This is a genomic window from Alteribacter keqinensis (assembly GCF_003710255.1).
In the GTDB taxonomy this organism is placed as follows: Bacteria; Bacillota; Bacilli; order Bacillales; family Salisediminibacteriaceae; genus Alteribacter; species Alteribacter keqinensis.
Genome location: NZ_RHIB01000001.1, coordinates 1,383,556 through 2,306,301 on the forward strand (window position 1 = coordinate 1,383,556; position 922,746 = coordinate 2,306,301).

General features: G+C 45.5%; 883 protein-coding genes, 3 tRNA genes, 6 pseudogenes, 8 riboswitches and 9 other annotated features (2 of these 909 cut by a window edge). Of the genes and pseudogenes, 222 read left to right on the top strand and 670 right to left on the bottom strand.

Translation table 11 applies throughout. The features are described from left to right. The 3 genes in view from EBO34_RS06775 to EBO34_RS06785 are tightly spaced (at most 26 nt apart) and all read right to left on the bottom strand, a layout consistent with a single transcriptional unit that may run on beyond the window. Positions 1 to 155, bottom strand: the 5' portion of a protein-coding gene (locus EBO34_RS06775; RefSeq protein ID WP_122897150.1) for a DegV family protein. 703 nt of this gene lie to the left of the window's left edge; only the first 155 of its 858 coding nucleotides appear in the window; the start codon lies at positions 153 to 155; its stop codon lies off the left edge, out of view. Between the two features lie 26 nt (positions 156 to 181). Then, positions 182 to 1,873: a DAK2 domain-containing protein gene (locus EBO34_RS06780; RefSeq protein WP_122897151.1), complete on the bottom strand. Its 1,692-nt coding sequence runs from the start codon at positions 1,871 to 1,873 to the stop codon at positions 182 to 184. A gap of 25 nt (positions 1,874 to 1,898) precedes the next feature. After that, the gene (locus EBO34_RS06785) at positions 1,899 to 2,261 is read right to left on the bottom strand and encodes an Asp23/Gls24 family envelope stress response protein (protein ID WP_122897152.1); all 363 of its coding nucleotides are present in this window, start codon (positions 2,259 to 2,261) and stop codon (positions 1,899 to 1,901) included. Positions 2,262 to 2,426: 165 nt separating this feature from the next. Between EBO34_RS06785 and EBO34_RS20595 the strand changes: the two genes are divergently transcribed. Then, positions 2,427 to 2,654 carry a hypothetical protein gene (locus EBO34_RS20595; protein WP_122897153.1) on the top strand — a complete coding sequence of 76 codons (228 nt, stop codon included), beginning with the start codon at positions 2,427 to 2,429 and terminating at the stop codon, positions 2,652 to 2,654. 120 nt (positions 2,655 to 2,774) lie between these two features. Further along, positions 2,775 to 2,963: a 50S ribosomal protein L28 gene (gene rpmB / locus EBO34_RS06795; protein WP_122897154.1), complete on the top strand. Its 189-nt coding sequence runs from the start codon at positions 2,775 to 2,777 to the stop codon at positions 2,961 to 2,963. A 166-nt stretch (positions 2,964 to 3,129) separates the two neighbouring features. Here rpmB and spoVM read toward each other — a convergent pair whose 3' ends face one another. The 16 genes from spoVM to EBO34_RS06880 all read right to left on the bottom strand — a co-directional run bounded on the left by spoVM (position 3,130) and on the right by EBO34_RS06880 (position 21,952). Beyond that, positions 3,130 to 3,210 carry a stage V sporulation protein SpoVM gene (gene spoVM / locus EBO34_RS06800; protein WP_110517588.1) on the bottom strand — a complete coding sequence of 27 codons (81 nt, stop codon included), beginning with the start codon at positions 3,208 to 3,210 and terminating at the stop codon, positions 3,130 to 3,132. Between the two features lie 111 nt (positions 3,211 to 3,321). Continuing rightward, positions 3,322 to 3,972 carry a thiamine diphosphokinase gene (locus EBO34_RS06805; protein WP_122897155.1) on the bottom strand — a complete coding sequence of 217 codons (651 nt, stop codon included), beginning with the start codon at positions 3,970 to 3,972 and terminating at the stop codon, positions 3,322 to 3,324. 15 nt (positions 3,973 to 3,987) lie between these two features. Beyond that, the gene (gene thiT, locus EBO34_RS06810; protein ID WP_122897156.1) at positions 3,988 to 4,542 is read right to left on the bottom strand and encodes an energy-coupled thiamine transporter ThiT; all 555 of its coding nucleotides are present in this window, start codon (positions 4,540 to 4,542) and stop codon (positions 3,988 to 3,990) included. A gap of 72 nt (positions 4,543 to 4,614) precedes the next feature. Then, a riboswitch (TPP riboswitch) is annotated at positions 4,615 to 4,719 on the bottom strand. Between the two features lie 30 nt (positions 4,720 to 4,749). Beyond that, positions 4,750 to 5,397: a ribulose-phosphate 3-epimerase gene (gene rpe, locus EBO34_RS06815; RefSeq protein ID WP_122897157.1), complete on the bottom strand. Its 648-nt coding sequence runs from the start codon at positions 5,395 to 5,397 to the stop codon at positions 4,750 to 4,752. A 5-nt stretch (positions 5,398 to 5,402) separates the two neighbouring features. Next, positions 5,403 to 6,284, bottom strand: a complete 882-nt coding sequence (gene rsgA, locus EBO34_RS06820; RefSeq protein WP_122897158.1) for a ribosome small subunit-dependent GTPase A — start codon at positions 6,282 to 6,284, stop codon at positions 5,403 to 5,405. A gap of 24 nt (positions 6,285 to 6,308) precedes the next feature. Then, entirely contained in the window at positions 6,309 to 8,360 is a 2,052-nt protein-coding gene (gene pknB, locus EBO34_RS06825) for a Stk1 family PASTA domain-containing Ser/Thr kinase (protein ID WP_122897159.1), read from the bottom strand. Continuing rightward, positions 8,357 to 9,115: a Stp1/IreP family PP2C-type Ser/Thr phosphatase gene (locus tag EBO34_RS06830; protein ID WP_122898594.1), complete on the bottom strand. Its 759-nt coding sequence runs from the start codon at positions 9,113 to 9,115 to the stop codon at positions 8,357 to 8,359. The genes pknB and EBO34_RS06830 overlap by 4 nt, the downstream gene beginning before the upstream one ends. Positions 9,116 to 9,287: 172 nt before the next feature. Continuing rightward, complete coding sequence (rsmB, locus tag EBO34_RS06835; protein ID WP_122897160.1) at positions 9,288 to 10,634, bottom strand: 16S rRNA (cytosine(967)-C(5))-methyltransferase RsmB; 1,347 nt, start codon at positions 10,632 to 10,634, stop codon at positions 9,288 to 9,290. Further along, a complete protein-coding gene (gene fmt, locus EBO34_RS06840) occupies positions 10,627 to 11,580 on the bottom strand; it encodes a methionyl-tRNA formyltransferase (protein ID WP_122897161.1) in 954 nt (317 codons plus the stop codon). Before fmt ends, rsmB begins: the two co-directional genes overlap by 8 nt. A gap of 535 nt (positions 11,581 to 12,115) precedes the next feature. Next, the gene (gene priA / locus EBO34_RS06845; RefSeq protein WP_122897162.1) at positions 12,116 to 14,533 is read right to left on the bottom strand and encodes a primosomal protein N'; all 2,418 of its coding nucleotides are present in this window, start codon (positions 14,531 to 14,533) and stop codon (positions 12,116 to 12,118) included. After that, positions 14,530 to 15,744, bottom strand: coding sequence for a bifunctional phosphopantothenoylcysteine decarboxylase/phosphopantothenate--cysteine ligase CoaBC (gene coaBC / locus EBO34_RS06850; RefSeq protein ID WP_122897163.1), 1,215 nt, complete (start codon positions 15,742 to 15,744; stop codon positions 14,530 to 14,532). The genes priA and coaBC overlap by 4 nt, the downstream gene beginning before the upstream one ends. A gap of 920 nt (positions 15,745 to 16,664) precedes the next feature. After that, positions 16,665 to 16,886 carry a DNA-directed RNA polymerase subunit omega gene (gene rpoZ / locus EBO34_RS06860; protein ID WP_122897165.1) on the bottom strand — a complete coding sequence of 74 codons (222 nt, stop codon included), beginning with the start codon at positions 16,884 to 16,886 and terminating at the stop codon, positions 16,665 to 16,667. Next, entirely contained in the window at positions 16,887 to 17,501 is a 615-nt protein-coding gene (gene gmk, locus EBO34_RS06865; RefSeq protein ID WP_122897166.1) for a guanylate kinase, read from the bottom strand. Positions 17,502 to 17,706: 205 nt separating this feature from the next. After that, a complete protein-coding gene (gene remA / locus EBO34_RS06870; protein ID WP_122897167.1) occupies positions 17,707 to 17,970 on the bottom strand; it encodes an extracellular matrix/biofilm regulator RemA in 264 nt (87 codons plus the stop codon). A gap of 159 nt (positions 17,971 to 18,129) precedes the next feature. Beyond that, positions 18,130 to 19,014, bottom strand: coding sequence for a YicC/YloC family endoribonuclease (locus tag EBO34_RS06875; RefSeq protein ID WP_122897168.1), 885 nt, complete (start codon positions 19,012 to 19,014; stop codon positions 18,130 to 18,132). 217 nt (positions 19,015 to 19,231) lie between these two features. Beyond that, positions 19,232 to 21,952: a cation-translocating P-type ATPase gene (locus tag EBO34_RS06880; RefSeq protein WP_122897169.1), complete on the bottom strand. Its 2,721-nt coding sequence runs from the start codon at positions 21,950 to 21,952 to the stop codon at positions 19,232 to 19,234. 269 nt (positions 21,953 to 22,221) lie between these two features. Here EBO34_RS06880 and EBO34_RS06885 point away from each other — a divergent pair, with 269 nt between their 5' ends. Then, entirely contained in the window at positions 22,222 to 23,931 is a 1,710-nt protein-coding gene (locus EBO34_RS06885; RefSeq protein WP_183163742.1) for an Rqc2 family fibronectin-binding protein, read from the top strand. Positions 23,932 to 24,300: 369 nt separating this feature from the next. Here the strand turns inward: EBO34_RS06885 and EBO34_RS06890 are convergent, their stop codons facing one another. The 48 genes from EBO34_RS06890 to EBO34_RS07125 all read right to left on the bottom strand — a co-directional run bounded on the left by EBO34_RS06890 (position 24,301) and on the right by EBO34_RS07125 (position 79,737). After that, the gene (locus tag EBO34_RS06890; protein WP_122897170.1) at positions 24,301 to 24,723 is read right to left on the bottom strand and encodes an NUDIX hydrolase; all 423 of its coding nucleotides are present in this window, start codon (positions 24,721 to 24,723) and stop codon (positions 24,301 to 24,303) included. Positions 24,724 to 24,833: 110 nt separating this feature from the next. Beyond that, positions 24,834 to 26,660 (bottom strand): ABC transporter ATP-binding protein, encoded by a 1,827-nt coding sequence (locus EBO34_RS06895; protein WP_122897171.1) that lies wholly within the window; start codon positions 26,658 to 26,660, stop codon positions 24,834 to 24,836. A gap of 65 nt (positions 26,661 to 26,725) precedes the next feature. Further along, positions 26,726 to 28,480 (bottom strand): ABC transporter ATP-binding protein, encoded by a 1,755-nt coding sequence (locus EBO34_RS06900; protein ID WP_122897172.1) that lies wholly within the window; start codon positions 28,478 to 28,480, stop codon positions 26,726 to 26,728. A 633-nt stretch (positions 28,481 to 29,113) separates the two neighbouring features. Then, entirely contained in the window at positions 29,114 to 29,776 is a 663-nt protein-coding gene (locus tag EBO34_RS06905) for a class I SAM-dependent methyltransferase (RefSeq protein WP_346725798.1), read from the bottom strand. A 4-nt stretch (positions 29,777 to 29,780) separates the two neighbouring features. Next, complete coding sequence (pyrE, locus tag EBO34_RS06910) at positions 29,781 to 30,404, bottom strand: orotate phosphoribosyltransferase (protein ID WP_122897174.1); 624 nt, start codon at positions 30,402 to 30,404, stop codon at positions 29,781 to 29,783. Next, a complete protein-coding gene (gene pyrF / locus EBO34_RS06915; protein ID WP_122897175.1) occupies positions 30,404 to 31,099 on the bottom strand; it encodes an orotidine-5'-phosphate decarboxylase in 696 nt (231 codons plus the stop codon). The genes pyrE and pyrF overlap by 1 nt, the downstream gene beginning before the upstream one ends. Further along, positions 31,096 to 32,034 carry a dihydroorotate dehydrogenase gene (locus tag EBO34_RS06920; protein WP_122897176.1) on the bottom strand — a complete coding sequence of 313 codons (939 nt, stop codon included), beginning with the start codon at positions 32,032 to 32,034 and terminating at the stop codon, positions 31,096 to 31,098. Before EBO34_RS06920 ends, pyrF begins: the two co-directional genes overlap by 4 nt. Next, positions 32,031 to 32,798 carry a dihydroorotate dehydrogenase electron transfer subunit gene (locus EBO34_RS06925; RefSeq protein WP_122897177.1) on the bottom strand — a complete coding sequence of 256 codons (768 nt, stop codon included), beginning with the start codon at positions 32,796 to 32,798 and terminating at the stop codon, positions 32,031 to 32,033. The genes EBO34_RS06920 and EBO34_RS06925 overlap by 4 nt, the downstream gene beginning before the upstream one ends. After that, positions 32,795 to 36,001 (bottom strand): carbamoyl-phosphate synthase large subunit, encoded by a 3,207-nt coding sequence (gene carB / locus EBO34_RS06930; RefSeq protein ID WP_122897178.1) that lies wholly within the window; start codon positions 35,999 to 36,001, stop codon positions 32,795 to 32,797. The genes EBO34_RS06925 and carB (EBO34_RS06930) overlap by 4 nt, the downstream gene beginning before the upstream one ends. Further along, a complete protein-coding gene (locus EBO34_RS06935; RefSeq protein ID WP_122897179.1) occupies positions 35,994 to 37,100 on the bottom strand; it encodes a carbamoyl phosphate synthase small subunit in 1,107 nt (368 codons plus the stop codon). Before EBO34_RS06935 ends, carB (EBO34_RS06930) begins: the two co-directional genes overlap by 8 nt. Further along, complete coding sequence (locus EBO34_RS06940; RefSeq protein WP_122897180.1) at positions 37,101 to 38,381, bottom strand: dihydroorotase; 1,281 nt, start codon at positions 38,379 to 38,381, stop codon at positions 37,101 to 37,103. Beyond that, complete coding sequence (locus EBO34_RS06945; RefSeq protein ID WP_122897181.1) at positions 38,378 to 39,271, bottom strand: aspartate carbamoyltransferase catalytic subunit; 894 nt, start codon at positions 39,269 to 39,271, stop codon at positions 38,378 to 38,380. Before EBO34_RS06945 ends, EBO34_RS06940 begins: the two co-directional genes overlap by 4 nt. 344 nt (positions 39,272 to 39,615) lie before the next feature. Beyond that, positions 39,616 to 40,935: a solute carrier family 23 protein gene (locus tag EBO34_RS06950; RefSeq protein WP_122897182.1), complete on the bottom strand. Its 1,320-nt coding sequence runs from the start codon at positions 40,933 to 40,935 to the stop codon at positions 39,616 to 39,618. A gap of 170 nt (positions 40,936 to 41,105) precedes the next feature. Then, positions 41,106 to 41,642, bottom strand: a complete 537-nt coding sequence (gene pyrR, locus EBO34_RS06955) for a bifunctional pyr operon transcriptional regulator/uracil phosphoribosyltransferase PyrR (RefSeq protein ID WP_122897183.1) — start codon at positions 41,640 to 41,642, stop codon at positions 41,106 to 41,108. Between the two features lie 214 nt (positions 41,643 to 41,856). After that, the gene (locus EBO34_RS06960) at positions 41,857 to 42,780 is read right to left on the bottom strand and encodes an RluA family pseudouridine synthase (protein WP_122897184.1); all 924 of its coding nucleotides are present in this window, start codon (positions 42,778 to 42,780) and stop codon (positions 41,857 to 41,859) included. Then, entirely contained in the window at positions 42,777 to 43,250 is a 474-nt protein-coding gene (gene lspA / locus EBO34_RS06965; RefSeq protein ID WP_122897185.1) for a signal peptidase II, read from the bottom strand. Before lspA ends, EBO34_RS06960 begins: the two co-directional genes overlap by 4 nt. Positions 43,251 to 43,475: 225 nt before the next feature. Continuing rightward, positions 43,476 to 44,180 carry a TraR/DksA C4-type zinc finger protein gene (locus EBO34_RS06970; RefSeq protein WP_122897186.1) on the bottom strand — a complete coding sequence of 235 codons (705 nt, stop codon included), beginning with the start codon at positions 44,178 to 44,180 and terminating at the stop codon, positions 43,476 to 43,478. Positions 44,181 to 44,900: 720 nt separating this feature from the next. After that, the gene (ileS, locus tag EBO34_RS06975; protein WP_122897187.1) at positions 44,901 to 47,657 is read right to left on the bottom strand and encodes an isoleucine--tRNA ligase; all 2,757 of its coding nucleotides are present in this window, start codon (positions 47,655 to 47,657) and stop codon (positions 44,901 to 44,903) included. Between the two features lie 93 nt (positions 47,658 to 47,750). Then, positions 47,751 to 47,979, bottom strand: a binding site (T-box leader). A 73-nt stretch (positions 47,980 to 48,052) separates the two neighbouring features. Further along, the gene (locus tag EBO34_RS06980; protein WP_122897188.1) at positions 48,053 to 48,556 is read right to left on the bottom strand and encodes a DivIVA domain-containing protein; all 504 of its coding nucleotides are present in this window, start codon (positions 48,554 to 48,556) and stop codon (positions 48,053 to 48,055) included. 100 nt (positions 48,557 to 48,656) lie between these two features. Next, entirely contained in the window at positions 48,657 to 49,433 is a 777-nt protein-coding gene (locus EBO34_RS06985) for a YlmH family RNA-binding protein (RefSeq protein ID WP_429699418.1), read from the bottom strand. Positions 49,434 to 49,483: 50 nt separating this feature from the next. Beyond that, positions 49,484 to 49,747: a YggT family protein gene (locus EBO34_RS06990; RefSeq protein WP_122897189.1), complete on the bottom strand. Its 264-nt coding sequence runs from the start codon at positions 49,745 to 49,747 to the stop codon at positions 49,484 to 49,486. A gap of 13 nt (positions 49,748 to 49,760) precedes the next feature. Next, on the bottom strand, positions 49,761 to 50,216 hold the full coding sequence (locus EBO34_RS06995) for a cell division protein SepF (RefSeq protein ID WP_122897190.1): 456 nt from the start codon (positions 50,214 to 50,216) through the stop codon (positions 49,761 to 49,763). A 29-nt stretch (positions 50,217 to 50,245) separates the two neighbouring features. Then, positions 50,246 to 50,929 (bottom strand): YggS family pyridoxal phosphate-dependent enzyme, encoded by a 684-nt coding sequence (locus tag EBO34_RS07000; RefSeq protein ID WP_122897191.1) that lies wholly within the window; start codon positions 50,927 to 50,929, stop codon positions 50,246 to 50,248. 33 nt (positions 50,930 to 50,962) lie between these two features. After that, positions 50,963 to 51,799: a peptidoglycan editing factor PgeF gene (pgeF, locus tag EBO34_RS07005; protein WP_183163744.1), complete on the bottom strand. Its 837-nt coding sequence runs from the start codon at positions 51,797 to 51,799 to the stop codon at positions 50,963 to 50,965. Between the two features lie 74 nt (positions 51,800 to 51,873). Beyond that, the gene (locus EBO34_RS07010) at positions 51,874 to 52,161 is read right to left on the bottom strand and encodes a YlmC/YmxH family sporulation protein (protein ID WP_122897193.1); all 288 of its coding nucleotides are present in this window, start codon (positions 52,159 to 52,161) and stop codon (positions 51,874 to 51,876) included. A gap of 541 nt (positions 52,162 to 52,702) precedes the next feature. Beyond that, positions 52,703 to 53,488 (bottom strand): RNA polymerase sporulation sigma factor SigG, encoded by a 786-nt coding sequence (gene sigG / locus EBO34_RS07015; RefSeq protein WP_122897194.1) that lies wholly within the window; start codon positions 53,486 to 53,488, stop codon positions 52,703 to 52,705. Between the two features lie 121 nt (positions 53,489 to 53,609). Beyond that, positions 53,610 to 54,329, bottom strand: a complete 720-nt coding sequence (sigE, locus tag EBO34_RS07020) for an RNA polymerase sporulation sigma factor SigE (protein ID WP_122897195.1) — start codon at positions 54,327 to 54,329, stop codon at positions 53,610 to 53,612. Positions 54,330 to 54,348: 19 nt separating this feature from the next. Continuing rightward, complete coding sequence (spoIIGA, locus tag EBO34_RS07025) at positions 54,349 to 55,269, bottom strand: sigma-E processing peptidase SpoIIGA (RefSeq protein WP_183163745.1); 921 nt, start codon at positions 55,267 to 55,269, stop codon at positions 54,349 to 54,351. A gap of 603 nt (positions 55,270 to 55,872) precedes the next feature. Continuing rightward, positions 55,873 to 57,069: a cell division protein FtsZ gene (gene ftsZ / locus EBO34_RS07030; RefSeq protein ID WP_122897197.1), complete on the bottom strand. Its 1,197-nt coding sequence runs from the start codon at positions 57,067 to 57,069 to the stop codon at positions 55,873 to 55,875. Positions 57,070 to 57,296: 227 nt separating this feature from the next. Next, complete coding sequence (gene ftsA, locus EBO34_RS07035; protein WP_122897198.1) at positions 57,297 to 58,604, bottom strand: cell division protein FtsA; 1,308 nt, start codon at positions 58,602 to 58,604, stop codon at positions 57,297 to 57,299. 222 nt (positions 58,605 to 58,826) lie between these two features. Then, the gene (locus tag EBO34_RS07040; RefSeq protein WP_122897199.1) at positions 58,827 to 59,195 is read right to left on the bottom strand and encodes a small basic family protein; all 369 of its coding nucleotides are present in this window, start codon (positions 59,193 to 59,195) and stop codon (positions 58,827 to 58,829) included. A gap of 1 nt (position 59,196) precedes the next feature. Further along, on the bottom strand, positions 59,197 to 59,898 hold the full coding sequence (locus tag EBO34_RS07045) for a DUF881 domain-containing protein (RefSeq protein WP_122897200.1): 702 nt from the start codon (positions 59,896 to 59,898) through the stop codon (positions 59,197 to 59,199). Next, entirely contained in the window at positions 59,895 to 60,608 is a 714-nt protein-coding gene (locus tag EBO34_RS07050; RefSeq protein ID WP_183163746.1) for a DUF881 domain-containing protein, read from the bottom strand. Before EBO34_RS07050 ends, EBO34_RS07045 begins: the two co-directional genes overlap by 4 nt. Further along, positions 60,586 to 61,437: a cell division protein FtsQ/DivIB gene (locus tag EBO34_RS07055; RefSeq protein WP_122897202.1), complete on the bottom strand. Its 852-nt coding sequence runs from the start codon at positions 61,435 to 61,437 to the stop codon at positions 60,586 to 60,588. Before EBO34_RS07055 ends, EBO34_RS07050 begins: the two co-directional genes overlap by 23 nt. Positions 61,438 to 61,471: 34 nt before the next feature. Next, positions 61,472 to 62,386: a UDP-N-acetylmuramate dehydrogenase gene (gene murB, locus EBO34_RS07060; RefSeq protein WP_183163747.1), complete on the bottom strand. Its 915-nt coding sequence runs from the start codon at positions 62,384 to 62,386 to the stop codon at positions 61,472 to 61,474. A gap of 435 nt (positions 62,387 to 62,821) precedes the next feature. Further along, the gene (spoVE, locus tag EBO34_RS07065; protein ID WP_122897203.1) at positions 62,822 to 63,922 is read right to left on the bottom strand and encodes a stage V sporulation protein E; all 1,101 of its coding nucleotides are present in this window, start codon (positions 63,920 to 63,922) and stop codon (positions 62,822 to 62,824) included. A gap of 66 nt (positions 63,923 to 63,988) precedes the next feature. Continuing rightward, positions 63,989 to 65,344 carry a UDP-N-acetylmuramoyl-L-alanine--D-glutamate ligase gene (gene murD / locus EBO34_RS07070; RefSeq protein ID WP_122897204.1) on the bottom strand — a complete coding sequence of 452 codons (1,356 nt, stop codon included), beginning with the start codon at positions 65,342 to 65,344 and terminating at the stop codon, positions 63,989 to 63,991. Beyond that, the gene (gene mraY, locus EBO34_RS07075; RefSeq protein WP_122897205.1) at positions 65,345 to 66,319 is read right to left on the bottom strand and encodes a phospho-N-acetylmuramoyl-pentapeptide-transferase; all 975 of its coding nucleotides are present in this window, start codon (positions 66,317 to 66,319) and stop codon (positions 65,345 to 65,347) included. 43 nt (positions 66,320 to 66,362) lie between these two features. Then, positions 66,363 to 67,733 (bottom strand): UDP-N-acetylmuramoyl-tripeptide--D-alanyl-D-alanine ligase, encoded by a 1,371-nt coding sequence (locus EBO34_RS07080; RefSeq protein WP_122897206.1) that lies wholly within the window; start codon positions 67,731 to 67,733, stop codon positions 66,363 to 66,365. After that, positions 67,720 to 69,198, bottom strand: a complete 1,479-nt coding sequence (locus tag EBO34_RS07085; RefSeq protein WP_122898602.1) for a UDP-N-acetylmuramoyl-L-alanyl-D-glutamate--2,6-diaminopimelate ligase — start codon at positions 69,196 to 69,198, stop codon at positions 67,720 to 67,722. The genes EBO34_RS07080 and EBO34_RS07085 overlap by 14 nt, the downstream gene beginning before the upstream one ends. 93 nt (positions 69,199 to 69,291) lie before the next feature. Further along, complete coding sequence (locus tag EBO34_RS07090; protein ID WP_122898604.1) at positions 69,292 to 71,229, bottom strand: stage V sporulation protein D; 1,938 nt, start codon at positions 71,227 to 71,229, stop codon at positions 69,292 to 69,294. A gap of 741 nt (positions 71,230 to 71,970) precedes the next feature. After that, positions 71,971 to 74,229: a penicillin-binding protein gene (locus EBO34_RS07095; protein ID WP_122897207.1), complete on the bottom strand. Its 2,259-nt coding sequence runs from the start codon at positions 74,227 to 74,229 to the stop codon at positions 71,971 to 71,973. Positions 74,230 to 74,246: 17 nt separating this feature from the next. Continuing rightward, positions 74,247 to 74,612: a cell division protein FtsL gene (gene ftsL / locus EBO34_RS07100; RefSeq protein ID WP_122897208.1), complete on the bottom strand. Its 366-nt coding sequence runs from the start codon at positions 74,610 to 74,612 to the stop codon at positions 74,247 to 74,249. 221 nt (positions 74,613 to 74,833) lie between these two features. Continuing rightward, positions 74,834 to 75,766, bottom strand: coding sequence for a 16S rRNA (cytosine(1402)-N(4))-methyltransferase RsmH (rsmH, locus tag EBO34_RS07105; protein WP_122897209.1), 933 nt, complete (start codon positions 75,764 to 75,766; stop codon positions 74,834 to 74,836). Positions 75,767 to 75,812: 46 nt separating this feature from the next. Then, positions 75,813 to 76,244 (bottom strand): division/cell wall cluster transcriptional repressor MraZ, encoded by a 432-nt coding sequence (gene mraZ, locus EBO34_RS07110; protein ID WP_122897210.1) that lies wholly within the window; start codon positions 76,242 to 76,244, stop codon positions 75,813 to 75,815. 483 nt (positions 76,245 to 76,727) lie between these two features. Beyond that, positions 76,728 to 78,359, bottom strand: a complete 1,632-nt coding sequence (bshC, locus tag EBO34_RS07115; protein WP_122897211.1) for a bacillithiol biosynthesis cysteine-adding enzyme BshC — start codon at positions 78,357 to 78,359, stop codon at positions 76,728 to 76,730. 93 nt (positions 78,360 to 78,452) lie between these two features. After that, complete coding sequence (locus EBO34_RS07120) at positions 78,453 to 78,836, bottom strand: DUF3397 domain-containing protein (RefSeq protein ID WP_249414025.1); 384 nt, start codon at positions 78,834 to 78,836, stop codon at positions 78,453 to 78,455. After that, the gene (locus EBO34_RS07125) at positions 78,826 to 79,737 is read right to left on the bottom strand and encodes a 2-dehydropantoate 2-reductase (RefSeq protein WP_122897213.1); all 912 of its coding nucleotides are present in this window, start codon (positions 79,735 to 79,737) and stop codon (positions 78,826 to 78,828) included. Before EBO34_RS07125 ends, EBO34_RS07120 begins: the two co-directional genes overlap by 11 nt. Before the next feature lie 197 nt (positions 79,738 to 79,934). Here EBO34_RS07125 and EBO34_RS07130 point away from each other — a divergent pair, with 197 nt between their 5' ends. Then, complete coding sequence (locus tag EBO34_RS07130; RefSeq protein WP_122897214.1) at positions 79,935 to 80,417, top strand: N-acetyltransferase; 483 nt, start codon at positions 79,935 to 79,937, stop codon at positions 80,415 to 80,417. Between the two features lie 89 nt (positions 80,418 to 80,506). Here the strand turns inward: EBO34_RS07130 and EBO34_RS21065 are convergent, their stop codons facing one another. The 4 genes from EBO34_RS21065 to EBO34_RS07150 form a co-directional block, all read right to left on the bottom strand. Further along, on the bottom strand, positions 80,507 to 81,067 hold the full coding sequence (locus EBO34_RS21065; protein WP_122897215.1) for an RsfA family transcriptional regulator: 561 nt from the start codon (positions 81,065 to 81,067) through the stop codon (positions 80,507 to 80,509). Positions 81,068 to 81,792: 725 nt separating this feature from the next. Beyond that, positions 81,793 to 82,542, bottom strand: coding sequence for an enoyl-CoA hydratase/isomerase family protein (locus EBO34_RS07140; protein WP_249414063.1), 750 nt, complete (start codon positions 82,540 to 82,542; stop codon positions 81,793 to 81,795). A gap of 215 nt (positions 82,543 to 82,757) precedes the next feature. Beyond that, positions 82,758 to 82,931, bottom strand: a complete 174-nt coding sequence (gene rpmF / locus EBO34_RS07145) for a 50S ribosomal protein L32 (protein WP_026690012.1) — start codon at positions 82,929 to 82,931, stop codon at positions 82,758 to 82,760. A 49-nt stretch (positions 82,932 to 82,980) separates the two neighbouring features. Continuing rightward, entirely contained in the window at positions 82,981 to 83,484 is a 504-nt protein-coding gene (locus EBO34_RS07150; RefSeq protein WP_122897217.1) for a YceD family protein, read from the bottom strand. Positions 83,485 to 83,769: 285 nt separating this feature from the next. Here EBO34_RS07150 and EBO34_RS07155 point away from each other — a divergent pair, with 285 nt between their 5' ends. Next, positions 83,770 to 85,014, top strand: coding sequence for a nucleotidyltransferase (locus EBO34_RS07155; RefSeq protein WP_183163749.1), 1,245 nt, complete (start codon positions 83,770 to 83,772; stop codon positions 85,012 to 85,014). Between the two features lie 20 nt (positions 85,015 to 85,034). Here the strand turns inward: EBO34_RS07155 and EBO34_RS07160 are convergent, their stop codons facing one another. Together EBO34_RS07160 and EBO34_RS07165 are read right to left on the bottom strand one after the other, a co-directional pair. Further along, positions 85,035 to 86,084 carry a SepM family pheromone-processing serine protease gene (locus EBO34_RS07160; RefSeq protein ID WP_122897219.1) on the bottom strand — a complete coding sequence of 350 codons (1,050 nt, stop codon included), beginning with the start codon at positions 86,082 to 86,084 and terminating at the stop codon, positions 85,035 to 85,037. Beyond that, entirely contained in the window at positions 86,056 to 86,865 is an 810-nt protein-coding gene (locus EBO34_RS07165; RefSeq protein ID WP_122897220.1) for a patatin-like phospholipase family protein, read from the bottom strand. The genes EBO34_RS07160 and EBO34_RS07165 overlap by 29 nt, the downstream gene beginning before the upstream one ends. 120 nt (positions 86,866 to 86,985) lie before the next feature. Between EBO34_RS07165 and ylbJ the strand changes: the two genes are divergently transcribed. Continuing rightward, positions 86,986 to 88,215, top strand: coding sequence for a sporulation integral membrane protein YlbJ (gene ylbJ, locus EBO34_RS07170; protein WP_429699419.1), 1,230 nt, complete (start codon positions 86,986 to 86,988; stop codon positions 88,213 to 88,215). Positions 88,216 to 88,299: 84 nt separating this feature from the next. On the opposite strand, the gene coaD is transcribed toward ylbJ, so the two are convergent. The 11 genes from coaD to EBO34_RS07225 form a co-directional block, all read right to left on the bottom strand. Next, positions 88,300 to 88,782 (bottom strand): pantetheine-phosphate adenylyltransferase, encoded by a 483-nt coding sequence (gene coaD, locus EBO34_RS07175; protein ID WP_122897222.1) that lies wholly within the window; start codon positions 88,780 to 88,782, stop codon positions 88,300 to 88,302. After that, positions 88,775 to 89,347, bottom strand: a complete 573-nt coding sequence (gene rsmD, locus EBO34_RS07180; RefSeq protein WP_122897223.1) for a 16S rRNA (guanine(966)-N(2))-methyltransferase RsmD — start codon at positions 89,345 to 89,347, stop codon at positions 88,775 to 88,777. Before rsmD ends, coaD begins: the two co-directional genes overlap by 8 nt. A gap of 574 nt (positions 89,348 to 89,921) precedes the next feature. Continuing rightward, positions 89,922 to 90,197: a YlbG family protein gene (locus EBO34_RS07185; RefSeq protein WP_026690020.1), complete on the bottom strand. Its 276-nt coding sequence runs from the start codon at positions 90,195 to 90,197 to the stop codon at positions 89,922 to 89,924. Between the two features lie 82 nt (positions 90,198 to 90,279). Next, positions 90,280 to 90,720, bottom strand: a complete 441-nt coding sequence (locus EBO34_RS07190) for a YlbF/YmcA family competence regulator (protein ID WP_122897224.1) — start codon at positions 90,718 to 90,720, stop codon at positions 90,280 to 90,282. Positions 90,721 to 90,760: 40 nt separating this feature from the next. Then, entirely contained in the window at positions 90,761 to 91,717 is a 957-nt protein-coding gene (uvsE, locus tag EBO34_RS07195) for a UV DNA damage repair endonuclease UvsE (protein WP_122897225.1), read from the bottom strand. Further along, positions 91,714 to 93,282 (bottom strand): hypothetical protein, encoded by a 1,569-nt coding sequence (locus EBO34_RS07200; RefSeq protein ID WP_122897226.1) that lies wholly within the window; start codon positions 93,280 to 93,282, stop codon positions 91,714 to 91,716. The genes uvsE and EBO34_RS07200 overlap by 4 nt, the downstream gene beginning before the upstream one ends. Then, positions 93,279 to 94,925, bottom strand: coding sequence for a DNA repair helicase XPB (locus tag EBO34_RS07205; protein WP_122897227.1), 1,647 nt, complete (start codon positions 94,923 to 94,925; stop codon positions 93,279 to 93,281). The genes EBO34_RS07200 and EBO34_RS07205 overlap by 4 nt, the downstream gene beginning before the upstream one ends. Positions 94,926 to 95,349: 424 nt before the next feature. Next, on the bottom strand, positions 95,350 to 95,589 hold the full coding sequence (locus EBO34_RS07210) for a YlbE-like family protein (RefSeq protein WP_122897228.1): 240 nt from the start codon (positions 95,587 to 95,589) through the stop codon (positions 95,350 to 95,352). Between the two features lie 14 nt (positions 95,590 to 95,603). After that, the gene (locus EBO34_RS07215; RefSeq protein WP_183163750.1) at positions 95,604 to 96,032 is read right to left on the bottom strand and encodes a YlbD family protein; all 429 of its coding nucleotides are present in this window, start codon (positions 96,030 to 96,032) and stop codon (positions 95,604 to 95,606) included. A gap of 543 nt (positions 96,033 to 96,575) precedes the next feature. After that, the gene (locus EBO34_RS07220; RefSeq protein ID WP_122897230.1) at positions 96,576 to 97,748 is read right to left on the bottom strand and encodes a CAP domain-containing protein; all 1,173 of its coding nucleotides are present in this window, start codon (positions 97,746 to 97,748) and stop codon (positions 96,576 to 96,578) included. Between the two features lie 174 nt (positions 97,749 to 97,922). Continuing rightward, the gene (locus tag EBO34_RS07225) at positions 97,923 to 98,351 is read right to left on the bottom strand and encodes a CBS domain-containing protein (protein WP_122897231.1); all 429 of its coding nucleotides are present in this window, start codon (positions 98,349 to 98,351) and stop codon (positions 97,923 to 97,925) included. A gap of 198 nt (positions 98,352 to 98,549) precedes the next feature. On the opposite strand from EBO34_RS07225, the gene EBO34_RS07230 reads away from it, so the two are divergent. After that, positions 98,550 to 98,906 carry a YugN family protein gene (locus EBO34_RS07230; RefSeq protein ID WP_122897232.1) on the top strand — a complete coding sequence of 119 codons (357 nt, stop codon included), beginning with the start codon at positions 98,550 to 98,552 and terminating at the stop codon, positions 98,904 to 98,906. An 18-nt stretch (positions 98,907 to 98,924) separates the two neighbouring features. On the opposite strand, the gene EBO34_RS07235 is transcribed toward EBO34_RS07230, so the two are convergent. Then, a complete protein-coding gene (locus EBO34_RS07235) occupies positions 98,925 to 99,299 on the bottom strand; it encodes an Asp23/Gls24 family envelope stress response protein (protein WP_122897233.1) in 375 nt (124 codons plus the stop codon). Between the two features lie 94 nt (positions 99,300 to 99,393). Here EBO34_RS07235 and ytvI (EBO34_RS07240) point away from each other — a divergent pair, with 94 nt between their 5' ends. Continuing rightward, positions 99,394 to 100,455 carry a sporulation integral membrane protein YtvI gene (gene ytvI, locus EBO34_RS07240; RefSeq protein WP_122897234.1) on the top strand — a complete coding sequence of 354 codons (1,062 nt, stop codon included), beginning with the start codon at positions 99,394 to 99,396 and terminating at the stop codon, positions 100,453 to 100,455. 261 nt (positions 100,456 to 100,716) lie between these two features. Here the strand turns inward: ytvI (EBO34_RS07240) and EBO34_RS07245 are convergent, their stop codons facing one another. The 6 genes from EBO34_RS07245 to cyoE all read right to left on the bottom strand — a co-directional run bounded on the left by EBO34_RS07245 (position 100,717) and on the right by cyoE (position 106,178). Continuing rightward, the gene (locus tag EBO34_RS07245) at positions 100,717 to 101,175 is read right to left on the bottom strand and encodes a DUF420 domain-containing protein (protein WP_122897235.1); all 459 of its coding nucleotides are present in this window, start codon (positions 101,173 to 101,175) and stop codon (positions 100,717 to 100,719) included. A gap of 163 nt (positions 101,176 to 101,338) precedes the next feature. Then, complete coding sequence (locus tag EBO34_RS07250) at positions 101,339 to 101,689, bottom strand: cytochrome C oxidase subunit IV family protein (RefSeq protein ID WP_122897236.1); 351 nt, start codon at positions 101,687 to 101,689, stop codon at positions 101,339 to 101,341. Between the two features lie 15 nt (positions 101,690 to 101,704). Continuing rightward, complete coding sequence (locus EBO34_RS07255) at positions 101,705 to 102,316, bottom strand: cytochrome (ubi)quinol oxidase subunit III (RefSeq protein WP_122897237.1); 612 nt, start codon at positions 102,314 to 102,316, stop codon at positions 101,705 to 101,707. A 2-nt stretch (positions 102,317 to 102,318) separates the two neighbouring features. Further along, the gene (ctaD, locus tag EBO34_RS07260; protein ID WP_122897238.1) at positions 102,319 to 104,145 is read right to left on the bottom strand and encodes a cytochrome c oxidase subunit I; all 1,827 of its coding nucleotides are present in this window, start codon (positions 104,143 to 104,145) and stop codon (positions 102,319 to 102,321) included. 27 nt (positions 104,146 to 104,172) lie between these two features. Next, positions 104,173 to 105,195 (bottom strand): cytochrome c oxidase subunit II, encoded by a 1,023-nt coding sequence (coxB, locus tag EBO34_RS07265; protein WP_122897239.1) that lies wholly within the window; start codon positions 105,193 to 105,195, stop codon positions 104,173 to 104,175. Between the two features lie 47 nt (positions 105,196 to 105,242). Next, positions 105,243 to 106,178: a heme o synthase gene (gene cyoE / locus EBO34_RS07270; protein WP_122897240.1), complete on the bottom strand. Its 936-nt coding sequence runs from the start codon at positions 106,176 to 106,178 to the stop codon at positions 105,243 to 105,245. Positions 106,179 to 106,631: 453 nt separating this feature from the next. On the opposite strand from cyoE, the gene EBO34_RS07275 reads away from it, so the two are divergent. Beyond that, complete coding sequence (locus tag EBO34_RS07275) at positions 106,632 to 107,522, top strand: COX15/CtaA family protein (RefSeq protein ID WP_122897241.1); 891 nt, start codon at positions 106,632 to 106,634, stop codon at positions 107,520 to 107,522. A gap of 463 nt (positions 107,523 to 107,985) precedes the next feature. Here the strand turns inward: EBO34_RS07275 and EBO34_RS07280 are convergent, their stop codons facing one another. The 10 genes from EBO34_RS07280 to glsA all read right to left on the bottom strand — a co-directional run bounded on the left by EBO34_RS07280 (position 107,986) and on the right by glsA (position 122,726). After that, positions 107,986 to 108,432, bottom strand: coding sequence for a Dps family protein (locus EBO34_RS07280; protein WP_122897242.1), 447 nt, complete (start codon positions 108,430 to 108,432; stop codon positions 107,986 to 107,988). Positions 108,433 to 108,554: 122 nt separating this feature from the next. Beyond that, the gene (gene pyc, locus EBO34_RS07285; protein ID WP_122897243.1) at positions 108,555 to 112,001 is read right to left on the bottom strand and encodes a pyruvate carboxylase; all 3,447 of its coding nucleotides are present in this window, start codon (positions 111,999 to 112,001) and stop codon (positions 108,555 to 108,557) included. 416 nt (positions 112,002 to 112,417) lie between these two features. After that, positions 112,418 to 114,229 (bottom strand): IucA/IucC family protein, encoded by a 1,812-nt coding sequence (locus EBO34_RS07290; RefSeq protein WP_122897244.1) that lies wholly within the window; start codon positions 114,227 to 114,229, stop codon positions 112,418 to 112,420. Then, positions 114,226 to 115,623 (bottom strand): lysine N(6)-hydroxylase/L-ornithine N(5)-oxygenase family protein, encoded by a 1,398-nt coding sequence (locus tag EBO34_RS07295; RefSeq protein WP_122897245.1) that lies wholly within the window; start codon positions 115,621 to 115,623, stop codon positions 114,226 to 114,228. Before EBO34_RS07295 ends, EBO34_RS07290 begins: the two co-directional genes overlap by 4 nt. Then, on the bottom strand, positions 115,620 to 116,180 hold the full coding sequence (locus EBO34_RS07300) for a GNAT family N-acetyltransferase (RefSeq protein ID WP_122897246.1): 561 nt from the start codon (positions 116,178 to 116,180) through the stop codon (positions 115,620 to 115,622). The genes EBO34_RS07295 and EBO34_RS07300 overlap by 4 nt, the downstream gene beginning before the upstream one ends. Next, positions 116,170 to 117,969, bottom strand: coding sequence for an IucA/IucC family protein (locus EBO34_RS07305; protein WP_122897247.1), 1,800 nt, complete (start codon positions 117,967 to 117,969; stop codon positions 116,170 to 116,172). The genes EBO34_RS07300 and EBO34_RS07305 overlap by 11 nt, the downstream gene beginning before the upstream one ends. Next, positions 117,944 to 119,488: a pyridoxal phosphate-dependent decarboxylase family protein gene (locus EBO34_RS07310; RefSeq protein ID WP_122897248.1), complete on the bottom strand. Its 1,545-nt coding sequence runs from the start codon at positions 119,486 to 119,488 to the stop codon at positions 117,944 to 117,946. The genes EBO34_RS07305 and EBO34_RS07310 overlap by 26 nt, the downstream gene beginning before the upstream one ends. Before the next feature lie 4 nt (positions 119,489 to 119,492). Continuing rightward, positions 119,493 to 120,842 carry an aspartate aminotransferase family protein gene (locus tag EBO34_RS07315; RefSeq protein WP_122897249.1) on the bottom strand — a complete coding sequence of 450 codons (1,350 nt, stop codon included), beginning with the start codon at positions 120,840 to 120,842 and terminating at the stop codon, positions 119,493 to 119,495. A gap of 564 nt (positions 120,843 to 121,406) precedes the next feature. After that, positions 121,407 to 121,697, bottom strand: coding sequence for an Fpa/YlaN family protein (locus EBO34_RS07320; protein WP_122897250.1), 291 nt, complete (start codon positions 121,695 to 121,697; stop codon positions 121,407 to 121,409). 99 nt (positions 121,698 to 121,796) lie between these two features. Continuing rightward, positions 121,797 to 122,726, bottom strand: coding sequence for a glutaminase A (glsA, locus tag EBO34_RS07325; protein WP_122897251.1), 930 nt, complete (start codon positions 122,724 to 122,726; stop codon positions 121,797 to 121,799). Between the two features lie 99 nt (positions 122,727 to 122,825). On the opposite strand from glsA, the gene EBO34_RS07330 reads away from it, so the two are divergent. Next, positions 122,826 to 123,320, top strand: a complete 495-nt coding sequence (locus EBO34_RS07330) for a molybdopterin-binding protein (protein ID WP_122897252.1) — start codon at positions 122,826 to 122,828, stop codon at positions 123,318 to 123,320. Between the two features lie 225 nt (positions 123,321 to 123,545). Here EBO34_RS07330 and EBO34_RS07335 read toward each other — a convergent pair whose 3' ends face one another. After that, positions 123,546 to 123,734 (bottom strand): YjzC family protein, encoded by a 189-nt coding sequence (locus EBO34_RS07335; RefSeq protein ID WP_122897253.1) that lies wholly within the window; start codon positions 123,732 to 123,734, stop codon positions 123,546 to 123,548. Positions 123,735 to 123,935: 201 nt separating this feature from the next. On the opposite strand from EBO34_RS07335, the gene EBO34_RS07340 reads away from it, so the two are divergent. Then, on the top strand, positions 123,936 to 124,841 hold the full coding sequence (locus tag EBO34_RS07340) for a manganese catalase family protein (protein ID WP_122897254.1): 906 nt from the start codon (positions 123,936 to 123,938) through the stop codon (positions 124,839 to 124,841). A 623-nt stretch (positions 124,842 to 125,464) separates the two neighbouring features. Here EBO34_RS07340 and EBO34_RS07350 read toward each other — a convergent pair. The 3 genes from EBO34_RS07350 to EBO34_RS07360 all read right to left on the bottom strand — a co-directional run bounded on the left by EBO34_RS07350 (position 125,465) and on the right by EBO34_RS07360 (position 126,990). Then, a complete protein-coding gene (locus EBO34_RS07350) occupies positions 125,465 to 126,376 on the bottom strand; it encodes a YVTN family beta-propeller repeat protein (protein ID WP_122897256.1) in 912 nt (303 codons plus the stop codon). Positions 126,377 to 126,380: 4 nt separating this feature from the next. Beyond that, complete coding sequence (locus tag EBO34_RS07355; protein ID WP_183163751.1) at positions 126,381 to 126,524, bottom strand: winged helix-turn-helix domain-containing protein; 144 nt, start codon at positions 126,522 to 126,524, stop codon at positions 126,381 to 126,383. 94 nt (positions 126,525 to 126,618) lie between these two features. After that, on the bottom strand, positions 126,619 to 126,990 hold the full coding sequence (locus EBO34_RS07360; RefSeq protein WP_122897258.1) for a hypothetical protein: 372 nt from the start codon (positions 126,988 to 126,990) through the stop codon (positions 126,619 to 126,621). Positions 126,991 to 127,266: 276 nt separating this feature from the next. On the opposite strand from EBO34_RS07360, the gene EBO34_RS07365 reads away from it, so the two are divergent. From EBO34_RS07365 to EBO34_RS07380, 4 genes are all read left to right on the top strand, one after another. Further along, positions 127,267 to 127,572 carry an NAD-binding protein gene (locus EBO34_RS07365; RefSeq protein ID WP_283234588.1) on the top strand — a complete coding sequence of 102 codons (306 nt, stop codon included), beginning with the start codon at positions 127,267 to 127,269 and terminating at the stop codon, positions 127,570 to 127,572. A 137-nt stretch (positions 127,573 to 127,709) separates the two neighbouring features. Next, positions 127,710 to 127,958, top strand: a complete 249-nt coding sequence (locus EBO34_RS21205) for a DUF5643 domain-containing protein (RefSeq protein WP_429699430.1) — start codon at positions 127,710 to 127,712, stop codon at positions 127,956 to 127,958. 240 nt (positions 127,959 to 128,198) lie between these two features. Further along, positions 128,199 to 128,372, top strand: a complete 174-nt coding sequence (locus EBO34_RS20600; protein ID WP_183163752.1) for a hypothetical protein — start codon at positions 128,199 to 128,201, stop codon at positions 128,370 to 128,372. A gap of 178 nt (positions 128,373 to 128,550) precedes the next feature. Continuing rightward, positions 128,551 to 129,216, top strand: a complete 666-nt coding sequence (locus EBO34_RS07380; RefSeq protein WP_122897262.1) for a hypothetical protein — start codon at positions 128,551 to 128,553, stop codon at positions 129,214 to 129,216. Between the two features lie 73 nt (positions 129,217 to 129,289). On the opposite strand, the gene lpdA (EBO34_RS07385) is transcribed toward EBO34_RS07380, so the two are convergent. From lpdA (EBO34_RS07385) to EBO34_RS07415, 7 genes are all read right to left on the bottom strand, one after another. Further along, a complete protein-coding gene (gene lpdA, locus EBO34_RS07385; RefSeq protein ID WP_122897263.1) occupies positions 129,290 to 130,723 on the bottom strand; it encodes a dihydrolipoyl dehydrogenase in 1,434 nt (477 codons plus the stop codon). Continuing rightward, positions 130,724 to 131,977 carry a dihydrolipoamide acetyltransferase family protein gene (locus EBO34_RS07390; protein WP_122897264.1) on the bottom strand — a complete coding sequence of 418 codons (1,254 nt, stop codon included), beginning with the start codon at positions 131,975 to 131,977 and terminating at the stop codon, positions 130,724 to 130,726. Positions 131,978 to 131,991: 14 nt separating this feature from the next. Beyond that, the gene (locus EBO34_RS07395; RefSeq protein WP_122897265.1) at positions 131,992 to 132,999 is read right to left on the bottom strand and encodes an alpha-ketoacid dehydrogenase subunit beta; all 1,008 of its coding nucleotides are present in this window, start codon (positions 132,997 to 132,999) and stop codon (positions 131,992 to 131,994) included. After that, positions 132,996 to 134,060, bottom strand: a complete 1,065-nt coding sequence (pdhA, locus tag EBO34_RS07400; RefSeq protein WP_122898606.1) for a pyruvate dehydrogenase (acetyl-transferring) E1 component subunit alpha — start codon at positions 134,058 to 134,060, stop codon at positions 132,996 to 132,998. The genes EBO34_RS07395 and pdhA (EBO34_RS07400) overlap by 4 nt, the downstream gene beginning before the upstream one ends. 31 nt (positions 134,061 to 134,091) lie before the next feature. After that, positions 134,092 to 135,198: a Leu/Phe/Val dehydrogenase gene (locus tag EBO34_RS07405; RefSeq protein WP_122897266.1), complete on the bottom strand. Its 1,107-nt coding sequence runs from the start codon at positions 135,196 to 135,198 to the stop codon at positions 134,092 to 134,094. A gap of 78 nt (positions 135,199 to 135,276) precedes the next feature. After that, a complete protein-coding gene (locus EBO34_RS07410) occupies positions 135,277 to 135,681 on the bottom strand; it encodes a thioesterase family protein (protein ID WP_122897267.1) in 405 nt (134 codons plus the stop codon). A gap of 467 nt (positions 135,682 to 136,148) precedes the next feature. Beyond that, positions 136,149 to 137,102, bottom strand: a complete 954-nt coding sequence (locus EBO34_RS07415; RefSeq protein WP_122897268.1) for an NAD(P)H-dependent flavin oxidoreductase — start codon at positions 137,100 to 137,102, stop codon at positions 136,149 to 136,151. A 64-nt stretch (positions 137,103 to 137,166) separates the two neighbouring features. On the opposite strand from EBO34_RS07415, the gene EBO34_RS07420 reads away from it, so the two are divergent. The 3 genes and pseudogenes from EBO34_RS07420 to EBO34_RS20915 all read left to right on the top strand — a co-directional run. Beyond that, positions 137,167 to 137,682 carry a gamma carbonic anhydrase family protein gene (locus EBO34_RS07420; RefSeq protein ID WP_122897269.1) on the top strand — a complete coding sequence of 172 codons (516 nt, stop codon included), beginning with the start codon at positions 137,167 to 137,169 and terminating at the stop codon, positions 137,680 to 137,682. 296 nt (positions 137,683 to 137,978) lie between these two features. Then, positions 137,979 to 138,122, top strand: a complete 144-nt coding sequence (locus EBO34_RS20605; protein WP_183163753.1) for a hypothetical protein — start codon at positions 137,979 to 137,981, stop codon at positions 138,120 to 138,122. After that, positions 138,083 to 138,353: pseudogene (locus tag EBO34_RS20915) on the top strand (transposase); the annotation flags it as partial. The gene EBO34_RS20605 and the pseudogene EBO34_RS20915, both read left to right, overlap by 40 nt. A gap of 79 nt (positions 138,354 to 138,432) precedes the next feature. On the opposite strand, the gene EBO34_RS20610 reads toward EBO34_RS20915, so the two are convergent. The 22 genes and pseudogenes from EBO34_RS20610 to EBO34_RS07530 form a co-directional block, all read right to left on the bottom strand. Then, entirely contained in the window at positions 138,433 to 138,591 is a 159-nt protein-coding gene (locus EBO34_RS20610) for a hypothetical protein (RefSeq protein ID WP_183163754.1), read from the bottom strand. A gap of 146 nt (positions 138,592 to 138,737) precedes the next feature. Further along, positions 138,738 to 139,766: pseudogene (gene tyrS / locus EBO34_RS07430) on the bottom strand (tyrosine--tRNA ligase); the annotation flags it as partial. Positions 139,767 to 139,846: 80 nt separating this feature from the next. Next, positions 139,847 to 141,271 (bottom strand): glycoside hydrolase family 32 protein, encoded by a 1,425-nt coding sequence (locus EBO34_RS07435; RefSeq protein WP_122897271.1) that lies wholly within the window; start codon positions 141,269 to 141,271, stop codon positions 139,847 to 139,849. A 15-nt stretch (positions 141,272 to 141,286) separates the two neighbouring features. Further along, complete coding sequence (locus EBO34_RS07440) at positions 141,287 to 142,111, bottom strand: carbohydrate ABC transporter permease (protein ID WP_122897272.1); 825 nt, start codon at positions 142,109 to 142,111, stop codon at positions 141,287 to 141,289. Next, positions 142,112 to 142,993, bottom strand: a complete 882-nt coding sequence (locus tag EBO34_RS07445) for a carbohydrate ABC transporter permease (RefSeq protein ID WP_122897273.1) — start codon at positions 142,991 to 142,993, stop codon at positions 142,112 to 142,114. It abuts the gene before it with no gap. Between the two features lie 65 nt (positions 142,994 to 143,058). Next, positions 143,059 to 144,300: an ABC transporter substrate-binding protein gene (locus EBO34_RS07450; protein ID WP_122897274.1), complete on the bottom strand. Its 1,242-nt coding sequence runs from the start codon at positions 144,298 to 144,300 to the stop codon at positions 143,059 to 143,061. Positions 144,301 to 144,390: 90 nt separating this feature from the next. Then, complete coding sequence (locus EBO34_RS07455; RefSeq protein ID WP_122897275.1) at positions 144,391 to 145,524, bottom strand: response regulator transcription factor; 1,134 nt, start codon at positions 145,522 to 145,524, stop codon at positions 144,391 to 144,393. Beyond that, complete coding sequence (locus EBO34_RS07460; protein ID WP_122897276.1) at positions 145,525 to 147,219, bottom strand: sensor histidine kinase; 1,695 nt, start codon at positions 147,217 to 147,219, stop codon at positions 145,525 to 145,527. A 277-nt stretch (positions 147,220 to 147,496) separates the two neighbouring features. Then, complete coding sequence (locus EBO34_RS07465) at positions 147,497 to 149,002, bottom strand: phytoene desaturase family protein (protein WP_122897277.1); 1,506 nt, start codon at positions 149,000 to 149,002, stop codon at positions 147,497 to 147,499. A gap of 259 nt (positions 149,003 to 149,261) precedes the next feature. Further along, complete coding sequence (locus tag EBO34_RS07470) at positions 149,262 to 149,819, bottom strand: methyltransferase family protein (RefSeq protein WP_183163755.1); 558 nt, start codon at positions 149,817 to 149,819, stop codon at positions 149,262 to 149,264. Between the two features lie 92 nt (positions 149,820 to 149,911). Then, complete coding sequence (paaX, locus tag EBO34_RS07475) at positions 149,912 to 150,790, bottom strand: phenylacetic acid degradation operon negative regulatory protein PaaX (RefSeq protein WP_122898608.1); 879 nt, start codon at positions 150,788 to 150,790, stop codon at positions 149,912 to 149,914. A gap of 128 nt (positions 150,791 to 150,918) precedes the next feature. After that, positions 150,919 to 152,118, bottom strand: coding sequence for an acetyl-CoA C-acetyltransferase (locus EBO34_RS07480; protein ID WP_122897279.1), 1,200 nt, complete (start codon positions 152,116 to 152,118; stop codon positions 150,919 to 150,921). Further along, complete coding sequence (locus tag EBO34_RS07485; RefSeq protein WP_122897280.1) at positions 152,115 to 152,987, bottom strand: 3-hydroxyacyl-CoA dehydrogenase; 873 nt, start codon at positions 152,985 to 152,987, stop codon at positions 152,115 to 152,117. Before EBO34_RS07485 ends, EBO34_RS07480 begins: the two co-directional genes overlap by 4 nt. A gap of 378 nt (positions 152,988 to 153,365) precedes the next feature. Beyond that, complete coding sequence (locus EBO34_RS07490) at positions 153,366 to 154,883, bottom strand: aldehyde dehydrogenase family protein (RefSeq protein WP_122897281.1); 1,518 nt, start codon at positions 154,881 to 154,883, stop codon at positions 153,366 to 153,368. Positions 154,884 to 154,903: 20 nt separating this feature from the next. Further along, positions 154,904 to 155,677 carry an enoyl-CoA hydratase-related protein gene (locus EBO34_RS07495; protein WP_122897282.1) on the bottom strand — a complete coding sequence of 258 codons (774 nt, stop codon included), beginning with the start codon at positions 155,675 to 155,677 and terminating at the stop codon, positions 154,904 to 154,906. Between the two features lie 15 nt (positions 155,678 to 155,692). After that, a complete protein-coding gene (locus EBO34_RS07500) occupies positions 155,693 to 156,469 on the bottom strand; it encodes an enoyl-CoA hydratase/isomerase family protein (protein WP_122897283.1) in 777 nt (258 codons plus the stop codon). Continuing rightward, positions 156,459 to 156,770, bottom strand: coding sequence for an EthD family reductase (locus EBO34_RS07505; protein WP_122897284.1), 312 nt, complete (start codon positions 156,768 to 156,770; stop codon positions 156,459 to 156,461). The genes EBO34_RS07500 and EBO34_RS07505 overlap by 11 nt, the downstream gene beginning before the upstream one ends. A gap of 29 nt (positions 156,771 to 156,799) precedes the next feature. Then, positions 156,800 to 157,297, bottom strand: coding sequence for a 1,2-phenylacetyl-CoA epoxidase subunit PaaD (gene paaD, locus EBO34_RS07510; RefSeq protein WP_249414027.1), 498 nt, complete (start codon positions 157,295 to 157,297; stop codon positions 156,800 to 156,802). 83 nt (positions 157,298 to 157,380) lie between these two features. Beyond that, the gene (gene paaC, locus EBO34_RS07515) at positions 157,381 to 158,202 is read right to left on the bottom strand and encodes a 1,2-phenylacetyl-CoA epoxidase subunit PaaC (RefSeq protein ID WP_122897286.1); all 822 of its coding nucleotides are present in this window, start codon (positions 158,200 to 158,202) and stop codon (positions 157,381 to 157,383) included. 12 nt (positions 158,203 to 158,214) lie between these two features. After that, a complete protein-coding gene (paaB, locus tag EBO34_RS07520) occupies positions 158,215 to 158,538 on the bottom strand; it encodes a 1,2-phenylacetyl-CoA epoxidase subunit PaaB (protein ID WP_122897287.1) in 324 nt (107 codons plus the stop codon). After that, on the bottom strand, positions 158,539 to 159,513 hold the full coding sequence (gene paaA / locus EBO34_RS07525) for a 1,2-phenylacetyl-CoA epoxidase subunit PaaA (RefSeq protein WP_249414028.1): 975 nt from the start codon (positions 159,511 to 159,513) through the stop codon (positions 158,539 to 158,541). It lies immediately after the preceding gene. Between the two features lie 520 nt (positions 159,514 to 160,033). Next, positions 160,034 to 161,365, bottom strand: a complete 1,332-nt coding sequence (locus EBO34_RS07530) for a PhoH family protein (protein ID WP_122897288.1) — start codon at positions 161,363 to 161,365, stop codon at positions 160,034 to 160,036. Between the two features lie 168 nt (positions 161,366 to 161,533). Between EBO34_RS07530 and EBO34_RS07535 the strand changes: the two genes are divergently transcribed. After that, complete coding sequence (locus tag EBO34_RS07535; RefSeq protein WP_122897289.1) at positions 161,534 to 162,157, top strand: YhcN/YlaJ family sporulation lipoprotein; 624 nt, start codon at positions 161,534 to 161,536, stop codon at positions 162,155 to 162,157. 131 nt (positions 162,158 to 162,288) lie between these two features. Here EBO34_RS07535 and EBO34_RS07540 read toward each other — a convergent pair whose 3' ends face one another. Beyond that, positions 162,289 to 162,744 carry a pyridoxamine 5'-phosphate oxidase family protein gene (locus EBO34_RS07540; protein ID WP_122897290.1) on the bottom strand — a complete coding sequence of 152 codons (456 nt, stop codon included), beginning with the start codon at positions 162,742 to 162,744 and terminating at the stop codon, positions 162,289 to 162,291. Positions 162,745 to 162,855: 111 nt separating this feature from the next. Between EBO34_RS07540 and EBO34_RS07545 the strand changes: the two genes are divergently transcribed. Then, a complete protein-coding gene (locus EBO34_RS07545) occupies positions 162,856 to 163,209 on the top strand; it encodes a DUF5665 domain-containing protein (protein ID WP_122897291.1) in 354 nt (117 codons plus the stop codon). 297 nt (positions 163,210 to 163,506) lie between these two features. Then, positions 163,507 to 163,713, top strand: a complete 207-nt coding sequence (locus EBO34_RS07550; protein ID WP_122897292.1) for a YlaI family protein — start codon at positions 163,507 to 163,509, stop codon at positions 163,711 to 163,713. A 16-nt stretch (positions 163,714 to 163,729) separates the two neighbouring features. On the opposite strand, the gene EBO34_RS07555 is transcribed toward EBO34_RS07550, so the two are convergent. From EBO34_RS07555 to EBO34_RS07570, 4 genes are all read right to left on the bottom strand, one after another. Beyond that, positions 163,730 to 164,092 carry a YlaH-like family protein gene (locus EBO34_RS07555; RefSeq protein WP_122897293.1) on the bottom strand — a complete coding sequence of 121 codons (363 nt, stop codon included), beginning with the start codon at positions 164,090 to 164,092 and terminating at the stop codon, positions 163,730 to 163,732. 194 nt (positions 164,093 to 164,286) lie between these two features. Next, positions 164,287 to 165,021 (bottom strand): glucosamine-6-phosphate deaminase, encoded by a 735-nt coding sequence (gene nagB / locus EBO34_RS07560; protein ID WP_122897294.1) that lies wholly within the window; start codon positions 165,019 to 165,021, stop codon positions 164,287 to 164,289. Then, positions 165,008 to 166,198, bottom strand: coding sequence for an N-acetylglucosamine-6-phosphate deacetylase (nagA, locus tag EBO34_RS07565; RefSeq protein WP_122897295.1), 1,191 nt, complete (start codon positions 166,196 to 166,198; stop codon positions 165,008 to 165,010). Before nagA ends, nagB begins: the two co-directional genes overlap by 14 nt. Positions 166,199 to 166,395: 197 nt before the next feature. Beyond that, the gene (locus tag EBO34_RS07570; protein WP_122897296.1) at positions 166,396 to 167,115 is read right to left on the bottom strand and encodes a GntR family transcriptional regulator; all 720 of its coding nucleotides are present in this window, start codon (positions 167,113 to 167,115) and stop codon (positions 166,396 to 166,398) included. 141 nt (positions 167,116 to 167,256) lie between these two features. On the opposite strand from EBO34_RS07570, the gene EBO34_RS07575 reads away from it, so the two are divergent. After that, positions 167,257 to 167,436 (top strand): DUF5325 family protein, encoded by a 180-nt coding sequence (locus EBO34_RS07575; protein ID WP_122897297.1) that lies wholly within the window; start codon positions 167,257 to 167,259, stop codon positions 167,434 to 167,436. A 223-nt stretch (positions 167,437 to 167,659) separates the two neighbouring features. On the opposite strand, the gene EBO34_RS07580 is transcribed toward EBO34_RS07575, so the two are convergent. Next, positions 167,660 to 168,442, bottom strand: coding sequence for an inositol monophosphatase family protein (locus EBO34_RS07580; protein WP_122897298.1), 783 nt, complete (start codon positions 168,440 to 168,442; stop codon positions 167,660 to 167,662). Positions 168,443 to 168,611: 169 nt separating this feature from the next. Next, positions 168,612 to 168,800, bottom strand: a complete 189-nt coding sequence (locus EBO34_RS07585; RefSeq protein WP_026690079.1) for a hypothetical protein — start codon at positions 168,798 to 168,800, stop codon at positions 168,612 to 168,614. A 252-nt stretch (positions 168,801 to 169,052) separates the two neighbouring features. Here EBO34_RS07585 and EBO34_RS07590 point away from each other — a divergent pair, with 252 nt between their 5' ends. From EBO34_RS07590 to thiE, 4 genes are all read left to right on the top strand, one after another. Then, on the top strand, positions 169,053 to 169,688 hold the full coding sequence (locus EBO34_RS07590) for a YktB family protein (RefSeq protein WP_122897299.1): 636 nt from the start codon (positions 169,053 to 169,055) through the stop codon (positions 169,686 to 169,688). Between the two features lie 9 nt (positions 169,689 to 169,697). Next, positions 169,698 to 169,798, top strand: a riboswitch (TPP riboswitch). Positions 169,799 to 169,977: 179 nt separating this feature from the next. Continuing rightward, positions 169,978 to 170,790 carry a hydroxyethylthiazole kinase gene (gene thiM / locus EBO34_RS07595; protein ID WP_122897300.1) on the top strand — a complete coding sequence of 271 codons (813 nt, stop codon included), beginning with the start codon at positions 169,978 to 169,980 and terminating at the stop codon, positions 170,788 to 170,790. Then, entirely contained in the window at positions 170,791 to 171,633 is an 843-nt protein-coding gene (gene thiD, locus EBO34_RS07600) for a bifunctional hydroxymethylpyrimidine kinase/phosphomethylpyrimidine kinase (protein WP_122897301.1), read from the top strand. Then, positions 171,621 to 172,277, top strand: a complete 657-nt coding sequence (thiE, locus tag EBO34_RS07605; protein ID WP_122897302.1) for a thiamine phosphate synthase — start codon at positions 171,621 to 171,623, stop codon at positions 172,275 to 172,277. The genes thiD and thiE overlap by 13 nt, the downstream gene beginning before the upstream one ends. Positions 172,278 to 172,378: 101 nt before the next feature. Here the strand turns inward: thiE and EBO34_RS07610 are convergent, their stop codons facing one another. Then, positions 172,379 to 172,651, bottom strand: coding sequence for a UPF0223 family protein (locus tag EBO34_RS07610; RefSeq protein ID WP_122898612.1), 273 nt, complete (start codon positions 172,649 to 172,651; stop codon positions 172,379 to 172,381). Positions 172,652 to 172,814: 163 nt separating this feature from the next. Here EBO34_RS07610 and EBO34_RS07615 point away from each other — a divergent pair, with 163 nt between their 5' ends. Beyond that, positions 172,815 to 174,302, top strand: coding sequence for an aminotransferase class I/II-fold pyridoxal phosphate-dependent enzyme (locus EBO34_RS07615; protein WP_122897303.1), 1,488 nt, complete (start codon positions 172,815 to 172,817; stop codon positions 174,300 to 174,302). A gap of 614 nt (positions 174,303 to 174,916) precedes the next feature. Here EBO34_RS07615 and EBO34_RS07620 read toward each other — a convergent pair. From EBO34_RS07620 to EBO34_RS07645, 6 genes and pseudogenes are all read right to left on the bottom strand, one after another. Continuing rightward, a pseudogene (locus tag EBO34_RS07620) lies at positions 174,917 to 175,081 on the bottom strand (transposase); the annotation flags it as partial. Between the two features lie 253 nt (positions 175,082 to 175,334). Further along, a complete protein-coding gene (locus EBO34_RS07625; RefSeq protein WP_122897304.1) occupies positions 175,335 to 175,466 on the bottom strand; it encodes a GapA-binding peptide SR1P in 132 nt (43 codons plus the stop codon). 173 nt (positions 175,467 to 175,639) lie between these two features. After that, positions 175,640 to 175,933 (bottom strand): DUF3055 domain-containing protein, encoded by a 294-nt coding sequence (locus EBO34_RS07630; RefSeq protein WP_122897305.1) that lies wholly within the window; start codon positions 175,931 to 175,933, stop codon positions 175,640 to 175,642. 68 nt (positions 175,934 to 176,001) lie between these two features. Further along, a complete protein-coding gene (locus EBO34_RS07635) occupies positions 176,002 to 176,439 on the bottom strand; it encodes a hypothetical protein (protein ID WP_122897306.1) in 438 nt (145 codons plus the stop codon). Positions 176,440 to 176,976: 537 nt separating this feature from the next. Next, on the bottom strand, positions 176,977 to 178,086 hold the full coding sequence (locus tag EBO34_RS07640; RefSeq protein ID WP_122897307.1) for a M23 family metallopeptidase: 1,110 nt from the start codon (positions 178,084 to 178,086) through the stop codon (positions 176,977 to 176,979). A 55-nt stretch (positions 178,087 to 178,141) separates the two neighbouring features. Next, a complete protein-coding gene (locus tag EBO34_RS07645) occupies positions 178,142 to 179,011 on the bottom strand; it encodes a polysaccharide deacetylase family protein (RefSeq protein ID WP_122897308.1) in 870 nt (289 codons plus the stop codon). Between the two features lie 326 nt (positions 179,012 to 179,337). Between EBO34_RS07645 and EBO34_RS07650 the strand changes: the two genes are divergently transcribed. Further along, entirely contained in the window at positions 179,338 to 180,855 is a 1,518-nt protein-coding gene (locus EBO34_RS07650) for a glycine betaine uptake BCCT transporter (protein ID WP_122897309.1), read from the top strand. A 479-nt stretch (positions 180,856 to 181,334) separates the two neighbouring features. Then, on the top strand, positions 181,335 to 181,754 hold the full coding sequence (locus EBO34_RS07660) for a thioredoxin domain-containing protein (protein ID WP_122897311.1): 420 nt from the start codon (positions 181,335 to 181,337) through the stop codon (positions 181,752 to 181,754). Between the two features lie 199 nt (positions 181,755 to 181,953). Here EBO34_RS07660 and lpdA (EBO34_RS07665) read toward each other — a convergent pair whose 3' ends face one another. From lpdA (EBO34_RS07665) to EBO34_RS07685, 5 genes are all read right to left on the bottom strand, one after another. After that, positions 181,954 to 183,363, bottom strand: a complete 1,410-nt coding sequence (lpdA, locus tag EBO34_RS07665; protein ID WP_122897312.1) for a dihydrolipoyl dehydrogenase — start codon at positions 183,361 to 183,363, stop codon at positions 181,954 to 181,956. A gap of 4 nt (positions 183,364 to 183,367) precedes the next feature. After that, positions 183,368 to 184,675 carry a dihydrolipoamide acetyltransferase family protein gene (locus EBO34_RS07670; protein ID WP_122897313.1) on the bottom strand — a complete coding sequence of 436 codons (1,308 nt, stop codon included), beginning with the start codon at positions 184,673 to 184,675 and terminating at the stop codon, positions 183,368 to 183,370. Between the two features lie 95 nt (positions 184,676 to 184,770). After that, positions 184,771 to 185,748, bottom strand: coding sequence for an alpha-ketoacid dehydrogenase subunit beta (locus EBO34_RS07675; RefSeq protein ID WP_122897314.1), 978 nt, complete (start codon positions 185,746 to 185,748; stop codon positions 184,771 to 184,773). Between the two features lie 3 nt (positions 185,749 to 185,751). Then, on the bottom strand, positions 185,752 to 186,840 hold the full coding sequence (pdhA, locus tag EBO34_RS07680) for a pyruvate dehydrogenase (acetyl-transferring) E1 component subunit alpha (RefSeq protein WP_122897315.1): 1,089 nt from the start codon (positions 186,838 to 186,840) through the stop codon (positions 185,752 to 185,754). Positions 186,841 to 187,398: 558 nt separating this feature from the next. Then, positions 187,399 to 188,046 (bottom strand): YkyA family protein, encoded by a 648-nt coding sequence (locus tag EBO34_RS07685; protein ID WP_122897316.1) that lies wholly within the window; start codon positions 188,044 to 188,046, stop codon positions 187,399 to 187,401. A 211-nt stretch (positions 188,047 to 188,257) separates the two neighbouring features. Between EBO34_RS07685 and EBO34_RS07690 the strand changes: the two genes are divergently transcribed. Together EBO34_RS07690 and def are read left to right on the top strand one after the other, a co-directional pair. Then, positions 188,258 to 188,422: a YjcZ family sporulation protein gene (locus EBO34_RS07690; protein WP_122897317.1), complete on the top strand. Its 165-nt coding sequence runs from the start codon at positions 188,258 to 188,260 to the stop codon at positions 188,420 to 188,422. A 151-nt stretch (positions 188,423 to 188,573) separates the two neighbouring features. Further along, the gene (def, locus tag EBO34_RS07695; RefSeq protein WP_122897318.1) at positions 188,574 to 189,155 is read left to right on the top strand and encodes a peptide deformylase; all 582 of its coding nucleotides are present in this window, start codon (positions 188,574 to 188,576) and stop codon (positions 189,153 to 189,155) included. Positions 189,156 to 189,472: 317 nt separating this feature from the next. Here def and EBO34_RS07700 read toward each other — a convergent pair whose 3' ends face one another. Next, entirely contained in the window at positions 189,473 to 190,255 is a 783-nt protein-coding gene (locus tag EBO34_RS07700) for a Cof-type HAD-IIB family hydrolase (protein WP_122897319.1), read from the bottom strand. Between the two features lie 524 nt (positions 190,256 to 190,779). Next, a complete protein-coding gene (locus tag EBO34_RS07705; RefSeq protein ID WP_122897320.1) occupies positions 190,780 to 191,109 on the bottom strand; it encodes a hypothetical protein in 330 nt (109 codons plus the stop codon). Between the two features lie 524 nt (positions 191,110 to 191,633). Here EBO34_RS07705 and EBO34_RS07710 point away from each other — a divergent pair. Together EBO34_RS07710 and rnjA are read left to right on the top strand one after the other, a co-directional pair. Then, a complete protein-coding gene (locus EBO34_RS07710; protein WP_122897321.1) occupies positions 191,634 to 191,843 on the top strand; it encodes a DNA-dependent RNA polymerase subunit epsilon in 210 nt (69 codons plus the stop codon). A gap of 2 nt (positions 191,844 to 191,845) precedes the next feature. Beyond that, positions 191,846 to 193,510 carry a ribonuclease J1 gene (rnjA, locus tag EBO34_RS07715; protein WP_122897322.1) on the top strand — a complete coding sequence of 555 codons (1,665 nt, stop codon included), beginning with the start codon at positions 191,846 to 191,848 and terminating at the stop codon, positions 193,508 to 193,510. A gap of 50 nt (positions 193,511 to 193,560) precedes the next feature. Here the strand turns inward: rnjA and EBO34_RS07720 are convergent, their stop codons facing one another. The 5 genes from EBO34_RS07720 to EBO34_RS07740 form a co-directional block, all read right to left on the bottom strand. Then, positions 193,561 to 194,157: a GNAT family N-acetyltransferase gene (locus EBO34_RS07720; protein ID WP_122897323.1), complete on the bottom strand. Its 597-nt coding sequence runs from the start codon at positions 194,155 to 194,157 to the stop codon at positions 193,561 to 193,563. 54 nt (positions 194,158 to 194,211) lie between these two features. After that, positions 194,212 to 194,880 (bottom strand): potassium channel family protein, encoded by a 669-nt coding sequence (locus EBO34_RS07725; RefSeq protein WP_122897324.1) that lies wholly within the window; start codon positions 194,878 to 194,880, stop codon positions 194,212 to 194,214. 79 nt (positions 194,881 to 194,959) lie between these two features. After that, the gene (locus EBO34_RS07730) at positions 194,960 to 195,844 is read right to left on the bottom strand and encodes a peptidoglycan recognition protein family protein (protein WP_183163756.1); all 885 of its coding nucleotides are present in this window, start codon (positions 195,842 to 195,844) and stop codon (positions 194,960 to 194,962) included. A 228-nt stretch (positions 195,845 to 196,072) separates the two neighbouring features. After that, on the bottom strand, positions 196,073 to 196,519 hold the full coding sequence (locus tag EBO34_RS07735; RefSeq protein ID WP_122897326.1) for a redoxin domain-containing protein: 447 nt from the start codon (positions 196,517 to 196,519) through the stop codon (positions 196,073 to 196,075). A 118-nt stretch (positions 196,520 to 196,637) separates the two neighbouring features. Then, positions 196,638 to 197,189, bottom strand: a complete 552-nt coding sequence (locus tag EBO34_RS07740; RefSeq protein ID WP_122897327.1) for a peroxiredoxin — start codon at positions 197,187 to 197,189, stop codon at positions 196,638 to 196,640. Between the two features lie 333 nt (positions 197,190 to 197,522). Between EBO34_RS07740 and EBO34_RS07745 the strand changes: the two genes are divergently transcribed. After that, a complete protein-coding gene (locus EBO34_RS07745) occupies positions 197,523 to 198,362 on the top strand; it encodes a mechanosensitive ion channel family protein (RefSeq protein WP_122897328.1) in 840 nt (279 codons plus the stop codon). A gap of 57 nt (positions 198,363 to 198,419) precedes the next feature. Here EBO34_RS07745 and EBO34_RS07750 read toward each other — a convergent pair whose 3' ends face one another. The 5 genes from EBO34_RS07750 to EBO34_RS07770 form a co-directional block, all read right to left on the bottom strand. Continuing rightward, the gene (locus EBO34_RS07750) at positions 198,420 to 198,668 is read right to left on the bottom strand and encodes a YkuS family protein (RefSeq protein WP_122897329.1); all 249 of its coding nucleotides are present in this window, start codon (positions 198,666 to 198,668) and stop codon (positions 198,420 to 198,422) included. A 248-nt stretch (positions 198,669 to 198,916) separates the two neighbouring features. Continuing rightward, positions 198,917 to 200,044: an N-acetyldiaminopimelate deacetylase gene (locus tag EBO34_RS07755; RefSeq protein WP_122898614.1), complete on the bottom strand. Its 1,128-nt coding sequence runs from the start codon at positions 200,042 to 200,044 to the stop codon at positions 198,917 to 198,919. Positions 200,045 to 200,074: 30 nt separating this feature from the next. Then, entirely contained in the window at positions 200,075 to 200,797 is a 723-nt protein-coding gene (dapD, locus tag EBO34_RS07760; RefSeq protein WP_122897330.1) for a 2,3,4,5-tetrahydropyridine-2,6-dicarboxylate N-acetyltransferase, read from the bottom strand. 133 nt (positions 200,798 to 200,930) lie between these two features. Then, positions 200,931 to 201,506 carry a hypothetical protein gene (locus tag EBO34_RS07765; RefSeq protein WP_122897331.1) on the bottom strand — a complete coding sequence of 192 codons (576 nt, stop codon included), beginning with the start codon at positions 201,504 to 201,506 and terminating at the stop codon, positions 200,931 to 200,933. Positions 201,507 to 201,818: 312 nt separating this feature from the next. Beyond that, positions 201,819 to 202,955 (bottom strand): mechanosensitive ion channel family protein, encoded by a 1,137-nt coding sequence (locus EBO34_RS07770; protein ID WP_122897332.1) that lies wholly within the window; start codon positions 202,953 to 202,955, stop codon positions 201,819 to 201,821. A 157-nt stretch (positions 202,956 to 203,112) separates the two neighbouring features. Here EBO34_RS07770 and EBO34_RS07775 point away from each other — a divergent pair, with 157 nt between their 5' ends. From EBO34_RS07775 to EBO34_RS07785, 3 genes are all read left to right on the top strand, one after another. Next, entirely contained in the window at positions 203,113 to 203,769 is a 657-nt protein-coding gene (locus tag EBO34_RS07775; RefSeq protein WP_122897333.1) for a potassium channel family protein, read from the top strand. Positions 203,770 to 203,883: 114 nt separating this feature from the next. Beyond that, a complete protein-coding gene (locus tag EBO34_RS07780) occupies positions 203,884 to 204,309 on the top strand; it encodes a hypothetical protein (RefSeq protein ID WP_142996772.1) in 426 nt (141 codons plus the stop codon). 317 nt (positions 204,310 to 204,626) lie between these two features. Then, a complete protein-coding gene (locus tag EBO34_RS07785; RefSeq protein ID WP_122897335.1) occupies positions 204,627 to 205,319 on the top strand; it encodes an ATP-binding cassette domain-containing protein in 693 nt (230 codons plus the stop codon). A 32-nt stretch (positions 205,320 to 205,351) separates the two neighbouring features. Here EBO34_RS07785 and EBO34_RS21070 read toward each other — a convergent pair whose 3' ends face one another. The 3 genes from EBO34_RS21070 to EBO34_RS07790 form a co-directional block, all read right to left on the bottom strand. Next, positions 205,352 to 205,486, bottom strand: a complete 135-nt coding sequence (locus EBO34_RS21070) for a hypothetical protein (protein ID WP_272873280.1) — start codon at positions 205,484 to 205,486, stop codon at positions 205,352 to 205,354. Between the two features lie 79 nt (positions 205,487 to 205,565). Next, on the bottom strand, positions 205,566 to 205,742 hold the full coding sequence (locus EBO34_RS20615; protein ID WP_183163757.1) for a hypothetical protein: 177 nt from the start codon (positions 205,740 to 205,742) through the stop codon (positions 205,566 to 205,568). Positions 205,743 to 205,760: 18 nt separating this feature from the next. Beyond that, positions 205,761 to 206,225, bottom strand: a complete 465-nt coding sequence (locus EBO34_RS07790; RefSeq protein WP_122897336.1) for an A22B family peptidase — start codon at positions 206,223 to 206,225, stop codon at positions 205,761 to 205,763. Positions 206,226 to 206,368: 143 nt separating this feature from the next. On the opposite strand from EBO34_RS07790, the gene EBO34_RS07795 reads away from it, so the two are divergent. From EBO34_RS07795 to nfsA, 3 genes are all read left to right on the top strand, one after another. Next, on the top strand, positions 206,369 to 206,803 hold the full coding sequence (locus EBO34_RS07795; RefSeq protein ID WP_122897337.1) for an Hsp20/alpha crystallin family protein: 435 nt from the start codon (positions 206,369 to 206,371) through the stop codon (positions 206,801 to 206,803). A 15-nt stretch (positions 206,804 to 206,818) separates the two neighbouring features. After that, positions 206,819 to 207,253 carry a YppG family protein gene (locus EBO34_RS07800; RefSeq protein ID WP_183163758.1) on the top strand — a complete coding sequence of 145 codons (435 nt, stop codon included), beginning with the start codon at positions 206,819 to 206,821 and terminating at the stop codon, positions 207,251 to 207,253. Positions 207,254 to 207,581: 328 nt separating this feature from the next. Beyond that, a complete protein-coding gene (nfsA, locus tag EBO34_RS07805; protein WP_183163759.1) occupies positions 207,582 to 208,331 on the top strand; it encodes an oxygen-insensitive NADPH nitroreductase in 750 nt (249 codons plus the stop codon). Positions 208,332 to 208,429: 98 nt separating this feature from the next. On the opposite strand, the gene EBO34_RS07810 is transcribed toward nfsA, so the two are convergent. The 6 genes from EBO34_RS07810 to EBO34_RS07835 form a co-directional block, all read right to left on the bottom strand. Continuing rightward, entirely contained in the window at positions 208,430 to 208,609 is a 180-nt protein-coding gene (locus tag EBO34_RS07810) for a hypothetical protein (protein WP_122897340.1), read from the bottom strand. Positions 208,610 to 208,641: 32 nt separating this feature from the next. Continuing rightward, positions 208,642 to 208,881, bottom strand: a complete 240-nt coding sequence (locus EBO34_RS07815) for a hypothetical protein (RefSeq protein WP_122897341.1) — start codon at positions 208,879 to 208,881, stop codon at positions 208,642 to 208,644. Between the two features lie 51 nt (positions 208,882 to 208,932). Then, a complete protein-coding gene (locus EBO34_RS07820; protein WP_122897342.1) occupies positions 208,933 to 209,310 on the bottom strand; it encodes a hypothetical protein in 378 nt (125 codons plus the stop codon). Between the two features lie 124 nt (positions 209,311 to 209,434). Continuing rightward, a complete protein-coding gene (locus EBO34_RS07825) occupies positions 209,435 to 209,734 on the bottom strand; it encodes a hypothetical protein (protein WP_429699420.1) in 300 nt (99 codons plus the stop codon). Positions 209,735 to 209,778: 44 nt separating this feature from the next. After that, a complete protein-coding gene (locus EBO34_RS07830) occupies positions 209,779 to 210,129 on the bottom strand; it encodes a hypothetical protein (protein WP_142996773.1) in 351 nt (116 codons plus the stop codon). Between the two features lie 29 nt (positions 210,130 to 210,158). Beyond that, positions 210,159 to 210,701: a hypothetical protein gene (locus EBO34_RS07835; RefSeq protein WP_122897344.1), complete on the bottom strand. Its 543-nt coding sequence runs from the start codon at positions 210,699 to 210,701 to the stop codon at positions 210,159 to 210,161. Positions 210,702 to 210,949: 248 nt separating this feature from the next. On the opposite strand from EBO34_RS07835, the gene EBO34_RS07840 reads away from it, so the two are divergent. From EBO34_RS07840 to EBO34_RS07855, 4 genes are all read left to right on the top strand, one after another. Next, positions 210,950 to 211,594: a class I SAM-dependent DNA methyltransferase gene (locus tag EBO34_RS07840; protein WP_122897345.1), complete on the top strand. Its 645-nt coding sequence runs from the start codon at positions 210,950 to 210,952 to the stop codon at positions 211,592 to 211,594. A 69-nt stretch (positions 211,595 to 211,663) separates the two neighbouring features. Next, positions 211,664 to 212,140, top strand: coding sequence for an S-ribosylhomocysteine lyase (locus EBO34_RS07845; protein ID WP_122897346.1), 477 nt, complete (start codon positions 211,664 to 211,666; stop codon positions 212,138 to 212,140). 15 nt (positions 212,141 to 212,155) lie between these two features. Beyond that, positions 212,156 to 213,082 carry a PLP-dependent cysteine synthase family protein gene (locus EBO34_RS07850; RefSeq protein ID WP_122897347.1) on the top strand — a complete coding sequence of 309 codons (927 nt, stop codon included), beginning with the start codon at positions 212,156 to 212,158 and terminating at the stop codon, positions 213,080 to 213,082. Beyond that, on the top strand, positions 213,082 to 214,218 hold the full coding sequence (locus EBO34_RS07855; protein ID WP_122897348.1) for a bifunctional cystathionine gamma-lyase/homocysteine desulfhydrase: 1,137 nt from the start codon (positions 213,082 to 213,084) through the stop codon (positions 214,216 to 214,218). The genes EBO34_RS07850 and EBO34_RS07855 overlap by 1 nt, the downstream gene beginning before the upstream one ends. A 105-nt stretch (positions 214,219 to 214,323) precedes the next feature. Here the strand turns inward: EBO34_RS07855 and EBO34_RS07860 are convergent, their stop codons facing one another. From EBO34_RS07860 to EBO34_RS07880, 5 genes are all read right to left on the bottom strand, one after another. Next, positions 214,324 to 214,815: a hypothetical protein gene (locus EBO34_RS07860; RefSeq protein WP_122897349.1), complete on the bottom strand. Its 492-nt coding sequence runs from the start codon at positions 214,813 to 214,815 to the stop codon at positions 214,324 to 214,326. 290 nt (positions 214,816 to 215,105) lie between these two features. Further along, positions 215,106 to 215,339: a hypothetical protein gene (locus tag EBO34_RS07865; RefSeq protein WP_122897350.1), complete on the bottom strand. Its 234-nt coding sequence runs from the start codon at positions 215,337 to 215,339 to the stop codon at positions 215,106 to 215,108. Positions 215,340 to 215,434: 95 nt separating this feature from the next. Further along, positions 215,435 to 216,607, bottom strand: a complete 1,173-nt coding sequence (locus EBO34_RS07870; RefSeq protein WP_183163760.1) for an MGDG synthase family glycosyltransferase — start codon at positions 216,605 to 216,607, stop codon at positions 215,435 to 215,437. Between the two features lie 473 nt (positions 216,608 to 217,080). Beyond that, complete coding sequence (locus tag EBO34_RS07875; protein ID WP_122897352.1) at positions 217,081 to 217,515, bottom strand: GNAT family N-acetyltransferase; 435 nt, start codon at positions 217,513 to 217,515, stop codon at positions 217,081 to 217,083. Positions 217,516 to 217,517: 2 nt separating this feature from the next. Then, complete coding sequence (locus tag EBO34_RS07880; RefSeq protein WP_122897353.1) at positions 217,518 to 218,033, bottom strand: YjcG family protein; 516 nt, start codon at positions 218,031 to 218,033, stop codon at positions 217,518 to 217,520. 224 nt (positions 218,034 to 218,257) lie between these two features. Here EBO34_RS07880 and EBO34_RS07885 point away from each other — a divergent pair, with 224 nt between their 5' ends. The 3 genes from EBO34_RS07885 (at position 218,258) to EBO34_RS07895 (ending at position 219,282) form a co-directional block, all read left to right on the top strand. Next, complete coding sequence (locus tag EBO34_RS07885) at positions 218,258 to 218,818, top strand: phosphatidylglycerophosphatase A family protein (RefSeq protein WP_122897354.1); 561 nt, start codon at positions 218,258 to 218,260, stop codon at positions 218,816 to 218,818. A gap of 112 nt (positions 218,819 to 218,930) precedes the next feature. Then, a complete protein-coding gene (locus EBO34_RS07890; protein WP_122898616.1) occupies positions 218,931 to 219,131 on the top strand; it encodes a hypothetical protein in 201 nt (66 codons plus the stop codon). Positions 219,132 to 219,206: 75 nt separating this feature from the next. After that, positions 219,207 to 219,282, top strand: a tRNA-Val gene (locus EBO34_RS07895). A 105-nt stretch (positions 219,283 to 219,387) separates the two neighbouring features. Here EBO34_RS07895 and EBO34_RS07900 read toward each other — a convergent pair. From EBO34_RS07900 to EBO34_RS07945, 10 genes are all read right to left on the bottom strand, one after another. Beyond that, positions 219,388 to 220,236 (bottom strand): DegV family protein, encoded by an 849-nt coding sequence (locus EBO34_RS07900; protein ID WP_122897355.1) that lies wholly within the window; start codon positions 220,234 to 220,236, stop codon positions 219,388 to 219,390. Between the two features lie 229 nt (positions 220,237 to 220,465). Then, a complete protein-coding gene (locus EBO34_RS07905; RefSeq protein WP_122897356.1) occupies positions 220,466 to 221,380 on the bottom strand; it encodes a C40 family peptidase in 915 nt (304 codons plus the stop codon). Continuing rightward, the gene (locus EBO34_RS07910; protein ID WP_122897357.1) at positions 221,377 to 222,474 is read right to left on the bottom strand and encodes a dipeptide epimerase; all 1,098 of its coding nucleotides are present in this window, start codon (positions 222,472 to 222,474) and stop codon (positions 221,377 to 221,379) included. Before EBO34_RS07910 ends, EBO34_RS07905 begins: the two co-directional genes overlap by 4 nt. A 24-nt stretch (positions 222,475 to 222,498) precedes the next feature. Continuing rightward, positions 222,499 to 223,458 carry an ABC transporter ATP-binding protein gene (locus EBO34_RS07915; RefSeq protein WP_122897358.1) on the bottom strand — a complete coding sequence of 320 codons (960 nt, stop codon included), beginning with the start codon at positions 223,456 to 223,458 and terminating at the stop codon, positions 222,499 to 222,501. 15 nt (positions 223,459 to 223,473) lie between these two features. Continuing rightward, entirely contained in the window at positions 223,474 to 224,199 is a 726-nt protein-coding gene (locus EBO34_RS07920) for a gamma-glutamyl-gamma-aminobutyrate hydrolase family protein (RefSeq protein ID WP_122897359.1), read from the bottom strand. 126 nt (positions 224,200 to 224,325) lie between these two features. After that, a complete protein-coding gene (locus EBO34_RS07925; RefSeq protein WP_122897360.1) occupies positions 224,326 to 225,984 on the bottom strand; it encodes a peptide ABC transporter substrate-binding protein in 1,659 nt (552 codons plus the stop codon). An 89-nt stretch (positions 225,985 to 226,073) separates the two neighbouring features. Continuing rightward, entirely contained in the window at positions 226,074 to 227,066 is a 993-nt protein-coding gene (locus EBO34_RS07930) for an ABC transporter ATP-binding protein (protein WP_122897361.1), read from the bottom strand. Positions 227,067 to 227,069: 3 nt separating this feature from the next. Continuing rightward, positions 227,070 to 228,017: an ABC transporter permease gene (locus EBO34_RS07935; protein WP_122897362.1), complete on the bottom strand. Its 948-nt coding sequence runs from the start codon at positions 228,015 to 228,017 to the stop codon at positions 227,070 to 227,072. 1 nt (position 228,018) lies between these two features. After that, positions 228,019 to 228,951, bottom strand: a complete 933-nt coding sequence (locus EBO34_RS07940) for an ABC transporter permease (RefSeq protein ID WP_122897363.1) — start codon at positions 228,949 to 228,951, stop codon at positions 228,019 to 228,021. Between the two features lie 1,009 nt (positions 228,952 to 229,960). Next, entirely contained in the window at positions 229,961 to 230,869 is a 909-nt protein-coding gene (locus EBO34_RS07945) for a glycine betaine ABC transporter substrate-binding protein (RefSeq protein WP_236784706.1), read from the bottom strand. A gap of 132 nt (positions 230,870 to 231,001) precedes the next feature. On the opposite strand from EBO34_RS07945, the gene EBO34_RS07950 reads away from it, so the two are divergent. Beyond that, complete coding sequence (locus EBO34_RS07950; protein ID WP_122897364.1) at positions 231,002 to 231,697, top strand: hypothetical protein; 696 nt, start codon at positions 231,002 to 231,004, stop codon at positions 231,695 to 231,697. 213 nt (positions 231,698 to 231,910) lie between these two features. Here the strand turns inward: EBO34_RS07950 and EBO34_RS07955 are convergent, their stop codons facing one another. After that, positions 231,911 to 232,036 carry a YjcZ family sporulation protein gene (locus EBO34_RS07955; protein WP_122897365.1) on the bottom strand — a complete coding sequence of 42 codons (126 nt, stop codon included), beginning with the start codon at positions 232,034 to 232,036 and terminating at the stop codon, positions 231,911 to 231,913. A gap of 339 nt (positions 232,037 to 232,375) precedes the next feature. On the opposite strand from EBO34_RS07955, the gene EBO34_RS07960 reads away from it, so the two are divergent. After that, entirely contained in the window at positions 232,376 to 233,161 is a 786-nt protein-coding gene (locus tag EBO34_RS07960) for a hypothetical protein (RefSeq protein ID WP_122897366.1), read from the top strand. A gap of 94 nt (positions 233,162 to 233,255) precedes the next feature. On the opposite strand, the gene EBO34_RS07965 is transcribed toward EBO34_RS07960, so the two are convergent. Further along, on the bottom strand, positions 233,256 to 234,317 hold the full coding sequence (locus EBO34_RS07965; protein ID WP_122897367.1) for an acyltransferase family protein: 1,062 nt from the start codon (positions 234,315 to 234,317) through the stop codon (positions 233,256 to 233,258). Positions 234,318 to 234,921: 604 nt separating this feature from the next. Between EBO34_RS07965 and EBO34_RS07970 the strand changes: the two genes are divergently transcribed. Next, entirely contained in the window at positions 234,922 to 235,584 is a 663-nt protein-coding gene (locus EBO34_RS07970) for a LysE family translocator (RefSeq protein WP_122897368.1), read from the top strand. Between the two features lie 48 nt (positions 235,585 to 235,632). Here EBO34_RS07970 and EBO34_RS07975 read toward each other — a convergent pair whose 3' ends face one another. Continuing rightward, positions 235,633 to 236,628: a zinc-binding dehydrogenase gene (locus tag EBO34_RS07975; protein WP_122897369.1), complete on the bottom strand. Its 996-nt coding sequence runs from the start codon at positions 236,626 to 236,628 to the stop codon at positions 235,633 to 235,635. After that, entirely contained in the window at positions 236,603 to 236,779 is a 177-nt protein-coding gene (locus EBO34_RS20620; RefSeq protein ID WP_183163761.1) for a hypothetical protein, read from the bottom strand. Before EBO34_RS20620 ends, EBO34_RS07975 begins: the two co-directional genes overlap by 26 nt. Before the next feature lie 57 nt (positions 236,780 to 236,836). On the opposite strand from EBO34_RS20620, the gene EBO34_RS07980 reads away from it, so the two are divergent. The 4 genes from EBO34_RS07980 to EBO34_RS07990 are packed head-to-tail and all read left to right on the top strand — an operon-like array spanning position 236,837 to position 240,861. Next, on the top strand, positions 236,837 to 238,363 hold the full coding sequence (locus tag EBO34_RS07980) for a spore germination protein (RefSeq protein ID WP_183163762.1): 1,527 nt from the start codon (positions 236,837 to 236,839) through the stop codon (positions 238,361 to 238,363). Beyond that, positions 238,360 to 239,565, top strand: a complete 1,206-nt coding sequence (locus EBO34_RS07985) for a Ger(x)C family spore germination protein (RefSeq protein WP_122897371.1) — start codon at positions 238,360 to 238,362, stop codon at positions 239,563 to 239,565. Before EBO34_RS07980 ends, EBO34_RS07985 begins: the two co-directional genes overlap by 4 nt. After that, positions 239,552 to 239,725 (top strand): hypothetical protein, encoded by a 174-nt coding sequence (locus EBO34_RS20625; RefSeq protein ID WP_183163763.1) that lies wholly within the window; start codon positions 239,552 to 239,554, stop codon positions 239,723 to 239,725. The genes EBO34_RS07985 and EBO34_RS20625 overlap by 14 nt, the downstream gene beginning before the upstream one ends. A gap of 5 nt (positions 239,726 to 239,730) precedes the next feature. After that, positions 239,731 to 240,861, top strand: a complete 1,131-nt coding sequence (locus tag EBO34_RS07990; protein WP_122897372.1) for a GerAB/ArcD/ProY family transporter — start codon at positions 239,731 to 239,733, stop codon at positions 240,859 to 240,861. Between the two features lie 24 nt (positions 240,862 to 240,885). Here EBO34_RS07990 and EBO34_RS07995 read toward each other — a convergent pair whose 3' ends face one another. Then, a complete protein-coding gene (locus EBO34_RS07995; protein WP_122897373.1) occupies positions 240,886 to 241,359 on the bottom strand; it encodes an NADPH-dependent FMN reductase in 474 nt (157 codons plus the stop codon). A gap of 268 nt (positions 241,360 to 241,627) precedes the next feature. Between EBO34_RS07995 and EBO34_RS08000 the strand changes: the two genes are divergently transcribed. Continuing rightward, entirely contained in the window at positions 241,628 to 243,013 is a 1,386-nt protein-coding gene (locus EBO34_RS08000) for an MFS transporter (protein WP_122897374.1), read from the top strand. An 884-nt stretch (positions 243,014 to 243,897) separates the two neighbouring features. Here the strand turns inward: EBO34_RS08000 and EBO34_RS08005 are convergent. Next, on the bottom strand, positions 243,898 to 244,125 hold the full coding sequence (locus tag EBO34_RS08005) for a hypothetical protein (protein ID WP_122897375.1): 228 nt from the start codon (positions 244,123 to 244,125) through the stop codon (positions 243,898 to 243,900). Between the two features lie 126 nt (positions 244,126 to 244,251). On the opposite strand from EBO34_RS08005, the gene EBO34_RS08010 reads away from it, so the two are divergent. Continuing rightward, positions 244,252 to 246,573 (top strand): UvrD-helicase domain-containing protein, encoded by a 2,322-nt coding sequence (locus EBO34_RS08010; protein WP_183163765.1) that lies wholly within the window; start codon positions 244,252 to 244,254, stop codon positions 246,571 to 246,573. A gap of 402 nt (positions 246,574 to 246,975) precedes the next feature. Here the strand turns inward: EBO34_RS08010 and EBO34_RS08015 are convergent, their stop codons facing one another. Both EBO34_RS08015 and EBO34_RS08020 read right to left on the bottom strand, forming a co-directional pair. Continuing rightward, positions 246,976 to 247,155, bottom strand: a complete 180-nt coding sequence (locus tag EBO34_RS08015; RefSeq protein WP_122897377.1) for a hypothetical protein — start codon at positions 247,153 to 247,155, stop codon at positions 246,976 to 246,978. Positions 247,156 to 247,489: 334 nt separating this feature from the next. Beyond that, entirely contained in the window at positions 247,490 to 248,641 is a 1,152-nt protein-coding gene (locus EBO34_RS08020) for a hypothetical protein (RefSeq protein WP_122897378.1), read from the bottom strand. 184 nt (positions 248,642 to 248,825) lie between these two features. Between EBO34_RS08020 and EBO34_RS08025 the strand changes: the two genes are divergently transcribed. From EBO34_RS08025 to EBO34_RS08035, 3 genes are all read left to right on the top strand, one after another. Next, positions 248,826 to 249,506, top strand: a complete 681-nt coding sequence (locus tag EBO34_RS08025; protein WP_122897379.1) for a BMQ_0737 family morphogenetic spore coat protein — start codon at positions 248,826 to 248,828, stop codon at positions 249,504 to 249,506. Between the two features lie 114 nt (positions 249,507 to 249,620). Beyond that, a complete protein-coding gene (locus EBO34_RS08030; RefSeq protein WP_122897380.1) occupies positions 249,621 to 250,286 on the top strand; it encodes a hypothetical protein in 666 nt (221 codons plus the stop codon). 13 nt (positions 250,287 to 250,299) lie between these two features. Beyond that, positions 250,300 to 251,286, top strand: a complete 987-nt coding sequence (locus EBO34_RS08035; RefSeq protein WP_183163766.1) for a CgeB family protein — start codon at positions 250,300 to 250,302, stop codon at positions 251,284 to 251,286. On the opposite strand, the gene EBO34_RS08040 is transcribed toward EBO34_RS08035, so the two are convergent. Further along, positions 251,264 to 251,608 carry a DUF1360 domain-containing protein gene (locus EBO34_RS08040; RefSeq protein WP_122897382.1) on the bottom strand — a complete coding sequence of 115 codons (345 nt, stop codon included), beginning with the start codon at positions 251,606 to 251,608 and terminating at the stop codon, positions 251,264 to 251,266. The genes EBO34_RS08035 and EBO34_RS08040 overlap by 23 nt on opposite strands. A 179-nt stretch (positions 251,609 to 251,787) precedes the next feature. On the opposite strand from EBO34_RS08040, the gene EBO34_RS08045 reads away from it, so the two are divergent. The 4 genes from EBO34_RS08045 to EBO34_RS08060 all read left to right on the top strand — a co-directional run bounded on the left by EBO34_RS08045 (position 251,788) and on the right by EBO34_RS08060 (position 257,090). Continuing rightward, positions 251,788 to 252,144: a hypothetical protein gene (locus EBO34_RS08045; RefSeq protein ID WP_122897383.1), complete on the top strand. Its 357-nt coding sequence runs from the start codon at positions 251,788 to 251,790 to the stop codon at positions 252,142 to 252,144. Positions 252,145 to 252,465: 321 nt separating this feature from the next. Then, the gene (locus tag EBO34_RS08050; protein WP_122897384.1) at positions 252,466 to 253,563 is read left to right on the top strand and encodes a CotS family spore coat protein; all 1,098 of its coding nucleotides are present in this window, start codon (positions 252,466 to 252,468) and stop codon (positions 253,561 to 253,563) included. Then, complete coding sequence (locus EBO34_RS08055) at positions 253,560 to 254,924, top strand: glycosyltransferase family 4 protein (RefSeq protein ID WP_122897385.1); 1,365 nt, start codon at positions 253,560 to 253,562, stop codon at positions 254,922 to 254,924. Before EBO34_RS08050 ends, EBO34_RS08055 begins: the two co-directional genes overlap by 4 nt. Positions 254,925 to 255,389: 465 nt before the next feature. Then, on the top strand, positions 255,390 to 257,090 hold the full coding sequence (locus EBO34_RS08060) for a hypothetical protein (protein WP_122897386.1): 1,701 nt from the start codon (positions 255,390 to 255,392) through the stop codon (positions 257,088 to 257,090). A 596-nt stretch (positions 257,091 to 257,686) separates the two neighbouring features. Here EBO34_RS08060 and EBO34_RS08065 read toward each other — a convergent pair. The 3 genes from EBO34_RS08065 to EBO34_RS08075 all read right to left on the bottom strand — a co-directional run bounded on the left by EBO34_RS08065 (position 257,687) and on the right by EBO34_RS08075 (position 261,273). Then, the gene (locus tag EBO34_RS08065; protein WP_122897387.1) at positions 257,687 to 258,736 is read right to left on the bottom strand and encodes a M42 family metallopeptidase; all 1,050 of its coding nucleotides are present in this window, start codon (positions 258,734 to 258,736) and stop codon (positions 257,687 to 257,689) included. Between the two features lie 111 nt (positions 258,737 to 258,847). Then, positions 258,848 to 259,987, bottom strand: coding sequence for a glycosyltransferase family 4 protein (locus tag EBO34_RS08070; RefSeq protein WP_122897388.1), 1,140 nt, complete (start codon positions 259,985 to 259,987; stop codon positions 258,848 to 258,850). Positions 259,988 to 259,992: 5 nt separating this feature from the next. Continuing rightward, entirely contained in the window at positions 259,993 to 261,273 is a 1,281-nt protein-coding gene (locus EBO34_RS08075; protein WP_122897389.1) for a UDP-glucose dehydrogenase family protein, read from the bottom strand. A 184-nt stretch (positions 261,274 to 261,457) separates the two neighbouring features. On the opposite strand from EBO34_RS08075, the gene EBO34_RS08080 reads away from it, so the two are divergent. After that, positions 261,458 to 262,273, top strand: coding sequence for a UTP--glucose-1-phosphate uridylyltransferase (locus EBO34_RS08080; protein WP_122897390.1), 816 nt, complete (start codon positions 261,458 to 261,460; stop codon positions 262,271 to 262,273). A gap of 123 nt (positions 262,274 to 262,396) precedes the next feature. On the opposite strand, the gene EBO34_RS08085 is transcribed toward EBO34_RS08080, so the two are convergent. The 4 genes from EBO34_RS08085 to EBO34_RS08095 form a co-directional block, all read right to left on the bottom strand. Then, entirely contained in the window at positions 262,397 to 262,483 is an 87-nt protein-coding gene (locus EBO34_RS08085) for a YjcZ family sporulation protein (RefSeq protein ID WP_122897391.1), read from the bottom strand. 102 nt (positions 262,484 to 262,585) lie between these two features. Further along, entirely contained in the window at positions 262,586 to 263,365 is a 780-nt protein-coding gene (gene fabI / locus EBO34_RS08090) for an enoyl-ACP reductase FabI (protein ID WP_122897392.1), read from the bottom strand. 230 nt (positions 263,366 to 263,595) lie between these two features. Next, positions 263,596 to 263,748: a hypothetical protein gene (locus EBO34_RS20630; protein ID WP_183163844.1), complete on the bottom strand. Its 153-nt coding sequence runs from the start codon at positions 263,746 to 263,748 to the stop codon at positions 263,596 to 263,598. Positions 263,749 to 263,831: 83 nt separating this feature from the next. Continuing rightward, positions 263,832 to 265,880: a cation:proton antiporter gene (locus tag EBO34_RS08095; protein WP_122897393.1), complete on the bottom strand. Its 2,049-nt coding sequence runs from the start codon at positions 265,878 to 265,880 to the stop codon at positions 263,832 to 263,834. A 190-nt stretch (positions 265,881 to 266,070) separates the two neighbouring features. Between EBO34_RS08095 and prpE the strand changes: the two genes are divergently transcribed. Beyond that, positions 266,071 to 266,811: a bis(5'-nucleosyl)-tetraphosphatase PrpE gene (gene prpE, locus EBO34_RS08100; protein WP_122897394.1), complete on the top strand. Its 741-nt coding sequence runs from the start codon at positions 266,071 to 266,073 to the stop codon at positions 266,809 to 266,811. Positions 266,812 to 266,966: 155 nt separating this feature from the next. On the opposite strand, the gene EBO34_RS08105 is transcribed toward prpE, so the two are convergent. The 4 genes from EBO34_RS08105 to EBO34_RS08120 are packed head-to-tail and all read right to left on the bottom strand — an operon-like array spanning position 266,967 to position 269,741. Further along, a complete protein-coding gene (locus EBO34_RS08105; RefSeq protein ID WP_122897395.1) occupies positions 266,967 to 267,869 on the bottom strand; it encodes an RluA family pseudouridine synthase in 903 nt (300 codons plus the stop codon). Beyond that, a complete protein-coding gene (locus tag EBO34_RS08110; protein WP_122897396.1) occupies positions 267,862 to 268,656 on the bottom strand; it encodes an NAD kinase in 795 nt (264 codons plus the stop codon). The genes EBO34_RS08105 and EBO34_RS08110 overlap by 8 nt, the downstream gene beginning before the upstream one ends. Positions 268,657 to 268,670: 14 nt before the next feature. Then, a complete protein-coding gene (gene yjbM, locus EBO34_RS08115; protein WP_122897397.1) occupies positions 268,671 to 269,312 on the bottom strand; it encodes a GTP diphosphokinase in 642 nt (213 codons plus the stop codon). Between the two features lie 27 nt (positions 269,313 to 269,339). Continuing rightward, the gene (locus tag EBO34_RS08120) at positions 269,340 to 269,741 is read right to left on the bottom strand and encodes a UPF0738 family protein (RefSeq protein WP_122897398.1); all 402 of its coding nucleotides are present in this window, start codon (positions 269,739 to 269,741) and stop codon (positions 269,340 to 269,342) included. Positions 269,742 to 269,905: 164 nt separating this feature from the next. Between EBO34_RS08120 and EBO34_RS08125 the strand changes: the two genes are divergently transcribed. The 5 genes from EBO34_RS08125 to EBO34_RS08145 all read left to right on the top strand — a co-directional run bounded on the left by EBO34_RS08125 (position 269,906) and on the right by EBO34_RS08145 (position 272,957). Next, the gene (locus EBO34_RS08125) at positions 269,906 to 270,487 is read left to right on the top strand and encodes a CYTH domain-containing protein (RefSeq protein WP_122897399.1); all 582 of its coding nucleotides are present in this window, start codon (positions 269,906 to 269,908) and stop codon (positions 270,485 to 270,487) included. An 18-nt stretch (positions 270,488 to 270,505) separates the two neighbouring features. Continuing rightward, positions 270,506 to 271,105 carry a lytic transglycosylase domain-containing protein gene (locus EBO34_RS08130; protein WP_249414029.1) on the top strand — a complete coding sequence of 200 codons (600 nt, stop codon included), beginning with the start codon at positions 270,506 to 270,508 and terminating at the stop codon, positions 271,103 to 271,105. Positions 271,106 to 271,252: 147 nt separating this feature from the next. Further along, a complete protein-coding gene (locus EBO34_RS08135) occupies positions 271,253 to 271,633 on the top strand; it encodes a globin domain-containing protein (protein WP_122897400.1) in 381 nt (126 codons plus the stop codon). Positions 271,634 to 271,661: 28 nt separating this feature from the next. Next, positions 271,662 to 272,585, top strand: coding sequence for a ClpXP adapter SpxH family protein (locus EBO34_RS08140; protein WP_122897401.1), 924 nt, complete (start codon positions 271,662 to 271,664; stop codon positions 272,583 to 272,585). Positions 272,586 to 272,747: 162 nt separating this feature from the next. After that, complete coding sequence (locus EBO34_RS08145; protein WP_249414030.1) at positions 272,748 to 272,957, top strand: hypothetical protein; 210 nt, start codon at positions 272,748 to 272,750, stop codon at positions 272,955 to 272,957. A gap of 156 nt (positions 272,958 to 273,113) precedes the next feature. On the opposite strand, the gene pepF is transcribed toward EBO34_RS08145, so the two are convergent. The 5 genes from pepF to mecA form a co-directional block, all read right to left on the bottom strand. After that, entirely contained in the window at positions 273,114 to 274,931 is a 1,818-nt protein-coding gene (gene pepF / locus EBO34_RS08150; protein ID WP_122897402.1) for an oligoendopeptidase F, read from the bottom strand. A gap of 127 nt (positions 274,932 to 275,058) precedes the next feature. Continuing rightward, positions 275,059 to 276,303, bottom strand: coding sequence for a competence protein CoiA (locus tag EBO34_RS08155; protein WP_183163767.1), 1,245 nt, complete (start codon positions 276,301 to 276,303; stop codon positions 275,059 to 275,061). A 139-nt stretch (positions 276,304 to 276,442) separates the two neighbouring features. Further along, a complete protein-coding gene (locus EBO34_RS08160) occupies positions 276,443 to 276,889 on the bottom strand; it encodes a hypothetical protein (RefSeq protein ID WP_122897404.1) in 447 nt (148 codons plus the stop codon). A 130-nt stretch (positions 276,890 to 277,019) separates the two neighbouring features. Further along, positions 277,020 to 278,531, bottom strand: coding sequence for a cardiolipin synthase (gene cls / locus EBO34_RS08165; RefSeq protein WP_122897405.1), 1,512 nt, complete (start codon positions 278,529 to 278,531; stop codon positions 277,020 to 277,022). 167 nt (positions 278,532 to 278,698) lie between these two features. Further along, entirely contained in the window at positions 278,699 to 279,349 is a 651-nt protein-coding gene (gene mecA, locus EBO34_RS08170; protein WP_122897406.1) for an adaptor protein MecA, read from the bottom strand. A gap of 378 nt (positions 279,350 to 279,727) precedes the next feature. Between mecA and EBO34_RS08175 the strand changes: the two genes are divergently transcribed. Next, the gene (locus EBO34_RS08175) at positions 279,728 to 280,405 is read left to right on the top strand and encodes a TerC family protein (RefSeq protein WP_236784710.1); all 678 of its coding nucleotides are present in this window, start codon (positions 279,728 to 279,730) and stop codon (positions 280,403 to 280,405) included. A gap of 157 nt (positions 280,406 to 280,562) precedes the next feature. Here the strand turns inward: EBO34_RS08175 and spxA are convergent, their stop codons facing one another. The 15 genes from spxA to EBO34_RS08245 form a co-directional block, all read right to left on the bottom strand. Continuing rightward, positions 280,563 to 280,964, bottom strand: coding sequence for a transcriptional regulator SpxA (gene spxA / locus EBO34_RS08180; RefSeq protein ID WP_122897408.1), 402 nt, complete (start codon positions 280,962 to 280,964; stop codon positions 280,563 to 280,565). Between the two features lie 397 nt (positions 280,965 to 281,361). After that, positions 281,362 to 281,496 (bottom strand): hypothetical protein, encoded by a 135-nt coding sequence (locus EBO34_RS21075; protein WP_272873282.1) that lies wholly within the window; start codon positions 281,494 to 281,496, stop codon positions 281,362 to 281,364. A gap of 30 nt (positions 281,497 to 281,526) precedes the next feature. Beyond that, entirely contained in the window at positions 281,527 to 282,096 is a 570-nt protein-coding gene (locus EBO34_RS08185; RefSeq protein WP_122897409.1) for a GNAT family N-acetyltransferase, read from the bottom strand. 1,160 nt (positions 282,097 to 283,256) lie between these two features. Further along, positions 283,257 to 284,633, bottom strand: a complete 1,377-nt coding sequence (gene argH / locus EBO34_RS08190) for an argininosuccinate lyase (RefSeq protein ID WP_122897410.1) — start codon at positions 284,631 to 284,633, stop codon at positions 283,257 to 283,259. Between the two features lie 2 nt (positions 284,634 to 284,635). Further along, positions 284,636 to 285,862 carry an argininosuccinate synthase gene (locus tag EBO34_RS08195; RefSeq protein ID WP_122897411.1) on the bottom strand — a complete coding sequence of 409 codons (1,227 nt, stop codon included), beginning with the start codon at positions 285,860 to 285,862 and terminating at the stop codon, positions 284,636 to 284,638. Positions 285,863 to 285,932: 70 nt separating this feature from the next. Beyond that, complete coding sequence (gene argF, locus EBO34_RS08200) at positions 285,933 to 286,907, bottom strand: ornithine carbamoyltransferase (protein WP_183163768.1); 975 nt, start codon at positions 286,905 to 286,907, stop codon at positions 285,933 to 285,935. Beyond that, positions 286,895 to 290,119, bottom strand: coding sequence for a carbamoyl-phosphate synthase (glutamine-hydrolyzing) large subunit (gene carB / locus EBO34_RS08205; protein WP_122897412.1), 3,225 nt, complete (start codon positions 290,117 to 290,119; stop codon positions 286,895 to 286,897). Before carB (EBO34_RS08205) ends, argF begins: the two co-directional genes overlap by 13 nt. Then, complete coding sequence (locus EBO34_RS08210; RefSeq protein ID WP_122897413.1) at positions 290,112 to 291,164, bottom strand: carbamoyl phosphate synthase small subunit; 1,053 nt, start codon at positions 291,162 to 291,164, stop codon at positions 290,112 to 290,114. The genes carB (EBO34_RS08205) and EBO34_RS08210 overlap by 8 nt, the downstream gene beginning before the upstream one ends. Beyond that, positions 291,161 to 292,348 carry an acetylornithine transaminase gene (gene argD / locus EBO34_RS08215; RefSeq protein WP_429699421.1) on the bottom strand — a complete coding sequence of 396 codons (1,188 nt, stop codon included), beginning with the start codon at positions 292,346 to 292,348 and terminating at the stop codon, positions 291,161 to 291,163. Before argD ends, EBO34_RS08210 begins: the two co-directional genes overlap by 4 nt. Beyond that, on the bottom strand, positions 292,338 to 293,147 hold the full coding sequence (gene argB, locus EBO34_RS08220; protein ID WP_122897415.1) for an acetylglutamate kinase: 810 nt from the start codon (positions 293,145 to 293,147) through the stop codon (positions 292,338 to 292,340). Before argB ends, argD begins: the two co-directional genes overlap by 11 nt. Positions 293,148 to 293,159: 12 nt before the next feature. Next, positions 293,160 to 294,389 (bottom strand): bifunctional glutamate N-acetyltransferase/amino-acid acetyltransferase ArgJ, encoded by a 1,230-nt coding sequence (gene argJ, locus EBO34_RS08225; RefSeq protein ID WP_122897416.1) that lies wholly within the window; start codon positions 294,387 to 294,389, stop codon positions 293,160 to 293,162. 454 nt (positions 294,390 to 294,843) lie between these two features. Next, complete coding sequence (gene argC, locus EBO34_RS08230) at positions 294,844 to 295,881, bottom strand: N-acetyl-gamma-glutamyl-phosphate reductase (RefSeq protein WP_122897417.1); 1,038 nt, start codon at positions 295,879 to 295,881, stop codon at positions 294,844 to 294,846. Between the two features lie 442 nt (positions 295,882 to 296,323). Further along, positions 296,324 to 296,794, bottom strand: a complete 471-nt coding sequence (locus tag EBO34_RS08235; RefSeq protein ID WP_122897418.1) for a hypothetical protein — start codon at positions 296,792 to 296,794, stop codon at positions 296,324 to 296,326. A 17-nt stretch (positions 296,795 to 296,811) separates the two neighbouring features. Continuing rightward, positions 296,812 to 297,240, bottom strand: a complete 429-nt coding sequence (locus EBO34_RS08240) for a hypothetical protein (RefSeq protein WP_122897419.1) — start codon at positions 297,238 to 297,240, stop codon at positions 296,812 to 296,814. A gap of 62 nt (positions 297,241 to 297,302) precedes the next feature. After that, positions 297,303 to 298,523, bottom strand: a complete 1,221-nt coding sequence (locus EBO34_RS08245; protein ID WP_122897420.1) for a putative glycoside hydrolase — start codon at positions 298,521 to 298,523, stop codon at positions 297,303 to 297,305. Between the two features lie 224 nt (positions 298,524 to 298,747). Between EBO34_RS08245 and EBO34_RS08250 the strand changes: the two genes are divergently transcribed. The 3 genes from EBO34_RS08250 to EBO34_RS08265 all read left to right on the top strand — a co-directional run bounded on the left by EBO34_RS08250 (position 298,748) and on the right by EBO34_RS08265 (position 302,913). Continuing rightward, a complete protein-coding gene (locus EBO34_RS08250; protein ID WP_122897421.1) occupies positions 298,748 to 300,508 on the top strand; it encodes a UbiD family decarboxylase in 1,761 nt (586 codons plus the stop codon). A gap of 738 nt (positions 300,509 to 301,246) precedes the next feature. Continuing rightward, positions 301,247 to 301,777 (top strand): NUDIX hydrolase, encoded by a 531-nt coding sequence (locus EBO34_RS08260; RefSeq protein WP_346725800.1) that lies wholly within the window; start codon positions 301,247 to 301,249, stop codon positions 301,775 to 301,777. A 110-nt stretch (positions 301,778 to 301,887) separates the two neighbouring features. Then, the gene (locus EBO34_RS08265; protein WP_142996774.1) at positions 301,888 to 302,913 is read left to right on the top strand and encodes a hypothetical protein; all 1,026 of its coding nucleotides are present in this window, start codon (positions 301,888 to 301,890) and stop codon (positions 302,911 to 302,913) included. A 402-nt stretch (positions 302,914 to 303,315) separates the two neighbouring features. Here the strand turns inward: EBO34_RS08265 and EBO34_RS08270 are convergent, their stop codons facing one another. From EBO34_RS08270 to EBO34_RS08305, 8 genes are all read right to left on the bottom strand, one after another. Beyond that, on the bottom strand, positions 303,316 to 304,137 hold the full coding sequence (locus EBO34_RS08270; RefSeq protein ID WP_122897424.1) for a MetQ/NlpA family ABC transporter substrate-binding protein: 822 nt from the start codon (positions 304,135 to 304,137) through the stop codon (positions 303,316 to 303,318). A 46-nt stretch (positions 304,138 to 304,183) separates the two neighbouring features. Then, on the bottom strand, positions 304,184 to 304,846 hold the full coding sequence (locus tag EBO34_RS08275; RefSeq protein WP_122897425.1) for a methionine ABC transporter permease: 663 nt from the start codon (positions 304,844 to 304,846) through the stop codon (positions 304,184 to 304,186). Further along, positions 304,818 to 305,849, bottom strand: coding sequence for a methionine ABC transporter ATP-binding protein (locus tag EBO34_RS08280; protein WP_122897426.1), 1,032 nt, complete (start codon positions 305,847 to 305,849; stop codon positions 304,818 to 304,820). The genes EBO34_RS08275 and EBO34_RS08280 overlap by 29 nt, the downstream gene beginning before the upstream one ends. Positions 305,850 to 305,985: 136 nt before the next feature. After that, positions 305,986 to 306,088, bottom strand: a riboswitch (SAM riboswitch). Between the two features lie 85 nt (positions 306,089 to 306,173). Next, on the bottom strand, positions 306,174 to 306,602 hold the full coding sequence (locus EBO34_RS08285) for an NUDIX hydrolase (protein ID WP_122897427.1): 429 nt from the start codon (positions 306,600 to 306,602) through the stop codon (positions 306,174 to 306,176). A 14-nt stretch (positions 306,603 to 306,616) separates the two neighbouring features. Next, a complete protein-coding gene (locus EBO34_RS08290) occupies positions 306,617 to 307,141 on the bottom strand; it encodes a hypothetical protein (protein ID WP_122897428.1) in 525 nt (174 codons plus the stop codon). Between the two features lie 28 nt (positions 307,142 to 307,169). Continuing rightward, positions 307,170 to 307,769, bottom strand: a complete 600-nt coding sequence (locus tag EBO34_RS08295) for a DJ-1/PfpI family protein (protein WP_122897429.1) — start codon at positions 307,767 to 307,769, stop codon at positions 307,170 to 307,172. Positions 307,770 to 307,806: 37 nt separating this feature from the next. Continuing rightward, positions 307,807 to 308,181 carry a GNAT family N-acetyltransferase gene (locus EBO34_RS08300; RefSeq protein WP_122898628.1) on the bottom strand — a complete coding sequence of 125 codons (375 nt, stop codon included), beginning with the start codon at positions 308,179 to 308,181 and terminating at the stop codon, positions 307,807 to 307,809. Positions 308,182 to 308,891: 710 nt separating this feature from the next. Further along, positions 308,892 to 309,098 (bottom strand): hypothetical protein, encoded by a 207-nt coding sequence (locus EBO34_RS08305; protein WP_142996775.1) that lies wholly within the window; start codon positions 309,096 to 309,098, stop codon positions 308,892 to 308,894. A 235-nt stretch (positions 309,099 to 309,333) separates the two neighbouring features. Between EBO34_RS08305 and EBO34_RS08310 the strand changes: the two genes are divergently transcribed. Then, positions 309,334 to 309,879 carry an HD domain-containing protein gene (locus EBO34_RS08310; protein WP_122897431.1) on the top strand — a complete coding sequence of 182 codons (546 nt, stop codon included), beginning with the start codon at positions 309,334 to 309,336 and terminating at the stop codon, positions 309,877 to 309,879. 320 nt (positions 309,880 to 310,199) lie between these two features. Next, complete coding sequence (locus EBO34_RS08315) at positions 310,200 to 311,198, top strand: sodium:calcium antiporter (protein ID WP_122897432.1); 999 nt, start codon at positions 310,200 to 310,202, stop codon at positions 311,196 to 311,198. 110 nt (positions 311,199 to 311,308) lie between these two features. Here the strand turns inward: EBO34_RS08315 and EBO34_RS08320 are convergent, their stop codons facing one another. Further along, a complete protein-coding gene (locus EBO34_RS08320) occupies positions 311,309 to 311,866 on the bottom strand; it encodes a peroxiredoxin family protein (RefSeq protein WP_183163769.1) in 558 nt (185 codons plus the stop codon). A 142-nt stretch (positions 311,867 to 312,008) separates the two neighbouring features. Between EBO34_RS08320 and EBO34_RS08325 the strand changes: the two genes are divergently transcribed. Then, positions 312,009 to 312,356, top strand: a complete 348-nt coding sequence (locus EBO34_RS08325; protein ID WP_122897434.1) for a hypothetical protein — start codon at positions 312,009 to 312,011, stop codon at positions 312,354 to 312,356. A gap of 227 nt (positions 312,357 to 312,583) precedes the next feature. Here EBO34_RS08325 and EBO34_RS08330 read toward each other — a convergent pair whose 3' ends face one another. After that, positions 312,584 to 313,738, bottom strand: a complete 1,155-nt coding sequence (locus EBO34_RS08330; protein WP_122897435.1) for a dicarboxylate/amino acid:cation symporter — start codon at positions 313,736 to 313,738, stop codon at positions 312,584 to 312,586. 190 nt (positions 313,739 to 313,928) lie between these two features. Continuing rightward, positions 313,929 to 314,184 (top strand) — a binding site (T-box leader). A gap of 72 nt (positions 314,185 to 314,256) precedes the next feature. Between EBO34_RS08330 and trpS the strand changes: the two genes are divergently transcribed. Further along, positions 314,257 to 315,246, top strand: coding sequence for a tryptophan--tRNA ligase (gene trpS, locus EBO34_RS08335; RefSeq protein ID WP_122897436.1), 990 nt, complete (start codon positions 314,257 to 314,259; stop codon positions 315,244 to 315,246). Positions 315,247 to 315,503: 257 nt separating this feature from the next. Here trpS and EBO34_RS08340 read toward each other — a convergent pair whose 3' ends face one another. Together EBO34_RS08340 and EBO34_RS08345 are read right to left on the bottom strand one after the other, a co-directional pair. Continuing rightward, positions 315,504 to 316,256 (bottom strand): YjbA family protein, encoded by a 753-nt coding sequence (locus tag EBO34_RS08340; RefSeq protein ID WP_122897437.1) that lies wholly within the window; start codon positions 316,254 to 316,256, stop codon positions 315,504 to 315,506. Between the two features lie 78 nt (positions 316,257 to 316,334). Further along, the gene (locus EBO34_RS08345; RefSeq protein WP_122898630.1) at positions 316,335 to 316,559 is read right to left on the bottom strand and encodes a YuzI family membrane protein; all 225 of its coding nucleotides are present in this window, start codon (positions 316,557 to 316,559) and stop codon (positions 316,335 to 316,337) included. A gap of 250 nt (positions 316,560 to 316,809) precedes the next feature. Between EBO34_RS08345 and cypC the strand changes: the two genes are divergently transcribed. Continuing rightward, positions 316,810 to 318,123 carry a CYP152 family fatty-acid peroxygenase CypC gene (gene cypC, locus EBO34_RS08355; protein ID WP_122897439.1) on the top strand — a complete coding sequence of 438 codons (1,314 nt, stop codon included), beginning with the start codon at positions 316,810 to 316,812 and terminating at the stop codon, positions 318,121 to 318,123. Positions 318,124 to 318,368: 245 nt separating this feature from the next. Here cypC and EBO34_RS08360 read toward each other — a convergent pair whose 3' ends face one another. Beyond that, positions 318,369 to 318,785 carry a VOC family protein gene (locus EBO34_RS08360; protein ID WP_122897440.1) on the bottom strand — a complete coding sequence of 139 codons (417 nt, stop codon included), beginning with the start codon at positions 318,783 to 318,785 and terminating at the stop codon, positions 318,369 to 318,371. A gap of 118 nt (positions 318,786 to 318,903) precedes the next feature. On the opposite strand from EBO34_RS08360, the gene EBO34_RS08365 reads away from it, so the two are divergent. Beyond that, positions 318,904 to 320,271 (top strand): amino acid permease, encoded by a 1,368-nt coding sequence (locus EBO34_RS08365; RefSeq protein ID WP_122897441.1) that lies wholly within the window; start codon positions 318,904 to 318,906, stop codon positions 320,269 to 320,271. Here EBO34_RS08365 and EBO34_RS08370 read toward each other — a convergent pair. From EBO34_RS08370 to EBO34_RS08385, 4 genes are all read right to left on the bottom strand, one after another. Next, the gene (locus tag EBO34_RS08370; RefSeq protein WP_122897442.1) at positions 320,252 to 320,884 is read right to left on the bottom strand and encodes a LysE family transporter; all 633 of its coding nucleotides are present in this window, start codon (positions 320,882 to 320,884) and stop codon (positions 320,252 to 320,254) included. The genes EBO34_RS08365 and EBO34_RS08370 overlap by 20 nt on opposite strands. A 365-nt stretch (positions 320,885 to 321,249) precedes the next feature. After that, positions 321,250 to 321,537 (bottom strand): hypothetical protein, encoded by a 288-nt coding sequence (locus EBO34_RS08375; RefSeq protein ID WP_122897443.1) that lies wholly within the window; start codon positions 321,535 to 321,537, stop codon positions 321,250 to 321,252. Between the two features lie 267 nt (positions 321,538 to 321,804). Then, entirely contained in the window at positions 321,805 to 323,133 is a 1,329-nt protein-coding gene (locus EBO34_RS08380; RefSeq protein ID WP_122897444.1) for a TrkH family potassium uptake protein, read from the bottom strand. A 3-nt stretch (positions 323,134 to 323,136) separates the two neighbouring features. Further along, on the bottom strand, positions 323,137 to 323,802 hold the full coding sequence (locus tag EBO34_RS08385; RefSeq protein WP_122897445.1) for a potassium channel family protein: 666 nt from the start codon (positions 323,800 to 323,802) through the stop codon (positions 323,137 to 323,139). A gap of 70 nt (positions 323,803 to 323,872) precedes the next feature. Continuing rightward, a riboswitch (cyclic di-AMP (ydaO/yuaA leader) is annotated at positions 323,873 to 324,023 on the bottom strand. Positions 324,024 to 324,179: 156 nt separating this feature from the next. Between EBO34_RS08385 and EBO34_RS08390 the strand changes: the two genes are divergently transcribed. The 3 genes from EBO34_RS08390 (at position 324,180) to EBO34_RS08400 (ending at position 325,648) form a co-directional block, all read left to right on the top strand. Beyond that, positions 324,180 to 324,953, top strand: a complete 774-nt coding sequence (locus tag EBO34_RS08390) for a class I SAM-dependent methyltransferase (protein WP_122897446.1) — start codon at positions 324,180 to 324,182, stop codon at positions 324,951 to 324,953. Positions 324,954 to 324,966: 13 nt separating this feature from the next. Then, the gene (locus EBO34_RS08395; protein WP_122897447.1) at positions 324,967 to 325,395 is read left to right on the top strand and encodes a DUF1801 domain-containing protein; all 429 of its coding nucleotides are present in this window, start codon (positions 324,967 to 324,969) and stop codon (positions 325,393 to 325,395) included. Positions 325,396 to 325,558: 163 nt separating this feature from the next. Next, positions 325,559 to 325,648: a YjcZ family sporulation protein gene (locus EBO34_RS08400; RefSeq protein WP_122897448.1), complete on the top strand. Its 90-nt coding sequence runs from the start codon at positions 325,559 to 325,561 to the stop codon at positions 325,646 to 325,648. A 78-nt stretch (positions 325,649 to 325,726) separates the two neighbouring features. Here the strand turns inward: EBO34_RS08400 and EBO34_RS08405 are convergent, their stop codons facing one another. The 15 genes from EBO34_RS08405 to EBO34_RS08475 all read right to left on the bottom strand — a co-directional run bounded on the left by EBO34_RS08405 (position 325,727) and on the right by EBO34_RS08475 (position 336,181). Beyond that, positions 325,727 to 326,356 carry an O-methyltransferase gene (locus EBO34_RS08405; RefSeq protein ID WP_122897449.1) on the bottom strand — a complete coding sequence of 210 codons (630 nt, stop codon included), beginning with the start codon at positions 326,354 to 326,356 and terminating at the stop codon, positions 325,727 to 325,729. Positions 326,357 to 326,376: 20 nt separating this feature from the next. Then, positions 326,377 to 326,922 (bottom strand): nitroreductase family protein, encoded by a 546-nt coding sequence (locus EBO34_RS08410; protein WP_122897450.1) that lies wholly within the window; start codon positions 326,920 to 326,922, stop codon positions 326,377 to 326,379. A 197-nt stretch (positions 326,923 to 327,119) separates the two neighbouring features. Beyond that, on the bottom strand, positions 327,120 to 328,421 hold the full coding sequence (locus EBO34_RS08415) for an FtsW/RodA/SpoVE family cell cycle protein (protein WP_122897451.1): 1,302 nt from the start codon (positions 328,419 to 328,421) through the stop codon (positions 327,120 to 327,122). Next, positions 328,421 to 328,870, bottom strand: coding sequence for a helix-turn-helix transcriptional regulator (locus tag EBO34_RS08420; protein WP_122897452.1), 450 nt, complete (start codon positions 328,868 to 328,870; stop codon positions 328,421 to 328,423). Before EBO34_RS08420 ends, EBO34_RS08415 begins: the two co-directional genes overlap by 1 nt. Continuing rightward, positions 328,867 to 329,421, bottom strand: a complete 555-nt coding sequence (locus EBO34_RS08425) for a sigma-70 family RNA polymerase sigma factor (RefSeq protein ID WP_122897453.1) — start codon at positions 329,419 to 329,421, stop codon at positions 328,867 to 328,869. Before EBO34_RS08425 ends, EBO34_RS08420 begins: the two co-directional genes overlap by 4 nt. Before the next feature lie 100 nt (positions 329,422 to 329,521). Then, entirely contained in the window at positions 329,522 to 330,193 is a 672-nt protein-coding gene (locus EBO34_RS08430; RefSeq protein ID WP_122897454.1) for an HAD family hydrolase, read from the bottom strand. A gap of 102 nt (positions 330,194 to 330,295) precedes the next feature. After that, positions 330,296 to 331,051 carry a class I SAM-dependent methyltransferase gene (locus EBO34_RS08435; RefSeq protein ID WP_122897455.1) on the bottom strand — a complete coding sequence of 252 codons (756 nt, stop codon included), beginning with the start codon at positions 331,049 to 331,051 and terminating at the stop codon, positions 330,296 to 330,298. A gap of 60 nt (positions 331,052 to 331,111) precedes the next feature. Beyond that, on the bottom strand, positions 331,112 to 331,861 hold the full coding sequence (locus EBO34_RS08440; RefSeq protein WP_122897456.1) for a hypothetical protein: 750 nt from the start codon (positions 331,859 to 331,861) through the stop codon (positions 331,112 to 331,114). Then, positions 331,858 to 332,574, bottom strand: a complete 717-nt coding sequence (locus tag EBO34_RS08445) for a fluoroquinolone export ABC transporter permease subunit (RefSeq protein ID WP_122897457.1) — start codon at positions 332,572 to 332,574, stop codon at positions 331,858 to 331,860. Before EBO34_RS08445 ends, EBO34_RS08440 begins: the two co-directional genes overlap by 4 nt. Next, positions 332,571 to 333,425 carry an ABC transporter ATP-binding protein gene (locus tag EBO34_RS08450; protein WP_122897458.1) on the bottom strand — a complete coding sequence of 285 codons (855 nt, stop codon included), beginning with the start codon at positions 333,423 to 333,425 and terminating at the stop codon, positions 332,571 to 332,573. Before EBO34_RS08450 ends, EBO34_RS08445 begins: the two co-directional genes overlap by 4 nt. Next, on the bottom strand, positions 333,418 to 334,044 hold the full coding sequence (locus tag EBO34_RS08455) for a TetR/AcrR family transcriptional regulator (RefSeq protein WP_122897459.1): 627 nt from the start codon (positions 334,042 to 334,044) through the stop codon (positions 333,418 to 333,420). Before EBO34_RS08455 ends, EBO34_RS08450 begins: the two co-directional genes overlap by 8 nt. Before the next feature lie 139 nt (positions 334,045 to 334,183). Continuing rightward, on the bottom strand, positions 334,184 to 334,663 hold the full coding sequence (locus tag EBO34_RS08460; protein ID WP_122897460.1) for a GNAT family N-acetyltransferase: 480 nt from the start codon (positions 334,661 to 334,663) through the stop codon (positions 334,184 to 334,186). 98 nt (positions 334,664 to 334,761) lie between these two features. Further along, a complete protein-coding gene (locus EBO34_RS08465; protein ID WP_122897461.1) occupies positions 334,762 to 334,944 on the bottom strand; it encodes a hypothetical protein in 183 nt (60 codons plus the stop codon). 221 nt (positions 334,945 to 335,165) lie between these two features. After that, a complete protein-coding gene (locus tag EBO34_RS08470) occupies positions 335,166 to 335,363 on the bottom strand; it encodes a hypothetical protein (RefSeq protein WP_122897462.1) in 198 nt (65 codons plus the stop codon). A 56-nt stretch (positions 335,364 to 335,419) separates the two neighbouring features. Beyond that, a complete protein-coding gene (locus EBO34_RS08475; RefSeq protein WP_122898632.1) occupies positions 335,420 to 336,181 on the bottom strand; it encodes a kanamycin nucleotidyltransferase C-terminal domain-containing protein in 762 nt (253 codons plus the stop codon). Positions 336,182 to 336,454: 273 nt separating this feature from the next. Here EBO34_RS08475 and EBO34_RS08480 point away from each other — a divergent pair, with 273 nt between their 5' ends. Next, positions 336,455 to 338,179, top strand: coding sequence for a WG repeat-containing protein (locus tag EBO34_RS08480; RefSeq protein ID WP_122897463.1), 1,725 nt, complete (start codon positions 336,455 to 336,457; stop codon positions 338,177 to 338,179). Positions 338,180 to 338,317: 138 nt separating this feature from the next. Here EBO34_RS08480 and EBO34_RS08485 read toward each other — a convergent pair whose 3' ends face one another. Next, positions 338,318 to 338,572, bottom strand: coding sequence for a hypothetical protein (locus EBO34_RS08485; protein WP_122897464.1), 255 nt, complete (start codon positions 338,570 to 338,572; stop codon positions 338,318 to 338,320). A gap of 393 nt (positions 338,573 to 338,965) precedes the next feature. Then, positions 338,966 to 339,622, bottom strand: a complete 657-nt coding sequence (locus EBO34_RS08490) for a carboxymuconolactone decarboxylase family protein (protein ID WP_122897465.1) — start codon at positions 339,620 to 339,622, stop codon at positions 338,966 to 338,968. 176 nt (positions 339,623 to 339,798) lie between these two features. Here EBO34_RS08490 and EBO34_RS08495 point away from each other — a divergent pair, with 176 nt between their 5' ends. Continuing rightward, a complete protein-coding gene (locus EBO34_RS08495) occupies positions 339,799 to 341,166 on the top strand; it encodes a polysaccharide deacetylase family protein (RefSeq protein WP_183163770.1) in 1,368 nt (455 codons plus the stop codon). Between the two features lie 221 nt (positions 341,167 to 341,387). On the opposite strand, the gene EBO34_RS08500 is transcribed toward EBO34_RS08495, so the two are convergent. The 6 genes from EBO34_RS08500 to dcd form a co-directional block, all read right to left on the bottom strand. Then, positions 341,388 to 341,810 carry a hypothetical protein gene (locus EBO34_RS08500; protein ID WP_142996776.1) on the bottom strand — a complete coding sequence of 141 codons (423 nt, stop codon included), beginning with the start codon at positions 341,808 to 341,810 and terminating at the stop codon, positions 341,388 to 341,390. Positions 341,811 to 342,051: 241 nt separating this feature from the next. Continuing rightward, positions 342,052 to 343,239, bottom strand: a complete 1,188-nt coding sequence (locus tag EBO34_RS08505; RefSeq protein WP_122897468.1) for a GTP-binding protein — start codon at positions 343,237 to 343,239, stop codon at positions 342,052 to 342,054. Positions 343,240 to 343,257: 18 nt separating this feature from the next. After that, positions 343,258 to 343,680 carry a Fe-S cluster assembly sulfur transfer protein SufU gene (gene sufU / locus EBO34_RS08510; protein ID WP_183163771.1) on the bottom strand — a complete coding sequence of 141 codons (423 nt, stop codon included), beginning with the start codon at positions 343,678 to 343,680 and terminating at the stop codon, positions 343,258 to 343,260. 86 nt (positions 343,681 to 343,766) lie between these two features. After that, positions 343,767 to 344,036 carry a 30S ribosomal protein S14 gene (rpsN, locus tag EBO34_RS08515; protein ID WP_122897470.1) on the bottom strand — a complete coding sequence of 90 codons (270 nt, stop codon included), beginning with the start codon at positions 344,034 to 344,036 and terminating at the stop codon, positions 343,767 to 343,769. Positions 344,037 to 344,055: 19 nt separating this feature from the next. Next, a complete protein-coding gene (locus EBO34_RS08520) occupies positions 344,056 to 345,042 on the bottom strand; it encodes a CobW family GTP-binding protein (protein WP_122897471.1) in 987 nt (328 codons plus the stop codon). An 81-nt stretch (positions 345,043 to 345,123) separates the two neighbouring features. Then, positions 345,124 to 345,693: a dCTP deaminase gene (dcd, locus tag EBO34_RS08525; RefSeq protein ID WP_122897472.1), complete on the bottom strand. Its 570-nt coding sequence runs from the start codon at positions 345,691 to 345,693 to the stop codon at positions 345,124 to 345,126. 101 nt (positions 345,694 to 345,794) lie between these two features. On the opposite strand from dcd, the gene EBO34_RS08530 reads away from it, so the two are divergent. Further along, positions 345,795 to 346,151: a hypothetical protein gene (locus EBO34_RS08530; RefSeq protein ID WP_122897473.1), complete on the top strand. Its 357-nt coding sequence runs from the start codon at positions 345,795 to 345,797 to the stop codon at positions 346,149 to 346,151. 454 nt (positions 346,152 to 346,605) lie between these two features. Here the strand turns inward: EBO34_RS08530 and EBO34_RS08535 are convergent, their stop codons facing one another. Further along, positions 346,606 to 347,343 (bottom strand): SDR family oxidoreductase, encoded by a 738-nt coding sequence (locus tag EBO34_RS08535; protein ID WP_122897474.1) that lies wholly within the window; start codon positions 347,341 to 347,343, stop codon positions 346,606 to 346,608. A gap of 360 nt (positions 347,344 to 347,703) precedes the next feature. Here EBO34_RS08535 and EBO34_RS08540 point away from each other — a divergent pair, with 360 nt between their 5' ends. After that, positions 347,704 to 348,279 carry a hypothetical protein gene (locus tag EBO34_RS08540; RefSeq protein WP_122897475.1) on the top strand — a complete coding sequence of 192 codons (576 nt, stop codon included), beginning with the start codon at positions 347,704 to 347,706 and terminating at the stop codon, positions 348,277 to 348,279. Between the two features lie 15 nt (positions 348,280 to 348,294). After that, a complete protein-coding gene (locus EBO34_RS08545; RefSeq protein WP_122897476.1) occupies positions 348,295 to 348,798 on the top strand; it encodes a hypothetical protein in 504 nt (167 codons plus the stop codon). A gap of 92 nt (positions 348,799 to 348,890) precedes the next feature. Here EBO34_RS08545 and EBO34_RS08550 read toward each other — a convergent pair whose 3' ends face one another. The 10 genes from EBO34_RS08550 to EBO34_RS08595 all read right to left on the bottom strand — a co-directional run bounded on the left by EBO34_RS08550 (position 348,891) and on the right by EBO34_RS08595 (position 357,444). Then, entirely contained in the window at positions 348,891 to 349,553 is a 663-nt protein-coding gene (locus tag EBO34_RS08550; protein WP_122897477.1) for a permease prefix domain 1-containing protein, read from the bottom strand. Next, on the bottom strand, positions 349,540 to 349,893 hold the full coding sequence (locus EBO34_RS08555) for a PadR family transcriptional regulator (protein WP_122897478.1): 354 nt from the start codon (positions 349,891 to 349,893) through the stop codon (positions 349,540 to 349,542). Before EBO34_RS08555 ends, EBO34_RS08550 begins: the two co-directional genes overlap by 14 nt. A 104-nt stretch (positions 349,894 to 349,997) precedes the next feature. Beyond that, the gene (locus tag EBO34_RS08560; protein ID WP_122897479.1) at positions 349,998 to 350,420 is read right to left on the bottom strand and encodes a DUF4181 domain-containing protein; all 423 of its coding nucleotides are present in this window, start codon (positions 350,418 to 350,420) and stop codon (positions 349,998 to 350,000) included. A 67-nt stretch (positions 350,421 to 350,487) separates the two neighbouring features. Next, complete coding sequence (locus tag EBO34_RS08565; protein WP_122897480.1) at positions 350,488 to 351,318, bottom strand: DUF2268 domain-containing putative Zn-dependent protease; 831 nt, start codon at positions 351,316 to 351,318, stop codon at positions 350,488 to 350,490. A 68-nt stretch (positions 351,319 to 351,386) separates the two neighbouring features. Next, entirely contained in the window at positions 351,387 to 352,673 is a 1,287-nt protein-coding gene (locus EBO34_RS08570; RefSeq protein ID WP_122897481.1) for a GntP family permease, read from the bottom strand. Between the two features lie 174 nt (positions 352,674 to 352,847). Beyond that, positions 352,848 to 353,468, bottom strand: a complete 621-nt coding sequence (locus EBO34_RS08575) for a response regulator (protein ID WP_122897482.1) — start codon at positions 353,466 to 353,468, stop codon at positions 352,848 to 352,850. Then, complete coding sequence (locus EBO34_RS08580) at positions 353,440 to 354,594, bottom strand: sensor histidine kinase (RefSeq protein ID WP_122897483.1); 1,155 nt, start codon at positions 354,592 to 354,594, stop codon at positions 353,440 to 353,442. The genes EBO34_RS08575 and EBO34_RS08580 overlap by 29 nt, the downstream gene beginning before the upstream one ends. After that, positions 354,587 to 355,585 carry a cell wall-active antibiotics response protein LiaF gene (gene liaF / locus EBO34_RS08585; protein ID WP_183163772.1) on the bottom strand — a complete coding sequence of 333 codons (999 nt, stop codon included), beginning with the start codon at positions 355,583 to 355,585 and terminating at the stop codon, positions 354,587 to 354,589. The genes EBO34_RS08580 and liaF overlap by 8 nt, the downstream gene beginning before the upstream one ends. A 100-nt stretch (positions 355,586 to 355,685) precedes the next feature. Further along, the gene (locus EBO34_RS08590; RefSeq protein WP_122897485.1) at positions 355,686 to 356,474 is read right to left on the bottom strand and encodes an ABC transporter permease; all 789 of its coding nucleotides are present in this window, start codon (positions 356,472 to 356,474) and stop codon (positions 355,686 to 355,688) included. Then, the gene (locus EBO34_RS08595; protein WP_122897486.1) at positions 356,455 to 357,444 is read right to left on the bottom strand and encodes an ABC transporter ATP-binding protein; all 990 of its coding nucleotides are present in this window, start codon (positions 357,442 to 357,444) and stop codon (positions 356,455 to 356,457) included. The genes EBO34_RS08590 and EBO34_RS08595 overlap by 20 nt, the downstream gene beginning before the upstream one ends. A 194-nt stretch (positions 357,445 to 357,638) precedes the next feature. On the opposite strand from EBO34_RS08595, the gene EBO34_RS08600 reads away from it, so the two are divergent. After that, a complete protein-coding gene (locus EBO34_RS08600) occupies positions 357,639 to 358,400 on the top strand; it encodes a GNAT family N-acetyltransferase (RefSeq protein ID WP_122898634.1) in 762 nt (253 codons plus the stop codon). A gap of 301 nt (positions 358,401 to 358,701) precedes the next feature. On the opposite strand, the gene EBO34_RS08605 is transcribed toward EBO34_RS08600, so the two are convergent. Beyond that, a complete protein-coding gene (locus EBO34_RS08605; protein ID WP_142996777.1) occupies positions 358,702 to 359,550 on the bottom strand; it encodes a VOC family protein in 849 nt (282 codons plus the stop codon). Between the two features lie 224 nt (positions 359,551 to 359,774). After that, entirely contained in the window at positions 359,775 to 360,689 is a 915-nt protein-coding gene (htpX, locus tag EBO34_RS08610; protein WP_122897488.1) for a protease HtpX, read from the bottom strand. Between the two features lie 116 nt (positions 360,690 to 360,805). On the opposite strand from htpX, the gene EBO34_RS08615 reads away from it, so the two are divergent. Together EBO34_RS08615 and EBO34_RS08620 are read left to right on the top strand one after the other, a co-directional pair. Continuing rightward, complete coding sequence (locus tag EBO34_RS08615) at positions 360,806 to 362,179, top strand: hypothetical protein (RefSeq protein ID WP_142996778.1); 1,374 nt, start codon at positions 360,806 to 360,808, stop codon at positions 362,177 to 362,179. Between the two features lie 14 nt (positions 362,180 to 362,193). Beyond that, entirely contained in the window at positions 362,194 to 362,589 is a 396-nt protein-coding gene (locus EBO34_RS08620) for a hypothetical protein (RefSeq protein ID WP_122897490.1), read from the top strand. Positions 362,590 to 362,747: 158 nt separating this feature from the next. Here the strand turns inward: EBO34_RS08620 and EBO34_RS08625 are convergent, their stop codons facing one another. After that, entirely contained in the window at positions 362,748 to 363,662 is a 915-nt protein-coding gene (locus EBO34_RS08625) for a ribonuclease H family protein (RefSeq protein ID WP_122897491.1), read from the bottom strand. A 241-nt stretch (positions 363,663 to 363,903) separates the two neighbouring features. Here EBO34_RS08625 and EBO34_RS08630 point away from each other — a divergent pair, with 241 nt between their 5' ends. Beyond that, positions 363,904 to 365,157 carry an L-lactate MFS transporter gene (locus tag EBO34_RS08630; protein ID WP_122897492.1) on the top strand — a complete coding sequence of 418 codons (1,254 nt, stop codon included), beginning with the start codon at positions 363,904 to 363,906 and terminating at the stop codon, positions 365,155 to 365,157. 145 nt (positions 365,158 to 365,302) lie between these two features. On the opposite strand, the gene EBO34_RS08635 is transcribed toward EBO34_RS08630, so the two are convergent. The 4 genes from EBO34_RS08635 to EBO34_RS08650 form a co-directional block, all read right to left on the bottom strand. After that, the gene (locus EBO34_RS08635; RefSeq protein WP_122897493.1) at positions 365,303 to 366,625 is read right to left on the bottom strand and encodes a S8 family serine peptidase; all 1,323 of its coding nucleotides are present in this window, start codon (positions 366,623 to 366,625) and stop codon (positions 365,303 to 365,305) included. Positions 366,626 to 366,688: 63 nt separating this feature from the next. Continuing rightward, entirely contained in the window at positions 366,689 to 368,182 is a 1,494-nt protein-coding gene (locus EBO34_RS08640; protein ID WP_183163773.1) for a S8 family serine peptidase, read from the bottom strand. Positions 368,183 to 368,420: 238 nt separating this feature from the next. Beyond that, a complete protein-coding gene (locus EBO34_RS08645) occupies positions 368,421 to 371,615 on the bottom strand; it encodes a M14 family metallopeptidase (RefSeq protein ID WP_122897495.1) in 3,195 nt (1,064 codons plus the stop codon). Positions 371,616 to 371,955: 340 nt separating this feature from the next. Continuing rightward, positions 371,956 to 373,368, bottom strand: a complete 1,413-nt coding sequence (locus EBO34_RS08650; RefSeq protein ID WP_183163774.1) for an alanine/glycine:cation symporter family protein — start codon at positions 373,366 to 373,368, stop codon at positions 371,956 to 371,958. Positions 373,369 to 373,868: 500 nt separating this feature from the next. Here EBO34_RS08650 and EBO34_RS08660 point away from each other — a divergent pair, with 500 nt between their 5' ends. The 3 genes from EBO34_RS08660 (at position 373,869) to alr (ending at position 377,655) form a co-directional block, all read left to right on the top strand. Next, complete coding sequence (locus EBO34_RS08660; protein ID WP_122897497.1) at positions 373,869 to 375,122, top strand: PucR family transcriptional regulator; 1,254 nt, start codon at positions 373,869 to 373,871, stop codon at positions 375,120 to 375,122. Between the two features lie 112 nt (positions 375,123 to 375,234). Further along, on the top strand, positions 375,235 to 376,365 hold the full coding sequence (ald, locus tag EBO34_RS08665) for an alanine dehydrogenase (RefSeq protein WP_122897498.1): 1,131 nt from the start codon (positions 375,235 to 375,237) through the stop codon (positions 376,363 to 376,365). Between the two features lie 105 nt (positions 376,366 to 376,470). After that, positions 376,471 to 377,655: an alanine racemase gene (gene alr, locus EBO34_RS08670; RefSeq protein ID WP_122897499.1), complete on the top strand. Its 1,185-nt coding sequence runs from the start codon at positions 376,471 to 376,473 to the stop codon at positions 377,653 to 377,655. 525 nt (positions 377,656 to 378,180) lie between these two features. Here the strand turns inward: alr and EBO34_RS08675 are convergent. Both EBO34_RS08675 and EBO34_RS08680 read right to left on the bottom strand, forming a co-directional pair. Beyond that, positions 378,181 to 379,299 (bottom strand): M20 peptidase aminoacylase family protein, encoded by a 1,119-nt coding sequence (locus EBO34_RS08675; protein WP_122897500.1) that lies wholly within the window; start codon positions 379,297 to 379,299, stop codon positions 378,181 to 378,183. Between the two features lie 126 nt (positions 379,300 to 379,425). Then, positions 379,426 to 380,727 (bottom strand): lysine N(6)-hydroxylase/L-ornithine N(5)-oxygenase family protein, encoded by a 1,302-nt coding sequence (locus EBO34_RS08680; RefSeq protein ID WP_122897501.1) that lies wholly within the window; start codon positions 380,725 to 380,727, stop codon positions 379,426 to 379,428. A gap of 678 nt (positions 380,728 to 381,405) precedes the next feature. On the opposite strand from EBO34_RS08680, the gene EBO34_RS08685 reads away from it, so the two are divergent. Next, entirely contained in the window at positions 381,406 to 382,563 is a 1,158-nt protein-coding gene (locus tag EBO34_RS08685) for a M14 family zinc carboxypeptidase (RefSeq protein WP_122897502.1), read from the top strand. A 228-nt stretch (positions 382,564 to 382,791) separates the two neighbouring features. Here EBO34_RS08685 and EBO34_RS08690 read toward each other — a convergent pair whose 3' ends face one another. The 5 genes from EBO34_RS08690 to EBO34_RS08710 form a co-directional block, all read right to left on the bottom strand. Next, positions 382,792 to 383,403: an SGNH/GDSL hydrolase family protein gene (locus EBO34_RS08690; protein ID WP_122897503.1), complete on the bottom strand. Its 612-nt coding sequence runs from the start codon at positions 383,401 to 383,403 to the stop codon at positions 382,792 to 382,794. Positions 383,404 to 383,612: 209 nt separating this feature from the next. Beyond that, positions 383,613 to 385,775, bottom strand: coding sequence for a type IA DNA topoisomerase (locus tag EBO34_RS08695; protein WP_122897504.1), 2,163 nt, complete (start codon positions 385,773 to 385,775; stop codon positions 383,613 to 383,615). Positions 385,776 to 385,953: 178 nt separating this feature from the next. Further along, positions 385,954 to 386,790: a cytochrome c oxidase assembly protein gene (locus EBO34_RS08700; protein WP_122897505.1), complete on the bottom strand. Its 837-nt coding sequence runs from the start codon at positions 386,788 to 386,790 to the stop codon at positions 385,954 to 385,956. Further along, positions 386,787 to 387,263: a DUF2243 domain-containing protein gene (locus tag EBO34_RS08705; RefSeq protein WP_122898638.1), complete on the bottom strand. Its 477-nt coding sequence runs from the start codon at positions 387,261 to 387,263 to the stop codon at positions 386,787 to 386,789. Before EBO34_RS08705 ends, EBO34_RS08700 begins: the two co-directional genes overlap by 4 nt. A 934-nt stretch (positions 387,264 to 388,197) precedes the next feature. Then, positions 388,198 to 389,559, bottom strand: a complete 1,362-nt coding sequence (locus EBO34_RS08710; protein ID WP_122897506.1) for an MATE family efflux transporter — start codon at positions 389,557 to 389,559, stop codon at positions 388,198 to 388,200. A gap of 354 nt (positions 389,560 to 389,913) precedes the next feature. On the opposite strand from EBO34_RS08710, the gene EBO34_RS08715 reads away from it, so the two are divergent. The 3 genes from EBO34_RS08715 (at position 389,914) to EBO34_RS20635 (ending at position 391,907) form a co-directional block, all read left to right on the top strand. Then, the gene (locus EBO34_RS08715) at positions 389,914 to 390,285 is read left to right on the top strand and encodes a cyclic-phosphate processing receiver domain-containing protein (protein WP_122897507.1); all 372 of its coding nucleotides are present in this window, start codon (positions 389,914 to 389,916) and stop codon (positions 390,283 to 390,285) included. Between the two features lie 462 nt (positions 390,286 to 390,747). Then, positions 390,748 to 391,440, top strand: a complete 693-nt coding sequence (locus tag EBO34_RS08720) for a Na-translocating system protein MpsC family protein (RefSeq protein ID WP_122897508.1) — start codon at positions 390,748 to 390,750, stop codon at positions 391,438 to 391,440. Positions 391,441 to 391,742: 302 nt separating this feature from the next. Beyond that, positions 391,743 to 391,907, top strand: a complete 165-nt coding sequence (locus EBO34_RS20635) for a hypothetical protein (RefSeq protein WP_183163775.1) — start codon at positions 391,743 to 391,745, stop codon at positions 391,905 to 391,907. A 228-nt stretch (positions 391,908 to 392,135) separates the two neighbouring features. Here the strand turns inward: EBO34_RS20635 and tyrS (EBO34_RS08725) are convergent, their stop codons facing one another. The 4 genes from tyrS (EBO34_RS08725) to EBO34_RS08740 form a co-directional block, all read right to left on the bottom strand. Then, the gene (gene tyrS / locus EBO34_RS08725; protein WP_122897509.1) at positions 392,136 to 393,380 is read right to left on the bottom strand and encodes a tyrosine--tRNA ligase; all 1,245 of its coding nucleotides are present in this window, start codon (positions 393,378 to 393,380) and stop codon (positions 392,136 to 392,138) included. 176 nt (positions 393,381 to 393,556) lie between these two features. Then, positions 393,557 to 393,780 (bottom strand) — a binding site (T-box leader). Positions 393,781 to 393,832: 52 nt separating this feature from the next. Beyond that, complete coding sequence (locus tag EBO34_RS08730; RefSeq protein ID WP_249414031.1) at positions 393,833 to 395,296, bottom strand: flavin monoamine oxidase family protein; 1,464 nt, start codon at positions 395,294 to 395,296, stop codon at positions 393,833 to 393,835. Between the two features lie 164 nt (positions 395,297 to 395,460). Next, positions 395,461 to 396,384: a hypothetical protein gene (locus EBO34_RS08735; protein WP_122897510.1), complete on the bottom strand. Its 924-nt coding sequence runs from the start codon at positions 396,382 to 396,384 to the stop codon at positions 395,461 to 395,463. Positions 396,385 to 396,420: 36 nt separating this feature from the next. Then, positions 396,421 to 396,765 carry a DUF4064 domain-containing protein gene (locus tag EBO34_RS08740; protein ID WP_122897511.1) on the bottom strand — a complete coding sequence of 115 codons (345 nt, stop codon included), beginning with the start codon at positions 396,763 to 396,765 and terminating at the stop codon, positions 396,421 to 396,423. Between the two features lie 579 nt (positions 396,766 to 397,344). On the opposite strand from EBO34_RS08740, the gene guaC reads away from it, so the two are divergent. Then, complete coding sequence (guaC, locus tag EBO34_RS08750; protein ID WP_122897513.1) at positions 397,345 to 398,328, top strand: GMP reductase; 984 nt, start codon at positions 397,345 to 397,347, stop codon at positions 398,326 to 398,328. A 145-nt stretch (positions 398,329 to 398,473) separates the two neighbouring features. Here guaC and EBO34_RS08755 read toward each other — a convergent pair whose 3' ends face one another. Beyond that, positions 398,474 to 399,220, bottom strand: a complete 747-nt coding sequence (locus EBO34_RS08755) for a class I SAM-dependent methyltransferase (protein WP_122897514.1) — start codon at positions 399,218 to 399,220, stop codon at positions 398,474 to 398,476. A gap of 133 nt (positions 399,221 to 399,353) precedes the next feature. On the opposite strand from EBO34_RS08755, the gene shc reads away from it, so the two are divergent. Beyond that, a complete protein-coding gene (gene shc / locus EBO34_RS08760) occupies positions 399,354 to 401,231 on the top strand; it encodes a squalene--hopene cyclase (RefSeq protein WP_249414032.1) in 1,878 nt (625 codons plus the stop codon). A gap of 67 nt (positions 401,232 to 401,298) precedes the next feature. Beyond that, entirely contained in the window at positions 401,299 to 401,652 is a 354-nt protein-coding gene (locus tag EBO34_RS08765) for a small nuclear ribonucleoprotein (RefSeq protein ID WP_122897516.1), read from the top strand. A gap of 252 nt (positions 401,653 to 401,904) precedes the next feature. Here the strand turns inward: EBO34_RS08765 and EBO34_RS08770 are convergent, their stop codons facing one another. Further along, complete coding sequence (locus EBO34_RS08770; RefSeq protein ID WP_122897517.1) at positions 401,905 to 403,506, bottom strand: ABC transporter permease; 1,602 nt, start codon at positions 403,504 to 403,506, stop codon at positions 401,905 to 401,907. Then, the gene (locus EBO34_RS08775) at positions 403,506 to 404,393 is read right to left on the bottom strand and encodes an ABC transporter ATP-binding protein (RefSeq protein ID WP_122897518.1); all 888 of its coding nucleotides are present in this window, start codon (positions 404,391 to 404,393) and stop codon (positions 403,506 to 403,508) included. Before EBO34_RS08775 ends, EBO34_RS08770 begins: the two co-directional genes overlap by 1 nt. A 270-nt stretch (positions 404,394 to 404,663) precedes the next feature. Between EBO34_RS08775 and EBO34_RS08780 the strand changes: the two genes are divergently transcribed. After that, positions 404,664 to 405,254: a TetR/AcrR family transcriptional regulator gene (locus EBO34_RS08780; protein ID WP_122897519.1), complete on the top strand. Its 591-nt coding sequence runs from the start codon at positions 404,664 to 404,666 to the stop codon at positions 405,252 to 405,254. A 49-nt stretch (positions 405,255 to 405,303) separates the two neighbouring features. Here EBO34_RS08780 and thiW read toward each other — a convergent pair whose 3' ends face one another. The 5 genes from thiW to EBO34_RS08805 all read right to left on the bottom strand — a co-directional run bounded on the left by thiW (position 405,304) and on the right by EBO34_RS08805 (position 409,294). Continuing rightward, positions 405,304 to 405,795 carry an energy coupling factor transporter S component ThiW gene (thiW, locus tag EBO34_RS08785; protein WP_122897520.1) on the bottom strand — a complete coding sequence of 164 codons (492 nt, stop codon included), beginning with the start codon at positions 405,793 to 405,795 and terminating at the stop codon, positions 405,304 to 405,306. A 124-nt stretch (positions 405,796 to 405,919) separates the two neighbouring features. Continuing rightward, positions 405,920 to 406,666: a phosphotransferase family protein gene (locus tag EBO34_RS08790; protein ID WP_122897521.1), complete on the bottom strand. Its 747-nt coding sequence runs from the start codon at positions 406,664 to 406,666 to the stop codon at positions 405,920 to 405,922. Between the two features lie 47 nt (positions 406,667 to 406,713). Then, positions 406,714 to 407,214, bottom strand: coding sequence for a GNAT family N-acetyltransferase (locus EBO34_RS08795; RefSeq protein WP_122897522.1), 501 nt, complete (start codon positions 407,212 to 407,214; stop codon positions 406,714 to 406,716). 99 nt (positions 407,215 to 407,313) lie between these two features. Next, the gene (locus EBO34_RS08800) at positions 407,314 to 408,654 is read right to left on the bottom strand and encodes a cell wall-binding repeat-containing protein (RefSeq protein WP_122897523.1); all 1,341 of its coding nucleotides are present in this window, start codon (positions 408,652 to 408,654) and stop codon (positions 407,314 to 407,316) included. Between the two features lie 13 nt (positions 408,655 to 408,667). Continuing rightward, positions 408,668 to 409,294 carry an NAD(P)/FAD-dependent oxidoreductase gene (locus EBO34_RS08805; protein ID WP_122897524.1) on the bottom strand — a complete coding sequence of 209 codons (627 nt, stop codon included), beginning with the start codon at positions 409,292 to 409,294 and terminating at the stop codon, positions 408,668 to 408,670. Between the two features lie 381 nt (positions 409,295 to 409,675). Between EBO34_RS08805 and EBO34_RS20640 the strand changes: the two genes are divergently transcribed. Next, positions 409,676 to 409,843 (top strand): hypothetical protein, encoded by a 168-nt coding sequence (locus EBO34_RS20640; RefSeq protein WP_183163776.1) that lies wholly within the window; start codon positions 409,676 to 409,678, stop codon positions 409,841 to 409,843. A 189-nt stretch (positions 409,844 to 410,032) separates the two neighbouring features. Here EBO34_RS20640 and EBO34_RS08810 read toward each other — a convergent pair whose 3' ends face one another. The 6 genes from EBO34_RS08810 to gabT all read right to left on the bottom strand — a co-directional run bounded on the left by EBO34_RS08810 (position 410,033) and on the right by gabT (position 418,056). Continuing rightward, positions 410,033 to 411,067 (bottom strand): hypothetical protein, encoded by a 1,035-nt coding sequence (locus tag EBO34_RS08810; protein WP_122897525.1) that lies wholly within the window; start codon positions 411,065 to 411,067, stop codon positions 410,033 to 410,035. A gap of 338 nt (positions 411,068 to 411,405) precedes the next feature. Continuing rightward, complete coding sequence (locus tag EBO34_RS08815; protein ID WP_122897526.1) at positions 411,406 to 412,383, bottom strand: bile acid:sodium symporter family protein; 978 nt, start codon at positions 412,381 to 412,383, stop codon at positions 411,406 to 411,408. Next, positions 412,380 to 413,774, bottom strand: a complete 1,395-nt coding sequence (locus EBO34_RS08820) for an FAD-binding oxidoreductase (RefSeq protein ID WP_122897527.1) — start codon at positions 413,772 to 413,774, stop codon at positions 412,380 to 412,382. Before EBO34_RS08820 ends, EBO34_RS08815 begins: the two co-directional genes overlap by 4 nt. A gap of 154 nt (positions 413,775 to 413,928) precedes the next feature. Then, positions 413,929 to 415,323, bottom strand: a complete 1,395-nt coding sequence (locus tag EBO34_RS08825; protein ID WP_122897528.1) for an APC family permease — start codon at positions 415,321 to 415,323, stop codon at positions 413,929 to 413,931. Between the two features lie 39 nt (positions 415,324 to 415,362). Then, positions 415,363 to 416,748, bottom strand: coding sequence for an NAD-dependent succinate-semialdehyde dehydrogenase (locus EBO34_RS08830; protein ID WP_122897529.1), 1,386 nt, complete (start codon positions 416,746 to 416,748; stop codon positions 415,363 to 415,365). A gap of 15 nt (positions 416,749 to 416,763) precedes the next feature. Beyond that, positions 416,764 to 418,056: a 4-aminobutyrate--2-oxoglutarate transaminase gene (gene gabT, locus EBO34_RS08835; protein ID WP_122897530.1), complete on the bottom strand. Its 1,293-nt coding sequence runs from the start codon at positions 418,054 to 418,056 to the stop codon at positions 416,764 to 416,766. A gap of 106 nt (positions 418,057 to 418,162) precedes the next feature. Between gabT and gabR the strand changes: the two genes are divergently transcribed. Continuing rightward, on the top strand, positions 418,163 to 419,575 hold the full coding sequence (gabR, locus tag EBO34_RS08840) for a MocR-like transcriptional regulator GabR (protein WP_122897531.1): 1,413 nt from the start codon (positions 418,163 to 418,165) through the stop codon (positions 419,573 to 419,575). Positions 419,576 to 419,633: 58 nt separating this feature from the next. On the opposite strand, the gene EBO34_RS08845 is transcribed toward gabR, so the two are convergent. The 6 genes from EBO34_RS08845 to EBO34_RS08865 all read right to left on the bottom strand — a co-directional run bounded on the left by EBO34_RS08845 (position 419,634) and on the right by EBO34_RS08865 (position 424,204). Beyond that, positions 419,634 to 420,170 (bottom strand): dihydrofolate reductase family protein, encoded by a 537-nt coding sequence (locus tag EBO34_RS08845; RefSeq protein ID WP_122897532.1) that lies wholly within the window; start codon positions 420,168 to 420,170, stop codon positions 419,634 to 419,636. A 71-nt stretch (positions 420,171 to 420,241) separates the two neighbouring features. Continuing rightward, on the bottom strand, positions 420,242 to 420,829 hold the full coding sequence (locus EBO34_RS08850) for a hypothetical protein (RefSeq protein WP_122897533.1): 588 nt from the start codon (positions 420,827 to 420,829) through the stop codon (positions 420,242 to 420,244). Positions 420,830 to 420,969: 140 nt separating this feature from the next. After that, positions 420,970 to 421,494 (bottom strand): hypothetical protein, encoded by a 525-nt coding sequence (locus EBO34_RS08855; RefSeq protein WP_122897534.1) that lies wholly within the window; start codon positions 421,492 to 421,494, stop codon positions 420,970 to 420,972. A gap of 26 nt (positions 421,495 to 421,520) precedes the next feature. After that, positions 421,521 to 421,667: a hypothetical protein gene (locus EBO34_RS20645; protein ID WP_183163777.1), complete on the bottom strand. Its 147-nt coding sequence runs from the start codon at positions 421,665 to 421,667 to the stop codon at positions 421,521 to 421,523. A gap of 201 nt (positions 421,668 to 421,868) precedes the next feature. Continuing rightward, positions 421,869 to 423,275: a Na+/H+ antiporter NhaC family protein gene (locus EBO34_RS08860; protein WP_122897535.1), complete on the bottom strand. Its 1,407-nt coding sequence runs from the start codon at positions 423,273 to 423,275 to the stop codon at positions 421,869 to 421,871. 257 nt (positions 423,276 to 423,532) lie between these two features. After that, a complete protein-coding gene (locus tag EBO34_RS08865) occupies positions 423,533 to 424,204 on the bottom strand; it encodes a DUF6946 family protein (RefSeq protein WP_122897536.1) in 672 nt (223 codons plus the stop codon). Between the two features lie 221 nt (positions 424,205 to 424,425). Here EBO34_RS08865 and EBO34_RS08870 point away from each other — a divergent pair, with 221 nt between their 5' ends. From EBO34_RS08870 to glpK, 3 genes are all read left to right on the top strand, one after another. Continuing rightward, positions 424,426 to 425,853: an SLC13 family permease gene (locus tag EBO34_RS08870; protein WP_122897537.1), complete on the top strand. Its 1,428-nt coding sequence runs from the start codon at positions 424,426 to 424,428 to the stop codon at positions 425,851 to 425,853. Positions 425,854 to 426,454: 601 nt separating this feature from the next. Further along, positions 426,455 to 427,312 carry an MIP/aquaporin family protein gene (locus tag EBO34_RS08875; RefSeq protein ID WP_122898642.1) on the top strand — a complete coding sequence of 286 codons (858 nt, stop codon included), beginning with the start codon at positions 426,455 to 426,457 and terminating at the stop codon, positions 427,310 to 427,312. Positions 427,313 to 427,316: 4 nt separating this feature from the next. Next, entirely contained in the window at positions 427,317 to 428,813 is a 1,497-nt protein-coding gene (gene glpK / locus EBO34_RS08880) for a glycerol kinase GlpK (RefSeq protein ID WP_122897538.1), read from the top strand. Between the two features lie 147 nt (positions 428,814 to 428,960). On the opposite strand, the gene EBO34_RS08885 is transcribed toward glpK, so the two are convergent. Both EBO34_RS08885 and EBO34_RS08890 read right to left on the bottom strand, forming a co-directional pair. Next, positions 428,961 to 430,436 carry a DUF2357 domain-containing protein gene (locus EBO34_RS08885; protein ID WP_122897539.1) on the bottom strand — a complete coding sequence of 492 codons (1,476 nt, stop codon included), beginning with the start codon at positions 430,434 to 430,436 and terminating at the stop codon, positions 428,961 to 428,963. Continuing rightward, entirely contained in the window at positions 430,411 to 432,654 is a 2,244-nt protein-coding gene (locus tag EBO34_RS08890) for an McrB family protein (protein WP_122897540.1), read from the bottom strand. Before EBO34_RS08890 ends, EBO34_RS08885 begins: the two co-directional genes overlap by 26 nt. A 200-nt stretch (positions 432,655 to 432,854) precedes the next feature. Between EBO34_RS08890 and EBO34_RS08895 the strand changes: the two genes are divergently transcribed. Beyond that, on the top strand, positions 432,855 to 433,277 hold the full coding sequence (locus tag EBO34_RS08895; protein WP_122897541.1) for a very short patch repair endonuclease: 423 nt from the start codon (positions 432,855 to 432,857) through the stop codon (positions 433,275 to 433,277). Between the two features lie 68 nt (positions 433,278 to 433,345). On the opposite strand, the gene EBO34_RS08900 is transcribed toward EBO34_RS08895, so the two are convergent. Both EBO34_RS08900 and EBO34_RS08905 read right to left on the bottom strand, forming a co-directional pair. Further along, entirely contained in the window at positions 433,346 to 434,278 is a 933-nt protein-coding gene (locus tag EBO34_RS08900; protein WP_142996779.1) for a LysM peptidoglycan-binding domain-containing protein, read from the bottom strand. Positions 434,279 to 434,829: 551 nt separating this feature from the next. Then, the gene (locus EBO34_RS08905; RefSeq protein ID WP_122897543.1) at positions 434,830 to 436,239 is read right to left on the bottom strand and encodes an MDR family MFS transporter; all 1,410 of its coding nucleotides are present in this window, start codon (positions 436,237 to 436,239) and stop codon (positions 434,830 to 434,832) included. 145 nt (positions 436,240 to 436,384) lie between these two features. Between EBO34_RS08905 and EBO34_RS08910 the strand changes: the two genes are divergently transcribed. After that, positions 436,385 to 437,398, top strand: a complete 1,014-nt coding sequence (locus EBO34_RS08910; protein ID WP_183163778.1) for an NERD domain-containing protein — start codon at positions 436,385 to 436,387, stop codon at positions 437,396 to 437,398. 420 nt (positions 437,399 to 437,818) lie between these two features. Here EBO34_RS08910 and EBO34_RS08915 read toward each other — a convergent pair whose 3' ends face one another. Then, positions 437,819 to 438,853: a zinc-binding dehydrogenase gene (locus tag EBO34_RS08915; RefSeq protein WP_122897545.1), complete on the bottom strand. Its 1,035-nt coding sequence runs from the start codon at positions 438,851 to 438,853 to the stop codon at positions 437,819 to 437,821. Between the two features lie 194 nt (positions 438,854 to 439,047). Between EBO34_RS08915 and EBO34_RS20465 the strand changes: the two genes are divergently transcribed. Both EBO34_RS20465 and EBO34_RS08920 read left to right on the top strand, forming a co-directional pair. After that, a complete protein-coding gene (locus EBO34_RS20465) occupies positions 439,048 to 439,290 on the top strand; it encodes a hypothetical protein (protein ID WP_142996780.1) in 243 nt (80 codons plus the stop codon). Positions 439,291 to 439,439: 149 nt separating this feature from the next. Continuing rightward, on the top strand, positions 439,440 to 439,643 hold the full coding sequence (locus tag EBO34_RS08920; RefSeq protein ID WP_142996781.1) for a hypothetical protein: 204 nt from the start codon (positions 439,440 to 439,442) through the stop codon (positions 439,641 to 439,643). 46 nt (positions 439,644 to 439,689) lie between these two features. Here EBO34_RS08920 and EBO34_RS08925 read toward each other — a convergent pair whose 3' ends face one another. Beyond that, positions 439,690 to 440,169 carry a GNAT family N-acetyltransferase gene (locus tag EBO34_RS08925; protein ID WP_122898644.1) on the bottom strand — a complete coding sequence of 160 codons (480 nt, stop codon included), beginning with the start codon at positions 440,167 to 440,169 and terminating at the stop codon, positions 439,690 to 439,692. Positions 440,170 to 440,325: 156 nt separating this feature from the next. On the opposite strand from EBO34_RS08925, the gene EBO34_RS08930 reads away from it, so the two are divergent. Beyond that, the gene (locus tag EBO34_RS08930; protein ID WP_122897547.1) at positions 440,326 to 440,796 is read left to right on the top strand and encodes a DinB family protein; all 471 of its coding nucleotides are present in this window, start codon (positions 440,326 to 440,328) and stop codon (positions 440,794 to 440,796) included. A 43-nt stretch (positions 440,797 to 440,839) separates the two neighbouring features. Here the strand turns inward: EBO34_RS08930 and abc-f are convergent, their stop codons facing one another. The 5 genes from abc-f to EBO34_RS08950 all read right to left on the bottom strand — a co-directional run bounded on the left by abc-f (position 440,840) and on the right by EBO34_RS08950 (position 446,106). Continuing rightward, the gene (gene abc-f, locus EBO34_RS08935) at positions 440,840 to 442,720 is read right to left on the bottom strand and encodes a ribosomal protection-like ABC-F family protein (RefSeq protein WP_122897548.1); all 1,881 of its coding nucleotides are present in this window, start codon (positions 442,718 to 442,720) and stop codon (positions 440,840 to 440,842) included. A 102-nt stretch (positions 442,721 to 442,822) separates the two neighbouring features. After that, positions 442,823 to 442,975, bottom strand: coding sequence for an RAxF-45 family protein (locus EBO34_RS21210; protein ID WP_419466039.1), 153 nt, complete (start codon positions 442,973 to 442,975; stop codon positions 442,823 to 442,825). A gap of 379 nt (positions 442,976 to 443,354) precedes the next feature. After that, on the bottom strand, positions 443,355 to 443,555 hold the full coding sequence (locus tag EBO34_RS08940; protein WP_026690263.1) for a cold-shock protein: 201 nt from the start codon (positions 443,553 to 443,555) through the stop codon (positions 443,355 to 443,357). Positions 443,556 to 443,893: 338 nt separating this feature from the next. Continuing rightward, positions 443,894 to 445,135 carry a beta-ketoacyl-ACP synthase II gene (gene fabF / locus EBO34_RS08945; RefSeq protein ID WP_122897549.1) on the bottom strand — a complete coding sequence of 414 codons (1,242 nt, stop codon included), beginning with the start codon at positions 445,133 to 445,135 and terminating at the stop codon, positions 443,894 to 443,896. Positions 445,136 to 445,173: 38 nt separating this feature from the next. After that, positions 445,174 to 446,106, bottom strand: coding sequence for a beta-ketoacyl-ACP synthase III (locus tag EBO34_RS08950; RefSeq protein ID WP_122897550.1), 933 nt, complete (start codon positions 446,104 to 446,106; stop codon positions 445,174 to 445,176). A gap of 224 nt (positions 446,107 to 446,330) precedes the next feature. Between EBO34_RS08950 and EBO34_RS08955 the strand changes: the two genes are divergently transcribed. Beyond that, entirely contained in the window at positions 446,331 to 446,594 is a 264-nt protein-coding gene (locus EBO34_RS08955) for a hypothetical protein (RefSeq protein ID WP_122897551.1), read from the top strand. A gap of 198 nt (positions 446,595 to 446,792) precedes the next feature. On the opposite strand, the pseudogene EBO34_RS21215 reads toward EBO34_RS08955, so the two are convergent. The 8 genes and pseudogenes from EBO34_RS21215 to EBO34_RS08990 form a co-directional block, all read right to left on the bottom strand. Beyond that, positions 446,793 to 446,984: pseudogene (locus tag EBO34_RS21215) on the bottom strand (penicillin-binding protein); the annotation flags it as partial. 287 nt (positions 446,985 to 447,271) lie between these two features. Beyond that, on the bottom strand, positions 447,272 to 448,540 hold the full coding sequence (locus EBO34_RS08965) for a hemolysin family protein (protein WP_122897552.1): 1,269 nt from the start codon (positions 448,538 to 448,540) through the stop codon (positions 447,272 to 447,274). Between the two features lie 140 nt (positions 448,541 to 448,680). After that, the gene (locus EBO34_RS08970) at positions 448,681 to 450,111 is read right to left on the bottom strand and encodes a phospholipase D-like domain-containing protein (RefSeq protein WP_122897553.1); all 1,431 of its coding nucleotides are present in this window, start codon (positions 450,109 to 450,111) and stop codon (positions 448,681 to 448,683) included. A gap of 391 nt (positions 450,112 to 450,502) precedes the next feature. After that, complete coding sequence (locus tag EBO34_RS08975; protein WP_122897554.1) at positions 450,503 to 450,832, bottom strand: hypothetical protein; 330 nt, start codon at positions 450,830 to 450,832, stop codon at positions 450,503 to 450,505. A 189-nt stretch (positions 450,833 to 451,021) separates the two neighbouring features. Then, the gene (locus EBO34_RS08980) at positions 451,022 to 451,576 is read right to left on the bottom strand and encodes a DinB family protein (protein WP_122897555.1); all 555 of its coding nucleotides are present in this window, start codon (positions 451,574 to 451,576) and stop codon (positions 451,022 to 451,024) included. Between the two features lie 110 nt (positions 451,577 to 451,686). Then, entirely contained in the window at positions 451,687 to 452,655 is a 969-nt protein-coding gene (locus EBO34_RS08985; RefSeq protein ID WP_122897556.1) for a BMP family ABC transporter substrate-binding protein, read from the bottom strand. A gap of 134 nt (positions 452,656 to 452,789) precedes the next feature. Next, positions 452,790 to 452,957, bottom strand: a complete 168-nt coding sequence (locus tag EBO34_RS20650) for a hypothetical protein (protein ID WP_183163780.1) — start codon at positions 452,955 to 452,957, stop codon at positions 452,790 to 452,792. Between the two features lie 103 nt (positions 452,958 to 453,060). Further along, the gene (locus EBO34_RS08990; RefSeq protein ID WP_122897557.1) at positions 453,061 to 453,765 is read right to left on the bottom strand and encodes a hypothetical protein; all 705 of its coding nucleotides are present in this window, start codon (positions 453,763 to 453,765) and stop codon (positions 453,061 to 453,063) included. Positions 453,766 to 454,289: 524 nt separating this feature from the next. On the opposite strand from EBO34_RS08990, the gene EBO34_RS08995 reads away from it, so the two are divergent. Next, complete coding sequence (locus EBO34_RS08995) at positions 454,290 to 455,489, top strand: NAD(P)/FAD-dependent oxidoreductase (RefSeq protein ID WP_122897558.1); 1,200 nt, start codon at positions 454,290 to 454,292, stop codon at positions 455,487 to 455,489. Positions 455,490 to 455,502: 13 nt separating this feature from the next. Here the strand turns inward: EBO34_RS08995 and EBO34_RS09000 are convergent, their stop codons facing one another. The 12 genes from EBO34_RS09000 to ctaG all read right to left on the bottom strand — a co-directional run bounded on the left by EBO34_RS09000 (position 455,503) and on the right by ctaG (position 465,650). Then, positions 455,503 to 456,255: an alpha/beta hydrolase family protein gene (locus EBO34_RS09000; RefSeq protein ID WP_122897559.1), complete on the bottom strand. Its 753-nt coding sequence runs from the start codon at positions 456,253 to 456,255 to the stop codon at positions 455,503 to 455,505. A gap of 415 nt (positions 456,256 to 456,670) precedes the next feature. Then, on the bottom strand, positions 456,671 to 456,850 hold the full coding sequence (locus EBO34_RS09005; RefSeq protein WP_122897560.1) for a YjzC family protein: 180 nt from the start codon (positions 456,848 to 456,850) through the stop codon (positions 456,671 to 456,673). 244 nt (positions 456,851 to 457,094) lie between these two features. After that, complete coding sequence (locus EBO34_RS09010; RefSeq protein WP_122897561.1) at positions 457,095 to 457,397, bottom strand: HesB/YadR/YfhF family protein; 303 nt, start codon at positions 457,395 to 457,397, stop codon at positions 457,095 to 457,097. A 103-nt stretch (positions 457,398 to 457,500) separates the two neighbouring features. Then, positions 457,501 to 458,757 carry a YhgE/Pip family protein gene (locus tag EBO34_RS09015; protein ID WP_122897562.1) on the bottom strand — a complete coding sequence of 419 codons (1,257 nt, stop codon included), beginning with the start codon at positions 458,755 to 458,757 and terminating at the stop codon, positions 457,501 to 457,503. After that, positions 458,754 to 459,968: a YhgE/Pip domain-containing protein gene (locus EBO34_RS09020; protein WP_122897563.1), complete on the bottom strand. Its 1,215-nt coding sequence runs from the start codon at positions 459,966 to 459,968 to the stop codon at positions 458,754 to 458,756. Before EBO34_RS09020 ends, EBO34_RS09015 begins: the two co-directional genes overlap by 4 nt. Before the next feature lie 108 nt (positions 459,969 to 460,076). Then, complete coding sequence (locus EBO34_RS09025) at positions 460,077 to 460,661, bottom strand: TetR/AcrR family transcriptional regulator (protein WP_122897564.1); 585 nt, start codon at positions 460,659 to 460,661, stop codon at positions 460,077 to 460,079. A 97-nt stretch (positions 460,662 to 460,758) separates the two neighbouring features. Beyond that, the gene (gene moaD / locus EBO34_RS09030) at positions 460,759 to 460,995 is read right to left on the bottom strand and encodes a molybdopterin converting factor subunit 1 (RefSeq protein WP_122897565.1); all 237 of its coding nucleotides are present in this window, start codon (positions 460,993 to 460,995) and stop codon (positions 460,759 to 460,761) included. Beyond that, positions 460,992 to 461,462, bottom strand: a complete 471-nt coding sequence (locus tag EBO34_RS09035) for a molybdenum cofactor biosynthesis protein MoaE (RefSeq protein ID WP_122897566.1) — start codon at positions 461,460 to 461,462, stop codon at positions 460,992 to 460,994. Before EBO34_RS09035 ends, moaD begins: the two co-directional genes overlap by 4 nt. Then, positions 461,443 to 461,979 (bottom strand): molybdopterin-guanine dinucleotide biosynthesis protein B, encoded by a 537-nt coding sequence (gene mobB, locus EBO34_RS09040; protein ID WP_122897567.1) that lies wholly within the window; start codon positions 461,977 to 461,979, stop codon positions 461,443 to 461,445. Before mobB ends, EBO34_RS09035 begins: the two co-directional genes overlap by 20 nt. Next, positions 461,980 to 463,266: a molybdopterin molybdotransferase MoeA gene (locus tag EBO34_RS09045; RefSeq protein WP_122897568.1), complete on the bottom strand. Its 1,287-nt coding sequence runs from the start codon at positions 463,264 to 463,266 to the stop codon at positions 461,980 to 461,982. Between the two features lie 809 nt (positions 463,267 to 464,075). Beyond that, positions 464,076 to 464,699 carry an SCO family protein gene (locus tag EBO34_RS09050; protein ID WP_122897569.1) on the bottom strand — a complete coding sequence of 208 codons (624 nt, stop codon included), beginning with the start codon at positions 464,697 to 464,699 and terminating at the stop codon, positions 464,076 to 464,078. A gap of 27 nt (positions 464,700 to 464,726) precedes the next feature. Next, complete coding sequence (ctaG, locus tag EBO34_RS09055; protein WP_236785189.1) at positions 464,727 to 465,650, bottom strand: cytochrome c oxidase assembly factor CtaG; 924 nt, start codon at positions 465,648 to 465,650, stop codon at positions 464,727 to 464,729. Positions 465,651 to 465,880: 230 nt separating this feature from the next. Between ctaG and EBO34_RS09060 the strand changes: the two genes are divergently transcribed. Continuing rightward, the gene (locus EBO34_RS09060; protein WP_122897570.1) at positions 465,881 to 466,708 is read left to right on the top strand and encodes a Cof-type HAD-IIB family hydrolase; all 828 of its coding nucleotides are present in this window, start codon (positions 465,881 to 465,883) and stop codon (positions 466,706 to 466,708) included. Between the two features lie 90 nt (positions 466,709 to 466,798). On the opposite strand, the gene EBO34_RS09065 is transcribed toward EBO34_RS09060, so the two are convergent. Next, entirely contained in the window at positions 466,799 to 467,659 is an 861-nt protein-coding gene (locus tag EBO34_RS09065) for an STAS domain-containing protein (RefSeq protein ID WP_122897571.1), read from the bottom strand. A 182-nt stretch (positions 467,660 to 467,841) separates the two neighbouring features. On the opposite strand from EBO34_RS09065, the gene EBO34_RS09070 reads away from it, so the two are divergent. The 4 genes from EBO34_RS09070 to EBO34_RS09080 all read left to right on the top strand — a co-directional run bounded on the left by EBO34_RS09070 (position 467,842) and on the right by EBO34_RS09080 (position 469,476). After that, positions 467,842 to 468,222 (top strand): YuzC family spore coat inner layer protein, encoded by a 381-nt coding sequence (locus EBO34_RS09070; protein WP_142996782.1) that lies wholly within the window; start codon positions 467,842 to 467,844, stop codon positions 468,220 to 468,222. A gap of 120 nt (positions 468,223 to 468,342) precedes the next feature. After that, positions 468,343 to 468,465: a hypothetical protein gene (locus EBO34_RS21080; RefSeq protein WP_272873337.1), complete on the top strand. Its 123-nt coding sequence runs from the start codon at positions 468,343 to 468,345 to the stop codon at positions 468,463 to 468,465. A gap of 3 nt (positions 468,466 to 468,468) precedes the next feature. Beyond that, positions 468,469 to 468,705 carry a DUF3813 domain-containing protein gene (locus tag EBO34_RS09075; RefSeq protein ID WP_122897573.1) on the top strand — a complete coding sequence of 79 codons (237 nt, stop codon included), beginning with the start codon at positions 468,469 to 468,471 and terminating at the stop codon, positions 468,703 to 468,705. Positions 468,706 to 469,023: 318 nt separating this feature from the next. Next, positions 469,024 to 469,476, top strand: a complete 453-nt coding sequence (locus tag EBO34_RS09080; protein WP_122897574.1) for a GNAT family N-acetyltransferase — start codon at positions 469,024 to 469,026, stop codon at positions 469,474 to 469,476. A 66-nt stretch (positions 469,477 to 469,542) separates the two neighbouring features. Here EBO34_RS09080 and EBO34_RS09085 read toward each other — a convergent pair whose 3' ends face one another. The 4 genes from EBO34_RS09085 to EBO34_RS09100 form a co-directional block, all read right to left on the bottom strand. After that, on the bottom strand, positions 469,543 to 470,784 hold the full coding sequence (locus EBO34_RS09085; protein WP_122897575.1) for a M14 family metallopeptidase: 1,242 nt from the start codon (positions 470,782 to 470,784) through the stop codon (positions 469,543 to 469,545). Between the two features lie 126 nt (positions 470,785 to 470,910). After that, positions 470,911 to 471,684: an SDR family oxidoreductase gene (locus tag EBO34_RS09090; RefSeq protein WP_122897576.1), complete on the bottom strand. Its 774-nt coding sequence runs from the start codon at positions 471,682 to 471,684 to the stop codon at positions 470,911 to 470,913. Between the two features lie 150 nt (positions 471,685 to 471,834). Next, positions 471,835 to 472,140 (bottom strand): AzlD domain-containing protein, encoded by a 306-nt coding sequence (locus EBO34_RS09095; RefSeq protein WP_122897577.1) that lies wholly within the window; start codon positions 472,138 to 472,140, stop codon positions 471,835 to 471,837. Further along, entirely contained in the window at positions 472,131 to 472,880 is a 750-nt protein-coding gene (locus EBO34_RS09100; RefSeq protein WP_122898648.1) for an AzlC family ABC transporter permease, read from the bottom strand. Before EBO34_RS09100 ends, EBO34_RS09095 begins: the two co-directional genes overlap by 10 nt. A gap of 217 nt (positions 472,881 to 473,097) precedes the next feature. Here EBO34_RS09100 and EBO34_RS09105 point away from each other — a divergent pair, with 217 nt between their 5' ends. Beyond that, positions 473,098 to 473,670: a DUF2179 domain-containing protein gene (locus EBO34_RS09105; protein WP_026690298.1), complete on the top strand. Its 573-nt coding sequence runs from the start codon at positions 473,098 to 473,100 to the stop codon at positions 473,668 to 473,670. A 369-nt stretch (positions 473,671 to 474,039) separates the two neighbouring features. Here the strand turns inward: EBO34_RS09105 and EBO34_RS09110 are convergent, their stop codons facing one another. Next, the gene (locus EBO34_RS09110) at positions 474,040 to 474,309 is read right to left on the bottom strand and encodes a NifU N-terminal domain-containing protein (RefSeq protein WP_122897578.1); all 270 of its coding nucleotides are present in this window, start codon (positions 474,307 to 474,309) and stop codon (positions 474,040 to 474,042) included. A gap of 263 nt (positions 474,310 to 474,572) precedes the next feature. On the opposite strand from EBO34_RS09110, the gene EBO34_RS09115 reads away from it, so the two are divergent. After that, the gene (locus EBO34_RS09115) at positions 474,573 to 477,680 is read left to right on the top strand and encodes an efflux RND transporter permease subunit (protein WP_122897579.1); all 3,108 of its coding nucleotides are present in this window, start codon (positions 474,573 to 474,575) and stop codon (positions 477,678 to 477,680) included. Positions 477,681 to 477,721: 41 nt separating this feature from the next. On the opposite strand, the gene EBO34_RS09120 is transcribed toward EBO34_RS09115, so the two are convergent. The 8 genes from EBO34_RS09120 to EBO34_RS09155 form a co-directional block, all read right to left on the bottom strand. Next, positions 477,722 to 479,392, bottom strand: coding sequence for a YndJ family protein (locus EBO34_RS09120; RefSeq protein WP_183163781.1), 1,671 nt, complete (start codon positions 479,390 to 479,392; stop codon positions 477,722 to 477,724). Between the two features lie 162 nt (positions 479,393 to 479,554). Beyond that, complete coding sequence (locus EBO34_RS09125; RefSeq protein WP_122897581.1) at positions 479,555 to 480,181, bottom strand: DUF4166 domain-containing protein; 627 nt, start codon at positions 480,179 to 480,181, stop codon at positions 479,555 to 479,557. After that, entirely contained in the window at positions 480,178 to 481,086 is a 909-nt protein-coding gene (locus EBO34_RS09130) for a DoxX-like family protein (protein WP_122897582.1), read from the bottom strand. The genes EBO34_RS09125 and EBO34_RS09130 overlap by 4 nt, the downstream gene beginning before the upstream one ends. 453 nt (positions 481,087 to 481,539) lie before the next feature. Continuing rightward, positions 481,540 to 481,722: a hypothetical protein gene (locus EBO34_RS09135; RefSeq protein WP_122897583.1), complete on the bottom strand. Its 183-nt coding sequence runs from the start codon at positions 481,720 to 481,722 to the stop codon at positions 481,540 to 481,542. Between the two features lie 136 nt (positions 481,723 to 481,858). Continuing rightward, on the bottom strand, positions 481,859 to 483,337 hold the full coding sequence (locus tag EBO34_RS09140; protein ID WP_249414033.1) for a phospholipase D family protein: 1,479 nt from the start codon (positions 483,335 to 483,337) through the stop codon (positions 481,859 to 481,861). Positions 483,338 to 483,450: 113 nt separating this feature from the next. Further along, positions 483,451 to 483,996 carry a hypothetical protein gene (locus EBO34_RS09145; protein WP_122897584.1) on the bottom strand — a complete coding sequence of 182 codons (546 nt, stop codon included), beginning with the start codon at positions 483,994 to 483,996 and terminating at the stop codon, positions 483,451 to 483,453. An 80-nt stretch (positions 483,997 to 484,076) separates the two neighbouring features. After that, complete coding sequence (locus EBO34_RS09150; RefSeq protein WP_183163782.1) at positions 484,077 to 484,343, bottom strand: GyrI-like domain-containing protein; 267 nt, start codon at positions 484,341 to 484,343, stop codon at positions 484,077 to 484,079. 561 nt (positions 484,344 to 484,904) lie between these two features. Beyond that, on the bottom strand, positions 484,905 to 485,504 hold the full coding sequence (locus EBO34_RS09155; RefSeq protein ID WP_122897586.1) for a hypothetical protein: 600 nt from the start codon (positions 485,502 to 485,504) through the stop codon (positions 484,905 to 484,907). Between the two features lie 152 nt (positions 485,505 to 485,656). Between EBO34_RS09155 and EBO34_RS09160 the strand changes: the two genes are divergently transcribed. Together EBO34_RS09160 and EBO34_RS09165 are read left to right on the top strand one after the other, a co-directional pair. Next, positions 485,657 to 486,550: a hypothetical protein gene (locus tag EBO34_RS09160; protein ID WP_122897587.1), complete on the top strand. Its 894-nt coding sequence runs from the start codon at positions 485,657 to 485,659 to the stop codon at positions 486,548 to 486,550. Next, the gene (locus EBO34_RS09165; protein WP_122897588.1) at positions 486,534 to 489,170 is read left to right on the top strand and encodes a DEAD/DEAH box helicase; all 2,637 of its coding nucleotides are present in this window, start codon (positions 486,534 to 486,536) and stop codon (positions 489,168 to 489,170) included. The genes EBO34_RS09160 and EBO34_RS09165 overlap by 17 nt, the downstream gene beginning before the upstream one ends. Positions 489,171 to 489,388: 218 nt before the next feature. Here EBO34_RS09165 and EBO34_RS09170 read toward each other — a convergent pair whose 3' ends face one another. The 3 genes from EBO34_RS09170 to EBO34_RS09180 all read right to left on the bottom strand — a co-directional run bounded on the left by EBO34_RS09170 (position 489,389) and on the right by EBO34_RS09180 (position 491,290). Then, complete coding sequence (locus EBO34_RS09170; RefSeq protein ID WP_122897589.1) at positions 489,389 to 489,961, bottom strand: BsuPI-related putative proteinase inhibitor; 573 nt, start codon at positions 489,959 to 489,961, stop codon at positions 489,389 to 489,391. 71 nt (positions 489,962 to 490,032) lie between these two features. Beyond that, positions 490,033 to 490,881, bottom strand: a complete 849-nt coding sequence (locus EBO34_RS09175) for a YitT family protein (RefSeq protein ID WP_183163783.1) — start codon at positions 490,879 to 490,881, stop codon at positions 490,033 to 490,035. 136 nt (positions 490,882 to 491,017) lie between these two features. After that, a complete protein-coding gene (locus EBO34_RS09180) occupies positions 491,018 to 491,290 on the bottom strand; it encodes a hypothetical protein (protein ID WP_122897590.1) in 273 nt (90 codons plus the stop codon). A gap of 121 nt (positions 491,291 to 491,411) precedes the next feature. Here EBO34_RS09180 and EBO34_RS20655 point away from each other — a divergent pair, with 121 nt between their 5' ends. Then, positions 491,412 to 491,552 carry a hypothetical protein gene (locus tag EBO34_RS20655; RefSeq protein WP_183163784.1) on the top strand — a complete coding sequence of 47 codons (141 nt, stop codon included), beginning with the start codon at positions 491,412 to 491,414 and terminating at the stop codon, positions 491,550 to 491,552. A gap of 444 nt (positions 491,553 to 491,996) precedes the next feature. Here EBO34_RS20655 and EBO34_RS09185 read toward each other — a convergent pair whose 3' ends face one another. From EBO34_RS09185 to EBO34_RS09235, 11 genes are all read right to left on the bottom strand, one after another. After that, on the bottom strand, positions 491,997 to 492,143 hold the full coding sequence (locus EBO34_RS09185) for a lmo0937 family membrane protein (protein ID WP_122897591.1): 147 nt from the start codon (positions 492,141 to 492,143) through the stop codon (positions 491,997 to 491,999). 298 nt (positions 492,144 to 492,441) lie between these two features. Continuing rightward, complete coding sequence (locus EBO34_RS09190) at positions 492,442 to 492,816, bottom strand: rhodanese-like domain-containing protein (RefSeq protein WP_122897592.1); 375 nt, start codon at positions 492,814 to 492,816, stop codon at positions 492,442 to 492,444. 64 nt (positions 492,817 to 492,880) lie between these two features. After that, complete coding sequence (locus EBO34_RS09195) at positions 492,881 to 494,011, bottom strand: AI-2E family transporter (protein ID WP_122897593.1); 1,131 nt, start codon at positions 494,009 to 494,011, stop codon at positions 492,881 to 492,883. An 830-nt stretch (positions 494,012 to 494,841) separates the two neighbouring features. Then, on the bottom strand, positions 494,842 to 495,885 hold the full coding sequence (locus EBO34_RS09200; RefSeq protein ID WP_122897594.1) for a LacI family DNA-binding transcriptional regulator: 1,044 nt from the start codon (positions 495,883 to 495,885) through the stop codon (positions 494,842 to 494,844). Between the two features lie 28 nt (positions 495,886 to 495,913). Then, a complete protein-coding gene (locus EBO34_RS09205; RefSeq protein WP_122897595.1) occupies positions 495,914 to 498,280 on the bottom strand; it encodes a glycoside hydrolase family 31 protein in 2,367 nt (788 codons plus the stop codon). A 611-nt stretch (positions 498,281 to 498,891) separates the two neighbouring features. Further along, a complete protein-coding gene (locus tag EBO34_RS09210) occupies positions 498,892 to 499,734 on the bottom strand; it encodes a sugar ABC transporter permease (protein ID WP_122898654.1) in 843 nt (280 codons plus the stop codon). 29 nt (positions 499,735 to 499,763) lie between these two features. Further along, positions 499,764 to 501,071 carry a sugar ABC transporter permease gene (locus EBO34_RS09215; RefSeq protein WP_122897596.1) on the bottom strand — a complete coding sequence of 436 codons (1,308 nt, stop codon included), beginning with the start codon at positions 501,069 to 501,071 and terminating at the stop codon, positions 499,764 to 499,766. Positions 501,072 to 501,143: 72 nt separating this feature from the next. Next, positions 501,144 to 502,460: a sugar ABC transporter substrate-binding protein gene (locus tag EBO34_RS09220; RefSeq protein ID WP_122897597.1), complete on the bottom strand. Its 1,317-nt coding sequence runs from the start codon at positions 502,458 to 502,460 to the stop codon at positions 501,144 to 501,146. A gap of 340 nt (positions 502,461 to 502,800) precedes the next feature. Beyond that, positions 502,801 to 503,703, bottom strand: coding sequence for a methyl-accepting chemotaxis protein (locus EBO34_RS09225; RefSeq protein WP_183163785.1), 903 nt, complete (start codon positions 503,701 to 503,703; stop codon positions 502,801 to 502,803). A gap of 188 nt (positions 503,704 to 503,891) precedes the next feature. After that, a complete protein-coding gene (locus EBO34_RS09230; protein ID WP_122897599.1) occupies positions 503,892 to 504,506 on the bottom strand; it encodes a hypothetical protein in 615 nt (204 codons plus the stop codon). A gap of 131 nt (positions 504,507 to 504,637) precedes the next feature. Then, positions 504,638 to 505,522, bottom strand: coding sequence for a helix-turn-helix transcriptional regulator (locus EBO34_RS09235; protein WP_122897600.1), 885 nt, complete (start codon positions 505,520 to 505,522; stop codon positions 504,638 to 504,640). Positions 505,523 to 505,647: 125 nt separating this feature from the next. Between EBO34_RS09235 and EBO34_RS09240 the strand changes: the two genes are divergently transcribed. From EBO34_RS09240 to EBO34_RS09250, 3 genes are all read left to right on the top strand, one after another. Beyond that, the gene (locus EBO34_RS09240; protein WP_122897601.1) at positions 505,648 to 507,021 is read left to right on the top strand and encodes an MATE family efflux transporter; all 1,374 of its coding nucleotides are present in this window, start codon (positions 505,648 to 505,650) and stop codon (positions 507,019 to 507,021) included. Between the two features lie 403 nt (positions 507,022 to 507,424). Next, a complete protein-coding gene (locus EBO34_RS09245; protein ID WP_122897602.1) occupies positions 507,425 to 508,465 on the top strand; it encodes a TAXI family TRAP transporter solute-binding subunit in 1,041 nt (346 codons plus the stop codon). A gap of 237 nt (positions 508,466 to 508,702) precedes the next feature. Continuing rightward, complete coding sequence (locus EBO34_RS09250) at positions 508,703 to 510,676, top strand: TRAP transporter permease (protein WP_122897603.1); 1,974 nt, start codon at positions 508,703 to 508,705, stop codon at positions 510,674 to 510,676. A 776-nt stretch (positions 510,677 to 511,452) separates the two neighbouring features. Here EBO34_RS09250 and EBO34_RS09255 read toward each other — a convergent pair. Together EBO34_RS09255 and EBO34_RS09260 are read right to left on the bottom strand one after the other, a co-directional pair. Beyond that, the gene (locus tag EBO34_RS09255) at positions 511,453 to 512,307 is read right to left on the bottom strand and encodes a MurR/RpiR family transcriptional regulator (RefSeq protein ID WP_122897604.1); all 855 of its coding nucleotides are present in this window, start codon (positions 512,305 to 512,307) and stop codon (positions 511,453 to 511,455) included. A gap of 30 nt (positions 512,308 to 512,337) precedes the next feature. Continuing rightward, the gene (locus EBO34_RS09260) at positions 512,338 to 513,726 is read right to left on the bottom strand and encodes an aspartate aminotransferase family protein (protein ID WP_122897605.1); all 1,389 of its coding nucleotides are present in this window, start codon (positions 513,724 to 513,726) and stop codon (positions 512,338 to 512,340) included. A 222-nt stretch (positions 513,727 to 513,948) separates the two neighbouring features. On the opposite strand from EBO34_RS09260, the gene EBO34_RS09265 reads away from it, so the two are divergent. Next, positions 513,949 to 515,124 carry a KamA family radical SAM protein gene (locus EBO34_RS09265; protein WP_122897606.1) on the top strand — a complete coding sequence of 392 codons (1,176 nt, stop codon included), beginning with the start codon at positions 513,949 to 513,951 and terminating at the stop codon, positions 515,122 to 515,124. Positions 515,125 to 515,363: 239 nt separating this feature from the next. Here EBO34_RS09265 and EBO34_RS09270 read toward each other — a convergent pair whose 3' ends face one another. Continuing rightward, the gene (locus EBO34_RS09270; RefSeq protein WP_122897607.1) at positions 515,364 to 515,939 is read right to left on the bottom strand and encodes a hypothetical protein; all 576 of its coding nucleotides are present in this window, start codon (positions 515,937 to 515,939) and stop codon (positions 515,364 to 515,366) included. 177 nt (positions 515,940 to 516,116) lie between these two features. On the opposite strand from EBO34_RS09270, the gene EBO34_RS09275 reads away from it, so the two are divergent. From EBO34_RS09275 to EBO34_RS20660, 4 genes are all read left to right on the top strand, one after another. Beyond that, a complete protein-coding gene (locus EBO34_RS09275) occupies positions 516,117 to 516,701 on the top strand; it encodes a GNAT family N-acetyltransferase (protein ID WP_183163786.1) in 585 nt (194 codons plus the stop codon). Positions 516,702 to 516,761: 60 nt separating this feature from the next. After that, a complete protein-coding gene (locus tag EBO34_RS09280) occupies positions 516,762 to 518,537 on the top strand; it encodes a B12-binding domain-containing radical SAM protein (RefSeq protein ID WP_122897609.1) in 1,776 nt (591 codons plus the stop codon). Positions 518,538 to 518,554: 17 nt separating this feature from the next. After that, positions 518,555 to 519,463 (top strand): DMT family transporter, encoded by a 909-nt coding sequence (locus EBO34_RS09285; RefSeq protein ID WP_122897610.1) that lies wholly within the window; start codon positions 518,555 to 518,557, stop codon positions 519,461 to 519,463. Between the two features lie 68 nt (positions 519,464 to 519,531). After that, positions 519,532 to 519,693 (top strand): hypothetical protein, encoded by a 162-nt coding sequence (locus EBO34_RS20660; RefSeq protein WP_183163787.1) that lies wholly within the window; start codon positions 519,532 to 519,534, stop codon positions 519,691 to 519,693. 80 nt (positions 519,694 to 519,773) lie between these two features. Here the strand turns inward: EBO34_RS20660 and EBO34_RS09290 are convergent, their stop codons facing one another. From EBO34_RS09290 to EBO34_RS09305, 4 genes are all read right to left on the bottom strand, one after another. Further along, positions 519,774 to 520,565: an STAS domain-containing protein gene (locus EBO34_RS09290; protein ID WP_122897611.1), complete on the bottom strand. Its 792-nt coding sequence runs from the start codon at positions 520,563 to 520,565 to the stop codon at positions 519,774 to 519,776. Positions 520,566 to 520,591: 26 nt separating this feature from the next. Continuing rightward, positions 520,592 to 521,182: an NAD(P)H-dependent oxidoreductase gene (locus tag EBO34_RS09295; protein WP_122897612.1), complete on the bottom strand. Its 591-nt coding sequence runs from the start codon at positions 521,180 to 521,182 to the stop codon at positions 520,592 to 520,594. 326 nt (positions 521,183 to 521,508) lie between these two features. Further along, positions 521,509 to 522,420 (bottom strand): phosphatase PAP2 family protein, encoded by a 912-nt coding sequence (locus EBO34_RS09300; protein ID WP_122897613.1) that lies wholly within the window; start codon positions 522,418 to 522,420, stop codon positions 521,509 to 521,511. A 113-nt stretch (positions 522,421 to 522,533) separates the two neighbouring features. Continuing rightward, complete coding sequence (locus EBO34_RS09305; RefSeq protein WP_122897614.1) at positions 522,534 to 523,577, bottom strand: EAL domain-containing protein; 1,044 nt, start codon at positions 523,575 to 523,577, stop codon at positions 522,534 to 522,536. A gap of 322 nt (positions 523,578 to 523,899) precedes the next feature. On the opposite strand from EBO34_RS09305, the gene EBO34_RS09310 reads away from it, so the two are divergent. Beyond that, entirely contained in the window at positions 523,900 to 524,193 is a 294-nt protein-coding gene (locus EBO34_RS09310; protein WP_183163788.1) for a 4a-hydroxytetrahydrobiopterin dehydratase, read from the top strand. A 59-nt stretch (positions 524,194 to 524,252) separates the two neighbouring features. Here EBO34_RS09310 and EBO34_RS09315 read toward each other — a convergent pair whose 3' ends face one another. Then, entirely contained in the window at positions 524,253 to 524,999 is a 747-nt protein-coding gene (locus EBO34_RS09315) for a DUF2087 domain-containing protein (RefSeq protein WP_122897616.1), read from the bottom strand. Between the two features lie 145 nt (positions 525,000 to 525,144). Here EBO34_RS09315 and EBO34_RS09320 point away from each other — a divergent pair, with 145 nt between their 5' ends. Continuing rightward, on the top strand, positions 525,145 to 525,669 hold the full coding sequence (locus EBO34_RS09320) for a DUF5673 domain-containing protein (RefSeq protein ID WP_122897617.1): 525 nt from the start codon (positions 525,145 to 525,147) through the stop codon (positions 525,667 to 525,669). A 71-nt stretch (positions 525,670 to 525,740) separates the two neighbouring features. Here EBO34_RS09320 and EBO34_RS09325 read toward each other — a convergent pair whose 3' ends face one another. After that, the gene (locus tag EBO34_RS09325) at positions 525,741 to 526,085 is read right to left on the bottom strand and encodes an ArsR/SmtB family transcription factor (protein ID WP_122897618.1); all 345 of its coding nucleotides are present in this window, start codon (positions 526,083 to 526,085) and stop codon (positions 525,741 to 525,743) included. 68 nt (positions 526,086 to 526,153) lie between these two features. After that, the gene (locus EBO34_RS09330; RefSeq protein ID WP_122897619.1) at positions 526,154 to 526,774 is read right to left on the bottom strand and encodes a pyroglutamyl-peptidase I; all 621 of its coding nucleotides are present in this window, start codon (positions 526,772 to 526,774) and stop codon (positions 526,154 to 526,156) included. A gap of 233 nt (positions 526,775 to 527,007) precedes the next feature. Between EBO34_RS09330 and EBO34_RS09335 the strand changes: the two genes are divergently transcribed. From EBO34_RS09335 to EBO34_RS09355, 5 genes are all read left to right on the top strand, one after another. Continuing rightward, on the top strand, positions 527,008 to 527,493 hold the full coding sequence (locus EBO34_RS09335) for a sigma-70 family RNA polymerase sigma factor (RefSeq protein ID WP_122897620.1): 486 nt from the start codon (positions 527,008 to 527,010) through the stop codon (positions 527,491 to 527,493). A gap of 62 nt (positions 527,494 to 527,555) precedes the next feature. Further along, positions 527,556 to 527,771: a DUF1659 domain-containing protein gene (locus EBO34_RS09340; protein WP_122897621.1), complete on the top strand. Its 216-nt coding sequence runs from the start codon at positions 527,556 to 527,558 to the stop codon at positions 527,769 to 527,771. A gap of 38 nt (positions 527,772 to 527,809) precedes the next feature. Continuing rightward, positions 527,810 to 528,037: a DUF2922 domain-containing protein gene (locus EBO34_RS09345; RefSeq protein ID WP_122897622.1), complete on the top strand. Its 228-nt coding sequence runs from the start codon at positions 527,810 to 527,812 to the stop codon at positions 528,035 to 528,037. Between the two features lie 333 nt (positions 528,038 to 528,370). Continuing rightward, positions 528,371 to 528,571 carry a YvrJ family protein gene (locus tag EBO34_RS09350; protein ID WP_236785126.1) on the top strand — a complete coding sequence of 67 codons (201 nt, stop codon included), beginning with the start codon at positions 528,371 to 528,373 and terminating at the stop codon, positions 528,569 to 528,571. A gap of 577 nt (positions 528,572 to 529,148) precedes the next feature. Then, positions 529,149 to 529,370 (top strand): hypothetical protein, encoded by a 222-nt coding sequence (locus EBO34_RS09355; RefSeq protein ID WP_122897623.1) that lies wholly within the window; start codon positions 529,149 to 529,151, stop codon positions 529,368 to 529,370. Here the strand turns inward: EBO34_RS09355 and EBO34_RS09360 are convergent. The 4 genes from EBO34_RS09360 to EBO34_RS09375 all read right to left on the bottom strand — a co-directional run bounded on the left by EBO34_RS09360 (position 529,332) and on the right by EBO34_RS09375 (position 532,870). Then, positions 529,332 to 530,687: a DUF2254 domain-containing protein gene (locus EBO34_RS09360; protein ID WP_249414069.1), complete on the bottom strand. Its 1,356-nt coding sequence runs from the start codon at positions 530,685 to 530,687 to the stop codon at positions 529,332 to 529,334. The genes EBO34_RS09355 and EBO34_RS09360 overlap by 39 nt on opposite strands. A gap of 242 nt (positions 530,688 to 530,929) precedes the next feature. Then, on the bottom strand, positions 530,930 to 531,574 hold the full coding sequence (gene trhA, locus EBO34_RS09365; protein ID WP_122897625.1) for a PAQR family membrane homeostasis protein TrhA: 645 nt from the start codon (positions 531,572 to 531,574) through the stop codon (positions 530,930 to 530,932). A gap of 80 nt (positions 531,575 to 531,654) precedes the next feature. Continuing rightward, positions 531,655 to 532,314, bottom strand: coding sequence for a hypothetical protein (locus tag EBO34_RS09370; RefSeq protein ID WP_122897626.1), 660 nt, complete (start codon positions 532,312 to 532,314; stop codon positions 531,655 to 531,657). A gap of 289 nt (positions 532,315 to 532,603) precedes the next feature. Beyond that, positions 532,604 to 532,870, bottom strand: coding sequence for a hypothetical protein (locus EBO34_RS09375; RefSeq protein ID WP_122897627.1), 267 nt, complete (start codon positions 532,868 to 532,870; stop codon positions 532,604 to 532,606). 113 nt (positions 532,871 to 532,983) lie between these two features. On the opposite strand from EBO34_RS09375, the gene EBO34_RS09380 reads away from it, so the two are divergent. Beyond that, positions 532,984 to 533,724: a class I SAM-dependent methyltransferase gene (locus EBO34_RS09380; protein WP_183163790.1), complete on the top strand. Its 741-nt coding sequence runs from the start codon at positions 532,984 to 532,986 to the stop codon at positions 533,722 to 533,724. Between the two features lie 244 nt (positions 533,725 to 533,968). On the opposite strand, the gene katG is transcribed toward EBO34_RS09380, so the two are convergent. The 4 genes from katG to EBO34_RS09400 form a co-directional block, all read right to left on the bottom strand. Then, a complete protein-coding gene (gene katG / locus EBO34_RS09385) occupies positions 533,969 to 536,146 on the bottom strand; it encodes a catalase/peroxidase HPI (RefSeq protein WP_122897629.1) in 2,178 nt (725 codons plus the stop codon). Between the two features lie 313 nt (positions 536,147 to 536,459). Continuing rightward, entirely contained in the window at positions 536,460 to 536,957 is a 498-nt protein-coding gene (locus tag EBO34_RS09390) for a DUF1648 domain-containing protein (RefSeq protein ID WP_122897630.1), read from the bottom strand. A 220-nt stretch (positions 536,958 to 537,177) separates the two neighbouring features. Continuing rightward, entirely contained in the window at positions 537,178 to 538,578 is a 1,401-nt protein-coding gene (locus tag EBO34_RS09395) for a vWA domain-containing protein (protein WP_122897631.1), read from the bottom strand. A 456-nt stretch (positions 538,579 to 539,034) separates the two neighbouring features. Then, positions 539,035 to 540,345, bottom strand: a complete 1,311-nt coding sequence (locus tag EBO34_RS09400; protein WP_122897632.1) for an amidohydrolase family protein — start codon at positions 540,343 to 540,345, stop codon at positions 539,035 to 539,037. A 169-nt stretch (positions 540,346 to 540,514) separates the two neighbouring features. On the opposite strand from EBO34_RS09400, the gene EBO34_RS09405 reads away from it, so the two are divergent. Then, complete coding sequence (locus EBO34_RS09405; RefSeq protein WP_122897633.1) at positions 540,515 to 541,180, top strand: hypothetical protein; 666 nt, start codon at positions 540,515 to 540,517, stop codon at positions 541,178 to 541,180. Between the two features lie 149 nt (positions 541,181 to 541,329). After that, a complete protein-coding gene (locus EBO34_RS09410) occupies positions 541,330 to 542,007 on the top strand; it encodes a hypothetical protein (protein ID WP_122897634.1) in 678 nt (225 codons plus the stop codon). A 57-nt stretch (positions 542,008 to 542,064) separates the two neighbouring features. Here the strand turns inward: EBO34_RS09410 and EBO34_RS09415 are convergent, their stop codons facing one another. The 4 genes and pseudogenes from EBO34_RS09415 to EBO34_RS21220 form a co-directional block, all read right to left on the bottom strand. After that, the gene (locus tag EBO34_RS09415) at positions 542,065 to 542,955 is read right to left on the bottom strand and encodes an aminoglycoside phosphotransferase family protein (protein ID WP_122897635.1); all 891 of its coding nucleotides are present in this window, start codon (positions 542,953 to 542,955) and stop codon (positions 542,065 to 542,067) included. 12 nt (positions 542,956 to 542,967) lie between these two features. Then, on the bottom strand, positions 542,968 to 543,423 hold the full coding sequence (locus EBO34_RS09420) for a GNAT family N-acetyltransferase (RefSeq protein WP_122897636.1): 456 nt from the start codon (positions 543,421 to 543,423) through the stop codon (positions 542,968 to 542,970). A gap of 4 nt (positions 543,424 to 543,427) precedes the next feature. Then, on the bottom strand, positions 543,428 to 543,646 hold the full coding sequence (locus EBO34_RS09425) for a hypothetical protein (RefSeq protein ID WP_122897637.1): 219 nt from the start codon (positions 543,644 to 543,646) through the stop codon (positions 543,428 to 543,430). Positions 543,647 to 544,157: 511 nt separating this feature from the next. Then, positions 544,158 to 544,229, bottom strand: a pseudogene (locus EBO34_RS21220) (nucleotidyltransferase domain-containing protein); the annotation flags it as partial. Positions 544,230 to 544,534: 305 nt separating this feature from the next. Here EBO34_RS21220 and EBO34_RS09430 point away from each other — a divergent pair. The 3 genes from EBO34_RS09430 to EBO34_RS09440 are packed head-to-tail and all read left to right on the top strand — an operon-like array spanning position 544,535 to position 546,506. Beyond that, positions 544,535 to 544,918 carry a GntR family transcriptional regulator gene (locus tag EBO34_RS09430; protein ID WP_249414034.1) on the top strand — a complete coding sequence of 128 codons (384 nt, stop codon included), beginning with the start codon at positions 544,535 to 544,537 and terminating at the stop codon, positions 544,916 to 544,918. After that, on the top strand, positions 544,908 to 545,789 hold the full coding sequence (locus EBO34_RS09435) for an ABC transporter ATP-binding protein (RefSeq protein ID WP_122897639.1): 882 nt from the start codon (positions 544,908 to 544,910) through the stop codon (positions 545,787 to 545,789). The genes EBO34_RS09430 and EBO34_RS09435 overlap by 11 nt, the downstream gene beginning before the upstream one ends. Further along, on the top strand, positions 545,790 to 546,506 hold the full coding sequence (locus EBO34_RS09440; RefSeq protein WP_122897640.1) for a hypothetical protein: 717 nt from the start codon (positions 545,790 to 545,792) through the stop codon (positions 546,504 to 546,506). A 482-nt stretch (positions 546,507 to 546,988) separates the two neighbouring features. Here EBO34_RS09440 and EBO34_RS09445 read toward each other — a convergent pair whose 3' ends face one another. The 20 genes from EBO34_RS09445 to EBO34_RS09540 all read right to left on the bottom strand — a co-directional run bounded on the left by EBO34_RS09445 (position 546,989) and on the right by EBO34_RS09540 (position 569,324). Next, a complete protein-coding gene (locus tag EBO34_RS09445; RefSeq protein WP_122897641.1) occupies positions 546,989 to 547,390 on the bottom strand; it encodes a GNAT family N-acetyltransferase in 402 nt (133 codons plus the stop codon). Positions 547,391 to 547,472: 82 nt separating this feature from the next. Beyond that, the gene (locus EBO34_RS09450; protein ID WP_183163791.1) at positions 547,473 to 547,769 is read right to left on the bottom strand and encodes a TIGR04104 family putative zinc finger protein; all 297 of its coding nucleotides are present in this window, start codon (positions 547,767 to 547,769) and stop codon (positions 547,473 to 547,475) included. A 36-nt stretch (positions 547,770 to 547,805) separates the two neighbouring features. After that, entirely contained in the window at positions 547,806 to 548,681 is an 876-nt protein-coding gene (locus tag EBO34_RS09455; protein ID WP_249414035.1) for an SDR family oxidoreductase, read from the bottom strand. Beyond that, the gene (locus tag EBO34_RS09460) at positions 548,642 to 548,845 is read right to left on the bottom strand and encodes a hypothetical protein (RefSeq protein WP_122897644.1); all 204 of its coding nucleotides are present in this window, start codon (positions 548,843 to 548,845) and stop codon (positions 548,642 to 548,644) included. The genes EBO34_RS09455 and EBO34_RS09460 overlap by 40 nt, the downstream gene beginning before the upstream one ends. Further along, positions 548,842 to 549,291 (bottom strand): DUF1648 domain-containing protein, encoded by a 450-nt coding sequence (locus EBO34_RS09465; protein ID WP_183163792.1) that lies wholly within the window; start codon positions 549,289 to 549,291, stop codon positions 548,842 to 548,844. Before EBO34_RS09465 ends, EBO34_RS09460 begins: the two co-directional genes overlap by 4 nt. A gap of 191 nt (positions 549,292 to 549,482) precedes the next feature. Next, positions 549,483 to 550,643, bottom strand: coding sequence for an acyl-CoA dehydrogenase family protein (locus EBO34_RS09470; RefSeq protein WP_122897646.1), 1,161 nt, complete (start codon positions 550,641 to 550,643; stop codon positions 549,483 to 549,485). A gap of 89 nt (positions 550,644 to 550,732) precedes the next feature. Further along, the gene (locus EBO34_RS09475; protein ID WP_122897647.1) at positions 550,733 to 552,025 is read right to left on the bottom strand and encodes a TRAP transporter large permease; all 1,293 of its coding nucleotides are present in this window, start codon (positions 552,023 to 552,025) and stop codon (positions 550,733 to 550,735) included. Positions 552,026 to 552,030: 5 nt separating this feature from the next. After that, positions 552,031 to 552,519 carry a TRAP transporter small permease gene (locus tag EBO34_RS09480; RefSeq protein WP_122897648.1) on the bottom strand — a complete coding sequence of 163 codons (489 nt, stop codon included), beginning with the start codon at positions 552,517 to 552,519 and terminating at the stop codon, positions 552,031 to 552,033. Between the two features lie 22 nt (positions 552,520 to 552,541). Next, entirely contained in the window at positions 552,542 to 553,573 is a 1,032-nt protein-coding gene (locus EBO34_RS09485; RefSeq protein WP_122897649.1) for a TRAP transporter substrate-binding protein, read from the bottom strand. A gap of 143 nt (positions 553,574 to 553,716) precedes the next feature. Further along, positions 553,717 to 557,163, bottom strand: a complete 3,447-nt coding sequence (locus tag EBO34_RS09490; RefSeq protein WP_122897650.1) for an efflux RND transporter permease subunit — start codon at positions 557,161 to 557,163, stop codon at positions 553,717 to 553,719. Beyond that, positions 557,160 to 557,609 (bottom strand): MarR family winged helix-turn-helix transcriptional regulator, encoded by a 450-nt coding sequence (locus EBO34_RS09495; protein ID WP_122897651.1) that lies wholly within the window; start codon positions 557,607 to 557,609, stop codon positions 557,160 to 557,162. Before EBO34_RS09495 ends, EBO34_RS09490 begins: the two co-directional genes overlap by 4 nt. Positions 557,610 to 558,036: 427 nt before the next feature. Next, on the bottom strand, positions 558,037 to 560,109 hold the full coding sequence (locus tag EBO34_RS09500; RefSeq protein WP_122897652.1) for a sigma 54-interacting transcriptional regulator: 2,073 nt from the start codon (positions 560,107 to 560,109) through the stop codon (positions 558,037 to 558,039). 237 nt (positions 560,110 to 560,346) lie between these two features. After that, on the bottom strand, positions 560,347 to 561,522 hold the full coding sequence (gene iadA, locus EBO34_RS09505; RefSeq protein WP_122897653.1) for a beta-aspartyl-peptidase: 1,176 nt from the start codon (positions 561,520 to 561,522) through the stop codon (positions 560,347 to 560,349). A 13-nt stretch (positions 561,523 to 561,535) separates the two neighbouring features. Beyond that, positions 561,536 to 562,300, bottom strand: coding sequence for an asparaginase (locus EBO34_RS09510; RefSeq protein WP_122897654.1), 765 nt, complete (start codon positions 562,298 to 562,300; stop codon positions 561,536 to 561,538). Between the two features lie 15 nt (positions 562,301 to 562,315). Beyond that, on the bottom strand, positions 562,316 to 563,290 hold the full coding sequence (locus EBO34_RS09515; protein ID WP_122897655.1) for an ABC transporter ATP-binding protein: 975 nt from the start codon (positions 563,288 to 563,290) through the stop codon (positions 562,316 to 562,318). Continuing rightward, positions 563,256 to 564,284: an ABC transporter ATP-binding protein gene (locus EBO34_RS09520; protein WP_122897656.1), complete on the bottom strand. Its 1,029-nt coding sequence runs from the start codon at positions 564,282 to 564,284 to the stop codon at positions 563,256 to 563,258. Before EBO34_RS09520 ends, EBO34_RS09515 begins: the two co-directional genes overlap by 35 nt. 9 nt (positions 564,285 to 564,293) lie before the next feature. Next, entirely contained in the window at positions 564,294 to 565,856 is a 1,563-nt protein-coding gene (locus tag EBO34_RS09525; RefSeq protein WP_122897657.1) for an ABC transporter permease, read from the bottom strand. A gap of 17 nt (positions 565,857 to 565,873) precedes the next feature. Further along, a complete protein-coding gene (gene nikB / locus EBO34_RS09530; protein WP_122897658.1) occupies positions 565,874 to 566,797 on the bottom strand; it encodes a nickel ABC transporter permease in 924 nt (307 codons plus the stop codon). A 237-nt stretch (positions 566,798 to 567,034) separates the two neighbouring features. Then, the gene (locus EBO34_RS09535) at positions 567,035 to 568,672 is read right to left on the bottom strand and encodes a glutathione ABC transporter substrate-binding protein (RefSeq protein WP_236785120.1); all 1,638 of its coding nucleotides are present in this window, start codon (positions 568,670 to 568,672) and stop codon (positions 567,035 to 567,037) included. 391 nt (positions 568,673 to 569,063) lie between these two features. Continuing rightward, complete coding sequence (locus EBO34_RS09540; protein WP_122897659.1) at positions 569,064 to 569,324, bottom strand: hypothetical protein; 261 nt, start codon at positions 569,322 to 569,324, stop codon at positions 569,064 to 569,066. A 129-nt stretch (positions 569,325 to 569,453) separates the two neighbouring features. Here EBO34_RS09540 and EBO34_RS09545 point away from each other — a divergent pair, with 129 nt between their 5' ends. Beyond that, the gene (locus EBO34_RS09545) at positions 569,454 to 570,755 is read left to right on the top strand and encodes an ATP-binding protein (RefSeq protein WP_122897660.1); all 1,302 of its coding nucleotides are present in this window, start codon (positions 569,454 to 569,456) and stop codon (positions 570,753 to 570,755) included. 391 nt (positions 570,756 to 571,146) lie between these two features. Here the strand turns inward: EBO34_RS09545 and EBO34_RS09550 are convergent, their stop codons facing one another. The 3 genes from EBO34_RS09550 to EBO34_RS09560 all read right to left on the bottom strand — a co-directional run bounded on the left by EBO34_RS09550 (position 571,147) and on the right by EBO34_RS09560 (position 573,636). Further along, entirely contained in the window at positions 571,147 to 571,623 is a 477-nt protein-coding gene (locus EBO34_RS09550) for a thioredoxin family protein (protein ID WP_122897661.1), read from the bottom strand. A 5-nt stretch (positions 571,624 to 571,628) separates the two neighbouring features. Then, complete coding sequence (locus EBO34_RS09555; protein ID WP_122897662.1) at positions 571,629 to 572,054, bottom strand: disulfide oxidoreductase; 426 nt, start codon at positions 572,052 to 572,054, stop codon at positions 571,629 to 571,631. A gap of 94 nt (positions 572,055 to 572,148) precedes the next feature. Next, positions 572,149 to 573,636 carry a putative bifunctional diguanylate cyclase/phosphodiesterase gene (locus EBO34_RS09560; RefSeq protein WP_183163793.1) on the bottom strand — a complete coding sequence of 496 codons (1,488 nt, stop codon included), beginning with the start codon at positions 573,634 to 573,636 and terminating at the stop codon, positions 572,149 to 572,151. A 51-nt stretch (positions 573,637 to 573,687) separates the two neighbouring features. After that, positions 573,688 to 573,771, bottom strand: a riboswitch (cyclic di-GMP riboswitch). 170 nt (positions 573,772 to 573,941) lie between these two features. Here EBO34_RS09560 and EBO34_RS09565 point away from each other — a divergent pair. Further along, positions 573,942 to 574,160, top strand: coding sequence for a KTSC domain-containing protein (locus tag EBO34_RS09565; protein WP_122897663.1), 219 nt, complete (start codon positions 573,942 to 573,944; stop codon positions 574,158 to 574,160). Positions 574,161 to 574,335: 175 nt separating this feature from the next. Further along, positions 574,336 to 575,448, top strand: a complete 1,113-nt coding sequence (gene ald, locus EBO34_RS09570; protein WP_122897664.1) for an alanine dehydrogenase — start codon at positions 574,336 to 574,338, stop codon at positions 575,446 to 575,448. Between the two features lie 63 nt (positions 575,449 to 575,511). Here the strand turns inward: ald (EBO34_RS09570) and EBO34_RS09575 are convergent, their stop codons facing one another. Continuing rightward, positions 575,512 to 576,990 carry a methyl-accepting chemotaxis protein gene (locus tag EBO34_RS09575; RefSeq protein WP_183163794.1) on the bottom strand — a complete coding sequence of 493 codons (1,479 nt, stop codon included), beginning with the start codon at positions 576,988 to 576,990 and terminating at the stop codon, positions 575,512 to 575,514. 591 nt (positions 576,991 to 577,581) lie between these two features. Then, positions 577,582 to 578,406 (bottom strand): HAD family hydrolase, encoded by an 825-nt coding sequence (locus tag EBO34_RS09585; protein ID WP_122897667.1) that lies wholly within the window; start codon positions 578,404 to 578,406, stop codon positions 577,582 to 577,584. A 298-nt stretch (positions 578,407 to 578,704) separates the two neighbouring features. On the opposite strand from EBO34_RS09585, the gene EBO34_RS09590 reads away from it, so the two are divergent. From EBO34_RS09590 to phnE (EBO34_RS09605), 4 genes are all read left to right on the top strand, one after another. Beyond that, positions 578,705 to 579,697: a phosphate/phosphite/phosphonate ABC transporter substrate-binding protein gene (locus EBO34_RS09590; protein WP_122897668.1), complete on the top strand. Its 993-nt coding sequence runs from the start codon at positions 578,705 to 578,707 to the stop codon at positions 579,695 to 579,697. A 326-nt stretch (positions 579,698 to 580,023) separates the two neighbouring features. Continuing rightward, entirely contained in the window at positions 580,024 to 580,812 is a 789-nt protein-coding gene (gene phnC / locus EBO34_RS09595) for a phosphonate ABC transporter ATP-binding protein (protein WP_122897669.1), read from the top strand. Then, positions 580,793 to 581,620 carry a phosphonate ABC transporter, permease protein PhnE gene (gene phnE / locus EBO34_RS09600; RefSeq protein ID WP_122897671.1) on the top strand — a complete coding sequence of 276 codons (828 nt, stop codon included), beginning with the start codon at positions 580,793 to 580,795 and terminating at the stop codon, positions 581,618 to 581,620. Before phnC ends, phnE (EBO34_RS09600) begins: the two co-directional genes overlap by 20 nt. Further along, entirely contained in the window at positions 581,620 to 582,432 is an 813-nt protein-coding gene (phnE, locus tag EBO34_RS09605; protein WP_122897673.1) for a phosphonate ABC transporter, permease protein PhnE, read from the top strand. Before phnE (EBO34_RS09600) ends, phnE (EBO34_RS09605) begins: the two co-directional genes overlap by 1 nt. 662 nt (positions 582,433 to 583,094) lie before the next feature. On the opposite strand, the gene EBO34_RS09610 is transcribed toward phnE (EBO34_RS09605), so the two are convergent. The 16 genes from EBO34_RS09610 to EBO34_RS09690 all read right to left on the bottom strand — a co-directional run bounded on the left by EBO34_RS09610 (position 583,095) and on the right by EBO34_RS09690 (position 596,414). Beyond that, a complete protein-coding gene (locus EBO34_RS09610; protein WP_122897675.1) occupies positions 583,095 to 583,244 on the bottom strand; it encodes a YrzI family small protein in 150 nt (49 codons plus the stop codon). A gap of 802 nt (positions 583,245 to 584,046) precedes the next feature. Then, the gene (locus tag EBO34_RS09615) at positions 584,047 to 584,403 is read right to left on the bottom strand and encodes a DUF1516 family protein (RefSeq protein ID WP_122897677.1); all 357 of its coding nucleotides are present in this window, start codon (positions 584,401 to 584,403) and stop codon (positions 584,047 to 584,049) included. A gap of 152 nt (positions 584,404 to 584,555) precedes the next feature. After that, positions 584,556 to 585,293, bottom strand: a complete 738-nt coding sequence (locus tag EBO34_RS09620) for a response regulator transcription factor (protein ID WP_249414036.1) — start codon at positions 585,291 to 585,293, stop codon at positions 584,556 to 584,558. A 43-nt stretch (positions 585,294 to 585,336) separates the two neighbouring features. After that, positions 585,337 to 585,996 carry a phosphate signaling complex protein PhoU gene (phoU, locus tag EBO34_RS09625; protein ID WP_122897680.1) on the bottom strand — a complete coding sequence of 220 codons (660 nt, stop codon included), beginning with the start codon at positions 585,994 to 585,996 and terminating at the stop codon, positions 585,337 to 585,339. A gap of 20 nt (positions 585,997 to 586,016) precedes the next feature. Continuing rightward, complete coding sequence (gene pstB / locus EBO34_RS09630) at positions 586,017 to 586,850, bottom strand: phosphate ABC transporter ATP-binding protein PstB (protein WP_122897682.1); 834 nt, start codon at positions 586,848 to 586,850, stop codon at positions 586,017 to 586,019. Positions 586,851 to 586,867: 17 nt separating this feature from the next. Beyond that, complete coding sequence (gene pstA, locus EBO34_RS09635; RefSeq protein WP_122897684.1) at positions 586,868 to 587,752, bottom strand: phosphate ABC transporter permease PstA; 885 nt, start codon at positions 587,750 to 587,752, stop codon at positions 586,868 to 586,870. A gap of 3 nt (positions 587,753 to 587,755) precedes the next feature. Further along, positions 587,756 to 588,664 carry a phosphate ABC transporter permease subunit PstC gene (pstC, locus tag EBO34_RS09640; protein ID WP_429699432.1) on the bottom strand — a complete coding sequence of 303 codons (909 nt, stop codon included), beginning with the start codon at positions 588,662 to 588,664 and terminating at the stop codon, positions 587,756 to 587,758. 151 nt (positions 588,665 to 588,815) lie between these two features. Next, entirely contained in the window at positions 588,816 to 589,829 is a 1,014-nt protein-coding gene (locus EBO34_RS09645) for a PstS family phosphate ABC transporter substrate-binding protein (RefSeq protein WP_429699422.1), read from the bottom strand. Between the two features lie 404 nt (positions 589,830 to 590,233). After that, positions 590,234 to 590,968, bottom strand: coding sequence for an MBL fold metallo-hydrolase (locus EBO34_RS09650; protein WP_122897688.1), 735 nt, complete (start codon positions 590,966 to 590,968; stop codon positions 590,234 to 590,236). A gap of 53 nt (positions 590,969 to 591,021) precedes the next feature. Continuing rightward, on the bottom strand, positions 591,022 to 591,420 hold the full coding sequence (locus EBO34_RS09655; protein WP_122897691.1) for a thiol-disulfide oxidoreductase DCC family protein: 399 nt from the start codon (positions 591,418 to 591,420) through the stop codon (positions 591,022 to 591,024). A 344-nt stretch (positions 591,421 to 591,764) separates the two neighbouring features. Continuing rightward, a complete protein-coding gene (gene rpmA / locus EBO34_RS09665) occupies positions 591,765 to 592,058 on the bottom strand; it encodes a 50S ribosomal protein L27 (protein ID WP_122897695.1) in 294 nt (97 codons plus the stop codon). 5 nt (positions 592,059 to 592,063) lie between these two features. Beyond that, entirely contained in the window at positions 592,064 to 592,396 is a 333-nt protein-coding gene (locus tag EBO34_RS09670) for a ribosomal-processing cysteine protease Prp (RefSeq protein WP_122897697.1), read from the bottom strand. Between the two features lie 12 nt (positions 592,397 to 592,408). Next, positions 592,409 to 592,717: a 50S ribosomal protein L21 gene (rplU, locus tag EBO34_RS09675; protein ID WP_122897699.1), complete on the bottom strand. Its 309-nt coding sequence runs from the start codon at positions 592,715 to 592,717 to the stop codon at positions 592,409 to 592,411. A gap of 15 nt (positions 592,718 to 592,732) precedes the next feature. Beyond that, positions 592,733 to 592,825: a sequence feature (ribosomal protein L21 leader region), on the bottom strand. Between the two features lie 54 nt (positions 592,826 to 592,879). Then, positions 592,880 to 594,337: an Rne/Rng family ribonuclease gene (locus EBO34_RS09680; RefSeq protein ID WP_183163795.1), complete on the bottom strand. Its 1,458-nt coding sequence runs from the start codon at positions 594,335 to 594,337 to the stop codon at positions 592,880 to 592,882. Between the two features lie 428 nt (positions 594,338 to 594,765). Continuing rightward, positions 594,766 to 595,602 (bottom strand): M50 family metallopeptidase, encoded by an 837-nt coding sequence (locus EBO34_RS09685; RefSeq protein WP_122898667.1) that lies wholly within the window; start codon positions 595,600 to 595,602, stop codon positions 594,766 to 594,768. After that, complete coding sequence (locus EBO34_RS09690) at positions 595,602 to 596,414, bottom strand: M23 family metallopeptidase (protein WP_122897703.1); 813 nt, start codon at positions 596,412 to 596,414, stop codon at positions 595,602 to 595,604. The genes EBO34_RS09685 and EBO34_RS09690 overlap by 1 nt, the downstream gene beginning before the upstream one ends. Positions 596,415 to 596,598: 184 nt before the next feature. On the opposite strand from EBO34_RS09690, the gene EBO34_RS21085 reads away from it, so the two are divergent. Next, complete coding sequence (locus tag EBO34_RS21085; RefSeq protein ID WP_283234584.1) at positions 596,599 to 596,724, top strand: hypothetical protein; 126 nt, start codon at positions 596,599 to 596,601, stop codon at positions 596,722 to 596,724. 168 nt (positions 596,725 to 596,892) lie between these two features. Here EBO34_RS21085 and EBO34_RS09695 read toward each other — a convergent pair whose 3' ends face one another. From EBO34_RS09695 to EBO34_RS09710, 4 genes are all read right to left on the bottom strand, one after another. After that, entirely contained in the window at positions 596,893 to 597,519 is a 627-nt protein-coding gene (locus EBO34_RS09695; protein ID WP_249414038.1) for a class I SAM-dependent methyltransferase, read from the bottom strand. An 18-nt stretch (positions 597,520 to 597,537) separates the two neighbouring features. Next, positions 597,538 to 598,026: an NUDIX hydrolase gene (locus EBO34_RS09700; protein ID WP_122897705.1), complete on the bottom strand. Its 489-nt coding sequence runs from the start codon at positions 598,024 to 598,026 to the stop codon at positions 597,538 to 597,540. Positions 598,027 to 598,037: 11 nt separating this feature from the next. Then, positions 598,038 to 599,006, bottom strand: coding sequence for a DUF2332 domain-containing protein (locus EBO34_RS09705; protein ID WP_249414039.1), 969 nt, complete (start codon positions 599,004 to 599,006; stop codon positions 598,038 to 598,040). Positions 599,007 to 599,156: 150 nt separating this feature from the next. Beyond that, entirely contained in the window at positions 599,157 to 600,047 is an 891-nt protein-coding gene (locus EBO34_RS09710; protein WP_122897709.1) for a helix-turn-helix domain-containing protein, read from the bottom strand. A gap of 64 nt (positions 600,048 to 600,111) precedes the next feature. Between EBO34_RS09710 and EBO34_RS21090 the strand changes: the two genes are divergently transcribed. From EBO34_RS21090 to EBO34_RS09720, 3 genes are all read left to right on the top strand, one after another. Beyond that, a complete protein-coding gene (locus tag EBO34_RS21090) occupies positions 600,112 to 600,234 on the top strand; it encodes a hypothetical protein (RefSeq protein WP_283234585.1) in 123 nt (40 codons plus the stop codon). Positions 600,235 to 600,279: 45 nt separating this feature from the next. Beyond that, the gene (locus EBO34_RS09715; RefSeq protein ID WP_122897711.1) at positions 600,280 to 601,416 is read left to right on the top strand and encodes a S8 family peptidase; all 1,137 of its coding nucleotides are present in this window, start codon (positions 600,280 to 600,282) and stop codon (positions 601,414 to 601,416) included. Between the two features lie 504 nt (positions 601,417 to 601,920). Then, positions 601,921 to 603,150: an NADH:flavin oxidoreductase/NADH oxidase family protein gene (locus EBO34_RS09720; RefSeq protein WP_122897713.1), complete on the top strand. Its 1,230-nt coding sequence runs from the start codon at positions 601,921 to 601,923 to the stop codon at positions 603,148 to 603,150. Positions 603,151 to 603,364: 214 nt separating this feature from the next. Here the strand turns inward: EBO34_RS09720 and EBO34_RS09725 are convergent, their stop codons facing one another. From EBO34_RS09725 to EBO34_RS09750, 7 genes are all read right to left on the bottom strand, one after another. Beyond that, complete coding sequence (locus tag EBO34_RS09725) at positions 603,365 to 603,991, bottom strand: class I SAM-dependent methyltransferase (protein WP_122897715.1); 627 nt, start codon at positions 603,989 to 603,991, stop codon at positions 603,365 to 603,367. A 17-nt stretch (positions 603,992 to 604,008) separates the two neighbouring features. After that, entirely contained in the window at positions 604,009 to 604,899 is an 891-nt protein-coding gene (locus tag EBO34_RS09730; RefSeq protein ID WP_122897717.1) for a GNAT family N-acetyltransferase, read from the bottom strand. A 60-nt stretch (positions 604,900 to 604,959) separates the two neighbouring features. Beyond that, positions 604,960 to 605,133, bottom strand: coding sequence for a hypothetical protein (locus EBO34_RS20665; RefSeq protein ID WP_183163796.1), 174 nt, complete (start codon positions 605,131 to 605,133; stop codon positions 604,960 to 604,962). After that, positions 605,111 to 605,785 (bottom strand): hypothetical protein, encoded by a 675-nt coding sequence (locus EBO34_RS09735; protein WP_122897720.1) that lies wholly within the window; start codon positions 605,783 to 605,785, stop codon positions 605,111 to 605,113. The genes EBO34_RS20665 and EBO34_RS09735 overlap by 23 nt, the downstream gene beginning before the upstream one ends. A gap of 107 nt (positions 605,786 to 605,892) precedes the next feature. Then, complete coding sequence (locus EBO34_RS09740) at positions 605,893 to 606,408, bottom strand: DoxX family membrane protein (protein WP_122897722.1); 516 nt, start codon at positions 606,406 to 606,408, stop codon at positions 605,893 to 605,895. A 558-nt stretch (positions 606,409 to 606,966) separates the two neighbouring features. Continuing rightward, complete coding sequence (ilvD, locus tag EBO34_RS09745; RefSeq protein WP_122897724.1) at positions 606,967 to 608,661, bottom strand: dihydroxy-acid dehydratase; 1,695 nt, start codon at positions 608,659 to 608,661, stop codon at positions 606,967 to 606,969. A gap of 430 nt (positions 608,662 to 609,091) precedes the next feature. Then, a complete protein-coding gene (locus EBO34_RS09750) occupies positions 609,092 to 610,516 on the bottom strand; it encodes an aldehyde dehydrogenase family protein (protein WP_122897726.1) in 1,425 nt (474 codons plus the stop codon). A 327-nt stretch (positions 610,517 to 610,843) separates the two neighbouring features. On the opposite strand from EBO34_RS09750, the gene EBO34_RS09755 reads away from it, so the two are divergent. Continuing rightward, entirely contained in the window at positions 610,844 to 611,527 is a 684-nt protein-coding gene (locus tag EBO34_RS09755) for a hypothetical protein (protein ID WP_122897728.1), read from the top strand. Positions 611,528 to 611,733: 206 nt separating this feature from the next. On the opposite strand, the gene EBO34_RS20670 is transcribed toward EBO34_RS09755, so the two are convergent. From EBO34_RS20670 to EBO34_RS09790, 7 genes are all read right to left on the bottom strand, one after another. After that, complete coding sequence (locus EBO34_RS20670) at positions 611,734 to 611,907, bottom strand: hypothetical protein (protein WP_183163797.1); 174 nt, start codon at positions 611,905 to 611,907, stop codon at positions 611,734 to 611,736. Between the two features lie 189 nt (positions 611,908 to 612,096). Further along, positions 612,097 to 612,801: a class D sortase gene (locus EBO34_RS09765; RefSeq protein ID WP_122897732.1), complete on the bottom strand. Its 705-nt coding sequence runs from the start codon at positions 612,799 to 612,801 to the stop codon at positions 612,097 to 612,099. Continuing rightward, positions 612,794 to 613,996, bottom strand: coding sequence for a processed acidic surface protein (locus tag EBO34_RS09770; RefSeq protein ID WP_183163798.1), 1,203 nt, complete (start codon positions 613,994 to 613,996; stop codon positions 612,794 to 612,796). Before EBO34_RS09770 ends, EBO34_RS09765 begins: the two co-directional genes overlap by 8 nt. Positions 613,997 to 614,255: 259 nt before the next feature. Then, complete coding sequence (locus EBO34_RS09775; RefSeq protein WP_122897736.1) at positions 614,256 to 614,453, bottom strand: hypothetical protein; 198 nt, start codon at positions 614,451 to 614,453, stop codon at positions 614,256 to 614,258. Between the two features lie 16 nt (positions 614,454 to 614,469). Then, positions 614,470 to 615,108 (bottom strand): alpha/beta hydrolase, encoded by a 639-nt coding sequence (locus EBO34_RS09780; RefSeq protein ID WP_122897738.1) that lies wholly within the window; start codon positions 615,106 to 615,108, stop codon positions 614,470 to 614,472. A gap of 23 nt (positions 615,109 to 615,131) precedes the next feature. Continuing rightward, positions 615,132 to 615,323 carry a hypothetical protein gene (locus EBO34_RS09785; RefSeq protein ID WP_122897740.1) on the bottom strand — a complete coding sequence of 64 codons (192 nt, stop codon included), beginning with the start codon at positions 615,321 to 615,323 and terminating at the stop codon, positions 615,132 to 615,134. A gap of 12 nt (positions 615,324 to 615,335) precedes the next feature. Further along, positions 615,336 to 615,746 carry a GNAT family N-acetyltransferase gene (locus EBO34_RS09790; RefSeq protein WP_122897742.1) on the bottom strand — a complete coding sequence of 137 codons (411 nt, stop codon included), beginning with the start codon at positions 615,744 to 615,746 and terminating at the stop codon, positions 615,336 to 615,338. 144 nt (positions 615,747 to 615,890) lie between these two features. On the opposite strand from EBO34_RS09790, the gene EBO34_RS20675 reads away from it, so the two are divergent. Then, positions 615,891 to 616,040 (top strand): hypothetical protein, encoded by a 150-nt coding sequence (locus EBO34_RS20675; protein ID WP_183163799.1) that lies wholly within the window; start codon positions 615,891 to 615,893, stop codon positions 616,038 to 616,040. A 111-nt stretch (positions 616,041 to 616,151) separates the two neighbouring features. On the opposite strand, the gene EBO34_RS09795 is transcribed toward EBO34_RS20675, so the two are convergent. After that, positions 616,152 to 616,637, bottom strand: a complete 486-nt coding sequence (locus EBO34_RS09795; RefSeq protein WP_122897744.1) for a DinB family protein — start codon at positions 616,635 to 616,637, stop codon at positions 616,152 to 616,154. A 116-nt stretch (positions 616,638 to 616,753) separates the two neighbouring features. Between EBO34_RS09795 and EBO34_RS09800 the strand changes: the two genes are divergently transcribed. Next, positions 616,754 to 617,362, top strand: coding sequence for a spore coat protein (locus tag EBO34_RS09800; protein ID WP_122897746.1), 609 nt, complete (start codon positions 616,754 to 616,756; stop codon positions 617,360 to 617,362). Positions 617,363 to 617,419: 57 nt separating this feature from the next. Here the strand turns inward: EBO34_RS09800 and EBO34_RS09805 are convergent, their stop codons facing one another. The 13 genes from EBO34_RS09805 to EBO34_RS09865 all read right to left on the bottom strand — a co-directional run bounded on the left by EBO34_RS09805 (position 617,420) and on the right by EBO34_RS09865 (position 631,563). Further along, positions 617,420 to 618,328, bottom strand: a complete 909-nt coding sequence (locus EBO34_RS09805; RefSeq protein ID WP_122897748.1) for a macrolide 2'-phosphotransferase — start codon at positions 618,326 to 618,328, stop codon at positions 617,420 to 617,422. A gap of 309 nt (positions 618,329 to 618,637) precedes the next feature. Then, on the bottom strand, positions 618,638 to 620,470 hold the full coding sequence (locus EBO34_RS09810; protein ID WP_122897750.1) for a Xaa-Pro dipeptidyl-peptidase: 1,833 nt from the start codon (positions 620,468 to 620,470) through the stop codon (positions 618,638 to 618,640). Between the two features lie 266 nt (positions 620,471 to 620,736). Beyond that, positions 620,737 to 621,462, bottom strand: a complete 726-nt coding sequence (locus tag EBO34_RS09815; RefSeq protein ID WP_122897752.1) for a DUF3784 domain-containing protein — start codon at positions 621,460 to 621,462, stop codon at positions 620,737 to 620,739. A 107-nt stretch (positions 621,463 to 621,569) separates the two neighbouring features. Then, entirely contained in the window at positions 621,570 to 621,905 is a 336-nt protein-coding gene (locus EBO34_RS09820; RefSeq protein WP_122897754.1) for a DUF2628 domain-containing protein, read from the bottom strand. A gap of 200 nt (positions 621,906 to 622,105) precedes the next feature. Further along, the gene (locus EBO34_RS09825; protein ID WP_122897756.1) at positions 622,106 to 622,927 is read right to left on the bottom strand and encodes a carbohydrate ABC transporter permease; all 822 of its coding nucleotides are present in this window, start codon (positions 622,925 to 622,927) and stop codon (positions 622,106 to 622,108) included. Positions 622,928 to 622,942: 15 nt separating this feature from the next. Next, complete coding sequence (locus EBO34_RS09830) at positions 622,943 to 624,277, bottom strand: carbohydrate ABC transporter permease (protein WP_122897758.1); 1,335 nt, start codon at positions 624,275 to 624,277, stop codon at positions 622,943 to 622,945. 90 nt (positions 624,278 to 624,367) lie between these two features. Continuing rightward, positions 624,368 to 625,357, bottom strand: coding sequence for a LacI family DNA-binding transcriptional regulator (locus EBO34_RS09835; protein ID WP_122897760.1), 990 nt, complete (start codon positions 625,355 to 625,357; stop codon positions 624,368 to 624,370). A 123-nt stretch (positions 625,358 to 625,480) separates the two neighbouring features. After that, positions 625,481 to 626,839, bottom strand: coding sequence for an ABC transporter substrate-binding protein (locus tag EBO34_RS09840; protein WP_122897762.1), 1,359 nt, complete (start codon positions 626,837 to 626,839; stop codon positions 625,481 to 625,483). Between the two features lie 462 nt (positions 626,840 to 627,301). After that, entirely contained in the window at positions 627,302 to 628,099 is a 798-nt protein-coding gene (minD, locus tag EBO34_RS09845; RefSeq protein ID WP_122897764.1) for a septum site-determining protein MinD, read from the bottom strand. Between the two features lie 283 nt (positions 628,100 to 628,382). Then, positions 628,383 to 629,069, bottom strand: coding sequence for a septum site-determining protein MinC (gene minC / locus EBO34_RS09850; RefSeq protein ID WP_122897766.1), 687 nt, complete (start codon positions 629,067 to 629,069; stop codon positions 628,383 to 628,385). A gap of 34 nt (positions 629,070 to 629,103) precedes the next feature. Next, positions 629,104 to 629,625 (bottom strand): rod shape-determining protein MreD, encoded by a 522-nt coding sequence (mreD, locus tag EBO34_RS09855; protein WP_122897768.1) that lies wholly within the window; start codon positions 629,623 to 629,625, stop codon positions 629,104 to 629,106. Continuing rightward, positions 629,625 to 630,509, bottom strand: coding sequence for a rod shape-determining protein MreC (mreC, locus tag EBO34_RS09860; RefSeq protein WP_122897770.1), 885 nt, complete (start codon positions 630,507 to 630,509; stop codon positions 629,625 to 629,627). The genes mreD and mreC overlap by 1 nt, the downstream gene beginning before the upstream one ends. A 13-nt stretch (positions 630,510 to 630,522) precedes the next feature. After that, positions 630,523 to 631,563: a rod shape-determining protein gene (locus tag EBO34_RS09865; RefSeq protein WP_122897772.1), complete on the bottom strand. Its 1,041-nt coding sequence runs from the start codon at positions 631,561 to 631,563 to the stop codon at positions 630,523 to 630,525. Between the two features lie 390 nt (positions 631,564 to 631,953). On the opposite strand from EBO34_RS09865, the gene EBO34_RS20470 reads away from it, so the two are divergent. After that, entirely contained in the window at positions 631,954 to 632,160 is a 207-nt protein-coding gene (locus EBO34_RS20470) for a hypothetical protein (RefSeq protein WP_142996784.1), read from the top strand. Between the two features lie 72 nt (positions 632,161 to 632,232). Here the strand turns inward: EBO34_RS20470 and radC are convergent, their stop codons facing one another. The 16 genes from radC to EBO34_RS09945 all read right to left on the bottom strand — a co-directional run bounded on the left by radC (position 632,233) and on the right by EBO34_RS09945 (position 650,619). Next, positions 632,233 to 632,910: a RadC family protein gene (gene radC / locus EBO34_RS09875; protein ID WP_142996788.1), complete on the bottom strand. Its 678-nt coding sequence runs from the start codon at positions 632,908 to 632,910 to the stop codon at positions 632,233 to 632,235. 77 nt (positions 632,911 to 632,987) lie between these two features. Continuing rightward, positions 632,988 to 633,566: a Maf family protein gene (locus EBO34_RS09880; protein WP_122897776.1), complete on the bottom strand. Its 579-nt coding sequence runs from the start codon at positions 633,564 to 633,566 to the stop codon at positions 632,988 to 632,990. A gap of 147 nt (positions 633,567 to 633,713) precedes the next feature. Continuing rightward, positions 633,714 to 635,135 carry an aspartate ammonia-lyase gene (aspA, locus tag EBO34_RS09885; RefSeq protein WP_122897778.1) on the bottom strand — a complete coding sequence of 474 codons (1,422 nt, stop codon included), beginning with the start codon at positions 635,133 to 635,135 and terminating at the stop codon, positions 633,714 to 633,716. Positions 635,136 to 635,493: 358 nt separating this feature from the next. Then, on the bottom strand, positions 635,494 to 636,606 hold the full coding sequence (locus EBO34_RS09890; protein ID WP_122897780.1) for a hypothetical protein: 1,113 nt from the start codon (positions 636,604 to 636,606) through the stop codon (positions 635,494 to 635,496). A 108-nt stretch (positions 636,607 to 636,714) separates the two neighbouring features. Continuing rightward, complete coding sequence (locus EBO34_RS09895) at positions 636,715 to 637,503, bottom strand: hypothetical protein (RefSeq protein WP_122897782.1); 789 nt, start codon at positions 637,501 to 637,503, stop codon at positions 636,715 to 636,717. Beyond that, entirely contained in the window at positions 637,500 to 638,330 is an 831-nt protein-coding gene (locus EBO34_RS09900; RefSeq protein WP_122897784.1) for a PilN domain-containing protein, read from the bottom strand. The genes EBO34_RS09895 and EBO34_RS09900 overlap by 4 nt, the downstream gene beginning before the upstream one ends. Positions 638,331 to 638,338: 8 nt before the next feature. Then, on the bottom strand, positions 638,339 to 639,325 hold the full coding sequence (pilM, locus tag EBO34_RS09905) for a type IV pilus biogenesis protein PilM (RefSeq protein WP_122897786.1): 987 nt from the start codon (positions 639,323 to 639,325) through the stop codon (positions 638,339 to 638,341). A 22-nt stretch (positions 639,326 to 639,347) separates the two neighbouring features. Then, positions 639,348 to 640,103, bottom strand: a complete 756-nt coding sequence (locus tag EBO34_RS09910; RefSeq protein WP_122897788.1) for a prepilin peptidase — start codon at positions 640,101 to 640,103, stop codon at positions 639,348 to 639,350. Between the two features lie 184 nt (positions 640,104 to 640,287). Next, positions 640,288 to 640,725: a prepilin-type N-terminal cleavage/methylation domain-containing protein gene (locus EBO34_RS09915; protein WP_429699423.1), complete on the bottom strand. Its 438-nt coding sequence runs from the start codon at positions 640,723 to 640,725 to the stop codon at positions 640,288 to 640,290. 275 nt (positions 640,726 to 641,000) lie between these two features. Continuing rightward, positions 641,001 to 641,079, bottom strand: a riboswitch (cyclic di-GMP riboswitch). 96 nt (positions 641,080 to 641,175) lie between these two features. Continuing rightward, a complete protein-coding gene (locus EBO34_RS09920; RefSeq protein ID WP_122897790.1) occupies positions 641,176 to 642,381 on the bottom strand; it encodes a type II secretion system F family protein in 1,206 nt (401 codons plus the stop codon). A gap of 6 nt (positions 642,382 to 642,387) precedes the next feature. Next, complete coding sequence (locus EBO34_RS09925; protein WP_122897792.1) at positions 642,388 to 643,419, bottom strand: type IV pilus twitching motility protein PilT; 1,032 nt, start codon at positions 643,417 to 643,419, stop codon at positions 642,388 to 642,390. An 18-nt stretch (positions 643,420 to 643,437) separates the two neighbouring features. Beyond that, complete coding sequence (locus EBO34_RS09930) at positions 643,438 to 645,108, bottom strand: GspE/PulE family protein (RefSeq protein WP_122897794.1); 1,671 nt, start codon at positions 645,106 to 645,108, stop codon at positions 643,438 to 643,440. A gap of 18 nt (positions 645,109 to 645,126) precedes the next feature. Further along, positions 645,127 to 646,779 carry a G5 domain-containing protein gene (locus EBO34_RS09935; RefSeq protein WP_183163800.1) on the bottom strand — a complete coding sequence of 551 codons (1,653 nt, stop codon included), beginning with the start codon at positions 646,777 to 646,779 and terminating at the stop codon, positions 645,127 to 645,129. Between the two features lie 25 nt (positions 646,780 to 646,804). Beyond that, the gene (locus EBO34_RS20680; RefSeq protein ID WP_183163801.1) at positions 646,805 to 647,335 is read right to left on the bottom strand and encodes a hypothetical protein; all 531 of its coding nucleotides are present in this window, start codon (positions 647,333 to 647,335) and stop codon (positions 646,805 to 646,807) included. Positions 647,336 to 647,538: 203 nt separating this feature from the next. Then, a complete protein-coding gene (locus tag EBO34_RS09940) occupies positions 647,539 to 649,218 on the bottom strand; it encodes a sensor domain-containing diguanylate cyclase (RefSeq protein WP_122897798.1) in 1,680 nt (559 codons plus the stop codon). 189 nt (positions 649,219 to 649,407) lie between these two features. Then, a complete protein-coding gene (locus EBO34_RS09945; RefSeq protein ID WP_122897800.1) occupies positions 649,408 to 650,619 on the bottom strand; it encodes a bifunctional folylpolyglutamate synthase/dihydrofolate synthase in 1,212 nt (403 codons plus the stop codon). A gap of 120 nt (positions 650,620 to 650,739) precedes the next feature. On the opposite strand from EBO34_RS09945, the gene EBO34_RS09950 reads away from it, so the two are divergent. Beyond that, positions 650,740 to 651,633: an ATP-grasp domain-containing protein gene (locus EBO34_RS09950; protein ID WP_122897802.1), complete on the top strand. Its 894-nt coding sequence runs from the start codon at positions 650,740 to 650,742 to the stop codon at positions 651,631 to 651,633. Positions 651,634 to 651,685: 52 nt separating this feature from the next. Then, positions 651,686 to 651,826 carry a hypothetical protein gene (locus EBO34_RS20685; RefSeq protein ID WP_183163802.1) on the top strand — a complete coding sequence of 47 codons (141 nt, stop codon included), beginning with the start codon at positions 651,686 to 651,688 and terminating at the stop codon, positions 651,824 to 651,826. A 34-nt stretch (positions 651,827 to 651,860) separates the two neighbouring features. Here EBO34_RS20685 and EBO34_RS09955 read toward each other — a convergent pair whose 3' ends face one another. Further along, the gene (locus tag EBO34_RS09955; protein ID WP_122897804.1) at positions 651,861 to 654,500 is read right to left on the bottom strand and encodes a valine--tRNA ligase; all 2,640 of its coding nucleotides are present in this window, start codon (positions 654,498 to 654,500) and stop codon (positions 651,861 to 651,863) included. Positions 654,501 to 654,622: 122 nt separating this feature from the next. Continuing rightward, positions 654,623 to 654,867: a binding site (T-box leader), on the bottom strand. A 196-nt stretch (positions 654,868 to 655,063) separates the two neighbouring features. On the opposite strand from EBO34_RS09955, the gene EBO34_RS09960 reads away from it, so the two are divergent. Next, a complete protein-coding gene (locus EBO34_RS09960) occupies positions 655,064 to 655,258 on the top strand; it encodes a hypothetical protein (protein ID WP_122897806.1) in 195 nt (64 codons plus the stop codon). A gap of 276 nt (positions 655,259 to 655,534) precedes the next feature. Here EBO34_RS09960 and ysxE read toward each other — a convergent pair whose 3' ends face one another. The 9 genes from ysxE to hemA form a co-directional block, all read right to left on the bottom strand. Continuing rightward, positions 655,535 to 656,554, bottom strand: a complete 1,020-nt coding sequence (gene ysxE / locus EBO34_RS09965) for a spore coat protein YsxE (protein ID WP_122897808.1) — start codon at positions 656,552 to 656,554, stop codon at positions 655,535 to 655,537. Further along, on the bottom strand, positions 656,551 to 657,465 hold the full coding sequence (locus EBO34_RS09970; protein ID WP_122897810.1) for a hypothetical protein: 915 nt from the start codon (positions 657,463 to 657,465) through the stop codon (positions 656,551 to 656,553). The genes ysxE and EBO34_RS09970 overlap by 4 nt, the downstream gene beginning before the upstream one ends. A 12-nt stretch (positions 657,466 to 657,477) precedes the next feature. Further along, positions 657,478 to 658,506: a stage VI sporulation protein D gene (gene spoVID, locus EBO34_RS09975; RefSeq protein WP_122897812.1), complete on the bottom strand. Its 1,029-nt coding sequence runs from the start codon at positions 658,504 to 658,506 to the stop codon at positions 657,478 to 657,480. 400 nt (positions 658,507 to 658,906) lie between these two features. Beyond that, on the bottom strand, positions 658,907 to 660,199 hold the full coding sequence (hemL, locus tag EBO34_RS09980) for a glutamate-1-semialdehyde 2,1-aminomutase (protein WP_122897814.1): 1,293 nt from the start codon (positions 660,197 to 660,199) through the stop codon (positions 658,907 to 658,909). A 15-nt stretch (positions 660,200 to 660,214) separates the two neighbouring features. Further along, a complete protein-coding gene (gene hemB / locus EBO34_RS09985) occupies positions 660,215 to 661,192 on the bottom strand; it encodes a porphobilinogen synthase (protein ID WP_122897816.1) in 978 nt (325 codons plus the stop codon). Then, entirely contained in the window at positions 661,189 to 661,986 is a 798-nt protein-coding gene (locus EBO34_RS09990) for a uroporphyrinogen-III synthase (protein ID WP_122897818.1), read from the bottom strand. Before EBO34_RS09990 ends, hemB begins: the two co-directional genes overlap by 4 nt. Beyond that, positions 661,986 to 662,918, bottom strand: a complete 933-nt coding sequence (gene hemC, locus EBO34_RS09995; protein ID WP_122897820.1) for a hydroxymethylbilane synthase — start codon at positions 662,916 to 662,918, stop codon at positions 661,986 to 661,988. Before hemC ends, EBO34_RS09990 begins: the two co-directional genes overlap by 1 nt. A 71-nt stretch (positions 662,919 to 662,989) precedes the next feature. Then, a complete protein-coding gene (locus EBO34_RS10000; RefSeq protein ID WP_122897822.1) occupies positions 662,990 to 663,811 on the bottom strand; it encodes a cytochrome C assembly family protein in 822 nt (273 codons plus the stop codon). Between the two features lie 19 nt (positions 663,812 to 663,830). Beyond that, complete coding sequence (hemA, locus tag EBO34_RS10005) at positions 663,831 to 665,231, bottom strand: glutamyl-tRNA reductase (protein ID WP_122897824.1); 1,401 nt, start codon at positions 665,229 to 665,231, stop codon at positions 663,831 to 663,833. Between the two features lie 292 nt (positions 665,232 to 665,523). Here hemA and EBO34_RS10010 point away from each other — a divergent pair, with 292 nt between their 5' ends. Next, the gene (locus EBO34_RS10010) at positions 665,524 to 666,012 is read left to right on the top strand and encodes a LiaI-LiaF-like domain-containing protein (protein WP_122897826.1); all 489 of its coding nucleotides are present in this window, start codon (positions 665,524 to 665,526) and stop codon (positions 666,010 to 666,012) included. A 404-nt stretch (positions 666,013 to 666,416) separates the two neighbouring features. Here the strand turns inward: EBO34_RS10010 and EBO34_RS10015 are convergent, their stop codons facing one another. The 12 genes from EBO34_RS10015 to EBO34_RS10070 form a co-directional block, all read right to left on the bottom strand. Next, entirely contained in the window at positions 666,417 to 667,337 is a 921-nt protein-coding gene (locus EBO34_RS10015) for an N-acetylglucosamine kinase (protein ID WP_122897828.1), read from the bottom strand. Between the two features lie 116 nt (positions 667,338 to 667,453). After that, positions 667,454 to 668,176, bottom strand: coding sequence for an amino acid ABC transporter ATP-binding protein (locus tag EBO34_RS10020; protein ID WP_122898675.1), 723 nt, complete (start codon positions 668,174 to 668,176; stop codon positions 667,454 to 667,456). Between the two features lie 24 nt (positions 668,177 to 668,200). Next, positions 668,201 to 668,878 (bottom strand): amino acid ABC transporter permease, encoded by a 678-nt coding sequence (locus EBO34_RS10025; protein WP_122897830.1) that lies wholly within the window; start codon positions 668,876 to 668,878, stop codon positions 668,201 to 668,203. A gap of 66 nt (positions 668,879 to 668,944) precedes the next feature. Next, on the bottom strand, positions 668,945 to 669,796 hold the full coding sequence (locus EBO34_RS10030; protein ID WP_122897832.1) for a transporter substrate-binding domain-containing protein: 852 nt from the start codon (positions 669,794 to 669,796) through the stop codon (positions 668,945 to 668,947). A gap of 361 nt (positions 669,797 to 670,157) precedes the next feature. After that, positions 670,158 to 672,974 (bottom strand): MMPL family transporter, encoded by a 2,817-nt coding sequence (locus tag EBO34_RS10035; RefSeq protein ID WP_122897834.1) that lies wholly within the window; start codon positions 672,972 to 672,974, stop codon positions 670,158 to 670,160. Next, the gene (locus EBO34_RS10040; protein WP_122897836.1) at positions 672,971 to 673,435 is read right to left on the bottom strand and encodes a MarR family winged helix-turn-helix transcriptional regulator; all 465 of its coding nucleotides are present in this window, start codon (positions 673,433 to 673,435) and stop codon (positions 672,971 to 672,973) included. Before EBO34_RS10040 ends, EBO34_RS10035 begins: the two co-directional genes overlap by 4 nt. Before the next feature lie 984 nt (positions 673,436 to 674,419). Beyond that, the gene (gene yihA / locus EBO34_RS10045; RefSeq protein ID WP_122897837.1) at positions 674,420 to 675,007 is read right to left on the bottom strand and encodes a ribosome biogenesis GTP-binding protein YihA/YsxC; all 588 of its coding nucleotides are present in this window, start codon (positions 675,005 to 675,007) and stop codon (positions 674,420 to 674,422) included. After that, the gene (lon, locus tag EBO34_RS10050; RefSeq protein ID WP_122897839.1) at positions 675,004 to 677,328 is read right to left on the bottom strand and encodes an endopeptidase La; all 2,325 of its coding nucleotides are present in this window, start codon (positions 677,326 to 677,328) and stop codon (positions 675,004 to 675,006) included. The genes yihA and lon overlap by 4 nt, the downstream gene beginning before the upstream one ends. A 207-nt stretch (positions 677,329 to 677,535) precedes the next feature. Then, positions 677,536 to 679,209: an ATP-dependent protease LonB gene (lonB, locus tag EBO34_RS10055; protein WP_122897841.1), complete on the bottom strand. Its 1,674-nt coding sequence runs from the start codon at positions 679,207 to 679,209 to the stop codon at positions 677,536 to 677,538. 506 nt (positions 679,210 to 679,715) lie between these two features. Then, entirely contained in the window at positions 679,716 to 680,987 is a 1,272-nt protein-coding gene (gene clpX, locus EBO34_RS10060; RefSeq protein ID WP_122897843.1) for an ATP-dependent protease ATP-binding subunit ClpX, read from the bottom strand. 480 nt (positions 680,988 to 681,467) lie between these two features. After that, a complete protein-coding gene (gene tig, locus EBO34_RS10065; RefSeq protein WP_122897845.1) occupies positions 681,468 to 682,766 on the bottom strand; it encodes a trigger factor in 1,299 nt (432 codons plus the stop codon). Between the two features lie 119 nt (positions 682,767 to 682,885). Then, positions 682,886 to 683,950, bottom strand: a complete 1,065-nt coding sequence (locus tag EBO34_RS10070) for a tetratricopeptide repeat protein (RefSeq protein WP_183163803.1) — start codon at positions 683,948 to 683,950, stop codon at positions 682,886 to 682,888. 218 nt (positions 683,951 to 684,168) lie between these two features. Between EBO34_RS10070 and EBO34_RS10075 the strand changes: the two genes are divergently transcribed. Both EBO34_RS10075 and EBO34_RS20690 read left to right on the top strand, forming a co-directional pair. Beyond that, a complete protein-coding gene (locus tag EBO34_RS10075) occupies positions 684,169 to 684,582 on the top strand; it encodes a hypothetical protein (protein WP_122897849.1) in 414 nt (137 codons plus the stop codon). Between the two features lie 102 nt (positions 684,583 to 684,684). Beyond that, on the top strand, positions 684,685 to 684,831 hold the full coding sequence (locus tag EBO34_RS20690; RefSeq protein WP_183163804.1) for a hypothetical protein: 147 nt from the start codon (positions 684,685 to 684,687) through the stop codon (positions 684,829 to 684,831). Positions 684,832 to 684,892: 61 nt separating this feature from the next. On the opposite strand, the gene EBO34_RS10080 is transcribed toward EBO34_RS20690, so the two are convergent. The 18 genes from EBO34_RS10080 to EBO34_RS10165 all read right to left on the bottom strand — a co-directional run bounded on the left by EBO34_RS10080 (position 684,893) and on the right by EBO34_RS10165 (position 702,791). Then, positions 684,893 to 684,969, bottom strand: a tRNA-Arg gene (locus EBO34_RS10080). Positions 684,970 to 684,971: 2 nt separating this feature from the next. Next, positions 684,972 to 685,045: transfer RNA gene (locus EBO34_RS10085), tRNA-Gly, on the bottom strand. Positions 685,046 to 685,136: 91 nt separating this feature from the next. Further along, complete coding sequence (locus EBO34_RS10090; RefSeq protein ID WP_122897851.1) at positions 685,137 to 685,652, bottom strand: metallophosphoesterase family protein; 516 nt, start codon at positions 685,650 to 685,652, stop codon at positions 685,137 to 685,139. A gap of 211 nt (positions 685,653 to 685,863) precedes the next feature. Beyond that, entirely contained in the window at positions 685,864 to 686,460 is a 597-nt protein-coding gene (locus tag EBO34_RS10095; protein ID WP_122898677.1) for an XTP/dITP diphosphatase, read from the bottom strand. Positions 686,461 to 686,462: 2 nt separating this feature from the next. Next, positions 686,463 to 687,230 carry a ribonuclease PH gene (gene rph / locus EBO34_RS10100; protein ID WP_122897853.1) on the bottom strand — a complete coding sequence of 256 codons (768 nt, stop codon included), beginning with the start codon at positions 687,228 to 687,230 and terminating at the stop codon, positions 686,463 to 686,465. 124 nt (positions 687,231 to 687,354) lie between these two features. Continuing rightward, entirely contained in the window at positions 687,355 to 688,560 is a 1,206-nt protein-coding gene (locus EBO34_RS10105; protein WP_122897855.1) for a GerMN domain-containing protein, read from the bottom strand. A gap of 550 nt (positions 688,561 to 689,110) precedes the next feature. Further along, positions 689,111 to 689,923: a glutamate racemase gene (gene racE / locus EBO34_RS10110; protein ID WP_122898679.1), complete on the bottom strand. Its 813-nt coding sequence runs from the start codon at positions 689,921 to 689,923 to the stop codon at positions 689,111 to 689,113. Between the two features lie 517 nt (positions 689,924 to 690,440). Beyond that, on the bottom strand, positions 690,441 to 690,908 hold the full coding sequence (locus EBO34_RS10115; RefSeq protein WP_122897857.1) for a MarR family winged helix-turn-helix transcriptional regulator: 468 nt from the start codon (positions 690,906 to 690,908) through the stop codon (positions 690,441 to 690,443). A gap of 225 nt (positions 690,909 to 691,133) precedes the next feature. After that, the gene (gene ptsP, locus EBO34_RS10120; protein ID WP_122897859.1) at positions 691,134 to 692,864 is read right to left on the bottom strand and encodes a phosphoenolpyruvate--protein phosphotransferase; all 1,731 of its coding nucleotides are present in this window, start codon (positions 692,862 to 692,864) and stop codon (positions 691,134 to 691,136) included. Further along, a complete protein-coding gene (locus EBO34_RS10125) occupies positions 692,864 to 693,127 on the bottom strand; it encodes a phosphocarrier protein HPr (RefSeq protein ID WP_026690576.1) in 264 nt (87 codons plus the stop codon). Before EBO34_RS10125 ends, ptsP begins: the two co-directional genes overlap by 1 nt. A gap of 22 nt (positions 693,128 to 693,149) precedes the next feature. Next, positions 693,150 to 695,120, bottom strand: a complete 1,971-nt coding sequence (gene ptsG / locus EBO34_RS10130) for a glucose-specific PTS transporter subunit IIBC (protein ID WP_122897861.1) — start codon at positions 695,118 to 695,120, stop codon at positions 693,150 to 693,152. Between the two features lie 233 nt (positions 695,121 to 695,353). Further along, complete coding sequence (gene glcT / locus EBO34_RS10135) at positions 695,354 to 696,193, bottom strand: glucose PTS transporter transcription antiterminator GlcT (protein WP_122897863.1); 840 nt, start codon at positions 696,191 to 696,193, stop codon at positions 695,354 to 695,356. A gap of 498 nt (positions 696,194 to 696,691) precedes the next feature. Further along, on the bottom strand, positions 696,692 to 696,916 hold the full coding sequence (locus EBO34_RS10140) for a helix-turn-helix domain-containing protein (protein WP_110519602.1): 225 nt from the start codon (positions 696,914 to 696,916) through the stop codon (positions 696,692 to 696,694). Positions 696,917 to 697,223: 307 nt separating this feature from the next. Then, a complete protein-coding gene (locus EBO34_RS10145) occupies positions 697,224 to 697,682 on the bottom strand; it encodes an acyl-CoA thioesterase (protein ID WP_122897865.1) in 459 nt (152 codons plus the stop codon). A 124-nt stretch (positions 697,683 to 697,806) separates the two neighbouring features. Beyond that, on the bottom strand, positions 697,807 to 698,571 hold the full coding sequence (sdhB, locus tag EBO34_RS10150; protein WP_122897867.1) for a succinate dehydrogenase iron-sulfur subunit: 765 nt from the start codon (positions 698,569 to 698,571) through the stop codon (positions 697,807 to 697,809). Further along, on the bottom strand, positions 698,568 to 700,340 hold the full coding sequence (sdhA, locus tag EBO34_RS10155) for a succinate dehydrogenase flavoprotein subunit (protein WP_122897870.1): 1,773 nt from the start codon (positions 700,338 to 700,340) through the stop codon (positions 698,568 to 698,570). Before sdhA ends, sdhB begins: the two co-directional genes overlap by 4 nt. A gap of 113 nt (positions 700,341 to 700,453) precedes the next feature. Next, positions 700,454 to 701,062: a succinate dehydrogenase cytochrome b558 subunit gene (locus EBO34_RS10160; RefSeq protein ID WP_122897872.1), complete on the bottom strand. Its 609-nt coding sequence runs from the start codon at positions 701,060 to 701,062 to the stop codon at positions 700,454 to 700,456. A 379-nt stretch (positions 701,063 to 701,441) separates the two neighbouring features. Continuing rightward, on the bottom strand, positions 701,442 to 702,791 hold the full coding sequence (locus EBO34_RS10165; protein WP_122897874.1) for a TrkH family potassium uptake protein: 1,350 nt from the start codon (positions 702,789 to 702,791) through the stop codon (positions 701,442 to 701,444). Between the two features lie 199 nt (positions 702,792 to 702,990). Between EBO34_RS10165 and EBO34_RS10170 the strand changes: the two genes are divergently transcribed. Then, a complete protein-coding gene (locus EBO34_RS10170; RefSeq protein WP_122897876.1) occupies positions 702,991 to 703,455 on the top strand; it encodes a YslB family protein in 465 nt (154 codons plus the stop codon). Positions 703,456 to 703,657: 202 nt separating this feature from the next. Here EBO34_RS10170 and EBO34_RS10175 read toward each other — a convergent pair whose 3' ends face one another. The 15 genes from EBO34_RS10175 to zapA form a co-directional block, all read right to left on the bottom strand. Beyond that, the gene (locus tag EBO34_RS10175) at positions 703,658 to 704,890 is read right to left on the bottom strand and encodes an aspartate kinase (RefSeq protein WP_122897878.1); all 1,233 of its coding nucleotides are present in this window, start codon (positions 704,888 to 704,890) and stop codon (positions 703,658 to 703,660) included. A 121-nt stretch (positions 704,891 to 705,011) separates the two neighbouring features. Then, positions 705,012 to 705,194, bottom strand: a riboswitch (Lysine riboswitch). Between the two features lie 65 nt (positions 705,195 to 705,259). After that, positions 705,260 to 707,041, bottom strand: a complete 1,782-nt coding sequence (gene uvrC / locus EBO34_RS10180) for an excinuclease ABC subunit UvrC (RefSeq protein ID WP_122897880.1) — start codon at positions 707,039 to 707,041, stop codon at positions 705,260 to 705,262. 393 nt (positions 707,042 to 707,434) lie between these two features. After that, positions 707,435 to 707,749: a thioredoxin gene (gene trxA, locus EBO34_RS10185; RefSeq protein WP_122897882.1), complete on the bottom strand. Its 315-nt coding sequence runs from the start codon at positions 707,747 to 707,749 to the stop codon at positions 707,435 to 707,437. A 173-nt stretch (positions 707,750 to 707,922) separates the two neighbouring features. Next, positions 707,923 to 708,741, bottom strand: a complete 819-nt coding sequence (locus EBO34_RS10190) for a bacteriorhodopsin (protein WP_183163806.1) — start codon at positions 708,739 to 708,741, stop codon at positions 707,923 to 707,925. Positions 708,742 to 709,037: 296 nt separating this feature from the next. Further along, the gene (locus EBO34_RS10195; RefSeq protein WP_122897886.1) at positions 709,038 to 710,015 is read right to left on the bottom strand and encodes an electron transfer flavoprotein subunit alpha/FixB family protein; all 978 of its coding nucleotides are present in this window, start codon (positions 710,013 to 710,015) and stop codon (positions 709,038 to 709,040) included. Positions 710,016 to 710,033: 18 nt separating this feature from the next. Further along, on the bottom strand, positions 710,034 to 710,804 hold the full coding sequence (locus EBO34_RS10200) for an electron transfer flavoprotein subunit beta/FixA family protein (protein ID WP_122897889.1): 771 nt from the start codon (positions 710,802 to 710,804) through the stop codon (positions 710,034 to 710,036). A 95-nt stretch (positions 710,805 to 710,899) separates the two neighbouring features. After that, entirely contained in the window at positions 710,900 to 711,679 is a 780-nt protein-coding gene (locus EBO34_RS10205) for an enoyl-CoA hydratase (protein WP_122897891.1), read from the bottom strand. A gap of 119 nt (positions 711,680 to 711,798) precedes the next feature. Next, a complete protein-coding gene (gene fadR / locus EBO34_RS10210) occupies positions 711,799 to 712,386 on the bottom strand; it encodes a fatty acid metabolism transcriptional regulator FadR (RefSeq protein WP_122897893.1) in 588 nt (195 codons plus the stop codon). A 249-nt stretch (positions 712,387 to 712,635) separates the two neighbouring features. Then, positions 712,636 to 714,351 carry an AMP-binding protein gene (locus EBO34_RS10215; RefSeq protein WP_122897895.1) on the bottom strand — a complete coding sequence of 572 codons (1,716 nt, stop codon included), beginning with the start codon at positions 714,349 to 714,351 and terminating at the stop codon, positions 712,636 to 712,638. A 375-nt stretch (positions 714,352 to 714,726) separates the two neighbouring features. Further along, positions 714,727 to 716,424 (bottom strand): long-chain-fatty-acid--CoA ligase, encoded by a 1,698-nt coding sequence (locus tag EBO34_RS10220; protein WP_122897897.1) that lies wholly within the window; start codon positions 716,422 to 716,424, stop codon positions 714,727 to 714,729. 1,233 nt (positions 716,425 to 717,657) lie between these two features. Continuing rightward, positions 717,658 to 718,068, bottom strand: a complete 411-nt coding sequence (locus EBO34_RS10225) for a DUF350 domain-containing protein (RefSeq protein WP_122897899.1) — start codon at positions 718,066 to 718,068, stop codon at positions 717,658 to 717,660. A 13-nt stretch (positions 718,069 to 718,081) separates the two neighbouring features. Next, positions 718,082 to 720,445: an endonuclease MutS2 gene (locus EBO34_RS10230; RefSeq protein ID WP_122897901.1), complete on the bottom strand. Its 2,364-nt coding sequence runs from the start codon at positions 720,443 to 720,445 to the stop codon at positions 718,082 to 718,084. A 23-nt stretch (positions 720,446 to 720,468) separates the two neighbouring features. Continuing rightward, the gene (polX, locus tag EBO34_RS10235; RefSeq protein WP_122898681.1) at positions 720,469 to 722,187 is read right to left on the bottom strand and encodes a DNA polymerase/3'-5' exonuclease PolX; all 1,719 of its coding nucleotides are present in this window, start codon (positions 722,185 to 722,187) and stop codon (positions 720,469 to 720,471) included. Positions 722,188 to 722,631: 444 nt separating this feature from the next. Then, complete coding sequence (locus EBO34_RS10240; protein ID WP_122897903.1) at positions 722,632 to 723,192, bottom strand: CvpA family protein; 561 nt, start codon at positions 723,190 to 723,192, stop codon at positions 722,632 to 722,634. Positions 723,193 to 723,197: 5 nt separating this feature from the next. Next, on the bottom strand, positions 723,198 to 723,470 hold the full coding sequence (gene zapA, locus EBO34_RS10245) for a cell division protein ZapA (RefSeq protein ID WP_236784832.1): 273 nt from the start codon (positions 723,468 to 723,470) through the stop codon (positions 723,198 to 723,200). A 122-nt stretch (positions 723,471 to 723,592) separates the two neighbouring features. Here zapA and rnhC point away from each other — a divergent pair, with 122 nt between their 5' ends. Further along, on the top strand, positions 723,593 to 724,549 hold the full coding sequence (gene rnhC, locus EBO34_RS10250; RefSeq protein ID WP_122897907.1) for a ribonuclease HIII: 957 nt from the start codon (positions 723,593 to 723,595) through the stop codon (positions 724,547 to 724,549). A gap of 202 nt (positions 724,550 to 724,751) precedes the next feature. Here rnhC and pheT read toward each other — a convergent pair whose 3' ends face one another. From pheT to EBO34_RS10265, 3 genes are all read right to left on the bottom strand, one after another. Beyond that, positions 724,752 to 727,175, bottom strand: a complete 2,424-nt coding sequence (gene pheT, locus EBO34_RS10255; protein ID WP_122897909.1) for a phenylalanine--tRNA ligase subunit beta — start codon at positions 727,173 to 727,175, stop codon at positions 724,752 to 724,754. 15 nt (positions 727,176 to 727,190) lie between these two features. Beyond that, positions 727,191 to 728,219 carry a phenylalanine--tRNA ligase subunit alpha gene (pheS, locus tag EBO34_RS10260; RefSeq protein ID WP_122897911.1) on the bottom strand — a complete coding sequence of 343 codons (1,029 nt, stop codon included), beginning with the start codon at positions 728,217 to 728,219 and terminating at the stop codon, positions 727,191 to 727,193. Positions 728,220 to 728,286: 67 nt separating this feature from the next. After that, positions 728,287 to 728,513, bottom strand: a binding site (T-box leader). Positions 728,514 to 728,917: 404 nt separating this feature from the next. After that, positions 728,918 to 729,673 carry a TrmH family RNA methyltransferase gene (locus EBO34_RS10265; RefSeq protein ID WP_122897913.1) on the bottom strand — a complete coding sequence of 252 codons (756 nt, stop codon included), beginning with the start codon at positions 729,671 to 729,673 and terminating at the stop codon, positions 728,918 to 728,920. Between the two features lie 159 nt (positions 729,674 to 729,832). Between EBO34_RS10265 and sspI the strand changes: the two genes are divergently transcribed. After that, the gene (sspI, locus tag EBO34_RS10270) at positions 729,833 to 730,042 is read left to right on the top strand and encodes a small acid-soluble spore protein SspI (protein ID WP_122897915.1); all 210 of its coding nucleotides are present in this window, start codon (positions 729,833 to 729,835) and stop codon (positions 730,040 to 730,042) included. A 238-nt stretch (positions 730,043 to 730,280) separates the two neighbouring features. Here sspI and EBO34_RS10275 read toward each other — a convergent pair whose 3' ends face one another. Continuing rightward, complete coding sequence (locus tag EBO34_RS10275) at positions 730,281 to 731,360, bottom strand: M42 family metallopeptidase (RefSeq protein ID WP_122897917.1); 1,080 nt, start codon at positions 731,358 to 731,360, stop codon at positions 730,281 to 730,283. A 304-nt stretch (positions 731,361 to 731,664) separates the two neighbouring features. Between EBO34_RS10275 and EBO34_RS10280 the strand changes: the two genes are divergently transcribed. Then, positions 731,665 to 732,024, top strand: coding sequence for a hypothetical protein (locus tag EBO34_RS10280; RefSeq protein WP_122897919.1), 360 nt, complete (start codon positions 731,665 to 731,667; stop codon positions 732,022 to 732,024). A gap of 3 nt (positions 732,025 to 732,027) precedes the next feature. Here the strand turns inward: EBO34_RS10280 and dut are convergent, their stop codons facing one another. Then, positions 732,028 to 732,462, bottom strand: a complete 435-nt coding sequence (gene dut, locus EBO34_RS10285; RefSeq protein WP_122897921.1) for a dUTP diphosphatase — start codon at positions 732,460 to 732,462, stop codon at positions 732,028 to 732,030. 259 nt (positions 732,463 to 732,721) lie between these two features. Between dut and EBO34_RS10290 the strand changes: the two genes are divergently transcribed. Further along, on the top strand, positions 732,722 to 733,114 hold the full coding sequence (locus EBO34_RS10290; protein WP_122897923.1) for a sigma-w pathway protein ysdB: 393 nt from the start codon (positions 732,722 to 732,724) through the stop codon (positions 733,112 to 733,114). Positions 733,115 to 733,414: 300 nt separating this feature from the next. Here the strand turns inward: EBO34_RS10290 and EBO34_RS10295 are convergent, their stop codons facing one another. The 13 genes from EBO34_RS10295 to infC form a co-directional block, all read right to left on the bottom strand. Continuing rightward, positions 733,415 to 734,842 carry a dihydrolipoyl dehydrogenase family protein gene (locus EBO34_RS10295; RefSeq protein WP_122897925.1) on the bottom strand — a complete coding sequence of 476 codons (1,428 nt, stop codon included), beginning with the start codon at positions 734,840 to 734,842 and terminating at the stop codon, positions 733,415 to 733,417. 19 nt (positions 734,843 to 734,861) lie between these two features. Then, positions 734,862 to 735,407, bottom strand: coding sequence for a TVP38/TMEM64 family protein (locus EBO34_RS10300; protein ID WP_183163807.1), 546 nt, complete (start codon positions 735,405 to 735,407; stop codon positions 734,862 to 734,864). 11 nt (positions 735,408 to 735,418) lie between these two features. Then, positions 735,419 to 735,961 (bottom strand): NAD(P)/FAD-dependent oxidoreductase, encoded by a 543-nt coding sequence (locus tag EBO34_RS10305; RefSeq protein WP_122897928.1) that lies wholly within the window; start codon positions 735,959 to 735,961, stop codon positions 735,419 to 735,421. Next, a complete protein-coding gene (locus EBO34_RS10310) occupies positions 735,962 to 736,561 on the bottom strand; it encodes a CDP-alcohol phosphatidyltransferase family protein (RefSeq protein ID WP_122897930.1) in 600 nt (199 codons plus the stop codon). Then, positions 736,554 to 737,525, bottom strand: a complete 972-nt coding sequence (locus EBO34_RS10315; RefSeq protein WP_183163808.1) for an ABC transporter ATP-binding protein — start codon at positions 737,523 to 737,525, stop codon at positions 736,554 to 736,556. The genes EBO34_RS10310 and EBO34_RS10315 overlap by 8 nt, the downstream gene beginning before the upstream one ends. A gap of 2 nt (positions 737,526 to 737,527) precedes the next feature. Further along, a complete protein-coding gene (locus tag EBO34_RS10320) occupies positions 737,528 to 738,340 on the bottom strand; it encodes an ABC transporter permease (RefSeq protein ID WP_122897934.1) in 813 nt (270 codons plus the stop codon). Then, positions 738,337 to 739,206: an ABC transporter permease gene (locus EBO34_RS10325; protein ID WP_183163809.1), complete on the bottom strand. Its 870-nt coding sequence runs from the start codon at positions 739,204 to 739,206 to the stop codon at positions 738,337 to 738,339. Before EBO34_RS10325 ends, EBO34_RS10320 begins: the two co-directional genes overlap by 4 nt. Next, positions 739,181 to 740,407, bottom strand: coding sequence for an ABC transporter substrate-binding protein (locus EBO34_RS10330; protein ID WP_122897938.1), 1,227 nt, complete (start codon positions 740,405 to 740,407; stop codon positions 739,181 to 739,183). The genes EBO34_RS10325 and EBO34_RS10330 overlap by 26 nt, the downstream gene beginning before the upstream one ends. 250 nt (positions 740,408 to 740,657) lie before the next feature. Further along, positions 740,658 to 741,248 carry a TVP38/TMEM64 family protein gene (locus tag EBO34_RS10335; RefSeq protein ID WP_122897940.1) on the bottom strand — a complete coding sequence of 197 codons (591 nt, stop codon included), beginning with the start codon at positions 741,246 to 741,248 and terminating at the stop codon, positions 740,658 to 740,660. 79 nt (positions 741,249 to 741,327) lie between these two features. Next, the gene (locus EBO34_RS10340) at positions 741,328 to 741,624 is read right to left on the bottom strand and encodes a DUF1294 domain-containing protein (RefSeq protein ID WP_122897942.1); all 297 of its coding nucleotides are present in this window, start codon (positions 741,622 to 741,624) and stop codon (positions 741,328 to 741,330) included. Positions 741,625 to 742,122: 498 nt separating this feature from the next. Beyond that, positions 742,123 to 742,479: a 50S ribosomal protein L20 gene (rplT, locus tag EBO34_RS10345; RefSeq protein WP_026690618.1), complete on the bottom strand. Its 357-nt coding sequence runs from the start codon at positions 742,477 to 742,479 to the stop codon at positions 742,123 to 742,125. 94 nt (positions 742,480 to 742,573) lie between these two features. Continuing rightward, positions 742,574 to 742,768, bottom strand: a complete 195-nt coding sequence (rpmI, locus tag EBO34_RS10350) for a 50S ribosomal protein L35 (RefSeq protein ID WP_122897944.1) — start codon at positions 742,766 to 742,768, stop codon at positions 742,574 to 742,576. Between the two features lie 118 nt (positions 742,769 to 742,886). Further along, complete coding sequence (infC, locus tag EBO34_RS10355; RefSeq protein ID WP_122897946.1) at positions 742,887 to 743,390, bottom strand: translation initiation factor IF-3; 504 nt, start codon at positions 743,388 to 743,390, stop codon at positions 742,887 to 742,889. Positions 743,391 to 743,519: 129 nt separating this feature from the next. Further along, positions 743,520 to 743,637, bottom strand: a sequence feature (ribosomal protein L20 leader region). Positions 743,638 to 744,496: 859 nt separating this feature from the next. Between infC and EBO34_RS20920 the strand changes: the two genes are divergently transcribed. Continuing rightward, the gene (locus tag EBO34_RS20920; protein ID WP_283234590.1) at positions 744,497 to 744,904 is read left to right on the top strand and encodes a transposase; all 408 of its coding nucleotides are present in this window, start codon (positions 744,497 to 744,499) and stop codon (positions 744,902 to 744,904) included. A gap of 732 nt (positions 744,905 to 745,636) precedes the next feature. On the opposite strand, the gene thrS is transcribed toward EBO34_RS20920, so the two are convergent. From thrS to EBO34_RS10400, 8 genes are all read right to left on the bottom strand, one after another. Continuing rightward, positions 745,637 to 747,580 carry a threonine--tRNA ligase gene (gene thrS / locus EBO34_RS10365; RefSeq protein WP_122897950.1) on the bottom strand — a complete coding sequence of 648 codons (1,944 nt, stop codon included), beginning with the start codon at positions 747,578 to 747,580 and terminating at the stop codon, positions 745,637 to 745,639. Between the two features lie 391 nt (positions 747,581 to 747,971). Continuing rightward, positions 747,972 to 748,832 (bottom strand): putative sporulation protein YtxC, encoded by an 861-nt coding sequence (locus EBO34_RS10370; RefSeq protein WP_122897952.1) that lies wholly within the window; start codon positions 748,830 to 748,832, stop codon positions 747,972 to 747,974. A gap of 148 nt (positions 748,833 to 748,980) precedes the next feature. Next, a complete protein-coding gene (locus tag EBO34_RS10375; protein ID WP_122897954.1) occupies positions 748,981 to 750,675 on the bottom strand; it encodes a M3 family oligoendopeptidase in 1,695 nt (564 codons plus the stop codon). A 423-nt stretch (positions 750,676 to 751,098) separates the two neighbouring features. Then, positions 751,099 to 752,205, bottom strand: coding sequence for a cyclic dehypoxanthinyl futalosine synthase (mqnC, locus tag EBO34_RS10380; RefSeq protein WP_122897956.1), 1,107 nt, complete (start codon positions 752,203 to 752,205; stop codon positions 751,099 to 751,101). A gap of 179 nt (positions 752,206 to 752,384) precedes the next feature. Continuing rightward, positions 752,385 to 753,329, bottom strand: a complete 945-nt coding sequence (gene dnaI / locus EBO34_RS10385) for a primosomal protein DnaI (RefSeq protein WP_122897958.1) — start codon at positions 753,327 to 753,329, stop codon at positions 752,385 to 752,387. Positions 753,330 to 753,341: 12 nt separating this feature from the next. Then, positions 753,342 to 754,745: a replication initiation and membrane attachment family protein gene (locus EBO34_RS10390; RefSeq protein WP_122897960.1), complete on the bottom strand. Its 1,404-nt coding sequence runs from the start codon at positions 754,743 to 754,745 to the stop codon at positions 753,342 to 753,344. 148 nt (positions 754,746 to 754,893) lie between these two features. Continuing rightward, positions 754,894 to 755,364 carry a transcriptional regulator NrdR gene (gene nrdR, locus EBO34_RS10395; RefSeq protein ID WP_122897962.1) on the bottom strand — a complete coding sequence of 157 codons (471 nt, stop codon included), beginning with the start codon at positions 755,362 to 755,364 and terminating at the stop codon, positions 754,894 to 754,896. A 27-nt stretch (positions 755,365 to 755,391) separates the two neighbouring features. Next, on the bottom strand, positions 755,392 to 755,805 hold the full coding sequence (locus EBO34_RS10400; RefSeq protein WP_122897964.1) for a DUF1499 domain-containing protein: 414 nt from the start codon (positions 755,803 to 755,805) through the stop codon (positions 755,392 to 755,394). 164 nt (positions 755,806 to 755,969) lie between these two features. On the opposite strand from EBO34_RS10400, the gene EBO34_RS10405 reads away from it, so the two are divergent. After that, complete coding sequence (locus tag EBO34_RS10405; protein WP_122897966.1) at positions 755,970 to 756,236, top strand: phage holin family protein; 267 nt, start codon at positions 755,970 to 755,972, stop codon at positions 756,234 to 756,236. A 1,074-nt stretch (positions 756,237 to 757,310) separates the two neighbouring features. Here EBO34_RS10405 and speD read toward each other — a convergent pair. The 14 genes from speD to EBO34_RS10470 form a co-directional block, all read right to left on the bottom strand. Beyond that, positions 757,311 to 757,712 carry an adenosylmethionine decarboxylase gene (gene speD / locus EBO34_RS10410; RefSeq protein WP_122897968.1) on the bottom strand — a complete coding sequence of 134 codons (402 nt, stop codon included), beginning with the start codon at positions 757,710 to 757,712 and terminating at the stop codon, positions 757,311 to 757,313. Positions 757,713 to 757,931: 219 nt separating this feature from the next. Then, positions 757,932 to 758,957: a glyceraldehyde-3-phosphate dehydrogenase gene (locus EBO34_RS10415; protein ID WP_122897970.1), complete on the bottom strand. Its 1,026-nt coding sequence runs from the start codon at positions 758,955 to 758,957 to the stop codon at positions 757,932 to 757,934. Positions 758,958 to 759,227: 270 nt separating this feature from the next. Then, positions 759,228 to 759,821 carry a dephospho-CoA kinase gene (coaE, locus tag EBO34_RS10420; protein ID WP_122897972.1) on the bottom strand — a complete coding sequence of 198 codons (594 nt, stop codon included), beginning with the start codon at positions 759,819 to 759,821 and terminating at the stop codon, positions 759,228 to 759,230. Positions 759,822 to 759,892: 71 nt separating this feature from the next. Next, positions 759,893 to 760,531: a sporulation membrane protein YtaF gene (gene ytaF / locus EBO34_RS10425; protein ID WP_122897974.1), complete on the bottom strand. Its 639-nt coding sequence runs from the start codon at positions 760,529 to 760,531 to the stop codon at positions 759,893 to 759,895. Between the two features lie 99 nt (positions 760,532 to 760,630). After that, positions 760,631 to 761,458, bottom strand: a complete 828-nt coding sequence (gene mutM, locus EBO34_RS10430; RefSeq protein WP_122897976.1) for a DNA-formamidopyrimidine glycosylase — start codon at positions 761,456 to 761,458, stop codon at positions 760,631 to 760,633. A gap of 52 nt (positions 761,459 to 761,510) precedes the next feature. Continuing rightward, positions 761,511 to 764,147: a DNA polymerase I gene (gene polA / locus EBO34_RS10435; protein ID WP_429699424.1), complete on the bottom strand. Its 2,637-nt coding sequence runs from the start codon at positions 764,145 to 764,147 to the stop codon at positions 761,511 to 761,513. 358 nt (positions 764,148 to 764,505) lie between these two features. Continuing rightward, positions 764,506 to 766,302, bottom strand: a complete 1,797-nt coding sequence (pnpS, locus tag EBO34_RS10440) for a two-component system histidine kinase PnpS (protein WP_122897981.1) — start codon at positions 766,300 to 766,302, stop codon at positions 764,506 to 764,508. Continuing rightward, positions 766,295 to 767,011 carry a response regulator transcription factor gene (locus EBO34_RS10445; RefSeq protein WP_122897983.1) on the bottom strand — a complete coding sequence of 239 codons (717 nt, stop codon included), beginning with the start codon at positions 767,009 to 767,011 and terminating at the stop codon, positions 766,295 to 766,297. Before EBO34_RS10445 ends, pnpS begins: the two co-directional genes overlap by 8 nt. A 226-nt stretch (positions 767,012 to 767,237) precedes the next feature. Next, positions 767,238 to 767,384 (bottom strand): hypothetical protein, encoded by a 147-nt coding sequence (locus EBO34_RS20695; protein WP_183163811.1) that lies wholly within the window; start codon positions 767,382 to 767,384, stop codon positions 767,238 to 767,240. Next, on the bottom strand, positions 767,371 to 767,850 hold the full coding sequence (locus EBO34_RS10450) for a MaoC/PaaZ C-terminal domain-containing protein (RefSeq protein ID WP_183163812.1): 480 nt from the start codon (positions 767,848 to 767,850) through the stop codon (positions 767,371 to 767,373). The genes EBO34_RS20695 and EBO34_RS10450 overlap by 14 nt, the downstream gene beginning before the upstream one ends. A 116-nt stretch (positions 767,851 to 767,966) precedes the next feature. After that, a complete protein-coding gene (gene mdh, locus EBO34_RS10455; protein ID WP_122897985.1) occupies positions 767,967 to 768,905 on the bottom strand; it encodes a malate dehydrogenase in 939 nt (312 codons plus the stop codon). Between the two features lie 83 nt (positions 768,906 to 768,988). After that, positions 768,989 to 770,251: an NADP-dependent isocitrate dehydrogenase gene (icd, locus tag EBO34_RS10460; protein WP_122897987.1), complete on the bottom strand. Its 1,263-nt coding sequence runs from the start codon at positions 770,249 to 770,251 to the stop codon at positions 768,989 to 768,991. A gap of 110 nt (positions 770,252 to 770,361) precedes the next feature. Next, on the bottom strand, positions 770,362 to 771,477 hold the full coding sequence (gene citZ, locus EBO34_RS10465) for a citrate synthase (protein WP_122897989.1): 1,116 nt from the start codon (positions 771,475 to 771,477) through the stop codon (positions 770,362 to 770,364). Positions 771,478 to 771,898: 421 nt separating this feature from the next. Next, complete coding sequence (locus EBO34_RS10470; RefSeq protein ID WP_122897992.1) at positions 771,899 to 772,372, bottom strand: DUF441 domain-containing protein; 474 nt, start codon at positions 772,370 to 772,372, stop codon at positions 771,899 to 771,901. Positions 772,373 to 772,452: 80 nt separating this feature from the next. On the opposite strand from EBO34_RS10470, the gene ytvI (EBO34_RS10475) reads away from it, so the two are divergent. Further along, positions 772,453 to 773,562, top strand: coding sequence for a sporulation integral membrane protein YtvI (ytvI, locus tag EBO34_RS10475; protein WP_122897994.1), 1,110 nt, complete (start codon positions 772,453 to 772,455; stop codon positions 773,560 to 773,562). 73 nt (positions 773,563 to 773,635) lie between these two features. On the opposite strand, the gene EBO34_RS10480 is transcribed toward ytvI (EBO34_RS10475), so the two are convergent. The 8 genes from EBO34_RS10480 to dnaE all read right to left on the bottom strand — a co-directional run bounded on the left by EBO34_RS10480 (position 773,636) and on the right by dnaE (position 785,470). Further along, a complete protein-coding gene (locus tag EBO34_RS10480) occupies positions 773,636 to 774,037 on the bottom strand; it encodes an FxsA family protein (RefSeq protein ID WP_122897996.1) in 402 nt (133 codons plus the stop codon). Positions 774,038 to 774,387: 350 nt separating this feature from the next. Continuing rightward, complete coding sequence (gene pyk / locus EBO34_RS10485) at positions 774,388 to 776,142, bottom strand: pyruvate kinase (protein WP_122897998.1); 1,755 nt, start codon at positions 776,140 to 776,142, stop codon at positions 774,388 to 774,390. Between the two features lie 88 nt (positions 776,143 to 776,230). Continuing rightward, positions 776,231 to 777,190 carry a 6-phosphofructokinase gene (gene pfkA / locus EBO34_RS10490; RefSeq protein WP_122898000.1) on the bottom strand — a complete coding sequence of 320 codons (960 nt, stop codon included), beginning with the start codon at positions 777,188 to 777,190 and terminating at the stop codon, positions 776,231 to 776,233. Positions 777,191 to 777,407: 217 nt separating this feature from the next. Beyond that, entirely contained in the window at positions 777,408 to 778,385 is a 978-nt protein-coding gene (gene accA, locus EBO34_RS10495) for an acetyl-CoA carboxylase carboxyl transferase subunit alpha (protein ID WP_122898002.1), read from the bottom strand. Positions 778,386 to 778,387: 2 nt separating this feature from the next. After that, the gene (gene accD / locus EBO34_RS10500; RefSeq protein WP_122898004.1) at positions 778,388 to 779,284 is read right to left on the bottom strand and encodes an acetyl-CoA carboxylase, carboxyltransferase subunit beta; all 897 of its coding nucleotides are present in this window, start codon (positions 779,282 to 779,284) and stop codon (positions 778,388 to 778,390) included. A gap of 285 nt (positions 779,285 to 779,569) precedes the next feature. Further along, positions 779,570 to 780,235, bottom strand: coding sequence for a FadR/GntR family transcriptional regulator (locus EBO34_RS10505; protein WP_122898006.1), 666 nt, complete (start codon positions 780,233 to 780,235; stop codon positions 779,570 to 779,572). A gap of 464 nt (positions 780,236 to 780,699) precedes the next feature. Then, positions 780,700 to 781,941, bottom strand: coding sequence for an NADP-dependent malic enzyme (ystJ, locus tag EBO34_RS10510; RefSeq protein ID WP_122898008.1), 1,242 nt, complete (start codon positions 781,939 to 781,941; stop codon positions 780,700 to 780,702). A gap of 139 nt (positions 781,942 to 782,080) precedes the next feature. Beyond that, entirely contained in the window at positions 782,081 to 785,470 is a 3,390-nt protein-coding gene (gene dnaE, locus EBO34_RS10515) for a DNA polymerase III subunit alpha (RefSeq protein ID WP_183163813.1), read from the bottom strand. Between the two features lie 148 nt (positions 785,471 to 785,618). Between dnaE and ytrH the strand changes: the two genes are divergently transcribed. The 3 genes from ytrH (at position 785,619) to EBO34_RS10530 (ending at position 786,800) form a co-directional block, all read left to right on the top strand. After that, the gene (ytrH, locus tag EBO34_RS10520) at positions 785,619 to 785,951 is read left to right on the top strand and encodes a sporulation membrane protein YtrH (protein ID WP_122898012.1); all 333 of its coding nucleotides are present in this window, start codon (positions 785,619 to 785,621) and stop codon (positions 785,949 to 785,951) included. Then, complete coding sequence (gene ytrI, locus EBO34_RS10525; RefSeq protein ID WP_122898014.1) at positions 785,948 to 786,451, top strand: sporulation membrane protein YtrI; 504 nt, start codon at positions 785,948 to 785,950, stop codon at positions 786,449 to 786,451. The genes ytrH and ytrI overlap by 4 nt, the downstream gene beginning before the upstream one ends. Positions 786,452 to 786,611: 160 nt before the next feature. After that, positions 786,612 to 786,800, top strand: coding sequence for a YtzJ family protein (locus EBO34_RS10530; RefSeq protein WP_122898016.1), 189 nt, complete (start codon positions 786,612 to 786,614; stop codon positions 786,798 to 786,800). Between the two features lie 90 nt (positions 786,801 to 786,890). Here EBO34_RS10530 and EBO34_RS10535 read toward each other — a convergent pair whose 3' ends face one another. After that, complete coding sequence (locus EBO34_RS10535; protein ID WP_122898018.1) at positions 786,891 to 787,832, bottom strand: DHH family phosphoesterase; 942 nt, start codon at positions 787,830 to 787,832, stop codon at positions 786,891 to 786,893. 176 nt (positions 787,833 to 788,008) lie between these two features. Here EBO34_RS10535 and EBO34_RS10540 point away from each other — a divergent pair, with 176 nt between their 5' ends. Continuing rightward, complete coding sequence (locus tag EBO34_RS10540; RefSeq protein ID WP_122898020.1) at positions 788,009 to 788,335, top strand: YtpI family protein; 327 nt, start codon at positions 788,009 to 788,011, stop codon at positions 788,333 to 788,335. Positions 788,336 to 788,789: 454 nt separating this feature from the next. On the opposite strand, the gene EBO34_RS10545 is transcribed toward EBO34_RS10540, so the two are convergent. From EBO34_RS10545 to EBO34_RS10555, 3 genes are all read right to left on the bottom strand, one after another. Beyond that, positions 788,790 to 790,100: a DRTGG domain-containing protein gene (locus tag EBO34_RS10545; protein WP_122898023.1), complete on the bottom strand. Its 1,311-nt coding sequence runs from the start codon at positions 790,098 to 790,100 to the stop codon at positions 788,790 to 788,792. A gap of 92 nt (positions 790,101 to 790,192) precedes the next feature. Further along, a complete protein-coding gene (locus EBO34_RS10550) occupies positions 790,193 to 790,459 on the bottom strand; it encodes a hypothetical protein (RefSeq protein WP_122898025.1) in 267 nt (88 codons plus the stop codon). A gap of 927 nt (positions 790,460 to 791,386) precedes the next feature. Next, entirely contained in the window at positions 791,387 to 792,067 is a 681-nt protein-coding gene (locus EBO34_RS10555; protein ID WP_122898027.1) for a metal-dependent hydrolase, read from the bottom strand. Positions 792,068 to 792,194: 127 nt separating this feature from the next. Here EBO34_RS10555 and EBO34_RS10560 point away from each other — a divergent pair, with 127 nt between their 5' ends. Further along, entirely contained in the window at positions 792,195 to 793,304 is a 1,110-nt protein-coding gene (locus tag EBO34_RS10560) for a M24 family metallopeptidase (protein WP_122898029.1), read from the top strand. 135 nt (positions 793,305 to 793,439) lie between these two features. Here the strand turns inward: EBO34_RS10560 and EBO34_RS10565 are convergent, their stop codons facing one another. From EBO34_RS10565 to EBO34_RS10590, 6 genes are all read right to left on the bottom strand, one after another. After that, positions 793,440 to 793,799 (bottom strand): hypothetical protein, encoded by a 360-nt coding sequence (locus EBO34_RS10565; protein ID WP_122898031.1) that lies wholly within the window; start codon positions 793,797 to 793,799, stop codon positions 793,440 to 793,442. 50 nt (positions 793,800 to 793,849) lie between these two features. Beyond that, positions 793,850 to 794,791 carry an NAD(P)/FAD-dependent oxidoreductase gene (locus EBO34_RS10570; RefSeq protein ID WP_183163814.1) on the bottom strand — a complete coding sequence of 314 codons (942 nt, stop codon included), beginning with the start codon at positions 794,789 to 794,791 and terminating at the stop codon, positions 793,850 to 793,852. Beyond that, a complete protein-coding gene (locus EBO34_RS10575; RefSeq protein WP_122898036.1) occupies positions 794,781 to 795,329 on the bottom strand; it encodes a 5' nucleotidase, NT5C type in 549 nt (182 codons plus the stop codon). The genes EBO34_RS10570 and EBO34_RS10575 overlap by 11 nt, the downstream gene beginning before the upstream one ends. A gap of 16 nt (positions 795,330 to 795,345) precedes the next feature. Next, a complete protein-coding gene (locus tag EBO34_RS10580) occupies positions 795,346 to 796,149 on the bottom strand; it encodes a phosphoribosyltransferase (protein WP_122898038.1) in 804 nt (267 codons plus the stop codon). Further along, the gene (locus EBO34_RS10585; protein ID WP_183163815.1) at positions 796,112 to 799,543 is read right to left on the bottom strand and encodes a DUF4062 domain-containing protein; all 3,432 of its coding nucleotides are present in this window, start codon (positions 799,541 to 799,543) and stop codon (positions 796,112 to 796,114) included. The genes EBO34_RS10580 and EBO34_RS10585 overlap by 38 nt, the downstream gene beginning before the upstream one ends. Positions 799,544 to 799,769: 226 nt before the next feature. Further along, positions 799,770 to 799,949, bottom strand: a complete 180-nt coding sequence (locus tag EBO34_RS10590) for a hypothetical protein (protein WP_122898042.1) — start codon at positions 799,947 to 799,949, stop codon at positions 799,770 to 799,772. A gap of 125 nt (positions 799,950 to 800,074) precedes the next feature. Here EBO34_RS10590 and EBO34_RS10595 point away from each other — a divergent pair, with 125 nt between their 5' ends. Both EBO34_RS10595 and EBO34_RS10600 read left to right on the top strand, forming a co-directional pair. Beyond that, on the top strand, positions 800,075 to 800,524 hold the full coding sequence (locus EBO34_RS10595; protein ID WP_122898044.1) for a universal stress protein: 450 nt from the start codon (positions 800,075 to 800,077) through the stop codon (positions 800,522 to 800,524). 34 nt (positions 800,525 to 800,558) lie between these two features. Further along, entirely contained in the window at positions 800,559 to 800,870 is a 312-nt protein-coding gene (locus EBO34_RS10600; RefSeq protein WP_122898046.1) for a hypothetical protein, read from the top strand. Here EBO34_RS10600 and EBO34_RS10605 read toward each other — a convergent pair. The 9 genes from EBO34_RS10605 to sppA all read right to left on the bottom strand — a co-directional run bounded on the left by EBO34_RS10605 (position 800,857) and on the right by sppA (position 809,505). Then, positions 800,857 to 801,699, bottom strand: coding sequence for an EcsC family protein (locus EBO34_RS10605; protein ID WP_122898048.1), 843 nt, complete (start codon positions 801,697 to 801,699; stop codon positions 800,857 to 800,859). The two genes, EBO34_RS10600 and EBO34_RS10605, sit on opposite strands and share 14 nt — an antisense overlap. A gap of 15 nt (positions 801,700 to 801,714) precedes the next feature. Continuing rightward, positions 801,715 to 802,659, bottom strand: coding sequence for a 3'-5' exoribonuclease YhaM family protein (locus tag EBO34_RS10610; RefSeq protein ID WP_122898050.1), 945 nt, complete (start codon positions 802,657 to 802,659; stop codon positions 801,715 to 801,717). A gap of 546 nt (positions 802,660 to 803,205) precedes the next feature. Continuing rightward, positions 803,206 to 804,393: an acetate kinase gene (locus EBO34_RS10615; RefSeq protein WP_122898052.1), complete on the bottom strand. Its 1,188-nt coding sequence runs from the start codon at positions 804,391 to 804,393 to the stop codon at positions 803,206 to 803,208. Between the two features lie 335 nt (positions 804,394 to 804,728). Further along, positions 804,729 to 805,727 carry a class I SAM-dependent methyltransferase gene (locus EBO34_RS10620; protein WP_122898054.1) on the bottom strand — a complete coding sequence of 333 codons (999 nt, stop codon included), beginning with the start codon at positions 805,725 to 805,727 and terminating at the stop codon, positions 804,729 to 804,731. 118 nt (positions 805,728 to 805,845) lie between these two features. Beyond that, entirely contained in the window at positions 805,846 to 806,346 is a 501-nt protein-coding gene (gene tpx / locus EBO34_RS10625; protein WP_122898056.1) for a thiol peroxidase, read from the bottom strand. A gap of 353 nt (positions 806,347 to 806,699) precedes the next feature. After that, complete coding sequence (gene ytfJ / locus EBO34_RS10630; protein WP_122898058.1) at positions 806,700 to 807,158, bottom strand: GerW family sporulation protein; 459 nt, start codon at positions 807,156 to 807,158, stop codon at positions 806,700 to 806,702. Beyond that, on the bottom strand, positions 807,151 to 807,837 hold the full coding sequence (locus tag EBO34_RS10635; RefSeq protein WP_122898060.1) for a DUF2953 domain-containing protein: 687 nt from the start codon (positions 807,835 to 807,837) through the stop codon (positions 807,151 to 807,153). Before EBO34_RS10635 ends, ytfJ begins: the two co-directional genes overlap by 8 nt. 80 nt (positions 807,838 to 807,917) lie before the next feature. Next, complete coding sequence (locus tag EBO34_RS10640; protein WP_122898062.1) at positions 807,918 to 808,496, bottom strand: RDD family protein; 579 nt, start codon at positions 808,494 to 808,496, stop codon at positions 807,918 to 807,920. Between the two features lie 10 nt (positions 808,497 to 808,506). Beyond that, on the bottom strand, positions 808,507 to 809,505 hold the full coding sequence (sppA, locus tag EBO34_RS10645; RefSeq protein WP_122898064.1) for a signal peptide peptidase SppA: 999 nt from the start codon (positions 809,503 to 809,505) through the stop codon (positions 808,507 to 808,509). Between the two features lie 248 nt (positions 809,506 to 809,753). Here sppA and EBO34_RS10650 point away from each other — a divergent pair, with 248 nt between their 5' ends. Next, complete coding sequence (locus tag EBO34_RS10650) at positions 809,754 to 810,551, top strand: NAD kinase (RefSeq protein WP_122898066.1); 798 nt, start codon at positions 809,754 to 809,756, stop codon at positions 810,549 to 810,551. A 54-nt stretch (positions 810,552 to 810,605) separates the two neighbouring features. Here EBO34_RS10650 and EBO34_RS10655 read toward each other — a convergent pair whose 3' ends face one another. From EBO34_RS10655 to EBO34_RS10670, 4 genes are all read right to left on the bottom strand, one after another. After that, positions 810,606 to 812,210 (bottom strand): amidohydrolase, encoded by a 1,605-nt coding sequence (locus tag EBO34_RS10655; protein WP_122898069.1) that lies wholly within the window; start codon positions 812,208 to 812,210, stop codon positions 810,606 to 810,608. A 201-nt stretch (positions 812,211 to 812,411) separates the two neighbouring features. Next, positions 812,412 to 812,615 carry an alpha/beta-type small acid-soluble spore protein gene (locus EBO34_RS10660; protein ID WP_122898071.1) on the bottom strand — a complete coding sequence of 68 codons (204 nt, stop codon included), beginning with the start codon at positions 812,613 to 812,615 and terminating at the stop codon, positions 812,412 to 812,414. 94 nt (positions 812,616 to 812,709) lie between these two features. Continuing rightward, the gene (thiI, locus tag EBO34_RS10665; RefSeq protein ID WP_122898073.1) at positions 812,710 to 813,927 is read right to left on the bottom strand and encodes a tRNA uracil 4-sulfurtransferase ThiI; all 1,218 of its coding nucleotides are present in this window, start codon (positions 813,925 to 813,927) and stop codon (positions 812,710 to 812,712) included. Beyond that, positions 813,927 to 815,069 (bottom strand): cysteine desulfurase family protein, encoded by a 1,143-nt coding sequence (locus EBO34_RS10670; RefSeq protein ID WP_122898075.1) that lies wholly within the window; start codon positions 815,067 to 815,069, stop codon positions 813,927 to 813,929. The genes thiI and EBO34_RS10670 overlap by 1 nt, the downstream gene beginning before the upstream one ends. Positions 815,070 to 815,576: 507 nt before the next feature. Here EBO34_RS10670 and brnQ point away from each other — a divergent pair. Further along, a complete protein-coding gene (brnQ, locus tag EBO34_RS10675; RefSeq protein ID WP_122898077.1) occupies positions 815,577 to 816,884 on the top strand; it encodes a branched-chain amino acid transport system II carrier protein in 1,308 nt (435 codons plus the stop codon). A 216-nt stretch (positions 816,885 to 817,100) separates the two neighbouring features. Here the strand turns inward: brnQ and ezrA are convergent, their stop codons facing one another. Then, positions 817,101 to 818,804 (bottom strand): septation ring formation regulator EzrA, encoded by a 1,704-nt coding sequence (gene ezrA / locus EBO34_RS10680; RefSeq protein WP_183163816.1) that lies wholly within the window; start codon positions 818,802 to 818,804, stop codon positions 817,101 to 817,103. Between the two features lie 259 nt (positions 818,805 to 819,063). Between ezrA and hisJ the strand changes: the two genes are divergently transcribed. Then, positions 819,064 to 819,894, top strand: coding sequence for a histidinol-phosphatase HisJ (hisJ, locus tag EBO34_RS10685; RefSeq protein WP_122898081.1), 831 nt, complete (start codon positions 819,064 to 819,066; stop codon positions 819,892 to 819,894). On the opposite strand, the gene refZ is transcribed toward hisJ, so the two are convergent. Next, positions 819,882 to 820,526 (bottom strand): forespore capture DNA-binding protein RefZ, encoded by a 645-nt coding sequence (gene refZ / locus EBO34_RS10690; protein ID WP_122898083.1) that lies wholly within the window; start codon positions 820,524 to 820,526, stop codon positions 819,882 to 819,884. The two genes, hisJ and refZ, sit on opposite strands and share 13 nt — an antisense overlap. Before the next feature lie 163 nt (positions 820,527 to 820,689). Here refZ and EBO34_RS10695 point away from each other — a divergent pair, with 163 nt between their 5' ends. Beyond that, a complete protein-coding gene (locus EBO34_RS10695; protein WP_283234586.1) occupies positions 820,690 to 821,169 on the top strand; it encodes a GAF domain-containing protein in 480 nt (159 codons plus the stop codon). A gap of 61 nt (positions 821,170 to 821,230) precedes the next feature. Here the strand turns inward: EBO34_RS10695 and EBO34_RS10700 are convergent, their stop codons facing one another. After that, a complete protein-coding gene (locus EBO34_RS10700; RefSeq protein WP_122898085.1) occupies positions 821,231 to 823,531 on the bottom strand; it encodes a sensor domain-containing diguanylate cyclase in 2,301 nt (766 codons plus the stop codon). A 360-nt stretch (positions 823,532 to 823,891) separates the two neighbouring features. Here EBO34_RS10700 and rpsD point away from each other — a divergent pair, with 360 nt between their 5' ends. Continuing rightward, positions 823,892 to 824,494, top strand: coding sequence for a 30S ribosomal protein S4 (gene rpsD, locus EBO34_RS10705; protein ID WP_122898086.1), 603 nt, complete (start codon positions 823,892 to 823,894; stop codon positions 824,492 to 824,494). A gap of 175 nt (positions 824,495 to 824,669) precedes the next feature. On the opposite strand, the gene tyrS (EBO34_RS10710) is transcribed toward rpsD, so the two are convergent. After that, positions 824,670 to 825,944 (bottom strand): tyrosine--tRNA ligase, encoded by a 1,275-nt coding sequence (tyrS, locus tag EBO34_RS10710; RefSeq protein WP_122898088.1) that lies wholly within the window; start codon positions 825,942 to 825,944, stop codon positions 824,670 to 824,672. An 83-nt stretch (positions 825,945 to 826,027) separates the two neighbouring features. Next, positions 826,028 to 826,233, bottom strand: a binding site (T-box leader). Between the two features lie 135 nt (positions 826,234 to 826,368). On the opposite strand from tyrS (EBO34_RS10710), the gene EBO34_RS10715 reads away from it, so the two are divergent. The 4 genes from EBO34_RS10715 (at position 826,369) to EBO34_RS10730 (ending at position 832,308) form a co-directional block, all read left to right on the top strand. Then, positions 826,369 to 829,443, top strand: a complete 3,075-nt coding sequence (locus EBO34_RS10715) for a transglycosylase domain-containing protein (protein WP_122898090.1) — start codon at positions 826,369 to 826,371, stop codon at positions 829,441 to 829,443. A gap of 388 nt (positions 829,444 to 829,831) precedes the next feature. Next, positions 829,832 to 830,464, top strand: coding sequence for a GNAT family N-acetyltransferase (locus tag EBO34_RS10720; RefSeq protein WP_122898092.1), 633 nt, complete (start codon positions 829,832 to 829,834; stop codon positions 830,462 to 830,464). Positions 830,465 to 830,488: 24 nt separating this feature from the next. Next, positions 830,489 to 831,133 carry an acetoin utilization AcuB family protein gene (locus EBO34_RS10725; RefSeq protein ID WP_122898094.1) on the top strand — a complete coding sequence of 215 codons (645 nt, stop codon included), beginning with the start codon at positions 830,489 to 830,491 and terminating at the stop codon, positions 831,131 to 831,133. Continuing rightward, positions 831,130 to 832,308 carry an acetoin utilization protein AcuC gene (locus EBO34_RS10730; protein ID WP_122898096.1) on the top strand — a complete coding sequence of 393 codons (1,179 nt, stop codon included), beginning with the start codon at positions 831,130 to 831,132 and terminating at the stop codon, positions 832,306 to 832,308. The genes EBO34_RS10725 and EBO34_RS10730 overlap by 4 nt, the downstream gene beginning before the upstream one ends. A gap of 56 nt (positions 832,309 to 832,364) precedes the next feature. Here EBO34_RS10730 and EBO34_RS10735 read toward each other — a convergent pair whose 3' ends face one another. The 9 genes from EBO34_RS10735 to EBO34_RS10775 all read right to left on the bottom strand — a co-directional run bounded on the left by EBO34_RS10735 (position 832,365) and on the right by EBO34_RS10775 (position 839,937). Beyond that, entirely contained in the window at positions 832,365 to 833,060 is a 696-nt protein-coding gene (locus EBO34_RS10735) for a 5'-methylthioadenosine/adenosylhomocysteine nucleosidase (RefSeq protein ID WP_122898687.1), read from the bottom strand. Between the two features lie 159 nt (positions 833,061 to 833,219). Then, positions 833,220 to 833,987, bottom strand: a complete 768-nt coding sequence (gene motS, locus EBO34_RS10740) for a flagellar motor protein MotS (RefSeq protein ID WP_122898689.1) — start codon at positions 833,985 to 833,987, stop codon at positions 833,220 to 833,222. Further along, positions 833,977 to 834,792, bottom strand: a complete 816-nt coding sequence (gene motP, locus EBO34_RS10745; protein ID WP_122898098.1) for a flagellar motor protein MotP — start codon at positions 834,790 to 834,792, stop codon at positions 833,977 to 833,979. The genes motS and motP overlap by 11 nt, the downstream gene beginning before the upstream one ends. Positions 834,793 to 834,842: 50 nt before the next feature. Next, positions 834,843 to 835,850: a catabolite control protein A gene (gene ccpA, locus EBO34_RS10750; protein ID WP_122898100.1), complete on the bottom strand. Its 1,008-nt coding sequence runs from the start codon at positions 835,848 to 835,850 to the stop codon at positions 834,843 to 834,845. Between the two features lie 191 nt (positions 835,851 to 836,041). Beyond that, entirely contained in the window at positions 836,042 to 836,599 is a 558-nt protein-coding gene (locus EBO34_RS10755) for a hypothetical protein (protein ID WP_122898102.1), read from the bottom strand. Positions 836,600 to 836,777: 178 nt separating this feature from the next. After that, on the bottom strand, positions 836,778 to 837,875 hold the full coding sequence (locus EBO34_RS10760) for a bifunctional 3-deoxy-7-phosphoheptulonate synthase/chorismate mutase (RefSeq protein WP_122898104.1): 1,098 nt from the start codon (positions 837,873 to 837,875) through the stop codon (positions 836,778 to 836,780). Between the two features lie 777 nt (positions 837,876 to 838,652). Then, a complete protein-coding gene (ytxJ, locus tag EBO34_RS10765; protein WP_122898106.1) occupies positions 838,653 to 838,982 on the bottom strand; it encodes a bacillithiol system redox-active protein YtxJ in 330 nt (109 codons plus the stop codon). Between the two features lie 13 nt (positions 838,983 to 838,995). Next, positions 838,996 to 839,463 (bottom strand): YtxH domain-containing protein, encoded by a 468-nt coding sequence (locus tag EBO34_RS10770; protein WP_122898108.1) that lies wholly within the window; start codon positions 839,461 to 839,463, stop codon positions 838,996 to 838,998. A 3-nt stretch (positions 839,464 to 839,466) separates the two neighbouring features. Further along, positions 839,467 to 839,937, bottom strand: coding sequence for a DUF948 domain-containing protein (locus EBO34_RS10775; protein ID WP_122898111.1), 471 nt, complete (start codon positions 839,935 to 839,937; stop codon positions 839,467 to 839,469). 172 nt (positions 839,938 to 840,109) lie between these two features. Here EBO34_RS10775 and EBO34_RS10780 point away from each other — a divergent pair, with 172 nt between their 5' ends. Then, a complete protein-coding gene (locus tag EBO34_RS10780; RefSeq protein ID WP_122898113.1) occupies positions 840,110 to 841,225 on the top strand; it encodes an aminopeptidase in 1,116 nt (371 codons plus the stop codon). Between the two features lie 101 nt (positions 841,226 to 841,326). Here EBO34_RS10780 and murC read toward each other — a convergent pair whose 3' ends face one another. The 10 genes from murC to EBO34_RS10835 all read right to left on the bottom strand — a co-directional run bounded on the left by murC (position 841,327) and on the right by EBO34_RS10835 (position 851,723). After that, entirely contained in the window at positions 841,327 to 842,625 is a 1,299-nt protein-coding gene (gene murC, locus EBO34_RS10785; protein ID WP_122898115.1) for a UDP-N-acetylmuramate--L-alanine ligase, read from the bottom strand. Between the two features lie 330 nt (positions 842,626 to 842,955). Beyond that, a complete protein-coding gene (locus tag EBO34_RS10795) occupies positions 842,956 to 843,633 on the bottom strand; it encodes a hypothetical protein (RefSeq protein ID WP_122898119.1) in 678 nt (225 codons plus the stop codon). Positions 843,634 to 843,699: 66 nt separating this feature from the next. Next, on the bottom strand, positions 843,700 to 844,806 hold the full coding sequence (locus EBO34_RS10800) for a nicotinate phosphoribosyltransferase (protein ID WP_122898691.1): 1,107 nt from the start codon (positions 844,804 to 844,806) through the stop codon (positions 843,700 to 843,702). Between the two features lie 68 nt (positions 844,807 to 844,874). Further along, positions 844,875 to 845,063: a hypothetical protein gene (locus EBO34_RS10805; protein WP_122898121.1), complete on the bottom strand. Its 189-nt coding sequence runs from the start codon at positions 845,061 to 845,063 to the stop codon at positions 844,875 to 844,877. A gap of 156 nt (positions 845,064 to 845,219) precedes the next feature. Next, on the bottom strand, positions 845,220 to 848,012 hold the full coding sequence (locus tag EBO34_RS10810) for a DNA translocase FtsK (RefSeq protein ID WP_122898123.1): 2,793 nt from the start codon (positions 848,010 to 848,012) through the stop codon (positions 845,220 to 845,222). A 393-nt stretch (positions 848,013 to 848,405) separates the two neighbouring features. Further along, positions 848,406 to 848,672, bottom strand: a complete 267-nt coding sequence (locus EBO34_RS10815; RefSeq protein WP_122898125.1) for a DUF4479 domain-containing protein — start codon at positions 848,670 to 848,672, stop codon at positions 848,406 to 848,408. Between the two features lie 15 nt (positions 848,673 to 848,687). Then, the gene (locus tag EBO34_RS10820) at positions 848,688 to 849,485 is read right to left on the bottom strand and encodes a DUF1444 domain-containing protein (protein WP_122898127.1); all 798 of its coding nucleotides are present in this window, start codon (positions 849,483 to 849,485) and stop codon (positions 848,688 to 848,690) included. 274 nt (positions 849,486 to 849,759) lie between these two features. After that, positions 849,760 to 850,080 (bottom strand): thioredoxin family protein, encoded by a 321-nt coding sequence (locus tag EBO34_RS10825; protein ID WP_122898129.1) that lies wholly within the window; start codon positions 850,078 to 850,080, stop codon positions 849,760 to 849,762. 11 nt (positions 850,081 to 850,091) lie between these two features. After that, positions 850,092 to 851,102, bottom strand: a complete 1,011-nt coding sequence (locus EBO34_RS10830) for a PTS sugar transporter subunit IIC (protein WP_122898131.1) — start codon at positions 851,100 to 851,102, stop codon at positions 850,092 to 850,094. Between the two features lie 108 nt (positions 851,103 to 851,210). Further along, positions 851,211 to 851,723, bottom strand: coding sequence for a hypothetical protein (locus tag EBO34_RS10835; protein ID WP_122898133.1), 513 nt, complete (start codon positions 851,721 to 851,723; stop codon positions 851,211 to 851,213). Positions 851,724 to 851,895: 172 nt separating this feature from the next. Here EBO34_RS10835 and EBO34_RS10840 point away from each other — a divergent pair, with 172 nt between their 5' ends. Beyond that, positions 851,896 to 852,342 (top strand): YtoQ family protein, encoded by a 447-nt coding sequence (locus tag EBO34_RS10840; RefSeq protein WP_122898135.1) that lies wholly within the window; start codon positions 851,896 to 851,898, stop codon positions 852,340 to 852,342. Positions 852,343 to 852,533: 191 nt separating this feature from the next. Here the strand turns inward: EBO34_RS10840 and EBO34_RS10845 are convergent, their stop codons facing one another. Beyond that, positions 852,534 to 853,046, bottom strand: a complete 513-nt coding sequence (locus EBO34_RS10845) for a DUF84 family protein (RefSeq protein WP_122898137.1) — start codon at positions 853,044 to 853,046, stop codon at positions 852,534 to 852,536. A gap of 60 nt (positions 853,047 to 853,106) precedes the next feature. Further along, positions 853,107 to 854,180, bottom strand: a complete 1,074-nt coding sequence (locus EBO34_RS10850) for a M42 family metallopeptidase (protein WP_122898139.1) — start codon at positions 854,178 to 854,180, stop codon at positions 853,107 to 853,109. A 228-nt stretch (positions 854,181 to 854,408) separates the two neighbouring features. Here EBO34_RS10850 and EBO34_RS10855 point away from each other — a divergent pair, with 228 nt between their 5' ends. The 3 genes from EBO34_RS10855 (at position 854,409) to EBO34_RS10865 (ending at position 860,111) form a co-directional block, all read left to right on the top strand. Continuing rightward, positions 854,409 to 854,729 (top strand): PepSY domain-containing protein, encoded by a 321-nt coding sequence (locus EBO34_RS10855; protein WP_122898141.1) that lies wholly within the window; start codon positions 854,409 to 854,411, stop codon positions 854,727 to 854,729. Positions 854,730 to 854,982: 253 nt separating this feature from the next. Next, positions 854,983 to 857,370, top strand: a complete 2,388-nt coding sequence (locus EBO34_RS10860) for a S8 family serine peptidase (protein WP_429699425.1) — start codon at positions 854,983 to 854,985, stop codon at positions 857,368 to 857,370. Positions 857,371 to 857,684: 314 nt separating this feature from the next. Then, positions 857,685 to 860,111, top strand: coding sequence for a S8 family serine peptidase (locus EBO34_RS10865; protein ID WP_346725801.1), 2,427 nt, complete (start codon positions 857,685 to 857,687; stop codon positions 860,109 to 860,111). A gap of 473 nt (positions 860,112 to 860,584) precedes the next feature. On the opposite strand, the gene EBO34_RS10870 is transcribed toward EBO34_RS10865, so the two are convergent. Both EBO34_RS10870 and trmB read right to left on the bottom strand, forming a co-directional pair. After that, the gene (locus EBO34_RS10870; RefSeq protein ID WP_122898696.1) at positions 860,585 to 861,436 is read right to left on the bottom strand and encodes a YtnP family quorum-quenching lactonase; all 852 of its coding nucleotides are present in this window, start codon (positions 861,434 to 861,436) and stop codon (positions 860,585 to 860,587) included. Between the two features lie 70 nt (positions 861,437 to 861,506). Beyond that, on the bottom strand, positions 861,507 to 862,148 hold the full coding sequence (gene trmB, locus EBO34_RS10875) for a tRNA (guanosine(46)-N7)-methyltransferase TrmB (RefSeq protein WP_122898145.1): 642 nt from the start codon (positions 862,146 to 862,148) through the stop codon (positions 861,507 to 861,509). A 144-nt stretch (positions 862,149 to 862,292) separates the two neighbouring features. Between trmB and EBO34_RS10880 the strand changes: the two genes are divergently transcribed. Both EBO34_RS10880 and EBO34_RS10885 read left to right on the top strand, forming a co-directional pair. Beyond that, positions 862,293 to 862,616 (top strand): hypothetical protein, encoded by a 324-nt coding sequence (locus EBO34_RS10880; protein ID WP_122898147.1) that lies wholly within the window; start codon positions 862,293 to 862,295, stop codon positions 862,614 to 862,616. Positions 862,617 to 862,683: 67 nt separating this feature from the next. Then, complete coding sequence (locus EBO34_RS10885; RefSeq protein ID WP_122898149.1) at positions 862,684 to 862,983, top strand: YtzH-like family protein; 300 nt, start codon at positions 862,684 to 862,686, stop codon at positions 862,981 to 862,983. A gap of 54 nt (positions 862,984 to 863,037) precedes the next feature. On the opposite strand, the gene EBO34_RS10890 is transcribed toward EBO34_RS10885, so the two are convergent. Then, entirely contained in the window at positions 863,038 to 863,826 is a 789-nt protein-coding gene (locus EBO34_RS10890; RefSeq protein ID WP_236784805.1) for a phosphotransferase family protein, read from the bottom strand. A gap of 182 nt (positions 863,827 to 864,008) precedes the next feature. After that, complete coding sequence (gene pulA, locus EBO34_RS10895) at positions 864,009 to 866,114, bottom strand: type I pullulanase (protein WP_122898151.1); 2,106 nt, start codon at positions 866,112 to 866,114, stop codon at positions 864,009 to 864,011. A gap of 436 nt (positions 866,115 to 866,550) precedes the next feature. Here pulA and glgB point away from each other — a divergent pair, with 436 nt between their 5' ends. The 5 genes from glgB (at position 866,551) to EBO34_RS10920 (ending at position 875,217) form a co-directional block, all read left to right on the top strand. Next, entirely contained in the window at positions 866,551 to 868,476 is a 1,926-nt protein-coding gene (glgB, locus tag EBO34_RS10900; protein WP_122898153.1) for a 1,4-alpha-glucan branching protein GlgB, read from the top strand. Further along, positions 868,469 to 869,614, top strand: coding sequence for a glucose-1-phosphate adenylyltransferase (locus EBO34_RS10905; RefSeq protein ID WP_122898155.1), 1,146 nt, complete (start codon positions 868,469 to 868,471; stop codon positions 869,612 to 869,614). Before glgB ends, EBO34_RS10905 begins: the two co-directional genes overlap by 8 nt. A 220-nt stretch (positions 869,615 to 869,834) precedes the next feature. Then, a complete protein-coding gene (gene glgD, locus EBO34_RS10910; RefSeq protein ID WP_122898157.1) occupies positions 869,835 to 870,944 on the top strand; it encodes a glucose-1-phosphate adenylyltransferase subunit GlgD in 1,110 nt (369 codons plus the stop codon). 396 nt (positions 870,945 to 871,340) lie between these two features. After that, on the top strand, positions 871,341 to 872,807 hold the full coding sequence (gene glgA, locus EBO34_RS10915) for a glycogen synthase GlgA (protein WP_122898700.1): 1,467 nt from the start codon (positions 871,341 to 871,343) through the stop codon (positions 872,805 to 872,807). Then, positions 872,785 to 875,217: a glycogen/starch/alpha-glucan phosphorylase gene (locus EBO34_RS10920; RefSeq protein WP_122898159.1), complete on the top strand. Its 2,433-nt coding sequence runs from the start codon at positions 872,785 to 872,787 to the stop codon at positions 875,215 to 875,217. The genes glgA and EBO34_RS10920 overlap by 23 nt, the downstream gene beginning before the upstream one ends. Positions 875,218 to 875,291: 74 nt before the next feature. Here the strand turns inward: EBO34_RS10920 and EBO34_RS10925 are convergent, their stop codons facing one another. Both EBO34_RS10925 and thpR read right to left on the bottom strand, forming a co-directional pair. Continuing rightward, positions 875,292 to 876,137, bottom strand: a complete 846-nt coding sequence (locus tag EBO34_RS10925) for a hypothetical protein (protein ID WP_122898160.1) — start codon at positions 876,135 to 876,137, stop codon at positions 875,292 to 875,294. A gap of 172 nt (positions 876,138 to 876,309) precedes the next feature. Then, positions 876,310 to 876,855, bottom strand: a complete 546-nt coding sequence (gene thpR / locus EBO34_RS10930) for an RNA 2',3'-cyclic phosphodiesterase (RefSeq protein ID WP_122898162.1) — start codon at positions 876,853 to 876,855, stop codon at positions 876,310 to 876,312. A 149-nt stretch (positions 876,856 to 877,004) separates the two neighbouring features. Between thpR and cysK the strand changes: the two genes are divergently transcribed. Then, positions 877,005 to 877,943 carry a cysteine synthase A gene (cysK, locus tag EBO34_RS10935; RefSeq protein WP_122898164.1) on the top strand — a complete coding sequence of 313 codons (939 nt, stop codon included), beginning with the start codon at positions 877,005 to 877,007 and terminating at the stop codon, positions 877,941 to 877,943. Positions 877,944 to 878,044: 101 nt separating this feature from the next. Here cysK and EBO34_RS10940 read toward each other — a convergent pair whose 3' ends face one another. Further along, on the bottom strand, positions 878,045 to 879,220 hold the full coding sequence (locus tag EBO34_RS10940; protein ID WP_122898166.1) for an MFS transporter: 1,176 nt from the start codon (positions 879,218 to 879,220) through the stop codon (positions 878,045 to 878,047). 18 nt (positions 879,221 to 879,238) lie between these two features. Continuing rightward, positions 879,239 to 880,645 (bottom strand): dipeptidase PepV, encoded by a 1,407-nt coding sequence (gene pepV, locus EBO34_RS10945; protein WP_122898168.1) that lies wholly within the window; start codon positions 880,643 to 880,645, stop codon positions 879,239 to 879,241. A 185-nt stretch (positions 880,646 to 880,830) separates the two neighbouring features. Between pepV and EBO34_RS10950 the strand changes: the two genes are divergently transcribed. Continuing rightward, positions 880,831 to 881,040, top strand: coding sequence for a putative motility protein (locus EBO34_RS10950; RefSeq protein ID WP_122898702.1), 210 nt, complete (start codon positions 880,831 to 880,833; stop codon positions 881,038 to 881,040). A 97-nt stretch (positions 881,041 to 881,137) separates the two neighbouring features. Beyond that, complete coding sequence (locus EBO34_RS10955) at positions 881,138 to 881,356, top strand: DeoR family transcriptional regulator (RefSeq protein WP_183163817.1); 219 nt, start codon at positions 881,138 to 881,140, stop codon at positions 881,354 to 881,356. Positions 881,357 to 881,419: 63 nt separating this feature from the next. Here the strand turns inward: EBO34_RS10955 and EBO34_RS10960 are convergent, their stop codons facing one another. The 5 genes from EBO34_RS10960 to wrbA all read right to left on the bottom strand — a co-directional run bounded on the left by EBO34_RS10960 (position 881,420) and on the right by wrbA (position 886,457). Then, positions 881,420 to 882,151 carry a pseudouridine synthase gene (locus EBO34_RS10960; RefSeq protein WP_122898170.1) on the bottom strand — a complete coding sequence of 244 codons (732 nt, stop codon included), beginning with the start codon at positions 882,149 to 882,151 and terminating at the stop codon, positions 881,420 to 881,422. Beyond that, entirely contained in the window at positions 882,141 to 882,818 is a 678-nt protein-coding gene (locus tag EBO34_RS10965; RefSeq protein WP_122898172.1) for a hypothetical protein, read from the bottom strand. Before EBO34_RS10965 ends, EBO34_RS10960 begins: the two co-directional genes overlap by 11 nt. Before the next feature lie 258 nt (positions 882,819 to 883,076). Beyond that, positions 883,077 to 884,252, bottom strand: coding sequence for a rod shape-determining protein RodA (gene rodA / locus EBO34_RS10970; RefSeq protein ID WP_122898174.1), 1,176 nt, complete (start codon positions 884,250 to 884,252; stop codon positions 883,077 to 883,079). A gap of 18 nt (positions 884,253 to 884,270) precedes the next feature. Next, the gene (ftsW, locus tag EBO34_RS10975) at positions 884,271 to 885,491 is read right to left on the bottom strand and encodes a putative lipid II flippase FtsW (RefSeq protein WP_122898176.1); all 1,221 of its coding nucleotides are present in this window, start codon (positions 885,489 to 885,491) and stop codon (positions 884,271 to 884,273) included. Positions 885,492 to 885,836: 345 nt separating this feature from the next. After that, entirely contained in the window at positions 885,837 to 886,457 is a 621-nt protein-coding gene (gene wrbA, locus EBO34_RS10980; protein WP_122898706.1) for an NAD(P)H:quinone oxidoreductase, read from the bottom strand. A 293-nt stretch (positions 886,458 to 886,750) separates the two neighbouring features. On the opposite strand from wrbA, the gene EBO34_RS10985 reads away from it, so the two are divergent. Continuing rightward, positions 886,751 to 887,062 carry a winged helix-turn-helix transcriptional regulator gene (locus EBO34_RS10985; RefSeq protein WP_122898178.1) on the top strand — a complete coding sequence of 104 codons (312 nt, stop codon included), beginning with the start codon at positions 886,751 to 886,753 and terminating at the stop codon, positions 887,060 to 887,062. 112 nt (positions 887,063 to 887,174) lie between these two features. On the opposite strand, the gene EBO34_RS10990 is transcribed toward EBO34_RS10985, so the two are convergent. From EBO34_RS10990 to proC, 3 genes and pseudogenes are all read right to left on the bottom strand, one after another. Next, positions 887,175 to 888,812 (bottom strand): putative polysaccharide biosynthesis protein, encoded by a 1,638-nt coding sequence (locus EBO34_RS10990; RefSeq protein ID WP_122898180.1) that lies wholly within the window; start codon positions 888,810 to 888,812, stop codon positions 887,175 to 887,177. A gap of 297 nt (positions 888,813 to 889,109) precedes the next feature. Next, entirely contained in the window at positions 889,110 to 889,511 is a 402-nt protein-coding gene (locus EBO34_RS10995) for a secondary thiamine-phosphate synthase enzyme YjbQ (RefSeq protein WP_122898182.1), read from the bottom strand. 76 nt (positions 889,512 to 889,587) lie between these two features. Continuing rightward, positions 889,588 to 890,397: pseudogene (proC, locus tag EBO34_RS11000) on the bottom strand (pyrroline-5-carboxylate reductase); the annotation flags it as partial. Between the two features lie 227 nt (positions 890,398 to 890,624). On the opposite strand from proC, the gene EBO34_RS11005 reads away from it, so the two are divergent. Then, the gene (locus EBO34_RS11005; RefSeq protein WP_122898187.1) at positions 890,625 to 891,905 is read left to right on the top strand and encodes a BaiN/RdsA family NAD(P)/FAD-dependent oxidoreductase; all 1,281 of its coding nucleotides are present in this window, start codon (positions 890,625 to 890,627) and stop codon (positions 891,903 to 891,905) included. Between the two features lie 178 nt (positions 891,906 to 892,083). Here EBO34_RS11005 and hmpA read toward each other — a convergent pair whose 3' ends face one another. Continuing rightward, positions 892,084 to 893,313 (bottom strand): NO-inducible flavohemoprotein, encoded by a 1,230-nt coding sequence (hmpA, locus tag EBO34_RS11010; RefSeq protein WP_122898189.1) that lies wholly within the window; start codon positions 893,311 to 893,313, stop codon positions 892,084 to 892,086. A 179-nt stretch (positions 893,314 to 893,492) separates the two neighbouring features. Here hmpA and EBO34_RS11015 point away from each other — a divergent pair, with 179 nt between their 5' ends. Beyond that, positions 893,493 to 893,936 carry an RrF2 family transcriptional regulator gene (locus EBO34_RS11015; protein WP_122898191.1) on the top strand — a complete coding sequence of 148 codons (444 nt, stop codon included), beginning with the start codon at positions 893,493 to 893,495 and terminating at the stop codon, positions 893,934 to 893,936. A 50-nt stretch (positions 893,937 to 893,986) separates the two neighbouring features. Here the strand turns inward: EBO34_RS11015 and EBO34_RS11020 are convergent, their stop codons facing one another. The 3 genes from EBO34_RS11020 to EBO34_RS11030 form a co-directional block, all read right to left on the bottom strand. Continuing rightward, on the bottom strand, positions 893,987 to 895,402 hold the full coding sequence (locus EBO34_RS11020; protein WP_249414041.1) for an alanine/glycine:cation symporter family protein: 1,416 nt from the start codon (positions 895,400 to 895,402) through the stop codon (positions 893,987 to 893,989). A gap of 231 nt (positions 895,403 to 895,633) precedes the next feature. Beyond that, entirely contained in the window at positions 895,634 to 898,054 is a 2,421-nt protein-coding gene (gene leuS, locus EBO34_RS11025; RefSeq protein WP_122898195.1) for a leucine--tRNA ligase, read from the bottom strand. Between the two features lie 95 nt (positions 898,055 to 898,149). Further along, positions 898,150 to 898,374 (bottom strand) — a binding site (T-box leader). A gap of 102 nt (positions 898,375 to 898,476) precedes the next feature. Further along, positions 898,477 to 899,682, bottom strand: a complete 1,206-nt coding sequence (locus EBO34_RS11030; protein ID WP_122898197.1) for an MDR family MFS transporter — start codon at positions 899,680 to 899,682, stop codon at positions 898,477 to 898,479. A gap of 353 nt (positions 899,683 to 900,035) precedes the next feature. Here EBO34_RS11030 and ltaE point away from each other — a divergent pair, with 353 nt between their 5' ends. The 3 genes from ltaE to mnmM are packed head-to-tail and all read left to right on the top strand — an operon-like array spanning position 900,036 to position 902,609. Beyond that, positions 900,036 to 901,070 (top strand): low-specificity L-threonine aldolase, encoded by a 1,035-nt coding sequence (gene ltaE / locus EBO34_RS11035; protein ID WP_122898199.1) that lies wholly within the window; start codon positions 900,036 to 900,038, stop codon positions 901,068 to 901,070. Between the two features lie 7 nt (positions 901,071 to 901,077). After that, complete coding sequence (gene mnmL / locus EBO34_RS11040; protein ID WP_122898201.1) at positions 901,078 to 902,031, top strand: tRNA modification radical SAM protein MnmL/YtqA; 954 nt, start codon at positions 901,078 to 901,080, stop codon at positions 902,029 to 902,031. Further along, the gene (gene mnmM / locus EBO34_RS11045) at positions 902,028 to 902,609 is read left to right on the top strand and encodes a tRNA 5-(aminomethyl)-2-thiouridylate-methyltransferase MnmM (RefSeq protein ID WP_122898203.1); all 582 of its coding nucleotides are present in this window, start codon (positions 902,028 to 902,030) and stop codon (positions 902,607 to 902,609) included. Before mnmL ends, mnmM begins: the two co-directional genes overlap by 4 nt. Before the next feature lie 166 nt (positions 902,610 to 902,775). Here mnmM and EBO34_RS11050 read toward each other — a convergent pair whose 3' ends face one another. From EBO34_RS11050 to EBO34_RS11060, 3 genes are read right to left on the bottom strand one after another with little or no spacing between them, the layout of a single operon-like run. Next, a complete protein-coding gene (locus EBO34_RS11050) occupies positions 902,776 to 903,672 on the bottom strand; it encodes an AEC family transporter (RefSeq protein ID WP_122898205.1) in 897 nt (298 codons plus the stop codon). A gap of 25 nt (positions 903,673 to 903,697) precedes the next feature. Further along, positions 903,698 to 904,765 carry a tetraprenyl-beta-curcumene synthase family protein gene (locus tag EBO34_RS11055; protein ID WP_122898207.1) on the bottom strand — a complete coding sequence of 356 codons (1,068 nt, stop codon included), beginning with the start codon at positions 904,763 to 904,765 and terminating at the stop codon, positions 903,698 to 903,700. 29 nt (positions 904,766 to 904,794) lie between these two features. Continuing rightward, positions 904,795 to 905,592 carry an alpha/beta fold hydrolase gene (locus EBO34_RS11060; protein ID WP_122898209.1) on the bottom strand — a complete coding sequence of 266 codons (798 nt, stop codon included), beginning with the start codon at positions 905,590 to 905,592 and terminating at the stop codon, positions 904,795 to 904,797. A 165-nt stretch (positions 905,593 to 905,757) separates the two neighbouring features. On the opposite strand from EBO34_RS11060, the gene EBO34_RS11065 reads away from it, so the two are divergent. The 3 genes from EBO34_RS11065 (at position 905,758) to EBO34_RS11075 (ending at position 908,238) form a co-directional block, all read left to right on the top strand. Beyond that, a complete protein-coding gene (locus EBO34_RS11065) occupies positions 905,758 to 906,285 on the top strand; it encodes a gamma carbonic anhydrase (RefSeq protein ID WP_122898211.1) in 528 nt (175 codons plus the stop codon). Positions 906,286 to 906,528: 243 nt separating this feature from the next. Next, complete coding sequence (locus tag EBO34_RS11070) at positions 906,529 to 907,068, top strand: phosphatase PAP2 family protein (protein WP_122898213.1); 540 nt, start codon at positions 906,529 to 906,531, stop codon at positions 907,066 to 907,068. Between the two features lie 24 nt (positions 907,069 to 907,092). Then, positions 907,093 to 908,238: a glycosyltransferase family 4 protein gene (locus EBO34_RS11075; protein ID WP_122898215.1), complete on the top strand. Its 1,146-nt coding sequence runs from the start codon at positions 907,093 to 907,095 to the stop codon at positions 908,236 to 908,238. Positions 908,239 to 908,432: 194 nt separating this feature from the next. Here the strand turns inward: EBO34_RS11075 and metK are convergent, their stop codons facing one another. Next, positions 908,433 to 909,647 (bottom strand): methionine adenosyltransferase, encoded by a 1,215-nt coding sequence (metK, locus tag EBO34_RS11080; protein WP_122898217.1) that lies wholly within the window; start codon positions 909,645 to 909,647, stop codon positions 908,433 to 908,435. 167 nt (positions 909,648 to 909,814) lie between these two features. Further along, positions 909,815 to 909,929, bottom strand: a riboswitch (SAM riboswitch). Between the two features lie 311 nt (positions 909,930 to 910,240). Between metK and pckA the strand changes: the two genes are divergently transcribed. The 5 genes from pckA to EBO34_RS11100 all read left to right on the top strand — a co-directional run bounded on the left by pckA (position 910,241) and on the right by EBO34_RS11100 (position 914,800). Further along, on the top strand, positions 910,241 to 911,827 hold the full coding sequence (pckA, locus tag EBO34_RS11085) for a phosphoenolpyruvate carboxykinase (ATP) (RefSeq protein ID WP_122898219.1): 1,587 nt from the start codon (positions 910,241 to 910,243) through the stop codon (positions 911,825 to 911,827). A gap of 113 nt (positions 911,828 to 911,940) precedes the next feature. Then, complete coding sequence (locus tag EBO34_RS20700; protein WP_183163818.1) at positions 911,941 to 912,078, top strand: hypothetical protein; 138 nt, start codon at positions 911,941 to 911,943, stop codon at positions 912,076 to 912,078. A 151-nt stretch (positions 912,079 to 912,229) separates the two neighbouring features. Further along, positions 912,230 to 913,219, top strand: a complete 990-nt coding sequence (locus EBO34_RS11090) for an ABC transporter substrate-binding protein (protein ID WP_122898221.1) — start codon at positions 912,230 to 912,232, stop codon at positions 913,217 to 913,219. Positions 913,220 to 913,245: 26 nt separating this feature from the next. Further along, positions 913,246 to 914,025: an ABC transporter ATP-binding protein gene (locus tag EBO34_RS11095; RefSeq protein ID WP_122898223.1), complete on the top strand. Its 780-nt coding sequence runs from the start codon at positions 913,246 to 913,248 to the stop codon at positions 914,023 to 914,025. Then, positions 914,003 to 914,800: an ABC transporter permease gene (locus EBO34_RS11100; RefSeq protein WP_122898225.1), complete on the top strand. Its 798-nt coding sequence runs from the start codon at positions 914,003 to 914,005 to the stop codon at positions 914,798 to 914,800. The genes EBO34_RS11095 and EBO34_RS11100 overlap by 23 nt, the downstream gene beginning before the upstream one ends. A gap of 202 nt (positions 914,801 to 915,002) precedes the next feature. Here EBO34_RS11100 and ytkD read toward each other — a convergent pair whose 3' ends face one another. From ytkD to EBO34_RS11120, 4 genes are all read right to left on the bottom strand, one after another. After that, complete coding sequence (ytkD, locus tag EBO34_RS11105; RefSeq protein ID WP_122898227.1) at positions 915,003 to 915,497, bottom strand: RNA deprotection pyrophosphohydrolase; 495 nt, start codon at positions 915,495 to 915,497, stop codon at positions 915,003 to 915,005. 85 nt (positions 915,498 to 915,582) lie between these two features. Continuing rightward, positions 915,583 to 916,788: a bacillibactin exporter BcbE gene (gene bcbE, locus EBO34_RS11110; protein WP_122898229.1), complete on the bottom strand. Its 1,206-nt coding sequence runs from the start codon at positions 916,786 to 916,788 to the stop codon at positions 915,583 to 915,585. A 103-nt stretch (positions 916,789 to 916,891) separates the two neighbouring features. Continuing rightward, positions 916,892 to 917,509, bottom strand: a complete 618-nt coding sequence (gene mobA, locus EBO34_RS11115; protein ID WP_122898231.1) for a molybdenum cofactor guanylyltransferase — start codon at positions 917,507 to 917,509, stop codon at positions 916,892 to 916,894. Continuing rightward, positions 917,510 to 918,274, bottom strand: a complete 765-nt coding sequence (locus tag EBO34_RS11120; protein WP_183163819.1) for a formate dehydrogenase accessory protein FdhE — start codon at positions 918,272 to 918,274, stop codon at positions 917,510 to 917,512. A 97-nt stretch (positions 918,275 to 918,371) separates the two neighbouring features. On the opposite strand from EBO34_RS11120, the gene EBO34_RS11125 reads away from it, so the two are divergent. Next, complete coding sequence (locus EBO34_RS11125; protein WP_122898235.1) at positions 918,372 to 919,247, top strand: polysaccharide deacetylase family protein; 876 nt, start codon at positions 918,372 to 918,374, stop codon at positions 919,245 to 919,247. 20 nt (positions 919,248 to 919,267) lie between these two features. Then, positions 919,268 to 919,771: a hypothetical protein gene (locus EBO34_RS11130; protein WP_122898237.1), complete on the top strand. Its 504-nt coding sequence runs from the start codon at positions 919,268 to 919,270 to the stop codon at positions 919,769 to 919,771. A gap of 254 nt (positions 919,772 to 920,025) precedes the next feature. Here EBO34_RS11130 and EBO34_RS11135 read toward each other — a convergent pair whose 3' ends face one another. The 3 genes from EBO34_RS11135 to EBO34_RS11145 all read right to left on the bottom strand — a co-directional run. Then, a complete protein-coding gene (locus EBO34_RS11135; protein WP_122898239.1) occupies positions 920,026 to 921,360 on the bottom strand; it encodes an arsenic transporter in 1,335 nt (444 codons plus the stop codon). A gap of 242 nt (positions 921,361 to 921,602) precedes the next feature. Next, positions 921,603 to 921,893, bottom strand: coding sequence for a YuzF family protein (locus EBO34_RS11140; RefSeq protein WP_122898241.1), 291 nt, complete (start codon positions 921,891 to 921,893; stop codon positions 921,603 to 921,605). Positions 921,894 to 922,058: 165 nt separating this feature from the next. Then, on the bottom strand, positions 922,059 to 922,746 hold the final stretch of the coding sequence (locus tag EBO34_RS11145; protein ID WP_183163820.1) for a methyl-accepting chemotaxis protein. 953 nt of this gene lie beyond the right edge of the window; the window shows 688 of its 1,641 coding nt (coding positions 954-1,641); the start codon falls outside the window, past its right edge — the gene reads right to left on this strand; it ends in the stop codon at positions 922,059 to 922,061.

Genomic DNA, 922,746 nt, shown 5'->3' on the forward strand with positions numbered 1-922,746 from the left:
TTATCATAAAACTGTTCCGGGGTCAGATCTACTCCGTCCTCATACATATCCTCACCAAAATGAACTTTAAGCGGCACGACAGTTATATCCAGCTCTTCAACAAGTTCCTTAGGTATATCTGCAGTTGAATCTGTGACAACTTTAACGATACTCACTTGTGCAACCCCCCTCGTAAAATTACTTACTCAACACTGATGATGTAGGAATACAGCGGCTGGTTTCCGTTATGAACTTCCACTTCCACATCTTCATAACGCTCTTCAAGGTAGGACACGAGTGCTTCTGCTTCTTCTTCAGAGCGGTCCTCACCATGAATAATGGTTATGATTTCACTGTCTTCGTCAACCATTGTGTCAAGAAGTTCCTTGGCTACTTCCTGGACCTCGGGGCCGGTCGTAATGATCTTCTTCCCTTCAATTCCCATAAAGTCGCCTTTTTTAATTTCAACACCGTTCAGGCTTGTATCACGGACAGCATAGGTTACTTCTCCGGTTTTCACATCAGTCATGGCGTCTGTCATTGTTTCTTTATTATCCTCAAGGTCTGTTGTCGGGTTAAAAGCAAGAAGGGATGCAAGGCCCTGCGGTACTGATTTTGAAGGTACCACAACAACTTCTTCATCCACCACACTGTTCGCCTGTTCAGCAGCCATAATGATGTTTGAGTTATTTGGCAGAAGGATGATCTTTTTGGCATTTGCCTCTTCAATCGCCTTTACAAAGTCCTCTGTAGACGGGTTCATTGTCTGGCCGCCCTGTATGACTCCGGTAGCGCCGAGTCCTTTAAACAAAGAAGCAATACCTTCACCCATGGCAACTGTAATAATGGCATATTCCTGCTTTTCTTTCTCAGCCTCTTCTTTATGTACGGACGTTCCAAGCTCCTGCTTCATTTCATTTTCGAGAATCGTTGTATGCTGCTCACGCATATTCTCGATTTTCACGTGTGTGAGAGCACCGAACTTCTGTGCTTCTGAAATGACGTTGCCCGGAAACTCTGCATGGATGTGAATTTTCAAGAGGTCTTCGTCGGAAACGACAAGAAGGGAATCTCCGTATTCACTCAGTTTGTTTCGGAATGCATCTTCGTCGTAAGCGTTTTCATTCGTTTTTTCTGTTTCAAACTTAACCATCACTTCTGTACAATAGCCGAATTCAATGTCTTCTGTAGACATATGACTCTGGGCAGACTGATGATGTTCAACCTTAACCAGCTCGTCCATGGACGGTGTCTGCGGTACCGTAGTAGAGACTTTTTCGCCCTTTAAAACAGCCAGGAAGCCCTCATAAATGGTTACGAGACCCTGTCCTCCTGAATCGACTACGCCTACTTCTTTTAAAACAGGCAGAAGGTCCGGTGTCCGTTTAAGTGACTCTTTCGCCTCTTTAAGTACTTCTTCCATAACCGCAATCACGTCATCGGAATCCTTGGCGAACTCCACACCTCTTCTTGCCGCATCCTTGGCTACAGTAAGGATTGTTCCTTCCACAGGTTTCATGACTGCTTTGTAAGCCATTTCCACACCGTAATCAAAAGCACTGCTCAAATCTTTGGCAGTGAGGGTTTCTTTCCCTTCTGCTGACTTGGAGAAGCCTCTGAACAGCTGGGATAAAATAACCCCTGAGTTGCCCCGTGCTCCCATCAGCAGCCCTTTAGCAAACGCTCCTGCTACTTTACCGGCGTGAGCGTCGTTCATTTGTCTTACTTCTTTCACACCGGACGTAATCGTCAGGTTCATGTTCGTACCTGTATCCCCGTCTGGAACAGGAAACACGTTTAATGCGTCAATTGCCTTAGAGTTGCTCGAAAGGTTGTCTGCTCCTTCGAGGAGCATTTGAGCAAACTTTTTTCCTTCAATGTTCTTGATAGTCACTGATGTTCCTCCTTACTCAATATCCCTATGGATTAGTCACTCGTACACCTTGTACAAAAATGTTAACCGAGTCAACGACCAGTCCGAGCATCTGCTCAAGCTGATACTTCACTTTTGATTGTACGTTGTGTGCGACTTCAGAAATCTTAGTACCGTAGCTGACTATGATATACATGTCAATCTGAATTTCGTCGTTTTCTTCACGAATGACAACACCGCGGCTTAAGTTCTCTTTACCCAAAAGGTCGGTAATGCCGTCTTTCAGCTGTTTTTGTGAAGCCATTCCTACAATACCATAACAGTCAATGGCTGCTCCTCCGGCGATCACGGCAACAACTTCTTTCGATACATCAATTTTTCCATAGTTCGTTTTCATTTCAATCGTCATGCCAAAAGCCTCCTTTTGGTTTTGCCTTCTTTGGCTAACGTCATTTTACTATAATCTCCTTTAATTTAAAAGAAAACCTTTGATATTTGGCTTTATAATAGGGAAATTATCGAAAAAAGAGGTTTTTCGTCCATGGATTGCTGCGGAGGATGACTTAATAAAGAAATGCGAGTACCTAACCTGATTAAAGAGGCGGTAAACCTGTTTATTGTGGACTTAAACCTGTTTAATGAGACGCTGAACCTGTTTAAACACTCCCGAAACCTGTTTAATCTTCCCCCGCGCCGCTCCGGCTCTCCCCACTATTGCAGCAACATAGAATTTCTGCTGTTTGATTATGATTACTGCAACGATTATCCGGCCTTTAAAAAGGTGTCAAGAATTTTTCCTTGATAAACACATCATATCCTCTTGAAATATGAAAAGGGCTATGCTAAGATTACTTAGTATTTTATTGCAACCTATGATGATTGTTTTTGCAATGTTCGTTTTTAATGAAGGAGGGAAATAGTCATGGCACGAAAATGTGTAGTAACTGGTCGCGGACCTAGCTCCGGTAACAAACGTTCTCACGCATTGAACGCAACAAAGCGCCGCTGGGGTGCTAACGTTCAAAAAGTACGTATCCTCGTTAATGGTAAGCCAAAGCGCGTATATGTATCAGCACGAGCGTTAAAATCAGGTAAAGTTCAGCGCGTATAATAGTGACAGCGGTCACTACTCAACATAACAGATAAACGCTTATGAACACGAAAAAACGGCGCCCTCGGGACGCCGTTTTTTGTCATATGTTTAGAGAAAGTGCGGGTTCAAAAAGGAGGAAACGGGGGGTCTCCCTTGTCCTCCGTCCTTTCTGAACTGATGGGTTTTACCCCTTCTTGAACGTCCCCAGCATCGCCCGGATGACACCGCCTAAAAACTTGGGCAATTTGATCGTATAAAACTTCATGTTTCCCCCTCCTTGAGTGAGCTCCCGCCTATTCCTAATGTAAAATGGAAGTAAAATAACGTGCTTCGTTATTAACAAGTATATTCACGAGACAAAAAATAGTACCACTTTTTAATCGTCCCACGTCTCCATAAACAAAAGAAACCCTTCCTCAAACGTTACCATTCCTGTATCTTTTATAATTTCATTACTTACACAGAGCGTCGTCCCCTGTATCAGAGTATGCCTGTCAAGCTCATACTTAAACCCCGTCATGGAGAGAGCTTCCACTTTTGAGGATATGGGAATAAACGAAAAATATGTTTCCTCACGCCTTTGCAATTCGTACGTACCCGGCCCTTTCAGCTCAAGACGGTTCTGACGGTCAATCAGGGTAACCGGCACATTTTCTTTCAGACCCTTAAACAGGAGCTGTACGTTGGCAAACAGATGATCCAGGCGTCCTCCCGTAGCACCGTAAATATAAATGTGATCCGGCTGTTCAAGAAGCGCCCGGTTCAGAGCAATCTCCAGATCGGTTTCATCTTTTTCTTCCGGGTAGACTTCAAGTGGGAAGGCCTTATCTTTTATCCATTGCCTTTCTTCTTCAGTTACCGAGTCAAAATCCCCAAATGCTGCCTTGGGCGTCACACCGTTTTGTAGCAGAGTATATACGCCCCTGTCCACGCCGATCCACACGGCATTCTGGTGCTTTCTTCTGAGAAGGTCAACTGGAGGGACTCGTTCTGCGGGCCCTCCTGCCATAATCACAATCGCTGCCATATGAACCTCCTTTTGTTATGCATTTGCATGAACAATTTTTTTGTTTGCCTTAACCAGAAACAGCATGACCAGAAGACAAATGACAAATGACGGTGCGAGGTACGTAATGTTATACACAAATGAATATATATACGCATTCGCTGTATCAGGGGCAAACACATCGATCCAGATCACTCCGGATAGAAAATGGGCAGTAAACCGGAGAAGCGAACCAAAAAATACCCCAAGCACAATGAACATCATTTTTTTTCCTGCACCAGCCTCCTCAGAGAACGCAAACAGACCTGCAAAGCCGGCCACAAGAAAAGCTACTGGATAATCAAGAATCGCCTGGGCGGGGTGGACGATGAAGGGGTTGAATGACAAGTTAAGCAAACCTACGATAAGTCCTGTAGCAAGTCCTGCTTTTAATCCTCTTCGAAAAGCCATAATAAATATAGGCAGCATCATCAGTGAAATGGATCCTCCTTGAAGCCAGGCAAAACCAAAGCTCAGGAAATCCAGCAGAAATCCGATTGCCCCCATCAATGCTACTTCCGCCATTACAGTTACTTTTGAACGATTATTCATCTCTCTCTCCTTTTTATTTATACCCACACACTTAAAAAAGCAACTGCACGGTATGCAGCTGCTTCGAATCGCAAGGAAAGCAGACCACATCCCTGCGCAAGTGTGAACTTACAGGTTCAAAGGGTCGAAGCGACCAGCTTCCTCTCAGCCTTTCTGAAGACTCCCCTCGTGGGCTAAACATGTAATCTTTCTGTTTCCAGTATATCTTTAACCACGGATTTGTTCAATGGCCTGTGCGCGGTCTTCCTGGTTGTAGACCGCCGAACCTGCCACGAGCACATTTGCTCCTGCATCTACACAAAGTCGGGCCGTTTCAGGGTTGACTCCTCCGTCAATTTCAATATCCATATCCGTCCGGCCTGCACGGTCACACATTTCCTTTACCTGACGGATTTTCGGAATCACGCTTTTAATAAATGACTGACCGCCAAAGCCAGGATTTACCGTCATGAGAAGGATAAGGTCCACATCATCGATCACATGCTGAACCGCCTCAACAGGTGTGGCAGGATTGATGACGACACCTGCTTTTACCCCCTGATTCTTTATCAGCTGAACCGTTCTGTGAAGGTGCGGGCACGCTTCTGCGTGGACAGAAATAATATCCGCCCCTGCCTTGGCAAACTGGGGAATATACTGATCCGGATTTTCGATCATAAGGTGAACATCCAGGGGAAGGTCTGTCACCGGGCGGATCGCGTCTACAATAAGAGGACCGATCGTAATGTTCGGAACAAAATGACCGTCCATCACATCTACGTGGATGTAGTCGGCGCCTCCTCTTTCTACATCTTTAATCTCTTCACCAAGTTTCGAAAAATCTGCAGATAATATCGATGGTGCAATTTTAGTCATGGTGATTAGTACCTCCGTTTTTGATTTTTTATTTCTTCTGCGAATTGAAGGTAATGATTATACCTGCCTTTTGCAACGGTACCTGCTTCAACTGCCTCTTTCACCGCACATTTTGGTTCATTAATGTGCGTGCATCCCCTGAATTTACAGTCGTTCATACGCTTACGCATCTCCGGGAAACAATACGTCAGCCCTTCTACATCCATCCCTTCAAAATCAAGGGAACTAAAGCCTGGTGTGTCAGCAACATAACCGCCATCCACCGGGATCAGCTCCACGTGGCGTGTCGTATGCTTTCCCCTGCCGAGACTTTTTGAGATCTGGTTGGTTGCAAGGTTGAGTTCCGGCTTCAGCGCGTTTAATAAAGAACTCTTCCCCACACCTGACTGGCCTGCAAATACAGATACACGACCACTTAAGTAGGGTCTCAGCATTTTAATCGTTTCATCAACAAAGATCGATGTACTGATTACGGTGTATCCAAGACTCTGATAAAGGGCTTCCGCCTCATTCATCGCTTCTTCTTTTTGCTCATTCAAAAGATCAATCTTTGATAAGCAGATAACAGGCTCAATTTCATTCGCTTCAACATGTACAAGAAATTTGTCCAGTAGAAGAGGGCTGAAATCCGGTTCCTGGGTTGAAAAAACAAGCACAGCCTGTTCAACATTTGCGATAGGGGGACGTACAAGCTGGTTCTCCCGCTCATAAACATCAAGCACATAGCCATCCGTCTTATTTGCTGCTTCGAAAGCCACACGGTCTCCTACAAGGGGCGTGATTTTTCTTTTACGGAAATTACCCCGCCCCCGGCACTGAAAGATGCCATCTTCATTTTCTACATAATAAAAGCCACTGAGCGCTTTTACAATTCGTCCTTCTGCCATGCAATCCTCCTTCATGGTGAACGGTTATCCGTTATTTTCTTCTTTACTTTTTACATAGTCATACGTAAATTCGAAAGGACTTTCTGCGTTTTCTTCATCGTCCTGATAAAGGTAAATGTAACCGATATCGTCTTCGTCCTCAAGGGTCATGGCAATTTCAAACACTTCAGAATCAGAAATTTCTTTATCCACCACAACGACAGGATCATCTGTCGTTGAGTCGGCAACTGCAATACGGATATGGTGAACCTGACCATTGTTATCCTCAGGTACGTTCACCGTAAACGGCACATTTGCAACGGCAGGCAGGGAATCTTCTTCCTCTTCAGCAGAATCAAGTTCGGTCTCGGAAGCGGCTTCCGGTTCCGTTTCAGGCTCCGGCTCAGGCCCTAATGAAAACACAACTCTAACAGTTGTAATCTCATCCACTTCCGTTCCCCAGTCCGGCTCCTGTGAAATAACCGTTCCTTCTTGGACATTATCGCTGTATTCTTCTTCAAAGTCTCCTCTCAGAAGACTTTCTTCAGCAATATAGCCCAGCACGTCCTGCCTTGTCAGGCCTCTCAGATTCCGCATCGTCATTGCCGGCTGCTCACTGACAATCAGACGCACTGTCGTTTCCCCCGGGATTACAGGATCGAGGGGATCTGGCGATTGTTCAAGCACGGTTTCGTCATCCACGCTGTCATCCACCCGGGTTTGTACTTCTATACTATCAAATTCCGCAAGAGCATTTTCTGCTTCTTGCAGACTCATTCCGGTAACATCTTCCATAGGGACCTGTTCTGCACCCAGGCTCACCCTTAATGTCACCAGTGTATCTACTTTAACCGTTGTCCCTTCACGGGGAGTATGACTGATCACCGTTCCTTCAGGTGCTTCTTCATCGTTGAATTCTTCTATTTCGACGCGAAGAGCAAGGTCAGTCAGTTCCTGGGAAGCTTCCTCATATTCCATTCCGACCAGGTTATCCGGAATGAGGACTTCATCAACATGAAGCCACTGAGGCAGCCAAGTAAAAGCAAAATAAATGGAGCCGAACAGGAGAGCCAGAACAATAATTGAGGCTGTCAGCCACTTTTTCCATCCAGCCTTTTTAGGCGGGGCAGCATCATTCGATGCTTTGGCATTCACAAGAGGCGTCCCCGCAATCATCGTTTCTTCTTCTGGTTCTTCTTTTTCCTCAGAGACAACAGGTACTGCTTGCGTATGTCCGTCACTCAGCTGGTCGACCAGATATTTACTCTCATTCACTCTAGACGGGCTCAAAACCGTACTCAGATCTTCTGACATGTCCAGTGCTGTAGCATAACGGTAAAAAGGATCTTTTGCTGTAGCCTTAATAATCGCATTTTCCACACTCTGTGGAATGTGGGGCTTGTTTTCCCTGATCGATGGAAGGGGAGCCTGCAGGTGCTTAATTGCAATTGATACTGCAGTATCACCATTAAACGGCACTTCCCCTGCCAGCATTTCATACAGCACGATCCCAAGAGAATAAATATCGGATTTATACGTTACATGTCCGCCGCGTGCCTGTTCAGGTGACAGGTAGTGCACCGAACCCAATATGGAGTTCGTGTGCGTAATCGTGGCTTCACTTATCGCTCTTGCAATGCCAAAATCCGTAATTTTAGGTGTCCCGTCTGGACCGATAAGAATATTATGAGGTTTGATATCCCTGTGTATGATTCTATTTTCATGGGCGTGGGCAATAGCCGATGACAAGCTTGCCATGATGGAAACCGCTATATCAACCTTCAACCCATCCTGCTCCTGTATATATTGTTTAAGTGTCGGTCCTTCTACATACTCCATTACAATATAGTAGAGCCTATCCTCTTCACCCACGTCATATATATTAACAACATTCGGGTGGGCAAGGCTTGAGGCGGATTCTGCCTCTCTTCTGAAACGGCGGATAAAGTCATGGTCCTGTGAAAACTGGTCTTTGAGGACTTTAACAGCCACATCACGGTCCAGAATAATATCGTGGGCCAGGTATACGTCAGCCATCCCGCCGCCACCGATGAGTTTCAGGATTTTGTAACGATCATTCAGACGCTTTCCAATCATGATGGGGCCCCGCCCTCTGCAGGGGGAACAAGCTGAACAATCGCAATTGTCACATTATCCTCTCCGCCCCGTTCGTTGGCTAGTCGGATTAATTCGTCTGCAGTTTCGTGCAGGGATAAACCTGCATTCATATGATGTTCAATTTCATTGCTCTGAACTTTATCAGTTAAGCCGTCAGTACACAAAAGCAGTGAACTGCCGTTGTCCCATTCCACCGTTTCAAGATCGATCTTTACTTCAGTCTCTGTTCCCAGAGCGCGAAGAACAACATTCCTTCTCGGATGGAACATCGCTTCTTCTTCTGAAATCTGACCGGATTTTACAAGCTCACCGACGAGTGAATGATCGTCTGTAAGCTGACGGAATAAATCCCCGTTTTTAAGATAAATCCTCGAATCCCCCACATGGCCGACTGTGACAAATTCCTCCGTGCAGACCGCGGCAACAATGGTCGTGCCCATTCCCTGGCAGTCTGAATGATTCTGCGAATGGTCGTAGAGCTCTTTGTTTATCCCTCTGATACTCTCGCCGAGCCACGCTTCTGCATCAACCGGCTTTTCAAATGCCGCTGCATCGAGCCACTTTTTTAAGAGCAGCTCTTTCGTCATCTGACTGGCTACATCACCTGCCTGGTGTCCGCCCATCCCATCAGCAACCAATACAAGCATCTGCCCCTTTTCATTTACAGCAAAGGCCCCATCGTCTTCATTGTGGGCCCTTACCCGGCCTACATCTGTCTTAAAGACAGCTTCCATCATTGATCCCCTCTTTTCTTCTTTAACAATCCCATAAACCCACTCGCCTGCACGTTCTCTATTTATTACCATGCCGGTCGTTACAACCCTGACTTTTATTCTTCACTGTCAACGTGTATTAGTTCGATAAAAACCATGTTTTCTCCTTTTGGAAAAAGGAAATTGTATTATGTTAACCTTTCGTAATGGCACTGATAAAAAAGCCGTCTGTATCAAAATCCCCCGGGAAAATCTGAACTTTATCCTTTTCAGTCATTTGCTTTTGGACATTCTCCGGCAGTCGGGAATAGAGGTTGTGATCCCCATTGGCATAAGACTCCCCTTTCAGGAAATCTTCTATGACGTTGTCATTTTCTTCACGATCGATGGTACAGGTACTGTAAACAAGCGTGCCTCCCTGCTTTAACAATGGCCAGACATTTCTTAGAATATCAGCCTGAATTGAAGCAAGTCTCTTCACATCTTCCTGTGTTTTCGTCCACTTTAAATCCGGTTTTCGTTTAATGACACCTAGACCGGAACACGGTGCATCCACCAGAATACGGTCAAAACTCTCATGTTCAAAATGGTCTTTTGCCTCTCTGGCATCCATTACTCTTGCTTTGATGTTGTTAAGATCCAGACGTCCTGCCTGTTCTTCAATGAGAGATACTTTATGTTTGTGAATGTCGAGACTTTCCACTTCCCCTTTGCCGTTCATCGTTTCGGCAATGTGAGTACTTTTGCCTCCGGGGGCAGCACAGGCATCTAAAACCCTTTCCCCTTCCACAGCTCCCAGCGCATGAGCCACAAGCATGGAACTTTCATCCTGTATCGCAATATAACCTTCTTTGAAAGCACGGGTTTTTGATAAAACCCCTTTAACAGCTGTAAATGCTTCCGGGACGACAGTGCTTTTTTCCGCCTCAACACCGTCTTCTTCCAGCATTTTAAATACCTCTTCAACCGTTGCTTTCGTACCGTTGACTCTCGCCGTCTGTTTCGGATGTATGAGGTTTGCCTCACAAATATCCTTCGTCTTTTCAAATCCATACTGATCTGTCCAGCGCTCGACAAGCCATTCTGGGTGGCTCGTCTCTACAGACAGGCGAACAATCGGGTCCTTGATTTCTTTAGGATCAGGAATCCCTTCCCGCTGCATCGATCTGAGCACCCCGTTTACCATACCGGAGATGCCTTTATGACCGCGCTTTTTTGCAATCTGTACAGCTTCAAAAAAAGCCGCACGCTCTGGAATACGGTCTAGAAAGACAGTCTGGTAGACGGTAAGCTCAAGGAGGATTCTCACCCAGTCATCAAGCTTTGAGAGCGGTTTTTTCACAAACGGACTTATATAGAAATCAAGCTTCTTTTTATGCTGTATCGTTCCATAAACGAGCTCCGTAAAAAGCCCTGTATCCTTAGGACTGAGCTGGTTTTTATTAATTGTGTCATTTAGCAGGAGGTGGCTGTATGCCTGGTTCTTTTCCACCTTTAAAAGCACGTCGAGAGCTGCTTCCCTTACATTTCCTTTACTCATGGTTTCCTCCTAAAACAATCCCTGTCTCAAGTTTGTTTCCTGCACCGTGGTAGAACGTTTTTGCGTCCATACGCTTTTTGCCGGAAGGCTGAAGATCAGTCAGTTTAACACCTTTTTGATCTCCTGCCACAACGGTTACACCAGACTCGTCCACATGAACGATCGTACCGGGCTTCTCATCAAACACCTTATCCAAAAGCTCGGTCCACCATACTTTCAAACGGCTGCCTTCCAGCGTCGTATAGGCAACCGGCCACGGATGCAACCCTCTAACAAGGTTATAAATGTTCTCGGCAGGTGCTTCCCAGTCGATGCGCTCCATTTCCTTTGTAATATTGGGAGCGTACGTTACAAACGCCTCATCCTGTGGCTGAGCCTGAATGGATCCTTTCTCGATTTCAGGAAGGGTTTCTTTCAGAAGCGCTGCACCAAGAGTGCTCAGCTTCTCAAACATTGACCCTGTATGGTCATCTTTTTTAATTGGAATCGCCCGCCGGGAGAGAACATCGCCGGCGTCGAGGGCTTCTACCATGTACATAATTGATATGCCGGTTTCCTTTTCACCGTCGATGATGGCCTGATGAATCGGGGCGCCTCCTCTGTATTTAGGAAGAAGGGAGGCATGAACATTCACACAGCCCATAGGCGGAACATCAAGAAGCCCCTGAGGCAGAATCTGGCCGAATGCAGCTGTGACAATCAGATCAGGTGCCAGGTCGTTGATTTTCTTCCATTCTTCTTCAACTCTTATTTTTTCAGGCTGAATGACTGGAAGGCCGTGCTTTATCGCTTCTGTTTTAACAGGAGGAGGTGTAAGTTCCCGCTTTCTCCCTTTTGGACGGTCGGGCTGAGTAACAACTGCTGCTACGTCATACCCTTCTTCTATTAACATTTTAAGAACCGGAACAGAGAAGTCCGGTGTACCCATAAATACGATTTTCATTATGTATGTCGCTCCTTTTCTTTAAGACTGTTCCCGCACACAGTTAACGCAGATGAAGCCTGCATAACCTTCACTTTCCAAGGGGGGCAGGTGTACTTCTATAATAATAAAATTCGCACCATTGCTCATGAAAATAGGTATTGCATTTTTTTGTCTGAGTTATATTTCTCCTCTGATTTTCACAATGCATAGTGCGCAGTTGAACGGAGTACGCGAGACTCCTGCGGAAGTGCGAGACAGCCGAGACCCCGCAAGGGCAAAGCCCTGAGGAGGCTCGGCGCGAGTCCGCGGAAAGGGAGCGTATTCCGTTCAACGCAGCTGACTGCAATGAAGAATTAGAGCATCCTTCCTAATTCTATCTTCATGGTAACCTATCTTAGTTAAGGAACGTATAATTCCCCGCTACGAATAAGGGTTATTGTATTAATGGCTGTGTACGTTGCTCGTCCGGATGGTGAAACCCCGCTCAAGCCGGTCTCTTTTGAGAGGGAAGCGGCTTTGCTCATTTCACTAAAAAACCGGCCTTTTGGGGGCAGCCTTACATAAGCATATATGGATTTGTATCAATATTAATTGCGAGGTCGGTTCTGCTCATTTCAGCCTGGTATGTTTTGAGAATTTCCTGCAAAACATGGATAATCCTCGGTTCATTTTTGTATTTTATCATGCATTGATAGCGATATCTATCTTTGATTCGCGGGATCGCGGAGGTTGCCGGCCCGTGAATAATCGTTGTTTCCGACAGGCTTGAACGAAGGTAGTCTGCTATTTTTCCAGTTACAGAAACAACTTTGGTCAGCTCTGTCGCACTTACATTAATCAGGGTCACAAAAAAGTATGGCGGATATTCACCTTGCTTCCGGAAATACATTTCCCGATTGAAAAAGGACAGGTAATCGTGCTCTTTTACAAGCTGAATACTGAAATGCTCCGGTGTATAACTCTGGACAACCACTTCCCCGGGCTTTTTATGACGCCCTGCCCGGCCGCTTACCTGAGTTAAAAGCTGAAATGTTTTTTCCGATGCCCTGAAATCAGGAATATGAAGCATCGTATCTGCTGTGAGGACACCCACAAGTGTAATGTTGGGAAAGTCGAGTCCTTTGGCAATCATCTGTGTACCGAGAAGAATGTCTCCTCCCCCTTTTTCAAATGCGGTGAGAAGCTTTTCGTGGGAGCCTTTTCGCCTTGTTGTATCTACATCCATCCGGATAACCTTTGCTTCCGGAAGTACTTTTTTAAGCTCCTCTTCCACCTTCTGTGTTCCTGAACCGAAAAACCGGATATGATCACTTTCACATTCAGGACAGCGGTTTGGTTTCGTTACCTGGTAGCCGCAGTAATGGCACTGGCACGTCTGGTTCGACCGGTGATAAGTCAGGGAAATGTCACAGTGGGGGCATTCAGCTACGTATCCACAGTCTCGACACAACACGAAAGTTGAATACCCTCGGCGGTTTAAAAACAAGACGATCTGCTCCTGCTTCTCCAGGCGGTCTTTCATGGCATCGAGAAGCTTAACGGAGAACATACTCCGGTTTCCGCTTTTGAGTTCATCACGCATGTCCACGATGTCTACATGAGGCAGCTTCACATCGTTTACACGGCGGTCCATCGTAATGAGGTTATAGACCCCTTTTTTTGCCCGTGCGAAGCTTTCCATACTCGGTGTCGCGCTTCCGAGTATCACAGGACAGCCGTATGTTTTGCCACGTTCAATCGCTACGTCTCTCGCATGATATCGCGGTGCTTCTTCCTGTTTGTAACTGGATTCGTGTTCCTCATCGATGATGATCATTCCCAGGTTTTCAAAGGGGGCAAAAATAGCTGAGCGGGCACCGACAGCAACGGTCACTTCCTTGTCACGGATTTTCCGCCATTCATCGTACTTCTCCCCTTTGGATAAGGCACTGTGTAACACAGCAACTTCAGAACCGAAACGCTCTTTAAACCGGTGAACCATCTGAGGGGTCAGACTGATCTCCGGAACCAATACGATGGCTTCTCTTCCTTTTTTCAAGGCATAATCAATAGCCTGGAGATACACTTCTGTTTTTCCGCTTCCCGTAATGCCGTGAACTAGAAATGTTTCGTGTCTGTCCTCTTTAACGGTCGATGTGATGGCTTCAAGGGCTGTCTTTTGCTGGTCCATCAGAGGAAGGGCTTTTGAGACACCGAAGTCCCGCCCTTCGTATGGATCACGGTACTCCTCTACCTCGAATTGCGTGAGGAATCCTTTTGATACAAGGGATTTCACCGTTCCGGATGATACATTGGTTTTTTCAAGAAGCCGCGCTACGGCAATCGGTTCTTCTTCCATAAACCTGAGCACTTCACTTTGCTTTGGTGCCTTTTTCTCAAGGGCTTCTGCATGCTCATTTGCCTCGGCGGTGGAAAGAACCCGCTGAACAACATTGGTTTTCTTTTTCGTTTCATTGGATTTAACCACAGGTTCGACAAAGAGGCGGCCGGATTTGATTTCTTTTTGGACAGCCCCAAGAAGAGTTTCGGACTTCTTTTTCACTTCATCCCACATGACAGACCCGTTTTTATGGAAAAAGGTCTTAAGCTCTTCAGACAGATCCTGTTCATTTACTCCCTCTGCAAGGCTGATTCTTTTATTATAGGAAGCACGCATTGCGGCAGGAAGCATAGACTTCAGTGCAATCACCTGCAGACATAACGCTTTATTTGTCAGCCATTCAGCAAGCTGAAGGAGCTCCCCCGTAAGGGCTGGCTTTACATCTACCAGATCCTCCACTGCTTTCAGCTTCGACGTGTCAACGTCGGTGTCTCCTTTTACAGCCAGTACAAACCCCTGTACTTTTCTCGGTCCAAAAGGAACAATTACACGCATGCCCGGCTTTACGGTTGGAATAAACGGGGCCGGGACAAGATAGTCGAAGGCCTTGTTCGTCTGTTTGCTTGCCACATCCACAATGACACTTGCGATCATGTACGATCTCTCATTTTCATCAGCTTCCCGGCCGCATCCAGGATCCGCTCAGCCACTTCATTTTTCTTAAGTAGCGGAAGTGTTTCAGGCTCTTCTTTAAGGCGGATGAGGGTAATTTTGTTCGTGTCGCTTTGAAAACCGGATCCCGGTTCAACGATCGAGTTGGCACAAACCATGTCCAGGTTTTTCTTTTCAAGCTTTTTTTCTGCATAGTGAACCACTTGCTCGCTTTCTGCCGCGAAACCCACAAGGACCTGGTGTTCCTTTCGTTCACCCAATTCGTTCAATATATCCTTCGTACGTTCCATTTCTATTGACATGGCATCGTTTGATTTCTTCACCTTTTGATCAAACGTTTCTTTCGGGCGGTAATCAGCTACTGCAGCTGATTTCACAACGAGGTCAGCGTCCGGGTAGCGGGACAGAACAGCATCATACATTTCCGCTGCTGTCGTTACCCTTACTGTTTCCACGCCTGCAGGAGACAAAAGGGACGATGGCCCGCTCACAAGCGTAACCACAGCACCCCTTCTGGCTGCTTCTTCAGCTATGGCATAGCCCATTTTTCCTGATGAGCGGTTGGAGAAAAAACGGACCGGATCGATCGTTTCCTGAGTGGGTCCGGCTGTAACAAGAACATTCTTTCCTTTCCAGTCAGGGTACGCCTTCTGGGTAAAAAAGGCGTCAATTTCCTTTACGATGACTTCCGGCTCTTCCATCCGGCCTTTGCCTTCATACCCGCATGCCAGGAACCCTTCACCAGGCTCAATGAATATATAGCCAAATGAGCGCAGGGTGTCCATGTTTTTAGTAACGGCGGGATGGGCATACATATGTACATTCATAGCAGGTGCCACCATAACAGGTGCTGTTACAGCGAGCAGTGTTGTCGTAACCATATCATCGGCAATCCCGTTCGCCACTTTCCCGATGACGTTTGCTGTAGCCGGTGCAATGACTACTACATCAGCCCAGTCAGCGATGTCGATGTGGGCAATTTTTGACGGGTCTTTCTCGTTGAAGGTGTCCATGTAAACCGGGTTTCTTGAAAGGGCCTGGAAAGTCAGTGGTGTTACAAATTCAGCAGCTGATTTTGTCATGAGTACTTTTACATCAAATCCGTGCTGGGATAGTTTACTCGTCAGAGCAGCAGCCTTAAATACAGCAATACCGCCGGTCACACATAATAGTACTTTCTTTTTCTCATTCACAGCAGTTCCTCCCGTCCTTTTTGCTTTGTTTCACTTTATCTTAATGCTTTTTCATTTATAATGCCGGTTTAAACTCTTGTTGAATGATATTGATGAAGCCTGCATGCCCTTCGCTTTCCGCGGGGATGCAGGTGAGCCTCTTGCTTCGCACTGCGGGGTCTCACCAGGGCTTCCACTCCCGCAGGAGTCTGGGGCATTCCGGCTTCATGACTTCTTTGTTATAAGTTTGTGAAAATAATCTTTAAAAAGAATGATATCATGTTCTGCTGATAGTTAAATTTTCTCTTTATCACACTAAATATTGCTGAAGTCTGCATGCTCTTTGCTTCAACAGTGGTGCCGGTGAGCCTCCGCGTGTTTCACGAGGACACTGAAAAAGTCCATTTTCTTTAAAATTGACTCAGAAAAGTCAGGAGTTGATTTCCGCTCATTGCACTTTTCGCGTGCGGCTCGATCCTCAGGGTTTTGCGCCTGCGGGGGCTCACCCGGAACTCTCTTTTCCCGCAGGAGTGTCGCGCATTCGCTCCAATCAATTCTTTTATACCACAATGGCCTTTTACACCTCATAAAACAAAGCCTTAAGCTTTTTAATAGCGGTTGTGATACTTTTTTCGACAACAAAGGCCCAAAGTGGTGGTGTGAATTACGGTGTTTGATTTTTCAGCACTGCGGGGTCTCACCGTGGCTCCCACTCCCGCTGGACTCTTGGTGCATTTTGGGCTTCTTGACTTTCTTTGCGGGAAATCCAAAAAAAAGGTGTCCCAAAAGGTGTTTGTTTACCTTTTGGGACACCTTCTGAAATAATGGTGCAGCCGCTGCCCTCTCTTGCCCGGTATAGGCAGGTTTCTCGTGCCCTGTCAGCGGTACGGTGCCAACTCTGTTTCGGACTATTGAGATACCCTGCTCACCTTTTGTGCTGTTTATTCTTCTCCCGGTTTAAGCTCTTCACGCTCAAAGTGCACTTTGTCAGCTTCAATCTCTTCAAGTGCCTTGCCAACCAGGTTTACAGAACGGGTTTTGGCCAGTTTTAATTTCTGGCCCGTATTGTCACGAAGTTCTCTCGCACGCTTAGCTGAAACTGTCACAAGTGTGTATTTTGAGTCAATTTTTTTCATCAGGTTGTCAATTGATGGATTTAGCATTTATTCAACCTCCGCTAGTTCTTTGTATTTTTCAATCAGCCGTTCTTTTTTGCAATGTTCAGCTGTAACGATGGACTTAATTCTTTCCACTGCCAGTTCCACTTCGTCGTTTTCCACAACGTAATCATACTTGTTCATCATTTCGATCTCTTCTTTAGCTACCGTCATCCGGCTGTCGATGAGATCTTTCGTTTCTGTACCGCGTCCCTGGAGACGGCTTCTCAGTTCCTTCAGACTTGGTGGCATGAGGAAGATAAATACGCCTTCTGAGAATGACTCCCGCACCTGCAGGGCACCCTGAACCTCAATCTCCAGGATGACGTCCTTACCCTGTGCCAGCGTTTCCTCCACATAATCACGAGGGGTTCCGTAGTAATTATCCACATACTTTGCCCACTCAAGAAGCCGATTGTTTTTAATCATCGCCTCAAATTCTTCTTTAGGTTTAAAGAAGTAGTTAACACCGTCAACTTCGCCCTCGCGGGGGTTTCTCGTTGTTGCGGAAACGGAATATTGAATATCGGTGTCATGGTTTCTAAGAGCGGCACATACCGTTCCTTTCCCTACACCTGAGGGACCGGAAAGAACAATCAGCAATCCTCTGTCTTTTTTCATAGTAACCTCCAAAGTTCCAATCTAAACTTACAAACACGAAGCCACCGGATATTAAACCGATGGCATCAGCATAGTTTCGTACATTCCTTTGTACTAATGTACAAAAAATAAAGCAAAAGCGCAAGCACCTTCTTAATGAGAGAGACGCATGTACTGCGGGCATCAGCCGCGTGACGCTTCCGTTTATTTTGTTTATGATACTATTCTATTCGTCTGTGACTTCATCTTTATTGTTGATCACACGCTGGGCCACTGTTTCAGGCTGTACAGCAGACAGAATGACATGGTCACTGTCGGCAATGATTACAGCTCTTGTTCTTCTTCCGTAGGTAGCATCAACAAGCATATTTCGATCCCTGGCATCAGTAATGATCCGTTTAATCGGTGCACTTTCTGGACTGACGATGGAAATAATCCGGTTTGCTGAGACGATGTTTCCAAAACCAATATTAATTAATTTAATATCCATGCTTTCATTCCCCTGCCTGTCTGTAAATTTAAAGTATGTTCCGCTACCAGAAGGGTATGTATGTACAGGTCGCTTTATCTGTAACGTAGCCCCTGGATTGCGGAAATATACATATGAGACGTTTATAGCCATCAATATATAATAGGTTCTGTTAAAAACCTATTCGATGTTCTGGACCTGTTCTCTTACTTTTTCAAGTTCTGATTTCAGTTCCACAACACGCTGGCTGATCTGAATATCATTCGCCTTTGAACCGATCGTGTTAAATTCACGGTTGAGTTCCTGAACAAGGAAGTCAAGCTTCCTGCCCACAACCCCGCCCGATTCCAGTATGGCATCGAACTGTTTTAGGTGGCTGTCGATTCTCGTAAGCTCCTCCTGGATATCCGATTTATCACTGAACACGGCAACTTCGGTTAGAATTCTTGCTTCATCAGCTTCGAATTTCCCTTCCAGGAAATCACTTACTCTCTTTTCCAGCCTCTCCTGATAACGCTTATGTACTGCTGGTGCATATTGTTTCAGCTGGGCTGCCCACTCTCCCATTAATGACGAGCGGTTTGTTAAATCACGGTAAAGCTCTTTCCCTTCAGCCTGCCGCATTTCATGAAGCTGTTTTGCAGCACGTTCAACAGCTGTGTATAAAAGAGTCTGAACCTCCTCTGTCACGTCATCGGCTTCATCAACAGACACTACGTCTTCGTGGGTGAGCATCTGGCTGAACGGAAATGCCTGCTTTGAAGTGTTGTAAGTCTTCTGCATCTTTTCGAAAGTATGTACATACTGTTCCAGAAGGTTCCAGTCTACACTCAGATCCCGCTTTATGAAATTTTCTCCCCCTACGGTAATAAACACATCCACTTTTCCCCGTTTAACAAATCTGCCGATGGTTTTTTTAACACGGTCTTCCATCATGAGAAACTGACGGGGCATCCGGACATTCACTTCACAGAACCGATGATTCACACTCTTCATCTCTACTGTGACGTGAAAAGAATCACTCTGCTCCACTGACCGGCCATATCCTGTCATACTAACGATCATTTCTACCACATCCACTCTATTTCTATTCTAGAATACCATATTTAACGTGTGTAAGAAAAGGAACTCCAATACGATGAGCAGCTTTAAATGAACGCACTGAACGTATCAATGCATAAAACGTCATAGTTTACGGATACAGTTTTATTAACGATTTATGTCTTTGTGAAAATGAATGGCGCTTCGCGAAAATACGCGAAGCGCTAACCGTACTTTAGTATTATTTAACCATACCCAGGCGTCTTTTGCCAAGAGTTTCCTTGCGCTTAAACAGCTGGAATCCTGCAAGGGCAACGGTTGGTACAGACGCTGAGGCAAGGATGAGGAGCCAGTGCTCAAAGCCCAGGCTTACCGTATGGAAAACAGGCTGGAGCGGCGGGTAGTACAGCACAACAAGCATTAATACAATGGATGATATGACTGCACCGACCAGGTATTTGTTTTCGAACGGATTTCGGTGAAAGACAGAATGTTCACTGCGGCAGTCAAATACGTGAATGAGCTGGGCCATTACGAGTGTGGCAAATGCCACCGTCTGGGCAAGCATCAGGTTCTCCCCGCTTGACTGGTACGTCTGCCAGAAAGCGAACAGGGTCACAGCCCCGATCATAAACCCGCGGCTCACGACTTTCCAGCCAAGCTTACGTGCAAAAATGCTTTCATTGGGCGGACGCGGTTTCCGCTTCATCACATCATCTTCCGGCTGGTCCATCCCCAGTGCCATCGCCGGCAGGCCGTCTGTTACAAGGTTAATCCAGAGGATCTGAATAGCCACAAGAGGCAGCGGCATTCCGAGCATCATGGCAAACAGCATAACGAGGATTTCACCAACGTTGGATGCGAGCATGTACCGGATAAACTTCCTGATATTATCGTAAATGTTTCTTCCTTCTTTGATTGCGGCTTTTATCGTTTTAAAATTATCGTCACTTAAAATCAGAGAGGACGCTTCTTTCGCTACGTCTGTTCCTGTAGTTCCCATGGCCACGCCGATGTTTGCGGCTTTAATGGCAGGTGCATCGTTTACACCGTCACCTGTCATGGCAACAATGTGACCTCTGGACTGCAGCGCCTTTACAATTTTAAGCTTATCTTCAGGTGTAACCCTCGCAAAAACGTAGACATCATCCACGACAGCACTTAATTCTTCCACGTTCATTTTTGAAAGGTCGCCGCCTGTAAGGACTTTACCTCCGATCGGAAGCATTCCGAGCCTTGTGGCGATGGCTTTCGCCGTAAGGGCGTGGTCCCCTGTGATCATTACGGTTTTAATTCCAGCTTTTTTACATTCATCCACGGCACTAAACACTTCGTCTCTTGGAGGGTCAATCATGCCCTGGATCCCGATAAACGTGAGCTCTCTTTCCGCATCACTTTCAGTCTCTACACTCTCACCAGGCTTTAATTCCCTGTAGGCAATGGCAATTGTCCTGAGTGCGTCAGAGGCAAGTTCCTCAACGACAGTATACTGTCTGTCCCGTTCGCTTTGGTCGAGTTTGCCTTTTCTCCCGTTCGACAGGATAAAACCTGTTCGGTTCAAGACAACATCCGGAGCCCCTTTTGTTACGATGAAGCGGCTGTTTGTTTCTTTGTTTTTTACAATGACACTCATCATTTTCCGGCCCGAGTCAAACGGAAATTCCTTTTCAACCGTATAAAGCTTCTCAAGAGAGCTTTTTGAAACGCCTGCTTTACGGGCCGCTGCCAGGAGTGCACCTTCAGTCGGGTCCCCGTCCACTGCGTAAACACCGTCTTTTGTCTCTTTTAGTTGAGCGTTATTGCAGAGCATCCCGAATGTTAAAAGCTGCCATAACGGCTTTTCTTTTACCGGATCAATTCTCTTCTCTCCAAGGTAGAAGTCTCCTAACGGCTGAAAACCGCTGCCTGTGACATTCCAGAGAGTACCGTCGCTGTATAATGTGGTGACCGTCATTTCGTTCTGGGTGAGTGTGCCTGTTTTATCCGAACAGATTACCGTAGCACACCCGAGTGTTTCTACAGCCGGAAGCTTTCTGACAATGGCATTTCGTTTTATCATCCTCTGAACTCCAAGAGCAAGTGCCACAGTCACAATGGCCGGCAGCCCTTCTGGTATGGCTGCAACTGCGAGGGACACCCCTGCGAGGAACATGGTATAGACGTCGTGGCCCTGAATGATTCCAAATAGAACAACGAGACCAGTAAGGAGCAGGGCTGCTGCAATTAAAACCTTGCCCAGTTGTTCAAGGCGTTTCTGGAGCGGGGTTTCCATTGATTCCGTTGTTTTAAGCAAATGGGCGATTTTCCCCATTTCTGTTTTCATTCCTGAAGCAATGACAACACCTGCCCCGTTGCCCTGAGTCACAAGCGTACCCATAAACGCCATGTTTTCCTGATCGCCCAGGGGAAGAGTGTCAAAAGATTGGATCGCTTCGCGGCTTTTTCTCACGGGCAGGGATTCCCCTGTCAGAGCGCTCTCCTCCACGTACATACTTTCACTGCGAAGGATTCGTACATCAGCGCCGATTCTGTCCCCGGCTGTCATTTTAACAATGTCACCGATGACCGCTTCATGGGACGGTATCCGCTTCCACTCCCCGTTTCTCAAAACATTCATCTGCGGTGCCGAAAGAGCCTTTAACGATGCCAGCGATTTCTCTGCTTTTCGCTCCTGGAAAAAACCTAAAAAACCGTTAAGGAGAACGATAATCATGATTGTGAGGGCATCGATATACTCTCCAAGCAAACCAGACACAAGTGTTGCTGCAAGAAGGACGAGTACCATAAAATCCTTGAACTGCGAAATGAATAAAAAGAAGAGCGGTGTCCGCTTTCCGTCATCAAGCTTGTTCAGTCCGTGCTTTTTCAGCCTCATCTGGGCTTCCTCGTCATCGAGACCCCTCGCTGCGTCTGTGTTGATCATCCGCTCAACTTCTTCTACCTCCATCTCATACCACTTCATGACTCCACCTCTTCTTTTTTACGATAGCGATGTGTTTCCTCCGTGGCGGCGGTTCCGTTAAGAAAAACCGCTGAATTGGTACCATCTGATATCACATCGCGTATAAAAGTAAGCAGCCCACTTTCCACCGGGCACATTGAGACAACCTTTACAACAAATCTTATTCACGGTTGTCCACAAACATGACTTTCACCTGAAACGACTTCCTAACGAGGCGGATCGTTTGCTATACTTAAAAGGATTGTGGAATAAACTTGGCGGTGATAACAATGGCATTTGACGGAATAGTAACAAAGGCAGTTACAGACAGCCTTAATGAAACGCTGGTCTCAGGACGGATTACAAAGGTCCACCAGCCGTATAAATCGGATCTGGTCATTACAGTCCGGGCAAGAGGGCGCAATCACGCTCTCTTCATTTCAGTAAATTCAAGTTTCGCCCGTTTTCATTTAACAAAAGAAAAATATGAAAACCCGAAAGAACCGCCAATGTTCTGTATGCTTTTAAGAAAGCATCTCGAAGGCGGTCTCGTGGAACGCATTGAACAGGACGGACTTGAGCGGATCGTAACGTTTTATATTAAAGGACGGAACGAACTTGGTGACGTGTCCAAAAAGAAACTCGTGCTTGAGCTTATGGGGCGTCACAGCAATCTTATTCTCGTGGATGATGAAGAAGGAATGATCCTTGACAGCATCAAGCATATTCCCCCTTCTCTTTCCACTTACCGGACCGTTCTCCCGGGTCAGCAGTATAAAGAGCCTCCCCACCTTGATAAACTGAACCCTCTTGAAGCCGATGAAACGACGGTTCTCAAAAAAATTCAATTCCAGTCCGGGAAGATAGACAAGCAACTCGTCGGAAAGTTCAGCGGTCTGAGCCCGCTCATTGTCCGGGAGATGTTTCACCGGGCAGGCCTTGTGAATCCGGATACGCTGCCGGGTGCATTTACTTCCCTCCTTGCATCTGTAAAAGAAAAGAAGTATACACCTCAAATCGTTACCGGAAAGAAAGAGGAAGCTTTTTCTGTAATTGACCTTGATCACATTCAAGGTGAAAAGCTTACATTCGATACGGTGCACGAGATGCTAGACCGGTATTTTTACGGAAAAGCCCAGCGTGACCGGGTAAAGCAGCAGGCTCACGATCTTGAACGGATGCTCAGGAACGAATACAGCAAAAACAAAAAAAAGATCAAAAAGCTTGAAAACACGTTAAAAGATTCAGAGAAGGCTGCCCGCTTCCAGCGGTACGGAGAACTTCTGACCGCCCATATGCATGCGATCACACAGGGGGACAAAGAGGTTGAAGTGATTGATTACTATCATCCTGATCAGGCGACAGTGACCATTTCACTGGATCCCCAGAAAAGCCCGTCCGGAAATGCCCAGCAGTATTTCAAGAAATACAATAAGCTGAAAAACAGTGTTGCTGTAGTAAAAGAGCAGATTGTAAAAGCACAAGAGGAAATGGCTTATCTGGACCAGGTTATCCAGCAGGTGGAGACAGCTGCACCTGCCGACCTTGAAGACATCCGGGAGGAACTGGCCGATGAGGGCTATATTAAGAAGCGTCGCGTGGGTAAGAAAAAGAAAAATAACGATAAGCCTCAGCCGGAGAAATATAAATCCAGCGAAGGCGTGGACATTCTCGTAGGTAAAAATAACAAGCAGAATGAATACGTTACAAACCGTCTGGCACGTCAGGATGATACGTGGCTCCATACAAAGGATATTCCGGGTTCACATGTGGTGATCCGCAGCCAGGACTTCACGGAAGTAACGCTTCACGAAGCGGCCAACCTTGCAGCTTACTTCAGTAAAGCCCGGAGATCCGGACAGGTGCCCGTTGACTATACGTTGATCCGGCACGTGAAAAAGCCGAGCGGCGCCAAGCCCGGTTATGTGATTTACGATAATCAGACCACCCTGTTTGTCACGCCCGACGAGGACCAGGTAAGAGAGCTGAGAGTGAAGTAATTCGTATAAATTTTAAAGTTTAAAATGGATTTTTCGGCTTATTTTAGGAGGATCGGTCTGTTTCGGCAGTTTATCGGTCTGTTTTAGCAATTTATCAGTCTGTTTAGGCAGTTTATCGGTCATACTCACCTCCGTCCGTTAATATTTCAAAAATCCCCGCAGAGTGACCGGATCCGGTCTTCTGCGGGGATAAATTTATCTTATTTAGAAGTTGATGTAAAAGTAAACGGACTTCAGGAAGGGGTTTGGTTCTTCCTGAAGAATTAATTGGCTTTTTGATAGTATTATTTGTTTTTTTGATAGTATTATTTCTATTTCTGATAGTATTATTTCTATTTTTGATAGAATTGAATGCGGTGTGCCTTTCATTTACCCTTTTATACCTTCAAAATGATACGGAACCGACCTCTCCAGAAGGACCTCAACCCCGTTCGGATGATACGGCATCCGTTCATCTGCTTCATGAAACGTCACCCAGGCTGCTTCTTCAATCGTCTCTTTATCAATGATCTCGATCTGACCTTCTGCAGCATGTGCAGCGAAAGTAAAAAACAGAGCATGATTCCCGTCGTTTTTCATAAATGCTTCGTTTACAGAAAGAAGGTCTCCCATCTCAACGTTCAGCCCCGTTTCTTCATATGCCTCACGGACTGCCGCATCTTTCAGCGTTTCCCCTTTTTCAACAGATCCTCCCGGAAGAGACCAGTTATCGTATTTTTTATTTTTCACCATCAGCACCTTCGTGCGTTCTTCGTTAACAATAAGTGAGTAAACGACATCCACTCTATTCATCCGTCACCATCCCTTTTTAAACGATTGTTTAATTTCTGATTATTAAAATGAAAAAGAAGCGGGCGGTTCACCATGTATAACGTCACCTGGTGAACCGCCCTTTGGAGTAATTAACCTGCATCATTTAACACTTTAAACTGTGCTTTTACCAGATCGTAATACTCGCCTTTTTTATTCATTAACTCTTCATGGTTTCCTTGTTCAAGGATATTTCCCTGCTCTAAAACGATGATGTTATCCGCTTCCCTGATCGTTGAAAGCCTGTGGGCGATCATAATCGCTGTACGCCCGTGGAGAAGGCGCTTCAATGCCCGCTGGATCAGTTGCTCTGTTTCTGTATCGATGGACGCTGTTGCTTCATCGAGTATAAGGATCTGAGGATCTGCCAGGAGTGCCCGGGCAAAGGAGATAAGCTGGCGTTCGCCCACAGACAGGACGTTCCCCCGCTCTTCCACTTCTGTTTCATAGCCGTTTTTCAGCTGCTGGATAAACCGGTCGGCCCCCACCGTTTTTGCCGCTTCGATTACTTCCTCATCTGTGGCATCGGGTTTTCCAAAACGGATGTTTTCCATGATGGTGCCGGAGAATATAAACGTATCCTGCAAAACGATACTCACTTTTTTACGAAGGCTGTTTAATGTTACATCACGCAGATCGTGACCATCAATCGTCACTTTCCCTCCGGTCGGATCGTAAAAGCGGCTGATCAAATTGACAATTGTTGTTTTCCCGCTTCCCGTGTGACCGACAAGGGCCACGGTTTCCCCGCTGTTAATATTCAAGTTGATTTTGTTCAGTGCTTTACGGTCACTGTTATAGGAGAATTCCACATCATGAAATTGAATGTCTCCTCCAATGTAATTGAGTTTCTTAGCGCCGGCTTTTTCAGGAACACTAGGCTGTTCGTCCAGAAACTCAAAGATCCGTTCAGACGACGCCATTCCCATTAACAGCTGGCTGTAAACCTGACCGAGTCTTGAAATCGGATCCCAGAACATTCCGATGTAAATCGCAAATGATACAAATTCCCCGATCGTAAGTGCGCCGGTCTGAATGAGCGTTACACCGTACCATAAAAGAACGGCGGTACCGATCGCTCCGCTTATTTCTACGAAGGGACGGAACAGAGCGTTTTTCTGAGAGGCATTTCGCCAAGCTTCATAGTTATCATTGTTCATATTGTGAAAGAATCCGATGTTTTCTGTTTCCTGCGTATAGGACTGTGTGACCCGGATTCCCTGGATACTTTCATTCAAATGAGAATTAATATGAGACTGCTTGATCCTTACGTGCTGCCAGGACCTTCTAATGTTCCGTCTTAACTTGGTAGAGATCAAAAACATAATCGGCAGGATGATCATGATCGCCATTGTCAGCTCAGGACTGATCATAAACAGAAGCACAATAATTCCGATCAGCATAATTAAATCCATCAGCAGGTTGATAACCCCGTTTGTAAAGAGTTCCTGCAGTGAGTTGACGTCGTTTGTTATCCTTACAAGGATGGACCCAGCCGACCGCTGATCAAAAAAGCGGTGGGACAATCGCTGGATATGGTCAAACAGACTTTTTCTCAAATCAAAAATCACATACTGCCCAAGTTTATTCATGTAGCGGATTCGAAAGAAATTCCCTGCCCACGAAAGAATGTAAAGGCCGGCAATAATCGCCACCATCAGCCACAGGTAGTTGAGGTCACCCTCCTGGATGATGTTATCCAAAGCGTACGAACCGATAAGTAAAGGTGCAACGAGCCTTACCGTCGTAGAGACGATCATGGCGATAATAGCGACAGGTAACAGCGTTGTGGAATAAGGCTTCATATATCCGAGGAGCCTGCTCATCTGAAGCCAGTTAAAGGGCTTTTCGATCGCCTGGTCCGTGGAATAATGAAATCGTTTTAACGTCCGGCTTTCGGACTCTTGTTGGTTTGCCATATGATCACCTCCTGATTATTTGGGAAGGCACTGAAAAAGTTTGGTTTTTAACTTTTTCAGTGGCCTCATTTGGCTTCCTGAAGCACCGCGTGGCGGTCTTTAAATTGAATATCATAAATTCGGCGGTAGTGTCCGTTTTCAATTGTGAGAAGCTCGTCATGGGTTCCTCGTTCTGCCACTGTGCCATCGTCCAGTACAAGAATTTCATCTGCGTGCATGAGAGATGAAATACGGTGAGCAATAATAAACGTCGTTCTTCCCTTCATTACTTCACGGAAGGCAGCCTGAATTTTCGATTCTGTCTCCATATCAACGGCACTTGTAGCATCATCCAGGATGAGGATTGACGGGTCAATACAAATGGCACGTGCAATGGCAATCCGCTGTTTTTGTCCCCCGGAAAGGCCCATCCCGCGCTCGCCCAGTACCGTATCGTAGCCATCAGGCAGTTCCATAATAAAATCGTGTGCCTGAGCTCTTTTCGCTGCGTCTTCAATGTCTTCCATTGCAGCATCCGGAAGACCATAGGAAATATTGTCTTTAATCGAACTTGAAAACAGGAACGATTCCTGAAGAACAACTCCGATATTCTTTCTCAGTGACTTGATCGTGAAGCTGTCAATGGTTTTCCCGTCAATTTCAATCTTCCCCCGGTCCGGCTCGTAAAAGCGGGAGATAAGCTGGGTGATTGATGTTTTCCCCGATCCGGTCGCCCCGATTAAGCCGATCGTTTTACCTGACTCGGCAAAGAACGTAATGTCTTTCAGTGCGAGCTCCTCTTCTTCATCGTAACGGTGGCTGACGTTTTCAAAGCTCACATTTCCATTGAGCCGGTCCACTGTGATGGCACCGGGCTTATCTAAAATGTCTTCGTCTTCGTCAAGCACCTGCAGAAGGCGCTCCCCTGAAGCTTTTGACTGACTGAACGTGTTGACGATAAACCCTAAGTTCATGAGTGGTCCGATGATGTACCAGATCAAACTGAAAAAGGCAACAAGTACACCAGGCTGAATCGCTCCGTTTATGACGAGAAAGCCCCCGTAACCCAGAAGAACAACGACACTGATTTGACCGATCAGCTCCATTAACGGAAAGTATTTTGCCCATATGTTTGCCGTGTACACATATTTGTCTTTGTAATCATTATTTTTGCTGTCAAAGCGCCCCATTTCAAAGTCTTCTTTTGAAAGAGATTTCACGGTGTTCATCCCGCTGATGTTCTCCTGAACCTTTGTGGTCATTCCGGCAAAGGATTTTCTGATATCTGTAAATGCCGGATGGACTTTTTTATCAAACTGATAAACGGTTACAGCGAGAAACGGCATGGATGCTAGCGTCAACAGGGCCAGGGATGGACTGAAGTAGAACATAATCCCCATACTCAGCCCTACAAGCATCACGAGGTTGATGAGCTGCGCGAACCCGAAAGACAAAAAGAAACGAAATCCCTCTACATCTGCCGTTAACCTTGACATGAGGTCCCCCGTTCTGGCGTTATCGTAATATCGAAACGGCAAGAATTGCAGCTTTCGATATAAAGCATCCCGCAGTTCATACACCGCTTTGATCCCGAAAAGGTCTCCAAGGTACTGGTGAAAATACGTAAAAAGTCCTTTTAAAGCCATAAGCACGAAAAACCCGATCGCCACATACGGAACGAGCTCAAAATTCCCCTCAAGAATGACGTTATCAATCGTAAACTTTAAAATCACCGGATAGACAACGGTTATCCCTGTTACCAGTAACAAAAACAAAATTGACCAGAAAAAGTATCCTTTATGAGGCCAGTAAAACTCCTTTAAGCGTTTAAATGTGTTCACCGTTCGTCACCTCCTGAACGTTAATTCTGAATTATTAAAAAAACGTAACATTATCAATATATCGACTTCCGAAATAAATAGCGAGACGGGATAATAGGTGATTAAAGGCGTTTTCCTAACCTTTACTGTTGTTTACTCTTATTTCCTTCGTTTTTATCAGGTTTACGATTTTTTCTGATTGTTTTGTTAGCTTCGGATGTTAATTTCCGCTCATTGCACTTTCCACGGGCGGTTCAGGAGCCTCATCGGTATGCTTCTTCCTCTGCCAGCTATGCTCTGAAGAATATGCGTCGAAGCAACTCTAAGCTTATTCATGAAGTGACGCTCGTGCCTGACCGGGTCTCCCCGGAACTCGCTTTTCCCGCAGGAGTGTCGCGCATTCGCTCCAATCAACACTTCTTTATTAAAACAACAATGATCTTTCTTTAACACATCATAAATTCAAAACCCATTTTATGCTCCAACCAGAGCCATAAGTGGTCAAGTTATTATCGGACTTTGACTCTTTAAGTGGATTCGCGGAGCACGAGAAGGCTCACGGATACCCCTGCGGCAAGCGAAAGACATGAAGGCAGAATCCGTATCTTCCGAATTAAAAATGCCTTCCTGTAATACAGGAAGGCATTTTTATCATTATGCTCGTTGTGCTGTTGTTAGTAGTGCTAATCCGTCGAGATTGTTCGCGTGGACAACATTTCTCCAGCCGCACCGTTCCATCATTTGCGTAAGCTCGTTCTCCGAAAACCGGTGGCGGTGTTCAGCCACCCGCCCCCATTGAATTAAAAAGTCTTTTTCCTCTCCAGTTAAACGATGTTTTTCCACGTACTGAGCTGATGCCTTGATTCCGTTCACCCGGGATGGGTTTAGTAAAGCTACCGTCCCGTATGTTACCCGGGCCATTTCAGAGAGCACTTTCTCCGGGTCCGGCATGAGAAACAAGACACAAGCACTGACAGTGATAGAAAAGGAATTTCCGCGAAACGGCAGGGCTTCTGCATCTGCCGTAAGAAATGCCCATGACTTTGGGCCCTTCGTCTCCCCGAACAGCTGCTTACTTCTTTCAATCATGCAAGGACTCAGATCCACACCCGTTACCTCTGTTGTATCCTCAGCTCCCCGCATAAGAAGACGTCCGGTTCCGCAGCCCACATCAAGAATACGTTTCCCTTTCCAAGTTCCGGTTGCTCTGATTAATTCTTCGTGCAACGAACCGAGCCACTTCGTCCGGGCCATCCGGTCAAAAAAATCGACTCGCTCATCAAACTCACTGCTCGAAAACTTTCTCACCTGTATCACTCGCCTATTGTTGATCTGACCAGCTTTCGGGATCCTGCTGCCAAGCTGAAAGCATTTCTTTTTCGCTGCTGCTCAGCCCTTCAGCTTCCTCAATAAGGGTGTTGAAGCTTGTAATCGTGTAAAAGGGCACTTCGGCTTCCTGAAAAAGCTTTTCAGCTTTTTTCAGGCCGTATGTAAAAATGGCTGCAACACCCAGGACATGGGCACCTTCTTCTTGTATGGCCTTCACCGCACTGATGGAGGATCCGCCGGTCGAGATTAAATCTTCAATAACGACAACGCGATCTCCTTTATTTATACGGCCTTCAATCAGGTTTTGTTTGCCATGTCCCTTCGCTTTCGAGCGGACATAGACCATTGGCAGGTTGAGAGCTTCCGCCGCCCACGCTGCATGGGGAATGCCGGCTGTGGCCGTTCCTGCAACGACTGTTGCATCAGGAAAATGGATGTTAACGATCTCTTTAAAGCCTTTAATCAGCTCTTTACGTACGTCCGGATAGGACATGGTAAGACGGTTATCACAGTATATCGGAGACTTCAGACCGGAGCTCCACGTAAAGGGGTCGGAAGGCTTGAGGGCTACTGCCCCGATTTCAAGCAGGTGACGGGCAACGGCATTGTTGTTCATCAGGAATTCCTCCATTCATTATTGTAAGCGCGGTATGCTTTTTTTACATCTTGGGCACGGGTAATGCCGCGGCCTACGACGATGGCACCTGAACCAATACGGCTCGCCTCTTTTGGAGTGACGATCCGGTGCTGGTCGTCAGCCGAATCTGATTTTAATCTGATTCCGGGGGTAACAGTCAGAAACTCAGACCCTATTGCTCTTTTAATCTCCTCCACTTCATGAGCTGAGCAGACAACACCATCAAGACCACTTTGGTTTGTGAGTTTTGCCAGGTGAAGAACATGTTCGTTAAGATCCGTCTTTATTCCCAGTTCACTTGAGATCATCTCTTCCGTAGAACTGGTCAGATGGGTGACTCCGATGCACTGAGGTCTGTTTTTACCAGCAGGAGTCCCTTTCTCAAGACCTTCAAGCGCCTGCTGCATCATCTGCCTGCCCCCAAGGGCGTGAACATTGACGAGATCCACTTCCAGTCTTGCAATGTTCGTCATCGCCCGCTCAACGGTTGTAGGGATATCGTGGAGTTTCAGGTCGAGAAAAATGCTGTACCCATGGGACTTTAACTCTTCTATAAACACGGGACCTTCCCTGTAAAAGAGTTCCATCCCCACTTTTACAAACAAAGGTTCGTCAAAGTGATCCAAAAAGCGGTGTACCTCCGTTCGGCCGGGGAAATCCAGGGCAACGATCAGCGGGTTGTGAGTGGTTGTAACGATGGTCTCCAGCTCCTTCCGGAAAGTTCACTGATAGTTTCAACGTGATAGTGTTCAAGTTTTAGTTCAAGATCTTTAATAATGGACGGGCAGGCAAAAGGATCGACAAAGTTCTGCGTACCTATTGCAACTGCGCTCGCACCAGCAAGAATCAGTTCCAGTGCATCGTCTGCATTGGTAACCCCGCCCATACCGATAATCGGAATACCAACCTCTTGACTGACGGTGTAGATCATTCTCACAGCGACCGGCTTAATGGCTGATCCGGAAAGACCTCCTGTTTCATTTGCCAGAACCGGCTTCCCGGTTTGTAAATCCAGCCGCATGCCCAAGAGTGTATTAATCATACTCAGGCCGTCAGCTCCCCCATCTTCCACTGCCCTAGCAACGGATACGATGTCAGTCACGTTTGGGCTCAGCTTGACGTAAACCGGCACACCGGAAACGTCTTTTACCCGCTCGGTTAGTTCCTTTGCAATATTTGGGTCGGTACCAAAAGCAATGCCTCCTTCCTTTACGTTCGGACAGGAGATATTCAGCTCAACTGCCTTCACATTCGGAGCTTTGGAGACTTCTCTGGCCACATGCATGTATTCTTCAATCGTGTTCCCGGCAATATTTACGATCACCGGTACATCAAAGCGTTCGAGCCAGGGAAGTTCATTTGCCAGTACGTGTTCAAGACCCGGGTTTTGAAGGCCGATCGCATTCAGCATGCCTCCGGGTGTTTCTGCCACCCGCGGAGTTGGATTCCCTCTTTTCATCATCGGGCTTACCGCCTTTACGCATATGGCACCAAGTGTTGAAAGATCGTAAAATTCACTGTATTCTTTTCCGAATCCAAAGCATCCGGAAGCGGGCATAACCGGATTTTTCATCTCCAGCCCCGGCAGTGATACATTCATCTTCGTCATATAACCACCTCCCCTGCTTTAAATACCGGACCATCTGAACACACTTTCCGGTACCCTTCTTCATTCTTCACGTCACACACACAGGCAAGGCATGCGCCGACTCCACACCCCATCCGCTCTTCCAACGAAAGAAACCCGGGTATGGTCATGTTGTTTTCAATGGCTCTGAGCATAGGCCTCGGGCCGCAGGCATAATAGCGGTCCCCACTCAGGCGGTTTGTTGCAATAACGTCTGTTACAAACCCCCGTTCTCCTAAAGTGCCGTCCTCTGTTGCCACGTAAGTCGCTCCGAGCTCGGAAAACTCTGCTTCGTAAAAGACGTCTTCTTTTGATCGAAAGCCAAGGACCGTCGCGACAGAATGTCCCTGTTTCGTCAGCTGCTTTGCAAGTTCGTAGAGGGGAGGCACCCCGATGCCCCCTCCTGTCAGGAGGCAGTGGGATTTTTCTTTGAGTCCTGAAATCGGAAATCCGTGACCAAGAGGCCCGAGTACATCCACCTGGTCACCTGTGCGTTTTTGGCTTAATGCGTGTGTCCCTATTCCTTCAACACGGTACACCATCGTAAAGGCGTTCTTCTGGTGGTCGACACTGCATATGCTGATCGGTCTCCGGAGGGTCGGTATCGTATTGTCTGACACCCTTAAATGGACGAACTGTCCAGGCCTCGCCATTAATTCAACAAGCTCCCCTGATAACGAACATTCGTAAATGTTTTTTGCAATCGATCTGTGACTGACGACCGTCATCTTTTCTACTTTTTTCATCGCATTGCAGCTCCTTTTCTGGTAAAGCCCATTGCTTCAGTAGAGAAGCTGATTGTTTCAAGGACGGTAAGAAGGGCTTCGGCAGTGTCCATACTTGTCAGGCAGACGATGCCGTTTTCTACAGACTCACGGCGGATTCTGAATCCGTCCCGTGCAGGCTGCTTTCCTTTCGTAAGGGTATTGATGACAAACTGCGTTTTCCCTTCACGGATCGTATCCAGAAGTGTCGGGCTTTCTCCGCCGATTTTAGAAATGACCGTTACCGGAATGTTCTCTTCTTTGATCTTTTCGGCTGTACCTTCTGTTCCAAGGATTCGGTAGCCGATGCGGTGAAAACGTCGCACGAGCTTCATCATGTCTGTTTTATCCTTGTCAGCTACGGTAAACAGGACCGACCCGTAAGTCGGAATGTTCATACCTGAAGCCACCAGTCCTTTATACAGAGCTTTTTCCAAGGTGTCATCTTTCCCCATTACTTCGCCGGTAGACTTCATTTCGGGACCCAGGGTGATATCGACACTTCTGAGCTTGGCAAAGCTGAATACCGGCACTTTCACACACACCTGCTCGGCTTCAGGAAGGCAGCCGCTCTTAAACCCAAGATAAGCGAGCTTTTCACCGATGATCGCTTTTGTAGCCAGATTCGCCATATTCACACCTGTAATCTTACTCAGAAACGGGACGGTCCGGCTTGAGCGCGGATTTACTTCGAGTACATAGATTTCCCCGTCACAGAGAACAAACTGAATGTTTAACAGACCGATAATGTTCAGTCCTTTTGCGATGCGCATCGTGTAGTCTGTAAGCTTCCTTTTAAGCTTTTCGGACAGCTGCTGGGGCGGATAAACTGCGATGGAATCCCCTGAGTGCACCCCTGCACGCTCGATATGCTCCATTATTCCGGGAATCACAACTGTTTCACCATCGGATATGGCGTCCACTTCAAGCTCTTTTCCCTGAAGGTAACGGTCGATGAGGACCGGATGTTTTGCATTCACTTTAACCGCCCGTTCCATGTATTTGAGAAGGTCACGTTCGTGATAGACGATTTCCATCGCCCGTCCCCCAAGGACGTAGGAAGGCCTTACAAGAACCGGAAACCCGATCCGTTTTGCAATAGTAAGCGCTTCGTTTACACTCGTGGCTGTTTTCCCTTCCGGCTGCGGTATGTCCAGTTCGATCATGAGCTGTTCAAAACGGTCCCGGTCTTCAGCCGTGTCCATGTTTTCAAGTGAAGTTCCGAGTATCTTTACGCCTCTTTCAACAAGACCGTCCGCCAGGTTAATCGCGGTCTGTCCGCCGAATTGAACAATGACCCCTTCCGGCTGTTCAAGGTCGACAACATTCATGACATCTTCAACAGTAAGAGGCTCAAAGTAAAGTTTGTCCGAGATGCTGAAGTCTGTAGAGACGGTTTCCGGATTGTTGTTGATGATGATCGCTTCATAGCCCGCTTCCTGAATGGCCTGAACGGTATGGACGGTTGCGTAGTCGAACTCAATTCCCTGACCGATCCGGATCGGGCCGGATCCGAGAACGAGTATGGAAGGTTTGGATGTTACTTTAGACTCGTTTTCCTCTTCATATGTGCCGTAATAGTAAGGAGTATGGGACACAAACTCTGCCGCACATGTATCCACCATTTTAAATACCGGTGTGATCTTGTTTTCCTTTCTAAATCGCTCCACGTCGTGTTCAGTGACTTTCCAGAGCTTTGCAATTGTCAGATCTGAAAAACCGAGCTGCTTGCATTCTTCAAGAATCTCCCGGTCAAACGGACGGTCACTCAGCTGTTTCTCCATTTCTACAATTGTTCTCAGGGTTTCCAGGTAAAAGTAGTCCACCTTCGTCATCTTGTGAAGCTCTTCGGTTGAATAGCCGAGTCGAATCGCTTCAGCAAGAAGGAAAAGTCTTTCGTCGTCTGCATTTTCAATACGGGAGCGAAGCCATTCATGGCTCAGTTCATCACGGTAAGGGACAGTAATGTGATCGATCCCGTTTTCCGTTGACCGTACGGCTTTCAACAGACTTTCTTCCAGTGTACGGCCAATCGCCATCACTTCCCCCGTCGCTTTCATCTGAGTGCCGAGTGAGCGGTTGGCGGAGTCGAATTTATCAAAGGGCCAGCGTGGAATTTTCGTAACCACATAATCAAGGGCCGGTTCGAAGCTGGCGAATGTCGTTTTCGTGATTGGGTTTTCACACTCGTCAAGGGTAAACCCTGCAGCAATTTTGGCGCTGAGTTTTGCAATCGGATATCCTGTAGCTTTCGAAGCCAATGCAGATGAACGGCTCACCCGCGGGTTCACTTCGATAATGTAATACTCTTCACTATCAGGATCGAGAGCCATCTGTACATTACAGCCCCCTTCTACACCGAGTGCCCGGATGATTCTAAGGGAGGCATTTCTGAGCATCTGATATTCCCGGTCTGTCAGTGTCTGACTCGGGGCAACGACGATTGAGTCCCCGGTATGAATACCGACCGGGTCAATGTTTTCCATGTTACAGACAACAATGGCCTGGTCGCTTGCATCTCTCATCACTTCGTATTCCACTTCTTTAAATCCTGCAATACTCATCTCGATCAGACATTGGTTTACAGGACTGTAGGAAATGCCCGCCTTGGTAATTTCCCGGAGCTTTTCTTCATTTTTGGCAATACCGCCCCCTGTGCCGCCAAGAGTGTAAGCGGGGCGTACGATGACCGGATAGCCGATCTCATCAGCAAAAGCGACTGCCTCATCTACAGAATGAACAATCTCACTTGGCGGTACCGGCTCTCCAAGTTCTCTCATGAGAGTCCGGAAAAGATCACGGTCCTCTGCTTTTTCTATCGCTTCAAGATTTGTTCCAAGAAGCTTTACTCCGTATTCTTCCAGGATCCCGCTTTTATCGAGCTCCATGGCCATGTTGAGGCCAGTCTGCCCCCCGAGCGTCGCAAGGAGTCCGTCGGGCTGTTCCTGACGGATAATCCGGCTTACAAACTCAAGGGTGATCGGTTCGATGTACACTCTGTCTGCCACAGCTTCATCGGTCATAATTGTTGCCGGGTTTGAGTTGATCAGAACCACTTCAAAACCGTCTTCCCGAAGCGCCTGGCACGCCTGTGTTCCTGCGTAGTCAAACTCCGCTGCCTGGCCGATAACGATAGGTCCCGATCCGATTACAAGAATTTTATTTACTCCTTCGATTCTAGGCATGAACAATCCCCTCTTTCTTTGTGACTGGCTTATACGTGTCAACAAGGTGTTTGAAAGCTAAAAATAAATCTTTGGCATCTTCAGGCCCGGGACTTGCTTCAGGGTGATACTGGACACTGAAGGCAGGGTGAATCGTGTGGCTTAAGCCTTCCACGCTCTGATCGTTCACGTTTACATGTGTAATTTCAAGATTTGTTTCACTTACAGATAACGGATTTACTGTGTAGCCATGATTCTGGGAGGTGATGGCCACTTTACCTGTTCGAAGGTCTTTTACCGGATGGTTAGCTCCCCGGTGACCGAAACGCATTTTTTCTGTACTGGCACCAGAAGCAAGGGCGAGGAGCTGGTGTCCGAGACAGATGCCAAAGATCGGCACCTGGCCAAGAAGGTCTTTGACCGTCTCCACCGCTTCCGGAATATCCTGCGGGTCTCCGGGTCCGTTACTGAGCATAACGCCGTCGGGGCTTAGTGCCATGACGTCTTGAGCCTTCGTGTTAAAAGGAACGACAATGACTTCAAACCCAAGAGCGTTCAAATCTTTAATAATGCCTTTTTTCGCTCCGTAATCAATCAGGACAATCCGCTTTCCAGATGCCGGTGTGACGTATCGTGTTTTAGTCGACACATGGGCAACCTGTATGTTTGGAAAAGCTGTCTCCTGAAGTTTTGCCACAACCGCTTCTATATCGGCATCCGTTTCGCAGAACATGCCTTTCATCGTGCCGTGTTCCCGGATCATTCTCGTAAGCTTCCTCGTGTCAATCCCCATAAGCCCGGGGATGTTGTTTGCTTTCAGCCATTCGTGCAACGTAAACCGGCTTCTGAAGTGACTCGGATGAACGCTTGCAGATTTCACAATCAGGCCTTTAATGTATGGCGTAATCGACTCAAAATCATCACGGTTAATTCCGTAGTTTCCAATGAGAGGATATGTGAGCGTGAGAATCTGTCCGCAGTAGGAAGGATCACTCATCATTTCCTGATAACCGGTCATGGATGTGTTAAACACCACTTCCCCTGCATTTTCTGTGCTGCTTCCAAACGCTTTTCCTGTAAAGGTAACACCATTTTCCATTACGAGCATTCGCTTTTTCATCTATTCGTCCTCCGTCCATACTTGTTTTCCGTTAAACACGGTCATTACCGGCCAGCCTTGCAGCTCTTCCCCGTAAAAAGGAGTGTTTTTCCCTTTTGAAACGATGTCTTCTTTTTTCACTGTTTTCTTCTCGTCCAGATTGATGACTGTAAATTCCGCCGGTTCGCCTTCTTGGAGTTTCCCGTACGGTAGTTGAAATATTCGAGACGGTTTTTCACTGAGCCAGCCAATGAGCTGATCAAGGGTGAACTGTCCTTTTTTTACAAACTGTGTGTAAAGAAGGGGAAATGCGAGCTCCAATCCGATAATGCCAAACGGTGCTTCTTCCATCGGCAGGCTTTTTTCTTCTTCTGTATGAGGCGCATGATCGGTTGCGATGAAATCGATCGTTCCGTCCAAAAGGCCTTCCACAAGTGCGTTTCGGTCTTCTTTCCCTCTGAGAGGCGGATTCATTTTGTAGTTGGCATCGTTACCCGGAATGTCATCCTCACACAACAGGAGGTGGTGGGGTGTCACTTCTGCCGTAACCTTAATACCTGCGTTTTTCGCATCCCGGATCACCCGGACACTTTCCTTTGTACTTACATGACAGACGTGATAGTGAGCCCCCGCTGCCTCTGCCAAAAGGACGTCCCTTGCAATATGGACAGCTTCACATACGCTTGGAATACCTGGTATATTCATTGTTTCAGAGAATCTGCCTTCGTGTACGGCCCCGCCGTAGATGAGAGAATTGTCTTCGCAGTGTGCCACCACAGCTTTCCCCAGGTCAGCTGCTCTTTTCATGGCTTCAAACATCATGCCTGCTTCCTGAACCCCGACACCGTCATCGGTGAATGCGAAGATGTCTTCTGCCACCGCCTCCATGTCGACGATTTCCCTGCCTGCTTCACGGACGGTGATCGAGCCGTACGTAAGGACCCGCACCCGTGCATCGTTATGTATTTTCTCAAGAATACCGGCCACATGTTCCGGACAATCAGGAACCGGTTTTGTATTCGGCATGGCGGCAACGGTTGTAAACCCGCCTTTTGCTGCTGCATGAGTTCCTGTAGCAATAGTTTCTTTCTTTTCTCCGCCCGGTTCCCTCAAATGAACATGGACATCTACAAAACCTGGTGCGATCAGCTTGCCGCTCACGTCAATTTCCCGGTCAAATGTCCAGCCGTCACCGGTTCCCATTTGTTCAATCACACCTATTTCTTCGTTGACCAGGATGTTCATGACCTCTTGTTTCCCTGATTCTGTTAAAATGGCTGCGTTTTTGTAGATGGTTTTCATACGATCTCCTCCTCGAGTGATAATGCCCGTTTAAGTACGGCTTTTCTTACAGCGACCCCATTGGTCATTTGTTTAAAAATCCGTGACCGCTCACATTCAACGACGGTATCTGCGATTTCAACACCCCTGTTAAAGGGTGCCGGATGCATAATGATGGATCCTGATTTCATCCGTATTTCTCTCTCTTCGGTTAATCCGTAAGTTTCATGGTAGCTCTCTTTCGTCCAACCGCCTGTTTCTTCGTGCCGCTCCACCTGAATTCTAAGGAGCATGATCACGTCCGCTATTTCAAGCGCTTCATCCATGGAGACAACCTTTCCTTCTGTGATGTCCTCATCCATCCATTGCGGCGGTCCGGTAAAATAAACCCGGGCACCAAGCTTTCTTAAAATACGGGCGTTCGTTCTTGCCACCCGGCTGTGGCGGACATCACCTGCTATAACGATGTTCAGATTTTGAAAGAACAGGAATTCCTGCTGAATTGTCAGAAGATCGAGCAGTGACTGTGTTGGGTGATCCCCTGCTCCGTCCCCGGCGTTGATGACGGGAATCGAAACCCCTTCAAGATCCTTGTAATAGGCCTGCTCCGGATGTCGGATCACTACCGCGTCACATCCGATGGCCTCAAGTGTTTTTACCGTGTCGTAAAGCGTTTCTCCCTTTTTCACACTTGAATGTTCGACATCGAAGGGCAGTACGTGGAGCCCTAGTTGGTGTTCCGCCATTTCAAAGCTTGTTTTTGTCCGTGTGCTCGGTTCAAAAAAGAGGTTGGCAACGGATTTTTGTGAGTGACATTCGAATTCTTTTTTCACAAGCAGGCTGTTTGCTTCAGTTAATAAGTGATCAAGCTCCGTTGCGGTTAAATCATCCAGGGTCCGTAATTGGAACATAGGAATCCACTCCTTTATAAGGTCTTTTAAACAGGGGTGTTGATTTCCGATCTTTGCGGGCCCTTTCTGCGGCGGCGCCCTGCATTCCGACTGCATCGTCATCTTTAAAAGTGTGTTAAAAACCAGCTTTTTAATGGCTAAGCGCCTTTCACTGGACAGCCTGGGGTATAAAAAATACACCCCGAGGCTTCTCAGGGTGCACAGATTCAGCTTAACCGGGTATACGTGTGGCATTCTGCCCGTATATGGTATCGCTGTAAATTGTACCCTTTCATGCCTCTCCGGACCTGATTAAAGGATTCATGGGGCATAAGACCGGGGGAGTCACAGCTCCCTGCCCACGCTTATGCCGCTTCGTTATTTTCTTTGTCTGTTTTAAACATCTCATCTTCATTGATGGTCTGCTTCTGTCTTCCGGGAAGGATGAAATTCAACACAATCCCCACAATCGTTGCCAGTGCCATGCCTGACACCTGAACCGCGTCGTTTACTTCGATGAAGGCTCCTCCAATCCCAATCACGAGAATGACTGAAGCTATAATCAGATTTCGCTTTTCTCCAAGGTCGACTTTATTTTCAATCATCATGCGCAGGCCGCTTGAGGCGATAATTCCAAACAGGAGGATCGATACCCCGCCCATGACCGCTGTTGGAATGGTCGTAATGAGTGCGGATACTTTTCCGACGAAGCCGAAGATAATCGCCGTTACTGCGGCTCCCCCGATGACAAACACACTGAACACTCGTGTAAGTGCAACCACACCGATATTTTCACCGTATGTGGTGTTTGGCGGTGCCCCCAGGAAGGAAGACAGGACCGTTGCTACTCCGTCTCCAAAAATCGAGCGGTGCAGACCGGGCTTTCGGATAAAGTTCTTCCCTGTTACTTTACTCAGAACCATTTGATCACCGATGTGCTCGGACAGTGTAACCAGGGCGATCGGAACCATGATGAAGACGATAGCCCAGTTCAGATCCGGTGTGTAGGTAACGAATGGGACCAGGAAGTCCGGTGCCTGAATCCAGCTTGCTTCTCTCACTGCAGAGAAGTTTACAAGTCCCTGTGTGTAGGCGAATGTATACCCGCCGGTAATTCCGATCAGAATCGGAATCAGGCCGAAAAATCCTTTAAAGAACGCTGAGGCAATAATCGTGATCCCAAGTGTAATCATCGCGACGGTAAAGTGGGTTCCGCTGTAACTCTCGGTTACCGGGTCATTCATGGCCATGTCGATGGCGACAGTGGCAAGTCCTAGACCGATTACCATAATGACCGGTCCGACGACAATCGGCGGAAGAAGATTCATGAGCCAGCTTACCCCGGTCTGTTTAATGATCAGAGCAACAATACCGTAGATGATTCCTGCAAAAAAGCTTCCGATCATGGCTCCTTCAGGTCCCCCGATGGAGATCGCTGCAATGAGCGGCATGATAAAGGCAAATGACGATCCAAGGTAGGCCGGTATCTGCCCTCTCGTCACGATGAGATAAGCGAGGGTCCCCAGTCCGCTTGATACAAGCGCTACTGCCGGGCTTAACCCTACAAGCATTGGTACTAAAATCGTTGCGCCGAACATGGCGAATAAGTGCTGGATGCTGAGAACGATCCATTTATCAAATCGCGGGATTTCGTTGATACCTACAGTCTGTGTTTTATTGTTCATGATGAATGCCTCCTATGCTTTTTTCTGCAAACAAAAAACCTCTTTGAGCCCAAAGAGGTATCATCTGCCTGTTTTGCACACATATCCTGTGCACAGAAGGAGAGTACCCCTTCCCAGCCTCACGGGACCGAGTTAAAGGGAGGTTTTTTGCTGTTTTCACGTCACTGCTGTTACTTTTGTAAAATCACAACTTCATCGAGTTCGTCTACTTCAGTAAGTCTTGCTTCCACTACTTCTGATTTGGAAGTGGGCACGTTTTTACCGATAAAGTCCGGTCGGATCGGCAGCTCGCGGTGACCTCTGTCAATGAGAACTGCAAGCTGGATCTGCGCCGGTCTGCCTAAATCAATCAAGGCATCCAGGGCGGCTCTTACGGTACGCCCGGTGTAGAGCACATCGTCGATGAGGATGACCTTTTTGTCTGTAATGTCAGTTGAAATGTCCGTTCCTTTTATCTCCGGCTCTTCGTTCTTCGTCTTTACAGTCAGGTCGTCCCTGTACAGGGTAATGTCCACTTCACCGACCGGAATCGACTCGCCTTCAATCTTTTCGATGCGTTCTGCCAGTCGCTTGGCAATGTAAATCCCCCGGGTTTTAATTCCTACGAGGACGCAATTTTCAATTCCTTTGTTCCGTTCAATAATTTCGTGGGCGATTCTGGTGAGGGCTCGGCCGATTGCTTTTTCATCGAGAATTCCTTTAGTCATGTCTGTCCACCTCGCTATCCAATGTAAAAACCCCTCCCAGCACTGCTGAGAGGGGTTAAAAAGACACAATGATGCACCTATCCTGACTGTTCTTTTGAACAACAGGGTGTGCAGAATCTTCTGCGCTTTTCCTTCTCAGCCTCACGGGACTGTATTTAAAGGACTGTTTATTCTTTTATGCTGTCATCATTATTGCACGGGCTCTGACTTAAAGTCAACCATTTTCGCGCTTTAATTGTTCAAGGCATGCTTTCATGTCCTCAGGAAGCGGCGCTTCAAAACGCATCTCTTCCCCGGTGCGGGGATGAACGAAGCCGAGTACTGCTGCATGAAGAGCCTGTCCGGAGATTGGATACGTCGTCTTTTTACGGGGACCGTATTTCGGGTCTGCCATTATCGGGTATCCGATATATTTCATGTGCACGCGGATTTGGTGCGTCCGGCCTGTTTCAAGCTCACAATTTACGTGGGTATGATTTTTAAACCGTTCGATCACCTGAAAATGAGTAACGGCATCTCTGCTGTTTTTTTCCGTCACGGTCATCGCCTGGCGGTCATCTGTGTCACGCCCGATCGGGGCATCGATGGTGCCTGTGTCATGGCTTATCACACCGTGAACGATCGCATGGTACACACGTTTTGTTGTTTTTGCTTTCAGCTGGTCTACAAGTGATTCGTGAGCCTTGTCATTTTTTGCAACCATTAAAAGGCCTGACGTATCTTTATCAATACGGTGAACGATTCCCGGGCGGATCACTCCGTTAATACCTGAAAGGTCATTACAGTGGTGCATTAATCCGTTCACAAGAGTGCCACTCGTGTGCCCTGGTGCCGGGTGTACAACCATCCCGCGTGGTTTATTGACCACAAGGACATCGGCATCTTCGTATACAATATCAAGGTTCAAGTCTTCAGCTGTAATTTCCAACTCTTCAGGCTCTGGTTCTTCAATGGTAATGGCATCATTTTCCTGTACTTTGTAGTTGCTTTTAACAGGATCTCCATTCACTTCAATATTACACTCAGCAATCAGATGCTGAATCTGTGAGCGCGAGAACTGGTCAAAAGAATCTGCAAGTACTTTGTCAATGCGCTTTCCTTTTTGTTCTGCTGTTATTGTTACATTAAATTCATTCATTTATTTTTCCCCTGCTTCTTTTCTTCTTTAAATACGTGAATAATAAGTAAACCTACACCAACAACGAGAGCCGAATCGGCTACATTAAAAATTGGAAAGTTGTATGAGCCGATATAAACATCGAGGAAGTCCACAACTTCTCCGAACAGTAAACGGTCAATAAAGTTTCCGATGGCCCCGCCAAGTACCAGTCCCATACTAACACCGAATAACGTATTATTCTTTGCTTCTTTCTGGATATAATAAGGGACAATAATGAGGACCGCAATCGTGGCAATCAGAAACAGCCACATCTGTCCCTGAAGCATGCCAAAAGCTGCCCCTGCGTTCCTGTGGGACGTAAGGTGAAAGACGTTTTCAATAATCGGAATCGACTGCCGGAGTTCCATATTCTGTACCACGAGCCATTTTGTAAACTGGTCCAGTATAATCACAATTACGGCAATGAAATAGTAGTAAAGAGTCTTCAATTTTTTTCCTCCGTTCCAAACGTTTACCCTTCTGCATTTTAGCACAGGTTCGGCAACGTCACAATACGAAGACGGATGGGACACGTATGATCCGGATTTAGTTTACAGTAATATCATTATGTAAATCAGACGGCATAATTTTAAACTGCCGTCCAATAAAAAACTGTTACGTATTTCCATGCGGCTGATTCTGATCATGCATTCAAAAAATTTAGGCTTCCGGGGCTATTCTTCTTCTTCACTTCCGGCCGTTTCAGAAGAATCCTCCGTCAGGCTGTTCACGTAATGGTTGTAATGCTCATTCCGCTCAAACTTCACGCTGTCAGAGCCGTGATAGCCTTCCATGTCAGTGGACAGAAAACCCTCAAGGTCTTCAACATAGCCAACGAGTTCGGTCGAAGATTCCATGCCGAGTTCATCATAAACGCCATCAATTTCATTGAACTGGCTTACAGACTGAAGGCTGTCTTCCGCATCAAACTCCGTTTCCGTATCATCGTTATCGTAGTTGTAACGGTCAAACCCTCCGAGTACCTGTTCTTCTGACGGCCGGTCATAATACGCCTCGTCCGACCCTCTCCGCTCTGCGTGTTCAATGGTTGTTCTTGCAAGGGGATTTGCTTCAAGTCGCTCAGCTGGAATCGGTGTACCGGTTTTTTCGCAGATACCGTACGTTCCTGCTTCGATACGGGCAAGTGCTTCATTAATATTTTGGAGATGATTTTTTACCTGCTCATGAAGGGCAAGGTCTTTGCTTCTCTCAAAAAGTTCCGTGCCGCTGTCTGCAGGGTGGTTATCGTAATTTGAAATCTCACCGGTCTGATCTCTCATTGACTGGTCGAGACCAAACTTATCCATACTTTCAAGATGCTTAAGGACTTCGAATTTTTCTTCAGTGAGCTTTGCTTTCAGTTGGTCAAACTGTCCCATAGTGTGTCCTCCTTTCGAACAGGATTTTATGGACTCCTGATTATTTTCTCCTGTGAAAGTGCAGTTAGACGGGGGAAGTTTTGCTAGGTAAGGAAATGTAATGATTATTGCTTTTATCTTAGCTCTTTTCGTATAGATTATTGTTAGGTACGATGACATTAACACAGTTATTGCAGATGAAGCCTGCGTACCCTGCGCTTTCCGCGGGGGTGCTTTCTCACGCTTCTCGCTCCGGGGTCTCACCCTGGCCCCCACTCCCGCAGGAGTCTTCGGGTACTCCGGCTTCTTCAACCTTTTACGAAAAGTCACAATCTTAGCGAAAACAGCCTTTTTTTATTGATTTTTATCATTCAGCTGCGTGTTTCTACGTTTAGATTTGGTTTTTTTACACTTAAGCGTACTGATTTTACTGTTAATCCATCCGATTTTACACTTTCATGCAGTTATTTTACAGTTAGCCAGTCATACGAGAACCCTTTGGCTCTGTTTAACTCTAGTGTTTATTTCCGCTCATTGCACTTTCTGCGGGGCGCCGGTGAGCCTCCTCATGCTCCGCACTCCGGGGTCTCACCATTCCACCTGATCAAGCAGGAGTGTCGCGCATTCGCTGCAATCAACTTCTTTTAAAATATCAACAATGATCTTTTAACACAGCCAAACAAAAAAACCTCCAAAAGCACCTTTCCAGGACCTTTCAGAGGTTTTATTCGAACATATACTTTATACGTAGTGATTTTCTACAGTTTCAGCACAGCTTGAGCAAAGGCCCGGGTGCTTTTCACTGGACCCGATAGTCTTACTTACAACCCAGCATCGTTCACATGTTTCCCCTTCAGCAGGAGAGACAACAACACTGACGTTTTCGTATGACTTTGCTTCGGCAGGCGCACTGCCTTCTTCAAGGCTCACTTCTGATGCGATCAGAAGCTTATCAAGGTTAGGCAATTCTTTCAGTAAAACATAATCGTCACCTTCAGCAAACACTCTTACATGTGCTGTAAGGGATTTTCCGATTACTTTTTCGCTTCGTGCTTCTTCAAGAGCCTTCAGAACGTCATCGCGGAGTTCCATGAAGCGGTCCCACTTCTTCGTAAGTTCACCTGCATTGGCATACTCCTTAACCTCAGGCATATCTGTAAGCTGGACGTTGGCTGCTTCTTTTTGCGGAAGCTCTTCCCACGCCTCATCTGTTGTATGGCTCAGGATCGGGCTCAGAAGCTTCAACAGGCTTACGAGCACTTCATACATAACCGTCTGAATGCCGCGGCGGGACGGATCATCTGCATGCTTGATATAAAGGGTATCTTTAGCAATATCCATATAAAACGAGCTCAGGTCGATGGTACAGAAGTTATGAACTTTGTGGTACACCTGTGCGAACTGGTAGCTGTCATAAGCTCCTCTTACGTCTTTGACAAGGTCATTAAGCTTTACGAGCATATAACGGTCAAGTTCGCTCAAATCACCTTCAGCCACAGTATGGCGGGCCGGATCAAAGTCGTGCAGGTTGCCAAGCAGGAAACGGAACGTGTTACGGATCTTACGGTACACTTCAGCTACCTGTTTCAGAATGTTGTCGGATACTCTTACGTCAGACTGGTAGTCAACGCTTGCAACCCAAAGCCTTAGAATATCTGCACCGAGCTGGTTCATTACTTTATTCGGGATCACAACGTTACCGACACTTTTACTCATCTTGCGTCCTTCACCGTCAAGGGTAAATCCGTGACTGATAACAGCTTTGTACGGCGCTTTACCGGTAATAGCAACAGAAGTAGAAAGGGATGAGTTAAACCATCCGCGGTACTGGTCGGATCCTTCAAGATAAACATCAGCCGGACGCTGAAGTTCAGGACGCTCTACGAGTACACTCTGGTGGGACGATCCGGAATCAAACCATACATCCATGATGTCCATTTCTTTCGTAAATTCACCGTTCGGGCTGTGCTCAGACGTAAAACCTTCGGGCAGAAGGTCTTTTGTATCCCATTCAAACCAGATGTTTGAACCGTGTTCACGGAACAACGCACTTACATGATCAATTGTTTCATCAGTGATGATCGGTTCGCTGTTTTCTCCGTAAAAGATCGGGATCGGTACGCCCCACGCACGCTGACGGGAAATACACCAGTCACCTCGGTCACGTACCATGTTGTAAAGGCGCGTTTCGCCCCATTTCGGCAGCCACTCCACGTTGTTCACTTCACGGAGAAGGTCTTCACGGAAGTCTTTAATGGACGCAAACCATTGAGCGGTCGCTCGGAAAATAACCGGTTTTTTCGTACGCCAGTCATGGGGGTATGAGTGTGTCATAAAGGAAAGGTGTACAAGTGCCCCTGCTTCATCAAGTTTTTCTGTGATCGGTTTGTTGGCCGCATCATAGAAAAGACCTTCAAAGCCCGGTGCTTCCTCTGTCATAACTCCTTTATCATCAACTGGACAAAGAACGTCCAGTCCGTATTTCTGTCCGACGATGTAGTCGTCTTCTCCGTGGCCTGGTGCAGTGTGTACACACCCTGTACCGGCATCGAGAGTAACATGGTCACCTAAAATCACAAGGCTTTCACGATCGTATAATGGGTGCTGTGCCACGACATTCTCAAGAGTTGCCCCTTTCATCGTGCGCTCAACGGTCACGTCTTCCCAGCCAATCGCTTCTGTAAGGCTTTCCAGGAGACCCTGGGCAACAACGTACTTCGCTCCTCCTGCATTTACAACTGCGTAATCAAGCTCTGGATGAACCGCAATTCCCAGGTTGGCAGGAATCGTCCACGGAGTAGTCGTCCAGATCATGAGATTTTCCCCTTGTTCCAAAACGCCTTTTCCGTCTTTCACATCAAATGCAACGTAGATGGACGGAGAACGTTTGTCTTCGTACTCGATTTCTGCTTCAGCCAGGGCTGATTCGGATGACGGGCTCCAATAAACCGGCTTTTTGCCTTTATAGATATAACCCTTCTTCGCCATTTCTCCAAATACCTTAATCTGCTGGGCTTCATAATCGTGAGTCAGGGTAATATAAGGGTTATCCCAGTCACCGCGTACCCCGAGGCGCTTAAACTGTTCACGCTGGCTGTCAACCTGACCGATTGCATACTCTTCACACTTCTGCCGGAATTCTGCAACGCTCAATTCCTTACGCTTTACTTTTCCTTTTTTCGTGAGAGCCGTTTCAATCGGAAGACCGTGTGTATCCCATCCGGGAACATACGGCGCGTTAAACCCTGTCATGGATTTATAGCGGACGATAAAGTCTTTTAATACTTTGTTTAAGGCATGGCCCATGTGAATATCGCCGTTCGCATATGGAGGTCCGTCATGTAAAACAAACAACGGACGTCCTTGTGTACGTTTCTGGACTTGCTCGTAAAGATTTTCTGATTCCCATTTTTCCTGAATGCCCGGCTCGCGGTTAGGCAGGTTGCCACGCATAGGAAACGCCGTTTTCGGCATAAGAAGGGTTTCTTTGTAGTTCATTGTTCTTCCTCCTGTATTCAAAGTGCTCAGCTGAGCTTAACAGGGCAGCGTCATCAGGCTTTGTTCATTGAAAACAAAAAAACTCCTCATCCCAGTAGGGACGAGAAGTTATACCCGTGGTACCACCCTAATGAACGGAAGGCTTACCGTTCACTTAACGCATTCGTAACGTGAATGATACGACACAGCTTACTCCGGATTTCCGTTTCAATGTGTGACTCAAGGGTGATGTTCTGTTTATCCCGTAAGCCGGGCTTTCACCATCCCCGGTCGCTTCGTCTCTACGGACTGATAAACATACTGTCCCTGTCAAGGTCGTTTGTATTAACTTTCATTATCGGCATGCATGTTAGAAATTATAAGGGAAAATTCAAAAAAGCGCAACCGGAAGGCCATCAGCCTTTTGCGTTCTCATAGGCCTCGTCTGCTTCTTCCACTCCGCGGCCGAGATCATCCCACTCATCTCCAGTAAGCATTTCAAGCTGCGCTTCGAGAAGCATCTTAAAACGGGTACGGTAGACTTTGGACTGTTTTTTAAGCTCTTCAATTTCGAGAGCGATTTTTCGGGATTTTGCTAAAGACTCATTAATGATGCGGTCTGCATTCTTTTCCGCTTCCTTGATGATCAGCTTTGCTTCTTTATCAGCGCTTCGTTTAACTTCTTCTGCTGTTTCCTGAGCAACGAAAATCGATTTGTTCAGCGTTGTTTCCAGGTTGGAGAAGTGGTCAAGCCTTTCCTCAAGGTCACTTACTTTATCAAAAAGTTCTTTCTTTTCCCGAATCACCATTTCATAGTCTTTGATTACCTGATCTAAAAATTCGTTCACTTCGTCTTCGTCATACCCCCGGAATCCACGGGTAAATTCTTTATTATGAATATCGAGCGGCGTTAGCGGCATTTCAGGCACCTCCATTTATAATCGTGTTGTTTCCAGCTTATGTACTACTGGCATTTATTCGACACCGTCAGAATGATTTCCTTCTTTTGTGTCAATTTTCTTATTCAGGAAATCCTATAATAAGCCTTACCCGGTCTTTTTTCGTTACGCCTTCTTCAGCAATGATTTTACCACGGCCTTTCCCCCGCACGGAAAGTACATCTCCCGGCATGAGGCGCATCGATTTATCCGTTGTTACCTTCCAGTTCACTTTTACAAGCTCTCCGTCAATGATCGTTTTCATTTTCGAACGAGAAACATTGAACATCTCAGAAGCAACGGTGTCGAGTCTCATAGATGACACGGTAATCATGGATTCTCTCCATGTATCACCTGCTTCAAGTATCCGGTCAAGGGAAATTCTCTCCAGATCCACTGAGGATTTCCCGATTTTCTGAACGTTCATTTCGATATAATCACTAACCTCTTCTGCGCAGGCAAACTGCAGCGTCGTACCGTCCTGAATGATGTCACCGAATTTCTCACGCTTTAACCCTAGGTTCATTAAGGCCCCAAGTACCTGCGGGTGTTCTATCGATACGAATTTGCCCGGGTAGTGAACCTGGAAAAGAACGATGGCGAAATCGTCATCCGATGCCTGATAATAATCAGGAAAGATCATGGCACGCTTTCTTTCGGTACCTTTCCCGCCCCCAAAAAAGCGGATCATAACATCCCCTTGTGAGCCAATCAGATTTTCGGCAATCATCTGCTGTCTCGGATCTAGAAAATCCGTCAGCTTCGGACTGTACTGATCCTCACATGTCTGTTTCCAATCCATAACCTGATCTACAAACGCGTGCTCGTCTTTTCTGTAATGTTCGTAAACACTCAACATTAAACCCTCCAACTCAAAAAGGCGCTGACATTACGCCGCGCCTCTGACTATTAAACAAACCAGCCGGCAATCACATGAAGTCCCGAACGGGCAAAGTTGAGAACCAACAGGGCTACAATCGGGGAGATATCAATCATACCGAGTGGAGGAATAATATTTCTAAATGGCGTAAGGTACGGTTCTACTAACCTTCCAACCATTTGTCCAAATGAAGATTCCTTAAGATTCGGCACCCATGACATGAAGATATAAATAAATACTAAGAAGGAATAGAACATCATAAGTGTCGATATTGCATTGATTACTGTTATCATTACATTCACCTACCTAAAAATTCTGTCTGTCATCTGAGAATATTTCTGAAATTGATCCGGTCACATCCACGTTATCCGGTGTGCATAGGAAGATGTTCATCCCGAGTTTCTGAATATCTCCTCCAATAGCATACACTGTTCCGCTTAAAAAATCGACGACTCTTTTTGCCTGGTCGTTATGAATGCGCTGGAGGTTGATGACCACTGCTTTACGGTTCTTCAAGTGGTCGGCAATATCCTGGCACTCGTCATAACTGTGGGGTTCAATAAGCATCACCTTTGCACTGTTGGACTGCTGGATGCTCGCTAAAGAAACAACATTTCCTTTTTCCTTTTTATCATAGGAAGGGCGTTCTTCCCGCTCTCTCTCCTGAGGATAGGAAGGCTCGTCATAGCTCTCTGAAACCTGCTCCTCTACGTACTCGTCTTCCATCTCGAAAAAACGTTTTAATTTCGTTTTAATTCCCATCTCGCATCTCCCCTTCTCATAACATTTAATTACGATTCATTTCCGACAAGTGCAGAACCGATCCGTACAAATGTAGCCCCTTCTTCCACTGCCACTTCAAAATCATTGCTCATACCCATGGACAAATCCCGGCACGGTGCATGAGGATAATTTCTTTTTTCCACTTCTTCTTTAAGCTCTCTCAGACGCCGGAAATAAGGTCTTACTTCCTCCGGGTCATCCACAAATGGTGCCATCGTCATGAGACCCGCCACTTCAATAACAGGATAGCTTCTCAGTTCTTCAATAAACGGCAAAACGTCATCCGGCTCAAGTCCAGATTTGGACTCCTCTCCGGAAACATTCACCTGAACAAAACACTTAAGAGGGGCTTGTCCTGTGTGGCGCTTTTGCAGTTCCTTCGCAAGACTCATCCGGTCCAGGGAATGAAGGTAGTCAAACTTCCCAATCATATGTTTGACTTTTTTACTCTGAAGGCTGCCGATAAAGTGCCATGTGCCGAGGTCCGGAATCGCATCACGCTTTTCAGTACCGCCTTCAACACGATTTTCACCAATATGACGGATGCCTGCCTGAAGAGCTTCCTTTGTCCTTTCCAGGCTTACGTATTTGGTTACTGCAACAACATGAACCCCCTGCGGCTCTCTGTGTACTCTCTCTGAAGCTTTTTTGATGCGCTCCTGAATCGAAATCAGGTTATCTTTAACATTCACAGTGATGCCTCCTTATGCCAAGGCGGGTAATGGTTATTTCATTCCGATAAAACTCATCATTCTTCCTGTGTTCCCCTGATCGCGGCGATGGGAATAAAACAGGTCTGCCTGTTCGTATGTACAGTAAGATGAAGTATAAATCCGGTCTTCTTTTACCCCGTGGGAACGAAGCAGTTTCCGGTTCACTTCCTTAAGGTCAAGAAGATAATGATGCTGAGTAGTTTCTTTTGCAACTTCTCCCGCATTTCCGAGCGGCAGCTTTCCTACTTCATTCATGACCCGTTCATCAACTTCATAACAGGGCATAGAAATAGAAGGACCAATAGCCGCCAGTATCTCACCCTCTTCTGCACCGGCTTCTTTAAACGCTTCAATCATGCTTCCGGCAATGTTAGCCACCGTGCCTTTCCATCCTGCATGGGCAAGACCTGTCAGCCCCACTTTCGGGGCAAAGAAATACAGGGGTACACAATCAGCATACATACTTGTCAGAAGAATTCCTTTTTCCCTTGTAAAAATCCCGTCTGTTTCAGGAATGGCCGTGCTTTGTGAAGTTGCTCCTGTACCTTTATGTTTTTGTGTAATTTCGACTATACGACTGCCGTGAACCTGCTCTGATACGACACAGCTGTCCAGGGAGAATCCTGCAGTCTCTGTTAAAAGCTTACGGTTATTTATCACGTCACGATACTCATCATCTGTATGTAAGCCGAGGTTCAATGTGTCGTAGGGAGACTGGCTTGTCCCGCCTTGGCGGGTGGAAAAACCGGCTTCCAGCTCTGCATTTTCCTCACTGGCTGCCTTTATAAATGGTGCAATTTGTAAATATAAAGGGGAGCCTGATCGTATAAAAGGTTCGTTTTTCGCCATAATCATACCCCCGGATTGTTGTTTCTTTCTATTCTACCATTTTTTTTATCCGTGCGGAACAAATGAAGTGCTTTTTAAGTCGTATCTCCCTTGCTTGGCGGAAGATACTGCCCATCCATAAACCCATTTTCATTATGCCGGACTAAAATAACGTCTGAACCGATCTTGATGACATTATTCCACGGGATAACAACTTCCTGATCCTTTCCTCCAAATAAATTCATGACTTTTCCCCCGCCAATGATAAGAGCCTCAACACGTCCCGTAGTCAAATTGATGTCCAGGTCGGAAATATGCCCCAACAACCGTCCGTCTGCCAGGTTAACAATGTCTTTTGACTGGATGTCTGATATTTTAAGCACACCAATTCCCCCGCCTCCATAAATGATACTCCAGTATATGCACGTATCATGCATGTTATGTTGTCAGCCCCGACATGCGATTCAGGTGAGATAAGCGAGAGTGATCAAAAAGTAGAGGTATGTCATTTGAGTCTCCCACTCCGAACTCTATTGTATTAAAAAATTAGATAAAACTCCTGACAACTGCTGTAAATTTACATGCATGCTCTGTTACAGATAGATGTTTATTTCCGCTCATTGCGCTCCCTTTCCGGGGGCGGTTCGATCCTCAGCGCTTTGCGCTTCCGGGGTCTCCCCGGAACTCGCTTTTCCCGCAGGAGTGTCGCGCATTCGCTCCAATCAAGCTACAACAATGGCAATTTAAAGGCATAAAAACCAGGTTTGTTTTTATGTAATCTTTTCTGTGGCCTCCCTTGGGGAAAATATGTATATACCGTCCAACAAATCCATATCTCAATAAAGGTTATGGCACCTGTCTTATTCTATTTTCAGGGCAGCGTTTCACAACAAAAAAACCTGCACGAATGCAGGTTTTTAAAGGTTATTCTTTTGCATGCTTGTTCATCTGCTGAATCGCAGCTTTCTCAAGACGGGACACCTGCGCCTGGGAGATTCCGATTTCATCGGCCACTTCCATCTGCGTCTTGCCTTGGAAAAAGCGCATGTCCAAAATGAGCTTCTCCCTGTCATTTAAACGGATCATCGCTTCTTTCAGTGCGATTTCTTCAATCCATTGGGAATCCTTCTGCTTATCATCGCTGATTTGATCCATCACAAAGATCGGATCCCCTCCGTCATTATAGATCGGCTCAAATAAACTGACCGGATCCTGAATGGCATCGAGGGCAAAAACAATGTCCTCTTTTGGTACGTCAAGGACTTTTGCTATTTCCTGAATGGTTGGTTCACGGTCCCGTTTTTTCTCACTCATAAGAGTGTCCCGGATCTGCAGCGCCTTATACGCAATATCACGAAGAGACCTTGAGACGCGGATCGGATTGTTATCCCGGAGATAGCGTCTGATTTCACCGATAATCATCGGTACGGCATACGTTGAAAATTTTACATTTTGTCCTAAATCGAAGTTATCAATCGACTTCATCAGACCAATGCAGCCGACCTGAAACAAATCGTCTACATACTCGCCGCGGTTATTAAAGCGCTGAATAACGCTTAAAACGAGGCGCAGGTTTCCATTAACGAGTTTTTCCCTCGCGGATGTATCACCGTTTTGCATTTCCTCAAACAAAATTCGCATTTCCTTGTTCTTCAGTACAGGTAGCTTTGATGTATCTACTCCGCAAATTTCAACTTTGTTTCGTGTCAATGCCTTCCCTCCCAACAGGAGCTGATGTACAAAATCAGTTTCTCCGTCAGAGGGAAATTTATGCAGAAAAAGTAATTCTTAAAATTTGCACTTTAGGAAAGAGAGGGACAAACCCTTGCTGCTAAACCATTTTATTAAATTCTTTTCTCAGCCGTTTAATAATTCTTTTTTCCAGCCGTGAGATATACGATTGGGAAATACCGAGGAGGTCCGCCACATCTTTCTGGGTTTTTTCCTCTCCTCCTGCAAGCCCGAATCGAAGTTCCATAATCTGTTTTTCCCGGGCAGAGAGGGTTTCGAGCGCTTTGACAAGAAGCTTTCTGTCAACACGGTCTTCAATCCCTTTTGTGATGATGTCCTCTTCGGTACCGAGGACATCGGACAGGAGCAGCTCGTTTCCATCCCAGTCAATATTCAGGGGCTCGTCAAAGGACACTTCAGAGCGGATTTTATTGTTTCTTCTTAAGTACATGAGAATTTCATTTTCAATACAGCGGGAAGCATAAGTAGCAAGTTTAATTTTTTTCTCAGGATCAAATGTATTTACAGCCTTGATAAGCCCGATCGTCCCGATGCTGATGAGATCTTCTATGTTTATACCGGTGTTTTCAAACTTACGGGCGATGTAAACAACCAGACGGAGGTTTCTCTCAATAAGCATGGAGCGGACCGCTTCATCTCCGGACGGCAGCTTCTTGAGCAGATGGGCTTCTTCTTCTTTCGTAAGAGGAGGCGGGAGTGCTTCACTTCCCCCTATATAAAAAACTTCGTCAGATTTAATCCCGAATTTCATCAGAAGTTTATACCACCAGAGCTTAATCTTCATTCTGAGAATTCTCATTGTTTTCCCCCCATTATCATTATGCCGGTGACTGTTTTTGGTTTTGAAACATCCCCGGATGAAGTATACAGTCATAATCATCAAGTGAACTGAGCGGCGTGTAGCTTAGTCCGATCAAAACGTGACTGCATGAAAAACTCTCTTCTTTTTCCCCCGGACTGACAATAACGTTTGATGGTTTAAGTGCCCATAGAAATTGATGGCTCTTCCCGACGGTTCGGTAAGGAACGAGTGTCATAGCGTGCTTTTCTACAGCCTGAAAGTCTGTTATGCTCTGTGTGCCTTTTTGTGTGAACCGTACCAGCTCTTCAGGGAATGAGTCCATATGCTTCGTCATATCAATAATCATGACGGGGCGTCCGGATATCGGATCTTTCAGCTGGTTCCCGCTGTCAACAAAACCTTTAAGAACAAGCTCTGTTCCACTGACCATTACCCGGACATTCATAATCTGGTCATACCGGATTTTTGCTGTTTCAATGCCGTGAATCGATTTCCTTGAGAAATAATAGACTGCAGGAAAGCCGATTACAACAAACAGCCAGCTTACCGGGCTGCCGAAACCGCTCAGCCTTGTAGCAAAAGTTCCGTTGACTGTAAAAAGGTCAGTTGAAAAGAAAGAATGGGCTGCAATGAGCCCTCCTCCAGTCATAAAGCTGACAAAATAAAACATCATCCACGCTTTAAAAAAAGGCTTGAATCCTTTAAATCCGAAAGCAGACGTAACAATGCCAATGGAATACACAGCTTTAAAGAGCGGGTGTGCCACAACGGATGACACCGGAGAAAATAATAAAAATAAGTACATGGAAGCAATAAATGCGCCGAGCGTCAGTTTCCATTTCCGTACATGTTGTTTGAGTGCCAGTGCAGTGAGTGCGAGGAGCATCCAGTCAATCAGAAAGTTGAGTAGCCATATCACATCCAGATAGAGTGTCATGGGAAACCTCATTTAAAAGAATTTGAAATTAGTATAGCTTAACCCGATTTGTAAGTCTGTCACTTTTTGGATGCTGATTGCATGTTATTTTGAGAGATTTTTTTCGAATTTGTCAGAATATACAGCGGCAGTGAACTTTGGTTTTTCCGTACATGATCCTGACAAGCGTTTTTGGGGATTTGTGTTAATATATCCGGGTAAATGTTAAGGATTCGCGGTTGAATATTAAGAATTCCAGATCCACCCCATATAATTACCATACCAGGCTTCTGATAATTCATCTGTCGAACAAAACAGGCCGGGTTAACATAGGTTTTTACAATTAAGATTCAAAAGGAGAAAACCCTTCTCCAGCAATAAATATAAAAACAGCAAAAAACCGCAGCCCCTATGAGGACTGCGGTTATTTAATGACATCCAGCTCAAGCGCCTACGAGCTCGAGGTCATTTTATTCCATCAGATGAAGGCAAAAGCGGCTTCAATCTTATGGCCTCCCTCAAATGCTTGTACTAAAGCATAAGGGCAACTAAGCCTTTCGCCAAGACTGGCGATAAGCCAGGTTTTCTTTATCACTTGTGACCAAGGCGCTCCCGCTTTTGATTTTATCGACGGCGACGGTTACGCAGGAATGTTGGAATATCCAGGTTGTCACCATTGTCTTCCTGTGGCTGCTTGTAGCTTTTGTTTGACTGCGGCTGAGGTTCACGTGCAGGCGGCTGCTCTTCATACGTCGGTTGTGCCGGCTGCTGAGGCTGTGCCGGCTGCTGATCCTGGCGCGGCTCGCGTGCAGGTGTTTCTCTTCTTGTGGAATTCAGCTGCTGGCGGACCATTGCAGGACGTTCTTCTGCATCTTCAAACCCAGTTGCAATAACTGTTACTACAATTTCATCTTTTAAGTTCTCGTTAATAACGGAACCGAAAATCATGTTCACTTCGCTGTCAGAAGCGGAAGATACGATCTCAGCTGCCTCGTGAACTTCAAACAGGCTAAGATTGGATCCACCTGTAATGTTCATAAGAACTCCTTGAGCTCCATCGATGGAAGTCTCAAGAAGTGGAGAGCTGATTGCTTTTTTCGCAGCCTCTGCTGCGCGGTTTTCACCAGTGGCAATACCAATACCCATCAGTGCAGAACCTTTTTCACTCATGATCGTCTTCACGTCAGCAAAGTCGAGGTTAATGAGTCCCGGTACTGCGATCAGGTCGGAAATACCCTGTACACCTTGACGAAGAACGTTATCCGCTTCTCGGAACGCTTCGAGCATTGGTGTGTTTTTGTCAACAATTTCAAGCAGACGATCGTTAGGAATAACGATAAGTGTGTCCACTTTTTCTTTTAAAGCACCAATTCCATTGCCAGCCTGAGTCATACGCTTACGTCCTTCAAATGTAAACGGGCGTGTAACCACACCTACAGTAAGTGCACCGAGGTCTTTTGCAATCTCAGCGATTACAGGGGCTGCACCTGTTCCGGTACCTCCGCCCATTCCGGCTGTGATAAATACCATGTCGGCACCGCCAAGAACCTCTTCAAGATGCTCGCGGCTTTCTTCTGCAGCTTTTTTACCGATGTCAGGATTCGCTCCTGCACCAAGGCCCCGCGTAAGCTTGCCTCCAAGCTGTAACTTTTTTTCCGCTTTTGAAAGGTGAAGAGCCTGTGCGTCTGTATTGACCGCAATAAACTCTACTCCCTGCAGACCATTTTCAATCATTCGGTTAACGGCGTTGCTTCCTCCGCCACCTACACCGATTACTTTTATCGTAGCTAGCTGCTCCATATCCATTTCAAACTCTAACATTTACGATCCCCCAATCTATCATGCAAAGCATGATCATCACTTATCATTGTGCGAGTCATTTCCGGAAACACGAGTTTTGACTTCCCCCGCTATATCGTTACCGGCGTTATTCTTTTACTCAAAGGCTCCGTTAAATTCAGGTGTTGATTTCCGCTCATTGCTCCCGCATGAGTGTCGTGCATTCGCTGCAATCAACTTTAATAAATCAACAAGGATCTTAACACAGCCTACTCAAAAAAGACTTTAAACAGTTTGGACATTCGCTTTTTCACGCCTGCCTCTTCCTGCTGCTTCTGTGTTGCCTGCTGTTTTGGCTTCTGGTGCTTTTTCGCTGAACGTTCCTGACGTTCTTCTGCTGGTTCGTGTTCGACCTGTGCAACACCTGCAGCAATTTCCTTGCCTTGAATTCTGGCACTGCGGTGTGCGTACTGGATGAGTCCGACCCCGTTCGTATATTGAGGCTCTCTGACCCCGATATAATCAGGAATAGCAACTCGTACATTCTTTTGAAGGATTTCTCGTGCAAGTTCCAGAAGTCCTGGCATCTTTACACATCCCCCCGTAAGTACGTAGCCACCGGAAACATCTCTAAATCCAAGTTTCTGCACTTCTCTATGAACTAACCCTAACATTTCTGCCATTCGGGGTTCAATGATTTCTGCTAAATCGGCTTGAGAATATTCCTGAAGTTCATCACTGCCGATCTCTGAAACTTCGAAAACCTCGTCTTCAGAAGCAAGATCGATGTAGGCACAGCCATACTCTCTCTTTACTTTTTCAGCCTCTGCAGTAGACGTTCGTAAACACACGCTAATGTCATTTGTCACATGATCTCCTCCAAACGGAAGGACCGTTGTGCCTTGAAGTACGTTGTTTTTGAAAACCGAGACTGTAATGGATCCTCCACCGATATCCACAAGAGCACAACCCAGGCTTCGTTCATCTTTTAACAAAGCAAAAGACCCTGCTGCCAAAGGTTGTAGTGCGATATCTGCTATATTGAGTCCTGCTTTTTCAACGCATCGCAGCAGGTTATGTAGCATCGTTCTCGATGCAGTAATAATAGTGCCTTCCATTTCCAGTCTGACACCAATCATGCCGCGAGGATCGTTAATCTCATCAAGCCCGTCTACAATAAATTGTTTTGGGTGGACGTTTACAATCTCCCTTTCAGGAGGAATTGAAACCACTTGGGCCGCATCGATGACACGGATAATATCTTCATCGCCGATTTCACGGTCTTCACTTGAAACGGCAACAACTCCGTGGCAAGGTTGGAGCTGGACGTGATTTCCTGACACGCCAACGATAATGTTTTCAACCTTTAAGCCAACCATGCGCTCTGCTTTTTCTACAGCTGCACGGATTGACCGGACTGTTTCATCAATGTCCACAATTGACCCTTTACGAATCCCTTCTGATTCTGCTTCTCCTACTCCGATGATATTCAACGTACCATTGGCAATTTCTCCAATTATGACTCGGACAGTAGATGTGCCGATGTCCAACGTCACGTACGTATCATGGTTGTTCATTCTCTGGCACCTCCTTTAAGTTCCTCCATCTATGTAACACTGGGTATCCAATGCTTCATTTCTTATGTTCATAAGAGCCTGGTCCATACTTCCAAGTAAGACTTTACACACCCTCTACTTAAGAACAATAACTCATAGATTAGTAAGTACACAATGTATTCCACATCTTTTTTACATTCCCTCTTTTTTTTCCCTTATTTTAATAGGAAAACTTCAGGAAAGTCATGGGGATGCAGATAAATCTTTTTTCTTTCTTTTTGACCAGCGTTCAAGCAGCAGCCTTCTGATCTGGGCGATGTTGTTAAACAGCCTGACCCCAAAAGCAAAAACAGCGGCTAAATACAAGTCTACACCAAGATGGACGCCTAGAAAAGCCAAACCCGCCGCTAAAATAATATTTGAGAAAAAACCTGTAATAAAAACCTTCTCTTCAAACGTTTTTTCCAAATGAGCACGGATACCTCCGAAAAGAGTATCCAGTGACGCAAGGACCGCGATACTGAGATAGCTTGTATAGGCATCCGGTACACGGATTCCGGTAGACAAACCAAGAAGTATCCCTACAAGAAGGCCGATAAACGGAAGCCACATATTATGATTCCTCCTTTACTGGCGCCATGTAGCGGACACGCATGGACTGATCATATGCCGGTACGGTGATATCCGTCATCGGAGCAGATGTAAACTCCAGGTTTTCATACTGGAGATATTCTTTCACTTCAGAAGTCATCATATAGTGATGCAGCTGTTCGGGATCGTCTGTAAGAACCCTTACCTGAAGAGGGAATGTTGTCATTCTCCGGCTGTTTATCAGCGTTACGCCCTGAACTTCACGAATGGGTGTCGTAGATACTATTCGCTGTGATCCCACGGCAATGTCCTTTGCACCATAAATATTTAACTCATTTATCAGCATTCTTACAAGGTGTGCAGGAACAGTGCGGATGGCTCCTCCCTGATAATTCTCATCAAAATAAGGCCTGATTTCAATCAAAACGCCTTCTCCGCTCACTTCTGTCAAGCCGGCCCGGGCTTTAAGACCGTTGATGGCCTCCTCAATGACATTTTCCACATTACCTGTATTTTGAAGCTGTTCAAGCATTTCTTCCTGCGTGGCCAGTTCCTCTATGAGCTCCTGCTGTTTTTCCTTTTCAGCAGTAAGTTCCTGTCTCAATTCCATCACTGTTCTCGTGTCACGGACATCAGGTTCTTTAGTCGTCTGAAACTGAACAGCTACCATAAAACCGATAATCGTTGTAATAACGGTGAAAATCATCATTCTGTCTTTCATCATGACATATCTCCTTCTTCATAGAACGGATCGAGGAGGACATCATTCTTTTTTTCTACACGGACTTCCACGTTATCCTGTACGAGCTGGTCCACAACCCCTCCGGAAAGGTTGACTGCCAGGTTTAGCTGTTCACTTTCACCGATGGCAGTAATGGTAAACGGTGCAAAAGAACGGTTGCCGTCGATTTCAATAACCGGTCCGATGCATTGTATGTAGGAATTCTGGTTAATCCTGTGACCATTCACGGCTATGGCCTCTGCACCGGTGACGAGCAGTTCGTCAATCACTTTCTGAACATGCTGCTCATGGACAATAAAGTTGTTGGCATGCTGATCATCCGGAATAAATTCGGCATCGTCGAGGGTAATTTCAATTCCTTCCCCTATCACTGCCACTGCACCGGTAAGCATTCTGAGCTTGTCCATATCTTCAACAAGGTTAAAATAACGCCGCTCATGGTTTGCCACTTCTTCTTCGACCCGGCTCATCTCTGCCTGAATCAAGCGCAGCTCCTCTGTCAGGTTACGGTTGACGGATTGCTGCATCAATATGTTATTTCGTAAATCATCTTCAACTTTCCACTGTGAATCACCTGCAGCCTGCGGGTAGCTGTTGTCACTCGTCAACTGGTATGAAAACGCAATAAGAAAGCCGGCAAAGAGAAGTACGGATGACAAAACAACATGACTACCCTTCACTTTCACTTTCATCTTCCTCCTCAATAATCTCTTCAATTCCTTCTTCTGAAATTACATCTGACACTTCTTCCAACTCTTCTTCATTACCTTCATCGGAAGCCGTACTTTCAAAATAAGGACTCATCCTCATATGAATAATACCTTGGGCATCCTCATCAAGCTGCGCCACAATGGACGGGTACGGAATAATCCGCTCTGAAAAATGACGGAGGGTAGAATGGACTTCAAAACCGTCATTCATAAAAATCATCAGCTGATGAGGATCGTTCTCGGACGGAACAAGGTGCACTTCCGAAATTCTCTGGTGAAGACTTTCCGGAAGACTGGTAAGTTCTGAAGCCATTTCCGACAAGGTGTCATTTTCTTCAAAGCCTGCCATCACCGGGGCATCATAAGGTCTTTCAGCACGGTCTGTTCCTGTAAGAACAACGCCAGTTTCAAGCATAGGCAGGTATTTACCATCTCTTTTTACATAGGCAACCCTGCTATGTTCCTTAACTGAGATCACCACTGTGTTTGGAAGCTGACGTGAAAGGGAGGCAGAACTGATTTCCGGATGAGCTTCAAGACGGCTAATGATATCTCTCTCATCATAGCGCCACATACTCACATCATCGAGGAGATTGGTCATTTCCACAAGTTCATCATCCATCACGTGCTCGTTGCCTGTCACGTTAACGGCCTTGATATGACTGAAGGAAGACTGAAAATAGATAACGGCTGTCATGAGGATAAAAAATCCGCTCACGTATATAATGAGCCGTCTGTTGGCCCGCTGTTTCCGTTTTTCTTTCAGCGTCGGTATCCTGCCCTCAATTTCAACCACTTTCTTTTCATCCATCTTAACTCCCCCCTTTCATTTACAGAGCCAATAATTATCGGTCACCCATCACTTCGACTTCTGTGTGAAGATCAATGTTCTTTTCTTTCTTTATGGTTTCTTTAATATGGGCAATCAGGTTCAGGACATCTTCACATGTAGCATCAGCAACATTCACAATGAAGTTTGCATGCATATTTGACACCTGGGCACCGCCGATTCTATGCCCTTTAAGACCGGCTTCCTCAATCAGCCTTCCAGCGTGATCGGGGAGAGGATTGCGGAACACACTCCCGCAGCACGGAAAGTTCCATGGCTGTGTATGGCGCCGGTAATCCTTATTTTTCTGGAGAACAGCCTTGATAGCTTCTTTATCTCCTTTTGTAAGTTCAAGTTCAGCTTCAATGCAGATACCACGGTTTTTCTGCAGTACAGATGTTCTGTAAGAAAACCCAAGTTCATCTTTTGTGAGCCAGCGAAAGGTACCGTCGGGGTACAAAATATGGGCCTTCGTAAGAATTGTGGACATATCTGCTCCATGGGCTCCTGCGTTCATAAAAACAGCTCCGCCTACAGTGCCTGGTATGCCGCCGGCAAATTCAAGACCTCCGAGTCCATCCCGTGTCAGTACCGTTGCCAGTTTAATAAGAGGATACCCCCCGCCTGCCGTTACGGTCGTACCGTTAACAACCAAGGGACTGGTATCTTCAGCAAGTTTAATCACAACCCCGTCAAATCCTTTGTCTGAAACGAGAAGGTTGGATCCCTTTCCGATTACAACCCACTTGAGCCCCCTTTGTGTAATGAGTTCCATTGCTTTCTTAAGTGAAGCAATGTCAATCGGCGTATAAAGAATACCTGCAGATCCCCCGATTTTCCAAGTCGTATGGTTTTTTAACGGTTCATTTTGTTTAACTTCCCCAAGAAATGACAGCTCTTCAACTGTTTTTTTCACCTGTTCACTCCCCATTCAAGGTTACTCATTTTCCCTGTTTCATAGTTTTTTTATATTTATAAAAATGCCGTTTCGTCAGAAATTGATTTTTATGTCTGTCCTTTTGCCGATCTCCTGAGAATTCTACTTATTATTATAGCTTAAAAACGTTTATCTTGATACGAGATATGATAAAAGTGGATATATTTTTTACAGACGAAATAAACCCTGTTCCGACTTTCTGTGACGATTTGCGAGGAAAGGATCCTTGCAAAAAGCCTGACTCTGTCACGGGAGAGTCAGGCTTCATTTTTTATAAAAGTTTTTTCCGTATAAATGACTGCTTCCTTCATTCTTTTTCCTTTTTACGTTGCTGCCCCCATATAGAAATTGGAAGGTGCTATAACGGTTTATTCAGACTCAGCTTCGTTGAACTGAAGACAACGTTTGCGATGCCAAAATTTTTGTATGTCAGGCTTTTGCATACCGGCTTACACTGAGAAGGACACCGATGGCAGAAAGCATTAGCGTAAGTGATGAGCCGCCGTAGCTGAGAAGAGGAAGTGTAATTCCCGTTACCGGCATGAGGCCGGTTACCACCCCGACATTAATCATTACCTGAATGGCAATCATCCCGATAATTCCTGTTGCAAGAAACGTTCCGAAAAGATCCGGTGCATAAAGAGCAATCCGCAGACCTCTCCACAACAGAATCGCAAACAGCATAAGTACGAACGTTCCGCCGATAAAACCGAGCTCTTCTGCAAGAATCGCAAAAATAAAGTCAGTCTGCGGTTCCGGCAGATAAAAATACTTCTGTCTGCTCTCCCCCATTCCCAGACCTAAGAGTCCCCCCGGCCCGATGGCATACAGGGACTGAATGATCTGAAACCCGCTTCCCAGTGGATCCTGCCACGGATCAAGAAAAGAAACAATCCGCTTCAACCGGTATGGGGCTGATAAAATCAACCCGACGAGCCCCGCCACACCGAGCATCCCGATGACAGCAAAATGGGAAATTCGCGCACCTGCAATAAACAGCATAACCACACACGTTAAGATCATGACCATCCCCGTTCCAAGGTCAGGCTGGAGCATAATCAGAGCAAAGGCCACCATAGCAAGTCCGAGAGTGGGAAAAAGACCTTTCTTCCAAGTGGTTACGTACTTTTGTTTTTCAGATAAGTATTTAGCAAGAAACACAATCATAGCCATCTTCATAAATTCAGAAGGCTGAATCGAGAAGGCACCGACACCGAGCCAGCTCTGTGCTCCTCCACGGACAAGGCCGACACCTGGTATTAAAACGAGAATGAGAAGGCCGAAGCAGACAAACATCAGTATTTTTGCCCACGAACGCCACGCCCAGTAATCGATATGCATTAAAAATACCATGGCAACCAGACCAAGCCCTGCAAAGAACAGCTGTCTTTTTAAAAAGAAGAACGAATCGTCAAACTTAAAGTCTGCCCATACAGCACTCGCACTGTAAACCATGATCATCCCTATGATCAGCAGTCCGAGGGTGGCAGCAATCAAAATAAAATCAGGTGTAGTTTTTGTTTTCGGCAATAGAGACACCCCAGTCTTCGTACTCTCTACTACCGATTGTATGAAGGGGCTGGGACAAACATGCTATCAGCTGCCCAACTTTTCAACAGCCTCGATAAAACGGTCGCCTCTTTCTTCAAAGGTCTTGAACTGATCCCAGCTTGCACAGGCAGGTGATAACAGCAGTATATCCCCTTCGTTTGTAAGCCTGTACGCTTCCGGGACTGCTTCATCAAGTGTCTGAACGCTGATGACTTCAGCTCCTGCCTCACGGGCCACACGGGCAACCTTTTCAGCGGTTTCTCCGTATGTCACAACCGAATGAACATTTTTAAGCCACGGAAGAAGATCGTCAAACTCATTCCCCCGGTCAAGGCCCCCGGCAATGAGGACAATCGGCTTATCAAATGCTTTTAAAGCCGTAATGGTAGCCGGAATGTTTGTTGCTTTTGAATTATTATAAACGGCCCGTCCGTTCAGGTTTTTTACAAACTGAAGACGGTGTTTCACGCCTGTGAATGACATAAGAACCGAAGCCATGTCTTTTCGGTTTACGTCATAGACTGATGCTGTAAGAGCTGCTGCCAGGGCATTTTCGATATTATGCTCACCGGGCAGGCTCATCTCATCTTTATGGATCACAGCTTCTCCATTGACTGTGAGATAACCGTCCTCCGAAAGGGAAGCACCGGTGTTTAATTGTTCCCGGACTGAAAACGGCATTTTTATCCCCTCGGCCCGCTCAGCAAGACGGCGGACAAGAGGGTCATCGAAATTATAAACAAGAACACTGTTTTCATCTGTATTTTTAAACAGGCGGGCTTTTGCTTCTGCATACGCTTCACGATTTCCGTGATAATCCAGGTGGGCGTCGATAATGTTCAGCAGGACAGCCACTTGTGGTTTAAATGCTTCAACGCCCATAAGCTGAAAACTGGACAGCTCCGTGACCATGACATTTTCCGGACCTGCATTTTTCGCCACCTCACAGCTTACTTTTCCGATATTCCCGGCAATAAGGGGGTGTTTCGTCCCGTTTTGAAGCATTTCATGGACCAGGGTCGTTGTGGTGGTTTTTCCATTCGATCCGGTAATGCCCACGATCGGGGCCTCACTTACCCGGTAGGCAAGTTCAACTTCTGTAATGACGGGAATGCCGAGGCGCAATGCCTTTTCAATCAGCGGGTTATCATAACGGATCCCCGGATTTTTTACTACACAGGACAGCCCCTCTTGAATAAGGGATGAAGGATGCTCACCGCAGATAACCCGGCACCCTGCTTTCTCAAGGGAACGGGCCGCTTCATTTTCCTCCAGGGGCTTCTGGTCATTGACGGTTACCCTGGCTCCTAATTCATGAAGCAGGAGAGCCGCCGCCGTTCCACTTTTGGCAAGCCCTAATACAAGCACATCTTTTCCTTTAAAATCCGAAACAGCTTTCATCTATAACCACACCTCTAAGTAAATTCCTGCAGCAGCGAACAATATACCCACAAGCCAGAATGTGACAACAACGCGCCATTCACTCCAGCCTGACAGCTCGTAGTGGTGGTGAAGCGGGCTCATTTTAAATACCCGTTTTCCTCTGAGCTTAAAGGAAGCAACCTGAATAATAACACTCAGCGTTTCAATGACAAATACACCGCCAATGATAACGAGAAGCAATTCTGTTTTAGTCAAAATAGCAATAGCACCGATAGCTCCCCCGAGGGCAAGGGAGCCCGTATCTCCCATGAACACTTTTGCAGGGTGTGCGTTGAATACGAGAAAACCAAGTACGGCACCGACAATCGCCACACTGAATAAAGATACAGTATACATTGAAGCAGCATAGGCAACGATGGCGAAAGCACCGAAAGCCACTGCTGAAGTACCTGCCACGAGCCCGTCAAGACCGTCAGTAAGGTTTACTGCGTTGGATGCCCCGACAAGAATAATAATGATCAGGGGAAGGTACAGCCAGCCGATATCAAATCCGACGTTTGTGCCGGGAATAAAGACTTCCGTTGACAGCCCTGACTGAAGAAGGACGATATAAAAGATTACAGAAATAACAATCTGTCCAAGGGCTTTTTGTTTTGATGTAAGTCCGAGATTTCGCTTTTTTACGACTTTGATAAAGTCATCCAAAAAACCGAGGAGACCAAAGCCGAGTGTCACAAGAAGAACGAGGAAGATTTCCACGTTTAAGGAATGGAACTTCGCTCCCATAATCAGTGTTGTTAAAACGATGGAGAGAATAATCATGATTCCGCCCATCGTTGGTGTCCCTGTTTTTTTCTGGTGTGATTTTGGTCCTTCATCACGAATACTCTGTCCGAACTTCAGCCTTCTGAGAAACGGAATGAAGATCGGAGAAAGTATGACCGTAATAAGAAAACTCATAATAAGTGCAAATAATAAACCCTGTTCTAGCATTAAGGGAACTCCTTTCTAAAGTGCGCGTACATCATTGCGGTTTCTAATTGGATTGTAGTTGTTCGATAAGCTGTTCAAATTTGATGCCTCTGGATGCTTTAAACAGATACACTGTTTCAGGCAGGTTTAAAGAAGCCAGATAGCTCTCTGCCTCATCCTTTTGTTCATAGGATCGGATCTCCGGCATTTCACCCTTTTCCTTTTTCAGTGCGCAGGAAATCCATGTCGCTTTTTTTCCGATGGTTACAACATGGGTGCAGGATGAAGGAATATGACCCGCAACTGACTCATGAAGTTCTTTTTCATTCTCACCAAGCTCCAGCATGTCACCTAACACGAGGACCTTGTTTTTGTAGCCTTCCATATTTTTCATCGTTTCAATCGCAGCTATCATGGAAGTTGGGCTTGCATTGTAGGCGTCATTGATCATCAGGGCTCCTGTATTGGATTTCATTCTTTCCATTCTCATTCCGGAAAGCCGGAGCCCGGCAAGACCGCGGCGCACATCTTCATCGGTAAGCCCCAGATGAGCCCCGAGAGCAATGGCATAGAGAGCATTTTTTACATTATGGGCACCGAGAACAGGCACGGTAAACTCACCATTTATGCCCTTGACAGAAAAGGTTACCCCATCTTCGGTGTTGGTGAATTTCTCCGCCAGGAATAATGCCGAGTCCTTAAAACCACAGGTAATCACACTCGTTTTCCATTCCCGGTCAAGAAGAGGTTCATCGGCATCTGCAATAAGCACTCCGCTTGCCTTCATACCGTCAGTTATTTCACCTTTCGCTTCAGCGATACCTTCACGGGAACCAAGTTGTTCCATATGGGATTCACCTATATTGGTGATTACAGCATAATGAGGGTTAACAAGCTGGCTTAGAAAGGAAATCTCCCCTTTATGGTTCATTCCCATTTCACATACGAGCACATCGGATTTCTCCGGCATCCGGAGTACAGTAAGGGGAAGTCCGATGTGATTATTATAATTCCCGTCCGTTTTGTGAACCGTAAATCGTTCAGCCAGCACCTGGGCAATCATGTCTTTTGTCGTCGTTTTCCCGTTGGAACCGGTCACAGCTATAATGGTGGGCTCCACCTCTGTCAGGTATCGCCGGGCAAGGTCCTGAAGGGCATTTAATGTATCTTCTACAAAATAAACAGGAAAACCGTCCGGCAGGCTGTCAGGCAGAGGTATCCCCTTTTTCCAGAGCGTTCCCTTCGCTCCGTTTTCAACGGCTTTATCAATAAATTGATGTCCGTCGAAGCGATCTCCCACAATCGGAATATACAGTGCATTCGGTTCGAGAGTCCTCGTATCGATACTTACTCCATTAAACGATTCAGGCTGGACACCACGGCCTAATAGGGACACCTGGGATACCAGATCGGATTTCAACTTAAGATTTGTCATCAGTCAACGCCTCCAACGCTTGTTTTGCAACAATCCGGTCATCAAAATCAAAGGTTTGACCGGCAATAATCTGATACGTTTCATGGCCTTTTCCGGCAATTAAAATGACATCCCGGGATCCTGCTTCTCTAACCGCACGCTCAATGGCTTCCTTCCGGTCGACAATCACGCTGTACCTGTCATTTTTCATGCCGGCTTTCATATCTTCAAGAATCTGCTCAGGTGCTTCTGAACGGGGGTTATCGGACGTAAGAAAGACCATATCGCTAAGCTTCTCTGCCACCCGGGCCATCTGAGGCCGCTTCGTCCGGTCTCGGTCTCCGCCGCATCCCACTACAGTAAAGACCCGTCCGGTGGCAAATTCCTTAATGGTCTCCAGCACATTTTCAAGGCTGTCCGGCGTATGGGCGTAATCAACGAGAATGGTAAACGGGTCGTTGTCATTTGTAACTTTTTCCACTCTGCCGGAAACTCCGCTTATATCCTCAAGACTCGCGATCACATCCTTAAGGGGGATGCCTGACATTCTGACAGCCGCAATCGCCGCAAGGGCGTTATATACGCTGAACTTTCCGACCATATTCAGGCGTACGGGTGCACTCTCCTCAGGTGTTTTCACTGTAAATCTGGAACCTCCTTCGTCAAAGACGAGATCAACGGCTTTTATTTCAGCGTCATTATTAACACCGTACTGAATTACAGGAGCTGCTGTCATCTTAAGTAGATCCTTTGACGCTTCATCATCAGCGTTAAGTACAGCAAGGTTTTTCTGCTCAGGATAATAACCGTTACCAAGCTGGGCAAAAAGGAGCCCCTTTGCATGAAGGTACTTCTCCATCGTTTCGTGATAATCAAGGTGATCCTGGGATAAATTCGTAAAGACCGCCACATTGTAATGGCAGCCATGGACACGCCCCATTTCAAGAGCGTGGGAAGAAACTTCCATAACAGCTGTGTCGACACCGGCCTCTTTCATCTCACTGAACGTTTTCTGCAAAGGCAGTGATTCGGGTGTTGTGTTCTGTACCGGGTGCTCGACACCTGCGAACCGGGTGTACATTGTGCCGATCATCCCCGTCGTCTTCCGGGCGTCGGTTAAAATTTTCTCAATTAAATGAGCGGTTGTTGTTTTCCCATTCGTACCTGTAACCCCTATCAGGTTCATATCCATCGTCGGATACCCGTAAAAGCGGTTGGCGAGAAGAGCCATGGCTCGTTTGGAGTCCTTGACTACAATAACTGGCACATCAGTATCCAGCTGTTCTTCCGCAATGAGTGCCGCTGCTCCTTTTTTTACTGCATCATTAAAAAAGCTGTGGCCGTCCACGGTAAAACCGCGGACACAAATAAACAAGCTGTTTTTTGTTACTTCCCTGGAGTCCATATGAACGGACTTGATATCAGGATTCTCGTTACCTATGTACTCATAAGATGGCAAACACTCCAGGAGTGATTGAAGATTCATTGTCATATGTATATCCCTCATTTCATTTCCTCCGGCTTTCTGTATAGGAGGAGTCCCATTAAGACCCCTCCGTGGAAAGACACCGTTTCTATTTTACTGATTCTCTTCTGTTTTGTCATCCATATATATACGCACAACCGATCCTGCCTTTACTCTTGTTCCCGGGTCCGGAGATTGGAGAACTACTTCTTCTCCTTCCCCGGATACATCAAGTTTAAGCTCATAATATGCCTGGTTTATATCTTTTACAGTCCGGCCGATCAGATCAGGCACCTCAAGGATGGGTTCATCATTCCACATCCGCTCCTTTTCAATCTGGTGCTCCCGTTTTTTCACTCCCATGGCAGGCAGTGCATCTTCTATAATGTTCCCAACAATAGGCGCGGCTACAATTCCACCGAACTGAAGGGTTTCTTTCGGGTTGTCTACTGCTACATAAACGACGATTTGAGGGTCATCGGCCGGAGCGAACCCGATAAACGAGACGATATGGTTATTTTCAAGATAACGCCCGCCTTCAGCCTTTTGTGCTGTACCGGTTTTTCCGCCGACACGGTAGCCGTCTACAAACGCCCCGCGTCCGGTTCCTTTTGCTACAACGTGCTCAAGAGCATCCCGGATCTGGGCTGACGTCTCTTCTGATATCACATCTTTTTTCATTACAGGGGAGGTTCGGGAAACGACTTCTCCCGTGTCCGGATCTGTCCATTCCTTTGCGAGATATGGTGTATATAAATACCCTCCGTTCACTGCCGCAGCCACTGCTGCAACCTGCTGGATCGGCGTTACACTGACCCCCTGGCCAAAAGCGGTGGTTGCCTGCTCGAGCGGTCCGACGTTATCAAGATCAAACAATATTCCCTTAGCCTCGCCCTGAAGGTCAATTCCTGTTTTTTCACCAAATCCGAAGTCATGGATGTAGTCAAACAGTTTTTGCTTGCCCAGTCTTTCTCCCAGGACTACAAACCCCGGGTTACAGGAGTTTTGTACGACTTCAAGGAACGTCTGGGAACCATGTCCGCCCTTTTTCCAGCAGCGGAGCCTGTGTCCTGCCACTTCTATGGAACCCGGGTCATGGAAATGATCGTTTTTTAAATCGACTTTTCCTTCTTCCAGGGCGGCTGCCAAGGTGATTATTTTGAACGTCGATCCCGGTTCATACTGGCTCCAGACCGGTTTGTTCTGGTTGTAGATCTCCGGGGGGACTTCATTAAACCTTCCCGGGTCATAGTGCGGTCTCGAAGACATCCCGAGGACTTCTCCCGTATTCGGGTTCATGGCGATGGCGATGGCCCCGTCCGGGTTATAGGTCGCCTCTGCTATGTCCAGTTCCCGTTCGATAATGGTCTGAATGTTGGCATCAATAGTAAGCGTCAGATTCATCCCGTCCAGCGGCGGAGTGTATTCATCTGCCAGGTTCGGCATCCTTCTTCCCTTTGCATCGGAATAAAAAGAGACATGCCCTTCCTCTCCTTTAAGGTACTGGTCATAATACAACTCAAGGCCTGTAAGTCCCTGGTTATCAATACCTGCGAAGCCAAGGACGTGGGAAAGATATTTCCCGAAAGGATAGTGTCTGCGGTTATCTTCAGCAATATAGACGCCATCAAGCTGGAGAAGTCTCACTTCATTTGCAAGTTCATTGGAGATCTTTCTGCCCTCAGGATTGATTCGTACAATCGATTCCTTTTTTGTCACCAGTTCATACGCACGCTGGATGTCAATATTCAATACTTCTGCAAGTCCCGCTGCTGTTTTATTCGGATCCTCTACTTGTCTCGGCACAACAAGAACACTCGGAGCACTCACATTCGTCGCCAGTGCTGTTCCGTTTCTGTCAAGAATCTCTCCACGCTTCGCTTCAAACGGAATGTTCCTGCTCCACAAGTCTGCAGCTTTTTCACTCAGTTCCTGCCCGAGCACGAGCTGGACATAACCGAGTCTTCCCGCAATGACTGAAAACACAACCAATCCGATCATCAAAGATACGATTAACCGCCTCCGCACGGTCACATTAGATACCCGCTTCATTTTCATATATGAACCTCCCACTCTATTCAAAGACCGGCTTGGTTCAGTTTTATGAAAATAAAGGACAGGTTAGAACCTGTCCTTTAAGGCAGTTGATAAAGATCTTTTCTCTGTGATGGAGGATTGTTCGGACATTCGGGCGTCATTTCTTTCTGTTCAACCCAAAAATGTTTGTGAAAACCACTTTCTATTTTATAACTCACGCTTAAAGAATAAGTAGATTTATCGACAATCTGAAAGAGGCTGGGACATAAAGAATGTGTTTAGCTGAGAATCCGAACAACGCACGAACATAGCGGATGAAATATACGCAGACTCCTGCGGGATTAAAAGAAGCCACTGAAAAAGTACAAAACAACTTTTTCAGTGCCTTCGATGAAAAGCAAAGGTGAGATACCGATGTGACGAGCCTTTACTTCATGACAATGCGACGAGTTGCTTCGACCCAGACAGCTGCAAAGGTTAGCTGACAGAAGAAGAAGCAGGTATGCTGGAAGAGGGTAACCCGCTTCCAGCGGGAAGCGAAGTATATTTCAGGAGCGATTTATTTGTACCGCAAATGAACCGTTCGGATGCTCGTTGGCTAAAAAACTTCTCTCCCAGCCTCTATAAAGATGGATGTATCCAATTACCTTATTTCCCGAAAATGGACTGTAGGTCTGACTCCGATTCCCGCATGCTGGAGATGAGCCGCCCCACACTGTGCTGTATTTTTCAGAGCCAGTCGAAAGAGGTCTGGTGTTAATCCATAAAGAATTCGTCTTCTTCTACTTCGTCTTCTTCGGTTTCTTCGGTTTCTTCCTCTCCGGCGCTTTCTTCGTTTTCTTCTTCCGTTTCGTACTCAGTTTCATCACCGGTATCTCCCTGCTCCGCGGCAGGTTCATCCCCGCTTCCGAGCTCCACACTTAAGTTCTGGCCCGACGTCACTTCTGTCCCCGCAGGCACACTCTGGCTTATAACAAAGCCGCTGCCGTCTATGGTAACTTCCATATCCGCCAGACGGGTCCAGGCATGTACCTGCCTTCCGGACCAACCAGACATGTCCGGAATGAGGAATTCTTCCTCATTTGTCCTCATGAATACTTTCTCATAAGGGAGAATGGACATTTCCGGGTTAGGGAACTGGGAGATGACCGTGTTTCCTTCCCCGATAATGACGGGATCGAGCCCGTAATTCTTCAATGTTTCTTCTGTTTTTTCAACGGATTCACCACTGAAGTCTTCCATAACAATACCAGCTTCCTCCACATGCTCTTCTTCCACACTTTGAGGAGTGATGTTCAGGTACTGAAGACTTTGCTGCATGACAGGTTTGAATACTTTTGACACCGGCATGGCTCCAGTTTCGTGCAGCTCAATATCAGGGCGTTCCACGGCAACATAGACAATTACTTCAGGATCATCAGCCGGTGCCATTCCCATAAAGGAATATATGTGATTCCCGTGGCCTGTAAGCCTGCCAGGTCCGTCAGGGTTATTAATCTGTGCTGTACCTGTCTTACCGGCGATATCAAATCCGTCAATGGCGTATGGCTGCCCTGTTCCTGCTGATGAAGAAACAACCGTTTCAAGAAGACCGAGAACTTCCGCTGCCGTTTCTTCTGATATCGGTTCACCGACAACTTCAGGCTCAGTCTCAGAAACAATTTCACCTGAGTCTTTGTCATAAATTTTGTCAATTACGTAAGGTTTCATCATCTTACCGCCATTTGCAATAGCTGTAGCTGCCTGGACCTGCTGAATCGGAGTAATCGCCGAACCTTGTCCGAACGCGGTAGTGGCTGCATCAATCGGTCTGAAATCAGCGATGGAGCTGCCTGATTCGTTAGGAATATCAATCCCTGTAGGTTCTCTCAGCCCAAAGGCATCTACATAGTCAAAGAAGGTGTCCGGGGTGAGCTTTTCAAGTGCAAGTTTTGAAAAGGCAACGTTTGAAGATCGCTGGAATCCTTCATCATAGGTGATTTCCCCCCAGCCTCTCCCGCCGTTATGGTCCGGAATACGGTCCGGACCGATCTGATACGTACCGGACTGGTAGAGTTCGTCGCCGTTGTAGACGCCTTCTTCAATCGCTGCTGCAAGGGTCAGTGCTTTAATGGTTGACCCCGGCTCAAACCGGGAGCTTACAGCATAGTTTGTGTAATTGCTTATAGATTCATAGTTGTTCGGGTTAAAGCTCGGCCGGTTACTCATAGCCAGTATTTCCCCTGTCTTCGGATCTGCAACGATACCGATCATCCGTTCCGGAGAATATTCCTCATCCACCTGAGAAAGAGCTTGTTCAAGGACCATCTGAATTTTCTTATCGATCGTTAAGTACACGTCGTTCCCATTTCGGGCCGGATTAATCAAATCCTCTGTATTAACTAGAGCCCGTCCAGCACCGTCTCGCTGATATGTGATTGATCCGTCTTCAGAACTAAGGTATTCATCAAGGCTCTGCTCAAGACCCATTCTCGCTACGCTCATGTCACGCTCGGTATATCCGATGAGGTGAGAAGCGAATGTCTGATTCGGGTAATAGCGCTTTGGATCCTTTCTGAAAATGATGCCGTCGATTTCAAGTTCCTCCAGGGCATCCTTTTCTTCGACACTTAAGTATCTCGCACCAGGGATCTCCACCTGCACTAAATCCTGAGAAAGACGTTCTGCAACTGCATTCGTATCGAGATCGAGGACTGAGGTGATTTTTGCCGCCGCTTCCTGTGGATCACTTACATAGCTGCCATAGCTGTCGTCAAGGACAGCAATAAGCGTATAGGATGCCACCTCTTCGGCAATTGCTTCACCTTCCCGGTCAAGTATCGATCCCCTCTTCCCTTCAATGGTGTGAGTCTGTGACCACCTTTGTTCAATAAGCGCCCGGAGGTCCTGCCCCTGAACTTCTTTCGCTGCCTGAATGTAGACAAACCTTCCGAATACAATACTGATAAAGAAAAGGAAGATTCCGAGAACCCATAGGGCACGCACGGTAATCTTCCTGTTTTTTGTAACTTCCATTTCACAACACCCGCTTATTAATCCTGATTTTGGATTACTCTTACATTTTGATCATTCAATTCCATGCCAAGCTCCGCCTGGGCAATATGGAGAATGCGGTCAGGTTCAGACAAGTCCTTCACTTGCAGGGAAAGACCTTCATTCACACTCGACTGCTCCGTAATGCTACGCTCTGTTTTCTGAATTTCGTGGTTTGCAATATAAATCGTAGCATAGTTTGATAACATCACGTAAGCCGCAAAAACGACAGCAAGAAATGTCAATGGATAAATGATCTTCTCTCCCCGTGTAATCCCGCCTTTAAAAACACGCTGTTTTTTCTGTTTAAGCTGTCTTTCAGGCTGGTGCAGCGGCTGCTGAATTTGCTGTTTTGCAAGGCTCATAGTTATACCCCTCCCAGTTTCTCTTGTCTCTTTTTTTATCTCTTTTTTATATCTTTTTCTCTTTTGGCCCTTTTAGGCCTCTATGTTGACTTCTGCTACTTGTACTCCCTTTCCACAGGCGGCGGGGAGACTGCTATGCGTTTTTGAATTCTCTTTCACGATCACGGTATTTCCCAACGAGTGTTACTCATATGCTCCAGTCAACAACGGCCTTAAACACGTCAATTCTTTTCCGCAACTCTCAGCTTGGCTGATTTCGCCCTTGAATTTATTTCCAGTTCCGATTCGTTCGCAAGAATTGGCTTTCTTGTTACGAGTGTCAGTTCAGGTTCAAATCCTTCAGGAATGACAGGAAGTCCTTTAGGCAGCTCCGGCATAGCACTTCTCTCTTTGAACACTTTCTTGCATAAACGATCTTCTAATGAATGAAACGTAATGACGGCCAGTCGGCCTTTCGGTGCTGTGAGGTCAATTGCATCCTTCAGAGCTTCTTCAAACACGGTCAGTTCATCGTTGACAGCGATCCGGATTGCCTGGAACGTCCTCTTTGCCGGGTGCCCGCCTTTTCTTCTGGCAGGAGCCGGTATCGCATCCTTTATGACGTCTACAAGCTCTCCCGTCGTCTCAATCGGCTTCGCCTCACGTGCAGCTTCAATCTTCCGGGCAATGTTTTTGGCAAATCGTTCTTCACCATACTGGCTGATGATTTTCATCAGATCCTGGAAAGACCATTCATTTACAACTTCATATGCTGATAATTCCCGGGTCTGATCCATTCTCATATCCAGCCTGGAATCAAAGCGATAGCTGAATCCTCTGTCCGCCTCATCAAACTGAGGGGATGAAACACCAAGGTCGAACACAAATCCGTCCACGTTCGTGATGCCGAGGTTATGGAGTTCTTCTTTTAAATGGAGAAAATTCGAACGAACAAATGTGATACGTTCCCTGTAAGGTGATAATCGTTCTTTGGCAAATTCAAGTGCCCGATCATCCTGATCAAAACAAATCAATCTGCCACTTTCCCCCAACTGCTTCACAATCTGCTCACTATGGCCTCCGCCTCCCAGTGTACAATCAACATAAATCCCGTCAGGGCGGATATTAAGGCCATTAACCGTTTCTTCTTTAAGTACCGTTTCGTGTTCAAACATTTCTACACCTGTCCTTTAACTGCTTGTAGAACCTTGCGTATATCTATTACAAGTCAAAATCTACAATGCCTTCGGCTATTTCTGCAAACGAGTCTTCTGATTCAGCAACATATTCTTCCCAAATCTCTTTACTCCATATTTCCACACGGTTTGAGACACCGATAATTACACATTCCTTCTCTAACTTTGCGTATGAACGGAGAACAGAAGCAATATTCGCACGCCCCTGTTTATCCAGTTCACATTCAGTAGCACCGGAAAAGAAGAATCGTGTAAAGGCCCTCGCATCTTTTTTTGTGAATGGCAAGGTTTTAAGCTTTTGCTCTAAGTGTCTCCATTCTTCTTCAGGATAAACAAACAAACATTGGTCTAACCCTCTTGTAACTACGAAGGAGGAACCGAGATTCTCACGGAATTTAGCAGGAATTATCATCCTGCCTTTCTCGTCAATATTATGGCGATATTCTCCCATGAACATCCCGGCTCACCCCCTCCCCCACTTCTTAATACTAATCTACCACATCCCCCCACTTTCCTCCACTTTCTTTTGAAAAAAGTTTTTAAACTGTAATAATCCCTCTGTCTGGACTTAGTCAAAATCCTTTGATAATGCTGTTTGACAGTGTTTACAGGGGCTGGTGGGGGATTGTGGGAGGAATGGTGGGAGAGCGTGGGGGATTTCTGGAGGGGTTAAAACAAAGGCGTTTTTTTGAAAAATGGAGCTGGTTTGTGGTGCGAAGTGGGGAGGGTTTTTTCAGAATATTTTTTTCAGGCGTCGGTTGTTCAGGATAACTGAGAATTTGTCAGGATAAACCCACCATTGTCCAAAGATAAAATGAATTTCCCAAAGCACCTGAGCGAAAACCAACACCTGAATTTAACAATAATCAACTAAAAACCGGCATCAAAAGGAAATTTCTTTTGATACCGGCTTTGTAAAGTCACTATTTTTGTAAAATCACTATAAAATAACAACCGTATGCTTCTTTGGGTCGGGTCCGTTTTCCAAGACCCGGGCAGTGAGTTGCCTGATCACATCGGTGCCATAGCCATTCAGAAACGGAAGAACATTAATTGTCCGTTCCTGAAGTCCGTCCTGCGGGCGCAGAACCGTGTTAACGTAATTAAAATGATTCATTGACGGTGCAAGGGTCCGGTTTACCTGCCTGTCAACCTGGCGTTTATACCGATCCAGGACACCTTTGCCCATCCTTTGAAAACGCTCATGATCCACATCCGTTGAAGCGTGCTCCCGAAGATTGGCTGCCATTTTCTCCATGAGCGACTCAAACTCTTCTTCCGCTTTTTCAAATACCGGGTCATAATCAGCCGGCCTGTTCCGGCCATACCACTCGTCTCTTTTTTCGGAAGCTCCCTGTTCAATCGTTTTCCTGATGGAAAGGTCCCTCTTTCCAGCACGCTTTAATGCCCCTCTGTCAACAAGGGTAAACTGCATTCTTGGAATGAGGGGCGGGATCTTAAAATCAAACTCCCGAAAAACACTGCTCAGCGTCCCCCAGTATTTAATTTCACCTGCTCCTGAAATAAATCCGAGAACCGGAAGAAGCCATTCCTGCATTACAGGCCGGGAGACAACGTTATTACTCAGTTTAGCCGGATCTGTTTCAGCAATATGATGAAGCTCGTCTATCGTCCAGGATCTTGTCTTTTCTTTATTCGTAAATGCTCCTTCCTGGTCATCACTGTATAGAAGCGTTCTCTCATTGTGATCATCGAGAAAAAGGTGGGAGAGGCGCGGATCAATTGAAACAGGCTCACCAAAGCCGGCAGTTTTAAACCGTTTAGCCTGCTCTTCAAAAGCCAGACGTAATTTTCCATTCCGTTCGATCAGTTCATTGAAGAAAGGTCTCTCCAGCTTACGGACCGCTTCATCCTGGGCATCCATCAGAACGATCCCTGTTCCTTTAAAGAGGTGGTGAATCAGCTTCCCGAAAAAATCAACATAAGTTTTGGATTCATCGATCAGCTTTCCCCAGTCGGAAGCGATTATTTTTGTATCCTGGGTTTCCTGCAGGTGACGGATCGTACTCAGAAGAACCTTCTTCGCTTCTTCACGATTGAGGTTCCTGTTCGAGGCAGGAATTTTCAGATCGTTCCTTTCCTTCATAGCAAAGCGTTTCAGGTCCTGTTTATAGTAAACAAAGATATGGTTAATCTCATCAATATCGTGATCTTCTCCGGCAATCCAGAATAATGGAATGACCGGGAGCCCGAGATCCTTTTCTGCTTTATCTGCATGAGCAAGTATCGAGATCACTTTGTGGACCGTATAAAGGGGTCCCGTAAATAAACCGGCCTGCTGTCCTCCGACAATCATCAGGGAACGCTCACTGGTTAATTTCCCGATTTGAGTGAAGGTTTCTTCACCTGCTCCCATCTTTTTATTAAAAGAATAAAGAACGTCCTTTAACGAACCACGGTTAAATGACCGGGCAGCCAGTTCTTTTGCCCGTTTTTTAATACTTTCATCATCATAACCGTAATCGTAAAAGGACATAAGCCGGTCGTCTGCATTTATGTATTCATCTAGGAACGGGTTCAAACCCCGTACATCTTCGTATTGGATATGCATAGGTAACAACCTCTCGCCTTCAACATTTCAGATATAACGACTCTTATTATAGCAAAATTTAAAAAGATCACCAAAGAAACAGTCTCCGGTGGGCTACGCATACATTTTCGCAGTAAAACCTACAAACATAAGCACGAAATGAAGAACGAAGAAGAGAACAAACTGAAAACGCCAGACACCTTTCATTATTCTTATAAACTGAACATCCGTATACATCCGCCAGTGGGCAATGGTAAACCCGATGGCAGTAAGAAAGAGCAGTGCAAGAACGTATCCGATTAAAGAAATACCCCAGATTTCCAAGATAAAGAAGTGCACAGAAAGAACAAAAAAGATCAGGCTGACATCTACAGCAACTTTAAGAGCAAAGACTTTATTACGCGTTACTTTAACACTGATAAGATAGACAAGATAAAGGCCGATCAGCGGCACAGTAATCAATGTAGCTATGAACCCTGCCAATAAATTACCGATCATCGTCATAACTCCTTTCAACCCCTTTTATTGAATGATGAAGAAAAGACACCAAGGGCATTGTGACTTGTCTTTTTTCCGCTAATGACAGGAGGTAACCGGTAATAGCATCAACTTCCGTCTCGCGGCCGAGACGAATATCCTCGTGCATGGATGAATGATTTTTTCTTGTATTTACGATTACCCGCTCCACCGTCTCCCACTTGAATGGGATCACTTTGGTTATTTCTTTAAATACAGCACGGGCATTTTCCTTGAATAATGGATTATCCAGGAGAGCTCCGTTTTTAACCTGATAAAGGGCAGTGAGAGGGTTAATGACTGCATTTACTGCAAGCTTTTCCTCCATTAATTTTTCAATGTTTTCTTCACAGGAGCTAAAAAAACCTGCTTCCTGAAGTTTTTTCATCAAAAATTCTACAGTTTCACTTTCCCCTCTCCAGGAACCTGCCTTCCACGTGCCTTTTCCCGTATGAATGACGCCTTCATAATCAGTCGATCTTTTTGCGCCGTGTGTAAGTACACTTCCATAGAGGGGTGCATCCTTTAAAGAAACCTGTGCTTTTTCCATATGACCCATCCCGTTGAGGGCAAAAATAACCGGTACCTTTATTCTCTTCTTTGAAAGAATACCGAGAACTTCATCCAGGTGCAGCTGTTTAACAGAAACAATCACTGCGTCAAGCCCTTCCGTTGTCCAAGATGATATCGGTTGAGCCGACAGACCTCTTGAGAGTGTTTCAGGGTTGTCCTGATTACTTTGTATAAGAGTCAGCCCGCTATGATTGAGCCGTATGGACTGCTCCTCACGTTTTGTAAAAAGACTGACTTTAATTCCTGCTTTCAGGGCAAAGGCAGACAAGAGCATTCCGACAGCCCCAGCCCCGATAACCGCAACCTTCATACCGCACACCTCCACTGCACCGGAACCTTTTAATTTTCATCCGGGACTTTTACTCCATTGATTTTATCATAAATTCCATCTGTGCACGTTTTTACCTTTTTCTCGCTAAAGATTTCATGAAAGTTATAAAAATATATAGATTATTCAGTCGACATTATAGTAGAATATAAAGTAATCGATATGTTGGAGGGACAGCTATGGTTGATATTCAAGAAGTTAAGCGCTTACGTATAAACTTTAAAACCCTGGAGGAATTCGAGAACTTTCGTGAGTATGGCTTGCAGGAGTTGTCTATGAAAGAGGATCTGCAGGGAAACATCATTGATAACGACAGTGAGTCACCTTTCTATGGTGTCTATTACGGGGATAAGCTCGTAGGAAGAATGAGTCTTTATAAAGTAGATGCAAAATATGACCGGTACTTTGAGCCGCCTCAGGAATACTTCGAGCTGTGGAAGCTGGAAGTTCTGGAGCCGTATAAAGGCCGCGGTTTCGGTAAACAGCTTGTTGACTACGCAAAATCACTCGGCCTTCCTTTAAAAACAAATGCACGCCAGCGTTCCGACACTTTCTGGGAAAGAATGGGCTTTGAGCCTCTCACCTACGATACAGACCGTGACCGGGGCGAGAACCCATACGTTTGGTTTCCGCAAGGGGTAAAAGAACAAAAGCCGGAATAACACGGAAGCTTTCTGAAAACGCTTAAATGAAAATTCATCAAAAAAGAACGGTAAGGTGCGAAATACCTGACCGTTCTTTTTTAGTGGACTTAAGACGGAGACGAAGCGGTCGTTTTGTTTCGCTTCGCTGCACGCTCCACTACGTTAATCATCAGCTGATAATCATTTTTAATGAGTTCATAATCGTCTTTCATTTTTGCGAGCTCCTGACTGAGCACTGCATTTTCCTGCTTTAACGCTTCAATGGCTTCCATAAATTCCTCTGGTTCAGAAACCCCGCCATTCGTTTCAATGCATTTTTTCTGTTCGTGCAAAAACGTGATCACTTCATCAAAAGCTTCTACAACACTTTTCGAAGCCCCGTTGTCCGCTTCAGTCCGGTTTTCCGTCGCCTCTGCGAACCGCACTCCAGGTTCACTGTTTTTCACTTTCATCGTTTTTCTTTGTTTCTTAGCAAGCTGGATTGCTGTATCGTATTTTTTCCTGATCGCTGAATTCCACCGGAAACCGCACGCAGCCGGGGTTCTCGAAAGCTTATGACCAACTTCCTCAAAAGCCGCGAGCTGGGTGCTGCCTTCCCTTATGTGACGCAAAACCACCTCTGCCAATGTTAAGTCTTCATCGCTGTTCCAAGCATCCTGGCGTACCAATCGTCCGACCCCTCCTTTACTCTTCTCAATCGTTCATCCTAACTATATGCAGATGATAGAAGAGATAGACTCTTTTCTCTTATTTTCAGTATTCACCGATTATCGGTGAGTATACAAAAAGGCCGGCTGCGGGGAGGAAGTACATAACATAATAGGTGAACTTTGATAATAATTCTTGAGGGCTTCATCAATTTATGCTTCGTTGAAGGGAAGATACTCGGACTCGTCCCGAGCCATTCCATCAAACCTTCTTCTACATGAAGTAAAGCTCGTCACTGCAGGGTGTCGTCTGTCTTACACTTTTGCAGGAGTCTCGCACCTGGATTGTTGCTAATTTCCCTTTCTATAGATTACAGGAAATAAAGGCAGTATCGGTGTGCCGGCAAGCCTCCTCAAGCTAGAGCGAGGACACTGAAAATGTCCATTTTTTTAAAATAGGCTCTGTTAAAGGCAGATGTTGATTTTCGCTCCTTTGGCTACCTTTCCGCGGAGGCGCCGGTGAGCCTCCAGGAGGTTTATTCCTGCTTCTTCCTCTACCAGTAACGCTTAAGTTCGGTTTTAAACTTTTTCCAGTGCCTTCTAAGCAATGAGCGTAGCGGTTGCATGTTTAAAAAGCCTGTTATGTGTGGGCTTCTCGTAACAGGCGCGCAAACGAACGGAGCCATTGCAACTCAAATAAAAGCCACTGAAAAAGTTGTTTTGTATTTTTTCAGTGGCCTCTTCCCTTACCGGTCTGTTTTCGATAGAAAGGCGTTAACAGCATCGTGGTGTTCGTCTTTTGCCCACAGTTTTGCACAAGCCTTTACTTCTTTATCGATATCGTTAAATAATGTATCTCTTTCTTTTTCTGTTCTCACAGCATCTTTATATGATCCGAGAACACTTCCAGAAACCCCATTCCACTTGCTGAGCCATTCCATAAGTTCACTCTCACTATTCAAAACCGCCTGAATCCAGCCCATATTCAGTCCCTCTTCTGCTGTAAAAAGGCGGGCTGTCGTAAGCAGCGTCAAAGCCTGCAGATAAGGAACCTTTTCTTTAAGAAGACTCGCTCCTCCCCAGCCGGTTGTAATCTGGAGTCTTCCTTGTATAAAGCCTGTTTTTGCTCCAGGATCCGCCACTCTGAAGTCACACGCTGCAGCAAGTTCGCACCCGCCGCCGACAGCATGACCGTTTATGTAAGCAACAGTGAGATACGGCAGTGCAGCAATTCTTTTTAGAAGACGGCTCATAGGTACAAGCATTCCGAGAGCTTCATCCTCCGTTTTCAGGGAATGAAATTTACCGAGGTCCCCTCCGGAACAGAAAGCACTCCCTTTTCCTGTGAAAACGAGAATTCTCGTGCCCTTATCCTCTTCCAGCTTATCAAAAATCGCATTAAGTTCGTTCATGACGTCAAAATCGACCGCATTTTTGACTTCAGGTCTGTTTAGGGTAATCTTTGAAATACCATTCTTCTCATAAGACAAAATCACCTTTTTCAAAATACCGCCCCCCTGCATTGATTATGCTCATCCCTGATCAGAGGGTCTGACCCTCTGATCAGGGATGAGCATAATTTTAACTTTGGGAGTGAAGTCTGTAATCCTTCACTTTCATCAACATTTGGATTAGAAATCACTACTCCATACGTCCCGTGATAAAAAAAGGCAGGGAGGAAATGGCATCCTCCCTGCGTCAATTACGACCATTATTTGTTTACAACGTCTTTTCCTTTGTAGGATCCGCAAGCTTTACATACACGATGGGAAAGCTTAGCTTCACCGCACTCCGGACAATTTACCATGCCAGGTACGCTCAATTTGATGTGCGTACGACGCTTGTTTTTACGGGTTTTACTCGTTCTGCGAAAAGGTACTGCCATGACTGACACCTCCTTGAATATTCGTTCAATAGATAAAGCACAAACTTGGTTACTTGTCGAAAAACTTCTCCAGGTCTTTCAGCCTTGGATCGACCTTTTTTGCCTGTTCCTCGGAAGAGACCATTTCCCAGTCTTTCCCTTCGGCAGGTGCCGGGCCTTCCTTAGCTTCACTGAAAACCTGCATCGGCTTTTCAAGCAAAATACGTTCTTTTACGTAAGGCAATAAATCTACCGTGTTATCTTCCAACTCATGAACGTCATCTTCCTCTTCGAAGGTGGCCCATTCTTCCAACTTGAAAATCTCGTTGGCTTCGATTGAGAAAGGATACTCAACATCATTCAAAGTCCTTGCACACGGAAGTGTCATTGACCCGTCAATCTGCAGACGAAACGTCACAGAATCCCGGGCAAAGACGGCTTCGCCTTTCACGTGAACCGGGGTGATTTCCCGGATTTCACGATCTGTCGTTTTTACATCCGAAACATCAACCGATTCGTCGATGTGTAATCCTTTTTCCTTATAGGATAACAACTGTTGAACCGACCATTTCATTCTTTTTCACCTCAAGACAACAAATGTTATTATATCCTTGCAAAAATCGTTTGTCAAGGTAACTTCTTTACATCGTACTGATTTTTTATCATTTACGAAATCCCATCATAGCAAATATTTAATCAAAATAAAACGATTGACCACAGTATTTCACCTTCCCCGTAAAAAAACGGTTTAAACCAGCCTGTTTTTTGCTTATCCTTATAAATAGACAAGTTTTAACATGAAACGCCGTTCTGTTTCGGTTATCCTTACACTTATCCCAACATTCAGGAGGTACTTCCTTTGAAAACAGTCGGACTTGTTGTTGAATATAACCCTTTTCATAATGGACACTTGTATCACCTTACTGAATCCAAAAGAGTAACAAACGCGGACGCGGTCATCGCGGTGATGAGCGGATCGTTTCTTCAGCGTGGTGAACCGGCCCTTGTCGATAAATGGGCACGGACGAAGATGGCTCTTTTCGGAGGCTGTGATATTGTTATTGAGCTTCCTTACCTTTATGCGGTCCAGCATGCAAGCCTCTTTGCCAGAGGTGCAGTGGCGGCTCTCGATCAGCTCAAAGTTGATACCGTTGCCTTTGGCAGTGAAGACGGCAGCATTGACCGGTTTCAGGAAACAATCAGGTTTATGGAGCAGAATAAGGCGTCCTATGAAAAATATCTTCACCTCTATTTACAAAAGGGCTTTAGCTACCCGAGAGCGTCGAGTGCAGCCTACAGTGAAATCAAGCCCCCTGCCTTTAACGGGGTCGATTTGAGCGCACCCAACAATATTCTCGGAATCCAGTACTGCGAGGCGGTTAAAGATCTGGAGAGCTCTATCACGCCTTATACCATCACGCGTGAAAAAGCCGGCTATCACGACCCGGAACCGGGGGACAGTGCTATTGCCAGTGCCACTTCCATTAGAAACAGGCTCCTTTCGGAGGAGTATTCCCTTGATGATGTCCGTCCATTCGTACCGGAAACAACATTTGACGTCCTTAAGGAATTTTACAAAACTCACGGCCAGTGGCATCAGTGGAACGATTATTTCCCTTACATCCAGCATCAGCTCATTACTAAGTCACCAAAAGAGCTCGGATTGATTTATGAAATGGAGGAAGGGCTTGAATACCGGTTTAAAAAAGCCGTTACGAAAGCCGGTGACTTTGAATCGTTTATGGATTATGTAAAAACGAAACGCTACACACGAACGAGGCTGCAACGCTCTTTGGTTCATCTTCTTCTCGGAACCACAAAAAAGCAGGCCGGAGAGCTTGTTCATCCTCTCAGACCTGACTACATCCGGGTTCTCGGGATGAGTGAGAACGGCAGGAATTATCTGAATGGGATAAAAAAGGATATTGACGTTCCCCTTATTTCCAATGCCAGTAAAGGTGACAGCATCCCTGCCCTGGAAAAAGATATTCAGGCTGCGACTGTCCACTATCTCCCCCTTGTTCTCAGGGGCACCGGTTCACCTGTAAGGGAATATACAGCTCATCCAATTCGGGTAAATAAAAACGAAGAAGCCTCCATTTAAGGAAAGGCTCCTTCGTTTTTTTATCCAAGTTCCTGCTCCAGGTATTCCAGGGCTTCTTCAAACGAATCAACTCCAATTACCTCCATGTCGGTACCGATCGATTCTGCTGTTTCCAGTGCAATATCGTAATTTGACCCTTCCAGTCCGTTTTCATTGGGAGCAAAAAACACTTTCGCACCTGCACGGTCTGCTGCAATCACTTTTTGCTTGACACCGCCAATACGTCCCACTTCTCCTTCTTCACTGAGGGATCCTGTGCCGGCAATCTGGTTTCCTTTTGTAATGTCCTCTTCCACCAGCTGATTATATATCTCAAGAGCAAACATCAGACCTGCAGACGGCCCCCCGATCTGTGCAGTATCGATTGACACATCCGGATTTCTCACCAGTTCACGGTCCGTTACGGGATGTGCAATTCCGATCCCTCCCCGCTCCCCTGTCGGATCAAGCTCTTCCGGGAACTTTTCTACGGTTAAGGTTACGTCCTGTCTTTCTTCTTCCCGTTCGATCACAAGATCAACTTCGTCTCCGATATCAACTGACCCCAGTTCTTCCAGAAGATCTTCTGCCTTCAATGTTTCTGTTCCGTTCACTTCGACGATCCGGTCACCAACTTCCAGTTTTCTCTCGGCATCCATTCCTTCTACGAAGCTTGTAATAAGAACACCGTAGTTTTCAAAGTAGGCTTCTTTTCCAGCCTCATTGTAGGCAATTAAAACAGCCACATCCTGAGAACTTGTCATCATCACAAGCTGACGTTGATGATACTCTTCATCTGACTCACCTTCAGGGCGGATCAGGTTCTCTGCGATCAGATCACGATCATCAGATAACAGGGACCATACATAATTTATCGTATTCGCCCTTCCCATCCTCACAGTGGTAAGGCTCAGTGTTCCTTCATAATCATACCCTTCCTCTACTTCAATCACTTCACTGAGAACTTTTGCATCTCCCGGAATGCTGAAGTAATAGGGAAGCTGATAAAAATTCACGAACAAAAGCACCAGTATAAAGATCGTCCACCGGAAAACCGACCCTTTAATCGTTTTCCCTCTCGTCTCTCTCATGATGTTTCTCCTTCCATGCGGCTATTCTCTCTTTAAAAACATCGAGGTTTTTTTCCATCTCTTTTTCACCCTGCAGGATAATTTCTTCCACATCTGTAAACTGTGTTGCTTTAATGTGTCTGAAGATGGGCCTGATCATCAGATCCGACTCTATTTCCCGATATCTTACCATTTCTTTTTCCATGATGTCCATACTCTGGATAATCACATCGTAAATGGAAGTGATCTCGGGTTCCGTATTAAAATACGACACATCCACGGCAATGACCATGTCAGCTCCCATGCTCTTCACAACACTGACAGGGACCCTGTCAATCACACCCCCGTCAACAAACAGCCGACCGCCGATCCGTTCAGGTACGAGGATGCCGGGTATAGCAATACTTGCACGGACAGCCTGGGTGACATCCCCGTCCTTAAAAACAACTTTTTCCCCTTTTTTGAGATCCGTTGCTACAATCGCCATTTCAGGGGAGAGCTCTTCTATCTTTTTCTGCTTAACGAGCATTTTGATGATGCTTTTTGCTTTTTCCCCTTTAATAAAGCCCATTTTCGGCACAGTAAAATCAAGGAAATACTTCCGTCTGAACTGCATTGCCATTTTTTCCATCGTCTCAGGTGTATGGCCTGCTCCGAACAGGGCACCGACGAGGGCTCCCATACTGCTGCCGGCGATGTAGTCAACCTGGATGCCTTCCCGCATAAGTACCTTTAATACACCAATATGGGCAAACCCCCTCGACCCGCCTGAGCCAAGAGCCAAACCAATCTTCGGGTTCATGTCTTTCCCCCTGTTCCGTCCCGGTCGTATGTGACGTTTAAGGTCTAAACGCACTCAGTAAACGTATATTTAACCGAGGACAAGTTTATGATGATTCTGCCTGAGAGGAGGCCTGATCTTTTGACAGCCTCATCGTTTAAAACAATGGTTCTTGGAGGTACGGCCACGTTTCTGGCTGTCTCTTTTATATTGTTTCCAAAAGATGCCTATGAAGCCTCCATACGCGGCTTGAACATGTGGTGGGAGGTGGTCTTTCCTTCCCTGCTTCCTTTTTTTATTATGAGTGAATTTCTTATCAGCTTTGGTGTCGTTACCTTTGTCGGTGCTTTGTTTGAGCCTGTGATGCGGCCGTTATTCAGAGTTCCCGGTGTGGGCGGTTTTGTGTGGAGCATGGGGATGGCTTCGGGTTTTCCCGCCGGGGCAAAGCTTACGGCACGTCTTCGCAAAGATAAAAAAATCACCAGAATCCAGGCTGAACGACTCGTTTCATTTTCCAATGCTTCCAACCCCATCTTTATTTTCGGAGCCATCGCCGTAGGTTTTTTCCATAACCCTGCACTTGGTTTCCTCCTCGCCGTCTGTCACTACGGAGGCAACCTTTTCGTAGGACTTGCTATGCGATTTTACGGTACGGATGAGGAGAAAGAATCCAAACAGACCACACCCCGCTTCTCACTCCGGCACGCCTTCAGGCTGATGCACCAAGAGAGAAGGAAAGATACGCGGCCTCTTGGAAAGATGATGGGTGATGCCGTTTCATCTGCGGTCACAACATTGTTAATGATTGGCGGGTTTATCATTTTATTCTCAGTATTGAATCGTCTGCTTACGGTTATGCACGTTTCTGAAATGTTAGCGATATTGATTACTATTATACTTACTATCCTTCATATTCCCAACGAATTAAGTCCTGCTCTGATCTCCGGGCTGTTTGAAATTACGCTTGGCAGCCAGATGGCCAGTGTCGCTGCCGGCACCTCTTTGTATCACCAGGTGCTCATCACAAGCTTTATTCTTGGCTTTAACGGTTTCAGTGTTCAAGCTCAGGTTGCAAGTATCCTTGCTGAAACAGACATCCGGTTTAAACCGTTCTTTTTTGCTCGTGTCCTTCACGGGTTTCTGGCTATGGTTCTGGCAGCCTTTTTATTCGAACCTTTATATCCAAACGGCACAGGCCGCACAGCAACAGAGGTATTTGCTCCCGTAAATACTGAGCACGTGAACACATTTTTCATTTCTGTATATGAATGGCTCACTCATTTCGGCGGTCTGGTTACGCTGGGTGGTCTCCTCCTGTTTGTACTTCTTAAAGCAGGGCGGGCCCTAAAGGAAACGAAGAGTATTATGTAACTTCCATAGCTCTCACAGCTTAACAATGAAAAAGAGAGAGTGATTCAAGGTGGCCTTATACCTTACGAGTCACTCTCTCTTTTTTCAGCTGTTCAGTTTTTCACGCAGGGCAGTCTGCACCTGTTCAGGAACAAGATCGCTCACATCTGCATCATACTTAGCCAGTTCTTTTACAATACTTGAACTGAGATAGGAATAATGATGATTGGTCATCATAAAAAACGTTTCGATCTCTTCATCAAGCTTGCGATTGATTGAAGCCATCTGAAGCTCATACTCAAAATCAGAAACAGCACGAAGTCCTTTAATAATCGCACTCGCTTTTTTTTGCCTCGCATATTCGATAAGAAGACCATCAAAACTGTCCACTTCTACATTTTCAAGGTGAGAAGTTGTTTCCTTGATCAGCTTTACCCGCTCCTCCACAGAGAACAGGGGCTTTTTACTGCGGTTATTTAAAACTGCAATGATTACTTTATCAAAAATTTTGGCGCCTCTCGTTACAATATCGAGATGCCCCACTGTAACAGGATCAAAGCTTCCGGGGCAGATTGCAATTTTACTCATCTTCTTTTTCTCCCTTCCCGTGCATGTAAATGGATATCACTGTGTCACCGTATTTCTCCTCTCGTACTTTCACAAGTGTTTCGTATGTATCATCCAGGCTAACCCTTACATCGTGCTCTGCAATGATCTTCCCATTCTCTTCAAGAAGGTCATTGTTTGAGATAAAGCTGAGTTCTTCAGGGATCTGCTGTTTTGCATAAGGCGGGTCGAGGAAGATAAACGTGAATTGTTTTTCCCGCTTTACAAGAGCCTGAAGGGCACGTCTGGCATCATTTTTATAAACTTCAGTCCGGGACTTCAGCCCGCAGGCAGCGATGTTGGCGCGTATGCTCTGAATCGCCTTAAAGTCTCTGTCGACAAACACTGCTTTCTCAACTCCACGGCTCAGGGCTTCGATGCCAAGCCCTCCTGCTCCGCCATAGAGATCGAGAACCGTTCCCCCTTCAAAATAGGGTCCGATCATATTAAATATGGATTCTTTTACTTTATCTGTTGTCGGCCGTGTCGAATCACCAGGTACGGCTTTTAAAGACACACCTTTATTTTTACCGCTGATCACTCTCATGTTCCTGCTCCTCTGTCTTGATTCTTGTTCAGGCGACGGAATGTTTTTCTTCCGTCTCCATTATTCGTGCTTTTATCGTAGCACAAAACAGGTTGAAGCAAAAATTTCCTGATACAGCATTTGTCAATCTATGTTAATTTACGTGTATAAAGATTGGGTACTTGACCATAATAAGGATAGCAACATGATACCAATGTTGCTGACAACCGCGGAGAAGACTTACGTTTCCCCATAAGTTCTTCCTCCGGTTTCTCCTCTCCCATTGCCCTGGTAAGTGTGAACCGGCTTTACGGCCGGGTGCTTATTATAGGGTACCCGCAGAAGGTTGCTTCTGCGGGATTTTTTTGTTATTAATTCTATAATGCAGGCTACTCTGAAAAAGAATTCAAACTCAGCTTCATTGAACGGAATATACTCCCTTTCCGCGTTAAAGGAAGGGAAATAGCAACAATCTATCGGATTACAGCTATAAGGAAAGCTGATTCCTAGCATTGCCGGAAAAATGGCTCTTAAAGGAGAGCCCGCTTGCGGAATTGAATACGCAATTAAAAAACCTCCGCCCAAAGGCGAAGGTTTATAATCCCATTTTATAGTCATACTCTTTTGCTTTGTCAGGCTTGGAATTTTGAAATTCCGTGTTGAGCCAGGGGCGCATGGACATGGAGACACGTTTGACAAAGTGGTAGGATTCCAGCTTTTCCATCGTCTGTTCCACTTTTTCCCCGTCGCAATACAGCACAACGTATTTCATTTTTCTTGAAACGTAATGAATGTTTCCAAATCGCCGCAGCTGTTTCACGTGCTTCAGCGACTGAATCCAGACAGCCAGTCCGACACGATTTCCAATCACGCTCTTCCCCGTCCCCTTTTCCTGTATATGTTAACGTAAGTGTAGCACTACTCCTAAAAGGTGGCAAGCGTTCCCGGTGGGATCAGGAGCAGCCGCAGCTGCCTCCGGAACCACATCCGCCACTGCACCCGTCCTGGTCAAAGAACGGATTTCCTGTAGGCACCTTCACGCTTTTGGATACCGTATCAGCGATAATCAGACTTACGTCGCGGAGCATACTTTCAAGCTCTTTTTCCGCTTTTTTATATTCTGCAATCGAATCATGCAGATCCACCATTCGCTTAGCTTCCCGGACTTCTTTTGTCACCCGTTTGTAGTCAGGGTGGTACTTCCCAAAACGCTGGACTTCGTCGTAATCTTCCTTAAGTTTCAGGAATTCACTGACGAGGCGTGCCGCCTCTTTATCCTTATCCATCCGTTTTTTTGCATCTATATAATCAACGTACACTTCTGATGAAGTAACAAAGTCTCCGAGATCGTAAGCAGAATGGAGGACGTCTGCACTTGTTGCTGTAGTAATCATAGTAAAACACCTCCGTTACCATTATAGCACGTTCCGGGTGTTACATTTCAATACTTGATTGGTTCGCCATCTTCACACCCGGATATCCCTTGATCTCACTCATAAGCCTGAACAGGGCTTCATCCTTTTTCTTTGCTTCAATCATCACATCCAAAACGTCCACACTCCCGTTGATTTCCTGCAGGAAAGACCAGATTCTGTTTACATTAATATAATCTGCGTGACTTTTGTCCATGGGATGCTCTCTTGGACTGGATATGTGTATCTTAACTGGGAGATCACTTCCGTCCCACGTGCCGGCAACCCGGTCCCAAAACGTTTCAACCGGCGTCCCTCCGTTTACATCATGATGGTGAAGATCGAACACAACCGGTATTCCAAGCTTCTCCCCGAGATAGAGGGCATGCTCTACCGTATAATTCGTATCGTCATTTTCAAGGATCAGCATCTCACTAAGGGTTACCGGTATGTCCTGAAACCGTTCAATAAACGTTTCAAGTCCTTTTTCCACTCCTTGTTTCTTCCCGCCAATATGAAGCACACACCTGTGACGGGGGGCTTGATTCATCCCTTTTAAAAGACGGTAGTGATACATAAGAACCTGAAGTGAGCGCTTGAACACATCATCGTCGGTCGTATTAAGGACTGTGTAATGATCCGGGTGAAACCCTGTACGGATCCTGTGCCTCGTAATCAGCTCTCCCAGCTCCGCCAGTGCAGGGCGAATCGCCCTATCCCACTTCCACCCTTCAGTCAGAGGGTGTCCTGCCAGAGGAACGAGTCGGGATGATAGACGAAATAAAGCGATATCATGGGCTGCGTTATGTTTAATGAGCCTTTTGCAGTTCTCAATATTTTTAATCGAAATTCTCTCAAGCTTACGGATAGCAGCATTCCGGTTATCCAGCTTCTCAAACTGGGCGGCCGTCATCGTATGGGAAGGGGAAGCATTTGTAAGAGACATACTCATTGCAACGTATCCGAACCTGACAATCATGTAGCTTCCTCCTCTGAAAGATTATCTCCAAGTTGATCAGGGTGGATAAAGGCAATTCGTTCAATTGAATCGATCTGGATCTTCTTCTCATCAAGTGTGTGAAAGTATGGCCTTCCTTCACCAAGAGCATGGATCGATTCAATTTCAATGACCGATTGCCGGCCTGCCGGATCTTCAATCAGCACAGCCGCTTCCATGATAAGTGCCTGTCGCAACAAACGTAAGAGCATTGTTTTATCATAGCCTAAAAGAGAAAACCACTGCCTCGGCAGCTGCCCGATATCTTCTTTATATGGATGCCTGTGACCGCCTGATTCCTGCACAGTCCATCTTTTGCTTCCGGCCTCTTTTTTCTGTACCTTTGGAACGGTCTTTGATTCATTGAGCAGTCCTGCTTTTTTCAGAAATCCTGCTGCTTTACGCCCGTCCTGCTGAGAAACAAACAAATGATCCTGGAGGGAAAAATAATCAACTTCCTTTTTATCAAGCAGAGACGTACATGTCTCCGCAGCATGGATGTCCTGGATATGGAAACAATGAAAGAGTCCCTTTTCCTTCACAGGCGTTTTCTCGTTGATCCAACGTGCAAACTGCTGCTCATAACGCTTCGGGTCAATAAAAACCCCTCTGAATTTTTCAAAGAACGTTTCCACCTCAGGACCTGCCTGAACACTTTCTTTGGTAAAAATAACATGGGCTCCCCCTGATGAAAACACTTCAGGATTTACTTGCAGACTCCCCCACCTGAGAAGATGCCAGATAACCCCGGGATTAACCCCGGAAGGTATAATCATTTCAAAGTTCCCAAGATCCATAATGTACTGTTGATCATAAAGATCAATCAATTCCAGACCACAGCCGGACAAAACGCGCCCGTCCCCCGGAATCATGACACCGTAGGAAATTAGGTCATCGTCTTCCTCACATTCAAGGGGAGTGCCGTGAATAAATGCATGGACATCCATTTTATCTTGTTTCGTTTTCAATGAAAAAAGAGCGGCTTGTTCCATGACGTCATCAAAGCGGTTATGTAAAAAAGAAAGGAGCAGGTCTTCATTCCATCTGTTATTATCAATGCAGCCGAGACGTTTCATGGCCGCAAGAACCCATTTCTCTATTGCCGTGTGGTCCTTTCTCACTTTCGTAACGTTTTGCGTATACAGACGGTTCAGGGCATTCATTGTATTCCAGAAAAAGAGCCCCGGTTCTCCGGGAGGAAGAGACCCTTCTTTATTTAAAAAAGCCCTCTTCCATTCTCTCGGGACGAGCTCGCAGTGGTGATTTTCATAGGAAAGATGAAAAATAATCCCCGCTGCTGAAAGCCGCTCCCCCGCTCTTTTATCAAGGTAGGATTCACGTTTCGCGCTCGCACCTGCATCACCGAGGTCTTTTTTTAACAGGTGTGCAAGAACATTTTTCTCGCGAACACTGAGCTTAGCCATCACAGCAGCTGCACTTTCGTGTGATACATCTTGAAGGGGGGGAATGCCTCGGTGTTTCCTCTCTTTTTCAACAGATTCTATTTTTTCATTCCCGGTTAATGAAAGTATTGTAGCGAGTTTCACGATGTCCACTCCTCTGATTCATACTCATAGCCTTGCTCGATCATAAAAAGCTGCCGGTTTCCTGCCCTTTCCTCTTCCTTTGTGCCCGCGGTGACCAAGGAGTAAAACGTTACACTCCTGCCTTTGTCAGACAGCCGCAAAAGTCTGCCGATACGCTGTGCTTCTTCCTGACGGGACCCGTACGCCCCGGAGAGCTGAATCCCAACCTGGGCATCGGGCAAATCGAGTGCAAGGTTGGCTACTTTGCTCAGAATAAGCGTTGTGACTTTTGAATCCCTGAAAGCCTGAAACAGCCGTTCCCGTTCTTCTTTAGGCGTCTCCCCTGTAATAAGAGGAAAGCCTGTACGCTCTCTCACCTGTTTGAGCTGGTTGAGATAGCTCCCGATAACGATTATTTTTTCTCCCTGATGTCTTTCAAGAAGTGTTTCCAGAACGTCAAGTTTCTTCAGGTTTTCACTCGCATGACGGAACTGTTCACGCTTACTTTTATACCAGTGTGCCACTGCGTCTTCTTCACTGAACTGTACTCTTATTTCTTTACATACAGGCTTTGCAATCCAATGATTTTGTTCAAGCATCTGAATCCCTGCCTCATACCGTTTCGGGCCGATGAGACTGAAAATATCTTTTTCTTTTTTATCCTCACGTACACACGTTGCCGTCAGCCCCACCCGCCTTGTGCTGTGCAGAAGAGCCGCAAAGCGAAACAGTGGTGCCGGAAGCAGGTGGACTTCATCATAAATAATCAGTCCCCACCTGCGATTCTGAAAGAGGGGAAGATGAGAAAAGCTGCCGTTCTTCGATTTCCTGTGGGTCAGCATCTGATACGTTGTAATGGTAATCGGGAACATCGTCTGCTGCCCCGGTCTGTATATGCCGACTGACCCTTCCTTTACTGTCGTTTTGTTTTTAATTTCCCTCTCCCACTGCCTGAGAGATGTATCATTAGGTGTTAATACAAGGACTTCCTGTTTGATCTCTGCCATGATTGCTAAACCGACGATCGTTTTTCCGGCACCGCATGGAAGAACGATCACCCCGTTCCCCCCGTCCAGATGCCTTCTCTTTATCAGGGATTCACAGGCTTCTCTCTGATAGGGTCTTAACATAACTTCCGGCTTAAGGCTGATGGAAGCTTCCGTGCCTTCTTCGTATCCTCCGGAATCTCTGACCGGGTATCCTGCGTCCATAAGTGTCTGTTTTATTCTGCTTCTGTCAGCAGGCCGGATGGCCATGGCTTCGTAACCGTCTTTTGTGATAAGAACCTCTTCTTTTTCACAGAACAAAGAAATAAGTAATCCCTTTTTCTTTGAAACGATGTACAGCTTACCTTTTTTTCCTTTAATTATTTCCAAAAGGTTAAAACGTTCACACTGCTCTTTTATCCAGTCCAAAAGCGCATGTGGGGGATTCACCTTGGAGAAATCAGTTAAAAAAGAAGCCAGTTCTTCATAGGTAATTCCCTGCTCGCAGGCATACCAGATAGAATATTCACTCATCCGGTAAACATGAATAGCTGAAGGTGTTTTTATAAGATCAGCAATTTCCTGAATGACAGGATGAATGATTTTGTATTCTCTGTGGTTTGTCTGAACATAGATCATCCTGTCAGCTTGTACTAAAAGGGGCCTTTCCGGATTCATTTCTATCACCCTGCTTGTCGTGACTTCTATCTGTTAATGTCTGTGATTGGTCCGATTTTTATACAGTGACAAAGTTCTTGTATGTGGTGGAAGTATTGTTTGTGCGGGGTCAAATAGTTAAGGAGATATTATAAAGTGCGGGCCTTCTGTCGGCTGGTATAGGGGGTTAAAAAGAGTTTAAATTCCCACATATCCGGAAGGAAATCTGGAATTCTTAATATAAAATTTCCAATCCTTAATATTTGTACCTTAATTATTAACATAAATCCTTAACATAAATCCCCAAATAAAGATCGTTCCGAGTTGTGCCGACCAACAAACAGCAAGCAGAAAAATCTTTTCCATTTTAAAGTATTCCAAATCTTTTTAATTAAAAAAGGGAGACCCCCCCCTCATCTCCCCGAATTGCATTTACGTTAAATTCCTACTGCTGCTGTCCCATTTGTCTCACCATATCAAACAGCATAGCTGCCAGATTGACATTGTTTTGAATACGGTCCATTCTCTGTGGAAAGGTTTTTCCGTAGAATACCTTTGCTTCTTTTTCCATCTCACTTAATAAACCAGGATTTCTCCCTAATTTCCTGTACCATTCCGGGTGCATTCTCAAGTACTTCCATAGTTCGGGCTGGGTCCTGATATGCTGGATGACTTCTGTTCTCATTTCCACGCCTCCTTTTAATCTTCTTTATAAGAAAACGGGGACGATGAGGTATTCGTATTGGAAGGTCCGGATGAATCGGGCCTGAATGTGGATAAGAGCTGCTGGATGGATGTAAGGGCACCGTTAAATTGTGTAAGCTGAATTTGCAGATCATTCATATTCATTGATTTAATCATTGACAGAATACCGGCAGCGGTTGCTGCTGACTTTGGTGAAGCTGAACCTTCTTCAGACTCCTCCTCTGGAGTTTGAGTCGTTTTGGTCCCGGTAACAGATCCGGTCTTATACTCTTCCCAAACCGGGTCGTCTTCTCCGAATAACACCCATTCTTCATAAAGGTCCTGAAGTGCTTTTTCCTTTGCTTTCACATCCCGCAGCACGTGTGGGTTTTCTTTAACAAACGCTTTAAATTTCAAAACATCAGGATGCAATGACTTTCCCAACGCACTCACCTCCTAAGCAAATTCCTGTTCCTTATTACTATAGTAGTAAAACTCCTATGAGAATGTGAGCCTATTTTTTTGACTGTGTTAAAGAACATTGTAGAATACACGACTTAGGGATCAAGTTGGCAGGCTGAGACTCCGGAGTGGGCTTTTCCCGGAGGAGTGTCGCATATTCGCTCCAATCACGTCTTTTAAAACAAAAATGCTCTTTAAAACAGCATACAAATAAAGCTAATTAAAAATCGCTTTGAGTAGCGGTTGCTGTTCAACAACAGAGCCTGAATTAATGAGATCACTTGACTTTTTCAGTGCCCTCACGGAGCACGAGGGGGTCACCGCCGCTCCAGGAGAAATGGAGTGCGATATACACAAATCAACACCCGAGTTTAACATAGCAAATTCTTAAGTGTACCAACCTGAATTCCTGGAACAAAGAGCTCTCAGGCATCTGGTTGCTGCTTATCCGAAGTGAGCTTTTGTTCATCAATCAAAAAGAAGACACTTCGAGGAATGATCTGAAGTGTCTTCTGGTTCATCAATTTACCAAGGTGTCATAAAGTTCTGTGTGTAAAAGTCGCGGTGCACGCCGACTCCGAGGTGGGAAAGGTCTTCATTCATCAGGTTTACCCGGTGTCCTTCACTGTTCAGCCAGCCTTCCATAGCAGAAGCTGCATCAACATATCTTGCAGCAATATTTTCAGCTGCCCGCTGATACTGAACACCCCCGTTTGTAAGGCGTTCGCCAAGATCTCCCCGTGTTGGTGACTGGTGGGAAAAGTAGCCATTATCCCGCATGTCCTTACTGTGCCCATAAGCAACAAGTGACGTGTCTTCATCCCAATCGAGGGGAGGCAGGCTGTGTTTTTCCCTGAAATTGTTGGTCAGATCAAAAATCTGTCTGGCCATTCCTTCTTCAACCTTCTCCCATTCCTCTTCACTAAGAGCTGGTTTCTCGGGAAGAGACCCTCTGTAAGTAAGGGAATAGGGCTGCTGCTTCACCAGTGTTTCCGCTTCAATAAAACGGATTGAAGAGAGTTCCTCTTCAAAGGTGTCAAAATACAGCTGAACCCAGACGCCATCAATTTCAACGAGTGGGTGTGACTGAATCTCCCGTGGTGAGAGCGTAAATTGAAAGTCGCCGGAAACAGCTGCTTCCCTTTCAAACGTCCACTCTTCTTCAAGCCGGTCATAGGAATCTCCAAGATTAAACGGAGCAGTCTGGTCGTTTGGTACGTTCGTATAAATCGTAACGATACGCCCTTCTTCCACTCCTGCCTGCACATACCGGTCACTTTCATTCCATACATACCAATTATAACCATATTGGGAAGGCTCAGTACGGTCGGGTTCACCGTATTGATTAACAAGTACATCGGTATTTTCACCAATCAAATCATAAAAAGGCTCCCCCAGCGTCACCCCATTCCGGGATTGTTCTTCGTCTGGCTCCCCATGACGGTCGGCTGTCACTTCCTCAGATTCAATCTGCTCTTCTTCAGCATCTTCTTCGTGAAGCTCCTCTTCAACAGCTTCGGAGTTATTTTCAGGCACCTCTTCTTCAGGTGCATTCTCTTCGATATAGGAAGGCGTATCATCACCTACCGTGGGCATTTCTTCAATTAAGTATTCTTCGGTTTGTTCATCCAGAAATAACATAAATGCAATAAGTCCAAGTCCGAATACAATAAAAACCAGTTTCAATATAATCCGCATAGTTACTCCTCTCTGATGACCCCTTACGTTAGCTCACTTCTTTTTGTTTCCAGTTAAATCCTGCCTCAAACGTAAACCTTACAAAAAATTATACATTTTGGCAACTGTCTGTTTAAATCAGCCGGCAAAAAAAGAGGCTCCCTAAAAGGAACCTCTTTTTTGGACAGACTGATTTTAATGATGAGCTTCCGGTCGCTCAGAAATTTCATTCAGTGCAAAGCTTGCTTCGTCAGTCGTTGACGTGTGGGTAGCCAGGTCTCCGAGCGACACGATACCAACCAGCTTTTGTCCGTCAACAATCGGAAGGCGGCGGATCTGTTTTTCAGCCATCATCTGAGCCGCCTGATCAACAATCATACCTGAATCAGCTGTAATGAGGTGTTCACTCATCACTTCTTTTACTTCGCAGGAGTTCGGACGTTTTTCCGCTACACCACGTAATACAATGTCACGGTCTGTAACCATGCCTAGGAGATGATCACCTTCGCACACCGGGATAGCCCCAACATCAAGGTTCTTCATTTTCGTTGCTGCCGTGTAAAGATTATCGTCCGGTTTGCAACATTCCACTTCCGCTGTCATAACGTCTCTTAAGCTTTTCATACCTTTTACCCTCCATGATCAAAATGTCATACACCGTTACTTTAACCATGAAAGCTGAATTTATTTATAAAAAGGTAGTAAACCGTGTCAAATCAGTGAATTATACATTAAAAACAGGAACGTTTCGTTGCATCCGGCGCCAATTCGTAATATGATTATAAGGAATGAACTTGAGACCGCTTTTGGGAGGTAAAACAGATGAAATTTGAAGCACATGAACTGGAAGGCCTTGAAATTGAATTTCAGGCACTGGAAAACGTTATGGACCGATTAGGTTTTACGCACGTTTGGGATTATGAGCGTGTTACCTTTGATTATAAGATTGTTGATCAAGTGCGCGATGACGTATACTATTTCCGTGTTCAGGGTTATGCCATTGAAGGTGAAATTCCTCAGCCTCACAGCATTGTGAAGATTATGAAGACATTCCTTGGCAAGCACTACTATCCACACGGTGTTGAGTATGATAACGAAGAGTTTCCAAAGCATATCGTAGAAAAGTGCAAAAAGAAAATTGCAGGTGTTCAAAAACAGCTCGCGGAAGAAGTAAACTAAGGTACATAAAACAAGCCGTTACCGAACATTACGTACGTTGCAGGACACAACACGTACATTGACTTCCTGTACAGCTACAGAAGTCATGTCGTATAAGTGATCTGCCATGTATACCTGGAGCTTTCGACACACTGAATGGATGGGATAGCCGTCTTCGATGACGACCTCCAGAGTGATCGAAAGCTTTTCTTTTTCTTCACCGCCGCAAAACCGGAGTTTAACCGATGATAAGGAATCTTTTAACCTCTGGTCCTCATTCACTAATCGTAAAAAAGGGTTTGTGGATGTCCATTCCTTAAAAAGATGGTACACGTACTGTCTGAGAGCTTTAATGGAAATGGATACATCTCCTTTAGACTTTTCGTGCGAGAGGATATGCACGTTTTTTTTCATGAAAACACTCCTTCCTGTTTTTGAATTACGACTGTCAATGACCAGGCTTTCAGTCTATAATGAGGTAGAGAGTTAAGAGCCGGAAAGGGGTTTACTGGTGACACTGAAAAACTATAAAAAGTACGTTTACATTGGTATCGGAATACTGGTTGCAGCCCTTTTTTTCTACTTCATTATGCCGGTATCAATACCTCTGATCCTAGCGCTTGTAACGGCTCTGTTTTTAACACCGGCCGTCACCGCTTTAAGTACCCGGACCCGCCTGAAGCGTAGTATATCTGTGTTTGCGGTCTTTATGATATTTTTATGTATTATCAGTTTGTCCACATACATCCTAACAACAAAGGCCGTTACCCAGGTGAACCAGTTTGTTGAAAGTCTTCCCCATACGGTCAATGAGATAGCCTTTGCATGGAACGGCTTTCTGGATAACCTGAACGAACAGCTTGGTGAAATATCCCCGGACCTTGTAAGGGAGCTTGACAGACAGGTTACCTATACGCTCGGGAACTTTCGGACGTATTTTGAAGATATCAACTTTGTGAATCATGTAACCAATTTTGTGATTAAAATACCGTCATACCTTGTTTCACTGATCGTATATTTAATTGCGCTTTACTTGTTTTTACTGGAACTGCCGCGTCTTAAGAAAAAAATGTTCTCCTATATGACTGAAAAGACGCAGGAAAAAGTCCGCTTTATGAGTTCCCGTCTATCCTATGTCATCTTCGGCTTTTTCAAGGCACAGTTTCTGGTTAGTATCATTATCTTTATTGTCACCTTTATCGGGCTTCTGTTTATAGCACCTGAAGTTGCCTTAATCATGTCCATCATCATCTGGATCATTGATTTTATCCCGATTATCGGATCGATTGCAGTACTTGCTCCATGGGCCTTGTATCACTTAATTGCAGGAAATACTGTTCTAGCAGTTAAGCTGCTTATTCTGGCCGCCGTACTCCTGATTATCAGGCGTACAGTGGAACCTAAGGTTATGGGACATCATATCGGGCTTTCTCCCCTTGCGACCCTGATTTCCCTCTATATCGGACTTCAGCTTATTGGAATCCTTGGTTTTATTCTCGGTCCACTTGTCGTTATTCTGTTTACGAGTGCTAAAGAAGCCGGGATCATAAAATTTAATTTCAAAGTGTAAAACCGTTCGCCCCTTCCTGCCGGGAAGGAAACGAACGGTTTTTTAGTACGCATCGCTTTAATTGTATTTTGAATGTAAACTTTGGTGCTTCTATGCAGAGTTTTGAGGCATTTAAAGGAATACGTCAGATATCGCCACTCCTCCTTGGTTTGGAGCCGGTGTTACCCCGCGGAAAGGGAGTGTAATCAGCCTAAATCACCACCGTGTTTAACAAAGCCTGCCAAAAAAACCGGCAGTCCCCTAAGGAACTGCCGGTTTTTATTAAATGCCCAGAATAGCGCGCCACACATTGGTAGTTTCACCAGGCGGGAAAATAACGTAAAGAAGCAGATACACCATTACACCGGAGCTTGCCGAGATAAACCAGACAACGGATGTCACAGGACCAAGACGTCTGTGGACACTGATCTTGTTTTTATAGCCTGTAACAAGCGTCCAGATTCCCATTGCTGCAGCTACAGTTGCAAGGACAATGTGGAACAGGAGAAAGATTGTATAATAGATCCGGATATCGTCAGGTCCGCCGAAAGCGGTGCTGCCGATAAAGAATGTTTTGGACAAGTACGTTATAAAGAAAACAACAGCTAATACAGCCGCCCAGAACATGGCCTTTTTATGTGCTTCAATTTTACGCTTGGCTACAAGATACCAGCCCATGGCAACAAACAATGCACTTGCTGCAATAAAGATTGTACTTACAAAAGGTAAAAAGGTATCCACCGTTTACCCACCCTTCTCATTCTTCAATTACCTCTATCATATCGAATTTTGACGAATAGCCCCAATGCTTATTGTGACAAATTCATGACAGATTAAAACCGAAAAATGTTCATAAACAAGGAGCCCGGCTTGAAGCAGGGCTCCTTGTTTTAAAGTTAATCATTTAGTACTTTGTAACACCAATTAAAAGCATCAGTGTAGCTACTGTTAATGCGGCTACGAAAAATCCTGTCCAAAGCATGATGTTGGTCCAGCCGTTGCCTCTTTCATTTAAGTGCATGAAATAGTAAAGCTGCATAACTACCTGAACCCCTGCGATGATTAAAATGAACGGAATCGCAAAACGGTTAGGAATGGTGTCACTTGCCACTGTCAGAAAGGCAATGGAAGTTAAAAAGATCATAAACACAAATGAAATAATTTGCTGTTTTCCTTCTCTGGCCAGTTGGCGTTCCGCTTTTTTTGAAGGTTTTCCTTTAAGCGGTGCGCTCGGATCAGTTACATGTGGATCCATTTTTTATTAACCCCCTTAAACTCCCATCAAGTATACGACGGTGAAGATGAATACCCATACGACATCGATAAAGTGCCAGTACAGGGATGCTACGTAGAATTTTGGTGCGTTTGTAAGCGTGACACCGGCTTTTCTGTAGCGGATTAACAAAGTTGAAATCCAGAGAATACCAAAGAGTACGTGACCACCGTGTGTACCTACAAGAGTGTAGAATGATGATGCAAAGGCACTCGTTGTAAATCCGAGACCGTAGTTGACATATACAACAAACTCATAAATCTCAAAACCAAGGAAACATACTCCTAGGAAAACTGTTGCCCACATCCAGATAATAAGGCCTTTAAAGTTTCCTTTTTTCATATTGATCATAGCAAACACACTTGTCAGTGAGCTTGTTAAGAGAAGCATTGTCATAATAAACACAAGGTCAAGGTGGAAAAGGTCAGCGGAGGTCGGGCCGTCCGCTACACCATTTCTAAGACCAAGATACGTTCCGAATAAACTTGCGAACAGAACCGTCTCTCCACCGAGGAAAAACCAGAATCCAAGAAACTTGTTTTTACCTTCGAGTGTTGCTTTTTCCGGATGTGAAGGAAGGGTTTGCTCATGTTTTACTGTTTCAGCCATAATTACCCAACCCCCTCTTCTTTCTTAATATCTTCTTTATGAATATGGTAACCATGATCTTCCTTGATGGAACGGATGAACATGGCCCCAAGTGTAATACCGAGACCGATTACTGTCACCGGAATTACGTGATAAATAAGTCCGAATGCTGCAATAAACAGACCAAGACTCATAAAGATCGGCAGGATTGAGCCATTAGGCATGTGAATATCATCAAGTGGTTCAGCAGCCTTCAGCTTACCGTTACCGTGCATCTTTTCGTACCATAGTGCGTCAAGCTCACGAACAAGCGGAGTCTGGGCAAAGTTGTACTCAGGAGTCGGTGTAGGAATACCCCACTCAAGTGTACGGCCATCCCAAGGATCTGCTTCTGATTTATTCTTCACAGAGACAACAACGTTTACCAGGAATAGAATAAACGCCACACTCATCAGGATTGCCCCTACTGAACTTACAAAGTTCAAGCTGTCAAGTCCCTGACCCGGAAGGTAGGAAGCCACTCGACGAGGCATACCCATCAGACCAACAAAGTGCTGTACGAAGAACGTTAAGTGGAATCCGAAAAGGAATAACCAGAAGAACCACTTTCCGAGTGTTTCGTTCAGCTTATAACCGAACATTCTTGGCCACCAGTAGAATGCACCGGCGAAAAGACCAAGTACTACCCCACCGATAATAACGTAGTGGAAGTGGGCAACTACGAAGTACGTGTCATGGAACTGGTAGTTAGCTGCACTTGTTGCAAGCATAACACCGGTTACCCCACCCATTACGAATGATGGGATGAAACCTATTGCGAAAAGATTCGCAGTTGTAAACTGGATACGTCCGCCCCACAGGGTGAAGAGCCAGTTAAAGATCTTAATACCTGTTGGTACGGCAATGGCCATTGTTGCTACTGCGAAGATCGCGTTGGCAACAGGGCCGATACCCACTGTAAACATGTGGTGAGCCCAAACCATGAATCCAAGGAAACCGATGATCAGTGTAGCGAATACCATCGCAGAGTAACCGAACAGACGCTTCTTGGAGAACGTAGCCAGAATTTCAGAGAAAATACCGAATGCCGGCAAAATTAAGATATATACTTCCGGGTGTCCGAAGATCCAGAATAAGTGCTGCCAGATAACAACGTTACCGCCAAAATCAACTGCGAAGTACGTTGCACCGAACAGACGCTCAAGCATTAGAAGTAAAAGACCAACTGTAAGTGCCGGGAAGGCAAAAAGGATAAGGGCAGATGCAACAAAGCTGCTCCATGTAAACAGAGGCATACGCATCATGCTCATTCCCGGAGCACGCATGTTGATGATCGTTACAAGGAAGTTAATCCCTGAAATTAATGTACCAAGACCACTAATCTGAAGACCGAGTACATAGTAATCAATACCAGTGCCGGAGTATTCACTTGAAAGTGGTACGTAAGCGGTCCAGCCGGCATCAGGTGCGCCGCCCAGGAACCAGCTCAGGTTAATTAAGATTCCCCCGAACAGGAACAACCAGAAACCAAGGGAGTTCAGAAACGGGAAGGCAACGTCCCGGGCTCCAATCTGGAGCGGAACGATATAGTTCATAAATCCGAATAAAAGCGGCATAGCAGCCAGGAAGATCATGGTTGTACCATGCATCGTCAGTAGTTCGTTAAATGTTTGTGCTGAAACAAATCCAAGATTTGGGAACATTAGCTGAATACGCATTAGTATTGCTTCAAGCCCACCAAGGGCGAAGAAGAAACCGCCGGAAACCAAGTAAAGAATACCGATCTTTTTATGGTCAACGGTAGTCAGCCAATCCCAAAGCACGCTTTTTTGTGCTTTTGCATTTGACACGTTGTTTACCCCCTTAAACTGTGGACATTATTCGTCGTCTAGTACTTTTAATGAGTTGAGATATTCAATAAGAGAATCCATTTCATCATCATCAAGCTGATCGAACCCTGGCATTAAGTTACCTGGTTTTTGTTCTTCAGGATGACGAATCCATGCTTCAAGACTCTCGTCGTCGTACTCCATGAATCCTGCAATAACTGTACGTTCACCAAAGTTGGTAAGGTCTGGTCCCCCTTGTGGGTTTCCGCCTTCTCCGCCAACTGCGTGACAGGCAAGACAGTTTTGCTCAAATACTTCACGGCCTTCAGCTGCAACTTCTTCTGTAGGCTCGATAAGTTCAGAATCAGGCTCGGCCATTCCCTGTGCCCACTCATCAAATGTATCAGGATCAACGGCCACAACTTTAAAGTCCATCAGCCAGTGAGCTTCACCGCAGAGTTCTGTACATTTACCGAAGTAAACGCCTTCCTCCGGGGCTTCAATCCACATGTCATTTGTAATTCCAGGCACATTATCCTGCTTACCCGCAAGAGCCGGAATCCAGAATGAGTGGATAACATCAGATGCTTCAAGGTTAAAGACAATACGGGTATCCGTTGGGATGTAAAGATCCTGACCTGCAGTGATTTCAAGGTCCGGGTACTCAAACTCCCACCAGAACTGGTGTCCTGTAACGTTGACAACTAGTGTATCATCATCCGTTTCTGTATCAGCCAGTGTAAACGTATCCATGACGTTCGGTACAGCAAGGATGATTAATAAAAGAATAGGAATAGCAGTCCAGATAATTTCTAGATTTTTGTTACCTTCAACCTGCTCTGGAATATGATTGTCACCTGGTTTTTCTCTGAAGCGGATTAGTACAAAGACATAAATTGCCGCTACGACCACGATGACAAAGACCATAATTAACAAGCTGAGTCCGATTAAAGAATGTTGCATGTCTGCTACAGGACCCCGCGGATCCAACGCAGTCAGGTTTTGTTTTCCACATCCGGCTAAAAACAGCAGAATGAAAGAAAATGGAAGCACTCGCCACAAGTTCTTCATCGCGTCATAAACCCCTCTTTCTCTGTTTACTTAGTTCTTAAGAATTTTTAGAACATATGAACAATGACCATTACAGCAAAAAGAACCATCAGGTACACAAGTGAATAGATAAACATGTGTGTGGCCCACTTAATGTCATCGTCATATTTTTTATAACCAGCAAAGCCAAGTACAAGCCACCCTGCTCCAAGTACGACGGCGACTGTCGTATAAACAGCACCGAAATTGAACAGAGTAAGTGAGACCGGAATCAGTGCAGCCGTATAAAGTAGGATTTGGCGCTTAGTCACGCGGAACCCTGCTACGACCGGAAGCATTGGTATCCCGGCTGCTCGGTACTCCTCACATCTTCTCATCGCAAGGGCGAGAAAGTGAGGTGTTTGCCAGACAAACAAAATTAAAAACAGTGACCATGCGTACGGATGAAGTGAAGGATCAATCGCTGCCCACCCCATGAGCGGAGGCACCGCACCTGCAAAACTTCCGACAATCGTATTGAGTGTCGTTGTACGCTTTGTCCACATTGTGTAAAACACAACATAAATAATCAGACCCGATAAACCAATAACAGCAGTTGTCATGTTCACGGCGGCAAGCATAAGCGTACCCAGCCCTGAAATAATCAGGCCGTACCAAAGTACCTGGGATGCTGTTAATTCACCTGTAACAGACGGTCTCTCCTCTGTTCTAATCATTTTGTGATCAATGTCGCGGTCAACATAGTTATTAAGAGCACATCCCCCTGCAATAACAAATGCAGCCCCAAGCAGTGCGAGCAGAATCGTGAGTGGTTCCTGGGAAAGTGGTGTCTGCGTGTAGTAGGCTGCAAGGAAAAGACCTGCAAACATCGTAATCAGATTGGATTTAACAATTCCCGTCTTCGAAATTGCCATATAGGAACGCCATGTTACTTTCTGGCCTGCTACCTGCTGCTCTTCAGTTTCTACAACCTCTGATGATGAAATTGTACCGGATTTATTCATTCTTTCACCCCCCGAGTCTGAGTCAGAATCTGTGTTGTACTGTAATACCCCATACAAGTCTAATCGTTTCCGGCTGCGCAGTCCAGATTAAAATTAATTTCATAATCTTCTAAAATCGGACACAGACCGTCATTGCCGGTCACAACCAGACTTCTATCTCACATTATATAGCAAGACACCATGATTTTCATCATAATATGGCGATTACATATAAGTTCCACCACACATTTTACCATATCCATCTTTCGTTATCATACGTATTTCAAAGAAACAGTTCATTTCGCTCAATTTGTTACAAATTATTGAACATGCGTTCATAATAAATTTACAGCACTGAAATCTATGAGATAATCAATGAGAAATTGACAACCGACTTATTTCTCCATAAAATGAAAAGCGGTATGTCCTTATTAATAAACCATTGAATTTATAGTATAGAAAGCCGGTGAATACATGAACAAAGGATTAAAGGTCTTTGGCATTTTTGCATCTTTGGGAATGCTTATTGTACTGATCCAGGGAGCTCTCGTTACCCAGACCGGATCCGGTGATGCATGCGGAACGTCATGGCCTCTCTGCTATGATCAGGTCATTCCGCAGTCACCAACCATTTCCACATTAATTGAATATACACACCGTCTCGTTTCAGGTGTTATGGGCCTTGTGGTTATTATTTTATCTGTCTGGGCATGGATAAAACTCGGTCATCTCAGGGAGACAAAGTTTCTTGCAGTTCTCGCTATTTTTGCTATTATCTTTCAGGGGCTGCTCGGTGCCGCAGCTGTCGTCTGGGGGCAGTCCGATGCAGTAATGGCTCTTCATTTTGGCTTTTCACTCGTATCCTTTGCCAGTGTTGTGCTGCTTTCGCTGCTTGCCTTTGAAGCAGATCAGACAGATGGACCTGTAACGGTTTCTCTGTCCGGCAGAATGCGTGGGTATATCTATTTTGTTATCACTTATATGTACTTTGTTGTGTATACCGGGGCTTTTGTAAAGCATACAGGAGCAAGCTCAGTCTGCAGAGGCTGGCCATTATGTAACGGACAGCTTATTCCACCTCTTGAAGGACGGGTAGCCGTTCAATTCGGCCACCGAGTTGCTGCAGCCCTGTTGTTTATTGTCATTTTAATTATGCTCGTGCAGCTGTGGAAAAAATACAAAACAGAAAAAGTGATTCTCTGGGTCGGTATCCTGTCATTTATCCTCGTATCGATACAGGTTGCAAGCGGAGCCGTTGTCTTATTTACCGGCTTTACTCTGTGGGCAACGTTGTTCCATGCTCTGTTTGTAAGTTTATTGTTCGCCGTTCTCAGTTACGGTGTTATGATCGTTTCAAGAAAATAAGCGCCAGTCCCTTTGGATTAAATTTTTTAATCCAAAGGGACTTTCTTTTTCTGACGGAAAATTCCATCTTGCTGGAACGAATGGTTCATAGTTGTGCCGCAGCTTTCAGCGTTGAAGCATCACCACTTTAGGGGCTCAATTGCAGCATAAAAATTGGTTTTGATTTCTTGATGTGCTAAAGATCATTGTTTTTAAAAAAAGTGTTGATTGGAGCGAATGTGCGACACTCCTGCGGGAAAAGCGTGTTCAGGGGAGACCCCGCAGACAAGAGCGTTGCTTCATGAATAATCTTCCAGTTGCTTCGACGCATTTGCTTCGAACCTGGCTGTAAGAGGAAGAAGCAGTATGTCGATTAGGCTCCCTCACCGCCCGCGGAAGTGCAATGAGCGGAAATCAACACCAGAGTTTAACAGAGCCATTTAAAAAGACCCGCCACTCCGGCGGGTCTTTTTGTTTATTTTAGTTACTGCCCCATGTAAGAGCGCAGCATCCAGTTATGTTTTTCAAACGACTGGCGTACACCAATGAGCATGTCGGCAGTTGCTTCGTCTCCAACATGTTGTTCAAGGGTTTCAATGTCGCCTTTAAGTTCTTCAACAAGAGTGTCAAAGTCCTTTACAAGAGCTTCCACCATCTCATTCGCAGAAGATTCCCCCTCTGCTTCCTTCACGGTGGCAGTCTCAAGAAATTCACGCATCGTTGCTACGGGCTTCCCCTGAACTGCAAGCAGACGCTCTGCAAGCTCGTCAATGTGGCCTGCCACTTCATTATAGAGTTCCTCAAACTTTACATGAAGGGTGAAAAAGTCAGAGCCTTTTACGAACCAGTGGTAATTATGCAGTTTGACAAAAAGGACGCTAAAATTGGATACATGTCTGTTTAAAATTTCTGTTTGTTTTTCATGTGCCATCTCTGAATCATCTCCCTTTCTCATTCCTACTTAGTTAGTTCCACTGGAAGCGGAAAAATAAACGCTCCCTTACTTTCAGTATAAACGAAAGAAGAGGCTGCCAGGCCTCTTCTTTGTGTCTGTTATTCAAATTCAATCAGGAGGTCACCCGCCTGAATACTCTCTTCATTTACAACATGAAGGGCAGCAATTTTCCCGTCATACGGTGCCTGTACTGTCGTTTCCATTTTCATGGATTCCGTAATAATCAGGTGATCGCTTTTTTTAACTTCATCCCCTTCACTTACGAGGGTTTTGATGACCGTGCCGGGCATGGATGCTCCGATATGACGGTCGTTGTTTTTATCTGCTTTCACTTTCATCTTCACATCAGACTCAATGCTCTGATCTGTGACATACACTTCCCGGGGCTGCCCATTGAGCTCGAAGTAAATTACACGCGTGCCGTCGCGTTGTGCTTCTCCCATTGAAACGAGCTTTACAATCAGCGTTTTCCCCTGCTCAATCTCAATTCCGACTTCCTCGCCGACTCGGAGGCCGTAGAAGAAAGTTGGCGTATCCAGGACGGAAATGTCACCGTATTGCTCTACAAAGGTTTCGTTATCAAGATATACCTTCGGGTAAAGAGCATAGGAAATCAGATCATGGATGGTAACCTGCCGTCCGAGTTTGTGATAAAGTGTTTCCCTTAGTTTATTAAAATCAACAGGCTCAAGAAGCTCTCCAGGCCTGACCGTAATCGGTTTTCGGTTTTTCAGAATGACTTCCTGGAGTTTTTCCGGAAATCCCTGATACGGCTGACCGAGATAGCCTTCAAACAGTTCAATTACGCTGTCCGGAAAATCGAGGCTCATCCCTTTTTCATAAACAAGTTTTTCTGTCAGTTCGTTTTGAACCATGAACAGGGCCATATCCCCGACAACCTTTGAGGAAGGTGTGACTTTAACAATGTCGCCGAACATCTCATTTACCCGGCTGTACATCTCTTTTACTTCATCCCATCTCTCACCAAGCCCAACGGCTTTGGCCTGCTGCTGCAGGTTGCTGTACTGACCGCCTGGCATTTCGTGGGCGTATATTTCCGAGTGCGGTGCGATCATGCCGCTTTCAAAATCCTGATAGAAGTGACGGATATCTTCCCAGTACCCGTTTAAGGCATCAGCATTTTTGATCTGGAGGTCCGGCTGGCGCTCGTGCCCGCTCATAGCGTGATAAAGACTGTTCATGCTCGGCTGGCTCGTGAGACCTGCCATCGAACTGATTGCCGTGTCCACGATGTCCACTCCTGCTTCTATTGCTTTTGCGTAGGTGAAAAGACCGTTTCCGCTTGTGTCATGAGTATGAAGGTGAATCGGAATATCGATATTTTCCTTTAAGGAAGAAATCAGTTCATAAGCAGCTTTTGGCTTTAGTAGACCTGCCATATCTTTAATACCGAGAATATGAGCACCGGATGCTTCCAGCTCCTTTGCCAGGTCAATATAGTATTGGAGACTGTACTTTTGACGGTCAGGGTCCAGGATATCCCCGGTATAGCACATGCTGGCCTCAGCTATTTTACCCGAATCCCTTACTGCCTGGATGGCCGGACGCATTCCTTGAACCCAGTTCAGGCTGTCAAAAATACGAAACACATCAATACCGGCGTCTGCTGATTTTTCTACGAATTCTTCAATTACATTGTCCGGATAGTTTTTATAACCCACAGCGTTTGAGGCTCTTAGAAGCATCTGGAACAACATGTTCGGTGCTTTATCTCTTAAGATGAGCAGGCGTTTCCATGGGTCCTCATGAAGAAAGCGCATACTCACATCAAACGTTGCACCGCCCCACATCTCCATGGAAAAGAGATTTGGCAGGAGACGGGCAGTCGGTTCAGCAATGTTTTTCAGGTCCTGAGTACGAAGACGCGTAGCCAGTAGAGACTGGTGGGCATCCCGGAACGTCGTATCTGTCAGAAGCACCTTCTTCTGTTCTTTAACCCAGTTCGCAACCCCTTCAGGCCCTTTTTCATTCAGGATCTGCTTGGTTCCATCCGGAATCGGGCTCAGCAGATCCACATCCGGTATTCGTGGCTCGTCTGTAACCGGCTTCTCTTTCCGTCCTATACCAGGGTATCCATTTACGGTTGTATATCCGATGTAACTGAGCATTTTTGTCCCCCGGTCTTTACGCTTCGGAAAGACAAACAGTTCAGGTGTTTTATCAATAAAGGACGTGTCATACTGCCCGTTAACAAATTTTTCGTGACGTACAACGTTTTCCAGGAATGCAATGTTCGTCTTTATCCCCCGGATCCGGAATTCCTTCAGGTTACGTACCATTTTATGTGCGGCATTTTCAAAAGAAAGTGCCCACGTTGATAATTTCACCAGTAAAGAATCATAGTGGGGGGAAATAACGGCACCCTGAAAACCATTACCTGCGTCAAGTCGTACGCCGAATCCACCACCGGTTCGGTAGGCCATAATTTTCCCCGTATCCGGCATAAAATCATTTACAGGGTCTTCCGTTGTAACCCGGGACTGAATGGCAAAGCCATGGGTATAGATATCTTCCTGCTTCGGGATTCCCACTTCTTTTGAATGCAGGCTTTTTCCATCTGCAATCAGAATCTGGGACTGGACAATGTCAATTCCCGTAATCATCTCTGTAATCGTATGTTCCACCTGTACACGGGGGTTAACTTCAATGAAGAAGAACTCTCCATTTTCCGTGACTAAAAATTCAACTGTTCCTGCATTCACATAATTGATGTTCTTCATAAGCTGAAGGGCTGCCTCACAGATCTTTTCCCGGTTTTCATTGCTTAAAGCGACGCTTGGTGCCACTTCTACAACTTTCTGGTGACGGCGCTGCACGGAGCAGTCCCTTTCGTAAAGATGAACGATGTTCCCTTCGTGGTCCCCGATAATCTGTACTTCAATGTGCTTTGGGTTTTCAACAAATTTCTCCACATACATCTCATCGCTGCCGAAAGCGGCTTTCGCTTCAGAACGTGCACGCTCAAAAGCTTCTTTAAGATCTTTTTCAGACCGGACGATCCGCATGCCCCGTCCGCCTCCACCAAGAGAGGCTTTAATCATAAGAGGAAAGCCGTTTTCCTTTGCAAAGTCCTTCACTTCGTCAAGACCTGATACCGGGCCGTCTGTTCCGGGGATTACAGGGATACGTGCCTCAATCGCCTGCTGACGAGCCTGGACTTTATCTCCGAACATGCGGAGGTGCTCTGTATCGGGACCGATAAACGTGATCCCTTCTTCTTTACAACGCCGTGCAAATTGAATGTTTTCAGATAAAAAACCATAGCCGGGATGAATAGCGTCTACATCATTCCTCTTGGCTGTTTTAATAATGTCTTCGATATCCAGGTAGGCATCAATCGGCTTCTTTCCTGCACCGACAAGATACGCTTCATCTGCTTTATACCGGTGATAGGACCCCGTATCTTCCTTTGAGTAAATCGCTACTGTGCGGATATCCAGTTCTGTACACGCACGAAAAATACGAATCGCAATTTCTCCGCGATTGGCCACCAGTACTTTCTTTATGTTTTTTAACCGTTCCATCTTATGTAGCCTCCTCTGTTATGTTTTCTGTATGAAGTGCAATGCTAAGATACCCCGGGCGGTGTTTTCTCATTCTGCCAGGGCGTTTAAAAAACGAACTCCTTTTATACTTATACAAAATTCGATAATATCCTCTAAATTAACAGAATAAAAATACGATGGCTTATGCTTAGCAACCGAAAAAACGCATGGAGCGTCCGTCAGGGTTTCCGCAAAAAAATTCGTACTTTCAATATTCTTTTCCCTTGACGTTTCGCTCCATGCGTGTTTGACGATTCGCAGGCAAAAAGAAAAAAAGAAGCAGCAGCAACCGGATGCTTTCCTTATGTTACTGTGTCCCTTTTCTCTTATGGGCTTTTTTTAGTACCGTAAAAAAAAGGCACAGTCTGATATTGACCATGCCCTTTAAAACATCCTTAAACAATTACCTTTTCTTTAAATTTCGCTAACGCATTTGTCACCTTTCCAAATTCGGACGCATGAGGACGATCATCACCATCACCGTAGCCATAGTCGACCATGCGATTCCGATTTAAGCACAGCTTTGTGAGCTTCGGCTTGAAGAAATCAAACAGCTTAAAACGTTCTTTCAAGTGAGGGAAACGTTTCTGATAATGGGTTACAGCATCAGCAAGAAGTCCCCAGAAGTCTTCTTCTTTCAACAAGTTATGGTTGACGGTTATATTACTAAGGTAACGTAAGTGACAAATAAACAATCCTGTGAAGATAAACTGCGTCAATCCTTCAGGCGGCTCAGTTCTTAGAACCTCTTTAAGTTCATTCGTTACGTGCTGAATCTCCGGGAAGTTTTGGTCCGTGATATTCACGTCATCAACAAAGTCCTTAATGGCAAGACGGTGTGGCTTGGCATCCCTCAAGACAAGAATCGTGTTTTGTCCATGTGGTGAGAAGACAGTTCCGTATTGGTATAAATAATGAAGGAGAGGATCCATTGTCACTTTGAAGAACTGTTTGAGCCACTCTTTTGGCTCGAGTCCTGATGCTTCAATTAAGCTCAAAACAAGGGGATGATCTTTATGGTCTTCATGAAGAAGAGCTGCCAGGGTAATCGCCTGCTCGCCATCTTCCAAATACGTATAAATACTTTCTCTCCATATCGCCCCAAGCATCTCCAGGTATTGATAAGGTACATTTTGAACCTTACTGTAATAAGGGTGATCAACATTCACACTTGCATTTTCTCCAGGTAAAACAACCCTGCATTCATCTCGCAGAAACGGGTCATTGTTACAAATGCCCTTAATGAGCTCTGTCACTTGCGGAGCAATAACAGTCCGCTCTGATGGAAGCCCTCGATAAACCAATGTATTCAAAATACTCATGGGAAGTTTCACATGATGTTTTTCTTTATTGCTTTGGTTCGCGAAAGTCCGGATCGATTGCTGAGGAAGATATACATCATCTCCTTTCCCTAAAGGAATAATTCTTTCTTTTGCGATTTCCTCAGGGAAATGTTGAATCAGCATGTTTTTCCATTGCCACTCATGAACCGGCAAGTAATAATAGTTTTCGGGATTCTTACCCTTCTTAATTAAACGATCTGAAAATCGCTCCTGTTCTTTTTCACTCAGCTCCCCGCTGATCAGTTTTTCATATGTGACATGGGAGACAGATTGAAAGCTGGCAATATCTCTATGGACTGCAGTCCATGACAATGACACTTCGTTTTGCTGCTCAGGGGCATAGGAAAGATAGTCATCATAGCCAAAGCCGATTCTCCCTTTATTATAGGTAATCCAAGGGTGTCCCTTCATGTACCCTTCCAGGAGAGCATAATCTGTCTCGATTAACTCCTTTGACGTCATTGATGTTTTTTGCAGTAAATGGGCATCTGCAATCAATGTCGCTTGGATCTCTTTGATTAAATGGCCCGTCGTCTCAGGAGACATACCGATAATCTGCTGGAGATCAGTCAGAAGCTCAACAGCACTTTCCGCCTCTCTTACCTGTCCTTCTTCAACAACTCGTATGGTCTCCCATTTCACATCATAGCTGTCAAATAACCGCTTCTCTGCTGTAAACGCATAGTCTTTGTTTTTTCCTGTGCTAAGCTCATAATCCCCTGTCACACCTGATTCACCGGTAAGAACAGGGTGAATCATTTGCTCATAAAGATATTCGGAAAGCATTTTACCGATCAGCTTCTTATTTACCTTTTTCCAGCTTTCTTCATGAAGAACGTTACCGACATCCTTGGAAAACATCATTTAATCCCTGCTTTCTTTTCGATTTTGTTATTAATCGCACTGACAGGCGTAAGCGGACGCTTAGCATGTTCATGGAGACCAAACGTTTGAAACACGTTTTTTGACTGAACAGAATAAACTTCCTTCCCGGCGATTTGATTAATAATAACAGCATTCCGATATGCCCCGAGACCGAGGTCCGGTGCGCCGACGCCGTGGGTATGAAATTCTCCGTTTTGAACGAAAATGTGATTTTCGGTTTCTAAAAACGTCTCTAAGCGATAATCTTTTTTTACCCTGTACCGTCCCTGATCGTCCAAGGCAATCCAATTGTGCATCTCTTCTAAAAAATCCGGGATCTTCGGCTTGTAGCCCGTCCCTAAGATGACGCGGTCAACATCCACTTCAAAATAGCTTTCACTTACATGGTGGCAGCCGGAGAGCCTGAAGTTCTCCCCCTTTTTTTCAATACCGATGATTTCTGTCATTGCTTGAAGCTGAATGTCCGAGCTATCGCTTGTGACAGAGCGTTCGTATAAATGATCGTAAATATCGGCAATCGTGTCAGCGCTTATCCCTTTATAGAGAAGGTCCTGCTCTTTTAGCAGTTTGTCCTTTTTTGATTGAGAAAGCTCGTAAAAGAAATCAGTATAGTCAGGCGAGAAATACTCGAGACCTAACTTTGAGTATTCCATTGGGAAAAATCCCTTCGACCGCGTATACCAGTGGAGGGATACGTCCGGGCCGGACTGTGCTCTTGCCAGGTCTAAAAATACTTCTGCTGCACTTTGTCCTGAACCAATAATGGCAACTTTGCCCCCCTCCTGACACTGCTCTTTATATGATAAGTATTGTGAGGTATGGAAGACAGCCTTTCCTAGATACGGTTTAAACGCCTCTGGAACTGCAGGGACAGATCCGATACCGATGACAAGCTGCTTTGTCAAAAATGTCTCGACAGATAATGTTTGTTCATTTAAAACCGTCACTTCATAAATGGTCTGCCGCTCATTTTCCCCCTCAACCTGGGTCACCTTTTGCACATTCATTCCGAATCGGCATGAGTTTAGCTTCTTGCTGACCCAGCGGCAATATTGGTTGTATTCTTTACGAGGAATATGAAATTTCTCGAAAAAATAAAAATGGTACAACCGGTTGTGAGCTTGTAAATAAGCAAGGAAGCTGTATGGGCTTTGCACATCAACCATGCTTACCAGGTCGGCTAAAAAAGGAACTTGCAGCGTTGTACCTTCAATGAGCATATCCGGATGCCATTGAAATTCCGGTTTCTTTTCCAAAAACAGAGCATTTATGTCTTCAACCGGTTCCAGTAATGCGGCCATCCCTAAATTAAAGGGACCAACGCCAACTCCAATCACATCAAAGACAGTCTGTTGCTCATTTATCAGGCTCAAACCTGCCACCTCCCTTCAAATTCCTTTCTTTCACAAAACATCAAAAGTCCCGTTTTATCTGGCAGTTCAATTGGTTTAATCGGCTTGAAGCCGCACTTTTTAAATACGTGAATCATCTTTTCATTTCGTATATCCGGCTCTGCCACGATCTTCTTCGTATCGTTCACTTGAAATTGAAAACGGACCATCGCCCGGAGCAAAGGAAGGGAATAGCCTTTGCCGAGGTACCTTTTTTCACCCAGAAGAAGATGCACACCTTGATCATAGGGATGTGCTGTATACGCCTTTTCGACGACATCCCCTTTCACCCAATATGCTTCCCAGTAACTTACCGCCTGGCCGTCCAGGAAGCCTAAATAAAGACTCTGATGCTTGTCCGCTAACGCCTTTTTCAAATGGGACTTAAAAGCCTTCAAAGTGATATTTAGATTCCAGAAGGGATGGACGTGTTCTTCGTTCATCCATTTGTGAATGAGTTCATCGTCATTCTCCGTTACTTGTTTGAAGGCTATCTTTTGACAGATTGAATCATCCAGGTATTCAAAATCATAAAGCATAATGAAGCTTCACCTCATTTTCCAGAGGGTTTGGAACCTTTGTATACACCGATTGCGCCTCCATTGGACCAACGAGCTCATCCATATCGTATAACCGGGTTAACAGATTGGCTTTACAAGGGAGATCGGACTCCTCCAGCAGGCTTTGCAATAATTGGCTTCCCTCTTTTGGTTCATGCTTTTCCAGCTCTGCTCTTAGTACACCAATCAGCCTTTCTTCTTTTACAAGCCCATTTGCCCCGAAGGCATTGATTAACCCAAACAAATGGTTAAAGAAAAAATAATAACGAAAACGCTCGTCGGCTACATGATCTTCACAAACCGTATCACTGTCTTCGTTTAACCCGGGCACCAATGCCTTAAGCTTTTCAGCAGCCGATTGACAGAAGTAGTATCCTTGGTTATCACGGTAATAGAAAGTATCCGGATAGCCTCCCTTCATCTGGATAACCGAGTTTTGCTGATGGGCTTCTAAGGCAATACCGTATGTTTTATACAGCCAGAGCATGGGATCGAGGGTAATCGATAAATAATGCTTAAACCAGTCAACGCTTACTTCAGAGACAGGCCGTCCTTCCCTTTTTGCAAGATCTGTGATGATCGCATGTATCCTTGCTTTCCCTCCGTATGCATGATCCTGACATAAGGCTGCTATTACACTCGTATTTTCGCTCTTTTTATAAAATGGATTTTCCCGGATAATCATCTCAAAACCTGACACACACTCTGTTGTCTTCACATTCATGTAAGCCGGATCGTTTATAATTTGAAAGCGAGGAAACGCATCATGAAGCCTCTCACCTACTTCTGTATTAAGAAGTCTCGATACTTCGACTCCCCTTGCCAGCTCTTTTGGCTGATTCACGCGAAGGGAATTCGTCACTTTAACAGGGACGGAAAACTTGTACATGAACGGTGACTCCGGACTGTAAACAGTACGAAATGAGGACGTGGCTGTATAAGGCTTTCCAAGAGGTCCCAGATACGTTACAGCACCTGATTTCAGAAGCTTTCGTACTTCTTGTTTTTCCAACAGGGTCTCTATTTGAAGGGGGTGAGCTGGAATTAATGCCCGCCCCTCCTCTTCATTTTTTTCCAGCCACTCTTTATCAACATTGTCTGATTCATAAAGCTCATGATAAATAGCCTCTGATGCTGCTATGGATAAAGTGGAATCTTGAAGAACGTACTCTTTATCAACGCTAAAATAATGAAGGAGAAAGGTTCCTTTATATTCAGGTGAGTATTTTTCTTCTTGTTTTTCTGTCATTCCCTGCTTGCTTTTAGGTGTCGGGTGCATTAAATGACCAAAGAGCAGTGATTGCTCAGCATCAATAAAGTCAACATCTTTATTTGTCAGAGCTTCCTTATCTTTCAGCCTGTATTCTATGCTGCTCTTCGTTGTCTGACAGCTTAAGATAACCCGATGAATAAGCTCATCCTCTGCTTCTTCTTTCCCGTTTACAATAAGCCACTCTTTGACGATAAGCGTAACTGCTGTGACATAGTCAAGTTTTTGCCATGTTTTTTGGCCTGCTCCCTTGTAATAGAGTGGAAATGCAAACAAATGACGCCCGGTTAGAGACCAGTACTGAACCGGAAGAATGAATGTCATCTTTTGCCTGTCCAGATCTAAAGTAATAACATTCTCCCAATCCCCGGTCTGTAACGATGTGGCAGCTTCCTTAAGGACATCAGGTGCTTCCCTCCCGTTACCTGTTTCTCTTAAATAGCAATTCAAAAAGCTTTGCATCGTCGCATTTTCAGCTATCTCTTTCACATTTATCAAATCGGTAACCTCCCATTGCGATTTCCCTTCCGATTTCTTCAACATCGTTAATGACCTCTTTTATGTCTTGAAGATTTGTTCTTGGATTAAGCAAGGTAAACTTCAAACCTGTCCTGCCGTTAATGGATGTTTTACTAATAGCTGCTTTACCCTGGTACAGCAGCTCCTGCTGAATGAGTCTGTTTAATTCATCCGTGTCCTTCTCGGTTGTTTGCGGCTGAAATCGAAACACGACCGTATTCAGCTCCGGGACAGGGTTTTCAACCAGGAATTCAGCTCGTTCATCAAGCTGTTTTGCTGCTTCCCGGGCCACTTCGATGGTGTCGTCAATCATCTTTCCCAACAGGCTTGTCCCAACTGTTTTAAACGTCAGCAGCACCTTTAAAGCATCAAACCTTTTTGTTGTCTGCACTGATTTGTTTACGAGGTTCGATATCCCTTCTTCCTCATCTTCAACCGGATTTAAATAATCGGCGTGATAGGAAAGGTAACGAAGGTTTTTGCGGTCCGAAACGAGAAACAAGCCGCAGCTTATCGGCTGATAGAAAAGCTTGTGGAAGTCCAGTGTGATCGAATCGGCTAAGGAAAGTCCGTTCACATTTTCCCTATGGTTGTGGCTGAATAAAAGACCACCGCCAAATGCTGCATCTACGTGCATCCATAATGCATGCTGTCTGGCCAGTACCTTCAGTTCATAAAGGGGATCAATGCTTCCGTAATCGGTTGTTCCACAGGTAGCAACGATGGCAAAAGGAAGCAGTTCCTTGGCTTTAAGCTCTGTTAATGTATCTTCAACGTCCTCTATTCTCATGCGGTGCCTGTCATCGGTATTTATCGTGACAACAGCCTGTTTTCCTAAACCAAGCTGTGCCGCTGACTTCTGTACTGTAAAATGGGCTTCCTCTGAGCAAAGAATGCGCAACTTCTCAAACCCCGGTGGTAACCCTTTTTCTTGAACCAGATGATTCCAATTCCGGTGGCAGAAGTAGTCTCTTGCAAGCAAAAGACCCATATAATTAGACTGCGTTCCGCCACTCGTAAATGTGCCATCCGCTGTATCAGGAAGCTCTGCTTTTTCCGCTAATTGCCTGACCAGCTCTTTTTCTACATAAGTCGCAGCGGTGCTTTGATCCCAGGAATCCATTGATTGATTTAATGCCCCGATAATAAGCTCTGCGGCAATGCCGGATATAAGGGGCGGACAGTGCAGGTGAGCTATGCTTTTTCGATGCGATATGTGTAAACTGTTCTTTAAGATCGGGCCTTCAATATCATCAAGTGCTTCTTCCAGAGAATAGCCGCCATTGGAAAAACGCATCATAAACTCCACTTCATACTTTACTTGCTGCGGGCTTTGACCGTTAAAAGGTTTATCTGAGACACTGAAGACTTCTGTGAGCTTTTGAACCACGAGCCCCATTTGCTCTTGAAACGCTTTTCGCCCTTTATGGCCTTGGTGGAGAAAAAGCGAGTCGTATGTGTGCACGTTCTTTTGTAAATGTGAGTGTAAAATAGCCATTTCCTTACTCCTTAATAGAAGCAGTAACAGCACTTCTGAAAATAGCGGCCACTTCTTTTACTTGTTTTTCAGTAATAATGAGCGGAGGAAGAAGCCGGATAACTGCGCCGTGCCTTCCTCCTACTTCTAAAATCAGGCCTCGTTTAATGCATTCACTTTGAATCCGGGTTGCCAGCTCAGGGTTTGCCGGCAGACTTCCTGATGGAGACGGTGAAAAGGCCGGATCAACAACTTCTACACCGAGCATTAAGCCTCTTCCCCTAACGTCGCCGATCACTGAAAACTCTTCTTTTAATGGTGTCAGCTCTTCAATAAAAAGCTCTCCCATTTTTTTTGCATGCTGATCGAGACGTTGTTCTTTAATGTATTTCAGGCTCGCTGTTCCCGCTGCCATCGCCAGCTGATTTCCTCTGAACGTCCCAATATGAGCACCTGGCTCCCAAGCATCAAGGTCCTTATCGTAAACAACGACGGAAAGAGGAAGACTGCCACCGATTGCTTTAGATAGGACAAACACATCCGGTACAATACCGGCATGTTCAAAGGAAAACATTTTTCCTGTTCTTCCAATGCCCGTTTGTACTTCATCGATAATCAGCGGAATCCCCCGCTCTTTCGTAATTCGTCTCATTTCCTTGAGCCACTCGATTGGTGCAGGAATCGAACCGCCCTCTCCTTGTACCGTTTCAAAAATCATTGCAGCCGGTGGAAGAATCCCACTTTCAGGGTCGTCCAGCATGTGCTCAATGTATGCACTGCTTAGGAGATGACTTTCCTCCCCTCCTTTTCCAAACGGACAACGGTAGGTGTAAGGGTATGGTAAGAAATGTGTATCAGGCATTAGTCCTTGTACGTTTTTTTTCGGTTCCAAATTTCCGCTCACGGACATCGTTCCATGAGTCGAACCGTGATACCCTCCATGAAATGTGAGAATGCTTTGACGCCCTGTTGCTGTTTTAACCAGCTTCAGTGCTGCTTCAATCCCATCCCCTCCAGTCGGTCCGCAAAACTGAACCTTGGCCCGTTCACGAAATCCGTCAGGTAAAGAAGCGAACAATTCGTTTACAAATGCTTCTTTTACAGGCGTTGTGAGGTCTAATGTATGTAATGGTGTCTGGTCTTTCAATACTTTCTCTACCGCTTCAATTACCACGGAGTGATTATGCCCTAATGCGAGTGTCCCTGCCCCCGCTAAACAATCCATATACTGATTCCCATCGACATCCGTCACATGAATCCCTTCTGCCTTATTCAAAGCTAACGGAATTCTTCTCGGATAAGATCTTGCATTTGATTCTCTCAGCTCCTGCTGATGAAGCAACTCACTATTTAAACTTTGTTCCTGAACGCTCATTCTCAACATCTCCAATCTATAAAAATGAGTTTAGCTTGCTTGTATGTTGCATACTGCAATCTTAATTGATAATGATTCTCATATTCAATGGTAATTGAGAACTATTATCATTACTATTTGTTAATTTATCATCAACCTCTTTGGCACAATCTCCCGCTAAAGCGTTGCTGTGACAGGGATTGACACGAACAATAAAATAGCCGCCTCGATCAGATTTTAATAAACAAAACAAGTACAAAGGCCCAGGAATCAGAGGGGTATTCTTTTCCCTCTTTCGTCTTGCAGAAAGTGAACCGCTCTCTCTGGTTTAATCCATTTTTTTCATGTGCCGCATTAAAATGGAGGAAGATTAATCGGTTTTTGTTTTCGCAGTCGAGTAGGAAGGTTTAGGAGGAAGGTTCTCTTTTCTAACGGAGAATAGAGAAGGAAGGGTAGGGGGCGTTTTGGGGTGTAAAGCCGAAAATTGCATAAACAAGCCAGTGAGGTGCTTACCTTTTATAGTTAACAAATAAAAAGACCAAGCCTGTCTTTTGACAGGCTTGGTCTTGGAATTCGTTCATGCTGCTACTTATTCTTTTCGCGCAAGCAGGCTTCGTGCAAGGCAGATAACTCCTTTTCCAGCTGATCGAGTAATCCTTTTCCCTCTTCCTCTTTAATAAGGTTCAGGCGAATGGCAAAATCGATTTCGCGGGAAAGTCCGAACATCTGTGTATCTAAAACTTCCTCATAAAGAGGACATTGAGGCATGGTTAAGTTTGACATCTGCACTTCAATGAGATTCAAAATTTTTTGAGCATCTTCTTTTAGAAGGGCATACGCTTTTTCACTCTGTCCGGATAACGTCTCAATTGACATTGTCATCCCTCCTATTATCCAAAAGAAACTATCCCTACTTATTTATATTATCTTCTACGAATAGAAAATGCAATAGTTTCGCCATCCTTTAAAGATGAATCAGAAGATGCTCAGGTCGTATCTTGATGACAGTGCTTCCAGGAGCTTCATTCCTGCAATGCTGTTTCCTTTATCATCAAGTGCAGGTCCGTAGATGCCGATTCCGAGTCCGTGGGGGATGGATGCCATGATCCCGCCGGACACCCCGCTTTTTGCCGGAATACCAACACGAATAGCAAATTCACCGGAAGCGTTATACATCCCGCAAGTAACCATAAACGTTTTTAGAATTCTCGATATGTGAAGGGGAATAATGGGACGGTGAGATTCCACGTGCCTCCCTTCATTCGCAATAACATAGCCGATTTTAGCCAGGTCCTGACAGCTCACTTCAATCGCACATTGTTTCGTGTAAAGATCAAGTAGATCTTCAACGTCATCATCAAACACACCGTGCTGTTTCATAAAGTAAGCAAGAGACCGGTTTAAATGTGCAGTAGCCAGTTCCGAATTTGCCACATGTTCATCGTAGCTGATTTTCGGATTCCCTGTAAGCTCATGGATGAACGATAAAAGCCTGCCGAGTTTTTCTTCCGTTGTAGTTCCGGCAATCATGGAAGTAACAGCAAGGGCCCCTGCATTGATCATTGGATTTAACGGTTTATTCGGCTTGTTTGTTTCAAGCTTAATAATGGAGTTAAACGGATCTCCCGTTGGTTCCATCCCAACCTTTGAAAAGACTTCTTCCACCCCCTGATCCATAAGGGCAAGAGCCAGACTTAACACCTTGGATATACTCTGCAGTGTAAACGTCTCCTCTACATTTCCGACTGCTGCGCACGTCTTCCCGCCATCGTATATGGCTAAAGAAAGAACAGAGGAATCCGCTTCCTTCAATGCGGGTATATAGTCAGCTACTTTCCCATCCTTTGTATAAATTCTCGCTTCTTCTATCATGTAATTAAGAACTTCTTTGTCTTCACAGATCATGGATATCCCTCCTGAAATAATCGATATGTGACAAATCATGCTATAGCTTTTATAATTTAGAAAGTAGATCCGTTAAACCGTATTTTAGGAGTGAGTTATATGAGTCAGCAGGAAATGATCGTTACGATTACCGGAAAGACCAAGCATACAATCACACTCGACCCGGGTGCGTTTATGTTTGATAAACGAAAAGTCAATATGGATGAATATCTGCAGTCGGAACCATCTGTCTATGAAGAAACAAAAGACGAAGACAACCGGTCTGCATTGGCATGGGACAGTCACAGAAGCGGCATGAAAATACGAAACGAAAATGATATCAGTGTTGACCGCAATGCCCTTAAGTCTGAGAGCTTCGGGATTCCTCTTACACCATTTTTAGAAAACGCTTCCCCCGGTCAGGAAGCGGAATCGATTGTATTCGAAAAACAAGATGGATCAGAAGTGGAAGTACCGTATGAAACACATAAGACCACAATCTTAAAGTTCTCCCACAAAGGTGAACCGCTGACAGAAACAGGGCCCTTACATGTTTACGACGGAACAAACAACGAGAACCCCTACACACACGTGGTAAAAATTGTCGTACGCTGACTTAAATGTATCAATGATTTAATATTACCTATTAAATAAGTATGTAAACGTATAGAGGTTGACCGAAAAGGTCGTCTTTTACCTTTTCGGTCAACCTCTAAGCAAATAAGCGGAGACGCTGCCCTCTTTAAAGAGACCGGCAGGAGTGGTTTTCTCCTGCCGGTCGAGCAGCGCGCGCCACTATTGCCAATCTCCTTTGGCCCCTTGAGACAGCCTCTTATCTTTTTACTTTACCTTCTTCCAGTACGCTGCTTCCTGACTCGATCTGAGCGGTGGAAACGTATCGCCTGATTCAAGGGTGATCTGTGATTCATGCTCCGTAGGCTCAGATGTCTTCCTTCCGTCTGTCAGACCATCAAACTCATACTTCCCATTCGCCGGCGCCTTCTCTCCTGTTTTGTAACGATCCGCCATTTTAACACTCTCCTTGTAAATAGTTTCGACACTCATCCTATTGCCGGGTCTTTCTGCTATTAAACCCTCAATTTACCAAATCCTTCGACAGTCCCCAGACTTTTGGATGATTTTTGAATTTTCAGGATTTTTCCGTTTTTCATACGGACAAGTCGGGAAGGTCAACCTGTGTAGTTAAATCGTTTTTAGGAGGGTTTTTTATTGTTTAAACGCATTGACCGGCTTCAAATTGACCTGCCACGCCCAAAGCACCCGGATCCTGATTCTGCCGGCGCGATTCAGGAGCTTCTCGGCGGCCGCTTTGGTGAGATGTCCACACTTAACAACTATATGTTTCAGTCCTTCAACTTTCGGAGCAAAAAGAAGTTGCGTCCCTTTTATGAGTTGATTGCCAGTATTACAGCAGAAGAAATGGGTCACGTGGAACTCGTCTCCAATACGATAAACCTCTGTCTTGACGGATCGATTGGTAACGGAAGTACAAATCCGGACGACACCCCACTTCGGGATGCTCTTGGAATGGGAAACAAGTTTAATTTTATCTTAGGGGGACAAAATGCTGTTCCTGCAGATTCAGCCGGAAAAGCCTGGACTGGAGATAATGTTTTCTCCAGTGGTAACCTTGTAGATGACCTCCTGCACAATTTTTATTTGGAATGTGGAGCCAGAACACATAAAATGAGAGTTTATCAGATGACAGACAACGAGGCTGCAAGGGAATTAACCGGCTACCTTCTGGTCCGGGGAAGTGTTCACGCAGTTGCGTATGCAAAAGCACTTGAAACGGTAACAGGTGTAAATATGATGAAGATGCTTCCTGTCCCAAGCCTCGATAACTCCAAATTTGACTACGCAAAAAAATATGAAGACGAAGGTTCACACTTGAAGCTGTACCGCTTCAGTGATGATGACTACAACTTGCTTGACCGTATTTGGAACGGTCCTTCCCCGATCGGGCCTGCAGGTGAACTTGAAGTGGTTGATGGAACCCCTGAAGGCGGAGAAATACCGGATCTTCAGCAAATCCCCGAAGAGTTCGCACCAGGGTTTGATGAAGAACAGTTCCGAGAGCTGTCCAAAAAACTAAAATATGAAGCAGGAATGTAAGAACAAATCCGCAAGCGCCTTGGTCACGAGCGATAAAGAAAACTTGGCTTTTCCCAATGGTGGCGAAAGCCTTAGTTGCCCGAATGGTTTAGTACAGACATTTGAGGGAGGCCATCAGATTGAAGCCGCTATGCAGGCTTCAGCTACGAGCTTAACCTCCTGAAAAGCGGTGAGTTGCTTCGACGCTCCTCTAACCTTCCTAGTATTGTCCATAGTAAATGTTTGGCTTAGTCCACGGTCAATTAACCACACAGGTATAAAAGTACGATAAAAGTTAGTAAAAAAACTTCCTATTTGTGATGGGATAATTTGTTCTTCAATCAAAAAGGAATTTATTGGTTTTAACATCCAATATACCTTTTGTCATTATATTTTAAATAACAATGAGCTTCAGTAAGAGATTTCAATCCATGTAACAAAAAACGCTGTCCTTAAGATAAGGAAGTTCTCAAACTAAAGGATGCTTATCTTCCTTAAAAACGGATCTAAACAAGCCAAAAATATCCAAGTTCTTATACATAACTTGTATTTTTGGCTTGTTACTTTTTCACGATTCAAAACCTCATTTACTTATGATAAGGTTCACCTTAAACAGGGTAATATCTTGAGGTACAAATTCTCACCTAATTTAGGATCGGTGGAGAAATGACCACACCGAAAGGTGCATCCCCAACCGTAACAGTGTCAACAACAGTATTATCAGAGGTATCGATGACCGATACCGTAAAATCAAGAAAGTTTGCTACATAAGCGCGGGTACCGTCAGGCGTAACGGCGATAATAGCCGGTACTTCACCCACTGGTATCGTGTCAATTACCGTCTCAGTTGTTGTGTCGATGACCGAGACGGAATTATCAAAGCTATTTGTGACATAAGCTCGAGTGCCATCGGGAGTGAATGCGACATAAAGCGGGAAGTCACCGACAGTTATCGTGTTATTGACCGTTTCAGTTGTTGTATTGATGACCGATACCGTATTATCAATAGAATTTGCTACATAAGCTCGAGTGCCATCGGGAGTATACGTTACACCTGTCGGTCTATCCCCAACCGTAATTGTGCCAACGACCGTATTCGTCACCGTGTTGATGACAGAGACATTATCATCTGCACTATTCGTGACATAAGCTCGAGTGCCATCGGGATGAATAGCTATACTTAACGGCTCACCGCCTACCGTTATCGTATCAACGACAGTGTTGGATGTCGTGTTAATCACTGAAACAGTATTATTGCCGTTATTTACGACATACGCTCGGGTTCCATCGGGTAAAACAGCAATATCAACCGGTGCATCCTCAACCGTTATCGTGGAAATAACTGTATTAGTAGTGGTGTTGATCACCGAGACGGTATTGTCATCCAAATTTGCAACATAGACCCGAGTACCATCAGATGACATCGCGATACCTCCGGGTAAGTTACCGACTGGTATAGTGTCAATTACCGTATTGGTAGCGGTGTCGATCACCGAGACGATATTTTCAAAAAAGACTGTCACATATGCAAATACAGATATTGGTACAATGCCCATTTTATCACCTTCCTGTTTTCATTTTTCTTATAATAACCTCTACGAGAGGAACTGGTACTTTACATTTCTTAGCAAGATCTAAATTGCTGATTTTCGGATTTTCCATAAGTTCTTTCTCAATACTTGTGTACATGTCTTCTTTCTTCAAGTTATCCATCTCCCAATTAAAAAGTATATAATTGCTCATTACTACATTTCATTTATTTCAACATTGAAAACACACCGGCCTCTTTGTCTAAAAATCATGGAAGTTGTAATTTAGCGATTTCACAATTAGAGAATGCAACATTCACGAGGGTCCCATCGTCATTATCCAATTGTCCGTAAACGATGCCAAGGACCACTCTTTTAATGGAAACATCTTGAGCAAAGGAAGCTTGCCACGTTCTTAGATTAACGGTGGAAGTAATGAGGGTTTCCATTAACTCTCTCATCTGTCCCTCGACACTATGACATTCGCCCGGGAAATCCATCGGAGGTTCAAGCTCGATTTCAGGACGGGGGAGAAACAGCCGGTCGGTAACAGGCGAAATGGTAACGACCAATGTACCGTTCGTCTCATCTGTGACAGATACTAAAAAGTCGTCCACATTGTCAATCGTGACTAAAAACAAAAATGGGAGTTCATTCGGTTAATCAGCGACCGTGGCAAGAATGACCTACTGATTGCATTCTGCATGGAGGATACAGCAGTCGCAAAGACTGGCTTAAGGGCCGGTTGGACCAGGGATTCCGTTATGTCTGCCCATAGAGCTCACTCCTTTTGTTTATATACTGATATTAATATGTTTTTATAGTTCAAACGTTCAAATGACCCATTATTAGAAAGGCTTAGTTTATATGTGTTTACATACGTCTGAGAGTCAGGTGTCCTGCCTGCCGAAAGCAGTATAGGAAACGGCAACTTTGAACATGTGGTGGTTGCCATTGTTAATAACATACAGGCAAGTATCTTCACCACACTTGTATTAAAAGAAATAGGTGGAACGAGGGTCTGGATAAAAGCACAAAACATGTATCATACGGAAGTGCATGAAAAGATCGGCGAAGATCTCGTTGTTCATCCGAAATTTAATTTAGGCAAACGAATTGCCCACAATATGGCCTCGGAAAAGAACATTGATTTCATTGATTTGTCTGAGGATTACTGCATAGTGTCAGAAGCTAAGGCTGGAAGGGGACTGGAACTTATCTGAGCGGCTTATACGCAGGAACGATCAGTATCCGCATAGATGACCTACCCGACACTTTTGATCTGGGCATCAGACCATTCGAAGGAAATGCCTGGTCTGTTAAAATACCTGTTGAAAAGAAAGGAGAATCAGAGACGGTACTGGTTAACACAGTGAAAGAATCTGGTGAAACCTCTCTTTCCTATAACACGGTTACCTTTCACCCTACTTCAACAGCGATTTGCATGAACAGCACCTACCATGAAGAATATAATGAGGAGTTCCACTTGCTGGACTTTCACATTATCGATGAGAGCGGCCGTAGTATTCAGCATGCAAGCGGGAGTCGCTGCCGTCAGGTGAAAAAGGGCTTATACCTGAATGAATATACGTTCTTCTATGATCCTTGATAATGAGAAGCCAGAACAACTAACCATTACACCTTTTCTTTCGATACAACCGAAAAAACGATCACACATGTGCGTGCAGACTGGGAAAGTAAACTGTCACCCTCTCGCAGGGAGAAGTGGGCAGCGTACCTGTTCTTGATGTTTTATCAGAAGACCATGCTACTTAATCACCTACAAGCTGGACGCGTAAACACGTTCCTTACCAGAGCCAGTCTCTGTGGATGGAAGATAAAGAAGGGAATGAAAGGGAATGAATACGACTCCTTCAGTCCTCCCGAGTTCAATCAGGATACCCGGGAATACAGAGTGGCATTGGATAAGGTTACCGATCTTGATGGCAGCCGGATCGTCACAACGGAACTGGTAAGGATTCCATTCTTCGATGACTTACAAGTGACTATTACGATTGAATAACTTTCGCCCGGTGTGAAGCAGACGCCGGGCATTTAGCCTCCCCCATCAAAATAATATTTTCCATTTATAAGGGTATTTATTGCATTTCGATAAACAAAAAAGGAAATCCCCCCGATGGAGACGAATGGTCATAGTTAAAAAGAACTGCAACATATTCTGTCAAAAGGAGACCGATATCATGACAAATCTGTCGATTAATGGAAAGACCATTACGATTTTTGGATTCATCCTGCTTCTTGCCATCACCTTCACTTACGCTTTAACGATTCATTTTGCATATGCAGATTCAACTGAGACTGCTGCGACAACCTATCCAGATAAAATTATGGAACAGGTCCGCCAAAGTCTTGGCGAAAGGAAACATTCCACTAACCTCGATGAAGAAATTATGGCTCTTCCAAAAGCGGAGGTAATGGACCTTTATTTTGATGCTCACGGCCGGACAAAAGGCTTCGGGCCCGAGATGCGGGAAGTCGTTCTGATGATTTTCGGTGTGAACCTTGATGCGATTTCATCTATGGAAAAGCTCGGGGTTTCGATCTTTTCCAAAGGCCTCTGGATTACTCAACAGCCCCACGATCTGTTTGTCCTTCATTCCGGTAATAATGATGTAGACGTCATGATTTATCCGACAGACTACTTTAAAGAAGAAACCGGACTCGATGGGCTGCCTGAAAAATTAACAGACCGTTTGAAAGAGCTGGGATTTATCTATAATGAAGATCTTGAAGCTTATTATTATGAACATCCGGACGGGATTCCGATCCCGGACGAAGAAAAGCATCCGATCATGGGAGCCATACTCAAGACGATCGAAGAAGATTACAGCCATTTACTGTATTAAGTGTGTGCCGGGAGATTTGTGCACAAAAAAAGGTAACATGAAAGGGTTTGTTCCCTTTCATGTTACCTTTTTGCTATTTTCCGCTTTTAGCCATCTGACGTGCAGGAGGAGCATGGATTGCTTTACCAGTCAGTCCTTCCACAGCTTCGAGCCAGTTCTCATTCAGACTTGGGTGCGGATAATAAGGATAGCTTAAATCCTCATCTCTCGCTGCCATTTCAAGGGCGGTAACGCCGTTGGAGATAAGCTCAACAGCTCCCTTGCCGATCGCATGAAACCCTAACAGAACATCGTTCGTCTCATCCACCACGATTTTTGTTTTTCCATCTTTGCTGCCGGTAATGCTTGCAAACCCGTTTCCACCTGATGCAAATTCGCTTATCTTCACCGAGTATCCCTGCTCTTTTGCCTCGGCTTCTGTTAAACCGACCGAAGCTACAGGAGGGTTCGTATGAGCCACTTTCGGAATAAAATGAAGATCAAAAGCCGACTGTCTGCCCCCGGCGTTTTCTGCTGCCACTTTCCCCTGTTTAAGGGCTTTGATGGCAAGTGGCGGACCAGGTGTAATATCACCGACTGCGTAAATGGAAGGAACATTGGTCTGTGCCCGGTCGCTCACTTCAATATAGCCTTCCTCGTTCACTTCCACGCCGGCCCTGTCGAGACCGAGATCCCGAATACGGGGCCTTGGAACAGAAGAAACAAATACATGACTTGCTGTTAGTTCTTCTCTTCCTTTTGCCGATTCATAGCTGAGTAAAGCCCCGTCCCCATCATTTTCAACGGATGTAACTCTCGCTTTTTTCACAACAGCGATTTTTTGCTTTTTCATTACTCTTAAAAGTTCCTTATCAATACTCACATCGAATCCGAAGCTGTCCGTTTCCAGCAGCACGGTCACACTCGCCCCGAGCTCCCGGTAGCCAAACGCGGCCTCCAGGGCAATATAGTCGCTGCCTGACACGATGAGGTGCTCAGGTACTGTTTCGAGTTTGAATACCGATGTGGTATCCAGGATACACTTGTGGTCAGGTTTGGCCCAAATCGGGGCTTCATACATGCTGCCGGTTGCCAGTATCACTTGCTTAAATCGGTACGTATCAAATTGGTGACCGTGTTCCACACCAATTCTGTCTTCAGATAAAAATGACGCTTCCCCATAAATGACATCGATTTTGTGAGTTTTACACAACGCTTCGACCCCTTTTCGGAGGCCTGTGACAACCTGATCGCGCCATGCGTGCATCTGATCGAAGTGAAAAGTCACTTCCCCAGTCTGGATTCCAAACCGGGAAACCTTCCGTGTATCAGCCAGGGTGGACGTGCTGTGTGTGAAGATTTTCGATGGGATACATCCTTCATTGAGACACACGCCCCCGAGATGTTTTTTTTCAACCAAGGTCACATCAAGACCCATCTGGGCTGCGCGGATTGCTGCAGAATAGCCCCCGGGTCCGCCCCCGATGACAATGAGATCTCTTTCCTGAACCAGTTCTCCCACAACCATTTACATCATCTCCAGCATCATCTTAGTAGGATTTTCAATAAATTCTGCAAATCGGCTTGTAAAAGCAACAGCTGTGGCGCCGTCTGCAACCCGGTGGTCAAAACTCATACTCATGTTCATCATCTGGCGGATCACAATCTCATCATCGATCACAACCGGCATTTTCTTCGTTTTATGAAAAGCAACAAGAGCTACTTCCGGGTGGTTGATAATCGGTGTCGCACCTGTACTTCCCAGAGGTCCAACATTACTTACCGTAAACGTTCCTCCTGAGAGGTCTTTTTTGCTGAGCTTATTTTCTTTAGCGAGCTTCATGACACGCTTCATCTCATCGTTAATCCCTGTAATGGACAGCCGGTCAGCTCCCTGCACGACAGGAACAATAAGGCCTTCATCTGTATCTGCGGCAAGACCGATATTGTACTCCTCTTTGAGCACGATTTCCTCTTTTTCTTCATCGAGGACAGCGTTGAATACAGGGTATTCCTTTAAGGCAAAAACAAGGGCTTTAATAAAGAAGGATGCTACACTTACAGGTTTGATCCCTTCTGCCTTCAGCTCTTCACGAAGCTTCATGACATTTGTGACATCCACTTCATCAAAATGGGTAACGTGAGGAATTGTCATAAGGGAGTGCGTCATTTTCTTTCCGATCTGCTTGCGCCGTCCGCGGTAAGGAATCGTCTTTCCGGCACGGACAGGAGCAGCTTCTTCCTTTTTCTCTGAGACCGGTTCTGTGGTTTGCTGCGCTTCCTCATGGGAGGTCTCCTCAACTGTCTTTGAGGGTCCTTCTTTCATAAAACGGAATACATCTTCGTCCGTTACCCGTCCTGCAGGGCCGGTTCCGGAGACCTGTTCAATATCCACCTTGTTTTCAAGCGCAATTCGTCTTGTATACGGAGTGGCAAGAACCCGTTCTGACTGTCTTTCGGCCCGGCCTTTGTTGATTTTGATTGTAAAAGAAACAGGTTCTTCTTTTTCCTGTGAGGCCTTGCTTTCGTGAGGTGTTACAGCAGCCCCCTCTTTTTCAAGAACAATGACCGTTGTCCCGACGGTAACAACTTCTCCCACTTCAGCAAGGATTTCTTTTACCGTCCCGGCTACCGGGGATGGAAGTTCGGCGCTCACTTTATCTGTCTGTACTTCAACAAGCGGCTGATCGATTTTCACATGATCGCCTACATTCACAAGGTACTGGGTAATTTCTCCTTCAGTCATTCCTTCTCCTACATCGTGCAGTTTTACTTCGACCATAGCCATTCCCCCTCCTAAAACGTGACCGCTTCTTTAATTGCGTGCTTCACTCGTGCCGGTGTTGGCAGATATTCTTCTTCCAGGGCAAAAAACGGAAATGGCGCATCAAATCCTGCCACTTTTGTCATTGGTGCACGAAGATATAAAAAAGCTTCATCATTAATCAGCGCCATCACATCATTGCCGGCGCCTCCTGTTTCAGGAGCTTCATGAATAATAACGACCCGTCCGGTTTTTTTGACAGACTCAACGATCGTTTCCCGGTCCAGGGGATACAGCGTTCTAAGATCGAGAAGTTCACAGGAAACGCCGTCCCCGGACATTTGTTCAACTGCTTTCTGGGCAACGCTCACCATGTTTCCCCAGGCAATAACCGTCACATCCTCACCTTCAGTGAGCGTTGCGGCTTTGCCGATTTCAACCGTATATTTAGATTCAGGCACATCTGCTTTAAAAGCCCGGTAGCTCCTCATCGGTTCCATAAACAATACCGGATCCGGATCTTCAATGGCTGCGATTAACAGTCCTTTTGCATCGTACGGATTTGAAGGCACCACTACTTTAATCCCCGGCATGTGTGTAAAAAGAGCCTCTACACTGTCCGAATGAATCTCAGGTGCCCGGATGCCGCCCCCGTATGGTGCCCGGATGACCATTGGCACACTGAACTTGCTCATGGTTCTGCTGCGGATCCTTGAAGCATGGGTCATGATCTGCTCATAAGCAGGATAAACAAACCCGAGAAACTGCATTTCTGCAATCGGGCGGAACCCGTTAATGGCAAGACCGATGCTCGTACCGACAATACCTGCTTCCGCAAGGGGGGTGTCAATCACACGGTCTTCACCGAATTCATGGACAAGGCCTTCAGTTGCTCTGAACACACCGCCATTTTGTCCCACGTCCTCACCAAGCACGAGAATGTCGTCATGTTCTTTCATCATCGTCCTCATCCCGTCCGTTACAGCCTGAACGAGAGTCAGTTTATTTGTCTTTACTTCAGTCATCGTTTTTGTGGTCATACCGTTTCACCCCGTTTTTGAGATAGGTACGCTTCTTTTTGCCGCTCCAGGGGCCAGACAGGCTCCTTGAATACGTGATCAAAAATATCGTTCACGTCAGGCTCAGGGTAATTTTCCATTTCCCATACAGCTTTTTCAATCTCTTCGTCACACTGCTTTAACACCTGTTCCATCCAGGCCGCGTCCCACATACCCTGTTTTTCCATATACCGCTCCAGTCTCAGGAGAGGATCAATTTGATTCCGCTTTTCAAGGCTCAGTTCCTGGTCCCGGTATTTAGTCGGGTCATCGGCTGTCGTGTGAGCCCCGTACCGCCATGTAACAGCTTCAATGAGTGTCGGCCCTTCACCCCTGCGTGCTTTTTCAATCGCTTTTTGTGTTTCAAAGTACACAGCAAACACATCGTTCCCATCCACTCGTACTGAATCCATATCGTAGGCAAGCCCTTTTTGGGCAATGGTTTTGGAGTTCATTTGCTTCTCGATCGGGACACTGATGGCATACCCGTTGTTCTGGTTAAAAAAGACGACCGGTGCTTTAAAGACACTGGCAAAGTTCAGCCCTTCATGAAAATCCCCTTCACTCGTCGCTCCGTCACCGAAATAGGCAATGGCAACACGGTCTGTGCCTTTTCTTTTTTCAGCCAGGGCTGCCCCTGTAGCATGGGGGAGCTGTGTGGCGATCGGAACCGCCGGCGGGAATATGTTTTTTCCATCCGGTGGCACACACCCTTCGACACGGCCTTTCCAATAAAGCATGATCGTTGAAACAGAGTGCCCGAATGTAAGTGTTGCAGCATGATCCCTGTATGTCGGAAACATCCAGTCTCCTTCTCCAAGGGCCGAGGCACTGCCAACCTGGGCCGCTTCCTGTCCTTCGAATGGTGCATAGGTACCGATTCTTCCCTGCCGCTGGAGGTTCACGCTCTTTTTATCGAGCGTTCGGGCTCTGAGCATTTTCTTGTACATTTCTTTAATCAACTCTTCTGTCAGGTGATACGATGAATCAGTGAGGTTTCCCTCTCCATCCATGACCTGCCTGATTGGGAACTTGTTTTCCATTTCTGTCATCTTAATCCCTCCAAAGGCTTTTTTAATTGCGCACTTGCCACTTCAACCGTTTATTATGAGAAAAAAAGCTGTTTCGTTTTTTGCGGCTTTCGATCCTTGCTTCGCAAAAGTCATTTGCCGCCTCATGGGTGGAAATACCCCGGATGTCTGATTGCAGGTAAATTTCTGTGAGTGTTTCATAAATCGCCTTCGTGCCCCGGAGAACACGTTCTTTATTAGGTCCGTACAGTTCATCTGCCACCTGGATAAGACCGCCGCTGTTCACGATGTAATCCGGTCCGTAAAGAATTCCCCGGTCACGAAGCATATCTGCGTGTTTCATATGAAGAAGCTGGTTGTTTGCAGAGCCTACAATAGCTTCAAACTTAAAGCGGCCGATGGTTTCATCATTAATAATGCCTCCGAGGGCACACGGGACGAAGATATCTGCTTCTGCCTCGTAAATATCAGGACCCGCAACGATTTTGACACTTCCCCCGAGCTGTTCGGAGCGCATGCTGATTTCCAGAAGCGCTTCCTGATTAATGTCTGAAACAAACAGCTTGGCCCCTTCTGCAAGAAGGGCTTCGGCTACTTTAAACCCGACTTTTCCAAGACCTTGAATGGCGTAACGCTTCCCTGCAAGAGAATCAGTTCCGTAAAGCATTTTGCACGTGGCTTTAAGACCGTAAATAACCCCCAGGGATGTCGGTACAGATGAATCCCCGCTGCCTCCGTAGGCTTCCGGAACACCGACAATGCAGTTCGTTTCTTTTCTTGCATGAACAAAATCGTCCGGGGTCGTTCCCATATCTGTTCCTGTATAAAAACGTCCGTTCAATGATTCTACAAACTGTCCGAATGCCCTGAACAATTCCGGCGACCGGTCTGTGTCCGGATCTCCGATTATGACCGCCTTTCCCCCTCCGAAATCAACGTCTGCTGCGGCACATTTGTAAGTCATCCCTTTTGACAGCCGGAGTACATCCTCAAGTGCCTCATCCACATTTGCATACGGCCGCATACGGCATCCGCCCAGCGCCGGGCCGAGTGTTGTATTATGTATGGCAATAATTGCTTGTAACCCTGTGTCTTCATCGTTACAGAACACCACCTGCTCGTGTTCACTGATTTTTTCAAATGATAGCATCGGTCTGCCCCCTTTTATACACCCTTTGAGAGTCTTCTAATCTCTTTAGTACAGCAAAGTAAGTAAGCGCTTTCATAATCAGACAGACTTGGTTCTTGCCTGCTCGATTTTCTCCCTCAGGTCTTTTTTCGGTAAAATAAACTGTGTAACTTCCCCTTTTCCTGCAAAGGTGTCGCCGTGCTTCACTTCAAGCTCACAAACAATTTTATTTTTGACCAGTTCCGTGAGCGTTGCTTTGACAGTGAGGTGCTCTCCTGCAGGTGTGGGCGATAAATGCCTGACTTTCACATCAGCCCCGATTCCTTCTTCGTGCTCTTCGATGTAAGGCAGAATGATCTGTCTCGCTGCCCATTCCATATGATAGACCATCGTCACTGTTGAATAGGCCGGATGAACAACGTTTCCCTCAAATTGCGCATACATTTCAGGCGTGACAACCACATCGATTGCCGCCTCCTGTCCTACTTTCATACCCGGTTTCATCCCTTAACCTCCTTTTCATGGAAATGACGATTCTATAACGTTAGAATAACACCGCGTTATAAAAACGTCAATTACATTTCACAATTTTCAGAATCGCGGGATAAAATGCTAAGAAAATACTTCAGAAGAATACAGGTACAAAAAAAGCTGAGAACATTTCTGTTCTCAACCGTATTTCTGCTTCTGATTTTGTATTGTTTGTTTAAAAGGTTATTACTAATTTGGTCAACCACACACACTAATTGCGAATATGGTTGAAGCATACGTGCCCTTGGGGGTGCCGGCAAGCCTCACAGAAGTTTCGGGCACTACCGCTTCATCATTACTATTATAAAAGCAACATTGTTTTCGAAAACAGCCTATGTTTATTACCTGCAGTTCCTGCGCTTTTCACTGTGCCCCTTTTGAGCCGCTGACATCCCGCATTCCTCAACATACTAAAAGCATTGCCATTTTGGAAAGAAGGATTACCTTTTTACATTCTGGTTCAACCCTTCTATTACGGTTCTGTATTGTTCCATCATCAGGTTGAGAAGCTCTTTAACTGTTGGGACATCACGTATGAGACCTGCAATCTGACCGCCGTTGATATGCCCTTCAGCAAGCTTCCCTTCCAATGCTCCCCGGATATGGCTTGCTTCATCGGCTATTGTATCAAACTCCTCCAGAGTCGTCCCTTCTTTTTCAACTTCAGCAAGGAGTGCTGCATAGGGCGTTTTTACGAGCCGTCGTATTTTACCCACTGAGCGGCCTACGATAATCGTATCCACATCAGAGGACTCCAGAAGTTTCTTCTTATAAGCCTCGTGGACCAGAGCTTCTTTCGTTGCAATGAATCGAGTACCCATCTGGACACCTTCTGCTCCGAGGCAAAGGGCTGCAGCGACACCTCTTCCATCACCGATCCCCCCGGCAGCTGCAACCGGCACACTGACAGCATCAGCGATTTGCGGGATGAGTGTCATCGTTGTCGTTTCATCATTGGAATTGATACCCGCTGCTTCGTACCCTTCAGCAACAATAATATCAGCGCCTGCTTCTTCTGCTTTAACCGCCTGCTTAACAGAGGCGGTAACAACCATCACCGTTACGCCAGCTTCTTTTAAAATTGGAATAATCGGCTTTGGATTCCCCGCTGATAACGAAACAACCGGGACTTTGAGATCCAGGACAAGCCTGATCATCTCTTTCACATCGGGCTGTACGCGTATCGGAATATTTACGCAAAACGGACGGTCTGTCAGTTCTTTAATTCTAGCAAGCTCCATTCTCACGTGATCTGCAGGGAAGGTACCAACGCCGAACGTTCCAAGCCCGCCTGCTTCTGAAATAGACGCAGTAAGTTGTGCATGACTGATATTTCCCATTCCCCCCTGGATAATTGGGCAGTCGATATGTAATAAATCTGTAAGTCTATTCATCTTTTTTCTCTCCTCGTGAAAAAAATGTTATACTCAGCTTATCATAAAAACAGGAGGCGTTCCTATGATTTATCCGTATAATAACAAAACACCGCAAATTGATGAAAGCGTATTCCTTGCTCCCGGATCTCATGTTATTGGTGATGTGACGATCGGGAAAGGATCGAGCGTCTGGTTTAATGCCGTCCTCCGGGGGGACGAAGCACCAATTCGTATCGGCGAACGCTGCAACATCCAGGACAACTCCACGCTTCACCTGTACAATGAATTTCCTCTTATTTTAGAAGACGAAGTATCGATTGGACATAATGTCATCCTCCACGGATGTACCGTAAGAAAAGGATCGCTTATCGGGATGGGTGCAACGATTCTGGACGGTACGGAGATCGGTGAATGGTCACTCATCGGGGCCAACACCTTCATCCCTTCAGGCAAAAAAATCCCCCCCCGCTCTTTGGTTCTCGGGTCTCCGGGTAAAGTTGTCCGTGAGTTAACAGCTGATGATTTTGCTCTTATCCGTCTGACCATTGATACATATTACCAGAAGGGCAAGGAATTTAAGGAACAGCTTGTACGCTGAATTAACAAAAAGGGCCGCTCCAAAGGTGTGAAAAACATCCTTGGAGCAGCCCTTTTTTAGATGTATATTACAGCTTGTCCTCATCCAGATGTTCGGCAATCATATCTTCAACGTCGTGCATTTCGTTTACATCGATAAGATCCGTTTCTTCTGCGATTTTTACCATTTGAACAGAAAACATAGAATAGTAGTGGTTGCCCTCGGACAAGTCTTCATAAAATTCATTAACAACCGCTCCGTCATGCTCTTCATTTTCAATATCGTCGAGATGCGGAATTCTCCATTAGGAGGATGACATGTTACGTCCTATTCGAGAGAAACAAGTTGAATTAGAGATGGTTTCCATTGATCAGCCGGTCCCTGATAATCACCTACTCCGTAAAATTGATGCCACGATTGACTTGCACAATGTACAAACGCAGAGAATCACAAAAAAGTGATTACACGCTGATTGGGAGGATAGCAAAGAAAAAGTCAGGGAAAACCGGCTTTCAAAAGAAGGAAAACTGATATACAAAAAAAAGAAAAGAAACCATTGAGCCAAGCTTCGTGGACGCAAAACAGCCCACGGGCTTCGCTATTGCCGGTTGCGCAGTTTGAAAGACGCATCGGAACTAGCACACATGACAGCCGCAACACAGAACATAAAGGAGATAGCAAACCACCTCACAGCCAGAGGTGATTTTGCCGTTTTATGGAATAAACATTCACCATTTGATTGCTTTTACACTGCATAAAGAAACCCACGCTTCATAAAAAAGCGTGGGTTTCTCGACAACCTGAGCAGAGGATTTCTCTGCTCAGGTTGTCGTTTCTTATTCCACTAACGCTTCCCGTTTGTTCAATAAACAAAACCTCTAACCACTTCTGGTAATCTCCCTGAATTTCTTCTGCTGTTTTCCCATCCAATGAAGATGGTCCTCCAACCACATCGTTGTCTTTTGAAATCGGATAAGACCAGCCTCCAATAACTTCACCTTCAAATAACCAAACTGGTACGGTAGTAAAAAAATGTAAAAAAGTGTAAAAAAATTAAGTTGCAACTTTTAACCACATTACATTTTTATCTTTATAAACTTACGTTTCCCAACTTGTACAACTAATCCATCCGTAATAGATACTTTCAATCCTGTATCTTCTATTTTGTCTCCGTTTATTTTTACTCCTCTATTGTCAATCATTCTGCGAGCTTCACTTTTTGAACTTAACAAGTTTAACTCTACTAGAAAATCTAGAATTGGCACTTCTAGATTGCCTTTCCATTCAACCACCGGCATCTCATCAGGCATTGTTCCTTTTTGGAAGACTGATATAAATTGCTGCTCTGCTTTTTCTGCCATGTCTATTCCGTGGTAAATCCTTAAGATGGTTTTCCCTAAAAACATTTTTGCATCTCTATGATGTAACTCGCCTGAAACTATATCAGCTTTTACTTTTTCTACTTGTTCAGGAGAGAAGTCTGTGATTAATTCAAAGTATTTATTGATTAATTCATCTGGAATCGACATCGCTTTTCCGTACATTTCTTGTGGACTTTCATCAATACCGATGTATTTTTTCTTTGATTTAGACATTTTTTCAACACCATCAAGCCCTTCCAGTAAAGGCATTAGCATTGCTACTTGCTTTTCTTTTCCAAACTTCTCTTGAAAGTGTCTTCCCATTAATATGTTAAAATGTTGGTCGGTTCCACCAAGTTCAATATCATTCTCCAACACAACAGAATCGTAACCTTGCATTAACGGGTAGAAAAATTCATGGAGTGAGATTGGCTTACCAAGAGCAGTTCTTTCTTCAAAATCGTCTCTTTCCATTAACCTTGCCACTGTAATTTTTCCTGCTAATTGAATGACACCTTCAAAGTTTAATTGTGATAACCACTTCTAATTGTAATGAAGTTCGATTTTATCCATATCCATTACTTTTCCAAACTGTTCAAAGTAGGTATTAGCATTGTGTTTCACTTCTTCATCCGTTAGTGGCTTCCTAGCAACTGACTTTCCTGTTGGATCCCCAATCTTCCCAGTAAAATCTCCAATTAGCAATTGTATAATATGTCCATTATCTTGGAACTGTCTCATTTTCTTTGAAAGTCAAGGATACAGATCATGTTATCTTAAAATACAACAGAGCTCCTAACATACAACTTGGAGCTCTGTTACATTTAGATATTCAGTTGCCATATTTTTAAGTCATGATAATCGGTCATTCCATTTGCGCTTAAATTTCTTATGTTAAGGTGTTCCCCTGCAAAGTAAATACGGTGTGACAGGACTTTTTCCCCTTCATCAACAAACAATTCCACACTGGAAGTATCAAAATACATCTCAAAATTAATGTTGTTATCCTTCTTATATTGAACCTCGACTTTATCCTTATCGCCCTTTTTCATCTTTGTGCGATCGACAATTAGATTGCCGTATGAACGATTGTATCCAATAAAAAACCTTTCTTCTAGCTCAGAAACAACCTCCAGCCCTATAACTTCCGCATCTGTTTCCTTCAGACTTATGTTTGCATGTACTTCTATGCATAAGTTTCTAAGCGGTTTGACCATTTTATCATGCTGTAGGATTCCCTTAGAATTCTCTAAAAGGTTACCTCTAAGTTCTTTAAACTCTTCAGGTACAGTCATGATTAGCTTTTGATCTTTAATAGAGAGTTCTCTCGGAATCGTTAAGGCTCCAGCCCAACCGTCTTCTTTCTCGGGCATTTCCTTCTTCCACATATTCATCCATGAGATAAGAAGTCGTCTCCCTTTATTGTCCTCAAATGTCTGAGGTGCATAAAAATCTGGGCCAAAATCAATCTCATCATTATTTATCGGATTGAACTTGTTCTGTTCATCTATTTTTCCGATCACGTAACGAGTTTTTGAACCTTCCATTTCCATCGGTGAGAAAATAAGCACATCATACTCACCTATAGTAAAAAGGTCTGGACATTCCCACATCGTACCTTGTTCTCCGTCACTCTCAAGTAAAACTCCTTCATAATGCCAAGTCTCTAAATCTTGTGAAGTAAATGTTAATACCTTTCCCTTGCCATCCTTACCTGATCCTACAACCATATGCCACTTTCCGTCTCTAAAAGAAACTTTAGGGTCACGGAAGTCCTCAGACCCATCCTCTGGTGGAGAAGGTATGACTGGATTGGACTCTGACTTCCTAAAATGAATTCCGTCCTCAGAAACAGCTATACACTGTACTTCTTTTGGATTTTTTTCCTCATTATGCCCTGTATAAATCAAGTACAGTTTATCTTGAAACACAACAGCACTTCCTGAAAAGCATCCCCCTTTTTCGTAATCAAACTCAGGAGCCAGGGCTACAGGCAGTGCCTCCCAGTTAATAAGGTCTTTGCTTTTGGCATGCCCCCAGTGCATGGGTCCCCATTCAGCTTCATAAGGGTAATATTGATAAAAAACGTGATACTCTCCTCTGAAAAACACTAAGCCGTTAGGGTCGTTAATCCATCCTGTTGGAGCTGCGATATGATACCCAAGACGATATTTAGTATTCTTGACCTCTTCTTCTTTTTCTTTAATAAAGCGATTTGCTTGTTCAATTGAGTATGTCGTAGTATTCATTTTACTGTCCTCCCGTTATTTGACTGCCCCGTCAGAAACGCCACCAATAATATGGCGTTGCAAGAATAGGTAAATAATGATTACTGGCAACAGTACCATTAAGTAAGATGCAAAAGCTAAATTGTAGTTTGCAGCATACTGTGATTCAAATACGTACTGCATAAGAGGTAAAGTCCAATCACTTGATCGCTGTAAAATGACTAATGGCATTAAGAAATCGTTCCAGATCCAAATAATGTTTAGTACTAAGAGTGTCACTGTCATTGGCTTAAGCATTGGGAAAATAATATACCAATACATTCGAAAAACGCCACACCCGTCAATTAAAGCTGCATCTTCAATTTCTCTAGGTATGGATTTAAAATATGCTACGTAGAGAAAGACACATTGGAAAAGTCCATATGTCGCATACAGAATGATCAGACCCCATTTATTCAACAATCCAAATGTGCTAAGTTGTTGGACGAGTGGCAGCATCATAACTTGAAAGGGAACAAACAACCCACTTACAAAAAAGTAGTACATAATACGATAAAACATTTGGTCTTGATTTCTAGCGATTGCAAAAGCAGCGATCGAACCCAAAAATATGATTAAGACAACAGAAATACTCGTGATGAAAAAAGAGTTCAAAAATGCGCCGAAATAATTAGACATTTCCGCTGCCTGCGTAAAGTTACTAAAGTTTAAACTGCTCGGTAAAGTAAAGAAGGATCTGGATGATTCTTCGGGTGTCTTAAATGCAGTTACGATTGTTAAATAAAGAGGAAACAGAATGAAAAGCGCACCAACTCCAATGAACAGATATAGCCCTATCTTACGTAAGGTATTGGATGACATTTACAACTGCACCTCTCTTTTTCTTAAAATACTGATCTGAATAACGGAAACAACAATGATGAAAATGAATAATACGATGGCAACTGCAGACCCATAACCAAAACGGTTATTTAAAAATCCCAGGTTATAGATGAGTAATGTGACTGATTCAGTCGCAAAACCAGGCCCGCCTCCCGTCAATGCTACAATGTAGTCATAGACCATCAGATGCTGCTTCATCGCCAAAATAAGGCATATTGTAATTGAAGGAACAATCAACGGAAGGGTGATTTTAAAGAACTTTTTTAGCCCACTTGCTCCGTCAATGGCTGCAGATTCATAGATATCTTCAGGTATTGTTTGAAGACCAGCCATGTAGATAACAATTAAGATAGCCGCTCCCTGCCATACAGTAACCACGACCAATGCCCAAAACACAGTATCTTGATTGCCGAGCATATTCATTTGAAGGGCTTCAATATTTAACCGATCACCTAAATAAGGAATGACGCGGTAATAAATTTGCTTCCAAATGTACCCTATAATTAAGAGACTTAAAACGGCTGGCACGAAAAAGATAGCGCGAAATGTGTTACGAAATTTAATCTTCTTGACCAATGCCATTGCAACTGCTAACGCGATTACATTAGATAAAATGGTAGACACAAATGCATATTTCACAGTGAACATTAATGCATTTAAAAATCGATTATCTTGAAGGATCGTGATGTAATTGCTAATTCCTATGAAATCCCTCGTCCTACTCACTCCATCCCAATTCGTTAAACTCATATAGATCGCACTGAGTACTGGATAGACATAAAATAACATGAGTAAAACTAATCCTGGGATTAATAGAAGAAGGTACCCCTTTTTTAAGCTTGTATAAGCGCTGTTCTTCATTATTTTTACCTCCAGGTGTTAAGTAAAAGCCCTCTCACTACCGATCATGAGAGGGCGTGTTTACGTTAATTTCGATAGCTTTCAAACATGTTTTCTAAGTCTTCCAAGTATTGATCTATATTTTGATGATTAAAGAAATTTTGAGTATGGCCACGAAAGTCTGCTTCTGCAGCAGTCCCTCCTGCCCAATAATGATTTGGCCAGTTTGCAATTTGACCGTTTTCTACGTGCGGAAGTAGTCCTTGTAAGACTTCATCATTGACCTCCACACCTTCCACTGCACTAAAAGATCCATCCATATCAGCGAATTGTTGGGCCTCATCAATTAAAAACTCAACAAACTTTAACGTTTCTTCAGGATGATCTGTGTCAGCAGCAATGGATAAACCTACGTCTACCCCTGAAATTGTAACGTTTTCCTCAGGGTTATTCGTTTGAGGGAATGGAAAGTAACCAAACTCTTCATCAAAATTATCATTCATGTCTCTAAGGGTTGGCAGTACCCAAGCTCCCATAAAGTACATAGCTCCTTGACCATTGGCAAATAAGTCGTTACCTTGATCATAGTCTGTTCCCATATGATCTCTTTGAGCATACTGTAGAGCCTCTAACATCTTTTCAGACGCTTCTTCCCACTCAGAGCTGCCAACTACATTTTCTTCACCATTATTGAAGCGCTCCCAATAATCTTCATCGAATTGTTGAGCAATAAAGTTCAGATTAAAAATCGATGTCTGGTCAACATTCTGATTACCCATAATGACTGGGGTAACATCATTCGCATCCAACTCTTCCATTACTTCAATAAGTCCGTCCCATGTTTCTGGAACCTCTAAGTTGTGGTCATTAAAAATCGTTTTATTATACAATACTCCATTGGCATTCAGAGATAAGGCAGCACCGTACATCCTGTCATCTACAAGGTATCTATCTTGAATTTCTGGATTAATCTTTTCTGTAAAGTCCTCATCTGTGATATCCAACAAGTAATCGTTGTTTGCTCGCAATACATAGTCTTGCTCAACAGGATAAGTAATAAAAAGATCTGGGACATCGCCTGTCGAAAAACGTGTTGTTAAAACAGTCATCCCGTCTGGAACAGTATTTTGCTCTACTTTAATACCTGGATTTTCTTCTTCAAATTGTTCAATTAACGTGTCAAAAGTATTAACTGCTTCAGCTTTTACCTGGAAAAATTCAATTGTAGTGTCACTTTCCGCACCTTCTGTAGGTGATTCAGTATTGTTACAAGCAGCTAAAATAAGGGCGGCGCCCATAACCGATAATAACGAAAAACTCTTTTTCATTTGTTATCTCCTCCTTGGTACTATCATACTTCCAGGAAAACGCTTTCATAAGGAGGTAATCATTTGTTTAATGTTTAATATTATTTGATTTTATGAATTTGAATACTTCCTTCTATACTCACTCGGGGTTACATGCAATACTTTTTTGAATACCTGACTAAAGTATCTTTGGTCTTCATACCCTACTAAATTTGCTATCTCATAAGCTGGCTTATTTGTTTCAGCTAGAAGCCTGCAGGCTTGATTAATACGAATGGTTTTAAGGTGTTCAGAAAACGTTACTTTGTGAACCTTCTTATACAACGTACTTAAATAACTGGCATTAAACCCAAATCGATTAGCAACGACTTCTATGGTTAAAGGCTTGTCGTAGTGGGTTTCGACATACTTCTTAGCCTCTCGAACTACATTTACCGTTTCACTTTCTTTCTTTTGATATTCATTGAATGTACCTTCAGTTATCAATGGCTTATCAATAAACTCTTTTTTGCTTAAATAGTGAATAGCACTCTCATACGACTGAGTGATCTCCTTTAATTCATTAACGGTTGGCCCAATTGCAACCGCGGATACCCGTTTATCCTCAAGGTATTTTATTGCAATGTTTTCTATCTTTTCACGTGATGAAAGTCCACCACTTACATATATTTTCTGTTCATTCCCAAGAGGATAAATATATACAAACTCATCTTTTGTATGTATCTCTTCAATCGTTCCAATTTTATCTTTATCCGTTATCATGAGGGTATAGCTTGGATAATCAGTCGCAAGATTTATATCTTTAATATCTTTTTGAAATATTAAATCTAATGTCAATTGCTTAAGTGTAGATTTCTGAATTTTGACCTTAGCTTCAATTTCAGTTATTGCTTTTTTAATTACAGTAAAAAATTCATCCCGATCTATTGGTTTTAACAAGTATTGAAATGCTTTAAAGTGAAGAGCATCACGAACATATTCAAACTCGTCGAAACCACTTAATACAATGACTTCATCTGTCGTGCGCTTCGAAGAAATTCGTTTTAGAAACTCAATGCCACTCATATCGGGCATCTTAATATCAGTCACAACAATGTCTGGTTTTAGTTCTTCATAAAGTTCTAATGCTTCCACACCTGAAGTTGCCGTCCCTACCACATAACAATTAAGAGACTTCCAAGGTAATGTGGTTTTTAAACTCTCAAGGATCAATTCTTCATCATCAACAAGCATTACCTTAAACACTTAAACCTCTCCTTTAATAGGAATAGTGATCTGAATTGTCGTTTTGCCTTCGGTACTGCAAATGATCAGCCCACTATTACCTGAGTAATACATTCGAATTCGATCGTGTACATTCAATAGTCCGATTCCAGTGAAAGAAGATTCATGACGATTGTTCAGCTGAAGTAATATGTCTTCAGTAAAACCAGGGCCATTGTCAGTAACATGCATGACGATTCGATTTTTCTTTCTTTTAGCCTGAATTGAAATATGGTTAAACGAATTGTGCTTCTTACCATGTTCAATACTGTTTTCTACAATCGGCTGTAGAATGAGCTTCAGAACGTTGTTATTTTGTACATCTTGATCAACATCAACGTCATAATCAAACCGATTCAAGTGTCTGATCTTCTGAATCTCCAAATAACTGCATACATGCTTTATTTCTTCTTGCAATTCGATTTCATACGGTCCTTTTAAGCTTATTCTAAGGAGTTTACCTAGGTTTGTAACAAGGTGTTGAACTTCCTTTGTTTTTTGCAAGCTTGCCAAAGCATTAACAGACTCTAATGTGTTATATAAGAAATGAGGGTTGATTTGATGTTGGAGAACCTTAAATTCGGCTTCCTGTTTTTTGTTTTGTTCCTCTTCTACTTTCTTTATCATATCTCTTAGCTGACTAACCATATCATTGAAACTTGTAGTAAGTGTTGTAAACTCTTTTTCTTTATAATGTTCCATACGTACATTCAGGTCTCCACCAGCTGCTTCGGTCATACCTTTATTGAAGGTATTAATAAATAGGATTAACCTTTGCGAAAACATACGGTGAAACAATACGAGTAATAAAAATAAAGCCACAATGATGCCAATTGTAAATAAACGCACTGGAATTAAAATATTGTTCACACTCTCCATACTTTTCATGGAAACCAGTGTCCAATCCTGAAATGTTGATTCCTTTGCATAGAGAAATTCTCGTCCGTCGCTATCCGTATAAATGCCTTCTGTATTAATGAGAGATCTTGTATCAACAGGACCAGTTAACTTATCAGGGTCACTTTGGTGAATGACTCGGTCATCTTCATTAATTATCAACCACTCACTATCACTGTTACTGCCTAAAGTTGTGGTTGGATTTAATATATCTGGCTTTACTAACAGAACAAAATGACCTAATTCCTCTAGCGTTCGCGGATCAATAATACTTCTTCCAACAGTGAAGAAGGTACTGTTCTCTTCAATTAAATCTTCACTCGCTGGTCCAATCCAATATGGCCCCCCTCGTCTTTTCGTTACTTCTTCAAAGAAAACAGACCCCTCCAGGTCGTGAAATCGTTCTTCTGGAGCAGCCAGAAAATATAGAGGGTCATTATCTTTGCTTAAAATAAAAAAATCGAATGTATTTTGGTTATTAAACACTAGTCGTGAAATGGTACTCTCATTGTTTACCTTTTCCAGCGAGGATGGCCATTCTTCAGTAGTTAAATAATTGTAAACGGATGGGGAGGTAGCTACATATTCAGTAAAAGATTCAACTTCACTCAAGGTAGCATTAACATTTAAATCAATGGCATCCAAGGTATCCAGCATATGACTACTAATTTGGTCTCTATAGATATTCGTTGAAAACTCATATGAGATCCAGCCTATAAGAACGAGAGGAACTACTATTGTAAAAACAAACAACAGATAAAATCTTTTTCTTATGCTCACTTTCAAACTCCTTTTGCTACATATCTAAAGCAATTTTCTTACAATTCTAACATAGTTTTAAATTGATTATCTTAAACTACACCTCATATCAAAATTATGATGAAAAATTAAGTCCCCTTTGATGTTTAAAGAGGACTTAATCATAACTTAGTATAAAATTGGTAGTTCAGGTGGCAATAAAGAGTTTCTTCTAAAGCACGTATGTTTGTTTCAAATTATACCAAACATGCGTTCCTTAAGTCTGGTGATTCTGAGCAAAGGGGATAATCATATTTGTTTATTGTTTTACATTAACCTTAGAAAGATTCTTTTTAATCAGGTCAGCAGTAAGCTGCCCGCTCAGGGTCACCATGGGTACCCCGCCGCCAGGGTGGGTGGAGCCGCCAACAAAGTAGAGATTTTCATAGAGCTCACTCTGGCTCGGAATTTTAAATCCGCCGTTCTTTTTCTTATCAGCAGCAATTCCGTAGATGGAACCGCCGTTCGGCCCGTAAAGGTCTCTTAAATCATCGGGGATGAACTGGTATTCAAATTCAACCGCTTCTCTTAAGCCGGTAAGGCCCTGCCGCTCAAGTTTGGCAATGACCTTTTCACGGTACGCTTCTCTGTACTTTTCCCATGACTCCCCATCTTTAAGAGCAGGGACATGAGTGAGGACAAACAGATTCTCTTTTCCTTCAGGCGCCTGGCTCGAATCTGACTTTGATGATATGCCAACATATACTGTCGGATCATCAGCTGGCACACCCTGATCATAAATCTGCCTGAATTCCTGCTCCATGTCATTGGCAAAAAAGAAGTTATGATGTGCAAGCTTCGGAAACTTCTTATTTAGCCCAAGGAGAAGGACGTGACCGGAAACAGAAGGGATAAACGACTTCTCAAGTTCGTAGGATTTTTTTACCGCCTCTGGTGACTGTGTCAGGTTTCGGTAAGCCGGGATTGCTTCCAGGTTTGAAACAATCAGATCTCCCTGGACAACCTCCCCGTCCGCAAGCTCAACACCTGTTGCTTTTCCGTCTTCTGTCTGAATGCCGGTCACTTCAGCCTCTGTACGCACTTCCACTCCCTGCTCTTCCAGGAGCCTAAGCATTCCCCGCGCAATATTGTACATCCCGCCTTCCACGTAATGAACCCCGATTCCAAGCTGTACGTAGGCAAGCTGGGAAAGAACAGCCGGTGCGTGATACGGTGATGAGCCTACATACATCAGAAGGAAATTGAACATCTGCTGAAGGCGCTTGTCTTTAAAATACCGGCTTGTACCTTCTGCAACCGTTCGCATCGGATCAAAGCCAAGAAGCTCCTTTAAGGAATGAAGCTGTCTTAATTCAGACAAACCTGAGATACTCTCCTTATAAAAGCTCTTTTTGCAAAGCTCATATAAATCTTGAGCGTATTGCAAATAATCGAAGTATTTCTTTGCATCGTCAGGATTTACCGACCGCAATTCATGTAGCATCTGAGGTATATCTGCCACCATGTCCACCGTTGTGCCATCTTCAAAAAAGGAACGCCAGCCCGGTTCGATCCGTGTAATCGTCATGTAGTCGGAAATGTCCTTTCCTGCACTTTTGAAGAGTCTCTCCAGTACCCAGGGCATCGTCAGGATCGACGGGCCTGTATCAAAGGTAAATCCCTGTCCTGAACGCTGGTTCAGCTTTCCTCCGGCACGATCATTCTTTTCAAGTACGGTAACGTCATGCCCGTCTGCTGCAAGCCTGATTGCACATGACAGACCTCCCAAACCTCCACCAATTACTACTGCACGCTGTTGTCCCATCACTGATTCCTCCTCGAACTTCTTATTTAATTAAGCTTTTTTCTACGGAGTTTTAGTTTCTTGCTAAAGTAATTGAAGCTGCCTGCACGCTCTTGTCTTTCCGCGGAGGTGCCGCTGAGCCTCCACCGCCACAGGAGTTTCGGGCATTCTCAAACTTCTGACTTTGGAAAAGGGCAATGGTAATTTTCATAAGAGTATTTAGTGGAGCAATATTTAACTAATGTGAGTAACAGAGTCTTCGAAAAAACTTTATACGCTATTAGTAAAGATAAGGAATAAACCGGTAGCGCTTCTGGCACCAGGATTTATATCCGTTTCCGAGTTCACCGGCAAGCATACGCTCCTCGATAATCATACGAGCAAGAAGAGCGGGAACGACCGTTACCGCAATGGACAGAAGACCAATGATGCTGCCCATAAACAGACAAATCCCTGTTACGCAAAGAAGAATGGCTGTATACAACGGGTGCCTGAGCTTACGGTACGGACCCGAACTGACTAAATCCACACTTGATTCAACGGCTACATCTCTTGAAAACATTTTCCCGAGCTCCAGAATCCCCCAGTACCTCAGAGCCACACCCAGTGCGTAAACAACAAGGCCGGTCAAGTGCATTCCGGTTGTTTCGGGAAAGACAAGGAAAGATGCTTCCCGGCTCATAACAGAGGCCCCAATGGTAAAGACAAGAGCCGCTACAATCCAGTAAAAGGAGCGTTTTTCTCTTTTCGTGCCGCCTGATGGCTTACGGTCCCGGAAGAAGACAAACTCCAACAGCCAGATTGCTGTTATAACAAAAAATGCAATGTCTAAGATCACACCTGACCTCCTTTGTTCCATTTAAAAAGGAATCCTCAACGTATTCGATAATGCGAATGAGGATTCCTTCGTAGAAGTTTGTCGTATTTTATTTAATCGTTCACCATCAGCGGATGTGAAAAAGCATTGTATTCCTTGTTTCTGCGGGTCAGTTCATTACCTTCACGGAATACCGATTCGAAAAAACGGCTTGCCGGCTCAGCGAGGGCCTTGTAATAGTCGGCAAATAACGAGGCTGCGTATTCACCGAGCCATTTCTTCGGAAGGAGCTCTTCAGGAAGCCCCGGATCCACGAAGAGGAATTTTCTGTACTCATGGACGAGCTTCGTCCGCTCAACAAAGCATTCCCCGTCTGTAATTTCCCCTTTTTCAATCTTGTTTTTATCAATAATGTACTTTTCACTGTACGTTGATATAAATGCCTGATAGCGGTCATTGATATCACTAAGGTTCCAGCATTCCTCAATTACCTGATGATTGTTCCTCGGTCCTTTATAGTCAGAAACAAAAAAGTGTACGTAGCTGGAAATATCGTATTTCTTAATCAGGTCGTCCACCTGCTTGTCCAGAGGGTTGGGGGAAATCCAGCAGCTGTTGGAAAGCGTACCAAACCCGCTCCACACGAGTTCTTTTCTTAACTCATCACGAATATTTCGCTTTGTTTCCGGGATCGTATACATAAGCATTCGCCATTTCCCATCCCAGCTTTCATTTTTAAGCTTAAAAATACGGTCCGCTGCTTCCTCAATCCGGTTAACACCGCGCTCGGTAAGGAAATAATAGCTTTTGTTTCCTTCTTTACGGGACTGAACCCACCCCTGTTTGTTCATTCTCGATATAGCGGCCCGGATGGACTGTTCGTTATGCCCGAATTCTTTGAGCAGTGAAATCAGGCTGCCAATCCATATTTCGTTTCCGTAATGCCGGATATAATCACCGTAAAGGGTAAATATCATTGATCGTGTATTCATGTTCTCTTCCATTGCAATAACCTTCTCTCTTCATACTCCCCCTGTGTCGGAAAAAGCTGATTATCCGCATATTATAGCGAATAATGGATGCAATGTAAATTTAACGACACTTGAAAAATTCGTAAGGCTTATGGCCGTTTCACGATTGTACTGATCCCCTGTCCAACCCCTACACACATCGTTGCAAGACCGTAATCGGCCTCCCGCCTCTTCATTTCGTGCAAGAGTGTAGTCAGTATCCGGGCTCCACTTGCCCCAAGTGGGTGTCCGAACGCAATCGCTCCTCCGTTCACATTCACAATTTCTTCATCCAGCTCAAGCTGTCTCATACACTCAAGGGATTGCGCTGCAAAGGCTTCATTCAACTCAACGAGTCCCAAATCCTGAACAGTAATCCCTGCTCTGTCTAACGCTTTGCGGGTAGAATAAATGGGGCCGACGCCCATAATCGACGGTTCAAGACCAGCTACAGCCGATGTTACGTATTCACCAAGGATCTCCACTCCGAACTCCTCTGCTTTTTCCCGGCTCATAAGAAGAAGTGCAGACGCGCCGTCGTTAACACCGGAAGCATTCCCTGCCGTTACCGTCCCATTCTCAAATAACGGACGAAGCATTCTCATTTTTTCGAGTGTTACTTCAGGTCTCGGGTGCTCATCTTTATCGACGGTAATCGTATTTCCTTTACGGTCTTTATATTCCACAGCTACTATTTCATCTGCGAACCGACCTGCTTGCACAGCCGCTTTCGCTTTCATCTGGCTGTTGTACGCAAACCGGTCCTGGTCTTCCCTCAGCACGTTAAATCTCTCTGCCACGTTGTCGGCTGTCTTTGGCATCGAATCCGTTCCATACATTTCTTTCATCCTGTCGTTTACAAAACGCCAGCCGATCGTTGTATCATGCATGCCGAGATCCCCTCTCGGAAAATCACTTTCGGGTTTAGCCATCACAAAGGGCGCACGGGTCATGCTTTCGGTTCCCCCGGCGATAAAGATGTCTCCTTCTCCTGCCATAATTGCTCTCGCAGCATAGTTGACTGCATCAAGACCTGAGCCGCAAAGACGGTTGATCGTTGTTCCTGCTGTTTCTACCGGGAGGCCCGCCAGGAGGGCACTCATTCGTGCCACGTTCCGGTTGTCTTCTCCTGCCCCATTTGCATTGCCGAAAACCACTTCCTCAATCTGATCAGCCGGAACACTTCTGTTTCGCTCAACCAGGGCTTTTATGACAACGGCTCCCAGGTCATCGGGGCGAACCGATTTTAACGCCCCTTTGTACTTTCCTATCGGGGTCCGGACTGCATCTGCAATGACGACGCTCTTCATCTGACCACATCCCTTTGTTCCGAATAGTCATACACACCTTTACCGGTCTTTTTCCCAAGACGCCCCGCCTTCACATACTTCACAAGAAGGGGGCATGGCCTGTACTTTTCCCCAAGGGTTTCATGGAGATAGGTGAGGTTGTTCAGTCGGGTATCAAGGCCCACCAGGTCCCCGAGTTCAAATGGCCCCATCGGATAATTCAGGCCAAGCTTTATGGCGCGGTCGATTTCCTCAGGCGTTCCGACACCTTCCTGAAGCATGTAAAACGCTTCGTTCCCCACAAGTGCACTGATTCTGCTTGTTACAAATCCCGGAAATTCATTTACAATAACCGTTTCTTTTCCCATCCGTTCAGCGACAGTCTTAGCCACTTCCACTGTCTCATCACTCGTTTCAAGACCGCGGATAATTTCAACCAGGGGCATTTTCTGTACAGGATTAAAAAAGTGCATGGCAATGGTTTTTTCCGCCCGTTTCGTAAACGAACCAATCTCTGTCGGGCTCATTGTGGAAGTATTGGTGGCAAAAAAACAGTGTTCCCGTGCATGCTCCTCCAGAGTCTCAAAGACCTGCTGTTTGATCTCGAGCTTCTCCGGAACCGCTTCGATTACGAGATCAGCCTGCATCACTGCTTCTTCCATGCTGGAACTGTAAAGAAGTCGATCATTTGCGTCTGATGCGTCAGTTTCAGAGATTTTGTTCCGTTCCACGCCTTTCCGGAAGATCCCGTCAATATCACGGCGGGCTCCTTCAAGAGCCTCCGCGTTAATATCCACGAGTGTTGTTTTATATCCTCCAACGGCACTTACATAGGCAATACCTCTGCCCATGACACCGGAACCGATTACGGCAATGTTGTTGATGTTCATCTATGTAACCTCCTTATAATTATCCATTGTTTTTTTTTGCAAAAGGGGGCGATTTTTGTCGAATGACCGATAAGTTCTGTAAAACGACTGATATATTCTGAAAATGACCGATATATTCTAATTTTGGATCGATAAACGATGATAATTGGTCGATAAATCACTGTTAAGTTAAATATCGTTTTGAAAAAAAGGCGAGGCGCGCTTGTCAACGCCCTCGCAAAAGCTGGTTCAGGTGAAAACACAGGTATTTCAAACTGGCAATGGCTCGGCACGTTGCTCGCCCGGCAGATGCCGGGCTCTTTAGCTGCGGCTCCGCTCATTGCTGTTGACACATAAGGTAAAATCCAAACTTCCGGGTCAACCTCTTCATCTTCTATCCTACAGTCCGAACGGGTTTAACGGCCGGTTTCCAACGTAGGAAAGCACACTTTTTGTTTCTGTATAAAGGTCGAGGGTTTCCACACACAGCTCACGTCCGAATCCGCTCTGCTTATACCCTCCAAACGGTGTACCAGGGAATGCTGAGAACGGACAGTTGACCATGACAATACCAGCCTGGATACCGCTGGCTACACGGTTTGCACGGCCGTTGTCTTTCGTCCATACTGCAGACCCGAGGCCGAACTCACTATCGTTGGCAAGCTTAAGCGCTTCTTTCTCATCCTTAAATGTCATCACAACCACAACCGGACCAAAAATCTCTTCCTGAGCAATTGTCATGTCATTTGTTACATCAGTAATGACTGTAGGTGCATACCAGTATCCATCTTCAAATCCTTCAGGATGGATTTGCTCTCCTCCTGTAACTACAGTCGCACCATCTGCCACTGCCTGTTTCACATAGCCGTCAATGACATCAACCTGCTTCTGATTAACGATAGAGCCGAGGTGAGTCCCTTTGTCCATCGGATCGCCAAGCTTAAGCTGCTTCGTTTTAGCTACGAACTTTTCCATGAACTCGTCATAAACATTTTCATGGATAAACAGACGGGAGCGTGCTTCACACGACTGACCTGTGTTATAGAAGATTCCAAACAGTGAACCGTCTACTGCTGCATCGATGTCTGCATCATCAAACACGAGGTTTGGTGACTTCCCTCCAAGTTCAAGAGTCACGCGCTTTAGTGTTTCAGACGCTTTTGCCATAATGTCTTTCCCGGTACCGGTTTCACCGGTAAAAGCTACTTTGTCCACGCCTTTGTGCTCTGTAAGTGCAGATCCGACAGTCGATCCCGGTCCTGTTACAACGTTAACGACACCTTCAGGAACGCCGGCTTCGTGGCAGATTTCAGTAAGAACAATGGCCGTTACAGGTGTAAGGCTTGCAGGCTTTAGTACAACTGAACAGCCAACCGCAATCGCAGGAGCGATTTTCCATGCGGCCATCATCATTGGGTAGTTCCACGGAATGATCTGTGCCGCAACACCTACCGGCTCTTTCTGTGTGTAGTTGAAAAATCCGCCTGGAACGTTGTTTACAGAACCTGTGTGACCTACAATAGCACCTGCATAGAATTCAAAGTCTTCGATTGACTGCATAACCTGACCCTGGGCAGCACCTACACTTTTACCGCTGTTCAGAATTTCAAGTTCAACGAGTTCATTGAATCGGGAGCGCATAATAGACGCAATTTTGTTCATGACACGTGCACGTTTCCCAACCGGATAACGCTTCCACTTTCCGTGATCAAACGCGTTTCGGGCAGCTTCTACTGCACGGTCCACATCTTCCACGCCTGCTTTTGCAATCTCAGCCAGCGGCTTACCCGTTGCCGGATTGTATGTGACAAACGTTTCCCCGCTGAGACTGTCCACGGATTGGCCGTTGATTACCATCTTATAAAGATCACGCTTCATGACTTCGTTATCAAGCTTTTTCTCTTCTACGCTTTTCATTTCATTATCCCTCCAGTAGGTTATTTTCCTGAATAACTTGGCTGCCTTTTATCAAAAAAGGCTTTCATTCCTTCCCGGTGGTCGTCGGACTTACCGGCAGTGCGCTGGGCATAAGCCTCGTATTCGAGCATGTCAGAGAGATCATGGTCCCAGCTTTTATATAAGTATCGTTTGATTAACCCTATTGCCTTCGTAGGCATATGGGCTAGGCGCTCGGCGTACGCTTTTACACCTGCCTGAAATTCTTCCTCGGAATACACGTCATTTACGAGCCCCAGCTCTTTTGCCTTCTCTGCCGGCACCTTTTCACCAAACACGGCAAGCTCCATGGCTTTTGCATGGCCTACAAGCCTCGGCAGGTAGTAAAGAGTACCAGAGTCAGGTACGAGGCCGATATGAATAAACGCTTCAACGAACGCAGCCTTTTCTGAAGCCAGACGGAAATCAGAAGCCAGAGCAAGACTCATCCCTGCACCTGCAGCAACACCGTTAACGGCAGCGATGACCGGTTTTTCCAGTGAGGCCAGTTCACGAATCATCGGGTTATAGCGTTTTCGTAAAAATTCAGCGTGATCGGTGTCTTCGTTTACACCAGCCAGATCTTCCCCGGCACAAAAGGCTCTGCCTTTCCCTGTAAGTACGACCGCTCTCACTTCAGTGTCTTTTCCAGCTGACTTTAAAGCTTTGATAATCTCTTTGTTCATCTGTTCAGTAAAGGCATTGAGCTTGTCCGGACGGTTCATTGTGACCCAGGCAACATTGTTTTCAACCTGATAAAGAATGGTTTCGAACATCCTTCATTCTCCTCTCTACTTCCCTGTAAATCGAGGTTTCCGCTTCTCCAAAAACGCCTGCATGCCTTCCTTCTGGTCAAGTGACGAGAACAGCAGATAGAAGTTTTTCCGTTCCAGTTCCATACCTTCTTGCAATGGCTGATCCACGGCTTTGTTTGCTGCCTCTTTAATGAGCCTTACTGCCAGCGGCGGCTGCTCGGCGAGGCGTTTTGCAAACTTCATCGTCTCTTCCATCACCAGTTCCGGTGCGATTAGACGGTTCACAAGCCCGCACGCCAGTGCTTTTTTTGCCGGAATCGTATCCCCCGTCCAGAGGTATTCAAGCGCTTTTGTTTTCCCCATTGCTTTTGTGAGCCGCTGTGTTCCCCCTGCACCCGGCATCACTGCGAGGTTTACTTCCGGAAAGCGGAAATCAACAGTCTCGGAGGCAAAAAGGAGATCGCAATTCAACGCAAGCTCAAAGCCGCCTCCGAATACAAAACCGCTTACAGCCCCTATGACCGGTTTTTTCACATACGCCATCCGGTCCCACTGGGCAAATTGATTGAGAAGCTCAAGACTGACCGCATCATCATTGGCCATTTCTTCAATGTCTGCACCTGCTGCAAAAGCACGGTCAGAGCCTGTGAGCACAATGACACGAATCGTGTCATCCCGGTCATACACAAACAGCTGCTCAACGACCTCATCGACCATTTTGCGATTCAATGCATTGTAGACGTCCGGACGGTAGAGCTGAATGACGCCAACCGGGCCTTCCGTCCAATGCCTGATCGTCTCTTTAAGACTCATCGACTTCTTCACCGATCATCATAGTCACAAGACTGCCGGCAAATCCCATAAGGTCTTTCCCGCTTGCTTTAGCTTCATCGGTTTTCATCGCTTTTCTTAGTGACTCATGATCGTCGTAGTACATTTCGCAAAGAAGGTGATAGTCACTTTCTCCGCCCATCGGTGAGCCAACGATTTTTGTTACTTCCATTTTTCTCAGACCCGGGATCTTCTCTGTAATTGGTGCGTGTGTGTTAAAGTAGTGCTCATCAAATTCCTCTTTGTTTTCCGGATTCTTGTAAAGTGCGATTAGTTTTACCATGTTAAACACCCTTTCATATTTTAGTAGTTTTATATATTTGCAACCGGCTTCATGGCTTCAAAAGGATTCTTGCAGCTCCGGCAGTACAAAATACTTCTGCATGCTGTCGGACCGAAGATGTTTTCCATCGTTGTATAGGTCGATCCGCAATAGGGGCAGTCAATATGCCACGGCTCACCAGGCGTATGTTCTGACGGAGGCGGCGCAATGCCGTATACTTTCAGCTTTTCTTTTCCTCCTTCAGAGATAGAATCCGTCGTCCAGGGAGGGTCATATACATATTTCACTTCCACCTCGTCGATCCCTTCTAATCCAATGACAGCGTTTACAATATTCTTTTTAATAATATCAAGAGCCGGGCAGCCGACAAAGGTCGGTTTTGCCTGAATACGAGCTTTCGTTCCTTCCACTTCCACTGTATCGAGCATCCCCAGCTCAACGATGCTGATCGAGGGGATTTCAGGGTCTTTCACTTCCTGAAGCACTGCCCTAATTTCTTCAACCAGTTGTGCGCGTTCAATGACCACCTTACTTCCCCCTCTCATTTTTACAGATGTCAGGCTTTTGCCTCAGTGCCATTCGCTTCTCGCGCTGGTGACTGCACTCACTATTACCAGCTTGTGACCGGATCTGTCCTGTACACTTCTGAAAGGATGGATAAAGCCTGGTTAAGATCTTCTGTATGTTCGCCCATCCGGCCGTTTCCGCTTTTCATTCCCGGTTTCCGCTCAATCTTGTAGTCAACTTCGCTAAGAATATGCTGTACTTTCTCCACCCATCGGTCTCTAAGATTCTGTTCACTTGAAATGAGGCTGTACTCATTCATAGCTTCACCTTCAGGTCCGAGGGTCAGCACACCATCAAATTCATCCCATACCCGCTCAATCGCCGCTTCCATCCGCTGTCTCGCTTCCGGAGTGGATTGCATTAGCTGCTTAAACCACAGCTCCCAGTGCATCAGGTGATAATATTCTTCTCCGATCACCCGGCGTGCAATGTGGGCGAGGGGCTTGTAGGAAGAGTCTTTCAGGCTTTGAAGGCGGATCGTTTTGGCATAATCGTAGAAAAGGTTGCGTACAACTGCGAACGCCCAGTCGTAATCAGGCTTCTCCAGGTACGTTCCTGTTCCGTTCTTTTCTTCCAGAATGATCGCGTTCCGGTATTCCACAGGGTTACGGAGATGACTGATATCGTCTGCTTTTCCCTCCCCCAGTTCTTCAAGGAGCTGATAATACATAACAGCGTGTCCCATTGTATCCTGACTTATGGAAGAGAAAGCTACGTCTTCTTCTATGTGTGGGGCAAGACCGAGCCATTCGGAACCGCGGTATGCAATCATGAAGTCATCATCGGCAAGCTGGTAAAGAAGAGCTTTGGCCGCTTCATATGCTTTCGTATGTTGTTTGAGTTCTTCTTTCGTTTCAAAAATCAACGCTTCCACCTCCTATTTGAGAAGACTCTTTTCTGTAAATTGTTCCTGCTCGTACTCACGCCATTTTTTCTTTAAATAGCCGTATCCTTTTGTTTCACGGTAGCTCTTATTATCAAGGCGGGTCAGCACTTGGCGTTCCTCTTCACCAAGGCTTGAGATATCACTGCGCTTTACGACCCAGATGTTTACGCACGGCTCTCTTCTGAGGAAGTTTTCCTTCGCCATGACCATGGCCATCTCCTTATTCGGGGCAAGAAGGCTGAACTGGTGCTGAAAAGGAGCCATCTGATTTCGCTTGCTGAACACTTCGTATTCTTCGTAAAATTCATTGCTCATTTAGTGCGCCTCCTTCACTGCCGGGTTTGCAAGGGCATCACGGACCCACGCTGTATTTTCATAGGACGTAGTGCGAAGATCAAGGCGTTCTTTTGACATCGGCCCATGACCGGTAACGATTTTTTTGAATTCTTCCCAGTCAGGCTGTTCGTAGATCCACTCGCCTTTTTCTTCATCATAATGCATTGTTTCATCGGGAATCTTGAGGCCGATTGATTTGATTCTCGGAACGTACTTATTAAAAAATTCCTGACGGAGGTCTTCATTCGTTTTCGTACGGATTTTGTATTTAATGTTTTTGTTTACGTGTGACTTCCCGACGTTTTCCTTCGAGCGCGGGCCGAAGAACATGAGAAGTGCATGCCACCAGTCATCAAGGGATTTTTGAATCATGGCACGCTGCTCTTCAGAACCTTCTGCGAGTGCCAGAATGATGCTTTCCCCGTGCTGGGCATGGAACACTTCTTCTGCACAGATACGCTGGAGCGCTCTTGCATATGGTCCGTATGAGCTGTTTAACGACATGCTCTGGGTAATAATTGCTGCTCCGTCGACAAGCCAGGCAATAATCCCAGCATCACCCCACGTCGGTGCCTTCATATGAAACACATTGTGGAATTTGAGACGGCCGCTGAACAGGTCCTTTAAGATATCTTCACGATTTCGTCCAAGTGGCTTCATCAGATCTTCCGCAACACGCAGAAGAAGCTGGCCGTGGCCCATCTCGTCCTGAACTTTTGCCATGATGGCGAGTTTGCGGTGCAGTGTCGGTGCTTTAGGAACCCACTCCTTTTCTGGAAGCGCTCCCATAATTTCGCTCACTGCATGCATACTGATCAGTCTGATAAGTGCTTCTCTATAATCGTCTGGCATCCAGTCATCTGCTTCAATCCGCTCTCCAGCTTCAATTCTTTCCATGAACCGCTGGTACTTTTCCTCGTAAGAGAGGTCTGTAGTCATCATTTTCAACACCATGCCGGCTCCTCCTTTATATAACGTTTATTTAACGTCATTATATATTTGTGTAATAAATAATGCAATAATTATTTGAAAATTCTTAACCGTGAGGGTGATTTTATTGATATTGAGGATGTTTCGGGACATCTTGCGGGGCGATTCGAGCTGATTGACGGCTTTCTTTCAATTATTAACTGGTTGGGGTTATTATTTAACGTGTTGGGTAGTCAGGGGGGCTGATTCAGGTGATTGAAAAAGCAGAGAGGCGTTCGTAATAAGGATGTGGAAGTTTTTATGGAGAACTATTTGTGTTTTATGCAGGACTTTAGTGGATTTATAGAGAACTTGGGCTTGTTTACGCAGAACTATCAGACATTTATGGAGACTTCGCCATCACTTAAAGAGAATTCGTCACTATGTGACACCTCTTCCGTCCCCGCCTCTCCTCCTCACTAAAAAAAATTTCTCTTAAAAGGAAAAAACGACCTTTAAATGGGTCTGCCTCACTAAAAAAAGCGGGGCTCCATGCCCCGCGCTTCTACAACAAATCCGCTGCCATCTGGGCAAGGCCGGACCGCTCGCCTTTTTCCAGCTTCACGTGAGCCGTCTGTCCCTGGGATTTCAACCGCTCAGCTACATACGTTAATCCGTTGGTGTATTCATCAAGATACGGATGGTCAATTTGTTTCGGGTCACCCATGAGCACAATCTTACTTCCTTCGCCGACACGGGTAAGAATTGTCTTCACCTCATGCTTCGTCAGGTTCTGGGCTTCATCGATAATGATAAACTGGTCCGGAATACTGCGTCCCCGGATATACGTAAGAGCCTCAACCTGAAGAGATCCCATGCCTGCAAGAATTTTGTCCAATTCTCCAGGCTTCTTCGCATTGAAGAGATACTCAAGGTTATCATAGATCGGCTGCATCCACGGCCGGAGCTTTTCTTCTTTTTCCCCCGGCAGATAACCGATGTCTTTCCCCACGGGAACAACCGGGCGGGCGACTAGCAGCTTTTTGTACTTCTGCAGGTCCTCAGTCTGGTACAGTCCCGCTGCCAGAGAGAGGAGTGTTTTTCCGGTACCCGCTTTCCCTGCAAGCGTCACGAGCGGGATGTCATCCCGGGTTAAAAGGTCCAGCGCCATTCGCTGCTGCACGTTTCGAGCTCGGATTCCCCAGATCGGATCCTCATTTGCAATAAACAGTTCCACATAATCATTATCTTTGTCCATTTTTCCAAGGGCGGAACGGGAAGGAGCAGATTCGTCACGGAAGATAAAAAACTGATGGGGCTGGGTAATTGTCCGTGTAAAGTCCTTCTTTCCGAGCTTACGTTTCTCAAACAGCTCATCCATCTTTTTCGGTGCAAGATACTTTTCTTCGTATCCTTTATACATCCGGTCAAACTGAACAACACGGTCGCTCAAGAAGTCTTCTGTAGGAAGCCCCAGAGCATCAGCCTTTACCCGCATCAGCGCGTCTTTACTCACAAGGACAACTTTTCTGCCGCCGGTTTTCCTTTCTTCTTCTTCTATTTTAATATTCAGCGCCACAGCCAGGATTCGGTTATCATTGGTCATTTCCAGAAAGGTCTGTTTCATTTTCTCAAAGGAACGGTGATTAAGTTCTACGGTGAGTGTTCCCCCGCTCGGCAGACTCACACCAAGGTGCAGCTTTCCTCTTTCTCTGAATTCATCAAGCAGTCTCGCCACCTGACGAGCATTCCTTCCTATTTCATCCATATATCGTTTCTTTGAATCGACTTCCTCCAGCACAACGGCGGGGATGACGATATCATGTTCGTGAAAGGAATAAATCGCAAGCGGATCTTGAAGCAGGACATTTGTATCGAGGACGTAAATGTTTTTCAACTTCTCGCCTCCTGGTTTCAATTGGAATGCAGAACATCAGCCGGAATGAATAAAGCGGTCTCTTCTACTTTTCAGCCTTTCCTTTACTCCTAATGTATGTGAAAGAGAATAAAGATAGACGCTAAAACAAACAATAGGTAAAACACCTTTTGAAATGAGGGATTCCCTTTGAAGAAATGGATAATAACACTACTTGTTCTCTCCATTGCCGCAACGGGCTGTCAGCCGGCCGATGACGGGCAAAATGATGAAGATCCTCTGGAAGGACAAAGTTATAATGAACCGACTGAAAACCCGTATAACCAATGGGGTGGCCATAACGCCAATGTGATTGCCAACCACCTCGCACACCTTTGTACCCAGCTTCCGGAAGTAAGCCATGCAACGGCTGTCGTCCTGGGCCCTTATGCTGTAGTAGGGCTGGACATTGAGCCTGATATGGATCAGAGTGATGCCGGACAGGTTAAATATGCTGCCACTGAGACTCTTGCCGATGACCCATACGGAGCCGAGGCCCTTGTAACGGCAGACCCTGACATCACCGCTCGTCTTAACGAAATGCAAAAGGATATTGCAGACGGGAAACCAGTATCAGGTATTATGGAAGAACTGGCTGCCATTGTCGGCAGGCTGATGCCGGTTACTCCAGGACCCGAGCACCGTAAAGATACAGAAGGCGACCCAAGTGACGTAAACGATGACCGCCTTAACAATCAGCGTCAGAATGAACTCGAAGACGTACAGAACAAGCAAAGTAAAGGACGTAAAAATAAGCTGAAAAAAGGCGAATAACTAAATGTTTGAAAAGGTGTCTGAAACAAACGTTTCGGGCATTTTTTCTTATCTTCGTTTTCCGTATCGACTGAGGGTACATCTAAAAAAAACTGCCCCAACCAGAATGGTTATGAGACAGTTTCTATAAATCAAAGGGTACGGACCGCTTCCAGTACCTGTCGGTCAAGTTTATCCGCAGCTTCTTTATCATACGTTTTTTCATACTTAGGCTCTTGTGAAATCCGTGATCCGTAAAACATCACATCACGAACTTCTTCAACCTGAATTTCAACGAGAGCAAGCTTTAGAGGTACACCTTCCATTTTTTCACTGAGGATCTTTGCACTGCCGGCAACGGAGTATGTAGAGCCATTGCCAACAAGAGTGAGTGTCACTTTCGGCTGCTGCCGGATGTTTTCTACAATTCGGGAACGGTTATCGACTGCAAAGCGAATGGCTTCTCTGTGCGGCGCAAATACCCAGCTGATGGCATTCACATTCGGTCCGGCTGTTTCATAGTCCACTGTAGCGAGTGTTACATAGCGCTCCTGCTGCAAGAGAGGAAGTAATTCTTCGGTTAAGGATGTTTCTACTTGATTTGCCATGAATATATCGCCTCCTTTGTCCATTATAATACTACTATACCTAGATTTTCATGAAGATAAAACTGCAGTTTCATTAAACCCTGGTAAAAATGCGTAACCGGAGGGGAAAACATGAGTGGGCCGTTTAAAGATAAAAGCGAGATCGAGCATCTCGTAAAAAAACTCGAGTACTATACAAGGCGCCTTGAGAAGCTGGAACACCTGGATCATAATATGGACAAAATTAATTATGCCCTGGAAAGGGCAAAAATACGGGATATCCTCTTAAATTACACAAATCCGAGGCGTGTTTTCATGATGAACATTCTAGTCGGTATTGGACGGGGGCTCGGGTTGACCATCGGAACGGTTGTGGTCATTTCCCTTGTTGGGCTTATTCTGCGCCAGTTTGTGGACCTGCCTCTTATCGGCGACTGGATCTCCACTCTTCTCCAGTACGTGGACTCCCGGGCAAATCCGTCGTAATTTTTGTCTGATTATCTCTATCCCATCTCTTTAACCGAAAGCTCTATTTTAAACTCAGGTGTTGATTAACGTTGTAATCTCTTTCCGCGGGGTGCCGGTGTTCTCCCTGGGCTAAGCTGTGAAGTGTGTTGGGCACTCCGCGTTGATCATTTTAAAGACATAAGTCCCCATGTAAAAAAGGCGTAATTTTTTTGATACAATCGTTCAAATACACTGATTCTGTTATACTGTAAAGGAAGACTCAAATTATCCAACTTCACTTTATAGTATAAAAAGTCAAAAAAATAGAGGTGTCGCATGAGAGTTCAATGTGTAATGTGTAACATCGTTGAAGATATCGATGATTACTCACCACTGGCAAAGAAATTAAGAAACCGGCCTATTCATACCTACATGTGTGACAAATGCCACAACCGTATTGAAAAACGGACGAACGAACGGAAAGCAACCGGCAATTTCAAAACATATGAAGAAAAAAAAGACGAAGACGAGTGGCTCATCTGAGCATCGTCTTCGTTTTTTACTGGCGGTTCTCTGCCGGTTCTCCGGTTTCCCCGTCCTCTTTCTTTCTGCGTCTCATTTGGATTCTGTAGACACCCAGGACGACAGCTGCAACGAACAGTGATTCAATAATCGGAAGAGAAAAAGCCAGGAACGTGATAAACAAGTTACCAAAGAGCATCATCACGTAGACCACAACCATTTTCAATACAGGCAATTTCCTTGCAAATCCGAGGTTAAATACAAGAACAGTCATAATATTGATAAGTAAAAACAGCATCCAGTATGCGAAAAGGAAATTCTCCGGATTTTGTGCACCAAACAACTCCGCAATAGGAGTGAGGTTAAATTCACCAGGCGTTTTCTGAGTAGCTAAAAGCATCAAAGACATTCCTCCAGTTTTCACAAAACGTACATCAAAACACAGCTATTATACCACACATAATGCGTGCTAAAAACTACCGGAAATCGTTTCTCACAAAGCCGTAACAATCTTGCGGGCCCTTGTTAGATGAACAACCGGCGAAAGTCGATGAAGAAAATCCATAAAGTGTTAAAGTGAAATCACTCTAACCATCAACAATCAATTAAGGCTAAAGCTTCTTTATCTGCAATAATGGTCAGGTTCGGGTGTTCTTTTAATACCGTGGCTGGAATATCCTCTGTCACCTTATTGCTGCAAATAAGGTGATAAAGTGCTTTTGACTTATTTTTTCCTGAAGCGAGCAACACGATTTCCTCGGCTTCCATAATGGTCTCTATCCCAATTGTAATGGCATGGGTCGGCACTGCCTCAATACCGGAGAAAAAACGGGCATTGGCTTCCCTGGTAGAGGGAGTGAGCTCAATGACATGAGTTCTGGAATTAAAGGAAGTACCCGGTTCATTAAATCCTATGTGTCCATTTTCCCCAATGCCTAAAAGCTGAATATTGACCTTTTTCAAGTCCCTTATAAGCTGCTCATACCGCTCGCATTCTGTTTCAGGATTCCCGGCGGTTCCGTCAGGTAAGTGAACGTTTCTTTCCGGTATATCAATATGATCAAATAAATGCCGGCGCATATAAGTGTGATAACTGTGCGGATCGTCTGCACGTAAACCAACGTATTCGTCAAGGTTTACGGTGTGGATATATTTAAAGGAAAACCTTCTTTTCTTTGATTCTTTGATGAGCTCTTTGTACATCCCCTGAGGGGTGCCCCCTGTAGCAAGTCCCATCACATTCACTTTTTCGTCTGACAGCTTGTCTATAAAATGGAGAGCTGCACGCCTGCTCATCTCAGTGTAATCTTCTACTTTAATCACTCTCACGGTCTTCCCTCCCCCCGTTGTATGTATACACTCTTTTACCCAGACAATAGGTTTCAAAAATCGTAAAATCACTCCCCAATACAGCAAAGTCAGCATCCTTCCCTATTTGAATACTTCCTTTACGGTCGTCAACACCGAGCTGTCTGGCTGGGTTTAAACTGGCCATCGCTATTGCCTCATTAAAGGAACATCCGCTGAATGTGACCATGTTCCTTACAGCTTCGTTCATTTTTAAAACACTTCCTGCAAGAGTACCGTCACAGAGCTCTGCTTTTTTACCTCTTACCGTTACTGCCTGTCCCCCCAGGTCGTACTGTCCATCAGGAAGTCCTTTCGCCCTCATGGCATCTGTAATAAGGATGATACCGTCTGCTCCTTTGTTCTTGTATGTGAGCCTGATCATTTCCGGGCTGACGTGAATACCATCGGCGATTAATTCAGCTTTAATACTGTCGTGGAGAAAAATCCCCCCGGCTGTACCTATGTCCCTGTGATGAATCCCTCTCATTCCGTTAAACAAATGAGTGGCGTGGACAGCTCCCTGCTCGGCTGCTTCCCTCACTTCCACGTATGTGGCATCAGAATGGCCAATCGAAGGAATCACATTATTTTGTGCCAGAAACCTAACGAAAGCCATCCCTTCTTCCGGGGCGATGGTGGCCAGTTTAATTGCACCTCCTGACGCCTCCTGAAATTCTTTGAACAAAGATACGTCAGGTTTATGAATGAATTCTTTCGGCTGCGCTCCCGCTCTTTTTAAAGATATAAATGGTCCTTCAAGGTGTATGCCCAAAAGTTCGGCTCCCAAGGTAGAAGGCATACTCATATAGGAGGCCGCATTTTGAAGCGACTGTTTCTTTTTTTCCTTGCTCTGGGTAAGGGTTGTAGCAAGAAATGCTGTTGTACCTTCACCGGGAAGATAACGAACCATCGTAGGTATCGTATCTTCCTTTGCATCCATTACGTCTGCTCTGTTCGTTCCATGAATATGGAGATCGATAAATCCGGGGACAATTTTCGTGCCTGGCGGATAAGAGATTACTTCCGCATCGGTTACCTCTGATGGAGAAGCTGATACTATCTCTTTAAAGATGCCTTTGTCCATCGAAATTAACGGATCTTTTATGACGCCTTCATCTAAAACCATTTCACAACATGGATAAAACAACGTTTTCATATATTTTCTCCTCTCATCCCCGCTATTCTTCCGTGGTTATGTTCATTACTCCCATCTATGTTTCCACTCAATAATTAGTATTTTCCTAATACAGCATTACTTTGTCATTTAAGCGCAAGCACCATAATGTACAGTTGTCTATACCACCCATCCGCGATTGAAGCTGTTTATATCAGTACGTCTCCAACTGTTAAAATTCAGCGCCTCATTTCTGTAAAAAATTTGTATCGGTCTCCCCTGTAAACAGATTTTACAAATTCAAAAGGTACACCGTTATCCAGGCGGCTCACTCTCTTCATTAATAATACCGGAGACCCATTATCTATACCCAGAAGACGGCTCTCTTCTTCTTTAGCGATAGAAGGTTCTATGGTTTGTTCTGCACCACCAATGACGAGGCCGAGGCTTTCTACGTACTCATAAAAAGAGTTGCTGATCCGTTCTGGGGAGAGTTCAGAGAAGATCGTTTCAGGAATTGAGAGTACTTCATAGGCCATTGGCAGTCCATCAGCAAGCCGAATCCTCTTCATTTGATACCCTCTCCCGTCCGTTTCCAGTTTTAATTTTTTACACACTGATGGAGGGAATGTTGTTTCTTCAAACTGGATAAGCTTTGTTCCCGGGTCCATCCCCCTGCTTCTCATGTCTTCAGAAAATCCGGTCAACGTTATGATCGGCTGTTCAACTTTCCTTTTTGCTACAAACGTCCCTTTTCCCTTCTCCCTCATTAAGAGACCTTCGTTTACAAGGTTTGTCACAGCCTGACGAATGGTCATTCTGCTGATCTCATACTTTTCGGAGAGGGCTCTCTCGGAAGGGATCAGATCCCCTTCACATAAGTCTCCACTGTCAATTTTGTTTCTCAGCAACTCTTCCAGCTGGTAATAGATCGGTACAGGAGAGCTTTTATCAATCATGCTCACGCCTCATTTCGTTCATATTGTCTTTTTCTATTTAAATTGTACAGATTACTTGCCAAGTTGTCTATACCACTGACCTTTTCATCAATTTAGATTTCATGTAAAATGAGTCTAGAGAAGGAAGGAGTGTACGCTATTATGAAAACGTTTAATTGGCCATTATTTATACTTTCTGTTTTTGCAGCCTGTGGAATTGCAGGCGTTGGAATCGGTCTTGCTGAAAGCAGCATACTCATCATCCTGATTTCGGTTGTTGTGACCATCGCTGCTGTGGGCGGAGGATTCTCGATCCGGAAAAAAATTCTTGCAGAAGATTAGATAATAGAACAAAAGCGGAAGGGACTTGGTCGCGAGCGATAAAGAAAACTCGGCTTATCACCAGTCTTGGCGAAAGCATTAGTTACCCTTATGCTTTAGTACAAAAATTTGATGGAATAAAATAACCTCGAACTCTCAGGCGCTTAAATGGAAAAGTTTCACAAAAGAAGATATACACAGCACAAAAGCTGTCCGAAAAGGCGAACCTTCTCGGACAGCTTTACTATTTTCCGTGTATTTCTTTCATTATGTCTTTGTAAATAGCCGGGTTTGCAGCAAGAAGGGTATCTTTATTAAGAAAGGTGAGCTTGTTTCCTTCATAGTTTGTCGCGATCCCGCCTACCTCTTCAAGAAGGACATATCCCCCTGCCATGTCCCAGGGAGCGAGGTTGAAGCTGATATAGGCTTCGATCCTGCCGCATGCGACATAGGCCATTTCCAGTGAAGCCGCACCGTATGAGCGGATGCCGCGGGACTGATTCACGAGAGCTTCCAGACGGCGGTCTTTCATGACCCAACCTGCGTTGAAGCTCAGAAGTGACTCGTTCATTGTGACGTTCTCAAGCCGGGGCAATGGTTCCTCGTTCAGGAAGGCACCTTCACCATTAAGGGCAGTAAAAATCTCGTCCGCCATCACATCATAAATGATCCCTACCATACCTTTACCTTCGTGAAAAACCCCAATAGAGATCGCAAAATAGCATTTTTGATGGACAAAGTTTACCGTGCCGTCAATCGGATCAATGATCCAGACGGTACCGTCAAGGTCGTCAACTACATCTCCAAGCCCCTCTTCTCCCATAATTCTGTGGGTTGAATATTTTTCATTTATTTTGTTTTTAAAGAATAATTCCGTCTCCCTGTCCACATCGGTTACGAGGTCGTGCTCGTTTACCTTAGTATGGATTTCGTATGTATCATCCATCATTTTCCGGATGTTTTCACCTGCTTCTTTCGTCCACGAAATTGCAGTCTCATAAATGCTTTGCCACTGTTCCTGTGTCAATGTGATTCCTCCTCGGTTCTGCTATGAACAATCTATACCATAAGCCATGTTGTGTTGCAAACATCTGTCACCGTTTGACAGGACCTGTCAGAACGTGACATTAATCTCCAAAAAGGCTCTGAAACCAAAAAAAATGAACCATTGAGGCTCATTTTTCTTCATTCACGTTTTATCCTTCCAATCGTTGAAGTTCATTGCGAAGCCTCTCCAGAATGCGCTTGCTTTTCTCAATCTGCTTCTGATCGCTGGCTTGCATGGCATCAAAGAGCGTCTGGAGTTCGTAGTCAATTTCCATCTTTAAAACCGGAATACGTCTCTCACCGTCTCTTCGTTTTAGTGTTTGAATGACTTTTTCCATGTTCTCCACACCCCTTCTCGTTTGGTTACATTCTCGCGATCAACGATTTATGTCCGCGTCTCCTATGGATTACTATAAGTTATGAAAGGTCTTCAAAAGTTGCAACAAATTATTTGATTTATTTTTTTCATTCCACCAATTTTCTATTTCTAAACCAATAGAGCCTCGTCAAGCGGTATTTTTTTATTTTCCCTACCCTTATGATAAACTATCGGCATATAACTATTGACGTAAAAGGAGCGACCGCTGACAATGAGTTTTAATGGATTTTCAAAAAAAGACTTTGACGTTTTTACCATTGATGGCCTTGAACCGAGAATGGAAGCAATAAAAGAACAGGTAAGACCGAAACTCGAAGACCTTGGCGAGCATTTCGCCGCCTGGTTTACAAAAAGAACCGGTGAGGAAATGTATCCGCATGTGGCCAAGCATGCCAGAAGAAAAGTGAATCCCCCTGATGACACATGGGTAGCGATCGCTGAAAGTAAAAGAGGTTACAAAAAGCTGCCTCATTTTCAGATCGGCCTTTGGGAAACCCACGTGTTCGTATGGTTTGCCGTCATTTATGAATCTCCGATCAAACAGGATTTCGCAAAAGCACTAAAAGAACAAAAAGAGGAAATCACAAGTAACATCCCGAATACTTTTGTATGGTCCCTGGATCATACGAAGCCCGAAGTAAAAAAACAGAGCGAGCTTTCGTCTGAAGATTTTGACCAGATGTTTGACCGTCTCGAGAATGTAAAAAAAGCAGAAATCCTCTGCGGCATTCAGCTTTCAAACGACAGTGACGTTGTTTCTGACAGTGAGAAGTTCATCCAGACAGTAGAACAGGCTTTTGAAACCCTTATGCCTTTGTATCAGATTGCGAAGCGCGTCGGGGAATAATTTTATATACAAATCCACTAGGGGTGCCGCTTGGGCTGAGACAAACCATCGTTTGATCCCTTTGAACCTGTTCAGTTAATACTGACGTAGGAAAGTGGCGTAAACTAATACATCTTTACTGCGCTGTTTTCCATTATGAAAACGGCGCTTTTTATTTCGCTGAAATCGTTCGCCTGGAGCAACTAAAATACTTATAAGAGGATCAAACGTTCATTTCAAAACAGTTTTTTGTTTTTATGTCCGGTTGTACGGGAAAAGATAAAGACAGTGTTATTACGGAGGGATAGAAATGGAAGAGAAAGTAATAAAGCTCAGACAGGCCGTTGAAGAAGCATCACCGCTTATTCATAACATCACCAATGTCGTTGTCACGAACTTCACAGCAAACGGCCTGTACGCCATTGGAGCATCACCTGTCATGGCTAATGCCAGAGAAGAAGTGGGGGAAATGGCATCCATCTCACAGGGACTCGTGCTAAATATCGGAACGCTCAACGAAACCCAGGTAGAATCCATGTACTTGGCCGGGAAATCCGCCAATGAAAACAATGTTCCTGTGGTCCTTGACCCTGTCGGTGCCGGCGCAACTACATACAGAACCGAGACAGCAAGAAATCTCCTGAACGAAATTAACGTGACACTCATACGTGGGAATGCAGGTGAAATCAGTAATTTGATCAATGAAAAGGTGGACATGAAAGGTGTGGATTCCAAGCAGGAACTCACAGACGCCGTAGTTGTCGCTGGAAAAGCGGCCAGGGAGTTTGGCACTTTCGTTGCATTAACCGGCAAAACGGATGTGGTCACTGACGGAGAGAGAACTTACTATATCAAAAACGGCTCGCCCCGCCTGACCAAGGTTACCGGCACTGGCTGTCTTCTCTCTTCTGTTACCTCTGCCTTTTTGGCTGTAGGTGAAGATGATCCTTTGGAGGCTGTTGCCTCTGCCATTGCCTATTACGGAATTGCAGCAGAAGTAGCTGCGGAAAAAGCACGGGATTTTGGAATCGGACATTTCCAGCCTTTCTTTTTTAATGAACTTGAAACCCTTGATCATGAAGAAATAAAACAGAGGCTGTCCTGCAGAGAGGAGGAGATATAAATGCGCAGAACGGCATTAACCATTGCCGGCTCCGATTCCGGGGGCGGTGCAGGTATACAGGCTGACTTAAAGACTTTTCAGGAACACCATGTATTTGGTATGAGCGCACTGACAGCAGTAACCGCACAGAATACACGTGGCGTTCAGGGGGTATTTCCTGTTGAGGTAAAGGGGCTGGAAGAACAGCTCCGCTCGATCGGGGATGATATGCCCGTCCATGCGGTAAAAACAGGAATGCTCTTTGACGCGGACCGGATCAAAGCGGTTGTGAATGCGATTCACCGCTATGAGTGGTCCAATATCGTGGTTGATCCCGTCATGATCGCAAAAGGAGGCGACAGTCTCCTTAGTGAATCCGCTCATGAGTTCCTGATGAAAAACCTTCTTCCAATCACCGATGTAATTACACCGAACATACCGGAGGCGGAAGTACTTACAAACATGACGATTCATACACTGGCTGACCGAAAAGAAGCGGCAATCCGCCTGCACAAAGCAGGCGCTTCCCACGTTGTTATTAAAGGCGGTCATGATGATGGTGCCGAAAACGTCATTGACCTTTTATATGATGGCAGTGCTTTCACTTATTTCTCACTGCCGCGTATCCAATCGGAAAACACACACGGTACAGGGTGCACATTTGCTGCTGCCCTGGCTTCAGGGCTATCCCACGGTTCTTCCGTTACTGAAGCTGTTAAAAAAGCGAAGATCTTTGTCCAGATGGCAATCCAGCATACAGTACCTATGGGAGACGGCCATGGTCCGACGAATCACGGTGCTGTGAGGCAGTACCCTGAAGAAGCGATATCTGTAACTGAAGAGGTGAAAATATGGGACGAATAGATCTAACACTTCTGTCTGATCAGCTGAACGTTTACTTTATTGCCGGAAGCCGTGACTGCACCTCCCCTCTTCCCCTTGTTCTTAATGAAGCCATTGCAGGGGGAATCACGATGTTTCAATTTCGTGAAAAAGGTCCGGGAGCACTCGAAGGTCAGATGAAAAAAGCCTTGGCCCTCCAGCTCTTTACCCAGTGTAAAGAAGCTGACGTTCCTTTTATCGTAAATGATGATGTGGAACTCGCTTTGCAAATTGACGCAGACGGAATTCATGTCGGGCAGGAAGATGAAGATGCGGCAAGTGTTCGAAAGAGGATTGGAAAAAACAAAATACTCGGCGTTTCCGCCCATTCTGTTGAAGAAGCATACAGAGCCATTGAAGCCGGGGCTGATTATCTCGGTATCGGACCGATATATGAAACGTCATCCAAAGATGATGCAGAAGAGGTGAAAGGACCCGGATGGATCCGGGAGCTGAGGGAAAATGGTGTGGACCTTCCGCTGGTAGCAATCGGAGGGATTAACACGGATAATGGTTCTGATGTTCTTCATGCCGGAGCAGACGGCTTGAGTGTCATTTCCGCAATTTCAAAAGCAGCGTCTCCCTTTGAAGCAGCAAGGGAGCTCAAAGCCCTGTTTGACCAATAACAGAGAAGGCGGCTCCCCGGGTGGGTAAATACCCGGGAGCCGCCTCTTTTTTTTTCGGCTGGATTATTGCAGGTCCTGACAGGGCCCGCAACTTACACCGCCTACATTTTAATGATATTCTCTTCAGATTCCCTTGCTTTTTTTACTGCATGGTAGGGGCTCTGACCACTTTGCTTTTCATATTCCTTAAATGCCTGTTTTTCTTCAGACTTGGACGGGACAATCTTTTTATATCGCCCGTAAAGGGTTTCAAGAAGGTCTTTTTCCACACCTTTCGTGTATGCCTGATCGATCGCTTCATAAAAGTTCACCACATCGATCACTTCTTCTTTTGTCCATTCAACTGATATGGGAATGTTAACCTCATCTTTCATCCGGACCACCTCTTTCATTCGTTATAAAACCTCTTCAGGTTAAAATAAGACTTCCCCTTCAAAGGTTAATCTGGTATACTCTGTTTGTTTTATACTAAGGATACCAAAGAGTCCACCTCTTTGAAACGTTCCAACATTGATTATACAGTAGAGGTGAATACGCGTGTACAAAAAAGATCAGAGCCTCACACCGTTATTCGACGGTTTATTAAACCATGCAGCAACCAACCCCACTCAGTTTCATATTCCGGGCCACAAAAAGGGCTCAGGAATGGATCCTCGGTTTCGTGAATTTATCGGAGAAAATGCCTTATCCATAGACCTCATCAATATCGCACCACTGGACGACCTTCACCACCCCCAGGGAATGATTAGAGAAGCCCAGGATCTTGCGGCGGATGCCTTTGGTGCAGATCATACATTCTTCTCTGTCCAGGGGACTAGCGGAGCCATTATGACTATGATTATGAGCGTCTGCGGACCCGGGGATAAAATTATTGTGCCACGAAATGTGCACAAATCCATTATGAGCGCCATTGTCTTTTCTGGTGCTACACCCATCTTTATCCATCCGGAAATTGATTCTGAGCTCGGGATATCTCACGGCATTACGACCGGGGCTGTTAAAAAAGCCCTCGCCGCTCATCCTGACGCAAAGGGACTTCTCGTCATTAACCCGACCTATTTCGGCATCTCTGCCAACTTAAAAGAAATTGTAAACCTTGCTCATTCTTATGACGTTCCCGTTCTTGTAGACGAGGCACACGGTGTCCATATCCACTTCCACGAAGACCTGCCCTTGTCTGCCATGCAGGCAGGCGCAGACATGGCCGCGACAAGTGTTCACAAGCTTGGAGGTTCACTGACCCAGAGCTCTGTATTAAATGTCAAAGACGGGCTCGTAAACCCGGACCGTGTTCAAAGCATCATCAGCATGCTTACAACGACATCAACATCCTACCTTCTCCTTGCTTCACTTGATGCGGCCCGTAAGCATCTTGCTGTAAATGGACACGATCTTGTTGATGGCGCCGTTAAACTTGCTGAAAGGACCCGGGATAGAATCAATGACATCCCTGGCTTTACGTGCTACGGCATTGAGATGCTGAACGATCATGCTATTTATGATATGGATCCGACCAAGCTCACGATTTCCATTAAAGACCTTGGTATCAACGGATACGACGTGGAAACGTGGCTTCGTGAAAAGCATCAGATTGAAGTGGAACTTTCCGACCTGTATAACATCCTGTGCATTATTTCTTTTGGGGATAACGAGGAAACCACCGATCGCCTCATTGAAGCACTGACTGCCCTTTCAGAAGAGCAGCTCAATCATATCAAAAAAGGGGAAAGAAAGCATGTGTCCGTACATGTTCCGAACATCCCTACACTTGCCCTTTCACCACGGGACGCTTTCTATTCCGAAACGGAATCCATATTACTGAGGGAGTCTGCGGGCCGTGTAAGTGCAGAATTTGTTATGGTTTACCCTCCCGGAATCCCTATTCTGATACCAGGTGAAATTATCGAAGAAGAGAACCTCTCCTATATTGGAAAAAATATGGATGCCGGACTTCCTGTCCAAGGACCTGAAGATGCAAGCTTAACGTACATCCGGGTCATCCGGGAACACAAACCGATTACGTAAAACAAATACAAAAACCAAAAGATGCTGGGACAGAAGTGTTTTAGTCAACAAGAATCCGAACAAATCCTCTAAGGTGTAAATAAACAGCTTTTGAAATATACTCCGCTTTCCGCGAGAAGCGGGTTACCTTCCTCCAGCTTCCCTGCTTCTTCCTCTGCCAGCTAACCTTTGCAGCTGTCTGCGTCGAAGCAACTCGTCGCATTTCAAGTAAACGCTCGTCACTGAGGTGTCTCACATTTGCTTTTCAGAAGGCACTGAAAAAGTTCGATCTTTAACTTTTCCAGTGCCTTCTAAGCAATGAGCGTAACGGTTGGCATTTTTTAAAGCCTGGTATGAGTAGGTTTCTAGTATCAGGCGCGCAACCGCTGAAGCCATTGCCACTTAAATAAAAGCCACTGAAAAAGTTGTTTTGTACTTTTTCAGTGGCTTCCTTTTAATCCCGCAGGGAGTCTGCGTATATTTCATCCGCTACGTTTGTTCATGTTCGGATTCTCAGCAAAAACTTTCTCTATGCAGAAAGAAAGCAATTAAATAATGAATGTTTATTCTTGAAAACAGTAAAATCACCTCTTAGCCGGCTGTGAGGTGGTTTGCTATCTACTTTATGTTCTGTGGGGGGGATGACCGTTGTCTTGACTATAATAAGGCGTTGCTTTGTCATATATAAAGGAAAAGTCAATCGTGGCATCGATTTTACGAAGTAGATGATCATTAGGAACGAGCTGGTCAATGGAGACCATTTCTAATTCAACTTGTTTCTCACGGATATGACCTAACATGTCCTCCTCCTTACGTATAATTCAACGTATTTTATTGAAAGTAGGCATAAGCTGAAGACGGCTCCAGCGGGAAAAGCAACAGACGAAGACCCCCGTAACGAAGTGAGGAGGCTGAGGCGTTCCGTCTGTAGCGAATGCAGATCTATGCTTACTTATAAATGAGATTAGTTAGATTTAACACAAAATAAAAGCCTGTAGAGAAGAGACTTTCCCGTAGTCTGAAAAAAGCTGCCCACTAGGGGCAGCTTTTACATTATTCCTCGTTATTCATAAGTGATGCTTCATCAGCACACTGCTCACAGCAGTTTCCGTACAGTGTTGAAACCTTCTCATTTTCGTAATGCTCAATAACCTTCTCACAGCTCTGGCAAACAATGACACCCATTCAGCTCCACTCCTTCATTTTAATTGTAAGCGCTTTCGTTAGTTTTAATTATAGTATGACACATTAAAACTGTCAACTACTTTTCATATATTATTGTATGTCTTTTAAACCAAATGTGACATACTAATAAACAAAAAAGAACACGCATCTCCAAAAAGAGACGCGTGCCCACTTTAATATTGCTCAACGATGGTTACGGGTGGCAGTTCACCTTGCAAAAAAGCACCAATCTGTTCTGCTTCATCCAGCTGCTTAATATGAAAGGCCTTCTGAATTGCTTCTGCTTCCTGGGTATCATCCAGACACAGTAGAGTCGACCGTCCTGTCTGCATACAGGTGACGAGGGCTTTGCCAAAGAACATGTTTGTGTACATGATTGCAAAGTCATAGCGATGGTATTCAGTAGCAACGCCGACAAAACGTACGTTCACCTGTTCGACCTCATCATAAAGCCGATCCCATTTCACCGTAACCGCCTCCTTATTGAATTATTCATAATTATATGAAAATTAAAGAATCTTAGCAACTAATTTGCTTATAGCAACTTACCTTTGGCTTCAATAAAGTTCGCCAGTTCCTCTGTAAAAAGAAGATCCTGATCGGTAATGGCATACAGATCGGTTGAAATGCGCAATGAAAAAATATAGGACAGTCTGTTCTTATTTGTTACCGGCATGAGAATCGTCTGCTTTTTCCCTTCTTTTAAAAATACAGAGCTTTTCATTCCGCACATACCTGAAAATCCCAAGCCAAACATACATTCCTTTCCGAGACTCTCTTTTGTTCCATATAAATGTACAGGACTGACCTGGCCTTCTGCATCTGCTTTGTATACAATGACAACGATGTTTTTCATAGCACCGTCAAAAATTGCTCTGCTTACTCTGCCGATAAAATCTTCATGATTGAGTGCGTAATCATACGCACGCCCCACTTCCAACCGCAATCCGTCTAAAAGATCTGACTTATTCATTCTGTTATCACCTGCCATTTTAATCCTTTATCCGATTTTCTATATTTTTTTGAGCATATCACATGTGTTCAAAAATTAATGTCGTCTTTTGTCAGATGAGTTGAATTAATTATAGATTTTTTTAGACTTTTCCACATTGTGTAATATACTGTAATACTCTTGGATATCTTAGAAAACATTAGAAATTACCGGGTATTTATACCTTTACTTATTTTATGTAAAGTCTTATGTGAAAAGCACTAAAAAAGAAAGCCACTAATGTGACTTTCCTAATACGCTCTGTTAAACTCAGGTGTTTATTTGCACTCATTGGAGGGCATGCCCGTGGCGGTCCCTTTCTCGCATTGCAGGATCTAACCTGGGTTCCCCTTCCCCGTCCATTCCCAGTGCTTCATCGATTTTAAATGCATAATAGAAAAACACTGCTTTGTTGCTGTTGCTTTCATGCAGACGGTTACGCGGAGATGCTACCGGGATGAGCTATTCAAAGCCTGCTCGCAGGAAACCACGATATCACGCCCACACAAAACCAGCGGTTCAGTTGCCCCAGATGCCTGTTAAAATCTCCTTCGTTTCATCTGGTGTGAATGGCTTCCAGAACAATTCCCCGTAGATGAGTAAATCATGGTGCAGGTGGAGTCCTCCTCCATCGCCGTTAACAGCAAAACTGGTTCCTGAATTGCCCACATAACCGATGAGGATATCCTTATCTACACGATCACCCGGCTTCAGGTCCGGATTAGTCCGGTCCAGATGGGCAAACCTGTTCATCACGCCGTTCTCGTATTGTACCCACACCTGTTTTCCCCGTAATTTATCCAGAAGATACTCCGGTGTCAAACCAAGCTCTGCTGTGGCAGATAGGGTATCATTTCTTATTAGTTCGGATTCAAATTCAGTATAATCATGGTCGACGCGTACAACAATCCCTTCAGCCATTCCATAAACAGGCGTATCCGTCGTAATATCAACACCTGTGGAGTAACCGTACCAGTCTATCCCTTCATGGTATCCGTTACGGTACGGACGAGGAGCACCGGGCAGGTGACTGTCAATCGTACTTACTGCTGCATCTCTGATCGGAAAATCGAGAAAGGACAAGTATTCAATCATCTCATCCACCGTCAAATCCTCAAGGATAAATCGATCCGTTTGTTCGGACAATACTTCAACGCTGGGCGTCTCCATTTTCAGCACAACTTGGTTTTCTTCCTCCACGACTATTTCCATTCCAGGAAGTTCAAGCAGAAACCCGACTGGCAGGCAAGGGTCTCCTTCTTTATTTAGCAGCAGAGGCGTTTTTGCTGAAGGAAAAAACAACCCGTCCCGTTCCATAACCGGCACGTCATAAATAAAGCCGAATGAACGGTTGCCAATAGTCATTTCAAGCTTCCGATGAATCTCATCATAAGAAAAATTCCCGCCTTGCTTTTCTATTAATTCTTCTACCTTAAATATCTGAGTCCCATCCACCTGATCTGTTGAGAGGTAGATTTCATTTTCAGCAGAATGTCTCTCATCCGGGCCTTCTGCGGGTTTTTGCTTTTCAGTGCCTTCTTCCACGTATGTGGCAAGGTTCACTGCAGCTGCTATTACAGTTACGATAAATAGGGAGAGGAATAAAACCAGCCTTTTGTTTGGTTTCATTTTTACATTTTCCTTTCTTGTTTCCCTATTCAATTGTAGACAGCAGCAGCTTGATTTATTCTATTTTTTCAGGATCAATTGGTTCATATCCCTTTTCTCTTAACCCATTCACAATGTCTTCAAGAGCTTCACTTGTAAAAGAGCGGTCATGCATTAACAGGTTCGCACCGTTTCGTAAAAGTTCTGTCTCTACCATTATTTCAGCCAGCGGGTCTGCTTCCATATAATCAGCTTCATAATCATATCCATAGGTCCAGTTCATCCACTGCATTCCTTCTTCTTCTATCAACTGCTTTGAATAATCGGTATTAACCCCGAACGGCGCTCTGTAAAATCTCGGACGCTCACCGATAATTTCTTCTACCAGATCGTTCAGTTCAATAATTTCCGCATACTGTTCTTCCTCAGTAAGGTGGCTCATATTCGGATGATTCATTGTATGGTTACCTATCTCAAACCCAAGCTCATGAATGCCTCTAAGCTGATCCTTAGCATCTTCAGACTGTAGAAAATGACCGTTCACAAAAAAAATAGCCCCGGCGTCAAGCTCTGCGAGAGTTTGAGCCATCTCCAGCCCGTGATCGGCTGGAGCATCGTCAATCGTAAGGAGCACCACCTGTTCACTGTTGTTCCCATCAAGGGGCTGTACAGTATGATCCGAAGCCATCTGGTGAGTAACCTCGGTCTCAGATTCTTCCTCCAGTTCTTCCTCCTCGTCTGTTTCATCATGGAGGTCTTGATCATCATCAGCGAGGTCTTCGTCTTCATCGCCTCCCTGTCCTTCTGCTCCTTCGCTCTCTTCGTTATCTGTTGTTTCTTCGTATGTATCATCTTCCGTTACTGTTTCTTCTTCGTTTCCGTTCTCATCTCCGCATGCTGTAACCAGCAATGCAGCCACAGTCAGCCCGCCAACAACTTTTTTCACACGTATCTACTCCTTGTTTTTAATCTCGCTTTATATTTTATCAGAGTAGCCTTGGAGAAGATATGAAACCCCTGTCATTAAACAGGATATCATTCGACAATTATTGAAATACTACATAGAGTCACTGTCGAAACCCAGCCCCTTCCAGTAGGTCAAAATTACTAATTATACGTTTCTCTTTTCATAGGTGAGGGTAAGGATTAACGATAAAACCAAGTCTGACAAGGTAAAATAGTTGTCAATTAAAACGCCTTATGGTATTTTGGTTCATGTTGCTTTTTATCCGCATTAATATTCGACAAAATTTATGAAAGGTGGAATTGATTGTGAAAAGACTCACACCAGTATTCGTTATCTCCCTTGTCATTACCGTTGCTTTCATCATCTGGGGCGTAGCAGCCACCGAAAACATGGAACATATTACGACTGAAATACAGGGGTTCATTACCGGGCAGTTTGGCTGGTTTTATTTACTTACCGCAACCGCCTTTGTTGCTTTTGCCATCTACTTAATCTTCTCTCCTTTAGGCCGTATTAAGCTTGGGGACGAAAATGAGGAACCGGAATACAATTATCTCACATGGTTTTCATTCCTATTTACAGCGGGAATGGGGATAGGGCTCGTTTTCTGGGGCGCCGCAGAACCGATGTATCATTTGTTTACCCCGCCTCCGTCTGAGGTGATCAATGATGATGCACAGGCAGCAGGAGTTGCCCTGCGTTACTCGTTCTTCCATTGGGGCGTTCACCCATGGGCTATTTACTCAGTAGTCGCTTTAACACTTGCTTACTTTAAATTCCGAAAGAAGTCTCCTGCCGTAATGAGCGCCGCATTTGAGCCGCTTTTGGGAGACCGTGTCAACGGACCGATCGGAACAACTATTAACGTCATTGTTGTATTTGCAACTGTCTTCGGTGTTGCTACTTCACTTGGATTTGGTACAGCACAGATTGGCGGAGGTCTGTCACAGGTATTCGGAATCAGCAACACGGTCACACTGCAGCTGATTATTATTCTAGTCGTAACCATTCTGTATATGTTTTCATCTCAGACTGGACTCAATGTAGGTATTAAATACTTAAGTAAAACGAATATTATTCTGGCTGCTTTTCTCATGCTGTTTATGTTATTTGCAGGACCGACCAACTACATTATGAACGCCTTTACCCAGACGTTCGGAAGTTACCTGCAGAACTTCGTTGGCATGAGCTTCAGAATCGATACATTCAACCCTGACAGTACGTGGGTTGAGGACTGGACTATTTTCTACTGGGCATGGTGGATTGCCTGGGCACCATTTGTAGGTACGTTTATTGCACGGGTTTCCCGCGGGCGTACGATCCGTGAGTTTATCCTCGGTGTTATAGCCGTACCCACCATCTTCGGGGCATTATGGTTCTCTGTTTTCGGTGGAACAGCTATGAACCTTCAGCTTGAGCAAGGTATAGACATTTACTCAACGATCAGTGATTCCGGTGAGGAGTCAGCACTGTTCGCTGTCCTTGCCCAATTTAACTTCGGTACAATCATGACGATCATTGCCGTGCTGCTAATCGCATCATTCTTTATTACATCTGCTGACTCAGCAACCTTTGTTCTTGGTATGCAGACGACAAACGGAAGTTTGAACCCGCCAAACCCTGTTAAATTTGTCTGGGGTGTTATTCAATCGACAACTGCAGCCGTTCTTCTCCTTGCAGGAGGACTGGCAGCCCTTCAGACAGCATCCATTATCGCAGCCTTCCCGTTTGCGATTATCATGATCTTTATGGTCATAAGTTTAATGAAAGCATTACGGCAAGAGAAAATTCCGCCTAAAAAGTTAAAAGAACAAAAACAGTAAAACTGTAAAAGTAACAGCCAGGAATGGAGGATCACTCTTCATTCCGGGCTGTTTTTATTTTTGTTGAACCTGGATGTTGAATTTCGCTTATTACGCATTATACGGTCCGTTCGTGCGCCTTTTCAGCATGCAGCTTGTTCCTCTTTTAGTGTATTGAAGTTATCTGCGTCTTTATTATGCCACTTTATGAATCTGTGCCGGTGCAGATGATTGACCTGGACTTCCCTTTTAGCTGTTTTTTTAAAATTACGGTAAAAGAGAGGTTTCCAGCATATTTTTCTGTCTTCCTCAAAAACGAGCTGTTTTATCAATCGAACCTTCTTTTTACCGCTTTCTTTTTACACTCCTTAACATAAGGTTTTGATAAGCTTTCATTTACATAACAGTTATGTTACTTCGGTTTTTATTTTGTGCCGCCGTGTTACTATTTGACTAACCTTACTTAGCTCAGATCCTTTTTCGAGAGGAATGATCACATAATGACAGAGAAAATGTTCATCTTAACTTTTTCCATATCAGTCATGTTCCTGTCTTCCAGCTGTCAGTCCGAAAAAACAAACGCCGACGACTCCAACCTTGGAATGGACAATCAAGTTATTGCCGTGCTCTTCTCTGATGAGAGCCAGATTGAACAGGAAGTGAACTATTATGACGCCGTACTTGATTTACAACAAGACCACACTGACAAAATTGATTCTGTTAAAGTTGTCGATTCAGACGAAGAAGAATATATACAGTCATATGATATTGAATCGTTTCCCACATTGATTATAATTTCCGATCACGAGGTGAAAGTAAAAATTGAGGGAAATCTCGACAGCCGGCAAATATTAAATGAGTTCAAAACCGGTCTCGAGAGGATTGAAGTGCAGGATGTTTCTTATTTAAACAGAGGATGATCGAGTGCCAGGCTGTTTCCGCAGCCTGGTTATGTTATTTTACAGTCAGCCTGCTCTTTTCTACGGTTTGCAACTCTATTCTTACACTTTGCCCCCCCTCTTTTTACGGTTAAGCCCCTCCATTCAACGGTTAACAGCCTTTTTCACAGCAATTACACAAAAACACCCCGCTCAAATGAGCGGGGTATTTAAAATGCGATTATTTTACAATGTGGATCGGCATGCCAAGGGCAACTTCCGCAGTTTCCATTGTAATTTCACCAAGAGATGGGTGGGCGTGAATAGTAAGCGCCAAGTCTTCAGCTGTCATACCTGCTTCAATCGCAACACATGCTTCAGAAATCATGTCGGAAGCGTGTTCACCGGCAATTTGAACGCCAAGTACAAGGCCGTCTTCTTTGCGCGTAATCATCTTCACGAAACCTTCTGTTGCGTTAAGAGAAAGAGCTCGTCCGTTTGCAGCAAACGGGAACTTGGCAACTTCAATGTCGTAGCCTTGTTCTTTCGCTTCTTTTTCTTTAAGACCAACAGAAGCAAGCTCTGGGCCTGAGAATACGACTTCAGGAATCGCTGTGTAGTCAATTTCAGCTGGCTCGCCGGAAATAGCCTCAGCAGCTACCTTTGCTTCGTAGGACGCTTTGTGAGCAAGCTGAGGGCCTGCTACGATGTCACCGATTGCGTAGATATTGCTTGATGTTGTACGGCACTGCTTGTCGATCTTGATCAGACCTTTATCGTCAAGTTCAACACCAGCCTGTTCAAGACCAAGTTCATCTGTGTTCGGCTTACGTCCGACTGTTACAAGAAGGTAATCTCCTTCAAATGTTTCTTCTTTGCCTTTGATCTCAGCTTTTACTTTCACACCGCTGTCAGACTCTTCAACGCTTTGTGCGAAAGCTTCTGTTTTGATCGTTACGCCGTTTTTCTTAAGGCGCTTCGCCACAAGCTGGCTCATTTGCTTTTCGAATCCAGGAAGGATGGCTTTTGTACCTTCAAGGATTGTTACTTCAGCGCCAAGGTTTGCATAGGCAGAACCAAGCTCAACGCCGATGTAGCCGCCACCGATAACAACGAGCTTCTCTGGTACTTCTTTAAGACCTAAAGCACCAGTAGAAGAAACAACGCGCTCAGTGTATTTGAATGCAGGAAGCTCAACAGGACGGGATCCTGTAGCGACGATGCAGTTTTTAAATTTGTAAGTCTGGGAGCTCTTGTCGTCCATAATACGAACTGTCTCTTCGTCGACGAAGTAAGCTTCGCCTTTAACGATATCAACGCTGTTGCCTTTAAGAAGACCTTCAACGCCGCCAGTAAGTTTTTCTACGACACCCTGCTTCCATTCCTGAACTTTTGAGAAGTCGAGGCTGACTTTGTCAACGCTGATCCCCATATCTTCAGAGTTGCCTGCATCGTGGAAACGATGGCCTGCTTCAATAAGTGCTTTTGAAGGAATACAGCCGACGTTTAAGCAAACGCCACCGAGGTTTCCTTTTTCTACAACCGTTACTTTTTGCCCGAGTTGAGCTGCACGGATTGCAGCTACGTAGCCGCCGGGACCGGAGCCAATGACGAGCGTATCTACTTCAACCGGAAAATCTCCTACTACCATAAGTTTAGCCCTCCATTACAAGTAATTGTGGATCGTTCAACAGACGCTTGATGTGATTCAATGCGTGCTGAGCAGTCGCACCATCAATGATACGATGATCGAAGCTTAATGACAAGGCAAGAACTGGAGCTACGACAACTTCACCGTCGCGAACGACTGCTTTTTCGGCAATACGTCCAAGACCGAGGATCGCAACTTCAGGGTGATTGATAACCGGAGTAAACCATTGTCCACCTGCAGATCCGATGTTTGTGATTGTGCAGGAAGCACCCTTCATTTCATCAGAACCAAGGGAACCGTCACGTGCTTTGCCGGCAAGTTCGTTAATCTGATCAGAAATCTTGAAGATGGACTTGCGGTCCGTATCTTTAACAACCGGTACGAGAAGGCCTTTTTCAGTGTCTGCGGCGATACCGATGTTGAAGTAGTGCTTGTGTACGATCTCGTCAGTTGAATCATCAACAGATGTGTTAAGTGCCGGGTACTCGCGAAGTGCTGAAGTCAGGGCCTTAACCACATATGGAAGGTAAGTCAGTTTGATGCCTTTATCAGCAGCAACCGGCTTGAACTTTTTACGGTGGGCAACAAGCTCAGTGACATCGATTTCGTCCATCAATGTTACGTGAGGAGCTGTGTGCTTGGAGTTAACCATCGCTTTAGAGATTGCTTTACGGATACCGGACATCTTCTCACGGGTTTCAAGCTCTTCGTTAGCCGGCTGGTATGAAGCAACAGATTTTTTCTCCTGCTTGCTTTCCTGAGCAGATTCTTCTTTAGCTGGCTCTTCATCTTTGCCCTGGTCTCCTGAAATGAAGCTTTCAATATCTTCTTTAACAACGCGGCCGTTCTTACCGGATCCGCTTACTTTACGGATGTCTACCCCTTTTTCACGGGCAAATTTACGTACTGAAGGCATTGCGATTACGCGGCGGTTCTCATCCACTTCTTCGTCCTGGGCTGCCGGCTCAGATGCTTCTTCTGTGTCCGCTTCTGCTTTAGCTTCAGATTTTTCTTCCGCTTTTGGTTCTTCCTTCGCTTCTTCCTCTTCACCTTCATCTTCCTCAGGTGGTTCAGCGTCGGTTTCAAATGTAATAATTGTTGTTCCTACTGTCGTTACAGTTCCTTCATCAATATGAAGTTCTTTAACTGTACCGTCAACCGGGGAAGGGATCTCAACAACGGCTTTGTCGTTCTGCACTTCACACAGCACGTCGTCTTCTTTTACTTCGTCGCCTTCTTTTACTTCCCATTTTACGATTTCGCCTTCGTGAATTCCTTCACCTATATCCGGCATTTTAAATTTATAAGCCAATCGTAACGCCTCCGTTTCTTATCACTTGTTGCAGGAATGCTGAAGAGGGTATGAACACCCTCGTTCAGCTTAGCCTTATATGCAGGTTCTAAGGATTAAAATTCGATGACTTGTTTTGATTTCTCAACAATGTCTTTGTAGCTTGGAAGCCAGGTGTCTTCTGCTGCACCGAATGGGAATACTGTGTCAGGAGCAGTTACACGAAGTACCGGTGCTTCAAGACTAAGGATCGCACGGTCACTGATTTCAGCTACAACGTTCGCTGCAATACCAGCTTGCTTTTGTGCTTCCTGTACTACGATGGCACGGTTCGTCTTTTCAACAGACTCAATGATCGTATCAACATCAATCGGGCTTACAGTACGTAAGTCGATTACTTCTGCATCAATACCGTCTTTCTCAAGCTCTTCAGCAGCTTTTAGTGAAGAGTGAACCATTGCACCGTACGTGATGATTGTGATGTCTTTACCTTCACGCTTAACGTCTGCTTTTCCAAGCTCGATTGTGTACTCTTCTTCAGGTACTTCTTCACGGAAAGAACGGTAAAGTTTCATGTGCTCAAGGAATACAACCGGATCGTTGTCACGGATTGCAGAGATTAAAAGTCCTTTTGCATCGTAAGGAGTAGCTGGAATAACCACTTTTATCCCTGGAGTCTGAGCCATAAGACCTTCAAGGCTGTCCGCATGAAGCTCAGGCGTTTTAACTCCTCCGCCGAAAGGTCCGCGGATTGTTACAGGAGAGTTGTACACGCCGCCGGAACGGTAACGCATACGTGCCATTTGCGCTGCAACAGCGTCAAATGTCTCGAAAATGAAACCGAAGAATTGAACTTCCATTACCGGACGGAAGCCAGTCACACTAAGACCGCAAGCCAATCCGCCGATACCGGACTCCGCAAGTGGCGTATCAAATACGCGATCTTCCCCAAATTCCTTTTGAAGACCTTCTGTGGCACGGAATACTCCGCCGTTTTGACCCACGTCTTCACCGAATACGAGGACGCTTTCGTCGTTCTTAAGTTCGTTGCGCATCGCATCCGTAATCGCTTGAATCATTGTCATTTGCGCCATAGCTTACTTCGACTCCTTTTCTTTATATTGTTCCATTTGCTCCTTCAGGTTCTGAGGAAGTTCCTCGTTCATGAAACCGATAAGGTCAGTAACCTTCTGCTTAGGAGCGCTGTCTGCTTTTTTAATTGCTTCTTTAATATCTTCTTTCGCCTGATCAACGATCTTATTTTCTTCGTCTTCACTCCAAAGGTCTTTCGACTCTAGGAATTTACGGAAGCGCACAAGTGGATCTTTCTTTTCCCACTCGTCGTCCTCATCAGACGTACGGTAACGTGTTGGATCGTCACCGGCCATTGTGTGCGGACCATAGCGGTATGTGAGTGTTTCGATTAGAGTAGGGCCGTTGCCGTCAAGTCCGCGCTGACGAGCTTCTTTCGTCATTGCGTAAACAGCAAGAATGTCCATTCCGTCTACCTGTACGCCGTGAATTCCGGCTGCAACTGCTTTTTGTGCAATTGTCTTGGCAGCAGACTGCTTTTCAACCGGTACAGAGATAGCAAAACGGTTGTTCTGAACAACGAATACGGCTGGTACGTTGAATGCACCTGCAAAGTTCATACCTTCATAGAAGTCACCTTGAGACGCACCACCGTCACCTGTATAAGTAATGGCAATTGTGCCTGTGTCATTGCGCTTAAGCCCCATTGCTACACCGGCAGTCTGAGTAATCTGCGCACCGATGATGATTTGTGGCATCATTACGTTTACGCCCTCAGGCATCTGTCCGCCGCCATAGTGTCCGCGGGACCATAGGAATGCCTGGTCCATTGGTACTCCGTGATAAACAATTTGAGGAATGTCACGGTAACCCGGGAGAATCCAGTCTTTCTTATCAAGAGCGAATTGAGAACCGATCATTGAAGCTTCCTGACCTGCTACAGGAGCGTAGAAGCCAAGGCGGCCCTGACGGTTAAGGGAGATCGCACGCTGGTCCCAGATACGCGTGTAGACCATACGCGTCATTAACTCCTTAAGCTCTTCATCTGAAAGGTCCGGCATCGCATCTTCGTTAACGACTTCACCGTTTTCATTTAATATTTGGAAGGTTTCAAACTGGCTTTCAATCTGTTGTAGTTCTTTCGTCTTTTCCATGAATCCTTTCACCTCTTCCTTTCTTTTCACATTAAGGCTGTCTTCACTTGACTATTCTGCAAAGCCGTCAGCATCAAGGCGCTGTCTGACTCGCCTGCTTTCCGGTGTTCACCATCTTATAGATTACCCATCTTCCTAAAAACAATGAGAAATCCAGCTGTTCCGACAAAAACCTCTAATGGTTGTATACCCAATACAAAATTCCCTTAACCAAAAGTCAGCTGACTTTTACACGTCAAAGCAACACTGTATTACTGTTTTTATAAAATGAGTGATACAACTTTCTTATTCGACAATAAGTTTACATTAAGTTTTTGCAGTTCGTCAATGGTTTTGCTCGTGTTTTTGTTCTTAAATAAAAATCAGGATCAGCGAACTGTTATATTGAAAAAAACTTACTGTTATACAGACAGGGGTGATTCCGGTATTTAGTTGAAGCTGCCTTTCTGTCCTTCGCTTTTCCGGACGGTTCAAGTTTATGAAAACAGTGCCGCTCTCAAATAAGATAGTAACAAAGAGAAATATCAGAGACAAAAAAAGACACTCGGCTGAGTGTCCTTAAACAGGTTCTTCAACGCCCATGTCAGCTGATTCGTAAAACGCCCGTTTGGTCTCGTTGTATTCCTGTGTCCGTTTATTAAAAGCTGTGTTCAGCTGATTGATACGGTCATACGCTTCATTTACTTCATCGTGCTTTTCCTGAAGTTCCTCTATTGTGAGCTCTTCTCGTTTAATCATTTCGTAGAGTTCAATGTCCATATCAATTGTGTTGTTATACTCCTCGTACAGCTCCTGGTAGGCTTCGTATCGTGCGTCCATTGCTGCGATCATGTCTTCTGCGGCAGGCTGCACATCCTCATCAAGATTACTGACGTGACCTTCTACTTCCTGAAACTCTTCATAAGCATCATCGATACTTTGTTTCTCGTTATCAATCAGCGCACGGCGCTCTTCTGCTGAAGCAATCGCTTCATCAGCCAGAGGCTCAATTTCTTCAACTTCTGTAAGAGTGAGCATTTCATCGTAAAGCTCGTGCTCCTGCTTTTCGGCTTCAGTTAACGGAGACTGTTGTTCCTGAAACACCTGTTCTTTTTCTACTGCGTTCTCTAAGTGTTCGTGCATGTCCATGGCAGCGTCGTTTCCAAAGCAGGCTGTCAGGACTGCAGCCAGAGCAACCGTGCCCAGGAGCTGGATACCTTTCTTCACTTATGTAATCCCCCTTCAAAAAACTACAATAAACTTCCTTTTTCAACCTACCTTATTTTTCCCGATTTTACAAGGTATTTCTGAGTGTTTTGGACCTTTAACCAATAAGTTCTCTGAATTCTGGGTATTCATCCATTCACTCAGAGCCAATTCGCATAGCATGTAGTAAATCGCTGATAAAAAGCGGTGAAAACAAAGGAGGCAATTGCATATGTACGGATATGGAAACGGTTGTGGATGTTGGGACCCTTGTGGGTATGGATATGGTGGTCAGGTAGCTGGAGCAGGCTATAACGGTGCAGGAAAAGGATTCGCGTTAATCGTCGTTCTTTTCATTTTGCTTATCATCGTTGGTGCGTCTAAATTCGGCTGCTAATAACCAATATGGAATGAAACGGGGGTAAACACTCTCGTTTCTTCTTTTTTACAGGTTATTCTCCGTCTTTCGCCTGTTCATTTATTATATAATATTATATGATGGAAAACGAATCTGCATGGAAAGTAACTGTCAAAGGAGTGTGTAATGCATGATTACCATGGATGATATTATCCGCGAAGGTCACCCGACACTCAGAAAAAGAGCGGAAGAAGTGTCCCTTCCTGCATCAAATGAAGAAAAAAAAATCCTGCAAAAAATGGTGGAGTATTTAATACATAGTCAGGACGAGGAAACGGCAGAAAAATATGGCCTCCGTCCAGGTGTCGGCCTTGCAGCCCCCCAGATCAATGTGAGCAAGCGGATGATCGCTGTTAGAACTCACGACCACAACGATGAACTGATTGAACTGGGTTTATACAATCCGAAAATCGTGAGCCATTCTGTGGAAACCACCTATCTTGAAGGTGGAGAAGGCTGCTTAAGCGTTGACCGCATGGTGGAAGGTGAGGTTCCCCGCTATGCCCGGATAAAAGTAAAAGCGACCACTCTTGAAGGTGATGAGATCACTCTTCGTTTGAAAGGATTCGCTGCTATTGTGTTCCAGCACGAAATTGATCACCTGAATGGCATTATGTTTTATGACCGTATTGAAGGGAACGATCCTCACAAACAGTCCCTCCCTCCAAAGGAAGTCATGAAACTAAGCGATGATCACGGTCCCGTTTCTTAATTGAAGCGGGATTTTTTATTTAGATGTACTTTTAAGTAAAATTAACTGGTTGATTTCCGCCTGAACCTGAAAATTGAGCTATATAAGATCGGGGCCAAGGATAAGACAGAATTTACTCGGGAGAAGCACCTTTTATCCTGAACATTTCGTGAGATATCCTGACAATTTTTTGTTTATCCTGAACAAATGCAGCTTTATCCTGAAAAATACTCTTTTATCTGGAACAATCAATCGTTTATCCTGAAAACCACCTTATTTGAACTCATGTAAAAGAAAAAAGCGCTACCTTCCTTTGCAGGAAAAGTACCGCACATAAATTATGCTTTTATAAGTCCGAGTTCTACAAGGGCTTTATGAATTCCGTCGTTACCAACGTGATCTGTTTCGAGGTTGGCAGCTTTTTTTGCTTCCTCGACGGCGTTACCCATAGCGACACCTGTGCCAACATAACGGAGCATTTCCAGATCGTTCAGGCCATCTCCGAAGGCATAACTGTTTTCAAGTGAAATGCCGAGTCTTTCGAGTACAGCTTCGATACCCTTTGCTTTTGATCCGCCCGGAGGAAGAACATCAATGGCTTTTTCATGCCAGCGAATGTAGTCAAACCCCAGATGATTGTCCCGGTAATGCAATTCGTGACCATCTTCACAAAAAAGAAGGGCCTGATAGATGTCCCGCTGTTTATGAAACGACTCGTCATGAGGCGGATGAGCCATCTTAAGACTGCCCATGGACTCCTGAATTAAAGGATGATTCCCGTGATTGGCACGGCCCGTTTCATGATCAAGAAACACCATCGGGTGCTCTTTATACCATGCATCTTTTTCAAGTTCGAGGAGACGATCTGAATCAAGAGGAGACCCAGAAATCTTCTGCCCTTCAAAAACAACATAGGAGCCGTTAAAACTTACAAACGAATTAATTTTTAATTCTTCCCTCAGCTCTTTAAACATAAAAGGCGCACGGCCCGTTGCAATCGCTACGTTAATATTATTTGCCTGAAGCTTGGAAACTGCATCGCGTGTGGACTTTGGAAGCTGTTTATTTTCATCAAGAATAGTACCATCAATATCTAAAAAAACGACTTTCTTATCAGTCACAAGGATCGTCCTTTCTTCGTCTGAGGTGTCGGTTATTACGGGTTAAATCGTACCACCTTTCCCCGTTCACGTCTATACAGGCGGGTGACCGTTCCCAAGGATTATAAGTTAAAAAGAAACCGTTTTTTAAGCGTAAGATTAAAAATGCAGTCGGAATGTCCATCGCTTTCCACTGTTGGGCCCGCGAGCCTCCACACTCCGTTGCGGTCTCTCCCAGTCCCTGCTAGCGCAGGAGTCTTCGAACATTCCGACTTCACTGCTTCTCACATCCAAAATAAGCAGGTTTAAGTCCGAAAGTAGCCTCTGGCTTTTACATATTGTTATTATCCTTGTGCAAAACAATTCTTGAAGTACCCATTCCTAAAGTTGTGTTTTTTTCTGTTAAAAAAATGTAAATTACTTGCTGATACCCCACATGATAGAACCCGTCATGTTATCCTTAGTTTTACGGCTATGTTGCACTTTCCTCCATAAAAAAGAGGTGGCAAAAAGAGGCTGGACATCCCTTCTGCCACCCGGTTATTCTATGCTCTCGTGTTTTGACGCTGCAGTTCTTCCAGCTCCCGTCTTGTCTTTTCCGTACCATAACGGTAAATCATTTCAAAGAGTTCACGGGTGTCATATTTCAGTTCCTGCTTATCTCTGTCTGCCGCCGGTTCGTTAAAAGGCCTTACAAATATCTGTTCCGGTTCCACATCTTTTTCCCTGAAGCGGCTGATAAGATTAAGAAAGTCCTCGACTTCTTCCCCATCTACTTCAACTTCATATTGAATCAGGGCCGGATCTGTCGGCTCGGTAAAAATTTCGATCCGGCTGCCCTGATTAATGGAAATAAAGTATGTTTGCTTGTTCATTCTATCCCCTCCATTATGTCTTACAACCCTATTACCCCCTTATACAAGAGAGTATTCATCGAATTGCCCCAACCCGATTTGCCAGCGATTCCCTTCAATAAAACATGAAAATGATTCCATACTATAAATAAAATCAGAGCGCTAGTCTTGAATAAGTTGCGAGGAGGGTTTAAAATGTTGAAAAGGTGGAGAGAACGGTTATTAAAACGATGTCGCGATTTATTTCCTAAAAAGATATACGCGTAGTCATTGAAATGATCCTTCTTTCTCAGCGAGGAGAAAGAAGGTTTATCATTTCTATGCGTAGAAGTGCAGGAAGACATAACTCAGCATTTCATAGACGTACATACGTATAATTAACTCATTTCTATCAATGCATACTTTTACTTAAAAACTGCGAAAAGAAACGCTGTAACCGGCAAATTGAACCGGCAATATGAAGCGAGGGACTGCCCTGCCTGCCGTTCAATTTTGTTCAGCCTTTCTTTTATTCTGCAGTAAACAAATAAAAAGGAGAGGATCCTATGATTTTCAAAGTTTATTTCCAAACAGCAAAAACCGAAGTTCCTGTTCGTGAAAACACGAAATCTATTTACGTAGAAGGAAGCTCACAGGAAGACGTGCGCAAAAAACTGGCTGACCGCAACTACAACATTGAGTTTGTTACCCCCCTAAGCGAGGAAGCCCTTGAGTACGAAAAACAACATGAAGATTTTAAAGTGGAGCAGCTCTAACGATGAAAGCTAAAAACCATCAAGCTGCCGTTTTCGCCCTCGGGGGTCTGGGTGAAATCGGAAAAAACACATATGCCGTCCAGTTTCAGGATGAAATCATTTTAATCGATGCAGGAATTAAGTTCCCTGAAGATGAATTATTAGGGATTGACTATGTCATCCCGGATTATACGTATCTCGTTAAAAACGAAGACAAGATCAAAGGTCTGTTTATCACTCACGGACACGAAGATCACATCGGTGGTGTCCCTTACCTGCTCCGTCAGGTAAACATTCCGATTTACGGAGGAAAACTCGCACTCGGCCTTTTAAGAAACAAACTCGAAGAACACGGCCTCCTTCGTAATGCTAAATTAATTGAAATTCAGGAAGATGACGTCATTAAGTTCCAAAAAACGTCTGTCTCTTTCTACCGTACCACTCACAGTATCCCGGACTCATTTGGTGTTGTCGTAAAAACACCTGCTGGAAACATCGTTCATACAGGCGACTTTAAATTTGATTTTACACCAGTAGGAGAACCTGCCAACCTGACAAAGATGGCTAAAATCGGTGAGGAAGGTGTTCTCTGCCTTCTATCGGACAGCACAAACAGTGAGGTACCCGGCTTTACCATGAGTGAACGTAAAGTAGGAGAGAGCATTGATAACATCTTCCGCAGCGTGGAAGGCCGTATTATCTTTGCTACTTTCGCGTCAAACATCTACCGCCTTCAGCAGGCTGTTGAAGCTGCGGTTAAATTCCGTCGTAAAGTGGCAGTGTTTGGACGAAGCATGGAAAACGCCATCAATATCGGACTTGATCTCGGTTACATTAATGCACCAAAAAATACGTTTATTGATGCTTCCCAGCTGAACAAAATTCCTGCTGAGCAAGTGGTTATTCTCTGTACAGGAAGCCAGGGAGAGCCGATGGCGGCACTTTCCCGTATCGCTTTTGGAACGCACCGTCAGATCCAGGTCATCCCTGGGGACACGGTTGTGTTCTCTTCTTCACCAATTCCAGGGAACACACTCAGCGTAAGCAAAACGATCAACCAGCTTTACCGAGCAGGCGCAAACGTGATTCATGGGTCTCTTAACGACATTCACACATCCGGTCACGGCGGCCAGGAAGAACAAAAGCTCATGCTCCGCCTGATGAAGCCGAAATACTTCATGCCAATTCACGGGGAGTTCCGTATGCAGAAAATGCACGCCACTCTCGCTGAAGGCTGCGGCATTCCTGAAGAAAACTGCTTCTTAATGGACAACGGTGATGTTCTTGCTTTGGACAAGGAAGAAGCACGTCTGGCAGGAAAGGTACCTTCAGGCTCCATCTATGTAGACGGAAGCGGGATCGGTGATATCGGAAACATTGTACTCCGTGACCGCCGGATTTTATCCGAGGAAGGACTCGTCGTTGTTGTTGTCAGCCTGAACATGAAAGAGTTCAAAGTGACTGCCGGACCTGACCTTATCTCCCGCGGTTTCGTATACATGCGTGAATCAAGTGATTTAATTAACGAAGCCCAGAAAATGCTCGCTTCCCACCTTGACGGCATGATGGAACGCAAAACTACACAGTGGTCTGAGATCAAAAATGAAATCAGCGATGTCCTAGGACCGTTCCTTTACGAAAAAACAAAACGTAAGCCAATGATCCTTCCAATCATTATGGAAGTATAATGAATAACCCCCTGAGGATGATCCGATTCTCAGGGGGTTTGTTTTAGGTTTTACCTGACAGTGACAGGTGACCCCGGATTTTGTCGGGCGGCATACTCTTCTTGAAGAACCGAATACATTTTCAAATCCTGATGCTTTCCTTTCACATACATCCCTTTCCTTATAAGCCCTTCGTAAGTCATGCCGGTCTTTTCCATCACCCGCTCTGAACCTGTGTTTGCGGCAAAGCATCTCGCCTGAATGCGTACCAGGTCCATCTTTTCGAATCCAAACTTCAGCAGTTCCTTTGCTGCTTCAGTTGTATAGCCTTTTCCCCAGTGGTTTTGTGAAATCACATAGCCGATTTCTGCGGTTTTATGTTCCGGTTTCCACCATACAAAATCTATCGTTCCGATAAACTCTCCGGTCGTCTTGAGTTCGATTCCCCAGGGAGCCACCTGCTTTTTTTCATACTGACTTAACACAAAATCGAGAAACCCTTTTGTATCAGCCAGAGATTGATGGGTCTCCCAGGTGACGTACCTCGATACTTGATCGTCTGACCCGTAGCGGTGCATCTCTTCTAAGTCTTCCAGTCTTATTTTTCTAAGGAGCACCCTTTTTGTTTCCAGTTGCGGCAGTTCACCGTAAATATCTTCAATTTTCATATAGACACCCTTTCAAAAAAGCAGCACCCGCTATTGAGTGCTGTTCTTACCCGTTTAGTCATCATCGTCAAACAAAGCCTGCTCGAGACGGTTTATGTCACTGTCTGCACCAATAACGATCAGGATATCCCCGTGCTCAAGCATTTCGTCAGCCTGAGGAGACACATTGATTTCATCAGCACGCTTGATGGCCATGATGTTACATCCGTACTTTGCACGGATATCCAGTTCAATGATGGATTTTCCGCTCACCATTCCGCCGGCCATTAGCTCCACAATGCTGTATTCATCGGACAGCTCAAGATAATCCAGTACATTTTTCGAAACTACGTTATGGGCAATCCTGACGCCCATATCACGCTCAGGGTGTACCACTTTATGTGCGCCAATTTTATTGAGTACTTTTTCATGATAATCGTTTTGGGCTTTTACAGTGATGTGTTTAACCCCTTGTTCCACCAGCATGAGTGTTGTCAGAATACTCGACTGAATGTTGTCCCCGATCGCTACGACAACATGGTCGAAATTACGGATGCCGAGACTTTTAAGTGTATTGTCATCTGTGGCATCTGCTACAACTGCGTGAGTGGCAATGTTCGCGTATTTATTGATGCGGTCCTCATCTGTGTCTATCGCAAGTACTTCCATGCCCTGTTTTGATAAGGCATGGCATACACTTCCCCCAAAACGTCCGAGACCGATTACCGCAAATTGCTTTTTCATCTATGTCCCCCATCTCAATGAGTTACTGTTTATCATTATCATAGCAAGATTTGCTTGAAATTGGCAATACCATGTTCCGTTAAGTTCCGAAAGAAACTGTGCTTCCATAAAGGGCTCTCTTTGTTTTTGGCCCTGCGATCCCATCTGGGGTGAGACCTTTTTCTTTTTGAAAGTTTTTCAGGAGCCGTTCCGTCTCCGGTCCGAAGATGCCATCTTCTTTGGCCCCGATCACCCGCTGCAGACTACGGACATCGGCGCCGGTCATTGCGGGAATCATTCTAAACAGCTGGCGTGGATTGGGAGTTCTGTGAAGAGCGGCGGATGAAAGAGGACCATAGATTCCCTCTTCTCTTATACCGGAGTCTTTCTGGAGGGCCAGGACGGCTTTCTCAGTGAGAGGACCGAACAGACCATCCACGGGGCCCGGATCATATCCGGAATCCTTGAGGCGCTGCTGAAGGTCTCCTACGTCCTTTCCTTGGTCTCCTTTTTTCAAAGTCGTGTGTGAGTGTGGCGCAATGTTCCTGCGAAATGCATGCATGTTCAGGCCTGGACACTGGTTTGATTTATGCCCGCTGAATTCCCGGTGTCCCAAAACAGCGTTTACCGGTAGAAAGAGCATATTCATTAACGTTAGAACAAGATTTTCTGCTGAGCGCCGCTGAGCTGTTGGGAGCTTCTCTCTTGTGAAGTTTCCAATCAGGCATATCCCGACAGCTCTTCTGTTCGATCCGCTCACATGATAGCTCACCGTTTCAAGCTCGTTGGACGTCCTCACTGACCCGTCCTTACTGATCACGTAATGATAGCCGATGCCCGGCCACCCGAGTGCGTCTACATGGTACCTGGCAAAAGACGCAGCACTTCCTTCCAGCGTCCCGCTGTGATGAATCGCAATCCGGTCAATGTCCTGCAGTTGTCTTCGGCCATATAACTTCGTCTTGTGTGTGTGTAGCTTTTCCAAATTTATCACCTCACAAGATAAGTAACACCAAAGTCAAATATTCGGGGGTCTGTCCCCCGAACTTTCTTATATTCCTGTTGAAATATCTTAAACAGGTGTTTAACTAGCACAGGTAATCATTTTGGTGTATCGTTTCCCATGATTTAACATACTTGTTCGGGGGACAGACCCCCTTTTAGGAAAATTTAAAACCACTGTGCGATGCACAGCGGTTCTGACGTTTCTCTGCTATTCTTTTACACCAAGAACACGGTTTACGCGTTTAGTTAGCATCTTCATGCCGCCGCCGCCGGCCTGGAAGTGGCGCAGCTGCCCTTCTGCGTCAAATACGTAGTAGCTTGGTACGTATTGATTTTCAAAGGCATCAGTCAGTTTATGCTCGCTGTCAACGAACGTCGGCTGAGTAATGTCGTGCTCTGCTGCCACTTTCTTGATCTCATCGATATCGAGATCCTTTTCTGAACGAGGCATATGAACGCTCATAACATTCAGTTCATTCTTATACTTATCACGGAAAGCATTAACCTCAGGCATTGCTTCTTTACACAAGTGACAGCTGATTGACCAGAAGTGAATCAGAGTCGGCTTCTCCCCTACCAGTTCATCCTTCGTAAGCTGTCCGTTTAACCATTCTGTTGCGCCTTCAAGCTCAGGCATTGGTGAACGTAATTTCATTCATAACCCCTCCATATCAATATTTTTCCAGACTATGTACGGAATAGAAAAGGCCTGAACAAATCGTATTTGCCAGGCCTTTTCTGTCTGATTCTATTTTACCCTGGTTAAAGGATAATTACACCTTTAGTGTTTCTTGTCCCGGCTTCCAGTTTGCAGGGCAAAGTCCGCCAGTTTGAAGTGCTTGAAGTACACGAAGAGTTTCGTCTACGTCACGGCCGATGTTGTTGTGGTTAACAACAGAATACATAAGTTCACCTTCTGGGCTGATGATGAACAATCCGCGAAGAGCAACACCTTCGTCTTCGATTAGTACACCGTAGTCGCGGGAAACCTGGTGGTTTGTATCCGCAGCAAGTGGGTATTTTAGATCGCCAAGACCATTTTCGTCACGATCTGTCTTGATCCATGCAAGGTGAGTGTGAACTGTGTCAGTAGATACACCGATCACTTCTGCATCTAAGTCTTCAAACTCATCGTAACGGTCACTTAGAGCTGTAATTTCAGTTGGGCAGACAAAAGTGAAGTCCATTGGATAAAAATAAAGAACTGTCCACTTGTCTTCTTTCATGTTCTGCTCAAGGCTTACTTTACCGAATTCTTTGTTGGAAAGAACGGCATCCATTTCAAATCGTGGTGCTTGTTTTGCTACCATACGCTTGTCTGACATATGTAACCCCTCCTGAGATGTTGTTAGTTTAATTTACAATGATTATTATAAGAAAAGAATTATAATCAGTCAACATTTGACACGATTCTTTCTTTTCTCCACTAATCATTCACACTTCGTCAGTATTTCCATTTGTGCATTTTTTAACACAGATGAACACCAACGTCTCCTATTATAACGAATCCTGAAACTCAATTAAAGCAAAAGCCCTTGTACTTCACATCATTTGAAGAGACTGTTTTCTTTTTTCAGATGGATGGGTATGATAAAATGAATGACATCGTTCACCAAAATAACCCAATAACCTTACCGTTGTAAAAGGAGTGATAGATTATGAACGATTGGCTGAGTTCCTTCACCTGGGAAGCACTTTTACTAGCAGCTGCACTATTAATCCTGCAGTTGGTTGGTATATTTGTCGTATATCTGATTGTCCGTGCCGTCGGCCGCCGCATTATTTCATCCAGCTTTGACCGGATGAGCAAGCAGCGCAATATGACACCCGGACGAACAAAAACCCTTGAAAAGTTATCCTTGAACATTTTTTCCTATGTATTGCTCTTTGTTTTCATCACCATTATTATCGGCCTGTTTGACTACGATGTGACTGCTCTTATAGCCGGTGCTGGTATCGTCGGTCTTGCCATCGGTTTCGGTGCCCAAGGCCTTGTAAGCGATGTTGTAACAGGCTTCTTCCTCCTTCTCGAAAAGCAGGTTGAAGTAGATGAATACGTCACAATCGCAGGGATTGACGGCGTAGTCGAAGAAGTTGGTCTCCGGACAACAAGAATCCGCGGCTTTGATGGAACTGTTCATTACATTCCTAACCGGGAAATCGGCTCACTAAGCAATCACACCAGGGGCAATATGCGCGCTCTCGTGGACATCGGCATCAGCTACGATGATAACATTGACCACGCCATGAAGGTTATTCAGGACGTGTGTGACCGCATTGCAGCTGAAGATGAAACCGTCGTTGAAGGTCCGAACGTATTAGGTGTCCAAAGCCTTGATGACAGTGACGTCGTGATTCGTGTAATTGCCAAAACAATCAACATGGAGCAGTGGGGCCTTGAAAGAAAGCTGAGAAAATCAATTAAAGAAGCCCTGGATGCGAATGGAATCGACATCCCATTCCCTCATCAGGTTTATATTCAAAAAGAAGAGAAATAAAAACGAGATATCCCCTAAAGCTAACATGCTTTTGGGGACATCTTTTTGTTCAACACTCTATTGTTGCTGGACGCGCTGGTCAACCTGCTGACAAACTTCATCTGCAGTCATACCATGACAGTTAATAACAGAACCCTGGTTTTGCGTATCCTGCATACCCATCATATTCTGGTCCTGCCCGCTGATTACGCAACAGTCACACCCTTCTTCATCACCTTGCTGCTGAAGCTGTACCACTTCATGTCCTTGCTGCTGAAGCGCCTCTTGAATATCCGATAATGACTGTTCTACTCCTACTCGAGCCATCGTAAATTCCTCCTTTAAGGTATTAGGAATGTTCTTCCAACGATTACTATGCCCAAAGGATTTGATTTTACTCAGTGCAAGTAGCAATTTTTCATTTTACACGCGTTATTTTTCACTTCCGTCCGATTAGTTTTCACTTTCAGCAGCTGATTTTTTACTTCCTCCTGTTTTATTATTCACTTTGCTTCAAACACTCCACCCAATTAAAAACAGCCCCGCTCACGAAGCAGGGCTGCCATAAACACACTCTATTTCTTCTGCACATCTTCCAAATAATCGATAAGAAGCTGGACGGCAAAAGGAATCGCTTCTTCTTTTGCATCCAAAGTTGAAGAATGAAGTCCGCTCGGGCTGTTTACTCCAAGCCAGAACATGAGACCAGGAATTTCTTCTAAAAAGTAGCCGAAATCCTCGCCGGTCATGGCTTTTTCACATTCCACAAGCACCGAGTTCTCCCGCTTGCGGGTAAAAGCCATAAAACGCTCGGCACTGGCATGATTATTATACACCTGGCAGTAATTTGCACCATAATTAATGGAAGCTGCACAGTCAAAACCTGTTTCAATCCCTGAAACAAGAGATTCGATGCGCTTTTTTACCACGTCCATCGACTCTATGGACAGCGTACGGATCGTGCCTTCAAGCCGTGCGTGTTCCGCAATAATGTTCTGCTTCGTCCCGCTGCTTATTTTCCCAACTGTTACCACTGCGGAATCCAGAGGTGCTACGTTACGGGCCACAATCGTCTGGAACTGGGTAACAAGCTGACTGCACGCAACGACCATATCATTCGCAAGATGGGGAAGTGCTGCGTGGCCGCCTTTCCCTTTCAAATCAATAAAAAGCTCGCTCGTATTAGCAAACAGAAGGCCAGGCTTTGTTGCAACCGTTCCTACAGGATACTCTGGCGCAATATGAAGAGCCATCATTTCATCAGGCTTCCAGGCACGGAATTCCTCTGATTCCAGCAGTGGCTGGGCACCGCCAGGACCTTCTTCTGCCGGCTGAAAAATAAACAGAAGATTGTCTTTTGGCTGTTTAGCTGCAAAGTGGGCAAGCACACCGAGAGCGATGGTCATATGAAAATCGTGTCCGCATGCGTGCATAAACCCTTTATGGCTTGACTGATACGCCGCACCCGTTTCTTCGGGAATTGGCAGACCATCGATGTCCGCTCTGTAACCGTAGGTTTTTTCGGGTGCGCTTCCCGTTACACGAACAAGAAGCCCTGTGCGCCAAGGCTTGATTTCAATATTGTCCTGAGGAAATTCTTCAATTGTCTTTTTTATGTACTGCTGTGTTTTAACTTCTTGAAACCCGGGCTCCGGGATCCTGTGCAGATCCCGGCGGATTTCAATCAGTCGGTCCGTTTGCATTGTCATAAATGAAACGTCTCCTTCTGACACTTATTCGTCATTAAGTTTACGAAGCTCTTGCTTAATTTCTGTTTTTCCTTTTGTCTTCTCATCGATTTCCTTGATCACACGTGCCGGCGTACCTGCAACAACAGTGTTTGGAGGTACATCTTCTGTTACGATGGCACCTGCTGCAACAACAGCTCCCTCTCCGACAGTAACTCCTTCAAGAATTACAGCGTTCGCACCGACAACTACACCGTCTTCTACAACGACAGGCTTAGCAGATGGTGGCTCGATAACGCCTGCAAGAACGGACCCTGCACCGATGTGACAGTTTTTACCGACTGTTGCCCGGCCGCCAAGAACAACGTTCATGTCGATCATCGTGCCTTCACCGACAACAGAACCAATGTTGATGGAAGCACCCATCATGATTACCGCACCGTCACCGATTTCCACCTGGTCACGGATAATAGCACCCGGCTCAATGCGGGCTTTGATGTTTTTCATATCGAGAAGTGGAATCGCAGAGTTTCTGCGGTCGTTTTCCACTACGAAGTCTTCAATTTTGCTTTCATTTGTTTCAAGGGCTTTTTTAATGTCTTTCCACTCACCGAAAAGTACACCTGTGTTTCCTTGGATAAATGACTTTGTATTTGCACCAAAGTCAACATTTTCAAGGTCTGAACCCTTGATATGTACTTTTACCGGCGTTGACTTTTCTGCATTTGAAATAAATTGAATGATCTCATTTGCATCCATCATTTTCATGGTTGGATCGTCCTCCCTTAATCAAGCTAAAATATTTTACTTCCCTAATGATAGTCACTCTAAAGTAAAAATGCAATCAAAGAGTTTAATACCCCGGAGCAAAACGGGCCCCGGGGTAAGTAATTGTGATTCGTTACTGAAACAAACCGTTAACGGTTAACCAGACAAACTCGGGCTCTCCATTCTCTTCAGAGCGCTCGATGACAATGTCTCCTCCGCTTGTTTCATAAATGTCCATCCACATATTGTCCATTTTATTTTCGCCACTGAAAACCTTCGTGTAAGCAAGTTCACTTGTAAACAGTTCCCAGTCTGTGTCGTTCATTTCATGGGCTTTTATTGCAATCGCATTAACCTCGTCTGATTCAGGATCGACAAAGTACGTGTATGTTCCGTAGTCAAAGTAGTAACTTCCATTATACATACCTTCCTCAATAAGAGAGTCGCCGATCTCCCTTACTTCCTGAGCTGATTCTCCCAGGGTAACGTCTGCCTCTTCAAAGATCTTATGGTAAAGCGGTGCTTCCTGATTTTCGGTGCTGATCCCTTTAACCAACGCAGTCTCTTTCATAACGAATTCTCGTTCCTGATGGTGCTTATTGAAAAAACCTGACGTAACATCACCGCTGTTTGCCTGAAATACGCCTCCGTTTAATAGTAGAAATAAAGCTGATGCAGCGAGAATGACTCGTGTATGTAGTTCCATCATTATGAATGTCCCCCTCTCTATTTTGAGGGTTTCCCGAATTTGCAGAACATTAATCTTTATTTTTATGTTTTTTTCTGCTATACGCATTTTTTTATTAAATAAAGGGATAACTAAGTGTACTCGGGATGAACCCTTTTGAAAGGGAAACGGCCGTTTTCTTGCAAAATGGTCCTTTCAGGTGCAAGCCCTGACCATCCCGCCACTTTTTGAGTGTGGGCTCCTTGTTGGTACAGCCCCACAGCTGGCTCGTGTCCGGGTAAACACCAGTCAGTACAAAAAGAGAGCTCGCCGCGATGGCAAGCTCTCTTTTTTTTAATATTCCCGTTCAAGAAATTCATGCTTTTTTTCTTCAGACACCTCTTCGTGCTTAACATGAAGGCTCCGGGTTGGAAAGGCGATTTGAACTCCTTCCTCTTCAAGAATTCTCATAATATCAAGGTTGATTTGTTCTTTGATTTCCAGGTATTCTTCCCAGGCTGTTGTTTTCGTAAAGAAATAAACAAAAATGTCCAGACTGCTCTGGCCAAAGGATTCAAAACGCACAAGGATCAACTCCTGATCCACATGCTCGCTTTCTCTGAGAAGCATCTTAATCCGGTCCACACATGTTTCCATCTTGTCACGAGAAGTAGAATACGTGACCCCAAGCTTGAATGTAATCTGCCTTTTCCCCATCTTCGACCAGTTCTGGATCGGTTCATTGGCAAGTGTGGCATTTGGCACGACTACAAGGGAATGGGCGAATGTCCGGATTTTCGTACTTCTGAACGTAATGTCCTCTACAATTCCCTCAACGCTCGGTGAGCTGATCCAGTCGCCGATCGTAAACGGCTTCTCCGTGATGATTACAACACCTCCGAAGAAGTTGCTGAGCGTATTTTGCGCAGCGAGGGCAAAGGCAAGTCCCCCGAGACCAAGACCGGCTACAAAGCCGTTTACGTCATAGCCCCACTCACTGGCGATGATACTGAGCGCCATGGCAACAATCGCAAACCTGACCAGCTTGGATAAAAAGGGCAGGAGGATCTGATCGAGTTCAATATCCAGTTTCCGGCCTACTTTTACAAACAGTGTGGATGACGTCGATGAAAGGTTAAACAGGCCCCAAGCCATCATAATAATAACGAGGGTTCTGAAGATCCGTATCATCGGCTGGTTAAACCCATCCGGAAGCGGAAGGTAAAGAAGGGCCAGATATATTCCGATGATGACAAAGAACAGTTGGAGCGGACTCTTGAACGCCATAAGAATATTATGGAGAACATCCGTTTTCGCACGGTCGGAATATTTTAGGATAACCCGGAATAAATACCGGGTAAAAATCTTCCTGAAGACTATAAACAATATAAAAATCCCAGCGGCTATACCGTAATCGTACAGGGAAATACCCGTTACTGTCTCAACAACGACTTCGGTGTCGATTAAGGGATCTCTTTCTTCCTCATTCATAAAGCTCATCCTTTTCGCAGCATAATATCCTTTTTATTTTACATAAGGTATGTAATTTGTCTATAGTCCCCTGGTCACTGTCATGAGGTACTCTTGATAACGCAAATGACCCAGTGGTATACTTACCCAATGATACCAAGATTAGAGGGAAACATCTATGAAAAAACAGTTTGCCATTATTGGCCTGGGGCGCTTTGGTTCTAGTGTGTGTAAAGAACTCCATCGTATGAATCACGACGTTCTGGCTATCGATAAAGATAAGCATAAAGTAAATGAGCTTAAAAATCATGCTACTCACACAATGGTTGCCGACGGTACCGATGAAACCGTGATGAGTAAAGCCGGAATTCGCAATTTTGATCACGTGATTGTGGCCATTGGCGAGGACATTCAGGCAAGTATTCTCTGCACTTTGATTCTGAAAGACTTCGATATCAAACAGGTGTGGGTAAAAGCCCAAAACGACCATCACCATAAAGTGCTGGAGAAAATCGGGGCTGATAAGGTCTTCCACCCGGAATCGGATATGGGAGAGCGTATTGCAGAGTTCCTTACATCGGAGAAGGTTATTGACTACATCGATTTATCCGACGAATTCAGTATCGTTGAAACGCTTGCCACCGAAAAAGTAAAAGGCAAGTCTCTGGCTGATCTTGATATCCGTGCCAAGTACGGCTGTACGATCATTGCCATCAAGCAAAAGAATAAAGTTGATGTGACCCCTCACCCGGAAGACAGGCTCAACCCGGGAGATATTCTCGTAGTGATCGGCCATAAAAACGACCTTCGCAGGTTTCAAAAAGAAGGACTCTAAAAACTTCTTTCAGCACACAGTTGCTGAAAGAAGTTTTTTACATTCGTGGAGAGAATAAATGCTAAACTTAACAGTGTATTAATGTTAAACATTATTGGCATCGGAGGTCAGGTTATGAATCCTGTTCATTCACGCGTTTTGAGGGCTTTTCAATTAACATACGACTTTTATAAGCATCTTCCTGAAAGCAGTTTACAACGAAAGATTGCAGATGTACCGTCCAATACGATTGGAGAACAAGCTTATTGTATAGTCGGGGCTCGCGAAAGCTACTTGCAAGCCATGAGGAACGGGGCTTGGGCCGGGTTTTCATGCAGCCTGGAAGAACCAGAGGTTAAAAAAGCCGTTCTCGCAAAACTGGAAGAAACAAAAAACAACATACATACATTCCTTCAAGAAACGATTGAAGATCCCAGCACCCTTAATTTCACTCTTGATTTACTGGAACACGAAATTCAGCATCATGGTCAGCTAATCCGCTTCGGGTACGCTAACACATTATCATTTCCTCAAACATGGCATGAACGTTATACAGTCTGAACGTGAGCGGCTCACAAGGTGACAATAACCTTTTTAAGCCGCTCTATTTTTGTGATCGAGCTCACGTGCTTATTGTTATTCACCAGATAAAGAACAGCTGAGGGCACCACTTTCAAGAGGACTGAAATGAACCAATCCCCCCTGTCAACCCCTCCACCCACTTTTACACAATTGTTCGGGGGACAGACCCCCGAATTATTGGTTATGAAAAGCCGTTTGCTGCGTACACTTAGTATTAGAGGGGTGTGGATAAGCTCCATTCTAACTGACAGCGCTTCAATAGAAAACGAATTGTTATCTGGGAGGTGATGTGTAAAATGTTTGCTGTAGAAATCAAAAACGTCCTGAAGCGGTTCTCCAGCGGGGATCGGATGAACGTGTTGTTTAATGACCTGAACTTCACTGTACAGGAAGGTGAACTGGTTGTCGTACAGGGGAAAAATGGGGCCGGAAAGTCTACGCTCCTCAACATGATTGCTGCCATGACGCCGCCAAACAAAGGAACAGTCAGCGTTTTTGGACAGGACCTTTTGTCTCTTACCAGGCGTCCGGAGTGGAGGATGGAAACCATCGGCTATATTACAGACGCCTGCTGTCTTATACCCTATTTAACAGCTAAACAGAACCTGCTCATGGGAGTGCCGTCAGATGATCCGGCATACGAGCGGGTTGAGAAGCAGGCTGTCGCTCTCCTTTTGGAACTTGGTCTTAATGAGCAGGTGATAAATGAGAATGTGGAAGGTCTTGATGTTAAAGATCAGATGCTTGCCACAATCGGCCGGATTTTCATGACCGAACCAAAGCTTATTTTAGCCGATGAACCGACAAAAGCCCTGGACGGCTGTGAGGGCATAGAAATTCTGGAACGCCTTCTTTCTTTTTCCAGAAGAAAAGGGACCACGGTGATTATGGTGAGTAATGAAAACCATTTTATTGATCAGGCTGACAGAACGTTTCGTATGGATAACGGCCGGGTTATCCCCCTGGAACCGAGGGAACGGGCCTTGTAGCAGACAGATTAAAAACAAAGAAGCTTCTCTCATTAATCAAGAGGAGAAGCTTCTTTGTTTTCAACACCGAACATAAGTCCGAATATGACGTAAACAATATAGATCATCATTACGGCTCCCGTACCTAAGAGGAAAAAAGCAATTAAAAATTTATGAAACTTCTCCATAAGACTGACTCCTTATCGAATTTTCATCGTTGTTTTCTCCATTATAGCGATATCACCCTCATTTTTAAAGCCGGCAATGTTACACGAAATTATAATACACGAATGCAGCCGTTCCCGTGATAATGGCCGCATTACCCAGCATTTGTAACAGAAGCCGCTTTTTAACACTGCGCTCTCTCCGGATCTCCACCATCTTTTCCAGAAATTCGTCCAGCATCTCCTGCCCGTAATCGACCTTGGACAGTCCCTTGACCACAAGATTCACATTTACAGGTTAATCATCATTTATTTTTGACGTACGCCATTCGGCTCTGATAAAAATTCCCTTATCTGAATCCAGCACTCTGTAATCCTTATACTTATAGTCGTATCTCGTTCCCCTTCTGTCATAGGGAAGATTATACTTCTCTATCTTTTCATCAAGAACCTTGATTACTTCATCTTTCGTTCCATTTGTAATCAGATAGCTCTTATTTATTAACAGAGGAATGCCGTAACTTAACGCGGCTGCTCCGATGATAAATAAAACAATTCCGCCAAATTGAAAATCATCCAGAATATCAATGAAGGTAAAATAAGCCATTCCTTTGAGGAGCACAAAGACTGCCGACGAGTTTAAAAGTGTGGGACTGTTGTTATACACGCCGCGGTATTTTACCGTTTTCAACACATCACTTAATGACATGACCCACATCTGAATCAATGGAAACAGTAAACTAAACCAGACGGCACCGCTCATCTTTTCACCCCTCTCCCTCTTATCATACTACTCACACAGCCCAAAGTTTCTTTCAGCTGCACATGATCGTCAGGGCACCTGCCTAAACAAAACGCCCGCCCTTTTCATATAGTAATAACGGAATAACGAACGAGGTGAGCAGCATGGAGGATTTTAAAAACAACCGCAGGACACCTAAACCGATTCACGAAAAACCCATAGGTGACATTCTGAGCTCGATTGACGGTTTTTTTCAGGATACGATAAAACAGATAAGTACCCCGCGTGCCATCAACGTGTATGAATATGAAACAAAGCGTGAGTACGTCATTGAAGCAGAGCTTCCCGGTGTGAAAAAAAATCAGATTTCCATTGATATTTATCACAATTACATCCGGATTGCAGTAAATGACCATGGAGTTTCAGAAACCCGTAACGAAAAGAAAGGTTACGTCTCTCAAAGCCGCAAGTTTCAGCGGGCAGAGCGCACAATCAGCCTTCCTTTTTATGTAAATGAAAGTGAAGTGAAAGCAACGCTGAAAGACGGCCTGCTCGTAATCCGGATTCCCAACCGCCGGAAACGGATCCAGGTTGATTAACAAGGGGGAATGTTTATGTACCCAGAAGAGCAACGCTGGCAGACACACCCACGTCCCTGGCACCAGTCAGGGCAGACGCAGTACCAAGGTCAGTGGGAGCAGCCCCAGTCGTACGTGCACCATCCTTTCCCGGAGCCCGGAGGCTACAGCCATTCAGGGTGGCAGGCCCCTCAACAGCAAGGCTGGTATCACGGATCCCCCCATCAGGGGAACTACCAAGGCTACGGCCAGCAGCCATACGGAGGCAGCTATTACCCGCACCAGTACGGCCAATACGGGTACCAGCCCCAGTCAAAATTCGGCGGTATTTTATCCACCTTCCAGGGAAAAGACGGAAAGTTTGATTTTAACAAAGCGTTCGTCACCGTGGACCAGGTGATGAAAACCGCAAACCAGATCAGCCCCCTCATGAAACAAGTAGGAAGCTTTTTTACAAACTTCACCCCTTAGGACCTGATGAAAGTCTTCAGGTCCTGTTTTATTCCGTAAAAATTCCGATTAAAATCACAATGGTCGTTACAGCAACCACAAGAAGAAACCCATAAAACATTTTTTTGTTCATTGGAAAACCTTCTTTCTTTCAGAACTTGAAATGAAGTTAAAATTCATGATGTTCTGCAGATTAAGAATAGTATTCTTCGTATGTATTCCCTTTTCCCTTTTAACTATGATACCAGCCTTATCCCCCACTCTTATTTATCGGGACCCTGTTGCGTGAGGTCTCTCAGCACATTGTGATAGACTTATTACTATCATACCAAATATGGAGCTGATAACCTTGAATTCAACGATTGAAACCTTGTTAAATCACCGTTCGATCCGTAAATTTACACAAAAACCGCTCACCCGTGAACAAATCGAGACCATTGTTGAAAGTGCACAGATGGCATCTACTTCTAGCTTTATTCAAGCCTATACCATTATTGGAGTGAAAGACGAGGCTAAAAAAGCCAAACTTGCCGAACTTGCCGGCAATCAGCCTTATGTTGAACACAACGGACACTTCTTTGTATTCTGTGCCGACCTCCACCGTCATAAGACAGCAGGCAGTATGGAAAACACCGATGTTACGGCATCGATTGAAAGTACCGAAAAATTCCTGGTCGCGGCCGTCGATGCTGCCCTCGCAGCCCAGAATGCCGTGATTGCTGCTGAATCAATGGAACTTGGAATCTGCTACATCGGGGGTCTTCGAAATGATATTGAAGCTGTAGGAGAATTACTGAACCTTCCGGATTATGTAATCCCTGTATTCGGACTGGCTGTAGGGGAGCCTGCAGCAGAATCCAGTATTAAACCGCGTCTGCCTCTTACACATATTTATCACGAAGACAGCTACGAACGAAATGAAAAAGCTTTCACGAAGGGGCTTGAGGAATATAACAGCACCATTTCTGCCTACTACGACCTCCGTACTGCCGGTAAACGAAAAGACCGCTGGACCGAGCAGATGGCCGGCATGCTAAAAGAGCCGAAGCGCCTTCATATGAAGGGCTACCTTGAGAAAAAAGGCTTTATGAAGCATTGATAAAGAGAAGCACCTGCTGCGGAGTGATTAATCCGCCGGCAGGTGCTTTTTTAATCTGTAATTCAGTTTTCGTCTGGTAGTTTATCAGTTATTTTTATTCAGTTCGTGAAATATAGCCAGATAAGCCCGAAGAAACCAGCCAGAACGGCAAGACCCAAAATGGCTGACCGTCTGCTCGAACCACGGGAATTTGATCCAGTCTTTCTCCTTTTTAACGTTTCATATTCACTTTCCCGCCGCCCCTGTATCATCTGATGATCGTGTTCGTTATACCCCATCACTCATCCCCCTTTTCTTATTCGTATTGCACTCAAGACCGGCTGATGATCTTACCTGAAAACAGAAATGCGATCCCGGCCGCCATGTTTGAAAAGACCAAAGGCAGAAACGAGTATTGTCCAAAGGTGACTGCAGCAGCTGCATTACCATGTGTCCCACCTGCCACTGCCGGTGTATGATTTGACGTCAGTATCAGCCCATACACGATTTGGAAGACGACAAATAAAACATTAAAACTGATCATAAAAACGAAAAATTTCTTTACCTTCATGGATAACGCCCCCTGATCTTTTTACGAAAAGGAGGCGTTAAAAGTTTCATGTTATGCAGGTTTCGCTTCTTTCTTCAGGTACTTGAGCTTTGACCACCGTTTCTGCGTATCATAAACAAACAGCACGACGATAATCCAGAACAGGAATCCATCAAAGCCAAAGCCTGCCTGGGATTCCCCGCCCATGAAGTTAAAAAGAATCAGCATTAACATAAAATAAAGATTAAACATGATACCGAAAATTATGTTTTCTGCTTTTCCCGCTCTGAGTGAATTTAAGACGTAAACCCTTCCGATAACCACAACCACAAGAGTGGCAATAATCATCCCTTTGGATAAAATAAAGTCGGGCTGAAAAAAATCAACCCATAAAAATAATGCTATTAACCCAAATAGTAATGTATTCAAACCGATTCCTACACTTCTCATGTTAAAGTCCCACGCACCTTTTCTGCTCGTTTAATGCTTTCCTTAGTCCAGACCGGGGCATCGGGATGATTGAGAACTTCTTCTGTTGTCATCCAATAGACTCCACCCACTTCTTCCGGACTTTTTACCCACGGCTCTCCTTGAACGTTTCCGCAGAGAAACACGACATCCACAACAGGGTCCTCGCCGGCCAGAAATGACGTGCTGTGTACATAATGAAGCGGCCCGGAAATGTCCGCTCCCACTTCCTATTCACTTCCCTCTTGATTGTGCTTTCCAGAATGTCAGAAGCGGCCCCTTCGTTTAATGCCTTGCCTCCAACGAGTGCGAGCGTGCCTGCCGCGTGGGACTCTTCTTTTCCCCTTTTAATGACCAGCCATTTCCCGGCCCGGTAAATCGCTGCTTCAACGTTAACAATAAACATGGTCTTTCCCCTTGCTTCGCATGTAATTGACTCGTGACGCTGCATCAGCCTTCAACGAGTGCCCGGTATACAATTTCTTCGTCATCAGCCACTCCGATTAAATAATAAATACCGCCCTTATTTACGTTGAAAATATTTGTACCTTCAGGGAGATGTGTGGCAGACCGGTCCCTGAAAAACCACCTGCTACCGGACTGTCTTTCTATTTCCCCAAGCTTCTCAACAGGCTCGTGCCCCAATTCCCGTACATATTCCGCATCATTTACATTGGAATAGACGATCCCGTCCCATTGGAGGATATCCGCATTGGGATTATCACTGAGAATATCACCTGCGGTTGGATTGCCAATACCTGAACTACAGGCTGCAACTGTTGTTATAAGCACGTATATCAAAATAAGTTTTCGAATCCAGTCTCCCTCCCTTAGCCTTTTTCGCTCAGGCTTTGGTTAATGTCATACAGACTATCAATGATAAGGTTCATATCTTCTGCGGGGAATTCCAGGTTGATATTATTTCCCCACCTGTTTCCCCCGTGTCCCCATGTGACAGAGCGGGCCAAGGTGTTTCTTACATCGTCAATTTCACTTCTGACAAATTCCAGTTCGGAATCAGAAAGCTCCGGAGCCATTTCTTGTACATTATGTAAGGTTTGATAAAGCAGCATATCAAAATCTCTTAAAAACCTCGGATACTTCTCCATATTATAGCTGGTAAAGTCGTGCATCAGATTCACATCATTCCTAAACCGGTACTGCTCCAGCTGATCAAGAGCATCTTCATTCCCCGGGTACTCACTCAGTGCTGCAACAAAACCCTGCATTGTAATCGTACGTTCAGCCAGCTCGTTCGCAAACAAGACATGCTCAAGGTTCAGTCTGTCCTGCTTTTCCTGATAGAGAAAGCCACACAAGAGAAGTGTCGCTGCCACGGCAGCAGCCAACAGCACATACACCTTCTTTTTCATTCACAAAACCCCGTTCTCTCCTGGTTAGTCCCTTCCATTCTATCACATCATTTCCATCATTAAGAGACTTCCGCAAACAATCAATCTCCACATTTCCATTGAAGTTTTAACATTGCCAACCCGTTTAGCATATGCTAATATAAAGTTAATCCCGACCTAATCAATGCGAATTATATGCATTATCCCGCTTTACACAATGTTACACAAAATTGTGCGGGGCCAGACCCCCGAAGAAAGGTGAATGAGTAATGGGACGTGAATTTGTTGATCTGTTCGAACGGTGGGCCGAGTCTTATGATGAGACGGTACATGGCGTTGATGAAGAGTATAAAGAGGTTTTCTCGAATTATAATGTTATTCTCCAGGCTGTAGCAAATGCCGCAGGCGGTACAGTGGTTGAGTTTGGTGTGGGTACCGGAAACCTCACTTCTGTTCTAAAGGCTAAAGGTCTTCGTGTAACCGGGGTGGAACCTTCAGGCAAAATGCGTTTGATTGCCATGGAAAAACATCCGGATGTGCCAATCATTGAAGGAGACTTTCTTGACTACCCTTCCATTGAAGGAGGCGTCGACACCTTTGTTTCCACCTATGCTTTTCATCATTTAACCGATACAGAGAAAAAAATTGCAGCAAAGCGTTACTTTGAGTCACTCAACCGTGGCGGAAAAGTCGTATTCGCTGATACAATGTTTATAGATGACACCGCAAAACAGCGTATGATCAAACAGGCGGAAAAACAGGAGTTCTTTAACCTTGCCCAGGATCTTCGTACGGAATACTACACGACGATTCCGGTATTGTCCGAAATTTTTCGGGAGGCAGGGTTTGATGTGGAATTTACTTCCCTCAATCCTTATGTCTGGCTCATGAGTGCGGTGAAGAAGACCCAATAAGAGGGCACTGAAAAAAATTAAAGATCGAATTTTTCCAGTGTCTTCCAATAACCTTAGGAGGCTGTTAATATGACAAAGAAAATGAACGTAGAAAGTTTCAACCTGGACCACACGAAAGTAGCGGCACCTTATATCCGTCTGGCGGGTACTACAGAAGGAGCAAATGGAGACACGATCTACAAATACGACATCCGTTTCTGCCAGCCAAACAAGGAACATATGGATATGCCCGGACTTCATTCACTTGAGCACATGATGGCAGAGTTCAGCCGGAACCACCACGGACAGATCGTTGACATCTCACCAATGGGATGCCAGACAGGGTTTTACCTTAGCGTGATTAATGACAAGAGCTACGATGCGATTATTGACCTTGTTGAAAAAACGCTCAATGACGTCCTCGTGGCAGATGAAGTTCCAGCCTGCAACGAAGTCCAGTGCGGATGGGCTGCTTCTCACTCCCTCGAAGGAGCAAAAGAGATTGCTGAGCTTATGCTTTCCCGCAAAGATGAGTGGACAACTGTTTTTGCTGAAGAAAACCGTTAATCAGGAGATTCGCCCATGACCATCTATCAGGGTATTCATACACTCATCGGTAGTACACCGTTATTTGAAATAACCAGAATCCCTCTGCCGAACCGGGTACGACTATTCGCCAAGCTCGAATACTTCAACCCCGGCGGCAGCGTGAAAGACCGCCTCGGCCAGGAGCTCATTCGTGACGCTATTGACGGCGGTCATATTTCTGAAACCGGGACAATTATTGAACCGACAGCCGGAAACACCGGTATCGGCCTTGCCCTTGCCGCTGTCGGTACAAAAGTGAACGTCATCTTTGTTGTCCCGGAGAAATTCAGCATGGAGAAACAGACGCTCATGCGGGCAATGGGAGCCACTGTGATTAATACACCTACAGAACTGGGGATGAAAGGGGCAATCGCCCGTACAAAGGAGCTCCTTGCGAAAACACCGGACTCCTATTCCCCAGCCCAGTTTGCCAACAATGCCAATCCCATGACCTATTACAAAACCCTCGGTCCGGAACTCGTTGCCGATTTAGAAGGCAAAATCGACGTCTTTGTTGCAGGAGCCGGAACCGGCGGCACATTTATGGGAACGGCCCGATATCTGAAAGATCATATTAACAATGTAAAAACTGTTATCGTTGAGCCTGAAGGTTCGATTTTAAACGGAGGAAAGTCCGGTCCGCACCGTACAGAAGGGATCGGCATGGAATTTCTCCCTACGTATATGGATACGTCATATTTTGACGCCATCCACACCATCACGGACAAAGAAGCGTTCGCCCGGGTAGAAGAGCTTACCCGCAAGGAAGGCCTTCTCGTTGCTAGCAGTTCGGGAGCGGCATTTGACGCTGCCCTTCGTGAAGCCAAAACGGCAAAAGAAGGGGCTCATATTGTCACGGTCTTCCCCGACAGCAGCGAACGTTATTTAAGCACAGGGATTTATGAAGGGACTGACGCGTAATGAAAAAGAAAACCCAACTCATTCACGGCGGCGTTTTCGGTGACAAACATACCGGTGCTGTTAGCACCCCGATTTATCAGGTAAGCACTTATAAACAGGACGGAGTCGGCAATTTTGCCTACGAATACTCCCGTACAGGAAACCCGACCCGTGAAGCACTCGAAAAGCTCATCGCAGACCTTGAAGGCGGCCACCGCGGCTTTGCCTTCGGATCTGGAATGGCGGCCATTGCAGCTGTGATGAACATGTATAAAGCAGGCGATCACATCGTGTTTACCGATGATGTGTACGGCGGATCATACCGTCTTATGACAAAAGTACTCAACAGATTTAACCTCGACGTCACATTCGTTGACACAAGCAATCCGGCAAAAGTGGACGAAGTGATCCAGGATAACACAGTTGCCATTTACGTAGAAACACCGACGAATCCACTCCTTAAAGTAACGGATATCGCTGAGATGAAGAAGCTTGCTGATGAATACAGCCTTCACTTGATCGTTGATAACACATTCAGTACGCCTTACTTCCAAAATCCGATTGAGCAAGGTGCGGATATTGTGCTCCACAGCGCAACCAAGTACCTCGGCGGACACAGTGACGTTGTTGCCGGTCTTGCGGTTGTAAACAGTGAACAACTGGGCGAAGAGCTTCACTTCGTGCAAAATTCCGTTGGGGGGATTCTGGGACCTCAGGACTCCTGGCTTCTTATCCGCGGCATTAAAACCCTCGGCCTTCGTATGGAGCAGACGGAGAAAAATACAGCGAAGATCGTTGAGTTTCTGGAAAGCCGTGAAGATGTGTCCAAGATTTATTATCCCGGACAGCCGTCCCACCCGGGTCATGAAACCCACAAAAAGCAGGCATCCGGATTTGGCGGCATGATCTCATTTGACGTAGGCAGCGGTGAGCGGGCAGAACATGTGCTTGCACAAACCCGTTACTTTACCCTGGCAGAAAGCCTCGGAGCAGTTGAGAGTCTCATCAGCCTGCCGGCAAAAATGACCCACGCCTCAATCCCTGCTGACCGCCGGGCGGAACTCGGTATTACGGACGGATTGATCCGCGTTTCCATTGGTATTGAAGATGCTGATGATCTGATTGAGGACCTGAAGCAGGCATTGGACAGTAAATAAGGCGAACCCCCTCCGGCATGTTGATGCCGAAGGGGGTTTTAGTGTTTTGGGGAGGGTCATAATGCTTGGATTCATGATATCCTCTTCTCTTCTTTTCTTCCCGTTTCACCCTTCCACAGCTTCCACTTCCGTCAGCTCAACAGTTCCATCATGAATCAGATAAAAGAAGCCACTCGGGCTATGTATATCCAAAGGTTCCCGGCCGGCAACATGAACCGAGGTAATCGCTGAATCATTAACTGTCCCTGCAATAACAGCCACTTCAAATCTGGAATATGTTTCTGTCTCAAAACCAATCGTGTGTATTGGAGAGTCACCCTCAAAACCGTAGTATGCCGAACTTCGGTACCAGGCATATCCTTTGTCACTCTCGGCAATAGAAGCTACACCAAGAGCATCATTGTATTCGTAAAAAATAAACGTTTCTCCATCGTATTCCTCTACAGAAAGAACCGCATACCCGCCAGCACCTTCACTTATCACTCCTTCCTGAATCGCTTCCTCTTTCGTTTCATACCAGGTAAGACTCTCACCACCGCTACAAGCAGCCATGATCATCACACTGCACATCAATACAGCTATAAGTAAACGTTTCATTATCTTTGTCTCCCCTCCCTCATTCCTACATGTCAGCCTCACAGTCCCGCAGATAGACAGGCGATAAACGACCCGCCTGCGTAAATAATAAAAGTGTTAAAGTTTTTCGCGGATGGTTCATTGGTGCTTTGTCGAAATTCGACTAATTCTCTTTAAATCCTCAAAAACTTTGCATAAAATCGGACAAGTTCTCCATAAACCGTCGCCAATTCTGCATAAACTGTCCGAAGTTCTTCATAAACCGCAGAAACTTCTCCATAAAAAAGACGCGCTTCATGATGAAGAGCGTTTTACCCGATTTGATCGTCCTGTCTCCACGACCGGCGTTTCACAGGAAGAGCGGAAAGAATATTCAGCCGGTTAAATGTACGTACAGCCTGCCGCATATGGCAGAAGGCAGTAATCGCATCTTCGTTCACCTGCCTGACTGTAACGACACGCTTAGTGACAATGTCTTTCTCACTCATATAAATCATTTCAACGGGGGTCCGGTCAGCAATACTCCGTCTGAACAGTCCTTCCATTAGAGCCCCTCCTCCTGTAAAAATGATACTTTTATTATACGAACAAACGTTCTCTGTCGCAATCATTTTACCCCTGCCAAATCATTCCTAAACAGCTACGTATGAAACTCTCCCTTTTCCTTCTGTTTCTCACGCATGGCAAGAATGTGATTCAACCGGTAGATGCTTCCCCGTCCGACGTACGCCTGTTTTTTTGCTTCAAATCCTTCATGCAGAAGAAGCATTTTATCCACCAGTTCACACGTCTGCACCTGCGGGATATCCGGGATCTCATGGTGGCTGTTTATACATTCTTCCGCTGCCGCTCCGGCTTCGCTTACGTTCGATGAAATAAAAAGATCTGCCAGTCTTTTTTTATTTTCCTCTTCCTGACCCGGAAGTGGTGAGACCATAATCGTCGGAATTCGGGCGGCGATGGCTTCTGTCATGGTTACACCGCCGGGCTTTGAAATGAGCACATCCGACGCTTTAACGTAATCGGAAAACACCGGTGTGTAGGGAAAAATTCTTACATCATGACGCGTTTCCAACGTAATGAGTTGCTTGGCTGCTTTCACGTTCTCCCCTGTAAAGCAGAGGATCGTCCAAACACCCTCAGCCTTTATTTCAAAGCTTTTAATAACATTTTTATAATGAAGAAGTCCTTCTTTCCCTCCGCTGATGGAAACCACTTTTCCATTGACCGGGAGGCCGAGACGGTGTCTCAATTCTGTTTTTTCCTCGGGTTGGAACCATTTCTTTCTTACACTGATGCAGCCGTGGACGAACTGGGCAAAAGGAAACGCATGCTGCAGTTCGTCTACCTCTTTTTTGCACGGTAAAAAAACGGCAGTGACTTCTTTTGTGAGACTCATCCCATGAAACGAATAGTCGGTAACCAGGGAATATAATGCAGGAGGCTTCTTGAATTGACCGCTCTGAATGGCTCCGCTTGCCACCGAAGCAGCAAGAGGGTGGGTTGCGATGATGATGGCAGGTGCTCCCAGTCTCATCCGCTGCCAGGCACCGGACCAGAGGGTTTTCCCAGTAAAAAAACTAGACTTATATGGCACATCTGAACGTTTATAAATGGTACGCCACAGGGAAGGACAGACTTGTACCATCGAAAGGTAAAGAGAAGGAATGCGTTTTTTTAAAACAGGAGGCAGACAGCTGAAAAGATCGATGACTTCACAGCGGGCTCCTCTTTTTTCCCATTCTTCTTTCACGACATCACAAACAGCATCATGACCGGCTCCGGCTGAGACCGTTAATAAGATCACTCGCATGCTCACTTCACCTGCCTCTAAACAAACCATTTATTATTAGTGTAGTGTGTGATGAGCCAAAAGATTCCATACAGAAACAGGCATTTTATTTTTTTCCGTGGCTGTGTTAAAGATTTAGCGAAACAGGGCACTGAAAAAAGTACATTTTCTTTAAAAATCTACTCTGTAACTGGTATGTTTTGATTTGCGCTCATTGCTCTTTCCCCTGGCGGCTCGATCCTCAGCGCTGGGCGCTTGCGAGGCCTACCCGGAATTCGCTCTTCCCGCAGGAGTGTCGCACATTCGCTCCAATCAACGCTTTATACAACAATGACCTTTACCACATTAAAGACCATGCGACCACAGAGTGGCAGTGTTAAGTTCAGTGGTTGACTTTTTTCAGCTGCCTCGCAGATCATGCGGGGGCTCACAGCCGTGCGTGATTGCAATTGAGCGGAAATCAACACCAGCCTCTTTCAAAAAAAGACAGCCTCCTAAGAGACTGTCTCGATCGTTTTTCTCATGGCCACATGGGGTATACCGGCATCAAAAAACTCCCCGGATATCGTTTCATATCCTAAACGGGTGTAAAAGCGTTCTGCAGTGATCTGCGCATTAAGCTTTATATCCTCGATTGGATACCCTTTGGCTTCCTGTTCAATTTTCTTCATGATTTCCACTCCGACACCCTGGGTGCGGTATTCTTTTAACACGCAGATCCGCTCCACTTTACCGATGTCATCCAGAATTCTGAGACGTCCTGCCCCAACCGGCTTTTCGCCGTCATAGGCAACGAAATGGACAGCATCCTTTTCGTACTGGTCGATCTCTTCTTCTTCAGGAACGTTCTGCTCGTCCACAAAGACGGTACGTCTCACAAAGAAAGCGTCTTCCTGTTCTTTATCCGATGCCACTACTCTTACTTCCACAACTATTCTCCTTTACCAAGTCGGAAAGTTTCGTAAACAGTCCACATATTGTTATCAAGCTGATACAAAAGTGAAAAGCGGTCGATCATTTCCTCGTGGTTAATGGACTCCATTTTCAGTCGTCCGAACACATCGGAGCACTCGTCGTTATCAAGCTGCTGACCGATCGTAATGTGCGGGACAAACTGGTAGTCGTAATGATGCTCAAGCTTACCTGAATTGAGTCGTTCACGAAGGGTCGTTAATGTATCGTTTTCACGGACTTTCATATAGATCGTGTTCGTTACAGGGTGGAAAGAGCCGAATTTATAAACCTCCATTGTAAACGGACTTGTCTGACTTGCAACATTACGCATTTCTTCAAGAATCTCAGGCAGATCCTCTTCTTCTGCTTCAAACGATTCTTTGATCGTTACGTGGGGCGGTATGAGCGCATAATGAGAATCGTACCTTTTTCTGTATGAGTTTGCGATATCCTGTAATTTTTTTGATGGAAAAATAGCAATGCCGTATTTCATGTCGAATGCCCTCCTTATGTAATCACTTTATCATTTTGAACCGCTTTTTATTCAGACAGCCTGCCGACACAATAACCCTGCCTTTTACGTTTATTCAACATATACCACGAATTCTCCTTTTTTTCTACTATGATTGTTTCCTGTTAAAATGTAAATAGTCATTCAATTTCAAATGATTATGCTAAACTGTAGGTAGGACGCACCAGACATAGGAGGAGTGCACAATGAGTGAAAGAAAACCTGTTCATTGCCACGTAGTAGAAACGGCAGCACGCAAATTGATTGAAGAACGGGGTGTTACCCTGGAAGACATCGCAAAAATCGTTTACGATATGCAAGAACCTTACAACCCTGACCTGACGATGGAGGACTGCCTCGACAGTGTGGACAAGGTGCTTCAGAAAAGAGAAATTCACCACGCAGTCCTGGTTGGAATTGAGCTGGATAAACTGGCCGAGAAAAAACAGCTCTCAGAACCGCTCCAGTCAATTGTAGAAATGGACGAAGGCCTTTTCGGTGTCGATGAAACGATCGCCCTCGGTTCTGTTTTCGGATACGGTAGCATTGCGGTTACGACATTTGGTTATCTCGATAAAGAAAAATCCGGAATTATCCGGGAACTGGACCAGAAAAAGGACGGCAAGATCCACACGTTCCTGGATGACCTTCTATGCAGCATTGCAGCAAATGCATCAAGCCGCCTGGCACACCGTCATAGAGACCGCCAGGAACGTCTTCGGGAAGAAGAGATCAGAGAGCGTGACCGTGAAGAACGGATCGGTTAATTTAAGAGGCAGAGCCGGCCCGGTTCTGCCTTTTTTATTTGTGCTCATGTCAGTGGTATTCTTTTCCCTGAAATCACATACGCTAACGAAAACAATAGTTGGGGTGACAATAATGCCGGCAAAAAAGAAGCAGCCTTTAAAGCGTACACGATGGGTCTATTTGAAGCAGATTTTTACATCCAAGTTTCAGGCAGGGTGTCTGAAAGCCAAGCTCGAGGAAAACTGGCAGAACGGCTACGAGATTCCCCCGTGGGTGGAAATACGCAAGCTGAAGGAAAACCGGTATGTCGTCAGGTATACGTACGATGAATAAGACATCCGAGAATTTTTTCACAAATCTATTGACTTCTATTTCCCGCTGAGATATATTATTAATTGTCGCAATAACGTTCCGTTAGCTCAGTTGGGAGAGCGCCACCTTGACAGGGTGGAGGTCACTGGTTCGAGCCCAGTACGGGACACCATAATATGTACATATCCTCATCACATTGTGATGAGGTTTTTTATTTTGTTTGCGCAAAAAAGCTTATTTGTCAATTGACAGATAAGCTTTTTCATTTTGATAGAAACTATCCTTTTTGCCACAAGAGAGCCAGGGTGCCTTCCCCGGCGTGGACGGCGATGGTGGAACTGATCTCGCCGGTCATGATATCCAGGTTGGGCATTTTTTCTTTGAGCTTTGCTTCCAGCTGGGAAGCTTTTTCCGATACATTTCCGTGCATAATCTGAGCCTTGTTTACCGGGTGTTCCTGATGGTATGTGTAAAGAAGTTCAACGAGGCGGTTCATCGCTTTTTTCTCTGAACGGACGCGCTCGAACAGGTTGAACTCTCCTTCAGGTGTGATCGTAATGACAGGCTTAATCTTAAGCACACTTCCGATCAAGTACTGGGCACCGCTCATGCGGCCGCCTTTATAAAACTGATCAAGGCTGCCCAGAAGTATGTAGTTCGCTGTACGGCCTGCCTGATCTCTTACGTGCTCAGCGATTTCAGCGGCTTCCTTGCCTTCCTCTGATAGTCTGATGGATTCATTGATTAAATGTGTAATCGCATAACTCATGCATTTTGAATCGACCACTTCCACATGGAAGTTTTCTACAAGGTCACTCCCCTGTTTGGCACTTGCCATTGTCCCGCTCAGCTTATCGGAAATATGAATCGACACAGCTGCGTCGTAGTCTTCTTTTAGTTTCTCATATAATTCAGCAAACATGCCGATTGCAGGCTGGCTAGTTTTTGGTACTTCCTTCTCTTTACGAATCCGTTCATAAAGCTCGTCCACCGTTAGATCAACCCCGTCTGCGTAGGAGACATCATCAATAATAATGCTGAGCGGCAGCGAGTAAACGTCCGGATGGTTTTTAAGCTCTTCAGTCAGGTAGGCAGTACTGTCCGTAACAAATGCAATTTTCCCCATCTATATCATCTCAATTCTTAAAAGAGTTTGTAAACGTATTCTTTAAAACTATTATATCTTAAGTTCTTTTTTATACCAAGTACTAATTGTTGGTACTAAACTCTATTTTACAGCATAATAAAAGAACCGCCCGAATTCAGACGGTTCTAGCCCTTGATACACATGGATTTCCCAAAATTCCTGCCATTATCGCAATTTTACACAAAATTGTGCGGGGACAGACCCCCGCTTACCAGAAGCGGCGGGCGGAGCGGTAGTTTTTATCGTATTTCGTGTTTTTGATCGGTACGATTTCGATTCCTTTTCCGGCACTCGGGGCGTGAAGCATCTGCCCGTCTCCGTAGTAAAACCCGACATGGTATACGAAGCCCTTTCCTTCGTCTTTCGCAAAGTAAATGCAGTCCCCCGGTTTGAGGTCTTCACGGGCGACAGGCTCCCCTGCTTTTTCCTGGTCGGATGCGTCCCGGGGGATGGTGATTCCGAAGTGACGGTGGACGGTATATGTAAATCCTGAGCAGTCAAAACCGAATCCGCTCATCCCTCCCCAAAGATACGGAAGTTCAAGAAACATTTCTCCATTTTTGACCAAAGCCTCACCCAGTGGAGCAGGAATGTCCCTTTCTTTTTCATATACATTCACATCACCTGACTTAATCTGTGCTGCACCGTGTGGCGTGTTTACCGATACAAACGCACCTTCAACAATGTCACTTGCCAGTGGAAGCCTGGTTTCATAACTGATTTCAAGAATTGGTTCCTGATTTTGATAAAGCCACGCTGTTTGTGTTTTTACTGCTGCGAAGGGAGTATCAGGCTCAATATTTGTTTCTGACCGTTCGATAACCTGGCATTTTGGAATCCATCCGGGATAGCCTTTTTCGCTTTTTCTGGAAGGCTGATCATTTACGCAGACATGAAGCCAGTCTTCTCTTTCCTCAATCAGTGTGACCATTTGTCCGTACAGCACCTGTGACTGAACAATATTATCGTCTGTCACCTGCCTGCGGTCTTCTGTTGTTAACCCGCCAAGCCAGCCGCGGATGTCCGCGGGCTCTTTCAGTGCCGCCTGATCCATTTCACGGGGCTTGTCCGGTGACGTCCAAAGCGTTGCGACTGCTGCTTTTACGATGTATTCTGTACTCATTTATACGCCTCCTCAAACTCTCCTACACTTGTTATTCCGAGCCCCGGTTCCGTCTGCATGGTGATTTTATTCTTTGAGTACACCATCCCGCCGTTCACGATGTCTTCTTTTAACATAAGGGGGCTGTCAAAATCAAAGCGGGTAACATTTTTCTTACTTGCAGCAAAGTGTGCCGCAGCGGAGATTCCCACACGGGTTTCAATCATACTGCCTGTCATGCATTCGATTCCTGCGGCTTCTGCAAGACGGTTAATCGCCTCTGCCTTATAGATGCCGCCGGACTTCATGAGCTTAATGTTAATCAGATCGGCACAACGGTTTGTAATGATGCGAAGGGCATCCTCTGGTGAAAAGACACTTTCGTCAGCCATAATCGGTGTGATTGTGCTGTCTGTAACCATCTTCAACCCTTCGAAATCATAAGCTTTGACCGGCTGTTCCACAAGTTCGACCCCAAGGTCCATGTCAGCCATTTTATTAATCGCGAAAACCGCATCTTTGGGATTCCATCCCTGGTTTGCATCAAGACGGATTTTAATGTCGTTCCCGATCCTTTTACGGATTTCCGAGATACGCTCGATGTCTTTATGTATGTCATCAATGCCTACTTTTACTTTCAGGACCGTAAATCCGTCGTTCACGTATTCGACAGCGTCCTCCCCCATCTCTTCAGGAGCGTTAACGCTTACGGTATAATCTGTTTCAAGCTCATTTTGATAGCCGCCAAGGTACTGGTAAAGAGGTACGTTCATTTTTTTTGCCAGAAGGTCGAACAGGGCCATGTCCACTGCGGCTTTCGCACTTGTGTTCCGGACAAGGATACGATGGAGCTTCTGGAATACCTGTTCGAAATTTGTTACGTCCATCCCGGTTAATGCGGGGCGGATCGTATGTTGTATCGCTCCTTCAATGCTCTCCAAGCTGTCTCCTGTGACAACAATGGTTGGCGGTGCTTCTCCAAAACCCGTAAGCCCGTTGTCACAATGAATCGTCACAATAACCGCCTCTGCCGTTTCAAGAGTGCGCAGGGCCGTTTTGAACGGTTTTCTTAAAGGAACCGCAATACGCTTCGTCTTTATTTTTTCAATGATCATCTGTTTTCACTTCCAATCGAAGGATTATTGTTCGTACAAATGACACGCGACAAAATGGTTCGGGCGGGCTTCCAGCCACTCCGGTTTTCTTTTAGCGCACACATCAATGGCTTCAGGACAGCGTGTTCTGAACGGACAGCCGCTTGGAGGATCGATCGGACTTGGAACGTCCCCTATTAAAATGGTCCTTTCTCTCGTTTCCTCAACATCCGGGTCCGGTATCGGAATAGAGGAAAGCAGCGCCTGGGTATACGGGTGGAGCGGTTCTTCATATAAATCTTCACTGTCTGCAAGCTCCATCATGCCACCCAAATACATAACCCCGATCCTGTCACTAATGTGCTTGACCATGGATAAATCGTGTGCAATAAACAAGTAGGTAAGTCCCCGTTCTTTTTGAAGGTCTTTCATGAGGTTCACAACCTGCGCCTGAATGGAAACGTCAAGAGCTGAGATAGGCTCGTCCGCAATAATAAATTCCGGATCCAGAGCAAGTGCTCTGGCAATTCCAATCCTCTGACGCTGACCCCCGCTGAATTCGTGAGGAAAACGAGTTGCATGTTCTTTGCTTAAGCCTACAGTTTCCAAAAGATGATGGACTCGCTTTCTTCTTTCTTTGCCCTGGTATATGTCATGGATATCCATCCCCTCGGCGATGATGTCTTCCACTGTCATTCTTGGATTTAAGGATGCATAAGGATCCTGGAAGATCATTTGCATCTTCCGGTTAAATTTCTTTATCTTTTTCCCTTTCAACGTATGTACATTTTCACCATCATAGATGACTTCACCTGATGTCGCCCGGTACAGGCGGATGATCGTCCGGCCGGTGGTGGACTTCCCGCACCCTGACTCGCCGACCAGACCAAGCGTTTCACCTTCGTATACGTCAAAGGATATATCGTTGACCGCTTTTAATATCTTCCCTTTTCCTACTTCAAAATGCTTTTGCAAGTTTTTCACTTCTACTAACTTCTTTGCCATGTGAAACCCCTCCGCTTATGTTTCATTCGTGATCGCTTTCTTTTTTTCGCAAGCTTCAATAAACGCCTTGAACAACCGGACAGACGGCTCATCCGTCATACATTCCGGGTGCCATTGCACGCCTAAAACAAACGTATGTTTCGTACTTTGAAAAGCTTCGATCACCTGATCGGAAGACCGGGCGATCACATTAAAACCCGGTGCCATCTCTCGTACTGTCTGATGGTGAAAGCTGTTAACTTTGTACTTTTTCTGCTTGGAAATGCTGTGAAGTAAACTGCCTTCTGTTACTTCTATGAAATGGGACCCGTGACTTCTGGGGGCCCGCTGAGTGTGTTGAAGGAGGGCATGATCCATTTGTGTGTATATATCCTGATACATATCTCCACCGGCAGCAATGTTTAATATCTGGCAGCCTCTGCAAATGGCAAGGATCGGCTTATCCTGCTTCATCGCCTCCTTCAACAGATCAACTTCAAACACGTCCCGGTCGGGATGAATAAGTCCCAGATTCGGGTGAGGCTCTTCACCAAACAGGGTTGGGTCGATATCTCCGCCCCCGGTGACAACAATCCCATCAACGGTGTTCACGTAGTTACTCATATGATCCTGATTTGTAACATTAGGGAGCACAAAAGGGGTACCGCCTGCCCGCAAAACAGACCTGATATTGTCATACGATGTTTGAAGCGTGCGATCGTCCACATAAGAAGATGTAATACCAATGATGGGCTTCTTCATGATGAAAAACTCCCTCCAAGTTCATTTCGCTCACTCTCTTACTCTATGTATATATAAAGCTTTCATTCCTTATGTAAATGGATATCACCCCGGTAAAACTCACCGGGGTGACTGACCAATATGACCTTACTCCATGCTTGCCCATTTGAATTCTACGAATCCAACCGGGTGTCGTACTACGTCTTGTACGTTGTCTTTCTTAATGAACGTTGTGTTGTAGTAATAAAGTGGAACAATAACATAGTCATCCATAAACACTTTCTCGGCTTCAATCATAAGATCAAAGCGTGCTTCCGGATCCGTTTCAGCCAGGCTCTCTGATACAAGCTGGTCATATTCTTCGTTGGACCATCCCGTTCTGTTCATTGGGTTTCCTGAAGTAAAGTTGTCCAGATAGTTCATTGGATCGTTGTACCCGCCAAGGAACGAAGAACGGGAATATTGCAGTTCCAGGTCACGCTGGGCATCAAGGAAAACAGCAAATTCCTGATTCTCAAGACCAATCTCCACACCAAGGTTTTGCTGTAACATTTCTTGAATGGCTTGAGCAACAGTATGGTTAAGATCACTTGTGCTGTATGTGAGATTTACTTCTGGAAGCTCATCGTATCCTTCCTCTTCCATCCCTAATTCCAGCAGTTCTTGTGCTTCTTCAAAGTCGAACTCATGAAGGTCACCAGCTGCTTCACGGTAAGTGGAACCGTCTGGATGCTGGAAATCATCAAAAACGTAGCCGGTCATGACAGGCTGACCTTCTTGCGTGATATAGTCAACAATTTCCTGTGCATTAATCGCTTTTGCAAAGGCAGCTCGGATATTGCGGTTTTGGAATGGTTCCATATCCACATTAAATCGCTGGAACTCAATACCTGAACGAGGGTACTGAATCGTTTCAGGTCCACCGACAAGTTCGCCTGCCATATCGGAAGGAATGCCTGTCATATGAACTTCATCGTTGCCATAAAGCTGATAAGCTGTGTTGGAGTCCTCGATCATAACGTACTCAACGCCGTCAAGGTTAACGGTGTCCGCGTCCCAGTAATCTTCATTTTTCGTAATAAGCAAGTATTCATCGTCTTCCCACTCACTAACGACAAACGGACCGTTTCCTACAAAGGTATCTGCACTGTTCGCCCAGTTGTCATCACCTTCCACTGTGTCTTTATGTACAGGGAAAAGCTGCGGCATAGCAACAATGGACGGGAAGAAGTCAACAGGGTTCTCCAATGTGACTTCAAGTGTTTTTTCATCAATTGCTTCTACTTGAACATCTTCTGCAGAACCTTCTCCTTCGTTAAATGCTTCTGCTCCGGCAATCCAGTAAGAGTGGTGGGCAGCTGGCGAAGCTGTTTCCGGATCTGCAAGGCGCTTGAATGAAAATTCAAAGTCCTCCGCCGTTACAGGCTCTCCGTTGCTCCAATTCGCATCTTCACGAATGTAGAACGTGTATGTAAGACCGTCATCAGACACGTCCCAATCCTCAGCCATTGCAGGCTCCGGCGTTGCTTCGTCTTTTGCAAGTCGTGTCAGACCTTCCATAACATTGTTAAGAATGGCATAAGACGATTCGTCATTCCCGATCGGCGGATCAAGTGAAGTCGGGTTTCGTTCACTGTTGTAAATAAGGATGTTCTCTCCGTCACCAGACTCCTCTGCAGCCGCATCTTCTCCATTACCGTCCTCATCACCGGTCGTTTCTTCGTCGCCGGAACATCCGGTGGCAATCATCGCTGTTGCCATTAACCCGGTTCCAAGCAGCCACTTCAAGCTTTTCGATTTTTTCATTCCTGTTTTCCCCCTTGTTTGTTTTGGTGATCAATGAAACCAGTAAAACCTGCTTTGTTCTCCTTCACCTCCTTAAAAATATAACCGTATTAAAACGGCTTCTCTGCGCGGGTATCCTGCAGCCAGCACTTTGTATAATGCTTGTTTGAGAGTTTCGTATAATCAGGATCAAGTGATACGCACACTTCCATGGCATAGTCACAACGCCGGGCAAATGCACAGCCTTCAGGCGGTGAGAATAAATCCGGCGGACTTCCGACAATCGGCACGAGCTTTTGGCTCCTGTCCCCGTCCAATCGCGGGACACTGTGAAGGAGACCACGCGTATACGGATGCTGGGGATCATAAAAAATCTCTTTTACCGTGCCCGTTTCCACGATCTCTCCTGCATACATCACGTTGATGCGGTCTGCTATCTGAGCCACTACGCCCAGGTCATGGGTGATGATAATAATGGCAACCCCTGTTTTTCTCTGTATTTCTTTAAACAAATCGATAATCTGTGCCTGGATGGTCACATCAAGTGCGGTTGTCGGTTCATCGGCAATGAGCAGTTCAGGCTTGCACATCAACGCCATGGCAATCATCAGACGCTGGCGCATTCCTCCACTGAACTGGTGTGGATACTGCTGAAGACGTTCTTCAGGGTTTGCAATCCCCACCAGGTGAAGAAGATCGATTGCTTCTTTTTTAGCATCCGCTTTACTGATCTTCTGATGAGTCAGAATCCCCTCGGTCAGCTGGTCGCCGACTTTAAGGGTAGGGTTGAGGCTTGTCATCGGGTCCTGAAAAATCATCCCGATCTGTTTCCCCCTGACTCCCCTCATTTGTTTTTCTGATAATGAAGCAAGATCCTTCCCGTTCATATGGATCGTTCCGTTTTTTATCCGGCCGGGCGGCTGTGGAATCAGACGCATGATACTCTGTGCAGTCACACTCTTTCCGCAGCCCGACTCTCCTACAATGGCCACAGTCTCTCCTTTATCTACAGCAAAGGTTACGCCTCTGACGGCCTGAACTTCGCCTCCCTGCGTGGAAAAAGAAACCGCTAAATCGTTTATTTCAAGTAATGCTTGTCCCATAGGCTACCTCCTTAGCTTTGGATCGAGTGCATCCCTTAATCCGTCTCCAAATACGTTGAATGCCAGCATTGTCAGTGAGATAAAGAAGGCAGGAAAAAACAGCCGCCACCAGTATCCTGTATTCAGTACACCAAGAGCATCGTTGGCCATCGATCCCCAGCTCGCTACCGGAGCTGAAACACCTAACCCTAAAAAGCTTAAAAATGCCTCTGCGAAAATGGCTCCCGGTACTGTCAGTGTCATGGAAACAATGACCGGCCCCATCGTATTCGGCAGTAAATGTTTGCGAATGATTCTTGATGTATCGGCACCGAGAACTTTGGATGCGAGCACATATTCGTTTGTTTTCAGCTGGAGAACCTGTCCCCGGACAATCCTTGCCATACCGATCCACCCGGTGAGTGTCAGGGCAACGATAATGGTAAAAAGACCCGGTCCCATAATAACCATAAGTAAAATAACGACAAGAAGATATGGAAGGCCGTAAAGAATATCAATGATACGCATCATGACATTGTCTGTTCTTCCGCCTTTGTATCCTGAAACCCCTCCATAAATCACCCCGACAAAAAACTCAATCAGGGCAGCAGCAAATCCGATAAACAATGAAATTCTCGCACCGTACCATGTTCTGGTAAACATATCTCTTCCCAGGTTATCCGTACCAAACCAATGCTCACGGGAAGGGCCCATGTTCTGGTTGCTTAACGTTTGATCGGAATAGCTGTAAGGGGTGAGCATCGGCCCGATAATCGCCATGATCGTCAAAGCGATGATCACAACGAGTCCACTTACAGCAAGCTTGTTTTTCAAAAGTCTCTGCCAAGCATCTTTCCAAAACCCGACACTCGGGCGGACAAGTACATTCAGCTCAGCTTTATTCTTATCTACGGGGACAAAAAGCCGGTCTTCCGACGATCCTTTTGCCCTCTTCTCAGTTGTTACCGGCATTCTAGTCCTCCTTCGAGTGCAGCTTGATTCTCGGATCAATAAATCCGTATAAAATATCAACAATAAACATCATCACGACTAAAATTGTACTGTAGATCACCGTTGTAGCCATGATCATCGGATAATCACGATTACTTATACTGTTTACAAAGTACTGCCCGATTCCCGGAATCGAGAAAATCCGCTCTATCACAAAACTCCCTGTAAGAACCGAGGCAGTCAGTGCCCCCATAATCGTCACAACCGGCAGAAGTGCATTCCGAAGGGCATGTTTGACAACGATTTGGACTGAAGTGAGCCCTTTTGCTTTAGCTGTACGAATATAATCCTGTGTCAGAACTTCAAGCATGTTTGAACGTGTAAGTCTTGCAATAATGGCCATAGGACCTGACGCAAGAGCAAGTGCTGGTAAAATCACGTGCCTGTATGTACCCCACCTTGCAATCGGGAAAAAATCCACATGTACTGCTATGTAGTTAATAAACAGCATTGACTGAATAAAGTTCGGGATGGAAATGCCGATAACAGCGAACACCATCGTCATATAGTCAATCATCTTGTTATGGCGGAGAGCGGCAAAAACACCCAGTACCACACCTGAAAGAACGGAGAAAATCAATGAAGCAATACCTAACTGAAGTGAAGCGGGGAATCCGCTTTCAATCATGTCGTTCACATCACGGGACCTTGATGTCATGGACGGTCCAAAATCAAACGTGGCGACATTCTTTAAATAGGTTACATACTGGACTGGCAATGGCTGGTCCAGGTTATAATAGGCAGCCAGGTTGGCACTTGCTGCATCGGAACTTCCTGCATCCCCTGTATCCAATGGATCCCCTGGTATGGCATGCATCAGAAAAAAGGTCAGGGTAATGATAATCCAGACCGTAAGAATCATCCATAAAAAACGTTTTAATATGTATATAAGCAAAGTCTTGAGGCCCCCCTGTTGTAAAAGGTCTAAATTTTCCAAACATTCAGCACACACGAAATGTCCTCCGTCGAGGTGGTACAGGGACCATTAGTCAACTAGTCCTGTGACCTATTAACATCTCAGCTCCTTCCTCCATTAACAAAGTTTTGAAATTACATGGTCATTATATCAAAATAGATTTTACATCACAAATAATTATAAGAATTTTCTATATTTTATGCGCTGGATATGTCAGGTTTTTTCACATGGAAAATGCATGAATAACAATGGGGGAGAAAAACGATTTCTCGGTGAAAACCTTATAGATATATGAAGGTAAGCCCTTACATTGCAGTAAACATTCATGTCCTCACCCCACCCTCAAAAGGATGGAAAAAGAAAATAATGAAGAAATATCCTGCATAAACACTATATACTATCCTATCTGAATTATGTAAATCCTGCGAGTGACTATAGGTCTATTTGTCCATCATTTCATACAATTCATATTCTATTAAAACAAAAAGGAAGGTCGGAAATGTTCATCCCGGTCCCTTCCTCTCCAACTCTTGTTGCATAAAAACCCTGTGTACCGTCATCAAAAAAAGCGGCTGGGACATAAAGAAAGTGTTTAGCTGAGAATCCGAATGATGCGCCAACATAGCGGATGAAATATACGCAGGCTCCTGCGGGTTAAAAGGAAGCCACTGAAAAAGTACAAAACAACTTTTTCAGTGGCTTTTATTTGAATGGCTTCAGCGGTTGCGCGCCTGATACGAGAAACCCACTCATACCAGGCTTTTAAAAATGCCAACCGTTACGCTCATTGCTTAGAAGGCACTGGAAAAGTTAAAGATCGAACTTTTTCAGTGCCTTCTGAAAAGCAAAGGTGAGACCCCGCAACGAAGTGAGAAGGCTCACCAGCTTCCCGCGGAAAGCGGAGTATATTTCAGGAGCGGTTTATTAGCGCCGCTTTTATTCGTACGGATTCTCGTTGGCTAAAACACTTCAGTCCCAGCCTCTTTATTTATTCAGCCATCCATTCGTCAACCAGATCACGGTTTTCTTCAATCCACTCTTTCGCCCCTTCGTACGGGTCGTCCAGGTCATTGATTGTCGCCATGAGGTCACCGAGAGACTCGTCGTCCATCATCCAGTTGTCCATCCACTCCACCACTTCCGGATGATCATCAGCAAATCCTTCACGGGTCATGTAATAAATATCATCGGGGTCGCCGAACACGTTCTCCGGGTCTTCCAAATACTTAATGTCATAGTCTGCAAACAGCCAGTGCGGGCTCCAAAGCGTCACCACAATCGGCTCTTCATTTTCATACGACTGCATAAACTCTGCATTCATGGCAGGGTCTGAGCTTGTAACCAGGTTCAGATCCAGGTCGTATTCGTCTATGGCATCCCGGGCAAGATCCGTTAGGGCCGCTCCTTCTTCAATACCGACAATTTGTCCGTCAAACTCTGAGGCCATATCGTTTAATTCTTCGATCGAATCAATATCCATGTACTCCGGAACGGCAAACCCAAGCTCTGTTCCCTCATACCAGATTTCCCTCATGTCAACGTCATCACCGTACTCTTCTTCGTAGGATTCATCCGTATTCGGAAGCCATACTTCAGGGGCAATATCCAGCTCACCCCTGGAAATTCCGAGCCAGACCGGCGCTTTGTCCATGGACTGAATGTCCACTTCGTAGCCCTCTTCTTCCAGCAGCACCTTCCACATGTTTGAGACAGCAATATTTTCAGCCCAGTTATTCCGGCCAATCACAATCTCACCTTTATCTTCGGATGTCTCTTCAGCAGTTTCATCTCCACCGGCGTCCCCGCCTTCTTCAGGTGCTTCTCCACCGCCGCCGCAGGCTGTTGCGGCCATAAGCATTCCCAGTGAAAGTGCAAGTAACCCTTTATGCTTCTTCATCCATGTACACCTCTTTTTTCCAAATTTACGTTACCAGAACGTATTTTTTCCAATCATACGTTTGTTATTCACAATAGCCCGCCCGTGAGGTGTTATGATTGGATAAATGAGTGAAAGAGAGGAGTTATTTTTATGGAAAGCCCCCTTCATGAACATTTAAAAAAACAGGCCCTGTACTGGCTGAAAGATAAAGTAGTTGACCTCTGCGCAAGCGAGGTAAAGTTATTTGTGAAACGAAAAAAACTGAAAGCAGACGCCCTCGGCATTAATATCAGGCGTCAGGAGTCCCGGATCATCGAAGTAAAAGTGTCCAGATCTGATTTTTTGCGGGATGAGGTCCTCCGGATGCCCTATGGCTATCATGAAATTGCCGATTATGCCTATATAATGACGCCAGCCGGACTCCTCGTCCCGGATGAGGTACCCCCGGGATACGGTCTTCTCGAGATTGACGAATTTGACAATGTGGCTGTGAGGAAAAACCCTGTCCGCAACCCGAACCCGGTTGTGGATCTTGAAATTTTAACGAAGCGTACCGCCCGTGCAGCCACAAATGCCGTCCTGTTTAAAGAGCTGAGTAAAGAGCAGCGGGATGTGACAAAAGGGGCATTTGCCAGAAACCCGAAAGCCCATCTCGTAAATGCCACTTGTCCATTATGTAAAAAACGCCACAAGTACCTGATCCGGGCTGAAGGTCAGGATACGGTAAACTGTAAAGGACAGGGGTGCAAACACACAATCCCCCTTGATAAAGCCCGTGTTCATATCGTGACTTCGTATAATGAGAGGTTTTATAAGGATCTTCATAAAATTATGGAAGATGAATAGTAGATTTTAGCCGGTAATGGCTCCTCATAGGTCACGGTTTCCATTTATATGGGAAAAAATCTGGAATTCTTAACTTAAAAGGTCTTAACAACCAGGCCGGAATTCTTAACTTTGAGGAAGGACACCTTAACACAAATCCCCTAATTCCCTTCCCCGGGCGAAAAAAAAAGACTGCGCACTACCAGGCGCAGTCGTTCCCCGATATAGTTGCTACTACCAAGACCAGGCAGCGCCAGCGATGATGACAAGAAGGATGAACAATACGAGAATCAACCCGATGCCGTATCCTCCGCCTGATGGTGCACAACCGTAATTATATCCACCGTAACCCCAGCACATATGTGACACCTACCTTTTTTTAAGGATGTACTACAGTATAGTTTGAAAAGTCCGACCGGCTTGTTCATTCGCCCGGTATCAGCAAAATATCTCTGTATATGTGTGGATAAACTTGACGGTAGGCTATCAGGATTGCTGTTATTTTACACTTATCCTTCTGTTTTTTTACGGTTAATCGGCGGCATTCTACGGTTGGCCTTCGCTTTTCTACACTTCGCCAGCCCTTTTTCCACTTAGTACTTCAGACCCCAACCACAGCGCTCCCGAAAAAAAATATAAATGAGCCACCCCATTTTTCGCTTTCCCCGTTTACTTAATAGGTGAAGGGAGAGGTGGCTCATGGCAAAAGCGATGGTCAATGATCATGTGGACAGTTTTAAGAGATATTCTCAGTTTGACAGTGTGAAGGAGTTTAACGCGCATTTGAACAGTTGGCTCAGCGATCCGGCAGTAAAGCTTGGTAAAAAGGAAGTGATCGGGTTAAAAGCGCTGAGCAGATATGCCGTAAAGGTGATTGGTGTTGCAAATGCGAATGTGGCGACGGTATTAAAGACCGCTCAGGGACAGCTCTCACGGGCCACATACAAACGGATGATCCAAAAAGCAAAGGCGGCCGGGATGGTTACTGTATATGGAACGGTAAGAAAGTCGGGAGCACAGTCGAGTAATCTCGTTGTGTTTAACCCTTATCCGGTACAGAATGAGCCGGGCCCCCCGGTGAAAATGACCCCCCATAAACAAAGTTCTTTTAAACCAAAAGATCCAAAAAAGATCGTTAAAAATAACGTAAGGCACGATAAAATGAGCCCGGCTGTTCCCGAACGGTTCTCAAAAGTGGTGTCCAGCTTTTATCCGGAACAGGGGGCTGTTAAGGAATTTTGGTCCATGACCACACGGGCGGCATGGCGGTATTGCTTTGAGCATTGTGACTGGCTCACCGATGAAGCCGTTCTTGCGTTCAAGGAGATGATCTCAAGGCTTAAGCAAAAGAAAGTAAACAACCCCGTTGCGTATTATTTCGGCATACTGATTAAAATGCTCGAGCAAAAATACTACGAAGACCTTAACAGACTCGCAGACAACATAACTGAACCATCGAAGGGCCACTGGCTTCACGCAAATTAAAAGAGGCTGACCCCAAAGGTCAGTTTTTACCTTTTGGGTTAGCCTCGAAGCAGAGAGCGGAGCCATTGCCAATCTACTCTTAAGAAAGACTCTCTTATCTGGCAGTCTTCACGGTCTGCCTGTTCGGAGACGGCAGCTTTTTTCCGATCAGCAGTTTTCCCGGTGCCCAGAGATGAATCAATTTCGCAACTGCAATCGAACCAATCAGGGCGGCAACAAAAATAAACAACGTATATATAGTGGGGCTTACCCCCGCAATCGCCGGGATCGGGTAAATCACAAGAGTGTGAAGCAGGTAAATGTTAAACGAGTACTTACTCACAAACATAACCGGCCACGGAACCTTTTTCGCCCGGGCTGCGATAAACAGAATAAGGGCCACCACAGCGATTGTATATACGATATTATCCAGCCGCTTGGATGAAACCACATCAATAAAATCCGTTCTGACGTTCACAATAATCCACCCAAGAGCAATCACCGGCACCGCTGTAACCGTGCGCCTGTGACTGATAATCCAGGTTTTCACACGGTCAAAATGACGCCCTGCATAATATCCGAGGGTGAAATAAAAGATCCATCCAAAAAACGGAATCCAATGCCCCCTGAGCCAGATATACTCGGCCACCTGGTTTGAAGGCGGTTCATTAAAATTGAAGAAGCCGATATAAGCCGCCTGAACCGCGAATGCGACAAGCAGTACAGGCGCTGCCGGGAAGCGTTGAAGCTTTTTATTCAGCAAAACATGAAGGATGTAAAACTGAAAGATAATTAACACAAAGTAACCTGTATATCCCCCGGCAAACAAATTCAAAGCTCCGTTTTGAAAGAACGCTCCTGGCGTGTCTGACTGAAGCAAGGCAAAAATTAATCCCATAACTGCAAAGGGGACAAGCAGAAACCGGATCCGTTTTTTAAAGAAGCCCGGAGGCACTCCATCTGGATAGGCTCTTGCCAGAAGAAGCTCTGATATAAACACAAATGCCGGCGTACCAAAAAAGGCCGCAAACCGGATGAAAATAAGAAAATATTCCTCAAACTGGGACAGGGCCCCTTCATAATTTGCCAGTGTTGTGTTCACTGCGTGAACAAGGACTACGGCTAAACAGGCAAGCGCTCTGATCCAGTAGACTTCATAGATGATTTTTTTACTCATGCTGAAACGCTCCTTCTGCCAAAGCTTGACCGGACTCTGTCTATATCTTTCGTTTATTCCATGATTTTTTGAACGTGGAAAAGATTACATTCTACAGATCCGGAAACTCATAAGCCTTCATGGGGGTCCTGTCGCTTATCTCATTCCCTTTCATCGGTACACTTAAAAAGAATCAGGCAGGGTCCTGAAACCCTTCCTTGTAAAGCAGGCATGATGCTTTTCTATCAGGTTCTGTTAAAGATTATTCTTGATTTATAACACTATTGATTGCACCGAATGCGCTGCCATGAGCGTTCACATCTCAGCTTCGACACAAAAAGCTGCAAAGCATACCTCGCTGAGGAAAAAGCAGCGATGCTTCATATGAAAGCAGGCTCACCTCGCTCCCCATGCAATGAGCGTAAACCAACAACTGTACTTACAAAGCCTTCTATTAACCTATTTCCCTCTTTTCCCTTTACGGTAACCGGTTTTTCCGCGATGCTTTTTAAGCGGTTCACCGCCTCCTGAGCTCGTTTGTATTAATCGTCCTTCTCTGGTCTAAATCCAAAGGATGGTTCATCTATATGGTAAAGACAAGCTCGTTTTCCCGGGAGGTAGGTTGATGATAATTATGCTCGTCAAGCAGATGGTTCTCGGATTATCGATCGCAGCGCCGATCGGCCCGATCAATATTGAAATTATCCGGCGTGGTATTTTTCAGGGCTTCTGGTCCTCGCTGCTCGTAGGCGCAGGGGGGATGAGTACCGACCTTGTGCTGATGTTTTTTATGTACAAAGGTCTATCCGGTATCCTGACTTTAGAAGCTGTGCAGTTCCTTCTTCTTGTCCTTGGCGCTTTTTTCCTGACTTACACCGGTTTTTCGGGGCTGCGGCAGCCTGCTTCTTTATCTGAACCCTTTATGGATATGCGTGAAGATTCGCCGGTTTCCTATGAAAAAAAATCTCTCCTCCACGCTTATGTAACCGGGGCATCCATTGCTGCTTTCAATCCTCTGAATCTATTGTTCTGGCTCGGTATCTACGGATCTGTTCTGAGTGACACATTTGCGGACGAAAATAAACTCCGGGCATTTACTGTAAGCAGTGCTGTCTTTTTAGGCATCGGGCTCTGGAACCTGAATCTCGCATTTACGGTCCAGTTCGGTAAAAAACTTCTGACACAGAGGATGCTTCAGGGGATCTGCACCGCGGCCAGCATGGTTCTTATCGGCTTCGGGGGCTACTTCGCGTGGAAAGCGGTTCTGAAAGTGATTGTATTTATGTAAAACAGAAGCCGGGCGGCGGGGCATCCCTCCTCCTGGCTTCCTTGTCGTCTAGCTGATCTTAAATGCTATTTTTCCGAGCTGTTTTGCTTCTTCCAGCCTTTTAAACGCTTCTTCGTAGTCATCAAGATCATAAACCCGGTCCATCACAGGACGAATTTGGTGGGTCTGGATAAAGTCCAGCATCTGAATATACTCTTCATGGCTCCCCATCGTAGAGCCAAGCAGGTTGTACTGACCGTAGAAAAACTTCCTGAGATCCATTTCCACTTTATCCCCTGTAGAAGAGCCGAATGTCACGATCGTCCCGCCTTTGCGAAGCGTATCAAGGGACTTGGTAAAGGTAGCAGCACCCACGCACTCAATAACAAGATCCATCTCGCAGCCCCCGAGTCCCTTTTTCCAGTCTTCTGCGGAGTCCAAGGCCTTCTCAGCTCCGAGTTCAAGGGCTGTCTGGCGTTTTTCTTTTGAACGGCTGGATACATATACCTTCGCACCGGCCGCTTGGGCAAAAAGAAGCAGGAATGTTGCCACACCACTGCCGATGCCTGGAATAAACACGTTCATTCCGGCCTTCAGATTACCTCTTGTAAACAGTGCCCGGTAAGCGGTAAGTGCTGCGAGGGAAAAGACGCCTGCCTCTTCCCAGGATAGGTAATCTGGTTTTTTTACAACAGCCGAAGCTGGTACTGTTACATATTCAGCGAACGTTCCGTTGTTCGGAAAGCCCAGTACTTCAAACCACGAGGGTGGAGCATCACTGTTCTTTTCCCAGTACAGCCCTGGATTGACCATAACTTCGTCTCCTTGTGAAACGGCCGAAACATTATCACCGGTTGTGTCTACGATCCCTGCCCCGTCAGACCCGATTACAAAAGGGGGATCTTCAGGATCGTGCCGGTCCAATACGAACAGATCCCGGTGATTGAGACCTGCTGTCCTCAGTCTGATCCGGACCTCGTCTTTTTTCGGTTCCGGCTTTGGCATGTCCTGAATCTGTGTGAGGCCTGCAAAGCCTTTTTTATCTTTGTGAACAACTGCTTTCATTCTTATCGTCCTCCTCATAATTTGTGTTGATGACAGTATAGTAAATTTCCCTCCTTGTTTCACGCAAAGCAGATTCCCCGTCTATTTCACGGACTTCGTTGCCACTGCCTTTTCCACTCTGCACCGCCTTCCCTCTTCTTTCCTCATTCATGTATATTCCCCCACGGTTAACAGAAACTACCTGTAACAAAAGCAGGAGGTGAGGAGATTGGACAAGCGCAACGACGATATTGAAGAAACGTTACGCCCATATGAGGTGCCATTGTCAAATGACTTAACAAAAAATATCGACCAGCTCCTTACCTTTCTTGGACACAGCGAAGATATTGACGTTGCCAGATTTAATCACCTGCCCGTACCTTTTGCAGTCATTCATTTTGAAGCGATGAACAATGAAGATATGATAACGGATGCCATTAACAGTCCTCTGATGAAATCACAGGATAGGAAAGCCGATTTATTTACAAGCGATCCGTCTCTTCTTTTCTCCAAGATTCAGGGAACAAAGTCTGTCCCTCTCCACACTTTTAAGGACCTTATTGAAGAACTTCTTCACGGAAACGTTATTGTCCTGGTGGAAGGCTGCACGATTGGCTATGGTGTGCATGGATTTTTAGTGGAAACCCGAAATGTAGACGAGCCGCAGAACCAGACCGTAATCAGAGGCCCAAAGGAAGGGTTTGTCGAGAATATCAACGTAAACTCTTCCCTTCTTCGAAGAAAAATCAGGAATCCCCAGCTTCGCTTTAAAACCATGACGGTCGGCAGAAGCACCCAGACAGAAATACGTCTGTGCTACCTGGAAGACGAGGTAGACAAAGACGTTTTAAATGAAGTGATCCGGCGAATCGAAAACATCCGTACAGAAGAAGTTTATGAAAGCGGCATGCTTGAAGAACTGATCGATGACTATGGAAAAAAACACCGCTGGTACAGCCCGTTCCCTGTTGCACGTACGACGGAGCGCCCCGACACGGTCTCCTCTGAAATCCAGGAAGGAAAGGTAGCTGTGATTGTAGACGGCACACCATTTGTCCTTGTGTACCCGATGACGTTTCTTTCCTATTTTCAGGCAGCGGAAGATTACTACCAGCGCTTTGATTTTGCCTCCTTTATCCGGTTTATCCGTCTCGGGGCATTTGGGATCAGCTTGTATCTTCCTTCCCTTTATATAGCCATTACTACGTATCATCCGGAGCTTGTTGCTACAGATCTTCTAATCAACCTGGCCGCGCAGCGGGAGGGCATTCCTTTTCCCGCTTTTATTGAAACCCTGTTAATGGAAGTCATCTTTGAAATCCTCCGGGAAGGCGGCGTCCGGATGCCGAGGACGATCGGTCCTGCAATTTCGATTGTAGGGGCGATTGTTCTCGGGGATTCCGCTGTGCGTGCCGGTCTCGTGAGTCCAGCTATCGTCATTGTCGTGTCACTCACAGCAATATCCAGCTTCGTGGCACCTGCCTACAATTTTTCCATTTCAGCCCGGATTCTCCGGTTTGTCATGATGATATTTGCTGCGACTACCGGCCTTTACGGTGTGATGTTTTTCAGTACGATCCTGCTCATCCATCTGTGCTCGCTGGATTCCATGGGAAAACCTTATTTTTCACCTATTGCCCCGATTAATTTTAAACATCATAAAGACGGCTTTTTCCGCTTTCCACTCTGGGTGAAAAACGTCCCGTTTCTCCGCCCCTGGATTCAGCATAAGGCAAAAAAGGAGAATACCGGATGATAAAGTTTGCAAAATGGATAATTACATTAGCCATAACCGTTTCTATTTGTACCGGATGCGGAGACAAAATGGAGCTTGATCAGCTCGCTGTCGTTGTTGCAATAGGCATTGACCAGGTGGAAGACTCGGAGGATTTTGAAGTCTCTTTTCAAATCATTAACCCCCACGGTGCCTCTGCCCGGGTGGCTACAGAAGGCGGGGGAAGTGAAGACGCTTCTGTCTTTACGTTTACGACACGGGGAAAAACCCTGGTGGAAGCGGTTGACCTCGCTAAAAACATTGCACCGAGACGGCTGTTTTTTTCACATATGTACTACATAATTATCGGTGAGAATTTTGCAAGAGAGACCGGAATTAATCGGGTTTTCGACTTTGTGGAACGGGACCAGCAAATGCGGATGCAGTTTCTCGCATTTATCGCCAAAGACACAACTGCAAAAGACATGTTGTCTGTTTTCACACCTCTTGATGAAAACCCTGCAAAATCGGTAAGGGACAGAGTGATGGTTGCCTCCGGTTCCCTTGGTATTTCAGGGCATCTTACGTTAGCCGACGCAATACGTGCTTATGTAAAGGAAGACCATCACCCGATCCTGCTGGGACTTAGAAATATTTCCAGTGAGAACAGTGACAATACAGAGGTTTTAAGTAACATTGACGAACATTCCTTCTCCCTTGACGGGCTGGCTGTTTTTAAAGATGACAAGCTGGTGGACTGGATGAATACCCAGGAGTCTCAGGGATGGGTGTTTTTAAACAACCTTGTAAAGGACCGCACTATTTTTGACACGAAGTGTGAAGGAGGATATACAGGTGTTCGTGTTCACTCTTTGAATGAGACTGTTAAAGCTGCTGTAAAAAACGGCAAACCCCACTTTACAATCAGCCTGACAGGGAAGGGCTACATGCTGGAAACATCCTGTGATCTGGATATTGGCGACCCTGAGGACTTCAAAAAGATTAAAGAGGCAGTTAATGATGAACTGAGAAATGAAATACAAATGACCATTGATAAATCAAGGGAACTCGGGTTTGATGTGGTTGGTTTTTCTGAATGGTTTCACAACCAGCAGCCAAAGAAATGGAAGGAATGGGAAGGTGACTGGTTTCACCACTTACAGGAAGGAGAAATCGTTCTTAACGTTGACATTGACCTGACTAATACAGGAATGAGGTTTAATTCTCTAAATGAAGCCAAATAAGCGTAAGCAAAAGAAACCTTCACAAGTGACGCTGATATTCACATGGGCCTTCACTGCTCTGTACACAATCTCTTATTTAAATAAAAAAGACTGGCTCCCGTTTACTGCCTGGATCCGCCGTCTTTATGAGCCGTTGTACCACTACTTCTTTGGAGGATAACATCCATGAAGCATACTATTAACCGCTGGCAGTTTGCTCTGTTAGTCGCCAATTTTATTGTAGGAAGTTCTCTTTTGATGGCCCCTTCGGCAGCCGCTATGTTCGCCGAACAGGATGCATGGATAAGTATGGGAGGAGCAGGCCTCATCGGAATCGGGATAAACACGGTACTCTTCCTCCTTTTAAAAAAATACAATTATACGTCTATTTTCCACATTATTGAGCTCGTTTCCGGCAAATGGATCGGAACTATTGTTAACCTGGTCCTTATCTTTGCAGGGGTGCACTTAGCCGCTCTTGTCATGCGGAATTTCTCGAATTTCGTAAACATTGTCGCATTGCCTGAAACATCCATCCACGTTGTCATTTTCATGGCGCTCATACTCATCGTGTATTCCGTAAGCAAAGGCGTGCAGAATATCGGCAGAGTAAATGAGGTCGTACTTCCCGTTATGATCTTGGTGGTCACAGGCACTCTTCTTGTTGTTCTGAACAAATTCCATTGGGATTTTCTCCTACCAGTACTGGATAAAGGCTGGCTTCCGGTAATGGAAGGCATCCATCCCCTTGTAGGCTTTCCATTTGTGGAGATGATGTTATTTTCAGCCCTTGCCACATATGTGTCAGATAAAAAACATTTAATTACGTATACACTCGTAGCGATTGGATTCTCTGGTAGTGTTTTAATGCTTGCCATCGTTGTTACATTAGGGGTTGAAGGTCCGTTCCTTGCCGGACGGGAAACGTACGCTACCTATTCAATGGCACGCAGTATCGAAATCGGCGAACTGTTCCAAAGAGTTGAAGCAGCCATCGGGATTGTATGGCTTCTTTCATTAATTGTAAAAATAACTGTATGTTTTCTTGCTGTCATTCTCGGTCTTCAGCATATAAGCAAAAAAGAAACGTACACCTCTTTTATGCTGCCTGTAGCGATTCTCATTTGGGCCATGAGTGAACATCTTCATCCGGATATTGTAGACTTTACTGATTTCGTTTTGAAAAACTGGACGTTCTACTGGCTGACTGTCTATGGGATTGTCATTGCCGTTCTTGTGAGCGGAATTGTGATGAAAAAGCACCGCTTTACAAAGGAAAACACGACACACTTACAGGGAGGGGCGGAAGGGAAATGAGGTTGACCGCCCCCAGCCTTCCCCTTAGAAACATGCAGTCCATTCAGCAAAGGATGCAATACAACTTTCAAGAACCTCGATCGTTTTTTCATCTGTGACCTTATTGTCCCCGAGCCGCTTATGAGCGGTGCCGATAAAGACTTCTGGCTGACTCATCACAAACGATCCGCACGCAGCCAGGGTCTGCTTGACCTGGACCTGAGCGAGTGCCGTTCCCTGGGCACCTGGTGAAGCACCGATTACTGCAGCTGTTTTTTTATCCAGTACATTTTCATGTGTAATACTTCCTGCCCAGTCCAGGGCGTTCTTTAGTACTCCGGGCATGCCCCGGCTGTATTCAGGGGTAACGATAAAGACACCGTCCGCATGTTTGATCAGGTCTTTAAACCTTTTCACTTCCTCAGGGTCTCCTCCCTCTTCCAGGTCCCCGTTAAAGAGGGGCAGACCTCCGATACTCACAATCTCCAAATCCAATGTGTTCCCGCTCAGCCTCTTCACTTCATTTAATACACTTTATTTATCGATTTTTTCCTGAGGCTTCCTGCAATTCCGATTATTTTCATAGACGTGACCTCCATTCGTTTATTGTCTATTCCCCCGGGCAGCTCCTTTCAATCCCAGGCAATTACATTGACGATGCTGCAGGCTTTCCATTAAGATAAAGAAAGGAATATTTCCAGACGCGAAATAATTAACAGACACGGCGCCCGTTTATGGTTGCGCCTTTTCTCTTGGTTTAAAATGTCTTTTAGAAAGTAGGATCCTCATGCAGCACCAATCAAGCCACGATGAACCAAACGTGGACCCGAAACTCACATCACGACTCATTTTGTTATTATGTACTGTCCTTATTTTTACCGTTATGAACGGCACGATGTTTAATGTGGCCATTCCTGATATTGCGGAGCATTTCAATCTCCTCCCGTCCCAGGTAAGCTGGGTGATGACAGGATATATTCTCGTCTTTTCCATCGGCTCCCTTATGTATGGAAAGCTGGCTGATATTTATCCGATTAAAAACATCCTCACCTTCGGACTGATCATGTTTGCTTCAGGTGCAACATTGGGGCTTGTGGCACCAAACTATCCGACTCTCCTTGCAGCACGGATTATTCAAGCAATGGGCGGCGCAACAATCCCCGCTCTTGCTTTTATCATTCCCGCCCGGTTTATTCCCGGTGAGCGGGGGCGGGTGTTTGGAATTATTTCCTCCACTGTAGCCTTCGCTTCCGGAGTAGGCCCGATTGCCGGCGGTGTGATCGGCGGCGTCCTTAGCTGGCGCTTCCTGTTTATTTTTTCCATGCTGGCGGTTCTGGCTATTCCGTTTTTACGCCGCTGGATTCCTGATGAAGAGAAACGGCCCGGTGTTGTTGACGTGCCGGGAGCTGTGTTTATTGCCTCGACGGTAGCCGGGCTCCTCGTGTTTATTACAACCGGCATGTGGTGGGCGACGATCCTGTTTGCCGTCGGACTCGTATTGTTTATCTGGCGCACCATGACGGCAGAACACCCGTTCATCAAGCCGTCATTGTTAAAAAACAAGCGCTATGCCGTCACTGTGGCAACGAGTTTTATGGGCACGAGTGTTTTGTTCGGAATGATTTTTATTATCCCCATCATGCTCAGAGATTTGAACGAGCTGAACACGCTCGCGATCGGACTCGTTCTTTTCCCCGGAGCCATGGCAGCGGGACTCATTGGTCAGGCAGGGGGCAGGCTCGTAGACCGAAAAGGAAGTGTTCCGGTCGTCAAGCTCGCCCTTATCCTCGTGGCAGCGGGAACGCTGTGTATTTCCACCTTTGCCGGTTATAACCCGGTCGTCATTGCAGCCTGTCTGTTAATTACGTATTTAGGGTTCCCGCTCATTCAAAGTTCAACAGCCAACCTTCTGTCCACGATCGTTTCAAAAAAGGAAACAGGTGTCGGTATCGGACTGTTCAACCTGTTGAACTTCATGAGTGCCGCCATCGGCAGTGCAGTCTATGGTCGTATCCTGGATATGGAGTCGGCTGCCATTCTGTTCAACCCTTTTGCACGCCAGGGGGAGAATGTGATTTACACAAACCTGTTTTTAAGTCTGTCCATTATTGCTCTTCTCGCCCTCACTCTGTTTACACGAAAATTTAAGGAAGAACCACTTCCAAGGGATTAGAAGGTGCTTTGCGATTGCTCATAGTTCATGATGAGCGGGACATAAAATAAAGTGTTAAGCTGAGCATCCGAACCATGCACGAACATAGCGGATGAAATATACGCAGACTCCTGCGGCATGAAAAGCAATGGTGACCCCACCGTGCACAGGAAGCTACTTAAAAAGCCAAAGCCTGATAACGTCACCACTTTAGTGCCTGATTGCAACAAAAAATGGACTTTGCTTTTATGATGTACTAAAGATTATTGTTGTTAAAAAAGTGTTGATTGGTGCGAATGCGCGACACTCCTGCGGGAAAAGCGAGTTCCGGGGAGACCCCGGAAGCGCAAAGCGCTGAGGAGGCTCTCGAACCGCCTGCGGAAAGGGAGCGCAATGAGTAGAAATCAACACCTAATTTTAGTGAGCATATTTTAAAAGAATAAACTTTCTCAGTGGTCTTTCATAGCATGCGGAGGCCGCGGAAAACGAATATATTTCAGATGCGATTTATTTGCAACGCATATTGTTTGTTCTGATTTTCGTTGACTAAAACACTTATGTCCCAGTCTCTTCTTTTATTTGCGCAAAATGTCAGAAAAAGAGGAAAAGTATTCGCGATTCTCTCTTTCCAAATGAATGAAAGCGTTTTAAAATAGAGGGGATTAGGTTACACACTCAAAACAGGTCAATAATCATCACACACACCCTGCAGCAAACCCAGTATGCACCTTTATTTTTGCCTGTTTTTAAGGGAGGGCTTGAGTACTATGAAAAAAACACTCGCCGTGCTCGGCGTCATCTTCTTATTTGCCATTGTTGGACACTTTTTCGCATAGGAAAGCTACAGCCATTGATTGCAGACAAAAAAGAGCCATGCCCGGATTATAAATCGGACAAGGCTCTTTTTATATTGATGTATCAAACCGTTTTCCTTTACCTGTAATCTCACGTTCGCAGGCAATTGCTTGCTTTCGTCTTTCCATGTTCGTCACCTGCCGTTCAAAATAGTTCCGGTGGCGGATGCTGTCCACCCTTTCGGTTTTCGGCACGGTGTAAATCAAAGGTGTACTCGGCAATTGCCGATTCGCATAAAGAAAACTCTGTTCGTCACGTACTGGAGGAACATATCCCATAACGAATCACCTCAGTCTCTATTTACCCCTTATCTCTTTGCCCAAAACACCTAGTGAAACACCCTCAATTCTCTGGTAAGATGAATAGGCTATGTCATTTTCTAATAGAAAGTTCGGGGTGCAATGATGCAACGCGCACTACATAATCAGACAATCTATGAGCTTACCTCTCTTGATCGGGGCGGGCTCCATACCTTATATCAAAAAAGTAAAAAGAGCGAACTCACATGTCCTTACTGCGGGGAAACGGTCACCCTGGCACTCGGCATTCACAAAGCTCCTTCATTTTCCCACCGCAAACCGTCACAGTTGTGCCAGGAGCAGGATGAAAAAGCAGGAACGAACACCGTTGAGGCTGAGGTTAAGCAAGAAGAACCCGTGGCCGCTTCAGTCGGATCCTTTTCCCTTCCTGTAAAAAAGTCGATCTCATCAACAGCGGCGCTGCCGGCAAACAAACCGGACTGTTTTAAAAACCCGCTTCTCTATTCCAACGACGATCGCGTGCAGGAAGACAGCACTCTTTCTTATTCAGAAGACCCTGTCCTGAGGGCGATTGAAGAAAACGGGATGCCTTTGAACACGAAACAACAGCAGGCAGTCACATCGGTGGAAGGGCCCCTTCTTCTGTTAGCCGGAGCCGGGAGCGGCAAAACCCGCGTTCTCACTTCCCGTGCAGCCTATTTCATTAAAGCCGGTCATGTACTGCCTGAAAACATGATGCTGGTGACTTTTACCCAAAAGGCCGCCGCCGAAATGAAAGAACGTCTTGCCACGCAGTACGGCCTTGACCGCGGTATCGTAAGGCGCCTCGTCTGCGGCACGTTTCACAGCCTTTTTTACAAAATGCTCATGCATCACGCCCCTGACCGCTGGCGTCCGGAGCAATTGCTAAAAGCCCAGTGGCAAAAAGAAAAACTCGTCCACCAGGCACTTCGGGAACTGTCCATCGATGAGCGTGAATTCGCCATCGACCAGGCAATGACCACCATGAGCGCGTGGAAAAATGAAGGCCTCACAGCTGATGCAGTAAAACATGCAGACCATTTTGAAAAGCAGGTAAAAGACATTTTTGCCATTTACGAGCGGGAAAAAGAAGCGAAGAATCTCTTCGACTTTGACGACATGCTTCTCGGCTGTTATCACATGCTCAAGGAAAACCCGGACCTTCTAACCAGATACCAGAACCGCTTTACTCACTTTATGATCGATGAGTTTCAGGATATCAACCGGATTCAGTACGATATTATGAAACTTCTTGCGGCCCCGCAGAACAATTTGTGCGTGGTCGGTGATGACGATCAGTCCATCTACCGCTTCCGAGGCAGTGACCCGGGTTACATCCTAAATTTCAAGCAGGCCTTTCGGGATGTGAAGGTTCTTCATCTTGAGAATAACTACCGCTCAGAGCAGAACATTGTTGATCTTGCCAATGACCTGATCCGCAGAAACACCAGCCGGTATGAGAAAAAGATGGCACCGGTTAAACAGAACGCAAACGAACCTGTGTTGTTTTTTCCTTTCGATGAAGAAGAGGAAGCGATCTATATTATTGAGCGTATCAAAACCCAGCTGAAAAAGACGTCGAAACCTGAAGACATTGCCATTTTATATCGCACACATGTCCAGGCCCGGGCGATTTTCGAGCAGCTTTTGGAGAGCGGCCTTCCCTTTTCCATGGAGCACGGGGGCGATTCCTTCTATGACCGCCAGGTGGTCCGAAAAGCTCTGTCCTTTTTGAGACTTGCTTTGAACGGCGATGACGTAGACGCCATTCAGGACTGGATCCGGGTGATGTTCTTCAAACAGTCGATCATTCAGGACCTGAAGCGTCATACAATTTTTCACGACGAAACGATGCTCGAGGCGACCCGCCGGATGGAAGACACAATGCCTGCCTTTCAGCGTAAAAAACTAGGTGAATGTCTGAAACATTTTCCTAAGCTGAAGAATATGAAGCCGAAAGAAGCTCTTCTGCACGCCTTCTCAAACATGGGCCTTGAAGATTACATCAAGAAAAACGGCAAGGAAGGCAATAAAATGGAGCGGGGTTCCGATGATTTTCACGAACTCGTGGCAATTGCCTCAAACTACAGTTCCATTGAAGATTTTCTCGCCTACGTAGATCATATTCGCGCCAAAGTGAAAGTCCATAAAAATGAACAACCTGCGTCTGCAGTTCAGCTCATGACCATTCACCGGGCAAAGGGGCTGGAATTTCCAACCGTTTACGTCCTCGGTTGTAATGAAGGCTCCCTCCCCCACGAGTATGCACTGGACAAAGCCCGTGAAGGTGACGACTCCTTTTTGGAAGAAGAGCGGCGCCTCATGTATGTAGCTGTGACCCGGGCGGAAGAAGAACTATACCTTTCTGCAACGGATATGCGCCGGGGTAAAAAATCGTACCGTTCCCGCTTTCTCAGAGATGCAAATTTTAAACGGAAAAAATAAGGAGCGCCCGTCTCACGCACGAGTGAGTCGGGGTTTCTGGATGCTCTGGAAGTGTTATCTGCCGCGGGGATGTTCACTTTCTGTATCTCCTAATTATGGTTGAGGAATCTGTCTTCGGGATTGTCCTTCCCTAGTGGACTTTTCGGGCGTATTTTCTCGTTTACCAGCCATTTTTCCAGCTTGGCGTTCTAAAGTCGGCATAACTACTTTTCACGGCTCTTATTCACCTATATCCAGCGTTGTTCATCATTTTGGTGAGGTTGCCGGTCGACTTTGGAAGTTTATTCATCACCTTAGAGAACATTTCAGTTTTACCGACAGAAATGGCGCGATTTTACGAAGCGAGCGTTTAGTCGGAAGCCCCTCCAATACAAAACAAAAAAACATGCCCGCGCATGTTTTTTAAATCCACCAAAACGGAGGATGGTCTTCTTTTGAATTATCCGGGGCTTTCTTCTTTTCACCCTGGTTTTCGTTATTGCCGAGCATAAACTGATTCCAGTAGCTCCAAAGCGTCTTCTCTTCTTCTTTTACCTTTTCCTCTTTTTGTTCTGGAATCGGATTTTTCTTTTTCTTACTCAAAGTTAAGGCCCTCCATTCCCTTCTTACTGATACCATCATATGCAGGTATCTTCATTTGGGTCCGGGCATGAGTGAAAAGTTAGGATGATCTAGCTTTTTTACCAGCGCAGCCGCAGCCTCGCTTCTTTACTTTTTGTGCGGTAGAAAGAACTCTTCCTTTATATACATATTCACTGTTTTGTACCGTTGCTGTCTTTCGACTGGCAGCTCTTACTTTTTTACCGGATCGGCTTTTTTTACTCACTGTGATGGTGCCCCTTTCCTGTTAACATAGCGTTCTTTTATACACTATGAAACAAGGCACCGGTTTGTCTGCACACAAGCGGAAAACAGGCTATTCTTTTTTCTCTTTTGTTTCATTTAACTCACCTTGCTTTTCTAGCCGTTGTGCCGCCACTTCATTTTTCTTGCTTCCGGATTTCCTCCTGTCTTCTGTAATCACACCAGCTCTTTTTTCTGCTTCGGTCTGTATACTTTTGTTCCCTCGTGATTTATACCAGTCCCGCTCATCCGGCTTTATACGGCGTTTTTCACGTACAGGCAGTGCTGCCGGCGGGGAAGCAGTCTGTAAGTTTCGAATAAAAGGAAACACACCATCTTCATCCTGAAAAGGCTCATATTTAGATGACTGTGAAGGTGGCTTACTGGTGGGAAGAAAAGGAGTGCTGAGCCCTTTTGTCGACTTTAGTTCGATCTTCAAGAGAGCAATCTCATTTTCGAGCTCTTTTGTGTTCACCTGACGGATAAGAAGATCGGCCTTCTCTTGATCCCATGCTTTTTCAGCTTTGGAAAACGACTGCTTCACTTTTTCTTTTTCTGCCTCAGAAGCCTTTAGCTTGTTGCTCAGCACTTCATTCTGTTCCCGCAAACTTTCGATCTTTTTGTTCCACGACTTTTCAGCTGCAGAGTGCTCCTCCTTTATGGTTTCTTTAACAGACCGGGCCTCATTCAAATCAATATTCAGCCTTTTCTTTTCTGTCTCAGTGTCCTTTAGCTGGATACACATCATTTCATAATGTTTTTGCATGCTCCCTTTCTCTTCCGCCCACGCTTTTTCCGCTTCGAAGTACTCTTGTTTAAGTTTCTTATTATCAGACTGAGCCTCACTTAATTCGCAGGTCAAAAACTTACACTTCTCCTCCATGACCGACCATTCTTTTTCCCATGTTTTTTTCGCTTCATCATGGGAAGTGCACACAAGGTGGTACTTTGTACGGTGATGTTCTGCCTTGGACTGGGCATCTCTCATTTTTTCCATGGCAACAATTAGTTCGGATTCTTTTTTTTCGTATTTAGTCAGAAATTCTTCAAACTTCAATCGAAGTGATTCGTTTTCTTTCCGCATCTGTTCAATTTCATTGACCGCATAAGTCCGCTTGTAGCTTTCAATTCTTCTATGGCAATCCCTGACTTCGGATTGCAGCTGAATGATGCGTTGTTTCAATTGAACCGACGACAGTTTTTCCAGTGATATGACCTTTTTCATTTAACTCTCCCCTTTAATAAAAAAATCATCCACTATATTCATATGTACGGGGAAAGGAATCTTTCGTAAAAAACGCCCAACAACTGTTTTTCATTCTGGGATTATGCACAATTTTTCGCCCACCTCATACTATGAAGTAGTCCCCGATAAAGGAACTACCATGAATGAAAGGATGATAAAAGGCATGTCAAATTTGGAACGCCTATGTATCGAAGTAGATAAACTTTATGACTGGGTTACTCGAAGCACAACAAAATCCCTAACATTTTCAGGTGAGGCAGGTTTAGCAGATCTGGACTTCGATTGTGACGGGGAAGAAGGCGCCGATCCATGTGAATTTCTTCCTGAAGATGGCGACTACCTGGTAACAGTCGTAGAAAACGATGATATGAGCTGTTCTCAAGTAGGGCCAAGAAGAGATGTCTTCTTCCCTGAATTAGGTATCGAATTACAGGAAGTAAAGATCAGAAAACAAGGATCCTTCTTTGTTGAACTGCGTCTTGAAGAAGACGGTCCTGTAATCTGTACTTCAGGAGACATCGAATTCTGTCTGTTTGAGACTTTCTATCTCTGTGCACCGGAAGAAACCGACGTTGTATGTGAGGTTTACGACTTTTTCGGTGACGGTGTCATCTGCTGTACAAACGGACAGTTCAGTTCACTTGAATTAAGCCTGCTTATCTGTCAGCAAGTGAAGGTAGTAGGAAGTGTTATTATCGAAATTGAAGGCAGACCATGCAGACCAAGAAGACACATTATGCCTCAGCCGGTTGACATTGAATGCCCGGCAATTGTTTTCCCTAGACAGTGTCCGGAAGTCTTCCCTGGTCCGCACAACCACGATGACAGCACCCATACTATTTAACCTATAATCAATAAAGATCAGATTGATGACACCCATCAATCTGATTTTTTTATTCTGACGTGAAAAAGACGTGCATACATATTTTATATCAAAGGCTTAATCGGGGTGATTGAAATGAAATCAAAACAAACGTTCCATCCGAAAAAGCAAGATGATTCAAAACTTCAGCTCGAGCAGAAGATTCTACACTACCGCTCTGAAGTCGCTAAATATAAAAAACAGGCAGAAGAATTACGGGGTCTCTTAAAATCCGCCAGAAAAAAGGGCCATACAGGACAGAAAGAAGGAGAAGGGTCCTATTCCCCGCGTGTTTCATTAGCAGCTAAGGCTTATTTCAGTTATTCGACTTTTTTACCCAGAGAGGGGGAAGAGCAGGATAATCAGATCCATGCCATTGGTCATTTCACATTTGAAAACACGGGGAATCATATTCTTCATGACCCTGTCTTCTGCTTCCGGACCAAACCGGCGAACCGTGTGAATATTGGCGGTAAAATCCGGATGACCCAGGCACTGGACCATACATGGATGACGCCGAAAGAAGAATGGGTATACGTTCAAAATGACTGGAAGGAATGGGTGAAAACAAAAGGGGAACACTGGCTGAAACCTGTGCACATCGATACCATTAAACCTGGAGAAAAAGCGATTTTTTCAAATTTCGATATGGCTGTAACTCCCGGAAAGAAGGACGATCACATTCTGATTGAAGGATTCTGTTATGCAAGAGAACTCCAAAAAGGAATTGCAAGTGTCAACACAATCAGCTTATACCTCTAGGGGGGTTCGTTCCATGAAGATCGCTTTGGTAAAAAGTAACCCTCTCCCTTACGAGCATGAAAGTGCTGTGAAACAATTTGCTAGGCATGGGGTCTTTGTTGTTTCCATTTCACATGAACAGCCTGAAGACGTTTATATTGCCTGGCTTAAAAAGGAGCGTCCCGACTTTGCTTTTTGTTTCTTTCAAAAAGGAGAGTGGGACCGCTTTTTTTCTGCCTGCAAAAAGACAGGTACACCCCTTGCCGGCTGGCTTATCCGCGATCCCTATGAGCTGGATTACACAAAGCGGATGGTCCATCACTTTGATTTGGCTTTCTCACCTGACAAAAATACTGCAGCGGTGTACAGAAAGCTAGGACATCAGCATCTTTTTGACCTGCCTCACTGTCTCGTGCCGGAGAGGTATTTTCCGGACAAAACGAGTAAACAGATTTATCAGAGTGATCTTTGCATAACAGGCGATGCCGATCACAAAAAGGCAGGCTATATAAACTACCTTCACCGTCAGACCGACTGGACGCTCCGGGTTGTGGGCAGAGGCTGGAGCAATGCCATCAGGGAGTTTAAGCCTTCTCCACGCCTGCTCGCTATAAATTACTGGGTGCCCCCTCAAATCGCGAGGCTTTTTTACTCAAACACAAAAATCGTTCTGACCATTCCGGATGAACTTAAGGCTTCAGATAATGCAACCGGTTTTCCTGCAGCGAGCCCCTCCCCCGACTTTTTTGCCGCCGCCGGCTGTAAGGCATTTCAGCTTGTGGAAAAAAGAAAAGGAATCGCAGGGATGTTTCATTCTCCGAAAACCATTGTGCAGATGAACTCAAAAGAAGAATGCCTCGCCTTTGCCGGCCACTACCTCGAGAATGAAAAAGCACGGGTTTTAATGGCAGAAGCAGCACGAAACGAAATAATGAGAAATCATACCATCACTCACCGGATCTCCATGATCGTCAGCTGTTTGATGGAATACACCACTGCTATTCATCAAGAAGAAATCTGACTGTGACGGCTTCGATCAGGGCTGCCACTCCGGCCACCGCCAGGAGGATAATCACGAAGCTGGATATAGTGGGCAGGTAATAGTAACCCCCAACAAGAACAGCCGATGCCCAGACCGATGTGCACCAGTGACATGTAATCAGTTCACCTATGACCCTGTTAACCCGTCCGGCTTTAGGCACATAGTATTCTTCTCCTTCTTCTTCTGTCACTTCTAAAAATAACAAACGAAACCTGAGCATAATCCGGTCATAGACGACCAGATGCGTTAACCTGAATGCCGCCAGAGACAGTAAAACAAGTCCAAGCCAAGTAACTTCCATGTGATCACCTTCTTCTCAGTCTTACCATACTTTATGAATCAGGCTTTCATCATGTACTGGTTCCCTGTCCCGTTTTTTAACGATCAGTGGAAAAATACGTTCATTTCTTAATAAAAGAAGGGCAACGTTTTCCTCTTTTGCATACGTTAAGATGACTAACGAATGCGGAGGGAATAAGTGTGAGTAAACAGGTAAAAAAGATTGTCATTGAAATCGAACTTTCATCAGGGGATGAAGTGGTCCTCAGTCAGCGCAGCGGAGAAACCGAGGTAAACGTAGAAGGGGAAGGCATTTCCGCTTCCATTTTTCATGATCTGAATGAATCCGACGATTTATCTTCCGATGAAATCGCATCCCGGCTTAATGACAAACTACATGTTAAAGAGGTCGAGTCTGTGGAAGTCACATTCTCATACGACGATGATTCCGAACTGGTGTATGAATATGAAAAGGATGATGAGTCAGGTCTTCTGCAGCTTGATGAAGAAGATGATGATGATGACAGCGATGAAGATAATGAGGATGATGACGAGTAACCTTCGAGGTTTTGACATACTTGTTTTAGTTAACAAGAGCCCGAACCAATAACATGCGTTGCATATAAATTGCTCCTGAAATATACTTCGCTTTAAGCGGGAAGCTGGTGAGCCTCCTCGGGCTGCGCCCTGTGGGACCTCACCTTTTCTTTTCATCCAGCAGGAGTCTGCGTTCCATCAATTACAAAAATTCAAGACAAAATCTTTTCAACAGCCTGAGCCCGCCTTTATCATAAAGGCAGGTTTTTCTGTGCACCAATCTAAACAATTTACAGGCGGATGAATATAGTAGAGGGAGACATTTATCCAGGAGGAGATATTATGACCGATCAACTCATCACTCCTTGGGATCTTGATGGAACACTGCCGGAGTTTTTTGTACCGGAATACATTGAGAATATGGCGCAGGACGTCATTGCCCAATACGATATGACTGTATCATCCATGGAAGTGATCACGACAAAGGCCGATAAAGGAGGACTCATCTGGAAGATTGAAACGAATCACGGACCGCGGAGTTTAAAAATTCTTCACCGCCGCCCTACCAGGAGTCTGTTCAGTATTTATGCACAGGAATATCTCGTTCATGAGAAAAAGGCACGGATACCGGCAATCATTCACAGTAAGGAAGGACTGCCTTATGTGATCTCGGGAGGAAAAATATGGTTCGTTGCAGATTGGATTGAACCACTCGTCCCAGTCACCAAAGATCTTGCAGGTGCCGAAGCACTCTGTCACGCGATTGGAGAATTTCACACCCTGTCCAAAGGTTATACCCCTCCCACCGGTGCTGAAAATGCAAGCCGGCTATACCGCTGGCCAAAGACGTACGAAAAAGTTGTGAAAAAGATGAGCTGGTTCAGAAACATCGCCAATGCGTATCATGAGATGCCGGCCGCCTCCACGATTCTGTCTCTACTCGATGAGTTTGAGCGCCAGGCTGTCAGTGCCCGTGACCAGCTGATTCAATCCAACTACACCACTCTTGCCGCCCGTGGAAACAAAGACTGGGGACTTGTCCACCAGGATTACGGCTGGTCTAACGGGCAGTCCGGACCCGATGGCATGTGGATCATTGATTTGGACGGAGTCGCATATGACATTGGGATCCGTGACCTCCGAAAGCTCATTACAGGAACGATGGACGACATCGGAAACTGGGACGTAACCTGGATGAGAGGGATGATTGAAGCCTATCACCAGTCACACCCGATCGATCCTGATCTTTATGACCTCCTTCTGATTGATATGAGCCTGCCAAACGAGTTCTATAAAAACGTAAAAGAAATGGTTTATGAGCCGGAATTGTTTATGGACGGTAACCTGGACGCCTTATGTCAGCGAATCGCCACAACTGACCAGTCCAAATGGCCTGCCATTGAAGAGCTCCGAAAGCTGAAAGGGGATATCCTGAAATGAAAATAGCGATTATCTGTACTGAAAAGCTCCCGATTCCCCCTATTCGCGGCGGCGCTATACAGACCTACATTGCAGGTGCCCTGCCATCATTAAAAAGACACCATGACATTACTGTTTACGGACGGTCGGACGAAGCCCTTGCCGACCGGGAAACCGCTGATGGTGTAAAATACATCCGTGTTCCCGGCGGACTTCTTGAAACGTACCGGGACGGTATTGCCGCGGTGTTAAAAGAAGAAACGTATGACGTGATTCATATCTTTAACCGTCCACGCCTCGTTGAAGCTGTGAGAAACGCAGCTCCAAAATCGCGCCTTATCCTGAGCATGCACAATGACATGTTTAAAAGAGAGAAAATTTCTCCTGAGGAAGGGGCGGCGGCTGTTGCTCAAGTAGATAAAATTATTACAATCAGTGATTACATCGGTCAGTCGATTGTTAAAGACTATCCGGAAGCGGCTCCGAAGCTCAAGACCATCTATTCCGGTGTCGACTTAAACCAGTTTGTTCCTGCGTCCACTTCAAAAGGGAAACAGCTGCGTGATGCCGTCCGTTCGGAGCACAACCTCGGTTCAAAAAAGGTCATCATGTTTGCCGGACGGCTTTCAGCCAACAAAGGAGCCGATGTTCTTCTTGAGGCCATCCCGATTCTGGCAAAAAAACATTCAGACATTGCCCTTGTTCTGGTGGGGAGCAAATGGTTCAGTGACAACAACGTCACAGACTACGTCGCATACGTACGGGCGCTGGCCCAGCGGATGCCGGTTCCTGTTATTACAACCGGATTCGTGGATCCCAATGAAATCCAGCGCTGGTTCGCCGCAGCCGACGTTTTCGTTTGTCCTTCACAGTGGCAGGAGCCCCTTGCCCGTGTTCACTATGAAGCGATGGCGGCCGGTCTTCCGATTGTTACAACGGCCCGGGGCGGTAACCCTGAGGTCATTGACCCCGGTGTAAACGGATTTGTAATTGAAAACCCTGAGAATCCTCAGGAGTTTGCTGATAAACTGTCACAAATACTCGGAGATCCCGGGAATGCACAGAAGATGGGGGCAAACGGCCGTAAGCTGGCCGAGGAGCGTTTCCAATGGATACGGGTCGTAAGCGATATTCTTACAGTGTGGAAAGAGATGGCACACAATATCGAAACCGGGCAGCCCCTCGGACTTGGTGAAGGTGCTGTACCAGTTGAATCTGCAGAGGTTGAACCGCTCGAAGCTGTTGAGGTTATTGAGATTGATGAAGTGGCTGAGATTGTTGAACAACCTGAACACATATACAAATATACAAACAATCCCCCGTCATCTCCAAAGCTGTTTATGGCAAACCAGACAAAGCAACGGAAGCGCCGGGTAAGTTAATCGTATTTTGATAAGTTATTTATTGGCAATGACTTCCTTCATTGCTTCAGAGAGCGGTTCATAGGGTAAAATGCACCTTATGTGCCGCTTTTTTTGTTTCAGATCCTTCTCTTTCCAGTGGTGCAGGACATCACCGGTATACCTTCTCTTTACAAACGCTGTTTTGTAAAGAAAGTAGCTATTTAACGGTTACGATCAGCGTTTCTTGTTTAGCCACTTCTTTCAGCTCTATTCTACCGTCTTGAACGAATTTCTTAGGTGCTGCACCCTTTTTTACACTTAATTCCATCATTTCTAAATATCGTTCACGCTTTTTTACAGTTAAAGCCCCCTTTTCTACAGTAAGTCACCACCATTCTACGTTTAGTATCCCCCCTGATTCCTCCCAAAACGAAACCTTCTTCCCCGATCTTCGTATATAATTAAGAAGCTATTTCACAAAAATTTTGGGGGAGTTCATACAAGATGTTTATTTACAGCTTACTTACCGCACTTCTTTTTCTAAATCCCATTCCAAGTTTATGGGTAACATCCTTTAAAACGAAGAAAGGTTCACGTTTATTTCTTTATGAAAATGTTTCACGCTACATGATCGGGGTAATCGTAAGCTTTTTTATTTTTTACGTTGGCCTGATTGATGTGACGTGGCACGGAATCCTCAGCAGTTTTGCCATTATTATTATTCTGAATCTCTTATCCTCAGCTTCCCTGTCCTATTACTATGAGAAGAAAACAACGTTATCCAACCGCGGTGCATTTATGGTCGGATGCCTTCTTGCTGCCGGGATGGCTTACATGTGGATTGTGTATCCCGCACAGACTGCACAGGACCGGCACAGCCTTCCAGAGGCCACTGTAGAAATGGACGTCATGGAAAGCGCAAGTGAAGAGAACATCCGTGTTGTTCCTTATGGAAATGCCCGTTACCGCTCGGAAATCGTGTTTGGTGAATTGGACAATTCCGCCCGCTATCACCTCGGGGAATCGAGCATTCAAAAAATTGATGACGAACTCTACTGGGTCAGTCCGATTGAATTTGACGGCTTGTTCCGCTGGTTTACGACTGACCATGTCCCAGGCTACATTAAAGTGTCAGCGGAAAATCCGAACGACCAGGCCGAGCTTGTTGACACGTATGAAATGTCCTATGTACCTAGCGCCTACTTCGGTGAAAATGCTAAGCGAATGGTCCGAAGTGAGTATGAAGACATAATCATCGTAAGTGAATCGTTTGAGCCCGATGAGAACGGTCATCCGTACTATGTATTTTCCTATGGCTATTATGAGTTTTTCAGACACGGCAATAAAGCGGATGGCGTTGTCGTTCTTGATGCTGTATCCGGAGAAATGGAAAGGTACGACCTTGATGATATGCCGGAGTTTATCGACCAGGGGGTAGCTGAAATGACGGCCCTTAACTATGCTACCTGGTTTGGTCAGTACGGCGGAGGATTTATTAATCGTTTCATCGGACGGGACGGCGTTCACGAGCCCCGCCGAAATGAAATGATCGGGGTATTTAATGCTGATAAAGATATGTACTGGTTTGTCGATCACGAAAGACCCCGGGGCTCAGGAAACACGATGGTCGGTTTCTCTATGATCAATGCCAGAACCGGTGAAATGACCTATTACGGAGGTCAGGAAGCACGGGGGATCTTAAACGGTAACGCAGCCCGCGATCGTGTGGACCGTGCATTTGAACGTGAACAGTGGATCGGAACCCAGCCGGTTCTTTACTCTGTTTACGGACAGTACACATGGGTTGTTCCGGTAGTTGACCGAAACAACGGCTTCCAGAAGATCGCCCTCGTCCACGCTGATTCCGGACGTGTGGTCTATGCCGATTCCCGCCGGGAAGTGTTTAACGAATACCAGAACTTCCTTGCTACAGGTCTTGATGAGGACATTGACATTCCTACTGATATGGCCAATGAGGTGGAAGAAAACCTTACCGTCGAGCGTGTAACCCAGTCCACAGATGAGGACGGAACGATTGTGATGATTTTGTTTGAAGGAAAAGAACAGGTGTTTACTGTCCCTGTAAACCGTTCGCAGCTGGCTTTGTTTATCGAGCCGGGGGATGAACTGCTTGTTCAGTATATTGATACTGAAGAAGATACCATAGCAATCCAGAATTACAGAAACGAGTCGCTGGACCGGTAAAGAAACGAAACCGCCCGGAAGGTTATATTCCGGGCGGTTTTTATTTCGCTGTTTCTTTAATTGTTAAAATCAATCCTTCGGAAGTGAGAGACAGGTGAGCCGCCACATCTCGGGGAGAATCGCGCGAATCCGCGAATAGGGAGCGTATCCATTGAATGAAGCTTAGAGGATCGATGAGAGGTTAAACTCCCTCCCCCATTTTTTTCAAAGTACCCTTCTGTCAAACTTGTAAGGCCTGTTTGGAATCCTTGCATCGTACTTTCACGTCTTTTTTAACACGATTCTTCCGCCGGAATGTCAAACATCCACTCGCACGATGCGCTCTCAAAATCAGAAGATATCGATACACACCAGATGCAAAATACCGCAACACAGTGAGAATATAATCCTCATGAACGCCTGATTTAGCATAGGTTTTGTTTTTCAACAAATAAAATGGAGCGAAAGGCGGCGACTCCTGTGGGATTAGCATCAACTGAAGACCCCGCAGGCGGTCTTTCCCGAGGAGGCTGAAGTGATCCCCTCGGAAAGCGTCCGACTGCAGCGGAATGTATCGTTGAATTACAAAGATCATACAACTAGATCGGAAGATCCCTTTATAATACTAATTCCGACTGCAAATAGTGATAGAGCAATTTTGTAGTTTCTTCAATGGACGTGATATGCGTTCGTTCGTAAGCGTGGGACGAATCGATTCCCGGTCCTACAAGACCATGGACGATGTCGTGTCCCGCACGGATCGCAGCAGAGGCGTCGGATCCGTAATACGGATAAATATCGAGCTTGTAGCCGATCCCGTTCTTTTCTGCCAGCTCAGTGAGGTTTTTACGAAGGCCGAGGTGATATGGACCGCTTGCATCTTTTACACATATAGAAGCGGTGTATTCATCCGTCTGCTGGCCATCCCCCATTGCCCCCATGTCCACAGCAAGGTATTCAACTGTTTCAGGTGTAATATTGGAGTTTCCGCCGTACCCGATTTCTTCGTTGTTTGAAATAAGAAAGTGAGTCGTATACGGAACCTCAATCTTCTCTTCTTTCACCTGCTTGATAAGCTGCAGAAGAATGCCAACGCTTGCTTTATCATCAAGATGACGTGACTTAATAAAACCGTTCGGCAGTACCTCGACCCTTGGATTGAGACTCACAAAGTCCCCTACTTGAATACCGAGCGCTCTGACGTCTTTTTCCGACCGGACTTTTTCATCAATCCGGACCTCCATATTATCCTGGTTTCTATCGGCTTTTCCTGCATCTTTATAGACATGAACAGAAGTCTGGTGCATCAGAATGGTGCCCGTAAACGCGCTGCCTTCCGCTGTTTCAATTTCACAGTACTCTCCTTCGATGGCATTGTATTTATATCCGCCGATCAAATCCAGCTTCAGGCGGCCGCTCGGTTTGATCTCCTTTACCATTGCCCCGAGAGTATCTACATGAGCTGTTAGCATACGGTGCCTGTCCTCATCTTTGCCGGGCAGTGTGGCGATAAGTCCTCCCTTACGATTCCGGGTCGTCTCAACTTCCATCCCCGTCAAAAACTCTTCCACATATGTAATCACCTTATCCGTATTCCCCGATGGACTGGGAATCATTACAAGCTTCTTAATGAGCTCAACGGTCTCTTTTGAATCTGGATAACTCATACGCCTCTCTCCTTTTTTGTTTGTTTTGGGGTCTTGTTTTGGGGTCTGGCCCTGTGTGAATTTTTCCACACAGGGCCAGACCCCCGACTCTTTTTTTATTATAGCAGACTCTCACGTTCGGTTGAGGCTGTCGTAGACATCTGTCACCCGTCTCGCTGCGTTTTTAAACTGAAAGTTTGCTTCTACAAAGCGCCTGCCGTTTTCTGTGATGTAGGACGTAAGAGAGGGTGCCTGCAGGTAATATTCAATCCCTTCTATAAACGCTTCGGGCTTTGTGTAATCATCAATCAAGTAGCCGTTCTGCCCGTGAAGGATGACTTCCCCGTTTCCCCCGCGGTTTGTTGTTACTATGGGTATTCCTGCAGCCATCGCTTCATAATGAACCCTGGCAAGTGGTTCCTCCCACTGGGAAGGGCATACAAAAATATCGCCCATGAGGAACATGTTGCCGATCACATCAGACGGAACAAACCGGGTAAATATCACGTGGTTCCTTAAACTCCGGGCCTGCCTGTATAAATCTCTCGTATAACGGTTCATGCCATCATCGGAAAACCATTTGCCTCCTACGATCATTAAAACAAGATTCGGGTGTTTTTTTACTAGGGTTTTCATGGCATCCACGAGGAGATGGGCACCTTTGTTCCTGGAAAGCCTCCCCACAAACAGGATTACCTTTTTATTTTCCACTTCATAGCGTCTCCGGTATTCCGACCGAATCTCTATCCCTGTTTCCGACTTCCTGAGAGGAAATTTGGACAGATCAACTCCGGAGTATACAACGGTGGTTTTTCCCGCTGCTTCCGGAAAGCGTTCTATGACACGCTGTTTAATAAAATAGCTGATGGTCACAACCCGGCTTACGAGGCGGACAACTTCAGCCCCTTCTTCATCACTGATTTTTTCAACTGCCATCATATCATTGTGGAGACCGAGGACAAATCTGCTCCAGGGGGAGGAATTGTAATAGAGGTGAAGGTTGGCCGGGCGGTTAAACACATGAATCACGTCATACCTCCGCCTCTTTAAATGGTCTGCCACATTTGTTTCGTAACTCTCTTTCGGAAAATGAATGTATTCTGTCCCGTTTTCAGCGCTGTAGTCTTTAAGATTCGGATCACTGATTGAATAAATCGTAAGCTGGTATTTTTCCTTTAGAAATGGCGTAATCCCATCGATAAACATTTGAATGGCTCCGCCTTTTACAGCGGGAGCGGGAAGACTTTCGGTACAGATGAGGGCAACCTTCACTGTCCTCACACCCGTCCAGAGCCGATTGCCCGGTATGTTAAACCGGCTTCTGTTACAGTTCTGTGATTAAGAACATTTCGGGCATCAAGGACAATGTTTCCTTTCATTAATGAACGGACCCGGTTCCAATCCACTGAGTTGAAGACTGCCCATTCCGTAGCAAGGATAAGGGCATCCGCTTCTTTCACAGATTCATAGAGGTCATGCTGGGAAACGATGCCTTCCACTTCTTTTACCAAAGGGTCGAAAGCAAGGACTTCGGCACCTTTTTCAATAAGGGAGAGGATGAGCAGAATGGCCGGCGAATGCCTTGTGTCATCGGTATCGGGCTTAAAGCTTAAGCCCCAGACTGCGATGCGTTTCTGCTTAAGAATCCCGAGATCTTCTTCCAGCTTGGCGGTATATCTGTTTACCTGCTGGTCGTTTACCTTTGCTGCAGAAGGAAGAAGGTGTGCGTCCACCTGTTTCCCGGCTGCAGAATAAAGGAGGGCACTCAAATCCTTGGGCAGGCATGATCCCCCGTAGCCTAGTCCGGAACGCAGAAACGCAGGACCAATTCTCGGATCTGCGCCGATCCCTTCAGCCACTTCCTTTACATTTACATGAAAAGCGTCACAAATTGAGGCGATTTCATTAATAAATGAGATTTTGACAGCTAAAAACACATTGGATGCGTACTTGATCATTTCCGCCCCTGTGAGGGTTGTTTCATATACGGGAGCGTTGGTGAATGCAAACAGTTCCTTTACGACAGACGCTCCCCTTGCTGATTTTGCTCCTATGACTACCCGGTCGGGGTTAACTGTATCGTAAAGGGCGGTTCCTTCTTTTAAAAATTCCGGATTGGAAACAACGTCAAAAAGAGCCGGGTCTGCATTTTCAAGCAGCGTTTCATGGATCCATTCGTTTGTTCCAAGGGGCACGGTGCTTTTTGTTACGATGGTTTTGTAGCTTGTAATGCCGGAGGCGAGATCGTCTATTGCTGTTTTTAAATAGGTGAGGTCGGGCTCTCCGGTTGCTTTAGGAGGTGTTCCTACAGCGATAAAGACCACATCTGCTTCTTTTACTGCTGATACAGTCTGGTCTGTAAACGTCAGTTTGTTGTTTGCCAGTGTACGGTCCAGTACCTCCTGAAGGCCTGGTTCGAAAAAAGGGACCTGCCCTTTTGCCAGTTTTTCAAGTTTACTTTGGTCATTGTCGATGCATGTGACGGTGCTGCCTTTGTCTGCCAGTACACACGAGGTTGTGAGCCCTACATATCCTGCTCCTATAACTGCGATTTTCACGCTTGTTCCTCCCTGTCCCTTTGTTTCCCAAACATCTCTGCTGGTATATCCTACTGACGGTTCTGTGGTTCGTGCGGAGGTTTGGGAAAATGTGCGGATACCTATGATTGTGGGTGCCCGTTTTCACAGGGTACAACCGTCACGGGGCTGGTTTTTGAATACACCATAGTAAGGGGGAATGATGATGAACGTTCGTAAAGCGATCATTCCTGCAGCAGGATACGGGACGAGGAGCCTCCCCATTACGAAAGTGTTGCCGAAAGAGATGTTTCCGATTGCAGGAAAGCCAGCGATTCACTACATTGTCGAGGAAGCGGTTGCAGCAGGTATAGAAGAGGTACTGATTATTGTTTCGAGAAATAAGAACGTGATTTTGGATTATTTTGACCGGTCGTTGGAGTTGGAGGCATTTCTTGCGATTAATAACAAGGAGTACCTGCTTGAAAAAACGACCCTGCCTAAAGTTCATATACAATATATACGTCAGCCGTTTGCCAGGGGACTCGGGGATGCGGTTTTATTAGGGGAGCGTTTTGCCCACGGGGAACCGTTTGCCGTATTGCTGCCGGATGATTTTTTTGTAACCGGTGGTGGCGTAGGGGCTCTGGAGCAGCTCGTTGAGCGTTTTTATAAAACTGGGAAATCAACCGTTGCTGTTCAGAAGATGGAGAAGGCTGATCTGCATCAGTACGGTGTGATTAAACCTGGTCAGGCACAGAGCGGGGAAGCGTCTGATATAACAGATATCGTGGAGAAGCCAAAGGTTGATCCTCCCTCCGATCTCGCAGTTTGCGGGCGGTACGTGTTCACACCTGAGCTCTTTTCCTGCCTTCATTCTGTTCTTCCCGGGGCAGGCGGGGAAATCCAGCTCACCGACGGGATCCGGAGTATGCTAAAGACCAGTCCGTGCGAGGCACTGGAAGTCAAAGGCACCCGGTTTGACCTTGGGAAAGAAGAAGAATATTACCGTCTCATCGAACACTACTTAAAAAACAGGTGAAAAACCTCACAGAGGGTCAGACCCCGGGAAATGATTTCCCGGGGTCTGACCCTCTGTGATTTTGTGAGCATCTTCATCAGAGCAAAAAAAAGAGCATCTCGGTGGAGACACTCGTTTCCTTTATTAGCAAACGTAAGCTGAACCTACGATTACCAGCAAAATGAATAGAACAACTAGTAGTGTGAAACCGCTACCGCCGCCGTAACCCATTCCATTCACCTCCAGACACCTTACTCGTTTGAGATCCCTCTCTGTATAAGCATATGCCCGAGGGATGGAATTGGTCTGGACGGCTTCACTAATTTCGGGCGATTACATTAAGCCAATTGTACTGTATCCCCCGTCCACATGGAGCATTTCCCCTGTGATAGCGCGGGACATGTCACTCATTAGGAAAAGAGCTGTATCGCCTACTTCTTCCTGGGTAACTGTACGTTTAAGCGGTGCTTTTTCTTCAATTTCCTTAAGGACTTCATTAAATCCGCCAATGCCTTTTGCAGCAAGAGTACGGATCGGGCCTGCTGAAATAGCGTTTACACGGATGTTTTCTTTCCCGAGGTCGTTGGCAAGGTACTTCACGCTTGCGTCAAGAGAAGCCTTTGCTACCCCCATCACGTTGTAGTTTTTCACCACACGTTCACCACCGAGGTACGTGAGTGTCACAATGCTTCCTCCCTCTTTCATGAGCGGGCGTGCTGCCTTGGCTACAGCAGTGAGTGAGTACGCACTGATATTCTGGGCTAAAAGAAAGCCTTCACGTGTGGTGTTCAGGTACTCTCCTTCGAGCTCTTCACGTTTGGCAAAAGCGATACAGTGAGCGATCCCGTGGATGGTTCCGACTTCTTTTTCGATATCCTGGAACGTTTTTTCCACTTCTTCGTCGTTGGTAACGTCACATGGAAGGATGACAAAATCATCACGCTCCAATGTTTCAGCGAGCTGTCGTACGTTTCGCTCAAGGCGTTCTCCTGCATATGTAAAGATCAGTCTTGCACCTGCATTGGCAAGTGACTGGGCAATTCCCCAGGCGATGCTCCGTTTATTTGCTACTCCCATCACAACATATGTGCGGTTTGATAAATCAAGATTCATCGTAGAGCCTCCTCATCAAATTATATAGCTAGTATTATTAGTTGGTACTAATCTTTGTCCATTATAGCAGAATTCACTGAATAATACAGGCTGATCGATGAAATAAAACATTCGTACAGGTAAATTTCTTGTTCCTGGACTAAATCAATTGAAGAGAAGCTGAATCGTTTACCTACACCATTAAATTGGCTGAAGAAAAGCTGACTCCTATAATCACACATTTTACTCCATTACCCTTTGCTCGTCTGGATGTTTCTCTTTTCGTAGTCACAGTCCGGGCACTCAAAAATAACATTTTGATTTGACTGAGCGGTGAGGACGCTTTGGATCGGGTAGTGGTTGCGGCAATTCGGACATTGTACCATTGGTTCTTCCATATTCACGGCAGACAGCCTCCTTTTTTACATAGGGTGCGTTTAACAGGAAAAATCATTCCATAAAAAAAGAAGGCAGACCGCCTCCTTTTTTATCTATTCGTAAAATCCCTGCTGATGACGGTCCCTTTTGTACCACGGTCATCGACGGCAGCTTCTTTCGTAAACAGCACGATAAAGCTTACGATCTTTGTTTTTTGAATATAAACCGGCAGACGCTCAAGACGGTGGTGCCAGCTTACGGTCCCCCTGCGGGCACTCAGGATTACAAGAAGATCCGTTTCTTTAAACGTGTCATAATAATGCTCTTTTAAGTCAATCCATTCGTGGATCTGCTCCACTTGTGTAGTGATTGCAGGCTTGATGCCGGCAAAAAGGTCTCTGTATTTTTCCTTTTGATCACCAACAACAATAACAAAGAGCGCTGCACCGATCCGGCTCGCCAGCATTTTAACCGTGCGGAATGCTTCATCGGCACCGCTCATATGATCGAAGCCTTTCGGAACGACTGCAACTACCCTCCTCGTCACATTCAGAGGATGTGACAGCTTGGAGACGAGAACCTGCCTGTCGGTGTACTCGACCACGTCATCAATGACGCTGCCGAACATATTGCCGGCCCCGCTTTTTTGGCCGTTCCAGCCGACAATGACCGTTGAAATGCGGTTGTCCGTTACCGCATAGGAGATCCGCTTTGCAGGGTTATTCCCTACCCTTGTGAGAGGTGTCACAGAAACATCGGCAGCTGAGGCGTACACAACTGCGTGACCGAGCATTTTTTCAGCCTGGGCGATTTTCATTTCCCTGTTTTCGCTGCCGCCCTGAACAACCGTCATCGGGTACAAAGGCTCGGTTGAGAGTGGATTTTTCAGCGTAATGGCAAGCTCAAGAAGATTATCCATCGTCTCAGGATTGGCCATCGGAATTAAAATCCGCTCAGGTACCTGCTCTTCTTTAACAGGTCCGGTATCTTCCACATAGGCAAGCTTCCGGCCGAAATGCTCGGTCAGGCTCGGCCCGGTGATACAGGTCAAAAGGATCATAATAATCACACCGTTGACAACCGCCACGTCAAACAGCCCCAGTTCGTAGCCCACAAGTGTTGCAGCCAGCGTAGCTGCCGCCTGTGGAATACTCAGGCCGTACATGACTTCCCTCTCTAGTGAACTGTAACCGTACAGCTTGGCGGAAATAAACACAGCGAGCCATTTGCCCAGATTCACAAACACCACGATAGACAGCGCAAGAATAATGGACGAAGGATACTCGAGGAGGAGCCTGAAGTCCATAAGCATTCCCACCGATAAAAGGAAAAACGGGATAAACAGGGCGTTTCCGACGAATTTTATCCGGTTCATAAGCGCTCCGTTCTCAAGGATAAGACGGTTTAGGGCAAGGCCTGCAAGGAAAGCGCCAATAATCGGTTCAACCCCTGCCAGAATTGCGAAGAAAGCACAAAGAAACATAATGCTCATCACAAACACGTAATCGAGTGACCCGCCCCCACTCAGCTTGATGAAAAACCGTTTGCTGATGTAGGGAACACCGAAAATAATCACCGTGGAAAAAACGGCCAGGCTGACAATGAGCTGGACCCAGAACCAGAGAGTCAGTTCTCCCTGCACAGCCCCTGCCACAATGGCGAGAACAAGCATGGCAAGCGTATCTGTGAGGATCGTGCCCCCAACGGTGGTCGTCACTGCGCGGTTTTTTGCAATCCCCATCCTGCTTGCGATGGGATAAGCCAAAAGAGTGTGTGACCCCAGCAGCGAGCCTAGGAGGACAGCGGACCATATGGAATAGCCCAAAACCAATCCAAGCAAGGTTCCAAGCACAAACGGGATAAAAAAGGACAGAAGTCCGAATTCAATACTTCTTCTTCTGTACTTTTTAAACCCGTCCAAGTCAATTTCAAGTCCGGCAATAAAAATGATATATAAAAGTCCGACGGTTCCTAATATAACGATTGTTTCATTTCGCTCAAGAATCCCGAGCCCGTTCGGCCCGATGATCATACCTGCGATAAGGACACCAATAATGCCAGGTATCCGAAATCGGGTCATAATGAGCGGCGAAATGAGAAAGATAACCATAGCAATGGCAAAAATAAATACTGGATGAGCAACGGGTTCAGTGACCATCTCATTCTCCTTTTTATGTAACGATACTTCCACGGCAGTTCATGCATGACTATACAAGTACCGTGGTGTAAAAAACGTTTCAATCGTAGCTAAAGGGTGCCCGTTTGTCAATTCCTACTTTCACATTCGTACTTGAAATCATTCCATGATAGGATAAAAAAAAGCAGACCTATGTAAGGAGGCAGCCCTCTTGTTTGATATTATCGGTGATGTACACGGTTGTTATGATGAAATGATCGCTTTACTTAAAAAAGCAGGCTATCAGGTTGATGGTGACGAACGTGTTTCCCACCCTGAAGGACGCACCCTTGTGTTCCTTGGGGATCTTACCGACCGCGGGCCCGATTCGGTTGGAGTGCTCCGATTTGCCATTAAAAACTGGAAGGGAGACCGGATTCTTTATTGTCCCGGAAACCATTGTGATAAATTATACCGCTACTTTTTAGGAAGAAATGTTCAGAAAAAACACGGGCTGGAGACTACCGTTGCCGAATTGGAAGAGCTTAAGACTAAAGACTATACATTTATTTCTGAAGGGTTTAATCGGATGGTGGAAGGATCTCCTCTTTATCTGATCCTGGATAACAGGAAGCTCGTGGTCGCACATGCAGGTATACGTGGGGATTTCATCGGAAAAACAAGCAAGAAAGTAAAGACGTTTGTGCTATACGGGGACATCACCGGGGGCACCCACCCGGATGGACGCCCGGTTCGCCGTGACTGGGCAAAGGAATATACCCATGACACATACGTGGTTTACGGACACACGCCGGTCCGGGAGCCGCGGTTTTTAAATCATACGGTGAACATTGACACAGGGTGTGTGTTCGGCAACCGCCTCACGATTTTCCGATGGCCGGAAAAGGAGCTTGTAAGCGTACCGTCCGGGCAGCCTTACGTGGAGGAGAAATTCCGTCCGATCGGGGAGTGATCGATGGCATTTCTGGATTTAAGGTTGCATTTTCAAGAGGGGGGAATTAAATGGTCTTATGAGCGAATTAATCATCCCTAGGGATGATTATAATTTGACTTTAGGGGTGAATGAATCACTTTTAAGGGAGAATGAATAGAAAAAGACCCTCTCCATCACGGTGAGAGTCTTCTTTTATTCCAGGCATCTGTCAAATCTTCCGGCATCACCGCCTCGTATTCATGCTTTTCTCCTGTAAAAGGATGAACAAACATCAACGCTGCCGAATGAAGCGCCTGACGGGGGATAAAGTCGTCACTTCCGCCATACAGGGTGTCTCCCAGCAAAGAATGACCGATGTAGGAAAAATGGACCCGGATCTGGTGGGTCCTCCCCGTTTCAAGCCTGACCCGCACGAGTGTTGCATCGTCCAAAAGCTTCACAACGGTGTAGTGAGTAACCCCATGCTGACCATCTTCTCTCACTTCACGTTCAATAATACTTCCGTCTCTCCGTCCTATAGAGGCGTCAATCGTTCCCTCAGTTTCCTCCAGATGACCTTCCACGAGCGCCACATATTCTCTTTTAATCCCAGCTTTTATAAACTGATCATGGGCGTAGCGGTGCTTCGCAATGACCATGAGTCCTGACGTATCCCGATCGAGGCGGGTTACGGCGTGAAACGTGAAAGGAATGTTCCGCTCAAGATAGTAATGAATCACGCCATGAGCAAGAGACCGTCCCGGGTCATTTGAAGAAGGTACTGTTGGAAGTCCGGCGGGCTTGTTTACCACAAGCATGTGATCGTCTTCAGCGATAACATCCAGCTCCATCGGCAATGGGGTGAGCGCTTCACTCACCTTTTCCGGTGGAAAAAGAACCGTCACTATATCACCTGAACGTAAACGTTCCCGTACCCCTTTTTCAACCCCGTTAACGAGAAGCGCACCGCCACCATGCTTCACTTCAGCCAGTGTTTTTCTGGACATGCTCTTTTCTTTTCGCAGAAACGTACGAAGGAGATCTCCGTCACAATGCAAAGAGACCTCCCACGTTACGTATAAACGGTTGTTATTCATTAATAAACGACTCCTTGACTCTTTTCCAGAACGGAAACGGCCTGAAGCGGGCAAAGCGCACTTTCTGCTCTGCCACCCGGCATTGAATCGACTTCACATCCTGCTGCAAAAGCGTCAGGTGATCGATGGTTACCTGAAAATCCACATCGTTTTTCGGCTTTAACAGACATGTATGATGCTGGGGCAGAACGAGCGGGGACCCGATCGTACGATACACCCGGTTATTGATCGATGCCATCTCGGCAAGCTGAATCGATGCCAAGGACGGGTGCAGGATCGCACCGCCCAGAGCTTTGTTGTAAGCCGTACTTCCAGAAGGGGTGCTCAGGCACAAACCGTCGCCCCGGAAGGTTTCGAACAGCTCTCCCTTAATTTCAATATCCATCACGAGAGAGCCCTCTGTACTTTTCACAGAACATTCGTTCAGCGCCAAAAAACGCTCGGATTTCCGCTCACCGTTATGGCGGACAATCACTTCAAGGAGAGGATATTCCACGATCTTGAACGGGGTTTTCGCAATATGAATCACGAGCTTTTCCACCTCATCGGGCTGCCAATCCGCATAAAAGCCCAGGTGTCCCGTATGCACCCCGACAAATGCTGTGTCTTCCAGGCGGTGGGCATATTTATGAAACGCCTCAAGAAGCGTCCCGTCTCCCCCTACACTGATTACAACATCAGGATGTTCACGATCGTAGGTAAGAGCAAATTCATGCAGATACGTTTTCACTTTCTGGGCGATTGCATTTGACGTTTTGTCGCCCCTTGACGTGACCATAAATTTCATCAGCCATTATCCTTTCATTTCGAGTTCGGTTTATGGATAAAGTCTGCCGTTGATGAAATAATCTTCTGTGCTTCCCTTACTTCGCCCCGGATCTGTGACATCTCTTCATCAAGTCGGAAGGCCGCTTCTGATGCCCGGTGCAGACGCTCCTCAAGGTCACGGGGAATCTGACCAGAGTATTTGTACTGGAGGGAGTGTTCAATGGTAGCCCAGAAATTCATGGCAAGGGTCCTGATCTGAAGTTCCACCAGGACCGGTTTCTCTCCGTCAATGGTCTGCACCGGATACTCAAGGACCATGTGATACGAGCGGTACCCGCTTTCTTTTTTGTGCTTCACGTAATCAATTTCCTCAACAATTTTAAAATCATTACGGATTTTGATCAGCTCAACAACGGTGTCGATATCCCCTACGAATTGGCACATAATCCGTATGCCCGCAAGATCCTGCATGTTCCCTTCCAGTTCATTTAAAGGAATCTGTTTTCGCTTGGCTTTTTGCAGAATACTTGAAACCGGCTTCACTCGGCCGGTTACGAATTCAATGGGCGTATGGCGGGGAGAATGGGCATATTGCTCCCGCACGCCTTTAAACTTTACTTTCAATTCATCAACTGCCTGCTTATATGGAGCAAGCATTACGTCCCACTCTTTCAATCCAATCACCACCGCGGTTGGTTAGCATTACGACTCGTTTCGATTAAACGCCTTTTCCACGGCTTTCATCATCTCGTCGCCGTAGTTCGTATTGCCTTCGATATTATCGACAAGGTAATCAATTTCGGTCCAGAAGCCGGTAAGCTCAAGCTGAACCGCTTCTTTGTTTTGTGCCATCAGTTCAAGGACGACGGGGAGGTCATCTCTGACGCTCTGAAGTGCTTCCCAGGACCCGGCCGGAAAGCGGATGTATGTAAAAGAACTGTCGTCTTCGATTATGTAAATAAACGTCTTCGCATCACTGTCGGCAAGCATCTGGCCGCTCGCCTGAAACGTATGGAGGGCACTGGCGTCCAAATCCGTTTCTACTCTCACTGTGAGCTTGTCGTCTGTACGTTCAAGCTCTGAAATTGTCCATGAATTATTCATTGTATATACCTCCAAAAACATAAATCATTTCGTTCATAAGTTTATCATAATTCCCTTGTCTACGTTAATAATACCCTGTTTTCATCAAAAAAAAGCCTCATTGTATTCAATCCTGCTGTGTGAAATAATAACGAAGACGCAAGATACATGAGAAGGTGAAAAATATGAATCAGGAAATTGAAATCGAATTTAAAAATCTCCTCACCGAAGAAGAATACAAAAATCTCAGGAACGCTTATTTTACAGCTGAAGAGGCCCCTTTTTCACAGACCAATCACTATTTTGACACGCCGGACTTTCTGCTGAAACAGCACGGTTCTGCCCTGCGTATCAGAAAAAAGAAAGACCGGTTTGTTTTAACCCTTAAACAGCCCCTGGAGAGCGGGCTTTTGGAAACGCATCAGACACTCACAACAGATCAGGCTGATGCAGCCCTAACAATAAGCATTCTCCCCTCAGGCGATGTTCTTGAGCAGATTCAGAAAACACTCGAAGTCCAACAAACGTCTTTTGCCTATCTTGGCAGTCTTTCAACTGACCGGCTGGAAAAGGAAGTGGACGGCGGTCTTCTTGTTCTGGATAAAAGCACATATATAAACGTAACAGACTATGAGCTGGAGTTTGAATGTGCAGAAGAATCAGCCGGAAAAAAAGCGTTCTTCTCTCTTTTGGAGAAGCACGGTATTAAAGAAAAACAAACGATCAGTAAGATTCACCGTTTCTACGAACAGTTACACAAACTATAATCCGGGGAGCGGAAGCCTTTGAACATTCAAAACGACCATTATCAGTGGAAAGTCTTTCAGCAGCTTGGAGAGCGCCTTGAAAAGTCAATGAAGCCTGTGACACAGCAGACGTTTCAACAGGTTCTTACTTCTTCTTTTCCAAAGGCTGAAATTCCTGCTATGAAGACAGCTTCAATTCCCCTGCCTGAGGTGCCTGCAATAAATAAACCTTCTGCTCCAAAGCCAGTGTCAGGCAGCGAGGCCATGTGGATGCCCCTGATTGAGGAAGCGGGGAAAAAGCATGGCGTTGATCCAAAGCTCATCTATGCCATCGTAAAGCACGAATCCAATTTCAGGGCTGATGCAACAAGTCACGCCGGAGCAAGAGGCTTAATGCAGCTTATGCCCCAAACAGCCAAAGGGCTTGGAGTCACGAACATCTATGATCCCAAACAGAATGTCGATGCCGGAACCCGTTACATCAAAAGCATGCTGAAGCGCTATAACGGTGACACCGCCCTCGCCCTTGCCGCTTATAACGCCGGTCCGGGCAACGTGGATAAATACGGGGGCATACCTCCATTTAAAGAAACAAAAGCATATGTACCAAAGGTAATGAGTACATACACCAAAGCTTAAGATCAGGACGCCGTCAAAAATCGGCCGTCCTCTTTTTTTTGCCATTTTCCTCCTCATATGTACATCATCTCACAATCACATTTGTTGCCCAATACCTATATGCTTGCTACAATAAGGCTACATTAAAGATATTAAAGGAGTAAACCCATGAGTCACCAAGCAAGAGTACCCTACGACATCATCGGAGGCGAAAAACTGGAACAGCTCGTCGATGTGTTCTATACTAACGTAGCACTCGATAAAGAACTCGCTCCGATTTTCCCGGATGATTTCACGGAAACGGCGCGAAAACAAAAGCAGTTTCTAACCCAGTTTTTGGGAGGTCCTCCTCTATATTCTGAAGAACACGGTCATCCGATGTTAAGGGCAAGACACATGCCTTTTGAGATTACTCCCACACGTGCAAAACGATGGCTTGCCTGTATGGAACAAGCAATGGATGAAATAGAACTGGAAGAACCGTTCAGATCTGCTTTTTTAGAACGGCTCACTCAGACTGCCAATCATATGGTCAATACAATGGAGTAAGATACTCCTTTTTAAGGAGGGACGACACATGAAAACCAAAGAAGGAAACTTCGTATGCTATGACGACTTAGGGATCTGTTGTCCGGAGGAGCCATCCTCATTCTATATTCAGAATCAGGGGAAGAAACCCCTCGAAATTTATATTTTTATCGATCCCCTCTGCCCCGAATGCTGGGCACTGGAGCCTATTATAAAAAAGCTTCAGATGGAGTATGCGAACTACTTTAAAATCCGTACGTTCCTTGGCTACGAATTGAAAAAAATGAACCCTTGCACAAACCCGAAAAACAGCCGTCATCAGAAACAGATGGCTCAGTCCTATGACGAAACAGCTACACGCACAGGTATGCCCTGTGACGGAGACGTCTGGTATGAGCAGCCGATATCCATGCCCTATAACGCCTCACTTGCCGTTAAAGCGGCTGAGCTTCAGGGTGGTGCTGTCGGATCAAAGTATCTTCGTCTTTTAAGGGAAGCACTGTTTCTGCACAAACAGAACATCGCTGATGAAGAGGTCCTCATTAAATGCGCAGAGAAGATAAAAGGTCTCGATATTGGTGAATTTAAGTGCGACCTGCACTCTGAGAGCGCTGCAAAAGCGCTTAAGGCTGACGCGTGCACAACAAAGGAAATGGACGTTCAGTCCCTTCCCACCCTCGTTTTCTTTAGCGACAATGTTGATGAACCGGGACTAAGCGTTCCAGGTCTGTACGATTACTCGGTTTACGTGGATATCATTACTGACATGCTCGGCTTCGAGCCTGAGAAATGTCCGCCGATCTCGGTTGAACGTTTCGTTAAGTTTTATACCCTCGTTGCTTCAAAGGAAATCGCTGTTGTGTTTGACATGACGTGCGAGGAAGCAGACCGGGAAATGAAAAAGCTGCAGATTCAGCAGAAGGTCGAGTGCGTTCCGGTTAAGTTCGGAAACCTGTGGCGTTATGTTGGATAAACTTGATACAATCTAAAAAGGCCGGGAGGAAACTCCAGGCCTTTTCTCTTTGATGATTGCTGCTCTTTGCACTTCTTTAATGCGGACATTGTGTTTTACACAGGCTGTACTACTCTCAACAGTCCAGGCATAAAATGAATAGAAACTTCAGGAGTCAGGGAGATGGCCAGTATGCAGGGAATTTTAATCATTACAGGGATTTTAATTATCCTGATCAGTTTCTGTCTTTTAATCCTAAGTCTTATGGGGCTTTTTCCAAAATGGATCAGCATTCCTATGCTTCTTGGATCTATTTTGTTTACGGTCAATATCATTAATCAGCGTCACCGGTTTAAAGGGTTTAAGCAATTTAACAAGACGAATTTCTTATAAAAGAAGGGCGGTTCATAAGGTGGCATTATACCTTATGAACCGCCCTTTGAAGCAGCGGAGCCGCTGCCCTCTTTTGAAAGCCCTGCACGAGTGGGTTTCTCGTGTCGGGGGAGCAGCGCGTGGAGCCATTGCCCGTCTCCTTTGGGCTTTTTTAAATTACTTATCTTCAAACAACAGGTTTTCAAGCTCCGTCAGTGTTTCTTCAAACACTTTCATCGCCTCTTTAATCGGCTCTGAAGACGTCATGTCTACCCCTGCTTTTTTTAGTACTTCGATTGGATAATCCGAGCTTCCTGCCTTCAGGAAGTCAAGATAGCGGGTAACAGCCGGATCCTCTTCTTCAAGAATCTGCTTGGCCAGCGCAGTAGCCGCACTGTAGCCGGTTGCGTATTGATACACATAGAAATTGTAGTAGAAGTGAGGGATACGGGCCCATTCAAGACCAATTTCCTCATCGATCACAATGTTGTCTCCAAAGTACTTTTTGTTTAATTCATAATATGTTTTTGTAAGCGTATCAGGAGTCAGTGACTCTCCGTCAGCTGCTTTTTCATGAATAAGCTTTTCAAATTCAGCGAACATCGTTTGTCTGAAGACCGTTCCTCTGAATCCTTCGAGGAAGTGGTTCAACAGGTACAAACGCTCCTGCTTATCTTCTGTGACACTTAGCATGTAATCGTTAAGAAGGGCTTCGTTACATGTGGACGCCACTTCCGCAACGAAAATAGAATAATTGGCATACGGGAACGGCTGGTTTTTCCGCGTGTAATAGCTGTGTACAGAATGACCAAACTCGTGTGTAAGAGTAAACAGATTATTCACGTTGTTCTGCCAGTTCATTAAAATGTACGGCATCGTACCGAATGCCCCGGATGAATAGGCTCCGCTTCTCTTCCCTTTGTTTTCCTCCACATCGACCCAGCGCTGTTCAAACCCTTCCTGAACGATGCTCACATACTCATCGCCAAGAGGCTGTGCACCTTTTTTCACAAGTTCCTTCGCTTCTTCATACGGAATGTCCATCTTCACTTCTTTTACAAGAGGCGTGTACAAATCGTACATGTGAAGTTCATCAACACCTAGTGCCCGTTTGCGAAGGTCAACATAACGGTGAAGCAAGTGGAGGTTGTCATTTACCGTATCCACAAGCTGATCGTAAACGACCTCGGGAATGTGGTTGCTGCTTAATGCCGCCTGACGGGCAGAATCAAATTTACGTACATTTGCATTAAAAAGATTCTTCTTCACGTTCCCGCTGAGTGTACTGGCGAATGTGTTTTTATATTTGTCATATGTGCTGTAAACCGCTTTAAATGCTTCTTCACGGACTTTTCGGTCGGGGCTTTCAAGAAAACGCAGGTAACGTCCGTGTGTTACTTCCATCTTCTTTCCGTTTTCATCCTCTACTTCCGGAAACGTCATATCCGCATTGTTCAGCATCCCAAACGTCGTTGAAGGTGAGCTTGTGACTTCACTTACCTGGGCAAGGAGCGCTTCCTCACTTTCACTCAAAACGTGGGGACGGTTTTCATTTAATTCATTAAGCATGTGCTTATAAAGCTTTAACTGATAATGTTCTTCAAGGAAGCTTTCCAGCTTTTCTTCAGGGATGGACAAAATCTCCGGTGTAATAAAGGACGCCTCACTGCTGGCAGCAGACACAAGCTGGGACGCACGGTCATTTAACCCCTGATAAAAAGAGTTTGTCGTATCCTGATCATAGCGCATATGAGAGTATGTATAAACACGGCCCAGTTTCTCAGAGATCTGGTCCTGATAGTTAAGCGCTTCGTAAAGGGTTTCTGCTGAATCACCAAGCTTTCCTTTGTACTCTTTCATTTTAGGAATCATTGCTTTGATTTCCTTAAACTCTTCTTCCCACTTCTCATCCGTTTCAAAAATATCTTCCAGATCCCATGTTAATTCCACAGGAATTTCATCTCGTTTAGGTAATGCTGTTGATTGTTCTGCCACTGGTGGACACCTCCGGAAAAAATTTGCGTTTCCCACTTAAAAAAGTGCAAAACGATACTCCTTATACTTCGAGACACGGCCGGTAAATCCTTCTAAAATATGAAATTTATTTTTATATCCGAAATAATCACTCCTTCTTAAATTCAGGCACCCAGTTTTCCTTCCAATATCCTTTGACTTTTTCAAGAATATATTCATCATCACGGCGGAGGGTTTCCATAGGCTTTTGGAGGGTAAGATGACACAAAATTTCATAGGAGACCGGTCCTTGTTTTTTTACCACACCAAAAAAGGCCAGAATATCCAGATACTCTGTAAGCAGCCTCTGAATCATGATGTCTTTATTAAAAGGAAGCAAACGGATTTCAAAGTGATGAAGCTCTTTTTTGAAGGAAGTTTGAAGCGATTGAATGGAAAACACAGACCCCGGGCTTCGTTTATGGATAAACGCCAGGATGATCCATGATTGCCATAAGTGAGGAGGGGTGATCATAAAGAACTGCGAAGGGATTGGAACCCTGGCTAAAGCAGGGAAATCTCTGTGGTTAAGGTGATGGTAATAAAGCAGACAGGCGATTCGCTTTTCTGCCTTTCCTTTTCGATACACAGAGGGCTTCCTCCTTGCTTTTGCGGTTTCCTTACTCCATAGAAAAAAATAATAGTTCATGGCACTGCAGGTAAAAGAGCTGCTTGGATCATCATAATGGAAGAGAGATCTGTAAGAAAACGTCTCGTTTACATGTGTGCAGACAAAAGCTTTTGCAGGTGAAAGGTACAGTATGGGCTGATATTGAAAGAAGGTGCCGGTAAAGGGGTTCAGGTAAAAGGAAGTGAGCGTGAGGGGGTGTTCGTGCGGAGGATACGAAACAAAGAATCCATCCACGATAGTAAAAGGGGTTACATAACAGGCTGGTAGTGAAGTGTCGTTCGTTAACCCGATCCAGCGGACATGGTATCCTTCGTTTATGTAGCCGCTCTGCCGGTTCATAAACGTGTTCCAGGGAATAGTCGAATGCTGAAGTTCGATCACGTATTTCTGTTGATTTGCACTGAAAAGAAGATCAGGACGTTGATTCAGCGCAGACAGTCTCTGCTCAATTTTGGGGTCAAGTTGCTGTTGTCTCAACCACTCAAAGAGCAACCATTTGCCCTGAGTATGAGATTCAGACTCGTTTTTTATTGATTCGGTACAGGATTGGGAATGCATATGGGCAAAGTGCCACGCCTTTTTTATCCCGAGCTTCAGGTACATAGGGTTATTACAATCGGGGCAGAAAAACCGCGAATGTTCCCTCTCCTTCTCAAGCTCTCCTTTGGACCAGCCATCACATAGAGACAAAAGAGTGCCGTCATGACGAAGTGCTGTGAGCATAAAACCCTCCTCTTTTTTGTTACATTTATTATACAACATACGAACGTACGTTCAAAAGGGTCTTTTCTATTTAAGGTTAAATTGCCGCCGATTATTATGTAAAAATGCTGCCAAGTTTGATCAGCAGCTCTTCAAGTCACTAAAAACCCACTTTCGTCACTGTAAGTGATGCATTTACGTAAAAAGCATTATCAGTTGCACTTGTACATAATACCCGAATCACATCTCCCTCATTAAGGAAAAAATGATCGACTCTGGATATAGTTGTCCTTATAGAGTCCTCTGGCGAATCTTCCCCAAAAGGGCTTGATCGTACTTGTGAAAGAGTAACAGAACTTCCATTAATACTAATATTAAATGTAAGATCAGTACTTTCTGCGTTATTAAATATTAATGCGACTGTAGAAAAAGTAACTGTATATACACCCTGTGTTTCAATTGTAATCGAATCGTCTGCAGTGTTCAGTACAACCCCCTGTGCGGGACCTTCAACTGTAAAATCAACATTATCATCTGTGTCAACATCAACTTCAAGATTCGGAGTACTGGTCATTGATCCATATACCGGCATCATTAAAATACCCATCACATCATTTCCTTTTTTTATATAAAATGCCAGGGCAGTATAGATGATACTGCAATCACCTAATTCAAAGGATTATTGACACCAAATGAAAAAGAGCACCCCCCAGTATTCAGGAAATGCTCATTATTATTCACAACAACGGTGACATAAGCCTTGATGTTGATTCCACAAGCTTATAGTAGAAGGACCGTTTCACAAACGCCTCCTGACGGATAATTGTGGAATGTTCCATATCATAAACAAAGTCACTTGCTAAATTTTCCACACTTCTCGTACGGTACAAAAAGGCGTTCACTTCGAAATTCAGATGAAAACTGCGCATATCCATATTTGCCGTTCCAATGGATGCAATTTCATTATCGACGATAATAATTTTACTGTGCATAAACCCTCTGTTATACTCGTAAATTTTCACTCCGGCTTCCAAAAGCTCAGGAAAATAGGAACGTGATGCATGAAAGACAATCTTCTTATCCGGTTTGCTCGGTACAAGAATGCGGACATCGATTCCCCCAAGCGCCGCGATCTTAATGGCAGACAGCATATCTTCATCGGGAATGAAGTAGGGGCTGGCGATCCAGATCGACCGCTTTGCCGAAGTAATCATCGTAAAGAACAGCTTTTTGATCACTTCCCAGCGGCTGTCAGGCCCGCTTGCAATCATCTGTACGCCTCCCTCATGCTCGCCATCAGGAAGCGTCGGTGACAGATAGCCTGGTTTTAAAGCCGCTTCACCTGTTGCATAATACCAGTCACGTAAAAAGATCAGCTGAAGACTTCTTACCGCTTCTCCCCTTACAAGAAGATGCGTGTCGCGCCAGTGTCCGAAATAACTGCTTTTACCAAGGTACTCGTCGCCGATATTCAGTCCCCCGATAAAGGCATAGCTTGTATCGACCACAATAATTTTACGATGATTGCGGTAGTTGATTTTGTTTGTAAAAAAAGGCAGACGAACAGGTGAAAAGGCAACCATTTGAACTCCGGCATCCCGAAGTTCGGATACGTATGCCTTTGAAAGCTTCCAGCATCCTACAGCATCAAACAAAAATCGGACCTCCACGCCTTCTTTTGCTTTTGCAATTAAAATATCTTTAATTTCACATCCCAGTTCGTCGTCCCGGACGATGTAATATTCCAGATGAATGTGATCGGTGGCAGACTGGAGTGCTCTTTTAATATGATAAAATGTTTCTTTCCCATCCGTTAATACCCGGGTATCGGTCTGAAACGAGATCGGGTTGTTGGCCAGACGGTGCGCAAGCCGGAACAACTTCTGCTGGTTCTCCAGCATTAAGCCCAGCTGGCTTTCATCAAGAGGGCGGTTTCCTTCAATTTTACTGAACGCCTGTTCATCCATGATGGCTTTCTTTGTAAACGATTTGCGCTTCCGGTGATTCTGGCCGAACATGAGGTAAAAAATAAAGCCGAGAAGCGGAAAGATCCCGAGAACCATGAGCCATGCAAGGGTTTTTGTCGGGTTTCGGTTTTCAAGGAAAATAACGACCGCTATAAAGAAGGCCGTGAGTGAAAAAAAGATGGAGGCCCATCCGAAGAGCCACCCTTCCCATAATTGGCCTGTTATAAGAAGTCCTGCAATTATAATTGCCAGAAAAACGATTATCTGCAGCCGTTTTAACATCGTGTTCTCCCTCTCTCTTTATCTTTTTAGGAGATGCTCTTTATTTATTATAACTCAATGACAGAGTTAATTCCTTTTCTATCCTCTACCCTTGTTTTCATTTGTTTATGTTTATCCCTGTGGTAACAGACAAAAAAAGAAGAAGCCGATCAAAGTCGACTCCTTCATCAGCTGAACTGTTCGCGGATGACCTGAAGAGCATTCTCGGAAACAATTTCTTTCCCGTACTCTTTGATACGGTAGATCGTCGTATCCGATTCGTAGCCGAACTCCAGCATGCGGCTCAGATGATTATCCTGCTCTTCATCAGTATATTTTTCATCAAGTGTTACATACATGTAGTAGCGGTTTTCAAAGTGATGGAGACTCGTTTCAATATCTTCATCGAAGCTCTTGCATAGTGAGATCACGTCTTCAAAATCGGCAAATCCGATCACAAGACTGAGAGTAAGATCTTTCTCACCGTCTTCATCTTCTCCCCTGAAGCGGCTGTCCAGCATATCGGCAATGTTATCATCCACTGCCTGATCGTTTTTATCATCTCCGACAGGAATTTCAAGCTTCACATTACCATCATTCACCTGGCCGCGGGTTACAATCACTTCAAGACCCCGGTCAAGTGCATGCACCTGAACCCAGAGAGGGCCTTCGATTTCGAAGCTTTCCTGATCATTCGCTTCGTTCATCATTTCGAAGAACAGCTCTTCGCCACGTTCGCGATTGTACCAGATTTCATCTTTATCAAAACCGCGCTTTTCAATATCTTTATATGTGATAAAAAATTTAAGTGTCGTATCGTTCACGCGTTCGATATCCATAAATCGTTCACCCTTCCATTTGAGTATTGGTGTCGTCCAATTAATCACTTTATTATTTTTCTTTTACCCAATGAGATGCATCTTCAATCCGAATGGGGGGTAGTTCCTATTCTAAAAGAAGTTCGTATGAAATGAAATAGTCCTGCTCATTTTTGTATTTGAACACCTGCATCCGGTCATCCTGGCGACACAAAAACCGCTGCACTTTTTACTATGTCCGGCCTTCAGGGGAAATCCATGTTCTGAATCCGCCTGGACATGTATACATTATTATGACTGCATGAAAGGACCAGCTGTCTCTACCATCCTTATGTTTCTATACTCCGTTAAAGAATGGGTTTAACTGATTTTATCGTTTATGCGGGGAGGAATCAACCATTGAATTCTGATTTTTTTGTCGCTTTGCTCACCGTCATCGGCATCGACCTGATTTTAGGCGGAGACAACGCCATTGTCGTAGCCATGGCGTGCCGCAAACTCCCTCCAGCTCTAAGAAATAAAGCCATTGTTATCGGTATTGCTTTTGCCATCCTCGCCAGGGGTTTTTTAACCATTATAGCAATTCATTTACTATCTATACCTTATTTAATGGGGATTGGCGGCGTTCTTCTTTTTTGGATCGCCTACAAGCTTCTTACATCTTCTGAGGGTGAACATCATGTCGCTGGTTCCGTAAGTGTATTTGCGGCTATTAAGACGATTGTCATTGCCGACGTGGTGATGGGTTTTGATAATGTTCTTGCTGTTGCCGGCGCGGCCGATGGTGATACCCTCATCGTATTTTTGGGCCTTTTAATCTCTGTCCCGATTTTAATATGGGGAAGCAAAATCATTTTGTTTCTGATGAAAAAGTTCCCCGTTATTCTTTATGCAGGAGCAGCAATTCTTGCTTTTACAGCTTCTGCGATGATTTCCCATGAACCAGTCGTCTATTTCTTCCTGGCCGACTACGGTATCCCGCCCATTGTCCTGTCGCTGTGTTTAATTACAGCTGTGGTACTGGCCGGATTTCTCCGTAACCGGGTTCAGACGATCGTATATTTTAAGAATCAGTGACCGGTGTAGCAGACATAAATCTGATGATGTATGATGCAGCCGGAATGTCCTTCGCTTTCCGCAGAGGTGTCTCCTTTTTTAAAACAACAAAGACCTTTAGAACAATCACCTTATAGAAAAAAGGCCTCTGCTGACAAGAACAGAAGGCCTCGGTTACTTATTCGTTTACGAGCTTCTTCGTTGCTTCCTGCAATTGAAAGGTTCGTACTTTCCGTGGCAGGAATCTGCGAATTTCAGCTTCATTGTAGCCAACCTGGATCCGTTTCTCATCCATTATAATCGGTCTTCTCAAAAGCCCCGGATGATCGCTGATCAGCTGAAATAAATCCTGGAGCGGCATATCGTCGATATCAACTTCCAGTTCCTGAAAGACTTTGGATCGTGTAGAAATAATTTCATCAGTGCCGTCTTCTGTCATACGGACAACCTCTTTTACCTCTTCAACAGATAATGGCTCGGAAAAGATGTTACGTTCCACAAATGCGATATCGTGCTCCTGAAGCCATGCTTTTGCTTTTCGGCAGGATGTGCAACTAGGCGATGTGAACAACGTTACCATGTAAACCGATTCTCCCTTCCAGTTATGATTCATGTATGAAAATGATGTATTCTGCTTTAAGTTAGTGAATGCTACAACACTTATTATACAATAATAATTTTAATTTGACTAGGGCATTATTCAAAAACTTGTACGGACGTTATACAAGGTGTATAACTTCACGAGTGCAGATATATCAGGTATATACCACGAACCTTAGAATGATAAACATTTATTTGTAGAAATCACGAAACTTTTTATGTAATCGCAACGGGTTTACGGAAGAAGAATGAATATTATTTCACTTTCGTTATCATTTACCTGCCTGTCATTCTCATTCCGGATTACCTGTTCTCAGTTTACCACTTGGAAAAACTGCCTTACATAGGGCAAGGCAGTTTTTCACTATTTTATAGATTTATGCAATTGTTTTAGACTGTGCTGACGGCTGACGTCTTGGGATGCGGTTCACATCGTTCCACTTACGTTTAAGCAGATCCTGCCAGAGCTGCTTTTTTCGCTTACGGCGCTGCTTCTCTTTTCCTTTCATCATTCCACACTCCTTTGCTTCATGCTGAACGGTTTAAACGGGCGGCTGGGCTTTATCATCTTCCTCTTCGAAACTGAACACTTTGTCCGTTTCGTCGTAGGATTCACCGTAAATTTGTTCATCTTTATACGTATGAATCGTTTCATACGTATGTCTCATCTTATTATAGATGCTTTCCTCTGACTCGTTCGACGGTGACCAGAATAAAATCTCCATTTCGTTAATTTTACCTGTATCAAGAGAGCGTCTGCGGTAACCGATGGATTTAGCATGTTCAAACCCTTCTCTTTTGTAAAAGCGCTGTCGTTTTTCCGTATCGGAATCATCATAATCGACCGGCTCTACTTCCAGAATAATGGGTTTGTTTTTTACTTTGAGGCCATTAAGCAGCTTTTTTCCGATTCCTTTTCCTCTCGCTGCTTTTGAAACGAACAAATAGTCAATGAAAATGAAATCGTCCATCTCTGCATACATCATAACGTGGTACTCACTTTCATCTTTTTTGTACACGTCTTTTTTCTCTTTCAAGAGTAAATCCATATGCTCTTTCGACTTCATTTCCTCAACAGGAAAATACTGATTCAGCTTTTCATACCAGTTCATTGTCCGTTACCTCCATAAGTTTCTTTCAAACAATCGTACTAGGTGTGTGCAAGGTCTTCCTTACTCTATTATAAGGGAAAACGGCTGAGAGATAAAACGCTAACATCCATTTCATTGCGATAATTAACAGCATCTTGACATCTGCCGGCCGAACACCGGTGCCGTTATTAAAAAAACGCCTGCATCCTTTAAATTCCTTTAAATCACAACGTTTATTCATGAAATTTATGGAAGGTACTATCTTTTTAGCATTCTTTGCTTCTTCTCGAGTTTAATTAAAAGTAAGAAGTTGATTTGCGCTCATTGCGCTCCGTTTCCGCGGGCGGTTTGGGAGCCTCCTCGCGCTTCGCACTGCGGGGTCTCCCCTGAACTCGCTTTTCCCGCAGGAGTGTCGCGCATTAGCTCCAATCAACACCTGTTTTTAATAACAATAATCTTTAACACATTATAAAAGCAAAGCCCATTTTTGCTGCAACAAACACTAAGAACATAAATAATAAAAACATTTGAAATTTAAGGTATGAAAATAGGAATGATTTTTTTCGGGAAGGTTATTTTAAATCTCTGTTTCTCGAAGCATTGTACGGAGTAGAACGGAATACGCGAGACTCCTGCGGAAGTTCGAGGCAGACGAAACCCCACAGGGGCAAAGCACTGAGGAGGCTCTGCGCGAGTCCGCGGAAAGGGAGTGTATTCTGTTCAACGAATCTGAATTTCAATCAGGGTTATAACACCCTTCCTAATTCTTTTAAAATAGCGTTTATTTTTTACGCTGTTTCCGGAAATAATTTGTATTTATACAAGAAGTGATGAAGCCGTAGTTCCTGAGACTCCTGTGGCAGTGACGAGCATTAACATCGTGAGTCCTCTGCGAGTTGCTTCGACGCATAACACTTCGAAGCGTAACTTGTAGAGGAAGAAGCAGGGTTCTTCCTCTCTGCCGGCACCGCCACGGAAAACGAAGGGCGCGTAGGCTTCAACCAGATTCCCCGCATTGAAGAGAATGATTTAAATAGCAACAATCTATACGAAAAACAGCCATTTTTATTACTTTAAACCTGACAGAAGCCGGGGTTCTTTCCTTTTGCCATAATCTCACGACTCTCTTGTAAGCTTCCTCCAAAACAAAGAGCAGAACCACAACCGGTTCTGCCCACTGGCTACACTTTAAGTTTTTCTTTTGCGAGGCTCAGCTGCTTTACTACCTGCTTTGGTGCAGTGCCTCCCTCGCTGTTCCTTGCTGCCACCACATTTTCGGGGGCGAGTACCCCAAAGATATCCTCTTCAAACAGTTCACTGAAGGACTTATACTCATCAAGTTCAAGCTGAAGAAGGTATTTCTTTTTCCCGATCGCATACAGGACAACCCGTCCGATCACACTGTGAGCTTCACGGAACGGCATACCTTTGTTGACCAGATAGTCGGCAATGTCCGTGGCATTGGAGTAATCCTCATTCACTGCTGCACGCATGGCATCACTCTTTACGGTCATCGTCTCGATCATCGGAGCGAGCATATTAAGAGAGCCCATAACCGTCTCAACCGTGTCAAACATGCCTTCCTTGTCTTCCTGCATGTCTTTGTTGTAGGCAAGCGGAAGTCCCTTGAGTACGGTAAGCAGACTCATAAGATTCCCGTACACACGGCCGGTTTTTGCACGGAGAAGCTCAGGTACGTCCGGGTTTTTCTTCTGGGGCATAATACTCGATCCTGTACAGAACGAGTCATCAAGCTCAACAAAGCTGAATTCCTCACTGCTCCAGATGACAAGCTCCTCACTCAGACGGGAAATGTGCATCATCATCACAGACGCGGCTGACAAATATTCAAGAATGAAATCACGGTCGCTTACCGCATCCATACTGTTTGGATACACATCCTGAAAGCCGAGAATCTCAGCTACACGCTCACGGTCAATCGGAAATGTTGTTCCGGCCATGGCTCCTGCACCAAGAGGCAGGAGGTCCACGCGTTCCAGACTGTCAATGAAGCGCTGTTTGTCGCGCTCAAGCATCCAGAAGTAGGCGAGAATATGGTGGGCAAAAGAAACAGGCTGTGCTCTCTGGAGGTGGGTGTACCCGGGAATCATCGTATCAATATGAGCTTCAGCCTGCTCCACGATGGCTCCCTGGACACTTTCAATAAGAGCGATGGTTTCTTTGGTGTGCTTCTTTAAGTAAAGGTGCATATCTGTTGCCACCTGGTCATTCCGGCTTCTTCCTGTGTGGAGCTTTCCGCCGAGAGGACCGATTTCTTCGATTAGAAACTTCTCGATATTCATATGAATGTCTTCATCGGCTACCGAATATTCCAGTTCCCCGGCAAGAAGTTTTTTCTTCACACTTTTCAGACCCGCCGTAATCTTTTCACCGTCATCCTCAGAGATGATCCCCTGTTCAGAGAGCATCTTCACATGGGCAAGGCTGCCTTCGATGTCTTCTTCTGCAAGCTTCTGGTCAAACCCGATCGAAGCGGTCAGTTCTTCAACTAGTTTATTCGTTTCTTTAGTAAAGCGGCCTCCCCATAATTTTGACACGGTTATACCTCCTCTTTCACCTGCGTTGGCATTTCTTTCTTATGCACATCTGCGTATACTTTCGTTGATAAACCGAACAGCTTGATAAAGCCTTCTGCTGCTTTATGATCGAACGCGTCGCCTTTTGAATACGTAGCGAGATCCGCGTTGTAAAGGCTGTTCGCAGATTTTCTTGCAACCACCTGATAGTTTCCTTTGAACAACTTCACTTTGATTGTTCCGGAAACAACGTCCTGAGTCTGGTCAATGAACGCTTCCAGCGCGTTTTTCAATGGTGAGAACCACAGACCTTCATAGATCAGTTCTGTCATTTTGTTATCCACTTGTGTTTTAAACTGCGTCACTTCACGAGGAAGGGTTAACAGCTCCAACTCTTTGTGGGCATGAATCAGAATAAGAGCAGCGGCATTTTCGTATACTTCACGGCTCTTTATCCCAACCAGACGGTTTTCTACATGATCAATTCTTCCGACACCGTGTGTCCCTCCGATTTCGTTCAGCTTCTCGATGATCTGGACAAAGTCCATTGATTCTCCGTTGAGCGCCACGGGGAGCCCTTTTTCAAATTCAATGTCAACGTACTCCTCTTTGTCCGGTGTCATCGTAATCGGCGCTGTCCATTCAAATGCGTCTTCAGGTGCTTCTGCCCATGTATCTTCAAGAACACCTGCTTCACATGCGCGGCCCCAGATGTTTGCATCAATGGAATACGGCTTATCAACATTTACCGGTACATCAATGCCTTTTTCCTTCGCATATTCGATTTCTTCATCACGGTTCATTCCCCATTCACGAACAGGAGCAATAACCTGAAGATCCGGGTTCAATGCCTGGATGGAAACATCAAAACGTACCTGGTCGTTTCCTTTTCCTGTGCATCCGTGAGCCACGGCTACGGCACCTTCCTGCTCGGCAACTTCAACGAGAAGCTTGGCGATTAACGGTCGTGAAAGAGCCGAACTCAGCGGGTACTTCCCTTCATATAAACAGTTGGACTTCAACGCAGGCGCCAGATACCCTTTTGCCAGAAGTTCCTTTCCTTCAATCATGATGGCTTTTACAGCTCCTGTATCAAGCGCTTTTTGTCGGATCGCTTCAAGATCCTTCCCTTCACCTACATCAATCCCAAGGGCGATAACATCATAATCGTATTTTTCCTCAATCCACTTGATGGACACGCTTGTATCTAAACCTCCGGAATAAGCAAGAACCACTTTACCTTTACTCATCACTATCTCTCCTTTATATATGAATGATTATTTACTCTCAAGAATTTTTATACATTCATAGTATAAAAAATTAGTTGCTCATCGTCAACCGTAATAATGCTTTTTGTGCATGTAATCTGTTTTCGGCTTCGTCAAATACAACCGAGTGTCTGCCGTCAATGACTGATGCTGTAACCTCTTCGCCGCGATGTGCCGGGAGACAGTGAAGAAAAATAAAATTTTTATCCGCATGACTGCATAAAGCTTCATTTACCTGATACGGAGCAAATACATTTAGACGTTCTGCCCGTTCGTCTTCATCCCCCATGCTCGCCCACACATCTGTGACAACCACATCGGCGTTCGTGACTGCCTCTATCGGATCCTCCGTTACAGTAATGGCTGAGTGGTTCTTTGAAGCTATTTTAAGGGCTTTTTTTACAATAGACTCATTCGGCTGATACCCTTTAGGACTTGCAATTGAAATATTCATTCCGGAAAGGGCGGCACCTTCAATCAGGGAGTGAGTCATATTGTTGTCACCATCACCGACAAAACACACCTTCAGCCCTTTGAGCCGGCCTTTATACTCGATGATCGTCTGCAGGTCTGCCAGCACCTGGGCAGGGTGATGATCATCTGTCAGACCGTTTATTACAGGAACCGTCGCATGAGTCGCAAGCTCCTCCACTTTGTTATGGGCAAAGGTTCTAATCATGATGCCGTCAACATAGCGGGAAAGAACTTTGGCTGTATCAGAGATCGACTCCCCGCGGCCGAGCTGAAGGTCCTTTGAACTGAGAAAGATGCCGTGTCCCCCAAGCTGCTGCATCCCGACTTCAAAGCTGAGCCGCGTTCTTGTGGACGATTTTTCGAAAATCATCCCTAGGGTTTTTCCTTTCAGGTATTCGTGGGGGATGCCTTGTTTCTGCTTTTGCTTTAATTCTGCCGCTTCTTTAAGAAGAAGGACGAGCTGCTCCTCAGACAAGTCTGCCAAAGTGAGAAAATCCTTCCCCTTCATTGTCTTCTCAAGTCCTTGCTGTATATTGTTTGTTACCAGTTGCATCGTTTCACCTCATTCATGAATTTTTTCTTACCTGTAAGCTCCAGAAGGCTCACTGGCTGCCCGTTTGTATACGGTGCACTGTTTACATCTAGCCACGCTTTCAACGACTCAGCTGCTGTAAAGCAAGGGACGTCAAAGGTAACGGCCAGTTCTCTTATTAAAAATCCTGTACGGTCTTTTGTCCGCCCCATCGTCGGTATATTAAATACCAGGTCAGGCTGTGCACTCTTCCACCAGTCGGAGAGTTCTTCCCCTTCAACACAGGTGGAGACGATCCCTGACTCATTCAAATAATCTCCAGTCCCCTTTGTAGCTGCAATCTCATAGCCCAGATCTGAACATGCCTGGATAAAAAAGAGGGCTTCCTGCTTCGCGCCTTCCGCGATTGAACAGAACAACAGAGGATGATTCTTTACCGGCGGCGCTGCTATGACCTTTTTATACGCCTCTTCCAGTGTAAAACCAAAGCCAAGGGTCTCACCGGTTGATTTCATTTCCGGCCCGAGTACATGATCAACACCAGGAAGTTTGGATGCTGAAAATACCGGGGCTTTTACTGTGAAGTAGTCAGGTTCTGCTAAAAGTCCCTTCATCTCTTCCGGCACCTTCTCCCCGAGCTGGATCCTTGTCGCCCATTCCACCATAGGCACCCCGGTTACTTTACTCATGATCGGCACTGTCCGTGACGCTCTCGGGTTTACTTCCAGAACGTAAACTTGATTGTCGTGAAGGACAAATTGAATGTTCATCATGCCTGATACAGGAAGGTTAACAGCCAGTGTTTCTGCGTATTCGAGCATCGTTTCCTTTGCTTGTTCACTTATGGTTACCGGTGGGAAAAGAGCGGTACTGTCTCCTGAATGAACACCTGCTTTTTCCACGTGTTCGAATATTCCAGGGATCATCACAGACTCTCCGTCACTGATCACATCCATCTCGCACTCCATGCCCGGCATAAACCGGTCAACCAAAAGCGGCCAGCCCCGCTGATTTCCCGATCCCATAAAAAGCTTCACGTTTTTAACAAGCTCGGTGCGGTTTTCACAAACAAACATGGACTGTCCGCCAATTACATAGGATGGGCGGATCATAACAGGGAAACCAAGTTCCCTTACTGCCGCATCGAGTTCATCAAATCCGCTGACGGTTTTTCCCGGGATATGGGGAATTCCGTGTTTGTTAAGAAGGCCGTAGAATTTTTCCCGGTCTTCAACTCGGTCAATGGCTTCCAGAGGGGTTCCAAATACAGTTACACCTTCTTCTGCCAGGGCTTCCGCCACATTTATTGCCGTCTGTCCGCCAAATTGAACGAGAACACCTTTGACCTGTTCTTTTTTTGCCACAGCTAAAATATCTTCTGCCGCAAGGGGTTCAAAATAAAGCCGGTCCGCCACGGCGTAATCGGTGCTCACCGTTTCAGGGTTATTGTTCATCACAACTGCCTCAAAGCCCAGCTTCTGGACTGCTTTTGCTGCATGAACAGAGCAGTAGTCAAACTCCACCCCCTGGCCGATCCGGATTGGACCTGAACCGATAACCAGGATTTTTTCAGCCGGTGTGACAGGCACTTCGTCTTCCCCCTGATATGTTGCGTAATAATAAGGAGTCACCGCATCAAATTCCGCCGCACATGTATCCACGAGCTTGTAGCCTCTCGTAAGACCCTGCTTCTTCTGTTTCTGACGCACGTCCCGTTCGGTTACATCAAACAGGGAAGCGATCCACTCATCTCCAATATTCATGTTTTTCGCCCGGTGAATGTGTTCATCCAGTACCGTTTCCCATGAGGACACCGTGAGTGTTTTTTCCATGTCCAGAATGTTGGCGATCTTCTTTAGGAACCAAGGGTGAATCTGTGTATGACGATGGATATCTTCCACAGTTAAGCCTCGCTTGAATGCCTCTCCGATGGCAAACAAACGAAGGTCCGTTGGTACTTCCAGTGTGTGTGTGACCTCTTCATCTGTCATCTGCTTCACAAGAGGGTGATCGAGGCTGTAAATGTTCATTTCCAAAGACCGTATTGCTTTATTTAAGGCGCCCTCAAATGAGCGGTCAATCGCCATTACTTCCCCTGTTGCTTTCATCTGCGTACCGAGAGTACGGTCTGCTTCGGGAAATTTATCAAATGGAAAACGGGGCAGCTTTACAACAATATAGTCAAGGGCAGGTTCAAAAGAAGCAAACGTTGTTGCCGTAATCGGATTTTTAATTTCATCCAGATCATACCCGAGTGCTACTTTCGCCGCGATTCTTGCAATTGGGTATCCCGTCGCTTTCGATGCAAGTGCCGAAGAACGGCTTACTCTCGGATTCACTTCAATAATGCAGTATTCATTCGTCTCGGGATGAAGGGCGAACTGAATGTTGCATCCTCCCACAACGTCCAGTGCACGGATCACTTTTAATGAAGCGTCACGAAGGAGCTGATACTGCACATCTGAAAGCGTCTGTGACGGCGCCACAACGATGGAATCTCCAGTATGAACCCCTACCGGATCCATATTTTCCATGTTGCACACGATCGTACACGTGTCATTCGTATCCCTCATCACTTCATATTCGACTTCTTTCCAGCCTTTGATGCTTTTTTCCACCAGCACCTGATTGATTGGACTTAGCGTCAGCCCCCGCTTAAGGACCTTTTCGTATTCCTCATCACTCGAGGCAAACCCTCCTCCTGCACCTCCCAGGGTATAGGCTGGACGGATAATAACCGGATAGCCTGATTCCTTCACGAACTGCCGTCCTTCTTCCAGAGACGCGACAATGGAAGATTCAGGAATGGGCTCACCAATGTCCATCATCAACTGCCGGAACTTCTCCCGGTCCTCACCTTTCTGAATGGCTTCTACACTTGTTCCGAGAAGGGTAACTCCGTATTTTGCGAGAATACCCTTTTCATAGAGTTCAACGGTAAGGTTCAGTCCGGTCTGACCACCCAGTGTGCCGATGAGTCCGTCCGGCTTCTCTTTTTGAATAACAGCTTCCACACTTCCGGCGGTGAGCGGTTCCATGTAGAGTTTGTCAGCAACCGTCTCATCCGTCATGATTGTAGCGGGGTTGTTATTCACGAGAATCACTTCAACCCCTTCTTCTTTTAAAGATAAACAGGCCTGCGTTCCTGCATAGTCAAATTCGGCAGCCTGACCGATAACAATCGGACCAGACCCGATTACAAGCACTTTGTTTATCCCCTGAACCTTAGGCATACAATTTCCCTCCTGCTGCAACTGTCTGCTTTATAAAGTCATCAAAAAGGTAATCCGTATCACTTGGTCCCGGATGGGCCTCAGGATGAAACTGGACACTTTGTACTGGAAGAGTGTTGTGACGAATCCCTTCCACTGTCCCGTCGTTCACATTTTTGTACGTCACGTGAAAGTCTGACGGCAGGTAATCGTTCTTTACAACGTAGCCATGGTTCTGAGAAGTCATCCTCACTTTTCCGGAAACCATCTCCTTGACCGGATGGTTACTCCCCCGGTGACCGTTCAGCTGTTTTTCTGTGCTCCCGCCATAGGCAAGGGCGATCAGCTGGTGTCCAAAACAGATCCCAAAAGCCGGCCAGCTTTCGGATATTTTCTTAATTTGAGTGAAATACGGTTCCAGCGCTTTTGGGTCGCCGGGGCCGTTACTGAAAACAACAGCATCAGGGCAAAGCTCCTTCATTTCATTTAAAGTGGTTGTAAATGGAACAACTGTTACTTTACATCCCCTTTTAAGCAGGGAATCGAGAATTGATTTTTTGTAACCGTAATCCATCATCACCACATGAGGATTTCCTTCTCCGTATGTTTTTGCCGAGGTTACAGAGACCTGATGGACGAGACTTAGGGAATTTTCCGTCTTCCATGGATGCGATAAAGAAGCAGTATCGGATATGATGCCTGTGACCGTATTGTGCTGTCGGATCGTTTTGACAAGAGCCCGGGTATCAATCCCGCTCAACCCCGGGATTTCCCACTTCATTAACAACGTTGAAAAAGAACCTTCGGGATCCCACATTTCACCGGTAACAATTCCAGCCACGGCTGGCCTCGTGCTTTCATTTGCCGTTTCAAGCAGGCCGTAATTTCCCACCATCGGATAGCAGAATGTAAGAACCTGTCCTGCATAGGAAGGGTCTGTGAGCGTCTCCTGATAACCGGTCATGCTTGTGGTGAATACGACTTCCCCTGCCTGTTTGCCCGTGGCACCAAGCAGTTCACCTTCAAACACATCTCCTGTACTTAAGTGTAGATAACCTTTTGTCACAGCTTCACCCCTCCTTTCTCCTCAATGGCTGTGAGTATGTTTTCCAGCACACCAGCCACTTCGTCGATTTCCTCTTTCTTCGTTGTTAATGGTGGCAGGAGCCGTACAACATTCGCTCCTGCTGTCAGAATAAGCACGCCCTTCTCGAGAGCTTTTATGACAATTTCTTTTGCCGGGCATGAGACTTCCATTCCCGCCAAAAGACCTTTCCCTCTTACAGATTGGACGAGAGAGAATTGACTCTCCAGTCTTTTAAGCTGTGAAAATAAGTAATCGGACTGCACCTCTGCGTTTTTAATGACGTTGTTATCCAAGATTTCCTTCAGTGTAGCGAGCCCTGCTGTTGAAGCGAGGGGATTCCCTCCGAATGTAGTACCATGTGATCCCGGCGTAAAAGAAGCCGCGGCATCTTTCCCTGCAATAACCGCTCCAATAGGAAAGCCCGACCCAAGTCCCTTTGCAAGAGTCATGACGTCCGGGGTAATGCCGTAATGCTCATAGGCAAACAGTTTTCCTGTACGCCCCACGCCTGTCTGAACTTCATCTAGAATCAGAAGGATATCATTTTGTTTACAAATTCCTTCAAGCTGCCGGACCCACTCGGTATCTGCGGGTACAATGCCTCCTTCACCCTGAACCAGCTCCAGAAGAACGGCACACGGGCGTTTTGCTGCAATAGCATCGAGGGCAGCAGTGTCGTTAAACTCCAAATGTTGAAAGCCCTCTGGTAAAGGATCAAATCCTGCTTTCACATGACTTTGTCCGGTTGCCGTAAGAGTGGCAAGCGTTCTTCCGTGAAAAGACTGCGCGAACGTGACGACATCATGTGTATTTTTCTGTCCTTTGTCTGCTGCATATTTCCTTGCCAGTTTAATTGCCGCTTCATTGGCTTCAGCCCCGCTGTTGCAAAAGAATACCTGATCACCGAAAGAATGACGGGTGAGCGCTTCTGCAAGTTGTTTCTGAGCAGGAATGTGGTATAAATTCGAACAGTGCCACAGGCTTTCAAGCTGGTTTTCTACTGCTTCTTTCACCGCGTCAGGCACATGTCCCAAATTGCACACAGCAATTCCTGACGTGTAATCAAGATATTTTTTTCCGTCTGCATCCCAGACAGAGGATCCTTTTCCTTTCACAATCTCTATCGGGAAGCGCTGATAGTTCTGCATGATGTTATCCAACACGGTATCCCTCTTTATCTGCTGTAATTTTTGTTCCAATCTCTTTTCCTTGTAAAAAATCCGGGAGGCTTGATGCATTCATACCGTTTACAATTCCTACACGGGTTACTCCCGAGGACAGTCCGTCAAGTGCGGACCGGACTTTGGGAATCATACCTCCTGTAATCCATTTATCTTGAATAAACGATTCCGCTTCTGTTTGTGTCATTTTATGAACCGTTTTTTTCTGACCGTTTTCTTCTATATAAATACCGGCAATATCACTGATAAAACAAAGCTCTGCATTCAGTGCACCAGCCACGGCAGCTGCAGCCACATCACCGTTGATGTTGTAGGTTGTACCCTCTCCGTCGCCGCCAACAGGGGAAATAACAGGAACCATTCCCTCTGAGGCAATAAGATCAATGAGGGCTGTTTTGACTTTGGTTACCTTCCCTACAAGACCGAGAGCACTCTCTTTGTACATCGGTTCTGTTGTAAAAAGACAACCGTCAACTCCGCTGAAGCCGAACGCATTGGCTCCGGCTTTTTGGAGAGAGGAGACGAGTTTTTTATTTACAGATCCGCTGAGTACCATTTCCACTACTTCCAGTACTCCCTCAGAGGTAACCCTCATTCCGTCGGTAAATGTTGTCGGGACACCCTGCTTTTCAAGCAGCTCTGAAATGAGGGGGCCGCCGCCGTGAACAATTACAGGCTGCCACTCTTCAGTATGCTGAAGGTCTGCGATGGTTTCATAAAATCCCGCAGGGAGCCGGTCAAGGACACTGCCTCCACACTTTATAACAACGTACTTTTTCATCAGAGTACCTCCTTACGTCCGGTATGACGCATTTATTTTGACATAGTCGTAAGTAAGGTCGCATCCCCAGGCTTTCGCTTCTCCCTCTCCCTGACCGAGGTGAGCGTGAATGCTGATTGTATCGTTATTCAGATATTCCTTTGCCGCACCTTCATCAAATGGAAGAGGAAGCCCCTGGGCAACGACCGGAACAGGTCCGAGAAAGACATCCACTTTTTCAGGTATAACAGGTTCGTTACTGTATCCGATGGCACAAACGATGCGCCCCCAGTTCGGATCACTCCCAAAGACAGCAGTTTTTACAAGATTGGAAGAAATAATCGCCTTCCCGATCCTTTTCGCTCCCGCATCTGACTCTGCACCTGTCACCGATACTTCAATGAGCTTTGTAGCCCCTTCGCCGTCTTTTGCAATGGATTTGGCAAGACTCTCACACAGGGTTTGAAGTGCTTCACAAAACTCCGCCCACTGTGGATGCCCTTCGTGAAGGGTATGATTACCGGCGTGGCCGTTCGCCATGAGGAGGACCATATCGTTCGTGCTCGAGTCTCCGTCAACGGTAATCATGTTAAATGTACGGTCAATCGCTTCTTTCAAGGCGTTTTGGAGGCTCTCCCAGGCTACTTCTGCGTCTGTAGTCAGAAAAGCGAGCATCGTTGCCATATTCGGATCGATCATCCCCGACCCTTTTGCCGCGCCGCCAATGGTGACGGTTTTCCCGTCGATAACAAGCTCAACGGAGGCGGTTTTTTCACATGTATCTGTTGTGAGAATGGCTTTTTCAAACCGGTTTGTTCCCTCGTTTTCTTCATCATAAAACGCTGTAAGGCCCTGGCTGATTTTCTCAACCGGCAGAGGAACTCCGATCACACCTGTGGAGGCAACTGCTGCATGTTCCGGGGCAATCCCGGCGGTTTGGGCAAATTGGGAACGCATCTCATAGGCGTCTTGTAACCCTTTTTCTCCCGTACACGCATTGGCTACACCGGAGTTTACGAGTACTCCTTGAATCTTGTGAGCTGTGAAGATACTTTCTTTAGTTACTTTTAAAGGCGGTGCCTGAAACTGGTTGGTCGTGTAAACAGCCGCAGCAGTTGCAGGCGTGTCAGAAATCAGCCAGCCCAGGTCAAGCTTTTTTCTCCGGATGCCGCAGTGAACGCCGCCTGCCCGGTAACCTGCGGGAGTGGTTACGCCTCCGGCTGAATTAATTTTGCAGATCGGTTTACTTGTGATTGTTTTCATTTTTGCACCACCTTTTTAATTTTTACTATTGTATAAGTCATTGATGGAAGATGTTTATGCTGCATCCACCCCTTATCTTGTTGAGGTGGTACCCGTGAGCCTCATGCTACGAAAGGCACCGGAATAGTCCATTAGTTTGGAAAAGTAAGGTGTTGACTTCCTCTCATCGCGCTCCTTTTCTGTTTGCGGTTCGAGCCTCAGCGCTTTGCGCTTCCGAGGTCTCCCCGGAACTCGCTCTCACCGCAGGAGTGTCGAGCATTCGCTTCAATAAACACTTTTTTTATAACGGCATTGACCTTTAGCACATCAGAGAATTTAACTCACTTTATTTTGCAATCAAAGCTCTAAAGTGGTGACGTTATTATCAGACTTTGATTTTTTCAGTGGATTCCTCCGCATTGCGGGGTCTTATCAAGGCCTGAAAACTGCAGGAGCCTCGTTCGCTCCTTTTTGTTTAAGGATAGACCGGCACTTGCCCAAGACCGGCTGTTTCTTCCCATCCGTTCATTACGTTGACATTTTGGATGGCCTGGCCGGCAGCACCTTTTCCAAGGTTGTCGATAGCGGATACGATGGTCAGCCTGCCTGTGCGTTTATCGGAATAAAAGCCGATGTCACAGAAGTTACTTCCGTAAACTTCTTTCGTTGCCGGAATCTTGCCTTCAGGTCTGATGCGGACGAAAGGATCGTTTTTATAAAAGTCTTCGTAATAGCTGATTACGTCTTTAGTAGTCTGGTATTCTTTCATTTCCACGCTGATCGTACAAAGGAGTCCCCGCGTCATAGGAACAAGATGCGGTGTGAAGGTGACTGTGACCTCCTCCTCACTTACCGTGTTCAAAAACTGCTCAATTTCCGGAATGTGCTGATGGGTGCCCGGTTTGTACGCCTTGAGGCTTTCATTTGTTTCGGAAAAGTGGGTGTTCAGCGACATTCCTCTTCCAGCTCCCGAAACGCCAGACTTCCCGTCGATTACGATTCCGCCTTCCTTAGCCCAGTTCGTTTTAAACAGAGGCATTAAGGCAAGAAGCGTCGCTGTCGGGTAGCATCCCGGGTTTGAAATGAGGGACGTTTCTTTAATCTCTTTCCGGTAGATCTCTGTGAGACCGTAGGTGGCTTTCTTTTGTACACTTTTTTCAGGTGGTGATTTTTTATACCACGTTTCATAAAGCCCATCCCCGGTAAGTCTGAAATCACCTGAGAGATCCACGCATGTGATTCCTTTATCGAGACACCCGGACACAAGATCCTTACTTACACCCGCTGGCGTTGCAAAGAAAACAAGGTCTGTTTCCTCACCAAGAGTATGTATATCGTATTCATCCATTGTATGAGAATAAATATCTTGCAGATGTGGATAGGCCTCTTGTATCAGTGTCCCGGACTGAGATTTGGATATTACAGAATTCAACTGTATTGACGGGTGTTGTTTCAGTAATCGGATTAATTCGACGGCACCGTACCCCGTTCCGCCCACAATCGCTGCATTCATTTTGATCGTGCTCCCTTCAACTCGAATAATTAATTATTATACTTACGGCTCTATTTTTATGCAATACCTTTTTAGAAAAAGTTTTCAAAAAAATTACGGGGTCTGTCCCCGCACAATTTTGTGTAAGATTGTGGGATTGGAAGGAGTGGGTAAATCAACAGCAACTTAAGGTAATTAATACATACAAAAAAACAGACCATAAAGTGAAAAGATGCTTAAATACATTAAGCTCATAATAAAAAAAAGAAGCCCCTACAGGACTTCAAAATTAATAACCCAGTTGTATGTAATAATTTACCTATTCAACCCTTTTCAGCTCCGCAAAATTTTTTTCGCCATTCAGCTTAAAAGACTCACTGCTGATAGAATTTAGTAAACAATAACTAGGTTTATTTTAGGAAATATATATTGAATAAAGCTGTGAATAACTTTAAAAATAAAACTAGGAAAATTTTGAATATATTAGCTTTCGTTGAGAAGAGAATACCCTATCAGCATCATAGTTCCCTTCAGTAATTTCGTAGGGAAATGGGAAAGCAAATACTTGGAGTGGCTTTATTTCTTCCACCTCTGGAATAGAAAACTCGATCAAACCAGTACTTCCCCCTTTAATTGTTGTATATAATACATGATTTTCACCTATATTTACCTGTTCCCAACCTAGAAATGCAATTATCGCATAGGGGACGTCTTCTTCATAAGAATTTCCCACATGCAGATAAGTGGATTCACCACTATCTATTTTTGATGTTAATCTATATTCTCCGGGTACTGTATTTATCATAACTCCTTGTATATCATTATCCCCAAGGATTTCAGCTTCAGCATTTGCATTGAAGAAATTAGTCATTTCATCAGCAGATGACGCTCTTCTTAATGACAAATTTTCTTCTAAATTATAGGCAGCCTCCATATTGTCTTCGTCTAAAATTAAATCAGGGTCAGATACGGAGATAATCGTAATTCACCGGGTTCGTTTGAAGAAGGAGAAATGTGAAATTCAATCTGCTCAATTGAATTTGACGGTACGATATAATTTAATTTCTCATAAGTCGCTTCATCATGCTCGAATATCATCTGTTCAAAATTCTCTAGTACAAGCATCCCGAATTCAATATCTTCCTCAAAATATTGTCCCATTTCAAACAAAAGAGAGTAGTCATCAGATTGAGAGTCTGACAAGTAAGTATCAATGATTTTGGAATTTTCCCCATAGAGACCATATGATAATACTTCGGCATTTTTTTCTACTAGCCCTGGTATATCATCTTCACTTCCGATTGTTTCCCCCTCATCAATGCAACCGGTATTCATTATAGATAAAAGGAATAAAAGAGCTATATTGCAGGCAATTATCAAATAAATGCCCCCTAACTAAATAAGCAAAGGGGGCCATTCCCCCCTTTGCTATAGTTTTTGTATTAATCTTCTTTTCCGATCAAATAGTCAACGCCTTCACTGTAACGGTTACCGGCGTTCCACAGGAGGAATTCATCCACGCCGTTTTCGTACAGTGCTTTAATCTGTGCCTCCACTTCGGCAGCACGGTATGGAATGTAGTTGCCCGATCCAAGGTAGGATGCTGTAAAGTCCTGAAGCCACGGACGGGAAACAGGCGGCTCTTCCAGTTCAGCAAGCTTTTCATTCTCGATTTTAATGTACTCTGTCACCAGTTCATACGGGTACAGGTCCGGTTTGTCGAGTCCGAAATGGGCTGTCCAGTGACTCGGATAAATCATAGAGGAAATCACGTCCACATTCTCTGAAATACGCGTGAAGTTCTGGCCGATTCCCGGAGCCTCAGGCAGCGTTGCCGTGTAACCGAAAATGTCAACGGATACATCTACATCATAAGGAGCAAGACGTTCCCTCGCGTAAGCTACAAAATCAGTCACGGCATCAACACGGCGCTGCACATTGTCCCCTTCACTGTCTTTATAATCCCCTACTTCATAATTCAGCTCTTCGTCCCGGCGTTCAAACCCTTCCGGATAACGGACATAGTCAAATTGGATCTCCTGAAAACCCATTTCCGCAGCCTTGATGGCGATATCAATATTATAGTCCCAAACCTCTTTGAGGAACGGGTTCACGAACGCTTCGCCACGGCCGTTTTTCCACACTTCGCCGCTGTCTGTCGTAAATGACCACTCCGGTTTTTCTTCAGCAAGCAAGGTATCCTTAAATACTACCACCCGTGCAATGGGATACACCTCATGCTCTTCAAGACGGCTCATCATTCCTTCAGGATCACTGATGAAGGGGCGGCTGATGTCATAAAACGGATCGTCCTCTTCAGGCTTATACGTTAGAAATCCATCATCGTCTTTAATATCGATGACCATGGAATTTAAATCCGTTGTATCCATCAGGTCAAGGAGTGACTCCATGCGCGCACCGCCGGCTGAATGAGCGGTTACAAAAATCCCCCGGACGGCATCCGGATACTCGAATGTATAGCCCGAATCAAACGAAAAACGCGCCACACGATCCGGCCACTCCCGGACCTCAAGGGCGTTTGCCTTCTCGCCGTGAACGTTCATCGACACCGTTTCTTCTTCTGCAGAAGCTTGTCCTGATACCATGAACAAAGACACCCCTGCCACAAGCGCTGCTACCGTACTTTTACCGAATTTCCCCATTTTTTCACTACCTTTTCTGCCGAGTTATGTAGGCCACTATTTCCTTTATTTTATCCTATTGCCTACATTATACAACGAATTCCAGTGAAACCCAACGACATTTCCCGGCGGATTTTGTCGCATTTTCGCCAGTTCAAGGGATTGTCATTCACCCTAGCTGTGTTTTTCCTTTATAATAGAAACATATTGTCCGAAACGAGACTAAATTTGAGGTGGAACTGTTTATGCATCGCAACTTACGATCCTTTATCGATCAGTTAAAAAAAGAAAACGACCTTGTGGAAATCCACGCCGAAGTTGATCCTTATCTTGAAATTCCCGAAATTCACCGGCGCGTGATTGACGAACAGGGCCCGGCCCTTCTTTTCACAAACATCAAAGGAAGCACTACGCCTGTTGTCACAAACCTGTTTGGAACCGTTAAACGCGTCGATATGGCCTTTGGCCCAAAGCCTGAAGCCTTTGTTAAACAAGCCGTAGGTGCACTGGATAAACTGATGCCCCCAACCCTCGGCTCACTTTGGAACGAGAAAAATCTGTTTACAGATGTATTAAAAATGGGAACAAAAGGCGTCAGCCAGTCAAAAGCACCCGTCATGGAGCACCATACAACCGATGTAAACATGAAAGAACTCCCGGCCCTTACAGGCTGGCACCATGACAGCAATCCGTTTGTGACCCTTCCTCTTGTGTACACAGAGCACCCGGATCATAACGAACATAACCTGGGCATGTACCGGATTGAAATTAAAGAAGCCAAAAAGACTGGCATGCACTGGCAGATTCATAAAGGTGGCGGCTTCCATCACAGTGTTGCCGAAGAAAAAAATGAGGCACTTCCCGTTTCCCTTTTTGTAGGGGGACCGCCGGCACTGATCGTTTCTGCGATCGCACCGCTGCCTGAAGCTGTGCCTGAACTGATGTTTTCATCTCTTCTTATGGGTGAAAAATTAAACGTAGTGAATGTGGACAACCATCCGCACCCGATTATCGCTGAAGCAGAATTCGCTTTTGCCGGAGAAGTTCCTCCACACGTGAGAGAACCTGAAGGGCCGTTCGGTGACCACTACGGCTACTATTCTCTGGAGCATGACTTCCCGGTATTTAACGTAAAGCAGATGTGGAAGCGGAAAGATGCCATTTATCCGGCCACAGTCGTTGGTAAGCCGCGCCAGGAAGACTACTTTATCGGAGAGTACCTCCAGCGCCTTATGAGCCCGATCTTCCCGGTTGTCATGAACGGGGTAAAAGATCTGTGGACTTACGGGGAAACAGGTTTCCACTCCCTTGCCGGAGCCGTTGTCCGTGAAAGCTACTATAAAGAGGGCCTTGCCCACGCCCTGAGAATCATGGGTGAGGGCCAGCTGACCCTTACGAAATTCCTGATGGTGACGAATAAACCGGTGGACCTCTCCAACTTCCCTGAACTTCTGGAAGCTGTGCTTGAGCGTTTCCAGCCGGAGCGCGACCTTCTTATTTTAAACGACACGTCCATGGATACTCTTGATTACACAGGACGTAAGTTTAATGTAGGTAGTAAAGCGATTATGACCGGACTCGGGGAGGCGGTCAGGGAACTTGCCCGTACCTATGAAGGCGGCTCCATTCCGGGGGCAAAAGACGTAACGCCTTACTGTGGCGGCTGTCTCGTCATAAGCGGTCCGTCCTTTGAAGAAGATCCTGAATTTGGAGATGCCCTTGTAAAGCATGCCGGCACACAGCTGAAAGACTGGCAGCTCGTCTTCCTAGTCGATGACACTCGCATCACAGAATCCCAGCAAGCGATGCTCTGGACGACGTTTACCCGTTTCGATCCGGCCTACGACCTTTATGCGGACCGTGATATTGTCCGGAACAACATCCGCTACAAAGGACCGGTCATCATCGACGCCCGGATGAAGCCATTCTATCCTGACGAAGTGGAAACACGGGAAGACATTGACCAGCTTGTTACCGACCGCTGGAAAGAATATTTCCCCGGATAACCCAAAAAGCACTGGACCGGGAGGAACGCTCTGATGCTACAAGCACGAAACCGGCTTGTAACAGACAAAAACTCGAATGGAAAAGCCTGAGCCGCAACCGGGTCAGGCTTTTTCGCTGGCATTGGGGTAGTGCTCCGGCGCTTAAACAGGTTCGGAGCGGCTTTAAACAGCTTAGGCATGGATTTAAACAGGTTCGGCTGCACTTTCAACAGATTGCCCGCCGCATTAAACAGGTTTATTCCCCTTTTAAACAGGTTAGCCCTTTTTCCTCCCGAATTCCAAGGAATATTATGTTAAAATTTATGCAGGAATAAGCAGGTCCCACCGTTGTAAACTGACAGGAAAATAAAATAAAGCAGAGGTTTGCTTTGAAAAATAACAAAACCGCACTAATGATCTCTATTTTGGTATTAACAGGCTTCCCGGTTTTCTTCCTCTTTGTATCATTGTTTACAGGGCAATGGAGTTATCTTGCCTGGAGTATTCCACCTTCTTTTCTTGCTGGATTCACCGGCCTGATGGTTACTCTGAACCAAATAAAAAAAAGCACTCAATGATCCCGCTCCTATTCCGTTATAAGTCCTTTTTGACATGAACTGCCCCTAAAAAGGAGAGCTCAGAGCCATCTGGGCTTGCTTTTCTGTTCACTATTTACTTGGCCCCGAAAAATGCACAGTGTAACCGCTACAGCAAACGAATCGTAATGAACCGTTTAAATGAAAAATCACCCTAAAAGGAGTGAACGCCTTGGAACTTTGGGATATCTATAATAAAGACAGAAGCCTGACAGGCAGGAAAATGCAGCGTGGGAATCTATTTGAAGCCAACTCTTATCATCTAGTGGTGCATGTATGTATTTTTAACGAACGTGGCGAGATGTTAATTCAACAACGACAGGCAGATAAAAGCGGATGGCCCGGGATGTGGGACGTAAGTGTTGGCGGAAGCGCATTGGCCGGGGAAACAAGCCAGGAAGCCGCAGAAAGAGAGACGAAAGAAGAACTTGGGTATACACTATCTCTAAAGAATCACCGCCCCTGTCTTACAGTCAACTTTGAAGCCGGGTTTGATGATTATTTCCTTTTGGAAAAAAACATTCAAATCGACTCACTGCCAATGCCGACAGAAGAAGTGAACCAAGTGAAATGGGCGTCAAAACACGAAGTTTTGTCCATGATTGACGAAGGGGTTTTTATCCCTTATCACAAAAATCTGCTTAAACTATTTTATGATATGAGAGGCCTGATTGGTGCTCATACTAAAAGGTGAAAACAATTTTTTCTTCATCATGCCTGAAAGAGTGCAGAATTAGAATTAATTCAGTCATATTCCCCTGGGACGGCTCATATGATTACTACAGTGACCATTCTTTCAGAGGAGTGAATCCATTCAAAGACAAAATCACCCTGCTTACATCAGAGTTGAATTCGCTCTTAAACAAGCTTTATGAAAATAATAAAACGTCCCAACAGGTAACTGAAGTATTGATTGCCAAAAACACGGTTCAGTTTATTTGGAAAAAGGTATTGACGCTTATCTCCCTTAAAGGGTTGTTTGCCTTCCTTCTCGTTTTCGTTCCAGGATCGGTTCTTTCCTTTATGACAGGGGTTTTTCATCCCCTGTGGAACTTACCCGCCCCAACCCTTTTCTTTGCAGCCCTCATTTTTCTGACTGTCTTCTTTTTTCTCATCAGAAAAATCGTCCTTTATGAAATGACCAGGCTGGACAGCCCGTTTTTTCACATTTGTCTTTATGAAAAACTCCGCCCTGCTGAATACCAGTCTCTTGCACCCCTTGCCAGACAGAAGGACTTTGTAAACAGGTTAAGAGAGGATCTTTTTCACGCCCTTAAGGAATCGCCTGACACACTTGAACTCCTATTGGAAGAAAAAAATACAGCGATCCGCCGCCTCCTTGTTCAGCTTGAGAGCACGGAAGAAAAGGTCCTTCTTTTTAAAGAAAAGTACGATCTCCTTCTTCAGTTTCTGTTTCAGCTAAAACGAAAGCTGAATCTTCTCGTAAACGACCGCTTTACACTGGACAGCATAAACTTCGGAACGAACTACTCGTTATATAAAGTAATTAATCAGCGTCTGATCTTTATCGATGCCTATGGCGTCAATAAAGCCGAGCTTGATGAAACGATTGATACTGCCGACACGAGCAACCCCTTTGTTCAGGCCCTCCATTACTCGTTTAAGGACCCTCTTATAAATGAACACATGATCAGCTGGAATCGAACGCTTCAGGACAATTCCGAGTGGGTTCTCTCTCTTCATCTTGACGAATCCAACCGGACGAGGTTTCTGGAGAATACGGACGTGGCAAGGCTGAACCTCGCAATCACACAGGAACTTCTGTGGATCTGCTGCGAACTCGTAAATAAATTTAAGCAAAAAGGATGATAAAAGGCCCGTAAACGTTCCTTTTATCATCCTTTTATTTGTCCAACGCTTTGTTGGCTTCTTCTTTCGCTTTTTCATTGTCTTTTTTCAGATCATGGATCATTGCGTCCATCATCTGGGATGATTGTGACTCAGCCAAAATAAGTCCCTCCTGCATACGGGTTGTCCTGTTCAGTGTATCCGGTTCTTTTTTACCATATACGCGGGATATGGAATTGGTGCATCTAGACGTGTCCTGTTGCTGTTTCTTTAAAGAGAAAAATGAGATATGAGTGAGAATTCAGCATAAATGAAAAAGAATCATGATATCTGTATGGAAATTCATCATAATCTGAATGAACAAGTCGTCCCGAAAAAACAGACTCCCGGATTTTACACCGGGAGTCTGTTTTCCACTTTTATTTATTCATCCATCCACTCCGGCTTGCCGAAGCCCTGGAACTCTTCATCGATTGTATTCGCAAAGGCTTCAGATTCAACAGCTTTTCGGAGATCCTCTGCAAATGGCTCGTCAAGTGAGTCGGTGTTCACAACCACACGGTTTCGGTAGTCATCGGGCATTTCCTCCAACGCCAGTGCATCAAGCAAATCCATTTCCGCTGCGAGAGCAAAGTTCCCGGGAACTGCTGCCAGGTCAACACTGTCTACAGCTCTCGGCAGCTGGGCAGCTTCAATCGCCTGGAACTGCAGGTTTTTCGGATTGTCTTCAACATCACGTTCCGAGACAGTTGTCGGTGTTGCATCATCACTTAGTGTGATGAGACCCTCGTCTTCAAGCATTAAGAAAACACGGGCCACATTGGTCGGGTCATTTGGAACGGCAATTTGCGTACCGTCTTCAATGTCATCAAGTGAGTCATATTCATCTGAATAAATCCCCATAGGTGCCGTTGGAACAACAATCACTTCAGAGAGATCAAGTCCGTTGTCCTCTGCGAAAGTTTCCATATATATCTTATGCTGAAACAGGTTTGCGTCGATGTCGCCGTTTGCAAGAGACAAGTTTGGCTGAACGTAATCACTGAATTCCACTACATCAACCGAATAACCTAACTCCTCCAGTGATGGTTTGATGGCTTTTTCCACCATATCGCTGTACGGCCCTGCAGTCGCACCGATTTTCAGTTCTTTTTTCTCTTCTCCGCCTGCTTCACTCTCTCCTCCGGAACATGCTGCAAGTACGCTTAATCCAAATCCTAATCCTAAAAGTGCTGCTTTTTTCATCGTATCATTTCCCCTTATGTTAGTTTTTAAAATTCCTGCTCAAATATTATGATTTTTTATCCACGACCCGGGCCATCCGGTCGCCGGCAAATTGAATAAGCTGAACGAGACAGATCAACACCACAACAGTGGTGAGCATCACGGTGTTGTCATAACGGTAATACCCGAACCGGATTGCCAGGTCACCGATTCCCCCGCCTCCGACAATACCTGCCATAGCAGAGTAGCCGATTAAGCTCACTGTCGTAATTGTCACGCCTTTAATCATCGCCGGCTTCGCTTCGGATAAAATAACGTCCTTGATGATCATCCACGGAGTGGCACCGGCTGCGATCGCCGCTTCGATTACCCCTTTTTCAATATCCCGGATGGATGATTCCACGATCCGGGCAAAAAACGGTATCGCTGCCACTGATAGAGAAACAGACGCTGCAGTAGGACCGATCGTCGTTCCCGTGATCCATTTGGTAAACGGCAGTAATGCCACAAGCAGAATAATAAATGGAATAGAGCGGATTAAGTTAACCACCACATCCACGATCGATTTGAGTATCGGGTTTTCCAAAAACAGATCCTTTTCAGTAACAAATAATAAAATGCCGAGTGGCAGGCCGAACAGTATTGCCACAAACAAGGCGATCGCAACCATATAGACCGTTTCAAAGAAAGCTTTGTTCAACTCAGGCAAGAGCTCGATGATGGCTTCCATGCTGAATCACCTCCGTTGACTGGGTTCTGTTTTTCAAATACTCAATCGTTTTTACGACTTCGCCAGGCTCCCCTTTAATCTCCATAATGAACGTCCCAAGAGGCCTGTCCTGAATGTATTCGATATTTCCGTGAAGGAAGTTGCCTTTAACCTGAAATTGCTGAAGAGCATCTGACACGATGGACTCTTCCGCTGCTTCCCCCTGGAATTTCACTTTTACAATCGTTCCTTCACATCGGTCGATTAATGGCTGTGGAAGATCAAACTGAATAATCGTTTTAATAAAGTCCTGTGTTAGCGCTTCTTTTGGTGACGCGAAGATGTCATACACAGGTCCTTGTTCAATCACCTGCCCGTCCTGCATCACAGCCATCCGGTCACAAATGTCCTTCACCACTTCCATTTCGTGTGTAATAAGAACAATCGTCAGGCCAAGCTTTTTGTTAATATCCTTTAGCAGGTTAAGTATGGATTTCGTCGTACTCGGATCGAGTGCTGACGTCGCTTCATCACATAAAAGAACTTTAGGGTCATTGGCCAGGGCCCTTGCAATACCGACCCGCTGTTTCTGTCCCCCGCTCAGCTGGGCAGGGTATTGATCTTTTTTGTCATAAAGACCCACAAGAGTGAGGAGCTCATCGACTCTTTTACTTGCTTCGCTCCCGGATTTCCCCGCCGCTTTTAAGGCAAACGCTACATTGTCATGAACGGTTTTGGAGCTGATCAGGTAAAAGTGCTGAAAGATCATCCCTATTTTCTGCCGCGCTTCCCTCAGTCCTTTTTTGTCCAGTGACAAAAGCTCTGTTCCATCCACTTTAATCGATCCCGATGTCGGTTTCTCCATCAGGTTAATACACCGGAGAAGGGAACTTTTCCCGGCACCGGAGTAGCCGACGATGCCAAACACTTCCCCCTTTTTTATGTGAAGGGACACATCGTCAACTCCGATTACTGTACTCTTTTTTGTCTTGTATTCTTTCACCAGGTGGTCAATCTCGATCACGATGACCTCTCCTTTCTTAAATAACAGTCCTTACCGGAGTATAACGGTAGTTTTACTCCAACCAATTGTGAAATAATAAACATTCAGGAAAACAGAATAACCTCTTTCATCTGAAAGAGGTCATGGACACGTTCATGTCTTATCTTCCAGAATCTACATTCTGCAGGAAGTGGCACCGTTCCATCATGGAGGTTGCCGGACGTCATAGGGCCTGATCCCTCAGTCACTCTCGATAAGGAGTATGAAATTATTATTTTATAATAAAGAAAAGTTGGACAATTGTCAATAATCTTCTTTCAAAGTAGCTTCAACCTCAAACATCGTTTAAAAAAGATTCACAAGATCCTCAGGTACTACATTTAGCTTTCTTTTTTTCATTTCCTCTATAGAAATCCATAGAAGCTTGAACATTTCCCCGTTACTTTCCACACCTTCAAAGGACTCTTTATCGTAATACGCGGGATCCGTGAACGCCGCATCATACACCTGGACGATCTCGTGACCCTTCTTACCGTTAAAGGTAAAGATGTTTTCAATCGTTCCAAGGTATGTAACGCCTTTGACCGAAGTCCCGAGCTCTTCTTTTACTTCCCGTACCACTGCATCCTCACTCTTTTCCCCGTGATCGATGCCTCCGCCGACGGGGCGGTAAAAATACTCGTTCTTTACATAGTCATAACCTTCAGCGACTAAAATGCTGCCGTTATTTGAAAACACACAGACAGCCAGCGTCCTGATCTCGTTTTCTCTCATATGACTTCCCCCTTTTACCACTGACCATGAAACATCATCCGTTCCATGAGCGCTACGAAAAGTGTTGTAATGATATTTACGGTAATGATTACAATAAGTAATGTTTTTACCTGACGCGTGTAGCGTTTCAAAGCGTAGTAAACAATCGGGACTTCAACTAAAACCGTCAGCCCAAGGTAGCCAAGCAAAATAATATAGTAAGGACCGGATGTGGCTGCCATGTTCCAAGCAATGCCCCATTCACCGCTGTATATAAGGAAATTTCCGGCCCTCACGGCATACGGCAGGATAAATGATACGAAGTTTGCCAGTACGACCGCTCCAATTCCTATGACGAGTACCCGGACTGATTTTACCAGTCTCCCAAATAGAAAAATCCCGGTTATTTCAATAACGAGTGTAAGGGCAATCGCGACCGGCAAAAGCGTCCGGGGACTGTCCGTTACCCACTGCCATGACGAATTGGCAAACGCCGGTGATGAAAAAACAATTAAGAGAAGGATTACTGCAGCTACACTTACGGGTACTTTCTTTTTCACCACGGTTTCTCCATTCTTTTACTGTGTTCTATTTTATATCGATGTCGTACTCCATACGCTTCGCTGTCGTCTTCGCCACTTCAGCACCAAGAAGCCTCGTGATGATGTGAAAGCTCATATTAATGCCCGCAGATATTCCTGCAGATGTGAGAATTCGCCCTTCGTCCACGAATTTGACGTTTTCTTTAACCGTTAAATCCGGAAACTCGCGGCCCAGCCGCTCCAGGCTTCCCCAGTGGGTAGTGGCAGCTCTCCCCTTTAACAGCCCCGCCTTAGCCAGTAAAAAAGAGCCGGTACATACACTTGTCATGAGGTCCACCTTTTCGTTCTGTCCAGCAATCCATTCGATGACCCGTTCGTTATGGAATTCAATCTCCCGTGCTCCCCAGCCGCCGGGAACGATAAGAATATCCAAATCCGGTGCGTCATTAAAACTATAGTCAGGAACAACCTTCAATCCGTTTCTTGCCTTCACGGGCTCCCCCGTTTCAGAGACCGTGCTGACCTGAAACGGCTGAGTGCCGTCTTTATTTACAGTTACGGAAAACACTTCGAACGGCCCGGCAAAATCGAGAACCTCTGCTTCGTTAAACAAAAAGATTCCAACATTCCATTTGTTCTTTCTCATCGGATCGACCCTCTCTAACCATTTAGATGGTACTGTTCTAGTTTAAATCCTTTTTAAACACAAAACTCACCTTTTCGTACCCCATCTTTTCTTCATAAAAGCGGTGGGCTTCTGTACGCTGCAGACCTGAAGAAAGAGCCACTGAAGCATACCCGTGCTCTTTTGCCCAGCCATGAACAAAGGTAAGCAGTTTCTCCCCCGCTCCCTTTGAACGTAAGTATTCATCCGTTACAAGATCACAGACCCACACAAACTTTCCATAATACAGTGTGGTCATCGGCTTAAAACCGGTAACAGCCGCAAGCTTTCCATCTGTTATAAGAGCAAACATCCTGTAGCGGTCATTCTTCATGGCATCCTGTACGAGTTCTATGTAATCCTGTTCATTCAGATGTGTACGCAGCTGGTTCATGACAGGATAAGCCCGGCGCACCTCTTCTTCTGTGACAAGCTCCTTAATCAAAATATTCAGCTCCCTTTATTCGTCTGCCCCTGGAAAACACGCCAGACACCCGTTACTCTAATTCCTCATCAGACAAGGTAGTTCCTTCTTTCTCCATGAGGAAACGGGTGCTAACCCGTTAAAAGGGGATGTTAAGCCGTTAATGGTTCTGTTGAAGCCGTGAGAGCGAGCTGGGAAACCGTTAATCAGAGCTAATGTCTAATTCCCTCCTTACCGTTCAGTCCGGCGGGGAACTCATCCTTTCACGACACTGTTACGGACACAAAAACAACAAATAGGCTGGGACATAAAGAAAGTGTTTAGCCTGGAATCCGAACTATTCCCTGACATAGCGAATGAACTATACGTAGACTCCCGGGGGATTAAAAGAAGCCACTGGAAAAAGTTAAAGATCGAACATTTTCAGTGCCTTCGATGAAAAGCCAAGGTGAGACCCCGCAGTGACGAGCGTTAACTTCATGAAAATGCGACGAGTTGCTTCGACGCAGACAGCTGCAAAGGTTAGCCGGCCGAGGAAGAAGCAGGGAAGCTGGAGGAGGGTAACCCGCTTCCCGCGGAAAGCGAAGTATATTTCAGGAACGGTTTATTAGCGCCGCTTTGGTTTGTTCGGATTTTCGTTTGACTAACACACTTTTGTCCCAGCCTCTTTGCCAGTCCTATCACTTATCCTCTTTTTCCTTTACTGCTGCTAAAATTAGCACAACCATTAATGGGATAAAGAAATACCAGTGCATAAATACGTCTGCACCTGTCTCTCCCGTTTGAATATAATGATAAATACTGTTTATGACCATAGCTGCCGCAAAAATACCGATCAGAACTTTAAACACCCACATGGGTACAGGTCTCAGGATGTCTTTTAGCATAACGATAACTCCTTTTTTTACAAGTGCGTTTATTTTATCATATCCCCGGACAATCAGGCATTCCGGTCTGGACATTAGGACAGATATTGTAGAAACCTCTGCCCATACTAATAATTAAATGTTGACATACCCCCCTAGTCATCCGTATAATCTATAACAATATATTTCTTTAAGGAAGCCCGGATGTTTAAACTTTTTACAGAGTGTTAAATAAATATAGAAGGAGGTTTTGTTTATGTCACGTGTAACAATGCAGGATATTTTGAATCATGAGATCACACAGAAATTTATAAAGCGGTCGGGCCTTGCCCATGCAGTAGCGACGGCCGAATATGCGCTGAAACTTTCAAAAGTGCACGGAGTCAATCCCGACCTGGCCGTAAAAGCTGCTTTTCTTCACGATATCGGTCACTACACCTGGTATCGGAACGGAAAATGGGACTACTCTCTCTATAAAGAGAATGATATCCATGCCATTAAAGGAGCCGAACGTGCCCACAAGCTCCTCATCCGGCTCGGGGAACACCCGGTTAACGCTAAGAAAATTGCTCTGGCTGTGCTCCTGCACACCGATTCGTACCTGCCTGAAGGCGAACTTCACCTGGACCCCCTTCAAAACGTCGTCGCACTTGCGGACAAATGTGATGAAGAACCGGGCGGGAGCCATCATTACAAACAAATCTCTGATTACGATGCTTTCCAGCGTCTCAAAAAGCTCGATGAACAGATCGAAAAGGCGCTTGAAGCAGATGAAAGTGCTCAATCAGCCTCCGTGTCCTGATTGGGCATTTATTTTACACATTTTCAAAAAAGAAATGGCGTTGACGCCCAGACAGCTTCGTGCTACATTTTTAGTAAGAAAACATTCCTTTGTAAAAAGGGGAGTAGCGACCGGGAGACCGGTTAGCGAGTCGTCACTTCAGTGCGTTACGCACTCGGTTCGCTAAGCTTGTCTGCTTTCTATGAAACAATGAAAGCAAAAAGTACGCAAGACCTTTTTATGAAATGAAAGTCTGAGGCTTTTTTCAGGCTTGATTTCATAAGAAGGTCTGTTTTTATTTTACCGGGGCTTGTCCTCGAAAATAAAAGGAGAATGTTGATATGTTTCCATTTGTCTTGTTTGCTCTGGCTGCGGCTGTAACTGTGATTGCCGCTGTACGCTTATCCACCTATGCTGATGTGATCAGCGACCGTACTTCTCTCGGGGGAATGATGGTCGGCACACTGCTCCTGGCAGGAGCTACGTCTCTGCCGGAAGTGACCACCAGTGCGACAGCCGTGTTTGTAGGAAGCCCGGATATTGCTGTAGGAAACGTACTTGGAAGCAATTTGTTTAACCTGATGATTCTCGCAAGCTTTGATATTATGTACCGGAAAAAGAGACTGCTTGGAAACATTCACTCCGGACACCAGATGAGCGGATTTGTGAGCCTTGCCCTGACCGCCCTTGTGATGGTGATGATTCTCGCACCGACCGGGGTAACGATTTTAGGTATCGGCATTGAGATGTATCTGATGGTTTTCTTCTATGTTTACAGTCTGCGTAAGATGAATGAACAGGAAAAAGCCGTTCCAGAAATTGCGGCAGCTAATGAAGAAGGAGAAGAAGCCCTTCAGAAAACAACGAGCCACATTCCGTTGAAAAATGCCAAGATCGGTTTTGTCATCAGTGCCGCTGTTATTTTCGTTGCGGGATCTCTTTTAACGATCGCAGGTGACCAGATCGCCACAACAACAGGACTGGAAGCAAGTTTTGTGGGGAGCTTCTTTATTGCAGCTGCCACTTCCCTTCCTGAAGTTGTCACTGTTCTCGTCGCTCTTCAGCTTGCCAACTACAACCTGGCTGTAGGGAACATTCTAGGGAGTAACGTGTTTAACATGATGATTCTCGTTGTTTCAGATGCTCTTTTCCGATCAGGAGCGATTCTTGGGTCCGTAAGTCCGGTCCTCGCCCTGACCGCCTTTTTCGCCATCGTCCTGAACCTGATCGTTCTCGGCCACATGGTCTATTTACGCCAGAAGAGCCCAAACCGGTTTTACCTTGTCCCGTCGGTTGTGCTTCTCATCGTGTATTTTGTGGCGAGTATTATGATGTTTTAACTATATTGAAAAAATCCCCGGATCTCTCTGCAGGAGAGTACGGGGATTTTCGTTTATTCAAGGAAGGCAGCTACTTGAAAACGTCGACTCTCTATTCTGCTATTTATACATTATTCAGTAAAAAACGGATCCGACTCCAGCATCTGAGGCGAGAGTGTGCCTAAAATACGCTTGTATACTTTTTGATTCTCATCTACAAGGTACACCGTCGGCATCCCGATAATTTCAAACTCTTCTTTGACCTGGCCGTCTGTATCGACGAACACAGGGAGGGACTCCCAGCCACTGAAATACTCCTTGAGATCTGCATTTGTATCAATGTCCTTTAAATGGACCCCGACGATTTGCGTGTCAGCAAGTCCTCCTGCTTCCTTCATCTCCTTTAACCCCGCCCAGTGCTCTGTACACACTTCACACCAAGTGGTAAAAAAGATGACGATCGCTTTTTGCTCCCCTACAACATCATAAAGGTTCTGCTTTACACCCTGCGTGTCCGGCAGCGTAAAGTTCACAATCTGGTTTCCTTCATGAACGCCTTCATCTGCAGCAACCATCGCCCGCTGAGAAAGTGCCCAGTCGTGCTGGGACTGACTCGCCCAGAAAGCTCCCGCTGCCAGCAGCAGGCACGTGATCACAAGCGGCCACTGCCAAAATCGTTTTACAACCACACCTATTCCCCCTAAAAAAGACTTGTCTCCTATAAAGGTATGTCCATTTACGGAAAAAATGAATAGGATGATTTTTTTACAATAGAACAAGGGGTTAGTTTCATCACGGATTGGGAAAACCATGAACTAAGGAGGGATACTTATGTCAAAAGATCATAATCATGACGTTCACGAAAACCATCCTCACGAGCACAGCACCGCCTGCGGTCACACGAAAATCCGTCACGGTGACCACATTGACTACGTTCATAACGGCCATCTGCATCACGAACATAATGGGCACTGGGACGAGTGTACCATTCCCGTAAGCGAAACCAACCCTGATGACTGCAACAAAATCAGCTGCGGGTGTAATCATGAAGATGACTGCGGTCACGAAATGGTTCCCCACGGCGATCACATGGACTATCTCGTGGACGGCCGCCTGCACCATGTCCACGGTGACCACTGCGACGACCACGGGCCGGTCGAAATCGTTAACGTAAAATAGCCCAAGAGTAAAAGCCTCTTACGTTTTAGGGGCTTTTTTCATGAAAAAATGCCCCACAATTTCACACAAAATCGTGCGGGGACAGTCCCCCGCCGCTTTAGAGCGCAAAAGAGGTTGCCCCAAAAGGTCGGTTTTTACCTTTTGGGGCAACCTCTAAGAATGGGCGGGCAATACGCGAAAGCATTGCCGGACTCATTTGTCCTTTTAGGGCATTCTCTTGATAAGGTTTATTCTGCTGCACTTTCCTTCTTGCTGAACTTATTGACGATCATGTTAATCGCTCCGTCACCTGTAACGTTAGTGGCAGTTCCGAAGCTGTCCTGAGCCATATAAAGAGCAATCATCAGACCGACTGCGGCTTCTGAGAAACCAAGCTGTGTGGTGAGCACTCCGAGTGCCGCCATAATCGCCCCGCCCGGCACACCCGGTGCTGCAATCATGATCACACCGAGCATCGCGATAACGGGAACCATCTGACCAAATGTCGGTACAGAGTATTCACCGAGAACACTCATGACAGCCACTGCTGTCGTCACGATCGTAATGACACTTCCGCTTAAGTGAATCGTGGCACAGAGCGGCACACCGAAGTTTGCCACTTCTTCACGGACATTATTTTTCTTCGCCTGAGCAAGCGTAACAGGAATGGTAGCCGCACTGCTCATCGTACCAAGTCCGGTAAAGTAAGCCGGAAGCATTGTTTTAAGAGCTCTGAACGGATTCTGTCCTGTTACTGCACCGGCTGTGATAAACTGAATCACGATCCATAGCCAGTGAGTTGAAATCGCCACGAGAAGCACGACACCAAAGACGCTCAGTGTGTTGAACACTTCCCCTTCTGCTGCAATTTCAACGAAGATACTCGCAATGTATACAGGTAAAAATGGAATGATAATTTTACGTATCACAAGATCGATAATGTTTTTACCTTCATCAATGACTTTCATAAGCGTCAGGCTGTTTGTTTTCGCAATCCCGATACCAAACAGGAATGCGGCTACAAGTGCGGTTACAACGCCCATCAGAGGTTCAATTTCAAACTGGAAGAACGGCTGAAGCCCTTCACCTTCTGCTACAGGAGCTTGTTCCGTCGAAAGCATAGGCACAATGGCAACGGCAATAAAGAAAGCCACCACACCAGCTAAAAACGTGGAGAGGTAGGCTGTTCCAACTGTCGTACCGACCATTCTGCCCGACTCGCCGCCAAGCTTTGAGACCCCTGCTGCGATAAAGAATAAAATAATAAATGGAATAACAAAATTAATAAATTGCCCGAACAATTCCTTGATTGTCACAAAAAGCTGCGTAACCCCATCGATATTCATAAGACCGATTAAAATACCGGCTGCGATACCGATGACGAGTTTGAGTATGAGCTTCATCTTTTTTCCCCCTGTTCTTCTTGTTGTACATTGTCCATGACACACGCACAAGTGTCTTTCGATATGAACATGCCTTATATCTTGCCTTCTTTTTGGATAAAATGCAAGTAGTGAGCATAAAGTTTTATTTTTCTGATAATTAGTCCTGTTGCTTATTGACCAGAGGTCCGCTATAATAGCTTCAATACATACGATTGCGATGAGAAAGAAGAGTACGCTTTTCCATGCATTACCAGAGAGTCTGCGGTTGCTGCGAGCAGACAGTGCAGATTGGCGGAATGGACTTTCGAGCATTCAAACCGAACAGCCGCACCCGGCTCAGTAGGCTTTGACGTTTCTCATACGTTACAATGAGACCCCTTCGCGTCATGCACGCCGAGGGTAATGAGTGATTTTTCCACTGAGGAAAAATAACCAGGGTGGCAACGCGGTCCATCGTCCCTGTTTTACAGGAGCGATGGGCCTTTTTGTATGCTCAAAACGCAACCGTAATCTCAAATCGAAAGGAAGATAAACGAATGAAAACCATCTTTTCAGGCATTCAGCCAAGCGGTACACTGACCATCGGTAATTACCTTGGTGCGATGAAACACTTCGTCGGACTCCAGGAAGACAACAACTGTTATTTCTGTATCGTCAACCAGCACGCCATCACCGTCCCCCAGGATAAAGAAGCGCTCAAAAAGCAGACCCGCTCCCTTGCTGCTCTTTACCTTGCCACTGGAATCGATCCGGAAAAATCCACTCTGTTCATTCAGTCGGAAGTTCCGGGCCACGCCCAGCTGGCATGGATGCTTCAATGCGTGAGCTACATCGGTGAGCTCGAGCGCATGACCCAGTTTAAGGACAAATCAGCAGGTAAAGAAGGCGTCTCAGCCGGTCTTCTTACTTATCCACCGCTGATGGCGGCTGACATTCTTCTCTACAACACCGACATCGTTCCGGTCGGGGAAGACCAGAAACAGCACCTCGAGCTTACCCGCAATTTAGCCGAGCGCTTCAACAACAAGTATAACGATATCTTTACCGTGCCTGAAGTGCGGATCCCGAAAGTAGGCGCCCGCATCATGTCACTGACCGAGCCGACGAAAAAAATGAGCAAGTCTGCCGAAAACCAGAAGAGCTTCATCTCCATGCTCGATGATGAAAAGACAATTACGAAGAAAATTAAGAGTGCCGTTACAGACTCGGAAGGAATCGTACGCTACGACAAGGAAAATAAGCCTGGCGTATCCAACCTCCTGTCCATCTACTCTCTTTTCTCCGACATGAGCATTGAAGAGCTTGAAGCGAAATACGAAGGCAAAGGCTACGGGGACTTCAAAGGTGACCTGGCAGAGGTGGTCGTTGCGGCACTCAAGCCGATCCAGGACCGCTACAATGAACTCATCGGGAGCGATGAGCTCGACCGCATTCTGGATGAAGGGGCGGAAAAAGCAAACCGCCACGCCCGCAAGACCCTTTCGAAAGCAGAAAGAGCGATGGGACTTGAGAGGAAGCGCAGATAGGTATGTTTGGAGGACCGTCCGTTGAGGCGGTTCTTTTTTATGGAGAACTTTCTGTAATTTATGCAGACTTTTCACGGTTTTATGGAGAATTCGAGGCTGTTTATGGAGAACTTCAGACCATTTATGCAGACTTTTGGCTCACTTAAAGAGAATTAGTCAATTTACGACAAAATCCGACCTCTACCTCCGCACTTCTTCCCACAAAAAAACAACCGGCAGAGGAACCCTCTTCCCCCACCGGTTGCTCATCCAATCTCCTATTTCACACTCTCACCCTGCTGCAAATCCCACAGCTTCTCGAAAAACGGCTGCCCCTTGATCATCGCCTGACAATAGTCATCATGCTTTTTTGACCAGCCGTCCTTAATATCCTCAAACAGCCCGTCCCAACACTCATCAAATCCGCAGTTCTGAATAAACGCATACTTCTCAGGCGCCCACTCCGTATACCAGTATCGAAGCTCCGCCAGCGTGGCTTCCGCATAAAGCTGATCCAGCGCCATAAACAAAATCTGCTTCACCTGCCGCTCACGGCGGATCAGCCCGTGCATGAACGACGGATCCGGCGAAAGAATATGGTACTCCTTTTCAGGCGCCCCGTTATAGTAGCCCATAAAGTACTGACGCATAGGCTCGTCCTTCACAAGCTCAAGCACCTGCCCCTCCTGACGCGGCACCATCCGACTCTTCCGCACAGGCGTGTGGTACCCCATCGTATCCACCACAAGACAACGATCCCCGTCCGTTGCAACAAAACAATAATCGAGTTCCAGGCGCTGACTGTTCTTTCTCACATAGCTCTGCTGGTGTACATCCGCCAGAAGCTCCTCCGGCAATTCCTGAAGCGAATTCTCTATGTAGTCAAAAAGATCCTCACTCAGCTTAATAATCACCGCCTGATCCAAAAGCTCAATCCGGTCCTCTTTCCGCCATTCAAAAAACTCACACACGTTGTATCCGTTCTCTTCACCTTCAAACCAGTTTACCCATACGTCCCTCAAGTGCAGCATCGCTTCGGAACCCCCTTGCACATTGGCTTTTTTGTTATTCCTAAGTATGGGCAGACCCTATCCAGTTTATTCCACACTCTATATATTTTTCTCCTCGTCCTCATTTTTCCCGGGATAATAAATCGCCAGCCAGATCATCCCGATCCCCGCAAAAAACAAATACGACTCCAGCCGTAGCGCCATAAACAGCATATACTTCATAAACGAAAATCCCACCGTAAACAAGTTCAGGTACGCTACAAACGTTATCCCGCCCAGCACCGAAAACCCAAATCCTACAAACAGTCCCACCACGCGAAACATCTGCTTTGCACCTCCTCTTTCTTCAATACTATGTGGGAAAAAAAGAAGCATGTCCGAAACCTCACAGCGGATTGTCTTATCCCTTTCTCCTCTTATCACACACCAGCCGATTTCCGGCCGGGGCCATTCTTCAGACCAGGATCAGATCCCCTCCGCCCCGCCTAAACCTGAAGTTTACAGAAACCACCAGAGCGGGAATAACCAACTGTACTCGGGAGAAATCTACATAAAAATAAAAAGGAGATGACCTATGAACGTAAAAACCCCCATCCCAAAAGCAAAAGGTTTTGACAACACACTCACTCTAATTAAAGAAGGCTTTGATTTTTTACCAAAGAGGCGGCGTGAGCTCGGCTCCGACATGTTTGAAACCCGTCTTCTTGGCAAAAAAGTCGTCTGCATCGGCGGGGAAGATGCAGCCAAAGTATTTTATGACAATAACTTGTTCAAGCGAAAAGGTGCCGCTCCTGCACCGCTGAAAAAGTCTCTTCTCGGAAAAGGTGGCGCCCACGGCATGGACGGGGAACCCCACAAGCACCGGAAGCGGATGTTTCTCTCCATGATGACACCTGACCGCCTGGAAGAGTTAAAGCGCATCGCCATCCGTCAGCTTGACGCCAAAGTCACAGAATGGGAGAAGATGGACAAAGTCATTTTTTTCAACGAAGTTCAGGAAGTACTGACCCGCACCGGCTGTGAATGGGCAGGCGTTCCATTGGATGAAAAAGAAGTCAAACAACGAACCCGTGAACTGGCTGCCATGGTCGACTCTTTCGGCGGTTCAATTACCCGGTTCAACGCTGGAAAAAAAGCAAGGGAAAGCCAGGAAAAATGGCTGAAAGGAACCATCAAAGCCATCCGGAACGGGGATCTCGCCCCACCGGCCAACACCGCTGCCTATATCATTGCAAACCATCGTGAAATGAACGGGAAGCCACTTGACGATCACACTGCTGCAGTTGAGTTAAACAACGTCATCCGCCCGCTCATTGCCACAGCCTACTATTTAACTTTCGGTGCTGTCGCACTGTTTGAACACCCTCAAGTGGTCCAGAAAGTAAAAGAAGACAAAGACAACTACAGTCACATGTTCGCCCAGGAGGTACGGCGCTACTATCCGTTCGCCCCGGCGATGGCGGCAAAAGTGAAGCAGGACTTTACCTGGCACGAGTACCAGTTCAAGAAAAACATGCTTGTCGTTCTCGATATTTTTGGGACGAACCGCCATCCCCTATCCTGGGACAACCCCGATGAATTCCGCCCGGAGCGCTTTAAGGACTGGAAGGAAAGTCCTTTTTCCTTTATCCCGCAAGGAGGCGGTGATCATCATATTGGCCATCGCTGCGCAGGGGAGTGGATGACCGTACTTATCATGCGAGCTTTCTTCAAATATGTAAGTGACCACGTGAGCTACACGGTGCCCAAGCAGGACCTGAGCTACAGCATGTCCCGGATGCCCACCATCCCGAAAAGCGGCTTTGTGATTACCGAAGTGAAAAAGACGAAATCGTCAACGAAGGACCTTGAGAAAACTTCCAAAACCCAGACTGTGATGAGATCATAAAGAAAAAGGCTGTCTCAGTAGTTTTCACCTGAGACAGCCTTTTTTAGATTTTCTTTAAGCCACTTCTTTGTAAAAGTAAGTACACCACCTACGAAATTTCCTCACTGTCATGTACCTGCATGGCAAAAGCAGGCACACCATCCACCGCATTTACGCTCCACCATGTAAAGACTTCACAAAAAAAGTTGACTATCTAAGGCTTTTCCCCAGTTTGATCTCGAAAGTGACCCCCATTTGCATTCGGCTTACCGATTCTCTTTCGAAAAGTTCAAATCCCAGGTTACGCCGAAGGGATCTTTTATCTTCGCATATTTTGCGTCCCAGAACGTGTCCTGCAGCTCCATTAATACCGTTCCTTTTTCTTTTAACCGGTCGTACAGGGTCATGATTTCCACTTCACTGGCCAGTTCGAGAACAAGGGCCACGTGACCTCCTTCAGTAACGGGCTGGCCGGGGAACGTATCGGAAACCATGAATACCAGTTCCCCCTTTTTAAACCTTGAATGAAGGATACGGTTTTCAGCCTCAGGTGGTGTCGGAAAGTCCGCTTCGCCAAACGTCTGCTTTTCCACCACTTCTCCCTCAAACACTTCACTGTAATAGGCGAGTGCTTCTGTTGCCTGTCCGTCGAAGCTCAAATATGGTGTTGCCTGCTGTTTCATCAACATCATCTCCCTTAATATTATTTGAGTTCCCCATCTCTTTTCGCCAGCTTTTACATAAACCCTGCCACTTTTCCTAAAAATAAACGGGTCAGGAAAAATGGAGGTGGACAATTGTATGGGTTCCAATGCAGAGAAAAGTGCTGAAAAGAAAATAAACTGGCAGCAGCTCGCCCTCCTCGGGGTTGCTGCCACCATCGGAACGGGCTTCTTTCTCGGATCTACGATTGCCATTCAAATGGCAGGTCCCTCTGCTGTTTTCGCCTATATTATTGCCGCTATCGGAACGTATTTCGTATATGAAGCCTTGGCAAAAATGACGATCGACGACCCTCAGACGGGTTCTTTTCGAACGTATGCCAGCAAGGCTTTCGGACACTGGGCCGGGTTTACAAGCGGATGGGTGTACTGGGGATCGGAAATTCTAATCATGGGAAGTCAGCTCACGGCTCTTGCCATCTTTACACAATTCTGGCTTCCAGGCGTTCAGCTGTGGATTTTTGCAGCCATCTATGCGGCTTTGGGAATTTTTGTGATTCTCCTCGGCTCTTCGGGCTTTGACCGGGTGGAAAATGTCCTCGCCGTCATGAAAGTGGCAGCCATTCTCATGTTTATTATCCTGGCCGTCATTGCCATCCTCGGCTTTATTGGTGTAAAGCCCCCGGGAAGACTCATGGTCCCCAGAGCCTATGGCGGCCTTTTTCCTAACGGTGTAAAAGGGCTTCTCCCTGCCCTTATTTATGGATTCTACGGGTTTGGAGGTATTGAGATTGTCGGTCTGTTAACGGTCCGCCTGAAGAAAATGACCGACGCCACGAAAACGGGAAAGGTTATGCTGTCTACGCTCGCCCTTATTTATGTCGCTTCCATCGGCCTTACGATTCTGATGGTACCGTGGGATACATTCGCCAGTGACCAGAGTCCGTTTGTAACCGCCCTTACCAGGTACCGAATCCCGTATGTGGTGAACCTGTTTAACGGGGTATTTATTATCGCCGGCTTTTCAACAATGGTGGCCTCTATGTTTGCGGTGATCCGAATCTTAACGGTCCTTGCCCATGACAACGACGCCCCTGCTTTTTTAGGCAGAAAAATACACGATAAGGTCGCCCTGCCTGCCATTAGCTTTATGGCATTCTGGGTTATCGTGTCCGTAATTCTTTCTATTTTAATGCCGGGCAAAGTTTATGAATACTTCACTACCGCCGCCGGCATTATGCTGTTGTATAACTGGCTGTTTATTTTAGCTTCATACGGGCGTCTGCAGGAGCTCACCGGGTTTCAGCAGTTCAAACGGTTCGGCGGCATTCTTCTCGTGGGCCTTGTCATTTTCGGTACACTGTTTCACGAGACGAGCAGACCCGGCTTTTTTATCAGCCTTATCTTTGTCGGTCTCGTTGGCATCATCACTTTTTTCATGCGCAATCACTGGAACAAGCCGAAAACACCGGACGCACCGAGCCTGTTTACAAAAATAAGACGTTAAATGCCTGTACAGCAAAATAAATCCCGAATCCGATGAGTGATGTTCCTGACAGGATCGAGACAAAATAAAGGAAGCGGTCAGTAAGTACCCGCTTTAAGCTGCTGGACAGAAACGCCATCGTCAGATCCCAGACGACGATACCGAGAAAAATCGCTCCTGTATAAATCATAATCTGCTCGATTCCATAATCACTCACTGTTTTTGCCAGAACAGATCCAAAGATCCCGAGCCAGAACAAAATGGTAAGAGGGTTAAAAAGAGACATCATAAACCCCGAAAAGAACGACTTTGTGTAAGTCTGGACCTTTCGGTAATCCTCTTGGATCATCGTGATTTCTCTTGCCCCTAGAAGGCTTTCGATCCCTGTATACACAAGGACGAAGAAGCCGAACAGCCATAAAAACACCTGGATAAACGGTACGTCCATTAAATGAACAAAGCCAAGAAACACAAGAAGCATGTAAAAACCATCAGCTGCGGTAGCTCCCAGGCCCACAAGCCACGAATGGAAAAAACCGTTTTTAATTCCCCGGTCGAGCTGGGCCGCATTCACCGGCCCGATCGGTGCGGCAAGTGATAAGCCTAAGAGTACGTAGGTGAAAAATATCGTCATCGATCGCCCTCCATCATAAGAAGCTTCGCTTGTACATCTTATTAGGACGAGGAGGAAGTTATCACTAAAGTTTTTAATTCGTTCAAGGGGGATTTTTCATAAACGCTCTGTTAAACTCAGATGTTGATTTACGCTCATCACACTCCCTTTCCGCGGGGACGCCGGTGAGCCTCCTCGAGGTTTATACCTTCTTCTTCCTCTACCAGTAACGCTACGTAGATATATGCGTCGAAGCAACTCGTAGCTTATTGTTGTGAAACCGCTCGTCGCTCCCGCAGGAGTGTCGTGCGTTCGCTGCAATCAACTTTTCTAATAAACCACCAATAAGCCAAAAAAAAGCCGGACTAATCGCCCCGCTTTTCACATCATCCTTTTTTCTTACCCTGAAACTCCACATCGAGCTTCTTTCCCCCCGCTGTGAGATAGGAATACACATCCATTTCAGGATCGATTTTCAGAAGTCCCTGTACATAGGGCTTCACAAGATCTTTAAAGTCTTCTGTGACGCCTTCATTTTCGAGTACGCCGAACACATACATCTTCTTGTCTTTCATTAAAAAAGTCAGGTATCCGACAGGTTCGTTATTTTGTGTAACGATGTTTAATACTTGTGAGTCTTCCTTAAAAAACTCCGGCGAAAAATAAATTTGCAAGGTAAGCCCTCCCTTACCCTACATTATTTCCCTTCCTGAAAAGGATCATGTATAAAGTCTGTGCTCCTCTGTATAAATAAGGAGTTAATTAGTTGCGGGACTGCTTCTGTTTTTGACAGATCCATATGAAAATAACAACAACGTCCTTACTAGTGCTTTATTAACCCCTAAGTTTCTCCTTCTGCAGGCAACCTTTCTTTCACCTCTATAATTTATTGTACCCTTCAATAAAAAAGATACCCCGGCTGCCTGCCAGGGTATCTCCTGTTAACCTGTAAATATGTCCCCTTTGGGATAGCGGACATTGCTTGATTTCGACTTAGCCAGAGCAAAAGCCAGGGTCACCGGACCAAGTCGTCCGATGATCATCAGAACGATAATGACTTGTTTTCCAATTCCGGACAGTTCATGAGTGAGGCCCATGGATAAACCGACCGTACCGAAAGCTGAAAATGCCTCAAATACGACTAAGATATAAGGGGCATCTTCGGTAAGAGACAGGATGAAAATACTCACCAGCACCGCAGACAGACTGACCACTACGATAGCCAGTGCTCTTACAACAATGTGATCCTGAATCGTACGCTCAAAAATAACCGGTTCTTTTTTCCCCCGCAAATAAGCGGTAACTGCAAGCACAATCACAAGAAAGGTAGTAAGTTTTATCCCACTTCCTGTAGAAGCGCTGCCTGCTCCTATAAACATAAGGAGAAGCATGAATGTAATGGTACTAGATTCCATACTTCCAATATCGATCGTATTAAACCCGGCTGTCCGGGGTGTAACAGCCTGAAAATAGGAAGCCAATATCTTTTCATACCATAAGAACCCACCAAGGGTCTCAGGGTTTCCATACTCCAGTATGAAGATAATAAACATAGCAGCAACGTTGACAATAAGAGTCCCTGTAATCATGATTTTTGAATGGAGGGACAACTGTCTGAAGTTCTTCGTTCTAATCGAGTCATAAACAACGGTAAAACCAATACCCCCGGTAATAAAAAGGATTGTAATGATCAGGTTGACAGCAGGGTCTCCGACATAGCCCGACAGACTGTCAGACCACAGGGAAAAGCCTGCGTTGTTAAAGGCTGAAATGGCGTGAAACAAGCTTGTGAATAAGCCAAATGACCAGCCATACTCAGGTACCCACCTGAGAGCCAGAAAGACGGTTGCAATCAGCTCCATGGAAAAAGCAAATACCAGCAGCATTTTCACCAGTCTGACCATCCCGCCCATTGTAGGCTGATTAAACGATTCCTGAACGAGCATACGTTCTTTCAGGCCGATTTTCTTTCCCAATGCAAGGACAATTAAGATCGCAAACGTCATGAGTCCCAGGCCGCCAAGCTTAATTAAAATCATAATCACCGTCTGACCGAACACAGTAAAGTCGGATCCGGTATCCAGCACGACCAGCCCCGTTACAGTCGTTGCTGATGTGGCTGTAAAGAGAGCATCAATAAATGAAACAGGCTCTGTTGCAGCGAATGGAAGAAGCAGCAGTATTGTGCCGCAGATAATTGCCCAGATAAATCCAACCGCCAGCACCTGAGGCGGGGTTAAATGGTTAAACGCCTTCCTGAGACGCCCCATTTTTTACAGACCTTCGTCTTCAAAACGGTCAAGGTCATTTTTATGGCCCATCACAATGAGAATATCATTTTCACGGACGATGTCATCAGGAAGAGGGGCGATATTCATTGCCTCTCCTCTTTTTATAGCAAGAATTGTGACACCGTATTTTGCGCGAACGTTCAACTCAATCAGCGTTTGTTTGCTTACTTTTTTGGAAGCAAGGAGTTCAACGATGCTATAGTCATCGGACAGATCGATAAAGTCAATGATCTTTTCAGAACTCATGTTATGTGCAATTCTTTTCCCCATATCAAACTCGGGGTGCACGACAAGATCTGCCCCAATCTTATCGAGGACCTTTTGGTGGTAACTGTTCTGTGCTTTTGCCCAGACTTTTTCAATACCCATTTCTTTAAGAACAAGTGTGGTTAAAATACTGGCCTGAATGTTGTCCCCGATCGCCACAACAACATGGTCGAAGTTACCGATGCCAATACTCTTTAAAGACTGTTCATCCGTGCTGTCCAGCTGTACGGCATGGGTAGCAAATTTTGCATATTCATTTACCTTTTCCTCTTCTTTGTCCACAGCAAGCACTTCATGGCCCATTTCAAAGAGTTCCTTACACACGCTCCCTCCGAAACGACCAAGGCCTACAACAGCAAACTGCTTTTTCTTTTTAGACATGTTCTCCACTCCTTTGATGTTTTAAAAAAGAAAAAAACCATCTCAAAGAAATGGTCTGTTAGTCAGACCTTTCTCTCCTACATGACGCTTACGAGGTTAGCTGTCGGATTAGGGACTGAGAGTATCCCTTCTTTTAAAAATAAAAAGATTCACCCCAAGGCAGATTGCCGGTTGTGGTTCCCCCGCACTGTGTATACTTACAGTTTCAGCGATGAAAAGGCGTCATATTCGGTTTTATGAAATGAATTTACTCCTCCAGCCAGGTTTTGTCAATAAAAATAAAAAAAGTCTGAATATTTAATTTCATGAACATTCGTTATCATTTCACCAGTCATGGTAAAATAATGAAGAATCTCCATTGAGGGAGGGTATTGGATATGAACGATGAAGTAAAACGAAAAGTGATTGACCAGTTTGGTAAAAACGCAGAGAAGTATGTAACAAGCGAAACGCACGCAAAAGGGGAGGATCTCCCCGTAATCGTGGAGTGGCTCAACCCGTCCAAAAAGGCTGTTGCACTGGACATTGCCACCGGCGGCGGGCATGCAGCAAAAGCTTTGTCTCCATTTGTATCCCATCTATTTGCTACCGACCTGACAAAAGACATGCTCTCAAACACGGCGAGACACCTGAAAGACACTTACAAAAACATCTCCTTTGTGATTGCCGATGCCGAGGAACTGCCCTTTCTCGACGGTACCTTTGATGTGGTAACCTGCCGGATTGCTCCTCACCACTTTCCAAACCCGAATGCTTTTGTCCGGGAAGTTGCCAGGGTGCTAAAACCCGGCGGTGCTTTTTTAATGATTGATAATGTTGTGCCTGAAGATCATCAGCTTGCTGAATTTATGAACACCATGGAACAGCTTCGTGACACAAGCCATAACCGTTGCCTTTCCGTAAACGAATGGCGGATGCTGTTTTCCTCCTCCGGCCTTGAAGAATTGCAATCCAATCTGTTTAAAAAAACATACACCTTTCCTGCCTGGGTTGAGCGTACCACTGAAAGTGAAGAGCAGATCCGTTCGGTGTATGACCACATCCTACACGCAAATAAAGACATTCAAAGCTACTTCCAGGTAAAAGTTGAAGATGACACCGTAACGTCCGTCTCCATTGACGAATGGATGGTTCTCTGCAGAAAAAAATAGAGGAGCGAGTGATATGGGATACGAGCTGAAAACGAAACAGACCGAAAACAGTGTGGTCGAATTTATTGAAACGGTCGGCAGCCCAAAGAAACGTGAAGATGCATACAGGCTCCTTGATATATTTACCGAAACGACCGGTTACCCTGCTAAGATGTGGGGTCCCAGTATGATCGGGTTCGGAAGGTATCACTATAATTACCCGACCGGTCATGAAGGAGACATGTTCCTCGCCGGTTTTTCTCCAAGAAAAGCAAAAATCAGTCTGTACTTGGCAACCGGAGATGAAAAGCGTCATGAGCTTCTGAAGGATTTTGGGAAACATACGACAGGCAAAGCGTGTGTTTACATCAACAAGCTTGCCGACGTAAATGAAGATGTGCTCAGACAGCTCATCATCCAGTCTGTAGTCTTTCTAAAAGAAACCTACCCCGATTCCAAATAATAAGAGTGTGCACGACAGGACTCCATTCCTTTCGTGCACACTTTTATTTTTATTCAGAATTAATAGAGACAGACGTTGATTTATAGCAGGACGCCCCCATATACCTAAGCATGTCTAAGTTTTTTACATAAATTATTAGTACATACGAAAGGAGGCGTTCTGCATGAGCAACAGAAAAGACAACAACGTATTTGGTTTACTCGTTGTGTTGTTCGTACTATTAGTCATTGTTGGCTGCGCTTGTAGTTTCTAAAATAAAAATAAGAGAGGGCAGTCACCTTCCATGACTGCCCTCTTTTTTGCTGTTTTATATAGCATTACTATAATGAAATTACTTCACCCTGCTTACAAGAACACCGTCCCCGATAGGAACAAGGATGGACTCGAGTCGAGGATCCTTTGCTGCAAATTTGTTGAACTCTCTGAGGAATCTGGTATTTTCTTCGTCATTACCCTCATCCACCACTTTTCCTCCCCAGAGGACGTTGTCTGCGACAATGAGTGCACCAGGCTCTGTACAGAGCAGGGCAGATTCAATGTAGGCTCGATAGTTTTCTTTATCTGCATCAATAAAGAAGAAGTCATATGTCTCGCCATCAGCCACCAGGTCTGTGAAGCTCTCAACAGCATCACCTACCCGGTATGTCACTTTATGATCAAGACCGGCTTTTTTCATATTCGTTTCTGCAACCTTTGCATGTTCAGACTCCAGCTCAAGAGACGTAAGCCGCCCGTCCTCCGGCAATCCCCGGGCCATCCAGATCCCGCTGTATCCGCCCAGTGCTCCTACTTCCAGAATGTTTTTCGCCCCTGCGATTTTAACGAGCAGATAAAGAAACTTTCCTGCTTCACTGGGTACTGAAATCTCGGGCAGACCGTTTTCCTTAAGGGAGGTTATTACGTCTTTTAAAACATCGTCTTCTTCGGCAAAAAGGTTCTGTATGTAATCGCTTGTTTTCACATCAACCACCTCATTTTCCTTTAAGAGTAAACTGTCAGCTTTTCTTTTGCACTCGTTCTTGTTTTCGCAGCTGGAATGTCCTCTTCCCTAAAATAACCTAAGTGAAGGAATCCGGCTACCTTTTCGTCTTTTTCAATGCCCAAAATATCATGAACTTTTGGTTCGTAAATATGGGGGTTCGTTTTCCAGACCACACCAAGCTTTTGTTCCCAGGCAAGAAGCTGGAAGTTTTGAATCAGGCTGCTTACAGCCCCGAAATTTTCATCCCACTGCTTCTGCCTCGGGTCTTGTTTCATTACAACGATGAGAAAGGCCGCCGGCTGGCTGAAATAGTTGCGGCGGTTATCCTGTTTTTCTTTCGGAAATGTTGCAACCAGCTTTGCTACAAACTCATCTTTCTTCTCACCCGGGACAAATATAAACCTCCACGGCTCTCTCAGGCCGTGATTCGGAGCGTATACAGCATCTTCAAGTAAACTCAAAACTGTCTCTTCTTTAACAGGCTCACTGGTATACCCTGATTTTATTGAACGTCTTTCACGGATCGTTTTTGCTATTGTAGTCATGTCTTATACTCTCCCTGTCAGGCTGATCATCGATAGGTAACAATAATTGAGATTCATTCTCAATAAACTCATTCTAGTGAACTTTCTGATATGTGTCAAATGATACTTTAATAATTACAAGAGGCAGACTCTAAGGTGACAATATACCTTTTGAGTCTGCCTCTGCTTCTTTCCTCTTTTGGATCATCAACTTTCATTTATCCGGCTGCCGTTTGGCTTCCTACGATATCTTTTCTCCGGTACACACTTAAAATCAGGCCGGTAAACACAGCAAAAATGACATGACTCGTAAGCCCGATGCTTATAAGAGGCAATGGAAAAGTTACGATCGGTAGAATGCCGAACATCATTAACAGATTCCAGGACGTAGAAAAGATCATAACTGTGACTCCTGCAGTAACAATCATCATTCCCAGCCGATCCGCAGTCTTTCTCGTGATGATAAACATTCGAATTAACAGACCGATCAATAAAACAGCTGTAACAGATGCGGGAATCCAACCAAAATTGTAAACAATGCCTACAAAAATATACTCATTGAGTAAATTCAGACTGAGACCGGAATCCCCCCTGCCGAACATGACAGAACCATCCAAAAATCCTTGAAGAATGTTCGGAATGTAGGCTTCAGAGCTGCCTGGATAACTGTTCGGGTTAATCCAGTATTGCAGCCTCCGCAGCTGGTATCCGGGAAGAATAAGTAACATCCAGCATAAGCCGAAAAAGGCAGATCCAACCTGAATGGCGGCTAGTTTGAATATCTCTCTCTTGTTCTTCAATGAAACAATGAGAATCGTCATCGCTGTGAACAGATATAGTATACTCACAGATATGGAGCCGAATGTGCCGAAAAACAAAGCCGGGACCCAGACAGCCGCAGTAACGGTCAGGGGAAAGTACTTCTTTCCCTTTCGTTCTGTAACCAGTCCAACCAGCCCGATGATACAAAGCATAGCAACAAACCAGGAGTCGATCCGGATATGATCCCCCAGCCGGAAGAACACCTGTCCATTATAGAAATTGCCGGAAATGAAGAAAAGAATGAGCAAGCTCAGGGAACCCCAGTAAAACAATGGCCAGGCCTTTAAAATACGACGGTAGTCAATAAACATGATTCCTAAAACAACGGCCAACGAAACAGCGCTCATTAAAAGTTTGCCGGAAATGAGAGAGTACGAAGATCCACCCATCCATGGAGTGAAAAAAAGGACGGGCATCATCCCAGCTCCTAAAAGAAGGGAAAACAACCCGATAATCAACCAGTCGACCTTTGGTTTATGAAGCTGATTCATTACTCTCCCTAATGAGGATGGACTTCCCATCTGTTCGACAGCCAATGTGGCTGCTTCCACATGAGAAGAACCTTTATCCTTGTTTTCTCTGATCCGTTTTTCAATATGGGAGCGCAATTCTCTGTCTACAAGCTCTTTCGCTTCCTTTGAACGGATATGACTGGTAACCCGGCTTAAAAATTGGTCGATTTGATCAGAAGAATTCATTACACGAGCCCACCTTCCAGGTGAAGCTGCAAAGAGCGGCGCTCAGCCTGATCATCTGCTTTCTCCCATTTCATGAGAATACGGGTCCCCTTTTTCATGAGAATGTACTCTTTGACCTGCTCCCCGTTCTCATCTTTCTGCCACTGTGAACCGATCAGCCGCTTCTGTTCGAGACGGTGAAGGAGAATATAAAGCTGTCCTTCCTGAGCCTCAAGGTCTACGGCTTCCCTTTTATGACGGATTGCCTTGAAGATGGAATATCCGGAAAGTGGTCCGCTTTCAAGTGACTGCAGCAGTAAGATAGCCATACTTTCTTCTACTGGTTTGTTGACGATGTAGGATGCTGATGTTTCTTTAATAATATTCCGGGCCTGTTTATCTGAAAACCGCACTTCGCGAAACAACGTTCCATCCATCGCCTTTTTCAATCCTTTTAACGGATCACTCATGTTGTTTCCTCCTTCCCGAGCTTTTCTTTCAGCATTTTTCTTGCACGTCTCAGTCTGGTCTTGACCGTATTTTCCCTGACATTCATGAGTGTGCTGATTTCCTTTGAGGTTAGTTCTTCGTAGTAATATAAATAGACAGCTTCTCGGTATTTCGCAGGCAGTCCGAGAACCGAATGAACAAGACACTCCTCTTCAGAACGTGCAACGATTTTGTCGTCTATAGATTTATCTTTTGACTGGGCATGCATCACTGTATCGTCATCGTATATAAACTGCCTGTAATGCCAGCTTCGGACATAGTCTTTACAATGATTAATGGCAATCCGGTAAATCCATGTTTTCAGTGTGGATTCCTGCTTAAAGGAATCAAGCTTTTTGAATACTTTTATGAAGATTTCCTGAGTCAGATCCTCTGCCAAAGCCTGATCTTTCACATAGGTATAAACCAGCTGCTGAATGGACTGACCGTAATCCGTAACGATGGCTGTAAAATCATCAGTATGTATATTTCCTTCACTGCTCATATGACTGTATGCTTCACTCTCTCCCATTTCCTTGCCCCCTTACTCTACTTCTTTGACGGAGCAGGTTATATGATAGTTTCACAGAAAATAAAAAATCTGCCTTGAATTTCCTTCAAGACAGATTCTATCACAGCTTTTGCTCCAAACTTGTAATCAGACCGGGTAAAGTCCTGAAATCTCTCATTACCCTGTCTGCATCGGTGCATTCAAGGGCAGCTGTTTCTTTCCAGACAGCCTTCATACCTGCTGCCCGGGCTGCCTTGACGTCGTTTACGGGGTGGTCCCCGATAAAGACAGCATGGTCTGCTTTTACACCGAGACGGTCCAGGGCACGATGAAAAATGTCCGCATCAGGCTTTTTGATCTCCTCTCTTTCGGAGATCACGATTGTATCAAAATAAGGTTCAATGCCCAGAGCCCTTATATTGTTTAACTGAAAAGGAACTCTTCCGTTTGATACGATCCCCAGTTTATATCTGTCTCGCTTTAACTGCTTGAGTGTCTCAGCCATGTGGGGAAAACCGACGCAATGCCCCTGAAAGCTTACAAGATAATCATTCAGCAGTTCCGACCAGGTAATATCAGTGATCGAAAATTCCGCTGTAAGCTCCTTGTACACCTGGTCTTTCCATACGTAACCCCGTTCATCAAGTTCTATAAATCTCTCGGTGTAGCGAGCTTTTGAGACATTTCCCAAAAGCATGCCCATACGATCGTACTGGTTCTGTATAAAGTGCCTTACGGAAGTATCCCTGTCCAGCAGCGTCCCGTCCAGGTCAAAGAGAACTGCCTTAATCACAGTTTTACCGCCTCTTTAACAGTCCCAGTATGGAATTTTGCAATGAACAACTGTCCGCAAACTTCCGGTGGCTTTTGGTAAGCTAACATTAGCATCAGCTCCTTATTCCTTTACAGCTTCAAAAGTCATGACCTGTCCTGCTTTGTCGGGATACTTTCCGAATTCATAGTCTGCTGAAATAACAATGTCCGTAAAGCCCGTCTCCTTGAGGATCAATCTGAATTCCTCCACACCGTACCACCGGAGACAAAAGCGTTCCAGTTCTGTCTGCACGAGCTTTCCTTCGTGCCAGAGTTCGTAGCGGTTGTAGGAAACGGAAAACTGGTTTACCCGGTTGACTTCAACCGTTTTAGACTCGAGAGTAATAATATCGCCGTTTTCCTTTTCCCAGGATCTCGTGGATACGAGCCCTTCTTTAAAGTCTTCCGGCAAAAAGAGGTCAATAATCAGACGCCCCCCCGGCTCAAGGTGGTCATAAAAATTCTTCAATGCCTGAAGGGAGGCTTGCCTTTGGTGAAGTAAAAGAAACGTTCCCGTCGGCACAACAATCGCTTCAAAGCTTTTATCAAGAGTAAAGGTCTCCATTTCGCCCTTAAAAAGGCTTGGCTTGAGCCCGCGCTGTCTCCCGTTCTTTTCGCAGATGGCAAGCATTTCACGGGACACATCAAAGCCTTCTACATCGAGCCCCTTTTCCAATAGAGGAATGAGGATCCGCCCTGTTCCCGCAGCCGGTTCAAGAACTGACCCCGTGCATCCTTTGAGACGTTCAGCGTAAAACTCAAGATCACCGAAGGAATGACCGACCGGCTTATCCATATCATAAACTTCAGCGGAAAGCGTACTGTAATAGTTTAACAAGCTCTGAACCTCCTCTTTTCATCTCTATGGCTATCTTACCATACACAATTGGGAATTCCTTCAAAAAACATCTTTCGATGCTTTTACATACAACAGATATAACCAAGCAAAAGTCACACCTGCACCACCGGCACACAAAACCGTCCAATGGCTGATAAAGCCAAAAGACGTTCCGGAAACAGTCATATAGATCATTTCCATCAGCCATGTTAAAGGAACAATGTAGGCTAAAACCGCGATCTTGTGACCTACTGCATAAGGGATGATTGGAAGAGCCATCACGATTGAAAGGAGTTTCGCATAGGCCATTCCTTCCACTTTATTTTTAGCGAATGAAACAAGATAAACCATGACAAGGGGGCTCATAAGAGAAGACAGCAAAAGGGAAAGTACGAGCGGTGCCCAGGAGGATAATTGTTCCATACGCAAAAGCCATGTGCATAGAAGGGATATCATAAATCCGGACAACGTCGGAAAAAGCATGCGATTGATTAAATAACCGGTTTTGGAAAAAGGGGTAACAGCCACATATGCTAATATACCTTCATCTTTTTCATCGATGAATAAAAAACCTGCCACCATCCCAATCATTAACGGGATCATGGCAATAATGACCGTCATGATCAAGTGATAATGATCAGACAGTTGAAAGGTGCTTTCAGTCAAAAGATGATCGTCAGCGGCAGGAAGTGCGTATTTCACAATTGCCACCATGATAAAAGGAACCAAGCAAACAAAAATCATGAAAGGGTCCCGCCAGATACTGAGAGCATCCCATTGCATGACTTTTAGAAACTGCTTTTCTCTCAAAACTGCACCTCCGTCCCTTTTCCGGTTTCAAACAGAATGTAGTGTTTGAACCTCCCCACCGCCAGCACGAAAGCTGCAACTCCCCATAAAAATAGAAGGATGGAATGAAAAATAAAAACAGAAATCGTCCCGCCGGATCCTGTCAGTGCCAACTCCAATAATACTAATACAGAATACGAAGGCATGTATGTGAGGAAGGCAAATCCAGTGAAGCCAAAAAATGCAATGGCCGGTATGGTTAACAGGATTATTGCCATAACCGCCCGGAACGTAAAAACATTCAATGAAGAAGCATTAACAGATATCGCCAGGCCGCATGACGTAAAGAAAAAGGTACATAAGACAACGGTCAGCGTAAGTAGAAAATAAGACACACTCATCCCAAGAGCCACCCAGGCAATGATGATACTTGTAAGTAAGGAGATAATCATCAGCGAAAGCAGTTTTGCCATCAAGTATGACCGGAGTGTAACGGGAGTGGTAAACAAATACATCAAGATGTGCTGATTTCTCTCAAGCATTACGATTGTACCGACAAAGAAAAATCCAAGCGTCCCCGGATCGGTAAAGATCAGGAGCAAACTCCAAAAAGGGCGGTATTCAATTGGAATGAAGAGGAGAATGACACTGTAAAGTGCTGTTAAAAATGCGTACAAGTAATAAAAACCATGCCTGAATTGAAAACGGATATCCTGATTTAAAAGTCTGATCATTCAAGTTCTCTCCCTGTGACCTCAATAAAGATATCCTCCAATGTTTTTTCCTCCGTCTCCAGCCTTACAATATTACCTCCGGTTAAAATCTCTCGAAAATGACTGTTTTCTCCAATGCCCTGCAACGGGAAACGCTTCACACAACGAATCGTGCCTGATGTGTATTCTACCTTCACTGCTTTGTCGCTGTGCTTTTCAACCAAGGCCTCTGGCGTGTTCACCAGCTTTAATTCTCCGTCCACAATAAACCCTACACGATCACAAACCGCCTGGGCTACGTGCATGTTATGTGTTGTGATAATGATCGTCTTCCCGGTTTTCTTTTGCCGGAGAATGAAGTCCACTACTTTTTTAACATTAACAGGATCAAGCCCTGCGGTGGGCTCATCAAGAAAAACAATGTCAGGGTTATGCAAAAAAGCCCTGCAGATGTTCAGGCGCATTTTCATCCCTTTGGAAAATTCCGATACTCTTTTACTGCCACAGTCCCCAAGCCCTAATTGTGTCAATAACGAAACCACTGGCATTCCTTTATTTTTGTAAAAGGATAGAAAGAATTTCAGGTTCTCTTCAGCAGTGAAGCGCTGATAGAAATTCGGTATTTCAAATGCCACTCCCAGAGATTCATTAAAAGCTGCACCGCTCTTTTTACTTTCCTGCCCCATAATCTGCACGCTGCCTTCGTAATTTTTAAGTACACCAATCAAAATTTTTTGAAGTGTACTTTTTCCTGAACCTGAAGGTCCCAGGAATCCAACGATCTCTCCGTCGTTTACAGACAACGTAATATTCCTTACTGCCGGTTGCTTCCCACCGGGGTAGGTAAATGACAAGCGTTCTACATTAATCATGTGACTTCTTACCATTCCTGAAGATACGGTCGGCTACTGCCTCTGTCATAAATACGAGGCAATTTTCAAATATCTCAAGGCCAATTTCCTTTTTATGTGCCAACGTTAGAAACAGCGCCCGGACCACACCGCTCACCACTTGATGATCGAGTGACGGATCCAGTTTCCCTTCCTCCTGCAGACTGGCAAGCAGAGGAGACAGGCTCATCGCATCATTATGTGCATGCTCTGCTAAAACGTCAGCCGGGAGTTTACGCACGAGCTGTTCATATTCGTCCGTTAGAAACAACCGTCTAATCAAAGGGTAATTGTCAAGGAGGGAAAAAATATACAAAAGAATGCGGGCAAATTGCTCTGCATGCATGTCTCCTTCTGATAGAAAAGCTTCTGCTACTTTCTCTTTCAACTCCTCCTCATCCAGCTCCATGATTCTGAAATACAAAAGCTCCTTGGACTCGAAGAAGGTGTAAAAGGAGCCCTGGGCAATCCCGGCATCTTTTGTGAGGTCTTTTATATTTGTCTTCTTCAGCCCGTTTGAGCCAAAGTGATTTCTGCCTGCCTGAATTAGCGCTTCTTTAATTTGTTTTTTTTCATTTTCATGGAACCCGCGGGGGGACATATAATCAACCTCCGTCTATATATAAATATAAAATTATTTTATTCATATGTTCATTATAAACCTCCAGAGAAATAAGTCAAAATAAAAAAGAAAGAGAGACATACAAGGAAGTATTCTCCCTTATATGCCTCTCTCTTCTTCAACCCAAAGGCAGGCGCAGAACATACTGCTCACCCACCGGTCCGGTTATTTTACGCCCCGTGTCTGAAAAACCTGTTTTCATGTATAACCTTTGGGCGGGGATGTTCTTTACATTCACAGACAGGACAATTTCACTGCAGTCCGGGAAAGCTTCGTGCATAAATGCCTTCAGCTGAAGGAGTCCGGATTTTGCGATCCCCTTCCCCTGGTACTTGTAGTCAATCGAAAAACCGGTAAGTAGCATGGCCTCCGGATTTTCTGTATACGCTTTTACCCGCTCTGATTTATGCAGTAAAAAAAAGCCGGCCGGCTCATCGTCACTTACAATGACGATTCGGTGCTGTTCTTTTTCCACCTGAATCATATCTTTTGGAAACGACGTGAAAACCGCTTGCTCCCTTGGTAATTGAAAATTCATCAGTCTGATCAGATATTTTGGATGATAGTGTGTGAGTCGGACTTGTCTCTCGTTCTTCATGGCGCGCCCCTCTTGAAATGTTCTCTTATTATTAAAACACATTCAAGGTCTTGGATACACTTTCGGGGCTTTTGATCAAAGGAAGTGTGCCGTTTTCATCACGAATGATCATGTATGCATGCTCCGGCTTTAAATCTGACAATCAGTTCGACGCCTTCTCCCGCATCTTTCTGCAGCTGCGTCCAATAGGAGAAAATCTCATTCTCAACAGCCTCTTCCAATGGCTGATCAAAGGAAACCGCCAGATTAACGTAAATGGTCAGCCAGAGTTTCTCTTTCATTTCCTCAACGGACTTACAAGGTCCCCGGGGTCTTTTTCTGCCTCGTCCCGGTAACCGACAGTAATATCTGCTGACTTCGTGTGACTGATTTCGTTTCTTTCATTGACCCAGGCTTGAAGTGCTCTTTCCCGCCACACCTCTTCCAAATAACGGTCAATGGTCTCGCCGGACCATTTCCAGGCTTCAAAGACAATGCCGTCCGAGGTTGCAAATGTTGCCCCTTACCCCGCAGTGTGGCTGTAAAAACCGGTTGAATCCTCGATCGTAATCTGATATTTATGCTCCATCTCTTTTTCCAATAATCGTACGGTTTCCTTGATTTGATCTGCCTTTCCGTAAACCTGATCAAGCACATGATAAGACATTACCACTATAGTCAAAATAATCAGTGCCCCGGCCCAAATCTTTATTCGTTTCACCTTTCACCCCACTTCTGTAAAAATAATTCGGCCGATTCAGCGGTTTTTCCTTCCTGTTAAAACGGGAGGGAAGTTTCCATATAGGTAATCCCCAGTTCTTCGTACCATTCATTCAGTCCTGTCCACAGGCATTCGCAGTGCTGATAAACTGTTTCCCGGTCATGGAGCGTGCCTTCCATAACAAGTACAGCCAGTTCCCTGTAGCCTTCTGGCCTGTATGGAAGAGTAAGAGATTCCTCAAAGGTTTTCGCTCTGGTGGTGTAGATGTGCCGGTTGGCAAGACCGATTAATTTTGCTGTCTGCCAGACGAGATCCCTGGCACCCATGGGAAGGTAATGGTAATTTCCCTCCTCATACTGATTTCTGATTTTACCCATCGTTTCATAAGGCTCCCAGATCATAAACTCACGCATTGTTTCTTTTATAACAGATTCGGGGACCTGCATAGGCATCTCCTTCACTTCCTCAAACAGACCTTGCGGGTCAAAGAGCGGCAAAATGCCGGTGAAAACGCCTGCTTTAATCGACCATGAGTCGTCAATGAGCCGGGCACGTTTAAAGAAGTCACTTTTTTGACGTACACTCAGCTCAATTTTAAATTTGCCGTAAATAAACTCATAGTTTTCAAGTGTAAAACCATGCTTTGTGACAACATGCATTTCAATGTCTGAAAAAGGACCTTCTTCGTTCCTGCCAACGGAACCATAGACTCCGATTGCAAGAATCTGTTCCCCATATGTATCGAGTAACCTGTCTTTGACCTTTTGGATCATGGACATTTTTTCTTCTCTCGTGGTCTTCACCGGGTATGAAAGCAATATAATTCCCCCTAAAAAAAGATGTTTCTGACTGTTAACAATCCGTAAATTACGACAGTGACTGCAAAGCTCAGGCCGGCCATCATTCCAAATCTGTATAAGAATCCTTTTGTCATGGAGTCCTTCAACAAGTTTTTTTTTGAGATTCACCTGCCTCTTCCATTCTTATTAAAGGTTAACATAAATTCCCACTTTACATCACTTTATCATGCCAGGAACCTCTCCCCTTTGTACCCATAAACTAAAAGAAAACAGAAGGGGAGTTTTCGGTTTATGGAGAATGATTTTTTTGTGCCCCGTTTGTTTCCTGCGTCGGTGAAAACGACTGAGGGTACGGTGTGGGGATATATAAACAGCCGTGGACAGTTCGTCTTCCAACCTCAATTTGAGGAAGCCCTCGACTTTCAGGAAAACGGGCTTGCCGTTGTGAAGGATGGTGGTACCGGGGTGATTAATGAGGCCGGGGAGTATGTGGTGGCGCCGCTTTACAGCTGGATTCTTCCATTTTCAGAAGGCCGGGCGGTGGTGATGGAGGAGGATGGCGGTACCCGAGTGATTGATGAAGAAGGGAACGTCCTTGGTGATGCTTCATATCCGTTTATCAGTCCGTACAAGGAGGGGCGAGCGGTTTATCAGACTGAGGCAGAGGATGGATCAATTGTGTACGGGTACCTTGATCTGAGCGGCAGCCCGGTGATTCCGGCAAAGTTCGAGTATGCCTTTGATTTTAATGAAGGAAAAGGCCTTGTTCAGGTAAGGGACGGCCTTTATGCTTTGATTGATATGGAGGGTGAACAGCTTCAGACTTTTCCCTATGAACAGATGAACGGGCTTGGTGACGGACTGCTTTCGTTTAAAAAGACCTATCAGGACAAGGCAGGGTATGTGAATGAGCAGGGAAACGTGGTGATCGAGCCTCAGTTTGCCATTGCCCTTCCCTTTGAGAATGGAAGGGCTGTGGTGAACATGTCTGACGGGCTGAAAAACCTGTACGGTCTGATCGATCAAACAGGCGCGTTTGTTATCCCGCCTGAGTACAATGACATTCGTTTACTCGGCAGTGACCGGGCGGCGGTTGGCAGAGCCATCCGTGAAGATGTGCCGTATATGGGGTCGTATTATGCGATCGCCGATGCCGGGAGCGGAAATATTCTTACGGACTTTTTCTATGATTCCGTAAGCGACTTCCGCAACGGGTATAGTTCCGTGACACAAGGCAGACGTTCATTTTTTATTACGAAAAAAGGGACCCGGGCACAGAACCTGCCTGTCATAGACGGTACGGGTATATTGACGCTTGAAGGATCGCTGATAAGGGCGTTTGTGGATCAGCGCCTCTCCTATTATGACCGGAACGGCAGGCTTGTATATGCCCAAAATACTGTCATTCCTCTCACAGACAGCGTGTCAATCCGTGAGGAAAAGTACAGACCGAACAAAGACTATCTTGTCTACTATCCTCAACTGGAAGGCATGGCAGACTCCTCAGCCCAGGAGCAGGTGAACCGCATTCTGAGACAGGAATCCCAGGTGAAGCCTGTACCGCCGGATATTCAGCTTGACTACAGCTATACAGGGGATTTTTCGGTCACGTTCTTCGAAAAGGATCTGCTCGTTCTGCAGCTCAACGGCTATAACTATCCATTTGGCGCCGCACACGGCATGCCCACTCAGACAATGGTAAATGTCAATATCGTAACGGGCGAGATCTATGAGCTGAGTGATTTATTTTTACCCGGAAGTGATTATATAGCGGTCATTAGTGATACTATCGGAATGATGATTGAAGCCGAGACCGACGGGTACTATTTCCCTGATGCATATGAGGGGATCAGGCCGGACCACCCGTTTTATGTGACGGAAGATGCGCTTTGGATTTATTTCACCCCTTATGAGATTTCCGCTTTTGCCGCAGGCTTCCCTACGTTTAAGATTCCGTTTGCAGACATCATGGATCTGATTAATACTGAAGGGCCGTTCTGGAAGGCGTTTCATTAAGAGGCTTGGGCTTTGTAACCGGTCTTTGAAATTTTCATGCTTCCGTTGGACCTTGTGACCCGTATAACGATGACCGGCTGAGCCCGGGCATGGGTTTTGCCGGGGGAAATTGGATACGGATGGTTTAGAAGCTCCTCCCTACCATCGGATGAAATAAAGCACTGCATTAACTGCAAAGAGGAAGGAAAAGAAGAACAGTTTATGCTCTTCATTCTTATCTTCATTTTTCTTTTTTAATGCAACAGCATTCACAAACATGGCTGTGCTAAGGAAAACGAAGGCAATCCCGCTCATCAGCCTGCCTGGTATGGAGAAATCAATAAACAAACTGATAAACAGAGAAACCATGATCACACCTGCGAATCCGATTAATAACTTGACTGTAAGATTCATCCCAATCCTCCAAATTTTAAAAGAGGCTTGAACAAAAGTGTTTTTTCAAAGAGAATCCGAACAAAAATCGCATTTTCATGAAGTAAACGCTCGTCACTGCGGTGTCTCACCTTTGCTTTTCAGAAGGCACTGGAAAAGTTCGACCTTTAACTTTTCCAGTGCCTTCTAAGCAATGAGCGTAACGGTTGCATTTTTAAAAAGCCTGGTATGAGTGGGTTTCTCGTAACAGACGCGCAACCTCAAATAAAAGGCACTGAAAAAGTTGTTTTGTACTTTTTCAGTGCCTTCTTTTTAATCCCGAGGGGGGATCTGTGTATATTTCATCCGCTAAGTTAATGCATTGTCCGAATTCTCAGCTAAACACTTTCTTTATGTCCCAGCCTATTTACTGTGTCAGCGGTCATAGGCATTTAACGCATTAATACCATGGGCAAGTGCGGAACCTGCTTTCAGCGTTGTGGCGACCATGATCGCTTCGGAAATTTCCTTAAACGTGGCTTCTGCCTTTTTTGCCCCTTTTGTGTGAATGTTGATGCAGTATGCACAACCGGTAGTATGAGCGACGGCGACGGCAATCAGTTCTTTTTCCTTTACCGTCAGATGCCCTTCACTCATCACCTCCTTGTCGAAGTCCATAAATGCCTGTGTGGTTTCTCCGTTAATTTCAGCAAACTCTCTCAGCCTCTCAAAGTACGCCCCTTTATACAGTTCATCCTGACCTTTTCCATCAAAGGCATTCAACGCGTTCACGCTGTGAGCTAAAGCCGAACCTGCTTTTAGGGCAGAAGCAACCATAATCGCTTCGGCTACTTCTTCTTTGGAAGCTTCCTGTTCTTTTACATTGGCAATGTGAAGCTCAATGCAGTACGCACATCCCGTAGTGTGGGCAACCGCTACAGCAATGAGTTCTTTTTGCTTTGCCGTAAGGGTTTCGGAAGCGAGCGCTTTGTTGTTTACTTTCATAAACGCATCATAAGACTCCGGTGCAAGACTTTTCAGCTCCTCCAGCCGTCCGATCGATGATTTTGTGTACAGCACATCCTGATTCATTTTGGATCCTCCTCGTGTTTTTTGAGTCTTCTAGTCCATTCCCCTTCTAAAGCGAATAAAACAGGGAATATCGTACTCATTTTCATTCACAGTTATTACACATTTTCACACTGATACTCCCGGCGGTAACTTGTTATACTGATATTGTTTTTGACTACAGCGAACGGAGTGACATGATGAAAGCATATATCGTTTCTTTATCAATTCTTTCATTCTTTCTGTTGACCTCCTGTTCAATGGAGGACGAACCTGAGGAAATTGTTAAAAAAATAAAGTCAGGCTATGACGGTGTTGATATCGTTACTGAAGTACTCGAGGGTGAGACCTACCGCTACTCCCTTTCATACCCTTCTTTGGAAAACGAGGAAGCAGATGCGGAAGTTTCCGGCTACGTGGAAAAAACAAAATCGTCTTTTCTTGAAAAGGCAGACGAGTCTCCTGAAAGCGGGGCGATGCCTCTCGTGATGACGTTCTCTTCTAATATTGAGAAAGTATTGGACGGGAACTATTATTCTTTCATTTTTACACACGACTACTATCTGGGGGATGCCAATGGCATGGTTCACCGGACTGCCATGACCCTGGATACGAAAACAATGGAACCCGTTGAAATTGAGACCCTCATTGATGAACACTACCTGGAAGTTCTTTCCGGCCTTGTTAAAAAAGAAATGCGGGAAAAATACGAGGACGCGGTTTTGGATGAACACATAGATGAATTCACCGCCCCGGTAAAAGAAAACTTTACTGACTTTTCCCTGACTGAAAACGGGATTGTTTTTACTTATGATAAATACGAGTGGACAAAAGGGTCTGCAGGAGCGCCTATGGTGGAGGTTCCGTTTGAGGACCTGGAAGACGTGATGGACGAAGAGTTTCTGAAGACTGTGGCTGGTAAGGAGAGAGGCAGTATTCCTGAAGAAGAGCCGGCAGGGGAAGAACAAACCGGAGCGCCCGGGAGCGGGGATGAGGAAGCTGGGGGTGTGCCCAAAAAACAGGTAGCCCTGACTTATGATGACGGCCCCCATTCGGAGCATACCACTGAGCTCCTTCGTCACCTGGATGAATTTGATGCAAAGGCAACCTTTTTCCTTCTTGGAAGCCACGTGGAATCCCATCCCTCTATTGTAAAAGAGATATCCGCATCGGGACATGAAATCGGCAACCATACGTGGAATCACCCCGATTTAACAACGTTGGAGCCGGATCAGGTTGCAAAGGAAATCCAGGCTACAAATGAAATCATTTATAAGGTTACGGGGGAAAAGCCAACAGTTTTTCGCCCTCCGTACGGTGCCAGTGATGACACAGTAGGCCAGGCACTTACAGAGCCGGAGATTCTCTGGACCCTTGATACCTTCGACTGGCAGACAGAAAGCCCTGAGGAAATTACGAAAGTGGTGATGTCTGAGGTGACTGACGGCTCGATCATCCTTTTGCACGACATCCACGAGAGGTCCATTAAAGCCTCACGGATCATTTTAGAAGAATTAAAGGAAGAAGGCTATGAGTTTGTGACCGTATCAGAGCTCATAGACCCATAAAAAAACTGTTCCGGAGGGATGCTCTCCGGAACAGCTTTTTTTAGGGCTGGTTTGTGGTTCCAGCTGTCAGGCGAATGATTTTAGACTGGGTTGGGCTCGTTGTTCATCGCTTTCTTCCAATTATCCATCTACTTCATCCCTGACAGTCATTTATTCATCATCTTCAGCGGTTTGTTCCACGAGTTTACCGATTTGTTCATCGACTTCCCCCCGCACACTCCTTACTCTCCACCGACAACCGTAAATGAAGATGGTGATTCATTTTCATAGAGTTCGATCACGTCATAGTCCTGATCAAACGTAATTCTGTAAAGGCTGTGATACTGTAGGTTATCGTTCCAATAGTCCTCTGTCCATTCACGGGAGAAGGAAATTGTAACCGTATCCCCATGACTTTCAGTTTTTACATTACTAAAGTGAGACGCCTCTTCTCCCATGTTGACCACGCCGCTGGTGAGAAAAAGGTAAGCTTCTTTTTTCCCTCCAACCTCATAAAGGTGAGCTCCTCCCTGACCTTCTACCTCTTGGACGAACTCTCTTACACCTTTACTTGCCTGATCCATGCTGACTTCCGTAACAGCCAGATCCTTACTGCAGCCCGTCAATATTAGTAAACCAAGAATCATTGCCCCAGTTCGTTTCATCGATTCCTCCCGGATTGTCGTTTTTGCTGAAACCAGTAAGTGTAATGAACACTCGAGATTAGCTTCCAACATTTTCAACCTCTTTACTGAATGATTATTTTCGCTTTTCAAAGTCAATTATCCTTTGTAATCCGTTATTCAGCTTCAAGTGAAAAGAGGAAAGCTTTACTATTTATATTCAAAAGCCACGGCACATCCATTATCAGACAAAACAAAAACTGCCTTTTAACCAATTGAATAATCAGTTCTTCACCTGTTCTTCTTCAAAGGGGTTGAAAAGCTCACTCCAGTCGGACACGTATTCCTCGGGGGTTAAAAGACAACGATCCAGTTGTGCTTCTATTTTCTTCTGATCGAGTTTGACTCCTATGATTACAAGCTCTGTTTTTCTGTCCCCGAATTCCGGATCCCACTCTTCCTCAAGTTTTGGGTTGGCTTGTAAATACTGCTGTTGTTCTGATTCAGCCAGTGTGGCAACCCAGTAAGCAACCGGATTTATGGAGATGGACGGACCTGTCTGCGAGAGGAGCAGTGCATAGTGGTTATGTGTCGCACACCATATGATTCCTTTTGCACGGACTACTTCTTTTGGGAGAGCGTTAAGCCATTCAGCAAGCCTCCCTGAATGAAAAGGCAGCCTTCTTCTGTAAACGAAACTTGAGATACCATACTCCTCTGTTTCCGGTGTATGTTCAGGTGACTGAAGCTCTTTAATCCACCCTGCAGAGCTGCTTGCTTTCTCAAAATCGAAGCGTGTCTCATTGAGTAATTGACTCACACTGATTTTTCCATAGTTTGTTTTAATCAGTTCAGCGTCAGGTTGAAGCCTGCGAAGAACAACTTCAAGCTCATCAACTTTTTGATCGTCAACCATATCTGTTTTGTTCATAATCAGGACGTTGCAAAACTCAATCTGATCAATCAGAAGATCCACCACTTCACGCTGATCGTCTTCACCGAGTGCCTCAGCCCTGTCCAGCAGCGTGTCACCGGATGAGAAGTCATCCCAGAAGCGATACGTGTCTACAACGGTAACCATATTGTTCACATAGCAAAAGCGTGTCAGGTCAATCCCTGTTTCTTCATCAATGTATGAAAACGTCTGAGCCACCGGTACAGGTTCACTGATCCCCGTTGATTCGATAACAATGTGATCAATGTCTCCCTGCTTTACCAGGGCTTCTACTTCCACGAGGAGGTCTTCGCGAAGGGTACAGCAAATACACCCGTTTGACATCTCTACCAGCTTTTCTTCTGTCCGTTTGAATCCGCCATTTTCAACAAGATCTGCATCCACATTAATTTCACTCATGTCATTTACAATTACCGCTACCCGGAGATTTTCCCGGTTTGCGAGAATATTGTTCAAAATGGTCGTCTTACCCGCACCAAGATAGCCGCTAAGTATAGTAACAGGGATTTTTCTCATCTTTTTGTCATCTCCTTTTTATTCTCTAAAGAAAGCCCGGTCAAGAGCCTGCCAAGGCATTAGCGCACAGTTGTGGCGGGCTTTTAATTTATGAACACCTTCAAGAGAAAGGGCGTCGCCTAAATCGATTTCCTGATCGGTTGGAGGAACTCCGTTTCTTATAAGCTGTTCCATTGCTTCTTTCATTTGATTTACTTCAGTTACATGTTTTCCCCGCACCAGAACTGTCATCATTGAACAGGAAGCCATACTGATGCTGCATCCTTCCCCTGTAAAGCTTACATCTTCTATTACATTGTCTTTATTTATCGTCCAGTAAAGGGTCATCACATCTCCGCACGTGGGATTTTTATAATGCAAATGCTCGTTGCCGCCTTTACGGTGGTTTCTTCTGTACCTGGCATGATCCATGATGAGCTGTCTGTATAAATCATCAAGCATTTTTATCAGCCTCCATTCATAAAAAAGAGAGCTGAGTGTATGCTTTACACTCAGCTGAAAATCGTATTATAGAGGGGGAATCGTGCTTACCAGCTTGATTTTTTAACACCAGGAACCTGTCCTCTGTGGGCAAGCTCCCGAAGTGCAATCCGGGACATTTCAAATTTGCGCAGGTAGCCTCTTGGTCTGCCTGTTACTTTACAACGGTTGTTCAAACGTGTTGGAGAGGAGTTGCGGGGCAGCTTTGCCAGGGCTGCATAATCTCCTTTCTCTTTCAGCTCACGTCGTTTCTCTGCATATTGTTCTACTAATCTCTCGCGTTTTTTCTGGCGTTCGACCATTGCTTTCTTAGCCATACTATCTTCCTCCTAATCATTACTTACTTTTTTCACACGTTTTAAATTGTGACTGAAACCACTCATAGTCAAGGTCTTTTCCGATAATCACAAATTCACTTTTTCGACTGCCGCGGGTTTTCCAGGGAGACCCTGCTTTACCTGCAAAGAGCATATGAACACCTTGAAAGACGATCCTTTTCTCAAATCCCGCAGCAGAAATAATTCCTTTGTATCGGTACATCTGCTCGCCTTTTTCGTCAATAATCCTGCCAAACCATTTTTCAAAAGCAGTCATGTCCATATCGTTTTCACTCGTCAGAACAATGGCAGTAATGTCAGGATCAAGGTGATGGGAATTGAGCTCGGATGGTTCAATCAGCCGCTTTTCATGCAGATCAAATGAAAACTTATTGAGCAGATCTTTTATGACCACACTTCCATGAGATCCTGACTGAATTTGCGCACCGGGATTTACTGCCAGCAGACGGTTACTTACCTTTTTAACATCTTCCTCTGATACTAGGTCAGTCTTATTTAGAATAAAATGATCTGCAAACGCCGCCTGCTTAAGAACCTCTTCATGCTCATGCATTTGTTTTGGAAAGTGATAACAATCAATGACGGTAATAATGGTGTCCAAATGATAAATCTCTGAAAGTTCCGGGTCGAAAAAAAAGGACTGGGCAATCGGTGCAGGCTCTGCCAGGCCTGTGGTTTCGATTAAAACACGGTCAAAAGGGGTATGTCCCCCTTCTTCCACTGCCTGAATCAGTGCATACAACGTATTTATTAAATCTGTACGGACTTTGCAGCACAGACAACCGTTATTCAACTCATAAATGTCTTCTTCCGAACTGATCACCAGTTGATGATCAATACCGGTTTTTCCAAACTCATTCACAATAACAGCGATTCGTTCTTCCTGCTCGTTCATTAGTATTTCATTTAACAGCGTTGTTTTTCCTGACCCGAGGAAACCTGTCAAAATCGAAACAGGGATTCGTTCAGGTCGCTTAAACACCATATAACAACCACCCGCAATTCTTTGAATGATCACACCATATCGTAACTGTTACGATTTACACTTTGGATTTTATCGTAATGATTACGATTTGTCAAAGGGGGTCTTCTGTTTTACATTTTTTACTTCCATGTCCTTATAAATCATGCTGCCAACAGCACCGGTCTGATGCTGATACTTGCCTTTGTACGGCTTTTCACTTGGACGATCCATCTCTGCAAAAACGAGCTGACAGATGCGCCTGCCCGAAGTCAGCTCAATAGGTACTTTATTTGCATTGAATAATTCAAGAGTGATTTCACCTTTAAAGCCCGGATCAACCCACCCCGCATTTTGAATAAAGAGCCCCATTCTCCCAATACTGCTTCGTCCTTCAACAAATGCAGAAAGGCAGTCTGGTAACTCTATGGACTGTTCCGTTGCAGCTAGAAGAAATGATTGAGGGGGCATGATCACACGTTCAGTTTCAAAGGAAACTTCCTGTACCGGCCGGTTAAGTGAAATCAGCTCCACCTGATGCTCGTTCATTTTTCTGAAACTGGTCCCCAGAGTCAGATCCACAGAAGCAGGTTGAATCTGCTCTTCTGTTATTGGAGTAATGGATAACAGTCCCTGCTGCATATACTGTTTTATTCCTGAATCCGATAAAATCATTGGCATCCCCTTTACATGTATGAATAGATTATGATTAAATACCATTATAAAACGTAACTATTACGATTTAAAGAGAGGATTTGAGGAAGGGGTCGTCCAAGATGAACGAACGGCGATATGAATTTGCCCGTCATCAGTGTATTCAGCGTTTACCGGAGCCGGAACGAAGCGTCTATTTATTTGTTGAAAAAAGAGAACTGTCTCTTGCTGACGAAGCAGTGAGTGAAAACCATTATGTACGTCTTCTTCAGCAACAGTCTCCGATCTTTGCGGCAGCGGAACACTTCAAAATGGAAGCGGCCGTTGTATTCGAAACCGTTCAGCGTATTGAAGCTTCTCTGGAGGCAAAGGTCTCAGAGTATGAAAAGCGCCTTAAGCTGATTGATTATACAGACGAATTTCGTTTGCAGGGGCTGTGCCTTGCAGATGAGCGGGTAAAGTATTACTTTCTGGTGTAGGGATAATCATGGTGAGGGGTGCAGGAGCTTCTTAACTTCTTTAACGGCTTCATCACTGTGATTGACGGATTAACCGCTCCCATTACCGGGTTGGCTGAAAAAATCACTCAATAGAAATAAAAAACGAGGCTGAGACATAAAAAAAGTGTTTAGCTGAGAATGCGAACGATCCGCTGTCAAAGCTGATGAAATATCCGCAGAATCCTGCGGGATGAAAAGCAAAGGTGAGACCCCAGTGACGAGCGTTTGCTTCATGAGAATGCGACGAGTTGCTTCGACGCATACAGCTTCATAAGGGTATCTGGCAGAGGAAGATGCAGGTAAGCTGGAGGAGGGTAACCCGCTTCCCGCGGAAAGCGAAGTATATTTCAGGAGCGGTTTATTAGCGCCGATTTGGTTTGTTCAGATTCTCGTTAACTATAACACTTTTGTCCCTGCTTCGCCTCTCCATCTATTACGACTGCATCGGGCGCACAACCACTTCGTTCACATTTACAGAAGCGGGCTGTCCGATCGCATAGACAACGGCATTGGCAATATCCACCGCCTTAAGCTTGTTCATGTCACGGTCTTTAAACATAGCAATGACATCCTCATCCGTGATGTGTTCTGTGAGCTCAGATTCCACAGCACCAGGTGAAATGTTTGTTACCCGGACACCGGCTTTGGACAGCTCTTTTTCCATCCCCATGGACAGTGCGCGAACCGCGTATTTCGTGGCACTGTAAACGGCACTTGAAGGGAAAACTTCGTGCCCGGCAACACTGGAGACGTTAATAATCTGACCGCCGCCCTGTTCCAGCATGGCCGGAAGTGACGCATGGATGCCGAAAAGAACCCCTTTGATATTCACATCGACCATTCTTTCCCATTCATCGACCTTGTCGTTTTTCATAAATGACAATTGCATCACACCTGCATTATTCACAAGCACATCAACACTGTCAAATTCCTGTTTCGCCTTTTCAACGAGCTGCTCAACTTCCGTTCTGTTTGTCACATCGGTTTTCACAACAAGTGACTTTTGTGCGGTTTCTGATTCAATTCGAGATGACAATTGTTCAAGCTTGTCCGTCCGTCGTGCTGCAAGAACAACCTTTGCACCAGCTTCTGCGGCTAGTAAAGCAATCGCCTCGCCGATTCCGCTGCTTGCTCCTGTAATAACAACAACCTTGTCTTTTACATTTTCCATTTTGCACCTCTCCTTTCGATCGTTGAGCAATTTACTCACCTTTTACCTTCGCTTCAACAGAATTCCAATTTAAGGACAATACACCTATTAAAATAAGCAGAGCCATCACGCTTTTTCCCATTTTCAAAAGTCCCCTCATGCTTTACGTTTTTACCTGTCCCTCATCAGGCAGGTCTATGCACTTAGCCCCTCCCTAAATTATCCATTTATCCGTTGCACACTTCCTACCCCCACACCTGGACTTCTTTACTCTTTTAAAGTGTGTACATATTTTTAGTATTTTCTTAACTTTCAATACTTTCCCATTCTGCTATATTAAAAGAGTTCGACCAAACATACCTTTGAAGGAGAGAAAAGCTGATGCACACTTATGTAAAACGTTCGTTGTCTATGTTCCTCGCTCTTATTGTCATGCTTATTGCCCTGCCTGTTTCGGAAGTGGAAGCCAATACATATGATTGGAATATCTACTCCAATTCCATTGAGTACAAACAAACGGGTCAGTCATTCACAAACCGTTCCTGCGGTCAGGTTAACAATGCAACTCAAGGATTCTTCCGTCTCCCCAATACCTCTTCATCTCAAACCATCGCAAGCTACCCGATCGACCACCGAAGTGTTGAACTCGATTTTGGAAGCTGTTCCACTTACGGAATGACACACGTGTTAGCCCGTCACGCTCCGGAACACTTTATCGGTAACCCGACACCTGTACAATCTTTCTTTAACCCCGGCCGCTCCCTCGGAAACTATGAAGCAATTATCGGCGACATTATTGCCCAAAACCGCACGCAAATTGCCAACTATGGATTTACAAGTAACGGTACTGTCGTGTACGGTAATGTTAGTCAAGGCTCTGTCCGCCTCGTCATTAAAGGCGGTAAAGTTATTACCATGTATCCATCAGGGTGGGGACTTGGTGAACGTCAATATTAAGAGGACTGATGCCGTTTGATTTCAGTAGAAAGCTACTTTACAGTGCAAGATAAAAAGGAGAAATCATGGATCCCCTGCTCAGACCTGGAGAAACTCTCAACACATCTTCCCTTAACTCAACCCGTGTTCCCGGGTATTCTCGTTATCCAGGGGGACGAGTACTTTGCTTTTGGTGAAAAGTATGAAGACAGCATCGACCAGCTGTGGCTGGGACTGCTTCACTCCCTGGAAAATCTGGGTGAAGAAGGAACATCGCCTTTCGTTTATCAGCCCATCGATTTTTATATGAAAAAGAGCGAAGACGCTTTGGTTATCAGCATTACCCACAGGGGTACCATCATGGACGAGTGGACGTTTCCATTCGACGAAGCTGTAACCGCGATTCTTCATGGTGCCGAAGATTTTTTTACTACAGTCAAAATGCTGAACCTCCAGCTGTTTAAAGACGACATTCATCTCATACAATGCCGGATCATTGATTTGAAAGAAGACTATAAAAAAAGCAGCGGGTCCCAGTAGGGAACGCTGCTTTTTTTATATTTTAAAGGCCGTACCACGAAAGGTTTGTACTGTTCATTATAAATTTCCGGGTGCCTGTTCCCAGCCACCTGCTACTGCTTTTTTCTGCGATCGTTTCCCGTAAAGAAAAGAGCCAGGAATAAGCCAACACCGCCTAACAGGAATGACATGGATGCAGCTACTGCAATAAAGGCTTCGTTCGTAGCAAAACCGGATGTGCCGGCTGCGAAAATACCGAACAGCACAAGTCCAACGGCGGCAGTGTAAAGCAGTGCCCGGATCCGGTTCATAGCAAATTTCTTTTTCGTATCCATCGTCAAAGCACCGTAAGTGAGGACAGTCCCTCCGGCTACAGCGAAAATGCTGGCTCCTACGACACTGACTGCCGGGGCATTCATAAAGTAGAGCATCAAAGGAGTAAGTAAGCCGAACAGAATTAACAGAGAGCCAATGACAATTCCAGTTGCACCGATCCGATTGGTCCAGGAGGAGTACACAGTCTGTTTCGTTTCATCCTGTCCTGCTTTTCTCATATCCTCAACGAGGCCTGTGAGATCTCCCATAGATGCAGCCGCTTCCTTGAACGCCTGATCTTCATCGAGTCCCCGGATTTTGTAGTCGGCTATTTTCTCCTTCATATTTGTAGCCAGTTCCTCTTTTAAATCATACAGTTGCTGACTTTCTCCCATATTTGCAAAAACATCGTCCAAGTACCGGTGGACTCTGTTGTGTTTTGCTTTTTCACGATTTTCCATGGCTGATCTCTCCCTTAATTAATTTATCGAGAACTTTTTGTGCAAAAAGCCAGTCTTTTACGTTCTGTTCATAGCGTTTTTTTCCCTCATCGGTAATCCGGTAATATTTCCTTCTTCCTCCCTGGGTTTCATCTCCCCAGTAAGAACTGATGAACCCTTCTTTCTCCAGTCTTCGAAAAGCGGTGTAGAGCGTCGCCTCCTTTAACTCGTACTCATTGTCACTCAATGCAATGATGGATTTATAAATTTCATATCCGTAGCTGTCTCCCTGCCGGAGTATGTTTAAAATAATGGTCACTGTATTTCCGCGAATAATATCGGTGGATATTGTTCCACTCATACTACATCACCTCCTAATGTATACTTTATGAAATATTACTGTGTCTGTCAATGTAATATGCATGAAAAAATTGACTGCCAGTACGCAGTCAATCTTTAAGTCCATCATTCCCATGGATCCGTAAAGAAAATCTCCGTTGGAAGGTGCGGTTCCATAAGATAGATAATAACAGTGACTATAAATACAGCTCCAACCCAGAAGAACGCAATAATGTGCTCTTTTTCTCCGGGATTGATCTTTAATTCCATCACGCCTCTGTATGTGAGAAGAATGAAGAAAAACGGGAGCACAACATACATGGGGTTAATCATAACTGTGGTTAAATTAATGAACATACTTAAAATAAAGACACCCATGATGACAAATTCCGTAAGGATATGGTGCCTTGGTTTCGGTTTATTGAACTCCCATTTAAAGATGTTTTGGGTATTGCCGAGTTTTCTGCGTAGCAGGTATTCAATACTGTAAAAAACAAAAACCATAACAACGATTGCAAGAAAAAACCACATTGTAGGTGTAGAAGTCATATACGATTCACTCCTCGGGGTGACATTGATTCTACTAACCTACCATTATATGGATCCACTTTCAAACTCAGCCACTATTCCAGCCCGAACCTGCCAAAATGTCATCCGCTTCTTTTTTAAGGCACCCCCGCTCACTGATCTCCGGGTTCTTTTCAAGAAAATCCTGAACGATATAAAAGCCTGTCACATACCCGATCATTCTCGGCATGTTGCGGCCGCCGTACATCCAGTGTGCATGGTACCTGCGTCCTTTTATATCTTTTCGGTGAGAGAGAACCTGCTTCCACCAGTCTTCGCACTGTTCTCTTGAGAGCGTGCGGGTCCAGGGCGCTTGTTCGCTTTTTCCGAGGTGGTTTTTCACTGCGGCTTCAGCAAGACCTTCCATAAGCATGGACTCCATAAGCGTAACGGACTCTTCATTTTTCTTCTGGTAAAAAAGCCGGCATGCATGGTTGTACTCATGAGTGAGCAGGGCTTTCATGGCATTCAGGGATAAAGATTCGTCGATGAACAGGACGATAAAATCGGCAAACGTGACGCCGTTTTTACCGGCCAGGCGGTCGCGCAGTTCCTCGTTCGTCGTATCAATGGGTAGAAGATAGATTGGCAGATCGGGACCGCTCCACTTCTTTTTCAGCACGAAAAAATGTTTTTGAAGCTCTTTAATATGGCCTTTTTTTTGAAGCACTTCCCCAAACTTTGTCCAGTCTCCTGACGGTTTTCTCAGTCCCTGGGCAAGAAGGTAGTGATGCCACTCCGGGAGCGCTGCGTCCTTAAAATGGCGCAGCAGAGGCTCGCAAATGACTTCAGCCTGAAGGCGGAGGGCTTCTTCCCAATAAACGTCTCCCACTTTTTTATGAAACGACCGAAACGTCGTAAAATCGCATTTTAATCCCAAAAAAACACCCCCTGACTAATATGTATGCACACATTCAGGGGGACTTGTTACGATCCTTCAAAACGCTATTAACCTTGGAAAAAGAGGAAACCGAATACACCGTAAATGAGTGTAGAAACAATGGCAATGACAAGCCCGATCAGTGTTTCATGGGGAAGAATTTTAAACCGTTCTTTCATGGACATGTACACGCTCGCACGGGTGATGTGGAAATACGTTCCGTGTGGCATGTGGTCAAGCACCGTTGCCCCGGAGTTGACCATGGCTGCAGCAGCGAGGGCCGGGATACCCATTTCAAGCATGGACGGTGCAAAGACCTGGCCCGCCACCGCCGTACCGGCAGCCGTTGAACCTGTCGCACCGGACATGGTGATCCCTGAAATCGGTGCGAGAAAATAGGCTGGCAGATGCATCGCTTCAATGGCACTTAGGATTTGTACGATAATGGCAGAGTTTGCGATCACACCGGCGAGCGTCCCGGTACCAATGAGTAGAATCGCAACAGGTGCCATTTTTTCAAGTCCCGATCTTACAAAGTGATTGAGTTCATTCCCTTTTCTCATGGCAAGAGCCCCGGCAATTCCCCCGATCGGCAGGGCAAATAACGGATCGATATGAATGCCTGCTATGGGCTGCAATAATAAGAGAAAGATTGCCACACCAGGGCCAAAGAGAGCCGTGCCGAGTGTGGGCGTCTCCCCTTTCACCTCTGGGGAAAGCTCATGATCCTGAACCTTTTCCCCTGTGTCCCTCAGCTTACGGGCAATCGCATAGGTGACAGCTACCCCTGCAAGGGCAGGAACAATCCCTGCGAACATGACACTGGTTAAAGGAACGTAAAAAGCCTCGGCAGCGGCAATGGAGTTTGGGTTCGGTGAAATAATATTGCCCGCTTTTCCTCCTCCGGATATGGCAATGAGAACGGCAATTTTGGACATGTTTGTCCGCTTGGCGATGGAAAGGGCGATTGGCGCAACCGTGAGTATCGCGACCCCGATAAAGACCCCTACTCCCGTTAGGACCATGGTTGCACCGGCCACGGCAAGGAGGGCTTTCGCTTCACCGAGTCCGTTCAGGATCGATTCGGCAATTTTTTTTGCCGCACCGGACTCGATAAGCACCCCGGCCAGAACGCCTGCCGCAAGAACCCGGAGAACGACCCCGGTCATCCCTTCTGCACCGCCGACCATAATTTGAACGGTCTCCGTAAGGGCTGCTCCCCCGATAATACCTCCTGTAAGAGCGCCTGCCATCATGGCATAAGCAGGAGCAACGCGGATCAGGATGAGTCCGATCGTTACGGCCAGTGCGAGTATCGTACCGAATGAGGTTAGTTGTATGTCCTGTATATCCATTCGCTGCTTCACGACCTGTCTGAAAACGACTTTCTCCTATCATACTTCAATTCTCGTAATGAACTGAAGGGGAAAGTGCAAGATAAGTCTGAAAAAGGGAAAAAATAGTCGTAAATTTGGAAACCACATACAAAAACTGCCCCAAAAGGTACTTATCCTTTGGGGCAGTCTCTTTTAAACAAGCGAGTGTTTATTTGCATAGATGGCTGCCTGGGTTCTGTCATCCAGCTCCAGCTTGGTGAGGATATGACTCACGTGGGTCTTCACGGTTTTTATGCCGATATGAAGGCGTTCGCCGATTTCTTTGTTGGACAGACCCTGGCCTATAAGGGACAGGACTTCTTTTTCCCGGCGAGTGAGGTCATTATGTTTCGGCTTGTGGCGCATCTGGTGAAACATCTTCTGTGTGACCTGTCCTTCGAAGGTGGGCTCTCCTTTATATGCTTTTCGAATACAGTTGGCTATGTCAATTGCGCTGGACGTTTTCAGGATATAACTGAAGGCTCCTGCTTCCATAACGGGAAAGAGCATTTCGTCATCCAGGTAGCTTGTGAGAACGATGATTTTTGCCTGGTGCTCTTCCAGCGCTTTTGTGGCTTCCACTCCGTTCATTTCGTCCATTAATAAATCCATTAAAATGACATCGGGGTTCAGTTCTTTGGCTTTGGAAATGGCTTCCCGTCCGTTTTTGCCTTCCCCGACCACATCGATATCAGGCTCTGTCTGCAGGTATGTACTCAGGCCCATCCGGACCATTTCGTGATCATCAACGATCAGCACGCGGATCTTGCTCATCGTGTTCTCCTCCTTTTTGGGTCCTTAACGGGACACGGATTTTAATGGTGGTGCCTTTTGCCGGATAAGAAAGCAAGGAAAAGTGACCGCCCAATTCTTCGATTCGCTCTTCCATTGTCGTAAGTCCGTAGGAGACGTTCGCATCTTCTTTTTTCATCTCCATGTCAAAGCCGCAACCGTCGTCACTGAGGGTAATCAAAAGTCGTTGGTCTGCCTGTTCTGCCGTAAAGAGGATCCGGGAGGCCTTCGCGTGGCGAAGAGTGTTGGAAAGACCCTCCTGAACCACACGAAACAACTGATCTTCTATGCCGGGATCGAGTGCTTCGAGCTGATCGGTTTCCCAGACGAAGGCAACTGCTTCATTTTTGGCCGAAAGTTCTGTAAATAGTGCGTCCAGCGCTTCCTTCAGCCCTTTTCCTTCGAGGGTAATCGGGCGAAGGTGCATGATCAGGGCCCGAAGCTCCTGCTGGGATGCATGGATCATCGTTTCCACCTGGGTGATCAGAGTTTTTGCCCGATCCGGATCGGTGTCGAGAATCCGGGGGATTGCGCCGAGGCTCATGGAGACGGCGAAGAGCTGCTGGCTCACGGCGTCGTGCAGGTCCCGGGCGAGCTTGCGCCGTTCCTCAAGGCCGGCTGCCCGTTCTTTTTCGTCGATGAGGGCGGCGTTTTCGTTTAGTACCCGGTGCATGGAGCGGATCTGCTTTTCGTAGCCGTCGGTCATGTCGTTGAGTTCCCCTGCCAGGCGCTTCATTTCATCCTCCCGGTCCATCTGAATCCTGTTATCAAGAGAGCCCCGTTGAACCTGTTTGAGCTGGTAGATCAGATAGGTGATCGCTTTTTTCAGTTCGCTCGTATAGGAAAAAGAAAAAGCGAAGCTAGTAAGCAGGTAGATCGCCGAGACAATGACAAGGAGGGTCAGGGTCACTTCCACATCAGAAGCCACAGTGTATATCCTTGCGGCGAGTATCGTGCCGTCAGCCGGTCCTGTGTAAAAACGGGCGTAAAGCCAGGCAGTGAGCCAGATTGCGAGAAAAGCAATGCCGACTGTCTTTGCCTGAAGCCTGAGCCCGTCCCAGATGACGCCGTGGAGTCTTTTCTCTTTTTGTGCGGCTTGTTTAGTCAACGGCCATTACCTCCACGCTGCCGATGCTGTTGCGGACGGTCAGGATGACGCGCTGTTCGGCTTCATAAAAGTTGTCGCTCGTGTATGTGGCATTGCGTCCCGTTCCGGCGAAGTTATCATCAAACAGAGTCGCTTCCCCGATGCTTACGTCAACGTTTGCTTGAATCGCCATGTCTTTTGGGGCGGTGATTTCCACGGAGCCGATCCACATGCTGATGTCCAGATAGTTATCGCCGTCTTTGAGCACAGCAGTAGTCAGATCTACTTCCACACTCCCGATGGACGTACGGATATCTGTATTTTCAAGGGTCCAGGGCCGCTTGCCGATAACCACTTCTCCGACAAACTGACGGATGTTGGCGTAGTCCCCGCCCTGCGGACGGTGGTTTTTTTTCTGGCGGTATTTGTACTTGCCGCCCGCCTGCTGCCTGGCTTTGTTGATGCTGTCTTCTGCACTCTGGAAGCTGTTTTCGTATTTTTCCTCGTCCACGTGGGGATTGTTTTTTACCTGTTCCCGGGCACGGGAGATGTTTTCTTCTACGTAGCTCCACGGGTCGGCGTAGTCTGCTTTCTTTTCGGCCGTATCCGGCTCCCGGTCATCTTCATCTTTACTCATGTCCACTTTGACTGTGGTCGGACGTTTGTTTCTGAGAAGCTGAAAGCCGACGAAGATTATGAGGAGCGGCCAAATCCAGCTCCACAGGTCGGCAAAAGTATAGTAAAACCAGTCTGCCCTGTTACCGGTAATAATCAGGCCCGCTGCGATGATGAACAGGCCGAAAACGGCCGTACCGAAATCCCACTTGTCACGTTTCAGCCCCTGGTAGGCTCTGAAAAGCCCGTCCAGGAGGATCTTCAGGCCGATAATGACGATGATAAGCGTCCAGTAGGTGGAGACCATCTCCCCGAAACTCGCATCGATGACACCTGTATTATTTAATAGATATAGCACTCCGACTGCGAGAATGATCATCCCGAATATTTTATTCATGATTGTATAGTCCCCTTTTGGTTGCGACATGTCTTTAGGGGCACGGGGCCCCAGTATATAGCGGCAGGGTAAAACTGCCAGTTTCTTTTATTCTATCGTGTTACCCTTCCCCGCGCCAATGAATTTTTTTCAGAATAAGAGTGTAGGAAAGGACAGTGTAGCCAAGGAGCATAAGCATGTTCATCCCCACAGTCGTTGTGTACCCCACAGCGAGCAAATCTCTCAACCCTGCTGCGGCATAGGTTGTAGGTACGAGGTACGAAAACCACTGTAGGACAACCGGAAGCTCTGAAATTTCTACAAGAACCGGCGTCATAAAGCTGATAATCATCATAAGCCCTTGAACGAGGAGGTTCGTCAGCTGCATGTTCGGTGACCAGAAGCCTAGAAACACTCCAAGTCCCACAACACTCAGGATCGTCAGCGCAACGAATGGAATAAGCCAGAAACTGAAGGTAAATGTAATGCCGTACACCCACTGCCCGACGAATGCCATAATTACAAATGACGGAAAGCTTACGATCATTCCTCTCAGGAGGTTGGCAAAGATAAAGTTGATTTTTTCAATCGGCAAAGAGGCATAAAACGTGAAATGTCCCTGGTGTTTTTGAAAAGATATTTCCTGGGCCATGACGTTCATCCCCATAATGACGAGGGCAAACAGCATGTTCCCTGTGATGATCCGTACAATCATAGCCTCAGTCGGATTCACTGTGAAAAAATGGAGAAACATGAGTATGGCAAAAGGAAAGATAGATGCCAGGATAAAAATAAATGCCCACTGCTCCCGGATAATGGAAAATTGAATGCGGAACAGGATCCATACTTCAACGGCAAGCTGTTTTACGATTGAAGTTTCATATCTTGGATCAGCCGTTTGCTGCTGCATATTCGTTCACCTCTTCCTTTTTTGCATCAGGTCCACCCGCTGGAGACTGATCATTGTCGATATGAAAGTACACATCTTCCAGGCTTGGCGGCACGATGGAGTATGTCTGTACATCTGGTTCATTGTTTAAAAAACTCACCAGGTCCGGTGCTTGATCCTTTGCAATGAGAATGCGGGAGCGTTGGTCTGACAGGGTTGTGACCGTCCCCCATCCGGTGAGAGCTTCGTGAAGTTCGTTTCGGGCGGTGCGTTTCACTGCAATTTCACATTTAAGACGCTGGTCCACTTCTGCTTTCAGTTCTCCCACGTGATTGATAGCCAGGAGCCTCCCGTGGTTAATCACTGCCACACGGTCAACCACCTGTTCTGCTTCCAAGATGTTGTGAGTCACAAGAATCACCGTTGCCCCTTCCCGGTTCCGCTTTTGAATCATGTCCCAGACAAGGCGGCGCTTTTTCGGATCCAGTTCGTTTGTAGGTTCGTCGAAAATGTAGACACCTGCCTGACCGATTAGTGTTGTACCGATACCCGTGAGACGTTTCTGGCCACCCGAGATGTTTTTCAGAAGTTTGTTTGCTACTTCAGTAAGTTCGAGTTCTTTTATGAGAGACTCCGTTTCTTCTTTGGCCGCTCTCCGCTTCATCCCCCTTAACCGTCCCGAAAAGTAAATGGCTTCTCTTACTTTCAGACTCGTAAGTGCATGGGGTTCCTGTGAATAGTAGGCCACTTCCCTTGCCACCTGTTTATTTTGTTTTAATACGTTGATGCCTTTGTAGGTAACTTCCCCTTCGGTTGGTTTTACATGAGCAACGATTTGCTTAATAAGCGTCGATTTGCCGGCTCCATTCGGACCGAGAAGTCCAAGTATTTCACCTTCATTAATCGTAAAAGAAATCTCTTCATTTGCTTTCACCTTCCCTTTTTTATATGTCTTGGATACGTGTTTCACTTCAAATAATGGTGTCTTCATTGCAGTCCGCCTCCATCTGCTTCTTTGTTCTGACTCTATTTTATCCCGTCAGAAAAGCGCACCAAACAGGCGGCAGACTGTTTCCGTCTCCGCCTCGAGGCTGATTTTTTTGTGGGTTTTTGGGTGGGGTTTTACTTTTCATGATAAAATGTAATTTGTTGCAAATATTGAATTTTTTAGAAAAAAAGAATGGAATGATTTATGAAGCAGATGTAAGTGTAAGGAAGAAATTAGTACCAATGTTTAAAAATATTGATAGCACGATTGTTCTCTCGTATCTCCAGGGACATATGGGAACTGCTTGGGTAGACAACCTTGAAAATCCAACTGTTGCTCAGATAACGGTTGGGATTTTTGTTTTTTATGCCGTGAATCCGAATACAAAGGAAGCTAAAGAATTACTTTATAATCTTCCCGACTTTACTCTTGCAATTGTTAATTCTGATGATTGGAAAGAACTTATAGAGACAGTTCATTATGGGGCATTTGAGAAATTTCCCCGATTCAGTTTTCACAAGAACCCCGACCACTTAGACCAGGCACACTTCCAGTACCTGCTGTCTGCATTACCAGAAGGCTACGAAATTAAGAGAGTTGATAAAAACATTGCAAAAGAATCATCTTTCCATGAACTCTCAGAAGACTTTATTAATCAATTTGATTCTATTGATGACTTTATTAACAGAAGAGCAGGGTATGCTATTTTAAATGATGGGCAAGTTGTTTCTGCGGCAACATCATTTAGTATATATGATGATGGAATTGAAATTGAAGTTGCTAGTCATCCTAATCATAGAAGGAAAGGTTTAGCAACAATTGTAACCTCAGCCCTCATATTAGATTGTTTGAAAAAAGGGAAATACCCCAGTTGGGATGGAGCTAATGCTGAATCTGTGGAACTAGCTAAAAAGCTCGGATACATCTTTAAGGAATCATACGATACTTATTTCATTTAAGTATAAGATAGAGCCTTATTTGTATCTTAAAAGATAGAGAGTGTCAGGTGACCAAGTAAATATGTAGTTAAAGATGGTGACTTCATAGGTCCCGGTCGAGTGGCAATGGCTCCACTCATTGCTTCGAGGTTGACCTCAAAAGTAAAAAAAGGACCTTTTGGGTCAACCTCTTTTGCAAAGCTGATTATACTGTCAATTCGGGTTATGATCGTTGTGTGATTTACCGTGTGGATCTGTCTGTGTTTTTCCGTTTTGCACCATACAAGTAACCCGTTAGAACCATCTCCCGTGGTCACAAATATTATTGTTTTTTCACGATGACAATCGCATTGCCGGACGGATCTTCAACCTGCAGCTTGTTTTCTGCACCGGATACGTTCAATGCCTCTTTTGCCGCATGGTATTCATCCTCTGTAAAAAACACGGTAAATTGTTTCATTCCGACCGCTTCTTTTGGCGGCTTAGGAAGATTTGTTCCCGTCCAAGTATTGAGTCCGATGTGATGATGGTATCCGTCTTTGGATACAAACAGCATGCGCGGATCTTTTGTCACAATATCAAACCCGAGGATGTCCACATAGAAAGCTTCGACTTCCTGTATGTCTGCAACCTGAAGATGAAGATGACCAATCTTGACTTCAGCTGACATTCCCGTCCATCCATCTGCTGGTGCTTCTTTCAGCAGCCCTTCAACGTCCAACGGGTGCGTGCCGCCCACGTACCAGCCGTTCTCTTCCTGTTTCCACGTTTTTGGATCTGTGTCTGCATAGATCTCTATCCCGTTCCCGTCCGGATCCGCCAGGTAAATTGCTTCACTGAACTGATGATCTGATGCCCCGTGAAGAGGGTAACCCGATGCGAGCAGATGCTTTAATGTATGAGCGAGCTTCTTCCGGTCCGGCAGCAGAACCGCCAAATGAAAAAGCCCGGTTGTCCGCGCAGGACGGTTTGCAACATTTTCATTCGTATGCACGGTAACAAGGGGTGTTCCTCCATCAGCACCGAACGTAAGCGAATCTTCTTTTATATCCAGCACCTTTAACCCGATCACCCTTTCATAAAACTCACGTGCTCGGTCCAGATCCTTCACATTAAGATCTACACTCCCCAATCTATCTTTTAATTTCGGCTCATATTTAATCGTTCCCACCACCACCGCCTCCTTTTCACTTATTATAACACCAATAACTTACTTTTAGTAAGTAATTATAAAAATTTCTTTGTTTACTCTTGGACAGAGGGTCAGGCACTGTGTATACCATTTCACAGAGGGCCAGGCTCTGTGCTCACAACTTCACACGGTGCCTGGCGCCGAAAACAAAAAAAGCTGCTTCTGGCGTATTCATCCAGGAGCAGCTTCTTTAATAAAGTCATTTATCTTTCTTCCAGACGGGCGATTCGCTCGTCGAGATCCGGGTGGGAGGAGAAGAGTTTGGCAACTCCGCCTTTTCCGTTGATTTTCATTGTCTGCACCGCACTGTCATCTGTACGGTCGTTGACATTCGCACGGTCAACGTAGTTTTTAAGGGAACGAAGGGCATGTGCCATTTTGTCACGTCCAGCCAGATCCGCTCCGCCGCGGTCTGCATGGAATTCACGGTAGCGCGAGAATGCCATAACGACCAGACTTCCAAGGATCGAGAACAGAATCTGGAAGATGATGATCGCCATGAAGCGTACAATTCCTTGCATTTCCGCACGCACAAGACGGGATACGAGAATCGCCGCAATCCGGGAGAAGAACACAACAAATGTGTTAATGACTCCTTGAAGAAGCGTCATTGTCACCATGTCTCCGTTTGCAACGTGGGCAATCTCGTGGGCGATAACCCCTTCAACCGCATCATCATCCATTGTCTGAAGAAGTCCGGATGAAACAGCTACAAGAGAGCGTTTCTTTGAAGGACCTGTAGCAAAAGCGTTCACTTCAGGAGATTGATAGATTCCCACTTCCGGCATGTGCATAAGACCTGCCGCACGGGACAGACGATGTACTTTCTCCACCACAGTACGCTCGTGGGAGGATAGCGGACCGTCCGGATCGAGCACTTTTACTTTCATCATCTTCTTAGCTACAAAACGTGACATGGCCAAGGAGATGAAGGATCCTGCGAAACCTACGAGTAAGCTGAATACACCTAGTGACACATAATCAATGCCCAGTCCGGCACCGCCTGTGTCAAATGACCAGCTGATATCGGTAAAGTGAGTTATAACCGACCAGACGATAAAGATCGTTGTCATGACAAGAATATTTGTTACGAGTAAAAATAGTAATCTTTTCCCCATTCATAAGCCTCCAATTTTCTATATCTGCCAATCTATTTTAACATGTTTTTATCCAAAAGGCAGATAAGTATGGTAGATTTACAATAATGACACAATTCCAAAAAGTGGTGATTATGTTGAAAAAGCTCAGCTCCCTCCAAGAGTATGAATGGATTTATCAAACCTTTAGTAATGCCCATAAACAGTCTTTCGGCGAAATACCCAGGCAGACTGTGAAATGGTTCGTGCCACCCCGGTTCGAAAGCTATATAAAGATCCTTCACCCCTTAGATACCGGGGATACATACAAAAAACTGGCAGAAAAGTTCGGCGAAACCTACGATAAAACCATCACACCGGGCACGTTCGAGCCTCATTTGTATGAGAAGGATATCAACCTGCACCCCGAACTTGGCCGGAAAACGTACTCCAGATTAGTTGAAACGCTCGCTCCCTTTACAAAAGATCCGTGCTATTTTTATTTCTCAGACTACGACAATCCCGTGCCGGAGTCTTTATATCTCGGTCCGCTCCAAGATGCCGTGCCCCTTTTTGATAAAAACCAAGGAACCGCTCCGATATACTGGTGGCCTGAAGATCGGTCATGGATCGTTCATAATCAGGCATTTCGTTCCTATACGATTTTTGCAGGACCCCGTGCTCTTGCTGAAAAGATTCTAAGTGCCGACAATCTTGAGGCCTTTGAAATTGATGAAAACTTCAACATGTCCGGCGGTGGAGATTTTACATTTAAAAGCCACTTCAACCATATCCCCCTTGAGCGCATTAAAGATGGGGAGCCATACGAATGGATTGACCGGGAACTTAGAGCTGTACACTTGAAAAATTACGGCAAAACCAGTTCACTCACAGTTGAAAATATCATACCGCCTGTTTACGAAGGGTATCTGAAAATCATGCAGCCGATTCACAAGGATAAATACATCACCGATGAAACCAGTCTGTATAAAGACTGTGACCCTGATAAGATATCCCTGCATCATGGTGAAAAAATGACGTACAAAGAGGCAGCTGAAAAATACAGCCTCGTCTACAACAAGGAAATCAGCATGGGCACCTTTTTGAGGCAGTTTGAGGATGATAGTCTTCCGAGGTATCTCATCTTTCCGCAGGACGGCAGCCTTGAAAAAGACATTGTCAAAAAACTCTTAGACGCACTTCACCCCCACACAAAAACGACATGTTACTTTTACTATGATCTCTTATCCTTACCGGGTGAAGAAATGATCTTCAGAGGAAATCTCCATGACGTTCTGACCCTTTGCAGGGAGGATAATGCCGGAGCGTCACCGAAGTACTGGTGGCCGGCGGACCGTTCATGGGTGATTTATACTGATTATGATCTTGAGTATTCCTTTATAGGTGCTTCAAAAGAAGTAATAAAAGAGCTCTCCTCCCTCTCGGATTTAGAGACTTTTGAAGTGGAAAAAGACACGGGGATCTCGTATGATGCCGACATTCATCTGAACCCCGGCAAACCAAATCATTGAACGGAGTACTGACCATGACAAAGCTCATTTCCGCGTTTATCATCATGGCCTTTTTATTTACGGCATGCAGCAATACCGACGCTCGCCAGTGTCCCACAAGGGTGGATACCGTTACACAGAACAGCGAACAGCTGATTGCTGATGAAGAATCCCTCCTCGTTATTTGTGATGCATTTAATGAGACATCGTGGGATCCAACCATAGAAGCGGAAATGGAAAGAGAACCAGACGTATCGGCCACACTTTTTTTCCAGACAGACGAGAACATGCCCGAACGGCTCTACGAATACAGCGTTTACTTTAATGACGATGATTCGGCAACGATTCTCGGCGGACGCACATCGGAGGGATATGGGATTGTTGCTGAAGAGGATGTAATCGGGCTTAGAGAGGTACTGCTCAAAGATTAAAATGGGGACTAATCAGAGATCACAGGACAAAACAAGCAGGTCCCTTCCTTTTATTAGGATGAGGACCTGTTTTTATTTTTATAGCGTTTAACGATGGGTTTATAAAACTACTTTTCTTTTTCTCCCCTTTAATTGTGGAATTATGAGACTTATCAGCTTTACCCCAGCTCCCTCCTTATGTAATGATTCGCCGGACCAAATCGCTCCACTTCCTGCAGTTTCCTTGACTCAATGCTCAACAAAAAATCCTCAAAAACTACGATCGGGAACAGCATCATCCGGGAAACAAGGGTTAAAAAGTCTTCACTTTGCTGATCCTCCGTCTGAAGCAGGTACATAGCATGCTCGTTTACAGAAATCGTCTGGGCAGACGGACTCAACTTGTAAAACACCTCGTTCATGGCACTCACTAAGGATGATCCTTCCTCAATTAAACAAAGATTCTCGTCAAATACGCCCCATTCGGTAAGGGAAATCCTCTGGAAGATAAATGTCTTGAAAATACCAGAGCCCGCATCCAATACGGGTTGTTTCCCGGCATTCGTTCTTTGAATAAAAACCATATTTTCCTCAAATATGTCATCATGCGGCCTCGCCTTAATATTCATGCCAGCCCTTACCTCGGCAACAGCTGAAAGAGATTCTGATTCCTTCATTATTCTTTCACCGCTTCGTTTATAAGCCCTGCTTAATCGGTGAGACGCAGCAAAATCCGATATGTGAACCAGGTCACTCTGATGACGCAGGATGATCTCGATCCCTGCCGAGCGCAGTTCTTTTAAATTACAAAGAGCCCGTATGACCCAGGGTGGAACGGGACGCACCGGAATCCGCCTGCCGTAAAAAAGATCGATCATATGCTGAAAATCCGTAATGACTGTGGCTCTCTTGTCATTATACTTCCTGATCAGCTCTGTAACTTTATGAATAGCAAAGCACTCAGCACCCACCGACTGGTGCGACCGTGTTTCCGTTGTAAATGTGTAATACGTTTTAATAAACCCTTTCGTGCGGATGATCCCGGCACCCAGCTTCTTCTCCGACGAACTCCCGTCACACACATAAAAAGCCATCGATTTGCCCCTCCCGCTCCGCTCTCGTTATCTTCATAACTATGCAGACAAAAGGACAACCATACCAACAACCTTGCTCACCTCTTAACACAGGGTCAGACCCCACGCTCACCGATTCACAACCAAGTTAGTTAATTTATTTAATTTTTGGAATCGTTTGATTTTTACATCCTTAGACGATATTCTAGTATTTATAGTTAAAATTTTCTGACACTCTGACGCATCATAGAGGAGGCAAAAAATGAAGAACAGATGGCTTATTGCGTTATCTGCAATTGCGATTCACCTTTCGATCGGTGCGGCGTATGCCTACAGCGTGTATACGAATCCGATCCATAATGAAATGGGATGGTCCACATCCGGCATTACGATTGCATTTACGATCATGATGGCACTTGCAGGGATTTCAGCCGCATTTTTTGGCAGTTTTGTCGAGAAGCAGGGTCCCCGCCGCTCAGCTATACTGGCAGCTGTCCTTTTCGGACTTGGACAAGCCGGTTCCGGTGTAGCTATTGCTGTTGATTCTCTTGTGCTCTTTTTACTTACATACGGCCTTGCCAGCGGTCTCGGGCTGGGGCTTGGGTACATCGCTCCTGTATCCACACTTGTAAAATGGTTCCCGGACCGCCGCGGGCTTGCGACGGGCATGGCTGTAATGGGCTTTGGTGCCGGCGCACTGATCACAGCTCCGGTGGCTGCTTCCATGATGGAGTCAATCGGCATAACGTCCACCTTCTACATTCTCGGTGCATGTTACTTTGTAATTATCATTCTCGGTGCATCCTACATCGCACCGCCGCCTGAAGGATGGATGCCGGCTACTATGAAAAAAGACATTGCTTCCGGTAAAAAAGTCGTGAAAAAAGACTTGTCCCAGCTGACGGCAAAACAAGCTGTCCGGACACGGCGTTTCTGGATGCTCTGGACGATGATGCTTATTAATACAAGCGCGGGAATCATGATGATCTCGGTAGCGTCTCCAATGGCTCAGGAAGTCGTCGGACTTACTGCAGCGGCTGCGGCAACGATGGTAGGAATTATGGGGATCTTTAACGGAGGCGGACGCCTTGCCTGGGCTGCGATCTCTGACTATATCGGTCGTCCTACTGTGTTTATGATTTTCTTTATTCTTCAGATCATCGCTTTTATCATGATGCCAAACATTACAAATGTTCTCGTGTTCCAGGCCCTCATATTGGTTGTAGTGAGCTGTTACGGAGGCGGATTCTCAAACCTTCCGGCTTTTATTGGTGACCTTTTTGGAACAAAACAGCTTGGTGCCATCCACGGTTACCTGCTGACAACATGGTCTCTCGGCGGTATTCTCGGTCCGTTTATTGTCACACAGATTTATGATCGTACAGGGAGCTACATCCCGGTGTTCTATGTTTTCACAGGCTTAATTGTAATCGCTTTCCTGATCTCTCTCCTTATCCGACTGGACATTAAAAATGTGGAGAAACAGTATGAGAAAGAAAAACAGGGCGTTGCTTAAAATGAAAGAACCCGCAAATACAAGCGGGTTCTTTTTTTATGAAACCAATTCCATGCAATAAACACTCAAATGAAGCATTCCTCCCACTCCTCTTAACCTGAAAACCTCCGCAGAACAAGATGTTCTGCGGAGGCTTCTCAAAAACTTATTTCAATGCTTCATAAGCATCCACCAGTCCGTGTCCAAAATACTCATCGTGGCCTTTTTTACCCAGATCGTCAGCGGTCTGCTGAAGGTGGGTAATGATGCGGGCACGGGAGAAGCTTGGATTTTCTGCTTTCACAAGAGCTGCAGCGGCTGCTACTTTCGGAGCGGCCATGCTTGTACCCATTGCCCATCCATAAGATCCCCGATTAACAGGGATGGTGCTGTAAGCACGTGATTCCGGCTCCAGCAATGATTGATCTCCGTCCTCGTTCGGCCAGTTCGGTCCATAATCGCCACCCGGTGCAGCAAGGTTTACGTTCGATGAACCGTAATTTGAATAGTAGGCAAGAGTGTCACGGTCTGTTGTTGCAGAGACACTAACAACCCCAGGGATATCTGTGAACGTATCAAAAAGCGGGCCGTAGATTTTCCCTTCCCCTTTTTCTGTTTCAACTGCCTTGCCTAAATCGATTCCGTTATTTCCGTTCGCACCAACAATAATCATCCCTTTTCGGTGAGCATACTGTACAGCCCGCTTGGAAGACAAGTGAAGAAGGCGATCTTGTTCCTCATTAATAAAGGAGTACGTTCCCAGACTCAGGTTCGCTACGTCGGCCCCATCATCTGCAGCCGTTGTAATAGCGTTTAGAATACCAGTCCAGTTCATGCGTCCCTGATTATTTGTAACCCGGTATGATGCAAGACCAAGTTCAGGTCCCACACCCATAACGCGGCCATTGGCTGCGATGGATCCGGCTACGTGGGTACCGTGCGTACCTGAATCACGATAGGCATCTTCTTCGGTCGTATCAGGGTGAAACGTTTTTCCGTATAACAGGTTATCCTGAAGATCAGGGTGGGTAAAATCAACCCCTGTATCAATGACAGCAACAACAACCGAGTGATTCCCTTTTGTAATGTCCCATGCAGCCCCATCACCGGTTACACGTTTAATGTCCCATTGGTACTGCTCAAATAAATCAGCTTCTGTATCCTCTTCACGTGGCGTTACATCCTCATCTGCTTCTAATGCCAGTTCATTTGTTTCAATCTCCATATTCTCTGCTGCGTGAGCCACGCCACGGATGGATTCGATCTGTTCTTTCGTTCCTCCTTTTACATACACAAGCCCGACCTGCGGCGCTTCCTCCAGTACTTCAGCTCCAAGCGCTTCCATCTCTGCCACGGCAGCTTCATTAATGTGATTACCGTTAAATAATACGAGGAATTCCTGCTCTTCTCCGTCACCCATCGCACTGTTTCCAAAACTCGTTACTGCAAGGGCAACAACGAGGGTCCATATTAAAAAGTACTTCTTCACTTTGTTTCCTCCCTATTGGAAGGCCAATGAAGCAATATCCGCTCCATTGGCCCCGTCTGATTATTATCTTGTTAAAGCCTGATACGCATCTACACGACCATGGCCGTAGTATCTGCTGTAGCCGCTTGAATCCACACTTGCGGCTGTTTGCTGAAGACGGTTCTGCACCTGACGAGGCGTCGGTTTTTTACCCGTTTCCTCATACACCTGTGAAATAAAGGCTGCCGCAGCACCAGCTACCTGAGGCGCCGCCATGGACGTTCCGCCTTTCCACCCGTAACCGTTTTCACCGAATAACTCTTTTCCTCGTGCAGACTGGCCGTCCATATAAGTCGGTACAGTACTCAGAACAAGGAATTTAAAGTTATCTGCTGCATCATACCCCTCCGGACCAAGATCTCCACCAGGTGCACCAAGGTTAATCGCACCGTTACCATAATTGGAGTAGAACGCGAGACGATCTTCTGTTCCGAAACCGCCTCCCATAGCCGAAACCGTAATCACACCCGGGATCGATGCCGGTACAAACCAAGCAGCTCCTCTTACGTCATATTCAGGACCTGCATTGCCTTCAATCCAGTCAGCAACCTTGGACGGGTTGCTCATGTCCTGTGCAGAGTTTCCTGCTGAAGAAACGACCGTTACTCCTCTTTTCACTGCGTAATCGATGGCGCGCTTATAGGCTACAACATCAGCAGCCTGATTATTTCCTAATCTTACTCTTTCTCCAGTCTCAGGATCCGTATAGAACCACTGACCAACCACGCGTGTTCCTCCAAGACTCATGTTAATCACATCAACACCGTCATCGGCAGCTGCGATAATCGCTGCAGTGATCCAAGCCTGCTGTGCGCCGCCTGTGTTAAACACACGGTAAGACTTCAGCCCGACATCTGGAGCGACACCTTTCATACGGCCGTTACCGGCAATCGTACCGGCTACGTGAGTACCGTGACTCTGGTTATCCCAGCTGTCTTCTGTTCCCGGTACGAATGTACGGGAAGCATCAGGTCCGCCGATAATGTTATCTTTAAGATCCGGGTGATCGAAATCAAACCCAGTATCAATAACTCCTACAACCACATCATGAGTACCGCTATGTACTTCGTGGCTTGCTCCTTCATTTGTCACCTGTTCAATATCCCACTGCCATCCGGACTCCCAGATGCTTTCATCGGGATCAAGGACACCGGGGTTTGTCCCCTCTGCCAGCTCACCTGCTTCTTCAAATTCCGGCAGATCAAGCTGAACCTCAATGGCCGGCGTGATGCTCATCACTTCACGCTCACTGTTCATCGCTTTGATAAATTGAAGCGGATTGTCTGTAACAGCTTCCAATACACCAATTTCTCCAACCTCATACGTCAATTCCCCGCCAGCCGCATTGACCATTTCTTCATATCCGGCAGGCAGTTTCTCCGATTTAAACGCCACCATAAAACGCTTCAAGTCATCATTTGAAGAAACGTCGTTTGCTGGTGATGCAAAACCTAGAGATGGAACAAGAAGCAACAACACCAACCCTAACATAACAGGCAGTTTAAGCTTACTTTTCACTGGCAAAATCCCCCTTAATCTCATAATAGTTTTAAATTAACACATATTTTTACAAAATAGTTTGAATTTTAGAAAAATAGTTATTTAGACATGCGAAAGGATTCCGCGATGGACTAACTAAAGAACTAAATACAATATTAACCAAGTGACTCTGGAACCGGATGTCATGACAACCGGACAGGGACCATCTTTCTTTCAGCCATAAAAGGGCCTGCCAGCCGGCAGACCCTCCTAAACGTTATTCCAAGATACGATACTGATTTAAATCCACTTCAGTTTCATCTGCTTTTGCTTTCACCTTCACTTCGGTTACATTGACAGTATGGTTATCAAGATCACGGCCGCTGTATGCCTCTTCCTCCGTGCTGACTTGAATCGAAATCATAAAGGCATCCCCAAGTTGTTCCGCAGCTGATCCAATATCCAAATCTGACACAGGAATCAAGTAGGAAGTTTCACCGTCTGTAATCTCGATTGATGCTTTATCGTTGTGCTTTCGAAGGTCCTCAATGTCCCCGGAAGTAAGCTCTACTTCAAGGAGTTCAGCCCTTCCGCGATCAGAAGCGATGGTTACACGGTCTGCACGGGGACTTGACTGAACAGCTCTCATCACTTCACCCTGGGAGATCTTCGAGGTTACCTTGCCATTATCACGGGTTTCATCTACATTTTCTTTACTAACTGCGACTCCCTGTCCCCGGCCGTTGTTTCCTCTACGTTCAGTCTCTTCCGTCACCGATGCATAAACAGCATTTGCCAGCAGCCTGTGGCTGTGCTCTGTATGGGCTCTGAAGGCAAGCTCGTTTGCAAACAGGGTAAAAGAGGCTTCTTCAGTGTCTGCTGTAAATGCCATCGTCTGGCCTTTAGCCCCATCATTTCCAGGCCACCAGCCGGCACGGTAAAAATCATCGTCGCCGCTGAATGCAGCAAGCATCTCAGCACCTTCGGGAACATCAGTAATCCAGGCTCCTGTCGTGATGTACAGCTTTTCTTCATTTTCATAGCCGGCAGTAATCCGGTGATCGGCCACTTCTGCTTTTACAAGTCCTTCATGGCCGACTCTTGTAAAGTCAAAATTAAACCCTGGCAGCATGCCGCTGTTGCGAACGCCGCTTAACGCACTGACGCCAATGCCGATATAGGACTTACCGGCAACCTGGTTCCGATTAAACGAACTGCTGTCACTAACAATGACATCTGCTTCTGACTGATTCACAAGCTCGAAACCGAGTTCCTCCATAGAGTACCTCAGCTGTGCAGATCCTGTAACAGCCACTTTCGGTTTACTCAGCACGTCTGACGCCACATTCTGTCCGTTGCCAAGTGGTTCCGAGCTGAAATAATACTCATCCTCGTACTTACGAAGATCCTGTGTACTTACCAGGTAATCTCCTTTTTCAACACGGCCCCGGGACTCCGTGGCCACTTCAACGGTTTTACCGTCAGACAAAAGGGCATTCACTACTCTGATCGTGTCATTGGTGTTGTTGGAAAGAACCTGTCTTGGTGAATTCCCGGTAACCGAACCGGAAGGGGTCTGAACTTCCGTTAATTCAGATGTCTTTCCTTCAAACAGCCCCGTTTCACGTACGTCAAGGGTGTCAAATCCTCTTAAGTCAGGGAAGTTCACCACAATCGGATCGTACATGGCGCTCCAGTCAGACACATCATCCCCTTCGTAAAGAACGGCGTTGGCAAGGCCTCGTTTAGCCTGGTTCATCGGCACCACAAACGTTCCTTTCGGATAGGTGTTTCCATCAATCGTTACCGGCTGGGTGGTTTCTTCCACCTTCACCCCGTTACGAAGTAAATACTCAGCCATGTTATAGGCTTCGAGCACATTTTTTTGTTCTTTTTCATCTGCAGGGATTACGTAATAATCCGGGAAGAAGCTGTCATGTTCCCCGCGCACCCGTCCTATGGACTCCCCTGCCGCATTGACAAAGTACTCGTCCACAGCGGGATTGTCTTCACCATTTACCCCGCGCTCAAAGATCTCTAATTGTTTCTTAAACAGCTCGTCTTTATTTTCAGCTACATACAATGCCGACCCGAGTCCTACACCAACCATGGCGCGAAGAGAGTTTTGGCTGAGGGTTGGCACTTCAATTGTATGGCCGAGAGAACCGTGGAGCATGGCGTACATACCCGTGTAGGCCGGACTCATGTCATCCCAGCCGCTGTCCCACTCAAGTCTTGCAATAAAGTAAGACGTTAAGTCAGACTCCCCGACTCCGGTTCTTCCCATCGTATGAGCGTGATCGATCATGTTGTTGATGAGAAGGTCATATTCAAAGTTAGGGTTATGAGGCGGCGTTGTCGGTTCAATTAAAAATCCGTTCACATACCCGTGCAAATCCACAAAGGAAAGTGGAGTCCATTTTGCGATCAGCTCATTCACCTGCTGGGTTTCCACCTGGGTCTGATAGGCGTTATCCCGGTTAAGGTCAAAGCCGTTCGCATTTCCTCTCGTATTCTCCACACGTCCGTCAGGATTACTCGTAAACATATACAGGAAGATCACATCATCCAGCACCTCGTCCACGTCAAGGCTGACCGGGTACTCACTGCCATCCTCATCCGTGGTCACAAAGGATACTTCATCTTCGAGGGCAAACTTCTTAAGAAGCTCAACCTGTGCGTCCACTCCTTCGACTTCATCAGGGTGTATGTTATTAAACCAGATCGGAACCTGGTAATCTCCCATCGTTCCATCCTCAAGTTGTTCCAGTAAACCTGCCGGGTCTTCCAAAGCTTGAGGAAGCGTTTCATCCAAATACTTGTCAACTGCCCCTTCGTCCCTTGCGAGAATCACAAAGTGGATATCACGTCCTTCAACAGACTCGCCTGCCTTCTGGTACTCAAGGTACCGATCATTTAGATCAGCAGCTTCATTAAAGACCTCGTCTATTGCAGGCATGAGTTCTTCATAGAACAGAAACTCATCATACACATTCAGTTTCACCATTGTGGCAGCGGTTTCGCCACTTGCCGTATTCATTAGGGCCAGCTCGTAATCTCCGATAAACTGCTGGTACTGGGTACGGATCGTACGGTTTGATAGATTCGAAGTGTTGTAAAGCAGACCAAATTCCAGAGTAGCCGTTACTTCACCACTGTCACTTACTTCAGGATCTTCAATGACTGTAATAAACGGGTCCCCGTTATAGTTCGACCCGCCAGACCATTTTCTCCATTCCTCCAATGGCTTTCCGCCAAAAAGAAATTCAAGGTTCTCCACGTCGACTTCTTCACTAAGATCCGCCTTCACATTTACGGTCCTCGTTTCCGTTAAAGAAAAAAGCGTCCTGTCTGCTTCAAGCTCAGAAACCTCACCTGCGTCTTCTGCGTATGTACTCTGATGCGTTACCGGGGCTGCGAGCGTCAGTAACAGTACGAAAGCCAGCCATCCAATCGAAAGTCGTTTTAACATGAAATCCTCCTTATATATATTTATTAAATTGCATATCTATAAATATAGCAGAACATTTCGACTCTCGTAATATATCTGTGGCAAAATAGTCCTTTCTTCTATTGGTCTTTTTTGGAAACTGGTTATTTAGTCTCTGGGTTTCTGGTCCTTTGGACTCAGGAAGTCAGGTGAAAGGATAATGAGAATCACCGTTGCTGGACAACACAAGAAGCCCATTCGTGACAATAAATGGGCGGCTCATAAGGTATGTGCCTTATGAGCCGCCCTCTACTTGTGTGGTGAGTGTAAGCTGGAGTAAACCCGTCAAATGATAGAAAAGAACGGCTCCTCAGGTCTTGGTTCAGCTTGCTTTTTTAACCGTGTCAGCAGCTTTAAAATGATTCTCAAAATAATCGTTTGTTTCCCTTACTACTACTCGGCTCAGAAGGATAAGAGCGATTAAGTTAGGAATCATCATCAATGCGTTTGCCATATCAGCAAAGGCCCAGATCGTTGTTAAATTCGCCATTGCCCCAATCCCGCAGGCAGCGATATAAACCGTACGGTAACCGGAAATTCCTTTACGGCCCGCAAGGTATTCAAAGCACTTTTCACCATAAACATACCACCCGACAATCGTTGAAAAACCAAAGAAAATAACAGAGAAGGCAACTATGTATTCACCGACAGTACCGAGTACAGACGCAAATGCCGCACTGGTCAGTGCTCCTCCATCAAGTCCTGCCTCATGAGATACACCTGACAGCTGTCCGCCAGTCGGATCCCAGAAACCTGTAATAACAAGAACAAGACCTGTCATAGTACACACAATAATCGTTACAATAAAGGTTCCAGTCATAGCAACCAAAGCCTGCTTTACGGGATGATCGGTTTTGGCGTTCCCTGCAATTAAGGCTGCAGTACCAAGTCCTGCTTCGTTGGAAAAAATTCCCCGGGCAACACCATTACGAATCGCTTCGGCAACAACAACCCCTACAAAACCACCGGTGGCTGCAACCGGGTTAAACGCGTAATAAAAGATCGTCTGAAAGGCCGGGATAATCTGATCAAAGTTGATAGTGAGAATGAGTAAGGAACCGAAAATATAAAACACAGCCATAACCGGCACAAAGAAGCCTGCAACAGCACTGATACGCTGCAATCCGCCAAATATAATCAAAGCTGCGAGCCCGGATAACAGAATGGCGGTGACAATATTACTGACACCAAAAGACGTTTCCATTACACCGGCAATCGTATTCGACTGTACGCTGTTTCCGATCCCGAGAGCAGCAAAGGCCCCGAACACGGCAAACGCAATGGCAAGCCATTTAAACTTCCGGCCAAGCCCGCGCTCAACATAGTACATCGGCCCGCTCGAATATTCGCCGCTTTCATTTTTCACGCGGTACTTCATGGCAAGAAGGGCCTCTGCATATTTTGTGGCCATTCCCAAAAGACCCACAATCCACATCCAGAAAATAGCTCCCGGTCCCCCGAGGGTAATCGCAGTGGCAACACCGGCAATGTTTCCGTTACCGATTGTGCCTGCAAGGGCTGTCATGAGTGCCTTAAAGTTACTCACGTCCCCTTCGTCTTTTGAACTGCTTTTACCTTCTTTCGTAAATGCCAGTTTAAATGCATATAAAAGCCGTCTGAACTGCAGCCCTCTTAACATCACTGTAAGTAGTAAACCTGTTCCGAATAATAGAATTAAGCTTGGCGTTCCCCATAATACGCCATTAATTCTGTCCAAAATTGCAAGTATGTCCAAAAAATGACCCCCTCATGATGACAGCGCTTTCAGAAGTATAGGGGTATTCTATCATCTGTAACCACCTATGTTTTTGTTAAAATACTAAAATATCATACTACATTTTTGGGTAATTAAACAAATGTCGACAGAATTCGAAAAAACCACATAATTCAGTTTCCTCTCCCTGACGGTTATATAGTATTTTATTTACGTTCTTTTCGTTAATATTATTGCTATTTTTCACACAAACATTGCAAATATGGATGAAGCTTACGTGCCTTCGCTTTCCGTGGCCGTGCCCACAAGCCTCCTCGGCTGTGCCCTGCGGGGTCTTGCCCGGCCCCAGTGCCACAGTAGTCTCGGGCACTTCCGCTTCCTCACTACTATTATTATGAAAGCAACAATGTTTCCTAAAACAGTCTTTTTAAATATGATTCTGAATCTGCTCCCTTTCTTTCCACCATAAAAAAGAATAAAATAGAAAAAGATGATATTGTACTAATCAGAGGAGTTTTAAAATGAGCACCAAAAGTACACACCCAAACCCTTTTAAGGGGTCTTTCGGCAGTCTGGAAAACCTTGTAGATAAAATCAGCGATGTTCTCGAATGTCCGGTTACAATAGAAGACCCAGCCCACCGTCTCCTTGCCTACAGTTCCCATGGTGAGGGAACGGATTCTGCCAGAATTGCCACCATTATGAGACGCCGTGTTCCGGAAAGAGTCATCAGCAGTCTCTGGAAAGACGGGACGATGCAGCGTCTTCATCAAAGTGAAAAACCTGTAAGAATTTCTCAAATCCAGGAAGTAGGCCTTGGGGACCGAATCGCTATGACGATACGTTCAAAATCCGAAATTATCGGTTACATATGGCTCCTGGAAGTTGACAACCAACTGGACGATGACGACTTGGAGCTTCTTTTATATGCATCTCAAGCTGCCAAAAACCAGCTTGTTCAGCTTCATGGACGTAAAAAGAAACGTGAAAAGGGGCACCAGGAGTTTTTCTGGCAGCTTTTGACCGGTCACCTGAAGAACCATGATGAGATCTCCGAGTCATTCGAAGGATTCAATATCAAGGTACCTCTTCCCGTTGCTGTATTTGTGTTTCAGTTTCCCGAGGAGATCAACGACAAAACTGAACGTAATATTTCTTATATGATTACAACTACTCAAAAAATCATTGCTCCTCTTTACGCTTTAGATGGAAACGAACTGGTTCTTCTCGGCTCCCCTTCCCCTGTGACGAATGGGATTCTTTCACCGGAAGCTTTTATTGAAGAATTCACGTCCCAAATGGCCCTTCGGTTTCATAGTGGAAACCTGATCGGAGGAAGCGGTAATGGATACACCGACTATACTAAAATAGAGACAAGCTACCAGGAAGCCCTTTCAGTCTTAAAGTTAAAAGAACAATTCTCTGATGAACTCCGAGGTACATGCACCTATAACCACCTCGGTATTTACAGGTATATTGATGTTCTCTCTGCTAAAAACAAAGAAGACGGGTACGAGAACCTCTCCCTGAAAAAACTAAAAGAGTACGACCGCCTTCACAACACCCAGCTCAAGGAAACCCTCGATGTGTTTCTTATTAAAGACAGCCACGTGAATGAGGCAGCCAAAGCATTGAACGTTCACAGTAACACCCTCAATTACCGGCTGAAGAGGATCACAGAGGTGGGCGGCATTAACTTAAGAGACCCTAATGAGAAGATGACCCTCTTTCTTGATATGAAACTGGATAAGTTGAAACAGAACGGCCTTTTGTAGATTTACACAAAAGGCCGTTTTATTTTTCTCTATTCTCACCAAAGCCATATTCCATCAATGTGATTTATACTCACCTTATCAACAAGCTACCATATTGAAGGAGGCACTATCTATGATTATTGGAGTACCCAGAGAAATAAAGAACAATGAAAACCGTGTTGCCCTTACACCGGCAGGAGTCATCACGTTACGTAAAGCCGGTCATACAGTATTAATTGAAACGGCAGCCGGAGTTGGAAGCGGTTTCGAAGATGCAGATTACATAGAATCGGGAGCAGAGATTGTCTCAACAGCGAAAGAAGCTTGGGCTGCTGAGATGGTCATGAAAGTAAAAGAACCCCTTCCCGAAGAATATGGTTTCTTCTATAACGGCCTTATCCTGTTTACCTACTTACACCTTGCAGCAGAACCCTCCCTTGCGAAGGCTCTCACGGAAAAAGGCGTAACATCCATTGCCTATGAAACAGTTGAAGTGAACCGTACTCTGCCGCTTCTCACCCCAATGAGTGAAGTCGCAGGACGTATGTCTACACAAATTGGAGCTCAGTTCCTTCAAAAATCCAACGGTGGAAAAGGAATTCTCCTTGCCGGCGTACCTGGTGTTCAAAGAGGTAACGTTACTGTGATCGGAGGCGGAGTGGTTGGAACAAACGCCGCGAAAATTGCAATGGGCCTTGGAGCCAATGTCACCATCATTGACCTGAATCCCGATCGTCTTCGTGAACTCGATGACATTTTTGGGAACGAAATTCAGACTCTGATGAGTAATCCGTTGAATATCGAGCAGGCTGTAGCTAAGTCTGACCTCGTCATCGGTGCTGTTCTAATTCCAGGAGCCAAAGCACCGAAGCTTGTAACTGAGGAAATGATCAAGCAAATGACACCGGGGTCCGTCATTGTTGACGTGGCCATTGACCAGGGTGGTATTTTCGAGACCGTTGACCGCATCACTACACACGATAACCCAACTTATGAAAAACACGGTGTTGTTCACTACGCTGTTGCAAACATGCCAGGTGCTGTTCCAAGAACATCAACGATCGCCCTGACCAACGTAACCGTTCCTTATGCTGTTCAAATTGCTTCAAAAGGTGTAAATCAAGCATTTGCTGATAATGCCAACCTTAAAAAAGGCTTAAATACAGCTGCAGGACACATCACTTACGAAACAGTTTCCCATGATCTCGGTTACGACTATGTATCACCTGATGAGGCCCTTGCCCAAATTCTTACAACTGTTTAATTTAATCAAACGCCCCTCAAGATTGTCTCCTGAGGGGCGTTCTTTGATCCGGATCTTTACACGGTTTTATAATGAGATATTTTTTACGAAAGGAGAAAGACGCAGATGACGTTCAGCTACCGCCCAACGTGGGCAGAAGTAGATCTCGATGCAATTTGTGAAAATACACAAATATTTAAAGCCCGTCTCCAGCCTCAAACAAAATTGATGGCCGTTGTAAAAGCAGACGGATATGGACATGGGGCTGTGGAGATCGCTCGTGAAGCTTTGGATTCAGGTGCAGACTGCCTTGGTGTTGCGTTCCTGGACGAAGCTCTCGTCCTTCGGAATGCACAAATAAACGCACCGATTCTTGTTCTTGGCTACACCACCGGGGAATCTGTGGGAACCGCTATTGAAAACGACATTACACTTACCGTATTTACAGAAGACGTGATCGACAGCATTATAAGGGAAACAAATGTACGTAAAAAGAACGCCTCCGTTCACCTCAAAGTTGATACAGGGATGAGCCGGATTGGTGTTACCTCCCCTTCATCAGCTGTTCATCTTGCCAAAAAAATCACGAACTCCACATACGTATCACTGGAAGGTATCTTTACTCATTTTTCCAGCGGTGATACAAAGGATCCTTCCTTTACAACCAGGCAGTTTGAAGCATTCCAAACAACAGTCCATACAGTGTCTGACAATGGAATCTCCATTCCCGTTAAGCATTGCTGTAACAGCGCAGCAACGATTCAGTACCCTCACATGCATCTGGACATGGTCCGGGTTGGAATCAGCTTATACGGCCTCCTTCCTTCACCAGAGGTTGCTCCGGTCCCGTTAAAAGAAGCCCTGAGCTTGAAAACAAAAATTGCTCACGTAAAGGAAACCGCTCCAGGCAGTTTTATAAGCTATGGCTGTACACATAAAACGAAAACAAAGTCCTCAATCGCCACCCTTCCCATCGGCTATGCGGACGGCTTCTCCCGTCTGTTATCCAACGGAGCGGAAGTTTTTATCCATAACACTCGGGCACCTGTGGCCGGCCGCGTCTGCATGGATCAGACGATGATTGATATTACTCACATTCCTGCTGCAAGCATCGGTGATACTGTCACTCTTTTTGGACCGGAATCCGTGTCTGTTAATGAAGTCTCATACCATATGGGAACGATTAATTACGAGGTTGTCTGTCTGATCGGCAAACGCGTCCCCCGGGTCTACCTCAAGTCCGGACGGGCTATTAAACGTACCGGCATTCTCCCCGACAACAGGATCTGTTCCCAACCCTCTCCCGGATGACCACGTTATCCACACAAAAGTCCGTTGCGTCGAAATGACAGAGACACAGGAAAGTGGAGTCTCTGCTCCACCAGACAGCGAGGAGCATAAAGAAACTCAACGGGGCTGGGACATAATGAACGTGTTTAGCTGAGAACCCAAACAATGTGCTAACTTAGCGGATGAAATATACGCAGACTCCCTCGAGATTAGAAGGCACTGGAAAAGTTAAAGATCGAAATTTTTCAGTGCCTTCTGAAAAGGAAAGGTGAGACCCCAGTTACGAGCGTTTGCTTCATGAGAATGCGACGATTTGCTTCGACGCATATAGCTTCATAAGGGTAGCTGGCAGAGGAAGAAGCAGGTAAGCTGGAGGAGGGTAACCCGCTTCCCGCGGAAAGCGAAGTATATGTCAGGAGCGGTTTATCAGCGTCGCTATGATTCATTCGGATTCTCGTTGACTAGAACACTTCTGTCCCAGCCTCCCTCCATCGTTCCCAAAAAAAAAGGCTTTTCATGGCAGACCCCGTTTTACGTTATACAGTTTTACTTTTCCAATACTTTCTCCACCGCCCGGGTGATTATATCAACAGCCTTGGGTAATGCATTCCTGTCAAACGTCATTCTTGGATGATGAAGCCCCGGGCTTAAATCGCATCCAACCGCCAGCATCGTGGCTTTAAGCTCCGGCTTTTTAATCGTATAAAAATGAAAATCATCCCCGCCGGTCGTCTCTCTAACCGGTCGAAGCGTCTCCTCTCCCGTTGTCTCTTTAATTGCCTCGGCCATCACTTCAGTCGCTTCATCATTTAATACCGCCGCTGCCATTTCCGCTATCGTCTCCGTCGTAATCGACACATGGTTGTATTCAGCAGAAAAAGCAATCGTCCTCTCCAGCCGGGCAGCCATCTCTTCCATCAGCTCGTTATTCTGGGCACGGACGTCGACCGTAAAAGAGGCTCTGCCGGGAATAATGTTGGCACTTTCCCCTCCCGCCTGAAATGCCGTGACTTTCATGGAATGAGGAACGAGAGGATCAAAATGCATATTGTTGATCGCCTGAACCAGTTCCGCACCTACCTGAATCGCATTCGTATTAAGATGGGGCCGCGCCCCGTGAGCATCATCCCCTTCAATCACACCACGGATATGGCGGGTCGCTCCATGTGAAATAGCCGGTGCGTAGCTGCCGTTATCAAGCTCCTGAACCGGCCGTAGATGCATCCCGAATAAAAAGTCCGCATCGTCCACAACACCTTTATCCACAAGCTTTAACGCACCGGCTCCTTTTTCCTCTGCCGGCTGAAAAAGAAAGCGGACCGTTCCGTTAAGCTTCTCTTTCTCCATCAGTCTAAGGAATACCCCGAGAACGATCGTCATATGTGCATCATGACCACAGGAATGATTGGCACGAAATTCTCCGTCAACTTCCTGCCAGAGGGCGTCCATATCGGCCCGGACAGCCACCACCGGACGACCTTCCCCGATCTCAGCCACCAGTCCCGTACAGTCCTCAAATGTGGTTGATTTTACTCCTCTTTTTTCAAAAAAATCCTTTATGTATGCGGTCGTATTCACTTCGTCCCAGCTGACTTCCGGGTTTTCATGAAGGTGGTTGAACACGTCCTTTAAAACAGACTGTTCCTCTTCTCCGATGACACTCATTCCCGACTCCCCCTCAAAAACGTTGTTCCCTCATTATAAACAAAATCCGGCTGCCGTTAAAAGAGGATTCTGTTTATTAAGAACTTTCATAGAAAAAGAGTACCGGGGCTCCGGCACTCTTCTGTATTAAAACTTCTCTGCGTCGAAGTTTTGGAACACATACTTATCGTAAATTGGGTATTTCTCCCTGCCCAGCAGATGATTGATAATAATTTTGTTCCGGTGAACGGCAAGTCCGAGGTTGGTCGATCCGACACCGTGAGAATGGGAAATCCCGCTCTGGACATAAATCTGATTCGGTATACTCACACGAACCCTGTAGTCATGTTCCACTTCGTATCTGCCTTTATCATCCCAAGAGATATAGTCACTCAGGTCTTTAATGAATGCAGGAACGTTTGGACGGTACCCGGTTCCCACAATTACAACATCACTTTCGTGGGTGAAATTCAGATCCTGCTCCCACTGGCGGCAGGAAATTTCATACGTATTACCCTTTTCCTTGATCCCGTTCACTTCAGTCAGGACCTGCAAATCCACATTGATTTCCTCGTTGGACACGGAATTTTCATAAAGCAGGTTGTAGATATCTGTAATCGTATGGGAGCTGATTCCTTTATAAAGGAGATCCTGTGTAGCAAAAATCTCGTCTTTCTTTTCCTGGGGAAAGCGGTAAAAGTAATTCACATAATCCGGTGAAAACTGCTCAACTGTGAGCTTTGATTCTTCCATGGAAAAGAAGCTGCGGGACCTTGTTATCCAGGTAAGCTTATAATCATATTTCATCCGGTCTTTCAAGAGCTCACGAAATGCTTCTGCGGCACTCTGTCCCGAACCGACCACCGTGACGGACTTTGCTTCACGGCACCGGTCCTGCCTGTCCAGGAATTCGGATGTGTGAAAGACATTTTCGGACGGGAAGCCTTTAAATGCTTCCGGAAGGGCCGGATTAGTTCCCGTGCCAAGTACAAGGTTTTTACACTGGTACCGGATTCTGTCTTCCGTTTCGATGTCTTCCACCGTGACGGTATAAAGCTCATCGTGTTCTAAGTATTCAAGCTCAACAACCTTTTTGCCGAAACAGCAATTGTTCAGCTCACTTTCAACCCATTTACAGTAATCGTTGTATTCACGCCTTGGAATATCCAGCCGCTGCAAAAAGTAAAAAGGATACAGGCGGTTTTTCTGGGCCAGGTAATTTAAAAAGCTGTACCGGTTCGTAGGATCGGCCAAGGTAACCAGGTCTGCCATAAACGGCACCTGGAGCCGAGTTCCTACAATTAACATGCCCGGGTGCCAGTCAAAATGGGGCTTCTGGTCAAAGAACAGGGAATTCACTTCAGGTGTATCTTCAAGTAGCGCAGCAAGACTTAAATTGAAAGGTCCGATGCCGATCCCGACCAAATCATAAACAGTATTATTATCCACTCATGTTCCTCCTCTGTATCCTACGCTTTTCTATTCATAAGGTAACCATCATACGCACAATTAAAACCCGGTGCAGATGAGAGTAGAAAACCGCGCGTTTCTCATGTTGTTACGCTCATTTATTCACTATTGCTTCATTCTAATAGTATCAACTCTTCCACCAGGGAGCAACTGAGTTCCTGCGGGCCTTCAAAGAAAAATACCTCAATTTTTGCTCATAACACGCCAAGTCCGATCCCCCAAAAGCAAGGACTATTGCCCCGAATCCTTCTTCCTGCAAGCTTTCACAGTAAAATTGAAACGCATCATTATTATGACTCTTGTGTCCTTTAATCCGGTTTTCTATTTTTATTTCTCATTCCGCTCACCAAATGATACCTGTGACTATTCCCTCTTTTTTAACGAAGATTCAGAACCTGATAGGAGGTTATTCCGTCGTTTTTTGATGAAAACAGGGCTCTATTTCCCTATGCCTTCCGGATTTGTTTTTTTCGACATAAAGACAGCTGAGTAAATAGTCGCACTTTTCTGACTAATTACATTTCTCCCTCTTTCAGCATTACTAAAGAATGATAGGGTTCCTTTTGAACCAGATATATAATTTAGAGTAACAAAAATTACGGGAGGTGAAATAAAAGACCGTTTTTCAACTTTACAAACTAAATGAGGAGGCAGCACATGAAAAAGACATTTCTATCTTTATTAAGTATCATGCTTTTGTTCATTATGTTTTCCCCTGAAAGTTTTGCAAGACAAAACCATCCCCCGACAAACGGTGAAACCAACATTTCGAGCATCATTACATATGATGAGATGATCAAGGAACTGGAAAGCATTGAAAAGCGAAGCAAAGATGAGCTTGAAGTCTTCACACTGGCAGACCTTGGGTATGAATACGACAAAAGTGAACAGGGACGTGACCTGTACGTGGCGAAAGTTGGGAACGGACCAAAAACAGTATGGGTTCAAAGCCGTATTCACGGCGATGAGCCATATGGAACGGAAGCCACACTTCAGCTTTTGAAGCGCTACACAAGCAATCAGTCCGCTCAGTACCAGGATGTAATGGATGAGCTGACACTTTACTTTATTCCGATGTATAACCCTGACGGCAGTGAAATGAACATCCGTCAGACCGTCCTTTATGACCAGGAAACTGGAGAGCCGCTTCTTAACAGCAATGGCAATGAAATCAGAGTCGACCTGAACAGAGACTGGGCTGAAGGGGCTTTTCAGGCTGTGGAATCAAAAGCATGGTACAGCTACTGGACAGACGTGCAGCCGGATTACGCACTCGATATCCACCACCAGGGATTAAAAACCGACCCTGAAACAGAAGAAGCCATTACGATGTCACTCGGCATTTCCCTTGCACCAGGCGGACCGACACTTCCTAACCTTGAAGGCGGTCTTTATGAAGACCTGACACGCCAGATGCAGGTTCATGTTTACGACGCACTAAAAGATTACGGCTATATTAACATTGACCGCTATACAGTCGGAAACGTAAACTCCGGCTTCAGTGAAATTGATATTCACGGCGGGGTCGTTTCTGCCATGATGCTCGGTTTAAACTATGAAGGGCAGAACGAGGAAGAATACAGCCACCCGGCTATTTTCTTTGAAACGTCAGGAAACACACGCGAGGGGAATCTGGGACAGCGTGCCCGCGGTCATAACATCCAGCAGAACGTAAGGGGTATTCAGTCACTCCTCCACGGTCTCGCTACAGGTGAGGTTTATGACGCGGATGCTGAGAGATGGGATGAGATCCCGCGTCCGGATATTGATGGGTACACAACCGATCATTCCGGTTTCGTGCCGGTTGGGTTTTAAGGTACACTGGATTCATTTTGTATTTTGGGAAACAGTTTAAGTTAAAAAAGAGGAGCAGCGCATGAAGACTGTTCCTCTTTTCGTGTTATCATTTAATTCCCATTGATCGCTTCTAGTCCGATCTGTGCGAGCTTCTTATGGCCTTCTTTTGTCGGATGGATGTCACTTGGCAGAACATAGACTGATTGAGAATGAGTATAAGCTTCAAAAGCATTAGCAATAATTACGTTACCTGAACTGAATTGCCATTCTATTTATTACATTTAAACCAGGTAAAATCCTTTCTGCAATTACGTGTAATTCCCTTTCCTTAAAATCATTTTTATCGAAGGGGTTGTATATGTTGTAGATAATAACAGGAGAGTCCGTTAATCGTTCGATCTCCATAATAATCTGTTGCAAATTAGTGAAAACTCCGCTTTCATTAATGTATTTCTGCAATAAGTATTCGAATTTTTTTTCATCATTTTCACTTTCTTCGGCTGCCCTTCCCAGCGCCCTCAACAAATCATTATTTCCAATATTCAATGTTATATAGTCCGAATGACGAACAGCCTGCCGGTACTTCTGGTCGTTTTTTAATGCATCAAGCAGATCTTCCGTTGTAGCCCCTGGAACTCCAAGGTTTCTCACACGCAAATCAGCCTCTTTCCCCATCAAATATGGGAAAGCTTCTTGTGATGGACTTGCATTCGTCTGGCCGAGATTATACCCGTAAGGAATCGAATCTCCTAAAGCGACGAGAAATGGTTTTGCATTCTCACTCTTCGCAAAAGCACTGGTTGAAAAAACCAGCAAAAATACCATGAGCAGCAAAAGCGATTTCATAAACTTTTTCATAAGGTCACTCCTTTTGATTTTATACAGACACGTCCTATTATATAAGCTGATGAACGAATAACGTGTCGAACACTAGAGTAAAAGTTTAATAATAGTTTGTTTTTTAATAGGTAATACTATAGTATATTCCAAGCTTCAGTTTAGTGATTCTCATGTGATAGGTCACACCTTGCTTGATCAAAAAACAGCAGCCTTACAAGGGCTGCTGTCTATTGATTTACAAAATCAAATTCCACTTTTCCGTCTTTCAATACGAGAGAGGCATCAAACGGTTTCTTTCCTTTGAAGCCTTTGAGTTTGTTTGTTTTTCCCTTTTCACAAAGCTGTTTGATGGCGGTTTTTGAGAGAGTTTTGCCTAAAACCCTCTTGTTGAATGTCTGCTTGCATCCGGCTTTGTATTCAGAGCAGCCGTAGAACGTCTTTCTGTCCATAATCTGCCCTTTTCCACAGGCAGGACACGAGGCAACCGGTTCTGCCGGAGCCCACTTCCCGCCTTTCCCACGGCCTTTTTCGCTCACCTGGGACTTGGCTGCTTCACTTACTTCAAGCTTTGCTACAACGTCACCTGCATCTTCAACAATCTTATGGGTAAAGGCAATGGTATTATCGATAAAGGCCGTCTTTTTTCCGGCTCCCTGACCAATCTTTTTCAGGTATTTTTCCCACTTCGCCGTCATGGCAGGCTTGGCAAGGAGTGTGCCACTCACAGCTTCACAGAGAATCCGGCCCTTTTCGGTCACAGATACGATGTTTTTATTCACCTTAATGTATTCCTGCTTAATTAATGTTTCAATAATGCTGCTGCGGGTGGCCTCTGTACCGAGCCCCTCCACTTCCTTCAGTGTGGCACGAACTTCCTCATCTTCATCGATCATCTGGCCACATGTTTTCATCATCGTAATGAGCTGGCCCTCGGTGAATGGTTTTGGGGGCTTCGTCTCATCTTCCGTCACATTCACTTTCGCCTCGGCTGTCATGCCTTTTACCACAGGGGGCAGGAGGGTGTCGCCGTCCTTCTTTTTGCTGTCTCCTTTATAGAACAGTTCTTTCCACCCGCGCTCTTTCTCGACTCTTCCCCGGGTAAAGAAATCAAGCGTTTTTACATCCGTTGTAATTGTTGTTTCCTCATACAGGTAATCGTGGTGAAACATAGCGAGAGAGCTGTTGACGATCTCCATGTAGACATTCCGCTGGTCCTGCCGGAGCCCTTCCACCGTTCTTGTCTGGGGAATTTTTTTCGTTGGAATGATCGCATAGTGTTCCTGCACTTTTGCATCATCCACATAGCGCTTGCCCGGGTTGAGAGAGGCAGGCTCGAAATCAGCGCCTGCCACCTTTTGATAGGCAGAGAGGTTGTTCTTTAAATAAGTAAACTCGCTGTGTGTGATGTGCTGGGTATCGGTCCTTGGGTAGGTAACAAGTTTTAACGGCTGATCATACAGACTTTGAACGATCTTCAGTACTTTTGACGGGCTGTACTTGTACTTTTTATTCATCGCCGACTGGAGGGTTGACAACGAGTGAAGCTTTGGTGGCTTCTGGCGCTTCACCTGCTTCTTCACGTCTTTTACCAGCCCGGTTTCCCTCTCTGAAACGCCCTTGTCGTTAAGCATCCTGCTGACTTCTTCCTTCGTCTTGTAACGGCCTTTCATTTTTCCTTTATACGTGCCTGCCTCTGTTTTAAACGTTCCTTCAATTTCAAAAAACGGTTCAGGCTTGAAGTTCTCAATTTCTTTTTGCCGTTCGTAAATAAGATTCAACGTCGGGGTCTGGACCCGGCCTACGCTGAATACGTCTTCGATGCCTTTTTGCTTAAGGAGCAGGGTGTACAGACGGCTCGTATTGATGCCCACAAGCCAGTCTCCGACCTGACGTGCCTGAGCTTCTTCGTAAAGGGGGAGATAGTGCTCCCCTTCTTTCAGGCTCGCAAATCCTTTTCGTACTTCGTCCACTTCAAGGCTGTTAATCCAGAGCCGCTTGGTTGGTTTCCCCCGTGCCCCGCTCATGGCAATGATGCTGCGGGCGATGTTTTCCCCTTCACGGTCGCAGTCTGTGGCGACGATAATTTCGTCCGCTTCTTTGAGGAGACGCTTCACGACATTAAACTGCTTTAGTGTCCGGCGGGCAGGTTTAAACTCAAACCGCTCGGGTACGATGGGAAGGGTGCCCAGTGACCATCGCTTCCACTCGCCTTTATATTCGCTCGGATTTTTCAGTTCTACTAAATGTCCGATCCCCCATGTGAGTTTTGCCCCGCTCGGAAACTGCGTGCACGCTGGTATGGAAAGAAACCCGTCGCCTTTTTTCACATTGGAAAACGCCTCTGCATAGGCCTTTGCCTGACTTGGTTTTTCGGCTAAAATGACTGGCATTTTCACGCTCTCCCTTCACTCTTTCATCTCATTAAAAATACCTTTCGTCTCTCGTCTATGATCAAACATAGCGGGATTTCCCCCAAATAGCAATGATTAATTTCCCAATAAAAAAAGGCCAGCTGACTCATTCTTCTTTAAAGGAAAAGAATGAATCGGCTGTCCTTTACGTACCGGTTTAGGGAGTGTCAATTTTCCAACCGGTGCTCTTTTTTTCAAATTCCAGTATTTTCGGCCGGGCGGACCGGTACCAGTGAAGGCACAAAATGAAAATGATGATGATATCCACCGCATCCCCTCCATAATACATGAGCATCCCGCCTGTTTGAGCATCGGCCGATGCAACTCCGGACGGAGGGTTGGCATAAATGTACTTTGATAAAATACCGTGACTCGCTAAAGCAAGGACAAGAACCACACCACGGTAAAGATAAGGATAGCCGTGGGGCATCGGGTCGATGTAGATCATTGAAATGGTGAAAAGGTATCCTGCGAGAAAGACATGAAAGTGAATAAGGATATGCAGCCATGTATGTTCGTGCATAGCAGGAAATAGATTCGTTGTGTAAAGGACCCAAAGGCCTCCCATATTCATTATGGAAGCAAACACGGGGTTGGTAAAAAGATGCATTGGTTTGCTTTTTAACACCTTCGTTACATTACGGGCAGCTGGTACAGGCAGGGTCCGGAGCATCAGGGTGACCGGTGCTGCAAGGGCCATTAATAGTGGAGCGATCATGCCAAGAAGCAGGTGGCCAAGCATATGTAAAGTAAAGTTCCCATGAGCCTGAACCGCTACCGGGCCGATAACGGCTGTTAACGCACACAATATGCCCAGAGTCCAGAGGGTTGTCCGGTGAACCGGCCACGACCGTTCGTTTCTTTTCGATATCACGATACAACTGATATAGAAAATCAATGCCAATAAAAAAGGAAGAGCTAAGAGCACCTGGGGAAGCATCCCTGTTTCATGTACACCGGAATGGCTGGAATGAATATGCTGCACAATGATCATTGTGCCACCTCTTCTTTACGGTGGCGTCTCGTCTTATACACGAGGTAAACGCCTATGCCTATCATCATCGCTGCACCTACATTCCATACGATGTCATAAACAATCACATGGTCAACGTATCGAATCTGGTGAATCCTCATTATTTTATGCTGTACAATTCCGTCATAAAGCTGAAAGGTTCCCGCACCAAGAAATACTCCCCCAAGCCAGCGTTTCATCCACAAAGCCTGCCGTCTGCGCAGATCTGCAAACATAAACAAGCCTCCGATTGTCGCAAACCAGCTGAATGCGTGAAAGAGTCCATCTGAAATCAATCCAATATCCGTTGTTGAACGGTCGTAAAAATGATGCCATCTGAGCAGCTGGTGGAAAACCACTTCATCAAAAAAAGCAATGAGACCAAGACCAAACAGAATGCCGGACAACAGGTTCCGGCCGGAAAATTGAAATTGCTCAGACCGGACAGATACCATTCCTTGTTTCTTTACCACCTTCATCTTCCTCTCCCCGTGCAGGATAAAATAAAAAGGTCCTTTCTGAAAAGGAACCTTTGTTGTTGAGTTATTTGAGAAAACGATACTGGGTCCTCTCTTTTTAAGTATTACCCATCTTGAAAGCATAAAAACCCGTCATATATGGAATTATCCCAGGTGCCCAAGTTCGGTTTCCATTTTTATGAATGCGGATCTGGTTATCTTAACATTCAGCCGTGTTATTTTAACCTAATCCCGGCATATCTTTACACAAATCACGCAATAATCCACACAAACACTCAATAAACAAACGCCGCCCGGAATCCGGACGGCGATACTATCTCTTCTGTTATATTCTATTGGTTGATCACAGGTGCCCAAGGGCGATTCCCATTTTTATGGATGTGGATCTGGTTATCTTAACATTCAGCCGTGTTATCTTAACCTAAACCCGGCATATCTTTACACAAATCACGCAATAATCCACACAAACACGCAATAAACAAACGCCGCCCGGAATCCGGACGGCGATACTATCTCTTCTGTTATATTCTATTGGTTGATCACAGGTGCCCAAGGGCGATTCCCATTTTTATGGATGCGGATCTGGTTATCTTAACATTCAGCCGTGTTATCTTAACCTAAACCCGGCATATCTTTACACAAATCACGCAATAATCCACACAAACCCGCAATAAACAAACGCCGCCCGGAATCCGGACGGCGATACTATCTCTTCTGTTATATTCTATTGGTTGATCACAGGTTCCCAAGGGCGATTCCCATTTTTATGGATGCGGATCTGGTTATCTTAACATTCAGCGTGTTATCTTAACCTAAACCCGGCATATCTTTACACAAAACACGCAAAAATCTACACAAACCCGCAATAAACAAACGCCGCCCGATAGCCGGGCGGCGCAACATTTCCTCTTTAGTTGTCAGCCGCAAGCTCTGCCCGTCGCTGGACAATCTGCAGTCTTACAAAAAATCCGATTGCAGCACACGTCAGCCCCAGTGTAATGCCAACCCAGAGCCCGAAAGGTCCGAGTGGAGAAAAAGCAGCCAGGCTGTAGCCCGCCGGAATCCCGATCAGCCAATAGGAGGTAAAAGCCGTAATGAACGGCACTTTTACGTCTTTGTACCCTCGAAGAACGCCCTGGAGTCCGGACTGGGCCGCATCAGAAAGCTGAAAGATAATAGCGATAATGATGAACTGCCCCGCCATGAGGACCACATCCCGGTCGGTCGTATACAAGTAGGCGATCTGCTCCCTGAAAAAGTAGAGAAACACGGCCCCGACAGCTAAAATGCCGATGCCGCCCAGCACCCCGAGACGCCCGTACTGTTTTGCTGCCTGAATCCGCCGGCCTCCGACTGAGAAACCAACGACAATCGTGAGTGCCATGGAGATACTTAACGGAATCATAAAAATAAGGGACGTGAAGCTCAACGCAATCTGGTGGGCTGCAATCGTTACGGTTGTAAACATCATCCCCATAAGAAGTGTGACAACCGCAAAAATACTCGACTCAAAAAAGATCGACAATCCGATCGGCACCCCGATGGAAAGCTGCTCTTTCCACGCTTTCCATGAAGGTCTGAACCACTTTACAAAAACCTGGTAACGCCTGAGGACCGGTACTTTAAATGTCATCGCCACACTCACAAAGAAAATGATCCAGTATGTTGCCGCAGTGGCATAGCCTGCACCGATGCCCCCTAGGGCAGGGAGGCCGAAGTTCCCGAAAATAAAACCGTAATTTAACAGCACATTAAACGGTACCGCAATGACCGTGATGATCATCGTAATCCGGGTAAAGCCCTGCCCGTCGAAAAAGTTCCGCAGAACGCTAGCAAGAAACAAAGGCACGATGCCAAAAGAAAGACCGATTAAATAATGAAAAGAGATATGGATCACTTCCGGCGTTAAATTCATAAACGTCATGATATGATCAAGAGCGAAAAATCCCAGGACAACAACAAGGACTGCCAGCACCATCGCCAGGTAGACCGACTGGGTGACAGCTTCTGATATCCTGTCTTTACGCCCGCTCCCCATAAGCTGGGCCACTATTGTTGTAACGGCAAGAAGAATTCCGTTAATTCCAGTAAATACAGGCATCCACAGGCTTGAACCGATGGCGACACCGGCCAGGTCATCAGTGCCGACTCTTCCTGACATCAATGTATCTACCATGTTCATGGCGTAAAGGCTTACCTGTGTAACCATTATCGGCCATAAAATTCGTAAAAACAGCTGTACTTTATCTTTCTGTGACTCAACGTGTTCCATGTTTTCACCTGATTTTCTCATTATATATCTGTCTATCTTACAATACTTTTATCTGAAATGGGGAGAGAAGCCTTCCTCACACTGTACTTTTAAAAGACGAGAACAGTAGATTTTTTCTCAAAAAGCCAATTTTTGTCGAAAAAAATTAGCAATTTTTTGGACAATCGACGATTTTTTTTTACCGTTGTGACAAACTTCCCGTTACTTTTCTCAAAAAGTATGGTTTACTGGTAGTAAGATTAAGTTTAGAAGGAAATGGAAATAAAACGGGACAGGATCCTCATCCCCTTTCGTTTATATTTGTATCATGTTAAGGTTGCATGAACCCTTTATTTAAGAGAGGAGGAATAAAACGTGGAAACGATAAACGTATTTCTCGATGATTACCGAGCAGCACCAGAAGGGTATGTCCTCGTCGAAACCATTGATGAGTGTAAAGCACTGCTTCAAAATTTCAACATTGAGCATCTCTCTCTCGATCACGATTTAGTAAGCAAGCAAAGAAACGGACTTATGCTGGTCCATATGATGGTGAAAGAAAATCTTTTTGCCAAACGGATTACCATTCATTCTGCCAATGCCCCCGCCGGCCGTGCCATGTATCATTCATTGATACAAGCCCAGAAAGATACATCAATGCCTCAATCTGTCAACCTTTCCCTCCGTCCCCTTCCTTTGCGTAATTACTCACGTTTAGCCCTTCAATATTACGATGACAACAAATAATTTTCCCCTCTTACTTTGTGTCCGATAATAATTGCATATTGTATGTTAAAAACCAGGCACATAAGAGCTGCCTGGTTTACTTGTGTTTTTTCGCTATCCTGAAATAAAGGTTGGGGCTTTCTAACCCTTCTTAAATGACCTAAACTTCCTTGAACGGAATCCGCTCCCTTTCCCAGGACTCGTGTCGCGTATCATCGTTCTTGCGCACTGCCGGGTCTCGCTCTTCCGCAGATGTCCTGAAATAGAATGAGGAAGGGCAGTTTCAACATACATAACAAATGCTACAACATCAGTCGTGCATTTAACCGAGTGAAGACCAACTCTAAACAAGTTAGGACCAAAGCCGCCAGATTCCCCCTGCAAAAAACCAATACTACATCATATTCTCCCCCATATGGTTTACAATCACGTGTTTTAAGGAAAGGTAAACGAAGGAAAACAAAATAAAGGAGTCGAAAATAAGTGGAAAAAACTGCAGATTACGCTGAACTCGCCAGTTTCACCGGAAAACTCCTGCGGGACAATTTCGGAAAAGGTCCCTCATCTGTTTATGTATCGATTGAGCATCCGTTTATTACCATCTATCTTCAGGACTTCCTGGCCCCGATGGAAAAGGTATTGGCCAGGCAGAACAGGGAAATCAAGATTGAAGAAACAAGGGATATGTTAATGGAGGAACTGATTCCTGAATTTAAAGGCCAGATTCGCGGCATGTTAAATGTAGGGGTAAGCAACGTATATTATGACTGGGATATGCAAAATCACTCCGGCTTCATTATTGGAATTTTGGATGAAGAATGTGCGGATGATACTCCCCTCCCTTTTCCATACTATAAAGAAAAGGAACGCATTCATGATCATATTATAAAAGTGTGTGAAATTGCACAAAAAGGCCCCGAACATATTGATTCCTATTTTTTAAATGACCGTACACTCGTCATAGAACGTCACGGCATCATGGTGGAGATCGAGAAAGAAATGATCAGAACAGGGTTCTCCGATCAGCTCAGACTGACAAAGCGAAAGCTTGAAAAGCGCCTTCTCGATCCGAATGTGGTTGAAAGCCTCCTCAATGTCCACGTACAGGATAAATTCGTTGTCTGGGACTTTAAACGTGACACCAGTTATATCACCTTTATTTTAAAGCCTAAATGACAAAAAGGTTACAATCGGCTTTCCTCTCTTGAATTGGAACCTTGAACACGTTATACTTAAAATTGATTGGTGATGACCATACAATTTTATTTAAAGTCCCGTGAAAATAAGTAGACAATAGCGCTACATTATAAGCTGGGAAAGTCAGTGGGCGACCTCTGTTCTTTTCCGGCTATTTTTGTGTCCTCACCAGGAAAAATCCATGTGATATGCGGTCCGGAAGCCAGTTGTCCAATTGGTGAATAAAGCAGCTTGTCATTTGGTCACTCAGAATCCAAACCAAAATTTGAGGTGATTGACTCATGAGTAATCAAAAACAAAACAGAGCCGACCAGCAACCAAATAAAGAAAACAACAAAAGTACCGTGAATCAACGGCCTGCGAAGACTACACCTCAGGAACAGGACATGAAATTCTTCGAAGAAATCGATAAACGAAGCTCGTCCGGTAATTACAGTAGTAAATAACCAAAATAAAGAACCTGCTCTAAAGATTATGAGCGGGTTCCTTTTGGGTATTTTTCATCAAAGGCTCTTAAAAAGAACCGTTTAAACTCGCCTCCCTTCCATCGCCAGATGATCATCAGCAATGTCTCCAGGGTTATTACCGTTCCCGATAACATCCCCTTCAACCCGGCACCAGAGAAGACGTAATGATACCGGGTTCCATGTGGAAATGGGGAGACGGCCATATTCCTACATCTCAATTTTCACAAACTTCCTCTTTCCTACTTGCACCACCATTCCAACCTTCACACTAACCTGAAGTTTCGGATCTTCCACTTTATCACCATCCAGGCTGACACCACGGTTTTGAATCATTCTCCGGGCTTCACTTTTCGAAGTAAGCAGGTTCAATTCAACAAGCAGATCCAGCACACCCACTTCATCCTCCCCTGTCCATTTCATAACAGGGATATCTTCAGGAACGAGACGCTCACTGAATACTGAAATAAAATGCTTTTCCGCTTCAGCTGCTTTCTTTTCATCGTGATACATTTTCACGATTGTTTTCCCAAGCTTCATCTTCGCGTCCCTCGGGTGAAGCTCCCCCGTTTCAATCTGAGTGCGCATCTCATCTATTTCCTCAGGCCCTGTGTCCGTCACCAGTTCAAAGTACTTGATCATTAATTCATCCGGAATCGACATGGCTTTGCCGAACATCTCATTCGGGCTTTCATCAATGCCGATGTAGTTCTTCTTCGATTTTGACATCTTCTCTACCCCATCAAGACCTTCAAGAAGAGGCATGAGCATGGCCACCTGCTTTTCTTTTCCGTACTTTTCCTGAAAGTGACGGCCCATCAATATGTTAAAGTGCTGATCTGTTCCGCCGAGCTCAACGTCACTTTCCAGGACAACCGAATCGTAGCCTTGCATGAGAGGGTAGAAAAACTCATGAAGTGAGATGGGTTTATGATCATCCATCCGTTTTTCAAAATCATCCCGCTCCAGAAGACGCGCCACTGTAATTTTACCGGCCATATTAATCACGTCTTCAAAGTCAAGCTTCGAGAGCCACTTAGAGTTGTAGTGCAGCTCCACCTTTTCCATGTCCACGACTTTGCCGAACTGCTCAAAGTACGTCCTGGCGTTTTCCTTTACCTCTTCATCGGTTAGCTGCTGTCTCGCAACCGACTTTCCTGTTGGGTCACCGATCTTACCTGTGAAGTCGCCGATAATAATCTGGATTGTGTGCCCGTTTTCCTGAAACTGCCTGATTTTGTTCAGGACGACCGTATGCCCGAGATGCACGTCCGGCGCTGAAGGATCAAGACCCAGCTTTATTTTAAGCGGCCGTTTTTCACTGACTGCCTTGGCTACTTTCCGCTCTAGATCTTCAGAAGGAATAAGCTCCTGAACCCCTTTTCGGTAAATAGCCATCTGCCTGTTCACTTCAGTGATTTGTTCCTGCGTCAGTTCTTCTGTCCATTTACCCATGTTCAATTCCTCCATTTTTTTTATAACTCTAATCGTAAAAATTATTGGTTTTTCAATGGTAATTTCCCTACGGACACTTTCCGCGGAAGTCACCGCCTTTTGCTCCATTTTTTATATTGAAAAGCAACACTCTATACAAAAACGTTTTTTGAATACAAAAAAGCCACATCCCTGAAAAAAGGGACGTGGCTGTATGGTTTACACGCGGTACCACCCTTGTTGAAGAACACAGTGTTCTTCCACTCAATTTGGCTAACGGGCTGATCCGTTCTTTGCTACTGGCGGTTCACAAAGAAAGCTCGAGGAGGTAATTCACATTATCTTTGTGCCGGTTCGCACCAACCACCGGCTCTCTGGGATCAGGGAGATAACTGCTACTTGTTCCTGTCATCGCGTTATTCGTATTCGCTTTTAACTAGTTATACACCCAGTTGCCTCTGCTGTCAACTCTCTCATCCATTATTAATTTCTTTGGCAACCCGGACCCCCGAGTCAACAGCCCCTTCAATCCAGGCATGGAGCTCAGACGTGTGCTCTCCGGCAAAATGAATCCTACCCTCGGGCCGTATGATAATTTCAGGATAACTGGCAGACTGATAAGGAGCGTAAAGAGAAAAACAGCCTGCCGAGAACGGATTTTCGTCCCAGTTGTACGACACACCCTGGATAAACGTATCGTATACTTTTTGCCCGTGAATGGCAGCCACAAAGTCCAGTGCCTCTCTGACCCGTTCTTCAGGTGACAGTGAGGTCCAAAGCCTCGCACTGTCCCCCCAGCTGTAGGTGCCTTGAATGATGCCCCCGCCTGGCTCGCCGATGGCACTGCTCGGGTAAAAAATAAACTGATACGGCAGATCCGTCGTCAGACTCCCCCCCTCCATTCCGTCTTCCTCCCAGAATTTTTCCGAAAACTCGAGGCCGACTTTATGGGACGGCACATAAGGCAGGGTTTGAATAACTCTCCATTTATCAGGGGCAATCGATTCCCGGGGAACAATGTCGATAAATTGAAAAGCTGAAAATGGAATCGTTGAAATGAGGAGATCACCTTCATAAACGTACTCCGTTCCGTCAGCTCCCCTGGTGACCACTTCCACACCTGTATCGTTCTGGATAACCCGGATTACCTTCTGACCTAGCACAACATTATCTTCAACCTGAGCCCGCAAAGCTGTGGCGATCTGGTCATTCCCCCCTTTAATCTGGGAAAAGGCCACGTCACTGAACGTGGTTGTAATGATGGCTTTAAAGGTATCAATAAAGGACATCTCCGGAAAGCCCACTATGCCAAGCAGCACTTTTATCATATGAACCGCATCTTCCGATAAGGAGCCTCCAAAGGGATTGTCCCTGAGAAAGGATTCCATTGAATAAGGCTCAAACTGCTCGTTCAGCCGCTGCTGCTCTTCCTCCGTTGAATTCATATAGAGAGTGTAAAAAGGCTTAAGCGCATTTTCCAGAAGCTCTCCTGCGGTCTGGTCGCGCTCGTCTTTCTCCAGCCCAAAGTTAACCAGCCCGGGATTTTCATCATATTCATACTGCCTCACAAGCCGGTTATTCACGTAAATAAGATCATTGTCCGTACTGCTGATGTAGGGAATAAGGGTAAGATCAAACTTATCCGCAAGCTCCCTGACCAGATAGTGGTGCTCCGGAATTCTCATGGCCCCGGCCTCCCAGTAGTTCCCTTCACTGAACGGTTCCCGGACCGTGTATACCCGACCGCCCACCCGGGTATTCCCTTCCAGTACCGTCACATCATGCCCTGCATTTTTTAAAAGGTAAGCCGCCGTGAGCCCCGCCATCCCGGCTCCTGCAATGAGCACCCGTTTCGGATTTCCCGATTGCGGCAGTCCGTCTTTTAAAACAGCCAAGTGCTCTTCCGGAGCGGTTATCACATCACGAAACTCCTTCACCCATCTCACCCTTTTTTGTTATACATACGAATGAAGCAGCCTGTGTTATGCCGGTTTAACGTGATTTGGAAACAAACGTTTATCTTCCCTTCATTCCAAATAAGCGAATCTCTGCATTATTAAAGCCCGCTCATTGAAGAGCAGTCCCCCCCCCCCAAGAAAAACTAATTCTTTTTCACAGTTACAATTTGATTGTCCGGCACATGCAATGATTCATTCTCTGCCGGCACCCGCTTTTCTTTATCAACATCCTTCACTGATTTCACCTTACTCAGCTCGTCAGATGGAGCGAGATCACCTTTGCCTTCATCGTACATCCGGAACCACGGAAATCCGTGCTCCGTGTACACTTCAGCCGTCACCGGACTGTCAGGAGGGGCATCCCCCGTCATTCTTTCGTATTGTTCACTGTTTACGAAATGAACCCTCACAGCAGTTTTCGTCTTCCTGTCCCACGCATCCACACCATATTGATCCGGGTAAATTTCCTGCTCCATCTTTCCGCCGGCCGCAATACCCATTGCTGCATCCTGACAGACATGCATGTCTGTCAGCAAATAAAACCCGCCGCACTCCTGCTCCACTCTCCCGGGCTTCGGGGCAAATACCGTAAACGACAGGCCACCCCGCGGTTCTTTATCACTCAGTTGCTCTTCCACTGAATACCCCTGCCCCACAGGCATCGCCACAAACTGCCGGATATAGCCCTTCCCGGCATTAAATCCGTCCAGCCACGGCTGATCCGGTGCCACCACATAATTTTGCTCATCCGCCTGAAGCTCGGTACACCGTTCTTTACCCGATACGGCATTCGTGTTCCCCGCATCAACAATCAAAGCATGAGGCGTCCCGCTGAAACTGAGCCACATTGCTTCCCGCTGGTATACGGGAATAAACACGCCACCTTCCTCAAGCCACTTCTCCGGCACTGTGTCCTTATAATCCGACACCCTGCAAACAGGAAACGTACCAAGACTCGGCGGCAGCGGATACGTCTTCTCATCATCCGGAATCCGAAGCGTTCTCTCAAAACTGATACGAAGCTCCCCAATCATCAATCCATCCTGATTCACAGTCACAGGCAGCATCACCATTCCTCCTTTTCAGGTTAAAATACATCAGACCTATGCAGCCACAGCCGTCTTTACCTTCTCCTTTCTAAGAACTCCCATGAGCCCCGCTGCTGCAAGAAATAACGCAGGGACGACGCCAAACAAACTGATTGAGACTAATATCGCATCACCGCTGATCATCATAAGCCACCCTCCCAGCTTCGCCTTAAACTTCACAATCACCGCTCCCGCAAACCCAAGGATGCTGAACAAAAACGCACTCGTGCCAAGCCCCCACATCTCCGTACTCCCGCTCACAGCTTCATCAATGCTTACGATAAACAACGCAAAAAACGCCCCGCCAAACCCAAGCAATCCACCCAGAATCCCCAAAACCATTTCAGTATTCCGACTCACCGACATCATCTCTTTTAAAGGTTATACGTTTATTTTAACGAGCCCAGTGACAGGATCTGTCAGGGAATAGAAGTTCGTATGAGTATTTTTCAGGTTCGGAAAAACTTACTGTTCCAAGTAACAGAAGTTTCTTTGATTGAAATTTTTCAGCCGGATAAAATCTGAATTAAAATTTCTTGAGGGCGAATCACCTCACGTCAAAAAGCCACTCCCTCAGGAAGCAGCTTTTTCACTTATCATCCAATCTTTTCTTGATCTCTGCCAACCATTCCGTCTGCTTTTCCTGCTAACGGACAATCTTATCCTGGAAACGCTCCAGGCTCTTCGTAACCGAACATATAGCAATTAAAATGACAATCATGACGCCGATATCCATTAAAACAATCCTCTCCCAATGGCATTATTTCCACATAATTTTCCAATGTTTCCATACCGATCCTTTCTCAACTGCAGCACCACTTGAAGGCCAAAATCCCAACAAAAAACTTTGACAACTGTAAAGAAATCGTGTACATTACCCTATGTACGAACGTTAATTATTAAACATTATATAAATATTCGCTTTTAGGAGTGTTAGCTATGGAAAACGTATTCGATTATGAAGATATTCAACTAATTCCAGCGAAATGTGTCGTAAACAGCCGGTCTGAATGTGATACCTCTGTCACACTCGGCGCTCATACATTCAAGCTGCCGGTTGTACCTGCCAACATGCAGACAATTATTGATGAAAAAATTGCTTTATTTTTAGCAGAGAAAGGCTATTTTTATGTGATGCACCGCTTTGAGCCGGAGAAGCGTCATGCTTTTATCCGGGACATGCACGAAAAAGGCCTCATCGCCTCCATCAGTGTCGGGGTAAAAGAAGAAGAGTACGGGTTTATTGAAGAGCTCGCCGCTGACAACCTGAAGCCTGAATACATCACAATTGACATTGCCCATGGCCACTCCAATGCGGTCATCGGCATGATCCAGCACATTAAAAACCACCTGCCTGAAACCTTCGTCATCGCAGGTAACGTAGGTACGCCTGAAGCGGTACGGGAGCTTGAGCACGCCGGTGCAGACGCGACAAAAGTCGGCATTGGGCCAGGGAAAGTATGTATAACAAAAATCAAGACCGGCTTCGGAACCGGCGGCTGGCAGCTCGCAGCACTCCGCTGGTGCGCGAAAGCAGCGACGAAACCGATTATCGCAGACGGTGGGATCCGTACGCATGGCGACGTGGCGAAGTCCATCCGTTTTGGCGCAACAATGGTTATGATCGGGTCTCTTTTCGCCGGTCACGAAGAATCACCGGGAGAAACAAAAGAAGTAGACGGCAAACTCGTTAAAGAATACTTCGGTTCTGCTTCAGAGTTCCAAAAAGGCGAAAAGAAAAACGTCGAAGGTAAAAAAGTGTACGTGGATCACAAAGGCTCCCTTAAAGACACCCTCGTGGAAATGGAACAGGACCTCCAATCCGCCATCTCCTACGCAGGCGGCAGCAAGCTCGATGTCATCCGCACAGTGGACTACGTCGTCGTAAAAAATTCGATCTTTAACGGGGACCGGGTGTACTAAAAAATGCAGGAAAAGACATGGAGGGCTCCATGTCTTTTTTTGTATGAGAAAATTAAGTAACCGGAAAAGTAAAAGAATGGTGGTTTTAACTCCTTATCAAGAAGGAGTTAAAAAAGGCAATCCACCCTCATTCGCCTTTTCTATTTTATGCTTTCCGACATTTGAAAATGATTGTTGTTGGTACAAAGGATGCCCTCTCCCTGGTATACCAGCTGTTCGTATGACGCTCCGCATCCTTCTCGCTGAGAGAGACCTCCTCAACCATTTGTTCTATTACAAACCCTTGTTTTGAAAGGGTGTTGATATATGTACTTAATTTAAGTTGCTGCATTGTCACAGGTACATTCCACCCGCTATGCTGATAAGGTCCCTCTTCAAAATAAGGCTTCGTCATCTGCAAGGAGTCACCATTATGCGTCATTCGATTATACAGAGGGTGCTCCCAGCTAAATATAAACACACCATTCTTCTTTAAGTAACCGGCCACGTTCTTTACCGTTTGAGCAAGATCAGTCGTCCAGCCGAGTGCATATATGGAGTACACAAGATCAAAGTACCCTTCAGGTAATCCCGGATTTTTTTCCATCGGTGATTCAAAAAGTGTTACAGGAACTGTACAGTCTTTTAAAACCGTCCTCGCTGCCGACACTTGAGAGCAAGATAAATCAATGCCCCACAGTTCCCCGGCATTTTGCCCCTCCATATAAAGAAGAGAGTGACCACTGCCACACCCGATATCCAATACTCTTTTACCTTCCAAATTGCCCAAAAGCCTGACATCCTCTTCGTTCGGAGCAAACGGACCATATTCAGGCAATGGATTCCGTCCAAAGAACCGCTCCGCAACCTTATCCCATCCTTGTTTATTTTTCGATAATACCGCTTCATTCATAAGCAATCTCCTCCCTTAACACTTACTGTTATTCAAGAAAAATACACAGATTTCCTTTTGAAAACATCTAGTCTTTTTTCGCTTCTTTTTCATATAGTAGTCGTAATAACCACACATGAACGGAGGGTTCTTTTTGCACAACCTCGTTACCAGCGCTATCAATCAAATCATCGATGACTTAAGAAACCGCCAATCAAACGACGGTTCCTGGCGCTTCTGCTTTGAAACCGGCACCCTCACAGACGCCTACACCATCATTCTCCTGAGAAGCCTTGAACAACCAGACAGCGAATGGCTCATCGAACGGCTCACAGCTCGGATCCTAAGCAAACAAGAGGCAAACGGCGCCTGGAACCTGTTCACCGACCAAAATGACGGTCACCTCTCCTCCACCGCCGAATCCTTTTTCGCCCTCCTGTACTCAGGACATGTAAAACCAGACGCTCCACATATGAAACGAGCCCGGAAGTTTATCAAAGCCCGTGGCGGTCTCGCCAAAACCGGCCCATTCACCCGCGCCATGCTCGCCCTGAATGGACAAATCTCCTGGCCAAAACTATTCAACGTCCCTATCGAAACCATCCTGCTCCCCCGTACTTCACTGATCAGCATTTACGATATCGTCGGCTACAGCAGGGTTCACCTCGTCGCCGTACTAACTTCCGCTAACATGAAATACAGCCGCCAAAACACCCGAACCCCAAACCTCCGCGATCTCCTGACCGAGCGCAAGACCGAAAACGAATGGGAAAATGACCAGTCACGATCCATCCTCACCATCATCCAAAACGAAGTATCCAAGCTCATCGACACACCGAAACGCCTCCGAAAAACCGCCTTTGAACAAGCCGAACAGCACATGCTCAAGCGCATCGAACCCGACGGCCTTTACTACAGCTATATTACATCCACCTTCTTCATGATCTACGCCTTCCTCGCCCTGGGTTACAAAAAAGACCACCCAGTCATTCAAAACGCCGTTAACGGAATAAAAAACCAAGTGTGCCTTACGACGAGTCACTCACACATCGAGTTTGCCACCTCGACCGTGTGGGATACAGCTTTGATCAGTCACGCCCTTCAACAATCAGGCGTACCCGCTTCGGATCCCCTCATTAAAACCGCAAACGCCTATCTCCTCTCCCGCCAGCACACATTGTATGGAGACTGGTCGTTCAACAACCCTAACACCGTCCCAGGAGGATGGGGATTCTCAGACATCAATACCTTTCTGCCTGATGTGGATGACACAACTGCAGCTCTCAGGGCTATTAAGAGGACTGTGAGGGAGCACACCATGTACCGCCCTGTCTGGAGCCGGGGTGCTGACTGGATATTATCCATGCAAAACAAAGACGGGGGCTGGGGCGCCTTTGAAAAAGATACAGATAAGAAACGAATCACCCTCGTTCCGTTCCCGGAAGCCGGACGGGTTTTAATAGACCCATCCACCGCGGACCTCACCGGAAGAGCTCTTGAGTTTTTATCTAAAGATGCGAACCTTTTATCACCCCATCCGGCGATCGACCGGGCTGTTAACTGGCTGGAACAAAATCAGGAAACAGACGGTTCCTGGTATGGCCGCTGGGGAGTCTGCTACATTTACGGTACATGGGCTGCCCTGACCGGATTAGATGCTGCCGGTTTTTCACAGAACCGCCCCTCTGTGAAAAAAGCGGTTGACTGGCTCACGTCCATTCAAAACGAAGACGGTGGCTGGGGAGAATCTTGCGTGAGTGACACAAGAAATACCTACATGCCCCTTGGCTCCAGCACCCTCTCGCAAACGGCATGGGCAGTGGATGCACTCACAGCCACACATAAGAAACCAGCGGATGCGGTCCGCAGGGGAGTAAACTATTTAGTCAGTAACCTTAACCGGAACGACTGGACCACCACATATCCCACAGGTGCTGCCCTTCCCGGTGACTTTTACATCTATTATCACAGCTACAATTACATCTGGCCTCTTCTTGCCTTAAGCAACTTCAGAAATAAATTTGACTCTTAATTTCAAAGTGACATGCACACCGGCCCAGCCGCTTTAATAAAATAACGATGGAAGGAGGCGAACCGAAATGAATAATAATAACAGTCAAAACGGGCAGAATGGCCAGATGGACCAGGCTCATCAGCAGGAACTTCACACGATTTGCGAGCAGTATATGAATTACCTGATGCAGATGCAAATGAACGACGGCAGTATGGTTGAAGGTATTATCAACGGCGTCGATAAAGAAGGGGTGCACATGCTCGTACCGGACGGGGACAACGGAGACGATCAGATGCGCTTTTACGGTGGCGGCTTTGGAGGCGGTTATGGCGGCGGGTACGGCGGTGGCTACGGCTATCCAAGACGATTCCGCCGGTTCAGACCTTACTTTTTCCCGTTTTGGGGAATAAGAAGCTTTTTCTTCCCGTTTTTCTTCTAAATGAAACTGTATATGCAAGCACTAAAAATCCACACCTTCACAAAGGTGTGGATTTTTTCTAAACGATGTTTTAAAAACTTTGAAATGTGTGAGAAGATATTCTATCAAAAACCGAATTTATTCTATCAATAATGAATTTAATTCTGTCAATAAAGCAATTTATTCTATCAAAGACCGAATTTATTCTGCAAATAGAAGTGCAGCATGACAGAAGGGAGGTATAATTTTTAACCCTGACATTAAAATACCACCCTACGCAATATCACGCTTTCTGTACCCCAAAAATCCGCCGGCTACGAGCACCACAGCTACTCCCGACAGCACCGCGAGAGTTGCGACATTCAATTCCTCCACCGGCACTTCTGGGACGTGACCGAACGGGGACAACTGACCGAGCCACTCCGGGAGCTGAAGCATCGCCCCGAGATAAACGACAAAGAACGAATACCCCAGGTACATCCAGACGAGTCCGCTCCATTTCGGCAACGCCCCGGCAAAAAGAGCCGCCAAACCGATTACTACGAAGATTGCAGGCACGTAAACCGACAGCGCCTCAAACAGGACCGAAAACGCAATCGGTTCATCCATTACACCAGCCGCCGTGGAGCATAGTCCAACCAGCGCCAGAAACGGCATCACCACGCCGGCAACCGCCGCCAGCACATAATAGCTCCCCATCATCCTGCCACGGGAGACGACCCGGCTAAGCAAATGATCGACCCGGTGCTTCTTCTCCTCCCCCTTCAGCTTAAGCATCATCATCACAGGCGGAATCGTACAAATCATGGAAATCACCGCCATGAGCAGCGTCAGATACTGCTCCGTCATGGACACATCACTGTCAGGAGCCAGCATCTCCCTCATCATTTCGTTACTCTCAAAAAACGACTCCAAATCACCTAAAACCGAACCGTACGTGGCACCGAGGACAAACATCCCCACCGCCCACGAGATCAACGCCGTACGTTGAAGACGAAACGCAAGGCCGAACGGACTCAGAAGAAAAGTTGAAGCATGCTTTTTACCCGCCCTTGAAGGCAGATACCCGGCGCCCAAATCCCGCCGCGTGTTCAAATACAAGGCCACTGCCGTAACAACAACCGCCGCAGCGAACGTAAGCACAACCGGCCACCACACATTATTCACATACACCTCGGTCCTAAGAATCCACCCAAGAGGCGAAATCATCGCCAGCGCTTCACTGCTCACATCCCCAATCGCACGAACGAGGTACGCCACACCCAGAAACGCAAAGGAAAGTCCGACTGTTCCCCGGCCGTTCTCGGACAACTGGGCAAAAAGAGCGGTCACTGCTGCAAAGAAAAGACCAACAGCTCCTAACGAGATTCCGTACATAAGCGACCCGGTCAGATCGATCGACCCAATGCCCATCGCCCAGAGCCCCAATCCCGTAACCAAAGCAAGTACCACATTTGCACCGAAAAGAACAAGCATCACAGACGTCAGGTTCGAGAGTCTTCCCGCCGGCAGAGAACGGACCAGTTCAATACGTCCTTCTTCTTCATCGGTACGGGTATGCCTTGTCACAAGAAGAATACTCATAATCGCCACAGCGATGGCTGTAAAAAGAAGCATCTGATGGGCCATCATCGCTCCCTCATGATAATCGTCGATGCCATAACCCGGTCCAACCATGGCAGTCATAGCCGGGTTCATCATCGTTTCCGCAATCGCCTGCCGCTCTTCGTCTGACTGATAAAGCCCGCTAAATGAAGAAGCGGTCAGAAAAGTCACGAGGGCAATGGAAAGGATCCATACCGGCAGACGGACCCGGTCCCGCCGGAGGATAAAACGCGATAATCTCCCTGTTTGATTGAACAGCTGCTTTTTCATCACCGCTCCGTCCCTTCGTAATGACGCATGAACAGATCCTCCAGTGTCGGCGGCGAGCTCTCCAGCTTCACAAGCCCGAAGCCGCTCACGTGCTTCATGACCGCGTCCAATTTTTCTGAATCCACCTGGAATGTAAAAAGACCGTCTTTTTCTACAATGTCGTGCACACCTTTCACATCATTAAAAGAAACTGGCTCTTTCGTTTTAACTGTAAGGGACGTTCTCGTCAAATGACGAAGTTCGTCAAGAGAACCTGATTCGATAATTTGACCTTCCCGGATAATTGCCACCCGGTCACAGAGGCGCTCCACTTCAGATAAAATATGGCTTGAAAGAAGTACACTTTTGCCGGCTGCCTTTGCTTCCATTACGCATTCCTGGAACACCCGCTCCATAAGAGGGTCCAGGCCCGATGTGGGCTCGTCAAGAATATAGAGATCCGAGTCGCTTGAGAACGCAGCTACCAGCGCCACCTTCTGCCTGTTCCCTTTCGAGTAGGTCCGGCACTTTTTACCCGGATCAAGCTTGAAGCGCTCGATCAGTTCCTCGCGCCGGCTTGCATTGGCTTTCACACCGCGCAGGCTGAGAAGGAGGTCGATCACTTCGCCGCCGGTGAGGTTCGGCCAGAGGTTGACGTCGCCGGGGACGTAGGCAATGCGTTTGTGGATTTCGACGGCGTCCTGCCAGACGTCCTTGCCAAAGATCGTTGCTTCCCCGCCGGATGCCTGCAGGATGCCGAGGAGGATGCGGATGGTCGTTGATTTCCCTGCGCCATTCGGGCCGATAAAGCCGTATACTTCTCCTTCGTTAACTTCCATATTTACGCCTTTTAATGCTGTGAACCTGCCAAACTGCTTTGTGACTTTTTTTACTTCAAGTACGCTCATAGGTCGCCTCTCCTTTTTCCGGTGCCCATCATCGTGGGGCACCTATTGTCTCTTTTAACGGTTACAGGCTGGTATTTAACGGTTTCGCAGTCTCATTTAACGGTTTCTCCTGCTGTTTTAACGGTTACGCTTAGTTTGAAGAAAAGTTATGAAATATCTTAACTTATATAGTTCATAATATATAAAAGTTCTCCCTTTGACAATACTTTATGAACTATTTTATTTGTTTTATTACAAAACTTTGATTACAATAATCTTGAGGTGAAACAAATGGACGGATTTCAACAGCGGCGGGAACAGAAAAAACATGCGATTTTGGAGACAGCGACCACCCTTTTTATGAAGCACGGCATTCAGAAGGTGCCGGTTTCTGAAATTGCGAAAAAAGCAGGCGTGTCCCAGGTGACAATCTATAACTATTTTGATAACAAGCATACGCTCGTTCACGCGTGCTTTCTTTATTATGTTGATCAGGCTTTGCTCGAGTTTGAAAGGATCGTGGAGAGTGACATGCCGTTTCCTGATAAAATTAAGCAGATTATTTTTAATAAGAAAGAAACAAGCCAGATTAACGAGGAGTTTTATCATTACCTGATGAAGGAATATACGTCCGGCGAGACCAATTATATTGAAAAGATTTACGTAGAAAAAGCCGTGCCCTATTTCACACAGCTGTTTGAGGAAGGGAAAAAGCTTGGGTATATCGATCCCAATCTGTCTCAGGAGGCGATCCTCTTTTACATCAAAATGTTCAAGGATACAATGCAACAGGAGGAAGTGTACAAACGGGTATTGCCGCTGACGGAAGACATTACGAATATTTTCTTTTACGGGTTGTTCGGAAAAAGGGAGAACGACTAAAAGAGATGTCCTGTAAAGGGACCAGGACATCTCTTGTACGTTTTAGTAACTACCTCTCTCCAGCAGGGCCCCAATCCGGCCGCCAGCGCTTTAATATGAGGATTGCAAGAAAAGCTCCAATTGAACTGCTGATCAAAAATCCCGGTACAAACGCAAAGATCGCGACCGGGTCTCCAAAGAAGAGTGTGACGATCGGCACGGCGACTATTGCGCCGATCACTGCTGTGCCGATCACTTCACCGACAGCCGCGGCCCATGTTTTATTGCTCCACCGGTAAAACACCCCCGCCAGAAGTGCTCCGATCATCCCGCCCGGAAAGGCGAGAACCGTGCCAAGACCAAGAAGGTTGCGAAGGAGCCCGATCATAAAAGCGATCAGTAGCGCAGGAATCGGCCCAAGGAGAACGGCAGCTAAAACATTCACCATATGCTGGATCGGGTAGGCGCGGGCTATGAGAGCCGGAAACCAGATAAAGGCTGCACCAACAATCCCGATTGCCGTAAACATAGCCATAATGGTTAGTTTCTTCGTGTGTGTCATTCTCTGCCTCCTTTAACAGGTTATACCTTCCTATTCCTCTGTCTGAAGAAATAACACATCCTCTATTCAACGTATAAGTAATTCTTTCGTGGCAAATCCAATTGAACACTAACCCTGAGGGCCTTTATATTGGACAATAATCGTCAACGATTCTGAGAAGACGTTCCGGTTTCTCTGTAGAAACATTCTCTGCTAATCTTGCTCCGGCAATGATTGGCGCCCATTCCAATACTTCGTCCTGCGTCAATCCGCTTCTGCTGCAGTATCTCTTTAAATAAATGTTCGCAAGGTGTGTTGATACCTGTGAATACAACAGATAGGTTCGGTATACATCGGCCCGGATATCACCTGCGCTGGAATCGACCCAGTCTAAGATCGTCACCTTGTTATTGTCCATCATAAGATTAAACAAATGAAAGTCCCCGTGACAAAGTCTCTTATCAAATGCCATTGTTTCCAGCTTCTTTAGTAATGCAGCCTTTTGTCTTTTATCAATGTCAGCCATTTCTATCTGGCGGGATAATTTATCACTCATCGGCTCCAGGGAATCAGGAGTGATGCTGTGAATTTTCCGGTGAACATCAACGGAAATGTTCATAAAATGCTCTGACAGTTCCATGTTTTCAAAGACCATGTCTCCCATTGATCTTCCCTTTACATACTCCATCACGATGACCTGATTGCCATCCATCGTGGCAATATCCAGGATTTTTGGCACTGGGAGTCCGCATAAGCAGGCGTAGCTTTGTTTAGTGGCTTCATACAAAGATTCACCGGAGGGTAGCTGGCTGTTGAAAACCTTGTAAACTTTATTTTCATGAAGGTATATTTTTGCGGTATTCCCCTTTGCGACCGGCTCGCCCAGATTCATATAATCCCCCCTATCATTATTCTGCTTCCACGGTACTTGTTTCCCTGTTAAAGCATGAGAACCATCAGTTCATCATCATAGAAAACGCCATTCACGTTCAATGCCCGTTTTTCCACCCCGTATGTCTCGAAACCCAGAGAGGTGTACAGTTTTTTGGCCGGTTCATTCTTCGAGGTCACAGCCAGATAAATCTGCTCGAGGTGGCTGATCTCCCGAGCTTGACCTATCGCTTTTGTAACCAACGCTTTTCCGATCCCTTTTTTACGGTGATCCGGTGACACATACATCGCCACGATCGAACTGCGATGACGAATTTTGGGTTTGGTTTCATGAATGAGTGTGACCGTTCCGGCGAGAGTATCGTTGTCCGTCAAGGCTCCGTATGTATAGATGTGATCCTGAGTGAGCCTGTCTACCGTTCTTTTCAGAGGATAGTTAACTTCATCTTCATAACTTGAGCTGAATGCTTCAGGTGTATCCTGAAGGGCTTCGAGCCTGAGTTTTTTATATGCTTCGGCATCCTTTTCTTTTAACCTTCTGATTTCCATAACAATCCCCTCCTGTATATAGTTAGTATATCGGAAAAACAGTCTTCTTTTTAAGGAAAAAATAAAACCCGCTCCACATGTGGAACGGGCCTCATAGTGTTAATGACTGCCGTGGTCGTCCCCGGAAAGGGAGACGATCTCCATCCGCTCGTCAATGATTCCCTGTACCGGAAAACTGACAGAGTCGGTTGAACCGAACAGATAACCGTGATTATACGGCCCTTCTGTCGGGTCGTTTTCAAAGGCGGGCTTTAGTCTGGCCAGATAATCGTATACCGGCTGTGAAAGTTCCCCTTCTTCAAGCCAGATCATCGGTGCATGTTTACCAAGATGAGCAAGCGGACTGCCGGGGATGGCAAGCTCAGGTGTTTCAGTGGAGGCAAAAGTCAGGCCATGACCCGGTTTTTCAATCCCCCATCCAAAGCCGGTTTCTTCATCTTTGAAAGAAGCAAACGCGATGGAAAGCTCTGCCGGAGAGTCTCCTGAAATACGTGTAACATTCCCGTATTCACCAAGCTCATCTTCTACTTCTCCTGACACTTCCTTTTCCGAGCCAATGACATAGATGGATGCTTCCCCATCCCTTTTTTCAAGGGCTTCTGCTGTTGCATCAGGGATAGAATCCGCGTCAACATACAGAAGAGGCTCGTCCATATGACTGATCCAGTCACCGGCTGTCATGGTCATCAGTTTAGCCTCATCGTCAGAGGAACCGACAATCACGGATTCAGGCAGGTGACCTACAATTTCTGCGTAGTGCTCATCGACAAGCATGGCAAATTCAGCATCATCGTCAGCTGTAATCTGCTCTGTGGAATAGCCGTCAAGCTTATCCATTTCCTCAGCAGGAAGATCTCCCATTACCATCACTTCAATTCCCTCGGAGTTCCCTTTGGGCTGAAGCCGCTCAATTTCATTGATTACCTCATCGGACACCGTGCCGTCTGTATAAAGAACAGGACCGTCATTCGGGTGATGCACAAGTGTTAACGCCGCAAGGGACTGCTGCCATGAATCAACCGGGGCTAAAATGACCGTTCCAGGCTGATTCTGCTTATGAGTAGCCGGCCAGATTGTCTGGGATGCCAGAATGGAAAAAGATACGGGATCGTCTTCACTGATTCGCGTCACATTTTTCGTATTTTCCACCATCAATCCCTCTTCAGCGTTTTCGTTCATGGAATCAGGTTCCTGTGATGCTTCAGATTCCACATCTTCTCTTGAGCCGCCGCCATGTCCGGCGTGGTCATCGTCATGATCCATGTCCTCTTCATCCATATCTTCTTCATGATCACCATGATCTGAATCAGTTTGTTCTTCGCCATGTTCCATATCTTCATCATTCATCGATTCGTCGTGTCCGTCATGGTCGTCGGAACATGCCGCCACCACGACACTTAAGCTGAGTAATGCGGAAATAAATGCTGTTTTCTTTCTCATTATGTGTGCCTCCTTAAATGCCAACATCTTTTTTAATCTGATCCAACCCGTACCTGCTTACAAATTTAGCCATTCTCTCTCGCTTACGACCGTGATGCCGGTAAACATTCAGAACTTTATCAACCAGATCATACAAATCATCAGGCTCGAGACAGTTTTTTAGAAGTATACCTGCCTGGGCATCCTCCCCTACGGCTTTACCCCCGATATAGAGTTCATAACGTTCATCCCGTTTAATCACGCCAATATCGTTGATCAGAGGTTCCCCGCATGCATTCGGGCACCCTGTATAGGCCGGTCGGAGCGTAAAGGGAACTTTCTGCCCGGCAATCCGTCTGTTCAGCTCAACTGCTACAGGCATTCCCTCTTCTTCTGCCCCCTTGCAGAAGTTGCACGTCCGTAAGCTTTTTACATAAGGCCCGACCGGGTAAACAGAAAAACCGGCGTCATTCAGTCTTGCCGTCGCTTCCTCAGCTTTCCCTTCATCAACCTTGATGATCAGCTGCTGGAATGTTGTGAGTTCAATTTCCTGATCCTCGTCTAAATACTGTCCAAGTGCGATCAATTGCTTCGGCTTAAGCTTTGCACCAAAACCGATACCGCCATTAACGGCTAACGAAACCTGTTTTGTTTTCCCCATTCTAACCCTCCTGATTACAAACCCTACCTTCATAGTACCATACCCCTGTATGGTATATATGTGTTAAAAGTATGAATATTGCCGTATCGTTTGAAGTACTTTCTCCCCCTGCTTTTGAAAATATAAAAAGGAATCCCCGGTCTTCCGGTTATCCCCATAGAAGATGTATGCATCTTTACATATTTGTTACAATTTTCAGTCAAATGACGATAGTTCTACTTATCTTTTGGAGAAGCTGGTAAAATAGCATACATATCATTACTTTGCGAAGAAAGAAGCAAGCCATCTCGTATTCTCATACTCTTCCTTTTGAAAACGGACATACTCATTCGACCTTACGGGTATACTGATAAAAACACAGGTAAAAGGAGCGGTTGGGCTATGGATATCACCCCGGTGAACGTAAGGAAAAAAAGAACAACGGAACTGGAAACCGAGGAGATTAAACAGGCCGCAGTGAAAATCAACACGAGCCTTCAAAGCGTTTTTTCAGACTTACAAAGACTAAAAAACCATTTGGATCTGATAGAGAAGAAGTATACCAAATAACCGGCTACCCTCTTTCGGACCAAATGGTTTTATAAATTTCCTTCTTCCAGCCAAGCAGCAGCCGGCTGTATTGTTTCACCCTTTCTTTTTTCACTTTACTCAACAGGCATGTCCCATTTGAATGGGGACAGGATCGTTTTATTCTTCCCTGAACACGGACGTCTTTCATAAAAAGCCATCATTTCCCTTCTACTTTGCAGTCACCTTTATTGCGTAAAGCTTAAACGCCGTGGAAACAAGATCGGCCAGTTTTTCAATGCTGTGTTTTCCCGTCTCGGTTTCCGGATTCAGGACGTTACGGTTACGACTGTCAATAAGAACTGTGTACACATAGATCCCCTTTTCGATTTCCGCGATAAATGAAATCGTGCTCTTTCTGTCGGCCTCCCAGGAATAGCTTGATCGCAGTATTTTCACGTAGGACATGAATGACAAGTCGTATCCAGTTAAATCGACTTTCTGGGGGATGTTTACATTCGACCGTGATGAATGCTCCAGAATCAGCTTCTCCCCGGCCAGCCGATAGATCGCATAGTGACCAAAGAAGTCCATCGTTTCAAATGTTAAGCTGCCCCTCGCTTTGTATTCAATTTTGTCAATAAGATTGAAATAAATTGTGTTGACAAACGCCACTTCCTGCTTTGCTTTTTCAGGCAGGCTGACAGCATCGCTAGCGAGCTGCCTCAGGTCTTTCTCGAGCTTTATAATCATCTCGTCTTTCTTACCCATGTCTTTCTCCCATTCCCTCATCAAATCCGTTGCCTGCTTGAATTTAAAGTCGTTACCTTTTATCAGAAAGGGAGAAAAAAGATCATATTCTCTATGAAAATTCGTAAACGCATAATAGTGAAAGGAATCTTTCTTTTTCACATCTGTCATATCCTGAATCGTTTTCTCACGCAGTATATGATTGGCAATAATCAGGATAATCAGAAGCAGTCCCGATGTCAGTACGCTGAATCCCCAGATCACATCCATCGTAAAAAACCAGGTAATCACCCCTGCAGGAAAACTCCAAAAGATACTCTTAAAACTCCAGAACGTCTTGAAAAGGGCCAGTGCTTTTTTCCATTTGAGACGTTTTAGATCCTGAAGATAATGACAGCCGGCGGAACTTGCTTTCGGTGCTGCTTCCCGAATGGCATTCATATAGGGGTCAATTCTCTCTGCAGCCAGTTCCAGGTTACGAAGTGCAGATTGCTTTTTATTTTTTATCTTTCTCACAACCTAACCCCCTTAACATAAGTTTAAAGAATTTTCAATTAATTTTATTATATCAGTTTGTCCACTTGGGCTACTGTTGACAAAGGTGTCTGGAAAGTAATGTATTTGGCCTAAAAAATGCCTCAAAATCCTGTCGAATTTTTGACATCCATCATATAATCGACAGTACCAGACGCACTCATCTGACCATTTGTAGGTATATCACCTTATTTCTCGAATCTGTTCCTATGTTAAGGAATGGCGTTGATTCTTAATGACATCTGCCAGAACACACTCCTTTCCTTATAGAAATGAAATAAAGGTCTGCTCATCATAATGAGCAGACCTCTAAAAAAATTCTATGTCCCTGTCTTTTTCACCCGGGCTTGCAGATCCGGGTTTTCTTCCCGGTTCACAGGTTTCTTTGACCAGATCGTGGCGAGTATCGGGCCGGAGATGTTATGCCAGACCGCTGCAATTACGTTTGGCAGCGCTGCTAAAGGACCGAAATGGGCCGTGGCAAGGGCTACACCCAGACCGGAGTTTTGCATCCCCACTTCAATGGAAATTGCCCGTCGTTTACTTTCATCAAGACGCATAAGAAATGCAGCCAAATAACCAAGGAACAGTCCTGCCAGGTTATGGAGCATAACCGCTGTGAAAATCAGAAGTCCGGATGTAGCTATGCTTTCCACGTTGCCGCTCACGACGGCAGAAACAATGATAATGATGGCCAATACAGAAATGAGCGGAATGACCGACACACTTTTATTTACCGCCACAGGAAAGAGTCTGCGGATAAAAATACCGAGTGCAATAGGTATTATAATCACCTGAACGATGGAAACAAACATGGCCATCGGGTCTACAGGCATCCACTGACCTGCCAGCGCCAGCAGAATGAGCGGGGTCAACACCGGGGCAAGCATAGTGGAAAAGGACGTCATGGCTACAGACAGAGCAAGGTTTCCTTTTGCCAGATACACCATCACATTGGAAGCCGTTCCACCAGGGACGGACCCCAGAAGGACAAGCCCCGCAGCCAGCTCAGGCGGCAGGTTCAGGATAAAGGCAAGAGCCAGCGCCACAAGGGGCATCAGAACGTATTGGGCTGCCACCCCGAAGATGACGGGTACCGGTTTTTTGATAACCAATTTAAAGTCAACCGGCTTAAGGGTAAGCCCCATCCCGAACATTACAACACCGAGCAATATCGTAATATAGGCTCCCAGACCTAAAAACGGCTCGGGAATAAAATACGCTATAACGGCGACGGCAATGACCCAGACGGCAAAGTATTTTCCTGCTACTGTACTGATGGATTCAAGTGTTTTCATATGCTGCCTCTTTTCCCGGAAACGAGTTTATTCGGGTTCATGATTCCTTTTGGATCCAGTGCTGCCTTGAGCGTCTCCATCACGTCCAGTGCTTTGCCGTGTTCCTTCTGGAGGTATTTCATTTTTCCGATGCCTACGCCGTGCTCCCCGGTACACGTGCCTCCGCATTTCAGGGCATACTCTACGATCGCCTCGTTGAACAGGTTGGCTTTTTTCACTTCTTCTATGTTATTTGTGTCAATCATGAGTAACGCGTGGTAGTTTCCATCACCAACGTGACCGACAATGCCTGCTTCCACACCCAGTTCATCGATGGTCTCTCTCCCGTGACGGATGGCCCCCGCCAGCTCTGAGATGGGCACACATACATCCGTAACCATGATTTTTTTACCGGGATTGCCGTGGACGTAGGCGTAAGCTAAGTTATGCCGTGCCTCCCAAAGCTTGTTTCTGGCCGCGTTATCTTTTTCAAAAAACACCTCTTCACAATAATGGTCCGCCACGATTTCTTCTGTGAATGCCACATCGTGATTGAGCCCCGGTTCATTCCCGTGAAACTCCAGGAACAGCGTCGCTTTTTCCTTATATTCCGTATCGCTGAACAGGTTGGCCTGCCTGATCGAAGGTTCATCCACAAGCTCCACTCTGGCGATGGATATGCCTGCCTGTAATATGGAGACCACGGCCTCCACAGCATCATTAACGGTTGGAAACGAAGCCCGTGCTGCTACGATGTTTTCAGGGATTCCATACACCTTCAACGTGAGCTCGGTTATACAGCCGAGTGTGCCCTCAGACCCTGTATAAAGACTGTTCAGGTTATAGCCGGAGGACGATTTTTGAGCCAGATTTCCGGTGTGGATTGTCTCTCCATTTGGCAGAACCACTTCCAGGTCGCGGATCTGGTCCTCCATTACACCGTACTTTACAGACGTTGTTCCGCTCGCATTTGTAGCGGCCATACCTCCAAGAGTGGCATCGGCTCCCGGGTCTACCGAAAAAAACAGGCCATATTTTTTCAGTTCTTTATTCAGTTGCGACCGGGTCACACCGGGCTGCACTTTAACCAGAAAGTCCTTCTCTCTGATTTCAACAACTTTATTCATCTGGGAAAAATCAATCGTGATCCCCTTGTCATAAGGAATCACATGCCCCTCGAGGCTGGTCCCGAGACCAAATGGGATCACAGGTGTGTGTGTGCGGTCCGCGATTTTGATAATCGTACTCACTTCCTCCGTATTTTCCGGAAATACGACAATGTCGGGTAAACTCTCCGGATGATAGGATTCATCCTTGCTATGATGTTCCAGCACTGTTTCATTTACTGAAACCTGATCTTCTCTTAACAACCCTTTCAGCTCATGGAGGAGCGGGTTTTCACTTGTCTTCATAAGGACACCACCTCGTCTATGTATTTGCAAACCTAATATTTCGAATTATACATAAGAATCTGATAATTTCAACAGCAACTAATCTGCTTGCGCATTAACAAGAGGCCGACCCTGCAAAATGAAATCCATCTTGTTGGCCGGCCTCTCCCCCGCATTATGAAATATGTTGATTTTCGCCTTCTGCGTGATCTCGGTACTTGTCTCTGATCATTTGGATAAAGAAATACAGACCGATAAGAAACCACCCGCAGAAAATGGCCCATTCAGGCCCTGTTAAAGCTGCTGGCATTCCCGGTGAATAGATTACGAGAAATCCAATACTTAACACAAGGGCGATCCAGCCGACAATGGTTGTTCTGCCAGCTTTGTAAGGTCTCTCCATCTGAGGTTCACGCTTTCTCAGAATGATAAAGGAAATGGCAACAAACAGATAAGCAATGACGATTGCCGGACCACCACTGTCAACGAACCATACTAGTGCAGGGCGGCCCAAAAGGGGACTTACAGCAGCCAGGGCACCAATAAAAATAATGGCATTGGACGGTGTCTTGTACTTCGGATGCAGATGACCGAACCATGCAGGAAGCATTCCGGAATTAGCCATGGCATACATCACACGGCTTCCCCCGATGATAAAGGCGTTCCAGCTTGTCATAATTCCTGCTACACCGGCAACAACGAGAAGATTGCCGAAAAACGGGGATCCAAACAGAGCTGTCATCGCATCCGCCGTTGCCAGCTCTGTGTTTGCAAGTGCTGAATTATTTAACGCCAGAGCAACGCCTATAGCAATTAAAATATAAAACGCAATCGAACAGAGAACAGATATGATTAGAAGCTTACCTATATCTCTTCTTGGAATATTTGCTTCTTCCGCGGTTTGTGGAATGACGTCAAAACCTATAAACAAGAATGGGACCATGATAAGGACCGCCATGATCCCCGTAGCACCATTGACAAATAACGGCTGAAAGTTGGCACTGTCTCCTCCGACTGCCGAACCGAAGATTAACATCAGACCAACGAGAATAATACTAAATGTTAAAACGACTTGTACTTTTGCAGCAGGCTTCAGACCGAAGTAGTTGATGGCAATCACAAACAGCGTGCCACCCACCCCTACCAGAACCCAGGAAAGATAGACATCCCAGCCGGCAATTGTCCACAGATACCCTACTTGATAGTTTGGAAAAATGTATTCGATAACAGTTGGAAGGGCAACCGCTTCGAAAGCAACAACAGAAACATACCCAAGCGTAATGGCCCAGGATGCTACAAATGCAGCTTTATCCCCCATCGCCCGGTGGACATAGGCATGTTCCCCGCCGACTTTCGGCATGGCAGAGGCGAGCTCTGCATAAGTGAGTCCCACAAAGGTCACTAGCAGACCACCGATGATAAACGCAATCAGCGTTCCCATAGAACCTGCTGAGGTGAGCCAGCTTTCAGACAGAACAACCCATCCCCAGCCAAGCATGGCACCTATCGAAAGAACAAAGACATCTAATTTTGAGAGTACTTTTGATAATTGTTGCTGTGGTTTCGGCATTTCCATCACTCCTGTTTTAACTGCCTTGGTCCGTAATCGTTACATATGGTTACCAATAGACAGATATTTTGTTTCCAGGTAAGGTTCGATTCCTTCTGCTCCACCCTCGCGTCCGAGGCCACTTTCTTTCATTCCTCCAAACGGTACATGGGCGCCAGAAGGGGCTCCATCATTCCAGCCGATAATGCCAAAATCAAGATGGTCGTGTAAGTATGTTCCCACTCTGTAATCGTTCGTAAAGAAATACGCCGCCAGGCCATATGCGGTGTCATTAGCCAGAGCAACTGCTTCATCAAGTTCTTTAAAGCTGATGATCGGAAGAACGGGACCGAATGTCTCTTCTTGCATAATGGTCATATCCCGTTCCGTGTTTTTCAGAACGGTCGGGTAAACGAAATAGGTACCTTTTTCTTCGTTGGCAGAATACGCATTACCAGTTAAAACTTCGGCTCCTTTTTCTACAGCATCATTTATCTGTGATTTGATTTTCTCAAAACCTTTCTTATTTATGATTGGCCCCACATCTGTATCCTCAACTAAACCATTACCCACCTGTAAGCCCGCTGCTGCTTCTGTTATTTTTTCGGAAAAGGCATCGAGTATGTCTTCGTGCACGATCACACGATTTGCACAGATGCACGTCTGCCCTGCATTTCTGAACTTAGAAAGAACCGTTTGTTTAACTGCAAAGTCTATATCTGCGTCTTTGGCTACAATAAGAGGAGCATGTCCGCCTAGCTCCATCGTCACATTTTTTACCGTTTGTGCGCTGTTCTTGATTAACAGCTTTCCAACTGGCGTTGATCCTGTAAACGTGAGTTTACGAACGCTCCTGCTTTCGGTAAAGAGGGAGCCAATTTTTGCCCCGTCCCCGTTCACATACTGAATCACTTCTTCAGGAATACCAGCCTCATGAGCAAGCTCAATTAATTTCATCGTCGTTAACGGCGTTTCTTCGGCAGGCTTAATAATGAATGTGCACCCTGCAGCAAGGGCAGGAGCTGCTTTTCGCGTCATCATTGCAGCCGGAAAATTCCAAGGGGTAATGGCTGCAACCAGCCCAACCGGATTGCGGCTTATAATAACCCGTTTGGATTCAGCAGATGCAGGTACGGTTCTTCCATAAATCCGGATTGCTTCTTCTGAGTACCAGTCAATATAACTTACTGCATAATCCACTTCCCCAAGTGATTCTTTCAGGAGTTTTCCGTTCTCGAGAGTCATTACTTCTGCAATTTCCTGTTTCTTTTTCAGGATGATCGCAGACCAGTTTCTTAACAGCCTTGAACGGGCATGGGCATTGATTGAAGACCAGGTTTCAAAGGCTTTCTCACCGTTTTCCAGCTTCGCTTTTATCTCGTCTTCTGTATGTTCCAAAACCTGACTGATCAGTGCACCTGTCGCAGGGTTCGTTACGTTAATCATGGTAGACCCCTCCTATTATCCTTCGAATGCCTGTTCCAGAATGGTCAGACCTTTTTCCAGCTCCTCGTCTGTCGTGACAAGTGGCGGTAAAAAGCGGATGACATTTCCTTTTAAGCCTGCCGATAAAAGCAAAAGGCCTGCCTCATTCGCTTTTTTGGTGATCTGGCTTGTTCTCACTTTATCAGGCGCCTTTGATTCACGGTCTTTTACAATCTCAACTGCAACCATGGATCCAAGACGGCGCGTTTCACCCATGAATGAGTGCTGCTTTGAAAGTGCATGTAAATTTTCTTCAATTTTCCGGCCAAGGTATTCGGATCTTTCAAGGAGCTGTTCTTCTTCAATCACATCCAGCACAGCCAATGCAGCTGCACATGCCACGGGGTTTCCGGAAAACGTTCCCCCAAGTTCACCTGGATCTGCCGCATCTAAAATTTCACTTTTTCCTACTACACCACTTAGAGGAAGCCCTGCTGCCAGAGACTTGGACACCGTAATGAGGTCAGGTTCAATACCGAAACGCTCGGAAGCAAATAACGTGCCTGTACGGCCAAATCCGGTTTGGATTTCGTCAGCAACAAAAACAATCCCATTCTCTTTACAGAATTGTTCTACAAATTGGACAAACTTCTCGGGCGCTACCACAAATCCTCCTTCACCTTGAACAAGCTCCATCACAACACAAGAAACCGTTTCCGGAGCAACAGTGGCTATAAAGAAATCCTTGAATTCCTCGATAGTTGCTTCCACATATTCGTCGTCAGAAAGGCGCTCAGGTTTATGGTACATATAAGGGAAAGGCGCCTGGTAAATTTCAGGTGCGAACGGACCAAAGCCAAACTTATACGGTTTTACCTTGCTTGTCATTCCCATCGTCAAATTGGTTCTGCCATGAAATCCTCTTGTAAAGGTAACAACAGCCTGTCTTTTTGTATATTTTCGTGCCATTTTAACCGCATTTTCCACTGCTTCAGCCCCGGAGTTCAACAGGATCGTTTTCTTATGGAAATCCCCTGGCGTAATTTTACTCAGCTTTTCAGCCAATTGTATATATCCTTCATACATCATTACATTAAAGCCTGGGTGAAGGAATTTTTTCACCTGAGCGTTCACAGCTTCTGTTACTTTCGGGTGACTGTGTCCTACATTCAGCGTGCCGATTGCACCGGCAAAGTCGATCCATTCGTTTTGGTCCAGGTCTGTAACAGTTGCTCCGGAAGCGTGATTGGCAATATTCAAATTACCATTGCTGACACCTCTTGCAACATATTGATCTCTTTTTCGTTGTAAATCTGCTGTATTCACCATGAAAAGACCTCCTCTTTCGCAATATGTAGACTATTATGACAATTTGTTGGTATAATAAAAAGAACCAGATTTATATTTCGAATGGTACCAGTTGGAGGGCAACATTATGATTTTTCTTAATGTCGATAAAACAAAGAATACCAAATATATTTATCAACAGATCTATCAAGCATTAAAAAAGGCGATAACGGCAAATGAGCTGGCAGAAAATCATAAGCTTCCTTCAAAAAGAACGTTAGCCGTTCAGTTACAAGTGAGTGTTAACTCCGTATCCACGGCCTATGAGCAGCTCCTTGCCGAAGGTTACATCTACACAATTGAAAGAAAAGGCTACTATGTAGAAAAATTGAATACCTTCATACACACTCAAAGACCGGAAGAATTTCCTGATAATCTTAGAGAGACCCCCGTGCATAAAGACGGCTGGCTTTCCTTTTCTCACATGACATCAGACGTTTCCATGTTTCCTTTTAAAGAATGGGTCAAGTGCCAGAATAAAGCCATCAGAAACCACAAGCATGAGTTCTCTGAAATTATGAACCTTCAGGGACCCTATCTTGTAAGAGAAACCATTGCAAGGATGATCGCATTAACGCGCGGTGTGGTCTGTGAACCGGAACAAATTGTGATCGGGGGAGGAACACAAGCATTAATACGTCAATTCATGACCCTGCAGGATAAAAATACAAAGGTAGCCATTGAGAATCCCGGTTATTCCAGGATTCATGAATTACTGACAAGCATGAAATTTGATGTAGCTTCGATCTCATTAGACAAAAAAGGTATTGACATAAATGAAATCCATGATGCAAATCCGAATATCCTTTTCATTACCCCATCCCATCAGTTTCCCACTGGTAAAATCATGCCGATTTCAAGGCGGATTGAACTGTTAAACTGGGCTGCCTCAGCCAATGACCGTTATATAGTAGAGGACGATTATGACAGTGAATTTAAATATGGGACAGACAATATCCCTTCCTTACAAAGTCTTGACCGGAACCAGCGGGTGATATATGCCGGAACATTTTCGAAGACGCTTTTACCCAGTCTGAGGATCAGTTATATCGTCCTCCCCCCAAAACTGTTGAAAGCTTATCGGAAGTACTTTGCAAACTGGATTCAGGAGAGTAATACCTTCAGTCTTTATACACTCCACTACTTTATTAAGGACGGCAATTATGACAGACATATTAAACGCATGACTCACCACTACGAGTTAAAAAGAAAAGACCTGATTAATAAGCTGAAAGACATTTTTGGCAAAGAGATTGTCATTGAAGACATACCTGCAGGGCTGCATTTTCTTGCGCACTTTAGAACACATCGGAAGTATGAGGAAATTCACGAAAGGGCAAAAAAGGAAAAACTTGAAGTTTACTCTATTAAGAGATTCACATTAAAACAACTGGAAAATCACAACCATAACAACACCATCAGCCTCGTATTAGGTTTTGCTACAATACCCCCCCAAGACATCTCCGAAGCTGTGGAAAGATTGTTCAGGGTAATCAATTGAATCGCCTCCAAAACAAACAAACTGTCCCGATAAAGTATCCGGAACAGTTTGTTTGATATTATTCCTTTTTCACACGGTAATGCAGCTCCGCAAAATCATCAAACCGCCTCGTACCCATAAGCTCCAGGTCCAGCTCGTACTCCCCTTCATTAAACAACGGAATGCCATTCCCAATGAGCGTCGGTGCCACTGCAATGATCATCTCATCGACCACCTTTTCTTTTATAAGAGGCAAAAGCAGCTCTCCCCCACCGACAATCCAGATGTCCTTTCCCTCCTGCTTTTTAAGCTGTTCTGTAAAAGAAACCGGATCTTCGTTTGCAAAGATTACATCGCCTTTTTCCCCGGTGAGGCTGGCCGAGAAAATATAGTTTTCTTTCCCTTTGTAAGGATAATCTCCGCTCATTTTATTCTTGATCCACTCGTACGTTTTGCGGCCCATGATGACCGTATCAATCGTGTCATAAAACGCTTCATAGCCGTTGTCGCCATCTCCTTCATGCTTAAACAGCCACTCCAGGGATTCGTCTTTTGTTGCAATATATCCATCCAAACTCATGGCAATAAACATCATGACTTTTCTTTTCGGTGTCATTATCATTCCTCCTAAATCGTGACTCCCTCATCATACAAGCATATTCCTGACGCCTTTTGCCCCCGCCTTAATCACTCATCAAGATTGATCACACGCCAGTCATTTTCATCAAGCATTCTCGCAATACCGGTCCGGAGCCTGAAGTCACGGACATCATTAAGGATGGAGATTTCCTCTCCTCCACTTTTAAACGTATAAAGGGAGCGCTGATGCTGATTGCCTACTGTCTCTCTTGTCACTTCTTCAATGTCTTCAAATGCAAAACTTGTTACAGAAAGTGAGAATGGCTTACTTTCATGAATGCCAAAATCATCAATATATGCATAGTGGGAAATACCGAATACAAAAAGGGGAAACGTGCAGACTGCAGCCAGGATGTGGGGAATAATCAATTTGTTTCTTTTACCCCGACGGTCAGCAACAGACATAGATATAGCAAGAGTAAAGCACAGTACAGCAGAAATCAGCATCCCTCCGCCAAACAACAGATAGGCTTCCCGCGGACGAACCAGAACCCAATAGGTCTGCTCATAAAAAAACAGGTCCTGTAAATACATTACTGCAACCACAGGGATAAACAACACTCCAATTAAAAGTAAAATACCCTTTGTAATTAACACTGGCATTAAGTGATCCGTATCCATCCAACGATTTATCATGTAAAAGCCCCCTCGAACAACTATTACTAAGGTATACGAGGGTAGAAACCAAAAAGTTCCATTCGGTTTTGGCAATTGGAGATTTCATGAATTTTCACGTTGAAAATCCGTTTCATCAAAACGGCATCATTCTAAGTTTGTTACTCCCCCTCTTTCCTTTCCATTAGCAGTGTTGCTTCGTCTATCCTCCCTTTTGCTACGATAGTATCTCCAGCCTTAACCACTCCCCATTCCAACATGTCATCAATTTTAGGTAAGCTTCTTCTCGTAATATGGCTTTTACTTTTCTTCATTAGTGCGAGACTTCTTTTAGACATCAGATTCACATAGTAATCTGTACTCACGTTTAAGGGCAATACTTTTTCAACATGAAGAAAAACATCCTCTTTAAGCAGAAAAGGGATGAGTTTATAACAGCTGATATCTACATTATTACTGTTTAACCAGGCAACGGCAGACAACGTTTGTTCGTCGAAGTCTGAAGCAACAAGGATAATTCTCTGCTTCTCGTTAAACTGATTAACGACATTGTTATTGGCCAAGAATTCGTTAATCTTACGTAAACCTAATTCAGAAGCTGTTAGATCATTATCTGTAAATTCATGACGGTATCTTTCAATATACGGCCCATAAATTGTTGTAACAAGATCTTCAACGGTTTTCACAGTAGCATAGCTTGCTGCGTACCTGATTACCTGAAATTCAAAAGCTCTCTTCTGCGAACCATGTCCATACGATCTCTCTTAATCTCAATCAGCACAATATTTCCTTCACTATCGATTGCTGTCAGATCACTGATGCCGTTCTTTTCATTTCTGATCTGCTTGCCAACGATCAACATTGATTCTTCAACATCTCTCTTTCAAATCGATCTCCTGGAACGTACTTTCATCGACTTTATCCACCTGTGTTCCTTTTAATTTATACATCTCTTTCCCTCCTGACTCCTTTACAGGAACTATTCGTTTAAAAATAGATATATCCTTTTTAAAGACAAAACCCCGCCAAAAATGACGAGGTCTCTACTTAGATTTTTCAGTCACAGCAAAAACGGTACTACCGTATACAAAACCGCTGTAATCGCCGCGGCGATGAGAGCCGGCTTCAATTTAAATTTGGCATAATCAATGACGGTGAGACCGAGAATTTTTGCAATCGTATTCGTGTCATCACTGAGCGGTGAGGAAAATGCACCGAATGATCCGCTTGCAAACACGGCACCGATCACTAACGGGAGGTTCACGTCTGCTGCGAAGGACATGGATACGCCCAGAGGCATTAAAATCCCCCATGCTCCCCAGGCAGACCCGATAAAGTATGAGATTGCTGCCCCGAACAAAAACATAAGCGGCGTCAAAAACATGTGAGGAATCCAGCCGATGTTTGCCGTCACAAACCCTGAAAAACCAAGGTCATCTGTTACAGAAGATAACCCCCACACGACGGACAAAAGCACGATGACCGCCATTAACTCGTTCCCGCCCAATATGAAACTGTCGATCAGATCGGACAGCTTAAACCGCTGAAACAAAAAGAAAGCCATGCTGATGAAAATCGTAATAAGAAGTGCTACGACCATGGCCTGCAAAACATCTGCCTCGATAAATGCCTGAAAGAAGTTCACTCCTTCTCCCCTGCCGTCCCACCACGTTAAAAACAGCGTCAGGCCGATCACCAGAATGATCGGAATAATCAAGTTTAAAGGCTTGTTTGGCAGTTCCAGAGATACAGACGGGTGACAATTGTGCCAGTCCTCCTCCGGCTTCTCTTCCTCTTCAATCTGTGTCGGTCCTCCTGTTTTGGAGTGGTGAAAAAAGCTTAGATAAATCCCGAGCAGGATCATTACGATGGCAAAAAAGTTAAATGGAATGCTTCTGATAAACAAGTCGTACGGATCGAGAGCACTTCCTTCATTCTGCACAGAAATTTGTATCACCGACACCATGTAGCCGACAAAAGCTGTGGCCACCGGGATAAGGACAATCACGGGTGTTGCCGTGGTCTCGATCACAAACCCCAGTTCTTTCGTGGACATCTTCACCTTTTTCAACAGGGCCTTCATAATTGGCGCGATCGTGACAAACCGAAATGTAGGTGCGCTGAACGTTCCGATCGTAGATACATATGTCAAAATCAAAGCCTGTCTCTTATTCGTAATTTTCTCCGACGCCATTTCCACGAACCCTTTTATCCCCCCGCTCGTCTTAACCAGACCTACAAGTCCGGAAAAAGCATACAAAAAAACGATAATCTTAATGTTATTTTCATCAATCAGGGCCTCAACCACGTAGCTGAGCATCGCCTGCATGCCCCCGAGAATCGTCGGCTCCACCAGGTAAGAACCAACTAGAAGACCGACAATCAGTCCCGGCAGCACCTGCCTGGTGTAAATCGCTACAGGAATAACCAATAAGAACGGAACAATCGACAACCAGCCAGCTTCCAAAGTACACCCCACCCATCCGGAAAAGTCTTCCTTAGGTTGTGATGTTAGAGTGAAAATATGTAATGGAAGTTGAGAGAAGGCTTATAAGAGCGGGCAAAAATTGTCGTAAATTGAATAATTCTCTTTAAATCATTCAAAGTTCTGCATAAATGCCTCCGAAGTCTGCATAATCAGACCGAAGTTCTCCATAAAAGACTCGAAAGTCTGCATAAACACACCAAAGTTCTCCATAACAACCCTTCGGCGACAACCAGAGCTTACAGCTCATCCGTCACCCACCCAAAATAAAGATCAACCTCATCGATTGCTGCCGGCCCTGAGATAGAGTCCTTTTCGGCTATTACGGGGAAAAGATCCAAAAAGGCTTCGTAATCCTTATACCCTTTGCCTGTCTCACTGAATGAGTGAACAAGCATAAGAGCATGCTTTGCCCCAATCCGCTTAGCTTCGATGACTGCAGAGGCTGTCCGGTGAAGAAGCTGATACCGTTTATCTGCTACATCCATCCCCTCCAGACCTAACGTTTCCAGCAAAAACTTCAGCCGCTCCTTTTTCCCGTCACCCGGATCAGCCCCGTACCACGAGCTGACCACCGGCCCAAAGGGTTCATCCACTTTCCCTTCTACCATGATTGTGATGAGCTCATCTTTTGCTTTAGCTAAAACATAAAGATCGTTTTGCCAACCGGTCGCTCCACCTCGAAGTGGCACTTTGTATTCTGGGAATCCATACAAAAACGTTACTTCTTTAAATAGCGGCTCACCACTTCTCTTAAATGCTTCCTCTATTCTCATTGGAAAGCCCCGAGCCGACTCCCAGCTCTCAGCCAGCTCCATGGCTGATCGTCCTTTTACCCATTGCTTCTTTTTATCTGCAAGGCGGCTGCTCCAGCTTTCCGTCTCCCCGGCAGGATTAAAAAATGTACTCATTATCTCAGCCCCTTTACTTTCTATAGATAAACTTCAACAAATACCTAAGAATCCCTTTTTGTTACAAGAAAAGACATTCAGCCGTTTTGACACTGGAAAATGGAGGTATTAAAAATGTAATTGTTTAAAAATTTGATCATTTTTCACATAAGCGCTTTCAAAGTGTTTATCATTGAAAACGTTCAAACATTGTCGATTCATCTAGAAAGGAGAGCCTTAAAATGGGTAGAAGACAAATCATCGGTCTCATCCTTGGACCGCTTTTATTTACAATTCTATTTTTTATACCGGGTATTACAGGACTTGAAGATGCCCCGAGGGCTGTACTCGCAGTCACAGCCTGGGTAGCAACGTGGTGGGTTACAGAAGCCATGCCGATTCCTGCTACGTCACTTTTGCCAATCTTTCTTCTGCCAATCACGGGCGGTGCGGAAGAAAGCACCGCAACGATGGCGTATACCGACCCAATCGTGTTTATGTATTTTGGAGGATTCACAATCGCTCTTGCCATTGAAAAATGGAACCTTCATAAACGCATTGCCATGACAATCATCTCCATGGTCGGTACGAACAGCCGGAGGATTATTCTCGGGGTGGCGCTTGCAACGGCACTGCTGTCCATGTGGATTTCCAACGCTGCCACAGCCCTTATGATGCTTCCGATTGCCCTTGCATTAATAACGGATATAAAGGAAAAAGACTTCTTTGATGAAAAATCATTACATAAGTTTGCAAAAGGACTTTTGTTAACGGTTGCCTACGCGGCGTCCATTGGTGGGCTAGCCACGCTCATCGGCTCGGTTCCAAACGCCGTATTTGCCGGCGTGAGTTCACAAATCCTCGGGGAAACAATCACATTCACAGACTGGTTCCTGTTTGGTTTCCCGATTACCGTCATTTTACTGACCGTCCTGTTCTTTTACATCACCCGTGTTCAGTTTAAAGTGAAACAAAGCGGCAACATCTCAGATGACTTTGCAAAAAATCAGCTTAAAGAACTCGGTCCGATGAGTTTTGAGGAAAAAGCAGTTCTGACGATCTTTGTAATGACGGGTACACTCTGGATATCGAGTGGCTTTCTACCGGAGAACATCCGCCTCTCTGATACCACAATTTCCATGATCGGAGCAACTTCCATGTTCCTTCTTCCGAGTAAACAGGCTAAAGGCGGTTTAATGAAGTGGGACGATATGAAAAACCTGCCTTGGGGGCTTTTACTTCTCTTCGGTGGCGGACTCTCACTCGCCGCGGCATTTGAAGAATCAAACCTAACTGAATGGTTTGGTGATTTACTCGAAGGGCTGCAGGTTCTGCCGTTTATTTTAATCCTGATCGTATTGGCTGCGGTTGTCCTGTTTATGACTGAAATCATGTCCAACACAGCTGTATCCAATATGTTGATTCCAATCAGTATCGGTTTAGCTCTTGGAATTGGCGTTGAACCATATGGAATAATGGCTATTGTGGCACTGTCTTCGTCCTGTGCCTTCATGCTGCCAATTTCCACACCGCCAAACGCCGCAGTCTTCAGCTCCGACTACATCACCATCGACGACATGGTTAAGGTCGGCTTCTGGATGAACATTATCTCCATCATCGTTATCGTAACGTTTGTTTACTTCTGGCAGCCGGTAGTGCTGAGTCCATAATGGTGCCTGTCACCACCCGGATTTTGTCGAATCCATAGGACTTTTTAATAAAAGAGGCTGTCCCAAAAACTGGTTTTGGCGACAGCCTCTTTTATTGTATTTCTCTTTATCAAGGAAGTTCATTTTCAGGTCTTTAACTATCAACCTGTTTACAAATCGGACAGTCATTGGAATATTGTGGTTTCCTATTTTCATATCAGGGAAAACCGCTAATAGTGCAGCCAGGTAAAGCAAGATAGGAAAATACTAAAATACTTAAATTTTATCAGATTTCAGACCGAATAAGCATTCGTGACAGCGGAATAACATCTTATGGAGCGCTGGTTACTCCAGGGCAACCTCCCCACTCACATACTACCAATACTTTCGACTCTATTTTAATGTGACAGGCTAGATTATTGAATTCCCCTTTGACATCGCTTTCATTGCGTGCTTAAATGGTAACCACAAGTTAACGACTGCTGAGACACGGAGACCAGTGAATGCAATTTTTATTAAAGGGGGCAATCCTTTAGTAGATTGTTTTTTGCTGGTCTTTTTTGCGTTTTTTGTTTTTCACTTTCTCAGGAGTTCTAATTACTTAAAAGGAGTGGTGTTTGCCATGAGTCCATTTTTAGGTGAAGTGCTGGGAACGATGATTTTAATCATCCTGGGGAGCGGGGTTGTGGCAGGTGTAGTTTTAAAAGGAACGAAAGCAGAAGGTTCAGGCTGGATTGTCATTACTGTGGCATGGGGTCTCGCTGTAGCAGTTGCTATTTATGCTGTAGGAAACATCAGTGATGCCCATATTAACCCGGCCGTCACCATCGGGTTTGCCTTGGTCGGTGACTTCCCTTGGAGCAGTGTACCAGCCTATATAGCCGCTCAAATGATAGGGGCTTTTATCGGAGCTGCTCTCGTTTTTTTTCAGTATTTTCCCCATTTCAAAAAAACAAAGGATCAAGGAGCCAAACTCGGGGTTTTTGCCACAGGACCCTCCATCCCGCACACACCGTCTAATTTCTTCAGTGAAGTGCTGGGAACATTTATGCTGGTGTTTGGATTACTGGCCATTGGAGCAAACGAGTTTACCGAAGGGTTAAATCCGATTATCGTGGGTACGCTCATCATGGTTATCGGTCTGTCCCTGGGGGGAACAACCGGCTATGCAATTAACCCGGCTAGAGATCTGGGACCGCGTCTTGCCCACTTCTTCCTGCCAATTCCCAATAAGGGACCTTCAGACTGGGCGTATTCCTGGATTCCAATAGCGGGCCCCATTATTGGAGGTGGTTTAGGAGCACTTATTTACAGCGCCCTGTTTAGCGGTCTTGTCTATCCGGCATTATGGATCTTTATCGGACTGTTTATTGCCGTACAAGCATTAACCATCGTCTTGGAAAAACGTAAAAACATCAGCGGCAAATACGAAGAAGAAGTTGTTCACAGAAAAAATACGCAATTAAAAAGAGGAGGATAAAATCATGGAGAAAAAATACATTCTATCACTGGATCAGGGAACGACGAGTTCAAGGGCTGTTTTGTTTAACAAAGAAGGTGAAGTCGTTGCCATCGATCAGCAGGAGTTCAAGCAATATTTCCCCAAGCCGGGCTGGGTTGAACATAACGCAAATGAAATCTGGAGTTCAATCCTTGCCGTTATCGCCGGAGTACTTACGAAAACGGACGTTTCCCCAAAAGAAATCGCAGGAATCGGAATTACCAACCAGCGGGAAACCACCGTCGTCTGGGAAAAAGAAACAGGAAGACCGGTTTACAATGCCCTCGTCTGGCAGTCCAGACAGACAGACGATATTTGCAAAACCCTTAAAGAACAAGGACTAAATGATACGTTCAGAGAGAAAACCGGTCTGTTAATTGATGCTTACTTCTCAGGAACGAAAGTGAAATGGATCCTCGATAACGTAGAGGGCGCAAGAGAAAAAGCAAACAACGGAGAGCTTTTATTTGGAACAATTGATACATGGCTGATATGGAAGCTCTCAGGCGGTAAAGCCCACGTCACGGATTATTCCAATGCTTCCCGTACACTCATGTACAATATCTACGACCTTTCCTGGGATGACGAACTGCTTGAGATTCTTGATGTTCCGAAGTCAATGCTGCCTGAAGTAAGACCTTCCTCAGAAGTGTATGCTCATACGGTGGACTATCATTTCTTCGGAGAATCCGTTCCGATTGCCGGAGCTGCGGGAGATCAGCAGTCAGCGTTGTTCGGACAAGCGTGCTATGAAAAAGGAATGGCCAAAAACACCTACGGTACAGGTTGTTTCATGTTAATGAACACAGGAGAAAAAGCAGTAAAATCCGAGCACGGTCTTTTAACCACATTAGCATGGGGAATCGACGGAAAAGTGGAATATGCTCTTGAAGGAAGCATTTTTGTAGCGGGGTCAGCGATCCAGTGGTTACGCGATGGTCTGAGAATGCTGAAGAAAGCATCAGACAGTGAAGAATACGCGAAAAGGGTTTCCTCAACTGACGGGGTTTACGTGGTTCCTGCCTTTGTCGGACTTGGAACACCATACTGGGATTCAGACGTACGGGGAGCCATCTTCGGCCTCACGAGGGGAACGGAGAAAGAGCACCTCGTCCGCGCAACTCTCGAATCTCTCGCATACCAGACAAAAGATGTTCTTCAAGCAATGGAAGCAGACTCCGGCATCGAGCTGAAATCTCTCCGTGTTGACGGTGGTGCCGTGGCAAACAATTTCCTCATGCAGTTCCAAAGCGATATCCTGGGGTCGGAAGTAGAAAGACCACTGATTCAGGAAACTACCGCTCTCGGATCTGCCTACCTTGCAGGACTTGCAGTAGGATTCTGGGAAGATAAAGCCGAGATCGGAAAGCAGTGGAGTGTAGACAGAACGTTCGTCCACGCGATCTCTGAAGAAGAACGAACCAGGCTTTACGACGGATGGAAAAAAGCGGTGGAAGCGACGACGGTGTTCAAGCCCTAGCGGTGCCTGTCACCACCCGGATTTTGTCGAAACCGCAGGACTTTTCTCCATTTCTTCCATACCCCAGACAAGGAAACAGAAGAAAGCAATAAAAAAACGCGCATCGGTTTCGATGCGCGTTTCTCGGGTCAAAAAACAGCGTTCGTCTTAGGATAACGCTGCTCTGTTCAACTCTTCCGCCCACTTTTTCAGCCACCTCTGCTCCTCACCCGGAGTCATGGCGATGGCCCCTATCTTGAATTGCCGGTGGTAGTCTTCTGTAAATAGTTTGGACTCCTCTTGTCCATTCTGCCACGGCGTCATGATATACACTTCCTTCACGGCAGGCTCCCCTGTTTCCTTTGATAAGATGCCATCCCGGTACTTGTGCATTTCACCTAAGGCATGGTTAAGGTTGGAAGGAACACGGTACTTTGGGTCAAAAACAATGAGCTCCTCTTCCCCCTCTAACACAATGTCCGGAATCATTCTATGGGTGTAGGTGAAAAATTCCGGCGAATTGGATTGATAGACACGCTGGAAGTAAAGCTTCCGGTTGTTTTTTAACAATACAAGACTTTCCCTGTTCGCATGTAAATTCAGAAAAATACCGTCACTCTTAAATGTAAATAAAGAGGACGTATTATCCAGGAGTCCCTCCCGGCGCAACACCTTGATCACCTGGAAATAGCACCACATCTCGTATAAATCAAAGGTGTCTTTTAATGAAATCGGGCTTTCTAAACCAATTTTGAAATTTCCATGACGGAAAAGCCGCTCAAACCATTGATGTGTCATCCGGTATACCGGGTTCTTTCGGATCACCTGGGTAATGACCCTGCTACCTTTGAGCTGACTGACCTCTTTCAAAAAACTGTGGTGAAGCCAGTACCTGACTCTGGCAAGGTAATGCCCTGCTTTTGTGACTACATCTCGATAGTCAGATTTAGAATAACGGGTGAGGATTCTCTCAAAATCCATCAGAAGTGTTTTTAAGTATTGATTTTCATAAACGTCCGTCGTTTCCCTCCGGTTCAGGGATCTTAGCTGTTCCGGGACAGTTTTAGTCCCTTTTCCAAAACGCTGCTCGATCCATCGTTCCGTACTTGGAGAAACCTCTTTTACCTTTTCTCTTTTTACGAATTCCGTCCTGCTGTTTAAAATCCGGTACGGCCTTGATGTCACTTTTCCCATCAACTGCGTTAAGCTTTTAAAAGATGCCTGAATGTACTGCCACTGTGGCCATGAAAGCTCCCGGTTAAAGCCTGATGAATCAAGTCCCCGTGTTGATCCCGAGTATTGAAAACAGACTGCTGCTTCTTCCAATACATCCGAGAGCATGTGATCATACTGGGTTTCCGTCATTTTCCGGGCATCCGGATAAAGATAAGTCTTATACACTTCCCCGTCGATGAAAAGACCGATTTCACCACTTTGAAATGGAGTGACGAAGCTCCCTTTTATCCCTTGTTCTGTTCTCTGATAAGAAAGAGGGATCGTTCCAAGTCGGATGTCTATTGCATCCTGCCTTTCAAGATGCCACTCATAGTCCGTTGCTTCAGTCAGATAACACTCTTCAGCCGGCTGCCAGCTCTCCCCCGCCATTCGAATCATCACATCAGCGCCAATATTGAGTGGCTCCATAGCGGTCAAGCTCCTTTTGCATTCGGTTCAGCTCATGCAGCGATCGTGCCTCTGCTCCGATTTTTTCACTAATCAGCTGTTTCATTTCTTCAAACAACGGGGCTATGCGCTCATCCCCGCGAATCTTCGGCAGCACCTTTTCCCTGATCACAACATCCAATGCTTCATGGCGTTCCATCTGATACTCCATTTCGAGCTCCAGGTTCCGCATGAGCTTTCGGACCATTTCATTCATTGACCGGTAGCCGAAGTGAAGGTCATAGGGTAAAAGGAGCTGATGGACTTCTTTAAGAATAGCAAACTCTTTGGAAAGCTTGTCCCGGGTCGAGCTCGTAACTGTCTCCCAGAACGGGTCAAAGTCAACATCCGATAACGTCATCACGTAAGCCCGGTCCAGCACTTTATCCGAAATTGAATGAGTCGTCTCGTCCACATTCACGGTCCCGATTACATATACGTTCGGAGGGATTGTGATCGTCTGAGGCACCTCTTTTATATCATCGCGATCATGGAGCGGCACTGCCTCTTGAGATTCCACCGCACTTAGGTAATCACTCAGGTAATACTCCACCCGGGCCAGGTTCATTTCATCCAGCAAAATAAAGTGAGGCTTGTCCCGCTCGGTTCTGGCCTTTAACACCATCCGCAAAAACTCCGGAACGACATACCGCTTGTCAAAAGAGCTGTAATAACCAAACAACGCCGTCGAATCCATCCAGTCCGGACGAACAGGAATCACCGACAAATAAGGATTGTTGTCTTCAAAGTCAAGCCCGTAAACCGCATTGGCATACAGCTTTGCCAGTTGGGTTTTTCCCGTCCCCGAGATCCCGTTCAGCAAAACAAAATGCTTATCATCAAGTGCCGTTAAATTGAGATGAAAATCTCGAATAATCGGCAGGTCAAACGTCAGCTTCGATGATTTCACAATCTCGTAGATGGATGTGAAATCGAAGTTGCTTTCTAAAGCATCTTCTATTTCCTCTTCATCCTCTACCTCTTCATCAACTACTTTTACCTTTTGTGTTCCATCAGGAAGAACCAACCTCTCACTAACATGGGCAAAGATTAATGCAGCTTTTATTAGTCTTGCTTTAACTTTATCAGTGTCCTCTACAAAATCTTCATGATCATTATCATAGATTCCGGGTGAATATTTAGATTCTGAAATTTCAAACCCCATACCTTTAAGATGATTTAGCGAATCTTTCAAGAGTTGTTGATTATCAAGATTACGTTTAGCAAACACCTTTGAAATCCACCATCTGATTTTGCCTTCACCTAACAACTCACGTACTTTAGCAAAAATATGAGTATGCCCATCAATATGAATGGCTAAACGATGGGTTGGAGCATCTTTTTCGGAAAATTCCAAATATCTTATAAGCCCTTTTACAACCAATTGGTCTTGGTCATAAAGATTAAAGGTTTGCTTTTTCCCCTCATTTTTATATTTTTCAATCTCCCCGTATTCCAGGCGATAAGGCAAACCTAGCAATGATATTTCTTTTGGACTATTTTCATTCAAAAACAATTGATAAATTTTATTTGCCAGATATGACTCTTCACAGTCTTCTGTTAAGTAAGAATAAAGAGGAGCCAGTTCATCTAAAATCCTCTTGAGATCTATTAATAATCTACCTTCATCCAAATTCCCTTGAAGATCCCGAAAAATACCAAAGTAAATAAAAGGTTTCCTCAAAGTCTTTGTATAATTCCGTACATTTTCTGGTAGTTCTCTTACCTTTTTTATTCCTTTTTTGTTAGAAACTTCTTTAAAGTAAAGCGAAATTGTATCAGGTAGTTTAGATGTTAATTCTTCAATCTTTTTACTAGCAAGTGCTGCCCACATAGGATAAAACCGCGTTTCTGCATAAGCACTCCAAGTCTGGTCTACTCCATTAAACTCTAAAGTTATCAAATTGATTTTATCATCATGAACAACTTTGTTTAATTTTATATAATATCGCTTTCCAATCTCGGTGTCTTTCTTTGATTCCGCATAGTTCGGATTTTTTGAATTGTGGTACGTAGTCCTCAGTGTAGCCCCATAGCTCTTAATTTCAAGAAATGCATCTTCTTCTATTTCTACTTTTTCCTTTAAGTTCTTAAACAGCTCTTGCATCTTTGGCTCTGCGTATTCTAAAACCTCTCGGCACCTCTCCGTAGTGTTATCTATCTCAAACAATTGCTGAAGTCGATCTAAATTCATCTGCATTCCTACTTTCGGTTTTTCTCCTGCTAAAAACTACCTTTCGACAAAAAGAGTCATACTCCTTCTTGAACCTCCCTGCGTATGTAAAACATCAGGAAATATATACATTGCACTTATGTAGAGGGCTGACATTTGAGTGCTAAATAATGTCAAGTGATTACTCGTTTTACTATCTGGGAAAGCATGAAGTAGGAGGGTATTGCATGGCTGATACATTGACCAAAGACCAAAGAAGAAAAAACATGAAAGCAATCAAATCCCAGTCCAAGCTTGAGAATGCCGTATCAAAGGAACTGTGGAATAAAGGGATAAGGTTCAGAAAAAACAGTAGAGGTTTATTTGGAAAACCTGATATTTCCATAAAGAAGTATAAGATTGTTATCTTTATTGATTCATGCTTTTGGCACTGTTGTCCTGTACACGGAAACATGCCGAAATCCAATAAAGATTTCTGGGAAGAGAAACTAAAAAGAAATGTCGAGAGAGATAAAGAAGTCACTACTTACTATAAAGACCGGGGATGGAATATCCTCCGGGTTTGGGAGCATGAAATTAAAAACGATTTTGATGATACGATGAATAGAATATATCAATTTATCTTAAGTTCTCAAGCTCCCACTGGTTGATAGTTACTACTGTTATCTCATTCACCTTTGACCTCATTAAAAAGAGACCCTTTCAGGCCTCTCTAATTCTACTTTACAAATCGATGATTTCCAATATCAGTGACGACTTCCCTGCTTCTCATAAACTCGCTGTTTGAGGTGCTCGGGTTAAAGAAGAACAACGCCTCCGGAACCCCATTTTCTCCTCCGATTGCCCGTTTGGCCGCTTCAATCGGATTTTGATTCGGGATTGCTGTTGCGAAGCTCCCGTTTCCCACTGGAGTAAATTGATTGTCCTGATGAAGCACACTGTGCATAGTATTCGGGAACTGGCTGTCAGCAACGCGGTTTTGTACCACGTTCGCCACCGCCACCTGGCCATCCATTGGCTCTCCTCTTGCTTCCAAATGGACGATTTTAGACAGGTCAATAAGGTCTTGTGTCGGTACTTGAATGCTTTGTCCGACACTCAAATTACCGGGATTCGTAACAGACGGGTTGAACGCACGCAGCATATCCTGCGTCATCCCATTGCTGTATGCAATCCCATAAAATGTGTCCCCTGACTGAACCGTATAGTTTATAACCCCGTTTTCTGTTGGCGAAGGAGAACCTTCTCCATTGTCATTGCCACCTTTCCCTCCAGGAACGTTGATCACCTGACCGACTTGCATGAGGTTGGCATTTGTTATGGAAGGATTTAATTCAAGCAACTGGCTCACTGTCGTGTTAAAACGACTGGCAATTGCAAACAAGGTATCACCCGACTGAACAGTATATGTACCTGACGATGAGGGAGGTCCTTCCTCCCCCGCAGGACTAATGGTCAGCGACTGTCCAGCATAGATGACAGTGCCATTCAGATCATTTAATGTCATCAGCTCGTCCACACTGATATTATGGTTGGTGGCAATCCGCCATAACGTATCTCCCGATTCTACCGTATACGTACTGGAAGCCATTGCATTTCCCGCAAACAACAGGCTCCCCATTACTGTTAAAGCTGTAATTCGTTTTTTCATAGTTTCCTCTCCCTTGTTTGTCAAAAAATCTGTTATGACAAACCTTTTGATGGAAACTGTGGTGAATCCTTCCGAATCCTGTCGGTTTAACACTTTCTTAATCTCTTTGTAACATTTGTTTTGGTTTTTTTTATAAGTTGTATAAAACTAGTTAACTATATTAATTAAACGTTCTAGTTTACGGTAAATACTTTTACTTCAAATCCTTGTATCTTAAAACGTCAATCTACATACTTTTCAACTTTAGGGAAGTTATGGCTCTTTACTTTTTCTCTATCAAAGATTCATTAAAAAACGCCACCGAAGTTCTCTCCGGCAGCGCTTTTTCCTACATTAATCCTCGATCAGTCTCGCAACAGGCTTGCCGCAAGTCTTGCATTTCCCTTCAAGCAGAATCCCATATTGGTCATCTTTCATATCATAATCCACGATGGTGGTTTCGGAACATTTCGAACAAAAGACATTACTCAGAAGTTTTTTCCTAATGTCCTGGGGGATTTTCATCCACTTTTTTGTGCTTTCAGGTCCGTTACAGACATGTAATTCCCTCCTTATGTTTTGGCAGGTTCCCTTGCACCCGCCGGTTCCTCTTTCGGTAAGAGGCTGGTGGCAATCAGCGTTGCCAGGGCTAAAACAAACAGGATGATAAAGACGGCATGGAGTCCTTCCGCAAGAATCGCCGGTGCCACACTCGTTCCATTATTCGTATGCCCGCCGATGAACTGGTTTAAAACCGTTCCGAGTATGGTGATTCCCAATGTCTGTCCGAGTGTTCGTAAAAAGGCATTGGAAGAAGCTGCAGCTCCCCGGTTATCCCAGGATACCGATGACTGGACGATAACTGAAAACATCGTCATGGACAAGCCGAATCCGGTTCCTACAAAGAACATGATCCCGATGAGCGTCCAGTTTGGCGTGGCGCCTGAAATGAACGTAAGCGCAAAGGTGCTTATCGTAATTATAGTTACCCCTGATAACACAATCGGTTTCGCCCCTAAACTACCAAGCAAACGGCTGCTTACAAACGCGGCAAGAGGCCAGCCGAGACTCATGGGAATAAGCGTGAGTCCGGAATAGGTCGCCGGGAGTTCGAGAACGCCCTGCACCCAAAGGGGCAGATAGGCAGTAAGTCCGATCAGGATCGCCCCCATCAGGAGGCCGCAAATGTTTGCTACTAAAAGGTGCCTTATTTTAAACAGCTTGAACGGTACCATCGGCTCTTTTACCTTAAACTGAATTACTATGAAGATAGCCAGAAATGACATGGCTATGGCAATCAGAATAAACATGAGCGGTTCGTTCCAGGCAATTTCGTTTCCGCCTGACAACAGAGCGTAAAGCAGGGCCCCCGCTCCGATAATGAACGTCATTGCCCCACCATAATCGATGGAACGCTTTCGCTTTTCAATTTTTTCATCAAGGTTTCGCCAAATCAGATACATACTCACAAGGCCGAACGGGATGTTGATGTAAAAAATCCAGTGCCACGTAAGAAAGTCGACGAAAAAACCGCCTACAAGAGGACCAAAAATCCCCGCAATGCCCCAGATCGATCCGATAATCGCCTGGGCTTTAGCCCGCTGCTCATAGGAAAACACATCCCCGACGATGGTAAAGGTCATCGGCATAAGAGCCCCGGCCCCGATTCCCTGAACCGCACGGAACAAAATAAGCTGCTCCATCGTCTGGGAGAGTCCGCACAAAGCAGAACCGATCAGAAAGAGTGTGGCTCCTGTTATAAATATCTTCTTCCGGCCAAACAAATCGGCCAGTTTCCCAAAGATCGGGGTCATAACCGCATAGGTTAATAGATAAATGGCAAACACCCAGCTGATCAGGTCGAGACCCCCAAGGTCACTGGTGATGCTCGGCATCGCCGTACTGATCACCGTTACTTCAATCGCCGCCAGAAACGTGGCAATCAAAAGGGCAATCACAATTTTCTTCTGGTATGTATTCATAGCTGATGGATCCTTTCCACGAGACAATAATCTTAATTCAGTATAGCAGATGAACGAGTTGAAAGGTTTTGCTAATAAAAGTAACTTGGTAAAAAATTCATATTATATGTTAGAATATTCCTATATAAACCTCGGAGGTGATCTCGTGTCTATTATTGATTCTATGCTATATAGAGTAATGAACGGGAAACGAACAATAACGAAGCCCATTTTTATGAAAGAGTTCACTAAAGAGAACAATCAACTAACTTCTCTTACCTCTTTAGCAAGTTCACCAGACCATCACTCTGAATGGCTAAATAGAGATATTGCCTTTCTTAAGCAAGGCATTGAAGGAGAAGCAAATGTCTATTATGAACTGAAAAATTCATTTTTGCCTATGATCTGTCTTCATGACATTCGATTGGAACATGCAGATTACATAGCTCAATTTGATTTTATTGTAATCACACGAAAAGAGATTATCGTCTTAGAAACGAAAAAGCTGACAGGTGATATAACGATTACACCAGACGGTGATTTTATTCGTTTGTTTAAAAATAAGTACGGAAAAGTCTATAAAAAAGAAGGAATCTACAGCCCTGTTTCTCAAAATGAACGACATGTAGCTATTTTAAAAGAGGTTCTGATGAGTAAAAAATTAATAGGGAATATGCCTGTTAAATCAGCAGTTATCATGGCAAACGCAAAAACCATTTTGGATAAATCCAAAGCTCCTAAACATGTCAGCAACCAGATCTATAAGTATGATCAGGTAAAGAACCTTATTAAGAAAGAATTAGATAACCCAAGTAACAACCGTGACACCCTAGAGAAGTATTTGTATGAGATTGGTGAGTTTCTACTCGCACACAATAAACCACTTGAAATGGATGCAGCTTCTAAATATGCAATTCGGGAAGTAGCTGCAACTGAAACTCCAGTTGTAAAGACAAGCCACCTTTCACTTGAAGCAAATCTAAAAGAGTACCGGCTTAAAACCGCCCGTAAAGAAGGAATTAAAGCGTATATGGTGTTTAGCAATTCGGAAATGAAAGCATTAATTGAGAACCCTCCTGCTACAAAAGATGAGTTACTAGAGGTAAAAGGGTTTGGTCAGAAGAAAGTTGAAAAATACGGCGAGGGTATTTTAGCAGTTATCAGCAATGATTTCATGTGAGATATCTACTTGAATAGTTACTTCATTTGTATGGATAATTCTAGAGCAAATAACAACCTCGAATGTAAGAATGCGAGGTTGCTTTGTTCACCCATATACAAACCTACACCCGTCGCAGGCGGTGAAGATAAACACCAGAGACAATGCATAAGTAATGAATGTAGGACTATTGATTTAACTATGTAAATGTAAATAAATGAACATTTAAAGGAGGGAAACCGCCCTTTCCCAGCAGCACCTCTTATTCTTGCTTATTGTAAAATGCCAACCTATTCAAATGAAGTTTCAATTCTATTTGAGTCCCAAATGGAATCAAATCTTTTTGTTCAACAATGGGATACCATTACAAATGGCGGAAAAATTAAACAACCTGCTTCACTACGCGAGTGAAACAGGTTCGTCAGATTGGTGAAACAGCTTTTAAGGAATAAGGACAATTTTGCCTTTTTTTCCTGCTTTCTTAAAATATTTCTGTGCTTCTTTCGCTTCCTCTAAAGGATATGTCCTGTCGATGACCGGCTTGATTTTGTGCTCAGAGATCGCACGAAGCATCCGTTTGAATTCTTCACGTGTTCCTAAAACGGATCCGTACATGGTAATATGCTTCAAATAAAGGGTGCGGAAATCGAGTTCCGTTTTCTGTCCTCCGGAAGAGCCGGACGTACAGAATTTACCACCTTTTTTCAAAACGCTCATAGACATAGAAAACAGGGCAGCTCCAACGACATCAAGCACGGTATCGACAGGACCGCCGTTTGCTGATAAAATATCTTCTTCCAAATTCTCGGATTTGTATGACAAGACATGTGTCGCTCCGAGTTCCTTCATTTGGTCCTCCATGCTCAAATCTCCCACAAGAGCGATGACATCCGCACCGAAGACTTTTGATGCGATCTGCACGTTAAGCGATCCCACACCGCCGTTCGCTCCAGTAACAATCACTGTTTCGCCGGGCTTCGGCTGTACTTGTTCAACCATATGCCAGGCGGTCATGCCACTGACCGAAAACACACAGCTTTCCGTGTAGTCGTCAAGCGGCATATCGAAACAAAGCTCAGCCGGCCAAACGACGTATTCGGCATATCCACCATCATATTCAGAACCGATGAAAGACATATCTTCTGCAATGTGTTCCTGTCCTTCTGGTCCACTGGATGTGAACGGAAACAGAACCACGTCTTTGTCAAGCATCCTATCATCAACTTGCGAACCAACCTGTACCACTTTTCCACTAATATCAGAACCTGGAGTACGGGGGAATTGAACACCTTCCGGACGCCATCCGGACTTTCCTCCCTGGCCATAAGCGCCTTCTCTCATCCAGATTTCCGTATTGTTGATCGCACAGGATTTCACCTGAACGAGTACTTCATTTTCTCTCGGATCAGGAGTGGGGATGTCCGTCACCTTCAATTGATCCACATCTCCGTACCCTGTCACTTGAACTGCTTTCATGGCATACCCCCCCTTTCAAATTCGCTTTTCTCGTCTAATATGCGGCGTCAATCATAAGGCTATTCATTGTTCTTATCAAGTCATCAGCTCACTGCATGCATTCAAGCATATTAAACGGAGGAAACACCTCAACCTCCTCACCCTTTTCGGTCGGGTGATACGCAAATTGGACTGCAATTGCAGAGAGAATTTTTGTGCTGATGACCATTGCCCCTACTCTTTTCTTTGAGATGAGAGGGATGACAGACTCACCGAGCACTAATTCTATTTTTGGTCAAATAAGCAACGGTTATTTAATAAATCAGGCTGTCACAGCTATACAGCAAAGTATTCGTGCAGTTGCAGACAGATCAATCTATGAAGCGGACGAGACCATTTGGGATGACCTGCCGACTCAATACACAGTTACCCCGGATTCAGATAAAACAGGAGAATAGGAAATGACTACAACCCTCGGTTCGTTTTTGGACCGAAGGTTGGGCTTATTTTGTTGTTTCCATAAGTCTCTCATTTTCCCAGTGAAAGTTTGAACCGGGCCGATCCACGTGGTAGCATAAAGGAAGCTAAGATTACGATGGAGGCCCTCATGAAATATTCGACGAAGCTGCTTTTAAAATACATTGCCATTTATATCGGGTTATCGGCTCTGGTGTTTCTGCCTCTCAGGCAGGTGTTTACATCTGGTACGGCGCAAATCTTCCTGTTCCTCGTGCAGTTTGCGATTTTATACACCCTTGTTGTGCGGTATTACAGGAACACTAAGCATTTGCATGATGAAAAAGAGAAGTAAACGTAAGGCAGGCATAGAGATCCATTCTCTATGCCTGTTTTTTAGGTCATCGGATGTCGTATTTGTAGAATTTCTTGTCTACCTCTAATACCGGGAAGCGTTCGGGGAGATCTGTCTGTTCAATTTCAGTGAATCCGTTTTTTTCATAGAATCGGTGGGCTGCCAGGAACTGCGGTGTTGTGCCAAGGTAAATGGTGCGGACGTATTTGGACCTGGCCCAGGTTTGTGCCGTTCTCAGTAAAAGGCTCGCCGTGTTCATTGGCTTGCCGCGATAGTCTTTATGTACAAACATTTTTCTTAATGCCACATGTCCTTCTCCTATATCCAGGAGACTGATTGTGCCTGCTACTTTTCCGTTGTGAACGGCAACCCAGAAGTTGCCCGCTCCATTCTGGTAAACATCTTCGATCTTCAACAGATCAGGCTGATCGTCCTTTGTGATTGGAATGCTGTATTCGGTTTGCTGGATGGAGAGAATTAACTCCACCACCTCATCCTGATATTCACTCGAGTATGATTTAATCATTTGTTTGTCTGTGCTCACCTGCTGTCATCTCCTTTGCGGTTCTTTCCATTGTAATTCAACCTTTCAGAATCGGATAGAGTTTTATGGAAAAAGAAGGGTTACGTCCTCTCTTTCACTAATTAGATATGGTGCAGAAAATTTGAATGGGGTGAACAGATGAGATCGTTTTTTGATTATAACTGGCAGGTACGGGATGAGTGGTTTGCCTGGTGCAAACAGCTTTCTGAAGAAGATCTTTTAAAGGAGCGTGTCGGCGGTCCCAAAAGCATATTGTATACACTGTTTCATATCATTGATGTGGAGTACAGCTGGGTGCGGGCCGTGATGGGAAAAGAAGATATTGCTGAGTCATTTGAGGAGTACAGTACGCTGGAAAAACTAAAGGATCTTTCAGATACATACCGTAAAGAAATTCAGGTGTTTTTAAATGTCTGTCCGGATGAGTGGACAAAGAATGATTTGGTTCAAGCTTCGTGGCTGAACGCCGGTTTTACGAAGTTTGAAATCGGTCACCACATTATCGCACACGAAATTCATCATATTGGCCAGCTTTCCGTCTGGTCCCGAGAGCTCGGATTGAAACCGGTGTCGGCAAACGGAATCGGCCGGGGGTTACAGAACATATAAAACTAAGCGCTCCTCCCTGCATGGAAGAGCGCTTTTGTTTTGTTTAAATGAATGTCTCCAATTGTTCGTAAAGCTCGGTTCGTTTCTTTTCAAGCTTTTCCTTTTGATCATAGAGCTTTTGTAATGCCTCAAGACTTTCCTCTTCTATAAGACGGGTTTCAAGCTGGTGAATAGCCGCCTCACATTCTTTGAGCTGTTTTTCAATGGTATCAGAGGATGAGGATGCTGTTTCCTTCCTTTTATCCGGCACAGCTGTTTTCTTCTTCGTTTTCGCAGGTTCTTCACCCTTCTCTTTTCGTTCAGCCAGCTTCTGTTTTGCCCATTCGTAATCGCCGTTAAAGAAATGAAGCTTCCCTTCATCCAGCCAGTATACGGTCGTAAACAGCTTGTTGATAAAATACCGGTCGTGGGAAACAGCAAGAATCGTACCCTCGTAGTCTTCAAGAACGTCTTCCAATACTTCTCTTGAGTCAATGTCCAGGTGGTTGGTCGGTTCATCAAGCAGGAGAAGGTTCACTTCCTGATACATGAGCTGAGCCAGACGCAGACGCATTCTCTCTCCGCCGCTTAAATCACCAAGCTTTTTAAACACGGAAAATCCGTAGAAGAGAAACCTCGCAAGGATATGCCGTGCTTCTCCTTCTGTTACAGGGATTTCATCCCGGAACCCATCAATAACAGTGAGATTTTGCTCGGCATCGGTAAAGACATGCTGGGATAAATAACCGACTTTCACCTGACTTCCGATCTTCACGTTACCAGATTCAGGAACTAGCTCCCCGGAAATCATTTTCAGCAGTGTCGATTTTCCGGAGCCGTTATCCCCGATGAGAACAGCCCGATCCTGATAACGAAGGTGCATCGAAGCACCATCAAAAAGTCGTTTTTCACCGAAACTCTTTTCGACTTCTTTTAAAATAACGGTGTCCGTTCCGCTTCGGCTTGACGCCTTAAGATCGATCGCCATTTTCTTTTTCTCAAGAACAGGTCGGTCGATTTTTTCCATCCGTTCCATTGCCCGCTCCATATTTCTCGCCCGTCTATGCATCGCTTCATTTGGCGGGTTGGCGCGGTTGGCCCACTCTTTCAGCCTCTTAATCGCTTCACGCATTTTCTTCAGCTTCTTCTGCTGTTCTTCGTACCGCTGAAATTCAGCGAGAAGACGCTTTTCCTTTTCCTTGACAAAAGAAGAGTAATTGGAGTAATAAACCGTCAATTCCCCCTCTTCCACGTCAAAAATCTTTTGCACAGTCTCATCAAGGAAATAACGGTCGTGGGAAATCATCACAACGGTTCCTTCGTAATTGTTGAGAAATCGTCCGAGCCACTCAACAGACTTCAAATCAAGGTGGTTTGTCGGTTCGTCCAGCAGGAGTAAATCCGGTTTTTCCAAGAGCAGAACTCCAAGGCAGACCTTTGTTTTTTCACCGCCGCTGAGAGCCTGGAATGATTGACTCATGAGGGAATCCAAGTGCAGACCGTGAGCGACACTATCAAGCTGAGCTTCCATTTCATAGCCGCCGTTTAAAGCAAAAAGCTCCTGCTTTTCCCCGTATTCTGCAGCAAGGTTGTTCAGCCTGGTTTCGTTTGTTTCTGTACTGATTTCGTTTTCAAGTGCCCTCATTTCGCTTTCAAGCCCTGACAAATGACCAAATGCCGTTCTCAGGACGTCAGCACCGGTCATGAGCTCCGGATAGTCTGGAATTTGAGCCAGGCAGCCGATCTTCGTTCCTTTTTTCCAGTGAATGTCACCTTCCGTTGGCTTTTCCTTACCGCTCATGATCTTCATGAGGGTTGTTTTTCCGCTCCCGTTCCGGCCGACAATACCGATGCGGTCACCTTCTGATATATCAAAGCTGATTCCGTTTAAAACGGGATCGCCTGTAAAACTCATTCGTATATTTTTTCCATTGCATGTAATCATAGCAGCCTCCTTAGATTAAAGAAAAAGGACCATGAGCAAGAAGCCTCATGGTCCCAAGCATAAAAATAGAGAGCAAAGAGCTCTCCCCATTTACGCCTTTATTCAGTGGGATAGAGATGTTCTAACTGTTGCTGGTTTTATTGAGCTGTTAAAAAAAGACACACGTGTCCCGTGTTTCACAGCAATATAAAAAACAGCACGAACAATATATAAAAACGATCGTTCACGCTTTTGGCCTGCAATAGTCTGATTCATCTCTACCCACCTCCGTTCTGCTATGTATTCTTAATTATCATACGAGATCCAGCATAAGTTGTCAAACCAGTCTGATAATTCAGCTGATTTTTTTATTTTTGGGTCGCGAAAAATTATTTAGGTATTTGTAGAAAACTGTGGTATGCTTTACTTAACCATTTTATTACCTGCACCATAGTGTCTTCTGACTGTTTGCTGAATGTTCGGGTCCCTCCTTCTAGGGTCCGGCATATGGCAGGCAGTTTTTTATTTTATCGACCACTAACATGAATATATCGGCCATTCGCCAAAAAACGCTCCCCCCTTCTCCCCTCTAACTGAACCTCCACAAAACTTCAGCATAAAAAAAGAACCCTCAATGAGGGTTCTCTTTGGTCAATTATGCTTTGTTTACGTTAACAGCTTGAGGTCCGCGTTGACCTTGCTCTGTTTCGAAAGTAACACTTTGACCTTCTTCAAGAGTTTTGAATCCTTCGCCTTGGATAGCTGAGAAGTGAACGAATACATCGTCTCCACCTTCAACTTCGATGAAACCAAAACCTTTTTCTGCGTTAAACCATTTTACTGTACCTTCTTGCATGTGTGTAGCCTCCTGTGTGGATTTTCTTTGATCCACGATTTATTACTATTGATGTTCATGTAGCTATCAAAGGCGAAGAGTTCAAAACTTTTCTGTCCTATGTAACTGAACAAAAATAATTCTTCTTTAGAATAACAGATGAAATCGGGAAAAGCAAATTATAGCGCAATTTCTTTTGAAATAAACCTTTATGCCTACTTAAAAAAGGCAGAAATAAAGGGATTACCGGAAGAATGAGTGATGTTATTGAAAGAAAAAACACCTTCATCCGCGGAATCATAACATCCTCAATCTAAAAAAGTGCGAATCCAAAAGGTTTCGCACTTTTTCCATACCAATTACTTACTGAACTTTTTAAACACAAGGGTAGCGTTGTGGCCGCCGAACCCGAGCGAGTTGCTCAGGACAGCGCTCACGTCCTGTCTGCGGGCTTCGTTAGGTACGTAATCGAGATCGCAGTCCTCATCCGGTGTTTCAAGGTTCATCGTTGGCGGGATGATCCCTTCCTCGATCGCTTTAACCGAGAAGATCGCTTCAATGGCACCAGCAGCACCGAGCAGGTGTCCGGTCATGGACTTTGTTGAGCTGATCGCCAGGTTACGGGCGTGATCGCCGAAAACGGTCTTCACGGCAATCGTCTCGTACTTATCGTTATACTCTGTGCTTGTCCCGTGCGCGTTCATGTAGGTGATGTCCTCAGGCTTAAGACCAGCGTCCTCAATCGCCTGACGCATGGCACGGACGCCCCCTTCTCCCTCTGGTGCCGGAGCAGTCAGGTGATACGCGTCACCAGTGGCGCCGTATCCTACGATTTCAGCGTAAATACGGGCGCCGCGCTTCTCGGCACTTTCAAGAGATTCAAGAATGAGAATTCCCGCACCTTCACCCATCACAAAGCCGTCACGGTTTTTATCAAACGGGCGGCTCGCTGTTTTCGGATCCGGGTTCCGTGACATGGCCTGGGCACTCGTAAAGCCGGCGAATGACATTTCTGTAAGCGGCGCTTCTGCCCCGCCCGTAATCATCACATCAGCGTCTCCACGCTCGATTACTTTAAACGCGTCACCGATGGAGTTTGCACCGGAGGCACACGCCGTTACCGTACAGGAGTTAATGCCTTTTGCCCCAAGCTGAATGGAAACTTGTCCACTGGCCATATCAGGAATGAGCATTGGGACAAAAAACGGGCTTACTCGGCGATGTCCGCGCTTCTCATAAAGACGGAACTGCTTTTCGTACGTTTCCATTCCCCCGATACCCGAGCCGATCCAGACGCCGACACGGTCCGCATTGGACTCATCGATCGTCAAGTCGGCGTCTTTGACCGCCATATGTGCACCAGCTACAGCAAATTGCGTAAAGCGGTCCATTTTACGGGCATCTTTTTTATCCATAAAGCTGCCTGGGTCGAAGTCTTTGGCTTCACCTGCTACCTTTGTTGGAAAATTCGCTTCTTCATACCGGTTAAAAACATCAATTCCCGATTCACCGTTAATGAGCTTTGTCCATGTTTGTGCCAGATCATTTGCTAGAGGGTTAACGGTACCCATACCCGTTACCACGACTCTGTTCTTTTTCATGATAAAAGACTCCTTTCTCTGTGCCTGTTTTATGCTGTTTATTTACCCCATCGGATGGCCATAGAACCCCATACGAGGCCGGCGCCGAATCCGACTAAAACGACGATATCATCGTCTTTTATTTTACCATTATCAATGTCATGCATTAAAGATAGAGGAATAGATGCGGATGACGTGTTGCCGTAGCGGTCAACCGTCTTACTCATTTTCTCGATTGGAAGGTCAAGACGCTGACGGGAAGCTTCCATGATCCGGATGTTTGCCTGGTGAGGTACGAGGAAATCACAGTCGTCTTTAGTGAGTCCTGCTTTCTCCAGGGCGTTAATCGATGATTCACCCATTTGGCGAACAGCAAACTTAAATACTTCACGGCCGTTCATCATCAGATATTTTTCCTGTTTAATATGCGGCCAGCCACTGCCGTCGGAACCAAGTTCAAAAGAGAGAATCCCTCTATCCCCAGATGCCGGTGCTACAACTGCAGCTCCTGCACCGTCTCCGAAAAGAACGGCTGTGTTCCGGTCCTGCCAGTCGACGATTTTGGAGAGCTTCTCAACGCCTACCACCAGTACTTTTTCATAGGCACCGTTTTCAACGAACTGTTTCGCGGTAGCCAGTCCATACATAAACCCTGCGCAGGCAGCGCCGACATCCATTGCGGCTGCTTTTTTTGCCCCGAGCCGGTCCTGGATCATGGCTGAAACAGACGGAAAACGGTACTCCCCTGTTACGGTTGCTACGATAATCAGTTCAATATCTTCTGCTGCCACATCGGCTTTTTTTAATGCATCAACAGCTGAGAAATACGCCATATCAGACGTGTCCACATCATCTGAAGCGATGCGGCGCTCTTTAATCCCCGTGCGGGTTTGAATCCACTCATCTGACGTGTCTACCTTTTTCTCCAGTTCCTCATTGGTTACAACATGTTCCGGAACGTAGGAGCCTATACTCCAAATTCCTGCTCTCATCTCTATTCTCCTCCCTCTACGCGGGAAAAAAACATGAGCATGCCAAAGGTGGCGCCATGTTTTTTTGCAACCGGTGGTCTGTCCTTGGTGTTTCCACAATTTATACTTAATATTATGACCTAGTACTAAAAGAAATGCAATGATTTTAGGACAGTCCCCCATACCGTTTAGAAGCTGGATCATAGAATGACAGTGAGAATGTTTTTTCAAAGGAAGGTGATATCATGGCTCAGGAGGAACAGGAACGACCGGGACGGAACTTTTTTGATGACTTGATGTTTGGGGCCCGGCCTGAAGAAGAGGAACAGCCGGAAAACGAAGAAGTATCTGAGGAAACTGAGATGTCCGAAGCTCAGATGGAGCAGACGATGGCACAGATTGCGGCAATCATGGATACAGCAGAAAAACTAAAGCCCTACGCAAAACATCTGGCGCCGATTTGGGACGCGATCAAAAAGGTTGCCATCACCAAACCAAAGGACGATTGACTCATCCATCCCTTATCCCCCTGGAGAACCGCACTGCGGATCTCCTTACATAAAAAAACTCCGCCGGAAGCGGAGTTTTTCTTATTGGTAGGTGCTTCCGTAAAAGCTTCCCTGACCCGGGCCGTAACTCTGCCCGCCGAACTGATTGCCAAATTGCGGACCAAAGCTCGGGCCGAATTGGTTACCAAACTGCGGGCCGTAACTCGGGCCAAACTGCGGACCAAAGCCTGGACCGAACTGCGGGCCAAACCCCGGCTGGCAATAAGGCGGAACACAGCCTGGAGGGTACGGTGGTCTGTTCCAAGGTCCCAGTGCACCAACCAGCCCACCTAATGCAAGTCCTCCAAGAAACGGAATAAACGGGAAGTAACGCTCGTCATGACCAGGTCCCGGACCCGGTCCCGGCCGAGGTCCCCCTCTGTAGCCTCCCCCACGGTAATACGCAGGATATATCGTCATAAATGTAAGCCTCCTTAACCATTCGCCAGTACGCCCTCAAACGCGTCTGCTCCCTACCATCATATGAGGACAATACCCAAACGCGCCTGTCCCCCCAGCCTAGTTGTCACCCAGACAACAGCACCGACACGGGTCTGTCGCCGCACAATTTTGTGTGAGTGGGATTAGGGGGAAATAGGAAAACCCGGAACCTGATTGGGGTTCCGGGTTTATTATTATCAACCTGATGCAGATGCATTAGGCAGAAGTTCTGAAGTTACCATAATGGTTCGAACCCGTCGTTCATCGGACTCGTGTACTTTCAAATTCAGGTTTTCGTAGGTCAACTCATCTCCTTTATCAGGAATCCGCTGGAATTCCTCAGACAGCCAGCCTCCCAGTGTGTGATAAATCGTATCCGGGAGCTCCACTCCTGTGAACCGTGCAAAGTCATCCAACGGATAGTCGGCATGAAAAAGGTAGGTTGATGCATCCATCTGTTTAAACAGCTTTACATCATCGTCATGTTCATCGTAAATTTCCCCAACGAGCTCCTCGAGTATATCCTCAAGTGTAATGAGCCCGCTCGTCCCCCCGTATTCGTCGATTACGATGGCCATATGAATTTTTTCCTTTTGCAGCTGGGGCAGCAGAGCATGAATCTTCATCGATTCCACTACAAAGATCGGTTCCCGGACCAGCGCTCTTATATCAACTTCACCCCGAATGTAGGAGGTAAAGAAATCCCTCTCAGATAAAACACCAATGATGTTATCAATGTTCCCTTCATAAATCGGGATTCTGGAAAAACGTTCCCTGAAGAAAGTCTCTTTAATCACTTCGATATCCTCGGTCACATTTAACGCCGTCATATTCGTTCTCGGCTTAAACACTTCGGCTACAATAATGTCATTAAAATCAAACGAACGGTGAACCAGTTCTCGCTCATTCTCATCAATGACTCCTTCTTCTTCACTGATTTCCACCATCATTTTCAATTCTTCTTCCGTCACCGACGGGTGGGTGTCATTCTTTTCAATGAGTGAAGAAACACCTTTCTTTAACTGAAGAAACAACCAGTTGACCGGGTAAATAACCCTGATTAAAAGAAGCAGTACCCCTGAAATCTTTGAACTGAACGCCTCCGCATACTCTTTTGCAAAGGATTTCGGCAGGATCTCCCCAAAAATCAACACCAAAATGGTCACAACAAACGTACTGATAAACACGCCCAGACTCGGACCGAAAATCTGTACCGCCAACTGGGCAGAAATCGTCGCAGCAGCGATGTTTACAAGATTGTTTCCGACCAGGATGGTAGACAGGGCCTGGTCAAAGTGTTCGGTAATATAAAGAGCCTTTCCGGCCCCTTTATTACCATCGTCCTTCATCGTTTTTAACCGGATCCGGTTGGCACTTGAAAATGCCGTCTCTGCTGATGAGAAAAAAGCAGACAATAACAGCAGTAAAACTAAAAATAAAATTAGCAGCAGGGGAACATCTCCCAACGCCATCACTCTCCCTTTCGTTTAATTATATACTTTTCTGCGGAATGTCAATACAATATTTTCATTATTCCGACCACTCCTCTTTCCTAGTACCGGGCGGTTTGTGAATTGGTTCGCGAACCGCCTGGCAGCTGTACTAATCAGAATGTCGAGAATCCTGTGCGTTCCTGCAGGATATAGAGCATGTGCTTCAACCGGGAGCTGTCTTTGTATTTTTCCGAGTCGGCAGTAAAGTCTCCATCCTCATTCGACCAAAGCCGGTCAAAGTAAGCGGACACTTCTTTCATCAAAGGCGTGTCCGGCTTTCCAGACACTTTAAGATCGGTTTCGAGGTTAAAATCATCAATGTTCCGACGTGTAAAATTTGCAGCGCCACCGATGAGTGTGGTTCTTTCAGATGAATCAAACTTGAATAATTTTGTATGATACTGCTCTCCAGCGGGTGTATTATACCAGCGCACTTTTATTTTTCCCGAAGAACGCTCTTCCAGTTCATGGGCCACCACCTGGTTTGGAATGCCGGGTTTGGTTTTACCGAAAGCATGAATGTTCGGATCAAGAATAATCCGTATGTCAGTGCCACGTTCGGACGCATCAACGAGTGCGTGAATGAGCTCCCTGTCCGACAGGTAAAAGGCTGCGACAGTAATCGCGGATTCCGGTCCTGACGATGCGATCTCCTTCAGGAGGTGTTTTTCAATTTTACCCTCCGTAAGAACTTGAACTTCATACTTTCCTGTGGCATCGGACGATTTTGCAGCAAAGGTGTCTAGCATCTGGGCATCAAACCCGGACTCTTCCGCTGTTCTTTTTTCTGTATAAAGAAGGTCGTTAATGACGCTGCCTTTGACCACCAAGGCAAAGTTTGAATTGTAGGCGCCACGACCTTGAAAGTTCAGAGAAGTTACAAAGGCTTCTTTTTCGGTGAATATCAATTTGCGGTGGTTGCCTTTTAAATTCAGAGCCTTCAGATAAGATCGGGCGGTCACATCCGGGAGTTCGGCACTCATTACGTTCGGGATCCAACCCTGGTCCCCCGTGCCGAACCACTGGGCAAACGTTCGCCACATGCCGGAGTATGCAGGTGCAGGATCCCGCAGCTTCGTGTTATCAAAATAAACTGTATGTATGCCATGCTCCCTGAGCTTTTTAATGTGGGGAGATTCGTGGGAACTGTATGACCGGTTGATTTCATCGGTGATAAAAAGAATGTTAAGATTCTCACACTCGGTCTTTCTTTCAAGGAGAGCGTTTGTTACTTTTTTGGCCAGGGATGGGTAGTTTTGCGCCGGTTCTTCGTGGTCGTTAAATAAAAACATATCGATGACGATGAATTGTTCAGCTTCTTTAATCGATAAAAGCATCCGGTTGACAATCTCCTGATTGATGATGGTTTCTCCGTTTTTTTCGTAGGTGAGATCCTGTAGGAATTCAACTTCGGAAGTGCGGTGAACCGGTCCTTCATAGGAGAATCCTTCAGGGAGAGGCTTTGTATGTCCGTAGATGGAAACGGGCACGACGATGGCTGAAAATATAATAATAATTGCTGCGATGAGGCGTTTGACGTTCATGGTTTGGTCCCCTCCTTTTGCTTATATTATGAGGCAATTGGGAGGGTGTCATTCGGCTCGGAGGACAGAGAGTACGGGATTCGCCATTCTGGACCCAGCGGATTTATTTCCAAACGGATTAACTCTATTCGAAAACAGAGTTTATTCTGCCGAAAACTGTTATAGGAGGAGTCAACGCTTATTTACCTCTTGATTACAGGGAGATTCTACCGAAAATACGATTAATTCTGGTGAAAACAAATCTAATTCTGCCGAAAACAGAATTAATTCTTCTCTAATTTGAATTAATTCTGCCAAACACTTTTACAGCTCCCCTGCAGCGAAAAAAAAGATGCAAAGTACAAAAAAACCAGAAGAAGCAACCTCCCCGGTCACTCTCCTGGCATCGAATCTATTCCCCTGCCTGCTCCGCAAGGCTTTTCATCAGTTCTTCAAACGTTTCATCCACACGTTTTTTAAGCTTCGCTTCTTCTTCGTTTTTCGGCTCGCATTGCTGTAGCTCCTCATAGGTAGCAAGGAAGTCCTCCACGCTCTGGGTACCGATCTGGGCCATGGACAAGTGGACTAAAAACGTCACATTCGGCTTGTCTTCCTGGTGCAGAAGAGGCTTGAGTGGTTCGAGAAGTTCCTTTGCTTCCTGAAAGTCTTTCCGGTGAACCGCCTTATATCCGTTCACAACCCGGTCCGCCATTGATTTTAATGCTTTATTTGCTTCTGTCATTGAAAATCCTCTCCTTCACGTTTTCGTCTCCTAATCGTAAAGAAAGTCACAGCCGGATGCAAGTAAACCGGCCGTTCGGCAGCACATCCGAAAACTCCTTCCCAAAACCCCCATATACACAATTGTTCGGGGGACAGACCCCCACCACTGTGCAGTGAAAAAGCGGCCGCACAATGCGGCCGCTTTTTGTCAAATAGATAAATACGGTGTATTAAAGTGGTCCCATTTTTCTCTTTTCCCGTTCAGCATCCTAAACAGGAGGGCAATCTGCCCGCGGTGATAGCTTTCGTGATCGATGAGGTGGTAAAGAACCCATTCAGGCGAGCACAAGGTATCTTTTCCATTCAGGTTTACCTGGAGCGAGGCACGCTTGAACTCCATGTCGCTCATGGTCATGTAGTGTTCCCGGGTCATTTTTCTAACTTCACCGAGTCGGGCAAGAAACCACGACTTCTCCAGACCCGTTGGTGCTTCGATTTCCTGCTTTTCGATAAAGTGAAACCGTTCTTTTTCCTCTGCGGAAAGCTCGCTTTGCTGAAGCCCGATACGGTTCCACCAAAGTTCAACCTGAGCTAAGTGAAGCAGGTACCCGGCTGGTGTAGGCAGCTCCTGAGAGTGAAAATACAGATCAGAGTCGTCCACCTGGTCAATCATTTCCAACAGTTTCTCCCGCGTTTCAATGAGCCCGTTTAGTAAATACAAAGAATCCCGGGTCGGACCTTGTGATAATGTTTTCTTTTCCATGATTTTCACCTCTGTTTTATAGTTAATAGAATCAAGCGATCAAGGGTCGATGCAGCCGCTCTTCCCCCGCTATAGAAAAAAGCAGATGCATCCACATCCGCTTTTTTCTCTTACTCTTTATCTTCTACCTCGAAAGGCAGTTTTCCTGTCTCTGTGTAAATTTCAACGTATTCAGTCAGCCAGTCCTTCACGTCACGGGGCACATCTGCGGAAAATTCACCCATGGCGATGACCCCTTCCATGAAATCGTAATACCGGTTTCCGCTTTCCAGGTCGCCGGTGTTAAACTGCGAGGCGACAGTCTCATAGAGGGTGTCCACACGCTGAACGGTGCTTGTGAGAACCGTTGACTCCCCAAGATCGAGCTGATCGGCAATGTAGCCGATCGCATAGGCATCGTCTGCTTTAACCTGTTCGATCACCGCCACATGATAGCCGTCCCCCGCCGGGTAGTACACATCAACGTTGTCTGCACGCATCGTTTCATAAATATCCAATGCTCCCTCCACATCGATCCAGCTTTCTACAAAACCCACGTGAACGTCCACATCGGATCGTTCGAATCTGGCACCGTCTTCAAATCCTTCCACCTCCGGCTGCCAGTCAAAGGCGCCAATCACACCAACTGCGTTTGTTTCTGACATCCGGCTGGCGAGCATTCCAGCAAAAAAACCCATGGAATAGCCCTGGAAATGTAGGCTGGTCACATTTTCACCTGCCACTTCCCCGTTGAAACTCACGAAATGAATATCCGGATAATCATCCTTCAGCTCCATAAAAGCATCGGCGTAAATGTTGCCGTGACCGAAGATCAAGTTGACGCCTCCTGCGTCAAACTCTTTTACTGCATTATGTATTGCTTCTTTACTCCGAATGTTCTCTTCGTACAGGACATCCACTTCCATAGACGAATGAATAGCAAGGATTCCCTGATACCCTTTTGAATTCCACCCTTGGTCATCCATTGTATAGGGCAGGAGAAGTCCCGCTTTGTGCAGCCCGCCATTTTCAGCTGAAATTACACAGCCACTCAGAAAAACGGATAATAAAAGGATAAAAAGCACTGGCAGTCGGTTCATCTGTTTGTTCACTCCTCTGATCACTCAAGCACCACACGCCTTGCATGCTATATGATATAGGTATAAATAACTAATATCTATATAAAAGTTCGACAGCACGGTTCCCCTTTCCTTTTACCTATATTACAAATTTCTTACATTCTATTAACGTTTCGGTGAAAAGCCCATTCAAAAATTCCCCCGAGAACGAGAGCAATAACAGCGGCAAGTCCCTGTCCAAGCCCTAGAGGCCCGGTTAAAACAAAAAAACAGACCAGTGCCACACCGGCAAAAATTGCGATTCCTGTTAATAACTGTTTCAACTTATTTCGACTCCTTTGTAACCCTTGTCCTATTTTGGAAAAGAGAGGATGACGTCATCCTCAATATCATCGCAAAACTCCTCCGCTATCGCAAGCCATTATTTTACAGTCCCTCTTTTTCATTGAAGAGACGCTCCATCCACTCAATCTGAAGCTTCACACCCTCTGCCGGGGTAATACCCTCAACGGTAACCACCGTCACGCCTTCCCCAACCGTTCGTTCTGCTGCAGTGACATTCAAGAGCTTCCCTGCCCCCTTGAGATGCTCGAACGTATCCAGGACGGTGGTGAGACCGGTCTTCCATGTTTCAGATCCCGGGCTCGAAAGAAGAATCGGTCCATCCTCCGCATTCTCCATTTTCTCGAACACATCAGACGCAGCATCTCCTGCGTATAAAAGATCCACCGCTTCTTTTTCCGCAGCAAGGGTCAGGCGGGAAAACTCTGCGTCTTTACCTTCCAAAGCGGTACGGATCAGACTTGAATAGACCATCGTTTCAGGCTGAAACGGGCCGTAAAGGGCTGGCAGGCGGATGTCGCCGTCCTTATCTGCGGAGGTCACGCGGATCCCGTCACATCTCGCCTCCCGTTCGTAGGCGTTCACAATGACCTGGTTTTCGTCTTGTTCATCAGGCTCTGATCTGAGGGTAAAAAGACTGTTTCGTGCAAACAGGTCTCTCATTATTTCCTGTTCCTCATTAAGGTCTTTGTTGTCCACAGCGGTGACTTCAATACCGCGGTTCATGGCTTCCTCGCACAGATGGTAGCCGAAAAAATCAAGGGCGTTCACAATGGTCACTCGTTTCATGGGAATGCTCCTTTTTTAAAGTGTTGTTGAAATAACTTTTAGTTAGAGCCACTGCTTCACATCACTTCTTGAAAACACGAGTATTCTGTTATCCACCTCCACAATAGTGACTTTCATTAAAAATAACTGAATTCGCTATTCTGTCATTTTAATAAGGAGCCATAACCTTTCATTGAAAATTAGCTTCTTTTGAGATATCAGAGGATAAAGGTAATAAAAAGACCTTTGCCTATTTTCGAGCGTCATGTTGGAAATAAATTAGTGTCTAATTTCATACAAAGTGTTGCTTTAGCTGAAAAATGTAATGACTCCGAAGTGCCTGAGACTCCTGTGGCAGGTGGAGCTAGGGAAGTCCCGCAGGGCATAGCCCGAGGAGGCTTGCCAGCACCGCCACGGAAAGCGAATGGTACGTAGTGTTCATCTGCATTTCTGTCCTTTATAGGAGGTGCAAATAACACTTTATTAAAAGAATAATCACAGGGCTGGCAACAAACGATAGTAAAAAACACGGAGGAGCGAATGTGATGACGCTACATACAGGCAGTCTTTACTGGCCCACAACCCATAAGCACACGGCTGTTTACCCGAAGCTCACGGGAGATGCGGAGTGCGATGTGCTCATTATCGGGGGCGGGGAGGCCGGGGCACTGATGGCCTACACCCTCTCAGAGCACCGGGTGAGTACGATTCTTGTGGAAAAAAACACGATTGCAGGCGGCTCGGCGTCTGCCAACACCGGGCTGATTCAATTCTCCAATGATAAGATGCTAACGGATCTGGCGAAAAAGATCGGTGAAAAAGCAGCGGTTCAATTTTACAAACGCTGCCTCAAAGCCACCGACGACCTCGAAGTGATTACGAAGCGCCTTACTTACAAATCGGACTATAAACGGAGGAAGAGTCTTTTCTACGCAAGCAGTAAAGGTGATGAAAAGAAGCTCAGGAAAGAATATGACATGCTGAAAAAGCATGGTTTCCCCGTAAGCCTTCTCGAGCCTCATGAGATCCGTTCTCTTTTCCCGTTCGAAAAAGAAATAGCAATTATATCGGACCTGGACGCAGAACTGAACCCATATAAACTAGCCGTGTCACTGGTTCAGGAAGCGAGCAGAAACGGAGTCCAGGTTTATGAAAACACCGAAGTGCTCGGTCACGAGTTTTCTGACGGAGGCGGCCGCTTCAGGACAACTAAGGGAACAATCCGGGCAAAAAAAGTCGTCTACGCTACCGGTTACGAAACGGCTGAATTCACAACGATTAAAAAGGCGGTTTTAAACCGGAGCTACGCCATTACTACACACCCTGTAAAGGATTTAAACATGTGGTACGACCGGGCGCTCATCTGGGAAACAGCGCAGCCTTATCTTTATATGCGTACCACGCCCGACAACAGGATCATCGCAGGGGGCCTGGATGTTTCAGCCTCCGAACCTGAGTCCGATCCGGATAAAGTGAAGGGCAAAGGATGGGAACTGCTTTCCCTGGTACAGGAACATTTCCCGATCCGGGACCTTGCCGTGGCCCATGAGTGGAGTGCCACATTCGGTGAATCAAAGGATGGCCTCCCCTTTATAGGCCGGCATCCGAAGCACGAAAACGTCTATTTTCTCCTCGGTTACGGGGGGAACGGCACGGTTTACTGCACGATAGGCGCCGAAATCATTAAGGATTTGATTTTATACGGGTACAGTCACGACGCCCCCCTTGTGGCCCTGGACCGGTAAACAGGCCTGTCAGCTACATTTTGGTGAGCTGTTCGTGGCTGGCGAGAAACCTTTTTACAGGACCCACAAAATCAGGCCATAATTTTCCCGGTAAAAAAACGGTCAGTTCTACAGGTGCCCCCCGTTCTTTTCTTCCTTCTTCAAAAGGGCGGCTGTGCTGTTCCAGTGGAAATGTACTCTGGAAAACGCAATGAAAAATCCGGACCATCGTTTCCGGACACGTCTTTGCCCAGAGAGAGGACGGCAGAGCGATCGCCTTTTCGATCGTTTCTTCGTCTTCTCCATAAGCGCCCTTCAGCTCTTTCATAAAGCGCTTGTAAAAGAACAGGTTGCTCTTTTCGTGACGACGGTAGGCTTCAAGATCAAGGCATGGATTATAAAGAACTACGGAGCGGAGCAGGTCGGGCTGCTGCACAAGCATCCTCAGGGCAATGAGCGCTCCCATTCCTTCTGCAAATACATGGATTTTTCCGTTTAAAATCTCGGTTTTCAATGCATGCTTAATCGTTCTCATCGTCAGACGGTACGCTTCATCGTTTCCCCAGTGTTTTCCGTACTGGTTGGAATACACAAGCGTGTATCCTTCCTCTTTGAGTGCGTCAATAAAGCGCCTGCGGTCCGGATGCTGATGCCACAGACTCGTTTTATTTTCCACATAATGATTGGCGTCACCTAATATCAAAACGAGAAACCCGTTTGGCTTCTCAGGCAAATGAACGACTGCTTCTTCTCCCTCCAGTTGAAAATACCTTTCTGTTACTGCCATGACCATCCCTCACTCAACGTAAACGTTCGATTTGTGTAACTTAATACGCGCTTCGGGGAAAGGTGATCAGGTAAAACGTGATGAAGAACAATATTTCCGTTCTTGCTCAAACAAATTCCCCGTGCTGCCATTTAGAGAAACACACTTACACTTATCCTATTCAGCGGGATAAAAAACGGCTGGGTTATGTGCCCAGCCGTTTCAAAAGTGGGTAAGCAAGATACCGTAACTTAGTTTATTACTGGAAGAGAGTTGAAATGACACAGACAAATCAGAAAAGAAGGAAAATCGATTGTCTATTAGGGGTTTTGAAAGGGATCCGGACTCTTATCTTAAAAGAGGCGATCATTGCAAAAGGGCGGCCCATAAGGTATCATGCCACCTTATGAACCGCCCTTTTCTTATATTTTCCCGTTCAAGGCTTTCGCTGGTACGTCCATTTCCGGTCCTTGTTTGCTGTTGCCGGAAACTCATCTCCCGCCTCCATGTGCAGTTTGCGGGGATTTTTCACCATGCTTCCCGTTTCACCGATTTCAACATAAAAGCCGTTGTTCGGCGCCTTATCACCCGGGTTAAATTGACGTCGCTGACCCACGCGCGTTCCCTCCTCCTTCGTGATGGTATTAGGTTTCTCTTTAGAGGAGGATTTTATGAGCAGGCAATCATCCTTGTTTCTTGTTTGAAGGAATGGGGGGTTGTTTAACGGATAGCATCGGTTATTCTACAGTTATATGATTCTTTTTTACACTTCATCGCTGTTATTTAACGGTTAGGTCTCTCTTTTCTACGGTTAGCCCCTCCCCGCAAAAAAAACCGGGGATCCGCTCCCCGGTCTCAATCTACTGCTTCTCGCCAGTCTCGTGAAGATATTCGATCTCACCGTTGTCTTCATTCAGCTGAACGCTCAGGTCTTTGTCGTCAAAGTACCACTCGTCCTTTTTCTCCACATAAAACGTTACGTGATTAACTTCTTTTGTGACAGCCGGATCTTCCGGATCTTTTTTTGCCATAGCCAGAGAAAAGCTGCTCTGGAAGTTTCCGCATCCGCCGTAGCGAACGTAAAACTGCACGGCCTCGCCGCTTTCAAGATCCAATTCGTCCTTAAACCAATCAAATGCTTTATCTGAAATATCAAGTTTCATGTTAAAATCCCTCCAACATTTACGGGTATGAGATCCTTTTCCCTTGTTCATCATCTCACTAAACCATATTAACCTCTACCCCGCCGGGAACACAACCAAAAGACTACCCATTAGTCTGCTCTCTCTTCTTGTCAATACTCGGAGCGCACAATTTTTTGTAAAATTTCACGTAAAACAAAAATGCAATAACCAGCACTACGACGGCAACACATATAAGAAACATGACACTCTGCCAGAGAAGCACCGGTGAATCCATAAACACAACCGAGCGGAACCCGAGGACCGAGTACGTCATAGGAAGCCACCCGTGTATGGTCTGAAGGGGAGAAGCCAAAAGTTCCACAGGAAATGTACCGCCGCTTCCACCGAGCTGCAAAATGAGCAGAATAATAGCTACAAAACGCCCGGGGTTATCGAGCACTCCTACCAGCATAAAGATCATACTCATAAAGACTAAGCTCACCAAATACGTAAAGGCCACAAACGCCCCGGGAGACGAGACATCCAGATCGAGCCCGATCAAAATAAAGGCGAGGAGAATCGTCACCTGCACAAACCCGACAATCATCACCACCCCGAATTTCCCTGCAAACCACTCCCTCCCATCAGCGTGGGGGCCAAGGTGCTCCCGAAACGGATAAATGATCGACAAAGTCAGGGCCCCTACATACAGCCCTATGGACAGGAAATAAGGAGTAAGCCCCTCCCCGTAGGAATACTCACTTTCTGATTCTGTACTGAGGGATTCGATTGGAGAAGACAGCATCAATTCGTGCTGGCGGCCGGGGTCCAGTTCATTTGTATAATCACTTATCTCCGCCACACTCCCGTGCAACTCATTACTTCCCTCCACAAGTTCTCCCAGACCTTCCACCAAATCACCATTCGCAGCAGCGGCATCATTCAGATTTCCGGCAATGGAACCGGCCCCGTCATTCACACGTACAGCCCCATCACGTAATTCGCTCAGGCCCGCTGTGACATCCGGGGACCGCTCCACGGCAGTTCCGTAGGCTTCTTCAAGAGACCCAAGTCCTTCGTTCACCTCTGCAAGAGCCGCTCTGAGGTCCTCTTCCCCCTCGTTTGCATCGACCTGTTTCTCCACACTCCCCACAGCACGGAGGGCTTCTTCAAAGGTTTCAACCGCCTGCTCCACCTCGTCAAGCACACGGGTTACATTCCCTGCATCCACCGCAGCACCTTCGATCAGGTCATAGGCAACCCCTGCCTCGGCTAAAAATGAAGCGGCCAATTCTTCCGCCTGATCCACGTTCCCGCGAAAGGCATCCAGTTCCTCATTCACTTCCTTCATACGCTTCTGGAGACTGCTTTGGTACGAAGGAACCTCATCAAAGCTCACAAGGCCTCTTTCATACCAGGATACAACCTCATCATTCTTTGACCACTCAGGCCACTGTTCGTCCAGGTAAGCGGGAGTTCTTCATAATGAATTTCAAGCTCTTCCATTGCCGCAACAGGTTCACCAAGAATCTCTTCCACATCAGCGAACCTTTCCTCCAGCCGGTCAGCAAAAGTCCGGGCATAATCATAGCTTTCTGTCAGCTCTTCGCCGCGCTTCCCTGCCTCACTGACAATCGTATCAAGTTCTTCTTTTGAGTCTGATACCTGTTGTTCAATCTCTTGAAGCCGCTCCCTTCCACTGTCAATGGAGTCACTCACTTCTCTTACGGACTCCTCAAGTTCAGCAGCCTCGTCAAACCGGTCCTCCAGTTGACGGGCGGCTTCATCATATCGCCCGTCCTCAAGCAGCGCTTCAATTTCTTCCGTCGTATTTCGCACCTTAAAAAAACAGTCTTTCGCTCCGGCAATTTCTTCGGAGTCCTCAAGGGTTTTTATGAAGGACTGCCATTCTTTTTCAAGAGTGATCACACCGTCTTTCAAATCTGAAGTGCCTCCCGACAGGGTTTTTGCACCTTCTTCTATTCTGTTGATGGCGTCATACAGGCTCTCTCCCCCTTCAAGGGCACCCTGGTTTCCGTTATTTATCTTTTCAGTCCCTTCCTCCAGCTCATTGACGATTTTCGTAAATGAACTGAACGAATCGTTCGCTACTTCAATATAGGCGAGTGTCAAGGCTTCAGCCAGTTCATTCTCCATGGATTCGATGGCTGTACCCGCAATCTGTGAGCTTACGTAGTTATAATCCTCATTCACCTCATAGTAGAGCGTTCCTTTAACCGGTTCTGAATCAATAACGCTTGCTACATCTTCTGAAAAAGTCTCGGGTATGAGGACATAAAAATAGAAATCAAAGTTTTTCATTCCTTCTCTTGCGGTTTCGTTATCTACAAAGTGAAAGTTCAATGCCGGGTCGTTCTGAAGGTTTTCAATGAAATCATCTCCAGCCCGGAACTCTATTCCATCTACCATAGTCCCGGTATCTTCGTTCACGACTGCAACCGGCAGCTCTTCTATCTGACCGTACGGATCCCAGAACGACCAGATCAGCACGCCTCCGTATAGCAAAGGCATGAGCATGATCCCGATAAGAGCAATAAGCAGTTTTTTTCGTTGAAGTATCCCTTGAAGCTCGTGCTTTAAACCATTCATCACCCATCCTCCTTTTTGACCATGATGTTCATATAGTCATTTTTGAGTTGTTTAAAAATGACCATTTTATTCAAATAGTCATTTAGAATTCAAAAAAAAGAGACGCGTTTACATCTCTTTGTTATGGACCAAGGCGTACATAAAGTGCTGATCAAGAATGTGTGCGATCGCCTGTTTTCCTAGAGATCCGTATTTTTCTTCGTAATCAAATACAAGTGCCATGTATTGTTTATAAAGCAAAAACGCGGCTATTCTCGAGTTTGAAGTATATATTTTCTTTTGTTCAACTGCCGAAACAAGCTGTTTTTCCAGGCAGGCAATTATCGCATCTTCTACTTTGTCCATTGCACGCTTGGAATGTTCGGTTCCAAACATCCTCACTTCGTACGTCAGCTTCATCATCACCTGATGCTCTTTCCTAAACTCCAAAAGTTCATACAGTGCTGAGTGGAGGTTCTCTGAAACAGACTTCTCCGGCAGAATACAGTTAAAAAAGATGTGCTCCATTTCCGCTATAATTTGCTGCAGAACCGCATCAAACAGCGCTTCTTTATTCTTAAACGTAGTATAAATCGTTCCTTTTCCAATACCGGCCAAAGCCGCAACCTTATCCATCGTCGTCCCCTTAAAACCGTACATGGAAAAAGCAGAAGCAGCTCCTTCAAGAACGAGCTGTCGTTTATTTTCTAGCATGGCAGTGTTCCTTTCTCATGACCAAATATGAAAATGACCAAATTTCTCACTTGGTCATTTTGTTCTGTTTTAAGTTTACGATGTTTCAGCTAAAAAATCAACCGCCGCTCACAGGAGGAATAAACGCAACGGTATCACCCGCGTTCACCTTCTCATCGGCCTCGGCGTACTCTTCATTCACAGCCGGCATGGCGCGGTCGATCCGCCGGAGTCCTGGATACTCTGCCACGAGACGTTCCCGGACATCGGCCACAGTAACATCTGCCATATCAAGCTCGATCTTCCTTTTTCCTGCAGCGTCCTCAAGCTCTGCAAACAACAATACTTTAATCACGATAAATTCTCCTTCCCAGGTTTACCAGCAGGATACGCTTTCGTTTCACGCTGATCACCGATCCACTCGGTTCCGTCTTCCCAATGTTCCTTTTTCCAGATCGGCACAATCTCTTTAATGCGCTCAATCGCATAGCGGCACGCTTCAAACGAATCTGCACGGTGCGGCGTGGAAACCGCGATGACGACGGCGATATCACTGATGCCGAGCTCTCCGGTCCGATGTGAAATCGCAACCCGGGCATCAGGAAACCGACTGGTGATCTCGTCTCCGATCTGAGCCAGCTTCTTCTCCGCCATGGGTACATACGCATCGTATTTCAAATAGATGGTGCGCTTCCCCTTGGTCATTTCGCGAACAGTCCCGATGAAGGTATTTATTGCACCGGCGTTTCTGTCTTCCACCAGACTGATTACCTCTGTCACATCCAAAGGCCGATCGGTAATGCTATAGCGCTGCAAGGTCATCTGTATCATCTCCAAAAAGGATTTTCGTGAGGGCTTTTACGGTATCTTCCATGGGGTGAGTGTTCAGCGCTTCGAAACTCCCGCTGGCGAAATAATCCTCGTCTTGTTTTTCCCGGCAGATCACGGCCTTCACGTTTGTGCTCTTAGTCACGAGTCCGCGGTCACTCTCGTTTTGGACGATCACGGCCTTGGGGTACGCTTCACGTTTGTATCCTTCGATCAAAATGACGTCCGGACCCGTCCGGGCAATCAGATCAATCATCTCTTTGAGGGGCGGCGGTTCTGTGCCGATCCACTGGAATTCCCCTGGGGATATGGCCACCGTACTCGCTGCCCCGGCCTCCCGGAGCCGCCCGCTGTCTTTTTCCCGGTCACCTCTTATAAGTGCACCGCCGTGCCCGTGATGCTTGATCACGCTTACCTTCACTCCCCGGTCGCTGAGGTGGCGGACCCAGTGAGTGAGCAACGTCGTTTTCCCGCTTCCGGAATACCCTGTCACCTGAAATATCCGCATCATTCAGTCCTTCTTCGGGAGCACAAGACTCTGAGCGGAGCGCGGCCCGTCAACGAGCAACACATCCACCTGATCCCCTGCCTCAAAGCCGCGGCTTCCCCCGGGCAGAACCGTAAAGCACGACGTATGGGCAAGAGACGTCACCGTAGACGATTTATCAAAGCCCACCGGACCCGTCGTAAGTGTTCCGTCCCCTTTGTAGCCGATCTCACTCCGGATAAAGCGGGTAAACGGATTCGCCTTCGGAAAGTCCTTCGTAAGGGTTGCTTTCGTCTGGGTTAAATACGGCGTCTTTGAGCCCAGGAACATCGAAATCGCCGGGCGGGTGTATAACTCGAAGCCAACAAAGCACGCACTCGGGTTGCCCGACAGCCCGAAGAGAAGCTTACCGTCAAGTTCAGCCACCGTTGTCACGCTGCCGGGGCGCTGGGCAATCTTGTTGAACAGCACCGTCGCACCGAGCTTCTCGTAAATCGCCGGAAGAAAATCAAAGTCCCCGACACTCACGCCTCCTGTGGTAATGAGCATGTCTACGTTTTCGACAGAACTTTTTATGGCCTTGTAGCACGCGTCAAAATCATCAGCCAGCTTCCCGTAGTATTGGCCCGATGCACCTGCGTTTTCCACCTGGGACGCAACCATATAGGCGTTGCTGTTGCGGATTTTCCCCGGTTCCATCGGCTCGTTCACTTCAAGGAGTTCTGTTCCTGTGGCAAAAATACCGACCTTTGGCTTTTTCGTAACGGGGACGGTGGCGTAGCCGAATGTGGCCAGGACCGCTTTAACGCCGGGGGTGATCAGCGTCCCCTCTTGCATCAGAGCGTCCCCTTTTTTCGTTTCTTCTCCTTTAAAGGAAACAAAGTCGCCTATTTTAAACGAGCGTTTCACTTCTATGTACGTTTTTCCGTCTTTTATAACTTCGTTTGTGAGCTCAAACATGCAGATAGCGTCGCACCCCTCGGGCATCATCGTCCCTGTCATGACCCGGACCGCCTGACCCGGCTTTGTAACGGGCTTTGCCACGTGTCCGGCTCCCACCGTTTCCATCACTTCCAAGTAAACCGGCGTTTCGCTGGTGGCGTTTTTCGTATCCTCACTCTGGACTGCAAATCCGTCAAGGGGAGAGCGGTCAAAAGGGGGAATATCGTGGTCGGCGTAGACCGCCTCTGCAAGGGTGCGGCCGTCCGCTTGGGTAATTGGGACCCATTCTTTCTGTGTTCCCCGTTTGGCAGCGTCCATCACCCGCTTTTGAGCTTCCGGCACCGAAATCGGTGTTCTCTTATCGATCATCTGCTTCACACCTTTCACGTTTGGTTGATGGTTTAAGTGTAGCAAGGAATGGGGTTTAGCGCCATCTTGATTAAATGGTACTTCACAAGGAAAAGAAATCTTTTTTTTGTTGTATTAAATGAATTTCTCCTCCTGATCTGAGATCTTGATTTCTGGCTCTTGAACTCCCTTTCCGCTGGCAGTTCGGGAGCTTCCTCAGTATGCTGCTTCTTCCTCTGCCAGCCAGGCTACGAAACATATGCGTCGAAGCAACTCGAAGCTTATTCATGAAGCACTGCTCGTACTTGACCGGGTTTCCCCGGAACACGCTCTTCCCGCAGGAGTGTCGCCCATTCGCTCCAACTAACATTTATAATTCAACATATCACTTCAGCAAAACTTTAATATAATTGTAAAGATTATTTACTAAGATAATCTGGTGTAGTCTAAACACCAGAGACTCCCAATTTAATAACGAGCATTTGTCTCACCAGCTTCGACTCAGAACACATAAAATCTTCAGATGATCGGGAAAGAAGCACGCTCCTGCACAACTTGCTAAAAGTCGTGGAAATAAACAACGATAAAATAATGAACGTTAACACAACTTTACCAAAAAGTTAATCAAGCAGCCGAAATATCCGAGACTCGTACGGGAGTGGGAGTCAGGGTGAGACCCCGCAGAGCGAAGTTCGCGGAGGCCCATCGACGCCCCCGCGGAAAGCGAAGGGTGTGGAGGCTGCTGTTTCTAAACACTAAACATACGTGAACCTCAATAAAACTTTGAGATTAAAGTGAATCAAAAAGAGCGAAGCCCGGGGGCCTCACTCTTATCGCTGTATATACTTAAGGTCTTCTATTAATGAATCGAGCTCAAAGTTCTGCTCGCCGTTGTATAAGCGAATCACATCGCCGTTTTCGTCAAAAAGGAAGAAACGGGTCGGGTGTACGATGTCGTTTTCAACCGGCTGGATCCTGGTGAAAAGGGCCGGGGCAAGGTCCTCATTTAAAAACGACTCCTCATAACCGGTCAATAGCTGCCAGTTGTCAAAGTGGGCACCGTAGGATTCGGCATACGTCTCGAGACGCTCTGGTGTATCAAAGTCCGGATCTACCGTAAATGATACGATATTGACTCCTTCAATCCCCTCTTCGTCCATCGCTTCCTGAACCTGCACCATATTCGGTGTCATCGTCATACAGACGGTCGGGCACCGGGTGAAAATCGTTTTAACCAATGTGAGTGATCCTTCCAGGTCTTCATTTGTTACTGTCTCCCCGTTTTGATTCACGGCTTCAAATTCCGGCATTCTCCATTGGTGTTCTTCTTCTCTCTCCACTTCTGTAAGGTCAACGATTGAATCTGTTTCAGAAGCAGGGTCAGAGTAGAGGAAACTGCAGCCGGCAAGCACGGCGAGTGATACGAGTGAAGCCAGAAAAACAAGCTGTTTCATTATAAGCGTCCTCTCTTTCTTTTCCGCTTAATGGGTTTGCACCACTTCATATTCCTTTAATTCTTCTTTGGCGTTATCGGTTTTATCACGGTTCATCCACTGTTTAAAGATCGTCCCGATGGCTACACCATACACAAGCTCCTGAACCACCTTCATAATCGCTCCTCCGAGCTGCTGATCGTGAAGGGGACGAAGCGGCGGCAGGGCACTGCTTCCTGCAAACAGTTCATATGGTATATCTGTGCCAGCCGGCAGACAGAAGGCCATGGCAGTTGCCCAGGTTGACGCATCCGTGTACGTTTCATAAAGCGGTGCGCCGGCAAAGATGATCAGGGCACAGGCAGGCGTAATCAAAACGCCATTTCCAAACATATATCCGATTTTTTTCAGCTCGGAAAGCTCGTAGCGGGTTTGAATCCGCGGAACGAGGTGCCACCACATGACACCCGCAGCAAAAAGCATACCCAGCTGATAAATGTTATGAGCGCCTTCGTTCGTTAATAACCGGTCAAAAGTAAACGGCAAGTGATAAATGGAAAACATAGCGTTGAATAAAAGAAGCCCGATAATCGGGTTTCCAAAAACACGAAAAATCCGTTGAACGGCTTTTATTTTTGCAACAGGCTTAAACACCCAGCTTGGAATACCAAGGAGGATAAACGGAGGTGCTATGAGATACACAATTGCCATACTGAGCATATGCATACTGAGCATCATGTGGCCAAGTACGTACAAGGGCCCCCCAAATCCGAAATAAACAGCGATCAGGCCGATGTGAAAGTAGACTTTCCGGCGGGTCGAAACAGGCTCTGCACCTTCAAATTTATGTCGAAGTGGTCCGGTGACCCAGAAATACAATGCTGAAAAAACGAGCAGCACAACAATCAGTTCAGGAGTCCATATGCTCCATGCAGGAAAACTTGACAGATAGGTTTCAATAAACTGACCCAAAGTGCCTCACTCCTTTACAAAAGATTTAACTTTATCGAACAAAACTTATGGTATACTGAAAATCAAAATTAATCATACAAACTCCTCTAATTCTAACAGAATCAGAGGCTGTATAGTATAGTTATAACACGTTTTCACATAATCGCCTAACTTATCCTTTAACCACCGCTGACAGGTTTTTCCTTGCTCAGTGATTAGGTAACAGTACCCTAAAAAGGAGGCACTTTACAATGGATACACATCTGATTGCCGTTGACCTTGACGGCACGCTCCTCACCGACAATAAAACCATTTCACTCAGAAACAGGGCAGCTCTCGCCAAAGCCCGTGAACTTGGCCATAAAGTGATCATCGCAACGGGAAGACCGTACCGGGCCAGCGGACAGTATTATCATGAACTGTTTCTGGATACACCGATTGTAAACTTTAACGGCGCCCTTGTTCATCACCCGAAAGACCGTCATTTCGATGTTTCCCACCAGCCAATGGATAAGAAAACAGCAAAGACCATCATCGAGACGTGCGAAGCGTTCCGTGTAAAAAACATGATGGTTGAAGTGATGGATGATTTTTACCTCCGGCATTTAAACCGCGGGTTTGCTGAAGCTTTTACCCTCGGCAACACTCCGGCTGATTACGGAAAGCTTGAGAAGCTGCTCCATCACGATCCCACTTCCATCCTGGTTCACCCTGAAGAAGATCACGCCGATGAACTTACAACTCTTCTCCGGTCCTCTCACGCTGAGGTAACAGAACAGCGGAACTGGGGTTCACCTTGGAACGTGATTGAAATTACAAAAGGCGGCGTAAACAAAGCCGTCGGTGTGCAAAAAGTCGCCTCTCACCTGGGTATTCCCCGGGAACGAATTATTGCATTCGGTGATGAAGACAATGACCTTGAAATGCTTGATTATGTAGGAACAGGCGTAGCCATGAGTAACGCTATTGACCAACTCAAATCCGTCGCAAATGAGATCACGTACACTAATGAAGAAGACGGGATCGCCCGCTTTCTTGAAGAGCGTCTTCGTTTCAGTGCTGTTAAAGAAGCACGCTGAGGAGCGGGGTCAGACCCCGGGAAATTATTTCCGACTTTTCAAGCCGGCATAGGAAAACCACCAGCACACGGCTGGTGGTTTCTTGTATGGTTACTGTTCGTTTTGAACAAGGTGAAACCCGATCGACTGCAGGGCGGATTCCATAGTAGAGTAGGTCTTTGTACTTCCAAACAACGACCGGCTGTTTGTTACTTCTTCTCTTGCCATTTCTCCCGACACACCTGTGAGCAGCGTTTTTACTCCCATCACTCTCAGGGCGTCCAGCAGTTTCCCCAGTGATACCGGGAAATGGCTGTCCACGATAATCAGCCCTGTCACATCGACAATGAAAAAGCCCACCTTATTTTCCACGCAATGGTTCAGTACGGCCTCCATTAACCGGGCCGATCTCCTGTCGTCCAGTATTCCCTGAAGCGGGAGAACAGACACTCCTTTTGTAAGAGGAACAATCGGCACCGTCAAATAACTCATGGAATTTTTCACATCATCAAGCTCAATTAAATAGGTGAGCACTTCAGCCATAGAGTTCAGGTAGCGGGCGTCATCATCTGTGAAATTAGTCTCCTCTTTATTCATCACACAGAGGGTCCCGAATATCTCACCCTCACTGTTTTTGAGACTCACTCCGAGAAATCCTTTCAGCTTAAGCTGGCCGGTGACCTCAAGCTTGCTTGTAATCTCATGCTTCATAAGGTTTGGTGTAGTCAGCTGGCTTTCCTCACTTGTAATGATAAGCCGGCAGTAAGTTCCACCATACTCTACTTCATATCCTTCTGGAATAATCTCTTCTTCCTTATTAAATGACCGCAGTACCTTAATAGCCGTTGGCCCTTTGTTTGTCACATAAGCAGTATCCACATTCAGATGATCTCCAATTGCTTTTAGAATTGGATAGGATGCGGATTTCAATGAAGGAAATTCCGATGATTGCACATTAAAACTCGTAACCATAATCTTCCCCTTCCCCGGGTTATGTACATTCTCTATGTAAAAAACGTAAACCCTCTAATCATATTTTCTCTCCAGTTTGCACTGGTTTACAAACCATTCTTTTAAAAGCCCTCTACACCTTATTCCTTTTTCATTCATAAACTAAACCAGGAATTCCAAAAAAGTCTGGAGGAAAAAAAGCCGTGTACTTTTACAGCTACTGCCCAGTCTGTTTCCAAGGTAGATATTTGTACTATCCCCTTTACCGGCCTGAAGGGCTTTTCCCCCCTGTAGAGACCACTCTGTTTGAGCAGTCCCTCAGGGCGAGCCGTGAGCTGTTTAATCACGGGCAGACTGTTGTCGATGACCTTGCCGCATCCGAGACGAAAATGCTGAACCTGATGAACGCCGCTCAAGCAGGTGACGATAAGAAGGTCGATCAGATTGTCCAGTCTACAGGGGTTCCGGTGGATGTGGAAACGACCTACACCCCCACCTCCGTGACATTCAGACTCAGGAATAGTACAGGAGGAATTGCCCGCTGCTGTACACTTACAATAAACCTTGTGTGGACGGATTACTAATAAGAACAGATGCAACATGTCCGATACCTGCTGTATTCAGCTCTCCCGAACACCTTGTTTTATAAAAACAAACGGGATTGTACATCCTATTGGAGACACTTTATTTAGGAGGTCTCCACAATGAGCAAACATTCCAAATCAAAACGCAACCCGGAGCAAAGTGCTGACGCGGTTGCATCAAAAAATGAGCAAGTTGTAAAAAACGATAAACAGTACAAAGCACGCCATAATAAGGAGCAGTAAGCTATGGGAAACCGCTATTTCCAGCAGGCTCAGCAGGCCATTCAGGATGCTCATCAGGCGATGAATGCAGCACACACACCAGAATCCCTTGAACAGGCTTACACAGAAATTCACCGGGCCAAGCAAGCCCTTTCCCAGGCTTTTGCCGACTCGTCCCAGGCGGAGCGCCAGCAGCTCGGGGAGATGCAGGACGAGTTGTACAATGCAGCCGAGGCTTTTTCTCCTGAAGATTTGATTTGATGAAATGACCGTTCTTTTTCAGGAAGGACGGTTTTTTTATTTATGAAGACTATCTACCCGTTTATGGAGAACTTCGGTCCGTTTATGCAGACTTCAAGGCAATTTATGGAGACTGCGGAACCATTTATGAAGAACTTCGGACGTTTTAAAGAGAATTAGTCAATTTTCGACAACCACCAGCCCCTGAAAAGTCCCCATCTTAAGAACCCAACGAAAAAATCAGCCACCATCTTTAACAACTCCTCATAAAAAACGGTAGTCCTTTTCCCGGCTTCCATGTATCATGAAGAGAGGATTAATATAGGAGGCCGTTACTTCATGAACGTATATCAAGTACCTAAAAACGCAGACACCGACACCCGCGTTGCACTTATGAATCTGATGATGGAACAAATGAATGCCCTCGGCGGTCCCGTAACGGAAGAGGACCTGCTTAAAACAATCGATGTCGCCCTTACCGATCACTCCGGTGCCGAATTTTTCGTGGCCGAGCACCAGGGAGACATCATCGGCTGCGCTTTTTTCAACATCGGCATCAGCCTCGAAAAAGGCGGCCGCTACATCTGGCTCAACGATCTTTACGTCAAACGTGACGAACGTCAAAAAGGTGTCGCCAAACGCCTGCTTTTGAAAGTCCTCTACTGGGCCGAACAGGAAGGACTACAGGGAATCGAACTCGAAACAGGCGTCAACAATGCCGCAACGAAGAAACTGTACAACTCTCTTGGATTTTACGACATCATTTCAAAACGATACGGACGGACCCTTTAACTCGCTCCGTGATATAGCTCAGATACAGAAGCCGCACAGGAAACCGTCTGCGGCTTCTCTTCAACTTTACCGGTCCAGAAACCCGAAATGTCCGAGCACACCATATGACGCTTCAACAAAGTCGTCCGCAGCCTTCTCCCGCCACTCCAGTTCCGACGGATAAAACATCTCCATATACCGGTCTCTGGTAATCACCTCCGTACGCCTGCTGTCAGAACCATTCTGGTAAAGCTGATTTTCATCCACCGTATACTTCATACTCCTGATGGAACCGAGCAACCCATCACCAAGTGTGCCAAACTCAAAGGTCGTGGCAAACAAATCCGTCTCCGCCCCCAGCTTGTCTTTCAGCACGTATAAATACTCCGTAATGCCGCCCACAATCTCATAAAACGATTCTGAATCACCGGCAAACACCAGAGGATAGTCAAAAGCCTCCATCGCTTCTGCTTCACTCATCCCGTCCTGGCCTGTATTAAAAATACTCATCTGATCCCGGGGACCGTATCCAGTATGTATGTCCAAATAGACCAGCTGGGTCACACTGGACGTCAGAACATCTTCCATCCGTTTTTTCATATAAACAGTCGACTCCTCATCCCCGTCTCCACCGTAATACACCCCGTCCGGATGGGTAAACTGCCCGGTCACCAGAGCATCCTTGACCGTGTCAGATCCCCTTATCCCCGCATGACGCAGGACATCAAACATAAAACCCGTATCCTCTACCGCCGCCTGCCTTAAAGGCCGGTCTTTCTGTAACAGTCCGTTCACTTCCAAATAAGCCTCATTCAGCTCTCGGTCCAGTCCCTCCCAGTCACCGATAAAGTTCCGGTTCAGGTCCACATTGTTCTCATTAAACCGTCTGAACTCGGCCATTCCCCACGGATTCACCGCATGAATGAGCACAACGTTCGTCGTTTCTTTATCCAAATCCGGATACACCTCGGAAAAAAACACATCCAGCATAGCCGTCCCCACATAACCTTCAATCCCGTGGACACCTGTCGTAATCATGAGCGTCCGCTCAGGTGCAGCGGCCTCTGCCGTAAACCCGTCGATCGTCAACTCCTCATTCTCCCCTACAGGAAAGGCATCATGCACCACCGTCTCATACTCATCCCTGAGCACCTCTTCAAACCCAAGGAAGTGCGTCTTTGCCTCCCCGTACGTTTCGGGGAAAAAGTACCGGGACTCTTCCCGATCCGGATGCTCATAGCGCACCGAGCTTTCGATCATCCCCGGGTAAATGAGCAGAAACGCCCCAAAGCCTGCCGCCAGAAACAAAAAAACAATCATCAGAAGCATGTCGTCCTCCCCTTAGAACCGGCTATTAACGGCTTTCACTTTTTGATTAACGGCTTCACTCCCGTTTTTAACGGTTCATCCCCTCAGAGAGGTGCCGGTGAGCCAATACCAGTCACTTGTCACCACTTAATTCATAAACCCGCCTTCCGAATGAATCACCTGGCCTGTCACCCACTTTGCATCATCACTCGTAAGAAACGCCACCAGATTGGCCGCATCCTCAGGCAACCCGATCCGCCCCTGGGGAAACAGCGGTCCGAGCCCCTTTTTCACATCATCGCTCATCCAGCCCGTATCCGTCGGGCCCGGATTGATGGCGTTAATCGTGATTCCCTTTTTCGCAAGTACTGACTGAAGAGTGTACACCAGCGTCTCCGAAGTGGATTTGGTAAGTACATACGAAAGCTCATCAGGCATGGGCCCCTGGGACCAGCCCGTCGTAATGTTCACAATCCGACCGCCCTCTTTTTTATCAAAATGCCGGACAAACTGCTGGGTAAGAAGCGTCACTGCCCTTACATTCACTTCATAATGCCGGTCCAGTGCCTCTGCCAGAACCGTTTCAATCGTGTCATTAATCGAAACCGCCGCATTATTCACAAGAATATCCGGCGCGCGGCCAAAACGCTTCTTCGCCTCAGCGAAAACCGCCTCAAACGCCCCGACGTCAGTAAGATCCACTTCGATCCCCTCACACTGCCGTCCCATCTCACGAATCACAGCCTCCAGACGATCGGGTCCTTCAAAGTCTTCCCCGTAAGGCATCTCCGCATCATACGAACCCCAGTATGTAAAAAGAACATCCGCTCCCTTTTCCGCAAGCTTTCTGCAGATCCCGGCACCCAGCCCCCGTGTTCTGCCGGCCCCTGTTACGATTGCCAGCTTTCCTGTATGTGTCATAGTCCATCCTCCTGAATTTTCTTACCTCAATAAAGAGTTCTTCGCTTCTCTAAAGAAATCCTCCGCAAAACAAAAAAGACCTCCACTCATAAGTGCAATGCCGTGGGTAAAAAAACACGCAGCTCCTCTGTATGAAGAGTTGCGTATTTGTCAGAACAGAAGCTGCATTATCCCGAGCATTCCAATCGCGCCGCCGACAACAACAATGAGCGGCATTCCGATATAAGCAAGAAGAACCGCCGCTCCTCCGCTCACCGTCGCAAACCAGATATTATCATGGACCGTAAGAATTCCCGGCAGAATCAACGCCCCAAGTACCGCATACGGTACACGGGTCAACATCCTCCGTGCCCAAGCGGGCCAGTTATCCGTTTTTAACATCACAAGAGGAAGAAGCCGGGGAATATACGTCACAACTCCCATGGCAATAATCATCCAGATTACCGTCATTGACATGATGCTTTCTCCTCCTCTTCACGATTCTCATTCTCTTTAAGCTCACCTTTTACACCAAGGAGCCGTTCCATTCCTTCATATAACATGACCGCCAGAATCGTAGCAAACATGATTGACCACCCGGTGGATAGAAACAGGGCAAATAAGCTGTGGAACAGCCCCCCCATCCCGGCGAGGATGATCACCATTTTTCCGTCCTTTTTAATGGAAGGAACCAGAAGAGCAATAAACAGCGCATAAAGAGCAATCGCCATACTTTCCTGTAAAATAAGCGGCAGAAACGAGCCCATGTAAAAGCCCACACCAGTAAAGCCGACCCAGCTTCCGTAGGCCACCGCTCCAACACCGATGATATAAAAAGACCGGATGGGAGCGGGTTTCGCAGACGCCACCGCAAACACTTCATCTGTCATTCCAAACGCGTATACAGCCCTGGCCCCTTTTGAACCTTTCTCCGCTCTTTCATGTATGGACGCACTCATTAAGAGGTGCCTCAAGTTTACAATAAATGTAGCAAGCACAATCTCCAGTGCCCCGCTTCCAAGAGCAATCATGGAGAGGGCCATATACTGGGCTGCACCGGCAAACACGATCATGCTCATCAGAACCGCTTCCACCACTGACAGCCCCGTGGCTCCGGCGATGAGGCCGAACGTAATCGCCACCGGCATATAGCCTACAGCAATGGCGATTCCATCTGCCGCTCCTTTTTTAAAAAATAGTGTATTGTTTTCTTTCATTGAAGCTGTAACGCTCACGAAAGCTCCTCCCCGACTCAAAATCTTTCGTTTATTTTACGCCTGGCAGGCAGCGATTACAAGGATTTTTTTCGCAAAACGAAAGATTCACACATTACCACATAAATCCTTCAGCCTATTTTTCAAATAAGGGTAGACGGGGGCGTTTACAGAGCGTACACTGGGCTGGACGCAATTTTAAAAGCGAGGTGAATCTCAAATGGTATGGCAAGCATTAATCATTTTTGTTGCACAGTTGTTATTCGTTCCTGTACTTACGCTTCGAACCATTATGATGGTAAAAGGCATGAAAAAACGTACAGCCGCGATGGGAATATTGGAAGGCGCGATTTACGTCGGCGCACTGGGACTGGTCTTCAGCGATCTGTCCAACTATTACAATATGGCCGCCTACGCCCTCGGCTTCGGAGTCGGGCTTTACATCGGCGCCCTGATCGAAGAAAAACTGGCCATCGGCTATGTAACAATAGAAGCGAACATCCCCGAGAGAAACGAAGCGTTAATCAACAGGCTGAGAGAAGTAGGTTTCAGCGTATCCACGAGCCCAGTGGAAGGAATGAATTCAACGAGATACCGTTTGGATTGCACCGCACGCCGTGACCGTGAAAAGGAATTCATCAAGGTGGTCGAATGGTTTGAGCCAAAAGCGTTCATCGCCTCCTACGAGCCACGAAGCTTCAAAGGTGGCTACATCACAAAAGCGATGAAGAAACGCCGGGAACGATTCCTCAAAAAGAAACAGCGCCAGGAAGAAGAACGCCAGTCAGCGTAGCTTTCCGGCCGAGCAGCACCTCACAATTGGATGAGGTGCTGTTTTTTTGGGAGGATTCAATTACTAATGCGGTATTATCGACCATTAACACGAATATTTCGGCCATATGGCATCTCCAGTCCGAAAAACCGCTCCCCCAACGGGAAGTAGCGCCTCTTTTCAAAGGGTGCCGCTTTTTTATGGAGAACTTTTCCCCATCTATGAAGAACTTTCAGTGATTTATGCAGACTTCCGGTGGATTTATGCAGACTTCAGAAGCATTTATGCAGAACTTACGCCCATTTAAAGAGAATTAGTCAAAAATCGACACCATCAACCGGCGGCACCATCAAAAAACCGCTCCCCCAACGGGAAGCGGCTCTTCTTTTCTTATCCAAACACCTTATCAAACGCCTTTTGGGCTTCAGCAAGGACCGCGTCCCACTCAGCACCCGGCTCTTTGTTGATTGTAACGAAATCCTGGAAACCAAAGATGTTGTCCACACCGTCGATATCAAGAAGTTCTTTCGCCAAAGCGTGGTCCGGCTCGTCCCCTTTTTTAAACGATGCACTTCCGGATCCTTCAAAAATGACCTCACTCGCCGTCAGCTTCATCGCATTCGGATTCGGCGTCGGCTCAGCACGTACTTCTACTGCCATATGTATCATCTCCTTCACATAAATTTATCCTAATCATACCACGCACCAAAGCGTGATAAAAGCGAACACCCCTTTATTTTAAAAAAAGACGCGCACCGCCGCACCCACAGTACAACATTGACCCTGATCGCCTCTCCATCCGCCGCTGGCTGCCCCCATCACTCCCAGGCAAATCACGAGTGTAATTGTTACTAAAATCAGGAATGGTCTGATATATTATTTATACAAACATTATACAACTTCCCAAAAAAGGTGGACAAAAAATGTTCAATTCCGTTATTAAGAAACCAAAAATCACACTGCTTTTTTTACTCCTTGTAACGATTATCGGAGCCATTACTTTTACGCAGCTTCCTCAGCGGGAAATCCCTGAGGTCACCTTTGACATAGGGATGATTTCAACCCCTTATCCGGGGGCGTCACCTGAAGAAGTGGAACGGAGGATCACGAATCCACTGGAAGAGGAACTTCTGAACATCGATGGAATCGCTGACATTTCATCTGTTTCCACATCAGGATTCTCAAATATCATTGTTGAAGTCTCTGAGCAGGCTGACCGTGATCAGGTCTTCTCAAAAATTCAGCAGACCGTCTCTGATGTAAGCGCCTCATTCCCGGATCAGGTTCAGGATCCCGACGTGAGTGAAGAAATCCAGCTCGGCGCCCTTTCCTCTTATCACCTTCTCAGTGATGACCGGGAAAACATATACGAACTGAACGGACTGACCGATGAATGGGAACAGGAAATCCAGGGGATCCCGGGGGTGCAGGGAACACTCGTAAAAGGCATTCCGTCAGAAGAAGTTGTCATTGATATTGATTTTGACGCTCTCTTTGATGAAGGCCTTCAAATCCCGGATGTGATTTCCGCCATTGATGATGAACTGAATACCGTTCCCCTTGGCGTGGAGCGTGTAGATGATGAAAACGTACAGCTCGCTCTTCCTGTCATAGAAGATGTTGAAGAACTTGAATCGTTAAGTATCGGCCTTAACTTTGACGATGAGCCGGTTTATTTATCAGACGTAGGCACTGTGTCTGTGGAACGTGTGGATGAAGAAGATCTCATTACGCACGAAGGAACTCCGGCTGTATCATTTACGGTGATTCCAGATGCAGGAGTCGACATCCCCGGTCTTCACGAAACAGTGGATGAGCGGATGGAAATGCTCGCGGGCGACTTGCCTGGCGAAGTGAACCTTGACTTGTTCTACACCCAGAACACAGTCGTACAGGAAATTTTCGGCGATTTATCCTTGTCATTCCTGTTTGCTATCATTGCTGTTATTATCGTCACCCTTCTCGGGCTGAATGTATCATCAGCCGTCATCGTCGCACTTGCCATCCCGGTATCCATCCTGATCGGGCTTGTGCCGCTGCCATTTATGAATGTGGACTTAAACCAGATATCCATTATCGGGATCATCATTGCCCTTGGTATTCTGGTGGATGACGCTATCGTGGTCGGCGATAACATCCAGCGAAAATACCAGGAAGGTCTCTCTCCATTGGAAGGAGCCATCGAAGGAAGCAGGGAAGTCCGGGTGTCAATCATTACATCCACACTCGCGATTGTGTTTACCTTCCTGCCACTTGTGTTTATTACTGGAGCAAACGGAGATTTCATCCGTGCCCTGCCAAGTGTTCTGATAACGACCATTATTGCATCTACTATCATTGCTTTATCTCTTGTGCCAATTTACTTAATCTGGCTTCAACGCAGAAAAGTCCGTAAGCAGGGAACCGGGGCTACAGAACAGCCTGGTGTAAAAGTCGGGCTTCTCGGAAAGCAGATAGACCGCCTTGCAGGATGGTACAGCAACACCCTCCTGCGCAGGGTTGTTAAACACCCTGTTAAAGTAGGGCTCACGGGCCTTGTGTTCTGTATTCTCTGTTACGGTCTGATTCCGTTTATTCCGGTAGTGTTTTTCCCAAGTGCCGACCGTCCTGAAGTGACCATCGATGTCCGTATGCCGGCCGGAACACCGATTGAAGAAACAGAAAATGTATTGTTTGATATGGAAGAATTCATTACAGCAGAGGATGAAAACGTAATTGAAACGGCTGTTTACACCGGGTCCGGACTTCCTCCTTTATTCGGGGAAGGAATGAGCAACACCGGTGAAGAAACGGGTCAGATTCTCCTCCGTGTCGACCGTGAGCAGCAAAGCTCAGAAGCTACGATTGACCGTTGGACCTCCACCCTTGAAGACGCCTATCCTGACGCGGTTATTGAACTCTCCACGATCGAAGCCGGCCCGCCGGTTGGGGCGCCGATTGCGATTAAACTTCAGGGACCTGAAATGGATGAGCTGAAAGCCATACGTGACGACCTTCAGGAGTACATCCGCTTGATCCCGGAAAGCGGGACCGTTGTTGATGACCTCGGTGACGACCGGCCGACACTCCTGTATGAGCCCGACCGCGATTTAATGGAAGAAAACGGCATTACCTTAAACCAGATAAGTGAACAGATTGGACTTGCGACGGACGGTATTCCAATCGGTACGTTTGATGACGGTCTGAACACCCTTGATATGCAGCTTGTTGTGAACGGAGACGCGGAAGAGCTTGTTCTTGAAGACTTTGTCGTTCCAAGCCAGGTCTCCGGTGAGGGCGGTATGCCTGAGTTTATCGGTCTCGATGAACTCGTTACAGAAACCCGTACCGAACAGACACCGCTCATTGCCCGTGAAAACGGCGACCGGACAATTACCGTCCGGGTGTTCCCGGGTGAAGATGACCAGCAGGGGCTTGAAGAACAAATCGAGTCTTATGTAGCCGACCTGACATCTTCGAGTGACTTTGATAACGACTATTCCATCGCAATAGGTGGAGAAACGGAAGAACGCTCTGACTTCTTCGTTGAACTGGCTATGCTGTTTATCGTCGTGGTATTTCTCATCTACATTGTTATGGCGATACAGTTCTACTCTCTCGTTATGCCGCTTCTTGTAATGAGCACCGTGTTTTTAGCCATCACAGGTGCAATCATCGGCTTGTTTATCACACAGACAGGGCTCGGATTTATGGCAATGATGGGGATTGTATCACTCTCAGGTATCGTTGTACGAAATTCGATTGTCCTCATTGAATTTATTGAACAGCGCAGACGTGAAGGCATGGCCCTTGAAGACGCCGTTGTAAACGCAGGAAACGTCCGGCTGAGACCAATCCTCCTTACAGCGATCACGGCCATCGCAGCTCTTCTGCCTGTTGCGTTCAGCGGTGACGTCCTGTTCGTTCCACTGGCGATTTCGATTATCTCGGGACTACTGTTCTCAGCAGTCTTTACCGTCATTCTCGTGCCGGCATTCTATACGGCACTCAAACGCAAATCCGCGAGGAAAGCAGAAAACGCTGCTTCTTAAACAAACGTAAACCGCCCCCGGTCAGACCGGGAGCGGTTTTGTTATTTGTCAATTCTTTGGCTAATCTCATAACGAATGGTTAAAAAACGTAAGCCGAACACCGTCATCGTGTGCACTGCCTCGAGCCGTCCTTCTTTTTCTACAACGTGAAACACTTCGTTCAGGGGCAGCTTTACCGTTATCTGCCCTAACGTAAAGTAAATCCCTTCGTCTCCCGACTGGTCAACTTTCTTTCTGCTCGTGAGATACAGGCCTTCACCTTCGTCGTTGTCGGGGCGCAGGACACCGGTCATCACCCCTTTGGGAAAAGGAAGACCGATGTTCATATACGTTACCCCCCGGGTTTTGTGGGAGGAGTAAAAAGCCGCAAAGATCGGCTCACCGGTGTCACGGTTATACCTGATCCATGCCCGGACACTCTCCCTCCCGTCCTTACGATCATCAATTCCGACAACCGAGCCGTCCATATCTGCACTACCCGAGGGTGGCAGGTTGATCTGGCCCATTCTCCTTGTACACATCCGTGAAAGTGTTGAAAACCAGGTCCACCGCCAAAGGACATCCCCTTTGAGCTCGTATTGGGTCGTTTTGAGATAAAAATCTTTCACCTGTTCCGATACTTTTGCAGATGAAAAGTCATCCCTGTCAAAATGAGACCATTCGGATAGAAGTCCGATGCTTTTTTTACCTTCGTCCCCCCATCCCTTCTGTGAAACCAAATCCGGGCCCACATAACCTCCGGCACGCAGCCGGCTGACGGGGAAGGCTGTTTCATCATATCTTGGCTTCGGTCTGACAACAAGCCAGGCCAACGTGCCAAGGACTGAAAATACAAATGCGTTCACTGCCCCGTGCCAGCGGAGCATTTCACCCAGGGGTACAATCTTCACTCCTACATGAAGCCCAACACCGTGAAGTGTCGTATATCCCATCGTGAAAAGGAGCGAAGATGATGCCAGCCCGGCACAGACGCCGGCAATCCCTCCAACTTTGAGCGCGCTCACAAGTACCCACACACAAAGCCAGAAAATAAACGCCACATAAAAGATGACCATAATAAATTCCAGCGGAGGCCCCTGAGCAATACCCAGAGCCACAAATGGAGACCCCACTACCAGACCTGCAGCGAGAACCGCGTACCTCTTCATAGAAGGAGGAACGCCCAGCCGCGCCTGGTGACTGTAATACCACCGTCCAAACAGCCCTGCAAAGAGGGGAAGAACAAAGGCAGAATAATGATAATGAATCGCTGTCAGATCCACCGTCATTGTGGAATAAGGCATCCAGTCGGCTGCACCGGCCCGCGCCAGGACCAACCATACACCACCGGCAAATAAAAACATCTGCCCCACATCAATGATCGCTTCTTCCGGCGCACCCGTCCCCCGCCGTATGAAATGCAGTCCCCCATTCACCGCCACAAGAAGTGTAAAAAACGCCCACACACCGGCCAGGAGCGCCGCCCAAAGACCGCTTTCGATTGAAAGAGCCACCATGGGAAAAAGAGCAAACCAGTAGGAGGATCTTGCTAATATGTGTGCTCTCTTTCGATAGAGAGATCGGGGCCTGTCTGTGGCCGCGAGCCATAACAGACACGGAACGAGGACAAAAAAAGCAAGCGCGAGGGCCAGATCAATGACCGGCGGTCCCGTCAGTATCGCCCACAACGTTCCCGTTATCATCCCGAATAAAATATTTTGCTTAACGGTCATCCGCTTCCCCCCTGTATTCATGAAGGCACTCCAGTACCTTCTGAGCAATGTGCGAAACGGCTGCATGTTTTAAAAACCTGTTATGAATGGGTTTCTCGTAACAGGCGCGCAACCGAGTGCATCCTGGAATAAAAGGCACTGAAAAAGTTGGTTTGTACTTTTTCAGTAGTCTCCTTCATACGCGGTATAAGCAAAGCCTTCGTACGTGATCAAATTACCGAACAGCCTGCTTCCTACCTTGACATTTACATAAAACGCCTGGTGTTCGTCGTCATAACGCTCTTTCACCACAACCTGAGGGGAAAAAATGGCTGGAACCGGGAGTTTCCACCGGCCCACATTCAACCATGTCCGGCCTGACCTAATGGTAAGACTTCCATCCTCCTCAGCTTCCAGCCGTAATGATGACGTTACGCGCCCAGACTTTCCAAGATCATCAATAATCATCCCTGACGGCGGGTCGAAATACATCACCGCATCAAACGCCCGGGTCACCCCGTCAAAATAAAAGCGCCGTTTCCAGGTCACCCGATCGACTCCCTCTTTATCACACCCCGCCTCGGTTACGATGGAAAAGGGAACCCGCTCTCCTCTCTCCGGGAAAAAGAGATGATCTTTTGCCCCAAGCTTCCAAAAAGGCCACTGCCACCTTTTCCCGCCGCTGATTTCAAGGTGGCCTTTTCCGACAGCCCGGTAAAGCCCCCTTTGCTGCACACCGAACTTTTTCCCGAGCTCAGGGTGAAGGCGGTAAAAGTCATCGCCAAGAGCCCGTTTATAGATCCCCGTCATTTTCGCTTTCTCCTGCAGCTGCGGGCCAGCGGGAGGTGCTTGCCGTTCACGGCACCGATAATACCCAGTATAATAACAGCCACATTTAAGGATGCCGGATTAAACGGCATCAAAAACGCGTCCGGCTGGACAAACAACGGCCCCAGCCCGAGGAAGAAAACAGCCGCCGAGGACCCAGCAAACAACCACTTTTTCCTGATCGGAAGTAAAAAAAGCATGCCCAGAATGCACTGCACGATACCAATCAGCCGCACGACGCTTTCCTCCATACCCGAAAAGAACCCGCTTTCCACAACCATCGCCACTTCACCGGTGTAGGGAAATAACAATTTAGGAACAAGACCCTGGTACAACCAGACGAAAGCCAGGGCTAAACAAACAAGGATATGTATCAAAGACCGTTTCAGAGAATCCTCCGGGGTTATTCCTTTTTCAAGCCACAAACGAAGTGTATCGAAGCTCAAACTTGTAGCCCAGCCGATAAGAGGCCTGAAAACAAAACGGTCCGCTAATCTTCCTGCAGCACCCCAGCGGGTTTTATAATCGTACTGGGTCAGAAAAGTGATATCCCCGTCACCGCGGTCCTGGTACTTCCAGTAGCCGCTTCCCTCTTTAATAAGTGACAGCCGCTGGTCACTGAAAAAACCGAGGGATGACGTCCTTTCTCCCCTATCAGCGAACCGTTCACCCCGGCTCACACCTGTCCCTTTGATGCCAAGCCCGAACCCGATTCTCGTTTCATATGTAAAATGCTGCGGGGCATCTTCATGTTCTTTTTCAACATATTTAATCTTTGAAAACCGCAGGTCCCACCTTTCGTGAAGATCAGGCTTTTGCGTATATTCCCAAAGACTGTCCAAATCTGTACGTATATTTGTTTCTACGTAAATAGGTTTTGGTTTCATTCTCTCACCTTTTTCTTATTTGGAAGGTTCTGTTAATTCCAGGGTTGATTTATGCTCATCGCACTCTCATTCCGCAGGAGCGCTTCCTTGCATATAATGTACCCCCGCATCTTTCTCTTCCAGTTTTGCTTCGCAGCTTTCTGCGTCGAAGCAACTCGAAGCTCATTGGTGATGTAAACGCTCATTGCTCCTGCAGGAGTGTCGTGCATTTGCTACATTCAACTTTATTAATAAACCAGCAATAGGCATTACCCATATTTTGATAGCTGGTTTCACTATATCACAGAAAAATGTAAAAAAGGTTGACTGAAAAGGTCGGGTTTTACCTTTTCGGTCAACCTCAATGAGCGGAGCCGCTACCCTCTTTGAAAAGACCGGCAGGAATGGTTTTTCCTGCCGGGAGAGCAGCGTGCGGAGCCATTGCGCTCTACTGTGACCTTTAAGGACACCCGCTTATCTCGTAAAATATGAGAGCAGAAGTAACACGACGATAACCATTACTACAGTGAAAACCTTCGTGAGGCAGCCTCCCTGCACCATGGCGCCCGGATCCCCGGCCATCGCCCTGTTCACATTGTTTGAAACGTTGGCACCCGGGTTTCGTTTATATTCTTCTCTTCGATTTTCGGCGTTCATGGTGAACTCTCATTTAAAGATCGTTTCCCATTTTTTGAAATGAGATCTCCGATTCTTAACATAAATTGACCCATCCTTAACATTCACACCCTCACCCTTAACACAAACGTCCGAATACCCGCTCAAATTTCCCTGCCTAAAACGTACTCAGCCCGCTCCATTCCTGAAAACGGTACAGCCAGCGGTTCAAGAGAGAATCATCCGCAAACTCTTCATAGCCGACCGTAAACTGAGCTTCCTCATTCATCCACATAAGGTCAAAATACGCCCTCACATCCTTCATTACTTCCGAGTCAGACGCGCCCATCACCTTCAGGTTCGTCTCAAGATTCAGGTCACCAAGGTTTCGTTTCGTAAAGTTTGATGAGCCTCCGATAACAACAGATTCGTCCCCACGCTCAATCATGACCAATTTCGTATGAAACTGCTCTCCCTGGGTGTTGTACCACTTTACTTCAACGCCCCAGTCCGACTCCATAATCAGTTCGTGGGCCACCGGTCTGTTTGGGACACCGTTTTTCTCCCGGCCGAAAGCGTCTTTGTTCGCATCAAGAATAACCCTGACGTCGGCGCTCCGTCCGGCCGCATCCAGCAGGGCTTCTACAACGAGCCGGTCGGATAAATAAAACGCGCCAAGATACACCGTGTCTCCTTCTCCGGCCAGCGCTATTTCCTCAAGGATGCCCTCACGAATTTTCCCTTCTGTCACGAGCTGAACACGGGTCTCAGCTCCTTCACTCTGCCGTGCATCCTCACTCACTTGAAAACCATCGAACCAGTTTTCCTCCGCCCCGCTCATAACGGCAACGGCCTTTTCTGATTCGATCAAATCTTCAAGAATCCCGCCTGTTACGGTGAAGGCAATATTTGAATGATAGCCGCTCGCATCATGGGGGTTCGCGGAAGTAACGAGTCCCTGCTGTTCCGTGACAATAACTTTACGATGATTCGCCTTAAAGTTCAGGAGTTTCATATATGAACGGACCGTTCCGTCGGGAGAATCGGGGCTGAACGGGTTAGGCAGCCATCCGCCGTCCTCTTTATTACCAAACCACTGCATGCCCGTACGCCACACCCCTGAATAAACAGGGTTTGAATCTCGAAGCTCGCTAAGATCTGTGAGCACGAGGCGGATTCCTGCATCCTCAAGTGCAGCCAGGCTTTCCGGAAAATAAGAGCCATAAAAGGTGTTGATCGGATCGGTGATGACAACAATCTCCATGTGAGGCTCCGCTTCTTTTTTTCCCACCAATGCTTCAACAAGCTCCCCTGATACCCGTGGATACTCTGCCACGCGCTCATACTCGTCATTAAATAAAAACATGTCAACAAGGATAAAGTCCTCCGCTTCTTCGATCATGGAATGGACCTCATCGAAGATCACCTGCTCATGGACCGCCTCGCCGTCAAAACCGGGGTAGGTGACGTCAGTTAAAAAAGACACCTCCCCGTCGTGAATGTCTCCTTCAAATGAAATTCCTTCAGGCAGAGGTTTATTTGCTCCGTAAACACTTACCGTAACCATAAAAAAAGCCAGCGCCGCAAATACCACGCCCGCTGCTCTTTTTTTTGTCCACCCGGAAGCTACCTTTTTCCCCATCGCTACTTGAGCCATCTTTCCCCACCCTCTCTACCAATTATCTAAATATTACCACATATTATCGTAAGTATATGTAAATTTTTGATAAAGAAAAACCGCCTTTTTCACCTAAAAGACGGCTCCCGTTATTATTTCCATGCGGCACGGTATTTCTTTTTATACTTGCTGTCCTCTTCCAGCTCAATCAGGGAAAGGGCTGCATCCTTGATCCCTTCATCTCCTGTACGGATATACAGCTCCCTCAGCCCCACAATTATGTCATAGCGGACAAGGGTATGGTGTTTCTGCATGTCATCCTTAAAGCGGTCTTCCAGATGAGAAAGGAGGAGCTTCCTCTGCTCATCCCCTCCCAGCGCCACTTTCCAGATGGCTTGCAGGGAGTGACGTGCCGTCACCGTTTTTTCATCCTTTGTTACCTGCCAAAGAGCGGAAAAGTCGTCCAGAATCCTGTCCTCCGGATCACTGTGAGCCGCAAGACCAGCCAGAAGCTGTGCGCCTCTGGACCTCCTATGGTTGTCTTTGTCGGTAAGCCACAACACAAGCTCATCCCACATGTCATACGCCCAGTCTACTTTCTTGTCCGCTTCCGACTTCAGCTCCAAAAAGGCTTCCATCTGCAGCGCCTTATCTTTTCCTTCGAGTGGTTCAAACCGTTGCATCGTCTTTTCATCCATACGATCACCTTCCCCATCATCCGATTCCTGCCATTTACTTGAGAGACACTACTCTTTCACCTTGTCATACAGCACTGCTTTCAAACGCCCGCCCGATACCCAAGCCAGCCCGGATACTCTTCCAGATGCCACGCCTGAAGATCCCGCCTTACTCCGGCACTGCTCATTTCATTATGTAATTCATTATAAACTTTCATGATCTGTGACGCACTTCCCTCGTACTCTTTCACCGCATATTTTCCCGGCGGTACCGAAAGTGACGTCATCCCCTCAGGAATCCTGTTAAACTCCTCTACTTCAAGCCCCACCCAGTATCCGTCCTCTCCAATCTGTGTCACATCGACCACAAACACCCAGCTGGGTGTTCATATCCACGACATTTGAAATTTCATTTCTTCGTCTGCTGAGTTCGGTTACCGCTTTCGGTATCCTCGCACTGAATTCCTCACCGGGACAGAAAACACGAAAACCAATAATCTTCAATCCCCCTTTTTCAACAAGGTTCATTTTTAACCACTCCGCTCTCTTATTCCACCGCTAAAAAACATTGCTGCGTCACAGCAGCTCACCAGATTTCCTCTCACTTTGCCATTCGACAAAGACTCATCTCCATCCTTCACGTTTTTGACCGGAGTGTCCCGGAGGCGGACGTCTTTTAAACAGGTTAAGTATGCATTTAAACAGGTTAGCGCCGGCTTTAAACAAGTTAGCACCCTTCCACCAAAAAACCTCTCACTCCGCACAGAAAAAAACGCTCCATTACAGAGCAGGCTTGTCCTCTATTTTTTCAACTGGCAGACCCATGCATTACACAGGGCCCAATCCCTCTTTATCTCTTTATCATCTATGTTCACCTATTCATTATCTCACAGGGCAAAAAGAAATCCGCGCATAGCGGATAAGGATCGCTAGTCGAGTTCGTGGAGTTCTTTGCGTTGATCCGCAAGGCTTTTTAGTTTCTGTTTAATCTCCATGCACTTCTCCGCGTCGCCCTCTTTCATCGCATCGTGAAGTTCCATTAGCGAGTAATCAATTTCAGCACCAAGGACATAATCCATGACCTCGGGATCCACCTCACGCTTATGGCCCTGCCGTTTACGAATCGTTCTGTATGAGCTCATCTCTTTCTCACCTCCGCCAATTTTCATTACAGAAACAATTTTCCCATTATCAAAGCAACTCACATAAATCCAGCCATCGGTTTCCGTCTTCACGATTCCCCTGCCCTTACCCTCTGTAATCAATTCCTCCAGGAGAATCGCCACTTCCTCGATATCCACCTGCAGCTCTTCCATAACAATTGCAGTGCCCTCGTTTTCCTGTTTCCTGATGGGAATCATCGCTTGTCCTTGGTCATTTTTTATTAGAAGTTCTACTGTCTCTTCTTCGTAACGCCACGTAAGGCGGAAGTCAGCTTGAAGCAATTTATGAATGAAGGTTTTGAGCATCGGTTTGGAGATTCGAACGAAAAGATCCTGAAACTCGGCCTTAAACCGAAAATCTTCCATGACCACGCTCCTTTCAATTTTCTTATTGTTATCCTATGTTCCTCCCCCGAAAAAAGAATGAAATTCAGCGTCCAAATCCAATTATTTTTGTTTGTCCAACCCGCCCAAAATAGGTAAAATAGGTGCATAACCATAAAAAGGGGACAAAACCATTGGCAAGCTTGACCGAACGATTACTCAATCACAACATTTATATGGACAACGCCATACCCCTCGCCCGGAAAATCAGCCATACCCTGATCAAAAACAACGAACCGGACCATAAAACGATTCACAACCAAAAGCCATACGACGCCCCCTACGCACTCTTTTTCCTCACCATCGCCACCCTCGCCATCCAGGACCTCGTCAACAAACGCTACCTCACCTTAAGAAAGCCCGCCCTTACCCGCTTTCTGGAAAAAGGACTGAGGGATCCGCAGTACAACGAAGCCCTTTCCGGCGGGGAAGAGGCGCTGAAAAGGGAGCTTCTTTCGCGCATACACCGCCTTCTCCCCACTCCCGCCCGGGAAGAACGTAACCCGAAAACAGAAGACCTGACAGACTGGCTCACGGCGTGGAAAACAAGACCCCACGCCGAAAAATACAAGCAATTTTACCACTCCATCCAGAATTCCGAGGATCAGGCACACCTGAAAAAACATGCCCTCGGTGAACTCAGGCCACACCGCCTTCACCCTGGTGTTAAAAGAGTTTACTTTGCCCTCCTGGCTTTTCATGAAGAGTGGGACATCGGCCTTACGCACCTCCTTGCAGACGATAGCGATCCCCTCGCCTGCATACCGGAGCAGCTTACGTTCATTAAAAAAAGCCTCCCTTCACCGGCAGTCGTTGCTTTTCTGCACCAATGGATCGAGAGGCTCATCGAAAAACGGACCGGCTCCCACTACAAGGAAGCCGTTCGTTATGTAGCCATTCTTCAGGACCTTTACGAAAAAAGCGGCCGTGCGGGACGCTTTGATGAATGGCTTGTCATTCTGCGCACACGTTATTCAGGCTACACAGCTTTTCGAAAGGAGCTAGACCGTTTTGAACAGGAACGTTAACATTGGACTTTTACAAAATGATACTCAGCCGGCCTGGTTTGTGTGGGCGGATCAAAACTCCTCATCACGTGAAGGTCAGCTCCTTTTTAAGCAGCAGCTGTTCCGAAACCATGATCCGTCCTTTTACGGTACCGCCTTTCCTGTTAAGGAAGTGTTTGATGAAACAGGCGGATCAGTGACAGGAACCGTCATTCCCGAAATACCCGACGGACTTTTCACGGAATTAACCCCGTGGCTTGAAGCAACGTCCTACCCAACCCGGTACGGACGATGGACAAAAGAAGAAAAACTGGACCTGCCGCTTTTTTCTGTACGCAAAGACACGTCTCCTTCGTACAAATGGATTATCGACGGGCTCGCTAAACCGTCTTCATCTTCCGCTTTAGACCGTCTCGCCCATGATCACGATGACCGGATCCGAAAATGGATCCGGGCTCTCGAATCACCTGATAAAATGTATGAACTGCCATTAAACCTGTACGAATACTGTCTCGACCAGCTGGGCCATACAAAAGCGGCCCCTTTTCAGCTGTCCTTGGCCATTAACGAACCGGATCTTTTTTCAGACGAGTGGAGCGCGGAACTGATCGTCACTGAAACCGCAACAAAGAAAACAGCAAGCCTGAAGGATGTGACATCGGGGCATCACTCTTTCGTTCAAAACCCTGTTCCGGCCGTAAAACCTGCACTCACAACCCTTTCATCCTCCGTTCCGGCCCTTCACGGCCTCAGTCTCACGGACCCGAAAATCAAGCTAAAGGATGAAGAGGTATACAGCTTTTTACATTCCTACCAGGACGTTTGCGAACAGGCAGGTATCAACGTTCTTGTCCCCCAAAGCTGGGACCGCCCTGTACAGCTCTCTGTCACAGGTGAAGTATCACCTTCTCTTTCCGGGAGCGGGGCAACTGTGTCGTGGCTGTTTTCCCATCACGACAAAGCCCTCCCGGAAGACAAGCTCCGGGAGTGGGTGGACGAACAGCGCCATTTTATTTACTTTGACAATCGCTGGATGCACTGGGATCTGCAAAAAGCATCGGAATACCTCCGGCAGATTGACCGCATTCGTAAAGAAAATACGGTCACGCTTTTTCAGGCCATTCAGCAGATCGCATACATGCCTGATGCCGGAGCAGGTGCCCCCCCTCTTGATGAACCAGTCCAAATTAACTGGACGTTATCAGATACATGGTTCGATGACGTCACAAAAGCAGTGGCCCCGGTATTGGACACATACTGGAAACATACATTAAAACCATACCAGCAGGAAGGATCCCGCTGGCTCCTTGCAATGAGAAAGCTCGGCCTTGGCTGCTGTCTGGCTGACGATATGGGCCTCGGCAAAACCGTACAGGCCATTGCCTACGCCGATCACATTGAACGTGACCGACCCGTGCTCATCGTCTGCCCTACCTCCCTGCTGGAAAACTGGGTTAAAGAATTGAACCGGTTCGCCCCCCACCTAAAGCAGACGGTCTATTACGGTGCAAAAGCAACCCGGCAGTCCATGGACCTTGAATCAGGAGACGTTGTGCTCACAACCTACGCTCTTCTCCTACGTGACAGCGACGTGTTTCAGAAAACCACATGGGCATCGGTTCTGTTTGATGAAGCCCAGATGATAAAAAACAATCACACAAAGATCTGGAAGGAAGCGAAAAGCCTCTCCGCCCATCACCGGATTGCCATAACCGGAACGCCTGTGGAGAATCGCCTCGCTGAGCTCTGGTCTCTGTTTGACTGGTTCGCAGAAGGCTATCTCGGGTCCCTTCCCGATTTTCTCATCCGTTTCTCCGCCGACCCTTCCGCCAGGTTAAAAAACGTGATTGCTCCCTTTGTTTTAAGGCGCACAAAAGAACAGCAACGCACCGACTGGAAACTGCCATCCAAAACAAACCGGACCCTCCACTGTGACCTGACTCGCGAGCAGCACCTCCTTTATCAGGCGGTGGTGGAAGAAACCCTTGAGGCAATGGAGTTTCTCACTCCCCACGAACGAAAAGGGGTATTCTTTAAAGGCATCACACGTCTGAAGCAGATCTGTAACCACCCGGCTCACTTTCTCGATGAACGCCGCTCCCTTTCAGGCCGTTCCGGAAAATGGGAAACCGTGATGAAAACGATGGAGACACTTCTCAGTGAGAATAAGCGAACCGTACTTTTTACACAGTATAAAAAAATGGGCTATTTGATTGAGGAAGGCCTCCGCCACACGTTCGGAATGGAAGCAGAGTTTTTGAACGGGTCTATGAAAATGAGGGACCGCTTTGATCTGGTGGAGCGGTTTAACCGTGGAGAAACGGCTCCCGTTCTTCTCGTCTCCATCCGGGCCGGGGGTACCGGTCTGAACATGACCGGTGCAACTGAAGTGATTCACTATGACCGCTGGTGGAACCCGGCCGTGGATGACCAGGCTTCTGACCGTGTTCACAGGATCGGCCAGACGAAACCGGTGACGATCCACTCCTTCACGACCCGGGGAACCATTGAAGAATCCATTGAAGCGGCTCTTCATCAGAAAAAGGAAATGTATACCTCCTTGTTCGGCGGAGAGCGCCACACCCCTGTCTGGGAAATGGACACGAGTGAAGTGAAGTCACTGTTTTACGGACGGTATTAATAGAACCCTCCCCCGGTTTTGTTTTGTCCGGGTGAAGGTCTTTGTGGTGTTTAATCGAGTTAGGATTGGCTTTAAACAAGTTAACTGCCTTATTAAGCCAGTTAGCCTTCCCTTTACTCAAGTTAGGATCTCAATTAAACAAGATAGCTATTTTCGTTCCTCAAAACTAAAAATCCCCCCGTCCGCAATATGCGGTAGGGGAGGCTCGTAACAGCACATTAATCCACTGTAATCTGCTTTTTCACATCAAACACGCTTTTATCAATCTGTTCATTATCGACAGAATAAATGTTGAGCATTGCTTCTACATCAAATGTCTTCCCGCTCAAATCCTCCCCTGCGTCCCACGTCTCTTCAAGCACAAGGGACTCTCCAGGGGCAATGGTTTCTGAAACAAGAGCCTGGGTAAACATCATCCCTTCAGCAAAGTGATACACCACAGTTCCGCTCTCATCTTTAACTTTGATGTCAAACTTCTGGCCAGAAGCAAAGTCAATCTGTTTCTCTGCATCTGTGTCATTTTCGATTGTCATTGTAAAGTGAAGCTGTCCGTCTGAGTCTTCCACATCAAGTGTAAATGTTAAATCATGTTCAGTCACAGAATCTGTCCCTTCTGTATCATCTGATGATTCTTCTGAAGAATCATCGGGCGTTTCTTCTGGCTGTTCCTCTTGGTCTGTATTTTCATCAGGAGTATCTCCTGTTGTATCGTCGGCTGTTCCACAGGCCACAAGGCCGAAAGCTAAAACTGAGAAAGTGATTGATTGAATCCATTTTTTAGTAATCTTCATTTAGAAAGCCTCCCTTATGTTGACTTGACTACATCATTAGTCGCTGCCTTTGTCAAAAGGTTACACTTTCGTTAATCTTTGCGGAAGAGTCCAAAGATACCAGTCGTCTGGACGATATTTGTAAAAGCAGTCGGATCGACCTCATCAATAATCTGCCTCAGCTGGTAAAGTTCATACCTTGTAATGACGATCATCAGAATTTCTTTGTCCTCTTTCGTATAGCCGCCTTTTGCCGGAATCCTTGTCACGCCGCGGACAATCCGGTCATGAAAGACCTTTTGAAGCTCGTCCGGCCTTTTTGTAACAATCATGGCTGTGAGCTTCACATGACGGGTATGAATGGTATCAATGATTCTGGAAGTAACATATAACGTGAGAAGCGTGTATAAGGCTTTTTCCATTCCGAACATGAGTCCTGAAGTGATGACAATGACCGAATTCATCATGAAAAAATAAACGCCAAGTGAACGATCACTTCTCTTTGCCATAATTAATGCAAGAATATCGACACCTCCTGATGAAGCACCGTACTTCAGCACGATTCCTCCCCCGATACCTCCCAGCACACCGCCGAATACGGAGTTTAGAATAATGTCATCAGAGATTGTCGTAACCGGGATTACTTCAAGGAAAAACGTCGTTGCAGCAACGTTAATAAAGCTGTACAGGGTAAAACTCTTACCAACCATTTTCCAGCCTAATACAGCCACCGGGATGTTTAACAGCAAAAGCATAATTCCGGGGGATAAAAAGGCCAGGGGAATCAGCTCTGAAATAATTTGTGCGAGACCGGTAAACCCGCTCGCAAAAACATTTGCAGGAATTAGGAAGAAGTTAAGGGCCACTGCCAGTACGGCAGCTGCCGCAACTGTAATGATCAGCTTTTTTACTTCCTCGAGTGGATTGATATGTGCAAGCATAACTGGAGCTCCTCTCACAATGTAAAACAGCATCGTTATGTATGATTTCGTCATTATACTTGATTTTTAATAGTCTGTCTTGGAATCCAGAGAAAAAACCACCATGTACCCATGATGGTTCTTCCGGTTCCTATGATTAATTATTCATGTTTTCATTGTAGTAGTTAACGGAGTACATGGCGCCTTCATCCACCATGGAGTTGTCTTCCACATCCTCAGGGTCGGAATGGCCCACTTTTTCATTCAGATACGGGTTATGATCTTCGTTCGTCTCATTTTTTACTTTTGCTTTCATTCGTTTAAACGAATGAGCAAGCTTTTGACGGTTCTCTTCTTTTCCAAAGTAATACGAGCCTGCCGCCACTGCAGTTACTACTAAAGTTGAAGTAATGATTTTGTTTGAAGCCAACGTCACTCACCCCTGTTTTTGTTTGGATATCAATACTTTACCCCTTATTGGTTTCGTTAAACATCACATATCTTCCGACTAAATAAACCATATTATGAACAGGCGAAAGGAGGTTGGAGCAATGCCTTACAATCCAAATCGTGATTCGAACAAGAAGCCCCGTGACAACCAGGCCAAACTTGAGAAGAAAAATCTTGAAGAACAGGCCAGCCGTCAGAAAACTGACAAACACAGCTATTCCAAGAAGACCGATCACCTTTAAAAGGTGAGGCCACTTAAAAAGTCCATTTTCTTTAAAATTGGCTCATAAAAGGTATGAGTTGATTCCGCTCATTGCACTTTCCGCGGACGGTTCGGTACTCATCGGCATGCTGCTTCTTCCTCTGCCGGCTAAGCTCTGAAGCCATATGCGTCGAAGCAACTTGCAGCATAATCATGAAGGCTATGCTCGTGCCTGGGGGTCTCCCCGGAACTCGCTTTTACTGCAGGCGTGTCGCTCATTCGCTCCATTCAACACTTTTTTTAAACCGAATATAATCTTTAGCCCGTCAAAATATCAAAATCCCTTTTTTGTTGCAATTAGATCCTTAAAGTGGTGACGTTATTATCGGACTATGACTTTTTCAGTGGCCTCAAAACGTAAAAGGGAGGCCCCTTTTTATCTGGGCCTCCTTTATATGATCTCCGCCACGCTCTCTTAGCTTCGCTAAGCTGCTCGTCGTCCGGAAATTAAGTTAATGACAGCTACAATCAGAGCAACAACCAATAGTAAGTGGATCAAACCTCCACCGACTTCAAAACTGAATCCAAGTAACCACATTAAGATGATAATACCTACAATTGTCCAAAGCATGTTTTGTACCTCCTGAATTTTGTTTTAAAAAAACTATGTTCTTAACCTCGAGTATTTCCTGCTGCATTATAAGGTGATGATAGGAAAATGCCGTCTTGATGTAATGGCTGAATCCTCCTTTCAAAGTTCCTTATGTGCTGCTTGTTGATAAAGTACCCCTTAAAAATCTGCCTTAAACATCACCTATTAAAAAAAATGTCACAAAGACCTTCCGGCTATTGCTGATAATATAGCAGTAATATGCCCTTTTACTGCAAAAAAATGACCTTATACCTAAAAAGGTACAAGGTCAAAATACTTATTTTAACTTTTTCAATTCCTCAATATCTTTAATCTGCTTTTCAATACCAGTATTTACATCAGTATCCCACTCAAGCATACCGCCGTGGTAGTTTACAACCCGGTCGAAGCCCTGGTCTTTCAAATACAAAGCAACGTTTTGTGAACGGTTTCCGCTGCGGCAGATGAATACATACTCTTTATCCTTGTCAAATCCTTCAATCATCTCCGGCACCGAATGCATTGGCAGGAGAGGCACACCCGGAATGTGACCTGAATCATATTCGTCAGGCTCCCGGATATCAATAACAACCATATCCTCCGGTTTGTTATTCATAAGATCCTTCAGTTCATTTACATCTACCTGTTTTACACCATCTATTTCTTTAACCAACACAATCACCTCATTCGTTTAATTGTACATTTCCAGTATAGGAAACAGGGCCGGAAATCACAAATCAGTCGCTTTCAGCGGCCTCAGCTTCTTCTTTGCCTTTCTTTTCATGATCCTGTTTACGCTTAAGCATGTATAAACGGTAGGTGTGTGAAACAACCACCTTCGAAACAGCATAGGTCGGAACTGCCAGAAGAAGCCCGAAAAGTCCGGCAAATTGTCCGGCTACAAGTAAAAGCAGGATGATCGTTAATGGATGCACAGCAAGCTTCTTCCCCATAACCTGCGGGGAGATGACATTACTCTCGATCTGCTGAACAACAACGATGGCAATCAGTACTTTCACAACCATCCACGGGGAGTCGATAATGGCCACAATTACTGCAGGAATGGTTCCGATCCACGGTCCAATAAACGGAATCACATTTGTCACCATCGCCACAAGGGCAAGGATAAGGGAATATTCGATTCCAATAATGAGAAACGAAATGTACATAAGAACGCCGACACAGAAGCTGACAATAATCTGGCCCTGTATGTACGAGCTGAGGGCTGTATCCAGATCGCTCAAAATGCGGTGACCTTCTCCGCGCTGCTTCTTTGGCAGGTATCTAAGAACCTGATCCGGAAGCTTTTCACCATCTTTAAGCATATAGAAAAGAATGAACGGAATGATGATAGCGAGAATAAGGATGCTTGTAATCACACCGATGACACTGGCAATATTCCTCGTCAAAATTTCAAAAGCATTGGAGAGATATTCTGTGAAATTTTCTGTAATCTCTTCAATTGAGAAGTTTTCCGTCTCCTGAAACTGGTTCACCCATTCATTGTTCTGGAGCTCAATCAGCATATTACGGACTTCATTAAATAACCCCGGGGCATTATCCACAAGATTGTTCCACTGCTCCTGAAGGGTTGGACCGATCAAGAAAACCAGCCCTGTCATGAGTCCTACAGCACCAAGGTATATGAGCAGGATTGATAAAGGTTTCGGTACTTTTTGTTTATGCAGTAAGTTTACTACCGGTCTGAGAAGGTAAAACAGCACTCCTGCAATTAAGAACGGGATAAACAATGTTCCAAACAGTACCTGAATCGGCGTAAAGATAAACGGTACTTTTGTTCCTAAATAAATGATTAATAAAACAAACGTGAGTCCGTATAAAAATCTGAAGAATTTAGACTGAGGCAACCCGTTCACCAACCTTTTGTATAATAGACTGATTATAGCATAATTTACCTGAGAACCATGACTCATAAGACTTAAATCGACCTCTTTAAGACCTCCCGGATTTAAATAGAATGTTGAACTCAGGTGTTGATTTGCGGCCCGTTACACTCCCTTTCCTCGGAGCGCTGGTGTTACTCGTCGTACTCCGCAAGGCCACTGAAAAAGTCAATTTTCTTTAAAATAGTCTCAGTAGAGTCAGGTGCTGATTTGCGCTCTTTGCACTTCCCTCGGGGGCTCGACCCTCACCAATTGCTTCTTCGTAGGCGAGAAGGCTTGTCAGCACCACCACGGAAAGAAATGGGCATGTACGCTTCTTCATTTTCTATACCCTGAAGAATGCGAATAGGAACAACATATACGAAATGTGTGCGTTATTTTATGAAAAAGACCTTCCAGAAATTTACACATAAAATCGAAACTGCATTACTCGGTAAATCTCTGCATTGCATGTTTAAAGACATCAACCCGTGAGCAGTAAGAGGCTGGGACAGAAGTTTTTTAGCCAACGAGAATCCGAACGGATCATATGCATGTAAATAAATCGCTCCTGAAATATACTTCGCTCTCCGCGGGAAGCGGGTTACCCTCCTCCGGCATACTTCCAGTAGGCTGAGGCGTTGCCCGCAGAAAGCGTCCGTCTTTAGCGAATGCAGGTTCTATGCTTATAAAGCAGTGTACTACAAATATCTGATAGCTTGATTATTTAACACTAAAAGAAAAGACTGTCAAGAAGACTTTCTCGACAGCCTGAAAACACCCGCCAAATGGAATTGGCGGGTGTCTGTCTGTTTTTATTGCGGCGCAAGCTTCTTTACATGCCTGTGGCACGATTGACGCTTAATCAGTTTATGTGGAATAAGCACTTTCTTTGGCTTTGTATCCGGACGAAGGATTTTTTCAATCAGACATGTGGCGGCCTCATATCCGAGACTGTAAATGTTAATATCGACCGTCGTCATCGGAGGCGCAGACAGCTCGGAGATCATCAGGTTATTAAAGCTTATGATGGAGACATCGTCAGGTACCTTCACATCCATCTCACTGAGCATCCGCAGGACACCAAACGTCATAATGTCATCGGCTACAAGGAGTGCGGTGGGCGGCTCTTTCAGGCTCATAAGAGCGATAACGGCTTCCTGACCACCTTCCTGAAGTTCTTCATGGAATACGACATATTCGTCCCGAAGCTTTATGCCTGCATTTTTCAGTGCCCGTTCATAGCCTTCCATGTGGTCTACAGTAACGACAAAATCAAGGTTCCCGCCTACAAAGGCAATGCGCTCATGACCGAGTAGCAATAGGTACTCTGTGACCGTTTTTGCAGCTTTAAAGTTATCATTGTTCACATAGGTTATTTGAGACATTCTGGCATCATAAGGGCGGCCGATTACGGTAAAAGGAAAGTTCTGCTCATGCAGGTAGGACATCACTTTATCATTGACTCTTGAGTACAAAAGAATAATTCCGTCCACCCGGCGTCCCTGAACCATATGCTGGACTTCCTCAAAAATCTCTTCCTCAGTCTGCCCTGTAGACAGGTACAATCCATACTCAAGCATATGGGCTTTCGTACTTATTCCCCGGATAACTTCAGGGAAAAACGGATTCTGGAACGTTTTGTTTGCAGAATTCGGCATAACCAGTCCGATTGTCTTTGTGCTTTTATTTGCAAGACTGCGGGCGTTGAAGTTCGGGTGGTACCCGAGTTCCTCCATTGCCTCCCGCACTCTTTCCTTCGTTCGCTGGCTGATCCTTGAGCTGTTTGCAATCACTCGTGATACAGTCGAAGGAGCGACGTTTGCTTTTTTAGCCACATCTTTTATTGTTACGGTCATGGGCGTTACATCCCTTCGCTAGAAAAATTTATCTGCTTACTGTGATGACCAGTTTTCCGCCATCCAGTTTTTCCATTTCAACATTTCTGCCGTTTAGGGCGGCTTCTGTCACGTCAAATGCTCCGTGGATAACGATTGTTATCTCTGACCAGTCCGGCGTAAAACGTGTATTCAGATCCTCTGTTGTAATCGTTAACACATCACTATCATAGGACAGGTTAACGGACTTTTCAAACGCTTCACCGTTTTCATAGCCGAAAGTTTCACCATCATCCTCATAAATTGTGTAAGATGCTTCCGCTATTTTCCCAAAGTAAGCGTGAAGCTGAAAGTTATCTTCTTTCACTGCCGTGGACTGCTTCGGTGAACCATGGGCAACAACCGTGTCAGCTTTTACGAAAATCGGCAGTGTGTCCAAAGGTGCTTCCACCATGATGTGTCTGCCGCCTTCCTGAATGTCATCGGTCCAGTAGTTCACCCACTCGCCTCCGGGTAAATAAACGACCCGGTGCTCGGTATCAGGCGTTGTTATCGGTGCAACGATCACGTTGTCCCCAATCATAAACTGATCACTTAAGTTAAATGTGTTTTTATCCTCAGGATACTCAAAAACAAGCGGACGCATAACCGGAAGTCCTGTTAATGATGCATCTCTGAACAGTTTATAGAGGTGAGGCATCCAGATGTAACGAAGGTCGATGTACTTCTTTACATTTGCCTCCACATCTTCACCAAAGCTCCACGGTTCTTGGCGAAGGGTCCCTATGGCACTGTGGTTTCTGAAGTATGGGGTAAAAGTACCGAACTGTGTCCAGCGGGCAAGGAGCTGTCCGTTAGCGTCGTGTGCAAAACCGCCAACATCCGGTCCGCAGAAAGGTACTCCGCTCATCCCGAGGTTCATACACATTGGCAAAGCAAGCTGAAGGTGCTCCCAGAAGCTGCGGTTATCCCCGGTCCACACGCTTGCATACCGCTGAACACCTGCATAGCCTGCACGGGTTAAGAGGAAGGTCCGCTTTCCTTCAAGGTTGTTCTTCATCCCCTCGTATGTCGCCTCACCCATTTTCAATCCGTAAATGTTATGAAGTTCCCGGTGTGTTTTTGGATTGCCGTTATTATCGTGCATCACTTTCGTGTCCATCGTTTTTGTTTCATTAAACACAGCAGGTTCATTCATATCATTCCAGATGCCTTCGATTCCAAGATCAGAGTAGAATTTGTGTTTGCCGCCCCACCACTTTTGAACACTGTCACTTGTAAAGTCAGGGAACGCGCTGTTTCCGGGCCACACGTCTCCGTAATAGACGTTACCTTCTATATATTTACAGAAACGGTCGTCATGGACCCCTTCCTGATATGCCTCGTATTCAGGATCTTCTTTTACGCCCGGATCGACGATCGGTACGAGACGGATCCCTTGTTCCTTCAAATCAGCTACCAGTTGTTTCGCATTTGGGAAACGGTCTTCATCAAATGTAAAGACACGGTACCCGTCCATATAGTGAATATCCAGGTAGATCGCATCTACAGGGATGCTTTTCTCAAGAAAATTGCCCACAAGCTCACGAACTTCTTCTTCTGTTTCGTAGCTGTAGCGTGACTGATGAAAACCAAGTGCCCATTTAGGCGGAAGCGGCATCGTTCCCGTAAGAGATGTATACTGAGAAAGAACCTCCTTCATCCCAGGCCCAGCCATGACGTAGTAGTCCATCTGTCCGCTGTCCCCGCTGAAAGAATACGTTCCTGCTTCTGTGCGCATGTTAAAGTGGGTTTTCCCGGTGTTGTCGAAGAACAGGCCGTGAGCACGCCCGCCTCTTAATGTTAAAAAGAACGGAATTGATTGATAAAGAGCGTCGGTTTCCGGGTTATGGGGAGCGTACACATCTGTGTTCCACATCGTCATTTTTTCGCCTTTTTTATCAAGAAAGCCTGTTTTTTCTCCAAATCCGTAGTAATGCTCGTAAGGCAGGGCTTCTTTGTAACAGATCACTTTTCCCTCATGACTGTGACCCATTCCTTTTTTCCCTTCACCGACGATGATCTGTCCGTCAGAATCCTTGAATGTAATCCGCATCGGTGCTTTTAAAACGTGAAGGCTCATCTCCTGAGCTGTGAGAGTGACCTCCTCATCTTTCTCTTGAACAGAAACGTCGACATACCCCGGTTCCTTAATCACAGCAAAGCTTCCCTCAAGGACAGGGTCCTGCTTTTGATTCATCACTACCCGGGCCACACTGTCACTGTAAAAAAGAACATTCACAGTCCCGTTGTCACATTCAAAAACAAAACGACCCTCCTTTTTTTTAAATGAGCGGACATTGCCGATATCATGATGGTTCGTTCCTTCGATTTGCTGCTTGTTTCCTGGGTGAATCGCAAAGCTTGTATCTTGCATAGCTATATCCTCCTGATCACATCGTTTGTTTCCCCTAAGGCATTATTTTTGGTTACGATTGTAGTTAAACAGAGGCTGGATGGAATTTGTGTCGTTCCACCTTCATGACCTTTGCTTTCCCAAGTGCTTGGTCTACGCAGGTAAAAGGCTGTGTTAAACAAGGGTGTTGATTTACACTCATTGCACTCCTTTTCCACTTGGGCGACGGTGAGCTTCCTTAAGGTATATATCTGCTTCTTCCTCTGCCAGTAACGCTACGAAGATATGTGCGTCGAAGAGATACGGGCATAGGAAGAAGTAGAGTATGTTAATTTATTCGCTCCCTGGCGCATGAATTAGGCATGCGGTTTTTCGGTTAAGGGCATTGTGCTTCGTTGAACGGAATACCGACACTCCTGCGGAAGTGTGAGACAGGCGAGACTCCGCAGGGGTAAAGCCCTGATGAGGCTCGGCGCGAGTCGGCGAAAAGTGAGCGTATTCCGTTCAACGAAGCTGAATTTCAATTCCTTTTAAAGTCAGCCTTTTAGAAAACTGCTAAAGAAAAAGATACGGCAGGAAGAGGGGCATCTTCCTCATCAACCGTATCTCTTCTATTAACAATTCTGAAACACTTACCCTTTCGTTGCCCCTGAAGTAAGTCCTGAAATGAGATAACGCTGTAAGAACAAGTAAACCAATGCAATTGGCACGGCAATCAGAATTGCACCTGCAGCAAATCGCGTGAAGTTGTTGGCAAACTGGTCATTTACAAAGTTAAACAGGCCAAGTGCAAGCGTGAAGTTCTCCGGACTTCGAAGAACGATACGAGGCAGGATAAAGTCCATAAACGGTGCCATAAAGTTAAAGAGCGCAACTACCGCAAGGATCGGCTTCGCAAGTGGTAGCATGATCTGGAAGAACACACGGAAGTGTCCCGCCCCGTCAATACGTGCACTCTCGTCAAGTTCACGTGGAATTGTATCAAAGTATCCTTTTACGAGGAAGGCATTCATAGGAATCGCTCCACCTACATAAATGATGATTAAACCAAGAAGGGAATCAAGAAGACCCACAAGGTTAAGTAGAATGTACAATGCCACCATGGCCATCAGTACCGGGAACATTTGAAGAAGTAAAAATGCGTAAAGACCATTTTTGCGTCCGATAAACCGGTACCTGGAGAAGGCATAGGCGACTAAAGAAACCATTAATGTTGCAAAGAATGATGTGGCTAATGCAACAATCAAAGTGTTTTTATACCAGGTTACATAGTTACTTCTCGGGTCTGTAAACAGCCACTCATAATGAACGAATGACCAGTTTTCAGGGATCATTCGTGCACCGTACAGGCTTGTGCCCGGGTTAAGGGAGAGCCCGAATGCCCAGAGAAGAGGATACAGAATAATCACGAACATCACAGCGATAACCCCGTAAATGGCTGTCAGTTCAAGGAAGTTTTTTCTTTTTTTACTCATAGGTCTGCGTTTTTTTACTGCTGTGCTCATTAAATGTTCCCCTCCTCTTTAAACGATCTTGTGCGTCGGAACCATAAGAATGCAAAGACAACGACAATCAGTCCGAGAATAATGGAAATTGCGGCAGCCATATTGAACTGCTGATTTTCAAATGTAAGTCCGTATACCCAGGAAATCAGAATATCGGTACCCCCGGCAACCTGTCCCCTCACCGGTGGTCCACCCTGGTTAAACAAGTAAATGATATTAAAGTTATTAAAGTTTCCAGCGTATTGCATAATCAAAAGCGGTGCTGTAGCAAACATGACGTGCGGGAACGTAATGTTTGAGAACTTCTGCCAGCGGTTGGCTCCGTCAATATCAGCCGCTTCATACCAGTCGGCTGAAATACTCTGAAGCACCCCTGTAAACAGTGCGAAAACAAATGGGAACCCAAGCCAGGTCTGAATCATAATCAAGGCAACCTTCGCCCAGAAGGGATCACTCATCCACGGAATGCCGGATCCGAACAACGGAACAATAATGTCACGGTTAATCGCACCGAAGTTGTCATTAAACAAGGCAGAGAAAATAATAATTGTTACAAACGCAGGTACCGCCCATGGAAGGATGAATACCGTACGGATTAAACGTTTACCCTTAACCCGCTTATCATTTACGATTATCGCAAGGAACAGGGCCAGTCCGATTTGAAGCGTCGTCGCAACAAACGTCCAGATTAACGTCCAGGATAAAACATTGAAGAACGTATTTCGCCATTCATTGATGGTAAACAATCGTACAAAGTTATCAAATCCAACCCATTGAAGAAGGTTTCTCGGCGGTGCGTTATAGAGGTTGTAGTTCGTAAACGCCAGGAACACCATAAAGAGAAGAGGAAAGATAACAACAAAAATGAGCAGGAAAAGTCCAGGTGCTACTAAGTAATAAGGGAATCCGGTATCCCAGGCGTTTTTAAATCCTTGACGGAGGTCCGGAACTTCCCAGCCTAATTGAATTCTCTTTGCGTCTTTACGAGCATCAATAATATTCAGTACATAAAAAGAAATAAAGAATGTAAGAAAAATAAGTGAGAGTATACCGTAGCTTAAAAAGATACGGGAATCATCATCTCGTGGTGTCTCTCCGAGGGTGATTAACCCTTGTAATCCATCGGCGATAAACCCATACATCACACCAATGAAAGCCGCAAAGAGAATGAATAAGGTCGCACCTTTCCAATATCGTTTGTTGTACATCTGCCCGAATCCCGGAATAATTGAGAGCAAAGCAGCTACAGTTGGATTGTGTCGTTCATTTACGATTTTCACATCTGGTTGGTTATCGTTTGCAGCCATAGTCGCATCCTCCTGCTTTAAAGAATCAGGATTGGAGAAATCATTCCCCAATCCCTACTTTTATTACAAATACTATTGACCCATGATTGCGATTTGATCGCGGATCTGTTCAACAGCTTCTTCCATTACTTCCTGTGGATCTTCACCTTGAGAAATAAACTGAAGTGCATCACTTACCGGCTCCCAAACCTGACTCATTTCAGGAACGTTTGGCATTGGCTCGGCAACTTGAGTCTGTTCAAAGATAGGACCCATGAACTCGTCGTCAATTTCTACTGCAGTGTGAGCTGGAAGCTCTCCCGCTGTCTCGTAATAAGTTTCTGAGCTCTCAGCATTTGTAATAAATAGTGCAAGCTCTGTAGCCCAGTACTTATCTTCACTGTACTCAGATACCAACCAGCCTTTATTTCCTGAGAATGAGTTAAGCTGATCGCCATCCCACTCAGGAAGCATCGCAACAGCAAGGCTGTCACCTAGAGCATCCCGGTAGTCAGGGATTGCCCAAGGACCAGTGATTACAGCTCCTACTTTACCGTCTTGGAACAGTCCGTTCATAACATCTCCATCGATACCCGTTGGCATGTAACCGTCTTCAAACCAAGATTGAATTAAAGCAGCACCTTCAACAGCACCTTCGTTGTCAAGACCGATGTCTTCAGTGTCATAAGCTCCGTCAGCATCCTGGTTAAAGATGTATCCACCTGCTCCAGTAAGGAACGGGTAAGCGAAATAAAGGTTTGTTGCTTCCATTAGGAAACCATACTCATCAGCACTTGCATCAGTAAGAGAATCTGCGATCTCCATAAGCTCGTCAAGAGTCTGGGGAGCTTCTTCAACAAGATCTGTGTTGTAGAAAAGAGCATAAGTTTCAACTACTGCAGGGATACCGTACTGGATTCCCTCGTAGCTGAATGCTGTAACTGCTTCTTCGTTGTATTCAGAAAGACGCTCTTCCTGGTCAGCAGTAAGCTCAAGCTCAGCTGCCAATCCTTGAAGGACGATATCTCCCATACGGTCATGAGGCTGGAAGAAAAGATCAGGACCCTGGCCGGAAGAACCATCCAGTGAAACAGCCTCTGTTTGATCTAACATTGAGAAAGGAGTAATGTTGATTTCAATTCCATGCTCATCTTCAAAACGTTGTGTGATCTCTTCGTAAGCATCCAATTGTGAATCTTCATCGTTTACCCACATATCAAGCGATTCTGGTTTTTCAGGAGCATCAGAGTCTGCCTGAGCTTCCCCTTCAGCTTCTTCGCCAGCGTCTTCTCCGTTTTCATCTGTGTCAGGATCTGCTGGTGCGTCGTCATCTCCGCCTCCACAAGCTACTAATGCGATGGAAAGTACGAGCATCATCATCAGTGTTAAAAGAAACTTGCCTTTAAACATGTTGTTTCCCCCTTTAATTAAATGGTTACATCCTGTGCAACCTGTTGCCTGTCCATTATCACTCCCGGCCTTTGGTACATCTGCGGGTTTCAATATCTGAATCCGCTTTCATATGTACACCAGTACGTGAACTGGCAGTTACTGTCCAAGCCTTTAATGACAGCACGTCCAGTTAGTCCCCGGCTCCAGTGCAAGAGGTCGGACAACCGTTTGCACAAATGAGGCAAAAACAATTCCACGGTTTTGCCGTGAAATCGTTTGCATCACTATTACAATTTCATTATATATTTGGGCTGATAGAAATACAACCCTTTTTCAAAAATAATTGTAATCGTTTTCTTTATTGCTGTAATGAGGAAGCTGTTTCTTTTAAAACGAGCGTTGTTTCGGCCAGCTGCCTTTGCTTTTCTGATTGAAAGCCGATCGTTTCCGTCACCTGTCCTGTCTTTTCCTCCAGCTCTTTTGCCACATCAGACAGGTTTGCAACTGCCGTTACCACTTCTTCAATAGCTCTGTTAATCTGTTCTATAGCCACTGACGTTTCTTCTTGTTCATGATGCAGGGATTTACTTTCCGTTTCAATACGCGAAAATAAACTGGTCGCTTCTTCCGACTGCTCTTTCGCTTTCAGACTGGCAGACTCGAAGGAATGAAACGTTCCTTTCATTTCAACCGTTTCATCTCTGATATGTTCAATAGCTTTTTTTGTGTTTTTTGAAAAGTCCGAAGTCCCGTTGGAAAGCTTCCTGATTTCTTCTGCCACAACAGCAAAGCTTCTTCCGGCAGCTCCTGCTTTAGCAGCCTCTATGGATGCGTTGATAGCCAGTAGATTTGTCTGGGCTGAAATATCATCAATGCCTTTCATAAAGGCAGCAATGTTTTCGACCTCCTCAACCATCCCGATCATTTTTTCCGCCATCGTATGTGTCTGTCTCGAAAGGGCTTCTACGTCCCCTGCCATTTCACTTACAGCTGTCGCCCCGCTCGCAGCCATTCCATTCATTTGCTGCATTTTTATCGTCACTTTCCCGGACGATTCTTTAATTTCAAGAGCACTTGCGCTTACCTCTTCTGTTATCGCTGATATTGTATCTGTTTCTTCAGCCTGAGTCTGGACATGCTGCTTAAAGTCTGTCATTGTCTCAAGCACTGTTCCCATTTGTTCAAGCTGGCTTTGAGACTCTTTGGATACCGCTTCACTAACATCAAAAACCTGTACACTCGCTTCTGAACTGACCCGCATTGACTGTTCCAGCTGGCGCCCCATTTCATACAGACTTTTATCAATTTCATTAAATTCATCCCTGCGTCTGCTTTTCTGTACAAATGCAAAGTCTCCTTCTTTATATGCATGGATCCGGGTCAGGACCTGTTTGACCCCTTTGTTTAAATCTCTGCTGAACCATGCCAGGACCCCTAATGGAACCAGTATTAAAAAGGCAATCGCCCCGTACAGAATAATCTGTGTGAGAACCAGAGCTTCTTCCAGCTGGGCAGACGATCGTCTCTGACCGCTTCAAGTGTCTGCTGAATTCTCGTATTTGCCTGATTTATGCTCTGGTCTGTTCTTATAATTTCAGGCACAACTCTGTTCCTGATTCTTTCCACTTCATCTCCGACATAAATTGATTGAAAATGCGTTTCACTAATCCCTGCGTAGTTATTGATGGCCTTTTCAAACAATGAAAAATAATTACTCATTTCCTGATGATCACTGACTTCCCTGTTAAGCTCAGTAAACATTTCCCCCGCTTCCCCTAGAAGCAGATCCGCTCTTTCAATCCGATCCTCATTATACCCTGAAGTGACAAGTTGAAAATGAAGGAGCCCCACTTGATTGACTGTGTTTAACAGCATCGAATAGTCTTCCTGAAATGCTGCTGACTGTTCCAGAGTAGCCGTTTCTCTGGTCACCTTTTCATTGGCGTAGAGGATTGCCGCTCCCCCTGCTGCACTTGCGAAGACGATAAAACATACAAGAAAACCAAGTTTATGTACGAGCTTCACCTGTTCCAATGGCTTTTGTCTCTTTTTCTGTTCGGCCATCTTTCCCCCTCCTTCTTTTTAAAAAAGCGCAATCGATTGCACTGACCGAGACAATTATACCATGAAAGACCTTCCAAAAAGTGGAACCATTTTGATATTATTTTCTATTTTTCCATCAAAGCTGTGGTGACCTACATTTCGTTCTTTTTCGCTTCCTTCGTCCGCATTCTCCGGAATTCTCCAGGCGTGACCCCTTCGATCTTTTTAAAGAGTCTCGAAAAGTAGCTTCGATCCTGGATTCCTACTTCCACACATACAGAACCCAAATCCATGTTGGTGGTAATCAACAGATCTTTCGCCACTTCCAGACGATATCTGCTGATATACTGCACCGGGGTGAGACCGGTCACTCTTTTCAAGCATCTGGTGACATAATCAGGATGATATAAAAGTTCTTTTGCCACCTTTCCAAGGGTGAGCTTCGAATCCCTGAAGTGGTTTTTTATAAAATGCATCGCCTCTTCAGCGACCGTTTCAGCACTTGTTGGAATCTGGATCGCTTCTTCCTGCAGTAATAAGAGACTTTCATAGAAAAGAGTCTGCTGCTTCATCTTATCTACCGGCGACTGGGAGTGGTTAAGGAGACTCAGGTGTTCCAAAAGGTTCTCAAGACGCTCCTTCTTCTTGATTTCCCCGTAACGGGGAAGGTGCAGTGAAAATGCTGCCGGCTCTGTGAATGTACTTTCTTTTAAAAGAACGTGAGACCAGTCAAACTCTTTTTCATCCGAGAGGCTGAATGATCCCGGAAAAGAGAAATGGACCCAAAAAAATGTGGTCGGTTCCTCACATCCTTTAAACCCGCCGTGATACATCCCTGGGGCAAGCATTAAGTATTCCCCTGATTTAACAGAGAACGTGCTTTCTTCTTCCTTCATATATAATGTTCCTTTTTCTACTATTAAAAGATCGAACACTTCAAATGTCCTTGCGAAATGTTTCTGACCTTTTTTAAAGCTTCCCTTCCCGCCTTTAATAAATACCGGCAATGGGGGCACCGTAGCATTTAACAGTTTCATCGTAACCTCCAGTTCGGATTTGTCCTATTATTATCGTTATTGTACCTTCCAAAACACAAGGTGTGCCTATAAACTTAATATATCAAATTTCGCAATTGTCCATAACTGTTTCAGGAGGATTCCATATGGCACAGCACCAGGATAAAACAAAAAAGAATCTGACACTCTTTGCCCTCACGTGGCCAATATTCATTGAAATTTTTCTCCATATGTTAATGGGAAATGCCGATACACTGATGCTGAGCCAGTATGATGACAATGCCGTGGCAGCAGTCGGCGTATCCAATCAAATTATGAGTGTCATTATTGTGATGTTCGGTTTTGTAGCGACCGGAACAACCATTCTTATAGCACAGTATATTGGTGCCAGAAGAGATCTTGAAGCGAGCAGGATTGCAGTTGTTTCACTTGCCGCAAACCTCGTATTTGGCATTCTGTTAAGCGCCGTCCTGTTTTTCTCAGGTCCTTCGATATTAAGAGGAATGAACCTTCCACCAGAGCTGATGGATACAGCCCTGATGTACCTGCGCATTGTAGGCGGATTTGCCTTCGTGCAGGCGTTGATTATGACAGCCGGAGCTGTGATTAAGAGTCACGGCTTCACTCGTGATGCCATGTGGATTACTTTAGGCATGAACGTATTAAATGTGGTTGGAAATTACCTGTTTATCTTCGGTCCGATGGGCTTTCCTGAACTGGGTGCCACCGGGGTGGCCATCAGCACGGCAGCCAGCCGGACGCTCGGTCTGGCCGTTCTCGTGGTCATTCTTTATAAACGGGTAAACGGAGAGCTCCCTTTCTCTTTCATCTTTAAAGCCTTTCCAAAAACTGAACTTAAGCAGTTAATGAAAATTGGTGTCCCTTCAGCCGGTGAACACTTATCCTATAACATATCCCAGGTTGTTATCACGATGTTTATTGCATCGATGGGTACCGTTGAACTGACCACCAGGGTGTACACTACTAACATTATGATGTTTGCCTTTTTGTTTGCCATCGCGATCGGACAGGGAACGCAGATCATTGTCGGCCACCTTGTTGGTGAAGGGAAGTTTGAAGAAGCTTACAGGCGCTGTATGAGAAGTTTATGGATCGGCCTTTGGGTTACACTGGGGGCTGCCGGCCTGTTTGCTGCTTTCCGGGTACAGCTTTTGTCAATTTTTACAGATAACCCGGACATCATTCAGCTCGGGGGAATTCTCCTGCTTCTCACGGTTATTCTCGAACCCGGGCGCACATTTAATTTAATTGTAATCAACTGCCTACGCGCAGGCGGTGACGTAAGATATCCTGTATACATCGGTATCCTCTCAATGTGGGGCGTATCCGTAACGATTTCCTACACTGCAGGCCTCCTGCTAGGCCTTGGGCTTGTGGGAGTGTGGTTCTCCTTTATCGCTGATGAATGGTTGAGAGGGCTTTTAATGCTGAAACGCTGGAAGGGACGACAATGGCAGAACATGTCCTTTGTAAGAGAAGAGGACAGAAAAAAAGCATAGCAAAATAAACCAGAGAGAAACCTCTGGTTTTTTGCTGTCTATTTATATAGGAAGAAAGTTGATTGAAAATTTTTATGTTTGTGAAATTTATAAAAAGGGAATACTAATCTTTTCGGCTGTGCTAACCACCGTATTAATAATGTATCTTTGTGTATTATTATACAGCACAGGACACAAAAATACATTTTATTCCTTTAATTACAATTTAAACATACACAATTGTGCGTAAGCGACAAATACTGACAAAACAGTGATTTTGATTGAATAAACCCTTCACTATATTTTTGAAAGCATTATCTTTTTGACAACTTCATAGATTTCTGCTTAAATGTAAACAGGATACTAACAATTTTTTATACATTTGTTAGTATGAAACTATATTAAATTTTAAGGGGGAATTCGCATGAAAAAGTTCTACACAATGTTTGCCTCCGCTTTGACTCTTGGTATGCTTCTGTCCGCATGTGGCGACGGAGATACTGACGAGAACGGCGGCACTGTAGACGAAGGCGACGACAATGGCCAGGAAGAAGCTGCTGGTGATGTTGATGTTTCCGGTTTACAAATTGGTACAGGCAGTACTGGGGGTACATATTATCCTCTTGGCCAGGAAATGGCTAACGTAATCAATGCAAATATCGAAGGTTACGACGACTTTGACCTTAGTGCTGTATCAACAGGTGCTTCCGTTGAGAACCTTGCTTCCATCGGACTCGGTGAGCTTGAGCTTGGTATGACTGTTCACTTGCCTGCACTTGATGCGGTTGATGGTTCCGGGGAATTCGAAGAGCTTGATATGACAATCGACAACTTCGGTTTTATGGGCCACATCTATCCTGAGGTTATGCAGATCGTTGTCCGTGCTGATGCAGACATCGAAACTGTTGCAGACCTTGAAGGAATGAACGTTGCTATCGGACCACCTGGTTCAGGTACTCAGGACGCTGCTAAAATGATTCTTGAAGCATACGGACTTGAAGATGGAGACTACAACGCATTCGACGAAGGATTCGGTGACGCTGCAGGCCGCCTTCAGGACGGTAACCTTGACGCATCATTCGGTCTTCTTGGATTACCTGCAGGAAGCATCGAAGAACTTGCGCTTCAGCGTGACGTTAAGCTTCTTTCTCTTTCAGATGAAGCAGTATCTTACATCGAAGATAATAGCGGATATGAGCTGATGGAAATTCCTGCTGATTCCTACGATTTCATGGATGAGTCTGTAAACGCAATTACTGCATACGCAATCCTCGTTGGTTCTACTGACCTTATCGACGAAGATCTTGGGTACGAAATTGTAAAAGCTCTTTATGAAAACTGGGAAAGCGTTTCTCATGACCAAGGTCAGCACCTTGATCCTGAGAATATCATGAATGGTTCTGACGGCCTTCCAATGCACCCCGGTGCAGAGCGCTTCTTTGAAGAGCAAGGCTACTTAGACTAATAGTATACTGTCGGCCGGACCCGCCACTTGTGTCCGGCCTTTTTTAAAGAGTAAATCTCTGTTCTCCGGAGCAAAGATTGTTTTCACTCATGAACTATGATAAAACGTAAGTACCGAATGTTTTGCTCCGCTAAAGAACACGATGCGGAATACCGACGAAAAAGCAGGAAGTCCCATAACTCCCTCCTACTTTTTCGTCGGTTTTTAATTCGTACCAAATGAAAGGATGGTGATGGCATGGCAGATTTAACAAATCAACAAGCTATGGATGAAAAAGAAAAGAAGAAAATGCTCGCAAAATATGACAAAGAAGCGACATTCAGGCAGGACCTGGGCAGATGGAAATGGGTCATTGCCTTCGTTGCAATTTCGCTTACAGTCTTTCACCTTTACCGTGCAGCACCGGCGGTAGGACCTCTCGTATACTTAGTACAAGGTGCTGTTCACCTCGGAACAGCAATGGGGCTTATCTTCATGATCTATCCCGCAACAAAATCCGGGATTACAAGAAAAGGCATCCCTTTCTATGATGTTATTCTTGCTTTACTTGCCATGGGAAGCTCTTTTTATATCTTATTCCGCTATGACTGGATTACCGGTCCGGCCAGAATCATTGGTTTTGAAACAATGGACATCGTTGTGGCAACGCTCGGTATTGTACTGCTCCTCGAAGCAACCCGCCGTGCTGTCGGACTTCCGATTGTCATAATCGCCCTTGGGGCCATACTTTACGGCCTGTTCGGGACAAATCTCCCCTATGGCTTTGGCCACGGTGGATTTGACTGGTCCGGACTCGCAAGACGATTGTTCTTCTCTTCTGAGGCGATCTTCGGTATTCCGATCCAGATCTCCTCAACGTATATTTTCTTATTCCTTTTCTTCGGTGTTATGCTCGTAAGAACCGGAGTAGGTCAGTTCTTTAACGACCTGGCATTTGGTTTAACAGGACGTTTCACAGGTGGTACAGCAAAAGCTGCCGTTGCCGCTTCTGCTATGCAGGGAACAGTAACGGGAAGTTCAGTTGCCAATACAGTAGCATCAGGTTCCTTTACAATCCCAATGATGAAGCGTGCAAAATTCAGACCTGAATTTGCGGCCGCTGCTGAAGCCTCAGCGTCTACAGGTGGTCAGATCATGCCGCCAATTATGGGTGCTGCCGCCTTTATTATGGCAGAATATGTAAGTGATGTTTCTTACAGTGATATTATTGTAATTGGTATTATCCCGGCACTCCTTTACTTTACCGGTGTTTTTCTTGGGACGCACTTTGAAGCGAAACGATACGGCATTCACGGCCTTCCAAAAAGTGAACTGCCATCAGCCAAGGGATTACTTAAGCGAATGGATCTGATCCTGCCGCTCTTTACGATTGTTTATATGCTGGTTACCGGCTTCACCCCTACTGCTGCGGCATTAACGGGTATCGGTACGGCATTCCTTGTAAGTATGTTCAGAAAAGAAACACGAATGGGACCACGAAGCATTCTTGAAGCTCTTGAGCAGGGTGCACGTGTCGCCCTTCCGGTTATCGCAGCGTGTGCGAGTGCCGGTATTATCGTAGGTGTCGTTGTATTTACCGGTCTTGGAGGTAAAATTGCAGGTGCCCTGTTAACTCTTGCAGGCGACAGCTTGTTCCTGCTTCTGTTCTTTACAATGATTGCTTGTATTATCCTGGGTATGGGACTGCCGACCACGGCAAACTACGTTGTTACAGCGTCCATGGCCGCTCCGGCATTGATTGCCTTTGACGTGCCGCCGATCGCAGCCCACTTCTTCGTATTCTACTTTGGAATTGTTGCCGACATTACTCCGCCGGTATGTCTCGCCGCATATGCGGGCGCAGGTATAGCCAGGGCGAATCCGATGAGGGCTGGTGTAAACGCACTGAAACTTGCCATTGCGGCATTTATCATTCCATACGTATTTGTTTACAGCCCGGTACTCCTGCTGGAGAACGCAACATTTGCTACTCTGACTCCGGTTCTTGTGACAGCCATTATCGGAATGGTCGCGATCAGTGCCGCCATGATGGGTTACTTCTTTGCTAAACCATTCTGGTATGAGCGCATCCTTCTGATTGTTGCAGGTATCATGCTTATTATCCCTGGAAACCTCTTTATTTCCATGGGTGGACTTGCTCTTCTGATTGTCATTGGAGTTGTTCAGAAAATCCGTAATCCAGAGGGTGCGAGAGGAAATGCACCTGCTTAATAATATGCGACCCGCTATCTAAAATGATAGCGGGTTTTTCTTTTGGCAGGGAGTAAGATTGGGCATTAACGGGTTGGGTAGTCTGATTAACGGGTTCTTTCCTGCTATTAACGGGTTCTGTTTCCATTTTAACGGTTAAGTCCAATTTCTTCCTCAGCAGCCTGCCCAGACTCACCTATTCTGCTCTTCATACAGCGCTATCGCTCCGCTCGGCACTCGCAAACCGGCGGAAGGGCGCCGCCGATTCGCTTTCAGGACCGGTGCCGGCTTCGCTCATTGCATAGGACTAACAGAACCACGGCCGAGTTCGGGCCGTACTTTTAATTCCCCTTTGTCCTAATACAGCGCTATGGCTCCGCTCGGCACTCGCAAACCGGCGGAATGACGCCGCCGATTCGCTTTCAGGACCGGGTGCCGGCTTCGCTCATTGCATAGGACTAACAGAACCACGGCCGAGTTCGGGCCGTACTTTTAATTCCCCTTTGTCTTAATACAGCGCTATGGCTCCGCTCGGCACTCGCAAACCGGCGGAATGACGCCGCCGATTCGCTTTCAGGACCGGGTGCCGGCTTCGCTCATTGCATAGGACTAACAGAACCACGGCCGAGTTCGGGCCGTACTTTTAATTCCCCTTTGTCTTAATACAGCGCTATGGCTCCGCTCGGCACTCGCAAACCGGCGGAATGACGCCGCCGATTCGCTTTCAGGACCGGGTGCCGGCTTCGCTCATTGCATAGGACTAACAGAACCACGGCCGAGTTCGGGCCGTGGTTCTGTTAGTCCTCAAATACATCAAAGTTATCCCATAGGCTTTCGAGGTCGTGGAGGCGTTTTTCTACTTTTACGTGCTCGGCGCGGGTGACGGCTGTGACGAGGGCGTTGACGATGCTTAAGGGTGCTGAAAATGAATCGATAAAAGAGTTTATTTCGGTTGCTGCAATAAGCTTCAGATCACCTAATGGAACGAGTGGGCTCATATAGTGGTCAGTGATGACGAGTGTTTTTGCCCCTCTTTGTTTGGCGTACTTAAGGACTTCCACTGTCCTTTTGGTGTATCGGGAGAAGCCAAACCCGATAACGAGATCGTTCTCTTTGATATCCAGCAGGTGCTCTGAAACCCCGTCTCCCTGACGTATCATTTCAGTGTTCTGCAAAACCATATCCAGATAAAACTCCAGAAAACTTCCTATACTGGCTGCGCTCCGGTAAGCGATAATATAAATTCTGTCCGCCTCGATGGTGTTCTTAACCGCCTGCTCAAAGTGGGCAGTATTAAGCTGGTTCAGTGTCGTTTTCAGGTTTTGAATGTCATCTCCAAGGATCTCTGTAACAACATCCGAAGTCGAACCATCTTTATCCGTTGTTTTAACCAGAACCTCTGCTGACGTCATCTTTCTCTGCATCGCTTCCTGAAGGTGGCGCTGAAGATCCGGGTAGCCTTTGTAATTCAAGAAGAACGCAAAGCGTATTACCGTAGCCTCGCCTACCCCGACATGTTTTGCCAGCTTTGAAGCAGTAAGAAACGGCGCAGTCTCACGGTTTTCAATAAGGAAGTTGGCAATTTTTTTATGAGATTTACTCATTGTGACCTGATGGTTAATCATTCGCTCATAGACTTCATTTTCAAACATCGTCAAGCGCCCCTTTTTCCAATGCGGCCATTACGATCCGGTGAGTCTGTTTGTAAACACGTAATGCAAAGCATCCATTGTTTTTTTCAGCTCACGGTCACCGTGAACGGTAGCAATACTGTACCTGTTCAAAGGCTTTGTATAAATGCCCTCATTTATTAGGTGTAAGTCCAGTTCTTTTCTGAAAAAAAGATTGGTTTTACTCATATCTCTGTAGTTTTTAACCGCCTGATTTGTAAACACAAGATTAAAGATGGTTCCCATTCCAATCGTTTTCATCGGTACGGCTTTTTGTTTGAAGAATGATTCAAGCTCGTTTCTGAGCTCATTCGCTAAGGTTAAGGTATTCCTGAATTCCGATTCCAGCAGTTCAATGGTCGCAAGTCCTGCCCCTAAAATCATTGGGTGGCCATTATAGGTTCCGCTGTGAAACAAGGTTTCTTCTGCAGATGATCCTTTACTTTGCATTGTATCAAATACATCGCTTCCCGTCTTCGGGCTGGAAACGTCCATAATTTCTTTTTTCCCGCCGACAATGCCGAACGGAAAACCTCCGCCCACCACTTTTCCGAGAGTTGTGAGGTCGGGAGTGACCTGATAGACATTCTGGGCTCCTCCCAGCGATGACCTGAAACCGGTTTTTACTTCGTCGAAAATAAGGACGATCCCCTCTTCTTCCGTGACTTTTCTCAGCCTTGTTATAAATTCTTGATCTGCAGGGATAAATCCTCCCTGGACAGGTTCAATGATTACAGCAGCGAGTTCCCGGCTATGTTTTTTCAGCAGCCGCTCACAAGCTTCAGGATGATTAAATGGCAGGATAATCGTATTGGCATCGCCGCCTGGCAAAAGGCCTGCGGATTCCGGAACCGTTACCGGTTCTTCTATAGGCCCTGCTTTTTTCTCATCCGGATTAATACTGTAGAGCATCTCATTATAGCCGCCGTGGTAATGTCCTTCAAACTTCGCCACTTTTGTTTTTCCCGTGAAAGCATAAGCAAGCCTCAGTGCCAGGAGTGTCGCCTCTGTTCCTGAGTTTGTATAGCGGAGAAGTTCCATTGATGGAATGTACTCCTTTATTTTTTTTGCGAATGTTGTTTCAAGTTCATGAGGTGCTCCAAATAAGTACGTGCCATCTGTAAGTATTTGCTGCTGAAGTGCCTGTTGTATCCGGGGATGACCGTGCCCCAGAGCCAATGCGCCATACGACATTAAATAGTCTACATACTCGTTATTATCAACATCCGTCAGTGTCGGACCGATGCCATGCTTCATGACGATCGGATATGGAGAAAAATGTTTAATATTCGCCGTTACCCCTCCGGGCATATGTTTTTCACTCTCACAATAGATCCGGTATGACTCTTTCGTTTTATTGAAAAATTGGGGCAGGGGATGTGAAAAATGATGAATTGCCATTGGTAGTTAAACGCCTCTCTTTCATTCCTTCATTTTTTTGAAGTATTTACTTCATTATATGACATAATGGCTTGTACATGAAGAGAAAATTTCGCCCATTTTTAAAAATGAATGATATATTCCAAAAGTTTTTAACTATTCTAAAAATTAGCCAAATTCATATAATATTGTTATAATGAGCCTGGATAGAGGTTAGAGAAAATTAACAAGGAGGGCTAAAAAATGGCGCAACCAAAGTACATTATGAACCTTGATAAGATCGAACACATTCCTGCCGAAGAAAAAGAGAAATTAAAGCAGATTACTGACAAGTTTGTTTTCAGAGTAAATGATTATTATCTTAGTCTTATTGATTGGAAAGATCCGAACGATCCCATTCGAAAACTTGTTATTCCAAATGAAGGGGAGCTCGAGGAATATGGACGTTGGGATGCTTCCGATGAAGATACAAACTACGTTGTTCCCGGCTGTCAGCACAAATACACAACCACAGCTCTTCTCATTGTTTCTGAAGTATGCGGTGCGTACTGTCGGTATTGTTTCCGCAAGCGTCTGTTCCGGAACGACATTAAAGAAGCCATGTCTGATGTCCAGCCGGGAATTGAGTACATAAGAGAACACCCGGAAATTAACAATGTGCTTCTTACGGGTGGAGACTCTCTCATTCTGGCCACAAAAAAACTTCGTCGTATTATTGAACAGCTCCGTGAAATCGATCATGTTAAAATCATCCGCCTGGGCTCAAAAATGCCTGTATTTAATCCAATGCGGATTTACGAAGATGAAGAGCTCCTTAAGCTCATACGAGAGTACTCCACAGCTGAAAAAAGAATCTATGTGATGGCCCATATTAACCACCCTAAAGAAATAACAGAGGAGGCGAAGCGCGGGTTTGAAGCGTTGCATGATGCCGGGGCCATTGTAGTAAATCAGACTCCTGTCCTGAAAGGGATCAATCATGAACCCGAGGTCCTCGCTGAATTACTGGATAAACTGTCCTGGGCCGGTGTAACCCCATACTACTTCTTCATTAACCGCCCTGTGGCAGGAAACAACGATTTTGTGCTGACCCTGGAAGAAGCGTACCATGCAGTGGAAAAAGCAAAAGGCATTACTTCGGGACTTGGTAAACGGGTTCGCCTGTCCATGAGTCACACGTCTGGAAAAGTTGAAATCCTCGCCATCGAGGATGGAAAAGCCTACCTTAAATATCACCAGTCCCGTGACGGTGAGTATGGCAAGTTCATGGTTCTTGACTGTCCGAAAGATGCTTCGTGGTTTGACGATTTACCCGGAAACAAAGAACACTGGAAGCAACCGGGGAAAAAGCTCGAATCCTTTGAATCCGCAAATGAAAAGATCAGCCAGAAAGAAAAAGCTCCTATGGAAACGAAATAAGCCGGATATCTGAAAAGCACCCGCTTATAGCGGGTGCCTTTTGCAGTGAATCCGGCTCGGGTCATTTATAAGAAATTCGTCCCTTTCCTTATGCACGAAGGCACTGATAAAGTTCGATCTTTAACTTTTCCAGTGCCTTCTAAGCAATGAGCGTAACGGTTGCACTTTTTATCAGTGGCCTCATGCACTATCGGAAGGTCAGGATTTCTCAGTCCATTATCTCACTTGACTTAATCTATTTAATAATCAAAACCATCGTCATCTACAGACATATACCCCATATGCGACATGCCGCTTCGCTGGTTCATTCCCTGCTGTGTTGACGGCGCCCCCATTTGCCCCCCGTTCCCTGGCATTATCGGCATTCCGGTTCCATTCTGGCCGTTCCCCGGCATCATTGGCATTCCGGTTCCGTTCTGACCGTTTCCGGGCATCATCGGCATCCCTGTTCCATTCTGGCCGTTTTCGGGCATCCCATGATAAGGGTTGCCCATCATCTCATTGGGACCTCCCGGCATCTGGCCCATTCCCATTACGTTCGGGCCCCCGGGCATCTGACCCATTCCCATTACGTTCGGGCCCCCCTGCATCTGACCCATTCCCATCACGTTCGGGCCCCCCTGCATCTGGCCCATTCCCATTGCGTTCGGGCCCCCGGGCATCTGGCCCATTCCCATTACGTTCGGGCCCCCGGGCATCTGACCCATTCCCATCACGTTCGGGCCCCCGGGCATCTGACCCATTCCCATCACGTTCGGGCCTCCGGGCATCTGACCCATTCCCATCATTTTGTTCTTCCCACAGTTGCAGCTCATCCAAGCACACTCCTTTTTATGTGTGTAAGTCGATATTACAGAATTCCACACCCTTTTTATCATATGAACAGAAATGTCACTCGTGATAACCACACAAGGTCCAACCGTGAGGAACGCACCGTTTTTAATCCATATCATAATGTAGAAATGCAACGTCATATACTTTGGAGGACAACCATGGCCTATATTCAGCCAGGTGTATATGAAATGAAAAACGGTGAGTCTGTTAAAATCAGGACGGCTCACACATCTGACGCAACAGAAATGAGAAAGCTCACAAAAGAAGTTATTAAAGAAGATGTCGGACTAATTTTAACGGAAGACGAGTACACATTTACGGTCAGAGAACAGGCCCAGCGGGTTTACAATTCCCTTTATTCGCCCTATCACCTCCTTATAACTGCTCTTCACGGGGGAACGCTCTGTGGAATTGCTTCTTTCGAGCCGGAACAACCCATTAAGAAAATGAGGCACCACGGTCATATAGGTCTTATTGTCGCGAAGCCTTACCGCTCCCTTGGTTTGGGCCGGCACCTTATGGAAACAATCGTTGACTGGGCGAAAAAACAAGAGACCATTAACAAAGTCAGTCTTGAAGTTCTTACCAACAATGAACCGGCGATTGCTCTATACCTTAATATAGGCTTTGAACCCGTCGGCTGTTTTCACAATCACATCCTTCAGTCAGACGGCACTTACGCCGATGTTTACCGTATGGAATTAATCACCTCCACCACAGCGTTCCAGCCCGGAGACAAGTGATTTATCTCGAGGAAAATGGTATGATAGGGCAACATGAATAAAAATCTGGAGGATCACAAAATGAACGTAGTGCTCACTACCCTTAATGCTAAATATATTCATACCTGCCTGGCCCTTCGCCTTTTAAAAAAATATGCAGAACCTGAATTTGATACAGATATTATGGAATTTACAATAAAAGATCCAGCGATGAACATCGTTTCTGATCTTTACAGCAGGAAGCCGGATGTCATCGGTTTCAGCTGTTACATATGGAATATTGAACAGACCATTCACGTGATCAGAATGTTAAAAAAGGTCCTTCCTGAAACGAAGATCGTTCTCGGCGGACCTGAGGTTTCCTATGACACTGAGTATTGGCTTGAACGAATAGCTGAAGTTGATTTTATCGTTATCGGAGAAGGAGAAGAAACGTTCAAGCACCTGTTAAAAGAAATGGAGGCAGGCAGCAACGGATACCATTTTGTATTCGGTCTCGGCTACCGGAAAGAAGACAAGATTGTCATTAATCCGGGACGGGGAAAACTGGACTTAAACGACATCCCGTCTCCCTATCGTCTGGACGAAGACCTAGCATCCCTGGGGAAACGGGTGACATATTTTGAGACAAGCCGGGGGTGCCCGTTCAGTTGCCAGTTCTGCCTTTCCTCCATTGAGGTAGGGGTGCGGTACTTTGATATTGAACGGGTAAAGGAAGATCTGCTCTACCTTGTAAGGAATGGAGCAAAAATGATTAAGTTTATTGACCGGACGTTTAACATCAAACGGGATTATGCTCTTGAGATTTTTGACTTTTTGATTAAAAACCACGGAGGCTGCGAATTCCAGTTTGAAATTACTGCAGACATTATGAGACCGGAAGTGCTTGAATTTCTTAACGAAAATGCACCGCCCGGCATCTTCCGCTTTGAAATTGGTGTCCAGTCTACAAATGATGCGACAAACGATCTGATTCAGCGGCGTCAGAACTTTAAAAAGCTTGCCAGGACGGTCACACTCGTTAAAGACGGCCAAAAAATTGATCAGCACCTTGACCTGATTGCCGGACTTCCAGAAGAGGACTACGATTCATTTAAACAGACATTTAACGATGTATTTGCCCTGCGCCCGGAAGAGCTTCAGCTTGGCTTTTTAAAGATGCTCAGAGGAACGGGGATGAGGGCAATGGCCGAACGGTTTGGATACCGGTTTATGGACAATGCACCTTATGAGATTCTATCCAACAACATCCTCTCCTTTGATGATATTGTCAAAATGAAGCGGGTAGAAGATATTCTTGAGAAGTATTGGAATGACCACCGGATGGACAACACGATGAAAAGACTTACAGATCACACTTTTGCCACACCGTTTGACTTTTTCCAAGAGTACGGAAATGTCTGGGATGCACAGGGCTGGTCCCGGATCGGTCATCAATTTGAGGATTTATTTACCAGGCTTGATTATTTCCTCGAAAAAACAAATGCCCCTGATATCTACATTGTCCGGGGGCTGATGAAACTTGATTATTTACTGCACCATAAGCATAAACCGAGAAAGCGCTGGTGGACTCCTGATTTTGATAAAGAGGAGCAAACCCAGGTACGGGAATACATTTGTGAGCACCCGGCAAGCGTTTCAGATGAGTTTGCAGACCTCAATCTCTCAGACAAGGAAATTCATAAACATGTGGTCATTGAAAAGATTGACTTCAATCTGGACAGCTATCTTAAAAACGAGACGGTTCGAAACGGAGCGTATCACCTGATTGTTTATTACAACCCTAAAACCCTTCAGGCTGTTCCGTTTACCGTACCGGAGAATGCAGCTTCCGATTTAAAAGAAAAAACGAGTTAAGAGAAGGAGGACCGCACATGCTTAAATGGGCATTTTTTCTGATTATAGCCGGTGCCGCTCTTTGGGGAACGATCGGTATCTTTGTCCAGGGTCTGTACGATCTTGGCTTTACACCAATTGAAGTTGTGGCTATTCGTGTAATTGTTGCGCTTATCGTCATGACACTCATTGTTCTGGCTAAAAGCCCGGGGCTGTTCCTTGTAAAACCAGCGCACATGCCGTTGTTTTTCGGTACAGGCATTTGCAGTATTGTCTTTTTTAACTGGGCTTACTTTACAACCATACAGGAAATCAATTTATCAGTAGCTGCTGTCCTTCTATATACCGGACCGGCATTTGTTACCATTCTCAGCCGGATCTTTTTCAAGGAATGGATTACACCGCAGAAAATCGCAGCCCTTTTTGTAACCTTGGCGGGCTGTACTCTTGTTATCGGACTGTTCCCGTTAAACGCAGACCAGCTCTCTTTTTACGGCGTTCTTGTAGGTGTGGGATCCGGGTTTGGCTACGCCCTTTACAGTATTTTCGGAAAAAAAGCTTCCAAATCATATTCCTCACTGACCATTACGTTTTATACGTTTTTATTCGCTTCTGCCGCCCTGATTCCGGTAATAGGAATCGCAGATATGTCACAACGGCTCGCTTCATTGGAAGGTTTACTATTGGCTCTCGGACTCGGGACGATACCGACAGTATTTGCCTATCTTTTCTATACAGCCGGGCTCAACCACGTCGAGTCCAGCAAAGCTTCCATTGCGGCTACTGTGGAACCCGTTGTGGCCGCCATGATCGGTGTATTTGTATTCCACGATCAACTCACCTTCTGGCAGGGAGTCGGCATGATTTGTGTGCTTCTGGCTGTATTTATCATTCAGCAGGGTCGTAAGGTTAAAAAGACCCGGCAGCCTCATGCCGTAAATGGATAAACCTTTGTGTTTAAAGCTGTTTTTCTTAGGGAAACAGTGATGTAAGAACATAAAGGAGGAGAATTATTGTGGCAGATAAAAATGTAGATGTGGACAAAAGAAATGAAGATGTAGAAAAGAAACACGACAGCAGTCGCGTCGCTTCCACCTTTATTAAGTATGCAGCTTACCTGATTATCTTTTTCGGTATCCTGTGGTTTCTCATTAATTACATCCTACCGCAATTTTAAATTCTGTTATTTTAGAGGCTGTGTTTGGAGGATATGATCAACCATACCTTTTACAGTCACAAAAAAACGTGAGCCCGGGCTCACGTTTTTTTTCGCGGGGTTATCTCCAGCCCTTCTAAATAGAGGACATGATGAATAGCCTGCTGGTATTGAGAAAAGGTCCTTTCTTCGACTTTTACCTTGTTTTTTGTAAAGAGTTTAACCAGTTCTGAAGAAAAGCCACAAAAGAACGTGTGGGCCCCCAATAGCTGAACAGTAGCCCTGAGTCTTTCAAATTCATCAACAAGCAGTTCGTTTTCAACCACCGTCACACCTGAGAAATCAAAAATCAGATAGTCTGCTCCACTCTTTACACATTCAGTAAGCACCCGTTCCCTGAGGTGGTCAAACCGTCTTTTGTCAAAAGTCCCGATTAATGGCGCGAACAAGGCATTGTTAAGAACAACAGGTAAAATCGGTGTTGACATTTCCTCGATCATTTTTTCACTTTTCATACGCTGCTGCTCTTCTTTGGTTACATCCCGCCAGATAAGAATATAACCATTCATGTCTCCGTTCTGGTCAAAGAGTTCATTTACAAAAAGATCTGCCGTATATCCAAAAATCGGAACCTTCGACTTGTGGGGAAAGTTTTTCTTTTTCATCACTTTAAAAAAATTGGACTTTTGACCATGAATCTCTTGTAAGTACATGCCGATCAGGTCATCCGGATGAGCGATCGCAGGAAGATAAGGCAAGAGCTCGGTTACGAGATTTCTCGCTTCTTCATTTATCCAGATCAGTTTCATGTTTTTGTCAGCAATAAAGATATTGTCTGACATCGTTTCCATAAGTTTGAATGTATCTATTGAAAATTCATTTACTTTCATCATATGATTATCTCCCCCGCTACCCCGTTTTATGAACCGTGGATCCATGAACCTGCCAGTTCTTTTACACGTTCGATCATTTTCTCTCTCTCATGGTCCTTACAGATCAGGACACCCCCGAAGTATTCATGAAAAGCAGGCTCAAGCCCGCAGAAGCGAAAAATGGCTTCATCAAACAAACGATTCATTGTTTGATGCATTCCACTGGCGTCGTATTCTTCAGACGGAGCCCCCGTTGTGCAGATTATCGCTGCTTTTTTTCCTGTAAGCAGCGGGATGGGTTTTTCTCCATCCAATCCATAAGCAACACCATAGGATAAAACACGGTCGAGATAGCCTTTACCGGCAGCTGGAAAGCTTCCCCACCATAAAGGAAAGAGAAATGTAATGGCATCAGCCCAAAGAAAAAAACGATGTTCTGTTATGACGTCTTCTTTATAAACACCTTTAAATGAATCTTTGTACTCCTCCCTGGAGAGGAGCGGCTGGAAATCCATTTCATATAGAGAACGAACCTCAACCTGGTGTCCCTGATTTTTTAATGTACCTGCATATGCTTTTAGTAGACTTCCGTTGAAACTGTCTTTTGAAGGATGCATATAAACAAGTAAATGATTCACAAAAAACCCACTTCTTTCTATATGTAATCAAAACCTCTAACTAATTTTCCCTCTGTCCTATGCTTCCAAACCCCTTTTTCTCAGTTTCAATCTATCCCCCCAATTTGAACATAATTGTACGGGGTCTGTCCCCTGAACAATTGTGTAAAAGAGGTTGCCCAAAAGGTCGGTTTTTACCTTTTGGCTCAACCTCTAAGCAATGAGCAGAGCCGCTGTCTCCTTAATAGAGTCCGGCAGGAGGGGGTTCTCCTGCCGGGCGAGCAACTTGCGGAGACATTGCCATTAAATTTTGCCCTTTTGTGAAACCTTCTTTTTTATATGGAGGTTTAAGCTGCTTTTTCATTTTCGTTTGTATTACGGCTTGTTTCATAGAGACGCAGTTTCACAAAGAGGTACGGAGCTCCCAGAAGTCCCCACAAACCGATCAGACCGTACCGTAAAGCATCAGCTCCAAGGCTTGTACCAAGGACGATCTTGCCACCTTCCTGTAACAGGAACAATCCTGCAAGACCCACAAACAGAGCAACGGCTTTTTTTACCCAGCTTGACGGTATTTTCATTCGTATATGTTTCGCTTCCAAAAGATAACCGATTCCTGCTCCCAGAAGAAATCCGCTGTATTTCATGCCTTCGGATTCCGGGAAGATTCCCATAAGAATAAGAGGCAAAACGATCACGGCGATCCACTTTCTCTTTATTGACCAGCCGACTATCCATTTTTCAGTCTTTACATAGATCAAAAGGATCGTGGCTGCCACTGCCATGCCAGTGGTAATGTCAGTTGGCCAGTGAAGTCCTGTATATAAACGGCTCATGGAAATCATCAGAACAAGGACTGCCGCAAAGATCCAGAATGCCCTGCTTTTAAGCCAGATGGCGGTCATCCCCCATAGTGTGGCTGAACCCTGGGCGTGACCGCTTGGAAAACTGTCATAAGGATAGTGGCTTCCAACCTCTGCCGAGGAGACATACAATGAGTTTACGCCTTCTATTCCAATCGGCCGCTGGACAGCAAACATGGCTTTCAGTAATGAATTAACATAGACAGACAGCAAAAACACATATACAAGTCTGATGCCAAAAGCTTTGGACAAACACCAGTAGACAAGGGGAATCATTAAAAAGTAAAAGAGTTCATTTCCTAAAAAAGTAAGTATGTAGGCCGCTGCGTTTCCCGCACCCGTCTGCAAATCAGTAAATACCTGCAAAACCCCAATCTCCCATTCTCTCACTATCATTCCTCCTCTTCCTTTTTTGTGAAATTAACAGGTTCTTCTATACTATTATACGTGAATCCATCGAGAGTCTGAAGATATAAAAAAAACAGACCTCCTGATGGAGATCTGCATTGTTATTTTACGTATTGTTTGAGAGGCGTTTCGGCCGGTTTTCCGAAGAAGTATCCCTGTCCAAGGTCGACCTTGGTTCGGAGATATGCCCATTCGTCTTCATTTTCAATTCCTTCTGCAAGGAGAGTGACCCCGATGTTCTGGGCTACTTGTGAAATGACCTGTATTTTCTTCTGCTTATTCTCGTCCAAATGACAGTCCTGGATGAGGTTTCGGTCCAGTTTTGCAAAGTCAGGGTTCAATTCGCTCATAACATCAAGAGTTGAGTAACCTGCTCCGAGATCATCGAGAGCAACCTTTACACCAGCGTTCTGATAATACCGAAATATCCGTTTTAGATGGTTCATATCCTCTATCATTTCCGTCTCAACTACTTCGAACACGAGATCTTCAGGCCTGATCCGATATTCTTCCACCGCCCTGAATGTACTTTTAAGACAAAAGTCAGGATCATAAATGGATGAGGGGAGAAAATTGATAAACCGCTTCATCCCGGCATCCAGCATCATGGAACTCGTTCGTATTGCATTCATACGTGCCTCACTGTCGAGCATGGAATGCATTCCTGATTGCCGGGAAAATTCAAAAAGCTCTCCAGGGTTAAAATCATATAGCTGACTTCGCGGTCTTAATAAAAATTCGTATCCATAGATTTCTTCATCTACAGCTCTTACAATGGGTTGTAAAAAAGAGCGGAAAAGCTTTTCCTGTATAATTTTTACCAGTCTGGGATTCATGATTTTCATATACATTTCAGAAAAAGGAATATAATCACTTGGTTCTTCGTGAAGGAGGGAGAGGCTGCATTTAACTTTGGTACTCTTTCTCAACGGGAGGGAGTCTTTTAATTGATCCATCGTTTTCTGAAGAGCATGCCAGTCATGAAAAATCAGATCGAGCTTTCCTTTTCTGATTTTTGAGTCAAAACCTTTTGTTGTAATGATATCTTTCATATCAGAAAGGATATCAGATTGATTTGTATATATACTTAAAACTCCTTCTTTCGTTAAAGGAATTTTATTTGTGCATAAGTAACATCCGCTCATTTAATCACCTGCTTTCAAGTGTTGGAACTTTGTCAATCAGTGTCTAGTTATCAATACCCTCTGATAGGCCGTTAAAACCATAAAACCAGAAGATTCTCTTAAACTGAAAATCTTTTTCTGACAGGGTCTCCCAGCCGTATTATTAAGAAAAGATTACAAGATGAATAAATAATAAATAGCTCTTTTCATGACGAAAATCATCTGCTATGATGTAACTAATCACAGTATTAAATCAGAATATTCACTCTATTTATCTGTAATTTTGAAGACTGCTGTCCTGTTTTGTCGGATTAATGGTAATTATTATGAAGGAGGCTCTACAATGACACTTACACAAGAAGAAGTTGTTGCAAATCTGGAGGATTCCGCAGGCTGGTCACTCGATGACGAGAACTTTATGAAAAAACAATTCACCCTCCCCTCTTTTAGCAAAGCAGTAGCATTCGTAAATGAAATTGCCAGGCTCGCAGAAGACCGCAATCATCATCCTCAGATTACAATCGATCATAAAACCGTAACCCTCCGCCTCTACACGATGGATGTAGGAGGTCTTACCCAAAAGGATTTTGAATCTGCCTATGCTTTTGATTACACAATGGCCAAGTATGTAAGCTGATATTAATGCGAAAATGGCGAAAGATAAGGTTGCAATATTCCTCATCTTTCGCCCTCATTTTATTTCCCCACTGTTGCGTCTACCCAGTAGCTTGATCCGTCTGAATTCCGCTGCATGAAACCGTACTCAATTAAATACCTTCGCAGTGTGGCAAAGTCGTCATAGTAGTTTTTTAATTCAGCACTGACCTCTTTTTCGGTATAGGTTTGACCTGGAGTGAATTTCCCTGTGAGGTATTTCAGAATAACAATCTTTCGTTTTTCTTTCCTAGGAAATTGTTTGATTCTCCCGGTTGTCTTGTCGATATATGTGTCGAGAAACTTTGCTTCTTCTTTTTCATTTGTTATCCATCGTTCGTCCACCATTTTTGCCCCCTTGTGAATGGTTGTCTTCCCCTCTTTTTCTTCAAATTTCTCCATCAGAGTGAGAAACACTTTTGCCTGTTTAGCTTTTTCACGAAACTTAAACCGGTACTGTCTTACGGTTGAAACACTGCTGAAGCCGAGCTCTTCTGCAATTGCCTCATCATCTGCTCCGTCCATTAATAAACGGAGGACATCTCGTTGAATATCGGATAATCCCGACTGCCTTTTATCAAGATTGAGTAACTGATGTTCGATCGTCCCATGTTCATTACGGAAATGATGAGCAGCTGCTTTTACAGCCGTCATCAGCTGTTCCCCTGATTTAAAAATTAGACCTTCCTCAAAATACCTGCCGCAGATGACACATTGAAAGCCTCCTTCTGTGTCAGAAAAGCCTTTTTTAAGCTCTTCTATCGTTGCATTCCAAAACGGTTCGTCCATTTTTCATCACTCCTCTATTTACCAGTATAATAGTTTGTTTATAAATAAGTAAACAAAATTATTATATGTTTATTAAATAACCAACAGTTACATTGCCCTTTTTATTGTGATAAACTAAAGTTAATACATCTACGGAGGAATTTTCATGCGTTGGTTATATCTGTTTCTTGGAACTATTATGGCAGTGATCGCTCTTTACTACATTTTCACCCACAAGCAGCGAAACTCCACACAGGATTATGTCATTTACACACCTGAAAAAGATGATAAAAAGATTCATACCGGCACAAAACTTTACAAAGTGGCGCTTTATTTTTCATATGCCGTACTGCTTCTAACAATCCTTCTTTACGTTGAGATTTTCCGGAGTTTTGAGATGTCCACGCTGATCTTTGCCCTTCAGCTTCCACTAGGCATCGCGGTGCTCGTTAGCCTGGATAAGATCTTTGAAATTCGCGGGCATGGTATTGTTTTTGCAGGCTATCAGGCCAACTGGGGGAAAATCAGGCAGATCGGCTGGGGAAAAAAACGGCGGAACCGTACCCAGCTTATTATGGAGCTGGATAAGGGGACAAAGATTAAAACAACAATTGCCGATGAAGAAAAAGCACAGCTTGAGGAACTTCTTGAAAACTACGTGACATTTGATAAAGAACCTGCGGGCAAATAATAAAAACCTTCAGAACCCTGATTTAGGGGTCTGAAGGTTTTTTTATGGTATCTATGGCCTGGGAACCCTGTTTAATCACAGCAAACCCGCTTGCCTGCCTGCATAAGTTCATCCAGCAGAGGCTGTGTGTCCGGGAGAGTATGAATAATATCTGTCACCTGACCGTACCAAGGGTTCTCCTTATTTAAACTGTAGAAGATCCACTGGCCGCTTCGTCGTTCATTTACGATCCCAGCCTGCTTTAATTTTCGCAGGTGCTGGCTGATGGACGGCTGACTCATTTGAAAAACCTCAACCAGTTCACACACACAGCAGTCATCTTTATACAGAATGGCAAGCATTTTAAGTCTTGTTTTATCCCCAATCAGCTTAAACAACTGAGCTGCGTCTTCAAACGTCCGTTCTTTTGTTTGCACCGGGTCCACCTCCGTTTCATAAGCACTTACTTATGTATAGTTTACGGGCACTGCCTGGTCTTGTCAATTTACCTTGAGTCACGAATCGCTTCGATCATCAGTCGCAGTGCTTTCTCCTGAAGAGAAATGTCCATACTTGGCGCTCCCGAGGAAACGACCATCTCCGGTGTTGCAGGGACATGGACAAAGCCCGTTTTGATGAGATTTCCTTGTTTTTTCGCAAAAAGGGCCACTTCATACAGCGTATTGTTGCATATGTATGTGCCTGCTGTGTTTGAAATGCGGGCAGGTATACCGGACTCTGTGAGCTTCCGGGCCATTTCTTCAATAGGGAGGGTTGAAAACAAACCGTCTGGACCTTCGGGAACCAATGGTTTGTTTGTTGGTTTATAGCCCGTATTATCCCCAAACTTCCCTTCTCCTTCCGTATGCTGGACGTTAATTCCGATTCTTTCAGGTGTGATGCCGGCACGTCCTACTGCCACCCCGAGAGATAGCACCACATCGGGTTTAATCCGGTTTACTTCTTCCAAAAGTCTTTCTGCGCACTCTTTATAAACAACAGGCAAGACTACTGTTGTAATGGTCACTCCTTCAATCTCCCACGTTGACGCGGCTTTCGCCAGTTCTTCAGTGGGGTTTTTCATTAAGTCTCCAAATGGCTCAAAGCCGCTGATTAAGATTTTCATTTCATCCCCTCCTCCTTCTGATTGTACCACGGTCTTTAATTCCTATCTTTCTTGAACTATTTAGTACTCATCACCAGTTTATTTCTAAAAATTACCAGGACGTTACTGACCTGATGGGCTGCAGTATGGTTTTGTACATCAAATAATCCTGTTCGCTCCCCTCTCCCCCAGCGTCTATTCTTACTTTACCGCGGAAAAATTGAAGGAGGCGCCTCCGGTTTGGAGACCTTCACATGTACGACGCTGATTTCGAAGTTGTTTATGAAAAATATGAACCGCTTATTTTTTCCCTGTTAAAGAAGTTCAGGCTTCACTTTGACCAAGAGGAATATGTACAGATTGCACGTGTCGCCCTCTTTCATGCCTGGCGACGGTTTGATCCTGACATGGGGGCTTTCCCTGCGTTTGCAAAGCGTTACATTGAAGGATACCTGATCAGGGCCATCAAAAAGGATAGACGGTTGAACGACCATTGCCAGTTAATCGAACCGGTGCTCCTCGAGGATGTGGCCCCGCACTATAAAGAAGAGTCCCTTCAGCCTGTTTACGAAATCATGAACGAGGCCGGACTCAGCTTTCGTCAGAAGACTTGGGTGGAAGAAGCTGTGATCTATGAATGTAAACCACGGGAAATTGCAGCCAGGTATAAGGTTAGTGTCGATACCGTTCACACCTGGCGGAAAGGGGCGCTCAAAAAACTTCGAAGTTTTTTTTCGTAAGGTACCCCGTTTTTGGCAGGGAGCGTTTACTTATTAGGTGAAAGGCGAAAGGAGGTGATGAGATGGGCGTTAGAGTGAATACACGGTTGGCACTGAGTTTTGTGACAGGCTTTACTCACGAGGGTGAGGAGATCGTTCGCGTCAGACAGTTTCAGAACATTAACCCGGCAGCAGAAAACAGCGGATTGTCAAAAACAGCAGAAGCACTTGCTTCCCTTCAGCAGCACGAACTGGTAAAAGTGGAACGCGGAAACACGTACGAACTGACTGGAGAATAATCCTGCCCCATTAACCCTGCACGAAAGGAGGAAATCAAATGAGCAAACGACTTGAACTGTTATTTTCCAACATGGAAGGACGCTCTGTCACACTTGCTGTGGAAGATCCGATCGAGCCGGCAAACGCTGAACTAATCAACGAAGTGATGGACGAGATTCTTAATGAGAACATCTTCATGTCAACAGGCGGACCGCTCGTATCAAAGCGCGGCGCCCGTATCGTTGAACGTACTGTTGAACAGATTGATATTGATACTGAAGAGTAATATCAGGGGCTCTATTGCCGGGGGATCTGTCCCCGGCAGTCAACTCATTGAAAAGTTTCATGAAGAAGACAGCGACTTTACACAATGCTTCAGAGAGGACGGCTCATAAGGTCAAAACACCTTGTGAACCGTTCTTTTTTTAGTAAAGGCTCTTTTTAAGTCAGGTGTTGATATACGCTCATTGCACTTTCCGCGGGGGCGCCGGTGAGCCGCCAGCAGGTTTATGCCCGCTTATTCGTTGTGTAACCGCTCGTTGCTCCCACAGGAGTATCACACATTCGCTGCAATCATTCATGCTCATTAACACAGCTTTAGTAAAAGGAGGTGAGACCATTGGAATTGGACGTGTGGATTCGCGTCATTGGAGATTACGGTTTTCCTGCTGCAGTCACCTTTTACCTGCTTTACCGGATGGAGAAGAAGCTTGATCAGATAAACCAGTCTGTGCAGCTCCTCTATCAAAAGCAGATGGGTGTGCATGTGAAAACAGACCCCTCTCTTACGGCACTTCCACCAAGAAGTAAGAGAAACTGAAAAGCCCCATCCCTCCTACACCCTGTGTGACATCCTTCACGCAGGGTCTTCATGCAGGCCTTCCCAGAAGCTGAGTTAACAATGTCTGAGCCTCTTAGAAGTATCTTAGCAACTCCAGGAGGACGCTTTTCGCTGCCTTCTGTTACATAAGCAAGGGATATTTTCTCATATAAGGGTTCTCATGACTTTTAGCTCCTGTTTCTTAATAAGAATTTCTTTGTAATGTCAATCAACGTCGATCATAGCCTCTCTTCTATTAAGCCTCTAACTTTGTTAATGAGAGTCGATGCAGTCGGAATGTCCTAAAGTCTCCTGCGGTAGCGGAGGCTCGCCGGCCACCTCCGAGGAAAGCGAAGGTCATTCCGACTGCATCCGGCGTCTTACGCTTTATCGGTTCGTGCTGCTTTATAGCTATTTGGTCTGACCCTTTGTGAAATGCCTCACGTGGTGCCTGACCACTGTTATCTACTTCACAAGATAAATCTAGCATATTGGGATGCTTTTTTTCATAGAGTGGAGCATGGGTTGTTTATTTAAAGCCTGGAGATTATACATTCACATTCGGGGGGCGATTTTAATGGAGAAGGTATTGTTTTTAGAGGAGCGCAAACGGAATATGGCCGAGAGACTGCCGGCAGGCCTGCAGGTATCATCTGAGAGTACTATCGTGTACGCAGAAGAAGACAAGTTGGTTGAAGGTCTCGACCGGCTGTCAAAAGGATTGTTCACGCTCCTTATCTGTTTAGGAGGGCCTTACTTTTTATTCGTGCTCATCGAAGCCTTTCTTCGGCTGCCTTAAACGGACGTGATCCTTTCTGCCCGGTGCTGAAATGACAGCGATACGGTCAAGCTTTTCCTGAAGTCTTGAAAGGTCCCAGTCCAGAAACGTATGATGCTCCATTCCCTCTATCACATATTCAGTAAAGGACCATACGTCTTTTTTTATCATATCGCTGCCATGGGTTGAAATTTCATAAAGGGAATCCAGGATTGCCGCGAGAATGGCAGAATCGCTGCTTCCGTAATGCCGGATCTGAAAGTAGCTCTGATACAGATAGTCCTTGAACTCATAAACTTTCTTAAGGACACGGACATTCCTTTTACTGTCGTGTACGTAATTTTCCAAATACGCTTTTTTACATAAAGCAGACAGCATATGGCCGAGATGCTTGATCCCTTCTATAGCAGTAAACGGATCATTTACTCCAGGTGACAGGGAGCGCACACTGATCTCCACCAGTTTCACAATGCCATAGCGGATGTCCTGAATGCTTTCTCTCTCTGTTCCGATAATCACACGTTTGCTGTAATTCCCCTCGCTCACCTGTTTTTTATCTCCGTAAACATTCATCACCACGAGCCCGCCAGCCAGGTAATCCCCGTGAGAATAAAGGAGTTCCACGATCGTTTCGTCCTCTTCCGCCTGCTTTTTCAGCCCGTCAAGATCAATCCACTGAACATAGCCGGATTTTCTTGACTTTACCTGTGTACACGGCTTATCAAGAATCTCTTCTCCTTCCCAGTCCTCCCACGGATCATCGGGCTTAACATCCTTCTGATTTTCCCAGAACTTATCCATTACTTTGATTGTATCATTGTAAATGCTCTCGATCAGGTTCCTGATCTGAATCCATTTGGCGACGTGATGGACAAAAAATACAAAGAATCCAACAGAAATAATTGCAAACAAAACAGCAATGACGGGAGAGATGAGTACATCCACATCCGTTATCCCTGCCTGTTGTTTGGTTAAAAGAAGGAGAACAATTGCGTATACAAATCCACTGATAAACACACCGAGGATCCGCTGTGTATGGGGATCAGTGATAAAGTTTTGCAGTGAGCGGGGTGAAAACTGCGTCACATAGGTAGTCATAACTACCAGAATGGACGAAAAGGAAATGGAAGTCATTGTTAAAATGGACGCGGCAATTGTACCTAAAAGCGTGTAGGCAAGGTCGAAATCGGACAGAAAGAGAGGTGGAATGCTGTCCAGTAATTGAGGATTTCCCCATAAGTACTGATCGATCTGGTGACTTAAAAATGCAAGAATAATTGCGATGATGCCGTAAATTGCCGGGATAAACCAGTAACTTGCTCTGATAAAAAGCCACACTCTTGTCAACACGCCCACCTCATGTTCCCTTTTGTTCAATAGTGTTGGCATTATAATGAAATTTAACCATTCAGAGGGTGAGGTGGCTTTTTAATGCTATCAGCCGCAGCCTTTAATTGAAGATGGTGATGCTGACATGGCTTTCGTATTTCACGGTGTGACAGTGGACCTCCATCATGCTTCCCACAGCCACTAAAAAACGCCGGAAAGGATTAGTTTCCCTTTTCGGCGTTATCATCGTGTTATACAGGCGTTACATACAGGAGAATGGAGAGAAAATGGGTCACCGAAGCTGCCAGAACAAAAAGATGCCATACAGCGTGGTGGTACTGAAACTTTCGCCAGATGTAAAAAAGTGTGCCTACAGTGTACAGAACACCACCTGTGACGAGAAGAACAATACCTCCCATTTCGACTGTTGTTGCAATCGGCTTTAAAACAAACACAATCATCCAGCCCATCGCAATGTAAAAGAGGGTTGATAAAAAAATAAACCGCTTCACAAAGAAGACTTTAAATACGATACCGACCGCTGCCATTGCCCATACAACAGACAACAGAATCCAGCCTGTTGCACCGTCCACAACGATGACCATTAACGGTGTGTACGTTCCGGCGATAAACAGATAGATCGCCGAATGGTCAAGAATTTCGAACACATTTTTCGCCCTGCCCTGTCTGAGGCTGTGCAAGAGAGTGGAACAAACGTACATGAGCAGCAGGGTCACGCCGTAAATCGTAAAGCTGATCACGTGAGAGGCAGTTCCGTACATACTGGCGAAAACAATGAGCAGTGTCAGAGCAGCCACGCCAAATGCCGCTCCGATGCCATGGGTAATGGCGTTAGCAATTTCTTCCCGTTTCGTAAATGTGTGGGTCTGTTGCATGTGCAAAACTCCTCCGGTAAATTAGTTTGAGTGCGTTCAGTCAGGAGGACAGGTTTTGCAGGCCCTTTGAACCTTCTCTTTTACATTCTGTTTTGAATGGACGACACTTTCCAGGTGCCATCTTCTTTTTCGAATTCCAGTTCAACTACGCGTATAAGGTCGTTTTCTTCATGTTCAAAGGAATGGAGAGTATACAGAACGGAACAATGATCATTTTCACTATCATACTCAAAAGCCGTCTGCTGGAGAAAGTCCAATTCTGAAACATTCAAGCTCATGTAATGAAAGGAACCGATTACTTCTTTGTCACTCCGAACATGAATGACGTCATTCTCTTCGTCCGTTTCTACATGATCCGATGTGAGAAGGGACAACTGCTCGTGGTCCCTCTTGTGCATCGCTTCGAAAAAGTTCAGTGATATAGCATCGATTTCTTCCCGCAATGCCAGTTCTTCATCTTTTAAAGCTTCTGTATCATAAGCCTGTGTCTTATACGTAAGTATATCATTTTTAAGCCGGTCATTCTCTTCCTGAAGCTCATCAATTTGTTCCTGAAGGGTCTCAGCCTGTCCTGAATACTGTTCCAGTTGCTTAACGAGCCGCTCATTCGTATCGATGAGCTTTTCAATGTCTTCTGTTTCATCGAGTTCCTGAAGTTCCTCTGCCGACAATTGATCATCATCACCTGAACACCCGACGAGCAGCATGGCTGTAAAAAAGGGAACCAGCAACTTTTTCATGTTTGTCACCCGCGTTCATCGTAGTTTAGATATCTCTATTATACAAAAATTCGATACAAGTAAAAGATTTCCTTTACCTAATTGGCTAAGTACCCATTTTACCCTACTAAAGAGCTATACCACAAGAGAATCTCCGGAATGTGAATCAAATCACCCAGTGCCTGACCCTCTGTGAACGGATTCACAGAGGGTCAGGCACTGGGTGATCTATTGAGCAATGCACAAAAAAAAGAAGCCGGCCTCATAGTTTGAGGCTGGCCTGAAAGAACATCGCATTGGTCCCGTAACATTACCAGAATAATAGTGCTCCTAAAGCAAAACCGCTGATTGCGGCGAGGGCAACCGGGTAAACATAGGGACGATACCCATAGCTGCCATAATACCCATATCCAAATCCCCCGAATCCTCCCCGGGGGCCTCTTCCCTCAATATAAACAGTGCTGGGTGTGACCCGCACGATTCTGCCTGCATGCTGACGTCCGGAATGTTCTATAATTCGAACGTTACGACCTTGATTGCGACTGCATACGTTATAGTAGTGTGCACATCGTGACAACGCATCCACCTCCTCTTCATACACCAGTCACAATCAGTGTATTTTCAAAAAGAGGTTTGGTTTGTACAAACATCACGACTTGTATGTATTTTCATAGGAAAGTAGGTTGGCCTGTGCAAAATGAGTATACGTATACAGACATGCTTGCGTATTTCGGCGTAACCACCGCCCATCCAGGCGGGAAAAACATCACCGCCCGTGCAATTGATCTGCTGCCCATCGTCAACGGAATGAAAATTGCTGAATTAGGCTGCGGCCTCGGGGACACTGCCCACTTTCTTGCAACAGAAAAAGGAGCGAACGTTTACGGCATTGACGTCCACCCAGTGATGATCCAAAAAGCTCGCGAACGTCACAAAGATGCTTTTGACAGAAAGAAACTTCACTTTCTCCACACCGATGCTGCCAGCATTCCCTTTCCCGATGAATCCATAGACGGGATTATCGCTGAAAGTGTACTGAGCTTTTCCAACGTCCACGATGTGTTAAAAGAATGCAGACGGCTTCTCAGGCCCGGGGGGTTTTTCGCTTCTCTGGACCTCGTATGCGACCCGGCATTTCCTATTGTCGAAAAAAAAGAGTACAGTTCCTTTTACGGTATGAAGCAACTCTACACAATGAATGAATGGCATGACCTTTTAAAAAGCTATAATATGCACGTACAGCACACCATTGAGGAGAACCCTGCAAACCTGCCTGCTGGCGATATTCCTGAACTTCTTCTCAGCGATGACGTTCCCCTTAAGTGCTATGAAATCATGGAAAATCACATCACCATGCTCGAAAAGAACCAGCCCTTCACCCGCTACGCCTACTTCATCTGCAAAAAAGACGACCAAATGAACCTCATCTAAAGTTCTCGAAAGTTCGGGGGAAAGTTCGGGGGTCTGTCCCCGCACAATTTGCGGTGTTCGGTTGACAAAATGAAAAGAGGTTGATCCAAAAGGTCGGTTTTAACCTTTTGGATCAACCTCGAAGCAATGAGCGGAGCCATTACATATCTTCTTTTGGACTTTTGAGTCAGATTTTTTCCCTATTCGTGCCCTGACACGCAGGTCACTTTTTAACGCGAACTTAGTTCACGCTGCCTTGTGTGGTTTATTTAAGATCGAAACGATCTGCGTTCATAACCTTCACCCAGGCAGCGATAAAATCGTTCACAAACTTCTCCTGGCTGTCGTCCTGGGCATACACTTCGGCATAAGCACGAAGGATGGAGTGTGAACCGAAGACGAGGTCCACTCTCGTTGCCGTACGCTTGACTTCACCTGTCTTACGGTCGCGTCCTTCGTAGATCCCCCCGTCTACTGGCTTCCACTCTAACCCCATATCAAGAAGGTTTACAAAGAAGTCATTCGTAAGTGTACCGACACGATCCGTGAAGACACCATGCTCAGTGCCACTGTGGTTTGCACCAAGAACACGCATCCCGCCGATCAGCACCGTCATTTCAGTGGCAGTCAGATCCAGCAGCTGTGCCTTGTCCACCATCAGGTCTTCCGGTTTTATACTATACTCTTTCTTCTGGTAGTTGCGGAAAGCATCCGCCGGCGGTTCAAGTACTTCAAAGTTTTCTACGTCCGTCTGTTCCTGTTCAGCGTCTCCGCGCCCCGGTGTAAACGGAACCGTTACATCAAAGCCCGCATCTCTTGCCGCTTTTTCCACAGCTGCACTACCGCCAAGGACAATCAGATCAGCCAGGCTCACATTTTTATCCAGGTCTTTTTGAAGATCTTCAAATGCCGACAGCACTTTTGAAAGCTGTTCAGGTTCGTTGGCATCCCAGTCCTTCTGTGGCTCAAGGCGGATGCGGGCACCATTCGCGCCCCCCCGCTTATCTGAGTTGCGGAACGTGCTTGCGGAAGCCCAGGCTGTTTTGACGAGTTCGCTTACAGAAAGACCTGTTTCGAGAATCTTCCCTTTTAGCTCTTCGATTTCCGAATCCGATAATGTGTAATCCACCTTTGGTACCGGATCCTGCCAGATAAACTCCTCTTCCGGAACTTCCGGACCGAGGTACCTGTCACGAGGACCCATATCACGGTGAAGAAGCTTGAACCACGCACGGGCAAAGGCATCAGCGAACTCGTCCGGATTTTCGTAGAAACGTCGGGAGATCTTATTGTATTCCGGATCTTCACGCATTGCCATGTCCGCTGTCGTCATCATTGTCTTCACCTTTTTAGACGCATCGTGTGCATCAGGTGCCAGATGTTCCTCGTCCGGATTCACAGGCTCCCACTGATACGCACCGGCCGGGCTCTTAGTGAGCTCCCACTCGTATCCGAACAAAAGATCAAAGTAGCTCATATCCCATTTCGTAGGCGTCGGTGTCCATGCTCCTTCAATTCCGCTTGTGATTGTAAACGCACCATGACCTGTTTCGTGGGTGCTTTTCCACCCGAAGCCCTGGTGTTCAACAAGTGAGCCTTCCGGTTCTTCAGATACATGCTCTTCCGGGTCTCCTGCGCCATGAGCCTTACCAAATGTATGACCGCCGGCAGTGAGTGCCACGGTTTCTTCGTCGTTCATTCCCATACGCTTAAACGTATCGCGGATGTCGTAGGCACTTTTACAAGGATCCGGTTCCCCGTCCGGCCCTTCCGGATTTACATAAATTAAGCCCATTTGTACAGCAGCAAGAGGATTCTCCAGGTCACGCTCACCGGAGTATCGGTTATTCCCGAGCCATTCTTCTTCAGGACCCCAGTTTACGTCTTCCTCAGGATGCCAGATATCTTCCCGGCCTCCCCCAAATCCAATGGTCTTTCCACCCATGGATTCAATCGCCACATTTCCTGCGAAAACGAGGAGATCTGCCCATGAAAGCTTGTTTCCATATTTTTGTTTTATCGGCCAAAGGAGGCGGCGTGCTTTGTCCAGGTTCCCGTTGTCCGGCCAGCTGTTAAGAGGAGCAAAGCGCTGTGAACCGCTTCCCCCGCCACCGCGGCCGTCTGCCATACGGTATGTACCTGCCGCATGCCAGGACATACGAATAAAGAACGGGCCATAATGACCGTAGTCCGCAGGCCACCAATCCTGACTATCTGTCATAAGATTAAGAAGGTCCTTCTTCAAGCCTTCATAATCAATTTTTTTAAATTCTTCTGCATAATTAAAATCTTCTCCCAGTGGATTCGTCTTCGTGTCATGCTGATGAAGAACATTCAATTCAAGCTGGTTTGGCCACCAGTCTTTGTTTGATGTCCCTCTGGAAGATTTACCAGAACCACCTTCACCCGTAAACGGGCACTTGCCAACGTTTTCATTGTCCATACGTATTTCCCCTTTCTGTTTTGAGAAGAGTAAGTAGCAAACAAACTTGCCTTTCATCGTACAAACTAAAACTGGAGACAATATACGTTCTTACATTGTAATTATATTAAATGATCACCAAAATAAAAAGTAATATGCAGAAGATTGTAAAAATAGTAAATATATTTAGAGGTTTACTAGTATTTGAGCACGAAAGTTCGGGGGTCTGTCCCCGTACAATTGCCGGTGTTCTCTTGACAAAAGTGTAGAAGTTCCCAAAAGCGCGTCTGCTTTTGGGGACTTCTCCCATGTGATGAACCATTGTAACGCCTAATCAATCTTCCGAGGCTGTGCGTCTCAGTTCGGCCGCTCTTTGCTTTACTTTTTTCGTCGCCCGTACAGTACTGATAATAAAAAGGCTCATAAACCCAATGTAGAAACTAAAACCAATTCCCTCCATTACGCCCATGGCCACCTGTATGATCCCCCACTGAATATAGAGAAAGAGTGCCATAACATAAGCCATTATCGTCAACAGGTACGGGCCCAGGATGTCTTTCATTTGTTCTTTTTCTTCAAATGTTAATTTCACAGGAAGGTTGATTCCCTGAGGATAAAAATAAAACGGAAGTGCAGCCCCCAAAAGGAAGATCCCTGTTGCGGGCAAGAGAAATATAAACCCTTTACTTCCATACGACCGCACTTCACCGGTTATACCAAAGTTGCTTGGGATACGGTCAGGCAATACATTCCAGTACCCGGTTGAAAGGGTGAACATCACTGCAATGATCACACAACTGACTGCCAGTAAATAAATATCTTTCTTTTTCATAGAAGACCCTTTCTCCTAAACTTGATTTTTATTGGACTTTTATATTGATAGTGAGGGGACGGCAACCCTGCAATACCTTATACTCTCAATCAAACACAATAGCTTCCCACCAATAGTACCCTGCCGAAGAAACTATTAAAAGAAGAGTCAGTTTTCCCGTCCAAACAGTAAGAAAGGAAGCTCCCATCTCTTTCGGGAGCCTCCTTTCATAATACATACCTTACTTGTTATAGTACTCCGACCACTTTTCATTTCCGAGGTGATAGACTTCTCTCCATCTGTCGATCCCTTCATTGTAGGCATTCGACCAGTTTACAACTCCGGTATTGTAACCGTAGCTCCAAATATCATTTTTGCGGTTGTAAAATCCGCTCCACAGGTCTCTTCGTACCGAGGATTCAATCTGCTCTTCTTGAACGAGCCTGTCAATAATGACCTGTGCATTGGCAAATTCACCCTCGGACTTATCCATAATGGAGTCTTTCAACTCATTTGCCTGGTCTTTAAGCTCGGCACTACGTTCATTTACTTCGTCCATGGCTGCTCGCTTCCACTCATCCCAGGCATCCATCATTCTGCGGTATTCTTCTTCCCAATAGTCTTCGAGTTCCTGCTTGGAATCTACGAACGTGAACTCGCCGTTCCCTGCTTCCGCTACATCAATCAGACTCTGGTAATCATCGTCTTCCACCTGAAAACCAATGATATTTATGATTGGCTCAATATCCTGATCGACCAGTTCCTCCGCAGCTTTTACAGGATCACCTCCGCATGTTTCAATCCCGTCACTTACGATATAGACAATAACGTCGGTTGCATCTTCCGGTATATCTTCCTGGGAATCTTCAATCGCCTGTGCAATCGGCGTCCACCCTACTGCATCCACATCATCAAGGACCTCACTCAATGCATCTGCATCGGTCTCTCCATGATAAATCGTTTCTGTGGAACTGCAGGACAGTTCTTTACCCGCATTGGTGTTGTCACCTTCATGTCCGTAAACACGTAGGGATGTGGTGCTGTTTTCAGGCAGTGTTCCGACAAAAGCTTCAATTGCTTCTTTTGCTTCATCCATCCGCGTCCCGCTCTGGTTTCTGGCGTTCATACTTCCACTTGCATCAAGCAGAATGGAGAAATGGGACGTTGAAGGAAGTTCATCCTCCGGTGCCTCTTCTTCCGGTGTTTCAGAATCGACTTCAATTTCCGGGTTAAAAGCAATAACCTGTTCCACGTCTTCATAATAAGGCTCGTGAATGAGGTTCAAAATCGCTTGGAATGCCTCATCCTCGCTCGTGTTTTCATCGATGTGAGAAAGCTCCTCCATTACAGCGTCAGCATCAAAATCATCACCGTGGTAAGGGCCCGGCATTCTCATCAATTTTTCTTCAATATCCGTCAGTTCCCGGGACAAGTCTTCGATTTCATAATACTCCGGCTCTTCAGGTTCATTCGCCTCTCCTTCAGCGGCAGCTTCTTCCTGATTGGCCTCATCGCTCTCTTCTTCTTCAACAGCCGTATTTTCTTCCTCTGTTGCTCCATCCTCCACGACTTCCTGATCCGCGTCTGATGAGCAGGCACTTAACAGCACTATCAGTCCCGCGGCTAAAAAACGATACTTCATCCTCCATTCCCCCAGCTATGTAATTTTCATCAAGGCATTTTATCGTTCATTATTGGTTTCAATCCGCGTTCTCTAAAAAAGACCCGCCCGGCTTTACGAGCTATGCCGCCCTCTGACGCTTCACCTTTGAATGAACAACAGCCTTTTATAAAATGGTTAACAAAAATGATACTAACATAAATATCCAAAAACTTCGTGAGTGAATCTGACTATTCGCCTGCTGTAAAATGCGTCATTTCAATAGAAAGGGGCTAATTCACAGGTCACTCCTGTCCAAAAGACCCACAAAATTTTTGTCTTAATCTCACTAAATACCCATTACCCTTCTTTTTACTTTTTCCACCATCAAAATTACAAAATCTCACAAAAAAGTTTTTGGGTCTGTCCCCGCACAATTGGCGGTGTTCTATTGACAATAAAAAAAGGCTTGAGCACCGGCTCTCAGGCCTTCTAGCATTATTCTTTTAATGTTTTTCGCAGTCGGTTTATTTCGCTAATGATACGTTCTTCATCAATGGTGAGGCACTCACCGTTTTTTACAATCTGACGGCCATCAATGAACACATCACTCACGTCCCGGCCGCCGGCGGCGTATAGGAGGTGAGACTTCGCTTCACTAACAGGCTGCAGATGTGGTTTATCCGCTGGATCAATGGTGATAAAATCCGCCTGCTTTCCTTTTTCAAGTGATCCTGTATGATTCATGCCGAGCACCTGCGCACCTGTTTTTGTAGCCAGACGCAGTACCGTTTCTGTCGGCAGAATGGTGGTGTTTTTCCGCGTTCCTTTTTGCAGCAGAGCTGTAATCCTCATTTCCTCGAACATATCGAAGTTATTATTGGACGCTACCCCGTCTGTGGCAATCCCCACTTTAATGCCTGCATCCAATAGACCTGCCACATCAGCCACTCCGGACCCAAGCTTCAGGTTACTCACCGGGTTATGGGCTACTCTCACGTCTTTTTCCCTCAAGAATTCCCTTTCTTCATCATTTAACACTACCCCGTGAGCCATGACGGCCGGTCCGTTGAACAAACCGGTCCTGCTTATATGTTCAACAGGTCTTGCGCCATAACGACTGACGATCTCTTCAATTTCCCCTTCCGTTTCCGAAACGTGGATGTGAGCTATCACCCCATACTCCCTTGCTATCCGGGCGCACTCCTCAAGTGCCTGTGGACTGCATGTATACGGACTGTGAGGCGCAACCATCGTTGTCAGCCTTCCATCGGCAAAATGTCTGTACGTTTTTGCAAAACGCTCCGCTTCCCTCAGGTTCTGCCTCTGCTCACCTTCTGATCCGAAACTGAACACCGTGTGGGAAAAAGCCCCGCGAATACCTGTCTCACTTAGGGCTTCCATAATCGCATCGCTGTCAATACCTGTCGGGTTAAACATATCCGAAAAGGTCGTCGTTCCGGATTTGAGCATTTCAGATACCCCAAGGAGAGCACTGGTCTTTCCAATTTCAGGTGTAAACTGCTGTTCCAGTGGCCAGATTTTCCGCTCCAGCCATGGCTTTAACAGCATGTCATCCCCGATCCCCCGAAGAATGGTCATCACGATATGGGAGTGCGTGTTTACCAAACCTGGCAAAACCCATTTCCCATGCAGGTCCACAACCTCGTCTGCTTTCTCCCGTTCCTGTTGATCGTACTCCCCTATATAGGTAATCAACTTACCCTCAACTACGAGCATGCCATTTTCATATACATCGTAATTATCATTTACCGTAAAAAAAAGACCGTTTATGTAAGCTGTTTTCACACTGATCCCCCTATCTTTTACCTATCCTTAGTATTCAGTCATGCCGGAAAGTTATTCCTTTTCTTCTATCCGCATAAAGTAAGGTAACCGTTTGGGGCACCTGCAAAATGGGGAATACTTAAGAGATGGGAATAAATGTTACCATCTGAAGCGATAAGGAGAGAAAACCATGACCTTTCTTATTCCTGTCTGGCTTTACATTGTGATGCGGCTGGGATTAATCGTCATTTTAGCACTTTCATTCAGCATGATCTGGACCTATGTTTTCTATAAATTAACCGGAAACCCCCGCGGCTGGAGACCCGTTACTGCCATTTGGATTTGCACGTTCATAAGCCTTGTTTTGATCCAAAGCCAGTTCGAGCAGCATTATGTGGCTTCGGATGAAGTCGTGTTGAGCGGAAAAGGGAACATCCTTGAGCCAAAGAGGGAAAATGACATTGTTGTCACGAGCGATGAAAATACGGTGATTCTTGTTTCCCGAAGACTCGATCAATCAAAAGAATATGAGTTTCAGACGAGTGATGCCCTCACTGTGGCCATGCAACTTTCCTTTCAGGCTGACCGCCATCCTGTTGATAACCTCAGTTCCATGCATACAGACTGGGCAATTGAAGGCATTGAGCTCGCCGGCCCTTACTTTTCATCAACGACCTTCTTTCGTGACGTATTTGAAAAACAAGCGGAAAGCCGCTTAACCGAAGCCTTATCATCCACTTCCACTGCAGACCTGACCAACGATACAATTGAAACGATAATACAAGATATCAAGTCCTCCCTTCCACACGGAGACACATTCAACATCAACCTCACAGCCTGGGAAATTCTCGAATAACCCGGGTTTTTTTCCTCCACAGTTTGTGAAAGACCACACACAGGGTCAGACCCTGTGTGTGGTCTTTCACAAATAGTTGATCAGTTTTCAGATAGTCATGTTAAAAACAGGGAAGTGAAGGTGATTTTAACTAGGTTGAGGTGATAGGCGTGACTTTTCAGATTCCTGGATTTTTATATCCGTTTCTTCAAACGGGATTTTTGGTTGTTTTCGGAATTTTGTTCTTTTTTATAGCTAAGAAATTGATCGATGGGACCACAACCAAGTTCAAAAGAATCTTAGTTAACAGCATTGCAGGTCTCCTTACAATCGTATGTTTTGTCCTCTTTGAGAGGCTGTATGACCATTATTACCTTTATGAAGACCTTACTATTTTTTCTGGAAAAGATGAAGAGATTGAGATCTCTAACTATAATAATGTTTTAATTTCTACGGATTCTAACCTCCTCATAACCTCAACTGAACGAACAGAGGAAAAAATGAGGTGGAAAGGAAAGCTGCAAAACGGTAAAGCTATCTATCTGAAAGGCACTCTTACTATGAATGAAGCTGATATAGTTACGATCAGGGAACTTCAAACAGAATGGCAGAAACAGAACCCTGATGACTTTGATTCCCACAGATTCTATCCTTTCTATGGTTTTTTTTGGGATGTCTATGAAGACATAGAAGAAGTGTTCCTATCAACAGTAAGCGTACTCGAAGAAGATGACATTACCATCTCAAAACTGTCACAAATCCTGACTGAGATCAAAGACTCAAAAACACCTGAATCCGAAAAAGAGTTAATTAACATGTCAGTAACAGATTATTATATACAGAAATAACTGACAAAGGCTGCACAGCTTTTGTGCATCCTTTCACGAAGGGTCAGACCCTACTTTCTACCTATACCATAAGGGAGTGGTTTTAGTGAATCCGTTATGGTCATCGATGACTTCCAGAGAGTATTTATGAAATTTGTCAAACTGATCGGGTGTATGTTTTACACACCAGACGAGTGCAGACACAAGGTGCATCGCACTGTACAAGGCATAAAGCTTCCAGAAGAATGTATCATCGCCCCAGTCTTCCAGGTACCCGTCCACTGCCCCCCGTGAAAACGGAACACTCACCTGCTTGGAAAAAAAGCCGGTCTTATAGAGATCATGAACGGGGTCCCCCCAGTCCATCCGCTGAAAATCAATAATTCCCGAGAACGAGTGGTTGTGAATCAAAAGATTCGAAGGATGAAAATCATCGTGCTGAAAACGGTTCGGCCGCCCCTGTATCAGAAACTCGTTCTCTTTAATGTAAGTCGCCAGCATTTCCTTCAGTTCTTCCGCCACGGGGATTGTTTTTAACTCCTCAAGGTAGCGGTCGCTCTTTTTTTTCTTCACCTTTTCCCAAGGTGTAATGTGATCTGGCGCGTTCAGTTTGTGCAGGTTCTTCAGTTCTTTTCCCGCTTCAAATCCGATATGGTACTGCTCTTTATCCGACAGACACGGCAGTGCCGCCTCCCCATCTACCCCCTGAAGGTAGGATAACACCATGTACCCTTCACGCGTTTTGTTCAAAAAGCCATATTCAATTGCCTTGGGCACTCTCGCTGAGTGGGCAGAGAGAGCCTTAATTGTTTCGAACTCTTTCTTCCTCGCATCGCTCCCTTCCTCAGCGGAAAAAATCCTTACGAGATATTTCTCGTCGATCACCAGCTTTTTATCATGGGAAAACCCCTTTGTAATCTCCCTGACCGATTTTGCCTGCTTAAAATTCGGTATGTCTTTCACATCCATATATCTACCTCCTCAAGTAAAATCACTTTCTTGGCATACAAGATAAAAATGCGTAGATTTCAGAAAAGCCGTACCTTTTTTAAATCCACATGATATATAGAACTTATCCGCCTCCGGAGTATCCGTAAACAATGTAAAGGCATGAAAATGCTCTTTCCCCTGCCTAATCAGTTCGTTTAGAAGCAGCCTCCCGATTCCCCGGCCGCGCCATTCAGAAGACACATAAAATCTTCTGATCCTGCCGACAGCCTGATCACCTGAAAAAGGATCGCGATTTAATCCGCCAATGGCCACCAGCTGTCCGGAACCTGAATATACTCCTAAAAGGAACTCATCTAGTTCATTAAATCTGTTTGCCCCTGTGTCATAGTCATCTGCCAGCCTCCGTAAAAACCTGAAGCCCTCTTTTTCACTTTCCTCCAGCAGGTGGTTCATGTCTGACAATGACACCATTTCCTTAACAATCACCGGGCTACACCTCACTGTTCGGAATGAAAAATTCCGTCAGCTTTTTTGCAGTCACCAAGGCAAGAGGAACTACCACAAGGAAAAGGACAAATAAACTAATCATACTTGAAACACTCCCCGCCCCAACATGAAACAGACGGTTCAAGACAATATTGTAAACAAAGTTCATCACATAGAAAACATTACAAAACAAGATGAAAAATAAAATTGTACTCCGTTTCAACTCTCCAATCCCCCTAGCATAATTGTGAAATATTTAACAAGATCCTCTTTTTTCAACGGATATTTATCATAACATTCCTGCTTTTTATTTTGGATTAATTATGTAAATAATGTAATCCGTTCCATCCGCGAATGATCTGGCTGATGTATTTGTAACGCTTTTTTAAGCTAACTTTTTTCTTCGGTTGCCACAATGCCTGCAAGTGCATTAAAATCGTCTTCATCTTTCTGCCGGGGATTCTTTGCTTTAGAGAACAATCTCAGGGGTTAAATAAGGTACCGCCTTCATTGCATTTCCACACTTCTGTTACCGGGCCCTCCTGAATGTCCAAACCCCATCCTTTGATTCATTCAGAAGAATCTCCACTTCTTCATTCTCCCGGCTTCTCCCATGAATTTCGTGAACCGGCAATTGCAGATCCTCCTCTTCATACCAGGGAAGGAACTGTCCTTTTACTATCTTTCTTAAACCCCCAGTCACTCAAATAGTTTCTCACAGCCCTCTGATCTTCTCACAAAACAGCAACCTCAACATCATGATGCTCCGTGGTCCGCCTTCCCAAGTGAAGATCCACTGCCCAGCCCCCAGCTACAAACTATGGACGCTTAAAATCTGACAGTAACGAAGCAACCTTTCGCACTGTTTAAATGAAGCCATTAACCATCCCACTCCCCACTCAATAAAACCAACTTCTATAAGTTCCACATCAACACCACACTCACCTGCAACAGTATGTGAAGAACGTAACACAGGGTCAGACCGGTCTTACCCTCCGTGAAGTATTAATTGACAGACAGACATGCATCTATTATGGTTATATACATAACTATATATCCATATAGGAGTCACTGACAGACATGTACTTACGAATAGGTGGTGATGGCGGATTTGCGGAAGTCATTTGATGATAAAAAGCCGATTTTTTTACAGATCAAGGACCGGATAACGGACCAAATTGTTAATGATCAATTGAAAGAGCACGACCAGATTCCTTCGACGAACCAGCTGGTTCAGTTTTACAAGGTCAACCATATTACGGTTTCAAAGGGGATTAACCTCCTGGTGGACGAAGAAATTGTATACAAAAAGAGAGGTGTAGGGATGTTTGTAGCAGAAGGAGCGAAAGAAAGGCTCATAGAGCAGCGAAAAAGAGCATTTGCAGATGATTTTGTTCTTCCTATGATTGAGGAAGCAAAAAAGCTTCGTCTGTCTGATGAAGATATAACACATTTAATCCAAGATTTAAAAGGACGTGATCGTAATGACCATTAATGTTCAGGCGCAGGGTGTTTCGGTTCAAAATAAAGAATTTTCAGCTTTGAGTAATGTTTCTTTCAGCCTGGACCCGGGTAAAATCTATGGTTTGATCGGACGAAACGGTGCAGGTAAAACCACCCTTCTTTCCCTGCTGGCATCCTATCAGGAGCCGGATAGGGGAAAAATCAAAATTGACGGTGAAAATCCATTTGAAAATGAAAGGATTATGCCTCAGGTAACCTTTATTTATAATACAAAAGATAACGACCATGAATACGATACCGGTAGAGAATATCTTGAGTTAGCGATGCTATTCCGCCCTGATTTTGACATGGATTATGCAAATGAACTGGCAGCGCTCTTTAAACTGCCCCTGGATAAACCTCTTGGAAAACTGTCGAGCGGGATGCAGTCAGCTTTAAATGTCACAATCGGACTGGCAAGCCGGTCTCCCGTTACCATTTTTGATGAAGCGTATCTTGGTATGGATGCACCGACCCGGGACCTCTTTTACAAGGAAGTACTTGAAGAGCAGGCCCGGCACCAGAGGACTATCATTTTGTCCACTCACTTAGTGTCTGAAATGGAATACCTGTTTGATGAAGTCCTGATTCTGCATAAAGGAAAGCTCATTGCTCATGAACCGATCGAAGACCTTATAAGCAAAGGTTTTTCAGTTACCGGAGCTTCCGAAAACATAGATGTTTTTGTTAAAGACCTGAAAACCTTAAGCACACAGCGACTTGGCGGGACAAAGTCTGTCATGATTTACGGTTCTTTATCCGAACAGCAGCTTGCAAATGCACAAAGAGCAGGTCTTGAAATAGGGTCCGTCTCCCTTCACGATCTGTTTATTCAACTTACCAAAGATGAGGAGGGAAAATAAATGAATGACACAATTAAGAAAGCCTCAACTGTCCTTTATTCGACTCAGATGAAATGGGCTGCCTGGTACCTGCCGATCGTTTATATTGTTTATATACTTGTGATTTCATTTGTTCCAGAACCTGAAGTAAAAGAAATGTCCCTTCTTACCTTTGTGTTTCAAACAGCTACAATCTTTATGCTCGTCTGCGGGATTCTCTCTTGTTTTGCATTCCTCACATTATTTGTAAAACAGGGGCTTACTAGAAGAACTTATTTCCTGGCCACTTCTCTTTCAGGCATCGCACTTGCCGTATCCATTATAATCATCACCGCAGTCGTTACATGGCTTCTTACCTTTACAGAGCGGTTCACCACTCTGTTTGATAATGTCACCTTATCAACTATTGGAGGAACAGAACCGCAATGGGTGTTAACAGTCATTTCCTACATTCTCGTCATCTTCATATACTTTCTTGCCGGGTGGCTGATCAGTGCAGGATTTTACGGATACGGTGCTTCAGGCGGGTTTGCCACTATAGCAGCTGCTCTGATTCTCGTTTTTGTAACCGACTTTTTCTGGAATTTCAATACTCCACAGCCAGTCGCAGGATTACTTCCTGTCGAATTCCAAGGCGCATCAGTAATAGTCAGCCTTGCATCATCGATCATACTCATCACCCTGATCCTCTTTGCCATCCGCAAACTAACAAAACGCATTCGTATAAAAATGTACTAAGATACAATGCTTGTGAAAAACGTAACAGAGGGTCAGACCCCGGGAAATAATTTCCCGGGGTCTGACCCTCTGTTCACCTATGAGCGTGCAAACTCTTTCTTCTTTTCATTTCGATAGACAAGATAGAGATAGACTGCGATCCCAGTTATACTAACAATCCACCCTGAAATGAGTGCTGTTTCATCTCCAACAGAAGTCAATCGAAGAAGAAGACCCGGGGTAAACAGCATGATCGGTATGACAATACCTGCCCAGGTTTTCGTCCAAATGGCGAATACGATAAACGTTCCTTTGGACTTTGACCCGTAATATGAGACACATCTTTTCCGTTACGTTCAGCCTCCAGAAGATGATCCTCCAGTTCCTCAACAATCTCTTCCACTTCATCTTCCTTTGCCCCTCTCCTATTTTTGTGAATTCGATCACACAGGGTCAGACCCCTTGTGAAAAATTCACAATAACCCTTTCCCAAACTCTTCTCTCTACCTTCCGGACTGATTCTGATAGTTTCTGACTACCATCCCGTGTGATCGCTGCATGCCGAGACGTTCATAGTAAGGCTGCAGTTCCGGATCACACATGAGGTCAATCATATACAGGCCATCCAACTCCTCCAACATTTTCTTGACGAGCGTCTCTCCAATCCCTCTTCCCTGATAGTCTGGAAGCACCTCCAGAAAAGGGATATATGCACTGAGGACACCATCTGAAACAGCTGTAATAAACCCAACCGCCACTCCGCGCTCCAGCGCAACGACACGCTTATCACTGCTCTCCAGCAGCCTAAGGTGCGTCCCTTTACTCGGTGCATCGGGCCAGCCAACAAAAAAACCATCCAGCATCTCTTCCGTAATACCTTCCAAATCCGTTTTGTATTCAATCATTTTTTAACAGCTCCCCTCGCCCCGCATACTAAAACCCGTCATATAAATAGAGATCATTAGAATAAAAGCTCCAATTCACCTGCTAAAACAAAGGCTCATCCTTATCAGTAAAGTCATAAGCAAAAGGGGAGAAAGACAGGATGACAGCTAGTAAAACCACCCCGGCCAGCAAGCTTTGCCACACATTCAGACTGAACCCGTTCATCAAAACAAACATAAGAACAACCACAAGCGGCCCAAAAACACCACTCCGCTTTCTGGCTTTAGCCGTCACAAACTGCTCCTTTTCACAGTTCGGGCACTTTATTCTGAACCCTGTGACGAGCAATTCCTTCCACAAAAACGAATAATCACACGACCAGCACCTCGGCAGCTTCACGATTCATTCCCACCTCCCCCTCTGAAAGTCTCTCATCTACTTCATCTTCCTTTTTACTGCCCATTCAATCACAGCCCAGGGCAAAACACTCTTCAGCCAAATGCCTAGCCCGACTCCTTTTCCGACCTGATAGCGAAATTTCGGCTTTTCAGCTCCACAGATTCTCTCAATTAACTTCACCACATCCAGCGGATCGGCAGCCTTCTCCACCGTCTTCTCGGCATTTACATATAACTTACTTATGTATTGTTCATAATCCTTCTCAACCGTAACGTTTGCCATTCCCTTTTCCCAAATCCGGGTTTTAAACGAACCGGCTTCGATCAGGCTTACATAAATACCGAACGGCAGCAGTTCCAGCCTCAACGACTCGCTGAAACCACCAAGAGCATGCTTTGAAGTTACGTAGGGAGCAAGGCCCGGAAACCCAAACCTTCCGCTTATGCTTCCTAGATTAATAATTTTTCCTTTTCTCCGCTCCCGCATCATCGGCAGGAACGCTTTCGTAATACCTACCACGCCTAAAACGTTGGTCTCAATCTGCCCGCGCCACTCATTCATGTCCACAAGCTCCGTCATTCCACCTAGACTGTAGCCTGCATTATTAATCAGCACGTCCACTTTCCCATAACGTTTTTTAACTTCATCCCTCACGTCATTCACTTGTCTGGAATCGGTCACATCGAGTGGTAAAACTGCCAGACAATCTCCGCAGCCCCGGCTCTCCGCTTCCCTCAGAAGTCTCTGTTTACTTTCCTCATCCCGGACCGTCCCGACTACACAGTATCCCCTTTCTGCCAGGGCGAGTGCAGTCAGATACCCGAAGCCGCTGCTCGTTCCAGTGATCACTGCTACCTGCCTGTCCAAAGCCATTATCCCCTTTTCGTTTCTTCCGTTTTTACTTTTTTCCACTCACTGATATTACCTAAAGTACCGAGCACTCCCACAACCACAAAGACAACCGCGATAATTTGCAAGCCTCCGTCTACACCTTCAAACGCCAGCCTGTAAATTCCAACGCCCAAAACCAACAGACTGCCTATAAAACTGAGAACTATCCTCGTTTTATTGCTCATGTTTTTTCCCCCTTTCTCAATGAACGAACTAAAAAGAATCCAATGATCCCAAAAGTTCCACCAATTCCACCGATCATAACGGGTAAAAAACCCCGGTTCAAACCGCCATCCGCAGCTGATTGTACAATTACCCATGTCAGACAGCAAAAAGAGACAACGATAAAATTCTTCATCACATTTACCTGCATAAGTATGTTCTCATATTGAAATCTCATGTTTTCCCGGGTCAAATGCAGATAATTAAATGTATGAGGATACTTTTCCAAAACTGTCATCCCAAGCCACAGTCCCGCCGTAATCAACGGTAAAATAAATAACGTACCGGGGCTTCCCCAGCCATCCGATTCTCCTTGCAGGTTAAAATGAATGGGAATAGTGTCAGGCAGGGCTTTCCACATAACGATTACATATACGACGGTGAAGGCTAGAACCAATAAACTACCCACATCAACCCTTTTCTCCATCACCGTTTTTGGAATATCCAGTTTTGGCTGTTCCAGAGTTTCACCTAATTTTTGTTATATGAATGTTGGAAAGTCTGGCAAACTGCCTCTCTAAATATTAACATATTTTTCTAATATTAAGAGCAACAAAAAGTGCCCAGGATATGTGTATCCTGAGCATCTGTATCGATCAATTATCTCTTTTCTGTCTTGTTAATAGAATCCACTGCCAGCTGGTTAATTGTCATATCATCCATCGGGGGATTATGAAGCCCGGCTCTTACATCCCGGTAATATCGTTGAAGTGGATTTGTTTCCGACAGGCTTTTTGCTCCGACAATACGCATCGCCAAGTCAACAATCTCCATCGCCTTGTTTACAACTGATAATTTAACAGCACCTAATTCAGCTTTCATACTTTGCCTGACATTGAGGTCGCTTCGGTCCCATTTTTCCGCCACTGAATATAAGAAGTGCCGGCTTTCTAAAACGAGCAGCTCCATCTGCCCAATCTTCTGTATCACATTAGGAAGATCTGCTATCGTTCCTTCTATACTATTAGGTGAGTAATTTTTAGCAAAGTCTGTTGCGTACCTCTGCGCTGCTCTTGCAATCCCAATATAGCAGGCAGGAATATGAAGCAGCCAGCCCGCCGGCTCTTTCCTGCCAGGTGAAATATACTCAACTAAATCTGATTCATTTACGACAACATCATGCAGCACCAGGTCGTGGCTTCCTGTTGCTTTCATCGCAACTGAATCCCATGTATCCTCAATATCAACACCATCATATTCTCTTCTAATAAGAAAATTCCCTATCCGGTCAGAACCCTCAATTGATGCACTTACCACAAAGTAGGTAAGGATTGGGGCCATGGTAGTAAAGTTCTTTCTACCATTGATAATCCATCTATCCCCGTCTTTTACTGCTCTTGTTTCCGGCTTCCCTCCTCGGGTTGGGCTCCCAGTAGCCGGCTCTGAGGCGGCATTATTCAATAATGCACCATGGTAAAAAACATCATCTGCAAACGCTTTGTAGGTTTTATTATCCCATATTCGATTCTCACCCAGATGCTTTGTGATCCCCATATGCCATCCAATGGAGAGCGCGGTGGGGCCATCCGCTCTTGCAATTGTTTCCTGATGCTGAAGCATCTCCGTAAGTGAAATCCCCGGTCCTCCAAAATTCTCGGGAACCGTCCAGGAAGGATAGCCTATCCTGATTAATTCGTTTATATTGTCAAAAGGAAAAGTTCTTTCCCGGTCATGCCTTTCAGCGTTAATCTCAAATGAATGAACGACTTCACCAAGTTGTTTCTGGCGATCTTCAATTTCTTTTTGTTTGTTTAAAGTCATACAAATCCCCCTGTTTATCTTTTTTACAACTTTTTAAATGTATACTTTGAACTCCAAGTCCCCCTGACCTTCATACTCGATCCATAAAGCTAATAAACCACAACATCCGGCATGAGCATTCTCGGTAAAAACATGAACAAGTCGGGAACTAATAATCCAATAATAATGATTCCAAGTGTAACGCCAATTAAAGGAAGTATCGCTAAGAAAGCTTTAGGCGTACTCACTTCCCCAATCTGTGTAGCAATCAACAGACAAATTCCATATGGAGGTGTAACCATACCTAACGACAACGTCAAAATCACAATAATACCAAGGTGAAGAGGATGAGCCCCGGCTACCTGCCCTAACTCCTGAATGATCGGCATAAAGATAATTACGCTTGTAACCGGACTTAAAAAGGTGCCAATCACAAGTAAGAAAAGAACAATGAGCAAATACACGGCTGTCTGGTTTGTGGTTATTCCTGTTATAAAACCTGCAATTATCTCCGGTGCACCTAACATGGCGATTAACCATCCCATGATTCCAGCGCTTGCCACTGCCATCATCGGCAACGAATAATTCACAACAGAATCTGCCAGAATTCCGGGGAGTTTTCTAAAGTTTATGGAACGGTAAAAAATCATTAATATAAATCCATAAGCCACAGCGACTGCAGCTGCTTCAGTAGCTGTAAAAATTCCACCTGTGATCCCTGCGATGATGATGATTGGCAAAAGCAGGACGGGCAATGCTTTCCACAGGTCCATTCCCTTTTGCCGGACACTCGTTTTAGGGGAAGCAGGAAAACCCTTTCTTACTGCCAGGACGTATGTATAGACCATCTGCATAACAGCGATTAAAATCCCGGGTACGACTCCCGCAAGGAACAATGCTCCGATACTCACCTGGGCAACTGCCCCATAAATAACCATTAATATGCTTGGTGGAATGATGACACCCAGTGTAGACGAAACAGCTGTGAGGGCTACTGCAAAGGCTGGATCAAACTTCGCTTTCTTCATAGCAGGAATCATCATTGCTCCCACTCCTGCCGTATCTGCTGCTGCAGACCCCGATAATCCTGCAAACATCATACTTACTGTCACGTTAATGTGTCCAAGTCCGCCACGAATGTGACCGACCAGAGAACTGGATAAGTTCACAAGCCTGTCTGTAATTCCCCCATCATTCATCAGCCGTCCTAATAATAGAAATAACGGGACTGCCAGCAACGGGAATGAATTTACGCTGGAATACATTTGATTCACAATGGTCGTAAAAGGGAGCCCAAGTGTATATATCGTCAGCATGGAAGACAGTCCAAGAGCAAAAGCAATCGGAACTCTCAGGATGATTAAAACAAAAAAACTTAACAGCAAGATGATTAACGGATCCATTGCAATCAGTCAGCCCCCTTTCGAAAAAGTGCTCTGAGATCATTTGAAATAAGCTCGATAATAAACAGGAACATCACTAATCCGGACACAGGAATACTTGCAAACAAATATGCCTGCGGAATCTCCAGCGCATTCGATAACCTCGTTAAACCCATTCTCGCAAAATCGTATCCTCCGATTATTAGCACATAGACAAAAAATAAAATTAACACGTGGGCCACTAATGAAAGGCTGTGATTTGTCTTTTCCATCTTTTTTGGAAATGCTTCTACTAAATAATGCCTGCGTTGCCGGAGGCCAATCGCAGCACCAAGGAAAATTGTCCATAAAAAACAGAAGATCGCTACTTCCTGAGCCCACAAAACAGGTAAGTGTAAATAATTTCTTGAAACCACCTGAAGTAAAATTAAACTGATATAAATGATAAATAACAAAACTGATAATGATATCAGTCCCTTTTCTACCCAGTCATTGAATGTTTTAATTACTTTCATCTGATGACTTCTCCTTTAACGGTCATTGGTGATTCAGGTTTTGTATCATATCAAGCAATTCTGACGCACCAATATCTTCAGCTAATTCCTCATGCAGTGGTTGCAGGATTTCAATAAAGGCATCTTTGTTAACTTCATTCACTTCCATTCCAAGACTTTCCAGCTCATCAAGAATCTCCTCATCATACTCGATTCCATTCTCCGTCCCAATATACCCGCTTTCTACCGCAACCTGTTCTATGATCTCTGCATACTCTTCAGGTAGCTGTTCATAGGTGAGGGTGCTCATGGAAAAGTGCGATACCATAAACTGATGCTCAGAAACACTTAAATAATCAGTAACCTCATTTAAATTACTTCCTTTAAAGCCGCTCAATGTACTTTCAAAGCCATCAACCACACCTGTCTGTACAGCAGAATAAATCTCATTCCAAGGAAGACTTGTAGGCACTGCACCTAATTCTGACCATATTTTACTTTCTAATGGGGAATCAGGTAAACGTAACTGGAGCCCTGCTATATCTTCCGGTTCTTCAATCGGGCCAATGCTATTAGCCAGATTCCTCGTTCCTCCACCTGCAAAAGCAAGAAGTTTAAACCCTAAATCCCTTTCATCATGGAGATTTCTAAACTCTTCTGTCAGTTCGCTGTCATGAGCGATGGCTTCCTGAAAATGACCCATATCTTCAAATAAATAGCTCAGACTGAACAGCTGATACTCTCTGAGAAAAGGCGCAGCGTTTTGTGTCCCGCCAATTACAAAATCCACCGTTCCGAGCCTCATTTCATCAATGCTCCCTTCGTCATCTCCCAGGGTACCTGTATGGTGGATTCTGACCTCCACATCTCCCCCTGTTTTCTCCTCTACCTCTTCTGCAAAATACTCTGCCATATCAATCCATGGATGAGGTGCAGTAACCACAGTAGCCAGGTCCAGAACGTGGGGCGTACCATCTCCCTCTTCACTTCCTGATGCAGCCTCCTCATTTCCACACCCCACGATGATCCATGTTAAAGCTATGCCGCTAACTGTACCCAAAAACGTTTTTTTCATTATGTATCTTCCTCTCACAAAATATATTGTATAATCCTTATGGGTTTACTCGGATTAAAATACATTATACTTACTTATCAGAAAATTACAAGATAAATTCCTAAAAAAAACGCAGGCCCATTCCGGGACCCGCGCTGAGTTATCTATTCATCATCTCTTCGTTTGTTGCGTTTTACAAAGGTGTCAAGCATATCCAGGAATTCATCGTTGGACATGTTGTCTAGACGGTGACGGTCTTTGCGGGAAGGAAACTTCGGCGGATTGTCCGGGTCATAAATGAAACGGTCATCCTGTTTTTCTCCGTTCCTGTCAACCTCACGGAATTCAGCCTCCCGCACATCCTTTGGCTCATCGAGATAAGCTGACTCACGGGAATCAATTTCTTTTTCCCGGTAAAACTCCTGGAAGTCAAGTTCCTCCTGCTCTTTTTTCCCATCAGCAATCATCTTCTGCCGGCTTCTCCCCTGGTCGTTTGTATACCGCTCATCAAGGAGATAAGCCGGTACGAGCTGACCATCAGGTGTCACATACTTCTTATTCAGATTACGTGTTTCTTTATCAAAGAAGCTGTAGATAACCGGGATAAAGAACAGCGTCAGGAACGTTCCACTGATCAGACCGCTGATAACTGTAATCGCAAGCGGCTGCTGGAGCTCGGTTCCTTCACCAAATCCCAGTGCCAGTGGTACAAGACCCAGGATCGTTGTTGCTGCTGTCATAAAGATCGGACGGGCACGGTCTTTCACCCCTTCAACGATCGCATCATAGCTTCTGAGGCCTGCTTCTTTACGTTTGTTAATATAATCCACCAGTACAATCGCATTGTTGACGACAATACCGGCCAGAACAATAAAGCCGATAAAGCCCATCACACTTACTGGTGTCTGCGTTACAGTAAGTCCAATCGCTACCCCGATTAAAACAAGAGGCACACTGAACATAATGACCAGTGGATAACGAAGAGACTCAAACTGGGCAGCCATGACCAGGTAAACAAACACAATCGCCAGTATCAAGGCCAAGACCAGATCACCAAGGGCATCATCGAGAAGCTCCTGGTCACCGGTAACAGCAACCGTCGTTTCTTCATCCAGGTCCAGATCGTCGATGGTCGATTGGATGAGCTGGCCAATGTCCCCCAGGTTATACTGTGTACCGTATAGAAGGGTAAACTGAACCGCTTCTTCCTGGTTGATCCGGTTGATTTGTACCGGACCGTCACCTTCTTCAATTTCAGTAATATCACTAAGAGCTACGTAGTCCCCTTCATTGTTGCGGATAAGGAGATCCTCAAGTGCCTCCAGGTCTTCTATGAATTCTTCTTCATACTGAACACGCACCTCATAGACATCATTATCCCCCGTTACAATCTGCGTAGCTGTGGTCCCACGCATGATGGAGTTCACAGCATTCGCAATCTGTGCAGGAGTGAAGCCTTCTTCACGAGCGGCTTCATCATCAATTGAAATCTGCACTTCACGCACGGTATCTGTACGATCGTTGTTCACTTCCTGGAATTCGCTCATTCCGGACAATTCTTCATAAATCTCCTCAACTGCCTCATCGAGCCGGTTCGGATTCGTATCACTTACATTGAATGTGTACGTATTAGGATTGCCCCCAAAGGAAGCTTCAAGCTGAATCGACACCTCTTCAGCGTCTTCAGCTGCCCGTTCGATGTCACGGCGGAGGGATTCTGCAAACTCCATCGTTGTGACGTTACGGTCTGCAGTCGGAACCATAGACACATAGATAAACCCTTCGTCTGAGCCCCCGCTGCCCATAACGTTGTCTTCCTGACCGCCAGAGCCAGTCACACTCGTGTAATCCTTGATGAGCGACTCCCCATCGAGTACTTCTTCTACGCTTTCAATAACAGCAAATGTATCTTCAAGGGGCGTCCCGTTTTCCATTTCAATTTCCACCTGGAAGAATCCTTCGTCTGTTGCAGGCAGGAATTCTGTGCCGACAGTCGTTACCCCCACGCCTCCTCCAATAAGCAGAAGGAGAGTGATAAACAACACACCTAACCTGTGGCGGAGGGACCATCGTGCTGAACGGTCAAACATCATCACAAAGCGTGAGTTCCGGCGTTTTTCCTCTTCATTTTCTTTTGGTTCCTTTAACCATCTTGCCGCAAGCATCGGCACGACTGTGAGTGCTACGGCAAGTGAGGCAAACAGGCTGAATGATACGGTGAGGGCAAACTCACGGAACAAGTTCCCTACAATTCCGGTAATAAAAATAACCGGTAAAAATACAGAAACGGTCGTAAGGGTCGATGCCGTAATCGCTCCGGCAACCTCTTTGGCTCCGTCCCGGGCAGCCTGAGCCGGGTCTTTCTTCATACTAAGATGCCTGTAGATGTTTTCAATAACAACAATCGAGTTGTCCACAAGCATCCCGATACCAAGGGCGAGTCCCCCGAGGGTCATAATATTTAACGAGAAGTTTGTAAAGTAAAGAAGAACGAATGTCACAATAACCGAAAACGGAATGGCGATTCCGATCAGCAACGGTGTTTTAAAGCTGCGCAGGAAAATGAAAAGAACGAGCATGGCAAACACACCACCGGCAATGAGTGCCATCGATACGTTAGAAATCGCCTCTTCTATAAATTCCCCCTGGTCAAACAGCATGGCCGTGTCAATATCCTGGTAGCGGTCACCTTCCAGCAGTTCCTCAAGGCGTTCATTAAACGCCCTTGAAACCTCAGCCGTATTGGCATCGGACTGTTGCTGCACACTCAGGAGAATCGAAGCATCCTGGTTCGTACGTGTCACAACATCGCTCGCTTCAGGCGTAAGTTCAACGGTTCCAATATCCGAAACAGTCACATCATCTCCACTCTCAAGATCCTGTGTGACAACAACATTTTCGATATCTTCTACACTTGTGAGTTCAAACAATACACGGGTCGTCAGTTCAAAATCACCGCTTCTTACATTCCCCCCCGGTTGCGTCACATTGTGAGCCTGCAGGGCAGAAACCACTTCGTCCTGGGTAAGGCCGTACTCTTCCAGGTCATCCTGGTTTAAACTGATGCGAATTTCATCGACAACATCACCTAATGTATCAATGGAACCAACACCGTCAATTTTGAGAAGCTCCTGTTCAAGGTCTCCTACAAGTTCACCCAGTTCAGAGGCATCGCCTGTAACAGAAGACAAAGACATCTGGATGATCGGAAACTGAGAGGGGTCAAACTTTAAGAACCTTGGATCGGACGCATCATCAGGGAGGGGCGTCTGATTCATGTTTGTCAAAATATCATTTTCCACATCATCAATAGAAGTGGCCCATGAAAACTCCAGCAACGTGAGAGATGAGCCTTCCATTGAAATGGAACTGATATTATTCAATCCTGGCAGCGTCGACAGGCTTTCTTCCATCGGTTCAGAAACCTGTGAAGCTACTTCCTGAGGCGAAGCATCAGGGTAGCTTGTTACTACTGCTCCGATCGGCGGATCAATATCCGGGATGAGCTTTAATGGTATGTTTATGAGTGAAATGAGTCCGAGCAGCAAAAACAGCGTCATTGCTACCAAGGTAAAGACTGGTCTCCGTATTGAAAAATTCGTTATTTTCATTCCTTACTCCCCTCTTTCTCCTCTAACATGATGTCTCTGAGTTTTTTATACACATCACGGAAATGAGCCAAATCATCTTCCGGTATCTTCGTTAAGTATTTGGTCATGATCGTCTGCCTCGTTCTTTCCATATGCTCAAGAAGCACAATGCCCTCGTCGTCCAGCTCAAAGGGAACCGTACGGCGGTTTTCTTCGTTGGGCTTTCGTTTAACAAGCTCCATCTGCTCAAGTTTTGAAAGCATTTGACTGACTGCACTCGGCGACACATTCAGGTGATGGGAAAGATCTTTTACATACTTCACCTCGTGGCGGCCGATTAAATACAGCAGCACCTGCTGATTTGAAGACAGACGGTTGTCATATTCTGTACCAAATTCATGCTGGATCATCATCATTACGTCTACAACCAGCTGCTCAATTTCAAGCACTGTATCTTCTATTTTCATTTCAATCGTCCCTTCTCACCCAAAAAAATGACGCCCTTTTCGTAAAAATCGCTCCTCTTACAATGGGTAATTCCGCTACAGGCGTATGCTTTCCGCAGACAACACTTCAGCCTCCCAGGGAAGTTGGCTTCTGCTTTTTCCTACTCACTTAGTCTTCGAAGTATCTGCGTCGAAGCAACTCGAAGCTAATACATGGTGTAACCGCTAGTAGTCGATGCTATTCCCGCCGGAATCGCCGCCTTTCGCTCCATTTTTAACAAGTTATCCGAAAACAGCTAAAAATTAAGAAAGTTAACCGTTAACTTTCTTAACTATAATCTCCCAGTCTTTTCAAAGTCAAACAAACAGGTGTGAACAAAGTGTGAAATGTTATCCTCCATAAAAAAACTGTCCGAAAAGGTACAGTTTACCTTTTCGGACAGTTTACTCATTCTCCTGTATAAATGGTGCTGAGAAAGTTCCGGCCCTTTTCGGTCATTTTAGAGCCGAGACGTCCTCTTGATTTTTCCACAAACCCACGCTCCTGCAGAAGGTCCATTCGGTATCTCACTTGCTGCTCTGAGAGGGGAAGACTGGAGTTCCGGCTGAACTCGGAGATTCGCTGGCGGCTGATTCCCAGGCCTTTCTCTTCAATCTCTCTGATGATTTGCAGCACGGTAATGAGTTCCTGTTCTTCTATTGTAGAGCCCGTGTCAGGGGCTTCAGAATAGGCATGTTGCTTTACCCCACGTTCATTTGTTCCGAATCGTTTTGACTGAAAGAAGCTCTCGTTCGGAATATCTTTTATACGGATGACATGATCCTCACAGACGGCAAGCATGTAATCAATCGTGTTCTTAAGCTCACGAATGTTGCCGTACCAATGATACCGCTTAAGCTGATCGAGAACTTCAGCCTCAATTTTCACATCCATCCGGCCGGACTGGTGCATGAAATACCGGATCAGCGCCTCCATGTCGTCTTTTCGCTTCCTGAGCTCCGGCAAGTGGATAAACAGCACCTTTAACCGGTGATACAGATCTTCCCTGAACTCTCCTTTTTCAATGAGTTCAAGAAGGTTTCTATTTGTTGCTGCAACGACTCTTACGTCCACAGGAATAATCTCGCTTCCTCCGATTCTCAGAAGCTCTTTTTCCTGAAGGACCCGAAGCAGGCGGGCTTGTACTTTCAAGCTGATGTCCCCTATTTCATCGAGAAAAAGCGTTCCTCCATTCGCCTGTTCAAACAACCCTTTTCGTCCGCCTTTTTTCGCTCCCGTAAACGCTCCTTCTTCATAGCCGAACAGCTCGCTTTCAACCAGTTCTTCCGGGAGGGCGCTGAAATTCACGGCCAAAAAAGGACCGTTATGGCGGTTTGAAGCGTGATGAATCGAGCTTGCAAACAGCTCTTTTCCAGTCCCGCTCTCCCCTTGTATTAAAATGGTCAACTGGGTTTTTGCCAGTTTCTCTGCGATCTCTTTTGTTTCCAGCAACTGTTTGTTATGCCCGATAATGTCATTGAACGTGTATTTTGCATAATGGCCCCGCTTGACCAGTTCTCTTCTGAGCTTTCTTTCCATTTCGATCGTTTCCACCGCATTTTTAAACGTGGCAACAATGGTCCCTTCTGCCTCCATGGAAAAACGGTGCACGATGACATCGGCATATTCAACGGTAAAATAACGATTCGCTTCTTTTTCATCTTCAGCCATAATAAACGTGACCAGATCTTTATTCGAAATCACATCGGTAATGTTCTTTCCGATCACACGTTTCCCTTCAAAGCCTAGAAGCTTCTCGAGAATGCCGTTGAACACCGTAATTTTCCCTTTCCGATCCACAGCAAGAATTCCGTCATGGACACCGTCTACGACCTTTTTCAAATGTTCACTTACCTGATTTGCTTCGCTCGTAGCTACGGCCAGACGCCGGCTGAGCTGAATGATCGTTTGTATGTAGCGGGTTGAGACTTCCTCCTGCTTTTCCTCAAGAAGCCCGAGCTTATCGAGAACAGTAATGATTGTTGTCATGTCAATGAGCCGCGGGCCGATGTTAATCACTTCTTTAACGGAGTTCGGCACAAGCTCCATCTCTCCCGGGGTTATTGCAAGAGATACGTCTTTGACCATCTTTTTTCCTGGAAAATAAGGATAAAGCTTGATGTGGTCGATACCGAGGTTCTTTAACGACTCAATCGCTTCATTGACCGTCTCAGGGAAATCGTTTACGTATAACGCTTCTGTGCCTTTAGGGACTGTAAACAACTGATCGATATTGTGAAAATTGACGATCCGTTTCGCTGTGATCAGGTGGCATCCTTTCCCGATAAAAGCAGCCACCTCTTCTTCTATTAAATATGAAGATAATAAGACGACCCGGTTCTGAATGACACGGCCGATCCCTTCATCCACGGCATAGCTCTCAATTTGCACAAATGTTCCGATAAATTCCGACAACTGGGCCACAAGAGTCTTCCTCGTTTCTTCCGAGCCTGCCAAAACAACCAATTTCCGTTCTCTCATGTCCGCCACCTCTCTGCTTAAAGTATAGCATAGTGCGATATTAAATGGGTTTATTGGGGAACGGGGAATAGCCATTTTCTATTCAGATGCGAAACGGGGCTTTAAACGAGTTAGGAAAGGGTTTAATCAAGTTACACGTCCACTTGATCCATTTAGCCTTCTCTTTAGTCAAGTTAGCACCGTTCATGCCTCCTCCAAAATGAAAACCCCGGCACCAGCCGGGGTTGCAACTCTCGTCTATTCAAATGTTCCTTTCATCAAATGCTCTTTGTCCTTCATCATCCACTGCCCCCGGGCCATGACGGATTCGATTTCCAGATCCGATTCATTCACGAGAAGCAAATCAGCGTCGGCGCCGACTGCCACCCGCCCTTTCCCGGTAAACTTGTACACGTCGGCTACATTGGATGTGGCTACTTTAATGGCATCTTCAAAGGCTATGCCTTCCTCCAGGACAGCATCCCGGACTTCCTTGTAAAGGCTCGTCACGCGGCCGATCTTAAGTCCGGTCAGGTTCCCTTTTGCATCGAACTCCGGCAGACTTCCCTGGCCGTCTGATGTGAAGGTGATCTGCTCAACAGGGACACCGCTGTTGATCATCTTCTTTAGGCCGCGGCTGCATTTCGTCTCGTCCCCTTCGAGAATTTCCTTTGTTGTGCTCGTCGTAAAGTCCACGTAGCCGCCTCTCTTTGCAAAAGTGATACCGGACTCGAGCAGCCCTTCGTTCCGGTTAATATGAGTCGGAACGAACTGGGTGATCGGTATATCAGTTGTTTCCACGACTTCTTCGATCAGTTTGAGCCGGTCGGGACTATCTCCGAGGTGAACGTTCACAACACCCGCTTTCCCGGACAGAATCCCTCCAACCCTTGCATCGCTTGCAATACGGGCAAGCTCTTCCCGGGTCGGCTGTGAGGATCGGTGATCGGAGATGGCAATCTCCCCTGCCCCGATGATCTCTTCAATTAAGATGATGTCCTGCTCGATGGAACCGGTTAAAGTTTTCACGGGAACCTGATACGAACCCGTTTGGCAATAACACGAGATCCCCTCTTCTTTAAGGGCTTTTGCTTTTGCAATCAAATTTGTCATCGTCCGGGTTGTTCCGTCGGTTCCGATGACGCCGACCAGCGTTGTAATTCCACCTGCGATGCAGTCGGACAGCATGAGTTCAGGGGTTCTTGTTTTAAAACTCCCTTCACCCCCGCCCCCGGTAATATGTACATGAGCATCGATCAGACCCGGCATTAACCGTTTCCCCGATCCGTCTGTCACATCATACGATGACGGGTCCAGACTCTCAAGATTGATTTGGTCTTCAATTAGAGCGATTCGTCCGTCGGTAATGAGAACATCTTTTTTCCCTGAAAATTCCGGACGATAAACGCTTACATCTTTAATTAGCTTAAGCACGTATTCCACCTCCTCAAATCAGTTGTGTGATAAGTCTATTGACCACACGCTTTTTCATCTCTTCAAACATAAGAGGGTCGTGATTGCGAGGCGCATAAACAGCAGCACCTGCTTTTTTCCCCGGCACCCATATGCCGGCGTATGTAACATGATCACTCCAAATCTGCCAGGGAGATATTCCAGCAGATACAGTATGTGGCCCGCAGCTCATTCCCATTACATGGCTGAGCTTGACGATGGCTCTTTTCAGGGAATGTTCCCTGACTTCCGTTACATCCCCCAGTGTACTAAACATTCTCGAAACACCCAATACAGAAAAACGCCCCACTTCACCGGACCACCGTGATAAGAGTTGTTCTGTCATTTGACTGACCGGATGCGTACGGCTGAAAACCCCTCGCCAGTCGTGCTGCAGGTACATGGCCAGACCTGCCTTTCCTACATAAGATGCAGGTAAACTAGTGTGATCGTCAGTAAAAGCATAAAATTCATCCGGTTCAATTCCAAAGCGAAACAGCAGGGACAGCTCAATATCTTTTTGAAGAGGTGAATCATACTGCACACCACAGCAGACAGCCAGCTCCCTGTCCGTTAACAGATACGCTTCCGCTGCACCGGTTGTCAAAAGGGGTAACGCGTAAAAAGGCTGAAGGAGGGAAGGAAGGTTCACTTCCACACCTCCATTCCCTTCTTTATACTGACAGCCATTCAAGGAGTGGTACACAGCCAGATGCCCCATCTGACCCGGCCCTTGTTCAATCGAATGCTTTACTGTCATACCACTCCCTCCTTTCTATTGCGGATCATACAAATGACAGGCTACATAATGGTCCTCGTCCATCTTCTGAAGATCCGGACGTTCCACCCGGCAACGTTCATGTGCTTTAGGGCACCGGCCGACGAAGGCACACCCTTTGGGAGGATCTACCGGAGAAGGGACATCCCCCTGGAGAATGATCCGTTCTTTCCGCTCTCGCGGGTTCGTAATCGGAATAGCAGAAAGAAGCGTCTGGGTGTAGGGGTGCAGCGGGTTTTCAAAGATTTTATCCGTATTGCCGATCTCCGCCATACGCCCGAGATACATGACCGCCACCCGGTCACACAGGTGACGGACGACACTCAGATCGTGGGAAATAAGCAGGTAGGTGAGCCCGAAATCTTCCTGTAGATCTTTAAGTAAATTCAGAATCTGTGCCTGAATCGAGACGTCCAGGGCCGCTACAGGCTCATCAGCAATGATGAGCTTCGGGTTTAGAATAAGCGCCCGGGCAATACCGATCCTCTGACGCTGTCCTCCTGAAAATTCATGGGCATATCTTCGGATAAAATCCCGGTTTAATCCTACTACATCCATCATTTCTTCTATACGCTTTTTGCGTTCCTGTTTATCTTTCACTCCGTGGGCCTTCAACGGCTCCGCAAGAATGTCTTCAACCGTAAGACGGGGATTCAGGGAGGCATAAGGATCCTGAAACACCATCTGCATATTTTTACGCTGCACACGAAGATCGGATTTGGAAAGGGAAGCAATATCTGTTCCTTCGTAAAGAACTTCACCGTCAGTCGTAGGAACAAGCTGGGTAATGCCACGTCCTGTAGTGGACTTTCCACACCCGGACTCTCCAACGAGCCCGAGAGTCTCCCCTTCATTTAAGGAAAAAGAAATCCCGTCGACCGCCTTCACATAGGTGACGTGCTTTTTGATTACGCCCTTTTTCTGGGGAAAATGAATTTTAAGGTCTTTCACGTCCAAGAGTGGTCTGCCCATCTTTTGCTTCCTCCTTTCGTCCGTGTACGTCGTCATAAAGCCAGCAGCGGGCATGATGCCCGTCCTTCATTTTCAGAAAAGGAGGATCCTCCTGTGTACAATGAGGCATCACATGGTCACAACGCCCCGCAAAGCGGCATCCTTTTTCCACAGTACCGGGTGCCGGAACCTGACCGGATATGGAAAAGAGCCGGTCCTGTTTTTCATCTACTTTCGGCAGTGAGCCGAGAAGTCCGACCGTGTACGGGTGTTTGGGATCGTTAAAGAGCGTATCTACATCTGCTTCTTCTACAATTTCACCAGAATACATCACTACCACACGGTCGCACATTTCCGCCACTACACCAAGGTCGTGGGTAATGAACATAATCGCCGTATTCGTCTTTTCCTTTAGACCACGCATCAGATCGAGAATCTGAGCCTGAATTGTCACATCCAGAGCCGTCGTCGGTTCATCAGCAATGAGAAGACGCGGTTCACAGGCGAGACCGATGGCAATCATTACCCGCTGCCTCATGCCTCCCGACAGCTGGTAAGGGTGGCTGTCGTATATCTGCTCCGCCCGGGGAATACCTACAAGCTTCAGCATTTCTATTGATTTCTTTCTGGCTTCGGCATGGGTCATACGGTTATGAAGAAGCAGCACTTCATTGATCTGCTTGCCGATAGTGAAGACGGGATTTAACGACGTCATCGGTTCCTGAAAAATCATTGAAATATCATTTCCACGGATCTTACGCATTTCCCGCTCTTTTTTATCCAGGAGGTTTTCACCATCAAAGTGGATCTCCCCGCCGGAAATCCGCCCCGGCGGCGATGGGATCAGCCTCATGATGGATAGGGATGTAACACTTTTACCGCACCCCGACTCTCCTACCACGCCGACAGTTTCACCGGCTTTAATGGAAAAACTGATGCCGTTTACGACTTTCACATCTTTCCCGTCACTTTTAAAACTCACTTCGAGGTTTTTTATATCAAGTACATTTGCCATTTGTATCACCTATTCTTTCAGCTTCGGATCGAGGGCGTCACGAAGCCCGTCACCCAGAATATTGAAGCTCAGCACTGTAATGACAATGGCCAGTCCCGGAAAGAACGTAGCATGAAACACAGTACCACTGTTGTCTTTTGCAGCACTCAGCATTGATCCCCACTCCGGCGCCGTAATGTCTCCCCCGAGTCCAAGGAAACTGAGGGCGGCCCCGATCAAAATCGCCACACCAATCCGCATTGTCAGATAAACCATCACAACAGAAAGGGTGCCTGGGAAGATATGCCGGAGAATAATAACCGGATCTTTTACCCCAATCGAGCGAGCTGCTTCTACATAGGTCATTTCTTTCAAAGCCAGCGTTGAACCACGGACAATACGGATAAATACAGGAATCGTAAAGACAGCCACGGCTAAAATGATGTTCGTAATGCCCGCACCGAGAAAGGCAATAACCGCAATGGCTAGAAGGATCCCCGGGAAAGCAAGAAGAACGTCTGTCATTCTCGTAACCACACTGTCCACCCAGCGGCCGTAGAATCCTGCCAAAAGACCAAGGGCGGTCCCGATAAACGCACCGATCGCCACAGAAACAAATCCGATTAAGAGTGTATCCTGCGTGCCGTGAATGACCCGGCTGAAGATATCACGGTTCTGGTGGTCTGTTCCAAAATAATGAATGGATGACGGAGGCTGATGCTTATACACATCGGTGAGCGTAACGTTGGGCTCACTAACGTTTAAGTAGGCAAGAACCGGCTCCGCCTGTTCCCCTGCCGCAATTTGAACAACGGAACTTACAGGACCCGTCTGAATACGGATCGCCCCGTCCCCTTCACCAGTTACGGTAACAACGCCCGTGTCACTTACCTCGGCCACATCCTCATCAAGTGAAGAAAAATGCAGCCCTTCAATGGCTTCGGCGTCACTTGCCGGAGCATTGAAGCCGCTAGATACTTCTTCTGACTCTTCTGTTTCATACAAACGTAAAGCGAGTTCGTGAATGTCTGCATGTTCTGTGATCTCTTCTCCATCGGTCAAAATGGCCGTAACATTAAGTTGAAACTCATCTCCAGGAGAGAGGACACCCTCAGGCTGTGATGGGATCAGCTGTGAAATTACCGGCTCTTTTCCTTCCAGGAGAGACTCCCCTTCCACCACTACCTGGAATGACGAGCTCACATCCCCGCTTTCAATTGTGGCATTTGTAAAGCCCGACGTATTGCCGTTCACTAAAATGCCCCGCGCGGAACGGCGGATCGATGCAATTCTCCGGTTTTCCGAATCGGCCGTCAGCTGCGCAATCTCCGCTCCTTCAATGGTTGACCCGTCTGTAAGAACCCCTTCAATCGTAACCGACGCATTGGTAAGCTGATCCAGGTCTATGCCTTTACCAGGATACTGGGACGTAACCGGGCGGTGTGGATCGTATGGCGCCAGTAGCGATCCGAACAAGCCCACAAATAAAATCAGAATGACTACGGCAAAAGCGGCCACAGCCATCTTCTGCTTTAAAAACTTCGTAAGGAATTCCCTGAAAGGAGAATAGGGCTTCGTCTCATTCGTGTTCATAGGCTGTCTCCTTTCCATCAGTCATAGCGGATCTGCGGATTTAAGAATCCATAGCTGATATCCACCAGTAGATTTATAACTAAAAACTGCAGTGAGAATAATAGAATCAATGCCTGTATAACCGGATAGTCACGGGACAAAATGGAATCGATCAGATAAGACCCCAGCCCCGGCCAGGCGAAAACCTGTTCAACAACGACAGCTCCTCCAATGAGAAAGCCAAACTGCAGACCTGCCATGGTGACAACAGGAATGAGTGCGTTTCTCAGGACGTGACTCCAGATGACCACACGTTCCTTCTGCCCTTTTGCCCGGGCGGTCCGCACGTAATCTTCCCGCATCACTTCGAGGACACTGGAGCGGGTAAATCGTACAATGGTCGCTGCCACACCAAACCCGAGGGTAATCGACGGCAGCAAAATATGCAGTGGTGTTCCGGCTCCGCTTGTAGGAAACCAGCCAAGCTGAACAGCGAAAATCTGCATGAGCATCAGACCAAACCAGAATTCAGGGATACTGAGTGCTGTAATGGTCGACACCATCCCCGCTCTGTCCCAGATGGAGTTTCGTTTTGTTGCAGAGATAATACCTACAGAAACTCCGATTAAAATCGCCCAGAACATACTCAGTATCGTTAGGACAAAGGTATAGCCAAACCGGCGGATGACTTCTTCGGATACGTCTGCCCGTGTCCGGTACGATTGTCCGAGGTCCCCATGCACAAGCATATCTTTCATATAACGGCCGTATTGAACAGGAAGCGGATCGTTGAAGCCTTCACGCTCACGAAGCGTCTGATACGTCTCCTGGTCAATCTCCGCTCCATACATAATCCGGATCGGATCACCCGGTGTGAGGTGAACGAACAGGAAAGAAATGATTGTTATGATAAATAAGATCGGAATCATGCCTATGAGTCTTCTAAGTACAAATTGAAGCATGGTCTCACCTCTTTCTGAATGAAGGTTTTAGAGTTTTAAATCAGGGGATTCCGGTTGCACTCAAGGTAGATACTTTCACCACGGTAAGTGAATGTATCGAGCCTTCTTTGTGGTTTATCGACCCTTAATCAGAATATATCGGTCATTCGACAAAATTCGACCACAAGCGCCGCCATCGTCATCACTGATAAAAAAGGGGCTCCATCAACGAAGCCCCTCTTCTTTTTTACCGGACAATCAGCGGATTTCCGCCAGGTTTAAGTGAACAGCACCAGAAGGAAGTACGTAAATGCCGTGTACGTTTGTACCTTTGGCAATCAGTGCATCCGGAATGTGGAGGAATACCCACGGTGCGTCTTCGTAAATCACCTGCTGGATTTCAGCGTATGTTTCCATTGCTTCGTCTTCATCAGGAGTGGAGATGGCGTCATCAAACATGACATCAAGCTCTTCGTTAACATAGAATCCTGAGTTGTTGAAGTTAGGCGGCACCCGGTCAGAGGCGAAGTTCGGACGTAAACCATAGTCAGCTTCACCGGTACCAGGAGACCAGCGGCCGATCCACAGATCCGTGCCTTCACCAGCATCGAGCATGTCAAACAACGTACCAGATTCATAAGCTTCTACTTCCACATCGATGCCGATCTCAGCAAGCTGGATAGCCACGTACTCTGCAACACTGAGAAACTCGGTGCTGTTACGTGTCCAGAGGGTAGCTTCGAACCCGTCTTCATACCCTGCTTCATCCATCAGTTCCTGAGCAAGCTCAAGGTCATACTCGTAGACAGACTGCCCTGCGTACCCATATACGGCCGGAGCAATGGCAGAATCAGCAACCTGACCGTAGCCGTCAAGAACCTGGGCGATAAGACCATCTTTATCTACTGCATGGTTCATAGCCTGACGCACTTTAAGGTCATCGTAGTTTTCGTTTTGGAAGTTCATTCCGATATAGTAAAGATCCGTACTTGACCCTGTGTAAAGATCAAGATCCTCTTCATTTTCCAATTCAGCGGCATTTAAGGTTGGAATTGGTGTGATGACGTCCACTTCGCCTGTACGAAGCATGTTCACCCGCGTACTTGCTTCCTGAACAGGGCGGAAGGTAATGGCGTCCACTCTTGCTGCTTCCTCCTCATTCCAGTAGTCATCGAATTTCTCGACAACAACGTGCTCACTGTCACGCCACTCGACAAATTGGAAAGGTCCGGTACCAACAGCACCTTCACGGTCAAGGTTGTAATCCGGGTCCTCCAGCTTCTTATTCAGCTCTTCTACTGATTTAAATGCCGCAGAAGAGTGGGCCATGTAGGAGGCCATGGCAGAGTTTGGCTCATCAGCTACGATTGTAACTGTGTAGTCATCCTCCACGATGACTTCCTCTACAAATGAAAAGAAAGAAGACCTTGCCATCCCATTATCCGTATCACGGACAAAATCGATATTTTCTTTTACGGCCTCAGCGTTAAATTCTGTTCCATCGTGGAAGGTTACGCCTTCACGTAAGTAAAAGGTAATTTCGGTAGCGTCGTCACTATAGTCATAGTCTTCTGCAAGGACAGGAACGATTTCCATATTTTCATTGAATCTTAGCAGCCCTTCCATCATCGTACTCTGAATCGTAGCGGAGTTGCCGTCTGTCGTATTATGAGGATCCATCGAAGTAGGCTCGGCTTCGATACCTACAGTAAGGTCTCCCCCTGAAGCCGCTTCTCCCTCTCCTTCGTCACCTTCATCTTCCGTTTCTTCTGTTTGCGGTTCATCTGTGCCTGTGTCGTCTTCACCTGTATCTGCGGGTTCTTCACCGCCGCATGCTGCCAGTACCAGGACGGATGAAAGAGCAAGTGCCATCCAGGACGCTTTAACTTTTTTCAATGTTCATTTCCCCCTCAACATTAATTTCATATTCACACTATATACACTGCAATTTTGATGCCAAAGTTCTAAGTATTCTAAAAATAACCCCCTTCCCTTCTCATAAACTATCTATCTCAAAGGATTTTCACCCTTTGATTCAATCAATAACCTTTCTGAATATTCAATCTTATTGGTTGTTTTGGTTTGTTTATTGGTTGAACCTGATTTTTATGCATAAACAATAATATAATCGTCCTTAGTGAATAAATCAACATGTTTTTTTATTAATATGCAAAAAACATTAAATAAAAAGCCTCACCCTGTCAGGTAAACCCTGACTGGATAAGGCTTCTTAAGACATAATCATTTCCGGCATCCGGGATATTTATTCTTTCATCCAATCACCCCGTTAAAAAAGAACAACTGCGAGGATGATAAAGGCCGCTCCAAGTGCTGCGACAGCCCCGTTTCTTACTGCATTCTTTTTTACCACAAATGTAAACAGAGCCACAACACCGAGTAAGATGAGGAAAAAGATGATCCCATCGGCAATCGGATGAATAACGGTCCCTTGTACCGTCGTTTCCTGGTAAATCTGAAAGTTAACAATGAGGGCAATGGCCCATAAAAGGACGATTCCGCTAACACCTGTGATAATATAACGTGCCATATTAACCACTCCTTCTTAAAACAATAATGGCATATTCCTTATTTTTTGACAATTATCCCATAATTCCATTGTGTTACCACGCATTTATTCGTACAATAAAGGAAAGTTTTGGAGGTGGGAGGAGTCTTCATGAGTGTTTTTAAGGATTTTCTGCACAACCTGTTTTACATCCTGACTCCCATTTTTCTTTATGTAACCTTTTGGGGAGGCTTTGGTTTTCAGCGTAACCGGAAAATGACAAGAATATTCTTCTTTATCCTTTGTGTGAGCTCCATGGTCCTTTCCATGACCTTTCCTGTAGTATTAAACAATGGAATTACCTTTGACCTCCGGCATGTTCCCCTGATAATCGGAACACTTTACGGCGGCTGGGGTATGGGGCTTGCTTTACTTTTGTTCCAGAACGCTTATCGTGCCATCTGGATTGGAATGGAAAGCATATTGTTCGCCATTTATTTCAGTTCACTAGTATATCTCTTTTTTCTTGGTTTTTCAAAGTATTATCATTCCATTAAATTAACGAAAAAAATTCTTTATTATATGCTGGTGCTCCTGATCGTTGCCTCTCTTGCGACGGTGTTCCCTTCTACGATCTTTGCCGATACGAGAACTGAAATTGCGTATTACATGGTACAGTTCTTCTTTATCTACTCATGTGTATCATTTCTTGTTATCTATACACTTGAAAAGATCCTTTTAAACGAACGTCTTAAAGGTGATTTAAGAAAAAGTGAACAGCTCCGCCTTGTCAGCGAGCTTGCTGCTTCTGTTGCACATGAAGTAAGAAACCCTATGACAGTGGCACGAGGCTTCATTCAGCTTCTTCAATCGAATGCCAACCTGACGGAAAACGAAAAGAAATACATGCAGCTTACCCTCTCTGAAATTGACAGGGCCCAGCTGATTATCAGTGACTATTTATCCCTCGCAAAGCCAAAAGATGTGGAACTTGAAACGATCAATGTTGCTTTTACGATGGATAAAGTAAGGCACACCATTCAGGCCTACGCCCTTATGAACAATGTTTCGGTCTATCTTGACGTTCCGTCTCATTTAAAAATCAGAGGCGATGAAAAAGAGCTCACCCAGGTTGTTTTAAATTTAGCCAAAAACGGTATCGAAGCGATGCCACAAGGGGGAAAGCTGTTTTTGTCTGCCGTCCATACCGGCCAGCACATCCGAATTAAAATTGCAGACACAGGCAGTGGTATGACCAAAGAAGAAGTCAAACAGCTGGGCACAGCGTATTATTCCACCAAGGAAAAAGGAACGGGCCTTGGCTTAATGGTGTCATTCAGTATTATCCGCTCCTGGGGCGGACATATACAGGTCAACAGTAAGGTCGGAGAAGGAACAGAGTTCATCATCCAGCTTCCTGTCATAACCGAAAAACACGATACCCCTGAAAAAGAACCGACGATGTCAGTATAAACAGCAGTTTCTGCATGAGTGTGTAGTGTATTCCCTGCAATCACCATATATAATAAATCAGCAATGCTCTTTAACACAGCTATCAAACAGCCATCAAACCTAATTCATTCGCACCATAAAGCATGAAGATAAGCATACTGTCTTTTTTCAGCTGAGTTACCCAGTTCCTCTGATTTTTCAGCGCATTGTGCGTAGTTGAACAAAATACGCGAAATCCCTGCGGAAGTGAGAGACAGACGAGACCTTACATCTCCCCGGGTAGGCTCGGCGCGAGTGCGCGGAAAGGGAGTGTATTCCGTTCACCGAAGCTGAAAAGTTGTCTAACCCAATTAAAAAAAGCTGCCCCTAAAGGTTTACTAACAAACCTCAAAGGCAGCTTCTTTTTTATGAATTATTCTTCACCAAGTACGATATCATCGTAGAACCATTCATATGTCGGCTGGTCTGCAGCACCGTATATCCGTTCCACTTCTTCACCATTCTCATAATGAATCAGCGTCGGTGTTCCTTCAATGCCAAATTGACTGAACCCGTCGTCAAACTCGAGTAAATTAAATAAGTGCAGGTCAATATCTTTTTCATCTGCCATTGGAATAATAACAGGACTTACCTGGTTACAAGCCTGGCAGGCAGGGCTGAAATAATAAACAGTAAAATCCTCTTCATTCTCAATCTTTTCATCCAGCTCATCCGGAAGAATGATGTTGTCATAATTCGGGTCATCAAGGGTATCAATCGTTTCCTGATGAAGACGGTCTTTACCATATGGGTTTCCTTCAGATTGCTGCTGATTCTGATACGACGTGACAAATGCAAGTGCACCAAAAATAATCACAACGGCAACCCCGAAGATAATGATTTTCTTCATGTTGTTCACTCCTTCGATTTAGCCAGTACAACGATCAATAATACAGAAATTGCAGCAAAAGCAATAAAAGCAAGAAACGGAATCGTGATAAAACCAAATACGTTGATGTATTGATAATTACAAGGTACGACGCCGCAAAAATCAGATGTTTGTGCCATAGCCGGCACTTTCTGTACCAAATAGTGATACAGAGAAATCAAAGCCCCGATTACGCTGAGAGGCAGGGCATAAACAGCCTGTTTTGCGTCTTTCTTTACTGCTGCAATGGCAAGGGTAATCGCAAGCGGGTACATAAAAATCCGCTGAATCCAGCACAGTTCGCACGGAATGAACATTCTTATTTCTGAAAAATAAAGAGATCCGAGCGTTGCCGTAAATGCGATGGCCCATGCAGCAAAAAGTCCATATTCAACTGCTTTATTATCTTTCACGGATGCATCTCCCCTATTTTAACATATGGACTTATCATAATACGAAAGAGGCGATTCGTATAGGTTGTTCACGTGATTGTCAGAAACTGCAGCCTCACGAGAGAATCTGCCGTGCAGAACCGTCCAGAAGAAAAGGTGTAACCTCGTGTGGCGGAAGCGGCTTGCAGTACAAGTATCCCTGGACTTCATCGCAGTCATTTTCCTTTAAAAACGTAAGTACCTCACTGGACTCCACCCCTTCTGCAACCACTTTGACATTCATGTTACGTGCCAGCTTAATAACAGAGGTAACTATCACTTCGTCCTTTTCTTTAATAAGGACATCCCTGATAAATGACTGATCAATTTTCAATGAATCGACCGGAAAATTCTTCAGGTAGCTGAGCGTAGAGTATCCGGTTCCAAAGTCGTCTATGGATAAATGGACACCAAGTTCTTTTATTCCTTCAAGCACTTCCTGTCCATTCTGCAATTGAGACAGAAGAAAGCTCTCCGTGATTTCAAGACTTAACAACCATGGATTCATATCTGTTTTACGGATAATCTCCCCCAGTTGTTGAATGAATTCCCGATCCCTGCACTGGACTGCTGATATATTAACAGACATCCTTACAGGCAGACCTTCTTTTTTCCATAGAGAAGCCTGTCTGCATGCCTCTTCCAGGACCCAGAGACCAATGTCCTTAATCAGGCCTGTTTTTTCCGCAACTGGAATAAACGTGAGAGGAGCTACACATCCCAGCACTTCGTCATTCCAGCGAAGGAGTGCTTCCACCCCGATCACTTTTTCTTTATGGAGATCGACCTGGGGCTGATAAACCAGGGAAAGACTTTGATTATGTATCGCTTGTTTCAGCCTTCCCTCCATCATTTCTTCTTTGTTTTGCCCGGTATCATTTTTCTGTTTTGCTCTTTTCAAAAGTTCCTCGGTACCACTGGATGAATGTTCATTCACCACTGCTGTGAGAATACACTTGAAGGGGTTTAGACATTCTGTTATTTTTTCCTCTGCCTCTTGCTCACTCACCCTGCCTTTAACAAAACAGCAAAAGGTAAATTCATCGATTACGTAAATGCTTCTCTCATGAGATTGGGCTTTTTTTAACCCTTCTGCCCACCTGTCTTCTCTTTCAGTAAACCTGCCGTAAACGAGGGTGAACGGCTGTTTTTCGTGCTTCTTCATCACCTCAAGAAGTGCCCGTTTGTTCGGAAGGCCCGTCCTTTCGTCAATAAAGGAAGCCGTAATTTCCTCGCAGGGGTGTAAAACGAAGAACGAAAATGCCGGGTCAAGTGGATTGTATTTCGGCATTGTAAGTTTTGAGAACGTAAAGGAAAGAAGTACGCCTTCTGCGCTTTTAACCATCGCTTTTTTCCCTCTCAGCAGGATTAGAAACCTCCGATGGTCTGTCCCAAGCACATGGTGGTGATGAAGTCCGGTAAAGTGAAAAAACGAATCGCTTGCATACCTGATCGTTTCCTGTCCATCAACCATAAAGTAAATAGCGTCTTCTTCAAGAGTCTGATTGAGACGTTCTATAAAATAAGCAAGGTTTTGTTTATTGAACTCGAGTCCCTTATACAAATTGTAGTCCTCCTCTTTCATGGCCAACTGCATAAAAATAGCCGACCTTAATAACACTAAGGTCGGTTGCACTACCAGCTCCTGATTGTCCAAGTGCCCACATAAAGACAATCACTCTCCGCTACCTTTGTAATAATATTGTAATATTCAGACAAAGAAAAGCACAAGGGTCTATCTCCCTTTTCTCTACATCATTTTTACATTATTCTCCTCTACCACTCTGACTGTGTCCGTTTTCTTTTTAATATGTCGGGTATCTTAACAATAAGGACTTTTACCTTATATTTCTCAAGGAGGCGTATAGTATGGAAATGGAATTTGTACAGATCAATGATCAGCAGGTCAAGTCGCTGGCTTATGATGACATGAACCAGCAGCTCCATGTCAGGTATCAAAACGGAGAATATCTTGTATATTACGGTGTTAAAAAGGCCGATTATGTCGCACTGCAAGGTACGGCAGACACAGCCGGTTTTATCGATTCAAAGATTGCCCTGGATTACCGCTCTGAGCGCATGAACTAGAGAAATGACCCAGAGGAAGATAATCCTTTATCCCCACTCTTGAAGCAGAATATTCTTTTAATTAGAGTGGGGAAATAAAAGGTGGAACAGCTGCCGGACTTTCGATAAAATGGAGGTGGCAAGTTTGACCATTTAACTGACTTACAGTAACAGAGACGTTTAAGGAGGGTTTATCATGAAGATAGGGGTACCCGGTGAGATTAAGAATAACGAAAACAGAATTGCCTTGACACCTGGGGGTGTACTGCTTTTAAAGCAGGCCGGACATGATGTTTATGTTGAAAAGAATGCAGGAATTGGAAGCGGTTTCACAAATGAGGATTACCAGGAGGCAGGGGCAGAAATTCTGACTGAAGCCAAAGATGTTTGGAATCGTGCAGACATGGTGATGAAAGTAAAAGAGCCTCTCGAATCCGAATATCAATATTTCCGTGAAGGACTAGTCTTATTTACATATCTCCATTTGGCAGCAGTCCCTGAGCTTGCAAAAGCACTTACAGAGAGCAAAGTAACGGCCATTGCCTACGAAACGGTGGAAGTAAACCGTACGCTTCCTCTCCTTACACCAATGAGTGAGGTTGCCGGACGTATGGCTGCTCAGATCGGGGCCCAGTTCCTTGAAAAGCCAAAAGGCGGAAGCGGCGTGCTCCTCTCAGGTGTGCCGGGTGTTAAACGTGGAAAAGTTACCATTATTGGCGGCGGAGTTGTTGGAACAAACGCAGCCAAAATTGCCATGGGACTCGGCGCTGACGTTACGATTATTGATGTGAATCCGGAACGCCTCCGTCAGCTGGACGATATTTTCGGTACGGAAATCAACACACTTATGAGTAACCCGATTTCCATAGCTCAAGCGGTAAAAGAATCAGACCTTCTCATCGGGGCCGTATTAATTCCCGGAGCAAAGGCGCCTCGTCTTGTTACTGAAGATATGATTAAGGAAATGATGCCGGGCTCTGTTATTGTGGATGTTGCCATTGACCAGGGCGGAATCGTTGAGACAGTAGACCGTATTACGACTCACGATAACCCAACCTATACAAAGCATGGTGTCGTTCATTATGCTGTTGCGAATATGCCTGGTGCTGTTCCGCGAACGTCTACAATCGCACTTACAAACGTGACTGTGCCATATGCGGTACAGATCGCAAACAAAGGTGTTGTAAGAGCGATTCAGGAGAACCCTGCGTTAAAACCAGGCGTAAATACAGCGGGCGGTCATGTCACTTACGAAGCAGTGGCACGTGATCTTGGCTACGACTACATGCCTGTTGAGAATGTGCTTTAATTAGAGCCAAACAACAGAACCGTCCGTAACCAGTGCTTATCTGGATTACCGGACGGTTCTTTTTTATTCTCCTGCGGCTGCTTCTTCCAGGGTTTTTGTAATCGAGACTAGTTTGTCTATCTGTTCCAGTGTGTCTTCGATGGAAGCATACTGCTCTTCAACAGAAGCGAGTACTTCTTCGACTGCTGCACTGGACTGCTGTGTATAGCTGCTTACAGTGGCGGACTCATTTATAATCCGTTTTGTTTCATCATCCACCTCATTCATCTGCGCTTCTACTTCCTCACTCTTACAGGCTGTTTCATTTGCGTGCTTCATTAATTCATCAAAGCGGTTGCTTGCTTCGAACGTTTCAGTTAAGTTTGCAGCTACCAACTCGCGGTTCACATTCATATCTTCCTTTACCATAGCAATATCAGCTTCAATTTTTGTTAATTTATCACTGATTTTTTTCGTAGAGTCATTTGAGTCTTCTGCAAGCTTCCGTACTTCATTTGCAACCACAGCAAAACCTCTTCCCGACTCCCCGGCTCTGGCTGCTTCGATGGAGGCGTTCAGTGCCAGCAGGTGGGTCTGGTCGGATATTCCCTTGATTGCCTTTACCATGTTGCCGATTTCCCTGCTTTCCTGATAAAGCTGGTCCACAACGCTTGTCTGCTGCTCAAACCCACCATGGATTTCTTTCATCCTCGATGAGAGTGTATTCATTTTTTTATGACCTTCCTCAGTGGAAGAAGCCGTTTCCTTGGAAAGGGTATACATCAATTTAGCTGCATCATTTACTCTCTTAACAGCAGATCCCGTATGTGACACGGACTGATGGATGTCTGTCATGCTCGCAGCCGAGCTTTCAATGCCTTTGGACATTTCTGTAAAAGATAGGGTAATCTCTTTGGAAATCGCCCCCGTGTGTTTCATCTGATCATTGACCCGGCTCGTAACCTTGGTGAGTATCTCAATTGAGTGGTTAATTTCACTCAGCATCCCTTCCACTCTCTCTTTTCCCGCAGCTATATGGTTTTGCTGGGTGCTCATATTCCGCTGCATATTCTCCCCCATTTTTGCCTGGGCAACAAGAGCAATCGTTGTAATGATAAAGAGAATATTCAGGGAAACGAGAATATCATTTCCAAGCCCCATAAACATTTCTTCCCTGAACGTGATAAAGAAATAATTTGTAAGAGCAAGCCCACCGACAGCTGCCATGGCAATGGCCCGGAAGTTGTGATAGAGAGTCACAAAGGCCACACACACATAAACCATAATATAATTGGATAGTTTCGGCGAGGTTGATACCATAAAGTAAATGAGTATTAAAAAGTTGAATACAACAATGTACTGAACGTAAGACGGAAACCAGCCCTTTAACGTTATAATCGTAATGACTCCTAAAGCGAAGAATCCAACGGCCGCATATGTAATCAGCCCCCGGGCAGGTACCTGTGCTGCAAAATTGCTTAACAGCCCTATGGCATATGCTACCCATAACAGCTTCATCATCAGCCGGTTCCGTTTATCATGATGCTCTCTTTTCTCCCTCATGTGTAACACCCCTTGTTTTGTCTTTACAAAGAAATGTGTCTTTTGAATGATCATTCATTCAAAATTTTCTATTTTTCGACACTTTCCATAATCATACAAAACAAATAGAGCGCTTTCAATTTAAATAAGAAATCAATACTAGGTCTTTTTTATTTGTTTGAGTAAATCGATACTTCGCCTCACTCTGACTCGTAGATGTTTTCATCAAGGTGACACCTTTTGAAAAAAGCGTTCTATTTCAAACTTCTGACGGGCCTCGTCGTTTTATATCCACAATTACCTATTTCTTTACCTTCAGCATGATGAATGTCACCTTTGCGGTTGGTGCAGCCGCTGCTCTCCTGACGTATGGTGGAACGAGCTCCTTTCCCCCGCCAGTGGTTAGTGAAGGGGATGCACCTGTGGATACGAGAGTGATGTATACCCCGGAATCACAGGATGGTATCTATCGCCTTGATCCTTATTTTCTTTCTTCCCTTTTAACATTTCTGTCAAGCTTTCTGATGTATTTTCTAATGTAATAGTGATGTGAAATCGTAATAAACAAATTAAAGAGCAGACCTCAACAGGCCTGCTCTTTTTAAAAACCCCTTATATCTTAACACTCTCCACCCAGTCCGTAATTCGTTTTACCTGGACGAGGTTATCGTGCTCCATTGCCTGGCTGCTTCCGGAGATGTAGACCGCTTTCATTTCCTGCAAAAGGGCCGGTGCAATTTCGTTTATGAAGTTATCACCTACAGAAACCGTTTCTGAAGGCTTCACACCAAACTCTTTTGTAAGTTCATTGAAGTAATGATCGGTCAGGCTTGGCTTTTTCGCCGATGTAACCACTTTTGAAAACACGCCTTTTAAATTGAGCTCGCTGAACAAACGGCCAACGTCATCTGCATCACTGTTTGTCATGAGAACAATATTTGTCTTTTCTTTTAATTGAAGCAAAAACTCCCGGAGACCCGGAATCGGATCAAGCTGGAATTCGTCTGTCACCATGTATTCCTTTGTTTCACAATATCTTTTATAGCAGTCTTTCACGCCGTAGTGCTTGGCACAGGCAAAAGGAAGCCACCAGCCGTCACCAATGGCAACGATGGTTTCAAAATCAAACTCAAGGTTTCCTTTATATGTATCTTTCACTTTTTCCAATGGCCATTTTGTTCCATCCCAGTTGTGTGCTTCCACTACTGAAAGGGTCATAGGATCGACAGTCAGAACCGCATCATGTTCCACGTCGTAAGCCTTCCCTACTTCAAGGACATGTTCTCCGTTTTTAGACTTTTCATAGTCTGCCCAGAATGCTTCTTTATCCTCTTCTGCTACATCTATCGCAAGTCGCTTCGCATAATAATCAAAATGGTCCGTTCCTTCATATAGCGTTCCGTCTAAATCAAAAATGTATAATTTCTCAACCTGCATTGCCACACTCTCCCCCGGAAAGATTCGTAAACACTACTTTTTAGAGTAATCTTTTTATGTCCCGAGCGCAAGGTTCTACAAGATTTTAGTAAAAAGGATTCGAGAGATGTGGAAATCAGCAAAAAAATAAACGGATTTTGACTATTTTGTAAAGTTTGCAAAGGCTTTGTGGATTCTTGTAAAGGTTCGGTTAGGAAACGGTAAAAGCTATAGTATTCCAACCTCCCTTCCTGCATAATCGCATTTGTAAGTAAAAAACTTACATACTTTGAAAAAAAGAAAAGAGGGGTTTTGCAAGATGAAGAAGTTATTCACGGTTTTAATGACTTCAGTGATCGTTGCAGGGTTGGTTGCCTGCGGAGAGTCTGAAGGAGCTCAGGAAGAAACAGCTTCCAATGAGACTGATACTGAAGAAACAACAGAAGACGATGATGCGTCTGAAGACGACGCTTCTGAAGAGGAAGAAGAAGCTGCTGACAGACCTGATTCCATTACAATGGGGTTCGTTCCCTCTACTGATTCCGATCAAATTGCGGCGACTGTAGAGCCACTTGCAGAACGCCTTTCTGAAGAGCTTGGAATTGAAGTTGAAGGTACAGTTATGACAAACTACTCCGCTTTGGTTGAGGCAATGGGAAGCGGGCAGGTTGAAGTAGGGTTTATCCCGGCATTTGCTTATGTACTGGCAAGTGAACGTCATGATATCGAGGTTATTTTAAAGTCTATCCGTAACGGTGAAGACAGCTACCGCGCTCAATATTCTGTGAGAGCAGATTCCGGTATTGAGAGTCTTGAAGATCTCGAAGGCAAAGTTTGGGCATTCCCTGATGTAGCTTCTACCAGTGGCTACCTTTTCCCTGCTACCCAGCTTCGTACTGAGCTTGGTGTAGACGAAGATGATTTCTTCGCTGACCTCCTTGAAGCAGGTTCCCACGATAACGCCCTTATCACTGTACTCGTAGGTAATGCCGATGTAGCAACAACGTTTGAAGATGCCCGTGACGTTATTGCTGATGACTACCCTGAAGTATTTGACGAAGAAACTGGTTTAATTCAACTTGGATTTACTGAGCCAATTCCAAACGATACAATCTCTGTTATTCCTGGTCTTGGAAGCTTTAAAGATGAAATACAGCAGGCTTTCCTTTCTTTCAATGATAATGAGGAAATGATTGAAATCATGCAGGAAGTTTACCGTTGGGACGGCATTGCTGAAGCTGCTGACGAAGACTACGACATCGTCCGTGAAGCTTATGAGCTGTTCTCAGACGAAGTTGATCCGCTTAACTAATTAATCATTTGATGACAATAGGAAAAAGAGGTTGGGACATAAAGAGAGTGTTTAGCAGTAGTTCCGAACAATGAGCGAACATAGCGGATGAAAGATACGTAGATTCCTGCGGGATGAAAAGCGAAGATGAGACCCCGCAGGGCAAAGCCCGAGGAGGCTCAGCCGCTTCCCGCGGAAAGCGAAGTATCTTCAAGGAGCGATTTATATGCATTGCACATTGTTTGTTCGGATTCACTAAACCTTTCTGCCCTAGCCTCTTTTCTATGTCTATGAAAATAAAAAGGAGATTCTTTCCACCTAACACAATCCAGGGGGTACATACAACAATGGTTGAATTCAAAAACACGTCACTTGTTTATCCAAACGGCACACAGGGACTAAAAGATGTAAACATTAAAATTAACGAAGGAGAGTTTGTCGTAATTGTCGGACTTTCAGGCGCAGGTAAGTCCACTCTCATCCGCAGTGTTAACCGCATGGTGACGCCGACTGACGGGGAACTCCTCGTCGATGGTGAGGATATTCTCTCCTACAATGGACGTCAGCTCCGCGACCTCCGTACAAAGGTAGGAATGATTTTCCAAAACTACAATCTCGTTAAGCGATCTACTGTTATGAAAAATGTGATCGCCGGCCGGCTTGGCCATACGGGTACATTGCGAAGTGTGCTGAACCTGTATTCAAATGAAGACAAATCACTGGCTTACCAGAGTCTGCAGCGTGTCAACATCGACGAAAAAGTACATTCAAGAGCCGATCAGCTCAGTGGCGGGCAGCAGCAGCGTGTCAGTATTGCCCGCGTACTCACTCAGCAGCCTAAAGTCATCCTCGCCGATGAGCCGGTAGCAAGTCTTGATCCTCCGACTTCTCACCAGGTGATGACGTACCTTCGAAAAGTGAACAAAGAGGACAAGATTACCACTCTTGTAAACCTCCACTTTATTGATATGGCAATGGAGTATGCTGACCGCATTATCGGCATGCGCGCAGGTGAAGTTGTATTTGACGGCCCTGCAAGCACAGTAACAGAAAGTACGTTTGAAGAGATTTATGGACGTAAGATCCGTGAAGAAGACATGGTAGGAGGAGATGAAGATGACGAAAACAACGGCTAATCCAGGCCAGGAATCATTCGACCCTTCAAATCCACCAGGCTTACGTACGCAGCAGGCCAAGTGGAAGCTTACGTTTGTATTTGCTGCTGTCGTTCTCGTATACATGTTTACTTCGTGGCAGACAAACTCCAGCCTCATTGATCTTTGGTTTGGGATGCCTGACGTCTGGCGTATGGTAGGCGAACTGTTCCCGCCAAACTGGGGTTATGCAACTGAGACGTGGGGCCGGCTGAGTGAAACGATTCAGATGGCGATTATTGCTACAACGGTCGCCGGAATTCTCTGTATTCCAATCAGTTTGATGGCGTCGTCAAATATTGCTCCAAACAAATGGGTTTACAATATTACAAAGCAAATCATGAACATTCTCCGTACGATACCCGATCTGCTGCTTGCGGTTATTTTTGTCGGAATTTTCGGAATCGGAGCGTTTTCCGGTATCATTGCCTTAATTATTTTCTCTCTGGGAATTCTGGCAAAACTGCTCGCAGAGACGATAGAAGCGATTGACAAAAACCCCCTGGAAGCCATTCGTGCCTCAGGTGGTAATACCCTTCAGGTGATTGTTTACGGAGTCATACCGCAAATCCTTCCACAATACACGTCATTTACACTATATGTATTTGAAATTAACGTCCGGGCTTCACTGGTACTCGGATTTGTAGGTGCAGGTGGTATTGGACAGCTTCTTCAGCGCTCGATCAGCTTTTTCCAATACGGTCGCGCTATGATAATCATCATTATCATTTTCGTTGCCGTTGTAATCATTGAATACATCAGCGGAAAAATCAGGGAGGAGATTCTCTAATGGAACAGACAACTACACTGCCACTGCCTCCGAAAAAGAAAATTCCGCGAAAAAAAGTCATCCGAAACTGCGTCATTGCGGCCTTTCTTGTTGCTATGTATGCATGGACGTTCTCAAGCATCGGCGTTAACTGGGGACAGATTGTCAGCGAGCGTACACTCAATAACATGGGCCGGGTAATCCCACAGCTCTTTTCACCTGAGTGGGCTGTTGCACCTGACGCTCTCAGACTGATGGGCGAAACCCTTGCTATGGCTTATACAGGAACACTGATGGCCGCGCTGCTCGCTGTACCCTTTGGTTTTTTTGCCGCTAAAAACATGGTGGACAGCCGCATCGTCAACACTGCCGCTAAATGGGCACTTGATGGCATCCGTGCCTTTCCTGAAATCATGCTCGCTTTGATTTTTGTAGCTGCAATCGGACCATCAGCCTTCGCCGGGGTCCTCGCCATTGCCGTCGGGTCCATTGGAATGCTCGGGAAATTGTACTCTGAAGTGATTGAGTCCATCGACATGCACGTTGTTGAGTCACTCGAAGCAAACGGGGCAAATAAAGCGCAGATTCTTTTCTACGGAATCATTCCTCAGGTTATTCCTGAATTTCTCTCCTACGCTATTTACCGTTATGAAATCGATGTTCGTTCCTCAACGATTCTCGGTCTGATCGGAGCCGGCGGTATCGGTATGATGATCCAGATCTCTACCATGAACCGGAACTGGGATGAAGTGGGTATGGCCCTCCTTATCATTATCTTTGTCGTTACCGTCATTGACTACGTAAGCTCAGCTATTCGTAAGAGAATTGTTTGACACACCTAAACTAAAGGCTCTGTTAAACTCAGGTGTTGAATACCCTCATTGCAATCCCTTTCCGCGAAGGCGCAGGTGACCCCCCTCGCAGAAGAAGTACACCTGCTTCTTCCTCTGCCAGTTATTCTTGGCAGCTTTCTGCGTCGAAGCCACTCGAAGCTCATTCATGATGTGAACGCTCATTGCTCCCGCAGGAGTGTCGTGCATTCGCTGCAATCAACGATTTTTAATCAACAATGATCTCCAACAATGCGAATGTATCCGCACCATAACGCATGAAATTAGGCATACTGCTTTTTTGAATGAATATCCTTTTTGTCTGATTTTCAAAGCGCATTATGCCTAATTCAGCGGAATACGCGACACTACACTACTGCGGGAGTCCGAGACAGGCGAGACCCCTTTAGGGCAAAGCTCTGAGGAGGCTCGGCGCGAGTCCGAGAAAAGGGAGCGTATTCCGTTCAACGAAGCTGAATTTCAATTTTTTTTCCCAAATAAAAGAAAGCAGCTGATTCTGCTGCTTTCTTTCTGCTTTAAGCCAGATCATGGAGCCCAGCTACCCAAAGCCGTCCCCCTCAGGTAACCATACCAGTTGACTAACCACTCTGATTTTCATCATCAACGCCTCCTTTTCTTTTTGGTAAAAAATGCGACTCCCCTTCTTACATCATGCGGAAAAATTCTGCCTGGCGGGCACGCTGCTTTTCAATACGTCTGCACGCCCGTTCATAATGCTGTTCCCGTTCAAGCTCTTCGCTGCTGTATGGCTGACGCGTGATTGATACTGTATAGTGAAACAATGTCAATAGCATATCTTTTCACCTCCTTTTATTACTCCATCATCAACGTATGTGAAAGATCGCTGTTCGATACGCCTTTTGTTCCGGAAACCGAAATAATAAGTCAAAAGTCACCGATCTTCATTTAGTCTTTGGTAAAAATGATGCACTGTCTTTTACCCTGTCCTTATACCCCCTCAGGGTATTTTAGAGCGTACTAAAAAACACAGACCGGTCCGCTGGTCTGTGCACTGAATTTTACATAAAACAAAATACACAGACCAATCATCACCGGTCTGTGTATTTTGCCATTTGGTTAAAAAACCTTAACAAATTTATACGAGAAGTCGCCCGATGATACGTTATGAAGTTTTACAGTTGAAATCATTTTTACCTGCATCATGGGAACGACCTCCTTTCGTTAATGTTGGTTAATTTTGGTGCTACACTTTTTATCTTATAACACTATATGGAAATTGCAACAGATTTTGTGTGTGAAAATGTGTAATATACATGAATCCTCCGTACCCTTTAGTGCTGGCAACGGTATTTTCTTTGATATTAAAAAGATCCTTCGATTTAACTTCCCTCTGGCATGCTGCACTTCTTTTTGCAGAATAAATTGGGTTTTTGATAGAATTAATTACTTTTTTGACAGAATAAAGTACCTTATCGATAGAATTAAACTGGTTTTTGATAAAATACCTTCTCCGCAACTTGGATTTTTCTAGCCAACTCTATTGGCAGAAATCCATTAATCAAATACCCGCCCCGGGCCAAAATGTGCCTAATTCTGAACAGAAAAAAAGACAGCCAGAATGACTGTCCCTCAAACCTATGCTACAAAATATCCGAAATAAATAACCACGATCGTTAAAATGGCAAACTGTACCCAGAAAATCATCTTCTGAGAACCGTGAAGCGTTCCTTTTTTCGTACCTGTCGTAACCTTCTCCATTGTAAAGATCAGCAGAACAGCCAGTATACCTTTTACCGCTGTCGCCCAGTAAAAGTTCATGATAAGCAGTGTCGCGCCGGTAACCAGGACGAATACGTAGAACAAACGCAGCGTCATCTGAACAATTTTTGCCCCTTTTGGACGGTTTGATTTGAACAGCATCATTGTTACTGCAAACAAAATCAGCATCACAAACCATGCCAGGGTGTGAGTATGTATCATTCCATCGTACACAAGTCATAACCTCCTCAAACAAAATATCATGCTTTATGTAGTATATCGTTTTCTATGTTCCAGGTAAAGAAGATGAGTATGTATTCAAGAGATTGTCAAATTGATCAAAGCAAAAGACCAGCTTCTCTTCTGCTGGCCTCACTCTCACATTTCTATGAAGGCACGGACTCTTTCACTACGTTCATCATATACCCAATATTCCTTACTGTTTTAACATACGTTGGATTTCTCCTGTGAGGCTCGATCTTGTTTCTTATCCGGCTGATAAACACATCAATAATCCGCTCATCAAGTTCAACCTCATCGCCTGAAAGCTCCTGCATCAGTTTCTCCCGGGACAGCGCTCTGCCTTTATTTTTGGATAAATAGTACAACAATTCAAACTCTTTTCTCGTTAAATCAACCGGACGATCATTCTTGTAAACAAGAAAATGGTCCGGGTCGATGGTCAATTCACCATTTTTAATGATTCGGGAATGCTCGGAAGACCCATGATTCTGGTCTTCTTGACTACAGCACTTTGAACCCCGCCGGATCGTAGATTTTACTCTTGCTACGAGTTCTTTTAACCTGAGAGGCTTGGTCATGTAGTCGTCTGCTCCCAGTTCAAGTCCGAGTACGGCATCCAGTTCTTCTTTTTTTTCAGATATCAGAATGATAGGTGTCCAGTCATTTTTAACAAACCGCAGCTCTCTGCAAATATCGAGACCACTGTAACCCCGGAGATCAAGCTCTGTAACGATGGCGTCAGGCTGGATAATGGAAGCCTGCCTGAGCCCTTCGTGTCCGTTTTTTGAAACATATGTTTCAAACCCTGACTTGGAAAAATAACTCTCGATCATGTCAATCGTTGGTTGATCCTGCTCAATAATTAACACCGAATGAGCCACAAAAACCCTCCTCCACAACTGCACTTCTTCCCAGTCCCTAAAATCAGTTCAAATCGAACCGCTGACCGTTTACCTCGTAGATAATCCACTCTGCAATGTTCGTGCAGTAATCAGCAATACGTTCAATGTAGCGAGAGATAAATGCCATCTGAGTGATCTGCTGAATGTCCTGATTCTCTGCAACCGCAACATTAAAAATAGACTTTACAAACTGACCGTATTCCTTGTCCACATCATCATCAAGAGAAGCAATCTGCTGTGCTTCAAGTACATCTCTGTTACGGTATGCTTTCAGCACTTCTTTCATCATATATTGAGCTTTAGAAGCAAGGTTCATCAGAGCTTCTTCATGCTTTGTAACGGAATCCGTTTTAGTCATTCGTTTCGCTGCTTTTGCCATATCCACAGCAAGGTCACCCATTCTTTCCAAGTCACTGGATACTTTTAAAGCAACAATGATCTGGCGAAGGTCAGAAGCTACAGGCTGCTGTTTAGCGATCATTAACGTTGCTCTCTCATTTATATCAAGTTCCAGCTCATTAATATGCCGGTCCTGGAGTATGATATCCTTCATCTTTGTTTCATCATTGTCCTTAATGGCTGACATCATTTCTGTAAAGGAACGTTCAACCATGGCCCCCTGGAGCATAATTTCTTTTTTTAATTCTAGCAGCTGTGATTCAAAATTCACTCTTACTGACATTATTCTGACTCCCCTTTCGTTTATCCGAACCGGCCTGTAATATAATCTTCTGTTCTTTTGTCAGAAGGATTTGAAAAAATACGGTCTGTTTCATCATACTCAACCACTTCTCCATTAAGGAAGAAAGCCGTTTTGTCGGAAATTCGTGCAGCCTGCTGCATGTTGTGGGTGACAATGACAATCGAATAGTTTTGTTTTAATTCTTTGATCAATTCTTCAATTTTCATTGTGGACTTTGGATCCAGTGCAGAAGTAGGTTCGTCCATTAAGATCACATCCGGTTCAATCGCCAGACATCTGGCAATACAGATCCGCTGCTGCTGACCGCCTGACAGACCGTATGCATTTTCACCAAGACGATCCTTAACTTCCTCCCAGATAGCAGCTCCACGCAAGCTTTTCTCAACAATCTGCTTTAACATCTTTTTATCTCTGATTCCGTGAACACGGGGTCCATAAGCAACGTTGTCGAAAATGGACTTTGGAAACGGATTTGGTTTTTGAAAAACCATCCCTACCCGTGTACGAAGCTCTTCCACCCGGTAAGAGCGGTCAAAAATGTTTTTATCACGGTACATTACTTCTCCTGTGACTTTGACACCGGCAACCATCTCCACCATTCGGTTAAGGGTTTTAATGTAGGTTGATTTTCCACATCCGGAAGGGCCGATGATTGCTGTTACTTCGTTTTCACGGATTGGCAGATGAATATCTTTCAGTGCTTGCGTGTTGCCGTAGTAAAGATTTAAACCTTTCGTATTGTAAACAAGCTTTTTATTTTCTTTTTTATCAGGTTTATTAATTTCACCTAATTTAATTTCTTGTTTTTTGCTGGCTGATGATGTTAAAGACATGTTACATCCTCCTCAGTTTAGAATCGTTTTTGGAACTTGTTACGAATCAGGATCGCAACTGAATTTAACAGGAACAAGACGACAAGCAACACGACAATCGTAGCAGCTGCCAGGTTTGCATATTCTGCAGTCATTACAGAATCAAGAGTCCAATAATAGATTTGCATTGGAAGAGCAGTAAAGTTATCTGTAATACCTGTCGGAACAGGGATGAGTAATGCCGGGATTCCAATAACAACAAGTGGGGCTGTTTCCCCAATCGCTCTGGATAATGCAAGGATGACACCAGTTAAGATACCGGGTATAGCCGTTGGCAGAACCACATTCTTTATCGTCTGCCACTTGGTAGCCCCCATCCCAAACGAAGCTTCTCTTAAGTAACCCGGAACAGAGCGGATGGCTTCCTGGGCGGCAACAACAACGATAGGTAATACAAGAAGCGACATGGTCAGTCCCCCGGCAATGACACTTGCACCGAAACCAAACATACGGACAAATATCGTTAATCCTAAAATACCGAATACGATCGATGGGACACCGGCAAGGTTGGCAATGTTTGTTTGAATGAAAGAATGCAATTTCCCCCGCTTTGCATACTCTTCAAGGTAAATGGCAGTTCCTACGCCTAAAATCATCGTCACAGGGCCGACAATGAGCATGAGCCATAACGTACCCATGATGGCACCTCTGATCCCTGCTCTGTCTGCACTTGTAGATAACAGGTTAGTCAGGAAGTCCATTGAAAGCCAACCCATACTGTCGACAGCTACCCGGTACAGAAGAATAGCCAGAACGACCAGACCGAACAATGTTGATCCAAGAAATAAAACTTTCACTAATTTATTTAAGAAAATGCGTTTATCCATTCTTTTTTTCACTGAATTCAAGTCAATATATTCCATTGCTTAGTAAACCTCCCTGAACCGTTTGCTTATATATCTTGCGAGGAGATTCATCGTTAATGTAAACAGGAATAACGTCATCGCTACAGCATAGAGACTGTAATAAATCGTTGTCCCGGCAGCTGCATCTCCACTTGTTACCTCGACAATATAAGCGGTCATGGTTTGCATGGATTGAGTAACGTCAAAGGTGAAATTTTTAGAGCTTCCACTTGCGATCGTTACAATCATTGTTTCTCCTATCGCTCTGGAGATCCCTAAAACAAATGAGGCTATGATTCCTGAAATTGCAGCAGGGATAACAACACGAAATGTTACTTCAAGTTGCGTTGCACCTAACGCCATTGCGCCTTCCCTCATTGAATTGGGAACGGAGTTCATTGCATCTTCTGATAGTGATGCAACGAGAGGAATAATCATAATTCCCATTACGATCCCCGGACTCAATGCGTTTGTGGCTGAAAGCCCTGGAATAATTTCTCTTAATACAGGGGTGACAAACGTAAATGCAAAGAAACCATATACAATTGTTGGTATCCCTGCTAAAACTTCAATCATCGGTTTTAAGATTTTGCGGGCACTTTTTGACGCATACTCACTTAAATAAACAGCTGTAGTCAGCCCTATAGGAATAGCTACAAACATAGCAATGATCGTCGTGAGCATTGTACCCATGATCAAAGGCAAAATACTGTACTGTGGTTCTACCGGACTGAGGGGTCTTAGCACCGTTCCTGTAAAGAACTCTCTTACGGGAACTTCCCTGAAAAATAAAACTGTCTCAAAAATCAATGTGAAAACAATACCTATTGTTGTTAAAACAGAAATAAATGCGGCAGCAAACAATAAGATCGGAACGACTTTTTCGATGAGTGTCGTACTACTTACAGACTGTTTGTTGCGATGAATCATATCTTTTACACTGCCTGATTTCAACATTTGTTACTTCCCCTTTCAATCAAAATGCTGCTCTTGATTGTTAATCCCTTGTTATCTTTTTTACATGATTGAAGATGAGAAGCGCTCTCGCCCCCCACCTTCATCACATTTATAATTTCATTAACTAATCGATTGCTTGAATTTGCTCCAACTGCTCTTGCAGTTCTTCGTCTGGAAGTGGAGCGAATCCAGTTTCTCCGGCAAAGTCATTGGCAACCTGCATAATGTACTCTGCAAATGCCTTAACTTCAGGCTTTTCCTGTGTGGAGTTGATGCTTAGGTTAGTAAATACAGGACGAGTAAATGGAGCATAGTCGCCATCTTCTGCAATCGTGTCTAGAGAAGGTTCTACCGGACCATCACCAAAGTCAATTGACACTGCGTTAAGCTTATCAGTGTTGTTTGCGTAGTAACCGAATCCAAAGAATCCAATACCGTTTTCGTCTTCAGAAATTAAGTTAACAAGAGTAGAGTATTCCTGTTGAAGATTGATTGTATCTACAAGGTCCTGCTCTTCAATAATTTCCTGTACGAAGAATTCGTTTGTACCGTGGTTTTCGTTCGGTCCATAGAAATTGATTTCCTCATCCGGCCACTCATCACGGATATCAGACCACATAACAACATCGTCATCTGCAAAGTTGCCTGTTACGAACATTTCTTTTACTTCTTCTTCTGTTAAATCAGTCGCCCAGTCATTCTCAGGGTGAGTCACGATTGTCAAACCATCTAAAGCTACTTTAAACTCCTGGGATTCAATTCCGTTGGCTTCCAGTTCTTCAATTTCAGTATCTCTGATTTCACGTGAAGCGTTTGAAAGATCCGTTTCACCGTTCACGAAACGCTGCATACCCGCGCTTGTTCCAGCACGGCTCACTTCTACGCTCACTCCTTGTTGTTCATTTACCATAAACTCTTCGGCAATACGTGCCATTAGAGGATAAACAGTACCTGACCCGTCAATTGCTACTGACCCTGAAAGATCTTCGTTTGCTTCTTCTGTTGTTTCATCGGATGAACCGTTAGAGTCTGCAGCGGCATCTCCTGTATTCCCTTCTTCTTCCCCGCCACCACAAGCTGCTGCTACTACCATAAATCCTGCTGCTAATACTGATAAGCCAAACTTTTTCACTGTCAATTTCCTCCTCGTATCGAGTAAATTCTCTTATTTCTGTGATTAACTCTCTTACAATTGCTAGTATAAAAGACGAATATTAAGGAGAAATAAACCCTGTGTAAAGCAATTGTGAAGGTATTGTAAATTTCAAAAAAAGAAGAGAGGGAAGGAAGGGGGTCTGTCCCCGCACAATTTTGTGTAAAATTGCGGTACAGGGAGGATTTCATAAAATTGATAGGGGACTGTTGATAATCTTCATCGCTTCCCGGTGTTCATATTGTGTTCATATATTTTTGTCAGATTTTGCAGTGTTTTTTCTGAACATCATTTGAGACAAATAGAAAAAGGCTGTGCAGGAAGGTAAAACCTCACCTTCTCACACAGCCTTCTTCTAAAAACCGCTAATTCTATAATAATTACGTCATTTACAATTTAAATACTTTCCCCCCGGCAGCAAGCTCAACCTCTCCGCCGAACTCCCCCCGGGCTTCCTTAACCAAGTCTTCATAATTTCCAAAGTGCGGCAGGTGAGTCAACACCAGATGCCCCACACCTGCTTTTCGGGCCATCCGCCCGGCTTCCACGCTGTTCATGTGACCAAAGGGCTTTGAGTCCTGATCTGCGTAAAAACTCGTTTCCGCAATCAGGAGATCCGCTCCTTTGCTGAACTGAACAAGTTCATCGAGATATGTAGTGTCCGCGGTGTAAACAGCTGACCGCCCCGCCGCTTCCACACGTATGGCAAAGCACGGTACCGGATGATCTGTACGGCAAAACGTAAATTTCATCTCGCCAAACTGAAGCGACTCGCCTTCACTGTAAGGCAAGCCTTCCACCGCCGGCTCCTTCGTCAATGACTGAAACGCCGCTTTGTCTTCCTGATGTCCGTACATTAAAAGGCTGTCACTCGTCCGTTCAAGCGCTTTATCCACAATCCTTGCGTACTGAATCACTCCCAAATCCGCAATGTGATCCGCGTGATAATGACTGAACACCACTGCATCCACGTCCTTCAGCTCCGTGTATCTCTGGAGCTGTGACACGGCCCCGCTTCCGCAGTCGATCACTACTTTCATTCCATTATGCTCCACTAGATAACACGATGTGGCTTCTTCTTGTTCCGGATAGGCTCCCCAAAACCCGACAACTGTAATTTTCACGATCAATCAGCCTCCTTTTTTAAACGCACTTGCAACGTCCTTCGTTTCGCTCCTTAATAATCCAGGAACCGCTCCCGCTCTTCAGCCGTCGGAACACGGCACGCCGCCCTTTTCCCAAACCACTTTATCCGGTTTCGGGCAATAATGTTGTAAACCCCGTCCCGCAAAGGATATGGAATCAGGATAAACACCCACAATAAATTCCACGGCCGCCTAAGCTCCCGGACGATTCGAAGCGCCGCCCCTGATTTCATGTGGGAGCTCCCATCCTCTTCTACAAGGATCATACTGTCTGTCCCCAGGGGAATACCCGACTTCTCCACAAGCCGCTTTCCTTCTTCACTCTGAAGGGACGCAAATGAAAACACCTTATCCGGGTCACGCTTTATGATAAACTGCACGCTCCCATCACAAAAATTGCACTCACCGTCAAACAGTACGACCTTTCCCACTCCGATCACCCCTGTCACAGTCTGTATTCTCAGTGTATCACAACGTGAGAAAGGCTAACCTGTTTAAATGGATGAGAAAGCTGTTTAAACGGCGGAGTAACCTGTTTAAATCGGTGCCGAATCTGTTCAAACGATCGGGGAACCTGTTTAAGTGGCGCGTGAGGCTGCCCGCAAACCTCAAAAAACCGCCCCTCCCACCTAACTTGATTAAACCACCCTCTAACTTGATTAAACCCACCGCTAACTCGACTAAACGCCGCTCCCCCACTGCTCCCCCTCCTCCAAAACACAAAAAAACCCCGACACCACCTAAGCGGCATCGAGGGCTTTCTTCATGTATTGACTTACGCTTCTTGAACCTCAGGGTATACGCTCACTTGTTTGCGATCGCGACCTACACGCTCAAATTTAACAACGCCGTCAACTTTTGCGAACAACGTGTCGTCTCCGCCTCGGCCCACGTTTACACCAGGGTAAATGCGAGTTCCGCGTTGACGTACAAGGATAGATCCACCAGTAACAGACTGACCGTCTCCACGTTTAGTACCTAAACGCTTAGAGATTGAGTCACGACCGTTTTTCGTACTACCTACCCCTTTTTTCTGTGCGAAAAATTGAAGATCCAGTTTCAAAAACATAACTTTCACCTCCTGTTTACTTGGATATACTCCCCGTATTGTTCCACCAGCATGGAAAACGATACGAAGAGCCCTTCTAAGAGCAATTGTACTTTCTCATGCGTATCAACCCCGAGGTCACCCGGAACCTGACAGCGGAGAAAACCACCCTCACTTCCCATCTCTACAGGAAGCTCGAGTTCACAAAGCTCAGCAATGGCATTGATCGTCCCAAACGACAAAGCAGACGCTGCAGCACACACAAGGTCATGACCATGGGGGCCGGAATCAGCATGTCCCTTCATCGTAAACGACGAAATATGCTTATTTTCATTTCGCTCAACCGTAACTCTGATCATAAGAGCCCCCGATTAAACGGTAATAGAATCGATCGTTACTTTCGTGTAAGGCTGACGATGACCCTGCTTACGACGATAGTTTTTACGCTTCTTCATTTTGTAAACGATTGTCTTCTTGCCGCGGCCGTGTTTCTCAACCTTAGCAGAAACAGAAGCACCCTCTACCAATGGAGAACCAACTTTCGTCTCGTCACCACCAACTAGGATTACCCGGTCAAACGTTACAGTTTCACCTTCAGCAATATCAAGCTTTTCAACGAAAACCTCTTGGCCTTCAGTTACTTTCACTTGTTTACCACCAGTTTCAATAATTGCGTACATATCATGCGCACCTCCTTAATTACTCAGACTCGCCATTGCAGGTGCTTTCTATCCCTCAGCCGAGGGGCAGTTCGCTTAAAAACCTGCTCTGTGCGGTTGCAGTTCTTTGGGTGCAACCAAACAACTAACAAGAAATATCATATCACAACGGCAAAATCAGTGTCAATCACCAGTTTGCCGATTCCAAAAACCCTTCGCATCCTCCAACTCACCGGCAAAACGAACCGAGTAACCCAAACCCTCTGTCTGGGTAAAGAAAACACGCACTCCCGTCTTCTCCTCAAGAGAATGTCTGTGACGACCCGTATCCAGATACTCCCCCAGTTCCTTTCCTGCGCTGATGACAACCGCCTCTGTATCCTGCATCTCAAGAAGCTCACGCTCAAGAGCAAAGTACAGGCTCTGTGCCGATCTCACGAGGCCTTTCCCTTCACAAACCGTACATGACTCCGTAAGCCGTTCCGCCACCGTCGACCTCGCTTTTTTCCGGGTCATCTCCACAAGCCCGAGCTTTGTAAACCCAATCACAGTCGTTCTTGTCCGGTCCTCTCTGAGAGCATCATTCAAGGTCTTTAATACCAGCTCCTGGCTCTTTTCGTCCTCCATATCAATAAAGTCCACAATAATAATTCCGCCGAGATCCCGGAGACGCAACTGTTCAGCCACAGCCACCGCCGCCCCACAGTTCGCTTTAACCACCGTATCCTCAAGGGACGTCTTTCCGGTAAACTTCCCCGTATTCACATCAATGACGGTCATTGCTTCTGTTTCTTCTATTATTAAAGAGCCGCCGTTTTTCAGCCACACCTGCTTACTGAACACATGCTCAAGCTTTTTTTCCAGATCGAAGACCGTAAAAATGCCTCCACGCTCTTTATGCAAACGTACCTCTGCCTGTTCAAAGGGATTCATCCTCAGCCAGCGGGTCAAAAAGGTGTAGTCTTTCGGATGGTCGATCGTAATTTTCGTATTCGGCCGGTGGGCATAGTTTCTTGCCACCTGCAAAATCATCGATCCCCCCTCAAACACAAGTGCCGGGGCTCCTTTCTCCTTCGAATCCACAAGGCTGTCCCTGAACATCTCCCGGAGCACATCGAGCTCCTGCCTTACCTGATCCATACTCAGTTCTTTTGCAACGGTCCGGATAATGATCCCCTCCGGAGCCTCTACCGTCTCCTGCCCGAACGTACGCCACTCTTTTCTCAGCTCATCTTCCCCAAGGCGCTTTGATACAGCCACGTAATCAGAGTAGGGAAGGTAAACAATGGACTGCCCCGGAAGCTGGATAAATTCCGAGAGCTTCGGCCCTTTCGTACTCATCTCTTCTTTCGCAACCTGGACAAGCACTTCCTGGCCCTGTTTCACACACGAGGCAATCGGCTTTTTCCCACCGTCTGTCGCCCTCACGTCTTTACTATGTAAGTAGCCGTCTTTTCCAATTCCGAGATCCACAAACGCCGCTTCCATTCCCGGAAGCACCTTTGTAACTCTCCCTTTATATATATCGCCTACTCTCGCCGTTCCGGCCGGGAGCTCCACGAGCCACTCCACGACTTTGCCGTTTTCAAGAATGGCGCCTCGCTTTTCATCTGTAATTGTATTTAATATGATTTCAAGCACTGTCTGTCGCTCCGTTTCCTGTCTGATTACCGTTATTATACATGATCAGACGATTTGCCGCTTTTTAGACCTTTTACCCTCTGCTTTATTTAAAGAATAGTTTCAAACATTCTTTTATACTCAAAGTCCATTGCACTGCAGGCGGACTCTTTCCGCGGGAGTCGCCGCCTTCCGCTTCATTCCTCATATTTATGAAAAATACTTGATATAGGATTTTTAATATCCCCTGTTTACAGAAGATGAAGAAGCCGGCTAAATCCATCTCCCTTAAAACGTCTAAAACCAGGGTGCAGCTGGAGCACCAAAGGCTTTAAGGCATTATTCTGTGAAGACCAAATTTGCCTTTTCAAGAACGGTTAGTTGCTAATTAGGTTGCTGAAATCTCGTATCTGCACATCCTCTCAAAATAAGAAGCTCCCCTTCGTCGATCAAAAGACCGCGTCTATGGGGAGCATTCTTTTTTTCTGATTAAAAAAAGCTTCAAGGATTTTTTCTTCCTCAACTGCTTTTCCAGTATCGTGGAGGACAATCATGTGCTGACAGTTTCGTCTCAATTTTTTAATCACATCAGCGACCTTCTCGTCCCCATTCACAAACAAAGGCCTCATCCGGCTCACGAGTTTTGCCTTTTTCTCAAAACGCTCGATGAGAAAACGCATGAAAATAAAATGCCGCTGTCTCCATTCAAGATAATGATGAACAGCGAGGAAGCTGAGGACGACGATTAAATTCAGATGGAAGGGAAGAATGCTCAAAGCAACACACCAGAACAGCGTTAAAAACACGAGAGAAGAATAAAACGATGTGTAGAGTGCTTTCCGGTATGGAAGGAACGCAGTCTGAAGAACAAACAGTAATTTGCCTCCGTCCAATGGCTTAATCGGCAGAAGGTTAAAGGCCAGAATTGTCAGGTTGTGAAACAGAAAAATGGCATGATCCGAAGCACTCCACCATTGAAACTGTAGGCAGATAAAGCTCAGGGCAATGAGCCAGAGGTGCTGCAGGGGTCCGGCGATAATCACAAGCGCTTCTTCTTTCACCGGCCTGTTTCCGTACTCCTCTGTTTCTGCCACACCACCAAAAGGAAGGAGTTCAATCTTAGTCAGGCGCCAGCCAAACCGTTTCGCCGTCCATCCATGTCCCATCTCATGAATAAACACGATCAAAAACATCATGATGACTTCCTTAAAATAACCGGTAATGACCCCGGAGCCTAGAATGACCCAGAAGAGCGGGTGAACTTTAACGATCTTCAAAAGATCCATCAAGGTGCGATCACATCAATCGGATCAACGAAACTTTCCCCTTCTTTTAATGCAAAGTAATACACACCAACCGAATCGTCATCACGAGCCGGTGATACGTACCCGACCAGATCACCTGCTTCCACATGGTCATAGAGATTTACCTGGATATTGTCGAGCATGCCGTACCACGATTCTCCCCCGTCGTAATGACGGATCACCACTGTTTTTCCCCACTCTTTTGCTTCGTCTTCACCTACAAAGCTGATCACGCCACCCCGGACCGCTTCAACAGACTCATTAATATTCGTCTCCACATAAATGCCCCGTCCGTTCTGCTCAAAGGACTCGGCGATGGTCCCGTTAGCAGGTAACGCGTATGCCAGTTCCATGTCTTCCCCCTCAGGTGCCGGTGCTACTTCCATGCTTGGGGGCAGGAGAGCAAGGGGACGGCCGAACTGATTCTCATACCAGTCAGACACCGCAGCAAATTCGAAGTCCTGATTAAAGGATTGATGAACAAACTGACGGGCGGTATCAAACTGCCCTGCCGGAAGACTGAAAAGGATTGCAACAAGAAGGAACAGGCACACACTCGAGAGTACCTGAAACATGATGGTCTCCTTTTTAAAGAAAGGTTCAGACTGCTCCTTATCCCTTGCACCGGGGCGGTAAAAGTCCGTTTCTTCCCTGGCCTCGTCATGGCTCGTCTGAATCCATGGCGGATAGGAAGACCGGTCCCGTCTCCGCTCCCCTTCCCGTGCTCTGCCGGGCTGCCGGCGCTTACGCTTTGCTTCCATCATTCTTTTTATTTTCTCCGCCCGATTTTTCATTCTCTTTCCCCCATCCTCTGCATACCATTGAGACTTATTAATACACTATATGACTTGTCCGGAGGGAATATGCGGAGCCTGTCACCCAGCATTGTGAGTGGTTAAATTACACGATTTTTCACGCCCTGACGCCTTGTTCACCTGCTATAATAAGCTAAACCAGAAAACAGGGGGGCAAAAGCATATGAACCTGATCGTCGAAAGCTTTGCAGGTCTTCTCTCAGTGGCAGCCGTCTCCATTTTTTCTTTTCAGTCCGTCGAATTTTCCCAGGCAGCACTGGAGCTCATTGCCCAGTATAAAAAGAATTAAAAGGACCTCACCGGCGCGGGCCGGTGAGGTTTTTTAGGGGATAAAATGGATGCAAAATTTTAAGAACCGGTGATTGCATATTTAAAACCGATAATCATACAGTTAAAACCACTTAAAAAATATTAAGCCGTTAATCACACACTTACTTAAAACCGATAAACCTTCGCCCTACTTCTCTATAACAAACACACCGCCGCAGTAGGAATGCTTGTGGAACGTCACCCGGCATACTCCCCTTAACGCTTCTTCCAGCTCATCAGCCACAAAGTAAAACTCATTCCCGTCCCAGTGATGAAGATTCTCCTCCCGGCATGTGTTCAGATGCTCCCGCGTTTCAAATGCCACGTCCCCGATGAAAATTTTGCCGCCTTCTTTTAACAGCGGCAGCAGCTCCCTCACCATCCTTACCTTCTCCTCGTCACTCAAATGGTGAAGGGCGTATGTACTCACAACGGCGTCAAACTTTTCTTCCTTCACTTCCGTAGGCAGTCCTTTTGCAAAATCCCACTCAATCAAGGTCGCATCAGGCATTTTCCCCCTGGCTATGGCTATCATTTCACTGGAAAAATCAATCCCCGTAACCCGATGGCCGTCTTCATAGAGGCTTGTGGTCAGTACACCTGTCCCAAAGCCGATATCCAAAACCTCTGCTTGGTCTTTTTTCATCACTTCACTGTAAATTCCGTTGATGTTCTTCTTATACCCTGCAAAGGGATACTCGTTCTTTTCTTCAATAACCATCACGTCCTGATCATAGGCTTTTGCCCACAAATCGAATCCCTGTTTATTTAACACCTGTTCATTTCTCCTTTACTAAACCCGGCTGTACACCTTCTCCAGTGGATTTTCGTCTACATTTACGAGCAGGTCTCCTTCGTAATAATACCGGTATGTATGTTTATTTTCCCCATCAAGCATCTGTGGCAGGAAATACATAAAATCAGCAAGGCCCGTGTTTTCTTTATCAATAAGCCACTCTCTCGTTTTCCAGTCCAGAATCCCTTCTTCTCTTTTTACCGGTGTTGGATACGATGTCTGTTCCGGAATTTCAGCAATATACACATACATGCCTCCATAATCTGCACCGTCTATCACCCACGTTACATTTCCTTTATGGTCGATGTCAGTAAGCACCAGCCCCGTCTCTTCTTTTACTTCTCTAAGCACCCCTTGAAGAGGTGTTTCCCCGGGTTCAATTTTCCCACCGACACCGTTCCACCTGCCCATCCATGATCCTTTTTCCCGGTTGAGCAAAAGAATTTCGTTTCCCCTTTTAATAAAACAAATCGTAAAATTCAGCATCATCCGGCCTCCTAAAGATTCCACTCAAACCATTGGCCGTGCCCTTCCGTGCGGCCAATGGTGTTTTTCTCCTCAATCCCGTCTATTATTGAATCCACATGCAGCAAACCATCCCACATGTTGTTGTACACATGGAAAACATCACGCCAACCGCTGATTAAGTGGATGTTTTTCTCCAACTGTTCTTTAACATTGACAGGCATCTGATTAGCCACGTGGGTATGAAAAACAACGAGGGTCGAATCTCTCTCGGTTTTTTCCGCCAGTTCGGGCAACAGACTGACTCCGTCTCCTTCAATGAGCTGAACAGGATCTTTTTTCATCACCCGTGCGGCTTCTTCAAACAGGACGCGTCGTTCTTCGTGCTCGGGCCAGATGAGTGCCTTCAGCCACATGCGATCTTCCTCTTTTCTTACGTCATTCACGTAAAGATCCACCCCTACTCTTGAAACAACAGGCGGGCTCTCGGGCAAAAGAACAGGCTTCCCTTTAAACTCGGAGCGAATCCGGACAGAAGAATCCGCCTTCCCATATGTATAACCGTCCCCATATTCATACGAGTAACGATCCCAATGGAGCTGCAGACCTGCACTCGTCCCGATTTCAATCAAAGAGAGAGGCTTGGCCGTCTGTTGAAAAATCGAGCAAAACACCGGATAAAGATACGCACATCGTCTGATCTCATTTGTTTGTACACGCTTTGTTTTTAACAGACGCGAAATCTCTGATTTGTTCTCGATGCAGAATTCTTTAAATCTCTTAAAATCCGCCCCCAGGATCCCATCCTCTTTTTCTTTAAGGAGCAGATATTGAACAGCACCAAAAAACAGATTCGGAACCGGCTGTCCCTCCCCGGCGTTCGAAGCCAGGTCAAGGAGCTGCCGGTCTTTCGCAACCTCTTTACTCCATTTTTCGTAAAGCGGACTTGATCCTTTACACTCTTTTTCAGCAAAACGTACAAAACGTCCCGAGAGATCCACAGGAACTCCTCCCCACATAATTAACAGAATGATTTATTTATGTAAATAAAATCCATTAACGATAAGTTTACTGATAATTTTCTTTCAAAACCCTATTGTACTAACCTCTGTAACTAGGTAGGATATAAAACAAATATTCAGAAAAATCATTCACTTCAGGTAGCTTTCTTTATATTTCCATAGCAGCCGGCTGTACAGCTTCTTATCAAGCAGTTCGAAAATGAAGAGCGCTTTTTGGTAACATTCTCTAATTTCGTCCTCATCCGAGCCGAGTCTCTCAAAGCACTGACCGCGGTAGTAATAGAATTGGCCCAGAAGAGACATATTTTCCTTTTCCAGTGACTTCTTAATACCGTCCTCAATCGTCGCGAGTGACTCTTCTGAAGCACCCATGTCATAGAGAGTTTTAGATTTATTGTACATAACCCTGATTGTGAAAATATCGGGAGTCAGAACAGACGTAACCGCTGATGACCGGTCTTCATTCTTAAGGATTTTGTCATAGTAATACAGGCTTTCCTTATACTGCCCGTTCGTTGCCAGCAGGTAGGCAATCGAGTTAAGAATCCGGTTCCGCAGATTACCTTTTGACTGAACAGGTGTTTTCTTCTCATCGTGTAGGTCTTTGAGCAGCTGAATGGTTTTTTCTATTGAAACACGTTTTGTCTGATAGGCACTTAAGTGAAAATGCCACGTGAGATAGCTTGTCATCCAGTAGCAGTTAATGGATTCGTCCAATTTTCCCTTGAGCAGCCCATACATCTGTTCAAACTTCTGCTCGCCGGACAAATGTTCAACATGGGCTATGAGATCCTCATTTTCATCCATATCGTCTTCAAGCATGAGCTGGATAAAGTAGTCGATTGGTACATGAAGTTTAGCTGACAGGTTATACAGCGTATCAACTCCCGGAAAAATCTGTCCCCGCTCGATTTGAGAAATGGCTGACTGGCTGCAGATCCCTTCAGCAAGCTGTTTTTGTGAAAGAAAGTGCTGCTTGCGGAGCTTTACGATTTCTTCGCCTAACTTTTGGTTATTCATACCGTTTCACCTTACTATACTCTTTTTTACCAGTTTACCAGATCTTTGAAAGGAGGGTTGCCACATGTGGAAAAAACTCGTTGTCATTGCATTCATCGCAGGCTTTATCAGTGCAGGAACATTGAGCGTAACTGATGCTCAGGCTGGAATCAATACGCTGCCTCAGGACCTGCCATATGAAAGTTAAACAGCTTTATAACCACAAAACATACAGATAAGGGAGAGGATCAATTTGAAAAAATTATTCACAGTATGGCTGGCATTGGTGTTACTTGCCATCCCGGTACAGGTTGGGGCATTTGCAGATGGCGGAAGTAATGCAAGCCAGGATTATTTAGTCCAGTTTGACGGACCGGCAAGCAAAGGGTTAATTAAAGCATTCGGAGTAGATGAGAGTGACATCCTTCATACATACGACCACCTGCCTGTCGTCCATGTAAACCTTACAGACAACCAGGCCCGCGGACTGGCTAATCACCCGCAGATCTCGGCTGTCGAAGAAAATGCTGAAGTGCAGGCACTCGGTCAGACCGTACCTTGGGGGGTTCCCCATGTACAGGGAACGGCTGCTCAGGACGCAGGTTACACCGGAGCCGGGCTTAAAGTCGCTATCCTTGACACTGGTATTGACCGTAATCACGAAGACCTTGCTGCCAATGTAAAAGGCGGACACTCTGTGTTTACGGATTCAGCAAACAACGATCCTTTTTACGACGCTGACGGACACGGCACCCACGTAGCCGGAACAGTCGCTGCTGTCGATAACAATCTTGGTGTTGTCGGTGTTGCGACACAGGCTGAGCTTTATGCTGTAAAAGTACTCAACAACAACGGCAGCGGCTCCTATGCCGGTATCGCTCAAGGAATCGAATGGTCGATCAATAACGGAATGGATATCATCAATATGAGTTTAGGCGGATCCCAGAGTTCATCTATCCTTGAGCAGTTCTCCAACCTGGCTTACGAAGAAGGCCTTCTCGTTGTTGCAGCAGCCGGTAACAGCGGAAACCGCGGCGGCAACAATGACACTGTCGGCTACCCTGCGAAATACGATTCCGTAATCGCTGTCGCAGCTGTCGATCAGAACAACAACCGCGCGACATTCTCAAGTACAGGACCGGCTGTTGAAATTTCAGCTCCTGGTGTGAGTGTTTTGAGCACAACTCCCGGCAACAATTATGCTGCTTTCAACGGTACGTCAATGGCTTCCCCACACGTCGCAGGTGTTGCCGCACAAGTATGGCAGGCAAAGCCCGGACTGACTAATGTGGAGTTAAGAAACCTGTTAAACGACACAGCTGTAAACCTGGGAGGGTCTAACCAATACGGTCATGGCCTTGTCCAGTCTCTCGATGCCATCCAGCAATAATAACAGACAGGACCTGGCGCTTCGTGCACCAGGTTCTTCTTCTTTTTCACAGCTGCCGAGGAACAAATAAATCAGCAGTACAATCCCGGCAATCACTCCCGATAACGTCATGATTTTCCGCTGTTTTTCGCTCATCCTCAGTCACCTCTCTTGTATTTGTGAAGGCACTGAAAAAGTTCGGTCTTTACCTTTTACATTGCCTTCTTTGCAATGATGGGAACAGTTGCCTCTTTTAAAAGCCTGATACGAGGGGGTTTCTCGTAACAGGCGCGCAACCGGGTGGATCCATTGCCATTAAAATAAAGGCATTGAAAAAGGTGGGCCTTACTTTCTCAGTGGTCTCAGACGGTTCTTTTGCTTCCTGCGAAGCAGTGGAACCGTCTTCTCTTTTTCCGTCAATACTCCACCTGAACCCCCCACACTCAAATATCTTTCCCGATCGAAGTATGCATGCTATGATCTGTTTACCTACGGTGCCTGGCACTGTAAAGAATGGAGGTCAATATGGAAACGTCATCGTTAACGACACTATTAAAATCGAAAACCTTCACCATTAAAAATCGGTTTTTTAAAGCTGCTATGAGTGAAGCCCTCGCCACATCACAAAACAACCCTACAGAGTCACTTATTGATTTATACGCACGTTGGGCTAAAGGCGGTGCAGGCCTTCTGATTAGTGGGAACGTGATGGTCGATCGAAAAGCTATAGGGGAACCTGGAAATGTTGCGATTGAAGACGAGCGGGACTTAGCCATGTTAAAGAAGTGGGCAAACGCAGGCACTCAGCATGATACTCACCTTTGGGTTCAGTTAAATCACCCAGGGAAGCAAACACCAAAATCCGTATCAAAAGAACCCGTTGCCCCCAGTGCTGTTCCCCTCTTTGGAGGTACATACTCCTTTAACAAGCCTCGTGCACTCACTACTCATGAAATTTGGGAAATCATTAAACGCTTTGGACGTGCTGCAAAAGTTGTTAAAAAAGCAGGATTTACAGGGGTCCAAATTCATTCGGCCCATGGATATTTAATCAGTCAATTTTTATCTCCACATCATAACCAACGAACAGATGAATGGGGTGGAGAATTGAACCATCGCATGCAATTTCTTTTAAAGGTTTACCAAGAAATAAGAAAGCAAGTAGGCGATGATTTTCCCATAGGCATTAAACTTAATTCAGCTGATTTTCAACGGGGAGGATTTACTGAAGAAGAGTCCATGGACGTACTTAAAATCATGGACGAAGCGGGTATTGATTTGATCGAAATTTCAGGTGGAAACTATGAAAACCCTAAAATGCTTGGTGGAGACGTGAAAAAAAGTACGAAGGAAAGAGAAGCCTATTTTTTAGAGTACGCTGAAAAGGCAAGGCATTTCATTCGTGCCCCCTTTGTTGTTACCGGAGGGTTTCGATCTGGGAAAGCCATGGTGGATGCCATTGAAAGTGGGTTCGTAGACATGGTTGGTATCGGAAAGCCGTTTGCTTTAAACCCTGATCTTCCGAACCAAATCATCGATGGCTCCTACGAAACGGTAAACACAAAACCGATAAAAACCGGCATTAAATCATTAGATAACACTATATCCAGCATGTTAGAACTCACTTGGTATGAACAGCAACTCGCACGAATGGGAAAAGGGAAAGATCCCGATCCTGACCTTTCCCCATGGAAAACCCTTGTTAACATGATTGTCACCCACGGCACTGCCATGTTACATAAGAGGCGAATCTAAATGGGGGGCGGATCCGTTGCATCCGGCGAAGCAACGAACCCCCCCTCCCAATTTTCTTAATCTAATTCAATAGAAACAAATAAACCAACAGCGCCACTCCCGCAATTAATCCCGACAACGTCATGATTTTTCTTTGCCTATCGTTCACTCTAAGTCACCTCGCAGTTCTGGGACGGTTCTGTTGCATCCGGCAAAGAAACAGAATCTCCTCACTCTAACCTTCAATAATAAACACCCCACCACAGTGAGAATGCCTGTGAAACGTCACTTTACACCTTCCTCTAAGAGCGTCTTTGAGCTCATCTGCCACAAAGTAAACCTCATCACTGTCCCAGTGGTGAAGATTCTCTTCCCGGCATGCGCTTAACAACTCGCGTGTCTCAAATGCAACGTCACCAATAAAGATCTTCCCGCTCTCTTTTAGAAGCGGCAACAACTCCTCAATCATTCGCACTTTACCCTTGTCACTCAAGTGATGAAGCGTATAGGTACTCACCACTGCGTCAAACTTTTCTTCCACTACGCTTTGGGGCAACCCCTCTGCAAAATCCCATTCAATCAGCTTCGCCTCTGGCATTTTCCTGCGGGCAATAGCCATCATCTCACTGGAAAAATCAATACCTGTTATCCGGTGGCCGGATTCGTATAAACTCGTTGTAAGAACACCAGTCCCAAAACCAATATCCAAGACGTCTGCCTTATCTATCTTCATCACTTCACTATAAATTCCATTGATGTTTTTCTGATACCCCGCAAAGGGATACTCGTCCTTTTCCTCACTTACAATTACGTCCTGATCGTAGGCTTTAGCCCACAAATCAAATCCTTGTTTATTTAGCAATTTTTCATTCTCCTCTATCAGTTACCTTTTTGCCAGCGAAAAGAAGTAGATACGATCGTTTCAAAGAATCCAATACGGTGATACAGCTTTCTTGCACCTTCGTTCTTTTCGTCTACACTTAAAAATAAAGAGTGAACCGCTGCTTCTTTTGCTTTCTCAATCGTGTGTTCGATCAACGACGAAGCCACGCCTTGGTTACGAAAATCTTCGTGAACGGCAACGTCTTCCAGCCTGTAAAAGGTAGTCCCTTCAATGTGATCCCACAGGATTGCCCCCGCAACACGATCGTCAATGGTCACGTATGCCGCTTCCATTTTAAAGTCGCCCAAATATTCATCCAGCTGCTCTACGGGCTTCTCCCACTTTCCAGCCAGGCTTAACACCCGGGCCGCGTCTTCGTAGTGACGGTCTCCTTTATGTAAAGGCTGAACTTTTATCAAGCTGGTCCCCTCTTCAAATCCTTGAACATCAATATTCATTTCGATTTGACGGGACCCCTTTTTCCACTCTCTTTGCTCCGCCGTGGATAAAAGAAGGCTGTTGCTTTCATTAATACTCAAAATGACAGTGTCAAACTGTTCAGATATTTCACCTTCCAGTTGTCCGAAAAGCCATTCAAATACACGTTCATCGTGATTTTCTTTTGTAAACACCGGTCCGATTACATACGTCTCTTTGTCTCCAGGTTCATATAAAAAACCGAAAAATCCAACAGGATAATCTTTATTTTCTACTACATAAAGCGTGTCCCCGTACGTGTTCCCCCACTCGGCCACTTCCGCTTCAAGCTCCTCCAACCCTTTCACTCTGGGATAAGAAAGACCTTGCGTCTCTTCCTTCCAACTCCACTGGCATAATTGATCAATAAATGCCCGATCGGCCGCTTCTGCTTTTCGAATCGTCTTCATTCTTTTTTCCTCCGTTTATGTGCAACACATGACTGCTTTTGTCACATCTTTTTCTTTGATTCAAATAATACCGTCTCTTACTTCGAACATGATTGCAGCATCCTGAAGCCGTTGAATCTGGCTTTCACTATGACTTGCCCACTCAACATAAGGGCTTTCCTCCTCTGAGGCAAAAAGAACGAAGCACATCGTGCCTGCAAGGAGGATCCGTTTAATACGTTCTCGTTTTACCATCATCACCCTCGATCTTTAGGTTGGGTCCGTTGAAGCTGCCCCCACCAAAGCGACCAGCACTAGAGGTGGTACTTACATTCATTTCTTTTGAGATGGAAACAACCTTTCTCTCCGATCCTCTCAAGCTCACTTCATAAGGTCCATTTTCATTTAAGAGCGATAAAACCTCATTAAATTCTTTATACCCACTATATCTCTCCATAAATGAAAGTGTAAAAAAGACAGCTTCATTACTGTGATTCGTAAACATAAGCTCACACTCAACTTTCATCGGTTCGTTACCGGTTCTATTAAACTCGCAAACACTCTCCCCACTTTCGTAACTCACGGCATACACCCCAGAGGCAATCGTTCTTTCATATGCGGAAGCCGTTGCGATCGGCAGCGCGTTCACCAGGAGCAAGCTTAATAGAGAGAGTCTCAGTTTGTATTTATCGAGTGCTTTAACGAGCAACACAACCGCAGCTGCAATCATGGTAATGTAAAGCCATCCAAGCCACATGATCCCATCCGTTGTACTCACCGGAATCCCTAAAACCACCGCCGAGTGAACCCCGCGCTGGTAAGTCGCATGAGGAAATGGGAAGTTCAGAGCCATGACAACGAAGAAAAGTGAGAGGGAAGCGATAAAATAACCTTTATGTATAATCAATCATTTCCCTCCTATGTCATATCATTTTGAATCTTCTTTATTTTAACATAAAAATCCAGTAAAAAAGGATGAACCCTTGGTGGGGTTCATCCTTTGGTTAAAATGATTTACGCAGCTGCCGGTTTGCTGACTGCGTGCTTTTTGTTGCCATTACGGTTAAACAGCTGCTGGCGGATATAAGGAATCACCCAACGGTCGCCACCGAAGCGGCCTGCGTTGTAGCCTGCAGCGAGAAGGAAGATGGTAAAGAGCATCATCCAAGGGTTAGAAGAGATGGTGCCTGCGAACATGAACGCAAAGTTCATCAAAATCCCAAAGAAAGCAGCAGCGGTAGTAAGGACTCCGAGAATGAGGCCAAGCCCTACAAGAAGCTCTCCCCAAGCAACCATATGACTGAACAGTTCAGCATTCGGAACCGCGAAGCTCTCAATAAACGCGTGGTAAGTCGGATACTGCTCAATGACAGCTTCATTATTCACGACGCCCATAAGATAACCCTCTGCACTGAAGCCACCGGTTACCTTGCCCCAGCCGGCAGTGAGCCAGAGCCATCCGATATACAGACGAACAGCGGTCAAAATCCCTGCAGCATAACGGTTTTCTCTCAAGAAATTCATAAACATTTTAACATTCCCCCTAAGGTTGATTGCATTTCACAGGTTATTGTGAAGTATTTCACATAACAAGGTAAAAAAAAGAGATCGGTGTGTCAAAAAGCATTTGAATGGTTTTGTTTGCTCAACATTTCACATAAAGGTGTAAATATAAGAGCTGCTTGCTAAAGGATTGTTTGTGATCACTATCTCCTTTCACTTATAGTATACCCTGAGATAGATTGTGATGAAACTCACAAAGGTGAACAAGCTGTGAAGGATTCGTGTCTGATTTGTGAACTGTTGATCAATCAATCAGATAGATTGGGTTGTTTCTGTAATGAGCTCTGTTTCATCAGGGTTTTTCTTCATTTGTCAGGTACTTTGCTACATTTCATCGGGATATTGAAATATCCACAGCCCTTTGAGCCGAAAGTGTTCACTCCACACGGACTGTCCTCCCCGCACGGACATATCTACCATCTTTTTACGTTTATCTACCATTTTTATATGTTTATCTACCACTTTTTCAATCGTTCACCAAGAAAAACGGACGCCCCGCAGCAGCGGGACGCCCGATCATCAAACCTACTCTTCTCCCAGATCCGTTACCGCACCTTTAGAGGCACAGGATACAAGTCTTGCATATTTGTTCAGCACGCCGCGGGAGTAGCGGAGCGGCGGTGCCTGCCAGTCTGCCAGGCGGGCTGTCATTTCTTCTGGGCTCACATCGACGTTCAGCTCCTGTGTTTCACTGTCGATGGTCACCAGGTCTCCTTCTTTCAATAAGGCGATCGGGCCGCCCACCTGTGCTTCAGGTGCCACGTGGCCAACAACGAGCCCGTGGGTTCCGCCTGAGAAACGGCCGTCCGTTAGCAAGCCCACCTTCTCTCCGAGTCCTTTCCCGACGATGATGGCAGAGATGGAGAGCATCTCACTCATTCCCGGACCGCCTTTCGGACCGGCATAGCGGATCACCAGCACGTCTCCAGGATTAATCTCATTTGCCAGAACCGCTTCGGTTGCTTCTTTTTCCGAATCAAACACCCGGGCGGGACCGGTGAGCTTGCTTACTTTCAGTCCGCTCATTTTGGCAACGGCTCCGGCCGGCGCGAGGTTCCCTTTCAATACATATAAAGGACCGCTTTCCTTAAACGGCTCGCTTACAGGACGGATGATTTCCTGGCCTTCGTGCAGCGGAGGTACTTCAGCCAGGTTCTCTGCCAGTGTTTTACCCGTCACCGTGAGACAGTCACCGTTTAACAGCCCTTCCTCAAGAAGAAGCTTCATGACAGCGGAAACACCGCCTACCTGATGAAGGTTTTCCATGACGTATTTTCCGCTCGGCTTCAAGTCGGCAATGTGCGGTACACGCTCGCGGATACGTTCAAAGTCGTCATAAGAGAGGTCCACATCAACCGAATGGGCCATTGCCAGCAGGTGAAGGAAGGCGTTTGTGGATCCGCCGAGTGCCATAACAACCGTAATCGCATTTTCAAATGCCTCTTTTGTCATGATGTCACGTGGATAGATTTCTTTACGCAGAAGCTCCACAACAGCGTCTCCCGCTCTGTAGCAATCACCATGTTTGTTATCTGTTTCAGCCGGGTTGGACGCACTTCCCGGCAGACTCATTCCGAGGGCTTCAATGGCCGATGCCATCGTGTTTGCAGTGTACATGCCTCCGCATGACCCCGCTCCAGGACAGGCATGACATTCGATGTCGTGGAGGCCGTCCTTGTCCATGGATCCGGCGTTGTGTTTACCGACCGCTTCAAACACAGAAACGATGTCGATGTCTTTATCTTCTCGTGATTTTCCTGGTGAAATCGTTCCACCATATACGAAAACTGCTGGTAAATTTAAGCGGCCGATGGCAATCATACAGCCCGGCATATTTTTATCACAGCCGCCGATGGCCACAACTCCGTCAAGGCGCTCCGCTCCTACTACAGTTTCTATAGAGTCTGCGATTACTTCCCGGCTCGGAAGGGAATAACGCATGCCTTCGTGGCCCATGGAAATCCCGTCAGCAACGGTGATGGTGTTAAAAATCATCGGTGCTCCGCCAGCTTCCCGGGCTCCGCGTTTTGCTTCAATGGCGAGTTTGTCTATGTGTACGTTGCAGGGTGTAACCTCGCTCCACGTACTGGCAACACCGATCATCGGTTTTTGAAAGTCCTCGTCTTCAAATCCTACTGCTCTAAGCATCGCCCGGTTCGGCGCGCGGTTGTCTCCTTCACTGATGTCTTTACTGCGTATTCTAAGATCTTTGTCTGCCACTGGTCAAACTCCTCTCTCGTACTGTGCTGAATAAAAGTTTTAGATGAATTATCTCCACATTATACAGAAATAAAATAATTTTTCTATATTATTTAAAAATTCATAGTGAATTTTTTATTCGTTTCGTCTTTTGGGCAGAAATACATAGAATACGGTCAAAATTATTCCTGTTTTGGACAGAATTACAGATGCTTTTGGTGCAGGGGAAGGTTGTGTGAAGAAATAATCTGATTTTTGATAGAATAAATCTCGTTTTTGATCGTATTAATCGCATTATTGATAGTATTATTTCTGTTTTTGATAGTATTAATGACTTGATAATATCTATCGTATTTTTAACAGTAGTAATCTTGTCTTTGACTGAATCAAAGCTGCCTTCTAAAAAACCGAAAATCCGTACCAGCAAACTATGCTGGTACGGTCATATTTATTAAGAAGGCATACCATGTACCGATTTGATTTCAAGGAACTCCTCGATCCCGAAATCACCCCATTCGCGGCCGATTCCCGATTGCTTGAAACCGCCAAACGGTCCGTTGAAGTCCGTATCGGCGTCATTGATTTTAATGCGTCCGGCTTTAATGCTGGAAGCCACATGGCGTATCGTTTCAGGATCTTTACCTACTACATAGCCCGCAAGACCATAAACAGTATCGTTTGCCATAGTAATAGCGTCCTCGAGGTCCTCATATGTGATAATGGCCGACACCGGTCCGAATATTTCCTCCTGGGCGATAACGGAATCATTGGAAACGTCGGTGAAGATCGTCGGTTTAACGTAATAGCCTGTTTCAAGTCCCTCCGGCTTTCCTGTTCCCCCGGCAAGGAGAGTCGCTTCTTTCTCCCCTTTTTCAATATACGATTGAACGGTGTCCCACTGATCTTTTGAGACTAGCGGGCCTGTGGCGATTCCATCTTTACGGGGATCTCCTACAGGAAAGGTTGGAAGCAGGTCTACAATTTTTTCCTCAAATGCGTCTTTCATAGACTGAGGGATAAAAACTCTTGTTCCTGCAGAGCAAACCTGACCGGTGTTTGTCATGATATTTGACAGAGCCGTTTTCGCCGCCTCTTCCACATCTGCATCGTCAAGAATGATGACAGGTGATTTCCCTCCAAGCTCCAATGCTACTTTTTTAATCGTTTCGGCAGCATTTTTCATGATTTTTTCACCGACAGCGCCAGAGCCGGTAAAGGACACAAAATCAATACCGGGGTGGGAACTGATACCGTTTCCAATAACTGAACCTGTGCCGTTCACAAGGTTAAACGCACCATTTGGCAAACCGGCTTCGTCAATAATTTCCGCCAAAATCATGGCAGCATAAGGTGTTTTTGAGGCCGGCTTCAAAATAACCGGGCTCCCTGCCGCAATAGCGCTGGCAATTTTGGTAGATGTCTGGTTTGTCGGAAAGTTCCACGGAGTAATCAGTCCGCTCACGCCGACCGATTCTTTTATAAGCGTATGGCCGCCGCGGTCCTCTGAGAAAGAAAAGTCCTGGAGAGATTCAGCCGCCTGTTTAAAATGACCGAGCCCCATGTGAAAATGAACCTCTTCAGACACAGACAGAGGTGCACCGAGTTCATCTGTCATGATTTCAATGAGCTCATCTTTCCTTGCTTCATAACCATTCGCAATTTTTTCAAGCCACTCGATCCGTTGTTCTTTTGTGGATTGTGAAAAGGAAGGAAACGCTTCTCGTGCCGCCTTAACCGCTTTATCCAAGTCTTCTTCGGTGCCTGAGCTGATCTTGCCCATCACTTCTTCCGTTGCCGGATTGATCACATCAATCGTTTCTGAGCCCGTTGACTCAATCCATTCACCGTTAATGTAATGTTTAAGCTGGTTTCGCATACAAAAAATCCCCTTTTCAAAATGCTGATTTTCACTGATTTTACCAAAATGAGTGTACAGCATCTCTATTCCCGGCAAGTCCATGTCTAAAACAAAGAGCGGTTTGAGAAGAGTCAAAATAAGGAGTGGAAGAATCCTGCAACGAAACAGGCGTTGAAGAAAAAAGATTTGCAATTTGCGTGGCTGGAAAGAGCCTTAAAAAACACTGTTATGTAAGTAAACGTCCCCTTCTTCTACACCTAAAGGATTTTATTGGCAGCTGTCGAATAACTATATTGTTACAAAACAACTGTAAGATACATAACGGTATTGAAGGGGGAATCAGGTGTGAAGTGGCAGACACTGATTACAGTCGTAAGCCTGCTGCTCTTAGGAGGGTGTATATCTGACGAGGAAACGATAACCTGGGCGGATACAGTAAAGATTGAAGAAAAACAATATGATTATCGTTTTCATTTAACTGTAGCGGACTCAAGCATTATAGGCACTCCTGCCGGAACGGTGAAACGGGATGTTGCAGGTAAAGTACACAGCAATTATCGTTTAAGTAATGGTGAAGCTACTTTTTTACAAAAAGGGACAACATTATACAACGTCAAAGGTCATCCAGGATTACTGGCTGTAAAAGATGATTTAGCTCCCAACGGTTATTTACTCTATCAACATGAAATTACTGATCACTATCCTCTTTCATTTAACGAGCTGGATATTGAGAATGTACAACAGATTACGATTACCCATATTCAAAATGGCACACCTGTTACAGCGACATGGAACGATGAAGAAAAAGATGAGCTTCTGAGATTATTAATGGATAGCAAGCCGGATGCGAAATTCCAGGCATACTCCATGGAACAAGACCCCACTCACTTTGATTTTGTGTTTTATACAGGTGAGGATATATTATTTACGATTCCTCTTTTTACAGACGGTACAACACCATTCTGGTACCCTTTCGAACAGGAAATCCTGCCTGAAGCTATGAACAAATATCTTAATCATCATGATTAAAAAGGCATGCAAACAATGCTCCATGCCCCTTTGTAATCAGATTCTATTATCCTCCCATAAAGGGAAAGCAGGTAATTTTTATATACCTCTTTTATATACCCCCGAGAGCTGGATCGTATAGATTTATATACTCAAAAAAACTGCCTCTCCAATCGTATGTGACGATTGGGGGCAGTTCAGCTGTCATTTTCAGGTGTTTACTCTTCTCACTGCAGCATCGTTCTCAAATCCCCTGTGACTCCCCGTGAAGTTACATAAAATCCGTCCCCTTCGACGAGATACATGAAACAGCCCAATTCACCTTCTTCACCGAGCCAAAGGTGAATCGGATGGAGGGGAAATTCATCTCCGTAGCTGATGATCAAATCATAGTCGGACACTGCTCCCCGGGGGTCCCGCTGCTTATTACAGCAGATCTGACCGCTCTCTCAAAAATCTTGGTTAAATCGGGTTTTGTTATTGCCATAAGCTCTTCATCCGAGAAGGCACCAACAGCTTCGGATCGGTAAACCGTCACTTCCTTTACTCTTTCATCAAGGAGGACCACCGTCTCATGATAATCAACTATTTCACTTTCTTCCTCTTTCCCGTCCCCCGCCACGGAGCTCGGCTACGAGAACGTAGCGTTCGGGGGCACTGCCCACAAAGGTAAACGGGTAGCAGGTGCTCACTGTGAGTGTGGCCCTGGGCTTTGGAACAATAACTGTGCGGTCATCTTCGTCTACAATTCGGACGTTTTTTACTTTGTACTCGAATTCGCCCGCTGCAGTCGTGACAATCAGAATATCATTGACTCCGACACTCCCCAGCTCCCGGAAGACCGTGTCTCTGTGACCGGCTAAAACAGCATTGTCATTTTCTCCGGGCAGGACACTTCCTGCAAAGTGACCGACGCCTTTCTCGAGTTCGTCTTCATCAGTGCCGTGATAAATTGGAAGCGTTGCTTCAAGCTTCGGGATATAAAGTTCCCCGATCAGATCGCCAATTTCAGGCCTTTCCGGGTACAGGGGACCTGACTCCCCCTCGTCAACAGCGGGGGATTCTTCTTCCGCCGGTTCAGGCTTTTCTTCCACTTGAGACTTTTCTTCCACTTCAGGTTCTTCTTCCACTTCCGCTGAAACTGCAGCTTCCCCGCTCTTAAAGAGCATATAGCCTTTGAGGAACGTGTATGCGGTGGTTGTAGTAAACCAGAACCCGCCTGTGATCATGGCAATACTTAAAGAGAGAAGAATGAATCGCTTCATTCTTCTCCGGTTGTTCTTTTGGTTATCCATTTTTCACATTCAGCCTGCGGTAAAAGAGCATGCCGCTCATCATGATGAGGAGCCCTGCTGCGATTCCTGAGGCGGTATTGGTCGCTGTTTTTGGCAGCTTGGCACCGGTCTCCGTTTTCATAGCAGGCTTTTCTGCGTTTGCTTTTTTAGGAGATTCGCTCTTTTTATCCACGGTCTGATCCTGGTGTTCAATCACGTCATGTGTTTTTTTAAGGTCGTTTCCGGTTCCGTTAATCAGTTCCCAGCCGAACAGTTCTGCTTTGAGGAGGATGTCAGCGAGGAAGTCCCCTTGTTTATTGTACAGCTCAATGAGAAGGTCATAGCCGTTTGTCGTTGTCATGGTCATGAGTGACTGAAGGGACACAGGCTTTTTCTCGTCACCTTTTACAAGATAAAACGTTACGTCCATTTCAAAGAGGTCGAGCAATTCTGTGAAAATGGCGATAAGCTCTGCGATTTGATCGGCTGTGAGTTCAGATGCCTCATCAAACTCTTCAAAAGCCATCAGGCGCCAGGCCAGCTCTTCAAGCTTCTCCAGGAAGGCGTCGCTGTCCGTATCCAGACTCTCCAGGTGGGCAAAAAGGCGCTCTAGCTCCTCTATTGTAAGGCCGATTTCAGCGAATAATCCTTCGATATCCTCAAATTCAAGGTCCCATTCGTCGCTGTAAAGATAGTACCAGACGGCGCCGTCCAGGTCTTCATAATACTCGTAGTTGTCAAGAGAATCCCCGTTTTCTTTTAACAGGGCAACCAGCTCATCGTATGTAAGCTCGTATTCTTTTAACAGTTCAGCCAGGTTTGCGTCGGTAAGCGGGGTCAGGGATAAGTCGTACAGGTCCGCTTCAGCGTCGAATACAAATTTATACACATCATAAATGGACTCTTCAGCTTCGAGTTCCCCGTATGCCACAAGGTATTCAAGGGCTTCTTTTTCTGTAATACCTAAATCATCGAGCAGTTCTTTCCAAGTATCCGGCGTGAGGACCGGTCCCAAGAACCACCTGAGGTCCTCCATGTCTTCAAAATCCTCAACTGACAGATCGTAGAAATCAAGGTATTCTACTAAATCACTTTTTGTCCACTCAATTTCCTGTAAATACGACTTCAATTCCTTCTCAGATGGTGCGGCACTTCCTACAGATGGTAAAACAACAAGAAACAAACCAGCCAGCAGTGACATGAACAAGCCTTTCACAGCCATTCCTCCTACATATTCGATTGTGTATTTCGAGATTAGTATAATCTTGAAATTTGTAAAAAGATAGTATTTTATTTTTGTTTACGGTAGAAAATTTTGAGGAAATCTATTGACAAAACAGAGGTTTAATATCCAGTATTCGTTTGCATTTGAAAGCATATGGCATTTAAGTACTAATAATCTCTCATTTTAACTGAATATAACTGTATATGAGTGAATATAAAAAACCTCCGCGATAAAAGCCCTGCGGAGGTGCTTATTTTTCTTTTTCATGATCGACCACGTTAAAGGTCGGACGGCTTGCCAGTGCCAGGAAAAAAACAACGGCAGAAAAGATGCTCAAAATAAAAGCGCCGAGTGTAAAGCCTCCCGTCCTGATCAGGTCAATGACGAGCCAGACAAATCCTGATACGGTCCCAACTGATGATAGGACGATGATGATTGGTCGTGCCATGTGTTTGCTCCTTTGCTTATCTGTTTGCGACCCAGCCTGAAATGCCGGCCATGATGTTTTTCAGCACGTCCAAAGAACCCATGACGTCACCCTCTAGTTCGAGGGCGTGATTGGCGTCCTTCACAAGAACGCCCTGAATCCGGGGATTGCGGTCAATTTCGACAAACCTCTCCCGCTCAAATACAGGGTCCCGGTCCCCGATCACACACAGCCCGGGATGCCAGCTTGTTGAAAGACTTTTGTATACGTCGTCCCTCTGAATAAGAGGTGTGAGCCAGATCGCTTTTACCCGGGCGAAGCGCTCTTCTTCCATCAGATAGGATAAAGCGATCGTACCGACAGATTTGGCTACAGCTATGATTTCCTCATAAGGGGCACCGCCGATAACGGCATCGATGACGTTTCGCACATCCGCAGTGAAGCCTTCCTCTGTAAGTTCGGATAATTCCTCACGTGTATATTCGTAGTTGATATGAAGGATGTCAAACCCGTTTCTGTAAAGAATTGATGTTGCGTAGTAAAGTAACGGTCCTTGTGCTGTGTACGCTGCTCCGGGCAGAACGATGGCTACACCGTCAGCATCTTTCTCGTGCTTCATCAGAGAATAAGGTATCTTTCCGCTATTGGTTTGTACGTTTCCGTTCTTTACTTTCACAGCCCCCACCCCTTTTTTAAAAGTCAGGCCTTTTCTTGATGCTGGTCTTTCTTTAGTGCCAGTTGGACTTTCATCTGCTCAAGCTTTACTTTTTCTTTCTCCAGCTCCACCCTTTTTTCCTTCAGGCGAAAATCTCTTTTTATGGAATAAGCACCAACTGCCATGCCCGCTATTGAGATGGCTCCTACAAAAACCAAAATCGCAAACAAATCCAATTCATTTCCCCCTTAATTCTCATTGGACTTTCTAAATCCGTACAGCATCCGGTAGCCTTCTTTTTCATAGAAATCATAGGACTCACCGGTTGCGAGAAGTTCAAGGCGTGCTGCAGGATACAGGCTGTGTGCATGGTTTAAAAGAGCCCGGCCTGTACCTTGTTTTCTCCAGCTTTTTTTCACCAGAATCTCACAAACATACAGACTGATAAACCCGTCAGTAAGACCCCGGATGTAGCCGATGATTTCTCCTTCAGCTTCCGCGATAAAGCGGACCGGCGACTGTTCCCATGCTGCTTTTGTCTCTTCAGGCCGGTCCGCAAGGTTTTTCCAGCCCTGCTCCTGATTGAGATCTGCAATCGTACTGAAATCACTGGACCGGTATTCCCGGATAACCAGCTCTTTCCCGTTGTATAGTTTCATCATTTCCCCCACCGGATTATGCCTTAACGTTAGTGTATTCGTTTTCATTTTTATTGTAAATCATTTCAAGAGCCTTTTATGCATGACCTGATTTTTTGGGACATATAGTTTAGCAGACATTATTTTAGCAGAGGGGGAACGGCTGTGAAAGAGAAACCGAAGGAAGATACACTTCTTAAACACTACCTTCAAAGATCAACCCTGCCTCAAAAGTCTGTGTGCAGACCATCAAGAAAGACAATAAAACGCTGGGTAAAATACGGTTCTGCGAGCTACGTGGTTTACTGGGGGTAAGTTTCTTTAGGAACAGGATTTCCGCTTTGCTGTCTTTTATCAGACAATACTATTGTACAAGCACCTGAACTCGCCACTATCTTTTGGTGCTGGAAATCATTCTTGTATTACTCATATAGAAATATGCCGTTCCTCCCTGTTTAAATACTTTTTTATATCGAGAATGGCCTGGGTATGCATGCCTTCGTGAAAGATCGTTCTGATCAACACCTGCTCTATCGTCTCCATTCCCATTTCAATGGGCGGGAAGGTTTCTTCCAGACGCTCTCCATACTCCTCTTCAATGACATCAGGCTGCCGTTTTAACAAAGCTTTTAACATGTCTAATGAGGGCGTATCCTTTGTAAAATCAGCTGGATCGGTACCAAACCCGAACCAGTCGTTAAGCTTTGCCGTTTCTGCACGCTTTTCTCTCGTAAGTGCTTGAATCCACAGATACTGATCGAGATAAACATGGCCAAGATTCCAGCGGATATTATTGTTAAAGCCTTCGGGAATGCGGTCTGCCTCCATTTCAGTTACTTCCTCAACTATATTAACCAGTTCCTCCCGATAGGACTTTAGCTGATTAAAAAGGACAACCTGCCTTGTTTTCATGGGAATTCCTCCTTTATTCTGTAACTATTTAAACATTTGAAGTAATTATCCTGCTTTTACATATTTTCCTTAAAAAATGAAAGGATAAGAGCGACTTTGTTTTAAGGAGGAGCACTATGGAAAACAAACAAACCAGCCAGAAAGTATCTGAAGAGATGCCCCCGCCATTCAGTCACGGCGGACATGAGCTTTTTGATGTCCACGAAGTGTTAAGTGCCGTTGTCGCACTTCTCGATCAGTACAAGCTATATGAAAACCAAATCAAGGACACGGCACTGACGGATATTTTAAACCGACAGTCCCAGTATATGACCCAACTCTACAACACCATGCTGGAGGCATTTCAGACCGGGGAAAAGCCTTCAACATCAACTCAGGTATACAAAATGACGGAGAGCAATAACGTCATTTACGGTCTTTCACTCGGCAAACCTGTCTCTCCCATCCAGTCTGCCAGTGATGTGACGGATCAAAGCCTGTCATCGTATATGCTCGGTCAGACGAAAAGTCTTGCCTCTCTCATGGCCATGACAGCCCTCGAAATGACGAACCCGGTAATCCGGCGGATCATCGCTGACAGTGTACCGAATGTTATTGAAATGAGCTACGAGATTTTTCTTTATCAAAACAAACATGGGTATTATCAGGTCCCACAGTTAAAGAATGAGGATATGAGAGGGCTGCTGGAAGCATACAGCCCCGTTAACAAGAAGCCTTTAAATTGATAACAGACAAAAGACACAGAGGCCCGTGGCTCCTGTGTCTTTTGCATTTCAAACCAATTATTTCTCCTCACCTGCACCAAGTACCTGCCTGGTCATCTCCAGGTACTCCTCACTGCCTGAACGGATAGCGAACTCCGCGAGCTCCACCGGATAAGCGGCGGTTAGTTCAATGACATGCTCAGCCATGTGAGGCCACACATAGCCACCGGCTTTTTGATAATGGTGGATGAGTTTGTGCAGTGCTTCTTCTCCAAATGTTCTGTAGTGGGACACAAAATCCACTGCCGGATCACCAGCATAAGCTTCTGTCCAGTCAATAAACCCGGTCACTTTGGTACTTTCGTCAATTAAAATATGACCGGCGTGCAGATCCCCATGGACGAACGCTTCTTGTTTCGGCCAGAGAGCCTCATTATCAATCCACGTCTGCCAGCGGCTCCAGAGCTCCCTGCTTACGCCGAATTCCGCTTTTACTTTATCCATCCTTGTTTTCATGGTTTCCCTGAGCTTATCTGCTTTAATGACGGTAAGACCGTGCCCGGCAACCGTTTCCCCGTTCGTTCTGTGAAGGGGAACGAGAGCCTCCCCAAGGGTTTGATGGAACACTTCAGGAATATTTTCAAGGTCGATTTCCCACACATAGTTCTGAATCTCATGATCCACGGTGCCTGCCGGCTTTCCAGTAAGCCTTTTGTAGGCAATCAGTTCGTCTGTACACACCTTCCATTCAGGCACTTCCACACGAACCTGTTCCGCTGCGAGCTTAAGAATCTGCTTCTCTTTTTGAATCGAAGGGATTACATCCTTTCTTCTCGGCAGCCGCAGAACCCATTGTTCCCCATTTTGGTCTTTTGCAAATGCTACCTGAAAGTCCAGGCCTGATTCGTTGATCTGAAGTGTTTCTCCGTTTATGATCATGCCGTTTTTTTCTGCCAATTGAATGATGTGTTTCTTTTTGTTCTCCATAACCTGCACGTCCTTTATTTGAGAGTAGATGCCAGCGGTGCAGGGACGTATTCCGGTTCCTCGGGATTGAATAAAAAAGACACAGGTGTTTTCACCTGTGCCGTGATTGTAATAGTATATTTACCGTTATGAGGTCCCTGGAAAAAGACAGACCTGTCCCGCCAGCACAAAGTGGTTTTCTTTGAACTATTTAATTACGGGTTCAAAGTGCGGAATCGGAGTCTCATTGATGCTGTCACAGGGAAAACCTCCATCTCTTAAAGTTAAAGGAATCGTAACATATTAAACGGAGAAGAACAATGAATGTTTTTAGTTATTAAACGCTTCTTTCCCTCCGGCAACAGGCAGAATCAGTCTGCTTCTCGTCGGTAATAAGGAAATTTCCGTCCCTCCTGAAGGTCGGATGGTGTAGTCATAATCACTGGCGATGAAAACAACCCCGATCCGGTTTCCTGCTTTAAATACGTAATCGTGCGGCTGCATGTCCCACTCAAACGTATAATCACGGCCCGGTACGATGCTGATTGACCGCTCCTCACCGTGAATGTTCTGAGGATCCATCCACCCGCGGGTAATGATTCTGGCATTGTCATTTTCATCATACTCCACAAGCAAAGCGGTTAAATTGGCCACCGGCTCGTCAATTCTCGCCCTGATACTTACCTCAGGGGTACCGCTCATATGAGTATCCTGCAGCAAGGCATCCGTTGTATACACGAGTCTGTTCGGGTGATCAGATTCCGGATCTGCTACCAAGGTATTCGCTCTTGTCTGCGGGTCATCCAAGAGTTCCTGTCTCTCATGTGGTCTGTTGGGAACCGGGGCGTTTGACAGTGAGCCGGCCCCGCTTCTTTCATCGTCTCCTGTTAAATAAAGCGTTGTCGTTTCAGCATCAACATGAGGCCAGTTTTCCTGCTCCACCCACGTTCTGTCTTCACGCTGAATGTTCACCATGTCTTCATCCATAATGCCGTTTTCGAGTCCATAGAGCCAGTAGTCAAACCAGCGGTGCTGCTCCTGCTGCCAAATAGACCCGCCTGGTGCACTGTGTCCCCCCTGGTGAAGCCAGAGCTTACGGTCCACCCCGTGCTGTTCAAGAGCTTCCCACCACTGGGCAAACTGCTTCGTTTTTACATTCCAGTCGTTGAGGCCGTGAGCCAGAAGAACACTCGCTTCAACGTTTTTCACACCTGGGAGGTAGTTGCGCTCAGCCCAGAAATCATTGTAGTCACCGGTAATCCGGTCCTCGTCTTCTTCCATTTGCTCAAGGAAAGGAGCACAGATTTCCGCGTTATCACGGGTGGCAACAAACCCGGCAAGCACACTCGCATCTTCTCCCTGATAGCCGCCCGGTGCAACAACCGCCCCGTTTGCTCTGAAATAGTCATACCAGTTACTGATGGCTACGATAGGGACGATAGTTTTCAGTCCTTCAACCCCGGTCGTAGCTACTCCGTTGGGCAGGGTGCCGTTATAAGAAGCACCAATCATCCCCACGTTCCCTGTCGTCCAGTCAGCGGACACTTCTTCTCCGTCTGCATTAAACGCACGGGCACTTCCGTTTAACCAGTCAATAACCGCTTTTGTTCCCATAATTTCATTATAGTCACCGGTCGTCGGGCATCCGGTAGCTTCTCCACTGCCGATACTTTCTCCAAGGACAACGGCATAGCCCCTCGGCACATAGTAGTTTCCTAAATTACCAAGGTTCTGAGGCCCTGCATTAGGTCCCCTGCCACGGCCCTTGCCAGGATGAGGTACGGGATTCAGTTCTACATCTACATCAAAAAAAGGCACAGACCAGTCCAGACCTGCCCTGTAAGGACTCATTTCATAAATAACCGGCACCTGAATCCCTTCTTCGGTGTTTGGTCTCATGACCCGAATGGACACAAGATCCTTTTCACCGGTTCCATCACTGTCCACTGTTGTTTCAACCATTAGTTCTTCAATAATTGCTTCTTCAGTCGAATAAACCGGCTGGGTTACACCATCTTCAAAATTTATGTAGGTCGAAGATGTGCCTGTTTCAGGAATGGTCCCGTTTAACGGTAAATCATCCGCGGCAGCGCTGACCGGCTGGATAACCAATGACATTAACAGCAGAAAAGAAAGCACTCCAATCGCATACCTTTTACTCATTTTAATAGCCTCCTGTTTTGTTGTGTCTTACGAATGCTTCAGTCACACCCCCGCTTCTAAAAGGCTGAACCCAGTACTCTTCCAACAAAATATAACACTAATTTTCTGACTATTTTGTCAAAAATTGCAGGATATTTCGTGTTACTAATAAATGAATCCATACACCCATAATAAAAGACCCGGCAATTTTTACTGCCGGATCTTTTATACGATTTTTTATAAACCTTTAGCCACACAAATTGAGGTCAGACAATCAGGACTCTTTTTTATTCGACTGACCCCCGAACCTGTTGAAACCACTGCTCTGTTTTTGCCGGATCCTTAGAATTTACGAAAAGAAAATCATCGTCTCTCTCCAGGTAGAGAAACGGCGGCGTACCCGTATGAACAAATAACCTTCCGCGCCCCAGCCCCTCTATTGAAAAATGACCCCGGCGGCGTTCCATGAAGGAGTATCCGTTCATCTTGGACCGGATTTCCGGCACCTCCCCCACAAGGTCGATATCCGTTATTTCCTCAAGAGACCATTCCACACCGTGTCTTCCGCTCACTGCAACCGATTGGTCAGAAACAGTAAAACGAGGCTCGCGCTCTCCTTCCAAAAATACGACAGCGACCAGGATTATGCTGAATACCATTGCACCAATAAGAATGGATAAATTTCGCTTTTTTGTTTTTGAATTGTCCAGTTTGCTCAGCGTGATTAACCGGATGAAAAGATAAAGCATCCATACGAGCCAGGAGACAACTACTGCAAAATCCGGTTCAACAAAGAACGCCAGTACCGCTCCTGCAAGAAGAATATAGCTCGAGTTCATCATCGCTTTCCCGACTGCCTGGGGATAGCCGTTTTCAATGAGGCGCTGCTGCTCCTCCTCAGGTTTGGTATTGAATCCGGACAAAAGCATATAAACGCCCTTTTTGTATATGAAATAAGCCGGAATCCATATAATTAAAAAACTGAAGAGTTGAATCGTAATGGCAATGAGCATCGTTTACCTCCTAATCAATCCTTCCTTTCTTTACGTTATGATTGAAATATACGTTTCATTTTACAAAATAAAAATGACTTCAACAAAATGTCGAAGTCACTCCTATCCTAAGCGCCTTTAGGTTCGACGCTCACTGTTCTGGCAATGATTCCTCTTGCTTCAAGCTCCTGTTTTGTCTGCTCATTGGCAGGACGATAGCCTTTTTCAAGGAGGTCTTTAATGTAAAGCTTGTTGTAAATAAAAGAAAAAATAATGCCTGGGATGGATGCTCCAAATCCCATTGTCAGGAACCCAATTGCCACAGCAGTAATAAACATGATTGCTGCCCATTTCAAATCCCCTCTGAACAAAGCCGGGAAAAAGCCAAAGAAAAATGTCGTCCAGCTGAATCCAATCTTAACGTTTTTTTGAACTCCTGCATCATTTGTTAGAATGCCATGCATAGCGTCGTCTCCTCCCGGGTATATGCTCTATATAAGCTCAAGACTATTATACTACATAAACGCCACTAAACTTCAATATATTTCAAATTAAGATAGTATATACCTATGTTTCGATACTTAAGTTTCGGTACTAAAGTTTTCTAACCAACCTCTCCCCATAAACAAACCCGCCTCAAAATAGAGACGGGTCAGCATACACATTATTCTTTTACAGACCCGGAAGTGAGTCCGGCAACAATTCTGCGCTGGAAGAACAAAACGATGATGACGATTGGGATCGTCACGACCACGGTAGCGGCAGTTATGTCCCCCCAGGGAATCGTGTACTGACTTTCATACATGGAAAGCCCGACCGGAATGGTGCGCCAGCGGTCCGCTGTGTTGATCGTCAAGGCAAACAGATACTCGTTCCAGGCAGCGATGAATACGAGGATCGCTGTCGTAAACACACCGGGTGCCGCCAGCGGGAAAATGATTTTTCTGAACGTTTGAAACGGTGTTGCCCCGTCTAGCTTCGCACTTTCCTCAAGCTCATAGGGAATCTTTTTAAAGAACGTAGCCAGAATCCAGATGGCCAGAGGCAGACTGATTGTAATATATGGAATCACAAGACCCATGTAGCTGTTGCGAAGACCCAGACCTGTAATCAGGTTGTAGATGGGTGAGATAATCGCAATTTGCGGGAACATGGCTGCTGCAAGAACGACACCCAGAATCAGCCCTTTAAACCGAATCGGCAGTCTTGTAAGAGCATAGGCTGCAAGAGAAGCCACCGATATCGCAATCACCGTTGTCAAAGTCGAGACGGCAAAGCTGTTCCACATGTACATGTGAAGCGGCCTCGTGTTAAAGGCGTTCACGTAAGATTGAAATGTAGGATTTTGAGTGAACCAGTTAAAGCCTCCAAAGATCTCGATCGGCGGCTTAATGGATGTGAGGAACACCCAGATAAACGGAAACATGATCACAAATACAAAGATACTCAGGAATAGATAAAATTTTATGCCTGCTTTCTTTTCCATCGCTTAAAACCTCCTTTATCCCCGGCCGCCGCGACTTTCGAACAAGTCGGACCCTATGATTTTAATAAACAGTGCACTGATAATTGCCACAGAGACGAACACGATAACAGAAAGGACAGCCCCTTCACCGAAGTTCTGCTGGGCGAACAGCACCTTGTAGGCATAAACAGAAATGGATTCGGTCCGGTTTGCCGGCCCTCCCCCTGTTAATACATAGATCAAGTCAAACACACGGAACGCATCAAGGGTACGGAACAGGAGTGCTACGAGAATTGCAGATTTAAGCATCGGCAGTGTTATTTTAAAGAACGTTTGAATTTTATTCGCCCCGTCCACTTCCGCTGCCTCATAAAGGGTTCTTGGAATGGTCTGCAAGCCGGCCAGAAGAAGCAGCGCCATGTACGGTGTTGTTTTCCATACGTCGGCGAGAATAATCGCGCCCATGGCACCGGAGCCTGTACTGAGCAAAACGGATGCGTCAGAGATAATGCCGAGTTGTTCAAAGTAATGAGCCACAACACCGGACTGGCCATCATACAGATAACGCCACATCATCGCACCGACAGCGGTTGGAATGGCCCACGGGATCAAAACGGATGCACGGACAAGGCCCCGTCCGAAGAAGGCACGGTTAATCACGAGGGCAACAGCAAGTCCGATGACGAGCTCAAAAAATACCGACACGGTTGTAAAAAGAACGGTGTTCCACATGGCACGCCACATACGCTCATCCTGAAGGTACTTTCCGTAGTTTGACAGTCCGATAAAGTTTGGACGAATCAGGCTACGGTCTGTCGTAAGCAGACTGCTGGATAAAGAAGTAAGCTCATCCTGCAGAGCCTCATCACTCGTTTCTTCAATAAATGCCTGAACCCGGGCACGGCCTTCTTCAATCGTTTCTGTGTACCCTTCTGCAAAGTCACTCGGCAGTTCAGCGTAACGCAGATCCGAATCGTTGACCGGCTGGAACATCATCACCATTTCATCAACTTCATCATACTGCTCAGCGAGACCATCCATCTCGAGAAGCTCTCGGTGATAGCTGCTGATATCGACTTCAAGCTGCTGAAGAAACTCCTGCACCTCCCCTTCACTTGATGATGCAAGGGCGGACAAATCTCTTTCCAGATAAAATTGATTATCTACATACGTTTCAAGGTCAATTTGATAGTTTAAGGTTGTCTGGTTACGAGTCGGGTCGTTCAGCCGGTAATCGAACAAACTGTTGTAAAAAGACTGGGCGATCGGCCATAGTGTAATAACGGAAATAAGGATAATTGCGGGCAGGACCATTAAATAACCGAGCTGTGTTTCTGTTAAACTGAAGCCCCGGCTTTTCTTTTTTCCCATAAGCTCTCCTCCTCTTGATTCTGAAATCGATTTCAGCAGCAGTTACAGGAAACACCTTCAAACCTGCGGCGTGAAGGTATTTCTTTTTCATTACGTAGATTCCCGGATGATCAGGTTCAAAGGTAAAAGTTCAGTCTGGGCTTTCGTCTTACGCTTATGTTTAATCATATCGACCATCAGTTCCATTGCTCTCGAACCCATCATATGAATGGGCTGTTCAATCGTTGTAATACCCGGGTCGATCAAGTCTGCAATTGGCTGGTTGTCGTACCCGATTACAGCGAGATCTTCAGGAACCCGGCATCCAAACCGTTTCGCCTCCTGGATAATCCCTGCTGCAACTTCGTCCCCTCCGGCGAAGATCGCCGTTGGTTTGTCGGTCATGGCATAGATGCGCTGAAAGATATTCTTACCGTCTTCAATTCCGTAGTAGCTGATGAAATTCCACTCATTTTTTACAGAAAGTCCGTGCTCATTCAAAGCTTTGGTAAATCCGAGCTTTCTGTCATATGTGAGCTCAATCCGGTCAGCACCCCCGGCATAGGCAATCTTCGTATGCCCCCGTTCAATCAGATGCTTTGCCCCGATATATCCACCAATCTGCTGATCGCAGCGTACCATGGGCATCTTCGCATCCGTGTCATATTCATTGCAGGCAATGATCGGCCCGTACTTCGTAAACGGCTCAAGGGCAGCCCATTTATTTTGCATCGACGCCATAATAATGCCGTCCACCTGCTTTGTTTTCAGCAGCTCCATATGGGCAAGCTCTCTTTTTACATCGAGCCTCGAATCACATAAAATAAGCTGATATCCTTTTTCCCCTGCAATCTTTTCCATGGAATCGACGAGGTGGCTGAAAAAAGGGTTAATGATACGGGAAATAATAACAGCGATCGTATTCGTTTTTTGTCCCCTGAGCCGCCGGGCGGATGAGTTTGGCACATAGCCCAGTTCATCCATGGCTGCAAGGACCGTTCGTCGTTTATCGTCATCCACGTACGGATGGTTATTGATGACCCTTGATATGGTGCTTGGTGAAAGGCCCGTCCGCCGGGCAACTTCTTTTATCGTAGCCATGAAAATCCCCTCTTTTAATACAGAAATACGTGTTCAAAAGAGGGCATTCCTGCCGCCATTTAAACACCGTTATGTAAAAAGGAAGTGAACAAACAAGTCCACTTCCTTTTCCAAATCACTCACTTACTCGCTTAGAGCTGATTCCATCTGAGACTGCATGTTTGATGCAGCTTCTTCAGCGCTGATTTCCCCTGCCAGAGCTCTGGACAATTCGATCTGCATGATGTCGGAGATCTGCGGATAGATCGGTGTAATCGGTCTTGGAACAGCATTGTCAAGGGTACGGACGAACTCTTCGTCAGCGAACAGCTGCGCGACATCCTGAACCTCAGGGTCTTCATAAAGTTCGGCAATTGTCGGAGCCAGTCCGCCTTCCATTGCAGAGATCTTCTGACCTTCAGGACCCGTCATGAATTTCACAAACTCCCAGGCTGCTTCAGGGTTTTCACTGTAACGGTTTATCATCGTCATCCAGCCCCCAAGACCTGCAGCGCTTCCCGCGTCACCTGCCGGCAGGAGCGCAAAGCCTACATTTCCAGCCACGCGGGACTGATCTTCGTCTTCCGTCATGGACTGCATGTACGGCCAGTTACGGGCAAATACCGCCTGACCTTCGAGGAATGCCGTATGAGTAGCCGGCTCATCAAAGTTCAGAATATTACTTGGAGAGGAGTCAGCATCAACAATCTCCTTCATTTTTTCAATAGCTGCAACGGTTTCAGGGCTGTGTACTGTTACGTTCTGGTCATCATCCAGCACCTGTCCGCCGTAGGCACTGATAAATTCAATGGCGTTTACCACAAGGCCTTCATACTGGTTTGCCTGCATGAGGTAGCCAAACTCCGTTCCTTCTTCCCCGGCATACTCCTCAGCCATTTCGAGAAGCTCGTCCCATGTTGTTGGAGGCTCGTCTACAATGTCGGTACGGTAGTAAAGGAGTCCTGCGTCAGTAAATTTCGGCATTGCCCACTGACGTCCGTCAAAATGACCAGATTCTACTGTACCCGGGAAATAGGCATCCATATCGATTCCGTCTTCTTCAATGAAGCGGTCTAAAGGAAGAACATACCCTGCCTGGGCAAATTCTGCCGGCCAGATTACGTCTGCGTCAAACACATCGATTGTGCTGTCCCCAGCAGAGAATTCTGTTACGTACTGGTCATGGGACGCACCAGTATCTGATGGCATGTCACGGTATTCTACTGTAATGTGAGGAAACGCCTCTTCAAATGCTTCGATCAGCACATCCGTACTGCCCGTGGCATCGTTACCACGTGCATAGGTAATGGTGACTTCCTCCTGATCCTCTGCCGCAGCCGCTTCATTGTCATCACCGTCGGCTTCGTCTGCATCTTCCTGCTCCGTATCGTCTGTATCAGTATCTTCCGGTACGTCCGTCTCCTCATCATCTCCACACGCCGCCATCATGGCAACCATAGACATGGCAACCGTTCCAGTTAAAACCTTCTTCCAGATCTTCATCTTGTTTTCCCCCTTAAAATAAGTATCTGCGCAAGGTCTGAGTTGTTTCGTCAGTCAAACTATCTGACAACGATTTCATACTTTTGTGAAAAAAGAACATTTCAGAGACACTATTGAATCAGAATCTCGTAAAATGCATGTAAAAGTATGTAATCGTTTTCATACATTTATTATAATTTTATATGAAAACGTTTTCAATAGTTTTTTTGCAAAATTTCTGAATTTTTTATTTGAGTACTTCAATTTAGTTTTTGTCTGTTAGAACTTAATTGAGTTACGCTGGTTCTTTCTAACAAACGCTTTTGGTTTTTTCTCCCTCAATATGTTTTTTTTCTCCCTCAAAAAGGATTAATTCACCCTTAATAGGGATTTATTCGCCCTCAATCACTTTTTATTCGCCCGGAACACCCCGTAATAAAAAAAGATGACGCAAAGGCCTTATACCTCCTGCGTCATCTTTTTCTATGCTCTCATACCAAAGAATTTTTTCACTTTTGTAAGCATCCCTTTATCTTCGTCAAGAGACATCAGGGGTACAGACTCACCGCTGATGCGGCGGGCAATGTTGCGGTACGCAAGAGATGCACGGCTCTTTGGATCCATGGCAACCGGCTCACCGGCATTGGACGCTTTAATCACGTCATCATCGTCGGCAACGATGCCCAGAAGATCCACAGCGAGAATGGACACAATCTCGTCTACATCAATGGCTTCACCGGTTTTCATCAGATGGGGACGGATCCGGTTTACAATAAGCCTCGGTGCGGATACATCTTCTTTTTCCAGCAGCCCGATAATACGGTCCGCATCACGAACAGACGAAATTTCCGGCGTTGTGACGACAATAGCCTGATCGGCACCGGCAACCGCATTTTTATATCCCTGCTCAATTCCTGCAGGACAGTCAATTAATACGTAATCGTAATCCTGTTTCAGTTCTTCCACCAGCTTTTTCATCTGCGCCGGCTCTACAGCAGACTTGTCCTTCGTCTGTGCTGCAGGAAGGAGAGATAAGCTTTCGAACCGCTTATCTTTTATGAGTGCCTGATGCAGACGGCATCGCTCATCTACTACATCAACCAGGTCATAAATAATCCTGTTCTCAAGACCCATAACAACATCCAGGTTTCTAAGACCGATATCTGTATCCACCAAACAAACTCTTTTTCCGTTCAGCGCCAGGGCTGTCCCTAAATTCGCGGTTGTCGTCGTTTTACCGACGCCGCCTTTTCCAGAAGTAACGACGATGGCCTCTCCCACGCTCAGTCTCCCCTTTCTATCAAGAGGCCACTGAAAAAGTACAAAGCAACTTTTTCAGTGCCTTTTATTTGAGATGCAATGGCTCCATTCGGTTGCTCGCCTGTTAAGAAAAACCCACTTGTAACAGGCTTTTAAAAAATGCAATTGTTACGCTCATTGCTTAGAAGGCACTGGAAAAGTTAAAGACCGAACTTTTTCAGTGCCTTCCTATCAACACTTGATCGCTTGTCTACTCTCTATTTTACCACGAATCGACCAAATGGGTATTACGATTTGTTTCTGTTTATAAGGTCAGGTCGTCAGTGATGTATGGACGCACCTGTCCGACTTTCTGCATGCGGTCAAGAACCATCTGATCGTCCTCGTCCACATAGGCGCACTCCATTTCCCGTCCGCCTTTTCCTTCCTGTTCAGGAGGTCTGCTGATTACATCAGCAATGCGGAGCTGGGAAGGATTCATGCTTCCGGCACAAATAACAGCATCTTTATTATTGTTAACCCCGGCATGGGCTATGCCCCTTAGAGCACCCAGCACGTAAATATTCCCCGTGGCCTTTATCGTACCGCCGGGATTCACATCCCCGATCAGAAGTAGATCTCCCCGGACCTCAATGACCTGCCCCGAGCGGATCACACGGGCAAGGCGGGTGATCTGGTTGTCGAGACGCATTTCCTCGGCCTCGTCTTTTGTAATTACATCCGTTTCGATCGTATCAATATCTGCGTGAATATGATCGTTAAACTGCTTCTGAAGCAGTGTCACTTGTTCTTTTTCCAGGTAACGCTTGCCTGATACGAGATTGATCCGGACACGTACACTGTTTTCCTGTGGCTGGGGACGGTCTGAAAGCTTTTCCGCCAGTTCTTCCAACACATCTTCAAAGGCGCACTGATCATTTAAGACAAATGTTAAGCCGTCCTTAGTTCCTTTTATAATGACGTTTTGCTGTTTCACTTGCTTTTGTGTCATGATCAATCACCTCTGAACTTTATTTGAACCGCGCCTATATGAACTCTTGTTTTCGTTTTAGTACATATAAAATCCACTTTCTTAAATAAAAGCCTGTGAGTACAAGAATCAGGCCGTTAAACACAAACGTCGGCAGCAGTCTCGTGTAGAAAAACAGATTGTGGGGCTGGCTGGCCAGTCCCATCAATGAATAAATGCCGTAAACAAAATACTCGAGACCTACGACTGCGAGTAACGCCATCATAATTGACAACCCGAGGTTTTTTTGGAAAAAAGGAATGGAAAAGGACACAAGATACACGACAACAGCCATTCCGAACGTGTACACACCAAGAAGCGGTGAATAAATCACGTCATACAAAATCCCGAAACCGACGGCATATAGAAGAGCAGGGCCCCGTCCCTGTAAAATACCGACAAACACAAGAACGAGAAGAACCCACCTGGGAATCAATATATAAGGAAACCCGTGAAGGTCAGGGGCAAAAACCTGAAACACGGTTCCTTCAAGAACAAACAGCAGGAACATAACGAGAAAAATAGAATAGCGGATCATCAGTCCTCATCCTCATTTTCCGGATCGATGTCCTCCTCAAGAGAAGCAGCTTCCCGTTCCACAACCATCACATAATCCAGCTGGTTAAAGTCCGCAGACGGCTTCACGTAAGCCTGCTGTGTCAGACCAAACTCGTCCGCCTCATACTCAACGATTTCACCGATCACAAGGTTTCTCGGGAACACCCCTCCAAGACCGGAAGTCACAACCGTCATTCCTTCTTCAATCTCAGCGTCAATATCAATTTTTGTAAACTGCAGATAACCGGTCTCATCACTGATTCCTTCAATAAAACCAAACACGGCTTCCTCGCCGTCAACCATGGCACTGATCCTGTTCGTACGGTCCTGGTCACTCAACAGCTGAACCGTTGATGTGAGCTGGGAAACATTCCGTACTTTTCCGATCAGGCCTTTACTCGTCATCACAGCCATATCCTGTTCGATTCCATGGACAGCACCTTTATTGATGCCTATGTATTCGGTCCACCGGTCAGGAGAACGGCTGATCATCATCGCCGAACGTAAGGAAAAGTCGTAAATTTCAGGATCATCCTGAAGATCAAGAGAGCCTTGAAGCTCCTCATTATGACGACGGAGCTCAGACAGCTCCACCTGCAGCGACGCATAATCATCCAGATGAGACTTTAACACCTTATTTTCTTCGTAGATTGTCCGCATATCATTGATGCTCTCAAAGAAACCCGCTACACCGTGAGCGGGCCTGGAAAACGCAGACTGAACCCAGCCGATACTGTCATTGAGAAGCTGCTCGGGGAGCGAGGCAGAACGCCGCTCGCTCATGGAATACCCGATCAACGCTACCAGCACAATAATGCAGACAAGCAACGCAATTAACCGCTTGTTTGAAAAAAATGGGGCCATTCAGGACACCTACTTACCCTTTCCGATTTGATCGAACGGTGATACCAGCCTTAGAGCGGAATAAGTGAAGATTTTCAAGCGCTCTGCCCGTTCCGATCGCCACACAGTCCAAAGGCTCTTCAGCCACAAGAACCGGCATGTTCGTCTCTTCACTCAGCACACGGTCGAGGTATCTTAGAAGCGCCCCGCCGCCGGTCATCACAATACCGCGGTCCATAATGTCCGCCGCAAGCTCAGGAGGAGACTGCTCAAGCGTATCCTTCACCGCTTGTACAATGCTCGCCACTGTATCTTCCAGTGCCGATGAAATCTCAGCCGCCGTAATGGAAATCGTCTTCGGAAGACCACTTACAAGGTCACGCCCGCGAATCTCCATATCTTCCACATCTTCCGGCTTCCCGGCAGAACCGATCTCAAACTTAATCGCTTCAGCTGTACGCTCACCGATCATCAGATTGTATGTTTTCTTAACGTATTGAACAATATCATCATCCATCTCGTCACCTGCAATACGTATCGACTGACTGGTTACGATACCACCCAGAGAAATAATCGCCACCTCTGTAGTACCACCGCCGATATCAACGATCATGCTTCCCGTCGGCTCCCACACCGGCAGGTCCGCACCGATCGCAGCCGCAAAAGGCTCCTCAATTGTATAAGCTTCGCGGGCACCCGCCTGTTTCGTGGCGTCTTCCACCGCTCTTTTTTCCACAGCCGTAATCCCAGACGGTACACACACCATCACATTGGGCTTACGGGTAAAGATCGAACGATGACGCAGCGCCTGCCTGATGAAATACTTCATCATCGTCGCCGTCGTATCAAAATCCGCAATAACCCCGTCCTTCATCGGGCGAATCGCCACAATATTCCCGGGCGTACGGCCAATCATGTTCTTCGCATCATTACCGACAGCCTCAATCGTTCCCGCATCCGAACGAATTGCCACAACCGAAGGCTCCCGGACAACAACACCCTTCCCCTTCACGTACACAAGCGTATTCGCCGTACCCAAATCAATACCTAAATCCTTTGAAAAACCACCAAACATCTATGTAATCTCCCTTCATCATTAAAGCCCAGCCTTAGGGTAAAAAAAGAAGCACAGCACACCTGACCGGTTAACCCTTCGTGCCAAGCCGCCGCTTCTCTCATCCATAAACCCTGTCATACGCTGAAGCCAGCAATTTCAAAATTAGTGATGGTATTGCTCTCTAAATAAACCCGGACTCTCACCGCCCGGTTTAGTTACAAAAACCCATACGGTTAATTATACTCAAAAAAGGACCTCTTGAGTAGCATTTTCACCGCCACTTTAAAAATTCATCATTTAAGCCTAACTGTAACATGCTGAGTACAGCGTTGCCAATGGATAACAGCCTGCCCGGCGGTGACTTTTGAAGAGCGTTCAGGGTAACCGAGTCTGGATACACGTTTAGATGTGGCGAATTCACGATATGTCTGGAAGATACACGATAAACGTCGCCGGATTAATGATATCTCCCTTCCGGATCCACCAAATAAAGAGCTGACGAATTTTTATGGAGAACTTTTTACGATTTATGGAGAACTTCGGGCACTTTATGCAGACTTTTCCGCCATTTATAAAGAACTTCCCGTCATTTATGCAGACTTCAGGCACTTTTAAAGAGAATTCGTCACTGTTCGACACAAACAACAGACAGAAGACCCCTTCTCCCAGAAAAGAGGCCTCCACCACTCAAACGTATCCTTTTTCTTTTAACGAAACAAACTGCTGATCCCCGATAATCACGTGATCGAGAATTTCAATTCCGAGAACGTTCCCGCACTCCACCAGGCGCTTCGTCACATCGATGTCCTCCCGGCTCGGTGAACTGTCCCCACTCGGGTGGTTATGAAGGCACACAATGGACGCAGCCGAATAGCGGAACGCTTCTTTGAACACCTCTCTCGGATGCACGATCGAGGCATTTAGACTTCCGATAAACACCGTATGCTTGTAGATTACCTGATTTTTGGTGTTCAGATACAGGCAGACAAAGTGTTCCTGAGTAAGGTGCCTCATGTCATCCATCACAAAATTGGCCACATCCTCAGGAGACCGGATCGCATAGCGTTCTTCGGTTGGGAGGTTGTGAATCCGCCGGCCGAGCTCGATGGCTGCTTTCAGCTGAACCGCCTTCGCATTTCCGATTCCATGAATATCAATAAATTCGTTAATCGAAGCGTCTTTAAGAAGCTTCAGCCCGTCAAAGTGTCTGAGGACCCTGCCGGATAACTGAAGAACCGACTCCTCTTTCGTTCCGGAGCTTAAAATAAGGGCAATCAGCTCCTGGTTTGTCAGCGCATTCGGCCCTTCCTGAAGCATCCTTTCCCGGGGGCGCTCACTTTTTGGCACATCCCGGATCATCATCATTTCTGACACACACGTCACCCTTTCGCTCTTGGGAATGACGATGGCACTGCGTCCATGAAGGCTAGTGCGATGATGATTTACGCTTGCCAGTCACCCACAATGTCAAACTCTCTTAACACGCGGATCGTTTTCGCCAGAGGCAGCCCTACGATGGCAAAGTAATCTCCTGATATGCGTTCAACCAGGACAGCGCCAAGGCCCTGAATTCCGTAGCTTCCCGCTTTATCAAAAGGTTCGCCGCTCTTAATGTAGCCGTCGATTTCTTCATCTGAGAGGTCATAAAACTGCACGCTCGCTTTTTCGCAAACGGTACGGGTCTTATCTCCGGAGAGAACTGCCACTCCGGTGAATACTTCGTGGGTGCGCCCTGAAAGCATACGAAGCATGTCCCGGGCTTCCTTTTTGTCTGAAGGCTTTCCAAGAACGCGCCCGTCAATGGACACAACCGTGTCCGAACCAAGAACGACGTTTTCCGGGTTCTTCTTAAACACCGCTTCGGCTTTTTGCATCGCCAAAGAAACGACGAGCTCTTCCGGAGATAAAGTTGGATCTGTCTTTTCTTCTACTTGACTGGAAATAGTGTGGAAGGGGATGCCTGCCTGCTCGAGCAGTTTCTTCCGGCGAGGTGATTGTGAGGCGAGTATCAATCGGGTCATCAAAATTCCTCCTGACAGCGTAACGATCCGACGTCTTAAGAGGCACCTTCAGCATACCACAAAAAACGACAACCCTACGCAAAAGTAAGTATGGTCAGACCTCCATCTTCCAGGGGTCTGACCCTCTGTGATTTGTTCACATACTGATTATTCCCCGAATAGGAGTTCGGAGGCGGCGATGCCTGGTTTGGTCATTTCTTTTGGATCGAGAATCTTATCGAGCTCTTCTCTTGTAAGAATGCCCCGCTCGATGCAGATTTCCCGGACACTCATGTTCGTTGTGATCGCTTCTTTGGCAATACGGGCTGCTGTTTCATAACCCACGTGCGGGTTGATAGCGGTGATAATCCCTACGCTCGTTTCCACCATTTCACGGCAGCGCTCCACGTTCGCAGTGATTCCTTCCACTGCATATTCACGGAACACACTGATGCCGTTTTGCAGAATTGAAAATGACTGAAGAAGGTTGAATACAAGAACCGGCTCCATGACATTCAGTTCAAGCTGTCCTGCTTCCGACGCAAGGCTGATCGTATGGTCGTTACCGATCACCTGGAAGGAGATCTGGTTGATCACTTCACACATTACCGGGTTTACTTTCCCCGGCATGATCGATGAACCGGCCTGGCGCGGCGGCAGATTAATTTCGTTAAAACCCGTGCGCGGACCCGAGCTCATGAGGCGAAGGTCGTTGGCAATCTTGGACATGTTAATCGCAAGGATTTTCATGGCACCAGACAGCTGGGTATACGCGTCCGTGTTCTGCGTGGCATCCACAAGATCCTCGGCACTGTGAAACGGCATATTCATGTCTTCAGCCAGGTACTCCGTCACCTTTGTAATATACTCTGGCATAGCGTTCAGGCCTGTCCCTACCGCCGTTGCACCCATGTTGATTTCATAAAGGTGGTCAACGGAGTTCTGAATCCGTTTTAAGTCCCTGCTCAGCATACGGCGGTAGGAACCGAATTCCTGCCCGAGACGGATCGGCACCGCATCCTGAAGGTGGGTCCGGCCCATTTTGATGACATTATCAAATTCCTGCTCCTTTGATTTGAGTGTTTCAATGAGTTCATTCAGCGCTGTAATCAGCCCTTGGCTTAAGTTCAGACAGGCAATGTGAATCGCTGTCGGGAATGTATCGTTTGTGGACTGAGCCATATTTACGTGGGTATTCGGACTCACCTTTATGTATTCGCCTTTTTTACCGCCGAGCAGCTCGATGGCACGGTTGGCGATCACTTCGTTGGCATTCATGTTAAATGATGTGCCGGCGCCTCCCTGAATACTGTCTACGATAAAGTGATCGTTCAGCTTTCCGTCGATCACTTCCTGTGCGGCGTTCATAATTGCTCCGGCAATATCTTTGTTTAAAACGCCCACGTGACTGTTTGCCCGTGCAGCTGCTTTTTTTACAAACCCAAAGGCACGGATTAATTCCACGTGTGGCGGGTAGCCTGTAATCGGGAAGTTCTCCTTTGCCCGGACCGTCTGGATGCCGTAATATGCGTCAGCGGGAATTTCCTTTTCTCCCATCAAATCGCGTTCAACTCTTGTATGTTCTGTCATGTCGGTTTCATCTCCCTGGTTCTTTCAGTGCTTCTTTGTTTCTCTTTACTTAGTTGTAAAGCCTCATCCCGCAGCCTTGCCATCTGGTGGCTGGTGTACAGGTCTGCGCTACCATAGCTAATTGTATATAAAAATCTTCCTTAATGTAAGTGCTATCTTTTAGTATGAACGGAAAGATTAGGAGGTATCAGTGAACCTGTGCGGATTTATCGATCTATATTTTGAGTTTATCAACCACTGTTGAAGATTTATCGACCCTTTATCTTATTTTATCAACCTCTGATTACAATATTTCGCCATTCGACAAATTCTCCCGCAAATAAATCAACCGGCCCCATTCGCGGGACCGGTTGATCTTTTATTCAAGCTCTTTCACAAGTTTTTCATACAATATGGTGCTTTCAAGAAGGCGCTGCTGGAGGTCCCAGCCGGTAGCGTCTTCATCCTGGAGCTTTTCCACAGCTTCTCCGGTTTTGGCGGTCCAGCTTGTGGCGGCTGCGATGACAGCGTCTGATTCATCCAGGGCTTCGAGCTGCACCTTCCATTCGTTCCAGGCACCTGCCAGGCTGTTCGCTTTTCCGGCTGAAACATCTGCTTCACTGAGTGTTACTCCGACCCCAAGCTGCACAAGCTCGTCCACGAGCTGGGTGCCGGCGTACAAATACTCTGCTGTTTCTTCTGAGACGCCTGCGTCACTGGAAATGAGGTAGGCTTTCGTGTATGTTTCCCTGCCGACGCTTTGATACACCTGGGCTAACTCGTCACTGTTTGCCTTCGACGGCGCAATGCCCATAAACAGATACATAGGCTCTGTGTGATCTGTCAAAATGGCAGGGTAACCTTCCGACCTCATGGTTTGAACAGTTTCCTGTCCTTTTTCCGAAGTCGTAAATGCCCCGCCCTGCACGACGTGAACGGTCAGGTTCGGGATGCCGCCGGTGAATGTGTCGTCGGTGATTGAGCCGACCGGTTGTAAGGCAGTTGGTTCCTGGACCGCACCGGCGGTTTCGATTTCCGGAGCGGCTGAGCTTGCCTGATCCATTTCGCTTGTTGAAAAAAGCGTGAGGAGCATGAGCCCGAAGCCTGTCCCGACAATGATCGCGCTCATGACGATGGCGAGCATCCTCCCAGGGAGACGCAGGTTCGGCCATGAAAAGGTGCGTCTTGTGGGACGCTTTTTCTTTCGTTTGTTTGGTGGAAGCTTTGGTGCTCTGTCCCGGTTTCCGTCGTCCCAGAAGGGCAGGCTCAGAGCTGTTTTTTCTTTGCGGCGTTCTTCAAAATCTACTATATTGGTTTCTGGTTCCGCTTTTTCAGGGGGCTCGTGTTCGGCGAGCACCCAGTGAAAAGCGTCATCGTCTCGGTTATTGTCCTCGGTTGCTGCAGTCTCGGACTGGACGTCTTCATCATCGTCGCGGAAAATAATCGTCTTTTCGCCATTCATCCGAATCGTTATGACATTTTTTTTATCCAACGCGCCCAAACCCCTTTCACGGTGATCGTTATACTTTACTCTATTAACTAGCACCGATTGGTAGAACCCTTAAATTCGTCTGCGGCGTTAAAAGGATTGGATTTTTAGTTAGTCAAGAAATGGCTGGTCCCGGTCTTCGTATGATGGATAGTCGGCTTTCGGTGCTTCGTGCTCCAGGTCAGACAGGGGCGGGTAATAGTATGATGACACAACAACGTGAAAATCGAGATGATCTTCTCCGTCGATGATCATCCGTTCATCGTCCGTGTCTTCCTTTGTGAAGTAAACCGATTCAATTTTGGCAATCCGTGTAAGATTGTCGAGCTCGTCGAGAAAGCGGACGAGGTGGGCATACGTATCTACACGAACGTCCATGGCTGCGGTCTGCTTGTACATTCCTTCGATTTCATCGCCTCGCCACTCGTCTCCCACAAGGTCACGTTCATCTTCTTCGGTAACAGATTCTTCCTCTTCCGTTTCTTCTTCCTCTTCGTCACGGGTCACTTCCACGTCTTCTGCAACTGCCGGTGGACTGCTCATTTCAAGCATTTCATAAACGGTTTCGTCTTTTTCCATTGTCATGTTCATCATGCGCACACCGGACACTTCTTCGGCCATGTTGATGTCCATAATAAACTGGTCGGTCAACGGTACGACCGGAAGCCGGCGCTGAAGTTCCGTGGAGGTAACCGTGCGGCCTGCCTGTTCCTGAATCATGGCTGATTTTTCTGCTTCGAGCTGTTTAATCATTTGTTCTTCCTGATACACATTCGTGACAGTCGTGTCCCTGGCCTCAAGTTTCGGACTCAGAAAGGACGTAAAGGCCAGTGCGCAAAAGGCGATTACCGCAACTCCTGCCACAAGGCTGTAAATAAGGAGACGATTTGTGCTCATCATTGATCACCGCCTCCTGTTTCATCTGTTTCAAATTCAAGGTCAAGGTCGATTTCTCCGTTGTCTATCTCTTCGTCGTCCACAGTCTGATTCCCTTCATCATTTGTGTCGATTTCGAGATCCAGCTCAAGATCCATATCGATATTCACGTCGGTGTCATCCTCTTCTCTTCCAGGAGGGCCGGGTTCATCTCCCGTCGGTTCATCAGATTCAGCGTCCTCACCGTGGGCACGAACAGCGTCAGGGTTGATGGTGATCATCATGGCCGCCGTGTAGTGGGGAAGATAAACCTCGGACTGGGCCGGCTGGGTAAAGAATGTTGTTTCTTCTTCCTCTTCCTCGTCCTCTCCGGTCATGTCTTCTCCGTCGATCCGGTGAAGGGTCACCTGTGAAATGAGGGCTGACTCTTCAAGTGACTGATGGTAATAGGCTAAATCACGCATCTCATAAAACGCGGCTTCGATATACACATCAAAAGGAAAGCCGTAGTCATATTCCACAAGGTACCCTTCAGGGGGCATCCGGGTGACCACTTCGTGAAGGACGGCAGACGCCGGTGTCGTTTTTCCTTCAAGTTTTTCAATCCAAAGACTGAGCTGTGCCTGATCCGCATTGGACAGGTTATGTATTTCCTGTTCGATTTCCGCTGAAGCAATTTTGTTTTCTGTCAGAATCGTCTCTGCTTCGGCAATGTCTTGCTCCACATTCGACCCGAGTATGGCAAACACGGCCGCGGCCAGGAAGCATGCGAGAAAAAATCCTCCGATTACATAAAGAAGAGAGCGGTCTTTTTGTTCTTTTTTAGGCAGTAAATTAATTTCAACTGGCATGACAGCAACTACACCTCTTTTTTCAACAACAGCCCTACCGTTTCATGATAACGTTCAGGAATATTTGTATCGGAATTTGAGACTCTGAGATTGGTCCGGTCATAGCGGTGGACGGGGATGTCAAACTGAAGACTCATGTCTTCTTCAAAGCGGGAAAGGTACGGGTGATCCCCGCCGATACACACTTTTGTGAGACTTTTTTCTCCTTTATGGTAGGAGGATTCGTAATAGTTTCTGAGTTTTCGGATATCGGTAAGCACATCCTGCCACGAAAAAATGATTTCTTCTTCGCTTCCGGTCCATTCGTAAATCAGTTCGTCTTCAATCGTTTCCACGCGCCACTGCTGGCTGTCAAGCTCCCACTCCATATGGCGGGTCACGACCGGCGTGTCTTTATTGAATACCGTCACAAGGACGTGGCTCGGAAAAGCGTGAACTGTAAGAAGATGCTCTTCTGGCCCGCCGTAGCGCGCTCCTTCGTAAAACCGGTAAAAAGCTAATGGCGCTACATCTGCGGCCAGGGGCTTCACCTTGCATGCTTCAAAAAGTTTCGTATACTCGGCGACCGTATCTTCCGGAGCTGCCACTAAAAGGAGATGCCGTTTTTTTTCATCCGCGTCACGCTCTGCCCAGTCAAAGGCAGGTTCTTCAAATGGGAGATGAAGCTTTTCGCCGAGCTCCATATACAGGTGACCGGTCGTTTCTTCGTCTTTCACTGTACTGTCCACACTGTGCTCTCGGATGACGAACAGGGAGTCCGGGACGGTAAAAACGACTTTCTGCTTCTTCAGGTTCCAGGTGTCCACGCATTCCTGAAAGATCGTAACCAGGGTGTCCCATTCCTTGATCCGGCCGTTTTCCACAACGCCTTTGGGAAGGTAGCGTTCCCCGAAGTCGGACACGCTTTCAAGTGATTCATTCTTGCCGCGGACGTAGCGGATGACGTGATCTTTAATCGTCACGGCAGTCCACGTCTGTTTTTTTATTTTCAGCATAGTAAACCCTCACTTCTGCTCATTAAAAGATCTTCATATACCAGTTCCAGATTTGTATTCCGTAAAAATAAACGATGATCGAACCAAGGGCGATCGATGGTCCGAAGGGGATCGATGATTTCCGGTTCATCCCTTTGAACAGGACCCCGAAAATGCCGATGACGGCACCGATCAGAGAAGCAAAAAAGATACTCATTAATACACCTGGAAAACCGAGCACGACGCCGATGACGGCATACAGCTTCACATCTCCCCCCCCCATTCCTCCTCTGGATAAAACGGCAAGGGCAAAGAGAATCCCAAACCCCGTAAGCATCCCTACGATCGGGATCCACCATGGATACAGGTCTGCCACGGTGAGTCTGAGGAGCAAGAGAGGGATAAAGAAAAACATGAGCACCTTGTTGAGGATCAGGTAGCTCGTTAAATCACTCACTGTGATGATGACCAGCATGGAAACAAACAGAAGACTTACAATCAGCTCAAAGCTGAATCCCCAGTGGAGATAGCTTAACAGAAACAGTCCGCCGGTGGCTGTTTCCATCAGGGGATAAAGAGGTGATACTCTCTTGCTGCAGTCTTTGCACTTTCCCCGGAGAAAGATGTAGGACACAACGGGAATCAGCTCCCAGGCAGACAGGGTGTGCCCGCATTCCGGGCAGCGTGACCGTGGCTTGATGATGGATTCCTTGTTCGGCATCCTCATTCCTACTACGTTAAAAAAAGAGCCGAAAATCAATCCGAATAAAAACACATAAACACTAATGAGGATCTCCAATCGTCACCACCAGCACTTTCTATTAGTCGAAAAAAATGGAATCTACTACTATTATAGGGGTTTTTAGGAGAGGAAGGAACAGGTAAATATAATAATAAAAAATAATCAGAAAAAGCCTGATAGATGAACAATATAAGTTCTACTATCAGGCATTTAAATTATTACCCTTCTAAACTCTCTAATTTCAATTTGCTGGTTGAGTAATAATTCCTCTTCCTTTTTCGCGTATTTCTTCAATGTTTTCATTAACAATGACAGTTCCAAGAGTAATTGTATAGGTAATATTGCCATCGGATTCACCAATTACAACCTTAGCTTGACTATAAGACCCACCGTCGGGGTTTTTAGGTACTGACTCTATATATCCCTCACTACTTAGTTTCTCCGCAGTAATCTCACCTGTCCCGGGATTACTAGTGACATATAATCTTGCAGCATTTGCTAAAGTTTCTGCATTCGCAATATGCGCATCCTTCTTCGAGTTATCAATAATCCCGCCAATCGCCGGAATTGCAATCGCTGCGATGATCCCCAAAATAACGATTACTGCAAGCAGCTCTACCAACGTTAATCCTTTTTCGTTCCTCATCATTTTACGCAATTTCAGTTTGTACTTGTTCACTTTAGTGAACCTCCTTCTGCATTTTAATTTCGCTGTTTTCAAATTATCGGATTGCGCTTAGAGGATTTTGCAGCCGGAATGCCCGAAACTCCTGCGGAAGGCTCACCGGCATCCCCGCGGAAAGCGAAGGGCATGGAGGCTGCAAATAAAATCCTCAATGGCTTTACCAGCGACTGCAACAACCAAATCGAAAACAACATTCTTACTGAAATAAAAAAACCGGCATATTCACAAATAAGAGGAGTGCTTGTACATAAGAAGTCCTCTCTTCGCTGCATCTGCCGGTTGCACTACTCGCTCCACACCGCCCAAGTGCCCATATACAGACGGTGTTTCATAGCTTTCATTCGTTTATTCGTTCACTATAGTAGTAGTATAGTTTATATTTCCTATTATTAAAAGCCTAAAATCTCAATAAAATAAAAATATTTACTAGTTTTCTATGAATTTTTACCCAATGGTGTCAAAGATCTCAAACATCGGTATGGCAATCGCCGCAACAATGACTCCGACCACGACAGCAAGGCCCACAATTAACAAAGGTTCGATGGCGGTTTTCAGTCTTTCAGTTGCCTGATCTACTTCGGCTTCGTAAAAGTCAGCGACCTTTCCGAGCATGGAATCGAGGCTTCCTGTTTTTTCCCCTACGACTACCATCTGCGTCACGAGGGGCGGAAAAATCCAGTGCCGCTCCATCGGGTCGGCCATGGATTCTCCTTTTTCAAGAGAATTACGTGAATCCCGGATCACTCTGGCCAGCACTTCATTTCCTACAACCCGCTCTACGATAGACGTGGCATGAAGAACAGGCACAGAGCTTGAAAACAGGGAACTCAGGGTCCTGGACATCCGGGCGATGGCTGCCTTTTGAAGAAGAGAGCCAAAAATCGGCAGCTTCAACAGGCCGTAGTCCAGGTAATATTTATAGCGCTTGTCCCGCGCCATTAGCGCAACCCCCACTCCGGAGAGCACCACCACTAACAACAGAAGCCATGCATAGCTTTGGAGCACATCCCCGATTGTTAACACAAATGCTGTAATCCACGGAAGGTCAGAGCCGAAGCTTGCGAACATATCTGCAAAGGTCGGCACCACAAAAGCCAAAAGGAAAATGACTACACCGACGGCGACCACTCCAACCACAGCTGGATACGAGACAGCCGAGATGACCTTTTGTTTCGTGGCGTGCTGCTTTTCATAGTACACAGCGAGACGGTCGAGAATCTCTTCAATGTTCCCTCCCGCTTCCCCGGCCTTGAGCATGTTCGTAAAAAGAGGCGGAAAGACATGACGCTGTTTTTCAGCCGCATCAGAGAAGGTCGAACCTGTACGGATATCTTCACTCACGGAAACAAGCCCTTCTTTTAAGAGCTTGTTTGAGGTTTGTTTAGCCAAAAGCTCGATGCTGTCCACGAGGGAAAGACCGGCATGAAGGAGCGTTGAAAACTGGCGTAAAAAGATGACGAGATCATTTGTGGTCACTTTTTGAAACAGTGTCACATCTTTATAGAGCCAACTGTCCAGATGCTTAATTTCCATGACATTGACGCCTTTTTGCTTCAGCTTCACTCTCGCATCTTTTTCTGAATCACTTTTTAATTTGCCATTAACAAGAACGCCGTTCCGGTTTCTGCCTCGGTAACGATACATTGCCATAGTCATCTACCCACTTATGTAATAGGATGCCGCATCCCGGTCGATTTGCCGTTCGCGAAGGAGTTCATTCACGCTCATTTCAAGGGTCTGCATCCCTTGGGCCCGGTTCGTCTGAAGGACGGTCGGGATTTGAAAAATCTTTTCGGTCCTGATCAGGTTTTTCACTGCACTGTTGTTGAGTAAAATCTCAGTCGCCGCCACCCGTCCCCTGCCGTTTGAGGTTTTCAGCAGCCGCTGGGAAACGACGGCTGTGAGCACGGATGCGAGCTGAATCCGGATCTGCCCCTGTTGTTCGGGAGGAAATACATCAATAATCCGTTCAATCGTGTTTGCCGCATCGGTTGTATGGAGGGTTCCTAAAACGAGGTGTCCTGTTTCCGCTGCCGTTACAGCGGTGGCAATCGTTTCAAGGTCACGCATTTCCCCTACTAAAATGACATCCGGATCCTGGCGGAGGGAGGCTCTTAAGCCGTTGGCGAAGTTCTTCGTATCAAACCCCACTTCCCGCTGATCAATGATGGAATTGCCGTGCTTATGTAAGTATTCGATTGGATCTTCCAGTGTGATGATATGACGTTTCATCGTCCGGTTCATATGATTGACCATGGCAGCAAGGGTCGTCGATTTTCCCGATCCCGTCGGACCGGTCACAAGGACAAGTCCCTGGGGTTTTGCTGCAATGTCTTTTAATACGCCTGGCATGTTGAGGTCATCAAGTGTCGGAATGGAAGTCGGAACAATCCGCACAGCGAGGCTGATGCATGACCGTTGGAAGTATACGTTAATACGGAACCTCGAAATCCCTGGTATGCCGTATGAAAAATCGATCTCTCCCTTTGATTCAAAAAGCTCCCACATCTCCTCCGGCATAATGGCCCGGGCCATTTCTCCGGTTATATCCGGTGTGAGAACGTCGTATTCGTGCTGGACGAGTTCTCCGTTGATCCTGAAAACCGGCCTGACGCCGACAGTGAGGTGGACGTCCGAGGCGCCCAGTTCGTATGCTGATACGAGTAGATTTTCCAAACGCTCTTTCACTGCACACTGCCCCCTTTACTAATCATCCAAAGCCACACGGAGAACTTCTTCAAGCGTGGTTTCTCCTTTTTTCGCCTTAAGAAGCCCGTCTTCAATTAAAAAGATCATGTCATTTTTCAGAACGTGTTCCTTAATGGTGGTCATCGGCTTGTTGTTAAGGACGAGTTTGCGAAGCTCATCGTCGATCACAAGGACTTCATGAATCGCCATTCTCCCTTTGTAGCCGGTATCGTTACAGAGCTTACATCCTCTGCCGCGGTAAAGGTTATCCACGTCAATGCCCCGTTTTACAAACCATTTCAGCTCCTGTTCAGTAGGCTCGTACGTTTCTGAGCATTCCGGACATACCCGTCTGACAAGTCGCTGTGCAACCACACCTGTCAAAGACGACATCACAAGAAAGGGCTCCACGCCCATATCAATCAGCCTTGGAATCGTAGATAAGGCACTGTTTGTATGAAGGGTGCTCATGACGAGGTGACCGGTCAGTGAGGCCCGGACGGCAATCTCGGCCGTTTCCCGGTCCCGGATTTCCCCGACCATGACAATGTTCGGGTCCTGGCGGAGCATCGAGCGGAGACCAGCCGCAAACGTCAGGCCTACCTTTGCATTCACCTGCACCTGGTTGATCCCTTCCATCTGATACTCTACCGGGTCTTCTATGGTCATAATGTTGACCTCATCGTCATTCAAGGCATTGAGCCCTGCATAAAGGGTAGACGTTTTCCCCGAACCCGTGGGGCCAGTAATGAGGACCATTCCCGACGGACGGCTCAACAAGTTTTCAAAGTGCTCTTTGTTCACTATATTGAACCCAAGGTCGCCGATACGCGTCACGGCCTGGCTCATATCGAGAATACGCACAACGATTTTTTCCCCGTAAACCGTAGGGAGTGTGGAGATTCTTAAGTCCACCTGACGCTTGTCCATACTCACTTTGACCCGGCCGTCCTGGGGAAGGCGGGTTTCTGTTATATTCAGGTTAGCCATGATTTTCACTCGGGCCACAAGGGCATTCTGAAAATGCTTCGGCAGTGCCTGTTCGGTACGCAAAATACCGTCAATCCGGTAACGGACAAGAATTTTCGTTTCATGGGGGTCGACGTGAACGTCACTGGCTTCTTTTTGGAGAGCCGCTGCGAAGAGTTGATTCACAAGTCGGATGACCGGTGCATCTTCCTCTTCGTCAATGGACTGGCTTTCCCGTTGGGCAGGTTCTTCTTCCGTTTCCTCCACCGCAAACTCTTTCATAGAAGGTTCGAGCTCATAGTACTTGTAAATACTCTGCTGAATATCTTTTTTTGATGCGATGGACGGCTCAATGGAAAAACCCGTATGCATCCTTAAGTCATCAATAGCCACGTAATCCATCGGATCAGCCATGGCCACCCTGAGCTTATCCCCTTCTTTTTGAAAGGGAAGCACAAGGTGGCGCTTGGCCATGTCTTTTGGCACAAGGTTCGTGAGCTGGCTGTCCACGGGGTGGCGGCTCAGGGTCACGTGGGGAATTCCGAGCTGGAATTCCAGCACTTCAATGAGCTGTGTTTCTGTTACGAGCCCATGCTCGAGCAGGGCATCCCCCAGCTTCTGGGACCGTCTCTTTGCTGAAACCGTCTTTTCAACCTGCTCTTTTGTTACGACTCCTGCTTCGACTAAAATGTCTCCTAAACGGCGGTGTTTCGTCCTCATCGTTTCCTCCCTCGCGACCTAGTAGCCTTTAATATCGATGTCTTCTTCTTCGTACTCACCGGACTCCTGTCCCGGCGGGAGGCTGCTGTCTGAGTCCTGTCCCGGTTGGGAAGGGGGGAATCCATTTCCTGGTCCGGAGCCGCCTTGTCCCGGCTGCGTACCGGTTCCGTTCCCGCTGCCATTGCCCGGTTCAAAAGGATTTGTTCCTGATCCTCCCGGTGTCTGATTGTTGTTTTCAGAAGGAGGCCACTGACTGTTGTTACCCGGATCTGCAGGGTCGGACCCATTCTGTCCGTTTCCATTCCACTGGTTGTTATTATCCTGGTCCTGTTCACCGTTGCCCCACGGATCCCCGTTATCGTCACTGCCCCATGGATCGTTATCATCTCCATTACCGAAGGGATCGTCGTCCTGACCGTTGTTCCCCCAAGGATCTCCATTATCACCGTTGTCTCCATCCGGATCAGCTGGATCGAAGATGAAGTCCTCATCTTCTTCCTCTTCCGTTATCCGCTCTTCAATGCTCCATTCCTCAAGACGGTTTTGGGCCGTATAGTAATCTTCAGAGACGGTTTCTCTTTCGGGTTCTTCTTCATCCCAGCGGGCAATCGTACGTACCGTTCTTGCCTGATATCCCGGTGCCCCGTTATCAATCACAGCCCGGTCACCTTCCGTTCTCTGACTGGAAAAACGGACGCGTGTTTTAGGTTCAATTTCAGCTGTCTGCTCCACTTCTACACGAATGTCGTAAGGGAGAGGCAGACCATGCAGCTCTGCTGTGAGCTGGTTGTTTTCCATTCTTAAATGCAGGTCATAGCCGCTGGCGTTCGGATTAAAAAAAACAAGATTTCGCTCAAATGGAACGACATTGGCATCAAACCCGAGAGGAACGCCATCAAGAAGCTCATGACGCTGAGAACGCTCAAGTACTTCGAAGTTACTCCACAGAAGCGCTTCATAAACGGCTGATGCAAGGACAACCAGGTCTTCACTTTTTACCGGATCAAGCCCCCGTTCCTCCATCGTACCGAGAAGTGAAAACGTCCCTTCTGCCGGAATCGTCACGTGATCCATAGCACTGACCCACGCCATCAGCTGTTCACTATGGGTAACACTTCGGTTCGCAGTCTGAATAAGCCCTTCCATTGGTTTTACTTCTTCGTATAAATAATCATGGACATGCTTTACTGTATCCTCTGCCGGCAAAAAGGCAACTTCAGCTTCAAGGTCAAGGGCAAGAGCTTCTGTATTTGTCTTATGTGCAGGATCTTCTGCAAAAACAAAAAGGGATAACTGCTTCTTCAACTCTGACTCATCCGCTCTCACAATGATCCCGTTTTCATACCCTTCCCCTGCAAACACCTGCTCAACGGTGGTGTCCACGTCAAAAGTAAACATGTCGTTTGGAAGGGTAATCGTCTCGTCATACCAAGTGAGAGTGACAGAAGCCTCCTCCTGCCATGCATTAATTTCCCCCTCCAGGGCAGCCGCCGCTTCCTCTTCACTCATTTCACTGACGTCTACACTTGCGAGCTGGGTTTCCCTATCCAGCCTGTCTTTTTCCCACCACGTGCTGTAAACCAGCGTACCTGTATAAGAAAAAAGGGAAAGAAACGCGACACTTCCGACCAAAACGAGCAATGTTGCGGCAAACCATTCATGAAACTTCATGACGTTTCCTCCTGAGAATGTATTTTTACTGATCACGATCAAGTGATTCAAAAAGACGCTGCCTTCTCTTATGAAGAGACTGTTCGCTTTGTTTTTCATTGTCCGGGACCGGTTTTCCCTCCCGGTTTCCCTGTCCAAGAGGTCGTTTATGTACAACTGCTGATTTCTGTGTCGTTTCTTTCTTCTCTTCAACAGACACCGTTTCATCTTTTTTTATAATCGGTGACTCCTTTACCGGCGCTGCCTTAGCAGGCTCTTTGAGGGACTTTTCCCCTTCCTCTTTGTCCCCAACCGGATAATCGTCATCTTCTGAACCATAACCTGTTTTTTTCATTCGGGAACTTACAATCAAAGAGATTAGCAAAAGGACCGTAAACAGTACAACCACAGCTACCCACCAGGGATAAAGACTGATCAGGCTGAACGCCCCTGCAGTAAGGAGGCCTGCCCCCACCACGAGAAGAGCCGTGACTTTACGGCTGAAAACGGATGGCAAAAACATCATTATGGGAATCAGTAACAATGTGCCGGCTGCAACAAACAAGTACTCTACCATAACGTCACCTACTTTGCCTCTTAAAAATTCTGAAAGTTTTTTCTGATATTTTCATTTTATACCAGACTTTCCAACAATGAAAGGATACGGGGTGCGGTTTTCCGCATAATTTTTCCATTGTTCCCTTAACAGATAGGTATTTCGACACCTGTCGCAAAAAAAAGAGGACGACCCGGACGTTTTCGTCCCTCTGGGTCCTCCTCTTATGAAAACTGCGCCACCCGGTTGCGCCCCTGTTGTTTCGCTCCTGTATACATAGCCCGGTCCGCATTCCTGAGAACGGCCATTGCAGTCTCGTCCGGCTCAGACTTTCCTGCCACGCCAATACTGGCCGTAATGTTAATGAGCGATTCGTTCCCTTCACTAAGATCATTCTCCACAACAAACGGTTGGTTCTCCAACGCCTGGCGAAGGGTCTCTGCAAGACTGCGGGCAAAAGAAAGGTTTGTATCTTCAATTAAGACGACGAACTCCTCTCCCCCGTATCTTGCTACTGTACCTGCGCTGCCGACCGTGTTGGTAAGAACATCAGCAACCTGACAGAGCACTTCATTGCCGCTATGGTGTCCATATGTATCATTGACTCTTTTAAAATGATCGAGATCGAGAAGAATAATGGCAAATTGCTGATCTTCCGAAGTACCTTTATCGAATTTTTCCAGAAGGAGGTTCTCAAAATACCGGAAATTATAAAGGTTTGTAAGGGCACAGCGTTCGCTTTCTTTCTTCTTCATTTCATAGTTCCTTGCATTTTGAACAGCTACTGCCAGATAGTTTGCCATAAACTCAAGAATCATGACGTGGCGTTTTTCAAACACTCTTTTTCTCCCTGATGTAAGAGTAATAACAGCCACGCATTCCTGGTTACGCATGACAGGAACACTGATCACAGACTCTGTGTCACTCAAAATATCCTGTGTTTCTACTTCCTGCCACTGTTTATACGATTGAAAATGCAGGGTCTCACTCGTCTGACTTACTTTCAGACTGAGCTTATCCACCTGTCTGCCTTCAACAGATTCAGTCGAATTCCTGAATCTCAACCCGTCTTTTGGGTTGTAGTCATATACATGAACCGCATCCACAGGAAAAATCGTTTGCACATGGTCCATAAACAGATCGATGATTTTATCCACACTGAGGTTTTCATTCACTTGATAACCATACGAACTTACTTTTTTCAAAAGGCCATTCGTTGTTTCTGAATTATGGAACTGACGCAGGATCAGGCTTACACTCACAAAAGGAATACCCATGATTAAAATTGCCATAAATCCAATCTGGTTGTAGAGCATAGCAACGGTTAGACCCACGGGCACAATCATCACCGCTGAAAAGGCTTCCCACTTAAGCCCCTCATCCCAAAAGCTGACGTCCCGCTTCGTAAGGTACTTGATGGCCACATAAATAAACAAATGGTTTGTAATAAAAAACGTCAGTGCATATCCTGCAGCAGGAATAACCACGTCTGCGGTCATCCGCTCCATGCTCCCTGTGGTTCCGCCGAGAAGATAGAAGACTCCGGCTGAAACCATGGATACACCGAGAAAAATAACAGAGTTAAACGGAATACGGTAAATCTCTTTTTTCGAGAGTCTCAGCATGAGAAGAGCTGTAAACAGAGCAAGCTGTGTAACAGCCATCTCTGCAATAAGGCCGAACTGCAGGAATACAGCCAGTGCAATTCCGTGAAGAGGAATGAGCGACGTGCTTTTTATCCTTATCGGAAACAATGAAACGAGGATAATAAGAACTGCAAAAGAAAGAAGGCCGGTAACGTTCTCACCGGGAAACGCCCGAAAATGATCAACGATAAAAAAAACAAAGACGGGAAACACAATAAACCAAATTGCCCAGACAGCTTGCTTCCGCTCTCTTTCCAAGGCGATCCCTCTCTTTCCAATGCCAGTGTAAGTTTTCCACCTTCCGGGTAAAAAGATGGATGAATTTTCCACGATCAGTATGTTGTTCTCATCTTATCACAAGTCGTTCACTATTGTTAATACTAATGTCTCAATTTTTGGAACATTTTTATAAAGGTACACCTGATTGGTGGGTATATACTACCATTATCATGTCAGATATTGACGGACCTGGCCGATGAATTTCTGGGACCCTGTAATAATAAGTGGCTGGTTGTTTTTCTCCAGCCATGACCGGACATCGTCTACCGCTGTAATTTCATTCAACTGAAGCTGATCGATTGAAGCTGCGCGTTCATCATCAAATGAGGTCACCAACACCTCTGAAAAACTCTCCCTAAGCATCTGAAGCATCTGTTTGTAGTCTTTATCTTTCATCACACCGAATAAAACGTTAAAATCAGTGTCCTGGTAGCGTGCTTTTATTGTTTTCGCAAGAGCTTCAATGGCCTGGGGATTGTGGGCTGTATCCAACAGAACCACCGGGTTTTTACTTACCTTCTCCAGGCGTCCCGGCATCACCGCCTGCTTTATCCCATTACGAATGGCCTCATCATCGACCATCATGGCATAGTATTGTTTCATGTAATCAATGGCCATAATCCCAAGTGCTGCGTTAGTCACCTGGTGATCGCCTGGCATTAGCGTTGAGAGGTTTTTCAGATCCTTGTAAGAAGAGCTGTATTGAAAGGTGGTTTCATCTTTTTTCCGCTCTTCAATTGTGATTTTGGCGGCCTTCCCTGCCTCGTAAACTTTCGTATGCTTAAGGCGGGCTTCTTCTTTTATTACGTCCAGCGCTTCTCCCTGTACTGCAGTAAATACAGGCACCCCCGACTTTATAACCCCGGCTTTTTCCCGGGAAATAACCCGAATCGTGTCACCAAGCCATGCTTCGTGATCCATGCCTACGGTTGTAATAATAGAAACGAGAGGCACAATCACATTTGTGGCATCTCGTCGTCCCCCCATGCCTGTTTCAATAATGGCAATGTCAACCGGCTTCATTGTGGAAAAATAATAGAGAGCGGCTGCGGTCATCCGTTCAAATTCCGTCACCACAGACCCGAGATCGGTTTCTGTTTCTTTTATAGCGGGAGCGATTTCACTGAGACATTTTTCAAGTTCCGATTCACGGATGTGTTCCCCGTTAATGGCGATCTGCTCTGCCGGTGTATCCCAGTACGGTGATGTGTATGTCCCTGTAATGAAGCCCGCTTCCTTAAGCATTTCCCTGAGATATGCGGTTGTTGACCCTTTCCCGTTTGTTCCGGCAACGTGGATCGTTTTGACTCTTCGCTCCGGGTGGCGGAGTTTTTCCATTAAAAGCTCGACTCGTTCAAGACCAAGATTAATTTTAGACATATGATGTGATCAATCCTTTCTTTCCTGCGAAAAAATCGTAGTTTTGTTAAACTAAAATAATAACCTAAGTCCATTTTGAAGAAACGATATCCAAATTGCAACGAACGAAGGAGAAAAGAGATGCGCTACGGATGGCTTGTTTATAACAGCAGTTTACTTACACCTAAATTTCTCGATTACGGGAAGTGGATGCAGCGGGCAGCGGAGGCGGCCGGGATCACACTGGACCTGGTTTTAAACAGTGAGGTTCTTGTCATGATTGACCGAAACGGCGAGCGGAAATTACGATTCCCCGGTCACCTTCATCGTCCTGATTTTGTTCATTACGCCGATAAGGACCTCCACCTTGCCAGGCACCTTGAAGCGACAGGTATTCCGCTTTTTAACAGAAGCCGTGCAATCGAGATCTGTGACAATAAAGCGCTCATGCACACTGCTCTTGCAGGCAGTGCCGTTCCTGTACCAAGAACGATCATTGCCCCGAAAGTGTTCGACGGCTGTGTACAGGGAAACGACACGTTTATTGAACAAATCGTGGGAGAGCTCGGTCTGCCGGTAATTGTGAAAGAAGCGTACGGATCGTTTGGAGAGCAGGTATATAAAGCAGATACAGAGGAGCGGTTACGTAAATTAATTACTGAAATCGGTAGTAAAGAAGCGGTCTTTCAGGAGATGGTCCGGTCAAGTGAGGGAAAAGATGTCCGGCTTAATGTTGTGGGCAGCCAGGTTGTTGCGGCGATGAAGCGCACGTCGGAGGTCGATTTCCGGGCAAACGTCACAGCCGGGGGAACGACGGAGCCTTATGATCCTTCCCCCGAGGAAGAAGCGCTGGCTGTCCTTGCTGCCAAAGTAGCAGGAGCGGATTTTGCCGGGGTTGATTTACTGTTCGGCGAGGACGGCCCGGTGCTTTGCGAGATTAATTCCAATCCTCATATTAGAAGTATTTATGAGTGTACCGAAGTGGATGTGGCGCCTCGGATGATTGAGTATATTGCGGAGAAGGTTTACAGATAGAAATGGAGCTGCCTGGGATCAGGCGGTTCTTTTTTTGTGAGGGGGAGTTTTGTTGAGAGGAGAATTATTGCAGTTTAAGGAAGAATTAATTCGCTTTTGGGCAGAATTATTGCGGTTTAAAGAAGAATTAATCCGCTTACGGGAAGAATCATTCCATCTTAGGGTAGAATCAGCCCCCACACACACTAAATAAGGCCCCCTCTCAAAAAGAGAGGGTGGCCCGCTGGTTAATTCTTCAGCTCTGCGATTCGCGCGTCGACTTTATCGCGCTGCTCGAGATAATCTTTTTCTTTTTCACGCTCGGCTTCAACAACGGCATCCGGTGCTTTCGCTACGAATCCTTCGTTGCCAAGCTTCTTCTGAACACGCATTACCTCCTGGTCGAGGCGTTTTCGCTCTCCCTCAAGACGCTCGACTTCTGCTTCGAGATCCAGAAGTCCTGCAAGCGGCAGGTAAAGCTCAACGCCGCTCAGTACGCTGCTCATGGATTTTTCAGGGGCTGCGAGGTCCACAGCCATTTTAAGGTCGCTCGGACGGCAGAAGCGCTCGATGTAGGACTGTCCGCGCTCAAGCTGGCCTAAAATCTCACTGTTACCCGCATTGATCTGAAGCTCAACTTCTTTACTCATCGGTACGTTCAGCTCAGCACGGGTGTTTCGAACGGAACGGATGATGCCTTGCAGAAGCTCCATATCTTTAACCGCCTGATCGTTCATCAGGACTTCATCTTTCACCGGCCATTTCGCAACAGTGATGGATTCTCCTTCGTGAGGAAGGTGCTGCCAGATTTCTTCTGTGATGAACGGCATGAACGGGTGAAGCAAACGTAACGTTTGATCCAGTGTATAGGCAAGAACGGAACGGGTTGTGTGCTTCGCTTCCTCGTCTTCCCCATTCAATGGCAGTTTCGCCATTTCAATGTACCAGTCACAGAAGTCATCCCAGATGAAGTTGTAAAGGGCACGGCCCACTTCACCAAACTCGTAGGCGTCGATGTTTTTTGTTACATGCTCTACCGTTTCCTGAAGACGGGTTAAAATCCACTCATCGGCAATTGATTTTTTACCGCTAAGGTCAATTTCCTCGTACTTCAGGCCGTCCATGTTCATCAGTGCAAAACGGGATGCGTTCCAGATCTTGTTTCCGAAGTTCCAGTTTGCCTCGACTTTTTCCCAGTAGAAGCGCAAGTCGTGGCCTGGTGAGCTTCCTGTAGACAGGAAGAAACGAAGGGCATCGGCACCGTACTTGTCGATAACATCCATCGGATCGACACCGTTTCCGAGTGACTTACTCATCTTACGGCCTTCCCCGTCACGAACAAGTCCATGAATGAGTACGTCTTTAAATGGACGCTCGCCGGTAAACTGAAGCCCTTGGAAAATCATACGGCTTACCCAGAACTGGATAATGTCGTAGCCCGTTACGAGAACATCACCCGGGTAAAAGCGCTTGTAGTCAGCCGCCTCGTCGTCAGGCCAGCCCATCGTGGAGAACGGCCACAATGCAGATGAGAACCATGTGTCAAGAACGTCTTCGTCCTGCTCCCAGTTCTCAATGTCTTCCGGCTCGTCACGGCCAACGTAAAGCTCTCCTGTTTCTTTGTGGTACCAGGCCGGGATACGGTGGCCCCACCAAAGCTGACGTGAAATACACCAGTCACGGATGTTCTCAATCCAGTGCATGTATGTTTTTTCAAAACGGTCAGGTACAAAGTTGACTTTTCCTTCGCCTTTTTGAAGCTCAATCGCCTGCTCCGCAAGTGGTCCCATCTTAACGAACCACTGTGTGGACAAGTAAGGTTCAACGACTGCGTTACTTCGCTCTGAGTGACCAACGGAGTGCATGTGGTCTTCAATATTAAACAGTACCCCTTCGTCCTGAAGATCCTTTACAATCTGCTTACGGCATTCAAAACGATCCATGCCCTCGTATTTGCCGGCTTTATCGTTCATCACGCCGCCTTCGTCCATTACAAGAACCCGTTCAAGGTTATGGCGGTTCCCGATCTCAAAGTCGTTCGGGTCGTGAGCCGGTGTAATTTTCACTGCACCGGAACCAAACTCCATATCTACATAATCATCCGCAACGATCTCGATTTCCCGGCCGACAATCGGAAGTCTTACTTTCTTGCCGATGAGGTGCTGGTAGCGCTCGTCTTTCGGGTGAACCGCAACTGCCGTATCTCCGAGCATCGTCTCCGGACGGGTAGTTGCCACTTCAATGTGCCCGCTGCCGTCAGCTAGCGGATACTTCATGTGGTAAAAAGCACCTTGTACGTCTTTGTGAATAACTTCGATATCAGAAAGAGCCGTCTTCGTCTGGGGATCCCAGTTGATGATGTACTCGCCGCGGTAAATGAGCCCTTCTTCGTAAAGCCTTACAAATACTTCACGAACCGCATCAGACAGTCCAGAATCCAGGGTAAAACGCTCACGGGAATAGTCGAGGCTGAGGCCGAGCTTTGACCACTGCTGACGGATAAAGTCCGCATACTCCTCTTTCCACTCCCAGGACTTCTCGAGAAACTTCTCTCGGCCGAGGTCGTGCCGGGAAATGCCTTCCTCACGCATTTTCCCTTCTACTTTAGCCTGGGTTGCAATTCCTGCGTGGTCCATACCCGGCAGCCAGAGGGCATCATACCCCTGCATACGCTTCGTACGGATCAGAATGTCCTGTAACGTCGTATCCCAGGCGTGACCGAGGTGCAGTCTTCCTGTTACATTCGGAGGTGGAATCACAATCGTGTAAGGCTTTTTGTTCTCATCTCCTGTTGCTTCAAAAAACTTTCCGTTTACCCAGTACGGATACCACTTGGCTTCAGTTGCCTGCGGATCGTACTTCGGGGGCATTGTTGTTTCGTTGTTCATGTTTATTCCTCCTTTGATATAGAAAGCTTTGCATACAAGTCGGGAAGTGCCTTATGCCATTCCCCAAGCGATACTCTCTCTCACGGTCTGCAAGCCTTTTGAACACAAAAAAGCCCCCTTCGTCAAAGGACGAAGAGAGCTGACGCTTCTCGCGGTACCACCTTTGTTTACACTGCCCGAAAAAATGCAGTGTACACTCAAGTGACCATAACGGGGTCTGCCGGCTTTAACTACTCACCTTAAAGTATGGCGTTCACAAAAGCAACTCCGGGGCGACCTTCCATCCCTGCATCCAAGAAAGCCTTTCAGCTAATGGCTTTCCTCTCTGGTGGTTTCAAGATGTACTCTTCCCCATCACGGTTATTAACTATCGTTATTTTACTCTATGCCTTCCGAACTTTCAATAGGCAGAAGCACAATCTTTACAATCATCATCACCTATTTTTTATTTTATATACCTCTTTGCTGCTCGCCCTAATCTCATAATCCCGGACCTATACACACATTTCACCGCCTTCGCATAAACTGACAGCAGACAGAGCCCGGAAAAGGAGGCGGATTTTGTGGGAAAACCGTTTAGCAGGGTGCGGTTACCGTTATGGGGAAGACGGATCATTGACGCTTTTTATCAGTGCTTACTGCCCATCATCTTTTTTCAGCTTATCAGAACCCTTTTGTTCCCGAGTACATTTGATGTCATCCTCCTTGCCACCCTTGCGATTTTCTATTTCTCAACTGCATACGGATGGTTCCAGTAACAGACGGGCTCCCGTACGAAACACCCGGGAAGCTCGTCTGTTTGTGTTTGTATCAAAAAATGGTTTTGTGAAACTCAGGTGTTGATTTACGCTCATTGCGCTCCCTTTCCGCGGGCGGCTTGATTCTCAGCGTTGCGCGCTTGCGGGGTCTCCCCGGAACTCGCTCTTTCCGCAGGAGTGTCGCGCATTCGCTCCAATCAACTTCTTAATAAGTCAGCAATATTATATAAAACAGCCAAAAAAAACAAAAGACCGCCCTTATGGACAGTCCTGAGTTTAATAATTCTGCTCCGGCTCCTCACGGAAAAGCATTTCCTGAAGCCGGTGAATGCGGTTAAGAGAGAGAATCCGGCGCTCAAGATGAGTAACGAGCTGCAGCTGTGTCTGTTCCCGCTGTTCGTTTAGATATAAGTCCACAGAATGAAAAATACTCTCGGGGAACGACAGGTAGCTCATTAACAAATGCCTCTCCTCATCAAACAGGGCGAAATGCCGCTCGTACGTGCCGAGCCAATGAAAGCCTTCACTCGTATCCCACGGCTTGGTCTGGAAATAATGCCGGAATAAAATTGCCAGATCCCGTGCCGGCGTGTCGAGGACCGCATGTTCAAAGTTCAGAAAGTAACCGGATCCGTACTGATCGAACAAAACATGGCTGCGGTTTAGTCTTCCGTGACAGAGGACGCTTCGAAAGCCTTTCTTTTCTTTACAGATATCCACCCACGAGGCAAGGTGCTCCTCGGCCGACTCCGCCATTTGCACCATCCTGTGAAAGTGTGTGAGAAACGTGAGCTCAAATGGGGACAAGTACTGTTGCGTTTCAATCTTGTCAACGAACCGTTCCATTTCAAGCCTGCGAAGTTCCCACCTTTTCTTCAGGGTGTTGAAGCTTTCCTGAATGACTTCTTCTGAATACTCCTGATTTTTCTCCGTAAGCCCGTGAAGCTTTGCAATTTCCTCTAAAATCACACCTTCTTTACTGACCGGATGAGAAAAGCGGTCATGGCTGTCATACCACGGCATCAAGTAAAAGGCCGAATCTCCACGCCTTACAAGATAGTCGCCGTACTTAGTCGGAACAATCGGCACGGTGTAATGAAAACCGATGCGGTCAAGCCTCCTCATGACATGGATAAACCAGTCTCCCCCTTCCCGGTCCATCGGCGTCTGTTTAAGGGCAAATACGCCGCGGGAAGTGTAGACCTTTTTTACTTTCCCATACGTCTCTATCTTTTCCGGGTAAAGATCGTAGTGAAAAAGAACGGAACCTAAATGATCGAACGTTTTCGTCGTCAATTGGCCACCTTCTCTCTTTTTCCATCAAACCACGTACTGAGGGCTGTGACGAGAACACGTGATTGTTCCCACGTCTGATACATTTTCTCCAGAAGCTCTGACGCCTCTTCTCCTTTTTTACCGGAGATTTCTTTTACAGCATCGACAAAGTCCCATGGAAGTAGTGCTTCTTTCAGCACTCTTATGACAATGGCTTCATCAAAGGTTTTTGACTCATCCAGTGAGTCAAGAAGGCGTTCGAAACAGACTTTTCCGTATGTTGCCAGGTAATCTCGCAGGAAGAATGATATGGACCTGTATCCCATTTCAGGTGACTTTCCCGGAAAAGACCAGAACAGCTGTCCGAATATTTCTTTACCGTTGTCCAGCCCTGCCAGCGGGTCAATGACCGGAAGTTTTTCCAGTTGGGATACCGGCAGTCTCTCCGCCTTTTTGTACCTCGTAATGGCTTCATCCATTGTCTTTTTTAAAATCGACACTACAATCGGGTCCACCGAATCAGGTAACTCTCCCACTGCTTCAGTAATCGTCTTCTCCGTGAGCTCTTCATTGGCGGCGTACCGGGAATCCATCGTGTAACCCGTGTTGATAACCCCTTTAATGAGCGAAGCCAGCTCATCTTCCCTTCCCTGATATGAAAAAAGGGACGTGACCTCGTCATGCAAGGTCATCCACCCCTCTGAACAAAGGAAAGACATTTCATGATCTTTGGTCCGGATCATCCGGTTTGTCAGGCACACACCACAGTTGTCAAGAGCCTCTCTCCATTGAATGTGCCAGTTCATCAAGTGATGGTTCTCCCACCACTTGATTGTTTTAACGCCTCTCTCTGTCTTTAACGTCTCCCCCGGTATAACCCATTCCGCTGTATGGAAACCGTACGCTGCCTTTAACTGCTCGATTTCAACCATATTCTGCTCCCCCTAAGAAGAGGTTGGTGACGAAATTCTGGACGGAATATAAAGAATCTGTCCTTCTTCCACGCGCTCTTCGTTCAGTCTGTTCTGTCTCATCAATTGACTGACCGGAATATTATACCGTGCTGAAATGGTTTCAAGGGATTCCCCGGACTGTACGATACACATACGAAGTCTGGAAAACGCTTCTTCATCATCCCTTGCAAGAACCTTGGTGAGATAAAGGGCATTTTCTTCCTCACGGGTACCATACGTTTTTTCTTCTGACTCTTCCTGCTCTGCCTGCTCTGCCTGTTCCTCAACTTCCTCTTCTGCTTCGTAAGAGGTGTAGCGGGTATCACTCGCTGAAAAGGCATAATCCTCTTCATAGTGCGCTTCCTCTTCGTTGTCCTCTGATTCCATCCTGTTTAAATAAACAACAGGTTCAGATGAGGTTTCTTCTTCTGAGCTGTCTTCTGCTTCCTCATTTCTCATATAATCTTCCTGTTCCCCTGCGGGACGAACAGCCTCATAGTGAAATTCTCTCGGCTCCTGTTCTTCTTCTTGAGAGGTCTCTTCTTCTGTATACGAAGAAGCTGAATCCGGAAATTCTCCCTGCATGCCGCTGATTGATACGTCAGCCTGCAGTTCGATACATCCGTTCCCCGGCAGGTCGTAGTCAAACGAATTGACATTTACATAAATTTGGTCCACGTCATAAATCCGGCTCCTTGGGATTGTCACATCAATTGGAAACGGATGACGAATCATACCGAGCCCTTCGTCTGAGATCCGTACTTCTTCGATGGACCTGAACGATACCTGCTCCGAAAGACTTGCGTTACGCTGCTGCTGCTGTTCATCCACATCCTGCCCCGGACTGTACTCCCCTGATAACACCAGATTTCCTTTTACTGTTACATACTCTTCGGATTCCTGAATAGTAATGTCAGGATCCAGTGACAACGAAAGGACACTGTCAATTTCCTGGCCGCGATTCAGCCACACTGCTTCCTGAATCGAAAATGATAAGGTTGATGCCTGTTCATTGGCCACACGCTTCTCCTCCTTTTATAGAAAAAAATCCTTTTTCCGTTTCGCTCTGGGATGTTCATTCTTTGTCCACCATGAATGAAAGACTCGCCATTCATACGTTACACTTCTATGAGAAAAGAGGGGCAATTATGCATGGTTTCTCGGGATGGACGGGTTAAGGAGAATTAATTTGAGCCTGTTGACAATTATTTTGCTTAGGGGAGAATTAGCTTCCTTTCAGGCAGAATTAACTTCCTTTTGGGGTGAACTATCTTTCCTCAAGGGAAATTATCTTCACTTAGAGGAAAATTATCTGCCCTTAACGAATAATTACCTCTCTTTAGTGGGCAATCAGCCTCCTCCCCCCCTCCCAAAATCCAAAAAAAACCCCTCCGCACGAAGGCAGAGGGTCCTATCATTTTTAGTTTTCGTTCCGGATGCGCTGAAATGCTTTTTCAGCTGCTTCCACTGTGCGATCGATGTCTTCGTCTGTGTGTTTGGTTGAGAGGAACATCCCCTCAAACTGGGAAGGAGCAATGGATACGCCCTCTTCCAGCATATAACGGAAATATTTTGCGAACATATCAAGATCCGAGCTTGCAGCCTGATCGTAATTTTTCACCGGGCCGTCGTTGAAAAAGAAGCCGATCATGGATCCGGCACGGGTAATGGAGCAAGGGATCTCATACTTGGCAGCTGCTTTTTTAATGCCTTCTTCCAGACGCTGTCCGAGACGGTCAAATTCCTCGTAATCAGCTTCTTTCAGCTGATCGAGCGTTTCAAACCCTGCCGTCATGGCAAGGGGGTTTCCGGACAGGGTTCCAGCCTGATAAATCGGGCCAGCAGGAGCGACCTTCTCCATAATCTCTTTCTTACCGCCGTATGCTCCGACCGGAAGACCTCCGCCGATTACTTTACCAAGGCACGTTAAATCCGGTGTAACACCGAGCTCGCCCTGGGCACAATTGTAACCTACGCGGAAACCGGTCATAACTTCATCAAAAATGAGAAGGGAGCCGTGTTGCTCAGTAATTTCACGCACGCCTTCCAGGTAGCCAACTTCCGGACGGACAACGCCCATATTACCGGCAACCGGTTCAAGAATTACACCTGCAATGTCATCACCGAATTCATCAAACGCAAGCTTCAGGCTTTCAAGGTCGTTGTAGGGAACGGTCAACGTATTTTGAGCGACAGATTCCGGAACGCCGGGACTGTCGGGAAGACCTAGTGTTGCCACTCCGGATCCCGCTTTGATCAGCAGGGAATCTCCGTGACCGTGATAACAGCCTTCAAACTTCACGATTTTGTTACGGCCTGTGTAGCCGCGGGCAAGACGAAGGGCACTCATGGTCGCTTCTGTACCGGAGTTCACCATACGGACGATTTCAATGGAGGGAACTCGCTCGATTACAAGTTCAGCGAGCTTTGTCTCAATTTCGGCCGGGGCACCAAAGCTTGTGCCTTTTTCCGTTACTTCTTTAAGAGATGCTACTACACGGTCATCGGCGTGGCCGAGAACGAGTGGACCCCAGGACATAACATAATCGATATACTCGTTTCCGTCGATATCCCAGATGTGCGATCCCTTTCCTTTTTCCATAAAAACAGGGTCCATGTTTACGGATTTGAATGCACGTACCGGGCTGTTTACACCACCGGGCATGACTTTCTTCGCTTGTTCGAATGCATTAATGGACTTGTCCAGTTTCATTGTGATCAGCCTCCTTTATTTTTCACCTTTAAGCCAATTGGCTGCGTCTTTTGCGTGATAGGTCAAAATGAGATCAGCTCCGGCACGCTTCATGCTCGTAAGCTTTTCAAGAACAATGTCTTTTTCATTTACCCATCCGTTCTTTGCAGCAGCCTTCACCATTGAATACTCTCCGCTGACGTTGTAGGCAACGATCGGGAGCGGGTGTCGCTCTTTTACATCACGGATAATGTCCAGGTAGGAGAGTGCCGGTTTTACAATAAGGAAGTCTGCACCTTCTTCCACGTCTGAATCTGCCTCGCGAAGAGCTTCAAAACGGTTGGCCGGATCCATCTGATACGTTTTCCGGTCTCCTGACTTTGGAGAGCTGTGGGCCGCATCACGGAACGGTCCGTAAAAAGCAGATGCGTATTTTACCGCATAGCTCATGATTGGAATATTTTCAAACCCGGCTTCGTCAAGTCCGTCCCGGATCGCTGAGACAAAGCCGTCCATCATGTTCGATGGGGCAATTATATCTGCTCCGGCCTCCGCCTGGGAAACAGCCGTTTTTACAAGAAGTGTCAGGGAGTCATCGTTTACGATTTCACCGTCACGGACGACGCCGCAATGGCCATGATCGGTAAACTGGCACAGGCACGTATCTGCAATAACAGTCACTGCAGGATAGCGTTCCTTGATTTGACGAATTCCTTCCTGAACAATCCCGTTGTGGACATAAGCTGAAGAGCCAACTTCATCTTTTTCTGCCGGAACACCGAATACAATGATCGTTTCAATGTCAAGCCCGACTGCTTCATCTACTTCTTCATTTAACCGGTCAAGAGACCACTGGTAGACACCAGGCATGGATGGTACTTCATTTTTAATGTCTGTTCCTTCTTTAACAAAAATCGGGTATATGAAATCTTCTGTGTGAAGGTGAGTTTCTCTTACCATGTTGCGAATGCCGGCTGTCCGGCGCAATCGGCGGTGACGTTGAAATTCTTTCATCTCTCATTCCTCCTGATTGTTTGATCAATCTCCTGAAGAAGAGCCTCTGTTGTGTATTCTTCAGGGACAATGACGTTTTTGATTCCCAGTGATTCCAGAGCTGATAATGTGACCGGTCCGATGGCCGCAAGTTTCACAGTTTCCGGAGGGTAATCCGCTACTTCTTTAGGGCCTGAAGAAAAGAACGCTTTCACAGCTGAAGGGCTTAAAAAGGGGATCACATCCACCTTTTGATCACGGGCGAGCTCCCGGAGCCTTTCCGCTTCCTTTTCATTTGGTTCAGTAATATAAGCGACGGGAGCGTCCAACTCAACGCCCGCTTCCTTAAGTGATGTTTCAATGACATTTCTGGCAAGATTGCTTTTTGGGAAAAGGACGATGTCGTTTTTTCCAAGTAACTCAACGAGTACCTCCGCCAAGTGTTCCCCGTCAAAGACCTCAGGAACGAGGTGAGGAGTTATTCCATTATCTTCAAGGAGCATTTTTGTTTTTTCCCCCACACAAGCAATTGTCTTGCCATGTAAGATTTCTTTATCCAACTTCAATGACGAAAGGCCCGTTAACGTATGTATGATGGCGTTGGCGCTTGTAAATACAACCGCGGTGTAACGGTCGATATCCTTAAGTGATTGAAAAAAAGCGGATGAACGTCCGGCAGGCTGCACAGAAATGAGTGGGACTTCCACAGCAGTGGCGCCAAAGGCTTCGATCTGCCTTGTAAAGGGGGCTGCCTGGTGGGCAGCCCTTGTATTTGCGATCTTCAGTCCCTTAAGGGAAGGGAGTCCGCCGGTCATTACAGGTCGAGCTCCTGCTTAACCTTATCGAGGACTTCCTTTGCCCCTTCATTGAGCATAAACTTGGCAACACTGTTTCCGACCGCTGCAGGATCTTCTCCTGTCTCCGTTCGTTTAAAGATCTGCTTGCCGTCCGGAGAAGCGATAAGGGCTGTAAGAGTAACCCGCCCATCATCCATCAGCTTTGCGTGACCTGCGATAGGCACCTGACATCCTCCTTCTACCGTGTGAAGGAAGGCGCGCTCTGCAGCCGTTGTTTTCTCTGTTACTTCATCGTTGATCTTTCTGAGCATATCTACGACTTCTTTATCATCAGAGCGACACTCTATACCAAGAGCCCCTTGCCCCACTGCAGGGAGACACACTTCCGGATCGAGGAATTCTGTCACAATCTCATCCGTCCAGCCCACACGCTCAAGCCCTGCTGCTGCCAGGATGATGGCATCAAAGTTTTCTTCTTTCAATTTGCGCAGGCGGGTATCAATGTTCCCGCGAATCCACTGGATTTCAACATCAGGACGCTCGGCAAGCACCTGTGCAGCACGGCGGAGACTGCTCGTTCCAACAACAGACCCTGCCGGAAGCTCTTTTAAGGTCTTCCCGCTTTCAGAGATAAAGGCATCACGAGGGTCTACACGTTTTGGTATAGAAGCGATGGTCAGTCCTTCCGTTTCACCGGACGGGAGATCCTTCAGGCTGTGGACACTAAAATCAATTTCCTTATCAAACATGGCTTTTTGAATTTCTTTTACAAACAAGCCTTTTCCCCCAACTTTAGAAAGGGTTACGTCAAGGATCCGGTCTCCTTTTGTTACAATTTCTTTAATTTCAAATTCGTAGGGAACACCTTGTTTTTTTAACTCTTCTATCACCCATTTTGTCTGGGTGATGGCCAGGTTACTTCTTCTGGAACCGATAATAATTTTGCGCATACGCTACCTCCAATATGTAGGACTTCGTCTGTTCTATAAGGTCTTCATTCACAATATCATTTTTCACACCATCAGTACCACAGGTGGAAGTCTGAAAACGAACTTGATAAAAAGTAATTTACCAACAGTACAAGGAAAGCGGCGATATTCAAAAGTGCCAGGCCGTATCCCCGTTTCTTCTTCACAACATACTGAAACAAATAGACGCCGTAAACACCGATGACAAGGAAGCTTGATATTACTTTCAGGTCATCCCAGGGAACCGTATCAAACTCAATCCAGGCCCAGATGATTCCAAGAATTAATCCGAAAACCATAAGAGGAAAGCCGATTAAGGAAAAAACATAGGAAAACCTCTCGAGTTTCGCCAGATCTCCAATTCTGAACATCCGTTTTCCCCACTTTTTTTCCTTAAGCATGTGATGCTGAAGCATGTACATAAACGAAAAGGCAAAAGACAGGGTAAACGCACCGTAGGACAGGAGAATTACAGATACGTGAATGACGAGGAGCTCGGTAATTAACAGGTTTGTCAGCTGGTCTGATGCATCACCAGGGGGAACAAAAATACTAATGGTCATAATCACAAACCCGACCACATTCACAAAAAAGATAAGAAAGTCCATTTTAAACAGGCGGTTAATAATTAATGAAAAAGTTACCAGTATCCAAGCGTATAGAAAGAGCCCTTCAAATATCGTCATTAAGGGCAGCCTGTTAAATTCAAGCATTCGGAGTATGAAAAAAAACAGCTGAAGAGACCAGACAATAGAAAGCAACCAGAAGGCTATGCGATTCACCTTCTGGTTGTTTTGTATGAAATCAATAAAATAGCCGAGAACACTCAAAAGGTACAGCACGATGATGAGCATATACAGAGAGTTTAGAATCATAGCCTGTCCTCTCCGCTATTCAAGATCGTGCCAGGGCCTTCGCTGAAGTTGTCTGCTTGTGCTCACTCGAAAGCTCTGCTTTGCGCTTTTGAAGATTCCATTCCCGCTCCGCTTTATTAATATAAATATTGGACTTTGGCATGCTGTTTTCCTCAAGCTCCTCTTCAAGCCCGAAAAGCTTGGTCACAAGAGCGAGTGATTCTTCAGCACTCTCTTCTTCAGGAAGTTCTTTCACAACTGTAATCGGATCGCGCAGAATCTGGTTAATGATACTCTTCATATGCTTTCTGATCACTTTCTTTTCCCGCTCGGTAAGGTCTGTGAGTTTTCGCTCCAGACTCTCCATAGTATCAGCCTGGACCGCAAGTGCTTTTGTGCGAAGGGCACTGATAATCGGTACAACGCCCAGCTGATCAAGCCAGTAACTGAAGGCAATCAGTCCTTCTTCGATCATGAGCTCAATCTTTTCTGCTTCCTTCTGCCGCACTTCAAGGTTGGCAGCTACGATCCCCTGGAGATCATCGATGTCATAAAGGTAAACGTTCTCCAGTTCACCGACTCTCGGATCGATATCCCGTGGAACAGCAATGTCTACAAGAAACAACGGACGTCCGTTACGCTTTTTCACCATAGCCGTCATCATCTCTTTGGAAAGGACATAGTCCGTAGAACCGGTAGAGGTGATAAGGATATCTGCTGTCGAAAGGGCATCGTCCAATTCCGCCATGGAACGGGACACGCCTTTAAACTTCACAGCAAGCTCTGTCGCTTTTTCCTGGGTACGGTTCATGACGGTAATGTCACTTACCCCGCTTGCGTGAAGGTGCTTCGCTGTAAGCTCACTCATCTTTCCTGCTCCGAGAACAAGAACTTCTTTTTGATCAAACCCGCCAAAAATCTTTTTACCCAACTCAACCGCTGCATAACTGACACTAACCGCATTCTCTCCGATGCTTGTTTCAGAGTGTGCACGCTTGGCAAGGGTAACGGCTTCTTTGAACAAGTGGTTGAATACTGTCCCTGTCGTCCCTTCAGCCTGGGCTGCAGTAAAGCTGTTACGGATCTGCCCGAGAATCTGTGTTTCTCCGACAATCATGGAATCAAGGCCGCACGTAACACGGTACAGGTGCTCCACCGCACTCTCGTCTTCACGGATTTGTAAAAACGGCGTGAAGTCCTCTTTCGGCATATTAAACCACTCTGCCAAAAAAGCCTTTGTATAATAACGACCTGTGTGAAGCTGATCGACAACGGCGTAAATTTCCGTACGATTGCATGTAGAAACAATCACACACTCAAGCATACTTTTAGAAGATCTGAGTTTCGCAAGCGCTCCCTCAAGATCGTTCTGAAAAGTAAATTTCTCTCGTATTTCAACCGGTGTTGTTTTATAATTCAAACTGACAACAAGGATATGCATCGTTTCACCCCCGAAGTAACTAGCTGTTCCCTGTATTTTATCGATAAATCATTACGTTCTTGAACAAACCTTATCTATTGTACCACGTTTACATGAACAAGTGAAAGGCTCGTATACATACTGACTATATTATAACATTGTCTTTATGGGTTACAAAAATAAAGGTTTGAACAGACTGTGAATTTTATATGTAAAACGAAAGAAAAACTGACTGAACTGGTAAGGATTCACTCTTATGTATTTTACCCTTAAAAGTCGAATTTAATCTCTTGTATAAGAAAGGTGTGGTGCAATGAAACGCAGAAACAACCTCCTTCCCGGTCTCATTCTCATCGCTCTTGGTGCCTATTTTTTTGCCCGGCAGATGGGATGGCACATACCGCTTTCCGATACTCTCTTTTCATGGCCTTCTATTTTACTCATTGCCGGACTCTTATTCTGCGGTCAGGCATGGTCAAATAAAGATGATGGCCAGCTTTTTTCCGGTTTGGTTATGACCGGACTCGGTATCCAGTTCCATGCCGTCCATACGTATGGTTTATGGTCCCATCACTGGGCCTACTTTACCCTGATTATCGGTATTGCGTTTCTCGCAAAATACTTTTTCAGCCGCCGTGACGGCTGGGTGCCGGGAATTATACTGACAGCGCTCAGTATTCTCTCTCTATTTTACCAGGGCACTGTGGTGCTGATTCGGGAGTCTCTCGGGAGCTTTGCACAGTACTGGCCGGTTCTCTTAATTCTCGCCGGTGTGTACATCTTGTTTTTTAGAAAAAAATAAACCAAGCCTGCCTTAGAAGGATTTTTTTGAATACCATCTAAGGCAGGCTTGTTTCATTCATTTCAGTGTTTCTTTATTGGTGTATTAGTATAGATTGTTGCTATTATTTTTATAAACATGGAAAACGCAGATGAAGCCTGTGTACCTTTCGCTTTCCGAGGGGGTGCTGGCAAGCCTCCTCGTGCTGTCGCACTGCGGGGTCTTACCTGGCCACCACTCCCTCAGGATTCTCAGGTACTTCGGCTTCATCCCTTTTTTATGAGAAGGAAAAACAGCTTTCGGAATAGAAACGTTGCTCGAATGCAGGTGTTTTTTTCACTACATTTTAACATTTGGATGACAGCTGCATGCATCTTGCCTCAGATGATATTTTAATGCGAAACACCGTTTACAAAACCGGCAGTTTATAGACGCTCTCCAACCGCTTCCCATGCTGCATATACCGCTCCTTCCACAGGCTCGGCCTTTGGAATCGATAGTCTATACCCTTTTGTATCAGTAAGCCGGGTTAAAGCATCAAACAATGCCTGCTGCTTTTGAAACAGACTCCCTGTGCATACGAGAGTTACTGCTTTTTGTTCCGTAAAAAGACGGCCTCTTACTTTTTGAATCGAATCGTATATATCTTCTGCCGCCTGTGAGATCAATTGTTCAGCTGCTTGGTTCCCTTGTTCGTAAAGGGAAAACACAGCGGGCGCAAGAGAAGCCACATCATGCCGGGGATCCTGGGAGTGGTTCAGACACGTAACGATGTCCCTCGGATTGTCTGCAGATAGTGATTGAAGGATCATTTCTGAGAAAGGCGACAACGCCATGCCGGAATCGGCTTCGTTCATCACAGCCTTTAATGCGGCTTTTCCGATTCCAAATCCTGAACCTGAGTGGTCAAACATATAGCCCCACCCTGCAGCCCGGGCTTCATTTCCACTCTCGTCCTTCCCGTAAACAACCGAGCCGGTCCCGGCGATAACAGCAATCCCACTGTTTCCTTTTGTGCCTGAATATAGAGCTGTAACTGCGTCATTTGTTACTGTAACAAAGGCTTCAGGGTTGAGTTTCGTTTTTATATGTACCTGAATTGTCTGAATGTCTTCCTGGGACAAGGCAGAGAATCCCGACATACCAAAACAAAGAGACACAGCTTGTTCCTTAAAAGAAGATGGTGTTTGATTAAACAACTGTGACAATCGCTCCGTGATAATTTCCAACGAAACCGCTGTCGGATTTGTTGCGCCGGTTGTACAGGAAAAAACAGCCTGATCTTCACGGCCTTTTATCATCAGCTTTGATTTTGTTCCTCCACCGTCAATCCCAATTGCATACATCAGCTTCTCCCCCTGAAAGACTCATTTTCTATCATCGTACCACAGCCTTCCCGGTGTAAAAATAAGACCTGCCCATAAGGTTGTTGTTCACCTCACGGGCAGGTCTTTGGGAAACACTATAAGACTTTACTTAAAAACTCCTGTGTACGCTTTTCTTTCGGATTGTCAAACAGCTCTTTCGAATTTCCTGTTTCTACAATCCGGCCATCATGCATGTAAATGGTCCGGTCGGCAACCTCCCGGGCAAATCCCATCTCGTGGGTAACGACAATCATGGTCATCCCCTCTTTGGCAAGCTGCTTCATCGTTTCAAGTACCTCCCCGACAAGCTCCGGGTCGAGAGCGGATGTCGGCTCATCGAAAAGCATAATCTCAGGCTTCATAGCAAGGGCACGGGCAATGGCGACCCGCTGTTTCTGACCACCTGACAGTTTGCCTGGATATACGTGATACTTGTCCCCGAGTCCTACTTTATCTAGAAGACGCTTTCCTTCTTCCTCTGCTTTTTTCCGCTCAATCTTTTTGACCATAATCGGCGCTTCCGCCACATTTTGAAGCACTGTTTTATGTGGAAAAAGATTAAAGTGCTGAAACACCATTCCTACTTTTTGACGGACTTGGTTGATGTTATGGGTTTTGAGCTCGATCTGATCACCTGCAAAAATGACCTTTCCGTTATCTTTAACTTCAAGGAAATTTAAGCAGCGGAGTAATGTACTTTTGCCGGAGCCACTCGCCCCGATTAAACATACAACTTCATTTTCATTGACTTCAAGATCCACGTCTTTTAACACATGCAGATCACCAAAGGATTTGTTGAGTTTTTCTACACGAATCATTTCAGGCATTAAGGTAGCCTCCTTCTATCGGTCACTCGCTGATAACCGGTGCTCTACTTTGTTCACAATAAAGGTAAGAATCATCACAAGTCCAAGGTAATAAACGGCAACAATCATATAGGTCTCCATCGTATTAAATGTCCCGGCTGCAATGCCTTGGGCTGTACGGAAAAGTTCCGCAACACCTACAAAGGCTGCAAGTGATGAATCTTTTAACGCAATAATAAACTGGTTGCCGAGAGGGGGAACAGCCCGTCTCATGGCCTGGGGAAGAATAATTCTCCGCATGGAGAGTCCCTTGGTCATTCCAAGAGAGCGTCCGGCTTCCATCTGACCTTTGTCAATAGACTGGATTGATCCCCGGAAGATCTCGGCAATATAGGCAGAATTATGTATGGCAAGTGCCAGGGAAACGGCCCAGAATGACGACAGCTGAACCAGGTTTGTGAGACCAAAATACAAAACAAAGATCTGAACAATCAGAGGTGTTCCCCGGATAATCGTAATATAAATATCTGCAATAACTTTAAGAAAAGGATTCGAAAGCTTTACCAGTGCAACGAACATACCGATTACAGTTCCAATTAATACAGCGGCAACAGAAATACGGACCGTAAGCCACGCTGCTTCAAAAAAGATCGGATAAGTTCTTATCAGCTCTGAGAAAAATGTGTCCAGGCTGAATACATTTGCTACAATCATATCTCTCACCTCACTTTGTAAGTGGGAAAATGTGCACCCGCAAGTGCACATTTTCCGTTACTGTTTTTAGTTTTCTCCGATATTTTCATCAAAGTAGCGCTGGTTAATTTCTTCGTATTTTCCACTCTCATGGATGGCTTCAAGAGCTTCATTAATCGCATCAAGCAGTTCATCTTCATCGTGACGGATCGCAATCGCCATTTGCTCTTCGTCAATCAAATCTCCGCGAAGCTCAAGGTCAAGACCCTGATCTTCAATGTTGATCAGCCCTACAAGCCGGTCTGTTACGACCGCATCATGTCGGCCCTGGGCAAGTGTTTGAAGAGCTACAACGTCAGAGTCATAGGTTACGATATCTGTCGTATAGTCCTGGATCATCGTGTGATAGGTTGTCCCTTCGGCTACTGCCACTTCTGTATTTTCATCAATGTCATCAAGTCCCTGAATATCACTGTCCGAACGGGTATAAACCTGAGCTCCCGAATAGTAGTAAGGGTCTGAGAAATCAACGTTCTCTTTTCGTTCTTCTGTAATTCCCATACTTCCGATAATCGCATCATAGCGGTTATCCTGAAGTCCGAGAATAATGGAGTTCCAGGAGATCTGGTAAGGTTCTCCCTCCAGCCCAAGTTCTTCAGCAATTGCCATTCCGATATCCACGTCAAACCCTACAAGGTCACCGTTTTCATCAATGTAGCTGAATGGCCGGTACTCACCGGATAAAGCGAAGACGAATTTTCCGTCCTCCAGAGTAAGATCATCGTAATTTTCGCCGCTGTCTTCTGTCTCTTCAGCATCAGAGTCATCTGCGCCGCCTTCATCCCCTGTCCCTTCTTCCTGTCCTTCACCACAGCCGGCTAAAACGACTGCAGCTGCCATTGTCATTGGCAGAAACCCTCTTTTAAGTATTTTCTTCATTGTAATGTTCTCTCCCCTTTATTATGTTTTCCTCCATAATCGGAGTCGTACACCAGATCTGAAAATTCCAAATGTTGAAACAGGAGCATTCTGAATATTATCATAGCAAAATATTCAACGCTGTGACAAAAGGGTAATTTTTAAATATTCAGTTGAATTCGTACGTTTCAACAGTTTGTTCTCATCATTATGTACAAACGGTAACAATCACTCGCCTATCCTCTGTATTCCTTCAAAATGCCCGTTACGAATTTCATAGTGGAAAAATAATAGACAAGTCTCTTTTCCCGAATTTGGATATTTCTAAACTACAAATGAAAAGACCCGGTTCCACTGCTGCAGCGGAACCGGGTGAAGAAATCTATTCTTTTACTGAAACGGGCCTTTTTCCGGGCCACCAGTTCTTTTCTCCGAAAAGTACGATCATTACCGGGATAAACAGCGGCAGCATAATGACTGCGTATAGAAGCAGCCCGGTCAACACGAGTGTTCCGATCTGCATCAGGGAGAGCACACCAGATGGCATCATGGCGCCAAATGTTCCTGCGAGAATGACAGCGGCAGATAACACCACTGTCCCGATCTGTTCCATCGAGTAAAGAATGGTTTCTTTTATATCCACATTGTTTTTGATATCTTCCTGAAAGCGGGCCGTAAGAAAGATCGAGTAATCAACACCAAGAGCCATGAGCATGATAAAACCAAAGAACGGTACTGCCCAGGTGATCCCGCTGTATCCGAGTATCGTTACAAAAAAGAATTCAGTAAACGAAACAGACAGGAAATACGTGAGTATGAGCGAAATGAGAATGTAAACCGGCATAACCAGTGACTTAAGAAGAACCACAAGGACGATAAAAATACCTATCAGCATAATCGTGGCCGTCCTGAAGAAATCATCATTGGAGATTGTCTGCAAGTCACGGTTAATGCTCGAGAGACCGGCTACAGCAACCGGGGTCCCTTCCAATTGCGTTCCTTTGAGTGCCATCCGGGTTCGCTCTTCAATCACATCAATCGTATCCATAGCTTCGTTACTGTACGGATTCAATTCAAACACCACATCAATGGTGGTGACTAAACGATTCGGCGTCGTATAGTTATCCCACACATTGTTAAAGTCGTCACTTGCGAGTGCCTCTTCCGGAACAAAAAAGCCTTCCATAGGGTTTTGAGGCTGGGATGCTATCTCAGAGAGTACATCTTCCATTTCTCTTAATCCCTCTTGAATTTCTCCAAGACCATCGTTAATTTCCTCCAAGGCGTCAGCAATTTCCCGAAATCCGTCTTCCACGTCTGAAAAAGCTTCTGCCACTTCTCTTTGTCCCGTGGCAATTTCATCAGCACCACCTGCCAGTTCACCGGCACCGGTGCCCAGTTCATTCTGGGCTGAGGCAAGTTCTGCGACCCCCGACGATAACTGTGAAAGGTTTTCTTCAATTTCTAAAAGTCCTCCTATGAGCGTCTCAAGCTCTGCTGCTATTTCGGGAGGAAGTGCGTTTGCCGCATCAGCGAGCCCGTTCTGGATATTCTGTACACCATCACCCAGTTCCCGGGCACCGTCTGCAGACGACCTTGTTGCACCTTCCATTTCATTAAGACCTGACTCCAGGTCCCGGGCACCTTCTGCCAGTCCCTCTGATCCTGTCTGCAATTCCTCCAGCCCTTCAGTGGAGCCTGACTCTCTTAATTCCCCTGCTAATTGTTCGAGCCCTTCCTGGATGTCTTCTATTCCATTATTCGTTTCATTTAATCCATCGGCTACTTCCTCTGCGATCACCGGAATTCGAAAAGCGTCTACAATCTCCCCATTCGGCTGTGTGGCGCTTCTTACTTCTTTTACACCGTCGATTTTTTCAAGTTCCCTTGTCAACGCTTCAATATATGGAAGCCAGGTCTGAGTATCCCACGGTTCATCATTAGCAAGTGTTACGGTCGCAGGGAACATATCCCCTTCCCCAAATTTTTCCTCCACAACCTGAAATGCTTCCACAGAATCGAACTCACTGCCAATTTCATCAAGTGAGTTAAACGAAGTGGCGTTGTCAAAGGAGAGAATAGCCGGAATAATGAGTAAACCTAACAGTACAAGTGTCCAGCCCGGACGGAAAACGGCAAACCGCCCCAGCGCGCCCCACGTCCGGCTCGGTTTCGGCTTCAAGCCTGCCCTGGATGGCCAGTAGAGCTTTTCACCGAGTAAAAGCATGGCTAACGGTACCCACACCCATATCGCCGCTACAAGGACAATAATTCCAATACTTACACCCATGGCGGAGCGGTATAGGTCAAAGCCTGCAAAGCCGATGGCAAAAAAGCCGATAAAGCCGGTTAAAGCACTGGAAAAAACGGTGGGCCCTACTGCTTTAAAGGTTCGTTTCATTGCTGAAAACCGGTTTCCCTTTTCTTCAATCAGCTCTGCTTTAAACCGGTTCAACAGCAGGATACAGTAGTCCGTCCCGATCCCAAACAGCACCGCTACAATAAAGATTTGTGTAAAGTTTGATACAGGAAAATTGAAACTGTCTATTAAATACGACACAATCCCTACACTGACCACGTAGGAGGCTCCCACAGTCACCAGCGGGACAAGAGGTGCTGCCAATGACCGGAACACCAGAAGCAGAATGATCAGTACAAAAATAACGGTAATCACTTCTGTTGTAGCGAGTCCTTCCTCAGAGCTTATAATCACATCATCTTCGATCACAGATGAACCCGAGATCAGTGTATCTACTCCGGGAGATTCCAGTTCAGCTGCCAAGTCATCACGTATCGCCGCCACATCACTAAAGTCCATATCCATCTGCACGAAAGCCAGTATTGTTGTTCCATCTTCGCTTAATAAAAGATCTTCAGATTCCTCGGAATCAAACGGTGTGACAACCTCATGAACCTGGAAACCGCCAATGTCCGGTCCAACTTCAGTAAGGGTTTCTTCGATCCTTTCAAGCTCCCCTTCTGTCAGGGAAGTTTCACTCCGGTAAACCACCAGGACCGTTTCCCCGGTTGTCCCTTCATTTTCTTTCATGATCTGATCAGCTGTTTGTGAAGGGTACTCTTCAGGAATGGAAGCCTGCCCCCGCTCCCGGACAAGCTCATCCATATTCGGTGCCTGCAGAAATAAAAAAACTGCAGCCGCAATCCACATAAGCGGCAGGATATAGATCAGCTTTTTCATGGGGCTGGAGGCTCCTCTCTGTCCTGCATCATCCGATTGATTTTTTTATACACATTTAAAAACACTTCCACTTCTTCAGGATCGAGGTTTTCTAAATAGGATGAAATAAACTCTGTCATAGCTTCTTCAGACCGGGCATAGACTGACTCTCCTTCTTCAGTGAGTGATAAATACCATACCCTGCGATCTTTTTCATCCTGTTTTCGATGAACAAGTCCTTTACTGACAAGGCGGTCAGCTTTTAGAGTGACGGCACTTTTATGTACCCCCGTAATGGTTGCAACTTCCTTTGGCTGAAGAGGGCCCTTAACAGCCAGCTGCCGTAATATACCGAATTGCTCTATGGACATTGGAACCATGATTTTTTCAGCCATCAGGGATTCGATGCGTTTGGTGGAAAACAAATAAACTTCTTCATACTGCTGCACAAGTGTTCTAAGCTTTTCTTTATCGATCTGCATGGATGGTATCCCTTCTTCTTTATGTATTCATACCTATATTGTTTATACCCTAAACTGTTGAGAATATAAACAGTTAGTTCTATACCACCGTGTGTTGTATAAATTGTATTTACACGTAAATTGAAGTACCGTTGATTGTGCTTTTAAAGCTGAAGAAGTTAGGATGCATCCGGAATATCCTTCGCTTTCCGCGGGGGCGCCGGTGAGCCTCCTCGTGCTCCGCACTCCGGGGTCTCACCCTGCCACCCGCTACCGCAAGAGTCTGCGGACATTCCGGCTTCATCCACTCTCATCCTCCTCTCTAAGCTTTCAAAATTCAGTGGTTTAGTGGTGCCAACAGAAACACTGTTGATTGAAGTAAAGGAAGGTATGGAGAATGACGCGGCAGGAAGGAAGAGAAGGAATAAAGCTTCTACAGATTCAGAGCTGAAGAACTGAAAAAGTCAATGTCCGGAACTTACATCACTCCTTAGGGCTCTGATTGCAGCATGAAAGGGGTTTTGATTTATTGATGTGCTAAAGATCATTTTAATTATAAAAAAAGGGGTGATTGGAGCGAATGCGCGACACTCCTGCAGGAAAAACGAGTTCCGCGGAGACCCGGTCAAGCACGAGCGTTGTTTCATGAATAAGCTTCGAGTTGCTTCGACGTATATCGTTCGGAGCCTGGCTGGCAGAGGAAGAAGCAGTATGCTGAAGAGGCTCCCGAACCGCCCGCGGAAAAGGCAATGAGCGATATCAACACTAACTTTTCCTGTAAAGAAAATGGACTTTTTCAGTGGCCTCGCCAAAGCCCCGAGGAGGCTCGGCGCGAGTCCGCGGAAAGGGGAGCGTATTTCGTTCAACGAAGCTACTGCAATGAAAGGAAATGGTTTAGCAACTGTCCAAATCTTTTTAAGGTTAGCATTCAAAAGGATACAACTCGAGCTTAATGTCTGGCGAACATACAGAAAAAGCCCTCCGGTTAAGGAGAGCTTCTAATAACTACTTAAATAAAACTTCACTGATTTCGCGCCATGCTTTGTCTTTACCAAGACCTGTTTCTGCTGAAAACAGTACGAGAGGATCTTCTGAATCCATATCCAGTTCCCGCTTGATCACGGCGAGCTGTTTTTGCTGTTTTCCTTTTGGAATTTTATCCGCTTTGGTTGCAACAACAATCACTTTTTTACTGAAATGCTTGAGAAAGTCATACATCATCTTGTCGTCTTCGGTAGGTTTGTGCCGGACATCTACCAGCTGAACGACACCCTTCAGCTGGTCGCGTTCTTCAAAATAACGTTCCATCAGGCGGCCCCATGCATCACGTTCTTTTTTCGAAACTTTTGCATAGCCGTAACCGGGTACGTCCACAAAGTGAAAACGTTCATTGATCCGGTAAAAGTTCAGCGTCTGGGTTTTCCCCGGACGCTGTGACGTCCGGGCCAGTGCCTTACGTCCGATAATTTTGTTTACAAAGGAAGACTTTCCTACGTTTGAGCGGCCTGAAAGGGCCACTTCCGGGAAAGGACCGGGTGGAAACTGGTCCGCTCTTCCTGCACTGATAATTAATTCTGCTTCTGTTACTTTCATTTCTTTTCCCCTGCCAATGCATGTTTCAACACTTCATCCAAGTGCGAAACAGGTATGAATGTTAAATCTTTTTTCACGCTCTCCGGAATATCTTCCAGATCCTTTTCGTTATCTTTAGGCATGATGACCACCGTTAATCCGGCACGGTGGGCACTCATGGATTTCTCTTTTAAGCCGCCGATCGGCAACACACGGCCACGTAGCGTAATCTCACCGGTCATCCCTACTTCTTTACGGACAGGACGCTCTGTGAGAGCAGAGATTAAAGCTGTAGCCATCGTTATCCCTGCTGAAGGGCCGTCCTTTGGAATCGCTCCTTCAGGCACGTGAATATGAATGTCGTTTTTTTCGTGAAAGCCGGGATCGATGTTCAGTTCTTTGGACTTGGAACGGATGTAGCTGAACGCGGCCTGGGCCGATTCCTTCATTACATCGCCCAATTTGCCTGTAAGGGTGAGCTTTCCTTTTCCCGGTGACAAGCTTACTTCAATCGTAAGCGTATCTCCTCCGGCAGTCGTATAGGCAAGTCCTGTAGCAGCACCGATCTGGTCTTCAGCTTCAGCTTTTCCGTAACGGAACTTCGGCTTCCCAAGCATCTGCTCTACTGTATTTTCTGTTAATACCACACGCTTCTTTTCGCCTGAAACGATCATTTTCGCCGCTTTACGGCAAAGAGTTGCCATCTGGCGCTCCAGATTCCTGACGCCAGCTTCCCTTGTATAGTAACGGATTGTTTTGAGAATCGCTTCTTCTTTTACCTGAAGGAGGCTCTTCGTAAGACCGTGGTCCCTCATTTGCTTTGGAAGAAGATACCCTTTTGCAATTTCCAGCTTCTCAACCTCAGTATAGCCTGGAATATGAATGACTTCCATCCGGTCCATAAGGGGACCCGGTATCTGGGAAATGTTGTTCGCTGTTGTAACAAACATGACCTTGGACAAATCATACGGCTCTTCAATGAAGTGATCGCTAAAGGAGTTATTCTGCTCCGGATCGAGCACTTCAAGAAGGGCTGAAGATGGGTCTCCTCTGAAGTCATTGGCCATTTTGTCAATTTCATCAAGGAGAAAGACCGGATTCATAGAACCGGCTTTTTTCATACCCTGGATGATCCGTCCCGGCATCGCTCCAACATAAGTTCTGCGGTGACCGCGGATCTCCGCTTCATCACGGACACCGCCTAGGGACATGCGGACAAAATTCCGGTCCAGAGAACGTGCAATCGAACGGGCAAGGGAAGTCTTACCCACACCCGGAGGTCCTGCAAGACAAAGGATGGGCCCTTTTAGCTCATTGGTTAATTCCTGTACGGCCAGGTATTCCAGGACACGTTCTTTCACCTTTTCCAGACCGTAATGGTCTTCGTCAAGAATCTCTTCTGATCGGTGGATATCAAGGAGGTCCTTTGTTTCTTTATGCCACGGAATGAGCGTGAGCCATTCCACATAGTTTCGAATAACGGAACTTTCTGCAGAGCTTGCCGGCATTTTTTCATAACGGGCAAGTTCTTTGTACGCTTTTTCCTCTACAGATTCAGGCATCTGAGCTTTTTCGATCTTCTCTTTAAGCTCAGCGATTTCCCCTTCTCTTCCTTCTTTGTCTCCAAGCTCTTTTTGAATAGCTTTCATCTGTTCCCGAAGGTAATATTCCTTCTGGGTTTTTTCCATTGACTTCTTCACACGTTGACCGATCTTTTTCTCAAGTCCGAGCACTTCTTTTTCGTTGCTCAAAATACGGAGAACTTTAGTCAGCCTTTCCCCAACCGAATAGGTTTCAAGCATGTCCTGCTTCTGCACAATTTTAAGAGGCAGGTGTGATGAAATAATATCTGCAAGCCGTCCCGGTTCAATGATATCAGCCACGGACGCAAATGTTTCCTGGGAGATTTTTTTTGAAAGCTTGATATACTGTTCAAACTGCTCAAGAACATTTCGCATAAGGGCCTGTTCTTCAACAGTAGCTTCAAGTCGTTCTTCTTTCAGCTCAATATCAGCTTCATAATACTCTTCCTGTTCATGAAATTCTTTTATTTCACCACGGCTGATTCCTTCAACAAGAACACGAATCGTACCGTTAGGCAACTTAAGCATCTGCTTAACCTTGGCAAGGGTCCCTACCTGATAAATATCATCCAGACCCGGTTCGTCGACTGATATTTCTTTTTGAGTGGCAAGGAAGATCTTTTCTTCTTCCACCATGGCACGCTCTAAAGCCTGCACTGATTTATTTCGCCCTACATCCAAGTGAAGTACCATCGTCGGGTAGACGAGTAATCCTCTTAAAGGTAGCAAAGGCAATGTCTTACGTTCGTTGTTACCCATATGTAGTCCACCTCCGCGCCAATCTCATCCTACTTTTATTACTACTCTCTTTTGTATAGGAATAAACGTTACAATATTGTTCAATTTTACTCTATTGCCAGATTAATGTCTAACAATCATTATTTCCTTGTCACCATAGTCAGATGAACACATTGGAACAGGGATGGCTTAAAAGGCTCTTTCTGTCTTTTAAGCCACCCCTTTTGTTTAAATTTGTGCCTGTCCCATGGTTACTGCGGCCGCCGGCAGTACGTTTTCATCTTCTTTCTTATTCTCTTCAAGAAGGGCGATTTCAAGTACTTCCGAGAAAGAATCCACTGCATGAATGGTAATTCCCTTTATTTCCATCAGAATGGCCTGCAGGTTTTCTTTAGGGATAATTACATCAGTCGCTCCCGCCTGTTTCGCTGCTTCGACTTTTGCAACAACCCCGCCAATCGGCTTCACATTGCCGTGAATACTCAACTCTCCGGTCATGGCCACCTCATGGGAAATCGGTATCTCATGGATAGCCGAGTAAATAGCCGTAGCGATCGAGATTCCTGCTGACGGGCCGTCTACCGGGGCTCCTCCCGGAAAATTCACATGAATATCATAGTCATAAGTGGCAATACCCATGTGACGCAGCACGGTTACAACGTTTTCAACTGATCCTTTTGCCATACTTTTACGCTTAATGGTCCGTGTATGATCTCCCGTGCTTTCTTCTTCTGCAATACCTGTAATGTTAATCGACCCTTTTCCGGTGTTTTTCATCACCGTAACTTCAATTTCAAGAAGGGCACCGAGGTTGGGACCAAAAACGGCAAGCCCATTTACAAAACCAACCTTGTCCTGGCGGTGAATTTTTCTCTCGGGCCTTGGGGCACGCTGGCTTGAGTGAATAACCCATTCAATATCACTTTCACTGATTGTTGTACGGTTCTCGCTTGTAGCCATCCCCGCCGCAATCTGCATAATATTAACCGCTTCACGGCCATTGGTTGCGTATTTTGAAATGATTTCATAAACACCGCTGTCCACATCACATTGAATCCGAAGCGCTGCTTTTTTTGCAATCGTTTCGATCTCAGGCGGTGTAAGGGCTCTGAAGTACACTTCCATACACCTTGAGCGGATCGCAGGAGGAATATCCTGCGGGTTTCTCGTTGTCGCTCCGACTAAACGGAAGTCTGCAGGCAGCCCGTTTTGAAAAATATCGTGGATGTGCTCCGGGATCTGCTGATTTTCCTCGCTGTAATACGCACTTTCCAGAAACACTCTTCTGTCTTCAAGTACTTTAAGGAGTTTGTTAATTTGAATCGAGTGAAGCTCGCCGATTTCATCGATAAACAAAACACCACCGTGAGCCTTGGTCACGGCTCCGTGCTTAGGCTGCGGAATACCAGCCTGTCCCATTGCACCAGCTCCCTGATAAATCGGATCGTGAACAGAACCAATAAGGGGATCGGCAATTCCCCGCTCATCAAAGCGGGCCGTTGCTCCATCAAGTTCAATAAAGACTGATTTTGGCCGGAACGGGGTGAGAGCACTCTTTTTAGCTTCTTCAAGTACAAGACGGGCTGCTGCTGTTTTCCCGACTCCCGGCGGCCCGTAGATAATCACGTGCTGGGGGTTCGGACCGCACAGGGCAGCTCTCAGAGAGCGTATGCCGTCCTGTTGACCGACAATATCATCAAAGGACTGAGGTCTCACTTTTTCAGCAAGGGGTTCACTGAGAGTTACCATTCGCATTTTTCTAAGCTGATCAAGCTCTTTCCTTGATTCCTTGTCCACACTCACACGCTGGGACCGTTGGTTTTTAAGCAGGTTCCAAAAGTAAAGGCCAATAACGACTCCAAAAAACAACTGTATTACAAACGCTAATCCGGTAAAAGACATATCTGGTTCCTCCTACTGCATTATTCTGTAATGCTTAGTATTGCCTTTCGAGGTCGGTATAACCTGACTTCCGGCACTAGGCAATAATTAGCATAGAACCCAAAATTGTCGTTGGTGTATTTGAGCAGGGAGGATGTGCGTTAAGTAACGGTTGAAGCAGGGGGCATGTGTTGTTGATTGAGTTTGGATGATTGTTCATCGACTTCACTAATTGTTCTAAGGTAGTGCTGTTCCATCACCTTAGACTGTTTATTCATCGACTTTCCCTGTTGTTCATGGACTTCATTTTTTCTTTCATCGACTTTGCTCTTCTATTCATCGACTTTGCCCCTATCAAGTCACAAAAGCTGACTCTGAAAAGATTACCAACATAGTTCGTTTAACCATCGACTCCGGAGCCTTCAGGTTTTCTCAATAAATCGTCTTGTCCCTAACTTACGCCTCAAAGCGTTCATACACAACTAAGCCCCCTCCGGATTCACCGGAGGGGGCTTAAAGTCAATTGTTTATGCACTTTCTCTTGGCTTTTCCTGTTCTTCAACGACCTTACCGTCTTTTGTTTCAAGACGGGGACGGGCATGATCTCGAACAGTTTCAGCTGTAACAACACATTTGGCAATGTCGTCACGGGAAGGCAGTTCGTACATCACATCAAGCATCATGCCTTCAATAATGGAACGTAGTCCACGGGCACCTGTTTTACGCTCGATTGCCTGTTTCGCCACTTCCACGAGAGCATCGTCTTCAAACTCAAGCTCAACATCGTCGAGTTCCAAAAGCTTCTGGTACTGTTTAACGAGAGCATTTTTAGGCTTGGTCAGGATTTCAATCAAGGCATCCTCATCTAATGGACGAAGGCTTGAGATAACTGGCAGACGACCGATGAACTCCGGAATTAATCCGTAGCGCAGTAAGTCTTCCGGAAGGATTTTAGCCAGGTATTGACCTTCTTTCAAGTCTTCCTGTGAAGCATCGGAACCAAATCCGATGACTTTTTTACCAAGACGGCGCTTGATGATCTGTTCGATACCGTCGAAGGCACCGCCACAGATGAACAGCACGTTGGTTGTATCGATTTGGATAAATTCCTGATGAGGGTGCTTACGTCCGCCTTGTGGTGGCACGCTTGCTGTTGTTCCTTCAAGAATTTTCAGTAATGCCTGTTGAACACCCTCACCTGATACGTCACGGGTGATGGATGGGTTCTCGGATTTACGGGCTACTTTATCGATCTCATCAATATAGATAATGCCGCGTTCCGCTTTTTCAACATCGTAATCGGCAGACTGGATCAGCTTGAGAAGGATGTTCTCAACGTCTTCACCAACGTAACCTGCTTCTGTTAACGATGTAGCATCGGCAATGGCGAATGGTACGTTAAGAATACGGGCCAGTGTCTGTGCAAGAAGGGTTTTACCGCTTCCTGTCGGTCCGATTAAACAGATGTTACTTTTTGCCAGCTCTACTTCATCATTTTTCTGCGTGGAGTTAACACGCTTGTAGTGATTGTAAACGGCTACAGAAAGTGATTTCTTTGCCTGGTCCTGTCCGATTACATAATCATTAAGGATTTCACGAATTTCCTGTGGTTTTGGAATATCTTCCATTTCCACTTCTTCCTCGCTGCCCAGTTCCTCTTCAACAATCTCGGTACATAATTCGATACATTCATCACATATATACACACCAGGACCGGCTACGAGTTTGCGGACTTGGTCTTGTGTTTTACCACAGAAAGAGCACTTAAGCTGACCTTTTTCTTCATTAAATTTAAACATTCCGCTTCACCCCTTGTCTTTTTTTCGAGGACGTACATGTTTTATTGAGACGGAGAAAATCCGGTTTAGACGTTACTAACAATTTTGTATGTTCTCATTGTACGTACACACACCTGTTTTTAATCACAGGAAAGCAAATCAGTATAAAAATGGTTCGTAATACTAGCTGAATTTGTGCTCCTATTGTAACACATTCACTGTATATTTCAGAAACAGAACGCATTTTTGAGAGAATTCATTGCTTTATTGTGAATGTTTTTCAAGCATAAATCAGTGGATTTTTCCTGTCAAATATAATGAACCCTATGTACTGCACTCATATGTATCCTTTTCCACATTCGGGCAGATTTAACCTCTTAATTGATATAAAAGAAATTCTACAAATCCCCACTATTCTCGCATGGGCTAACTGTTTTATGTATGTATAGAGCAAGGTACGAGTCCTTTCGTACCTTGCTCTTTATGGTCAGGCTATATAATTTACGCCTCTTTTGTTTTGCTTTCTTCTACCAGAAGATCGATCGCTTTACGAATTTTAAGGTCGGCTTTAAGTGTGTCAAGACCGCCTTGCATCTGAAGGATCTGCTTAAGCTCATCTTTTGAGCGCTGGTATGTTTCAGCCATTTTATCAAGCTCAGCTTCTACGTCTTCATCAGAAGCTTCAACGTTTTCTGCTTCAGCAATAGCTTCTAGCGTCAGGTTCATGCGTACGCGCTTTTCAGCGTCGTCCATAAACTGAGCTTTCATGCCTTCTTCGTCTGTACCAGAGAACTGGTAGTACATGTCAAGAGTCATACCCTGCCCCTGCAGACGCTGTCCGAATTCTTGAAGCATACGGTCTGTTTCAGTTTCGACCATCGCTTTAGGAACATCGATCTCAGCATTTTCAGTTGCCCGCTCTACAAGGGAGTCTTTTTTCTTTAGGTCCGCTTCCTGTTCACGGCTCTTCTGAAGGTTTTCCTTCAGCTTGCCTTTTAGATCCTCAAGAGAGTCAACCTCTTCATCAACATCTTTAGCGAACTCATCGTCCAGCTCTGGAAGCTCTTTACGCTTGATATCGTGAAGTGTCACTTTGAATACAGCAGGTTTACCTGCAAGCTCTTCAGAGTGGTAGTCTTCAGGGAATTCTACGTTAACTTCTTTTTCTTCGCCTGTTTTTGTACCTGTAAGCTGGTCTTCGAATCCTGGGATAAACTGACCGGAACCAATTTCAAGTGAATAGTTCTCAGCTTTTCCGCCTTCGAAAGCTTCACCGTCAACGAATCCTTCGAAGTCCATGACAACTGTGTCGCCTTCTTGAACTTCACCGTCTTCGATGGCAACAAGATCAGCATTTTTCTCTTGAAGCTGCTTAATTTCGCTGTCAACATCTTCGTCAGTAACTTCAGCAGACTCTTCTTCTACTTCAAGTCCTTTGTAGTCGCCAAGTTTAACTTCTGGCTTCACTGTAACAGTTGCTTTGAAAACAAGGTTTTCGCCTTTTTCCATGTTTTCGATGTCAATTTCAGGACGGTCAACCGGCTCGATTCCTGTTTCTTCCACAGCTTCACCGTAAGCTTGCGGTAGAAGGATATCAAGAGCATCCTGGTAAAGTGCTTCAACGCCGAAACGCTGTTCAAACATAGAACGAGGTACCTTTCCTTTACGGAATCCAGGTACGTTTACTTTCTTTACTACTTTTTTGAACGCTTCATCTAAGGCAGTGTTTACACGTTCTTTATCAACTTCAATTGTAAGAACGCCGGAATTGCCTTCTAATTTTTCGAATTTTGCAGTCATATATGTTCCCTCCAACATCTTTGAAAATACTAATTTCTACTGTTCTCGCGATTTGCAACCATTTTATTATAACACACGTGTTTCTCATTTCAATCATAATCATTCTTAAAAGTAAACCATTATGTAATCGGATCTGTTGACTGAAACAAGTGGGTTTCTATGGACCTGATATGCTTGATGGCGGCCTTTACCGGTCTTTCGGATGTTTTATAAAGAACGATGATGTCGTCAATTTCCATATTTTTATCATCGTCCTCCATCAGCAGAGAAAGGCCGAGGTAGTGAAGAGCGGCTGCCCAGACTTTTGTCTCATACGGATCGGGTGACTTTGGATAAATGGCAAACAGATAGTGCCACCACACCTGCATAACCATTTCGACGACAGTCGGGTTGTCCTGCCCGAGGTGATCTTCCAGCACCCTCACCACTTCATTTCCGAATCGCTCGTGAAACACATCTTCCAATTCATTCATTTGTACGGTGTATGTATCGCCAAACTTATGTACAACAAACTTACCTTCTATGTTCATATCCTTCATCATCTGCATGACATAGCTTTTTAAAACAGGGTCGTTTTCCTTATCTTCCAAAAACGCCCGGTACGCCTCAACTACTTTTGCCGTGTTGACCTGGCTCAGCTTTTTTAAAGCCCCCCACTGCTGGTTCGGATCCCCTCTTTCAAGTGTCTTAATCCATTCATCCGGGGAACTGAACTGATCCACAGGTTCTTCATCTTCATGAATGCCTGTTTGATGATGGTTCGTCATCTGCCTGGAGAATTCGAGCAGCTGATAAAATGACTCTGCCATTTTCGGCGGCAGTTTGTCCTCAGCCATAACAGACTCAAGCATTGTGACGACTTCTTCGTATTTTCCCAGCTGAACAAGAAGGGATACGTATACCTGCAGCACTTCATAGTACTGTCCGATACCTTCTTTTAACATGGATTCACAATAGGTTTTCGCTTCGTCAAGCCGGTTGAGCTCGATATTTGTTATCACCAGACCATATCGGGCCTGGCTGTGTGTAGGTTCAAGCTCGGCTGACTGCTGAAAGTAGCGGAGAGCATCATAATGCTTCTTCTCTTTCAGTGCCTCCATCCCCTTATCCACAAGGCGCGCTACCAAGCCGGGGAACATTATGACATTATCTTCTTGTCCCTGCCCCTTTTTCTGTTTTCCCATTCTCCGTGCCACCTTTACCATCTGCAAAGTTATTACCTTTCAGTTTATCAATTTAAATTGTGAAAAACAAATATTAATAAGAAAACCTTTTCCTTCCTCATACAGAATACAGAGTTACTTCATTTTTTTCAGTAATGAACGAAAATAAAGGTTTCCACTTCGAATTTTCTGTAAATACATATTTATAACAATCTCTTTTTGAAAGGGTGATCGCGTTGATGGAATTATTTCTGTTGTTTTTGGTTGCTTTGATCACTTTATACGTAACGTCCCATAGTAAATCCGAACACCGTCCAAGGTTAACAACAGTCAAATCAGAGCGTTTCCGTCTGCAGTCCCCGTTGGAACAGCAGCTTTATGACGCTCTTACACTAAAAGGTTTTTATGTCAGTTGTCATATACAGTGTGGAAGCACGAAGGTTCCTCTGGCACTGGAGCCATACCGTATTGCCGTCCTCCCTCCCTGCCTCTCCCGGATCAAACAAGCGTTCCTGACCCAGTACATTAGAAGCTTCGGCTGGAAAGTGGTTGCCCTTCGCACAGAAAATATTGAGGAAGCCATTGAGCACGTTATTTCCGGTGTGAGCGGCAAAAAACAGGAATCAACTGCCGTGGAACAGAAGCCGTCTTAATCAGCCATAACAAGTCTCGTTCAACCGGCTTTAAGCCTGAGTATAAGGTCTCTACCTGTAGCAGAAGATAACCATGACATCTGCAGTAAAGGAGTGAACACCATGACCCAATCACAACACGAACCATTTGAAGAGTACAACCCGGCACCATTAACAGAAGAGATGCTTGAAGAGATCCGCAGCCTGGAAAGTAAACTCCGGGAGCAGGCTTCTGATGACGTTATCCTGATCGCCTATACGCACAAGTAACTCAAAAACCCACGGGAAAATCCCGTGGGTTTTTGTCTATGTATCATTTTGATTGCTCTAATGGCGTCCCAGGAGAGATTCGAACTCCCGACCGACGGCTTAGAAGGCCGTTGCTCTATCCAGCTGAGCTACTGGGACAATGGAGCGGGTGATGAGAATCGAACTCACATCATCAGCTTGGAAGGCTGAGGTTTTACCACTAAACTACACCCGCATCGCTACATTAAGTTTATCGCTTTTTTTCTTGCGACAAGTATTAATATAGCTGAAATGTGAAAGAAAGTCAACAAACTTTTTTCACTTCATTATGATCTTTTAAGAGTTCTGCTTAATTCTTCAACTTCCCGACCTTCAAAAGTGAAAAAGGTAACTGTCGCTTCCTTCTCATCGATTTCAAGAATTACATAGGTTCCTGCGTTTACTTCCCCCCGCGGAAGGCGGATACTCCCAGGGTTAACAAACAGCATCCCGTCTTCAACAAAGGCTTCGGGGACGTGTGAGTGTCCGAAACAGACAACATCGGCTTCTGTTTCCTGCCCTTTGTATTTCAACTGAAGAGAAGACATCTTCACATTAAGGAGATGACCGTGTGCTGAAAACACACGAATACCCTTCGCCTCGTCTACTCGTTCTTCGGGGAATTTTCCTGTAAAGTCACAATTCCCCCTGACTGTATGAACACCTTCAAGTTCCGGTGCTTCTGTTTCCAATTCCGAGTCTCCACAGTGAATGACCATATCCACCTCACTCCGGTGACGGTCAATAACCTCTTTAAGTTCGCTGCGCCAGCCGTGGCTGTCGCTGATAATCATCGCTTTCATCACTGGCCTCCTATTCTTTCTGTGAAGGCACTGAAAAAGTTCGGTCTTTAACTTTTCCCGGTGCCTTTTAAGCAATGAGCGTAACGGTTGCATTTTTAAAAGCCTGTTATAAGTGGGTTTCTCGTGCGCGCAACCGAATGGAGCCATTGCAACTCAAATAAGAGGCACTGAAAAAGTTGTTATGTACTTTTTCAGTGGCCTCTTTCTGTCTCTAGTTGAACAGTGTGTCCCAGTCAGCTTCGAGCTTTTTCATGGCATTTGCTCTGTGGCTGATCTGATTCTTTTCTTCACGGCTGAGTTCGGCCATCATTTTCCCCAGTTCCGGTACATAAAACAAAGGGTCATAACCGAAGCCGTGTTCTCCTCTTTTTTCAAAAGCGATGCGCCCTTCACATGTTCCCCTTACAACGTGACACCGGTTTCCAGGCAGGTAAACAGCGAGAGCACACACGAAGCGTGCCGTCCTGTTTTCTTCTTGCACCCCTTCAAGCTCTCTCAAAAGCTTCTCGTTATTTGCTTCATCGCTCTTTTCACTTCCCGCATACCGGGCAGAGTAAACACCGGGAGCTCCGTTAAGAGCATCTACCTCAAGACCACTGTCATCAGCAATGACGGGAATTCCATTGGCTTTTCCGATCGCTTCTGCTTTTTTGACGGCATTGTCTTCAAATGTTTCGCCATCTTCAATCACATCATCAGGCTCTTCCATATCAAGAAGGGACTTAACTTGAATATTTTTTTCAGCAAAAAAGGCTTCAAACTCCCTGACCTTACCTTGATTTTTAGTGGCAATAAGAACTGTTTTCACGCTCATTCACTCTTTTCTTCCTGCGGCTCGGGAGTTTGGAGTTTTTCCGCTGTTTCACCTAACGTTTCTTTTTGAATCTGGAATAACTCTGTGATTCCTTTTTCTGCAAGGTCCAGCATTTCATTTAACTGACTGCGGGAAAATGTTGCTTCCTCCCCGGTGCCCTGAAGTTCAACAAACTCTCCGCTTCCGGTCATAATCACATTCATATCAACATCGGCTTTTGAATCTTCAGCATAGTTAAGATCGAGAATGGCTCCTTCTTCCGTATCAACACCAACAGAAATAGCCGCCAGGTAGTCCGTAACGGGGAATGTTTTAAACATTTTTTCGTCCATCCCTTTTTGAAAAGCAAGGCACATAGCCACAAAGGCACCTGTTACAGAAGCCGTTCTGGTACCACCATCAGCCTGAATCACATCACAATCAATCCATACTGTACGCTCCCCCATCGCTTCAAGGTCTACCGTGGATCTTAAAGCCCGTCCGATCAGACGCTGAATTTCCATCGTTCTTCCTGTCAGCTTTCCTTTTGCTGCCTCACGGATGTTTCTTGATTCGGTGGCACGTGGAAGCATGGAATACTCAGCTGTCACCCAGCCCTTCCCCTGATTTCTCATAAAAGGAGGCACACGGTCTTCTATCGTTGCTGAGCAAATGACTTTCGTATCACCAAATGAAATCAACACAGACCCTTCCGGATGCTTGATGTAACCTGCTTCTAGCTGTACATTACGTAACTGGTCATTTTCCCTGCCGTCTATACGCATACAATCACTCCTGAAATCTATATTGTCTTTATGTATTATTCTCTAATCAAGTAAAAGAGGTGGCTGCATTCAGCCACCCCCTTATGATAATCGTTTCTTATACCAAATTCAAATGACAGTCTATTTAATATTTACCTGTATTTACAGTCCCTGGACGTGTTACAGGCTCTGTCAGTGCAGCACCCGAGCTGACCATGAGTTCATCATTGTCATTAACTTCAATGGAGACCTGTTCCACTTCCTCCTGTTCAGTCAGGGAGAGTACCAGCATATTTACAACATGCTCTGAAACAGCCGTGCCTTCAAGCTGTGTGAGTACTCCTTCATTAAAGTTCAATGTTACCGTTCCATTTCTGAATTTTGGTTCCTCCACAAGGGCAACTTCATTTCTGAAATCAGTCAAAAGGGACGTAAGCATATCGGGTCCTTTTAACAGCTCGTCGACTACAGCAGTGTACGTATCTGCATTTGCCGGAACCCGTCGTGTGACCGGTACATAGTACGTCTGATCTTCATGCTGTGACAGGAAGTAAACCGTAACAGCCTTCGTGTTTGAAAGATCACTTACAGCACCTGTTTCAAGGTTGATTCCGTGAATACGGCTGTAGCCTTCTGCAATCGGGGTGCCATTCTGAGGCATCACCTGCTGCTCTTCACCGGCAATTTTAATTTGAACCCGGTCCACATTTTCAAATTGTGTAACGGTCCATGTGACTGCCTGTAAAATTCTTAATTCATCTTCGGGACGGTAATCTGTAAAGTCCGGTGAAAAATCAATGACAGCAGTTCCATCCCCCGTAACTTCAGCTTCCAGTACTTCTGTTCCTGCAGGGAGTACTGCCTGAAAACCGTTTGGCAGAAGTTCAGTGACCGGTCCGTCTTTTACCAGGTAGGAAAGGGATTGTTCAAGGTCTTGGTTTGAATCAGGGAGGGCAAACGTCTGCGGCGTTACCATACCATTTCTGTCCATTAAGTACAGCTCGCGCATTGCAGTTTCTTCCATCATACCGCCGCCTTTTTCCCCCATTTCCTCATCTTCTTCATGCATATCATCTTCATGCATATCATCATCTTCCATCATGCCGCCTTTTTCATCGTACTCGTCTTCTTCCATTCCTTCTTCCATATCCATTTCTTCATTTACTTCTACGGTATTCTCTTCTAATGCTTCAAGCATTCCTTCTAATCCCAATTCATCTTCATCGTCCACATATTGTGGCGGATCCACTTCTTCAAACGTTTCTTGAGCCTCATCCTCAGCACCACATGCAGTTACAACGGCTGCAGCCAGTATCAGCATCCACCAAGGTTTCTTTATTAGACGAAGCATACTTTCCCCTCCTCAGGCAGTTTGTACTACCATATATACGAGCCTCGCACCTTTTTATACCAACTTGTTTAACCGTAACCCCCGGGGTCTGTCCCCATAGCCGTCAAGTTAAGGGATTTAAGAATTTGAAGCAGTAGAAGTCAGGATGCAGCCGGAATGTCCTTCGCTTTCCCTGGAGATGCCGGTGACTCCTCAGTCTTCGCGAGGCAATTGAAAAGTCCATTTTAATAAAAAACTTAGAAAAGCTAGGGTCCATTCTCAGATCCAAAGTCATATTGATTAACATGAAGTGGCTTACAGGTAACTTCAGACGGGTATTTTCCCTATACAACAGTTTTTTGTGAAGTTATGGGAGTGGAAGGAACTTTCAAATATCACTGTGAAGGGAGAAGAACGTCTATGACAATGCTGTTTTTAGGTGTAACATTTAAAATGAAGCAATGGCATTTCTCCAGCTCTATAGTCCATTCCGAAAAGCATTTATAAAAGAATTGAAAAAATCCCCAGGCCGTAAAGTACCGGCCTGGGGATTTTTGTATCTGACATTTTATTATATGCTTCTAGTCGGGCTCAGTGTAATGTGGTGAACGTCATCCACAGTGATACTCAGCCACTGGTTTGCAATAGCTTTAAATGTTTCTCCCGATCCTGTGGAATAAAACTGGTGAGCAGGCAGCCTGTCACCGGTATAGAGCAGATCTTTGTGATAAAGAAGTGCGCTTACTTCACGGGCGGTTTCATCGCCTGAACAGATAACCTGGATGTCCTCCCCAACCACCTTTGCAATAACCTCCTCCAAAAGAGGATAGTGCGTGCATCCGAGAATCAGACTGTCAATGCCTGTTTCGATAATCGGTTCGAGAGTTTCAGTAACAACACGCTCCGCTTCCTCACCGCTGATCACACCCTTTTCCACGAGAGGGACAAAGCGGGGACATGGCAGGCTTTCCACCTTCACTTTATTGTTAATGCTCATCAGGGCTTTTTCATAAGCTCCGCTCAAGATGGTGCCAACGGTTCCTACGACACCAACGTGATCGTTTTCAGTTACCTTCAGAGCCGCAATAGCACCAGGGTGAATGACACCGATCACAGGAATGGAAAGCCTTTTCTTTGCTTCCTCCAATACAACAGCTGTAGCGGTGTTGCAGCCGATCACAAGAAGCTTCACATCGTTTTGAAGCAGGTAGTCAATCATTTCCCAAGTATACTGACGCACTTCTTCAACCGGTCGCGGCCCATACGGACAGCGGGCGGTGTCTCCGATATATATAATCTCTTCCTTTGGAAGCTGACGGAGCATCTCTGACACCACCGTCAAACCGCCTACTCCGGAATCAATTACTCCAATTGGTTTATTCAACGTACTTTGTCCTTCTTTCTCTGTCCAAATTAATTCGAAGGCTCTGTTAAACTCACTTGTTGATTTACGCTCATTGCGCTCCCTTTCCGCGGGCGGTTCGGGAGCCTCCTCAGCGCTTTGCGCTTCCGGGGTCTCCCCGGAACCCGCTTTTCCCGCAGGAGTGTCGCGCATTCGCTCAAATCAACATTTTTATAAACAACAAAAATGGTCTCTAACAAAGCCAATCCGAAAAGAAATCTTATTAAACCTGTTTCCGTAAATACATTTTACTGTTAATGAGGAAGCTGGGATAGAAGTGTTTAAGTCAAAGAGAATCCGAACGAATCATATGCGGCGCAAATAAACCGCTCCTGAATTATACTTCGCTTTCCGCGGGAAGCTGGTAAGCCTCCTCGCGCTCCGCCCTGCGGGGTCTCTCCTTTGCTTTTCATCCCGCAGGAGTCTGCGTATATTTCATCCTCTATGTCCTCGCACTCTTCGGATCTTCAGCTAAAAACTTTTTTATGTCCCATCCTCGTCAAAATGATTTCCACGTTTTCGCATCTTTTTTCATTTCATCCAAAAGGTAGTTTAGGCTCCGGTCCAGGAAATCTACATTTTCCGGTGAAAAATCATCTAATATTCCTTGCAGGTAACCCTGCCTGCGGTTGATTACTTCCTTAATGATTGTTGCCCCTTTATCCAGAAGGTGAATCCTTACAACGCGCCGATCGTTTGTATCCTTCACCCGTTCAACAAGCTCATTTTTTTCCATTCGGTCAACAAGGTCCGTCGTTGTGCTGCACGCCAGATACATTTTAGATGATAGCTCTCCGATAGTCATATCACCATATTCATGCAGCCACTGAAGTGCAACAAATTGCGGAGGGGTTATTGGAAATTCATTAAGAATCTCCCTCCCTTTTTGTTTAACAATGTCTGCGATCATTCGTAGTGATTTTTCAATATCAGCAACCTGCTGTTTTTTAATTGTTTGTTTTGGCATTATTTTCCCCTCCCATTGACCTATTCGAAGGCCATCCCTGTATTATGTACACTTTCTGTTCAAACTCATACACTTGTATTACTCCTATTTTCTTAGTTTTTCTCCCTCTTTTCAAGTGTTTCTCTTGAAAAGTAAAGGAAAGTTTTATTCATCAAGTAAAATGCTGACATCCTATAAATAGTAAAAAGCCTCTGCAACAAGGGTTGCAGAGGCTTTCTTTATTGTTTAAATAGCTTTGTCCTGAAGAAAAGTTTCTTCTACGAACGCTTTTACATCTTCCGCAGTTTCCATTGCAAGTGCTTTCTCAGCAACTTCTTCTGCTTCTTTTTTCGTCAGTTTAGAAATCTGGCTTCGCGCCGGCAGAACGGACGTTGCACTCATGCTGAACTCATCAAGTCCGAGTCCGAGAAGAAGTGGAATAGCCACTTCATCCCCTGCCATTTCTCCGCACATACCAGCCCATTTCCCTTCTTTATGAGCAGCATCAATAACCATTTTCACAAGACGGAGGATCGCCGGGTTGTATGGCTGATACAAGTAGGATACTTGTTCGTTCATACGGTCAGCAGCCATTGTATACTGAATCAGGTCATTCGTCCCAATGCTGAAGAAGTCTACTTCTTTAGCAAATGTATCAGCCATAACAGCTGTAGATGGGATCTCAACCATAATTCCTACTTCAATGTCATCGCTCACGTCAGTTCCCGCTTCCTGGAGCTTTTCTTTCTCTTCAGTCAGAATCGCTTTAGCCTGACGGAACTCGTCAAGAGTAGCAATCATCGGGAACATGATTTTCAGGTTGCCGAATGCACTTGCACGAAGAAGTGCGCGAAGCTGCGTGCGGAACATATCGTCTTTTTCAAGACAGAGACGGATCGCACGGAACCCGAGGAACGGATTCATTTCTTTTGGCAGGTCAAGGTATGGAAGCTCCTTGTCCCCGCCGATGTCGAGAGTACGGATAACAACAGGTTTGCCGTCCATATCTTCAACGACTTTTTTGTAAGCTTCGTACTGCTCTTCTTCTGTAGGCAGTTCGTCACGGCCCATGTACAGGAATTCAGTACGGTAAAGACCAATGCCTTCAGCGCCGTTGTTGATAACACCTTCAAGGTCATTCGGCGTTCCAATATTGGCAGCAAGCTCAACGTGATGACCATCTTTTGATTCCGTCGGGTCATTCACAAGTTTGGCCCATTCTTTTTTCTTTTCAGCGAAATCTTCCTGCTTTTTTTTGTACTCAGACACTTCATCATCTGACGGATCAACAATAACGGTACCATCGATTCCGTCCACAATAACCATTGTGTCAAAGTCTGCAGAAGAAGTGATTTCTTTTGTACCGACAACTGCAGGAATTTCCATGGAGCGTGCCATGATAGCAGAGTGGGATGTACGACCGCCGATATCTGTTGCGAAACCTTTTACAAACTCACCGTTAAGCTGAGCTGTATCGGAAGGAGTCAGGTCGTCAGCGATGACAACGACTTCTTCATCAATTTCAGCAAGAGAAACGAGCTTTTTACCGAGGACGTGGGCAAGTACACGCTTGGATACGTCACGGATATCGGCAGCACGCTCTTTCATGTATTCATTGTCCATGTTTTCAAACATGGAAACGAACATGTCAGATACTTCTTTCACTGCGTAGCCTGCATTACTCTTTTCATCTTTCACCTTGCCGCGAATGGCATCAACAAATTCCGGGTCCGATAAAACGAGAAGATGAGCGGAGAAAATCTCCGCATGCTCCTCCCCAAGTTCATTTAATGTTTTTTCTTTAATCTTTTCAAGTTCTCCCTTGGCTTTAGCCAGAGCGTTGTCGAACTTTTCTTCTTCTGCTGAAACATCATTAACCGTTGTTTTTTCAACGGAAAGGTCCGGTGTTTCAAGAAGGAAAGCCTTGGCGATGGCGATGCCGGAAGAAGCTCCGATTCCTGTTAATGTTTTAGACATTACTCAGCGAGTCCTTCTTTCATAACACCTTCAAGACCAGCAAGTGCTTCGTCTGCGTCCGGACCTTCTGCTTTGATTGTCACTTCAGCACCCTGGCCTACACCAAGACTCATAACACCCATAATGGACTTAAGGTTAACGGATTTCCCGTTGTGCTCAAGAGTAACTTCAGACTCATACTGACCTGCTTTGTTTACGAGCTGAGTTGCCGGACGTGCGTGGATACCTGTTTCTGCTGTGATTTTGAAATTCTTTTCTGCCATGAGAAAAACACTCCTTTAAGTATTATTTTGTGATTTTTATAATGTCTGTATCCCCAAAGGAAACAGAGCCTTGCTTTTGAAGCTTGACTGCTTCACCTTCATGCAGGTTTGTGAGTACGATCGGCGTAATCAAAGATGGTACTTTCTCTTTAATTTTGTCCAAATCAACCTTTAATAAATCCTGGCCTTGCTTTACCCGGTCACCCTCCTGAACAAATGCTTCAAATCCGTGTCCTTTCAGGTTCACCGTATCAATTCCAAAGTGTATCAGAATTTCATGTCCGCTGTCAGCTTCAATGCCTATCGCATGTTTCGTAGGGAAGACATTCACTACTTTACCATTAACGGGAGATTTGACAAGACCATTTTTCGGATTAATTGCAAAACCGTCACCCATCATACGACCCGCGAAAACCTGATCAGGTACTTCAGTGATTTCAAGGATCTCACCTTCAATAGGCGTTGTTATGGAAAGAGGTTGATGTCCGGCTTCTTTTTTCTGCGAGTTCCCGGGAACGACTTTTGTTTCATCTGTTTCCTGTTCACCTGGGTCTTCCTGTACTTCTTTTCCATCGATAATATCTTTAATCTGACCTTTCAGCGTATCGGACTTTGTACCGAAGATCGCTTGTATATTATTACCCACTTCCATAACACCTGAAGCTCCTAATTTCTTAAGCTCTCCCTTATTCACATCACCTTTATTTTTAACCGTGACACGAAGTCTGGTAATACAGGCATCAAGTGCGGAAATGTTCTGTTTACCGCCGAGAGCGGAAAGAACATCTTTCGCCAATCCTTTTGATGGTTTTGACTTGCCTCCGCCTTCTTTTTCATCTTCACTGTCATCTTCACGACCTGGTGTCTGAAGGTTAAATTTGCGGATTGCAAAGCGGAAACCGAAGTAGTAAAGTACTGCGAATACTAATCCGACCGGAATAATCATCCACGCATTTGTTGATAGATTCCAGTAAAGCACATAATCGATAAACCCGCCGGAGAACGTAAACCCGGCTTTAACATTAAGCAGGTCCATTGCAACGAAGGACAACCCTGCAAAGATACAGTGAATCAAAAACAATACCGGTGCTACGAAAAGGAATGCAAATTCAATCGGTTCAGTAATACCGGTAAGAAAGCTTGTAAGAGCGGCAGATCCCATGATACCGGCAACGGCTTTCTTTTTAGCCGGGCTCGCCTCATGGTAAATCGCCAGTGCTGCAGCCGGAAGTCCGAAAAGCATGAATGGGAACAAACCTGCCATAAATGTACCGGCAGTCTCATCTCCTGCAAAGTAACGGGTCATGTCCCCACGAACCGTTTCTCCTGCTGCGTTCGTGTACGTACCAAACTCAAACCAGAATGGCTGGTAAAAAATATGGTGAAGACCAAATGGAATGAGCGCACGCTGACCAAAACCAAAGATAAATGCAGCTACGGTTGAGCCTGTTTCAGTTGCAAGTACACTTAAGAAGTCAATTCCCTGCTGAATCGGCGGCCATATAAATACGAATGCCACACCGAGCACAACACTCACTGCTGCCGTGATAATCGGTACAAATCGCTTTCCTGCAAAGAATCCAAGAAACTGCGGAAGCTGTATATTATAGAATTTCTTATACAAATACGAGGCCACAAGACCAATAATAATACCGCCAAATACTCCCATCCCAAGGGTTTCAATACCAAGAACAGCCTCTGTTTCGACCCCCTGGTATTCTGCCATGATTCCAAGTGTCTGGTTCATGATCAAGTAACCGATAACAGCTGCGAGACCTGCTACTCCGTCACCATCAGAAAGTCCAATGGCAACACCAATAGCAAAGATTAATGCCAGGTTTGCAAAAATGATGCCCCCTGCTTCAGTCATAATAGGAATATTAAATACATTTTCGTGACCAAGACCCAGTAATAAACCGGCCGCCGGCAGTACTGAAACCGGTAACATTAATGACCGGCCGATACGTTGAAGCAATCCAAACAAATTACTCACTGTCGTACTCCTCCTTTTTGTAATGGTTTCCAAAACAGCCGGTAAACGCTGTCATTCAGCAGAAAAAAAGTTTTTCACAAAACAAAAAAAGACATGAGCAAAAGCTATATACGAATCCCTTGAAACAGAGCAGGTAAATCTACCATTATAAAGATAGACTGACCCTCAAAAGGACTCATATACACCTGTTTACTCATGCCTGATCGTATCAGTAACACGTAACGTGTGTATGGTTATTGTTTTGTAAGCCGCTGCAGATGAATCGTAATGTAAACGATTTCCGCTTCGGGTATAGGTTTTCGAATGGTCTGCTGAATGATTTTTACCAACTTCCATGAAAGATTGTAGCATACGGGATATTCTTTTTTCAAGACCTCTGCCAATTTTTCATGAACTTCTACTAAATCATTGTCAATCACCCGGTCGATAACACGCCTGAGATGGCTGACAAGTCTCGCATAATCAATGCTTTCCTTATCAACGGTTACTTCAAGCTGACTCTCAATCACTTCAACGAGCTTTTTGATCAGCTGTGAATGATGATTAATTTCCTGTAAGCTGCGGTTTGATACAGCACTGTGGATGTGCAGAGTGACAAAACCGACTTCACTTTTCGGCAGATTTACCCCTAGTTTTTTATTTAAATCATCCACCACTTCTTCTGCGATCTTAAACTCCTGGGGGTAAAGAAGCGCAGTATCGTGAAGAAACGGATTTTTAATATCAAAACCCTGCTCTACTCTTTTTATGGCGAAAGCGATGTGGTCAGTCAGTGCAATGTGGATATGTTCATGAACTGGCAGATCGAGCTTTTCCTGAATATGACGGATCGCATCGTTTATAGCCTGGACCACCTGGCTGTCAACATTGTGCAGAAGTTGTTTATATAGCTCCTGCTCCTTCTCATCAACGAGTTTGAATACCTTTTCATATTGCTCGTCAGAAAGAGGATCACCTTTCTTTTTAGAAAAGCCAATGCCATTTCCAATCATAATCAGCTCATGGTTATTCTCATCGCTTACAATAACCACATTGTTGTTCAGAGTTTTTTTGATTGTGTATGTAAGCTTCATAATTACATTACCTTTCTATGATTCACTGTCTTTCATCATAATGTCACAATCCGTCTCAGTCAATGAAAAAGCTTTCATTTCTAAACCATCCGCTGATCTGCTTCTGTTTTATTTTAAAGCTCCCCTGAAAGAAATTCAAATTCAGTTTCATTGAAAGGAATACACTCCCTTTCCGTGGAGGCGCGCTGAGCCTCCTCATGGGTTTGCCGAGGCCACTGAAAAAGTACATTTACTTGAAAATAGGATCAGAAAAGTCAGGTGTTGATCTACGCTCATTGCACTTTCCGCGGGTGGTTCGGGAGCCTCCTCAGCGCTGTGCGAAAGCAGCCTATTTTAAACGAGGAACATGTTGATTAACCTGCATGCCCTTCATCAACTATCTTTAACCTAATCCTGAAATCAGTATACTATTTTTTCCGGACAAGTGTTTGTGTTCTGGTAATGCTAAGAGGGTGCCTCATAAGGCAGTAACCGGCCTTAACAAACACCCTCTCAGTACTATATTTTCAGTTCCCCTAGACGGATCAGTTCTATGACTGCTTGCGAGCGCCCCTTTACCCCAAGCTTCTGCATTGTGTTGGATATATGATTTCGTACGGTCTTTTCACTGATGAACAATTCTGATGCGATTTCTTTAGTTGTCTTATCTTGGACCAGTAGCTCGAATACTTCTCTCTCACGTTTGGTTAATAGCGGTTTTGGCCGGAAATCGTGCTCTTTCAATCATTTCACCCTTTCTTGCGTGGGCTGCTTTTTCGTCGGCTGGTGGAATAGTATTTAGTCATGTTATCTTATGTCAATCGCAGGTTGCTTGTGACTTCTGATTAACATGAGTTATACACAATTTCCTCGTGTAATGTATCAGTTTTATTGCAAGGAATTTCATTATACAGAGGCTGATAGTGCAACATTTCAAAATACAGTGCCCGATACGCTTAAATTTCCATTAACCGGATCTAAAAGATTAAGGTAACCTATAGTATGCAAAACGCCATGCTCCCGTCACGGAAGCATAGCGCTTTTCCTGTGTTTATTTTTTCCGGCTCGCTTCAAGAAGAGAGCGTGCTGAATCGGTCCATGGCAGTGCCTTCCCTGTCTTTCGTGAAACCTGCACCATCCGGCCGCGGCCGATCATGCAGATGGCATTTTGCTCATTGGTTACTTTGTAATGAAGATCTACAGAAGAGTTACCAATCTCCGCTGCTTTCAAGCTTACAGTCAGTTTTTCATCAAAGAATACTTGCCGTACGTAATCACAGTGAAGGTCCGCTGTCACGGGAATACCTTCTCCACCTTTTGAGAACCACTCTTCCCCAAGTCCGATGTCCTTAAAAAAGTTAATTCTCCCTTGCTCAAAATAGACAAAAGCGACGGTATTATTCAAATGTCCAAATGCATCCGTTTCGGAAAATCGAACCGTCACAGGATATCCATATTCAAAACTCTCCGACCATTGCTCCATCTCTTCAATATAATCCGGTTTCGCCACATCAGCCACCTCTTCCTGCAAATTGTGCGGGGACAGACCCCAAAACTTTTATGAGTGAATGTTCATTCATTACCCTGTTAAACAGAAAGGGCCAGCTTTTGGGTGGCCCTTTCTCTATTTTCTTTTAGAAGTTATTGTCGCTTCCGAAGAAGTTCTTAAATGATTGCAATGTTGTATCGCGGTTAAGAGCTGCGATGGAAGTTGTAAGAGGAATTCCTTTCGGACATGCCTGCACACAGTTTTGCGAGTTACCACAGTTGGACAGTCCGCCTTCTCCGTCCATCAATGTGTTCAGGCGCTCCGCTTTATGCATGGCACCAGTCGGGTGGGCGTTGAACAGGCGAACCTGTGACAATGCTGCCGGCCCGATAAACTCAGACTTGTCATTCACATTTGGACACGCTTCAAGACAAACACCGCATGTCATACATTTTGAAAGCTCGTACGCCCACTGGCGCTTTGCTTCCGGCATACGGGGTCCCGGACCTAAATCGTATGTTCCATCAATTGGAACCCAAGCTTTTACCCGCTTAAGGGAGTCAAACATGCGGCTGCGGTCAACGACAAGGTCGCGAACAACCGGGAATGTCTTCATCGGCTCCAGGCGAATCGGCTGCTCGAGCTGATCCACAAGTGCGGTACAGGACTGTCTTGGCTTTCCGTTGATAACCATGGAACATGCACCGCACACTTCTTCAAGACAGCTTGCTTCCCAGGAAACCGCTGTTGTCTCTTCCCCGTTTGCATTGACAGGGTTACGGCGGATTTCCATAAGGGCTGAAATCACGTTCATATTTTCACGGTAAGGAAGCTTGAACTCTTCTTTATAAGAACCGCCTTCACCATCTTTTTGACGCGTGATAATCAAATGGATCATTTTTTCACTCATGACTTCACACTCCCTTGCTTTTTAGACGTGTAATCACGTTTACGTGGCTTAATCAGGGACACGTCTACTTCTTCATATTCAAACTCAGGGGCACCAGCAGCCGCGTTAAACTTCGCTTTTGTTGTTTTCAACCACTCATCATCGTTACGGTCAGGGAACTCAGGCTTGTAATGAGCCCCACGGCTCTCGTTACGGTTATAAGCTCCTTGTGTAATCACACGGGAGAGATTCAGCATGCCGTCAAGCTGACGGACAAAGGCTGCACTCTGGTTGCTCCATTTTGCTGTATCGTCGATGTTGATTTTCTTATAACGTTCCATAAGCTCCTGAATCTTCTCATCCGTTTCCAGAAGACGCTTGTTTTCACGAACAACCGTTACGTTATCCGTCATCCACTGACCGAGCTCCTGGTGAAGCTTAAATGCGTTTTCAGTTCCATTCATGCCAAGGATGTTTTCAAACTCTTCCTGATCTTTTTTCAGCTGACCGTCAAATACGCTGGAGCTGATATCATCGGAAGACTGCTCAAGACCGTTGATATACTCAGCTGCTTTTGGTCCCGCAACCATCCCGCCGTAAATAGCAGACAGAAGTGAGTTTGCTCCAAGTCGGTTCGCACCGTGCTGGGAATAGTCACATTCACCGGCTGCAAACAGACCAGGAATGTTTGTCATTTGATCGTAATCGATCCAAAGACCACCCATGGAATAGTGAACCGCAGGGAATATCTTCATTGGAACTTTACGTGGATCATCACCCATGAACTTCTCGTAAATTTCCATGATTCCGCCAAGCTTAATATCAAGCTCTTTCGGATCTTTGTGGGAAAGGTCAAGATAAACCATGTTCTCACCGTTAACGCCAAGTTTTTGGTCTACACATACAGAGAAAATCTCACGTGTAGCAATGTCACGTGGCACGAGGTTTCCGTATGCAGGATATTTCTCCTCCAGGAAGTACCAAGGCTCACCGTCTTTGTACGTCCAAACACGTCCGCCTTCACCACGGGCAGATTCACTCATAAGACGCAGCTTGTCGTCTCCAGGAATCGCTGTCGGGTGAATTTGAATGAACTCACCGTTTGCGTAGTAAGCACCCTGCTTGTAAACCGCAGCGGCTGCGTAACCAGTGTTGATCATGGAGTTTGTTGATTTCCCGAAAATAATACCAGGTCCGCCTGTTGCTAAAATGACAGCATCGGCTTTAAAGGACTGCATTTCGGAAGTTGCAAGATTCTGAGCGGTTACCCCGCGGCAGCGTCCGTCACTTTCATCTACGATGGCGCTCAGAAATTCCCATCCTTCGTATTTTGTGACAAGACCTGCTACTTCATGGCGGCGTACCTGCTCATCCAATGCATATAACAGCTGCTGACCGGTTGTAGCACCGGCAAAAGCAGTACGGTGGTGCTGTGTTCCACCAAAGCGTCGAAGAGCAAGAAGCCCTTCCGGAGTACGGTTAAACATAACGCCCATTCGGTCCATCAGGTGGATGACGCCTGGTGCAGCATCACACATCGCTTTTACAGGCGGCTGGTTCGCAAGGAAGTCCCCGCCGTATACAGAGTCATCAAAGTGCTCCCACGTGGAGTCCCCTTCACCCATTGTATTTAATGCCCCGTTAATGCCCCCCTGTGCACAAACAGAGTGAGAACGTTTAACAGGTACTACTGAAAATAAATCTACTTTCATGCCGGCTTCAGCAGCTTTGATTGTAGCCATCAGGCCCGCCAAGCCACCACCGACAACGATGATTTTACCTTTGCTCATACAAAACACTCCTTCTCATAGTGCGTGTCCAAAATGGAGTCGTCTGAGCCTGCGGAGATCGGAGATCCGATAACATCCACACGCCGTAACCTGTCACTTTGAACAAGTATTTGCTATACGAATGCCAGGATGGATCGAATGCCAACGTATGTTAATAGTACGAATACGCCAAGAGTAACGTATGTGGAAATCTGCTGTGAACGAGGTGAAACGGTAATTCCCCACGTAATTGCAAACGACCATAGTCCGTTAGCAAAGTGGAACGTTGTTGCTGTAATACCAATGATGTAGGCAATCAATGCTACCGGGTTGGCTACAATATCTGCCATCATGTCAAAGTTAACTTCCTGCCCGAGTGCAGCAGCAATTCGAGTCTCCCAAACGTGCCAGGCTACGAAGATCAAAGTAATGACCCCTGTCGTACGCTGAAGACGGAACATCCAGTTACGGAAGTAGCTGTATGTACCGGTATTGTGTCTTGCCTGAAAGGCAATGTAAAGTCCGTAAATGGCATGGAATAAGATTGGAAGAAAAATAACAAAGATCTCCATTGCATAGCGCATTGGAAGCCCTTCCATAAAAGCTACTGCCTGGTTGTACGACTCTTCTCCCCGAACGGAGAAATAGTTTACCCCCAGGTGGACCAGTAAAAATATTCCAACAGGAATAACTCCTAATAAAGAATGCAGTTTGCGTAAGAAAAACTCTCGATTTTGTGACATCAGTTCTTTCCCCCTGTAAGTTTAATTGTTCAAAACAGGATCTACTACCCCAAAGCTGACCAACTAACGCCTCCTTCTTCCGTCTATACTTCCGACATTTTCTGCTAAAATGCAATGAAAATGCCATAACTATGAACATCTTGTGACAAAGTTATTGTACTCCCTTTTTTGACTCAACGTCAAGAAAGCGGATACAGACCTCATTTTAACAGAAAAGCGTTCAGAGGAACACAATCTTACTAATTTTCTGATATAAAAATTTGTGGAATTCCCGCCAACGTTTGATTTCAATAGCAAAAAAGCACGTTCTCAAAAAGAGAACATGCTTGATTACAATTTCGTGACACAAGATTAGTACTTTTCTGATATAGCTTTTAAATTATCCGATAATGATTCGCTCTGTCGGATACTTGAAATGTGTCTTTTGTTCCTGTCGACGGATGGAGAACAGGAAGGCAACTAATCCGACACGTCCGATAAACATGAGAATCATAAGCGTATTCTGGCTTGCCTGGGATAATTCCGATGTGATTCCCATGGACAAGCCGCACGTTCCGAAGGCTGAACTCACCTCAAAGATAATCGCCATGAGCTGCACTTCCTGCATGTCTTCAAAATGGGCGAGAAGAACAATGGACGAAAACAGTCCGACAACAAAAACAGAAAGGACGATGAATGCTTTCTGCCGGTCTTCGGGGTGGATTTCACGGCCGAATGCCTTAACATCCCTGCGCCCCATGGCAAAACTGCGGATCGTCAAAAACATAACCGCAAGTGTTGTCGTCCTGATTCCCCCGCCCACACTGGACGGACTGGCGCCGATGATCATCAGACCGGACAGGAGAAGAAGGCTGGCTAACCCCAACTCGGATATATCCATCGTTGCCAGCCCCCCGCTTCTTGCCGTTGTTGAATTAAACAGGGAGAAAAAGAACTGCTGATGCCAGGCAAGGCCATCATAAAACTCATTTCTCTCCAGAATCCAAAGCCCGAGAAATCCGATCACCAGTACAATGAAGTACGTAGACACAGAAATCTTCGTAAAGAGACTGAACCGAAAGTTATTGTCTTTACTCGTCAAGTATTCCTTCATTTCCATGAGTACAGGGAAACCGATCGCACCGAGAATGATCAGGAGTATATTAACAAGCTGGACAAAATAGTCATCCACAAACGGGATAAGAGACTGACCAGTTACATCAAAGCCTGCGTTTGTAAATGCCGAAAGTGCTCCAAAAGCACCCTGGTAATAAGCTTCAAGGGCTGTGTCGAAATAATTCAAATAATATGTACCTAAAATCAGTGTGCCAATAATTTCAATAGCAATGGCTACACCCAGAATCCCTCTCATCAATTTAACGAGTCCGCTGAAGGCAATTTGATTGTGGTCCACCATGATAAGCATGCGCTGGGATAACTGAATTTTTCGTCCGAAGATCATCCATACGAATGTTCCAATTGTCATGACACCGATCCCGCCAAGTTGTATCGCAAGTGCGAGGAACAGTATGCCCCACCCACTGTAGGTTTCGGAAACATTCACAACTGTCAGCCCTGTTACACTGACAGCACTTACGGATGTGAAAAGTGCTTCAGAATAGCTGACTGAAACACCCTGCTGTGATGAGATGGGTAAAAACAACAGGATGCTGAACACAAACATCGCTACAACGTATGAGGTTAATATAATTCTAAAAGGTGTTAATAATTTTGATAAACCGAGCTTCATTACATTGAACCTCCACTTTTAGTCGGGACTTAGTATACCACTATCTGGATGATCCCGCTATGGAATTTCATCATTCTGCGAGGTAAAAAAATCCGTGTAACCATTCGAAATTCTTATCCTGTTTTACCGGGACTATGATAAGATAAAAAGACAACATGCCTGTAACGAGGAGCAATGGTACTGGAGGAAGTCTACAACTATGGCTAGTAACGAAACAAAAGAACACATTAAGCAAGAAGAAAAAGAGCAGAGCCCGTTAACCACCGATCCGCAGTTCAGCTATGATCTTTTGCGTCATGCTTTACTGCCTGAGCTGCTTGGCAAAGAAGAAGAAGCTATTCTTTACTGGGCAGGCAAGTCGATTGCAAGGAAAGAGCCGCTCTCTTCCTTTGAGGAGATTCAGCGCTTCTTTTACAAAGCACAGTGGGGTGTCATAAAACGGATCAAGGAAAAGAAGCACGAAGCCTTATTTGAGCTTTCTGCTACGAGCCTTACCCGTGAACACGCACCCGTATCATTAGAATGCGGCTTTCTTGCCGAACAAATACAGCTTCAAAAAGGATTCATCACCGAGGCTGCCTATGAATTGAAAAAGAAAAAGCCCCTCGTTTTTGAAATCACTGTACGATGGGACCATAAAGATCCAGAACGAACCGATTCATAAACTGAAATGAAAAGGCTGTTTTCATATACATTGTTGCTGCACGCACTTTCTTTAGAGTACAGATAATGAAGATGCAGCATGCGTACCCTTCGCTTTCCGCGGTGGTGCAGTAAAAGCAACAATTCTTACGAAAACAGCCAATGTAAAAGAGGTGCCGGCAGACTTTCTGCCGGACACCTCTTATTTTTGTAATTGCGTCCTGTTACGCTCTTACTTCCACCCGTTCATCAAGCTCAAAGAACGTATGAAGAGATTCTACTGCTTTAACCATATACTTCTCTTCTATTACTGTAGATACTTTTATTTCGGAGGTAGACACCATTTCAACCGGTACTTCCTCTTTGGCAAGAACACGGAACATATCTGCTGCGACACCGGGATTTGAAATCATGCCTGAGCCCACAATGGATACTTTGGACAGCTGATCCACGTGGCGCACCTTTTGATATTGAAGTTTTGATTGAATAGTCTCCAGAACTTCGAGGGTTTCTTTTAATGCCTGTGTATGAATGGAGAAGGACACATTTACTTTCTGGTCCTCCGTAACCTGCTGAATAATAACATCTACATTAATACCTGACTCTGCAAGAGAGGTAAACAGGCTTGAAAGTGTATCCACCCTGTTTGGCATTCTTTCTACGGTGACCTTCGTCACAGCACTTTCAAATGCAAGGCCGCGTACGACTAAATTTTGTTCCATTGATGCTTCCTCCTCTACAACGGTTCCTTCCTGATCGATCATACTTGATCTTACAATCAGGGGAATTGAATAGTTTTTTGCAAACTCCACAGCTCTTGGGTGAAGAACCCCGGCCCCAAGGTTGGCCAGTTCGAGCATTTCATCGTATGAAATGCTTTGCAGCTGCCGGGCTTTCTTTACTACCCGGGGATCGGATGTGTATACGCCGGTAACATCTGTAAAGATTGAACAGCTCTCAGCTTTAAGAGCAGCCGCCAGGGCAACTGCCGTTGTATCTGAACCACCGCGGCCGAGTGTTGTAATTTCCCCTTCAGGTGTCATTCCCTGAAACCCGGCAACGATAACGACTTTTCCTTCTTTTAAATGACGTTCTAAATTCTCTGTTTTAATATCCGTAATCCGGGCGTTCTGGTGAACATCCTCTGTCCGGATTCCTGCCTGCCACCCTGTCAGGGATACAGCATCAATTCCCATTTCCTTAAGGGCCATAACCATTAGGGAAATCGTGACTTGTTCCCCCGTACTCATGAGCATGTCAAGTTCCCTTTTGTCAGGCTCTTCACTAAGCTGGTAGGCTAAGTCAACCAGGGCGTCTGTAGATTTCCCCATGGCTGACACAACAGTTACAACTTCGTGTCCTTCATCTTTCGCCCGTTTAACTTTTTCTGCAGCCCGCTTAATCTTAGCTGCATCTCCTACTGAAGTGCCTCCGAATTTCTGAACCAGTGTGGCCAATCAAAACGCCTCCTCCAATGAATTACCAGTGCATGGCTAGGTCAATACAAAAAGGTATAAAAAAGCAGCAGGAGGATCACAATCCCACTGCCGCATCGACTAAAATAATACACGTGTCGTCCGGTGAGATAGTTCTCCACACAACCTTCGTTGCATGACAGCTCTGTACTTATTCAGCACAGCTCCAGTGAAAAAGCATTTGAGTTGCTTTTTGCACTTCGGCGACCGTTCCTTTCCAGCTGTTTCACAGGGGCTCAACCCCCTCGGCAACTGTACTCTTCACGTCCGCTCCTCTACCAATCACTCTTTTGTTTGTATTTTGATGTTTACGAGTGTAACAGACATTTTCGTATTTGACAATGTAAAAATCTATTTTTCTTTTTCCGCCTCTAACTTTTCCTTCAGCTTTTCTGCCACAGCAGCGGGCACCCCTGCTCCACGGATTTCATCAACAGAGGCTTCTTTCAGACGCTTTACTGAACCAAAGTGCTTCAGCAGCGCCTTTTTTCTTTTTTCTCCAATGCCTTCTATGTCGTCAAGAATGGAGGTGAACATCGTCTTCTTTCTTACATTCCGGTGAAATGAAATCGCAAACCGGTGCACTTCATCCTGAATTCGCTGAAGAAGGTAAAATTCCTGACTCGTCTTTTTTAACGGCACCACCCGGGGCGGGTCACCAATCATAAGCTGGGAGGTCCGGTGTTTTTCATCTTTTACCAGTCCGCAGACAGGGATTGCCAGTCCCAGTTCATCCTCCAGTACCCCCTGGGCTGCAGAAATCTGTCCTTTTCCCCCGTCAATAACAATGAGATCAGGAAGGGGCTGCTCGTCTTTTAACAGACGGAAATACCTTCGCCTTACAACTTCACGCATGGAATCATAATCGTCCGGACCTTCCACTGATCTGATTTTATATTTACGGTAGCTTTTTTTATCCGGCTTTCCATCCAGAAACGAGACCATGGCCGAGACGGGATCAACCCCTTGAATATTTGAATTGTCAAAGGCTTCGATCCGGTGGGGCGTATCAATGTGGAGGGCTTTTCCCAGTTCCTCAACCGCCACGATCGTCTTCTTTTCATCTCGGTCGATGAGATCAAACTTCTCTTTCAGTGCGATGGACGCATTTTTCACAGCCAGCTTTACAAGCTCTTTTTTCTGCCCTTTTTTCGGCTTTAGCGCCTTCACGTCAAGAAACTCGCTTACCAGGGCTTCGTCTGCTTCTTCGGGCAGAAAAATCTCTTTGGGCTTTTTGTGCTGATCATCATCGTAGAACTGTCCAATAAATGTGTAAAAATCATCTTCCGGGTCCTGATACATGGGAAACATGGAAACATCGCGTTCAATCAGTTTCCCCTGACGCACAAAGAAGACCTGGATACACATCCAGCCTTTATCGTAAGCAAAGCCAAAGACATCACGGTCGACAAGATCCGTAAGTGCCATCTTCTGTTTTTCCATCACAGCCTCAATGTGCTGCACCTGATCACGAAGCTCTTTTGCACGTTCAAAATTCAGCTCTTCCGATGCTTCGTGCATTTTTTTGAATAGCTCGTCTTTGATTTCTTTATGGCCGCCATTCAGGAAACGGACAACCTGACTGACGATCTCTTTATTTTTCTCCTGACTAACCTCAAACTCACACGGGGCCATACACTGTCCAATGTGATAATACAAGCACACACGGTCAGGGAGAGTTCGGCACTTTCTGAGAGGATAAATGCGGTCGAGAAGTTTTTTTGTCTCGTTTGCAGCAAAAGCATTAGGGTAAGGACCGAAATACTTTGCCCCGTCTTTTTTCACCTTCCGTGTCGTTATCAGACGAGGGTGCTCCTCGTTTGTGACTTTCAAATAAGGGTAGTGCTTGTCATCTTTTAAAAGAACGTTGTATCTTGGTTCGTACTTTTTTATTAAGTTCTGCTCCAGAACAAGGGCTTCCACGTTTGAAGAGGTAACAATGTATTCAAAGTCCCTGATCTCACTCACAAGCCTCTGTGTTTTCATGTCGTGGGAACCTGAAAAGTAGGAGCGGACACGGTTTCTCAGTACTTTTGCTTTTCCGACATATATGATCGTTCCGTGTTTGTTTTTCATCAAATAACATCCGGGCTGGGCTGGAACGAGGGAGATTTTTTCTTTTAACGATTCCACGGCCGTGATCACACCCTTCAAATGTATGTTCGTATCTTTTACTATAGCACAGGGTTGAAACAGGAAAAAGGAAGAGATGTCGCAGTCTCAGGCACCCGTATTCAACCAAAGATTATTAAGACCGCGTTTATAGAACAAAAGCGCAAGCGTCTTAGTGACGAGCGATAAAGAAAACTTGGCTTTCGCCATGATGACGAAAGCCTTAGTTGCCCTTATGCTTTATTACAGATTGAAGCCGCTCTTTGGCTTAAGCTGATGGAATGAAATGACCTCGAACTCGCAGGCGCTGGAGCTGGAAGCGGAGGAGATTCATCATAAAGTAATCCACATATAGAAAGTTTAAACAATAAAAAAAAGCCGCCCGGTAACGGACAGCTTTCCCTTTACTGTTGCTTATGCGTGTTTGTTAAGAAGTTCAACAAGGGCTTCTTTCGGCTGGAAACCGACTACCTGATCCACTACTTCACCGTCTTTGAATACGAGTAAAGTCGGGATGCTCATAACGCCATATTTGCTTGCTGTTTCCTGGTTTTCGTCAACATCAAGCTTTACGATTTGTGCTTTGTCGCTCATTTCAGCGTCAAGTTCTTCAAGAACCGGAGCGATCATCTTACAAGGCCCGCACCACGGTGCCCAGAAGTCTGCTAATACTAAGCCTTGACTTGTTTCCTGACCAAAATTGCTATCTGTTACGTTTTTAATTGCCATTTTAAAAAACTCCTCCTCAACAGGACTATGATTTCTCCTGTTTAGTATATCATTTTTTCAATAAATGTTGCGAATGAACTGCTTTCTTCCATAAAACCATAGGAATTGTGACCATCCAGCTTTACGGATAATAGTATTTTAACGAATTCAGTAGACCGTTACAATGAATATGCTCAATCCAGTGCGGTAAGCTTCTCCACAGCCGGCTGGTACCCTTTTTCAGCACTGATTTTCAGTGCGATATAGGACAGCCACACACCATAAATAAACTTCGAAGAAATGTCGGCGATTGTATAAAGCAGATGCCTTGTCACTACGCCGTTGGGTGTAAACGAAAGTGCCGGCATCAGGTACGCAAATAAGTAAATGGTCCACGCTGCGACCTGGAAGTAAAACAGTCCTTTGACGAGCTTTTCAATGTGGGCCGGCACCTTTTGGCGATCCACAAAGTACACCCGGTAGAGAACGACCAAAAGAGGAACATAGGCAATGGAACCGAGTATGAACCACAGCCAGTATAAAAACGGGTTCGTCACCTCATACATCTGACCGATATAGCCTGTCAGCACCATCACTGCACTTGCTGTGACAAAAATCAGGGTATTTCTCATAAACGATTTTCCTTTGATCCCGAATACAAACATAGGCTGCGTCAAAAGAAGAGGAAGGGTGATAAACCAGTTAAAATAGCGAAAGCCATTTGAAAATGTCTGCTCCATTACATAAGCAGATCCCTGCCATGTGAAGGCATCATTCCATGATGAAAACTGCCTGAAAAGGTTCAGTGCTGCGGCTGCCATAATAAAGCATGACATAATCGTCGCCGTCCTGAGGCGGGGATGGATATCTTTTTGGGCGAAGGCAAAATAAACGAGGCCCGCCGCATGGGCTACGAACCCGAGAGTAAGAACGTGGGCAACAATATCATGCTGCATCGTCGAGTAATTAAAAAGGTTTTCATAATTAATTCCGGGGTGGTTTTGCAACGACATCGGCTGAATCTCCTTCAGTACGGCATTTTCCATAGTTTGCTAAATAAGGAGATGGTTTATGTAAAAGGACCGGGATTTCTTTTATTTTTTACAAGGGGAAGTTGGATTTGTGTTAAGGATGGAGGGGCGAATATTAATTATTGGTGGATTTGTGTTAAGAATTCCCCCCTGAATATTAAGAATTCCAGTCTCCCTCCAAATTTATATGGAAAAAACACATCCTCACCCTCAACTACGTCCTCCTCATAAAAAAAAGAACCCTGCCTGAGCGGCAAGGTCCTTCTCACATAAATCACTTACGATTTAACCAAAACGTTCTTAAACTCTTCCGTCAGCTTTGGAACGACGTCAAACAGGTCTCCGACAATTCCATAATCGGCAATGTTGAAGATCTCTGCTTCGGGATCTTTGTTGATTGCAACGATGACTTTAGAGTTGGACATACCCGCTACGTGCTGGATCGCACCGGAAATACCCACTGCAATGTAAAGATCCGGTGTTACGACCTTACCAGTCTGGCCGATTTGAAGGGCATAATCACAGTATTCAGCGTCACATGCACCACGGGAAGCACCGACTGCTGCACCGAGTACATTTGCCAGTTCATCAAGGAGCGTAAAGTTTTCAGAACCTTTCATACCGCGTCCGCCGGCTACGATCACACTTGCTTCAGAGAGATCCACACCGGAAGCTGTATTTTTAACCACATCTTTAATGATCGTACGCAAGTCTTTAATATCTACGTCAAGGGATGCAACATCACCAGAACGGGACTCGTCTTTTTCAAGCGCCGGGATGTTGTTCGGACGTACCGTTGCAAACACAATCCCTTCAGCCACTACTTTCTTCTCAAAAGCTTTACCTGAATAGATCGGGCGTGTGAAGATGAATTCTTCACCAGCTGTTTCTACACCTGTTGCATCAGATACCAGACCTGAGTTCAGGCGTGCTGCAAGTTTCGGTGCAAGGTCCCGGCCGATTGCTGTATGTCCCAGCACAATCCCTTCAGGACTTTCCTGATCAATAACTGCCTGAAGTGCCTGACTGTATCCGTCCGGCGTGTATCCGGCCAATTTGTCGCTATCAACGACAACAACACGGTCAGCACCGTATGCGATCAGTTCATTGCCTAAACTGCTTACATTCTCGCCTAAAAGAACACCTACTACTTCACCGCCTGCTGAAATTTCCTTTGCAGCGGCAACTGCTTCAAACGATACGTTACGAAATTCTCCGTCGCGGATTTCTCCTACTGCCAATACTTTTTTCGTCATCGTGTAATCCTCCTCTGTTTATATCACTTTAGCTTCGTTTTTAAGTAATGAAACCAGCTCTTTTACCTGATCGTCCACTTCACCTTCAAGAACTTTTCCTGCTTGTTTCTCAGGCGGAAGGTAGCGGTCTACTGTTTTTGTTTTGCCGGCAACATCGTCCTCATCAAGGTCGAAATCATCAGCTTCAAGTGTTTCAAGAGGCTTCTTTTTCGCTTTCATAATGCCTGGCAGGGATGGATAGCGGGGCTCGTTTAACCCTTGCTGCGCAGTAACCAGTACAGGAAGGCTTACTTCCACAATTTCCTGGTCACCCTCTACATCACGCTCAATCGTTGCTTTACCGTCAGCAATGTCGATCTTTACGATGGATGTTACGTGAACGATTCCAAGCTTTTCAGCCAGGCGCGGTCCTACCTGCCCGGAACCACCGTCAACCGCGATGTTTCCGCCTAAAATGATGTCCACATCTTTGTCTTCGAAGTAAGCAGCAAGAAGAGCCTGCGTAGTGTAAGGATCTTGGTTTTCCACTTCTTCGTTATCAATCAGTACCGCTTTATCAGCACCCATGGCAAGTCCGGTACGAAGCTGTTTCTCTGCTTCTTCCTCACCGACTGTAACAAGTGTTACTTCCCCGCCGTGCTCGTCACGGAGTTGAATCGCCTCTTCAATTGCATACTCATCGTATGGGTTAATGATAAACTCGGCACCGTCTTCTACGATCTCTCCGTTTGAGATCTGGATTTTTTCCTCAGTGTCAAACGTACGCTTTAAAATGACATAAATATTCATTCTGTTCCCTCCCAGATTATCAGTTCTGTTTATTGGCTTTGAACGGTTTCATAAATTGCTGCTATTCTTTTAAAGATAAAGCTCTGTGCCCGCTGTTAACGGTCGTTAAATACTGGTTTCCGCTTATTTAAAAATGCATCGATTCCTTCTTTGGCGTCTTCGGTTTGAGAAACATCACCAAAGCGCTTCGCTTCCTGACTTGCACCATCTGCTTCTGAATGACCAGCCAGTCGGATCAGTTCCAGCGCATAACGGACAGCAACAGCACCTTTTGAAGCGATTTTGGCAGCCAGTGCTTTCGTTTCTTCAAGGACGGATTCGTCGTCAAATGAAGCATCGGCAAGCCCGAGAGCTACTGCTTCTTTACCCGTTACAGGATCGGAAGTAAGAAGCATCTGTGTAGCTTTTGATTTCCCCACAAGTTTTGGCAGGCGTTGCGTACCCGCAAATCCAGGAACCAGTCCGAGCTGAAGCTCCGGAAGTCCAAGCTTGGCATTGTCCCCGACAAAACGGATGTGGCAGGCCATGGCCAGTTCAAGACCTCCGCCCAGTGCTGCTCCATGAATAGAAGCAATGATCGGCTTTGGATAGGCTTCCATTTTGTCAAAGACCCGCTGACCACGTTCAGCCATTTCCTGAAACGCTCCCCCGCTGTCAACTGTTGTAAACTCCTTAATATCAGCTCCGGCTGCAAAAAAGCGGCCTTCACCATGAACGACGATGACCTTCACTTCTTCATCGTGTTCAAGCTTATCAAGCACGTCATCCAGCTCCAGAAAGATCGGCTGAGAAAGTGCGTTGGCCGGTGGATGCTGGAGAGTGATGTACCCGATTTTATTTTCCTTGGATACTGCAAGATATTGATAGTCGCTCAAATCGATCCACTCCTTTCGATCTCAACTAACCTTATTCGACATTAAAACGCTTTCACCTTTGTTTATTAAGAAAACCTGCATAAAAAAATCAATCTTTTTTACGAGGTTTTCTACGAGTCTTACGCTTTCCGAAGTCCGGTCAGCAGCATTTGGTTAAGGGAATCCGCCAATGGTACAAGTTCATACTTGTGGTCTTTCATAACCCAGTTAGTCACAACTTCATCAATGGCTCCGAAAATAACCTGGCGCGCCATGCGACGATCGAGGTCAGGAGAGAAAAAGCCTTTTTCCATTCCTTCTGCCAGAATGGAATCGATCAATCCCAAGTACCCTTTAAGCACTTCGTTAATACGGGATCTGAGAGCAAGATTTGACTGCCTCAATTCCAGCTGAGTTACAATGGCCAGGTCGTAATCGGCCTCCAGTTGTTTCAGGTGCATCTCAATGAGAAGCTTCAGCTTCTGTTCAACAGATGTTTCACTGGCAAGACGCTCCTTACTCCTTATGACAAAGCTTCCCATCTTCTCTTCAAAAAGAGAAATCAGGATATCTTCTTTGTTTTTAAAATAAAGATAAATCGTTCCATCGGCGACCCCTGCTTCACGGGCGATTTTTGACACTTGTGAATGGTGATAACCGTTTTCTGCAATGACCTTTACTGCAGCGTCAATAATCTGTTCAAACTTCTGTCCTTTTTTCTTCGCCATTTCTTCACTTCCTCAGCCAATCCTCTAAAAATGAATGACCATTCATTCACTTTATGTTTATTCTAGATCAATCCCATCCGTGTGTCAAATGGAAAGTTCAGATTTTTCTTTATGCAAATAGAAACGCATTCCCCTATACTATTCCTAATCAGCCGGGGAATCAACTTTACTTTCAGGAATCTGGTTGCAGTTAAGATACTCGGGAGTAGAAAAACAAAAAGGGACCGTGAAGGCCCCTCTTTTTAGTGCCTATTTCCCTTGAACCTGGGGTTCTTTTTCCTGTTCACGTTTTCTCTTTTCCTCATCCACGAGTGCCCGTCTCAGCACTTTTCCAACCATTGTCTTCGGCAGTTCGTTTCTGAATTCAAACTGCTTCGGTGATTTATAGGCTGACAGGTTCTTACGGCAGTATTCATTCAGCTCTTTTTCCGAAAGCTCCATGCCTTCTTTTAAGACCACAAATGCCTTTACCGTCTCTCCCCGATATGGATCAGGAACGCCAATGACTACCGCTTCTTTGATGGCTTCGTGTTCGTACAACACTTCTTCCACCTCTCTCGGATAAATGTTAAATCCGCCTGCGATAATCATATCTTTTTTTCGGTCAACGATATAGAAGTAGCCTTCTTCATCCATATATCCCATGTCTCCGGTTAACAGCCAGCCATCCTGGAAAACAGCTTTCGTTTCTTCAGGGCGGTTCCAGTATCCTTTCATCACTTGAGGACCCCGGACAATCAATTCACCAATTTCCCCGGCTTCGGCCTGTTCGCCCGTTTCTCCGTTAATGACTGCGGCATCTGTATCAGGCCAGGGCAGACCAATGCTTCCGCTCGGCCGTTTTCCCCACATCAGGTTAAAGTGTGTCACAGGTGAAGCTTCCGTCAGACCAAAGCCTTCACTGAGCTTGCCTCCTGTAAGCTTCTCAAACCGCTGCTGGACTTCCACCGGCAGTGGAGCAGATCCACTGATACACACTTCCACTGAAGACAGATCATACTTGTTTACGTCAGGGTCGTTAATCAGACCGATATACATCGTCGGCGCACCCGGGAAGATTGAGACACGCTGCTTCTGAATGGCCTTAAGGATCTGCGTTGTATTAAAACGCGGCATAATCACCATTTTCGAGCGGTCCATAATGGAAAAGTTCATTCCGACTGTCATACCGTACACGTGGAAAAACGGCAGGGCACAAAGGATAACTTCATTTCCATGATCAATCTTGTGCATCCATCTTAAAGCCTGGGTTGTATTTGCAACCAGGTTATGATGGGTCAGCATTACACCTTTGGCTACTCCGGTTGTTCCACCTGTATATTGCAACAGTGCCAGATCTTCTTTTGGATTAACTGAAACCTCAGTTTCCACAGGTTCATTCTCTTTAAGAACCCGGGTGAATGGATGTGTTTTTTCATTGTACGTTATATCAACCTTAATTCCTGTGTTCTTCTTCTGTATAAATGGATAAATCAGGTTTTTAGGAAACGGGAGATAGTCTTTAATTCCCGTAACAATCACGTGTTCAAGCTTCGTTTTTTTCAGCACATTGGCTACCCTGGGGTACACCAGATCAAGACAGATCATGACTTTGGCACCTGAGTCGATCATCTGATGCTCAAGCTCCCGTTCAACATAAAGCGGATTGGTCTGTACCACAACAGCCCCGGTTAAAAGGGTTCCGTAATAGGAGATGACAGACTGCGGTGTGTTGGCAAGCATGATGGCCACGCGGTCTCCCTTTTTAACACCAAGTCCCCGAAGTCCGCTGGCAAAACGCAGCGCGCTGTCATACACCTCAGCAAACGTCATTTCTGTCCCCATAAAATGAAGTGCACTTTTATCCGGTGTTTCTCTTGCAGCATCTGCGAGGTAAGATTGGAGCGGCTTTTCTTCGTATTCAATCTTTACTGGAATTTCATCAGGATAATGAGTTAACCATGGTCTTGCAAGTCTTTCATCCATGAAAAGGCCTCCTTTAACTCTCACCTTCTAAAGAAAACACGTGCTGCACCATGGATGGATGATGCACAGCGTTCCTGTATTTCAAGCCTCACTGACGTTCCCCTTAGCCAGCTTAATATCAGAAGTACAGGATATGACAAATTTCCTCTCTACTCCCATTCTAATGAAACCGATTACAAAAGCAAAGTATTTTGTGAAAAATTTTCAAATTTTTATTCTTGTATAACAGTTTTGTATTTTCAGTTTTTGTTCGGTGTACGGGAATATCTGACTAAATCATTTTTATCCTGCACAATGCATTTATCCTGAAAAAACCTCGGTTCAACATCACCAATCTATAACAAAACCCGCTCACCGAGAGGTGAGCGGGAATCTTTATTTGTCCGATGCTGCCTGTTTTGCTCTTTCTTCTTCCACAAGCACCCGGCGCAGAATTTTTCCGATCATCGTTTTCGGCAGTTCATCCCTGAACTCCACGAGTCGCGGGACTTTATATGCTGCCAAATGTTTGCGGCAGTACTCTTCAAGTTCTTCTTCTGTCAAAGATTTGCCGCTTTTCAGGACGATAAAGACCTTCACCGTTTCCCCCCGGTAAGGGTCCGGAACCCCGATCGCACAGGCTTCCTGAATGGCAGGGTGTTCGTAAAGCACTTCTTCGATTTCGCGGGGGTAAATATTGAACCCTCCTGCGATAATCATGTCTTTTTTCCGGTCAACAATATAAAAGTACCCTTCTTCATCCATATAACCCATATCTCCGCTCAGGAACCAGTCATCCTTGAACGTCGCCTGGGTGGCTTCAGGGTTATTCCAGTAACCCCGCATAACCTGTGGTCCGCGAATGATGATTTCCCCAATCTCATTCGCTTCAGCCAGCTCTCCTGTCTCAGCGGAAAGAACCGCCACATCTGTATCCGGCCAAGGTATGCCGATGCTGCCTGTTTTCCGATTTCCCCAAATCAGATTCGCAACAGCAACGGGTGATGTCTCAGTAAGACCATACCCTTCTACCAGACTTCCTTTTGTTACTTTTTCAAAATTGTTCTGAACCTCAATCGGCAGTGGTGCCGATCCGCTCATACAGGCTTTGATGGAGCTCAAGTCATGTTTTTCAATATCGGGATGATTTAATAATCCGATATACATGGTCGGCGCACCGGGGTAAATGGTCGCTTTGTGTTTTTCGATCGCTTTAAGAATGTCCTTCGGTTCGAACTTTGGCATAATCACCATTTTAAAGCCCATACGAATAGCCAGATTCATCACCGTTGTCATACCGTAAACATGGAAGAACGGCAGTGCTGCAATAACAACTTCCTCACCCGGTTTCATTTTGTACATCCAGTGCTTACACTGAAGGGTGTTTACAACAAGGTTGTAGTGTGTGAGCATAACCCCTTTGGCAGGGCCTGTGGTGCCTCCTGTATACTGGAGAAGAGCCAGGTCCTCTTTTGCATCCACAGTCAGCTCAATTTCTTTTGCCTCACCGTTTTTGATTACCTTTTCAAAAGAGTGGAGATGGTCATTGTACTGGAGGTCTACCTTGATTCCAGTTCGTTTCTTCTGGATAAACGGATAGATAAGGTTCTTAGGAAATGGCAGGTAATCCTTAATTCCTGTAACAATAATGTGCTCAAGACTCGTCTTATCCTTGACATTTGCCACCTTCGGATAAACGAGGTCGAGACAAATCATCACTTTCGAGCCTGAGTCATTCATCTGATGCTCAATTTCCCGTTCCACATAAAGAGGATTGGTCTGGACAACAATCGCCCCTGCGAACAGTGCACCATAATAGGAAATCACAGACTGCGGTGTGTTGGCTAGCATGATAGCCACGCGGTCACCCTGCTTTACCCCCATACCCCTGAGCTGGTTTGCGAGCTTAAGAGCCGCATCGTACACCTGGGAATACGTCATTTCTGTCCCCATAAAATCCAGAGCAGTCTTCTCAGGAAACGTCTGTGCGGATTCTTTCAAATAGCTTTGCAATGTCCGGACTTCGTAGTCTATCGACTTCGGAATTTCGTCGGGATAATGCTGGAACCAAGGTTTTTGCGTTAATGTTTCCATTCTCTTTCCTCCCTTTTACTTATTAGAACTCAATTAAAAAGCTGCGCTTTTTAACCGGTGACTAATAGTGACCTCTCCTTTCTAAAGGATTCCGATTACGGATGCGGGATGGAAACGGAGTGGCGATCACACTCCTCTTCTCACCTGGACATTCTCCTCTCTTAGTCTCATTTTAATGAAAACGCATTCAATTTAAAAGGGATTTGTTTGAATTTTTTAAATTTTTCTTCTCATTTTGTCCTAGTTCTTTTCTCCCTCATACGGAATTGGCCGTTATTGTATGTATATGTGCAAAAAATACAAAAAGACGATCAGATTATGACACTATCGTCTTCTTTGACAGTTATGGTGATGCTATTTGCATTTTCTCTTTAGTGAGCATAAATATAAAAGAAGCCCGCGCCCAAAACTTTCAACAGGGGAGCCGACTCCTAGAGTTGATGGGAGCAATTGAAAAAATCCATTTTCTAGAAATAGCTCTATTATAAATAGATGGAGATTTGCGCTCATTGCACCTTCTGCGGGCGGCTCGATCCTCAGCGCTGTGCGCTTCCGGGGTCTCCCCGGAACTCGCTTTCCCCGCACGAGTGCCGCGCATTAGCTCCAATCAACGCTTTTTAAAAAACATTGTCCTTTAACACAACATAAGTACTTTTTAGAAGCGGTTGTGGAAGTGTGTTACCTATTTTATGCGGCAACAGAGCCCTAAAGTGGTAACGTTATGGTGATTGATTTTCAGTACCCTCTTGACGCTCTATCGCAAGATTCTATTGTATTTCCGCTTCCTCAGTCTTTTCATAATATGCAACAACCTTTGCCAAAACAGACGCCATGCTAATCTTTTCACACCATGATTCATGAAAAAGGCATGAATTTGTTGGGAAGGTTATCTTTTTCCACTGATTCTTCAACACATTGTGTGGAGTTGACCGGAATACGCGAGACTCCTGCGGAAGTGCGAGACAGACGAGACTCCACAGGGGCAAAGCCCCCAGGAGGCACGGCACGAGTCCGCGGAAAAGGAGCATATTACGCTCAACGAAAATGCTGTAATATAAGAAAGGGTTTTAGCACCTGTGTACTAATTCTTTTTCAAAGTATCCTTAATTCTGAATACAACCCTATTTTCCTATATAAATAGATATACAATTCCGGCAATAATAAACCCGGCGCATAAAACCGCCAGTATTTTCCATAATGTTTCCATTTCTTTCGTTCACCTGCTTTTTGAAATTACGAGCGAATGCTGGCTCCTATGACGTACGATAATGCAATGGATAAAATCAATGAGATAAGACCGACTGCACGATTTCCGTTTTTCAGTTCTGCATCAACCTTAAACTTTGGGGTAAGAAACTCAAAAATGAAGTAAACAAACAATAAGAGAACAAAACCGTAAACTCCCCAGGCCAGCATCGTAAAGACCGTATCGTTGGCTTCGACTGAGTAGCGGAACACATTAGCCACACCGAAAATCTTACCTCCTGTTGCCATCGCAACAGCGACGTTTCCATTTTGAATCTCATCCCATGTTTTATAACGGGTTACCATTTCAAACACAGCCAGAAAAACCACAATTGCCATTACAACCACACTGTAGATACCTGCTGTGTAAAGGAAATCATGTTCAAATAACGTTTCCATATCAGCCTTCTCCTTACTTAAACTGAACGACCGTTACACCGGAGCCGCCCTCATTCATGCCGCCCATCCGTGTTTGTGAAACATTTCTGTGCCGCTTCAGTTTTTCCTGAACTCCTTTTCTGAGAGCGCCTGTTCCTTTACCGTGAATAATGGATACTTGGTTATAACCTGCAAGCATGGCATCATCGAGGTATTTATCTACCATGAGCATGGCATCTTCATAGCGCTCACCACGTAAATCCAGTTCCGTTTTCACGTGGGCATCTTTTCCCCTGACAGCTGCAAGCGGGGATTTCGTTTCCTGCTTCGGTCGTGACATATACTGAAGGTCGCCCGTTTTCACCTTCATTTTCATCATGCCAAGCTGAACGTAAAACTCCTTGTCACTTACTTTTTCCACAATATGACCTTTCTGATCGAAGCTGATCACTTTAACTTCATCACCCGGCATAAGCTTGTCTGCATTGGCAGCCTGCTTGTTCTGTTTAGGCTGCTTTTTGGTTTTTGACTTCAGCTCAGGAGAAGCTTCGTCCAGCATCTTTTTCGCTTCAATGAGTTCATGGTCTTTAATTGCAGGGTTGGATTTCTGCACTTCCCGGAGATATTCGATAATATCATTTGCTTCCTGCTTCGCTTTTCGAACCGCTTCCTTCGCCTTCTCCTCTGCTTCTTCCATTGCACGCTCTTTGTCACGCTCAAAGCGTTCATACTCCTGCTCCAGTTCCCGGTGGAGCTTCTCGGCATCTTTACGGTACTGATCTGCACGCTCAAGCTCGCTTTCGGCCTCTTTGCGGCTTTCATCAAGTGAGGCGATCATCTTTTCAATCTTATTTGTGTCCGCCCCGATCTGGCTTTGGGCTTCTTCGATAATATCATCCCGGAGGCCGAGACGGCGGCTGATGGCAAAAGCGTTACTCCGACCGGGCACACCGATCATCAGTCTGTAGGTGGGACGAAGAGTCTCCACATCAAACTCAACACTCGCATTCATAACACCGTTCCGGTTGTAGGCATAGCCTTTCAGTTCACTGTAGTGGGTGGTCGCTGCCACCTTGGCACCAACCTTGTACACATAATCAAGGATCGAAATGGCAAGGGCTGCACCTTCTGTGGGATCAGTCCCTGCCCCAAGCTCATCAAAGAGGACGAGACTTTCATGATCAAGTTTATCAAGAATGTCTACGATATTTACCATGTGGGAGGAGAACGTACTCAGACTTTGTTCTATCGACTGCTCATCACCGATGTCTGCAAATATCTGCTGAAACACCGCAGCTTCAGAACCCTCTTCACACGGGACATGAAGACCTGACTGGGCCATCAGTGTCAATAGACCGATCGTTTTTAAGGTCACGGTTTTACCACCTGTATTCGGGCCGGTTATGACAAGCGATTGAAACGAATTGCCGAGTTCAACATCAATAGGGACGATCTCTTCTTTCGGAATTAACGGGTGACGTGCTTTTTTAAAATCCAGCCTTCCGTCACCATTCAGTTCCGGCTGGCTCGCCTTGATCTCACGGCTGTAATAGGATTTTGCAAAAAGAAAATCCACTTCTTCCATTGTATCAACGACTGTCTGGAGGTTTTCTCCCTCTTCACTCACCTCCGCTGTGAGCTCGTGGAGAATCCGTTCAATTTCCTGACGCTCTTTTACCCTTGCTTCACGGAGCTGGTTATTAATTGCAACAACGGCATCCGGTTCAATAAACAGCGTAGCACCCGAAGAGGACTGGTCATGAACAAGACCGCCAAACTGCCCCCGGTATTCCTGCTTTACAGGAATCACATAACGGTCATTCCTGATCGTAATGATGGCATCTGAGAGCATTTTCCGCTTTGAAGATGACCGTGTCATTGACTCAAGCTTGGACCGGACGCTCGATTCATGGCTTCTGATCTGCTGGCGGATCGAACGAAGCTGTGGACTCGCTGAATCGAGCACTTCTCCATTATCATCAATCGACTGTTTAATCGAACGCTCCAAACCTGTCAGAGGAACAATGTCTCCGGCCAGTGCAGGGAGAATGGAAAGTTCAATTTCATCCTCGAGACACTGTTCAATAAAGCTTTTAAAGCGTCGGCTCCCGTAAATCGTAGAAGCAATGTCTAAAAGCTCCTGTTCATTTAACATGCCGCTGATGGCTGCCCGCTTAATAGAAGCACGGATATCCCTGATCCCCCCAAGGGGGGCCTGTCCTTTCAGACGGAGAACCTTTGCTCCTTCAAATGTGGCATTCTGGGCGTATTGCACTTTCTCAAGGTCTGTGTCGGGCATAAGTCTTTCAATGCGCTTTTTTCCAAGACTCGAGCTTGCGTGCTGCATAAGCTGTTTTTTCATTTTGTCATATTCTAAAACGCGGCAAACCCTTTCCATAAAAGGGAACACCTCCTGTATATCTATCTGTTTTTATTTACATAGGCGATGAGAGTTTCAGCATCCCACGTATTTACAACGTTCTCTTTTTTCAGCCATCCGCGGCGGGCTGCTTTTACCCCTACTGGCATATGGTCCAGCATGTCGATTCTGTGCGCATCCGTATTAATCGCCACTTTGGCTCCGGCTTCCTGTGCTTTTTTCAAATGCTCAGAGGTAAGATCAAGGCGGTTTGGATTCGCGTTAAGCTCAAGAATTGTTTCTGTTTCTTTTGCCAGGTCAATCAGTCTGTCAATATCCACAGGATATCCGTCCCGGCGGCCGATCAGTCGTCCTGTCGGATGGGCAATCATTGCCACATGCGGATTTCTGAGCGCTGTTTCAAGCCTCTTCATAATCGTATCTTCTTTCTGGTTAAACCCAGAGTGGATCGATGCAATGACAAAATCAATATCCTTTAAGATGTCATCGTCATAATCAAGAGTCCCATCAGGCAGGATATCCATCTCGATCCCCGTAAAAATTGTAAAGTCACTGAATTCCTCATTGAGTTTACGAACTTCTTCATGCTGACGTTTCAAACGCTCAACTGAAAGGCCGTTCGCCACCCGGAGAAACTTCGAGTGATCCGTAATGGCCATATGGGTGTATCCCCGCTCCCGGTTCGCTTCCACCATTTCGCGAATGGACTGGGCACCGTCACTCCACGTGGTGTGCATATGAAGATCAGAACGGATATCACCCTGCTCTACAAGGGTCAGGTCAGCTTCCTTTGTTTCAAGCTCGTCATATCCCTCCCGGACCTCAGGGGGAATATAAGGCAGTCCGAAATGGGCAAAAAAGGCAGGCTCATCTGTAAAAGTAGTAACCTCTCCCGACTCCGCCGACTCGACGCCGTACTCGCTGATCTTCTCTTTGTTCTCTTTTGCCCGCTGGCGCATGAGAACGTTGTGATCCTTCGATCCGGTAAAATGATGAAGAGTGGTAGCAAATGCTTCATCTCTTACCATTCTGAAGTCGACAGGAACGATGAGGTTTTCTTCAAATTCAAGTTCAAGGCTTATTTTCGTTTCACCCTGGCCGACAATCTGTTTAATGTTATCCATAAGGCCGATCTGCTCTGACACCTGGTCCGGTTTGTCAGTAGAAATAATAAAATCAAGATCCTTTACTGTCTCACGGCCCCGGCGGAAACTTCCGGCCAGTTCAAACCGGTTAATATCCGAAAACTCATTCAGCCGTCTTGTCACTTCCTCTGCCACCGGCATCACAAGAGACAATGGGAGCCTGTCCGGCCGTTTTCCGAAGTCGTCGAGTGCCGCAAGGATTTTCTCTTCGGTCTTGGCGCCGAAGCCGGCAAGTGCTTGTACTTTCTTTTCCTCACACGCTTTTCTGAGCGTTGCAGCATCCTCCACCCCGAGCTCCTGGTACAGTTTGGCGATCTTTTTTCCGCCCATGCTTGGTAAAGCAAGGAGGGTAATTAATCCGGACGGAATCTCTTCTTTCAGTTCATTTAAAAAGGAGGATTCTCCTTTTTCCATCAGCTCTTCAATAATTGAAGCCGTCCCTTTCCCGATTCCTTTCAGTTTGGACGGGTCACCAATTTCCTCAATCGTACCTTCATCACGCTCCAGTGCCTGGGCTGCTTTACGGTAGGCAGACACACGGAAGGCATTTTCGCCTTTTATTTCTAAATAAACCGCTATTTGTTCAAGGGTTTTGATAATATCTTTTTTATTCATCTCAGACATGAACATTCACCTCTATCTAATAGGTAACTAACCTCTTTCATCATATCCAACTTGCGGCCCTGACCGCAACAGGCGTGTTTGCATTAATTATGGAGGCTTCTAAAACAGGATCTAAAAACCGGACAATTAATAGGGCGGTTTGTCCATGTTTTTTCTATACCTCTAATCGGGGTTCTAAGCTATGTTGAACGATATACGCTCCCTTTCCGCGAACTCGCGCCGAGCCTCCCCGGTGAGGTGCCGGGTCTCGCGTGTCTCGTGCTTCCGCAGGAGTGTCGCGTATTCCGTTCACCTCCGCAAAATTCATTGTAAAAACCAAACCCAGCCGAAACGACCATATGTCCGATTTTATACGCTTTTATGGTGATACGCTTCTAACCTAGCTGGTATAGAATTGCTCTTTCAGGCTATCCCAAACAAAAAGAAAGACTCCCTTTATGAGAATAAGGAAGTCTCTCCAAAAGCAACATCCAGCCATAGCTCCTTCAGCTGATTTGAAATGATCGGTGTATACTCAAAAATCAGCTGCGCCAGCGAGGAATTGGCAATTAACTGTTGAATGAACTCTACTTGGATTAACGCACCGAGATGAACAAGGATGACGGCGATCAGGAGCCCTTCCAAAAAGCCCAGAATCCCCCCGAGCCAGCCGTTAATCGTATGCAGGATTGGAAGGTGCGCAAGAAAATCAAACATAGATCCGAGAATCTGCATAAGGATCTTTGTTACAAAGAACAAAATAGCAAAGGCAATTCCGTTGTAATAGACTTCCTCGATAGAGAAAGCATTAACAAGCAGAGACGATCCGCTTTCTGACCCGAGCGTCGGGAACGGAATCCATAAACGTATGTATGACGCTAATTCCTGATAGTACAAATAGGCAACAATAAAAGCAACAACAAATCCAACTAAATGGACGAGTTGAAGAATAAGGCCTCTCCGGAAACCTACAAGAAAGCTCCCAATGAGAATAATAAATAAAAATAAAGTGAGCATGTTTTCTATTCCCCATCTTTCTCCTGATTGTTGTGTTTCTCCTTGAGCTTTACAAGCTCATCTCCTATGTTTAATGCTGCCAGTACGGCAAGCTTACCCGTATCCAAATAAGGGTTTTTCCCTTTTATTTCTTTCATTTTATCATTCACAAGGCCTGCAACTTCCTTTACGTGATCGGGACTTTCCTGTCCGACAATGGTGTACTGCTGGCCATATATTGTAACGATTGTGCGACTTTTGCCCGTCCCTTCTCCCACCGATAAGCCTCCATTCGTCATAATTATCCTAAACTCTATCATAACATGTTGAATCCTGATTGAAAATATTTCATATTAATATGGTGACGTTTACGGCTGATTTGACTATACTCGTACATAGCCGATGAATTGAGGAGGACACTATGAGCCACGAAGTACTGAAAGTATCAACCAGTCAGCTGGGGAAAATGAAAGAGCATTACAAATCCTTACTTAAACCAAACACTCCGCAAAATGCAGCCTTTGCTGCAAAGGTAGGAAGCTGTACAATCACCGCCTACAATTCAGGGAAAGTACTGTTTCAGGGAGGTGCTGCGTCAGCAGAGGCATCCCGTTGGAAAAGTTCAGGAAGCACAGCTTCAAAGCCAGCCAAAGCCGCAACCGGGAAAAAATCAGTAGACGAACACGACTACTCACCCCCTTCACAACTTGTTACCCGTTCGCTTCTTGGAAGTGACGAGGCGGGAACTGGTGATTATTTCGGACCGATCACAGTCGCCTGTACCTATCTGACACCTGATCAGATGAAAGAAGTAGAACATATGGGAATCCGTGATTCAAAGACAATCAAGGACCCGGTCATTCGGGAGCTTGCACCTGAAATTATTAAACATTCGACATACAGCCTCCTTACCCTTTCGAACGCCAAATATAACGAGCTTCAGGCAAAAGGATACAATCAAGGACGCATGAAAGCGATGATGCACCATAAGGCAATAGAAAATGTATTGAGGAAATGCCGTGAGCAGGGGCTCGACCCAGAAGGCGTTTTTGTCGATCAGTTCTGCCAGCCAGGTGTTTATTTCAACTATCTTCGCCAGAGCAAGATGAGCTGGACGTCGGATAAACCGATTTATTTTGCCACTAAAGCCGAAAGTCTTCACGTAAGTGTAGCTGCGGCTTCGGTAATCGCACGCTATGCTTTTATCCGGGAAATGGACAACCTCGAATCAGAGCTCGGGCTTCCCGTTCCAAAGGGAGCAAGCGGAAAAGTGGATGCAGCAGCTGCTGCCGTAGTAAGGAAGTATGGACGGGAAAAGCTCCGTATGTGTACAAAACTGCATTTCGCCAATACGGGAAAAGCAGAGCGTCTGGTGTAAAAACCACAGAGCCACAGGATGTCGTTTTTTGACGAATTCTCTTTAAATCGTCTCGAACTCTGCATAAATGTTCAAGAGTTCTCCATAAAAGGCCCGAAGTATTGCATATATACTTCAAAGCTCTCCATAAACGCCCGAAAATTCTCCATATAAACTTTCCACAAAGAAACCCGGCCTCAATTGAGACCGGGTTTTCATATGTTTAGCTTCTTAAAGTTGCTCCTAGTTCAGCTTCGAGCTTCTCAATCACACGATTATGAACTTTACTCACATCTTCATCTGTAAGGGTGCGATCCGGGTCAAGGTACTTAAGAGAGAAGGCGAGAGATTTCTTGCCCGCCTCAAAATTGTCCCCTTCATACAAATCAAAGAGATTCACCTCTTTTAACAGTCTTCCTCCTTCTGAACGGATGACTGCTTCGAGCTTACCTGCAGAGATTTTTTCATCTACTACAAGTGCGATGTCACGAGTGATCGAAGGATAGCGCGGGATCGGTTCGTAACGGATGTCTCCTTTTGTCTTGTCGCAAAGACGGTCCATGTTCAGTTCAAATACATACACGTTTTTCAATGACCATTCTTTTGCTGTGGAAGGGTGAACCTGTGCGATAAAGCCGACATCTGTGCTGCCTGCACTGATACGGGCACCGCGGCCGGGATGCATACCGCTGATTTCAGTCTGTTCAAACGTCACGTCACCTTCTACGTCAAACTCCTCCATCAGACCTTCAACAAGACCTTTCACGACGAAAAAGTCGACAGGCTTTCTTTCCTGCTGCCACGGGTGTTCATGCCATGTTCCCATAAGCGCACCGGAGAGATAAAGCTTCTCATCAGGCTGCGTTGTCACTTCTGCTTCCACCGTGTGGAAAACAGATGACAGCTCATAAAGAGCCACATCGAGAATGTTGCGGTTTTTGTTATGACTCAATGCCTCAAGCAGGTGAGGAATCAATGTTGTGCGGAGGGTGCTTCGTTCCTCACTCATAGGAAGAGCCAGGCTCACATCGTGCTTGATCCAGTCTGGACGAAGAGCTGATTCTTTTTTCTCTGTTGTAAGAGCGTAAGTGATCGCTTCGCTTAGTCCCGCACTTTCCAGGTAGCGGCGGCTTTTCCGTTTCAATACCTGCTTTTGAGTCAGACCGCCCGGTGTTGTAACAGAGTCCGGCAGGGTTGTCGGGATGTTATCATATCCGTATAGACGGGCAATTTCTTCAAGAATGTCAACGTCGACCGTAATGTCCTGACGGCGGCTTGGGATCTGAACGTTGAATCCTTTTGCTGTTTTTGTAAATGAGAAACCGAGTCGGTGGAAGATTCCCTCTACCGTTTCGCCGGACAGATCCGTTCCGAGTTTACGGTTGATTCTGTCCAGTGAAATTTCTACTTTTGTCTCTGTATGATCCCGTCCGTCTACTTCTACCGGTCCTTCCAGAACGTCTCCCTCAGCAAGTTCTGCAATCAGTTGGGCTGCGCGGGCTCCTGCTTTTTTAACACGGGCAGGATCAACGCCTTTCTCATAGCGTGTGCTCGCATCACTGCGAAGTCCTGTATGCTTGGACGCCTGGCGGATGACAGATCCGCTAAAGACAGCTGCTTCCAGGAGGATATTAACGGTCCCCTTGTGGACTTCTGAATCGGCACCACCCATAACCCCTGCAAGAGCAACGGGCTTTTCACCATTTGTGATAACAAGGTGGTCACTTGTGAGTGTGCGTTCCTGGTCGTCAAGTGTTACCATCTGCTCTTCGTCACGGGCGCGGCGTACACGGATTACCTTTGAGCCGATCAGGTCGTAGTCAAAGGCGTGAAGCGGCTGTCCGTATTCGATAAGCACGTAGTTGGTCACATCTACCACGTTGTTAATCGGGCGGATGCCTGCTGACATCAGGCGTGTCTGCAGCCATAATGGGGATTCTTTGATTTTGACGTTTTTGATAATAGTTGCACCGTAGTATGGCGTATCTTCTTTATCGTCCACTTCCACGCTCACATAATCAGAGGCATCTTCACCGGCAGCGTGTACGTGAGGTGCTGGAAGCTTTGGTTCACGACCAAGAATGGCGCTTATTTCATACGCAACCCCGATCATACTCAGGCAGTCAGCACGGTTCGGTGTGAGGTCAAGTTCAAGTACAGTGTCGTTCAGGTTAAGTTGTTCGAGAGCGTCTGCTCCTGGTGTCACTTCGTTTGGGAAAACGAAGATTCCGGTTGAGTATGCTTTTGATACGAGCTTTGCTTCAATACCGAGTTCCTGGAGAGAACAGATCATCCCCTGGGAAACCTGACCCCGAAGCTTGGCTTTCTTTATTTTGAAATCACCCGGCAGACGTGCGCCTACTTTAGCTACAGCAACGTACTGACCTTTGCCTACGTTTTTAGCTCCGCATACAATTTGCACCGTCTCTTCTTCTCCAATATCAACCTGACAGACGTTCAGTTTGTCGGCGTCCGGGTGTTTTTCACATTCGAGGACGTGTCCGACAACAACGCCCTGGATGCCTTCACCCAGTTCGTGTAAAATATCAACTTCCACTCCGCTGCGGGTTAATTTCTCCGCGATATCAGCAGGTGTGTAATCATCTATGTGTAAATATTCTTTTAACCAATTGTATGAAACTAGCACAGAATCGTCCTCCTCTTATTTAAACTGTGATAAAAAGCGCATGTCGTTTGTGTAGAAATGACGGATGTCGTCAATGCCGTAGCGGAGCATGGCAAGACGCTCAACACCCATTCCGAATGCAAAGCCGGAGTATACTTCAGGATCAAAGCCGCCCATTCTCAGTACGTTCGGGTGAACCATTCCGGAACCGAGCACTTCAATCCATCCTGTTTGTTTGCATGTACGACATCCTTTGCCTTCACAAATGGCACATGAAATGTCCACTTCAGCAGACGGCTCTGTAAACGGGAAAAAGCTTGGGCGCAGACGTATTTTGCGGTCTTCACCGAAGTAATTTTTCGCAAACGTTTCAAGAACACCTTTTAAGTCACTCATGCGGATGTTTTTGTCTACCATCAAACCTTCAATCTGCATGAACTGGTGGGAGTGTGTCGCATCATCTTCGTCGCGGCGGTATACTTTACCCGGGCAGATGATTTTAACAGGTCCCTGACCTTCGTGCTTTTCCATTGTCCGTGTTTGAACGGGTGATGTCTGTGTACGGAGAAGCAGGTCAGATGTGATAAAGAAAGTATCCTGCATATCACGTGCCGGGTGATCTTTCGGCAGGTTCAATGATTCAAAGTTGTAGTAATCTGTTTCCACTTCCGGACCTTCGGCAACGGAAAAACCCATGCCGATAAATACGTCCTCCACTGTTTCTACAACGGAAGTAAGAGGGTGACGGGTTCCGCGGCGGACAGGGCGTCCCGGGAGTGTCACGTCAATCGATTCCTCTTTCAGCTTTTTGTCCAGTGCCTCTTTTTCCATACGGGCTTCTTTCTCTTCAATAGCTGAACTGATTGCATCCCGGACTTCGTTCGCTTTTGATCCGACTTTCGGGCGTTCCTCGACTGAGAGCTTGCCCATTCCCTTCAGGACTTCTGTGATTGGTCCTTTCTTTCCTAAGTAAGCAACACGAACGTCTTTTATGTCTTTCACTTCGGCTGCCTGTTCGACTTTTTGCAGAGCTTCTGCCTGCAGTTCTTCTAAGCGGTCGAGCATGTTCATTTCCTCCTTTATTTTGCTATCTTCATTTTTTTGACAAACAAAAAGAGCCTTCAATCCCCTGGAAAGGGACGAAGACTCGCGGTACCACCCTCATTAGTAAACTTACGCTTACTCACTCGATCGTTAACGGACAGGGTCCGGGCTGCCTTAATAAAGCGTTGTGCTTTACGTTCCGGTGCCAACTCCGGAGTGAATTCGGCTGGGTCTCGCATCAAAGTGCTTTCAGTCTGCGGCACTTTGTCCCTGAATGCTGACGGTCAGCGTACTACTCTCCATCACAGTTTTTAAAAGGCTGTAATTGTCTGGGGTTAATTATATCCTTTTTCCTTTTTTGTTGCAACGGCTCTGGGTATACATTCTAACCAGTTTTATGCTTTTTAAAATCATGTTACTAAATAAAAGGCTCTGTTAAACTCAGTGGTTGATTTCCGCTCATTGCAGCGGGGGCGCAGGTGAATGGAAGAATCCCTGCTTCTTCCTCTGCAGCTTATTCTTCCAAGCTTTCTGCGTCGAAACAACTCGGAGCTTATTCGTGATGTAAACGCTCATTGCTCCTCCAGGAGTGTCGCGCATTCGCTGCAATCAACCTATTTTATATAAAAGCAACAATGGTCTTTAACAAGCGAAACAAAACTGGATGCACCCCGATTCATGGAGGTGCCGTGACGCTCCGCTGTTTCTGTCTGGCTGCTTTAAACGACCTTGAGATGATACAGGAGGATCCCCGCTGCCACGCTTACGTTAAGGGATTCCGCCCCTCCGTATAAGGGGATGTAAAGATTGTGATCTGTTTGTGCAAGAAGTTCTTCGTCAATACCCTGACCTTCGTTTCCCAGAAGCAGGGCAAACTTCTGCTGGGGCTCGATAGCGGAATAGGTGCTTCCGTCAAAGGATGTGCCGAATACCGGTACACCGTTTTCTTTGCACAAGGCAATCGCTTCCTGCAGGTCCATCTTCTGAACAGGAATATGGAACAAAGACCCTTGAGTGGAGCGGATGACTTTACTGTTATAAGGGTCCGCTGTTCCTTCAGAGTAAACGATTCCCGTCACGCCGGCTGCGTGGGCAGTGCGGATAATTGTACCCATGTTCCCCGGGTCCTGTATACGGTCGAGAAAAAGAAACTGGCCGGTTTCAAGAGGAATGTTCACATTTTCCGGCAGTTCACATACAGCCGCAAAACCTTGAGGAGTTTCCGTTTCCGACAGCTCCTTCATGACACGTGCGGTAACTTCCACAGGCTTGACATCTGCTGCTTTCCATTCTTTCGGCATCTCCTCTCCTTCCCGAATGATGAGTTCCACAAATGGGAGGTTCGCTTTGAGTGCTTCTTCTATAAGATGACGTCCTTCAATGAAAAACAGGACCGATTTTTCACGGCCTCGCTTTGTATGAAGTTTTTTCCACGCTTTTATTTTTGGATTTTTAGGGGATTCAATTCGTTCCATTTTGGCTGCTCCTTTAACTTGCTGCGGTGTTAAGTAACGCACAGCTCTATGTTTTTTACATAATTCTTCTTTTTAATATCATACTATACCTGAGACTACATCCAAAATGCGAGGGATGTTTTTGTTTCAGGAGTTAGATATGATGAAAGGATGATAACCATGAGCTTTAATCTGCGCGGTGCTATTATGCAGAACATTCAGGGCAGTGACGAAGAAAAAGTAGAAGCGACGATTCAGGACGCGATCCAGAGCAAAGAAGAAAAGATGCTGCCAGGTCTTGGTGTTTTATTTGAAATTTACTGGCAGGAAGCAAATGAGCAGGAAAAAGCTGAAATGATTCAGCAGATTTCCCAGGGCTTGCAGAAGTAAATATCCAAAACCGGCTTCTTATGAGGCCGGTTTTTGTGTTTAAGAGGATGAAGGTCGTTGTTATAACAGGATATTGGGATTTATTTTCCATGAAATCTCATCAGGGGGCAATTATTCACACTCGCGCCCCATTATTTAACAATCGCGTTTGAATTTTTAACACAAAAGGCCAAAAAAACCACTCCCCTCTAACTAAAATACACAAAAAAAGACAGCCGCAGCTGCCTTTTCATCCGTATTATTCAAACGTAATTTTATTTACTGTATCGCGGTCAAGTTTTTTAATAACCTCTACAATCAGCTTCACGGCATTTTCAAAATCATCGCGGTGAAGAACTGCCGCATGCGTGTGAATGTAGCGCGTTGCTATCGTAATGGACAATGCAGGTACACCGTTCGCTGTTAAGTGAATCGCACCTGAGTCTGTTCCGCCCCCTGGTACATAGTCAAATTGGTAAGGAATTTCTTTGTCGTCCGCTGTTCCAGTTACGAAATCACGAAGACCTTTATGGCTAACCATGGATGCATCGTACATGATGATCTGAGGGCCTTTACCCATTTTAGCCAGAGCATCACGGTCGCTCACTCCCGGAGTATCGCCGGCAATACCAACATCCACGCCGAAGCCGATGTCAGGCTGAATGTGGTGGGCTGCCGTGCGGGCACCGCGGAGACCGACTTCTTCCTGAACCGTTCCTACACCATAAACCGTGTTCGGATGGTTTTCGTCTTTAAGCTGGCGGAGAACTTCGATGGCAATGGCACAGCCAATGCGGTTATCCCAAGCTTTGGCCATAAGCAGCTTTTCATTTTTCATTACAGTAAATTCACACACCGGTACCACAGAGTCTCCCGGCCGCACACCGAATTCAGCTGCTTCTTCACGGCTGGAGGCACCGATATCAATGTACATGTCTTTTTTATCCACGCTTTTCTTTCGTGCTTCCGGGGGGAGGATATGCGGAGGCTTGGACCCGATCACTCCGGGAATGTTTCCGTCTTTTGTCATTACCGTCACACGCTGGGCGAGCATGACCTGCTCCCACCATCCGCCGACCGTCTGAAATTTCAAAAAGCCGTTATCATCAATATTGGTTACCATAAAACCGATTTCATCCAAGTGACCGGCAACCATAATTTTAGGACCGTCAGAAACAGAACCGGTCTTTTTAGCAATCAGGCTTCCGAGGCCGTCAGTTTCAATCTCATCGGCAAAAGGCTCGATATGTTTTTTCATGACGTCACGGGCTTCACGTTCGTTACCCGGAATTCCATTGGCATCAGTGAGCTCTTTGAGCATCTTAAGCGTATTATCCATGTGTATATAACCTCCTGAATTTATTACAAAATTATGTATCTTCAAATAGTATAACGTTTTTACACCTACCGCTCAAACGTTATGATGCTAAAGCCCGGAGGTCAGATGACTATCAATTCTAATCAAACAGACAGGTAGGCAAGCAACCAATACCGTTTTGAATCCATATGATATAAGAGCTTAATGCCTTAGAAAAGACAGGTTATATAAGATTGACAGTAACGAGGTAAGGGCAGAATTCCAGCCAGCCTTATGGTAAAAGCAATTCAAGAGTGAAGTATTTAAAACGGGAGGTACAGGGTAAATGAACAATAATCCGCCTCAAAACCTTCAAAGGTTTGTTGATGATATCAATACGATTACTGCAATGAACAATGAAACTAAAAAAACAAACAATCCCTATGATGTAAGCTTAAGCTTAAAGCTTGCTTTAGTTGCCGGATTCCTTACAACCTTTGCTGATGCTCTTGCTACAGTTGCAGCTAAGATTGCCATTGATGAGGAAATTCAGGGTAATATCCAGAACCTTAAGGATGAGCAGGCACAGGAAGCCAAGTTTACTGAAATGCAGAATCAATTAGATGAACTGCAAAAGCAACTTGCAGAACTGACTGGTGAAAAAAACGGGAAGGCGTCAAAAAATAAAAGGATGAAGAGATCGTAATCATTATTTGCCAGACGATCCAAATCCTTTTTCTGCACGGATAGTTTCGGAAAGATCATTCGTTTCTGATACGTTTACGAACAATATCGGAGCGATAACCATCTGTGCGATACGCATTTCCTTCTCCACAATAAAAGGTTCTTTACCATGATTAATCAAAATAATTTTAACTTCTCCTCTGTATCCTTCGTCAATGGTACCCGGACTGTTTAAAACAGTTACAGAATGCTTCAGGGCAAGTCCGCTTCGAGGTCTGACCTGGGCTTCAGTGCCTTCTGGCAGTGCAATCTGAATCCCTGTTCCTATGAGCGCGCTTTCTCCGGGTTTCAATTCTTTTCTTTCTATTGCATATAAATCCAGACCAGCATCACCCTCGTGCGCCCGTTCTGGTAAAATAGCATCTTCATGGATGCGCTTTACATGTAAAGTCGGCTGCATTTCGTTCTTTTCTCCTTTCAGATTGTGATTACACTATTACTATCAGTGTAATCGTATCACTCCAGTTATTATTGTACAAAATTCATCATTTGTTCATTTATTTTCTGGAACTTTATCGCTGAAGGTTCGTAACCCATAATAATGAATCCAAAGAAATTACATGACAGTTGAAACTTTTTTTAATTCCTTTCGTATACACTAAGGAATAAAACAAAAATCATGATTGTTATATATAAGGTTTATTAAAGGAGAGATAACTATGCTCAGCGTCATTCTATTCCGAATCCTTCTGCTGATTGCTGTTTCCATACTCATGTTCAGTGTCATAAAGTATGCTGTTGACCCTCGCCGCAAGCTTGAAATTGCCCGTAACAAAGGCGGATTTTATTTCCTTGATGACTCAAACAACGTTAGGAAGAACTTTTTCCTGACTTATGGACATGTCATGTTTGAAGGGGAAAAATACCTCGGAACCATTAATGACTCCTTTGAGGTGACCTCCATTACGGTATGGACGGAAGAAAAAGACAAGCTGAAAGGGCTCAGGAAAACAGACTTCCTTTTTATTGAGAAGGAAATTTCCATTCGCTATCCTCACGCAAAAATCGAATGGAACAGCCCGATTAAAGAGCTGCTAAAGAAAATGAATTAACTCCCTCAACAGAGCAGTGTCCATAAAGTATAAAAGCAGACTGTCAATGGCTTCGTACGCTGCTCGACCGGAAGGAGTAAACCCACTCCTTCCGGTCTCTATAAAGAGGGACGGCTCCACTCTTTATAGAGGTTGGACAGAAGTGTTTTTGTCAACAAGAATCTGAACGAATAAAATGCGGTGCAAATAAATCGCTCCTAAAAATACTTCGCTTTTCGCGGGAAGCTGGTGAGCCTCCTCGATCTTCGCACTAATGTTCGGATTCTCAGCTAAACTCTTTCTTATTGTCCCAGCCTCTCTTCATCGTAACCATTTGATATACGTTTCCGTCAACTTTGGGACTTTTCCTTCGAAGAGCCGCTTTTGCCAGTATTGATCGGCCGCTTTTGAGACCATTTCCCCGTGACTCGGATAAGGGTGGATCACACTGGAAAAATCCTTGATTTTGTGACCGTGCTGTTTGGCGAACACCACTTCCTGCATCCAGTCCCCGGCCAGGGTACCGATAGCATGTGCGCCGAGAATCGCACCTTTTTTGTCAGTAATGATTTTCACCAGACCTGTTTTGTTCCGCTCTGCTGTAAACCGGTCAACATGCCTTGCATCGCTCCTGTAAACATGAATGTTATCTCCATACTCATCCCGGGCTTCTTTTTCCGTCAAACCCAAATGAAAAACTTCAGGGTCTGTATAAATCGTATAGGGGGTGTGGGTGTAGTCAACCGACTGCTTTACTCCAAAAACAGCATTGGCAACCACCGTTTTCCCTTCCTGTCCCGCTGCATGAGTAAAAGGATATTCTCCTGTCACATCACCGCACGCGAAAATGGTGCTGACGGATGTCTGCATTTTTTTATTCACTACAATCTTTCCATCTTTTACGTCCACTCCTGCTTTTTCCAAACCCATTTCTTTAACGTTCGGTTTTCTTCCCGCAGCGATAAGTAATGCATTACACTCAATTTCCTGCGTGGTACCGCTATCCCCTTCTACAGTCAGTCCAATCTTTTCGGCCTTTTTCTGAGCCTTCGTTACCTTACGATTGAACATAAACGTCATCTCTTCTGATAGAAGATGATGCGCGAGCTCACGAATTTCCGGCTCTTCTTTTTCCATCAGCCCGGAATGATCAATGACGGTCACATCAGATCCGAACCTGGACATAGCTTGTGCTAGTTCGATTCCAACGGGACCTGATCCGAGAACAACAAGTTTAAGAGGCACACGGTCGATACTAAAAATGGTTTCATTGGTTAGATAGGATATATCTTCAAGACCGGCAATCGGGGGAATCATCGGACTCGAACCTGTAGCAATGACGATCCGTTTTGCATAAATGGTTTCACCAGTGTCTATTGAAATTTCATTTTTCGTTTTCAATGAAGCTGTACCATGATACTCGTCAATGCCGAGAGAACGGAGACGTTTTCGGTCATCATGGGGCTGAATCTCAGCAATGGCATCTTGTACCCGGGACTTCACGACCGAAAAATCAGGAGCGCCTGAAAGCCCCAGCCCAAACTCCTCCGCTGCTTTTTTCGCATCTCTGAGTTCTTTTGCAGCTTTAATATATGCTTTTGAAGGGACACACCCGTAATGGAGACAGTCCCCGCCGGGTTCGGGATCTTTTTCAATCAAAGCTGTTTTTGCCCCGAATTGAACGGCACCGATGGCCGCTGTCAATCCTCCTGCCCCTCCGCCTATCACAGCAATATCGTATTTCTTCATTGCACTCGACCTCCTTTTTTCAGGCATCATTATCTTTGTTCAAACCAAGAGCCGACCGGACCTGATCTTTAAAAAAGAGCGGAACGAGCATAATGATAAGAAACAGGCTTCCAGCAAAAATAAGTGTTCCGAATCCCCCGTCCACAAAACTCGATCCAAGATAGGTAAAGGCAAAAACCCCCGGGGTCATTCCAATTACCGTAGCGAGGATAAAGGCTGAAAACCTCACCTTGGAAATACCGGCTGCATAGCTGATCAGGTCAAAGTTGAATAAAGGAATGAGTCTTAATACAAGCACATAGAAGAACCCTTTCTTTTCAAGCTGGTTCTGAATGGCCTTTCCTTTTCCAGCTGACCCTTTACCTATGTTCTTTCCGAGCTTTCTCGCTGTCCAAAAAGCAACCGCAGCACTTCCCGCGGCTCCGGCCAGCGTATAAACAGTGCCAAGAAGGGGGCCAAAAGAGAGACCTCCTGTAATGGACAGTACAGAAGCGGGGAATAAAACAAGCGGACGCAGCGTGTATATGAGTATGTAGATAACGGGGCTGAACCAGCCAAACGACAAAATCCACTCTCTTAAAACTTCCCTCTCGTCACAAGAGAAATCCCTTTATTCCCCGGGACGTTCTTATCCCTCCAGGCGGTTAATGAAAAAGCAAGCTCAACGGCGGCTGCTCCTCCCCCCACAATAACCGGTTTTTCTGAATAGCGGAGTTGATCAACCACCTCCGGGAAAAGGAAATTCGGTTTCAGGGATAAAGCATGCTCACTGACACCGGGAACAGGATCCTGAACATACGAGCCTGCGTTAACACTCAGGGCATCATATGCAAGAGGTTCGTTGTTACTTAAAATCAGCTGCTTCTTCTCAGATTCGATCCGTTCTGCCGTATCGCAGACAAACGTAACACCATGCGCGTTACAAAAAGACTGCAAATCGATTCGAATGTCGTTAAGCGAATAAATCCCTTCCGCAAAACCGGAAAACATCCCCGAATAATACTGATAGGGGTCAGGGGAAATGAGGGTAAAGTTTTTATCACGATGACTCTCTTTTTTCTGTTTTTTTATGATGGAGAGGTTGGCATGGCCCCCACCCACGAGAACGAGGTTTTTCATCTAACCGCCGCCTTCCGTATCCGAAAGAATCCTTTTCGCTTCAAGCATCCTCTGCATGCCTGTAAACACTTCAACGAATAAAAAGAGCAGAGTTGTATAAAGGAGTACCGAAGAAAATAAAATCATCAGGGAGAAAAGAATGAACCCTTCTGTTCTCTCCGCCAGTCCGGCCTGATAGTAGAACGATTTCACTCCTCTTTTTTCCGATACGGCTCCCACTGTTAAAAACACGGTCATGGAAAAGATAATGGAAACGCTCAGAAGTAGCAGGGCCCACATCACATCCGGGTACAAAAAGGCGAGACCAAGGATCACACTTACTTCCACAAGCCGGTCAAAAGTCACATCCATCACCGTGCCAAACGGGGTGGACGCAGTCTTTCTTGCCATAGACCCGTCAACGGCATCAAGAAACCCGGAAATCCATAAGACTAGGACGGCGGTGACAGGCATTTCCATTAAAATAAAGACCCCTGATGACACACCGATAATAAATGCAGCTACCGTTACCTGATTGGCAGTCAGGTTGAGCTTCAAAAGCTGATCGGCTGTTTTTCCGATAAGTGGTTGTAAGTATTTTCTGGCATGTGTATCAAGCATGATTATCGCCCTTTTCTCTTTGATACTCCACAAACGAATCTTCGTCCCAAGTAACAGCTATTTTCTCTCCGACAGTTAAATCCCGCTTGCTGTGAACGGTCACGCTCGTACGTTCAAGCTGTACACGATAAAACACGACACCGTGCAAGGTCCAGACCCTCTCAACCGTACCCTTCTCCCCGTTTTCACCAGTGGGATTTCCCCTTTCTAAACGCAAGTATTTTGCAGGGACGACCCCACCTTCCAGAGCAAGTCCTTCTCCTGTAACACCAGTGACACTTGAAGACTCCGGTCTTTCCTGCACTTCTTTTGGTGATCCCGTCTGCAATATCGTTTTATTTCCCATCACTGCCAGCTTGTCCCCCATAAAAGAAGCTTCATCACGGTCGTGTGTGACAAAAACAGCCGTCATGTTCTCTTTTTTCAGGAGACTGCGAATCCACGACCTTAAGTTAATACGAAGCTTCGTATCAAGACTTGAAAAAGGCTCGTCCAACAACAGGAGCTGAGGTTTAATGACCAGCGCTCTCGCGAGGGCTATCCGCTGCTGCTGCCCTCCGGAACACTCTGATGGGTATTGGTTCCCGTAGTCCTTCAGTTCAACTTTTTCAAGTACGGCAAGTCCTGCTTCGTTTCGTTCTTTTTTCTTAATACCACGGATGCGCAGTCCGTATGTCACATTCTCCAACACTGTCATATGAGGAAACAGTAACGGCTGCTGAAACATGAGTACTACAGGACGTGCCTCCGCACGAACATTACTCATGTCCTTACCGTCAATTTTAATCTCCCCTTTGGTTATACCTTCGAGACCTGCCAGGCAACGGAGGAATGTGCTTTTCCCTGTACCTGATGGTCCTATTAAACTTAGTAATTCCCCTTTCTGCAAAGAAAGAGTCACATTTTCAAAGACCGTTTGTTGCTCATACGTTTTTTTCAGTTGCTGTATATGCAGGAAATCCATTGTTATCCTCTCCTGTTCCATTGTGACGGGTAAGGGGAAAGCAGCCGGATCAAAAGTTCAACAATCCCAGCCACGATCACGGGCACAGCTGCAAAGAGTAAAGAGAAAGCAGCAAGAACTGTATCATTCCCAGAAGACACGTAGGGGTAATAGAGCATTGGCAGGGTCACAATCCGACCGCCCCCGATAATGACAGTCAGAACATACTGACTTAAGGAAATGACCATCGTCAGAAACACTGCAGCCCTGATACTTGAGGTGAATTGGGGCAGTTGAATGTGCAGGAAGATCTGCCAGTCCGTCGATCCAAGAACTCTCCCCTGATCCTCCCAACGGGCACCTGTTCGCTCAAAAGCTGAACGGAATATCCGAATCGAATAAGGAACCGTAGGAATTAAATGCACAAGGACAACCCCTGTCCAAGAGTCAGCGAGCCCGAATCTTATCATGGCAAAGTGAAGACCTATGGCAATAGCCAATACCGGGATGAGAATAGGAAGAAACAACAGGGTATCGACTACTCCCTTACCGCTGAAGTCTTTCGAGGCAAGAGCCTTTGCTGCCGGGATGGCAATCAGCAAATTTAAAACGATTACGGCGGCGCCTATTCCTACCGTAACCAACAAAGAATGTAACAGTGCCGGATCGGACAGAACCTGATTCCACCCACGCAGCGTGAATTCGTCCGGAAACAGCATCCCAAACCGCCAGGGTGTGGATATACTCTGAAGAAATAACAGAATAATCGGGATCACAAAGACAATCAGTGAGAGGATGAGTCCTAAAGCCGCCACACCTTTTTTTACAGTAATCATACCGACCCCCACATCCGCTCTCTGAGACGCCGGATCCGCCTGCTGAGGAAATAATAGAAAACAAGGATACAAAGGGTCAGTAATGCTATTAGGGCAAAGGCAGAAGGACGCATTCCCCAGTCTCCCCCATAAAACCAGTTATAGCTTAAAACCGGCAGCATTTGCGGGTAGGTCGCTCCGATCAGATAAGGTACTTCAAAAGCTCCAATAATAAAAGCAAACAGGATCACAGAGATCTCAAGCATTGCAGGCTGAATATACTTCCACTCCACATCCCAAAACCTCCGAAAACTTCCCCCGCCCAGAGTCGTAACTGCATCTTTAAGCCTGTGATCCATCTCATAGAAGACCGGCAGCATCATGAGCATGACAAAGGGTATTTCTTTCCACACATAAGCCAGGATCAGACCGGCGCCACGCTGATCGTTTGTGAGGATTAGAAATTCCGCGGGATCCGTTATCAGCCCGAGCTGATAAGTTAAGGATGCGATCCACCCGCTCTGGGAAAAAAACACCATGATCAGATAAGCTGCCACAAAATGAGGAAACAACATTGGAAGCCATGCAAGCCATTTCCAGTGAAAGCGGGCAAGATACGTGTAGAACACCTTTGCCAGAGCAGTCCCTGCCACCAGGGCAATGACGGTAGATACCATGGTTACAGACAGGCTGAACCGAAGACTGTCCCAAAAGGCCGGATGGGAAAACAATGTTGTGTATGCCTCCATTGTCCAATACTCATTCCACCCGTCTCGGAAACTGAAAACCAGTCCCTGAAAGATAGAATAAAGAGTCAACAGCGTTAGTAGAGAAGCAGGCAGGGTGAGTAAGATTGTTTTTTTATTCGCCTGAAACCACGTTTTCAAACCATTTCTCCTCCAGCCACGGTACAAATTGAGCGTCAAGTTCGGGCAAAAATGCCTCACCCAGCGTTTCTGCATCCAGGACAGACTCTCCCCGGTCCACTGCTTCAAATGCCGACCGCTCCTCATCCAGAAGAAGACTGACATCCAGCACCGTATTTTCACCCCATCCTTCAGGGCTTAATTTTTCCAGCTGGGCTTCAGGTGACAATAGCTCATTAATGACCACCATGGCACCTTTCGGGTTTGGCGCATTAAACGGAATGGAAAGGAAGTGCGTGTTCCCGATTGACCCGCTGTCCAAAACAAACGTCCGGACAGAATCAGGGAAACTCCCTTCTTCCACTTTATTTACAACCCTGGCTTCGTTGTATCCCATTGTCATCCATACTTCGCCTCGCCAAAACAGCCGGTCAAGCTCTGTGATAGATGCTGGATACGTTTGTCCTTCACGCCACAGGTTCACCTCAATCCGGTTTAAATACTGCCATACACCTGCGGCTTTTTCTTCCACCTCGTCATCGTCGGACCTCATTTGCAGAAGCTCTTCCGGTTCATCAAACTGGGAATATAACAAGTGGCGGAGAAATGCATTTCCTGTAAAGTCGGTCGCTTCAGGATAAGTGAATTTGCCTGGATTATCCTCAATCCATTCTGCAAGTTCTTCAAAGGATTCAGGCGGAGTATCAACTTTTTCGCTGTCGTAAACAAAAACAAACTGTACTTTCCCCCAGGGCGCTTCATAGCCGTCAACATCAGTTCCGAAATCAACCTGATGATCGAGACTGTTTTCATCTACGTATTGTTCCATGTTCGGAAGTATGTCTGAAAAGGAACCATAAAGGAGATCACGCTCTTTGGCATTTCTGAAGTTTTCTCCATTGATCCACATCACATCAACAGACCCGTCCCTCTGACCGGCCTGCCGTTCTGTCTGAAGGCGCTGAAGAACATCCGGAGTATCCATAGGAACCCGGGTTAATTTAATTCCGTGTAAGTCCTCCAACCGCGGTGCCGCCCACTCATCTATGTATGAATTAATTGCTTCGTCGCCGCCCCACATATAAAGACGTACTTCTGTATCAGCAGCACCCGCTTCAATTTCTCCCCAGTCTTTATTAAGGACTTCCTGATTCTCTTCCCCGTCTGCTGTTGAACAAGCAGCCAGCAGGGTAAGAACCAAAGGTAGTAACCTTTTTCTCATCCGTCCCTCTCCTTTGCTGAATTCATCGTATATTCACTTTATCATGTTCTATTTATATCTCACGTAATTTTGCTTACTCCCTTATGCCCGGAAAAAAAGGTTGATCCAAAAGGTCGGTTTTTACCTTTTGGATCAACCTCGAAGCAATGGCACCTGCCTGGCCCTTTACGAATAGGTTCTCGTGATGGGCGAGTAGCGGGCAGAGTCATTGCCAATCTTCTTTTGTACTTTTGGGACACCATCCACACTTTTATTCAGACATTCTCGATCGGGATCTTGATGCAAAGAATTTATCCCATTTATACGTAATCGGACCCTTTTGGCCCATCAAATAAAAAATGACGGCAAGACCTCCAATTGTAATGAGAGATCCTGTTAACGACATCTCACTTATGGCCTGACCAAAGGCTGTAAAGAGCATAGCCGGCAGAATCAGTCCCCCAAAAGAGTACTTCATATATTCTTTAAAAGACGACGTCATTTCCATCAGGTAGAGACTTAACAGATGAAAGTGAACGAAAGGGAGCATTCTTAATATCATGACCTGCCCCAGTGTAAGCTGACGGTTTTTAAAGATCCGCTGTTTCATCTTTGAAAAACGGGTTCTGATTGATGGGAAATAATCGACAACTTTGTAAAAGAAAAAACTCATTAATGTAAGACCGACCAGGGAATACAGACTTCCGTAAAAGAAGCCGAAAAAATACCCTCCTGCAATACAGACTACAATAACAGGTAAAAATAAAAACGGACGAATGAGGTGAAGGAGAATAAAAATAAGAGGGGCCAGCCAACCTGCTCGTTCAATAATTGTTGGAATGCCTTCAATGAAATCATTCATGGTGTATCTCCTCCTCTCGTAGTCTATCCTATGATACCGTCAGACAATCTATGATGAAAGGCTCGGTACACCTTCACGGTTATCCATACATGGAACCGGCAAGCCACACAAGTAAAGCAAATAAAGCAATATGCAGTAAGCATAAAAACGGCAATCCGATTGAAAAGGTTTTTTTCCTCGTTTTATGTCTGAACGTTTTTGATGCAAAAAGCATTCCAAATGCACCGCCAAATGCAGCCCATGTAATAAGGGATTGCTCAGATGTTCTTCTGACCTGCTTTTGCGCTTTTCGTTTATCATTCCACATGACGACAAATGCAAGTACGTTAATAATTCCATAATAACATAGAAAATACATGATCACGCCTTGTACCATCTGCTCTTCCGCCTTCCAAAAGGACTATATTAATCTATTCCCTTACATCCCGATACGTAACCAGCTGGGAAAACAATCTTCTTGCAGGAGCTGTTTTATGATGGTGATGCAAGATTCCGGGGAGGGAGAGGCAGGGTGAGACCTCTCAATACGATAATAGGCAGATGAAAAAGTCAACCACTGAAAATAACGTCACTACTCTGTTGTCGGATGGTCATTGATGTGTTTAAGGTCATTTATGTATAAAACATTGATTGGAGCGAAATGAGCGCAAATCAAAACATACCTGTTACAGAGCCGATCTTTAAAGAAAATGGACCTTTTCAATGCCCTCACCCTCAGCATGAGGATGCTCACCGCCACCCCCGCGGAAAGCGAAGGGCATGGAGGCAGATCCACATCCCCATTCACAGCAATATGGCTTAATATCATCCCTAATAAGAAAAGCCACCCTCAAAGAGAGTGACTTTTTGTTTTAAGTTTAAGCTTCATAACCAATTACTTAAGGTTAGCTTTTGCTTTTTCAGCAAGAGCCGCGAAGCCCTGCTCGTCGTTTACAGCAATGTCAGCAAGCATTTTACGGTTCATTTCGATACCAGCCTGCTTAAGACCGTGCATGAAACGGTTGTAAGAAAGACCGTTAATGCGAGCCGCAGCATTGATACGTGTGATCCATAGCTTACGGAAATCACGCTTCTTCTGTTTGCGGTCACGGTAAGCATATTGTAAGGACTTCATTACTTGTCCTTGTGCTGATTTAAATAAACGGTGTTTGGAACCGTGGTAACCTTTAGCTAGCTTTAAAACTTTTTTACGACGACGACGTGCTACATATCCGCCTTTTACTCGAGCCATCGTAATCCCTCCTCAATAAATAATTCTATACAATACGATCAATTAATGTTGAAACAATCACAGGCATCAGCCTGTTAACGGCCTGGTGCCGTTATTATCTTGGCAGCATTGCGTCGATACGCTTCTGGTCACCTTTGGAAACCATTGAAGCTTTACGAAGCTTGCGCTTTTGTTTAGTTGATTTGTTAGCAGCAAGGTGGCTAGTGTAGCCTTGGGAACGCTTCAACTTGCCAGTTCCCGTTCTCTTGAAACGTTTTGCTGCGCCTCTGTGTGTTTTCATTTTAGGCATTTGCAAGTCCTCCCTGTTAAGAAAGATTAGTTGTTGTTTGTTGTCGTTGCAGGTGATTACCGGTTGTACCCGGCAGAATAAATATGGTCGTTGTATTGTTGTCTGTCTCTATTTAAGTTTACTTTTCGTTAGTCGGCGCAAGCACTAAGAACATGCTGCGGCCTTCCATCTTCGGCTTAGACTCGATGGTAGCAATGTCTTTACATTCTTCAGCAAGCTGCTCAAGCACTTTTTTACCGAGTTCAGAGTGAGTAATCGCACGTCCGCGGAAACGGATCGCAGCTTTTACTTTGTCACCTTTGCTCAGGAACTTGCGGGCATTACGTAACTTCGTGTTGAAGTCATGCTCCTCAATGTTCGGGCTTAAGCGAACTTCTTTTAAGTTCACGATTTTTTGGTTTTTCCGAGCTTCTTTTTCTTTTTTCTGCTGCTCGTAACGGAACTTACCATAATCCATGATGCGGCATACCGGCGGTTTTGCGTTCGGTGCAACCATAACAAGGTCAAGGTTAGCGTTTTGGGCCATTTCCAACGCTTCACTCTTGGGTTTTACACCAATCTGATCACCGTTCGCTCCTACCAGTCGTACTTCACGAGCACGAATAGATTCGTTAATGAACATATCCTTACTAATATTGAGCCACCTCCAAATTGATCCGGATCAAAGCAAGACTTGCTACAGCACCGTTATGCTTCCCGCTTAAGCTTATGGGAACCCACAAAGGCAGTGTAAGCAAAGCTTTATTATCTCTGCACAAAAAAGGTGCGAGCGCATAAAATCGCCCACACCTCTACTGGTTATGTTTAATCAGTGATAACCTGTCAACTTGTGTCAATCAGGTGAGAAGCGGGCGCTTCTGCTTGCTTTGTGTCCATATTTTGTTCACTAAAATAGAATAGCACATCCAAAAACGAAATGTCAACAGATGTTTTCTTTTCTTATTTTCCAAGCATAGCAATCATAACGCAGCCCGGTGGAAAAAGCAAATGTCTGTCCGTTAAAGGCAGTTCTCCTGAAGTGGGAGAATGATGTTGGATTAAGGGCGAATAACTCGAGATTCAGGGTGAATAGTAAGTCCAATAAGTGTTAAATCCAGTGGAAGAAGTGTAAACCCCATAGCCGTCAAGTTAAGCGATTCAAGAATTTGAAGCAGAAGAAGTCAGGATGCAGCCGGAATGCCCTTCGCTTTCCGCGGGGGCGCCGGTGAGCCTCCGGGTGCTCCGCACCCCGGGATCTCACCTTGCCACCTGCTCCCGCAGGAGTCTCGAACATTCCGGCTACATCCTCTTTTACATTCTTATTTGAGTGCTTTTAAACATGAAGCAGCTTACAGGTTTCTAAATGCGGCTATCCTCCTTTTACAAAGTAAAAGGAGGAATTTTTATGGGGAATACTAAACTCCACGAAACCACAAAAGCCCTCCGTTGCACCTTTCCTAAGCATTCTCTTAACCGAATTGCCAAAGAGAACAAGTTCATTGTAAGAAAGAGGAACCTGGAGGTATTACCTTTTTACTGCTCTGTGTAAGCAACCAAGTTTCTGTCGGTAACGATACACTTAATGACCTATGCGAAAAGTTATCGAAAGAAGGTGTCCGTATATCACCTCATGGTCTTAATGAACGATTCAGCAAGCATGCAGTAAGCTTCCTTCGGCAGATCTTTTTATACTTATTAAACAGTGTAAAATTTGAAACTCAAGCTATTCACACCTGCTTTTTTTCGCGCATTCGCATCCTTGACTCCACTTCTTTTGCATTACTTCGTTCTTATTCTTCTTATCGTGGATCAACGAAATCTGGTGTAAAGATACAGTTGGAGTATGACATTCTTTCAGGAGAAATATTGTTAATTGAAGTGCAGGAAGGAAGGTGGAGTGATGTAGCTTTTTCGAAAGAGACAACAGGAACTATTAAAGAAAAGGCCCTCTTGGTTCGTGATTTAGGCAACCACGCGATAGATATCTTCAGTGATATACTGACGAAGAACGCATATTTCTTATCACGCTTAAAAACAAATATCAACGTTTACAGAATATGGGAAAATGCTTTTGAACCGGTAAACCTTGAAGAAGAGACAAACCATTTGATGCCTGGAGAATCACTTCAATTAAATGATGTTTACTTTAAGATATAAGAAGTATCAACACATCCCCCGTTTAATTACCTTTCGCCTTACTGAAGATCAGAAGTTTAAAAGGGAGGATAAGCAGCTTAGAGACACAAAAAAGAAAGGCACGACTCCCTCAAGTCGCACCCTCAATGAAAACCATAATACCCTTGTCACCAAAAGAACTGTTTCAAATACTTACATCTCCACATAAGCTAACAAACTTTTTTTCAATACCTTGAAGGTCTTCGAAGATGATGCAGAAAATGTAAAAAGAAGAAACAGGACATACCGTTTATAGTCTTAAAAAACACGATAAATAAGGGAGAGGGAACAGAACTATTAAGGTTTAAGAAAGGTTTTGTAATGATCAGTTTTATCAAAAAAGGAAGTGGAGCGAAAGGCGGCGACTCCAGCGACGAGCGTTTACATCACGAATAATCATCGAGTTGCTTCGACGCAGATACTTCGAAGCATACGCTAGTAGAGGAAGAAGCAGGAAAAACCCAACCGACGACCCCGCAGGGCGCTCTTTCCTGAGGAGGCTGAAGCGATGCCCGCGGAAAGCGTCCGCCTGTAGCGGAATTTATTTAAGTTCAAAAAATCTTCCAAAAAGAAGCTTCTTTGTCATGTCTAAATTACCAGAGGAAAGTAAGTTTCTAAGTTCTGCTTAACTTGACGGCTATGGGGCAAACCCCCTCTCCCATCACCACCGAAAAAAAACCAGAAGGGATCTTCTCCCTTCTGAGCCTGAATACCTTAACGGCGTTCTCGAATATCCTGTTGAATTTGATCAACGAACTCGTCGAGGCCGACAACTTGTGTTTCCTTTTGTCCGTAGCGGCGTACGTTTACACTGCCCGACTCGATCTCTTTATCCCCAAGAACGAGGAGGTACGGAATTTTTTGCATCTGTGCTTCACGGATTTTATAGCCGAGCTTTTCGTTCCGGCCGTCCACGTGTACGCGGGCTCCGGCTTCACGAAGCTTGTCTTCCACTTTGCGGACGTATTCGTCGTGAACGTCACTTACACCTATCAGCTGAACCTGTACCGGTGAAAGCCATACCGGAAGGGCACCTTTGTACTCTTCAAGAAGGAATGCCACAAACCGTTCCATGGTAGATACAACACCACGGTGGATAACAACCGGGCGATGCTCGTTTCCATCGTCCCCTACGTAAGTGAGGTCAAAGCGTTCCGGCAGGTGGAAGTCGAGCTGAACAGTTGAGAGTGTCTCGTCTTTTCCAAGCGCTGTCTTCACCTGTACGTCAAGCTTCGGACCGTAGAAAGCCGCTTCTCCTTCGGCTTCCACGTACTCTACTTTCATATCGTCCATGGCTTCTTTTAAGAGTGCCTGTGCTTTTTCCCACATTTCATCGTTGTCTACATACTTCTCAGTATCTGCCGGATCGCGGTAGGAGAGGCGGAAGTAGTAGTTGTCGATGCCAAAGTCACGGTAAACGTTCTGAATGAGTTCCACTACACGGATGAACTCTTCTTTCATTTGATCGGGACGGCAGAAGATGTGAGCATCGTTGAGTGTCATGGCACGAACACGCTGAAGCCCCGCAAGAGCACCACTCATTTCGTGACGGTGCATTGTACCAAGCTCAGCGATACGTACCGGTAAATTGCGGTAGCTGTACTTCTGATGCTTGTAAACCATCATATGGTGAGGACAGTTCATCGGACGAAGAACGAGCTCTTCGTTATCCATCTTCATGGAAGGGAACATGTCATCCTGATAGTGATCCCAATGACCGGATGTTTTGTAAAGCTCGGAGCTTCCTAATACCGGCGTATACACGTGATCGTAGCCAAGCTTTTCTTCAAGATCAACGATGTAGCGCTCTACAGTGCGGCGGATTGTTGCTCCTTTTGGAAGCCAGAGTGGAAGTCCCTGACCTACTTTTTGGTTTACTGTAAAGATTCCAAGTTCTTTACCCAGCTTACGGTGATCACGCTCTTTTGCTTCTTCAAGCATCTTCAGGTGCTCATCAAGCTGCCCCTGTTTTTCAAACGCAGTTCCGTAAATACGCTGAAGCATTTTGTTTTTACTGTCCCCGCGCCAGTAAGCACCGTTGATTGTCATAAGCTTGAATTTCTTGATTTTCCCGGTAGACGGAAGGTGAACGCCCCGGCAAAGGTCAAAGAATTCTCCCTGCTCATAGATGCTGATTTTTTCCCCTTCAGGAATATCCTTAAGTAGCTCAAGCTTCAGGTCGTCACCGATTTCTTCGTAGCGGCGGACCGCTTCTTCACGGCTGACTTCCTTACGCTCGATAGCAAGGTTTTCGTCTGCAATACGCTTCATTTCCTTTTCGATCTTCGGAAGATCTTCCGGAGTCAGTGTGTGCTCCATATCGATGTCGTAGTAAAAACCGCCTTCAATGACTGGCCCTACTCCCAGTTTTACATTGTCAAACAGGCGCTTTACTGCCTGTGCAAGAAGGTGTGCTGAACTGTGACGGAGTATTTCCAGACCGTCGTCACTGTCGAGTGTCACAATTTCAATATTTCCGGACTGGGTAATCGGGGCTTTTAGGTCGATCGGACTGCCGTCGAGTTTTCCCGCCACAGCTTTTTTCTTAAGCCCCGGGCTGATGGAAGCAGCTACATCTTCTGTTGTCGTCCCTTGTGGAAACTCCTTCTCTTTTCCATCCGGAAACGCCAGTACAATTGCTTGGTTAACTTCTGCCATGGTGTGTCACTCCTTTAGTTTTAGAAATACAAAAAACACCCGTCCCAATAAAGGGACGAGTGCTGTCATTTATATACCCGTGGTTCCACCCTGATTCCTGAAAGCACACTTCACGCTTTCAGCTTCATTTTATCGGTAACGGGGTGGCCGTCAATAGTTAATAGGTGTATACCGTTCCCTATTGAAGTTCAGAGGTGGTAACCCTGTTTTTCAACACCCTGGAAGCTTTCAGCCGGTGACTTCCTTCTCTTATGAGCTGTAAAAACGGATCGTGTCCTCATCGTAACTTTTGTTTTTCGTAAGTCCTTATGTTACGTATTATAATCACCCGTCATCCGAAATGCAACAGCAGATTATGAGGTTTTATCATCTTATCCACGATTGTCCGTTTTCATTCATGTTCCGGGTACGGCTCCTCACAAATACAGATTCTTTCCTGAAAAATAGCGAGCAGTGTGCGGAGAATATTTGCCTGGCCTTCGTCAGAATAAAGATACACACGTTCAGGGGCCATACTCACAAGAGGACTGATGATCCGCTCTGAAACAGGAAGTGATCCGTCAAACGCAACCTCATCGTCCAGCATCCTCAATATATGGGGCAGTGTAAAGCGCTCTCCGTCTGTATCATACATGGACACAGGGGTATCGTTGAGTACCACGTGAACCTCTGAATACAGCGGTGGCTTTTGGACAAGATACTGTCTGCAGGATTCGACCATCAGCTGATAGTCCTGCTCCATCTTATACTCGTCAATCGCAATTTCCACAGCTTCTGTTAAGTCCTTTTTCATATTCCGAAGTCTGAATTGAAGGAAGGACTCAAAAGAAAAGCTTTCCGTCTCTTCAATCATGCCCCGAAACAGGAGATAAAGCTCTCGTTGAAGCTCGTTCATTCCAAAGTCCAGATGAAGATCCTCATGCTCACCACTAATGATTTCCCTTGTCAGAGCAACAATATCTTCAACTTCTTCCGTTCCCTGAAAATAAAACCGGTCCCGAACGACCGTTTCAAGCCAGGAAGTTAGATAATGCTTCAGTGTGAAATTCGTCATTACTGCACTGACCGTGGAAAAGGCAAGTGACAGCCTCTCCTCATTATGGTTGTGAAATGTAATGGACACGCAGGTATCATCATCATTTTTAGAAAGTGAAATATCTTCATTCAACTTATCGAAAGTACATAGTGACGTTGTCAATTGCTCGTGACAATTCCGGCATTGCTGACTAACTTCAAACTCGATCGTTACCAACGGCAGCCCCTCCCAAACGTGCAATTGAGTTGAGGGTCTTGGGCGTTTACCTGCTATGCTTCTTCAACTCTTTGCAAACATCTAGTACATATATATGGGGCTGTCCTCATTTTATGTTTACCTGTTTTGACTTTTGTCCGTTTATTGCTTACAGCTTCGTATCATCCACGCTGTTCAGGTACGCTTCTATGTCACCAATGACTGCATTTACTGTGCCGTCCTCAAACGGGGAAAGTAAACCGGCTTCGTTTACAAGGGAAGTAAAGGACTGACTTCCTCCGGCCTTACATAAGGATAAATAATCATTCCATGCACGATCCCAGTCGTTTTTCATGTTTTTCCAAAACTGAAACGCACAAATTTGAGCAAGTGTATAGTCGATATAATAAAACGGCCCCTGAAAAATATGCCCCTGGCGCTGCCAGTAGCCGCCGTTCTCTAAATAGCTGTTATCCCCGTAATCACGGTGAGGAAGGTATTTCTGTTCAATCCTACGCCAGGCTTCCTTTCGTTCCTTCGGCGTCGCCTCAGGGTTTTCATAAACAAAATGCTGAAATTCATCAACCGTCACACCGTATGGGATAAATAACAGACCGGATGACAAATGTTCAAATTTGTACTTCTCTACGTCCTCTTTGAAGAACGACTCCATCCATGGCCAGGTGAAAAATTCCATGCTCATGGAATGAATTTCTGCTGCTTCCATTGTCGGAAAATTGTATTCCGGTACAGAATAATGCCGGCTTTCAAACCCCTGAAACGCATGTCCTGCCTCATGTGTAAGAACATCAATGTCTCCTGAAGTGCCGTTAAAATTGGCAAAGATAAACGGTGCCTGATATTCACTCAGGTATGCACAATATCCTCCGCCCTGCTTCCCTTTTTTACTGAGGAGATCCATCAGATCATTTTCCTGCATAAAATGGTAAAATTCCTTCGTCTCAGGAGATAATTGCGCGTACATTTTCTCACCATTCGCAATGATCCATTCAGCGTCTCCTTTTGGTGTTGCGTTTCCGGATTTAAAACTAAACGGTTCATCATAATACTTGAGTGTGTCAACACCAATCCGGTTTTGCTGCCGTTCTCTTAACTTCACAGCAAGAGGTACAATGTGTTCAGCTACCTGATCGCGGAACCTGGCAACCATGTTCTTGTCGTAATCGGTCCGGCTCATTCTTGCATAACCAAGCTCCACAAAGTTCTCGAAGCCCAGCTTCTTTGCAATCTTCGTTCTCACTTTTACAAGTTCATCATAAATACGGTCAAAGTTTTCTTCGTTCTCACTCATAAATCCGTAGCGCGCTTTTGCAGCAGCCTCTCTCACTTTGCGGTCCGTGTTCATTTCAAAAGGAGTAAGCTGGGACAGCGTTCGCTCTTCCCCTTCAAAGTCAATTTTAGCTGATGCAATAATCTGATTGTACTCTGTAATAAGCTTATTCTCTTTTTGCAAGTCTTCAATAACCGCTTCATCAAACGTTTTTAATGACATTTCAGCCAGCCGGAAAAGCTGCTTTCCCCACTTCTTTTCGAGACCGCTTCTGAATTTCGCATTCACAAGTTCCCGGTATACGTTGGTCGAATAGCCCTGAAGGACAGGGGAAATTTCATCTATGTAGTCTTGTTCCTTTTTATAAAATTCATCGTTCGTATCAATAGAGTGACGAATGTACACAAGAGAACATTGAGTGTCCACCTCACTCCGGAGCTTGTTAATGGCTGCCAGCGACTCACTCTGTTCTTCAAAGCTTGATGATTCCTTAAAAGATTTCAACAGTTGTTCAAATTGCTGCTCTACTTTTTTTACATCAGGGCGAGTATACGTCATATCATTAAATTTCATAAGATCAATCCTTCCCGTTATGGTTGCATACCTTTAACAATTTCGTGATGGGGGGTACTGAATCCTCTAATTCTGAAAACGATGTTGGTTCCGGTTTCACACAGACATTACATCAAAGAGGAGGGGACCAAAGTGAGAATCCATATTAATAAAGGAAATTTAAAGGATTTATTTAGCTTCGGTGAAACAAGCGGAGGTGCAATGGTCTCTGGGTTAAAGAGCTGTTAGTTTATTAAAATGTTGATTGGAGCGAATGCGCGACACTCCTGCGGGAGGAACGGGTGCCGGGGAGACCCCGCAAGTGCGCAGCGCTGAGGATCGAGCCGCCCGCGGTGCAATGAGCGGAAATCAACATCTGAGTTTATAAAGCCTAAAAAACTCCGGAAGCCTGATACGGCTCCCGGAGTTTAACTGTTTTATTGTTTAGTTTTGCATAATGAAGTCTTTTTCCGCCTGCTCGTCGCCTTCGAACACTCTGAGGGTGTTGTACTTTGTATCACGCTGGGCAGGGGTTTTACCCGCTTCACGAATCAGACGGAGAATCAGGTTGGTATCCACTTTGTGCGTTGCACCTGCTGCAGATACTACGTTTTCCTCAATCATCGTACTTCCGAAATCATTACATCCGTAAGTGAGTGATTTTTTCCCTACTTCAGGCCCCATCGTAACCCATGATGATTGGAAGTTTGGAACGTTATCAAGGAAAATTCTTGAAATAGCCAGGTTTTTCAAATACTCTTCAGGAGTAACCTTCTCTGCCTTCATGTTCGTATTGTCAGGCTGGAACGTCCATGGAATAAAAGCAAGGAAACAGTTCGTTTCGTCCTGGGCATCACGAACACGCTTTAAGTGAAGGGCCCGCTCTTCCATGGTTTCCCCAAATCCGATAACCATGGTGGCTGTTCCGTGCATGCCGACTTTTTTGGCCGTCTTCATACACTCGATCCACTCTTCCCATGTTCCTTTTAAGCGGCTGATCCGCTTTCGGGTTCGGTTGTCGAGAATTTCAGCCCCTCCGCCTGGCAGGGAATCCAGACCGGCTTCATGAAGTTCAGTTAACACTTCTTCCAGTGACAGACCTGAGACTTCAACCATCTTCCAGATCTCAGCCGGGGAAAAGGAGTGCATCGTAATATCAAAACGTTTTTTGATCTCTTTTAGAAGATCCGTGTAGTAGCTGAAAGGAAGATCAGGGTTTGTTCCCCCCTGCATCAGAATTTCTGTACCTTCTACATCTTTTGTTTCCTGGATTTTCTGGAAAATCACGTCATTGTCCAGTACATAGCCGTCTTCATGTCCCGGCGGACGATAGAAAGCACAGAATCGGCAGTATGTGTCACAGAAATTTGTATAATTAATATTGCGTCCGATAACAAATGTCGTAATCGGTTCCGGATGCCACTTCTGCATCATTTCATTGGCAACGGCTCCGATTTTTTCCACTTCATTACTTTCGTAAAGTTCAATCGCATCTTCAACTGAAATGCGCTCACCAGACCGTGCCCGTTCTAAGATGTGATCCACACTCATGTATATATCCCCCATCCTGACTAAGCTTATGTTTATGAATCTATTAAAATGGAAAACTTGCCCCGCATACAAAAGAATAACGGATATCTTTCGCTTCCCGTTAATCTCTCCATCCTATCGTAACATAGAAAAGGATGAAATAAACAGGAAAAAGCCAGGCTCACACCCGTACCTTTTCCTTACGCATTATACGTCCGACGGTTCGTGCCTTTCATTGCGATTTCTTCATTCAGGTGCCGGATCCGCTCCATAATCCTCTTCGCTTTCAGCACTTCAATGTTCTCAACGCCACCACGGTTTGTATATGTCAGATGGGTTTCCAGTTCATCAAGATCGTAGTTCGAGGTAAATACGGTAGGCAGCTTCTCCATCATTCTGTATTGTAGAAGAGCTCCCAGAATATCGTCACGTACCCAGGCACTCATCGTTTCCGCTCCGATATCATCAAGAATCAATACCGGAACACGCTTGACCGTCTCCAATTTATCCTGATAGCTTCCGTCCGTAATTCCCTGCTTCAGTTCCCGGAAAAAATCAGGTGTGTAAATAATCATGGATTCGATTTCCCGCTCTGCAAGAGCATTACTCACCGCCCCCATCAAGTAGGTTTTCCCAACACCAAAGGAACCTGTAATATAGAGGCCCTTTCCGTCTTCTCCCGGCTTTGTTTCCTGGGAAAACTGGAGGGCTTTTTTAATGGCGGTGACTCTTGACGCATTATCCTGATCGATATCCTTAAAGGTAACAGCGACAATTTCTTTAGGAATATACAGACTTTTAATAAAGGAAGCCTGACGCTTTCGCTCATCGGATTTTTTCTTAAGAGGACACGGATGATAGGATACCTGAATATCGTCCCGGTACATTTTCAGTTCCGGCTGATAGCCCTGCATCAGATTCGGGCAGTTTTCAAGGCCCGGACACCGGTCACAGTTGGCCCATTCCTTTTTATATTGAAATAAGTCATTTAGATGTCTTTCTATCTGCGCTTCTGTCAGGCCGTTCTGTTTAGACAGAAACGCCTGAATTCTGCTATCTTCAAGAACTTCCTGCATTAATGCCTCAAGGCGTTTTTCAAAATTTCCGCCGCTCAGCTTACGAATGGATCTTCCGATTGGTTCCATCTGTATCCCTCCCTACTTTTTATTTTTCTCATATTGCTGCATCAGTCTGGCAAGCTCTTCTTTTTCCCGGTCCAGATCCTCTTCAGGTTGTTTTTGACTGGTCTTCTGCTTTCCTTCAACCTGTTCTTTTTCCTCAGCAAGCCATTTTGGCAGCCTTTCTTTTCTTACCTGCTTAGACTGGCTTTTATTTTGACGCTTTCCGCCAAACCCTTGCTTCTCCGCTGCTTCTTTCCGGTTTTTATGCTCCTGCCTTGCAATCACCATTGCTTGTTTAACGGTCGTAATATTTTTACGGCTCCACTGGCCGGCAATTTTATCGGCAAACCCTTTTGTAAGCTTCATATCGTTCACCATCAGAATGTAGTCAATGAGAACATTTACAACACCCGGGTGAAGATGATAGTCGAGCATAAGGTTTTCAACAATCTTCATATCTGCCGGAGGCACCTTTGCCCCTGCACTCCGGTTTTCAAGCATTTCCATTGGAGAGGTCGTTTCGTAATAACGGATCATTTTTTCTTCTTCACTCACTGGTTCCTCTGTCTGTGAAACAAGATGACCCGGCTGCTTTCGCAGTGCAAGGCTCGGTGGATCCTGGCTGTAAATCATCCGGTACCGCCGTTGAATCAGCTTCCTCAGTTCTTCCGTATCAAGCTCGTCTTCATGGATCATTGTATCCTGCACAAACTTGCTCATTTCAATAGGTTCTACTTTATATACAAAGGCCAGTTGGGAGAGCGTACGTTTTACTGCAGGCTTTTCCAGCACTTTTTTATTAATGAATGGCGGGAGATCCGCAAGCATCAGACTGAAATCAAAGTCAGTCCCTTCAAACCGGTAAGCATTCCCTTTCTCTTTTTCACCGCGAAGGGTCTGATCGTTTACTTCCAGCTCCTCACTGTAGGAGATCATCTCTGACTGATGCAGTGACTGAAATACGTGATCAAAGGAGCGGGTGACATCTTCAGTTTCCGTAATATCCTGTCTTTCAAGAGAAAAGCGGTCCCTGATCCGTCTGTATTGCTCTTTTCCAAGCCTGTTATACAAAAACACACTGAGGACATCGTCTCTGAAAAAAGCATCGGGTGTAAGGGGCTTTTTCAAATCATAGATATATACCACTTCTTCAGCGTCTTTTTTCCGGTAGGTTGACATAAGCCCCATGGCTTCGAGCTTTTTCCGCTCGTTAAACAATTCGTTCAGAGGCTGTCCTGTAAGGACGATCAACGTCTGGTGCTGTTTTTCCTCTCCAGCCGAATGCTCCGCTTCTGTCCAGAGCGTCAGATAAAGGCTGTAGGCAAGAGCGCCGATCAGGGGCTGATAAAGCAGCGTCAGGGCATCCCGGTCTGTATCATGAAGTTTGTCTTTCATTTGTACACGGTAACGATCGATGGGTAAAAGTTCTTTCCAGTGCATGACCCGTATTCCCCTTATTTCCAAAGTATCTTTCCCTATTGTACCAAAGTCCTTCTCTTTGCTCTATCGAATGGAGTCAGGGAATTGTAACCTTCTCCAAAACGAAAAAAAGAGCTTCTTTCCCGCCGGACGGAAGCCCTTTTCACGATTATGAATCTTTATTATCTGCTCTCTTTAACAACTCTTTCAGTTCATCAACAAATACATTGATATCCTTAAACTGACGGTAAACTGAAGCAAACCTAACATAGGCTACATCATCAATGGCAGCCAGGCGCTCCATAACCTGTTCACCGATATCATGACTGTCGATCTCAGAAATGCCATGGTTTCTAAGCTCACGCTCAACTTCGTCTACGACATTCTCCAGCTTTTCAAGGGGTACAGGGCGCTTTTCACATGCCCGGATCAACCCTCTTAAGATTTTTTCTCTTGAGAATTCTTCCCTGTTACCATCTTTTTTCACAACAATAAGCGGCGTTTTTTCCACCCTTTCAAATGTCGTGTAGCGGTAACTGCAGGATTCACATTCCCGGCGCCTCCGAATGGAGCGGCCTTCATCACTCGGGCGGGAATCCAACACACGTGTTCCGTTATTCTGACAGCTTGGACATCTCATATTATCTTCTCCATTCCTGTCGCCCGGTTAAAACCCTTGCGTTAAATTATCACCTAAACCTGCACCGACAAATGTCAGGCGGCCGTTTAAACTTTTATACAATTCGTAGATCAGTTTTCTGCTGTAGCCGAAATCCACCGGCAGTACTGTTTCAGTCGTTACAGAAAAATCGACAGCCGTCCGGTATGGCCTTACCATAATAACAGTTGCCACAAGGAAGATTTTCTTCCCTGAATCGGCCCTTACAATAATTTCTCCCCGTTCTTCAGACACGGACTGGACTTTTAGCCCCTGGCGCTGGTTAATCATTGCCTGAACTTCTTTCATTACTTTATCCTTCGAGGATTTGTAATAATGCGTCTGCAGCTTTTCATCCGGGTGCTTTTCCCGTGTTTCCGTATGTGTGCTTATGTATTTTTGAATAGTATCTCTAAATCCCATTATTCATCCCACCTTAGCACTTTAAGAATAGCAGGAAATAACAGCATGTTCAATATTTCCGGAAAATTGATGCGATTTCTGTCGGTAATTTTGGTCTTTATTCAATTGTGGTTTGTCATGAAATGAAAGGGCTTGCTTATAAATAAAGAAAGCGAGGTGTAGATATGGATTTTCTTCAGTTTATCGTAGATGAAGCACTGATCCTGATTCCGGTTTTGATGATTATTGGAAAGATCATTAAACAAACGCCCCGGGTTCCGGACTGGCTCATCCCCTACCTGCTGCTTGGTCTGGGAATTGTATTTACAACTTATCTCATAGGCTTCTCCATGCAAGCTGTAATACAGGGAGTGCTTGTTACCGGTGCAGCTGTTTTCGGTCATCAGCTTATTAAACAGACGAGAAGGGCAGGCGGGAGAAAGGAACAATGAAAGTAAAAAAGAGAGCGGTCCATCAGTCTGATGAGTCGCCCTCTTTATTTAACGCCGTTTTATGAATAGATTGTTGCTATTTTCACTTCTTTAGTCCAGAGAATTAAGATGAAGAAAAAAAATATCCTGGCTGTTGAAAAAATGTTCTTCTTAGTGATATAGACTGTTGATCCCGCTTGCATATCCTTCGTTTTCCGCGGTGGTACCTCCTCGAGCTAAGCGAAGCATTGAAAAAGTCCATTTTCTTTTAAATTGGCTCAGAAAAGTTAGGTGTTGATCTACGCTCATTGCACTTTCCGCGGGCGGTTCGGGAGCCTCCCAGCATGCTGCTTCTCCCTCTGCCGGCTAAGCTCTGAAGCTTTATGCGTCGAAGCAACTCGAATCTTATTCATAGAGCAGTGCTTGTGCTTGACCAGGTCTTCCCGGAACTCGCTTTTCCACAGGAGTGTCGCTCATTCGCTGCAATCAACACTTTTTTATAACGCCCACGACCTTTAGCACTTCAAAAAATCAAAACCAATTCAGGTTACATTCAGAGCCCTAAGGTTGTGACATTATTATCAGATTTTGACTTTTTCAGTGGCCTCCTATGCTTTGCGGGGTCTTGCCTGGCCCCTACTACACTACTGCAGGAGTCTTCGGACATTCCGGCTGCATTCCTATTTCATCGCTGCAAAAGTGTTTGTGAAAACAACTATCCTCTTTTATAGAAGCGAGAAACACAAGCTTAGGTATATAGGTTTCTCGACAATTTGAACAGGTTAAGAAAAACTGTCTTACGATAAAAGACTCCCATCCCCCATGACGTACGAAATAGGCATGCGGTTTTTTTCGGTAAGGTTTCTTTATCCTCTGGTTCTCAACGCCTTTTTTTGCGGAGTTGAACAGAATACGTGAGACTCCTGCGGAAGTGTGAGAGAGACCCCGCAAGGGCAAATCCCTGAGGAGGCTCGGTGCGAATCCGCTGAAAGGGAGCGTATTCCGTTCAACCAAGCCACCCTCTTCATCGTTTCAAGATTTCAAGGTTAAATAAAAAATACTTCCGAAGCCGTCCGGCCAAGGAAGTATTCTATATTAGTTAGTCGTTGCAGATAAGGCTCTTTCCGTGCGTGGTTCGCCGACTTTAATCGGTCCCATGCCCCGGGGAACTTCTACTGCCTCTGTTAGTTTAGCATCCAGGTGTTCCGCAATGTAATTTGAAGCAATATTCGGGTCAATTCTGTCTCCACACGTATATACGTCAATACTTGCGTATCCGTGCTCCGGGAAACTGTGAATGGTAAGGTGTGATTCACTGATAATGACAACTCCGCTTACACCGTGTGGCGCAAACTTGTGAAAAGCCACTTCCCGTACTTCTGCCCCTGCTTCAAGTGCTGCATTTACAAATAATTTTTCGATAAATCCCATGTCATTCAGCTTTTCGATGTTGCATTCCCAAAGTTCTGAAATGACGTGTCGTCCCATGGTTTCCATACCGAAATCCCCCTTTACTATGTTTCATGCCTTCCTTACTAAGCATGGAGGAATGGATCACTACGGGGGAAAGTTAGTCCAGAGAGGTCCTAACCCTTAAGTACCGATCATCCCTACTATTGCTTTTATTCGAAGATCACGAAAAATAGTATACTTCCTTTGCATTTTTTTTGCAATGGTTTTTTGGGTGGAAAAGAAATCAAGGAACGCCAATGGTTCTTAGGCAGTCACTTCAGATTGAGCGGTAAGAGCTTCGCCAACATGCTCGATCAGGTTAACAACGCGGCAGGAATAACCCCATTCGTTATCGTACCAGGCAAGTACTTTTACCTGTCTGTCGTTTAGAACCATCGTTGACAGTCCATCGATAATTGAAGAGTTCTCGTTTCCGTTAAAGTCAACACTTACAAGAGGGTCTTCAGTGTACCCGAGAATGCCGGACAGTTCATTATCAGCAGCGTTTCTCAATACATTGTTCACCTGTTCCACTGTAACATCGGTTTCAAGGTCCACCACAAGGTCAACAAGGGAAACGTTCGGGGTTGGTACACGAAGTGCCATTCCGTTCAACTTCCCTTCCAGTTCAGGAAGCACCTTTGCAATGGCTTTAGCTGCACCGGTTGTAGTCGGAATAATGGACTGTCCGCATGCACGTGCACGGCGAAGGTCCTTATGCGGGTTATCGATGTTTTTCTGGTCATTTGTATACGCGTGTACCGTTGTCATCATTCCCGATTTAATACCGAAAGCTTCATTTAACACCTTTGCTACGGGAGCCAGACAGTTCGTTGTACACGAAGCATTTGAGATAATATCATGGTGCTTCGGATCATACTTGTCTTCATTTACTCCGTATACAATTGTAATATCTTCATCTTTGCCCGGTGCTGTGATTACAACTTTTTTCGCACCTGCTTCCAGGTGGTAGGAAGCGGTTTCCTTCGTTTTGAATTTCCCTGTCGCTTCAACAACGATGTCAACGCCGAGTTCCTTCCATGGAAGTTCAAGCGGATCTCTATTATTAAGTAGTTTTACTTTGGAACCGTTTACAATTAAGTGATCATCAAAAGCTTTTACATCTCCCATAAAAGGTCCGTGGACCGTGTCATGCTTAATAAGATGAGCCAGCGTTTCTGCCGGGTAGGATGCATTAATTGCCACCACTGATAGTTTAGTATCCAGCACTGCTTTACGGAAAACCATTCTGCCGATTCGGCCAAAACCGTTGATTGCGATTGTCGTCATTTGAGAAGGCCCCTTCCATCGTATATGTGTTATACTATTCAACATTAATTTCAATTTTAGTATAACATATATTATGCAAGTAGGACGGAAATTTCGAATAAATTTTTGCGGAATGGGTGATTGTCTATTCCGAGTCAGGGTTGAAATCATGGAGCATGGGTAGTCTCTGATGGACTGTCCTCTCCGCGCCGTCACATCGACCGGTTTCCTGATCGATTGGCCGGTTTCCTGCACAAAAAGACCGGGAAGAACCCCTCCCGGTCAATTTTATTACCCTATACCCCAGCTTTTCAGGACTCCGGTAAGTTCGTTTCTCGTTTCTTTCACAGTCCCGCTGTTATCAATCACCGCATCCACACGCGTTTTTTTCTCATCCAACGGCATCTGCGAGTTAATCCTGCTTCTGGCATCATCCTCACTGGACGCGTCCCTCGCCATCAGCCTCTTCAGTTGTGTACCGGCATCTACGTAAACAAGCAGGGTCCGGTCAACCAGATACTCCAGTTCACTTTCAATCAGCAACGGAATGTCTAAAACCACATGGGGATGACCGGCTGAAAGGAGATCGTCACGCTGTTTTTTCATCTCACCGCGGACAGCCGGGTGAACAATGCTGTTTAGCTTCTTTCGCTTCTCTTCATCATTAAAAATAATTGACCCTAGCTTTTTCCTGTGAAGAGTGCCGTCATCATGAAGCACTCCTCTGCCAAAAGCCTGTACAATTTTTTCATATGCCTCATGCCCGGGCTCTACGACTTCCCGGGCAATGACATCGGCATCGACAACAGGGATTTCCCAGTCCCCCATCATTTGGGAGACTGTGCTTTTTCCACTGGCGATGCCGCCTGTTAGTCCGATAATCATTTGCTCCTGACACCTCACTCTATAATAGAAGGCATTGGAAAAAGTTAAAGATCGAACTTTTCAGTGCCTTCTTATAGTTTCCAGATACCAAGGACAATCAGAACAACACCTGGAATAAAAGAAAGGCTCTTCATCCATTTTGCATCAGCAAAAACATAGCCGCTCCTCATACCGAGTGTGAGGCAGAATACGCTCATAAATGCTACGCTTACAGCCATCATGACTGGTGAAAAACCGATCAGCGCAGCCCCGAGGCCTGCACCAAATGCATCCAGAGAAAGAGCCAGCCCAAGGAGAAATGCTTCCCGTCCGGTAATTGTTCCCGAGTTATCCAAGTCAGCTACCATCGGCTTTCTCAGTACGGTAATGACGATACCCAGTTTCTTAATTTCAAAGTTAAAGATGTACTCCCGTTCTTCTTTTGTTTTCCGGTCCTTTTTGGCAGGGTTATAAATCTGGTAAAGGGCCCATGCACCGATCAGGATCAGGATAAAGCCTCCGATTGTCTCAGCCATCCCCGGGCTCATGACCCTTGCAATGGCTGTACCGATCGTCATTGCAAGTAAGATTGACGTTGCCGAACACAAAGCAATAAATACGAGCGACCTGGCTGGTAACTTCATTTTTCTTAATCCATATGTCAGACCAACACCAAAGCTGTCTAAGCTTACGGCAAAGGCCAGTAGCAGCAGGGAGAGTAATTCCACCATTACCATTGCAGCTCCTTCCCATAACCATCGATACGATAGTATATGGCATGAGCCCATCCAATGTACGAAGGAATTTTACAATCAATCAGCCCTCCCCGCCTACGATGGCTGGCAGACAGGGCATGTATGAGTGCCGCGCCCTCCTACAACTGACCGTTCCACTTCTGTACCGCATTTTTTGCAGGTTTGACCGGTCTTTCCGTAGACAAATAATGATTGCTGAAACATCCCCATTTCACCTTGTCCGTTTACATAGGATTTGATGGATGATCCGCCCTGCTCCACAGCTTCTTTAAGGGTTTTGTAAATAGCTCCGTGAAGCTTTACTGCTTCTTCTTCTGTGATTGTATTTGCTTTTCGTTCAGGGTGGATACCTGCAAGAAAGAGAGCTTCGTCCACATAGATATTCCCAAGACCCGCGAGCACTGTCTGGTCCAGAAGCGCCGATTTAATAAACCTTGTGGTGCGGAGAAGCTTTTCTCTCAAATGTACCGGTGTAAAAGCATCCGTAAACGGTTCTACTCCCAGATGTGACAGAGGCAGATTTTGAAGTTCTTCTCCTCTCTCGAACAGATGCATCGTTCCGAACTTCCGAACGTCACGATATCTGAGTTCTTCCCCGTCCTTAAACCTGAACCGCACATGGGTGTGCTTATCCACTTCCTCATCAGTTTGGAAAAGTCCGTAGCGTCCTTCCATTCTGAGGTGGGATACGAGTGTCCATGTATCGAGGTGAAAAAGAAGGAATTTTCCCCGTCGTCCGATGCTTTGGAACGTTTCCCCTTTCAACATATCAGCAAAAGCCCCCGCATCATCCGGACGCTTTACCATCCGGGGCCAGGAAACAACCACTTCTTCAATTGTCTTTCCTGTAACAAGCTGCTCAAGAGTCCGCTTGACAGTCTCTACTTCCGGTAATTCAGGCATAACCATTCATCCTTTGTTTCATATTAAATGTGCCTCAAAAAATATAAGATTTTTATTTTGCGTCGTACCATGTCTCCCCGTATGACACGTCGACCTTCAGAGGGACGTTAAGTTCAATGGCGTTTTCCATCACTTCCGGTACGAGTATTTTCATCGTCTCAATTTCATCTTCCACAACTTCAAAGATCAATTCATCGTGTACAGACAGAAGGAGGCTTGATTGGAGCTGTTTTTCTTTCATTCGTTCAGCAATATCCACCATCGCCTTTTTAATGACGTCGGCAGCACTTCCCTGGATCGGCGTATTCATAGCTGTGCGCTCAGCAAAGCTTCTCTGGTTAAAATTACGGCTCGTAATTTCAGGCAGATACCTGCGGCGGTTCAGCATCGTCGTAACATATCCTTTATCTCTTGCTTCATCAACGATGTTTTCCATATATTCTTTTACCCCCGGGAAGCTGTCAAAGTACCGGTCGATAAAGCTCTTCGCTTCCTTACGGGTGATTCCGAGACTCTGGGAAAGCCCGTAGTCACTGATACCGTAGACAATTCCGAAGTTAACCGCTTTGGCTGTCCGGCGCATGTTCCCTGTGACCTCGGCTTCTCCCACGTTAAAGACATCCATAGCTGTTTTCGTGTGGATGTCCATGTCTTCACGGAAAGCCTTGACAAGGGTTTCATCCTGACAAATGTGGGCCAGAACACGAAGCTCAATCTGGGAATAGTCTGCTGCAAAAATAACGGCATTTTCCCGTTCCGGAACGAAGGCATGACGGATCTTCCGTCCTTCCTCCAGCCGTACAGGAATGTTTTGCAGATTCGGCTCAGTCGAACTCAGACGCCCGGTCTGGGTAAGTGACTGGTTAAAGATCGTGTGAATCTTTCCTGTTTTCTTGTGAATAACTTTAAGAAGTCCTTCAATATATGTTGAGTTCAGCTTCCCAAGCTGACGGTACAAAAGGATCTTTTCCACAACCTCGTGGTGATCCTGAAGTTTTTCAAGAACATCGGCAGAAGTGGAGTAGCCCGTTTTTGTCTTTTTCACAACAGGAAGATTAAGCTTTTCAAAAAGTACTTCTCCTAATTGCTTCGGCGAATTAATATTAAACTCTGTTCCTGCAAGCTCATGAATTTCAGCTTCAATTTCAGCAAGCTTCTTTTCAAGCCCTGCACCCATGTTCTCAAGCTCTTCACGGTCGACAGAAACACCATGCTTTTCCATGCGCCCTAAAATAACACTGAGAGGCATTTCAAGGTCATAAAATAATTCTTTCTGTTCATTTGCAGTCAGCTCCTCGTCAAGCTCGTCCCGAAGCTCAAAGATCGCTTTTGCTTTTCTTCCTAAATGCTGATAGAGTGCGTCACCTTCTGCCACTTTCCGCTTCTTGCCTTTCCCATAAACCGATTCGTCATGCTGGACACGGGTACTCTTTTTACGTTCCGAAATATCCGCCAGATCGTGGGCACTTGATGAAGGATCGATGAGGTAAGAAGCAATCTGGACATCAAACTCAACTCCGTCAAGGGTGATCCCCTCCCATCCGAGAGCGACTACAGACCGCTTGGCATCATACATAAACTTCGCATGTTCTTTGTCTTTTGCCCACTCGGCAAAAACGTCACTTTGAAGGGCCACCTCTGAAGAAATGAAGTACGTTCCTGTATTATTTGCAATAGAGAACCCGACAATATCAGCCTGATGATAATTTTCATTGAGGGATTCCACTACAAGAGCAGACGGGGATACGAGCATGTCACTTGTCAGTTCCGACACTTCTGTTACAGAAAGATCCTCCATCTCTTCGCTTTCCGCTTCTCTGTCTCCATCGAATTTATCCAGGAGTGATTTAAATTCAAGCTCTTTAAACAGTGCCACAAGCTTTTCCTGATCATGCTCGCCCATTTTCGTATCCTCAAAGGACACGTCTACAGGAGCGTTGCACATAATGGTTGCCAGTTCTTTGCTCATGAGTGCCTGTTCTTTGTTGGCTTCCAGCTTCTCTTTCAATTTCTTTCCGGAAACTTCATCCAGGGATTCGTAAACGCCTTCTACTGTTTTATGGGCTTTCAGGAGTTTCAGTGCTGTTTTTTCCCCTACACCGGGAACACCTGGAATATTATCGGAGCTGTCTCCCATAAGCCCTTTCATGTCAATAATCTGAATTGGAGTAATACCGTATTTTTCATCAACGAGCTTTTCATCGTATGTATCCATATTCGTGATGCCTTTTTTCATCATCGCTACATGAATGTTCTCATCTACAAGCTGAAGGAGGTCTTTATCTCCGGTGTAGACTTTCACTTCCCAGTTTTCCTTTGAGGCCTGTTTGCTTAAAGTACCGATGATGTCATCAGCCTCATAATTTTCCACTTCGTAATGCTTGATACGGAATGCATCCAGAAGCTCTCTCATATATGGAAGCTGCTCTGAGAGTTCCGGAGGTGTTTTTTCTCGTTTGCCTTTGTATTCCTGATACGTCTCATGGCGGAATGTTGTTTTGCCCGCATCAAACGCTACAAGCATGTGAGTCGGCTTTTCTTCTTCAAGTACTTTCAGGATCATTGTTGTAAATCCATATATCGCGTTTGTGTAAATCCCTTTTTCAGTGTTCAAGAGTGGCAGGGCAAAAAACGCACGGTAAGCCACACTGTTTCCGTCTACAAGAACGAGTTTGTTCACGTTCAACACCTCAGCTTTTATTATTAGCGGCCTGTCCGCCGCTTTAATTCATGATGTATTCCTGTTTATTTTATCAAACTTAACAGAGAGAAGGAAATTCAAGCTAGGAAGTATGGATGTTGATGCTGCCTCCATGCCTTTCGCTTTCGCGGGGGGCGCCGGTGAGCCCCATCATGCTCCGCGCATGGACGCAAATTAACACCAGAGTTTAACAGAGCAAACAAAAAAAGACCGGAAGCTCAGGGGTGGGCTTCCGGCTAAACAAGGGGATGTAACATAAATGCAATCCGAGAGATTACATTCATATGAAACAGTACATATATAATGTACCGCACCATTTTTAAGGTGAAGTATCGAAATTGTAAAGTTACTGTAAAGATTTACATGTCTTTTTTCTCTTCCACCCTTTTTTATAAAAAGTAACTTTAAAAGTTGTTCCCTTGTTCACTTCACTTGTGACATCAAGCCTGGCTTTATGAGCTTCCGATAAGTGTTTGACAATGGCAAGACCCAGGCCTGTTCCCCCTGAGTTTCTGGAACGTGCACGGTCTACTCTGTAAAAACGTTCAAAAACCCTTGGAAGCTCTTTTTTAGTTATACCAATTCCCGTATCTTCCACTTCAAGAAGGACCGTTTCTGCCTGCTCCCGCACCCTCATGGTTACATTTCCTTCTTCCGGCGTATACGAAATCGCATTGTTCACAAGGTTTAAAATCACCTGCTTCAGACGGTGAGGGTCCCCTTCAATCTTTGGATTTCCCATAACTTTCGTTTTCAGGTCGATTTTCTTTTTATCTGCCTGTTCCTGAAGCATCATTTTCACATCTTCAATCATTTCATGGAGGTCAACTTCCTGCCAGTTTAGGAGAAAATGGCTTCCTTCAATTTTTGAGAGCTCAAGCAGATCATGTATCAGACTTTCGAGGCGGTCCGATTCTTTCGATATAATCGTCAGAAACTTTTCTCTGAGTGCAGGATCTTCCATCGCCCCGGCCAGAAGGGTCTCTGTGAACCCCTTCAGGGACGTAACCGGCGTTTTCAACTCATGGGAGACGTTTGCCACAAAGTCTTTACGTGCTTGTTCAAGCTTTTTAAGTTCTGTAATGTCATGAAACACGAGAACAATCCCCCGCAGCTTTTCATTCGACCCGATAATCGGCGCTCCATACACATCAAAATGACGCATCTCAATCCCGATCGGAAGCTCAAGGTGCCTGCGCTTTCCTTTTTCAGTAAGAAAGATCTCCTGAACGAGCCTGATGACCGTTTTATGACCGATGGCTTTGTAATAAAGCTTATGGAGCCACAAATCAGTATCTTCCTGGAACAGGTCCTTACACGAGCGATTCACAAGGGTAATGTCACCTTTTGCGTTAATAAGAAGCAGTCCGCTCCCCATATTTTCTATAAGGGTTTCAAGGTGTTCCTGCTGCATCTGATAGGTTTTTGTAATCTGTCCGAGATTTTCAGCAAGAACGTTCAGCGACCTGTTAAGGTGACCTGTTTCATTTGCCTCTCCTTCAAATGTACGGGCTTTGAAGTTTCCCTGCGCCAGCTGCTTAGCCACACGGGTTGCTTCTTCAATCGGTGCAATCATCTGATTGGTCAGCTTGGATGTGAGGGCAAAAATAATTAAAAAGGCAATGGAAAAACTGACGAGCAGGAAGATCCAAATGCTCCGGTATACGCGGTTCATTTCTCCCAAAGTAAGACCGAGACGGAGATAACCGATGGTTTCACCATTATTTTGAAGCTCTGTGGCATAGTAAAGAAGTTCTTCCCCCAGGGTGTTACTCATTCTGATTTCACTACCCGCGCCTTCATTAACCGCTTCCTCAATTTCAGGTCTTCCGCTGTAGTCCTGGTCCTGTGAGGGGGATTCAGCAGATTCAGCAACAACCCGCTTTTCTGAATCAAGAAGAGTAATCCGAACGTCAAGTTCAGCAGCAAGAGTACGGACAAGCTCTTCAAGTTCGGCCGTATTCTCCATTCCCGTCTGCTCCACGTTATAGGCTATTACTCCCGTTTCTTTCTCGATCCGGTCGCCCATCCGTTCAAAATAAAACTCCTTAAACAGCGGGCCAAGTAAAGCACCAAGACAGGCCAGAACGATAAAAACAATGAGTGTTAAAGGAAGGATGAACCGCGCACGGTAACTATTCATTTAGAGCTGGCTCCTCCAGCTTATAGCCCAATCCCCTGATTGTTTTTATATACACAGGTTTTTTCGTATTTGGTTCAATCTTTTCACGAAGATGGCTGATGTGCACATCCACAATCCTTGTATCCCCTACAAACTCATAATTCCACACTGCGTTAAGAAGCTGGTCCCGGGTCAGGACACGTCCTTTGTGGTTAACCAGGTAGAGGAGAAGTTCGAATTCTTTGGGTGTCAGCTCCATTGGCTGATTTCTAAGAAACACTTCATAGTTGTCAGGATGGATTTCCACATCGCCGATGACTAATTTGTGCACTTCTTTTTTTGTTTCTTTTTCTGAAGCCGTTGCCTGGGTTCTTCTCAGAATCGCTCTGATTCTTGCTACGACTTCCCGAGGGCTGAAAGGCTTTGTTAAGTAGTCATCCGCCCCAAGTTCAAGACCGAGCACTTTATCAAACTCATCATCTTTTGCTGTCAGCATCAAAATCGGAGTCATCACTTTATTCTGGCGGAGCTGTTTACATACTTCCAAACCGTCCAATTCAGGAAGCATCAGGTCAAGTACAATAAGGTCAAATTTTTGATTCGCCGCTTCGTCCAAAGCTGACTTGCCGTCCATAGCCGTTGTTACGGAAAAACCAGACTGCTCCAGGTTAAACTGCAAAAGCGTAACAATTGATTCCTCATCGTCTACTACAAGGACTTTGTGAGACATGTATAATTCCTCCCGCGCCTGCTCTTGACCCCCAAAATCAATGCAGAACAAGATAATATATGTACTGTTTCATCTTTTCTTTTCGCTGTTTCCGGAGTTGCCAGAGGCTATTTTCTTTTTTGTCTATGGGCTCTGTTATCGCGTAATCGCTTTAGCACAGCCTTCTTTTTTTATGAAGTGGGATATTCAGTCATCCCTCTTTTCATATTACTATATTTTTATATTTTTACAAAGGCTGTGTAAACATACAGAAAACAAACACAAAGACAGCCAGTGCTGCCGGCACCTGAATATGCGATTCATCCTTCTGTGACTGAACCAAAAAAGCCGCCTCAACTGAGACGACTGCCTGATATTGATTAAAAGTTTTCAAACGTTCCGGCATCCTGGGTAACAGGCTTCCACGGATAAGGAGGGCAAACTTCCATTACCCCTTTGACGATCTCTCGACCGTCTTCGTCTGTGCCCTGGACTTCGACCGTCACAAGATGTTTCTTTTCATCCACACTCACTACTTCGACTGACAGTGTCAGTCTCCCGTAGTGATAAAGAGGTGCGGGATACTCCAGTCTCTGGCTTAAGACCGCGCTTCCGGGACCCGGCAGGTGCATAGAGACCGTGGAGTTAATGATGCCGTTAATCATAATATGAGGAACAATCGGTTTTTGAAAAGGCGTGCGTGAAGCGTAATCGTGCTGAATATAAATCGGGTTTGCATCGTCAGAGAAACCGAGATACAACAATATATCTTTATCTTCAACTTTCTTTGAAACTTCGACTTTCTCCCCAACCTGAAGATTGGAAATGACCGTGCCGAGTTTCCGTTTTTTCGTAAACATCAGACATCCCCTCCTGCTTGTCATTCATTCGAATCTAGTATGCCCGGATCGTAAGCGCTTACAATTGGATGTAAGAATAAATCCGGTTTTAGCAACCGGATTTATTCTTTGAGTACTTATTTTACCAGAGATAGGACGTTACTTACTGAGTCTGCAGATTTTTTAAGCTCTGCTTTCTCTTCATCAGTGAGTTCAAGTTCAAGAATTTTTTCGATTCCGCCTCCGCCGATTACGGTTGGTACACCGAGGTACATGTCATTGTATCCGTACTCACCTTCAAGGTAAGCAATTGTTGGAAGAATTCGCTTCTTATCTTTAAGAATCGCTTCCACCATCTGGACAATGGATGCAGCCGGTGCGTAATAAGCACTTCCGTTACCGAGAAGGTTTACGATTTCTCCGCCGCCTTTACGAGTACGCTCTACAATAGCATCCAGGCGGTCCTTGGAGATAAGCTTCTCCAGAGGAATACCTCCTGCGTAGGAGTATCGGAGCATTGGCACCATGTCGTCTCCGTGTCCCCCAAGAACGAACCCGGAAACGTCTTCCACACTTACGTTAAGCTCCTGAGCAACGAACGTACGGAAACGGGCAGTATCAAGCACACCTGATTGACCGAACACACGGTTTTTAGGGAATCCGGACTCTTTGTAAACTGTGTACGTCATTGTATCAACCGGGTTGGTAAGAACAATGATGTAGCAGTCTGGAGAGTGTTTTACAATTTCACGCGTTACTTTTTTCATGATGTCTGCGTTTGTATTTACAAGATCATCACGGCTCATTCCGGGCTTTCTCGGAAGACCGGCAGTGATAACTACGATATCGGAACCGGCAGTGTCTTCATAGTTGGATGTACCGATGATGTTGGAATCAAATCCCTGAACAGGAGACGCTTCCAGCATATCAAGGGCCTTCCCTTTAACAGGGTCCTCGTTATTCGGGATATCAACAAGTACAACATCACCAAGTTCTTTTTGTGCAGCCATCAGAGCTGTTGTCGTTCCTGTAAATCCGCCGCCAACGACAGTAATTTTTCTGCGTTTAATTGTCATTTTCCTTTCCCCTCTCACTTTTGTGATTATGTTAAAGAAAGACGGCGTTCCGCCTTAATAAGACGGACGCCTTATGATCTCAATTAAAGGTTTTTGATAAGTTCTTTACCAAACTCGGAACATTTTACTTCTGTTGCTCCATCCATCAGACGGGCGAAGTCATACGTAACAACCTTGCTTGCGATTGTTTTATCCATTGAAGCTTCGATCATATCTGCAGCTTCGTTCCAGTTCAGGTGGCGAAGCATAAGAACGCCGGATAGAAGAACAGAAGATGGGTTTACTTTATCCAGGCCGGCATACTTAGGTGCTGTACCGTGAGTTGCTTCAAAGATAGCATGTCCGCTGTCGTAGTTGATGTTGGCACCAGGAGCGATTCCAATTCCACCAACCTGTGCAGCAAGTGCGTCAGATACATAGTCACCGTTAAGGTTCATTGTAGCTACTACATCAAACTCTTTCGGACGAGTAAGGATCTGCTGTAAGAAGATATCGGCAATAGAATCTTTAACGATAATTTTGCCGGCAGCTTCTGCTTCAGACTGAGCTTTGTCTGCAGCTTCACGACCGCTCTCTTCTGTGATTTTGTCATATTCAGCCCATGTGAATACTTTATCGCCGAATTCTTTCTCAGCAAGCTCGTAGCCCCACTTTTTGAATCCGCCTTCTGTAAACTTCATGATGTTTCCTTTGTGAACAAGCGTTACACTCTTACGTCCTTCGTCCAGTGCGTACTGAATAGCAGAGCGGACAAGACGGTGTGTTCCTTCTTCGGACACAGGCTTGATTCCGATTCCGGAAGTTTCAGGGAAACGGATTTTCGTTGCCCCAAGCTCGTCGCGCAGGAAGCTGATCAGCTTTTTCGCATCCTCTGAGCCTTTTTCATATTCAATACCAGCATAGATATCCTCAGAGTTTTCACGAAAGATAACCATATCTGTATCTTCAGGACGCTTTACAGGAGATGGTACTCCTTCGAACCAGCGAACCGGACGTACACATGCAAAAAGATCAAGCTCCTGACGAAGGGCTACGTTTAATGAACGGAAACCTCCGCCGATTGGAGTTGTTAAAGGACCTTTGATTGCGATGAAGTATTCACGGATTGAGTCAAGTGTTTCATCCGGAAGCCACTCACCTGTCTGATCGAATGCTTTCTGACCTGCAAGTACTTCTTTCCACTCAATTTTCTTTTCGCCATTGTATGCTTTATCTACAGCTGCCTCAATAACGCTTGAAGCCGCTGCCCAAATATCAGGACCAATTCCGTCTCCTTCGATGTAAGGAATGATTGGATTGTTCGGTACGTTTAGTACCCCGTTGTTTACTGAAATACGTTCTGCCATTTGTAAAGACCTCCTAATGTCATTCAGTATGTATGAAAGAAAAATGCACACCTCTACCTCTTTCGTCACTGAGGCGGCTTTTTCCTTCATTTCTTATGATTAATGTTTCTTTATCGTTTGTCAATCGGTACCCATGCTTGTTTGTCAGGACCTACATATTCTGCACGAGGACGGATCAGACGGTTGTTGTCGTACTGCTCAAGGATGTGTGCAAGCCATCCGGATACACGGCTTACTGCAAAGATAGGCGTGAACAAGTCATGTTCAATCCCCAGGCTGTGATAAACGGAAGCGGAATAGAAGTCTACGTTTGGAAGCAGACCTTTTTCACTTGTAACGATCTCGTCAATCTTCACGCTCATCTCATACCACTTGGATTCACCTGTAATCTTCGTAAGCTGACGGCTCATTTCTTTCAGGTGTTTCGCGCGAGGGTCACCGTCTTTGTAAACGCGGTGGCCGAAGCCCATGATCTTTTCTTTGTTCTCAAGTGCTTTATGAATGTATTCTTCTACTTTATCTTCGTCACCAATTTCTGAGAGCATCGCCATTACGCGCTCGTTGGCACCACCGTGAAGCGGTCCTTTCAGTGCTCCGATTGCTGCTGTAACACCGGAGTATACATCAGAAAGTGTGGCTACACATACACGTGCAGTGAATGTGGATGCATTCAGTTCGTGATCGGCATGAAGAACGAGAGCTTTGTTGAATGCTTCAATTGACGTTTCATCCGGCTCCTCACCGTCCAGCATGTAAAGAAAGTTTGCTGCATAGCTCAGTTCCGGTTTAGGTGCAATTGGTTCTTTTCCTTCGCGGATACGGGCAAATGCAGTCACAATCGTAGGCATTTGCGCCTGAAGCTTCATGGCTTTTTTACGATTTGCCTCTTCAGACATCTCGTCCGCATCTTCATCAAACAAAGCCAGATTCGAAACCGCAGTACGTAAAGCTGCCATTGGATGTACTTTATCAATTGGATACGTTTTCAATTGCTCCAGTACTTCAGAAGGAACTGCGGAATATCCATTCAGTTCTTTTGTAAAAGACTCAAGCTCCTCTTTTGTAGGCAGCTTGTGATACCAAAGCAGATAAACAACTTCTTCAAACGTTGCATAATCAGCCAGATCATCAATGTTATATCCGTTATACGTTAAAACTCCGTCAATAATGGAACTTACGCTGGATGTTGTTGCTACAATACCTTCCAAACCTTTTGTCGTACTCATACCAACCTCTCCTTTAGTTCATTATTTTTTATGGGAACTAAATACTTTATTCCCTTAACGATTCTTCAAAAACCTTCATCTGTTGTGGATCATAAAAGCTTTAAATAAAAGCCCCAGCGGATCAGAGCATGGAGGGAGATATCACAATATCTTATTTGTAATGTTTTTTTAAAATAACAATTACTGCGTGCTTCCCTTTAGCATTCACCTATGTAGGAAATATCCTCCCAAAAATAGAAAGCGTTTTCGAGAATGTTTTTGAAGACCGTAACTACTGTTATTTATTTATTGTTTTTCAACAGTCAACTAACATTATAACGATTTTCAACAACTTTGTGAACTTTAAATTATCAAATCAAGGCAAGATTCTAACTTATACTATTATTTTAATTTGTTTGACACTTCACGTACAGTAACGATATTACCCACCCATCGACGTAAAAAATGACACGATCCTCATCGCCATATAGGCAATTCCGGCGCCAATGAGAGGTCCTACTGCGACGCCGTTAAAAAGGGCTACGGCAAGGATGGTGCCAAAAACAAGGGCTGCAGTAATATGGGGATCGTTCTGAAGAAGTTCAACACCGTTGGCTGCAATAACAGCAACAAATATCCCTGCTCCCAGAGCAATCCAGGCATAGGAGGATTTCATCGCTCCTGTAAGCTCTTTAAAACCAATCTCCCCTGTTACAATCGGTACGAGGACGGCGATCGTAATAATGGTCACGCCAATATGAATTCCCTTTTGCTGCAATAGCGGAAAGGCCTTATCTCCCAACCCGACCCATTTAAGAACAAGCAGTACTGCAACTGCAATAATTAAAGACTGGTTTTTCGCAATTAACCCTATACCTAATAAAATTATCATAAAAATAGTTGCTGGTGTTAACATATCAATTCTCTCCTCGCAGTACAAGCCGGCATGTCTTCCCATTTCTTCTCATAGATTAATGAAGAGAGGAGGACTGGACTATGATTAAATCAGGCGCCCCTTTAATTCGATCCGGACTTATTATTCTTTATTCATTCATGTTCCTTGTGGCAGGCTATATTATCATCCGTTTTCTCTACCCTTTTGTAATCGGGTTTATCCTGGCTCTTCTTCTTTTGCCGTTCGTGAACAAAGTGGAAAGATGCTTTGGATGGTCACGTTCTCTTTCAGTTATTCTTGCTATGGCCGGCCTTATACTCATTTTGATTACTTTTACTACAGTGGCAGCAGTCGAAATCGCAAATGGACTTATTTACCTTTCCGGGGTGCTCCCTGACTATATTAAAAATACCGCATCTACCGTTGAACAATGGATCACAACGTCACTGCTTCCGGTGTATGACCGAATCAATCATCTTGTCCTGTCTCTTGATACAAGCCAGCAGGAGACCGTTGTGAGCTCCATACAGTCAATTACAGCTGACGTAACACAAAGAGCCAGTGAGTTCATCCAGCTCGTCTTTAACGGTCTGGCTGATCTTCTCCTGAGTCTGCCCAACACGATTACCATTCTCTTATTTTCCCTGTTATCTGCTTTTTTTATCGCAAAAGACTGGCCTCTTATTCTCAGCTGGTATGAAAGGCTTGTTCCTTTGCATGGAGTAACGTATGTAAAAAAAATAACGGACGAATGGAGAAAAGCCATATCCGGCTATGTTCTCGCCCAGGTTATTCTAGTGGGTATGACCGGAGTGATCGTTCTCATCGCCCTTCTCATCCTTGGTGTAAAGCATGCCATTACCACAGCTGTTCTCATCGCCCTTGTAGATGTACTTCCTTATTTAGGAACCGGGATCGTTTTTATCCCTTGGATACTGTACAGTTTTTTCTCCGGCGACTGGTTCATGTCCATTGGTTTAAGTGTCATATACGGCATCGTAGTCATTCAAAGGCAAATTGCAGAGCCTAAAGTTCTCTCGCGGCACATCGGCGTTCATCCACTGCCTCTTTTGATTACATTGTTCCTGAGTTATCAGCTGCTCGGGTTTGCCGGACTCCTTCTCGGACCGATGATTCTGATCGTTTTGCAGTCCCTCGTTAAAGCAGGCGTGGTGCAAGGGGTTGTGTCGTATATTATGAACGGAAAGTGAAGACGCCCTTGAAGCAGGTAATCAATAAAGATAAAGAAAACCGGCTGAAAATACAGCCGGTTTCTTTATGCAGCTAAAACTTGCGTCCTCTGTAGAAGACAACATTCCCCGATCGGATTGAACGCTCAAACATACGTTGCAGAAAGCCTTTGAAGATCGCTCTCGTCTGAGGGAACAAAAGGAAGAACCCTAATGCATCGGTAATAAAACCCGGTGTGAGAAGAACGACTCCTCCTACCAGAATACAAATGCCGTCCAGGAGGACCCCGCTCGGCATCTGCCCCTGGGCGCTTTGCATCTGAGCTGTACGGATGGCATTTAAGCCTTCTTTTTTAGCAAGAGCTGCTCCAAGTATTCCTGTTGCAATTATGAGTAAAATAGTGGGAATGATCCCGATTGTATTTCCTGACAGGACCAGCACACCAATTTCTAATGCGGGTACAACAATAAGTAAAAGCAGAAAAATCTTTCCCATAACGACCGTCTCCTTTGGTTGTGTATCATAAGCACGTTTTGTGTGAGACGTACATAATTGAGTACCCTTCTATTTTATCGATTTTCAAAGCGGTTGTCGAGGATCGCTCATGCAGATGAATATAGTGCTGTGAGTAAGCAGTGTCTTGTATTTTAAAAATCTTAAGTTACAGGGCTATGCCGGGGTCTGATTGTGCCCTCAAAATTAAAAAAGCAAGATTTCAAGGTGCGATTCACGCCTGCTTGTACCCTCAAATTCATAAATTCTCAGTTTCATGGCAGATATCTACGTCTATTTGAACCCTAAAAGAACCGGCTTTATAAAAACCGGTTCTTTAACATTATTGAGTATTACAGGACACTCGCCACACCTTTGTAGATGTTGCCGTGGCTTCCGTCAACAGTAATTTCGTCTCCGTCTGTGAAGAGGTCTGTTGCACCTTCTACACCTACGATGACAGGGATCCCGAGGTTCAGGCCGACTACCGCTGCGTGGGAGGTAAGTCCGCCCTGCTCTGTAACAACAGCTGCAGCTTTTTCAAACGCATCCATCATGTCACGGTCAGTGCTTGTTGTGACAAGAATCGCATCCTGCTCCATTTTTGCAAGTGCTTCTTTACCGTCTTTGGCAATAACCACTTTTCCGGATCGTGTTTTACGGCCGATTCCCTGACCTTTTGCAGCAACTTCACCGACAACATGAACTTTCATAATGTTCGTTGTTCCTCTTTCACCCACTGGTACACCGGCAGAGATGATAACAAGATCTCCGTGGTTTACAAGGCCTGACTTAAGGGATTCTTCTACAGCTGAAGAAAGCATTTCATCTGTTGTTGTAGCCTTAGGCCCCAATTGAGGGTGAACGCCCCAAACAAGGCAAAGAGAGCGGCATACACGCTCGCTGTGTGTAATGGCAACAATCGGGCTCTCAGGACGGTATTTAGAGATCATACGAGCTGTGTGGCCGCTTTCTGTAGCCGTTAAGATCGCAGAAGAGTTTAGGTTTAACGCTGTGTGGGCAACAGACTGACTGATGGAGTCTGTAATTGTATGCTCACTTTCTTTGCTGCGGCGGCGGAGAATTTCTTCATACTTCAGAGCCGTCTCAGCTTTTTTAGCAATGTTATTCATTGTCTGTACAGATTCTACAGGGTACGTTCCTGCAGCCGTTTCACCGGAAAGCATGATTGCATCTGTACCGTCAAAGATCGCGTTTGCTACGTCACTTGCTTCCGCTCGTGTAGGGCGTGGGTTGCGCTGCATGGAATCAAGCATTTGAGTCGCTGTGATGACAGGCTTGCCGAGGCGGTTACATTTTTTAATCAATTCTTTTTGTACAAGAGGAACATCTTCCGCCGGGATTTCCACACCAAGGTCACCACGGGCCACCATAAGGCCGTCAGACACTTCAAGGATTTCATCGATGTTGTCGACGCCTTCCTGGTTTTCGATCTTAGGAATGATTTGAATGTGAGAAGCATTATGTTTTTCAAGAAGTTCGCGGATCTCAAGAACGTCCGATGCACGGCGAACGAAAGATGCAGCAATAAAGTCAACGTCCTGCTCGATACCGAACACAATGTCGTTGGCATCTTTTTCAGTGATACCAGGCAGATTTACACTTACTCCCGGCACGTTAACACCTTTTTTGTTTTTCAAAACGCCACTGTTTACAACTTCTGTTACAAGTTCACCGTCACCGATAGACTTCACGCGAAGTTCAATTAAACCGTCGTCCAACAGAAGAACAGAACCTTCGTGAACGTCGTCGATAAGACCCGGGTAAGTAACCGAGATCTTAGAAGCGTTCCCTACTACTTCAGTCATGGAAACGATGACTTCAGAACCACGCTCAAGCTCAGCTTGTCCGCCTTCAAGGGTCTGTGTACGGATCTCAGGTCCTTTTGTATCAAGAAGAATCGCAACCTTCTTCCCTGCTTTTTCAGCCGCTGAACGGATATTCTGAATACGTGCGCCGTGCTCTTCATAGTCACCGTGTGAAAAGTTCAGACGGGAAACGTTCATTCCTGCATCAATCAGGCTGGACAGTTTTTCAATAGACTCACTTGCCGGTCCAATCGTACATACAATCTTTGTTTTTCTCATTCGTAAATCCTCCTCAAATTTCCTGTTACCATTTCTTTACCGTACGAAAGCCAGGACAACGGAGTCCCAGCTGGCTGTACGTGTATGACTAAATTGAAAGTTCCTGAGACAGTTGGTACATCTCTTCATCAACGGTGTGCTCTCTTGATAGGGCTTCGTCGATGTCATGGGAAACAAGCTTGTTACTTTCAATACCCACCATCTGTCCCTGCTGGCCGTTTAAGAGAAGCTCCACTGCCTTGGCACCGAGACGGCTTGCCAGCACACGGTCAGCTGCTGTTGGTGATCCGCCGCGCTGGATGTGACCAAGAACAGTAACCCGTGTTTCGAAGTTAGTCTTATCCTGTATCTCTCTTCCAATATCAACGCCTGAGCCTACACCTTCAGCTACAAGAATAATACTGTGTTTTTTACCACGGTCAGCCCCGCGCTTAAGACGATTCACAATGTCATCCATGTTGTAGTCAACTTCGGGAATGAGGATCGTTTCTGCACCATCTGCAAGACCTGCCCATAGTGCAAGGTCCCCTGCATCCCGGCCCATCACTTCCACAACGTATGTACGTTCGTGGGATGTAGCCGTATCACGGATTTTATCAATGGCATCAATAACGGTATTTAATGCCGTATCAAAGCCAATCGTAAAATCTGTACCGGATATATCATTGTCAATCGTACCAGGTACTCCGATCGTCGGGAAGCCGTGTTCCGTCAGTTTACGGGCACCCTGGAAGGAGCCGTCTCCGCCGATGACAACAAGGCCGTCGATACCAAACTTGTTTAGTTGTTCGATACCCTTCTTCTGGCCTTCCATCGTTTTAAATTCTTCACATCTTGCTGTATAAAGCATTGTTCCGCCGCGGTGGATGATGTCACCTACAGAACCTAGTTCCAGTTTTTTAATTTGTCCGCTGATCAACCCTGCATACCCCTGGTAAATTCCGTAGACCTCCAGGTCATGGTAGATTGCTTTACGAACAACTGCACGAATGGCTGCGTTCATTCCGGGTGAGTCCCCGCCACTTGTTAAAACTCCAATGCGCTTCATTCGCTTCATTCACCTCTTCATTAATCTTTTATATGAGAAAGCTTGCTTGTAATCGGGACAAAAGTTCCACATCTTTATCCTAAGCTTTTCTTATACTATCCTTGATTGACGTTTATACTCGTATCGCAGTAATAAAAATAACACTTTCAAAACCTTATAGCAATAGACATCCACAGGCAAACAAAACAGCCGTCCCGTCGGGGGATGGCTGTTTTCCTTAATTGACGCTGTTGGTACCGTTTACATAGTCATATTGTCCAATGTTATTAAATTTTTCGTAACGTTTTTGAACAATTTCTTCTTCTTTTACTTCTGCAAGTTCCTCGAGAGCACTTGTAAGTGTTTCATCAATATACGCTGCCTGCTTCTCCACATCACGGTGAGCTCCACCCCGGACTTCCGTAATGATGCCATCAATGAGATCGAGTTCTTTTAAATCAGGCGCCGTAATTTTCATTGTTTCTGCTGCACGCTGCGCCTGACCGGCATCCTTCCATAAAAGGGCTGCTGCACCTTCAGGAGAAATGACAGAATAAGTGGAATTCTCCAGCATGTAGATACGATCTCCTACACCAAGTGCAAGCGCACCGCCACTTCCACCTTCACCGATGACAACACAGATAACCGGAACGTTAAGATCAGCCATTTCAATCAGATTTCTGGCGATCGCCTCGCTCTGTCCTCTTTCTTCTGCTGCCATACCAGGGTAAGCCCCTTTTGTATCGATGAAATTAATGATCGGACGCTTAAACTTTTCAGCCTGTTTCATAAGACGCATCGCTTTACGGTAGCCTTCAGGATGAGGCATTCCGAAATTACGGCGAAGGTTTTCCTTCGTCCCTTTTCCCCGCTGATGACCGATAACGGTTACAGGGCGTCCCTTGTATTTTGCAATACCTCCGACAATCGCTTCATCATCGCCGTAGAGTCTGTCGCCATGAAGCTCCAGAAAATCCGTAAACAGGCGCTCGATGTAATCAAGCGTGGTTGGTCTGTTGTTGTGCCTTGCAATCTGTACACGGTTCCAGGGACTCATGTTGCCGTAGATGTCTTCTTCGAGCTGCTCCATACGGGCTTCCAGCTTTTCTATTTCACCTGACAGATCGATTCCTTTTTCTGCAGTAAATGCTTTCAGTTCAGAGATTTTTCCTCTTAGTTCCGTTATTGGTTTTTCAAAAGGTAAGTCTTCAGCCATGATTACACCTCCTGTTCGTTGGGCTCAAGCTGCTCTTTCACTGCTTCCTCACTTAAGGGTGAGTGGATGCTCAGTATTGTTTTAAGGGTTTCCTTCAATTCTTTTCGTTCAACGACACGATCCAGCTGGCCGTGCTTTAGAAGGAATTCTGCCGTCTGAAAATCCTCAGGAAGCTCCTGACGAATCGTCTGTTCAATGATCCTTCTTCCGGCAAAGCCAATCAATGCCTTAGGTTCAGCCAGGTTAATGTCACCCAGAGAAGCAAAACTTGCTGATACGCCCCCTGTTGTAGGGTGAGTCATAACTGATATAAATAAGTTTCCTGCATTACTCAACCGGTTGAGAGCTGTGCTCGTCTTTGCCATCTGCATAAGACTGAAAACACCTTCCTGCATTCTCGCACCCCCGGAAGCTGCAAATAAAATAAACGGCTTGTCCTCTTCGATGGCACGTTCTATGGCACGGTTGATCTTCTCTCCCACAACCGAGCCCATGCTTCCCATCCGGAAGCGTGCATCCATAACACCTACGACAGCCGGATATCCGTCAATCTTTCCTTTCCCAGTAACAATCGCTTCATTAAGACCTGTTTTCTCCCGGTCAGCCTTTGACTTTTCCTGATAGGATGGAAAATTAAGCGGATCCTTTGCAATAATATCGTGATCAAATTCCTCGAATGTTTCCGGGTCAAATATTGTATCCATACGGTCATAAGCAGTAAGTCTGTGGTGAAAGCCGCAAGAATCACAGACACTCAGATTTTTCTTCAGTTCTTTTGTATACATAATACTTTTACACTGTGGACATTTCGTCATTAACCCTTCAGGAACTTCCTGCTTGGCTTCTTCCGAAGGTATCGTTGCATACTTTTTTTTCTTTGAAAAAAGATCCCGTAACACATTTCTCACCTCTTTTTATCCATATCTGAAACATCAGTGCAGTTAACCCCGGCATTATACAGGCGAAAGACACCATAACTGATCACTGCATATTACCATGAAACCTCGCATTTATTGAAAGCCCGTCTAAATTCACCAGGTAATGATTATTCATTTCGTGTTTGCCGCAGGCCCGTTACAGTTCAGCATTATTAATATAGAAGTAATCGTAAATTTTTTCCATCATAACACTGTCTGTTGGGCAAGTTCAAGTTTATTCCTGCTTTGAATATCGGCATAATAAGTTTAAAAACGACTGTTTTCGAGATGATGACGAAGGCACTGAACAGCCTTGTCCTCATTCTTTGAACAGATCGCTTCATAGATCGCTTCGTGTTCATGAATCGCATCTTCAGTTCTTCCCCTTCTCGAAAGGGATTCTCTGAGTGCAACCTTGCTGTATTCCACCAAGGGACGCCAGATATTCAGCATTAAATGATTATGACAGGATTCTACAAGCGCCTTATGAAAAAGGTAATCTTCTTCTACTGGTATATATCCATCAGCCCAGGTTGCTTTTGATTCATCTATTAATGTTTTCAGTTTTTCCAGCTGCTTTTCAGTTGCTCTTCTGCAAGCAAGCCGGACAGCTTCTATTTCGATAATGGCACGGGTTTCCGTTACATCTTTGCGCGCCCGTGTTTCTCTTAAAAAGAAACCGGCCAGTATTTCTGCCAGCCGGTGCCCTCCTGCCCGCTGTATAAAGGTTCCTTCACCTTTACGGGTCTCAATGAGATCGAGGAGTTCCAGCGCCCGAAGCGCTTCTCTTACAGAAGACCGGCCTACCTGAAGTCTTTCAGCAAGCTCCCGTTCCGAGGGAAGTTTATCTCCAGGAAGGAGGTTATCTTCATGGATGATATGATCTAGCTCTTTTAAGATATTAAGATATACTTTATTAGCTGGTGAGGTCATTTACGACCACCTGCTTTCATTCACTATTAGGGAGACGCGGGTGTCTCAGTCATCCTTACAGACCGGCCGGTGCATCATACACATCCCAGTCCCGTATAAATAAACCGGAGAGAAGCTGCTGCAAACACTACAGATGAGGCTGGGACAGAAGTGTTTTAGTCCACGAGAATCCGAACGAATAAAACGCGCTGCAATAAACCGCTCCTGAAATATACTTCGCTTTCCGCGGGAAGGTGGTGAGCCTCCTCCAGCTTTCCTGCCTCTTCCTCTGCCAGCTAACCTTTGCAGCTGTCTGCGTCGAAGCAACTCGCCGCGTACTCATGAAGGAAATGCTCGTCACTCCGGGGTCTCACCTTTGCTTTTCATCCCGCAGGAGCCTGCGTATATTTTATCCGCTATATCAGCGCATTGTTTGGATTGAGCTAAACACTTTCTTTATATTCCAACCTCATCTTCACATCTGTTTATTTTGATTCGTCGATCATTGTAAGCTGCTGTGTTTTTTTCTCTACGTCGTCAGGGTTTACCTTTCGTCTGGCAACACCTGTTTCCATTGCCGCCACAGCTACACTTTTCGCTACTGCAGGAGCAACACGGGGGTCAAATGGAGCCGGAATGACGTAATCTGTATTCAGCTCATTATCACCAACAAGACCGGCAATTGCTTTAACTGCTGCAACCTTCATCTCTTCATTGATATGTGTGGCATAAACATCCAGAGCTCCTCGGAAGATTCCAGGGAATGCGAGAACGTTATTTACCTGGTTAGGGAAATCAGAGCGTCCCGTACCAATCACACTCGCACCGGCTGCCTTCGCTTCATCAGGCATAATTTCCGGAGTCGGGTTTGCCATAGCAAAGATAATCGGATCCGGGTTCATGCTCTCAACCATCTCTTTTGTCAGTGCCCCTTCAACAGATACACCAATGAAGACATCCGTATCTTTAATAACGTCTTTTAAGCTTCCATCAAGCTTTCCTTTGTTAGTAACCTGGGCCATTTCATGCTTCAGGTCGTTCATCCCTGATGAGCGGCCTTCAAAAATAGCTCCTCTCGAATCACAAAGAATAATTTCCTTGCATCCCATGCTCAGTAGAAGCTTAATAATCGCAATTCCTGCAGCACCTGCTCCGTTAACCACCACTTTGATCTCTGCCATGGATTTTCCGGTAATCTTGAGGGCATTCAGCAGGCCGGCAGCTGTTACAATCGCTGTTCCATGCTGATCGTCGTGGAATACAGGAATATTCATTTCTTTTTTGAGGCGCTCCTCAATCTCGAAACATCTTGGAGCAGCAATATCTTCAAGGTTTACGCCGCCAAAAGTCGGCTCCATCAATTTTACGGTTTGTACAATTTCATCTACGTCATTTGTATTTAAACAAATCGGAAAAGCATCAACGCCGGCGAATGATTTAAACAGCACCGCTTTTCCTTCCATTACCGGCAGAGAAGCTTCCGGGCCGATATTTCCTAATCCAAGAACGGCAGTACCGTCTGAAACAACGGCAACCATGTTACCTTTCATGGTGTATTCGTAAACTGACTGCGGATCTTCGAAAATGGCTTTACATGGTTCTGCAACGCCAGGTGAATAGGCCAGTGACAAGTCTTGTGCATTTTTTACTGCCACTTTTGATACTGTCTCGAGCTTCCCTTTATGCACCCGGTGCATATGTAAAGCTTCTTCTCGTAAAGTCGCCATTCTTCCACTCCTTTTTTCATAATGATTCCTTATTAATGTAAGGTGCGGCAGGGCTGACCCAGCCTTCCTTTATTCCAAATAGTGGTCTGACCACTTCGTGAACAACTTATATTATAACAAATCCATTCCAGAGATACACCTATTCTTGTCTAATAACGATGTTTTTTTCACCGAGGAGGTCCTTAAGGCGTATAAGCAGGCTTTCGTCACCCGATACAGACCATTCCTCATTAAGGCGGTACACCTTTTTTACCTCCTCATCATACAGGACAACGCGTACTTCACCAGGGTCATCCTTCAACATCCTTTTTAGCCTGTCACGGTAGCCCGGGTCCTGATGGTCCCCGTCAAGTTTTACATATAGTACCTTCCCTGCCTTTTGTTTAAATGATTTCTTTAGATTTTCAAGAAGTGTCATCTTGTCTGCATTAATTTTGAGCTGGCCGTTATGATAGCTTGTTCGCCCTTCTATAAATAACAGTTCACCTTTATTTACGACAGAACGGTATTTTTCGAAAATCTTTGGAAAAAGCGTAATCTCTGCTTCCCCAGTCTCGTCAGTGAGCTGCATAAAAGCCATTTGCTGTCTTTTTTTTGTTTTAATGACTTTCACATCTTCAATGAGGCCTGCAAGACGTACAACTTTGCCTTCATCGCTGTTTTCCAGTGTATGTTTCACAGTTGACCTCTGATACTCTTCAAGGGTATCGCCATAGGAATGGACAGGGTGATTTGTTGCGTAGAATCCGAGTACCTGCTTCTCAAATTGCAGTTCCTCCTGATCTCCAAAAGGAGGCACATCGAAATAATCGGGCTTTACAACATCTTCATCAAACAAAGCCGTTCCCTTTTGTGATCTCGATTCGTTTAATTTCGCCCCATATTCCATTGCTGCATCAAGATTGGCTAAAAGACCGGCACGATGAATACCGAATTCATCACAGGCCCCTGATACAATCAAGGCTTCAAGTGCCCGTTTTGGAAGGTGGCGCGGCGCAATACGGGCACACAGGTCAAATAAATCCTGAAACGGCTCCTTCGCTCTTTCTTCAAGGATAGCCTGGATAGCCTGAACACCAACGTTTTTTACAGCTGCTAACCCAATCCAGATCTCATTTCCAATTGCTTTGAAGCGTGCACTGCTCTCAATGACGGAAGGGCCTTTAACTTTGATCCCTTTTCTTCTTGCTTCCGCTATATATTCCGCCATTTTCTCCTGATGATGAATCACACCGGACAAAAGGGCAGTAAGAAAGGACGTTGGATAATTTGCTTTCAGGTAAGCCAGCTGATAGGCAATGATGCTGTATGCAACAGCATGACTGCGGTTAAATCCATAGTCGGCAAAACGGACAATCAGATCGTATACACCATCTGCTTCCTTTGCTGAATAGCCGTTCTTTGTTGACCCTCCAACAAATTGGGCCCTGCCCTTTTCAAGGACTTCCCGCTTTTTCTTCCCTACAGCCCGGCGGAGAATGTCTGCCTCTCCAAGAGAAAAGCCGGCCATTCGGGAAGCAATCTGCATGATCTGCTCCTGATAAATGAGCACACCGTATGTTTTCTCAAGAATCGGCTTCAGGTCAGCGTGAGGATAGGTGACCTTCTCAAGCCCGTGTTTACGTTTAATATAAACAGGAATGTTTTCCATCGGTCCCGGTCTGTAGAGCGCGTTAACCGCTACGATATCTTCAAATTCAGTCGGTTTCAGACGTTTTAGGACGCTCCTCATGCCAGAGGATTCGAGCTGAAACACACCGCTTGCATCCCCTTCTGAGAGCATGGAAAAGGTGTTTTTGTCATTAAAGGGAATCGCTTTTATATCAATCGTCTCTCCATGGTCTTCCTTGATAAGCTCTGTAATGTTTTTTATGAAGCTCAAGTTCCTGAGACCAAGGAAGTCCATTTTCAGGAGTCCCAGTTCTTCAAGTATCCCCATCGGATACTGTGTAAGGTTGATGTCATCGTTACCGGTTTGTACCGGGACTATATCTGTAAGTTTATCTCTGCTAATTACAACACCGGCTGCATGAACGGATGTGTGGCGTGGGAGACCTTCAATTTCCACAGCTATACTGAAGAGCTCGTCCAATTCCTCATGTTCCTCTAAAAGCTTTGAGATTGCAGGTACGTCTTTTTTTGCTTCGTGTAATTTTATATTGGGCTTTGAAGGGATGAGTTTAGCCAGCCTGTCAATGAGCTTTTGCGGGGTCTGCATTACCCGTCCCCCATCTCTTAATGCTGCTTTTGCCGCTAATGTTCCGAATGTGATGATTTGTGCCACATGGTCCCGCCCATACTTCTGGGCCACATAACGGATAACTTCATCTCTCCGGTCATCGGGGAAATCAATATCGATATCAGGCATTGATACACGCTCCGGGTTCAGGAAACGCTCAAAGAGTAACTCATACTGTATGGGATCTACATCGGTAATTTCGAGAACATAAGCGACGAGGGAACCTGCCGCTGATCCCCGGCCAGGGCCTGTGAGCATTCCCTGTGTGTGGGCATAGTCCATAAAATCCCAGACTATCAGAAAGTAATCATCGTAATTCATGCTGTGAATAACAGAAAGCTCATAGTCAAGACGCTCCCACACTCCCTGTCCGGGTGTGTCTCCGTATCGCTTTGCAATTCCTTCTTCGCACTTTTTCCGCAGGTAGCTTCCGGCAGACTCCCCTTGTGGAACAGGATACTCAGGGAGTACCTGATTCCCTAAATCAATCTCCACATTACACATGTCTGCGATATGTACTGTCGCTTCCAACGCTTCGGGCCAGCCGCGAAAGAGCCGGGCCATTTCATCCTGCGTCTTTAAATAATAGTCATCAGAAGAAACTGGAGCAGGAAGCTCTTCAAGTGTTACTCCCCTCCCGATCGCCTGGACAACGCGGTGGGCTCTGGACTGTTCAGGGAAAACAAACTGAACATGGTTGGAAGCCACAAACTGAATCTTGTTATCCGATTCTTTCCGCCATTTGTTTAACGCAAGAAGCAGCTCTTTTTCCTCGGCACGGTTATGGCTTTGAACTTCTGTAAAGACGTGTCCCTTTCCAAAAAGGTCCTCTAAAGCAAATAAAGTTTCTGACGCTCCTTCCAGATTTCCCTCAGAGACCAGATGCTGGAGTATCCCTCCTTCAAAAGGAGATATGGCTACAATACTTTCTTTTGTTATGGCGTTCAGGGCCGATACCGGCAGAACCGGCCTGCCTTTCTCCGCATGCTCATAAGCCAGTGCTGTAAGTTTCATTAGTTCTCTTAATCCTGTTTTGTTCCTGGCTAGCAGGATGATCTGAAAGAGCGTGTCCCCCCGGCTCTTAGCAGTCAATTCAACCCCTAAAAGAGGTTTGATTCCCCGGCTGTAACATTCCTTGTAAAAAGGAACCGCTCCGTACATTCCATTTTTATCAGTCAGGGCAAGGGCAGTCATGTTAAGCTCCTTCGCTCTGCGGGTGAGGTCTTTTATTTTTCCGGCTCCGTACAAAAAACTGTATTCACTGTGGACATGGAGATGAACAAAACTCACTGCCACCCCTCCTTTCACGTAAAATCTTTCTTCTATTGTAACGCAAACAAATGTTTGTGACACCCGGAATGATTATCTATCATAAGTTTAATGAATTGCCATAGACATGTAGTAATGGTTGGACAAAACCAGTCCGGGGGGATGGACGATGGATAAAGATTTTCTTGCAACGTTAATCATTGATTACTTTGTTGCATTCGGTGTCATTATAGGCGGATCAATTGTGGGGGGAATCGGTGCCTACCTTATTGGAAAACCGCCAATGTCTATTATGTATGACCTTGCTTCAAGCCTTAAGATATGGGCGCTTGTTGCTGCAATCGGCGGAACATTCGATGCCATCAGCAGCCTGGAACGGGGAATTTTTGAAGGAACCCATGCGGATATTTTCAAAACGCTCGTGATGATCTTTGCAGCATTATGCGGTGCACACAGTGGTACGGTAATTATTCAATGGATAACCCAGGAGGGAATTAAATGAGAGTCCCCCCTTTTTATCATGATAAAAGCTGGCAGCGATTTTTCGCCGGAGTCATCTTAGGTATGCTAATCGGGTGGCTCTTTTTTTTATACAATTTTGGTTATGTCCACGAGCATTTGAGGATGGAAATCGGAAAGCAGCGCTCCTTGATTGAGAGCCATGAAAAAACAATTGAGATCTTGCGGAAAGATTCCGATGAACAAAATAAGCAGCTTCAGCAGATGCTGACGGTTCAGGAAATTAAAATCAACTTTTTGAACGAATCAGAAGTGAACCTCAGTGAACTTACCCTTTTCGAATTAAAAGGTGCAGTAGAGAGCGAGCTTGAACTAGTAAGAAATAAAAGCCTTGAAAACGTACACCTGTCTAAAGAAGTTCTGAAAAAGGCGATTGAGAATAAACGGTACGGGATCAATGAAAAGTACTATCAGTTGAAAATTGAAAATACAACGATATACTCGGTATTAGAGCTTGATATCTCCATTCATGCTGCTGAATAAAAGCTTATGGCAATTTCATGAACGATTTACCAAAATACGTTATTTCCGTGCAGGAAGGTGTATAATGAAAGTAAGAACAAAACACCTTGGACCACTGGTCATCTGTCACGGCTTTAATGAAGTTGCATAGATTACAATAGTGAGAAGGAGGTAGTTTGCAATGAAAATCATGAGCACAAGTAAATTAGCCAAAGAAAAGGTACAAAAAATTCAAGCTGGATTTTCCGCTTTCGCTGAAACCCACGAAGTAACTGACCTCATTCGAAAAGAAATTAAAAGCATGGGTCTTGATGTCATTGAAGAAAAAACCGAACACGGATCCTGGTTTATTCCTAAAAAAAGAGCGTGACACAGCTGATTATCAGCTGTGTCCGCTCTTTCTTTCACTTTATAACGTACATATTTGCCATAATAAGGCTGTATTATATCACAAACTAGGTTACTCCGACTCAGTACATATCTGATCCAGCTCTTCAAGGAGGCGTTCCGCTTCCTCCCAGGAATATACAGTTGCACCGGAGGCCATGGGGTGTCCTCCGCCATTGTAGCGTGCAGCAAGGTCATTAATAACCGGTCCCTTAGAACGAAGACGAACACGAATCTCCTCCTCTTCTTCTACAAAGAACACCCATGCCTTCACATCTTTTAACGTCGAAAAAGAATTGACGATGCTTGCCGTCATCCCTGCATCCACTTTGTACTCTTTTAAAATCTCTGCCGGAAGCTTAATAAAAGCAGCCCCGGACGGTTTCAATTCAACCTGTGAGAGAACGTAGCCTTCCATACGTACAAGGTCGATGTTTTTTTCGTACATGGCATTGTACAGCTCCGGACGTGAAAAATCCCCTTCAATCAGCTTCCCTGCCCAGTAAAACGTTCGTTTTGTTGTGTTCGGATGACGAAAACGTCCTGTATCACCAACGATACCGGCATACAACAGCCGACTCGCTTCATCACTGAGTACGGCACCGTCCTCCTGCCATACTCCGTACAGCTCACAAATCATTTCTGATGTAGAGCTTGCTGTGATATCCACCCAGGATAAATCGCCGTACACATCCACTTCAGGATGATGGTCGATCTTAATCAGGAATTCTCCCAGCTCATAGCGCTGATCGTCAACCCGGGGCAAATTAGCAGTATCACAGACAATAACAAGTGCCCCTTTGTAGTCATCGTCTTTAATTTTGTCCATCCCGGCAAGGTAAGTAAACTCACTGTCATCATCTCCTGCCAGCAATACTCTTTTTTCCGGGAAGTTACTTATGATCAATTCTTTCAAACCCGACTGTGAACCGACCGCATCAGGGTCCGGTCTGACATGTCTATGTATAATAATCGTATGATACTTTTTTATTTTTTCAATAATCTTCTGTTTCATATTCGCTGCTCCAATCTGCAAATGAAGTGATTAGCTTAAGATTAGCTTACTTCGAGAGATTATACAATGCTGTGAACAGCCTTGATATCCCTTTAGTATATGTGCTATTTTTACTAAGAAAGAGTACGTGAATTTACAGCCGGCTCAACAGCTGTCTGATAAAGGAGATTTTTTATATGCTTATCCCGATTATCATCGTCGTTTCCTTCGTATTGTTTGTCTACTTTAAAGTTCAGCAGATGAAAGCACGAGGCCCTATGGAAAGTAAATGGTATTCCTCCAAATCAAGTATTGCTGTTGGTGTGGCTATCGGTACGTTTGGTCTTAATGCCATGATCAACCTTGGTACAACAGTAGCGACTGCTATTGGAGTGATCTTTATTATCTATGGTGGTATCAATGTCTTTTTTGGTATTCGTAACTATCGCGCCTTCCTGCCATATGCCAGAAAGGAAGCAGAAGAAATAAGAAAGCATGAATCGAAGGAACAGCCTGCTAAATAAACAAAAAAGATGGGGGTCTCCAACATGTTTTGGAGACCCCCTCTTTTTATTTCGTAAAAATGATACTGTTAACAACAATATATTACGCTACAGGCGGACGCTTTCCGCGGGCGGTTCTGGAACCTCCTCAACATGCTGCTTCTTCCACTGCGAGCCAGGCTCTGAAGTTTAATGCGTCGAAGCAACTCGATAATTATTGGTGATGTATACGCTCGTCGCTGTAGTCGCCGCCTTTCGCTCCATTTTTATCTTATATAACTTATCCAAATTGAAAAACTGACAAAAATCAAGAAGAAGACCTTCTCACAGCCGCATGAGAGGGTCTTCATTATTTTTGGCACTCGTTTTTTGGTAATAGGTTCAAAACCTTGAGGTGATTCCATCAAGCCGCTAATTCAGTGACATGTCTCCTTCTTTTTTCTAAACATTTTCCGCAGATACTGACTGATCAAAATCAGCGGTCAATAAGCTGGGCCATGAGCATGGCTTTCCCGACAATCTGGTTTTCGTGAAAAATTTCAACGTCCACCTTTCCAAATTTCCGTCCTACTTCAAGAACTCGGGGACAGACCTTCATTTCACTGTCGATCTGCACAGGTTTAATAAAGAAAAGAGTAATATTCTCAACCACAAGGTCGCCTTTTTTATATTTTCTCAGCGCCCGGCTTCCTGCTTCTGTCACAATAGTTGTCATAACGCCATAGGAAATGGTTCCGAGATGATTAGTCATCTGCGGGGTTACTTCAAGCCGGTACACATGTTCCTGCGGTGTAGAAACGTCCTCAAAATGACGTGTTACAAGATCTTCAATTGTTTCTCCGACCTGAGGCTGCCTTTGAATCATCTGAAGAGCCTTAAGAACGTCCTGGCGGCTGATCACCCCAAGAAGTCTCCGTCCCGAATCCGTTACAGGTAAAAGCTCAATCCCTTCCCAAACCATCCGGTGGGCAGCTGATGCGACAGACGTTTTCGATGTTACTGCAATTGGCTGCTTAGTCATTACTTTTTCAATTTCTACAAAAGGGCTTACTCCCATCACATCTTTGGCTGTGACCATGCCGAGAAGCTTCCCGTCCACTTCGTCAATAACGGGGTAACGGCTGTGGCTTGTCCGTTTATTCAGCTCATGCCACTTCTCTACCGTATGGCCATTGGTCATCAAGTATGTCTTATCAAAAGGTATGAGGATATCCTCAACCATCAGAATTTCTTTTTTAATAAGCTGGTCATAGATTGCACGGTTGATCATTGCAGCTACCGTAAAGGTATCATACGTAGTAGAGATGATCGGAAGTTCAAGTCTGTCTGCCAGTGCCTTCACTTCATCATTTGTATCGAACCCACCCGTAATAAGGACAGCAGCCCCTGATTCCAGTGCCATTTTGTGTACTTGTTCCCGGTTACCGACGATAAGAAGGTTCTCAGGTTCAACGTAACGCATCATGGCTTCTGCCTTCATGGCACCGATAACAAACTTGCTAAGTGTTTTATAAAGACCGTTTCTGCCTCCAAGAACTTGTCCATCGACTATGTTGATCACTTCAGCAAAAGTCAGCTTTTCAATATTTTCTTTTTGTTTCTTTTCTATTCTGATTGTGCCTACCCGCTCAATTGTACTTACAATGCCTTGATTTTCAGCGTCTTTAATCGCTCTGTAAGCTGTTCCCTCGCTCACCTGGAGGGCTTTGGCAACCTGCCTGACTGAGATTTTACTCCCCACATCCAGAGACCGGATATGCTGGAGGATCTGTTCGTGTTTTGTCATACCGCTATCCACCCCGAAAGAGCTGTTTCACTCTTATTTAGTAATCTGTACTAATACAAGTATACTCCGCCAGCTCTGGGGTTTCAAGGATATTAGGATGTTCCGCGCAGTTTTTTCCTGCCCCTGTTCTGATTCCTGCTTCCATAGGGAACAGCCTCTTCTTTACCATCGCTCCGCTCTTTGTCCCGTGCTGTAAGCCATCCGTATACATTCCCTCCGAGAACAATAAGAGCAAAACCCAGCCAGGCATAGGCAAAATAGACAGCAAGCCCTTCCCCTGCGAAAGGAAGTCTCGGCAATGCCAGATATAAGAGTAGGAAAGTCAGTAAAACACACAAAAATAATCTCGAACTTTTCATTGTCGATCACCTCTGGTGTTAGTTTATGACTTGTCTTATAAGTAAAGAACCGTAAATGAAGGTGCCAAAAAGGGGCGGGCAGACAAAATGCAGTAGATTTTCAGAAAAGAGGCTGGGACAGAAGTGTTTTAATCAACGAGAATCCAAACGAATAAAAGCGGCGCTGATAAATCGCTCCTGAAATATACTTCGATTTCCGCGGGAAGCGGGTTACCCTCCCCCAGCATACCTGCTTCTTCCTCTGCCAGCTGACCTTTGCAGCTGGCTGCGTCGAAGCAACTAGTCGCATTTTCATGAAGTAAACGCTCGTCACTGCGGGAGCTCACCTTTGCTTTTCATCGAAGGTACTGTAAAAGTTCGATTTTTAACTTTTTCCAGTGTCTTCTAAGCAATGAACGTAACGGTTGCATTTTTTAAAAGCCTGGTATGAGTGGGTTTCTCGTATCAGGCGCGCAACCGCTGAAGCCATTGCCACTCAAATAAAAGCCACTGAAAAAGTTGTTTTGTACTTTTTCAGTGCCTTCTTTTCATCCCGCAGGAGTCTACGTATAGTTCATCCGCTTTGCTCGCGTAATGTTCGGATTCTCAGTTAAATTCTTCCTTTATTCCCCAACCTCAGATTGGCGAAAAACCTACGAATTTTATGAGCGGGAGTTTCTCGCTTCTTTGAAAGAAGTTATATATAAAATGCAAAGTTGTTTCACAAACCTTCTCGGTTCTATGAAAAGGTGATGCAGTCGAAAACTCCTGAGGGAGCAGATGCCAGGCAAGACGCCCCAGAGCTCGAGGAGGCTGGCCGGCACCTCAGAAAGCGAAGGACATGGAGGCGGCACCAACACTTTCCATCATCAGGTAAACGAGAAAAAATTTTTTTCAAAAGACTGAGGGACTCATAGCCCCAGCTTATGAGTCCCTCCCCTATTATACTTATACTTCTACTTCATCTCCCGGTTTCATTACGTGACCGGTGTCATTTCCCAGAGCTTCAGCAAATGATTTCGGATTCTGCTCGATAACCGGAAACGTATTGTAATGCATCGGCACTACCTTTTTTGCACCGATCCAATCCGCTGCTACAGCAGCATCATCCGGCCCCATTGTAAAATTGTCCCCAATTGGTAGAAATGCTACATCGATCCTGTATTTTTCAAGCAGTTTCATATCAGAGTAAAGGGCTGTATCCCCCGCATGATAAATGGTCTTACCTTCAGCGAAAAATAAGATTCCGCTCGGCATCCCTGTATAAATAATCTCCTGCTTCTCATCATCGGTATAGGCTGAACCATGAAAGGCCTGAGTAAGTTTTATACGTCCGAAATCAAACTCATGAGCGCCTCCGATGTGCATGGGATGTGTGTTGAGCCCCTGCCACCCGAGATAGGTTGCAAGCTCGAAAGGAGCTACAACAAGAGCATCATTTCGTTTTGCGATGTCGATGGTGTCACCTACGTGGTCATTGTGGCCGTGTGTAAGCAGAATGACATCCGCTTTCACTTTACCTGCATCAAGATCACACAGGTCATTACCTTTAATAAACGGATCAATCAAAATCGTTTTACCATTCGTTTCGATCTTCACTACAGAATGTCCATGAAAAGATAGTTTCAATTGTACTCACTCCCTTTATTTTATCTTTCGGCGTCATCAATTTTATACCCTTCTGCCCATACGTTCATGCGTTAATTTTTTCTGTGTTAAAATAGAGCAGAAATGTATTCTTGTTCAGGAGGTTTTCATGAAGAATCGATTAGAAAAACTTAAAAGCTGGATGAAGGCTAATGAAGCAGACGTTGTTATGCTTCAGACAAGAGCAAATGTCTTTTTCACAACCGGATTTGACACAGATCCTCATGAACGTCTGGTTGCATCATGTTTCTTTCTCGACCAGGACCCGTTAATTATCTGCCCCGGTATGGAAGTCAACCAGGTTGAGGGTATTTTTGGGAAAGGAGACGTTCTCGGTTACAGTGATACAGATAACCCATGGAAAATGATTGAAAAAGCCTGGAATGAACGTACATCTTCTGTAAAAAAGATTGCGGTCGAGCGAGGCCTGTCCTGGGAGCGGCTCAAAGCACTACAGTCTGCTTTTCCCCACGCTTCGTTTAAAGAAGTGGATGAGGCACTTGAATCAGCACGCCTGATTAAAGATGATGAAGAAGTTACATTGCTCAAGGAAGCCGCAGCTCTCGCTGATTTCGGAGTGAAAGCCGGAGTGTCTGCTTTACAAGAAGGCATCTCAGAAATGGAAGTACTGGCCTCCATTGAATATGAACTGAAAAAGAAAGGCGTACGGGAAATGGCATTTTCCACTATGGTACTGTTTGGCGAAAAAGCCGGAGATCCACACGGTAATCCGGGCAGCCGAAGACTCCAAAAAGGAGATGCTGTCCTGTTTGACCTCGGTGTCATCTGGAAAGGGTATGCATCAGACATCACCCGCACTGTTTTTTTCGACCACGTCAAAGAATCTGATCAGGCCATTTATGAAACAGTGTTAACGGCCCAGTCAAAAGCGCTCGCAATCTGCAAGCCCGGGACTGCAATTGGTGATCTTGATAAAGCAGCAAGAGGCTGGATCGAAGAAAAAGGATACAAGGATTTTTTCCCCCACCGCCTCGGACATGGTCTTGGCATTGAAGTTCACGAATTCCCTTCGATGCATGCCAAAAATACAGACCCGCTTCAAGAAGGGATGACCTTTACCATTGAACCGGGTATCTACCTGCCGAATCAGGCCGGTGTAAGAATTGAAGATGATGTGTATATCACCAAAGACGGATATGAAACGTTCACTAAATATCCAAAAGAGCTGCAGATTATCTCTTCTTCAGCTGAAGTTTAAAGACACCCTGAAAAAAGAATTAGGCAGAGTGCTAAAAAATATAGATTATGTGAGCTTAAAAATACCGTAAATCCGGGAGAATATGATTAACAGCAAATTTAAAAACCTTGGAAAATTCATTTCCAAGGTTTTTTACTATTTTTCCGATTCCCATTTCCACGTTTGAAAGCAACGGTCTTTGTCCACTCGTTTAATGACTACTTTTTTCACATTTCCATACTTGTGTGCCATCTTTTGAACTTCCTCATTGGAAAGCGTCGGCCGGGACAGGTCAAGAAAAGTAAGTATTTCTTCAAATGACTCTCGTGCTGCGTCTCCTCTTACAATCGTCGATCCTCTCTCGAATTCAAAATCCCGGGGATTCTCATACTCCCACTCGTAAAGGGTATCTTCTGTTTCAACCGTCACCTTTAATGAAGCATTGTTAGGCCACGGCATATCTGAATGGGCTGGAATCACTGCAAGCAGACTCAATAATATTACGATTACCGGCATCGTCATCACCTCCTACTCAGTTTGAGGCGGGGTGAATCTTTTTATACGCGTCAGTAATAAACAGGTCCGGTATTAGTGTTTAGCCGTTCATTAATATGTTTTACAGTCATCATTCCCTGAGCGCCGGAGACGGACAAACTGGAATACTTAGGATCATTGACCAGATCACCGATAGCATATACGTAAGGATCACTTGTCTGCCCCATCTGATCAGATTGGATACAGCCGTTTTCATCCATATCCACCTGCCCTTTCACAAGAGAACTGACCGGCTCAACGCCGATCCGGATAAGCAGAGCCTCCACGCTCAGAGAAAGTTCTTCCCCCTGACAGTTAACTCTAATCTGCTCTACCTGTCTGTCCCCAAGCACAGCCGTAACAGTTGAATGGGTTAAAACCTCAATATTCTCCCTGTTCAGCACTCTGTCCTGAAGAGCTTTTCTTGCTTTAAACCTGTCTGATCGATGGATCAGATACACTTTTCTGCTAAGCTCGGACAGAATATCAGCCCCCTCAAAGGCACGGTCGCCTCCCCCTGCAATTGCCACGACTTTATTTGCGAGCCTCCCCTTATCACGAACCGCCGAATAAACTTCATTTCTTTCAAGCATTTCTTTTTCTCCAGGAACGTTAAGGGAACGGGGGCGGGACCCTGTGGCAAGGATAAGAAAGGTGTAGGACACCGTCTCCTTCCCATCGTTTCTTACAAATGAGACAGTCTTATTCCCGCAATCGACGGACACCGCCTCACAGCCGGTTTTCACCTCACTTTTCACCATTGCCAGGTGATCTTCAAAATGCTTTTGAAGTTCTTTTCCGTTCTCTGCAACAATACCAGGGTAATCAATAATACGATTATGGATATGAGACAGCTGCCCGCCAATTCTGCTGTTTGATTCAAGAAGTACACTCGACAGTTCCAGACGTTTACACCAGATGGATGCTGCCACACCTGCAGGACCCCCGCCGACAATGACTACATCAACGTTCATCATATGCCCACCTCTCAAGTACGAACGCTTCAAACGCCAGCCAGTTATCGACTCTCGGCACATCAATCTGACGGTTATATGGATAATCCATTGCCACAACAGACCGCCCTTTTTCCTTGAACGCTTCTAAATGGTGAGGTGCATCGTCAAATAACAAATCACCAATGATCATATCCTTTCGCTGGGCAAAGATCATTCTGTCACGCCCCAGAAAAGGAAGGTTTTTTTCTACCCACTTCTCTTTTTCTGTATAGGCATATTTCCTGCTGCTCGTACAAATAAAGATATCAAACTGTTTATGAAGCCTTTCCAACACCTGAATGGCATTGTCCAGCGGTTCCAGGGATAAAAACAAACCAGGCTCGTCAAGATAGTCGTAGATTTTTTCCCCGCACTCTTCTTTAACGTATTTCTCAGAATCCCAGCACTCCAGCTTTGATACTGACAAATCATCATCGTAGTCTTTGTTATACCTGCGATGCCATTCCGTCATTAAATCACAAATCACTGAATCCATGTCAATAAGTAACGTTTTCACCAGACAACACTGCCTTTCACGTTGATCCGTTAATGCTGATAAGTTCATCCCTGTATTCCCAGATCACCCTGATTTCAGGATGGATCACACTGAGCAATGCAGCAACTGCAGAATCTTTTAAATAAACATGGGTGTATCCCTGCTCAAACATGCACTTTCCTACTTCCGCTGCAATTTCCTTTTCGTTTTTATTATGAATATTGATGTAAAAGACGGGATTATGCTTTATGAAATGAGGCTGTGTACCGTCAAGACTGATAAAACCGTCCCCTTCTTCAGCTTTCCCTTCTCCTGATTGCGCACGTGTATCCCACAGAGCCTTTTCATATTCATGATCCGGTTTTCCGGTCTCTGCTCCATGCCGTTTCCCGACAGCTTCGTTATTAATACGGTGCCGCTCCCACGGAAAGAAAATCCGGTAATCCGTATGTGCATAATTAAAGCAGATATAGTCCGGAGTCGAAGCCGATTTACTGTCCTTACAAACCACAAGAGTTGTTAACTCAACGCCCTCACCTTTAAGAAAGGCGGCAGAATCAATTAAGGTCTTCCCGGAGCCGGCAAAGTCCTCTACAAGTAATAAACGCTTCCCGTAAGGCTTAGCACCAAACCATTCAGCCTGACCGGTTTTCCGGTCATACGTTAAAAAAAAGTAGGGAAGTCCGGTCAAAAACGTAAGATGCATTCCTGCAAAACTTCCTCCACGGAGTAAAATAACCAGTCCATCGAATGCCTGCTCCCTGATTTCAGGAGCAAGAGTGTCCAATTTTTGAGAAATAGCATTATAGTTCAAATAGACATGATTTGTTTTTTGTTTCATTATTTCCTCTCCCGCTGTCTTCGTCCTTTATTCCTTGCAGATGCCAGCACTTTTCAACCATCCCCGCGATTTTGACCAAAGGTTTGTGGATTCTGAGGTCCTCACGATTAATGAGCAACCTTATGAAAGTTGCCTTTCCGGGCAGCAACCGCTCTTTCATCTCTTTATAAACAGAACTCGTCCCGTCCATATCAATCAGCCTGTCTATAACTTCCCTGCTTTTTGTAAAATAGCCCTCATATTCTTTTGAACAAAATCCGCAGTAATAGCAAAGAAGGGCGTAGCTGATTTTATACTCCGCATTATAAGGGTCCTTTTCCATCAACTCATAGATGATATCGAGACCTTGTTTGATGTAGCCCACGGCCCGTTCTCTATCCTCTGACAAATAGATGGAACCTAGTTTTATGCAGCTCAGGACTAGATCTTTTAACTTTTCTGCGTCCCCCTTAAATCGTACAACAAGGTCACTCATAATGGTATAGCCAGATAAGAACAGCCGGGTAGCACTCTTCAGGTCTCCTTGCGCTTCGTAAAAATTACCAAGGTGGAACTCAGAAACCCACACGTCTTTTAAATAAACAGGATGGTCAGGGTTTTGGTCCAGCAAACGTTTTTTCATTGATAAAGAGGTGTGGTAACAGTGGTCCGCTCGTTCATGGTTATCAAGCAGCCAGTAAGTCGTCCCAAGTTTATTCATCATTGTTGCTGCATCCCGGGTTACGACCGGATCCCCTTCATGTCTTTCATGTATGGTCCTGATCGTATCATAAGCTTTTTCATACAATCCTGCTGCAGCTTTAATATCCCCCTGCTCCAGTCTGACATCAGCCAGATTGACAGTAATCAACCAGTATCTGCGAACATCATGGAAATTCCATACTTCCATAGAACCTACCAGATCGTGTTGAAGGGCGTATGCTTTTTTGTAGGACTCGTTTGCTTCCTGCTGCCTCCCCAGGAGACGGTATGCTGCTCCCAATCTGTCGTAGCTGGCAGAAAGGAGAGTGGCTGAACCGTTATCACCAAAACCATGAATCTGCTCCCTGATGTGAAGGGCTTTTGAATAATTCTCCTTTATGAGACTCGTATTTCCGATGCTGTGATAAAGATCCCCGATCTCATCATAAACACTTGCCAACTCTTTTAAATATTCCTGATTGTCCGGATCCCGTTCAATAAGGCAGGATAAAGAACGTTCGATTTCCTTGAGAAATGTCCGCTGTTCCTCCACTGTAAGGATTCTTTGTAATGAAGCATACAGTCCTCCCGCAAACCTCAGGCATATTGTAAATTGAATGTTAAGACCCTGATGAAGAAAAGCAAGCACCATATTCAGCCTCTTTTTGTCCTGTGAAACAAACTCGCTTACCGTTTCATTTATGACAGACAACGCCGACTCAGAAAGGTCATTCGAGTAATAGACCGCCGCGTCTTCTATGTTTCCCGTTTGCAGCAGTTGGTATATGTACTCATATTCTTTTAAAGGGTCATTGTCAGGCAGCCCCTTAATATGGCCTGCCAGTTCCTTATGTAAACGGCTGACTTGTTTTTCTTCCTTAAGATATCGTTTTTTGATGGCTTCAAAGGTCTGCCGGTGATAGTAATTCCAGAATTGGAGGGTTCCTCTTTTGATTAGATGATTCCTCAAATAGCGCCTGATCATGGCAAACCTGACCTTCTCCCAGTTCTCGCCTGTTATCCGGGGAACAATCTTTTCAAGATCCTTCTCCCTCAGTCCTCCTCTTGATGCATAAATTAACGTCAGAATGCTCTCAGTCAATTTTTTTCCGAACTTTTTCTCCACTCTTGCCATTAACGAAGTATACAGAGAAGGGATATCACCACTCAGATTTGAAACAATGGTCAAAATCAACTTATGTAACTTCATATCCTCCGTTCCTTCGAACTCGGACAATTTGGTATAAGCACTTTTATCCAGGAGGATCAATTCGTCTAATGCAAGCTTCAGCCATAGTGGGTTTCCATATGAGTAGTCACCGTTATCTCTTTGGATACTAAGGAGCACTTTCATAACTTCCGGATGCAGATCTTTACCGTAAGCCTTGCATGAGCTTAAACAAAGGGTTTCTGCTTCCTGTCTCGTTAACGGTCCCAGCTCATAACGTATAAAACGATGGCGGCGGGATAACACTTTATGTTCTCTGAGAGCAGTCATAATCAGTCTGGCATTGTCCGGCCATAGATCAGGAAGCCATGTACTGTTCTTCAGTGTTTGGGATTGCTCCATTTCGTCCAATGCATCTACCAGAAGGATGACTTTCTTTTTTGACGAGGCCTCTTTGAGCAGATGAGAAAATGTACTTCTCACATCCTGAAACGATGCAAGTTCATCGGACACGTCTTCAGTCTGCAGAAACGTGCTCAACTCACTGATCCAACGCTTGAGCATTCTTTCGACTAAATGCGAGGAAGGATTAAAACTTGCGGCATGAAACAGGGGGAAAACTTCCCCCCTTTCTTTTAAAAGCATGTAATAATGCGAAAGAAGACTGCTCTTACCACTTCCTGATTCACCATGGATAATCGCTCCGATCTTCCCCCCGGAAGATTCTTCAATAACACGATCCATAAACAAAACAGGCTCTTCGCGGTAAACAAAGCGGTAATTTCTTTCTTCAATATAGTTATGTAATAGTGCAGCATCATTGTGCTGCCATAAACCGGACTGTTTCTCGCCCCTGTCAGGAGGGTATTCACGCTCAATTTCCGCCCACAGGTCATCGAGGACTTGATCTCCCCATTTTTTCAGACCTGTTACTTCCTCCTGTTCAGAGTCCCAGACCCCTTTATATCTTCTTATTCTTGCGGGCTCAACCTGGCTTGAAATCCTCTTCTTTAACTGAAGCAGCTTCCTGTAGTTCTCCCTGCTCTCTTCTCCCTCTCCATATTCATCGCTGTATACAGCCGCTGTCGTTGTATCCATCTGATCATACGGCAGAGGTTCCCTGAAGTAGTAAAACCCCCGGGTTTCATGTTCCTCCGCATTTAATAAACCGTATTCAATTTCAAGTGCTGTTACACTCTTGCCGAAGTAATCTTCATCATATTGAGCTTCCTGAGTTACCGCCTCGACTTGTTTCTGGTCAGGAACCCACCCGTAACGATCACCGAGAAGTACAATCAGAAACGGTCTCGACCGGTTAATTTCGGCAAGGCACACCTCAAGTATAAGCGACTCTTTCTCTCCCTGCTCATGTACATCAACAACATTAATCCCCCATCTCAAATCGATCGGCTCCAGGTATGTATGTCTTTCCTTCAGCTTTTCCTCCAATGCCGGGAAAACATAGTAGTGAAGGTAGTCACGTTCTGCCTGCATGTCCTTAAATGTACTTGAGATAAAAATCGGTCTTGAATTCCATTTTTTCATCCATGAAACATCCTTTTTTGGAAAATTCTCTTTATACATAATTATACTAAGTAAAAACAATCACGTAAAAGAAATTTACCGTTCTTACCAAAGGAAATTAAAAGAGGCCGACCCATAAGGCGGCTTTACCTTATACGTCGGCCATTAATGCACAATGAACCGATGTCACTTTCAAAAGTCCGTCACTAGTGTTTCTAATTAATTGAGACACCATTCTTTATGAACGTTATTTCTCTTTCTTTTTTTCAGACAGGTTCTTTTCCTGCAAAGGTTCTTCTGCAAGCTCTTCGTTATACGTTTCATGTTCCCGTGAGTGCTGGTAGTAGGAATCCATGAGCTGGTTATGGGCTGCCATTTCACCGTTGTTTTCATACACCCCGCCTGAAAGCTTGTTTTTCTTCGGCATTCATATACCCCCTTCCACTTGCGGTTAGTATTTGACAATTGTCTGTCATTTATGTTTAAAGGGCCCTTTTAGAGGTAACGGTTTGGTATAATATACTTATCCTGATAATACTGGAGGCGATTCAAATGGCGGTACGGTATACGAACATTCTTGTTGCAGTAGATGGATCTGATGAAGCAAAGCGTGCCTTGAAAAAAGCAAGTGTGATGGCAAAGGAGTACGGAAGCAATTTGTTCATCGCTCACATTATTGATACACGCACCTTTGCATCCGTGGACCATTACGACCGGACGATTGTAAAAGAAGCGGAAGAATACGCAAATAAGATGCTCGACTCCTATCAGAAACAGGTACAGGAAATGGGTGTGAAAAACGTCCGTCTCATTACTGATTATGGATCCCCGAAAGTAAAAATCACTAAGGATATTGCATCTAAGTATGAAATTGACCTGATTGTTACAGGTGCCACCGGACTAAACGCAGTAGAACGCTTTCTGATCGGAAGTGTATCAGAATATATCACCCGTCACGCAAAATGTGATGTGCTGATTGTAAGAAGTGAAGTCCCGGCATAGAATGGCTCGCTGAACAGTTAAAGGAATGAAAATAATGATTTTTACATTTGTATTTGATGAAAGACTGGATATTGAAGTCCCAAAGGTATACACAGCCTGGAACCATCTGGATGCTAGAACCCAGGAAGAGATTCTCACGAGGTGGGAGCGTTCAAGGGGACAGATACCTGACCGGATTAAAGAACTCGATCAGGAGATTGAAAAGAAACAACAGCTCTTGTACAACGAAGACGACTTTGAAAAGAGCTGCAGAATCAATGAAGACATTGCTGAACTTGCTTCAATCATAAACGACCTCTGGATCTGGTACAGATCAACAGAGGCCGTTACGATTACTTCATTGTAGAAAGCTTTTCAAGAAGGTGGCGCTTCTGATAAAACTGATGCGCCCCTTCTGCAATATGCTTTGTGAATTGATAGTTAAAGGCCGCACCGGAGAAGATGCCAAAAATCGGAAGTCCCTGTACAACTTTTTTTCTGAGGACGATTAGCAGGAACAGCTTCGTAATATTCTGGAGCGGCCGCTGCATCCATGCGTGAGACACAATATCCTCTTCCCCATCATAAAACAGCCACTCTTCATCGGCTGACTTTGCTTCTTTTTCAAGCTCATACCATACTTCCTGCTGGAGGTGCCTCGGGAGCGAAACCATATGAAAGACTTTCAGAACAAACATCATCTCATAAGGCTTTCTTAAATCATAACCGTACGTCATGGCAATCCGCTGAACCGTGCGCAGATTAATAGCGAGTACAAGAGGAAGATCCGCAAGGGTAAACAATAAACCACCCACACCGGTCAGACTCCCCTGTCCGAGTGAAATCAACCTCTGTTTGGCAAGCTGTTTTCTTGCTATAAACCGAAGCTGATCAATTGAAAGGCCCTTCATATCCCTTATTTCACGAATATCCTCATTAAAGACCCGTGCTTCAGTAAGAAGGTATTCAACCGTTTGTTTTTCATACCTCGTCTGATGAATCGCCGATTGCACATGAAACAGCACATTGTCTGTGATTGTCAGCAATTTGCCCCGCCATCGGGTGTCAACTGCAGCATAGGCCTGATTCATCCATTTATGGTATGTAAGAGAGATATCCGTACCCACCTCCTCAAAGTACGAGAGCTCCCACTCTTTTATTTCTTCCAGTACCTGCTCTTCTCTTGATCGGTTCATCGTATCAGCCTCACTTTACACGTGATCTGTTTTCATTTTCCGTTTAAACATGGGATGGTACTGCCATCCGTCCTCGCTTTGACCTTTGTTCATTTGAAGTGCGTTCAGTTTGGCATCAAGCTCTTCAATGGCATTAAAGAATATGGCTTCCGGCATTTTTCCTGAAACAGCACTTCCCATTCCTTTGTCTGCATCACCAAACTGACTCAGGATGCAGTGTTTCAATGCTACTACTTCCTCATTCTGAATGGAAAATCCTGCTTCAAAAGCCGCTTCATTGATCATTTCCACACTCATCACAAGGTGGCCCATAAGCTGCCCTTCGTCCGTGTATTCCGGTGTAATGGCATCATGGATCGTCCTCGTTTTGCCAATATCATGTAACAGGCAGGTTGTCAGCAGAAGATCTTTGTTAAGATGAGGATAAACAGCCAGCAGCTGAAGAGTACTGTGGCAGAGTGACACAACATGGTCCAGCAGCCCGGCATAATAGGCATGGTGCATGACCTTTGAGGCCGGCAGTGTCGTAAAGGCTTCCCGGATTTCTTTGTTTCCAAACAGCTTCCTGATAATAGCTCCGTAGACGTCATTTTGAATATCATCTATGACCATTCTCAGGTCCTGCCAAAGCTCTTCCCGTGATGTGGTAGACTTCTGCACAAGACTCTGGATATCGATGTTGTCTTCGTCGTTGGCAATTCTTACCCGGTTAATCTGCAGCTGTTTTTTCCCTCGGAAGTGTCGTACCGTTCCGTCAATTTTCAGGATTGTTTTTCTTTGTACGGCTGCTTTCTGCTGGTCATTGACGTCCCACATCTTAGATGGGATCGTACCTGTTTCATCTCCTAAAAGCAGGTCGATGTATTCATCACCGTTCGCAGCCACGCGGACTTCTCTTTCTTTAACGAGAAAAAAACCGACAAGGCGCTCACCTTCCTGCACGTTTGAAATCGTTCCCATTCCAGAGTTCCCCCTCGCATGCGTTTGTGCGCTTCTTTTATTATACTATTTCACGGCAGGATAAAAAGTAGTCGCTCTTATTTTTCTTAAGGTGTGAAGGATACTGTGGAGGTATTAATAAACATTGTTTTTTAAGACTTATGCAGTGGAGCTGTGACCCTCAGTATGTTAATTTCCGGCTTGAGGAGGCTTGCCGGCACGGCCACGGAAAACGAGGGCACATAGTCTACATCTTCATTTCCTTTGTTATATAGGAAGTGCGAATAGCGCCAATTATTAAAACATAAACCCATGTTAATATATTTACACCATGGTCCATGGAAATAGGGATTTGGTCTGTTTTTGAACAGGTTATTATTTATCCTGTAAATTACAACGCATTTTGCGGAGTTGACCGGAATATCGAGACTCCTGCGGAAGGGGAGCGTATTCCGGTCAACGAAGCTTTGAATATTGACGAAGGATTTAAAATGCCACAAAATGTGTTTTTCAAGGTGTCGTTAATAAAAAACAACCGGGACTCAGAGTCTCCGGTTGTTTTGAACATTATTGAGTTAAACGCACGGTGTCACGTGCAAGCATAACTTCTTCATTTGTAGGAATAACAATAACTTTGACAGGTGAGTGCGGATAGTTAATGAACGCTTCCTCACCACGTACTTTGTTAAGGGAAGGATCCCAGTAAACGCCCATAAATTCAAGGCCTTTAAGTACTGCAGCACGGATCGTATCACTGTTTTCACCAATTCCAGCTGTAAAGATGATCGCATCAAGACCGTGCATACGAGCAGCGTAGGAACCAATGTACTTGTGGATACGTGATGTAAAGACGTTCATAGCAAGTTCTGAGCGTTCGTTTCCTTCGTCTGCAGAAAGTTCAATGTCACGAAGGTCACTTGAGAATCCGGAAAGAGCAAGCATACCACTCTTCTTGTTCAGTACCTGAATAACTTCTTCAGCACCCATCCCTGTTTTCTCCATGATATATGGAATCAAAGCAGGGTCAATGTTACCGGAACGCGTTCCCATCGTTACACCTGCAAGAGGTGTGAATCCCATCGAGGTATCGATGGATTTACCGCCGTCAATAGCAGCAATACTTGCGCCATTTCCCAGGTGACAAGAAAGAAGGCGAAGCTGGTCCAGCGGGCGTCCGAGAATTTCTGATGCACGCTCAGATACATACTTATGGCTTGTACCATGGAAACCGTATTTACGGATACCGTACTTCTCATAGTACTCATAAGGCAAGCTGTAAAGGTAGGACTGCTTTGGCATTGTCTGATGGAACGCTGTATCAAAAACAGCAACAGCCGGTACGTTTGGCAGTACTTCTTTAAATGCACGGATTCCTACGAGGTTTGCAGGATTGTGAAGCGGTGCAAGCTCAGACACTTCTTCAATCCCTTTAATAACTTCATCTGTAATGACAACAGAATCGTTAAATTTCTCTCCCCCGTGCACGACACGGTGTCCAATCCCTTCAATTTCGTCAAGGGATGCAATAATGTTATTTGAAATGAGTTTATCAAGAAGAATTTTTACCGCTTGAGCGTGATCTTCAATGTCAAGAATGTCTTTTTCCTTTTCTCCATTTACTTCAATTGCAAATATAGAATCATTTAAACCAATTCGCTCAACCACACCTTTAGTAACAACTGTTTCTTCAGGCATTTCCAGCAGCTGAAACTTAAGGGATGAGCTTCCTGCATTAATCGCAATAATTTTTGACATAATCAAACCGCTCCTTCTTTTACCTTTGTCCCCAATAGTAAAGGACAAATGATGCTATGCAACGACGAAACGAGGTGTTTCTCTCATTTTGTCCTGTTGTTATATTTTCACCATCACATATTAAACCACTTAAAAGTAGAGAATGCAAGCCCCTGTACTACTAAATTTCACGAACAGGACTATAACACATTATATCCATGGAAGCAGACATAATGCGTGAACTGAGGTGACATCTGCTTTCATACTGTTTCCGTACAGGCGACTATTTATGAAACAACCTCTCCTACAGTGAAAATGAAGTTTTCATTACAAAAAAGTAAGCGTATTCCTTCTGTTTAATGTTCCTGATTTAAGTGGTCTGAAAACCAGTTATTGATGTTTTTTACCATATCGGCAAGAGCACTTTTATTCGTAAATGAAGGAAGTTCGGCGAGCAGTGCCTGCCTTGGTATCACAATCCCCTCTCCTTGCTTCCGGATCACGAAGAAGCTCTTAGCCTGTTGCTCGTTTTTAAACATGGACTTTGGCAGCTGGAGGAGGGAATAAATGATCGCTTCCTTCTTGAGGTATTTATGGAGCGCCTCCGCTTCTTCGCTTTCAAACAAAAAGTTAGGAATTAGGAAAAAGCAGAAACCACCCGGCTTCACGTGCTTCAAAATTTGTTCAATCATCAAATGATGAACAAATGAATGACCTTTTTTACTTTTCAGTTCAAACTCGGCTGCTTTTTTGTCGTCCGGATAAAAGCCGACAGGAAGGTCTGTCACCACAACGTCTACATTCTTAACGTAAGGTGTTGCAATACTGTCCTGGTGAAACAGATCCACATCTTTCTTTTGCATGTTTGCATTTACGTACGCAAGTTTAATGAGTGTTTCATCTGCATCGCCACCGACAGCATGAAAGTCTCTCTGAGCCTGATTCATGACCGCTGTAAGGAGATTTCCGGACCCTACAGCCGGATCCATAATCACGTGTGTCTTCTCTTTATCCTTTAAGACCTGTTCCACCAGATGTCCTGCAAACAGACTTACAGCATCCGGTGTCATGGCATGGTGAGGCTGAGTTGCCTCTTTCATCCCTTTTAATACGGCAAGCTGAAAGGCTTTTCGTATTTCCTCGGCTTTAAGGTCATCAAGAACAGGTGCTGATTTCAGATGCTCATTCAGTTCCCCTTGTTTTTCTTCGGGCAGAGTAAGGGTGGACTCTCCGCGTATAATTGACTCCCCCGCTTCAGCCAGTGCTTCGAGATATGGAAGGTCCGTAACTTCCTGTATTTTTTCCGCAGCCAGATCCAAGGCTGAGTAAAGTTTTTCTGTATTTGTTTCAATCATCATTCTCCACTCCTATCGTTCTTATCATTTCCATTTGTTCATTTTAACAGACGTGGATAATGGCGCAAGAAAAAGAAGCCGTGCAGACTCTGCTGCCGGCTTCTTTGAGGCTGAACGGTTATTGTGCTGATTTTGCTGCGTCCAGAGCCGCATCGTAATCCGGGTGGTTAGTAACCTCAGACACATATTCCGCATAGGTGATCTTGTCATTTGCATCTACAACAAAGATGGAACGGGACAGCAAACGAAGCTCCTCAATTGCAACACCGTATGCTTTTCCGAAGCTTAAGTCTCGGTGATCGGATAATACCTGAAGGTTTTCAACTCCCTCCGCTGCGCACCAGCGCTTCTGGGCAAAGGGAAGATCTACACTGATCGTGAGAATTTCTACATCGTCAAGTTTTGCTGCCTCTTCATTAAACCTGCGTGTCTGCTGCTCGCATACACCAGTGTCAATGGAAGGAACGACGCTGATCAGCCGGACCTTGCCTTTACTGTCGGACAGACTTACTTCTGAAAGGTCATTGGCAAGTACGGTAAAATCAGGTGCTGTGTCTCCAACTGAAACTTGTGATCCCATTAGTGTGACCGGTTTTTCTTTAAATGTTACTTGTGCCATGGTGAAGCCTCCTCATATGCATTAAATTCTCACTTATAAAGTAAGGTACATTCATAAAATACCACACATCGGGAGCTGATAAACAGTGTAAAGGGCATCTAATCTGTTTAAAAGGTCATTTGACCTGTTTAAATGAGCTTATAACCTGTTTGAATGGCTGCCTAACCTGTTTAAACGACAACCTAACCTGTTTAAATAGATCATATGAAGAAAATGCCATTGCAGGCAGTAGCAACGCAAGACCTTAAAGGGCCCGCAGGCTTCAACAAGTTATGCAAAAGGCAGAAACCTTTGCGAAAATAGTCAAAGAAAAAGAGCACCCCAAAGGACTGGAGCACTCTCTGTTTCCATTTTTAAAAGTCCAGCGACTCTCCGCTTTGGCCACCGTTATATTTCGACTGGGGCCTGGAACCTGACTTTTGATTGTTTTGCTGCATCATCTGCTGGATTTTGTCCACAACCTGCGGAGCAAGATCAAACAGTTTTTCGTATAGATGCGTACTCTGATCCAGGTGAACCATTTTCACTCCGTGAGGATTCACGATCAAAAAGGCAATCGGTGTAATGGACACTCCACCCCCGCTACCGCCTCCGAATGGGTGTTTCTCTTCACGATCTCCGTGACTGCCACGAGTTTCAACAATAAACTCACTTCCTCCGGCTGCAAAACCAAAGCCCACTTTACTTACAGGCATGATTACGCCGCCATCAGGCGTTTCAACAGGGTCACCTACAATCGTATTAACATCAACCATTTCCTTTAAATTTTCCATGGCCGTTTTCATTAGTCCCTGAATTGGATGTTCAGACATTCATATCCCTCCTCTGTTCTGACCCTTTATTAAGCTTAAAAGGCCGTCCATTTCGCCAGTGTCGATACACTTTTATGGTTCCGAGAATAGCATTCCCGATACGGAACGATAACATGCACTTTAATTCCGTTCTTGAGATTGCCTGGTTAAACACAGGCTGAATGGCGAGTTCAGGAAGCGTGCACATCCTGAAATAGTTCCCGATTAAACCAACCACATTTCCTTTTATTCCCCACAGCACCCCCCCAATACTTCCCGTCAAAGCAGCATCGGGTGTTCCTAAAACCGATCTCCAGGAAAATTGATTTACAGAGACCGTTGCCAGGAAATGGCGAAGGATCGTATGAAAGCCTAACACATGTGTGAGAAATTGATTAAACTGCCTCATATCATATACAAAATCATGTATGGACATTTTTTCGTTTGTTTCCTCGTGTCCTGCAGATGAATCTTCCTCTTCCTGCACGACAATCGTCGGTGTCTCTTTATCCACTGAAATGATTGGAATCGTATATGTATACCTGAAGACCTTCCACAACACCGTTTTTATTTTCAACTCGTCGTTATCACCGTCATGATAATAATTGATATGTACATGCAGGTTGGAAAAAACGAGCAACGTAAAAATGAGAATACCCAGTATCCCTAAAATGCCAATTGACCACCACAACCATGCCAAAGAGCCCACCTCCTCAATATAAGTATCGACAGGCAGCACAAAAATAAACCTGCCCGGTCAGGACAGGTTTAACAGTTTTTTTATGCAGAACGGCGGGTCTGCCTTGGCTCAAGAACGACAGCCGTGTCAGCAAACTTATCATGAATCCCCTGCTTTCGGGAATCAAACCCGACAACAATGTACAGAACGTTTGTAATCACTAAGGAACGGTGGATAAAACGTCCAACCACTTCCCGCATAATCACGTCCCCCCATGTAAGAGTTTCATGCTTTACTGAAATCACACTCAACCCGAAAATCAGCTTGCCCAGTGTCTGTCCCATTATTTTCGTCATAATGGAAAAGTAGCTAAAAGCCACAAGGGCACTGACAAGACCTGCAAGTGAATAAATCCCAAAGGTGAGTCCTTCAAGACCGATTATGGCGAGGACACTGCCTGCTATAAGTCCGTTCAGGCTTGAAACAATAAGCAGATCCACAAGATAGGCCCAGAACCTCATCCAAAAACCACCGTAATAGATTGGTTCATGAAACCGCTCAATTTCATCCCGTTCATTACTGTGAACGACCTCAATATCCTCCCGGTCTTCTTCACGTTCCGCTGCGGAATCGGTGAGCGCTTCTTCTTCCTGTTTTTCATATTCCCGGTTATCATTCATGTTTCCCACCTCAATTCGTGTACAGATACATCAGGCGTGGAGCGTGGGACTGATGGATCCATTCTTTCATAGAGTACATAGACAACTGATCACCGAAAACGGATTGAGCTGCAGCTCCAAATAAGGATGGGAAGCCAAGTGGCTGACGATACTCAACAACATCAATATCTCCTTTGCCGATATCTTCCCTGAAGGCTTCAATCACATCGTCAAGGTCCCCGAGGCCGTCAACCAAATCTGCTTCATAGGCCTGGTTTCCCGAATAAATACGGCCATCTGCCAGCTCTTCAACCTGATCGCGCGGCATGTCCCGACCTTCCGAAATAATATCAACAAAACGTTCATACGATTCGTCAATGAGATCCTGCAGAATCTGACGCTCATCGTCCGTCATCTCACGGGTTGCAGACATGATGTCTTTATACGGTCCGCTCTTAATCACTTCGGATTGAATGCCAAGGTCTTCAGCCAGCTCAGCCACATTCAATGACTGCATGATAACACCGATTGAACCTGTTATCGTTTGTGGATGAGCGTATACCTGTGCAGCGGGAGCCGCGATATAGTATCCTCCACTCGCAGCCATACTCTGCATGCTGATATAGATTTCTTTTCCGTATTCCTCCTGTATTTCAACGATCTTGTCATGAATCTGGTCGCTCTCCATGACTCCGCCACCCGGAGTGTTAACACTGATAATAATTCCGTCAACACTTCCGTCGTTTGCGGCAGCGTCAAGTTGCTTCAAAAAACGGTTATGGTTGTATGTAGCAGATTCAAAAAGTGAAGGAGCATCATAACTGCTCTGAATGACCCCGTTTAAGTGCATTACAACAATCTTTCCATTACCATTTCCTCTTTCAAGAACATGTTCATCTACATCGTACTCCTCACCGGCAAAAAGATCGTCCCAATCTGTAGTGAAAGCACCCATAGCAAGAGAAAAGAAACTTGACCCCATAAATAATGCCACAGCAATTCCTACTGCAACCCAGCGTTTGCCACTCATCTTAAAACCTCCATTTTTATGTTTATTATTCTCGCCCGTAACAGCGGGATCCTGCCTCATACAGGAAAGCACAGGCAGGGGATTCCCTGACAAAATACGTGTTCCTTCCCCGCTAACCAGAGGGTTTTCTCCATTTTCAGACTCTTATTTGAAGGAATTCCTCTCTTTTTAAAGAAATTAACTAATGACAGGGTAAACTACATACAAACCTGTAGCCTTTGATCACCTCACAGAAAGGAAGTTACAACATGCCAGAGAGAAGAAATGTTTACCTTCATTATGTAGAAGAAGAAAAAACAAAAGAGAAAGTTGACCGACTGCGGGAGCTCGGCAGAAAATATAATTTCCGCCTTGTTGATAATGTAAAAGATGCCAATATCATTGCCAGTATCGGCGGTGACGGTGCCTTCTTACAATCCCTCAGACGAACGGACTTCCAGGAAGACTGCCTTTATTTATCCATTAACGACGGCCACCTCGGCTTTTATGCCGATTTTGATCTTGAAGATCTTGAATCCATCGAAAAAGCCATGCAGACAGATATGGTTGAAGTTCTCCGGTATCCCGTACTGGAAGTTACGATTGACGGGCAGAAAGGTTTCTACTGTCTCAATGAATGTTCAATTCGCTCAAATGTCATAAAAACATTCGTTGTCGATATCTTTATCGATGGCCTGCACTTTGAAACATTCAGAGGGGACGGGCTTGTCATTTCCACCCCTACCGGAAGTACAGCATATAACAAGTCTTTGAAAGGGGCTATAGTAGACCCTCGCCTTGTATCCATGCAGCTGACGGAAATGGCATCTCTCGACAATAACAATTACCGTACTCTGGGTTCACCACTCCTTTTAAGCGGTGACCGCGAACTGGTACTGCAGGTTGTACAGGATGGAAATGACCATCCAATCATGGGTGTTGACAATGAAGCACTCAGCATCCGTCACAGTAAGGAGATCAGAGTGAAAGTCTCCGAACGTAAAGTGAAAATGCTTAAGCTGAAAGACAACTCTTTCCTTCATAAAGTGAAGAGAAGCTTCCTGTAAATTGAAGATACTGCTTTAAAACTGTCCCGCAGGTACGGCTTACGGGACAGTTTTTTATTTCGCAGCCTGGTTTTCATAAACAACTGTATTATCTACAACCGTTTTTTTAACCTGAACGTTCAGCCACTCATCCGGAGACAGGTCAAACAGGTCATGGTCAAAAATCGTAAAATCGGCTTTGTACCCTTTTTTAATCAGACCATACTCTTCTTCCTGGCTGATGGCCTGGGCACTCCCTGTCGTAAATAACCTTAGCGCTTCAAAGAGGGTAAGTTTTTGCTCAGGATAGTAGCCCTTATGGTTCTCCTCAGGCTTCCTTCGTGTTACAGCAGCATGAATCCCCAGAAGAGGATCGGGGGGTTCGATAGGTGCATCTGAACCTCCTGCACAAGCTATCCCCATATCGAGATACGTTTTCCATGCAAACCCGTACTCCAGCCGTTCAGGACCGAGTCTTTCCTCAACCCATGGGAAGTCTGATGCTACAAAACGAGGCTGGATATCCAGGACGACCGGAAGCTTCTGCAGCCGATTTAAAAGATCAGGACCCGTTACCTGAAGGTGGATCAGCCGGTCTCTTAACCCTGCTGGTACAGGATTCTCCTCGATAGCATCAAGGGCATACTCCAGAGCCAGGTCCCCGATCGTATGAATGGCCACCGGCATCTCCAGCTTCCTTGCTTCCCTGACGATATCACTGAGCTGTGATCTGGTGTAGATCGCCACACCGCTGGTTGAAGGATCATCACTATACGGTTGCCTGAGGAGCGCTGTTCGCCCTCCGAGAGCTCCGTCCGCAAAAACCTTTACTGCCCCCAGCTCAATTGTGTTGTTCAAATCACCATAAGTATAGCCCTTTTCTTTTAAAGAACCGGCAACTTCGTGATGAACCAGGAGGCTCGCCCTAAACTTCTGCTTTTCACCATCAATCACATTCAAAAAGGTTTGAAGGGTTAGGTCCGGATCACCGTAGTAATTTAAGTCCTCTGTATGAGCTCCGGTAAATCCCTTGGACCACAGATCGTTAAGGGAATCGGTCAGGGCACTGTGCAAATAATCCCCATCGATATCCGGCATCACGTCCCGGACATACTCCTGAGCCTGATCGTGAAGGTAGCCTGAAGGTAGCCCTTCCGTGTCTTTTACTATGAGCCCCCCCGGAGGATCGGGCGTTGAAGCATTAATACCTGCGAGCTCAAGAACATACGAATTTACAAGCATTGCATGCCGGCAGACTCTCGTGAGCACAATAGGATGCTCAGAGGTGATCTCATCCAGCTCACTTCGGTGGGGAACAACGGCAGGGGTAAATAAATTTTCATTAAATCCCTCTGCAATCAGCCACTCCCCCTTATTAAGTTCTTCAGCTCTTTTCTTTAGTACATGCATAAGCGTCTCCACGCTTGTAATCTCAGATAAATCAATGCGCTGCAGCTTCTCACCGTGACCAATCATATGTAAATGGCTGTCTACAAAGCCGGGATAGATCACTCCGCCTGAAATGTCATGGTATTCAGTAATTCTGTTGCTGTATGTACGTTCAAGTTCCGCTTTTTCCCCTACGTCCTGAATGATGCCATCCTCAACGTAAACAGCCTCGTGTAGGTCATTTTCTGTCTCCAATGTACGTACTTTTGCTCCATACCAAAGTGTCCCCATCTATCATCTCTCCCCTGCAGTTGATTGTTCAGTAGAACTGGTTGGGATAGTATTCCAATATCCCTCATCATACCTCTGTTTTATCCGAAAATCAAAAAAGGTGCCAGGCACTGTGTGACTTCTTCACACAGTGCCTGGCACCAACAAAGTAAAGGAGTATCTCCCGGTTATCGGGGATACTCCCATCAGCCATAATATTTATTATTTTTGGTACCCGCCTAGTTGTTGCTCAGCTTGTTGAACTAGACGCTTAGTGATTTCTCCACCAACGGAACCGTTAGCGCGAGATGTTGAATCCGGGCCAAGCTCGACACCGAACTCTTGAGCGATCTCGTATTTCATTTGATCAAGAGCTTGTTGTACACCAGGGACTACTAATTGGTTAGAACTTCTGTTATTTGCCATGTTTGTCACCTCCCTTGTAACCATAGAATGCTTCAAGAAGAGATTTCACATGCATCAGTAAGCCAACCAATTTGTGGTAATAATTTATGATCTATTAAAAAAGGTCTTCAAATTCCTTGTCCAACTCTTCAGCAGATGAAAGAGTCTGTTTGTACGTCCTTTCAGCCGCATCCTCTACAAGAGCCTCAATATCGAGGTTTCCTTCGAAACGGTTTGCTTTTGTACGGTTTGGCTTTGTTTTCGTCTGAGGCGGCAGAAATATTGTGCAGCAGTCTTCATAGGGAAGAATAGATAACTCATACGTATCGATCTTCTGCGCGATATCAATGACTTCCAGTTTATCCATGGCAACGAGAGGCCGTAATACCGGCATTGTTGTCACTTCGTTAATCGTAAACATACTGTCCAGCGTCTGGCTGGCCACCTGTCCCAGACTTTCCCCGTTAGCCAGGGCCAAAGCTTTATTTTTTGCGGCTACTTTTTCGGCGATACGAAGCATCACACGGCGCATGATGGTCATCTCGTATTCACCCGGCACAGCTTCATGAATTTTTTTCTGAGCCTCTGTGAACGGCACAACATGAAGGGTTATTTCCGTTCCGGCATAGCGGGAGAGAACTTTTGTCAGATCTTTTACCTTTTGAAGAGCACGCTCGTTTGTAAAAGGCGGACTGTGGAAATGAACAGCCTGGAGATCGACTCCGCGTTTGAGCATCTGGTAGCCTGCTACAGGACTGTCAATCCCTCCTGAAAGCATCAGCATGACACGGCCGCCTGTTCCTATAGGCAGTCCCCCCGGCCCCTTGACCGTTTTACACGTAAGGTAGGTTGCCTCCTGACGGACCTCTACTTTTACTTCTACATCAGGGATATGAACATCTACTGTAATGTCACCTGTGTTTTGAAGAATATGAGATCCAAGTTCATAATTGAGCTTTTGTGAACGAACCGGAAAAGATTTGTCAATCCGTCTGGCAGATACTTTAAACGTCCCTTCTTCATCCGGCAGGGCATCTTTAATGGCAAAAAGAGCAGCAGCCTTAATTCCATCAAGCTCATTGTCCGTTTTCAATGCTGGACTGAATGAATGAATACCGAATAAGTGCTGAAGTATGTCTGAGACACCCTGTACATCTTCCCCATGAAGTTCAACAAACATACGCCCAAAGGAACGTTTCACTTTAACTTCCGGAAACTTCCTTAACGCGGTCCGGATATTGTGCTGAAGCCGTTTTTCAAAATGGCTGCGGTTCTTTCCTTTTAAAGAAAGCTCTGCATAACGTATTAATATATGGTCATATACTGGTTCCATTATCTGTTTACCACCTTTAATAGTGAAGGAATCATTTCCTTCGTATAATCAATAAACGCTGACATTTCTTCGTTGGTATTTTCAAAAGACAAAGACACCCGGACACCGCTTGCAGCACGCTCATAACTAAAACCACACGCCGTCAGGACTCTGCTCGGTTCCGCGAACTTCGATGAACATGCACTCTTCGTTGATACATACATGCTCTTTTCTCCATAGGATTGCACAAGAACTTCAGGCTTAAGTCCCGGCACCGAGAAATTGACAATGTGCGGCGCCCGTTCTTCAGGTGTATTGACATAGACACCATCAATGGACTTCAGTTCTTCGATGAGGCGTTCCGACATCCGGTAAAGCTCTTTTGTTCGTTTAACTGCAGCATCCTGTGTCATTCTGAGGGCTTTTACCATTGCTGTTGCCCCCGCAACGTTTTCAGTGCCGGCACGCATTTGATGTTCCTGGCTCCCACCTTTAAATATAGGTGAGAGTTTGGTTCCTGCTCTCGCATACAAAAGCCCTGTTCCCTTCAATCCGTGGAACTTATGGGACGAAAAGGAACAGAAATCCACTTTCGCATTCTTCAGGTGAAGAGGAACCTTCCCCACACCCTGAACATGGTCTACATGAAAAAGGACTTTAGGATGGTTTAGTAAAAAGTTGCCGATCTGTTCAACCGGATTGATGGAACCAAGCTCATTATTTACATGGAGAAGAGAAACAAGAACCGTTTCGTGCCCTACTGCTTGTTTTACATCATCCAGGCTTACGATGCCTTTGTTATTTACCGGAAGATAGGTGACATTAAAGCCTTCCTGTTCCAGCTGCCTGAAGGTTTCGTAACTTGAAGGATGCTCTGCTTCAGAGGTAATAAGATGCCTGCCCCTTGACCGGTGCTGATAGGCCGTACCTTTTATCGCAAGGTTGTTGCTTTCTGTTCCACCAGATGTAAACAGGACCTCTTTAAAATCAACATTCAAAAGGCTTGCTGCACGTTCACGTGTCTGGACGAGAAGCCTTTCCGCCTGTTTTCCTCCAGGGTGCAGCGAAGAAGGGTTGCCAAAAAAGTCCACAGATACCTTTGCAAACGTCTCTACCACTTCGGGATATGGACGTGTGGTGGCACTGTTATCAAAATAAATCATTTATTGTTAACTCCTTTTAAGTACAAGTGAGATAAACGTATACTCCCCAACAGCTTATCATATCATAACCCTTAGGCTTTTTTAATCCGCTTTGTTAATTTCGGAGTCATTTCTGCTCGCGGTTAATCCTCAGGGATCGGGCTTGCCTTTGCGGCTTCCCGGCAATCACTACTAATATGGAACCACCGGACTTTAACAAAGCCTTTACATTAAACACCGGGTATTCTTTTTAAAATACGTAAAATCCTCTTACTATCATACAAAACCTGACGCGTCTGTCCAGGATCAGTTTACCCCGGTTGTTCATGTTTGTTCCCTGAAAAGCCGGACAGTCCGACCTTAATTCCCCGCTTCAACTGTATATCTGCCACCATAAAATAAAAATTCTTTTAATTTTAACTGTTTACAACATTCGACTTTATGATAAAATTACGTTTGGCTTTATTGCTTTAAAGCCCAAACTAAATGATTTACCAATGTGATCGTTAACTCCAGGAGGTTTCATCCATGAATAAGAAAACGCTTACAAATAAGGAAACAGTTGCCATCGGCCTGATGATGTTTGCCCTGTTTCTTGGCGCCGGGAATCTTATCTTCCCTCCAGCACTCGGACAACAGGCTGGTACCGCAGTATGGACTGCCATTATAGGCTTTCTCGTTACAGGAGTCGGACTGCCTATACTCGCGATCGTCGCTATTGCAAAGTCCGGGGGAGATTTACAGAAAGTTTCAAACAAAGTAAGTCCGGCTTTCGGCTTATTTTTTCCATTGGTCGTTTATTTAGCAATCGGCCCATTATTCGGTATCCCCAGAACTGGGAGTGTCGCTTTTGAAATCGGGGCCACACCGTACACCGGTGAAGGGGCCCAGACCCTCCTGCTCTTTATCTTTACACTTGTTTTCTTCGGAGTAAGCTACTGGCTGTCCCTTAACCCGTCCAAGCTTGTTTCACGGCTTGGGAAGTATTTGACACCGGCACTTGTTATCCTATTAACAGTCCTTGCTTTAAACGGCTTCCTAAACCCGGTAGGTTCGATACAGGAGCCATCAGAAGGCTATACCCAGTTTCCATTCTTTAAAGGATTCCTGGAAGGCTATTTAACGATGGACGCCATTGCGGCACTTGTTTTCGGTATTGTCGTCATCTCCAGAATGAAGGAACACGGTGTTACCGAACCAAAGGAAGTCGCAAGAAAAGCCGTGCATGTGGGGCTGATAGCCGGAAGCGGACTGGCACTTGTCTATTTTTCCCTTTCCTATCTGGGGGCTACCAGCGTAAGTGAAATCGGTATGATGGATAACGGGGGGCTGATTCTCACTGCCGTTTCCAGAATGCTATTAGGGGAAACAGGCGTTGTACTGTTGTCCTTTGTTATCGTTATTGCCTGTTTAACGACTTCTGTCGGCCTGATCTCTGCGTTCGGTGAATATTTAAAACGTGTGGCTCCCCGGGTTCCATATCCGGTTACTACAGGGATCATCGCCTTATTCAGTCTTCTCATGGCTAATATGGGACTTACACAGTTGATTGCTTTTTCACTGCCGATGCTCATTATGATTTATCCCATAGCCATCGTGCTGATTGTTTTCGTATTGATCGACCGCATCTTCGGCCAAAAAGCCGCCGTGTATAAGGGAGCTGTTATCGGAGCCGCATTGATCAGTGTACCAGAAGGACTGATTACAGCCGGAATCTTTGCTGAACCCCTGACTTCAGTACTCTCTATACTGCCATTCTTTGAAATGGGTATCGGATGGGTCATCCCTGCTACAGCAGGCGCTGTGATAGGGTGGTTCTTTTCAGCGGAAAAATAATTTAATTCTTTCAGGGCTGTACCGGAAGTAAACAACTTCGCGGTACAGCCTTTTGTTATTTATTACACCCTTTTCGAGGCAGGTAAAGCCTTTCGATTTCCAAGAGTGGGACTGAGGCTCTTCAGCTGAAGCTCTAGGGTTTAAAAATACTCCACGACCTTAGGACCAGCAATGGTTAATCGTTGAATTTTAAACAGCAAAAAACCGAGTGTGATGTTACACACTCGGCTGTAATGATTCTTCTCTTTGAACACGTTCCAGGACGTCTGGGTCTACCGGCCGGATCGCTTTTACACTCAATTCGAGAGCTTCTTCATACTGATAGTTGCGAAAGGCTTCCTCTGCCTGAAGCAGGAGAATATTTAACCTGTCATCCTTCCTTCTAAAACGATTTCCATACTGGATAACCCGCTCAGCAAGCGTCGCTTTCTCAATAAGGTCGTTCAGCACCGCCATAAAGTTTTCGATATGGACGTGCGCCTTATCTACATGGTGAGTCACTTCATCAATGGATAACGGAACTTCATCAAGTTTATTTGAAGCCTGAATGAAGTACTCTTCAGCTGTATCCATTTCCTTTAAGATATCTTTCGGGAGACCGGGGATGTTGCTCTTTTGAAGCTTCTTCTGCCCGCTGATCAGTTTCTGCTTGAGCTCCCTTAACGTTTCTTCTGCTTTTCGCTCATCACTTCTCATTTCTTCAAGAACCTCTTTAGCATGGAGAAGTTCCGCTTCCCCTGCTTCAAGCTTTTCTTTAAAGTCTGTAACCATCTTGCGTAAAGCGGTATAGGACTGCTTTTGATTCTCAATGTAATCTTCAATCATCATAAACTGCTGAATGATTTCCTTCACTGTTTTTTCCAGTTTAAAGTGAGCTTTATACTCATCTTCAGTGAGGCGGTAGGTCATCTTTACTTCTTCTGTTTCAACAAGCAGCTGCTGGAAGTGCTCCGGAAGCAGGTCCACACGCCTTGCCAGCTCATGAACTTCCTGGGTTACTACCTGTTTGGAGAGGGCTTCGTATTCAAGCGTCTCATATATCCCGTCAATTTCAGACTGGATCGCAGCAACCGGTTCTTTCACTTCTTCAACCTTCACATCGTACAAAAGATCGATAAGCTGATCGAGTTCCTGCTTCATTTTTGTAGTCTGACTTGTGAAGCCAAAATGTTCAATGGCAAATCCCTTCTCTTCCATCTCTTTGAGACCGAGGGAAAGCTCAGTAAGCTGTTTTGGAAGGTCCTTTTCAATAAGAACGAGATAAGGAGGCACTTCTTCAATCAGGGAATTGATATGCTGAAGAGATTCTTTCATCTCTTCGAGGGTTTCTCTTGCAAGAAGATAATTGCCTTTTGCAGTATGCTCTGCAAATGCATCGAAAGTCCCATGAACATCTTTCATCATCTGATCAAGTTTACCGCCTGCATCTCCAAGAGTGCTGCGCTTCATCCACAGTTTCTTTTTGGTTTCATCATAGTAGTTCTGGACTTCACTGATTTCTTCTCTGTTTCTTTCCTCGCTCTCAACCAGTTCATCAATTTCTTTAATCATGTTTTTCATATGTGTCTCAATCGCGAGGAGCGTATAATCCACTTCGACCATCAGCTTTTTTGCTTTTCTGAAGCGGTACCTGTTCGCTGATTCTTCAATATCAAACAGCTTTTCTTCTACATCCGGAAGCTGTTTTGTAACAATATCATCCCACTCCGAACGCCATGCTTCAAAACGTTGCTCAGTCTCTCCGGACATGGTAAGCCCCTTGATTTTAGAGATCTCCTCTGAAACCGGCTCATTCATAATTTTCATTTTCCATTGTTCAAGCCTGTCAACTTCCTTGTATATCTTTTTTCTTGAAACCGCTCCGATAATAACGGCCAGAATGATTAATCCGATAAGAGAATAAATAACTGGAGCTGTCATAGGGAACCTCCTCTGTAAGTCGTAATTATGTAAGAACGTCTGTTGTAAGGCGTCCATTTTGATTTATAATAGAACCAGGATTTTGTCGAAAAAAAGCTGCCTCCCCTGGCCGCAGGTTGAAGTAAGCGTCTATGTTCCTTATAATATCATGGAAAAATATATATTTGAGCGATTTTATTGGATTTTTTTTAGTTCTTTCTGACTTTTTTATTTAAAGCGACATAATACGGGATAATCCAACAATGAGGTGAATAAAACCATGATCGAGTATGATGGACACGTCCACAGCCCGTTCTGTCCCCACGGAACAAAAGATACGTTTGAAGACTATATAAAACAGGCGGTTAAACTGGGCTGTAAAGGGATGACCTTTACTGAGCACGCTCCTCTTCCACCATCCTTTGACGACCCTGTCCCAGATAAAGACAGTGCAATGGATCTTTCAGATCTGAATCACTACATTACTGAGCTTCAAAACCTCAAGGAGAAATATAAGAACGAACTCGATATCCGGATTGGACTGGAAGTGGACTACATTGAAGCCTATGAAGAAGAAACGCGGCTGTTTCTTAATGAAGTCGGTCCTGTTCTTGACGACGCCATATTATCGGTCCATTTCCTTAAGATCAATGATCGGTATACGTGCCTTGATTACTCACCCGGTATGTTTAATGAAGCCATCACAGCTTCAGGATCTCTCGAAGCTGTCTATGACCGGTATTTTTCAACCGTACTTTCCTCCATTAAAGCCGATTTAGGAAGCTATAAACCTAATCGCATCGGACACATCACACTCGTAAAAAAGTTTCAAAAGCGATTTCCAGCTTCCTTTCCATGCCTTCAAAAAGTCCTGCCCATTCTGACGGAAGTGAAAAAGCACAGCATGACCCTTGATGTAAACGGGGCTGGATTCATAAAACCTCTCTGCGGTGAAAGCTACCCTTCATCCGATGTCCTGAGGAAGGCTGCAGAGATGAAGATCCCATGTGTATACGGCTCTGATTCCCATTCGTACAAACAGCTTGGGTCAGGTTATGTAAAATTAAAGGACCAGGTGCCACTCACTCCCCCGGCTGTTTATCCGGAGTGATGATCCTTTAGTTCTTTTGGAATTTCCCCATGATACAAAGGAGACAGCCACCTGGTAATCTCCTGATAATACCGGTTCAGGAAGTGACTTTCGTGAGGCATTAAATGATAAACCTCCCGTATATACTGGGGATGAAGAAATGGGAGAATGAGCATTCCCCGGAATTGAAGAATCCAGAAATCATTCGGCGGATGACGAAACTCTCCTTTTTCAAATCCTGTTTTAATAATTCTCTTATACAGAGACTTCTCCTTCGTCAGATACGTTGTCATAAGCTCCCTCACCAAGGTTGTATCCAGGGTGATTTCCCGGTGGACAAAGCGGGCAAGGTGGTGCCTCCGCTGTTGATAGGACAGAACATCCCAGACAGCTGAAAGCAAGGCTGCTCCGGCACCGGTCTGGTCAATATGACCGGTATGTCTTTCTATGGATTCTACAAACCCCTCCAGAAAGTCTGTCATCAAATGTTCCAGAAGCCCTTGCTTACTTCCAAAGTAATAGGAGATCAAAGCGACATTGGCATCAGCTTTAGCCGCTATATCTCTAACGGATGTGCCTGCATATCCCTGGACATTGAATAAATCGATGGCTGCTTTTACAACCTTTTCTTTAGACGCCTTTCTCGATGGCACGGATGATCACTCCAGACATTAACCAAAATTTCCTTATTATATCGTAATTCGAATAAAGGAGACAAAATTCCTGCTAAATCGATAAGCCTTTCTTTACAAAGGGCTTATCTTTTATGATATACTTTACAAAATTTCAAGTTGAGATGATTCAGGAGGGGTCACATTGTTTCAGTCAACCGCTTATCAGGGTTCTCTCGAGAACCAGTATGACACGTTAATTATGCAGCTGAAAGGATTGTTGTATGACGAAGAAGACCTCATCGCAAATCTGAGTAATGCTTCTGCTTTGCTTAACCAGTTTCTCACTGAGGTAAACTGGGTGGGCTTTTACCTCTGGAAAGAGGATGAGCTTGTTTTGGGACCTTTTCAGGGTCTTCCTGCCTGTGTGCGGATTAAAAAAGGCAAAGGCGTATGCGGCACTTCCGCCGAAGAGCAGAAAGTGATGCGTGTCGATGATGTTCATGCTTTCCCGGGGCATATTGCCTGCGATGCGGCATCACAATCTGAAATCGTACTGCCGTTAGTGAAAGATGGAAAGCTCATTGGTCTCCTTGATATTGACAGTCCTGTTAAGTCGCGTTTCAGTGAGGAAGATGAAGTACAGCTCACCAGATTTGTAAAAGAGCTTGTAGATAACCTCTGAAGAACTAACCCGCTGCACTCATAATGAAGAGGATGTTCCTTTATCAGGAGCATCCTCATTTTTATTCCACTATTCCCAGCAGCTCGCTGGCCATTCTTACCTGGCTTTTCCCTGAGGTCTTTGACAAATACAATGCCTGGTCTGCCAGGTTAAATAACCTTTTGTGGGATTTGGTTTCTCCCCGGGACCAGGTTGAAACGCCACAGGAAACCGTTACGTGAGGGTCGGTCTGCTCTTGTACCTTATCGTGAATTCGCATTGCCACTTGTCTGGCTGTATCTTCATCGGTCCTCGGAAGGTAGACTGCCAACTCTTCTCCTCCCCACCGGGCCGAGATGTCATGACCTTCTTTCGTGTTTCCCTTTAATATTTCCGCTACCTGAATAAGTACTTCATCCCCTACCTGATGTCCGTAAGAGTCATTAATTTGTTTAAAATCATCAATATCAAAAAGAATAAACGAACCTAAGGCATCCTTTTGCATGGATTCGGCCAGTTTTTCATCCAGATACGCTCTTGTATAAAGTTTCGTTAAATAATCACGGATAACCAGTTCACCAAGTTCTTCATGAAGCATAGCATTCATAATCGCAAGAGTGGAGTGATGAACAAGAGACTCCACCAACTTGTAGCTTTCAAATGAAAAGGCGTATTCATCCCGCTTCAGGAGCACCACAGCCCCTTTGATCTTTTTATCATGAACCATCGGAACAACAATGATAGAAGGAAATTCAGCCAACAGGTCCGATTCCGCATTTCCCAGTAACACACCGTCTTCATTAATTTGATTCACATATTCTTTCAATCCCTTTTTCAACCGGGGATTTTTAAAAGCTTGCGTGCTGCCCGGCAAATAATGGTCTTCTCCTGAATTAAACATGACAAAGCCCGTCTCATCGCAAGAAAACGACTTCTGAAAGCTTGTACGCATATAAGCCAGGAGCTCACGAAGCTTAAGTTTCGAATTCAGCCTGGCTGATGTTTTATTAATCATCTGAAGGTTCGCAATATGCTCGTTGGACTGCTCATACAGCCGGGCATTTTCAATGGCATTCCCCCCTGTATCTGCAAACATTTGAATAAACGAAAGCTCCTCAGGCGAAAAAACAAGATTTGCAGTTGAGATCAATGTCAGTACACCGTATATACTCTGCTTCCCTTTTAAAGGGACAAAAAGGTATGTGCTTCCGGTTCTCAAGCAGTCTTTCACCTGAATCCTCCCGGTCAGGTAGGCTTCTACCGCTGTACTCTCTTCCTGGTTAATGTTCAGTGATTTCACCTGAAGAGCCGCATCGTTCATTTCGAGATCATGGGTGAGCAGCAACTCAGACTCAAATGTCGGATAAGCTTCATGAAGAGACACAACCATCTCTTTTAAAATCCCCCGGACATCCATAGAAGAGTAAAACTTTTGATTCACTTTGAGCAACAATTCGTTACGCTTCTTTTCCCGGATCATTCTATCGTATTCAATCAGTCTCTTTACCCACGGTGTTAATGCAGCAAGAAGTTTCTGCAGCTCTCTTAAATCTTTCAATTCGCACTCTCCCTCTTCTGTGAGAAGAAGCAGGAGCCCAAGTGTGGAATCCGAAGCTGAAAATGGGAGGACGACGAAATCACTGTACCGGTCCTCTTTTTTAAACAGGGGTTTATGTTGAATATCCCGTTTATTTAGTATTGTAAAACCTTGTGCATATTTTTCATTTATGCAGTCCTGGAAAACAGGCTCCTGAATGGCATACTCTTCCCTGTCCCATTTAGGGAAATCAGTAGTCTCAAAAGGAAGATAGGTATTTAAAGTTCTGTCATATAAATAAAGAGCTATTGTGCAGTCTTCCATAAGCTCTGAAACGGTTAGAAGCAGACGCCTGGCAAACAAATGAAGGTTATGATTATAGTCTGTATCAGACAACAGGTCCATCACCCGTTCGTGTACAGTTCCTCGGGTTGAAATATGCTCATACCGTTTGTTGGTCTCATCGAGTTTCATACTCATTGATACAGTCTGCTTAAAGCCATGAAGAAAGGCGGCGGCTGCCGGGGCCTGTTTGTGATCAGACGGCATAATCATTCCAAGATACCCGTTCCACTTTTCACTGTGCTGCTGTATTGATAAAACGACCGCATCGACATTGTACATGTCATATGTATATGGAAATCCTTCTTCTGAAAAGCTCATTTCTATCCGGTTAAACACATCGATCATTTTTTCCGGGAGTTTCCCTAATTCTTTCATTGTCCGGACCTTCCCCTGCTCATCGGCTATAAAAAGAATTGCCGGCTCAAAAAGATCGATAAAGGAAGACTCGTCATTTATTATAGAATAGAAGATTTTTGAAAAGTTTATGGACATTGCGGGCATAAAGACTCACCTCCGGCTGTACATCTATTTACCTATGCATAGTCATTATACCCTTGTTTTACTTCTTTGGGCTTGTTATTGGAATATTTCATTAAAAATAATTCCATCCGTTTATCTGAAGGCCTTGTTAAAGGTAGACTTGACTTTTCATTCACGGCGTTGTACACTGTTCTTTGTGCAAATAAGGCAGCCAAAGGTGAACATTATTCAGTTTCATTTTATTCCCGTTATGTGCGAGGTGCATCGCGTAACCTCCAGCTGTCGAGGCGATGGTGCATGAAAATAAAATGACTGTGTAAATGGGATCGCCACTTACTGTTCTGTTTCACAAATATACGTTTTACGAAGGAGGAGCTAATTATGGCTCGATATACTGGACCATCTTGGAAGCTTTCTCGTCGTTTAGGTATCTCTCTAAGCGGAACTGGGAAAGAACTACAAAAGCGCCCTTACGGACCTGGTGAACACGGTCCTAACCAGCGCAAGAAAATGAGTGAATACGGACTTCAGCTTCAGGAAAAGCAGAAGCTTCGTCACCTATACGGAATGAACGAGCGTCAATTCCGTCGCATGTTCGATGAAGCAGGAAACATGAAAGGGATCCACGGTGAAAACTTCATGATCCTTCTTGAATCTCGTCTTGACAACCTTGTTTACCGTTCCGGTCTTGCACGTACTCGTCGTCAAGCCCGCCAACTGGTAAACCACGGTCACATCACTGTTGACGGCGGACGCGTAGACATCCCGTCATACCGCGTAAAGCCTGGTCAAACAATCAGCGTTCGTGAAAAGTCCCGCAACCTTACAGTAGTTAAGGAAGCATTGGATGTAAACGACTTCGTACCAGCTTACCTTGATGCTAATGTTGACAACCTTGAAGCAACTTACACTCGTCTTCCTGAGCGTTCTGAGCTTCCGGCTGAAATCAGCGAGCAGCTTATCGTTGAGTTCTACTCTCGTTAATAAGTTGAATAGCTTTAAAAAGCAGATCCTTTTGGGTCTGCTTTTTTTTTATGGAACCGCCCGCGGGCGAGGAGGGGGGCTACTTTGTTTAAACCGCCGCCTGACTTGATTAAACGCACCCAGGCGCATCCACCCCTTCCAAAAAAACCGGCTCCCAAAGGAACCGGCTCTTCTTTTATCCCTTGTAATGAACAAGGAAATTCTTCTTTTTTCCGCGTCGGATGATCGTAAACTGACCATCGATTTTATCTTCCGGCCCCATCGATTTGTCCATCTCCTGGCAGCGGTCTCCGTTGATGTACACAGCACCGTTCTTGATGTCTTCTCTGGCCTGTCGTTTAGAAGGAGAAACACCACCCTCAACGAGTACATCAATCAGACCTTTCCCTTCTTCAATTGTGAAGGAAGGAACATCCTTGAAGCCTTGCATCACTTCATCAGCTGATAACGCCTTTAAGTCTCCCCCGCCAAACAATGCAGCAGAAATGTTTTTAGCCTGTTGAACCGCACCTTCATTATGTACAAAAGCAGTCAGCTCCTCAGCAAGGCGCTTCTGTGCCGCACGTTCGTGTGGACGCTCTGCCACTTCTTTTTCAAGAGCAGAGATGTCATCCTGAGACAGAAATGTAAAGAATTTCAGAAACTTAATCACATCATTGTCGTCCGTATTTAAAAGGAACTGGTAGAATTCGTAAGGAGACGTCTTCTCAGGGTCAAGCCAGATTGCCCCCCCTTCTGTTTTGCCAAACTTCGTACCGTCAGCTTTCGTGACAAGGGGAATAGTAAATCCAAATGCCTTGGCTTTTTCATCTTCATCCTGACCGTACATTTTGCGGATAAATTCAAGACCTGCAGTGATGTTTCCCCACTGGTCACTACCCCCGATCTGCAGCTTACAGTTCTCTTCTTTATATAAATGGTAGAAATCATAAGACTGGAGGATCATGTAACTAAACTCTGTAAATGAGATTCCTGATTGAATACGGGATTCAACGGAATCTTTCGCCAGCATGTAGTTAAGGCTGAAGTTTTTCCCTACATCACGTAGGAAATCTACAACGCTCATTTCACTGATCCAGTCGTAGTTATTTTTAAGTTCAGCTCCGTTTTCACCGTCAAAATCGAGGAAACGCTTCAGTTGTTCGCGGATCTTGTCACTGTATCCTTCGACAACACTCTGTTCATTTAACGTACGCTCAGCTTTTTTTCCACTCGGATCACCGATCAGCCCAGTAGCCCCTCCTACAAGAGGAAGTGGTTTATGACCTTCAAGCTGGAATCGGCGAAGGGTAATGATTGTAAGCAGGTGACCAATATGAAGGCTGTCTCCTGTTGGATCAAATCCGCAATACAATGACACCTTCTCTTTATTTAACAATTCCGTCAGACCGGATTCATCAGTCATCTGGTTGACCAGTCCGCGGTACTTCAATTCTTCAAGTAACATCATGGTTTCTCACCTCATTTTTAATTTGCACTTTTCGAAAACAGTCTTAAGCCCTTCATTTAAAACACAAAAAAACCTCCTCCCAATAAAGGGACGAGATGCTCGCGGTACCACCCTCGTTGAAAGTGAATATTCATCACTTTCCACTCACGGATAACGGTCCGCTCGCCGCCAATGCACTTGGAAGCTCAAAGATGTAATTCACAGGACGCCTTTGTTCCGGTTTTCACCAACCACCGGCTCTCTAAAGACAGGGAGTCGTCTGCTACTGCTTTCTCATCATTGCTTATAACTGTATTAACTGCATTATTTTTATCATAATACGGGATGACTGTCAAACCAATATAACGACAAATACACCCATAATGTATTAAACCAATTACATTATATGCTATAATATTGTTGACTTTCTAGGGGGTTTTAAACGATGTCAGATAAAAAATTTTCATTCGGAGATTTATTCCGGCGCCGTGAGACCAGATCGGTTGTCAAAGGCTTCCGGGTAACATCTCAGGTTGTTTGGAATTTATTTTTAATATTTGCTGTACTGGGACTTATGAGTATCTTCTTTGTCGGAGGTGCCGGAGCCGGTTATTTTGCATCCCTTGTAAAAGATGAACCAATTCGTGGCTATGAAGAAATGAAAGAAGATATATACAACTATGAAGAAACATCCACTATTTACTTTGCAGATAACGTAGAGATGGGTGAAGTCCGCTCTGATCTGGAGCGTCATCCAAGAGAGCTTGATGAGATTTCCAACCATCTAATCGACGCCGTTATTGCAACAGAAGACGAGTATTTCTATGAGCACGAGGGTATCGTGCCTAAAGCATTATTACGGGCTACATATCAGGAGTTTGCCAATTCCACTGTTCAGACAGGGGGAAGTACACTTACTCAACAGCTCATTAAAAACCAGATTTTATCCAGCGAAGTTTCCTTTGACCGAAAAGCAACGGAAATCCTGCTCGCCATGAGACTGGAGCAGTTTTTCGAAAAAGATGAAATTCTTGAAGCGTATTTAAACATCGTCCCATTCGGACGTAATGCCAATGGCCGTCAGATTGCGGGTGCACAGTCTGCAGCACAGGGAATTTTCGGTGTTGAGGCTGATGAACTGAACATCCCGCAGGCTGCCTTTATAGCAGGGCTTCCCCAGAGTCCTTTCGGTTACACGCCGTTTACAGGAACCGGAGAAGTGAAAGAGAATTTTGATCAGGATCACCCAGGCGTACGAAGAATGCGTACAGTACTAGACCGTATGTACCGCCACGGCTATATCTCATCCGAAGAGTACGAAAAGTATCGGGATTATGATATTGTTGCTGATCTGACAGAAAGGGTTGAAGATAACTACGACCTTTACCCTAAAGTGACCTATGAAGTGCTTAACCGCGTCGAAACGAAGATCACGCAAAAGCTTTTGAAAGAAGATGAGATTGACCTCTCTGAAATTGAAGACGAAGATGAACGGCGTGACGTCGTGAATGAATACCGTGAGAAAGCTATTCGTGAAATCCGCGGCGGCGGTTATCATATCCATACGACGATTGACAAAGATATCTTCGATGCCCAGCAGGAAGTGGTTGAAAACTTCGACCTGTTTTACAAGGACCTTACTGTTGAAGATTATGACGAAGAAAATGATGAAGAAATCAAGTATGATGCAATGCAAGAGCTGGGCTCCATGCTTATTGAAAATGATACAGGTAAAATTATCAGCTTCGTCGGCGGACGTGATCCTGACATGGAATTTAACTTTGCCACACAGGCCAGAACTTCAGTCGGTTCGACAATGAAGCCTTTCACATTCGCAGCTCTGATGGAATCCGGCGACGTACAGCCTGGCTTCATTTCACCTGACGCACCTTATGAAACACCTGTCGAAGAGCATAATGTAACAAACTTTAATGATAATTATGATGGTCTTATAACAATCAGAGAAGCTTTGCAGCGTTCACGAAATGTTCCCGCTGTCAGAGAATATAACCGCGGAAATACAGAAGAAATTAAAGGTTTCCTCGTAAATAATAACCTAATTTCTGATAACCATGAAATGGTAGAGATTCTCCCTTTGGGAACAAGTGTCGTAAGTGTTGAAAATAATACAAATGCCTACGCTACTTTCGCCCGAAACGGAAAATATAAAGACAGTTATATGGTGGAACGCATTGAAGGACCTGACGGCGAAATCATTTATGAGCACGAGTCTCTTGAAAGAGAGGTTTACTCAGAGCAGACAGCCTATCTGACGATTGACATGTTAAGAGACGTGCTTGAATCCGGCGGCGGTACCGCAGCAGCTCTTCCAAGCATGCTGGACTTTTCAAGTGATTTAGCAGGTAAAACCGGTACTTCTCAGGGAGTTCGGGACGCCTGGTTTGTCGGAAGTAACCCTAATATCTCCATGGGTGTCTGGTTTGGTTACCGCGATAACCTGTCCCTTCCTCACGACGCCCGTGAATATGATGGTACTCCAAGCTACTCCAGACGTGTTCAGACCATGTGGGCCGAGCTTGCGAATGTAGCCTATGAGATTAACCCTGATTTAATGGACTCTGGTGAGAACTTCCAGCAGCCGAGCGGGATTGTCCGTCAGGAAGTATGTGGAATTTCAGGTTTGCTTCCTTCTGATCTTTGCCGTGAAGCTGGATTAGTAACAACAGACCTGTTTAACGCAGAACACGTTCCAACTGAACGCGATGACAGTCTGCAGCGTGTCCGCTTTGTGAAAGTCGGAGATGATAACTACTTAGCACTAGACTCTACACCTTCTGAATTCACGAAAGCCGGTGTGTCAGTGAAAGAGGAGTACTTCGACTTTGGTGGTGATATTTCTGAATATATCCCTGATGACTGGGATACGTTAGTACCGGATGAGGAAGCACCGGATAACGGTCAGAGACCAGGAACACTTACAAGTGTCTCCACATCAGGAAGTTCCGTCACATGGAACTCTCATCCTGATGACGATGTAGTCGGTTACCGGGTTTACCGATCTTCCTCAGAAAATGGAAGCTTCAGTAAGGTAGAGAGTGTCCGTTGGGATGAATCATTCTCTTACTCAGGTTCTTCCGGATACTACATCGTAACAGCTGTCGATGTAGCCGGCCGTGAATCAAGTCAGGGAAGTCCGGTCAGAGTCGGCTCAGGAGGATCATCTAATGATGATGACGATGACGACAGCGATTCAGACTCCGGAAGCAGAGATAACGATGATTCCGGCAATGATGAGGATGATTCGGACAATGGTAACGATAATGGCAATGGTAATGGCAATGGTAATGGCAATGGTAATGGCAATGGTAATGGTAATGGTAATGGTAATGGCAATGGTAATGGTAATGGTAATGGCAATGGTAATGGTAATGGTAATGGTAACGGGGACGACGATTCCGATGAGGATGACGATGACGATGAGGATGAGGATGACGATGAACCGGAAGATGAATCCGAGGACGATGAAGATGAGGATGAGGATGACGAAGAGGAAGATTAACGCCATTCCTGACTTTGCCTGTTTTAATGAAAAAGGGAGTAAGACACCCTGACAATAATGACAACGGATTCGTCCAATGCTTTAGAAGCTGTCCAAAGAACCTCATTGGACAGCTTCTTTTACTTTTATTTTGTTATACCAAAAGCTCGCTGACAAAATATTTCTCCCACAAAAATATGGAGAAAACTGTGATTACAGTCACTTCTTATTCCTTTAACCTCGTACTTTAACAAAAGTGTGAATTTTTTGTCATTTAACCATTGTATTTCAGGAGTATGATATAGTAAAATCATGCAGTTAATATAGTGGTTAATGCTGTCACTCTTGTGGAATGAAAAAGGTAAAGAGATTTATGACTGGTAAGATTAGTGGAAGAGGTGGGCTGCCCGTGAAGCACCGAAAAACATACCACTCCTATGAAATAACAGATCGTGATAAAAACATTTTAGTAGAAGGTCCTGTCGAAAAAGAGGCACTTGAGAGCTTTACAATGGATGAGGGACTGGTTGCCTTTCGTCCACCGGATAAGCAGAAAGAAGCACTAATGAAAGTTGTCGAGATGCCGGAGAGCCGGATAATCGTGGCCAGGGATGGAGATAAAATTGTCGGATACGCCACTTTCCTTTATCCCGACCCCCTTGAAAGGTGGTCTGAAGCAAACATTGATAACCTGATTGAACTTGGCGCTATTGAGGTTTCTTCAGAGTATCGTGGTTACAATCTGGCCAAGAATATTTTGAAAGTCTCCATGATGGATGACGCAATGGAAGATTATATTATCATCACCACAGAGTATTACTGGCACTGGGATTTAAGAGGAACCGGTCTGTCCATCTGGGAATACAGAGATGTGATGGAGAAAGTCATGAAAGCCGGGGGCCTTGAATGGTATGCCACAGACGACCCGGAAATCTGCTCACACCCTGCAAACTGCCTTATGGCAAAAATCGGCAGCCGTGTCGGGCCAGATTCGGTTCACGAGTTCAACCGCATACGGTTTAAACACAAATACATGTTCTGACATTTTGGAAACGAGGGATGCTTTATGATGCTGGAAGAAATAATGAAAACCGATGTCGTTTCTGTAACCGCCTCCACTTCACTCACTGAAGCATTTACATTAATGGAGAAGTATAAAATCCGCCATCTGCCAGTCACTGATGAAGACGGCAGAATTGAAGGCATTGTTTCCGACAGGGATTTAAGAGATGCCAGCCCTTCAATTTTTAACCCGTCTGAAACGTCTTTTGCCGAAAAGCAGGTAGCCTCAATTATGGTTACTGATGTTATTACAGGGCTTCCGACAGATTTTGTCGAAGATGCGGCTACAGTCATGGTGGAAAATCAGTTCAGCTGTCTTCCCATTGAGCGTGAAGAAATCCTCGTAGGAATTATTACTGACTCTGATCTTCTAAAAACGCTTGTAAGATTGACGGGTGCCGACCTGCCTACTTCACGTTTGGAAGTAGAAGTTCCCAATGTAGCAGGTATGCTTACCAAAGTCGCCAGCCTTGTGAGTGAGATGGGAGTAAATATCCAGAGTGTACTTGTGTATCCGAGTAAAAATCCTGAAAAGAAAGTCCTGGTTTTCCGTGTACAGACGATGGATACAAGAAAGCTCGTTCTCAGTATTGAAGAAAATAACTATAAGGTGACATGGCCCAGCTTGGATACGGGGATGTCTTTATGAAGAAAAAATCAGCATTTGTTTACTCTCCAGAGCAGTTGTCCTACCGTTTTAATGAACACCACCCTTTTAATCAAAAAAGGCTTGAAACAACAAACGATCTGCTGTTTAAACTCGGCGCATTAAGAGACAGTGATATTATTCCCCCGCGCATGGCTACCGAAGAAGAACTTCTGCTGGTACATACAAAAGAATATGTGGAAGCTGTAAAAAAAGCCAGTTCAGAAGAAAACAAGACTTCTTTTTCTTCTACATACGGTCTTGGTACTGAGGATACCCCTGCCTTCCCGCACATGCACGAAGCTGCATCATGGCTTGTTGGTGGTACCTTAACCGCTGTAGATACTATTTTTGAAGGCAGCTATGAACATGCGTTGAATTTAGGCGGCGGCCTCCACCACGGCTTTAAGGGTAAAGCATCAGGATTTTGTATATATAATGACAGTTCCATCGCAATCGAGTACATGAGAAAAAAGTATGATGCGAGGGTTTTGTACATTGACACTGACGCCCACCATGGTGACGGAGTACAGTGGGCTTTTTATGACGACCCGAATGTATGCACGCTCTCCCTTCATGAAACAGGCCGCTACCTTTTTCCCGGTACAGGAAATGTAGCTGAACGAGGTTCGGGTGAAGGATATGGTTATTCCTTTAATGTGCCTTTGGAAGCGTTTACTGAAGATGACTCGTTTTTGGATTGCTACGAAAAAGCCATTACGGCTGTTGCAGAGTATTTTCGTCCGGATGTTATTATCACGCAGAACGGGGCAGATTCTCACTACTACGACCCCCTTACCCACCTGTGTTCAACGATGAAAATCTATCATCAAATCCCAAAGCTCGCTCACAATATTGCTCATCAGTTTTGTGAAGGACGCTGGATTGCTGTCGGAGGGGGCGGCTATGATATCTGGCGTGTTGTTCCAAGAGCATGGTCCCTTATCTGGCTTGAAATGACCGATCAGGCCGAAGATCTCACAAAATCACCGATCCCGCAAAGCTGGATCGACAAATGGAAAGGTTTTTCTCCTGAAACATTACCTGCCAGATGGTTCGATGACGCCGGGATGTACCCTGAAATCCCGCGGAAAAAGGAGATTGAGAAAAAGAACGCGCGTACGGTCCAAAAAGCGCTTGAACCTATTTTCAAGCAGCATAAAAATGTGCAGATATAACAAAAAAAAGAGTCTTTTCAGGAGTGAACTCTGATAAAGACTCTTTTTTAAGGTGATTACATTCGGCTCAGCATCTGCTCAACGATTTTGGCAGAACGCTCTGCAGATTCTTCCACAAACGTTGTAAAGCTCCCTGCTGCTTCTCCATTCGCTTTGTCGGAAATGGATCGCAGAATAACAAAAGGAACATTATTGACCATAGCTGCATGTCCGACAGCCGCCCCCTCCATCTCTACACAAGCACCTTCAAACATCTCACGCAGTTCATTTACCTGATCCCAGTCTGCGATAAACTGATCCCCGCTCAACACGATTCCTTTCATTACTGCTGACACATTCAGATCTTTAGCAGCTTCATATGACAGTGAAACAAGCTTTTCATCTGCCGGAAATGTTGAAGGACCATTAAACATCGGTACTTCTCCGCGTTTAAATCCAAGAGGGCTCGCATCGAGATCATGTTCAATACACGCTGTGGATACGACTAAGTCCCCCACTTCCAGTGAAGGGGCAAGAGCACCTGCCACACCTGTAAAAAGTATCGCTTCCACATTGTACAGGTCGATCAGTATTTGTGTTGTTACTGCTGCATTAACTTTTCCTACCCCGCACCTGGTAATAACAACTTCATGCTCGTGCCACGATCCTTTATATAATGTTAAGTGAGCTTTCTTCTCTTCAGTAAAGGAAGTTCCTTGCTTTAAAAAGTATTCAATTTCTTCTTTCATTGCTCCAATAATGCCTACTCTCATGTTGGTTCCCGCCTTTTTCAGAATCTTATCCATGTTCATTGTAAAGAGAATTGCCACTCCTGTCTATTCCTGAAGCAACATCTATCGGAAAAAGACGAAAAAAAGATCCGGGTGAAGGATTTCCCCGGAAATAGTAAAAAAGTGGATGATTATATCAAATTAGAACATGTCTTTACGATCGTATTCCGGATCGGAAATAACAATCACAACCCGGCGGTTCTGCCTCAGGTTTTCCTCAGTGGAATTAGGGGCTACCGGACGGGTGTCTCCATACCCTACTGCCATAAAACGTTCAGGATCAAGGCTGTTCTCATCAATTAAGTGCCTGATGACACTGGAAGCCCTCGCTCCTGACAGCTCCCAATTGGAAGGGTAGACTGTCGTACTGATGGGGCGGCTGTCTGTATGTCCTTCAACCTTAACAATATTAGGAATTTCATTTAGAAGGGTACCTACCTTGTCCAGAAACGGTCTTGCCCCTTCCAGGACATCAGCCTGGGCAGACCGAAAGAGCGTCTGTTCCTGCAGAACGAGTACAACGCCCCGTTCATCACGTGAGGCCGATATTTCTTCCTTCAACTCATATTCTTCCAAATACTCATTTACTTCCTGAAGGAGTTTATCGAGTTCTTCATTTTCTTCTTCCTCTAAATCAAGCAACGTTTCAAAAGAATCTTCTTCCATTTCAAACGGATCTGCTTTTACCTCTTTTTCTTCAGAAGGATGATCTGCAGGTATAAGAGATGGGAAATTATCAAAAATCGCACGGTCCTGAAAAGATTCTGCCAGAGCCTGAAACTTCTGAGAATCAACTACACTCATTGAAAACAGCAGAATAAAGAAAACGAGGATCAATGTCATCAGGTCAGAGAAGGTGACCATCCACTTTGGGGCACCTTTGGAAGAGTTCTGTTTTCTACGCCTGATCATAGGCGGCTTCTCCTTCCCTTGCCTCTGCCTCTTTTTCTTTAATCCTTGCCGGTAGAAACGCACCAAGCTTTTCTTCAAGTACCTTTGGATTCTGGCCTGACTGAACCCCGAGAATGCCTTCAATAATGATCTGTTTGATGAACACTTCTTCTTCTGTTTTATTCTCAAGCTTGTTAGCCATAGGCAGGAACACCAGATTTGCAAGAAGCGTTCCGTATAATGTTGTAAGTAATGCAATAGCCATATTCGGACCAAGGGTTGCAGGGTCATTTAAATTTTGTAACATAAGGACCAGACCGACAAGTGTACCAATCATACCCCAGGCAGGGGCATACTCCCCTGCTTTTTCAATTATGTAGCGACCTTTACGATGCCGTTCCTCCATAGCCACAACTTCAGCCATAAGAATATCCTTAATCGTTTCCTGCTCAATTCCATCCACAGCAAGAAGAACGCCTTTTTCAATAAACGGATCCTCGACTTCTTCAAGCCCCATTTCCAAAGCCAGCAGCCCTTCTCTTCTCGCTTTTGTAGATAGAGACTTAAACGTGGTTATCAGGTTTTGCAAGTCATAATCCTTAGAATGAAAGACTTCTTTAAAGACTTTCGGTAAAAGAGCCAGTTCTTGTTTTGAAAAGTTAATCAAAATTGCTGCTGACAGCCCACCAAGAACAATGACAATCGATGTCCATTGAACGAAAAAGTGGAAGTTGCCAGGGCCGGCATTAAAGAAGATTGCAAACAAAATCATTGTCAGACCGACAAAGATCCCAATCGGTGTAAAGTAATCGAGTTTCTTCATATTTCCTCTCCCCATCTTCTTTACCATCCGATTGGTCTTTGTCTTTTATATCAATCGGACGATTTCGTCGAATCGCGATACTCAATGCGATGCGGCAATAATACAACATCATCATTGACTTCTTCTTTATTCATATATTTAGTCAGCAGCCGCATGGAAACAGCGCCGATATCGTACATAGGCTGAACAACAGATGTTAATGTCGGACGTACCATGGAAGCAAGCCTTGTATTGTCAAAGCCGATTACTTCAAAGTCTTCCGGTACTTTGTACCCTTTGTCCTGCGCACCATGAATAACACCAAGAGCCATTTCGTCAGTAGAAGCGAAAATAGCTGTAGGCTTGTCTTCAAGAGAAGTCAGTGAGTCCATTGCTTCAAGACCTGAATCGTATGTGTAATCCCCGATTACAACATAGTCGTCGTTAAGTTCAAGTCCTGCGTCACTCAGAGCACGCTTATACCCGGCAAACTTCTGATAGCCATTGATCGGATCTTCAAGTGTTCCCGATAACATTGCAATTCTTTCATGTCCTTTATCAATGAAGTCTTTGACTGCGTCGTAGACACCTTGTTCGTAGTCGATGTTTACACTTGGGAATTCTCTGTCCTTATCCACTGTTGCTGAAAGGACAACCGGTACAGGAGACTGCTTAAACTGCTGGGCATGTTCCTCTGTAATTTCTCCTCCCATAAAAATCAGTCCGTCCACCTGTTTTTCCAGAAGAGTGTTAACTAGATGAATTTCTTTTTCTTTGTTCTGGTCAGAGTTACAAAGAATAATGTTGTATTTGTACATTGTAGCGATATCTTCAATTCCTCTTGCCAGTTCTGCAAAAAAGATACTTGAAATATCAGGGATGATTACACCCACTGTGGTCGTTTTCTTGCTTGCGAGTCCCCGCGCTACCGCATTTGGACGATAGCCCAATCGCTCAATTGCCTCCAGGACACGCTTTCTTGTGGTAGGTTTCACATTTGGGTTTCCGTTAACGACACGGGAAACCGTTGCCATAGAAACCCCCGCTTCTCTTGCTACGTCATAAATCGTAATATTCATTTATAGTCCTCCTTGCATAAATTACCATATTATGGCTTTCATGTTTTCATAACGTAATGCTATGATACGACACTTTAAGGAGGGGCGCAAATTCTTTATTTATATCGACATTTTGTGCCCCTGTATTGATACAAAACGAAATATTTCTCAGTTATTTTTTAATAAATACCTATTATCCATGAAAATAATGTCTAATTGTACTGAATGGTTTTCTGAACGACTTTTGGATTCTCTCCGTCACTTTCTTTCATTACTTTATACTGGAGTCTGTTTGTTCTTCCATTTTGTACAACATCCATCTCCATAACCGTTTGAGTCTTACTGTGCTCAACAATATTTATTGTCAGAGGATCAGCATCAAGAATGGTAGGCCATCTTACACCACGGACAGCTGCAAGGTATTCTCCTTCTCTGCTGCGGCTAAGGTCGGTCATTTTCTCAGATACGGTGTCTGCAAGCTCATCGGATAATACCTGCTGCAGATATTCATCAAGCTCTTCTTTCGTCGTGAAGGATTGAAAAACCGTAACCCCTTCTTCGTTCAGTTGAGTTTCAGATAATGGCTTGCGAATGTGAGACTCTGCCTCAGAGAGAAAATTAATGATTTTTCCCTTTTCTTTTTCTGCATCAGCCTGATTTGTAAATCCAGTGTATTCCATTGCACCGTCTTCGCCGGAATTCCCGCATCCTACCGCAAATCCCGAGAAAAGAGCCAAACAGCAAAACAGCCACATTACTTGCTTCATCATGTCTCACACCCTGTTTTTTCTTAGGTTGACACTTTCTCCATATCCCTATACATTTAAACTGCGGTTTCTCCGCTTCCGACTCAGGCTGTCGTAAGATAGTAAAAGGTATATAGAGTTGCGGCACAGCAAAAAGCCGCCTCAGTAATCACTACTGAGAGCGGCTGTGTTTCATTGAAGACTAGCCTTTAACGACTTTCTTTTGAGATTTGTAAAGCCCTGACTCTTCAAGCTTCGCCATGAAGTCATTGAACTCATCAATGTCCATTTGCTGGGCAGAGTCTGAAAGAGCAACAGCAGGGTCCGGGTGTACTTCTGCCATAACCCCGTCTGCACCAATGGCAAGAGCTGCTTTAGCCGTTGGAAGCAGTAAGTCTCTGCGGCCTGTTGAATGTGTTACATCCACGAATACCGGTAAATGCGTTTCCTGTTTAAGAATTGGAACAGCTGAAATGTCCAAGGTGTTTCGTGTTGCTTTTTCATAAGTGCGGATACCGCGCTCACAAAGCATTACATTTTTGTTTCCTTTAGATAGAATATACTCTGCTGCGTTCATGAATTCTTCAATTGTTGCAGAGAGTCCGCGCTTTAAAAGGACCGGCGTGTCTACACTTCCTGCAGCTTTTAGCAGCTCGAAGTTCTGCATGTTACGGGCACCAATTTGAATGACATCAACATAATTGACTGCCATCGGGATATCACCAGGGTTAACAATTTCACTGATTACAGCAAGTCCGTGCTTGTCTGCTACATCTCTTAAAATCTTAAGTCCTTCTTCACCAAGCCCCTGGAAGTCGTATGGAGATGTTCTTGGCTTAAACGCTCCACCACGCAGGAATTTAACACCTTGATTCTTAAGGGCAGCTGCAACAGCGTCTACCTGCTCGTAGCTTTCAACTGAACATGGTCCGGCGATTAACCGCTGCTGACCATCACCAACGCGCTCTCCGTTAATTTCTACAACTGTGTCATCAGCCTGCTTCTTTCGTGATACAAGCAGTGCTTTTCGATGATCGTCTTCCTGAAGTTCCAGACTTGCTTTAAAGATTTGCTTGAAGATATGTTGAAGGGTCGATGTTTCAAACGGCCCCTGATTGTTTTCTGAAATCATATCCAGCATTTTTCGTTCTCGAACAGGGTCAAAGCGATTTAGACCCTGGGCACTTTTTACCCGCCCAATTTCCTTCGCTAACTTTGCTCTCTCATTTATCAACTTCACTAATTGCAAGTTGACCTCGTCTAATTCTTTTCTCAACTCTTCTAACTGTTCGTTACCCATAGCTGATAACTCCTCTCCTTTGCATCGTGTTGACCTTATTCTTTTCGATTAGGGACTATTATAAACGATACGATTCTTTCTGTCACCCATTTTTTCTTTATAACTTAAACGCTTTTAAGCACTAAAGTAAATGAGCCTTGTCATGATGGGATTTTAGCGTTCAAATTATTTTAAATTTTTTATTTTGTTACTCTATGCTTGCCTGTTTCTTTTCGTGACAGCTACCTATTTTTTGTATGCGATGACGTTTGTTAACAAGAGGTGGCGTAACTTATATAGTTTTCTCCTTTGCGCCTTCGTCATCTTCACATATCCATCAAGATTAAGAAACATCGCTTTTGATATCCTTAAGGCTGTTTTTAACAATACTTGAACCCCTTAGGATTATTTTAGGAACTCCATGCGAACGCCTTCCGCTGCCTTATTTTACTTACACCAGTGATATTGTCTCTGGTTTGGGTTCTCAGGAGACTTAGATATCGGTAACCCATGAACGTTTCTCCTTTATTAACCCTCCTTATTTTGTCGAGGGAATTGTTGCAGACCGAATGTCCGCAGACTCCTGGACTTACGGTTGAAAGATTCTTGCAAGCATATCTGAGGACATTCATGCCGCACCCTGATTCAGTTTTTATCATTTAGTATTATTCCTTCCCTTGACGGCCAGGGCATCTCTCCCAAACACGCTTTCAGCCCGTGAGTTCCGCCAAAGACTGGCTTTAATGAACAGTACTATAAAAAAGCCTCCGGAAATGATAACTTCCGGAGGCTTCAACTTTATTGATTTAATGCACGTGCAAGGGTCTCTTTTGTCACATTCCAGTGGGAATCGTGCCATTTGACTTCGCCATCCTGAATAAGGAAAGCCTGAGGCGACTCATGCTTTACATTCAGCCTGTTGGCAATCTCATTGGACAGGGAACGGGCCTCCTGTACATCAAGATAAAACACAGGAACACTCTTCTCCTCTTCACTGAAATTCTCTGTTTCATTGAATGCCTGTGTACTAATCGGACAAGTAGTACTGTTTTTGAGAAAATAAAAATGCTCATTATCTTTGAGGAGCTTTTCCCACTCCTGGACGGTCGAGATCTTTGTCATACTCATAAAATAAACTCCTTTATTTGTTGTCGGATTCTGAATTAATTTTCTGCTTTTCTTTCTCTTCAACTTCACGGACCAGTTCTTCTACGGAGCGCTGAAGCTCTTCTACTTCTTTTTTCACGCTTGCAGCAATCTCTTCACCGGCTCCTTGAAGATCGTTAGTCAGGCTTTCAGCTGACTCGGTTAACTCTTCCACGTCTTTTCTTACTGCACGTGTAAGCTCCTTCACCCGCTCAACAAGTGTATTGGATTGTTCAGATACAGTCTGGGCAAAGTTAGATGTACTCTCTTTTGCCGTACTTGCAAATTCAGTGGTCTTTTCCTTAGCCAGCTTCGCACCTTCATTAATTTCTCCGCGAAGTTCCTTACCGGATTTCGGAGCAAGGAGCAGGGCAGTAGAAGCACCTACTATCCCACCAAGCAGGGTACCGATTAGAAAATCCTTCGTATTCATCTCGCTGCTTTCTTCATTTCGATTTACCATAATCTATTCCTCCCCATGTTTTCTGATAGGTTTTTCAACCGTGTTGGGTTTTACTTCCGTTTCTGCACGCTTTGCTTTCCATTTAGCCCAGACGTCCATGGCTGCATTCGCCCATTTGACCGTCTGTGCAACTTGTTCGGTGTTCTCATTTGCACGCTGACTTACTGCATCAGACATCTTTCTGACGGACTGATTGACTGTTTTAAGTGAATCCCCAAGCTCTTTGGCTGAGTCAAATACACCATTTAAGGAATCAGACTTTCTTTGAATATCATCTGCGAGCAGATTCGTTTTATGTAAAAGTTCCGTTGATTCTTTCGAAATACCATCAATCTGCTTCTCCATTCCTTCAACCGTTACTGACACGCTTTCAAGTGTTTTTGTTACAGCTTTAAGTGTACCAATCACATAGACAACGAGAACAGCAAAGGCGACTGCTGCAATGAGTGCACTTACATATACTAACCATTCCATGTCTATCCACCTCCTATACGTCTTCAAAGGCACCTGCCCTTGTACAATATTCTACATATTTTGTACTTATTCCTTTAAAAAAAGAAAGATTTCCTCCTGTTACGTTCCTTCCTCTTTTCAGTTAAACTAAAGAAGGACATTCGTCCTTACATAAATGAAGGAGGAGATACTTTTGAGAGATCCCCGTATTCAAACATTAGCCAAAAACCTGATTAATTACTCCGTCAATTTGCAAAAAGGAGAAAATATTTTAATCGAGAACTTCGGAATTCAAAAAGAGTTGGTCAAGGCACTCGTTGAAGAGGCCTATGCCGCCGGTGGAAATCCGCAGGTTTTACTGAAGGACCATGAAATTAACCGTACCCTTTTTACCGGCGCTTCAAACGAGCAGCAGCAGCTCCAGGCTCAGATCGAAGCGTTTGCAATGGAAAAGATGGACGCGTACATCGGCCTTCGCGCAGGCGACAACATCACAGAATTATCAGATGTTCCTGCAGAAAAAATGAGTCTGCACTCACAGACAGTCGGCACGACGGTTCACCGGCATATCCGGGTACCGAAAACAAAATGGGTTGTCCTTCGTTACCCGACAGCATCAATGGCCCAGCTTGCGAAAATGAGTACAGAGGCATTTGAAAACTTCTACTTTGATGTCTGCAACCTTGACTACAGCAAAATGAACGAGGCTATGGACGCCCTGGTGACCCGCATGAACAACACGGATCAGGTACGGATTACAGGTGAAGGGACAGACCTTACTTTCTCCATTAAGGACATCCCAGCCATTAAATGTGCCGGAACAATGAACATTCCTGATGGTGAAGTCTACACATCACCTGTCCGTGATTCCGTTAACGGAACGATCCGTTATAACACGGCTTCCCCATACCAGGGATTCACTTATGAAAACATTGAGCTCACATTTGAAAACGGCAAGGTTGTAAATGCCACAGCAAATGACACAGAAAAGATCAATCAGATTTTTGATACAGATGAAGGGGCCCGCTTTATCGGTGAATTCGCCATCGGTGTTAACCCATTCATTAAGCATCCGATGCAGGACATTCTATTTGATGAAAAAATTGACGGGAGCTTCCATTTCACACCCGGTCAGGCATATGATGATGCCTACAATGGCAACGACTCTGCCATTCATTGGGATATCGTCTACATCCAGCGCCAGGAATACGGCGGTGGTAACATCTACTTTGACGGCGAGCTGATCCGTGAAAATGGCTGCTTTGTTACAGATGATCTTAAATCCCTCAATCCTGAAAATCTGAAGTAATCAATGACAAACTGACTTTAAGGCACCGCGGTGCTTTTCGGTCAGTTTTTTCATGTGAAAAGAAGCGAACCCAATGATTTGAATTCGCTTCTGGATGCTGCTTATTCTGCAAGACTTTCATAGGCATTTTGAAACTTTTGAACGTCCCCTGCTCCCATAAACAACAGAATGCCGCTTTCGTGCTGAACGAGCTGGTTGACAGATTCCTCATCCACCAGGATGGAGCCGGGAATACGGCTCTGCAGATCCTGAATTGATAAGGCCTGCGCTTTTTCACGGGCAGAAGCAAAGATATCGCACAGATATACTTTGTCTGCTTCTTTCAGGCTTTCTGCAAAATCATCAAGAAACGTCTGTGTCCGCGTAAATGTATGAGGCTGGAAGATCGCAACCACTTCACGGTTCGGATACTTTTGCTTCGTTGCTTCAATCGTAACAGCAATTTCAGTCGGGTGGTGCGCATAGTCATCAATCAGAACCTGATTACCGAATGTTTTTTCACTGAAACGGCGTTTAACACCTGAGAATGTTTTCAGATGCTCCTGAACAATGGACACGTCAATGTTTTCATACTCACATAACGCTATCACACTAAGGGCATTCAGGATATTGTGGTTACCAAATCCCGGGATGGTAAATGAACCGTACGCTGTGTTTCTTACAAACACGTCAAAGTGTGTTCCTGTAGAGTCCACAGTAACATTCTTGGCCTGGAAATCATTCTGCTCACCAAATCCGTAATAGACAACCGGGACTTGGGCATTAATCTGCTGAAGATGCTCGTCATCTCCACATGCGATAATGGCCTTCTTTACTTGTTTGGCCATATCCTGAAATGCCGAGAACACATCGGCCACATCTTTGAAATAATCCGGGTGGTCAAAATCCACGTTTGTCATAATAGCATAGTCCGGGTGATAGTGAAGGAAATGCCGTCGGTACTCACAAGCTTCAAACACAAAGTACTCGCTGTCTTCCTCACCTTTCCCTGTTCCGTCCCCGATAAGGTAGGACGTAGGCTTAGCCTGCTGCAACACGTGGGACATTAAGCCTGTAGTCGATGTCTTCCCGTGAGAACCTGTAATGGCAATGCTCGTAAAGCGTTGAATAAACTCGCCTAAAAACGTAGGGTAAGGCTGAACGTCAATCCCTTTGTCTTTCGCCGCCTGAACCTCTTCATGATCTTCACCATAGGCTGCAGAAGCAATAATCGTCTGGCCATCCTGAATGTTTTCCTTATTAAATGAATAAAGAGGAATGCCCTTCTCTTCAAGGGGCTTTTGTGTAAAAAAGACCTTATCTACATCTGAACCTTGTACATCATATTTCATATCACTTAGAATTTGCGCAAGGGCGCTCATCCCTGATCCCTTTATCCCGATAAAATGAAACATTGTCATAATTGGACCTCCAAAATTGAGTAATCACATAAATGGTGCCCGAATGCGTCTAAGCCGTTACCATAAGTATATGCCTACAGCCTGATTTCGGGAATACCTTATAAAATACTAACCCATTATAGCAGATTAAGAAAGCTTCAACCATCACTCCACTTTCATGCATCTAAAGTTACAAGCCGGTTAGTACTCTTGTCCCATCGATTTGCAAAAGCTGCAAAGAGCTTTTGGTCTGTTTGTATACTAATGTAACCTTTTCCATTTTTATTCAATCTGAAACCTCTATCTGAAGGCACTGGAAAAAGTTCGTTCTTTAACTTTTTCCACTGCCTTCTATCTGTGTTTGGCATACCTCATAAAATCGACCCCGTACTCTTTCAAAAACCGTTTCACCCTGACGTTCTCCACTTCTTTACCCGTCGAGTCAATGGCATCATTCACCTGTGCTTCCACACGTTTCACATCACTGTCATCTATAATAAATACAGGACCGATTATTTTATGGCTGAAACCCGCCGGTACGATACGCATAAAGGCAAAATCGCCTTTTGAAACCTCAGCTGTTATTAAAAACGATTCTACTTCTTCGATGTCCCCAGTTAATTTCCGTTCGACCGTTAACCGCTCTCTCGTTTCTTTGAGTACTTTAACAGGCTCGAGCGTCATTAGCATTAAATGTCCGCACAAATCCAGCATCGGCTTTGAGAGTTCGTTTTTATAATCGCGGACAAACAGATCAAAAATCCGTGAACCGATTACCGTCACATAATCAAACACAAACCAGTGCTCAAAATGAAGCTGCAGGGACTGATCAAATGCCTGATTCCGTGGAAAATCAATCTTATGGGAAAACAGATGCTTCGCCCTGATTTTTTCTCTTAAGTTCGCCTGTTTTTCCACATATGTAAACAAAAGCCCGTAGACATCCATCAAGGCCTGATCACTCTTTCGCTGTTTTTCCTTTTTAAGCTCATTAAAATCTACTATGAAAGAGGTGCGTTTTTGATCCATACAGGCACTTCCTCTCCATGCGAAATGAAAAGGCTGCGACAGAATAACTGGCGCAACCCGGGGCGTTTACTCATTTAAATTAATCGGTTCCAGCCGTGGGTTCGGGCGGTACTTCCTTCCGAGCTTTGCCTGGTGCTCTCCGTCAAGCAAAACATTATCCCCGGTAAATGGAACATTCAGTTTTAGCAGGCTGCTGCCCACTCCGTAAATATCCACAGGCGCATGGATCTCTTCGTATCTGGATATCCGTTCTGCATCAAACCCGCCGGATGCTACAATTTTAACATGGGTATACCCTTCTTCATCCAGTGCCTCCCTGAGAGCAAACAACAGTTTAGGGTTTACCCCGCGGGGATCGAATGTCCCAAGGAGTTCAGGATTCCTTGAGAAATACTTATCAACAAGTGTATTGGACGTATCTACCCTTACCCCTTTGAGCTTGTCTCCAAACTCTCTCGCTACTTTAAGTGAGTCCGTAATCACATCGTTGTTGTAATCCACAAGAGCCATGAGATCATCTTCAGGGTAGGTCTCATGGTAAGCACGGCAGGCTTCTACAAGATCTCCTTTAAATAACTGAATGAGGGCATGAGGCATTGTCCCCATTCCTTTTTTTCCCCACCATTCATTCATGGCGTGTGTGGCCTGGGCTCTTGACCCGCCTATGTATGCTGCATAACCGTCTCCGGCCTGTTGGGTATAGTGATCATCACGGTCGCCCATAAAAATCACTGGCTTGTCTACTCCTCCGGATCGTGCTGCTTTCACCACTTCATAAACATTGGTTGCAACAGACGTTCTCCGTGCAAGAATTCCGTCAATGACACCTTCAAGGTAACCGAAGTTCTGGTAAGGACCTTTAATGGTCATGACCGTTTCAAACGGCTCTATTTTGTCTCCGTCTTCGAGGGAGTGGATCTCCAGCTCCTCAGGATTTTCAGCAAATGTTTTAAGCAGGGCAATGACTTCATCCGTCCCGCAGAGAACGGCATTTTTTTTCTGGAAAAACTGCATAAGAACTTCGTTATCCGGATGATACTTCTCGGCAATTTCTTTTGTTTTCAAGAAATAAACAGCAGAGAACCAGCCTTCTCCAATCCGCTCATCAAATTTAAATGTAGTGTTTGTCAATCGTTTAATTTCGCCGTTAAGCTTCAAAGAAATTTCCTTCATCTGACTGCTCCTCATTTTAAAAAAAGAGGGAATCTGCGCCGGCTTGCCCCGGCGCAAGTTCAATCCTCTTAGTGGTATATTGCATGCTGCCTTTTTTCATTAATGACAGCTTCTACAATTTCGATCAAATCCTCTTCACTTACGCAACTGATGCCGTCACGGATGACGACCAGCTGTAGTTGCTCTTCTTCCTTTAACATGCGAAGCCAATGCGGTGAAACAAATTGAACTAGGTTAACCAATGGAAGGTGCTCCATGTCGATCCCTCCTGTGACTAGTTTTTTGTTACCTTTGCTTGTTCTTCATGCTACGGAACGTGCAGATTCACTTGTGCGTAAAGAGGATTTAATGGAACGGTAAGCTCCATTTACTAGCTATTGTATATAAAAAGAGTAAAAGAGTGTAGTCTTAGTTTACCCTTTTTCTACAAAATTTTCATCCAGCTCTTCATGAGTCAGGTATACATCGCGGGGCTTACTGCCTTTTGATGGTGAAATAATTCCCCGCTCTTCAAGCATATCAATCAGTCGTGCTGCCCGGTTGAATCCCATTCTGAAGCGGCGCTGAAGGAGTGAAGAAGATGCTGCCTGCTGATCGATAATAAACCGGCACACCTCTTCAAACATCGGATCATCAGCATCATGGGCCTCCTGTGCCTGAAGTTCTTCTCTTTCAAATAAGAAACGTGGCGGACCACTTTTCTTCACATGCTCTGTTACACGCTCAATCTCATCGTCCGATACAAAGGCTCCCTGGAGACGAACGGATTTGGATTCACCGTTCCCTAAGAATAGCATATCTCCTCTTCCAAGTAACTTTTCGGCTCCTGAGGCATCCAGTATTGTTCTTGAATCAGTCTGTGCGGATACAGAGAACGCAATTCTTGTCGGGATGTTGGCTTTAATAAGACCCGTGATTACATCTACAGAAGGACGCTGGGTAGCCACAAGAAGGTGAATACCGCAGGCTCTTGCTTTTTGGGCAATCCTGCAGATTGCTTCTTCTACATCCTGCGGGGAAACCATCATCAGGTCAGCCAGCTCATCTACTACAACGACGAGGTAAGGAAAAACCTGACCTTCTTTCCCCTGTTCCCTCATTTTTTTATTATAGCGCGTTAAATCCCGTGAGCCTGTTTCTGCAAAGCGCTCATAGCGGCGCTCCATTTCTTCTACCGCCCATTTCAGGGCCTGTGTCGCTTCCTTCGAATCCGTTATAACCGGAGCAGCAAGATGAGGAATACCGTTATAAGGAGCGAGCTCCACCATTTTCGGATCGATCAGCAAAAAGCGTACATCTTTAGGGGAGGCTTTGTACAACAGGCTGAGAAGTATGGCATTTACACACACACTTTTACCGGAACCAGTAGCACCCGCGATAAGCCCGTGCGGCATTTTCTGCAGATCTGTTACGATCGGCTGCCCGGCGATGTCGACACCGAGAGCCGCAGTTAAAGGGGACTCACTTTGAATATACGAACGACTTTTCAAAATATCACGTAAAAAAACCGGATCGGACTTTCGGTTCGGCACTTCTATGCCGATTGTGTTCTTCCCGGGTATCGGTGCTTCCATACGTATATCCTTTGCTGCCAGGCTTAATTTAATGTCATCCTGGAGGTTTGTAATTTTACTTACTTTCACCCCAGGCTCAGGATGGACTTCAAAACGGGTGACGGAAGGTCCCCGTGTAACATTTACAACTTTGGCACGGACATTGAAATATTCAAGCGTCTGGTTAAGAAGGGTGGACTGTGCCGTGAGTTCCTGGTCGTCCTCTTCACTCCGTTTAGGCGGTACTTCAAGAAGATGAAGCTCAGGAAGTCCGCCCTTGCCTCGATTCTGCTTCTCTTTTCGCTCGTGCTTCACTCTGTCACGTTGAAACATAAGAACATTAAATGGAACTTGAGAAGGCTGGTTAGTCCGTTGTTCTTTTTTGGCCGGCTTTTCTGCAACTGCGCGCTGTGTTTGTGGAGCCTGCTCTATAGGCTTCTGTTCTATCACTTCAACTGAAGCAGCTGCCTCTGAAGTGTAATCATCCGTTGTTTCCCGGCTGAAATCGTCTGAAGAAGGAAAGTCGGTATTCTCCATGGGCTCTTCATGTATGTCTTCATCCTCATCCAGCACGGGTTGATTATCCCGTTCAGCCTGAACGACACCTGCTGAAGAACCACTTGGCGCATTGTTCTGATTATCTTCATTAACTGTGACGGGCGTCTCTGCACTCATGTCCCGCTCTACTGATTGATCATGACCGATGTCCTCTGAAGGGGTGGTGAAGGTACCTTCGTGGATGTCTTCTTCCGGTTTTTCAGCGACTTCTTCTGTTATCAGGCGGGAAGTGTCCTGTTCTGCTGATTCCGGCTCTTCACCTGAATGACTTGCGGTCATTTTATCTTCATATACTTCATCATTTTCCTCAGTTGCTCCAGGTTGTTTTAACGAGGGCTCTTCAATGATCTCTTCTTCTGACTCAAGTGAATTTGTTCCTCTTGGGCCCGGCTCTTCTGAGTCAATGATTTCTGCTTGTTCTGCTTCTGTAAGAACATTAGAAATCGTTTCATGATCAAGGCCGGTTTCCTTTTCCATTTCTTCAATGCTCTCTTTTCTCGTATCCTTTGGCTCAAGGCCTTCCAGACGCAAAAACTCATTTAACACATCTTCACGATACTTTTGAAGTGTTTCTTCCTCCCGCTCCCCAAAACCGAATATTGGAGAGGGAATCTGTCTTACCGAGAAGTCCCGGCCGCCAAACTTTGTTTTTCCTTCCGGCGTTTTTGAATGGTTTGAAATTGTTCCCTGAAACAACTTTTTGCTTTTTGCGTCCGGTTCGGGCTGTTGTATTTTTTGTTCCCGCTTAACCGGTTTTTTCCCGGTACTTTTCGTTTGTTGATTTTCCTCATGACTTACGCGCCGGCTTTTTGTTGAGGGCCTTTTCTTTTCTGACTGATCGTTATGTACATCTTTCCCGAGAGGTTCATCATCTTTTACTACAGGGAACCGGAATGCTCCGGTCTTAGGATACTGGTGTATTATTTTAGCTTCTTCCCCTTTATTCAAGGGGAGTGAATTTGTATTTTTCCTGAACGACGGCTTTGCACTTTTCCCTTTCGGCTCAGAAGTTGTCTTCTTCGGCTCAATTCCTTCATCATCTACTGAAAAGAGTCCTTTTACTTCGCCGATCCACTTTTGGAAATTAAATCCCATTCTAATCACACCTTTTCAATCTATGTCTGAGTCGTGTATGTCTAAGAAGCAGATAAAGGCTTCATCCCAATTTCATAAGGTAATCTCATTCTAACAGAAAAGCACTCATACCGGAGTCCTAATCCATGAAAGAGTATGTAATATCCACTTACCTGATCATGGATTGGCTTTGGCGTCGTAATCGTTCCGCGTGGCGTTTGTTTATTGCGGATTTGTGTTAATTTCTGCGTAAAAGATATGCCGGTTTTATATTAAGATATCACGGCTGAATGTTAAGATAACCAGATCCGCCTCCGTAAAATTGGAAAATGAGCTTTCAGACTGTTATAAACGAGTCATTACCAGCCAGCAAAACCAAAACCGGCATCGCTGGATGCCGGTTTTTACGCTGCTCTATATTCTTTCGTCAACCTTGTTTTGTTTAAGTGCAAGGTTCACCGCTTCTTTTATCTCGTCTGTAAAGGTAACTTCTCCTTTACCTGAAATTTCACCGTAACTTGAGAAGTCAAACACATTGTAGCCTGTTACTTCTTTTGAGTCTTTATCGTAAAAGCAAGTCACTCCGTTTATCCGTTTCCATGTCTCATTCTGTTTCTCTGTTTCTTTAAGCTTCAGAATCAGAATGTCACCGATTCCATCGAGATTATAATAGGCTTTCATATGTGCTTCCCTCCACTACTCTTTTGGCTTACGCTGGGCCAGAATGAAAATAGGCTCCAGCTCGCTTTTTTCATACATAAATGGAAGTGCTGTAATCGGTGATGTGCCTTTGGCGTAAAAAGAAAAAGCCATTTGGGCAAGGACATCATACCCTCGTTCATTCTGGATATCCCCGAATATGAGAACGTCCTGATGAGGAATCGATACAGTCAGCTGTCCTTTTGCTTTCTTGTCCATTTCTTTTAATAACGCCTCGTTTAAGATTCTGCTGGCATCATACCCGTCGTTCGTATTTACAAAATAAAATGTGTTGCCTGCCACAGTATCGGATTTCATCGGTGCTTTAAGGGAACGCAGATTGAAAAGGGCTGCCTCTTCTATTTCTTTTTGCGTGAGCTGTTCCTGAGCAAGGTGATCTTCATTTAGAAGTACATATGTTTTTCCCAGGTCAAAGGCATAGTAAACACGGGATTCAGCTGTGTGCTCCGACGACAAAAGCTTTACACCTTCAGAGCTTTCCTCTGGAAAGGATGTAGAACGAATCACCGGAAAGATCTGATTCTCTTTGCCTTTAACACCAACGGAGGTACTCATGGCGTTTACACCTTCACGGATATAATGAAGCACTTCATCGAGCGCTTTTTTCTCGTCTTTTTTAAATTTATCAGCTAAAGGATTCAAGGAGACCGTAATCCCTTTTTTCGTTTCTTTATCTGCCACTCTGTATGCTTCGTTATCTCGATTATAGGACGTAATAAATGGATCGTCCTTTAAATTTTCGTCGAGCAGTCGTTTAATTGCTAAAGGTTTCATAATATCCTCCTGTATTCACGGGACTATAACGTATTTTAACACGCGGGACCGGAGATAAAAAGCAATCGGAACTGCTTTAAACAGGGCAGGTACTTCTTTCTCACCAACCTGTTTTTGAATATAAGAGGCTGGGACAGAAGTGTTTTAGTCAACGGGAATCCGAACGCATCATATGCGGTGTAATTAAATCGCTCCTTAAATATACTTCGCTATGTTAGCGCATTGTTCGGATTCTCAGCTAAACCCTTTCTTTATGTCCCAGCCTGGCTTCGCTTTACTTTTCCATTGCTTCTTCAATAAACCGCTCGATTTCCTCACGTGTTTTACGGTCTTTACTTACAAACCGGTCTGCTTCCCGGCCGTTTTTAAATAAGAGAAAGCTCGGGATACCGAAAATTTCAAGTTCCTGGCACTGCTCGATAAACGTATCCCTGTCCATTTTATAAAAAGACAGATCGGAGAACTTTTCCTCAATCGCCGGCACTTCAGGCTCGATTACAACACAGTCCGGGCACCAGCCAGCCGTAAACATAATCACTGCCCCGTCTTCTTCCTTTACTTGTTCAAATTGGTCAACCGTCTGAATGGAAATCATATAAATTCCTCCTAGGATTGGTTAATTTTCATATCTCCGAATTGGATAACGCCTCGGTTCCTCAGATACTCCGATAATAAAATACTTATAACAGCAGGTCCAGCAATGTGCAGGAGAACAACCATAAGAGCAACCTCAGCTGTAAATCCCATCGTATTAAATGCCATGATCTGTCCTACAAAACCGCTTGTGCCCATGCCGGCACCTTCTTTGGAATTTTCCATCTGGAACACAACGGTCGACAACGGACCGAGAATGGCCGCGGTCATGGTAGGAGGCAGCAGAATCCACGGATTTTTCACCACATTGGCAATCTGGAGCATCGATGTCCCTATGCCGAGAGCTACAATGCCCGACCATTTATTTTCTCTGTAGCTGCTCACGGCGAAGCCAACCATCTGGGCCGCACAGCCGACAGCTGCTGCACCGGCGGCAATTCCTTCAAGACCGAGCATGATAGCGATAGCGGCACTGGATATGGGGGCTGTTAAAGCAAGGCCCATTAAAACAGCCACAAGAATCCCCATTAAAAACGGCTGCTGTTCAGTCGCCCACATGACGAGCTGTCCGAACTGCCCCATGCCTGTCTGGATGCCTGGACCGATAAAGGTGGCAGCCCCTACACCGGTCAAAATGGTCACAAAGGGAGTCACAATAATATCGATCTTCGTTTCTTCTGATACAAGCTTGCCGAATTCGGTAGAGATCAATGCGGCAGCAAAAGCACCCGCCGGGCCCCCAAGCTCTGCTCCGGCAGCACCGGATATTACCGCCGCAAACAATACGAGTCTCGGCGCTTTTAATCCATAGGCCACTGCTACCCCGATGGCCGGTCCCATCAGACCCATAGCGGTTGTACCCACAGACTCAAGCCAGGAAATATGCAGCTGAATCCCTGCCGTCTGGATGATCAATCCAATAATCAAAGATGAAAACAACCCAAGAGCCATATAGCTGAGGGCATCAATAATGTATCGCTGGAAAGAAGGCTCAACGCCTTTTTTCCTCAAAAAGTCCCGCATAGTCTGTCACCTTTCTTACTTTTATGTAGATGTATCTGCTGAACAACCGGGCTGGTTCTTGATGGATAAAAAAAAGAATAAGAGGCACCCCCTTATTCTATCGAATTCCTATTTAGTTTGCACAGATTGTACCATTTCAAATAATAATTCTGCATCCTCATTTACATCTCCGAGGGTGCTGATCGCAGTCCCTTTTACACCATTATATCCGGCGATAACCTGATATTCCACTTCATCCATTTCCTGAATGATTAGATAGCCGCGGTTGCCGTTTTCATGATGCAATTGCACATAGTCAGGCTCCCCTTGAATGCGCTGGGCTTCGAGGAGTTCTTCTTCATTTTCAAACTCTCCAGCATCACCGGAAAAAATTAAATAGGTTGTATCATCGTCACTCAGAACAAGATTGTACAGGTCTTCATCTTCAACTGAAAGATGGCCTGGTTTATATATAGATAAATAGTCGTTTTCGTAATTGGTTTCCCCAGGGTCTGCTTTCATTTTAGCTTCAAATGTATCATCTGCGCTGGTCATTACTGCTTCTTCAGAAACAGAACAAGCAGCAAAGGCAAACAGTAAAGACGCTGCCACAAGCAACCCTGGTCCCTTTTTTAAAAGCACAACATTGTACCTCCCACTTTAGATTCATTTTATATGATATACCTAACAAAAAACAGCTGACAACCCTTTTTCGACAATTTGTGCAGTAGAAAGGTTTTCCTTATCCTTTGGCATAATGCTTGTAAGCGGTTAAAATGAGGGTGTTGATTAACTTATCAGAGGAGTGACTGTGATGGAATTAACCGTTTATCTGGCAGGACAAATTCATGACAACTGGCGTGAGGAAGTAAAGAGCAAAGCAAAAGACCTTCAGCTTCCATTAAACTTTGTCGGACCGATGGAAAACCACTCAAGGTCTGATGATATCGGTGAAGAAATTCTTGGGGAGCAGCCTGATGCGATTTACAAGGACGACCGGGCTTCAGACTTCAACAACCTGCGTACCCAGGTCCTCATGGGAAAATCAGATATTGTTATTGCCCTTTTTGGTGAAAAGTACAAGCAGTGGAACAGCGCAATGGATGCATCTGCAGCCATCGCTCAAAACAAACCGCTTATAATCGTTCGTCCAAAGGACCTGCACCACCCGTTAAAAGAACTCTCAAACAAAGCGAACGTGACTGTCGAAAACGTCGATCAGGCACTTCAGGCGATTCAGTACATTTTTGACACGGAATAAATGAAAAAGTCATGAGGTTCGTTGTGAGCCTCATGACTTTTTATTTACTGACTGCAGTTCTGAAGGCGGTTATTCTTTTGATATTGAATTTAATACTATCAAAAATCTAAATAATACTATCAGAAAAGCAATTATTACTATCAAAAATCGTATTATTTCTTTTTCACATCAAAATAGGTACTCGTCACCGCTCAAAAAAAATCTTCGTTATATAAAAACTGTCCATACAGAAGCTTCACAACGTGACTGAACATTTCGGACCGGGAAACCATCCCCCGGGTCAAAATCCCGATCGTTCCTTCCCCTTTTCTAACGTCCGTCTGATTGGCATACTCGTCGATGACCTTCCCGAGTTCTTCACCGTTGCGGACTTTAGCCGCGATTTCTTCAGGAAGCGGGATACGTGCACCACCTGCTACATATATATCGCCTGACCTTGTAGCCAGGGATCCCCAGTTACACAGCAGCATTTCTTCTTCCGTATCAATAACGCCGCCTTCAAGGCCGATTCCAATCTCAGCTCCCTTTTCAACTAAATACCTCGCTCTGTTTATGGCACCGGTCCTTGTCTCTTCATCTGAAACAGGCTGGTCTGAAACGGCAGACGGTGCTTCTTTGCCCGTAACTGCAAAGTCGTCCTTAAAAACTTCTCTAACTGCATTGATTTTGGCCGGATTTTTTGATCCGACAACCACTGTGTGCATAACGATGCCTCCATAAAGAGAAGCTGCCTCTTTTTTAAGAGACAGCTCTCACAATTTGTTTTATGAATTGGAACGAATGGACTCCACTGTTGTGCGATCCATTTTTCTTGCAAGGGTTGTAATCAGCTCTTTTGCCGCTGCGTAATCGTCCACGTGTACGATGGAAGAAGACGTGTGGATGTAGCGGGAGCAGATGCCGATAACCGCAGATGGCACACCGCTTCCTGAGGTGTGAACGCGCCCGGCATCGGTTCCTCCTTGGGAAATAAAGAACTGATAAGGAATGTTGTTGGATTCTGCAGTGTCCAGGATAAACTCTCTCATCCCGCGGTGAGTGATCATCGTACGGTCAAAAATACGAAGAAGGGCTCCTTTTCCAAGGTGGCCGAATGCGTCTTTTTCTCCGGAAGCATCGTTTGCAGGACTAGCATCCATTGCGAAGAAAATGTCCGGTTCGATCATGTTCGCAGCTACCTGGGCACCGCGAAGTCCCACTTCTTCCTGCACCGTTGCCCCTGAATAAAGGATATTCGGGGTCTTTTCATCTTTAAGCTCTTTTAAGAGCTCAATGGCAAGACCGCAACCGTAACGGTTATCCCATGCTTTCGTAAGGATTTTTTTCTCGTTTGCCATTCGTTCCATCGGACATACCGGCACGATCTGCTGCCCGGGCTTGATCCCGATTCGCTCAGCATCCGCACGGTCATCGGCTCCGATATCAATGTACATATGCTTAATATCCATCGGCTTTTTACGCTTCGCTTCATCAAGAAGGTGTGGAGGAATTGATCCTACAACCCCTGTTACAGGACCGTTTTCTGTAATAATGTGCAGGCGCTGGGCCAGAAGTACCTGGCTCCACCAGCCTCCAAGGGTCTGGAAGCGGATAAGACCTTTGTCTGTGATCTGGGTAACCATAAAACCGACTTCATCCATGTGGCCTGCGACCATCACTTTAGGCCCGTTTTCGTCCCCTTTTTTTACTCCGAAAACTCCGCCGAGCCCGTCCTGAATAACTTCATCACTGTACTTTTCAAGCTCTCTCTTCATATACTTACGAACCTGATGTTCAAATCCAGGTGCCCCTGGAAGCTGCGTAAGTGTTTCAAACATTTGATACGTTTCCTGATTCATAATTATCCCCTTTCAGGTTTCACTCTTATGTACTATCTTCTAGTTTACCGAAATCGTTAAAATGTTTCCACTTTTTCGCCGGACGAAAGAATTATAAAGAAATTTGCTCCTCTTCCCCTTTCATCATTTGGCATTTTTTTCTCCATTCGCTATACTAAGTTCAGGCACACAATTTGGTTATGAATACACACGTTAAAAATACTATTCCCATTTAGGATGGTGAGTGAAATGAGTTGGAAGCGTTTCATTGCAGGTGTAGGAGTCGGCGTCGCAGTAGCGTGGTTTGCCAAAGACCAGCTGGAACAGACAAGCTGCAACCTGTCACCTGAACGAGCACTGAAATTAGTTAAACGGAAAATGAAAGATTTCGGAACTATTGACGGATCATGGATTCACATGATGGCAGAAGAGTTCCACAATGATAACCTTACGTATTCTGTCTACCGGGGCGGCGTTTCATGTACAATCGACGGCCACCTTCATGCTTTTGAATTTCTTGTTGATGCATCAACCGGTACGATTTTAAAACTGAAAAGACAGGATGACTGAGCCTCCTGATGAAGAAGAAGATCCCGTGCAAAAACGGGGTCTTTTTTGTATTTTACAAAAAATAGGACAAAATACCTTATTAAATTATCTGATTATTCATAATATTAGTTCTTCAGACACAAGGAGCAATTCACTTTTAAGAAGAAAGTATTATAGGCAAATGATTATTTCCTATATTTTGCGAAAGGAGGATATTTTTACAGAAAAACTGCGGTTTTGACCAAGTATATCTATCTATTTAGGGGGAATGAAAGTGAAGAGTAATTTGACACGGGTGATGATGTCGTTCCTGGCTGTTTTGCTGATTGTTTCAACCTTTGCGCCGTTTGGTTCTGCAAACAGTGATCGTGAACTTGAGATCGGTGAGCTGTTTGGAAGTTACGACCTTTCTTCAAGTGATGAAGTGACAGTTATTGTCGAGTTGGATGAGCCATCAATCGTTGAAGCAAAAAGTAAAGGTAAATCACAGACTAAAGGAAACTTGCAACGTGTGCGGGAAGACGTAATTGATGACGTACATAGTGCTGCTCCGAACAGTGAAATAAACCGCGAATATGATTATGTATTCTCCGGTTTCTCTGTACAGCTTCCGCAAAATGAGATTGGAAGTTTACTAAGTGTTGACGGCGTAAAAGCCGTTTACCCTGATGTTTTGTATCAGGTGGATGCGTTTGACCCGGAACTGATTGATTCTGAGTCATTTTCTCCAGCCATGATGGAAAGTGCACCTTTTATTGGTGCCGAAGAAGCATGGAAAGACCTTGGAATAACCGGTAAAGGAGTAACGGTCGCCATTATTGATACTGGAGTTGACTACACGCACCCTGACCTTGCCCACGCATTTGGTGACTATAAAGGCTACGACTTTGTTGACAATGACGAAGACCCTCAGGAAGGACCGGGTCAGTACCACGGAACTCACGTAGCTGGTACAGTGGCTGCAAATGGGGCTATTAAGGGAGTTGCACCTGATGCCAGCCTGATAGGGTACCGTGTACTTGGTCCTAACGGTGGTACCACTGCAGATGTCGTTGCCGCTATTGAACTCGCTGTTCAAGACGGCGCAGACATTATGAACCTTTCACTGGGAAATACATTGAACAACCCGGACTGGGCTACTTCCATCGCACTTGACTGGGCTATGGCTGAAGGGGTTGTTGCAGTTACTTCCAACGGAAACGCAGGTCCAAACAACTGGACTGTAGGATCACCAGGTACTTCTCGTGATGCGATTTCTGTAGGGGCTACTCAGCTGCCTTACAAAGTTTTCACAGCTGAAACCACTTCATCTGACGGCGTATCCTATGCTTCTTCAGCTGTACAAGGATTCCCTTCGGAAGAAGAACTGCTGGCTCTTAATGGACAGGACTTTGAACTGGTTGATGTAGGGTTTGGTTCTCCCGCAGAATTTGCCGGGAAAGATTTAGAAGGTAAAATCGCTTTAATCAGCCGAGGGGCAGGAATTCCTTTCGTCGATAAAGCAACAGAAGCCAAAAAAGCCGGTGCTGTCGGTGCTATTCTCTATAATAACGTAGCAGGATCGATGCCGCTTATTCCCGGTATGGATGTTCCTACAATTATGCTGAATCAGGCTGACGGGCAAGCATTGTTGGCAAAAGTAAATGATGTCACTGTTAGTTTTGATATCGAGTTTGCAGGTGCTGTCGGCGAAACAATGGCTGACTTCTCATCACGCGGTCCCGTAACGTTCACGTGGATGATCAAGCCTGACGTTTCTGCACCTGGTGTGAACATTGTAAGTACATTCCCTGGAGAGACATATGCTGCTCTTCAAGGAACGAGCATGTCAGCCCCTCACGTAGCCGGTGCTGCAGCGTTAATTCTTGAAGCACATCCTGACTGGAGTGTAGACAATGTTAAAGCAGCATTAATGAACACTGCAGAAGACATGATCGATCCTGCTACAGGTAAAAGCTATCCTCACAATACCCAGGGTGCTGGAAGTATCCGCGTTCTTGATGCGATCGAGACTGAAACACTCGTTTCCCCTGGATCTTACTCATTCGGTAAATTCGTAAAAGAAAGCGGCCGCCAAGTTGAGAAACAACACTTTGAAATTACGAATCTATCTGATGAGCGTAAACGTTACTCTATTGATGTAGAGTTCCACGATGAAGCTGCGGCTGATGGGATTAAAGTAAACACAAGTAACAACCTTCAAGTCCAGCCTGGTAAAACACAAAAGGTGAACATGAACGTTCAAGTGAATGCAAGCGGGCTTGAGGCAGGCTATTACGAAGCCACAATCACATTAACTGACGGTTCAGATGTTATTGAAGTACCTTCCATCCTCTTTGTAGGAGAGCCTGATTATCCGCGAGTTACCGGCGCATTTATGGGTAAAGAAGCTGACGGAAGCTACTATGTCGGTTCCTACCTTCCAGGTGGAGCAGATGTGATTGAGTATGATATTTACGTTCTCGGACCCGGAAATACAATTGGTGGTTTTGTAGATACGATTGGTTCTTTTGAAAATGTAGAAGCTCCTATCCATGAATTTAACTGGGATGGAACGGTCCAAAACGGAATTAATCTTCCAAATGGCCAGTGGGTTCTCGGTGTATACGTTGAAAAAGCCGGCGTAACAGAATATAAAGCCTATCTCGTAACAAAAAATTAACCACTTAACCTGAGAGACCGCCACGGCGGTCTCTTTTAATGTATATAAAACTATTGTACTAAATAAATTTTAGTATTTACCCAGTTTTATATAGTCATAAAGAACCACATCCCTTATATACCAAACTTTACCTCACATGTAATCATTTTCAGATTTTTCCCACATTTATTACTATTGTCGGACGACTCGACAATATTTTCCCTGTAAACTTTTAGTTAGACGAAAGATTTTGTCAATTAGGGGTGAGAAAAGTCGGTGTTTAATCTCCGCTTTTCAATAACCTACTATTCATCTTAGTATAGGGGGAATTGAACGTGAAATCATTTTTCACAAAATCCATGCTTTCGGTTTTAGCTGTTTTGCTCGTAGCCGGAAGTTTTGCACCACAAGGATCGGCCAACGCGTCCGGCAGTGAACCAGCTGAGCTGTTCGGCAGCTACGATCTGAGCTCTTCTGACAGTGTTACTGTCATTGTTGAACTGGACGAGCCATCTTTACTTGAAGCGAAACACACAGGTAAAGGACAGACAAAAGGCTATTTAGAACAAGCGCGTGAGCAGGTAAAAGAAGCTCTTGCTTCAGCTGCCCCAAGCAGCGAAGTGAACCGTGAGTACAATACAGTTTTTTCAGGATTCTCTGTAGAAGTAGCTCAAGATGAGCTTGCATCTTTATTAGCGCTGGACGGTGTACAGGCAGTTTATCCTGACGTACACTATGATGCGAATGAGTTTGACCCTGAACTCATCGACGAGGAATCTTTCTCCCCGGCAATGATGGACAGTGCGCCGTTTATCGGAGCGCCTGAAGTTTGGGAAGATCTTGGAGTGACAGGTGAAGGAATTACTGTAGCCATCATCGATACAGGTGTAGACTACACTCACCCTGACCTGCAGAGTTCTTTTGGCGACTACTTAGGCTATGACTTTGTTGATAATGATGATGATCCAAATGAAGGACCTGGGCAATACCACGGTACTCACGTTGCCGGAACTGTTGCTGCTGATGGCGGCCCGAACGGTGAAGGTATTGTAGGTGTAGCACCAGACGCGGATCTAGTTTCTTACCGTGTACTCGGACCAAACGGCGGAACAACTGAAGACGTTGTTGCTGCAGTTGAGCTTGCAGTACAAGACGGTGTTGACGTGATGAACCTTTCTCTTGGAAACAGCTTAAATGATGCTGACTGGGCTACGTCAATCGCGCTTGACTGGGCAATGAGAGAAGGTGTGGTAGCTGTTGTTGCCAACGGTAACTCCGGCCCGAACAACTGGACAGTCGGTTCTCCGGGTACCTCCCGTGATGCTATCAGTGTAGGGGCAACTCAACTGCCATACGATGCCTATAATGCAGCCATCTTCACTTCTGAAGGAGTAAGCTATCCTTCTGCTGAAATCATGGGTTATCCATCTGTTGAAGAACTTCTTGCCCTTGATGGTGAAGAATTAGAATTTGTTCACGTAGGTCTTGCAGGACCTGGTGACTTTGATGATGTGGATGTAGATGGAAAAATTGCTCTTATCCAGCGCGGAGAGTATCCTTTTGTTGATAAAGCAGCGGAAGCCAAAGATAATGGTGCTGTCGGGGCAATCATCTACAACAACGTTGCAGGTGTTCAGCCGGAAGTTCCCGGACTTGCAGTGCCGACAATTATGACAACATTGGAAGACGGTCAAAAGCTTCTTTCCGAGCTGGAAGCCGGCAACAACACAGTTACCTTTGATATTGAATTTGATCAGGAAGTTCCGGAATCCATGGCAGGCTTCTCTTCAAGAGGACCGGCTGCACCAACGTTTATGATCAAGCCTGACGTTTCCGCTCCTGGAGTTGGAATCGTAAGTACTATGCCTGAAGCATTCGGCTACTATGCTTCACTTCAAGGTACAAGCATGGCAGCTCCGCACGTAGCCGGTGTTGCAGCGCTTATTCTTGAAGCAAACCCTGAGCGTACACCACAACAAGTAAAAGCAGCGATTATGAACACAGCTGAACCTGTTTTGGATCGTGACGGCAATCCGTACCCGTTTAACTCTCAAGGTGCCGGAAGTGTCCGTCCATATGATGCCATTACAACTGAAACACTTGTATCACCCGGCTCTCACACGTTCGGTGTATTTGATAAAGATAACGGACGTCAGACAGAACGCAACCATTTTGAAGTAACAAACCTTTCTGACGAGCGCAAACGTTATGAAATTGATGTTACTTTCCACGGTGGTGAGGATCACATTAACGTAAACACAAGCAACAATTTGAACGTACATGCTGGAAGCACTCAAAAAGTAAACACTGTCGTTCAAATCAATGCTTCCGCTCTTGAAGCCGGATACTACGAAGCAACCATCACCCTCACTCACGGTGACGAAGTGATTGAAGTACCAAGTATCGCATTTGTAATGGAACCGGATTACCCGCGAGTAACGCATTTGTTCCTCGGTGTAAACCCTGATGGTACAATCGCGGGTGAAGCGTACTTACCCGGCGGTGCAGAGTACTTTGAGTTTTGGGTTTACAGAGATGGAGAGGAATATGAGTACATTGGTGCTCCTGTAACTGATGAAAACATCAGCGCAGGCTACTACCAATTCACTTGGGACGGGCTCGCTCCTGATGGCAGCGAACTGGAGCCAGGTGCCTACGATCTTTATGCTTACGCTGAAAAAGCAGGACAGTCTGATTATGCTTACGGCGGTACACTGACCATTGAAGAAAACGGACAAGTTGAACTTGACATTGCTCAATAACCTTAACGAGGAAGCCACACATGGCTTCCTCTTCTTTTTCACTCACGCTAATCTTGAGATATCGCAGTAATTCCTGTATTCATTCCCTTTTTTCCTTCAAATAGCCCGCAAGCCAGTCCGGCCCAACTAATTACCACAACAAAAAGAACCCCCTAAAGGGCTCCCGGATTCCGAGAAACCTATGTATTTTGGAGCTTGGATTTCTCGCTTCTTAAAAGAAGTTATAAATATTACTATCTCATAAAATACATCGTTGTTTTACAAACACGCTTGGTGTAATTAAAAAGAGTGATGCAGCCGGGATGTCCGAAGACTCCTGCGGTAGCAGGGGCCAGGCAAGACCCCACAGAGCGTAGCTCGAGGAGGCTTGCCGGCGTCACCGCGGAAAGCGAAGGACATTCCGGCTGCATCAACAATCTCCATTACTAAAAGGACAGCCTGAGAGCCCCCTGAAGGGCTCCATCATTAATCCTCTATTCATTTTCCCGGTTTCTGAGAACCGCTTCTTCAACCACATTCTCCTCATTCCACTTTAACGCACGGTATTTATAGTCGTGGTAAAACAGGAACCAGGCATCCGCCTCAATCGCTTCGCCGATATGGGCTTGTTTGGCCCCGATAGAGTCCATTGGGTAATCATCGTATGCCAGAACCCATAACGGGTTTCTGTGAGCGTGTGTAGGCATGATATCGGCCATATGAACGGCTCGTTCTCCTTCACTCTCCAGCTTAAGGATGCTGTGACCGTCACTGTGGCCTCCCGTGTGAACAAGGCGTACTCCCGGAACAGGCTCAACCTCTTCTTTATATGTCTGGACCTGGGAAACAATCGGCTCCCAGTTTTCCTTATAGTACGTCGCTTTTGAACGGATATTCGGAGCCTTCAGCTCTTCCCATTCCGTTTCGTTCACATAGTAAACAGCGTTAGGGAACACAGAGACCAGGTCTTCCCCAGCCCATTCCGACACCCCGCAGGCATGATCAAAATGCATGTGTGTCATCAAAACAATGTGGATGTCCTCAGTGGATAATCCAAGTTCCTTCAGATTTTCCTTCACTTTTGATTCTTGCTCAATTCCGAAGTTACGCTTTTGCTTGTCATTGAACTTCCCGTTGCCGATGCCCGCTTCAACGAGAATATTCTTTCCGTCCAACTGTATAAGCATCGGGTCGGTTCTCAGTTCGATCTGATTTCGTTCGTTTACAGGGTATTTCTTTTCCCAGAGCGGTCTCGGTACGACCCCGAACATGGCACCACCGTCCATGTGCGTGACGCCTCCGTTTAACCACGTAATCTTAATGTTGCCTACTTCGAGCTGTTCCAATGCCATCATTTCATCCCCTTGCGTAAATGTCATTCAGCGAATCGGAGTTCCGGCTGGCACCTGGCAGCGATTACTTTTTCCAGACAGCTTCAAGGCGGTAAATAGGATGGCCTTTTCTTGAGAACTTTTCTTCGTACTCCGTCATTACATTGCCTTCCAAGCCGTCTTCATGAAGGTCCAGGCTGATATTCTTTAACGCAAAGCCAAATTCCGAAAAGCTTTGAAGTGAATATTGAAACAAGATGCGGTTGTCTGTCTTGAAATGGACTTCTCCGCCATCCTTCAATATTTCTACATATTTCTTCAGAAATCCTTCATGTGTGAGCCTTCTTTTCGCATGGCGGTTCTTTGGCCACGGATCGGTGAAGTTAATGAAAAGACGGTCTACTTCATTTTCCCCGAAGAAGTCCGTAATTTCATTAACGTCCTCTTTGAGCATTTTAACGTTAGGGAGCTTCACTTCCTGCATGAGTTCCAATGCACTGATAATGACGCTGTCGTATTTCTCTATGCCAATCACATTAATATCAGGGTGCTGTTCTGCCATCCCTGTCACAAATTGTCCTTTTCCGCTTCCCACCTCTACGTACAGTGGTTTATCATTACTGAAATACTCATTCCACTTCCCTTTATAATCACCGGGATTGGGAATAATAAGGTGGGGATTGTCCGCTATTTCCTGCGGGGCCCAAGGTTTATTTCGAAGACGCATCGTTCATCGTCACTCCATTTCATTCTTTTTACCATACATAACAATACCACAATTTTTTCATTTATTCCTCACTGGCAGGGAAATGATTACATTGTTCAGAATAAAGGAATAGAACATCATAATCACAATTGAGGAGGATGCACAGTGACACAAAGCGAAACGATTACCAAACTTAGAAAAATGCTCATTCACATGAAAAATAGAGAGCACACATCAGATAACGACTTTAAAAAAATGCAGACCTATGTAAAAGAGCTCCGTGAAGAAGAAGTAAATGAAAACTTCGAGGGCAGCATCGTGGAAATGGATGCCTTCATTGATGAAAGAACAAACAGTTCCACCTTAAAAGAGCATATCAAACTTCACGAAATGAATATCGCCCGCTGGATTGAGGAACTCGAAATGCTGAAAGACGGGGACGGCGGTGTGACCATTGACTACGAACAGCGCGAAAGCAGGGAGATTTAGATACGAATAGAAATATGATTTTCACACAACCTAACGCTTAGAAGACAACATAAAGGATGTGTGAATCATGCCAATGAATTATCATCATCAGCTTCAGCTGCTTATAGACATTTTAAAAAACCAGGACAACGAGCATTACGGGTCCCGTGATGAATATGCCCAAATTGAACGGCTTGCTAAATCCCTTTTGAAGAACAAAGAAATTCAGGAAGAAATCCGTGACCTTCTTATGAACATTGAGCAGTACAGCAGCCGGCACCAGACAACAGGACAGCTTGAAGCTCTTAACAGCGAAGAGATCCAGCAGTGGATTCAGGGAATTGAAACATCGGAACACAGCTTTCTTTATCCGGACCGCCTGATGTAGAGCCCGTAAAAAAACCTTGTCTCCCGGCTTCGGGATGACAAGGTTTTCCTTTGTTTATACATTCACTTCATTTAACACGTCATAAAGCATGGTATTCCATTTATTTAACTCAACGACCTGCATTTTATCTTTATGCCACATCACGCTTTCGACGCTCTGAGCAATCATATACCAGCTCATGCGCTTCTCCAGATCTCTGGTTAATTCAGCACCGTAGGATGACAGCCACTGCTCCCACTCGTTCCTCGGTACATATAAGTACAATAATGCCGATAAATCAAGAGCAGGATCGGCTACGTTGGCACCATCCCAGTCAATCAGGTACAGAGAGTCATCTTCACTGACAATCCAATTGTTATGGTTCACGTCAGAATGACAAACCACATAGTCCTCAACATTTACTTCCTGTATATTGGAACGGAGCCAGGCGATGGCGTCTTTGACCACCGGGTCAGCCGACCCGGACTGCTTCGCCTTATCTTCAAGGTCTTCAAGGAAGCGACTCGCTGTTAAAGGTTCGTTGCCTAAACGCTTAAACATATCGAGAAGTTCTTTGGAACGGTGAATTTTCCCTAGAAGCCTGCCTATACGACGGGAATTCATATCGTAGGACTTTAATTCCCTTCCGTTCACCCAGCGCTGAGCGGTAATCACATCCCCGCTCTCGAGACGCTTCGTCCAAAGAAGCTTTGGAACAATCCCTTCTGCTGAAAGGACCGCCAAAAACGGTGAAGAATTTCGCTTTATAAAGATTTTTTGTTCGCCCTGTTCCGCAACATAAGCTTCCCCTGTTGCACCACCGGCAGGACGCAAATGCCATCCTTCACCCATCAAGTGTTTCAATCGTTTCACCCTCAATTTCATCGAATCCTGAATCACAGAAGTATTTTTCATCATATCACGAATTGTTTTAAATAAGAAGACACAAAAAGTCTTATATCATTGTAAAGAAGTTTTTCCTTTTCATCAAGAGTCTGTTCTACAAATTTCCTCTTGATTGACAGATCTTCATTAATCACATGATACTACCCGCGTGCTTTTTTCAGCACAACCAACTCGTAGGGTTCAATTTCCGAATGATCCCCGATGATAAAAGAGGTTGATGAAACGGTTGCTACATGATTACTGATCAGTTTATCCCACCGCCCCGGTGAAGGCAGATAAAGAGGAAAACGCTTTTTCGTCGGATTAATGAAAACAGCAATGTCTTCCGAGTCGCCGAGTAAAAGGTATCCAAACACAGGTGCCGGACTTTGCAGGATATGGAGGCGTCTTTGAATATCATTTTTATTATCAAGACGAAAAACAGGATACTCCCGGCGGATATTGATCAGAGACTTGATGAATTGAATATTTGCTTTCTCTGCTTCCCGTTGCGTCCAGTCAAGCTTATTAATGTCATCTCCGGATATATAGCTGTTTTCGTCTCCTTTTTTTGTTCTGAACCACTCCTGCCCTGCATGGAGGAAAGGAATGCCCTGACTCAGCAGCGTCAGTCCGGTAGCCAGCTGGTGTATCCGTTTTTTCTCTTCCTCGGTCTCTGTCTCATTTGTGTTTTGCAGGCGATCCCATAAAGTGTGATTATCGTGGCACTCTACATAGTTCACCGACTGCCCCGGGCTTTCCACCTTACGATCACCAAAATCATCACGGCAGGAGCCGGAAACCAGCTGTGGCAGCCGTTCAATAAAACGCCCGTGGCCATTGGCAAAACCTGCATCATGCATAAAGAACAATTGCCCTTTTATACTGTCCCGGTAAAAATCATTGAAGAAACTCACTCCGGGAAGATGGTAGGACTTATCCATCGTAGCTTTTTGCTCCGAATGAAGCGGTGTATCCAAGTCCCACCCTTCTCCAAGAAGCAGGATCGTCCGGTTGTATTCATTACAGAGAGTGCGGATCCCCCTCATCGTTGCGATGTCCATTGCACCCATAAGATCGAACCTGAAACCGTCCACCCGGTACTCATCAAGCCAGTATGCGACAGAATCCAGGATAAACTTCCGCACCATTTTCCTTTCCGTTGCCAGATCATTTCCCACACCAGTGCCGTTCCCCGGTGATCCGTCCCCGTGATACCTGAAATAGTAACCGGGAACAAGCTTATGAAAAGGAGAATCTTCTTTCACAAATACATGATTATACACGACATCCAAAATGACACTCAGCCCGTTGTTGTGGAAGGACTGAATCATTTCCTTACATTCGCGGATTCTTGTAAGAGGGTTATTTACATCTGTTGCGTAACTGCCTTCCGGAGCCTGAAAGTACAGAGGATCATACCCCCAGTTATACTGCATATGAGGCTCCCTCTCATCTACACGGGCAAAATCATTGACCGGAAGCAGCTGTACATGGGAACACCCCAGTTCTTTAATATAGGACAGGCCTGTCAGACTGTTGTCCTTTGTAACCGTATGTTCCTCTGTAAGACCTTTAAACTTCCCTCTTGCCTTGATTCCTCCGGCAGGGTCAATGGTTGCGTCCCTGATGTGAAGTTCATAAATAATCGCATCCTCAGCCCTGGTGAAATCAGGAGAGTCATGCTCTGTAAAATGATCTGGATTTGTTTTGTTTAGATTAACAACGACGCTTTCTTTACTATTTGCTGTAAGTGATTTCGCGTAAGGATCATTTACTTTGATTATTTTTCCGTTAATGGCCACCTCGTATTGATAGGGAACTTTATTCAAATCTCCCTTAACCGCAGTAAACCAAACCCCTTTTTTACTTTTTTTCATTTCAAAATATTTATTATTTAAATATAATTTTACATTCGATGCTGTAGGTGCCCAGACTGAAAACTTCGTCTGATCTTTTGAATAATGCGCACCTAATGCCGTATGGGTGTCTGTAAAGTGGTCCTCAAACCAATCTGTCCGTACTACAGACCCTGCAAATACAGGGAAGTGCTCATCTCCCCACACCAGTGTTGCTTCTTTCCCTACCGGCAGTGGTTCTGCGAACAGAATCGACGCAGTATGGGATAAGTGTGTCTCTTCCAGGCGTCCCCGAAGTTTGTTTCCTTCCCAGATCAACGATGGCGTTTTATCAAGCAGTGCATCAATATTGTCAGCGTTTACTGTTAGTCGTGTCACATCATCAATCCAAGCTACAGACTTTTCCAATGGGATTCCTCTTTTCACCTTGATTTTCTATTAATGTATACGATAAACCTCTTAATAAATAACTGTTTAATAAGGGCTGGAGACATATTTTCATATGATCTTATAATCCTTCTCTGATAATACCATAGCCATAATTCGGAACCTTCAAACAACTGTAAGCGGTTACAGTTGAAAATGTATATATACTCATTGTTATGGGCCGATAATTTATTCGACATCATTCCTTATATAGCAACAAAAATTATAAAAATCGCTTGAAAAATTTTAATATTATTTACGCAGGAAGTCTGTTAAATTAGGAGAATAGTATAAAAACTGTTGGTCTGACCCGGCTCATTTCCGAGGTCTTGAATCCGGGACACGCCAAATCAAGCAAAATAGTAAAAATGAATAATTATTCACTAAGGTGTTTATTTAAGAAAGGAGCTTGTCGCAGTTGTACAACATCTCAGAACAAGACGTGTACCTTTTTCATCAGGGGACACATTATCAATGCTATCGATTCATGGGCTGTCATAAGATCGAATTTGAAGGAAAAACCGGGTACCGATTTGTCGTTTGGGCACCAAATGCAAAGGACGTTTGTGTTGCCGGTGATTTTAATGACTGGAATGGCCGTGAGCATTCTCTTGCCCGCTTGAATGAGCAGGGATTGTGGACCGGTTTCTTTACGGATATCCCTTCTGGTGCGCCTTATAAGTACAGCATTACACCATATTCCGGAGACTCTTTTCTGAAGAGTGATCCCTATGCTTTCTTTTCAGAGGTTAGGCCGAACACCGCTTCCGTAACCCCGGAATCAGATGAGTACAATTGGCAGGACAGCGAATGGACTGAGGAAAGAAAATCCTATAACCCTCATGAATCCCCCGTGAACATCTATGAAGTTCACGCAGGTTCATGGAAAACCCATGAAGACGGTACCCTGTACACGTACCGGGAGCTTGCGAAAGAGCTCATCCCTTACGTGAAATCTCTCGGGTATACACATATTGAACTTTTACCTCTTGCTGAGCACCCCTTTGACCTCTCATGGGGTTATCAGATCACCGGCTACTATTCGGTGACCAGCCGCTACGGTGCTCCGGAAGACTTTAAATACTTTGTTGACCAATGTCATCAGAACGGCCTCGGTGTCATTATGGACTGGGTTCCCGGTCATTTTTGTAAGGATGATCACGGCCTGAGGCTGTTTGACGGGTCCCCTCTATATGAATATAGCGATTCAAGTAAATCAGAAAAACGAAGCTGGGGGACATTGACTTTTGACTTTGGCAGACCGGAAATCCAAAGCTTCCTCATCTCCAACGCGATTTTCTGGATGAACGAATATCATATGGACGGTATGCGTGTTGATGCCGTTGCAAGCATGCTTTACCTGAATTTTGACAAAGGCGACGATGAAGAAAAGATCTTCAACTCTTATGACGGAGAAGAAAATCTTGAAGCGATGGCTTTTATCCGGAAATTAAACGAAGTTGTATTCCAATATTTCCCGAACAGTCTGATGATGGCAGAGGACAGCTCTGATCTTCCCATGGTCACAGCTCCTACCTATCAGGGCGGACTGGGCTTTAATTTTAAATGGAACATGGGCTGGATGAACGACACGCTTGAATATATGGAGCATGACCCTCTTTATAGAAAGTGGCATCACCAGCTTCTCACTTTCTCGTTTATGTATACCCATTCCGAAAACTTTATCCTTCCTTTATCACATGATGAAGTCGTTCACGGAAAAAAAGCGTTATTGGATAAAATGCCCGGTGACCAGTGGCAGCAATTTGCAAGCCTTAGATTACTGTACGGGTACATGATGGCCCATCCGGGAAAAAACCTTCTCTTTATGGGTGGTGAGTTTGGCCAGTATGCCGAGTGGAAAGATCAGGAACAGCTTGACTGGCACCTGTTTGATTACCCGCTTCATAAATCAATGTACAACTATGTCTCAAAACTGAACCATTTCTATCTTGAAAATGGTGCCCTGTATGAGCAGGACCATAACCATAAAGGATTCGAATGGATCGATCCTCATAATATCGATCAAAGCATCGTCTCTTTTATCCGACGAGGAAAGAAAGCAGATGACGAGCTGATAATTTTATGTAATTTTACCCCGAACGTCTCGTACGATTATAAAATCGGCGTACCGCGGCCGGGTAAATATAGAGAAGTATTTAACTCAGACGATCAGGAATTCAGTGGCTCGAACCAAGTAAACACCGAAGTACATTTTACTAATCCGGAAAAATGGCATGGTCACTCACAGCATATCAAGGTGAAAGTTCCCCCGCTGGCCATCTCCATTTTTAGAAAAATCGATGAAGGGGAATCCAAAGGAGGAGGAATAACATATGGGTAAAAAAGAATGCGTAGGTATGTTGTTGGCAGGAGGAGAAGGGAAACGTCTCGGTTTACTTACAAAAGATCTGGCAAAACCAGCTGTTCACTTTGGAGGTAAATACAGAATCATTGATTTTACCTTAAGCAACTGTGCAAACTCGGGCATCCACACTGTGGGGGTTCTCACACAGTACTCTCCTCTTGAATTAAACAAACACATCGGAATCGGAAAGCCGTGGGATCTTGACCGCCAGGAAGATGGCGTTTCAATCCTTTCACCTTATACCGCCAAGAAAGGCGGCAGCTGGTATTCAGGAACAGCCGATGCCATTTATCAGAACATTCACTTTATTGACCGGTATGATCCGGAGTATATTCTTGTTATTTCTGGTGATCACATTTATCAGATGAATTATCAGAAACTTCTAAAACATCACAAAGAACAGGAAGCTGATGCAACAATCAGTGTAATTGAAGTGCCATGGGATGAAGCTTCACGCTTTGGCATCCTGAATACTACGGATGATCTCAGAATCTATGAATTTGATGAGAAGCCTGCCAAACCGAAAAACAATCTGGCATCCATGGGAATTTATATTTTCAACTGGAAAGCACTTAAGAGCTATCTGCTTGAAGATGCGAAGAATCCGACTTCTTCACACGACTTTGGCAAGGATATCATTCCGGCCATGGTGGCAGATGACCGCCGTCTCTTTGCCTATCAGTTTGAAGGCTACTGGAAAGATGTCGGAACGGTTCAGAGCTACTGGGAAGCGAACATGGACCTCCTGGAACTGGATGAAATGGTGTCATTGAGCAACCGGGAGTGGCGTACGTACTCCCACGATTCAAACTACCCGCCTCAGTACATTAACGGAAATACGAATATTACCAACTCATACATCAACTCCGGCTGCTGGATTCGAGGAACGGTAGAACGCTCGATTTTATTCGAAAACGTGGAAGTGGATTCAAAGAGTACAATCAGACAGTCCATTCTCCATCCAAGGGTGAAAATCGGAGAAAACAGTGTGATTGAACGAGCGATTATTAAAGAAGACACAGTGGTTCCTCCAAACTCCTATATCTGCACACCAGAAGGAGAAGAACCGTTTGTCATTGATAACGAAAATGTAGGTGTAGTAACCGTTAAATAAGGAACAAAAGTGCAATTGGTCACGAGCGTCAAGGCTTTCATTCAATCAAATCCAAGCCGCTTTTTGGCTTAAGCTGATGGAATGAAATGACCTCGAGCTCGCAGGCGCTGGAGCAGGACGAGGAAAAGTTTCGTCATAAAGTCATTTTAAAGGTTTATAAACAACAACACAAAAAATCCGTAACCTGACTGCTTCAGCTAAAAAAAAGGAGGAACTCCATATGGAATCCATGATGGGCTTAATCAACCTGGAACATGAACACGACTTTCTAAATGAACTTACTTACTTTCGATGCGGTGCTGCCGTTCCTTTCGCAGGGCGTTACCGTTTAATTGATTTCACACTTTCCAATATGGTCCGCTCCGATGTGCAGGATATTGCCATTTTCACACGGAACAAATACCGTTCATTGATGGACCACCTTGGAACAGGCGCAGACTGGGAGCTTGACCGCAGACATGGAGGGCTCTTCATATTGCCCCCTGACTGGAATGACCCGACTGATATTTCCAAAGGGGATTTGAGCCATTTTCATAATAACCGTGATTACTTTAACCGGGGAAAATCCAACTATGTGATTATCAGCGGCAGCCAGTATCTCTCGAATGCCGACTATAAGGATGCCTTTGACTATCACCTTGAACGCGGGGCTGATGTGACTCTGATTACAACCCGTGTAAAAGAACTGGGGCCTGAACACGAACCCTGCCAGCGGATTGTACAGGACGACCAGGGCTGGGTATCTGATATAACAAACGAACTGAACAACACGAACGTTTATACAGGTGTCTACATTATCAGCAAGAGTCTTCTGATGGAGCTTGTTGATGAGTGTATCGCACATCATAAAGACCATTTTTTCCTGCATGGTATTAAGGATAACCTTGAGCGCCTGAATATCCAGACGTTTGAACACACAGGGTATTCCGCTTTCATCAATTCTGTGGAAAGCTTTTACCGTAACAATATGAATCTCCTTAACCCTGAAAATTACAAAGAGCTCTTTTACCAGAACTCCTTTATTAAAACAAAGATCAGTAATGAACCGCCGACAAAATACAATGACATCTCGGAAGTAAAGGACTCTCTTCTTGCCAACGGATGTGAGATTAATGGCGAAGTGGAAAACAGTATTCTCTTTCGCGGTGTAAAAGTAAAGCCCGGTGCAAAAGTGATTAATTCCGTCATCATGCAGCGTTGCACGATTGAAGAAGGCGTTCACCTTGAGAACGTTATACTGGATAAAGATGTGACAGTGACGGAAGGGCAGACCTTCATCGGCTCACATGAAAAGCCGTTTGTCGTAGCCAAACGAAAAGTGATGAGCTAATTAGAATGGTGTGTTTAAGGCGGTTATTAATGATTAGGCTGCCCTGAAAAAGACCGCATTTCATACGCCAAGGTACTGAAGGATTAGCATGGAGGTCTGTTTTCGCAAAGTGTGTTGCTTTTGCTGATAAGGTAATGAAGCCGAAGGGCCTGAGACTCCTGTGACGGTGACGAGCGTTTGCATCAAGAATCAGCTTCGAGTTGCTTCGACGCAAAAAGTTGCGAAGCGTTACTGGCAGAGGAAGAAGCAGGGTTATTTCTCACACCTTGCCGGCACCGCCACGGAAAGCGATGTCCTGCAGCGAAATTCAACAGCAATCAGTTCCAAGAGTGCATTTAAATTACGAAACGGGTGCCCAATACAAACTGACGGGCACCCCGGAGAGGAGAAACGATGATGACAAACGTTTTATTTACAGCATCGGAATGTACCCCATTCATTAAAACAGGAGGATTAGCCGATGTCATCGGTTCCCTCCCCCAATCCATTAATAAAACGACCAATTCCCATGTTAAAGTGATGCTTCCTTTATATGACGAAATCCCGGATCACTGGCAGACCCGGATGGAACTCGTAGCAACCATCAATGTTCCGGTCGGCTGGCGTAATCAGGAGGCTTCCATATTCACGTTGGAACACAACGGCGTGGATTACTTTTTTATTTCCAACGACTATTATTTCACCCGAAAAGGGGTATATGGATATTATGATGATGGCGAACGTTTTGTATTCTTCAGCCGCGCCGTTATTGAAGCTCTGCCTTATCTGAATTTTACACCGGACGTAATTCATGCCCATGACTGGCAGACGGGACTTGTCTGTGCTTTTGCTAAGATTCTTCAACCTTTGGAAAACCTGAAAACAGTATTTACGATTCACAACATCCGGTATCAGGGAGTTATGCCCCACACAATGTTTGGGGAAATGTTTAACTTGTCCATGGATCACTTTGGCGGCATGGAATGGAACGGCATGCTCAACTGCATGAAGAGTGGTATTTTTCACGCGGATAAAGTCACTACCGTAAGCCCGAGCTATGCAGAAGAAATTAAGGATCCTTATTACGGGGAAGGCCTTCACTCCCTTCTTCAGGAACGCTCTGAGGACCTGACAGGTATTATCAACGGGATTGATACAAACGATTACCACCCGCTGAAAGATCCGTATATCGTCTCCAACTACCGTCATTCAAGAGGAAAAAAGAAAGAAAACAAAGAATACCTGCAGGAAGTATTCGGTCTTCCGGTAGATGGAGAAAAACCTCTATATGTCATTATTTCGAGGCTTGTGGAGCAAAAAGGATTCCACCTTGTCCAGCATATTCTTGATGAGTTTCTCCAGGAGGATGTACAGGTAGCTGTACTTGGCACAGGCGAAGGTGAATTCGAAGGGTTCTTTTACCATGCCCAGGAACGACACCCGGAACGTCTGGCAGTGAGGCTGACATTTGATGAGAAGCTGGCACGTCAGATGTATGCGGCAGCAGATTTCTTTATTATGCCTTCCCAATTTGAACCATGCGGTCTTACACAGCTTATTGCCCTTCAGTACAAAGCCGTGCCGATTGTCCGTGAAACAGGCGGCCTGAAGGATACCGTCCAGTCCTTTAATGAAATAACCGGAGAAGGTAATGGTTTTAGTTTTACAAACTATAACGCACACGAGCTTCTGGAAGCACTCAAATATTCCCTAAGCGTTTATCACAACCCGATTCAGTGGATTCAACTGTTAAAAAACGTGAACAAAAGCCAGTTCAGCTGGAAAGAATCGGCTACTCAGTACATTCATCTTTATGCCGAGTTCGAAACAGCAAACATATATTCTCAGGGAGTGATAGACGTTGCCACACTTGACAACAGATAAATGGATTGAAGCCATCAAGCATAAAACAGAGAAAGTCGGAGGCATTTCCATCGGCGAAGCCTCCGAGAGAGACTTGTTTTACGCCATATGCGCCATTGCTAGTGAAGAAATGAACAAGAACTGGATAGATACACAGGAAAAATACAGAGAAACCGAATGCAAACAGGTTTATTACCTGTCAATGGAGTTTCTTGTGGGACGTCTTCTGGAAAGCAATCTCCTTAACAGCGGCATGCTGAATGAATGTAACTCCGCACTTGAGGCAATGGGCTTCGACCCGGAGAAAGTGTACAGTGTTGAGCCGGACGCAGGTCTGGGAAACGGGGGGCTCGGTCGTCTTGCTGCCTGTTTTCTTGAATCCATTGCTTCCTTAAAGTTCCCCGGACACGGATGCGGAATCCGCTACCGTTACGGGCTGTTTGAGCAGCGTATTATCCACGGCCACCAAGTCGAGCTTCCTGACTACTGGCTGAAGGAAGATTATCCATGGGAAACGAGAAAAGCTGAAGAAGCTGTCGACATCCATTTCGGCGGTGACATCCATATGTTTAAGAAAAATGACGGGACACTTGAGTTTAAGTACGAAAACACCGATAAAGTTACAGCCGTCCCTTATGACGTGCCGGTTGTCGGTTATCAGAACCAGGTGGTTAATTCACTCAGGCTGTGGAGTGCGGAATCAAATTCCGGTTCGTCCGACCTTCTTACGAGCAAAAGCTCCCAGTACTTTCACCACCTGGATCACAAGCACTCTATAGAGCAGATATCCGGCTTTTTATACCCTGATGATTCCGGATATGATGGAAAGATACTCAGGTTAAAACAACAATATTTCCTTGTGTCATCAAGCTTAAAGAGCATCATCCGCCAGTTCAAAAAGAATGGCCGCCATTCACTGATGCACCTTCCGGATAGAGTCGTTATTCAAATTAACGACACACATCCGAGCCTTGCTGTACCTGAGCTGATGCGTATTTTAATGGATGAAGAGCGATTCGGGTGGGACGATGCCTGGGAGATTACAACGAAAACGATTGCCTACACCAATCATACAACCCTGAGTGAAGCTCTTGAAAAATGGCCTCAGGATATGGTGAAGTCTCTCCTCCCACGCCTTCATATGATCATTTATGAAATCAATGAGCGTTTTTGCAGGAAAGTTTGGGAAGATCACCCTGAGCTTCGTGACAAAATTCATGAGCTTGCGATCATTGCAGATAATCAGGTACACATGGCACGCCTCGCTATTGTAGGAAGTTTCAGCGTAAACGGCGTAGCGAGACTGCACACTGAGATTCTGAAGAAAAAAGAAATGAGCAATTTTTACACGTTGTTTCCTGAACGCTTTAACAATAAAACAAACGGCATCACCCACAGGCGCTGGCTTCTTCAGGTAAACCCGGAGCTGTCCACGTTAATCAGTGACGTCATCGGTCCTCAGTGGATACAGAGGCCGAATCACCTGATCAGCCTCCTCCGGTATTCAAATGATGTTCCTTTCCTGGAACGGGTGTCGGAAGTGAAGCTGCAGAATAAAGCACGTCTCGCTCAGTTTATTCATGAGAAGACGGGAATTGTTGTTGACGAGCGTTCCATCTTTGACGTTCAGATCAAACGATTGCACGAGTATAAAAGGCAGCTGTTAAACATCTTCCACGTTATTCATTTATACAATGAGCTTAAGGACAATCCGAGCCTGGATATTACTCCCCGGACCTTTATTTTCGGGGCGAAGGCAGCACCAAGCTACTACTTTGCAAAGGAAGTCATCAAGCTCATCAACCGGATGGCGTCGATCATTAACAACGATACGAGTATCCAGGGGAAATTAAAGGTCGTTTTCCTTGAAAACTACAACGTGAGCCTGGCAGAAAAAATCATTCCGGCTACAGATATCAGTGAACAGATTTCCACTGCCAGTAAGGAAGCTTCAGGTACCGGTAATATGAAAATGATGATGAACGGGGCGCTTACGGTTGGAACCCTCGACGGTGCCAACATTGAAATCCGCGACCTCGTCGGTGACCGGAACATCTTTATTTTCGGCCTCACTGCTGATGAGGTTCACGACTACTACCAAAACGGCGGTTATGTAGCCCGGGATATTTACCATACGGATGAACGGGTCCGACGTATTCTGGATCAGCTTAATGAAGGGGCGTTCGGCTCACAGGAAATCGAATTTAAAGATATTTTTTATCACATCCTGTACCATAACGATCCTTACTTTGTTCTCAAAGACTTTGATGCCTACATTGAAACCCACGAGCTTGTGGAGCAGGCATACCGCAACCAGCCGAAATGGATGAACATGAGTATGACGAATATTGCCTATTCGGGCAAATTCTCAAGTGACCGGACTATTCAGGAATATGCATCGGAGATTTGGAAGCTTAAGAGAATGGACTAATCAAAAAAAGGCACAGAAGAGGGAAGATCCTCTCTTCTGTGCCTTTTAGATTACCCGTTTCCTGCAGAAGTGCATCAGGAGAGTCTGTCTGTTTCCTCCTGAAAGTCTGCTCTAGAATCCGCAGTGGTGTCACAATGTCTTAATAAAAGTTCTGTAACTTTTAACTGCTGATATTTTATCGGTGATTTATTACGCTGTAATTTTTCATACCAGGCTGGAAAAGTACGTTTGTCGATCACGGTTAAGGATGAATCGTTACGGGGCAGATCGATAAAGCTGTCCTTCGCTATGACAACTGTTTTTACCGGGTAGGAAATGTCGTTCCCAGCCAGGATCTCCTGAATAACAGACCTCATCCGCTTGATTGATACCTGTGGATGCACAAGCTTTTCTTCATAAGACTTTTGCTCTTTAATCCAGAACCGGTCGTTCAATGGTTTAAAGATGGCATTCCCATCCCCTTCCAAAGCATGGACAAGCCAGACCTCGGTGGGGGTTACAATCATCACTTCCATTTCTACTTGGGCTTTACGGACATTCATTACAGGTCGGTAAAAAATCATATACGTATCGGGAAGGGTCTTTGTGAGCCTAGCGAGAAATGAATCGTATTTAAGCGATTGTTTCACATGAGATTTCTCACTGATTGTGGAGCTTGCCCATGTGAGCTGAAACGCATACAGCTCTTCCATAAATGCTTTTTTAAGAGCCTCCAGAGAGGATATGGGCTTATTCAACAGAGGAGTAAATGCATCCTCCTCTGCCTGCGGCTCGCCATTGATCTCTTTTTTATTAAGAAAAGGGATCCATGTTTTCCAGGTGCTCCTCCCCTCCCCTTCCACGTTATAGCTGGAGTTCACGATTTCTTCGTAGTTATAGGTGCTGAGGTGATGTCTTCTTCTCTGCCAGTCTGTCTTCAATCTTGCCCACCTGTCGGATTTCAATCGGTGAAAGCGGCTTGAATATCTATATACATCCATTTCATATCTAGAAACACAATCAGTTAGCTTAACGAGCTGAGCCATCCTGTTCTCCTCTCACATTCCATTCTGAAGTGATATGCTTTATTTTACCATAAGGAGTACACTGAGGTTATTGCAGAATAATCCGATCAACCGCTTTATATCTTGGAGACGAGTGGGGGTGTATTTCATACAGGACCACTTCTTCTGCATCCCATCCCATTTCTGGAAGCTCCATTGAAAGGTTTTGACGCCTTAATGGCTTTTCCCCTTTGTATCCTTTTGCCAGTGTAATATGAGGCGTAAAAGGTCTTTCTTCCACAGGGAATTCATGTCTTACAGCCAGGTCCCTGATTTTCTTCTGCAGGGTCATGAGAGGCTTGGAGTATGACATTCCTGCCCAGAGGACCCTCGGTTCTGCCGGTCGTCCAAATGAACTGATTTCCCTTAACGTCAGAGCCGGACTTTCTTCTTTACTGAGCTTCGTCTTAAGCTCTTCCCATAGTTTCGTTCTTTTTGCAGAATCCCAGCCTCCGAAAAAAAGAAGTGTAATATGGAAATCATCTGGATGAATGACCGTTTTAAAACGAACGTCTGCTTCAAAATGTTCCTGGGCTTCCAGGAGTGGCGGGACAATTTTTTCCGGTACAGGAATTGCAATAAAATAATGGGACATGCAAATACCTCCTTTTGTCAGTAAATATACGGTATGATAAAATAAGAACTGTTTAATTCCGATTTGCTCGATACGATTTAATGGGAAATGGTTTTACAGTTAGTTTTCATCATAAATGAAACTTCATGCAAGAAGAAAGGATGACAGTGATGAAAGTTGTAGAAAACATGGCAGAACTTATCGGTGATACACCTCTTGTAAAGCTTCAAAAGCTCGCTCCCGAGGGAGGCGCTGATGTTTACCTGAAGCTTGAATTTATGAACCCCAGCGGCAGTGTAAAAGACCGGGCTGCCTTCAACATGATCCGTCAGGCTGAAAAAGACGGTCATCTTAATGAAAACAGTGTTATTATCGAGCCTACATCAGGCAATACAGGTATCGGCATTGCCATGAACACGGCAGCCCGCGGATACCGCACAATCTTAACGATGCCCGACACGATGAGCCAGGAGCGCATCAATTTATTAAAAGCCTATGGCGCTGAGGTTGTACTCACACCAGGTGATAAAAAAATGCCCGGTGCTATCGAAAAAGCTCACGAACTTGTAAAAGAAATTCCGAACAGCTTCATGCCTATGCAGTTTGAAAATGCAGCAAATCCCGATGCCCACCGTAAAACAACAGCACACGAAATTAAAGAAGGCATGGATCAAATCGGTAAAAATCTGAGCGCCTTTGTTGCAGCTTCCGGTACAGGCGGGACCATTACCGGAACAGGTGAGGAACTTAAAAAGTTCTATCCTGAAGTAAGCGTTCACGTTGTTGAGCCTAAGGGCTCCCCTGTCCTTTCAGGCGGCAAACCAGGGCCTCATAAGCTGGTCGGGACAAGTCCGGGATTTGTTCCACCGATACTAAATGAAGACGTCTATGGTGAGATCTTTACCGTAACAGATGAGGATGCTTATGATATCACACGCCGTTTATCCCGTGAGGAAGGTATTCTAGTAGGCCCGTCTTCCGGTGCTGCCTGCTATGCTGCACTTGAAGTAGCCAAACGCCTGTCTTCTGACGATGTGGTCGTAGCGATCGCCTGCGACACCGGTGAGCGTTATCTCTCCACTGATTTATTCGTATTCGACGGACAATAATATATCGAAAATACAATAAGAATCTGCCCGAAAGGTTTTACTCCTTTCGGGCAGATTTTTATATTCAGTGTGTTTATGGAAAATAGAAACGATCACAGTTTTTATATTATCTTCTTTTCCATCCTCATGATCACAAGGAGCAGGAATGCTCCTATGAGCGTTAATACTCCGTAAAACAGGTATACATACAAAATGTCCTGCCAGTCAATGATTAATCCCGCAAAGAAGGTAAAGAAGAAGGCACCAAGCCCGTTACCTACAGCAGCATATAAACTCACTGCCGTTGCCTTCACTTCTTCAGGTGCCAGGTTACGCACGTACTGAAGAGCAGCCGGGATAAACAAACCGATACTCAACCCCTGTATTACTGTTGTCATGTAGATGATTTCCGGAGACGGTCCAAGGAAATAAAAGAGCCAGCGGAGGCCGGAAACAAGAGCAGCCACAAACAAGATAACCATGATTCCCTGTCTCTGAATGAGCTCCCCTGCCCAGCGCATAAACGGGATTTCACTCCCAGCTGCTAAAAGAAACGCCAGTCCGACACCAGCAAGAGATCCTCCGGCAAACTGAATAAGAAGTCCAAAGTAAAAATTGTTGGCCATAATCGGTCCGAATACGAGAAACGTTACGACTAAAAATAAAACAAACCGGGGTACCTTAATGAGACTCTTCAATCCTGAGAAAAGTTCTACCCTCGGAAGAGCGGATTCCTTTGGCATTTTAAGAGCAAAGTAGGCACTGATCCACAAAATCAAGGCAAAAGCATAAAAAATGATCGATGGGCCAAACCAGTCGGAAAGGTTACCCATAACCCATACCGACAATGCGAAACCTGCTGCTCCCCACATGCGGATACGTCCATAGTCTCCTCCGTTTTTATGAACGTGATTCATAACCATACTGTCTGACAGAGGGATAATCGCACTTTGGAAAAGGGCAAGAAAAGCTGCGATGAAAACGAGGACCGGATAAACCTCCGTTGTCGTATACATCAGACCAATCGCCCCGGTCCCAATAGCGGCAATCGTCAGTAATATCCTCGGGCTTCTCGTATAATCACTGATCATCCCCCATAGGGGCTGAGCCACGAGCATGGTAATCGGCCCGATGGACATGATCGTTCCTATCTGACCTCCGGAAAGCCCTACCTCATTTTGCAGGTAAACACTTAAAAGGGGGAAGAGGCCTCCGATTGCGAAGAAAGATAAAAAGTAAAACATCCGCATATGAAACAGCACGGGCTTGTGTTCTTGAATAACTTGTTCCTTCAACATTAACAGCAACCTTTTTTATTATTTTGCAAGTTCGTAGATGGCCTGGGCATAGATGGATGTTGCTTTTAACAGATCTTCGATATAAATGGCTTCATCAGCCTGATGAGCTAAATCATCACGGTGGGGAAACAACGGACCAAATGCAACACCTTCATCCAAAGATCTGGCATACGTGCCTCCGCCGATTGCGATGAGCTCTGTTTTCTTGCCAGTCTGTTCTTCGTAAACCTTGGATAACACCTTTACAAGCTCGGAAGATTCCTCAACCATATGAGGTGTTTCATGGGTTTTAATTACACCTTCAAAAGGAGCCATTTCCCTGTCCAGAACAGCCTTGACCTCATCAAAGGAAGCTCCTTTTGGATACCGGAGGTTAATGCCGATCATTGCTTCTTTACCATCTTTGTATTCCAGAATGCCAATGTTCATGGTCAAATCGCCGAGCTGTTCATCATGGTGGGCGATCCCCAGCTTCTTTCCTCTGGAATCACGGGCAAACTTTTCTCCTAAACGTGCAGCAAAGTCTGTTGCAGATGCCTGAAACGAACAGGTTTGTAAAAAACGGGCCATCTCCAGACCTCCGTTAATTCCTTTGTCAGGCTCCATACCGTGGACGGACCTCCCTTTTACGGTCAGTTCGATTTGATTTTCAGAAAGCACCTTCGTCTCTCCAGTGAGTTTCTCTTCGTGAAGAAAGCTCTCAAATTGTTTTACCAGATCATCTTCATACTGTGTTTCAATCACTGCAACTGCGTTTTCAGGAACCATGTTCAGGCGGTGACCGCTTTTAAAGTGGACAAGCGTGTGCTCTCCTTCTTTTTCATCACCTTTGAGATTGCGGGTATAGAACAGATCACAGATTCCCTTTTCCGAATAAATAACCGGAAAGTCAGCGTCCGGGGCAAAACCCATCAGCGGCATTTTTTCCTCTTTAAAGTAACGGTCCACGCAGCGCCATTCGCTCTCTTCATCTGTACCGATAATAATCCGCACTCGTTTGGACAAAGGCAGTTCAAGATCTTTTACCAGTTTGAGTGCGTGATAGGCAGCCATTGTCGGCCCTTTGTCATCAATTGCTCCTCGTGCAATGATTTTTCCGTCTTTAATTTCAGCTCCGTAAGGGTCTGAAGACCATCCATCCCCCTCCGGGACCACATCGATGTGGCAAAGAATACCGATGATGTCTTCTCCTTCACCATACTCAATATGTCCGGCATACCCTTCAATATCTTTTGTACTGAACCCTTCGTTACGGGCTTTATTTAGAAGCCAGTTATATGTATCGGCAATATCTTTTCCAAAGGGTTCACCTTGTCTGGCAGTTGAGGGGTCTAGTACACTCTTCTGTCTGAGCAGCGCCTGCGTATCTGTAATCACCGTTTCTTTTCTTTCCTGTACACGTTCATTCCAATTTATGCTCATCAAATGACCTCCTGTATTCGATTGGTGCTTTCGTTTCTAGTATACTTTTTTGCCAGCGGTGTGAAAAGCTGGGATACTTAACAGAAAATCCATAGTAGTTTTACATAACTTTAACGTAAAATTGTCCATTTTGGCTTTACGAACAATTAGGAGTCCGCTAAAATATAGGACAAAGGAGGGGGACTGTGGTGAAAATCAGCAGTATGATGGCAACTCAGACTCTTAAGCTCCAGCAGACTCTAAACATATCACTTATGAAAAGCGCTCTTAATTCAGATGCGGCAATGGCTGTTTCTATGTTAGACCGGTTAAGAGACGGAACGCAGCAGAACGATACAGCAACTACGAACCCTTCACCACACCCTGCTTTAGGTAAAAAAGTAGATATTCGTTTGTAGCACCTGTTCATTCACCTGCATGTTTGCCACTGGTATGCATACATATTTACAACCAGCGTGCAAATGGCAGGAAAGTACCTTCATAAGGAGTGGTTCTTTGAAAGCTTCGACTGACCGAATGTTGACTAGGATTAAGTCCATGTACCTTTATATTAAAAAGAGGGGGAACGTCACCACACTGGAATTGGTTGAAGAATTCGGAACGACTCACCGCACCATTCAGCGTGATCTGAATGTTTTAGAGTACAATAACCTTGTAGAAAGCCCAAGCCGCGGTACGTGGGTTGTTACAGAAAGAAAAACGAAGGTATCCTGATTGAATGTCAAGGAGATCCAAAAGGCCTTTACGCCTTTTGGATCTCCTTTTTTGCCGTATTCTCTAAGCTTTTTCTTCTGAAGGGGTCTCCCCTTTTATCAAAGCCAGTTCCTCATCAGTTAATTCCCGGTACGTTCCCGGCTCAAGGGTTTCATCAAGAGTCAGTGAACCGATTGTTTCCCGTTTTAGAAAAACAACCTTTCTCCCTACTGCTTCAAACATCCGTTTAACCTGGTGGAACTTCCCTTCCATAATGCCAAGCCGGATCTTCAGTCCGTCTCCTTGGGCAAGCACTTCCACTGTAGCAGGTTTTGTTTCATAACCATCATCCAGTGTCACACCGGATTCCAGAGCACTGATCTCCTTTTCTCCGAGAGCCTGGTCAATCGTCGCCACATAAAGCTTCGTGACTTTCTTTTTCGGACTCGTAAGCTGATGAGCAAGTTTCCCATCATTTGTTAAAAACATCAGACCTACTGTATCTTTATCAAGCCTGCCTACAGGAAAAGGTTCAAATACAAGGTCTTCAGGCTCCAGCAGGTCAATTACGGTTTGTTCTGACTTGTCTTCCGTTGCTGAAATCACACCCTGGGGCTTGTTCATCATCAGATAGATAAATTCTTTGTACTCGAGCTCTTCCCCATTGACGATGATTACATCATTTTCAGGGTCTACATGCGTCTTTCCGTCCTTTGCCGGAGTTTCATTTACCGTTACACTACCTTGTTTAAAGAGCTTCTTTACATCTTTTCGTGAACCAAATCCCATATTTGCCAGCAGTTTATCAAGTCTCATTCTCTTCAATCTCCTTTATAACCTGTTTCCCAAACCCGCCCAGCTCCCCATCAAGGTAAGCTCTGATTACCCCGGGAATAATCTGACTGGCGGCGTGGCGTATCATTTTTTCATCTATCCCCTGTTTACGAAGGTCTTTCTCCATAGTGGTTACTGCTTCAATTGCTGCCTTTGTTGCCGCTTTATTAACGGAAAGAACGTCTTCCTCCGCTCCTTCCAGAACTGAAAATCTGTCTCCGAGAAACTGTTTAACCGCTTCCGCGTCGTCGGTATCAGCAGAATCTACAATGACCAGCCCTTCTTTGTCCTTCCTAAGCTGGTCCGCCTGAGTTACAAACTTACACGGGACAGCATTTCCCCTTTCAGGGAGCAAGGATTCTATATCTTTTCTCATGACCGCTGTGGCTGTAACATAAATGGACGTTTGAGGATGAAAAAATGACTTGTTTTCTTTAATAAAAGAAGCAACCTCGTCTTTAGGAAGAAACAGCCAGATGTCTTTATGTTCAACTAAGTCCTCTCGTTCAATCCACGTAATTCTGCTGTCACCCTGACACGCTTCAACGACTTTTTCTTTCGTTCTTGAAAACACACGGACTTGTCTGTCTTCCGGTATAAGGTGAAGGACAGCTTGAGCAAGCTTCCCGAAACCAATAAATACGGTCATCTTCATCCCTCCTGTCAAAATCATCAGCCGCCTGTAAAAAAAGGGCGGCACATAAGGAGGCGTTATACCTAATGTGTCACCCTCTGAAACAATCTGCGTTGCTGTTGCGTAACGGTTGCATCTTTTAAAAGCCTGTTATGAGTGGCCTTTTATTTGAGTTGCAATGGCTCCACCCGGTTGCGCCTTCATCTTCATTTTCTGTACTTAAAATGAAATGTCGAATAGCGACAATTTATCCAAAAGAGCTTAAAAGTAAAATTAATTATCTTCACCAAACATGTAATGTTTTGTTCTGATATTGACATTCAGCACAATGCCGACAGCAATCATATTGGTAAGCAGTGCACTTCCTCCGTAACTGATAAACGGAAGAGCAAGGCCTGTGATCGGCATCAGTCCGATCGTCATTCCGATGTTTTGGAAGATCTGGAACACAAGGAGTCCGACCACACCGGCGACCAGATACGAACCGAACGTATTGTTACAGCTGAATGCAATAATGACCATCCGGTATAAAAGAAGGAAATAAACGACGATGAGTACCGTTGCTCCTACAAATCCGAATTCCTCTCCGATCACAGTAAAGATAAAGTCCGTGTGAAGCTCTGGGATTTCGCCACCTTGGGATTTCGCTCCCTGAGTGAAGCCCATTCCATAAAGCTGTCCTGCACCGATCCCCTGAAGGGCGTGGAACAGCTGATAACCAAGCCCGCTTGTATCCCCCATCGGATCCAGCCATGCATAGACTCTGTCAAGCTGATGGCCTTTTATAAAGATATTAAAGATATCAAAAAAGTAATTGTGAAGGATGACTAAAAAAGAAATTGCCGCAGCCACGATCGACACGAGCAGACCAATCATCCGCCATGTGACACCGGACATGAGGATCATGGTCATCATAATTGCTGCGATGACAAGGGCTGTACCAAGGTCAGGCTGAATGAGAATGAGAAAGAATGGCGGCAGGCCTACTGCAGCCACTTTACCGACTACTTTTGCATCACCGGCAAATGTTTTTTCCTTCGGTGACTGACTGATATGGTAAAGAAGATGGGCCAATGCAATAATGACGAAAATCTTTACGAACTCAGAGGGTTGAAACAAAAAGTAATCAGGGTGCCCAATCCAGCGCTGTGCCCCGTTTCGGTAGATTCCAAAGAAATGAACGAGTAACAGTAAAAACATACCTATGCCATACAAGGGAATCGAGAAATTTTTAAACATTTCGTAGTCAATACTCATTGCTGCAAGCATGAGTATCGTTCCGATGGCAAACCATACGACCTGCCTTCTTACAAAGAAAGTGCCATCAAGCTGGGCATACTGCTCCGTTGTCCCGCTGTATATTGCCATAAGGCTGATACACATAAGTACGAACAGAAGAAATAATAATGTAAAATCAAGCTGCTGTAACGAAGATTTTCGTTCTTCCATTTATTATCCACCTACATTTTATCTCGTAAACTGCCGAACGGGACGAAGAGGTGTGACATTCGATGAGGTCGCCGCGACTTCCTGCTCCGCATCATCGTACACTGATTCTCTATCAAGACGCTCGGATCGTTCTTTTTCAGTTTTCCTGGAGATATTTGCTAAGATTCCAAGCGACATAAAGGTTACCATCAATGATGATCCTCCGTAACTTAAAAGCGGGAAAGGAATCCCCGTGATCGGGAGAAGTCCGCTCACCGCACCTGCGTTAAAGAGAATCTGAATTGCCATCTGAAAAACGATTCCAAATGCGAGCAGGCTTCCGAATGCATCTCTGCAGCGTGCCCCGATCACAACGCCTCGCAGGATGATAACGACCATACACGCAAATACAAATAATATACCGAGAAGCCCCAGTTCTTCACTTACTATCGCAAGAATAAAGTCGGTATGGGCTTCGGGAAGGTAAAAGAGTTTTTGGACACTCTGACCAAGTCCTGCACCTGTTACTCCCCCGTGGGCAATAGCGATATAAGACTGAATGAGCTGATAGCCATCGGAGAACCCAAGTTCAAACGGATCCCTGAAACCGATGATCCGGTTCATACGGTATTCGGCTGACCGTGCATAGTAAACAAGTGCTATGGCACCAAGACCGCCGATCCACGTTAAATGAAGAAGCCTTGCTCCTGAAACAAAGACGATTAGTCCGGCAACAGCTACTATTGAAGTCGCTGTTCCAAGGTCAGGCTGAAGCATGATTAATCCGAACAGAAAGCCAACCACCACAAGGGGAGGTAGAAGTCCTTTAAATAAGTCATTTATGTAAGCCTGTTTTTTTGAGTAGACATAAGCAAGGTACACAATAACCCCAAGTTTTACAAACTCTGATGGCTGAATCCGGAACCCTCCTGCACCAATCCAGCGCTGCGCTCCGTTCACTTCAATACCAAGGGGAGTTTTCACCAGAATCAGCATCACAACCGAACCCAGCATAATCAGGGGTGTGAGCTTTCTGAAATGACGGTACGGAAAAAACATCAAAAATAAAAACAGCCCGCAGGATACAACAAGCCACATAAGCTGCCGTTCAAAGAAGTACGTATAATTTCCTTCCAGCTGATCATACCCCCGTACGAAGCTGGCACTGTATACCATGATTAAACCGAACGCCGCTACAAGCGCAATCGTCACTACGAGAACCCAATCAATATGAAACCGTTTTTTAGACGTTTCTTCCACGCCCGGTCACCACCTTTTATCATGTCATTGTTTCATAAAAAAATCTATTACGAACCTTTGCCGGTCACAAATCTCAGTTCCTCAATTATAGCAGAGTCCACCCCTGCTAGAAAGGGACTAGACGCCTGTAATCATGAGAAAATAAGGAAAAATTGCTGCCCTGCCGAGGCGTTTGTTTTTTCCGTGAAAAATGCAGTCAGATGATGGAGGATCATGTAAGGTGATGGTCGTGAGCTTTCTATCTCGCATCGAGAAGGAGGTACGAAGTGACCGGAGATTTTTTTCGGGATAACCATATGATAAAACAAAATCAAAAGCCGGCATATCTGCCGGCTTTTGATTCTATTATCCACGTAATGATTTTGATACGCTGGCTACGCGTTTTCCAAGGCGTTTGGCCATTGTAAGGTCTCTTTCATCAGGCTGATTGCTTCCATCCGGCCCTGCAACTGTTGAAGCTGCGTAAGGAGAACCGCCGATCCCATCGGTCGTGAGCTGCTCCGGGTTTTCGCCGTAAGGAAGGCCTACATAGATCAAACCAAAGTGTAACAGAGGAACGATCGTTGTGATTGCAGTTGTTTCCTGTCCGCCGTGGATTGATCCGCTGCTGATAAAAGTAGAAGTCACTTTTCCTTCGAGATCTCCGTTCATCCAAAGCCCTCCGGCTGAATCAATGAATTGTTTCATTTGAGCCGGCATGGAACCGTAGCGGGTCGGGATTCCCCAGATAATGCCGTCTGCCCATTTAAGATCGTCGTGAGTAGCAACCGGAAGATCTTCCTGATTGTCCTGTGCCTGAACATAAGCATCCTGGCCGGACATGGCATTCTTTACTTCATCAAACTCTGCAACACGGACAATTTTCACTTCTACGCCTTCAACATCCTGGGCGCCTTCTGCTACCGCTTTTGCCATTTTGTGAATGTGACCGTATGCACTGTAAAAAGGAATTAAAATTTTAGTCAATGTAATCCTCTCCTCTTTTGCTTTAAGTGTAATATGTGTCTCCCGCAATGGGAGGTGTTCCCGATACATAAGGTGATATTCCACCTTCTAACAAAAAATAAACGTCTTTTTAAAAACAAGTTAATTTACTTTTTATTGTTACTTACTTATAGTTAGTATAATATACAGGTCGCTTACTAAAGTCAAGTGAAATATGTTATAATTGTAAACAAGCGAGAGTAGTCACTGTATGAAGAGGGTATAAAAACGAAGAACTTATCTTTTCCGGTGATTACTTGAAGGAGATGAAAGCGATGGAACAACATCATCTTTGTCCTAAATTCGAATCTGCGTTTCAGCTGCTTGGCAAACGCTGGAACGGTTTGATCATACGTGTTCTAATGACAGGACCGAAACGGTTCCGTGAGATTTCAGCAGTCATTCCGAACATGAGTGACAAAATGCTTGTTGAAAGACTCAAGCAGCTTGAATGTGAAGGAGTTGTAAAAAGAGAGGTTTATCCTGAAACACCGGTTAGGATCGAATACGTCCTGACAAAAAAGGGACAATCTCTTGAACCTGCAATGGACGCCTTCCAGACATGGGCTGAAAAATGGATGAACTGACAGACCGTTCCGCACATTTGCGGGACGGCTTTTTTACGGATAAAGAGTGAAAGCGAAGTAAAGAATAAAAATAACCCGGGAGCGTATTAACGCACCCGGGTTATTTTTATATTTAGCCTTCTTCACTTACTTTGGTTTTCTTTTTCAAAAACTTAAATCGATGGCCCAAAATCATAGCGGCAAGGCCTGAACGGATACCAAGGAATCCATAGATGGCAATTCCGGCTCCGATTGTGATCGGGAGGATAACAAATGTTGATCCTCTGTTTTCCATTGGTAAAGCCAGCTGGACGAGCATGTTAACGGCCCAGACGCCAATACCCATGGCAACAGCGAAGCCGCCAATGAGAAGCATGCGCTTGAACAGAAGGTTATAGCTGTATTCGGCATATTTTCCGATTGCCCATGCGTTAACACTTATAGCGGAAGCGTACCCGAGGGCTGTAGCGTAAACTGCGCCTACAGGTCCGAACCAGCTGATGAACAAGGCATTGGTTGCGAACTTAAGAGTAATACCGGACAACAGAGCAATGACCGCATACTTTTGCCGGTTAATTCCCTGTAACAGGGATGAAGTCACAGCAAATATCGAGAACAACACGGCAACTGGTGCGTAATGGCGGAGGATTTCACCGCCGATGCTCAGGTCATCGAGACCGAACAGGGCACCGTAAGCCGGGTAGGCAAGTACTGAGAGGCCTGTTGCTGCCGGGATGCTCAAAAATAGGATGATCTGGTACGTCTGCGTGATATGGCGCTGCAGACGGTCTTTTTCATTGTTTACAAATGCACTTGTGACTGTTGGCAGAATGGCCAGTGACATAGCAGTTGCCAGGGCGACAGGTATCAAAATCAGTTTGTGTGCTGCCTGTACGAAAGCACCGAAATATTTGTCGATCTCACCCTGCTCGAATCCAAGTGAGCTTAGGGCATTATTAAATGTAAACAGGTCAATCATCTGATACATCGGGATTGACAGCCCTACAAAAGAAATAGGCAGTGCATAGCGCAGGAGCTCTTTATACATATTTGTAAGGGGGATCTGGTGATCCGTGGTGCTTTCTTCCACATGTTTCTGGAAGTTCCCTTTACGCTTATACCAGTAAACCAGCAGGACAGCCAGTCCTCCGATGGCTCCCACAAACGCTCCGAATGTGGCAAAACCTACGGCTGTTCCCAGTTCTCCATTCCACACGTTAATAATTAGAAATGTGAGAAGGAGGATAAATATGATCCGGACGATCTGTTCAATGACCTGCGAAACTGCCGTTGGTCCCATGGACTGAAAGCCTTGGAAATAACCGCGGATCAATGACATAACAGGAACGACAAGGAGTGCCACACTGACCATCCGGATAGTGAAGACTGCATCTTCTATGCTGTTTCCCTGCAGGTCACTCGTATCGAGGACGTTTGCAGCAATGACAGGCGCTAAAAAAAACAGTGCCAGAAAAGCGACGAAACCGGTAATTCCCATTACGATGAGGCCGGACTGAAACAGCCTCTGCCCCGTCCGGTAATCACCGAGTGCATTATATTTTGATACAAATTTGGATACGGCAAGGGGAATCCCGAGGGTGGCCAGACTGAGTAATACAGTATAGGGCACGTAGCCGTATGAGTAGAGTGCCAGTCCTTCAAGACCGACAATCGCCTGGAATGGAAAGATATAAATAAGACCTAAGAGTTTCGAAATAAAAATAGAGGCTGTTAATATCATCGTGCCTCTGATTAGATTACGTTCAGACATCGTCACTACCTACCTCAGCAATTTGAATTTAAACACTGCTAGCATTTTATCATACTTCTATCAGAAAATCGTGCGGGGTCTGTCCCCCGAACTTTCTTCGCGGGCTGTTGACATTTATAGAGTCCAGTTTTTATATAACACACTGGAGCACGCCGGTGTGACGTGTCCACAATTTTACATCATTGTTCGGGGGACAGACCCCAAAACTTACCCCAAAACGTTCCAAAGCGCTGAAACGAGAAAAAGAACCGGCCATGGGGCTGGTTCTTTTTCTCGTTTCGTTAGGCAGCTGTCTTATCAGCCTTCGATGGTCTTCAGGATGCATTTACGGGTACGGGGACCGTCAAATTCACAAAAGTAAATGCCCTGCCATGTTCCCAGAATGAGCCGGCCGTCTTCGATGATGACAGGCTGGGAACTTCCCATTGTACTGGCTTTTAAGTGAGATGCTGTATTCCCTTCTGCATGACGGTACTCCGGATGTTCCCAGGGATATACTTCATTAAGACGCATGAGCATATCTCGTTTCACATCTGGATCGGCATTTTCATTGATCGTGATCCCTGCAGTGGTATGAGGACAGTAAATATAGACAATGCCCACTTTGATCCCCTGCTCTTTTACATACGCTTCAACATGATGGGTAATATCTATCATTTCATCTCTTTTGTTTGTTTCCAGTGATAATTGTTTAATCAAAGCAGACACGCCCCTTAATAAGACTGTTTACTTTATATATTCCTCAATCAGGCAGCAGGGTAAACACTGCAGGAGGTTATTCCCCTCTGGCATGAGCATTGGTTGCTTTTACCGCTGCCTTTATCGCTTCTTTGTAATGTCGTTTTTCAAGCACTTCCAGCCCAGCGGCAGTAGACCCGCCCGGTGATGCCACCTGATCACGGAGGTCCTGCGGGGAATGTCCTGCAGCAAGCATAGCCGCTGAGCCACTTAACATTTTTGTCACAAGGGAACGCGCCTGTTCCGCTGTTACCCCATTTTCCACAGCCGCTTCTTCCATCGCTTCCACAAATGCGTAAACAAACGCAGGCGCACTTCCTGTAACAGCGGTTAAATCATGGACCTGCTGTTCACTCAGTTCAGCAGACTCGCCGATGGCTTCTAATATAAACGCAATCATCTCACGGTGTTGCGGGTTTACATAGTGGCCGCATGTGTAAGTAGAGATCGATTCACCTATCTGCGCTGCTGTATTCGGCATGATCCAGCACACCGGGGTTCCCTTTGGCAGACGCTCTTCCATATACGTTGTGTCAATTCCGGCAGCTACAGTGAGAACAAGCTGACCGTCAATCAATTCCCCAAGACGTTTTAAAATCACATCATGAGTTGCAGGAGGCGAAGCTAGTAAAATGACATCGTGGTCTTTCGCTTCCTCTTCCCAGTTTGAAGAGACATGGACACCATAGCGTTCTTTGAGCAACTCCAGTCGCTCTTTGTCCTGACGGTTCGTCAGTGTAATCTTTTCAATTGCCGGATTGGCCTGCTTTAAAATACCTGAAAGAACAGCTTCAGCCATTCGTCCGGCCCCTATCATTAAAATACGGGTTGGTCTCATGTCCTCTTCACTCCTTTTAGCTTTTTATAAAAATATCATGAGTTTATGATTTAGAAAAGTATGCTAGACTAAAAAATGATAAAAAAATGGAACTTTTTTATATTTTTTTATAAAAGATTGGTGCTCCCTGGATATCCTTCACTTACCGCTCGGGCGACGGTGAGGACTCAGACAGCACCTCTGGCTTCATATAGAGCAAGATAACAGTAATTCTGGAAAGAAAGCGGGTTTTACTCATGACGAATGAAAATTATGATGTGATTGTAATAGGTGGCGGTCCGTCCGGCCTGATGGCCTCAGTATCGGCTGCAGAACATGGAGCCCGCGTCCTTCTGTTGGATAAAGGAACAAAGCTCGGCCGGAAACTTGCCATCTCCGGGGGTGGAAGGTGTAATGTTACAAACCGTGCCGATGTAGAAGAAATCATTAAACATATTCCCGGGAATGGGCGGTTTATGTACAGTCCCTTCTCTGTTTTCAATAATGAAGACATCATTTCTTTTTTTGAAAACCTCGGAATCAGCCTGAAGGAAGAAGACCGTGGGCGTATGTTTCCGGTAAATGATAAGGCGATTACGGTTGTTAGAACGCTCCTTGACCGTATTGACAGTCTCAAAGTGAACGTGAAAACGAATACGGAAGTACGGGATGTTCTCTACACTGACGAAGGCGTAAGTGGGGTAGAGTTAAAAGACGGCACCGTGATCAGCGCAGCCAACGTCATCATCGCCGTGGGAGGTAAATCCGTTCCTCATACGGGAAGTACGGGAGACGGTTATCCGTGGGCAAAAAAAGCAGGTCACACAGTGACCGAACTTTACCCGACTGAAGTGCCGATCACCTGCAATGACAAACTCATCAAAGAGAAAACACTTCAGGGTTTGTCGTTACGGGACATCGAGCTGAGTGTTATTGACCCTAAAAAGAAAAAGGCGATCGTTACGCACGATGGGGATATGATCTTTACCCATTTCGGGATATCCGGGCCGGCTGCTCTGCGCTGCAGCCAGTATGTAGTAAAAGCCCAAAAGAAACATAAAGGAAGCGACATCGCCCTTGAAGTCAACCTGTTCCCGGACAAACGGGCGGATGAAGTCATTGATGATGTTGAAGGTTTTGTAAACGCAGAGCCTAAAAAGGCTGTTAAAAACTCACTTACCGGCTGGGTTCCGGAACGAATGCTTACGGCTCTTTTTGAACTTGCTGAAGTCGATCCCCAGACTGTCCAGGCAAACCTGTCGAAAGAAAACACCCGAAAGCTGGCGACTCTCGCCCAGCATTTTCCCCTATCGGCAAACGGAACCCTTTCCATCGAAAAAGCGTTTGTTACCGGTGGTGGAGTGAGCGTTAAAGAGGTACAGCCGAAAAGGATGGAATCAAAGTTTAAGCACGGACTTTTCTTTTGTGGCGAAGTACTTGACCTTCACGGATACACCGGTGGTTACAACATTACTGTTGCCTTTTCCACAGGCTATACGGCCGGCCGGGCAGCTGCCATGAATCAGTGGAAACATTAAAGAAGTTGAAGTAAAAGATTAGTTTTAAACCTTTTGCTTCAACCTCGAAGGAATGAGCGGAGCCGCTGCCCTCTTACGAGTGGGTTTCTCGTGTTGGACGGGCAGCATACGGAGCCATTGCCAAATCTTAAGTGTCTTTTTGAGTCGCCCTCTGTGCCTTTTGAGAGACTTTCCTTTTTTATTGCAGCGTGCCTCCCGGGGAGAAAAATTCAAAATGAATCTGATTCTCTGACACACCCATTTCTTTTAGCATACCGTAAACAGCTTTCATGAAAGGCCCCGGTCCGCACAAGTAAATGTCGGCATCGGAATGTGTGATGTTTTCTTCCAAGAACGTACGATCAATAAATCCGGTGCCTTTTACAAACCGATCTTTATTTTTGTTATTTCCTTCCTCGTAGCAGACAGCATACTGAACGTTACCCATTCGTTCTGCCTCTTCCCCCAAATGGGTATGAAAAGCGTGTTCTGCAGGAGTTTTGGCTCCATGAAGGTAAGTGATCTCCCGCTCACTTCCTATACCGGTAAGTTGGTTGAACATGCTCATAAGCGGGGTCATGCCTACTCCTCCGCTGATAAAAACAACAGGACGATCAGAACGCTCATTAAGCATAAAATCTCCAGCAGGCGCGGTCAGGAGAACCGGGTCCCCTTCTTGTAATTCTTCATGCAGATAATTCGAAACCGTTCCATCGGGATGGACTCCGCTGCTCTCTTCTTTTTTCACACTGATACGTAAGTAATCCTTGCCTGGCGCATCAGAAAGACTGTACTGCCTCATTTGCTTATATTGACTGTTTTCAGGCTGCACCTGAACGGAAATGTACTGACCAGGATGAAAAGGAGGTATGTCTTTTCCATCAGCCGGTTTCAGATAGAAAGACGTAATTACACTGCTTTCGGGCTTCTTTTTGTATAAAGTAAATTCCCTGAAGCCTCTCCATCCCCCTGATGGTGCTTCCGCTTCTTTGTACATATCCTCTTCTACGCTGATAAAGACATCTGCGATGATTCCATATGCTTCTCCCCAGGCTGCTATAACTTCTTCCACTTCAGGAGAATCGCCAAGAACTTCTCTCATAGCTTCAAGCAAATACTTCCCTACAATCGGATAGTGCTCCGGCTTCACGTTGAGACTGCGATGCTTGTGGGCAATTTGTTTAACAGCGGGAAGAAGTTCCTCCAATCTGTCGATATGAACGGCTGCGGCAAAAAGCGTATTTGCCAGTGCCTGCGGCTGATCGCCTTTTCTTTGATGGGTTTGGTTGAAAATGTTAAGCAGTTCCGGATGTGCCTCAAACATGTTTTTATAAAAGGTACGGGTTACTTTTTCTCCGTGCTCTTTCAGCACCGGTGCAGATGCTTTTACGATCTCTTTGGATTGGGTACTCAATGTTTTTGTGCTCATTTGATTTCACCCTCGTTTTAAATAAGTATTTTAAATACATATTAATCATATCATCAAAACCTATATTTAGAATACATATTTAAAGAATGCCTTAAAGTTGTCACAAGTTGCTTTAGTCCGGGAAATTGTAAAAAGGATGTGTTATGCTAGCGTATAATGAATGAGCGGGAGTGAGCCGAATGCAATTAACAACCTACACCGACTACTCCTTACGTTTACTTCTATACCTCGCTGTACAGCCTGAGGAAGAATTATCGAGTGTGAAGGAAGTAGCTGGAATCTATAACATTTCTTATAACCACCTTACGAAAGTGACCTATAACCTGGGGAAACTGGGCATTTTAGAAACCGTAAAGGGCCGTTACGGAGGAATCCGCCTCGCTAAAAAACCAGAAGATATTAATATCGGTGACGTGGTGAGGAGAACGGAGGACAATCGCGGATTTGTTGAATGTTTTGACGAAGGTTCAAACAAATGCATTTTAACACCTGCCTGTAAACTAAAAGGAGTGTTAAAGGAAGCCCTCGAAGCTTACTTAAGTGTACTCGATCAGTACACCCTGAAAGACCTCACCCAAAATGAAAGTGTATTGCAGCAGTTGTTTGGCCTGCACACAAAATAAGAGAGTGTCCGGAAGACAATTGCTTCCCAAGGACACTCTCTTATTCCTTTTTAACGATCCGATGATGCTTTCTTTTCCGTACCTTTTGCAGACTTCTCTACAAACAGTGTAATCTTCGGGTCGCCGCCCTTCCCTTTATAAATCCGCTCAATATAATCCTCTGTAATGGCCCTGATTTCTTTGTGTAAAAACAGAACAGGAATAATGTTAAAGAAAACAACGAAAGCGAGTATTAAATCCAGGAATTGCCAGACAAACTGAAGTCCGCCAATCGCTCCGAGGTAAATCGCTCCAATGTAAACAAATCTCATCATTTTTGCAGCCTTGAGGCCGTATAGGTACTCGGCTTGTTTTTCACCGTAAAAGACAAGTACACCGATAGTTGTAAGAACAAAGAACAGAAGGAAAACAGCGATGAAGCTTCCCCCAAAGGCGTCTCCAAATACAGACCCCACTGCCACATTGATCATATTCGAAGCATCGTTCACATCTACATCCAGCCATGCTCCTGTTGAGAGCACAGCCAGTCCGGAAAACGTACAGAGTATAATCGTATCTACAAATACACTGAAGATTCCCCAGAGTGACTGCCTTGACGGGTGGTCGGTCTGGGCAGCCGAGTGAGCAATTGGCGCCGTACCGAGACCGGCTTCATTCGAATAAAGACCACGGGCAAGACCCCATCTGAGAGCCTGGGCAATACCAGCTCCCGCAAATCCGCCGGCAGCCGAGATCGGTGTAAAGGCATGAACAAAGATCAGGCTGAACACATTAGGAAGTTCGGTAACGTTCACGATAAGAATAATGGAACAAACGAGAATATACGTGAGAACCATAAATGGTACGACCTTGTCCGTTACTTTTCCAATCCTTTTTATGCCGCCAAGGACGATGAGGGCTACCATAATGGTAATGGCAATACCCGAGATGGAAGTAGACCATCCGAATGCCCCTTCCACTTGTGTAGAAATGGAGTTTGACTGAACCATAATACTTGGAATAATAACGATCATGAGTGAAAAAGCGAACAGAGCGGCGACTTTATTCCAGCCCAGTGCTTTTCGTATGTAATATTGAGGTCCACCGACCCAAGTCCCGTCTTTGCTTACTTCGCGGTATTTTAAACCGAGAACAATTTCAGAGTACTTGGTTGCCATCCCGATGAGAGCCACCATCCACATCCAAAATAATGCACCTGGTCCACCAAGGGCTATTGCTACAGGAACACCGACAATGTTCGTTGCACCAGCAGTAGAAGCAAGGGCCGAGGTGAAAGCCTGGAACGGCGTAATCGTTCCCTTTTCATCGGGTTTTTTAAAGATCTGGCCGATCGTCTGCTTTAAGACATGGCCAAAAAAGCGAAACTGGAAGAACTTAAGGCGGACCGTAAGAAAGATTCCCCCGGTGATCAAAATAATGGATAACAAATATGTCCACAGAAAATCGGAAATTGACGCCACCCACATTTCGGTTGCCTCCAGCATCATTACCAGCCCCGTTTCATCTTTTATTCTTGTGTGATTTGAATAAATATCCCTTTCCCCTGAACAAAACAGACAAACCTAAACCTTCAAAAATTAGTAAATTAACACTAGTCCTCCCAGTTACACAATTTTACACAAAATCGTGCGGGGACAGACCCCCCTCCAACATGAAAAAGCTCCGGCACGGGGAGCGCCGAAGCTTTTGTGTGCTTGTTAATTTGCTACGATGTTTACGAGCTTGCCTGGAACAGCAATGACTTTTCTCACCGTTTTCCCTTCGACATCTTCTTTTACTTTGTCGAGGGCAAGTGCTTCTTTTTCCATTTGTTCACGATCGGCATCTTTTGCAATAACCATTTTTCCGCGAAGCTTTCCGTTTACCTGAACAACGATTTCTACTTCGTCTTCCACAAGCTTGCTTTCATCAAATGCCGGCCACGCTTCATACGTGATTGTTCCTTGGTGTCCAAGCTTTTCCCACAGCTCTTCACTTACGTGCGGGGCAATTGGAGAAAGCATTTTCACAAAGCCTTCCATGTATGCTTTAGGAAGTTTATCCTGCTTATAAGCATCGTTGATGAACACCATCATTTGAGAAATGGCTGTATTAAAGCGAAGACCTTCACAATCCTCAGTCACTTTCTTCACCGTCTGGTGATACGTACGTGTAAGGGAGCTGTCAGCTTCGTTCATATCACCGATTGCCGGATTCAATTCTCCACTGTCTGTGACCATTAAGCGCCATACACGGTCAAGGAAGCGTCTTGCGCCGTCAAGACCGGTTGTGCTCCATGCGATGGAAGCATCCAGTGGACCCATAAACATTTCGTACAGACGAAGGGTGTCAGCGCCGTGGGATTCCACAATTTCATCCGGATTGACTACGTTCCCTTTAGACTTACTCATCTTCTCGTTGTTCTCCCCAAGAATCATTCCTTGGTTATAAAGCTTCTGGAACGGCTCTTTCGTAGGTACAACGCCGATGTCGTACAGGAACTTGTGCCAGAAACGTGCGTAAAGAAGATGAAGTACGGCATGCTCGGCACCACCGATATACATATCAACCGGAAGCCAGTGCTCAAGCTTCTCCGGGTCTGCCAGCTGCTCTTCGTTGTCCGGGTCAATGTAACGCAGGTAGTACCAGCAGCTTCCTGCCCACTGTGGCATCGTGTTTGTTTCACGACGGCCTTTTTTACCCGTTTCAGCATCTGTTACATATAACCAGTCTTCTGCGTTGGCAAGAGGTGATTCTCCAGTACCTGAAGACTTGAACTCTTCCATTTCAGGCAAAGTAAGGGGAAGTTCAGATTCAGGGACGGCTTTCATTGTCCCGTCTTCAAAATGAATAATCGGGATCGGCTCTCCCCAGTATCGCTGACGGCTGAATAACCAGTCACGAAGACGGTACGTAACTTTCTTTTCACCTTTCCCGTTGTCACTGAGCCAGTCAATCATTTTTGTTATCGCTTCTTCGTTATGAAGCCCGTTCAGGAAGTCTGAATTCACGTGGGAACCGTCCCCGGCATAAGCTTCCTTCCCGATGTCTCCCCCTTCTACGACTTCAACAATCGGAAGGTCGAACGTTTTCGCAAACTCATAGTCACGTTCGTCGTGCCCTGGTACTGCCATAACTGCTCCTGTTCCGTAGCTGGCAAGAACATAGTCTGCAATCCAGATCGGTAGCTTTTCACCGGATACCGGATGAACAGCGTAAGCACCGGTAAATACACCGGTCTTCTCTTTGGCAAGCTCCGTACGCTCAAGGTCACTCTTTGTTCCTACTTCGCGCTGATAGCTTTCTATAGCTTCCTTCTGCTCATCAGTGACGATCTGGCTGACAAGTTTATGCTCAGGTGCCAGCACAACGTACGTTGCACCGAAAAGCGTATCAGGACGGGTTGTAAAAACGGTAATCTTTTCGTCAGATCCGTCGATGTCATAATGCACATCAGCACCTTCTGAACGTCCGATCCAGTTACGTTGCATATCTTTTAAGCTTTCAGGCCAGTCAAGGTCTTCAAGGTCTTCAAGAAGGCGGTCTGCATAAGCCGTGATTCTAAGCATCCACTGCTTCATCGGACGGCGTTCAACCGGATGTCCGCCACGCTCACTTACACCGTCAATGACCTCTTCATTGGCAAGAACGGTACCAAGTGCCGGACACCAGTTCACCGCGACTTCATCAATGTATGCAAGGCCTTTTTCGTAAAGCTTGATAAAAATCCACTGCGTCCATTTATAATATTTTTCATCTACAGTATTTACTTCACGATCCCAGTCGTAGGAAAAGCCAAGAGCTTTAATCTGACGGCGGAACGTGTCAATGTTGGCAAGCGTAAACTCACGAGGGTGGTTACCCGTGTCGAGTGCGTACTGCTCTGCCGGAAGTCCAAAAGCGTCCCAGCCCATTGGATGAAGGACGTTGTACCCTTGCATTCTTTTCATTCTCGATAAAATATCTGTAGCAGTATAGCCTTCCGGATGTCCTACATGAAGGCCGGCTCCCGATGGATACGGAAACATATCAAGAGCATAAAACTTCTCTTTTCCGATCTCGTCTTCAGTTTTGAATGTTTTTTCCTGTTCCCAGTACTTTTGCCACTTTGGTTCGATGTCTTTATGATTAAAAGCCACGGTGACAACCTCCTCGTTTGATATAATTCTGTGTACCTGACGCCCGTTCGGCAGTTTTTTAGTGAATACAAAAAACCTCCCATCCCTGGCGCAATTGCAGGGACGAGAGGTTGGATCCAACTTCCCGCGTTACCACCCATGATTAGTACATGTGTACTCACTTCATTTGACCTGTAACGTAGGCAATCCGGAATAAGCTCACACAAGGTTCGCAAATTCAACTCAAAGGCGAGTTCATGAATGGCACGGTTGACTTGCAGCGACCGTCAACTCTCTTTAAACGTGCTCGATTCATTACTGCTCCTCGTCATCGTCAGTTAAACATATATACTTGTTATTCTATGAACTCCCGCCCCATGTGTCAAGGCTGTTTATCTAGAGGATACACGATAATCACAGATTTTAAACGATTTTATGGAAAATTATGAAGCAGACGATTCCATGTTCCGCTGACCGACTTCTTTTTCCTTAAGACCGCGGTCATACAGGGCAGTGGTCACAAAGCTGATGAGAAACAACACAACAAGAACATAGAAGAGAACGCTCATGCCGAACAAGTCCGCCATGACGCCTCCAAAAAAGGGCCCGATCAGCCGACCTCCGGTTCCGATACTGTTTACGATTCCTTGATAGAAGCCGGCTTTCCCTTCCGGAGCAAGCTGGTGGGCAATTGTAGGAACTGCCGGCCAGACGAACATTTCACCAAACGTTAAAATGACCATGGCCACAATAAAGGCGGTAAATACATCTGCCTGAGATAACACAACATAGGCGACCATGAAAATAACGAGCCCTACATAAATCTGTGCCTTAAGAGAATGAACCCATTTCTCAATAAAGTACTTGATCAAGGGCTGGCAGAACACAATTATCGCCCCGTTAATCGTCCACAAGATGCTGTAGTGGGTTAATGGTATACCGAGATTCTGTATATGTACACTGATGGTGGTCTGCCACTGGACATAAGCAACCCAGCAAATGAGAAAACCGGCGCACAAAATCAGCAGCGCTTTAAACCGTTTCTTATTTTCTACTTCCTGCCCCTGTTCGAATACGTTCGTCGTCTGAGCCTGCCCGCTGTCCGCCTGCAGACGCCTGAAGAACAGCAATGCGAGAACAAAAAATCCGAGATACATAAGACCGTTGCCGAGAAATACGAGATCAAAACGGTAGCTTGCCAAAAGACCGCCCGATGCTGCGCCTACTGAAACACCGACGTTCTGCGCTACATACATAGCGTTAAAAGGACGCCTGCCACCTTCCGGCCAGACCGCTCCTGCCATGGCATACATGGCAGGAATGATCACACCGGCGCCGAAGCCAAGACCGAGCATCAGCACTACATACTGATAAAAATCATTAAAAAGAGCAAGCGTAAACGCACTTGCCATCGTAATGAGAACCCCGAGCATAATTGTTTTGTAACCGCCGATCCGGTCAAACAGCTTACCGCCTATTAAATTACCGATAACCCCCATGACCGCATTTCCCATTATGACAATACCGGCCACAGACAACGATTTTCCCAGTTCCATATGAATGTAGATTGTGTTTAAAGGCCATAAAAAAGATGCCCCCGTAACGTTAATCGCCATTCCGATTACGAGGAGCCAGACCGCCTTTGGCATGGGGGTCCCCCCTTACTATGAGGCCACTGAAAAAGTACAAACCAACTTTTTCACTGCCTTTATTTAAGTGGCAATGGCTCCATTCGGTTGCGCGCCTGTTACGAGAAACCCACTCATAACAGGCTTTTATAAAATGCAACCGTTCCGCTCATTGCTTAGAAGGCACTAAAAAAAGTTAAAGACCGAACTTTTTCAGTGCCTTCACTATTTCGAATATCTAAATAAATTGTAGAGCAGGAATGTAAATAAAGCAACGATCTTTTTACTCAATTTGTAAATCCCCCTCCCCTGCACCCCGGCCTGTATATATGGTAGGATTACTACTAGAAAAATCTCCACTGGAGGCTGATAACATGATCGATTTACGAAGTGATACAGTAACGAGACCGACTCCCGGGATGCGTCAGGCTATGGCCGATGCCCTCGTCGGTGATGATGTATATGAAGAAGACCCTGCGGTTAATGAACTGGAAGCCTACTGCGCCAGGCTGACAGGAAAAGAGGCGGCCCTTTTCGTTACCAGCGGCACCCAGGGTAATCAGGTAGCTGTATTAACCCATATGCGGCAGGGAGAAGAAATAATCATGGACGACCGCGCCCACGTCTTTCTTTATGAAGGTGGCGCAACTGCCGCTCTTGCCGGCGTTCAGTCCAGAACTCTCCCCAGTGAAAAAGGACAGATTGCCATTGACGATATCGCCGCCGCCGTAAGGATGAGTGATGTTCATTTTCCAGATACAGGTCTTATCTGGCTTGAAAATACCCACAATAAAAGCGGAGGATCTGTTCTTTCCCCTGATTACATGGCAAAGGTAGCGGATCTTGCAAAAGAACATCAGATTCCGGTTCATATGGACGGCGCCCGTTTATTTAATGCCTCAGTTGCAACAGGAATCCCCGTAAGTGAGATTGCAAAGCATACGACCACCGTACAATTCTGTCTGTCCAAAGGACTCGGTGCCCCCGTCGGTTCAATTCTTGCGGGAGACAGAGCTTTTATTGAGAGGGCGAGAAAATGGCGAAAACGCCTGGGCGGCGGATTAAGACAGGCCGGTGTCCTTGCTGCCCCTGCTCTTCTTGCACTAAAGAATGGCTTTAATTTTATAGAGACCGACCACGATCACGCGAAACAACTGGCCCGGGCTGTTTCTGAGCTCGACGGTTTTTATATTGAGAATACTGTAGAAACAAACATGGTTCTTGTGAATACGAAAGAAACGGGCAAAACGAGTGAAGACTGGGTGGCTGAGATGAAGCGCCAGGGCGTACTTGCCGTTCCCTACGGCCCATATACAATCCGGCTTACCACTCACCGCGACCTTGACCAGACAGCGATTAAAGATGCGATATCAGGAATCACAAAAGCCCGGCATCAGTTGAAAGGATGAACAGACGGTGACAAACGAAACACCTCTCCTGTATGGAGATAAACGATACTACACATGGAACCACCACCTGCGTCAGGAGTTTGGGGAAAAAATCTTCAAAGTACCTCTGGATGCCGGATTTGACTGCCCCAACCGTGATGGAAACGTGGCAAGCGGAGGATGTACCTTCTGCAGCGAACGGGGCTCCGGTGACTTTGCCGGAGACCGTAAAGACGACTTGGTCACGCAGTTTACTACAATCAAAGAACGTATGCATACGAAGTGGAAAAGCGGAAAGTACATCGGGTACTTCCAGGCATACACCAATACGTATGCACCAGTAGAAGAACTCCGGGAAATGTATGAAGTTATCCTGGAGCAGGAAGGTGTCGTCGGCCTCGCCATCGCCACCCGGCCGGACTGTCTTCCCGATGATGTGGTGGAGTATCTCGCAGAACTTAATGAGAGAACCTATCTGTGGGTTGAACTCGGTCTTCAAACAGCTCACGACCGGACAGGCTTGCTCATTAACCGTGCACACGATTTCCAATGTTATGTAGACGGTGTGAATAAACTGCGAAAACACGGCATCCGTGTATGCTCCCACATTATTAACGGGCTCCCTCTGGAAAACTACGACATGATGATTGATACAGCCAGAGAAGTAGCCAAGCTGGACGTTCAAGGGATAAAAATTCACTTACTGCATCTGCTGAAACGCACACCTATGGTAAAACAATACGAAAAAGGCATGGTAGAGTTTATGAGTCTCGAAGAATACATCTCCCTCGTGTGCGACCAGCTTGAAGTCATCCCTCCAAGTATGATCGTTCACCGCTTAACGGGGGACGGACCGTCAGAACTCATGATCGGACCGATGTGGAGTCTGAATAAATGGGCAGTTCTGAATGGCATAGATTCAGAGATGAAGCGGAGGAACAGCTGGCAGGGGAAATACTACAAGGAGGCGGTTGTAAAATGAAAACGTTAGAAGGCGTTCTTCCCTTTACACGCCTCCTTCTGGAAAAAGCGGTTCCCGACGGGGGGACAGCAGTCGATGCTACAGCAGGAAACGGTCACGATACTCTTTTTCTCGCCAAGCTTGTGGGCGAAACAGGCCGCGTTTTCAGTTTTGATATTCAGGACGCAGCCATCGATTCAACCGGGAAGCGTCTTAAAGCAGCCACAAAGCTAAACCTTAAAGACAGGGTCAGCCTGATAAAAGACAGTCACGAGCACGTGTTGAACTATCTGGGAGAGCCAGCCCTCGTCCATGGTGCTGTTTTTAACCTCGGCTACCTTCCGGGAAGTGATAAATCGGTGACCACCACCCCTTCGTCAACAATCCGTGCAGTTGAAAATCTCTTTTCTGCCCTGGCTCCCGGAGGTGTTATTATCCTCGTCGTCTATCACGGACATGAGGAGGGTAAAATAGAACGTGATGCTCTTCTTGACTATGTTCGCGCCATTCCACAGGAAGAAGCACACGTTCTTGAATACCGGTTTACCAACCAGCGAAACAACCCGCCGTTTATTGTGGCTATTGAAAAAAGAGCTTGATCAAGTCGATGAATAACTTGTGCAAGTCAATGAACAATTTTCAAAGTCGGTCAATAAAACGGACAACTCTATGGACAATTTCATAGTCAATCAAGAACCGCCACAAGTCGATGAATAAACTTCAATCAACGTAAAAAGCAAGCATCCACCAGGGATGCTTGCTTTTTTACCCTAAAATCATAAGCAACAATGTGAGCGTCACTACGCTCAAAATAGTAGAGATAAATGTAACACCGGACACGAGTTTCGGTTTTGCATCAAACTGAACCGCATAAATCACAATGGTCGCAGCTGAAGGCATGGCAGCAGAAACAATCAGTACTTTAGCAAGAAGCGGGTCCATTGGCATGAGAAACGTAATTCCCCACGCAATCAGGGGAGAAATAAACAGTCGGACAATGACCCCGTAGCTGATTTTCCCCCACTCAAAGTTCCCCCACTTAATGTTTGCCAGCTGCATACCCAGAATAATCATTACCGTCGGAATCGTTGCGGCAGAAATAATGTCAATAGTCTGCATCCCATTTTCCGGGATCTGAAGGTCCATCCCTTTCAAAATCACTGCTGCAACAACAGCATAGGTAGCAGGCATCCGAAACACTGCAGTGAGAGCCGTCTTCATCCCTGTCCCGCCCCGGGCAGCGTAATAAACGCCAAAAAAGTTCATAATGATCGATTGAAAAACGAGAAACGAAACCGCATAAGCAAAGCCTGCTTCCCCATATGCAAATAGAATAATAGGCGCTCCGTAATTCCCCGCATTCATAAAGGCGGTTGAGAGGATAAGTCCACTCTCCAGTGAAGAAGAATATTTCATCAGCCGTGCATAAATTTTATTCAGAATAATCAGTGCAAATAACAAAGCCATGGAAAACACAACCATGTACACATACTGCATGTCCACATCCGCTTCGTAGAACGTCTTAAAAACCAAAGCCGGTGTCATCACGTAGATGGCTACGGTCGACAACGGCCTGATATCAAGCTTCTGCCACTTTTGTACGGCAAAGCCAATGGCAAACACACAGATTACAGGTAATACGACGGAGAAAAATATCGTCAACCTCTACCCATTCCAATCCCTCATTTCAGTTACGTGTTGTTTTTTGCCGGTACATCCAGTTGTTCATGTAAAAAAACAAGCTCTCCATTCCGCCGTGTTTAAGGATCTGCCTGCTTTTTTGACGGAAAATCCGGTCTTTTTTCACCTTATCATCGGCCAGGTAAATGGCGATAAGGCCTTTTCTGATAAAACGATGAAATTGCTCATCCGGGAGAAATTCAATGCCGTTTCCCGCCTGCCGGTAAAATTCACCGAGGCGGCTTATCATTTCACTCTCGCTCTCGTAATAGCTGCAAAAGTTCAGATCCCCTTCCTGTTCATCTTCTTCCTGATCAATATAGTAATCAAGCATGATATGAAGCCCCTGCATCCACGGGAAGTAACCTTCCTTAATGTGCTCCACCTCAACAGGAGTTAATTGTCTGTTCCCCGCCGCATAGGAGGTTAAGCAAAATATGCCGAGAGTCGATCCTGCACAGGCAGAAAACTCATACCAGCTCATTTCCGGGACTGTACTGCGGTGACTCGCAAACCACGCCTCCAGCCGTGGTACACGCTCAGCCGGTGTCACGTGCTTGTGCACCTGCAAATCTCTATATAAAGAAGCAAGTTCAACATTCGCCATTTTAACAGCATGATAGGCCGGAAATGTCAGTGCTGCTTCCTGACATGTTCTAACCAGGGATTCAAGATAACCCCCGTCCTCTTTCTCCTTTCGAAAACGGTAGTAATCCCGAGGTTTTGCTCCCGGTGTCAGGGCATCAGGCATACTTTCATGAAGTGCTGCAAAGTCCTCAGGGTCCAAAGACGTACTCCGGTCACATAAATTATCAAGATAGTCACTGATCAACTGATAGGCTACAATAAAACGGATTGCTTCTACCCTGTTATTACCGGCAAGAAGTCCGTAAACAGCGCCTCCTTTACAATGAAACGCCTTTTCATCAATTCCCATCAAAGCCTGAGACCTTAATTCCGGATCCGGAATTCCTTCTGAGAACTCCCTCCACTCCTTCAGTTGTTCTCTCACAACCGGAAGTACTTTCGTATAAACCTGATACAACAGTGTCCATGAACGGGTTGGTACTGTCACAGCTATCCCTCCAATTTTACTTTTGTTATCTATAACATGTGCAAACGAACAGTTACAAATGCCAGCATATGGAGAAAAACATCTTCTTTTCCAGGTTCATTCAATACTTCATGATAAAAGTCAGACCATTCCCGATAAGCTTTATCTTCAATATCCAGTTTATTGAACCAACGCTTTACTTCTTCTTTATTCACGATCAGGTCTTCTCCCCCCTGCATCACAAAAAGAGGTAGGTTGGGAAATGCAGCAGATCCGTCATGGGCACGCTTAATTGCTTTTACCAGCTCTGCATAATAGCGGGCGCTTACATTCTTAACAAGCATGGCATCCTTCAAATCTCTCTCTCGCATCCACTCATCCCGCGTCCCCGATCCCGGTGCCAGCCCGGAAGGAAGAGAAACAGTCGGCAACAAACGGGTAAGAGATTTTGAAATGGCCCTTTTATACAAAGGTGGAATGTTGGCCAGGCCGAGACAAGGGGAGGATAAAACAAGTATATCCGGTCTCAGGGAAGACGTCACTTCCTTTTGAACAAGAATGGAAATAAGCCCTCCCATACTGTGTCCAAGCTGAATGACGGGCAGATCATACTTTTTGGCTTCTTTCATCCATGGAATAACCGCCTTAAAATAATCATCAAAGCTGTTTACATGTCCGCGTCTTCCGGTGGTCGTCCCCTGTCCGGGAAGGTCACCCATAATTACATGGTACCCGAAGTCATTAAGCCGCCGGACAACCCATTCGTAGCGCACATGGTATTCCCCTGCTCCATGAACAACCACGAATACGCCTTTTGCCTCTTTATCCTTCACTTCCCATTTCCACATCGTGTTTCACCCTTTCTTACTTACTATTATATTCCCCTTTAGGCTCCTCAGGCGTCAAGCATCACCTCTTTTATTCTGGTAAAATGAAAGCATATTCAAAAGTGAAGGCACTGAAAAAGTTGGGCTGTACTTTTTCAGTAGCCTCAAAAATTGAGAGGAGTCTGAATGATGAAAATCTATCCTTATAAAAATCATACACCTGTTATTGACGAGTCTGTTTTTCTAGCCGACGGTGTCGTTATCACCGGTGATGTTCATGTAAAAAAAGACGCAAGCATCTGGTTTAATACTGTAATCCGGGGAGACGTAGCCCCCACTTACATCGGCGAAGGCGTAAACATCCAGGATAACAGTACCCTTCACCAGAGTCCGGATAACCCTCTTGTACTGGAGGACGGCGTGACTGTCGGGCACCAGTGTATTTTACATAGCTGCACAGTTAAAAAAGAAGCCCTGATTGGGATGGGTGCAACCATTCTGGACCGGGCGGAAATTGGAGAAGGGGCATTCGTCGGTGCCGGCAGCCTCGTACCTCCGGGTAAAAAAATCCCTCCCGGCACCCTGGCTCTCGGAAGTCCCGCAAAGGTTGTACGTGAGCTGACAGAAGAAGACATAAAGGATATGGCCCGGATCCGCCGGGAATATGTAGAGAAAGGCCGGTATTACAAAGGTGTAATGAAAGGTGCGAAGTAGGAGTCATTCTTTGTATTAATGAGTTCCGGTGTTGGATTGTTTGAGGAATTCCTGACTTTTTTCAGAAATTGCATTGCCTGTCCCGATTCAGGAATCCTCCCTGGCGAACAGGATGCAAAAGGGCGTTCAGCCTCCTTTTGCATCCTGTTCTTTTTTCTTAGCAAAACCTTCACACTTCCCTTACTCTATCTTAATATTTTCCTACTATGTTTGAAGTAAAGACAATTACAGGGAGGAATTGCGTTGGTAAAATCTTTGGAGTGGATTTTTTTAACTGACCGGATGCTCTTTAAAGCCATCAACCGTTGCAAAGAGACGACTCCGTATCACATGAGTATGGGACTTCTCACTCATCTGGGCGGAGCAGTGATGACTGTCACAATCGCACTCCTGCTGTTAATCGTATCTTCTCCGGCATGGAAAGGTGCGGCCATTCAATCTGCTCTGGCCCTTATCATTAGTCACCTCATTGTTACAGCTTTGAAAAAAGGCTTTAAACGGGCACGGCCGTATCTTGTGGTTGGGAATTCATATGTCATTCGCAACCCTTTGCAGGATTCGTCCTTCCCTTCCGGACACACAACCGCCATCTTCAGTTTGGTCACACCGTATATGTTCTATTTTCCCGGACTGATTTTGATTTTGCTCCCCCTCGCTTTGATTGTCGCTATTTCAAGAATATCAATCGGGCTTCACTATCCTTCCGATGTGATAGCCGGTGCTGCCCTGGGTGTTGGCACAGCCTTTGTTTTTTATCAGCTGTGGATGGTCTTTTGGATTTGAAATGAGAATGGAGGATATCAGAAAATGAAAATCGCATTATTTACCGACACATTCACACCACAGGTTAACGGCGTTGCCAAGACACTCCAGCGGCTTGTTCAATACTTCGAACGGCATCAGATTCAGCATGAAGTCTTTGTGCCTGAAAGTGTAAAGAAAGAGCCCCTTTTTAACGGGAATATTCACCGATTTGCAAGTCTGCCTTTCTTTTTATATCCGGAATGCCGCCTTGCCTTTCCAAACCTCATCACAATCAATCAGCAGCTCCATGCCTTCAGTCCCGACCTCATCCACATTGCCACTCCGTTTAACATGGGCCTTTGCGGACTGCGCTATGCCAGGAAAAATGCAGTCCCCTTCGTTGCCTCCTATCATACTCACTTTGACTACTACCTCGACTATTACAAGCTTGGGTTTGTGATGCCCTGGATATGGCGTTACCAGCTCTGGTTTCATGAAGATGCGAAAAAAATCTTCGTCCCCTCCAGAGAAACGAGGAATCACCTTCAGAGAAAAGGATTTGAACACCTTGAACTCTGGCCGCGGGGCGTAGACTGCGACCGTTTTACCCCAGATAAAAATACAGGATCTTTCCGGGAAAGATTTAAGATCACAAAAAAGAACATTCTTCTTTACGTGGGTCGGGTAGCACCGGAAAAAGACGTGGATGTGCTGAGCCAAATGATTGATCAGATGAACCCCTTATTAAAATCCGACACCCAGTGGGTAGTCGTCGGTGAAGGTCCGATGCTTGATGAAATGAAGAAGCGTCATCCAAATGATATTTTATTTACCGGCTACCTGGACGGAGATTCACTGGCTGAAGCCTATGCCACAGCGGATCTTTTTGTCTTTCCATCATCCTCCGAAACGTTTGGTAATGTCGTCCTGGAGTCTCTCGCTTCCGGAACACCGGCAATTGTGGCAAAAGCCGGCGGGGTTCAGGAGATTGTCCAGCATAATGTGACGGGACGCATATGCGAAGTGAAGAATGTCCGCTCTTTTTCAGAAACAACGGAACAGCTTCTCCTGTCACCTGCCACCCGCCAGCTCATGGGTACGCGTGCCAGAACCTACGCCCGCTCCCAGTCGTGGGACGGTATTTTCTCAAATCTAGTTGCACATTACGAAGAAGCAACTTATAGGAAAACGAAGCAGAAGCTGGCTTGAGTGTTCCTTCGAGAGGGCGAATGGTGTCGAACGGTCGATATATCCTCTTTAAAGGTCGATAAATGACCAATAAGCTCGATAAAATTCAAATAGTGGTCGATAAATCAGGCTAGTCCGCCATCTGCTTAGCTTTTCCTAAATGCCAAAAACCCCCGATGAGCCCATCGCTCATCGGGGGTTTTTGCTATACCGTTTTACTTTCCTTCTTTAGCAAAAGCCTGTTCTTTCAGTGTTTCAGCTTTATCTGTACGCTCCCATGGAAGATCTACGTCGGTACGTCCAAAGTGTCCGTATGCAGCTGTCTGCTTGTATATTGGACGGCGCAGATCAAGCATTTTAATAATGCCTGCAGGTCGAAGGTCGAAGTTTTCACGGATCACGTCAACCATCACATCTTCGCTTACTTTTCCAGTATCGAATGTATCAATGGCAATGGATACCGGCTGTGCTACACCAATGGCATAAGCAAGCTGAACTTCACAGCGGTCAGCAAGGCCTGCAGCAACAAGGTTCTTCGCTACGTAACGAGCAGCATATGCCGCAGAGCGGTCTACTTTTGTTGCATCCTTACCTGAGAATGCTCCACCACCGTGGCGGGCATATCCTCCGTACGTATCAACAATGATCTTACGTCCTGTAAGACCAGCGTCCCCTTGAGGACCGCCGATTACGAAACGGCCGGTCGGGTTAATAAAGTACTTCGTTTTTTCATCGATCAGGTTTTCCGGAACGACCGGAGCAATGACATGCTTCTTCAGGTCTTCTTTGATTGTATCAAGGGTTACTTCCGGGTGGTGCTGAGTGGAAATAACGATCGTATCAATGTGTGCCGGCTGTCCGTTTTCATCATACTCCACTGTTACCTGTGTTTTTCCGTCCGGGCGCAGGTACGATAACGTACCATCTTTACGTACTTCACTCAGGCGGCGGGATAATTTATGGGACAAAGAAATCGGAAGAGGCATAAGCTCCGGAGTCTGGTTATCAGCATAGCCGAACATTAACCCCTGGTCTCCTGCACCGATCGCTTCAATTTCATTGTCGGACATTTGTCCTTCACGGGCTTCCAGTGCCTGGTCAACCCCCTGGGCAATGTCAGCACTCTGCTCGTCAATGGACGTAAGAACCGCACATGTTTCGTAGTCAAAGCCGTATTTTGCACGAGTGTAACCGATCTCTTTGACCGTTTCACGTACGACTTTCGGAATATCAACATATGTGGAAGTAGAGATCTCCCCAGCTACAAGAACAAGACCTGTATTCACCGAAGTCTCACATGCTACTCGTGCGTTTGGGTCACTCTTCATAATTTCATCTAATATGGCATCGGAAATCTGGTCACAAATTTTGTCCGGATGTCCTTCTGTTACTGATTCTGATGTAAATAAACGTCTTCTTTTCTCTGCCACTGCATGTACCTCCTCGACCTATTTCAATAATAGGATATGTGTATTGTAGTGACGGTACTCATTCTCCCGGCAGAATACTCAGATCCATTCATGATCCAAGCTGACTCAAAGTCACTAAAAAAACCTTTTCCCGATCGAGGAAAAGGTTTGATCCATTCGCCTTTACCCTCTTATCTTCAAGACACAAGTCTTGCAGGTTAGCACCGTTCACCAGTATGTAGTCAGGTGGTGATGGTTGCTGGGCTTCTTCGGGCCTGTCCCTCCGCCAACTCGGGATAAGAGTATCCGTTCGTATGCCATAATAACCGATTTGCCTGACACTGTCAACAAAACTTCTTTACATACACATTGGAAATCAGCGGAATCTGCAGGCAACTCATTTCCCCGCCTACATACAATAGTAAGCCAAGATCAAATACTCTTTCCCTTCTTTATTATAAGCACATGAAACATGACCTTAATTTTAAAAAAACAGCACGTTTTCTTTATAAATAGTATAGACTATTAAAATCAATGTGTTATACTAATTACAACATAATGACTCATAATTACGTTTAAACATAACGTCTAATTAAGAAAGGTTTGGTGTGAAGATGAGTACACTTCAGTTTGAAACAGAATTAGAGCGCATCATTAAAGGACATCACGTTTATAAGGACCTCCCTGCTGCACGTTTAATGGAGAAAGCGCTTGAGCGTAATGAAGGATTAATTACGGCTACTGGTGCCTTCAGGGCAACCACTGGTAAATATACAGGCCGCTCGCCAAAAGATAAATTTATCGTAAGTGAACGTTCTGTACAGGACAAAGTGGACTGGGGTCCTGTAAACCAGCCTATTCAATCAGACGTTTTTGAAAGCCTTTACGTAAAAGTTCTTGACTACCTCGGACAGAAAGATGAACTTTTCGTCCGCGATGCCTACGCAGGTGCCGATAAACAGTACCGTCTGCCAATCCGTATTGTAAATGAATTTGCCTGGCATAACCTTTTCGCCAAGCAGCTGTTTATCCGCCCTGAAAAAAACGAACTGGAGAACTTCATTCCTGAGTTCACTATCGTTTCTGCTCCCGGATTTAAAGCCGATCCGGAGGTGGATGGGACAAATTCCGAAACGTTTATTATCGTCTCTTTTGAAAAACGAACCGTTCTTATCGGTGGTACGGAGTATGCAGGAGAGATGAAGAAATCCATCTTCTCCATTATGAACTACCTGCTGCCTGAAAAGGATATCTTCTCCATGCACTGCTCGGCAAACGTCGGACGCGAAGGCGATGTGGCTCTTTTCTTCGGACTTTCCGGAACGGGTAAAACAACACTCTCAGCAGACACGAATCGCAATTTGATCGGGGATGATGAGCACGGATGGTCTCCTAACGGGGTCTTTAACATCGAAGGCGGCTGCTATGCCAAGTGCGTGAATTTGAGCGAGGAAAAAGAACCGCAGATCTTTAATGCAATCCGTTTTGGTTCTGTTCTTGAAAACGTTGTGGTTGATGACGATTCAAGAGAACCGGACTACGATGATGTCTCATATACAGAAAACACACGGGCGGCATACCCTCTTGAAGCCATTCCAAATGCGATGGTTCCAAGCGTTGCGAGTCACCCGAATACGATTATTTTCCTGACCGCTGATGCCTTTGGCGTCCTGCCGCCGATCAGCAAGCTTACGAAGGAACAGGCAATGTATCATTTCCTGTCCGGTTATACGAGTAAGCTGGCTGGAACAGAACGGGGAATTACAGAGCCTACGGCAACGTTCTCTACCTGCTTCGGTGCACCATTTCTCCCACTGCCGGCGAACCGTTACGCCGAAATGCTCGGTGATCGGATTAACCAGCATGACGTAGAGGTTTACCTCGTTAACACCGGCTGGTCAGGGGGGCCTTATGGTATTGGAGAACGTATGAACCTGCCGTACACAAGGGCAATGGTTCAGGCTGCACTTCAGGGAGAACTGGCCAGTGTGGAAACAGAAACCGATCCTCACTTCGGTCTTCACATCCCTACTCACTGCCCGGGAGTTCCTGATGATGTCTTGATTCCACGCCGCACATGGATGGATAAAGACGCCTATGACCGCAAAGCACAGGAACTGGCAGCTAAATTTGAGTCCAACTTTACAAAGTTTGATGACGTGAGCGATGAGATCCGTAACGCAGGACCAAAGACAAAGTAATCTGATTAGAAACCGCCCGGGGGCATACCCAGGCGGTTTTTTTATTGGCGAACGTATTTTTTGGAAAACTTGTCCATACTATTTATTAATCACATCGAAAAGGAGCATTAACCGTGAAACCTGCAAAAGAACCAAAGTTTACAGGCCATGTACAGGAAGCGTTTAAAGGACTTTTTCTCGGACTGGCCATGATGCTCATCGTTTTTTTACTGCTTCATTTTGTCTTTGGTATTGAAGCCTTTCAAAAGTAATACACAGACCGCTTTCTCTTATGGAAAAGCGGTTTTTTTCTGCTTCTGTCAAAATGTTTACTCCACTTTCCCTCTCACTCACACCCGGGCACCTCCGTACATACACTATCCCATCAGCGAATACCCATTTTTATTTTAGGAGGACCAATAGATGAGTGTGTGGAAAAAAACGAGTTTGCTTTTATTATCCATGCTGCTTTTAGCTTCAATTGCGGCATGTTCGTGGGGGAAATCAGACAAAGTACGGGTAGCCGAAGTGACCCGGTCGATCTTTTACGCGCCGCAGTATGTCGCTATTTCCGAAGGCTTTTTTGAAGAAGAGGGTCTCGAGGTTGACTTAACCACAACGTGGGGCGGTGACCAGACGATGACAACCCTTCTCTCCGACGGAGCCGATATCGCCCTTGTAGGGGCAGAAACATCAATATATGTTTACGCCCAGGGCGCCAATGACCCAGCCATCAATTTTGCACAGCTGACCAAGACAGATGGTACCTTTTTAGTTTCACGTGAAAAAGTCGAGGACTTCACATGGGATGACCTTAAAGGATCCACGTTCCTCGGCCAGCGCCGGGGTGGAATGCCTCAGATGGTTGGAGAGTATGTGCTAAAAGACAACGGCATTAACCCGAGAACCGATTTAAACCTGATCCAGAACATTGACTTTGGTAACATTGCTTCCGCCTTTGCCAGCGGTACAGGTGATTATGTCCAGCTGTTTGAACCACAGGCTACACTGTTTGAACAGGAGGGGATCGGATATATCGTAGATTCTTTCGGTACCCAGTCTGGCGAGGTCCCATACACCGTTTTTATGGCTAAGGAAAGCTACCTTGAAAAGAACGATGATACAGTAGAAAGGTTTACACGGGCCATTGCAAAAGCACAGCAATGGGTTCATGAGCAGCCTGCGAGCGTTGTAGCTGAATCTATCCAGCCGTTCTTTGACGATACTTCCCTGGAGGTCATTGAAAGTGTTGTGGAGCGGTACCGAAGCCAAGGGTCCTATGCCCAGTCACCACTTTTAAAGGAAGAGGCGTGGTATCACCTTCAGGCAATTATGGATGAAGCAGGTGAACTGCCGGCTCAGGTAGAGTATGAAACATTAGTAAACACAGATTTTGCTGACCGTATAGAATAAGTACCGCTGTTGAAAGGGTGGTGAACGTGGCATTTCTGCAAATTCAAAACGTAGAAAAAACCTATTTTTCAAAAACGAGCGTGACTGAAGCTATTTCGGCTGTTAACCTCGATATTACGAAGGGCGAGTTCGTTTCCGTGATCGGTCCCAGCGGGTGCGGGAAAACGACCCTACTATCCATGATCTCCGGGCTGTTAAAGCCGACAGCCGGTACCATTAACCTTGACGGAAAACTCATTACAAAGCCAACTCCGGATACGGGCTATATGCTTCAGCAGGACTATTTATTTCCCTGGCTGTCAATAAAAAGCAACATAACCCTCGGGTTAAAGACGATGGGACTTCTTACGAAAGAGACCGAGTGTCACGCCCTTCATTTACTCCATGAAATGGGCCTTGGGGAGTTTAAAGATGATTTCCCTTCCCAGCTTTCAGGGGGGATGCGTCAGCGTGTTGCCCTTGTGCGTATGCTCGCTACCCAGCCTAAGCTGCTGTTACTCGATGAGCCGTTTTCCGCCCTCGATTACCAGACTAAATTAAAGCTTGAAAACCTTGTCCATACAACAATTAAAGAGCACGAGAAAACCGCCATTCTCGTTACTCATGATATCGGCGAAGCTATCGCCATGAGTGACAGAATTGTTATGCTGTCAAAACGCCCTGCAACGATCCACCGTATTTTTAAAGTGCCTGATGAAATGAAAGGTCTGGAGCCTTTTGAAGCGAGAAACACGGCGGGTTTCAACGACTTGTTTCAGGATATTTGGAAGGAGCTGGAGTCCTTTGAAAACGAAAGAACTTCATAGCGCCTACGTCCAGGGCCTGAAACGGGAAAAACGCTGGGTCCGTCTCACCCAGCTTTCCATCCTCATATTGTTTTTCGTATCCTGGGAGTTTCTCACGAGTCAACGCATTCTGGACCCCCTGCTTTTCAGCTCTCCGTCCAGAGTGTGGAATTTACTTTTAGTCCGCATTCAGGATGGCTCGATCTTTGTACATTCTTCTGTGACCTTGTTTGAAACCGTTCTTGGGTTTATCCTGGGGACGGCGATGGGAACTGCCATGGCTGCCACTCTCTGGTGGTCCCGCTTTATCTCAAAGGTAATGGACCCTTACCTTGTGGTGCTTAATTCCATGCCGAAGGTCGCTCTCGGGCCCATTTTAATTGTAGGTCTCGGCCCGGGATTCTCTTCCATCATTGCCATGGGAGCACTCATCTCGGTAATCATAACCACCCTTGTCGTTTACAATGCGTTTAAGGAAGTGGATGAAAATTACCTGAAAGTGATCCGTTCTTTTGGAGCTTCGAAAAGAAAATCATTCTTTTCTGTCATTCTCCCGGCCTGCTTTCCAACGATCATCTCCACCCTTAAAGTAAATGTAGGGCTTGCGTGGGTCGGGGTTATCGTAGGAGAGTTTCTCGTTTCAAAGCAAGGGCTCGGTTACATGATTATCTACGGATTCCAGGTGTTTAACTTTACGATGGTTATGCTCAGCCTGCTAATCATTGCCGTACTCGCAACAGGCATGTACCAGCTTGTAGAGTTGCTCGAACGTAAGCTGTTAAAGTACAGAGGTTAACTCTTTTGAGGGGGATCAAGGGACTGTTTTTCCTGATAAATGAGTGTTTTATCCCCAATAGAACACTTTTCCTGATAAATTTCGTTTTATCCTGAAAATCACTATAAATATCAAATAAACCTTCGCTCAAAACCAGAGTATTGACCCCCTTCATAAACAGAAAAATCCCCTGGAGCATCATGCCTGCAGGGGATTTTTCTGTTTATATCGCTGTAATGAAACGTTTTTTCACTTCATCCAAACTCAATGATAAGACATTGTCTTTCATAATAAAGCTGTATTCATGGTTGGAACGGACATTGTCGGGAAGGGTCTTTAAAAGCTTCGGGCCTTTTGTTTCATGATAATTGCTCCGGGTCACAAGGTCATCCACTACAGCATAATAAACATTTTTAATGACCGTTTCTTTTTTGCCTTTGACACGGTATTGCCCTACATAATGAATGTTCTTAACGATGCCCCCGGTCTCTTCAAATACTTCCCGCTTTGCTGCAGCCACAGCCTCTTCGCCTTCTTCGACTTTCCCTCCCGGAAACTCAAGTCCCCGCGACGGATGAATCGTTAACAGCCAGTTTCCGCGAAACCGGGATACAACCCAGACGTTTTTCGGTTGATGGGAAAAAGGATGGTCCTCTGTTGAAAACTCAACTTCATTATTATAATAATCTTTAAAGGTATGAATGTTGCCCACTATCATCACTCCCAGATGATTCGTCGGCACTGACTGTCTTACAATTTCCGACGTTTATCGTTATTGTATGAAATCACAGGGTCACTGTCTATTATTCTGCATAAGTTTTTTTATCAGGGCGAATCAGAATGATTGTCAGCACAGCGCCAATTAATGAAACTCCGGCGAGAACCGCAAAGAGTACAGGGTGTGATCCTTTCATGAGAATAGCGATCACAGGCGGGGCCAGGGCTATCCCTACAAACCGCATACTCGAATAGATTGATGAGATTGTTCCCCTCTCACTTTTAGCTATCCCTTCTGTTACAAGGGCATCCATACTCGGCAGAGCAACACCAATGCCAATTCCGCTGGCAAACATGGCACTTAAAAGAACGTAAATATCTTTACTGAAAACCACCCAGACATTACAAAGCGTGAGAAGGATCAGTCCTGCAAAGGTCGTCCATTTCATGACACTTTTCTCTTTTCCAATTAACTTCCCTGTTACATAGGATGACAAACACAGGGCTGCCAGAGGAATCGCAAGAACAATTCCTTTTTTAACCCCCTTAATAGCATGCTCTTGCTCAAGGATGGTGGATAAATAAAACAGAACTCCAAAGATCACAAACATGCAGATGCACCCAATCGCAAATATTGCATAAAGCCACGGTCCTTCATTGTGAAAAACCTTTTTTACTGAAGTAAGAAAATCTTTAAATAAAGGGGGTTTTTCCTTTGTTTGCGGCGTCTTTACAAGAAATGTCATCAGGGCGACTGACACAAGACAAAAGACGGGAAAAGCTAAGAAAGGCAAGTACCATATTACCGTTGCCAGAGCTGCACCAAGAATCGGACTAAGCACTTTTCCGAACGTATTGGATGTTTCAATCACTCCCAGGCCGTTGCTTACATCCTGCTCTTTCTTAAATATGTCACCAATGAGCGGCATGACGATCGGAGCTGCACCGGCAGCTCCTACACCTTGCAAAAAACGACCGATAAGGATCACGGCATACGGATCAGGCAGCTGCCAGGCAGCCCATCCTGAAACCGCTCCTCCCACAGCTGCAATCAGCAGGCTTGGAATAATAATTCGTTTTCGGCCATACTGATCAGATAAAAATCCCGCTATAGGAATCAGAATAATTGCCACTACAGAGTACACCGTAATAATCATACTTACCTGAAAAGCCGAGACGTTCATTTCTTTTTCCATCGTAGGCAGAACAGGAATGAGCATCGAATTTCCCAGGGTCATTACTAATGGGATCGATGCTATTGATATTAAGTCCCACGTCTTTTTCTCCTCCATTACCAAAGCCCTCCTGCTCATGCACATCTTGTTTTAGTATGCAAAGACAAGAAGCTTTTTATGAAAGGAGAGTTTATTGGTAAAAACACACAAAAAAGCTGACTCAGAAATCGCCGTCAGCCAGTATTTTGCAAATATAATCGTATTCTTCAGGGTGATTCATGTTATAAAAACTCCGCTCCCACCCCGATAAACCATATTCCCTACCCTGTTCTTCTGTTACTTTTGCTACCTGAAGCCGTGAAAAGACTTGCTGTAACTTGAGTTCATTTTCTTTAAGAGCTTCACTGATTACAGACAGGCTTCTTTTATTGTACACAGCACATAAAGGCTGATCTTTTCCTGCTGATGCAGGGAGAATGACATCTGCCTCCGGGTGTTTGGCTGCCTCTGCCACTAACACTTTTATAACAGCCTGGTCGATCAAAGGCATATCGCATGCCGCTACGAGGTTCCACTTATTCTTGCTTGCACTAAGTCCTGCATGTATCCCGGCAAGAGGACCTTTCCCGGGAAATATGTCGTTCGTTATCGGAACTTGCAGGAAATGATAAAGGGCGGACTCATCAGATACAACCATTACTTCCTCGCATAAAGGCGCCATTATATTCCTGATCCGTTCAATCGTTTTCTTCCCGCCAACATTCAACAGTGCTTTATTCCTTCCCATTCTGGATGACTCCCCGCCTGCGAGAATGATGCCCGTTACATTATCATTCATTTACACTTCACCGTATCCTTCCTCCTGAGCGATATAATCGAGATGCAGGGTGAGAAGATCCAGCATGGCCGCATTATTTTCAGTAACATCAATAACTACCTTCACATAATTTTTGCAGCTGTCGCACACTTCCAGCTCCGAGTGCTTCTCTTCCTGCACGGTTACCCGGTAGACAGCACTCGATTCTACCTCGCCACAGTGGGCGCAAGCCTTCCTTTTTACCTTCCATAAAGCCTCACAGCGGGGACAAAGAAACATATCGCCTTTTTTCAACCGGACTGGTTCAGCACAGCACGGACAGGCTCCTCCTACATTCATTTCATCTGTAAACGATTGGGATCGTTCGGCAATGAGCTGCAAAAACGGGCGCAGCGCCTGTTCAGCAATGTAATGAGGAAACCACGCTGAAATCCGGTGTTCTTCCGCAAACGTTTGAAAGTAGTTTGTATTGTATCGAAGGGCTTCTTTCAACCACCTTAACACTGTCTCATCACCGAGCAGTTTTTTACAGCGATCAAGGTCATCTGCAAGCTCGGCTGAGTATGTCTTTACTGCTTCGATGGTACTTTCCAGAGAAAAGGCGTACGCAGGGATTGTCATTGGTGTTTCCTCTAACTGAGGGATAATTGGAAATTCCTTATCAATACTCTCTGCTTTCACCTCTGACCGCCACTCTTTTGTTAGAATCGCTTTTTGTCTCTTCTGAACATCTGTGAGCAGTTGCTGAAGTTCTGTATATTCTTTTGATACAACTGATGGGTCCACTATTTTCACTCCCTTTTAATACAATTTCCCGGTTTTCTTTTATCGAATCAGGACTTCTGTTACACTATGAAGAGCTACAGAAACAGGGGGTCTGGTCATGAAAAAGGGGATTGTTGCTGCTTCTTTTCTGCTCGTCGGTTTGACCGTCGTCATTTATTTTTTTAATGAATATGAACGCCATTTTGTGATCCACGATCACAAACAACGAAGCTTCACTCCTCTTTTTTACAGCTCCCCGGAAACAGAGAATGTTGACCGTGTTGAAGAAGTCAGAGATTACTACCGCAATGCAAGCCTTTCTTCCCCCCTTGAATGGGGAGAGAATGTAAGTGGTGTGAAAAACCGCCTGGATACAGATGAAGACGTGATTGCCCTCACCTTTGATGCATGTGGAGGTCCTTTCGGAAGCTCGTATGATCACTCCCTCATTACTTTCCTGCGCGAACATGAAATTCCTGCTACTCTTTTCATTAATCTTCGTTGGCTTGATGAAAATGAAGAGATATTTCTCGAGTTAGCTGAAGATCCGTTATTTCGCATCGAAAATCACGGAAGCGAACACCTCCCTCTTTCAGTGAACGGCAATGGTGCATGGGGAATTAATGGCACGGCGTCTCCTGAGGAAGTCATTGATGAGGTCATGTTAAACCAGGAGCGAATCCTGGAAATGACAGGCCAGGCTCCGCGATACTTCAGGTCGGGAACCGCACACTATGACGAAAAAGCTGTAGAGATTGTTGAAAATCTGGGGCTGACGGTTGTTAACTACGATGTTTTAGGAGATGCGGGAGCTACTTTTTCTGCTTCTGGGGTAGAGGAAGCTCTTCTATCGAGCAGAGCAGGTTCCATTCCTCTCTTACATATGAACCAGCCCTCTTCAGGAACTGCCGAAGGAGTAAAGCAGGCAGTTCCCCAGTTACAGGAAGCAGGCTTTACATTCGTCCATCTTGATCAATACGAACTATCAGAATAGTTGTTGGAGGATCCTTAGTCATGAATAAAACAAAAGGTACGATTTTTTACAGTGCCGTCGCTCTTTTCAGCCTTCTTTTTATTGCTGTTGCCGTATGGATAAATCAATCGTATTTCGCAGGGGTTGTAAACCAGCCGATTATTATTACAATGGGGCTTTGTATCCTCGGGCTTTCGGGGTTTGAACTTTATAAAAAAACCTTTGAACAGCGGCACGCCGTGTCTACCGCTGTCCTTTGTGCCACGTCGATCGTCTTTTTGGTTGTCATTTTCCCAGGCAACAGCTATACAGCTTCCGAAGAGCAGCTCGTTGAGCGCCTTTCGAAAGAACATGGTGAAGAAGCAAGACCACTGGAGGTGTTCACAAGTTCGTTCACCGGAAATGAGCGTCCGAGCGTTTTTGTGACCCGTTATTATGTGCACAGTGTGGAAGCAGGGGAAGAAGAATTGTTTTACTTTGTAAATCCCGCTTCAGGTGAAGCCATTGAACTTGAAACTGCCGACGAAGGCCCGAACGGGGAGTAAGGTGTCATTTTATGCGTGCTGATGCACCAGGCAGCCGCTATTCTCGATTTGCACGCAGGAATTCCGTCTGTAATGAAAAAACCGAACCCCTTTTTGGCGGTTCGGTTTTTTTATGGAGAACTATTAAAGATTTAAGAAAAACTTTCGGCTGTTTATGCAGAGTCCTCAGCCATATATGAAGAATTCACGGCCATTTATGGAGAATTTTGAAGTGTTTAAAGAGAAGACGACATAATTCGACGAATCTGTCCAGACTACCCGCCGATGACGAGCATCCATAAATACAACCCGACAAGGGTAATAAACAGGGTCGGTACAGTGAGAATAACCCCTACTTTAAAGTAATATCCCCACGAAATCTTTACACCTTTTAGTGACAATACATGAAGCCAGAGTAGTGTAGCCAAAGACCCGATCGGTGTGATTTTCGGCCCCAGGTCAGACCCGATAATGTTTGCATAGATCAGTGCATCACGCATCGGCCCCGTTACGCTCGCATCCTGGATGGCCAGAGCGTTAATCATGACAGTCGGCATATTGTTCATAACCGAAGACAGAATCGCAGCAATAAAGCCCATGGAAATGGTTGCAACGAACATACCGTTATCCGCAGCCCCCTCCAGAACACCTGCCAGCACTTCTGTAAGTCCTACATTCCGCAGTCCGTACACTACAACGTACATTCCGATGGAGAAGACCACAATGGCCCAAGGTGCACCTTTCATTACCGTGCCCGTATTTACAGCAGGACTTCTGCGCGCCATGATAAGGAAGAAAATAGCAATAATTCCTGCTACAAAGGAAACAGGAAACGTCATCTCATCACCTGAAAACGGTCCGCTGATATAGATGAACTCACTCACAAAGTATCCCACAAGAAGCAGACCGAGAACGTACCAGGATAGACGGAACATTTTCGGATCCTTGATCGCCTCTTTCGGCTCTTTCAGCATGGACATTTCATAATGTTTCGGAATGTTTTTCCTGAAGTACAAATACAAAACCAATATACTTGCACCGAGAGCAAAGAAGTTCGGCACGATCATATACATGGCATATTCCACAAAACCAATTCCGAAGAAGTCCGCAGAAACGATATTAACAAGGTTACTAACGATTAAAGGGAGTGAGGTCGTATCTGCAATAAACCCGCTTGCCATAATAAACGGCAAAATCATTGCCTCTTTAAATTTTAGTGCCCGCACCATCGCGAGGACGATGGGAGTAAGTATAAGTGCCGCACCGTCATTGGCGAAGAAGGCGGCTACCACTGCTCCAAGTAAAGAAACATAAACAAACATTTTCACACCGTTGCCGTCAGCTACTCTGGCCATATGCAGAGCTGACCATTCAAAGAAGCCAATCTCATCCAGAATTAATGAGATAATAATAATAGCGATAAATGTAAGCGTGGCGTTCCAGACGATTCCGGTTACTTCTACTACATCCGTCAGGCTTACCACGCCTGCGATCAGAGCCAGAACTGCCCCGATGGACGCTGACCAGCCGATTGACAGCCCTTTTGGCTGCCAGATTACAAGGGTTAATGTAAGGATAAAAATAAGACTTGCTATCATAACCTCAGACATGAAGGATCCTCCTAATATATAAGTGTTTGCCTATATAATAAAATAACAATATACAGCCTGTTTTTGCAACCCTTAATTTATATACAGTTAAATTCCGGACCCTCGAAACCTTACTATTCCGATTCAACGTAACCATAGGCTTCCTTAATCCATCACTACAATTCCATAGAAACAGCACATCTATCCACAATAAAAAGATGCCTGAACAGGGAACCCCCGCTCAAGCACCTTCACATCTTTTTCTACTCTTTATTTTGCACTAATATCCAGACGATCTCCTGAATGCGGATAAAAAATGTTCCGCCTTCCTGCTCAACGACTACATGATCAGGTTTCGCGTCAATCAGCCTCCCCCGGACACTTCCCTGTGTTGTCTGAAAGACAAGCTTGCTTCCAATCACAGATTGCGCTGTTTCAAAAACAAATGGATCATAATTGACTACGTACTCAACTTCTCCTTCTTCCTGCCGGACATCTTCCTGCTCATATCCTTGCCCGTAGTGGTTATAATACCCTTGGTGCTGGTCATACATCCAAGCGTCCCTCCTTTATCATTCACCACTCACAGTGTATGCCCATAAGCGAAAAACGTGCTTTTACACTTTTCTGAAAGAGGTTGACCCAAAAGGTCGTTTTTTACCTTTAAGATCAAAAAAGACTGGGCAAAGGAACAAATTCCTTTCCTCAGTCTCTTTTCGTCAGTTTACTTTTCTCTTTATTTCCAATTTACTAAGTTCATCTCCTGGAATTCCTTCATCACCTTGGTGAAAAACATCGTCAGCCAATTCTGACTGTTCTTCAGTTCCATTCCTGAAGCGCTGAAGAAGATTCTGCATTTCACCGGCAACAGTTGACAGCTGCTCGGAGGAAGCAGTGATCTCTTCCATGGTTGCTGTCTGTTCCTCTGCGGCAGATGCTACGTTTTGTGAATAGCCCGCCGATTCTTTTGAAATACTGGCAGATTCCTGAGCCGCAAGAAGCATTTGTTCTGTCCCTTCCGAAACCCGCTCTACTGCTTTGTTCATGGAATGCATTTTGGCTGAGACATCTTCAATTGCCCGGTCCAGCTCGGCAAAAACCTCTCCCGCTTGTTTAACCGAAGTCTGTCCCCCAGCAACAGCCTCATATCCTTCTGTCATGGAAACTGCAGACGCTTGGATGTCCGACTGAATATCTGTTATGAGAGACTGAATTGCACTGGAGGAACTTGTTGTCTGCTCTGCCAGCTTTCTGACTTCATCTGCAACAACAGCAAATCCTCTTCCATGCTCTCCGGCTCTTGCCGCCTCAATCGCTGCATTTAAAGCGAGGAGGTTTGTCTGCTCTGCCACACCTGAGATCATATCTACAATCGAACCGATTTTCGCAGACTTGGTAGCCAACTGC

Excerpts from the sequence above, each read along its gene's own strand:
- EBO34_RS07125 (WP_122897213.1), bottom strand. The coding sequence starts at position 79,737 with ATGAAGGTTGCGGTTATCGGGGCTGGGGCTGTCGGAATGCTCTTGTCT.
- EBO34_RS07220 (WP_122897230.1), bottom strand. The coding sequence starts at position 97,748 with ATGCGGATTATATTGAAACTGGTTTTTATTGTATTCGGACTTGGACTT.
- EBO34_RS08445 (WP_122897457.1), bottom strand. The coding sequence starts at position 332,574 with ATGATCAGACTTTTAAATCAGGATATCCGTTTTCAATTCAGGCATGGT.
- EBO34_RS07960 (WP_122897366.1), top strand. The coding sequence starts at position 232,376 with ATGGCAAAAGCGATGGTCAATGATCATGTGGACAGTTTTAAGAGATAT.
- EBO34_RS07905 (WP_122897356.1), bottom strand. The coding sequence starts at position 221,380 with ATGAGTACAGAATACATCGTAAAAGCAGCAGTCGCAACGCTTTGGACG.
- EBO34_RS09740 (WP_122897722.1), bottom strand. The coding sequence starts at position 606,408 with ATGTTTATGAATTTCTTGAGAGAAAACCGTTATGCTGCAGGGATTTTG.
- EBO34_RS07165 (WP_122897220.1), bottom strand. The coding sequence starts at position 86,865 with ATGAACCCGAAGATTGGTTTGGCTCTTGGCTCAGGCGGGTCGAGGGGG.
- EBO34_RS08705 (WP_122898638.1), bottom strand. The coding sequence starts at position 387,263 with ATGGTATCTGTCCGGTCTGAGCAATTTCAATTTTCCGGCCGGAACCTG.
- EBO34_RS10850 (WP_122898139.1), bottom strand. The coding sequence starts at position 854,180 with ATGAATCAGGAAACGTATCAAATGTTTGAAACACTTACGCAGCTTCCA.
- katG (WP_122897629.1), bottom strand. The coding sequence starts at position 536,146 with ATGGACAATGAAAACGTTGGCAAGTGCCCGTTTACGGGTGAAGGTGGT.
- EBO34_RS08370 (WP_122897442.1), bottom strand. The coding sequence starts at position 320,884 with ATGACGATATTTTTCACCTACGTACTCTTAGGCTTATCACTTGCCGCA.
- EBO34_RS07815 (WP_122897341.1), bottom strand. The coding sequence starts at position 208,881 with ATGAAGGTAAAGAAATTTTTCGTTTTTATGATCAGTTTTAATGTTTTA.
- EBO34_RS07545 (WP_122897291.1), top strand. The coding sequence starts at position 162,856 with ATGAGTGGGCCGTTTAAAGATAAAAGCGAGATCGAGCATCTCGTAAAA.
- EBO34_RS09510 (WP_122897654.1), bottom strand. The coding sequence starts at position 562,300 with ATGACAGTAAAGCATTCGATTGAACAAGGGCCGGGTCAGATGGGGCAT.
- EBO34_RS07920 (WP_122897359.1), bottom strand. The coding sequence starts at position 224,199 with ATGAAGAAGCCCATCATTGGTATTACATCTTCTTATGTGGACGATCGC.
- EBO34_RS06980 (WP_122897188.1), bottom strand. The coding sequence starts at position 48,556 with ATGCCGCTAACGCCGCTCGATATTCATAATAAAGAATTTACCCGTGGA.
- EBO34_RS09690 (WP_122897703.1), bottom strand. The coding sequence starts at position 596,414 with ATGAAAAATCGGGCGGAGAAAATAAAAAGAATGATGGAAGCAAAGCGT.
- trhA (WP_122897625.1), bottom strand. The coding sequence starts at position 531,574 with ATGCAACAGACCCACACATTTACGAAACGGGAAGAAATTGCTAACGCC.
- EBO34_RS08920 (WP_142996781.1), top strand. The coding sequence starts at position 439,440 with ATGAAATATTCGACGAAGCTGCTTTTAAAATACATTGCCATTTATATC.
- EBO34_RS09230 (WP_122897599.1), bottom strand. The coding sequence starts at position 504,506 with ATGGCCGAACAGAAAAAGAGACAAAAGCCATTGGAACAGGTGAAGCTC.
- EBO34_RS10965 (WP_122898172.1), bottom strand. The coding sequence starts at position 882,818 with ATGACCGTATTTATTGGTTTCGGGAAGCTTGCTCAAGCTGTCCTTCAC.
- EBO34_RS08310 (WP_122897431.1), top strand. The coding sequence starts at position 309,334 with ATGTCACGTGTAACAATGCAGGATATTTTGAATCATGAGATCACACAG.
- EBO34_RS09080 (WP_122897574.1), top strand. The coding sequence starts at position 469,024 with ATGAACGTATATCAAGTACCTAAAAACGCAGACACCGACACCCGCGTT.
- EBO34_RS09235 (WP_122897600.1), bottom strand. The coding sequence starts at position 505,522 with ATGAAACTGTTAAATGCTACGGTGCCCCCATTGCCGGTATTTATTAAA.
- EBO34_RS10470 (WP_122897992.1), bottom strand. The coding sequence starts at position 772,372 with ATGTTAACACCAGCAACTATTTTTATGATAATTTTATTAGGTATAGGG.
- phnE (WP_122897673.1), top strand. The coding sequence starts at position 581,620 with ATGGAACAGACAACTACACTGCCACTGCCTCCGAAAAAGAAAATTCCG.
- EBO34_RS10770 (WP_122898108.1), bottom strand. The coding sequence starts at position 839,463 with ATGGTAAATCGAAATGAAGAAAGCAGCGAGATGAATACGAAGGATTTT.
- EBO34_RS07235 (WP_122897233.1), bottom strand. The coding sequence starts at position 99,299 with ATGAAAAAAAACGTGCATATCCTCTCGCACGAAAAGTCTAAAGGAGAT.
- EBO34_RS09835 (WP_122897760.1), bottom strand. The coding sequence starts at position 625,357 with ATGGCTACGATAAAAGAAGTTGCCCGGCGGACGGGCCTTTCACCAAGC.
- EBO34_RS09500 (WP_122897652.1), bottom strand. The coding sequence starts at position 560,109 with ATGAGAGAACGGAAATTGGTTGTTTTGGCAGGCTCGGAAGAAACGAGG.
- EBO34_RS07080 (WP_122897206.1), bottom strand. The coding sequence starts at position 67,733 with ATGACAAATCTTAAGTTGAAATCCGATCTGGTATCCCAGGTGTCCCTA.
- EBO34_RS07450 (WP_122897274.1), bottom strand. The coding sequence starts at position 144,300 with ATGAAAAAGAGTTTTTCGTTATTATCGGTTATGGGCGCCGCCCTTATT.
- EBO34_RS07725 (WP_122897324.1), bottom strand. The coding sequence starts at position 194,880 with ATGAAAAAGCAATTTGCGGTAATCGGTCTCGGACGTTTTGGGGGAAGT.
- EBO34_RS08700 (WP_122897505.1), bottom strand. The coding sequence starts at position 386,790 with ATGATCATTGTGCAGCATATTCATTCCAGCCATTCCGGTGTACATGAA.
- EBO34_RS10305 (WP_122897928.1), bottom strand. The coding sequence starts at position 735,961 with ATGAAAAACCTCGTTCTCGTGGGTGGGGGCCATGCCAACCTCTCCATC.
- EBO34_RS10290 (WP_122897923.1), top strand. The coding sequence starts at position 732,722 with ATGCTCAGCGTCATTCTATTCCGAATCCTTCTGCTGATTGCTGTTTCC.
- mdh (WP_122897985.1), bottom strand. The coding sequence starts at position 768,905 with ATGACAATTAAACGCAGAAAAATTACTGTCGTTGGCGGCGGATTTACA.
- EBO34_RS08540 (WP_122897475.1), top strand. The coding sequence starts at position 347,704 with ATGCACACTTATGTAAAACGTTCGTTGTCTATGTTCCTCGCTCTTATT.
- EBO34_RS07750 (WP_122897329.1), bottom strand. The coding sequence starts at position 198,668 with ATGGCTCGAGTAGGAGTAGAACAGTCATTATCGGATATTCAAGAGGCG.
- EBO34_RS08385 (WP_122897445.1), bottom strand. The coding sequence starts at position 323,802 with ATGTCTAAAAAGAAAAAGCAGTTTGCTGTTGTAGGCCTTGGTCGTTTC.
- thiW (WP_122897520.1), bottom strand. The coding sequence starts at position 405,795 with ATGACACACACGAAGAAACTAACCATTATGGCTATGTTTACGGCAATC.
- sspI (WP_122897915.1), top strand. The coding sequence starts at position 729,833 with ATGAGCTTTAATCTGCGCGGTGCTATTATGCAGAACATTCAGGGCAGT.
- bcbE (WP_122898229.1), bottom strand. The coding sequence starts at position 916,788 with ATGGAGGAGAAAAAGACGTGGGACTTAATATCAATAGCATCGATCCCA.
- EBO34_RS08460 (WP_122897460.1), bottom strand. The coding sequence starts at position 334,663 with ATGAAGAACGAGAGACAAGTCCGACTCACACACTATCATCCAAAATAT.
- EBO34_RS06990 (WP_122897189.1), bottom strand. The coding sequence starts at position 49,747 with ATGATAACAGTAATCAATGCAATATCGACACTTATGATGTTCTATTCC.
- hemL (WP_122897814.1), bottom strand. The coding sequence starts at position 660,199 with ATGAAACTGGACAAGTCCATTAATGCATTCGAACAAGCGAAGAAAGTC.
- coaD (WP_122897222.1), bottom strand. The coding sequence starts at position 88,782 with ATGAGTAAAATTGCAATCTGCCCCGGAAGCTTTGATCCTGTTACAGTG.
- EBO34_RS10165 (WP_122897874.1), bottom strand. The coding sequence starts at position 702,791 with ATGAAGCTCGGTTTATCAAAATTATTAACACCTTTTAGAATTATATTA.
- EBO34_RS08420 (WP_122897452.1), bottom strand. The coding sequence starts at position 328,870 with ATGAGTGATCCGTTAAAAGGATTGAAAAAGGCGATGGATGGAACGTTG.
- EBO34_RS10090 (WP_122897851.1), bottom strand. The coding sequence starts at position 685,652 with ATGAAAGCGATGATTATCAGCGACAGCCACGGCTGGCGCAGCGAACTT.
- EBO34_RS10960 (WP_122898170.1), bottom strand. The coding sequence starts at position 882,151 with ATGAGACTTGATAAACTGCTGGCAAATATGGGATTTGGTTCACGAAAA.
- EBO34_RS07955 (WP_122897365.1), bottom strand. The coding sequence starts at position 232,036 with ATGTGCTGGGGTTACGGTGGATATAATTACGGTTGTGCACCATCAGGC.
- EBO34_RS07505 (WP_122897284.1), bottom strand. The coding sequence starts at position 156,770 with ATGGTAAAACTAATCGCACTTTACAAGAATCCGGAAAACAAAGAGGAA.
- EBO34_RS08570 (WP_122897481.1), bottom strand. The coding sequence starts at position 352,673 with ATGGATATACAGGACATACAACTAACCTCATTCGGTACGATACTCGCA.
- mutM (WP_122897976.1), bottom strand. The coding sequence starts at position 761,458 with ATGCCTGAATTACCGGAAGTAGAGACTGTCAAGCGGACTCTTGAGCAG.
- EBO34_RS09475 (WP_122897647.1), bottom strand. The coding sequence starts at position 552,025 with ATGGATCCGTTAATCATCTTGCTGTTAAGTTTTTTTGTTTTAATCATC.
- EBO34_RS10650 (WP_122898066.1), top strand. The coding sequence starts at position 809,754 with ATGCCAGAGAGAAGAAATGTTTACCTTCATTATGTAGAAGAAGAAAAA.
- EBO34_RS08940 (WP_026690263.1), bottom strand. The coding sequence starts at position 443,555 with ATGCAAGAAGGTACAGTAAAATGGTTTAACGCAGAAAAAGGTTTTGGT.
- EBO34_RS10000 (WP_122897822.1), bottom strand. The coding sequence starts at position 663,811 with ATGATTCTAAACTCTCTGTATATGCTCATCATCGTGCTGTACCTTTTG.
- EBO34_RS09220 (WP_122897597.1), bottom strand. The coding sequence starts at position 502,460 with ATGTTTAAAGGCAAGTTTCTTTTAACACTGATGATGATGCTCGTACTT.
- ytxJ (WP_122898106.1), bottom strand. The coding sequence starts at position 838,982 with ATGAGTATGACAAAGATCTCGACCGTCCAGGAGTGGGAAAAGCTCCTC.
- EBO34_RS07250 (WP_122897236.1), bottom strand. The coding sequence starts at position 101,689 with ATGGATCCACATGTAACTGATCCGAGCGCACCGCTTAAAGGAAAACCT.
- aspA (WP_122897778.1), bottom strand. The coding sequence starts at position 635,135 with ATGACAGAACATACAAGAGTTGAACGCGATTTGATGGGAGAAAAGGAA.
- EBO34_RS09045 (WP_122897568.1), bottom strand. The coding sequence starts at position 463,266 with ATGATCGATAAGAGAACACCGATTTCGGTGCCGGAAGCTCAAAAGCGG.
- EBO34_RS08285 (WP_122897427.1), bottom strand. The coding sequence starts at position 306,602 with ATGAGAGAAAACGAGATCAGGACGCTGGCTGTCTGTGTGTTTTCAAAT.
- EBO34_RS10620 (WP_122898054.1), bottom strand. The coding sequence starts at position 805,727 with ATGATTGAAACAAATACAGAAAAACTTTACTCAGCCTTGGATCTGGCT.
- EBO34_RS07860 (WP_122897349.1), bottom strand. The coding sequence starts at position 214,815 with ATGAAACGTTTACTTATAGCTGTATTGATGTGCAGTGTGATGATCATG.
- EBO34_RS10315 (WP_183163808.1), bottom strand. The coding sequence starts at position 737,525 with ATGGATTTCCTGCATATACAGCAACTGAAAAAAACGTATGAGCAACAA.
- EBO34_RS06880 (WP_122897169.1), bottom strand. The coding sequence starts at position 21,952 with ATGAAGTGGTATGAGATGGAGGTAGAAGAAGTTGAGCGGATGATCAAC.
- lon (WP_122897839.1), bottom strand. The coding sequence starts at position 677,328 with ATGGGTAACAACGAACGTAAGACATTGCCTTTGCTACCTTTAAGAGGA.
- EBO34_RS10905 (WP_122898155.1), top strand. The coding sequence starts at position 868,469 with ATGGGTAAAAAAGAATGCGTAGGTATGTTGTTGGCAGGAGGAGAAGGG.
- spoVM (WP_110517588.1), bottom strand. The coding sequence starts at position 3,210 with ATGAAGTTTTATACGATCAAATTGCCCAAGTTTTTAGGCGGTGTCATC.
- EBO34_RS08985 (WP_122897556.1), bottom strand. The coding sequence starts at position 452,655 with ATGAACCGACTGCCAGTGCTTTTTATCCTTTTATTATCCGTTTTTCTG.
- ytfJ (WP_122898058.1), bottom strand. The coding sequence starts at position 807,158 with ATGTCTGAACATCCAATTCAGGGACTAATGAAAACGGCCATGGAAAAT.
- EBO34_RS09710 (WP_122897709.1), bottom strand. The coding sequence starts at position 600,047 with ATGAATAACCAAAAGTTAGGCGAAGAAATCGTAAAGCTCCGCAAGCAG.
- EBO34_RS08560 (WP_122897479.1), bottom strand. The coding sequence starts at position 350,420 with ATGACTTCTACACCTACAATGTGGTTTTTTCTTGCAATCGTTGTTATG.
- mobB (WP_122897567.1), bottom strand. The coding sequence starts at position 461,979 with ATGATGCGGATATTTCAGGTGACAGGGTATTCCGGAAGCGGGAAAACG.
- EBO34_RS08160 (WP_122897404.1), bottom strand. The coding sequence starts at position 276,889 with ATGGGTATTTTAATGATGCCGGTATATGGATCAATGACCAGTACTCCG.
- gmk (WP_122897166.1), bottom strand. The coding sequence starts at position 17,501 with ATGAAAAAAGACAGAGGATTGCTGATTGTTCTTTCCGGTCCCTCAGGT.
- cysK (WP_122898164.1), top strand. The coding sequence starts at position 877,005 with ATGAAAGTTGTAGAAAACATGGCAGAACTTATCGGTGATACACCTCTT.
- EBO34_RS09460 (WP_122897644.1), bottom strand. The coding sequence starts at position 548,845 with ATGAGCAATAAAACGAGGATAGTTCTCAGTTTTATAGGCAGTCTGTTG.
- EBO34_RS09370 (WP_122897626.1), bottom strand. The coding sequence starts at position 532,314 with ATGAAAAAGTTGCTGGTTCCCTTTTTTACAGCCATGCTGCTCGTCGGG.
- EBO34_RS08675 (WP_122897500.1), bottom strand. The coding sequence starts at position 379,299 with ATGAGTGTCATCGGAGAAGAGGAACAGTCTGTTTTAAAGGACGTGTTC.
- thiT (WP_122897156.1), bottom strand. The coding sequence starts at position 4,542 with ATGAATAATCGTTCAAAAGTAACTGTAATGGCGGAAGTAGCATTGATG.
- EBO34_RS09950 (WP_122897802.1), top strand. The coding sequence starts at position 650,740 with ATGCGCTACGGATGGCTTGTTTATAACAGCAGTTTACTTACACCTAAA.
- EBO34_RS21090 (WP_283234585.1), top strand. The coding sequence starts at position 600,112 with ATGTGGAAAAAACTCGTTGTCATTGCATTCATCGCAGGCTTTATCAGT.
- EBO34_RS09255 (WP_122897604.1), bottom strand. The coding sequence starts at position 512,307 with ATGTTTGAAAATGAAGTCTATGAGCGAATGATTAACCATCAGGTCACA.
- ccpA (WP_122898100.1), bottom strand. The coding sequence starts at position 835,850 with ATGAATATTACGATTTATGACGTAGCAAGAGAAGCGGGGGTTTCTATG.
- EBO34_RS07705 (WP_122897320.1), bottom strand. The coding sequence starts at position 191,109 with ATGAACAAGCAAACATACTTTATTTCCATTAATCAGGGCAGCCGGATC.
- phnC (WP_122897669.1), top strand. The coding sequence starts at position 580,024 with ATGGTTGAATTCAAAAACACGTCACTTGTTTATCCAAACGGCACACAG.
- ltaE (WP_122898199.1), top strand. The coding sequence starts at position 900,036 with ATGATCGATTTACGAAGTGATACAGTAACGAGACCGACTCCCGGGATG.
- EBO34_RS07610 (WP_122898612.1), bottom strand. The coding sequence starts at position 172,651 with ATGAAAGATGAGGTTAACATTCCCATATCAGTTGAATGGACAAAAGAA.
- EBO34_RS07795 (WP_122897337.1), top strand. The coding sequence starts at position 206,369 with ATGGAGGATTTTAAAAACAACCGCAGGACACCTAAACCGATTCACGAA.
- EBO34_RS08690 (WP_122897503.1), bottom strand. The coding sequence starts at position 383,403 with ATGAAAAAGTTTATGAAATCGCTTTTGCTGCTCATGGTATTTTTGCTG.
- EBO34_RS09250 (WP_122897603.1), top strand. The coding sequence starts at position 508,703 with ATGGCAGATTTAACAAATCAACAAGCTATGGATGAAAAAGAAAAGAAG.
- EBO34_RS09480 (WP_122897648.1), bottom strand. The coding sequence starts at position 552,519 with ATGAAAGTAATTAAAACATTCAATGACTGGGTAGAAAAGGGACTGATA.
- rsgA (WP_122897158.1), bottom strand. The coding sequence starts at position 6,284 with ATGGCAGAAGGACGAATTGTAAAAGCGCTCAGTGGCTTTTATTATGTA.
- EBO34_RS21210 (WP_419466039.1), bottom strand. The coding sequence starts at position 442,975 with ATGAATCAGACTATTGCAGGCCAAAAGCGTGAACGATCGTTTTTATAT.
- sppA (WP_122898064.1), bottom strand. The coding sequence starts at position 809,505 with ATGAGTGGCAAACGCTGGGTTGCAGTAGGAATTGCTGTGGCATTATTT.
- EBO34_RS08455 (WP_122897459.1), bottom strand. The coding sequence starts at position 334,044 with ATGTCCCCCCGCGGGTTCCATGAAAATGAAAAAAAACAAATTAAAGAA.
- nikB (WP_122897658.1), bottom strand. The coding sequence starts at position 566,797 with ATGCTTCAATTTGTACTTAGAAGACTCATAGGCATGATTCCGATCTTA.
- coaE (WP_122897972.1), bottom strand. The coding sequence starts at position 759,821 with ATGATTATCGGACTAACAGGCGGCATCGCCAGTGGAAAAAGCACAGTC.
- EBO34_RS10215 (WP_122897895.1), bottom strand. The coding sequence starts at position 714,351 with ATGGATGAAAGACTTGCAAGACCATGGTTAACTCATTATCCTGATGAA.
- EBO34_RS08975 (WP_122897554.1), bottom strand. The coding sequence starts at position 450,832 with ATGACAGAAGCAAATAAAGCATTAAAATCAATGGCGGACCGGGTTGTG.
- EBO34_RS08735 (WP_122897510.1), bottom strand. The coding sequence starts at position 396,384 with ATGCTGCCTGTGACTGTGAATCAGGATGGATTGATGATTGGGGAGCTT.
- EBO34_RS10015 (WP_122897828.1), bottom strand. The coding sequence starts at position 667,337 with ATGTATGCAATTGGGATTGACGGTGGAGGAACAAAATCAAAGCTGATG.
- EBO34_RS07205 (WP_122897227.1), bottom strand. The coding sequence starts at position 94,925 with ATGAATCCGGAAAGGCCCCTTTTAGTACAAGCTGACAGGATGATCTAT.
- EBO34_RS09810 (WP_122897750.1), bottom strand. The coding sequence starts at position 620,470 with ATGAGTAAAAGGTATGCGATTGGAGTGCTTTCTTTTCTGCTGTTAATG.
- rpsN (WP_122897470.1), bottom strand. The coding sequence starts at position 344,036 with ATGGCTAAGAAAGCAATGGTCGAACGCCAGAAAAAACGCGAGAGATTA.
- EBO34_RS09215 (WP_122897596.1), bottom strand. The coding sequence starts at position 501,071 with ATGGCTGCAAACGATAACCAACCAGATGTGAAAATCGTAAATGAACGA.
- EBO34_RS07585 (WP_026690079.1), bottom strand. The coding sequence starts at position 168,800 with ATGGAAAAAGTCATTCAAACACTAAAACGAAGAGACGGTGAGAGACGT.
- EBO34_RS09540 (WP_122897659.1), bottom strand. The coding sequence starts at position 569,324 with ATGGCACGTTATATTATCACAGGTGTTAGCGGAATCGTCCTTTTATGG.
- EBO34_RS08800 (WP_122897523.1), bottom strand. The coding sequence starts at position 408,654 with ATGAGAAAGAAAACAGCATTTATTTCCGCATTACTCAGCTTAAGTGTC.
- EBO34_RS09930 (WP_122897794.1), bottom strand. The coding sequence starts at position 645,108 with ATGAGGACGAAACACCGCCGTTTAGGAGACATTTTAGTCGAAGCAGGA.
- EBO34_RS09880 (WP_122897776.1), bottom strand. The coding sequence starts at position 633,566 with ATGACCCGATTGATACTCGCCTCACAATCACCTCGCCGGAAGAAACTG.
- EBO34_RS07150 (WP_122897217.1), bottom strand. The coding sequence starts at position 83,484 with ATGAAATGGTCGGTTCAACAGTTGTTATCCTATAAGGAAAAAGGATTA.
- EBO34_RS08425 (WP_122897453.1), bottom strand. The coding sequence starts at position 329,421 with ATGGGAGAGAGTGAAGCATACAGTCATATGAGCAGTGAAGGAAATATA.
- EBO34_RS08485 (WP_122897464.1), bottom strand. The coding sequence starts at position 338,572 with ATGAATCTTACAGTCAAGTTATTAATCGGATTCGCAGGTGTGATCATG.
- EBO34_RS09395 (WP_122897631.1), bottom strand. The coding sequence starts at position 538,578 with ATGAAGTATCGTTTTTTAGCCGCGGGACTGATAGTGCTGTTAAGTGCC.
- EBO34_RS09240 (WP_122897601.1), top strand. The coding sequence starts at position 505,648 with ATGGCACAGCACCAGGATAAAACAAAAAAGAATCTGACACTCTTTGCC.
- trmB (WP_122898145.1), bottom strand. The coding sequence starts at position 862,148 with ATGCGTCTTCGAAATAAACCTTGGGCCCCGCAGGAAATAGCGGACAAT.
- EBO34_RS07415 (WP_122897268.1), bottom strand. The coding sequence starts at position 137,102 with ATGAATAGACTTACAGATTTATTACATATCGACTGCCCAATTATCCAG.
- EBO34_RS10560 (WP_122898029.1), top strand. The coding sequence starts at position 792,195 with ATGAAGAATCGATTAGAAAAACTTAAAAGCTGGATGAAGGCTAATGAA.
- EBO34_RS08925 (WP_122898644.1), bottom strand. The coding sequence starts at position 440,169 with ATGATTAAATCATACTCGAGTGAATATCAGGATGAGGTGGTGGAGTTA.
- EBO34_RS06950 (WP_122897182.1), bottom strand. The coding sequence starts at position 40,935 with ATGAACAATAAAACACAGACTGTAGGTATCAACGAAATCCCGCGATTT.
- EBO34_RS10075 (WP_122897849.1), top strand. The coding sequence starts at position 684,169 with ATGGAATTATTTCTGTTGTTTTTGGTTGCTTTGATCACTTTATACGTA.
- rplU (WP_122897699.1), bottom strand. The coding sequence starts at position 592,717 with ATGTACGCAATTATTGAAACTGGTGGTAAACAAGTGAAAGTAACTGAA.
- ytrH (WP_122898012.1), top strand. The coding sequence starts at position 785,619 with ATGGATAAAGATTTTCTTGCAACGTTAATCATTGATTACTTTGTTGCA.
- dcd (WP_122897472.1), bottom strand. The coding sequence starts at position 345,693 with ATGATTTTATCGGATTCAGGAATAAAACAGTATATGCAGCAGGGACTG.
- EBO34_RS09520 (WP_122897656.1), bottom strand. The coding sequence starts at position 564,284 with ATGGCAAATGTACTTGATATAAAAAACCTCGAAGTGAGTTTTAAAAGT.
- EBO34_RS09265 (WP_122897606.1), top strand. The coding sequence starts at position 513,949 with ATGGCGCAACCAAAGTACATTATGAACCTTGATAAGATCGAACACATT.
- EBO34_RS10795 (WP_122898119.1), bottom strand. The coding sequence starts at position 843,633 with ATGGATCAAAAACGCACCTCTTTCATAGTAGATTTTAATGAGCTTAAA.
- thiI (WP_122898073.1), bottom strand. The coding sequence starts at position 813,927 with ATGGAACCAGTATATGACCATATATTAATACGTTATGCAGAGCTTTCT.
- EBO34_RS09485 (WP_122897649.1), bottom strand. The coding sequence starts at position 553,573 with ATGAAAAAAACGTTTTTGGGTACAGTTAGCGGCATAGCTTTAACATGG.
- EBO34_RS09955 (WP_122897804.1), bottom strand. The coding sequence starts at position 654,500 with ATGAACAACGAAACAACAATGCCCCCGAAGTACGATCCGCAGGCAACT.
- EBO34_RS08110 (WP_122897396.1), bottom strand. The coding sequence starts at position 268,656 with ATGAAATTTATGGTCACGTCAAGGGGCGACAAAACGTCAAATGCAATC.
- fabF (WP_122897549.1), bottom strand. The coding sequence starts at position 445,135 with ATGAAAAAGAACAGAGTCGTGGTAACGGGTATGGGTACCGTTAACCCT.
- gabT (WP_122897530.1), bottom strand. The coding sequence starts at position 418,056 with ATGGTGAATACAGCAGATTTACAACGAAAAAGAGATCAATATGTTGCA.
- EBO34_RS06890 (WP_122897170.1), bottom strand. The coding sequence starts at position 24,723 with ATGAATAGAGTGGATGTCGTTTACTCACTTATTGTTAACGAAGAACGC.
- EBO34_RS07405 (WP_122897266.1), bottom strand. The coding sequence starts at position 135,198 with ATGCTATCATTTGAAAAAATCAGTGAACACGAGCAGGTGGTGTTCTGT.
- EBO34_RS10735 (WP_122898687.1), bottom strand. The coding sequence starts at position 833,060 with ATGAGAGTAGGCATTATTGGAGCAATGAAAGAAGAAATTGAATACTTT.
- hemC (WP_122897820.1), bottom strand. The coding sequence starts at position 662,918 with ATGCGCAAAATTATTATCGGTTCCAGAAGAAGTAACCTGGCCATCACC.
- ald (WP_122897664.1), top strand. The coding sequence starts at position 574,336 with ATGAAGATAGGGGTACCCGGTGAGATTAAGAATAACGAAAACAGAATT.
- rodA (WP_122898174.1), bottom strand. The coding sequence starts at position 884,252 with ATGGAAGAACGAAAATCTTCGTTACAGCAGCTTGATTTTACATTATTA.
- EBO34_RS20600 (WP_183163752.1), top strand. The coding sequence starts at position 128,199 with ATGAAAGGGAATGAATACGACTCCTTCAGTCCTCCCGAGTTCAATCAG.
- EBO34_RS20665 (WP_183163796.1), bottom strand. The coding sequence starts at position 605,133 with ATGGTAAAACGAGAACGTATTAAACGGATCCTCCTTGCAGGCACGATG.
- rsmB (WP_122897160.1), bottom strand. The coding sequence starts at position 10,634 with ATGAGTAAAGGAAATGTAAGGGAAGCAGCTCTCGACGTGCTTTTAAAG.
- EBO34_RS10115 (WP_122897857.1), bottom strand. The coding sequence starts at position 690,908 with ATGCCAAAACAAACAATTAAAAAACAGCAGGTTGCTGATATTGAAAAA.
- EBO34_RS09145 (WP_122897584.1), bottom strand. The coding sequence starts at position 483,996 with ATGGATGAAAAGACGATGCAACGGTTTGAACCACTCGAAGGAAAAGAT.
- EBO34_RS08415 (WP_122897451.1), bottom strand. The coding sequence starts at position 328,421 with ATGAATTCTTCTGATCAAATCGACCAATTTTTAAGCCGGGTTACCAGT.
- EBO34_RS07900 (WP_122897355.1), bottom strand. The coding sequence starts at position 220,236 with ATGGGGAAAATTGCATTTGTTACGGACAGTACTGCCTACCTGACTGAA.
- EBO34_RS08315 (WP_122897432.1), top strand. The coding sequence starts at position 310,200 with ATGTTTCCATTTGTCTTGTTTGCTCTGGCTGCGGCTGTAACTGTGATT.
- brnQ (WP_122898077.1), top strand. The coding sequence starts at position 815,577 with ATGAATAAGAAAACGCTTACAAATAAGGAAACAGTTGCCATCGGCCTG.
- EBO34_RS09990 (WP_122897818.1), bottom strand. The coding sequence starts at position 661,986 with ATGACCGGCGGACTCCCTTCCCTTAAGGGACTGAAGATCGCAAATACA.
- EBO34_RS10040 (WP_122897836.1), bottom strand. The coding sequence starts at position 673,435 with ATGCAGATCGATAAAGAAAAGCTTAGAACACTTGTGCAGCAGTATGAA.
- pilM (WP_122897786.1), bottom strand. The coding sequence starts at position 639,325 with ATGCTGAAAATAAAAAAACAGACGTGGACTGCCGTGACGATTAAAGAT.
- lpdA (WP_122897312.1), bottom strand. The coding sequence starts at position 183,363 with ATGGTAGTAGGAGATTTTCCGGTTGAAGTAGATACGCTCGTCATTGGC.
- rpmI (WP_122897944.1), bottom strand. The coding sequence starts at position 742,768 with ATGCCTAAAATGAAAACACACAGAGGCGCAGCAAAACGTTTCAAGAGA.
- glgD (WP_122898157.1), top strand. The coding sequence starts at position 869,835 with ATGGAATCCATGATGGGCTTAATCAACCTGGAACATGAACACGACTTT.
- EBO34_RS08890 (WP_122897540.1), bottom strand. The coding sequence starts at position 432,654 with ATGCAGATGAATTTAGATCGACTTCAGCAATTGTTTGAGATAGATAAC.
- EBO34_RS10400 (WP_122897964.1), bottom strand. The coding sequence starts at position 755,805 with ATGGGATTTAGAGATACTATTCAAAAATACATAAGCACACATACGGAA.
- EBO34_RS10445 (WP_122897983.1), bottom strand. The coding sequence starts at position 767,011 with ATGTCTCACAAAGTCCTTGTAGTAGACGATGAGGAATCAATTGTTACG.
- EBO34_RS10855 (WP_122898141.1), top strand. The coding sequence starts at position 854,409 with ATGAGTTGGAAGCGTTTCATTGCAGGTGTAGGAGTCGGCGTCGCAGTA.
- EBO34_RS09355 (WP_122897623.1), top strand. The coding sequence starts at position 529,149 with ATGGAGAAGGTATTGTTTTTAGAGGAGCGCAAACGGAATATGGCCGAG.
- EBO34_RS21085 (WP_283234584.1), top strand. The coding sequence starts at position 596,599 with ATGAACCTGATCGTCGAAAGCTTTGCAGGTCTTCTCTCAGTGGCAGCC.
- EBO34_RS09515 (WP_122897655.1), bottom strand. The coding sequence starts at position 563,290 with ATGGGCAGACCACTCTTGGACGTGAAAGACCTTAAAATTCATTTTCCC.
- EBO34_RS08145 (WP_249414030.1), top strand. The coding sequence starts at position 272,748 with ATGGCCAGTATGCAGGGAATTTTAATCATTACAGGGATTTTAATTATC.
- thpR (WP_122898162.1), bottom strand. The coding sequence starts at position 876,855 with ATGTCCCATTATTTTATTGCAATTCCTGTACCGGAAAAAATTGTCCCG.
- EBO34_RS07690 (WP_122897317.1), top strand. The coding sequence starts at position 188,258 with ATGTACGGATATGGAAACGGTTGTGGATGTTGGGACCCTTGTGGGTAT.
- EBO34_RS10985 (WP_122898178.1), top strand. The coding sequence starts at position 886,751 with ATGGAACAACATCATCTTTGTCCTAAATTCGAATCTGCGTTTCAGCTG.
- EBO34_RS10240 (WP_122897903.1), bottom strand. The coding sequence starts at position 723,192 with ATGCTCACTTTATTTTTATTTATTATTCTCATTGGGAGCTTTCTTGTA.
- EBO34_RS07735 (WP_122897326.1), bottom strand. The coding sequence starts at position 196,519 with ATGAAATTACGTTCACCAATGCCTGAGCTTGAAGGCGCAACAGAATGG.
- EBO34_RS08550 (WP_122897477.1), bottom strand. The coding sequence starts at position 349,553 with ATGGAAAATCGTGAAAAAGCAAAACACAACAGAGTCCACCGGTACTTG.
- EBO34_RS09685 (WP_122898667.1), bottom strand. The coding sequence starts at position 595,602 with ATGGATCTTTTGAAGATCGTTAAAGTTCACCCGCTCTTCTGGGTCATT.
- EBO34_RS09290 (WP_122897611.1), bottom strand. The coding sequence starts at position 520,565 with ATGATGAAAGTAAATGAATTTTCAATAGATACATTCAAACTTATGGAA.
- polX (WP_122898681.1), bottom strand. The coding sequence starts at position 722,187 with ATGAATAAAAAAGATATTATCAAAACCCTTGAACAAATAGCGGTTTAT.
- EBO34_RS08790 (WP_122897521.1), bottom strand. The coding sequence starts at position 406,666 with ATGAATCTGGGCGAGCCGGTCGCAAAGGGGAATACCGCAAAAATATAC.
- EBO34_RS08630 (WP_122897492.1), top strand. The coding sequence starts at position 363,904 with ATGAAGAACAGATGGCTTATTGCGTTATCTGCAATTGCGATTCACCTT.
- EBO34_RS10220 (WP_122897897.1), bottom strand. The coding sequence starts at position 716,424 with ATGGAAACATTAACGCAAAAACCTTGGTTCCAGCATTATCCCGACGAA.
- EBO34_RS07775 (WP_122897333.1), top strand. The coding sequence starts at position 203,113 with ATGAAAAAACAGTTTGCCATTATTGGCCTGGGGCGCTTTGGTTCTAGT.
- EBO34_RS08870 (WP_122897537.1), top strand. The coding sequence starts at position 424,426 with ATGGGTAGAAGACAAATCATCGGTCTCATCCTTGGACCGCTTTTATTT.
- def (WP_122897318.1), top strand. The coding sequence starts at position 188,574 with ATGATTACCATGGATGATATTATCCGCGAAGGTCACCCGACACTCAGA.
- EBO34_RS08500 (WP_142996776.1), bottom strand. The coding sequence starts at position 341,810 with ATGAAACGAACTGGGGCAATGATTCTTGGTTTACTAATATTGACGGGC.
- murD (WP_122897204.1), bottom strand. The coding sequence starts at position 65,344 with ATGAAAGCTGTTTCGGATTTTAAAGGAAAAGATGTGCTTGTATTAGGG.
- EBO34_RS10335 (WP_122897940.1), bottom strand. The coding sequence starts at position 741,248 with ATGAATGATTTCATTGAAGGCATTCCAACAATTATTGAACGAGCAGGT.
- EBO34_RS09105 (WP_026690298.1), top strand. The coding sequence starts at position 473,098 with ATGGTATGGCAAGCATTAATCATTTTTGTTGCACAGTTGTTATTCGTT.
- EBO34_RS08770 (WP_122897517.1), bottom strand. The coding sequence starts at position 403,506 with ATGAAAAAGCAGCTGTTCAATCAAACAGGGAGATTATCGCGTTTTATC.
- EBO34_RS09025 (WP_122897564.1), bottom strand. The coding sequence starts at position 460,661 with ATGCTAGAAAATAAACGACAGCTCGTTCTTGAAGGAGCTGCTTCTGCT.
- EBO34_RS10020 (WP_122898675.1), bottom strand. The coding sequence starts at position 668,176 with ATGATTCGTGTAGAAAAACTCAACAAATCCTTTGGTGATCTGCATGTG.
- spoIIGA (WP_183163745.1), bottom strand. The coding sequence starts at position 55,269 with ATGACACTCTATCTGGATGTGATATGGCTACTCAACTTTCTGATTGAC.
- EBO34_RS08395 (WP_122897447.1), top strand. The coding sequence starts at position 324,967 with ATGGGATACGAGCTGAAAACGAAACAGACCGAAAACAGTGTGGTCGAA.
- EBO34_RS08685 (WP_122897502.1), top strand. The coding sequence starts at position 381,406 with ATGAAAAAGACATTTCTATCTTTATTAAGTATCATGCTTTTGTTCATT.
- pckA (WP_122898219.1), top strand. The coding sequence starts at position 910,241 with ATGAGTACACTTCAGTTTGAAACAGAATTAGAGCGCATCATTAAAGGA.
- EBO34_RS08030 (WP_122897380.1), top strand. The coding sequence starts at position 249,621 with ATGAAATCAAAACAAACGTTCCATCCGAAAAAGCAAGATGATTCAAAA.
- EBO34_RS07640 (WP_122897307.1), bottom strand. The coding sequence starts at position 178,086 with ATGAAACCAAACAAAAGGCTGGTTTTATTCCTCTCCCTATTTATCGTA.
- tyrS (WP_122898088.1), bottom strand. The coding sequence starts at position 825,944 with ATGATGTTACTTGAAGAATTGAAGTACCGCGGACTGGTCAACCAGATG.
- EBO34_RS08105 (WP_122897395.1), bottom strand. The coding sequence starts at position 267,869 with ATGAATAACAACCGTTTATACGTAACGTGGGAGGTCTCTTTGCATTGT.
- EBO34_RS11060 (WP_122898209.1), bottom strand. The coding sequence starts at position 905,592 with ATGTGGAAATGGGAAGTGAAGGATAAAGAGGCAAAAGGCGTATTCGTG.
- EBO34_RS10775 (WP_122898111.1), bottom strand. The coding sequence starts at position 839,937 with ATGGAATGGTTAGTATATGTAAGTGCACTCATTGCAGCAGTCGCCTTT.
- EBO34_RS07120 (WP_249414025.1), bottom strand. The coding sequence starts at position 78,836 with ATGATCGGTAATTTATTGGCAGGGTTCATAGCTACATTGATTACTGTG.
- pyc (WP_122897243.1), bottom strand. The coding sequence starts at position 112,001 with ATGGAACGGTTAAAAAACATAAAGAAAGTACTGGTGGCCAATCGCGGA.
- pknB (WP_122897159.1), bottom strand. The coding sequence starts at position 8,360 with ATGATTGGAAAGCGTCTGAATGATCGTTACAAAATCCTGAAACTCATC.
- mraZ (WP_122897210.1), bottom strand. The coding sequence starts at position 76,244 with ATGTTCATGGGAGAATATCGCCATAATATTGACGAGAAAGGCAGGATG.
- pyk (WP_122897998.1), bottom strand. The coding sequence starts at position 776,142 with ATGAGAAAAACAAAGATTGTATGTACGATTGGACCGGCAAGTGAGTCT.
- EBO34_RS10840 (WP_122898135.1), top strand. The coding sequence starts at position 851,896 with ATGGAATTAACCGTTTATCTGGCAGGACAAATTCATGACAACTGGCGT.
- EBO34_RS06805 (WP_122897155.1), bottom strand. The coding sequence starts at position 3,972 with ATGGCAGCGATTGTGATTATGGCAGGAGGGCCCGCAGAACGAGTCCCT.
- EBO34_RS07840 (WP_122897345.1), top strand. The coding sequence starts at position 210,950 with ATGGGACGTGAATTTGTTGATCTGTTCGAACGGTGGGCCGAGTCTTAT.
- EBO34_RS07495 (WP_122897282.1), bottom strand. The coding sequence starts at position 155,677 with ATGTTCGAAACCATTCTTTATCAGGTTGAAAACAATGTTGCCTGGGTC.
- EBO34_RS09300 (WP_122897613.1), bottom strand. The coding sequence starts at position 522,420 with ATGATAGTGAGAGAATGGGAGATTGGGGTTTTGCAGGTATTTACTGAT.
- EBO34_RS08490 (WP_122897465.1), bottom strand. The coding sequence starts at position 339,622 with ATGAATCAGGATGTGCTGTACACAAAATCATCGATCGGACGGCTGGAG.
- EBO34_RS09140 (WP_249414033.1), bottom strand. The coding sequence starts at position 483,337 with ATGGCTCAAGTAGCGATGGGGAAAAAGGTAGCTTCCGGGTGGACAAAA.
- EBO34_RS06920 (WP_122897176.1), bottom strand. The coding sequence starts at position 32,034 with ATGACGAAGATGAATGTATCACTGCCGGGGCTGGAGATGAAAAATCCG.
- EBO34_RS10570 (WP_183163814.1), bottom strand. The coding sequence starts at position 794,791 with ATGAACGTTGATGTAGTCATTGTCGGCGGGGGTCCTGCAGGTGTGGCA.
- motP (WP_122898098.1), bottom strand. The coding sequence starts at position 834,792 with ATGAAGAAACTCGATTACTTTACACCGATTGGGATCTTTGTCGGTCTG.
- EBO34_RS08035 (WP_183163766.1), top strand. The coding sequence starts at position 250,300 with ATGAAGATCGCTTTGGTAAAAAGTAACCCTCTCCCTTACGAGCATGAA.
- EBO34_RS10725 (WP_122898094.1), top strand. The coding sequence starts at position 830,489 with ATGATGCTGGAAGAAATAATGAAAACCGATGTCGTTTCTGTAACCGCC.
- EBO34_RS07990 (WP_122897372.1), top strand. The coding sequence starts at position 239,731 with ATGAAGCATACTATTAACCGCTGGCAGTTTGCTCTGTTAGTCGCCAAT.
- EBO34_RS08155 (WP_183163767.1), bottom strand. The coding sequence starts at position 276,303 with ATGCTCACAGCACTTCGTCATGACGGCACTCTTTTGTCTCTATGTGAT.
- EBO34_RS10340 (WP_122897942.1), bottom strand. The coding sequence starts at position 741,624 with ATGGTACAAGGCGTGATCATGTATTTTCTATGTTATTATGGAATTATT.
- dut (WP_122897921.1), bottom strand. The coding sequence starts at position 732,462 with ATGCAGCCGACTTTACATGTAAAGCGCATCCATGAAGATGCTATTTTA.
- EBO34_RS08595 (WP_122897486.1), bottom strand. The coding sequence starts at position 357,444 with ATGAAGACACCATTATTTGAAGTGAAACACGTATCCAAGACATATAAA.
- EBO34_RS10550 (WP_122898025.1), bottom strand. The coding sequence starts at position 790,459 with ATGAAAAGTTCGAGATTATTTTTGTGTGTTTTACTGACTTTCCTACTC.
- EBO34_RS07835 (WP_122897344.1), bottom strand. The coding sequence starts at position 210,701 with ATGAAAAAGAAGGTGTATGTGCTGTTGGCTGCTGCCGTGGCAGCGACA.
- EBO34_RS07720 (WP_122897323.1), bottom strand. The coding sequence starts at position 194,157 with ATGAAAATTGAAGATATTTACGGTGAACTGCCGCAACTGGAAACAAAA.
- EBO34_RS10480 (WP_122897996.1), bottom strand. The coding sequence starts at position 774,037 with ATGGGAAAGATTTTTCTGCTTTTACTTATTGTTGTACCCGCATTAGAA.
- tig (WP_122897845.1), bottom strand. The coding sequence starts at position 682,766 with ATGACTGCAAAATTCGAAAAATTAGAAGGCAATTCCGGCGTTCTTACA.
- EBO34_RS07435 (WP_122897271.1), bottom strand. The coding sequence starts at position 141,271 with ATGAATACTACGACATACTCAATTGAACAAGCAAATCGCTTTATTAAA.
- EBO34_RS07085 (WP_122898602.1), bottom strand. The coding sequence starts at position 69,198 with ATGAATCTTCAATCACTCCTGGAGTGTTTGCCATCTTATGAGTACATA.
- ytkD (WP_122898227.1), bottom strand. The coding sequence starts at position 915,497 with ATGATAGTGGGCAACATTCATACCTTTAAAGATTATTATAATAATGAA.
- EBO34_RS09610 (WP_122897675.1), bottom strand. The coding sequence starts at position 583,244 with ATGCTATTGACATTGTTTCACTATACAGTATCAATCACGCGTCAGCCA.
- phoU (WP_122897680.1), bottom strand. The coding sequence starts at position 585,996 with ATGTCAGTAAGAGTGAATTTTGAATCACAGCTGCTAGAATTAAAAAAA.
- EBO34_RS08795 (WP_122897522.1), bottom strand. The coding sequence starts at position 407,214 with ATGGAAATCAGAAGGTTAAAAGAAAAGGATGCCGAAGCATATAAAAAA.
- EBO34_RS09830 (WP_122897758.1), bottom strand. The coding sequence starts at position 624,277 with ATGGGAAAAAAGAAAAGCCGGGGCTTCAGTTTAACAGAAACACAGCTC.
- EBO34_RS07095 (WP_122897207.1), bottom strand. The coding sequence starts at position 74,229 with ATGGAAGTTACAAAAAACAGGAAGATTACCGTGCGTGCCCTATGGGTT.
- EBO34_RS11015 (WP_122898191.1), top strand. The coding sequence starts at position 893,493 with ATGCAATTAACAACCTACACCGACTACTCCTTACGTTTACTTCTATAC.
- EBO34_RS06925 (WP_122897177.1), bottom strand. The coding sequence starts at position 32,798 with ATGAAAAAAGTAGAAAAGATGACGGTCGTCAGTCACAGATCGATTGCA.
- EBO34_RS09415 (WP_122897635.1), bottom strand. The coding sequence starts at position 542,955 with ATGGATGTGAAAGACATACCGAATTTTAAGCAGGCAAAATCGGTCAGG.
- ystJ (WP_122898008.1), bottom strand. The coding sequence starts at position 781,941 with ATGGCGACTTTACGAGAAGAAGCTTTACATATGCACCGGGTGCATAAA.
- EBO34_RS07870 (WP_183163760.1), bottom strand. The coding sequence starts at position 216,607 with ATGCGAGTGATCTTATTAACGGTCTCAGCCGGAGCCGGTCATGATGCT.
- EBO34_RS10265 (WP_122897913.1), bottom strand. The coding sequence starts at position 729,673 with ATGGAACGAATTGAATCCCCTAAAAATCCAAAAATAAAAGCGTGGAAA.
- EBO34_RS07160 (WP_122897219.1), bottom strand. The coding sequence starts at position 86,084 with ATGAGAGAGACGAGAGGGAAAACGATTAAAGGGTCGGTTTTCCGGTGG.
- EBO34_RS07330 (WP_122897252.1), top strand. The coding sequence starts at position 122,826 with ATGAGTCAGCAGGAAATGATCGTTACGATTACCGGAAAGACCAAGCAT.
- EBO34_RS10760 (WP_122898104.1), bottom strand. The coding sequence starts at position 837,875 with ATGGGTAACGAACAGTTAGAAGAGTTGAGAAAAGAATTAGACGAGGTC.
- ytvI (WP_122897994.1), top strand. The coding sequence starts at position 772,453 with ATGATTAAATCAGGCGCCCCTTTAATTCGATCCGGACTTATTATTCTT.
- carB (WP_122897178.1), bottom strand. The coding sequence starts at position 36,001 with ATGCCTAGAATCGAAGGAGTAAATAAAATTCTTGTAATCGGATCGGGA.
- EBO34_RS09865 (WP_122897772.1), bottom strand. The coding sequence starts at position 631,563 with ATGTTTGGTGGTTTTTCAAAGGATTTAGGTATTGATTTGGGTACGGCG.
- EBO34_RS08850 (WP_122897533.1), bottom strand. The coding sequence starts at position 420,829 with ATGATAAATCGTTGGATGGATACGGATCACTTAATGCCAGTGTTAATT.
- lonB (WP_122897841.1), bottom strand. The coding sequence starts at position 679,209 with ATGTCTTTTACCGGATTAGCGTTTGTAATACAGTTGTTTTTTGGAGTC.
- mnmM (WP_122898203.1), top strand. The coding sequence starts at position 902,028 with ATGAAAACGTTAGAAGGCGTTCTTCCCTTTACACGCCTCCTTCTGGAA.
- EBO34_RS09800 (WP_122897746.1), top strand. The coding sequence starts at position 616,754 with ATGGAAAACAAACAAACCAGCCAGAAAGTATCTGAAGAGATGCCCCCG.
- EBO34_RS08590 (WP_122897485.1), bottom strand. The coding sequence starts at position 356,474 with ATGCAGCAGCAAACGGCTGATCCAAGATATGAAACTTCAATCGTAAAA.
- nagA (WP_122897295.1), bottom strand. The coding sequence starts at position 166,198 with ATGAAAACGTTGTTTTATCCATGTTGTGAAATGGTTTTAGATGAAGGC.
- EBO34_RS07850 (WP_122897347.1), top strand. The coding sequence starts at position 212,156 with ATGACCATCTATCAGGGTATTCATACACTCATCGGTAGTACACCGTTA.
- pstB (WP_122897682.1), bottom strand. The coding sequence starts at position 586,850 with ATGTCTTTAACATCATCAGCCAGCAAAAAACAAGAAATTAAATTAGGT.
- EBO34_RS10160 (WP_122897872.1), bottom strand. The coding sequence starts at position 701,062 with ATGTCACAAAATCGAGAGTTTTTCTTACGCAAACTGCATTCTTTATTA.
- EBO34_RS08245 (WP_122897420.1), bottom strand. The coding sequence starts at position 298,523 with ATGGGGAAATTCGGTAAAAGTACGGTAGCAGCGCTTGTGGCAGGGGTG.
- EBO34_RS09390 (WP_122897630.1), bottom strand. The coding sequence starts at position 536,957 with ATGAAAAAGAAAGATATTTATTTACTGGCAGTCAGTTGTGTGATCATT.
- pyrR (WP_122897183.1), bottom strand. The coding sequence starts at position 41,642 with ATGACTAAAGGAATTCTCGATGAAAAAGCAATCGGCCGAGCCCTCACC.
- EBO34_RS10565 (WP_122898031.1), bottom strand. The coding sequence starts at position 793,799 with ATGCCGGTAATCGTAATATTATTGAGTCTGCTTGCAGTGATTCCAGCC.
- EBO34_RS08410 (WP_122897450.1), bottom strand. The coding sequence starts at position 326,922 with ATGACTACAATAGCAAAAACGATCCGTGAAAGACGTTCAATAAAATCA.
- EBO34_RS09405 (WP_122897633.1), top strand. The coding sequence starts at position 540,515 with ATGACCTTTCTTATTCCTGTCTGGCTTTACATTGTGATGCGGCTGGGA.
- ytrI (WP_122898014.1), top strand. The coding sequence starts at position 785,948 with ATGAGAGTCCCCCCTTTTTATCATGATAAAAGCTGGCAGCGATTTTTC.
- sigE (WP_122897195.1), bottom strand. The coding sequence starts at position 54,329 with ATGAGAATTCTCAGAATGAAGATTAAGCTCTGGTGGTATAAACTTCTG.
- EBO34_RS10415 (WP_122897970.1), bottom strand. The coding sequence starts at position 758,957 with ATGACGACAATCGCAATCAACGGTTTTGGCCGAATCGGCAGAATGGTT.
- EBO34_RS08765 (WP_122897516.1), top strand. The coding sequence starts at position 401,299 with ATGAATAATAATAACAGTCAAAACGGGCAGAATGGCCAGATGGACCAG.
- EBO34_RS09110 (WP_122897578.1), bottom strand. The coding sequence starts at position 474,309 with ATGGCAGTAGAAGTACGTGCTGAGCCGACGCCGAATCCGAATGCGATG.
- EBO34_RS10010 (WP_122897826.1), top strand. The coding sequence starts at position 665,524 with ATGAAACGCAGAAACAACCTCCTTCCCGGTCTCATTCTCATCGCTCTT.
- EBO34_RS09730 (WP_122897717.1), bottom strand. The coding sequence starts at position 604,899 with ATGAAGACGATTCGAAAAGCAGAAGCGGCCGATCGGGCATTTATTGAT.
- EBO34_RS07675 (WP_122897314.1), bottom strand. The coding sequence starts at position 185,748 with ATGGCGCAAATGACAATGATTCAAGCGATTACGGATGCGATGCGCAAC.
- uvsE (WP_122897225.1), bottom strand. The coding sequence starts at position 91,717 with ATGATTGTCAGGTTCGGATACGTTGCAATGAGTATGTCTCTTACAAAT.
- pyrE (WP_122897174.1), bottom strand. The coding sequence starts at position 30,404 with ATGAACAACAATGCCGTTGCCCGTCACCTGCTTGAAATCGGGGCAGTA.
- EBO34_RS08495 (WP_183163770.1), top strand. The coding sequence starts at position 339,799 with ATGAAAGCATATATCGTTTCTTTATCAATTCTTTCATTCTTTCTGTTG.
- EBO34_RS08845 (WP_122897532.1), bottom strand. The coding sequence starts at position 420,170 with ATGACACCGAAAAGAAAAGTCATGATGTTTATTGCCATGAGTTTGGAT.
- EBO34_RS09185 (WP_122897591.1), bottom strand. The coding sequence starts at position 492,143 with ATGCTTTGGACAATTGTAGGTATTATCATCTTAATGTGGTTACTTGGA.
- glgA (WP_122898700.1), top strand. The coding sequence starts at position 871,341 with ATGACAAACGTTTTATTTACAGCATCGGAATGTACCCCATTCATTAAA.
- EBO34_RS08535 (WP_122897474.1), bottom strand. The coding sequence starts at position 347,343 with ATGGAAAATGTAAAAGACAAGGTTGTTGTTATTACAGGAGCAAGCAGC.
- EBO34_RS08805 (WP_122897524.1), bottom strand. The coding sequence starts at position 409,294 with ATGGGGAAAACAAAACAGGTTTCGTTAGCCGTTAATGGCGGTATCGGT.
- paaA (WP_249414028.1), bottom strand. The coding sequence starts at position 159,513 with ATGGTGTTGAAAATGATGACTACAGACCTCTCTTACGAGGAAAAGTAC.
- EBO34_RS09245 (WP_122897602.1), top strand. The coding sequence starts at position 507,425 with ATGAAAAAGTTCTACACAATGTTTGCCTCCGCTTTGACTCTTGGTATG.
- EBO34_RS06885 (WP_183163742.1), top strand. The coding sequence starts at position 22,222 with ATGGCATTTGACGGAATAGTAACAAAGGCAGTTACAGACAGCCTTAAT.
- EBO34_RS08400 (WP_122897448.1), top strand. The coding sequence starts at position 325,559 with ATGAGCAACAGAAAAGACAACAACGTATTTGGTTTACTCGTTGTGTTG.
- EBO34_RS07985 (WP_122897371.1), top strand. The coding sequence starts at position 238,360 with ATGATAAAGTTTGCAAAATGGATAATTACATTAGCCATAACCGTTTCT.
- rpe (WP_122897157.1), bottom strand. The coding sequence starts at position 5,397 with ATGACTAAAATTGCACCATCGATATTATCTGCAGATTTTTCGAAACTT.
- EBO34_RS09435 (WP_122897639.1), top strand. The coding sequence starts at position 544,908 with ATGACCATTAATGTTCAGGCGCAGGGTGTTTCGGTTCAAAATAAAGAA.
- EBO34_RS08775 (WP_122897518.1), bottom strand. The coding sequence starts at position 404,393 with ATGAGCGTACTTGAAGTAAAAAAAGTCACAAAGCAGTTTGGCAGGTTC.
- EBO34_RS07440 (WP_122897272.1), bottom strand. The coding sequence starts at position 142,111 with ATGTCATCCAATACCTTACGTAAGATAGGGCTATATCTGTTCATTGGA.
- mreC (WP_122897770.1), bottom strand. The coding sequence starts at position 630,509 with ATGGCCCCATTTTTTTCAAACAAGCGGTTAATTGCGTTGCTTGTCTGC.
- EBO34_RS07755 (WP_122898614.1), bottom strand. The coding sequence starts at position 200,044 with ATGCAAACGGACCGACTGATTGAAATCCGCCGGGATCTGCACAGGATC.
- EBO34_RS09765 (WP_122897732.1), bottom strand. The coding sequence starts at position 612,801 with ATGGATAACCAAAAGAACAACCGGAGAAGAATGAAGCGATTCATTCTT.
- EBO34_RS10580 (WP_122898038.1), bottom strand. The coding sequence starts at position 796,149 with ATGAAACAAAAAACAAATCATGTCTATTTGAACTATAATGCTATTTCT.
- tyrS (WP_122897509.1), bottom strand. The coding sequence starts at position 393,380 with ATGGGTAAATGGACAGAAGAACTGACGCAGGAACAAATCACTGAAGTG.
- EBO34_RS11065 (WP_122898211.1), top strand. The coding sequence starts at position 905,758 with ATGATGAAAATCTATCCTTATAAAAATCATACACCTGTTATTGACGAG.
- EBO34_RS07740 (WP_122897327.1), bottom strand. The coding sequence starts at position 197,189 with ATGTCAGACAAGCGTATGGTAGCAAAACAAGCACCACGATTTGAAATG.
- EBO34_RS10295 (WP_122897925.1), bottom strand. The coding sequence starts at position 734,842 with ATGAAGAAATACGATATTGCTGTGATAGGCGGAGGGGCAGGAGGATTG.
- EBO34_RS09060 (WP_122897570.1), top strand. The coding sequence starts at position 465,881 with ATGGATACACATCTGATTGCCGTTGACCTTGACGGCACGCTCCTCACC.
- EBO34_RS09115 (WP_122897579.1), top strand. The coding sequence starts at position 474,573 with ATGTTCAATTCCGTTATTAAGAAACCAAAAATCACACTGCTTTTTTTA.
- EBO34_RS07255 (WP_122897237.1), bottom strand. The coding sequence starts at position 102,316 with ATGGCTGAAACAGTAAAACATGAGCAAACCCTTCCTTCACATCCGGAA.
- EBO34_RS10830 (WP_122898131.1), bottom strand. The coding sequence starts at position 851,102 with ATGCGGGACTTTTTGAGGAAAAAAGGCGTTGAGCCTTCTTTCCAGCGA.
- EBO34_RS07445 (WP_122897273.1), bottom strand. The coding sequence starts at position 142,993 with ATGAAGAACAGCGCTTATACAAGCTTAAAAAAGGGGTACCTTCTTCTA.
- EBO34_RS09065 (WP_122897571.1), bottom strand. The coding sequence starts at position 467,659 with ATGGTTACGAGTTTTAATGTGCAATCATCGGAATTTCCTTCATTGAAA.
- EBO34_RS09270 (WP_122897607.1), bottom strand. The coding sequence starts at position 515,939 with ATGAGCTGCAACTGTGGGAAGAACAAAATGATGGGAATGGGTCAGATG.
- EBO34_RS07765 (WP_122897331.1), bottom strand. The coding sequence starts at position 201,506 with ATGATGGAACTACATACACGAGTCATTCTCGCTGCATCAGCTTTATTT.
- EBO34_RS09565 (WP_122897663.1), top strand. The coding sequence starts at position 573,942 with ATGGAAATGGAATTTGTACAGATCAATGATCAGCAGGTCAAGTCGCTG.
- EBO34_RS09275 (WP_183163786.1), top strand. The coding sequence starts at position 516,117 with ATGGCCTATATTCAGCCAGGTGTATATGAAATGAAAAACGGTGAGTCT.
- EBO34_RS08065 (WP_122897387.1), bottom strand. The coding sequence starts at position 258,736 with ATGAGTTATCCAGATTCAAAAGAGACCGTTGAGCTCATTAAGAAGCTT.
- paaB (WP_122897287.1), bottom strand. The coding sequence starts at position 158,538 with ATGAGCAATGAATTTTACGAAGAATACGAAGTGTTCAGCAAGCGAAAT.
- EBO34_RS10390 (WP_122897960.1), bottom strand. The coding sequence starts at position 754,745 with ATGCACTGGAAAGAACTTTTACCCATCGATCGTTACCGTGTACAAATG.
- EBO34_RS07660 (WP_122897311.1), top strand. The coding sequence starts at position 181,335 with ATGACAGAGAAAATGTTCATCTTAACTTTTTCCATATCAGTCATGTTC.
- EBO34_RS07380 (WP_122897262.1), top strand. The coding sequence starts at position 128,551 with ATGACAAATCTGTCGATTAATGGAAAGACCATTACGATTTTTGGATTC.
- minC (WP_122897766.1), bottom strand. The coding sequence starts at position 629,069 with ATGACACAAAAGCAAGTGAAACAGCAAAACGTCATTATAAAAGGAACT.
- EBO34_RS10585 (WP_183163815.1), bottom strand. The coding sequence starts at position 799,543 with ATGAAAAAATGGAATTCAAGACCGATTTTTATCTCAAGTACATTTAAG.
- EBO34_RS09545 (WP_122897660.1), top strand. The coding sequence starts at position 569,454 with ATGAGTGTTTTTAAGGATTTTCTGCACAACCTGTTTTACATCCTGACT.
- EBO34_RS07390 (WP_122897264.1), bottom strand. The coding sequence starts at position 131,977 with ATGGTCGAAGTAAAACTGCACGATGTAGGAGAAGGAATGACTGAAGGA.
- EBO34_RS10025 (WP_122897830.1), bottom strand. The coding sequence starts at position 668,878 with ATGATTGTAGCAAATGTATTCAGCCTGGACACATTTTTCTCAGAGCTG.
- EBO34_RS09035 (WP_122897566.1), bottom strand. The coding sequence starts at position 461,462 with ATGACCTTGCAGCGCTATAGCATTACCGATCGGCCTTTGGATGTGACA.
- EBO34_RS09445 (WP_122897641.1), bottom strand. The coding sequence starts at position 547,390 with ATGATTGAATACAAAACGGATTTGGAAGGTATTACGGAAGAGATGCTG.
- EBO34_RS07625 (WP_122897304.1), bottom strand. The coding sequence starts at position 175,466 with ATGGGTGTCATTGTTTGCCAGAGCTGTGAGAAGGTTATTGAGCATTAC.
- EBO34_RS10190 (WP_183163806.1), bottom strand. The coding sequence starts at position 708,741 with ATGTCGTTGCAAAACCACCCCGGAATTAATTATGAAAACCTTTTTAAT.
- EBO34_RS09170 (WP_122897589.1), bottom strand. The coding sequence starts at position 489,961 with ATGAAGATTACTAAAAAATGGATTCAATCAATCACTTTCTCAGTTTTA.
- EBO34_RS09795 (WP_122897744.1), bottom strand. The coding sequence starts at position 616,637 with ATGAAAACAAGGCAGGTTGTCCTTTTTAATCAGCTAAAGTCCTATCGG.
- argF (WP_183163768.1), bottom strand. The coding sequence starts at position 286,907 with ATGCAACTGGTAACAAACAATATACAGCAAGGACTTGAGAAGACAATG.
- EBO34_RS08050 (WP_122897384.1), top strand. The coding sequence starts at position 252,466 with ATGACCGATCAACTCATCACTCCTTGGGATCTTGATGGAACACTGCCG.
- mraY (WP_122897205.1), bottom strand. The coding sequence starts at position 66,319 with ATGCTAGAACAGGGTTTATTATTTGCACTTATTATGAGTTTTCTTATT.
- bshC (WP_122897211.1), bottom strand. The coding sequence starts at position 78,359 with ATGCATATCCAATACGAAGATGTACGGGGTTTGAACCCGTTCCTAGAT.
- EBO34_RS08865 (WP_122897536.1), bottom strand. The coding sequence starts at position 424,204 with ATGAGTACATTTTTTAATCCTGCCGGGGAGACGGAAAGCTGGAGCAGC.
- rph (WP_122897853.1), bottom strand. The coding sequence starts at position 687,230 with ATGCGTATAGACGGCAGGGAAAATGACCAGTTACGTAATGTACAGCTA.
- pnpS (WP_122897981.1), bottom strand. The coding sequence starts at position 766,302 with ATGAATAGTTACCGTGCGCGGTTCATCCTTCCTTTAACACTCATTGTT.
- EBO34_RS10940 (WP_122898166.1), bottom strand. The coding sequence starts at position 879,220 with ATGTTGAAGGAACAAGTTATTCAAGAACACAAGCCCGTGCTGTTTCAT.
- EBO34_RS09200 (WP_122897594.1), bottom strand. The coding sequence starts at position 495,885 with ATGACCGTAACAATAAAAGATGTGGCTAAAAAAGCAAACGTCGCTCCT.
- rsmH (WP_122897209.1), bottom strand. The coding sequence starts at position 75,766 with ATGTTTGAACACGAAACGGTACTTAAAGAAGAAACGGTTAATGGCCTT.
- EBO34_RS09125 (WP_122897581.1), bottom strand. The coding sequence starts at position 480,181 with ATGACGGGGATCTATAAACGGGCTCTTGGCGATGACTTTTACCGCCTT.
- spxA (WP_122897408.1), bottom strand. The coding sequence starts at position 280,964 with ATGGTAACGTTGTTCACATCGCCTAGTTGCACATCCTGCCGAAAAGCA.
- EBO34_RS07800 (WP_183163758.1), top strand. The coding sequence starts at position 206,819 with ATGTACCCAGAAGAGCAACGCTGGCAGACACACCCACGTCCCTGGCAC.
- EBO34_RS10655 (WP_122898069.1), bottom strand. The coding sequence starts at position 812,210 with ATGGGGACACTTTGGTATGGAGCAAAAGTACGTACATTGGAGACAGAA.
- EBO34_RS08660 (WP_122897497.1), top strand. The coding sequence starts at position 373,869 with ATGAGCACCAAAAGTACACACCCAAACCCTTTTAAGGGGTCTTTCGGC.
- EBO34_RS09900 (WP_122897784.1), bottom strand. The coding sequence starts at position 638,330 with ATGCCAGTTGAAATTAATTTACTGCCTAAAAAAGAACAAAAAGACCGC.
- EBO34_RS08195 (WP_122897411.1), bottom strand. The coding sequence starts at position 285,862 with ATGAGTAAAGGTAAAGTGGTTCTTGCTTATTCCGGAGGTTTAGATACA.
- EBO34_RS09805 (WP_122897748.1), bottom strand. The coding sequence starts at position 618,328 with ATGGAGAACAAAAAGAAACACATCATTCAATTGGCAGAAAAAAACGGC.
- EBO34_RS08885 (WP_122897539.1), bottom strand. The coding sequence starts at position 430,436 with ATGGAGCCACTCAATATTGGCGCTGATGTGATGATTCGAATGGCGGGG.
- EBO34_RS08060 (WP_122897386.1), top strand. The coding sequence starts at position 255,390 with ATGTTTATTTACAGCTTACTTACCGCACTTCTTTTTCTAAATCCCATT.
- EBO34_RS07230 (WP_122897232.1), top strand. The coding sequence starts at position 98,550 with ATGAAATTTGAAGCACATGAACTGGAAGGCCTTGAAATTGAATTTCAG.
- EBO34_RS07890 (WP_122898616.1), top strand. The coding sequence starts at position 218,931 with ATGCCGGCAAAAAAGAAGCAGCCTTTAAAGCGTACACGATGGGTCTAT.
- EBO34_RS07950 (WP_122897364.1), top strand. The coding sequence starts at position 231,002 with ATGGAAAGCCCCCTTCATGAACATTTAAAAAAACAGGCCCTGTACTGG.
- EBO34_RS10800 (WP_122898691.1), bottom strand. The coding sequence starts at position 844,806 with ATGAAGGAAATTTCTTTGAAGCTTAACGGCGAAATTAAACGATTGACA.
- EBO34_RS07420 (WP_122897269.1), top strand. The coding sequence starts at position 137,167 with ATGATTTATCCGTATAATAACAAAACACCGCAAATTGATGAAAGCGTA.
- nrdR (WP_122897962.1), bottom strand. The coding sequence starts at position 755,364 with ATGAGATGTCCAAGCTGTCAGAATAACGGAACACGTGTGTTGGATTCC.
- EBO34_RS20605 (WP_183163753.1), top strand. The coding sequence starts at position 137,979 with ATGTTACGTCCTATTCGAGAGAAACAAGTTGAATTAGAGATGGTTTCC.
- thiE (WP_122897302.1), top strand. The coding sequence starts at position 171,621 with ATGGGACGAATAGATCTAACACTTCTGTCTGATCAGCTGAACGTTTAC.
- EBO34_RS08250 (WP_122897421.1), top strand. The coding sequence starts at position 298,748 with ATGCATCGCAACTTACGATCCTTTATCGATCAGTTAAAAAAAGAAAAC.
- EBO34_RS20655 (WP_183163784.1), top strand. The coding sequence starts at position 491,412 with ATGCCTTACAATCCAAATCGTGATTCGAACAAGAAGCCCCGTGACAAC.
- EBO34_RS09130 (WP_122897582.1), bottom strand. The coding sequence starts at position 481,086 with ATGAAACCAAAACCTATTTACGTAGAAACAAATATACGTACAGATTTG.
- yihA (WP_122897837.1), bottom strand. The coding sequence starts at position 675,007 with ATGAAAGTAACAGAAGCAGAATTAATTATCAGTGCAGGAAGAGCGGAC.
- fadR (WP_122897893.1), bottom strand. The coding sequence starts at position 712,386 with ATGGCGAAGAAAAAAGGACAGAAGTTTGAACAGATTATTGACGCTGCA.
- EBO34_RS06895 (WP_122897171.1), bottom strand. The coding sequence starts at position 26,660 with ATGGCAAACCAACAAGAGTCCGAAAGCCGGACGTTAAAACGATTTCAT.
- EBO34_RS10805 (WP_122898121.1), bottom strand. The coding sequence starts at position 845,063 with ATGGAGCACCTTCCATTGGTTAACCTAGTTCAATTTGTTTCACCGCAT.
- EBO34_RS06960 (WP_122897184.1), bottom strand. The coding sequence starts at position 42,780 with ATGAATGAATTTAATGTAACAATAACAGCAGAACAAAAAGGAAAGCGC.
- EBO34_RS07190 (WP_122897224.1), bottom strand. The coding sequence starts at position 90,720 with ATGATTACTACAGCAACAAGTGCAGACGTCCTCCATTCTGCTTACGAT.
- EBO34_RS20635 (WP_183163775.1), top strand. The coding sequence starts at position 391,743 with ATGAGTAATCAAAAACAAAACAGAGCCGACCAGCAACCAAATAAAGAA.
- EBO34_RS08020 (WP_122897378.1), bottom strand. The coding sequence starts at position 248,641 with ATGAAAAAGGTCATATCACTGGAAAAACTGTCGTCGGTTCAATTGAAA.
- EBO34_RS08955 (WP_122897551.1), top strand. The coding sequence starts at position 446,331 with ATGGCTCAGGAGGAACAGGAACGACCGGGACGGAACTTTTTTGATGAC.
- EBO34_RS07550 (WP_122897292.1), top strand. The coding sequence starts at position 163,507 with ATGAGAGTTCAATGTGTAATGTGTAACATCGTTGAAGATATCGATGAT.
- EBO34_RS09095 (WP_122897577.1), bottom strand. The coding sequence starts at position 472,140 with ATGTCAATGACGGTAATCTGGATGATTATTGCCATGGGAGTTGTGACG.
- EBO34_RS09490 (WP_122897650.1), bottom strand. The coding sequence starts at position 557,163 with ATGAAAATAACGAATTTTTCAATACGGAGACCAGTCTTTACCTTGGTA.
- EBO34_RS08480 (WP_122897463.1), top strand. The coding sequence starts at position 336,455 with ATGGAGAATGATTTTTTTGTGCCCCGTTTGTTTCCTGCGTCGGTGAAA.
- EBO34_RS20640 (WP_183163776.1), top strand. The coding sequence starts at position 409,676 with ATGGATATCACCCCGGTGAACGTAAGGAAAAAAAGAACAACGGAACTG.
- EBO34_RS08505 (WP_122897468.1), bottom strand. The coding sequence starts at position 343,239 with ATGAGAAAAATCCCTGTTACTATACTTAGCGGCTATCTTGGTGCGGGT.
- EBO34_RS08695 (WP_122897504.1), bottom strand. The coding sequence starts at position 385,775 with ATGCCAGTCATTTTAGCCGAAAAACCAAGTCAGGCAAAGGCCTATGCA.
- EBO34_RS06970 (WP_122897186.1), bottom strand. The coding sequence starts at position 44,180 with ATGGGACAGTTTGACCAACTGAAAGCAAAGCTCACTGAAGAAAAATTC.
- EBO34_RS09590 (WP_122897668.1), top strand. The coding sequence starts at position 578,705 with ATGAAGAAGTTATTCACGGTTTTAATGACTTCAGTGATCGTTGCAGGG.
- EBO34_RS07925 (WP_122897360.1), bottom strand. The coding sequence starts at position 225,984 with ATGAAAAAATCGAAAAGCTTGAAGTGGCTGCTTGGAACCGGGTTAATG.
- EBO34_RS11140 (WP_122898241.1), bottom strand. The coding sequence starts at position 921,893 with ATGTATGACCAGCACCAAGGGTATTATAACCACTACGGGCAAGGATAT.
- EBO34_RS09090 (WP_122897576.1), bottom strand. The coding sequence starts at position 471,684 with ATGACACATACAGGAAAGCTGGCAATCGTAACAGGGGCCGGCAGAACA.
- trxA (WP_122897882.1), bottom strand. The coding sequence starts at position 707,749 with ATGGCAATTAAAAACGTAACAGATAGCAATTTTGGTCAGGAAACAAGT.
- EBO34_RS06935 (WP_122897179.1), bottom strand. The coding sequence starts at position 37,100 with ATGAAAAAGCGAATGCTCGTAATGGAAAATGGTGTTACCTTTACAGGA.
- EBO34_RS20595 (WP_122897153.1), top strand. The coding sequence starts at position 2,427 with ATGCGAGTACCTAACCTGATTAAAGAGGCGGTAAACCTGTTTATTGTG.
- EBO34_RS09935 (WP_183163800.1), bottom strand. The coding sequence starts at position 646,779 with ATGAAGTTTCATGAATGGTTTGCCGCAACATTGCTCGTTTTGGTCGGA.
- EBO34_RS11020 (WP_249414041.1), bottom strand. The coding sequence starts at position 895,402 with ATGTGGGTGGCGTCAATTTCCGATTTTCTGTGGACATATTTGTTATCC.
- mobA (WP_122898231.1), bottom strand. The coding sequence starts at position 917,509 with ATGAATGATAATGTAACGGGCATCATTCTCGCAGGCGGGGAGTCATCC.
- EBO34_RS08295 (WP_122897429.1), bottom strand. The coding sequence starts at position 307,769 with ATGAGAAAGAACAAATGGAATGTTGGAATCTTTTTGTTTAACGAAGCA.
- EBO34_RS09315 (WP_122897616.1), bottom strand. The coding sequence starts at position 524,999 with ATGGACGAACCGTTTTGGAATGCAACGATAGAAGAGCTTAAAAAAGGC.
- EBO34_RS08055 (WP_122897385.1), top strand. The coding sequence starts at position 253,560 with ATGAAAATAGCGATTATCTGTACTGAAAAGCTCCCGATTCCCCCTATT.
- EBO34_RS07710 (WP_122897321.1), top strand. The coding sequence starts at position 191,634 with ATGATTTTCAAAGTTTATTTCCAAACAGCAAAAACCGAAGTTCCTGTT.
- EBO34_RS07910 (WP_122897357.1), bottom strand. The coding sequence starts at position 222,474 with ATGATCATTGAAAAAATAAAGACGAAGCGTATTGCGGTTCCTTTAAGA.
- EBO34_RS10700 (WP_122898085.1), bottom strand. The coding sequence starts at position 823,531 with ATGCCCGCAATGTCCATAAACTTTTCAAAAATCTTCTATTCTATAATA.
- EBO34_RS08300 (WP_122898628.1), bottom strand. The coding sequence starts at position 308,181 with ATGAACCAGCTGCGTACACATCTGAATGAACAGGATTACATAGAACTC.
- EBO34_RS07335 (WP_122897253.1), bottom strand. The coding sequence starts at position 123,734 with ATGGCGGATCGTTACAAAACAGGAGAGAAGGCGCCGGCGAATGGGAAG.
- EBO34_RS11130 (WP_122898237.1), top strand. The coding sequence starts at position 919,268 with ATGAATAAAACAAAAGGTACGATTTTTTACAGTGCCGTCGCTCTTTTC.
- EBO34_RS11135 (WP_122898239.1), bottom strand. The coding sequence starts at position 921,360 with ATGTCTGAGGTTATGATAGCAAGTCTTATTTTTATCCTTACATTAACC.
- EBO34_RS06995 (WP_122897190.1), bottom strand. The coding sequence starts at position 50,216 with ATGGGAATTAAAACGAAATTAAAACGTTTTTTCGAGATGGAAGACGAG.
- dapD (WP_122897330.1), bottom strand. The coding sequence starts at position 200,797 with ATGAAAATGATGGATGCAAATGAGATCATTCAATTTATTTCAAATGCA.
- EBO34_RS10600 (WP_122898046.1), top strand. The coding sequence starts at position 800,559 with ATGATTTTTACATTTGTATTTGATGAAAGACTGGATATTGAAGTCCCA.
- phnE (WP_122897671.1), top strand. The coding sequence starts at position 580,793 with ATGACGAAAACAACGGCTAATCCAGGCCAGGAATCATTCGACCCTTCA.
- EBO34_RS09825 (WP_122897756.1), bottom strand. The coding sequence starts at position 622,927 with ATGGAAAAGAAAGCAGGCATAAAATTTTATCTATTCCTGAGTATCTTT.
- rnhC (WP_122897907.1), top strand. The coding sequence starts at position 723,593 with ATGAGCCACGAAGTACTGAAAGTATCAACCAGTCAGCTGGGGAAAATG.
- EBO34_RS08600 (WP_122898634.1), top strand. The coding sequence starts at position 357,639 with ATGATTTATGAAGCAGATGTAAGTGTAAGGAAGAAATTAGTACCAATG.
- EBO34_RS20690 (WP_183163804.1), top strand. The coding sequence starts at position 684,685 with ATGACCCAATCACAACACGAACCATTTGAAGAGTACAACCCGGCACCA.
- EBO34_RS20680 (WP_183163801.1), bottom strand. The coding sequence starts at position 647,335 with ATGGTAGAGTACTTGTTTGTTGCAGCCGGCACATTGTTACTGATTCCC.
- EBO34_RS08325 (WP_122897434.1), top strand. The coding sequence starts at position 312,009 with ATGTCAAAAGATCATAATCATGACGTTCACGAAAACCATCCTCACGAG.
- EBO34_RS08340 (WP_122897437.1), bottom strand. The coding sequence starts at position 316,256 with ATGCTGCACTTGAGGGACGTATGGGTAAACTGGTTTGAAGGTGAAGAG.
- glsA (WP_122897251.1), bottom strand. The coding sequence starts at position 122,726 with ATGATCTGTGAAGACAAAGAAGTTCTTAATTACATGATAGAAGAAGCG.
- EBO34_RS08780 (WP_122897519.1), top strand. The coding sequence starts at position 404,664 with ATGGACGGATTTCAACAGCGGCGGGAACAGAAAAAACATGCGATTTTG.
- EBO34_RS08575 (WP_122897482.1), bottom strand. The coding sequence starts at position 353,468 with ATGAGCAAGATCCGCGTGCTGATCGTTGATGATCACGAAATGGTCCGG.
- EBO34_RS10125 (WP_026690576.1), bottom strand. The coding sequence starts at position 693,127 with ATGGCAGAAAAGAATTTCAAAATCACAGCAGAAACAGGTATCCACGCA.
- EBO34_RS08235 (WP_122897418.1), bottom strand. The coding sequence starts at position 296,794 with ATGGAGGCTGCCTATAATTTAGAAGAAAATTTGTCATTAAGAAGAGCG.
- EBO34_RS07540 (WP_122897290.1), bottom strand. The coding sequence starts at position 162,744 with ATGGCAAATCAAGTAGAAACATCCTTAACCGAAGAATTACTTCCTCTC.
- EBO34_RS07945 (WP_236784706.1), bottom strand. The coding sequence starts at position 230,869 with ATGAAGAAGCATAAAGGGTTACTTGCACTTTCACTGGGAATGCTTATG.
- htpX (WP_122897488.1), bottom strand. The coding sequence starts at position 360,689 with ATGGGGAAAAGATTACTATTTTTACTCGTAACAAATATTCTTGTCATG.
- rpsD (WP_122898086.1), top strand. The coding sequence starts at position 823,892 with ATGGCTCGATATACTGGACCATCTTGGAAGCTTTCTCGTCGTTTAGGT.
- EBO34_RS08360 (WP_122897440.1), bottom strand. The coding sequence starts at position 318,785 with ATGAAACAGCAGGCAACACCATATTTGAGCTTCGACGGACAGGCAACA.
- EBO34_RS08305 (WP_142996775.1), bottom strand. The coding sequence starts at position 309,098 with ATGCTAAAAGACATCCTGAGACCTGTACCCATGTGGGTGTTTAAAGTT.
- EBO34_RS09790 (WP_122897742.1), bottom strand. The coding sequence starts at position 615,746 with ATGAAACTATACAACGGGAAAGAGCTGGTTATCCGGGAATACCGGTCC.
- EBO34_RS09155 (WP_122897586.1), bottom strand. The coding sequence starts at position 485,504 with ATGGAAGATTTTCGGTTTAAGGCCGAGTTTCAGGATCTTTTCGTTCGA.
- thrS (WP_122897950.1), bottom strand. The coding sequence starts at position 747,580 with ATGGCAGAAGTTAACCAAGCAATTGTACTGGCGTTTCCGGATGGAAAA.
- EBO34_RS09320 (WP_122897617.1), top strand. The coding sequence starts at position 525,145 with ATGCGTTGGTTATATCTGTTTCTTGGAACTATTATGGCAGTGATCGCT.
- ezrA (WP_183163816.1), bottom strand. The coding sequence starts at position 818,804 with ATGACAGCTCCAGTTATTTATTCTCTTATCGGATTAATCATTCTGGCC.
- coxB (WP_122897239.1), bottom strand. The coding sequence starts at position 105,195 with ATGAAGAACTTGTGGCGAGTGCTTCCATTTTCTTTCATTCTGCTGTTT.
- lpdA (WP_122897263.1), bottom strand. The coding sequence starts at position 130,723 with ATGGTTGTGGGAGAACTGGTTCAGGAAAGAGATCTCATTGTCATCGGG.
- EBO34_RS07040 (WP_122897199.1), bottom strand. The coding sequence starts at position 59,195 with ATGTGGCTTCCGTTTATCGGCCTTCTTGTAGGGATACTTCTTGGTTTG.
- EBO34_RS08390 (WP_122897446.1), top strand. The coding sequence starts at position 324,180 with ATGAACGATGAAGTAAAACGAAAAGTGATTGACCAGTTTGGTAAAAAC.
- EBO34_RS07320 (WP_122897250.1), bottom strand. The coding sequence starts at position 121,697 with ATGTCAATTGAGACGTTATCCGGACAGAGTGAAAAAGCGTATGCCCTT.
- EBO34_RS10820 (WP_122898127.1), bottom strand. The coding sequence starts at position 849,485 with ATGAAACCTTTAGCAATTAAACGACTGCTCGACGAAAATTTAAAGGAC.
- EBO34_RS08345 (WP_122898630.1), bottom strand. The coding sequence starts at position 316,559 with ATGTTTCGCGTGGTGGGACTGTTTGTAGGATTTGGGTTTTCGGTGCTG.
- EBO34_RS09720 (WP_122897713.1), top strand. The coding sequence starts at position 601,921 with ATGGAAACGTCATCGTTAACGACACTATTAAAATCGAAAACCTTCACC.
- EBO34_RS07975 (WP_122897369.1), bottom strand. The coding sequence starts at position 236,628 with ATGAAAGCAGTTGTTCACAAAGATAAAAAAGGCTTTGCAGGCCTCACA.
- EBO34_RS08915 (WP_122897545.1), bottom strand. The coding sequence starts at position 438,853 with ATGAAAGCAGTTCAAGTGACAGGGTACGGAGATGTGGATCAATTGAAG.
- rsmD (WP_122897223.1), bottom strand. The coding sequence starts at position 89,347 with ATGAGAGTGATCAGCGGTAAAAATAAAGGTGTGTCTTTAAAAGCCGTA.
- EBO34_RS08895 (WP_122897541.1), top strand. The coding sequence starts at position 432,855 with ATGGCTGATACATTGACCAAAGACCAAAGAAGAAAAAACATGAAAGCA.
- EBO34_RS08520 (WP_122897471.1), bottom strand. The coding sequence starts at position 345,042 with ATGGTGTTTAAGCGACCTGAACGAATCCCTGTTTCGATTTTGACAGGT.
- thiD (WP_122897301.1), top strand. The coding sequence starts at position 170,791 with ATGCGCAGAACGGCATTAACCATTGCCGGCTCCGATTCCGGGGGCGGT.
- EBO34_RS06830 (WP_122898594.1), bottom strand. The coding sequence starts at position 9,115 with ATGGAAGCTGTCTTTAAGACAGATGTAGGCCGGGTAAGGGCCCACAAT.
- EBO34_RS08950 (WP_122897550.1), bottom strand. The coding sequence starts at position 446,106 with ATGAGAGCAGGAATTTGGAGTATAGGCTCCTACGTTCCGGAACATGTT.
- EBO34_RS08140 (WP_122897401.1), top strand. The coding sequence starts at position 271,662 with ATGAAAACCAAAGAAGGAAACTTCGTATGCTATGACGACTTAGGGATC.
- gabR (WP_122897531.1), top strand. The coding sequence starts at position 418,163 with ATGATTTTTCTTAATGTCGATAAAACAAAGAATACCAAATATATTTAT.
- EBO34_RS10990 (WP_122898180.1), bottom strand. The coding sequence starts at position 888,812 with ATGTCTGAACGTAATCTAATCAGAGGCACGATGATATTAACAGCCTCT.
- EBO34_RS08905 (WP_122897543.1), bottom strand. The coding sequence starts at position 436,239 with ATGAATACATACCAGAAGAAAATTGTGATTGCCCTTTTGATTGCCACG.
- EBO34_RS08005 (WP_122897375.1), bottom strand. The coding sequence starts at position 244,125 with ATGGGATATGTTCCTCCAGTACGTGACGAACAGAGTTTTCTTTATGCG.
- EBO34_RS08040 (WP_122897382.1), bottom strand. The coding sequence starts at position 251,608 with ATGGAAGTTACTTGGCTTGGACTTGTTTTACTGTCTCTGGCGGCATTC.
- EBO34_RS09050 (WP_122897569.1), bottom strand. The coding sequence starts at position 464,699 with ATGAAACAGCTTGTTTTTCTGGCTTCACTCGTATCACTCGCCGTGCTT.
- EBO34_RS10505 (WP_122898006.1), bottom strand. The coding sequence starts at position 780,235 with ATGACCTCACCAGCTAATAAAGTATATCTTAATATCTTAAAAGAGCTA.
- glcT (WP_122897863.1), bottom strand. The coding sequence starts at position 696,193 with ATGAAGCTTACATACACAATCAAAAAAACTCTGAACAACAATGTGGTT.
- EBO34_RS07050 (WP_183163746.1), bottom strand. The coding sequence starts at position 60,608 with ATGAAAGTGAAAGTGAAGGGTAGTCATGTTGTTTTGTCATCCGTACTT.
- ytaF (WP_122897974.1), bottom strand. The coding sequence starts at position 760,531 with ATGGTGGAATTACTCTCCCTGCTGCTACTGGCCTTTGCCGTAAGCTTA.
- EBO34_RS10605 (WP_122898048.1), bottom strand. The coding sequence starts at position 801,699 with ATGAACCGATCAAGAGAAGAGCAGGTACTGGAAGAAATAAAAGAGTGG.
- EBO34_RS07225 (WP_122897231.1), bottom strand. The coding sequence starts at position 98,351 with ATGAAAAGCTTAAGAGACGTTATGACAGCGGAAGTGGAATGTTGCAAA.
- EBO34_RS09895 (WP_122897782.1), bottom strand. The coding sequence starts at position 637,503 with ATGATGAGCACAAATCGTCTCCTTATTTACAGCCTTGTGGCAGGAGTT.
- EBO34_RS08120 (WP_122897398.1), bottom strand. The coding sequence starts at position 269,741 with ATGAATAATTCATGGACAATTTCAGAGCTTGAACGTACAGACGACAAG.
- EBO34_RS08710 (WP_122897506.1), bottom strand. The coding sequence starts at position 389,559 with ATGGAACACGTTGAGTCACAGAAAGATAAAGTACAGCTGTTTTTACGA.
- EBO34_RS10615 (WP_122898052.1), bottom strand. The coding sequence starts at position 804,393 with ATGTCAAAAATTATTGCGATTAATGCAGGAAGCTCATCCCTTAAGTTT.
- EBO34_RS07055 (WP_122897202.1), bottom strand. The coding sequence starts at position 61,437 with ATGGATGAAAAGAAAGTGGTTGAAATTGAGGGCAGGATACCGACGCTG.
- EBO34_RS07310 (WP_122897248.1), bottom strand. The coding sequence starts at position 119,488 with ATGGCTATTTTACACTCACATTTACAAAAGAACGTGCACACATACGAC.
- paaX (WP_122898608.1), bottom strand. The coding sequence starts at position 150,790 with ATGAATACACGATCAATGATATTTACCCTTTACGGTGATTATATCCGG.
- EBO34_RS08980 (WP_122897555.1), bottom strand. The coding sequence starts at position 451,576 with ATGGAAAAGAAAACATTATCACAAGGTCCGACCCGGGATTCTTTGTAT.
- EBO34_RS06945 (WP_122897181.1), bottom strand. The coding sequence starts at position 39,271 with ATGTTCCAATTACGGACCCTGGATGATTTAACCGCAACGGAGCTTGAT.
- EBO34_RS10225 (WP_122897899.1), bottom strand. The coding sequence starts at position 718,068 with ATGGAAACGTTATTTGAACATGATTTCCTTTACACAGCAGGTATCTAC.
- carB (WP_122897412.1), bottom strand. The coding sequence starts at position 290,119 with ATGCCTAAGGTTCAGGGGATAAACAAAGTGCTTGTAATCGGGTCTGGT.
- EBO34_RS07500 (WP_122897283.1), bottom strand. The coding sequence starts at position 156,469 with ATGAGTCTTAAAGAGACGATCAGGCATTGGACGGAAGGCCCGGTTGGC.
- EBO34_RS08620 (WP_122897490.1), top strand. The coding sequence starts at position 362,194 with ATGACAAAGCTCATTTCCGCGTTTATCATCATGGCCTTTTTATTTACG.
- EBO34_RS09305 (WP_122897614.1), bottom strand. The coding sequence starts at position 523,577 with ATGAGCGGATGTTACTTATGCACAAATAAAATTCCTTTAACGAAAGAA.
- EBO34_RS09670 (WP_122897697.1), bottom strand. The coding sequence starts at position 592,396 with ATGATCAGAGTTACGGTTGAGCGAAATGAAAATAAGCATATTTCGTCG.
- EBO34_RS09330 (WP_122897619.1), bottom strand. The coding sequence starts at position 526,774 with ATGAAAATCTTAATCAGCGGCTTTGAGCCATTTGGAGACTTAATGAAA.
- EBO34_RS07845 (WP_122897346.1), top strand. The coding sequence starts at position 211,664 with ATGACAAAGAAAATGAACGTAGAAAGTTTCAACCTGGACCACACGAAA.
- EBO34_RS07790 (WP_122897336.1), bottom strand. The coding sequence starts at position 206,225 with ATGAGCGGTGCCGTCTGGTTTAGTTTACTGTTTCCATTGATTCAGATG.
- EBO34_RS08085 (WP_122897391.1), bottom strand. The coding sequence starts at position 262,483 with ATGGGTTACGGCGGCGGTAGCGGTTTCACACTACTAGTTGTTCTATTC.
- EBO34_RS09345 (WP_122897622.1), top strand. The coding sequence starts at position 527,810 with ATGAGCAAACGACTTGAACTGTTATTTTCCAACATGGAAGGACGCTCT.
- EBO34_RS07290 (WP_122897244.1), bottom strand. The coding sequence starts at position 114,229 with ATGATGTTTTCCAAGGATGTCGGTAACGTTCTTCATGAAGAAAGCTGG.
- EBO34_RS11075 (WP_122898215.1), top strand. The coding sequence starts at position 907,093 with ATGAAAATCGCATTATTTACCGACACATTCACACCACAGGTTAACGGC.
- infC (WP_122897946.1), bottom strand. The coding sequence starts at position 743,390 with ATGTTCATTAACGAATCTATTCGTGCTCGTGAAGTACGACTGGTAGGA.
- EBO34_RS08270 (WP_122897424.1), bottom strand. The coding sequence starts at position 304,137 with ATGAAAAAAGCAGCACTTTTAGGATTAGGATTTGGATTAAGCGTACTT.
- EBO34_RS08555 (WP_122897478.1), bottom strand. The coding sequence starts at position 349,893 with ATGAGTGGAACAATATCCACCGATATTATTCGCGGAAATACAGTGACC.
- EBO34_RS10660 (WP_122898071.1), bottom strand. The coding sequence starts at position 812,615 with ATGGCAAATAACAGAAGTTCTAACCAATTAGTAGTCCCTGGTGTACAA.
- hisJ (WP_122898081.1), top strand. The coding sequence starts at position 819,064 with ATGATCGAGTATGATGGACACGTCCACAGCCCGTTCTGTCCCCACGGA.
- EBO34_RS09970 (WP_122897810.1), bottom strand. The coding sequence starts at position 657,465 with ATGGTTGAAATCGAGCAGTTAAAGGCAGCGTACGGTTTCCATACAGCG.
- EBO34_RS08830 (WP_122897529.1), bottom strand. The coding sequence starts at position 416,748 with ATGATTAACGTAACGAACCCTGCGACAGGTGCACTGATCAGTCAGGTT.
- EBO34_RS09470 (WP_122897646.1), bottom strand. The coding sequence starts at position 550,643 with ATGACTTTAAACAAACAAAAAGAAATTGAAGATCGCCAGAAACAACTT.
- EBO34_RS07770 (WP_122897332.1), bottom strand. The coding sequence starts at position 202,955 with ATGAATGAGGAAGAAAGAGATCCCTTAATCGACACCGAAGTCGTTGTT.
- EBO34_RS07810 (WP_122897340.1), bottom strand. The coding sequence starts at position 208,609 with ATGGGGTATAACGAACACGATCATCAGATGATACAGGGGCGGCGGGAA.
- EBO34_RS10450 (WP_183163812.1), bottom strand. The coding sequence starts at position 767,850 with ATGTTTACGAAAAAACGGAAACTCGGCACGGTCATTTCCAATCTTCAG.
- guaC (WP_122897513.1), top strand. The coding sequence starts at position 397,345 with ATGGAAAACGTATTCGATTATGAAGATATTCAACTAATTCCAGCGAAA.
- EBO34_RS07785 (WP_122897335.1), top strand. The coding sequence starts at position 204,627 with ATGTTTGCTGTAGAAATCAAAAACGTCCTGAAGCGGTTCTCCAGCGGG.
- EBO34_RS10405 (WP_122897966.1), top strand. The coding sequence starts at position 755,970 with ATGGATTTTCTTCAGTTTATCGTAGATGAAGCACTGATCCTGATTCCG.
- EBO34_RS09100 (WP_122898648.1), bottom strand. The coding sequence starts at position 472,880 with ATGAAAGAAAACAATACACTATTTTTTAAAAAAGGAGCGGCAGATGGA.
- EBO34_RS09700 (WP_122897705.1), bottom strand. The coding sequence starts at position 598,026 with ATGCTGAATTTTACGATTTGTTTTATTAAAAGGGGAAACGAAATTCTT.
- EBO34_RS09335 (WP_122897620.1), top strand. The coding sequence starts at position 527,008 with ATGTACGACGCTGATTTCGAAGTTGTTTATGAAAAATATGAACCGCTT.
- glpK (WP_122897538.1), top strand. The coding sequence starts at position 427,317 with ATGGAGAAAAAATACATTCTATCACTGGATCAGGGAACGACGAGTTCA.
- EBO34_RS07315 (WP_122897249.1), bottom strand. The coding sequence starts at position 120,842 with ATGAGCGTTCAGGAACAAAGTTTAAATAGTGAGTTGCTTCATCAGCAG.
- remA (WP_122897167.1), bottom strand. The coding sequence starts at position 17,970 with ATGGATATTAAATTAATTAATATTGGTTTTGGAAACATCGTCTCAGCA.
- EBO34_RS08755 (WP_122897514.1), bottom strand. The coding sequence starts at position 399,220 with ATGAATGAAGCGGTATTATCGAAAAATAAACAAGGATGGGATAAGGTT.
- argC (WP_122897417.1), bottom strand. The coding sequence starts at position 295,881 with ATGAATGCAGCGATTGTGGGCGGAACGGGGTACGGTGCCGTCGAATTA.
- argJ (WP_122897416.1), bottom strand. The coding sequence starts at position 294,389 with ATGAAAACAATCACAAGTAAACCGATCTGCAAAATTAATTCAGCCGGA.
- EBO34_RS11030 (WP_122898197.1), bottom strand. The coding sequence starts at position 899,682 with ATGCCAAAGGCGGTCTGGCTCCTCGTAATCGGAATGGCGATTAACGTT.
- EBO34_RS10170 (WP_122897876.1), top strand. The coding sequence starts at position 702,991 with ATGGCTAGTAACGAAACAAAAGAACACATTAAGCAAGAAGAAAAAGAG.
- EBO34_RS07485 (WP_122897280.1), bottom strand. The coding sequence starts at position 152,987 with ATGAACATCAACAACATTGCCGTAATCGGTTCCGGTGTCATGGGCAGA.
- speD (WP_122897968.1), bottom strand. The coding sequence starts at position 757,712 with ATGGAAACCATGGGACGACACGTCATTTCAGAACTTTGGGAATGCAAC.
- EBO34_RS10320 (WP_122897934.1), bottom strand. The coding sequence starts at position 738,340 with ATGATTACTGTAAAAAAAGGTGTGGCGGCTTTAGGACTCATCCTCTCA.
- EBO34_RS10825 (WP_122898129.1), bottom strand. The coding sequence starts at position 850,080 with ATGATTTCCATTCAGACGGTTGACCAATTTGAACAAGTAAAGGAAGAA.
- EBO34_RS07745 (WP_122897328.1), top strand. The coding sequence starts at position 197,523 with ATGAACGATTGGCTGAGTTCCTTCACCTGGGAAGCACTTTTACTAGCA.
- abc-f (WP_122897548.1), bottom strand. The coding sequence starts at position 442,720 with ATGATTACATGCAATGGAAAAAATATACGAATGAGTTTTACAGGCGAT.
- EBO34_RS08900 (WP_142996779.1), bottom strand. The coding sequence starts at position 434,278 with ATGAAAAAACGAATTACAGCTTTAACAGTAATGGGGAGCCTGTTGTTT.
- EBO34_RS09000 (WP_122897559.1), bottom strand. The coding sequence starts at position 456,255 with ATGGCAGTAACAGAAAGGTATTTTCAACTGGAGGGAGAAGAAGCAGTC.
- EBO34_RS11125 (WP_122898235.1), top strand. The coding sequence starts at position 918,372 with ATGAAAAAGGGGATTGTTGCTGCTTCTTTTCTGCTCGTCGGTTTGACC.
- EBO34_RS08815 (WP_122897526.1), bottom strand. The coding sequence starts at position 412,383 with ATGAAAACACTTGAATCCATCAGTACAGTAGCAGGAAAATACTTTGCC.
- EBO34_RS09085 (WP_122897575.1), bottom strand. The coding sequence starts at position 470,784 with ATGCTTCTGATGATTGTTTTTTTGTTTCTGGCGGCAGGCTTTGGGGCG.
- EBO34_RS08930 (WP_122897547.1), top strand. The coding sequence starts at position 440,326 with ATGAGATCGTTTTTTGATTATAACTGGCAGGTACGGGATGAGTGGTTT.
- EBO34_RS08970 (WP_122897553.1), bottom strand. The coding sequence starts at position 450,111 with ATGAACGTCAAACGCCTCATCGCAGCAATTATTATTATATTTTCAGCC.
- trpS (WP_122897436.1), top strand. The coding sequence starts at position 314,257 with ATGAAAACCATCTTTTCAGGCATTCAGCCAAGCGGTACACTGACCATC.
- EBO34_RS09175 (WP_183163783.1), bottom strand. The coding sequence starts at position 490,881 with ATGCTTGCACATATCAATCCACTCGAGGAAGTAAAAAAGCTGATCATT.
- EBO34_RS21070 (WP_272873280.1), bottom strand. The coding sequence starts at position 205,486 with ATGGAGAAGTTTCATAAATTTTTAATTGCTTTTTTCCTCTTAGGTACG.
- EBO34_RS09280 (WP_122897609.1), top strand. The coding sequence starts at position 516,762 with ATGAACGTAGTGCTCACTACCCTTAATGCTAAATATATTCATACCTGC.
- hemB (WP_122897816.1), bottom strand. The coding sequence starts at position 661,192 with ATGAAAGAATTTCAACGTCACCGCCGATTGCGCCGGACAGCCGGCATT.
- rpoZ (WP_122897165.1), bottom strand. The coding sequence starts at position 16,886 with ATGCTAAATCCATCAATTGACAACCTGATGAAAAAAATTGACTCAAAA.
- EBO34_RS09120 (WP_183163781.1), bottom strand. The coding sequence starts at position 479,392 with ATGACCGTTAAGCAAAATATTTTATTCGGGATGATAACGGGAACGTTG.
- EBO34_RS20625 (WP_183163763.1), top strand. The coding sequence starts at position 239,552 with ATGAAGCCAAATAAGCGTAAGCAAAAGAAACCTTCACAAGTGACGCTG.
- EBO34_RS07635 (WP_122897306.1), bottom strand. The coding sequence starts at position 176,439 with ATGAATAAGTCAGATCTTTTAGACGGATTGCGGTTGGAAGTGGGGCGT.
- EBO34_RS21080 (WP_272873337.1), top strand. The coding sequence starts at position 468,343 with ATGAGCAAACATTCCAAATCAAAACGCAACCCGGAGCAAAGTGCTGAC.
- EBO34_RS10375 (WP_122897954.1), bottom strand. The coding sequence starts at position 750,675 with ATGAAATTTAATGATATGACGTATACTCGCCCTGATGTAAAAAAAGTA.
- thiM (WP_122897300.1), top strand. The coding sequence starts at position 169,978 with ATGGAAGAGAAAGTAATAAAGCTCAGACAGGCCGTTGAAGAAGCATCA.
- EBO34_RS09840 (WP_122897762.1), bottom strand. The coding sequence starts at position 626,839 with ATGAAGATCTGGAAGAAGGTTTTAACTGGAACGGTTGCCATGTCTATG.
- EBO34_RS10030 (WP_122897832.1), bottom strand. The coding sequence starts at position 669,796 with ATGAAGAAAATACTTAAAAGAGGGTTTCTGCCAATGACAATGGCAGCT.
- sdhA (WP_122897870.1), bottom strand. The coding sequence starts at position 700,340 with ATGAGCAAAGGTAAAATCATCGTTGTCGGTGGTGGCTTGGCGGGCCTG.
- EBO34_RS08010 (WP_183163765.1), top strand. The coding sequence starts at position 244,252 with ATGCAACGCGCACTACATAATCAGACAATCTATGAGCTTACCTCTCTT.
- dnaI (WP_122897958.1), bottom strand. The coding sequence starts at position 753,329 with ATGGAACCAATCGGAAGATCCATTCGTAAGCTGAGCGGCGGAAATTTT.
- EBO34_RS07880 (WP_122897353.1), bottom strand. The coding sequence starts at position 218,033 with ATGAAATACGGCATTGCTATTTTTCCATCAAAAAAATTACAGGATATC.
- EBO34_RS07855 (WP_122897348.1), top strand. The coding sequence starts at position 213,082 with ATGAAAAAGAAAACCCAACTCATTCACGGCGGCGTTTTCGGTGACAAA.
- EBO34_RS09820 (WP_122897754.1), bottom strand. The coding sequence starts at position 621,905 with ATGCATGGCATTCTAACAAATGATGCAGGAGTTCAAAAAAACGTTAAG.
- cyoE (WP_122897240.1), bottom strand. The coding sequence starts at position 106,178 with ATGAATAAATCCGGTACAATTTCATCATCAGAGGTTGTAGAAACTGAA.
- EBO34_RS07820 (WP_122897342.1), bottom strand. The coding sequence starts at position 209,310 with ATGAGAAGTGTAGGAATCGGTTTGAATACATTACTATTTGGGTTAATA.
- EBO34_RS09440 (WP_122897640.1), top strand. The coding sequence starts at position 545,790 with ATGAATGACACAATTAAGAAAGCCTCAACTGTCCTTTATTCGACTCAG.
- EBO34_RS07575 (WP_122897297.1), top strand. The coding sequence starts at position 167,257 with ATGAAAACGTTTAATTGGCCATTATTTATACTTTCTGTTTTTGCAGCC.
- EBO34_RS10640 (WP_122898062.1), bottom strand. The coding sequence starts at position 808,496 with ATGAATGATAACCGGGAATATGAAAAACAGGAAGAAGAAGCGCTCACC.
- EBO34_RS09585 (WP_122897667.1), bottom strand. The coding sequence starts at position 578,406 with ATGCAGGTTGAGAAATTATACATTTTTGATTTAGACGGAACGCTATAT.
- EBO34_RS08825 (WP_122897528.1), bottom strand. The coding sequence starts at position 415,323 with ATGCCGAAACCACAGCAACAATTATCAAAAGTACTCTCAAAATTAGAT.
- EBO34_RS09495 (WP_122897651.1), bottom strand. The coding sequence starts at position 557,609 with ATGAAAATAGAAGATACAGTGCTTGAAATTGAGCAGCTGGTTGTAGAC.
- EBO34_RS08275 (WP_122897425.1), bottom strand. The coding sequence starts at position 304,846 with ATGGAAGCCATCATCGAGCTCTTGCCTGAGTTGAACAAAGCTTTCTTT.
- mecA (WP_122897406.1), bottom strand. The coding sequence starts at position 279,349 with ATGGATATCGAACGCGTGAACGATACGACACTTAAATTTTTTATCACA.
- EBO34_RS07590 (WP_122897299.1), top strand. The coding sequence starts at position 169,053 with ATGAGTTTTAATGGATTTTCAAAAAAAGACTTTGACGTTTTTACCATT.
- rplT (WP_026690618.1), bottom strand. The coding sequence starts at position 742,479 with ATGGCTCGAGTAAAAGGCGGATATGTAGCACGTCGTCGTCGTAAAAAA.
- EBO34_RS09575 (WP_183163794.1), bottom strand. The coding sequence starts at position 576,990 with ATGAGGGAGAAAAGAGAGCATCATGATAAACGGAACCGGCTGATGATG.
- EBO34_RS10590 (WP_122898042.1), bottom strand. The coding sequence starts at position 799,949 with ATGCCGAAGAAAAACAAGCTTTCAGGCGGGGTGTATGAAAACAACGGT.
- EBO34_RS10545 (WP_122898023.1), bottom strand. The coding sequence starts at position 790,100 with ATGACAAAACACGAACAGATCCTCCAGCATATCCGGTCTCTGGATGTG.
- EBO34_RS21075 (WP_272873282.1), bottom strand. The coding sequence starts at position 281,496 with ATGATGAAAGGAAAAGAGAAGCAGCGCCGTAAGCGAAAAAAGCAGCTC.
- EBO34_RS09550 (WP_122897661.1), bottom strand. The coding sequence starts at position 571,623 with ATGAAGAAAATCATTATCTTCGGGGTTGCCGTTGTGATTATTTTTGGT.
- rpmF (WP_026690012.1), bottom strand. The coding sequence starts at position 82,931 with ATGGCAGTACCTTTTCGCAGAACGAGTAAAACCCGTAAAAACAAGCGT.
- EBO34_RS09285 (WP_122897610.1), top strand. The coding sequence starts at position 518,555 with ATGCTTAAATGGGCATTTTTTCTGATTATAGCCGGTGCCGCTCTTTGG.
- EBO34_RS09010 (WP_122897561.1), bottom strand. The coding sequence starts at position 457,397 with ATGAAACTTGATATTTCAGATAAAGCATTTGATTGGTTTAAGGACGAA.
- EBO34_RS07915 (WP_122897358.1), bottom strand. The coding sequence starts at position 223,458 with ATGGCAAAGAAGTTAGTAGAAGTGAAAAACTTGCAAAAGCATTTTGAA.
- EBO34_RS08080 (WP_122897390.1), top strand. The coding sequence starts at position 261,458 with ATGAACGTTCGTAAAGCGATCATTCCTGCAGCAGGATACGGGACGAGG.
- ald (WP_122897498.1), top strand. The coding sequence starts at position 375,235 with ATGATTATTGGAGTACCCAGAGAAATAAAGAACAATGAAAACCGTGTT.
- EBO34_RS08995 (WP_122897558.1), top strand. The coding sequence starts at position 454,290 with ATGACGCTACATACAGGCAGTCTTTACTGGCCCACAACCCATAAGCAC.
- accA (WP_122898002.1), bottom strand. The coding sequence starts at position 778,385 with ATGGCTGAAGACTTACCTTTTGAAAAACCAATAACGGAACTAAGAGGA.
- EBO34_RS09815 (WP_122897752.1), bottom strand. The coding sequence starts at position 621,462 with ATGCTCATTGCCATTACGATTCAACTCTTCAGTTTTTTAATTATATGG.
- argB (WP_122897415.1), bottom strand. The coding sequence starts at position 293,147 with ATGAAAAAGTACGTTGTTATAAAGTGTGGAGGCAGTGTCCTTGACCGG.
- zapA (WP_236784832.1), bottom strand. The coding sequence starts at position 723,470 with ATGACGAATGGAGGCTTATCGGTGGGAGAAGGGACGGGCAAAAGTCGC.
- EBO34_RS07555 (WP_122897293.1), bottom strand. The coding sequence starts at position 164,092 with ATGCTTTTAGCTACTCAGAAAACGCCTGGTGAATTTAACCTCACTCCT.
- EBO34_RS10275 (WP_122897917.1), bottom strand. The coding sequence starts at position 731,360 with ATGGATAATACGCTTAAGATGCTCAAAGAGCTCACTGATGCCAATGGA.
- rpmB (WP_122897154.1), top strand. The coding sequence starts at position 2,775 with ATGGCACGAAAATGTGTAGTAACTGGTCGCGGACCTAGCTCCGGTAAC.
- pstA (WP_122897684.1), bottom strand. The coding sequence starts at position 587,752 with ATGGAATATATTGACTTGAATTCAGTGAAAAAAAGAATGGATAAACGC.
- EBO34_RS07865 (WP_122897350.1), bottom strand. The coding sequence starts at position 215,339 with ATGGAAGGACTGTTCAGACGGAGTATTGCTGACCGGACCCCCGTTGAA.
- clpX (WP_122897843.1), bottom strand. The coding sequence starts at position 680,987 with ATGTTTAAATTTAATGAAGAAAAAGGTCAGCTTAAGTGCTCTTTCTGT.
- EBO34_RS10540 (WP_122898020.1), top strand. The coding sequence starts at position 788,009 with ATGCTTATCCCGATTATCATCGTCGTTTCCTTCGTATTGTTTGTCTAC.
- sdhB (WP_122897867.1), bottom strand. The coding sequence starts at position 698,571 with ATGAGTGAAAAAATGATCCATTTGATTATCACGCGTCAAAAAGATGGT.
- EBO34_RS11090 (WP_122898221.1), top strand. The coding sequence starts at position 912,230 with ATGAGTGTGTGGAAAAAAACGAGTTTGCTTTTATTATCCATGCTGCTT.
- rnjA (WP_122897322.1), top strand. The coding sequence starts at position 191,846 with ATGAAAGCTAAAAACCATCAAGCTGCCGTTTTCGCCCTCGGGGGTCTG.
- rpmA (WP_122897695.1), bottom strand. The coding sequence starts at position 592,058 with ATGTTTTTGAAACTGGATCTTCAATTTTTCGCACAGAAAAAAGGGGTA.
- pfkA (WP_122898000.1), bottom strand. The coding sequence starts at position 777,190 with ATGAAGCGCATTGGAGTTTTAACAAGTGGCGGGGACTCACCCGGAATG.
- EBO34_RS07780 (WP_142996772.1), top strand. The coding sequence starts at position 203,884 with ATGAATCCTGTTCATTCACGCGTTTTGAGGGCTTTTCAATTAACATAC.
- tpx (WP_122898056.1), bottom strand. The coding sequence starts at position 806,346 with ATGGCACAAGTAACATTTAAAGAAAAACCGGTCACACTAATGGGATCA.
- radC (WP_142996788.1), bottom strand. The coding sequence starts at position 632,910 with ATGATGATGATCCGGGATGTGCCAAAAAGTGAGCGCCCCCGGGAAAGG.
- EBO34_RS08330 (WP_122897435.1), bottom strand. The coding sequence starts at position 313,738 with ATGAAGCTCATACTCAAACTCGTCATCGGTATCGCAGCCGGTATTTTA.
- EBO34_RS08990 (WP_122897557.1), bottom strand. The coding sequence starts at position 453,765 with ATGAAACGAGTGACCATTGTGAACGCCCTTGATTTTTTCGGCTACCAT.
- EBO34_RS10810 (WP_122898123.1), bottom strand. The coding sequence starts at position 848,012 with ATGGGATTTAATTTCCAAAAGTGGATCGGCGAAGTAAAAGGACTCTTT.
- EBO34_RS07570 (WP_122897296.1), bottom strand. The coding sequence starts at position 167,115 with ATGATTGATAAAAGCTCTCCTGTACCGATCTATTACCAGCTGGAAGAG.
- EBO34_RS10845 (WP_122898137.1), bottom strand. The coding sequence starts at position 853,046 with ATGCACACAGTGGTTGTCGGATCAAAAAATCCGGCCAAAATCAATGCA.
- EBO34_RS07280 (WP_122897242.1), bottom strand. The coding sequence starts at position 108,432 with ATGGCACATGAAAAACAAACAGAAATTTTAAACAGACATGTATCCAAT.
- pdhA (WP_122898606.1), bottom strand. The coding sequence starts at position 134,060 with ATGGAAAACAAGTTCCCAATCAGGCAGGTCATGGATGGAGAGGGAAAC.
- EBO34_RS07885 (WP_122897354.1), top strand. The coding sequence starts at position 218,258 with ATGAGTGAAAGAAAACCTGTTCATTGCCACGTAGTAGAAACGGCAGCA.
- EBO34_RS09525 (WP_122897657.1), bottom strand. The coding sequence starts at position 565,856 with ATGAACACGAATGAGACGAAGCCCTATTCTCCTTTCAGGGAATTCCTT.
- ileS (WP_122897187.1), bottom strand. The coding sequence starts at position 47,657 with ATGAACTACAAAGAAACCCTTCTTATGCCGAAAACGGCGTTTCCTATG.
- priA (WP_122897162.1), bottom strand. The coding sequence starts at position 14,533 with ATGATCGCAAGTGTCATTGTGGATGTGGCAAGCAAACAGACGAACAAG.
- EBO34_RS10535 (WP_122898018.1), bottom strand. The coding sequence starts at position 787,832 with ATGAAACAGAAGATTATTGAAAAAATAAAAAAGTATCATACGATTATT.
- EBO34_RS07300 (WP_122897246.1), bottom strand. The coding sequence starts at position 116,180 with ATGCTTTATGATTTTGAATACCTGGATGATTCAATCTGTCAAAAGATA.
- EBO34_RS08530 (WP_122897473.1), top strand. The coding sequence starts at position 345,795 with ATGAACGAACGGCGATATGAATTTGCCCGTCATCAGTGTATTCAGCGT.
- EBO34_RS09075 (WP_122897573.1), top strand. The coding sequence starts at position 468,469 with ATGGGAAACCGCTATTTCCAGCAGGCTCAGCAGGCCATTCAGGATGCT.
- EBO34_RS09020 (WP_122897563.1), bottom strand. The coding sequence starts at position 459,968 with ATGAATGGTTTAAAGCACGAGCTTCAAGGGATACTTCAACGAAAAAAA.
- EBO34_RS10230 (WP_122897901.1), bottom strand. The coding sequence starts at position 720,445 with ATGGAAAGGGTTTGCCGCGTTTTAGAATATGACAAAATGAAAAAACAG.
- EBO34_RS10885 (WP_122898149.1), top strand. The coding sequence starts at position 862,684 with ATGCCAATGAATTATCATCATCAGCTTCAGCTGCTTATAGACATTTTA.
- EBO34_RS08465 (WP_122897461.1), bottom strand. The coding sequence starts at position 334,944 with ATGAAAGAGAAACTCTGGCTGACCATTTACGTTAATCTGGCGGTTTCC.
- ftsZ (WP_122897197.1), bottom strand. The coding sequence starts at position 57,069 with ATGTTAGAGTTTGAAATGGATATGGAGCAGCTAGCTACGATAAAAGTA.
- sufU (WP_183163771.1), bottom strand. The coding sequence starts at position 343,680 with ATGCTTGATGATTTATACAGACAGCTCATCATGGATCATGCCAGGTAC.
- EBO34_RS09750 (WP_122897726.1), bottom strand. The coding sequence starts at position 610,516 with ATGCGAAACCAGCTTAAACATTACATTAACGGTGAATGGATTGAGTCA.
- EBO34_RS10755 (WP_122898102.1), bottom strand. The coding sequence starts at position 836,599 with ATGATGAAGCAAGTAATGTGGCTGTTTTGCTGTTTGGCTCTTTTCTCG.
- EBO34_RS10280 (WP_122897919.1), top strand. The coding sequence starts at position 731,665 with ATGAACAATAATCCGCCTCAAAACCTTCAAAGGTTTGTTGATGATATC.
- pdhA (WP_122897315.1), bottom strand. The coding sequence starts at position 186,840 with ATGGAAAAGACGAAAGAACTACAACAGATTGAAAGCCAGTTTGAAACC.
- EBO34_RS09920 (WP_122897790.1), bottom strand. The coding sequence starts at position 642,381 with ATGGCAATGTATCGTTACCGAGGCAGAAACCGGAACGGCGTTCTTGTT.
- EBO34_RS06985 (WP_429699418.1), bottom strand. The coding sequence starts at position 49,433 with ATGTTGAGTGTTTACGAACATTACAGAAAAGACGAGCACGCGTTTGTA.
- EBO34_RS10730 (WP_122898096.1), top strand. The coding sequence starts at position 831,130 with ATGAAGAAAAAATCAGCATTTGTTTACTCTCCAGAGCAGTTGTCCTAC.
- EBO34_RS07480 (WP_122897279.1), bottom strand. The coding sequence starts at position 152,118 with ATGAAGAGCGTCGTCATTGCAGATGCAGTCCGGACCCCGATAGGAAAG.
- alr (WP_122897499.1), top strand. The coding sequence starts at position 376,471 with ATGACGTTCAGCTACCGCCCAACGTGGGCAGAAGTAGATCTCGATGCA.
- EBO34_RS10105 (WP_122897855.1), bottom strand. The coding sequence starts at position 688,560 with ATGCTTCGTCTAATAAAGAAACCTTGGTGGATGCTGATACTGGCTGCA.
- EBO34_RS08450 (WP_122897458.1), bottom strand. The coding sequence starts at position 333,425 with ATGATTAATGTAGAACGCTTGTCATTTACCTACCCCGGTGGGAAGCAA.
- EBO34_RS10200 (WP_122897889.1), bottom strand. The coding sequence starts at position 710,804 with ATGAATATTTATGTCATTTTAAAGCGTACGTTTGACACTGAGGAAAAA.
- EBO34_RS09135 (WP_122897583.1), bottom strand. The coding sequence starts at position 481,722 with ATGAACGCCGAAAATCGAAGAGAAGAATATAAACGAAACCCGGGTGCC.
- EBO34_RS08820 (WP_122897527.1), bottom strand. The coding sequence starts at position 413,774 with ATGAAGACAAGTGAAAACCCGCTCCTCCATGAGCTGAAAGGGTTGTTA.
- EBO34_RS06875 (WP_122897168.1), bottom strand. The coding sequence starts at position 19,014 with ATGATCGTTAGTATGACAGGATATGGCCGGTCAGTGGAGCAGAGTGAT.
- fabI (WP_122897392.1), bottom strand. The coding sequence starts at position 263,365 with ATGAATCTTGATTTATCAAACCGCACATATGTTGTGATGGGAGTAGCA.
- EBO34_RS10035 (WP_122897834.1), bottom strand. The coding sequence starts at position 672,974 with ATGAAAAAGCTGATCTATATCCTGCCGCTTATGTGGATTGCGGCTGCA.
- EBO34_RS09225 (WP_183163785.1), bottom strand. The coding sequence starts at position 503,703 with ATGCGGGTCAGTTCAGAAGCGAGTGTACAGGTTTTTGATGTTAGTGAA.
- EBO34_RS08380 (WP_122897444.1), bottom strand. The coding sequence starts at position 323,133 with ATGGGGCGTCTCAGGAAGGCGTTTAACCATTTAACCCCGCCTCAGGTG.
- EBO34_RS10530 (WP_122898016.1), top strand. The coding sequence starts at position 786,612 with ATGAAAATCATGAGCACAAGTAAATTAGCCAAAGAAAAGGTACAAAAA.
- EBO34_RS09260 (WP_122897605.1), bottom strand. The coding sequence starts at position 513,726 with ATGGCAATTCATCATTTTTCACATCCCCTGCCCCAATTTTTCAATAAA.
- liaF (WP_183163772.1), bottom strand. The coding sequence starts at position 355,585 with ATGAATAAAATATTCGGGATGATCATTCTCGCAGTCGGAGTGCTATAT.
- EBO34_RS10815 (WP_122898125.1), bottom strand. The coding sequence starts at position 848,672 with ATGAAAGCCTATTATAATCTCGATGGAATCGGTGACATTCTGATTCTG.
- murC (WP_122898115.1), bottom strand. The coding sequence starts at position 842,625 with ATGACAATGTTTCATTTTATCGGGATAAAGGGATCAGGGATGAGCGCC.
- EBO34_RS07090 (WP_122898604.1), bottom strand. The coding sequence starts at position 71,229 with ATGAAGCGGGTATCTAATGTGACCGTGCGGAGGCGGTTAATCGTATCT.
- EBO34_RS08125 (WP_122897399.1), top strand. The coding sequence starts at position 269,906 with ATGAATCAGGAAATTGAAATCGAATTTAAAAATCTCCTCACCGAAGAA.
- EBO34_RS10330 (WP_122897938.1), bottom strand. The coding sequence starts at position 740,407 with ATGAGAAAAAGGTTACTACCTTTGGTTCTTACCCTGCTGGCTGCTTGT.
- EBO34_RS07210 (WP_122897228.1), bottom strand. The coding sequence starts at position 95,589 with ATGAGAACAGAAGTCATCCAGCATATCAGGACCCAGCCCGAACTATGG.
- cls (WP_122897405.1), bottom strand. The coding sequence starts at position 278,531 with ATGTTAAAACGGCTGCAGATAATCGTTTTTCTGGCAATTATAATTGCA.
- EBO34_RS08645 (WP_122897495.1), bottom strand. The coding sequence starts at position 371,615 with ATGTTAAAACGACTTTCGATTGGATGGCTGGCTTTCGTACTGTTACTG.
- EBO34_RS07965 (WP_122897367.1), bottom strand. The coding sequence starts at position 234,317 with ATGAGTAAAAAAATCATCTATGAAGTCTACTGGATCAGAGCGCTTGCC.
- EBO34_RS07490 (WP_122897281.1), bottom strand. The coding sequence starts at position 154,883 with ATGAAAAGCGTAGAAGAGAAAAAGCTTGATAACGAAGTCATGAAGCGT.
- EBO34_RS08095 (WP_122897393.1), bottom strand. The coding sequence starts at position 265,880 with ATGGTCACTGAACCCGTTGCTCATCCAGTATTTATTTTTGCCATTGCT.
- EBO34_RS09775 (WP_122897736.1), bottom strand. The coding sequence starts at position 614,453 with ATGGCACGACCAATCATCATCGTCCTATCATCAGTTGGGACCGTATCA.
- EBO34_RS07275 (WP_122897241.1), top strand. The coding sequence starts at position 106,632 with ATGAACAAAGGATTAAAGGTCTTTGGCATTTTTGCATCTTTGGGAATG.
- ptsP (WP_122897859.1), bottom strand. The coding sequence starts at position 692,864 with ATGTCTAAAACATTAACAGGAATCGGAGCTTCTTCCGGCATCGCCATC.
- EBO34_RS08365 (WP_122897441.1), top strand. The coding sequence starts at position 318,904 with ATGGGTTCCAATGCAGAGAAAAGTGCTGAAAAGAAAATAAACTGGCAG.
- EBO34_RS10310 (WP_122897930.1), bottom strand. The coding sequence starts at position 736,561 with ATGCTTGATACACATGCCAGAAAATACTTACAACCACTTATCGGAAAA.
- pheS (WP_122897911.1), bottom strand. The coding sequence starts at position 728,219 with ATGCTCGACCGCTTAGAAGAACTGCAGGCAGAAGCTCTGCAAAAAGTC.
- EBO34_RS10715 (WP_122898090.1), top strand. The coding sequence starts at position 826,369 with ATGTCAGATAAAAAATTTTCATTCGGAGATTTATTCCGGCGCCGTGAG.
- EBO34_RS10595 (WP_122898044.1), top strand. The coding sequence starts at position 800,075 with ATGGCGGTACGGTATACGAACATTCTTGTTGCAGTAGATGGATCTGAT.
- EBO34_RS09210 (WP_122898654.1), bottom strand. The coding sequence starts at position 499,734 with ATGAGTAAAAAAAGAAAAAACTTCCTTGAACTGACAGCCATTTACGGG.
- EBO34_RS10195 (WP_122897886.1), bottom strand. The coding sequence starts at position 710,015 with ATGACGAAAAAAGTATTGGCAGTAGGAGAAATCCGCGACGGAGAATTT.
- EBO34_RS07825 (WP_429699420.1), bottom strand. The coding sequence starts at position 209,734 with ATGTTTATTGTTAACGTTGAAGCAGCGATTTACCGGGCCGGGAAATGG.
- EBO34_RS08625 (WP_122897491.1), bottom strand. The coding sequence starts at position 363,662 with ATGGCTTTTTATGTGTGTGACGGGAGTTCGTCGGAGAAGAAGCTGGGT.
- icd (WP_122897987.1), bottom strand. The coding sequence starts at position 770,251 with ATGGCAGAACGTATTTCAGTAAACAACGGGGTACTAAACGTACCGAAC.
- EBO34_RS07410 (WP_122897267.1), bottom strand. The coding sequence starts at position 135,681 with ATGAAACCGGGTATGAAAGTAGGACAGGAGGCGGCAATCGATGTGGTT.
- EBO34_RS10070 (WP_183163803.1), bottom strand. The coding sequence starts at position 683,950 with ATGGGAAAACAGAAAAAGGGGCAGGGACAAGAAGATAATGTCATAATG.
- pstC (WP_429699432.1), bottom strand. The coding sequence starts at position 588,664 with ATGATTCATCGCAACAAACAGTCTGTAAGTAGTACGACACTCATCGAA.
- EBO34_RS07465 (WP_122897277.1), bottom strand. The coding sequence starts at position 149,002 with ATGGGACAACAGCGTGCAGTAGTAATTGGTGGAGGTTTGGGAGGTCTG.
- pgeF (WP_183163744.1), bottom strand. The coding sequence starts at position 51,799 with ATGGCGAAAAACGAACCTTTTATACGATCAGGCTCCCCTTTATATTTA.
- hemA (WP_122897824.1), bottom strand. The coding sequence starts at position 665,231 with ATGCATATCCTTGTTGTCAGTTTGAATTATAAAACAACACCGGTTGAA.
- EBO34_RS07350 (WP_122897256.1), bottom strand. The coding sequence starts at position 126,376 with ATGGGCATTGTACCAATATCTGTATTTGCATATGTGACAGTCTTTTTT.
- EBO34_RS09340 (WP_122897621.1), top strand. The coding sequence starts at position 527,556 with ATGGGCGTTAGAGTGAATACACGGTTGGCACTGAGTTTTGTGACAGGC.
- EBO34_RS07395 (WP_122897265.1), bottom strand. The coding sequence starts at position 132,999 with ATGACCACAAAAACGATGACTGAAGTAAAGACAAATAAACTGACTCTC.
- EBO34_RS09310 (WP_183163788.1), top strand. The coding sequence starts at position 523,900 with ATGACACTTACACAAGAAGAAGTTGTTGCAAATCTGGAGGATTCCGCA.
- EBO34_RS08875 (WP_122898642.1), top strand. The coding sequence starts at position 426,455 with ATGAGTCCATTTTTAGGTGAAGTGCTGGGAACGATGATTTTAATCATC.
- mreD (WP_122897768.1), bottom strand. The coding sequence starts at position 629,625 with ATGATCCGCTATTCTATTTTTCTCGTTATGTTCCTGCTGTTTGTTCTT.
- ftsA (WP_122897198.1), bottom strand. The coding sequence starts at position 58,604 with ATGAACAACCATGATACGTACGTGACGTTGGACATCGGCACATCTACT.
- EBO34_RS09945 (WP_122897800.1), bottom strand. The coding sequence starts at position 650,619 with ATGTCTAAAATTAATCTTGGTCTTGAACGAGTCGAGCTTTTAATGGAA.
- EBO34_RS07935 (WP_122897362.1), bottom strand. The coding sequence starts at position 228,017 with ATGCCGGTAACAACTGAGAAGAGGGCAAAAGGATCGTCGGAAGACCGG.
- mqnC (WP_122897956.1), bottom strand. The coding sequence starts at position 752,205 with ATGAGTGTGGATCACATCTTAGAACGGGCACGGTCTGGTGAGCGCATT.
- EBO34_RS06940 (WP_122897180.1), bottom strand. The coding sequence starts at position 38,381 with ATGAAAACCATCTACAAAAACGCAGCCATTTTAACAGAATCAGGGAAA.
- EBO34_RS08135 (WP_122897400.1), top strand. The coding sequence starts at position 271,253 with ATGAGTCACCAAGCAAGAGTACCCTACGACATCATCGGAGGCGAAAAA.
- EBO34_RS08025 (WP_122897379.1), top strand. The coding sequence starts at position 248,826 with ATGTCAAATTTGGAACGCCTATGTATCGAAGTAGATAAACTTTATGAC.
- hmpA (WP_122898189.1), bottom strand. The coding sequence starts at position 893,313 with ATGAGCACAAAAACATTGAGTACCCAATCCAAAGAGATCGTAAAAGCA.
- citZ (WP_122897989.1), bottom strand. The coding sequence starts at position 771,477 with ATGAGTACGACAAAAGGTTTGGAAGGTATTGTAGCAACAACATCCAGC.
- EBO34_RS07970 (WP_122897368.1), top strand. The coding sequence starts at position 234,922 with ATGATAATTATGCTCGTCAAGCAGATGGTTCTCGGATTATCGATCGCA.
- EBO34_RS07930 (WP_122897361.1), bottom strand. The coding sequence starts at position 227,066 with ATGGGACAAGCATTACTTGAAATAAACGATTTAGCGGTTTCTTTTTCC.
- EBO34_RS10610 (WP_122898050.1), bottom strand. The coding sequence starts at position 802,659 with ATGGGAACGATTTCAAACGTGCAGGAAGGTGAGCGCCTTGTCGGTTTT.
- EBO34_RS07045 (WP_122897200.1), bottom strand. The coding sequence starts at position 59,898 with ATGATGAAAGACAGAATGATGATTTTCACCGTTATTACAACGATTATC.
- cypC (WP_122897439.1), top strand. The coding sequence starts at position 316,810 with ATGAACGTAAAAACCCCCATCCCAAAAGCAAAAGGTTTTGACAACACA.
- EBO34_RS08000 (WP_122897374.1), top strand. The coding sequence starts at position 241,628 with ATGCAGCACCAATCAAGCCACGATGAACCAAACGTGGACCCGAAACTC.
- EBO34_RS09205 (WP_122897595.1), bottom strand. The coding sequence starts at position 498,280 with ATGCAAGATACAAGCTTTGCGATTCACCCAGGAAACAAGCAGCAAATC.
- murB (WP_183163747.1), bottom strand. The coding sequence starts at position 62,386 with ATGGGGAGTGAACAGGTGAAAAAAACAGTTGAAGAGCTGTCATTTCTT.
- EBO34_RS08185 (WP_122897409.1), bottom strand. The coding sequence starts at position 282,096 with ATGAACTGGTATGAAAAGCTGAATCAGTATTTTCCTGTTGAGGAAATG.
- ftsL (WP_122897208.1), bottom strand. The coding sequence starts at position 74,612 with ATGAGCCTTGCAAAACAGCAAATTCAGCAGCCGCTGCACCAGCCTGAA.
- EBO34_RS10670 (WP_122898075.1), bottom strand. The coding sequence starts at position 815,069 with ATGATTTATTTTGATAACAGTGCCACCACACGTCCATATCCCGAAGTG.
- EBO34_RS07130 (WP_122897214.1), top strand. The coding sequence starts at position 79,935 with ATGGTTGATATTCAAGAAGTTAAGCGCTTACGTATAAACTTTAAAACC.
- EBO34_RS11005 (WP_122898187.1), top strand. The coding sequence starts at position 890,625 with ATGACGAATGAAAATTATGATGTGATTGTAATAGGTGGCGGTCCGTCC.
- EBO34_RS20620 (WP_183163761.1), bottom strand. The coding sequence starts at position 236,779 with ATGAATGAGGAAAGAAGAGGGAAGGCGGTGCAGAGTGGAAAAGGCAGT.
- EBO34_RS06785 (WP_122897152.1), bottom strand. The coding sequence starts at position 2,261 with ATGACGATTGAAATGAAAACGAACTATGGAAAAATTGATGTATCGAAA.